This is a genomic window from Chryseobacterium sp. Marseille-Q8038, from assembly GCF_965111995.1.
Window position 1 is genome coordinate 115,344 of sequence record NZ_CBCOPN010000001.1, and the last position, 922,746, is coordinate 1,038,089.

Genomic DNA, 922,746 nt, shown 5'->3' on the forward strand with positions numbered 1-922,746 from the left:
ACAAGAATAACCATCAAAGAGGTTTTTTCTCCGAAATAAATATCTTGATTGTCTTAATCTCATAAATTATATGAAATACTAATCCTTCTAAATATAATATTTAGAAGGATTAAAATACCAGAATATTCTTTATTGCCACCTTTTCCTTGCCATTTTTTTTAAGATTTCTTTTCCGTTTTCATTTAATTCATCTAAGGATTTTTCTTTACCCTCTTGTATCCATTCTAATAATTCTTTCTTTGAAAAATGGAGCCTATTACCTTTTTTATAAAATGGTATCTCACGTAAACAAACCTTAGAATATAGTGTTGGTAATGATAATTTCAAAATCTTACATGCCTCTTTTGCACCGATAAATTCAAGTTCTGGCACTTCATTTTGGAGTCGCTCCAGTAAAAGATCTTCTATACTGTCCAATCTTTCTTCAATTCTTTTCAGAATATTTGGTATTTGATCAAATGTGTATTCCATACTTTTCTTTTCAAGTTAGATAAACAGAGAAAAATTATTTGAAAAGTGACTTTATCTGTCACAATTTGTCCTTTAAAGGAATTGGGGTACATATTCATATTTGATTAGAATCCACAAGTTTTTAGATATTTATGATATCTTTTGGATAATCACAATTATCTGTATTTACTATGTTCTTGCCTATATCAAATAAATTAATCTTAATTTTTTCGGAGGCTTCTTTTTTTAGACTGTCAACTATCTTAGCATATATCTCTGTCGTTTTGATATCTTTATGACCTAATAGTTTTGAAACAGTATATATAGAAGTGCCAGCAGCAATTTGTAAGGTTGCAAAAGTATGTCTGAAGCCGTGAAAGGTGAAATGTTTCTCTATACCTGCATTAACTAACCATTTTTTTAACTCCGCGACCGTATTATGATAATTCAAACCTTCAAATACTCTGGAATCGGACTTCCCTCGTGGCCCTAATAACTTTATGGTTTGATCCGATACTGGATGATATTCTGCGTTTTCAGTTTTTTCTTGATTATAAACTATATAATAATTGCCGTCCGTGCCATGAATCTCGCTCCATAATAACTTTTCCACGTCCGAATATCTAAACCCAGTCATAGCAGAAAATAGTCCGGCCTTTTTTACTATTGGATTGCGACACTCTGCATTTGCCATTCTTTCCAGTTCTTCCATAAATAAAAAAGGACGATGCGTTTGTTGCGGGGCAATACCGTCAATTATTGAACCTAGATCTGTTGTTAGGAAACGTTTTTTAAATGCTTCTTTTAATGTTAGCTTAAATCTGCCAAAATAAGCAACTGCTGTATTCTTTTTTATAGTTTTTCTACGCCCTAAAGCGGGACACGTTAACAAATAATCAGCGTACTCCTCACATAGGGTTTCATTCAACTCATTAAAGGGGATTTTAGGGCCTACAAAAGTCTTAAAATATCTAACAGACATCACCCAGTTATAACAGTTATCCCTCTTTCTCGCTTCCGATTCAAAGAACTCAATAAAATTTGACTTCATCTTTTCCTCGGAAATAAAATCGAACCTCTTGCTTTGTAATTCTATGTGCCGTTGAGCTCTTACATACTCTCCCAGAGCTAAGGTTTCTTTATTGAATTTCCTTTCAATATCGTTTTTGGGGCGATTATATATGTATAATTTTAGATAGTGTTTTCGTTCCATTTTTCCTGTTTCTGGATTATATATTGGAGGCCATATGTCCAGAAATAAAGATTGTCTGCCTTTGGATATTGGTTTTTTCCTTAATGTTACTTTTGACATAATTTTGGATTTTTGAGTAATATTAAAAATTGATGGGGTTGAGCTAGGTTTTCTGGCTCTATTAGGGGATATTTGGCGTCAGAATGCCAAATAAATTGGTATTATCCCGAATAGATACCCAACTCAATTCTTTTTAAAATATGTTCAATTTTAATCCTTGGCACATATACAAATTTGCCTTTTTGAAATTTTGGGATATTATGTCTTGCTATAAGATTTTTTAGGGAAGTCGCCGAAATGTTGTACTCTTTCTGTATTTGACCCATAGTATAGCAATCCTTTAAAGGTGTCCATTCAATCTTTTCCAAATCTTCAGTTGGATTTTGATCTACCTTTGGCATAATTTCAAACAGTGCATCAATATCTTTCTTTAATAGACGTATCTTTCTGATTGATAAATTAGCTGCTGGAATACTGCCACTCTTAACCATTCGATAGACTGTTCTCTTATCACATTTCAACAATGCAGCAGCTTCCTTGACTGTTAAGTAATCAAGGGTTTTAAGTGCAAAATAAGAGTTAGGATCTTCTTTAGATTTTGATTGGGTTTTGGGGACTTCCTGAGTTGCTTCAGTTAATTTTACTCTAAGTTCCCTAACATTAATCTTGTAAGCTCTGGAATTGCAGGTTTTGCTACAGTATTTGGTTACTGTTGTTTGTGCAATAAATTCAAGCCTACAATGCATGCAAATCTTCTTGATTTTCATAATATTTTATTTGTGGGAGGAATAATTTGGCTTAAGGTGCATTACGGTACATTTAGATACAATAAGATGCAATAAGTTACCTTAAGCGACATTACCTCTCCCGAGTTAAAAAAAATAAAATATTATTGATTTGAGGGACAAATAGGGGACAAAACTGAGCAAAACTAACCAAACTTTGAAAAACTCCTACAAAATTAAAATTTTTGTAAATTATTGATAATCAATAGTTTGGTTTGTTTTATTTTGTTTTATTTGTTGTACTTATTTGCCGATACAAAACTTAGAAAAAATATTCCCCAGCACTTCATCATTCGTCACCTCTCCGGAAATTTCTCCAAGATGTTCCAGGGCGTTTCTAAGCTCATAAGCCAGTAATTCTGTAGAGATCTGGAAAGAAATAGCTTCTTTTACCTTATGAACGGCATCCAGAGACTTTCTTAAGGCTTCGAAGTGACGCTGGTTGGTAATAACAACATTATTTTCTTCAGACTTTAACTGCTCAACATACGATGAAAGTTCATTCTTCAGATCCTGAATATTTTGATTTTCAACTGCTGAGATTTTAATGAAATCAAATTCGTGGGAAATGGCATTTCTGAAAATATCTTCTACCGTTTCGTATTTTGTAGGAGTTACTTCATCAATTTTTGTTGCGCAGATAATCAGCTTCAGATCTTCTCTCAATAGGGATTGGATCATTTCAATATCTTCCGAGAAATCTTCAGTAGCAGCATCGGCCAGATACACAAGGATATTGGCGTTTTCTACCTTTTCTTTTGCTTTTTTTACTCCGATAGCTTCAATTTCATCCATCGTTTCACGAAGTCCTGCGGTATCAATCAATCGGAAGGCATGTCCTTTAATATGAAGAATTTCCTCAATGGTATCTCTTGTTGTTCCTGCAATATTACTTACAATTGCTCTTTCTTCCTTCAAAAGAGAGTTCAGCAGCGTAGATTTTCCGGCATTGGGTTTTCCGATGATAGCTACGGCGGTTCCGTTTTTAATGGCATTTCCGTATTGGAAACTTTCAATCAGAGAATTTAATTTTAATTCAATTTTATCCAATAATCCACTCAGTGCACTTCTGTCTGCAAACTCTACATCTTCTTCAGCAAAATCCAGCTCCAGTTCAATTAAGGAAACGAAATTTAAAAGATCAGTTCTTAATACAGATATTTCGTTGGTAATTCCTCCTTTCAGTTGATTGATGGCCACTTTTCTGGAAGCTTCATTTTCAGAGGCAATCACATCAGCAATCGCTTCCGCCTGGGAAAGGTCAATTCTTCCATTGATAAAAGCACGAAGGGTAAATTCTCCCGCCTTGGCCATTCTTGCTCCATTTTTGATCAGCGTTTCAAGAATACGTTTTCCGATATGCGGGGAGCCGTGAAAAGCAATCTCCACAGAATTTTCAGTGGTGAAACTTTTTGGAGCCAGGAAGATTGACAGCATTACCTCATCAATAGCTTCCTCCTCATCCATAAAATAACCGTAATGAATGGTGTGGGATTTCTGTTTTTCCAGTTGTTTTGCCGGAAAACTTTTCTGAACTACAGATAAAGCCTCATTTCCTGAAACTCGGATGATGCCTAAAGCACCAATTCCATTGGCAGTAGCCAGTGCACATATCGTATCGTTATTCATGCTGCAAATTTACGGTTTTTAATGTGAATTTGCATGGAGGTCTGCTATTCAGATTATCTATTGTCTTATTCAGTTTAAAAAAAGGAAGATTTGAAATGTATTGTGTTTTGAATAAAGAATAAAGAATAAAGAATAAAGAATTCCTCTTATTAAACATACAAGGAATACACTATTTTAAATTTAAAATATATAAAATAATTCTGTTGAATGTAAATACTATTTAAAGCGTACAATTTGTTGGAAGTAACATTTATAAGTGTTTTCTGATAGTGCTGGAAATGGAGTGTGCTGGTTAAATATCATATCCATCTGAAAAAATTAAACAGTTGTTTGGTATGTTAATTGTTGTTAGTCGGTCGATGATGTTGAAAATTTAAATTTTTATTATTAAAACAGTAATAATTTGTTAAAGTATTATAAATGTATATGAATAACCTATTTTTTTTAAAGATTAATAAAAAAATGATTTTTTTATTAATGCTTGCTTTTAGCGCTGTGGCTTATGCTCAGTGTATTCCTTATACAGGGCAGGCGATGACCGGTGGAAATACGTATTGTCTTAACGGAAATCTTAATATAAGTACCAATATCAGTATCCCGAACGGAGCGACACTTATTATTCAGTCCGGGCAGCTGCATTCCAATAGTATTCAGGTTGATGGAGTATTGGAAATTGCTGACGGAGCTAGTGTTCAGTCTACAGGAACTGTGAAAGTAGGAACTTTCGGATCTCAGAAAAATTCAAAAATTAAACTGGGAACGAAATCTTTTCTATCGCTTGTAGGATCAGTGATTCAGGAAGATCCTTCTTTTGGAGGCTTTTATCCCGGAACAACTTCTGTTATTGAAATGGGAACAAGCAGTGTGGTGGAAATTTGTGGAACATTTACCCAGCAGTCTACAACCTATCCTTCCGTTGAATATGTAGGTATTCCTGCCGGAAGAGCGTACTGTATTGCAAAAGCAGACGTAAGTGGTGGAGGTGGAGCTTCCATCATCAGCGATGACAGTCAGATCGTAGCTATTGTGATGGGATCTGTAACAGGATTAGGAATGGGAAATTCCAGTTTCTGCGGCCCCAATGCAACAAAAGCCATGTGTCCTTCTCTTTGGCCTGAAGGTTTGTCTGAAGATAAAACAAGTTGTGGAAATGCGCCTGTGATTATTGATGAGATTGACGGATTTTGTACAAAACCCGGAATTTCCGGTACACCAGATGGATTTACTAAATTCGGAATTACCATACAGCAGAAAAATAAAGCATGGCCGGAAAATGTACCGAATGGATTTTTGGCTATGGAATCAAAAAACAAAGGTTTTGTCATTACCAGAGTTCAGCACGTAAGCCAGACACCACAGCCTGGAGATGCCATCGCAGAACCGAAAGAAGGAATGCTCCTGTATGATATTCAGGATAAATGTGTAAAGCTTTATAACGGCACCGAATGGAAATGTGTACAAAGAAGCTGTAATGATTAAACCAATAAATAGATCGTATGAAAAATATAAAAAATATAGGGATTGCAATAGCTTTGGTTATTTTTAACTCGTTTTTTGCTCAGGTAGCTATTGGTAAACAGGTGATAGACGGAAGCAGTACGGTGTTAGACTTTGATAACATATCCGGAAATACAAAAGGCTTAATTCTTCCCGCTACCTCAGGATTTCCCACAGGATCTTTGGTAAACGGAACATTCATCTTCGATGTCACAGACAGCAAAGTAAAAGTCTACGAAAATGATATGTGGAAATCCTTGTCAGATGCCGGAAATTCAAGTGCGGTTATTGTCAACAATTCTGCAGAGTCAGGGAAAGGAGTCATTATGGGAGAGGCAACAAGCTCTGCTGATGGAGTTTTGGTGCTGGAATCTCAAAATAAAGCGATGATTCTTCCTAAAATAACATCACCCCATCTTAATGTGAAAAATCCTTATCCGGGAATGATCTGTTATGATACAGCCAGTAAAACACTGGCCATATTTGATGGGTCGGTCTGGAATTACTGGAAATAAACACAGGCAGAGTAGTCTGTCTTAAAATAATAGAAAGCAGCTGTATTTTTATGCAGTTGCTTTTTTATTTCCCATGTTAAACAATCTGGTTGCTTTCCTTGATGCTGTTCATGACAAAAATACTTTTGGTCTGACCAATTCCTTCGATTTCAGATAATTTATTGACAAAAAACTCATGAAACTCATCCATATTCGGAGCCAGGATTTTCAGCATAAAATCAAAATCTCCGCTGATATTGTAAAACTCTACAACTTCCTTCAGTTTGCCCACTTCCTCAATAAATTTTCCCGCTGTTTTCTTATTGTGAACATTTAAGGCAATCATACAGATCACCATCATTCCTTTATTGACCTTTTTACGGTCTACTACAGCAGTATATTCTTTAATGATTCCTTGTTTTTCCATACGTTTAATACGCTCATGCGTAGGAGTAGGACTCAGGTTGATTCTTGCCGAAATATCTCGGACACTCATCTTTGCATCTTTCTGAAGAAGTCGGAGAATGGATAAGTCTTTTTCATCAGGGATATAATTTTCACTTGCCATTTTGTTCTGTTTTTATAGATTTTACTTGGTGTTTCAGGTGTTTTGTTCTTTTTGGTATTTTTTATATTGATTATTGTTCCAAATTTAAGGTTAAATTTTTAAATACGTTCTGTTAATTTTAATTTTGCAGGAAATTTGAAACATGGATACAAGGAAGAATTTAATATTAATTTTAGCATCGGTAGGAACATTTGTAGAGGCGTTGGATATTGCCATTATTAATTTAACCATTCCTTCTATTCAGCAGCAGTTTCAGATTGGAGCCGAGACTGTTCAATGGTTGCAGACACTTTATGTATTGTTTTTTGGTGGATTTCTGATCATTGGAGGAAAGCTTTCAGACCAGATCGGGAGAAAAAAAATGTTTTTACTGGGAGCTCTGATTTTTATGCTGACTTCATTAGGTGCAGGATTGTCTCAAAACTTTGAGGTACTGGCTATCTTCCGTGCTTTACAGGGACTGGGAGCTGCCTTAGTAATGCCATCAGCGCTGTCTATTGTAACCAATACGTTCAGGGGAGAACAGGAGAGAAACCGGGCCATCGGAATCTTCAGTTCATTTGCTGCCATTGGTTCGGGAAGTGGCCTTTCAGTCGGAGGAATTATCAGTACATACCTGAGCTGGCATTGGGTTTTCCTGATCAATGTTCCCGTTCTTTTAATAACCCTTGTGCTGTCTTATTATTATCTGCCTGCAGATGAGAAAAATGAAACCGCTCAGAAAACAGATTTGGTTTCAGGAATACTAATGGTACTTGGATTGTTAAGCCTTACATACGGAACCCACGAATTGGTTCATATTAAAGAACAGCCTTTTCTGGTAGCAGGATCTTTGGTTCTGGCATTAGTACTGCTGGTGGTGGTCTATTACCGATTAAAGTCCGTGGCAGAGCCGTTGGTGGATTTAAAACTGTTTAAACATCAATCTTTAGTCGTTTCCAATGCTGTGTTTTTCACTTTGGGTGCGTTTTTTATCGGATTTTTATTCCTTATTTCACTGATGCTTCAGAAAGATATGGGATATAGCGCTGCCTCTGCAGGATTAATGCTTGTTCCATTCAGTATCATATCCGCTTTAACAGCTAAATTTATTCTGCCTCATGTATCAAAACGCCTGAATTCTTCTCAAATGGGTGTTTTAGGATGGTTGTTTATGCTGGCAGGAGGATTGTCACTGTTGATCTCTGTGTATGCAGGACACCCGTTAACATTGGTTTTGCTGGGAGCTGCATGTATTTCAGGAGTGGGAATGACGTTTTGTTTTACTGCGCTTTCTGTAATGGGAATTCAGGATGTGGAGCCGGAAAATTATGGATTGGCATCAAGTTTGAGCTCTACAAGTTACTTTCTGGGAGCAGGAATCGGACTGTCATTCATGACTTTAATGAGCCAGATTTTTCCCTCAGAATTTTCAGTAGGAAGCCTGAATCTGATGATATTGATTGGCTACGCTCTGCTGGCGCTCGGAATGTTATTCTATTTTATATTGAAAAGCTTAAAATTGAAACAGGCAGAAGTTGCTGTTTCGTAATAAGCAGTTTAAAAATACACAAACTATATGAGGAAAGAATCGGTGCTTAGGTGTCGGTTCTTTTTTTGTTCTTTTGCCATTCTGTTTCCCTTCACTACCTTTGCGCTTTACTATAACATCATGAAAATACTGGTCATCAGCGATCTTCATCAGGAATTTGGAAGTACGGAATTAGGTTTTGATCATTCGGATATTGTTGTGCTGGCAGGTGATGTCAATTTAGGAACCAAAGGGATTGAATGGATTAAAAAAGCAATCCCCAACAAACCTGTCATCTATGTTTTGGGCAACCATGAATACTATAAAGGTTCCTATCCGAAAACACTCCATAAAATCAGAGAGGCGGCTGTGAATTCCAATGTTCATGTGCTGGAAAATACATTTGTAGACATTGACGGAATTCGTTTTCATGGAGCTACCTTATGGACGGATTTTTCAATCTTCGGAAATCCTGTTCAGTACGGAATGCTTTGTCAGTCTAAAATGAATGACTATAAAATGATCAGGAGAGATCCTTCCTATTCGAAAATGAGAACATTAGATACCTTTAAAATTCATCAGCTTTCACGACAATGGCTGCAGGAAAGTCTTGAAGATTCAAAAGGACTTAAAAATATAGTGGTTACCCATCATGCTCCCAGTCTCCAATCAGTGCCGGAGCATTATAAAGAAGATCCCGTTACCTCTGCTTATGCATCTGATCTGGAAGATGTAATCAAAGAATATCAACCTTTGTACTGGATTCATGGGCATATTCATACGCCATGCAGATATAAAATTGAAAAAACAGAAGTGATCTGTAATCCTCATGGCTATATCGATGAAAAATATAACGGCTATGATAAAGAACTAATTATTATTATTTAGCAAAAAAGTAGTTTTGCCTACTGCCTACTGCCTACTGCCTACTGCCTACTGCCTATTGCTATTTTCCCCTTTCTCTTTAATCACTATCTTCGTATTCTAATACCTTTTCAATGTCTAAAAAATCCCAGCCAAAACCTGATTTTGTTTCGCAGCTCGCTTTTGATGAAGTTCTTCAGCAGGTGGAATTTGATCTTAGAATCAAGGAATTTGTCGTGATGGAAATTGATAAGGTGAACTATATCATACAACCGAATATCCCTTACCGTGCAGATTATTTCTGCATTTTTATGATACAAAAGGGAGACGTTACGTTCAGGTTGGATGATAAGAGTTATGAAGTCTCTAAAGGGGATATTGTTTTTTGCCCCATGCTGGAAACCTTTTGGGTGGATGAAATTTCGGAAGATTATAATGCTAAATATATTTTCTTCTCATTGAATTTTATTTCTGACGCAGGCTTTAATTATAAGTCAAATAATGTCCTGAAAAGTCTTTCATCAGATCCTACCCATATCATCAGAAATGAACCCGATGTGTACAGGAAACTGAATTTTCATCTCGATGAACTTCAGGTTTTAAATGATAAGGAAAAAGACAATTATTATTTCAATGAAATGATCTGGCATCACTTTTCACTGGTGATCTACGAAATTGATAATTATTTCAAAAAAACGGAAAAACTACACGTTGTAACCAATAGAGAAGACGAGTTGACCACCAGCTTCTTTAAGCTTGTTCAGGAGCATTTCAAAGAAGAACATAATGTTCAGTTTTATGCCGATAAGCTTTTTATCAGCCGTAAATACCTTACAAAGGTCATTAATAAAACAGTGTTTAAATCTCCAAGAGATATTATTCATCAGGTGTTAGCGGTAGAAGCCAGGCTCTTATTGAGAAATCCCAACCTGAATGTCAATGAGGTAGCATCACAGCTAAGTTTTTCTGACCAGGCTTCATTTAGTAAGTTTTTCAAAAAACATACAGGAAGATCTCCTTTGGAATACAGGAAGGATGATTTGTATTGATAGTCAGTAGGTTGTGTTTTAAGGTGTCTTTTTGCCAAAATTGAATACTATTTTGATTTAAAATATTAAATATTATCATTTATATTGTCTATAAGTGATATTTCTCATGTTTTTGAAAATAAGGAGTCTTTTTGACAAAACAAGGGGTTTTTCGAATAATCCTATTGAATTTTTTTCGTTCGATTTTTGTGCGGAAAATTTAAAAGGACTATTGTTATGCAAAGATTTTTTATTCAAAAATCGACTCTACTTTTTCTCTCGCTGATTGTGTTGGCGGGTTGTAAGAAGAATAATCAAAACCAGGGCTATCAGCAGCAGGCGCCGGAATTACCCGTGGCAAAAGTAACACAGGGAGACGCTTCTGTTTCCAGAGAATATGCAGCATCTATTGAAGGGGTTTCCAATGTGGAAATAAGACCTCAGGTAACAGGATATTTAAGCAAAATTTTTGTAGATGAAGGTGATTTTGTGAGAGCAGGTCAGCCATTGTTCAAAATTGAAGATCAGGTTTTCCGTGAGCAGCTGAAAAGTGCTCAGGCATCTTTGATTACCGCTCAGGCCAACCTTTCAACCTCTAAAATTGATCTGGACAGAAAAAAAGAACTCTTTAGAAACAAAATGGTTTCAGATATTCAGGTGAAAGAAGCTGAAGCAGCTTATAATGCGGCACGTGGAGCAGTAAGCCAATCCACTTCTACCATTGAATCGGCTAAAATCAATTTAAACTTCTCCACCATTAAAGCTCCGGTAAGCGGATTTATCGGAAGGTTCAACTATCGTTTGGGAAGTTTAATGACGCCAGGTAATCAGGAACCGATTACCTTATTATCAGATATTCATCAGGTATACACTTACTTTAGCCTGAGTGAAAATGATTTTAATAATTTCCAGAAGCAATACACAGGAAGCAGTATTGATGAGGTTATTAAAAATACTCCGGCAGTATCATTATTGCTTTCAGGAGGTGAAAAATATGCGGAGACAGGAAAGATTGATGCTGTAGAAGGACAGTTCAATAAAACAACAGGATCCATTACTTTAAGAGCAAAATTCAACAATCCCAACAACCTTTTGAGAAGTGGGAATACAGGCAAAATTATACTGGATCAGTTCTACGGCAATGTTGTTTTACTTCCTATTGCCTCTACCAGAACCATTCAGGATAAAGTTTTTGTATTTACCATTCAGGGAGGAAAAGCCGCAATGTTTCCTATTGAAGTAAACGGAAAAGCAGGCGATAATTTTATTGTAGCGAAAGGACTTAAGGCAGGCGATGAATATATCACCAGCGGTTTTGACCGATTGCAGCCGGGAACTCCTGTAGTGGCACAAAAGAAAAATGCTCAACAGAAAAAATCCTAAGAAGAAGTCATGTTAAAGAAAATTATAAAAAGACCCGTACTGGCAACGGTTATTTCCGTATTGCTTGTTATTCTGGGGATCGTCGGGATGGTAAGCCTTCCGATTACAAAATTTCCGGACATCGCACCTCCTACCGTTATGGTAACAGCTGCTTATCCGGGAGCTAATGCCGAAACAATTGCCAGGTCAGTAGCGCCGCCATTGGAAAATGCCATCAATGGAGTGGAAAATATGGACTATATTACTTCTACAGCGAGTAATGACGGTACATTGAGTATTACTGTTATCTTTAAATTAGGAACAGATCCGGATCAGGCCGCCATTAACGTTCAGAACAGAGTGGCACAGGTGACCAACCAGCTTCCTGCAGAGGTAATCCAGGCGGGAATTACCACCGTGAAAAGACAGAACAGTATGATTGCGATGGTCTCTCTGACCAGTAAAGATGGTACGATGAGTGACCTTTTCCTTGAAAACTATGCGAAAATCAACATTGTTCCGGAACTGAAAAGAGTAAAAGGAGTAGGAGATGCCATGGTATATGGAAATAAAGATTACTCCATGCGTATCTGGCTGGATCCGAATAAACTGACTTCCTACAATCTTACACCCTCTGATGTTTCCCGTGCTATTCAGACCCAAAACCTTGAAGCGGCACCCGGAAGATTGGGAGAGAGAAGTAAAGAAGTGATGGAATATGTTCTTCGCTACAAAGGAAAATTTACAGAACCTGTGCAGTATGAAAACATTACCATCAAAGCATTGAATGATGGATCTGTCTTAAAGTTAAAAGACATTGCCAAAGTAGAATTTGGAGCCTACAGTTATACGGTATCTTCCAATTATAATAAAAAAGCATCCGTAACGATGGCGATCTTCCAGATGGCAGGATCGAATGCGAATGAAGTACAAATTGCGCTTCAGGAAAGAATGAAAGAACTGGAAAAATCCTTCCCCGCAGGAATGGATTATGAAATTCCCTATGCTACAAAAGATGCGCTGGATCAATCCATAGAGCAGGTTATTCATACATTGATAGAAGCATTTATTCTGGTATTCATAGTGGTATATATCTTCCTTCAGGATTTCCGCTCCACGTTGATTCCGGCTATTGCAGTTCCGGTATCTATTGTAGGAACGTTCTTCTTTATGAAGGTTTTTGGGTTCTCTATTAATATTCTTACGTTGTTTGCTTTGGTGCTCGCCATTGGTATTGTAGTGGATGACGCTATTGTAGTGGTGGAAGCGGTTCATGCTAAAATGGAACATAAAAAGCTCAATCCGAGAGCTGCTACGATGTCAGCAATGAGTGAAATTACAGGAGCCATTGTTTCTATTACATTAATCATGTCTGCCGTATTCGTTCCGGTAGCCTTTATGAGTGGTTCCACGGGATTGTTTTACCAGCAGTTTGCTTTGACATTGGCTATCGCGATTGTGATTTCAGCAATCAACGCCTTGACATTGAGCCCGGCATTATGTGCTTTATTTTTAAAGCAACACCATCCGGGAACGCATGAAAAAATGAATTTCAAAGATCGTTTCTTTGCAGGTTTCAATGCCAGCTTTAATAAACTGACATTCCGCTATGGGAAAGCTGTGCTGTTCCTTTTGAAAAGAAAATGGGTGGCAATTGTTATGATTGTGGCTTTCGGAGGTTTGTTTGCATGGATGTCTATGACAACGCCTAAAGGATTTATTCCGGATGAAGACCAGAGTTTTATCATTGTAACCGCGAACCTTGCACCAGGAGCATCAAAAGACAGAACCTCGAAAGTAGTCTCTGACACAGAAGACCTTCTGATGAAAAATCCTGCTGTAGATAAAGTGATTTCGGTAGACGGATTGAACTTATTCAGTGGTTCCATGTCATCTTCAGCGGCTTCTATTTTCGTTAAATTAAAAAAAGGAGGCGAGAGAGGACCTGTCAATAATATCAATGATATCATAGGACAAACTCAGGGAATGCTTTCTCAGGATAAAAGAGCCAATTTCCTTGTGATCAACACACCTACGGTAGACGGTTTCGGAAATACGAGTGGAATGGAGCTTGTGCTTCAGGACCGTACCAACGGAGAACTTCAGAATTTAGGAAATATTTCTTACGGAATGATGGGAGCTTTGATGCAGAGACCTGAAGTAGCGGTAGCATTTACCACTTTCGATGTGACGTATCCGCAGTTTGAAGTGCTTGTAGATGAAGTGAAATCTGCTCAGCTGGGAGTTAATGTTTCTGACGTGTTAGGAGTAATGCAGGGATATTATGGAAGTATTCAGGCTTCTGATTTCAACAGATTTGGAAAGTATTACAGAGTTCTGGTACAGTCTACACCAGAGACAAGACAAGATAAAGAATCCCTGAACGGAATTTTCGTTAAAAATAATTTAGGTCAGATGGTTCCTATCAATACATTGGTAAGCCTGAAACAGGTAACTGGAGCTGAGGTGGTAGACCGTTTCAACCTGTTTAATTCATCCAATTTAACAGTAATGGCAGCTCCGGGATATAGTACCGGACAGGCTATGGCTGCCATTGAAGAAGTGAGCAAGCAGGTACTTCCTCCGGGATATACTTACGATTATAAAGGAATGAGCCGTGAAGAAGCGGGTTCAAGCTCACAATCTGTTATGATCTTCGGATTATGTATCGTGTTTGTATTCTTCCTTTTATCTGCTCAATATGAAAGTTATATCCTTCCATTAGCTGTATTAATTGCCATTCCGGTAGGACTTTCGGGAGTATTTGTAGGAATTACATTCGCGGAATTGTCTAATAATATTTATGTGCAGATTGCTTTGGTGATGCTGATTGGGTTGTTAGCAAAAAATGGGATTCTGATCGTGGAATTTGCGATTCAGAGACGTAGAGCAGGGAAAAGTCTTATCGCCTCTGCGGTGGAAGGAGCAAAAGCCCGCTTACGTCCTATTTTGATGACCTCTCTGGCATTTATTACCGGATTGATCCCATTGATCTTTGTGGTTGGACCTTCTGCAATGGGTAACCATTCTATTGGATATGCCGCCATTTCAGGGATGCTTTTCGGAACGATCTTAGGAATTTTCGTAGTTCCTGTTCTTTTTGTGGTATTCCAGGCTTTGCATGAAAGAATCAACGGAAAAGTGGTAACCGATGCAGATTGGGAATATTAATTCAAATGATTTTAACAATGAAAATTAAAAATATAGCATATATCGCATTCATTTCGGGAACCGCAATCTCCTGTAAAGTTCAGAAATATGAACAGCCTGAAGTAAAAATGCCTGAAGCTTTCCGAAGTGACAGCATTGCAGCAGATTCTCATGAAAATATTGCGAAGATCAGCTACAAAGACTTTTTTAAAGATCCTGTTCTTGTAGGATTGATAGATAAAGCGATGGTGCAAAATAACGATCTTCAGGTCGCTTTAAAACAGATAGAATTTGCATCATTGGCTTACAATCAGAGCAAATGGGCAAATATTCCAACCGTTAGTGCTTCTGCCAATGCCAATATCAACCGTCCTTCAGACAACAGTATGAACGGAATGATGGCCGGACAGTTTATGGGAAAAAGGTATATGGAAGATTATACAACTTCCTTGAGTTTCTCCTGGGAAGCCGATATCTGGGGAAAGATTAAAGGAAGAAAGGAACAGGCTTTAGCAGAATATCTTAAAACACAGGAAGCGGCAAAAGCAGTGAAAACACAAGTTGTATCTGCTGTAGTACAAGGATATTATAACCTTTTGATGCTGGATACTCAGCTGGAAATTACAAAATCCAATCTTGCTTATGCGGATAATACGCTGAAGTTTCTGACCAAACAGCAGGAGCTTGGGCTTACTACAGCATTGGCTGTACAACAGCAGGAAATTGTGAAAGATCAGATTCTGAAATCAATTCCGGCTATTGAAAGTTCTGTAACAACCCAGGAAAATGCTTTGAGCCTGCTGACGGGTTCTATGCCGGGGAAAATTGAAAGAAGTGCAAGCCTGAATAATGTACAGTCTCCGGACCATATTGCTGCAGGAATTCCTTCAGAATTATTGAGCTACAGACCGGATATCAAAACAGCTGAACTTGAAGTAAGAAAAAGTGCAGCAGCCATTCATGTGGCGAAAATGAGCATGTATCCTTCACTGAATATTACGGCACAGGGAGGCGTGAATGCCTTTCAGATCAGCAAATGGTTCAGTGTTCCGGGATCGCTTTTCGGAATGGTGGCAGGCGCTGTAGCACAGCCTATTTTGAATGGAAAACAGCTGAAAACACAATATGAACAATCTAAAGTAGTTGCTGATCAGGCGGAAATTAACTTTAAACAGTCTGTTTTAAAAGCAGTAGGAGAAGTTTCTGATGCACTGATACAAATCCAAAAACTGGAAGAACAGCAGAAAATTGCAGAAGGACTGGCCGTGAAATCGGGTGAGGCAGTGAAGAAGGCTGATCTGTTATTTAAATACAATTCAGCAACTTATGTGGAAGTAATTATGGCACAAACGAACAAACTTCAGGCAGAACTGGAACTGGCTTCTCTGAAAACCCAGAGGCTGAATGCTATTACAGCGCTTTACCGTTCTGTAGGAGGCGGTTGGCAATAAAGTAAAATTGAATCTGCTTCGTCTGTAAGGATGAAGCAGGTTTTTAATCCATTATCATTATGAAGACAAATATACAAGAGGGGATCATTCTTATTCCGGATTTCAGCGGATTTACCGAATTTGTGTTCAATACAAAATTGTATACAGGCGAGTATATTGTAAGACAGTTATTGTCTACACTGATTGATGTGAACGATCAGTACTTTGAAATTTCCGAGATTGAGGGAGATGCCATTTTATTTTACCGTTATGATGAAAATCCGTCTTATCAGAGTATTTCAAAAATGCTGTGGAAGATGAGAAGTGCCTTCAACAGGAAAATAGAGGAGTTGAGTAAAAGTTTAAGCACCACCATTGATCTGGCTCTCAAGTTTATTGTGCATTATGGATCCTTTTCACAATACAATATTGGAAACTTCAGAAAGCTATATGGAAAAACGATTGTGGAAGCCCATCAGCTCTTGAAAAATGGAATGGCAGAAAAGCCTTCTTATGCACTTTTCAGTAATTCTTTTCTGGAAAGCAGTAAAAACAGAGAGTCTGATTTTAATAAAGAACCCCTTCGTTTGCCTGAAGTGGGGGTTATCCATTATTTTGAAAATGTAAACTAGCCTATATTTTTTAATAGTATTCCTTGTAAATTTGCTATTGCTAGCGGCCCGGGTGAGATCCGGGCTTTTTTTATTGGTCAGCTTTTAGGAAATCTGCGGGTAAAAAATTTGTTTTTGTTATAGGGGTAGTAAAATATTTATGTAATATGCATTGGTTTTGCAATTTTTTTTAAGTGAAATTTAAATTACGTATAAAATATTTTTTTAAGATTATTTATTATGGAAGTGATTTTTATTTCGTTGGTTTATTGAAAAATGTGTATTGATTTTCAATTTATGTTTACATTATATGCTGATATATTGCTGGGAATTAAATCTTTATTTAATTTTTTTTATTTTTTGATGTAACAAACTTGTGAAGATAGTGGTCTTATAGAAAAACTATAATTTCACATGAAGAGAATATTATTTCCCATAGCAATATTAACAGGCTCCTTAGTAATGGCCCAGCAGGCTCCAGCTCCGGCTGCCAACGATACTGTAAAAGGAAATGCAAAAGAAATAGAAGCGGTTACTCTGGTGGCCAGAAAACCAACCGTAGAATCTAAAGTAGACAGAACTGTATTTAATGTAGCAAATAGTGCAATTCTGGCAGGAAATACAACATGGGATGTTCTTAGAATGACTCCTTTGGTAAGTATTGATAACAATGATGAGGTAAAAGCCGAGGGACAAATGGTTACGGTATATATCAATGACAGGAAATCTGTTTTTACAGGGAAAGAATTGAAGGAATATCTTAAAACAATTCCTGCTGATAATCTTATGAAAATTGAAGTGATTACCAGTCCGTCTTCCCGTTATGAAACTTCCGGTTCTGTTATCAATATTGTCCTTAAAAAAAGAGATGATGAAGGACTAAAAGGAAGTATCTCTCTCAACAACAGACAAAGTACCAAAAACTCACAATACACAAATTTCAATCTGAATTACCATAAGAAAAAGTTTACCCAAACCTTTATCGGTGGTTACAATAACGGAAATTATGTACAAAAGACTCAGACTTGGGATAACCGTTATGAGAAGAATAAGTTGACCCAATTCAATCTGGAAAACTTAATGAGAAATGAAAGTCCTTCTCTTTCTTCTACTTCGGAGTTTGAAATTAATGACAAAAATAATTTCGGACTTGTATTGGAGTATTCACAGAACAGGAATTTGCTTTCAGCAGAATCTGACGGGATGACCACAAAAGATGGAGATCCCGGTGAATCTTTTCTTCAAAGCCAAAACAACTGGGGATTCAGCCGTAATCTGGGGTCTAATGCTTTCTATAAATACTACGATAAAGAGAAAAATAGAATTTTAGATATTAATTTGGGAACCAACTATTCCAGTGATAATAATGATAATTTAATTGATAAATTCATTGATAAGCAGGGAGTAAAAACAACTCAACAGCTGGGTGTTATGAGTTCAAATCAGATGCGTAATTATTATCTGAAAGTGGATTATACTCAGCCTTTTGGTAAATCAGGCGGTACTATGGAAGTGGGAGGGAAAACGGAATTGAATAATCATATTATTTCCAACAGCCTTTATGGATTCAGCATGAATAATCCCACCCCGGAATTTGCTAATTTATCCAAAAATGACAGGTTCCATTATGAGGATAATCTGAGCTCTTTATATGCCAATTATAGCAAAACATTTTTCGAAAAACTGGAAACCAGAATCGGAATCCGATACGAATATATTGATTATAAAGTAAGACAGGATGTGGCAGGTACGGAAAGAAGAGATTCTTACGGTACTTTTCTTCCCAATTTATTGCTGAAATACAGCTTTTCAGAGAAGTTTGATCTGAGCCTTACCTATAACAGAAGTATCTGGAGACCATGGTATTCTGAGTTTAATCCTTTCCTGATGCCGGAAATTAACGGAACGTATTCCAGAGGAAATCTTTATCTGAATCCCAATCCTAATGACCGGCTTTATATGAAATTAGGAATTCTGAAAAAGTACTTTATTTCTGCAAGATATATGCATACGAATCAGGATTACTGGACGACTTATGTCACAGAAAACGGAAGAACGGTTTCATTACCAGGAAACTTTGACGGAAAGGTTGAGAAATATTATCTTTTTGCGAATACCAATCAGAACTTCCTGAAAAATAAACTGAATGTAAATGCAGGATTTGGATGGTATTACATTAATAATAAAGATTTCAACCAAAAGAATGATCTGAAAGGGAAAGACTATATCAGTTATTGGGGAGCTTCCGCCAATATATCTTATACTAATTTATTCAATAAAAACATTAACCTGAGTGCATGGATGGAGCTTGCCAATCAGAATAACGGAAATTCATATGCGAATAATACCAATGTCTTCCATAATATTTCAGTAACTAAAATATTCCCGAAAACCCAGATGGAACTAAGCATGCAGCTGATGAATATTTTTAAGAGACCTTATGGTGATAATACCACTTACAGCCCTGACGGAACTTTCAGAGAATATTCAAAATGGGACTGGTACGGTGTTTCTCTTACGTTTGTAAAACGTTTCGGAAACCAGAAGGTAAAAGAAAATACAAAAACCGACGTAGAGAAAAACGGAGGCGGAGGAAAATAATTCAGGATTTGTTAGATACAATAAAAGCAGGTTTCAATTTGGAATCTGCTTTTTATTTTTGGCTAGAAGCTAGAAGCTAGAAGCTAGAAGCTAGAAGCTAGAAGAGGGAAGTAGTGAGAGATGATCTTTATGTTTGTCTTACAAAATCTGTGCAATCACTGTAATCTGTGGGAAAATATCTACACTCAAATTTTAAAACTATTAAGAAAATAGTAAGCTGTTAAGAGGATTAAGGGAATGTCTAAAGACATTTTTATACAGGTTGCTTCATTCAAATTTATTTGAACCTTCATGTTCCTTAAAAACTTAAACCTCCTTAATGGTTCATAAAAAATCTGTGCAATCACTGTAATCTGTGGGAAAATATCTACACTCAAATTTTAAAACTATTAAGAAAATAGTAAGCTGTTAAGAGGATTAAGGGAATGTCTAAAGACATTTTTATACAGGCTGCTTCATTCAAATTTATTTGAACCTTCATGTTCCTTAAAAACTTAAACCTCCTTAATGGTTTATAAAAACTCTGTGCAATCACTGTAATCTGTGGGGAAATATCTACACTCAAATTTTAAAACTATTAAGAAAATAGTAAGCTGTTAAGAGGATTAAGGGAATGTCTAAAGACATTTTTTATGCAGGTTGCTTCATTCAAATTTATTTGAATCTTCATGTTCCTTAAAAACTTAAACCTCCTTAATGGTTTATAAAAACTCTGTGCAATCACTGTAATCTGTGGGAAAATATCTATACTCAAATTTTAAAACTATTAAGAAAATAGTAAGCTGTTAAGAGGATTAAGGGAATGTCTAAAGACATTTTTTATGCAGGCTGCTTCATTCAAATTTATTTGAACCTTCATGTTCCTTAACAACTTAAACCTCCTTAATGGTTTATAAAAACTCTGTGCAATCACTGTAATCTGTGGGAAAATATCTATACTCAAATTTTAAAACCATTAAGAAAATAGTAAGCTGTTAAGAGGATTAAAGGAATGTCTAAAGACATTTTTTATACAGGTTGCTTCATTCAAATTTATTTGAACCTTCATGTTCCTTAACGACTTAAACCTCCTTAATGGTTTATAAAAAATCTGTGCCATCACTGTAATCTGTGGGAGAAAAATAATTAGATTTTAACGCAAAGCTCTTATCTGAATTTCGTATTATTTTAAGACAGCAAAGTTTTGAATCAAGTACATTGATTCTTTCTAAGCGAACGTACAATCATAATCCTTCTTAAGCAACAAAGTAGCTTTCTTAGCTTCCTTAAAAAATGTTACTTTTTTTATTTAAACTTTGCGTTAGAAAAACTCTGATAAGTTTAGCACGCATAAAAAAGGGAGGAATAAAAAAACAGATCCCAATCTGGAATCTGTTTGCATTCTATCAAATAATTATTAAATAGAGTTTAGTACTCTTAACTCTCAGTTTTATTTAAGGGTAAATTTCACTTTCGTCTTAATGGCATCGGAAGAATTTCCAATCAATGCCTCAAAGTCTCCCGGTTCAGCTACCCAGTCATGTTTTTGAGCATCAAAATAACTTAAAGCCGTTTTATCAATGGTGAAAGTGACTTCTTTCTGTTCTCCAGGATTCAAATATACTTTTTCAAAACCTTTCAGTTCTTTTGCAGGACGTGGAACGGATGATTTCAAATCACTGATATAAAGCTGGGCAACTTCAGCACCTGCTTTTTTACCTGTATTTTTAACCGTAACGGTAAAAGTAATGGTACCATCCTGCGATATCGTTGTCTGGTCAGCTTTTGCTTTTCCGAATTCAAACGTGGTATAGCTCAACCCATGCCCGAAACTGAACAGAGGCTTTATATTCTTAGTATCATGCCAGCGGTAACCTACAAAAATACTCTCGTTGTAAGTAATATTGATAGGGTTTTTCTGATCTTTACCTTTTCCTGCTGCAAACTCATCCTTTTGCCCTGGATACTCTCCAAGCTGATGGGCTGAATTGTCATCAAGTTTTATTGGGAATGTAAACGGAAGCTTTCCTGATGGGTTGGCATCTCCTGCTAAAACAGCTGCAATAGAGTTTCCTGCTTCAGAACCCAGATACCAGGACTGTAAAACTGTGGGAACTTCTTTAATCCATGGCATAGCTACGGCATTTCCGGAAACAAGAACCACAGCAAGATTTTTATTTGCTTTTGCAAGTGAAGAGATCACTTGATCCTGATTGTAAGGCAAGCCATAGCTTTTTCTGTCGTTCCCTTCACTATCCTGAAAATCTGCTTTATTCAGTCCGCCAACGAAAATCACATAATCCGATTTTTTTGCCAATTCCACAGCTTCATTCATTAATTCAGCGGCAGAACGGGTATCTTTTAAATCCTGTCCGGATTTTACTCCATTGTATTCTCCTCCGATGTCACCTACATAACCTCTTGCATATTGTACATCTGCCTGTTTTCCAAATCTGGATTTGATTCCGTCTAAAGGAAGGGTTTCATATTTCACTTTTAAAGATGAAGAACCTCCGCCTACGGTCATTATTTTGATGGCATTTTCTCCGATAACGGCAATCTTTTTAGCCTTATTAATATCAATAGGAAGAACATTCCCTTGATTTTTTAATAAAACAATTCCTTCTTCTCCAATTTCTTTGGCAACCGCTTTATGTTCTTCAGAAGCAATATTTCCGAAAGGCTTGTTGCGGTTCATTGTAGTTTTATAGGCAAGACGGAGAAGTCTTGTTACCTTATCATCAAGTTCCTGGGTACCTACTTTTCCTGCTTTAATCAAATCAAGATAAGGCTTTGCCAGATAATAATTATCATAGGCATTTTTCGTTCCTGCGGAAAGTCCGTTGGTCCACGATCCGAATTCAAGATCAAGACCGTTATGAATAGCCTGTTCCGTATTGTTTACAGCACCCCAGTCAGAGACTACAACCCCTTTATAATTCCATTCTTTCTTTAAAATATCATTTAACAGATACTGATTCTGGCTGGCATATTGACCTTTGTACATGTCATAAGCACCCATAATTGTCCAGGAATCACCTTCTGTTACGGCTGCTTTGAAAGGTGGCAGATAAATTTCATACAGAGCTCTGTCGTCTACATTTACATTGCTTGTATGGCGGAACATTTCCTGGTTGTTCAGGGCGAAATGTTTCACAGAAGTTGCCACGCCGTTAGACTGTACCCCTTTAATGTAAGGCACTACCATCTTTGAAGTCAGATAAGGATCTTCACCCATATATTCAAAATTTCTTCCATTCAACGGAGTTCTGTAAATATTAACTCCAGGTCCCAGAAGAATATCTTTTTTTCTGTAGCGGGCTTCTTCACCCAAAGCTTTACCATAATTCCATGACATTTTTTTATTCCATGTGGCGGATAAAGCTGTCAGGGCAGGGTAGGCGATAATAGAATCGTTCGTCCATCCGGCCTGATCCCATTCGTCCCACATTACCTCAGGACGTACTCCGTGAGGGCCATCTGTTGTCCAGAATTCAGGAATTCCCAATCTTGGAACACCTGGTGAACTGAATTTCGACTGTGCATGCAGCATGGCCACTTTTTCTTCCAGTGTCATTCTTGATAATGCATCCTGAATACGCTGTTCTACAGGTTTGGATTCATCTAAATAAACGGGGATGGTAGTATTGGTCTGAGCCATATAAGAAGCAGAAATAAAGGTGAGTAAACTTATAATGACGGTTTTCTTTAACATAATGCCTTTCTATTTGATTAAAAACAAAAATAAAGAAAATTTTTTATTATCTCAAATTGAGAAAATAAAATTTTAGCAAATAAAAAACTGTCTACCAATTTGAAGACAGCTTATGATTAAATATTGTATTTGTAAAGGTGAAAAAACTGAAGAGAAGCATACGAGTAAAAAGCAATACTTTGAATCCCAAAAACTCGTACCCCGAATCCTCTTTCACAACTCTAATACTCTCAAACCCTCAAACTCTCCCACACTCAAATCCTCTCACTCATCAATCCCATCCTTTCACAGCTCCTCCTTTAAAAATTTCTTTGGCTTTCTTTTCTACTTCAGGAGACTGATAAGCTTTTACAAAGTTTTTTACTTTCTGGCTGTTTTTATTATCTGGTCTGGCAACTACCACATTCACATACGGTGAGTCTTTATCTTCCACAAGAATTCCTTCTTTTTCCTGATTCAAACCTGCCTGAGCAGCAAAATTATTATTGATTATTCCAACCACAACATCTCTGTCTTCCAACACTCTTGGAATCTGTGCACCTTCAATCTCCATAATTTTCAGATTTTTAGGATTTTCTGTAATGTCAGTCACTTTAGGTAAAAGTCCGACACCCGCTTTTAATTTCAGCAGACCACTTTTCTGCAGAAGCAGTAAAGAGCGTCCTCCGTTGGTAGGATCGTTGGGAATTACAATGGTATTGCCTTCCTGTAACTGACTGATATTATTAATCTTTTTTGAATACGCTACAATAGGATAAACAAATGTATTGCCTACAGGTACAAGGTTGTAACCTCTCTGTTTTGACTGTTCTGTTAAATAAGGAATATGCTGAAAGGCATTGGCATCAATATCTCCGTTAGTCAATGCTTCATTGGGAACCACATAATCGTTGAAAGGGATAAGCTCCACTTCCAGGTTATACTTATCTTTAGCTACTTTTTTGGCCACTTCGGCAATTTCCTGTTCCGGGCCGTAAGTAATTCCTACGCGGATAAAGTTCGGATCATCTTTTCTTCCCGAACACGCGCTGAACAGTAATATTCCAGCAGCCAATAAGCCAAAAATCTTTATTCTTTTCATTCTAGTTAAATTTTATATATACTGATCACGCATCACGCATCACAAATCTCAAACCCTCCGACACTCTCACCCAATTACCTGTGATCAAATCTTTTTGACAACCTGTCGCCCATAAACTGGATGAAGAAAACCAAAAGTACAAGCAGAATCAATACCGTATTCATAATGACAATATCATATCCGATATATCCATACTGGTAGCCCACCTGTCCAAGTCCACCTGCTCCTACAGCACCACCCATTGCTGAGTAGCCTACAAGGGTAATCAAAGTGATGGTAGCATTATTGATTAATGAAGGAAGTGCTTCAGGAAGCAGTACTTTTCTGATGATCTGTAATGGAGAAGCTCCCAAGGCTCTTGCTGTTTCTATAAGACCATGAGGAACTTCAATAAGGCTGTTTTCTACAAGTCTTGCAATAAAAGGAGCTGCACCCACACTTAATGGAACCAAAGCAGCATTTACTCCAATGGAAGTTCCTGCCAGAATTCTGGTAAAAGGAATCATCCATACAATCAGAATAATGAAAGGAATTGCACGGAAAATATTAACCAAAATAGAAAGCCCTCTATGATAGGCTACATTTTCCAGCAGCTGGCCTTTTCTTGTTAAAAATAACAGAATTCCTACCGGAAGACCCAGTACAAATCCAAAAAATCCGGATAAAAATGTCATATAAACCGTTTCCCAGGTTCCTTTTGCCAAAAGGGCAATTACCGTATCACTAAGCATATCCTTTTACTGTATTTTGAATTTTATTTTGGTTGAAATAATAGATCGCCTGTTGGTTTTCTTCAGTTTCACCCTGAAGCTGCAGCAGAAGTTTCCCAAAATTGGAATCTCCAAAATACTCTACATCTGCTTTTAACAATTTATAAGGGATTTTATATTGGTTGTACAGCGTTGAAAGAATTTGTTCAACACTGATGTTTTCGTTAAGTTCTATTTCGACCAGCGGAAATAAACCTTCTTTAGGTTCTTTCTGCAGTCTGCTAATGAATTCCTGTGGCAGGGTCATGATATCTGAATTTATAAATTGGCGGATTATCGGGTTTTCTTTATCCGAAATAATCTCGCTTAATGTACCTTTTGTTAATAATTTTCCTTTATCGATCACGGCTACGTGGTTGCAGACCGCTTTGATCACTTCCATTTCGTGGGTAATTAAAAGGATGGTAATTCCCAGTCTCTGATTGATATCTCTTAAAAGCTGCAGAATAGACTGCGTGGTAGCAGGATCCAGTGCGCTGGTGGCTTCATCACAAAGCAGAAGGTGAGGATCATTGGCCAAAGCCCTTGCAATGGCAACTCTTTGTTTCTGCCCTCCGGAAAGGCTTTTAGGATAATCGTTGGCTTTATCTTCAAGTCCTACAATCTTCAGTAATTCATTAACTTTTCTGTTGATTTCGTCCTTGCTGGTATGGTCCAGTTCAAGAGGAAGCGCTACATTATCAAAAACAGTTCTCGAAGAAAGAAGATTGAAATGCTGGAAAATCATTCCGATTTTTTTACGCTCCTCAGCCAGTTGTTTAGAACTCAGTTGGGTAAAATCTTTTCCGTTAATGATAATCTGTCCTTCATCCGGTCTTTCCAATAGATTTACCGTACGGATCAGGGTACTTTTTCCTGCACCCGAAAATCCTATAATTCCTACGATATCTCCTTTATCTATGGTAAGACTTACCTTATCCAGTGCTTTAAAAGACTGTTTTTTCTGATGAAATGTTTTTGATATGTTTCTGATTTCTATCATTCTGATTTTATATACTTTTTAAATAGGCTGATACGGTCTGCCTGTTCTGTTAAAAAATCTCCTTACTCTTCTGATTTTGACCTTGGACCGTTTTGAAAGTCTGAAATACTTGGTGACATTCGTTAGAAGTACTCCCAGCAATATAACGAATAAGCCGTACAGCTGACCTCCATTGATGCTTTGGTTGGCAATAATCCAGCCAGCAATCACTGTTACGATAGGATTGATGTAGGTATGGGTGCTTACCAAGGCAGCGGGTTTTACGGACAGAAGCCAAATGTACGACAAATAAGCGACTATGGATCCAAAGAAGATCAAAAATAGAACCCCAAACCATGCCGATAACGGAACAGCAGAAACTGAAAAATCAGTCCATTCTTTTCTGAAAAAAGCAATAAGAAAGGAGGCTAATCCTGCTACGATAAGCTGTTGGGCAATATTCATAAATGTAGATTGAGAAGCCGGATTTTTCTTTGAATATAAAGAACCCAATACCCATGCGATGGAGCTTAATCCCAATACGACAAACGCAGTTATACGGAGATTTTCATTAGCAATAGCATGAGCAGCATTTGAGTTTACACTTCCTTTTAAAAACATAATTAGTCCTGCAAATCCAATGGCCAATCCTATAGGAATGAATTTATCCGAAAAATAATATTTCCAGTTTTTTCTGTCGATAGCAATAAACCAGAATGGCCCGGTGGCAATAGAAATAGCCGCCTCAGAAGCCGTTATATATTGTTCTCCCCAGGCTACAAGCCCGGTTCCTCCGGTAAGAATAAGAATACCGGTAATTGCATTTTTCTTCCAGTTGATCAGAGAATTTGCTTTTTCTCCTTTAGAAAGAAGATATCCTATCATCAGAATTCCGGCAACCAGAAATCTTAATCCTGAAAGAATGAATGGCGGAAAACCTTTTAGGCCAAATGAAATAGCTAAAAACGTAATTCCCCATATCACATAGATGTTTGTAAAAGCCAATGGAATCAACCATTTGTTTTTAGAATTGCTCATTTTTATTTTTTTGATGTTGTTGTGTTCAATAAAAAAGGCTCTACCACGTGGTAAAGCCTTTTTGAAAATATATCTATATAAAAGTAAGGTCAACCACAGTATTCTTGATGTATAGGCATACAGATATCCTTCATCATATTTTTGATGGTATGTTTCTTAATTGTATTATTGTTTGATTTTGTCTTCATTTTGTTTTATTTCCTGAATACGTTTGCAAATATATAATTTAATTTTTATTAGTCTACTAAAAAAGTAGGTATTTTAAATATTAATTTATTGTTAATGATTTAAATTACTGTTTATTAGTATTTTGTAATTTTAAATTCACTCATTTATTTTAATTTGAAAAATGTTTTTAATGCCTTTTATTTCAAAAAATAGAGAAAATATCATTTATTTCTAATTATTAAAAATGTAATATAAATTGAAATTTATAAGAATTAAATAATTTTTATATTGTCATGGGTGAAATAGGTAGAAATTTATTCGGATGCATTTTTATTTTGTAGATTATTTATCAACCTTACTTTATGTATTGCTTGAATTTCCAACAAATCTGTGAATTTTAAATTAAATAAAGAGACAAGATTATTGGACCTTTTTGATTTATTAAACTAGTTAAATGCACAGGATTTCTGTTCACTGTAATTTAGCATCAAAATTAAAGACATGGACAATAGAATATTAGGTCTGCATCATATTACTGCAATTGCAGACAATGCCAAAAGAAATTTAGATTTTTATACAAAGGTTTTAGGAGTAAGACTTGTGAAAAAAACGGTAAATTTTGATGATCCGGGAACGTATCACTTCTATTTCGGAAATGAAGAAGGAACACCGGGAACCATCCTTACTTTCTTTCCGTGGGAAGGAATAGGAAAAGGAAATAATGGAAGCGGAATGGCTACACATATTGGATATTCAGTACCCAAAGGAAGTCTTGAATTCTGGAAAAATCATTTACAAAGCTTACATGTAGCTACAGAAGAGGGCGAAATCTTCGGAGAAAAAATGATTTCTTTTAAAGATCCGGACGGGCTTCAGTTACAGTTGATAGAACCGCTTAGTGAAGACAACAGAAAAGTATGGACAACAGATGATATCAAAGATGAAAACGCTTTGAAAGGTTTCCATAATGTTACTTTAACCTTAAAAAAAGCAGATCCTACCATCAAAGTTCTGACAGATATTTTAGGATACGATTTGCAGAAACAAGAGGGAGAAAGATACAGATTGGCAACGGATGCAATTGATACTGCCAATCTTGTGGATATTATTGAAAATGATAACATTCCTGCCGGAAGAAATGCTGCCGGAACCAATCACCACATTGCATTCAGAGTGAAAGATGATACTGTTCTGATGGAATATCGCGAGAAAGCTTTATCAGGTGGTTTGAGTATTACTCCGAAGATCAACAGGGATTACTTCTATTCATTATATTTCCGTGAGCCTGGTGGTGTATTGTTTGAAATAGCAACTGATAATCCGGGATTCACCGTAGACGAACCTTTGAATGAATTGGGCAAAAATCTGAAACTTCCCGTTCAATACGAAGGAATGCGTGACAAAATAGAAGGCGTACTTCCGAACTTATCATAGATCATCGGTCAGTACTGATAAAGATGCTAATTTTGAATTAAGAATTAAAAACAAATAAAATGGAAAGAACAGAAATAGTTTTAGAAGGAAGAAAAGGAGAAATTCAACTTTTCTCAGACGATCATAAAGCAGGTAAAATGGATATATCAGTCATTGGAAAAAAGCTGGCTGTTTACCATACCGAAGTAAATCAGGAATACGAAGGGAAAGGTTTCGCGAAAATTTTACTGGAAAGATTGGTTTCCTATGCAAGAGAAAATGATTTGAAAATTGTACCGTTGTGTCCGTATGTTCACGCTCAGTTCAAACGCCACCCGGAAGAATATAACGATGTCTGGATGAAGGAAGAACTGTAGTGAGTTTGAGAGTCGGTGGGTAAGAGGGTAAGAGGGTTTGAGCGTCTTGAGCTAAAAAATAGAAGTGAAAGACAAACGATGCATAAAACTACTCTCTAACTTATCAACTCTAATTCCGAATCTCGCCTTCCATCATCATAACCAATTAACAATTTCAACACAATGAAACTTATCACAGGACTGCATCATGTTACGGCAATTACCGGAAATGCACAGGAAAATATAGACTTTTACACGGGAGTTTTAGGACTTCGTTTAATTAAAAAAACGGTTAATTTCGATTACTCAGATGTTTACCATTTTTATTTCGGTGACGAATACGGAACACCGGGAACCATTATGACCACTTTTCCCTATGGCAAAGATTTGATTAATGGAAGACATGGTAAAGGAATGCTCAATACCACTGCTTTTTCAGTTTCTTTAGAAGCCCTGGATTATTGGATGAACCGTCTCGAGCAGTTTAATATTCCTTTCAAACAACCGCAGCAAAGATTTTCTGATGAAGTTTTTATTTATCTTGAAGATTTTGACGGGCTAGGACTGGAGTTGGTGTTTAATGATAAAGACGAAAGAAAAGGATATTACAATGGGTATATTCCTAAAGATTATGCCATCAAAGGAATTCATCACGTAGAAATCTGGCAGGATGCCTATGAAAGAACGGCGGCTCTTCTGACCACTCAGATGGATCATAAAGTGATTAAGGAAACTCCTGACAGACTGAGATTGGGAACAGAAAATATGCCGGGAAAATATGTAGATCTGCTGTCTATACCTAGTGCATTGAAAGGATTGGCAGGAAGAGGTACGGTTCATCATGTGGCTTTCGCTACTTCTGATGCAGCATCTCAGCTGGAAATGGTAAAAAGATTAAATGCATACGGATTGGAACATACAGAAGTGAAGGACAGAAAATATTTTACATCCGTATATTTTAAAGAACCTGGCGGTGTGTTATTTGAAATTGCCACTTCCGGCCCTGGTTTCGATGTAGATGAAGAAGCAGCGTTTTTAGGAGAAGATCTGCAGTTGCCTCAGCAGTTTGAAAAAAGAAGAGAACGTCTGACAGAAGTTCTTCCCGTAATTAATTATCCAATAGAAAAATTCAGATAGAAATAATGAGTCATATTTTAAATATAAAAACAGCAGGAATACCATTGAATCAGGCAGAAAAAGTTTTGATTATGATTCATGGCCGTGGAGGAAGTGCTCAGGATATTCTGAGTTTATCACAGCATTTAAATGTAAAAGATTATGCTCTGCTAGCGCCACAGGCACTGAATCACACCTGGTATCCCTTCTCATTTATAGCACCCGTGGAACAGAACGAACCATGGTTATCATCAGCTCTTGAAATGGTTGATGAAACAGTAAAAGCGGCAGTAAAAGCCGGAATTAAACCTGAAAATATATACTTTTTCGGATTTTCTCAGGGAGCCTGTCTTACTCTTGAATTTTTAGCCCGTAATGCGCAGAAATTCGGTGGAGCAGCAGCTATTATCGGTGGGGTGATAGGAGATAAAATTAATCGTGAAAACTATAAAGGCGACTTTGCCGGAACCCCAGTTTTTCTGGGAACCAGCAATCCGGATTTTCATGTACCTGTAGAAAGAGTATATGCTACAGCCAATATTTTAAGAGAAATGAATGCGGAGGTAACAGAAAAAGTATATGCTAACTTTGGACATTCTATTAATGAGGAAGAAATTGAAATAGCTAATTCCGTGATATTTAAATAATTTAACCACAAAAGTCACAAAAGATTTGATAAGTAAATATCGAGCTCCTGAAAAGAACATTTAAGTTTTATAAAAATCTTTGATTTTTATCTCATGTGATGTTTATATTGTATGCTATTAAACTTTATAAACATTTTAAAATAAAAACTTTGTGACTTTTGTGGTTAATCTTTATAATTGGGATTTTAAAACAATGACAATTCAATAGCGGTGGGCTTTAGCCCGCCTTACAATAAATAATCAATCCACTGGCTTTAGCCAAAACCTAAATAACCAGAATCTAAAAACTAACCTCTAACCCCTAATTTCTAACTTCTAAAAAACATGCACGAACAACTACTCTTAATATTAGGCCTTTTATTACTGGTCATGCTGCTGGTCATGCTGGCGCAGCGGATTAAAATTGCCTATCCCATTTTTCTGGTTCTTGCCGGATTAGGAATCAGTCTTATTCCGGGAGTACCTGTTTTAAAACTGGATCCCGAAATTATATTTTTAATTTTTTTACCTCCTCTTTTATACGAAGCAGCCTGGTATACCTCATGGAATGATTTCTGGAAATGGAAACGTCCCATCAGCCTTTTGGCTTTTGGACTGGTATTTCTGACTTCTCTGGTCGTTGCTTATACTTCACAAATGCTGATCCCGGGTTTTACACTGGCATTAGGTTTTTTATTGGGAGGAATTGTTTCGCCACCAGATGCAGTTGCCGCCACTACAGTTTTAAAGGGGGTAAAAGTTCCAAAACGTACAATCGCCATACTGGAAGGAGAAAGTTTGATTAATGATGCCTCTTCACTTATTGTTTTCAGATTTGCTCTGGCAGCAGTAATGACAGGTGCTTTTTCAATGCATGAAGCAACAGGACAATTTTTTCTGGTAGCAGGAATGGGTGTGGTCATAGGAATTGCAGGAGCTCATATTTTCTATGCCATTCACCGTTTTTTACCTACAACACCAGCCATTGATGCGGCTCTTACCGTAATGACTCCTTATATTTTGTTTCTTTCTGCGGAACATTTTCATTTTTCGGGAGTGATGGCGGTGGTAAGCGGAGGATTGTTTATGTCTTTCCGTGCTCATGAAATTTTTAAAACAGGAACCACAAGAATTAACATGACAGGAGTCTGGAACACCCTTATTTTTGTGATGAATGCTCTGGTTTTTGTATTAATAGGGCTCGAACTTCCGGATATCATCAATGGATTAGGGGAAATTTCTTTGATGGAAGGAATCAAATATGGTTTAATTATCAGTTTGATTGTCATTGTAGTACGTTTGTTGTGGATTTATCCTGTGGCTCATCTCCCAAGATGGTTCAGTGAAAAAGCCCGTCGTGATCCTAGTCCGGGATGGAAAAACCCTCTAATTATAGGCTGGGCAGGAATGAGAGGAGTTGTTTCTCTGGCAACAGCCCTTTCAATTCCGGTTATGATGAATACTCAGGCGGAATTCCCGATGAGAAACCTGATCATTTTTATCACATTCGTAGTCATTTTTGTGACACTGGTATTTCAGGGACTGACATTGCCTTTGGTAATTAAATTAACAAAGATCGGAGAGATTGATCCCATTCTTCCTTCCCACGAACAGCAGGCAGGAATTCAGATGAGGTTGGATAGGCTTGCCGTTCACAAACTTGACCAGGAGTATAATGATGCAGTGAACAGCAATAACCTGCTTGAAAATCTTAAAAAAGCATTGGAAAATGATATTAAACTCCATCAGAATCATTTAAGCTCTATTGAAATGTGTACGAACAGACAAAATGATATGGCAGAATATCACAAAGTAATGCTGGATATATTTGCCCTGCAGAGAAAGGAACTGTTTAAAATGAAGCGAGAAAAACTCTTCAGTGATGATGAAATCAGAAAAGCAGAATCCCAACTGGATCTTAATGAACTGAAAATTACGGGGAATAAGCATTTGTAGAAGGATTCCGGATGGAAGATGTGAGTTTGAGGGTCGGAGGGTTTGAGAGGATTAGAGTAATTTCATCTATCTTTTACCCTTTATTCAAACAATATAAACACTCAACCTTAAACCTTAAACCTTGAACCTTGAACTTTAAACTTTAAACCTTGAACAAGATGAAAACATTACATTTTTTAGTTATTGGAAAGAATCAGGAAATTCTGGATACTTTAAAAAGAATTATAGAAAATAATGAAGGCTGGACGGCTGAAATACAAAGTGATGAAAATTTCTGCTATGAATATATAAGAGAAAATAAACTGGATATTGTCCTTTTAAGCTCAGGTTTGGAGGATGATTTTGAGAAAAATATCAAAGCATTTTGCGCCGGATTAGATAAAGATGTTAAAGTGATCGACCATTATGGAGGAGGAAGTGGGCTTTTAAAGAATGAAGTTTACAGTCTTTTTCCTAATTTGCAGGGGTAAATGCTACATTATGTTCGAAAATATCATCAAAAATATTACAAGATTTATCTCCATTACTCCCGAAGAAGAAAAAATATTTACAGATCTGCTTGCCTGTCAGTCGTTTCCCAAGAAAACGGTTTTACTCAGAGAAGGAGAAATCTGTCAGTTTGAAGGATATATTCACAAAGGATGTGTGAGAATGTACTGTTTGGATGATAACGGCTCCGAAGTTACGCTTCTGTTTGCCATTGAAGACTGGTGGATCAGTGATATTGCTTCATTTCAGGAGCAGAAGCCCTCTAAAGTTTATATTGAGACGCTGGAAGATTCGGAAATCTATATGCTGAATCCTGCAACCAAAGAAAAATTACTTCAGGAGATCCCTAAATTTGAAAGAGTTTTCAGAATGCTGGTTCAAAGGAATCTCGCCACATTACAAAGCAGACTGGTCAATACGATCTCCAAAACAGCTTCAGACAGATACCTTGAATTTATCAAAGTATATCCTTCAATTCCACAAAGAGTAGCACAATATTACATCGCTTCTTATCTCGGCGTTTCAAAAGAATTTGTAAGTACCATCAGAAAACGACTTGCCTCAAAAGAGAAATAATTTTTTTACCAACGGATTACACAGATTTACACAGATTCTATCTTGTGATAAATAATTTTATCGGAGATAAAATCTTTGCGCCTTAATAACCATTATAATATACATATTGCGCCTTTGTGTTTTACCAAAAATAACAATTCAATATAGTAATACTGCCGGATACAAAAGTATCCGGCATTTTTTTTTGCTGCAAAGTCATTTATTAAACTAGTTAAATGTGCAGGGTTTTTCAGCGCTCTACATTTGTCATATCAAAAACGAACAAATAACAACTGAGATATGGACAGAAAAGATTTTTTAAAAAAAGGATTACTGGGAACAGGAATGTTTGTCGCATCAGCTTCTCTGGCAAGCGCTATGAAAAATGATATCGATGAAATTGAACCATTAGAACCGATCGGATATAATCACCTTCCTAATACAGAATCAAAAATAAAGGAAAATTCTGTAATCCACAGAGCAGACTCAAGAGGGAAAGCTGACCACGGATGGCTGCTGAGCCAGCACACTTTCAGTTTTGCCAATTATCACAATCCTGAAAGAATGCATTTCGGAGTATTGAGAGTCCTGAACGATGACAAAGTGGAAGCAGGCAGAGGTTTCGGAACACACCCTCACGACAATATGGAAATCATCAGTATTCCTTTAGAAGGTGATCTTGAACATAAAGACAGCATGGGAAATACGGCAGTGATCAGAAGTGGAGACATCCAGGTGATGAGCGCAGGAACGGGAATCATGCACAGTGAATTCAACAAAAACAGTGATAAGCTGGTAAAATTCCTTCAAATCTGGATTTATCCTAAAAAAAGAAATGTAACTCCAAGATATGATCAGATCACTTTAGATAAAACAAAAGGTCACAATACATTTCAACAGGTTCTTTCTCCCAATGCAGACGATGAAGGAGTATGGATTCATCAGGATGCCTGGTTTCATTTGGGAACTTTTGATCAGAATAAAGAAACGCATTATAAGATCAGAAAAAATGGAAACGGCATTTATGTTTTCATTCTTAAAGGAAGTGCAGAAATCGGCGGAGAAATTTTGGAAGAACGCGATGGATTTGGAGTCTGGGATATTCAGAATATTAATATCAAAGCCATTAAAGAAGGTACCGAAATCCTTGTAATGGAGGTGCCAATGACCATGTAAAAGAAAATTAAACAGAAATAACAACCCTTAAATTTTAAAAATTATGAAAAAATTAATCCTATCATTTGCAGCTGGTTTATTATCATTCACAGCATCAGCTCAAAACCCTGGAAAATCATTATTAAACCCTACCAACCATGCCGTAGTATTGATTGATCATGAAGGCCAAATGGCTTTTGCAACAAAGAGCATCAGCATGGAAGAACTGAGAAATAATGTAGCACTGGTAGCTGGAGGATCAAAAATATTTAATGTTCCTACAGTGGTAACAACGGTGGCTGAAAAATCATTCAGCGGACCTGTTTTCCCTGAAATTTCAGAAGTATATCCTGAAGCAACAAGCGGATATGTAGACAGAACCACAATGAATACCTGGGAAGACACTAATGCTCACAAAGCCATCACAGGAAAAAATAAAAAGAAACTGGTTTTTGCAGGATTATGGACAAGTGTATGTATCGTAGGCCCTGTATTATCAGCTATTGATGAAGGGTATGATGTATATGTGGTAACAGATGCTTCAGGGGATATTTCTAAAGAAGCTCACGATCAGTCAATCACCCGTATGGTTCAGGCAGGAGCACACCCAATTACTTCTGTTCAGTATGTGTTGGAACTTCAGAGAGATTGGGCAAGAAAAGAAACGTACAAACCAGTTAATGATCTGATGAAAAAACACGGAGGAGCTTACGGTATAGGAATTCAGTATGCTCAGGAAATGTTAAAACATTAATGATGTCTGTTTTCGGCAGGCTTTCAGCCTGCCGAAACCTTCAAACTAAAATATTGAAATAATGAAATTACTGAATACACTTATCTTTTCTGCGGTTTTAGGAACAGGAATACTCCATGCTCAGAAAGCAGACATGATCATTACCAATGGGAAGATCACCACCATGGATGATAAAAATCCCGAAGTACAGGCTGTAGCTATAAAAGATCATAAAATCTTGCAGACAGGAACTAATGCCCAGATTTTAAAATTAAAAAGCAGCAATACAAAAGTTATTGATGCCAAAGGAAACAGAGTGATTCCCGGTTTATTTGACAGTCATTTGCATGTGATCCGTGGAGGAAGATTTTATAATACAGAACTTCGGTGGGATGGGGTGAAATCTTTAAAAAGAGCACTGGAAATGTTGAAAGAACAGGCACAGAGAACACCCAAAGGACAATGGGTAAGAGTGATTGGAGGCTGGAATGAATATCAGTTTGAAGAAAAACGACTTCCCACACTGGCTGAAATTAATGAGGCCACAGGGAATGTTCCCACATTCATCATGTATCTTTATGGAAAAGCATGGCTAAACAAAGCAGGATTACAAGAACTGAATATCAACGGAGAAACTCCAAATCCAGCACAAGGACTCATCGAAAAAGACAACAACGGAGATCCCACAGGATTGTTGGTTGCAGAACCTAATGCATTCATCCTTTATTCAACATTAGCCAAATTACCGGAGTTGAAAGAAGAAGAAAAAATAAACTCAACCCTCCAGTATATGACGGAACTGAACAGATTAGGGGTAACGTCTGTAATGGATGCAGGAGGAGGATTCCAAAATTTTCCTGACGATTATGGAACAACAGATAAGCTGAACAAAGAAGGAAAAATTACCGTTCGCTTACCTTACTATTTATTTGCTCAAAAGAAAGGTTCTGAGCTTGCAGATTATACCAAATGGATAGGAATGGTAGAGATTGATGATCATGGCCACAATGATTTCAATGAAATAGATTACCATGTGAACGGAGGTGGTGAAAACCTGGTTTCTGATGGTGCCGATTTTGAAAACTTCCTTTTTCCAAGACCAGAACTTCCCGCTACCATGGAGAAAAATATGAAAGAGGTCGTAAGTCTTCTGGTAAAAAATAAATGGCCTTTCAGAATTCATGCTACCTATAATGAAAGTATCACAAGATTTTTAAATGTCATTGAGGAAGTCAACAAAGAAACTCCTTTGAACGGATTAGTCTGGTTTATTGATCACGCAGAAACCGTTACAGAAGACAATATGAAAAGAATAAAAGCTTTGGGTGGAGGAATTGCAGTACAGCACAGAATGGCTTATCAGGGAGAAAGTTTCATCCACAGATATGGTAAAAAGCCGGCTTTAGCTTCTCCTCCCGTGAAAAAAATGCTTGAAATGGGAATTCCCGTAGGATTGGGAACAGACGGAACAAGAGTCGCAAGCTACAATCCATGGGTTGCTTTATACTGGATCACAACAGGAAAAACCATCGGAGGAACTCAGGTGATGGGCAAAGAAAATACCCTGGACAGAAAAACAGCCTTATCTCTTTCTACTTATGGCGGCTATGAATTAATAAAAGACTATCAGAAAGGAAAAATACAAAAGGGATATTTTGCAGACCTTACCATTTTGGATAAAGACTATTTTGAGGTTAAGGATGAAGAAATTAAAAACATTACTTCAAAACTAACCATAGTAGACGGAAAAGTAGTGTACGGAGATGAAACCTACAAAACAGCCGCACCAGCAACGCTTCCTGTCATTCCGGAATGGTCACCCGTGAAATATTACGGAGGCTATCAAACCCAATAACCAATACCTAATCAAAAGCACAAAAATTCCCCTCCTCCGGAGGGGTGGCAAAAATTCAAAGAATTTTTGACGGGGTGGTCTTACCTATAAAAGTCTTCAATAGTAAAACAGTTATAACAATCATGAAAAAGCTAATCCATATCATCACCAATACCAATCCGTCAGAAAAACTAATCAATATTGCACTTTTAGTTTTCAGAGTCTTACTTTCTGTAGAATTAATCGTAGCCCACGGATTAAAAAAAATAGGAGTAGGTGTTTCAGAAGCAGAGCAGGTTCCGAATCCGTTGCACCTTCCGGAAGCATTCAACAGTCTTTTTGCAGATGCTGCCAATCTCGTATTTCCGGTATTTGTAATCTTTGGATTTTTCACAAGAATTGCCGTATTGCCGATCTTGGCTGTAACCCTTACAGGATATTTTATTCTCCATTGGAATGATGCACTACTGGTAAAAGATACTCCGTTTATGTACAGTTTGTGTTACCTGTTTTTATTATGGATGGGTTCAGGAAAATATTCAGTGGATTATTATTTAACAAAGAAATAATTATGAAAAAACTCATTGCCATTGTACTGTTACTGCAGATTTTTATTCCAATTCAGCTCTCAGCTCAGTTTAAGCTGATGAGGTTTGATGAAGATTATGCGGCATACAAAGACTCCGCAAAAACTTTTTATAACTCCATAAAATACATCCCGATTGCAGAAAACAATAGCAAATATCTGTCATTGGGAGGAGAAGCAAGACTGGAATTTGTAGATTTTAATAATGAAGACTGGGGCAGAATGGGAATTGGAAGCAATCCTTTTCTGATTCAAAGATACACGATACATGGAGATCTGCATCTGGGTTCACGGGTAAGAATTTTCGGGCAGGTGAGAAGTGCATGGGAAAATGGAAGGAAAAATGGACCAAGACCGATTGATGAAGACCATCTGAATATTCAGAACCTCTTCATTGATGTCGATATCCTGAAAAATGATAAAGAAAAACTGACCGTACGTGCAGGAAGGCAGGAATTGGACTATGGAAGCGGAAGACTGATCTCCGTAAGAGAAGGTCCGAATTTAAGACTCTATTTTGATGGATTAAAATTCATGTACAAAAGAGGAAATTTCAGATCTGATGCCTTTATGATGGCTGCCAGTGAAATCAACCCGGGAGCATTTGATAACAAATCTTCGAAATCAGTCAACCTTTGGGGAAGTTACAACACATGGATTATTCCCAGAAGTGGAAACCTGGAGCTGTATTATCTGGGGATTCACAGAAAAGATGTACGCTTTGAAGACGGACTTTCAGACGAAAACAGACATACTTTTGGGGGAAGATTCTGGAAATATGGCGGTGGCTTTATCTACAATTTTGAAGCAGCCTATCAGTTTGGCAACTTTAATAAAGGAAATATCAGCGCATGGACGGCTTCTGCAGACATCGGATATATGTTTGAAAATGTAAAAGGAAAACCAACCATCAATCTTAGAAATGATTATATCTCAGGTGACAGCAATAAAGGAGACGGAACATTAGGGACATTCAATCCTCTGTATCCGAAAGGTGGATATTTTGGATTTAATCCTCAGATCGGACCTGTAAACTTAATTGATATTCATCCCTATGCAACCATTGATTTAGGTAAAAAAATAACCGTTCAGGCAGACGTAGTTTTCAACTGGAGATATTCTACCCAGGACGGAATTTACAGACCCAGCGGAACATTAAACCTACCATCTTCAAACTCAAAAAAGAGATACATCGGAACGGCTTTCTTAGGAAGCTTTAATTATAAAATCAATTCATTTTTAACCTTTAATACAGGAATACAGTATTTTAATACAGGAGCTTTCATCAATGATGTCATCGATAACCCCAAAGACGGACTCTTTATCAACTCCAGAATTGTATTTAAGTTTTAAAAAAATATAGGGAATTTGAAAATGTGAAAATGAGATAATTTGAAAATTAAGTGAACAATTATCCCACATCAATGCACCTTTCCATCACAGAAACTACCTTTGAAAAAACAAAAATAGCCGGAGCGAAGCGACTTGCGCCTTAAAAAATAAAACAACAGCAAAAACTTAGCGCCTTTGCGTTATCCAACAAAACACTAGCAACCCGCAACTAACAACAAAAAAATCTCATGAAAAATACACTAAAAAATACAGTAAAACAATCACTGGTAATTGCAACATTAGCATTCTCAACATTAAATTTTGCACAAACAACCACTGCAAAAACGACAGCCATCGGAACCTCCAAAACCTGGGGGACCGTAGACGGAATCTCCATGGTAGGATTGGTACAGGGACCTTCCTCAGCAGATGCCCAGCTTCAGGTAGCCTGTGTTTTCGAATATACAGAAGGAGACATCTTCAATGCTCAGGCCTTACCTGCTAAATTGAACGGACTAGTTCACCTGGATGAAGCTTTAAAAGGAGAACTAACCAATATCAGAAAGGCTGGACAGTTTCAGGGACATTCTTTGGAAACCCTTTTAATTACACCACCTGCCGGATCGATGTCTGCAAAGAAATTATTACTGATCGGCTTAGGTGACCGCAACAAGTTCACTCCAGATTTAATGACCTCCGTAGGTGAAGTGGCAGCCCGTGAAGCGATGAGATTAGGTGTTACCAACTTTGCCTTTGCCAGCGATCTGAAAGATGCCGGAATAGACTCTCCAACCGCTTTGGTAGCCGGAAACGTAGTAAGAGGAATTGTACACGCCAACCGTTCAGAAAATTACCTGAAAGAACACAAGTTGTCCACCACAAAAAAATTAGAAAAAGTATATCTTCTGGCTGGTCCTGCCTTCTTTGAAACTGCAGGCGGAGGAATTGCTGATGCTATTTCAGAAGCTCAAAAGAAATAATGAACCTAGTTTCATTACATTGTTGATTTAGCCTCCTTTTTTAAGGGGGCTTTTTTATTGTGGGAAACCGTAATTTTTGTGTGTTGAATTTTATTATATTAGGCGATTAAAACTAAAAATAATCAATTGAAAATTTATGAATGAAACTCTTACTCCCTGTGATGATACTTTAACAACTTTGGAAATAAATCTTAATGAAGAGTATAAGATAAAAATTGAAAAAGGAAATGAATTTCAAGGTTCAATATTCAAAGATGTTTACTATGATGCATTAAATAATGTTATAGAAATAGTAAAGAATAAAGATTCCAAATATGATGATTTTAACAATATAATTGCTTTTACAGGAGAAAGAGGAAAAGGAAAGTCCTCTTCGATGATATCATTTAGGGATGCTTTGGTAAATAAAAAGCATAATGATCATCTTAATTATTTTGAAAATCGAAATGCAGAGTTTCTAAAAGATATTTCATTTGCTGAAATAGATATTATCGACCCTTCTCTTTTTAGAGGTGGTGAAAGTCTTCTTGAAATAATTTTGGCTAAAATGTTTAAAAAATTCCAAAAAGGAATTGAAATTGAAAAAAGATTTATCTAATGAAAAAAGAAGAGAATTAATAAATCACTTTCAAGAAGTTTTTAAAGATTTACAGATTATAAATTCTGATCGTAAAGAGTTATATAAGAAAGAATCTATAGAAGCTTTAAGTAAATTGGCCGTTAGTAGCGATTTAAAAGAACATTTTAAACAATTGGTTGAATGTTATTTGGATGATTTTGAGGGTAATAAAGTATTGTTAATTGCAATTGATGATTTTGATATTAATGTAGATGGGGCATATAAAATGCTTGAAGATATCAGACAATTTATTATTCAGCAGAGGGTGATTTTATTGATAGCTTGCAAAATGGAACAATTAACCGAAGCAATAAAAATTCAATACAAAAATTTGAAAATTGAAGATGATATTGAGGATAAATCCAAACGATATATAGATAAATTAATACCATTTAATCGGAGAATTGCATTACCAGACGTCCAAAAATTAGAAAATATTAAATTCAAGGTTCTTTTGGAAAAGAAAATTATATTTGACAGTTCTGATATTAATTTTAATCAAGTGATGATCAAATTAATTTTTGAAAAACTTAACTTACTGCAAGTAAATAATCAATTAGGTGGAAATTTTATTTTACCAGAAACAATTAGAGAAACTCAGAATTTTATAAATATTTTATTGACAACTCATAATATAGAAAAAATAAGAGAATATATAATTAGTGAGATTTATAAAATTAATGAAAAACGAAGTGCGATTATCCGAGAATTGGAAGATGTTTCTGATGAATTATTTTTGATTATTGTATTAAAAAAGTTATATTATCTAAGATATGATTATTATGAAAAAACACGATTTAAGGATGATAAAACATTTGCAAAAGCTAATATAGCAAGTACAGTCTCATTAGGAGATATTTATTTTTTCTTAGAAGATTTTGAAAGTTCTATTTCAATTGATAATTATGCTGATTTTAAGTTTTTAGATCTTTTTAAAATGTATTTTTCTTTGAGGATTATGTGTTTTAAAAATGATTTAACAAAGTTAGAGTTTACAAAATATGGGTTTGTTAATAGATATTTGAATATCCTATCTAAAGAAAAATATATTTTTTCAAGAGATTTTATCGATTTCAATAAATCTTTAAATCCCTACCTGAAAAAGTTTGATTCTGATCAAAAGTTTTTGCTGAGTCTTTTTGTATTATATTTAGGTGAGGGGTATGAAACCTATAGAGAAACATTAGATAAAGATATTTTTGTTGACCGTTATACTAAAGGAACTTTATCACCATTTGCAATTTTACATAATATTTATAATATTGATATTTTATCTTCTATATTTCATTATGATATTGATACGGAGTTTATAAAAAGGAATATAGAATGGTTTAATAATTCTATATTTATCAAACAACTTTATAACCCTTCCTTTACTTTGAAGCTTTTTGAATATATCAATGAGTTTAGATTAAAAGAAGTAAAGGATTCTCTTCCTAATAATTATTTTGACGATATATGTTTACTTTTTATTTATGGAACAATTTATTCATTAGATAAAATTGAAAATATTTATAACATCAATGGATTGGTGACAGACTATATTGATTATCCAGTTATTAAAATATTTTTAAAATACTTTAATAAATTAACTTATTCAAATAAAACAGTAGTAGATTTAAATGAATTATATGATATTAATGGAGGTGAAGAAAACGATGAAAATGAACAAAACGAAAATAAATCAATTGATTCTATAAAACAAACTATAAATAAAATATATGAAGTATCAAAAATAGAGAATGACAATAAGAAAAAGAATGAAGAATTAGATATAAATAAAATAATTACGACTTATTCAAAAAAAGATTTATGGAATAAGAGAACTCTTTCAAATTTTAAGAAGAAAATTGTAGAAATTGATCCAAATTCTCCTATAATTAAATTGATAGAAGATTTCTATAAAAAAGTTGGACTTATTACAGCTTTTGAAGATCAAGTCTTATTACTAATGGATTTTCAATCTGAGTTGGAAAAATTTTATTAATGGATAATCTTCGTAAATCAATCCGTTTATTATTTACAGATTACTGTTCAGATTTTATTTTATCAAAAAAGGATTCAGAGAAATATATTAATGTAAATAATTTTATTGAAAAAGGGTTTAGAACTTTTTCAAGCTATTCTGTAGATGAAATTCAAAATGTTTACTATAAACTTGAGTCAGATTGGTTTCATGATGTTCAACAAGAAAAAAATAAAAACTATTTCCATATTCTCAATCATTTTACTTCTAAAGTTTTAGTGGAGCAAGATTTAGAACCATTTGTAGTATATGAACATTTGTTAAAATGGAGAGACTTATCCTATTATATTGGGGAAGATATTCTTACTACTTCTTTTTATGCTTGCTTGGATAATCGATCTCAACGCAAAAGAGATTTCTTTGCGTGGAGACCTACTGCATTTTCTGATAATAAAAGGCTTCATCAACTTTTAAAAAAAGGACTAGCAGAAAATCATTTTCATCTAAGGCTCAGGACCTGTTTTTGATTTAAGCTGGATCAATATAATGAACCACCCAATCTCTTTTGAAGAAGCATTTGAGGATTTAAAAAAAGAAATAAGTTTATTAACAAAAATTTCTAATGCATCTCAAAGTTCAAGAAAGGAATTAAAAATACTTGTTTACAAAGCAGCTTATATAAGATATGAGTTGTTTAGGTTAGTAAATAAAATAGATGAAAGTAAAGAATTTGTTATTGATATATCTAAAGAAAGTAATTCATCCACATCTTTTGATCTGCTTATGAATATGTATGAGCTTTCAAAAAACATTGAAGTATTGAGATATGATCTTGGACATCAATTTGAATATAGAGGTAATGTGGAAATAATAGACTATACCATTCCTAAAAATATTCATATCCAGAATCTTGAAAAGTCTTATGTATTTTATGGAGAGCGGAAATTATTGTATGACTGTTTTAAACTGATTTATTCGGGTGATATAAAGTTTCAATCATATGTTTATTTATTTCATGCTTACTTGTTGATTAAGGCCCAATTTAGGGCTGAAATTATTCAAGTCAATGACAAAGTAGGTTTCGGTAATTTTTCAATGTATCAGGATAGAAAAGAATTTTTTCTGCCTGATGATTCTATTTATCATACCGCATTTATGAATTTGGCTGTCCATGATACAAAATCACATAGCCAAATTAAGTCTTTTGAATTAAGAGTCGCTCCAAAGGATAGTGTGTTAAAATTAAAATCAAGTTTAGAAGGATATAACAAAGCCTTAGATAAGCAAGCAATATTATCAAAACAATTAAACCGTTCATTATTTGATAATAATAGATTTGATTTAAAAAAGAATAATATATTTTATACAATACATTATATTAAAACAAGAGATAGTAGAAAATATTCCGATTTATCACAAGAAGTATTGTGCAGACATCATGATTTAAGGATAGAAATAAAGAAACAATCTATAGCCATAAGTCAGCTGAGAGAAGGATATTCTGAAATTTCAGATTTGATCAGAGGGATAGATGCTGCATCTAGTGAATTCAATGCAAGTCCGGAAGTTTTTGCACAAGGGTTTCGCTATTTGAAGAATCACAAGATAAAAGGATATTTCAACCATTTAAAAGATAAACTGGAAGAGCCTAAAATATATGCAACTTATCACGCAGGAGAAGATTTTTATGATTTGGTAGATGGTTTGCGTGCCATAGATGAAAGTATCAGATTTTTAAATCTTACACAAGGTGATAGAATTGGGCATGCATTAGCATTAGGAATTGATGTTAAAGAATATTATGATTTCAAGCAGTTTAAGTTGATGTTGCCCAAACAAATGGTTCTGGATAATATTGTTTGGTTATTAGCTAAAATTAGAAAATTTGGAATTGGAATTCATCGAAATGAAGTGAATCGGCTTGAGAAACTGTATGAGAATTTATTTTATGAATTATATACAGCTAATTTTGATAAAGGAAGCTTGCTAGAACAAAAATACATTCATCATACTACTTATTTCGATGCCTGGAAACTTCGAGGCGATGATCCTTATTTATATTTATCAGATTTAAATGAGGATATTTATATAAAACCTAATTTGACTTATTGGGAAAGATGCAGAATCAATGAAGAATATCCCAAGAATAAAAATATTCGAAATAATATAGATATAAAATGTCTTTATCAACAGTATCATTTTAATACAAAAATTAAGAAAGCTGGCGCTCTGATTAAGCAATTTGAAATATCTCATGCTTATATGGAATTGGTGGAAGCTGTTCAGTTTAAAATGATGCATGAATTAAAGAATAAAAATATTGCCATTGAAACTAATCCTACATCAAACTATCTTATTGGAACTTTTAGAAGATACGCAAAACATCCAATTACTAAATTTTTTAATTTAGGACTAGAGCTAGATCACGAAAAAATAAGGAATTGTCCACAACTTTCAGTATCTATAAATACTGATGACCAAGGAATTTTTTCTACCTCTTTAGAAAATGAGTTTGCATTGATGGCAATTGCTCTAGAAAAAGAAAAAGATGAGAATGGAGATTTGAAATATAACTCTTCTATGATTTATGAATGGTTGGAAAGAGTGAGATTAATGGGTATAGGTCAGAGTTTCAATACTTAGAGCTAAATTAGCAAAATCCAAAAAAAATCCCGATTTTTGCACTCCTTCAATAAATCCGAGTTCATGAAATTATGTATTGCCGAGAAACCCAGTGTTGCCAGAGATATCGCCAAAGTATTGGGCGCTACCACGCCTAAACAAGGCTATATGGAAGGAAACGGCTATTGCGTGACATGGACGTTCGGACACCTTTGTACCCTGAAAGAACCTCATGACTACGGCCCACAGTTCAAATCCTGGAACCTATTTTCACTGCCGATTATTCCCAACAGTTTTGGAATCAAGCTGATCCCGAATAAAGGCGTTGAAAATCAGTTTAAAGTCATTGAAAAATTGGTCGAAGAATGTGATGAGGTCATCAACTGCGGGGATGCCGGGCAGGAGGGAGAACTCATCCAGCGTTGGGTATTGCAGAAAGCAAAATGTAACAAACCCATCCAGCGTTTATGGATATCTTCATTGACGGAAGATGCTATTAAAGAAGGTTTTGCAAGCTTAAAACCTGCAGAAGATTATAAAAATCTGTATCTGGCCGGAAATGCCAGAGCTATCGGAGACTGGCTGTTGGGAATTAATGCGACCAGACTTTTTACCAAGAAGTTTGGGGGAAATAAAGCCGTTCTTTCCATTGGAAGGGTACAAACTCCCACATTGGCCATGCTGGTGCAGCGTCAGAAAGAAATTGATGCCTTTACCACAGAAGAGTATTGGGAACTGAAAACCAAATATCGTGACGTTCTTTTCAATGCAGCGATTGACCGTTTAAAAACCTTGGAACGAGCTGAAAAAGGATTGGAATATCTTAAAGTCAACCCATTTGAGATCGTTTCTTTCGAAATTAAAGAGGGAAAAGAAAAAAATCCACGACTTTTCGACCTGACCGGACTTCAGGTAGAAGCCAATAAAAAATACGGTTATTCAGCAGAAAATACGCTGAATTATATCCAAAGTCTTTATGAAAAGAAGCACGTAACCTATCCGCGTGTTGATACCACTTATCTATCCGAGAGCTTATATCCGAAAATAACAGGTATTCTTCAGAAAATGTATCCTTATCAGGAGCTGATTGCTCCGTTACTGGAAGCTCCGATTCCAAAATCAAAGGCTGTTTTCGACGATACAAAAGTAACCGATCACCATGCGATCATTCCTACGGAAATCCCACCTTCTCAAAATCTGAGCAGGGAAGAAAAACTGATTTATGATCTGATTGCCAAACGTTTTATTGCCGTTTTCTATCCGGAATGTAAAATTTCAAATACATTGGTGGAAGGAAAAGTAGGAACGATTCCTTTTAAAACCAGTGGAAGACAGGTACTTGAAGCAGGATGGAGAGCTGTTTATGCCAAAGAACCTAAAGAAGAAACTGCCGATAAAGACAAAGAAAAAGAGGAAGAACAAACTATTCCTGAATTTATCGTAGGAGAAACCGGACCACACGATCCTATGATTCACCAGGGAAAAACAACACCTCCCAAACCTTATACCGAAGCAACACTGCTGAGAGCCATGGAAACTGCCGGAAAACAGGTAGAAGATGAAGAGTTGCGTGAAATGCTGAAGAACAACGGTATCGGAAGACCATCCACCCGTGCCAACATCATTGAAACCCTTTTCAAAAGAAAATACATTGAGAAAAAAAGAAAAAACCTCATCGCTACCCAAACCGGAATTCAGTTGATTGATACCATCGAAGACGAGCTGTTAAAAAGTCCGGAACTGACAGGTGAATGGGAATCCAAACTTCGTAAAATTGAAAAAGGAGAGTATGAAGCCAACCTGTTCAAAGAAGAATTGATTCAGATGGTTACCGAACTTACTGAAAAAGTGGTGTACGGAAAAGGAAAAGTGATTACCCTTCAGGAAGAAGAAAAAGAAGAAGTAAAGGAAAAGAAAAAAAGAGAGCCTGCACAGAAAAAAGAACTTCAGTCCTGGGAAGAAACGAAATGCCCGAAATGCAAAGAACACAACCTGATCAAAGGAAAAACAGCAGTAGGATGTTCCGATTTTAAAAACTGCGGTTTCAAAATTACCTTTGAAATTTTCGGTAAAAAATTGTCTGATAAGCAGCTTTTAGACCTTGTGTTAAAGGGAAAAACCTCAAAATTGAAAGGCTTTACCACACATCCGGAAAATCTTGCAGAAGGTGTTTTGACTTTGAGTGATGATTTTCAGGTGCAACTTGGTTAATGACTTCACACTGATAGATGATACAATTTTAGACACGACCACATTTTATCGGAGATAAAATCTTTGCGCCTTAAAAATATACAATTTGGAAAACAACTTGCGCCTTTGCGTTATCCAACAATCTTCCGGCTTTTCATTTATACAGAGATTCCTACGGAATGACAAACTGTACGGATAAACTAAGCGTTGTATTTGTCATTCCGTAGGAATCCAGCCCTACCTTCTATACTTTTACCATCTTTGTCACAATAGAAATGCCCTACTGAAGACGTGAAATTTCAACATTCTCTTTTTTCTGCTTCATAAACTGAAAGATTGATCCAATCACAAAAAGCAGGAAAACAACAAGAAGTGTCTGGCCAATTACCGGATCTTTGATATCCTTAGCCAAAGGATGCCCAATGGGAACCCTCGTAAAGGTCTCATTAATTGTGGGAACCAATGATAGGAAAAAACTGAATGACAGCAAAAAATTCTCAAAATATCTTGCTTTCCCGACATGCTTTTTATTGGAGAAAAGGAAATACGCAATGCATATCAGAAAAATAATAAATAAGGAAAATACATGCCCTGCATTGAAACCTCCTGCCTTAGAAATTCCCAAAGCTGAAAGTGATGTAATGGCGGTTGCATACAAGTATATTTTTCCGGACCGCTGAGCGAGATTGATTTTACCATATTTAATAAACCCTGTGATGGCCCCTGCAAGGGCAGCTATACCGATAATGGTATGAAAAATTCCTAAACCTGATAGATTCATATTGATTGTATTTTAAATTGATACATTTTCAGTTGTAATGACAGGTATATTTCTGTTCCCTGTAACTGATGGTACAAATTTGCGATAGATAGACAGAAATGATTTTGTGATTTAGTTCAAGAATTTGAGAGTTTGGTCCAGAAAGAAACATTTCTTATTGAAATAAGAAATAGCGGTGGCATTACCTAAAAATGCTCCTCAATTATTTCCCCTTTTGTTCCTGGCGATAATTTGAAGGAGTAACACGATATTTATCACTGAAGTTTTTTGTAAAAGTAGCCAGATCATTGAATCCGCATTCAAATGCGATATCAGTAATCCGTTCATCTGATAGTAAAAGCAGTTCGGCCGCTTTTTCCAGCTTTTTGTTTCTTATATAGTTGGCGGGCGTATCACTATATAACTTGGTGAATTCTCTTTTGAAGGATGATAGGCTCAGATTGCTTTGCTCTGCAAGTTGTTCAATGGTGAGCTGTGAAAATAAATTAGCCTCAATGATCTGCTTGAAAGAATAAGTTGTGGGAGAAAACAGTTGTGACAGGATCAGCTGAATAGCTTTAGCATTCTGGGATTGAGCCAGCAACAACATAATTTCTTTTAATTTAAGAATTAATATATCTTCATTAACGAGGGAAGGATTTTCAAAATAGAAGAGCAGTCCTTCTACATATTTTTGAATCAGAAAATCATTATTTATTTTCTCATTGGATTGGTTCGAGACCATATTTGCTGGTTTTTGCAGCAATACAGGAAGTTCCCTGTCATAGATTTTTTTAAGAATATCCGGATAGAAAGTAACGATGACGATTTCACAATGCTCCTCCGATTCTGAGTTTTGAATATACTTTCCGGAGCTGATACAATTAAGAAACAGTGAATAATTAGTAGAAATAGTAAACTCCTGTTCTGCTGTTTTATATTGAAATTCTCCTTTAATAACATACAGAAAGCAAGCCTGCTCAGAAACCGGGAAATCAGATCTGAATGGCGCTTTAAGATCAATCTTCTGTAATAAAGGTTTTCCAAACAGTTCGTGTTTTTTGTAATCATTTAGCATAATGAAGGAGTTTCGTTTTTGAATTCAATACTATGAAAAGTTAAACAATTTGCTCTGTAAAAAACGAGTCAACAACAAATATACACAGTCATTCTCTGAAAAGCTCAATTTATGCAGTTTAGATCTCTACGGAATGACAAACTATGTGGATAAACTAAGCGGTATACTTGTCATTCCGTAGGAATCCAGCCTTATGTTTTCACAGTTTTTTTATATAAATATTCCAAGAGACGAAGTGAGAATTCATAGGTTACCGGAACAACCTCTCATACCAGCCTCCAACATCACTTTTAATCTCTTCATGATGCTTACATAAAATAACTGCCAGTTCCAGTTCTGATCTATCCGATTTATAAGGATTCAAAGTAAGAAATCCAAAGAAATTTCCGTCCTGATCCAGAATTGCCGGAGGATAAGAAGCATAGGAATTCCATGGAGAATACACGCTGTAGGTACTCCCATAATTTCCATACGGATTCCAGATGGATTTTGAACTGAAGACATTTCCGTAATCGCTGAACTTATTCCAGATCGAATTTTTATCAAAATTATCACAGTTTAGGCATCCCAGATACTGATCCTGATCTGCACCGCCATACAAATGTAATGTTTGTGCCTGAAAACAGAATCCTGCCAATAAACCTAAAAGTTGTAAAAACCTTTTTAAACCCATCATAAAGCTTTCCTGCAAATCTAACCTTTTGAACTGAAAAATTTTGATTATTGCTGAACAAAACGACACAAAAAAAACGTTACAGGTTTTCAATACCTATAAGATTTAAATATTCATATAGAGATCAAAGAGCAGCATAAGTTTATATCAGTTCCCTCAAAGCTTCCTGCCACTGGAAATTTTTAATCTTTAAATTCTTTAATCTTTAAATCAATTTCTACCTTTACATTCAAATTCAAAAGTAATGACACCAGAGAAAAGAAAACTCATCACAGACAGCTTCAACCGTTCGGAAACCTTGAAATTCTACAAAGCAGAACTGCTGGGAGTAGAAACCGATTTTATATCCATGAAGATCCCTAAAATGGAAATGATGACCAGAAAAGCAGGAATGTTTAACGGAGCGATGATCGCTTCTTTGGTTGATGTTTCTTCAGGATATGCCGCTGTAAGCCATTATCCGGAAGATTGTTATGTAGTGACTGTTGAGTTGAAAGTGAATTACCTTCGTCCTGCCATGGGTGATGCTTTGGTTTCAAAATCTTATGTTATCAAAGGTGGAGGTAAAATTGTTGTTGTGAGGACAGAAATTTATGTTCAGAGTGAAGGTTCGGACTCAGAAAGTCATGTAGCGACCTCATTAGTCACCATGATGAAAATAAAATAAGACGTTACGGGAAATAAAAGACAAAATATTCCTTAAATAAAGGGTTTCACGGAATTCTTTTTTTTGAAATGGAATGGCTTTTGCTCCATATCCCCCATAAACATTAAAAAATATCACAATGAACTTAATTATCCGACTATTTATTACGGCAATTGTAGCTTATCTTTTAACAAAAATTTTACCGGGAGTACATTTTGAAGGATTTTCTTCAGCCATTATCTTTGCTATTGTGCTTGGGGTTCTTAACATATTTGTAAAGCCTATTTTAAGTCTGTTCGGCCTTCCGTTGACCATTCTTACCTTAGGGTTCTTTGCTTTGGTAATCAATGCCGCAATTGTCCTGATTGCAGACTATTTTATAGATAGCATGGTTGTAGATGGCTTCTGGTGGGCATTTATCTTCAGTATATTATTGTCAATTGTAACCTCTCTGGCGAACTCAATGTTCTCAGATGGAGATTAAAATATACATCATGATCTTATAAAATAGGCTGTCCATTTGGACAGCCTATTCTTTTTTAACAGTTCTTTTTAATCCATTTTATACAATCTTCATAAGTTCGTACCTGGTTGTCTGTTTTCATGTAAGGGGCATTAATTGGTTCGTTTTCTGCAATTTTTGCCATAATCTGTTCCAGGGTTCTGCCTGCAAAGTTGACTCTTGTTTCCTGTATGGATCCATATTTGAAATGGCCTTCATGAACGTGCCAAAGATTGGGAGCGCCTGCGTCTACACGCGTTGCTTTAAAATCGCCTGTGTCTGGTGTACTCATAATGTAAAATTTTAATTAGGTTGTTATTGATTATATCGGACGTCTGATATTGTAAATTTCAGTATTTGAAATAGGCAGGGTAACAGAGAAAATCCCCATATTTAAAAATTAGGTGTTTTCCCCGAAAAGAACTTACCCATGAAAAAAGAATTTTAATGTTAATTCTTTCGTCCATTTTTATTTTAAATATTAACTTTGGCAATCTTTGAATTTAATAAAAGGATATTATGAAATCACTGCGATTTCATAGATCCGTTAAAAAATGAATATCAACATATGAAACTTAAGTACAGTCTGCTGGCTTTGGCAACTCCGCTTTTAATGAATGCACAACAAGTAATGACGCCTGAAATTCTTTGGACTTTGAAAAAAGTTGGGGTACAGGCAGTTTCACTAGATCAGGGTTCCCTTATCTATAAAGTAGGGCAGGTAGATCTGAAAACAGAGAAAACGAAAAACGAGAACTATTTTCTGAATGTTCTTAATCATCAGTCTTCTAAAATTGATTTCGGTAAAAAAGCCCTTATTCAATGGGATAAAAATGGAATTTATGCGCAGGAAGGTGATAAAATCTATCTTTCTAAAGATGCCGGAAAAACCTGGACAGAATTTTATACGATTGGTGAAGCTGATAACGTTGTAATTTCTCCGGACGGGAAGAAAATAGCTTTCAGCAAGCAGGTATTGGTAGAAAAAGTGATGGGGAAAGATAAATTCAGTGATACTCCTAAAACTACTGCTCAGGTTTACACAGATCTGAACCACAGACACTGGGATTATTTCAATGAAGGAAAATATAACCATGTATTTGTAGTGAATACTGCTGATAAAGTAGAAGGAGCAAAGGATCTTTTGGAAGGAAAAACCTGGGATTCTCCTCAGAGACCTTTTGGAGGTGCTGAAGATTTTATCTGGAGCCCGGATTCTGCACAGCTTTTATATGTTACAAAGCCTAAAAGCGGAAAAGAGTACGCTACAAGTACCAATACAGATATCTTTGCTTACGATTTAGCGTCAGGTACCACCAAAAACCTTACAGAATCAAACAAAGGGTACGATCTTAATCCAAAATTCAGCCCGGATGGAAAATCTTTGATCTGGCAGAGTATGGCCAGAGATGGATATGAAGCAGATAAAAATGATGTGAAAATCCTGGACTGGAAGTCGGGGAAGACCACTAATCTTACTTCTGGCTGGGACGAAAGTGTTTCCGGAGATGTACTTTGGGGAGCAGATTCAAAAACAATCTACTTTACGGCTGCATTCAGAGGAACAAAACAACTTTTCTCACTGGATTCCAAATCAGCAAAAGTACAGCAGATTACCAAAGGAGATTTTGACGTTAATGAAATCTTTACAGATAATAAATCTTCACTTTTAGTAGGAAGAACAGATGTAAACCACGCCACAGAATTGTTCTCTGTAAACATTAAAAATGGAGAAATGAAGCAGGTGACTGAAGCTAATAAAGATACTTATGCTAAGCTGGCTCAAGGGAAATCTGAACTTAAAATGGTGAAAACCTCGGACGGAAAGGAAATGGGAGTTTGGTTCCACTATCCACCGAACTTTGATCCTAATAAAAAATACCCAACATTGGTGTATTGCCAGGGAGGACCACAATCTGCACTGACGCAATATTTCAGCGTAAGATGGAACTTTGCCTTAATGACAGCCAATGATTATATCGTGGTAGCACCAAACAGAAGAGGAATGCCAGGATGGGGAACAAAATGGAATGAAGATATTTCAAAAGATTGGGGTGGACAGCCGATGAGAGACTATCTGGCAGCAACAGATTTTGCGAAAACTTTACCCTATGTAGACGGTGACAGAGTAGCGGCTGTAGGTGCAAGCTATGGAGGATATAGTGTATTTATGCTGGCAGGAATCCATGAAAACAGATTCAAGACCTTCATCGCTCATGACGGATTATTTGATATGAAGTCATGGTATCTGACTACGGAAGAACTTTGGTTTGCAAACTGGGATCTTGGTTCTCCATGGGAGAAACCGCTTCCAAAAGCGTATACGGAATTCAACCCAAGTAATTTTGTAGAAAAATGGAATAAGCCCATCATGATCGTTCAGGGAGGAATTGATTTCCGTGTTCCTTACGAGCAGGGTCAGGAAGCTTTCCAGGCAGCAAAATTAAGAGGATTAAAATCTAAACTGGTTTACTTCCCGAATGAAAACCACTGGGTACTTCATCCACAAAACGGATTGGTATGGCAGAGAGAATTCTTTGATTGGCTGAAGGAAACTTTGTAAGATCAATAATATAAAATATCAATAAATAATAGCGGGCTATTATCCTGAGCGTAGACGAAGGAAGCCCGTTTTTTTTATGATTAAAAATTCCGACGGCTTTAGCCAAAGTCTAAACAACCTGAGTTTAAGATAAGAATTTTCTATTGTAATTAGGTTGGAAGCTGGGAGCTGGGAGCTTGAAGAGGGAAGCTGTTGAGGTTGTAAACAACAATTTTTTCCCTATTTTTAAATAGTAATAATTAATGTATGGCTAATAGTAACTTCCAGCCTCCTTCTTCCAGCTTCCAATAACCTGAATTTATAGATAGGAAATAGTTTAATCAGCATAATCTGGCGAAATAAAATCTCTATATTTGAATATGCAAAACCGTATTTCTTCATTTCCACCCATCATAGATTCTCAGTCTGACATTCTAATTTTAGGATCAATTCCCGGGGTGAAATCATTGGAAAAACAGCAATATTATGCTCATCCTCAAAACAAATTCTGGAAAATCATTTTTGAATTGCTGAACGAAGAATTTACTCATGATTATACTCAAAGAATTGAAACGATAAAGAAACATCATATTGCCCTTTGGGATGTCATTGATTCCTGTGAGAGAAAAGGAAGTCTGGATTCCGAAATCAAAAATGAAGAAGCGAATCAGATTGCTGAGCTGTTGGAAGAACATCCGAATGTTAAAGCTATTTTTTGCAATGGAGGAAAATCCTACAAAAATTTACAGAAAGTGCTTGGGAAAAATTATAAACGACCCATCTTTCTATTGCCCTCTACAAGTCCGCTCCACACTGTTTCCTTTGAAAAGAAACTGGAAGAATGGAAAAGAATTCTGGAGTTTTTGAGATGAGTTTAGTGATTCGGGGTTCGGGATTCGGGTTAGAGGGTTTGAGAGTGGGAGAGTTTGAGTTATAGAGCATAGATTCCTACGGAATGACAAACGGAACGCTTTATCTACGTGTGTACTTTGTCATTCCGTAGGAATCTCAGCATTGTATGTGTTTTTTTCGGTGACAAATCTTGGATTTTTAAGATAAGTTGCGGGATTCGGGATTCGTGGTTCGGGTTAGAGGGTTTGAGAGTGGAGAGTTTGAGTTATAGAGCATAGATTCCTACGGAATGACAAAGAGAACGCTTTATCTATCCATGCACCTTGCCATTCCGTAGGAATCTCAGCATTGTACATATTTTTTCAGTGACGAATCTTGGATTTTAGGGTAAGTTTCGGGATCTGTGGTTCGGGTTTGAGAGTGTGAGAGTTTGAGTTGTAGAGCATAGATTCCTACGGAATGACAAACGGAACGCTTTATCTACGTGCGTACTTTGTCATTCCGCAGGAACCTGTTTTTACTCTATTATTCTCAAACCCTCAAACTCTCAAACCCTCAAACTTTCTGACTCTCCGACTCTCAAACTCCCAAATATTCTCTCAATCCTTTCAACAGCTCCAGTTGGTTTTTAGTCCGGTCTAAATTATGCTCAGGGTATTTCGTAGAATAATAAACACTTCCATTCAGATAATCGGTTAAAAAACGAAGCTCCTGAATATAAATAGCGACTTGTGCAGCATAATCAAGATTGTCAGATTCTTTGGAAGTCAGTTTTTCCTTTAGATAGAATAAAAAGCCTTTTTTTACAGCCTCATACATTTCAGGATTGAAATTGTTTTGGGCACTTCCGTCATCTTCAGGTGTTGTATTGGTGTAGGACTGGATCATCGTTCCAAAATCATACAAAATAGTAGAAATCATCATGGTATCCAGATCAATTACTGCTAATGGGCTGTGATTTTGATCAAAGAGAATATTACTGATTTTTACATCTGCATGAATGATTCTTTTGGGGATCTGATTGTTTTTTTCCATCTCAATCCATTGATCAGGCAAGGGCAGGAGCTGGTTGGTGATTTCTATTTCAGCCTTTGCTTTTTCTCTTAAATGAGGGGCCGCATTTTTTAGTGAGCTTTTATAATCTGCAACTCTCTTCTCAAAATTGAGGAAGTTAGGAAGTGCATCTTCAAGGGCGGGTAATTGTTCAGTATTAACGACGGTAAGGAAATAACTGAAGGTTTTAGCTGCTTCAAAAGCCGTTTGCAAAGACGGAGCGGTAAGAAAAGTAACACTGTTTTCTATGAAGCTTAGCATGCGCCATGGCTGGCCATTTGTATCCTCTACCAGAAGTTTGTGGGTAAGAGAAGGGATAGGCTCAATAATTTGAAACTGATAATTATTTGATCGGAGAACCTCATTAACCATTAAATGATTATTGACGATCACATCAGGCTGTTTGAAGACATGATTGTTAATTTTTTGCAGGATAAACTTCTTCCCCTGATCCTTATCTTCCAGAAGGTAAGTTGTATTGATCAATCCATCAGTGATAGGAGAGAGTTCATAATTATCCGTACCGATAAATTCAATAACAATATCATTTAGCTCCATAAATCTTCCGGGTATCTGTTGTTGTTGATCTCTGAAGTCAGAAAATTTATAATTTCCTTTTTATCATCAGCGTAGGTAACTCCCATCCATTGAGAAGGAGAGGCTTTTACCTTTACTTTTACTCTGTTTTCATCCATCATTCTCTGTACTGCAGAAGGAATATAAAACTCCTGATTCGGTAAAGGATCAGATTCGATGAAATCATAGAAATAAGCTTCCAGATAACAGAAAATGTGAGGATGGAAAATAAAAAAGTTCATGGATACTAAGGTGTCAGGATCCAATTTTATATTTTCTCCGTTTTCAATGTAAACGATGGAGTTGTTTATTCTTTGAATAGATGTTTGTTCCACTACTTTGATCAGATTATTTTCTGAATCCAGCGTACATATTCCTCTGGCTACAGCTCCGTTTCCACTCAATGTAGTACCTACAGGATAAGCAATCATTCCCAACTGTGTATCTGAAATATGATGATGGTTAATTTCATGAGCTGCCAGCTGATAAGCTTCTTTTCCGTAAAAATCATCTGCATTGATCATCACGAAAGGCTCCTGTATCGAATATTTGGCACAAAGAACGGCATGAGCAGTTCCCCATGGTTTTTCTCGATCAGGATAATCAAAACCTTCCAATGAAATGGGAATGCTGTCTATTTCCTGATATACCCAATGCAGTTCAAAATTTTTACTCTTTGAGATGGCATTGAGTCTTTCCATATAATTTTGAGGAATAAGCTTGTTGACGATAATGACTACCTTCTGGAAACCAGCTTCCAATGCGTCAAAGATAGAGTACTCCAAAATCGGCGAACCGTTACCGAGTACCCCATCGATCTGTTTGAGACCTTTATATCTGCTGCCTAATCCGCCTGCTAATATGAGTAATGTTTTCTTAGAACTCATCGGTCATTCCAAATACAGGTTTACGGGTTTTCCATTTTCCATTGGTAAAATCAGGAATATCAACCACCTGACCACCTTTGGCAATAGACTCTTCACTCAATGGGGTAATTGAATACCATAACGCAAGATCATACACATCCATCGGGAATTCTATATTTCGTTTGATACATTCAATAAACGTATTCATGACAAAGAAGTCCATTCCGCCATGTCCTGCTCCGGCAGCAACATTTTCAAACTTCTTCCACATCGGATGATCATATTCTTTCATCCATTTTTCCGTATTGTCCCAACGGTGGGTATGGTTCATTGTTTTTTCAAAATAGATATGTCCCTGGTTGAAATCTCCCCATCCGAAATCCTGCCACAATCCTTCAGTTCCCTGAACTCTGAAACCAAGATCATAAGGTCTCTGTAAACTTGTATCATGCGTAAGAAGGATGGTTTCTCCGTTGGCACAGGCAATCTGTGTGGTTACCACATCTCCCTGATTGAATTTTACTTTCGCGCTAGGATGGTTTTCTCCACCTTTTGGATGTTCAACAACATATTTATGAAGTCCTACCGCTTTTGATGAGAATGATGACAGTCTTGTTAAACGGTTTCCTCTGTTGATATCCATCATCATGGCAACCGGACCTAATCCATGGGTAGGGTAGAGTTCTCCGTTACGTTTCACATAATGTTCTGTTCTCCATTTGGCCTCACTGAATCCTTTTTCTCCAAATTCAGCACCGGAATTGTATGGATTAACTCCATCATTGAAAAGAACACCTCTCAGATCATGCTGATAGCCGCCTCTTCCATGTACCAATTCCCCAAACATTCCTTTACGGACCATATTCAGAATGGCCATAATATCTCTGCGGTAACATACATTCTCCATCATGAAGATAGGAACTTTTGTTTCCTCATATACCTTTACAAACTCCCAGCAGTCCTGAAGTTTTATGGCTCCCGAAACTTCCATGCCCACAATTTTTTTAGCGCGCATAGCTTCCACCCCTTGTGTAAGATGCCATTCCCAAGGGGTCGCAATAACCACAGCGTCTATTGATTTTAATTTTAAAAGATTTCGATAGTCATATTCTCCGTTGGAAAACTCCTGAGCAGCCGGTTTATTATTGTCTTTTAAGATTTTCTGAGAAGCAGCGAGCATCCTTTTTTCAGGATCTGCAAAGGCTACAATCTCTACATCGTTACGTTTTGCCAGTAATTTTACATGTTCCTGGCCACGAAGACCGACACCGATAAACCCGACACGGACTTTTTTATCTGTTTTAAAATCATTTGAATAGGCAAATAAAGAATTGGGTAAAACCAGTGCCCCAAAGCTTGCTAAAGCTGCTGTCTTAAGAAAGTTCCTGCGGGAATTGCTATTGTCCATCTATTTTTTTCTTAAATATATTAAAACTTTTGTAAATCCCGATGGCGTGAGAGATATTAAGTGGGAGGGTTTATGACTTACGGGGTGCGGGGTGCGAGTTAGAAGGTTTTAGAGTAAGAGCGTTGAAATTGTAAGAGTATAGATTCCTACGGAATGGACAACCTAAGCACTTTATGTATCCGCTCACTTTGTCATTCCGTAGGAATCTGGATATTATATATTTATTGTTTGGAAAAGAATTTTATAGTTTTTGGGATGAAAAGGTTTGTGAGCAGGAGAGTATCTTCATTTAACTTTTGCCTCTTTGCCATTTTATCTAAAAATCTATTGATTGATCCAGGCTTTTCTTAGTGCCAGCTGCTTTGAATCCGGATTGGGGAAAGAGGTTACTTTTCCGGTGGCTTCATCATAATTAAAACCTGTTTTTTCCAGATATTCTTTCAACGGAATGGGTTGGGTGCCTTCTACAAAATCTCTGAAGAAAGTGCGTATTTCAGGATAAGTCATTTTGGTAATCTCATCAAAAAGATGGTTATCATCGAAATATTTACCTTCACCATATTTTTTCATAAGCATCTGCATCAGATCCTGAGTTCCCATTTTTCCATGAGAAAGTTCCCTTAGTCTTATATCCAGACACGCTCCGAGCAATGCTCCTTTCTGGTAGAAATTCATATACTGGTCTTGTCTTTCCATAGAGTTTTTACTCATTTCCGTAAAGGACAGTTTATTGTCAAACTCCTTCATGCCCTGTATTTTTTCTTCCAGACTTTTTTCAAAATCTTCCAGGCTGATCATTTTTTGTTTGATAGGCATGTGTATGGTCGCATATTCTGTCATCCCTTCATATAGCCATAAATGTTTAGACATGACAGGGTTCAGAAAGTCATAATGCTGAATTTCTTCTGAATGAATATTGAGAGGAGTAACGATATGAAAAAACTCATGAGAGGCCACTCTGTTTAAAGCATGGGGAAGGAATTTCATACTTCCGGCACGGTACAGGCACAGGGTAGAATGAGAATGCTCCAGTCCGTCTCCCAAATATCCATTTTCATTTGAAGATTCATAATAGATCAGAAAAGCGTATTTATTGACGGGTAATGTTCCACCCAGATAGGCTTGCTGATTTTTCAAAATATTCTCTATTTCACGGGCTATTATTTTTGAATAATGGCGCTCTTTATCGTTATAAAATGATACGAGTACTTCGGTATGGCCTATTTTGATCCATGTAGTATCGGGAACGCAGTATAAAACAGGGGAATCTACCAATTGGCGGTAATCTTTAGCCCAAACTATATCGGTGTTTTTATTTTTCTGTTGATAATTCAAAGCAGAAGAAGCATAGAAACCCTTGTTTTTTGTAACCTTAATCTGGTAGGGATTACCTTTCATTTCTTCAAAATATCCCACCAAAGAATTATAATTGATGACAAAGACACTGTCTTTTTTAAACATCGTTCCCGGAGACTTTGCTTCCTGCTTATTCTTTTCCAAAGAATCCCATCCATCAGCTACCTGATATGATATTTTCTTTACATTCTTAAGATCATGAACCATCCAGCTGTTTTTATCCAAACGCTCGGTTAAGATTTTTTTTCCGTTTTTATCGGTGGCCGTGAAATCAGAAACATACTGTCCGAAATTCATAGCCTGGTAAAATCCGGGAACCAATTTGGGAATAATAAACTTACCTTGTTTAAGATTATTCTTTGGAGGTGAAAATGAAACCCGGACTTCATCATTAGACAGGTGAAGCAGATCTATATGGTATTCGTAATTTTTCTTTGCTTTTTGGGCAATCATTATATTAGGAAATATAATCATCACGAAAAATAGCTTTATAAGAGTATTCATGAGCTGTAATTTTAATGACTACGAAAATTCTAAATCACTTCTAAGGATTGTCTGTTTTATTTTTCCATGTAGTATACCTCTTCATAAGGCTGAATCAGTACCCATCCGTGTCCTGAAAATTTCATCTGGAATTCTTCTCCGCTTCCTCTGCCAATAAGACTTTTGAGAGAAACGTTGGTTTTCAGTTCCGGGCTTAGATTTCCGGACCATGCAACAGTGGCATTAGGATCAGTGAAGACTGGGGTATCGGGAGTTACCAATAAAGTAAGCGGATCTCCATGAGTGGTAATGGCAATATGTCCTGTACCTGAAAGCTTTACCTGGAAAAGACCTCCGGACATCATTCCTGCAATGCTTTTCAGCATGGTGATATCACTTTTTACGCTTTGTTCGTGGGCAAGAACGTCATTTCCGTTTACACAAACTGATTCATTATTCAGATAAAGAATACGGACTTTCTTTCCGGAATCGGCTACATATAATTTTCCGGTTCCTTCTGCTTTCATAAGTTTGCTTCCTTCACCACTGATTGCTTTTTTCAAAAGATTTCCAATTCCTCCAGCCAGCATTCCCTGTCTTTCAAAATTGATATTACCTACATAACTTACCATACTTCCTTTTTTTGTCCATACCGCCTGATTATTAAGGTTGATTTCAAGAAGGTGTTTTGTTTCCAGTTCAAAATAATCTCTTTGCTGCGGATTCTCTTTTGTCTCGTTGATAAATGCTTCTATTGAATATTTACTCATTATAATATTTTTAATGTGTTGTTTTTACTATGTTATTATCTTGGTTTGTCGAGTTTATACTCCCGTTTGTTACTTTTAGGATTCAGATCTACAAATTCATAGTCTTCAAAACGGGCAAGTTTGGCATTAAATATTTCTGCCGCTTTTTCTAATGACCATGTTTTGGGATAATGAAAACCTTCGAACTCAGCATTGAAGATTTGTGCTTTGAAATCATGGGAAAACTCCTCATCACCCGCATAGGTCAATGCTATTTTACCTGTCCATGTGATATCATATTGATGGTCACCTGTTTTTAAGAACCGGATGTGATGACCTGCACAGCTGTCATGTCCCAGCAGATAAATATTGAAGGCAAGATTGTCGTCATCAAAATGTTTTTCAGACGGCAAATCATTGCTGAAAAGATCATTTTTAATGACAGTATCGAAATCCAGTTTTTCACCGGGTTTATCAATTCTGATTCCTTTCTCTTCACCCCAATAATTTGACGATAATATGCAGGCGTGATAATTTCCCCACACTATTTTGGAGTCCCAGTCAGACAAATCTTCATTTTCTTCCTCACTGTTTTCCTCATCATCGGCATAATAATTTTCAGTTTTTAGATGAAAATCAAACCAGATAGATCCATACTCATCAATCCTTCCGCTCCAGCTGAATGTTTCAATTTTATGACCATTAGGATACGGATTATCAATGAAGTATATTTTACTTACAGATTCCATATTGAATTTTAATTTTCTCAAAAATACTATTTTTAAGCCTTTAAAAACCCCGTAAAATCACGGTTTTATATTTGATTGTAAATAATACTTGACAAAGGGGTATTCAATGTCGTATATTTGCACTCCGAAAATTACACCTTGTAATTTCAATAATTTTTAAACCGTAATTTAAAAAATGAAAACATCAGATTTTAATTTTGATCTTCCTGCGGAATTATTAGCAGAACACCCATCAGAGCACAGAGACGAAGCTAGATTAATGGTACTTGATAGAAAAACACAAACTATCGAGCACAAATTATTCAAAGATGTAGTGGATTATTTTGATGAAGAAGATTTGTTCATCTTCAACAATACTAAAGTTTTCCCTGCACGTCTTTACGGAAATAAAGAAAAAACAGGTGCTAAAATTGAAGTTTTCTTATTAAGAGAACTTGATAAAGAAACCAGAGTTTGGGACGTTTTGGTAGATCCTGCAAGAAAAATCAGAATTGGTAACAAATTATTCTTCACAGAAGATGAGTCTTTGGTAGCTGAAGTTATTGATAACACTACTTCGAGAGGAAGAACATTAAGATTCTTATTCGACGGTTCTTACGACGAATTCAGAACGAAACTAAAAGAATTGGGAGAAACTCCGCTTCCAAAATATATCAAAAGAGCAGTAGAGCCGGAAGATGCAGAAAGATATCAGACGATCTATGCTAAAGTAGAAGGAGCGGTGGCTGCACCTACAGCTGGTCTTCACTTCTCTAAACATTTGATGAAGAGATTAGAGATCAAAGGAATCAATTTTGCTGAAGTTACCCTTCACGTAGGATTAGGAACATTCAACCCAATTGAGGTAGAAGATCTTTCTAAGCACAAAATGGAGTCTGAAGAGATCATCATTGATGAGAAAAATGCTGCGATTATCAACAAAGCAGTAGAAACTCACAGAAGAGTTTGTGCAGTAGGTACTACTACTATGAGAGCATTGGAAACTTCTGTTTCTTCAAACAAAAAAATCTCTGCTTTCAACGGATGGACTAATAAATTCATTTATCCACCTCACGATTTCGGAGTTGCGAACTCAATGATCACCAACTTCCACACACCGAAGTCTACTTTGATTATGATGATTGCTGCATTTGCAGGAAGAGATTTCATCATGCATGCTTATGAAGAAGCCGTAAAAGAAAAGTATAAATTCTATTCTTACGGTGATGCAATGTTAATTCTTTAAAAAAAGTAAAAAGAGCCAAGTTAAAGGTAATACAAGTAGAAATGAGACAAAATGATTTACTTATCAGAACTTTTACATTTGGAGTGAAGTGTCTTAAGTTTTTAAGAACGCTCCCCAATGATTCTGAAAGTAAATTAATAAGATTCCAGCTCGGAAAATCAGCTACTTCAATAGGCGCTAATTATGAAGAATCCCAGGCAGGATCTTCTAAAGCAGATTTTAAAAATAAAGTAAAAATTGCTTTAAGAGAAGCTAGAGAAAGTCATTTCTGGCTTCGGGTTTTAGAAGAACTGGATGGTTATGATTCTGAGGAATTTAAAGCTTTATTGAATGAAAGTAACGAATTGAAAAACATTTTGGCTGCAATAGTTAACAATACTAAACTTTAAACCTTTTACTTTTAACTTGGCTCTTTAATATTATGAAAGATATCCGTATATTATCATTAGACCAGCTTAAAGACTATTTCGTATCTTTAGGAGAGAAACCGTTTCGTGCGAAACAGGTCTATGACTGGTTATGGAGTAAAAACCTCCATTCGATTGACGAAATGACGAATCTTTCCAAATCACTGCGTGAGAGAATTTCGGAAGAATATACCATTAATCCTGTTTCCGTAGACCTTCTTCAAAAAAGCTCTGACGGAACCATCAAAAACGGAGTGAAACTTCATGATGGGCTGATGGTGGAATCTGTTCTTATTCCTACAGAAACAAGAACAACGGCCTGTGTATCTTCTCAGGTAGGATGCTCATTAAACTGTGAATTTTGCGCTACAGCAAGACTGAAAAGAATGAGAAACCTTGAAGTAGCTGAGATTGTAGATCAGGTAGCCCTGATTGACAGCCAGAGCAGAATGTATTTCGACAGACCACTTTCCAATATCGTATTTATGGGTATGGGAGAGCCGATGATGAATTACAAAAACGTAGTGGAAGCCATCAAAAAAATTACCCAGCCGGAAGGATTGGGAATGTCTCCAAGAAGAATTACCGTTTCTACATCCGGTATACCTAAAATGATCAAAATGCTTGCAGATGATGAATTGCGTGTGAAGCTTGCTTTATCTCTTCACTCTGCTATTGAATCAAAGCGTAATGAGATCATGCCTTTCTCTGATAAATTCCCGTTAACGGATATTATGGAGGCGCTTCAGTACTGGTATCAAAAGACAGGTTCTGTCATTACTTTTGAATACTGTGTCTGGAAAGGAATCAATGATGGGGATGAAGATATCAAAGCTTTAATCAAATATTGCAAACAGGTTCCTTCAAAAGTAAACCTTATTCAATACAACCCGATTGGGGACGGAAAATATGATCAGTGCAACAAACAGGCAGAAGAAAATTATATCCGACAGCTTGAAAATGCAGGGGTTACTGTGATGGTCAGAAGAAGCCGTGGAGGTGATATTGATGCGGCTTGCGGACAGTTGGCCAACAAAACAACAGATTAAAATTTCCTTAAAAAAAGCCTAAGGTTTTCTTAAAACATGGGCTAAAACCCTACCTTTGCACAAATTATTTTGTGATGATGGATTTTTTAATGAGCGAGGATGGGCTGGAAAATGTGTATGCTTGGTCTATTCCATTGCATGCTACTGTTATTTTAGCTGAAATGATTTACAGTCACGTTTCAGAAGCTAAGCTCTATAGTGGAAAAGATCTGGCTACCAATGTTTATCTGGCATTGATGAATTTTGGTCTTGACCTTATCATGAAGGCATTTGCCATGGGCGTAATGTTTTTCTTTTACAATCACAGACTTCTTTCATGGGATCTTAGTATATGGTATCTGCTGGCATGCTTTATCATCACAGATTTTGCCTATTATGTGCTGCATTATGTGGATCACCGTTCCAGAGCATTCTGGGCAGTTCATATCACGCACCACAGTTCAGAATATTTTAACCTTACCACAGGATTCAGAAGCCCTGTACTACAGCCGCTTTACAGATATTTGTATTTTTCACCGCTCGCATTTTTAGGATTTAATCCATGGCATATTATGGTAGCATACGCTATCGGGCAGGTGTACGGGACGTGGGTGCATACGCAGACCGTGAAGAAAATGGGATTTTTAGAATATATCCTGGTGACTCCTTCTCACCATCGTGTACATCATGCATGCAATGTAAAATACCTGGATAAAAATATGGGGATGTGTCTGATTATTTGGGATAAAATATTCGGAACCTTTCAGAAAGAAGATCCCAATATTCCTGTAAAATACGGAATCTATCCTAAAATGCCCGATAACAGACCGGATACGGTTCTTTTTTATGAATGGAGAAAAATCTGGAAAGATCTGAAGCAGCCGGGATTAAAATTCACGGACAGAATTAATTATATTTTCAATTCACCGGGATGGAGACATGACGGAACCGGAAAAACAGTAAAGCAATACCAGAAAGAGTATTTTGCAAAACAGGCTAAAAAGAAAGAACAACAGCTAAATCAGAAAGAGCAGAAATCTGCTTAACTTTTGATTTAAAATCAATAGAAATCTAAGGGAAAAGCGGGCTATTTTAGTCCGCTTTTCTATTTTAGGAAGATGATGGCAAAAGTTGAAAGTAACAGATAAAAGGTAAAAGAGCCAAGTAATTTGTAAATGAACCATTTCATCCTCAAAATCTCAAAATCACATCCCGAAATCTCTCATACCCATACTCACTCTCAAACCCTCTAGCTCTCCAATTCACTAGCTCACAATAAAACCCTATTTTTGTCCTATGAAAAAATTTCTTCTGATTGTTACTCTTTTTATCTTCCAGTCTGCATTTTCACAGCGGACCGACTTTCTGAAAATAAAAAAATACAGAGTAGGTTATCTTGATGATAAAATTGAGGAAACCTCAGGACTGAATATTTTAAATGGAAAGCTGTACACATTCAATGATAGTGGAAATGCTGCTGAAGTTTTTGAAATTGATAAAAAAAGTGGCGAAATTATCAGAACACTGAAAACCAATGTAATCAATACGGACTGGGAGGCTTTGGCCAATGATGGGAGAAATTTTTATATCGGAGATTTCGGAAATAATGCAGGAACCAGGAAAGATCTGATGATCTATAAAGTTCCTTACGGACGTATTGATACAGCTAATACCATTAAAATTCCCGGTTCAGAAAGAGCTTTGGATGGAACAAGAATTCTTTTTTATTATCCGGAACAGACTGATTTTACCTCTAAAAATACAAGAAATGACTTCGATGCAGAGGCCATGATCTATCTAAATGGAAAGCTGCATGTATTTACCAAAGAATGGGCTTCAAAAGCAACCTCACACTATATCGTAGATCCTGAAATTTCAGAACTGCAAAAGGCAGAAAAAATAGAAGCCTATACTACAGGTTTTGTGGTTACAGATGCCTCTTATTTTGATAAAAAGCTTTATTTAATAGGCTATACCAAGAAAACAGAAGTCTTTTTAGATATCTTTACAGAGACGGAGCCCGGGATATTTTTTAAAGAAAAACCCAAACATTATTACCTTGGAACAGCACTTTCCCTGTCACAGATTGAAGGAATAAGTGTAGATGAAACAGGAATGTATATCTCCGGAGAAAAGTTCAGATCTCCGTTGGGAACTACAAAACCCTCTTTTTATTTTATTCCGAAAGATCAACTCAAAGATTAATTTTATCTTAAAATTGAGCGAAAAAAATTATCTTTGTGAGAATTAATAATTATTCACCCAGCATTCGCAGATTGTGGCAAATACAGTAGAAGAGATTAAACGACCGATCAATGATGAAATGAAACTTTTTGAACAGAAGTTTTATGAATCAATGCAGAGTAAAGTAGCTTTATTAGATAAAGTAACCCGTTTTATTGTTACCACCAAAGGAAAACAGATGCGTCCTATGTTTGTGTTTCTTTGTGCCAAACTGGTGGGTGAAGTGACGGAAAAAACCTATCGTGGTGCTTCTATGATTGAGCTGATCCACACCGCCACTCTGGTACATGATGATGTGGTGGATGAAAGCTTTAAACGTCGTAATTTCTTTTCAATCAATGCACTGTGGAAAAATAAAATTGCGGTTTTGGTAGGGGATTACCTTTTGTCAAAGTCAGTTTTACTTTCTACAGACCATAAAGATTATGATCTGCTTGGAGTAATTTCCAGAACGATCCGTGAAATGTCCGAAGGAGAACTTCTTCAGCTGGAAAAGGCCAGAAAGCTGGATATCACTGAAGATGTGTATTATGAAATTATCCGCCAGAAAACAGCGACTCTGATTGCAGCATGCTGTGAAATAGGTGTTCTTTCCAATAATGCAGACGAAGCCCTTGCCAAAAAGATGATGGATTTCGGAACCTTTACAGGAATGGCATTCCAGATCAAAGATGATCTTTTTGATTATTTAAGTTCAAACGTGATTGGTAAGCCGGTAGGAATTGATATTAAAGAACAGAAAATGACGCTGCCTTTAATTCATACCCTGAAGGCAGCCAGCGAAAAGGATAGAAAGTACTATTTCGATACCATAAAACGTTATAATAACAATCCCAAACGTGTAAAAGAGCTTATAGAATTTGTTAAAAGCTCTGGTGGGTTGGAATATGCCATTACGGTCATGAAAGATTTCCAGCAGAAAGCGAAAAACATTCTGAATGAATTTCCGGATTCTGAAGCAAGAAAGTCGTTACATATTATGCTGGATTATGTAATTGAGCGAAAATTTTAAATTAAATAATTTTTAGGGTTACAATAATAACAGCTAGAACTATACAAAATAAAGCGATTAAAAATAAATAATCCGCAATATTCTCAAACGTGTATTCCCGCTTTGTATTTCTTGTTCTGATCGCCAGAAAAGAAAAGAAGCAGCTGCAGGCAAAAAGAATACAGGCAAATCCTGCAAATTCATCCAAATACGTACTCTGACTGATCTTAGAGATTTTCAATGAGGTAATAATAATCAGCGAAAACCCTAAAAGATTGCTTGAAGCATTCAAAATGTGAGGTGACTTTTTCTCCATCATTTACAATTTTTTTCAAAATAAAGCACAATTTTTTTTATTATCAAATTTTTAAAAAAGATTATTAAAAATTAAAATTAATTTAAAAAGTGTATATTAGCAAAATACTTGAAGATTAAAAAACTTTTTTACTTAGCTATGCAAACAACCTATATTGAAACACAGCAAATATCCTTTCAAGATTTTAAAAATCAAATACTTGAAGACTACAGGTTAGGAAGGATCTCTCGTGAAATGTCTTATCTCGGAAGGAGAGAAGTTCTTACGGGAAAAGCTAAATTTGGAATTTTTGGGGATGGTAAAGAACTTCCTCAGCTTGCAATGGCGAAAGTTTTCAGAAATGGAGACTTCCGTTCAGGATATTACAGGGATCAGACTTTTGCATTGGCAATAGATGCCTTAACAGTAGAAAGTTTCTTTGCACAGATGTATGCAGATACAAGTGTGGAAAGAGAACCTGCTTCAGCTGGAAGACAGATGAACGGGCATTTTGCAACAAGAAGTTTAAATGAAGACGGTAGCTGGAAAGACTTAACAGCTCAGAAAAATATTTCTTCAGATATTTCTCCTACAGCCGGACAAATGCCAAGATTATTGGGATTGGCTCAGGCTTCTACAATTTATAAAAGCGTAAAATTTGAAGGTTCTGAAAAATTCTCAAGAGAAGGTAACGAAATTGCTTTCGGAACTATTGGGGATGCCTCTACAGCAGAAGGACACTTCTGGGAAACGCTGAATGCGGCATGTGCTCTTCAGGTTCCTATGATTGTTTCAATCTGGGATGACGGATACGGAATTTCAGTACCTACAAAAAACCAGAGAGCAAAAGCTGATATCAGTGAAATGCTAAGCGGTTTCCAAAGAAAAGAAGGAGAAAATCAGGGATGTGAGATTATCCAGGTGAAAGCATGGGATTATCCTGCATTATTAGAGGCTTATGCTAAGGCAGAACATTTCGCAAGAACAGAAAGTGTACCGGTAGTAGTGCATGTAATTGATGTTACGCAGCCTCAGGGACACTCTACGTCCGGATCTCACGAAAGATATAAAAACGAAGAGCGTCTGGCTTGGGAAGCTGAATATGACGGTCTGGCAAAATTCAAAGAGTGGATTCTGAACTATTCTATCGATATTGATGGAAAAGAAGAAGTGATTGCTACGGCTGAAGAATTAGACGCTATTGATGAGGAAGCGAAGAAGGCAGCAAAAACAGGGCAGAAGGCAGCTTGGGAAAACTATCAGAAAGCAATTTCTGAACTTATCCAGTCTATCTTACCTTTAGTAGAAAATCTTAAAGGTCAGAATGCTGAAGTGGAAACATATATTGCTAACTTCAATAAGTTGGTTTCAAAAGCGAAGAAAGATATCTTCCATTTGGTAAGAAAAGCATTACTGGCAACAAGAGGGACAGACTCTGCAGAAAGAACTCAACTGATGCAGAAATACAATGAAGTAGCTGCTGTTGAAAAAGACAACTATTCTTCTCACTTATACTCCCAGTCTGAGTGGAAAGCAGAAAATATTCAGGAAATTAAGCCTGTTTATTCTGACAGTTCTGAAGATGTAGACGGAAGAGTCGTAATCAGAAACAACTTTGATAAAATATTTGAAAAATATCCTGAAACTTTAATCTTTGGAGAGGATACCGGAAATATCGGTGACGTAAACCAGGGATTGGAAGGAATGCAGGAGAAATACGGTGCTTTACGTATCGCTGATACAGGAATCCGTGAAGCAACGATCCTTGGACAGGGGATTGGTATGGCAATGAGAGGATTGAGACCTATCGCAGAAATCCAGTACTTAGACTATGTTCTTTACTGTCTGCAGGGAATGAGTGATGATCTTGCAACCGTACATTACAGAACAAAAGGTGGTCAGAAAGCGCCATTGATCATCAGAACAAGAGGTCACAGACTGGAAGGAATCTGGCATTCAGGTTCTCCAATGGCGGGTATTCTTAACCTTTCAAAAGGTATTTTGGTTCTTGTCCCTAGAAACCTTACGAAAGCTGCTGGATTCTACAATACAATGCTTCAGACGGACGAACCTGCGATCATCGTAGAATGTCTGAACGGATACAGATTAAAAGAAAAACAGCCTGATAACTTAGGAGAATTCACTGTGCCTGTAGGGAAGATTGAAGTAACAAAAGAAGGAAAAGACGTTACGTTGGTAACTTACGGTTCTACATGGAGAATTGTAACAGAAGCAGCTAACGAATTGGAAAAACTGGGAATTTCTGCAGAAGTGATTGATATCCAGTCATTGATTCCTTTCGATTTATCTCACGAAATTGCTGAAAGTGTTAAGAAAACCAACAGATTAGTAGTGATTGACGAAGATGTGGAAGGAGGTACTACAGGATTTATCTTACAGCAGATCCTTGAAAAACAAAAAGCATTCAGATACCTGGATTCAGATCCGTTGACGATTTCTGCCAATGATCACAGACCTGCCTATGCAAGTGATGGTGACTACTTCAGCAAGCCGTCTACAGATGATATGGTAGAAAAAATCTACGCAATGTTTAATGAAACAAATCCTCAGAAATATCCTGCGATATTCTAATTGGGATTTTAGATACATTTTAAAACCGCTTCTTTTTGGGAGCGGTTTTATTTTATGATGTAAGCACTAAAATTTGTAGATTTGATAGGAGAATGTCTTTTTAAACTTTTACATGAAAATAACTCAACTCGTTATCCTGTTCAATTATAAGAAAATAGTACTTGGAATTTTAATCTCATTATTTCTTTTTATATTGTCTTTTCAGATTAATTCATCCTTATGGATCATATTATTAAGAAGTTTTGGAATTCTTATTGTTTTAAACATATTAGCTTCAATTGCTGCATCTTATATACTTTATGATAATTCTGATCTATATGAATTGAAGGGATTAAATGAGTTTCTGGATTGGGGGAAAATTGAAAATGCAGTTGTAATTCATGCAAGCTTTGATCCTTTATCAAGAAAACTGGAAGAGAAATATGATCATGTAAAATTCACTGTTTGTGATATTTATGGAAACAGACATGAACATGAAAATGGAATTGAAGTTTCAAAGAAAATGTTTCCTCCTAATCCTAAAGAAATAAGAATTTCCCCTGATACTTTACCTTTTGAAAACGAATCACAAGACATTATTCTGGCAGTCACAGCACTTCACGAGATTCTCGATCATCAGAAAAGAGTTTTGTTTTTTAAAGAAGCTAAAAGAATATTAAAGAAAGGAGGTTTGATCATTATATCAGAGCAGTTTAGGGATGTTACCAATTTTATATTTTTTAATATCGGAGCTTTTCTCACTTTTTAAGTCAGAAACAATGGGAAAAATCAATTTCACCAGCAGAATTGGAAATAATGGAAAATATGAAAATCACTCCTTTTGCCAATATGTTGATTTTGAAGAAAAATTAGAATCATAATTCATAAATTACTTCTGCTGGGTTATACATTTTAATCCTTTTCAGCCAAAGTAATCCTTAGTTTATTCAAAGTATTCATCAGCGTTATACTTGCTGTCAGTTCTACAATTTCCCGCTCTGTAAATTGCTCTATCAGTTTTGCTTTTATTTGTTGCCAATCATCTTTACTGTAAATAATAGCTTCAGCCCATTCTAAAACAAGCTTTTGTTCGTCAGTGAAGGCATTGGTATATTTCCAGCCTGGAAGCCTGTTAATAACGTCCTGTTCAAAGCCGAAACTAGAAAGTTCTTTAGCATGATAGCTGCAGCAATAGGCACAGCCATTGATTTGTGAGACGCGTAACTCTACCAAAGCGATCAGTTTTTCATCAATACCAGATTTTCGGATGCTATTGTGGGCTTTGTATAGGTTTCCAATGGTTTCTTTTGCAATTTCTTTGTAATTCATAGTGAAATATTTTCTGCAAATTTGCATCAGAAATGGCTTTGAACCTATATGCTTACCTTTTCGTTATATATTTACCTTTTTGAAAGTGAGCATAAGGATAAATGCAAAAAAAGCCATCAAACATTGACAGCCTTTTTATTTTTTATATCTTCATTCAAGAAAGCACAATCTTTATCTTCATGCTGTCCTTTCACCTGATATTTAGCTTCCCACTCTTCCAGTAAATATAAAATAGGTAATAAAGCCAATCCTTTTTCTGTGAGAGAATATTCCACTCGTGGAGGCAGTTCTTTAAACTCTTCACGGATAACCAGTCCGTCCGTTTCCATCTCCCTCAATTGATCAGTCAAGACCTTTCTGGAAATGACATTAATGCGTACTGCCAGTTCCCCGAAACGTAACTTCCTGTCTTTAATAACCAGAACAATAATGGGCTTCCATTTGCTTCCCAAAGCGGCCATTGCCTTGCCCAGAGGGCAGCTGTATTGCATCAATTCATTCTTTTTCATAAGGAGATCTTTATTTTAAACAGCATATAAAACCAAAGTTTCATACGTTACTTTGATGTTACTAATGTAAGTTACTGCGAAGTTACCACTATTTTTTTAATAAAAGATACAAAAGTGAACTATTATTAGTTACTTTGTGTAACAATTATAAAATGTAAATTTAAATATGAGCACATCATCATTATTTAAACCGTTTCAATACAAGAATCTACAGCTTAAAAATAGAATAGTAATGGCTCCTATGACCAGAGCACAATCTGACAATGGAGTTCCCACTCAGAATATTGCAGACTATTACGGAAGGAGAGCTGCTTCAGAAGTAGGATTAATTCTTTCTGAAGGAACTGTGATTAACAGACCAGGATCAAAAAACCTGCAGAATATCCCGGATTTCTATGGAACAGAAGCTTTAAACGGCTGGAAAAATGTAATCGATACTGTACATCAGAATGGAGGTAAAATGGGTCCTCAGATCTGGCATGTAGGAGATACAAGAATGTCTGAAGACTATCCGTTAGTTCAAATGGAAAAAGCTTCAACAATGACGATTGAAGATATTCAGGACACCATTGCACAGTTTGCAGCTTCTGCAAAATCAGCAAAAGATCTTGGTTTCGATTGTATTGAAATCCATGGAGCACATGGTTATCTTATCGATCAGTTTTTCTGGGAAGTAAGCAATACAAGAACAGATGAATATGGTGGTAAAACACTAAAAGAGAGAAGCAGATTTGCTGTAGAAGTTGTAAAAGCTATCAGAGCAGCAGTAGGAGAGGATTTCACCATTATTATCCGTCTTTCACAATGGAAACAGCAGGATTATAAAACCAGACTGGCATTTACTCCTAATGAAATGGAAGACTGGTTATTACCCTTAAAAGAAGCAGGTGTAGATATTTTCCACTGTTCACAGCGTCGTTTCTGGGAACCGGAATTTGAAGGTTCTGATTTAAACTTTGCAGGATGGGCTAAAAAAATTACCGGACAGCCAACCATTACAGTAGGTTCTGTAGGCTTGAACGGAGATTTCCTTAATGCATTTGCAGTTGAGGGAACAGAAAAAACAGATCTTACAGAACTGATCAGAAGACTTGATAATGAAGAATTTGATCTTGTTGCAGTAGGAAGAGCCATTTTACAGGATCACCAATGGGTACAGAAGATCAAAGAAGGAAACACTGAAGCTCTTCTGGATTTCTCAGCAGAAAGTATGGGCGTTTTATTTTAATATCAATCAGGAATGGTGAATTCGCTTTCGTGGTCAATTTTTTAACAGCATAATTTATTGACTTGCGAAGCTGAATTGACAATTCTGTCTGGTATTAAATCAGCATAATTCACTTTATTTTATATTTAATTTTCACCTATTTATTAAAGAATCGGCTTTCAGGATTTCCTGAAAGCCGATTTTTATAAGTCTATGGACAGCCTATAGAATCCTGAACACATCTCCAGCGGGGAGGAATTCCGTTGCTGCCTGGAATATAGCAAGCTGTAGTTCCTTCCGGACATTCCGGAGCATTTCCTCCGATGATGCTCTTTAAATCTGACTTTAATAATCTTCTTAGATTTTTCATAGGTAATAATTTGTTGATTTATACAAATATAATATTTTTTGGAAGCCAGACAAGAGTTTATACTCCAATGTGAGTTTTTATAAATACCTCTTCATGGAAAGAAATGCTTCAGAATAAAAACAAACCCGCTCCGGAATTTCCGGAAGCGGGTTTTAACAGATTTAAATATCTAAAACTGCCCTTTAAAAATGGCAGAAATGATTTCTTTTCTTACAAACCAATGTTCTTCGTTGGTTTCAGTTGCTTTAAAATGTTTTTTGGGATTGCATTTTTGTGAACAAGAATTGCCGTTGATTTATATTCAACATAAGGTCTTGTTACATAAAGATATCCGGCAAAATCATTGGTTACACCCCATGAGTTTTTCACCATATAATATTCTTTACCCGTCTGGTCTTTTGCCAAACCTACAATGTGCATACCGTGGTCATCCGTTGTAGAAAGATTGTTAAGGGCTTTCTGACGCATATCTTCAGTAATGGTTTTATCTTTTTTAGGCTCTGTGAACAAAGTCTGTTTGTTTTCTGCTGTAATTTGATCAAGATCCATGTCCGGAACGTAAGCTACCCCGTTTTTGTAAGAGAAATAAGGCTCGGAAACGTCAGTTGCCCAACCTACAGAATATCCTTTAGTTACCGCATTGTCGATGATCGCTGTAAGATCTTTCATCGGAATATTCCAGTCAGAATCGTGGCTCCAGTTATCAGGAATTGGAACTACAAATTTCTCATAATATGCATAATCTTTGTAAGAAGATAATTCTACATAATCTTCAGGGTTGATTCCTACTACTTCTTTAGCAAATGTTTTAGGAGTATAGTTTTTCCCTTCATACGTAAAGTTAGCAGGTATTTTTCCTAAATACTCATCAAGAATTGCATCTACAGAATCCATCCAGTTATCGGTCAGTTTCCCTTTTGAAGAAGCTTGAACAAGGCTGTCAAGAACCGGCTTCAGTTTCCCTTGCATTTCCTTGAAGTTGTTGGTAGTCTGTCCCGATTTTAATCCTGTATACGCATCCTGAGGAACTGCTCCGTACTTCTTGTACATATTAATAACATCGTGAAGCTCTCCTCCGTCACCCCAGCTGATTGCGCCATTATTCAAAACATATAATTTTGCTTTATCATGGTAAGAATTTCTTGCTGTAAAAATTTCGGCAAGATCTACAGGTTTTTTGCCCATTCTCTGCATTTCAGATTCAAGGAAAGAATTTCCGGAGTAGCTCCAGCAAGTTCCTGATGAACCCTGGTTTTTTACAGAAGTTGCGCCAACGTCTTTTAACGTTGTGAACTGAAAATTAGCATTTTGAGATTGGTTGTTTTTTAACTTGTTAATCAAGTCATCTTGGGCAAACATCATACTTCCTGCAGACAAAACAAAAAGTAATGATGCAATTTTGGCATTTTTCATTACTATAAAAAGATTATTTGTATTAATAGTCGTTGATAATAGAGATTTGTTACAGATGGAAAAGTTAAATTTGAAATGAAAAAAATATCAAATGGCTGATCTGAAAATTGGCTTTCTCAATATTTTAACAAAAAAGTTGACCATGTTTCCAACCCCAAGAAAAGTTTATGCATCTATAATAGTATAACTCCTGACTATGGAACAAGAATTATTATTGGAATGCCAGCGTAGCGACCGCAATGCCCAGCGGAAGGTTTACGAGAAAATGGCGGGCAGGCTTTACGCAGTCTGCAGACGCTATTTGAAAAACGATGAAGATATAGAAGAAGTATTGGCTGATACGTTCTATAAAATTTTCACGAAAATTACTCAGCTTCAGAACCCCGAAACCTTTGAAGCATGGGCCAGAAAAATAACAGTAAACGAATGCCTGCAGAAATTAAGAACCAATAAAGGACTCTTTATTTCCCTGGAAGAAAACTTCATTGATCATTCCGAGGGAACTACAGAAAATCTTTCTCTGGAAAAAGATATTCTCAGTTTACTGAATTTTCTCCCGGAAGGCTGCAGAGCCATCTTTAATCTTTTCGCTATTGAAGGATATCCCCATAAGGAAATTGCAACCATGCTTTCCATCAGCGAGGGTACATCAAAATCCCAGCTCAATTTTGCACGAAAAAAGCTGCAGGAACTTTTAGTGAATCAAAACATTTAAACTTTTACAACAATGGAAAATAATCATATAGATCAACAATTCAATGAAGCCTCTAAGCTTTCTGAAGAACCAACCGTTTTTCCTGGTTTTGAAAAAGTATGGGATAAGATTGAAGAAAAATTAGATAAAAAAGAAGAAAAAAAGAGAATGATTCCTCTTTGGCTGCCGTATGGTATTGCTGCAAGCCTGGTGATTGGTTTAGGTGCCCTTTATTTTATGAATAAAAAAGAAACTGCAGAGCCTTTAAAACCTGTCATTGCAGAAAATACAACTTCAAGAGGTCCGATTACCCAAACGGATATTGCAAAAATAGATCGGAAAATAAAAGATAACATCAGAAAAGAAGAGTTGTCTTTACCGAGTCCTATTGTTCACCAGCCTACACCCGTTGAACCCGTAGATCCTTATATATTACGAGCCTCTCATGGTACATCACAAGTAGAAGCTCCCGGTAAAATAGTAACATCCTTACCAAAAATATACAACGACACCTTGAAAACAAAACAGATTGATGAAATTGTGGTAATGGGATATTCAAAAAAAGTTAAAAGAAGTTATGTGACAGCATCCAATACAGTTACAAGCACCTCTGTCAGCAACTTACCACAGGCTACTGTTTATCAATCGTTGCAGGGAAAAGTAGCAGGGATACAAATCAGTACATCCGGAGGAAATCTGGGGAGTAATATCACTCAGGGATATATTGATAACAATCAGCTGCGGATTAGAGGAACATCTTCTGTAACAGCAGGAAATAAAGCACTGGTTGTTGTAAACGGAGTATTGACAAGTGAGGAGATTTTCAGAAAATTAGATCCTAACAAAATTGAAAGTGTCAATCTTTTAAAAGAAAACACAGCTGCAGCACTTTATGGAAGCAGATCAGCAAATGGAGTTATTGTAGTGACTACCAAAGATCTTTCAAGAAGAGAAAGAAAAAAACTGAAAAAGCTGCAGGATGAAATTAATAGTCAACAGCAGATTACACCGGTTGCACAAAATAATGAAAGCTATGATGCTTTTATTGAAAACCCTTTTGAACTAACTCGCAGCCAGCCATTATCTACTTTCTCTATTGATGTTGATAATGCTTCTTATTCCAATGTAAGAAGAATGATTAATAATGGACAGGCAGTTGATAAAAATGCTGTAAGAATCGAAGAAATGGTTAATTACTTTAGATATGATTATCCTCAGCCTAAAAACGGAGAACCTTTCTCGATCAATACAGAATACAGCGATTCCCCATGGAATCCAATGCATAAATTGCTTAAAATAGGACTTCAGGGAAAAAATATCCCGATGGATCATCTGCCTGCATCAAATCTTGTTTTCCTTATCGATGTTTCAGGGTCAATGGATGAAGAAAACAAATTACCATTGTTGAAGTCTTCCTTTAAAGTTTTGCTGAATCAGCTCAGACCTAAAGATAAAGTAGGAATTGTAGTATATGCAGGAAGCGCAGGAATGGTGCTGCCACCTACCTCAGCCGGAGAAAAAGATAAGATTATTGAAGCTTTAGATCACCTTCAGGCGGGAGGAAGTACTGCAGGAGGAGAAGGTATTGAACTGGCCTATAAATTAGCACAGGAAAATTTTGTAAAAGAGGGCAACAACCGTGTTATTATTGCTACAGACGGAGATTTCAATGTAGGAATGTCTTCCACTTCAGATCTTCAAACGCTGATTGAAGCTAAAAGAAAATCAGGAGTCTTTTTAACATGTTTAGGTTTTGGAATGGGAAATTATAAAGATAATACCCTGGAAACGCTTGCAGATAAAGGCAATGGAAATTATGCCTATATTGATAATATGCAGGAAGCCAATAAATTTTTAGGGAAAGAATTTGCAGGAAGTATGTATGCCATAGCCAAAGATGTAAAGATTCAGATTGAATTCAATCCTAAATTGGTAAAATCTTACCGTTTAATAGGATATGAAAACAGAAAACTGAGAAATGAAGACTTTATCAACGATAAAATAGATGCCGGAGAATTGGGAAGCGGGCACACAGTAACTGCTTTGTATGAGGTGATTCCAGCAGATGTAAAATCACACTTTATTCCCATGGACAATGATCTGAAATATACCCAGAATACCTCTTCGAAAGAATTTGGAGATGAACTGGCTACGATAAAATTCAGATATAAAAAGCCAGATGGAGACAAAAGCATTGAGATAACTAACGTGATTAAAAAAGAAAATAAATCTTCGGCAAGCCCTGATTTTAAATTTGCTTCTTCAGTGGCATGGTTCGGACTGGTACTAAGGAATTCTGAACTGATTACGAAAAAAGACCTTTCAGATATTGACAACCTCGCCAAACAAGGCAAAAGTAAAGATGAAGAAGGCTATCGATCAGAATTTATAAGGATGATAGAAAGTTATAAAACAGTTCAAAAATAATTTGTAAAAGAAATTTCCCCGGAAATTTCTTTTATTATACTATTAAACATACTAATTACCGATGAAAAAGAATTATTTGCTGTTATTACCGTTTACCATTAGCTTATTACAGGCACAAAACTCACAATTGTATTATTCCGGAAAATTTTTAACACCTAAAGATAGAGTACAGAACTTTTTAAAGATTCACAATAAAAACAGCGGCATTTATGAACTGACTGATGAGGAAGGATTTGCAATCATTGCTGCTAAACCTTATGATACCTTAGTGTGGAATCAGGGTAAAAACATTCACGTTATTTCTACCTATGAACTCAGAGAATTAAGAGCTATTCTGGAAAGTCAGACAGAAAAGAAAAATGTAGAAAATATTTACAGCAAAGCCTATGATACTTTGGTTTCAAAGGAAATTAAAGATGATTTCAGTATTGAAAAAACAAAGACCCGATTAAGTAAAAAATCACACTCTTATTTTAATCTGATAAGAAAATTAAAGCAAAAGAATGACAGTGTTTATACTGTTAAAAGGCTTGATAATAGAATGTTAATGTTTAACGGGAGCTTTACGACCTCTTTTGATATTAAAAACAGAAATGCGGTTCCGGCAACGCAGAGTAGATATGTTCAGGGAAGATCAGAAAACGGAAACCTTGTCTGGAAGGGACCTGAAACCCATGAGATGTTCAGTTTCGGACCCGATATTTCTACATTGGGATTTAATGGATTGCCTTATGAATATGATCAGAACGGAAAATTAATCCCCTGGGTTGATGGTCTTCAGCATGCACGGAAATATAAAAACGACATTTTTAAAACTACAGTAGGATACAATAATCAGTTGAACGTAAATGCTTTTATACAAGATGGGTACAACGAGAAGATCCGGCTTTCCCTGAATCTGGGGCAGCAGAAAAATCAAATGTATTTTATCGATCAGTTTGATATCGCGAATAGTTTTAAAGCAAAACTGAATACAGAATTAGGAGGATATACTATCAATCTTGCTTTTAATTATGAAGAAGATAAAGCAACCAATACCAATAGGATTGGGCTGTTCAATAAGGCTTATCAGAATTCACTGCTAACACCGGTTTCCTTTTCCAATGAACAGAATACTTTTCTGAACAATGGCTCTCAGAGAAGCTACAGCCAATATGCAGACAATCCTTCATTTCTTTTTGAGCAGGACAGCAAATACCGTTATCAGAACCGTGAAAGATGGTTTAGTCTTAATGTAATAAAAAACTGGGATCATTTTAAAGTGAATATCAGCCAGTCCTACGAAAAAAATACCATCTGGAATCTTGATCAGTACAAACCTTCTTCGTATGGTTTTAGCAATGGAGTATTGAATGAAAGAACTCAAAACAGCAGTGCGTATCATTCCAATATATTAGGTTCCTATACATTGGGAGACTATGATTTTAAAAATATTTTCAGCCTGAATTTTATTTTAAATGATAGAAAATCTGATATTTATAACAGTTTTATCAATCAACGATCTCTCTATCAGAGAACTTCACAGGACCATATTTTTAATTATAATATGGAGATTCGCAATTATGATTTTGAAGCAGGTGTTAATCTGGGGAATGCATTTTATATTTCCAATACCTCTCTTAAAAATAATTATTGGCTGCCAAAAGCGAATTTCTATTTAAAATTTAATGAGATTTTCGATTGGTATAATTATAATTTTAAGTTACTGGGAAGTTATACTCAATTGAGCTCAGAACCGGAAATTACAAGATCCTACGCTTCTTATGCTACAACTTTGCTGAATGCAGAAAACTATAATCAATATTTCCCGGTACAGGAAGTTGAAAGTTTCAAAGGATTATCCAACATCAATTCCAGAGAATGGAAAGTAGGAGCCATGCTGAATATTGGTTATCATATAAATTTGGATGGAGAATATTTCAACAGAAAAAATACAGATGATCTGTTTCCTGTTTTTGAAAATAATCAGTTGAAGCTAAAGAATATTGCAGACCATACGTACAGCGGATATGAATTCAATTTTGCTTACAACCGATTACGTCTTGGCTATCATATTTTTACCAACCATAAAGTTTCATTTTTCAAATATAAGGACATTGTAGACCGCATCGCTCCAGGATATCAGAATCTGGCTGTTTCAGGATTTAAAGACATTTATAAAACATTGTCAGAAGGCCAGGCTTTGGGAGCAGTGATGGGAAGTTATTTTGAGAGAAATGCAGCAGGACAACTAATTATTGATGAGTCTGGGTTCCCTAAAAAAGCCAATGGAATGAAAATTATTGCAGATCCTACACCGGATTTTGTAATGAAATTCAATCATAGTTTTACCTATAAAAATCTATCCTTAGATATCAACTGGGAGTGGAAAAAAGGTGGTCAGCTCTGGAACGGAACCCAGGCTGTTCTTGATTATTATGGACGTTCTTCCGATTCCGGAGACCAGAGAAATAGTAAAAATTATATTTTCCAGGGTGTACATGCCAATGGAAGCATCAACCAGATTCCTGTTGATTTCTATGATCCCAGCCGGAATGTTCAGGAAAACAGATGGTTGAGATATGGCTATCTGGGAGTAGCGGAAAGCTATATTCAAAAGGCAGATTACATAAGAATCAACAATATTTCACTGTCTTCCAATTTTCCGATTAACTATGGAAATCAGAATCTTAAGCTGACTTTTTACGTGAATAATCTAATGCTTTGGCAAGCCAATAAAGGTGCAGATCCCAATCAGAATTTTTATGATATGGATAATGGGAGAGGATTGGATTTTTTCAACCTTCCGTCATTTAAAACATTTGGATGCATTGTTTCACTCAAATTTTAACCCATGAATTTCAAATTTATATCAAACTATATCATCTTGCTGAGCTTATTATTCTCAACTTTTTCTGTGAAAGCCCAGCAGTCATTTCAGGATTTTGAAAAAGAAAAAACTTACATTCAGACCAATCATGTTTTTTATAAACCTGGTGAGGAAATGTATTTTAAAATATATGTGGTAAAAGGAACTCATAATCGTCCGGTAGAAGAAAGCAGAGTTGTTAATTTTGAAATTGTTGATCCGGCAGGAAGCATTTTGAAAAAAATGAAATATGAAATTACCAATGGCTATGCTCAGGGCTATTTCTATTTTGATGAAGATATGAAAGGCGGGATTTATAAAATCAGAGCTTTTACCAATTGGATGCAGAATGAAGTAGGGAAAAATACCTTTGAAAAAGAAATTACCCTCCAGAAAATAGTTTCTCCCAGGATTTTAATGAAACTCGATTTTCCTAAAAAAGGATATGGACCTGGTGATGAGGTGACAGCCGATTTCTCAATGAGAAGTCTGAGTAACCTTCCCATTCCTTTTTATGAAGCAGATTATACCGTAATGCACAATGGGGAAACCGTTTCAGAAGGGAAACTGATTACCGATAAAGAAGGTAAGAAAATAGTAACCTTTACGCTTCCTGAAGTGTTGAAATCCTCTGATGCACTGTTGAATATTAAAGTGAATTTTGATGGATTTACAGAATCTATTTCCAGAAACATTCCGATTGTTCTGAATAATCTTGATGTGAAATTTTTACCTGAAGGAGGAACTTTTATCAATGGAATAGAACAAAATATAGCCTTTAAAATTCTCGATGAATTTGAAAAACCTGTAGATGCTGTCCTGGCTGTTTACAATCAGAATCATGAAAAATTAAAAGAAATTTCAGCCTACAATTTCGGGATGGGAAGTTTCCATTTTACTCCTAAAAAGGGAGAATCCTACTATGCAAAAGTGAGTAAACCGGAAAATATAAACCAGATTTTTAATTTTCCTGAAGCAAAGAATGACGGATTGGTTTTAAATATTCAAAATGAAAATAAAAAACTGAATTTTACCATCACTTCAACTCAGGAAAAAACGATTACTCTTCAGGGAAGTTTCCGCGGAAAAGAAATATATTCTAAAACTCTTACCTTAAAAAATGGAAGCAATTCATTGGAAATTGATGAGAAAAAATTTCCTGTGGGAATCTGCAGGTTTACGGTTCTTGACCATACTCTTCCTATTGCAGAACGTATTGTTTTTACCAATAAAGTGAACCAGCTGAATATAAAGGTTAACCCTGTAAAACAACATTATCTGCCCAGAGAAAAAGTGATCCTGAATATTGAAACAACCGATGAAAACAACAGCCCGATTCCGGCTAACCTTGGATTGAGTGTGGTGGATGATAAGTTATGGACCTATTCCGATGATAAACAGAATCACATTGTTTCCTGGCTTCTGATGGACTCTGAGTTGAGAGGGAAAATTGAAAAACCCCAGTTTTATTTTGATAAAAAAGAAAAAAAAGCCGATAAAAGTTTAGATCTTGTCATGCTCACAAATGGCTATAGATACTTCGAACTCATCCCGGAGGTTTTAAAAACCAATAAATACAAATACCTTCCTGAAAAGAAAAACTCAATCTATGGAATTGTGGAAGATGAGAATAAAAAACCAGTAAAAGCAGAGGTTTTTCTCTTGGATACAAGTGGTAGAAAAATCCTTAAACAGACGGTCTCTGAAAATGGAAAGTTCTATTTTTCGGATCTTAATGCAGGCAATGAACATAAAATTATTGCCAAATCTTTTCAGCCTAAGCATCTGGTGAAAATCAGGATTTTGTCTTATAACCTGGATATTAATCCTTTAACAAAGCAAAATCTTTCCCATATAGATGTAGAAGAAATTGTAAAAGAAGCTGAAAAAAAAGAAAAAGCATTAAAAGAAAACAAGAACAACACCAGCCCGCTGAGTAATTCTGGTCATTCCAGAAAAGATACTGTTACGAATAAAAACATTGAAGAAGTTGTTGTATTAGGGTATAGTTCAATGGCGAAGAAGAGTAATACCATGTCGTCGACTACAATAACATCTACTACAGAGATTCAAAACCCCAATGTAGCTTCTTTGTTGAATGGGAAAGTTGCAGGACTCGTCATCAGTACCGGACAGCCGGGAACGGGAGCACAGATCCATATCAGAGGATCAGTCTCTATGACCAATAAAAGTCCATTATTCATTATTGATGGTGCTCCTGTAGAAAATTTCAATACTACCATCAACCCGAATGATATCAATAGCATCACTGTTCTTAAAGATGCTGCAGCGACTGCTATTTATGGAAGCAGGGCTGCAAATGGAGTGGTGATTGTGAATTCATATAAAAACAGCAGCTCAAAAATCAGATTTGATATTACCCCGAAATCTTATCTTGCCATAGAAGCGCTGCCTTATGAACGACTTGTTTCTTATGCAGGATCAAGAGAATTTGTGTATCCTGAATATAAGACCACCAATACCTCTTACCGTTTTGATTATAGAGAAGCTCTTTACTGGAATCCTGTAGTAGAAACCGATAAAAACGGAAAGGCAAAAGTGGAATTTTATAATTCAGATGCCAATTCTACCTTTAGAATTATAACAGAAGGTATTGCTGCATCAGGACTTGTAGGGAGAGATGAAACAACTTATGCTGCTCAGAGTCTCATTTCAATAGACAGCAAAATCCCACAATACCTGACGAGAACCGATCAGATGACCATTCCTGTTGTTATTAAAAATAATTCCTCTGAAATCAGGAAAATGACCATGGACGTGATTGTTCCCAATCATGTAAGGCTGCTGCAGTCTGACAGTTTGATTACCCTGAAACCACTGGAATCAGGAAGGTTATTTGTTAAAATACAGACCGATGAAATCATAGATTCCTATATTCAGTTTACCATAAGATCCGGAGATTTCAGAGAAACAATGATCCTTCCGTTTAAAGTTGAAGAAAAAGGATTTCCCCATCAGTTTTCCATTATCAATAACAAAACAGAAGAGATAAAAATCAATATTCCGGAATATATCAATGGAAGCTTATTTTCCTCATATTATGTATTTGAAAGCACTGCTTTGCAATTGTTTGATAACCTGGCACAATTGAAGAAAGAACCATACGGATGCTTTGAACAGCTTTCCTCAACGGTGTATCCTAATATTTTTATTCTGGATTATTTGAAATCAAGTAAAAAAATAAATACAGCAACAGAAAATGAAGTCATTAAAAATATGAAAAAAGGCTTCCAGAAAATGTTGAGTTATAAAAATAAAGATGGAGGATTCGGGTATTTCAACAGCGAAGAATCGGATGTATCCCTTTCAGCGTTTGCATTATTAGAATTTACGGATTTAAAAAAGTATGTAAATCCCGACGCTAAGCTTATTCATGGGCTTTCCTCATTTATCTTATCAAAGAAAAACGGAAATGGTCTGTTTGAGGTGAGAAGAGGTTATGAATCCAAAAGAGATTTTTCCGAATATTCCTGGTCGAGAAATATGTACGTGGTCTATGCTTTATCCAAACTGGGCCTCAAAAATGAAATTGAAGATTCCTTTAAAGTGATGATGAAAAGAGCTTTAGCCACAAAAGACTCTTATCAGCTGGCGTTGCTTGCCAATGCAGCGGCTCATTTAGGTAAGCAGGCAGAATATGATGATTTGATGAAGATTCTTGATCAGCAATATGAATCAAAGAAAATTAAATCCCAAATCACTTTTACGGGCTCATGGGGAATGTCAGCCGATGCCGAAACCCTTTCCCTGTATATTATGGCACTTCAGAAAGATGAAAAACTCAACCAGTTGAAAATAGCAGAAGCTGCAGATCTATTAATCAGTTTCAATGGATATTATGGATTCGGATCTACTCAGGCAACAACATTAGCAGTACAGGCGCTGTCCGAATTTTTCTCTAAAAATGAGAAGCTATTTGGGGTTGAAAGACCGGTTATCACTATCAATAAGGCCAATACTTCACCCATAATAAGCCTTTCATCAGCATACAAAGCGGGTGAAAATACAATCAATATTCATTATCCAACTAAAAATGGACTGCCTTATAAACTGGAATATCAATATTATACACTACAGGCACCTGAAAGTAAGGATATCCCTCTTATCATGGACACAAAGCTAAAATCCGGAAGATCCAAAGTAGGAGAAACCAGGAGAATGACTGTTACCATTAAAAATAAAATAAATGGCCAGCTACCCATGACCATAGCAAAAATTGGTATTCCTGCAGGGTTGACTCTTCAAAATGCTTTATTGAAAGATCTGATAGATAAAAAGCAGGTTTCTTACTATGAAATATTTGATAATTATCTGGTGCTGTATTGGGAACATTTCAATGCAGAAGAGACGAAAACTATCAATCTTGATCTTAAAGTAGAGTTTGCAGGAAGCTACACAGGAAAATCAAGCAATGTTTATCTCTATTACATGCCGGAAGCAAAATATTGGAATCAAGGAATCACAACGAGTATTGAACCATAATTTTTCTCCTTGTCAAGGTTTAAAACCTTGACAAGGAGAAAAAACTGGCTATAAGAAAGCAACATTTAAAAAGAGAAGGTAAGTTTAAAATGACTTCTGGAAGCTGGATACAACAGAATTCGATGACCAAAACTGAAAAGAAGCAAACCTTTTAAAATTAATTTTCAAAAATTATTGAAAATTCAAAAAATATAATTACATTTGTTACAGAAATTAAAAGTGAAACACAATGCAACTTTCAGAAGCAAAAGAAAAATACATTCAGACCTGGGGAACCTTTGCTACCAATTGGGGAATCAACCGTACGATGGCGCAGGTACATGCATTGCTTTTGGCTAGTGGCAAACCCCTTTCTACCGATGAAGTAATGGAGCAGCTGGAGATTTCAAGAGGAAATGCCAATATGAATCTTCGTGCCCTGATAGACTGGGGAATTGTGAAAAAGGAATTTGTGAAAGGAGACCGTAAAGAATATTTCGTGGCAGAAAAAGATGTCTGGTATCTTTTCAAACAGATTACCAAAGAACGCAGAAAGAGAGAAATTGAACCTGTAATTTCTTTTTTGGAAGAATTAAAAAATATTGAGGATAAAGACTCGGAAGAAGCTAAAGAGTTTATTAAGCTGATGAATGACTTCAGTTCTGTAACCGGAAAAATCAACAATATTATGGATCTGGCAATTAAAAGTGATGACCACTGGCTGGTAGGGAAGATTACCAATCTGTTGAAATAGAAAACTGAAAGAGGATGAAAATCCTTTTTTATTTCAAACTAACTTTCAAAAATTACTGAAAATATAAAATTAACAATAAGTATGAAAAATTTAATCATCCACCTGTTCCTGATTATTTATTTCAGAAGAAAAGGATCACTTTAAACAGTTATTACCATGAAAACATTTGCAAAATATGATTATTATATTCAGCTGTTTTTTATAATAATAGGACCTCAGGCTTTTTTATTTGGTGGTTTGTCGGGATTTGTTCTGTTTTATTTTATAGTAGGAATTCCGCAAATGATAAGTTTCCTGATCAAACTGTTTTTTAAAACAAAAAAGTCAGCACTGTATATCGCGTATGGAATTGTAATAGCACCGGTCTGGATTATTGTAACCATTTTGTTTACAGAGAAACATATCAATGACTTTTTTGGATATGTTCTAATGGCCGCTCTTTTATACAGCCCTGTGATGGCCGCGGCATATGTTTATGATTGCTACACTACTTATGAACCTTATAAATCACAATTATGAAAACGCTCAAAAATCACACATTAATCTACGACAATGAATGCCCAATGTGTAATCTCTATTCCAAAGGTTTTACAAAATGTGGAATGCTGGATGAAGATGGAAGAGAAGCATTTACAGAACTCTCAGGCAGAAATAAAAGCCTGATCGATTTCAATCGGGCGAAAAATGAAATTGCATTGGTAGACCACACCAAAAATGAAGTTGTGTATGGTTTAGACAGCCTGCTTCTCATCATTGGAAACTCTTTTCCATGGCTGGTAAAAATGGTTCGTATAAAACCTCTGTATTGGTTTTTTCGAAAACTGTACTCCTTTGTTTCTTATAACCGGAAACAGATTATTCCTTCCCCAAAAGATCATACAGAACAATCCTGCATTCCGGATTTTAACCTGAAATACAGAATGGCATACATCAGCTTTGTTGTTATTTTTTCAGCCTATATCTTAAGCCTGTTTTCTGATAAACTAAACTTGAATTTAGAAAGGAATTTCCTGAGAGAATTTGCAGTTTGTCTTGGTCAGATTGTTTGGCAGACTCTCTTTTTAAAAACTTATCTCAAAGGTAAAATCTGGGATTATCTCGGAAATATGATGACTGTTTCCTTCATCGGGACTTTACTTTTAATTCCTGCTCTGATAACCAGTTTTACTCCTGTTTTTTACATGATTTACTTTGGAATTGTAGTATTGATCATGTTTCTGGAACATATAAGAAGATGCAGAATACTTAAACTGAACTTTCTGCCTACGATCTCTTGGATATTGTTTAGAATAACGGCACTGGCCATCATTATTCTGACCACCATTGAATTTAAAATTTAAAAAACTTAACACCTCTGAAAATGTCAACAATCTATTTAAATACAGTAATCAACGCAGATATTCACTATGTTTTTGATCTGGCCAGGAATATTGATCTGCACCAGCAATCCACCTCAAAAACCAATGAAAAAGCAATTGAAGGACGTACTTCAGGGCTGATTGAAGAAAATGAAACTGTAACCTGGCGGGCAAAACATCTGGGAGTGTATCAAAACCTTACCACAAAAATTATCAGCATGGAAAAACCTATTCAGTTCATAGATATCATGCAGAAAGGAGCTTTCAAGTCTATGCGCCATCGGCATATTTTTAAATCCGTAAACGGGAAAACATTGATGACCGATATTTTTGAATTTGAATCTCCGCTCGGCATCATAGGAAAATTATTCAATGCCATTTTTCTCAGAGGATACCTTAAAAATTTCCTGCTCAAAAGAAATGAACTGATCAAAACCATTGCAGAATCTTCTACCTATGACGGAATAGCCATTTTTTAACCCTAAAACACAGAATTATGAACTTTTTAAAAGCAGAATGGCGAAAACTGGCCATCATCAATTACGAAATTGATCCTGATATTTTATTGCCCTACCTTCCAAAAGGAACAGAACTCGATTTTTATAAAGGCAAATGCTACGTAAGTCTGGTCGGATTCATGTTTTTAAATACCAAACTCTTAGGATTTCCCATTCCTTTTCACCGGAATTTTGAAGAAGTGAACCTAAGATTTTATGTCAGAAAAAAAGAAAATAGAATCTGGAAAAGAGGAGTGGTATTTATCAAAGAAATTGTTCCCAAACCTGCATTGAGCCTGGTTGCAAATTCTATTTACAAAGAGAATTATCACACGATGCCCATGAAAAACCAGATCCATGTAAATAAAGATGAACTGCTGATCCGGTATTCATGGAAAGATAAAAACTGGCATTCTATTCAGATAATGGCGGAGAACACGCCAAAACCTATGGAAGAAAACTCTGAATTTGAATTTATCACAGAACATTATTTTGGATTTACCAAAAAAGAAAATACAACCTCCGAATACGAAGTATGCCATCCAAAATGGAAATGCTACACCATAAAAGAATACCAGTTGGAAGTTGATTTTCAAAAGATTTACGGAACTGATTTTGAATGTCTGAACCATCAACAGCCTGTTTCAGTAATGTTGGCCGAAGGCTCAGAAATCCAAGTCAAAACCAAAAAATATATCAGCTGAAAAAGCAAAAAACACAAAACCTTCCTATCCACAAATATCCGTGAGAACATATAATATGGAACCACAAAAGTCACAAAAGATAAGCATTTAAGTGATATTAAGAACATATCTTACGCAGAAGAAGTACACATAAGTTTATAAAAATCTTTGATTTTTTTCTTAAAAGTTTACAGCGTTTAAAATAAGATAGATCTCATCACAAGCATCTGTGAAAATCTGCGAAATCTGTGGGAAAACCTTAAACCTTGAACTTTAAACCTTGAACCTTAAACTTTAAACAATGAAAATAATCATAGCCGGAGGCACCGGATTCCTTGGAGAAAACTTAGAAAAATATTTTACAGAAAAGGGTGATCAGGTATACATTCTGACCCGTAATCCTCAACGTAAAAATGAAATCTATTGGGATGCACAAACAATAGGTGAATGGAAAAATAGCCTGGAAAAAGCAGATATTCTGATCAACCTTACAGGAAAATCTGTAGATTGCCGGTATCATGAGAAAAATAAACAGGAAATCTATTCCTCAAGAATGGACAGTACAAGGATATTACAGAAAGCTGTAGATCAATGTTTTGATCAACCAAAAATTTGGCTGAATGCCAGTTCTGCAACCATTTACGTTCATTCTGAAAAACATCTCAATACAGAAGAAAACGGAATTATTGGGGATGACTTTTCCATGAATATCTGCAAAAGCTGGGAAAAAGAGTTTTTTACAGTCAAAAATGAAGAAATACGAAAAGTAGCCCTTCGAACTTCTATTGTTCTTGGGAATGGCGGTGGTGCTTTTCCAAAACTGAAAATGATTACCAGGATGGGTTTAGGGGGAAAACAGGGAAGAGGGAATCAAATGGTAAGCTGGATTCATATTGAGGATTTTTGCAAAGCTGTGGACTGGATTATTCAGCATGAGAATATTTCAGGAACTGTTAATATAACGGCTCCGGCTCCGGTTTCCAATGAAAATATGATGAGAAAACTGAGGGAAAAAATGAACGTTCCTTTTGGACTTAATGCTCCAGTCTGGCAATTGGAAATCGCATCTGTATTCCTGAATACAGAAACCGAATTACTGTTGAAAAGCCGAAACGTTTACCCGGAGAGACTCCAAAAAAGTGGATTTCAGTTTTTATATCCGGAATTTGATAATGCTCTTCTTAATCTATTGGAATCCTAATGTTTGTAGGTTTCCCAAAGGATAATTAAATTAGCGGAAAACTATTCCATATGTTGGTTATATCCAAAATAAAACCTTTTTTCCTTTCATCCTTTTTTATAAGTTCAATCGTATTTTCGCAGGCCCACAATGTATCCGATGGCTATCAGAAACCTACAGACCCTTTGGTTGTTCAGAATCTGGACCAATGGCAGGATCTGAAATTTGGATTGTTTATGCATTGGGGAACCTACAGCCAGTGGGGAATTGTTGAAAGCTGGAGCTTATGTCCGGAAGACGAATCATGGACGCAGAGAAAATCTGAGCACGGAAAATCTTACTATGAATATGTGAAAAATTATGAAAATCTTCAAACGACTTTCAATCCCGCTCAGTTCAATCCTCAAAAATGGGCTGATGCAGTAAAAAAGGCCGGAATGAAATATGTGGTTTTTACCACCAAACATCACGATGGTTTTGCCATGTTTGATACCCAACAGTCGGAGTATAAGATCACTTCTTCCAAAACACCATTTTCAAAAAATCCAAAATCTGATGTAACGAAAGAGATTTTCAACACTTTCAGAAAAGAAGGATTTAAAATAGGGGCTTACTTTTCAAAACCGGACTGGCATTCCGATGATTACTGGTGGTCTTACTTTCCACCCAAAGACAGGAATGTGAACTATGATCCGAAGAAATATCCGGAAAGATGGGAGAGTTTTAAAAAGTTTACTTTCAATCAGCTCAATGAAATCACGTCCAATTATGGTAAAATTGATATTCTTTGGCTGGATGGCGGCTGGGTACGTCCTTTTCATACTATAGATCCAAAAGTAGAATGGCAGCGCACCATCAAAGTAGAACAGGATATTGATATGGATAAGATCGGAACAATGGCAAGAAAAAATCAACCTGGAATTATCATTGTAGACCGTACCGTTCCCGGAAAATGGGAAAACTATGTTACCCCTGAGCAGGCTGTTCCGGAACACGCTCTTTCCATTCCCTGGGAAAGCTGCATCACAATGGGAGATTCCTTTTCCTATGTTCCCAATGACAACTATAAAACCTCTCAAAAGATTATTGAAACTCTGGTGAAAATCATTTCAAGAGGTGGAAATTACCTCATGAATATTGCTCCGGGACCTAATGGTGATTATGATTCCATCGTTTATGAAAAATTGCAGCAGATTTCCAGCTGGATGGAGAAAAACCAGACTGCTGTTTTTGCCACAAGAACTATTGCTCCTTATCACGAAGGAAATTACTATTACACTCAAAGTAAAGATCATAAGACGGTAAATGTTTTCCATCTGGATGAACAATCAGAATATAAAGCTCCTTCAATACTTACTTTTTCCCTTCCGGAAAATTTTAAACCAAAATCTTTGAAAATATTAGGTATTTCCTCAAAAATTCAATGGAAAAAAACACCTGAAAATACCATTGAAATTACATTACCCGAAGAAAGAAAAAATCTGAAATATGCAACTGTAATTCAAATAATGCAATAGTTGAATTGATGACTCATATTTATATTATAGTTCCAAGTCTTGAACTTTTGGTTCTTTTGCTTCAAGGTAAAAGAACAGATTTTAAACTAAATTATTCTTGAGATGTATTTTAAACTTCGATGTAAAACTATAGGAATTTTCTTGTTGAGCTCAGTATTTATCTCTGCTCAGAAACCGTTATATAAAGATCCCAAACAACCCATTGAAACCAGAGTTCAGGATCTGCTGAAGAGAATGACTCCTGAGGAAAAATTCTGGCAGTGCTTTATGATTCCCGGAGATCTGGATCATGTTCCGAAAGGACAATATTTCCATGGGATTTTCGGATTACAGGTAAGTGCCGGAAATCAGGGCGGTGGTGCAGCGGGACAGCTGTTGAAATATAATGCCAGTGAAGATGCAGAGAGATTGGTTAAAAAAATCAATGCCATTCAGAAATATTTCGTAGAAGAATCAAGATTGGGAATTCCCATTATTCCTTTTGACGAAGCTTTACATGGATTGGTTCGGGAAGGAGCTACAGCGTTTCCGCAGGCTATTGGATTAGCGGCCACTTTCAATCCGGAATTGATGACTCAGGTTTCATCAGCCATTGCAAAAGAATCAAAACTGAGAGGAATTCGTCAAATTCTGACACCAGTAGTCAACCTGGCCAATGATGTAAGATGGGGAAGAACAGAGGAAACCTATGGTGAAGATCCCTTTTTAACTTCTGTAATGGGAGTAAGCTTTGTCAGTTCATTTGAAAATCAGGGAATTATTACCACACCCAAGCACTTTTTAGCCAATGTAGGAGAAGGAGGAAGAGATTCATACCCGATCCATTGGAGCAAAAGATATTTGGAAGAAACCCATTTGATCCCTTTTTACAATGCCTTTACACAAGGAAAAAGCCGTTCGGTGATGACTTCCTATAATCTGCTTGATGGGAGACCTTCAACGGCCAATCACTGGCTGCTAACAGAGAAATTGAAGAAGGACTGGAATTTCAAAGGTTTTGTTATTAGTGATGCCAGTGCAGTAGGAGGAGCGAATGTCTTACATTTTACAGCAAAAGATTATGATGATGCTTCTGCACAGGCAATAAATGCAGGGCTTGACGTGATTTTTCAGACAGAATATAAACATTACGAACTCTTTATACCTCCTTTTCTGGATGGAAGAATCTCAAAAGAAAGAATTGATGATGCTGTTTCAAGAGTATTGAGAGCCAAATTTGAACTTGGATTATTTGAAAATCCCTATGTTTCATCCAGGGATATTGAAGAATTAAAGAAACTTAATCACAAACCTTTGACAGAAAAAACGGCTGCGGAATCCTTTGTTCTGCTTCAGAATAATAACCACACACTTCCAATTCCTGCAAATGTAAAAAAGCTTCTGATTGTGGGTACAGATGCAGTGGATGCAAGGTTAGGCGGTTACTCAGGGCCAGGGAACAAGAAAGTTAATATTCTGGATGGTCTTAAAAATTATACTAAAGCTAAGGATATTGAAATCATGTATTCAAAAGGGATTGACTGGAATGTAAAAGATTTTGCAACGGTTTCCCATGAATATTTATCTTTTGAAAACAAGAAAGGATTAAAAGGAATGTATTTCTCCAATACGGATGTAAAAGGAAATCCGGCATTCGAAAAACAGGATGAACAGGTTAATTTCAAATGGACCTTATACTCACCTGATCCTGAAAAACTCCAGCCTGATGAATATAGTGTTCGCTGGACAGGAAAACTGGAAGCTCCGGATTCAGGGAAATACCAATTGGGATTGCGTGGGAATGATGGTTTCAGGCTATATCTGGATGGGAAATTAGTTATTGATCAATGGGAAAAGTTGAGCTATTCTACAAAAACGGTTGATGTAGATTTTGTGAAAGGAAAAAAATATGACATTAAGATTGAATTCCATGAAAATCGTGGTGAAGCCAATCTGGAACTGATCTGGAATTACGGTCTGCATGATTATCAGAAAGATTGTAAAGAAGCTTTGAGCCTTGCTCAGAATGCAGATTACATTATTGTTACTGCCGGAATTCACGAAGGAGAATTTCAGGATCGTTCATCACTAAGTCTTCCCGGAAATCAGGAAACATTCATTCATGAAGTTTCAAAACTAAATAAACCCACCACAGTTGTTTTGCTAGGTGGATCAGCCATCAAAACAACAGCCTGGAAGGATAAAGTAGGAGCTATCTTAGACATCTGGTATCCGGGGGAAGAAGGTGGAAATGCCGTTGCAAAAACACTTTTCGGAGCAGAGAATCCATCCGGGAAATTACCAATAACATTTCCTACTGAAGAAGGCCAGCTTCCTTTAACTTATAATCACCATCCTACAGGAAGAGGAAATGACTATTATGATCTGAGTGGTGAGCCATTGTATCCGTTTGGCTTTGGTTTAAGTTATACCACCTTTGAAATTTCCGGGTTACAGCTGGATAAAACCAACTATTCAGAAAATGAAACCATTATGGCTAAAGTCAATGTGAAAAATACAGGGTCAAAAGCGGGAAGCGAAGTGGTTCAGCTGTATGTGAAAGACGTATTGGCTTCTGTTTCCAGACCGGTTATTGAGCTCAAAGGATTTCAGAAAGTAGCATTGCAGCCCGGAGAATCCAAATCTATTACCATTGAAGTTCCCATAAAACACTTACAGTTTCTGAACGAAAAAATGGATTGGACTGTAGAAAAAGGAACCTATAGGATCATGGTTGGAAACTCATCCAAAAGCCTTCCTTTAAAGCAGAATATTGAAGTTTTATAAAGTAAAAAAGAGCAGAAATTTCTGCTCTTTTTATATATCTGTTCTAGAATTTGCTTAGTATTTTCTAGCCAATAGAACGTTCAGTAAGAATGTTCCTGTCCAGTTACTGTTATTAGATCCGTTATTTCCGATAAAATCTATACGGGCCACAGATACAGTAAGTCTTGTTCTTCCTGCAGTACCATTATTGGCAAGGCTTACAAAAGACGCTGTAAATACATCCGGGAAACTTGAATTATTTCCTGCAGTAAGGATGGGGTACATATTGTTAACGTTGAACGGAGTGCCCTGATATTCATAAACCAAGGTCATTCTGCTGGCATTGGCATACGTGGCAGTGTGAGCATTATCTACAGATGTTTTACTAATGATCCACCATCTGTCGTTTGCTGCTCCTGTATCATAACCTGCATTACCATGAGCGGTCCAGTCAGCAACAGGTGCGGTTCCTAGTCTATGAGGAGGAATGAGAACTTGTGTACCATAAATTTCCACGTTGCTCGGTTTTGGAAGAACGGTAAAAGATAAATCCCATGTTCCACCAGTTGTATTGCTGTTGTTTACTACCTCAGCATAGGCCCCTGTAGGAATCATAAAAGAAGCAACAGGAGTGTTGTCAATTCTTAAGGTATTTCCACTGGAAGCCTGTAGCGTAATCGCATTTGGCGAAATATTTTTGATCTTATAAATTCTCCCTGTAAAACTTGTTGTTCCGGTTCCGATGACGGGAAGAGTAAATGTAGCATCGGCCGTTCCATTATAAGTAATATAATGATCGGTCGTCAGAATACTATAAGTAGTGGCTGTGACTTCGCTATATCCAGCCCTTAAGGAACCATTTACGGCAAGCGTACTGTTAGGGGTTGTTGTATTAATACCTACTTGTGCAGTTAAGGGAACAGCGGCGAATAAAAGAATCGAGATGTATTTTTTCATATTGTATAAAATTGGGTTTAAACAAAAATATAAAAAAAAATAGCTAAAAATCAACTGAAACTGAATATTTTACATATTTTTATTTTAATTCACTTTTAAGGGATAGGAGTTGTTTTACAAAAAAATCTAAATCAATCTGCAGGGAACGTCCAAATCTTCCGTGAGGTAATAGCTGGAGCAAAGGCGGTGATATCCATCCGCAATGATGAGTTCATTTTCCCCTCTCACCAATAATATCGGTGAAAGTTTTTTATTTTTTTCTACTTTTTTCAGGTTTTCCTTCACATGAATATTCGTTTCAGGAAGCAGAGAAAGTTTACTGGCTCTTAAAATGTCTTTCGATTTTTTGATGAGGGTAGGAGCAGCCTTTAATTTTTCAACCATTTTTTGTGCTTCACCGGGCGGGAAAAGAAGTTCAAGATAGTCCTGTGCTGCAGGAAAATCATGATCTTCCGGTTCCTTCAGCCAGATATTGTCTTTGGTCAGATCATTTTTTTTCATAGTTTTTATAAGTACTTGTTTAAAAGATAAATAAATGTATGAAAAATAGACCATTACCAGAGTCATTTATTTCAAATCAATCCTCAATTGGATATGCATTTTCTTTTCTTTGAAAAAAATATTGGTATGATATATGTAAGATTTATCATGAACCGGAATGAATTTAATTAATTGAAAATCATTCGAAAATAAGAATATTATGAAAAAGTTATTAATTTCAACAGTATTGTTACTAGGCTTATCAATGAATGTTTCAGCTCAAAAACATCCGCCAGTTCCTCCACATCCTTCAAAAAGTGAATTGGTGAATATTAAAATGCAGGACTTACCAAAAAATATAATACAGAGAAAAAACTCATTCTTAATCACCCTCTTGCTACCAAGCAGATGAAGAGAGATCAGATGAAAGCCTTAAACGAAAGATATGCGGCTGAAAAACGATTACTTAGACAGGCAAAATAATACAGAATTTTTGCGGTTATTAAAATAAGAAAATCCGTTTTTTATATTTTAAATTTTGAGAAGTTTTCAATGTAAAAGAAAATTTATTGAAAGAGAATACGTTTTGTGTTCTCTTTCTTTGTGTAAAATTGAATGAAAATAGCTTTATTGATGCATTTTAAGATCAGTTTACAGAAACATGAAACATCCAATATTTTTCCTTAAATTCGCATAAAAATTTTTAAAGTAATGAATTACGATATTATTGTCATTGGAAGTGGTCCTGGTGGATATGTTACTGCGATCAGAGCAGCGCAATTAGGTTTCAAAACCGCAATTATCGAGAAAGAAAATTTAGGAGGAATCTGCCTTAACTGGGGATGTATTCCCACTAAAGCTTTATTGAAATCTGCTCAGGTTTTTCATTATATCAACCATGCTGAAGATTATGGTTTAAATAAAGTGGAGGCAAGCTTTGAATTCCCGAATGTAATTCAGAGAAGCCGTGGTGTTGCCAGCAAAATGAGCAAAGGAATCGAATTCTTGATGAAAAAGAATAAGATTGACGTAATTCTTGGTACTGCAAAAGTACAGAAAGGTAAAAAAGTTTCTGTTACAGATAAAGAAGGAAAAGTAACTGAATATACAGGTACTCACATCATTATCGCTACAGGTGCTCGTTCAAGAGAATTACCAAACTTACCACAGGATGGTAAAAAAGTAATCGGATACAGACAGGCATTATCTCTTCCTGAGCAGCCGAAATCTATGATCGTTGTAGGTTCTGGAGCTATCGGGGTAGAATTTGCTGACTTCTATAACACAATGGGAACTAAAGTTACTGTTGTTGAATTTATGCCAAACATCGTACCTGTAGAAGATGAGGAAATCTCTAAACACTTAGAGAAATCTCTGAAAAAGACAGGAATTGAGATCATGACAAACGCTTCTGTAGAAAGTGTTGATACAACAGGGGAAGGTGTGAAAGCTACTGTGAAAACAGCTAACGGAACCATCACTCTTGAAGCTGATATCTTATTATCTGCTGTAGGTATTGCTGCTAATATCGAAAACATCGGATTAGAAGAAGTAGGAATCCAGACAGATAAAGGAAGAGTATTGGTAAACGAATGGTATGAAACTTCAGTACCTGGTTACTATGCCATCGGAGATATCATCCCAACTCAGGCATTGGCTCACGTTGCTTCTGCAGAAGGAATCACTTGTGTTGAGAAAATTAAAGGAATGCACGTTGAGAAAATTGACTATGGCAATATCCCTGGATGTACATACTGCCACCCTGAAGTAGCTTCTGTAGGTCTTACTGAAAAGCAGGCTAAAGAAAAAGGATATGAAATCAAAGTAGGTAAATTCCCTCTTTCTGCAAGTGGTAAAGCTACTGCAAACGGAAACACAGATGGATTTATCAAAGTGATTTTCGATGCTAAATACGGTGAGTGGTTAGGATGCCACATGATTGGTGAAGGCGTAACTGATATGGTTGCTGAAGCTGTTGTTGCCAGAAAATTAGAAACTACAGGTCACGAGATCATCAAATCTATTCACCCGCACCCAACAGTTTCTGAAGCAATTATGGAAGCTGCTGCTGCTGCGTATGGTGAAGTGATTCACATTTAATTCTGAAATTAACAGAAATCTATAATATAAAAGCCCGGAGAAATCCAGGCTTTTTTTGTTTAAATAAATCTATAAAACCATTGATTTTATTAAAATAATTTTAAAATTAGCATATTTATAAAAATTAACTTATTTATCTCAGGCTGTTTTCATACATTTATTCTATGAATTTTGAGAGAGTAGGACTTGTTTTATCAGGCGGCGGTACCAAAGGAATCGCTCATGCAGGAGTATTAAAATTCTTACAGGAAAAAGAAATTGAGGTTGACATCCTTTCCTGCTGTAGCGCAGGGTCTATTGTAGGCTGCCTTCATGCCATCGGAAAAACTCCGGAAGAAATTCTGGAATTCTTCAATTCCATATATTTTTTCAATTGGAAGCATTTTACATTCAATCAGCCGGGACTGGTTTCTTCGGTGATCTTCAGAAACTATCTGAAACCTATCTTCCACGAAATGAAATTGGGAGATCTTGATATCGAAGTGAAAATTGTAGCAACCGAATTAGTAGCAGGAACCCAGAAAATTTTTGATAAAGATTTTGAAATTGTTGATGCAGTCATTGCTTCATGCTCTATTCCGGGAATTACGACCCCTTACATCATTGGTGAGGAAATGTACTGTGATGGAGGAGTTCTGAATAATTTTCCTGCAGATATCATCAGAGAAGATTGTGATAAACTGATTGGTGTATTCGTTTCTCCACCTAACGAAGCGAAGATCAAAGACCTGAACTCTATTAAAGCAATCGTTTCGCGTTCTTACGACCTTCTTTCCTACAGAATTGAAAAAGTAAAATTCGATTACTGTGACTGGTTCATTTCCTCTCAAAAATTATCTTCTTACGGAACTTTTGAACGCAGAAAAGACAGATTGGAGCAGATCTTCAATATCGGTTACCAGGCAGCAAAAGAAAGCTATGAAGAAAGCACCTTTTTTACAGAATTGAGACAATCCGGAACATAAAAAAATCCTGTATCAATCAATACAGGATTTTTATTTTATAAGAGTGGAAAACGGTTTTGAGTTCTTAAAGAGAAGTTATAGAAGGACGATAACAACTTCCAGCTTCTCACCTCCATCTTCCAGCTTTAATTTTTTACCACGTATCCGTCCTGACGTACAATCTCACGGTCGTTAGCATCATTTACAACCAAAGTATAAGGTGCTTTTTTCGCAGAATCTGTAAGATAATTTCTCCAAACCTGATAGCTGTGTCCCTCATTGTTGAAGTTGATGTAATAATTTCCTCCTGTACCGTCAGGGATCAGTTCGCCATCACTGATGATCATGCTTGGTTTAGCCGTAATCTTTGCATTGGCATTCCATGATTGATAAAGGTACTTGCCATTTGGCTGCTTGTCTATTCTGATTTTGAACTTTTTGGTTTTGATAATAACGGTCTTCGGTACCTGCTGAAGCACGGAAGAAGTTATAAAACGGTCTGTTTTCGGATTCGGAACCTCTTTGGCATACACAAATGAAAACTGAGCCAGGCAGAAAGTCCCTAATAAAATGTGCTTTATCATATTGAGTGGTTATTGGTTAACATTTCAGAGTCTATCAAATATAGCGCCATATTTCAATCAAAAAAAAGAATACAGGATGTCGGAAAGAAATTTTTGAGATGGACAGAGGTCTGTTTATAGAAATAATTGTATTGATTTTCAATAGGTTATTATTTTGAATGTGAAATATTGCCAATTTTTAAAACAACTGAATACTTTTCTTCTGTACATTTGTACCATCAAAGGATCTCGTTCCTTTATTATCAAAATGAAACTAATTAACTTTAAGTTTTTTCTATTAAAAGTATCAGAAATCATCTTCACGATTTTTAATACTTCCCCTCCAGTAATTTCTTAATTTTTTCGAAAGAATTATCATTTAATTCATACTCTGCTCATTCGTATTCTGAAGAGCCAGAGCACAATCCCTGTTTTAAAATTTAATCAAAAAACAAAAACAACAAACTATGGAATTAACTTTTCATGGCTGGATGATTCCGGCTGTAATTGCGCTTTTGTGCGTATTTTTTTACAAATTTATTTTAAGAATTTTCTTTGGATTAATCATTGTTCCTCAGGACAGAATTGGTTTGGTTACCAAAAAATTTGTGTTAATGGGCGAGCAGGAACTTCCTGAAGGAAGGATTATAGCAACCAACGGAGAAGCGGGCTTTCAGGCTCAGACATTGGCTCCCGGGGTGTATTTTAGAAAATGGATATGGCAATATTCTATCGATTTTCAACCCTTTACAGTGATTCCGACGGGTAAAATAGGATTATTACTGGCAAAAGATGGTGTAGAATTGGAAACCGGAAGGATTCTGGCCAGAAAAGTTGACTGTGATTCTTTTCAGGATGCTGAGGCCTTTTTAAAAAACGGTGGAAGAAAAGGCCGTCAGACTGCTATTGTTGCTCCAGGATCTTATAGAATTAATACATTATTATTTGAAATAGAATTAACGGATATGACTCAGATTCCCGACAATGCAGTGGGAATTATCACAACAATGGAAGGAAGTCCTTTAGAAGAAGGGCAGATTGCAGGTAAAATTATCAATGACCATAATAAGTTTCAGGATGTTGACACTTTTTTAAATAGCGGAGGATATAAAGGTCTTCAGGAGCAGGTAATTCTGGCTGGGTCTTACTTTCTGAATCCCTGGTTTACAAAAGTGGAAATGGTGAAAATGACGGAAATTCCGATTGGCCATGTTGGGGTTATTATCAGCTATGTGGGAGAAGAAGGAAAAGATTTAAGCGGTGTTGATTTTAAACATGGAAATATCGTTGAAAAAGGTCATAAAGGAGTTTGGGCAGAGCCTATTGGTCCAGGAAAATATCCAATCAATCCTTATATTATGAAGGTTGAACTTGTTCCTACCACCAATTTGGTATTGAACTGGGCTTATGAAAGAAGCGAATCTCACCAGCTGGATAAAAACCTTTCCACCATTACGGTGCGTAGTAAAGACGGTTTCCCTTTCAATCTGGATGTTTCACAAATTATTCATATTCCGACTTATGAAGCCCCAAAAGTCATTGCCCGTTTTGGAAATATGATCAATCTTGTAAGTCAGGTTTTAGAGCCTACTATTGGAAATTATTTTAGAAATTCAGCGCAAGACAGTGATGTGATCGCATTTCTGGGAACGCGAAAAGAAAGACAGCAATCGGCCAAAGATCATATCAGCAGTGTTTTGGAACAATATAATGTAAATGCTGTTGATACTTTAATTGGCGCCATTGTTCCTCCGGAAAGTTTAATGAAAACATTAACAGACAGAAAACTGGCGGAAGAACAGAAAATTACTTACGAAACCGAAATGTTGGCGCAGGAAACACGTCAGGCTCTGGAAAAAGAAACGGCCGTTGCCGATATGCAGAAGGAAATTGTAAAAGCAGATCAGGGGGTTGTAATTGCGGAAAGAATTGCTGATGCATCGGTGAAAAAGGCTACCGGAGATGCTAATTCTGTAAGACTGCAGGCGAATGCCGAAGGTGATCGATTGAAGCTTCTGGCAACCGGGGAAGCGGAAAAAACAAGACTTCTTGCAAAAGCCGAAGCAGAAAAGATAGAACTGCTGGCCAGAGCAAGTGCTGAGCAGATTTCATTAACTGGTAATGCTGAAGCAGAGAAGATTCTGGCCATTGGTAAATCGAATGCGGAATCCTACAAATTATCTGTAGAAGCAATGGGCGGAAATAATTTTACCCAATTGAAAATCATGGAAAATATTGCCAGTCAGAATGTAAGAATTATGCCTGAAGTATTAATCGGAGGAAACGGAGATTCAGCGAATGGAGGAATCAGCGGACTTTTAGGACTTCAGCTCCTGGAACAGGTGCAAAAGAAAAATGCTGAAACAGTTGCTGTAATGGAAGAAAAAACAGATAACAATTCTTAACAGAAAGGCTTAAATGATTTTAAGGTAAGAGTTGCTTTACATTAAAGACAAAAAGTAAAACAAAAAGCTCCAAAATATTTTGGAGCTTTTTGTTTTAAATAATTACAGTAGTTATTTAAATATTTCTTTGAATTCATCAATATAAGATAACTTCTCATAGCCTAAGTACTTAAAATTTCCTTGAATGTGATTTTTTATCTTAAAATAATTTTTATGATAGAATTGTGATATTTTTACAATTTTATTTCCTGCTTTATATAGATAAAGATACTCGTAAGTTCCTCCTTTACCTGTCAAATGGCTATATTTCCAACCTTCAATTTCAGAAATTGAATAAATTTTAGTTAGAATTCCAAAAAATCTTTTTACAACAATTTCATTTTTGTTGATTGTTACATTGATACATTTTGTTCTTAGTTCTCCAAATACTATTAGAAACGAAAAAATAAGTATGCTTGGGATAAATATTCTTGGAAATAATGGTGTATTATAATTTTCTGTAATAATGATCCCAGGGATAACTAATATAATAAGATATAAAAAAGGAATTAACAATAAAGGTATCAAAAATGCTTTAAAAGTAAATTTTGTCTTCATTATTACAAAATAATACTCTTAATTAATCTTTAAGTTCAGACTGAAAATTCTGTGTATAACTAGCAAAAGCCTCTTCCAGACTTTCAAATTTACCTTTAAATTCATCAATAGGGCAGTCCTGAAGAATATTTCCTTTATGAATCAGAATCACTCTGGAACAAAGCGCTTCCACTTCCTGCATGATGTGCGTAGAAAGTAAAACTGTTTTTTCCTGACCAATTTCTTTTACCACATTACGGATTTCAATAATCTGGTTGGGATCCAGACCATTGGTAGGTTCATCAAGAATCAGTAAATCAGGTTGATGAATAATAGCCTGAGCAAGCCCTACACGTTGTTTGTATCCTTTAGACAGCTGGCCAATCTTTTTAGATTTTTCAGGGGTAATTCCTACCAGTTCAATCACCTCATCTACTCGGGATTCCGGGATTTTGTGGATATTGGCAACAAACTGAAGGTACTCTTTTACATACATCTCCAGATAAAGCGGATTGTTTTCAGGAAGGAAACCTATTTTCTTTTTGCTTTCGATCTCACGTTCAGCAATATTCAAGCCGTTGAAAATGATTTCACCCTGATCAATTTTCAGTGCACCGACAATAGATTTCATCAGGGTAGATTTTCCGGCACCGTTTGGGCCAAGTAGACCGATGATCTCATTTTTATCAATAGAAATGTTGATGTTGTCAAGGGCAGTTTGTTCACCAAATTTTTTGGTTAAATTGATTATCTGAAGCGGCATAAGTTTTACGATCTTTCTGCAAAAATAAAATAAAAAAACTCATCCGATAGAATGAGTTTCGCAATATTTATAAAATATAATTATTTTCTTGATTTTTTCTTAGCACCACCTGAGGCAGGAGTTGCTGTAGAGGCTGTATTGGCAGCTCCTTTAGTTGCAGCAGGATTTATACTGGCAGGTTTGTCATACATGGTATATTTCCCATTGGTTCGTCCAAAGATTTTTTCCACCTGCTTTTGGTTTAAAAACTGAGATTTTCCAATGTATTTTCTGTTTTTGTTGATCACCTGGATAAATTGCATGGTTTGTTGGCCATAGTTTTTTTCATAATGAAGTTCAATAATATCATTAGGAAGTTCCAAAACAACATTCTCATCAGGAGTGGAGATGAAGCCATCCATAATAAGTTTATATAATCCGGCAACATCTCCATTAAGGTTTTGGAATGAAAAAGATCGGATTGTATTCAGGTTAGCAGTGTTCAGATCCTGGTAATTGACTGTAAATTTATCTTCCTTTTTATATAAACCAACGGAATTATCTTTACCAATTTCCACCAAACTTTCATTTTTCAACACTTTGATCTGTGAGAAAACTGAAATACCGAACATACATGTAATAAGTAGAATTATTTTTCTCATGGAATGAATTTTAATGTTTTATAAACTTGGTGCACATAAATTTAATCATAAAAAAGCTAAAAAGCAATTTTATTCGTAAAGCAAAAGTAACATTTTTTTTTAATATTTATAAGGGATTATCTGCTGATGCTATGGATTTCATTGTTTATACAAAGAATTGTTAATCATGGGTTTGATCCTGTTTTCTGAAAATGTGGTGATTTCTATTTGTGATAGATTTGTGCTCCTTGAGGGGATGTAATGCGTTGAAAAACAGATTGAAAATTACCCAAGCATGTTTGGATGAAAAATTAATTTTAAATAATTATTAACAAAGAGGTTTTGTGAATTAAAATTAAAGAAACTACAACAGTTTGTTTTTAGAAACCGCAGCTGTAAAGGCATCGAATTCTTGTTTATAGCTTCTGCCAACAGGGATTTGATATTTATTGACAATCAATTCATTATTATTAAAAGCCGTAACAAAAGCAATATTGACGATAAAGGATCTGTGAATTCTTACAAAACCTCTACCCGATAAAGTTTTTTCCAGATCCGTAATTTTACTTTTTGAAATACAGCTTTCCTGGTTCGTTAGGACAATTTTAATATCGTTTCCCTGGCTTTCAAAATATACGATCTCAGAAAGGAAAAGTTTACGGTGCATTCCCTCTGTTTTAATGAGGATGAAATCTTCTTTATGGTCAACGGTATTTCTCAACAGGCGCTCTACAGCTTTGAAAAAACGTTCGAAGGTAATAGGCTTCAGGAGATAATCTACAGCTTCGAGTTCGAATCCTTCAATAGCAAAATCGCGATAGGCTGTGGTGAAAATGGTTTTAGGCTTTTGAGGCAGTGATTTCAAAAAATCGATACCATTAAGATGAGGCATTTGTATGTCCAGAAACATAAGGTCAACAGATTGGTTTTGCAGTAATTTATAAGCCTGCATAGCATTTTCTGCTTTTCCTGTAAGTTTCAGATCGTCAATCTTGGAGATATGGTTTTCCAGTAATGATGCGGCTAAAGGCTCGTCATCTACAATAATGCAGTTAATCATAATGGGAAGGCGTTGTTATTTCAACTTTAAAAATATTATTTTCCTGTGAGATCTGAAAAGTAAAATGTTCCTGATAATGATAGTGAAGCTGTCTTTTTATATTTTGCAATCCGATCCCTTTCTCATGAGATGTGGATGAATCTGAGAAGGTATTTTCAATTTTAAAAACAGAATGCTGAGGATTCGTTTCTATTTCAATCGTTATTTCCGTTGTATCTGAACTTTTTCCTGCTCCATGTTTAAAAGCATTTTCTACCAGAGTGAGATAAAGCAGTGGCGGAATGGTATTCGCCGATTGTAAGACGGTGTTCAGGTTAATTTTTAATCTTTCATCATGATATCGAAGTTTTTCCAATGCAATATAATGATTAATAATATCCAGTTCATCAGAAACCTGCACCCACTTTTTTTGTCCTTTGTATAAAATATAATCCAGAATATCCGAAAGCTGGCTGATGGATTGGGATGTTTTATCAGAATGGCTGATGGACAGAGAGTAGATATTATTCAAAGTATTAAAGAGAAAATGAGGGTTGAGCTGAGATTTGAGAGATTGCAGTTCCAGCTCTGTTTTTTCCTTTTGAAGTTTGATGGTACGTTCCTTTTCATCTTTATACCGGATGATAAACATGATTGAGATAAAGATAAATGCCCCGCTGATAATGGGAAAAGTGTAGTGAAGTAAAAGATAAGGAATATCTGTGGCAATATTGAAAATACTGTCCTTAACTTCATTGGTGAAAAGAGGTTCTGCGAGATAAACAATAAAAAACCGGTTAATAACAGAAATAACATACAGACTAAGAAGAAGGGACAGTACAAATTCCAGGTACTTTTTCCGGTCAAAGAAATGACGGATCAGGATGAAATAAATAAAATTGGCTCCGGCAATCTGGAAAATCCAATGACAAAAATTGTAGATGATCACTTCTTTAAAAGCTCCTTCGTTATATTCTCCATACATTCTTGCGGTTCCAAACAAAAATAAGGCAGTCCAGAAAAACAGCTGGAAGTATAGGTTTTGTCTGATCAGATTTTCTGATGGGGTTTTCATCATCCTCAAAAATATAAAATCTTAAGTTACCTCAGAGAAATACGATGTTAATGGCTTTAAAATAATGACGGATAACATCATTTACGGTGCAAAAGGAATATTTTACTGTTGATCCTGAATGTTATGCTGTCTGGATTCTATATAACAAAGCAGTTTGAAATTTGTCAACATTTGTACAAAAAAATAATGACGGAACGTTCTGAAAGGCTTTATGGATTGGATCATCTGAGAGCCGCTGCTATTTTACTTGTATTCATGTACCATTACCGGGTATTTAAACATCCGGACTGGATCGACAGTATCGGAAAGTTCGGATGGACAGGAGTGGATCTCTTTTTTGTTTTGAGCGGTTTCCTGATCTCCGGTCAGCTGTTTAAAGAAATAAAAAATACGGGAGAAATCGGTTTGAAAACATTCTATACAAAACGGTTTTTCAGGATTTTTCCAGCCTATTTTTTTACCCTTTTTCTCTACTTTACTTTTCCTTTTTTCAGGGAACGGGAGGCTTTATCGCCTTTGTGGAAGTTTGTAAGTTTTACCCAAAATTACGGACTGGATGTTATCAATCGCGGAACATTTTCCCATGCGTGGTCCTTATGTATTGAAGAGCAGTTTTACCTCATTCTTCCTTTATTACTTTTAATCTTACTTCTAATAAAACGGTTCAAATATCTGCCTTATCTGATGATAGTCGTGATTGGATTATCTTTTATGACAAGATGGATGGTGTGGAATCAATGGATTGCAGCAATGGATCCAAATTCTACAGATTTCTGGAAATTATGGTATATGAAAATATATTATCCTACTCATACAAGGCTGGATGGACTTGGGGTAGGAGTCCTGATCGGGTATCTCATGCAGCATTCATCCCTGTTTAAAAGAATAGTGGAACACAATGGAAATAGACTTTTCTTTTTTGGAATCATACTGTTGGGAATTTCATTCTGGGTGTGTAACGAGCAGGCTTCTCAAACAGCTTCTGTTTTTGGATTTACACTGGTGGCTGTAAGTTATGGATTGATTCTTATGGCAGCGGTTTCCCCATCCTCTTTTCTGTATCGCTCAAAGTCTTATCTTACTGCTCAGCTGGCTGCTTTATCCTATGCTGTTTATCTTTCGCATAAAGGAATTATTCATATGGTACAGGAATGTTTTGATTATTTTAAACTTGAAACTTCAGATAATATAAGTCTTCTTGTATGTCTTTTCGCTTGTCTTCTGGGCAGCTTGGTCTACAGATTTATGATAGAAAAACCTTTCTCTGTTCTTAAAACAAAGGCTTTAAAAAGAATTGTATAATATCTACCATCTTCGGGATAGATGTCAAAAATTGTAAAAAGTATTATCCTTGCTAAAAATCTTTGATTTTTTTTGCGCCTTAAAAAATATAATATTAAAAAAACTTTGCGCCTTTGCGATTTTCCAAAAAAACATAAATAGGAAAGGTTTAGTTGGAAAATCGCAAAGGCGCAAAATGGTATTAATAAAATTGTTATAAGGCGCAAGGATTTTATCTGCGATAAAATTGAATGCTGTGTATTTTGAAATCTTTGACAGATCCTTTATAAAACAATTTTTTGACTTACTTAGAAGTTATTGCTTTCAGCACTGTATTTTTTATCGCAGCTTCTTTAAAACTCCAGTATTGACTGTCTTTAGGCATCTGGTTTTCCAGAATGACCAATGTAGTATCTGTGGAAGGAAAATAGACATTAAGACAGGTAAACCCATCACCAAGCCCTGTTACTGCAAAATAATCCAGACCGCCTTCTTTGATAAACCTCACATTATACCCAAATCCCATGCTTTCTTTTCCAAATACATTATGCTGAGAAGTTGTGGATGAGGTCATCATCTGTTTCTGGAATTCCGGAGAAAGCAGTTTTCCTTTAAATAGTGCCAGATCCCATTTTGCCAGATCCTGTACAGTGGAAATGATCCCTGCTGCAGAAGCATTATCATTGTTCAGAAATGACTGTTGTACTTTTTCAAACTGATTGTTTTCGTTTATATAACCGGGAACATGAGATTGAGTATTCTGGGGATTATACACAAAAGTTTGATCCATTTTAAGCTTTTTAAAGAGAGGATTTGCTAATTCTGCAAAGCTTTTTCCGGTTGTATTTTTAAGAATTTCTCCCAGCATTATATAGGAAAGGTTGCCATATTTGAACTGGGAACCTGCCTTAAAAGCTGTGGGTTTCTCTGTATTTGTAATTCCATGAGTATGATTCAGGAGATGATGTATTGTAACTGTATCTGCCCAGGTTTGGGTAAGAGCAGGAAGATATTTTTTAATAGGAGTATGAAGGTTCAGTTTTCCCTGTTCAGCAGCCTGTAAAATCAACACAGCGGTGATTTGCTTTGAATTGGACATGATTTCAAACTGGTCATCCGTTTTCAACGGAGTTTTTTTCTCAAAATCTTTATAACCATTGGATTTCAGATACTGTATTTTTCCTTTCTGAGCAACTAAGACAACGCCGTTGAATTGTATCGGACTGGATGCTGTGATAATACTGTCGATTTTATGAGTATAGGTGTCTTTTTTCTGAGCTGTTGCGGTAATAGATAACAGGGTGGAAAACAAGCCTGTGAAGAATAGTTTTGTTTGGGTCATTATTGTTTTTTTGTTATTGGAAAAAAGTAAAGGGTAAAAAATAAATAGGATTCCAAATATATGTATTTCCTGTTTTTCTTTTATTCTAAATATTTTAATAATTTAGTTTCCATGAAAATTAAAACTATTAGCCTTTCTATCATTTTTTTGTCTATTATTTCCTGTAAAAAAGACAAAGAATATCCGAAATATGTTGAGCTGCAATCCGGAGGTGGAGTATATTCCTTGTATATAAAAGACGGAACCTTCGAATTTTTAAAAACGGAACATATAAGCTATGATCAGATTTCAACAGCTCCATTTTCAGAAGGAAAATATGAGATATCAGGAGATGAGCTTATTCTAAACAGCAATAAAGGAAAAAAGTATACTTTCAAAATAGGGAATGAAGCAGAACTGATTCCTGAAAAATTGGATTCTTTAAAAGATTTGCAAGGTTTGTTTCCCATCCAGATTCTTCACCATAACAAAATGCCGAAAGAAATGGGACGTCTGGATTCTTTAGGAAGAAAAAATGCTTTATGGCTTTATTTCAACGAAAAAGGAAAGATCATCAACCAGCGGTTGTATAAAAATGGTGAGCTGATAAAAGATAATTATAAGTCTGATATTATTATAAAATAAATAATTTGCAAGAGACTTGGAAATAAACAGTATTCAATTTTATCGAAGATAAAATCCTTGCGTCTTATAGTAACCTTCTTGATAGAATTTTGCGTCTTTGCGTTTTCCAATTATACCTTTCTTATTTGTATTTTTTTGAAAACGCAAAGACGCAAAGCTTTTTTAATTCAATGTAAAATTTTAAGGCGCGAAAAAATCAAAGATTTTTAGCAAGTGACAGTCAAAAAAATATCAGAACCTTACCTTAGTCAATAAAAAAGGCGCCATTTACTTGTTAATGGCGCCTCGTCACTGAATATATTTGAATGTAAAATTGTTTTTTGTTTATCTACTCATTCTGCTTGATTTGTGGGTTATTATTAATCTCTTTATTAGGAATCTGGAATCTGAATTTATCCGGTGTCAGGTTAAATCTTCCAAAAGTGTGATTCGTTCCTGTGTAAACTCTTTCTAAAGGGGTGTTTAATCTTTTCATATCAAACCAGGCATAGCCTTCTCCCCAAAGTTCTATTCTCTTTTGCAGTACAATTTCATTAATCAGCGCACTACCTGATTTTACCGACAGCGTATAGGCTTTATCTCTTTTTGAGGTTATTTCGAATAATACCTGTCTGGCTTCTGACTCTCTTCCCTGTCTGGCAAGGGCTTCGGCTTGTATATAATACAGTGAGGAAGCTCTGATATAAATATAATCTCCTTCAAAAAGTGTAGGATCTTTAAACTTCCAGCTTACATAAGGTGGATAATTTTTCGTTTTTCCATTAAAAGTATACGCTGCACTCTGGCTTCCATTAAACACTTTCTTACGATAATCCGTTGCGGGAATAGCTTCGTAAAGTCTTTTGTCGATCAGCTTACGGATCTGTGCTGCTCCGGCATATCCTTCATTAGTATTATCAAACATGGAGAAGAAAGAGGCATAATAATTTCCGATACTCATCGTGGAAATCGTATTATGGAAACCCCATATTACCTCAGGATTATTGATGTTTGAAAATCCGGTTGTGGTATAATCGTCTTCCGTCATAAGAGCAACGCCCTGTTTACTTTCTTCAGCATATTGAGCGGCTTTTATGTAATCTCCTGTTTGTAAAAATACCTCAGCTGCAATTGCTTTCGCTGCTCTTTGATCTATCTGAGCTCTGGATGGGCGGGCATAGGTATCCAAAAGGCTAACAGATTCTTCTATATCTTTTTTGATCTGTACATACACCTCAGCAACTGTTGACCTCGGAAGTCCCTGGCTTGGATTATTGGCGGTAAGAACCAATGGAAGTCCTGCTTCAGACTGATGACCATTATAATCATTAGCATAAAAACGAACCAGATAAAAGTAAGAATAAGCTCTTAACGCCAGTAACTGCCCTGCAATTGCCCTGTTTTTTGCATTGGCATTTTTATCCAGGCTGTCAAGAAGTTTGTTGATCACAAATATTCTTGCATAAAAAGTGGTCCATACAATTTCTGAAGCAATGTTGCTGGCATTGGTGGCTTCATAATTATAAAACATTCCCAAATGCTGGTTGGTAGACTGGATGACATCATTGGACATCAGATCTGCACCTGCTTTGATCCCCATGATTCCGAAATCTGAGTGAACGGTAGTACCGCCGGCACCGTTGCTGCGAAGATCAAGATATACTCCGCCCAGGATTTTTTCCGGACTGTTAGAGTCATTATTCAGCTGTTCACCGGAAATATCTCCTTCCGGCAACGTATTGAGATCATTGGCACAGCTGGTCGCTATAAAACCTATGGTTACCGCTGATATAAAGTATTTTATTATTTTCATTCTGTTCTTTTAAAAATTAAGTTTAAAGCCTAAAGAAACACTTGACAGCAGAGAATATCTGTAGGAATCTGAAACTCCTGTTAGTGAAGCTCTTGGGTCATATCCTTTTCTCTTTGACCACAGATACAAATTGTTTCCTGTCAGATAGATTTTCAGACCTGATAGCCCTGCCTGCTTTGCAAAATCCTCAGGAAGCTGATAAGAAAGTGTTACATCCTGAAGGCTGATATAATCTGATTTGATCAGATAAAGTGTTGAATTTCCATTCTGGTTGGTAGCCGTAAGATCTACTCTTGGTAATGAAGCCGTAGGATTTTCCGGTGTCCAGGTTTTATCAAGATCCGTTGAATAGTTAGACCCATAGCTGTCAGAATGGAATAAGCTTCTGTAAATATCATCATAGCCATATCCTCCGAACTGATACGCAAAATTCACTGCCAGATTGAATCTCTTAAAAGTAAAATCTGTTCCGAATCCACCATACACCTTTGGAATAGCAGATTTCCCTGTGTTATAATCAGTAGCCTCTTTGTAATTATTGGTAACCGTTCTTTCTTCCTTTTGAGTGGTTGGGTTTATGGCAGTACGATACCATAAAGCGTCTCCATTTTCAGGATTTACTCCGGCAAATTCTTTAAGGAAATACGTATAACGGTCTCCACCTTCTGTAAGAATAAATAAACCGGTTACTAAACCTGTATTTCTCTGTTCGGCAGGCAATCGGGTAATCTTGTTTTTATAGTGAGTGGCATTGGCATAAAAGCTCCATTGGAATTCATCACCGCGAAGAATATCCACACTTAGATTAGCCTGAACCCCTCTGTTGGTCATATCTCCGATATTTCCATACTTCACATAAGAACCTGCATTGGAAGGTGGGAGAGGAAGCGTGTAGATCATATCCGAAACTTTCCTTTCAAAATAATCAGCATTTAAATTTATTCTGTTTTTTAACAGGGAGATTTCAAAACCGGCATTTAGGTTTTTGGAAGTTTCCCATTTCAGATCTTTATTTCCTTGTTTTTTAAGGGAGAGAACAGGCTTGTCATCCCCGAAGTTATTAATTCCATAGATATCCTGGTAGGCATAATAATCTCTGTTGGAACCACTCAATAGAATGTTGTCATTTCCCTGCTGGCCGTAAGAAGCTTTTAATTTCAGGGAATTAATCACCCTGTTATCTTTAAGAAAATCTTCTTTTGCAATATTCCATGCCAGTCCTAATCCATAGAAGTTTCCCCATCTGCTTTCAGGAGAAAAGACTGAAGAACCGTCTCTGCGTATATTGGCATTAAAGAAATATTTGCCGTCATAATTATACAATAACCTTGTAAAATAGCCTTCTACAGCATATTCATAACCGCTTCCTGACAAATCGGTAATTTTTACGGCATTGTCAAATGATTGTGAGTCAGGCAGTAGAAGCTGCTGCTTTGAACCGGAAAAACCATCATCTTTAATCTTGTTCAGCTCATGTCCTACAAGGAGATTGAAGCTGTGATTTCCCAGTTTTTTCTGATAAGTAAGCAATTGCTGATGGTTGAGCGTATATTTAAAATTAGAACCTTGTGAAATCGTTCCTCCTACAGAAGAAGAAGTTCCACCTTCCGTATTTCCAAACTGCAGGTTTCTTGTATTTTCAAGATAGGCCCCAAAGTTATAAGTAAAATCCAGCCCTTTGATGATTTCATAATTTAAACCAAGGTTGAGGTTAGTTATATTGCTGACGATCTGTGATTTATCTTTCTGAAGGTTTCCAACCGGGTTTTCAAAAACAGCATAAGATCTTGTTGCACCGTTGGGGCCCTGGCCGTCACCATAGTCGTATAAAGCATTTCCATAGCTGTCATAAAGTCTCTGGTAGTTGTTATCCCTAAGGAAAACCGGATAGAAAGGGGCAATATTTCTGGCAAACTGGAAAGGGTTGGAGAAACCGCCAGTCTCCCCAAAATCCTGTTTACTGTAAGTGTAAGACAAAGCACTGGTCAATTTTAGTTTTGAGGTGATAGCGTAGTCTACATTAGACCTGATTCCGAATCTTTCAAAACCTGAAGAAATCAAATATCCTTTATCATCCAGATAGTTAAGGGATGTATATGATTTTACCTGGTCACTATTGGCATTGATGCCTACCGTAGCTTCTCTTCTTAACGAAGGTCTGAAGAGCAGTTTCTTCCAGTTATCCTGATACAATAATTTTGCCTCGGTATTGAAAGAACCATCCTTGGAAATCAGCTGACTGAAAGGGACACTGTAAGCATTATATCCCAGTTTGCTCAGTGCAGCAAGTCCCACATCATGAGGAGAAGGGCCTGAAGGAACAGCTCCCGGTTGTTTCAATCTTGCAATTTCACCAATTCTGGCTCTGTTATAATATGCGGTATAATAATCCTGTGGAGACGTATACACGGAATAATCTTCAATAGATCTGAAATTGACCCCTGTTTTTACATCAGCTTCAATACTCAATCCTTTGCTTTTCCCTCTTTTGGTATTCACAATAATCACTCCGTTGGCTCCTCGGGAACCATATAAGGCATTGGATGAAGCATCTTCAAGAAAAGAAATACTTTCAATATCCGATGCTGCAATACTGTTCAGGTTTCCGCTGTAAGGAATACCATCCAGTACAATTAACGGATCACTGGAAGCATTGATAGAGCCTATTCCTCTCATTCTTATGGTAGGCTGGGAACCCGGCTGCCCTGAGGAAATTACCTGTACTCCCGCTACTTTTCCTCCAATTCCCTGAAGAATATTTCCGTTTTGAAGATTAGAGAGATCTTTAGCCTTCAATGACTGTACAGATCCTGTAATTTCTTCTTTTTTCTGCTTTCCAAAAGCTACCACCACCACTTCTTTGATGGAGGTTTCCTTGGAAAGACTGTCTTTACTTTGTGCAAAACCATATTCCGCGAATAGGAGTAAGGCCAATACACCAAGTTTGCATTGTTTCTTTTTCATTATATTAATCTAGGTTTAAAACTGAATTGTGTATTACTGCTGATCTCTCTGTAAGAAATAATAATTCCCTGCCTCCTTTTTCAGGGAGGATATAAGAAGTAAAATGATAAAATTTACAGGAGATGTACCCGGATGAAAGAAGCCTTAAACTCTTAGGCTTTAATTCCTACAGTAATGAATGTATCTCTTAGAAAGTTATGACATCATCATCTTGCACATCATCTCAAAGCACATGTCGTTAGAAATACAGTTGTGCTGTGAATAGGCAGGTTCTGCAGAACACTTTTGTGCAGAATCCGTTACCATAAGGGTGCATACGTAAGAATTAAAGGTATTCTTATTCATGAGAATAAAGTTTATGATTTTTTTAACTGGGTCAAAATTATTTAATAATTCATGAACCATGATAAAAAGGAGGTATGAGATAAATCATATTAGTCTACTAATTTAGTAGGTTAATAAAATGAAATCAGAATTATTTGATTTATTTTATTGGTATTCAATTGTTTGTATTATTATTTAAAATGTTAAAAAATGATAAAAAAGTTAATTTCCAGGGAGTGAATTAAAATTAACATTATAAGTCTATCTATTTTGTAGACTTTTTATTTGTTTTATAGCATTGCTAATCATAAGATCAGGCATCAGGAGCTTGATCCTGCTATCCGCTCATACTCCTCGCTCCTGGCTGAAACCACTTCCTGCTGTGGGGTAACCGCTGCTATCAGGGCTAGAATAGAATTATAAATTATGAATTATGAATGGAAGAAATATACTCAAACATCTGTGTTGATCTGTGTAATCTGTGGGAAAAATGAAAATATTCAATAGGAACGGGCTTTAGCCCGTTTACCGAAGATTAAAAAATTCATCAGGCTTCAGCCAAAACCTAAAAAAAGAAGCCTGCCTCTCGGCAGACTCCTATAAAAACAAGATTGAAAAGAATTTATTGTTTACTAATGTCCGGAACAGTCAGAGAATTCTGATCCCAGCCACCACCGAGTGCTCTGTATACTGCAACACTTGCTTTAAGCTGATTGACTTTCTTCTCTACCAGCTCAAACTTGGATTCCAGCGCATCCCGCTGAGTCAGCAAGACTTCCATATAATCGGCCCGGGCATATTTGAACAGATCGTTAGAAATATCAATAGACTTTGTTAAAGCATTCACTTCCTTTGTTTTGATATTCACACTGCTCTCCAGATTATGAATTTTAGACAACTGATTCGCTACCTCAATATAAGCTCCCAAAACAGTTTGCTCATAATGATATACCGCCTGGATTTGCTTTGCGTTGGCATTATAATAAGCCGCCTTAATTGCTCTTCTGTTGATCAGTGGAGCCGTAAGCTCTCCGGCAAGAGAAAACAGAAACGACTGAGGCTTGATGATATACAGCGGATTAAAAGCCTGTAAACCGACTCCTGCAGAAAGATCAAGAGAAGGGTAGAATCTTGCTTTAGCCACTTTGATATCAAGTTTGGCTGCTGCCAGCTCATACTCAGCCTGTTTAATATCCGGACGGTTTTCCAAAAGCTCAGAAGGTATTCCTCCGTAAACAGCTTGTGGAACAACAGAATCAAAAGAATCCTGACTTCTTTCCACAGATTGCGGAAACCTGCCCACCAGATAATTGATTTTATTTTCAGTTTCAACAATCTTTTGCTGGATGTCATACTGCATTCCCTGGGTTTTCAGAACCTGCGCTTCAAATCTTTGTACAGCCAGTTCATTGGATCTGGCATTCTTTTTTAAATCTTTGATAATCTCCAGTGCATCATTCTGAATTTTGATATTCTGATTCAAAATGACCAGTTCGTTATCCAGTGCCAGCAGCTCATAATAAGAATCTGCAATCTCTGAAATAAGATGAGTGGTCATAAAATTCTTTCCTTCAATGCTGGCAAGATACCGCTGTACCTGTGCTCTTGTAGCATTATGAAGTTTACCCCAGATATCCGTTTCCCACTGTGCCTGGGCACCTATTCCAAAGTCAAACAAAGGCTCAGGCATTTCTCTGCCGGGTTCTATTTCTGTGTTGGCTTCCATCGCTCCGATATTGGTGTAACGGCTTACTTTATCTACTCCTGCACCTGCTTTTAAACCTACAGACGGAAGATATTCACCTTTTCTGGCTTTGATTTCATTTTTAGATATTTCAATTTCCTGAAGGACAATATTCAGTTCCTGATTATTCTGAAGAGCCTGAGTAATCAGTTCCTGAAGATGCGGATCACTGAAATATTCATTCCACTTCATTTTTCCTGTATTGAGGGTATCATTTTCTGCTAAACCGTATTTTTCAGGGACGGTTTTATTTTCAGCACGCTGTTCTATTTCGATAGGTTTACAGGCAGTAAGACTTAATAAGAAGACTGCCAGACCTGCATATTGATATATTTTTCTTTTATTCATAATGGATCATGTCTTCGCTTAATGGAGATTCATCTTCGTCTTTAATCATTTTTTTACCGTCAGACCACTTGGCAAATATGTAGTAGAGCCCCGGAATTACAATTACTCCGAAAAGAGTACCTATCAGCATTCCACCCAATGAGGATGCTCCGATGGTGTGATTTCCGATGGCTCCGGCACCTCTTGCAAAAACAAGCGGAACCAATCCTGCAATAAAGGCGAAAGAAGTCATCAGAATGGGTCTGAAACGCGCTTTAGAACCTTCTACAGCGGCTTCAAGAATAGAATCTCCGGCCTGCCGTCTTTTCACGGCAAATTCTACAATAAGTACCGCATTTTTACCCAGTAGTCCGATAATCATAATCAATCCTACCTGTGCATAAATGTCATTTTCCAGTCCCATCGCTTTTAATAATAAGAAAGACCCGAAAACTCCCACCGGAAGTGAACAAAGTACCGCAAACGGAATCAGGAAACTTTCATACTGAGCCGCCAGAACCAGATACACAAACACAAGAACAACGAGGAAGACATAAATGGCTTCATTACCACGCTGTGCCTCATCATAAGACAATCCTTCCCATGCCACTTTATATCCGTGAGGTAATGTTTTTGCTGCCGTTTCATTGATAGCCTGGATAGCATCTGCTGTTGTATAACCTGCTGCCGGAAGTCCACGGATTGCGGCGGAATTGTACATGTTGTAACGGGTGATTTCATTTGGCCCCTGAGTCTTTTTCATTGTCATAAATGCCGAATAAGGAACCATTTCATCACGGTCGTTTTTCACATACAGATTCATAATATCTGTAGGAAGTCTTCTGAATTCCGGAGATGATTGTACATATACTTTAAAGAATTGTCCGAAACGGATAAAGCCCTGTTCATAGGTACTCCCGATCAGAATGTTGAGGTTGTCCATCGCTTTTCCGATAGAAACACCCTTCTGCATGGCTGCATTATTATCAAACACCAATTCATACTGGGGATAATTGGCTGCAAAGAAGGTGAACACTCCTGAAAGTTCCTTACGTTTTTTAAGCTGGGCTATGAAGTCTTTATTGGCTTTATCAAATTCCTGATAATCTGTAGTTCTGTTCAGGTCAAGAAGTCTCATAGAGAAACCTCCCGAAGATCCGAATCCCGGAACAGCGGGTGGTTCGAAGAATTCAATGGTAGCTCCCAGATCTTTTGATTTTTCTTCCAGTTCTTCCATGATTTCCTTTACAGAATGTTCACGGTCGTTCCAGCTTTTAAGGTTAATCAAACAGGTTCCGGCATTGGAACCACGGCCTTCCGTCATGATTTCATATCCTGCCAGTGAGGATACAGATTCCACTCCGTCTACTCCCATACAGATTTTCTGTAATGTTCTGGAAACCTTATTGGTTTGTTCCAGCGTAGAACCCGGAGGAGTCTGGATAATGGCATAGATGGTTCCCTGGTCTTCATTCGGAATAAATCCACCCGGAAGTACTTTATTAATCATAACAATTCCGGCACAGAAAGCAATCAGGATTCCCCATGTGACTACCTTTCGGCTTACGATTTTTCTAAGGAATGAAGCGTATTTTCCTGTTACTTTATCAAATGCTCCGTTAAAAGAATCTAACGCTTTGGTGAAAATATTTACTTTTTTAGGCTTTCCATGATGGTTTTTCAATAACATTGCTGCCAAAACCGGAGTCAGTGTAAGCGCTACTACCGCTGAAATCACAATAGAACTTGCCATGGTAATAGAAAATTGACGGTAGAAAGTTCCCACAGGACCCGTCATAAAGGAAATAGGAATAAACACAGCCACCATTACGGCTGTAATCGCAATAATAGCACCTGCAATTTCACCCATTACTTCTTTTACGGCTTTATAAGGCGAGATATTACTGTCTTCCATTTTAGCGTGAACGGCTTCTATCACTACAATCGCGTTATCCACCACAATACCGATTGCCAATACCAGTGCGAAAAGGGTAACAAGGTTAATGGTTAATCCGAAGAACTGGATGACAAAGAAAGTTCCAATCAAAGAAACCGGTACCGCAATAATAGGAATCAGCGTAGAACGCCAGTCGCCAAGGAAAATGAAAACCACAATAGCTACAAGGATAAATGCATCTCTCAAGGTATGCATTACCTGTTCTATAGACGCATCCAGGAATTGCGACACGTCATAACTGATTTTATAATCAACACCCGGAGGAAAGTTTCCTTTCATCTCTGCAAGCTTTGCCTTTACATCTCTGATCACGTCATTGGCATTACTTCCGTAGTTTTGTTTTAAAACGATAGACGCAGAAGGATGCCCGTCAAGATTGGAATAAATATCAAAGAATTCACTTCCCAATTCTACTTTGGCAATATCTTTCAGTTTCACATTTTCTCCTTCTGCATTGGAACGTACAATGATATTTTCATACTCTTCCGGTTTGTTGTACTGCCCTTTATAGGTCAATACATATTCCAGAGACTGTGCTGCAATACCGGAACTCTGTCCGATTCTTCCCGGACGGCCAATGATACTTTGCTCACCAATAGCCTTCATCACCTCATCTACAGAAATAGAATACGCACGCATACGGTCAGGATTCAGCCAGATACGCATGGCATATCTTCGGCTACCCAGAATCTGAGACTTTGCAATCCCGTGGATACGGTTGATTTCCGGGATGATATTCACCATAGAGTAGTTGTACAGGAATTTTTCATCCATACTTTTATTCGTACTGTAGAGATTCACGTACATCAGCATACTTGGCTGAATCGGGTTTACAACCACTCCTTCTTTCTGTACAAGCTCCGGTAGTAGAGGCATTACCTGATCTACTCTTGTTTTTACCAGAACTACGGCCTCATTGGGATCGGTTCCCGGATCAAAGACAACATTTACAGTAGCTTCTCCGGCACTGGTAGCGTCGGTAGTGATATAACGCATTCCCTGAACTCCATTGATGGCATTTTCAATTGTAATCAGAGATGATTTTACCAATACATCTGCACTTGCACCCGGATAGGCAATGGAAACGGCTACTGTGGTAGGGGCAATTTTAGGAAACTGCTCTGTAGGAAGCTGTTTCATGGCGATACCTCCCATAAACAGGATAACAACCGATATTACGATAGCGAAAACCGGTCGGTGTATTACTTTTTTAAACATAATGCTGTTTTTGGGTTACTCGGCGTACAGATCCAGATTCGACATTACTTTTTCAGGTTTTTGGTATTTTGAACCAATCTTCTGGTTTTCCTGAACCATTCTAAGCCCTTCCAGCAAGATTCTGTCATCCTTTCCAAGCCCGGAAGAAACTACATAAATGTGTGGCAGCTCAGCAGCAACTTTTATTTCTCTTGCATGCACTTTGTTGTCTCTGCCAATCACATAGACATATTTCTTTTCCAGTTCTTCAAAAGTGGCTTTCTGAGGAATCATCATGGCATTGGCATAAGGTGAAGTAATGACAATATTCCCGGTTTCTCCGTATCTTAACAGCCCTTTAGGGTTGGGAAATGTAGCTCTGTAGGCAATATTCCCTGTTTCATTGTCAAAATCAGACTCTATGGTTTGTACCACACCGTCTTGAGTGAATTCTTTGCCATTGGCCATTCTCAGACGTACATGCATTGGGTTGTTATCCTTTTTAGCATCCATCTGGTTAAGATATTCTGCTTCCGGTACATTGAAATATACCCACATTTTGCTGTTGTCGGAAAGTTCCGTTACAAGTTCACCTTCGTCTACAAGGCTTCCCTTTCTTACATGTAATTTTCCTACAATTCCGGTAAAAGGAGCGCGGATTTCGGTGAATCTCAAATGGGTATTCATTGAAGCAAGTTCAGCCTGGGCTTTTTCATATTTTGCTTTGGCCATTGCCATTTCCTGAGGAGCAACGATGTCTTTGTCAGAAAGGTTTTTGGTATTCTGATATTCAATCTGTGCATATTTAGACTCTGCTTTGGCGCGGTTTACATCCGATTCATATAGGTTAGGCATAATTTTGAACATCAGCTGCCCTTTTTGTACGAATTGCCCTTCATCTACATAAATAGACTGAATATATCCTTTTTCCTGGGCACGAAGCTCAATATGATTAATAGAACGGATTTGTGCAACATAATCTTTGTTAACCAAAGTATCTTTTATAAGCGGGCTTGTAACGTTGAATGACGCTGCTTCTGCTTTTTCCTTTTTTTCAGATTGACAGCCTGCAAACAAGAAAATAAGGCACAAGTTGATATACATGAGACTTTTCTTGACCATGATAAATTTTGTTTTTATAATAATTTATAATTGAAAAAATAGAGTTACCTGCTCTCAAATAGGATTTGAAAGCATATAAGGTTTTCGAAAAAATTACTATAAAATCACAGTCTGATGACCCTGTACTGGATGTACAGATCATCATCTAAAGGCTTTAAGTGTTCGGATTGAGCGAGTGAAACAGCGATTTGTCTGTCGTGAAATGTAGTGACAAAACCTGAGATCAGATGCCAGAAACCATCTTTGAAAAGAGCGAGAAGCTCAGTAGAACCGGATGTTTCTACATTGTCGTCATTTTCGTTGTCGTTTTCAGAAAGATTAGCTCTGATTTTGTTGTAGCGGGGATGGCTGACATTGTAAGCATCATTGGCCTCATGATTTTTAAGAAAGGCAAAAGATGCTTTGAAGCTTTTATTCTGATGAACAAGAAGATCAGTGGTAAAATGAAGTTCGGAAGAAATATCTGTTGAAATATACTGCTGGATTTGTCCATAGTACCAACCTAAAACGGTAAGCAATGCAAATAACAAGCTGTACAAATATTGATGAAATCTTTTCCGCATCCCAGAGGCAAAGGTAGGTAAAGTTCAAAATAGGTGCAACCGTTATAGATTAAAAAAGTGTTAAAAAGTGTTCTGTTTACCGAAAAGATACATCTATTTATCAAGTTTCCTTTTTTGGCTAAGAAGAAGATAGATCCGGTGAAGTCATCTTTACAGGTATTTCAGAATTTTGCTCTAACAAAAAATTATAGAAATGAATATTGTTTTAACAGGTTCCATCGGGAACATCGGAAAACCCCTTACAGAAGAGCTTATACACAAAGGACACTCGGTAACAGTGATAAGCAGTACTGTAGAAAGAATGTCAGCTATAGAAGCATTGGGAGCAAAAGCGGCGATAGGCAGTATGTTTGATCCTGATTTTCTTACTGATGCATTTACAGGGGCAGATATTGTTTATTTAATGGAGACCATGGAAGCAGCAGGAGATTTTTTTGATAAAGATGTTGATTTTATTGGAAAGATCTGCGAAATTGGCCACCATTACAAAACAGCTGTGGAGCGCTCAGGAGTGAAGAAAATTATCCACCTCAGCAGTATTGGAGCTCACACGGATAATGGGACGGGGATTATCGTGTTTCATCATCATGTAGAACAGATTCTGAAGCAGCTTTCGGATGAAATTGCCATCAAATTTATTCGTCCGGTAAGCATTTATTTCAATATGTTTTCATTCATCAGTACGATTAAAAACAAAGGTACTATTATTTCCAATTGGGGAGGAGATCAGAAAGAACCGTGGGTTTCTCCATTAGATATTGCGGCTGTTATTGCAGAAGAAACTGAAAAACCATTTGAAGGAAGAACAGTTCGTTACGTAGCAAGTGATGAAGTTTCTCCTAATGAAATTGCGAAAGCTTTGGGGAACTCAATCGGCAAGCCGGATCTTCAGTGGAAGGTGATCTCAGATCAGGAATTATTGAAAAGCTGGCTTGATATGGGCTTTAATGAGCAGGTGGCTAAAGGTTTTGTAGAAACTCAGGCCGCTCAGGGAAGCGGGATTCTGTATGAAGATTATGATGAGTATCAACCTGTTTTGGGAAAAGTAAAACTGGCCGACTTTGCAAAAGAATTTGCTGAGGTCTATCAAAATGATGAAGTGTAAATAGTGAACCACAAAAGTCACAAAAGAAGTAAATATTTAATTAAAAAAAAAGAGAAAATTTTGACGTAGAGAAGTTCAAATAAGTTTTGAAAATAATAGTATTAACGTAAATATTTGTGAAAACCTGTGTCATCTGTGGGAAAAAACTCTACAACAAAAGTTTACTGCAAAAACAATTTGTAATTTTATAGATATGGAAAGACGGGCTATCAAAAGAATAAAAACCATTACGGAATTTCACCGTTCAAGAGGGCTGAATCCTCCTGAACATCCATTGATCAGTGTCATCGATTATAAGGATGTAAAGCGGCCTGCCGACATTGGTGAAGTCAATTGGATGCTGGGTTTTTACCAGATTTCTTTAAAAATAGGAATGAATGGCAAACTGAAATATGGCCAGCAGGAGTATGATTTTGATGAAGGAACCCTGTTTTTTATTTCTCCCAACCAGGTTTTCAGGATTGAAGCGGATTCCGGTCCGAAAGAAAAACAATCCGGCTGGATGCTGTTAATTCACCCTGATTTTCTGTGGCATACTTCACTTGCCAAAATCATAAAGCAGTATGATTTTTTTGATTATTCAGTGAATGAAGCTTTATTTCTTTCAAAAAAAGAAGAGCTTACCATCAATGGAATTATAGAAAATATTGAGCAGGAGTATCATTCGATGATCGATAAATTCAGTCAGAATATTATTATTTCACACATTGAAACATTGCTCAATTATTCCGAAAGGTTCTACGAACGGCAGTTTATCACCAGAAAAATAACCAACCATACCATTCTGAATCGTTTAGAAGTTATGCTGGATGATTATTTCAATGATAATGATCTGGTGTCAAAAAGATTACCTACCGTGCAGTTTGTTGCAGATCATCTTGGAATTTCTCCCAATTATTTAAGTCGTATGTTAAGAACGCTTACCGGTCAGAGTACCCAGCAGTTTATTCATGATAAACTGATTGAAAAAGCAAAAGAAAAGCTTTCTACCACAGATTTATCGGTAAGTGAGATTGCTTATGAGCTCGGTTTTGAACATCCACAGTCTTTTACCAAATTGTTTAAAAATAAAACCCATCTTTCTCCATTGGAGTTCAGAACTTCTTTTCAGTAAAGAATTCGGAGATGGTTTCTTTGTTTCTCATGATTGAATGTTGTCCTTAAAAATTCCGTCACAATTGGCGCACCTCACACCCTGTAAGTGAGGCCGATCAGAAAACAATTAAAGCATAATAATTACCTGAGGATTTTAATAAAATTAATATTATTTTTGAAATAGCTTTATTTTGCACAATTTTTGCTGTAAAAAGCTACTTTTTAACGGTTAAAAATATAACCGATAGTACAAAAAACTCCTCCAATATTTATTATGATGAAAAAATACCTTATTTATATATCACTTTTAGGCTCACCTCTATTTTGGGGACAAACTAAAGTGACGGAAAAATCTGTCTATCAACAGAAATGGGCATCGTCTGAGAAGGAAAATGAGGCGATGGCCTTTGATGCTGATATAAAATTATCGGATACGGAAATCACTTTGGATAAGAAAATATTCCAGGTCCGCAAACAGTTTCTCAGTGATACGGAAAAGAAAAAAATATCTTTATATAACAGCTCTTTTAATGAAATTAAGCCGTTAATTGAAAGCAGCAAATTGTTTGAACTCCTTCAGACTATGCCGAAAGGAGGTTTGCTGCATACCCACAGTGGAGGAATAACAGATGTGAAATGGATCATTTCGGCCGCCAGAAAATATCAGGAATGTTATGTGTATGATCAGAAAGATAATGATCAGTTCATTTTCGGACAGCTGGCTTTTTTTGAAAAAGGAAAAGTTCCGAACGGATTTGTAAGTCTTGATAAAAAGTTGACCTCAACTCCTGATTTTGAAAAGGAACTCCAGGATCTTCTTACACTGAAACGTGACAATCTTTGCTCTTATACAGATTATTGGATTGAATTTGAAAAACGTTTTAAGAGGATCAGTCTGCTGCTTCCGTACCGTCCTTTCTTTAAAGAATATTATCTGAAAGGATTTAAAGATCTTATAAAAGATAAAGTACAGCACGTAGAAATCAGGTATATCTTTGATGAACTTTATGATTTTCAGCATGGGAAATATACTTTGAAAACTTCCATCACAGATCTGAAGGATATTCTTAAAGAAATACACCAGTCAGATCCGCAGTTCACCCTTAAACTGATCTATTCAAGTTTTAAATTCTTAGATAATGAAAGTATTGGAAAACAGCTGGAAACAGCATTTGAACTGAAGAAAGAATTTCCGGATATGATCTCAGGATTTGATCTTGTGGCAGATGAAGCGGCAGGGCACAACATCAGTTTTTTTGAGAAAAGCTGGACAAAACTGGATGAACTTCATAAAAAGTATGGAGTAGAGCTTCCTCTCTACCTTCATGCCGGAGAAAGCAGCTCTATCCTGAATAAAAATGTTTTGGATGTAGCGCTGTTAAACAATAAAAGAATTGGGCACGGATTGAATCTGATTTATTTTCCCAAAACAATGGAACAAATCAGAAAACAGAATAAACTGGTTGAAGTAAGTCCGATCAGTAATCAGATCTTAGGATATGTAAGTGACCTGAGAAATCATCCTGCAAGGGTTTTACTGAGCAATGGAATACAATGCTCCATCAGCAGTGATGATCCTTCCGTTTATGGATATACAGGGCTCAGCTACGATTTCTGGGTAACGCAGGTATATTGGGATCTGGATTTAAAAGCCTTGAAGAAACTGGTTTTCAATTCCATTAATTATTCTTCTATGAATGACGGTGAGAAAAAGAAAGCACTCACGTACCTGAACCAGCAATGGGATGATTTTGTTCAGAAAACAAATCAGAAATTAAACTAATCGGGATCACCCTGGTAAAAATAAAATCGCATTATTGAGCTCAATAATGCGATTTGTCTTTTAATAGAAACATTCAGATAAGCAGCTATTACTTTTTAAACTTTAATCCGGACAATTCTTTTTTCACGGGAGCATTCAGTTTTGATGGACTTACTTTTGTCAAAGTCAAAGATTCACAGCCATTAAAAACAGCAAAACGTTTTATAGTTTCTGCGAAAGGTTTTAGCCACAATTCAATATCCAAAGTATTGTTTTCAATATGTAAATGAATGAGCTCCAGTTTTTTTTCTTTTCTGTGGGCTTTGCAGTCAACTCTTCCTATGAACTGGTCACCATACAGAATGGGCAGACAGAAATAACCGTATTGTCTTTTTTCTTTTGGCGTATAACATTCCAGCCGGAAATCAAAATCAAAAATCTGCCTGATTCTATCCCGATGGATAATAGAATTGTCAAATGGAGACAGCAGATGTATATTGGAATCTTTCAGATCAAATGTCTTTTCAAAAACATCATTCTGAATAAAAGCAGAAGAGAGTCCTTCTATTTTAACCTGAGATATTTCCCCTTTATCCAGCATAGTTTTTAAAACGGTATTGACATCCTTTTTTAAGTCGTTTCCTTTCCGAAGATGAGTAATCTGTTTTACCGTCGTCAATCCATAGGAACGCAGATTGGTTTTTACCAGATATTCTGCAAACTCAAGTGGAGTAGGTTCCGTGGTATCAATAAAAGAAGGCAGAACCCTTTCAGCGAGATCATATGTTTTCTGCATTCCGGAACGTCCGCTGATCATCAGATCTCCCTGCATGAAAAGTCTTTCCAGCGCTAATTTGGCAGGCTTCCAATTCCACCAGCTTCCGGCTTTATGGCTTTCATTTTCAAAATCTCTTGCTCTTTTAGGTCCTTCATTGCGGATAGTGTCCATGACATATTCCATCACTTTAGGATCTGCATTGTAGTAACGGGATTCTCCTCTTTTGATCGTCAGCATTTGGGGTAAAACATACCGGAAGTCCTGCATGGGAAGATAGGAAGCAGCATGGAACCAATATTCAAATACTTTACGGTCTTCCACCAGTTCTTCCAGATAATCTGTCTGAAAGTCTGGGATTCTTGTCCAAAGCGTATGATGATGGGCTCGTTCCACCATCGATAAAGTATCAATCTGAATATATCCAAGATGTTCCACGGCATTCAAAACTGCAGTTTTTCCAGTTCCGAACGGCGTACTTTGTATTAATCCCTGACAGTCTAAAGTGGCAAGCTTTATATGTTCCGGAGTCAGCTTCTTTTCCATATTGTAATTCCAAGAAAACAGGTTTTATGATGTTTTTTCAAATATAATGATTTAGCAGAAAAGCATTACAGAGTATCTGTCTTAAGTATATTGGGGATGAAGTTCAAAAATCAGTTGTTTTGACGGTTATTTCTTTTCAATTCTCTTTCTACTTCATTTACATAAGGAAGGGGAGTAAGATAGCTGTCTTCAATGTATTTTCTGATACTTTCATCTGTTTTTTTGTTAACCTTTCTGATGAAAAGCTGATTGCCGGATTTTAATGATTGAATATAATTGAATGTATTCTGGGTATTTTGAAAAAAGGAGGTTTCAAGTACCGCTCTTTTATCATCATTGACAATAATATCATTGAATGATGTATTCATAAGAACAGTCTGGAAAAATGAATCTGCAGGTAAAAAAGTATGAAGATAATAGTCTTCAAAATCCATTACAGTTTTGTTGTTTGTTAAAAATAAGCAGGTTTCTCTTGTAAACATAAACCATTTGCCACCTATATAGGGTATTACATTTTTCATAAAAGATCTTTTGTAGATGAAAGATGAAATAACATAAGCCAATTCTGTAAAGTGATTTTGTATTCTTTGCAGCGTGTCTGGTCTGTAAAACTTCTGATCATAATAAAAAAGATAATTCCTGCCTTTATTGGTGGTAAGAAATTTACGGATAATATTTTGTGATTTCAGTGGATAATCTTCACCGCTCAGATTAATAAAATAATCCCATTCTTTGCTTACATTCAGGAGGAATTCCATAGCGTTCAATTCTGCCTGAACGATGTTGAAACCTCCCGAAACTATATTTATACTGTCCAGAATATAAACATTGGGAAAATGAACGATATAAAGCTGTATTTCTTCAATGAACTCTTGTTTTGCTTTTTTATCAATATGGATAAGATAAAACTGATCCCTGGTATAGATCTTCTGAAACATATTTTTAAATATTTCAGGTTTATGATGTATCATAATGAAATAAGCAATTCTTACATGAAGACCTGTATGGGACTCTAATGTTCTGGGGGAAGGGCTGGGTAAGGGAAAAGAAGTTTGCATATTCCGGAGTTTAAAATCATCCGCGTCAGCAAACAATTCGTTTAATTTGCAGAAGGTACGAATAAATTTTTGATAATCAGTTAATTATATAAGGTGGTGTTCATTTTTTTTATTGTAGGTTTGCAGAACATTTATAAAAACAGGTCACTGCCTTTGCTATTCTGTCATAGTTTAAAATCACTTTTTTCTTTCAGTTTTGCTTTTTCAGCTACCAATTTATAGCCTTTGTTTTCATAATGGAAATAAGAGATTATAAAGTTCTATTGTAGATAAGAGCGACACGTTATTGCCGGGCCATCCGTAATATAGATAAAAATATTATTGTAGCTGAGGCAAGAGAAAGATGAACAGAAAAGAATACTCTTTTGTTTGTCATTATAATACACCGATTCAAATTCTGATCAACAGATTTGTTTTAAGATACCGGGAACGCCGGAATTTATAATGAATTTTAAAAATTTAAATCTAATTAATCCTATTATCCGTGCAGTGACAGAAGCCGGATATTCCAGACCTACTGAAATACAGTACTCTGCAATTCCGCATATTTTGACAGGAAGAGATATTGTAGTGTCTGCACAGACAGGTGCTGGAAAAACAGCTGCATTTGCTATGCCTATTTTACAGTTGCTGAAAAGACAAACTCCGGATCATAAAGAAATACGAACTTTAATACTTACACCAACTCAGGAACTGGCCATACAGATAGAAGAGAATTTTAAAATCTACAGTAAATATTTACCATTGTCTCTGCTTTCTGTTTATGAAGGGGTTTCCATTGGTAGCCATCTTGCAGCACTAAGAAAAAGAGTAGATATTCTTGTGGCAACACCCGGAGGATTGCTTGATGTAGAAAATCAGAGACATATTGATCTTTCTAAAATTGAGCTGTTTGTTTTAGATGATACCGATAAAATGCTTGATATGGGACTCACTAATCATATAAAAAAAATATTGAATCTGGTTTCTCATAGAAGACAAAACCTGCTTTTTTCTGCTACAATGCCGGGAAGTTTAAAATATTTCGCCAAAACAATCCTGAACAATCCTGTAGAGATTATTGCAGATCCTGCATCTTCAATACCACAAACGGTGAAACTCCCGGATCTTAAAAATATTCAACCGCTGATAGGAAACACAATGCCTGTCAGTATATCATAAATAAAATCTGTAACGTTTACAGATTATAATACACAATTTTTAATAACAATTACAATGCAAGAAGGCACCGTAAAATTTTTTAATGAAGCAAAAGGCTTCGGTTTTATTACTCCGGCAGACGGAAGTAAAGACATATTTGTACATTCTTCAGGATTAAACACAAGAGTAATCCGCGAGAATGATAAAGTAGCTTTTGATATACAAAAAAGTGATAAAGGTTTAAATGCTGTTAACGTAAAGTTAGCTTAATTTAAAATCTTAATTGCAGGTATATTAGAAAAATATTTTTGCCATATCAGGTCTCATATTTTTATAAGTTCAAAATTTCATGGAACTTAGTATATCTGGATATATTGTTTGAAAGAACATTGATGTAATGTAAATTACTTTTTATTTTCATTATGTTCATTAGCCTCTTACTTTTACGTAAGAGGTTTTTAGAGATTTAAAAAAAATAAGGAAGCAATTGGTCTGAATATTGACAGACTAAGGCCGGATGCCTGGAAAATAAATATGCAGAGTTGATATACACTCGGCTACGGTGATAATCATTGAGCTATACATATTGTAATCCCTCAAAAGGTTCAGAAAAAGATATGATTATTATTAATAATTTTAATGAATATAAGTCTCTTGAAGGGCAGGTATTGGGATATTCTGCCTGGCATTTGATAGATCAGGATCAGATCGATAGATTTGCGAATGCTACATTAGATAACCAGTGGATTCATACTGATCAGGAAAAAGCGGAAAGAGAAGGGCCATTTAAGTCAACAATTGCTCATGGTTATTTAACTTTATCATTGATCCCTTATCTCTGGAAACAGATTGCAGATGTAAGAAATGTAAAAATGGAGATCAACTACGGAATAGAAAATCTTAAATTCGGAGAAGCTGTGCTGGTAAATAGTGCTGTGAAGCTGAAAGCTACGGTAAAATCTGTGATTGACCTTAGGGGAACTGTTAAAGTAATCGTAGAAGCTCAACTGCTAATTAAAGATCGTACAAAGCCCGCTTATATAGGTGATGTCATTTTCCTTTATCATTTTTTATAAAGATGAATCTCCTTTCAGAGAATATAAAAATTTGAAAGCATTATTGAATTCAATGATGCTTTCAAATTTTATGACCTTATTATAAATAATTACACGGTCAATACAATTTTTCCTAATAAAGGTCTGTCTCTTTTCGAATCCTCAATTCTTTGATGAGCTTTTTGGACATCTTCAAGTGAATATATGCTGTCTATAACAGGTTTTACATGTCCGGTTTCAATTAATTCAGTGATATGGTGAAGTTCATCCCTGCTTTGTCGGGTAAAAACAAAATGATACGTCGCATTCTTTTCCCAGGCATTGATGAGGTTTTGAGGCTGTGGAATATCAACGAGTGTTACTACAGAACCGTAATCTGCTAATGCAAGCGGACTGTCTGAAAGGGTAGTTCCTCCCACAGTGTCGATGATTACATTAACACCCTTTCCATTCGTATGTGTTTTGATTTCCTCAATATAATTTTCCTTATGATGATCAATTACAACATCAGCTCCAAGATTTTTTAGTTTTTCATGTAAAATACTTTGCCCGGTGGTATAAACAAAAGCACCCAATGATTTAGCAACCTGTATGGCCAATGTTCCTACACCTCCGGCACCACCAAGGATAAGAATGCGGTCGCCCTTTTTCAATTGAGCCCTTACCACAAGCATTTCCCAAACTGTCCCTCCAATAAGGGGAATAGAAGCAGCTTCCTCATAGCTGATGGTATCCGGCATTCTGGATAATGAAGACTCATCGGTAAGATGATACTCGGCATAGCTCCCCGAACTTCCAAAACGGGGGGAATAATACACCTTATCACCAGGTTTCCATTTTTTAACGGATTCACCTACCGCTATAATATCACCGGCAATATCATGCCCTGTTATCATAGGCAGATCGAAAAGTGATGCATAATCACCTCTTCTGATCTGATAATCCAGCGGGTTAATAGAGGTTGCTCTTACTTTTACCAGTACCTGAGACGGATCTTTTATAACAGGATCGGGCATTTCCGTAAGCTGCAGAACTTCCGGTCCGCCATAGTTTGTAATGAGAATTGTTTTCATAGTGAGATATTTCTCTTATTCTTTTTTTAAGGAAAATAATTTTCTGATTATAGATTTTATCGGGGTAATGTTCCCATAAATTCAAAGATTTCAGCACCTATTTCTGCGGCATTTGTTTCCAGGGCAAAATGTCCCGTATCATAAAACTTTAATTTCGCATCCGGTACATCTTTTTTATAGGCTTCAGCTCCGGCAGGAAGAAAATAAGGATCTTTGTTTCCCCACACCAATAATAATTTTGGATGATATTTTCTGAAATATTCATGAAATTTGGGATATAAAGCCACATTGGTTCTGTAATCTTTTACCAAATCCAGCTGTATCTCTATATTGCCTGGTCTGTCAAGGAATTTCTGATCGAGGGTATACGCTTCCGGGGCAATTAATGAAGGATCAGAAACACCATGCTGATACTGAAACAGGGTAACTTCTTCAGACACAAAGTTTCTTAAGGCAAGACGGTTGGCCTGTGAAGGATCTTTCCAGTATTTCTGGATCGGATTCCATTGATCGCTTAAACCTTCTTCATACGCATTTCCGTTTTGTGAAACGATTCCCGTGATTTTCTCAGGATTATTCATCGCCAGACGTAACCCTACCGGAGCTCCGTAATCAAAGATATAAACAGCAAAACGTTTCATTTCCAGCTTGTCTACAAAGGCCTGTACCGTACCAGCAAGATTGTCGAATGTATAAGAGAACCTGTTATGATCCGGAGCATCAGAATAACCGAATCCCGGAAGATCCGGCGCAATTACATGGTATTTTTTGCTCAAGATCGGGATCAGATTTCTGAACATATGAGATGAGGTAGGATATCCGTGGAGAAGAAGGATCGTGGGAGCATCGGCTGGGCCGGCCTCTCTGTAAAACAGGTTAAGATCATTTACTTTGATGTTGCGATAATGAATAGGATAGTTTTCCATAATGTGATTGTTTGAATGTAATTTTTGATTGGACTGTGCCATGGTCATCGTACCTGTGAATAAGGCAACAGATAAACCTGCAATGAATGGTCTTGAAATTATTTTCATTTATTTTTTTTGATAGTTCAAAATTAATACGGATATTTGATTATTAAAAACGATTAATTGTAATTATTTAAATCACTAATAATGATTAATTGAAATGAATATACACGATTTAAAAATATTTGAAGCCGTAGCAGAAACGGGAAGTTTTACAAAAGCAGCCTCTGTCATGTTTACCGTCCAGTCCAATGTTACAGCAAGAATAAAAAGTCTTGAAGATGAGTTTAATACCAAGCTTTTTTCACGTACCTCAAGAAAAGTAGAGCTTACATCTGAAGGCATGATCCTGATGCAGTATTCTAAACAGATTCAGCATTTGGTGGAAGAAGCAAAAAACAATATTCTGAGCGGTGACAACATCCGGGGTTGTCTGAAAATTGGTTGTATAGAAACAACAATGGCATTAAAAGTTCCGGAAATCCTCAATACTTTTGATGAAAAATACCCTGGTATTGAGCTGGAATTTAAGTCAGATACCAGAGATTCGGTACTGTCTGATGTTTTGGAGTACAGGCTTGATGCAGCCTTTGTTTCTGCCCCTGTGAATGCCAAAGGACTGGAGAAAATCTGTATTAAGGAAGAACAGCTTGTGATTCTGGCTTCCTCAAAAGGCCCGAATCTGCAGACACTCATCGCCAATGAACCCCTGAAAATAGTGGTATTTGATGAAGGCTGTATTTTCAGGGAACGATTAGAATCCTGGCTGAGTCATAAAGGAATTCTTAATTATAAAAGTACGGTTCTGAATTCTATTGAAGGAGTCATTAACTTTGTAGAAGCAGGCCTGGGAGTCAGCATATTGCCTGAGGAAGTGGTTACTCAATACTATGCAGGAAGAGGGATTAAGACGTATGGACTGAACAAGCAGCTGGGAACGATGAATACGATTCTTGTTTTCAGAAAAGACGGACCACAATCCAAAGCTCTGCAGTGTTTTATTGATATGCATTTGGAGGTATAAATTTGAACAGCAAAAAATAAAGGTTATGGCCAAAACTACCGAATCGCTTGATGAGTTTTACAGACATAAATATGGGGCAGTATCCGGAGATTTTCCACAGAATGACGGACAGTTTAATATCTTTAGAATTGAAGATAGAATAAGTACCGGAACTTCCTCACCCACCTTTATCCGAAGAGACTTTTATAAAATCATGCTGTTTCAGGGTGAGAATACCTTTCATTATGGAGACCGGAGCATTACAGTAAGCGGGAATACTTTGCTTTTCTTTACTCCTCATGTACCTTATACATATGAAACTTTAGCACCGGAGACTAAAGGCTGTTTCTGTGTTTTCAAAGAGGAGTTCTTTAAAGGAAACTTTCGTTTAAATTTATTCGAATTGCCTTTATTTATTTCAGGTACACATCCCGTTTTCAGCCTGAAAGATGAGGAAGCATCAGAAATAAAAACACTATTTGAAAAAATAATCAGAGAGATTGATTCAGATTTTGTCTATAAATATGAGCTGATTAAAAATTATGTCAGTGAATTACTCTATTATGGGATGAAATTGCAACCCATTCATCGTATTTCTGAACATGCCAATGCTGCTTCAAGAATTACGGCTGTATTTATGGAATTGCTGGACCGCCAGTTTCCTATTGAATCAGCTGCTCAGCGTTTTGAATTGCGTTCTCCAAAAGCTTTTGCTGACCGGATGAACATTCATGTCAATTCCCTCAACCGGGCTATAAAAAAACAAACGGGGAAAACTACTTCTGAACATATCTTTGAACGGCTTGTTTCTGAAGCCAAAGTTCTTTTAAAATACACAGACTGGAATATTTCGGAAATAAGCTATGTACTTGGTTTCGAAGACCAGGCTCATTTTAATAACTTTTTTAAGAAGCAGACGGACAGCAGCCCAACAAGCATAAGAAGGGTTTGAATTTGACAAATATTGGTTTCTATATGACAAAACGTTCTGTGTCAGATGCAATAATTTTGTATAAAAATCAAATCAAATGAGTCATACAAAAATCTGGTATATCACAGGAGCATCTAAAGGAATGGGGCTTTCCTTAGTAAAAAAGCTATTGGTAGAAGGGCATAAAGTAGCGGCTACTTCAAGAACCGTTGCAGCCTTTGAAAGATTAAATACAGAGTCTGAAAATTTTCTTCCATTGGAAGTGGATTTAAAAGATGAGCAGTCTATAGCACAATCCATGGAGAAAACGGTAAAGCATTTTGGAAGACTGGATGTTGTGGTCAATAATGCTGGTTATGGATTAGGCGGAGCCATAGAAGAACTCAATGCTGATGAAATTGAAGAAAACTTTCAGATTAATTTCTTTGCAGTAGTGAAAGTGATCAGACAAGCATTGCCTTATTTAAGGAATCAGCGTTCCGGACATATTATTAATATCTCATCCATTGCAGGGTTTGCTCCGGGATTGGGATGGAGTATGTATTCTGCTGCAAAATTTGCTGTAACGGGATTATCTGAAGCGCTCACTCACGATCTGAAGCCGCTGGGAATTCATGTGACGGCAGTTCTGCCGGGATGGTTTCGTACCAGTTTTGCTCAACCGGATTCTATCGCTTTTGGCGAAAACCGAATCGATGATTATGACTTCCTGCGAACGGCTCACCAGAAAATGAATGAACTAAACGGAAATCAATTAGGAAACCCGGAAAAAATAGCCGATGTTTTTATGAAGCTTATAGATGATTCTCATCCGCCTGCATTATTATTTTTAGGAACTGATGCAGCCCAGAGGGCAGAAAATAAAATTTCAGAATTATCAGAACAGATAAAACAATGGAAAGAACTTTCCTCATCCACGGATTTTAAAGAATAAGCCGTTCATTGTTTTTTTCATTCCCGTTCAAAAGCAATTTTTACCAAATGGTAAAGCGTTCAAAATAACTATTGCTAACTTTGTCATAATGAAAGAGTTTATAGAATATATCCTGCAGTTTGGTCATTTAAACCAGCAACAAATAGACCTTATCATAAGCAAAGCTCAAGAAATTGAGCTGAGTAAAGATGAGTATTTTGCAGAAGCGGGAAAAGTCCTGAGACAGGTAGGTTTTATTCTCGACGGAATTCTTCGTATCTGTTATTACAACAACAAAGGAGAGGAAATCACCAAGATTTTTCTGGAAGAGAACCATCTGCTTTTTAATCTGAAAAATGTACCTTCCACAGAATATATACAGGCTGCAACCCGTTGCCAGCTGCTTGTGTTTTCTAATCAGGACTGGAAAGATATTTCAGATACGATTATTGACTGGGAAAATATCATTCAGAAAATCACGAATAAAGCACTCGCTCAGAAATTAGAAAGAGTAAGCCCGTTAGTTGCTCAGGATGCTACCACCCGCTATCTGGAATTCATGGAAAAATATCCCACACTGGTTAACCGTATTCCTTTGTCATATATTGCTTCTTATCTTGGAATTACCCAGCAGTCACTCAGCAGAATCAGAAAAAATATCCGGTAAACTGCTTTTTACCAAATGGTAAACAGGTTCTTTTTTTATCGTTGCACATTTGTGATATCAATTTTAAAAAATAAAAAATGAACCCAACCATTTTCATTACAGGTACATCATCAGGATTAGGAAAGGCGGTTGCAAAGCTGTTTGCATCAAAAAACTGGACGGTAATTGCTGCTATGCGGTATCTGGAAAAAGAAACTGAGCTTACAGAGTTTCCCAATATCCATCTCCTGAAATTAGACATCAGCGATCCGAAACAGATTTCCGGAATTGCTTCAGAAGCAGAAAAGATAAGCCCTGTAGATATAGTACTGAATAACGCCGCCTATGGACTTATGGGACCTTTTGAAGGAACTACAGACGAAGAATTGAGCCAACAGATCAATACTAATTTTTTAGGAACGATACTGGTTACAAAATCATTTCTTCCTTATTTAAGAGCCAGAAAAAAGGGAACAATAATTACGGTAACCTCATCCACAGCCAACATTCCATATCCTTTTGTTTCCGTATATGCTGCAACAAAATCAGCGCTTGAAAAATGGTCAGAAGGCATGAGTTATGAATTGAAAGAGTGGGGGATCAGTATCAAAACAGTGGTTCCTGCTTATATGCAAACTCATTTTGGAAGCAATGCCCAAATGGTTTCCCATCCGGATTACCAGAATGTTTTCAATCAATATATTAAATCCATGAGAGCAGATTCCACTGCGAAACGGGATACTCCTGAAACCATTGCCAATATCGTGTATGAAGCAGCAACAGACCACAAGCAGCAGCTTCATTATATCGCTGGTGATCTGGCAACAACAGAATATGAATGGCTTAGAAAAGAGGGAATAGAAACTGTATTGGAAACAATGAGCCAGCGGTTTTTTGGATGATACATTATTTTTCAAAACAATCTGTATTCTTAGCGATCTTCATTTTACAACAGGCCTTTCAAATCTGAAAGGCCTGTTGATTTTAAATATGTTTTTTATTTCAACGCGTGAGTATGCTTAAGAGAAAAAGCGAAGATTTTTAAGAAGGTTATTTTTTATACGTAAAAATGCCTATGCGCTACAGTACAAATACTTGGCTTCAAAATCAGAGATTTATACCCTAAAATCCGGTCTTTTTTCATCGTTACTTTGGTATGTTCAAAAGAAGCTTCCAAACCCTGAACAACGGCAGTATCCGAAAAGCCAACAAAAGAGTAGGAACCATACCAAATATTATTATCATGAAAAATCCAGAAAATGTTGCTCCCTTTGTAGAAGCATCACAAATTATTACAGAACTGAAAGACAGAGCCAATGATATTCTTTCCAGTGTTTTAAGTACAGACCTGTCTGCAATCACTATCAATGGCAAAGGAAATTTCCCTTATTACTGGCAGGATCCGTCTAATCTGAAGTTTAATAAGAAAACTTACGACTGGATCTCTTCCAACCTTAGAGCCAATACGGAGCCGGTGCAGCTGGATCAGGTATTTACCAATTACTTTATTGATGCTTTCTCAAAAGTTAACTATTCTTTATCCGTAGAAGATACCGCTGTACTGAATGATGCCCATACAAGAGCTACAGATCAGCAAATGGCTTTGCTTAATGCGTGGGTAGCTGCTTATAATACGCTTCCTCCTGCTACCGACACCATGCAGCCTATTGATATCATTATGGATAAAATTGCTACAGAATGGGCGAATCCTGCTACTACTTTGTATCAGATTCAGAAAAGTGATAACCTTGATGCTCTGCTGAACAAGACTCCGGCAAGCGGAAAACCGATTATTCCTGTGCTAGCTAATTATCTGGATGCGCTGGGTGCTACGATATCTCTGCAGAACAATGTGACGATGAACAACGGCTACTTATCCAAAGCATTAAAGAATGTACAGAATCCTAAAAAAGAAAATGGCGGACTGCTGCTGAATGACGACAGTATTTTACCAGCTTTTCAGGTGACAACACCGCTTAGCGATATTTTAAATGGTCTTAAAAATACCGCTCAGACCGCTCAGATTGATATGGAAGTCAGCCGTGAATCTGAAAGCAAGTTCCGGGTTTCCGTAGAGGGAAAAACGGGTTTTTCTATTCCTATCTTTGATTTCTTTACGTTGGGAATTGGTGGCAATGCCAATTATTTCAGTGAAGATATTGCGATAAGTAAAAACTCTATCAAAATATCAATGATGTTTACAGGAGTTACTCTTGTTAACTTTGGACCAACAGATTTTAATATAGCCAGTAATATGTACTGGGCATGGTTTGATCCGATCCGTAAAGCGCAGATCAACAGCAGAGACAAAGAGGAAGAAAAACATATCTCAGGATATAAATTTTCTCCGGATCCGGGTATGAAATTCAATGCCGAAGGACCTTTCGGTTTACTGAACGGGGTGGCGATTTCCAATTATCCTACGGTAGAGATCACTGTAACGGGTGAAGATTATAAGAGTATTCAGAAAACTTTTGAACAGTCTACTTCTGCTACGCTTTCTTTCTTAGGAATTCCTTTGGCGAGTGTTAAAGAATCTACCTATTCTTCTTCCTTCTCTGTGGATCAATCAAAATCTACAATTAAGATCACACTCAGTCCTCCGCCAAGTCTGGTTGCGGGTAACAATAGAGATTCCATAGCATGGGTTTTAGGTGCTATTGTGGATTATCCGGCTGAAGTGGGTGATGATGTTGAACTTCTGGATAATGAAGAGTTAGTAGCGAAAGGTGCTTATCCTAACTACCAGCTATATAAAGATAACTTCGGAACTACCTATTGCTCTGTGAAAAAAGTGAAATCTCACGCTGTGGGCGCTACATGGGTAAGTGAATGTCTTGCTGCCCATCCGGGAACAAGCCCGGCAGGAAAACCATGGACAAGCCCTAAGCAATCCGGGGTAATCTGGCCATAAACCAACAAAAAATAACTCATAAAAATAGACTGTCTTTTGAGACAGTCTATTTTGTTAGGTACTATATCAAGATCTTCTTTTATCTGTCTGTGTTCAAACTTTTTCTGGTCTGAAATAGAGAGACTTTGAAGAATAGTGAAGTTTAAAAAACTATTTGACAAGAAGATAGATTCCAACCCCAATGGCAGCATAAGCCGTAACAGTAAGGATATCAGCGATAGGCTGCGAAAAACGTTTTTCTGCAATTCTCTCGCTATTGATCTGGTTCTTATGGAATTTCAGACTTTTTTTAGCATTACGAACGGGATGTGCTACCAGACTGTCGCCTTCCCATCGGTCAACGATAACTTTATAACTCTTGTTATCCACTTCAATTTTAACATTTTTACCCGCAGCTAATTTCTCCTGAATATTAACCGGAGCAGGTGCCTGCTGGATGTTCAGACTTTGAGGTGCAGCGGTAGTGTTCATTTGAGGAGCGGTATTATTGGCAATCGCTGTATTCTTTTTAGAGTCCTGCTTATTGCCGGCAGCCGGATCCACTGGCTTTTTTACCTGATAAGTATAGCAACTGGTAAGCGTACATAATATAATGATGAAATAAAGATTCTTTCGCATAAGCCAAATTTAAGAATTAAACGGAATATTTGAGAGTTTCTTTTAAAAGATGATGTTTTTTTGAAAAATTTCTGCTGTTTACAATACAAAAAGTTTCCTGATATCATTCTTTAAGGTTACTGATATTTCAGTTGAGGTTTTGGAACACTATTTTGGGGTTCTGAAATGCTCCTTTAAGGTCTTTATGTTCTGCCTATAGGTCTGTGATCCCTAATTTCTGGTTGGTGAACCCCCAAGGGAAGGGTTTTATATTGCTCCGGATGGGTCTGGAACCGCAAAAGAATATTCTGGAACCGCTACGTAGGAGTAAAGTAAAAAGGCAGCGTACTGTTTTTGTCTTTAAAGTGTAAGTCTTATACAAAAGAACTTCGTTTGATATCCTTGTCAAGGTTTTAAACCTTGACAAGGATGGGTTTATATTGTAACTACCTTCCAGAAAGGAAAAGATGATTTTTTTATAATGATTAATGTTTGCAGCATAAAATTCGTTCATTTATAAAAACAGACAAATATCTATTCTTTATAACCATCATCACTTCCTTCTTCCAGCTTCCCTCTTCAAAACTAAAAAGCCTTTCAGTTTTCCTGAAAGGCTTTTTATTATTTCAAAATCTGCTGGTCATAAAGAATGTTGTCGTCTTCATCAAAGCTTATGATCAGTACTTTATATTGTTTAGCGCTGTCGTTGTTGAAGAATTTAATTCTTGGAGGGACGTAATCGCTGTCAAATAAATTCGGGTTCCAGTAAAGGGTTTCGCGGGTATCACTTTCAATTTTTTCCGGAGCATTATCATCGATCATTTCAATAGGGAATTCTGAAGGTTTATCATATCCTTTGATGATTGATGCATTGTTCTTCGGGGCTTCTTTTTCATTGCTTTTGGATTTCATATTCCCTTTCATGGTATAGACGGCTATGGCATCACCTACCAGTCCTGATCCTTTAATGATTTTTACCATCGCTATATTGCTGATAGGAAGGTTGGCAATCATGGTGGCATCTGTAGATATTTCATCCAAATACAGTTTAGCCTGCTGGCCGCGGATAGAGGGAACATTGATCCCTGAACTGTTTCTTTGAAAGGTTAATCCGGCTGTAGCTCTTCCTTGCAGCCAGTCTAATACATTCATTGATCCTCCGGTATGCTGGTTTTCGTTCACAAAGTCAAATATGGTGGTATTGACAGAACTGAACATTCCACTGGACAGTTGTTTATCCAGTTCTTCTGTGGGATCTTTCTTTTTTCCTACCAAAGCAACTTCCTGAATCTGTATTTCAGCACTTTCTTTCTTTTTAATATTTTTTTGGGTGTTGATGGCTCTGGAGATTTTTGGAGAAACCGTCTTGTTTTTATCGGTCTTTACCAATGTGTATTTGGTAGCAGGGAAGTTACCTTTAAATGGTGTGGGCGTAACTAACGGCTCTATGGTGACAAACAAATCATCCTTTCCTGATTCTTTGTTTTCTGAATTTACAAAAAATGATACGTCTAAAGGTTCATCATTATTGAGATTATTTAAATAAATATATCCGTTTTGATCTGTTTTAAACTGATTAAAGCTAGGCGTATTTTTACCCAATCTCAATATTAAATTGACAGTGGTGTTCACCAGCATTGTATTGTTTTTAATAGGTTTTACCCTGTAGGAAAGATATTGCTCAGATTTGGTCTTAATAGAGGGTGCTGATCCGCTGAGTGCAGAATTCCAGTCGAATCTTTTCCAGTTTTCAGAAATAAGCAGGGCATCAAGAGCCTCACTGTTAGCATTCCTGGAGAAATATTGTGCAGGGTTGTCTATTCTTGTGGTGAAATCTCCTGTCAACCAAAGTCCGCTCAGAATATTTTCTTCTTCCGGAGTTTGGGTGCCATCATCTTCGCTTACCAGAACCGTATAATTTTTAAAATAAGACTCGGGAGAAAGGTCAATGCTGTTGAAAGCCCTTGGCGTTGTTTTTAAGCTCTGGCCTATTATTTCTGCTTTCTCAATCTTTAAATTGCCGGGCTTGATAAAGCAAAGCCTTTTTGCTACAACGTTATCCTGTTCATCAAAAATAACCAACTGTAAAATACCGTTTGCTCCGTTACTTATTTTTGTAGGAATAAGACTTGATGCTTCACTGGTTAATTGATTGATATTCGCTCTATAGGCAAGGTGGTTATTGATCATTCCGACAATTTTATAACCCTGAAGCTGTTGTTTCAGATTAACACCTTTAAGAGCATATTTTATCCCTTCTTTTGTACTGGAAACTTCAATATTAAGACCGCTGTCTGCAACCTGTGGCAGATCTATGGTTTGACTTTTCCCCGTATTGTCCTGAATAATGGCCTGGTATTTTTTTCCTGAAGCCGGAGTTATTTTAAAAGAGGCTACATTTTTATCAAAAGATTTAAATGTGGTGATTGGAGTATTGGGATTTTGAGAATCTATTATTTTTCCGGACCAGTTTTCCGGCAGTGATGAATTGGATGACAGCCTCACTGCAAATTTTGTAGGCATACCACTAATGAAAGTTCCGCCTTCGGGAAATGCTTTTGCAGACCAATCGGAATTTTTTGCAATAACTAATGATTCTGCAGAGCCTGGATTATAAACCGGAATGGTTTTTACAATTTGGAAATCTTCATTAAAATTAGTCATGTAAGGAGTATAAGCTCTTACAAAATAAACCTGTTCGGGAAGATCCTCTTTCAGCTGAAAATCTCCACTGCCTTCCCCATTAGTCAACAGGATGGTTTTCCAGTCTATTAATTTTTTATCAGCATTGTACAGCTCAACAAATAGGGTAGTAGATAATGGAGAACGGTTATATCCGTCAAATACAAAACTTTTAAACCATATTTTGTCACCGGCAGCATATTGGGATTTGTCGGTAAGTACATATACTTTCTCCTGCTCGTAATTATCCTCAAGATTGGTAATTGCCTTTTCTAATTTGGTTTGTGCCAGTACAGGCTGTACCATTGAAATAAGCAATACACGGAATATATTTTTCATAAGAAATCTCAGCGCATTTTAATTCTTTGCTAATGTAGTCATTTAAAGACTTCGGTAATTGATATTTAATGGGTTATTTCACCAGAAAGAAGTAGGATTGATCCTATTTCAAGAGTGAAAATTTCGAGATACCATGCATGGTGAACCATTTCAAGGATTCAGAATGGAATTGTGAATTAAGTGGCAACCTACTGTAAATTAAAAATTTAGATATGAATAATTAATCAATATTACGTGATAAAATAAGTTTTGAACGGATATTTTTATTATTTTTATGAAATAAACTAAAACATGAAAACAAATGAAATTTATTCACATCCCAGTATGTACTTGAGTATAATATTCTAAAAACAATCCTTGTTTATTTCAATCATATCATAAGCCTCATCCAATGAAGGGCTTATATTTCTATGTACATCACGATAAAGTATAATTAAAAATCGATACAAACAGAATTAAACTTACACACACTTTTAAACCCAATTATTCTTATGGAAAAATCACACTCACACACGCATGGCTGCACGCATTGCTCTTGCCACAATCCTGTTCTAGATGTTCTTAAAGAAGAAATCTTCAGTGCAGAAAATATGACAAAAATAAATCCGGGTTCCGGAAAAGCAACCCACGAAAAACCACAAACTCTGATGATCAGCGGAGGAACCATCCGTCCTATGATTGGAGGATCTACAGACACCGTTCCTTCTGTTGGGATTGCGGATGGAAAAGTTGTGGTAACCGGTACAAAAGATCAGGTAGAAGCATATATGAAAGAGAAGTATCAGGAATTTCAAAGAAGAGAACTGATCGGTACCCAAACTTTACTTCCAGGTCTGATAGAACCCCATGTTCATATGGTTCCTACGGCAATGATGCATGGCTGGCTGGATCTGAGCCCTTTTGAAGGACAGAATTTAAAAGCTGTATACGATTTGGCATCTGTGGGAACAATCATCAACAATCACATTCCTAAAATTCCCGGAGCTGTTATTTTAGGAAGAGGATTAGATCCTTCGTTAATGCCTTTTGAAGATAAAAATGGTAAAAAAGAGCTAATAACGATTGATAATGTAATACTCGATACGATTAATCATGATACCCCAATGATGCTGTTAAGTGCTTCTATGCATACTCTTTATCTGAATACCAAAGCACTGGAGTATGTGTTTAAACATAATTCTGATATCAGTGACGAGTATAAAACTGTTGACAAGTATATCAGTGAAACCAAAGGCCAATTGCAGGAAGGTTTACAGATGACTCCTGCATTGAAAACGGTAAAACTGCAGATCATTGCGATGAGCATAGAGATTAACAGGTATCTTACCAATCTTTTCAATACAGCCAATTCAAGAGGAGTTACTTTTATGTATGATGCGGGTCTGAATAAGGGTTCAGAAGTACTTTTAACCAAATATTTTGAGACTCACCCTGAATGGGTAAGAACAGGTGGGGCATATCTTTGTTCCAATCAGGCAGATGTAGATAATCTTGACCCTTATCAAGAACCGGAACACTATAAACCTGTATACTACGGACATATTAAAGTGGTTTCAGATGGTTCCAACCAAGGACTCACCGGTTATCAGAGCGCTCCGTACCTGTGTGATCCCGCTAATAATACAGGGGTATTTAATTTTCCGCAGACAGGTATTCCTGCCCATACAATTCCGCCAAGCTATAATACATTAATCAATACGGTGGTGGCTGTAAAAGGCTGGCCGCTAATGGTTCACGCCAATGGAGATCAGGCCGTAACATTTGCTATCAATGCTTATCAGCGTAGTCTTGCTCAATATAAAGGCCGTGAGCTTCGTAACCGTATAGAACACTGTTCGCTGCTGACAGCCGATCAAATTACCAATATGCTTCAGATGGGAGTTTCTCCAAGTTTCCTTATCGGGCATGTAGGCTATTGGGGATATGCTTTTAAGGAAGTGATCTTTGGTGAGAAAGCGCAGATGCTTGACCTTTGCGGATCAACGCTTGCCGCTGGTATGAGAATTACCCTTCATAGCGATAATGAGGTAAGCCCGTTAGGTCCTTTAAGAATGATGGAACAGTCGATTACCAGAATCATGGAAAAAAATCCAACGGAGATTGAAGTGTTAAACAGCGCTGAGCGTCTTACCCCAGAGCAGGCTTTGATTGCGGTTACTTATGATGCTGCCTGGCAGTGTTATGCGGATAAATGGGTAGGGTCGTTAGAGGAAGGATACTTTGCAGACTTTGTTATCCTGGATCAGGATCCTCTTTCATTAAATACCCCATCGTTACAATATATGAAAATGAGAGATATTCCGGTATTGGAAACGTGGGTAGGCGGTATCCCTGTATATGTGAATGATAAGGCTGCAAAAACAGTAACTGAAAAAGATATGCTCTTTTCAGATAATTCATAATCTGTTCTGAAAACAATTTAAATAATTGCAATCAATACCCGATCAGAGTAGATTATTTCTGCTCTGATTTTTTTGATAGGTCATAATTTATCATGAAATTTTAGCAAGCACCTGATCTCTCCGTTTCGATAATATGCCACTTACTTTGACTGCTTCTATTCCAAAATCATCAATCCAATCGTGGAGTACATCATTAACCTGATTTCTAAGTTTGGGAAAGTCTATCTCATGCTCATGGATCAGATCCGGTTCTTCAATAGGAACAAATACAAAAAGATCAATTTCGGAAATCATGGCCTGGGCTTTTTCAAAAAGAGGCTTAATATTTCGGTGCGGATCAAGAATATGAAGATAAGCTAAGATATCAATGAAACATCTGTCAAATAGTACATCGTTACCGCTTTGGGAAATAAGTTGTACGGAATAATTAAACTGCTCAACGAAGTCTTCTGCATTAGGTTCTTCTGAAAATTCAAAACCTGAAGATTCCATTTGATAATAAGGTTCTGTTTCCAATGTATATCCGGGAAGGTTTTCCAGAAGTTCTTCTGCTAATGTGGTTTTACCAACTTGGTGAGCACCGAATATTGCAATTCTCATATTTCAGTCTGTGTTCAGGATTTCTGATGAATGATTTCTAGTTTCCATTGGCTGACCTCCTAATTTTCCATTTAAATCCAAATATAGGTAAAAAAGAAGGCTAATCCTTCGATGGGTTTTGAAAATATTCCAATACATCATCTTTACCATAAAAAATCCGTTTCACCACTGAAACGGATTTTTTTAATCAGTAAGATTAAGACTGAGTAGGTTTTTCATTGTTAAAAGAAAACAGTAAAGTCAGATTCCAAATGATCATTATGGAACTGAAAAAATACAGATTTAATATAAATGCTATTCCCACATGCATCAAAATCGTTAAATATATCCAGTATTTTGAAATTTTTGGCTGCCATACAAAAAAAGGATAAGTCAGCTCTAAAATAACGGTTAACAGTCCAAAAACAGTTAATAAGATAGGAAAATGTCCTAGAAATGTAATGTCATATGTATTAGTAGCGAAAGGTAAATTAATGGCCTTCCATATGTTTTCTCCATTCCACCAGTTGGTGCCAATGATCTTATCAAAACCTGCAAAAAAGTATACGATTGATACATGAATTTGAAATAATCGTTTAAAAGGAGATAATGCTATTGATGACAAATCACGAGGAATGATGGCTAGATAAAAAAGAGACATGCTGGTGAAAAAATCCACGCCATAAGCATAATAAGAGTTACTCTTTACGAGAGCAATTTGTAAAAGAAGAACAACAAGTGCTGATAGGTTTTGTTTGTAGCCTAATAACAACGTACCTAAAGCAGCCAGAAAAAGTATTTTAAATGATAGAATTGTCGTATCAGGGGCAATCCCCATTGTATCAAAAAAAATAATGATTTTGGGTAAATTTATTAAGTAATCCGGAACAAAAATATCCGTTACATTATACCCGATTACCCCTTCATTTACTGAATATAGATTTTTGAAATCAGGTAATATGGATACAAAATGAATGATGATGAGTAAAGATACCGCAATTCTGAAAAAGGTAAGCCAGAAATTGTTATTTTGCTGGGTAAAGAAAAAAGTATAAATTCTGTCCATTATTTAGTATAGGTCATTTCATTAGTTAAAAATAATTCTGTCTTATTCTTGCCTTTTACATAGTCCTGTAATGTTGGGTAGTTGTAAAGATATACCTTGAGATGAACCCCATACTTACCATTATATTGATTATAAATATGCTTTGACATTTCTTTCAGTACGATGTCAATATATTTATTAAACATTTCATTTTTGTCTCCCGTCAGTTTATCAAGAAATAACCTGTTTAAAGAAGTAAAACGAACGCTGGCTTCTTTGGTATTCAATTTAAATTTCTTGCTGTCAACCTTGTTTCCCTGTTTATCCAGCAGGTCGTAAATGATCACAAAATCACTGGATACATTCGTCCCAAAAAAACCATAGCCGGTCTCAAAACCCGTGTAAGAATTAAAAACTCTTAAAGGCTTAATATTATAAACAGAGGTTAGAAAATTGTTTAAAGGAGTATTCTTGTCATACTGATAATAATTGCAGACACTGTCTACTGTTGTTTTTACAGACGATAACAGGATGATTGAAATTATGGTAAAGGTAATTGTTAAATAAATCTTTTTTCTAAAAGGAAATTCTTGTTTCTTCATAATTGTATATAGAATATTCCCGAACAACAGTTTATTGGAAATTAATAAACTATTATTCGAGAATAGTAAAAAAAACCTTATTGATAACTGATGAACAGCATAGGGTTCAAAAGCTTCAGGCTAACTACTATTTATAGTTATTAATTAAATTTTCAAGTTTTGTATTTTTTCCAGTCCCTAAACCTGTTCCAGTTCCGGTCCCAGGGCCTGATAGAATAATTCCTGTACTTGAATCTGCTGTAACCTGATTATCTAATGTTCCAGGAAAAGCTGTAGCAGATGAACCAATAACGATATTGTTTTTGTAGCCATTTAAATTCTGTATAGAAATTGAATGGTTCTTGTTTCCTGTTGTATTGTTTAGATCCTCAACTCTGCTGGAGTTTACCTGTGAAAATGAAGAGGCAACGATTACGACTAAAGCTGCTGAAAATAGGAATGTACTTTTTTTCATGTTTATTAAGTTTTAAAAATTATTTGTAATGATTAATTAAGTTTTCAAGTTTCGTGTTTTTTCCAGTTCCTAAACCAGTTCCTGTTCCTGTCCCAGGGCCTGATAGAAAATATCCTGTACTTAAATCTGTCGTAACTAGATTATCTAATGTTCCAGGCATAGCTGTAGCGGATGTACCGGTTATTATATTGTTTTTGTAACCCCTTAGATCTTTTATTGAAATTGAATGGTTCTTGTTTCCTGTTGTATTGTTTAAATCCTCAACTCTGCTGGAGTTTACCTGTGAAAATGAAGAGGCAACGATTACGACTAAAGCTGCTGAAAATAGGAATGTACTTTTTTTCATGTTTATTAAATTTTAAAGGTTATTTATAATCATTGATCAGTTTAGCGAGTTTCGTGTTTTTTCCTGTACCGGTCCCAGTACCTGGTGAAGTGCCTACTACCGCATAATTTTGGGTAACGATAACATCTGTTGTATTAACCTGATTGGTTACAATAGATCCGTCTATGACAACATTTACAATTTGCTTATGGCCTCGTAAATCTTTAACATCAACGATATGTCCTTTTTTGATAGCATTTAAATCTAGATTTTGACCTTTACTAGAGTTAGCATGGGTAAATGAAGATCCCACAATTACTGCTAAAATTGCAGAAAAGAGAATGGTACTTTTTTTCATGGTAAATAGTTATTAGTTTTACTTACTTTCAAATTTTTTGTCGCTGTTTCAGTTTGTCCGACATGCTTGTTATTTTAGAATAAAATTTTTCAAATCCGTTAAAAACACCTCATCCACTTTCCCTTTTACGGTATAGTCTTTTGGAGAAGCGATGCCGGAACCTTTAATGTATAAATGACTTAATCCCGGGTACAACTTAAATTCTGCAGAGGTATTATTTTTTAATGCAGTCTTCCAGAGCATAAAATCTTTTTCAGTTACCTGATAATCTCTGTCGCCCTGAGCAAAAAACATAGGCACTTTAATGTGCTTTACTTCTTCTAAAGGGTGGTAATTCTGCAGGTATTTCCAGTAAGCAGCCGGAATTCCCATTGGTAATTCTTCTTTAGGGGTATTTGCATTAAATGTACTGGAATTCAACACCGAAATCCCTTTCTTCAGATTCTGAATGTTTTCATCTGACACCGCTGAAGCATCAATTTTATGAAGGTATTCGAACTGGTCTAATAATAAATCTTGCAGAGGTCTTGCATTTCCGGATAAGAAAATATATTTGGAAACTTCTGCTTTAGAAGCTATTTTGGGCATCAGATAAGCTCCCAGGCTATGGCCTAAAATAATGATCTGGTATCCTTTAAAATCATTATTCTTCTTAAAATAGGTGGAAATATTGACTGCATCGTTGATTGTTTCCTGTTCAACGGTTGACTGATCATCAAAGCTTGCAGGATAAGAATAGTTTCTTTTATCATATCGGTATGACGAAATTCCATTTTTTAACAGGTATTCCGCAATATCTTTAAAAGGACTGTTTTCCCCTACCGTCTCATTTCGGTCATTCGCTCCGGAACCATGAACAAAAATGACAAGTTTTTTCTTATTGTCTTCAGTCGGCTGCAATAATGTACCCTTTAGTTCTAATCCGTCACTCTTTATTTTTAAAGTTGTTTTATCATCTTCCTTAATAAAATCTTTATGTGGCAATACATAAAAACCTATAATCTTATTATGATCAGTAAAAGTGATTTGAATATCAGGTTTTGATTTTTCAAATTCAGAATAATAGTAATAAGTATCTTGTTCATTATTGACTTCAATAACATTTTTAAATTTGCCAAACTGTCCTTCCAGTTGTCCCGGCAGAGATTTTAAAATGTCAATTGGACTTTGCTGGGCAACAGATTCATCAAAAAAATGATGCGTTTTTTCAGCATTTCCTTCAATAAATAAGGCTTGTATGAAATTACTTCCGATTTCCTTTCTACTTTGTGAATAAGTAAAAATAGAGAAGGTAAGAAGACATAAATTGAGATACTTTTTCATTCCTAAAAAATTAAAATACGGTATCTTTAAATAAGACACAAAATATTACCGTGATAATAACAGCGAGCACAACTAAAGATATCTGTATATTCTGGAAAACAGATTCTCTGTTATCATCATTAATCTCAATGGGCAGATTGAGCTTTTGCGGAATCTTAATCAAAACCCAAATGAGTAATAATAACAGAACATTCAATCCAATCGTTAAAAATAAATAAATTTTATCTCCATATCCGTCCACATGATCACCATATCCATGAATGGGTATTATTTCGGGGATACGATCATACTTATAGAGCACATAGGCTGTATAAAGTAAAACCATAAAGCACGGAATGTAGAATAATAATTTTATTTTTTTTGAAACCATTTTAATCTGAAATTTTCGTTTGTTGGATACAAATACAGAATTAATGCTGCACTAATCGAGAAGAAGAACGAAAATATTCCATGGAAAATAATGATAAAGAAATGGAATACTAAAGCCACTACCAGAATAGATAATCTGTACTTTCTGCTAGCAAATAACGCTAAAAAAAGTAACAATTCTAAAATCAGTACACCATAGGTTAAACATGTAATAAATAAAGAGTTTCCTAAAAATGGATTTAAAAAATTAAAAGTATCAGGCATCCCAAAATTGGAATGATGAAGCCAATAATAAATAGCAGTTCCATTAGCCCATTCGGGATGTGCAAATTTTCCTACAGAGGCATGGAAGTAGATGATGGCCACCTGCAGACGGATCATATACAGAAAGCAAATCGAAATAAGATTTGCTGCACGATGCTCTTCTTTTTTAGCGTCCCAGTGATTTTTCCTATTATCCAATATACAAATAGGAATGAGAAGCAAAGTCAGAATGGTAGCAATCTGATCACCTCCGTCAATTACTGCTGCAGTATGCAAAAAGCTAAAAGAAATCCACCAATGTAATATGCAGGTTATCTTTTGGAAATAACCACTGATAACGAGGGCTAAAATAATAATTGCACCCCATTTCATGAAGACCAGATCCTGATTGCCAAGCAAATAAAAAAAGTTGATTTTACTGGCAAACTCATTTTGCAAGGTGGGTATCATAAAGCTGCCAGAGACTTTACGTACAAAAATGGTATCAACCGGATTAATTAAAAGAGTTAATAGTGTTCCCAGCGCGATCAGGCTTCTTGATAAGCCCACAACATTGGTATAAGGTGCATGGGTGAAAGCAAATGCTCTCAGTTTATTTTCAATAGTGTTTAATTTTGACATGTTATTCTTACTTTAATAACTTTGGCGGGCATTCTTGTTTTATACGCTGAGTTACTCCATGCCCATGGAACGATACTATGGTAAACAATTAAATAATCTCCACACAAAATAGGTGATTTGATGAGATTCTTAATGGTAATAAACTGATCTGGAATTTTACCGTAAAGATTTTCATCATAATTCCAAGTTGTTTTAGGGAATTTCTTTTTGTCCAGCATAGTGGCAATGATTTCCACTTCCATTGTCATTTTTGATACTTTACGGGATAACCCTATAAAGTTGCTTAGGTTCGCATGTTTCTGGCTAATTTTCTCAAGTTTATTATTTTCAATTTTATAAATATAAACCTGATCTTCTTTTGCCTCCCGGGTAAAAAATGCCCAACCTTGAGGAGCATAGGTGTAAACTTGGCTTACATAGTTAAATTTATACTGAATAGGGTTAAAAGGAATACTTGAAATAAGAACAATAATAAATGAAATTATTGCAAATAAACCCAGACACACTGCTAAGGCAGTGTATCTAAGGTTTAAAAACAGGTTTTTAATTTTGTGAAGCATCAGCAATTTCTTGAACAAATAATTCAAATTTTAAATAATCCTCATTCATAACGCTTATTGATTTTCCTTTTCTAGGACTTGTTAGTTTAGGTCCCCACCAAGTAACCCCTAAGTAAATCGCAACAGCTCCCGCAACAGCAAGATTAGCTGTAACTGCAACTGTATTATGAATTGCTAAAGCTGCATAGTAAAAACATGCTACAGCCCACGAGCAAGGAATTGCTTCAACATCATAGTTTTGCGCTAAAAACTTCTGATATTTAACATTTAAATTTTTAAGATCTTCCTGACTGATTTCTCCGCCTTCTGCTACCATATTCTGTAATTCCTCATCTTGCTCAAGCTTATCCATTATAGGCTGAAACTCAGGTAAGATAATAGCTACATTTTCATAAATATGGATAGATCCATTTTTAATCGCATTTTGGATATTTGAGTTATCACCACTCAATATCTCTTTTTTGAAGTTTTCAAAATAATCGGCATCCTTCGTTTTTACACTTTTAACGAAATTGCTGAATCTCTTGTTAAATAAATCTTTTTGATCAGCAGGTGCAGCATTTACTTTTTCAACGATCTCTTTGTGAGATTCAATGTTTTTGGCAAAATCCCCATACGCAAAGAATATTCCTTCAAATAATTCTTCCCCGGAATATTCTTGGGCCATTTTTGAAGAAATACCGTTAAGGTTCTTTTCAGTTTTGGAGTTTTCGGGTGAATTCCCTAAAGCATCATCAATGCTGTTTGAGCATGAAGCTAAAAATACGTTAAGTGTAAGTAACACAGAAACCGTACGCAGATTTGTTCTGAATCTTTTCATGGTTAAATAAATTTATTAGTTTTTTTGACTGGGCAAATATAAATATTTCAGTGAATATGCAAAATGTTTATGGGAAAAATATAAGAATAGAGTATAAATTTATTTTTTGTGAACGAAATAAGTAAATGCTTTCAAGATAATAATTCCTATTTCTTATAGGATTTATTTTTGAAAGCAATGAGAATAATTTATTTTTTTGTGTTTTGATTATCAGTGAGATAAATTGCTTGAATGAACAGTTCTATAATCTACAAATCCCAACTTTCGTCAGGATTTTATGTATTCTTCATTCTTGCAATGTATCCACTGCATACAAAATTTCTGCTATCCTTTTTAAATATATTGGATATTAAAATCGATAGCCAATACTCAATCCAAGTTTTATAACCTGGTCATGGTCTGTTTTATTGGCATTGAACATCAGTTTTCCATAAGCTGCATTGGCTTCAAAAACAAATCCTTTTCTGGTAACCAGCTTCCAGCCAAGACCTGCACCCAGTGCAAGATCATAAACATCTTTATTTTCAGTGAATGTAATATTATCTGCTGCGTATATTTTTTTTCCATCAATGGAGGTGAACATTCCAAATCCTTCGACAAAGAAACCGGAAGCATATTTTTTTCCCAAATAATATCTGTAATAGGGGGAGATGAAGTAATTCATGTCTTTCTCTTTTGTATTGTCATAGACGAAAAATGCAGAGATTCCCAGTGATGATTTTTTGTTGAGGTACCGTTCAAAACCTACTTCCGCAGCACCTGATAGCGGAGAGATAAGATTCAGTTTAATTTCATTTTTTTTCTGATAAGAATTTGGAGTGGTTTCACTTTCACTTTGAGCTTGGACAGTATAAAAAGCAAACAAAATGATGAGTAGTGAAAATTTTTTTTTCATAAAAAAGGTATTTGAATTATTTGAGTGCAAAACTCATATAATCAAAATTAAAGCAGGTTTCAAAAGCTTAAGACTGGATAAAATGGTACTTATTTGATGGTGTTTTTATATTCATTGGGAGTTTGACCGGTTACTTTTTTAAAGGAATTATAGAAAGTTGTTTTTGAAGTAAACCCGGCTTCTAATCCCATTGTCAGCAAAGTATAGTTTTCATATTCCGGGTCTGATATCATTTCCTTCACAGCTTCCACCCGATATTGATTGATATAATGGGCAAAGTTATCTCCTGTTATGGTGTTTACAATTTGTGAAAGATACCCTGCGCTTATCCCTAGTTTTTCGGCAACTTTTTCTCTGTTTAATGTACTGTCGGTATAAATGTGCTCTTCTTTGCAAAGAAGTTCCAGTTTTTGAAAATACAGATTATCTGCTGTAATAGATTCCTTATACTCTTGCGGGGTGCTATTATGTACCACTGGCAGATGGGGATACAAAACAGCGGTATCATTATTGAGTAAATTATAGATGGCATCTTTGTTTTTGGCCAGTTTATATTTGTAAATACCAATATACGCTGTCCAATGAATGATGAATGTAGCAAATAAAGCTATGACACGCATCGTTGAAGAAATATCATAGTCAAAAAATAAGCCGGATAGAGCGGTAATAAGCCAAACAAACAGCACAGAAGAAACAATCGTCAAAAAGGTAAGTATCCATTTTTTTTCCTGTGAATCTTTTAAATGTTTTATCATAAAATAAGAGTAAATGGGAAGGAATGGAATGAATGTAATGGCTAAAAAAAATTGAATCAGACTCAATATTTGGATGATAACCATGCCTGACTCAGACAAGGTATAAACTCCTGCAACATGATCAAGATCGTTGATAATATTAAGGACAGCAGAAAAGGCAAATGGGATAAAACACAAATATTTTTTTTGTTTGTATTTTCTGGTATAATCAATCCGGTTTATGATAAACAGGAATAAGAAAGCAGGCATTAGAAATACCCAATTGATATTGTCTGTAAAATGTAGAAGAGGATAGGAGGCAAATACATGACGAAGCTCAAAAACATAATTCAGTAAAATAATTGAAAGCGTAAATAGTAAATAGGCTAAATATTTATTGGAATTGCTATTGAACAGGGAAGACTTTAAAATAACTAAGCCTAAGATGAATCCCTGGAAAACTGCAATGTTTAAAAGTGTTGTATAAATCAATTTTTTATAAAAGGTGTTTTCAAGATTTGCTTTGGCATATCATGGTAATTATTGTTTAAATATAGCTCTTTCGTATGAATTGTTTGACTTTTTGTGAACTTTCTTGTTGGTGTATCTAACCAATTGTTAATAGATTTTGAATCTATTTTAGTTATATGTGTTTCATAATTAATATTTTATCAATATCTGTTTTGTTTTGAATGCTATTGAGCATTTTAGTATGTAGCTTTCCTTCTATAATCCATGAAAAAAGATAATGGCTAATTGAGCTGGATTCCCATAAATTTAAAAGCCAAAAAGGATGACCATAAAAATCTATAGACCTGAAAACCCTGTACTCAAAAAATATATTGAATGCTTTTATATCCTTGAGCAAACCTCTGAAGAACCCTCAGCTACTTATTTTACCTTTCCGAGCATCTATACCATTGTCACGGCTAGTGAGAACACGGAAACTTTGGTCACTAAAAACAAAATAACAACCAGATACTGCCGGTCCAACCCAATTGAAACCAATCTGGTAAGTGATTTTAATGAACCGGTATTGGTTAGCTATGAAGGCGTAATCAATGAAATCACGACCTATTTCAAGCCATTGGGGATCAATGCTTTTATACCGAATAATTTGAGAGATTATTCCGAGGGAAGTTTTCCGGATTTTAGTCCGTACGAGGATTATAAAGAAACCATGGCAAATATTCTTTCCTTAAAAGATCACACTGAAAAAATCAGGGCGATAGAATTGTACTGGCTTTCAAAATTTCATCCGTTTGAAAATGTTTTGCTGGCTGAGGTACTGACTGAAATGTTCGATGCCAGTAACATCAATCAATCTATGACGAAATTGTCTTATACAACGGGTCGGTCACGAACAACGATCAACAAGCATTTCGATCAGCATATTTGTAAAAGACCTTCGCAGTTCAAAAAAATCATCAGATTCAGGGCAGCTATTCAAAGCCAGCTTGACGACAAAAATAGAGTAGGGCTGTCTTATAGTGTAGATTATTTTGATCAGTCACACATGATCAGGGATTTTAAAAAATTAACAGGTTTTACGCCAAAAGTTTTTTTTTCAAAAATAACAACACTTGAAAAAGATCTCATAAAATGGATGTTTATTTAGCAGGGTTTACAAAAATACAATGATGATGATTGATTATGTAGTAACATTGCAGCTTAATCATGTCATTCAATAGTTTATGAAGCCAATCCTACTATTACTTTTATTCCCAATTCTTATTTTCGGACAGAAAAATGTGTCAGAAAACCTTGCAAAATATATGCAGGCTCAGGTTGAAATAAATAATTTTAGCGGAACTGTTCTTGTGTCGAAAGATGGTCGTATTTTACTAAAAAAAGCCTATGGTTTGGCTGATTACGAATGGAATATCAAAAACACCATAGATACTAAATTTCAATTGGCCTCAGTAACAAAACAATTTACCGCCACCGCTATACTTCTATTGATTGAAAGAGGAAAACTGTCCCTTGATGATAAACTGAGTACATTTTTACCGGATTATCCCAAAGCCGATAGTGTTACGATCCATATGTTGTTATCACATACCTCAGGGCTGGCTATGGGTTTTAAAGAAATAGCCTTAAGCTCGATGGACAAGGATGCTGCCTATGCCGAAATAAAGAAAATCCCTTATGAGTTCTCTCCAGGAACTCAAAGCGGATACAGTAATATAGGCTATTATTTGTTGGCTAAGATCATTGAAAAAGTCTCAGGGGAGAAGTATGCTGTTTTCTTAAGGAAGAATATATTTGAAAAGGCAGGAATGAAGAATACGGGCGTTAGTAATAACGAATCGATCGTTGAAAAAAAAGCAAAGGCTTATTATCGTACAGAAAGCGGGCTTATTCATAATCCTCATATCAACTGGGAGATTAATGTAGGCCATGATGGTGTTTATTCTACTGTTGAAGATCTGGCCTTGTGGGATAAGGCTTTATATGGAACTGAGATTCTTTCTGCTCAGATGAAAAAACTTATGTTTACGCCCTATGGTGATGAAAACTGGGGCTATGGCTTTATCATCAATCCGTTTTACAATCACGGGCATCAATTAATAGCTCATGATGGTGGCTTTTTTGGGACAATGACTTCTTTTAACCGCTTTACAGACGACAAAATTTTTGTGACCGTACTTTCTAATAATGAATCATTTTCCTATATTATAAGTTATGGACTTTCCGCCATTGCATTGGGAAAAAAGGTTGAGCTTCCTTACAAACATCACCGGGTTGAAATAGATCCCAATTTATATGATCAATATACCGGTAAGTATGATAAAATTGACATATTGAAAATTGACGGTAAACTTTATTTTAACAATGCTGATATGGAACTCATCCCGGAATCTAAAACCAAATTTTTCAGAGCAGATAATAATGACAGAACAGTTGAATTTATTCAGGACAACACAGGTCTTTACAATTCTATAATTCTGACAAAAGGTGGAGTGAAAGAAGTGGTAAGAAGGAGTAAATAGTCAAAATGGTCTTGATAAGTAAGGAATATAAGTAATCTGTGTTTTACAATAATCTCTGGTTTATGGGTATAAGAAGTAGAATTAACATTTTTATAAAATAGAATCGGACCCAGCCAGCTGTATGATGTCATATTTTTTCTATATTTAGAGGAAGTATATTAAAGACAATGCCGATAAACCTAATACCTCCGGATGGAGGCATGTTATATAAAGAAACAGACATGACTCAGTTCTTCCCTGAGCCATTAAATGCAATAACTGCCCTATTATTTTTAGCCATAGCCATTTTCTGGACCCTTAAAATAAAGGATCATTTTAAGGAACATCCTTTTTTAACCTACTGTCTGGTTTTATTATATATTGGCGCTATTGGGGGAACTGTTTATCATTCATTCAGACAATGGTCGGTATTTATCATGATGGATTGGCTGCCCATTATGGTATTATGCCTGTCAGCCGGATTTTATTTTGTAGCCCAGAGTACCCGATGGTATTATGCTGTTGTAATGGTTCTGGGATATGTAGCACTTATGTTTACTTTGAGAAACTGGATTTTGGTAGATAACCCTTCTCTCTTTATCAACGTCAATTATGCAATCATGGCCTCATTGGTCGTTTTCTCGGTCATAAGGTATTTGATATATACCCATTGGAAAGCTGGTAAATGGGTAGGTTTTGCTGTCTTGTCGTTTGTTTTTGCATTGACCTTCCGTATCGTTGATAAATGGGAATGGTTGAGTTTTGGAACGCACTTTTTATGGCATACGTTCGGGGCAATAGCAACGTTTTGTATGTTTAATTATATTTATCTTACGCGGAATGTAATTAGGAATGCGTAAGTTTTTTAGATCTTCATCAGATCATCACTGAAATTCTTTTTAACGCAAAGTTTATTGATAATTTCGTGGTATTGTAAGTGATCTAAGGGCTTCGACTTCGTCGCTGATAAGCGATAAGCTTATCCATACGCTTCAGTGAATCAACAAAGTTGATTCTATACTTTGCGCTCTTGAAAATCATCAGTTTCAGAAATAAAAATCTTTGTGTCAAAATATCATCAGTATATTATCTTTTTATTCATTAAACTCCTTAAAATTAGGGATTTCCCATCCTAATTTATATTTGTAAGTTAGTGCCGCAAAAAATAGTACAGGATAAAAATATACAGAACGATTCTGATGAAAAAGGATTCGTATTGTTTTATTCTTCACTGTTTTAAAAAAATTATACACCCAAAAACTAAATTTATTACAATGAAGAAGACACTGATTATTCTATCAATGGGCGCTTTGCTTGCTGCCTGCAACAAAAAGACTGAACAGAAAACAGATGCAGCTAAGGATACTGTCGCCATAGGAAATACTACAGCCGCAGAAAAATCTCCGGGAGAAACTACTCAATTTGACATCAACTCTGTGCCGGTTTCCACCGCTGAAGTGGGGGATTTTCCATTTTTCAGTTTTCCCAAAGGACTGGAATTCCAAAACAAACCAGTACAAAGAAGCTTTGACATGCTGTATTTTCCACTTAACGGCGTAATGACACCCATAGAAGGAAAAGTATGGAAAACATATGTAATCAACGGGAAAAGTAATAAGGAAGAATGGTCATTGCCATACTTTTTGAAAAGCTATGATGATGCTATTACAAAAGCAGGTGGTGTAAAAATATTTGATGGTAAAGTTTCTCAGCCAGAGCTTGACAGGATAAAAGAAGATGCCAAATACTTTGGCGAAGAAGGTTCTATAGATTATTGGAATGAACCCGTAAAAGTATATGTCATCAGAAGAACAAATGGCGATGATATTTATATTCAGCTCTATGGAAATACGGCTACCGGAGCCATACAGATTCTACAGAAAGCCCCGGTTGAGCAAGGCGCAAAATTGTAAAGTCAAGATGGTGAAAAAATAAGGTAGATCCTTTAACAATTGAGACTTTCAGTTTGTTTTGTTTAAAAATCCCAACGAAAAGTTGGGATTTTTTTGTTTTAAATTCTGCAACGGAAAGCCTCCTGATTTTAAGCTGATGAAATAAGGTTTTTTTCTTTGAACTTGCCCCGAAGTCGGGAGACTTCGGAGAGCAGGGTAGATCATTTTCTACTCTGATTTTTTTGTTTTAATTAAGCGGTTTTCTGCCCGTAAAAATATTAATCAGAACGACAATAATGGCAACAACCAAAAGTGTGTGCATTAAACTGCCAGTGTCCATACCGGGAATTATACCAAGCATTCCCAGAAGCCAGACGGCGATGCAGATTACTGCAACAAGCCATAATAAATTTCTCATAATATTATTTTTTGTGGTTAGTGTTGTGGTGTAGTGTATATCCGGAGGCTTCGCTTTATTGATGCCTCAAACCTTTATGATGATATTGCGTGCTTTTATGATCGGTTTTATAGTTTGAATAAGCATTATCAGTGTGAGTACTGTAATTTTTATTGGAATACTGATCATTCTCTAACTGAGGCAGGGAATAATGAAACGCCTTGCCATTCTTATAAAGTTTATTATCGTAAGTACGGTAAATCTGATTCTCTTTATAAGTGTTTCCATCAGGAGCAAGATAAATGTTGTTTTTCTTGCTTTTTTTTCGCAGGCCCAGATAAAGCAAAGAACTTCCTGCTGCAAGAGCCAATGTAATTTTTACTATATTGTTCATACGATGGTGATTTGATGTTAATCATTACAATTTTTTTGCCATAGGACAGAAATGTGGTACTTTTTAAGCAGAGGAGTACCTCTTATTCCTTTGATGAGAAGAAAAAAGTCTGGCAGAACCAGACTTTTTTGTTTTTACAGTGTTTGTTCTGTATGTTTTCCTTCCCTGATCTCTTCTACAAGTTTTGCATTAAAGGCAGGAAGATCTTTTGGAGTTCTGCTCGTAACGAGTCCGGCATCTACTACCACTTCGCTGTCTTCCCAGCGTGCACCAGCATTTTTTAAATCCTGGCTGATGGAGTTCACGGAAGTCAGATTTCTGCCTTCTACAACACCAGCGTTTATCAGTACCTGTGGTCCATGGCAAATAGCACCTACAGGTTTATGCTGAGCAAAGAAATCTTTCACAAAGGTGAGTGCTTTCTCATGGGTTCTCAGCTGATCCGGATTAATAACGCCTCCCGGCAATACCAAAGCATCATAATCTGAAGCAGCTGCATTTTCCAACGTTTGATCTACCGGATATTCCTTACCCCAGTCTTTTTCTGCCCACGCTTTAATACTTCCGGATTCAGGACTTACAATATGTGCGGTCCATCCCTGTTGTTCCAGATATTCTTTAGGCGAGCTTAATTCACTTTCTTCAAAGCCATGTGTGGCCAGTATTGCGATTTTCTTTGACATAGTACTTTTTTTGTATTAAGTATCGGAAGTGATGACCTCCAATGACCCTGTTTGATTACTGTCTGATGATTAAATAAACTCTACCTCAGTAGAGAAAGGATACTTACTTCTTTAAGTCTTCAAGAACTTCAAATTTATCATGAGAAGCTTTGATCTGATGAAGCTGATCCAGTACAACCCTGGAACTTTCCGGGCAGAGATCACCACTGTCTAAAGCATCCTGATAAGCATCAATAGCAGCATTTTCACCATACACTACATTTCCTAATGTAGAGCCGGCAGTATCTGTGGCAAAAGAATTTTTAACATCAATCCATGCTCTGTGAATAGCTCCTGCAGCTGATCCTGACTGATCCGGTGTGCCTCCTCTTTCTGTAATCAGATTGCTCAACTCGTTTTTCATGGTGTGAGATTGGGATACCATGGTATCGTAATCTGTTCTCAGCTGTGGGTACTGATCCCATACTTTGTCTTCAACCTTTGAAAATCCCTGAATTCTGTCGTTGGTAATGTTCAGTAAATCATTCAATACTGAAACTGTTTTCTCGTTGTTCATATTTTTATATTTTTAAAATGGTATTATAAACTTTGCAAGCGGCGTGCCTTAAAGACAATATCTTCAAAGATGTGTATTTAAAAAAAACTTAAAATTTTGAAAACAAATCTTAATTAAAATGCCTGCAGTGCTCCAAAAACATCACAATCAAAAGTAAATGGGTGTCTATGAAAATCTACCGGAAAGAAATATCGTGATGCCATACGTTCATACGGTTAGAATTCTGGATGCCGCACACCTTATTCTTCAGAGAAAAAGAGAAAAGAAGATCACTGAAACCAGTTAAGAATAAGAAGTTGGTTGGTAAATAAAAGGTTGGGAATTTTTGATACAATTGATTAATGTGCTGCTGACCTATTTTCTGACGCAAAGGTTAGGAGACTTCGCAGAGCAATTGATGCAAAGATTCCTTATGATTTTACATCGATGAATGTATTGTAAACTTCGTAGATAAATAAAAAATGCCCCTTTTTTCAGGGGCATTATATTATTGAGCTTTTACCTGCTCTATCTTTATGTAAATTTTGGTAAGGTTGGGTTGGGCACTGCCTGAAGTAGGGGCTCCAGCCATAATGGTTGCGGTATAAGCGGTTTTTGAAGAAGAATTACTGTCTATCCAGGTATATCTTCTATGCTCAGGTCCGCCGCTGGCTCCATCTATAATCCCTACGTTCCCCCAGTAAGCGTTTCCTGTTGCTCCGGTGCCCTGAGGAAACCAGGTCGCTGATGAATCTGCCATACCGCCCCATACTCCTGAAGTAATATTGTTTGTGGTTACCGCTGAACCAATATAGCCGCCATATTCGGTATTATAATTCCAATATAGATTTACGGTAGCGCCTGTATTGTTATATAATTGTACGTTAGGAATTGCGGCGGTTGTACCACTTGTGGTATCAAATATTACCCTTATGGAATACTTACCATCCGGGGTCGTAAGAGGGAAGGTATACGCTTGTTTCCCGTTGGGATCGCTTGTTAGGGTAGGATATCCCATTGCAGCAACAGGTGCAATGTCTGCACGGCTGGTATTTCCCACGGTAGCGGTACAGTTTTGTGCTGCTGTTAAGAAAGGAACTGCAGTACTGTTTAGGGAAAGAGTCATATCATTAGCCGTGGTAGGAGTTCCACTCACTGAGAATACCAATTCGCCATCACCAAACTCCAGAGTGCCGGGTCTTAGCTGGAAGGTTAATCCGTTTACGGTAAAAGGAGATCCTGAATTATACGAACCTCCGTTTCCTTGGCTGTAGGTAACTCTCAGATTCCCGCTGAAAGGAGTACCGGGAGTATAAGTAGAAGGATTTAAATAAGCTGTAGTACATTGTAATGCAGAAATTGCCGGAGCGACAGCATTGGTAGCTTGTGTAAGTCTTTGCCATACAGATCCATCAAAATAATAATAGCCCATCGCAGTAACGTTCACACGTTGTCCTGTAGCATCTCCGCCAGTAACATCTGTAATATAAATTAATGCTCCACTCTGATTGCTGCCATAGGTAGCCGTATTGGCTGTAAGCTCAGCTCTTGTAAGCCTCGGAGCCTGTAATCCGAATGTTTGGGTGTTATCCGTAATCAGTCCTGAAGTATCTCTTTTAGCAGATACATCCATCGTTGTTTTGGGTGAGGTTGTATTAAACCCTACTTGGGCAAATGAGAATCCTGAAATGAGGATAGCACAGCATTGTGTAAATTTTGTTTTCATATTAAGGTGATTTATGTTGTATGTCAAATATAACTTTTTTTATGGATAATAAAAAACATTGGCTTTATAATTAATGAAAATTAACTAATTGGTAATATTTTGTTTGATTTTGGCATTATATGCTGGGTTAAAATTATTAATATCAAATTCTATTTTTATACAAATCATATTATTTAATTGGGGTTTAATCGAAAAAATAATATGTTGATGATGAGTTTCTGGTGCAAAACTTTCATTTTTGAAATTGTTGATTTTAGGAAAGCAAAGGATTGCATCTACTTCGTTGATTTTCTGAAGTGTAGGTATAAGCGTGCTGCTTCATCAGCGACAAAGTTGCATCATTTTGTTCACTTAAAATAAAGCAGAATTATTAATGAACTTTGCGTTTATCTTTTTAATCAAAAAATAATTTTAAACATAATCTATTTTACAAAGCTTAATTTTTATCAGATCATTATCTTGTAGGTCAAGCATATTGCAATTTAATTTTAAGCATTAAAGACAATTAAAGTGATATTGTTGGTTTTTAATTTTTTCAACTTTATGTAAATGTCTTACGAAAAATATAATAGAATGTTTGGAATTTGCATGTGCTTTTTCTTTTAATGTTGAAAGAAAGATGATTTACTTATATTTGCCTCGCAAAGCAAATTCACATGTTCAAAAAAGTAATCACTGTATGTATCCTTGGTTTTTATACGGTTTTTTGTTCGGCTCAACAGGTTCGGCCTTCAAAATCATCTGAAATTTACCGTGAAATCAAAACGCTGAAACATCTTCCTAAAGTTTTATACCTTGCGGCTCATCCCGATGATGAAAATACAGGATTACTCTCCTGGTTAATCAACGACCAGAATGTAGAAACGGGTTATTTGTCTTTAACCAGAGGAGATGGTGGTCAGAATTTATTAGGAACGGAACAAGGTGCTGCATTGGGTTTAATCAGAACGCATGAGCTTTTAGAGGCAAGAAAGTTAGATGGTGCCCAACAGTTTTTTACCCGTGCGATTGATTTCGGGTTCTCTAAAAATACGACCGATACTTTTAAACAATGGGATGCCGACAGTATTACAGCAGATGTAGTCTGGGTAATCCGTAAATTCCGTCCTGATGTTATCATTTGTCGTTTTCCTCCTACTGCTGCGGCAGGACACGGACAACACGCGGCTTCGGCTGTGGTGGCGGAAAAAGCTTTTAAGTTGGCTGGTGATAAAACCGCTTTCCCGGATCAACTGAAATATGTTAATGCATGGCAGCCAAAACGTGTATTATGGAATACTTTCCGCTTTGGCGGGGTGAATACGACCGCTGAAAATCAACTGAAAGTTACCGTTGGGCAATATGATGCACAACTGGGAATGGGCTATGGTGAATTGGCCGGATTAAGCAGAAGTTTACATAAAAGCCAGGGTGCAGGAACACAGTCTGTAGCCGGAATCAGAACAGAATATTTTTCCCATGTTATCGGTGAACCGGCAAAAACAACACTTTTCGATGGAGTAGTGAAAACCTGGACTTCGCAAGGAAATGCTGATATTGACCAATCATTAGATGCAATTATTTCCGCTTTCAATTTCAATAATCCAGACCTCAGCTTACCTGCTTTGCTTGCTTTACGAAAAAAGGTGATGGCATTAAAAGATGGAGACCTGAAAAAGGATAAAATGAAATCTCTCGACAATATTATTTTAAGCTGTTCCGGATTTATGGGTGAGGTGGTTACCAACCAGGCTGAAGCAGTTGCCGGAGATCATTACAACTTCAGGTTAAATTTGATCTCAAGAGCTACAAACCCTGTTGTTTTAGAAAATATTAAATGGTTAAATCAATCAGAAAGCTTCAACAGAAAACTATCAAAAGATTCTTTGATTACCATTCAGCATGACATTCAGATTCCTGCAGATGCAGCGCTTACAGAACCTTACTGGTTGGCAAAACCAGCGGTGAATGCGGCAACGTTCTCTGTTCCCAACGATACTTTAATCGGTTTGCCAGAGGCAGAATCACCACTGAATGTTTTGCTTGATGTAAAAATCGGTTCAGAAAAGTTTCAGGTTAAACTTCCTTTATCGTTCAAGAAATTAGATCCTGTGCGTGGTGATGTGGTAGAAGCCTTGCGCATTGTTCCCGCATTGGAACTGAAATTTACGCAACCCCTTTATTGGGTTAAAGAAAATGAAGATTTACCCTTGAGTTTAAATGTTAAGGTTAATTCCAGCAGACAGTACAGTAACGGTATTCTCAACCTGATGTATAACGGAGAGCGTTTAGGCAGTGTTGAGGTAAGTTCGCTCAATGGAAAAGATACTACCATCGATTATGTTATTCCAAAAACTAAGCTTGCCGCAATACATTCGGCTCGCTTGCCATTGGATGCCAATTTTGTTGCAGATGGAGTAACATATAATAAAAAACAGGTATTAATTCAGTACCCGCATTTACCTTCCTTACAATATTTTGCACCTGCCACTGTAACCGTAATGAAAAGTGATATTCAGGCAAATGTTAAAAAAGTGGGTTACATAGAAGGTGCGGGCGATTTCATTCCGGAGTTCCTACGCATTGCAGGGATTCAGGTAGATGTACTGAAGGATGAAGATTTTTATGGAAACATAGATGAATCCGGCAAAAACGGTAGTCAAAGCAAGCTGTCTCAATATGATGCCATCGTACTGGGTATTCGTGCCAATAACACTGAGAAAAAGCTGGGGCGATGGATGCCTTTTTTATGGTCTTATGTAAAAGCTGGGGGCAATTTGATGATGCAGTATAATACTAACCAGGATACCACGGTTGACAAATTGGGAATGTACAATTTCAGTATTGCCAATAAACGGGTTACTGAAGAAAATGCCAAGGTTACGTTGTTAAATCCCAATCATAAATTACTTAACTTTCCGAACAAAATTACGGTGGATGATTTTAAAGGCTGGGTACAGGAACGTGGTGCTTATTTCCCTGCTCAATGGGATGCCGCGTATGAACCGCTTTTTGAAATGCACGATACAGATGAAGAGCCTCTGCAGGGATCAACTTTATATGCCAAATACGGAAAGGGTAATTTTATTTATACCCCATTGGCATTTTTCAGACAGCTGCCTGCGGGAAATGTTGGAGCGGCACGTTTATTTTTAAACTTTTTATCTGCACAGAAAAACTGATGAACAAACAACTTAAAAACTGGAATATCTGGTACATACTATTAGCCGTTGCATTAGTAGTACAGATCGTATTTTATTATGGGTTTACTAAATTCTGGGCATGAGTAATATAGATTGGACAGTTCTTATTTTTACCCTTGTTGCAGTGGTGGTTTACGGCGTATTTATCGGTCGTGGGCAAAAAAGCAATGCATCCTACCTGAAAGCAGATAATAAAATGCCCTGGTACATTGTCCTTTTAGGGATTATGGCCACGCAGGCAAGTGCCATTACATTTCTTTCAGCACCAGGTCAGGCGTATACAGACGGTATGCGTTTCGTGCAGTATTACTTTGGTTTGCCTTTGGCGATGATTGTGATCTGCATTACTTTCATCCCGATTTTTCAACGCTTAAATGTTTACACTGCCTACGAATATTTAGAAAACCGTTTTGATAAAAAAACAAGGGTACTCACCTCTCTGCTTTTTCTCTTTTCCAGGGGCTTATCCACAGGAATCAGTATTTATGCTCCAAGTATCATCTTATCAAGCGTTTTAGACTGGAATATTTATTTAACCAATGTTCTGACAGGTGGTATTCTGTTGATTTATACCTATGTTGGCGGAGCTAAAGCAATTGCTCACACCCAAAAATTACAGTTTCTTATTATTCTGGGAACAATGGCCTTTGCAGGTTATTTGCTTATTCAAAATATGCCGAATGGAATTGGTTTTAAAGATGCACTTTATCTGGCAGGGAAATCCGGAAAGCTCAATGTCATCACTACAGAATTCGATTGGAAAGATAAATACAATATCTGGAGCGGGCTTATTGGTGGTTTCTTTCTGGCACTTTCTTATTTTGGTACAGATCAGAGTCAGGTTGGAAGGTATATCACTGCGAAAGACAATACCAACGCAAAAATGGGCTTGCTGTTGAACGGATTGGTTAAAATCCCTATGCAATTTGCTATTCTTCTGATTGGTGCTTTGCTTTTCGCGTTCTTTTCTCTAAAACCGGCTCCGATTTATTTTAACGAACGCTCTTACCAATATTTAAAGGAAACAAAACCTGAACAGGCTGCCGTTTTTGAAAAAGAACATCAGGATTTACAAATAAAATTTAATGCAGAATCGAAAGAAATTCTAAAGCTGAAAGAAACTCAATCTCCCCAACTCAAAAAAACGATTCAGGATTTTAAAAATACTCAAACCCAGGTAAAAGAACTTCACGGCAGGGTAGAGGAAGCGATCAATCATTCAAACTATAATGCAGAGAAAACGGATACGAATTACATTTTCCTGTATTTCGTGAAAAACACCTTGCCTGTAGGAATGATCGGTTTATTGTTTGCTGTCATTTTTCTGGCCAGCTGGGGTTCCATTTCAGCTGCACTGAATTCCCTTGCTGCCTGCTCATTAAAAGATGTTCATCTGATATTCAGAAAAGATATTCCTGATGATGCCACCGAATTGAAGTACAGCCGACTGCATACTTTAGCCTGGGGTATTTTTTCTATAGGTGTAGCCATGTTTGCCACGCAAATGGGTTCTCTTATTGAAGCGGTTAATGTATTGGGTTCTCTTTTTTACGGACCTATATTGGGGATTTTTCTGGTCGCATTTTACTATAAAAAAATTGACGGACCGAATGTATTTATTGCTGCCATTTTATCAGAAATTACGGTCATCGCCGTTTATCAGTTTGATATTGTTTCTTTCCTGTGGCTTAATGTAATCGGGGCAGCAGCGGTGATTATATTTTCAGCAATCGGATTGCTGTTTTATAAGCAGAAAACAGTAAATTCGTAAGCAAATAATAATAAAAACAAACAAATAAAATATTATGAAAACAATGATTAAATCTGCTACAGTACTTTTTGCAGCAGTGACGCTTTCAGTAAACGCTTTTGCACAGGAAACTAAAAAACCTGCCAGTCCTCCGGCTACTGCTACGGGAAAAATTAAAGATGCAAACATTACAATTGCCTATAGCAGTCCTTCTGTAAAAGGGCGTACCATCTGGGGTGGATTAGAAGCTTATGATAAAGTTTGGCGTGCGGGTGCCAATGAAGCTACTACTTTCGAAACAGATAAAGACATTACCGTTCAGGGTAAAAAACTGCCTGCAGGTAAATACAGCTTTTTCTTAATCCCTAAACAAAGCGGAACCTGGACTGCAATTTTTAACAAAGAGCCAAAACAATGGGGCGCTTATAAATACGAACAAGCTAAAGATGCTTTACGTGTGGATGTAAAAACAAAAGCTTTACCAGCAACACAGGAAGCTTTAGTGTATAAAGTAAACAATAATGGATTCACAATGGATTGGGATAAAATCTCAGTTCCTGTAGAGATCAAATAAATCATTTTGTCTTGTATAAAAAAAGGGAATCATTTCGATTCCCTTTTTTTTATATTATTCATTTATTAAGCTTCAATAAACTCCAAAAGATCTTTATTAATGGTTTCGTGCTCCGTAGTAGGCATTCCGTGAGGGAAACCTGGGTACGTAATCAGTTTTCCGTTTTTCAATAGTTTTGCAGATTTAATGGCAGAGTTTTCAATGGGAACAATTTGGTCATCTTCTCCGTGAAGAACCAGAACAGGAATATCCACAGCTTTTAAATCTTCAGTAAAGTCAGTCTCGGAAAATGCTTTGATCCCGTCATAATGTGCCACAATTCCACCCATCATTCCTTGTCTCCACCAGTTTCTTTGTACTCCGTCTTTTACATTGGCGCCTTCTCTGTTGTATCCGTAGAAAGGGAAAGTCAAATCAAAATAAAACTGGTTTCTGTTATTCAAAGTCTGTTCTCTGATTCCATCAAAAACCTCCATAGGAACACCGTCAGGGTTGTTTTCACTTTTTACCATTACCGGAGGAACGGCGCTGATTAAAACTGCTTTTTTTGCTCTTCCGTTAGAATATTTGTTAACGTAACGGATCACTTCACCACCACCTGTAGAGTGACCAATGTGAACAACATCTTTCAAGTCAAGGAATTCAACCAATTCTGCAGCGTCAGAAGCATATTGCTCGATGGTGTGATTGTAAATATTCTGGCTGGAACGCCCATGGCCTCTTCTGTCGTGAGAAATCACTCTGTAACCTCTCTGAAGAAAGAAAATTACTTGTGCATCCCAATCGTCCGATGATAATGGCCATCCGTGGTGAAACATTAATACAGGTCCTTCTCCCTGATCTTTATAAAAAATTTCTGTTCCGTCTTTTAATTGTAATGTGCTCATTGTTTTGAATTTTTAATGTTTGGTTAATTTATTTGATAAGTTTTTGTTTTCTTATTTCTTCAGCAAATGTATGGTGGATAAAGCAGGTAGAAATTAATCTAGTTTAATTTCGTACATTTTTGCTGATTTTTTTTATTCTGATAGCTATTTCAATCTTACTCTCTCTTCCAAACTCACCCATGCGCCTAATTTTTTTATGATTTATAAAAAAACATGAAATTATAAAAAAATCATCGAAAATAATAGAGGTTGGAAAGCGGAAATCCAGGATGATGAAAGAGTTTTCCTCGATATGTTAAAGAAAATGAAGCAGATATTATTTTATTGGGTTCAATATGGGATGAGAAATTTGAAAATGAGATTAAAAAAATGGTAAAAATCTAAATCAAAATTTAAAGATAATTGTTCATTACAGCTGTGGAAGCGGGCTTCCGGAGATTGAAGTTTACACACTTTTTTCTAATTTGCAGCGGTAAAATAAATTTATGTTTCAAAATATTATCAAAAACATCTCAAGATTTGTTACTTTAACACAGGAAGAGGAAAAGATTTATGAAGGTTTGTTAACACTTCAGAAGTACCCGAAGAAAACACACCTTCTGCGCGAAGGAGAAATTTGTCAGTTTGAAGGTTTTATAAAGCAGGGTTGTACACGAACTTATTATCTTGATGAAAACGGTTTTGAAGTGACCCTTCTGTTTGCTGTTGAAGATTGGTGGATTACGGATATTGATTCTTTTAATAGTAAAACCCCTTCGAAGATTTTTATAGAAGCCCTGGAAGATACCGAAATTTATATTTTGAATCCGGAAACCAAGGAAGAACTACTGCAAAAGGTTCCCAAGTTTGAAAGAGCATTCCGGCTGATGATGCAGCGGTATGTGGTAACTCTTCAAAACCGCCTTATTAATACAATTTCTCAACCTGCGACAGACCGTTATCTGGAATTTATCAGGGTTTATCCTACCATCCCGCAGCGTGTGGCGCAGTATTATATTGCATCATATCTTGGAGTTTCTATAGAGTTTGTGAGTACAATCAGAAAACGTTTAGCTATTAAAGAAAAACAAAAATAATAAGCAGAAAATTTCCCTTTCTTGAAGTGAAAGCGAAAATTCGAAGAGTTCTTAGGGTGGTTTATACAAAATGTGTAAATCACCTTTTTATTTAGAATGAAAGAAAAAGTCATTTATTAAACTAGCTTAATTTCTAAGGTTTTTATCAGTTCTATATTTGCTTTATTAATTTAAACAATATTCAATGTTACAGGAAAACAAAACAGCAGAAGGCTTTGGAATGCCTTGGGAAGATATCTACGGATACGCACAGGCGGTAAAAAAAGGAAATACGGTTTGGATTTCCGGTCAGTTGGGTCACAACAAGAAAGGCGAATTGGCAAAAGGAATGGAAGCACAAATGAAACAAACGTATGCAAATATCAAAGAACTATTGTCAAGATATGATATGACGATGGAAAATGTGGTGGAAGAAGTTATCTATGCAATGGATATGACGACGGCCTTTGAGGCGAGAAAAAATTTCAAAGCAGAATTTTATGATAACCCTAAAGCTGTTGCCAGCACAATGGTTGGAGTAAGCGGGCTGGCATTACCTGAACAGCTTGTCGAAATTAAAATTGTGGCGACTGTATGAGTTTGTAGTCTTGAAGAGAAAAGGAAGATGAAAACGGGCAGTAAAAATATCTACTCAATATAATCCAGAAAACGCAAAGGCTAGGGCTTAAATGTACCTTCAATTTCAAAAACATAAATTCAATAAAACAAAGGAAAGTGCAAATAGCAAGCTTTGGTGCGGATTGATAAAACTAATTTATTGTAATATTGATGGGGTTTTCAGATAAAAAATCAGAGCAGAAATAATCTGCTCTGATTGTATTTTTTTGTTTAATGATAAATGCCTTCTAAAAATAGCATATACCTTCCGGGCTGAAATTCTCCATAGGAAAACAGATAGATCACATTATTCTTTTTCAGATAATGAACTTCTAATCCCTCTTCAGATACATATTTTTCAATGAAAGTGTTTTTTACATTCAATTCACTTTCTCTGACGATGGTTTCAAAACTTTCATTATCTATTTCTTTTTTTAAGTCTCTTAAGGGACTGTTGTAAAAATCAATCAGTTTGATTTTCTGATTTTCAATTTCAAAAATTTCTTTTAAACATTCCTGTTCATCGCCATCAAATAATTTTTGCCTGGTTATTTCGTTTTTTTTAATCATATCCGATTAGTTATAAGTTTAATACATTCTTAATGATAAACTTTGTTTTAAAAAGCTTATCTAACATGTTTTGAGTTTTTTATATCAATTTTTTACCCTTCAATCATAGTCGGATATAGTGATATTCCCCAGACGATATCTTTCAGCATATTGGCATAATCTGTACTGGCTTCTTCTGCAACAAAATTTCTGGCTATCATTACTGCCATTGGATATTTTTGATAAGCTTCGTCTTTTGTATAAACTTCATTATTGTCAATGACAGTTTTTTTTATATCCAGTAATTGATTATAAAAAGAAACATTCATTGGATTATCAGGAGATCTTTCGTATTCTTCTTTTGCCTGTAATAAGGCTTTTCCAACTATTTCACGATAATAATTTTTCGTTAACTTGTCTTCTAAATCTGTATACATTTATCTATTTTGTTTAATTAAATTGAGTTTTTGGTATATATAGCTGGCTTCCACCACCTTCTGTATGAACTGAGATAGGGTTGCCTTCTGAGTCAATTCTTGACCATGTGTCATCAATTTTAGCTGAAGTACTCCTTAAGCCTTCTGCATCTTTTGGTAATTTAGTTATTTCTTTATTAACATTTCTTAGCTCTTGCGTTTGTTTCCAGCCATTATTAGGATCTCTGACATTATATTTATCTGAAACTCCAAGCTCATTCGGTGTATTGAGCGGATTATCAGTATAATAGTCTCCTCTTAATACCGTTCCTTCCGTATTTACCTTTGTGTATTGTATTAATTCTGTTCCTTTTGACAGTTTAACGATTTCGATTGGGCTGCTAAAGTCAATCCCTGCAATATGAGATTCAATATCTCTCATTTTCATATCAGGATTATGTTTAAGATAAAACTCAATAGCTTGTTTTTTTCTTAATTCAATAATGGCATCTATTTCATCTATTGCAGCTTTGCTTACAATGGTAGTTTTATCGTCTTTTACTAAATTTTCTTCCTCATTTTTATTATTTCTAATTTTTTTCCCTTTAATGGATCTTGCTTTAGCTAAATTAGTATTTTTTGATGTTTTACCGATAGGTTTTATATATCCTTCTTTTATTAAATCATTGATGGATGCCGGCAGTTCATACTGAATACCTCCACCTTTTTCTCCAAACCAAGGGATGATTTCTCCTTCACTGACTTGATTGATATCTTTCAATACTTTATACCTTGTATAAGTTTTACTATCTGTTCCTTTAGGTAAAGCTCTGTCTGTATAAGGAGTACCATCTTTTCCTGCAAAGGTTCCTCTATCCTGGAAAACTCCGTTTTCATCGATCCACCCGCCATATCTGTCAAAAACGCTTCCTTCTTTTAAGGTAACCTCCAGGGTGCTTGTTGCTCCACGGTTTGGAGGCCAGTTTCCATTGAGATTTTTATCCGTAAACAATTGTTCTAATTGTTTCCAGTTTTTATTCTTAAATAAATCATAAGCCTGTTTTGCTATTTCATCAGATGGAAAACCAGTTTCAACGGATTTTAGGAACTTATTAAAATCGGGTTGTTTATAAGTATTCTCCAGAGCGTGTACTGCTGGTTTATTGCTGACTGTGTTTTTAGGTAATTTTCCGCCCATTAAATTTTCTGGCGTATCAATAAATTCGCTATGCTGCTCCGGGTTGTAAGGTTTTTTTGAGGTTTGCTTCGATGTTTGTCTTTTTACCTTTGGCAGTTTCTCTAATTCTGCTCCTTTTAAGTTTTTACTGCTTAGCACCACCAATCCTGCAGTTAATGTCAATTGTCCTAAAATTTTAACGATAGCATCTATTTTTTCTGCTGTTGTTAAGTTTTTATTATCATGGATATCCTGTATACTTTCTAAACCATCAGCTGTAATCATCACAGCAGCAGTACCATTAAGGGCGAAATCAGTTAAAATGATATACTGCATCCCTGTTGATGATATTTTTATAATAGAGGATGCCTTAGCGATGCTGGATAATGAGCCTGCCATCCCTAAAAAGCTGGAAGCTATCATAATGACATCCAAAGTAAGGGTTTCGTTGGTCAATGTTCCTTTTTGTACTTTATCAATAATGCTGGAGGCTCCGGAAGTGACACCTGTGGCTCCTGCAGCTATAAATAAGTAAGGAGCAATAGGTGCTGCCGGTGTAAATGTGGCTACCAGTCCTGCAACTGCTAAACCTAAAGAAGCCCACCCGGCTCCGGTGGAAAGTGATTCCCAAAGCGATGCTCCATTAGTAGTGAAATTACCTTTTAGGGTAGGATAACCGAATGTATTAGACGGAATTTCATAAGCCAGAATACCATCCGGATAGGTGTTTTTGCTGTCAAATTCTTCAAATAAATCTTTTAAATTATTTCCTTCATAAGTACGCTGATGTTGTACGCCTGGAGTAAGATCTGTGAGTACATAATTGGCTGGATTTTTTTTGCTTTTTCCTATAAATACATTGAGTGACAAGGTTTCTGTTGTTTCTTCGTTGATGGCTACGGCATTAATAGCTAATGCTGTTTTGGGAGCAATGGTATTAAAGCTTTTATCAATATTTTTCTTATATTCCTGTACGTTTTTTAGAGCCTGATAATCATCTTTTGGTAAGATAACCTGTCGGTAAGATGCTTCCTGGCCTGTTGGATTATTATTTTTGTCTAATACCAGACAATGGATTATAAAGACTCCTGTAAGTGAGCCCACAAAAGTAGCTGTTGCCTGCGCCGAATTCATATTCCAGCCATCCCGCCCAAAGTATTCTCCTCTTTTATAACCGAAAACATTGGCATTTTTAGCATATTCTACTCCCATTTCTTTTGGAGTATTGATTTCTGCAAACCAGAAATAATGATGATCTTTAGGAATGGGTTGCCCTTTAATTGAATAATACAAATGTGGAATATGGTTAGGATAAACATTTCCAACTTCTTCAGGGTTTTTAGATTCGGATTTAATAAAGAAGTTTGGATTGCTTTTTTGCTCTTCAGCTGCTCCTTTTGAAAGATTGAACTCAATAAAGGCTACCTGCTGTCTGAAATCTGAATAATTTTGGATTTTATTCTTTTTTAAATCACCAGCTGCCGCCTCTTCAAGGGTCTTAACCTGATATTCTTTGGTTAAAGCCCTGAATTCCTTTGTTATAGTATTTTCTATGATGAATACAAATGTATAGTTCCCTGATTTATGGGTGTTAATAGAAAATTGACTGATTGCAGTTCCATCCTGTCCGAATGTTTTAGTATCCTTTCTAAAAGGGTATTCAAACAAGTTGTATACTCTGCCATCATTCTGGATCAATACTTTTCTGACAACTTCCGGCATTTTAGGGTTGCTTCCTTTGGCGCTAATAACAGGGGTTTCATATTGATAGATACAATCAAACTCTATAGGTTGCCCTTCTATGGCATACTTTGTCTTTGGCTTGATCCATGATCCTTTACCTGTGACAACAACTTCCTGCAACAGCTCACCTTCGGGGTGTGGTGGCTCTGGCTCCAGTGCTGGTTGTGGCTCTTCATAGTTTGCATATAATAGCCGTATCGCTTTAAATAAGTCTTTGTTGCCTAATTCTTCATATAAATCCTGTACTAAACCTACTTTTCTTTTAGGTCTGTATGTTGCGTCATAATATTGAATAAGCTCGTATCTTTCTTCATAGGAAAGTTTTTCTAAAGCCCTGAAGACTTTATCTTCATCAGTTCCTCCAAAAATCCCTAGTGTTCTGTGTTCAAAAGCTTCGTACAGCATTTTCGCACGTTCAGAAACAGGAAGCCCAACTTCTTTCCGACTGTTTAAGAAATTCAATGCTTCATTCATTTTCAGCAAGGTTTCCCTATTAAGAGTGCCGGAAGTATTAATATTATTCTTACGTTGAAAATTGATGATCCCGGTCTTTGTTTCATTCCAGAAAAGATTCTTATTTTCAGAGGTTTTATGTCCTAATGTATTAAGGGCGTTATGAAGTGTTGAAACATGCTGCCCTTTGTCAAATAATTGAATAACAGATATGTTTTTTTCTACTTTTCTAAATGCTCTGTTTTTAAAAGGGTCGTGTGTTATTTGGGTAGATTCTGTTTTTGCAAGGGATATTTTGCTGTCCTGATCGGTGATTTGCTCGTGCTTATCTTTATCCTCTTTACTATGGGTATTTTGCTTATCGGACCTGTCAGCCCTGGGGGCAAATGTTTTTTTGTGTCTGCTCATGGTATTGGTTATTAGATGAGTTTATGATGATGTGCTAAGAGTTTATTCTGATTTTTGTACAAACGGGCTGAGGCGGGACTGGTTTTTTCCGAAAGCTTTTTCGTTTTCTATCATTAAATAAGTGCTTATTAATGAATAGGTAATACGGGTTTCATTACGGTCATGTAATGCCATTGCTACATTTTTCATAATGTTTCTGATATTAGCACCGGTATAGGTATACTCTTTGGTTAAATGTTGTAAAAGATCATTACTTTCAAAAGCTATGTTTTTAGGCAAATAATGCTCCCAAAGAGCTTTTCTGGTTGTTTCTGTAGGGCGTATTACATTGACAGATACATCAATACGGCGCTTGAAAGCATCATCCATATTGTTTTCAAAATTGGAAGCCAGAATTGTTAATCCGTCAAATTTTTCTATTCGCTGCAATAAATAGGAGACCTCCTGGTTGGCGTAGCGGTCATGGGCATCTTTTACATCAGAACGTTTCCCAAACAAAGCGTCAGCTTCATCAAAAAACAGCATACAGTTTTTTCCCTGCAGCCTGTTGAATAACACTTCAAGATTTTTCTCAGTTTCACCAATGTATTTGCTCACTACCTGTGAAAGATCTACATGGTACATATCAATACCATACGAATTAGCAAGAATTCCGGCAAGCATCGTTTTCCCTGTTCCCGGTGCACCGTAGAATAAAGCAATGAAGCCTGGTTTAAAGCTATGCTCATCGGTTTTGAAAAAGCCGTTTTCCAATGCTTTTATATAATGTCCAATAGGTTTTATCTGATCTCGCACATTATCTTCCAGAATAATATCTTCCATGGTAAGATCAGATTTGTAAAGCCTGCCGGGAAAGTAAGAACCATGATCCAGCTGTGGTTTCTGCCCTGATAAAAAATAATTGAGATAAGCGGTATCCAGTTCAATTTTTCCATGAATAAATTCTGTTGAAGAACGGTTGTAAATAAGATCATTTTTCAAGAGTACACTTCCATTGATGAGCTGGGCACCATACTGTGACCACAGTGACAAATCCTTACCTGCCAGCAAAAAAAGTGCGGTTTGAAAAGTCGGCTTAAAGCTGCGGCTGATTTTATCATATTCGCCACCTGCTTCAATAGCAAAAGCATTGCTGCTTTCTTCTATCTGTACAAAGGTTTTCAGGATAGACGGATAATGAGCCGATGCAATGCCCAGCGCTAAGATGATTCTGTCCAGAACAGTAAGCTGGTGGGTGTTTATCGTAATGGAATAAGGAGATTGGTCATCCGATTTTGGAGGTTCAGGTATTTCATAATCCCCATTCAATTTTATATCATCTTCCAGAAACAATTCTTTGCATCGCTTTTCAATAAGTGATTGCAGCCATTTCATTTCTTCATTTAAAGAGTTATGATTTACAGTATTGGAATGGAGTAAGGGATTGATTATTTCTGTTTTTTCATTAATAGGTGTTTTTATTAATGATGAGGGTTCATGGTTAATAGGAGATTTCATAATCTTATTTTGAATTAATAGGGTTGCAGTGAGGGTATTGCTGATGTAAAATCAGCAACTTCAGAGATTGGTAAAGCTTCAGAGTATTTAGAAAATGTAACCTGTTATTACCAGTTTACGAATATGAATTTTTTCTGCCAGGGGAGTTTTACGAGACCAATTCCCCACGAAAGTTTTTCAAGGAGAATATCCTGTGTTTTTCGTTCTACGGTAAGGGTGTAATCAGAGTCGGTGATGACTAATTTCCCTGGTCGCTGGAAAAACTCGTTTTGCAATAAGGCAGCAGATGATTTTTTCATGGGAGCCCAGTTGTGCTGTACACTCTCTATTACATTTTTAGCCTGTGTTTTATGCTTACGTGAAAGTTTAATATGCCTGTTAATTGTTTGATGCATTGGGATATTACACAGGAATTTTTCAAAAATCATGTCGTATTCAGGAGCATTTATTTTTCCGGTGGCGATATAATGCAGGAGATGGGCACACAATTCCGGATCAATGAGCTGCTGGGTTTTTGGATCAAGAAGCTCACAATGTTCAAACAGAGTTTTGATGAATGGATGGATCAAAATAAGCCCTGCATTTTGAATGTATTGTCCCTCGTTCTGATTGATATCTTCCTGAATTTCAGTATTTTTTTTCTGAATGGTTTCTTGTGAAGTTATTACATTTTCAGGTTGATCTGCTACATCTGTTTTGAAGCTTTCAGAAATTTCATTTTCTGTAATAAAAGGGAATATCTTAACTACTGTTTTCCTGTTCTGATGATTGCTTTTTGTTTGTGATAAGCCCATCTGTTCTATTGTTGAAATTTCCCGTAAAAGATACTCCCGGAGATGAGGATTGGATGTATTCAAGTACTCCGATATTACATTGAAGATCAAACGCCAGATGGCAATTCTATCCGTAGGATTCAGTTTCGATAGATGATGTATTGTATCCGTTTCCAGATTGACCTTCAACTCCTTATTTTTCAAAATTGCCAGGCATAATTGGGCAATTTGTTCATTGGAAAGCTGATTGATAAGCCGGTTTCGGACATTTTCTTTTGACAAAACAGATACTATGTTCTTTTGAAAATTATCGGCCGAAATTAGAAGGTTAAAAACTTTTGGTTCCAAAATAGCCATAGTATTGCTCTCAGAATTCCACCAGGGCATAGCTCCTTTTTCTAAAAAATAGATCAATGCTTTGAGCATCTTTTCCTGATTGTCTACCAGGTAGGCTTTAGTATTACTTTCTGTTTCCTGATGAGAAGTTTCAGTGGGTTGAGTAATTTCTGACAGTTCATCTTTAAAGAGTTCAGCTATCTGATCTTTTAACTCCGTATTTAATGCGCTGCTTTTTACATCCACATTTAATTCTAAACGGGGAATCTGCAAGGTATGACCAGCTAACTTATATTCTAAAGCCCTGATATGCTTTTCTATTTCCGGAAAAACATCAATAGACAAAAAGCTGTTAATATCATCTTTTATACGCAATGCCTTTTCTTTGTTGTTGACGGTAATTTCAAGAAAAACTTTCTGAATGATATGATTTTGCTTCACATTAAGAGGTTTAAATGATACAATATTGGGAATCGCCAGACCGTTATTTTTTGTCGAACTCTCCACCCCAGAAACTTGCCGGACAAAGGCTGAGTTTAGATCTCTGCTTGGCACTCAATCTGCATCCGCAGCCTCTGACAAATCCGTCTTTTGGACCATCTATCACTTCCAGAGTCTCTGGATTAAGCCATTTCATAGCGTTACAATTGTTGCCGTTTTTTAAAGGACATGCATTGCAAATTTCTTCCCTTAAAGAGAAAATAGCTTCTTCATTTTGGTCTGCCACACCCAATTTTGACCGTAGCTCATTAAAATGGCCGCCAATGATTTCATTGCGCTTACTGAAAAGATTTTTAATGTTCATATGATTAATGTTTTTAAAATTATTGGGTCAAAATTAGAAAGAAGAGGGACTATTTTTCGAATGATAAGCCCGCTCTATTCTGTCTTTGCAGTAAAAGACAAAATCATTTCCTAATGATGCAGATTCATATTTTCTGGAAACTGCCGGATGCAAGAAATCTGATCTTTCTCATCAGGAAATCATATGTTTTTTTGGAGAACTTGTTTGAGACACTCAATCAACCTATTCGATTATTTACCATCCAAAAAATGCCGGAATCATAAAAACAGCTATTTGATTTAGGGATAATCATCTGTTGAAATACAATATTTTTTTTAAGCAGAATAAGACTCAGCTAACAGACTGAAATTTGAGCCTCATGAGAGCAAGAAAATCTTTGGGTTAAAATTTGATTTTTCACTATCGTTTTTAACGTATTTATCTTCAGTATATTAATGGTGCTGTTTTTAGTTTTCTTCTATGAGAATTAAAATCCGATTTACTGCAAAGACTGTATTGAGCGCCCAAAATATTTGTCTTTTGAGGGGGCGTGATTGTATGTTTGCACCATAATAATTAAGAACAGAAATTATGATTAATAAAGTATTAACAGTTTTAAAAAATCAGCTAAATGCTCCGGATGGTTTATGGGATCCTAACGTTCCTAACGAAATTGAAATTGCTGTTGTTGATGACATCGCAAAACATGATGACAACACGGAAGGCCTTAGTAACAAAGTAGTAATTAGCCTGCTCAATATTGAGGAAGAATCAACATTGAAAAACAGATCAAGGTATCAACCGGTTGTGGTAGAAAACAATCCGGTACGATATGATAAAGAAAGTACTCCTGCTTACTTAAATCTATATGTAATGATCGCTGCCAACAGAAGTACATACAGCAAATCTTTACTAAGTATTTCAAAAGTTATCGAAGTATTTCAGGCCAAGAATGTATTGGAGTATGTTGACCTTGAGCCTCAAAACAATTTCAGTTTCAGAATAGAACTGCATTCCATTCCCTTTGAACAGCTAAGTTACGTCTGGGGTTTATTAGGCGGAAAAATAATGCCTTCTGCTTTATATAAAATCAGTGTGATCAAGATTTCAGCGAAGGAGGTAGTTCCTGTTAAATTAATTAATGACATTCATATACAAAGTATTAAAGTTGATTAATCATAAAAACTAAAAACTAAACTAAAAACTAATAACCCTTTAAACTTTTAAACATGTTAAATCCAGCAACACCAGGTGTTTCTGTTGAAGAAATTACAAGACTTCCATACTCGGTTGCCTACATAGAAACAGCTATGCCAGCATTTATTGGGTATACCGAACTACTTCCTGTTGGGTATAATGAGCCCTTCATCATCAGTTCTCTTTTAGAATATGAGCAATATTTTGGAAAAGCAAAAGAAGAAAATATTCAGCTACAGGATGTAGAAGGCAAAGGAGTAACTATTGTAGCCCCTCAGGTACAATTTTTAATGCATTATTCGCTGCAAATGTATTTTGCCAATGGCGGCGGACCTTGTTATATCATTTCTGTAGGGGATTATACATCAGCAGAAGTACAATTATCCTCATTGGAAGCAGGACTGGCTAAAATCGATCATAAAAACATTAAAGAACCGATTCTTATTATTTTCCCTGATGCTATTTCGCTTACCAATGAATCCGAATTTTATAGCATTTATAATCAGGCTATTGATAAAGCTAAAGATGAGAAGAAAAACAGATTTGTTATACTGGATACCTATTACGGAAATTCTGTTATCCAATCAAACAATCTTACCACGATTGAATCTTTTAGAAATAAAGTAAACCCTACTAATCATGCCGCAGCCTACTTTCCTCACTTAAAAACTATTTTGAATTATACTTTTGATGAGACTAAGACCCCTATAGTACATACCGGTTTACAAAAAGCAGGACAAGGAAGTGCTCTTTTTTATGCGGGTGAGATCGCTGCTTTAGATGAATTAAAAAGTTTAGCGAATGCCGAAATCTCAACCGGTTCTGCGGATGCTTATGTGCTTGCCGACTTATTAGATCAGGCTATTGCAATAGCAGAAGAAGTGAATGAAACAGCTGATGCAGGCGATCAAAAAAGTACTTTAACAGAAGTAATTGATGAGGCAAAAGTTGTGTTGGAAGCGATATATGACGGAATAATAGATGATTTTATGATTCCCGATGGTTTAGACGAAAATGCACCGGCTTTCAGTGAAGAGTTTGATGCCTTAAAAATTGCAATTCTTGAAGTAAAAGACGAAAAAGGAGATGCTAACGGGATTACACTTAAAAATCTGGAATCATCCAATTCGGCACTGTACAATCAGGTGAAAAAAGAAATGCAGTCATTAAAAGTTGTTTTACCGCCATCATCAGCAATAGCAGGAGCATATGGCAGAATAGACAGCACAAGAGGAGTATGGAAAGCTCCGGCCAATATCAATATCAGCCATGTCATTACTCCTACAGAAAAAATTTCCGATCATGAACAGGCTGCATTACATATGGATGTTTTAGGGAAATCAATCAATGCGATCAGGACTTTTACAGGAAAAGGTACCTTAATCTGGGGAGCCAGAACCCTTGAAGGGAAAGATAAAAATAATGAGGGGAAAGATAACGAATGGAAGTATGTGCATGTACGCCGCTATTATAATATGATCCGGCAATCGATCAATGATGCGCTCAACAAGTTTATGAATGAGCCTAATATCCCTCACACATGGTTACGGGCAAAAACAATGTTGGAAAATTTTCTTCACCAGCAATGGATGGAGGGTGCATTAGCGGGAAGTACTCCGAAAGAGGCTTATGAAGTAACCGTAAAAGGAGTAGAAGGAACTACTACAATGAATGTAGACCTTAAAATAGCATTAGTGCGCCCGGCAGAGTTTATTGTACTCAATTTTTCGCACAAATTGCAACAGTTCTAAAAAGAGAAAATCAATCACGAATAAATATCCGAAGTTTTACTTCGAAGAATAATTAATATTAACGTAAAATTTTTTAAAATGAATTACAAAACCCCTGGAGTTTACGTGGAGGAGCAAGGAAAATTTCCCCCTTCCGTAGCGCAAGTTGAAACGGCTATCCCTGCTTTTATTGGGTATACAGCGGATGGACCGAAAAATAAACCAACAAGAATTGCTTCGATGTTGGAGTATGAAGAAATTTTTGGAAAAGCAAATCCGGAAATCTTCGCTGTGGCTTTCAAAGATGGTGTTGCAACAGCAATTCCAACCAAGGTAAGCGACTTTAAAATGTATTATGCCATGCAGATGTATTTTGCCAATGGTGGTGGCCCTTGTTATATTGTTTCTGCAGGAGATTATAAAAGCCAGGAGGCTGTAGGTGCTCCTACACCGGCGGAAGCTTTTTTATCCGGTCTTGAATTATTAAAAAAAGAAGACGAACCTACACTGATCGTTTTTCCGGACCTTCAAAGTTTAGCTCCTTCTGCTGCTGATATTGCTGCTGCTTCTGCTGTTGTTACAACTGCAGTATATGCTAAGAATGTTGCTTCTGCCGCTAAAAGTATTGCAGGCGTTGTTGCAGACGCTGTTGCAGGGGCTAATGTAGATGCTGCTGTTGCTGCTGCCGTTGCTAAGGCTGCTGAGTTTAATGTTGCTAATCCAAACGATTTACAGGTTGCTGGTGCTAAGGGTGGTCAGGCTGTTGTAGTTGCGGTTAAGGCTGCTGCTGCGGTTGCTAATGCTACTGTGGCTACTGTTAAGGCTGCTGCTCAGGCTGTTGTTACTGCTCTTGAAACAGATTTTACTACAGCTTCTACGATGGAGACTGATGCTCTTGCTGCCAGCAGTCTTGTTACTTCCAGAGCAGGTGATCCTGTTGCTATTGGGAAAATCTATGCTTTGTACAATAAAGCTTTAGACCAGGCAGAATTATTAAAAGACAGGTTTGTCATTATGGATATTCTTCAAGACGTTGCTGCTTTTAGAGATAAAGTAACTTCTAAAGGTCTGAAATATGGTGCGGCTTATTATCCAAGATTGAAGACTGTTTTAAGCTATGATTTCAAAGATGCCGATGTTTTAGTTACCGGTGCATCTGGGATTACAACTTTAGCCGCATTGAAGATTGCTAATTCTGAAATGTATAATCAGGCGAAACAAGCAATCGGGTCTGCATCAGTAGTGCTGGCACCATCATCTGCAATGGCCGGAGTTTATGCCAAAGTAGACAGTACTTCCGGAGTATGGAAAGCACCTGCTAATGTAGGACTTAGTTTAGTAGATGTTCCTGCCGTAAAAATCTCTACCAAAGAGCAGGATCTGCTTAATGTAGATGCTACATCAGGAAAATCAATCAACGCGATCAGAACTTTTGCTGGAAAAGGAACATTAGTCTGGGGAGCCAGAACATTGGACGGAAACAATAACGAATGGAAATATGTACCTGTACGTAGATTCTTTAACATGGTAGAAGAATCTGTGAAGAAAGCTACAGAACGTTTCGTCTTTGAACCGAATACTGCCAATACATGGACCCGTGTACAGGCTATGATCGAGAATTTCCTTGATCAGCAATGGAGAGATGGTGCATTGGCAGGAAGCAAGCCGGAAGAAGCGTATTACGTAAGCGTTGGTCTGCACAAAACAATGTCGGCTCAGGATATTTTAGAAGGAAGAATGAACATCGAGATCGGTATGGCTGCAGTTCGTCCTGCTGAATTTATCGTACTCAATTTTTCACACAAATTACAGGAAGCATAAAATCAATTAAATAACAATTAAAATTAAAAATAAATTATGAGTACATATCCATTAGTAAAGTTTGCCTTTGAAGTAGATTGGGGAGGAACAAAAGTAGGATTTCAGGAAGTCAGCGGTTTAAATGTTGAAGCAGCTTTAATTGAATACAGACATGGTGCAAGTCCTGATTTCAGTAAGATTAAAATGCCTGGAATGAAAAGTTTCAGTAACATCACCTTAAAAAGAGGAACTTTCAAAACTGATAACGAATATTTCGATTGGTTCCAAAGCATTCAGCTAAGTACAGTAGAACGCAGATCTATCACGATCTCCCTTTTAGATGAAACAGGAGCTCCTGCAGTAACATGGAAAGTGAAAAATGCATTCCCGCTTAAATTACAATCAACAGATTTGAAAGCTGAAGGTAACGAGGTGGCTATTGAAACCCTGGAAATTGCACACGAAGGATTAACTATTGAAAATAACTAATATTAACTTTAAATTTTTAACAAATGAATTACAAAACACCTGGAGTTTACGTAGAAGAAATTGCGAAATTCCCACCATCTGTAGCACAAGTAGAAACGGCGATCCCTGCTTTTATCGGACATACAGATAAAGGACCAAGAAATGAACCGACAAGGATCTCTTCTATGTTGGAATACGAAACAATTTTCGGAGGAGCAAAAGATGAAAAAACAGCGTTCTCCGTTACGATTGAAGATACTGTTGTAACGGCAAAAGTAGACAACGCCAAACTAAGTCCTTATAAAATGCATTATGCTATGCAAATGTATTTTGCTAACGGTGGCGGACCATGCTATATTGTTTCTGTAGCGGATTATGAAAAAACTCCTGCCTTAGGAACAGAAACACTTGCCGGCGGTTTATGGTTCGGATTAAAATCATTAGAAAAAGAAGACGAACCTACACTTATTGTTTTCCCGGATGCTGAAGCTTTAGGAGCAGATGCTTACATGCTATACAATAAAGCTTTAGATCAGGCAGAAGATTTGAAAGACAGGTTCGTTATTATGGATGTTTTTGCAGATGCTGCTGCTTTCAGAGCCGGAGTAGATGCTACAGGTTTAAAATATGGAGCTGCCTATTATCCAAAATTGGAGACTGTTTTAAGCTATAGCTTTGATGACAAAGATGTTAAAATCGAGAGCTACAAAGAAGTAAATGATGCTGGAGTTCTTGTGGATGTTGTAATGCCTCAAAATGGAAATACATTAGCATGGTTGAAATCAAGAAGTTCAGCGCTGTATAACCAGGCTAAAAAAGAAATTGAATCTAAAAGAGTAGTATTGGCTCCATCTTCATCAATTGCCGGAATTTATGCTAAAGTAGACAGTACTTCCGGAGTATGGAAAGCACCAGCAAACTTAGCAATCAGCAATGTACTGGCACCTGTTGTAAAAATTTCTAATGAAACGCAAGACGGTCTTAACGTAGACGCAGTAGCAGGAAAATCAATCAACGCGATCAGAACGTTTACAGGAAAAGGAACGCTGGTTTGGGGAGCAAGAACATTAGACGGAAACAGTAACGAATGGAAATATGTACCTGTACGTAGATTCTTCAACATGGTGGAAGAATCTGTGAAGAAAGCTACAGAGCGTTTCGTATTTGAACCGAATACTGCCAATACATGGGTTCGTGTACAGGCTATGATTGAGAATTTCCTTGATCAGCAGTGGAGAGATGGAGCATTGGCAGGAAGCAAGCCGGAAGAAGCGTATTACGTAAGCGTTGGTCTGCACAAAACAATGTCAGCTCAGGATATTTTAGAAGGAAGAATGAACATTGAGATCGGTATGGCTGCAGTACGTCCGGCTGAATTTATCGTGTTACGTTTTTCACATAAATTACAGGAAGCATAAAATACAATTAAATAACAATTAAATATAAAAACATTATGAGTACATATCCATTAGTAAAGTTTGCCTTTGAAGTAGATTGGGGCGGAACAAAAGTAGGATTTCAGGAAGTCAGCGGTTTAAATGTTGAAGCAGCTTTAATTGAATACAGACATGGCGCAAGTCCTGACTTTAGTAAGATTAAAATGCCTGGAATGAAAAGTTTCAGTAACATCACCTTAAAAAGAGGAACTTTTAAAACTGATAACGAATATTTCGACTGGTTCCAAAGCATTCAGCTAAGTACAGTAGAACGCAGATCTATCACGATCTCCCTTTTAGATGAAACAGGAGCTCCTGCAGTAACATGGAAAGTGAAAAATGCATTTCCTCTTAAATTACAATCCACAGATCTGAAAGCTGAAGGTAACGAGGTGGCTATTGAAACCCTGGAAATTGCACACGAAGGATTAACTATTGAAAATAACTAATCATGGCAGTTTTATATCCTCCAACCAGTTTCTCTTTTATTGTTAATGGGATTTCAACAACAGAGGGTATTGACTCCAGATTTCAATCTATATCTGGTTTATCAACAGAAATTGGAACTGAAGAATATGCCGAAGGAGGCGAAAACAGATTTACACACCAACTTCCTTTGAGACCCAAATATCCTAATTTAGTTCTTAAACGTGGGTTAATCGTAAGTTCCGGATTGATAAGCTGGTGTAGAAATGCGATGGAAAACTTCCAGTTTGAACCCAGAGACCTGATCATTTCTCTTTCAGGCGGGATTCAGTCTACAGCACCCCTAATGGTTTGGAATGTAGTAGGAGCATACCCCGTAAGATGGGAAGTATCCGAATTCAACGCAGAAGAAAGCAAACTTGCTATTGAAACAATAGAACTGAAATATAGATATTTCACAATACCCTCATCGTTAGCAAGCTTAGGCTTGTAATTTCTAAATCAAATCTAAGCACTTGAACGTGTGTTAGTTTAAAGATAAATTTTACCCAAATCTTTTTTCATAAAAACAACAGATTGGTCTATAACAGAGACTGAACACACCCTTCATGTGCTTGGATTTTTTCAAACAAACATGTTAAATCATTGGTTATTAGTGTTTTGAATATTAATGATCATTAAAAAACAAACGAAATGCCAATAGAAATAAAAGAGCTTCACATTAAAATAAATGTGGACGAAAAAGCAGCAGTAGTTACAACTGCCACATCGGTAGATGAAGCACAGCTCATGCGCGCCATCAGCGAAAGTGTAGAACAGGCAGCAAAGATAGAACACCGTAAAAAAGAAAGATAATGAGAGGCGAAATAAAAAAAATAAAGATAGGAACGTACGAAGATTCTACATATGGGAGAATGATTAGTAGTACTGCTTTTGTGGCTCTTATTAATCCGACAGGTTTCTCTTTTACACGTAAAAATGAATATAATACGACACAGGAACCTGGGGCCAGTGCTACAGACCCAAAATACATCAATGCAGCTCCTCAATCCTTACAACTGGAATTTTTATTTGACGGTACAGGCGTAACAGAAGCTAATTCCGGTAATAAGCTTATCAATAAAATAAAGGAAGGCTTAGGAAAAAGAAATCCTTTCAGTAAAAAAGCAGTAGAAGATCAATTAGCTGAATTTTATGTAGCTACCGGAAATTATAATGGCTCGATTCATAAACCGTATAATGTTATAATTATTTGGGGAGAATTTGAATTTAAAGGGGTTTTGACCGAATTTACAATAGATTACAAATTATTTAATAATGATGGAACTCCTCTGAGAGCTGTAGGAAAAGCAACATTTGCAGGAGCAGTGAGTAAGGAACTTGCAGCAAGAACTGTAAAAACTTCTTCTCCGGATCTTACCCACAAAAGGACAGTACAAGCCGGCGATACACTGCCATTAATGACCGAAAGAATTTACGGAGATTCCAAATACTATCTGGAAGTAGCTAAAGTAAATAATCTTGTCAATTTCAGACAGCTAAAACCAGGGCAGGAATTATTCTTTCCGCCGTTAGAAAAAGTTTCATAATATGAATAATAGCGGATACATACAAACAGCAAAAAATCCAGATTTAGTTACCTATAAGGTCATGTCTGGAGGCACAGAACTGCCGGGGAAGTACGGAGTGAAAAACATTATTGTGGAAAAAGAATTCAACAGAATTCCTTATGCCCGCATTGTGATTTTAGACGGAAGTGTACCGGAGCAGGATTTCAAGCTCAGTAATGAAGATCTGTTAATTCCCGGAAAAGAAATTGAAATCACCGCTGGCTACCATTCTGAAGAAGAAACCATTTTTAAAGGAGTTGTCGTAAAGCACAATATCAAAATCAGAAACGGTTCTTCTTATCTCATTGTAGAATGCAGAGATAAGGCTGTAAAAATGACCCTGGGAAGAAAAAGCAAATATTTCTACGAAAGTACAGACAGTGATGTTATTGAAGAACTGGTGGGTAATAACGGACTTACTGCCGATGTTGAGACGACTTCAAATTCACATAAGGAATTGGTTCAATACCAGGCTTCTGATTGGGATTTTATGCTCACCAGAGCACAGGCCAACGGTAAACTTTGCTCCGTTGAAGACGGAACCATCAAAATTGCTAAACCTGATTTTAGTGGTGAAGCCGTAGAAACAGTAGTGTACGGATCATCTGTACATGAATTTGACGGAGAAATTGACGCCAGAGACCAATTCAACAAAATTACAGCCAAAACATGGAGTTATACCGATCAGGAACTCACTGAAGTGGAAGCTCAGGATCCTGCCATTACCCTCAACGGAAATCTTTCATCAGGGGATTTAGCAGATGTTTTCGGAATTGAAGACCTGCAGCTTAAACACGGTGGAAATCTCACTCAGGGAGAACTGCAGGAATGGGGAGATGCCAAAGCCACTTTTCAGCAATTAGCCAAAACAAGAGGAAGAGTAAAATTCCAGGGAATTCCATCGGTAAAACCGGGAGTTTCATTGACGCTTCAAGGCGTTGGAAACCGATTCAACGGGAAAATATACGTAACCGGTGTCCGTCATGAAATTGCTGAAGGAAATTGGCTGGTAGATGCTCAGTTCGGACTTTCTCCAACATGGTTCTCAGAAACCTATGATGTAAGTGAAATGCCAGGTTCAGGAATTATTCCTGCCATAAGCGGATTACATGTAGGAGTCGTATCACAATTGGAATCAGATCCGGACGGAGAAGATAGAATTTTAGTGCAGATCCCTATCATCAACAACGAGGAAGAAGGGATTTGGGCAAGAATAGCCACCCTTGATGCCGGAGAAAACAGAGGATCATTCTTCAGACCGGAAATCGGAGATGAAGTCATTATCGGATTCATTAATGACGATCCCAATGATGCCGTGGTACTTGGAATGCTGAACAGCAGTGCAAAACCAGCTCCTATTGTAGCTTCTGACGATAACCATGAAAAAGGATTTGTGACCCGGAGCGAAATGAAAATGATCTTTAATGATGATAAAATTTCCTATACGCTTGAAACACCAAAAGGCAAAAAAGTGATCGTAGACGAAGATGCAGATGTTATTAAAATCGAAGACGAACACTCTAATATTCTTACCCTTAACAAAGATGGTATTAGTATGGAAAGCGGGAAAGACATCAAGATCAAAGCAAAGGGTGATATCAACATGGAAGGAACGAACATCAATGTAAAAGCGAGCGCTCAGTTCAAAGCAGAAGGAAGTTCAGGTTCTGAGCTTAAATCAGGAGCGGTAACCGTAGTAAAAGGATCTCAAGTTAAAATTAATTAATAATCATGAAACCGGCAGCAAGAATTACAGATATGCATACCTGTCCTATGGTAACGGGAACAGTTCCCCATGTAGGAGGTCCTATCATTCCGGCAGGAGAACCCACGGTACTTATCGGCGGAATGCCTGCAGCAAGACAAGGAGATAAAGCGGTATGTACAGGGCCACCGGACACCATTGCGTCAGGATCCTCAAGTGTTTTGATAGGCGGAAAACCTGCCGCAAGAATGGGAGATTCTACCGCTCATGGAGGGGTAATAACCGCAGGTGATGCTAATGTTTTAATAGGCGGATAATAGGGAAGGCAGCTTTTAAGACCATCATAAGCTACCGTATACATAGAATCTGACTAAACATAAAAATGTAAAACATCAATAATAAAAACGGTTAGAATAACCAAAAACTCTATGCTACAGATGCAGGATGTGAACATTCAATATAACAAATAACGTATGAAAATAAATACAGATTTTTTAGGAACAGGCTGGAGTTTTCCGCCTGAGTTTAACGAGACTGAAGGAAAACTGGTCATGACCACAGATGTAGAAGACATCAATAACAGCCTTAAGATTTTATTGTCAACACGCCCTGGTGAACGTGTCATGTTCCCAAACTATGGGTGTGACTTGCAGGAAATGCTCTTCAAACCTCTGGACTTAACGCTGATTACCCAAATGAAAGGAATCGTTGAGCGTGCTATTTTATATCATGAGCCCAGAATCAATATTCTAAGTATTGAAATTGATACTCAGGAAGAACTTCAGGGTGAAGTTTTAATACAAGTTGACTACGAAGTAAGAAATACTAATACAAGAAGCAATATGGTTTTCCCTTTTTACAAAGGAGAAGCTACCGAAATATAATGAATTACGGGATGTCTGTAGCCATTTTGAATACTACCAAACACTACAATAAGTATTGCATCTGACCATAGAAAGATAAATATAAACAAATGAAAAAAACAGATACATTTTCACATTATCGTGAAGGAAAATCACAAATGCAGCGCTTTTTAGCAGAACTAGATCCTGGAAATCTTGAGTTACACGATTTCGATTTGTTTGACTGGCTATTATTCGCAAACAATTTTGCTCAACATGTAAACTATTTTGACAAAGATGATAATACAAAACCAAAAGGAAAGTGGGGAAACTTCTTCCTGGGTGATGATGCCGACGCTATCCCTCGTAGAGAAAGCGTTGAGTATAAAAGTATGAAAAAACAGGTTACAGATCTTATGTCCCAGTTTGAACAGGATAGCAGCCTGACGCCTCACCTGACATTATTTGTTTGCTTTTTAAAATTATTGGATTTCTCAAAAAAAGCCTTCAATAATCTGACGAAAAGGCACCTGGACTTCTATTATAACGAAATTCTTCAAATTGAGAAAAATGATGCCAAATCAGACAAAGTCTATGTGATTTTTGAACTCGCCAAAAAAGCGATTCAGGAAAGAATTCCAGCCGGTACATTGCTGGATGGGAATAAAGATGCTAATGGCAAAAAACGAATCTACAAAACAGGTGATGAACTTGTTGCCAACCAGGCCAAAGTAGTGGAGATCAAAAGCTTTTTAAACGATGTTGAAAAAAGAGAACTGAAAATGGCTCCGGTAGCCAACTCTGCTGACGGTTTGGGTGATAAATTGCCGGCAGACGGTAACTATTGGTGGCCGTTTGGATATAATTCCGATGAGACCAATTCAAATAAATCTATTTATAAAGAACTTCCAACAGCTAAACTTGGCTTTTCAATTGCCTCCTCATTATTTGATTTAAAAGAAGGAGACCGTACCATCACCCTTAAGATTGATTTTAATAAAAATTCAACCCAAAAATTACAAAATCTTTCAAAAACAGATATTAAAAATAATATCAAAGTGCTTTGCAGCGGAGAAAAAGAATGGTTGTCAGGTGCTGTTTTAACATGTATTACAAACGAAGAAGAAAGATTAGAACTTTCTATTACATTACAAAAAGAGTTCCCGGCCGTTGTAAAATACAATAAAGAAGTGCTGGCAGAAACATTTCAAACCAGTTTCCCTGTGTTAAGATTGATGATTGAAGGAGAAAAATACTATGATCTATATGAAGCTCTTTCAGAAAAATCAATAAAGAACATCGAAATAGCGGTTGATGTAAAAGGAGTAAAATCAATTCAGATAGAAAATGACAATGGGGCCTTAAATTCAGAAAAGCCATATTATCCTTTCACCGCACAACCTGTTAAAGGATCTAATTTCTATATCAAATGTCCTGAAATGTTTTCCAAAAAATGGCAGAATGCAGACATTACGATCAACTGGAAGAATGCTCCGGATTCTATAAAAGATTTATACAGCGGATATGTTATTCAGCCTAATCAAAATATAAGTTTAACCGATTTTGAGGGCTTAAAAAATTCTTCAATCGTAGGTTCTGATGCTTACTTCAAAGCGGATGTTGCCTTGCTGGATAAGGAAATCTGGTATGAAAAGGCCAATGATATTGATGTATTCACGAAAGGAAAAGATGCTTATAACATTCAGTTTTCTGTAAATAATGCAAGCAATAAGGCCGGAACAAGTGAGACCATCAGGGTAACACTGAATCAGTCGTCATTACAGGATGTGTATCCTAAACTGTATACATTGGCATTATCAAGTAATCCGACCTTTAAAAAGCTTATTCCCAACGAGCCGTACATTCCTTTTGCTGAAGATATAGAGCTGAATTACAGTGCGAAAGAAAATGTGTATTCGTACCTGGAAAGAGAATCTGCCGGAGAAATTTCAAAAAATAAAGAAGTACAGCTGTATCATGAAGACGTATTCGGTCAATACGAAAAAGAAGTCGAAACCAACAGTATTGTACCGGTACACCAAAATGGAGGTGAATTGTACATTGGCCTGGAAGCAATGCCTCAGACTACAGTATCACTATTAATTCAAATGCTGGAAGGAAGTGAAAATCCTTTAGCAGATCCTTTCCTGGAAAAAGAATTTATAGAATGGCATATTCTTTCAAACAATTCATGGATGAGTTTGTCGGATTATATGCTGCAGAACGACACCAGAAAGTTCCTGGAATCAGGGATTGTTAAGTTTAAAGTGCCTAAAGATGTCGACAAAAGCCACACAAGATTTACCGATGGATTAGTCTGGATCAGAGCCAAATCACAAAGAAGCTATGATGCCGTATGTAAAATCCAGGGAATCTATACTCAGGCTGTTTTAGCAACATTCCAGAATCAGGATAATGACCTGTCTCATCTCAATAACGGATTGGAAGCAAAAACCATTGCTAAACTGATCTCCAGAGTTCCTCAGGTAAAATCTGTCAGCCAGCCTTATAACTCGTTTGATGGCAAATACAAAGAAACAGATACCGAGTTTTACAGACGTGTAAGTGAACGGTTAAGACATAAGCACAGAGCCATCACACAATGGGATTACGAACATTTGGTATTACAGGAATTCCCGGAAGTTTTTAAAGTAAAATGTTTAAATCATACTTCCGAAAAATCCTATATGGATCCTGGACACGTTACCCTGATGGTAGTTCCGAATATTAAAAATAAAAATGCTTTTGATGTCTATCAGCCGAGAGTAAGCAGAGCCTCTTTGAATAAAATTCAGAATTATGTAAATGAATTAAATACAATGCACGTGAAAGCTCAGGTAATCAATCCTAATTATAAAGAAGCAAAAGTAGAAACAAAAGTAAAGTTCTTTGAACAGTATGATGAAACATTTTATACCAAACAGCTGGACGAAGATATTAAAAAATATATATCGCCATGGGCTTTTACAGACTCTGAAAATATTGATTTTAATGTAGAACTGAATGTGAATCAGTTGGTTAGCTATCTGGAGCAGCTGTATTATGTAGACTACATTGATGATATTAAAATATTGGTGAACAATGTCCCGCAAAGGCAATCTTTAATTGAAGTAGATCCAAAATCAATTCTGGTATCTGCCAAGCAGCACAATGTCACTATTACAGAACAGGTATGTATTTAATAATAAACAAGAAGAAACATAATCATGTCAGAAAATAAACATATTAGTATATCAAAAAATATAGAAACCGGGGATCAGACAGATTTTCATTTTCTACGCAAAACAGGGATTGAATACATAGAAAAGCTAGGAGGAAAACTCTGGACCGATTATAACTCTCATGATCCTGGGATCACCACGCTGGAAGTGTTAAGCTATGCCATCACGGATCTTGGGATGAGGATGAACCTGAATATGGAAGATATCTTAGCATCTGATGAGGTAAATAAAGACATTCATACCCAGTTTTTAAAGGCTGCAGAAATTTTACCTTCAAGACCTTTAAATGAACTGGACTACAGAAAGTTGTTTATAGATATCAACACAACTGGAAGCCTTAAAAGACCGATCCGCAACTGTTGGCTAGTTCCTAAAAATGAAATATTATATGTCGATTGTAAAACCGGAGATATAGACTTTAAACCGATCGGAGAAAAGACAGAACATTTTAACGTAAAAGGATTGTATGACCTTTATGTAGATTATGCCGAAGATATTGATGTGGATGGTATCGGATGTGAAAGATCTAATGTCAATATCAAAATATTAGACAGTTACCATGCCAACAGAGGACTTTGCGAAGATCTGGCAGAAATTAAAGAAGTTGAAATCCAGAAAGTTGCAGTGTGTGCCCGTATCGGACTTGTCAGTAAAGCAGACGAAGAACTGGTGCATGCTAAAGTCATCAGAACAATCAATAATTATCTGTCTCCGGAGGTTCATTTTTATTCACTGAAACAAATGCTGGACAAAGGTCTGACTACAGATCAGATTTTTGAAGGTCCGCTTCTGGATAATGGCTTTATTGATACGGAAGAGCTTAAAAACAGTCAGTTAAGAAGAGAAGTTCGTCTTTCTGATATCATCAGTGAAATCATGAAAGTTGAGGGTGTTAAAGAAATTCATGACGTGTCTATTGCAGGTTGTGATAGCGTGATCAAACAAAATAATGATTGGCTGATCTGCATTGAAAAAGGCAGAAAACCGGAACTGTGTGAACTGAGTTCATTCAGTTACAGTAAAGGATCTCTTCCGTTAAATATCAATAACAAAAAAGTTCAGGATTACCTAGAAACTCTTAAAAGGGAAGAAGAAGTACTTAGAGACGATGCAAGACAGAATAAAGAGTTGGTATTGCCTCAGGGAACTCCATATGATATTGCAGACTATGCTACGATTCTGAATGAATTTCCGGATACCTATGGAGTAGGAGAATCTGGAATTATTGGGAATTCATCCCCTGAAAGAGAAGCACTGGCCAAACAAATGAAAGGGTATTTGTTATTTTTTGATCAGATCCTTGCCGGCTACTTCAAACATCTTGAAAAAGTAAAAGAAGTATTAAGCATTAATGGTAAGTTAAAAAGAACCTTTTTTACACAGGCTCTTAAGAATATTAAAGGCTTTGATGAGTTGGTTTCTGACTATGATACCGAAAGTGATGATCAACTTACAGATTCGTTATATGAAGAGCTGGATAACAGTGTGGAACGCCGAAATGAAGTGTTGGATCACTTGATCTCCCGTTTTGCGGAAACATTCAGTGATTATACCTTCTTAATGAAATCATTGTATGGGAAATCTACCGATGAAATTGTCTTATACAACAAAGAAAATTTCTTAAAAGAATATTCATCACTAAGTAAAGACAGAGGGTTAGGATATAATTATACCTTAATCGGAGATTCAGATCTTTGGAATACCAGCAATATTTCCGGTGTTCAGAAAAGAATTGCCCGCTTGCTGGGGATTAAAGATTATACCCAGAGAAACTTATCTCAGTCGCCGGTATCCATTATTGAAGCAACAGACAATGCCGGTAAAAAAACGTATACCTGGAAAATAAAAGATGCCGGCGGCAATATTATCTTATCCTCTGTGAACAGCTATACAACAGAGCATATTGCTGTAAAAAACCTGAATGAAGCCATTTATCAAACCATTCAGATTGATCAGGAAGATCTTGAAAATGCATTAGCCAGATTAGATGAGAAACACCCTGAAGTTACATTAGAAAAACTGAAAAATTGTGAAAAGGATTACTGTATAATTGGAAATATAAAAATCCGTGTTTCATTAGGAGGTAATTATTATTTTGAAATTCTGGATGACCAGAAAAATGTCATTGCTGTTCACAAAAAAACCAATCCTTATTCAGATTTGATAGAATTGAAAAAAGGAATTGAAGATACGGTGAAGTATTTCAAATATGAATTTACAGAAGAGGGTATTTTCCTTGTTGAGCATTTATTATTAAAGCCAACCACTAAAGATTATAAGCTTATGGGAGGTATTGGCTGTATGTCTATCGGAGGTACTTTCAAAATAATGTATGACCTGCAGGAAGAAAACCCTACAACAGATCCGAAAGAATATTCGGAAGCCTTTATGTCTTCGTGTGAAGAAGGTTGCGAAGCAGATGTTTTTGACCCTTATTCTTATAGGGTGAGTGTTGTTCTTCCCGGCTTTGCTTATCGTTTCCAGGATCCGGATTTCAGACGTTATGCGGAAACCGTGATCAGGCAGGAAATTCCTGCTCATATTTTAGCAAAAATTTGCTGGGTGGGAGATCGTTTGAGTGAAAAACAAACCGCTCAGAATGATTTGGCTGAATTTGAAGTAGCATTTAAAAAATACCTCTCAGATAAATCGAGGAATAATATTATGAATCTTGGAAACAGCATTACGGATTTATTGACTGCTCTCAGCCATTTAAACAATATTTATCGACCAGGAAGGCTTTTAGACTGCGATGCCAATGATAACGACAGTCTGGACGGAAAAATCATATTAGGACAATCGAACTTATCAAAAAAAATGAAAAATAATGAACACTAAATTAGACAATGTAACAACCCAATATAGAAAGTTCAACGACAATCAGGCGTTAACGGAAGGGCAATTAAACGAATTTATAGACTATTTTGAAGATCAGGACAGACTATCAAGAACCCGTCTGAGTGGTGTGGGAGTAGTGTGTGGTTTTCAATCGGAATACATAGAGCTTGAAATCTTACCTACTTTAGCAGAAAAAACAGCCAGACCTGTAGACAGAGATCTTGAGATTCCTTTTGATACCATTGCCATTACACAAGGAGCCGGGGTAACTACGGATGGAGACTTAATAACACTGCGTCAGGGAGAAGACAAAAAATCAGAAGCTGTCATAGACTTTCAGGCTAAAAATTACAGATACTACAGAAATTATGTTGATGTCGCAGGATATGAGCATTTTCGTATCGGAGGACAGCAAATCCCTCTTTTAGAATTGTTTACAACACAAGAGTATAAACAGTTATTGAAAGAAGGGGCTAATGCCGGAGATTTTAAAAAGGTAGTAGATATTCGTAGTTCATTAAGTGATAAAATTGTAATTCTGTATCTGGAAAGTTATTCTAATGACGAAACTCCATGTAAGGATGCGGATTGTGACAATAACGGAGCAGAGCAAGTGTCTGATCTTAAAGTGCTTCTGGCAGATTCAGCATCTGTTTCAGAACTTATTGCCAGGGGAGATGCAAAAGATACCATCTATAAACAGCATGATGTTTATGAAAAGCTTTTTGACAGTTTACCCAATATTGAAGCCAAAAGAGTTATTCTGGATACGCTTGTTAAAACAGCACCGCAGCTAAAAACAAAATTTAAAGGAGCCATCAGTACGGTTGCAGAATTAAGTGAAGGATTTACTTCTATTGCAGGAACTTTTAATATCAATATGAATCTGGGAGGTCAGACATTATTTGACAAACTGAACCCTTTACTGTCAGGCACTTCTCCAGGTTTAGAAGATTATCAATACCGATATGATTTACTAAAGGATCTGATGGATACCTACAATGAAATAAAAGGTTTGATCCTGCATCTGAATGTTGAATGCTGTCCGGATATTGCTTCATTCCCTAAACACCTTTTGTTAGGACATGTGGGAGCAAAGCAGGAATTAGGAGCATATACTCCTTTCCGTCACGGTTTTTATAATTCACCGGTTACTACCCATGATGATGAGAATTATGAAAGAGTCATCATGCTTGCCAATCGTTTTGTGCAGAAAGTTAATGGATTTCAATCCTATATCGGACGTATTAAAATCACACCTTCCAATCTGAATGTAAGATTGGGTCATAAAGCAATCCCGTATTACTATAATGTAGATAAATCTTTATTGGCTCAATGGAACTTTGAAAAAACAAAAACCGATAGGTCAGCTTACAACCTAAGCTATCATACGGCCAATTTAGCAGGAGAAGACTTTATTCAGAATCCGCTGAATTATAATATTGACAATAATGACTTCTACAGAATTGAAGGTCACATCGGAATGCCTTATAAGACAGCATTACAAAACATCAATGACCTTAAAACACAATACGGGTTAGCTTTTGATGTCATTGCATTGGTCTTGGATAAAGGTGAAAAACCTGGCAGCGAGCCGCCAATCAGGGAAAAAACAGTATCTATAGAAGAACTTAGAAAGCAGTTGGTATCCATTTCCACTGATGTCAGCAACAGAGCCGGCAATTCACAGAATACTTTACTGAACATTTCTAAACTTGATGAACAGTTAAGATTACTGAACCAGGCTGAATTCTCAAAAGAAGGATCACCTGAAGGAATTACCGTTGTAAAACAAGATCCTAAAAAAGACGTTGTAAGCGAGCTTTTAAGCGAGTTCGTAGAGCGAAAACCAGGTCTTGAACATATGGCTGGTGTAGAACCGGGTGGAACCTTTGCTTTGATTTATAACTCAGAGTCTGATAACCAGGTTCTTGCGGATTTTTCATTACCTTACTTGTGCTGTTCTAAAAAAGAGCCTGTATTTTTGGTATTGCCAGCGAACAAGCTATGTCAAAGAGATAATCCGGTTGCGCTTACACTCGTTCCGCTAGACGCTCAGGTAAAAGCATTTGTAAATGGTACTCAGATTCCTGCCGTTACACAGTCCGGAGGTCAGAAATTATTTGATCCAGGTTTGGTTAGCTCCACTTATTTTGGGCAGACAATCACGTTTACCGTTAATGATGAACCTGTAGAATCTACGATGGTAGTGTATGCAGAACCTGTTATTAACGTTACTGTAGGAGAAGTTGTCTATGGTGAAGATGTTAATGATCCAAAAGCAACCGTTACATTTAACGTGAGCGGTCATCAGGCAGGATATTCTTATAACTGGAATTTTGGTGATAATTCATCAGGCAGCCAGGTGCCGGATACCAATGGGAATGTTACGCATACCTATTCATTAGGAGTAGCCAATCAGGAAGATATTTTCAGGCCTACTTTAACGGTTAAAAATCCGAATGGATGTAGCACAACATTTACGATTACTCCGGTTACGTTAAAACTGGTGATTAACAAAAATACCAGAATATTTATTTATTTCGATTCTTCAGGTTCTATGAACTCAACTTTAAGACCATTGGAAACGATGAAAGCAACCTTACTTAAAAACAGATTGTTGCCTTTATATGGAAATGATTCTGTAGCATACGATGAGAAAGTACAGGTGGTATCCAGAAGTTCAGAAAGAACATTCGACTTCCTGAATATGGAAGGTGGACAGGCAGCGGTAGGGAATGTAATTGTTATGGTCTTCCAGGATGAAGCAGACTCTATCTATCACAGCTATCAGTCTATTACTCCTAGAACAAATGGTTTCTCAAATGATATTCAGGCTTTAAAAACCAGAATTGCAAACAATTTTGGTACAAATAATCCTAATTATTATCGAGGAATAGTGTTCCAGGTAGATGGAGATGCCAGATTCCAGGAGCTTATGAAAGCAGTAGAAAATGGTTCTAATGCTTCTTATCCTTCACAATTCAACCTTCAATCCGAAGTGGTAGCAGGAAAAGTAAAATTCAAATATAATATTCCTGATGGAGATACTCCTGAAAACTACTTGAGTAAAGTTGTTGGTGCGCTTCAAGAGCTGGGTTATAACATTCCTTAATAATAACAATAACTTCTTAGGCGGGTTTCTGCCTGAGAAGTTATTTACCAGCTTAATACAATCATAAAAAATGAATTACAATGAAGAATCAATTAAGTAATATATCAGTTCAATATCGAAAATTCAGTAAAGGACAGTATATAGAAGATCCGGATCAGTTCAATGAGTTTCTGGATTTTTTCGAAGATCAGGACCGTTTGTCCAGAGTACTGCTGCAGGGAGTAGGTATTGTATGCGGTCTCAAACCAACACTTATTTATAAAAACAGGCTGCTGAACAGCATACAGCTTTCACAGGGAGCGGCAATTACCACCGACGGAGATTTACTCACCCTGAATACTACCAGCAAGACGAGTGAAGATCTGTATATGAGTGATCTGAAAACGGTAGATCTGGAAAATAAAAAATTTACCCACTTTAAAGTATATGATAATTTTAAAGTAAAATATCCGTCCTTTTATGAAGGAAGCGAGCAGATAGAATTATGGGAATTGGCAACAGCTCAGGAAGCAAGAACGGATTTTCAGTCTATTAATAACCTTACAAATTTAGAAGACAAATACCTGCTGCTGTATTTGGAGGATTATGAAAAAGAAGTTAAACCTTGTAGAGGTGTTGACTGTGATAATCATGGAATACAACAAATCAGAAACCTTAAGGTATTAGTTACTACAGCAAGCGGTATTACTCATATTCTTGGAGAAGAAGGTTTTTCTCTGCCTGACCCCATAACAGGTGTCGTTACACCCAAAAGAAAAGATCGTCTTCAGCCTCATCCTTTGTTTATAGAAGATATCATGGAGCCTGTAAAACAAAACCGTATTATTTTAGAACGTTTTGTGTCAAAAAACAAGGTGGAAGTCTCTGATTTAAAAAAGATGTATATCAAAGCCGTAGATAAAGCTGATTATGGGAAGAGTATTTTTGAAAAAATCTCAGCAATTGCTAAAATTTTAAGAATTCCAGGTGCCAGCTATGAATCTTTCAAAATATCACTAGACAGAGTTATTAATCAGGAAACAGGCTTTCAGTATACTTATGATGTGATAAAGGATTTGATGGATACCTATTCTGAAATCATAGAATTACTTCCTAAAGCATTTACCAAATGTCTTCCCGATTTTGCCTCTTTTCCTAAACACATCATGCTTGGGAAACTAATAACAGATGTCCAGCTGGATTCCTCAAGACATCAGTTTTATAATTCGCCTGCTTTAGACGATGAAAAAGCGACCCAAAAAGTTAAAACCTTAATCAATCGTTTTAATCAACAAGCGGGAAATTTTAATCCTGATAATATTATTAAAAATAAAGTGCGGGTTAAAATTACCCCATCGCAAAAATTAAATCCTCTGAGCAATAAGGCGGTTCCTTTCTACTACCAGGCTACAGAAGAATTTTTAAAAACATGGAATTTTGATAAGACCAGCAACCGTTCATCTGGAAATAATTTGACATTTGATACGGAGTGGGTGCCAGTAGGGCTGTTTGAAAAAGAAAACCCTCTAAACCTCAATATAGATAACTATTCGTTTTATAATATAGAAGGCCATCAGGGGATGGATCACCGAATTGCTTTTGAACAGATAAAAGAAATCAGGGATAAGCAGCAGCTGGGATTTGATATTATGCTTTTGTCTTTAGAAGAATTGGTAGGCAATAAAGATCTGTCAAAGGCTTATTTCAATGAATATATAGAAAAGAACTCAGGGTTAGAACACAAACGGGGCGTTGAAAGAAGAGGGACTTTTATAATGGTTTACGATTCCATAAAAAATCCAAAAATTATCGCAGACTTTTCACTTCCATACATCTGTTGTACGCCAAAAGCAATTGTTAAATTAAGTTTGCCTACTGCTGTTATTTGTGCTGAAGCCAGTCCTATACCTTTTACAGTATTCCCTTTGAATGGAGTTGTAAAAGCAAGTGTTGGCGGTGGAGTAAAACAATCCGGCAATGGACAGTATATCTTTGATCCGAAGTCAGTAGGTGAAGAGTTCCATGGTCAGGAAATTACTTTTACAGTGAATGGGAAGCCTACGAACTGCAGTATCAAAGTTATTTCACAGCCGGAAATAAATATAGCGGTTGGCGATGTCTTCTATCCGGAAGGTGAGTCTATCATAACGGAGGTAAACTTTAAAGTTTCAGGACCAGACTTTGCAGACTACACTTATAATTGGGATTTCCTGAATAATGGACATGTCATTAACAAGCAACCGGATGAAAACGGAAATGTAAGCTATGAGTTCTATAATCTGGATCCTAAAAACATTCCATTGATAAAAGTGGAGGTGAGCGGTCACGGATGTACCCAGGTCATTATTATAAGAGGCTGGTACGATGCTCCGGTTCGATTAAGCTTGCCAGCAAGTGTTATTTGTTCTGCAGCCGATCCTTTACCTTTTGACGTATTTCCTGAGAATGGAGTTGTGGCAGCCAGTATTGGTGCTGAAGCTAGTGTTATATCCAGCGGTGGGAGCTATTCCTTTGTTCCGAATTTAGTGAATCCTACGTTGTATGGTCAGGAAATTACCTTTACTGTAAACGGACAATCTACTAACTGTAAGATCAAGGTTATTCCGCCGCCTAAAGTTAATTTTGCTTATACTGTTAATTATCCAAGTGGTGGTTCAACAGAAACAACAATAAACATTGAAGTTTCAGGGCCGTACTTTGCAGAATATAATTACAGCTGGGATTTCCTGGGTCAGGGACAGTTTACCGCACAAAATCCTGTAAATGGTAAGATCAGTTATAAATACACCAATCTGGATTTAAAAAATATTCCTGTGATAGGGGTGAAAGTTACAGGTGGAGGATGTAATCAAAGTACTGCAATAAGAGATTGGTATGATGTTCCGGTTCGGGTAAGTTTAGCAACAGATGTTATTTGTTCTGCAGCCGACGCTATACCTTTTATTGACCTATTTCCTGTGAATGGGGTTGTAAAAGCCAGTCTTGGTGCTGAGTCTAGTGTTGTTGGATCCGGCAATGGGAACTATTCCTTTGCTCCGAATCTGGTAAGCCCTACCTTACATGGCCAATACATTACATTTACTGTAAACGATAAAGCAACTAATTGCCGTATTAAGGTTATTCCACCACCTAAAGTGAACGTTAATTATACTGTTGATTATCCAGCAAATGGTTCAATAGAAACCATAATAAACATTGACGTTTCCGGACCTTACTTTACAGACTATATGTACGAATGGGATTTCCTGGGGAATGGACAGTATACTCAACCACAACCTATAAATGGTAAGATAAGTTATAAATACACCAATCTGAATCCAAATAATATTCCGGTAATAGGGGTGAAAGTGACTGGCGGCGGATGTTTTCAAAGTATATCTGTAAGAGATTGGTATACCTCATTACGTTTGCTGCAAAATGTTATTTGCTCTGAAGCCAAACCTATAGATTTTGTTGATGTAATCCCTCAGAATGGATCTATAAAGGCGTATGTTGGTAGTGTTTCTGTTGGGGGTGTTGTATCTGGTTCCTTCAATCCGCAATTAGTGGATCCTGCATTCCATGGTCAGACCATTACTTTTACGATGAACGGAAAACAAACCAATTGCAGTATCAAGGTTATTAAGCAGCCGAATATTGCAATATCTGTTAAATCTGTTGATTATCCTACGGGTGGTTCAAATGAGACAAAAGTATACCTTGAAGTTACCGGACCAAACTTTGGAGACTATACCTACAGTGCTGATGGTAGCCCGCTTCCTAAACCGGATATCAATGGAATTACAATTCATAGATTGTATAATCTGAATCCGGAAGGAAATCCCACCATAATGGTGACGGTGAGTAACGGAGAATGTACTCAGACCATGAGGTTAACCAATTGGTACAAGCCTGCATCTGTTGTAATAAACAATATCGATTTCTCAAAAGGAGAACATGTACAGTGCTGTGAAAGCATTAAGCCTATTGTTATCGTTGAACCACGCGATACAAAAGCCCTTGTGAAAGATCGATTTTTTATATTGGAAGGAGCCGCAAATGCTGGTGAACTATCAATGCTTCTTTATTCCTGGTTTCAGGTAAGTGGCCCATCTGTAGCTATACTTACCTATGATATTGAAAAACCATTCCTGAAGGTTACTAATTTAGCCGCTGGGAACTATAAATTCCGATTTATGGTTTTTGATGCAAACAGTAATGCATTTGATTTCAAAGACGTGAATGTAAATCTGGCGTAATAATCAGACTTCTGTATCTGATCATAAACGAAGAGTTCAAGATATAGATTTTATGTATTACACTATACTATAAGAGGGTGTTCATGCGGTTCTTTAGACTCAAACCACCCTCTTAAATATAAATGAAAACATAATAATAACAATTAAAACATAAAATAATGGAAGCAGCAGAAGATTGCAAAATTTCATTTAATATCGATTATACATCTTCCTTGTCTGTAGATTATGCATTTGCGTACTATAAAAAGCAGGGACCAGGGCAGCAAGATGTAAAGCAAGAGTTAAATCCAGTGCCTGCGAGTGGTGAATTGGTAAAACTTCCCATCATTCAGGCTCCTGGTACTTACGACTTGAGAATAGAATTATTATCAGGGAATGTGAGTGCCGAAAGTAAAAGTTTTTTTAAAATAGGCATGTGTGCTTCTTGTGAAAAACCGTCTATTAATAAAGTCGCCGCAGAGAATGATGGTCAGTTAGTAATGTCATATATACTGGATAATTATTCAAATTTTGTTGCAGTAGAATATCAAATAGCAACAGATGCTGAATTTACAGATATTATTTATTCACAAAGGGGTGTTAATTACTACTCTCCTGAATATATAGATATGAATAGGGCAAAGATTCTTAAAGGCATTTATTATATGAGAGTAAGAAAATATTGTTCAGCTGGGTCTGAAACAGGAGTTTCAGAGTGGTCGGATGTGTCTGTGTTTGAAGCTGGAGAATGGACTATTCAAAAAATTGTACAAGCCTTTTGTATACCAGATAACTATGGTAGAGATAATGAAATTATTTGTAAAAGAGAGGATGATTGGAAAAGGTATGTGATGTTGAATACCCCTGAACCCAAAATAGGAAGTTTAATTTATTTAAAGGATGGTATAACCTTGGCAGTTCCGGGAAATCTGGAAGAGTTTGATATGGATCCTTTTATTGGATTTAATAAGAATGGGATTAGGTGGATAAGATTTCCGGATTTTGATATGAGTGTGGTGTATGAAGTAAATTCCAACACAGCAAGGATAGAAGGTATTTCAGGCCTTACCTGTTAAAAAAATCACCAAAATACCCCAATAAAATCCTCAAGAAATTGAGGATTTTATTTCCTGGGCAGTTATCTTCTGTTGTTTTTACGTCTTGTACTTATAATATTGAAAAGTTTGGCAACATCCTTAAGATGGATCTCGAAATCCTCATAATATTCATTCAGAGAATGAAGGGTGATAATGCCTTTCTCAACATCATGGTTAACAATTCGCTTTACTAAAATTCCTTTCTCTTTGTGAACGATTACAAAATCCCACTTATCATAATGCAGTTTACTCATCCAGTAATCCTGTCTGATATTTCTGCATAAGATAATATCGCCTTCCAGATAGCTCTCGTATGAGCCGTTATCCATACTGTCTCCTTTCACTTCAAAACACATATATTCACCTCTGTGCTCTATATCGTCCGTAAAAGGAATAGTGGGTAAGCTTTCTATATATTCTTCATCAGCAAAATTACTCAGATATCCCGCTTGTGCATATTGATTCGCTAATGGAACGTGCATGATCTTTAAATCTGAAAAAACCACTGGAGACGCACTGTCATCATTGAGTTCCTGTTGTTTTAAAAGTAAGTTGGTGACAAAGTAAGCTGTTGTTTCCGGTATTTTTCGTTCGCCTTTTTCCCAATATTGCACGGCTCTGGTGCCTACTCCTATAGATTTTGCTATATCAGCCTGCTTCATGTTTAGTTTCTTTCTAATTTCTTTGAATTCTAAATAGTTCATTTTGATATGTTTATAGTTATTTGTAAAAAAAAATGAACAAAATGTTCGTTTTTATTTTGAAAAACGAACAATGTTCGTATATTTGTTTAGTCATTAAGTTGGAACAGTACAAATGTACAAAATTATATTTAAAATTTAATATTTTTTTAATATTTTAAAATGTTACTTTTTGTTTGTAATTAAATGTAAATAAGTGAGTTGAAAGTTTATTTTATAGATAATATATTTAAAATACAGATATTTTCTTTTTTTGTTTTGTCCGGAGCAAGTAGGAATTAGGAAATTTTTAAATCGTCTGTAAAATGTAAAAAGTGCGTTTTTTTATATTGCTTTGTTTGAGTTTTGTTCGTTTTTGTATTGTTTCATTGATGATAAAAATGCGTTTATTTTTGATAAATATCTGAATAAAGCAATCATTTTGCTCTTTGTTTTTCCTGAAAATAAAAAACAAACCCAAAATGTAGAATAACACTACTGTCCAACATATAAAATATCGATTAATTATAGTTGTCAGTAAAGTTGATAATACATCCTGAAAGGGCAAATGAAATGTAAAATAAAGAAGTCAGGGTAAGATTTTTATTGGGAAATACCCGGTACCGGCTTCTAAAAAACAAAATTAATTGAATTAGACATCTTTTAGAAGGCGGAATATTCGTCTTTAGGGATTCTAATGACTTTATCAAACGGTCAACAGGTAAGAAGAGGAAGCCTGTCTGATTCGGAAAAAACTATTTAACCAAAAAAAACTTTTAACCATAGAATATGAAACGTAGTAAAGAATTAGTCGAAAAAAGAAAAGATTTTGTCATTGATTATGTAAAACGTAATCAGGATAAACAGATGAAAGTGATTGTCAACGAGCTGATGGAAATGTTGTTTTTGTCTGAAAGAACAATTTATAACATCATTCTTCAGCCATAGACATGGTCACGGAAGAAAGCTCAATCCTTACCATTTAATATAATGTTGTAATGTGAATATCAGTAAGATAGTGTTTGTAGATAGTGTGTATTCATAATTCATGTCTTGAAATTATTCATTCTAAAAAGATAAAAAAGGATTCAAAGTTATTGCTAAATCCTCAACAGCCCCAAACATGAGATTAAAAGGCGGCTCTGATATCTTTCTCAAATTTAAATTATAGGTAAAATATTAAGGTGAAAAACGGTTTTTGCTTGGTCGTTCTGTTGTTTTAATGAAACAAGAATGGTAAAAAGAAACCGTTTGGCCTTAGTGTATTGGAAGAGAAATCAATTAAAAAAAACTAAAAAGCAATTATTCATTTAATAAAATTCTAGTAGCCATGAAAAAAAAAGAAAAGAAAAAAAAGAAAAAAGATAAGGAAAAACTGAAGAAACCAGGGAGAGATATCAGTGATATTATTGACGAGTTAGCGTATGCGGATGAGAGCGAAAATATCCGGAAAATCAGAAAGTTTTTAGATGATATGTACATCCTGTCTCAGGAATAATTAAACATCTGAAAGTGGTTTGAAAATTAAAATTTTTAATAAATAATAGAGAAGAAAAGAATGAATTTGGATAGTATAAAAGCCCTGTTAATCGGAACTGCAATAGCATTTTCAGGAGGATTACTGAGGGTACTGGTCTCCATACAAAATAAAGAGAAAAAACAGCCATGGGAACATTTTATCACATTGGTAATCGTAGTAATCGTAGGCTTTACGATGAGTTATTTAATGAACAGAGCTGAATTGCATGACAAATGGTATTCAACAGGAGTATTGTTTGTATTGGGATATGGTTATGATAAATTCCTGAAAATGATCACTAATAATCTGCCTAACTGGATTGATAAAGCAGTGAATCTTTTTATTGAAAACAGATGTGGTGTCAATACAAACAGACCATCTGATGAAGAAGAAGAAAAAAAAGATGATATGAAATCATAAAAAGATTCTGAAACAGTCTTTACTGTAATGACAGAATCAATCACTCCAAAAGAGATATTCTCCCGGAAAAGAGTGGATTTAAAACTTAAAAAACCTGAAAATTTAAAAGCAAGAGAACAAACAAGGAAATGGTTCAGTGTTGCCTGTTTCTCAAAGTCAAATACCATTTCTATTTACTTACATTCTTAAAGAATCTACCTCACCCGGTATGATTTTTCCAACCCGGCAGGCACCCTATAAGGCACAATATCTTAGTTGTGCCTATAGGTCTTTTAAAACAATATGAAATTAAAAAACTAAGTCAATGAAAGCAGCAAAACCTGTAGAAAAAGACAATAAGGCCCATAAAAACCAGAGCAAAAAGCAAAAGCCGAAAGATCCGGCAGTTGTACCTTTGGCTGAGGTAGATAGGGCCAGTATACAGACACAAAAATCCGGAAATCGGGGCATTAATGCGGGATCAGGAAGTCCCAATGATAGCCTGCTCAACCTCAATGGTACTATTGCGGGGGTTCATGATTCACAAGACATTTATGGCCAGGGATCAGAAAAAAATTATGGAAAACTCCAGGAGAGTCTGGCGAAAACCGGAGATATCAACCATCCCGACACCAGGAAAATGGAAAAAGGCTATATGTCTACTTTGAATGACAATCAAATACAAGATTATCATACACTCAAATCCGGAACCTATCTTCCCAAAACAGTACAGGAACAAGCTGTAGTGTATCAGGAAAGCAAGAGCATTCAGGAAGTAAAACCGGATACAAAGACGGCAGGAAAAGCAGTTTCCAAGAAACCGGAAATTGCTGCTGTAGAAAAACCACAGTCAGTCACTGCAGATAAAACGGTGGAGGCTGATGCGGAAACTAAAACCTCTGCAAATGCCACAGACAATCCCGGATTTATAGAATTGAGCGGACGGATCAGTACCACAGCTAAGTTACAGAAACAACACGAACCATCAGGCAAAGCGACCAATGATGCACAAGCTGCAGCACCATCACCTGCCAACGAACGTCAGAGTATGGCGCAAGCAAGCCAAGTGAACACCATGGATGAACAAAAACCTGGGCTGTTCAAGAAAGAAGATTTTAAAGCTTTGCTAAGTGAAAAAATACATAATATTAAGCTTCCGAAAAATGAAGAGCAGGCAGATGAGTTTGAGAAACATAATAATATACAGGAAGTAAATCAAAAGGCAGTAGGTGATGTTAAAAAAGAGAAGAATGTAGCCTCTAATGATATTGCTTCTGCAACAGCTGCACAACCTAATACAGCTGCACAACCTGTTCGTGCCGTTGCAAAAATGCCAACACAAAATGTAGGGAATGCTCCGGGTACGCCAAATGCAGCGAAAGCGATGCCGGTGAAAAGAAATGCAGCAAGCGTAGAACAGCCTATTAAGGAGCAAACAGCAAGTATCGACAGTGAAATGAAAGCCAATGGAGTCACCGATACGATGTTGGCAAAATCTAATGAACCTACGTTTACAGATGCTTTGGTCCAAAAGAACAAAGCCAAAACCCAAAGTGTTGCAGTAACTCAACAGTTCAGAACCAACGAAAATAAAGAGCTGTCTAAAACCCGTAACGAAGCCCAAGCCCAGGCGGAGCATCATATTAGTGGCATCCATGGTGCGAGAAAAGGCGGACTAGGCAATGTACATGGTGAACAAAAGCAAACCTCAGGCAAAGACAGCCAGAAACGAAAAGAAATTGCCGATCATATTAATGGTATTTACCTTACTTCTAAAACCGATGTGGATGGTATTTTAAATAACCTGGACAAATCGGTGGCCGAAAAATTTGATAATGGCAGCAAAGAAGCTAAAAAAGCATTTGAAGCCCATGTTGATAAAGAAATGAAGGCTTATAAAAAGAAACGTTATGGGGATGCCTATGCAAAATACGGAGCTTTAGTGGCAGCTGGGAAATGGTTATGGGACAAAGCTACAGGCTTACCTAAAGAAGTCAACAAATTTTTTGACAGTGGTAAGGACTTGTACATTAAAGTCATGGATAAATTTATTGACCAAATCGCAACCCATGTTACCACGCAGCTTAATGCAGCCAAAACCAGAATTGCTAAAGGCAAAAAAGAGGTACAGACTTATGTCAACAGTTTATCGCCAAGTTTAAGAAAAATTGGAAAAGATGCTATTGCAGAGATCCAAAGCAAATTCAATGCATTGGAAGACAGCGTAAACAGTAAAAAGGATGCATTAATTGATGTGTTGGCTAAAAAATACGCAGACAATATAACAAGCATTGATGCCAGAATTGCAGACTTAAAAACACAAAATAGCGGATGGGTGAATCAGGCTCTTGATGCTCTTAGAACCAGTGTGTTTGCCATTATTATTGAAATTAAAAATACGCTTACCAATTTATTGTCCGGTGTTATGAGTGCCATTCAGGCGATTATCATGGATCCGATAGGGTTTTTCAAAAATCTTATTGCCGGAGTTTCGCAAGGGTTTACCAATTTCGGGAATAACATCTGGACTCATCTTAAAACCGGTTTCTTCGGATGGCTGACCGGAGCGATGAAAGGTATTTCTATTACGATGCCGGAAGATGTATTCTCTCTAAAAGGAATTTTCTCCATTACCACACAGGTGCTTGGTTTAACATGGAGTGGTATCAGAGCCATCGGATCCAAAGTAATAGGAGAACCTGTAATGAAAGTTCTTGAAACAAGTTTTGAAATGGTACAAATTGTTCGTAAAGAAGGTGTTGCCGGACTTTGGGAGCATTTGAAAGATCAGTTTGCTGACCTTAAAGCGACGGTAATGGATGCTATTATGGACATTATCCAGACACAGGTCATCCAGGCAGGTATTAAATGGGTGATGGGATTGCTTACTCCGGTAGGAGCATTTATAAAAGCAGCAATGGCCATTATAGATGTGGTGAAATTCTTCATCCAGCGGGCTGCACAAATCATGGAACTGGTAAAAGCCTTTACTGATAGTATAAAAGCAATTGCCAGTGGAAATGTAGGAGCAGTGGCCAAATCGATAGAAAATGCATTAGGCAGAGCTGTTCCTGTATTGATTGGTTTCTTAGCTTCATTACTGGGAATTGGAGGCTTAGCAGATAAAGTTGTTGGGGTAATACGTAAAATACGTGAGCGTATTGTGAAGGCAATTACTAAGTTCTGGACGTTTGTGAAGAGTAAAGCAGGTAAACTGTTAAGTAAATTGGGTGTTGGGAAGAAAGATAAGAAAGGTAAAGACAAAAAAGAGAAAGAAACTCGTACGCAAGAAGAAATGAAACATGACTTGCGTAAGGGGATTGCGAAGGGTACAAAACTCCTGAATGACGAAAGCCTTGACAAAAAGGAAATCCAAAAAAGATTAGATGTATTGGAAGAAACCTATGATTTGAAGGAGCTTAAAATTGTTACAACCAAAGTAGATAAGGAAGGAAAGGAAACTTCTCACATTGAAGGAGAAGTAAATCCGAAAGAAAAAGGAGTTGATGTTACAAGGGATTTAGATGATAAGGAACTGAAATACAGTATTCGGAAAATTGCTTTTGTAAAAAATGAAAAATACGACATAAACAAAGGAGAATATCCTGAGAAATTCAGAGAAGATATGCTTAAATTTATTGCAAGTGTACCAGAATTGAACAAACAAATTGATAATAAGTTGAGAAGAGATATGATTTCACATACAGGAGGTATTCGTAAATGGGAAATCCATCAGGGAGCTATTTATTCTCCGTTTGTGGGAGAATATCAGCAGGCATTACAGGAAATGCGTAAGGAAATTACGGGAGAATATATTATTACTACAGAAACGGGTGGATCCTTTTTGGGAGATGCGGTAACCAAAGGTACTTCTATCAAAAATGAAAAGATACAAAAAATGCCAAGAGATATAGCAACAGGTAAAAATCATAAAAGCCAACAACCCGAAGATATAGTGAAGCATATTCACCAAAGTATGAAAAAAAATAAAAATGCTGATATCTCCTTTACAATTGTAGAACCTATTATTTCTGGTGGTTCAGTTCATGGTATCTTAAATGAAATGATTGAAGAAAAAATACTAAACATATATCTAAATATAAAAATAAAACTTGTCACCATACAGGAGACATTAGGTGTTAACATTGATGGAGTAAAAAAAGGTTTAAATAATAAGGTGTTAAATATGAATAAGATAGCAAATGCTAATAGGGTTCATATTAATTATGCACAAACCAGTTACATTTTAGGTGAAGATATTCCTAACCAAACAAAATATGATGGAAAGGAAAAAATTATAATATTCAATACAATGGATGAAACGATGATAGCATATCAAATTACTCCTATTGAAAACACTACCACTAGGGACATTGTAATTGCATTAGGTAATGGGATACTTAACGGGAAACTGGAGGGCATTTTATAAATAGTATATTTGATATCTTAAAAATAATATTATGGGAAAAATAATCATAGATTTAAACAATCCAAAATCAAAATATTTTATTACTCAGAACGAAGAAATAATAAATAAATATTTGTCGGGTATTCAAGATATTAATATAGTCAATGAATTGATAAATAAAGTCATACATGATGAATTAATATTATATGTGGAAGAAGAGTTTATGTATTTGAGTTTGTGTGAAACAACTTATAATACCATATCTCAAAACACTTTTGTAGAACTACAAAACAATGCACTATTACCACAATTTCTTCAATATTCAGAGAATATGTATGTAAATTTTGATTATGAAAATGATATATTTATTAATTCTGAATTAGGAGAAAATTATCTAAAAAATAATATTCCATGTTTAGTTCATTTAGATAAGAATATTTTAATTTTTTATATTTTGGATGAAGATGAAGTATCTTTCATTATACCTCAATAATCATATTAGGAATATTATTGAACAATAACTAAAAATGAAAGCGAAATTTCTAAACAGAAATTTCGCTTTTTCTTTCAAAAAACTCCTCCCTCCGAAAAGGAAGCTACAGTTTTATTTTAATCATCCAACATAAAAGAATAATCAATACTTTTGAATACATCAAATAACCAAAGTTAACAACTCATTAAAATATTGATTATGAAAAAAATACTATTCTTTTGTTCCCTGCTATTCGGTCTTTCTGTAGGCGCCCAAACTATAGAATCCGGAAGCCACAGTACCACAGGATATATCAAAAGTGACGGAACCATAGAAAACAGCAGTCATTCCACGGTGGGATATATTAAAAACGATGGTACGATTGAAAATAAAAGTCACGGCACAATTGGCTATATTAAAAGTGACGGAACTATTGAAAACAAAAGCCGTTCTACGGTAGGTTATGTAAAAAAAGACGGAACTGTAGAAAACAGCAGTCATTCCACTATGGGGTACATCAAAGATGATGGAACGGTTGAAAACAGCAGCCACAGTACTATCGGGTATGCCAGGGGAATCAAAAAAGAATGGGCAGCGGTAGTATATTTCTTCTTTAAATTGGATTGATAATCTGTTCATAAAAGGAATTACGTCTTTTAAGGATATACATTAAAAAGCAAGGCTTGGATTTTTATAATCCGAGCCTTTTTTATTATAGATACAGAACGGGTTTACTAAACAGAAATGCAGAAACTGTTATTTAATTATTCGGAAAAAAAGGATACTGCAACTACAGAACCGAAAGGGCAAAAAACTTTCACAGGAATAAAAAAAGGATGAATTTTGAGCTTTGAAATTTAAGAAGCAGGCCATTCAGTTTTACAAAAATAACAGGTGCTGCAACTACAGAATCGGAAGGTCCAAAAGCTTTCACGGGAATCAAAAAAAGATGAATTTTGGACTTGAAATCAATGATACTAACTGGTATCTCTAAAAACAATCATACAAATAATATAAATAGTAAAGAATAGTGAAATATTATGAAAAAAGATGAATTAACTCCAAGGCAAGAATTAAAAACCTATTTTGAAACCGGTAAACATCCAACGCAAGGCCAATTTTCGGAACTGATAGATTCTTTAAGACACAGGGAAGATACCCTGACCAATAAAGAAAAGGCGATCCTTGCCAATAGTCTGGCACTTATTGAGAATGCATTTATTTACTATTCTACAAACATTATTGGAGATTTAAAATTCAGGGTTGTTGTTAGCTCACAGGATGAAGAAGATCAGGTGGTAACCGTAAGACAAACTGACAACGCTGTGGAAAAGCAATTCTTATTAGGCAGCGCACCGTATACGTTTAAAGTAAAGGAAATATTAGAAGAAACTTTAAAAGAAACTGAATATTATCTTTTGAGATATGAATTAAGCCCAAGCTATACCATTTTAAAAATGTTTGGAAATGAGCTGAATACTATTCCTGAAGGTTTTGATTTAGGGGTGCTGGAGGGCAAAAGGTTGCCCATACAAATTTATAAACAGGATTATGGAAGAAAGGTAAACGTTATAAATACAAATATTAAGTTTGTTAATAAAACAGAAGTACCTATACAATACAGGGTAATTGGAAGTAACTGGAGTTCGAGATTCACAGCTGAAGACTCTGTTACTGATCATTATGATATAGCTGATAATTTAAGCTTTAATTATAAGGCAGACCTTACGGAAGTGAATCGATCTATACAATGCACCATTTTTGACGAGGATACCAATAGTCTTTTAGCTACAAACTACTTATATGCCGGACTCAACCAGGATATCTGGTATGGTGGTGACATAAGTGAAATCAGAAATGTAAGGATCGAATGTAATTATTCTATTAATGAAAAATAGTCAGATGGGAATCTGAGCAATTCATATTACAGAATATTTATACTCCTGAAATAAGCATATTGGCATAATCAAATTTGCCAGGATGATCTAAGAATAAAGGTGTGAATTTTAAAATGATGTACCTATTATCCGACTCTAAAAACTAAGGTTACTAAAAGCCCCAAAAGTTTTACAAACATGAAAAAGCAAGAGTTCCGAATTTTAAAAACATAACAAAATAATCATTGTACCCAAAGGCAATTAAGCTGTAAAGAATAATAAAAAATCATGGAAGAAAATAAACCGACCACAAGAGCCCAGTTAAAAACCTATTTTGAAACAGGTAAACATCCTACACAAAATCAATTCTCGGATCTGATTGATTCTTTAAGACATAAGGAAGATGTTCTAAACAAAAAAGAAATGCTAATCTTTGCTAATAATCTGGCAACTATTGATAGTGCATTTATTTACTATTTTGCAAATAGTGTTGGAGATTTAGAAATCCAGGTTGCGGTAACCTCACCGGATGAAGAAGATCAGCTGATCACCCTAAGAGATTCTACAAAAGTAGGTGTAGTGAGACAATACTTATTGGGAAGCGCACCTTATACAATTAAAATAAAAAAAATATCAGAAGGTAATTTAGGAGAAACCGAATACTATAGTTTTGGGTATCAGTTAAGTGAAAGCTATTATATCCGTAGATTATTTGGAAACAATCTGAATACTATTCCTGAGGGTTTTGATTTTGGAGAATTGAAGAATGGCAGACTACCCATTGAAATTACTAAAATGGATAATAATGCAAGAATCAATATTGTAAATACAAGTATTAAGTTTATCAACAGAACTGAAGTGCCTATCCAATATAGAGCATACTCACAATACTGGGGTAATGAACATGGAGATAAAGATACCGTTACCGATCATTATGATGCATGGGACTTTTTGTACATTGCTTATAATGCCGATCTTCAAACAAGCAGTCAGAACGTACAGTGCGATTTGTATGATGCGGATACTAACACTCTTGTAGCCTCAGGATATTTGTATGCCGGGCAAAGTCAGGAAAATTGGTGGGGTGGCCAGGTAGATAAAGTCAGAAATATTAGGATCGAGTGTAACTATGCTTCTAAATAACAACTAATGGTTTTAAAACAGAGTTACTGCAGCTACAGACAAACGGGGGCAAAAAACTTTGATAAGAACAATAAAGTGATTAATTTTGAACTGTAAACAAAACATAGCAATTGCTATTATATAAAACAATAAGCCGTATTCTATCAATATAAAAGACCTTGAGATCACAGGACGGCAGAGAAGTAATCCATTATATTCTCATTACTAAAAATACAACCTCAATCGGTAAAATACACTGCAATGGAAGTTTTTTTCCATTGGAACATCCGGAAGGCGGAATGAAGGGTTGTCACATCTATTTTTTTTGAAAGTAAATAATAAATTCTGTGAAAACGGAAGGTGGAAATGCATTGCATAAACTTAAAAAACAAGAGTCATTGATTTTAGGTGTAATAAATTGTTTATGAGTGAGATGTGAGTTACTGCAGCTACAGGATGAAGAGCGCGGAAAACTTTTATAAGAACAAAAAAAGTATCAATTTTGAACTTTACATCACAGCCGGGAATCAGCTCCAGAAAGCGGTTATAGTAAGAACATAAGCCAACAAAGAAAACTAAAATATCATGGAAGAAAACAATATATTAACCCCAAGAGAGGAGCTGAAAACCTACTTTGAAACCGGTAAATATCCTACAGAAAGCCAGTTTGGCCGATTCATAGATAATTACCTCCATTTAAATGAACTTAATTTCGGACTGGATGTAAAGGCATCAGCAGAATGGACCTCAAAATACTATCATTTCTATCAGGCCGGAAACGTTGAAAAATCGGGACGAGGACACATCAATCTGGAAGCAGAATCCGGAAGTGAGCCACAGAAAATAGATCATTATGTACATGCTTTCAGCAGAAGTGTAAGTTATAAATATTTAAAGGTAAAATTATCAAATGAATTAGATATTGATAAGTACAAGCCTAAGATTATTATAAAACGTTACAAACAGAAAAAAAAGGTCAGGAATGGATTCAAAGATGCAGGTTATTACAGGGAACAGCAATTAGATGCAATCTCCCTGGGCAGAATGTCCGAATACCCTGTAACATCTAAAGAAATGATTCTGGATATCAATCCTATTAATTATTTCAGACCTGGATCACAGTTCAATGAGTTTTATCCATCAGGAACACTTACCAGACCTGGTTCATTCAGACATACGGTTCATCATAGAAAACCATTTTCTCTTATTCAGATGCTTTTGGAAATTGAGATCAATGGCAAAAAATATACATCGTATCCCGTTAATATAAAAATTATTTTGGGACGGGACTATAACGATTTGGTTAATTATATTATTGATTAATCACAAACATACCTCAATCGGAGAGATTCTCATTGGCAGGACACCTTTTAGCGCATGAAATCCCGGAATTTTCTGATGTATAAACATGAGAATCTCCTCCTGGAAGCAGAATGGCTGGTCTTAAGATCTGTTGTTCTCTTTCAAACGCAGATTAATTCTTTAAAAAGAAGGACTCCAATGATGGAGCGACTTTCCAGAAGCAGCTGCTGTGCCGGCTGTGGAGAGACACTCAAATGTGAGCAACTTTCCGGTTGAGATTTCTTGAAATCAACTACGAAATACCATGTAATCATCCTTGAGATGCTGCATGATAGTAAAAAAACATACAACATACCTCAATCGGAGAGATTCTCCTTGGCAGGACACCTTTTAGCGCGTGAAATCCCGGAATTTTCTGATGTGTAAACATGAGAATCTCCTCCTGGAAGCAGAATGGCTGGTCTTAAGATCTGTTGTTCTCTTTCAAACGCAGATTGATTCTTTAAAAAGAAGGACTCCAATGAAGGAGCTACTTTCCAAAAACAGCTGCTGTGCCGGCTGTGGAGAGATACTCGAATGTGAGCAACTTTCCGGTTGAGGTTTCTTGAAATCAACGACAAGATAAGGGGAAGCATCTTAAAAGTAAAAATGATGCACTACACCGGATCTTAAAAAAGATAAAAACCCATGGAGTCAGAACAATTACAAAAATTATTTACTCATTTAGAAAAGGTTATTACATGGCGTATCAACAATCCTTCAGAGGATTTTAATGGAGGAGCCCCTGAATTTAATACCAGTAACCATGAAAATTTTCAATTAGGAGGTTATATTTCAGGGAAAGAGCTTGCCCATCAGGAAGTTGTGATTCTTTTAATGGCTTTATTGCCCCGATTGGATCCCGCATTGCTGAAACGCATTTACCTGGAGCTTCCGGGGAGTGCGCTGTTTGACTTCTGTTCAACCAACGATAGCGGCAGGCTCTTTTATCCTACCATTCAGGCAGTCCAATACGTTTTGGGAGGAGACAGTATTTCAGAACGATTGAAAGCTCTGGATTATTTCGGCCCGGATTCAGTTTTGAGTAAAGAAGAACTCATCGTTTTTGCAGGTTCAGCCCATGAAAACAGTCAGATCAATGTTCATGAAGAAGCTTTTAACAAAATCATGTTTGGCTCGGAATTATTACCAAAAATGAGCAATGATTTTCCGGCAGAACAGATACTCACACGCCGATCATGGGAAGATTTAATACTTCCTCAAACTACGCTGCAGGAGCTTAAAAGTATTGAAGCATGGTACAATAGCAGCCGGATTCTTATGGAAGATTGGAACATGCAGACCAAACTTAAACCAGGGTTCAGAGTGTTGTTTCATGGAGAACCGGGAACAGGAAAGACTCTTGCGGCCAGCCTTTTAGGGAAATATACCCAACGTCCTGTTTTCAGAGTGGATGTTTCTATGCTGGTCTCAAAGTATATCGGAGAAACCGAAAAGCAGTTAGCGAAGCTGTTTAACAAAGCAGAAAATAAAAACTGGATTTTATTTTTTGATGAAGCGGATGCTATTTTCGGAAAAAGAACCTCTGTAAAAGATGCCCATGACAAATATGCCAATCAGGAAGTTTCTTATTTGCTGCAACGTATAGAAACATTTTCAGGGCTTATTATTCTGGCTTCCAACTTTAAAAATAATATGGATAAAGCCTTTACACGACGCTTTCACAGCTGTATACAATTCAATAATCCAAAACATGAAGAGCGTCTGCGTATCTGGCAGCAAAATTTACCCGAACCATTACAACTTGAAGATATTGATCTGGAACAAATTGCCCAGCGATATGAATTAACCGGTTCTAATATTATGAATGTCATACAGGATGTAAGTTTAAAAACAATTGCATTAAAAGAACCTGGCTACAAAGTAAGTTTAGATATGTTGCTGGATAGCATCAAGAAAGAATATGTAAAAGAAGATAAAATCTTTATGTAAAACTTGAATGTCAACGAGATTTCCCGGAATTAAAGAATTCAAGATAAGCCTGTTCAATTTTTAAAACTAAAACTCATGAAAACAAAGATTCTTTTATTGCTCATATTGAGCAGTCTCATGCTGGGCTGCAGGAGTAAACACAAAATTACAGCTACTTATAAAGAAAATACAAAAAATACAGAAAAAATAAAAGCTGATTCTTTAACCCTTCAAAGCTCACAATCAACTCAAAGTAGATCAGATGAGGGGTTGCTGAAGGAAGAGAGAAATGAAATATCCGGAGATTTATTGATTAAAGGGAAATCTGATGCGTCTAATCCCTTTGTTTTCCATAACGTGGTAGGGCGTGATACCATTCAACGTATTTCCATTGTGGGAAATGCAGAATATTCCATCAGCAGCTATTATGCAAAAGTCAACCATGAGAAATCAGAGGTTAAAAAAGAAGAAATTACCCATGTTGCTCAGGATGTAACCCAGAAAACAAGTTCAAAAGAAACAGTCAAAGAAGTGGCTTCAAATGTCTCTGAAGAAACAAAGGAAATTCAATCAGATGGATTGGAAATCCTGGCCTGGATTTTCATTACGATTATTGGAATCACTTTAGTACTCATCTTTTTCACCTACAAATATTTTAAGATATGAAAACATCACAAAAGGGAATCAATCTGATTGTGTCATTTGAAGGCTTCAGTTCAAAACCTTATCTGGATTCTGCCGGAATTCCCACAATAGGATATGGCAACACTTACTATCCGGGAGGAAAAAAAGTAACCATGAAAGATCCCGCAATCACTAAAGAAAAAGGAATAGAGCTGTTTTCATCTGTTTTACCAACTTATGAAAAAATTGTCAACAGTAAAATTAAACTGAATCTTACTCAAAATCAATTTGATGCTCTCGTATCGCACACTTACAATACCGGAGGATCAGATGGACTATTTTCTTTGATTAATAAAAAAGCAGAAGAGCAGGCCATCAGAAATTGGTTTACCACGAAATACATTACGGCTGCCGGAAAAACCTTAAACGGGCTCATCCGCAGAAGAAAGGCTGAAGCTGATCTGTTCTTTTCTAAATAAACAATTTCTACCTAATAGTGGGAACTTTAAACCATCTATTATCATTGGTAAATCTCCAAAGTCAGGTGTGGCCTGCTTTGTTCCGGCTTCAAACTGCTCATACAGTTCAAATTTCAAACAAAGATGTTATAGCATCATTGTAATATTTTGAGATCACAAAAGTGGAATCAGCTTCATGGATTCTTTCTAAGTGAATGCATAGGCCTATAGCTTCATCTGCAAGTATATGGACTTCTTCGCTCCTTTAAAATGTAACGGATAGAAATAATCTTAGCCTTTCCCAATTATCAATTTTATCAAAACTAATTATCAATTATCAAATGAGTACACCATTACATACAATTTTCAGTTGGTTTGAAACGGGAGATTTTCCAACAGAAACCCAGTTTAAAGACACGTTTTTATCTTTTTATCACAAAGATGACTTAATCCCTATGAAAGGTATTGAAGGATTTGAAGAGATCTTTCAGTTATTTGCCAGTGCAGAAGCATTTCAGGAACACTTAAAAGACCCAAAGGCTCATTCGGAATATCTGGCTTTATTGAATGCCGGTAACCTGACTGCAGCGCATGTGGACAGCTGGAAAAGCAAACTTGGAATCAACAATGTTGCTACCATTGACGGCTCTGATCAATTGGGGAATGCATACACGAAAATACAGGTAAATAGTTTTGTGGATGCATTGAAAGGTGCTGATAAAGACCTGGCCCTTGAGATAGAAAATATTAGAAACATATTATTATCTAATGATTTGTCTTTAGATGAGCTTCAGGAAATAGTAGACTTCATTAAAAAAAACCGTGAAGATATTGAAGCTTTAAAAGCTCTTCCCATAGGAGAATCAAGTGAAGATAAAGTAAAGCTGTTATTGGACTACGGTTGGCTAGACAGCCCAAAAAATCAACAGGAATTTAATAAGCAGATCTATGATAAGGTTTTGCTGATCTCACAAACAGCTACAAGTACCGTAGTGCAGGTTACCGGAAGTGCAGTATTTCCCAATACCCTTGAAACGGAAAATGTGATCATTCAGGCCCGGGACAGTGTTACCGGAAAAAAAATAAATATTGACGATTATGCAACCAATCAAACCATCGAGATTAAGATGTTGGGCGACCTTGCTAATCCGATTAACATTCTCATTTTAAAAGTTAAACCATAAAAAAATAAAAACTATGAACAATAACGCAGTAATCAGTAATAATGCAAATCAGGATAATTTTTTCGGGGAATTACAACGTACCCGTTTTCAACAATTTACTTCATTTCCCAGTACGGATGGTGTTCCTGCAGGGTGGGTAATTGATTATAATGGACAATTGCATCAATGGAATGGAACCGAATGGATTAATTTGGCTGAAAATTATGTACATCCGGAATATCCGCTGACTAATAATCCATTTCAGACCAATCAGACAAGCGGGCTTCTATTGCTAAGTCAGCTCCTGACCAATAGTTCAGGGCATGTTATTAAAGTAGCAGGCCGAAATCTTACCAATGCAGATATTGTTTCTATTGTTGTGAATGATGCTATTCAGTCAGGTACCTTTACATGGTCATCCTATAAGATTAAAACTTATGTTGAAAATTTCATAGGACAAAGCCTTACAGGAGCATTGATCTATCAGCCGGGAGGTTATACCCCTTCTACTGTTGAAGGTTCAATGACGATGCCATCACCTGCTACAGCAGCAGTAATTAAAACAGGAATGGTATGGGTGATTACAGCAAATGGATGGGTGGGCAATGAACCTGTATCTGTGGGTGACCATCTTATTGCCAATACCGATGATGCTTACAATATCCCTAAAAATTATCAGATTATAGAAAAAGGTATTCCTGATATTGTAGACGCTACAGATACGGTAAAAGGAGTGATCCAGATCGCTACAGATATTGAAGCTATTGAGGGAATCAATATTACTAAAGCAATGACTCCAAAATCTACGAAAGCTGTTTTGGATGCAAAAATTAAATCCCAAACATGGCATATCGGAGATGGAGCGTCCGTTTCTTTCCCCATTACCCATGGCTGGAATACCGTGAATGTTGATTATATCTGTTATCGTAATGCTGATAATAGAAAAATAAATGTAAGCTGTGTGGTTATATCAGAAAATGATGTACAAATAGATGTTTTAGCACCTCTTACCCCGAATGAATATAGAATTACTTTAACTGCAAGACTAGACTAATGATTGCTCCTGAATATTTTAACAATCATATCGCCGTAGAAGGCGAAATAATTGTGAAAAGTGTTCCAAACGATGCAGGTTCTGTAATGGTTTGGAATTCTGTAACGAAAAAAATCAGCACAAGAACCCATGCGGAAATAGTTTCTGATTTAAATTTAGTAACAACTAATACCGAGCAAGAGATATCGGCAAGAAAAACATTCTCAGGAGCTACCGGGAATGCTTATAATGCAGTTGCTTTAGAAGTAAGAGGTAATGGTACATCTGATACAATTTATCCTGCAATTTCTTTCCATCAGCCAGGTCTTTATGCCGGTACATTGCAGTATAGATCAAACGGTTATCATTTTATGAATATCAATGGCAATGCTTTTGATAACGTGAGATCTGCCGGGTATTATAAAGACGGGTCAGATAACGGAAGATTCCTTACGGGAGGTGGTGGAGATTATGATTCCCGGGGAAAAGAAGACTCCTGGTATCATTCCGGAAGAAATTTCCCGCAGGGTACATTCATTGAAACTGATGTAGATTATTCTGTAGACTATGGAGATCAGTTTCTTTTAGAGATTAAAGGGAATATGTACGGCACAGATCAGCCTTTAGATTGTAAGATTCAGGGCTATATCTATAACGGGACTATTATTTCTCATAGCGGTTATTCTACATTACATTACTGGAATTCGATTACTGCCTTAAACTTAAATGGTAAACTTTGTTTTTGGTTTGCGCAGTTATCTTACTGGCAGGGGTTTGATGTAAAAGTAACAGTTGGATATGGAGGTTTAGACCAAGGTAAAAACAGAGTTACTTCAGTGTCGGATCATCCGGATCCGGGAGGTATAAAAAGAGTTCAGATCAATCTTAAACATTTACTCACTAAAGAAGAATTAGTTGCTGGTAATACATTTTGGGAGAAGAAAGACACAGGCGGCTATTGGGCATTAGATTCCGATAGACCTATAGCCGGACTCAATGGAAATGGGGCGCAGACAATTTTATCTGGTGGTTTATTGGCCTCTTCTGCTTATACTGACTCTCAGTTTATTCCTGCATATGGTATCCATTCAAGAGGTTTTGTGCAAACAGATGAAGGTTTTCAAAACAGGTTTTACAAAGTAGATGAAAGAAATAGAATCTGGTCATTTGCAAACGCAGATACTTATGGACTTTCTTATTATCAGGGAAGTGCCAATAGCCTGAATGAGGGGATAGGTTTCCATTTTGGAGATCCGGATCAGCCTACCCATTTTCTGGGAAGATCAGGTCAGATTTATTCTAGCGTAGGTATTTATTCTAATTCATTTACTACAGGTAATAAACAAGTTTTAAATTATAGTGGACCTTCTACATTATATATAGGAAACCCTACCATTAATACTATTGTAGAATCTAATAATAGTGATATAATACATTCTAAAAATGGAGTAAATGGAGTGGTTTGGGATGCCCATAACTTAGATCCGTCAACTTTTGTTAATGCATCAGCTCTAAATAATTATGTTTCTTATAATGGAGCAACACAGGATGTAAATCTTGGGGCAAAGGATTTAGAATTTGATGGCGGAGGATCTATAAGTAAACACCAGAATAATGTAAGGATATTTAATAAAGTTTATCAAGGGAATTATGGTGAGGGAGGACACACAGGTATTTTAGCGATTAAAATGCCACAAGCCTCAACAGAGCATGCTATGTTTAGTGTTGATATTAATATTTATGGATATGAAAATCAATACTTAGGAAAAGTAAATGTAGCTTTCTATAAATATGTATCGGGAACTCTGGTTTCTAATGGTTCAAAAGCCCTATGGGAAGTCACAGATAATTTCCCTACTACGACCGCAAGAATTGGGATTGGAACTGATGGATATGTTAGTATTTTATTAGGAGAATCGAATACATTCTGGAATGGATACTTCTCATTTGAAGTCGCTAAAGTAGAAGTTAAATATGGGAACTATAATCTTGACTGGAATGTAGGATGGTCTCATGCAATAGAACCTAACTTTGATTTATATCCTTCCAATATCATTGTGTTACCTTCTGATGTAGTGGCTACAAGAAGTTGGTTAACAAATTTTGCAGACAGCAGCTATATTCCAAAAGCGGTTCAGCTTAATGATAACTTCAATAGTCTTGGAGGGTATTCCAGTTCCGGAGTTTATAGAGCGAACAGTAATGCAGGAGGCGTTCAGCATTTGTACAGTCCTATGTTGCACATGGGTGCCCAGGATACCACAGCACAGTTGCAGGTAAAATATAATGATACGAATGCAGACGCAGGAGAATTAGTCTATAGAAGTGGGTATAATGGTAATTGGACGCTATGGAGAAGAGCCTGGGATAATGTAAACTTCAAACCAGGTGATTATCAGACAAGAAATACAGATGAAATTATCTCCGCAGCGAAATCCTATTATAACAGAATACCTTTCAAACTAAAAAATAGTTCATATAAATCCTGGTCAATTCAGAAACCTACCAATAACAATTTAATATTGGCACCTTCTGTTACCAATAATGCAGAAGATTGGGATTTGGGCAATAGGGTAGAATTCACTGATGCTGGTCAGGTTTTATCAAAAGGTTTTAATAAAATCGGGTATAATGATAACTATATCTTAACAGCAGGTGGTGGGCAAAGATTAGCCTCAGACTTTGTATCATCTTCAGAATTAGGAAACTATCTCAGAAAAGATGGCGGTACTATGACAGGAGCTTTCAATATAGAGACTCCAGCTATGTTAGGTAGATGGAAAAGTACGGCACAAACAGGGAATTATTTAACCTGGCAAAAGTATGATGGATCTAAAGATATAGCTTATATTGGAGCTGATGGAGATTCGGCCTCAGGAGGTGGAGCAGGAGATAGTTTTGCAATGAGAGCTGTAAATGGGGGTGACCTATTATTAAGTTCAGATAGTGGTGTTGTTAAAATTCAAGGGGGTATTCCTTGGACGACTAACAATTTAAATCCTGCAGAATATTTAGCGAAAAGAGGCTTACATCAAGATGCAACCACAGTAAAAACTGATTATCCTTTAAGTGTTACAGATTGGGCGACAGGTAACGGATTCCCCACTACTTATGGTAACTCTTTACATATTGCAGGAAATAATACATGGTATCATAGAATAGATTTTCCTTTATTCGGCAATCACTTAGAATATTGGCAGGCTGTCAATACAACAACCATGACGAAAAAAGGAAATATTCCTTTATTGTCAGATGGAGAAGCACTTTGGACTAATAATAATTTTAATCCAGATGCTAAAGTTAATTCTGCTGAAAATGCTCAAACTTTAGGATTCTCAAGTGGTTTGTCAGCAGGTGCACCTTACATCTATCATAGAACAGATGGTTATGTATTCCTGGCTACTCAATCCTGGGTATCGTCTAATTTTACGAGTCAGACTCTGTCTATTCAACCTGAAGGAGAAGATGGTCAATGGATAAATCTGACCAATTCAAATGGAGTTTTAGCTTCCAATTATTTTATTACATCCAGAGATGGTTCAAGAGATCCGAATACAGTTGTTGCCCCAAATGGCAATTCCCGTAGAGTTAGATTTGACTTTATTAATGCTGGATCTGTTGGAGGCTCCGGAAATTATGCGGGTGTAATGACTTACGCTCCATGGGATGGCACGTCTGCATCCACTGGGGATTCTTCATACCAATTGGTTTTTGCCAATCAAACCGGTATAAATGGAGAAGGAGTACCAATGCTTAAAATCAGAAAAGGTATTGATGATAAGTGGTCTAAGGCATGGTATAAATTATGGAGTGACGCAGATTTCTCACAAAATAATATTGATAGCTGGAATTATATGTCCAATAATGGTATCATTGTAAACCAACAATTTACCCATCAAACAGGTAATGGATTAATGGTTGTTGATAATTATAATGGTGGAGAATCCGGTATATATAATGAAAAAGATAAATTCTATTTAGCTGTATTAAAAGATGAATATTATAAATATTCAAGCAGTTATAAGGGCTGGGAAGGTATTAATTTCAATAGAGGAAGTAGAAATATTGGTATCGGTGCACCCGCTAATGGTTCACATAAAGTAAATGTTGCAGGATCAGTAAATGTTTCAGATTCCGTAAATGTTGGGAATTCAGTACATGTTTCAAATTCAGTAGACGTTGCTGGTTCAGTATATGTTGGGGATTCTGTAAAGGCTATTCAAAACTTTAAATCCGAAAATGAAGAATCTAATACTTTATTTATTCCGGACGGAAGTTTATCACGCCTTGATGATGAGATTATCAATGAAGACTCAAGAATGAGATTGTCTCATGGCATGATTGAGCAGCAGCCAGGAACTCAATATTATGACTCTGATAATAGAATGCTTGTCATTAAATGTGTTTATGGCGAACACTTCTACTTAGGAAAAGTTTTCCGAGGTCAGAGAATATTGGTGTTGAATGCTAGTGATAATGGGCAAGGATTCGACATAAAAAGCGCAGGGTATTCCTATAAAATACCACCGTATAGCTCTATCCAATTATTTGTCTGGGATGAAAATACAGTTTATAAATATGCAGAAAATAAGATGTATTAAAACTGGAAAGCTCAGAATCAAAAGAATATATAGCATATAAAAAATGGCGTCACTTGCTTTAAAGTGGCGCCATTTGACTTTTTGGTGACCAAGACGAGCGTATCTTCAAACACTTTTGTCACTGATTGGGTTCGTTTAAGTCAAATTAAAAAAGAATTGCAAAGTTCATTTTTTAATATTCGATTAAGAATTAAGAATAAATTTTAGGAGTTAAAAAAATAGTGCCCAGCCATGAGTAATGACATCAGTTACCGGGCGGTCAACAATTTTCTTAAGTATTACGTTGCTGGTAACAGTAAAAGATCGTAATAAGAATTAATGCTATCAGATTGAGTATCTGTGAACTGTATGATGGTAATACTTAATCAATGATGAAAAAGTCTTTGGTAATGTCAGATAATGTTATTAAATTTATAAATAGTTCTGAATTTTGAATTCTGAATGACAATAGTATTACACCTCACTAAATTTATTAATCATGAAAAAGCAAATCTTTATCATTGCGCTGTCTCTGGGAGCAATTGCCTTAGGAACCAACCAGGTTAGGGCACAAAATTCAGAGCAGGTGAGTACATCAGTAAATATTATTTTATCGGACGTTATTGCAATGGACGTTGGCTCTGTTGCTTCAGAAGGTGCTGTAGATTTTAATTATGGGAGCACTAAAGACTATAATTCATCAAAAAATGTAACCGTTCCCAACAGTTTAGTCATTATTTCCTCTAAAAATTTTGATGTAAAAGTAAAATCTGAAGGCGCCCACTTTGTAAGTGGTGCCAACGTAATTCCTGTAAATGTATTACAGGTAAAAGCAATACCGGGCGGAAGTTTGGTGGGAACCCTGAATGAGGTCACTTTATCTACAACTGATCAGGTGCTGGTGAGTAATGCAAGTTTAGGAACCAAACAGTCTTTAAATATTGCATACTCTATTTCGGCAGAAAATGCCTCTAAGGTCCTTCTGGGAAAACCACAGGGAACCTACACACAAAAAATAACTTATACTGCCACTGCATTGTAAGTAAATACAATTCTTCAAATGGAAGAAAACCTCAATGCCAAATTGCACCCAAAGGTTTAGACAAAATTAAATAATCTTTTTGATGACAGAAAAAGTTTCGATATTCTGTCGGACTCTTTCCTTCTAAATTAAGTCTATCCTGTCATTATTAATAGTTAATATATTGATGGATTTCTTCTTTTAATTCATATTGGTTGAATTTTTCAGATAAAACATTTCAGATTTTAATGTTCCAAAATTCTCTATTGCCGCATTATCCAAACAATTCCCTTTTCACTAGTACCACTTTGGATAATTCCTTTTTGTTTCAAAATATTTTTTGATAAGCTTCATTTGATATTGCCAACCTAGTCCCCGGAAAAATTAGGTTCTATATTTCTTTGTTTTCCTACAAAACTCTTTTCGCATATTAATAATTTGTGCAAAAACTATGGCTTTTCTGAAAACAAAAACATAATTTCTCGATAAATAAGTCGATGATAGGAGACCAGATATAGCTTGTTTCCAAAACATTTTTATTAAGAACTCGCAATATCGGTAGCCCATTTTTGAGTTAGGATAATAGATCAGTCTAAAGTTTCTTTTAAGAATATTCAGGGCTATTTTTCCTTCATTCTCCTGGTAAGATCTGTATTTTTCACCCAAAGATTAAGCTTTTCAGCTTAAGTCTTTCAACAATCTTTTGTGTTTATGATTGATAATTTCACACCCTGATTTTTAGTTCAGAGTGATTCTTCTATATCCAAATCTTCTCACTTCTTCTTTTGATAAATTAATTGTTATGTCAGCTTTTAATATGAGTATCTTTATCTCATGCATCCTACGAGCTATAAATGAAATGTGTAAAAATATTCTTGCCAACATGAAACAATTCATGTCTTTGCTAAGTATACTTTGTATGCTCTTCGATGGCTTTTTGCTTTTTTGCTGGCTAGAGCTAGACGTCCTTTTTAGATAATCAATCTCTGCTCTAGCTTTTCATTTTCAAGTAAAGTTCTTCTTTATAAATGTCAAAACTTTAACCTCAGATTTTCCTTTTTTTATCTTTTATTTAACTCATATTATCTGAGTCTTTCCTCTAGTTTATTTTCTAACCCTAAAATGCCACTTTTCTCCCTTAATTCTGCTGCCAATTTAAAATACTAGACTCTTACCTATAATGAAACTTTAAGCATGCCTATTTAATGGAAAGGTGACTTTCTAGTCTTTGGATTGTAAACTTTTCAGCTTTAAAATTGACATCTAAACTCTGTTATGGATGAAGAGACTTATAGAATCCATGTTGATTATAGTATTTAACCCATTGTTTTAATATAGTGCTGATCCCTAATTCTTTGTAACCAAATCAGACAAATGTCTTTGTAAAACCTTAACAACACAATCTGTTTTATTCTATTCTTCACTTTGAATACCATACTAAAAAATGCTAAGAAAATTGTTTGGGGGCAATCCTCTAAAAGTATTGAGACTTTATGATATATATGAATAAACCTACTATGATTTTAAAAAGAAGAAAAGAAAGAAAGAAAGAAAAGAAAAAGAAAAAAAAAAAAAAGAAAGAAAGCACTTTAAAATATAATGACACCTTTTCCTGCAAAGAAACTTTTATCATACTGTAGATTTGCAGTATACAGATAACAATTAAATAAAAAATAACAATAAAATATGCTATGCCAATGACAAAACAAATCGTAATCACATATGCCAACTTTTGGAGCCATTATATTGAAATTTATTGCATGTTCAACTCAAAGCCACAACTGCAACCACAACTATAAACATTACTGAAGACGATGTCATCTCTATTGATGCAGGAAGTACTGCCATTAGTGTCGGTGATTTAATTTTGTTAGCAGCAGACTATAACTCACAGTCAATATTTATAAAGCCAACTCCTTTAAAGTTAGCACAAGAACTTTTCATGCAAACAAAAACAGGAGGTCCTAATTTCATGAATGGAACGAACTTAATCCCTGTAAATATTTTGACAATCCATTGCACTACCTTGGCAGGAACAATGTTGGAACAAGCTCTGTATGTTATCTTAACGGATCATTTTATTGTATTGCTCCTCTTGAAATTATACATAACACTGAATTTGGATTACACCATTCCAGCAGCTTAAAATAATATCTTCTGATATTTTAGGTAAACCAGCCGGAACAATATGCATAAACAATAGCTGCTACAACAGCTTTTATAAATTAATTTTTCATATTAATATTTTGTGATTTGTTTCGAAGGCTTCCTCGGGGGCCTTTGATTTTGTATGTATTATTTATAAATCAAATTCAATCTACTAGATTTATATTGACAACGCTATAATATGCAAAATAACAATTTTAGCACTTCAACATAGAAAATGTGGGGCTTTCTATTAAATTAGCAGATAAACTCTTCTTAGTGATTTTACTACGTGAACTTCCTTTTCCTATTTAAAGAAACTTATCCGCCGCTGTAAGTTGCGGTATACAAAAGATAACAATTAAATAAAGTAACAATAAAATAATGCTGCCGCGGCAAAACAAATCGTAATCACAGCCTTAACTTTTAGAACTGGCATTATATTAGGAACATTTTCGCTCATTCCAGCTCAAAAATACAACTGCAACCACAACTGTAAACATTACTTTGAACGATGTCATCTCTATTGATGCAAGGAAACTGCCATTGAGTAATGGGTAGATTTTAATTGCGTTACAGCAGCAAGACTACACTCTGATCAGACGATTACTAAAGCAACTCTTTAAAAGTTGCTTCAAGAACTTTTAATGCAAAAGTAAACAGGAGGTCTAATTCATGAATGGAACGAACTTAATCCTGTGAAATGTTTGACAATCAAAGCGCTGCTTGGGAACAATGGGCGGAACAAAATACTGTAGTGTTATCTGCAACGGATCAAAACGAGTAACAAATGCTCCTCTTGAAGTGCCTTAACACTGATTTGGATTACACCATTCCGGCAGCAAAATCGTAAATAATACTTCTGATATTTTAGGTAAACCAGCCGGAACGTATACGCAAACCAATGCTACTGCAACAGGTTTTAATAAATTAATTTTTCATATTAATATTTTGTGATTTGGTGTTTCGAAGGCTTCTGCTCAAGAGATACATTTGATTTTGTATGTATTTATTGCCATATAGATAAAATTCAAAATCCTGGAATTTTATATTACAACAAGCATATAATAGAAATAACAATTTATATACGCCCTCGTACTATGAAAATAATAGAAACTCCTATTAAGTTAAATGAATAAACTCTGTAGTGATTTTACTACGTGAACTTCCTTTTCCACTACAAAGAAACTTTTAACACCACTATAAATTTGCAGTATACAAAAGATAATTAGTAAAAAATAACAATGACAAATATTCCTCATGAAAAAACAAAATCGTAATCGCGGCCTTAACTTTTGGAGCAATCATGTTGGAACTAATAATGTTCAAGCTCAAATACAAGCACTTATTCGCTGTAAACGTTACTGAACGATGTCATCTCTATTGTTGCAGAAGTACTGCCATTAGTATGCACAGTGGAACAATTGCGTTACGGCAGCGGACTATAACTCTGATCAGACGATTCCTAAAGTAACTACTGAAAGTTGCTTCTACAAAGAACTTTTAATGTAAAAGTAAAAGCAGGAGGTCCTAATTTCAGATGGAACGGACAATCCCTGTAAATGTTTTGACAATCAAAGCTGCTACAGCAGCAGAACAATGGAGCGGAACAAAAAATGCGTAGTGTTATCTGCAACGGATCAAACTTTAGTAACCAAATGCTCCTCTTGGAAGTACCTTAACACCAATTTGGATTACACCATTCAACGGCAAAATCATCATCTTCTGATATTTTAGGTAAACCAGCCGAACGTATACGCGAAGCAGTAACCTGCTGCAACAGGCTTTTAGCAAATTAATTTTTCATATTAATATTTTGTTGGTGTTTCAAGAGGCTTCCTCAGGAAGCCTTTGATTTTATTGTGTGTACCCATATAGATAAATTCAGAATCTGGAATTTATATTGACAGCTTTATAAATGAAATAACAATTTATATACGCCTCAACACTTAGAAAGTGTTGAGGCTTCTATTAAGTTAAATGAATAAACTCTGTAGTGGTACTACTACGAACTATTTTTCACACAAAGAGGCTTTTAACACTATAAATTTGCAGTATACAAAAGATAACAATTAAGTAAAAAGTAACAATAAAATATTACCATCGCGGAAAAACAAGTCGTAATCGCAGCCTTAACTTTTTTAGACAATCTATTTGGAACTAATAATGTTCAAGCTCAAAATACTACAGCAACGACAACTGTAAACATTACTTTGAACGATGTCATCTCTATCGACGCAGGAAGTACTGCAATTGGTAATACGGTAGATTTTAACTACGTTACTGCAGCAGACTACAACTCTGATCAGACCATTACTAAAGCCAACTCTTTAAAAGTTACTTCCACGAAGAACTTTAATGTTAAAGTAAAAGCAGGAGGTCCTAATTTTATGAATGGAACCAACTTAATCCCTGTAAATGTTTTGACAATTAAAGCAGCTACGGCTGCCGGAACAATGGGCGGAACAAAAAATGCCGTAGTATTATCTGCAACGGATCAGAATTTAGTTACAAATGCCCCATTAGGAAGTGCCTTAACACTGAATTTGGACTACACTATTCCAGCAGCAAAATCATCATCTTCTGATATTTTAGGTAAACCAGCCGGAACTTATACGCAAACAGTAATTTATACAGCAACTGCTTTATAATAAAAAAACACATCAATTTTATAATAAAAAAAACACATCAATATACATGCCCTCAGTACCTGAAAAGTATTGAGGGTTTTTCTATTTATTATGTGAATAAACCCTGTAGTGATTTTACTACATGAACTTCCTTTTTCCACTACAAAGAAACTTTTATCACCGCTGTAGATTTGCAGTATACAAAAGAGAATAATTAAATAAAAAATAACAATAAAATAGTATTATCATGAAAAAACAAATCGTAATCGCAGCCTTAACTTTTGGAGCCATTATATTAGGAACTAGCAATGTTCAAGCTCAAAATACTACAGCAACGACAACTGTAAACATTACTTTGAACGATGTCATCTCTATCGACGCAGGAAGTACTGCCATTGGTAATACGGTAGATTTTAATTACGTTACTGCAGCAGACTATAACTCTGATCAGACGATTACTAAAGCCAACTCTTTGAAAGTTACTTCCACGAAGAGCTTTAATGTTAAAGTAAAAGCAGGAGGTCCTAATTTTATGAATGGAACCAACTTAATCCCTGTAAATGTTTTGACAATTAAAGCAGCTACGGCTGCCGGAACAATGGGCGGAACAAAAAATGCTGTAGTGTTATCTGCAACGGATCAGAATTTAGTTACAAATGCCCCATTAGGAAGTGCATTAACACTGAATCTGGACTACACTATTCCAGCAGCGAAATCATCTTCTTCTGATATTTTAGGGAAGCCAGCCGGAACTTATACACAAACAGTAACTTATACCGCGACTGCTTTATAATAAAATTTTTAGTTTGTAAAGGTTCATTTTGCTACGTTTTCAGTAGTTTTGGGAATCTTTATTATTAAACTATTTATACCATGCACAAGTTTATCCACCTTTTCATTTTCTTAATCGTTACGGGATCTTCTTCACTTCTGGCACAAAGTATCTCTATGTCGCCCACACGCTTGTTTTTTACAGGTAATCCGGGAGAAAAAGTAACAAAGACAGTCACGCTTCAAAACAGCTCGGATAAGGATTATGTTTTTAATCTCAACTATAAAGATTGGGCTAGAGAAGAAGACGGAAATAAGGTTTATCTTGAAGCAGGCAGTTCAAAAACTTCCAATGCTTCCTGGGTGTCCACCTTAGAAAATGCTGTAACAGTTCCAGCGAAAAGTACAAAGGAGATTGTAGTAACCATGCAGATTCCGGCAAACGCATCACAATCTGCCGTTACGAACAGCATGTTATTTTTTACTCAACTTCCTCAGCAGGCAGATAAGGCACGTGTTCAGAATGGTATAGGTATTATCACCTTATTTGAAGTGGGACTTCACATTTTTTATACTCCACCGGGAAATCATGTGAAAAGTTTGGATATTACCAATATTTCAGAAGCGAGTAATGAGAATGCAGGGAATAGAAAAGTTGCAGTAAGCATCCATAATGATGGAAACACCATCAATGATGCCACCGTTGCTTTTGAACTCACCAACACAGATAGTGGTAAGGAAATAAAATTACCTGCAATTTCCATCTCCATGCTTCCGGATACTCATCAGGTTGTTCAGTTTTCTTTACCAGAGAACATTTCAGGGAACTTCCTTGGCGTGGTTATTATCAAAATGGCAGAATCCAATGATTTACGCGTAGGCGAAAAAAACTTTAAATTTTAAAATTAAGCTTTGAAACCACAGAATGGAATATCGTTATCAGTCTTAAGAAGAACAATCTTATTTTTTGTATTTGTTCTTCTGAACTTCTCGTGGGCCTTTGCACAGGAAAAGAAGGATATACAAATCCATTTTGAAAATGACAGTGTCACTGTTGAGAAAGGTTCTACTTTTACTAATTTCCTGGTCATTGAGAATAAAAGTTCTGAAGACATTATCATTCAGAATATCATGCCTCAGGAAAACTATCCAGGATTGCTTTTTTATCCCAAAAATGACTTTACCTTAGGTGCGGGGCAGTCTAAAAATCTTCCTGTGAAACTGATCGCCAACGTGGATTTTATGAAACTGAGATCCAATGAGATTCAATTCAAGGTTTCGTATACCACTCCAACGGTCACCAAAACTGAAAGTGCCTCGTTCTTTGTTGCTAAAGGTGAGAACAAAAACATCGCCATTTATACGGCCACCTACGAAAATTTCATTAACCCTGCTTTGCCGCAATCTTCAATTCTGCTGACTGTAGAAAACCAAGGGTATACTAAACGAACCGTTAAAATTGATCTGCAATCTATTCCTGACGGCTTGGAAATTTTGCCAAAACAACAAACTGTATCTCTGGAAGGTTTGGAAAAACAAACGGTTGAGATCAAAATTGTGGTCAGAAAACAGAATACGCTTTATCCGGAATTTAATATTAATGCAATCGTCACAGACCTGCTTGATAATAAAATTGTGGGAAGCAACACGCTCTACTTAGTTGTTTTATCGCACAACAGACAAATTGCCCGTGGAAACGAAGCGGCGAGCGGAAGTAATTTTGCGGAAATGAGCTATAATGAAAACAGTTCACGTCTTAATTTTCTTCAATTGAGGGGAAACACAGCATTTCGGGTAACTGAGAATTTGAAATCGCGCTTCAATATCGGGGCAGATTACTATCTTGAAGACGGCCGTTATAACCTGTATGATACCTGGTTGGAACTGGAGAGAAAAAATACGGTGTTGCGCCTGGGAAATGTTAATAGCAGCGATTACGATTATCCGGTTTTCGGAAGAGGAGGAAAAGTCTCTACCAAATTTGGTGAAAATAATCAGATTGAAATTCTTGCTCTGGAAAATAATTATAATCTGTACGGTACTTATTTCCAACAAACAGAAGGATCTACCATATTGGGTACAAAATATGCTTTTGGGAATGCTAAATCTTTCAATGGGAAAGTGTCTTATATTTTCGACCATGATCCGCGCCTTAATGTAGATACGCAGGTAGCGAACGCGGTATCAGCATTGTTAATTAACGATAAACACACCATCCGCACGGAGGTGGGCCTGAGTCACGAAAAAGGTCTTTTGAACAAAGATGAAAACGCAGGAGCTTCCATGGGAGCCAATTACGATGGGAAAATAGGGAAATGGGATATACAATCTTTCAATTCCTTTGCGACCAAAAGTTATGCAGGAATCAAACGGGGATCTTTTTTCTCAAATCAGAGGATTGGCCGTCAATTTTCTGCTGCTCAGCGTGCTTTTATACAATATCAGAATTCGCAGGTAGAACCTGAGTTCCTGAGTTTCCAGAGTGAATCAAACCAACCTGGGAATACCTCTAATTTACGTTATTATTTCAACAGTACAGAAGCGTTGGGATTAGGGTATCAGTTTTCTTTAAGAAAGTGGAATTTTTTACTGTCTCCAAAGGTTGAAAAACAAAAAACAGCTAATTTTTACACATCGCAGGAACTTTTTTCATACCGTTTGGAAGCCAACATCAGCACTACATTAGGTGCGCATGGATTGAACCTGACAGCGGAATATTCTTATTCAAAAGAGAATGATAACCCAGAGTGGTTCAACAGTTTGAAGACAACTTTGTCTTACAGATATAAATCATTCTCCCTCAACGGAACAGCTCAATGGAACGCAACCAGTGTTTTTGATTTAAACCCTTATTATGATGTAAACCGTAATTTCGCCAACTACAATGTATACGCATCATATAATTTCCAGATGTTTAATCATAATCTGACCGGATCTTTTTCAGCCGGAGCCTTCTATTCGGAACTTTATAAAAATTTAAACAGCAATATCACCGGTAATCTGGAATATAAGATTTCGCCTTCATGGTCTACCACAGGGTATTTTAATCTTTCCGGTTATAAATCTACGGCTGAATATGCAAGCAGTGGAAGTTATTACCAGTACAGAGTGGGGATTAAAAAATATTTTACCACAGCTACAGCTCTCGGAAATCATAAAGTGGCCTTCCAGTTCTTTGAAGATAAAAATTTCAATGGACTTCTGGAATCCGGCGAATCGGTACTTGCTAATGAAATTGTAAAACTGGACAATTATGTAGCGATGACGGATAAGAATGGAAAAGTAGTTTTTCAGAATGTCCCCGAAGGTACTTACACACTGAAAGTGAACGAAAGTGCGGGTGCCCGATTGATGATGGATCCTGTCATTATGGTGCATACCAATATTAACCGTAAAGTAGGCTTGGTAAAAAATATTAAGGTAAGTGGGAAATTAACAGAGATCAGACAAGCCTACGATGTTTTGGAAACGGATGTAACCGGAATAGTAGTGTATGCAAAAAGTGAAGATGGCATGATCTATACTGCCGTGGTTAACCAAAAAAATGAGTTTGAGTTTTTCCTGAAAGATGGAAAATACAACCTCTATATTGAAAATGACAAATACAGCTATACGCAGCCTACCCAAACTATTCAGGTGACAAAAGAAGGGTACTCAAAAACGGTGGTTTTTGAATATAAGAAGAAAGACACCACCATTAAGGTGAAAAAGTTTTAAATTTAAAAGTATGAAAAAGATGAGGTCTTTTCTAATAGGAATTTTTACCGTGTTCTGTGGGGCTACAGTCATGAAAGCTCAGGATGTGTACCTGTCGGTTCCTGACAATACTATTTTTAACAGGAGCGAATTTACTTCAGTACCTACAAGGGTAATGACGAACGCCAACAGGACCAACTGGGATTATGCCTTTTTGGGATTACTCCCAACAGCTCCTACATTTACCTCTGTTTCCGGGCCAAATTTTACTCATTCTTCTTCCTCACTTACTTTACCCGGTTCCACGCTTCTGTGGCAGTTGGAAAGTATGGGCGGACAGATGCCATATACCGGACTTTCAGGTTATTTACCAGGTTTTCAGTCGTTCAGTACAAGCGCTGTAAAATGGTTTGAACCGCCATCCATTAGTATCGGGGGAGGATTCAACCGGGGAAATATCAATTTTACATTTAAAATTCCGGCCTCTCAATTTTCTGCCAATGCCTTCCGGGCCGGGAATTACTCCATGGATATCACGCAGAATTATAATGATTTCACACCACGTAATTTTAAAACAATTTTAGTTATTCCTTCGTCTATACGATGGATTACAAACTCTTTAACAAAATACATAGAAATATCTTCTTTGAATGACTACCGAAATACTGGTACGCGGGTGTGGGATTTGGGGAATACGGAAATTGCGCATACGGTCGATTTTAATTTTTGGGCGAAAGCTGCTTCCACAAACATTCAGTTCACTTCTTCTAAAGGTGTTCCGGGAACCAGAAATATAGGAAGTATTAAATTGGGTAGTAATGGAGCTGCACTCACGACCAAAGCCTTATCCGCCGATTTTCAGAATTTTTCCGCTGCTAATTTCAGTGTGGTAGCAGGAAACAGAAATAGCTTCATTCCGCAACTTTATGTGTCTGCGGAAGATTTTAAAAACTTCTTTTTTGAAGCCGGAACTTATACGTTTGAACTGAACTTCAATGCAAGCAGTACAGATAACTCAATTAACAGTTTGCAAAATACGGCTGTTCAGCTAAAGGTGCTTCCTCTGTCGGAGATCACCATCCCAAGTTCCGGGCGCAACGTAAACTTCAATTTTAATACCGCTGCCCATTACACTGATGGTCAGTCACAAATGATTCCCAACCAAATTATGTTGTCCAATAATGAAAATTTTGAACTTTATGTAAAATCGGACGAAAATTATTTCAAGAAAGGTGGTTTGCAGACCAACATCAATTCAAATATTTTACAAATTGGAGTGGATGGAAGTTCTGTAAGTGCTCCCTTATCCAAAACGCCTCAAAAAATACTCTTTAACGGAGCACCGGTTTTGGACCGTGGACTAAACGTAAGATACACTATACCACCTGCGGGTGCCCAAAGTTTGGTTGGCAAGGAAAATACCACTTACTCTATCAATGTTTATTATAGCTTTACCGCAATTTAACAGTACTTTCTGAAACAGGTTTTCCTTATGGACCACTTTAATAGCAATAATCAATTTCCGGATCATTAGAATATTGATAAATTAACTGCATGAGAAAAATTCAGAGGCTGTTTGAATTAAATTTTATGAGTTAGTCTCCTGATGTTTGCTATGACAATAACAACATTGGCATTTTCTGCTTTTCTTTCATCATCTTTGGAAATTCTTCTGGTATTAAGAGTCCATAAGATGATTTTCTCAACAATTCAGCGCTTTGCATGAATTTCAACTTTGCCTTTTTGGGCATCTGGATTTTATTAAGATAAAATATGGGGTTTACTATTTCAAGTAAATCCCATTTGATTTTTTACTAATACGATATTTTTTATAACTTGCCAGTTCCTGGAGAAAGGCTTGAATCGGATGTTTTATTCGCATTAAAAAATATAACTCTTTCTACCTTTTTCCAAAAAAATAATTCAAAAAGCTTCTAAAACCTTTGATACTTAATTTATGAATGATTTTATCAACGAACTCCAATTAAAAATCGAAAGACTGGAAAACGAAATCAATTTCAAGAACGGACTGATCTCGATATTGTCTCATGACCCAAAAGAACTGTTTGGAACTTTTTTATGGCTTGTAGAAGAGTTAGAGCAAAAGACTTTAAGTGAGGAAGATTTTTTTAAGTTGTTGCCACAGGTAAAACGAGATGCCCAGAAGAATCTGCAAACGATCCAGGACAGTAATGCCTGGTTAAAAACACAATACGGGGATTTTAAGATTAAACCCGTTAAAATCATGGTGATGGATCTTTTTCACTATTTAGAAGAAAAATATGCTGCTAGATTAAACGAAAAAAATATTAAATTTTATTTTAAAGGAGACCATGATGCATTTCTTACAAGCGATCGCCTGTTGCTCGAATATGTTTTAGACAAGATTTTTAACAATGCAGTAAAGTACTCCTTTGCGGGGCAAGATATTTATTTACAGGCAACTACAGAAGGTGATCAGGTTGTGCTTTCTGTCATTGATTCCGGAACAGGAATAGAGGAGAAGTATTTATCTACGATCTACAATTATGGTAGCCCCATATTCCTGGGAACTGAGGGTGAGAAAGGAGTTGGATTAAGTTTGAAAATTGTAAAAAATTTTATATCCTTGCTGAAGGGAAACATCCAAATTACTTCCGCTGAAAATAAAGGTACTACGGTTTCTCTTTTTTTACATAAAATTATAGAATAATGGGTTTAAAAGCAAACACTCGCATTGTTGTAGCAGATGATCATGGTATCGTTCGGATGGGTTTGATACAAACAATCAAACGATTCATACCCGATGCCATAATTTCAGAAGTAGAAGATTATAAATCGCTGTACAAATTAATTCTGAAAGAAGAATTTGATCTGGCCATTATGGATGTTAATATGCCTAATGGTTCTGTTCAGGAAGCAATAGATTACATAAAAATTAACCAACCTGAATTAAAGGTTCTCATATTTTCTTCACAGGATGAAGAGTTGTATGGGATGCGTTATCTAAAAATGGGTGCTGGTGGCTATCTCAGCAAGCTAAGTTCCACTGAAGTCATTGAGACTGCTTTAACGGCGATGCTCAGTAAGGGCCGATATGTCAGTGACAACATAAAAGAAGCAATTTTTTTAGAATCATTAAATGGTGTGACAAAAAATTCTCCCTTTGAAGCATTATCAGACCGCGAATTGCAAATTGCCAATAAGATTGCAGAAGGTCTTCCCCTCAAAGAAATTTCAAATCAACTGAATCTTCATTCATCAACGATCAGTACTTACAAAAACAGGTTGTTTGAGAAGCTGAAAATACGATCCGTACCCGAATTGGTGGAGATTCTTAGGCTATATAATCAGTAGATATTTTACCATAAAAAATTGGATTGTGATTCAATGGAATTACGCAATATGTTGAATCAAAAATAAAATAAATGGCGCCGACTAAAGTTGGTGCCATTTTGCTTTTTGCAAACAGGGCGAGCGTATCTTCAAACATTTTTATAGATGATTGGTTTCGTTTGAGCTAAATTAAACAAAATGTGTACTATTGATTTTCATTTGGTATCACAAGTCTGATTATCTTAACAGAAAAGTATTGAATTGTTAATGAATCTAAACTTTAGCAAATTAAATTTATAAAATCTAAATAGCTGAATTATTTTAAATTTCTAAATTTGCTTTATAACTATGAATAATGTTCGAAATCTTTCTAAAATACCTTACCGACAAAATAGAACTTTCTAACCAGGAAATACAATTAATAGAATCCGTATGTAAACCCAAAAAACTTCGTAAAAAACAATTCCTTTCTCAGGAAGGAGACATTTGGCATTACAACGCATTTATCTGTCGTGGATTGGTAAAAACCTTTTCTATAGCTGAAAATGGAACCGAACATATCATCAGCTTTGCCCCGGAAAATTATTGGACGGGAGATCGAGAAAGTCTTCACAGTGGAAATCCTTCACGTCTCAACATTGACGCTATCGAACCTACAGAAGTGATTTTAATTGAAAAGTCAGATTTTGAAAAGCTGTGCGCAGAAATTCCTCAGCTCGATCAATTGGTTAATCAGATTATTCAGAAAAGCTTTATTGTTTCGCAGGGAAGAATTTTAGCTAATATTAGTTTTACAGCGGAAGAAAAATATCAGAATTTCCTCGAAAAATATCCTCATATCGTTAACCGTATTCCTCAGCATATGATTGCTTCTTATATTGGTATTACTCCCGAAACCCTTACCAGACTGCGTAGAAATATGGTTAAGAAATAAACCCAATCCATTTCATTGATATTTGTTTGCTTTATTTTCAAGCTTTTGTCAATGGACGAAGGTCCAATGTTCCAGCATCTTTGCCTTATTAAAATAACAATTAAAAATAAGACAAAATGAATAAAACAGTATTTATCACCGGAACAAGCACAGGCTTTGGGAAATTAACAGCAACTACTCTTGCAAAAGCAGGATACACCGTCATTGCAGGAATGCGAGGTATTTCAGTAAAAAATGAAACCGTAGCCAAAGAATTGGGAGCACTCCCGAATATCGAAGTCGTTGAAATTGATGTAACTGATGATTCTTCGGTAACCAATGCTGTCGAAAAAGCACTTCAAAAGTATGGTAAAATCGATGTATTGGTAAACAACGCCGCTGTTTCAGGTTTCGGGTTATTGGAAGCCTATAGCTTAGATAGGATACGACAAATGTTTGAAGTGAATTTTTATGGAGTCATCCGCACTTATCAGGCTGTATTACCTTCTATGAGAGAACATAAAAGTGGTTTGGTTATCAATATAAGTTCCGGAGCAAGCGCTCATACTTCCCCTTTTATGATTCCTTACTTTGCTTCTAAATTTGGAGTGGAAAGTATTACCGAAGGCATGCAGGATGAATTAAAACAATTCAATATTGATAATGTTTCTATCCAGCCGGGTGTTTATCCAACTGAAATGAACACGGGTGAAAAAGCGGGTGTTAATTCAGATAAACCTGAAATTTCTGATGCCTATAATCCGGTTGCCACAGAGCAGTTTAATGCTATCGGTACTGCATTGTTTGGAAAAATGAAGGAATTCAATATGAATCCGCAAACTATTGCAGACGGGATATTGGAATTAATACAAATGAAAGAAGGAGCCCGCCCGTTGCGTTTTCCATTGGATGCTGTGGCTCAGGGAACAGACCTCGAATTTATCAATGCCAGAGCCGAATTGAAAGCTAAATGGCTTGCAAAATATAATGATTAATTAATTTCAAAATAAATAGATAAAGGTTGAAGAATTTATGCTTCAGCCTTTTTTATTTCTAAACATTAAATCCCAATATCACCGTTGAATTTTAAACAGGTTCAATTTTTCATTGACATTTGTTTGCTTTATTTTCAAGCTTTTGTCAATGGAAGAAGACCTCTGAATGTTGGAAATTTGCTCTATAAATAACAACAAAAATTATCATAATGAGCAATTTAAAAAATCAAATCAAAGCCAATGCAACAGCAGTGGCAAGTGCACTTTTATTATCAGCAGCAGTTTCAAACACCTCGGCGCAAGAAAAAACAGGAATTCTTGGAATAGACCATGTGGGAATCAACGTTCCGGATATGAAACAGGCTGTAAATTTTTTCACTGATGTTTTAGGGTTTAGAGCGGTAACAAGTTTAGGCCCGATTCCTTTGGATGATGTGTGGAAAAAGAATAATCATATAAATCTCAAAACCGGTCCGGTATCATTCAAAATGGTAAAAGCAGGAACGGGAGCCAACATAGAAATATTCGAATATCAAGACAATAAAGGAAGTTCACAACAACCTGGAGGAGACGATATCGGAGCAAGTCACATTGCTTTTTATACCAATGATATCAGTAAAAGTGTTGCTTATCTGAAAAGCAAAGGAGTACAATTTTTGGGAGAACCATTTTTGATGCCATCGGGAGATACAGAAGGCGAAACCTGGGTGTATTTTTTAACACCCTGGGGCTCTAAAATGGAATTGGTTTCATATCCAAATGGCAAGGGCTATGAGAAAAAAAATCCGACAACAATTTTATGGTCACCCAAAGATGCTGTGAAAAATCAAACTGAAAAACCAGATTCAAAACCGCTTTCTGAAAATGAGATTGAATCTTTAGTAGAAGGGCATCTGGCTATCTGGAACGAAAGAGACCTTAAAAAACGTGAAGCGTTAATGTTAAAAATTTATGCAGATGAGATTGAAATGGTAGACCGTCACTTTATAGCAGTCGGTCACAAAGAAATCAATGGTTTTGTGGATGGATTGCAACAGAAAAGCCCAAATTCTAAGTTTTCCCATATCAAAGCAATAGACGTTAATCACAACATTGCAAGACTCTACTGGCAGAACGGAACTACCGAAAAACCGGATGCTGTAACAGGAATGGATCTTTTCGTTTTCGAAAACGGAAAAGCAGTCAAATTATATGTTTTTGTAGACGCCAAAAAATAGTTTCTTTCTTAAAATCTCAAACAAAATTTAACAATAAACAAATCGGTGAATGAGAATTCATCAACATGATTCTTGCCTCCATTTTTCAAAAAAATTAATCAAACTCAATCTTTAACATTTAAAATAAAATAGTATGAAATCATCAGTAATCAATCAAAATTCAGCAAATGAAACATTAATCCGTGAATTGTACAGAATCGCAGAAGAACAGGATACACAAGGTTTTGTAGAACTTTTTGCGGAAGACGGCTATTTCTGGGATGTATCTGCAGGAACTAAGTATTACGGCCAAGACATCGGCAAAACAGTAGATATTTATGCAACAGCTTTTCCAGATATGCACAGGGAATTGTATGATCTTTATGTTTTGGAAAATGAGAATACAGTAGTAGTTGAATTATCTTTAAACGGAACTCATAAAGGTCCACTCGAGTTACCTTCGGGAACTATTCCTGCGACAAATAAAACAATGCAGACCCCTTGTTGTGATGTTTTCACAATCGAGAATGGAAAAATAAAATCATTCCATTGTTACACTGCCGCAACGATACTTTTAGGTCAGCTAGGCATTTTCTAAATACTTTAAACTAATCAAGGTAAGTGATGACTCATCATTTGCCTTGATTCAAAACTAACATCAAATGAAAAATATAATAGAATTATTGAACTGGAGATACGCCACAAAAAAAATGACAGGGGAGAGAATTTCTTCTGAAAAAATCAATAATATTTTGGAAGCAGCTCGTCTTGCTCCATCAGGAATTGGATTACAGCCTTACGAAATTATCGTAATCAGCAATCCTGAAATCAAAAAGAAAATATTACCCATTGCAATGAATCAGCCTCAGGTTGTCGAATCTTCACATCTGTTGGTTTTTGCAGTTTGGGATGAATATTCTAAAGAGAGAATAGATAAAGTCTTCGATTATCTGACAGAAAAACGCAATGTTGATTCTATTGCGTATGATAAACAAAGAGAATTTTCGAAACGATTTTTCGGAAATATGAGTATCGAAGAAAACTTCCATCACGCAGCCAAGCAGGCAAATATTGCATTAGGTTTAGCCATTGTTGAAGCCGCTTCTGAAGGAATAGATTCTACACCGATGGAAGGTTTTGACCCGATAGCGCTTGACGAATTTTTGAAACTTCCTTCCAAAGGTTTAAGAAGCTCAATGTTGCTTGCTTTGGGATACAGAGACCAGGAAAATGACTGGAATCTGCAACTGGAAAAAGTTCGCAAACCATTTGAAGAATTTGTAACCTTTCTTTAATAACTAATTTAAAATGTAAATAATATGAATCATTCACAAAAATAAACCACGATAAGACACAAACCAAAGGAATCAGGAGTCATTTATGTGGTACCTGATATATCAACTAAACAAAGAATAGCAAGATTATTTTTTCGTGAGAAAGTAATAACAAATGAAAATGATTATGAATTGTATAAAAATAAATATGCGCAAATTGTTTAAATTTGCGCATATTGTCGTTTGTGAACTTGACAGGATGTTATCCAAACTCTTTTTTTACAGATATAGAAAATATTTTAGTTTTAACTCATTGATAATGATTCATTTAAAGATATTTTGATTTTGTTTGAATTCTGTTAGGTATTCCACTATTACTATATTTAGTGACATATCTAAATTACACATTATATTTACATATATTGTATAAATTTAATTGATAATATTTATAGCTGGCCTGTTATGTCTTAGTATTTCCGCAAATAATATAAAAAACAGTACTTATTGCAAAAGCTTAAAACGTATCTCTAACAGGCTAGGATGGTCTAGCCTTAAGGATAGGAGGAGGAAGATGTTACCGCTAGTTTTTATCAGCAAAAGTTTTTAAAGGTTTATCGTAATCTTATACCCCAGAGATTTAATATCTTTGTTTTTAGCCCTTACCGATAAACTGTTACGCATATTATGGCAATATCTGAAAAATAGCCTCTTTTGCTGCACAATGCTTCAGCTTATCAAATGTAATGTGGAAGTTGCAGTTAATGTTTATGAAACATGTGAATTTTAGTTATAATTGTTTTAGCGAAAAAGGAGAAGTTAGTTTACCCGATAAGGTATTTACGACCTCCTGTTTGGAAGATGGCTTCCAGCCCATTGTTTTTCTTGACAGCTGTGTCTGTTTGCATATCATTAAAGTGGTAGAACATAAGAGAAAAGCACAAGGGGTCAATATCCAGAGAATATTAGCATTGAAAGAGTATATAACCAAATATCCCGAAACCAGGATCGATCCTTTTTTTGCATTTTTAGAGCTCTGCTCACAAAAAGAAAGTTTCGATTTTGAAAAATTCGAGGATTTTAGACACCGGATTGATTTCTTTACTCAAGTCCCCATTAAAATTTTTAAAAGCTTTAATTACGATTTTTACCGTGACTTTTTTGTGTTCCGAAGAATACCTCCCATGAAGGGAGATCCAATGGAGCCTGTGAACCAGATTCTGAAAAATTCTTATTGTACGTTACTTAAAATAAGAAGCCTGGCAACAAAAGGTCTGACAAAAAGTAATGCCGAATATAATATAGATGCACTGGCAGACTGGATGACCAATGAACTTAACATCTTTCGCGGTGCCGAGTATAAGTTGGGAATGAATATTTTTGGCGGAAATACGGAGTTTAGGAAAATGATAGGGTTGGACAATAAGCCTAAGGATGTCAAAAAAAAGCTTAAAGGAACTGCGTGGGATATGTTTCATTCCAAATTTACAGCAAACAGCTTTCGTATATCAGAAATACTCCAGAAAGCTATTTATCCGTTTTTTTTAACCAGTGATGCCAATCTGTTTAAAATATTTCAAAATTTTAGTATAGAGATCGTGAAAGACGGAGGAGAAAATTTCGTCACTTCTTTCGTAATGACTTCTGATTTCTCATATCCCCATCTTGATGATACTTTTATTGAAAAAAATAATAAAAAACTCTTTTACTTATTTGTGAACAGAAGTAATCATCAGCATCTCTTTAATGAAGAAAAGGTCGACAGGATGATTTCAGAGCTTGAGGCCGAAAATAACATTCCGTAATTATCAAGATTAATAGTGAAAATGTAGGAGAATGATTCATTCCATTCTGATGTTTATCCACTAGTTTCGGGAATGCATGGTCTAATTCTTTTCCAAATCACATTTCTTTACTGCGCCAACAGCAGAAAAAAGTGCGGTCTCCATAAAAAAGACAATCCGAAACATGTCGTAGCCTTAATGGCTGGAATAGCAATATTAAAGCCAATGTTTAAATATTGCCCCGTAGAAAAGAATAATTAGACAGTTAATTATGTTCCTATTTTTATGTAAATACGGAAATTCATAAGGGTATATTTATATCTTTGCATAAATTATAGCCTTTTAAAAATTATATGGATAACAAAGAGAAATATGTTAAGTTGATCACCAGGAGACTTACCTATCTAAAAACAGAGGTGATGATTTTAAATGCCCTAAACCTGACCGACATTAACATCTTTGCAGAAAATTTTTATAGGGATCTTTTCAACCTGATTGGCTATAGTTTCACCAATACGAATTTTGAATCCAATAACTACGCTTTTATTGACCTGATAGATCATGTGGATAAGATAGCAATCCAAGTGACCTCCCAAAATGATAACGTCAAGATTAAGGAAGCTATCGATGGATTTTATAGTAAGCCGGAAAATAAAGATTATAAATTAAAGCTGATGCTGATATCCAAAGATGCTAAGGACTATAGAACGAAATTCGGACATGATTTCAAACACAAGGACGATGTTTTGGATATCACAAGACTTCTTGCCTTGATAAATGATATCTCTGATCTGGATCAGGTTAAGAAGATTGCAGAATTCTTAGACAAGCACATTGTCCCGGAAAGAAATAAGACGGAATCCAATGAAGTTGAAACCATAATGGCACTGATAGGGTATTTAAGTAATGAAGATAATTTGGCAGTCTCCGAGAGGCCTGGAAACGTTGATCCGGACTTTAAAATTTTCAACAGATTTGCTGATCATAGCAAATTTTTAATAAGTTTGTATTCGGAATTATGTATGTTGTATCAGCAGCCCTTGGCTGAGGCAAGAAAGGAAGTAGACGCTGTGAAAGCGATTAAAATTTCCACTTATCTTAAATATGAAAGTGATATGGTGCTAACTAGGGAAAATAATGATCCCAGAGCAGCTCTTGATCAACTCGCTGATATCTTTAATAATAAATTGTCAGTAAACGGACTTACATTCGATAAGCAGGCCATCAGGTTTTATTTGCTCGATGAGCTCATTAATTGTAACGTATTTCCAAATTAATAGAACATGTTGGTAAGTAAAGACGAAAATATAAAAACATCATCGGTATATGTCGCCTCGCTGATACTGAAATCCATTCAGCGTCGAAGAGCCGACAAGATATCTATTTTCGATGTTGCGAAAGATCTGAAGAAATACAATATTACCCGTTACAGGCATCTTTTCTTCGGTCTTGCATTTTTGTACTCCTCAGGGATCATCGACTTTAATGCCCCATTTATATATGTTAATAAACAGAAATGATTAAGTTAAGTAGATTATATAGTGAACCTAAAATATTCGAACCCATCTCTTTCGATTATGGGATCAATATTATCATGGGAGAATCTGCCGAAAGCACAGATAAAAAAATTGGTGTCGGAAAATCTATTTGCATCGAATTTATTAATTTTTGTTTATTAAAGCGGTTTTCTGACAGTAGGTTAAGCCTCATACCCAAAAGTTCCATCGATATTATCGAAAGTGATATCAAGTTGGATCTAGACTTTAATGGGAAAAAAATGACCATTGCAAGGTCCATAAGAAATCCGGAAACCATAACGCTATACTTGGATCAAAGGGAGACTATTTTCGACCGTCTTGAAGATGCCTCTGATTATCTGGGTAAACTATATTTTGATTCTTTTCCTGCCAATTTGAAGAGACTAAGTTTCAGAAATCTGCTTCAACCCATCATTAGGGATGAAAGGTCTGAATTTAAAGATCTGATCCAATCCCATGACACGAGCAAGAGGATTCCACCTGACTATAGTCCCCATTTATTTTATCTTAATCTTGGACTTGAGAAGTATTCCGATCTTAAGGTGGTAAATGAAAATCTCAAGAAAAAATCGGCATATTTTTCAGAAATAAAAAAAATTGTAACTCGCAACAACGAGATCAAAATTCCCGATGCTAAAGCGCATCTCAATGAACTTGATAGTGAGGTACATAAAATCAACAAAGCGATCGAAGCGCTCAAAGGTAATGCTTCTTTTGAAGCCCTGCAGGATGACCTTGTTAAACTGGAGGAGAGGATGCATACCCTTAGGGTGAGGCAGCAGGCTGTAAAATATGAAATTAAGCAGATCGATTCTCTGCCGGCACCTGAAAATATCAATGAACAGGAAATGGCCATCATTTTTAACCAGTTCAAACAGGGCCTGGGCGACCTTGTCGAAAAATCACTGGATGAACTTAAGGAATTTAAAAACAAAATTGATGGATTTCGTTCTTCTATTGTCAATGACCGTCTACAGTCACTTAAAGAAGAGCTGAGCTTGTTGAACGAAACCCTACGGAAATTGGATGACGATTATTCCAGGAAAGTAGGTCTAATTGATAACGGCGAAATTCTGAAAGATCTAAAAACTTCAATCAAGGTTTTTAATGAAAAGAACAGTGAACTGAGCAGTCTTAGGTCCTTAATAGAACGACATGACACCGCAGAGAGGGAAACAAAACTTCTAAAAGCTGAAAAGACCGCCTTGTTGGCCAAATTTGATGAAGAGCTCTATCAGAAAACTGAAGTTATCAAAAGTTTTAGGGAGACAATCCTAGAGATCCACGAACAGATCATGGGCAATAGGGAAGCACATTTCGATATCATTACTACAAAGAACAATAGTATTGTGGAATTCATTATGAGAACCGATGATGACGGGAGCCATTCCACAGAACGTATGAAAATCTTCATTTATGACGTTTCTCTTATGTTCAATGAATATACAAAAAAATACCACCCAGGATTTTTGATCCACGACAATATCTTTGAAGATGATGATTCCATCGAAAAGAGTCTTAATTATCTCTATTCTTATAATGAAAAGAGTCCAAACGAGTTTCAGTATATCGTTACTTTGAATAGGGACCTTATAGAACTTGCTGACAAGAAAGGAAAATTGGTATTTGATATCGATTCTGTCAAACGTGCTTCCTTTACAAAAGAAAAGAGGTTTCTGGGACTTAAATACAATGAAACGAAATAATACGGGATTCGAACTTTTCCGCTTCTTCGGTGTATTTATAAGGTTTTTCAGTGGTCGAGGCTATGTTTGCCACGATTTTGCCACACTTTATAAAAACCTTTCGTTTAAACGTCTTCAAAGCGCATTTGCGGAAAGTGAGGGATTCGAACCTAATGATTTAAGTAATTGAAAATCAAATGATTTAAAATTTACTTTTCAAAAGTGCCACGAATTTGCCACAACTCCAATATCTTATGGATTAAGCTACAAAATCTGAACAACTCAACTAAAATACACTTTAGTTTCGATATGCAAATTAGATATTTAGTTATTATGAAATAATAACAGCTTGATCTATTGTTTAAAATATGAGTTATTTTATTTTTTGAAGGGAGAAATACTAATCTGTATTGCAACTGATCTACCAAGATCAGAAGATGCCTTCAAAGAATTCAGGGGCAATGACGGTTTTTTCACAGGTAGAAGAGACGAAGGACAAAATACCAGAGTCAGTGCGGCATTTATTACAAAGATAAACCCAGATAATTGGGAGAATGCAGAATATTGGATTATGGAAAATCAAAAAGCATTGAAACCTCTTGATCTGAGGAAATCACCATTGATAACCCGCTTTATTGAAGAAAACATCATATATAGGACTCAAGGAAAACCATTTGGTGAAATTATAGAATAAGGAAAGTTATTTTCTTAATAGGCGATTAAAGTATTTAAAGCAAAATATAAATTATGAAAAAAGCGCTCGCTCTGGTGATAGGTAATGGAATCTATGAGGATCCAGATGATAACCTTGATAATGCCGTAAACGATGCAATTGCTATTGAGAAAAAACTTCATAACCTTGGTTTTATAGTTATCTTAAAAAAAAATTGTACCAAGGTCGAGTTTGAAAAAGCTATAAAAGAGTTTGAGAAAAAACTGGAAGGGTTTGAAGTTGGTCTTTTTTACTATTCAGGACACGCTTTTCAGATTGAGAGGGAGAACTACCTTTCCGCAACAGATTCGAATTTTGAAGATAGCGATTTTGCAAAAACAAGCTGTATACCACTTCAATTAATCATCAAAAAAATGGATAGAGCTAAGTCTGATGTTAAAATTATAATATTGGATGCTTGCAGAAATAATCCCTTGAAGGAAAGATATAGGGGAGGAAAAGAGGACCTTGCTCCAGTTAAGGCTCCTAAAGGTTCTCTGATCGCCTTTTCAACCTCTCCTGGTGAAAAGGCACAGGATTTTGGGAAGGGTGGCCACAGCATCTATACTGGCTGCCTGCTCAAGCACCTGGAAGATCCGGATATACCGATCGAGGTTCTTTTTAAAAGGGTTAGGGTTTCGGTAAATAGTTTATCGAAAGGTAAGCAAACCCCGTGGGAGCATACTTCCATGATTGAGGACTTTTATTTTCATCGCTCAGAATTGGTCCATGTGACAGATCTGCCATATGACAGCCAAAGCTTGATCAGGGAGCAATTTGTTCCAAAAGGTAGTGTAGCAGATAAATTAATTTTAGATTTATTCTCCACGCAGTTCAGCGAACAAAATTATGCCGCAACGAAAGTACGCAGTTTGGCAAAGGTAACGTTATCACCCAGTGAAAAATTTTTGTTGGGTCGTGGCGTACTGTATGCCGCCAACTACGGCGGTTTTAAGGCCAGAGATCTTATTAATACACTGGGAAATTGGATCATATCGTTTGATGAAAAAGGAGAAAACCACCTTTTAAATGGTATTCTTTTCGAAATATATTTCGATGAAAAAGGTCATTTAAGCAAGGATTATTATAAAGGTGAAATGTTAGATGAGATCTATCAGTATGAAAGTGATAGTAAGTTTGAAAAGTCTTTCAAGTTTTTGCTGGAGCAGCTAAAACCTCACCGGAACTATTTATTTTATCTGCCAGGTGATGGCCGTATAACAATTGATTTGCTCTTAAAAGAATATGAACTTAGCCTTGCTGGGGGGCATAAGAGAAAATATTTTGAGATACAATCGATGAAAATCGGCGGTAGTGAACTTTTTAAGCCCGGGCAGGAGGACGAACTATTTGGTAGTAGTTTAACATCAATGTCCGAATTTAGTAAATCCATTGTTAAATACCTGCTCATTCCAAAATCAAAGCAGAACATTATAACTCCCTTTGAAGATGGAGAGGTTAAAACTTTAGGATTACCACCCGGCTTTGATATTCGTGAGATTATGAAAGCGCGCGGGCAGTAATAAATTTTAAGTGCCGTCGAGGTTTATTTACAAGCACTCGTAAGAATAGTATAAATCGTTTCCGCGACAACAGGGCTACTTAAGTACGGTTTGATATCATGGTGATTATCGCTGTTATTTTCAATTTCGTGATTTATAATTTGTGGTGTAACCCTAAAATTCTTATTGTTCAAAGGATTAAGAGCCACTATATCTTTAGGATCATAGATATTGACCCACTGACCATTTAAGATTTTGGGATAGGAAGGGCAGGGATAAAGTTGCCTTTGAACCGCTTGAACTCCTAATGGTGATCCAAGCGTAACTAACCCTCTTATGTCATATTGGTTTTCAGCCAGGGTATGTAAAATATCGTATGCGATCACAGTCCCTAAAGAATGCGAAATAATTATTGTTGGTTCTTTGGTTATGGCTGAGGTGTGGAAACTATTGATTTCCTGTCTTGCAGCTTCTACCACCAAATACGTGACAACATCGTCGGTTTTCCACTTTACACAAAAATTGCCAAGCGAATCTAACCTCCGATCCACAAGCCTTGCCAACGCAATAACATGTTTGTTGTTGGTCAGCCCTCTATATTGCTCTGTTTCGCCTGATTCTTGAGCTACTTCTTTCTTGCTTATGCCCGAATTTTTACGCAGTTCTTCCAGAAGGTCTTCATATACTTCATCGAATTCACTTACATTATTTGGTGAACGCATTTTAAATTTGCCGTCTTTGATAGCCTGCTTATAAAGATCACGCTGATGGATCAGGTCTTTCCCGTAATATGGCAGGGTCAAATTTAAATTTTCCGGAAAAGGGATGTTTGCATTTTCAAAAGAAGCTCTGAGTGCTTCCGCCCAAATTCTTAGTAAGATCTCTTGCGAGAACTCTTCCTGAGCCCTGCCATGTATAAATAAAATCTGCATTATAATTTTCTATAATTTTGGGTGTCATGTAGATATCCAAGTCCGGTTCGATTGATCGCTGTCCAAAGTCCTGGTTCTAATTGTGTTGAAAGATAACTATATGGATTTTCTGGTAGTAACTTTAAATATGACCAGCCTTCAGTTAGCATAGGAATAGGGATGTCAAAGTGCTCAATATTTTCCAGATTTACACCCGATAATTTTCCCAATATTTTAATATCACCTAATACAGGCTCCGGCTCATCTTGCATTATATGGTAAATGGATCTTACCCCTTCGAAATTACCTTTTTGATAATAAGCATAGGCGGCAAATAGTCCGAGGGTTGGATCAAGATTTTTATACCTACGTAAAAAGCCAGCTATTTCTTCATCCCCGAGGAAGATACCATTTTTTGCAGCTGCAATAATCGTTGCCTTTCTGCGCGCTATTTCTCCAGATCTGCGGTGTGCTTGCTCTCTACGCCATCCTGTTGTAGGAAAATAGTTTACAGTCAAAAGCTTTCCTTTTTCGAAAACTACTTGTGTAAAAAAACCGTCCAAAATAGTTACAGGGTAAAAAATCCTTGTTCTGGGGTTTCCTATTATAAATATATTGTCCTTATCCAAGATGTTATATGCTTCATCATAATCTAATATCTGCGGAATTGCAAAATTTCGGTATCGAAATTTTAAAGGTCTTTTAGAAAAAACGACCGGGTTAAGCAAACCGCTTACCATTAATCCTGTTTGTTCCCTACTGAACGTATTTGGCGAGGTGAAAAAATCATTATCATACTCATCATTGTATGCACGACGGAAATTATTAACGATTTCACGCGTTTTTACATCAATATTAGCACCGCTTATCTGCACAAGTTCTTGTAGTTTGCTTGAAACCGTTTGAATTTCATGATGTTCCCCCGGAGGCGATACGGAAGGTAAATTACCTTCTGGAGCACTTTCTACAGTTGGTGTACCAATATCAAATTTGGACAAATGCAATGGATCACGGGAGGTCACATCGCTCATAGGAAACTGACGCTTGGCACCGGCAGCAGCGGTTTCAGTTGGAACAATTTTTTTTAAGTATCTTCCTAATTCATCAGAAAGCACGGCTGGAAAACCAGGTGCTAAATTCTGGATCTGCTTTATTACCTCAGGAACGTTACCATTGAGGCAACTCAGTAAATGATCGCTATATATGCTTCGGTAGGTACCGTCGTTATTTTTAATGTCAACAGCAGGTTGCCCAGGCCATGTGGAATAAAGTACATCAACTTCTGTATCAGGATTCAATTTATCCAGATTTGGCAGAATTGCTGAACCCGAAGCAGCTTTAAGTGCTTTGTGATCAGAGGGAACACGGCATGAATCCGAGATGAAGATTACGTGAGGAATCCCAGAGGTATAGGCAAGCGCTTTGTTGAGCGAAATACTAATGCAATCATCCGGATCATTTTGGTAGTCAGGTAGGAGCCATACATCGTTAGCTGCTGTATGCTCAACCCCATGTCCTGAAAAATAAACAAGAAGTTGATCTGTCCCATCTTCAATTATTTTACGAATTACCTTTTTTATTTCTGCTATATTACAAATACCTGTTTCCTCGCCTTCAGGTTGATCAACAAATAGGTAGGTATTGTATCCTTGATCCCGTGCCCAGTTCCTCATCTGGATTGCATAGTTTGATGGGGTGTCTAAATATTGGAGATGGGGAACTTCATTAATCCCAATAAGAATTGCATGTTTAATTATTTCTGGCATAGCTATAAATCAAGATCTTTTTTGGTGAAAGATGTTTACCAATATCAGGATTGATTTCTCAGGTTGAATATGGTAACGCAGTTGAAAACTTAGCGTTCTATAGTGTGTGACTATTTCTTCGGTGTTAACGCTCAAATATCTGTACTTTTTGAACAAAAAATCAAATTATGATTCTTCTGCTAAACAATAATAGTAGACACGAGTATCACCATCGAAACAGGCTAAAGTTGTTGGATTCATGAATTCGAGGTTAATTTGTTTTAGTAAATATATAGAATTTTGTAAGAGAAAGTACAGAATAAGTAGAAGATTTATTTAATAATGATTTACAATTTATATTAATATTGATATAATTTTTTGACATTTAATATGTTACATATGATTAATAAGTTGAAATACAAGACTTCCTTAGTAGCATTTTCTCTTTCCAAAATTTTTAATCATTAAATTTGCTGTTTCACTTATCTCATAGGAAGATTTTTTTTGCCTTCCTGTATCCATTCTAATAGTTCTGTCTTAGAAAAATAAAGCCTATTTCCCTTTTTATAATAAGGAAGTTCACGCAAGCAAACTTTTGAGTAAAGTGTTGGTAACGAAAGTTTGAGGATTTTGCATGCTTCTCTTGCACTAATAAATTCTTTTTCAGGCAGTTCTTTTTGAATACGATCTAATAGAATTTCTTCAATTTTATCCAATCGACTTTCTATCCTTTTAAGAATATTTGGAATCTCATCAAACGTATAATTCATAACTTTTTTCGAATTTTATGACTATTATAATTGATATTTTTTTGTATAACCTTTAATAGCTTAGTTTGGCTTTAAATGTCCCCCCCCCTTAATATATATTAAAACCTGCTAATTTAACTCTATAAATGGTTTCTCATGAACATCCATAATGTTTTTACCAATGTTGAACAGATTGATTTTTATTCTTTCAGACGCTTCTTTTTCAAACTGTCAACAATTTTTGCATAGATTTCAGTGGTCTTAATATCTTTATGACCTAGCAATTTTGAAACCATATATATTGATGTTCCTGCTGCTATTTGCAGCGTTGCAAAAGTGTTGCGGAAGCCATGAAAAGTAAAGTGTTTGTTAATTTCTGCATCTATTAACCATTTTTTTAGTTATGTAAATCGGGAAGGTATTTTAACTTTGCTTTAGAAGACCATTAATATTATTATTTAAACTTAATGGTTGTTTGTAACTAAAAACAAACAATATAACATCTACGAATTACAAGGCATGTCAATTGTAGTTTAATTTGGTTGGAATTATTATGCTAGGAGAGAGTAAAAAGTTGATAAGGCTTGTATTTGCTTTGGTGAAAATTTTTGATAGACTTTGATTATGAGTGTGTTAAAATAGGTGTTGTGATTCTGCTAATAATATCTACTTTGGATTAAGTATGAAATATTAAAATAGATTTTATGCTATTAAATCATTATTGCTGTAATATTTCCTTTTTGATGCGGTATCCTTAATGACAGGAAGATATGTATTTATTGTAATGAAAATTTTGCAGTTCCTTAAAAATACTTTTGATATCTAGGTGTCATATTGATGTGAGAATGTCATTAATTACTGCTGTTACTATCAAAGTTTTCTACTGAATTTCCCGTTTTTAATTTGATACAGCATAAACTGCTTTTTGTTTATCATTTCATATGATTAAAAATATTAATTTGTAAATCAAATAAATACATTAATTATATGAAGTCAGCCTATTTATACGTCCGCGTAAGTACAGATGAACAAAAAAGAAAAGGTTACTCCCTACCCGAGCAAGAAGATAGATTATTGAAATATTGTAAGTATAACAATATCGAAGTCAAAGGAATCTATCGTGAAGACTATTCTGCCAAAAATTTCAACCGACCTGAGTGGAAAGAATTGTTTTCAGAAATTAAAAAGAAATCATCAGGAGAAGATAAAAACATACTATTTATAAAATGGGACAGATTCAGTCGTAATGTTGAATATGCTTACGAAATGATTGGAAAGCTGCGAAAATATAAAACGACAGCAATGGCTATTGATCAACCAATTGATTTCTCTGTGCCGGAAAGTACCGTTATGCTGGCTGTATATTTAGCGGTTCCGGAAGCGGAAAATACTCGGAGAGCTCAAAATACAGCAAATGGTATTCGTCGAGCGAAGTTGATGGGTAGATATCCTAATAAAGCACCTATTGGATTTATTAATTTGACATTAATGGATGGTAAAAAAACTATTGCTCCTAAAGAGCCTGAAGCTGATATTATAAAGTGGTCTTTTCATCAAGCTGCCCAGAACGATCATAAGATTTCCGAAATAATGAAAATGGCTAATGAAAAAGGATTGATATGCTCACGGTCACACTTTTTCAGAATTTTACGGAATCCAGTTTATTGTGGGCTTATATCAGTCAAACTTAAATCTAATGAAGAACAAATGATAAAAGGTTTGCATGAACCTTTAATATCTGAATCGTTATTTTATCAAGTTCAGTCTGTTATTAATACAAAAAGAAAAACTACAGCTAAAAGGGATGATTTAAAAGCAATGTTTTTTCTTAGAGGTTTTTTGATTTGTCCTGTTTGCGATCGAAAACTCAGTGGAAGTATTGCGCAAGGAAGCTCAAAAAAATACCCATATTATCATTGTCATGATCGCTGTAGAACAAGGATAAACGCAATTTTACTGAATGATTGCTATCAAAATAAGCTTCAGCAATTAATACTATCAAATAATACAATTGACTTATTTAAATGTATTTTACAAGACCAGAATATAAAGACACTGAAAGCAAGTTATTTGTACAATCAAAATTTAATTGAGAGAAAAATAAAAGAAGAGGGGCAAGTTCTTTCTAGAGGCAGAAAGTTGTTTTTAGCAGGAGTATTAAAAATTGATGACTACAATGAATTAAAAAAAGAGAATCAAGTTAACATTAGGCATCTTAAGAAGGAAGCGCGTGATATTTTTCTTAAATTAAAAGCTATTGATAAAAAGGATCAAATAGAAGATAAAGAAATAGTCGAAGTTTTTCGAAAATTTTCCGAGTTTGACACCTCAGATAAAAAAAGTCTTGTGAGTCTTATTCCACCAGTTGATATTGATTATAAAACAGGAGATCTTTCTTTGGACTTGAATCAAGCATTTTTAAAAATATTATCAAAAAAAAGTAACCGAAAAACTAATAAGAAAAATGAATTTTATTGATAAGAATGTTTCAGTTGAACAAGCGATTATTCTTTTAGCTAAGAAAGGAGTTCAAGTAAATGAGAAAGAAGCTAAAATTATATTAGAATTACTATATTTAGTATCAAAAAGTTACAATAAGCCAAAAGAGGAAAAAATACTAGAACCTTAATGGGATTTCAAACTACGCTTCAATACCGATGAAATCTCTGATAGAGCACTTTTAGACTGTCTGTTTCAGGTGGACTAGGGATTTCACATCAAAAAATTCAAACTATAAAATGTCAGGCTGTAAAAGCTTGATATAGAGATTTTTATGTGTAAAAAAAGAGAGACAACTATCAAATAGTTGTCTCCTTAAGTGACCTCGACAGGATTCAAACCTGTAACCTTCTGAGCCGTAATCAGATGCGCTATTCAGTTGCGCCACGAGGCCTTTTGTTATCTTGTTGTTTAACGGTTGCAAATATACCACTTTTTTCCGTTCTTTGAAAGATGAAACAGAGAATTTTACTTTTATTTACGGTTTTTGCGCTAATTGCTTGTAAGAGAGAATCAAAAATTTCGTCCTCAGACTGGACAAATATCTCCGCCCGTACCCAATTTAAAGAACATGATGGTGTCCTGGAACTAAAATCGGGGAATTTTACTTATAATTTTAAGCAAAATCAAACTCCCTTCAAGAAAATAATCCTGTTGAATGCAAGTATGGCAGGGTATATTTCGGAGCTTGGAGCAGAAAATGTAATTATAGGTGTTTCAAGTCCGGAGTATATTTATTCTGATAAAATCCAGAATCTGATTAAAGAAGGAAAAATCCAGAATGTAGGAAGTGAACAGAAATATGATGTCGAAAAGATTATCTCTATGAAACCGGATGCTATTTTTACCAATCATATTGCCAGTTTCGACAATACCTATGAGCTTTTAAAAAACAATGGAATTCAGGTGATATTTCTGGATGAATATATGGAGCAGAAGCCTTTGGAAAAAACGGCTTATATCAAACTTTTCGGAGAATTTTTAGGAAAAGAAGCAGAAGCAGAAGCTAAATATCAGGAAGTTGAGAGAAACTACAGCGATCTGAAACAGCTTGCGTCAAAAGCAAAAGAAAAACCTGTTGTCCTGGCTAACGAAATGTATGGGGATGTTTGGTATCTTCCGGGAGGAAATACTTCTGTGGCTCACTATATTTCCGATGCCAATGCCAATTATATAATGAAGGATAATAAAGATGAAAAAGCATTAACAATGAGTTTTGAAGAAGTATATGCTAAAGCAGGAGGTGTTCAGTACTGGGTAAATGCAGGAAGCCATACCTCAAAAAAAGAAATGCTGGGCATGAATCCTTTCTATGGAAAGCTGGATGTATTCAATAAAGGAAAGATATATACCATTGCAGGAAAAGAAAAACTGAAAGCCAATGATTTCTTTGAAAGCGGTGTGGTAAGAGCAGATTTGATCCTTAAAGATTATATAAAGATCTTTCATCCTGAACTTTTACCCAATTATCAGCTTACTTATATGAAAGAATTGCAGTAACTCGTACTATTTGCTTATTTTTGCCTTTCCTTTTTATCAAGTTATGTGGAAAAAAATTAAACAGCTTATCTTCATCATTCTTGTTTTGAATGTAGTTTTTATCATCTGGGGCAGATTCTTTAATCCGCCAATCACTCTTACTCAGATAGGAGGGCTTTTTGAATACGGAAAACTGCACAGAGATTATATTTCCTATGATGAGATGGGAAATAATGTGAAGAAGGCAGTAATTGCCTCTGAAGACCAGAAATTCTTTGATCATGACGGTTTCGATTATACTGCTATCGAAAAAGCCATGAAAAATAACGAGAAAGGCAAAAAAATAAGAGGAGGAAGTACTATTTCCCAGCAAACGGCAAAGAATGTGTTTCTTTGGCAAGGCAGAAGCTGGGTGAGAAAAGGCCTGGAAGCCGTTTATACTTTTATTATAGAAAAAGTATGGACTAAAGATATTATCCTTGAAAGATACCTGAATTCCATAGAAATGGGGCAGGGTGTATTTGGTGTGGAAGCTGCTGCTCAATATTATTTTGGGAAATCCTCCAAAGATTTAAGTACCTCAGATGCAGCATGGATTGCCGCTGTATTACCTAATCCAAAGAAGTATGATCCTAAAAATCCATCTCCCTATTTAAGAAAGAAACATAATTGGATTATGAGACAGATGAGGAATGTGAGTTTGAAATAGTATCTTTGTACTAATGAAATTCTTTAATTCCAGCACAAATTTTGAGTCAGTTCTTAAAAAGTATTTTTCTTTTAAGAACGAAACCCTTTCTTTAGAACCCTTTGCAGAGTTTTTAGAGACCATAAAAGAGGCAGACTTCACAGATGTGCTCAATTTTTTCAGAAGCAATCCTCAATTTACTGAGAACTTTAAATATTATATTCACAATATTTTTAAAGGAAGACCTTTTAACCTTTCACTGACAGAAGCTAATATTCTTTCAGAAAATGCCTTTTTCCCGGAGCTGAAAAAAAGAATACTGAACAAAGTTCTGCCACCTGTTGAAAACGAAAAGACAGTATGGTACATGATCGACAATGTCAGTATGAGACCGAAGAAGGATTTGAAATACCTGCATAATCTTCCCGAAAATGAGATCAATGAATTTTTAAACATGTTGGGAGCTTCGGATTTTATTATCCGTCCCAATGTGAAAAAAGAACTCATTTTCTCTATGAATATTCTTTCCTGGAGGGTAACAGGAATGGCAATGGAAGTGGAAGTAGTGAGAATGGCACCTCAATACAGAAATCTAGACAATCCGTTCCTTGCTCTGCAGAATGAGCTGGAGGCATTAGCCGATGATCTGATAAAAGAGCCTGAATTACAGCTGCATTCAAAAGACAGCAGATATAAGCAGATCAAGATCTATGTAGAACAATGCCAGGAATTTGTGAATATTGCCTTTAAAAATTCAGCTAAATATGGTATTTCAGGAAAAATTAATCAATCTCTGATAAAAATCCGCCAGCAGACCAAAAGAATTTATGAGATTGTTCAGCTATTGGTTATTGATACCGATGAAGATATTCAGATAAAATCTAAACAGCTGGTCTTTAATATTCTGAGCTATAAATCCCATAAAAATAATATCTCAGATCTTATTAACGACAGTACAAGGCTGATTTCACACCTTATTACCAATCACACGGCAGAAGCGGGTACCCATTATATTACGTCTACCCGGAAGGAATATATGACTATGTTCTATAAAGCGAGCGGAGGGGGAATTATTGTAGGAGCCCTTTGTGTTCTGAAAATGCTGTATGGATATATTCCCGGGAGTGACTTCTCTCATGCTTTCCTGTACTCGATGAACTATGCAATGGGATTCATCATGATTTATCTGATGGGATTTACTCTGGCAACAAAACAGCCGGCAATGACAGCGGCTACCATGACAAAAGTATTGTCAGAAGAAGGGAATGCTCAAAGAAACAATACGGAGTTTGCCCATCTGGTCTCCAAATTATTCAGAAGCCAGTTTATTGCCTTTGTGGGCAATGTATTGCTGGCCTTTCCGGTGGCTCTTGCCATTATTTACGGTCTGGATGTCTTTTTCTCACAAAACCTTGCTGTAGAGCGTTCCGATAAACTGTTAAAAGATCTTGATCCATTTAAATCAAAAGCAATTCTGCATGCAAGTATTGCCGGATTTTATCTTTTTATTTCAGGAATTATTTCCGGGAATATCGGGAACAATTCTGTGTTTTATCAGATTCCGGAAAGAATTGCTAAAAACCTTTCCATCAGAAGTTTTTTTGGGAAGAAATTTGCCAAAGGACTTTCAAAATATTATGCTAAAAACTGGCCGGGAATTATTTCTAATTTCTGGTTTGGTGTTTTCCTTGGGGCGACAGCTCCGGTGGGGATGTTTTTCGGTCTTGATCTGGATATAAGACACATTACCTTTGCTGCAGGTAACTTTGCGTTGGGATTGTATGGAAAAGATTTTTCCGTAGATTCCTATACATTCTGGATGTCTTTTGTAACCGTATTTTTGATCGGTTTCTTCAATTTTCTGGTAAGCTTCAGTTTGTCGATGTTCCTGGCATTCAGGTCCAGAAAGATGAACTTTGGACAGGTAAGTGAGATCTATAAAGAAATATTCAGATATTTTATCAAGCATCCGTTGAAATTCTTCCTGCCATTACGCTCAGGGCTGGACAAAAAAGCAGATGACTTAATGAGCAGTACGATTTCTAATTCTAATAAATCAGAAGAACATTAACAATAAGATAAAAATGCTGTCCGTGGGCAGCATTTTTTATAGGTTTACGTCTTACAATATTTGAAGGTCACTGAATTTTTCCACCCCGAATTTATCCTGAAACTTTTTGAGGTAAAAGCTTTTTCGCATTTTAAAGTCATGTTTCAGTAAAGGAGAATCAATTTTAATGATGATGCATTCATTTTCAATATTGACACTTCTTATTTCCTTGAAAAGACTTTCATCAAGATACTCTTCAAGGAAATCTTTAATATCAAAAGCGACAAGTTTATGTTCAAAACCGTAGATTCTGGCAAAAGATTTTACCAGTTCGGAGGATTGATATTCACGTTTTTTCTTCTTCATAGTTGAGGTTCGGGGTGCATGATTCGTGTTTTGGAGTTTCGGAATTCGTTTTGGATGATAAGTTAAGATAAAAAATACTACAGTATGGATAAATAAATTTAATATTTTGTTTTTAAATTAAAACCAAGTATTTCTGTATTGTCGGGCACTAAACCTCAAAAATTATACTTTCCTCATTAATTTTCTTGACCACACTTTCAGTTCTTTCCCGATGAGTATCCGTAATGAATATCTGTCCAAAGCTTTCTTTGTTGACCAGTTCAATCAATTGTGAAACTCTCGTATCATCAAGCTTATCAAAAATGTCATCCAGTAAAAGAATAGGTGTCTTTTTGGTAAGTTCTTTCACAAGACTCATCTGAGCCAGCTTTAAAGAAATCAGGAAAGATTTTTGCTGCCCCTGGGAACCTATTTTCTTGATTAAAATATGATCCATTTCAAAAAGAAGGTCATCTTTATGAATTCCTTTTGAAGTATACGTGAGCATACGGTCTCTTTCAAGGCTATCTTTTAAAAGATTTTCAAAAGAATTTTCCAGTAAATGAGATTCATAAATAACAGATACTGTTTCTTTTCCACCTGAAATGATCTGGTAAAAATTCTGAACAATAGGATTAAGCTGCTCTACAAATTCTTTTCTTTTATTAAAAATTTTTGTTCCGAATCGGGTAATGGGATCATCATAGATTTCCAGCGAATCTTTGTCCCACGTTCTGTTTTTGGCAAAATATTTCAGTAAAGCATTTCGTTGCTGAATGGTCTTCTGATATTGAATAAGGTCAAAAAGATACTCTGAATCTGTCTGAGAAATCATTGCATCCAGAAACTTACGCCTGCTTTCCCCGGAATCCGAAATAAGATTGGAGTCATAGGGGGAGATCATCACACTGGGCAGATATCCGATATGATCAGCAAGTCTGTCGTAGCTTTTATCATTTTTTTTGATCACCTTTTTAGCTTCCTTAGGCTGAGTGATTCTGATGATATCTTCACTTTCCTCATTCTGAATTTCAGCATCAATGGTAAAAAAATCTTCCTCTTTTTTTATATTGTTAAAATCCGTATTTCCTAGAAAGCTTTTTCCTACTGATAAATAATGCAGGGCATCCAGAATATTGGTCTTTCCCACACCGTTATTACCCACAAAACAGTTGATCTGCGGGGAAAATTCAAATTTTTTCTCAGCGTGGTTTTTGAAATTGTAAAGGGAAAGCTTCTTGATAATCATTCGTCAAAAATACTCCATTATTAGTAAAAATAAAAAAGGAAGTGCAGAACAAGTTTCCACTCCGAAAGAGTAGTAAGCGTCATCTCTTTTATTATCAGAGAAATAGATGAGGATATAAGTTACAATGCTTGCCATAAAAAAAGCTGTGGCATATGATAAATCAAGATAAAAAATTGAAATCATATTACTGATGAAGACAAGTGCGTAGGCAATGTATTTAGTATTCTGAACACCTATCAGCATCGGAAAGGTTTTTACGGTATCACTATTCATATCCCGGATATCAAAAGGAAGAACAAGTGCCGTGATAAAGAAAAAGCTGATCAGAAAGATCGGTATACTGAATTCCGGAAGTGTAAGCCAGCAGTTGACCAGCGCCCATACCAAACCTACATAGAAAACTTTCAGCAAGGGAATCTTACGGATATAAACATCGAGAAAAAAACTGTTGTAAAGCAGTCCCAGCACCACAATAATAAACCATTTCAAAAGCCTTATTTCATTATGATTGTGGATGATTAAAAAAGCACAGGCAATTCCCGCAAGGGCATTGATAACAACTATTTTGAAAAAATGTCTGGTATATTGGTATTTAGTATAAAGATAACCACTGAAATAAGTGATGAAAATTAATGCAAAGGTAGGGAAACGGAATGTGTTTTGCTCTTTCATGAAAAATACTGCAAAAAGAGTTCCCATAAGAGAGACATAAACCTGGCTGTCTATGACGGTTTTTTTCAGTATTTTTAAGATGTTCATTTATCAAAATTAATATATATGAAAAGATTTTCCAAGATTTTTCTGCTTTTGCTTGTAATGCTAAGCTTTTCAACGGTATCCGCACAGAAATATTACGATACCCAATGGAAAAAAATTGCTGAAAACAGTACGAAAGGAGCTTATAAATCTAATCTTCCCATTATTTTAGACATACAAAAACAAGCCATGAAAGAAAATAATGCCTTTGAGCTGGTCCGTTCCCTGAAAGCGGAATTCAGTATTGTAAACCAAACAGTGGATGATGATCAGAATGATTCTGCTTCTCAGTTTTTCAAAAAACTTAAAGATGCGGAAGGAAAACTGAACGGAGAAGGGAAATTGGTGTACAAAGTCCTGCTGAATGGTTTTTTTATGGATTATTACAACCAAAACTCATGGAAAATAAACGGAAGAACCAATATCAATTCCCAGGATATTTCCCAGATTGAAACCTGGAGTAAGCTTGATTTTAAAAATTACCTGACCAAAAGTTTTCAGGAGCTTGATCAGGAAAAACCTGAAATGAAAAAGGTCTCTCTGGAAAAGTATAAAAAAGTTTTTTCAGGAACTGAAGATATAGCGTATTTTCCGGCATTATCGGATTGGTATGCGGTCAAGAAAATAGAGTTTTTATCCGAAAACAATATTTTTACAAAAAATGAACTGACAGCCAACCGCACAACGATCAGTGCAATCTATGATGAGCTGATTGACCAGAACAGCGGAAATGCCAAACTGTATTTCATGAAAGAGAAGATTACGGAAAACTGTAACTTCACTCATTGTAAGGATAAACTTCAGCAGCTTCAGAATCTTTTAAAATCTAATGTAGAAGGGGATTATAAAGTAGTGATCATGGGAGAGATCATGGATGAATTTGTGGGCAAGAAGAAACCTAAAGAAGCTCTTGCATTAGCTGCACAAGCCAAAAGTGAATATCCGAAATCTCTTTTCCTTGAAAATATCAAAAGTAAAGAGGCACAGATTGTAAATCCATATCTTACAATCAAATATGAATCTCAGACCCAGAATAATCTGCCCATTCATTTAGTAGCACAATATCAGAATGTTTCTGAATTTACCCTGAATATTTATGAAGTAAAAGATGATTTTACCTCATTGTTTCAATACATTGATAATTCTTATTCAAATGTCTTCGGAAAACTAAAAAAGAATCTGGTAAGGAAGGAAACATTCCAGCTTCCGGATCCTAAGGACTATCAGAATCACACAACGTCACTGGAAGTTAAGCCTCTTCCGTCAGGAATATATGTAGCAGAGTTTACAGTTGCAGGAGCTGATATGAAAGACACTGATTCCCGACAAAATTTCTACTTTCTGGTGTCAGGAAACAGAATTATTTATCAATCCAAAACAGACAGGAATCCTCTTACTGACGAGTTGAAACTGGTTAATAGCGAAAATGGCAAACCGGTGATGAATGAAGGACTTCGTTTTTATGAATTTGTTTCTAATAAAACATTAAATAAAATTGATGGAACAACCAATGCAAACGGAGTATTTAAATTCCCTTCCACACAAAGCAAAGAATATTACAGAACTTTTCTGATCCAGCAGCCTAAGACAAATGATTTCCAGATCATGCAGGTATATGGAAACAGAGGATCTGCTGAAGATTATAATCCCAACAAACAAACGCGTTCAACGGCACAGATTTTCATTGACAGAGGCATCTACCGTCCCGGACAGACTGTTTATTTCAAGGTGATCAATACGAGACAGAATAAAGAAGTGGAAGCTGTGCTTTCTGGATTAAAACAAAAAATTACGTTATTAAATACCAATAACGAGGAGGTTTCTTCTCAGGAATTTACCACCAATGAGTTTGGTTCTTATCATGGAAGTTTTATTCTTCCGAAAGGAAAACTGAACGGTAATTTTTATCTGAGAATTGAAGGGGAAAGCCAGGGATATAAAAACTTCAGGGTAGAAGAATACAAAAGACCAAAGTTTGAGGTAACCTTTAATCCGGTAAAAGAAGAGTATAAATATGGGCAAACCATAGAGCTGAAAGGGAAAGCGATAATGTTCTCCGGTGTTCCACTCAGCAATACTGTGGTGAATTATGAAATCAAAAAGCAGAATATCAGATGGAGATATTTCAGCTGGTATCCACAGGACAATGATAATGAAAACTCAATTCTGGGTGAGGCGAAGACCAATGAAAAAGGTGAGTTTACGATTCGTTTGGAACTTAAAAAAGATGAAAAACTGGAAGGGATACAAATTGATAACTATGCCATCAATGCTTCGGTTACAGATATCAATGGGGAAACACAGACTGCTAATACCCAGTTGAAGGTAGCCTCAGTTTCTCACTATATCCAAGCAGAAAATATCAACAATACTTTTGCCGATGAAAATGTAAAAGTAAAGGTAGAAACCAAGAACTATAACGATCAGAATCTTAAGAAGCCTTATCAGGTTAAGCTGTCAAAACTAATGGCTCCGGACAGAATTTTCAGAGATAATTTCAAATCTGATGTTCAGAATCTGCCTAAATATTCGAAAGAAGAATTTATCAGCAAATTCCCACATGATTTTTTTGATAAGAATGATGAGGTAAAAAACTGGAAAACAGAAAAAGTACTGGTAGAAAGACAACAACAGCCATCTGCTGACAATGCTCAGCCTTCAACGAATCTTGATTTAGGAAAACTGGATGCCGGAGATTATCAGCTGGAGCTTTTCAATATCGAAGGAAAAGACACCATAAAATCTTCCCAGTATTTCAGTGTCTGGGATAAAGTTTCTTTAAAGCCGACTCAAAAAACATTCCTTACCGTTATAGCTCCGAAAGAAGAAGTATCAAGAGGAGAAAAAGTGAAAGTATATGTTTTCTCAGCAATTCCTGATGCATTGGTCAATGTTTTTGTTCAGGACGGATCTGGAAAAACGGTTTCAGAAGTTCATCAGCTTAAAAAAGGAATACTGGAATATACCACTGAAATTCCTAAAGATAAGAGAGTCTCAGATCTGAACCTTCAGTTTCAGCTGGTGGCATTCAATGATGTGAATACAGAATCTGTTTCTTTAAAAATAAAAGATACCGAAAAACCTTTAAAAATAGAAACGGTAACTTTCAGAGATAAGCTTGAGCCTAATTCTAAGGAAAAATGGACGGTAAAAGTAACCGGAAATGATAATGAAAAGATCAATGCTGAAGTGTTGGCCAATATGTATGATATGTCTCTGGATCAGTTTGCGGCTAATAGCTATAGCTGGAGAAAATTATATACCCCATTTGTAATTGTTACTTCATATGGAATCAGAAATTACTTGCAGCAGCAAAATTATCAGAAGAGACTGAACTATTTCGAAGACAGATATATAGCGGTTCCTCAGTTTAACTGGTTTGATGGTGATTTTTATTCAATTTCAAGAGAAACCATTGTAGGATTTAGTAATCAGGAAGGAGTTAAAGCTCCGGCTTATGCACCGCCGCCATCACCTATTGCGGGCGCAAAATTTAAAAGTGCCAGAGCATCCGTTGCAGAAGATAAAATTGAGGTTATGCAGAATGTTGTTCCTGAACCTTTAAAAGCTCCGAAGGTAGAAACTTCTCCTCCTGGATCTTCTGAAGAAAATCTGGACAAGGTAGCTGTTCGTAAGAATCTAAATGAAACCGCATTCTTCTATCCGGATCTTAAAACTGATGCTGATGGAAATGTAAACTTCGAATTCACTTCTCCGGAAGCATTGACAAAATGGAAACTGATGTTCCTTGCCCATACAAAAGATGCAAGAGCTGCTACCTTGGAAAAAGAAGTGGTAACGCAGAAAGAATTTTCTGTAACTCCTAACTATCCAAGATTCCTGAGAGAAGGAGATGAACTGAATCTACAGTCGAAGTTATCTAACCTTACCGATAAAAAACTGAACGGTTCTGCCGAATTACAGATTCTGGACGCCTTTACCAATGAAAATATTTCTTCGAAGTTCGGAATGAGCTCAGGAGGACAAAACTTTAGCTTAACTGAAAACGGAAGCAGTGCATTGACATGGAAATTGAAAGTTCCGGACAATGTTTCTTCTGTTATTTTCAAAGTGGTAGCTAAAGCCGGAGCGTATTCGGATGGAGAGCAGCAGGCCATTGCGGTATTGCCAAACAGAATGCTGGTAACGGATGCTGTTCCTGTTTTTGTGAAAGAAGGAGAGACCAAGACATTTGTACTGGATAACCTTAAAAATACTACCTCTATAACAGCTTCTAATGTTTCCAATACGCTGGAACTGACAACCAATCCGATCTGGGAAATTATGTTTGCCCTTCCAAGTCTGAAAAATGACCAGAATAACTCTGCGGATGTGATATTCAACAAGTGGTTTGCAGACGTACTGGCTTCGGAAATATTCAAAGCAAATCCAAAAATGAAAACGGTTTTTGAGGAATATCAGAACAAAGGATTATTAAATTCAAATCTTGAAAAGAATCAGGAATTAAAACAATTGTTGCTGGAAGAAACACCATGGGTATTGGAAAGTAAAAATGAAGGCGAACAGATGCAGAAACTGGCATTATTATTTGATGTCAATACGATGAAAAATTCTATCAATCAGGATTGGGATGAGTTCAAAAAACTACAAAACCCTGACGGTGGATTCTCATGGTATCCTGGTTATCCAAGTTCTTATGGTACCTCATTGTATATCCTTAAAAACTTAGGAAAAATCAATTCCTGGTTAAAAGATAATGTGAAAGATTATCAGAGCTCAGAACAGAAAGCTATTGTCGCTAAACTGGTTCAGTATGTAGACAATGAAGTGAGCAAATATTTTGATGTGAAAAAAGGAAATGTATGGAACAACTGGGCAATGGATTATCTTGATACCAGAAACTACTGGGAGCAGCAATATCCTTTGAAAGGTAAAGGAGCAACCCTGAAAACGCTGGTGAAACAAAAAGCAAAGACTGCTAAGATTACTGATTTTACATTCTTCGGACTTCACCGTGCTGCATTATTGATGAATGATTATGGTCTGAAAGAAGTATCTGCTAAACTGATGAGCTACCTTAAGGAGACTTCCACAGATACAAAAACACAAGGAGTTTACTGGAAACAAAACCTGAACGACTGGGGATGGTTTGGCTCTAAAGTAGTCAGCCATGCCGGAGCACTGGAAGCTTTCAATACGCTGAAATCTAATGATCAGAACTTTATTGAAGATGTGAAAATCTGGCTGGTTACTCAGAAAGAAGTTAACTCATGGGGAAGCTCAAGAGGAACTGCGGAAGTGATCTTCACGATTTTGAATTCAGGGAAATCATGGACGGGAACAGAAAGTGATAAAGCAACCATTGTTTGGGGCGGAAAGGAATTAGTTCCTCAGACTCAGGCAACGGGATATGTGAAATCTACGGTGAAAACAGATGATGTAGATAAAAATTTAGCAACCGTAACGATTACGAAGCCAGGTCCGGGAATTGTTCAGGGAGGATTGTTCTGGCAGTATTATGAAGACCTTGATAAAATCAAATCTTCTGAAAATTATATTTCTGTAACCAAAGAACTTTATAAAAAGGTAAAAACGGTAAATGGGGAAGAACTTCAGAAAATCTCATCCGAAACACCGCTGAAAGTAGGAGATAAAGTGACGGTAAGAATGATTTTGAATACAGACAGAGCCATGGAGTTTATTCATATTAAAGACATGCGTGCTGCAGGATTCGAGCCTGTAGATGTATTATCCGGATATCAGTGGAAGAATAATCTGGGATATTATCAGTCAACCAAAGATGCTTCCACCAATTTTTATATTCAGTATATGCCGAAAGGAAAATATGTTTTTGAATATGATGTGGTAGCCAATGCATCAGGTAAATTCTCCAACGGAATTACCACCATGCAGAATTACTACGCACCGCAGATGAATGCGCATACAAAAGGAACTGGCGTAACAATTTCAGAGTAATATATAAAAAACTGCAGTAATTTTTACTGCAGTTTTTGTTTTAAGGTTTAAAATAATATAGAATTAAATCGAAAAACCAAACAATTGTTTAATTTTGGAATAGTTTTTGGAATTAAGATAATATCAATTAAAAAAATTATTAAAAGATGAAATTTTCTAAAACTTTAATTACAGGATTGGTGTTGATGGCCGGAGTAAATGCTTTTGCACAAAAGAAAGCAGAAAAGTTTGAAAAACTACAGATTGAAATGTTCCCAAAAGCTAAAGAAGGATACAAACAAGTATATATTCAGCTTCCCGTAGCAAAAAATGAAAACGATTTAAAAGTTGAACTTTTTGTCGGAACTGAAAAAATGTTAGACTGCAACAACTACTTCCTGATGGGAGAAATGAAAACTCAGGATCTTCAGGGATGGGGATACAACTATTACGAAGTAGAGTCTAAAGGAGAAACAGCAGGAACTCTTATGGGATGCCCTGGGCAGAAAGAGACTAAAAAGTTTGTGACTTTAAAACCTGAAATCGTAAGATACAACAGTAAACTTCCATTGGTATTCTATGTACCAAAAGACATTGAAGTACGTTACAGAATCTTACGTCCTGATGCTGCCATGAAAAAAGCAGTTCAAAAGTAAATCAGCTTATTATAATTATACAGAAAGCTCCTCACAGTAATGTGGGGAGTTTTCGTTTTTTCAGAATAAGATAATTCGTCATGTTCTTTGCTTAGTGAAACGCCTTTGCGCACGAGTTCAAAGCTATCCATAATGCTTTTGCGGACATTGCGTTGTAATATATTTTGGCTAAAGCCCATTCCTATTGAATCCTCATTCTCAAAAATTTTACTGATTTTTATTTCAGAGCCTAAGCATCCAGTTTGTCATTCCGTAGGAATCCAGCCTCCAAAATTTAAAATATAAAGAGAATAAGTCCAGTTTTATTCAATAGAAATGGGCTTTAGCCCATTTAATAAATAATTTAAATTCCTTTGGCTTTAGCCTAAACTTACACTCAATTTTATAGAAAGCAGATTGTTTATTATCAGAGTTTATCCACTCCATTTCTCGTTCCACAGGAATCCATTTTCCAAAATTCAGAATCAAAATAAAAGAAGAAGATGATAATGTATTCATTTCTCAATGGTTTTAAGTTTTGGCTAAAGCCGTTGGAAATTTTGTTCTTATTAAACGGGCTAAAGCCCGTTCCTATTGAATTGATTAGTTTGGAATCCAAATTTCAAAATTCAGTATAAAAAATTTATAGATATTTTTCAGATATAATACTCTCATATCCCTTTATTTATTGATAAAATAGCTCTCAATTGAGTGCGGAAAAAGTAGAGTTAATTATTTTTTCAAAATTTTTTAAGTTTTAATTAACATTTAAACACTTCGGGCAAAACTTTATTTTGTAGGGCTTTAAACTTAAACATATTTTAAACTTACTTTAAATTCACTGTATTGTAGAATTATCTTTAAGGATTTTATCTTTTTTTGCATTATATTTGTTATAAACATAAACCATGAAAAACAATTTATTGATTTTTACGTTTAGTTTTTTTGCTTTCCCCGCTTTTGGCTGGGCACAGTCTGCGCCGGATTTTAAAGAACTTCTGGATAGTGCTATGGTTCGGGACTCGAACCTTAAAATGCAGATTACCCAAAACAAACTTACCGATCTTGATGAACACAAACTGAAAGATATCTTTCTTCCAACTCTGGAATTGAGCGGTAAAGCAGGTTATCTCAATGGAACAGCAAGACTGACGTCACCGGAATTTAATCTCGCTCCCTTTATCAATATTCCGGAAGGAGCTTTCAACAATAATTTCAATGTGTCCGGATTTTCAGGGATTGCCAAAGCAGATGCTAAAATGCTTTTGTATTCAGGTGGCAAAGTTAAATACATGAAAAAGGCCGTTGAAGAAAAGAAAAAGTCCGAAGATATTCTTTTGGAAAAAACAAAAGATGAAGTTGTTGCCAGTATTTCCAGAGCATACGATCAGTTAGCGCTGATTCATCAGTCTAAAAAGGTACTGGATGAAAGTAAAAAAAGACTGGATATCAATAGGAAAACTGCAGATAAAGCTCTTGGCTATGGCCTGATTACCCCTTATGATCATAAAAAAATTGAACTGGCTCAGGCGACTTTAGATGCTAAAATGGTAGAATATGAAGGGAAAAAAGAACTTCTTCTTACCCAGCTTTATATTTTAACAGGAATCAACAGAGAAAGGCTGAAAATGATTGATCCGGTATTATCTCCGGTAGAATTGTTGGCCGCAGAAAAAGGAATAGAGCAGAGAGCTGAAATCAGAGCGCTGGAACATGGCATCAGCGCTGCAGACTATAAAATAAAGGCTGAAAAAACCTGGATGATTCCTAAAGTACAGCTGATGGCTTCAGCCTATTATATCGGACTGTACGGAAACAGAATTAAATCCTCAGAAAATGTCATTCCGGCAGTTCCAATACTTGGATATGAAGGAAAAAAACTGGACTGGAGACCTAATAACATTAACGTATTTCCATTGATTACAGCTGGAGTAGGATTTAAATGGGAAATTTTTGATGGTAAAGAAGGAAAACATGCGGAAGAAACAGCCAAAGTAGGAAAAGAAGTACTGCAGAACCAGAAAGAAGATGCTCTGAAAAAACTGACCCTGAATCTGGCTAATAATCAAACCAATTATAATATTGCTTCCGCACAGATTACCTTGAAAGCCAAAGAAAAAGAGCTGGCAAAAAATGCGTTGGTACAGGCCGAAAAAGAATTCAGATACGGAATGAGTAAATCTTCACAGCTTATTGATGCAGAAAATGATCTTGAAGCTTCCGAACTGGAATATCAGAATGCCATTTTCAACCAGAGAAGAGCGGGAATAGAACTGATGAGGTCTACCCAGGAACTGGATATCACCAAATTTTATTTAATCCCTTAAAAATTTAAATGATGCATAAAAATATATCTATACTCTTCGCTGCTCTGTTTTTGCTGGGGAGCTGTGACAAAAAAAATGAAAAAAACAAAGATCCTGAAGGAAAAACAAAAAAGGATGTGATCTCTTTTGCTCCTAAAGTTACCGGAAGGATTCTGAAAATATATGTTTCCGAAGGGCAAACCGTGAAAAAGGGAGATACGCTGGCTCAGCTTGATGTTCCTGAAGTTTCCGCAAAAATTGCGCAGGCACAAGGCGCTGTAAATGCTGCTACGGCCCAGGAACAGATGGCGAAAAACGGAGCTACAGCCGATCAGTTGAGACAGCTTCAGGCTAAATATAAAGGACTCAAAGAGCAATATGAATTTGCCCAGAAATCTTACAAAAGAGCAAACAATATGTTCCGCGACAGCTTGATGTCTCCACAGGCTCATGACGAAATCTATGCAAAACTACAGGGAGCAAAAGCACAGTATGATGCGGTAGTGGCCGAATTGGATGATGTAACAAGAGGTACCCGTTTCGAAAAAGTAGAAATGGCAGCAGGGCAGGCTTCACAGGCTAAAGGAGCTTTGCAGGAAGCCAATGTAGCCTATTCCGAAAGATATATCATTGCTACCAACGATATGGAAATTGAAACCATCAGCTTGAATACGGGGGAACTTGCTACAGCTGGTTTTGCTTTATTCAACGGATATATTCCGGAAAGCACTTATTTCAGATTTACAATCCCGGAAAGTACCATTTCAAAATACAAAAAAGGACAGGAAGTGACCATGCAGGTCGTTTACAATAAAGAAACTCTGACAGGGAATATAGTGTACATCAAACAGCTGACAAAATATGCGGATATCACTACAGCTTACCCTGACTATCAACTGCAGGATGCGATCTATGAGATCAAAGTAAAACCCAAAGACATGAATAAAGCTAAAAGTATTTTGGTCAATGCCAATATAATCCTGAAATAAATTGAAAAAGAGCAGATGAAACTCCTATTGGATTTCATTTCGTTCTTCAACATATAAAAATATACAGATGAAAGAATTTTTCCGTCTTTTAAAACGTGAGTTCAAACTTTTTATCGGCAATTCAACCTTAAGGACGGTGTTCTTTTTGGCACCAGTCTTCTATGCAACCTTGCTGGGCTTTGTTTACAAAAGCGGAAAAGTTGAAAATACTCCCGTTTTGGTTGTAGACCGGGATAATACCCCTTTGTCAAACCAACTGACGGAAATGCTGGATGATAATAAAAGCATCAAAATTATCAGATATCTCCAGGAACCTCTGAGTATTAAAGATGAGGTGATCAGACATGAAGCTGCGGCTGTGGTGATTATTCCATCAAGATTTGAAGGAGATATGCTTCAGAAAAAATACCCTGAACTGAATGTCTACATCAATACAGGAAATGTCTTAACAGCAAATTTTGCTTCCAAAGCTCTTCAGCTGACCATAGGAACATTTTCTGCCGGAGCTTCCATCAAAGCTCTTCAGAAAGCAGGAATGCCCGCTGCCAAGGCCGCTACTCAGTATGAGCCTTTCAAAGCTAATTATATCACTCTCTTCAATACTACCGGAAACTACCTGATCTTTATGTGGCCTGCAATGCTGGCGGTAGTATTACAGCAGGTAATTCTGTTGGCGATGGCTGTAAGTTTTGCTGCCGAATTTGAAAGAGGTTCTTTCGTAAAAGAATACCTGAAAATGAAAAAATGGGCTTTCCCAACCATGCTTATTAAGGTGATCCCGATTTGGGTATTTTCTATTCTCATCGTAGGTATTTATTACTTTATGCATATGATTTTCCATGTTCCGATGCCTGAAGGAATATTTAATTTTATTCTTCTGACAGCGGTTTTTGTAGGATCAGTTTCATTTCTGGGAGTATTTATCAGTATTCTGATTCCGGATGCTTTGAAGGCTACGCAGATCCTTATGGTTATTGCTTCACCAGCGTTCATTATCAGTGGGTTTACTTGGCCTTTAAGTGCAATGCCTGCTTTTGTACAGTTTATCGCGAATATTATTCCATTAACTCCCTTTTTACAGGCTTTCAAAATCTTATTGATTCAAAAAGGTTCGGTAGAACTTACTTTCCCTTACCTGAAACATTTAAGTATTCTTTTAGTTGTGTATGCCATCATCGGCTGGATTGCTTTAAAGATTAAGCTTTGGTTTATTTTCAGAAAAGCAGCGCCGCAGGAAATTGCAGTGGAAAACGCTTCTTCGGAGGATGTTGAGTAGTTTTTTGTTGCTGGTTGCTTAGTTGCCAGGTGCTAGTTGTCGTTTATCAGTTGCTGGTGTATTGTACCAATTATTTTGTTGGCGATATTTACTTGCCATAATTCAAAGTACCATGATCAAAAAATAAGTCAGACATGATCAGTTTCCAAACTAAAAATCCTGCACTCCATATTCCTTCAGCCTTAATCCCTACACTTAATCCCAAATTCGCAACCCGAAAACCCGCATCTCGCACCTCGTATTATTCTTACACATAATCGCACACCAGCAACCAGCAACCAACAATTTCTCCTTTTTTCAACCAACTATCAAATCAATCAAAAAAACTGATATATTTGTCCATAGTAAAATAGAAATTATATGGAAAACGTATTTGATGCAAAAGATGCTCAAAACTATATTGATAGGATCAACAGGCTGGTAGAAGATACTCATGGTTTGTGGGGGAAAATGACAGTGGACCAAATGCTGGCACACTGCTGTATTACCTATGAAATGATCTATGAACCGGAAAAACACAAAAAGCCGGGAGCTATTGCCAAATTTATACTGAAAACTTTCGTAAAACCTAAGGTAGTGGGAGAAAAAGCATATCCAAGAGATTCTCCTACCGCTCCACAGTTTTTGATTACTACCAGAAAGAACTTTCATGAAGAAAAAACAAGACTGATCGGTTTTATTCAGAAGACCCAACAGTTAGGTGCAGATGCGTTTGATGGTAAAGAATCTTTTTCTTTTGGAAAACTGAATTCTCAGGAATGGAATAATATGTTTGCCAAACATCTGAACCACCATCTTGCCCAATTTGGCGTTTAAAAAATCACACTATGAAAAAACTTTTATTACTCTTCATTCTGGCAGCCAATTTTGTATGGGCTCAGATGCCCGATATCTCAAATACCTGGCTGAACAATAGTAAACCGTATATAGGAACTATCGGAAATAAAGGTCAGGAGCTGAAAGTAAAGATCAATATTTCTGAACAGAATAAAAAAAATGATCAGGAATATTTCGTTTCAGGGTACTCTCTTGTAGATACCAATTATACAAAATTTGAAGGAAAAATTACCATTTCAAAATATAAAGATTCCAAGAAACAGGGAACGGTATACGGAGAATATGAGCTGGCGGAAGAGAATAAAGGAAAACATTCCGGACTTTTTAAAGGAAGGTTTGTTTATAATTTCAAATGGAACAGAAAAACAGAGAAAATAGAAGGACAGTATATTGAGCTTATTGGAAACTGGAAAAGCTATGACGGAAGCATAGAGCTTAAAACCCAACTCAAAAACCAATAATCATGCTGAGAAGAATATTAGCCGTATTGGTAGGTCTTATTGCAGGATCCATTGGTATTACTGTAGTGGAGAAAATAGGACATGCTTTATATCCTCCTCCTGTGGAAGCGGGAGCCGGAGATATGGAGGCATTGAAAGTTTATGTAGGCCAAGCCCCTTTTATGGCTCTGTTTTTTATCATTCTGGCTTATGCCCTGGCAGCAGTTATTTCCGGATTTACAGCAACAAAAATTTCAAATAATGGGAAATATACAGCGGCACTGATTTGCGGAATTATTTTCCTGCTAATGACTGTATACATGATGGTGTCTTTACCTACTCCAATCTGGTTCTGGATTTTAGGAATCCTTGTTTGGGGATTGGTTTTCGTTGGACATAAACTTGCTTTAAAAACAAAAAAAATATGAAATTAGGAGCTTTTTCAATTAGCTTAAGCGTAAAAGATCTTCAGAAATCCAAAGACTTTTATGAGAAACTTGGGTTTACAACCATGGCAGGAACGGAAAAACAAAACTATCTCATCATGAAAAACGGTTCTACCTTGATAGGCCTTTTTCAAGCGATGTTTGATGGAAATATGCTTACTTTCAATCCGGGATGGGATGAAAATGCACAAAATCTTGAATCTTTTGACGATGTACGTGAAATTCAGAAAAGATTAAAAGAAAGCGGAATAGAAATCGGAAAAGAAGCGGACGAAACCACTTCAGGCCCCGAACATATCTACCTGAAAGATCCCGATGGAAATATGATTCTTATAGACCAACACAGATAATAATTAAAAACACATTTATGATGAGAACATTTAAAAGAATTATTTTATTTTTAACCACAGTACTAATCATTTTATTAGTTTGGGCTGCTTTTATTTCAGGAGACTGTAAATATGAGAAGTCAGTTTCTATCAATGCACCGGTAGAAAAAGTATGGCAAAATACCAATACCCTCAAAGCAATGGATCAATGGAGTCCATGGAATGATCTTGATCCGGGTATGAAAAAAGACTGGACAGGAGCAACAGGACAGCCGGGAGAAAAAGTTTGCTGGGACAGTAAAAATAAAAATGCAGGAAAAGGTTGTCAGGAATTGAAAAAAGTGGATGAAGCAGGTAAAAGAATAGATACGGAAATTAAATTCCTTACTCCTTATGAAAGTGAAGCAAACGCTTATGTAACAGTAGTTCCGGAAGGAAACGGAAGTAAGGCAACATGGGGATTTAGCTCAGAGATTCCTTATCCTTTTACTTTGATGAAGCTGTTTATGAATATGGAGGACGCTATTGGAAAAGATTATCAGAAAGGGCTTTCAAGATTAAAAGCTTTATCTGAAAAACCGTAATAAAAATACAAACTCAACTTAAAAAAACAAAACAATTATGGCAACAGTAAATGTTTACTTGACATTCAATGGAAACTGCAGAGAAGCATTTGATTTTTATAAATCTGTTTTCGGAGGAGAATATCCTTACATCGGAACATTTGGAGAAATGCCTCCAATGGAGGGAAAAGAAACTCCTGAAGAAGACAAAAACAAAATTATGCACGTTTCACTTCCAATCTCTAAAGAAACAATATTGATGGGAAGCGATACAGGAGGAGAGTGGTCTTCCAATTTCAAAACAGGGAATAATTTCTCAATTTCTGTGAACGCTGAATCTAAAGAAGAAGCCGACAAATTATTCGGTGGTCTTTCTGCTGGAGGACAAATAACAATGCCAATGGCAGATACTTTCTGGGGAGCTTATTTCGGAATGTTTAGTGACAAATTCGGAATCAACTGGATGGTAAATTATGACGATCCTGCTAAAATGCAGCAGCATCCATAAGATTTAGATTGGTATTTAAAATAGTAAAAAAGCCGGCAGATTTCTGTCGGCTTTTTCAATGTGATCCTGATAAGTAGCCGATAAAGGAAATAAATTTCCAGTACTGTTTATATTCTCACGAGGTTTTATCATGAAAAGTGAATTATAAAGCGATAACAACGTATTAAATGCCAAATTGAAAAACGGGTAGAAATACGCAATCTTGCTATAGGTTATTATTATAATTTTGAAAAATAAATATTATGTTAATTAATATGAATTTATTTCACAGTATGGTTAGTTTTTTCATAACTTGTAATGTGTAGTTATAACGACTTTATTCTAAACCTATTATATAATTTAAAACAAGAAAACTATGGAACTACCTAAACATGCAGTCTTATTAGAAGATGCTAAAACATGGATCAGCAACTGGCAGAATACAAAAGTAATTGATGGAATGTCTATACGGGCTCACCTTATCCCAGCGAAGGATGTACATGATATTTTCATTAAAGATAAAGGATTTGAGAGATATCGGGGATATAATGCCATTACCGATGAAGGAGAATTTAAGTTTCTGATGGTTGGGGTAGATGCTGATAACAATGATATTGTAGATTATGATAAAGGATACTATGTTTATGACATGACAACACCTTGCCCAAGTGTATGTTCCACTGCGAAATGGTGGAATCTGTAATTTGAAAAACTAGAGATCATTGGATCATTGGATTGAAATATTGTCATTAATTGGAAAAGGCATTCTGCTGATCAATCTGGCAGTATACTGTATGGGCTTTTCAAGAGCAGGAAAAGCCTATACATTCTTCATCAGCTATCTGGCCTGGATATTAATATGTGAAATTGTTTTCTATGTATTGAATTCTCAGAAGATAAACAATCTGTTTTTCTCTCACTATTATCTGATTGGTCAGTTTTTGTTACTGGGGTTGTTCTTTCATGAAATTTTAATAGAAAAATACCAGAAAAAAACAGCACGTACATTTTTAATTATCATTCCTGTAGTTCTCGTTATACAGTATATAATATACCCCGAGAAATATTATGTTTTTAACCTGTTTGAAATTTTTGTCACCTCTTATTCCATTATAATTCTGGCATTATTTCATTTGTATAATATACTGGATACTAAAAAGAAATACAATTATATAAGTCTGGGACTTTTACTTTACCTGATAAGCAGTACTGTGATATTTTTGTCCGGAAATCTGTATACGGTGATGAACAGAAAACTGCATAAAGAGATATGGGTTTTTAATGTCGTCATGTTTATTGTATACCAGATTTTTATTCTGGCAGAATATCTTTCTTCCCGTAGAAAAAATGTGTAATTACTGTTATGATTTTACAAAATGAATGAAAATACAATTATTTCCACTATCGTTTATACCTTTCTGGCATTTACTTTACTGGCCGTTACGCTGATCATATTTTATTATTTTTCTAATGAGAAAATAACCAGAAATCTTATTCAGAAAAAAGAACTGGAAATCAGATATGAGAAAGATCTTACCCACGCCATTATCAGTGCTCAGGAAAAAGAAAAACTGCGGATTGCTCAGGATCTGCATGATGACATCAGCTCAAAACTCAGTGTGGTTTCTTTAAATATCCACCTGTTGGATTTTGATAATTTGGCCAGAGAAGAATACACCGATCTGAAAAATAAAATAATACATCTGGTCAACAAAACTGCCGAAAGCGCCAGGCAAATCTCTCATGATCTGCTTCCTCCTATTTTAGAAAAATTTGGCCTTCATGCTGCAATAGATGCCCTATGCTCAGAAATTAACATGTCCAAAACCCTGCAGATTACTTATTCCAACAGTCTATACTTTGCAAAGACAGAAGAAGAAAAAAATTTGCATATCTTTAGAATACTTCAGGAGCTCATTAACAATTCCATAAAGCATGGTGAAAGTACTCATATTGATATAGAATTTCTAGGAAAAGAAGGAAAAAATACCTGTATCTATAAAGATGATGGTAAAGGATTTAATCTTGATGAAAATACTTTGAAAGGAGGATTAGGCTTGCGAAACATCAGAAGCCGGGTAGAACTGATTAATGGAACACTGAAAATTGAAAGTGAAAACAATAAGGGAATCACCGTAGAATTTACATTTTAAATAGTTATAAGATGGAAAAGGATATAATTCGTGTAATAACCGTAGACGATGAAGCACTCTTTCGTCAGGGAATTTCATTGTTGATACAGAGAGAAAAAGATATTGAACTGGTAAGTGATTTCAGTAACGGGAAAGAGCTGCTTGATGAGCTTATAACCCTGGAAGAGCTGCCTGATATTATCCTGATGGATCTCAATATGCCGGAAATTAACGGAGTAGAAGCTACCAAACAAATCCATATCAAATATCCTCAGATCAGGATTATTGCATTGACCAGCTATAATACAAAAGCGTTTATTGTCAATATGATACAGTCCGGAGCGTGTTCCTTCCTTAAAAAAAACTCAAGCCCAGCTGAATTACTTACTGCAATCCGGGAAGTATATAGCAAAGGTTTCTTTTACAATAACGAAGTAATGGAAGCATTACATCAAAACCTTACAGAGCCTAAAAAGAAAGTTTCAAGTATTTTTGATGCCAACCATATTTCCAAAAGAGAAAAAGAGGTATTGGAATTAATCTGTAAACAATACAACACATCTGAAATCGCAGATCAGCTTTTTATAAGTTCAAGAACCGTTGAAGGCCACCGTAACAGTCTTCTGCTGAAAACCGGAGCCAAAAATACGGCAGGTTTAGTGGTATATGCCATTGAAAGTAAAATTGCAGATATGAACTATTTAAAAGACAGGTTCGAGTAAATATTCATGCCGTTGTTTTCATTAAAAAGTAAATGAAATTTATATTTTCTGATTAAATTAGTTTTTGTTTTATAAGCTGATACACATGATTTGTTTATGAAAAAATAATACTTTTATATTCTTAAATAATAACAGTCAGAAAAATACAAAAGAATGAAATTTACGATCGAAAACATTAAAGAAGAACACCAAAAAGTAAAAACCGGAGCCGATTTTCCTCAATATATTCAGGCGATAAAAAGGCTTGGTGTTTCCCATTATAAGGCATATGTTTCAGACGGAAATACTGAATATTTTAATCATGAAAATCAATCTGTGCAGACCGGAAGTAAGTATGATTCACTTCCTGTTTCCGATACTTTAAACCTTGAAAATTTTAAAATAAGGCTGAAACTTCATCAACAGGGAGGAACGGATTACATGACTTTCTGTAAAGACTGTGCCGAAAACGGAATCAACGGATGGACAATGGATCTTCACGGGATGACCTGTACTTATTTTGACCAGCATGAAACGAATGTTCTGACAGAACAGATTCCAGAATAATCTTTTATATAAAACCGGGTGCAGATAATTGCATCCGGACTTCTTTATACCCGAGTGTAAATATTGTTTGCTATTATTGATTTAAAATATTAATTTTGTTAAAAACGATAGATAATAGTAATTGGTAAACATGAGAAAGGTTTTTACGAAGTTGGCATTCACAGTATTAAGTTTGGGATCCATATTGACATTTGCTCAGAAAAATGATCTGGGAGCATGGTATATGTATTTTGGAAATAACAAAATCAGCAAAAAGCTGAACTGGCATAATGAAATTCAGTACCGTAATTTCGATGCCCTTGGAGATCTGGAACAGTTGCTGATCCGTACCGGGATAGGATATGATCTTACAGAAAATAACAACAATGTTTTATTAGGATATGGGTTTATTCTGAGCCAGCCTTATGTAAACGGGGAGAAAAAAGAGAATATAGAACACCGAATTTTCCAGCAGTATATTACCAAACAGAAATTTGGACGTTTCTATCTTCAGCACCGTTATCGCCTGGAAGAACGTTTTCTTCAGGATGATTTCAGGATGAGGTTCCGTTATATGCTGGGCGTGAATATTCCGATTACGCAAAAAGAAATGCTGCCAAAGACCCTTTACGCATCTGTGTATAATGAAATTTTCCTGCATTTCAACAGTCCGGTTTTCGATAGAAACAGAGTCTACGGAGCTTTAGGATATGTTATCAACAAAAATATGAGGATTGAAGCAGGTTATATGAACCAGATTCAGGAAAATAGAAATCGCGGGCAGATTCAGATTGGTTTTTATAACAATATTCCATTTACTAAAAACTGATGATAAAAACTGTTTCTGAATGCTCTGAGGAACCCCTTTATTTGAAAATAAAAAATAATAAACACAAAAAATAAACACTTATGCATTCAGGAAAAAGATTCGGAGCCAGAGAGTTCATTATCTGGACAAGACGGAGCATTTACGCCTTGGTTGTATTATCAGCCATTCCTACCGTCCTGTATTTTTTAGGCTGGAAGTTTCTTTCCGTTCCATGGCAGCCGATTGCCATTATGGGAACAGCTGTTGCCTTTATTGTCGGATTTAAAAACAATGCCAGCTACAGCAGGCTCTGGGAAGCAAGACAGATCTATGGAGCGATTATTAATGACAGCCGTAGTTTTGGATATATCCTGAGAGATGCGCTGATTTCTAAAGATCCGGGTAAAGTAAAAGAGATGTTTCTTCGTCATTATGCATGGCTTACCGCCTTGAGATTTCAGCTTCGGGAGCCGAGAGCATGGGAAAATATGGGGACAGATCAGTTTGATGAATATGCCAGAAAGTATGACATTCCGGAGAGGTTGTCCAAACTGGATGAAGAATTGAAAAAATACCTTTCCGAACCTGAACTTCAGTATATTTTAAGCAAAAAGAACAGGGCTACCCAACTGATGGCGAAGCAGAGTAAAGCGTTGTCTGAAGCCTATGAAAAAGGAGAACTGAATGATTTTCAATGGACACGGATCAATCAGCAACTGATAAAGTTTACCGATGACCAGGGAAAAGCGGAAAGAATTAAAAATTTTCCATACCCGAGAAATTTCTCTTCCATCACCACATACCTTTTGCTTTTATTCATTGTTTTTGTGCCTTTCGGATTACTGAAAGAACTTGATAAATTAGGAGACGGAACAGTAGTAGAAGGATGGACTTTATGGTTTAATATTCCGTTTTCTTTATTGGTTACATGGTGCTTTCATACATTAGACAGCGTAGGAGAGGCCTCTGTTAATCCATTCGAAGGAAGTCCCAATGATGTGCCGATTACCCAGATCAGCCGTACTATAGAAATTGATATGAGAGATATGCTGGATGAATCTGATCTTCCGCCGGCAATCACACCGAAGAATAATATTGTTCTGTAATTAAATAGAGAATTAAAAGATTTCCGCTGATATCAATCAATCCAACGGAATACATTATTTAATTAAATTAAAAAAATACTTAAAAAACTTACTTAAAATGATTCACAGCTATGTTATAATATCTATTGCAGTACTGCTGTCTGTGATGATATTGGTAATGATCGGCCAGAAATTAAAAGTTGCTTACCCAATTTTCCTCGTTATTGCAGGATTGCTGATCAGCTTTGTGCCGGGAATGCCACGTATTGAAATAGAACCAGATCTTGTTTTCCTTATTTTCCTGCCGCCTATCTTGTTTGAAGCCGCTTGGTTTACTTCATGGCAGGACTTTCATAAATGGAGAAAGCAGATTTTTTCAATGGCTTTCGGATTGGTGTTTTTAACATCCATCGTTGTAGCTTACCTTTCATCTTCTATTATTCCTGGGCTTACTGTGGCAATGGGGTTTTTATTGGGTGGTGTAAACTCCCCGCCAGATGCAGTGGCGGCTACTTCAGTATTAAAGCATATGAAAATTCCCAAAAAGATTACTAATATTCTGGAAGGGGAAAGTCTGATCAATGATGCTTCCAGTTTAATTGTGTTTAAATTTGCTCTGGCTGCCGTTATTTCAGGACAGTTCATTTGGAGAGATGCTGTTCAGGATTTCTTTACCATGGCTATCGGAGGGATTGCAGTAGGAGTGGCAGTAGGTTTTCTGTTTGGAGCTTTACTAAGGATTATTCCAACCAACTCTAATATAGATACCATTATTACCCTTATTGTACCTTACATTATGTATGTGGGGGCAGAGCATTTCCATTTTTCAGGAGTACTGGCAGTGGTTGCGGGAGGACTGTTGATGTCATATAATTCTCATTGTTATTTGAGTCATACCTCAAGGATACAGTCAGGGAATGTATGGAGTGTTCTGATATTCCTGATGAATACCATCATTTTCATTCTGATTGGTTTAGAACTTCCGATTGTAGTGGAAGGGATGAAAGAATACACTATTTCAGAAGGTATTTTCTACAGTGTTGTCATTGGTGGAGCGATTATCGGAACAAGAATTCTGTACAGTTATGCATTGATGTATTTCCCCAGAGTCTGCTCCAAAGAATTGCGGTTAAAAGTTCCAAAACCGGACTGGCGGGAACCATTTATCATCAGTTTTGCAGCCATGAGAGGAGTCGTTTCACTGGCAGCGGCCTTATCGATTCCTGCTTTTTTACCAAACGGAGAGGCATTTCCACACAGAAATATTATTTTATTTGTAACTTTTGTTATCATATTGATTACCCTGGTAGGGCAAGGTTTATTGCTAAGCCCAATTCTGAAATTATTAAATATCCAGGATGCCGGAAGCGAATTACCGGAAGAAAAACAGGAAGTTATTCTTATGCGTAAACTGAAAGAAACAGCATTGCATAAACTGGATAATGACTTCTCTGAGCTGGCAGTCACAAACAGTCTGGTTCGCCATCAAAAACATAAGCTGGAAAATGAAATGATGCTGATGGCAGATAAAGCCCAATGTATGGCCTCTACTGGAGATTATGTAACGGCCATTAATGAAAACAAAGATGTCTTACGACAGATCATTCAGGCACAGAGAAACGAACTGCACAGAATGAAAAGAGAAAAGATATTTGATGATCACGTCATGAGAACCATTGAAATGCAGCTGGATTTTGATGAAGCAAAGATCACTGGTTTTTCACATGGATAATTAAAAAATAAGCCACAAAAGTCACAAAAGAATATTGACTGAAGAAGCCCGAATGGTGAAAAGATCACAAAATGAAAATCGTTAGATTTTAATGACTTAAGTGTGCTCTTCATGAGTATAAACTTAAGCTTTAAACCATTAAGAGATGAAACTTTTGTGACTTTTGTGGTTAAATATTACGGACAAAATGTGTACATTTAAACATAGTAAACCTATAATATGAGTACACCAATCATTGTTCAGTTCACAATAAATGCTCCGATAGAAAAAGTCTGGAAAGCATTAACCGATAAAAATGAAATGAAATCCTGGTATTTTGATATCCAGGATTTTGTATTGGAAACAGGCACGGAATTTAATTTCTATGAACCCGGAGGAGCCAATAAATATCACCATCAGGGGCAAATCTTAGAAGTAATTCCTAATCAGAAATTGAAACATACTTGGTCTTATCCTGATTTTTCAGCATTGAAGACCATTGTAACCTGGGAATTACTGCCTGAAGATGGATCAACTTTAATAAAGCTGACTCATGAAGACATTGAAAACTTCAAAGACTTGGGAGAAGGCTTTTCAAGAGAAAATTTTACAGAAGGCTGGAATACTATTTTAGGACAGAGTTTAAAAGAATATTTAGAAAAATAAATGATGATCACCCTACTTCCATTTACCATTCAGGATGCTCCTCAGTTGATTTCAAAGATAAAAGACGAAAGAATGCTTCTTCAGTTTGCCGGACCTGTATACCGCTTTCCTCTCACAGAAGAACAGCTGGAGGCCGATTTGAATGATGAAAAAAGAACCCTGTTTAAAATTTCAGATGATGACGGAAATACAATCGGGCATGCTCAGATTTTTTTAAAAGAAAAGACATTCCTGCTGGGAAGAATTCTGATCTGGGATGAAAACAACAGAGGAAAAGGATATGGCAAAAAAGTAATGCTGGAACTCCTGAAATATGGTTTCAGTCATTTTGATAAAGAAACCGCAGAACTGAACGTCTACGACTGGAATACCGGAGCTATTGAATGTTACAGGAAAGTAGGCTTTGATTTTGATCCGGAGGTTAAAAGCGAAGCCAGGATTGATAAGGAAACATGGGTTTCTCTAAACATGAAAATCAATAAAAATACTTTTAAACTGCAGGAATCATGATACAGTTTACCACATTTCGTCCCGTTCTATGGACAGAAAATCTTGATGAAACCATAGGATTCTATAGTCATGTTCTGGGGTTTACTTTGATGGGCAGGAATGATGAATGGCAATGGGCTTCACTTCGTAAAGATGAAATATACATTATGCTGTCTCAGCCTAATCAACATGAAGCGAATACATCCATCGGTTTTTCCGGTTCGTTTTATTTCAATGTAAATAAAGTGGACGACCTTTGGGAAGATCTTAAAACAACAGCCAAAATATGCTATGAGATTGAAACTTTTGAGTGGGGAATGAGAGAATTTGCCATCTATGACAACAATGGCTATATATTACAATTTGGTGAACCTGTAGATAATATTGGCACTACGGAATAAAATTTGCTATTTTTGGAGAAATATTTAGAAATTCAATGAAAAAAAATATAATAGCGGGTTTAGCAGCGATTTTATTACTGGCGTCTTGTAATAAGGATAAAGAAATTCTTAATACACTGAACACCTATAATACTTCAATGGAGGCGAAAGGATATCATTTCGGAGATAAGCTTGAGCTTCCGAAAGAGGTAACAGAAAATGCAGAAAGCGTAACCATCAGCTTTGGAGATAAAGAAACAACAGATTTAACAATTGATCCTAAATTTTTTACATTGGGTGATAATGCGGTTACATTCAATGTCAAAACAAAAGGAGGTGAAGTCCTGAATCAGGATGCAACGATCAATGTATTTGCAAAAAATCCGGAAAAAAATATTGCTTATCAGATTGTAGCAGAATATCCGCACGATCCTAAAAACTTTGTACAGGGATTCCAGGTGGAAGGAAATACCATCTATGAAAGTGACGGGCAGAACGGATCTTCACAGATTTTAAAGTACACATTGGGTACAACAACTCCGCTTGCGTCTACCAAACAGGCTCAGGAAGATTTTTCTGAAGGGAGCACTATTGTTGGCGATAAAGTTTATCAGTTGACATGGCAGAGCAAAAAAGGATATATCTATGATAAAAGCTCTTTAAAACTGCTTTCAGAATTTGCTTATCCAAATGTATTAGGCGAAGGCTGGGGATTGACCTATGACGGGAAAAGTCTGATTGCTTCTGATGGAAGTAAGCTTTTGTATTTCCTTGATGTAAATGATCCTTCGAAACTGATTAAATATATTGCTGTTGCCGGAAGTTCTCAGGCGTATGACCAACTGAACGAACTGGAATACCACAACGGATTTATCTATGCCAACGTATGGCAGAAGCCGATCATTTTGAAGATTAATCCTGCCAATGGAGAAGTAGTAGGAACTTTTGACTTCACAGACATTGCCAAACAGAACACTAAAGGAAGTGATGATGTACTCAACGGAATTGCTTTCAAAGGAGATAATATGCTGGTTACAGGAAAGAACTGGCCAAAGATTTACGAAGTTCAGATCAAATAATCTGATGCTATTGATAAAAAGAAGAAGTAGCGCTCCCTTGGGGGCGTTATTTTCGTTTTGAGGATTAAAATTTAGTATTTTTGGCAAATGATTAATACCTTTATGAAGCGAAACATTAACATTGGTTTTGCAGCAGTTCTATTACTCGTCTCTTGCAGTAACAAGGAAAAAATGCTTGATTCTCTTGCGGATTATAACAACTCAAAAGAAGAAAAAGGCTATCATTTCGGAGATAAAATTGAATTGCCGGAAGAAATTACAGCAAATACAGAAAGTATAGCCGTCAGTTTCAGAGGTAAGGAAACGACAGATTTAACGATTGATCCTAAATTTTTCACACTGGGAGATAACAAGGTCATCTTTATCATCAAAACAAAAAAAGGTGAAGTCCTGAACCAGGATGCTACCATTAATGTATTTACCAAAACTCCGGAGCAGAATATTCCCTATAAAATAGTTGCTGATTATCCTCACGATCCTAAAAACTTTATCGAAGGTTTTGTTGTGGAAGGAAATACAGTATATGAAAGTGACGGAATGAAAGGAGCCTCACAGCTTATAAAATATACGTTAGGATCATCTGTGCCCAAAATCATGGCAAAGCAGCCCGCTGAAATTTTCTCTGAAGGATGTGCGATTGTTGGAGATAAAATATATCAGCTGACTTATCAAAATAAAATTGGTTTTATTTACGATAAAAATACCTTGAAAAAAATATCCCAATTTCCACTTCCCAACGTCATTGGAGAAGGCTGGGGACTGACATATGATGGGAAAAACCTGATTGCAACCGATGGTTCAAAAAATTTTTATTTTCTGGATGTAAATGATCCGTAAAAAGTAGTAAAACCCGTTTTGGTTGGGGGAAATACCAAAATTTATGACCATCTAAATGAACTTGAATATCACAACGGTTTTATATATTCCAATGTTTGGCTTAAGCCGGTGTTTCTAAAGATTAATCCCGCCAATGGAGAAGTCGTGGGAACTTTTGATTTCACAGAAATTGCAAAACAGAATACCAAAGGAAGTGATGATGTATTAAACGGAATTGCTTTTAAAGGAGATAATATGCTCGTAACAGGAAAAAACTGGTCCAAAATATACGAAGTGGCTTTTAAATAAAATTTATTGTATTTTTCTTTAAAACACTTCTTTTTATCCAGAAGATGGTCTCGATTTTGATTAAGTTCAAAGAAGATTCTACCAGATTTTATCATCTTTTCGATGAAATTATTTTTCAGTAAATTGTCCCCATTAAAAAAACAGAGTGAAGTTTTTAAACTTAATATTTTTTTTCCTTTTCTGTACAGCTTCAGCGCAGAATATTCTTCCTTTAGATACTTTGAAACTAAAGGAAGCGAAAGATATGCTAGCCGATGACTATGGAAATCTGTATATCTATAAAAACAAAGATTTTAGTTTTACCAAATACGATTCTTTAGGAAAGCAGATTGGAAAAATGATGCTTACCGTTCCATACAAAGTGCAGAACGTACAAAATCCTCTGAATGTACCTTTGTTTTCTGAAAATGCCCAGGAAATGAAATTTGTAGACCAGAATATGAATGAAATTCAAAGGTTGGATTTTAAACAGAAATTTGGTTTTATCAGAATGGCTTATGCCGAAGACCTGCAGCAGCTATGGCTTTTGGATGACAGTACAAAACGTTTGATACAGTACAATTTCAGGAATGATACAACCATTAATTCCTATCCATTTGACATCAGTTTTGAAGATTTAATGGATATGCTGGTTTATGAAAATAAGGTGTATGTCTTAACAAGAAAACATATCAGGATTTACAGCCTGAAATTTGAAAAACTGTTTGAAGCCCCATTGGAAAACGGAAAACGGTTTCGAAGAGAAAATGATGTTATTCTGGTTGTAGCCACTAATTTCATTTCACAATACGTTCCGGAAAAAGGAATGGAGACTGTTTTTGAAGATCAGGAAGCGCAAATTGTGGATAAAAACATCCTCTCTTATTTTGCAATCAAAGGGAACAAACTCTATCTTTACAGCCTTGAAAAAGTAAAGAAAGCCAAACAGCAAAAACAGCTCGAAGCTCAGCCGGAACCTCTGCAGCAGTCTACAGATAAACCAGTAGAAACAACTGAGGAAAAATCGAATGAGAATACGGTAGAGAAACCTTCAGACAATACCTTACAGAAATTGATTGAAGATACTTCTAAAGTTCAGACTGAAGCCATCGAAAAACTTATCAACTAATCAGTAAATACAAGGAAAAAGAATATTATGCATATTGCGGTTACAGGAAACATCGGAGCAGGAAAAACAACTTTGACAACGATGCTTTCCAAGCATTACGGATGGGATGCACAATTTGAAGATGTAGATCATAATCCTTATCTGGAAGATTTTTATTCAGATATGAGCAAATGGAGTTTTGCATTGCAGGTGTATTTCCTGGGAAGCAGATTCCGTCAGGTAAAGGAGATCAGGGAAAGTGGTAAAAACATTATTCAGGATCGAACGATTTATGAAGATGCTCATATTTTTGCAGAGAACCTGAATGATATGAATCTTCTTTCAGACAGGGATTTCAATAACTATTCATCAGTTTTTGATTTGATGAAATCTTTTGTATCTGCTCCTGATTTGCTGATCTATTTAAAATCAGATGTACCCAATCTGGTTAAAAAAATCTATAAGAGAGGTCGTGAATATGAAGCATCTATCAGTATTGAATATCTTTCAAAACTGAATCAGAAATATGAAAAATGGATTTCCAATTACACGGAAGGAAAACTTTTGATTGTTGAAGTGGATGATCTCGATTTTGTAGAAAAACCGGAAGATTTCGGATTTATTCTGGAGAAAATTGAGGCAGAATTGCATGGTTTGTTTTAACATATTTTTATCAGAATATTAAGACATACTCAGGGTAATTCTTTTTAAATTTGTTTAGATCAAGTTTAATTATTGAATAATTATATCATGGTAGTTAAAGTATTACATAACGGAAACTGTTCAAAGTCAAATGCTGTGCTGGAGTATCTTGACGAAAACGGAGTGCCTTTCGAAATCATCAATATTGTTGAAGATCCGTTAAGCCCTCTTGAGATCAGAACGGTGCTTAAGAAGTTGAACCAGAGTGTCTTCCATATTATCCGTAAAGCAGATAAGCTGTATATAGAAAACTATGCAGATAAAAACTATTCAGAAGAAGAATGGATAAAAATTCTTTCTGAAAATCCTTCTTTGATACAAAGACCAATTCTGGTGAAAGGCTCGGTAGCAATGCTGGGAAGGCCTATTGAAAATGTAAAATTCTTTATTGAAAAATAAGTAAAAAATCCGTTCTGTGTAAGAGCGGATTTTTTTATGTTATTGGGTTTCTGTTTTCTTAGGTCCGTTGATCACATTATATAAAGCTTCCAGCTCTTTTGGAGGATTCCCGGAATCAAAATCTGAAGATGTATACTCCTTTCCGCCAGAGATAATGATCATAGAGGCTATCATTGCCCGGTCAGAATGTCTGCCTGTAGTAGGAGCTTTAAGATCTGATATCTTGGATAAATCAATATTTCCTGCCAGTTGGGAAACTGCCTGCCATTCTGCAGGAGATAGCTTGGTATTCGTGATCTCTTCGTTGATATTGGATGCTTTTGAGGAAGGAGTAACAACAATGCTTCTGCTGAATCCTCTTGTTCTTTCTATTAATTGAACCTGTTCAATCTTTTGTTGTTGAACTGCAGTGGTGATATTCGATGAGGTATTTTCGCTGTTGTTTTTATGAATACAGCTTGTGGAAGTGACCGCCAGGGTAGTGCTCAATAAGATCAGTGGGATGTTCATTCTGTTTTTGTTTATTTCATATAATAAAAAACCGCCTCATTACTATGAAACGGTTGGTGTTTTTACAATAGAATAACGCCTTCTATTTTGGCTACTTCTTTATAAATATTCACTACCTGATTGGCATCCAGAACAAATGCATTAATATTGCAGGCTGTGTATTTTCCATTTTTGCTTTCGCGGTTTCCCAGGGTAAATTTAATACCATCAAAAACTTTGTAAATTTCAGTAAGTTTCGCCTTGTCTGTAGGAATAATAAATTTAAATAAATAATCTTCCGGAAAATCGTGATGATCCTCCAGTTTCTCCTTTAAAGACTGATAAAAATCTTCAGGACTTGCGTGTTGATTTCCTTGTAATATATCCATCTGCAATTGTTAATATAATATAAATATAACGAAATTTTTCCTATTTTCCAAATGGTCCCAGCAGAGACTTGGAGTTCTGGTGTTCATAATCTTCGATAATGTTGAATAATCCATTCACCAGCTGTTCAGAAGCAAGTTTACTCAATCCTCCTGAATTGACTGTATTGTTATTGCCTCCTAAAAGACTGCCCAGAAAATTACTTCCTGATAATGCAGTATTAATGGTTTTTACAATTCCATATTCATTCAGTTTTTCATCTACTTTGGGAGCAATAGCAGCAATAAGCTGTTGAGATGTTTTTTCCTTTAGAATCTGTGTAGCGGTGGTTCCCTCCATAATTCTTGTAACATCCTGAGCGTTCAGGCTGTTTACAGCATCCTGTAAAATAGGTTTTGAAGTATTCACAGTGTAAGCTGCTGCCTGTGCTATATAATCTCTTTCTTTGGCTACCAGGGAAGGCGCAATTTTTTCCAATGTAGAATTGATATCTCTCAGCTCTTTAGGAAGCGCTTTGTCTACCATATTATTCTGTAAAAACGCTTCTTTATTTCCGTAAATACCCATTCCTTTATCAATACCATTGAGCAGGATTCTTTTAATAATAGAAAGCCCCATGTCTGATGTAGCCAGTGACGTGCATGATTGTACACTGGTAGTAATAACAGCACCGGTCCCGATGATAAGAGCGGCTGCCATGATATATTTTTTCATTGATCTTTTTATTATGTATTTCTAAGATGCTTTTGTCAAAAACTGCACCAAAGGTAATTACTATTCTCTATTTAACAAAATATTAAAGTGAGTGCGTGATTTGGTGAATTTTTTTGCCTAAAATAGTAATTTAACATTGATGAAATAATGAAAAATTGATAGTTATATTGAGTATAAAATTATAAAACTTGAATATTTATCATTTTTGATTTAATAAAAAAGGATGATTTTTAAATATTTAAGATAATTTAACATTGTTCAATATTTTTTATATTTTTGGCTAATGTCTTTTTTTGAGATTTTAAATAACTCCACTATTTAAAGACAAAATTGAATTTGATTTATTTGAATAAAATTGAAACTATATGAAACAAAGTAATTTAAAGTATCCATGTCTCATTGCCGTTTTGTACTTCGGTATGAATGTGAATGCACAGGTTACACAGGATTCTGCTAAAGTCCAGAAGATCGACGAAGTCGTGATGATTGGATATGGTAGTCGTAAAAAAGTAGATAACACTACTTCTATTAGTTCTATCAGTGCAGACGAAGTAACTAAAACTAAAGTATTGAATGCATCACAGGCCATTCAGGGTAAAGCAGCCGGAGTACAGGTAATTGCTTCTGACGCACCAGGATCTACTCCTACAGTGATGATCAGAGGACTTGGTACTGTACTAGGAGGAAGAACACCTTTGTATGTAGTTGATGGAATGTTTACTGATAACATCAACAATATCAACTCTAATGATATTCTGACATATGACATATTGAAAGATGCTGCAGCATTGGCTATATATGGTAACAGAGCCGCTAACGGGGTAATCATTATTACTACAAAATCTGGTAGAGGAAAGCTAAGCGTTTCTTATGATGGATTGGTTGGATTTAGAACTCCTTTAAAAACCATCAAAATGGCTAACGGATCTGAATTTGCCAATTATAATAATGCGGGTAAAGCCAGTAATTATTTGAATCCTAATCAGCCATACGATACTGATTGGTTTAAAGAAATTACAAGAACAGGGATTTACAACCAACATAACTTATCTATTTCCGGATCTTCAGAAGTTGCAAAATACTTTTTAAGTTTAAGCAATTACGATGAACAATCTATCCTTAAAGGAACAAACTATAACAGGACTACAGTAAGAACAAATAACGAGTTCAGAATTACCAAAGGTATCAGATTAGCTCAGACTTTAAGTGCTACCTTTACCAATGATACTCCTAAATCGTATGGAGCTTTTACTAATGCTTATAAACAATCACCATTAGTTCCTGTATATTACCCTAATGGAAAATATGGTCAGCCTATTTACAATAAGACTACCGGAAATATTGATTATGAAGGAGGAAGATTTAATAACGTAGGTAACCCTGTGATGCAGCTTGCTTACGATAATCAAAGAGGTAGAAATTTCTTATTACAAGGTGGATTAAAACTGGATATAGATATCTATAAAGATTTAAAATTTACTTCTCAGTTTAGTGGAGAGTATGGTAATTATAAATACTATAATTTTGTAAATTCAAAATCTTTCTGGTTAGATAGTGATCCGATGAGAACGGAAAACCAATACTCGGCTACATCACCACTAACAAGGTTAACCAATAAAAGTCAGAACTATTTCAACTGGTTGCTCAATAATTATTTAACATATACAAAGAAAATTGAAAACCATGATATTGAAGTTGTTGTAGGTACAGAAGCTTCGGTAAAGAATGGTCTGGAGACTTTAATTATCAACAGAAAAGATGTTCCTGTTTCAAAAGATTACTGGAACCTTAGCGGAGTTGATTACTATGGTAACCTGTATAGTGATAGTGATACAAAAGCTCTTGAATCAATAAAAGGAAACAGAAATACTACAATTTCTTATTTCGGAAGATTCCAGTATAAATTCATGAACCGTTACTTATTAAGCGGAACGATCAGAAGAGATGGCTCTTCTCAGTTTGCGGCTGGTAATAAGTGGGGTACATTCCCATCATTTGGTGCAGGTTGGGTTATCTCTGAAGAAAGCTTCATGAAAGATGGTTTCTTTGATCTGTTGAAGCTTAGAGGTGGATGGGGTAAAATTGGTAACCAGAATGTTCCTTTGAATTATTTACCACTATCAATGGGAGCAACTTACAATTATGCATTTGGAAGCTCACCAGTAAGTAATGGAGTAACTGTCAATAAAGGTTACGATCCAGGTTTAGGATGGGAAGTTACAGAAGAATCTTCTTTAGGATTGGATTTTGGTATCCTGGATAAAAGATTAACAGGTACTTTCGATATCTATAACAGAAAAACCAAAAATCTTATTTTGGGGGTGGTTCCATATATGGCAACCGGAATTTCTGATTTGAATTATTCACACATGGGAAGTGTTGTCAATAAAGGAGCTGAGGTAAGTCTGAATTGGGCTGATAAAGTAGGTGAAGATTTTACCTATTCAATTGGTGCCAATTATTCTTATAATAAAAACAAACTTGCCAGCATTGATCTTTCTAAGCCTGTTTCTCAAATTGTGGGAGGAAATCTTGGAAACGGACAGGATACAAAACTTTTCAATGCTAATGCAGTGGGATATGCATTAGGAAGTTTCTATTTATGGGAAGCAGATGGTTATGATGCAAACGGTAATCTGAAGTTTAAAGACTTAAATGGTAACGGTGTTACGGGAAGTGCAGATCCGGGAGACAGACGTTTCTTTGATTCTTACATACCAAAGTCAACGTTAGGAGTGAATATCTCAATGTCTTATAAAGACTGGGATTTTGCCCTTAGTGGGTACGGAGCTTTTGGATTTAAAGTATACAATGGTAAAAAAGCCCAAAGAAATGGGGGAGAAAATGTTGAAGCTTCTGTAGCAAATGATTTCTGGACACCTACAAACACTAATGCTGCCAATCCTGTAAATCCTGCAAATATTCCAATTGCATCAACGTTCTATTTAGAAAGCGGAGATTATTTCAGAATCAATAACATTTCGGTAGGTTATACATTTAAGAATTTAACTGATTACGTAAAATCAATTAAGCTTTATGTGAGTGCAATTAATCCTTTTGTGTTCCAGAAATACTCAGGATATTCTTCAGAATTATCCGGATATAATCCTGCGGATCCTACTGCAGAAGGAGATCCATATAAACGTGCAGGGGTAGAATTAGATGCTTACCCTACGTTGAGATCTTTTGTATTTGGTGTTAACCTTAATTTTTAAAAAATGAACAAGAAATATATCATAGCAGCTGCATTTTTAATTTTAGGAGCTGTTAACCAAAGTTGTAGTAATGACTTTATCGATGTGTCACCTACGGAAGCAATTCCTGAGGGTGCATTGGGTGAAATATACAATAATGATGCAGGAGCAAATAGTTTAGTTACGGCTATTTACGCTAAGTTTTTAGACTGGAATATGAGTACATTTGCGTGGATCGGGGTTACATCAATTGTTTCTGATGATGCAGATAAAGGTTCAAGTGCGAGTGATTCAGGTTCAGACAAAGATATTTTAGACGCTTTAACGTTTACACCTTCAACTCCATCATTTAAAGAGTTGTTTGCTTCTAACTATCAGGGTATTAATAGATGTAATCAAGCATTGAAATATCTTCCACAATTAGATAAAGCAGATCCTCAATTACGTGAAAGATTAACGGGGGAAGCTAAATTTCTAAGAGCATTCATGTATTTTACTTTAGTGAGATCTTTTGGAGGAGTTCCATTAGTAGACCATGTTCCTGTAACAGGAGTTGAAGCAGATAAATTAATGACGCTTACAAGAAAAAGTAAAGAAGAAATTTATACATTTATAGAAAAAGACCTTAAAGACGCTGCGGCAGTTTTGCCTTCTGGAACTGGAGGACAAAGAGCTACTAAAGGTGCTGCTCATGCACTTTTAGCTAAGGTGTATTTATATCAAAAAAAATGGCAGTTGGCTGTAGATGAAACCAATCAGGTTACAGGTTACTCATTAACCCCGGTTTTCCAGGATATTTATAAAGTTTCAGGAGAGAATAATGCTGAATCTATCTTTGAAATTAATGGGAGTGGAGGAACAGCAGGAAGAGCAATCCAACAGTATAGCCAGGTTCAGGGAGCCAGAGGTACTACAGGCTGGGGCTGGGGGTTTGCTACACCTACCCAAGGTTTGTATGATGCTTACTCTGCAACAGATTCAAGAAGAGATGTTACTATTATCCACAGAGATATGACATTATATGACGGTTATTATGTAGGTCCAAATACTGAAAATAAATTTTATAATTATAAAGCTTATTCTTCAAATTATAGAGATCAGGCATCAACAGACGTAAACATTCGTTATCTAAGATATGCAGAAGTATTATTAATAAGAGCTGAAGCAATGAACGAATTGGGACAAACATCTGCAGCTATTCCTTTCCTGAATCAGGTAAGAAACAGAGCTAACATTGGTAATACTCCTGCTTCTTCTCAGGCAGATGTAAGATCAGATATCTGGAAGCAAAGAAGGCTGGAATTGGCTTTTGAACATGACCGATGGTTTGACTTAGTAAGAACAGGTCAGGCTCAGGCTGCAATGGCTGCCGACGGAGGAAAAGTTTTCAAGGTTGGAAAGCACGAATTATTCCCACTTCCACAAGATTTTATTATGGAATCAGGTGGATTGTCGGCTCAAAACCCTGGATATTAAAAATAAATCATAAACATTAGAGGAGAATGAAAGTTCTCCTCTTCTTTTAGTTAGAAACCCTATAAAAAGAGATCTCATGAAAAGGAACGTATTATCAATGGCTATTACCTCTTTATTCTTTGTGTATTCCTGTAAAAATGCTCCCGTTGCCAAACAGGAAGCAGGAAAAGTTGAAGCAGTAAAAAGCAATATCACAGATGAACAACTGATGGATAGAGTACAGAAAGATGCTTTGAAGTATTTCTGGGACTATGCAGAGCCCAATTCAATGCTTGGGAGAGAGCGTTATCATGAAGACAATGTCTATCCGGATAATGATAAGCACGTGATTACTACAGGAGGCTCAGGATTTGGACTGGCAACCATTCTGGTAGGGGTAGAAAGAGGATTTGTTCCAAGAAAAGAAGCCGTGAAAAGACTTACCCACATCATGGATTTTCTTGCAAAGGCAGACCGTCATAAAGGAGCATGGTCACATTGGATCAACGGGGAAACTGGAAAGACCGTTCCTTTCGGAAAAAAAGATAATGGTGGTGATTTGGTGGAAACGGCATTCCTTACTTCAGGAATACTGATGGTTCGTGAATATTTTAAAAATGGAAGTGCCGAAGAAAAAGCCCTTGCCGCAAAATGTGATGAGCTATGGAAAGGAATCCAATGGAACTGGTATACAAAAGGAGGTCAGAAAGTTCTTTACTGGCACTGGTCACCGGATTACCAATGGGAAATGAATTTTCCTCTTGAAGGATATAATGAATGTCTGATCACTTATATTTTAGCAGCATCTTCACCTACCTATTCCATTGATGCGGAAACCTATTATAAAGGCTGGACCAGAAATGGAACCTACCTTACAGACAAAACAAAATACGGGTTACCCCTGTATGTAAAACACAATTATGCTGAAGAATATGGCGGACCGCTTTTCTGGGCGCAATATTCGTATATCGGACTTGATCCAACAGGATTATCCGATAAGCTTGTCAAAAACTACTTTGACGTCAATAAAAATCAAACCCTCATCGACTATAAATATTGCGTTGAAAATCCAAAACAATGGAAAGGTTATGGACCTAGCTATTGGGGACTTACAGCCGGTTATACCAGAAATGAGGATGGAAGCACAGGATACACCGCTCATATGCCTGGCAATAATGATAATGGAGTGATCACTCCTACAGCAGCCTTAAGCAGCTTTCCATATACGCCGAAAGAATCAATGGCGTTCCTGAGATTCATGTATACCCAGAAACCCGAATTTATAGGATCTGCAGGACCTTATGATGCCACTTCTGTTAATTATAACAATTGGTTTACCCCAAGATATCTTGCAATAGACCAGGGAACCATTGCTCCAATGGTTGAAAACTACAGATCTGGATTCCTTTGGAAGTTGTTTATGAATGCCCCGGAAATTCAGCAGGGATTAAAAAAACTAAGCTTCCAGTCAACCAAATATGGAATAAAATAATTCAATAGGAACGGGCTTTAGCTCGTTTAAATAAAAAAGGTCAAATCCGCTGGCTTTAGCCAAAACCTAAATAACAATATGAAACTAAAACTGAAATATATTCCTCTTTTACTATTGCCATTCTCATTACAACAAATGAATGCGCAGGAGATAAAAGGGGAACTCAATAAAGAAATTAAAAGACAGGAAAAAATATCTTATATTCTGGATTACCCACAGAATACAAAAGGGAATGTACCTTTGATTGTTTTTCTACACGGTTCAGGAGAACGTGGAACTAATCTGGATTTGGTAAAAGCTCACAGCCCGTTCACCTATAAAAATCTGATCAAAGAACCGGTGGCTGTTCTGGCACCTCAATGTCCGGAAGGAACATGGTGGGATACCGTTACCGTCTACAATCTGATCAAAGAAATTCAGAAGAAGTATAAAATTGATGCATCCCGCATTTACCTTACAGGACTTTCCATGGGAGGATGGGGAACTTTAAAGCTGGCCATGGAGCATCCGGAAATGTTTGCCGCTGTGGCTTCAGTTTGTGCCCCTACAGATCAGGTAATGACTGCTAATATTCATCAATTTAAGGATTTGAATATGAAAATATTTCATGGCGGCATGGATGATATTGTTTTGCCTGCTAATGCTTTTAATTTTTATCAAAAGCTGCATCCTGTAAATCCCACAGCAGAATTGGTTATCTTCCCGAATGACAATCATAATTCATGGGATTCAGCCTATTCAAACCCTGCGCTGTATGAATGGATGCTGTCAAAAAAGAAAGGAAAATAGCCTGACACACAGACAATGATTGAAAGATAAACCCATCGAATTAAAACTAAAAATATAAAAACAATAATTTAAGAAGATAGATTTATGAAAAAGTTAATTGTAATTGCCACTTTAGCATTAGCTCCTGTATTTTCTGCACAGGAAATGGTAACGAAGCCCGTTCAGTCTTATCAGACAGCTCAATATCAGGCTAAAAAGAAAGCTTTTGTAGATAATCTTTTATCTAAAATGACTTTGGATGAAAAGATCGGCCAGCTTAACTTACCAAGTTCAGGTGACTTTACCACAGGTCTGGCTAAAAGTTCAGATATCGGTAAAAAAGTTGAACAGGGTTTAGTAGGAGGATTATTTAATATAAAAGGAGCGGAAAAAATCAGAGCCGTTCAAAAAGTAGCAGTAGAAAACAGCCGTTTGAAAATTCCTTTGATTTTTGGGATGGATGTAATTCACGGTTATGAAACCACATTCCCGATTCCATTAGGTTTAGCCGCTTCATGGGACATGAATCTGATTCAGCAGTCAGCAAGAGTAGCAGCAAAAGAAGCATCTTCTGATGGAATCAACTGGACATTCTCTCCCATGGTAGACATTTCCCGCGAACCAAGATGGGGAAGAGTTTCCGAAGGTTCCGGTGAAGATCCGTATTTAGGAAGTGAAATTGCAAAAAACATGGTGTATGGTTATCAGGGTAAAGATTTATCTGTTGGAAACACCATTCTGGCCTGTGTGAAGCATTTTGCATTATATGGAGCAGGAGAATCGGGGAGAGATTACAATACGGTTGATATGAGCCACGTGAGAATGTTCAATGAATATTTCCCGCCTTATAAAGCCGCTGTTGATGCAGGAGTAGCTTCTGTGATGGCTTCTTTCAATGAAGTAGACGGTGTTCCTGCAACCGGAAGCAGATGGCTTCAAACTGAAGTTTTAAGAAATCAGTGGAAGTTTAAAGGCTTTGTGGTGACGGATTACACAGGGATCAATGAAATGGTTGATCATGGTATGGGAGATCTTCAGCAGGTTTCTGCACTGGCTCTGAAAGCAGGTGTTGATATGGATATGGTAGGAGAAGGTTTTTTAACAACATTAAAAAAATCTTTATCTGAAGGAAAAGTAACACAAGCTGAAATTGATCTGGCAGCCAAAAGAGTTCTTGAAGCAAAATATGACCTGGGATTATTTACAGATCCATACAAATATGGGGATGCAAAACTGGCGGCAAAAGAAGTTTACAACATGGAAAACAGAAATGTTGCAAGAAATGTTGCTGCTCAGTCTATGGTTTTAATGAAAAATGAAAATCAGGTACTTCCTTTGAAAAAATCAGGAACGGTTGCGGTCATTGGACCATTGGTAAACAATTCACTCAATATGGCCGGAACCTGGAGTGTTGCTGCAAAACATGATAAAGCTGTAAACCTGATGCAGGGTCTTCAGGCAAACTATGGTAAAGAGGTGAAATTCCTTTCTGCTAAAGGTGCCAATATTGATTATGATGCTAAATTAGAAGACATCTATGCTGCTCACGGTAAAAAAACAGACAGAGACAACCGTTCGAAAGAAGAATTGTTAAAAGAAGCTGTGGATGTTGCCAACAAAGCAGATGTTATTGTTCTCGCCATAGGAGAATCTGCAGAAATGAGTGGTGAATCATCTTCTAGAACTGAAATTACCATCCCTCAGTCTCAGGTTGACTTATTAAATGAACTAAAGAAAACCGGAAAACCAATTGCCATGGTTCTTTTTACAGGTCGCCCATTGGCTTTAACCAATGTAAAAGATACTCCTGATTCTATTTTGAACGCATGGTTTGCAGGATCTGAAGCAGGAAATGCAATTGCAGACGTTTTATTTGGAAAAGTAAATCCGTCCGGGAAACTTCCAATGACTTTCCCAAGAAGCCTGGGACAAGTGCCAATCTATTATAATGCTAAAAATACAGGTCGCCCATTAAGTCAGGAATTGACGGATAAATGTGAATACCAAAGATTCCGTTCAAACTATATGGACGAATGTAATACTCCATTGTATGCCTTCGGATATGGATTGAGTTATACGAAATTCAATTACTCTGATATGGCAGTTTCCAGTGCGAATCCAAAAGGAAATCAAACCGTTCAGGCATCTGTTACGGTAACCAATACCGGTAACTATGACGGAGCTGAGGTTGTTCAGCTTTATATCAGAGATATGGTGGGAACTATTACAAGACCGGTAAAAGAATTGAAAGGTTTCCAAAAAATATTTTTGAAAAAAGGAGAATCCAAAAAAGTTACTTTCGATATCACTCCTGAAACGCTTAAATTCTATAACGGAGATTTGAAATACGACTGGGAATCAGGTGAATTTGATATCATGATCGGAACCAGCTCTGATCAGGTTCAACATTCAAAAATTAACTGGACCAAGTAATAGAAGAAAAGTTGCTCACAGAATTGTGTATTATGTCTTTTTTGGCATGATTTTTAATAATACCTCGTGTAATTATTATATACAAATTGACATGAAAAAAACAATTTTATTAAGCACAATGTTCCTGGGTTCTTTAGCATTTGCACAGAAAGGAGTAATAAAAGGTGGTGACAAAGATGCGCACGGATGTATTGGTTCTGCAGGGTATACTTACTCTCAAATTAAGAAAGACTGTGTAAGAACTTTTGAACAGAAGATTAAGTTAACAGAAGTAGCTCCGAAAGAAAGCTATACTTCAATAGCTGCAGTTATTTTCAGTAAAGACATGAAAAAAGCTGAGGTTTTTGTAAAAGATGCCGGTGAAAGAAGTATTATCCTTACCAGAGCAGGAGGTAAAGCCAAAGCATGGAAAAAGGATGGTTACGTATTGGTTCCTTACAAAAAGAACGGTTATCAGCTTAAAAAAGATAATATCGTGATCTATCAGTAAGATCAGATTTCAAAAAATAAAAACCACTCGCAAGAGTGGTTTTTTTTGTACCTTAGGGAGAAATTAATTAATATCACATTTTTGGGATATTTTTAATCCATCAGAAAACAAAAATTTTATATATGAAAAAAATAATTTTACTCAGTGCCATGTTCCTTGGTTCATTTGTTTTTGCGCAAAAAAGTACTCCTGTTCTGGGAGGTGACAGAGATGTTCATGGTTGTATTGGTTCCGCGGGATATACCTATTCACAGTTAAAAAATGATTGTATACAAACTTTCAGGCAGAAAATAAAACTCAAAGAAGTAAATTCGGATAAAAGCTATACTTCAATGACAGCAATAATTTTCTCAAAAGACATGAAAAAAGCTGAAGTTTTTATTCCGGATGGAGCTGCAAAAAGCATTATCCTGAATAAAGAGGGAAAAGGAAAGGTCTGGAAAAGCGGTTCTCATATTAAAGACAGCTATGTTTTAACTCCATATAAAAAAAGCTACCAAATCAAGAAGAATGATGAAGTAATTTATCAGTAAGATTAAATTAAAAAATACGAAGCCACTCGGAAGAGTGGTTTTTTTGTGGACATAAATTAACGAAATGTCTATATCAATTCATATAGAAATTTAATACGACAAGTTTTGTCGCTTCAAGGAGATAGTTTTACATCAGAATAAGACTGAATTTACTATAAATAAAGAAAAGTAAATAATAAATAGTATGATTTACTGGATACCACATTAAAGTGATTTTGTGTCTTGAAAAGTATTAAATTCGCGAAGTTTTAAGAAACTAATTACTAACTCAAAAAACGACAACACGGGAATGAGAAAACTTTATCTCGGTGCATTCACTCTATGCACAATCTTGGGCGTATCCGCTCAGGAAGTGGTGTGGCAGAAAGACATCCAATCCTCTACCCAGGATTTCCTAAGCCAGGTCACCACCACTATCGACCAGCAATATCTGATCACCGGAAGTTCTATACAGTCAGGAAGCGGGAAGCTGGAGGCTGGAAGTAAACAGAACAACGGTTACGATTTCCATCTGGTAAAACTCAATCAGCAGGGACAGGAAGTCTGGGAGAAATATTTTTCGGGATCCAACCATGATTATTTATCCGCAACCGTTACCACTCAGGATGGCGGATTTTTACTGGCCGGAACATCTTATTCAGGAAAAGGACTCGATAAAAAAGAAGATTCCAAAGGAGGCTCCGATATCTGGTTAATCAGAATCAATGAATTTGGCGATGAATTATGGCAGAAAACTTTGGGGAGCTCTTCCGATGAAGAAGCCAGAGCAGTCATTCAAACTACAGACCTAGGATTCTTTGTAGCCGGGAATGTACAGAGCTCATCAAAAGGCTACGGCTCCAAAGATGTCTGGATCACAAAATTGGATAAAAACGGAAAAGAACTTTCTCAATTAATCTTAGGCGGAAAAGGTTTAGATGAAGTCGAAAAGATGATTCCCACGAAAGACGGCGGCGCATTGCTTGGAATTTATTCAAGAAGCACATCTGTTAAAACAAATAATCAGCAATCAACGACTAACACTAATATTCCGTCTGACAGAACTGCAACCCATAACCTACTATCTGCAACCTCAAAGCAAAGCGACAACTTCGGTGAAGGCGATTACTGGATTGTTAAGTTAGACAAAAATGGAAAAGTAGAATGGGAAAAGAACTTTGGAGGCAAAGGTGATGACCACATCAGAACCCTGGCGCTGGCTTCAACTGGCTTTATCATTGGTGGAGAATCCAGATCAGAAAGATCAGGCAATAAAACGGTAGGACTGGAAGAAGGAACAGACCTTTGGCTGATTTCCCTAAATGAAAGAGGGGATGAACAGTGGCAGAAATCCTACAATTTCAAGAACCGAGATATTCTGATGGGGATGAGTGTGGTAAGCGGGAAGCACGAAGATGGAAGCGAGAAGTCTAAGGGCATTCTGTTGGGAGGCTATACCCAGGCTGAAGGAAGAATACAGGCTGATGACGAAACCTTCTGGATGCTCTATCTGGATCAGAACGGAAATGAACAGTGGAGAAAACACGTGAAAGGAGAATCCAGACAAAAAGAAGAAAGGCTTTCCGACTTAAAACTGAACCGAGATGGCTCTATTATTTTGGCCGGAACCAGTGCAGAAGAACTGGGGAAAGAAAACTGGAAGATCGTAAAACTGGGCGATAAACAGGTGGATCAGCTCATTGAAAAATACGACATCAAAATCTATCCGAATCCTGTTTCTGATTATGCTTATGTAGAAATTGGTTTTGATTTCAAGGAAGCTGATATTCTTTTATATGACATGAGTGGAAGACAACTTCAGAGTATAAAAACTAAGAACAGAGTAACGAAGATTAATACCCAGGCTTTAATTCAGGGAGCCTATCTGGTGACGATAAAAACGGATACCAACAAAACGGCGAATGCTAAATTGATTAAGAAATAAAACACCATGAGAAAAAATACTTAATACTGCCATTGTTTTTTATGCAGTATTTACAATGACAGATTACAAACCAACAGCCTGCTTCCGCAAGCAGCCCTATGGATAATATAAAACAAATTTATCCGGCTGCTCCCACTGCAAATAATTTAATGAAATTTGAAGAAGTTCCTGTAAGCTACTATACGGGAATTCCGGATATTAAGATTCCACTTGCGGGTATCCCAACAAATGATTCTAAAATTTCTATGAACGTTTCATTAAATTATCATCCACTTAATGCAAAGCCTCTTGATAAATCTGGAGAAGAAGGATTAGGATGGAGCCTTTTTGCAGGAGGAACCATCACCAAAACCATAAGAGGTAGTGCAGATGACCGCAATTATGAGGGTGTAGAACAAAGAGTGGGAATTCTTTATGATGAATATAACTATGCAGGAGCCCATACTAATTATACAAGAAAATATTTAGATGAGTTGGCTGTAGGTGGTGTTCAGCATACCGATCAATATAAAAAACTTTTATTTGAGGGCCCTTTTTTTAACCGATATGATACTGAGTATGACCTTTATCAATATAATTTTATGGGCTATACCGGGCGATTTATCATTAAAAAATCTTCTGACAATAATTTATATGTTGAAAAGTTAGATAAAAATAATTTAAAAATTACAATAGGCTCCAATAACTCTAGTAATGCATTAGAGGTGGCGTCTTTTGTAATTTATGATGAGTATGGGAATCGTTTTACTTTTGATGTATTAGAACGAACCCAAAGATCAAGTATCTCTAATAAAATAGGGTATTATGATTCATTTCAAACCAATTCTAAAGATTCTGGTGAAAGTACTACTGCTTTTCACTTGAGCAAAATTGCAAACACATCTAATACAGAATTGGTAAAGCTGGAGTATTACCCTCCTTCTGAAATTCAATATACAGATAATTCCAATATAACCAGAAATAAGTTTGCAAGTGAAGATGCGAACACTTTACCTGTAGCAACGACTTTCGATAGCCAGATTCCGGCTTCTTACGAAACAAACATGATAACGAATAATACATTTGTTCGAAGTTTAAAAGAGATAGAAATACCGGGAAAAGGGAAAATTAATTTTACCTATCTGCAGGGAAGAGAAGATACCAACTATAGTCTGCCTCAGCAGTTGCAAAGATTAGATAAGGTTAGAGTTTTTGATTCATCTGGAAAATTACTTGAAACACACCAGTTATCTTACAGTTATTTTACGTATAATTTAGCGGGAGGAAATTTACCTAGCAAAACATTATCGCTGTCAAAAATAACAAAGTTTGATTCTTCTTCCAATAAGGAATTTGATTATGTATTTGATTATACATCCAATCCACAGAATCGTACTTTAGGAACAGATTTATGGGGATGGTTTAACTGTCCTCGTCCTAATGCTAATTATCTTTTGGCAAAATACGTTTCACCAGATTGTATCAATATGAATATCCTCAAAAGCATGAAACTTCCTTCGGGAGGAATCAGAACTTTTGATTTTGGGACAAATACTTATTCATCTGATCACCTTGGACTACCTATTACCAATTTTGATGATAATATTGAAAACTGGACTTACAGTGATGTGAAGGATATTACACTGCAAAGTACTTTTTTCAATTCTGCCACTTATAGTTTAGGAAAGGTTCTTCAGAATAAAATATTGGTGCTGGAAAGCGGTCAAATTTTAAACAATGACGATAATATCGGATTTTTATTCTTAGAAAAATTAAACTTGAGTCAAGAGTTGGTACAGTCATATGGTATCAATACTACAGATAAAGAAATCAATTTAGAAGGCGGACATTTTTATAGATTTAAATTTACCTGGACCAATTCAAATGATCAGGGAACTGCTCTCGTTAAATATTCATTTAAGGCAAAAAATCCTACACAAAAGCAGTGTCTTAATGGAGGAGGGATAAGAATTAATAATATCAGTTATTATGACAATCCCAATGATGCTACTCCTCAAAAGAAAGTTACATTTTCTTATAATAAATTTACAGATTCAGGAAAAAGCGGTGGAGCCTTGGTATTTCCCAAACCTTTGCTGACTTATAAGTATGGATATAGTAATAAATTTGTTTCGACTTGTGGAGGGATGTCGGTAGGATACTGTCAATACCCTTATGCCAATGAATTTGCAATTTATTCCTCTCAGAGTTTTCTTCCTGTTCAGAAAACACAGGGCTCTGATGTGGGATATCAGAATATAACGATTTCGGAAACGGATAAAGGTAGAACAGAATATTCTTACACTTCACCTATTGATAAACCTAACCCGAATTCACACTATATCAACTTTGAATTGCCTCCATTTCTTCCTGTAGATAATTATGATTACAAAAGAGGATTGCTGACGAAGGATGAAAAAAAGGATAATATGAATATAAGTCTGTATAAAAAGGATACTGAATATAATATCTATGATTCAAAAATTCTTACAGGGCTCAATATAAGCTATATAAATTCACCTTATTCAGAGTATGTATATGCAGGTCATTTTAACTCTTATGAAAATTATTATGCAGGCTGCATACAAGATCAGGGATTAAATGTATTTTGTGACAACCGCAGCAATGTTAGCAGCATGATGCGGATTCTCCCGGTGCAGGAGATTATTGGAAAAGCAAATCTTATTCATTCTGAGACTATAGAATATTTTAATGGGAAAACATTAAAGACCAATGAAGATATTACATATAATAACAGAGATTATCCGATAAAACAAAAAGCTACTTTTGCCGATAATACAACCTCGGAAACTACTTCCAGCTATGCCCATGAGAAAAATAATCAGAGGCTTATCAGTGCCAATATAATAGGTGTTCCATTACAGTCAATTACAAAAAAAGACAATGTAGTGGTATCAAATACAGAAACCAAATATGAAAATCCATTGAACCTATTTCCAAGCTCAGTAGTATCTACTGATCTAGAGGGTGCTATTTCTACAGAGGTTACTTACGATCAATATGACTTGAAAGGGAATTTACAACAATATACTGCAAAAAATGGGATCTCAACAGTAATTGTCTGGGGTTACAATCAAACTCAGCCTATTGCTAAAATAGACGGCGCGAAATTAACAGATATCCAGCAGTCCTTAATTGATGCTATTGTTGCGGCTTCCAACACAGATGCTGCGGCGGGAGCTAATAATGATGAAACCACATTTTTATCTGCATTGAATACCTTCAGAATGAACGCTTCATTATCTGCTTATCAGGTGACCACCTATACCTACGATCCCTTGATTGGCGTAAGAAGCATTACTCCTTCTTCAGGAATCAGAGAAAACTATATCTATGATTTAGCAGGCCGACTTGAAAAAGTGATGAATGCAGACGGAAAAGTGTTGAAGGAGATGAAATACAACTATAAAAACTAAAACCGATGAAAAAGATATTAATTCCCATAGGAATACTCATTATGGGAACTGTCCATGCGCAGCTTACCAATACAGAAAACTATGTGTACTCAAAGACGTATTTGTCAGATCCTACGCTTGCGAATGTTAAAAGCTCAGAAACCGTTCAGTATTTTGACGGATTGGGAAGACCCAAACAAATTGTCAATGTTAAAGCCTCTCCATTAGGAAAAGATGTTGTAACCCCTATTGTATATGATGGTTTCGGGAGACAGGTTCTTGATTATTTGCCTGTCCTCAGGGAGGAACGCTCAGTGGTGGCATTGTTGCCAATCCCTTAGCCAATGTAAACAGTACACCATATAGTACGGAGAAAATTTATTCAGAGAAAATTCTGGAAAGCTCTCCGTTAAACCGTGTTTTAGGACAAAAACAGGTGGGGAATGCATGGGATAACAAACCTGTACAATTTGGATATCAGACTAATGCCACTGGAGACGTTAAAAAATATACGGCTACTTTTAACTATACCAATTTTGAATCCAAATTACTCGCACCAGGCTCCTATGGAACAGGAGAGTTGTATAAAAATACGGTGACCGATGAAGACGGCAACCTAACTATTGAATTTAAAAATGGACAAGGACAGGTTTTGCTGGTCAGAAAAGTCATCAATGCCACAGAAAATGCCGATACCTATTATGTTTATAATGACTATAACCAGTTGGCTTTTGTCATCCCTCCCAAAGCGGCTTTAGAATCAGATCCCAATACGGTGCTTAACGATTTATGTTACCAGTATAAATATGACGGGAGAAATCGTCTGGTAGAAAAGAAACTACCCGGGAAAGGCTGGGAATATATGATCTACAACAACGCTGATCAATTGGTGATGAACCAGGATACCAATCTTAAGGCTCAGGGTAAATGGCTTGTCACCAAATATGACCAGTTTGGAAGAGTGGTGTTTACGGCTATTACCAACAATGCGGCTACCAGAGAATCTCTGCAGACAACTATTGCAGGAGCTGCCTATACTTTTGAGATCAGAAGTGCCAGCTCCTTTACCGTAAGCGGAATGCCAATTTATTACACGAACAGGGCACTTCCGGGAAGTCTGGCGCAGGTTTTAACAGTTAATTATTATGATACCTATCCACCAGGCTCTTCAGCGGTTACCAATGTATTTTCCCAGCCTCTTCTTACGGATAATCCGGCTCAGGAAAGAACCACCAAGGGATTGCTTACCGCTTCCTATATCAAAAATATAGAAGATGACCAATGGACGCGTAACTTTATCTGGTATGATACCCAAGGAAGAAATATCGGTTCGAGAAGCAATAACCATTTGGGTGGTTATACGGTAGTCAACAATAAACTTGACTTTACAGGAGTTGTCCTTCAGACCAATACCTATCATAAAAGACTTGCTGCAGATCCTGAAAAGGCTATTGTAGAAAAGTTCACTTATGACTCCCAGAACAGGCTTCTTTCCCATACCCATCAGGTGGGCAGCAATCCTGTTGAATATCTGGCTCAGAATAAATACAATGAAATTTCCCAGCTGGAATCCAAGAAAGTAGGAGGAACAGCTGCTGCAACCCCATTACAGACTATAGATTATCAATACAATATCCGGGGGTGGATGACCAGGATCAATAATCCTGCGAATCTTAATGGGAAACTTTTTGGGTATGAGATAAAATACAATAATCCTGTGTATTCTACAGTTTCTACAGGGAAATACAATGGAAATATTGCAGAAATAGATTGGAAAAATTCTTCACAGGATATTCTGAAAAGGTACAATTATACCTACGATAAACTGAATAGATTAACTGATGCCGAATATGCAGAACCGGAGACAACCAATCCCCATAACAAGAATTTTGATGAACGTTTGACCTATGATGTCAACGGAAATATTACATTTTTAAAAAGAAATGCGATTCCTGTTTTTGGGGCCACCTCTACGCTGGTAGATGATCTTGCCTATAAATATACTGGCAACCGCCTGAACCAGATTATTGAAAGCTCATTAAATGATACAGGTTATGAAGGAGGAAATAATACCATTGATTATGACCTGAACGGGAATATGGTTAATATGAAGGATAAAGGAATTCAAAGCATCGTTTACAATTACCTTAATCTACCCAAGAGTTTTTTAATTACTCAACCAGATTTGTTAGGAAATGGACAGACTTCAAATAGTAATCTGGATTATCTGTATCGTGCAGATGGGGTAAAACTTCGCAAAACCTATTCCAGTGCTCCGCCACGTGGGCTGACGAATATTACGATGACCGATTATCTGGATGGCTTCCAGTATACCTATCGTGAAGGTGAGGGAATCTGCCTTACATGCCGAACGGAAACAGCTTTTGAAGAACAGGCCTATAAAAATATCAATACCCTTTCCGGTATTGTTATAACACCGGAATGGAAGCTTGATTTTGTACCCACCGCTGAAGGATTTTACAGTTTCACAGAAAACCGCTATATTTACCAGTACAGAGATCACCTTGGCAATGCCAGAGTAAGCTTTGCAAAAAACAGCGAAGGCGCTCTTGAGATTACAGACACCAACAACTATTATCCATTTGGTTTAAACCATATTGAAGGAATGCTTAGTACTTCTAATTTTGGAGGGTATTATAGTTACAAGTACAATGGGAAGGAGCTTCAGGAAACAGGAATGTATGATTATGGAATATCTTTACAATAAGGATTTAAATCGGGATAATGCCTCTCAATTTTTCAAAGACAATAATATTAAAGGTGCCAAATATGCTTTTGCAAGCAACATGATGGGGAATATGAATTATGCAGCAGATGGGTACATATATGATGACTCTAAAGAAGGAGGAGGAAAAGCTATTGAAAATGGGAGAATGAATGAAATTGAAGAAGTTGTAATCACATATAAGCCATCTACAGCTAGAAAAGGTTGGAATTTTGTTGCGGATAATTTAATTTCCCCACCAATGGAAGGTATTTCAGCTGTCGGACATATTCTTTATGGTAGTTTTGTTGCTTTTCCACAGCAAGCTATTGAAAAGGAAAAGGTTTATGGTCTACATGTAGAAATGGATGTAAATGTTCTTAAATTTAAGAATGGAAATCTTCAGAGAGTGACCTATAAAGATGGTGATCCTATGACTGAAGCTGAGCAATTTGAAGCTTTTGCTAAACCAGGTGTTGAAGCAATGACTGCTGGTGTAGCATTTGGATTTAAACCATTTACAAAATTGGGAGCTATAACAAATGCGTTTGGTAATTGGGGAACAAATACAGCCGCTAAAACTGCTGTAAAAAAAGGAATATATCAGTTAGCACCTAAAAAAGATAAAAAATGATAGATTTATTGTTTGGTTTCTTTGGAGCATTTATTAGATGGATTTTTGTCTATAAATGTAATTCAAAAAAGATGGCGGAGTTTTATAATTCTAATACAACACAAGAAGGAATAAAGAATAATTTAGCAGGACTTCTTTTAATACCTATAGCTATTATAATAGGATTGACAATATATTATTTCGGAAAGAAATAATAATTCTCTCCGCTGTCGCGAGCGTCTCGCTCGTGCCCAAAGTTAAATAAATAACAACCCTTGCACTCTTGCAGGGGTTTGTTTATACTATAAGTTTTACTACTTTTAAACTTTGGATGATAACCAGCTTTGCTTCAATCTGTAGAATCTTAATCTATAATTGAATTTTCAGAATAGCTATATATAAACTTAATGATTTTGTTTATGAATACGACGAGGTAGTAAAAGCCAAACCATATTTGGAATATTTTGGAAAATCAAATAAACCCTAATTATGAAAACAATATTATATGCATTCTTATTTTTTTCGCTTTTACAAATAATTATAAAAGCTAAGAAAGCCCTTTAACTATTGTTATAAAGCTAATTTCAGCAGAAGAACAAGCTGACTTTGATATTGCTCTAAATTATATTGATATAAATAAAGTTTATCAAGATATTCCAAAAAATAAAAGAAAAAATATTTGGGAAGAATTTGTTGCTTTTAATCGTAACTTAGGTAAGGATAAAAAAATTACTAATTCTTTTAAATACTATGATTATGATATTAAGGAAAGTATTAATGTAAATTCGTCTAATGTAGAATTTTTATCTAAAATTCCTTCTTCTAAAATAAAGAGTATTATTTATCATTTAGAGTTTGAGAATAATCGTTGGATCGTTACTAACATAAATTATATAAAAAGATTATAACTCCCCTGCTGCGCAAAGTCTCCCGACTTTGAGCTGGCCAAATAAAAACAAAACCACTGCAATTGCGGTGGTTTTTGTTTTTTATCCTGCAAAACCGCTATATTTACCAGTACAGAGATCACCTTGGCAATGCCAGAGTAAGCTTTGCAAAAAACAGCGAAGGCGCTCTTGAGATTACAGACACCAACAACTATTATCCATTTGGTTTAAACCATATTGAAGGAATGCTTAGTACTTCTAATTTTGGAGGGTATTATAGTTACAAGTACAATGGGAAGGAGCTTCAAGAGACGGGTATGTATGATTATGGAGCAAGATTCTATATGCCGGATATTGGTAGATGGGGAGTTGTGGATCCGCTGGCGGAAACCAGCAGAAGATTTTCTACTTATACCTATGCTTTAAATAATCCGATTATGTTTATCGATCCGGATGGAAGAGAAGCTACGACTTATACAGGGCAAGCTGCGCAGGATAGAGTAAGACAATTACAAAGTCAGAAGCCGCCCGATGATCATTTTAATCAATTTGGGAAATATCTTTACACTGACAATAAGAAAACAAATAATATTGTTATAGATTTTCAAAATCCTATTACAGGTAGTTTGAATACTGCACCATGGTTGTCAACACAACTAAAAGATTATATAGACTGCCCCCAAAAAGTTAGACACTTTTTAGGGGCATTTTTTATGGGAAAATCAAATTATAGTTTAGAATTTAAAACAGATTGTGTTGTTAAGGTTTTACAAAGACATCGTTCGATTTCCGTAGTTGCTAAAGAATTAGGGATCAGTAAATCTTTATTGAAACAATGGGTTAAATACTATAATCAACATGGATCTAGAGGTCTTCTTCGCATCCATAACAGAGTTTATGATGTCAATTTTAAGCTGAAAGTTTTACAATCCATATCAGAAAGTCACCTTTCCATTAAACAGGCATGCTTAAAGTTTAATATAGGTGCGGAGTCCAGTATTTTAAATTGGCAGCATAATTATGAGAAAAGTGGTATTTTAGGGTTAGAAAATAAACCCAGAGGAAGACCTAAGATAATGAGTGATAATAAAGATAAAAAAAGAAAATCTGATAAAGTTTTGACACGAGAAGAAGAACTTTTACTTGAAAATGAAAGGCTTCGAGCAGAGATTGATTATCTAAAAAAGTTAGACGCCTTAGCTCTAGCCAGCAAAAAGCAAAAGCCATCGAAGAGTTAAGGCCAAAGTATAATTTAGCAATATTGCTGAATTGTTCAGGTATGGCAAGAAGCAGTTTTTATTATCATCAGGCTCGGGGTAATGCCGGAGATAAATATGCTCATATTAAAAGTTTAATACAATTAATTTATCAAAAGCATAAAGGAAGATTTGGATATAGAAGAATCACTCTGGAACTAAAAAATCAGGGTGTAATTATCAATCATAAAACAGTTTTACGATTAATGAAAGACTTGTGCTTGAAAAGCTTAATTCGGGTGAAAAAATACAGATCTTACCGTGGAGAACAAGGAAAAATAGCCCCGAATATTCTGAAAAGAAACTTCAAGACTGATCATCCTAACCAAAAATGGGCTACCGATATTACAGAGTTCAATGTTTCTGGAAACAAGCTATATCTGTCTCCTATCATCGACTTATTTAACGGAGAAATTATAAGCTATGAGCTTTCAGAAAAGCCAGTTTTTGCACAAATTATTAATATGTTGAAAAAGAGTTTTAGAAGAACAAAGAATATACAGAACCTAATTCTTCACTCAGACCAGGGTTGGCAATATCAAATGAAGCTGTATCAAAATATTTTGAAACAAAAAGGAATTATCCAAAGTATGTCTAGAAAAGGGAATTGTTTGGATAATGCTATAATAGAGAATTTCTTTGGAACATTAAAATCCGAAATGTTTTATCTGAAAAAGTTTAAATCAATACAGCAATTAAAAGACGAAATTCATCAATATATTGACTATTATAATAATGAGAGAATAAGACTTAATTTAAAAGGAAAGAGCCCGATAGAATATCGAACTCTTTATTATCAAAAGATTATTTAATTTTGTCTAAACTTTTGGGTGCACTCTAACCGGCTTTGCTTCAACCTTTAGAATATGATAAAAATCCCCAGCCGGCGTGAGTATCTTATTTGTGTCCTTGTATACAATAAAAACTACAGTAATTTAAAAGGTCGTAAAGTACCACGAACTACTTTATAAACCGTCTCCAGCCCCTTCGAAACTGCCTGTAGGCACTATGGTAAGTACCTCGAGCCACTTCACCAAGTGCCGGGAACTATTCTATAAACCGTCTCTACCTACTTCAGAAGCCTCTCCAGCCACTTCCTCAACGGTCTCAACCCCTTGGTTAACGGACTCTATCCCTTCTCAAAGAGGCTTTAGCCCCTTAATGAACTCCCTTTACCCACTTGTTTAACAGGGTATACCCCCTTACCTAAGGGGGTAGAGGGGGTTGGTGAAAGGGGTAGAAGGTTATGGGATGATATAAGTAGTATAAAATGAATAGGTTATATTTTTATATCTGAAAAAAATGTATATTGGTGTTACCAAATTAAAGCGTAATCCGAAAAGCATATAGAGTAGGAAAAAAATCAAAAAATTAGTATTATGAAAAACCTAAGAAAACTTTCAAAAAGAGAATTAAAAACAGTTCAGGGAGGAATACCAATGTGTCTGCCAGGATATTTCTGGTGTTCATTTGTGAAAAAATGCATTTCTGTGGGATCACCATGCGGACTTATTGATTAATCTGATTGATGACAATAATGTAAAGAACAGGCTGCTTCAGAAATGAGGCAGCCTATTTTTAGCGGATGATTCCCGTCTTGAACTTTTGTATACTTTTGCTTCAAGGTAAAAGTATAAATGAAAACTCTTTATTTGATTCAGGATATGGTTGAAAAATCATAAAAGCAAGATTTTTATCTCTCACCGAAAAACCGTATTTTTGTACATCTAAAAAGTAAAAGAACGAATGAATTCCTACAAAAATCCATTGGAAGAACGCTACTCCAGTGAAGAAATGTTATTTAACTTCTCGCACAATAACAAATTCCAGAATTGGAGAAAGCTTTGGATAGCTCTTGCTGAGATCGAAAAAGACCTTGGTCTTGATATCACAGATGAGCAGATTGCAGAATTGAAAGCTAATGCTGAAAATATCGATTACGTAAAAGCAGCAGAGTACGAAAAAAAATTCCGTCATGATGTAATGGCTCACGTTCATGCCTATGGTGATGTGGCGCCTTCAGCAAAAGGAATTATCCACCTTGGAGCAACTTCAGCTTTTGTAGGAGACAATACAGATTTAATTCAGATCCGTGACGGACTTTTAATCCTAAAGAAAAAGTTGGTGAACGTGATGAAGAATCTTTCGGATTTTGCAATTCAGTATAAAGATCTTCCTACTTTAGGATTTACTCACTTCCAGCCGGCTCAGTTGACAACAGTTGGGAAAAGAGCTACACTTTGGTTACAGAGTTTGGTTCTTGACATCGAAGAACTGGATTTCTTCCTTGAAACTCTTCGTTTCAGAGGAGTAAAAGGAACTACAGGAACTGCTGCAAGTTTCCTTGAACTTTTCAACGGTGATTATTCTAAAGTAAAACATTTAGATAAAGAACTTTCAAAAAGATTCGGTTTCGAAAAAGTTTTCGGAGTTTCCGGACAGACTTACGATAGAAAAATTGATGCGAAAGTAGTTGCTTTATTAGGGAATATTGCACAATCTGCGCACAAGTTCACAAATGATTTACGTTTACTTCAAAACCTTAAGGAAATTGAAGAACCATTCGAGAAAAACCAGATCGGTTCATCTGCAATGGCATACAAACGTAACCCAATGAGAAGCGAAAGAATCGGGGCGTTGGCAAAATACGTAATGTCTTTGACAACAAGTTCTGCAATGGTAGCTTCCACACAATGGTTTGAAAGAACATTGGATGACTCTGCAAATAAGAGATTAACAATTCCTCAGGCATTTTTAGCGGTGGATGCAATCCTATTAATCTGGAATAACATCATGAACGGAATTGTTGTATATCCAAACAGAATCAACAAACACATTATGGAAGAGCTTCCTTTCATGGCGACTGAATATATCATCATGGAAGAAGTGAAAGCTGGTGGTGACCGCCAGGAGATTCACGAAGTGATCAGAGTTCACTCGATGGAAGCTTCCAAGAAAGTGAAAGAAGAAGGAAAAGAGAATGATCTTATCGAAAGAATCTTAAAAGATGATTCTTTAAAACTAGACAAATCAAAACTGAAAGAAGTTTTAGATCCTAAAAACTTTATTGGTTTCGCGCCAATCCAGACGGAGGAATTCATCAAAAATGAAGTGCAGCCGATTATAGACCAAAACAAAGACTTAATAGGATTGGAAGCTGATCTTAAAGTATAAAACAATATGCAGTCTTTTGGGCTGCATATTTTATTTCCCACTCCAAATAATATGAAAAAACTACTATTAACCATTCTATTAACACCAATCATTTCTTTTTCTCAGACTAAAGGGGATTTACATTATTTTAAATCCAAAGATTCTTTAGTTGGAGTAAAAGATAAGGCCGGAAAAATAATTGTTCCGGCACAGTTCAAAATCTTTTCATTCCTAAAAGATGGAGATCCTGTAGAAGGAGAAACCATTCTTTTTGATGGCAGTAAAGAAGGTGAGAAACCGGAGAAAAATGCATGGGGATATGTGTACGACAGAAAAGGTAAATTTCTGTATCAGCCATTCCTTTATGACAATGGAGCAGATTATTTCTCTGAAGGACTAAGAAGATTGGTTAAAGATGGTAAAGTAGGATTTGCAGACCGAAACGGGAATACTGTTATTGGAGCTGAGCATGACTTTGCATTTCCTTTTAATTACGGATACGCTACCTTTTGTGACGGCTGTGACTGGGAAAAAACAAATGACGAGCACAGATCCATCGTAGGTGGAAAATGGGGTGTGATGAACGTCAAAGGACAAACCATTCAGCCATTGGCGAAACCAACAGAACAGGATGTTGAAATAGACGGGAAATACTACCCGAATCCGTTTCAATACAATGAAAAAGAGAAGAATGTCCTTCAGTTCTTTGAAAAACAGAAGAAAAAGCTTTCAGATCTTTATTATGTAAATTTTTACAATAAACTGTCTGAAAAAGAAAAGAATCTGTTTTTTGAAATTGTAGAAAGGACAAAAGAAAACTTTCCGTATTATCAGGTGAATACTTATAATTGGAGAAAAAAGGATTTGGATATGCTGTACCGTTTCAAATTCCTGGTTTCAGAAGATGGAAAAACATTTTATGCGATTGAGGATTTTAATGAAAAGAAAATTCCTTTTGAAAACTGGTTGAAAGAAGAAATAAAAAATGCAGAGAACTTTCAGAAAGAACATAAGGACAATCCTAATAAGTTTATAAACAAATAAAATAAATTTGGAAATTCCATAGGTCAAATTTGAAGAAAATACGACTTATTCCTTTAAATTTGTACAGAATAATGGTTAGAGGGAAATATTTCTCTCAAAAATTTCCAATATAGATGGGTTTAAAGAAAAAAACTTTAGCTCAGAAAAAGTAAAAAGAAAAATAAATCTAATATTAAAAATCTGACATCTAATTTTTAATAATGTTACAGAATCAAAATCATCAACAATTAATGACCGATCTTAAGGAGCTGGTAGACAAGACAAGAAGTCAGGTTGCAGCTCAGGTAAACTCGGCAATGGTGGTTTTGTACTGGGAAATAGGAAAAAGAATAAATGAAGATGTTTTAGATAATAAGAGAGCAGAGTATGGCAAAGAAGTTATTGTACAAATCTCTCAGCAACTTACGTTAGAATTTGGAAATTCATTTTCTGAAAAAAATATCCGGAAAATGATGCAGTTTGCGTCTGTTTTCAGTGATTTTAATATTGTCGCATCAGCGATGCGACAATTATCATGGACCCATTTTTTACTTCTTATTCCTATTTCTGAAGATACTAAGCGAAACTTTTATCTTGAAGTCTGTAAGATTGAAAACTGGAGCGTGAGGGTTTTAAGAGACAAGATTAATTCTTTGCTTTTTGAGCGAACTGCCATCAGTAAAAAACCTGAAGAGATAATAGATAGAGAACTTAAAAATTGGTCTGAAAATAATATACTTAATCCTGATTTGGTTTTTAAAGACCCCTATTTTCTTGATTTTTTAGAATTGAAAGATACCTTTTCTGAAAAAGATTTGGAAGAAGCCATTATTGTAGAACTGCAAAAATTCATTTCTGAGTTAGGAACTGATTTTGCCTTTCTTTCAAGACAAAAAAGAATCACAATAGATAATAGAGATTACTATCTGGATTTACTTTTCTATCATAGGAAATTAAAATCTTTAGTGGTTATTGAACTCAAATTAGGAGAATTTGAGGCGGCTCATAAAGGGCAAATGGAACTCTATCTTTCATATCTTAATAAATATGAAAAAATAGAAGGGGAGAATCCGCCAATCGGCTTAATTCTTTGTTCAGGAAAAAATTCCGAACATATTGAACTTATGAATCTGGAAGGGGATAATATAAAAGTTGCAGAATATTTACTTATCTTACCTTCTGAAAAAGTTTTGCTTGAAAAATTGCATCGTTCAATAGAGATAGCAAGAAATAAATTTGAAAATAAAAAATAAATCTAATATTAAAAATCTGACATCTAATGTCTAATAACAAAAGAATTTTCGTAGAAAAAAGAGGAATTTTCGATGTTGAAAGTCCAAAAATTTTTGATGAAGTAAAAGCGGTGGTTCCGGCTGTTCAAAGCGTGAAAGTATACAATGTATATGATATTTTCAATTTGAATGACGGAGAATTTGAAAAAGTAGTAAACAACACTTTTGTAGACCCTGTTACTGATATTTTACATACAGAAAACCCTGCAAAAGCTATTCATTTCGGAATGGAGTTTTTGCCAGGACAGTATGATCAGAGAGCAGATTCTGCACAGCAGTGTATCGCTTTGCTGACAGAAAATGAAAAATCAAAAGTAAGAAGTGGAAAATTAATCGAATTTGAAGGAGTTTCTGAAGCTGATTTGGTTAAAATCAAGGATCTTTTGATCAACAAAGTAGAATCTCAGGAAAAAGACTTATCTATTTTGGATATTCCTGCAGATGAAACCCCATCAAAAGTGATCATCCACGAAAATTTCATCAATTTCAATGATGCTGAACTTGAAAGTTTCTATAACAATCATGGTTTTGCATTAGGATTGGATGACCTGAAATTCATTCAGGAATATTTCAAGACCGAAGAGAGAAATCCTACGGAAACAGAACTTAAAGTATTAGACACCTATTGGAGTGACCACTGTCGTCACACAACTTTTGAAACAGAATTGTCAGACATACAGTTTGATGGTCAGTTCAAACACACATTGGAAACGATCTTCAATGACTATATCGAAAAAAGAAAATTCTTAGGCCGTGAGCTGAAGCCAATTTCCCTAATGGATCTGGCAACAGTATGCGGTAAATATTTCCATAAAACAGGGAATCTGGATAACCTTGTCATTTCTGATGAGATCAATGCATGTACCATCCAGATCGAAGCTGAATATGATGGTAAAAAAGAACCTTGGTATTTATTATTCAAAAACGAAACGCACAATCACCCTACAGAAATTGAACCGTTTGGTGGAGCATCAACGTGTTTGGGAGGAGCCATCAGAGATCCATTATCCGGAAGATCTTTCGTTTTCCAGGCGATGAGATTAACAGGGGCTGCAGACGTTTTAGAATCAGTAGACCAAACATTACCAGGGAAATTACCTCAGAAAACGATTACAAAACAGGCAGCCAACGGATATTCATCTTATGGTAACCAGATTGGTCTTGCTACCACAATGGTTTCTGAAATCTATGACGAAGGTTATAAGGCGAAAAGAATGGAAGTAGGTTTCGTTACCGGAGCTGTTCCTGTAGACTGGGTAAGACGTGAGAAGCCTGAAAACGGTGACTCTATCATTATCTTAGGAGGAGCAACAGGTCGTGACGGAGTAGGAGGAGCAAGCGGAAGCTCAAAAGAGCAGGACGAGACTTCAATCCACACAATGAGTTCCGAAGTTCAGAAAGGAAATGCGGTAGAAGAGCGTAAAATTCAGAGACTGTTCAGAAATCCTGAAGTAACGAAGCTGATTAAAAAGTCAAACGACTTCGGAGCTGGAGGTGTTTCTGTAGCGATCGGTGAGATTGCAGACTCTTTAGAAGTGAACCTTGATGTATTACCATTGAAATATGAAGGATTAAACGGTACCGAACTGGCTATTTCTGAATCTCAGGAAAGAATGGCGGTAGTTGTAGATCCTCAGGATAAAGAAAAATTCATCAAATTCTGTGAAGCTGAAAACATTGTTGCAGTAGAAGTGGCAAAAGTGACAGATTCCGGAAGAATGCAGATGTTCTGGAAAGGAGACAAAATTGTAGACCTTTCAAGAGCTTTCTTAGATACCAACGGATGTTCAAAATCTCAGGAAGTGAAAATCACTCACCTTGAAGACGTAAAAGAAGAAACGAAAGCTTTCACCGCAGAAAACTTCCTGAACATCTTAAAAGATAAAAATGTAGCTTCCCAAAAAGGGTTATTGGAAATGTTTGATTCTTCCATTGGAGCGACTACAGTAGCCATGCCTTTAGGTGGAAAATACCAACAAACCCTGATGGAAGGAAGTGTACAGACACTACCGATTTTAGGAGCAAAAGATATTAAAACTGTTTCTTTGGCAAGCTGGGGATTTGATGCAGAAATTTCAAAACAAAACTCACTATTAGGGTCATCATATGCCGTAGTAGAAAGTGTTGCGAAGATTGTTGCCATGGGAGGTGATTACAAAAACATCAGACTAAGCTTCCAGGAATACTTCGAGAAATTAGGACAGAATCCTGAGAAATGGGGGAAACCTTTGGCTTCACTTTTAGGAGCTTATGACGCTCAGATCAATTTAGGACTTGCAGCGATCGGAGGTAAAGATTCCATGAGTGGAACATACCAGGATCTGAATGTACCACCAACCCTGATTTCTTTTGCATGTGCCAACGGAGATAAAGAAAATATCATCTCTCCTGAACTGAAAAACGCAGGAAACAAACTGTATTTCTTCAATCATGTTGCTCAGGAAAGCGGACTTCCAAACTATAATGCTTTAAAAGACGTTTTTGAATTCATTTTCGAAAACATCAAAGCAGGAAAAATCGTTTCTGTAAAAACAGTAAAAGAAGGAGGTCTTGCGGTAGCACTGGCAAAAATGAGCTTCGGAAACAGATTAGGTGCTGAGGTTAATGCTGATGAAAATGTAGTATTAGCTAAAAATATCGGTAGCTTAATCATTGAAGCAAAAGAAGAATTAAGTTTTGCTGCTCTTCAGTTGATTGGAGAAGTAAAAGATTCTGGTATGGTAAAAATCAACGGTCTTGAATCCAATATCGTAGATCTTGTATCTGCTAACAACAATACATTCGAGAACCTTTTCCCGACAGTAGAAAAAGAAAAGATCACGGTTGAAATTGATGAAAAATCAAATTCAATCCACCCAAGAAATATTATCATTAAAAAACACGGAATTGCACAGCCTAAAGTTTTTGCTCCGGTATTCCCGGGAACGAACTGTGAGTATGATACGCTGAATGCATTCCAGAAAGAAGGTGCCGTAGTAAGCAGCCTACCTTTGATCAATATCAACCACCAGTTACTGGACGAAAGCATTGATGCTTGGGTTGAAGAGATCAGAACTTCTCAGATTCTGGCATTCTCAGGAGGTTTCTCTGCAGGTGACGAGCCGGATGGTTCTGCAAAATTCATTGTAAACGTTCTGAAAAACGAGAAAATGAAAAATGCAGTTCATGAATTATTAGACAGAGATGGGATGATCATCGGAATCTGTAACGGATTCCAGGCGCTTGTGAAGTCAGGATTGTTGCCTTACGGAAGAATCAAAGATCTGGATGAAAACTCTCCAACATTAGCTCACAATGCGATCAGAAGACACATCTCTCAGATGGTAACTGTACAGGTAGTGAATGATGAAAGCCCTTGGTTAAAAGGTATGAAAGGTCAAACTTTCACTATTCCGATTTCTCACGGAGAAGGACGTTTCATGGCTTCAGAAGAAGAGATCAAAAAGCTATATGAAAATGGGCAGATTGCAACCCAATATATAGACTTTGATGGAAACATCGCCCACGGGATGCCGTTCAACCCGAATAACTCATTATTCGGAATTGAAGGAGTTACCAGCCCATGTGGAAAAATCTACGGAAGAATGGGTCACCCGGAACGATTTGCAGAAGGCCTTATGAAAAATATACCTACCGCGAATTATCACAACATATTCAAAAATGGAGTTGAATACTTCAAATAATAATACAAGAAAAATGATCGTCATCCATGGCGGTCATTTTTCATCTTTAGGAGGTTTCTATGAAGAAGTTTCCAATGTTCTGATGAAAGATGTGGATTGGAAAGTAGGAACACTGGATGGCTTCGATGATATTCTATACGGTGGTTTCGGAGTATTTGAAAATAAAGAAGAAATTGAAATTATCTGGAAAGAATCACAGAAATCAAAAGAAGATTTAGGTTTTACTGCCACCCGTGAATTCTACGAAAATAAAATCAGACAGGGAAAACCTTTCAACATAGAATTGATTCAGCAGAAATTAGATGATTTGATTGAAGGAAAAGGACAGACTCTTTTTGATATTCTAATTGAGATTATAGAATCACATACCAATATTACGTTGAGGTTGGAATGATGAGTAATGAGAATCTTAAACCATTAAGAACAGTAAAGATTTTAAGACAAGTTAAGATTCATCAACGATGAATAAAGCAGTATGCTTAATAATAGCTTCAGCTGTTCCCTTAACTATTCTTCACTCCTTACAAAATCTTAATGGTTCAAATAAAAATTCAGCATAGATTCCTATAAATTCAACGGTTGATAATCATTAAATAATTTTTTCTTAATACTTTTACTTCAACAAAACAGGAAACAATAAAAGTGGAATGAAGAAAATTATTTACGGGCTGTTCTTCGGTGACAGCATTACCTATGGGGAATATGATGGTGTTTTTGGAGGTTGGGTAGATATTTTGAAAAGATATGCCTTACAGCAATTTCACGAAGGAAATGGAGATGAACTGATCCTGTTCAATCTCGGAATAGGAGGAGAAACTACGGAAGGCTTACTGAAAAGGATTCCTCACGAATTAGACGCAAGAAATTCCCCTGATGGAAATGTTGTTTTTCTAAGCTACGGAGCCAATGATCTGGCTGTGAAGGAGGGAATACAGATGGTAAATCCTGAAAAATTTAGAAGCAATATTAAAAAAGCTGTTGAACATGCCAGACGATTCTCCAATGAGATTTATCTTGTAAGCATTCTTCCTTTCTCTCAAAAGATAGATGGAGTTATGGTGAGTTCTGGTAAAAAAAGAATCAATGAAGATGTCGTTGCTTATAATCAGATTCTGAAAAATATTGCAGCCGAAGACTCTTTGACTTATATTGATTTTTATTCTGCTTTTCTGGATGATAAAGAGATCCTGCTTTCATCAGACGGTGTACATCCTAATGAAAAAGGCTATGGAATGATGGCCGAAATCGCAATCCCAATCATTGAAAAACATTTATAATGCCCCATTTATTTTCTTACGGAACCCTGCAGAAAGAGCAGGTTCAAATGGAAACCTTTGGAAGACTTTTACAAGGTGAAAAAGATATTTTATCCGGCTACAGATTAAATATGCTTGAAATTACAGATCCGGAAGTACTGCGAAAAAGCGGTCAGAAATACCATCCGGTTCTGAAGTTTTCAGGAAATGACAGCGATCAGGTAGAAGGAGTACTTTTTGAAGTAACAGAAGGAGAAATTCTTCAGGCAGATGAATACGAAGTGGATGATTATAAAAGGATAGAAACTGTTTTTAAATCCGGGAAGAGTGGATTTATCTATGTTGGAAAATAATCATCGCGAGCAAGGTGAAACAAACTCAACAAACGTTACTATTCAAATTTACAGGACAAATTGCATTCAATAGGGGTGGGCTTTAGCCCACTCATTCTAAAAAAGCATAAATCCATTGGCTTTAGCCAAAACTTAAAATACACCAATACTCCTGACATACCCTTGTCACAAACTGTTCTTATCTTTGTCTTATAACAAAAAATCAAGAAATGAATAACGTGAAAGTAGAACCTTTTAAGGTAATCGGTATTTCAGTAAGAACCACTAATGAGAATGGACAGGCAGGAAAAGATATTCCGGTATTATGGGAAAAAATGATAAGCGAGGATATTCTCAATGCAATTCCGAATAAAATAGACCATACTATTTACTCTATCTATACGGATTACGAAAAAGACCATACAAGGCCTTATACCACAGTTCTTGGGTGTAAAGTAGAAAATCTTGACACTATTCCGGAAGGAATGGTAGGCTATTCTTTTGATGGTGGAGCATATGTGAAATTTACAGCAAAAGGAGATCTGTCAAAAGATCTTGTTATCAATGAATGGTTGAAAATCTGGCAAATGGATTTAGGAAGAATATTTACAGCCGATTTTGAAATCTATGGAGAAAAAGCACAAAATCCTTCAGATGCAGAAGTTGATATTTTAATTGCTGTGAAATAAAACTTGGAAAAATCTCTTGCCTTTACAATTGCTTGAACTGAAGATCTGACATTCCCATCCCTTGGAGGGGTGGCAAAAATTCAAAGAATTTTTGACGGGGTGGTCAAACACGTAACCTAAGTATTTGCAAGCAATGTTTCAGATTTCTTTATTTAAAAACATATTTCCAGTACACCAAAACTCCGACAATCACGGATGCAATGGCTGTCAGCATTACAGCTCCAGCGGAAATATCTTTAATAAAACCGATTCTTTTGTCGAAATCAGGCTGAATGATATCACAGATCTTTTCAATGGCTGTATTGAAAATTTCGGCACTTAAAACAGCAAATGAAGCGATGAAAACCAATGCAGCATCTGTATTACTCAGTCTGAAATAAAAAATAAAAAAGAGATTCACAAAAAATGCCAAAAGCTCAATCTGGAAATTTCTTTCCGTTTTAATCATCAGAAAAATACCCCTGAAAGCATTGATAAAACTTTTATGGATAGGAGGTTTTTGCATGATTTTGAACTTTTCAGACAAAGATAGTCTTTGTATTTTGATTAAAAAATGAATCTCCCAAGAAATACAAGCATAATGTCAAGGCTCAAAACAAATTAAGGATCTTTGTGAAAAACTCCTCTATATTATTCTTTTCTTTGTTGTATCTATTTATTATATTTGTAGAAACTTATTTTATAAATCTATGAAATTTATTATTTCAAGTGGTGAACTGCAGAAGGCGTTGCAAACTGTAAGTGGCGTAATATCAAGCTCTCAATCGAGACCGATTTTAGAAAACTATCTTTTTGAATTAGACGGAAATAATGTTACCATTACAGCATCTGACGGCGAGACAACTCTTGTTACTTCTCTGGAAGTAAAGTCTGATGATACAGGTAAATTTGCTGTTCCTGCTAAAATTTTTCAGGATTTTATCAAGACATATGGTGAACAGCCTTTGACATTTGTTGTAAAAGACAATGCGGAAGGAACGGGAAGCCAGCTTGAGATTTTAGATGAAAAAGATAATTTCGCAGTAGCATTAGACAATGCTGATGACTATCCTGAATTGCCAGAATTTGACGCTTCACAAAGCGTAACGATGCCGGCAGGAGTGTTGTCTGAAGCTTTGACAAACACACTATTCGCTACAAGTAACGACTCTCTTCGTCCGGTAATGACAGGAGTTCTTTTCCAGTTTGGAGAAAACGAAACCAATTTCGTTTCTACAGACTCCCACAGATTGGTGGTGTACAAAAGAGCAGATCTGATGAATGCCGAACCAATGGAGTTTATCATGCCTAAAAAGCCTCTTAACATTTTCAAAAATATCCTGGCTAGTTCCAATGAAGACGTTACCATCGACTTCAATGAGAATATGGCTAAGTTTACTTTTGGTAAGCATATCTGGATCTGTAGACTGATTGACGGAAAATATCCTAACTATACAGCGGTAATTCCAAAAGAAAATCCAAATGTATTGACAATCAACAGAAACTTATTACTGGGAGCGATCAAAAGAGCATCTATCATGTCTAATAAATCTACCAACCAGGTAAGATTCAAGCTTTCCGGAAATATTCTTCACCTTCATGCAGAAGATACTGAATATGCAAACAAAGCAGACATGCAGATTCCTTGCGACTACAACGGAGAAGATATCAATATCGGGTTCAGCTCTAAATTCTTAACTGAAATGCTGACGATCTTAGGATCTGATGATATTACCATGAAAATGTCTCAACCTAACAGACCTGGGATCATCGAACCTCTTGACGGTCTTGAAGAAAATGAAAATATCTTAATGTTATCAATGCCGGTAATCGGATTGTAATCTTAAGATAACAAATAATAGAAAGCCGGAATTTTCCGGCTTTTTTGTAATCCACCTTTCTGCTCTTAGTTCTTAGTAGTAGTAAGAAAAAGCATTAATAAACATGAAGAAAATAACAACTCTTATTTTACTATTACCATCTATCGCTTTATTTTCACAAAATAATATTAAGGTTTATCATGAAAAAAAAGGAGATACTTTAAGCCTTTATGCAGATAACAAGGGCATTTATCCAATGTCTTTAGTGTTTTCAGGGTCTCCGGAAGTAGAAAACATGAGAATTCCCCAACCTTTTAAAACAACACAGGTAATTCCTGCCAACTCGGTAAGAAATAAAGTTAGTTATTTTGTTGTTGCAGACAAAATGAAAAGCTGGAAGGTAAAGAATATCCCAGGCTACATGATGTACATTGGAGATGTTACTTTAAAGAACTATGACAGAGATTATCATTATGATTTGCCTTTTAAAAAAGGAAAATCGGTTAATATCTATCAGGGATATAACGGAACTTTTTCTCATCAGAATGAAAATTCTTTAGACTTTACAATGCCGGAAGGAAGTGAAGTCATTGCTGCAAGAGAAGGGTTGGTAACAGATTTGATAAGCACCAGTAATATAGGTTGTCCAACAAGAAGTTGTGTAGATAAAGCAAATTACATTACTATTTTACATCCGGATGGAACTTTTGCCCAATATTATCATTTAAAGCAAAACGGAGTCAAGGTGAATATTGGTGATCAGGTGAAAAAAGGAGACGTCATTGGATTAAGTGGAAATACAGGATGGAGTAAAGGTCCACATTTACATTTTGTATGTTACCTTCCCAGAGTAGAGAATGACAAATATAGAGAAACCCTTAAAACCCTTTTCAGAACTGGTGACGGTATCAAAAGTGAATATTTGACAGAGAAAAAAACATATTCCAAAGAGTATTAAATATTAAATAAGAGCATCAGGATAAATAATCTATGTGCTCTTGTTTTTTTATATTGTGGCATAAACTTTTTCATCATGGAAATAAAAATACAGTCTTATCATACCTCAGATTTTCCCTCGGAATTGACTACGGAAAACTACAGTGTCATTCTGTGGAGAGGAGCTGGTGTTTTTTCTGTAGATGATATCAACTATTCTTACAGTGGATATAATATTCTGTTTCTTTCCCCTTACCAGAAGGTTAAACTGGTTTCGGAATCTGATGAGACTGTTCATATGCTTTTCTTTCATGGTGATTATTACTGCATAGAATATCATAAAGAAGAGGTGGCATGCAACGGATTGCTTTTCAATAATATTTATCTGAACCCGGGAATTGAATTGTCAGAGAAAAGCTATCATTATATTCTTGAGCTATTTAATCATATTGAAAAAGAAGAATCTGAAAAACATCCGTTCTCTGAATCCATTATCAAAACCTATATTCAGCTTATTCTTGCGATTGGAAGTAAACAGAAAAGCAGTATGGAAAACACTGCGGTTTCTCATGATAAGCTGCCTAATAAAAATGCTGCAGAATTTCAGAAACTGTTGGAAACCCATTTTAAAAATGAAAAAGAACTTTCCTTTTACAGTGACAAACTGAGCATTACCAATAATACATTAAGTAAAGCGGTAAAGAAGGAGTTTGCCAAAACACCTACTCAGCTTATTAATGAAAGAATTATTCTTGAATCTAAAAAACTGTTGCATTTAACCTACAGGTCTGTCAAAGAAATTGCTTCGGAACTTGGCTTTGCAGATGAGTTTTACTTCAGCAGGTATTTCAAAAAATCGGTAGGATGTTCCCCAAAGAAATACAGAGAAAAAGTGGGAATCTCGGTAGTGGCGAAAATGTCCATGTAATGTCCTCAAATATCTATGTTGGCGCGGTAAGCATGTGAATACCTTTGATAAAAAATAAATCACATGCAGAACAACAGTATTTACCGCCGTTTATTACAATTGGATACTTACTTTTTCAATTTTCTAAGAATTTCAATTTTCATTGTTATGGCCTGGATTGGAGGCTTAAAGGCATTTCATTATGAAGCGGATGGGATTGTCCCTTTCGTTGCCAACAGCCCTTTGATGAGTTTCTTTTACAAAAATGCAGCTCATAAAGTTTTCAATGAAGATAAAAAGCTTGTTGCAGAATATACTCTGTATAAAAATCCTGAAGGGAAAGTAATCCGGAAAAACATCGACTGGCATAAGGAAAACAGAACGTATACTTTCTCCTATGGTTTGGGATCAATGATTGTTATAATCGGATTTTTGGTGCTGTTAGGAATCTGGTTTCCTAAAATAGGAGCCGTTGGAGGTGTTTTAACATTTTTAATGTCATTCGTCACGCTATCATTCCTGATAACAACGCCGGAAGTATATGTACCCAATCTGGGCGGAGATTATACGACTCCTCAGTATGGCTTTCCCTATTTGTCAGGAGCAGGACGTTTGGTTTTGAAAGATATTATCATGATGGCCGGAGGGCTGGTATTATTTTCTGACAGCCTGAAGAAGATCGTAAGACCGTTGGCCCAATAGATTCCCGAATCCGTAACAGAAGGATTAACGAAAATTTATTATCTTAAAATCGCTTCTAAATTTCTCTATTTCTCAAAAAAACACGACATTTGTAGCTCGAAAAATCATACCGGAATAAGGTGTGGAATTTCAAATAAAAGTTTCAAAATAGAGCAGGTGAACTCTTAGAACTCATCTGACGAATTAAATAAGTAGATAGATTAACAAATGAAAATATCAAACAACTGGCTGAAGGACTTTGTAAAAACGGAATCAAAAACTGAAAGAATCGGTGAATTCCTTACAGATATTGGTCTTGAGGTTGAAGGGATAGATAAATTTGAAAGTGTAAGAGGCAGCCTGGAAGGAATCGTTGTAGGTAAAGTACTGACTTGCGAAAAACATCCTAATGCTGACAAACTGAAGAAGACAACAGTAGACGTAGGAAACGGAAAAGTGTTGAACATTGTTTGTGGAGCTCCTAATGTAGATGCAGGACAAACTGTTCCTGTAGCCGTTGTCGGAACTAAAATCTATGACAAAACCGGAAACTTTTTTGAAATTAAAGAAGCAAAAATCAGAGGAGAGGTTTCTCAGGGAATGATCTGTGCAGAAGATGAATTAGGTCTTAGCGAAGATCACGGAGGAATCATGGTGCTGGATGAAACCAAATATGAAGTGGGGAAAAACTTTGCTGACTATTTTGAGCTTACCAATGATGAGGTTTTTGAAATCGGATTAACACCAAACAGAACAGATGCTATGTCTCACTATGGTGTTGCCAGAGATTTACATGCCTATCTTTCTACCAATCAATTGAAATCTCAATTCAATAAAGTAGCTTCTGAAGTTTTGAATAATGAGGGAACTCATAATTTCAAACTGGAAATTGAAGATGCTGAATTGTGCCCAAGATACATCGGAGCTGTTATTGAAAATGTAAAAGTTGCAGAATCTCCATCTTGGTTAAAAGACAGACTGAAAGCCATTGGACTTAGCCCAATCAATAATGTTGTAGATATTACCAACTATATTCTTCACGGGTACGGACAGCCGCTTCACGCATTTGATGCTGATAAAATTGCAGATAAGAAAGTGAAAGTAGGGGTTGTAAAACCGGGAACAAAGTTCACTACTTTAGATGGTGTTGAAAGAACATTGAATGGTTCTGAAATCATGATCAAAGACGGTAAAGATAAGCCAATGTGCATTGCCGGAGTATTTGGTGGTGAGAATTCAGGAGTATCTGAAACAACAAAAACAATATTCCTTGAAAGTGCTTACTTCAATCCGATTGCTGTAAGAAAAGGAGCTAAAGCGCACAGCTTGAATACCGATGCTTCTTTCAGATTTGAAAGAGGAGTAGACCCGAACCTTACAAGAACAGCCATCACTCATGCTATTAAAATGATTCAGGAAATTGCTGAAGGAAAATTAGTAGGAGAGTTACTGGAAGAATATCCTAAAAAAATAGAAGATAACTATGTGATTATCAGATTCTCTAAAATTGAGCAGATTTTAGGAACAAAAATTCACAGAGAAAAAGTAAAGGAAATTTTAAAAGCGTTGGAAATTCAGGTATTAAATGAAATTCCTAATGGTTTTGAAATCTCCGTTCCTGCTTACAGAGCAGATGTGACAAGAGAAATTGATGTGATTGAAGAGATTTTAAGAATCTACGGATACAATAAAATTGATGCTCCACAGAAGTTTTCATTTACGCCGGTTAAGCTGAGTACTAACGATCAGGATGAACTGGAAAATAACTGGGCAAGAACTTTACAAAGCATTGGCTTCAATGAAGTAATGAACAATTCATTGACTTCTGTAAAAGATGAAACAGATGCGGTAAAACTATTGAATCCTTTAAGCGGTGATTTGGCGTTCATGAGAAAGTCTTTATTGGAAGGACTTCTTCAGAATACAGTTTATAACATCAACAGAAAGAATCAGGATATCAAATTCTTCGAATTAGGAAAAATTTATCACAAAAAAGATAAATACGAAGAAAGAAAACAACTGGCATTATTGGTTTCCGGAAGAGATGTTGCCGAAAACTGGCTTCAGCCAAAGTCTGCTGTAAGTTTTTATAACCTTAAAGCGTATGTAAAAGTTTTATTGGAAAGACTTGCGGTAGATTACAAAGAAGTTGCTCTATCTGATGACAGATTCTCTGATGCTTTGGCATATGAGGCAGAAGGTAAAACGTTGGTAAGAATCGGAAAAGTAGCTCCAGCTTTGTTAAAAGACTTTGATATTGACCAGGAGTGTTTCTATGCAGAAATTGAACTGGAATATGCTCAGGAATTACGTTCTAAAAATGAATTGAAATTTAAAGACATTCCGAAATTCAACAAAATCAGAAGAGACCTTGCTTTATTGATTGATAAAAATGTAAACTATCAGGATTTATATCAGACTGCTAAAAAGAATAAATCTTCATTCATTAAGAGCATCAACCTGTTCGACGTGTATGAAGGGAAAAATCTTCCTGAAGGTAAGAAGTCTTATGCTATGAGCTTTGAGCTGTTAAACGAAGAAAAAACACTGGAAGAAAAAGAGATTACCGAAGTAATGGATTCTCTGATTAAAGCTTTCCAGAAGTAATTCAACGCAGAGTTGAGATCTTAATATTTTAAAATATATTTCATTAATAAATAGAAACGGACTTACAAAAGGTCCGTTTTTTTGTTTTTAATCTTTTAAAAAAATATATTCATGTAGTAAGTTTCGGCTAAAGCCAATTGAATATTGGTTGTAAGTAAAAACGGGCTAAAGCCCATTCCTATTGAATCGTATTAGTGATATTAGTGGAAATATTAGTGTTATTCGTGTTTAAAAGAAAATAGCATTTTAAAACAAAAAAAGGCATTTATAACTGAAATTAATCCCGGAAAAATATTCAAAATATCAACTGTTAAAGAATAATAAAATTCATGGCAACCCGTTTAAATAATATAATTTCCGTAAATTTGGGTTAATTCAAAAAGAAAAAAATGAAAAATCTTTTTTTAAGTATATGTACCGCTGCAGTATTGGCTTCTTGTGGATCAATGACAAGTCCGTCTGCGTCTAAAGTAGGGAAAGCTCAGCCTGCTCTTACCAATACCAAATGGACTTTGGCTGAAACGGTAAAAGGTAAAGTTCCAACATTGAACATTGAAGGAGAGAAGATCACAGGAAATGCAGGATGTAATAACTATTTCGGAGCGGCTACAATAGATCCGTCTACTGGAAGTTTTACTGCAGGACAAATGGGATCTACAAAAATGATGTGCAACAACATCGGAGTAGAGCAGAACTTTATGGATATGATGGGAAAAGCAAACAAATATGTGATTTCCGGGAATACTTTAGAATTGTATAAAGACAATCTTTTACTATTGAAATTCACAAAATCAGAATAAAAAAACAAAAGGAACTCAATTGAGTTCCTTTTTTATGTTTAGAGTGTTATTAATCTTCCTCTTCTTCGTCGTACTTAGCCAATTCTTCGTCGCACCATTTGAACGCTGCTTCTACTACTTTAGTAGCCTCGTCTGCCATCGTTTCTTCATCATCACCTTCAAGATCATCTAACCACTCAACTTCTTCTTCCTCAACGTTTAAGATAAATCTTGGATATTCTGTATGAACCACGAATAGATCCTCTGGAAATTCCGAATTATCTGCTAATAAAAACTTTGGTAATTTCATTTTTTTAATGTTTTAACTTTCTCAAAGATAATTAAAATTATTGATTTAAGATTACTTCAAAAACATTTTTGAAACTTTTTCAGCTTTTTTGCTTTCAGAATAATCGTAGAACCCTTCTCCTGATTTTACACCCAATTTTCCGGCTGTCACCATATTTACAAGCAATGGGTTCGGAGCGTATTTAGGATTTTTGAAACCGTCATACATCACATTCAGAATCGCAAGACATACATCAAGACCAATAAAGTCTGCAAGCTGAAGAGGACCCATCGGATGAGCCATTCCCAATTTCATAACCGTATCAATTTCTTCTACACCAGCCACACCGTTATAAAGTGTTTCGATAGACTCATTGATCATAGGCATTAAAATTCTGTTGGCTACAAAACCAGGATAATCATTCACTTCTACAGGAACTTTACCCAATGTTTTGCTCATTTCATAGATAGAATCAAAAGTCTCTTTGGAAGTAGAATACCCTTTGATAATTTCTACCAGTTTCATAATAGGAACCGGGTTCATGAAGTGCATACCAATTACTTTATCAGCTCTTTTGGTAGCTGCAGCAATTTTTGTAATAGATATAGATGAGGTGTTGGTTGCAAGAATACAGTTGGCAGGAGCCAGCTCATCCATCTGACCAAAAATCTTCAGTTTAAGATCAAGATTTTCAGTAGCAGCTTCTACAATAAGATCAGCAGAACCTGCGGCATCATTCAATGCTGTAAAAGTAGTGATGTTACCTAGTGTTTCAGCTTTTTGCTCCTCTGTAAGGTTTCCTTTTGCAATGATTCTGTCAAGATTGGTAGTAATGGTTTTTAAACCTCTGTCCAAAGCGTCCTGGGATACGTCTACAAGATTTACTTTAAAACCGCTTTGTGCGAAAGTATGTGCAATACCATTTCCCATGGTTCCCGCTCCGATAACTACAATGTTTTTGATCATTTTTCCTTTATTTTTTATAGATAGTTAAATTTTTTACGTCTGCAAGTTCAGATTGTGTAACAACAGCTGTGGAATCAAAGAAAACATTTCCCACACTTTGACTTTTCTTATTGTTGTTCTGGTTGGAAACAGCAGCTGTTAATCCCCTTACCAGTCGTTTTTTTTGATTCTTGGTAAGGAAATCAGTGCCTACATATAATGTATATTCGCCCTCTCTGCCTCTTCCTTTTTGGATCAGGATTTCCATGCTTTTTATCTGGCTTTTATTCTTAAATTCTTTCAGAAAGCTCATGACAGGTTTATCAGATGCAGGACCACAGCATACACTTCCGTAGCTGATCTCTAAATAATTCTGATTCTTCTGCGAATAAAAGAATGTGAAAGCAAATAGAGCTGTTGTTATTATTATTTTTTTCATGTTAAATCGCTTTAAAAATAAGCTTAAAATTTTACTTATTAAAATATTCCCAAACCTCCCTGGAAATATCCGAAATCATCCTGCAGTTCACCGCATCGGTTTCCATTGAATTACTGACAAATACAGCTAATGCATAATGTTTGCCATTAGGTAAAGTAACAATTCCTATTTCATTTTCTGCCCCCGTTAAACCTGCTTTATTCTTCCCGGAAGCTCCCGTTTTTCTTGCGACAGGAGTGTTTTTCGGAAGTTGTTCCACCATTTTATTTAATCCCGTTGAAGTAGACCACAGAACTTTCATCAGATAATCCGTAGATTTTTTTGATAATAATTTCCCGTCATACAGTTTTTTCAGGGCATCAACTGCAGATTTTGTAGTGCTGTAATTCTCATACTGAACATTCCAGTCCTTATGCATGGCTTCTTCATTATATTTGATCTGAAATCCTTTTACTCCTTTTGAATCCATAAACTTCTGAACAGTCTGGGTTCCTCCCAATAATTTGAGAAGAATATCACAGCCGTTATTATCACTTCTGGCAACTGTATATTCAATCACTTCACTTAGTGGAATTTCAACATTTCCTCCAGGATATTGATCACGAAGCGGCGACCATGTATTTTCTAATAAATTGGACTTGTCCAGTAGAACTTTCTGATCCAGAGAAAGTTTTCCCTGATCTACAAAATTCAGAACTGCTGCTGCTATGTGAAATTTAAATACACTTTGCATCGGAAGCTTTTTGTCTGCGTTTTTATCATATTTGAAACCGTTTTCAAAACCTAAAACAGAAACTGCTACAGTGGCTTTTTTGTTCTTAAGAATTGAATTTATTTTTTGTTCCAATAATGATGTCTGAGCAAAAGTGAATGCTGAAATCAGAAGGAAAAGAAGGGATGTTTTTTTCATAATAATGTAATTAAAAAAGCTCTCTTCCAAAGACCGGAAGAGAGCTGCAATTTAAGATAATTATTACTATTTTAGTTCAAAATAATTCAGATTGGCGCCATCATTTTCAAAGAAAATTCTGATTTTGTTTTCTCCTTTCTGAAGGCTGATATTTCTTGCAGAAACTGTTTTCCAGTTCTCATTTCCTCCGGTGGATGCCATTGATACTGTAGCTAAGACTTTTCCGGAAGCCGTTTCAATTCTTATTTTAGAGTCATTGGCTGCTGCATATCGGATATCCAATGTATAAGTTCTGTCTCCTTTTGATTGAACAGTATATTGAAGCCATTCTCCGGATTCTGTTTTTCCTACGTAATATTGATTGGTAACCTTGTCGTTACACTGATAAATATCCACCCCATCATTTCTCATCTGTTGTCCGGAATTCCATTCTGATCTTTTAGCCGGATCACTTACCCAAAGATTAATGAAATCCTTATCAAGATAGGCAGCACTCATTCTTCCCAAATCATATTCCGAAGCGAAAATTCTTCCCGGAGCCTGATGATTTCTGAAAGGCTTTGTGGATGCATCCGTGATCTGTCTGAACATCGCATCAATTACATCTCTTTTAATTTCCGTGTTGTTCAGCTTATAATTGTCGGCAATCTGGAGTAAAGCTTTTTTAGCATACTCTTGAGATGGTTTTTCACCACCGTTTTTCCAGTAATCCAATAGCTTTTCATATTCAGGAGTAGTTTTTACATTGGTAATTCCTGCAATATTGTCAATCTTTTTCATAGGCCAGAAAGCATACCCGATGTTGTGTTTACCCAAAAGCTGGATCAGCTCCGTAAACCAGACATTGGAATTCTCACCTGTTTCTCCAAGCCAGATAGGAATATTGTATTTCTCCCTAAGCTCCAGAGCAAATTTCAGCGTCTGATCATCATTATAGTTCCAGTATTTATGGAAACTGAACGCCATATTATCGTCCCATAGAGCTGGCAATCCGTTATAGTTATTTCCCCATCCGTTTCCTTCAATGAAAATAAGATGCTTTTTATCAACCTGTCTGATGGCTGCCGTAATATCCTTCTGAAGTTTCCAGAGCGGAGCATTAGACATTTCATCAGTGCCATTCGGATTTTTCCCTGTGAAATTGATATTAGGTTCATTAATAAGATCATAACCGCCAATCCAGGGACTGTTCTTATATCGTTCAGCCAGCCTTTTCCATAGAGCAACCGTTTTTCTCTGATTCTCCTCATTAGCCCAAAGCGATGGTTTTGACTTATCGTTATCAGAAATATTGGCATCGTTTCCCTGTCCGCCCGGAGCAGCATGAAGATCTAAAATCAGATAAATTTTATTATCAGCACACCATTGAAGCAGGTCATCAGTCATTTTGAAACCTTCCTCCAGCCATGTATCTTTTCCTTTTGCAGGTTCTTTTTCAATAGGCAGCGTATAAAGATTGTAATGCATCGGAAGTCGGATAGAATTGAATCCTGCTTTGGCTAAAAAGTCAATATCCTGCTTGGTGATTCCATTTTTAAGATAAGCTTTGTAGAACTCATTCATTCCATCTTCGCCAATTAATTCAGCAATTTTCTCTTTAATCTTATACTGAGGTCCTGCAAAATCAGCAGTTTTCAGCATATATCCTTCCTGAAGCATCCAACCGCCAAGCCCAAGACCTTTCAATTGAATATTTTCACCTTTATCATTAACGATTTTTTGTCCTGAAGTCTTCAGTAATTGTGATGTCCCAAATTGAGACAATAAAAGTGCGGATAATAGAATGGCTCTTTTCATAGTAGTTTCAATGGTTTAAAATAATAGGGAAATATTAGAAATTATAATGAATGATGGCAGCACAAACTGAACCTGTATTCAGTTCATTGAGGTTGCCCGATATCCATATATGTAAAACAAAATCTTTCAATACTTTATTGAATTATTCCTCAAATATATTGTTTTTTTATTTTGAAAAGGATTTTTTATTAATAAATCAGTAATTATTGATGAAAAGTTTTTATTTCATTACAAGTTTTAAAGAACAAGCAGAAATTAACAGAATGAGTAATACAGTTTCACTAAATCGATTATTAATCGATTCAACCTTCGCTTGCTTAAAATAATACATAGTTAAGATGGAATCTTTGCGTTACAATGATAAGATTAGAAATTAAAAATGCTATCTCATAACCAATTTTTTCTGATTAATAAGATAGCATTATCTCTGCTACTGTTCAAGAAAACAGTATATTTTTAACTGATCAGTTTCATAATTTCTAAAGCCACTTTCAAAGCTTCAGTTCCGTCTTCAAGAGAAACTTCTACATTTTTGTCGCCCGTAATCGCATCAGCGAAAGAATTTAATTCATCCAGAATCGCATTGTTAGGCTGGATGTTCGGGTATTCAAACAGAATCTGGTTCTTTTCTCCCTCTGCATTTTCAATAATCATATCAAATGGAGTAGGGCTTTCAGGAGCATCCTTCATTCTGATTACTTCAGCCTTTTTTTCAAGGAAATCAACAGAAATATAAGCATCCTTCTGGAAGAATCTGCTTTTTCTCATCGCCTTCATAGAAATTCTGGAAGTGGTAAGGTTCGCCACACATCCGTTTTCAAACTCTATTCTTGCATTGGCAATATCCGGAGTTTTACTTACTACACAAACACCGCTAGCATGAATATTTTTCACTTTAGATTTCGCAATACTTAATAAAATATCAAGATCGTGAATCATAAGGTCCAATACTACAGAAACATCCGTCCCACGTGGATTAAACTCTGCCAGCCTGTGGATTTCAATAAACATCGGATTGCTGATATATTCCTTATTGGCAATAAAAGCAGGATTGTATCTTTCAACGTGTCCTACCTGTGCTTTGATTCCTTTTTCCTGGCACAGACGAAGGATTTCTTCCGCCTGCTCAAGAGTCTGGGTTACCGGTTTTTCAATAAAAAAATGCAGCCCTTTTTCGATGGCTTTTAAAGCATAATCATAATGATAAACTGTTGGCGTCACAATGTCAAGCATGTCAATCTGCTCCAACAAATCATCAAAATTTTCAAAATATGTATACCCGAATTCGGCTTCTAATTTCTTTCCGTTTTCAACATCTTTATCATGGAAACCTACAAATTCATATCTATCAGACTGATTAAGAAGTTTTAAATGTATTTTTCCCAAGTGTCCGGCACCTACCAAACCTGCTTTTAACATAGCTGTATTAAATTTTTGTAAAGATAGTGAATGTACATTTATAAAATACATGACTTTTCACTTAGAGATATTCAAGATGGAACACGTTTATTCATTAAGGAAATTACAGTAAATTCACGGTCAGAAAATAACGATGAAAAGAATAATTTCGATTTTACTCTTCTTTGGATTATGTACTGCAGGATGTATAGGAGATAGTCCATATGATCCGCAGGCTAAATGTGGAACTCCAACAAATCTGATATTTGAAAAAGGAAATAACCTGCTTTCCTGGAGCTTTATCAGCCAGGGCGAAGGATATTATGAAATACAGTACGGGGAACATGGTTTTTCTTTAGGAAAGGGAACCACAGTTGTCACCTATAAGAATTCCTATAACCTCCCTCTTTATAAAGATAATAAATATGACCTTTATGTGAGAAAAAATTGTGGGATAGGCAATGGACAAAGCAACTGGGCAGGACCTGTTACCATTTTGGCCAGCAATACCACAACTTGTATAAAACCAGCGTATGCAACGTACTCAAAAACAACCTCTTCTTTGAATTCTTCTATTTTTGAAGCTACAGTATCCTGGGAAAATGATGGGGTTTCTGCCTATGAAACGGTTTTAACGACCAGTTATGTGCCACCGGCAAGTGGAGAATTAGTGATTGCAGGTCAAAAAGCCATTTATGTAGGATTAAGTAAAACAGTGAACTATAACTTTTTTGTGAGAAAAAGATGTGCTGATAATACTTTCAGCGATTTTTACGGACCTTATCCGATAAAGTGGAATTAAGAGATAAAAATAAAGCAGTCATTTTTTGATTGCTTTATTTTTGTGGATAATTCTTTGCTTCAATTTCTGAAATCTAATTTCTAATTTCTTACTTTTGTCAAATGCAGGATTCGTTTGTACATAAAGGAAAAAGAAAGATTTTAGTCGATTATCTTCGAAACAGAATTGGAATTTCGGATGAAAATGTACTTTCGGCAATGAGTGAAGTTCCGAGACACCTTTTTATCGAAAGTATTTTTGAAGATTTTGCCTATGAAGACCGGGCTTTCCCGATTCTGGCGCATCAAACAATTTCCCATCCCTCCACGGTAGCGGAACAGTCTGAACTGCTGAAGGTAAAACCAGGCGAAAAAGTATTGGAAATCGGAACAGGATGCGGATACCAGACTGCCATTCTAATGACGATGAAAGCTCATGTTTACACAGTAGAAAGACAGAAAGACCTTTTTGATTTTTCTAAAAAGAAACTCAGAGAACTTCATCTGTTTCCAAAATTCCAGAGCTTTGGAGATGGCTTTGCCGGACTTCCTACTTTCGCTCCCTTTGATAAAATTATCGTAACCTGTGGTGCTTCCACATTACCTACGGAACTTTTAAAACAACTGAACGTGGGAGGAATCATGGTCATTCCATTAGGCCCGACAAATGAACAGGTTTTATACCGATTTACTAAAGTAGGTCCTACAGAATTTGAAAAAGAAGAATTTGGGGCGTATAAATTTGTTCCGATGCTGGGTAATACCAATCAATAGCAACCTATTTCTAAAGAGTGTGTCATTCTGAATGAAATGCAATGTAATGAAGAATCTCATACAGTTTAGTCAATAAGATTCTTTCTCAGTCAGAGCGGCAAAATCCAGATAGTTTGACTTTTAGAGAACTTCTTTTCAAAAATAAAATTCTTTTGGATTTAATCAAAATTAAAATCTTTTAACTCCAATTCGGAATGAAAATTGATGGAATTAAAATCCTCAGTATAAAATCACCATTACAGAAAATACACTAGATCTTGAATAGAACATTCAGATGAAAAGAAATAATTTTTTTTAATATTAAAGTTCAATAACCTTACTTTTTGCGAGTGAGGTTTTTTTATTTAAAAATCATTAAACAATAGTACAATGAAAGTTTTTATCAATAAAAGAATTCCGGAAACAGGAATTAAAATGCTGGAAGAAGCAGGACTGGAAATACTATTTCCTGAAAAAGAAAATCTTTCTTACGAAGAATGGATGAGCTACTGTAAAAATGCAGATGCCCTCCTAAATGTAGGCGGAGACTTCAGATATGATAAGAATTTTTTTGATGCCTGTCCCAATATCAAAGCCATCGCTCTGTATTCTGTAGGATTTGACCATGTAGACATTAAGGAAGCTACTCAAAGGAATATTCCGATAGGAAATACTCCGGATGTTTTGAGCAGAGCAACTTCAGATGTTGCATTTTTACTGATGCAGGCTGTGGCAAGAAGGGCAAGCTACAATTTCCAGAAAGTGAAAGAGGATAACTGGGGAGCATTTGATCCTTTACATGCTTTAGGACAGGAATTGTACGGAAAAACACTGGGGATTTTTGGTTTGGGGCGTATTGGTTATGAAATGGCCGAAAAGTCAAAAAAAGCTTTTGGAATGAACATTATTTATCACAACCGCCACTCCAATAAAGAAGCAGAAAGGGAATTAGGCGCAACCTATGTCTCTTTTGATGAACTGATTCAGAAATCAGATGTGCTGAGTGTTCATGCCAACTTTACCCCTGAGCATAAAGAGCTATTCAATGAGTCCATATTTGAACAGATGAAACAGAATGCGATCTTTATCAACACAGCCAGAGGAGGGTTTCACAACCAAAAAGATCTGTATCAGGCGCTTGTTGATAAGAAAATCTGGGGAGCAGGCCTGGATGTTACCAATCCGGAACCTATGTCAGCAGATGATCCTATTCTTGGACTTTCCAGTGTGTGTATTCTTCCGCACATCGGATCTGCTACGGTTGAAGCCCGAAATGGGATGGCAAGACTTGCTGCAGGAAATATAATCGCGTTTTCGAAAAATGAAAAAATGCCACATTGTGCAAATCCTGACGTTTATTCTGATCATTTATCATAACTTGGAATTATTTTTGTTCTGAATATATAAACCTAAAATCTTAAATAGTATGGCACCAGAGAAAAATATTAATGAACAGAATAAAAGGTTAGAACACATGGATTATAACCCGAATGAAGATATATTTAAGAGAGAAAAACACATTTCGCTCGATGGAGACGGAAATCCTATTTTGGATGAAGATTTTGACGATGATAAAATTGATAAAGGATTAGATATTCCCGGAGCAGAAGATGATGATAAAATGGAAGAAATAGGAGAGGAAGATGAAGAAAATAATTATTGGAGTCTCAGTGATAATGAAGATGACCATGAAGAAGAAAACGATGATGTTTTAACCTAACATTTGATAATAACAGACTAAGCCTTGCTGAATTTCAGTGAGGTTTTTTGTTAATCGGAAACTTGTCCTTGGGTAAATGTTTGAATTGCTGGGGTGAATCATGTCAATTAATATGAGTATTTTTGCCGAAAACTAATATTAAACTTTATGATGATGAGTTTCTACACCAGAGTACTACTGGTTTCTTTTCTAAGTGTTATTTTTTCTAATCTTTATTCTCAGAATAAGTATATAAAAGACCCTGATTTTAATGCGGCTTTTCAAACCAATAAGTATTTTGTTGATGGCAAAGGGCAAATCGAATTTAGTATTTCCCAGCCAGACGGGAAAATTCTTGTTGTATACAAAACATTCATACCTGTTCCGGGAGGTGATATTTACAATATGGTAAGGATCAATCCTGATAATTCTATAGATCCCACTTTTACCACAGCTGTTTTTAACAGGTTTGTGAAAAGTGTAGCGTTGCAGAGTGACGGTAAAATTCTTGTAGCGGGAGGGTTTACTTTACATAACAATATAGCTTCCAAATTTATTGTAAGGCTTAATGCGAATGGAACTAAAGATTCTGCTTTCAATATTGGAAACTTTTCATTTCCTCAATTTACCGATAATCCTTCTGTAAACAAAGTAGCAGTGCTTGCCGGAGATAAGATTCTGCTTGGTGGGAATTTCATAACTTATAATGGAGCAACCAAGAAATATATTTTAAAATTGAATACAAACGGATCTGTAGATTCATCATTTGATTTTGATTTTACAGGATATGATTCTGATGTCAGTAATTTTGAACTTCAGCCAGATGGTAAAATTATTACAACGTACTATTTCAATCGTATTTTAAGACATAATGTAAACGGATCTGCTGATCCTTCATTTACACAACCTGATTATTCCAATTTTAGTGGAGTGGGAATTAAAACGGTTGCTGTGAGAAATGATGGTAAAATTTATATTGGTGGGAAATTTATTTTTGGCGGAAATAACCAGTTTTTAATGAGGCTGAATGCAGATGGAACAAGAGATCTGGGGTTTGTAGTTAAAAGCTTTTATCAGAATTATCCTTCAGGAACTGGTGCTGACGGGGTTTATTCAATCCTTTTACAGCCCGATGGAAAAGCACTGGTAGGCGGAAGTTTTAAATCGTATGGCGGGCAGTCTGCGCCGGGAATTATGCGTTTAAATGATGATGGCTCACTGGATCCTACTTTTCAGGGAAAAGTAACACGTCTGGTGAATGGATATTCATTTTCAGACTATGTTAATAATCTTAGTTTTCATTCAAGCGGAAATGTTATTGCTACCGGTTCTATGAAATATTATAATGAAGACGTGGCCGGGAATATTGTGATGTTTTCTTCTTTAGGCGGAGATAGAATTTCTACTTTTCAAAATATTTGTAAAGGTTTTGACACTGCTCCCAATAAAATATTTATGCAGCCGGACGGGAAGATTATTGTGACGGGTAATTTTTATGCTTACAACGGAAAGCCAAGTGATAGAATTGTGCGTCTAAATCCTGACGGAAGTGTTGATAACGATTTTAAAGTGCCATCACCCTTATTATTTCATTCGTCTCAAGAACCCGCTGATATTAAATTTTTATCCAATGGTAAAATATTACTGGGAACAGAAGGAACGATAAACGGAGGTGAAAATGGAGGAGGAGTTGTAAGGTTGAATTATGACGGAAGTTTAGATCCTACATTTTTTAGTTTGGTAGGCAATGATCGGGGATTATATGGATCATTAAAATTTAAGAACTTTATTCTGTTTAATGATGGTAAAATACTAGTTCCCGGAATGTTTTATTATGTTAAAAATAATGTATCGGTTCCTATTGATAATAAATTCGTAGTTCTGGATCAGGCCGGAAATATAGATACCACTATAGATTATGCAGAGCCTTACAGTTTGCTTGGCAGACTTAAATTGCTGCCTAATGACAAGATTTTATTAACGGGGTATGACAGTAGTTTGTCTAAAAATGTAATGGCCAGACTATTACCCAATGGACAAATAGACGGAACCTTTACAACAATAACATCTCAGCCAAATATTAATGACATGTATCCTGCACCGGATGGAAAAATCTATGCTATTTCTAATCTGATTTTTGGCCATAAACTGATGCGCTTTAATGAAGATGGAACATTGGATAATTCATTTACTATACAATCTTATGATGATGGAATGACTACCCGTGAACAACCATTTGAATTTGAAAATAATGGGAAATTTTTTACTGCTTTTACTGAGCTTTTCAATTTTAAAGGACTTGTAAGACATAATCCCAATGGAACCATAGATAATACTTTTGATATCGGAACCGGTTTTGTAACGCCATATCCTAATAATTATTCAGATGACGTATCTTCAATTAAGAGACAGGGAAATGGTTTTCTTGTAGGCGGTGAGTTCAGGGAATTTGATGGTCAACCCGTGAGAGGACTTGTCAGACTTATTCCTCAAACAACTTTGAATACCCGAGAAGAGAAAACCGGTAAGAAAAACTCTATCTATCCTAATCCGACAACAGGTATTCTGAATATAAAAACAGAAGGATTGAATCAATATCAAATTATAGATAATTTAGGTAGAGTAATTATCAGTTCAGCCGAATTAAAATCAACAATTGATGTATCTCATCTTCCTGCAGGTGTATATTATATACATTTAAAAGGAAAAAAAGAAAATGTTGTTGAAAAATTTATAAAAAAATAAAATTAAAAGTATTGTTACCCAATACTGTACATACAACCTTACTGAATTTCAGTAAGGTTTTTTTATGTGAAATAACAACTAATATGGGTAAGGGCAATTCCCCTCCCTTGGAGGGGTGGATTCAAAAATTTAAAGAATTTTTGAAGACGGGGTGGTTCCATAGTGCAGAATGATAAATTCTTCCAACTCCTTCATCACCACATCCAAATTATTCCTCACATCAAAATCAGTAATTCTGAAGACCAACAACCCCAAAGATTCGAGATATTCTTCTCTTATCCCGTCATAAACCTGCTTTTCATCATGACTTGAACCATCTATTTCTATAATGAGTCCTAAAGTTTTCACATAAAAATCAACGATATAATTGCCAATAATTCTTTGTCGGTCAAAATCAATGGTATGAAATTTTTTTGCACGGACTTTCTTCCAAAATAGTACTTCACCTAAGATCCGGGCTTTACGTTTTTCTTTTAATAATACTTTTAAATAGCGGTTGTAGGGTAGATTCTCAACAAAATTCCTGCGGATCGGAATTCCGTTGATGATGGTGAGGGTTTCTTTCATTGTTGTGTTATTAACCACCCCGTCTTTCAAAGTTGTTAACTTTGAAATCCACCCCTCCAACGGAGGGGAATTCAGGTGCATTTATTCAAATATAGTATTTAATATCAAATGGAGGCTGGTTTACAGCTTTCATAACTTTCCCTAAACCCTAAACCCTAAACTTTAAACCATTCTTCCCTTCCCCTCTTGCCTATATTTCCTATTTTGAATATCTTTAAAACTTCAAACATTGTTTAAAACATAGATCTTTAAATAGCAATATGACATTCCAAGAACAGATACAGCAGGGGATTCCTAATCAGCTGCCACAACCAAAACCATACGAAACCAATATCAACCATGCTCCGAAGCGTAAAGAAATTTTAGGAGAAGAAGAGAAAAAACTGGCATTGAAGAATGCATTACGTTATTTTGATCCTCAGTTTCATGCAGAACTGATTCCTGAATTTAAGCAGGAACTGGAAGATTACGGAAGGATTTATATGTATCGTTTCCGTCCGGATTATGAAATGAAAGCAAGGCCTATCACAGACTATCCCGGAAAATCTGAGCAGGCAAAGGCAATTATGCTGATGATTCAGAATAACCTGGATTATGCCGTAGCACAACATCCTCATGAATTGATTACCTATGGTGGAAATGGAGCTGTATTCTCAAACTGGGCTCAGTATCTGCTGACCATGAAGTATCTGTCGGAAATGAGTAATGAACAGACGTTGGTGATGTATTCAGGGCATCCGATGGGATTATTCCCGTCTCATAAAGATGCTCCTAGAGTAGTTGTAACCAATGGAATGATGATCCCGAACTATTCAAAGCCGGATGACTGGGAGAAGTTCAACGCGCTGGGCGTTACCCAATACGGGCAGATGACTGCGGGAAGTTATATGTATATTGGTCCGCAGGGAATTGTTCATGGAACAACGATTACGGTGTTAAATGCATTCAGAAAAATTAAAAAAGAGTCGAAAGGAGGTCTTTTTGTAACTTCAGGATTAGGCGGAATGAGTGGAGCTCAGCCAAAAGCAGGTAACATTGCAGGCTGTGTTACCGTATGTGCCGAAGTAAATCCGAAGATTACAAAGATCCGTCATGATCAGAAATGGGTGAATGAAATCCATGAAGACCTTGATGCTTTGGTAAAAAGAGTAAGAGAAGCACAGGCGAATAAAGAAACCGTTTCTTTGGCTTACCTTGGAAACATTGTTGAGGTTTGGGAAAAATTCGATCAGGAAGATTTAAGAATCGACATCGGATCAGATCAGACATCCCTTCACAATCCTTGGGCTGGTGGTTACTATCCTGCAGGACAAAGCTTTGAAGAATCTAATACAATGATGGCAGAAAACCCTGAATTATTTAAAGAAAAAGTTCAGGAAACATTGAGAAGACACGCCGCAGCCATCAATAAACATACAGAAAAAGGAACGTATTTCTTCGACTACGGAAATGCCTTTCTATTAGAAGCTTCCAGAGCCGGAGCCGATGTAATGGCAGAAAATCCGACATTGGGCAGAGAATTTAAATATCCGAGTTATGTTCAGGACATTATGGGACCTATGTGTTTCGATTATGGTTTTGGACCGTTCCGTTGGGTATGTTCCAGCGGAAATCCTGAAGATCTGCAGAAAACAGATGATATTGCATGTGCAGTATTAGAAGAAATGGTTAAAAACTCTCCTGAAGAGATTCAGCAGCAGATGAAAGATAATATCCAGTGGATCAAGGGAGCACAGGAAAATAAACTGGTGGTAGGTTCACAGGCAAGAATTCTTTATGCAGATGCTGAAGGAAGGATGAAAATTGCGGAAGCCTTCAACAAAGCCATTAAAAATGGAGAAATAGGTCCTGTCGTATTAGGAAGAGATCACCATGATGTTTCAGGAACAGATTCTCCTTACAGAGAAACTTCAAATATCTATGACGGATCAAGATTTACTGCGGATATGGCCATTCATAATGTGATTGGTGATAGTTTCCGTGGGGCTACCTGGGTTTCCATACACAATGGTGGAGGAGTAGGTTGGGGTGAAGTGATCAACGGAGGTTTCGGAATGCTGCTTGACGGAAGCGATGATGCCGACAGAAGACTGAAATCTATGCTTTTCTGGGATGTAAACAACGGAATTTCTAGAAGAAGCTGGGCAAGAAATGAAGGCGCTATTTTTGCGATTAAAAGAGCAATGGAAGTAGAACCGAATCTGAAAGTGACCCTTCCGAACCTTGTAGACGAAAACTTATTGTAATACATAAAATTCAACATTGGCAACCATCAACAAACAAATGTTTTCACACCTGAACGTAGAGGATAGTGATCCTGTATGGGAAAAGTTTGCTGAGGTTGAATTTATAAAGAAAACTCAATTTCCGGACAATAGAGCCTATCTTGTAGAAGACGGGCTTGTTCGGAAATATTACATCAACAGTACCTCAGATATTGATACCGAAATCTGTGCAGAATTTTACTTTCCCGGTGATATTTTTACAGTGGAGGAAAAAGCCCCTGATACAGTTTACGAATCTCTCAACAGTGGCCTGGCCTGGGAAATCACTCTGGATGAGGTAAAAGGTCTGTTTGCTATAAACCCACACTGTCGTTTTGTTCAGAACTACTATCTGAGCAGAAAGCTCAATGCTGCTATGAAAAGAGAAATGTTGCTGTTGAAAAATACTCCTCAGGATCTCTATGAATACCTGCTGAAAAACAAACCTCATTACATACAGAATATTCCTTTAAAATATCTCGCCTCTTATATCGGGATTACCCCCATCTCTTTAAGCCGAATCAGAAAAAGAATGATGTAAGCTGGAAATTTGAAGATCATAAAAGAACCTACTAATACTATATTATCTTGCTGAGTTTTTTTAACGCAAAGTTTCAATTTTAAATCCACATTATAAGTGAGCAAAGGATGAATCGATTTTCAATCGATTTGATGAAGCGTGCTCATACCATTAGCTTAGACAACGGCTTTGCCGCCTTCTTTGCCCCCTTAGAATCTGCAGTTAATAAATAAAAACTTTGCGATTATAAAATCCTTATTGTTAATTCAAAGAAAAGACAATAGAAAGTGTAGAGAAATAATCAACTTCCATCCTCCATCTTCAAACTTCTCTCCTCAAAACATCCTCATTAATTATCTTTTGTTTATTGTCTGGCCTTCCGTAAGTCTTTTCCTTTGCTAAAAAAGAATATGGAAATACAAAAACTAAACTGGGCAGGCATCCGCCTCACTTCTCACAACAAAACGATCTTAATAGATGCCGTAGAAGATTTCTCTTACTATAAACCTGTTTTGGGTGATGCTGTAGAAAATCTTTTAGCGTTTTCAGATCATGTACAGGCAGATTATATCCTGTTTACGCATTTGCACCTTGATCATTTTGATAAAGAGATCATCCAAAAATGCCTAAAGAAAGATGGAAAACTGATTGTCTATGCAGGACTGGAAACCATTGTAAAAAAGCTGGTAGAAGATGTTGAAATCATTACTCTGGATCTTGACGAAACCTTTACAGAAAATACTATCACCTTTAAACCTGTATTTGCCATGGATGGAGTAGGAGAAATACAGTCTTCATGGATTATTGATGATGGAACCACAAAGATCTTTCATGGCGGAGATACCATCTGGCACAACCAGTTCTGGAAGCTTGGAAAGGAAAACCCAAACATAGACTATGCTTTTTTACCAGTAAACGGAGTTGTAGTGAACTTTGAAATCATCGGTTTGGAATACAGTCCGGTTCCTGCTTCCCTCAATCTGAAAGAAGCCTTTGCGGCAGCCCATCTTTTACATGCTAAAAAACTGATTCCCATTCATTACGGGTTATTTGCACACGAGAAATGCTATATTCCTCAAGTATTTGATGACAATGATATGAAGTCTATTTCAGAGGAAGTAGGACAGGAGTATATGATTTTGAAAGGCGGAGCAGTGTTATTAAAATCTCAACATCAATAGGAACGGGCTATTATCCTGAGAGTATATGAGGTAAGCTCCGTTTTTATAGATAATATGAAAACCTACCATGAGGTAGGTTTTTTCATATCTCTTTCCATCAAGACTTAATTTAGATATTGTAAATAGAGTGTATAAAGAAGTATGCCTTACGAATTAAAATTTAATTAGAATAAATGCTTTTATAAATTTATCTTTAAAATGCCTATTTATTTAGTTTTCGTTAGCTATTTCTATAGGTTAATAATCTTAGGACTAGCTATTATCTAGTCATTTTCAGTATCACCAAAATCAAGAAATGAAAGGATAATTTCAAGATCCGAATCACTTAAATTATCTTCAATATCGCTAAAGTCTAATCTATTCAAAGCTTTATCTGAACATTTGCAACATCTTGTATTTAAAACGGCAAAATACATTATTGAAAGTACAATTGTTAAATTTTCTAATTTTAAAGAGGGGTATCTTGAAATTAAAGAAAACCTTAGCATTTCAGAATTTTTCTTTTTACCTAAAATTTCGCATTCAGAACTTGATTCTTCAATTTTGTATTCAAACCCTAAACTACTTAAGTCGTCCAATAATTCTATAATTTCTTCTCTTGTGTAATTTGTAGTTCTTTGGATTAATCTTATATCTTCATGTAAATCAGTCTCTATATCGTGTTTACATGAATTAATAACTATAGCTGTAAGAAGTTTTCTTTCTCTTGCATTAGTTTTTTTTAAAGTTTCAAATACACATATAACAGATTCTTCTGCGTCTTCATCAAAAAAATCTTCATATATGGAAGTTAGAGCGGAGATAATATAATTTTTCTTTTGAGGAAGAAACTCTTCAGGTTCAATTTCACCTAATTTTTCAATTATTTTTTGCTAGTTGGGCGGGTCTTAAATCTTTTAATGATAAATAACCAACAGTATTTCTAATTCCTGATATTTCGGTGTCATCAAATCGAACTGGTAGTATATATTCTTCATTTTCAGCAAAAGCTCTAGCTTGCGCACTTTTTAATTCATGATTCGTCCATATTTTCTTTGAATATGCTCTCCAGAAATAAAAATAACAGCATATTTTGCTTTTCTTTGATAGATATTATCAAGATGTTGGTATAAATCTTTACCCCACAAATTAACAGTTTCATAACTATCGTAAAATACCTTTACTCCTTTATTTTTAAGATGTTTAGCGACTTGTTCGACATATTTTCTATCCTCTCCTGCAAAAGATAGCACAACATCATATTCAAGTTCAAAACATTTCATTGTTTGTAAATATATTTTTTAGATGAAAAGACTTACATAGCAAATTATAGATTGCAAAAATACACTAAATGGATTAAACATTCATTTACATTTACTTAGTTCCTATTAATTGTAGTAGTTTTTAAATTTTACAGATTAGTATAATATTCACTAAAAGTAAAATTATATAAAGAGTACCATAAAGACTTAGAAAAACAACATGAAAATATATTAGTTTCTAAATTTTTAAAATCATTTTTTGATATTTCCATTGAAAAATCAATGTGAATTTCATCTAATATGCGAACTTTATTATATAGAATTCTGTATTTTCTTTCTAATTGTAAAAAATAAGCATTTAAATACCAAAATAAAGGTATAATTAAATAGTTTATAATATTATAACTTTTGTCTGATTCTTTATTTGATAAAGTATAAACAGCCGCAAAAATTGTGATGCACCATCCTTTAATAACAAAGGAATTTGTACTCATTCTGTTTATCGTATTTTGAATAAATTCTAAATGTTTTAATTTATTATCATTCATTAAAATAATTTTGTAAATTTTTTATTAATGGGAAGTTTTCTATACAAATCATCGAGAGCCTTCTCTGGATCCATAGAATAATACTGCTTTAACCAATCATTAAAAAAAATCTTCTGATATTGTTTCTAAATGTGATAGTTCTAATTCATAAGATATTTCAAAATTTTTGTAATCTGATTCATTTAAATTTTCAGCTTTAGTTAATGTGTCTGAATATGTTCTCTTAAATCTTAATAACCTTTCAGGTGTAATTTTATTAATTATTTTTGAGGTGTTTAGCTCTGCAAAAATCCATGGAGAATTAGTTGTATTATTTATCTCATTCAAGATTGATGTGGATTTTGGAGTATTAAGAAAGATTAGACACTCACTTTGATTTATCATATTATTTAAAGCAGACATAAGCATTAGATGAACATGGGTTGTACTATAATTTCTTTTTTCATATACATAAGTAGATGAGTTTTCATTGTAGCAATATTTATCATCTATTTTCCTTAGTAATTCATTTGAGTTCCCCCAAATTGTAGAATCTATAAATGTATCAATATTAAATTTATCTTTTAAAGCTCCTGCAATAGTTATAGCTAAATTAAAATCGTTGTGTGAATGGGATAAAAATATATGTGATCTTATCAAAGGAAACCAATCTTCCATAATTAGTTTTGCACTCAAAACATCATTAGTAATAGAATATTTTTCGAAATTTAGTTTGATATCCCTTTTTTGATTTTCAAATATTTTTTTTCCTAGTTCGAAATAATATCCACTGTTCACTTCTCCTTTAATTTCGAGATTAAATCCTCTATACATTTGATTTTAATTTTGTTTAAATTTGTTTGCGAGCCAGATTTTAGTTATAATTTCTGGTAGACTTTATATAATCACTTTATGGATATTTTTATTAATTTAGGCTATTCTTCTATTGATTAATTTTTGTATTAATCTCTTTGAAAATTCAATTTTTTATCTTGAAATCCTTTTGTAGACTTCTTTCATATGAATGTTTAAGGTCTGGCTAATTATTATATTCAATAAACTTAAATTAGATATATTGTTTTAGTCTAATCTCGCAATTTCCAAATATAAAAAAACAAATTTATTCAAACTTACGGAAATCCGTAATCCTAGGTATATTGTTTACAACCTCCCCAATCTCTCCGAAAGTCTAAAACAATACTAAAACACCCCTCCCAAGCCCTCCGCTTATTAAAAACAAGTATGTTTGAAACCTCCCAAGAACTTTAGAAGTCTCCAGCAAGTCGGGGGAAACCTTCTAACGCTTTTGGAGGTTTGTTGCAAGTATATTTGTAACCCAACAACTTTTTTCTATATTTGATTATTAATTTATTAATCCCAAAAAACACAAAAAAATGAAAATTGCCCTCACACAGCTGAGCACTAAAGATCTTGCGACTTTAGCTCAGAGAATTCTTTCTAATGCCCAATCCGGAAAATATCCTGTTATCGACAATCATCCTCTTGTAGGAGCTTTGGTGTCTTCCTATACGGAATACGATAAGGTCTATACAAAGCAGATCTACAGTGGAAAAGGAAAAGATGTGGCTACCGCTGATCACGAAAGAGATATTGCCTATACCAATCTGAAATCTTTCCTGAACGGCTATCGTAAACTACCTTCTGCAGCCAACTATCAGCTGGCAGAGGATCTCTACGGAGTATTCAAAACTTTTGGACTGAACCTGGATAGGCTGAGTTACTCTTCACAAACGGCTCAGATGAAAAAGCTTATAGAAGAACTAGAAACGACAGATAACAAACAGAAGATTACACTTCTTTCTCTGGACGCAGCATTTGCAGAGATAAAAGCTAAGCAGGATGCTTTTGAAATAGTGTTTGCAGAGCAGGCAGGGGCCAATGCAGATCTTCGTCAGATGACGAGTGCGAGTGCCATCCGTAAAGACCTGGAGAAAACATTGAAAACTTATATGAATCTTCTCACAGCAATGAAGTCGGTTCCAGGCTGGGAATTGCTGTACAGTGATACCAATGAGTTGGTGAAGGCTGCCAAAAACTCTTCGTTCGGGAAGAAAGAAGGTGATGATACCACACCACAGAAATAAGTGTTTTGTTGGAAAAACGCGAGGGTGAAAATTTAGTTTAATCTTGGCGTTTTCTAACTGCAACATAAAAAAACTCAGCATACAGCTGAGTTTTATTTTTTTGAACCATTAAGGATTTTTAAGTTTTGAAGTTTAGTTAAGGGGAAACATCAGAGATGTTTTATAAAGCGTGATGCTTAATATTCTTAATACTTTCAATCTTCTTAATGGTTTATTTATTTTTAAGAGCCTTTATTTCTTCCTGCAACCTTTCATTTTCCTTCTTCAGGTGTTCTATATAGTCCCTTTGGTTTTCCAAAAGAAATTCGGGTATGTTACAATAATAATTTCCACTTACCGTCCCAATGTTATTACTATTGGTATTATTTTCAAAATTATTGATCTGTTTTGCTTCCTCTTCTTCATAGATTTCCTCTACAGGAACTTCCAGGTAACGGGCAATTTTTTCCCATTCTTCCTTTCTTATGGCTACATCTCCACTTTCTTTTCTGCTGTAGTTGGATACATCTGTGGCGATGATGTCAGCAACCTGCTGTTGTGTGATGCCTTTTCTCTTTCTTACGTTGCGTAGTTTTTCTTTTTGCATTACCCGTATTTTCTACAAATATGCAAAATTTTACCCGAAAAAAAATATTTCTTTTTATCAGAAATTGTGAGAAAGTACGATTTCTTAGCCATTGGCGAGCTTTTTACGTTTTTATTGTTATTCCATAGAAATCTATGCAGTGAAAGCTTTTAGATTGATGAAAAAAATAAGAATTTAGATTCCTTCGGAATGACAAGGTGAGCGCGTAGGAAGTATATATAGACATTTATTTGCCCAGACTTTAATACAAACTATTCGATTGGATTATCCATGCAGGTTGTCATTCCGTAGGAATCTATGCAGTGAAAGCTTTTGGATTGATGAAAAAAATAAGAGTTTAGATTCCTGCGGAATGACAAGGGGAGCGCGTAGGAAGACTATGTACACAATTTTTCAACAAAATTTAAAATGTTAGAAAATTTCAGAACTCTTTCCAACCTTTTTTACCATCACTGCATCTTTATAAGAAAAGAGCATTATGAAAATTACCATACCCAAGCCCTGTCATGAAAACTGGAATGCAATGACGCCTGAAGAAAAAGGTAAATTTTGTGCGGTCTGTTCAAAGACTGTCCATGATTTTACCGGTTTTTCAGATGAAGAATTAGTAGCCCGTTTCAATTTGGAGGAAAATATATGTGGAAGATTTCGGGAAGATCAGTTGGGAAAAAATCTGAACTTTTCAATAGCCGGAACATTAGCATTGGGACTTTTAATGGCAGGCAGTATCGTGAATACAGTCCATGGACAGGATACAAAATCTCAGACGATAAAGGGCGGAGTAGCTGTGATAGGGAAGTCTGTGGTTTATGAAAAACCTGTCAGAATGGGAGCTCCATTATCACAACCTGCAGCTAAACCTTTGATTGTAATCAATGGTAAAACAAGTTCATTTGAGAAAATGAAAGCATTGAACCCGAAAGATATTAAAAGCTTCAGTACTCTTTCTGGGGAAGCCGCTGTAGATCGGTATGGTAAAAAGGCTAAAGATGGAGTAGTTCTGATTACTACCAAAAATAAGTAGAAGCTTAAAAAGCAGTCATATAAAAACCTGCAATAAGCAGGTTTTGTGGTTATTAATTTTATTTTTAAAACTGAACTCCCTGGGTTTTAAAGGGCTTTTCAAGTTTCCAGTTGTCATCAACAATTAAGTTCTTAAAAGTTTGGGTTCTGTAGGCAGACGCTCTTACTTCTTTGGTTTCATAATTAGAAAGCCAGGCATGTCTTGCAGCAGTGTATTGGGTGATCCATCGTTTTTCATCACCTCCCATATTGGGCGGATATTCCGGAAACTTTTTACGAAGAGATTCTCGGATGCTTCCACTATGGATATAACTGTCAAAGAAGACCAGCAGAGATAAGGGAAGAGTGAAACCATTTGACTTGAACCAGTTTAAGGCTGGCTGGAAATATCTCAAATCAAAAAAAGCTTCCTGTACCGTGTGCATGATCGGGTCGTTTTGACCTGCTTTTTTCAACGTTTCTACAAATTCCTCATTCTGATAAAGGGATACGGGAATACCTCCTTCTATTTTACCTATTTCATTGACATAGCTTTTGAAAAAGTCTGCATAAGTCCCGTTTGCTTCTATATACATTTCGATCAGCTTTTTAAGATTTCCAAACTCCGTGGTCTGAAACCTTCCATAGGTGATCTGTCTGTAGTAATTATCGTTTAATCTTTTATCTCTGTAAGCGACATAGGCATCATAGCCTCCGGAACGTTTTCCGTTTTCAAAAGTACTGATGACTTCTGCAATTTTATTGGCGGCAGGCTGGCTGATCCCTGAAGGTAAATTTTTAAATTCCATGGTTTTTGTTTTTAATGGTCTATTTTAAATTTTCAATGATGGAGATGAAAGGATTGGAAGATCTTTGTATAATAAGACCATTATGGTCAAGTCTTACTTCTTTCTGTCTGATAGAGTCTCCCTCATTTCCGCCAACGGTAATAAGATAATGACCCTCATCATCTTCTCCCGTTTCTATTACAATTGCAGAATGCGATTCATAAGAATTATGAGCTTGGGCATACGCATAATCGAATTTGTTGCCACTTCTGTTATTGTGAACAATATCGCCGATCTTAGGTCGGTATTCTGTAATTTTTCTCGCCCGGAATACTCCTTTGCTACTTATTGTATTCTGAATAGCAAAGTGAACAAATTTTGAGTGGGACACTGCAAACCGGAACTCGGTTTTGGTAGCACCCGCTTTTTTTACACACCAGGAAACAAATACGGCAGACCATGGTACTTCTACGCTTTCAAAAGTCTCACTCAGATCCGTCCAGTATTTTTTGATCTGTACGCTTAATTTTGCATCCCCTTCATCCATATTTCTGTACTCTTTGTATTGCCCTAAGGCAATGTTTGATAACTTTTTTGAAAATTCTGTTGTTGCCATAGTAAGTGTTTTTTAATAGATTAAAAGTACAGTGCATTGGATTAAATTGAAATTACCCGTTTGGGTACTTTTGTGATGCATACAGAAGGTTATTATAAACAGAGGCTCCGGCGATCGAAGATCGCCGGAGCCTATTATTTTAAAGCAAAAGCTTACTATTTTACAGCGGCAATAGCTGCTTCATAATTGGGTTCTTGTGAAATATCAGCCACTTGCTCTTCATAAATGACTTTTCCTGAAGGATCTATTACCACAACAGCTCTGCTTAGAAGTCCTTTCATCGCAGAATCTACCAGTTCCACTCCATAGTTCCATCCAAAATCTGAACGGAAGTCTGAAAGCATGACCACATTTTTAATCCCTTCAGCACCACAAAATCTTTTCTGTGCAAACGGTAAATCTTTAGAAATACAAAGTACTACTGTATTGGGAAGGTTTCCAGCCTCTTCATTGAAATGATGTACAGATGCAGAGCATACTCCGGTATCTACACTTGGGAAGATATTCAGAATAACATACCTTCCTTTGTAGGAATCCAGCGTCTGATCATTCATATTGACATCTGTAAGGGTAAATTTAGGAGCGGGCTTATTCAGAGCCGGCAATTTAGCGTAGGTATGAACTTCCTTTCCTCCCATTAAAACAGTATTGATCGCTTTAGATTTTTGAGCAAAGCCCACTGCAGAAAAGAATAGCAGTGTACCGCAAACTAATTTTGAAAACATGAAATTTTATTTTTAGCTAAATTATTCTTTTTTCAGGAGCTAAGATTAATTTTAATTCAAATAGATCGAATCTATTGTCAGATTATTTTTTACAAAATATTTTACCTCTACCTTTATATTATAAAATGTAGTAGTTTCAAGGTGTCATTCTGAATGAAATAAAATGTAATGAAGAATCTCATATAAAAATCAATAAAGATTCTTCCTTCGTCAGAATGACATGAGTCAAATTATTTAAATTTTGAGACAATTTCAATCTTATCACATAAAAAAAATAGAAAGATTTATGAGTTCAGAAAATACAGCATCATTTCATCACATTTTTAAAGCAGAAAACGAAATTCCGGAAGAATATAAAGTTCCGGTCATTCATCAGAGAACTTATCTTTTGAATGGCGAACTGGTAGAGTGGAACGGCGATGTTACCGAAATCTATTCTCCGGTATGCATCCCCACAGAAAACGGATTGGAAAGAAAGCTTCTTGGAAGTATTCCGAATATTGGTCCAAACGAGGCTATGGAAGTTCTTGAAGCCTGTGTAAAAGCCTATGATAATGGACTTGGCGAATGGCCGACAATGTCTGTGGAAGGACGTATCAAATGCATGCAGAAATTCGTATACCTGATGATTCAGCAGAGAGATTTGATCATTAAGCTGCTGATGTGGGAGATCGGAAAAACGCTGGCAGATTCTACCAAGGAATTTGACCGTACTGTAGATTATATCAATCAGACCATTGATGCACTAAAAGATCTCGACAGGGAATCATCCCGTTTTCAACAGGCTGAAGGGACTATCGCACAGATCAGAAGAGCACCTCTTGGAGTGGTTTTAAGTATGGGACCATTTAATTATCCTCTGAATGAAATTTTTACCACATTGATTCCGGCTCTGATCATGGGAAATACCATTCTTTTTAAACTTCCAAAACATGGAGTATTGGCTCATTATCCTTTATTAAATGCTTTCAAAGAAGCATTCCCGAAAGGAACGGTGAACACCTTATACGGAAAAGGATCAGAAATTATCACACCGATCATGGAAAGCGGAAAAGTGAACGTTTTGGCTTTTATCGGTTCAAGTAAAGTGGCTAACGGACTGAAAAAACTCCATCCGAAAGTGAACCGTTTAAGAGCTATTTTAAGTTTGGATGCGAAAAATGCAGCTATCGTGACCAAAAATGCTAATCTGGATGTAGCGGTGAGCGAGTGCATTTTAGGAGCGCTTTCTTTCAATGGACAGCGTTGTACGGCATTAAAGCTAATATTTGTTCAGAAAGAAGTGGCCTTGGAATTTACTGAGAAATTAACTGCCGCCGTTTCTGCGTTGAAGGCTGGGCTGCCGTGGGAAAAAGACGTCAAAGTAACACCACTTCCGGAAGTGAACAAACCTTCATATTTAAAAGAATGTATTGATGATGCTTTACAAAAAGGAGCTGCAGTTCTGAATAAAGATGGAGGTTATACAGATGAATCTTTTGTTTTTCCGGCAGTAGTATATCCCGTAAACAGTGATATGAAACTGTATCATGAGGAGCAGTTTGGCCCTGTGATTCCTGTTGTTCCCTTTGATGATATAGAAGAACCTATAGACTATCAGGTGAATGCTTCCCATGGGATGCAGGTGAGTATTTTCAGTGAAGATCCCCATGAAGTAGCAAGACTGATTGATCCGTTTGTTAATCTTGTAAGCCGTGTCAACATCAACTGTCAGGCACAGCGAGGTCCGGATGTTTTTCCTTTTACCGGAAGAAAAGACAGTGCGGAAGGAACACTTTCTGTTTTTGATGCACTTCGTTCGTTCTCTATCAGATCTTTGGTAGCGGCAAAACTTACAGATTCTAACAAAGAGTTACTGAATACTATTGTCAGAGAACATGATTCTAACTTTTTAAGTACCGATTATATTTTCTGATTGCAATTGATTTAACATAAAATAAAAATCCTCAATAAATATCTTACTTTATTGGGGATTTTTTTAACTTAATGCCGGAAATTAGAGTTTTGTGTTATAATAAGGTGATGTTTTTAGAAATATCATCTAAGGATCAGTGGGTAAATCATGTCTTCACCGGAAAAAGAATTTTTAGAGAAAATTGAAAAACACAAAGGGGTTGTTTTCAAGATCTCTAAAATGTATATGGATAATAAGGACGATCAGAATGACCTCTATCAGGAGATCATTTACCAGGCCTGGAAATCATACGCTGATTTTCAAAAGAGAAGTGATTTCTCTACATGGCTTTACAGAACTGCGCTTAACACAGCAATTGTTTTCCTGCGAAGTGAAAAAAAACGTAGTTTTATACAGAATCAGAATGTAGATGGGATGAGTGCCCGGCAGGAACCTTATAATGATACGGATGATGTGAATATGAAGCGGATGTATGAAGCCATCCATCAGTTGAGCCCCATAGATAAAGCCCTTATCTTTTTCTTTTTAGAAGGGTTTTCGGGAAAAGAGATTGCTCTTCAGCTGGGAATTACCGAAGTGAATACACGGGTAAAGCTGAAAAGAGCTAAAGAAAAACTGAAAGAGATTATTAGTGGGCAAGATGCCGATTCCCATTAAAAGATAACACAATGGATTTAGAAAACTTTAAAGAACTTTGGGATAAAGATACAGGAAAGGAATCTCCTGAAATTTCTCTGGAAAAACAGAGAGAAATACATTCTCCGTTAGAAATGCTGAAAGTGAATATGCAGACAGAGTTTTGGCTGATGATTGTTACACTGCCTTTACTTCTGACCAATTTTCCGTTTGCATCTGCAGATTCTAATATTAGAACTATATCAGCATTTGTCACTGTTCTGACGGTTGCTATTATCATCTATTTTTATTCCCGCTTTCTGAAATTATACAAGATGCTTCAGAAGAACAGTATCAATACCAATTATGATCTGTTCAGCCTTAAAACCCAGCTTCTTATCTCAAAAGAGATTTATATTTCCTATTATATTTCTTATATCCCTCTTGGATTTCTTTTGTCTCTGATTAAAATTAATTTCCATTTTGATATGGAATATAATCTGGCGATCTTCGGGATCAGCGTTCTGATCACTCTTCTGTTGATTGCTTTTATTATCAGATACTGGATCTACTATATGTATGGAAGATATATTGATGATGTGGTACGGTTGGTAGATGAACTTAATGGAATAGAAGTAACTCCTAAAAAGGAAAGGAGAAAAACATGGTTTGAACGCTCACAGAAATTTTTTATCAATAAGATGGGGATCAAAGGGAACATCCTGAATACGGTCTTATGGTTTGTATCGATGTATATTTTTATCATTTTATTTTTGACAATTGTTCTTTTGATCATCATAATCGTGGGGGCAAAACTTAATTTCCTTGATATCGGATCATTACAGAGAGCTTTAAATAAACTGAATTAGAAATGCTTTATCTTCTATAAATTTTCTATCTTTAAAAAGTTGAGTTGTTAAAAAATATCAGATGGATGAGATTAAAAATCAGATGTATTGTATAGAAGAATTTCTGGAGCTTGTGAAGCGTAAGCAGGACAGGAAGGAGTCTTATGATCCGGAATACAATTATGCGGTCTATTCTTCAAAAGATGAATTTGAACCGGAAATGAAAGTTTTTATCGGAGATCCTTTGGATATAGGAGGAAACGATAACGAAATCTTACCTGATTTTGTATATCATAATAAACTTAAGTATATGTGTTCTGATGAGAATATTCAGGATGTGGTGGATCTTGCCTTCAGGCAGTATGCTGAGGTGTCTTCTTCTCAGCTTATCACTGCGCTGAATTACTATATTGAAAAAGATGATTTCTTAGATTTTAAATAAATCAGAACTGAATATTGATACAAAACCTTGATATTTTTTATATCAGGGTTTTATTATATGTAACATTTTTACCTTTTTTCTACTAACTGTTCAAATCAATAAAATATTGGCCTGGTAGGCTTTTAAAGATAAAATCCAACAAAAATTATTTCGAGTCATGCTATTCAGAGAAAATAGTGAAAAAGTTTAAAAAACACACAAAATGAGACCTGACAGTATTTTTCTGTCAGGTTTTTTTATTTCTTTTGTGAAAATCTGTAACAATTTTTTTAAATGAAAACTAACTCTATAGAGTAACAAGCTATGACCTCATTAGAACAAGAGTTTATACGTAAAATTGAACAGCATAAAGGAATCCTATTTAAGATTTCTAAAATGTACATGACTGAAAAGGATGATCGTGATGATCTTTTTCAGGAGATTACCTATCAGCTCTGGAAAGCATTTCCCGGTTTCAGAGGGGAAAGTGAATTTTCTACATGGCTGTACAGAATCTCTTTGAATACAGCGATTATTTTCCTTAAAACAGAAAAGAGAAGAAGCTTTATTGCCCGTGAAGATTTTTCTAATCAAATCATTGTTCAGGAAGATTATGATTACCATAAAGAAGAAAGACTGACAGAAATGTATAAAGCTATTCATCAGCTCAATCCCATTGATAAAGCCTTTATATTCTATTATCTCGAAGACTTTTCAGGAAAGCAGATTGCAGAGCAGATGGGTATTTCTGAAGGTAATGCAAGAGTGAAAATGAACCGGGCAAAAAATAAACTTAAAGATATCTTAAGCCAAATAAAAACCAACAAACATTAAAATCAGTAATCCTATGAATATAGATGAATTGAAAAATACCTGGAATGAAGATATTGTGGAAGAAACTCCTGAAATCAGTATAGAGCAAAGAAATAAACTGAATCTTCCCCTTGAAAAAATACGTAAGAACATGCGTGTGGAATTCTGGTGGGTAATAGGAATCTTTGTTTTCGCCTTTCTGGTGTGTTCTGTATGCAGACCATTCAAACTTCAATTGTACATAACGGTTTTGATTGCATCCATGCTTATTGTCACCGTTTTCTTTTTCAGTAAGTTCTTTACATTGTATAATGAAATCAGTAATCCTGCACCCAAAACCTATGATTCTCTGAAAGATCTGGTGATGCAGCTGAACCTTAATAAACAGTATTATCTCTCATACTACATCAGTTTTGCCCCATTTCTGGTGTGTGAAATCCTTATTGTCCTGGAATTTATTCCCTGGCCAAAACCATTGAGTGAACTGAAGATTGCAGTCATTTTAATCGGATCGGTGATTGTAGGATTGTTTTTACTGTATCTGGCTGGGAAATTCTGGTTTCACCGCTATTACGGAAGATACATTCAGCATATTGAAAATCTTCTGGAAGAGTTGAAAAGATAAAAAAAATTTCGGCGGGCTGAAAGCCCGCCGAAACTCTATACTTATTGTCCTTTATTTTGCTTTTCTTTTGCTATTTCCTTTTTTATCCAATCCAGCTGAGGATCTTTTTTATCAAGAATATCCTGCATATTTTCAGTAATAGTTACATCAGGGACAACCCCTTTCCGTGAGTCTGAAAAATTAATATTAGGCTGTACTAAAAGTAATCCGATAGGGAATCTTATTTCAGAATTCGGAAGTTTCTGATACGAATAAAAACCTGCAACAGTTCCGTCATTGGCACCTCCGGTTTCTTCTCCTACCAGCGTTGCTCTTTTGTCGTTTTTAAGCTTAGCGGTAATAATAGAAGATGCGGAGAAGCTTCCTCCGTTGATCAATACAAAAACTTTTCCGTGAAAAGATTCCTTTTTGGGTTTTGTAGGTTTGTCAGCCTTCATCTTGTAGAATACTTTTCCATCCTTTTTATACGTACTGAAAGTCTGTGCAAAAAAGTAGCTCGGATAGGCAATGCTTTTAAGAGCATATTCTAAGGGAGTACTTTTTCTGAAATAATTTGTACGCAGAGGAACATTCCTGGAAGTTAGCTGAGACGGTTTGATCAGGGTAAATGGTTCATCGGCCAGATAAGAATACAGATTATTGATTTCATACAATGATCCACCATAGTTATTTCGGACATCTATGATAAGGTAGGAAGACTTTGCATGACTGATCTTGGCAAAAGTTTTTTTATAAAATTCATCCGAATAATCTCTTGAAAAGCTTTTCACCTTGATATAAGCAATGGTACTGTCTTTATCCAGAAATCTGAAACTCCTGTTATATGAATTACTAGAAGCTACATAGTCATTCAGTTTCTTTTCCGGAGTTTTTTTCTGCATTTCCTTATCCTTTTCAAGATCAGAATCGGATTTCGTTTCTCGGGTTAAGGTATATGTTCGCTTTTCTCCCTCGTAAAGGGTTTCAAGAGTAGCTTTAGTCCCAAATCCATTTTCGGCAGTATAGAAATTAAAGAACAGGTCTTTTAAAAAATACGGCTGGAAAGTGGTATTGTCACCATCACTGCTGATCAGGCCTCTGTACTTCTTTATATAATCAGATACAGGAACATTGTTGATAGATAAAATCTCAGTTCCCGGTTGTATATGCTCAATAGAATCTCTGTTTTGAATGATATACATCCTGTCTCCAGAAATGTAATATTCAAAACGGCTGAACATCCCTTTCTGATGTTCCAGTCTTTTGATTTCTGTTTTGGTAAATTTCTTTCTGGGAATTCTTAATGAAAGATGGCCTTCGCGAATTCCAGCAATGACAGGCTGGAGCTTAAAATAAAACTGTAGAGGAGTAAGAGGTTCGGTGATCGTCTGTTTAAGACTGTCAAATTTATATTCCAATTCCTTCTTAGGAATATACCAGTATAGTTGAGGGTGCATTTGCTGTAATTTTGAATAGGCAAAATCTACATCCTCCTTAAGTTGCTCCGGTGGAATACATGAAGCCCGCTGTTCGTTATGTTTTTTTATAGAGGCACATGACGAAAGGATAGCGAGAAGAAATATTACCGAATAATTTTTCAATGTATCTGAGTTTTTTTAAGGTGCTAAAATAGAAAGTTTAAAATTAATGATGACCTAAAAGCATAATAAATTTTTTAAAATACATGATAAATTTAGTTAAAAAATGCAGTAAAATGGAATATGTTTTCATGTAAAAGTAAAAGTCAATACATTTGAAGTTTATTTTATACAGATGATTTATTGGATTATTACGACTGTAGCTGTTTTGACAGTTACCTTTTTTATCGTGATTAATATGAAAGCGTTTGGCGGAGTACCCAAAGGAAACAGGCTGAAACGCATCAGGAATTCGAAACTTTATAAAAAGAGACAGTTTCAGAATATAAACCATACCCCTTCCATTACAGAAGGCTACAAAATGTGGAAAGTGACATATGATTTCTTTTTAGGAAAGAAAGATCCGCTGTTGAAACCTTTGAAAACTATTCCATCGCTTCATACTGATTTAAAAAGTATTGATAAGAATCAAGATGTTTTTGTCTGGCTGGGACATTCCTCCTATTATCTGCAGACCGATGGTGTCTCTTTTTTAATTGATCCCGTCTTGAGTCTGTATGGTTCACCTTTCAAATACTTTAATAAAGCATTTAAAGGCTCAGAGATCTTTCAACCCGAAGACATCCCCAATCTCGACTATCTGGTAATAACCCACGATCATTTTGATCATTTGGATTACCCCACTGTAAAATCTATTGAAGGAAGGACGGAAATGGCCATTATACCTTTGGGAGTAGGTGCACATTTGGAAAGATGGGGCTATGCTGAAAACAAACTTATCGAAGAAGAATGGGGAACAGAAGTTGTTTTGAAAAATGATGTAAAAATTGTTTTTACTCCTGCCAGACACTTTTCCGGTAGAAGGGTAAGGCAGAATGATACACTTTGGAGTTCCTATGTTCTGATAACGCCTACAAAAAGAATTTTCTTAGGAGGAGACAGTGGCTATGATTCTCATTTTAAAACAATTGGTGAGCAATATGGACCTTTTGATTATGCTATTCTTGAGAACGGGCAGTATGGAGAGGCGTGGAGGTATATCCATACATTGCCGGAGGATGTTATTCAGGCTGGAACGGATCTTAAAGCAGAACGTATTATTCCGGTGCATGCGGCAAAATTTGCATTGGCACTTCATCCATGGAATGAACCTTTTCAAAAGATAACGGCTCTTGGAAAAGAAAAAAAACTGAATATCCTCACTCCGATGATCGGCGAGGTAGTAGATCTGAATCAGTCAGAACAACAATTTCCACCATGGTGGGAAAGCTGATCAGGCATGCCAGATTTCTTTATATCTTGCAGGGTGATTTTCAAACTGCTGTCTTACAAAATCACATTCCGGATCTACAAGCAAATCCTTCTCTTCTGCGTAGCGTACCAGCTCATCCAGTAATAATTTGGCATATCCTTTTCCCTCACGCTCTTCTTCAAGTTTCGTGTAATATACGATAAGCAGTCTTCCATCAACCTCTATGGACATATAGCCTGCCTTTTTCCCATCTATAAGTAGCTGCAACTCATCCTGATATTGAGATACCTGAAACTTTATATTTTCCATAATAATGTAAGATTTGGATGATTAAAAATAATTTGAGAAGCTCTTCTTAAAAACATTCTCTTCATTAAAATTACGAAATTAAATCATATGAAATAATAGTTTTCAGGAATCTTAACGAATTTTATAACATAAATGTAAAAAGATAAAAGATAAAAGATAAAAGATAAAAGATAAAAGATAAAAGATAAAAGATAAAAGATAAAAGATAAAAGATGTTGTTGTTAAAATTCAATAGGGGTGGGCTTCAGCCCAGCCAGACATTAAAAAATATCCATTGGCTTTAGCCCAAACTTAGAGTACTTACTCTTTAAAAGACTAAATTTAATCCCAGCTTACTGATTATTATTTGCTTATCAAAAATCTCTGTTTAATAAAATTAAATGTTTTCTGAGTGTAATTTTAATATGACTAATCTGTAATAATTTCCTGAAAAATGTGTAAAATATTTTAAAGATAATCAGTTGTTTGTGGTTTTTCTTAACAAATATTAGCATTTGTAATGAAGGATTGGCACTTTAATTGACTATCTCTTCATGTTTAATTTTAAAGTGGAGTGAAATGAAAAAATTAATATTAACAGCATTATTGGTTGGGTCATTCAGTTTGAGTTATGCCCAGTCAGATTATTATAATGATTACAGAAGGAGTATCTCAGATATCAATTGGCAAAGAGTAATTACGGATCTTGTGCTTTCAACAACGCAGGCCAATCAAATCTATGTGCTGAATGACAGATACCATGATTATGATACATGGAACAGAGTTTATGTGGTGGAGCCGGGAAGATGGAGAAACGACCGTTATTCGGAGCTGGAAAGAATTCTGGGAAGAGAAAAGTATATCATTTTTAAAAAGAAATATTATAGAGGTCAGAATCCTGTAATTGTTTACGGCAGAAGTAAAAACGATTATAAAAAATACCGTAAACAACAGGAAAAGTATTATAAAAATCAGGAGAAATACTACAAAAAACAAAATAAACATCGTGGTCATGGACATGATGACGATTGGGATTAACCCATTATCAACTCTATATCACTTTAAATGGCTGGCATGTTTTTGTCAGCCATTTTATTTTTTCAATCCAAGGATTATTTATTATTGTGATTTAATTTGTTTGATTTTTATAACTTTGATCTATGGAATCACACGAGTCACTCAAAGGTTTTTATGAAAGAAACGCTCCCAATCTTGCATCACAGTGTATTGGGGTGAATAAGATGGGACATTTTAATGTCTTTTCAAGAGAATACTGTTCTCCTCTTACCCCTTACAGCAGAAGAGATTATTATAAAATTTCACTGATCATAGGAAAAGGAAAGCTTCATTATGCCGATAAATGGATTAAAGTAGACCGTCCTGCCTTATTGTTTTCAAACCCTATTATTCCTTATTCCTGGGAAGCTGATGATGAAGATCAGAAAGGCTGGTTTTGCCTGTTTACAGACCAGTTTCTGCATAATGGAAGCCGTATGGGAAATCTTCAGGATTCTCCGCTTTTTAAGATTGGAGGAACTCCGGTTTTCTTTGTCAATGAAGAACAGCAGAAAATACTTTCTGAGATGTATACGAAAATGATGACAGAAATCCAGTCGGATTATATTCATAAATATGATATGCTGAGAGCTTATCTTCACCTGATGATTCATGAAACAATGAGGATGCAGCCGGCAGACAGCTTTGAACCTTATCAGAATGCTTCACAAAGAGTGGCTTCTTTATTCATGGAGCTCCTGGAAAGACAGTTTCCTATCGACAGTCCTGAAGCCTTTTTAAAATTAAAAACGCCTAATGATTATGCTCAGAGTCTTTCCATTCATGTGAATTCTTTAAATCGTTCCGTAAAAGAGATTACAGGGAAAACAACCAGTCAGCAGATTACCGGAAGGATTATTCAGGAAGCCAATGCTTTATTGAAACATACAGACTGGAATATTTCTGAGATCGCGTATGGATTAGGTTTCGAAGAACCCGCCTATTTTACCAATTACTTTAAAAAACAAACCGGAATTACTCCTAATGCCTTAAGAATGGATGTTGTTTGAATTTTATAATTCTTAGTTTGAATTCTATATCGTGGTTGGCCGTTACTTGTTCTAATTTTGTCTTGTAAAATTAAATCATACCTATCATGAAATTTAAAAAATTAGGAAACACAGAAGAACAGTTATCAGCAGTCGGACTAGGATGCATGGGAATGAGTTTTGCTTATGGTCCTACCGATGAGCAGGAAAGTATCAATACCCTGCACAGGGCATTAGATTTAGGCGTTAATTTCTGGGATACAGCAGATATGTATGCCAATGGGGAAAATGAAAAACTGATCTCTAAAGTTTTAGTCCCAAACAGAGATAAGATTTTTATTGCAACCAAATTTGGATTCAGGTTTAAAGATGGAAAAGCCAGCCACAGTGGAGCTCCCGGAACTTATTTTGATGGTTCTCCGGAATGGATCAGACAGGCAGTAGATTTAAGCCTTCAAAGATTAAAGATCGATACTATTGACCTTTACTATGCCCACAGAGTAGACCCGAATATTCCGGTAGAAGAAACCGTAGGAGCAATGGCTGAGCTGGTGAAAGCAGGAAAAGTGAAATATATCGGATTATCTGAAGCTTCGGCAGAGTCTATCAGAAAAGCCAACAAAATTCACCCGATCGCAGCTTTACAATCAGAATATTCTATTTTGACCAAAGATGTTGAAAAAGAGATTTTACCAACCATCAGAGAGCTGGGAATTTCTTTAGTTCCTTACTCACCGTTGGCGAGAGGACTTTTTACCAATATTTACGATGTGCAGAACCTTGGTGATGACGATTTCAGAAAATCATTACCACGTTATCAGCAGGAATATCTTGAAAATAATACCAAACTGGCTAACGAAATTAATGAGCTTGCCGCTTCCAAAGGCGTGAAAGGAACTCAGCTCGCATTAGCTTGGGTATTGAACCAGGGAGACGATATTATCCCAATTCCAGGCACTAAGCGAATTAAATATCTGGAAGAAAATATTGCCGCCGTCAATATAGAGCTTTCCCAATCAGATCTGGATACCATTGATGCTATTCTGAAAAAATACCCGAATGTAGGGGAAAGATATACCGAAGGTTCAATGAAATTGGTCAATAACTAAAAGACTATGACACAAAAACTGAGTTCCCGATCATGAAAGGAGCTCAGTTTTTTGTTTTGATAGTTAAAATGAACAGAGCTAAGCTATGAACAGAAGAGAATTATTAAAGAACGGATTATTAGCGGGAACATTAAGTATGATCCCTTTTTCCGGTTTAATGGCAGAAAACAAATCCGTTACTGAAAAAACTGAAGATGATCTTTCCGGTTTTAAAAAATTAAAGCTTGGAGAACTTGAGTTATTTGTACTTACCGATGGGTATATCCGTGAAGAAAATGTGAACACCTTTGCTCCGAGAGCCAATGTTTCGGAACTGAAATCAATTCTTACAGATCATTTCAGACCGGATCATTATATTGATCTGGCAATGAATATCCTATTGATTAAAACAAAGGATAAGCTTATTATGATGGATGCCGGAATGGGGAATTTTGCTGATGAAAGAACCGGATTTTTACTAAAAAGCCTTCAAAAAGCAGGGTTCTCTCCAAAAGACATCACCGATATTTTTATTTCTCACGCACACCCTGATCATATTGGAGGCGTTATCGATAAAAAACAGAATCTGGTTTTTCCGAATGCCAATATTTTCATTTCAAAAATTGAACATGATTTCTGGATGAAAGCTTCCCTTAAAGATTTTAATAACAGTGCTTTGAAAAATCACCCTGAAGTCCTCAATCAGATTATTCCTGCTCTTCAAAACATATTAAAGACCATTCGGACTAAATTGAAGTTCTATGATTTTGAGAATCCGCTGTATAAGTATTTCAGTTTTCAGCTGGCTCCCGGTCATACCCCAGGTTTAACTATTACCGCAATATCTTCGGGGAATGAAAAGCTATTGTATATTGCTGACCTTATCCATTCTGATATCATTCTTTTTCCACATCCTGATTGGGGATTTTCCGGAGACACTGATCTCGATATTGCAACCACTTCAAGAAGAAAAAATCTTCAGCACTTGGCAGAAACTAAGACCAGAGCATTTGCCAGTCATTTACCTTGGCCTGGACTAGGATTTACAAAAACAAAATCCGGCGCATTTGAATGGTTCCCGGAAAGTTTTATGAATTAGGTAATAGGTAATAGGGATTAGGGATTAGGGATTAGGGAGAAACAGAAATAAGTTATCTTAATTAATAGTAATTAAGTGGTCACATTCCCATCCTCCGGAGGGGTGGCAAAAATTCAAAGAATTTTTGACGGGGTGGTTAACTAAACAGAATAATCAAGCATACCAATAATCCAATCAATAGAAGTGTACTTTAGTCCGCTTTTTTAATAAATATTATTCATTCGGCTTTAGCCAAAACTTATTGATTATTACCTTTACACAACAAATCCTCCCGGGCAACGAGAGGATCTGTTTTAACATAAGAAAAGATTAGAGTTTATTATCATTAAGCCTCTCCGAATATCAATTCAGGAGAATATAGTTTTCTGAACATCAGATAAGTCATTGTGAGGACAGAAAAAGCGACTATAGCATCTATTGTAGACGGAAAACCAAGTACCGCTATTTTTGAAAAGAAAGCAAAGAGAATATCAAAGAACATTCCTGCAAATACCCATTCTTTCAGTCTTAACAATCTATTGGGAAGGAGAAGGACAAGAACGCCTGCAATTTTAAAAACACCCAATATATAAATAAAATGAGGAGGATAGCCAAGCTGTTGGGTAATGTCCCATACAACCGGATTTTTTGTAAGTTCAAAGAAACCACTGGCTCCAAACCAAAGTGACATAAAAATAGCTCCTGCCCAATAGATGATTTTTGTTGTTTTTGTTTTCATTGTTGTAGTAATTTTAATTGTTGATGATGTAAAAAATTATTGAAAAGTTGTTTTTGCTGATCCTGAGATTTTTCCGGTTTTAACATTCTGAATAAAGGCTATAACTTCCCAGTTCTGTGGTGAAAAACCTTCCGGAAGTTTGAATGTTGTTGTTCCTCCCTGTTGCTTATTCAGTGAGATCTGGTTTTGCTGGTGTACGATTTGCCAGTGATGCAGATGACGCCCTTCATTTTCACCTTTTCCTACCTGAGTGGAAGAATGTTTTTCAACCAGATTAACCAGAAGCATACTCTGAGAATCAAGGGAAGAAGTTTTATACTGCACATCAATTTTATTTTGAGAAATATTTGCAGATAATTCTACATTTGTTTTTTTAGCGGCAAATAAAGCTTCCTGAATAGCATTTTTGATATTGCCCTCATCAGAACCTACAAATTCCTTTTGTCCGTTGACTACCATCTGTGGCGTATACACCTGTGAATGTAAGATACGGCTGTATTGCTGCTGTCTCTGGGAGTTTTCGGAGGTACTGAATCTATCCTTCCATCCAAGGCGGTTCCAGTAATCCACATGGTAGGAGAGAAGGTAAACAGGTTCATCCTTATATTCTTTTTGAATTTTTCCCATAAGTTCATCTGCCGGAGGACAGCTTGAACACCCTTCCGAAGTAAAGAGTTCCAAAACAGCGAAACCATTGTTTTCTGAAGCTTGCTGTAATGTTGTCTTTTGATCTTTATTTTGATAAATAAATGCTGACGTAGCAAATAATAATGTGGTGAAAGCACTTACTGTGATTAAGTTTTTTAGTATCATGTCTTTTAATTTGATTCAAAAGTAGATACTCTGGAAAGGCAGAAAAATGGAAAAAAGGGTTAACCGGACAAATCAGAGGGTGAATTCGGAAATTTTGAGGGGAAGGATTTTAAGGCTGGAAGCTGGAAGTGGGAGGTTGGAAGTTTTTGGAGTGCAAAGAGGAATTGATGTTTATATTTTTTGATAGTAAAAATATGAGCAATGAAGCTTAAAAAATTAAAGCAAAAGAAAACCCTGATCATCTCAATCAGGGGTATAATGTATTTAAATAAGACTTTTATAGATCATAGTACTTTCAAGTACTTCCAGCACCCAGCTTCTAGCTTCACCTATCCTCCAGCCAAGTAAAGAAACTGTGGGTCTTTTCTTTATTAATAAGAAGCTTTTCAGGTGTTTCAATGGTGAGTTTTACCAATATTTTGCGCTGAAAATAATGTTCCATCTCCTTAATTGCTTTAAAATTAATAATATACTGCCTGTTGACTCTGAAAAATTGTTTGCCAGAGACCTGTTCCGCCACTTGTCCCAAAGGCTGGGTGAGGGGAAACTGTTCTTTTGCAAATGTAACAAGATGAGTGATCTCATTATGGATATAAAAATACGCAATATCTTCAGTAAGAACTGTAGTGTATTTTTGATTTTTAAAAACCAGAAAACTACTCTTACCGGTAGGAGCAGGCTGGTTGATTTTTTGTATCAGCAATTCCAGATCAGGAAGATCATTCTTCTGGAAGAATTTTTTCAGTTCATCAACTTTTCTCAAAGCTTCAGCAATATCTTCCCTGGAAAATGGTTTTAAAACATAATCCACTCCCTTGCTTTTAAAGGCATCCAGCATGTACTGGTCAAAAGCGGTACAAAAAACTACAGGACAGGTGATGTCCACCGATTTGAAAATTTCAAATGAAAGTCCGTCCGAAAGATGGATATCCATAAAAATAAGATCGGGTTTGATCTCCTTTAAGCCTTCAATACTTGCTTCAATACTGTCGTAAACACCCAGTATCTTTGAGTCCGGTTTTAACTCTGAAATTAAATTCTGAAGGGATTTTGCTGCCCTGAATTCGTCTTCAATAATGATTATATTCATGGATTAATGGTAGTTTTATCTGAAATGTTTTTTCGTCTGAATGAATAGTAATATCCTTTTCCAGCAAGTGTTTGTAACGCATTTTAATATTGTCAAGTCCAACCCCTAAAGAATCTTCTGTATTTACTTTTCGCTGTATCGGATTTTCAATCACAATATTACCGTCAGCAGTATAGATTTTAATATGTAAAGGTTTACTTTGTGAAACAATATTATGCTTGATACAATTTTCCACCAGAAGCTGAAGCGTAAAAGGAGGAATAAGAGTAGAGCCGGTTTCTTTTCCAAGTTCATTGGTAAACATAATGCCGTCACCAAAACGTGCTTTCTGAAGAAAAAGATAAGCATTTACTATTTTCATTTCTTCCTGAACACTGATCAGGTCTAATTTTCGGCTTTCGAGGGTAAATCTGTAAAAATCGGAAAGCTTCACAATAAAGTCCACTGTTTCTTCATCACGGGTTTCTGCCATCAGTTTTAACGTATTCAGGCTGTTGAAGAGAAAATGAGGATTGATTTGCTGTTTTAAAAGTTCATACTGAGCTCCAAGATTGTCACTTTTTACTTTTTCCAGTTCCAGCTGCACCTGTTGTCCTGTATAATTGTTCTGAAGAAGATTCAGGAACATATAGCATACCAGATTGATTAAAATTCCTCTTACTTCAATCATCAGCATCACCGGCCCGAAATTAATGTGGGAAAGAATCAGCTGCTGAATCCAGGCCAGCCCAAACATAATCACCATCCCAAAACCCAGGATCACCATCAATCTTGAATAGGAAATATGCTGTCTTCGTTTTTTTGTGCGGTTCAGCATGTAAATATTGATGTACCACATGATGACAGAAAATGCAGCCGTAATTCCGGAGTTGACAACGGCTTCTTTCCAGTTGAACTGATGGGATGCAAGCTGAGGTACAGAAGATAAAATGCCCAGAAAAATAGAGCTTATCCAGATAATGGCCTGTGAGATTTTTATTTTTTGCTGTTGCATGAAATCTGCTGATTTGAAAGGGTTAAATTAATGCTTTTTCTTGAAAATATTATGATAAATAGTGAAACGTAAACTTTTATCCATTTACAGAGTACAATCATTATTAAAAGGCAAAATTCAGGATTCACAAAAAATTACCCTATGGTTACTTTTATTAAGGTCTGATGACTGGTCGGTAGCTCATAAAATACTGTATTCTTCCTTCTTTATCGGGAGAAGTACTTTTTGCCGGATCGTTTTTAATTTCATAAGAAATATTTCCAAGATGATCAGCCTGAACAGTTTCAATACTTAATAATTCTCCGGTGATTGTTCCGCCAATATATTGAGGATTTTCATGATATTTCCAGGTAACCAGTTTCATAACGGTACCCGCTTCCGGTTTCTGAGTTTCCTTTGATAAAGATTCCAGTGCTTTTTCATTTCCGTATAAAGCAGACATTGTTTCTTTCTTAGGATTTAAAGAATTGGAAATGAATTTTAAATTTCCCGGGTCAAAAACAACCCTTGAAAATCCATTATTTGTATCACTATTTTCTTTGCTGCAGGCGGTAAGTGAAATAAGGCTTACCAGTAAAATAAGGATTGTATTTTTCATTTTTTCTGTAAATTTTGGATTAATCTTTGGGTATTTACTTTCATCGGAACATCAAAAAGATAGCCTGTTTGTTCTGCTAATTGTCTGTGGCAGGCAATACAGGATTCTTTAGCGAAAGAAGCTGTCTTTCCGGTTGGATGGAGATCATTTCCGGAGAATTTTGCAAATCCCCAACCCTCAGTATCTTTATACTGTCTGGAATCTTTTACCATAAACTGTGCATTGACAAATTTTCCGGGTCTGATTTCTCCATCAGACATTTCCTGTTGCATCCATACAGATTTTACGACAATACTTCCGTCAGGCCATGGGTGAAAATTTTCTGTTTCCACAGCTTTTACAGCAATATCATTTCCATAAATGACACGGATAGAATGGTCAAAGAGTGTACTCATACTGATCACTTTCCAGTTTTTAAAATCAGGAGTGTATTGAACTCCATTGGGAGAAACCGGAAATTTTGTTGATGCCGGCATGGGTACAATGGATGAGGTTTGAGGGGTTTCAGTACTTTTTTGAGCCGATGGACTTACTGAGGATAATGAAAGGGTATATTTTTTAATGGTTTCAATATCTTTTTGAGTGATTTTAGCCGAAGGGTGAAGAAGGGTATATTCATGAAGAGGCATTTTCCCGCTCTGCATCATATTGAGAATGGCATACATATTTCCCTTATGCTCAGCAGGAGAGAGTTTTTCCCATTCTGAAAAGTTCAGAACTTCTCTGGCTCTTTTGATGTCTTTATTGACAGCCCAGGAAACGGGAGCAATTTTATCATACCAACTTAAATTTTGCTGATTGGAATGGCAGCTAAAGCATGAGTTTTCAAGAATACTGATCACTTCCCTTGGTGCTTCAATTTTTCCAGTAACCGGTTTCCCCTCCAAAGGTTTGCTGAATAGTTGCAATCCTCCGAAGATTCCTAATATAGCCAGAAATACTATGGCAATGGGATTTCTTTTTTTCTTTACGGTATCCATAATGAGTATTGTTTTTATTTTCTGGTTCAAAAGTAGGTGGACAGCACATCCTGTGAAACGGAAAACAGGCTGATCCGGACAAATCAAAAGGTGAATGAGGAATTTTGGGCTCCGAAAAATACACAAGAAAAATCCCGGTCATTGTGTTACCGGGATTTGATAAATCTAATCTATAGTTTATAAAGTAATACCGCCGTCTATCACAATTTCGGTTCCGGTGACATAACTTGAAATCTGATCATCTGACAAATAGGTAACCAGTTTGGCAACTTCTTCAACTGCTCCCATTTTCTTCAATGGAATCTGATCAACGAGATGATTTTGAATATTTTTTAACGTTTCTTCATCAAGACCGGCTTTGCTCATGATCTCGGTTTTTATAGGCCCGGGGCTTATCATATTCACTCTGATTTTTCTCGGTGCTAATTCTGCTGCTGCCGTTTTTGCAATCGAATTCAATGCGGCTTTGCTTGCCTGATACGCTGAACTGTTCGGTTTATAAGTAGAAGCCACAATAGATGATAAGAATATGACAGAAGCGCCGTTATTCAATAAAGGAATGAATTTGCTTAACGTAAAATAAGCGCCTCTGAAATTAATATTCATTACCTGATCAAAATTTTCGACATCCATGTTTTCAATAGGAGTCAGACTTCCGGTAATGCCTGCGTTGATAAACAGAATGTCTATTTTCCCAAACTGTTTCTCTACTTCTCTTTTCAGCAGATCAATATCATCAAGGTTGGCCTGATCTGCAATGAATGGAATGGCTCCAAGTTCCTGAGCCGCTTTTTCTACAGCTTCTTTCCGTCTTCCGGTGATGAGAACCGTTGCTCCTTCTGAAATAAGTTCTTTTGCTGCAGCAAATCCGATTCCGCTGTTTCCTCCTGTTACAAGAGCTACTTTATTACTGAATTTTTTCATTGTAAAATTTTTGACAAAATTATTTCAAAATGGTATACTTTTGTAATCAGTATCACAGAGTATACCAGTATCATTGGTGATATCACTTAACTTTGCAACTATGGAAAGAGATCAAAACGAAGAACTTAGAGCCTTACAGGATACCCTTTATTTTATCGGAGGGAAATGGCGAATTCCTGTGATCAATTCACTTTGTAACGGAAACAGACGGTTCAGGGAAATTGAACGCAGTATTCCCGGAATTACCACCAGAATGCTTTCAAAAGAACTGAAAGATATGGAACTGAATAAGCTGGTAAAACGCACCGTTTACCCGGAAACGCCTGTTCTGATAGAATATGAGCCCACAGAATATTGCCGCACCTTCGGAAATATCATTCAGGAAATGATCAACTGGGGGAGAGAGCATAGGAGAGTGATTGTGGAGGATAGGTAGTGAGAGGTAGCAGATGTTAGGTAGTAGGTTGTAGGGATTAGGGATTAGGGATTAGGGATTAGGGATTAGGGAGTTGCCGATGTTTACCTTAATTAATAAGTACGTGCTCAATATTCCCCTCCTCCGGAGGGGTGTCAAAAATTCTTTGAATTTTTGACGGGGTGGTCTTATCGGTATATTTTTGACAGAGTAGTTAGGAATAAAAAAAGCCCCTTTAAAAAAGGAGCTTTTAATGGTATATCAGAACGAAAATTAGATTCCGTCAATGATTTCATTTAAAACTGTGCTAGGTCTCATAGCTGCATACGTTTTATACGTATCAGTTTTGTAGTATCCTTCAATATTCTGAGGTTTACCCTGAGCACCAATTAATTCAGCATTGATTACTTCTTCATTTTCCTGCATTGCCTGTGCAACCGGAGCAAACTGAGCCGCTAATTCAGCATCAGCTGTCTGGTTAGCCAGTGCTTCAGCCCAATACATTGCCAAATAGAAGTGAGAACCTCTGTTGTCAATCTGGCCTACTTTTCTTGCAGGAGATTTATCTGTTGCCAAGAACTTAGCATTTGCTTCATCCAATGCATCAGCTAAAACCTGAGATTTTGTATTTCCCTGAGTCTGTGCCAAGTGCTCTAAAGAAGCCTGGAGTGCTAAGAATTCACCTAGAGAATCCCATCTTAGGTATCCTTCTTCCAGGAATTGCTCAACGTGTTTTGGAGCAGAACCTCCGGCACCTGTTTCAAATAAACCACCACCATTCATTAATGGAACGATAGAAAGCATTTTTGCAGAAGTACCAAGCTCAAGAATTGGGAAAAGGTCTGTTAAGTAATCTCTCAATACGTTTCCTGAAACAGAGATGGTGTCTTTACCTTCTCTTGCTCTCTTCAATGTTTCAGTCATAGCATCTTTTACATCAAGGATTCTGATGTCAAGACCTGCTGTATCGTGATCAGCAAGATATTTTTCTACCTTTTTGATGATCTCTCTGTCGTGAGCTCTTCCTTTATCTAACCAGAAGATAGCAGGCGTATCAGATAATCTTGATCTGTTTACCGCTAGTTTTACCCAGTCCTGGATAGGAGCATCTTTAGTCTGACACATTCTGAAGATATCATCTTTTTCTACTTTCTGAGAAAGAAGAACGTTTCCAGCTTCATCCTGAACTTCTACAGTTCCGTCAGCTGCTAACTGGAAAGTTTTGTCGTGAGAACCATATTCTTCGGCTTTCTGAGCCATTAAACCTACGTTTGGAACAGATCCCATTGTTGTAGGGTCTAATTTTCCGTGCGCTTTCATATCATCAATTACAGACTGGTAGAAACCTGCATAAGAACGGTCTGGAATGATACAAACGGTATCTTCCTCATTTCCTTCTTTGTTCCACATTTTACCTCCGCCTCTTACAAGAGCAGCCATAGATGCGTCAACGATAATATCAGAAGGTACGTGGAAGTTAGTAATTCCTTTGTCAGAATTTACCATTGCCACTCTAGGTCCTTCAGCTAAAGCTTTTTCAATATCAGCTTTGATGTCAGCTTCCTGAGCATTTCCTTTGATTTTGTCAAAAAGATCAGCAAGACCGTTGTTTGGATTGATATCTAAAGACTTGAAAGTCTCAGCATATTTAGTAAATACTTCTTTGAAGAAAGTCTCCACGATAGCCCCGAAAATGATTGGGTCAGAGATTTTCATCATTGTCGCTTTAAGGTGAGCAGAAAGAAGTACATTTCTTTTCTTAGCCTCCTCAATTGCCTCCTGAACAAATACTCTTAATGCATTTAAGTTCATTACAGAAGAATCAATTACTTCACCAGCCTGAAGACCTGCGAAATCTTTTAATACAGATTCAGAACCGTCATTTCCTTTGAATACGATTCTGTATTTTGTAGCGTTTTCTAATGTTGTAGAAGTTTCTGTACCGTAGAAATCACCATTGTTCATGTGAGCTACGTCAGTTTTGCTGTCAGATGCCCAGTCGCCCATTCTGTGAGGGTTTGCCTTTGCATAGTTTTTAACAGCTTTTGGAGCACGTCTGTCAGAGTTTCCTTCTCTTAATACAGGGTTTACAGCACTTCCTAATACTTTAGCATATTTAGCTTTGATGGCTTTTTCTTCATCATTTTTAGGCTCTGCAGGATAATTTGGAACGGCAAAACCTTTCCCTTGTAGTTCAGCAATTGCTGCATCCAGTTGAGGTACAGAAGCCGAAATGTTAGGTAACTTAATGATATTAGCATCAGGTTGTGTTGCCAATTCTCCTAGTTCTGCCAACGCATCACCAATTTTCTGTTCGTCTTTTAAAAACTCAGGGAAGTTGGCTAAAATTCTTCCTGCCAAAGAAATATCCGGAACTGCGATTTCGATATCTGCTGATTTTGTGAAAGCTTTTACGATAGGTAAAAACGAGTGAGTAGCCAGCATTGGAGCTTCATCAGTAAGTGTGTAATAGATTTTTGATTTTTCTGACATTATACTGTTATTTTTTATTTGAAATTTTAAGTCCCACAAATTTAGTAAATATCATTGTTTTATTTGGGATATTTCCATAAAAAAAAGAGGCTTTTCTGTCTTTAATTTTATATCTGTCTCATTGTATTGCTTCCGGATGTGCTGTCATTAATTCTAAAAATAATGGTAGACTTTAAACGATTGAACTTTTGCCGTCTCAAGCTTAGTTTTTTTAAGAGCATCGGCATATAAGTAATTCTATGTGAAAACTGAGGATCAGACGAATGAGTTTTATTTTCACTTTAAGATTAATTTAACCATAATAAAACGGAGAAAATTTTCTTTTTTGACTAAATTTGAAAAACTAAAAAAATAAATATTATGTCAACGACAATCACTTTAAAAGGAAACGAAGTACACACAATAGGAACATTACCATCAGTAGGAACCACTGTAAAAGATTTTGCATTGGTAGACTCAGGATTAGCGGTAAAAACGCTTGAAACTTTTGCAGGAAAGAAAAAAGTATTCAATATCTTCCCAAGTATTGATACGCCTACTTGTGCCGCTTCTTCCAGAAAATTCAATGAAGAGGCTTCAAAACTTGACAATACAGTAATCATCAATGTTTCAAAAGACCTTCCGTTCGCTTTAGGAAGATTCTGTGCCGCTGAAGGCTTGAATAATGTGGAAACACTTTCAGATTTCAGAAGCAGCTTTGGAGACGATTACGAAGTGACAATCGCAGATTCTCCTATGAAAGGTCTATTGAGCCGTGCCGTGATCGTTACAGACGAAAACAACAAAGTAATTTATACTGAGCAGGTTCCTGAAATAGCAAACGAGCCTAATTACGATGCCGCTCTTGCAGCATTGAAATAATAAAATAATTTTTGTAGAAAAGCCTTGTGAATAATTTTGCAAGGCTTTTTTTGAATATAAAACTTAAAAAACAACACCAAATGACGTCTAATAATTATAAGAAATATGGAGAACTTTTTAATGTAGATTCAGAGCACTTTGAAGAATTCTACGCTTTACTTCACGATACAAAACTTTTAAAATCTGATTTTTTTCTGAAACAAGGGGAAAAATGCAAGTACCTGGGCTTTATTAAAAAAGGAACCATCAGAAGTTTCTATATCAATGATCAGGGACGCGAAATCAATTTCGGATTCTATTTTGAGAATGAATTTTTTACGGATTATGAAAGTATTCTCTGCGATACTGTATCTAATATGAATATTCAGGCGCTGGAAAACTGTGAAATTTTACTGCTGAGTAAAGATAGTCTGCAGGATTTATATAAAAAAGAAGCGTATTGGCAGCAATTCGGGAGAATGATGAGTGAAAAGATCTATCTGGATGCCAAGAAACGGATTGATGATCTGTTGTGCTTTTCTCCCGAAAACAGATACCTTAATCTGGTCAAAAAACAGCCTGCACTCTTTCAGAAAATAGCCCAGAAACATATTGCCAGTTATCTTGGTGTAACAGAACAGTCACTCAGCCGTATAAGAAGCCGGATTGTTAATTAACTTAAGGTAACGTCCACTCATGTTTTATACCGTAGCTTTATCATCATCAAATTTTAACACAATCATTATGGAACAAAAAGATTTAACCATTATTTTGGTACACGGAGCATGGGGAGACGGTTCACACTGGCAGTACATTATCCCTTCACTGACAAAGGCTGGGTATAAAGTAAGAAGTGTCCAGAACCCATTAACTTCGCTTCAGGAAGATATTAATAAGACCAAAGACCTTATTGATGCCCAGGAAGGGAAAGTGCTTTTAGTAGGACATTCTTATGGAGGTGCTGTTATTTCAGGAGCGGGACATCATGATAAAGTAGCAGGGCTGGTTTATATTGCTGCTTTTGCACCGGATGCGGGAGATAGTCTTGGGTCTCTTTTAGGGAGAAGAGAGTCGCCGGGTGGCGCAAGTATTTATCCTGACAGTAAAGGTTTTTTATGGATTAAATACGACGAATTTAAATCTGCTTTCTGCCAGGATTTAGATGATGAAAAAGCATTGGTTATGTCATTATCACAAAAACCTATTCACGGACAATGTTTCGGTGATGTAGCGGGTGAACCTGCATGGAAGATACGTCCAAGTTGGTATCAAATTTCATTGCAGGACCGTATGATCCCTGCAGAAACAGAAAAAGAAATGGCAGAGCGTCTTGAGCCTAAGAAAATAATCTCTCTGGATGCAGGACATGCTTCATTGGCTTCGCATCCCGAAGAAGTTACTCAGCTGATTTTAGACGCAGCTTCTTCAATTTAACAGAATATATACTACAATAATTTATAAAGCCTTGTGAAATTTTATGTAATTTCACAAGGCTTTTTTTAATGAAAAATAAGTCAGAATGGTAAAAAGAATCGTAGCCAATATCAAAACAAATGATCTTTCCAGAGCCAATCGGTTTTATCAGGATATTCTGGAACTGGATGTTTTGATGGATCATGGATGGATCAAAACATTGGGGAATAACGAAGAGGCAAAAGTTCAGATCAGCTTTGCCGAACAGGGAGGAAACGATACAGAAGTTCCTGATTTCTCCATTGAAGTGGATAACGTAGATGAAATCTATGGTAAAATGAAAGATGCTGGTTTTGAAATCGCTTATGAACTGACCAATGAGGAATGGGGCGTTCGCCGTTTTTTTGTTAAAGATCCATTTGAAAAACTGATTAATATACTGTCTCACCAATAAATATTATTCCCAATGAAAGCAGAAAAGATTATTCCTGTACTAAGAATTTTCGATTATCAGAAAACAAAAGAATTTTATGTAGACTGGCTGGGATTTGAGATTGTATGGGAACATTATTTCGAAGAAAATACACCCGTTTATATGGAAGTGAAAAAAGAGAATATCATTTTCCATTTAAGTGAGCATCATGGTGATGGAACACCTGGAACAAAGGTGTCGATCTGGGGTGAAGGCGTTCCGGAATATCATAAGGAACTGATTGAAAAAAAATATAAATACAACCGCCCAGGACTTGAAAAAACGTTTTATGGAGCTGTCTCCTTTACGGTAATTGATCCTTTTGGGAATACAATCACTTTCGAAGAAGAATATGATGAGGCAAAACACAAACACCTGCAATTGTATTCTCATGATTGATTTCGCTCAAACAACATAACTGATTTTTAGTAAATTATGTTTTCAAATATACATCAGGAATTTGAAGTCCCGGAAGAACTTCGGGATACCATAAAATGCTTTTGGTATAACAGAAGAGATTATGGCGAAGAACTATCGGATTTTACAGTACTACCGGATGGTTATGCCGAAATCATCTTTCACTTTGGCAGCGGATGCAGTATTTCTCATCAGGGAATTTTGCAGGCTTTACCTTCTCCGTTTATCATGGGGTTACTCAACCAGCCAGCTCTTTTTTATGCTCAAAATCAACTGGAAATCATCGGGATCAGGTGTTTTCCATGGGCTGTTTTTGATTTATTGGGACTTTCATCAGAAAAAACAGAAAACGGAGTTCATAGGTTTGAACATCCCGTTGCACAGCTTCAATCTGCCTTGAATGAACTTATTACTCAGGGAAAAATAGAGGATGCTATCTTTCAGGTAGAACAATATTTTCTGAAATTACACTCACAGATTACGATAGACAGTCTGCTTTTCAAAGCCGGTGCGGCTATGAGAAAAAATTACGGAGCTATTCCAGTAAACCAGGTTGCTGATTCTGCCCATACAACAGTTCGGACATTAGAAAGAAAATTCAAGCAGTCTTCGGGACACACCGTAAAAGATGTATCCGGAATTATGCGTTTTGAACAGATAAGAAACCGTTTATGGCATGCTCCTGAGACTTCTATTGCGGCACTCGCACAGGAATTCGGATACACCGATCAATCTCACTTAAGCAGAGAATTTAAACGATACAGCGGTTCTACACCCGCAGCTTTTGCAAGAGAAGCAAGAAAAAGAAAGCAGGCGATAAGCAATGATTTTGTCGCATTTGTACAAGCATGATACAACTGCATTCCTGAATTTTGTGGCATAATAAATACATCACAAAATTATGGTACTGAATCATAAAAAAGTAGCCATCATTGGCGCTGGCCCTGTGGGTTTAACCATGGCCGTCTTATTACAGCAAAAAGGCGTTGAAGTCAATGTTTATGAAAGAGACGTGAATGCACAGACCAGAGTCTGGGGCGGTACATTGGATCTTCATCAGGACTCAGGGCAGAAAGCGATGGAAAAGGCGGGATTGTTGGATAAATATTACGAGATTGCCTTGCCTATGGGAATCAACATTACTGATGAGCAGGGCAACATACTCTTTACAAAAGAAATTACCCCAGAAAATCAATATGACAACCCGGAAATCAACAGAAATCATTTAAGAGAAATGCTATTAAACAGTCTCGTAGATCATACCGTAATCTGGGATATGAACTTTACCGGAATGGAAGAACATGACGGGAAATGGCTGCTTCATTTTAAAGATAAACCTGATGTGGCTGCAGATCTTGTTATTGGTGCTAATGGTGGAATGTCCCGAGTAAGAAAATACGTGACAGATGCTGAAGTGGAAGAAACCGGAACGTTTATTATTCAGGGAGATATTCCTCAGCCTGAGAAGGCATGCCCTGAATTTTTTAAATGGTGTGATAGGAAAAGACCAATGGCTGCGTTTGAAGGGAATTTATTGGTGGCTAATCCATTTAATAACGGAGCTTTGACGTATGGAGTCATATTCAAAAAGCCTGAGGAATGGAAAGATGGCTATAATTTGGACTTTAAAAATACAGAACAGGTCCGTCAGTTTCTTGCCGAAAGGGTTTCTTCATGGAGTGGGCTTTATCAGCAGCTATTTAACTCAACTTCCTTTTTTGTAGGATTGCCGACAAGGAAAATTCCATTAGATAAACCCTGGAAAAATAATCGCCCTTTACCTGTAACATTGATTGGGGATGCCGCTCATCTTATGCCTCCTTTTGCAGGACAGGGAGTGAACAGCGGACTGATGGATGCTTTAATTTTATCAGAAAATTTAACGGAAGGAGCCTATCAAACTATATCCGAAGCCATTGAAGCTTACGAACAAAAAATGTTGATCTATGCCGGAGAAGCACAGCTGGAATCCTCCAAAAATGAGTTGGAGATGCGCGATATCAATTTCTCTTTTACAAGCCTTATCCACTAGTTGCTGATTTAATAGCACAATTAATGATCCGGATCATTAAATAGTAAGATGAATAAAACTTACCTTTACATTTTAATAATAGAATAATAGAATGAAACGTTCAGGAACAGCAGATTTACCTCTTCACTATGGCAAAGTACCGCCATGGCTGTATGAGCGTATGTCTGTTCTGGGGCTTTCTATTATCGAAGTAATTCTCATGGATTACGGTAAAGATGAGGTATTACGCAGATTGGCAGATCCGTTTTGGTTTCAGAGCTTTGGAGCGGTAATGGGAATGGACTGGCATTCTTCAGGAATTACCACTTCCGTTATGGGAGCATTGAAACGTTCCATTAATCCGAATTCACAATCGTTGGGACTTTATATCTGTGGCGGAAAAGGAAAATTTTCCCGTGAAACTCCGTCAGAACTGATCAGAATTGCCGATAAAACAGGACTCAACGGAACAGAGCTGGTAAGAGCCAGCAAGCTTTCCGCAAAAGTGGATAATACGGCTATTCAGGATGGCTATCAGCTATATCTGCATAATTTTATTCTGTCAGATAACGGAAACTGGAGTGTCATTCAGCAGGGAATGCATGAGTCGGACGGAACAGCAAGACGCTATCACTGGCATTCTGAAAATATCACATCATTTGTAGAAGAACCTCACACAGGAATTAATGGAATTTCAAGAGGGAAAATTCTGAATCTTACGGATACCAAAGCTTCAGAAAACAGAAAAGGAATTTTAGATATTTCCCATACCGATTCAGCAGAAGTGATGAAAGATTTTGCCAGACTGATTCTTCCTGCCCACCATGATGTTCAGGCTTCAGATGTAGATTTAAAACGTCTGGGAGCACTTCTGTATGTAACCCGGGAACAGCAGCCTCAGAATTTTGAAGATTTGCTGATGCTGGAAGGAGTAGGCCCCAGAACCATGCAGTCCTTGGCTTTGGTAAGTGAAGTGATTCATGGAGCACCCTCAAGATTTGCAGATCCTGCAAGGTTTTCCTTTGCTCATGGAGGTAAAGACGGACATCCTTTCCCTGTTCCCATCAATACCTACGATGAAAGTATCAGCATTCTCAGAAAAGGAATAGAAAAGTCCAAACTGGGAAATTCTGATAAATTAAGCTCTTTAAATAAACTTCATCAGATCATAACCGAGGCAGAAAAAGATTTCACTCCGGATTTTGATATTCAGCAGGTCATTGAAGAAGAAAGACAAAACTCATGGCGTTTTGGTGGGAAAACTGTATTTGGAGATGCTCAGAAACCCAGTCCTCCAAAACCTATACAGCTTTCTCTGTTTTAACTCTATTTTAAAAATTTCTTTCCCTTTAAAAGTCTAAGATCACAATCATCAACAAATAGTCATTCCCATCCTTTGGAGGGGTGGCGAAAATTCAAAGAATTTTTGACGGGGTGGTTTTAAATAACTGTTTAAAAAATTAATAGTTTTAAAATTTGTTTTATTTCAATAGTATATGTGATTGTCTGTGAAAGTATTCAATTCACTGTTTAATGTTTTTTTTGCTCTTAATTCAATTAAAAATTTTATTTTTAAAGTCTTAAAAAATTGACACCAATGACCAGTAAAGCCTTAGAAATCTGCTATGACTTTCCATTTTTTTTCAAGGAAGAGCTTGAAGAGATATTTCAGGCTCACGAAAAAAGATCCTTCCAAAAAGGTGATTTCATTCTTGAAGAAGGTAAAACAGCCAATGAATACTATATTCTGGAAAGTGGGCTGGCACGTTCGTATGTGAATGATTTTAATGGAAATGAAGTAACCACCCATTTTTTCACGGAGAATGAAGTGATTATTGAGGTTTTATCAATGTTTCAGAGAATACCTTCCCAGGAAAATATCGTTTGTATTACAGATTGCGAATGCTTGAGGCTGGATTATGATACTTTTCAGGAGCTATTCCATAAAATCCCGAATCTCAGAGAATGGGGAAGATCATGGATGTCTCAGGAACTTTTTGCCTATAAACAAAGGTCGGTAGAAATGTTTACCCTTTCAGCCACCAAAAGATATCTTAATCTGCTGGAGCAGAAGCCTAAAGTCATACAATTTGCACCCTTGAAACAGATTGCTTCCTATCTGGGAGTTACGGACACTTCTTTGAGCCGTATCCGTAAAGAAATCGTTTCCCATCCTAAGAAAATTTAAATCTTGCCTTATGACAAGTTGATTTTCATTGCACCTTGGTAATTTTGGATAACAGTTTAACACTAAAATTACAAAAAATGAAAGTCAATCAAATTTATGTAAACCTTCCGGTAAAAGATGTACAGAAAACAAAAGATTTCTGGACCAGGGTAGGTTTCCCGATTAATGAACAGTTTTCTGATGATAAAGCAGTCTGTGTTGTTTTGAATGATACCATCTATGCGATGTTTTTGCAGGAAGATTATTTTATGACCTTCACCAATAAGCCTGTGGCTAAAGAGAATACCAGTCAGGTTCTTGTGGCGGTAGGACTAAACAGCCGTGAAGAAGTAGACAAAATAGTGAACACTGCGGTAGAAAATGGGGCGTGGCAGCATGAAGAACCTCAGGATTACGGATGGATGTATCAGAATTCTTTCTGGGATCTGGACGGACATGGCTGGAATATTACTTTTGCAGATCTATCGCAAATGCCAACAGAATAGTTTTCATTTCAGATAACAAGACTTTTCTGAAGTTTAACAAATAAATCTTGTCTTATGGCAAGCTCATTCTTATCAGACCTTGGTAATTTTGAGTACAATTCACCACTAAAATTTACAAAATGAACATTACCGATATTTACGTCAATTTACCCGTAAAAGACGTTCAAAAAACCAGAGAATTCTGGACAAAGCTTGGCTTTTCTATCAATGAACAGTTTTCAGATGATAAAGCAATATGTGTTGCAATGAAAGAAAATCATATCTATACGATGTTTCTTAAAGAAGAGTTTTTCCAAACCTTTACCAACAGACCTTTTGCGAAAGGAGATACAACACAGGTGCTTTTGGCTATTGGAGTCAGCAGCCGTGATGAGGTAGATGATATGGTAAAAACAGCTATCGAAAACGGAGGTTCAAAATATAGTGAACCAGTGGATTACGGATGGATGTATCAGAGCAGTTTTGCAGATATCAATGGCCATCAGTGGGAAGTGATGCATGGAGATGCCTCTCAAATTCCTACAGAATAATTCTTTATTGTTCTTTAAATACCAATCACATGGAAACACAATCAAACGATATAGAAATCATAAAAAATCAGGTAGTCAGCAACTATTATGTGATTACTATGAATATTGACGGCATCTCCCACGAAGAGTCTATGATTTTTCCGAATGGTGAAGCCAACTGTATGAACTGGGTTCTGGGACATTTAATCTACATCAGAAATCCCTTACTGAATATTTTAGGAGAAGAATCTGTCTGGGACAGCGAAAAATTTTCCTTCTATAACAGAGGTGAAATTGCCTTGAACCGGAAAGATGAACTGGTAAGCTTTGAAGATTTGCAATCCTATTTGAAACAATCTCAGGACAAACTGGAAGCAAAACTCAACACTATTGAAAGTTTTCAGCCCGAAACAGTTAAAGATATATCCACTTTAAGCCTTCATGAAATTTACCACAGCGGGCAGCTGGGCTGTCTCCGCAGAATTTTAGGAAAGCCTGGAGCAATAAAATAGCATGCTATTTTTAGATTCCTTGCTTGGCTCGGAATGACAAGTACATCGCTGACATATTAGTATTACATTTTTAGAACAGTACAATTTTATCGAAGATAAAATCCTCGCGCCTTAAAACATACAGTTGATAAAACACTTTGCGCCTTTGCGTTTCTCCAACCTCCTAACCTCTAATTTCTAATTTCTAACTTCTAATCTCTAATCTCTAATCTCTAATTAAAATGGACACACCAAAATCAAAAAAAATGGAAGTCATTATTCCGGCTTACAGAATGCATTCCCAAAGCTTTATGAATGTTTTGGACGGCATTTCGGAAGAAGATGCATTGAAAAGAATTGAAAATAAAACCAATCACATTGTATGGATGGCAGGAAACTTTGTCAACATGCGCTACGGCTTAGGCTGGGTGCTTGGAATACAGGAAGAAGATCCTTACAGCGACTTGTTTTTTCAGGGAAAAGCTTTGGATGAAAGTTTTAAGTATCCCACTTTAACTGAACTGAAGGAAAACTTTCATAAAATTTCCGCTAAAGTATACCAAAAACTTCATGAAGTAACAGATGAAGAACTGGATGAGATATTTGAAATAGGAATGAATATCCCCTTCATCAAAGAAACAAAACTCAATTTTGCCGGAATGTGTATCGGCCGTGAAGACTATTTATGCGGGCAGATTGGCCTGATGCGTAGAATTTTGAACTACCCGGGAATGAAGTATGATGTAGACGAAAAACTTACCTATTAACAATGAATCCAGTAGAAAAAGGCTATAAAAAAGTCAATGGAATCCAGCTGTATTACGAAATCTACGGATCAGGAAAACCTTTGGTTTTGATTCATGGCGGAGGCTCGTCCATTCTGTACGATTTTAAAGAGGTGATTGTAAGATTGCAAGATAAATTCCAACTCATAGGAATCGATCTGCAAAACCACGGACGTAGCGAACACCGCGATATTCCTGAAACATTTGAACAGGATGCTGACGATGTTGCCGGACTTTTAGCAGAATTAAACATAAGAAAAGCTTCCTTCTGGGGATTCAGCAATGGAGGAAGTACCGTAATGCAAATTGGCCACCGCCATCCCGGAATTGTAGAAAAACTGGTCGTTGCCTCAGCATTTTATAAAAGAAACGGAATGATAGACGGCTTTTTTGAAGGAATGCAGGACGCCACTTTCGAATCAATGCCGGAACCTTTTAAAATCAATTTTTTAAATCTCAATCCGGATTTTTCAAAACTGGAAAACCTTTTTGAGAAAGACTGCAAAAGGATGCAGACTTTTGAAGACTGGGATGATGAAGTACTGACTTCCATACAATCTCCCACATTGTTCATCAGTGGGGACCAGGATGTCATGAAACCGGAACATACCGCAGCAATGTGGCGTCTGGTGAAAGATTCCCGGCTTATAATACTTCCCGCTACTCATGGTATTTATATGATGCCAGACTTTGACGGAAGTATTGATACAAACTTAATAGATTTTACCGTCAACGAAGTAGAAAAATTTTTAAACCATTAAGACTTTAAGAATAGCAAGCTGAATTCCGGGAATGGAAACCGTCTTGACGATTCATATTAACTTAATTAATTCTTAATGAACCAGCAGTAGAACCTATATTTTATAATAATAACTTTAAAATTAAAAATCATGGCTAAATTAAATCCGTATCTAAATTTTGATGGAACAGCTGAAGAAGCGTTCAATTTTTACAAAACTGTTTTCGGTGGTGAATTCGTCGGAGGAATTCATAAAATGGGAAATGCTCCCGGTACTGAAAACCTTTCTGAAGAAGAAAAAAACAGAGTTATGCATATTGCTTTGCCTATCGGAGGTGACCTGTTAATGGCATCGGATATTGTACCCGGATTTGGACAGACTCTTACCGTAGGAAATAATAATTATGTATCTGTTTTCCCAGACTCCAGAAATGAAGCAGACAGAATCTTTAAAGAGCTTTCTGACGGCGGAAATGTAGAAATGCCGATTGAAGACCAATTTTGGGGAGATTATTTCGGTTGCTTTCAGGATAAGTATGGTGTTCATTGGATGGTGAACTATAATGAAGAATATGCAAAATAATCTTATATTTAACTAAAAATAATAAAGAGGTGCTCATTTTTGGGCAGCTCTTTATTCAAACGTAAAAAAAAATAGAACTATGGATCCAATTAAAATAGACATTACAATATTAGCACCGGTGGAAAAGGTTTGGAATTATTTCAATGAACCCAAACACATCACAAAATGGAATTTCGCCCACGAAAGCTGGCAGTGTCCTAGTTCTGAAAACAACCTTACAGTAGGCGGCAAATTCAAAAACAGAATGGAAGCTAAAGACAAAAGTTTCGGATTTGATTTTGAAGGTGTATATGATGAAATTATCCCCCATGAAGTTATCAAATACCACATGGAAGACGGAAGGAAAGTAGAAGTTGTTTTCGATAAAATAGATGAAAATACAACGAAAGTGATTGAAATTTTCGATCCGGAAAAACAAAATTCTGTGGAAATGCAGCGAGATGGCTGGTATGCTATTTTGAACAATTTCCATAAGTATGTTGAGAATCATTAACAATATTTTTTGTAGCCATGATCAATCTAGTTATCATGTCAAAGAGTTTAAATTCCATTTATACTTTTAATTATGACTCTGAAGAAGAATTTCTTCACGGGGTTATTGCAATACCGGCAAGAAGAGCCTTAGAAAAAGAAAAGATAAATTCTTTGGAAAAACTTTCAGATTATTCCGAAAAAGAAATTATGCAGCTTCATGGTTTTGGTAAAAATGCAATGATGAAACTGAAGAATTACATGCAGGAAAATCAGGTCTCTTTTAAAGAAGTATAATAGTAAGTAACTGAAAGCTTGTTGGAATGTCTTGCCATAAAACGGAATCGCTTCGTTCAAATGCAAGGACATAAGATATCTTTTGCGGTTGCTTCATGAGTAAGCTAGAAGTATAAATACACCCCTTATTAAAATGTAAAATTATGAATAAAGATATTTTCCCATGTCTCTGGTATGATGGAGACGCCAAGCAATCTGCCGAATTTTATTGTAAAGTTTTTGGAGGCGAAATTACGGCAGATACTCCTGTGGTAATGAACATTGATGTGTTCGGGCAAAGATTGATGCTTCTGAACGGAGGTCCTCAATTCAAAAAAAATCCTTCCATATCTTTCATGGTGATCTGTGAAACAGAAGAGGAAGTTCAAAAATACTGGGATCAGTTACTGGATGGCGGTATAGCGCTAATGGAACTGGGATCTTACTCATGGAGCCCAAAATACGGATGGGTTCAGGATAAATATGGGGTAACATGGCAGTTGTTTCTGGGTGAAAAAGCAAGTGATCAGAAAATAGTTCCTACGCTGATGTTTATCCATCAGAATAATGGGAAAGCAAAAGAAGCAATGGAGCTTTATACCAGAACTTTTCCAAATTCCAGCATAGGAAACATATTAACCTATGGAGCAGGAAGTGAGGGACATGATATTCCGGAACCGGCAGAAAATGTTCAGCATGCTCATTTTGTGATTGACGGGTACAGCTTATTCTGTATGGATAATTCCTATGATCACCCATTTGATTTTAATGAAGGAATATCATTGGTCGTGATGACCGATGACCAGGAACAAACCGACAGATATTGGAATACCTTTACAGCAGACGGAGGCAGAGAAAGTATGTGTGGCTGGCTGAAAGATAAATATGGATTGAGTTGGCAGATTGTTCCTAAAAGACTCATTCAGTTAATGTACGATTCTAATCAGGAAAAAGCTTATAAAGTAGTTCAGGCAATGATGAAAATGCAGAAAATTATCATCCAGGATCTGGAAGATGCTTATCAGTCATAAATATTTTCGGCGTATTGTTTGATGTTATTTAGAGAAAAGATTTGCTTATGAAAACACAGAACAAATCACAATCTAAGTCAAAAGTCCCTAAAGAAGGGCTGTTTCCGGAAATTATCCGGAACGATTATCGGGGAAGCCGGAAGCTGCTTGGGAAAAAAGCAGTTATTTCCGGGGGAGACAGCGGCATAGGACAGGCTGTAGCTGTTCATTTTGCCAGAGAAGGAGCTGATGTCGCTATTATCTATAAAGAAAGTGATGACGATGCCAAAGAAACAAAAAAACTGGTGGAAAAAGAAGGGCAGAAGTGCCTTTTGATCAAAGGTGACCTTACCCGGAAAGTTTTCAGGGAAAAATGTGCAGACAGGATCAAAACCCAATGGAAAAGTATTGATATTCTTGTGAATAATGCCGGAATTCATACTTCCAAAAGCAGTCTGGAGAAAATCTCTGATGAACAGATTCAGGAAACATTTGATACCAATATCATTTCCATGATTTCATTCACCAGAAATTTTCTTCCGATGATCGGAAAAGGAGGACGGATTATTTGTACAACTTCTGTCACAGCATATCGTGGAAGCGATCACTTGATTGATTATGCAGCTACAAAAGGAGCTGTTCTATCTTTTATCCGTTCATTGGCTGATAACCTTGCAGAAAAGGAAATCCTGGTCAACGGAATTGCACCGGGGCCTATTTGGACTCCTCTTGTAAAAGAAGCTTTTGATGATCTTTCCCAATTTGGAAAAGATACTCCGCTGAAACGAGCGGGGCAGCCATCAGAAGTAGCACCGGCCTATGTTTTTCTTGCTTCCAAAGACGCAAGTTATATTACGGGAGAAATTATTCATATTAATGGAGGTGATTTTGTCGGAGGATGATTAGAAGTTAGAGGCTAGAATTTAGAAGTTAGATCTTAGATGTGTCCATAAAATAACTCTCTTACCCTCCAACTCACCAACCACCTGCAACCTATTATCTACTATCTAAAACTTAAAAATATATGGAACGATTATCATATGAAATAGAAATCAATGCCGAACCTGAAAAAGTGTGGAGTGTCCTTTGGGGAGATATTACCTATAGGCAATGGACAACGGCATTTACAGATGGTTCTTTTTATGAAGGAACTTTAGAAGAAAACAATATCGTTAAATTTCTTGATCCCAAAAATAACGGAATGTACAGCAAAGTACTAAAAGTCATTCCTAATGAAGAGATAAAACTTCTGCATCTGGGAGAAATTTATGAAGGTATTGAAGTTGCGAAAGATTGGGGAGAAGCAACAGAAGCTTATTTTCTTGAGGAAAATGACGAGGGAACGTTACTGAAAACAGAAATTCAGACTCCCGCAGAATTTAAAGATTTTTTTGAAGAAAAATTTCCAAAAGCGATGATGATTGTTAAGCATCTTTCAGAAAATCAGCTGTAAATAATTTCGTTAGATCGAAAGAAAAAATCATTGAGCTTTGAGATTGCTTCGCCTGGCTCGCAATGACCAATCTAAAAAAATGAAACAAATGGAAACCTTATCATACGAAACAGTAATTGATGCTCCTTTACAAAAAGTATGGGACATCCTCTGGAATCCGGAAACCTATAGTGAATGGACAAAATATTTCGGCGCAGGATCTGTCATGAAATCAGACTGGAAGGTAGGAGGGAAAACCTATTTTCTGAATGCTCATGGAGAAGGAATGGTTTCAACCATAGACAGCCTGGATGAACCTAATCAGATTGTTTTTAAACATCTGGGAATGGTAGATAAAGAAGGTAATGAGGATACACAAAGCAAAGAAGTAATGGAATGGAACGGAAGCTTTGAAAAATACTTTCTGATCGACTTTGGCGGAAAAACAAAACTTCATGCCGAAGTTCAGGTAGAAAAACAATGGCAGGACCACATGAATACAGGATTTACAAAAGGATTAATGGTTGTAAAAAGCCTTGCAGAAGGCGTTAGCCTTGGCTCAGTATAATGAAATTCAAAGTTCAAGGTTTAAAGTTTAAAGTTTAAAGTTGAGTTTTGATCCTAAATACTAATCCCTAATCCCCAATCCCTGCTACCTACTACCTATAACCCATCATCTATACCCTAAAGAATGAAACTACTCGTAATACTTTTCATCACATTTATTCTGGCTTTGCTGGGAACTTTTTTGGTTCAGGGAAAGCCAGATTTCATATTTTCAGGCAATCTTGGAATGGCTGTTTTCATCATATTTACAGGTTTTTCCCATTTTAAATTTCAGAAAGGAATGGCGATGATGATTCCGGATGTTATTCCTGCCAGAATGTTTTGGGTATATTTTACAGGAGTACTGGAAATTGCAGCAGGAATTGGATTGATGATTCCGGCTATTCGTGAAATCACTGCTATTTTACTGATCATTTTTTATGTATTGGTTTTTATGGCCAATATCAATTCTTCCAGGAAAAAGATTAATATTTTTAAAGCCGATTACACAGGCCCGGGAATGAAATACCTTTATACTCAAAGAATTCCCATGCAGATTATCTTAATCATCTGGACATGGTATTTCGGGATATACTTACACTAAATAATAAAGACAGTCATTGAGGCTGTCTTTTTCATATAATTGATGTTTTTTTAAAATTAATTGTTAAAATAGTGTAACGTTTTATAGGGATGGCGTGTCTTATTATATAAATGCATTTATTTTTTATTGTTTTGAAAATAAGTGCCTATATAACTTTAACCTTAAAAACAGAAGTTATGAAACTAAATCACAACATTTTCGGTACAGCATTTATTGTACTATCTACCATCATGACCAATGCACAGAGCTCTACTGCCGCACTGCCGGGAGATCCTACTTTACCATCTTCCAAAGCCAATCTTGAGAAACTTATTTCTTATGACAAAGGCAATTTTAAATACAAAGTGGAAGACTACTTTGCGAGACCAAAAGCCTCAGCATTTAAAATCTCTCCTGACGGGAAGTACCTTTCCTATAAAGAAAAAGATCAGGATAAAAAGAATCATGTCTATGTAAAAGACCTGAAAACAGGAAAAATTACCAAAGCTATTGTAGAAAAAGATGACCTGGTAAGAGGATATGGCTGGCTGAACAAGCAACGTCTTTACTACACTCAGGATAGAGGAGGGAATGAAAATATTCATTTGTATGCCACAGATATCGATGGAGGAAATCAGAAGGATTTAACGCCATTTGACGGAGCGAAAGTACAGTCAATTATTCCTATAAAAGATACAGACTTTGTTGTGGTTACCATGAATAAAAACAATAAGCAGATCTTTGAACCTTTTAAAATCAATTTCGTTACCGGAGAAATAACTCAGCTGTATGAAAATAAAGACGTCAACAGTCCTATTGACGGCTATATTTTTGATAAAGACGGAACTTTAAGAGGATACAACATTCTTGAAAACGGACTGACTACAAAGACATATTATAAAGATTTGCAGACAGGAAAATTCAATCTGATTAAATCTGCTGACTGGTCTGATACCTTTGGAATTATTGAGTTTAATGAAAATTCTAAAAATAAAGATGAAGCCTATGTCGTAACGAACCTGGATAGCGATAAAGCCAGAATCGTATTGTATGATCTAAAGAAAAATGCAGTGATTAAAGAAATCTATTCCAATCCTGTATATGATGTAAGCTCAATAAGTACAGCCGGTAAAAACAGAAACTATGAACTGGATTTTATCAGCTATGAAGGAATCAAAGGAGAAACAGTTCCGGTAAGTAAATTTTATAAAGAAATAGACGACAAATTAAAATCTCAATTTGGAGACAAGGAATTTGGAATCGTTTCTTCTGATGATAATAATGATAAACTTTTAGTGGTTGTAGGAAGTGATAAACTGTATGGAACCTATTACGAATATGACACAAAAACCAAACAGACCAAGCTTCTTTACAACCTGATGCCTCAGCTGAAGGAAGAAGATATGGCTGAAATGAGACCTATCGAATTTAAAAGCAGAGACGGATTGACTATCCGAGGATATATTACACTGCCTAAAGCCGTATTGGAAGGGAAAAAAGTTCCTTTAATCGTTAACCCTCACGGTGGCCCTCAGGGAATCAGAGACCGATGGGGATTCAACCCGGAAACACAGTTGTTTGCAAGCAGAGGCTATGCTACACTTCAGGTCAACTTCAGGATTTCCGGAGGCTATGGGAAATCATTCCAGAAAGCTGGTTACAAACAGATTGGAAGAAAAGCAATGGATGATGTGGAAGATGGAGTAAAATATGCCATTGAACAAGGATGGGTAGATAAAGATAAAGTAGCCATTTACGGAGGAAGCCATGGTGGATATGCAACCTTAATGGGATTAATCAAAACTCCGGATCTGTATACCTGTGGAGTAGATTATGTAGGAGTATCCAATATTTTTACCTTCTTTGCTTCTTTCCCGGAATACTGGAAACCATACAAAGAAATGGTAAAACAAATCTGGTATGATCTTGACAACCCTGAAGAGGCTAAAATTGCTAAAGAAGTTTCGCCTGTTTTCCAGATTGATAAGATCAAGAAGCCTTTATTTGTGGTACAGGGAGCTAACGATCCAAGGGTGAATATCAATGAATCTGATCAAATTGTAAAAGCAATGCGTGCCAAAGGTTTTGAAGTTCCTTATCTGGTAAAATATGATGAAGGACACGGATTTGGAAAAGAGCAGAACAGAATTGAGCTTTATAAGTCGATGCTGGGATTCTTTGCAGAGAACTTTAATAAATAAACTATTAATTTTATAATAATGGAAACGGAAGGCAAAAGCCTTCCGTTTTTTTATGACAAAGTCATTGCGAGCAAAGCGAAGCAATCTCAATATAATGTATAAGTCTAATAAATGGAGTTGGAAAAGCGCCAAGGTTTTACAAGTGGTATGCTTTAAGGCGCAAAGATTTTATCTCCGATAAAATTGTACAGTTCTAAAGATTTACGGATATTTTAACGGCGCATTTGTCATTGCGGGCGAAGCGAGGAATCCCGACTCCGTTTGGGCAATAATCCCTCTTAGTAATTATGCAAATACTGATAATAATTATTTAATAGAAAATAAAAAAATCTCACTTGCCGAAAATCTTTGATTTTCTTGCGTCTTACAACTATATAATATAATAATGATAAAAACTTTGCGCCTTTGCGACTCTCCCACAAAAATCATTTTATATATGCTTTATCATTCATCATTTATCAATTACCAATTATCAACTTAGCCCCGATAGCAGCGGTTACCCCGGAACATGAGTAGGAGCGTCGGAGGGTAAGGTTGGTGGGATGGCATGGCGTGAGGAGTATGAGCGGATAGCGGGAAAAAGCTCCCTTAAACATAAGTAATGAGTAATGAGTAATGAGTAATCCGGGAATAATTGAGAAGAGAAAAGGCTGATGAATAAAAGAAAACTTGAATTGTAAGAAAAATATTTTAAATTTATTAAAGTAAAACAAAAAGGATAGCCGTCATATCAGTATGGAGGTTGTCGAAAAAATAACAATGCCACAGAAGGATAAAGAAAGTATCATCTCACAGACCGTTTCGAGCTACGGAGGGAAGCTGATGTCTTATATTCGTCCGAAAGTGAAAAATACGGAGGATGCGGAAGATATCCTGCAGGAAGTGTGGTATCAGTTCAGTAGCCTTACGAATATTTCGGAGATCGTAAATGTTGGTGGGTGGTTGTACAGGGTAACAGCGAATAAAATTACAGACCGTTACCGTAAAAAGAAAACAGAAAATCTTGAAGATTTCGTCTATGAAGATGAAGACGGCAGTTTTTCTATCAAGGATATTCTTTTGATGGATGAAAGCGCAGGCCCTGAAGTGAAGATGTTTCAGGATGAGATCTGGAAGAAACTGTTTGAAGCACTTGACGAACTTCCTGAAAAACAAAGGCTGGTTTACGTAGAAAATGAACTGAACGACAAAACCCTCCAGGAGATTGCCGATGAACAGGGAGAAAATATCAAAACCATCATCAGTAGAAAAAACTATGCTGTGAAGCACTTGAGAAACAGGCTGAGAAAGCTATACGAAGATTTAAAAAGTTAGAAAAAGAAATTATGAATCATAAACACAAAAAGGGCTGGATTTTTTTATTGTTATGTCCACCATTAATTTTAGCCGCGGTTACATGGATTGTAATGCTGCTTTGGAATTGTCTTCTCCCGGAGATTTTAGGAGTGAAAACCATTAATTTCTGGCAGGCAATGGGGATACTGATCCTAAGCAAAATTCTTTTCGGTGGTTTCCATTTCGGTAAAGGAATGAGAGATTTTAAGGAAAGAAAAATGAGAGAAAAAATGGAAAGCTGGTCGCCTGAGGAAAGAGAGAAATTCAAAGAAGTATGGAGAAATAAATGCTCAGGTGGATTCTTCAACAGAAACAACGAATAATTTGAAATTTTTAAAGAAGTAGTAAAGTAAAATTAGAATTCATTCGTCTCTATAAAAAACAAGAAGTAGTAAAATTTAAAATTTTGAAAAAATGAAAAATTCAGCATTAAAAGGAGCTCTTGGAGCATTAGCCGTTGTAGGTGTAGCCTTAATTGCCAAAAAAGCAGCCCAAAGAAAAAGATTCATCAAAGGTATTTTTGATGAGTACGGAATCAAAGAAAAATCACCTTTCGGACTGGCAGATAAGATCAGAGAAATGAATGACGAAGACTATCAGGAACTGAAAGGAAAATTTAAAAAAGAATTCAGTTCAAGATGTTGCAAAAAGGATAATACCTGCGAAGCATAATATCCTAAGAACTAAATTGAAATTGTTTAATTCCGGCGCGGGAAGCTCTGCTTCCCGCGCCGAAATTTTTTATTGAGATGCCTTGCTTCACTCAGAATGATAAGTACACCGTAGAAATAGCCGTGAACTTTTAGAAAAGTACAATTTTATCGGAGATAAAATCTTTGCGTCTTAAAAATATTCAGGTAGCTGAAAAAAAACCTGGCGCCCTTGCGTTTTTCAACCCATAGATTACGAGCTGTATTGAGATTGCTTCACCTTCGGTTCGCAATGACTTTTACATCCGTTTTTCAACTAATTTTTGTAATAAATATCAAACACAAAGAAAAATAAATCCTTATTTTTGTATTTCTCAATGAAAGATTACTACTATTTTCTCGGTATATCACAGGATGCTTCGGAAGAAGACGTCAAAAAAGCGTATCGAAAACTGTCTTTAAAATATCATCCCGATAAAAATGACAATGACGATTTTTTTGCAGACCGGTTCCGCGAAATTCAGGAGGCTTATGAGACATTGAGTGATCCTGTCAGAAGACGTGCTTATGACCAGAATTTAGAAAGTCATCAGCGAAGTTTCAGATATAATATTCCGCCTGCTATCAAAACTTTTACAGCGAATAAAATTCATGCGAAAAAAGGGGAGGAGATTATCATCAACTGGCAGACGAGCAATGCTGATGTGGTAAAGGTATTGCCTTTCGGATTAGAAAAGCCGTATGGAGAGAGGATCTTTAAGATCACAGAATTTAAAGATGGAAAATTCCAGCTTTTGCTTCATGCAACGAATTCTCTTTTGCATAAAACGGTTGTTCAGGGAATTACCATCACGGAAGTTTTTGAAAATGATTCTGAAAAGTTCAAAAACTCGGTGGAAGAAATGTTTAAGCCACAACCCAGAACAAGAATGAACAAATCGGGTCAGCCTAAGATTATGATGCTGATTTGGGGAATTATTATCCTAGCAATTGCTGTTTATATGCTGATCAGAAACTTCAGCTAGTTTATGCCATTTTCTTTCTTCCAGGGCATTTTTTACATCTTTTCCCTTTCTTGAATTTTTTACAACACGATTTCTTTTCACAAAATATCTCTTCGTTATTGAATGAGTAAGGTGCCAAAGGCGAAACTTTAAATGGGACAATCATATTCATGCTGCAAATATATTAATTTAGAATAAATATAATTAATAAATTTTCATAAAATTCTTAAAACCTGATGTATAGCAGAAGGAACCTGCTTTCAAAGGTATTCAGGGTCTCACTTTTTATACCTGATAGCTTCTTTTATTCACATAAATAATGCTCTAATTTATACTTTGAATACAATTAAGCTGTAGGGATTATTTTGAAGGTAGACTTAATCAATAGAAAGAGACTGTTGAAAAATTCACATTGTTTTTAATAAAGTGGAAAGTGTTTAATTGTGTGGAAAATGATGTTATTATTGTGTATTATGCATAGAATAGGGAGTGTGCTTGTTGGGATTTATGTAAACCCTGTTAAAAGTTTATTTAAAATAGAATGTGATAAAAATCACAAATATTTTTGTGAATGAGCACCCTGGAAATGCTCTTGTACAATCGTCCAAAAAATTGTAATTTTACGAATCTTTTTACAAACAAAATCTAATAAATAAAAATGAATACAGAACAGTTTGTGAGCCGTCACATTTCCCTTAATGAAGCCGATAAACAGGCGATGTTGGAAAAACTTGGCGTTTCTAGTATTGAAGAGTTAATTTCTCAAACCATCCCTTCTTCTATCCGTTTAGAGAAAGATCTTGAGATCTCGGAACCACTTTCTGAATACGAAATGTTGAACCACTCAAAAGAATTGGCATCTAAAAATACAGATTATACAAGTTATATCGGATTTGGATACCACAACACCCTTTTACCTTCAGCAATCCAGAGAAATATTTTTGAAAACCCTAGCTGGTATACAGCGTATACTCCATATCAGGCAGAAATTGCACAGGGAAGACTTGAAGCTCTTCTTAATTTCCAGACTGTAGTATGCGATCTTACAGGTTTTGCATTAGCTAATGCATCTTTGTTGGATGAATCTACTGCTGCTGCTGAAGCAATGCATATGTTCTTCAACAACAGATCTAAAGACCAGAAAAAAGCAGGTGCTAATAAATTCTTCATTTCTGATCTTGTTCTTCCTCAAACAGTTTCTGTATTAAAAACAAAAGCTGAAGGATTAGAAATCGAAGTGGTAGTAGGAGATCATAAAACACATCAGTTTGATGGTTCTTATTATGGAGTTTTATTACAATATCCTGGTAAAAACGGAATCGTTTTAGACTATACAGAAGATATCGTAGAATATAAAAAACTTGACCTTCAGGTAGCAGTTGCTTGTGATCCGATGGCTTTGGTAAAACTAAAGTCTCCGGCAGAAATGGGTGCTGACTGTGCAGTAGGAACTACACAGAGATTCGGTATTCCATTAGGATACGGAGGTCCTCACGCCGCTTTCTTTGCTTGTAAAGAAGATTATAAGAGAGACATTCCGGGAAGAATCATTGGGGTTTCCCAGGATATGTACGGAAGACGTGCTTTAAGAATGGCGTTACAGACAAGAGAGCAGCATATCAAAAGAGAAAAAGCGACTTCGAATATCTGTACAGCGCAGGTTCTTTTGGCAGTAATGGCAGGGATGTATGCTGTATATCACGGTCCGAAAGGATTAAACTATATCGCAGATCAGATCCACTTTAAGGCAAACGCTTTGAAAAACGGTCTTAAGGCATTAGGATATCAGGTAGTAGAAGAGCCCATCTTCGATACAGTGAAAATGACAATGGCTGAAGATGAGAAAGCAAGATTAGTAAGACTGATGCTTGATCACAGATTAAACCTTAACTATTTCACAGAAGGAGTAGTAAGTATTGCGATCAACGAAAGTACTACATTAGAGAAATTAAACTATCTGATGGCTTCTTTTGCTCAGTTTAAAGACAAGCAGACTTTCAAATTAGAAATAAAAGAAGGATACAGCATTCCTGAAGAAAACTTAAGAAAAGACGAAATTCTTACGGAATCAGTATTCAACAAATACCATACGGAAACAGAATTGATGCGTTACATCAAGCGTCTTGAGAGAAAAGATTTATCATTGACTCATTCAATGATTTCTTTAGGATCTTGTACCATGAAACTGAATGCAGCGACTCAAATGTTACCGCTTTCATGGGAAAACTGGGGTGCAGTTCACCCATTTGTACCAGTGAACCAAGCTGAAGGATACCAGGAAATGATCCGTGAACTGGAGAAAGACTTAGCAGAAATTACAGGTTTTGCAGGAACTTCTCTTCAGCCAAACTCTGGAGCTCAGGGAGAATATGCAGGATTAATGGTGATCAGAGAATATCACATTTCAAGAGGAGACCACCACAGAAATGTAGTATTAATCCCTCAGTCTGCACACGGAACAAACCCGGCTTCTGCGGCTATGGCAGGAATGAAAATCGTTGTTGTGAAAAACCTTGAAAACGGGGAAATCGACTTCGAAGATCTTAAAGCTAAAACAGAACTTCATTCAGCAAACTTATCTGCTGTAATGATTACTTATCCTTCAACTTATGGATTCTTTGATGCTAACATTAAAGAAATTACCAACCTTATCCATGAGCATGGAGGACAAGTATATATGGATGGTGCCAACATGAACGCTCAGGTAGGATTTACAAGTCCTGGAAACATCGGAGCTGACGTTTGCCACCTTAACCTTCATAAAACTTTTGCCATTCCTCACGGAGGTGGAGGTCCTGGAGTAGGTCCAATCTGTGTTGCTAAACACTTAGTGCCTTTCCTTCCTTCTAACGCAAATATCAGAATTGGTTCTAAAGAAGCTATCGAAGGTATTTCGGCTGCTCCTTACGGTTCAGGATTGATCCTTAACATTTCTTATTCTTATATCAAAATGTTAGGAACTGAAGGTCTTAAAAAGGCTACAGGACATGCAATCATGAATGCTAACTACCTGAAAGAAATTTTAGCAGAGCATTTCCCAATCTTATATTCAAACGAAAACGGAAGAGTAGCTCACGAATGTATCGTAGATTTCCGTCAGTTCAAATCTTTAGGAATTGAAGTAGCGGATGTGGCGAAGAGATTGATGGATTATGGATTCCATGCTCCTACCGTTTCTTTCCCGGTTGCTGGTACCTTGATGATTGAGCCTACAGAATCTGAAAGCAAGTCTGAAATTGACCGTTTTGCAGAAGCATTAATCTCTATCAAAAAAGAAATTGATGAAATCGCCAACGGTGAAGCAGATGCTGCAAACAATGTATTGAAAAATGCTCCTCACACAGAACAATTGGTAATCTCTGATTCTTGGGATAAACCATACAGCAGAGAAAAGGCAGCTTATCCATTAGAGTGGGTAAGAGACCACAAATTCTTCGCTTCTGTATCAAGAGTAGATGAAGCTTACGGAGACAGAAACTTAGTATGTACTTGTGAGCCGATTGAAGCTTATATGTAATCTCAGTTTTTTAACTATAAAAAATCCCTTTCAGTAATGAGAGGGATTTTTGTTTTTATAGTCATTGCGAGCAAAGTGAAGCAATCTCAAAGATGCAATGATTTTTCTATTTCGTTTTGATTAATTCTTCAAGCCTGGTCATCATATCATCCTTTTCTTTCAGCATTCTTTCATAAAGAGCAATTTTTTCTTCGTGAAGCTGGATGATTTTATCAATAGGATTGTAATTATTGACAATTACACCTGTCGCGTTATCATGGAAGTTGCTTGCAATAATATTGATAGCCTGTTCTTCATCAAAATTTTGAAATGCTTCCACAGGAATTTTTAATACCTCGGAGATCTTTTGAAGTAGTGGATTCTCAATGGTTTCTTTTTGTTCTAATAATGAGATTTTCTTCTGATTCCAGTCATCACCTAAATCCAGCGCTAAAGCTTCTTGTTTTATGCCTAGCATTTCTCTGAATCTTTTAACGTTTCTTCCTTGATGTATCTTTTGTTCCATTTGTGGTTTTTAAAACTTTAAATTATATATTAGTAAAGATAAAAAAATATGATGAAAGTAGGGATTTTCTTAGATATTTGATCGCCAGCTACGCAAAGTCTCCTGACTTTGAGTATATTATTCATCATCATAATTGTTATATTTCCAAAATTCAGAATTTCCATTTCCTTTAATCACTGGATTTTCTGCGATTTCAATTGAATTGATTATTCCTGAACCATTAGAATAATTAGTTGCTGAGGAATAAATGTAATGATTTGCTTTTGATACGATTCCGGCACGAACTGGGTTCAGATGTATATAGTTTAATTTATCCCAGAGGAACTTTAAACTGAAAATTTCCTCAGAATGATTTCCATATTGCCAAACCTGAAAATTTTTATTTCTTGAATGAGTTTCAGTAGCTTTAGCCAATCGTTCCAGAATCCAATCTTTTCGGCTTTCCGATTCTGTCTGTATTTTTTCTAATATTTGTTTCGCTGTAAATTTTTTAAAATCTCTGATTAGATCTGAAAGTTTTCCATCTCTTGACTGTACAATAAAATGAATATGGTTGCTCATAATGACATAACCATACAGAATCATTCCTTTGTTTTTGATACAGAATTCAAAGCATTCTATAATGGTATCTCGATATATTTTTCGGGTAAAAATATCTATCCATTCAATAATAGTACAGGTTAAAAAGTGAGGTCTGTCCTGATCTCTGATAACATATCCTTCTTTCATATTTGGTTTTTATCAAATATAATTAATGGAGCTTTAAATTAGATGTTTTTACAGAACTTTTTTTATACCTCAAAGTCAGGAGACTTTGCGGAGCGTATGTCAGTTATTTAATTACTATTTTAAAACAAAAATCACCTCCCAAAAATGAGAGGTGTCTTAGTGTTTAAGTTCCGGTTTTTTTACCTTCTTTTAAAGCTATAAGCAAGCAAAATGGCTACGCCCATAGTAACGCAGGTTATAATTGAAATGGTTTCAATTGAAATTCCACTTTTCATCTGTGTGTTTTCTTTTTCACATGAAAAAAAGAATAATAATGTCATGAACAGACATACCGATAGTAATTTTTTATTCATAAATGCATTTATTTGGTTATGAAAGATTTACAGCAAAAAGTATACCGGATTTGTAGACTAAAAAAGCCTTTGTTTAAAGGGTTTTGAACACATTGATTGGCTGGGAATAAATAATTTAACGTAAAGAATTAGGACAAATAGTTAATCTTATGGACAATTTTTTTTATCAATCCCCGGTTTCCAAAATAGCAAAGTAAATGATTGATCAAAAGTGCTGAAAAAGGAAACGGATTACCGAAGAAATTTTTAAAACTAGCCATGGTAATAATGAAAAAAATAAGCGAAAAGAGGTTTAACTTCCATAGCTTTACTTCGTAAGTAAGCGTTTTGTTGTTTTCATGATAAGTGAATTTCCCATTATCAATTAAAGATAAATAATGCCAGTTGGATCTTTCTGTGAAAAGACCTTCACTGAAAGAAATAGACTCAGGCCCCCAAAGAATATTTTGAATGTTTTTTTCTTTTAATAGATCGTGTACTGCATAAATAACCTGATCAGATGTTTTATCTCCGATGATTTCTCTTTCAAAAGTATAAGTAAATGGAAACATGTGATTTTATGCTTTTTTATTCGCTTTACCCTCATCCCAATAATAGCTGTCCGGATAAATCCTGGCTCCAAAAACAGCGGTTCCCACCCGTACAATGGTGGCTCCTTCTTCAATAGCTGTTTCCAGATCTCCGCTCATTCCCATGGAAAGTTCTTTCATTTCCACACCGGGAATATTTTCAAGGATAATATCCTGTTGGAGTTTTTTGAGGATTTTAAAGCATGATCTTACTTTTTCAGTTTCTGCACTGAACAGACCAATGGTCATTAAGCCTTTTATTTTTAAAGTAGAAAATTCAGAAATCTTTCTGGTGAGCTCAATCGCTTCAGCAGGGTCAACTCCAAATTTGCTTTCTTCATTGGAGGTATTTACCTGAATAAAGACATCCATCGTTTTGTTTTCCACCAGAAGCCTCTGATGTAGCTTTTCGGCCAGTTCAAGACGATCCAGAGACTGAATACAGGTGACATTATATTTTAGAATATCTTTGATTTTATTGGTCTGAAGATGTCCTATAAAGTGATTGTCATGAGGGATATCTTTCAGATTTTCATATTTTTCCTTCAATTCCTGGACTTTGTTTTCTGCAATTAAGGTTTGTCCGTTTTCCAAAGCAATTTTGATACGCTCTGCGGAAACTGTTTTGGTAGCCAGTAATAATTTAACTTCATCAATGTTTCTTCCGGATTGTTTACAGGCGGTTTTTATCCGGTTATTGATGATGGTTAGATTGTGGAGAATGTCTTCTTTCATGATGGATGTTTAAATATTTTCGTCTTCCCAAATAACTGAATTTATTTTCCAGCCTTTTGCAGTCTTAACATACTGAAAAAATTTAGTGCCATTTCCTTCAAAATAATTACCATTAAGGTATCCACGCTTTTGGTATTTAGAAAAACGTTGAGCAATATTGTTAACTATTTTTGTTTCCCCATTGACTTCATATTCCTCAAATTCAGTAAGTGTTCCGTCTGTTAAAATTCTTTTTCTTGGAGTAATAAAGCTGTCAAGGGTATAAATTTCTTCGTTGCCTTTATCCTTTTTGATTATTATTGTTTCATTTAAACAAATATCATCAATACTTTCAAAGTCCGGCTTTTTTCCATTAGTATTAGTAAACAAATTAAAAAATGATGTGGTTAGCTGATTGAGTAAAAAAATATCGTCCATTGGTATTCATTCTAGTGTTTTAAAATTAATCAATTTTCAAATTCAAAATGGGTTTAATTCAGTACTTACTCAATTGACATTTTTCAGCAAAGAAAAAATTCGTTTCCAGGAAAACGGATCCGTATAATTTTGGCAATTAATTTAGTGATCTCAATTCTCAACTATTTTTGCTTCTAGTTTTTTTATTAAAGCTGCTTTAACAGCGGTTAAGGCATAATCTTTCGCTTCAGCAAAAGAAATAGAATACTGTCTTTCAACTTTTCTCATTTCCTCAGGAAACTGTGCCAGCAACTGATCGTAGAACACATCTAAAACTTCGGCAGAAGGCATTTCATAATTAATCTTCAGTTGAAAACGTCTTAACAGTGCTGTATCAATGATCTCAGGGTGGTTGGTAGCACAGATTAAAAGGGCATTCTCAGGATAATAATCAATCAATTGAATCAAGGTATTAACCAGCCTTCTCATTTCGCCTACATCTTTATCATCGCTGCCTCTTGCTTTCCCGATCTGATCCAGTTCATCAAGAAAAAGTACTGATCTTTCCCTTGCTGCTTTATCAAATATCATTTTGATATTCTGAGAAGTTTCTCCGATTCGTGAGGAGACAATATTGCTAAGATTCAGGATGATAATATTTTTCCCTAAGGCATTAGCGATAGCCTTTGCAGTCATTGTTTTCCCGCACCCTGAACTTCCCTGAAGTAAGATTTTATTGTTAACCGGAAGTCCGTATTCCTGTAGTTCTTTAATATAGGTATGTTCCTTGATGAGCTGTACAAGCTCATCTCTGTTGGTTTTTCCTAGAAATACTTCGTTTAGGGTAACTTGTTCTTTATCTTGAATAATGAGGTTGTACAGATTCATAATGACGTTTAAGGATTATTGAATAAGCAAAGATAAAGCTTTATTAAATGTCGGAAGAAATCCTGAATCATAATAAGTATGTGGTCCAGCGTAACATGAATTATAAATTATAAATGATGAATGGATGCTGGTATTAGAAAACAATCTGTGAGATCTGTGGGGAAAAGACTCAATAAAAAAAGAAAAGCCAGACTTGCGACCGGCTTTTCTCATTTGGATATTAAAATTTGTTATGAAACTAAGATCTTTCTGTTTATGTTTTTGGGCCCTTTTACCCGATGGTAAAAGAGCAATCCGATCTCTCAGACTAAAAACATAAAACAATATAATTAGTATAGATTTTCTATAGGCTTATTTTATTTTAAGATTAGTTTCTTTCTCTTCTTACTGTCATGAAATATGAAGTGATTACTACTAAACCTGTTACGATACCGATATAAGTTACCATTTTGTATTATTTTTAATTATTTGACTTTTTTTATCAATCTTTCAATTGCAATATTACTACTTTCAAATCACGTGCCAAAGTAAATAGTTATGATGTATATCAGTGTATTACGGAGTTGTTGGTTCATTTATTAGTGAATTTTTGTTTACATTAAATTAATGTGTTATTGAGAATTTATTAATACTTTTATTATTCTATCTGTAAAATTATGTGAAAATGTTAATCGTTTATCGACTTCTATATTGGAGTTGATAAAACAAATAATAAATAATGCTTAGCATAATATTGTTTTAAACCACTATTTTTGAATGTAAATTTTTCACGCGAAAAGGATTTCCATGTTAAGAAAATTTATTTTTGGTCTCGTTTTTCCTTCGGAATTTTTGTCAGCTGTCACACTTCATGACATAGAGAAATAATTTTTTTATGCCAGATCGGAAAAATAAGTTTGCACAATGGCATACTTTGTCAAAATCTTTAAAATATTGAATGAAGCTAAAAATAAAGCACTTAAGATGAATTAAGTGCTGAAAGAACTATAATTGTAGGATTAGTGGTTAAAAAAACTGAGGGTTTTCAAAGCGTTAAAGAAAGATAAGCATTTGCTGTCTCTTGATCAGCAGAGAATTTTCCCATTATCCCTTTTTGAATTACCGGAGTGCTTTTGTTACTTTTGTACAAAGAATGAATTTATGGGACGCAGTTATATTTTTCTCGCTTTGGCTATTATATTTGAGATCATTGCTACCACTTTTTTGAAAAAATCTGAGGAATTCTCGAAGCTATGGCCATCGGTGGTAACAGTCATAGGATATGCCTGTGCTTTTTACTTTCTGAGTCTTACTCTTCGTCATATACCGGTAGGCATTACCTACGCCATCTGGTCCGGAGTAGGTATTGTCTTTATAACGATGATCGGAATTATAGCATTCAAACAGGTTCCGGATCTGCCTGCCATTATTGGAATTGCTTTGATTGTTATTGGAGTAATTATTATTAATGTATTTTCAAAAATGGGAACTCACTAAAAAATAATTTCCTGACGCTTTTCCATCTGTTTCCAATGTTGGGACCTTGATTTGTATAAAAAGAACTTTCCCAGTTTATATTTAAACCTTAAATATCCACGGAACTCAATGCCGTGAAATAATCTAAAGGGAATTGCCGGATTTTCCTCTAATGATTTCCTGATTCCTTTACTGAATACAGTAGGGCCAGTAGTGGCATGGATATCATGCGGATAGCGGTGATGGTTTATATTATCAATCATCAGTTCTAATGTTTTCTCTAGAAAAGGATGGTTTTTATTGAAAATAAGAGCCCATTGAACATACAGATTTTCGTGTCTTTCTGCACTGATCACAGCTTCATCATCCTCCTGAATAAGTTTTTTAAACGGTTTTATAATACTGCTGTCTATATCCAGGTATATTCCGCCTTTTTTATATAAAACAGCGTATCTGAAGAAATCAGCTTTTGAAGCTCCAATTCTCAGTTTTCGATAGCTTTCAATATATTCAGGAGGAAATTCTTCCGTGAGAAATTGCTCTATATCATGGTCATCATAAAAGAAATAGCTGTATTCCGGATTTTTCCTTTTCATATTCCAGATGTGATACCGTGTAATCAAAGGAAGTTTTTTAGTTTTAAAAGTCTGAAATATTTGTTTGGGTACTGCCATTTTCTATTTTTTAAAGTCTATTCTTATATAAAATCCCGAAATTATTTTCATCAGCAAAGTGTAGCAGTAATAAGATTTTTCAAGAAAGAGAAAGGTTTCTATATTTGAAACAGCTTATGCTTAGCTGAACTTTTGATTCTGTTTTAGGAGAATAGTTAAATCTTGAAGGAGGGAAATTTTAATTTTTTTTTAATATTTTGGCTGAGAAAATTTATAATAAGTTCGGAACTTGTAAAATCCAATTGCAGTTGGATATTATTTTACTTTTCGTCTTTCAAAAGGATTATATGAAATTCCGGCATTGAAATAGAAGGAAGGCTTATAAGTTCCTTTCCATATATAATCATTAAAGGAATCCTGCTTATTAAATGCTCTTGAATTAATATTCGCTCTAAGCCCGGTTTTAAATGTTCCTATAAAATTTCCTCCAAGGTTGTGTTCATAAATAACTCCTGAATTGAGGGCAGCCTGCCGGAATTCATACGTGTTATTATTGCGGTAGGTATAAAAAGAGGTATTATCCATCTCTGTTCCCAGAGAGAGCCTTCCGCTTGAAGAAATGTTTTTTCTTACCAATACTTTTTTTGGGAGCAGGACATCCAGTACCCATCCGTTATTAAATCTGTTTTCTAAAGTGAAAATAGGGAGAACGGGAATTTGAGTGCTGGGATCAATAATACCCGCCAGCCCGAGAGACATTTTTGTTTTAGGAGTGGCTTTTAAAATCAATGAAGCAGTAACCAATCCTCTGATACGTTCAAAATGCTGATCACTTCCATCTGTAGAAATACTGGCGGAATAGATTGCCGTTTTTTTGAACAACCTTGAGAAATAACTAAGATTAACCGCTTCCGAATGATAATGAAAGTTTTCTTCCCCTTCAATTCCGGGGATTACCGGATTTTCATTGCTTATCGAAGTAAAACGGTAACTTAAAGCAGTGCTCAGAAGCCAGCTTCTGTTTTTGATGAAATAAATATTGGCATCCGCTTTTACCTGTTGAAAGCTTTTCACTTTGTTATCCGGCAGATCTTTTCCCTGAAGTTGTGAAGAGAAAGAGGAGGGAGTAACCAAAGTGTATTCAAGGTTGAAATTTCGGGATTGTGGAATTTTATCAGCAAAAAAAGCACGGACTTTCAATGGAATACTATCCTTTTTCTGGGCGTAAATACTGTTTTTTAAAGGAAGTATGGCAAGGGGAACCAGCATTCTTCTCAATGTTTTCATGGTGAGTTTATTTTAAGGGTTGGATTATAGATTGGAAAAAATTGAATGTAAAAATCCTGTCATAGAAAATATCCAGACTGTTTTCAATAATCGCATCAGCATATCCGGAAGTATCCGGAACAAATGTTTCCTCCACAAAAACAAACCAGAGTTCTGAGAGTCCGTATCTTCTTCTAAACTCTTCAGAAGCATTGCTGTCAGGAACGGCAGAATGCTTGAGATCACAGAATAAAATTCCTTTTTTGTTTCCCCCATGTTCCACAATATTAATAGGATGATGGAGGTAGCTTAGAATATTCATTTTTGGGTCAAAACATTCTACAAAATGATGTAAATCAATAAGCTGTATTACTTTTTCTTCCTGTTGAGATTCTGTCATAAAAAAGCATTCTAGTGATATTTCCTGAGTCAGTTCGTGAAAAGCTGTTAATTCCATAAGTGTCATTTTACGGTACAAAGGAATAGAGAAAAGTACATCGTGATTGTGTTTTTATACGAAATGGCAGGTATTTTATACAAAATCCGGGAAAGCAAAAGTTGGTATAATAAAATACAGGTTTTGTATAATAAAGTAGTAATAATTTCCGTTATTGTCTATTTTTGTTACTCATAAAATGAGCCTATCACATGAAATACAGCCCTTGGAAATTTGAAGAAACCTTTGTCATGGATTTTCTGGTGGAAGGGAAGTACCGATTTCGAAGACATCTGCTGTTTCTGATCTTCTTTTTCCTGTTGATCTACAGTGCACGATTTTGGCACTGGTATTCGGGAATCTATCAATATTATGTTTTATTCTTTGTGTATACTGTTCTGATCACTATGGTTTACATAAATATATATGTATTGGTTCCGCGGTTTTTCTTTAAAACAAAATATGTCACTTATCTTGTCCTGCTTGTTTTGATGGGAGTACTGGGACTCAACTTTATCGGATATGGTTTTAAGCTTTTCTTCGAGGAATTCAGAATTAAAAATATTCTTAGGGAAAATGAGAAAGGAGGAATTTATGAAGGCGTTCTGATGTGTATTCCGATTATCATGACCACCACTACAGTAAAACTTTTACAAAAATGGATCAGTGACAACAAAAGGATTAATGAACTGAGCAATCTTACGCTGAATATGGAACTGAATGAACTGAGAAACCAGATCAATCCTCATTTTCTTTTTAATATGCTGAATAATGTAAAAGCACTCATCAGAACAGATCCTGCAAAAGCTTCGGTAGTGATTGTCAAGCTTTCTGAATTTCTACGGTATCAGCTCTATGAAAACAGTGAAGAGAAAACGTTACTGACCTCAGAGATTGATTTTCTGTCTAACTTTTTAAACCTTGAAAAAATCAGGCGTGACAATTTCTTATTTGATATTCATGCAGATGTGGATAAAAGAGTTCTCAACAGTACTTTTATTCCCCCTAATTTATTTACCACATTCGTGGAAAATGCGGTGAAACACAGTGTGGATATCAGTGGGGGAGAATCGTATGTGAAAATAGAAATCAATATCGAGAATAAGCAGCTTTATTTCAGGTGTGTGAATTCAAGAAGTTCGGACTATGCTGTTTCGGATAAGAAAAACAGTGGGCTAGGCCTTGCCAATATTACCAGAAGACTGGAACTTCTCTATAGTGATACTTTTGACCTGCAGATAGAGTCTGGAGACAAAGAATATATTGTAAATTTAAAAATTCCCGTGTGATGAATTGTATTATAGTTGATGATGAACCGCTGGCAAGATCTGAAATGAGATCGCTGATTGCTGAAATCTCCAGTATTGATATCCTTGGTGAATTTCCCAATGCGCCTTCTGCTCTTGAATTTCTTAAAGATAATGATGTAGATCTTATTTTCCTCGATATAGAAATGCCGATGGTGACAGGTCTTGAGTTTGCGGAAATGCTCCCAAAAAAATCCCTGATCATTTTTACTACAGCCTATTCCCAATATGCATTGAAGAGCTATGAACTGGAAGCCGTTGATTATCTTCTGAAGCCCATTGATCCCCAAAGGCTGGAAAAGGCCATTGATAAAGCCATACTGTATACCGAACTTTTGTCTAAAGATACCGTGAAAAATACGGTAGAATCCAATACCGCAGATTTTTTATTCATCAAAGCTGAGCGAAGGTTCTATAAAATCAGTTTTTCAGACATTAAATTTATAGAAGGACTTAAAGATTATGTAGTTATTCATACCCGACAGCAAAAGCTGATCACCGCAATGAATTTAAAAACCATTCATCAGAAAATCTCAGGGGAAACGTTCATCAGAGTCAGCAAATCATACGTTGTGAATATGAATTATATTGATTCATTTGATAATCATAATATATACATCGAAGATTCCGAGATACCTCTCGGAGAAGTCTATCGCGCTGAATTCTTTACAAGATTTGCCGGAGGACTTCTCAACTCAGACTAGCTTTTCATCAGTAATGAATAATAAGCAATGAGTAATAAAATCATTGAGACCTTCTATTACCAATCAAAAATATGCATTATTATCTGTGGAAATCTGCGTAATCTGCGGGAAAAACTATTCAATAGAAAACGGGCTTTAGCCTGTTCAGATAAATAAACCCTTCAACGGCTTACAAAACTTAAGTATTGATCTAATACAGCTTCTGATCCTTTTCACAATAGAAACTCCTTCTTTTTCCTTTACCGGTTTGTTTTTTGATTAATTTCTGTCCACATAGGGGACACACAGATTTAGTATGAGCAAGCCAATGTTTTTTCAACACAAATTCTCTTTTCCATTTCAGAAAATCAAAACTGTAATTCCTGGCTTCCGCTATAAGTTCTTTCCTTTTTTTGGCAGGTAGATTTCCCAACAAACTTTCCGGTTGTACTCCAATTCTGAAAAGTACTTCGTTTTTAATGATGTTGCCGACGCCAGAGAAAATATCCTGATTCATCAGTGCATCACAAACCATCATTTTCGGATTCGATTTTAATTTCTCTTCAGCTTTCTTAGGATTCCACTGATCGCTCATTACATCGGCTTCCCAATCAATTGTTGAGAGAAATTCAAGGTCTACAGACTTTATAGAACAGGTGTGAAAATAGATGCTTCCCGTAGAGAAAAACAATGCTAAACGCAAGCTTTTATCCGGTTTGGTTTGTTCATCAATGCTGTAAGAACCAAACATTAATAAATGAATCCGGATCGCTGCTTTTTCAAAAACGAGATAAGTTTGTTTTCCAAAAGTTCGGATTTCCAGAAGGGATTGGCCAATGAAAATTTCTTTCTCGAATTTGGCATTTCCTGAAACTTCTGTCACTTGCTGACCTGCAAATGGCTGCAGGTTTTCTTTCATTAATATGATGGATGGACCTTCAGGCATACGTTTGTTTTGAGATAAAGATTCAAATAATATTCCATAACCCAATAAAATCTGAGCTTTATCCCAAAACAAGCCTGTTTAAAATATCCTTAGACCAGTTTTTGTCCTACAAAACGAATCACAGAGCCCGTCCCATTATGAAACAATCCCTCGTTGAGCTCAATTTCTGTTTCTTCTAATTCAATAATATCATAATCCGGAAAATCAGCTTTGATCTCTTCAATAGAAAATAAGGATTCAATATCCTTTGGCCCACCTACCTTTTCGTTCTTTGCAATGTATTCAAGATGGCTTTTACTGAAAGCTTCAAAAATAATAAAACCGCCTTTTCGCAGATAATGATTCAGCAATTGATGGATGGAAGATTTTATATTTCCCGGAAAGTGAGCATAGATAAGGGCAATAGCATCAAACTGTTCTTGTTGATAATTCAAAGTGGAAAGCTCTCCCACCTGATAATCAATGCTGGTTTTTTGTTGTTCAGCCAGTTGTAACGCTTTATTCCTGCCATTTGCACTGATATCAAAAGCTGAAACCTGCCATCCCTGCGTTGCTGCAAAAACAGCATTCCTGCCTTCACCTTCTGCAGGGAAGAGTATTTTGCCGGGAGTTAATCTGGTGAGCTGTTCTCTCAGGTAATTATTGGGTTCTGTTCCATACGCAAACTCTTCGCTGCTGTACCTTTCGTCCCATCTGTTGAGCCATGTATTGTCCGTCATTGTAAAAAAGAATTTAAAATTGGATGAAGAAAAATGATATATTCTTCAGTTTTATTAGTTGTATCAAATGTAGAATATTTCTTCAAGCTTTCTGATCCCGAAAAAACGTTTATTATAATAGATTTTTTGAATGACAGATCTCTCTAATAAAAATCTAAATACTATTCCGTACAATTAAAATTTGGAGTAATTTTGAAAAATGATGAATTTAAACCAGATTTTCACCAATCAACGTACAGGAAACAATCCACAGACTAAAGCTTCTCGAACTGATTTTCAAAGGGATTTTGACAGAATTATCTTCTCTTCTGCCTTCAGAAGACTGCAGAATAAAACTCAGGTTTTTCCTCTTCCCGGAAGTGTTTTTGTACACAACAGACTGACGCATTCTTTAGAAGTATCGTCTGTAGGAAGAAGTCTAGGAAGTATTATCGGTGAATTTATTGCGGATGATTTTAAAAATGAACTGACTGAAGATTCAAAGAATTTTTATCTCTATAACTTAGGAAATGTAATTGCAGCCGCATGTTTGTGTCATGACGTAGGAAATCCGGCATTCGGACATTCCGGAGAAGATGCCATTGCAAGCTATTTTGAAAGGAACGAAAAAGACCTGAAATCAAAGTTCAATGAAAAGGAGTGGGCGGATCTGGTTAATTTTGAAGGAAATGCCAATGCAATCAGAGTGTTGGCGCAGCAACAGCAAGGAAAAGATGCCGGAGGTATTCAGCTTACGTTCTCAACACTGGCAAGTATCGTAAAATATCCGTGCGAAGCCGTAGCAAAGAAAAAAGGAATCATTCACAGGAAGAAATTCGGTTTTTTCCAGAATGAAAAAGATATATTCCTGGAAATTGCAAAAGGAACTCAGCTTATTTCTGAAAGCGAAGAACCGCATATTTTCAAGAGACATCCTTTTGTCTGGCTGGTAGAAGCGGCTGATGATATCTGCTACAACATCATCGATATGGAAGATGCTCACAGATTGGGAATTGTTTCCACAGCAGACTGTAAAAACTTATTTTTCGAACTGGTAAAATCTGAAACAGATGATGTTCAGAGAATTGAGACCAAGTTAAGCTCTATCTCCAACGAAAACGAGCAGATTTCCTATTTGAGGGCAAAAGTAATCAATGCTTTGATCAATAAGTCGATTGAGATGTACAAATATAACTTTGAAACGATCCTTGAAGGAAATCTCAGCAATGGTTTACTCGATATCTACAAAAAAGAAAATAAAGCATTACAGGATATTGCCAGTTTCTCCGTAGAAAAAATCTACAATCACAAAGCGGTTGTTGAAATTGAAAATGCCGGTTATAATGTAATGTATGAATTGCTGGATCATTTTATTCCTTCCATTCTGAAACCTGATGACCACAGAAAATCTTATGATGAAAAAGCTTTGAAACTCATTCCAAAGCAATTTATTTACAATGACGGCACCGATTACCAGAAAGTGCTGGGTGTGATTGATTTCGTTTCAGGGATGACGGATAACTATGCGACCGATTTGTATCGAAAAATTAAAGGAATAGACATCGGAATGACGGTGTAAATTCTATTTATTGTAATAATTCAGAAGCCTCTTCAATTAATGACAGCATTAAAGTGGAGGCTTTTTTATGTTTTAAAAGCGGCGCAATCTGACCTGACCAGAAAAATACCAGATCGTTCTTTTGCTGTTCCAAAGCTGCTTTCCTCAAGGCTCCCATGAAAATAGTTTGTAAAGGAAAGGGCAGGGTTTTATCCGTTGCAGTCAATACATCTCTTGTGATTTTTGTAGTAATTCCACGTCCCAATCTTCCGGTATAAGCCCTGGAAAGCGTGGTGGATTTAGCAGCATCAGAAAATATAAATTCTTTATGGATTGGCAGGGCTCCGGATTCTTCAGTTGCCAGAAAAGCGGTTCCAATCTGTACAGCATCAGCTCCCAGCTTAAAAGCTCCCGCAATGCCACGGCCGTTGGCAATTCCTCCGGCAGCCACTACAGGAATTTTTACTTTATCCTTAATTAATTGAATCAAAGCGAAAGTTCCCGTTGTAGAAAGTTCAGCCTGATCCAGAAACGAAGGTCTGTGACCGCCACTCTCGAAACCGGAAGCCACAATAGCATCCACACCCGTTTTTTCCAGGGCAATCGCTTCATCCAGCGTTGTTGCATTTCCCAATACCACTGTTCCCTGACGATGAAGTTCCTCAATGATATTCTCATCCAGTAAACCAAACATAAAGCTGAACACCTTGGGCTTAATATCAAGAACAACCTCCAACTGATTCTGAAACCTTGATTCAAAAGAGGGTGGTGCTTCAGGAATATCTATATTTAAAAGATCAAAATACGGTTTGAAGGTTTCAACGGCCTTTTGATATTGCTCTTTCGTGTGTTCTTCGTCAATAATATCATGATCATTTACCCAGAGATTAAGGTTGTAAGGTTGATCTGTTTTGGATTGTATGGCTTTGTGAATGTCATAGATTTCCTGTGGTGACAATGTGTAAGCTCCAAAACCTCCCAATCCGCCAAGATTACTCACCGTTGTTGTCAGCGCAACGGTAGAAAGACCTCCTCCAAAAGGACCTTGCAGAATAGGGTATTCAATACCCAATAATTCTGTAATTCTATTTTTATTCCACATGACTTTACTCTTTTTATGAAAAAAAGATTAGTAAAAAGCAAAAATAAGCAAAACGATTAAACCCGTTGCTATACAATGCTTTATAAAACAGTAGTCTTAGTTTGGAACTCGGTGTCTGATAGGTTTTGGGCTTGAAAACACAAGGTTAGGTTACTAATTCGTTACCGATTGATAAAGGTAACTACATAGCTTAACTGTTTATATTTCAGTCTTTTGCACCCTTTTTTACATTCCCTTGTAACTCAATGTAATTTAATTTTAAACATTAAACATTTGAGTTATGGAACAGACAAAAAAGTCCACGTTCAAACTGCTTTTCTACCTGAAAAAGAACGAACTGAAAAAGAACGGTAATGCACCGATTATGGCACGTATTACCATTGATGGAACAGCTAAAACTTTGGGAACAAAGTTAGAAATTAACCCGAAAAATTGGGATTTAAAATACGGAAGAGTTGAGGGCAAGAGTGCCACCGCTTTGAACATTAACCAAAAGCTGGATAACGTACGGGGTCGTATCGACAAGATTTACGAAGATATGCTGAAGCACGAGGGTTTTGCGACCGCACAGAAAGTAAAGCTCTCGTTTTTGGGTGTTGGTGTAATGGACGATGCCGTACTAAAAGTCTTTAAAGACCAAAATGAAGACTTTGAAAAAATGGTCGCTAAGGGAAAACGCTCTCAAAGCACGTATAGCAAATACAACACTGTTTACAACCATCTTAGCGAATTTATAAGGGAGCGTTACCATCGGGACGATATGGCTTTCCGGGAACTCACTTCTGATTTTATTCGTGAGTTTGATTTCTTTCTTCGCATTGATAAGGAATGTACCCATAATACGGTTTGGGTTTACACAATGCCAGTTATTGCTTTGGCAGAATTGGCTATTAAAAAAGGCTTGATACGGGATAATCCTTTTGAGGATTATGAAATCAGTATGGAAGAAACCGACCGCAGCTACCTTTTAAAAGAGGATGTAGAAACCTTAATGCTCCTGAAACCATCTAAGCCTCGATATGAACTTGTAAAAGACCTTTTTATTTTCAGTTGCTTCACAGGGCTTTCTTACATAGACATTAAGAAACTGAAATGGAGCAATATCCAGTCTTTCTTTGATGGACACCAATGGATAATCAGCAGGAGAAAGAAATCAGATGTTGCCTCCAACGTCCGTCTTTTGGAAATCCCCAAACGCATCATTGAGAAATATCGTGGAGCTACAAGAAATGATTTTGTATTCCCAATGCCATCCAATGCGACTTGCAACACGCATATAGGTAAACTTATTGAGGAAGCGGGTATTGTTACAGAACAGAAAGTTACATTCCACACCGCCCGTCATACATTCGCCACAATGTTTTTGACCGAGGGTGTTCCGCTTGAAAGCCTTAGCAAAATGATGGGTCATAAGAATATTTCCACTACACAGATTTATGCTAAGATTACCAGCCAAAAAATCAGTAAGGATATGGATTTGGTTTCGCCTAAATTTAAGGCAATGGAAGATGCGTTTATTATTAAAATGGAACGGGAAGAAATAGCATTATTGAATGAACATACAAACGCAGATAAAATTTACAATACCGAAGAAATTATGGTTTAAAAATTAGTGCATTCTTTACTTATCAGATTGAAGCAGGATTTAACTATCCTGCTTTTTTTATGCCCTTACTTTTCGATTATTCCAACCTCTATTTCAGGCTCTCATAGCCTGGTCATTTATTCCATAAAAATTAGAACAGAATATTTCCACAATCAACCGGTAAAAAGGCAGCTAAGTTATAGCGGGCAGCCACCGCACACACCCACCAATAAAAAAAATGAATGAACGGTTTCCCCCTAAAGGAACCCCCATTAAATCATTTTTTTTCTTGGTTTTCGCTATTGCCCGCCTGGATTATCTGCTTTCTTTTTTCCGGTTTTTCTTTTGGAAAAAATTATGCGAAGCGAAGCGGAGCAAACCACAACAGGAAGCAGGAAACGAGAAAAGCGAACGTAACAAAATGTAAAACTTTTAAAACAGGACGATTATGAACATCACAGGAAGACTGACAAGGGATGCGGAAGTACGCACAACGTCAAACGGAAAACAAGTAGTAAACTTTTCAGTAGCGGTAAACGACAGCTACAAAACCAAACAGGGCGAACGAGTGGAGCAAACCGCCTATTTCGACTGCTCATATTGGAGAACCCCGAACGCAGTGAAGATACTCACTAAAGGTCTATTGGTAGAACTGACTGGCAGGGTAAGCACAAGAGCGTGGGTAGGTAAAGACGGAGAAGCAAAGGCAGGTTTGAACTTTCATACCTCTGACTTCAAACCGCTTGCAGGAGGCAGGAGAGCCGAAATCGTACAGGCTACTGCACAATCTGAAAGTAACGGATTTACAACGCAGGGAGTAGATGACGACCTCCCATTTTAACAACGAGTATTCAATCATTTTTTAACATCAAAATTTTAAACATTATGGCACATAATATCAATTTCAACGAGAGAACAGGACGTTATTCATTTTTCAGCGTTCAGCAAAAAGCGTGGCACGGTTTAGGGCAAATCGTGGAGCAATACCCGACAAGCGAGGAAGCTATCAAATACGCAGGGTTAGATTACGAAGTCGTAAAATCCCCACTATTTACAAAAGGTTCGGGCATTATCGAAACTGCCAACGGCATAGAGATAGGCAGTAGCGAATTGGAAGTACCTAACTATTTCGCCAACATACGCACCGATAACAATGCAGTATTGGGCGTAGTTGGTAAGGATTACCACATTGTACAGAACCGTGAAGCCTTTAATTTCTTTGATGCTATTGTAGGCGGTGGCGAGGGCATTCTCTATGAAACCGCAGGAGCGTTAGGCAACGGAGAACGCATTTTTATCACAGCCAAATTGCCCGACTATATCCGAGTAGGTAAAGGGGATGACGTTACGGAAAAGTACATTTTCCTAACCACTTCGCACGATGGTAGCGGAAGTATCACAGCCGCATTTACACCTATCAGAATTGTTTGTCAAAATACCTTAAACGCTTCGTTACGCAGTATGACCAATGTTGTCCGTATCAAGCACACTTCGGGGGCAAAACAACGTATCGAGAACGCTCACAAGATTATGGGACTTGCCAACACATTGAGCAACCAATTAGAGGGCATTTTCAATGAATGGGCAAAAGTAAAGGTATCAGACCGAGAGGTAAGAAAGCTAATACAGTTGGCACTTTGCCCAAACAAGGAAACGCTTGACCTCATCAAAAAAGGTGCGGAAGATGAAATTTCCACCGTGTTCAAAAATGTCGTTGAGGATGCTTTTGCGTATGCAATGATAAGCGATACACAGCAAATGGACACTACCAAAGGCACATTGTTCGGAGCGTACAACGCTGTTACAGGCTACTATCAGAACGTAAGAAATTATAAGAACGATGAAGCCAAGTTGCAAAGTATTGTATTGGGTGGTACTGCCCAACTCAAATCACAAAAAGCATTTGAATTGTGTAGTGATTTTGCCTTAGATGGTGCGGAAATCCTAAACCTTAATTAAATAACAACAGGCTACCGCCTTAATCGGTGGTAGCCTTATAAAACAACGGATATGAAAGCAAAAACAATAGAGGAAGCAAAAAGTATGGCTAAAGACAAGAGCCTTGAAACACAATACAAAGACGAAGCTATTTACATCATCTATTGCAGTAGAACCGAGTATTTCTATGTAGATACCAATAGCCTAATACGACTTTGGGAACAGCTATTTGGCTATTATGAAAATGGAGTTTATACCGCTGAAAAACCACACTCATAAAGCTATGCAAGTAACAGATTTGAACGGTTGCCCCATTGAGATAACGAACCTTAAAGAAGCCATTAAAATGGCAAGGCAATATAAAGAGTACCGACACGAGGACAAAAGTTTTTCAGAGTTCGACAAAAAGCTAAAAGCCTATTGGACGGATATGTTTGAGAAACTGACAACAATCAAAAAACGATTAGACGAAACTTTAAAATTTTAGAACAATGAACACAAATTTTTTCAATCAGATACAGCAGTTGGACTTTACAGGAGTTTTACAACTGAACATTTCAAAAGGAATAGAAAGCAACTTAATCGTAACAGTATTGCTCAACAACGAACAATGCGGAGATAGTGCCAAAAACGGTATTCCCCCATTGACATTTAACGCCACGCCCCAAGAGTTTGACGAGGGATTTTTTGAGCAGATAACCACACCTATACAAAAGGTATCGGGCTTAATGGTGGATATGGAGAAATTCTTAAAGCAATTGGAAGAAGTTAAAAAGCAATCGGCAATCGAGAAAGAAAAAGCCGAAAAGGAGAAAAAGGAAAAAGAAGCCAAAGACAAGAAGTTTAAAGATGCTATGGCAAAGGCTGACGAGTTGGAGAAAGAGGGCAAGTTCCGTGATGCGTGGATGAAAGTACCCGATATAACGGAGTTCTCCGAAAAAGCGGACGAGATACGCAAGCGTAAAACATCATTGTCCGACAAGTTTGCCACACCAAGCCTTTTCGGGGCAATGGAAGAAGCAAAACCCGAACCGCAAAAAGAGGAAGAAGTTACTGCCGATTATCCTATTGATGAAGCGGACGAAGAAGAACAGTATTAACACTTAAAAACGACCATTATGTTATTAGCAACCCAATTAGAGCGAGTATTTATCCTCAATGATAAAGGACAGGACATCAGACTGACCGACCCAGAACCACGTTGGAGCGTGGAAGCCGTAATGAATTTTTACGCCAATATGTACCCGATTTTGACAACAGCAAAAGCATCCGCACCGCAAATCAAAGATGATGCGGTAGAGTACAAATTTGAAAGCGTAATGGGTACGAAAGGTTAAACAAAAATTATAAAACGATGAATTATGCAACGCAATATCATATCGGGAACAATCAGCATACCCGAACAGAAACGACAACAGCAGTTACACCGACAGTTGGGCGAGTTCGCAAATTGGCTACAACGACCAAAGGACGCAAACCAAGTGCAGAAAGACAAACAGAAATCCGTACCAATAGCAATGCTACCAATGGTATTCTAAAGTGTACGTTTTTGCCTAAACTGAAAATAGCACAATCCGTACAGGCTTGTCAGAAAACGGAGAGGGATTTTTACAAGTCCCTTTCCCGACTTGCTGAACATTACAGCATTGAGCCAATGCAGACCAAAGATTTTGATTTTCCATACAATATAACATTGTCTATGTGGGATATGGAAACCAAAGTAAAACGTACCAACATAAATTGGGATAGTTTCAAATTGGTACAGGATAGTAAGAAAACCTTTTTTGTGAGCGAGGAAAGGTATAATGTAGGTACAACCTTGTATTATATTCCTATTGCACCACTCTTTAAAATGCTCAAAGACCCGAAACGTAAAAAGACCGCACAGGTACTTTTATCGGTATGCAGTTATCTGTACCATATTGCCGATGTACCGTATTACAGGCAGGAAGACAGCTATTTGTATTGGTTGTATGAAACGCATAAAGATTGGGTAGAACAGGATGATGAAACAGACGAAACCGAAACGTATAAAAGTGAGTTGAGAAATGCCGAATATATTGGCGACAATATAGAACAAAAGCTATTTAACCGTATCAATCTAAAGGTATTTGAACAGCGTTTGAGCCGATTTAAAAGCCTTGATACATTCGACAGGGAATGTTGGCAGATAGCTTGTAATGCTTTTGTCCTTTATACGGAATATCCGAACGTAACCATTTTCAGAAATGCACCATTGCCCGAAGAAGACCCCTATAATGATGATTACGAAAATGAAGCAATCGGAATGGAAAAGTATATCTCTTTTATTTCCGATACCAAAGGTTGGTTATATGAAAGCCTTAAAGAAAGCATCAACAACGAGTTTAACGAGTGCGGAGTATTGGAAGAACCGACCATTTGCAAAGCCTTTGACGGAAGCAAAATAAAGACAAACAACCTTGATTTTGAAAACCGCCTGTTTACCTTATTGGACGACCTATGCACTCTATTGTATGACTATAAAACAACAGAAAAATGAACACCATAAACAACATAACCAAAGATTTCGGCACATTGTACTATCCAAAATCCGCTTTGGTTTTCTATGAAACCAAAGGAACAGATACAGCAATGTACGTGGAGCATTTCGATATGGATAGCAACGGAACGCCTACCAATGCCCACCCATTGACAGTAAAAGAAGCCAACGTATTATCAATGGCTTTACAGACCGATGAAGAAAAGAATAAAGCCTTTTTAAAGCCAAAGGGAATTTTGCCGACAAACATTTTGCATATCAATCAGAGTGCAGAAAATGGTGCGGTACTTTGGTACACCAAATCAAAGCAAAGGCAACTGTATTTTGTAGATAGTTTGGGCATACCCAACGGAAAGGCACAAGTACCGCCAATGCTTTGGTTAGCGAGCAAAAGCAGTCTTACTGTATTTGCTTTGGCAAACGACAGAAGACCCACCGAGAAAACGCCATTGCATTACGTTCCTTTCTTCAATATCTATGAAAAGGGCAATGTATGTATGGGTACTGTTAGTATTGACATTAAAAATTCGACTTCGGTTGAGGAATTTATACAGGCGTGGGAACATTATTTTTTCAATTCCTATTTCAGCCATTCATTATGCGAGAACCTCACGAAAAAAAACATTGTAAACCTTTGGAAAGACCTTATCAATACTGATAAACCTTTTCCGAAAGAAGTATTAAAAAAGAATAACAAAACCCTTAAAAATCTATTGTGATGAATACAGCAAAAACAGCAATCCATTTTACGGACAATTATCTGCTCAATCCGACAAACCCAATTTCGGTAAACCTTATCGGGGCAGGTGGCACAGGCTCAAAAGTATTGACCGCTTTAATGGAAATAAACGAGAGCTTGATAGCGTTGGGACACGCAGGGTTGCAAGTCCGCCTTTGGGATGATGATGTTATCACGAGTGCCAATTTAGGCAGACAGCGTTTTTTTGAAAGTGAAACAGGATTGTACAAATCGGTTGCATTGATAAACCGTATCAATCGTTGCATCGGTACAAATTGGAAAGCCGAAACGGTAAAATTTGAAAAGGACAAGTTTGGCAGAATACCCGAAAAAGCAAGGGCAATCATTACTATTACTTGTGTGGACAATGTACAGGCGAGGTTTGGCGTTGCTGAAATTCTTAAAGAAATAAGTTACCGCAGACACTACCAAGATGAGCCGAAATATTGGTTGGATTTTGGCAACAGCCAAGATACAGGACAAGTGCTACTATCTACTATCGGAGAGATAAAGCAACCCAATTCAGAGAAATACCAAACGGTGGCAAGCCTGCCATTTGTTACCGATGAATTTGGCGAATTGCTGAAGCAATCCGAACAAGAGGATAACACGCCAAGTTGCTCACTTGCCGAAGCGTTGGAACACCAGGACTTGTTTATCAATTCCTCATTAACCCAAATGGGTTGTTCTTTGCTGTGGAACTTATTTCGCAGGGGAATGACTGAATACAAAGGATTTTTTCACAATCTGAAAGATTTCCGCACCCACCCGATAAAAGTCGCCTGACCCGAAAAGTCGGGCGGCAAAAAGACAGATCCTCCCGATGGTCGGGACAGTCTTTTTGCATCAAATCGGTGCAACCCCTTTGTCAAAATGCACCGCTACACAATTTCCTTTCTCTACCTTTTACCAAACAGGTTGCGACATTATTGTGTGGGATATTCATTATCCCAATGATTAGGTATGCAATGACTTCTTTTCTTTTCACATAAGCGACCAAAGAAAAGAAGCAAAAGAACGCCGCTTGATTAGAACAGATATTTTATACTATTATAATCGGAACGTTACTTATTACTGAAATATTCCTGTGCAATTTCCGCTACTCCCACACTAAAATATCTACCGCCATTGGTAACAACATCAATAGCTTTTTTAAAATCGTCCGTATCGCTACCAATGAGCAAATAACCTGTAAAACCAATTTCCAAAAGAGGTTTTACGGCTTTTTCTGCATCAATATCATTATGTGCAATCAGGTTAATGGTTGGATATTGTGTTCTCAATTCTTGAAGCTGTGCCAGCACATTCTTATTGTAAAAATCAAGGTCAATAATACAAATGTTGGGAAGTGTTTTTAATGCTGGTAATTGAGATAGTCCGTCTTCAATGTTTTCAGAACGGAACAATACTTCAATTCCTGAAGCAACGAGGTCGTTGCAGGTCAAATCCAAAATCGGGCTTTTATCATTGATAAAGGCGAGGGCAATTTTTTGTTGTGCTGTACCAGTTTCCATATCATTACTTTTTTGAGTTGATGTAGCCCTGCACAAAAAAAAGAAGCGCAGGCAACCACACTTACCGATACTGAGGCACTGGTACGCCTTAATCCCCGAATAAGCGAGCGCCCACGCCTATGACGTGAGCGTTCTTACTTATTGTCTTGGGGATACAAAAAATTACCAGTTTTCAGTACCAAGACCTAAAGCAAAAACACTTTAAGTATTGTTATATTTTACATAGCAAATATACTAAAGTCCTTCCGTTGAAACATAGTCAGAACCAAATTAATTAGAAGCAATGTCTGTCATTGGTTATATAGTTCTGTTCTAAGACGGTCAGAATATCCGTTTCCTTATAAATAATCTTACCCCCAATTTGTATATACGGCAGGATATTATCGTCACGGTATTGCTGTAAAGTCCGTTTACTGATATGTAACAGCCTACACACATCTTCGCCCGACAAGTATATTTCTCCGTTCATTACAGGACGGTAATTTTTTAATATTTCTTCAATACGGTTTCTCAACTGCATTATCATTTCCTGATGGGCGATGATTTCTTCCGTTTCATTCGTCAGTAAATCCATTGTCGTTGGTATTGTACGGCTGTCCGGCTTCGAGTAAAGCCTGTACGTCCGAGCGTTTATAATAATTCTTGCGGTTCAGTTTGGAATATGGTAATAAGCCTTTGTCCTTGTAGGTCTGCAAAGTCCGTTTGGTAATGTTCATCATCAAACACACTTCCTGGTTATCGAGCCATTGCTCCTCTTTGAAAATCGGGGTATATTTTCGTGTGGCATTTTCGGTCATTTCCAAAAGTTCCCTTAGGTCATTCTTCATTCCGTCCAATGCGGTTTTTTGTATTGCAATAACTTCCATTGTTTGCTCATTTTTTCTGTGGAAGTCGAATTTATAAAGGCTTATTGCAGGATTGGGAAAGGTTGCATTGATTGGCGTTGAAAGGCAGTGTTTGGCTTTTTACTTTTGCCATAAACGAAAAATCGGATAACCTTTTGAGCTATCCGATTTTTTTTATTTAAGCCCCGTTTTATAAGTGTTATCAAGTTTGTTGTGAATAATTGTTGCTACAACCAAAACTTCTGTCATTTGTGAAAGTTGGGTATCTTCCAATATTTTGGGGTTGTGTGCTTTTGGATTTCTGTACATAGAAAAAAATCCTTTGCAGAAATTTCCAAAACCTTTGTGTTCACTTTCTTCGCTTTGATTTTTCAGAGTATTGAAAGCAAGCATAGGTCTTTTGTCCTTTCCCAACGCAAAACAATCATCAACTAAATCTGCTCCGTCTGAAGTATAGCCACTTTTTTGCCTAAGCCTCTCTGCTACACTTTTCGTAATTTCAAGTATAGCGTGAAAATAATTTTCCTTTAACCATTCAGCTTCACAATAAGGCAAAATTTCTGAATGAACTCCAATTCCGTGTACTTTTTCTTTGATTTTTAGTGACCTGCTTTTTGCTTCCGAAATAGTTTTCGCCTTATCAACTTGTCGGGGCTGTCCACTTTTATCAATTTCTATCCCTTCATAAACAAGTTTCTCATTGATAGTTGTTCTATCTTTTTCAAATTCATCTTCGGAATTATATCTTTTAGGATTTAATAATCTAACAACAAATGCCAATACATTATTTCCACATCTGTCTTGTGCTTGTCTTTCTTTTAAAGCATAAAACAATCTGTCTGTTTTATTTGTGCCATATTGAGATTGAGAAATACCAGCACCTGATAAATGTTCTGTAATTTTCGTATGTGTCAGTATATTTGATATAATATCAGATATATTTCGTAGGGTTATGTCATCAAAGGATTTTGTCATTTTATAATTTTCCTCTTTATTATGAATACTAAATCATATAATCTAAATTTCCATAAAAATACTTATTTCGAGTTAGGTATCTCCACTTGTTGCTTCTCTTTGTCCTTTTTCATTTGGCTATAAGTCCATATACAGACAATACCGAGAATTATCAAAGCGTATGCAATCCATTTGCCGACACGTTCTATAAAACGGGTAAATACAGATGCTTCAAAACTCGAAAATCCCTCTGCACCCATACCATTACGCCTATAAAATTTCCTGCGGTTTATCCAATAAATAAGCACTATCGCAATAACGATAACAATAATACCAAACACCAATTGAGCCGTAACTGTATCCATACCCGTTAAGATTATAATTCAAGTAAATTTAAACAAAAAACAACGTACACCGAAAGCTGAAAAGCAAAAAACCGACCTGTAACAGTCGGTTTTGCTTTTATATAAGTAGTATTAATCACTACTGTTGAACTGAAAGCTCAACTGCTTTTCGTTACCGAAGTTATCGGAAATCCAAACCTCAAAGGATTGTGATACGGTAGATGCCGAAGTGTAATACAACCGGAACTGCTCCGTTGGCAACGAATACAAATCGTTTGGCAAATACGGTGGTTCGTCATAATACCGCAATGTGCCTTGACCGTCAAATTGAAAGTAGCGGAGAAAATATTGCGTGTTGCTGTAATTGCCTGTTCGCTGTATGGTAATCCGTATCTCTACGGTCTGCCCACTGGCAATATCTTTGGGTACAGGCATTACTTTGACCTCAAAAGGGAAATCGTTCTGTATTTCGAGTTCATCGTCTTTGCTACAAGATACCAACGTAACCGAAGCCGTGAGGATTGCCAAGAGTATATATATTGAGCTTAATCCTATCCTGAATTTATTGAATATTGCTATCATCATTTTACATTTTAAAAATTAAACCTTAATCCCACGCCTGCGGACGGTCGGAATTGTTCCAAGTCTGTACCCCACAAAACCTTTGTACGCCCTTGCAGGACTAACACAAAACGGTCGGACAGGTACGTTTCAAATGTGAGCCGTCCGCCTGCTCCGTAAACAAAATTGTCTTCGCTCAGTATCTTCGCTCCGTCATACAACATTGCTTCGCCACGGTTGATGCTTTCGTAACCGACTACGCCTGTTATTCCAAAGTTCAGCGTGATGTTCTTACGAACATCGCCCAACAGGAAGAAACTGTAACCGCCCTCTGCGGTATAAGTTTCCTGCGGTATGCGGAGGTCTTTATAATCGTGGTATTGGTGTGTATATTCCAACGCCCAAAGCTGGTAGTTACCATTTTTGCCGTTTACGGTCATTGCTACATTGATGTAATAATCGTTACCGATTTTATCATCGGACAGCACACCCGTACTCACTTCCAATCCTTTCTGTTTAGGTAACATTCTTTGTGCCTGTGTGACCGTGATGGCCATAAAGATGAGCATCACGGTATAGATATACTTTTTCATATTATTTACTTTAAAAGGTTATTAAAATTTCAGGTGCATATCGTTAATCAAACGAGCTTTGATTAAGTCGGAATTTTCTATCTGGAGTGTCTGATGCCTGCCACCGTTTTTCTCGAAAATCTCAATAAGTAGTACCTTGTCATCGGCAATGGTAAATTGGTCTAACAGGAACACGTTTTGCTCGGTCGTTTTTCCGCCAATCTCATCCAATGGTTTGTAAGTCCTAAGCGGTATCATCGGGCGTTCCTGCACTACGGTACGTTTGGCTACCTTTTTATCCACCACTTTGAAATTCACAAAATCAATCTGAAACGGCACATTGGTACGGTTTCTCAATTCCGTATGGAAATAGTATTTGCCGTTGTGTATGTAGATACCTTTGAGGATAAACTGAATACCGAAACTCTTAGCCCCGATATGCTTTACAATACGTTTGTCCTTTTTGTAAATGGTTTCCAAAAGCAAGCCTGCCAATGATGGCGAATTGTTGCCCAATTCTTCAAAAAGCACATCGTTTCCGTTGGCTTTATCAACCGCCTTTTGCATTGTCAAGAGGTCATAGCTCAACGCTTCGGGATAGGGACTGTAATACACATTGAAACTGTAAAAACGCCCGTCATTTGTGATAACTGAAAAATTGGTTTCCGCTTCAAATTCCCTCACCGATGCTTTTACACGCAATACATTTTCCGCATCTTCCGCTTTTCCAGCAATCAGGTATTCGCTTCCCAAATCCACATAACGGATGGCGGTCGGAAAAATAAGATGTGAAGTTTTATCGTAGGTAACTTCCATTCTATACGGTTCTATCTTGCCTAATGCAAGCGGAGTTTTTGCACTATCCTGTGCGTAAGATTGTACGGCAAAGCCGAGTATCAGGGCAAATGCCCAAAAGGTTTTTAAATGATTTTTCATTGTTTAAATTATTTGAGTTCAACATTATTTTTTAGATACAAGGAAGACCTGATGCCCTGCTTTTAGCGTAACCTTTGGGGTTCTTACCTTTTTGGCGAAATAGCCCGAAACACCCTGTACCACGCCACGGCTTAAATCAGCAGCAACCTGTTGTCCTGCATTCTGCGTGAGCATTATGCTTGTTCCCGAAGTCTGGCTCATATTGCCCGCCATTTCGGTAAGGGCGTTCATTTCGGGCGAATACGGAACGTACAAGCCTTGCTGTCCGTCCAAATCGTAAATAGTAATATCAACCGGAATGATGTTGCCCTCTAATTCTACGGAGGTAATCTTTAGCTGCAATCGACCTCCCTGAAATTTGGCATTAGCTGTTACAATCGTTCCTTTCGGAATGGTACGTTGAGGCGTTTGGGCTGGCTCTAACAATCGCAATCGTACCCCTGTTTCGCCAATAACCGTTTGCGCATCGTGTACACAGGCTTTGATACTGTTTTTCGGTTGTGCCGTTTGCTCAATAGAACCTGCGGTATAAAAGCCCCGGTTTCTTGTTTCGCTCCAATCGGCTAAAAAGGCACTGTCCGTAGGCTCACGATACAAAGCGGAAACGGTGTTCTTTCTTGTAGGTGTGAATGCCACAAAATGCTCCTTTTGAGTTGAACCTGCGGTAGCCGTACCTGCATCCTTAGCAGGTGGGGCTTCTGTCGAATTTGTACCTGTTGGCAGATACTTTGCCGCCATCTGGTAGGATTTCTCCATTATGGCAAGCTGGTCATCAACGGTTACAGATTTAGGTACATCTTTCTCGGCTAATTGTTCTTTTAGTTCGTCCAATTGCCTGCGGAGTTCTGTTGTTTCAGAGTTGTTATCCTGATAAAATGAACCCAATGTGCTTTGTGCATTGCGGTAACTGCTCAATGCAGGATTGCCGTTTCTTCCCGAACCTCTGCCAACGCCATAGCTGCTGTTTTCGTCTTCTTCGGGAAATTCATCATTAGGCTCTTTTTTGTCTTCAGTATTCCAATAGTCAGAAAGCGTGGTAAGTGCATTGCGTTTTTCTTGCTCTTTGCGTTCCAGCATTTCCAACTCGTAAGCCTTGCCTTTGTCGGCAGGCATTCCTGCTCCGGTAGCCTCCGGTACTGCATCGTTCAGCCCGATGTTCTCAATTTCCTTTTTGTCTGCGGATGGTTTAAATATGAGGTACATACAACCTACGAAGACAATTCCCATTAAGCCAAATATGAGTGGCTTTTTGAGCTTTTCGGCTTTGTTCTGTGTACCGTCTTGCAGTACATCAGTGGTTGCTGCCTGGTTCCCTTCCGTTACCCGAACAACCGACTTTTTGTTCTCATTTTCTTTCATAAATCTTGTTTTTTAGAATTGTTGATAATGTGTCCTGCAATCTTGCAGGACTTTCACTTTTTTTGAGGACAGGGTTTTCGATATGCTCAATGACCATATCGTTACCCGACTTTGAGGTATCGTACCATACTTTGCAAATGACACCTGCCGTAAGCAGTAGATACCCCACAAAAAAGTAAAGTGTGTATTGGTGCTGTTTCCGCAAGGGCAATGCCCGCCAGCGTTCGTCCAGCTTGTCAAAGTACCTGTCCATATTTGCTCTTAGTTTTTTCATAACCTTACTATTTCTGTTGTTATAGCTTGAAACGCTTAGGACTTTGACCTGCCTTTTGCTTCGGTTCTTCATTGACCAAAGCGACTGCCTCAACCGCTTTGGGTGCGGATATGACTGACAGGTTTGTCAGTTCCGATTTTTTCAGCAGTTGCCCAAATTGGTCTTTCCTTGCAACCTCCATTCTGTTAAGCGAGAATTTGCCGTTCAGGTATTTTACCCACATACTGCATTCTACACTTGGCTTGTCTTCGCCCGACCATTGCAGGTAGCCCGTCAGCAACAAGTCCTGTTTAGGCAAACTATCTGTACCTTTTTGGCAGTTTTCGAGGTATTCGCCGATACTTTCCTTCAACTTTCCAGCATACGCTCCCTGCGTATGGAAATAGCCGTTATATCCTTTATCGGTAAGGATTTTTGCAAACGTGCTTAAATCTGATAATGCTTCCATAAGATTGTTTTTTTAGCGTTCGATAACTTCTATATCCCTGTTTTCTATCACTGCAAACTTTTCGATGTTGAAGCCTTGCGGGTTGTTGTCCGAACGGACAGAGTTCACGAGATAACAGGAAGTAATCAGGTTACGCCTGGTCACGTTGCTCGAACGGATAATGAATTGTTTGGCGTAGGTACGCACCGCATAAGGATAGGTGTCGAAATTGCACACGACACTATCCACCTCAATGCGTTGCTGTACATTCCCCGAAATAATCCTGCTGTAATAGCCCTTTTCCGACAGGTCTTTGTAATAATCAAAAGCTGATTTATCGGCAAGGTTGAATGCCCTGCTCATATTGCTTTCGATAGCGTTCTTGTCGGGAGCAAGCGTAAAAAAGAGTTCGTGAAAACGCCTGACGTGTTCCCTTGCTTCCACAGGTCGGTTGATACTTGCATCTTGCGATAAGGCAAGCATCAACGATTTTCCATTATCCAGCACATAGATTTTTTGGCGTTGTTCGTCTGCAAAGCTGTAAGATTTCCAAAGTGAAAATCCTACCACGCTTAGGCAGAGAACGGCAAATACAATGGCATACAGCCGTATTTGCCTAAAACTGTTTTCGATATTTCTTAATGTTTTAAATTCCATTTTTAAATGATTTGATTGTTTTTATTTCCCCATTAACTTGCCACCGATATTTCCAACTGCCGAACCTGTTCCTGCTCCGGCGATATTTCCGGTTTTCATTGCGGCTTGGTTTACGTTACGGGTAAAGTTCCCTGCACCGCCTGCCTGAATAATCCAGCCTGTTACCGTTGGGATAGTGAAGTAGCCCACGATACCGATTATCATAAAGATGATGTACACGGTATTTGAGGTATCAGGAATGTAAGTCGGGTCGGCAAGCATTGCTATATCCTTTTCGATAATGAGGGATTGTATTTTGGCAAGCATAGAGCTGAACAGGTCTGCCACAGGCAACCACAGGTAAACGCTGACGTATCGGGTCAGCCATTGCGTGAGCGTGGACTGAAAACCGTCCCACACGCTTATCGCAAAGGCTATCGGCCCGAGTATGGACAGGACAATGAGAAAGAACGTCCTTATGGTATCAATAACCAAAGCTGCCGCCTGAAACAGTACCTCTAACAGATTGCGAAACCAATTCTTAATAGCTTGTTCGGTTTGGTAGGCAAACCTATCCATATACATTCCCGACATCGTAATCAAATCGCCGGGCGACCAGCCCAATTCTTCGAGCTTTTTATCAAATTCCTCATTTGATACGAGATAGGCTGTTTCAGGATTTCGTAGCATAGCTTCCCGTTCGAGCAGGTCTTTTTTCGCCTGCAAATTGTTGAGGTCAAGCACCTGATTTTCGAGGATTGTGTGAGTACCCTGTACCACCGGACTTAACACGGCATTGATTGTTCCCAATACGATAGTTGGGAAAAACATAATGCAAAGCCCCAAAGCGAAAGGACGAAGCAAAGGGTACATATCAATGGGTTCAGCCCTGCTCAAAGCCTGCCATACTTTTATGGCAACATAGAACAAAGCCCCCAATCCGGCTATCCCTTTAGCCACTGCCGCCATATCGGCGGACAGTGGGAGCATCTCATCATATAATGAGCGTAGGACTTCGTGAAGATTTTGAAATTCCATAACTACCAGTATTTTTGGTTAGGAGTTCCATAGAGGTCAAGCACTCTTTTGGTATTGTTCTGCTTTTTTGCTCTTAGAATACTTACAGAGATATTCTTATTGGTATAGTAGCGTACCAAGCTGTGGTATTCCTTTACTTCTTTGTACACTCTATCAATAATATCCATACGCTCTTTGTCGTTCAGCGAAAGGCTTGATGAGGTTACAATCTGTTTGAGTTCTTTCAGCAGTTCGGTACTTTCATTCAGCAATGCCGAATAACCATTGCTGATAGCTGCCAATTCCTGTGCAGAAAAATTCGGGTCGTTCATCATCTTACCGAAGTTGGTAACATACATTTCGGATACGTCACCGACAAGCAATACAGTCTGCTGTACCTTACGTGCATCTTTTACAAGATTATTTACAGCTTGTAGCTTGTCGTAATACTCCTTACCCTGTTTATACACCTTTTCCACTTCCTTGAAATTTTTAATTACATTGGATACCGTGGAAGAAGTCTGTACGATTTCATTCGCACTGTTGAGAATACCCGATGCCAGATTTGTGGGGTCGGTTACTACCCATTGTGCTTTTGCGGACGGTGCTACGGCGAGCATTAGTGCCGTACACACCATAAAAAGGAACTTTTTCATTTTTATGAATTTTAAAATGTTAATGACTATTGATTTGCTTTGTCACGCCTTTGCATTGCGATATGCTTAATGGCGAGTTCTACGTTACCGTCCAATTCGGAAGCTAATTGCATTACCTCCATTTTTTCGGTTTCTTCGGTGGTGTATGCGAGGTATTCCTCCAAACTAACTTCGGTGGCATAGACTGCCGAGTTCGTACCACCTAAGCCAATCCAAACCTCTTTGTACAGTCGGCTTGCATCGTTGTTCATATTGATAGAAAGTACCTGACCTTTTTCCTTATCTGTAAGCCCCAACATTGCCTGTATGTCATCGAATTTATTCATATACTTACGCTGGTCTAAGAGGATTTTACAGTCGGAATTGTTGATGATACTTTCTTTTACAATGGGCGACTGGATAATATCATCTACCTCTTGCGTAACGACAATCGCCTCTCCGAAGAATTTGCGGACGGTTTTAAATAAATATTTTATATATTCCGCCATTCCTTCTTTGGCAATCGCTTTCCACGCTTCTTCAATCAGGATGAGTTTTCGGATACCTTTCAGCCTCCGCATCTTGTTGATAAAAACTTCCATAATGATAATTGTGACTATGGGAAAGAGGATTTTGTGGTCTTTAATCGCATCAATTTCAAACACGATAAAGCGTTTGGAAAGCAGGTCTAACTGCTTGTCGGAGTTCAACAGATAATCGTATTCGCCACCCTTGTAGTAGGGTTCGAGGACGTTCAGGAAATTTGCAATGTCAAAGTCTTTTTCCCTTACCTGTTTTTCTTCGAGTACCTTGCGGTAATCACCTTTGACATACTCGTAGAAACCGTTGAATGATGGGTAAACATCATCTGTTTTGATACGTTCAATATAACCTGATACGGCATTGGATAATGCCACTTCTTCCGAACGGGTTGGCGGTTCATCATCACGTTTCCATAGTGTCAATATTAAGGTCTTAACACTTTCTCTCTTTTCGATGTCGAAAACCCCATCATCCGTGTAAAATGGATTGAATGCAATCGGGTTGTCTTCGGTGTACGTAAAATAAACACCGTCTTCACCTTTGGTCTTTCCTTTGATGAGTTCGCATAAGCCCTGATAAGAATTACCCGTATCTACCAACAATACGTGTGCGCCCTGTTCGTAGTATTGCCTTACCATATGGTTTGTGAAGAACGATTTTCCCGAACCTGACGGACCAAGTATAAACTTGTTCCGGTTCGTGATAATGCCACACTTCATAGGCAGGTCGGAAATATCCAAATGGATAGGTTTTCCTGTAAGCCTGTCAGCCATCTTGATACCGAACGGCGAGGGCGAATTGTGATAGTTGGTTTCTTCTGTGAAGAAGCACAAGGCAGGTTCGATAAAAGTGTAAAAACTTTCCTCACTCGGAAAATCGCCTGCATTGCCGGGCATTCCAGCCCAAAACAAAGTGGCTACGTCCGTAGTGTTGTGGCGAGGCTTACACTCCATCAATGCCAATGCACTACCGCAATCGTTCTTTAACTGTTTCAGCTCCGCAGGGTCTTCCGACCACGCCATAATGTTGAAGTGTGCCCTGATAGACGACAGACCGAAGCTGTGGGCTTCGTTCAGGTATTTTTCTATCCACTCTTTGTTGATTTGGTTTGCCCTGCTATACCTTGCCAAAGAGTGCATATTGCGGGCGGACTTTTCAAACTTTTGCAGGTTGTCTTCGCTGTTATCCAAAAACAAATATTGGTTGTAGATATGGTTACAGCTAAGGAGTAATCCCACGGGAGCAGCGAACGACAAACGGCAGTCGCTCCGGTCGGTGGATAGCTTTTCAAAACGGGTATCAGCCGATACCGTTCCGGGCAAATCGTCTGTATCGGACAAGGTGTGCAGGCTCAACCTTTTGTTTCCGATACGGACTTCTTCCGTTCCGAGTGCGATGTCCTGCATCGGTGTTCCGCTTTCCCTTGACAGGGTTAGGTACTGTTCCAACAATCCCTGCTTTTCGTCCGTTCCGATGATTTCATCTTCGGTAAGGCGTTGCAGGGTTATGAAACCGCTATCGTTCACGATACGCTCAAACTGTGCCACCGCTTCCATAAAGCGGTGTATCGTTTCCTTGTTCCTGATTTCCTTTGGTATGAGCGTACCTTTGCAAAGCGAACTGAAGTTGCTTTGCATACGCATTCTTTCCTTAGTGGTCTTGGTCAGGAACAGGTAACAATAATGGTTCAGAAATGGTCGCTCATTAAAATGGCGTTGGTAGGATTTAGCCAAAAAACTTTGGTCTTCCTTTGCCAAATCGGGAGCATAGCTTTCTTTGATGTACCAATCCTGTTTGTGGATGACCGTAAAATCCGGCAAGGTCTTGATAGCCTTATGCCAGGCGGAGTGAATAGCTTCGTATTCCGCCGATGCTACCGTAAACAGTTCCGGCAAACGAACCTCAAAGCAGGCGGTAATGTCCGCATCTTTGGAAAGGATGCAGTTGTTTTCTACTGCCAACAAAGGAAATTTGTTTTCCAGCGTTGTTGTCTTTGCAACGTTTCTCATAGGGCATTCGATTTAGGAGTGAATTTCAGATAGCGGTGTACAGGCTTGCGACAAATGATGTATCGGGGATGTCTTTTTCCTGCTCCGATTTTCATTAGCCCGTGTTCGCCGTACTTCCTGTTTAGTGAAAAGGTCTGCCACACAATGAGCGAAGCACCGCCTGCTCCGAGGAACAGGCAGATGTAAGAGTTTACGCCTGCCATATACAGTATCATCACGAGGATGAGCGTACCGAGCAGTCCGCCAGCGAAAATGAACAGGTATTGTGCTTTCAGTCCCTTAAATTCCACTGTCCTGCCAATGCCTTTGTTTATGTTGTAATTGTTCATAAAGCAAAGGATTAAAGGAAGAATGAACGCAGGATGGTAGCCGCTACGATTAAGAAGATACACGCACCGAACCAGCTTGCCGCAGTCTTCGATGTGTCGGGGTCGCCCGAACTGAACTTATTGTAAACTTTAACGCCCCCTATCAAGCCCACGACCGCACCGATGGCGTAGATTAATTGGGTTGCGGGGTCGAAATAGGAAGTTACCATTTGGGTAGCCTCGTTGATACCTGCCGAGCCGTTTCCCTGTGCGAACGCACCAATTCCTGACAGCATAGCCACGGCTGCCAGCAAAACTTTTTTTCTCTGTTTTTCCATAATTGAAACACATTAATTTGTTATTGTTATCCCGCACCTTGCGGACTTTCGGAACAAAGGTGTTTCAGAAATCAGGGCGTTATAATAAAGTGGCAGTCAAAGGAATGATTTGGCAGTGAGTGGCTTTATAGAAAGTCTAAATCCGTATTTATTAAACTATTTTGCTTAAATTTGACATATTTAGACAAGTCTTAAAAAAGCAAAATGGCATTTGGAAAACACATAAAAAGACTAAGAGAAAGTAAAGGATTGTTCCTACGGGAAGTTGGGGCTGCATTGGAACTGGATAGTGCTTTTATCAGTAAAGTCGAAAATGAAGAAAGACCATTGCCAAGAAAACACATCGAAAAGCTTGCAGAATTTTTGAATACCCCAATTGATGAGCTATTGGTTTTATGGTTTTCAGATAAAATAAAGGGACTTATTGACGATAAAGAAATAGGAAAGCAGGCTTTAAAAATTGTTTTAAAAGAATTAAATGCAATCAAGAATAATGCAGATTAGGTTTTTAACAACTCTTCTTTGGCAATAAAAAGGTTAACAAATAAAATATGCGAATATGAAATACATTTTACTCAACAATAACAGTTCTGTTGCTTATGATGATAGTGATGCTACTGATATAAAAGTATATATCGACGGCAAACTTCACGATTTCAAAGAAAGTACCGAAAATAGAATTGATTATGCAATTGCAACAAATAGGAATAAATACTCCCAAACTCTAAATAATCAGTTTGAGAATTTATTACTTCTAACTGGTGCAGGGTCATCTATTGGTTGGGGAAAAGATGGGAAGTTGGGTAAGTCGATGGCAAATTTATGGGATGATGCGGAAGCTCTTTTAACAGCCGATGTTTTTGGAAAGTTACTTGAAACTATTGGCTACGATGAAAAATGGGATGATGGCTCTATAGTAAAGAATTTAGAAAAGGTTCTTTCTATGGCAACACCTGCTATACCATATATACCCAAAGAGGATATAGATATTGAGGATTGTGTAAACAAAATTAAAGATTTTATCAAAGAAGCCTGTCAATTGAGTTTGCCAGATAATTCGCCACATACGCTCTTATTAAATAAAATAACGAAACGCAAAGTTACTTTACCAAGATTTAAGCTGTTTACATTGAATTATGACCTAATGTTTGAACAATCAGCTTGTGAAAGCAATTTTGTTGTTATAGACGGGTTTTCATTTTCTCAACCAAGAATATTTAGTGGGCGTAATTATGATTACGATATTGTTTCCCGCAATCAAAGTAGAGTAAAAGAAGAAGACAATTTTATTCAAAAAGTTTTCCATTTGTACAAATTACACGGTTCTGTAAATTGGGAAAAGCAAGACAACAAGATTATACAAAAAGAAGAACCTGACGAACCATTGATGATATATCCACATCAATCAAAATATGAAAGCTCTTATGAACAGCCGTATTTTGAAATGATGTCGAGGTTCCAGTCCAATTTGAGAAAGGAGAATGTTTTCCTTATTACAATAGGCTTTAGTTTCGGGGATAAACATATCGTAACCGCAATCATCGAAGCCTTGGAACAAAATCCAGGCTTTCAATTGATGATTGTAAATAAAGGGATAGATGAAACCAACGAAAATATGAAACCCTTTATTGATGCTGCAAACAAATATTCCAATATATCTATTGTTTCAGAAACCTTTGAGGATTTCGCTAAGAATTATCCTGACTTAAAATCTTACAATCAGGAAGATACACGACAAATAGTAATTAATATCCCTAATAGTTAGATATGAGCAATAGCCCCTTTAATCACAGTCATTTTCTTGGGTATGTAAATTTTGTATCCCCTGCATTTGTGAAAGTGCATTTCCCGTCTTCTGTTTTGATGAAAACATTTGTTCACCACGCAGAAGTGTTGAGAGGTGGACTTGTAGGAAACTATATTGTTGTTGAGGGAGAGGAAAAAGGTTTTCTGGGAAAAATGTTGGAAATATCGTTACCTGAAAAAGAACGGTTGGAATTAAGTGAAAGAACTTTTTCAACTAAAGCATTTCATCCAGTAGGAAGAATAGAAATTCTTTTATCATTTGATTTGTTTGACCCGAGTAGAATAGAAAAAGGGATAAATAGCCTCCCACTCATTGGTTCTAAGGTATTCATTTGTTCGTCGGAATTTCTTTCTACACATTTCAAAACCTTTGGCATAAAACCCGAAAATATCGAACATTCTCCTACTTTTAGAATGGGGAATTTGATATACGATAAAAATGTTCCCGTAGATATTTCTTTGCAAGCGATATTTAGTCGTCATTGTGCGGTTGTTGGTACAACTGGAGGAGGGAAAAGTTATACCATCAGCAAATTTATTGAGGGAGTTATAGAAACCGGAGCAAAAGCTATAATCTTAGACCCAACGGGAGAATACTCTACATTTGATGCTCATCCAAAAGTTGACCATTCAACACTGATTTCAGAAAGCTATTTTCCATATCAGAATTTAACCATTAATGATTTATTCGTTCTGTTCAGACCATCAGGACAAGTACAGCAACCCGTTTTATTGGAAGCTATTAAGTCGTTAAAAGTTGCACATTGCTTATTAGGGAATATTCCTAATAATGGACATAATAATGATGGAACTAACGATACTTTTACATTCAGGGGTCAGCAAGTAGTTATAAATAATGGATTAGTTGTAAAACAAAATAATATTACTGCGGCATATAATAATGCCTACTTTACTTATAAATCTATTATAGAAGATTTCACAATAAATAATTTCAGTATAAATCTACTCCACAGGCAAATAGGGAATGAATGTTTTCAAATATTCAACGACCGTTGGGCAAACAATAGAGATGAAAGAAATTATGGAAATGCAACGAGTTTAATAATGCGTGTTAACAATGTAATATCGGACAATGATTATTCCGGTATGTTTGGATTTAATGCTCCAACCACAAATAACCTAATAACCAAGATAGACGAGTTTTTGAATAATCCAGAATTAAATATTTTAAGAATTGGTTTTGAAAATGTACCTTATAATTTTCAGGCAAGAGAAATCTTGGCAAATTCATTGGGAAGATACTTATTGAATAAAGCTCGAACTAATATTTTCAGAGAAAATCCTCTAATTCTCTTTGTAGATGAAGCCCATCAGTTTTTAAACAAGAAAATTAAGGATGAATATTTTGAAAGCACAGAATTAAATGCTTTTGATAACATTGCTAAAGAAAGTCGTAAATATGGATTATTTCTATGTTTATCAACACAAATGCCAAGAGATATTCCTGTTGGTACGCTAAGTCAAATGGGAACATTCATTACTCATAGGCTGATAAATTATCAAGATAAGGAAGCAATCGCGAGTGCTTGCTCGACTGCCAATAAAGAAACTCTTTCTTTTTTACCATCTTTAGGGTCAGGAGAAGCAATTATTATGGGAGTTGATTTTCCAATGCCAATATCAGTCAAAGTAGATATGCCAACAATTACACCGAAGTTCGATACTCCAAAATTTGTAAAAATAGCGGGCACTTAGTTTTATAGCGTTTGAACAATTTTTAATTTGTGTCTAACATACAAAAGGGAGCTTGCCTAAACAAACTCCCCAATGTCAAAATCACTCAAATCACTTTTCCGCAAAGTGGAAGAACTGTCTTCCGTTTCAGATGAAAGGGTGCTATCCAAAAGCTCGGCTATTCTTCGGGAAGCATCTTCCATAGAATTCTCCAATAGGCTGAATAATTCGGTTCCCTGTATTTTTTGAACTATGGCTATCGCTGTTTCCTTTTGGGCTGGTTCCAATTCTTCTTTTTGGAGCAACACCCCCACGGAGCTTAGTTCTTCAAAGGTAACCCCTTGGGCAAAACCGTCATCGCCACCGGATATTCCGTACCTGTTCCAATCTTCTTCCTCTTCCTCCAAATCAGGTATATTACTGAAAACTTCGTCCAGCTCTTCCTTGCGGATTTGAATGCCGACGTTTTCATTTTCGTCGTATTCAATGTCTAAATTAGCGGGGTTTATCTCCGGTTCCTCAATTTGGCGTTCATTGGCAGCGTTTGGCATTGAAAGGCGTTCTACGGATTTTGGCTGCCCCATAATATCGGGCAGGTTCGGATTGACTTTCTTCTGCGGAGGTTCTTGTTTTGTCCTTTTCTTAATGACAATCTTATCCTGTAAAAGCAGGACAATGACTATCAGCAGGCATATCACAATTACTATTTCCATAACGTAGGTTTTTTAAAACAAGCCTTTGTACTTTTCGTTGAACTCTTTTGTAATCATATCTTCAAATACTTTAAAATGATGTTCAAGAATATTATTGAGATAGGCAAACAAGGGTATTTTATCATCGCCTATAATCTGGACTATGCGGGTTAAACGCTCGTGATGTTCAGGACTTAGGTATATGCTTTTATTGCCTCTTTTCTGCATTTTATTCATTTGCATAAATGCGTTTTCATAGGTTGTTTTAGCTGTATTGCTAACTGTATCGGAGTTGCTGCCGGCTGCAACAGTATTCCTGTTCTTTTTATCTTTCTTCATTATAGAATGGGTTTAAAATGTTCATTGAAATAATCGGTAATATCGTCCCCGTACTCCCTGAAATGATGTTCAAGAATATTGTCAATGTAAGAGTAGAGCGTTGTTCTTTCTTCCCTTGTCAGTTGAACGATGCGGAGCAATCTTTCGTGGTATTCAGGGCGTATGTAAACGACCTTGCCATTACGCCCCGATGGAAAACGATTGACCAAAAACGTTTCCTCGTAGTCCGCTTTCTTTGATGAACTGTTACGGGCTTTTTCCCTGGGCTTGTTTTCCTTTGGTACATCCTGCTTTTTGTTAATGGTCGGTGGAGCAACAGGCTCATCGCCGCTTATGACGTTCATAAGGTATTCCTCATCAACATTGGGCTTTTCAAAATCGTTGTTTTTGTTATCTGAAGCCATACTTTACTATTTTTATAGATGAGTGATTTTTAAAAATTCCTCGACAAACAAATCCATTTTAGTTGCTTTCATTAACTGTGGTTCGGCAGGCAGCAAACTTGACCTGAATACATAACTGCCTGTGTCGTCTGTTTCCTTTCGGAAACGCTTGCTGTCCATTATCCTTGTTTCCATTATGGGCAGGTTGAGTTCTTTGATGACACTTTGATACGCATCATACAAACCTGTTTTTTCCCTGCCATCCACTTGGTTCCAGAACAGCCACATCTCTTGTTCGGGATTGCCCTCGTCCGTTTGGGGAAGTCCGAGAAAGGCTTTGGTAAAGCCCAATGTACTTTCCACTACCAAACGGTCGGCAGTAATGGGCGAAAAGATGAAGTCCATTTTTTTTAAGGTTGTCAGTACACCTTTGGTATTGGCTGTTCCCGGCAGGTCGAAGAAAATAACATCCGGCACAACCGCCGACTGGCTTCTGTATTCCGATGCTTTCTCCAGAGCTGTTTCAGCCTTGCATTTGATAATCGGGTACGCTTTTTTGTTGATGGCTTGAAACTGCTTCATTGCCGCCTTTTTATGGTAGTCGTTCTGCATTATGGTTCTCTTATCCCGTTCACGCATATTGGTCAGGCTGTGTTGCGGAAAGTCGCAGTCCATCACCAGCACATTAAAACCTAAACGGTAGTGAAGCACACTTGCCAGCAAGGTGGTCATTGTAGATTTTCCCACACCGCCTTTTTGGGTGGAGAAGCTGATTTTTAAAGTTTTCTTTGTTGTTTCCATTATTTAAAAATTTATTGTTACACACTTTATTTGTTTTGCAGGATTGAATATTGGTTTATCTGATTATTACCTCATTCCTATATTCCTGCATTCCCTTTTGCGTACTTTCCTGCACAGGTATTTGCTTTCATTTTTGCCTTGTCAGGCACATTCTTTAGCAAGTGGCAAACCTTACAATAGGTAAATTGCTTTACCGCTTTTATGCTTTTACACTTTTATTGTTTTATGCTTTTAAAACCTTATGCTTTTATTCCAAACTGCCTGTTTGCAAACCTGATTTTCTTCTTTGTCGAAATACATTTTTTACTACCTGCACTAAAATTATACGGCAAATAAAGCGATTGATTTATCCGCTGATTGAGGTGTGGCAGTGTTTGGCACTCAAAGGCAGTCTTTGTCCGGGTATCGCATTGCAATACTCTTACAGGTAGGGCTTTACTTTGTACAATGATTATTATTAACGGATTTATGCAAAAGTCTTTTGACAAAATGGAGGGTAACGGGAACGGCATCGAGCCGTTTTCCCTGTTACATTTAATCCGTCCCGAAGGGCGGATTTTTGTGTTCAACGGAACACGGCAAGTTGTGTTTTGAGGCACTCGGAACCTCCTGCGTGCCTCAAAACAACTTGCCCTTGCAGGGAGCCGGAAAACACCCTCCGAAGTCGGGGTTTTGTTGAACTTAAAATGGATGAGTGATGAATGGACAAGAGAAAAAGAAACTGAACAAAGGTGGACGTAGCCCCAAGGTAAACCCAGCCGTCCACCGTTATGTTTTTCGTCTTACAGACGAGGAAAATGCCAAATTCCTTACACTTTATGAAGCATCGGGAGCGGACAACAAAGCACAGTTTGTGACTTCCGTTCTCTTTCAGAAGCCGATTAAAAGTGTAAAAGTGGATATGGCGGCAATGGATTATTACACAAGGCTCACGAGTTTGTTCGCCCAATTTAGAGCGGTCGGGGTCAATTACAATCAGGTCGTGAAGATATTGTACCGCAATTTTTCCGAGAAGAAAGCGGCAGCCTATCTCTTTAAACTGGAAAAACAGACGGCGGAAATGGCAAAACTATGTCGTGAAATTATGGAACTGACAGCGGAGTTTGAAACGAAACACCTTACCAAAAGCGGAGAAAAATGATAGCGAAGATTGGTCACGGAGCCAATATGATTGGCGCACTTTCCTACAACCAGCTTAAAGTGGACAAGGAAAACGGGCAGATATTAGCCACAAACCGGATAATGGAAACACCGGACGGCAACTATACCGTGGCACAGTTGCACCGTTCTTTCGAACCTTATTTCATGGCAAACAAACGGACGGAAAAGCCCGTGCTGCACATTTCGCTGAACCCTGATCCTGCGGATAAGGTCAGCGATTTGCAGTTCATTAAAATGGCGGAAGAATATATGCAGCGCATGGGTTACGGCGAGCAGCCTTATATCGTTTTCAAGCATACCGATATTGAGCGAAGCCATATCCATATCGTATCGACCAACGTTGACCGCCACGGCAAAAAGATACCCGATACCTACGAAAAACTACGGTCGATGGATGCTTGCAGGGCTTTGGAGCAACGGTTCAATCTGATACCAGCCATCGAAAAACAGCACACTGGCAAAGAGCAGGTTTTCCATCCGGTGGATTACCGAGCCGGAGATATTAAGAGCCAAATCGCATCGGTGGTCAGATACCTGCCAAAATATTACAGCTACCAAAGTCTTGGTGCTTACAATGCCTTACTTTCGCTTTTCAACATTACAGTAGAGGAAGTAAAGGGCGAACTGAACGGACAACCTAAAAACGGGCTGGTCTATTTTGCACTGAACGAGCGTGGAGAAAAAGCCAGCAATCCCTTTAAGGCTTCTTTGTTCGGCAAAAAGGCTGGACTTGCCGAATTGCAAAACCATTTTGAAAAGTCCAAAGAACAGATGAAAGCCTCCCCAGCAAGAGCCGTCCTAAAAAATACCATTGAAGCGGCGATGCACACGGCAACCAACGAAACCGATTTTAAAAAGCAGTTGATGGAACAGGGCATCAATACCGTGGTACGCCGTAATGATGAGGGGCGTATTTATGGCATGACCTTTATCGACCACGAGAGCCGCAGTGTTTGGAACGGTTCGGCTTTGGGCAAGAACCTGTCTGCAAATGTGTTTAACGACTGGTGGTCGGCACAGGCGGTTGAGCAACGCCAAACGATGGAACAGAGCAGCACCAAGTATGAGGCAGCAGCATCCAAAAACAGTGCGGATGAAAAGGAAGAAACCCACAGGCTTTTTGATTTCCTTAATCATGCAGTGCAGCCTGCCGATGATTTCGGATGGATTGACGGTTTGGGTGGGTTGCTGCCCGAAGCACAGGGCGAAGATTATGAGGAACAGGCGTTTGCCAACCGCATGAAGAAAAAGAAAAAACGGGGCAGAAAGCAATAATTTTCATTGAAACCACAAAGACCAGGATTAGCATCTTGGTCTTTGCAGTTTTAGACGAATGCTGCCAAACACAGCCTCCACAAGCCATCCGATAACTATCTGAACCAGCCCTTTTAAATAGCCTCTAAATTCCCTGCATCACTAAAAAATTAAATGATATGCAAGGAGAAGACGATTTAAGAGGTTTAGCCAAAATCATGGCTTTTATGCGTGCAGTGAGCATCCTTTTGGTGCTGATGCACTTTTATTGGTTCTGTTACGGGTTCTTTCAGCAACGTGGCTGGACACTGGAAGTTATCGCAAAGATACTGACCAATTTTGACCGGACGGCAGGGCTGTTCGGCAATACACTTTACACCAAAATTTTTGCGCTGGTATTGCTGGCGTTAAGCTGTTTGGGAACCAAAGGTGTGAAGAACGAAAAGATAACATGGACGAAGATCTACATTGCCTTAGCCGTAGGCTTCGTGTTGTTCTTTCTCAACTTTCCGTTGCTGAAATTATCGGCTGGAATTGCTACAACTCTCTATATCCTTACAACAGGTATGGGCTATATCGCCCTGCTCATGGCTGGGGTGTGGATGAGCAGACTGCTCCGTAATAACCTGATGGACGATGTTTTCAATAATGAAAACGAGAGTTTCCAACAGGAAACCAAATTGATGGAGAATGAATATTCGGTAAACCTGCCATCCAAATTTTATTACAAAGGCAAGTGGAACAATGGCTGGATAAACATCGTGAACCCATTTAGGGCAACCATTGTTTTAGGCACGCCCGGCTCCGGTAAATCCTACGCAATCGTAAACAATTATATCAAACAGCAGATTGAGAAAGGTTTCAGTATGTACATCTACGATTTTAAATTTGACGACCTTTCGACCATTGCTTATAACCATCTGCTGAACCATTCCGATAAGTATAAGGTAAAGCCACAATTTTTTATCATCAACTTTGATGACCCGAGACGGAGCCACCGTTGCAACCCACTCAATCCCGATTTTATGACGGACATTTCCGATGCCTACGAAGCTGCCTATACTATTATGCTGAACCTCAACCGTAGCTGGATACAGAAGCAGGGCGACTTCTTTGTGGAAAGCCCGATTATTCTTTTGGCAGCTATCATTTGGTTTTTGAAAATCTACGATAGCGGTAAATATTGCACGTTTCCGCACGCCATAGAATTACTGAATAAACGGTATGCGGATGTGTTTACCATCCTTACTTCATATCCTGAACTTGAAAACTATTTGTCGCCGTTCATGGATGCTTGGCAAGGAGGCGCACAAGACCAGTTACAGGGACAAATCGCATCGGCTAAAATTCCGTTGTCAAGAATGATTTCGCCACAACTGTATTGGGTTATGACAGGCGATGATTTTTCGCTGGACATCAACAATCCGAAAGAGCCAAAGATTTTATGTGTAGGCAATAATCCCGATCGCCAAAATATCTATTCGGCTGCATTGGGTTTGTACAATTCACGCATTGTCAAACTCATCAACAAAAAAGGACAATTAAAGAGTTCGGTTATCATTGACGAGTTGCCCACGATTTATTTTCGGGGACTGGACAATCTCATCGCAACGGCGAGAAGTAATAAGGTGGCAGTGTGCTTGGGCTTTCAGGATTTTAGTCAATTGACCCGTGATTATGGCGACAAGGAAAGTAAGGTTATCCAAAATACCGTGGGTAATATCTTCTCTGGTCAAGTTGTCGGCGAAACGGCAAAAAGTCTAAGTGAACGCTTCGGAAAAGTATTGCAGAAACGTCAAAGCATGACCATCAACCGGAATGATAAATCGACCTCCATTTCCACCCAACTGGATAGTCTGATACCTGCTTCCAAAATCTCAACGCTTACACAAGGTATCTTCGTAGGTTCGGTGTCCGACAACTTTGAGGAGCGTATCGAGCAAAAGATTTTTCACGCTGAAATTGTGGTGGATAATGACAAGGTAGCCGCCGAAACCAAAGCCTACAAAAAGATACCGCAGATATTATCTTTTGTGGATGAAAGCGGAACCGACAATATGAAGCAGGAAATTGAAAATAATTATCGTCAGATAAAAACGGACATTCTGCATATTGTGGAAAGCGAAATGGAGCGGATTAAGAATGACCCTGATTTGCAGCACTTGGTACAGCAAGGGTAACGTAAGATTAAAAAGGAAGACAATTCATAGCGGTCTTCCTTTTCAAAAATATCTAACATCTTCTATATACAGGATTTTAAGATTTCAACAATCTTTTCCTGTTCCTCGAAATTTAAACTGGCAAAGCCCATTCGGGTATTGTTTGGAACAAGCTCTGTTGCACCATAATATTTACCAAAATTAATTTTCAAGTCTTTTTTTATTGTTCTTTCATTCAATTTTTTTAAATCAATATCATGGAATTTCGTCCATACCGACATTCCGCCATCTGGAATGTCAAAACTGATTTTATCCCCGAGTTGGTCTTTCAGCAATTCACAGAAATAATCTCTCCGGCTTCTATAAATTTTCACCGACTTCTTTATATGCTTCTCAATTGTCCTGTCCTGATAAAGAGATGCAATCGCTAATTCCATAAAGGTGTCTCCTTGAAAATCAATGGATTTTCTGTACGAGGTAACCAAATCAACGAACTTTTCCGTAGCGGTCAAAAATCCAATCCGAATGGATGGGGCTAAGGTTTTGGTCAACGTGCCAATATACACCACACTACCGTGCTGGTCAATACTGGCCATCGGCATCATAGGTGTACTGGCATAGTGAAAATCATAATCGTAATCATCTTCGATAATGGCAAAGTTGTAGGTATTTGCCAACTCTAATAGTTGAATGCGGCGTTCGGGCGGTAAGGTAACCGTGGTCGGATAGTGGTGGTGGGGAACGGTATAAATAAACTTAATCTGCTTTGTCTTACAAATGCGCTCAACTGCATCAACATCTAATCCATTTTCATCAACAGGAACGTAATGGATATTGAGCTGTAATTGTTCCATCAATTCACGAACAAATATAAATCCCGGCTCGCTCATAATCACATTATCACCAGCTTGGGTTATCACACGGGCAGTTAAATACAGCCCCATCGTAGCGCCTCGTATTATCAGCAAATTGTTAGTAGTAACGGGCAACCCCCTCGTGTCGTTTAAAAATTCCGCCAATATCTCCCGTAAAGCCAAGTTCCCTTTCGTATCTCCATAAAATAAATGCTTTTTGTAACCGGAAACCTTAGAAAGTCCTCGTAAATTCCTGCTTAGTTCTTCAATCGGTGTTAAACGTAGGTCAGGAAAACCATCGTCTATCGTTAACAGCTTATTTTGGGTAGATGTAAAATAAGGGAATTGGATTAAATTATTGTTGACGGCAAACGGTATTTCATTTGGCAACATTAATAGTTCATCCGTTTCCGTAATCGGCTTTGGCATTAATTCCGGCAATTCGTCACGCACAAAACTTCCTGTTTTGGCCTTTTGGTCAATCCAACCCTGTGCCTGTAATTCATCGTAAGCAGCCACAACCGTCATCCTGTTAATGTTCAGCAGGCTTCCCAATTTTCGGGAACCCGGCAACTTCAATCCTTTACGTAACCGTCCATTGCGTATCTGGTGGATGAATGCATTGGTTATTTGTAAGTAAACCGGAACTTTTGATGATTTGTCTATTGGGATTAAACCCTTAAAATATTCCATCTGGATTATCTATTATATTAAAACTGGATTACTGGGTTCATCCAGTAAAGTTATACATTTATCTCAAAATTTGAATTTTATGGAAGCAAAATTGCCACTGGCATCGCTGTTATTGAGATGTGGACTTGGATTAACATTTTTATCTGCCGTTGCGGGCAGGTTCGGTATGTGGAGTGAAAAGGTAGATACTTGGGGAAACTGGAACTCATTTTTGGAATATACGGCATCGGTCAATTCGTTTGCACCCAAAAGTACTATTCCTTTTTTGGCGGTTGTTGCCACTCTGCTGGAAACGGTTTTTGGAATATTGCTGATTGTCGGTTACAAAACAAGACTGGTCTCTTTGGGAGCAGCCGCACTTACCTTACTGTTCGCGTTATCAATGGCGTATTCGTTCGGCATAAAAAGCCCCTTTGATTATAGCGTGTTTGTGGACTGTACGGCGGCATTTCTATTGGCCTGTATTCCGGCTTATAAATGGAGTTTGGACAGTCTTCTTGAAAAGAGGAAATAAAATAATAAATATTAACAATAAAAATATAAAGAGATGGATGCATTGGAAAAAAAGATGAAAGCGATTGTGGTCACTGACCCCGAAAAGGATACGACCGGAATGGCTTTGACAGAAAGACCTATGGCGGTAGCCGATTTAAACGATGTAATTGTTCAGGTTTATGCCTCGGGCTTTACTTCGGGAGAACTTACGTGGCCGTCAACTTGGGCTGACCGAACCGGAAAAGACCGTACGCCGACCATTCCCGGCCATGAATTGGCAGGTATTGTTGTGGAGTTGGGTTATGGTACAACGGGACTTTCAGTAGGGCAACGGGTATTTGGTCTTACCGACTGGACACGTAACGGTACGTTGGCAGAATATGTTGCTGTTGAAGCGAGAAATTTAGCACCGCTTCCTGCCGATGTAGATTTTGAAGAGGGTGCTGCGCTGGTTATGCCCGGGCTTACCGCTTGGCAGGGGCTTTTTGTACACGGAAACCTTCAGGCAGGTCAGACTGTCCTCATTCACGGTGCAGCAGGTGTGGTCAGTTCAATGGCGGTTCAATTGGCTCGTCATGCCGGAGCTTATGTTATCGGTACGGGACGTGCTGCTGACAGGGACACAGCGTTGGATTTTGGGGTACATCAATTTGTGGACTTAGAAAATGAAAAACTGGAAGACCTCGGCGGAGTGGATTTGGTGTTTGATATTTTCGGTGGAGATATTGTCAGCCAATCCGCAAGTATCATTCGGGATGGTGGAAAATTAGTAACCATTGCGGGGCCAACAGATGCCCGACCTACCAACGGAACGACCATAGATTTTGTGGTAGAAGCCATTCCAGCGCAGCTTAAAGAAGTTGTCCAGCTATTTCGAACAGGTAAACTAAAAAACCATATCGGGCAGGTTGCCAGTCTTGATGAAGCTGTTGCGGCTTTCAATCCAAACAAAAGAATTAAAGGAAAAACAATTATCCAAGTCAAAAAATAACTCCATAACAATTTTAAAATGAACAATGGTAAAATTATGATGAACCCTGTCATTGAAACCATGCTAAGCCGTAGTGCAGCAAAATACTATGACAAAAATGCTAAATTGAGCGACGAGGAAATCAGTGAACTGATAAAGATAGGCACAACAGCTCCGACATCTTTTCACTTACAAAACTGGCGCTTTATCGCCGTACGTACACCGGAAGCTAAAGCGAGGCTCCACCCGATAGCATGGCAGCAGCCTGCAATACTGGATGCTGCCGTAACCTTTATCGTTATTGGCCAATTGGTCGATACCAGCGTGATACCAAGCCGTCTCGAACCTTTGGTAAAGGCTGGCGTTATGCCCGAAAGTATGGTTCCTGAATGGGAAATTCCGGCACGTAATCTATATATGCCTTATCCTGAACGCAGACGTGACGAAGCAATACGCACAGCAACTTTTGGTGCTGCTGCGATTATCTACGCCGCCCGTTCCCTTGGATATGGTGCAACCCCAATGATAGGCTTTGATTTCGATGCCGTTGCAAAGGAATTTGGACTTAAAGAGGATGAGATACCCGCAATGCTTTTGACCGTTGGCCCCGAACGCGAGGGTAACTGGAAACAGAAACCCCGCCGTCCGTTGGAAGAGGTGCTGGATTTTGTATAGAAAACCGTTAGATTATTTGAATAACATAACAAAAAAAGAATAGTATGCCAAGAATTGAAGCACTTAAACCGGAAGAGGTTCCGGCAGGTTCTAAAGATACACTTGATATCTTTACTAAGAATATTGGATTTACACCTAACATGATGGCAACCTTTGCTGCAAGTCCCATTGCATTCAATACATGGGCAGCCTTTTTTGGAGGGATGAGTAAAGCGTTGGACGTTAAAACAAGGGATAGCATAGGGCTTGCCGTTTCAGAAGTCAATGGCTGTAATTATTGCCTCACAGTACATAGTTATACTGCCCAGCACATGGCAAAGCTCTCCCCAGATGATATTATCCTTGCCCGAAAAGGCAATGCAAACGACCCCAAGCGTGATGCGGCAGTACAGTTTGCAAGAAGAGTGACCGAAACCCGAGGTCAAGTGAGTGATAGTGACCTTGCACGTGTACGGGAGGCTGGTTATTCGGATGCAAATATCATCGAAATTGTCAGCTTGGTAGCGATGTATGCGATGACCAACTTTATTAATAATGTGAGTAATCCGGACAGGGACTTCCCTCATGTTGAAGCCGCAGGTACAATTTAAATTCAGGACGGAAACCGAAAAGAAATTTTTTTTCAGCTTATCAAAGCCTTCTTGATTATAAGCCACTAATGGGGAAATAATTAATTCAACAAATTATCATGATACTAAAATGGCTTGATGTAATAAAATTCGTCAACAATGGCAACCCTACTCCCGACAAAAGAGTAGAAAAGACAGAAGAAGAATGGAAGGAAATTCTTACCAAAGAACAATTTAACATTACCCGTCTCAAAGGTACAGAACGCGCATTCAGCTCCGATGTATGCTCCTATTTTGAAGCGGGCAGATATGCCTGCGTTTGTTGTGGAACCGTACTTTTTGATGCCGATACAAAGTTTGAAAGCGGAACCGGCTGGCCTTCTTTTACACAACCGATAAAAGAGAATGCAGTAGCGTACCATAAAGATAAATCTTTCGGTATGATACGTGTTGAAGCCCTTTGCAATACTTGCGATGCGCATCTCGGACACGTATTTCATGACGGTCCAAAGCCAAGCGGATTACGCTATTGCATGAATGCTATTTCGTTGATAAAGGTAGCATCCAATGATAAAAAAGTTGATTTTGGAGGCGGTTGCTTTTGGTGTACCGAAGCAATTTTTCAAAGATTGAAAGGTGTGATAAAAGTTGAAAGCGGTTATAGCGGCGGAACGCTTGTTAATCCAACCTATAGAGAAGTTTGCAGCGGCACTACCGGACACGCAGAAATGATTGAAATTACATACAATCCGAATGAAATTTCCTTTGAAGATTTATTAAAAATTCATCTGACAACGCATAGTCCTACTACGGTAAACAGACAGGGAGCAGACAAAGGTTCACAATACCGCAGTATTGTCTTTTACAGAACCGAAGAAGAAAAACAATCGGCGATGACGGTCATTGACGAAGTACAAAAAGGGTATGACGAAATGATTGTTACGCAATTGGAAAAGTTCGAACAATTTTATAAAGCGGAAGATTATCATCAGAATTATTACAACACCAATCCTGATGGCGGATATTGTCAGGCGGTAATCAATCCAAAATTGAAAAAATTCAAGCATCTGTACCAAGATAAATTGAAAGAAGAATGATTGAATAAGAAATAGTAAGGGAAGTTCAATAATAACTCGAATAACCGAGTAAAAAGATTACAGAGAAAATAATTACACAATTTAAAAATTAAGAAAATGTCAAAAGAATCAAAAGTAGCGCAAGGATTAGGAATGCCTTGGGAAGATTTATACGGGTATGCGCAGGCAGTGAAAAAAGGTAACACTGTTTGGATTTCCGGTCAGCTTGGTCATAATCAGCAGGGGGAGCTTGTTGAGGGTATGGAAGCACAAATGAGACAGACGTATTCCAATATTAAAGAGTTGTTATCCAGATATAACATGAACCTTGATAATGTCGTAGAAGAAGTTATTTATGTAGCGGACTCAGCGGCGGGTTTTGACGCCAGAAAGAACTTAAAAAATGAAGTCTATACTAATCCGAAAACTGTTGCCAGTACAATGGTCGGCGTGAACAGTTTAGCATTAACCGGACAGCTTGTTGAAATTAAAATTACAGCTGTAATTTAAGCGCAAGATTTCAATAGTTGTAAAAGCTTGTTTATGACGAGCTTTTAATATAACTCATATAAAAAGGTTTTATAAAGCACACAAGTTATAGAAATGTGGAGTTCAAGAGTACTTCACATTTCTTGGTGCTATTCAACTTTATAATAGTGTAATTGACAAGACATCACTATTAAACGTTACAGAGTTCTTGATGAATTTTAAGGATAGTTGCGAACAGCAATCGTTGTTCCGAAAGTGCGGCTAAGAAAATTAGACAATGTCTTTACGCCGGATAGAGGAAAGTAAAAATTACAGTTACCTAAAGTCTTAACGCAGAATGGCACGATGGATAAATTTTCACGTTAAAAATAACACACTAAATTAAATGTCAAATAGATTAAATTTTCGGGAAACACTTCCCGATACACATAAGATTTTTATGCAGTTGTCACAGGCTGTTGCCAATTCAGGGGTCGATATACTACATCAGGAACTAATTAAAATCAGGGCTTCTCAAATCAATGGTTGTGCTTATTGCCTGCACAAGCACAGCAAAGATGCCCTCAACCACGGCGAACATCCTGATAGGTTATACGTAATAGCTACGTGGCGTGAAGCAAAGAATTGGTTCAGTGAGAAAGACCAAGTTGTTTTAAAATTGACGGAAGAAATCACGCTCATCTCAAATCATGGTTTAAGTGACCAAACCTACGAAGAGGCTATTGCTCTTTTTGGGGAAGAAATGACCGCTAAATTAATTGCAGCAGCTATTAATATCAATGCCTTGAACCGTATGGCGGTTTCGCTGACCATGCACCCTTAGCCGAAAGAACCGAAACAATTTTAATTTAATACACATAAACAAACACGCGATTTATATAATGACTGATGAAGACGATTTCGACCTTTACGAACCTCAGATGCCTCAGGAGGCATTTCATCTGGAGTTAGACCTCTTTGATACCGGCGACCATTATAACCTGTTACTCATTCCCTGCAATAATGTTTTTTTCGTCGTTTCAAACAATGAACACTTCATTACGATGGTAAAAAACGGGAAAGGAACCGATGCGTGGGAACAGCAAGATGGACAGGTAGACGATGAAGTTTTTGAAAAACTGGCCATCGCATTAGGGGGATACATCGATAACTTATAAGAAGCCCTTTTTCTATCTAAAAAAGTGTGGCCTCGTCAGGTCGGAAAACAAATTGGAACTGAAAACAAGCTATTATGGAACTGAAAGATAAAAAAGTATTAATTACAGGTGGTAGTGCTGGCATAGGCAAGGCAATCATCAAGGAACTTATAAAACACGGTGTAAAGGATATCGCCGTTGTGGCCAGAAAGCAGGAGCCACTAACCCTGCTTAAATCAGAATTGAATGCGGTCAATATCATAGACATACAAGCTGATATTTCCGTTATTGAAGACTTAAATAAAGTGGTATCAGTTATTTCACGGGAGTGGGGAATGGTTGACATATTGATTAATAGTGCGGGTGTTGTGAGTGCCGGCTTGTTAGCCGAGCAAAGCGATGAGGATGTTGTTGGTCAAATAGATATTAATGTCACGGGGCTTATATTATTAACCAAAAAGACCTTGCCTTATCTGCAAAAAAGTAAGGAGGGTGCAATTATAAATGTTTCGTCCGGATACGGCTACATTGCTATGCCATTTTACAGTGTTTATGCTGCGACCAAAGCAGCGGTAGCACAATTCTCTGATGCCATGAGAAGGGAGTTATATCAATATCCCATTCACGTGATGACCGTCTATCCTTCGGCTACCGATACGGGCATGATGAAAACAGCAGTGGTAACGCAAATGGATAACCCTGAAAAGGTAGCGCAGGCAACTGTTTCAGGCATAATTGAGAAACAAATCAATGTAATTTTAGGTGGTAAGGAAATGGAAGAAAAGGTAAAATTGAATTTTTTGGAACCTGAAAAAATCGACCAATTCGCTGCTGATAATTTTGAGAATTTAAGAAAGCGGACTAAAAATCACAGGTCCATGTAGCATCATTCCGAGGTGGGGTTATCGCTGCATCCGTAGCTAATATTTAAACGATTTACTATGACAGAAAGTATTACGTACAAAACAGGTATTGTTCCCGGTATAGCACTTATTATAGATTTATATGTTGATGCTGGTCTAAGCAGACCCGTTGAAGATCTGGACAAAATGGAACAGATGTTTGCGCTCTCCAACCTGATTGTAACAGCTTGGGATAACGATGTCCTTATCGGTATATCAAGAACCATGACCGATGGTTATTGGTGTTATTTAGCCGATTTGGCTGTTCGCTCCGATTATCAGCATAAAGGCATTGGTCGTGCGCTTATCAATGAAACTAAGAAGCAATCAGGCGAAGATTGCATGCTTTTATTACTCGCTGCACCAACAGCTCTATCGTATTACCCGAAAGTTGGGTTAAGAAAATTAGAAAATGCTTTTGCGCTGGATAGAGGAAAGTAAAAATTACAGTTACCAAAAGTCTTAACGCAGAATGACACGATGGATAAATTTTACAAAGAGACACTACAGGACTTGGAAACGGCAATTGGAGACTTGGAAATAGAAGTCGATTGCCCTACAAAACGGGTGGAGACTATTATAACCACTATTATAGAATACTTGTCCAAAGTAAAAGAATTTGTGTTTACAAGAGGTTTCAAAAATATGGAAGAAGAAATCCATTTTTTCAAGCACCTAAAACCTGCCATTGTAGCCAAATTAGTTTATTACAATGCCATCTACAAAATCGAAACCAAGAAACCGACCGAGGCAAAGGCAATAAAGAAATACCTTAAAGTAGAACTTAAAAAACTGAAAAGGTTCTTCAACAATAACCTTGATTTTTATAAATATTACCGAACAGGCAATTCCTCTTTGGACGACAGGTTATTCCTAAGAGCCAACCACGATATCAAGTTGTGCTTGGATACCTACTATTTCCAGTCTGACCATAATTTTTCGACCTCCCACGATTATAAGGTTGCCAAGATAATCGCTAATGATTTAATACAGGTTTATATAGAAGACCAACTTTATAATACCACCAATATAAAATCAATTGACCTGCAAAAGCTACAATGGACAGGCAGCAAAACCGCTCTTACGGAGCTGATTTACGCACTGTACCAACAGGGCGTTTTTGATAACGGCAAACGCGATATTCGGGAAATCGCCAAATATTTTGAAAGCATCTTTAATACCGAATTAGGCAATTTCTATCAAACCTTTTTAGAACTGCGCACCCGTAAAATGAACCGAACCAAATTCCTTGATTCACTTCGGGAGGGACTTATCAAAAAGATGGATGAACAGGACGAAAAGTAACCATCATAAAAATAGAAAAGCACCAACGGACTTGCAGATCCGCTGGTGCTTTTTTTGCGCCTTTTGATTTTACAGTACCCCACGGGGGAAATGAACTCCTTTGATACGGACAATTGCCTCGGAATTATCCTGTACAGGCTTTTGCTCTTTTTCCGGTTGTTGCACTTCGGTATCGCCTTCGGGCTTGATGGACAATTGTATTTTCCTTTCAACGGCAGCGAGTTCGGTTTTAAGGTCGCTCAAAGTCTGCTCTTTTTTCCATGTTCCATTAACCACTTCCTGAAGCACGGGCAAATCTTTCTGCAAATCCGCAATCTTCTTTTGTTCCTGCTCCAAAATAACGGGTATCTTTTGCAGGGCATTCAAAAAATTAAGCGATGCAATTTTGGGGTCGGTTGCCATTTTACCGTTGTTGTGCGTGTACTTGATATTGCCCTCGCCCTGAATAAAGAAACGGTTGTCCCGTTCCATAAGGCTGCTGCTGTCTTTTTGTATCACTTCCGTTTTCACTAACAACGTAAAGCCGTACAGCGTGCCGATTTCTTCGTACTGTCCCTCGGTACGGGCTTTGTCGGCAAGCCGGTTCAGCTTTGCCCCAACCTGTTTTACATCCGCATTGGGCGGCAGCCCAATAAGCTGCACAGGATTGAGTATATCGCCGTCCTTGTTTTTCTGTAGGCGTTTTTGCAGATTCCCGAGGTCGAGGCTCATGCGGTCAAAACGGGACTGCGTGCTTTCTAATGTTGCCAAACTGTCTTCCAGCCTGTATTTAGAAGTGAGTTTAGAACGGTTATGCGCCTGCCGTTCGCTTTCCAGTCCTGCAATCTGTTTTTCCAGTTTCGCCTTTTCCAAAAGGTCGGTATTGCCCGACAATATTGCCACGTATTCCGAAAAGTTCATGCCCGTTTTTTCGTCCATGCCACCCTCGTCAATGGTTCGCTTACCGAGGCTGTTGCTCTTTAACTGTTCGATAAAAACCTGCTTATTGTATAGCGTATTGAACTTGTAGCTGTCCAGCGATTTTTCAACGGCGTAGATGAAAATATCCACTTTGTTGTCGGCAAAGAATTTGGCAATCTCGTTGCCCTTGCGGATAGCCCTGCCATCCCGTTGGGCAAGGTCGCTCGGTCTCCACGGTATATCCAAGTGGTGTACGGCTACCGCACGCTTTTGGGCATTCACACCCGTACCCAGCATTTCAGTAGAACCGAACAGCACCCGTACTTTTCCCTCGTTTACGTCCTTTATCAGTTGCTTGCGCTGGTTTACGTTTTTGGCTTCCTGTATAAAGCGGATTTCATGTGCAGGGATGCCGTAGTCTTCCACCAGCTTGCGTTTGATTTCCGAGTAAATGTTCCATTCGGCAGGCTTGAACGTGCCGAGGTCAGAAAACACGAACTGCGTACCTTTCTGCGCATCGTACCTGTTGTAATATTTGGCAAGGTTGGCGGCAGCGTGCGAGGCTTTGTTGTCGGGATGGTCTTCGTAGGCACGGCTAATCATCCGCATATCCAGCGACATCTTACGGGCATAATCCGTAGCAATCAGCATCTTCGCCTTTTCTTCGCTTTCGCTCAGCGGCGGTCTGCCCAAAAGTTCGGCATTGCCCGTTTTGGCAAACTCCATCAACTTGCCGATAAAGACTTCCTGCTCCGGCGTGGGTGGTATATTGTACAGTATCTCGTTCTTTTCGGGGCGGTCTATACCAATATCCTTTGCCGTGCGGTAGTCTGTAATTTCCGAATAGAACTGCGCCAGTTCCGGTACTTTGATGAAGAAGCGGAAACGCTCTTTTGATACGATATTGTTCGCCACCGAAAATTCGTAATCGGTGGTCTTACGGGCATAAATAGCTGCCCACGCATCAAAACAGTTGATGCCCTGTTTTTCCATAGCCTGTGGGCGCAGGTATTTAAAGAGCAGGTACAGTTCGGTCAGCGAATTGCTGATGGTTGTCCCCGAAAGGAACGTTGCGCCCAGGTCTTTGCCTGTGCGTTCCTGTATGGTGCGAATGGCAAACAGCAGGTTCATCGCCTTTTGGCTCCCTGCCATATTGCCCAATCCGGCAACACGCTCATGCCTTGTGTTGAACATGAGGTTTTTAAAGCGGTGGCTTTCGTCCACGAAAATATGGTCGATACCCATCATCTTGAAGTCCACTACATCGTCCTTACGGGTTTCGATGTCATGCTCCAGTGTTTTTAAACGAACCTCCAAATTCTGCTTACGGACAATGACCCCTTTGAGCATTCCCCTTGAAACTTCCTTGCCCTGCGCCTGTAAAGCGGCAAGGTTGTCTTCCACGCTGTCCAGTTCCGACTGCAAAATCTGTTTCTGCATTTCGGGCGACTGCGGTATCATCCCGAACTGGTCATGGGTCAGAATAATACAGTCCCAATCGTTGTTTTTTATATCCCCGAAGATGCGCAGACGTTTACTTGGGGTAAAGTCTTCCTTGCCCGGATATAAAATCTTGGCATGGGGATAGGCTTTGCGGTAGGTTTCGGCTATCTCATGCACGTTGGCTTTCAGCCCCATGATTATCGGTTTGTGCGCCAGCCCCAAACGTTTCATTTCCTGCGCTGCGGTACACATGATGAGCGTTTTTCCAACCCCCACTTCGTGGTCGCAGATAGCACCGCCGTTCATCTTAATCATCCAAACGGCATCCTTTTGGCTGGCGTAGAGGTCTTCGATGCCTAATGCTTTCCGGTCAAGCCCCGGAAAGTCCTGATGACTGCCGTCATACTGCGGACGGACAAAACAGTTAAAGGTATTGTTGTAGCGGTCGGTCAGCCTTTGTTTGAACTCATCGTTCTGCGCAAAGAGCCAGTCCGAAAATTCCTTGCGTATCTCGTCAATCTTGCTGTTCGCCATCTGAATGGCTTCCATGTCCCGAACCTTGACCTCTTTATCATCAATCACAACCTTTTTGGTAATGTCGGGCGTGGTATTGATAAGGGCGTGTTTCAGCAGGTTGATGCCGTCAAACGTCCGGCTTTCGGACTTAACGGCATATTTTTCCGTGATATGGATATTCTTGCGGTCGCAGTGGATGGAGAAATCATCGGAACTTTCGGCATAGTGGATGCGGACTTCGGCATCGAACAGGTTGGAGGCAAAACGGTTGTAGATACCCGTAGGTATCCAGCGTTCGCCGAGGTTAAAATCCAGTTCGTCAAATTCAATCCTGCGGGGCTTGGCGGCTTCGAGTGCTTTCAGGCTTTCGGCAGTCTCCTTGTCCTCCGCTTGTTCGGCAAGGTAAGCCCGTACTTCCGAAGCCTTTTCCACTACGTTCCCTGAAATCCATCTTTCGGCAATCTCGTATTCCTTTTGTACAGGATTGTAAAAGATACGGCCATGCAGCGCATCTTTTAAATCCTCGCCCGACATTCCGCTGATTTCCGACATATAGCCGAGGTCAACGGTTCCGTACTTGTTGAGCGATGCCGCCAACGCTTCATCGGGATTGTCCGTTGCCAGCGTTGTGGTCGAAAAACTTACGGGCTGGTGGAATATATCCGCCTTATGGACAACACCGCCTACCACACGTTCCAAAAAGGGCATTTCCTTTCCTGCGCTGTCCGTCTTGATGATTTTGATATTGTCGGCACTGTTCAGGTTGCCGTATCTTTTTACGAAGTCGTCATACAGTCGGTTCAGCGTTTCCCGTTCGGGCTTGTGTTCGCTGTGCAGTTCTGCTTCTTTGGTATAAAGAAACTGGTAGGCATCCCTCAACCCGATATAGGCTGCGGTTCTTGCTTTTTGGTTAGGCGGTAATTGTAAGGGATGGAACATTGCCCGTTGTCCTGCTTCGTCCACTTCCCGTAGGTAGCCGACAAAACCGTTGTCCACGGCAAGGCAGTCCTCACGGTGGAACGCCTGTAAAACTTTGCCGTACAAAGCAGGTTCGGGCAGGCTGTTGGACACCGCTGGAGCGGCAGGCTGCGTGTTTTCGTTCAGTCCCGAAAAGAGGTCGCCGATAATTTTCGGTGTTTTGTCTATCCCCGTATTTTCGGTAACGCTTCGGTTGGTAACAGGAGGCGTATAGGGTTGCCGCATCGCCGAGCTGAACAGGTCGGGCTGGCGGCTGACCGTGCCACGTCTCCTTTTAGTGGTCTGCCTTTGGGGACTTACCACTTTCTTTGGTGGGGCAAGCACCGCCACGGGTTCGTCTACACTTTCAAAAAGGTCGAAAATACTTAGCTGCTTTAGTTCCTGTGGAGGTCCCTTTACAATGGTTGCTGCTGCAAAACTTGGACGTTCGGATTGGACAATCACAGGCTCAATGACCGGAGGTGCGGGCGTTGGTACAAACGGAATTTGCACCGTAGGTTCATCGTTCCGTTCGCCTCTGTACAAATCTAAATTCAGGTTTCTGCCAAAATCATCGGAAAGCATCTGTTTTAAATCCTTTGCGATGCCCTCAACACCGTATTTGTGGGTATAAATCAAAGCAGGTTGCCCGTAGGGGTCGGTGTCCAGTTTGCTGTCGGTATGCACAATCCTCTCACTGTCCCGAAAAAGCGCATTGCCCGATGTGTTATACTCGGTCGGACTGCTTTGGCAAAACAGGTCTTCCGCTTCGGTAAAACCTTGTTTTGCCGTGTTCTTTTGTAGGATAATCAGGTCGCTGCCCACTTCCGTACCTGCGTAGTCGGTAAAGAGATTGTTGGGCAAACGGATTGCCGACACCAGACTGTTGTTTTCCATCAAAGCCCTGCGTATCGGTTCGTTCTTCGGGCTGTTGAGGATGCCCTGCGAAGTGATAAAAGCCAATACACCGCCCTCACGGAGCATATCGGTGCCTTTCAGGAAAAAGTAGTTGTGGATGCTTCGGGCAGCCTGTATTTTGGCAGGGTCTTTACCCCGTGAATAGGAAAGGTCAAATACGGACGTATCGCCAAACGGAATGTTGCTGGCTACCACGTCATACGAATTTTGTTCCCTTTCGTGGATTTCCTCAAAACCACCGATACGGATATTGCTGTCGGGATAGAGTTGCTTCAATACCTTTCCGGTCAGCAAATCCTTTTCAAAGGCGGTAACATTTGCCTGTTGGTTCGCCGAAAACGACTGCACGAACGAGCCGATACCTGCCGAGGGTTCCAAAAATTTGCCGATGTTCAGCCCTTTGTCCCGAAGCGTGGAGGAAATAGCATCAATAACCTTTGGCGGTGTATAGAATGCCGTAAGTACCGAACTGCGCATACTGTCCACGTACTGACGGTACTGCCTTTCGTCCGTGGCGTTTTCCCTTAGTAATCGGTGCAGTTCCTGTGTGATAGGAAACAGGTCGTGTTCCGTTTTGCGCCAATTGTTGATGTCGATGGGATTTTCAACGGGGTTCAGTACGAACTTCAGACCGCCAAATCCGCTGTATTGCATCATTAGCAGCCTTTCGCCCACGGTGGCTTGTCGTTTCTCCTTTTCCAGCTTAAAGGCAATCCGCAGGGCATCAATGTTCTGTTGGAGGTGCTGGCGTTTATTGAAGCCCATTTTCCTCTATCCATATGGCAATGGTTCCGGTCAGTTCGGTATAGAGCTGGTCATATTCATACCCGTAGGCGAAATCATCGGTTAGTTCATATTGTGTAAAAACAGGTTCGCACACGGCGAACATTTTAAGGGCGAACGGGCGCAGTTCCTCGTCCGCCATGATGGTGTCGAACTCGTTGCAGACCACTTGGAAAATTGTGTCGAACTTGGAAAAGTACAGGTTCTCAAACAGGATATAATCGGCGTAATGTTCGCATTGCTCGATGGGGTTTCCTGCAAGGAATGCACCCTCATAGGCATTGGCAGCCCACTTGGAACGCTGCTCGACAAATTTGTGGTCGTGTGCCAGTTCGGGAAAGCTGGTGTTCAGCAGTTCCTGTAACCGTAACGAGAAATAAGAGAGCTCTTTTTGCTGTGTACTCATATTGATTTTGTTTAGAAATTTTATGTTGCTGCTAAAATATTACGGTAGCAGAAAGCCATCCCAAAAGCGGTTTGGATTGGCTTTGGGTGGCAGTCTATGACCGAGTAAGGGGTGTTTTCGGTGGGTTAAACGGCGTTCAGAAAACTTAGCATTTTGCCTGTTTCTGCGCTCATTTTTGAAAAAGCAAACCATTTCTTGCCCAAGTCCTTTAAGGATGCGCCGATGTGGTAAAGTTCCGTGCCGTCAATTATCAGGAAACGGTCGTGGGCATGGGCGAATGTGTGGATATGGATAGCCGGATATTGGCTGTTGTAGCGTTGCAAATCCAGTTGTAACTGGTTGCTGATACTTTTGGTGTATATAGTGGCAGATACGGACTGTCCACGCTTGCCGAGCAGCGTAAGCACCGTATCGTCCACATAATTATCGATAAGAATAATTGACCGCTCCGCACTTCGGATAATATCGGCAACAAAGGTGTAGGCATCGAATATCTGCCCGTCATAGAAAATCCCTTTTTCGCTGTGGAGTTTATCGCTTTCCAATGCCTTAAAGATTTCCTCAATCTTTTGGTCGGTTTCCAACTGCTTCACTTCGACTTTATCGAGCCGATGGAACAGCGAAGCGTTACTGATGAGCATTCGGCGCATTTCTACAAAGGCATCCATAATCTCAATACTCACTTTTACGGCGACTTCCGAACGCAGGACAGCGGACAACATGGCAATGCCCTGTTCGCCGAAAGCATAGGGCAGATAACGCCGTCCGCCGTAGTTCAAACTTGAGGTTCCAATTTGGCACCTCAAGTTTTCTGCTTCTTCTTCCGTCAATTGGAAACAGAACGATAGAGGAAAACGCTCAATATTTCTTTTTACCGCTCTGTTGAGGTTTTTGGTTTCCACGCCATACAAAGTGGCAAGGTCGCTGTCCAGCATCACTTGTCTGCCCCGTATCGTGTATATCAGGCTTTGGATTTCCTGCGGTATTATCGTTGACTTATTTTCCATCACTTCTTAAAGTTTTTGCTTTTCTCAAATTCAAAGGCAGTATCGCCGTTGTCTTTCATCATAATGTAGGCATCGAACGTTTTACCAGCCTTGCTTTTCATGCCTTTGATTAGGCTGGTCTTTCCTTTGTTCACAAGGCTTGTGATTTCGGCAACGCTCAACTGTACACCGCAGATATTTCGGAACTGCAACCAGCCACAAACCTCATCGGGGCATTTGGCAACCTTGTCCCGAATGAGCAGCTTTTGGGCTTTGCATTTGGGGCAGGTCAGTTCGGGCTGGCTTTCGTTTGCAATATGGATAGCCAGCAGTTCCTGCGTAACGGACGAAGCGTAGGCTTGCATGGAATGGTGGAAGTCCGAAGCAGATGCTTCGTTGCTCTCAATTTTCTGCAACGCCATTTCCCATTCGGCAGTCATGGCAACATCGGCAATCCGTTTGTCCTTTACCGCTTCATAAACCTGCAATCCCTTATCGGTCGGGATAAGCGACTTCTTTTCCCGTTTGATATAATCCCGTTTAAAAAGGGTTTCGATAATGGCGGCTCTTGTGGCTGGTGTACCGATGCCGATGCCTTGCAGGGCTTTCCGTTCGTCCTCGTTTTCCACTTCTTTTCCGGCATTTTCCATTGCCGACAGCAGACCAGCTTCCGTGTAAAGCACGGGCGGTTTGGTTTTCTTTTCCAATACAGTGGCTTCCTTGATTTTCAGTTCATCGCCGACTTTCAGTTCGGGCAATTCCTGTACAGGTTCGCTATCTTCTTCGGTAAAGTTACCTTTGATATCACGCCAGCCAGCTTCGAGGATTTTGCAGCCTTTCAAAGAAAATTCATAATGTAAAACCTCCAAATTAACATCGGTTATCTCTTTGGAGCAAGCTTGCGAAAGGGCTTCCAGTAAACGCAAAGCAACCATATCGTAAATCGCTTCTTCTTTTGCTGGTAACGCTGACGGGATTTTTTCGGTAATCAGCAGACCGTGGTGGTCGGTTACTTTTACATCGTTCACGATACGCTTGTTAAAACGACCCCATTTCAGTTTGCCGACCGCTTCCTTGCAGGAGGGCTTTGCTTCCAACGACCTTACCAAAGCAGGTATCTCCGCCCAAATATCTTCGGGAATATATTTGCTTCCGGTTCGTGGATAAGTAATGAATTTCTGCTCGTACAGGCTTTGGGCAATGTTCAAGGTTTCTTCTGCGGAAAAACCTAATTTCTTGTTGGCTTCTTTCTGCAATCCCGTTAAATCGAACAGCAACGGTGGTTGTTCCAAAACGTTTTTGGTTTCTACCGCCGTAACGCTGGCGGTTCCGGCACGCTGAACGGATTTAAGGATTTCGTCTGCCCGTTTCTTGTCGTCCCATTTGGTTTTGGAAAGGCTCTTGAAGTCCACAAATTCTTTGCGGTGCTGCAATTGTATCTGCCAATACTTCTGCACGCTAAAGTTTCTGTTTTCCAAATACCGCTTGCAGATAAGGGCGAGCGTTGGCGTTTGCACCCGCCCCAGCGAATACACGCCACGACCTGCAATGCTCAACGCCTGCGAGGCGTTGATGCCCACCAGCCAGTCGGCTTGGCTACGTCCTTGTCCGGCTTGGTACAGACCGTCAAAATAGCTGCCTGCTTTGAGGTTCTCAAAGCCCTGTTTGATGGCTTTCTCCGTCAGTGAACTAATCCACAAACGCTGGAAAGGTTTACTGCATTTCAGATACTCGTAAATGTAGCGAAAGATGAGTTCGCCCTCACGTCCGGCATCGGTGGCCACGATAATGCTATCGCAGCGACCGATGACCTGCTCAATGGTTTTCAACTGTTTGACCGCTCCGCTGTCGGGAACGTAGGATTTTTCCTTTTTTACCTTTCGCACGGTAAGCACAAAAGGATTGGGTAAAATGGGCAGGGCTTCCCGTTGGAAACCGTTAATCCCATAATCTTCGGGCATTGCCAGTCCGACAAGATGCCCGAACGCCCATGTAACCTGATAGCCGTTGCCTGTCAGGTAGCCGTCCTTTTTCTCGGTGGCTCCCAACAGGGCTGCTATCTCACGGGCTACGCTTGGTTTTTCTGCGATAACTGCTTTCATAATAAATTATATTTTTCTGCCTCTTGATTTAGCCGGAGCTTTGGGCGCATCCTCCTGTTGTTGCTGTTTTTTGTTGTCGGGTGCTTGCTGCTTCGGTTTCAAAGGCTCGTTGATATGTTTGGTTGCTTCGTTGGTCTTTCCCTCGGAATTGACGGCGACCTGTGTTTTATTGGCTTCTGCAGGCTGGATTTTGTCTTTCAGCTTGTCGGGATTAGTAAAAGAAAAAGCGGCTTTGCCCGTTTCCTTGTTGAGCGTGATATATCCCTGATATTTTTCGCCTTTCTTGTCAATCAAGCCATCCACGTAAACCGTCTGTCCCTCTTTGAATTTGTTGTATTGCTGGTCGGTTAGTTCTTTGCCCCTGAATGTTCTCGGCACATCCTGCGATTGACCCTGCGCCGTGGTCTGCTGGTTTTGGGACTGTTTGTTGTTATTGCCTCGGTCAAAAAGATACTCGATATAGCGTTTGTCCGCATTATATTGGACATTAGTGGCAAAGGCTTCCCCCTTTTTGGAAATCATATCCTCCAAATAGAGCGGTTTTCCCTCCAACAAAGTTTGCTTTTGTTCTTCGTTCAGTTTTACGCCTTTAATCTCATCGGGTATTTTTATCCAGTCTGTTCGTAGGGCGATAACCTCATTGGTCAGCTTGTCTATACTGATAATGGACGGGATTTTTTCGCCTGTTTTCGGATTGGTCAAATCTACCACACGCCCCATGTTTCCGCTGGCAAGTAGATTTTCCTTGTCCTCTTTACTAAACTCGTGACCGAAAAAAGCGGTGTTGAGGTTCGGTTCCTTGCGTACCCCGTGGATGGCAAGCACGGTATTCCCGTTAGCATCCGATTGCAGTCCAAGCCGTGCTTCCGAACGGATAACGGCTGTACCAAAGTTTACGCTGATGGGCATAAGGATATTGGTTTTGTAGCCTTTCAAAAGCGTATCCATTACGCCAGCTTTTTCGAGCCGCTCCTTGCTCAATCCCAAATCGTTCAACGTTTTCCAGTCGATGTCTTCAGCTTTGAAACGATTATCGTTTGCTGGGGCTGTAGCCTGTGATGTTTCGGGCTTCGCCTGTGTTTCCTGTGAAGTTTCCATATCTTTTTTGTTTTCCTGTTGTTGCTCCTTTGGTTCTTTTACCTCATGTTTTGCCATGACCGCTTCGCCCTCTTTGGTAGGAGCATCCACCTGTTTCTGCATTTCTTTGGCGGTTTCCACCGCATCCGGTGCAGCAACTTTGAAGAAGGAAAAACGGGTCGGGTCTTTTAGCTGCCGCCAAAAGTTGGAGAAGAAGTTGGAGAATAAATCGCCGCTCTTGTCCACTCGCATGAATTGGCTTTGGTTCTTTTTGTTGGCATCAACGGTTTTCAGGTTGCCGTTTTCATCGACACCTGTAACGGCTTGGATTTTCTTTTTCTCCTTGTCCATGACCAGCAGCACATCCGAAAGCTGTTCGGGATAGGTCTGCGGATTTTGTTGCGCTTGTTCTGTTGTCTGTTCGTCCATTGTAATTATATTTTAAATGTTATCGCCCGAATGTAATAGAAGCAGATATGGCAGAACCGTATCTGTCCTTGCGTGGCGTTGTTTGTCACTTGTTGTCCTTGGTACGTTGCAGGGGAACGTTGAAACTCTCCCGAACGAACTGATGTACGTCCGATAATTTGTAGTACAGTTTTCCGCTGATGGTATAATAGGGCAGCTTGCCCGATGAACGGTAGCGTTGCAGCGAACGGTGGCTGATTTTGAGCATCAATAGCAGGTCTTGGTTGTCCAGCAGTTCTTCGCCGTCAATGGTATTGCGCTGTTTCTGTATGTCCCTAAGATGCTCTTTCAGAATGTCGAAACGCTGCATGATACGCTCCATCCATGCGATAAATTCTATTTTGTCGATATTCATAGCAGTACGTTTTATTCGTTTCCTTTATTTAGTTTCCGTGCCTTTTGGATATAGCTTTTGCCTTTCTCCATGAGTTCCTCCACAAAGGCATCGTTGCTCTGAATGGCATTGGCGTTTAGCATATCCTTGATGGCTCCGATGGTGTAGTAGTATTGCCCATAAATTCTGGAATAGGCGATTTCTCCTTTGGTGCGCATACGCCAAAGGGTCTTTTCGCTGATGTGCAGGTACTGGCATACTTCATGGTTGTTGAGCCAAAGGCTGTCGTAGCTGGTATCATCCAGTTTTTGGATGTACTCGTTGATGGATTTGATGCGTTCGTTCAGCAACTTCCAATCTTCTTCAGGTATCGTTATGATTTTCATTGTACAAGATTTTAAATGTTTACGGTACAAAATTGGAGCGTTTGGCGCAGGCTGTCTTCCGATACGTGTCTATCAAAAAGGCACTTTTTTTATATTTTTTGCAATTGGCTAAAAGCCTTGTTTTATAAGGGTTTAAGGATTTTGGGTAGAAAATTAGGCTTCCGATACAGGCGATGTGTCTATATACACATATAGGCAAAGGGGCAAAAAAAGAACAGCACCGATAAAGATGCTGTTCTGCTAAACGAAAAAAGACAACTATTAACCGTTGTCTTCTTTGTCCATATATTCTTCCAAACTGTATTTCAGTTGGTCTAAGAACAATGTCCGTGAACCTGCACGGGTTTTCATCCGATGGAAACTGTTGTGGATGTCCGTGAGCGAAATACGGAAAAGGATTTGGAACACCATACTGATTTTGCGGATACCTAATTTGCCATGTGAAAGGGCATCGGCAGCATGGAGCGCATAAATGAGTTCGATAAGTGCGTTCTTTGTCTGTGTCCAAAAAATATCTTTTGCATCGGCATTCTGCAATAGTACATCGGGTGTTTGTTCAGGGTTCAGTTTCGTCGTGAGGTAATTGTAGATAAGTTCGTTGGCGATAATTTTGGCGACTTTGTAGTCGAAGTAGGTAGAGAATTTGGGGTCAATCTCAAAAACGAAGCTGTTCAGTCCATCGTAATAATTGATATTTCCCAGCGAATAATAATGTTCGTCACGGTCGGTTCTACCGGAGCGGTAGTATCTGTAAAAGTCCGAGTTGCAGATATGTTCCTTGTATTCCTGCTGCAATCCCCGTAATTGCAGGGCAAAGTAATTTTGGTAGAAGTGTCCGTTTTCCGCAGGGCAGGCTGTTTCAATCCGATAGACCTTATTGTAGTAAATGAGTTTACCGAGAATATTTGGCTTAATCTGCTTGAAAAAACGGATTTCTTCTGCTTTATTGGCAAAGCCCTCTTTGATAATGTCCTCTTTGACATTATGCAGAAGCTCTTGGAGATAAACAGTCATTCTGTATGCCTCATCAATAAAATTAGGAGCCTCGGCAGATAGCTTTCTTTCCTGTTTTTGGATTTCTGCTATAATAGTGTGTAATGGTTGTTTCATAGCCGACGATTTTAATTACACCATAACTATTCTCATACAAAGGTTAACCTTAGTAATGAATATTTTCCCTGATATAACCCGAACTTCGGGAAGATTTTTTGCTACACCACACAAAATACAGGTATGAAAAAAGGGCGATAAAATCGCCCAACTGACCTGTATTTTTTTTATATTTGCTACTGATTTACAAGGAAATCAAGTGAAGATGAATGCAGTAAGCACCATTACTAAATCGTTACCTCCAACGATTGCCTTTCTCATAAACCGCTAATTATAAGCGATATTTAGCGTTTCTGTTATTTTTAGTTAAAAATTTGAATTAAAGATGTACGTTGGTTAATGTCTTGTTAATGATGAACCACTTTCCGTCTATGTGATTGAAAGTTATGAAATTATAATAATTAAAATCATACATTCTGACCTGTAATTTTGCAACAGCAATCGAATTAATGACCTCAATAGAAAGAATTATTGCTTTAAAATCTTTTCCGGATTTCTGTGGGCTTACACGGTTTCCGACTCCTTCAATATATTGTTCTGCAGTTTTGAAATACGGAACTCCATCAACATCTCCGAAAAGCAAAGCGCCTTTATAGAATGCTTTTTTAAGAAGTTCAGTATTCCCTTCATAAATTCCTTTGAAATAATAATTCTCTATGACATTTCTTATTTCGGTTTCTGGGGTTGGGTAGGTTTTCATATCCTTTACATTTTGTGCATGGCCGCTCAACGGAAAGCTGAACAGCCATGCTATAATTAATGATAGTTTCATGATAAATGATGTCCGGCACCCATTCCTCCATCAACATTGATGATGGCACCGGAAATTAATTTGTTTTTGGCGATAGCATGAATCATCTGAGCGACTTCTTCAGGCTCACCAATGCGGTTAATCAGGTGTATTCCTGCATTATTGTCAAGATCCGCACCATGCATCGGAGTTCTTATTAATCCCGGAGCAACCGTATTAACTCTGATATTATCTTTTCCAAACTCTGCCGCCAGCTGTAAAGTAAGAGCATGAATCGCTCCTTTGCTTGAAATAGGTGCTGTAGAAGGAGATTCTGCAATCGCATGATATACCAATGGCGTTCCTACATTGATAACCACTCCGTCTTTTTGCCTGATCATCTGAGGAATGACAGCCTGCGTTGTGAAGAACGTTCCCTTTAAATTTGTTGTTAAAAATCGGTCCAGATAATCTTCAGTGACTTCCAGAAAGGGTTTGTTCTCATAAATTCCTGCATTATTGATAAGAACGTCAATGGAACCAAACCTTTCAAGGGCTGTCTGCACCAATACTTCTCCCGTTGACTTTTCTGAAACATTTCCGGCCACCATGGCCAGATGGTCTCCGGCTCCCAGTTCATGATAGACTTCTTCTAATTTGGATGCTGTTTGTGAATTGATGATTAAATTATCACCTCTGTCCAGAAAATAACGTGCTGTTTCTAGCCCTATTCCTGAAGAGGCTCCTGTTATAATTATGGTTTGCTTTTTCATTTTTACGCTTATTTTTTTACTGTTGAAAATCCCTGTTCTTTTAACACTGAAACCTGTTCTCCGGCATATCCCCAGTTATCATCTTCAATTTCGTTAATCACGATATGGGTTAAATGAGGATCCTTATTCAAAACCGAAGTGACTGCTTCACTGATTTTTCTGATTAATTGTTGTTTGGTTTCGCGGGTAAGATCTTCGCGAAGCACCTCTACTTTTATAAATGGCATAATGGTAATTTTTTAAGTTGAATAGAATTAATAAGCTTCTGCAACAAGATGAATGTTTAAATCAAAATTGTTGTAGATCAAAGTGTCTCCAAGATTGGTGAAGAAATTAGAGGATCTGAATTTGATATTGAATTTCGTTCTGTCGACTATGATTTTGGTTTTTAAAACAGTCGTATCGTTTGTTGTTATAATATGCAGGCTGGTCTCGATAGGATGGGTAATCCCTTTTATGGTAAGATCTCCTTTTACATAATAAAGGTTTTCATCACCAGGTTCAGCGTGAGTGATTTCGAAGTAGGCTTCAGGAAACATTTCAGAATTAAAAAAATCATCAGAAGCCAGATGATTGGCAAATTGAGTATTGGTTTCAGCATCCTCGATATCAAGGATTTTGATGCTTCGGGTATCTATTGTGAATTTTCCTGATAAAGATTTTTCCTCTCCTAATGTAAAGTTTCCTTCTTTTACATTGATTGTACCGTTGTGAGCTCCGGTTACTTTTCTTCCGATCCAGTTGATGGTACTGTTTCCGGCATTGACTTTAAAATTTTTTGTGTCCATTTTTATGGGGTTTAAATATTGACACAAAGTTCAGTCGATCGAAAGAAAAAGTTACGTGATGTACCTCACAAAATAGAGGAGGAGATCAATCATTGTAAAGATGTGAATTATTGGTGCAGTCTGCTCAAAGTTTCTCTGGTTACCCCAAGATAAGAAGCAATCAGATGCTTTGGTACCAGATTGTACAATTGAGGATACATGGATAAAAGCTCCTGATACCGGAATTTGGCATCGTTATTCATAAAAGAAAGCAGACGTTTCTGTACAGCAACATATCCTTTGTTGGTTCTCCATCGGAAAAAATGTTCAACCTCGTGAATTTCATTGCAGATTTTTTCTCTGTCTTCATTGGAAATAGAGAGTATTGTTGCGTTGGTGATACAATCTACATTGATAGTAGCCCTTGTTTTGTTATAAAGTGCATCAAAATCGGTAACCCACCAGGTCGGCATAGCAAACTGGAGAATAAACATTTTCATGCTGTCATTAAGATAAAAAGCTTTTAAACAGCCTTCAAGCACAAAATATTCATGGTTTACAAAGTCACCCTCCAGGATCAGGCTTTGTCCTTTCTTTAAAGTAATCAGATTAAAATGGCCAAAAACATAATCCAGCTGCTCGTCTGTGAGCGTCGTAAATTTTGAAATGTGATCTTTTAATATTTCTTTAGAATTAACCATGATGAGGAATGAATATTCAAAAGTAAGTCTTTTTCAGAATAATTTTAATTTAAATAATGCGATACTTCCGATGTTTGATTTCCTGAAGATGATCCCCTAAGTTTTAAATTTATTTTTCATATATTTAAACAAACACCAGTAAAAATGTTTTTAACAAAACAGGATTTATTGCGACACATTAGAAAAACTTAAAACTATGGGTATATATTTAGCGCCCGTTATTTTCTTCGGGCTTATCATTTTATTTGCTTCGTTTTTTGTTGTTAAACAGGAAACTGCAGCTATTATTGAACGTTTCGGAAAATTTCGGGGTGTAAAACATTCAGGGCTTCATCTTAAACTGCCCATCATAGATCAGATTGCGAAAAGACTGAATTTGAGAATTCAGCAGCTGGACGTAATGATTGATACGAAAACACTGGATAACGTTTTCATCAAAATGAAAATTTCTGTTCAGTACCAGGTGATCCGAAGCCAGGTAGGAGATGCTTATTATCGTTTGGAAAATCCGGAAAATCAAATTACTTCATTTGTATTCGATGTAGTGCGTGCTGAGGTTCCGAAACTGAAACTGGACGATGTTTTTGTAAGAAAAGACGATGTAGCAATTGCGGTGAAAAGTGAACTTCAGGAAGCGATGAACAGCTACGGGTATGATATTATCAAAGCGCTGGTAACAGATATTGATCCTGATGAGCAGGTAAAACATGCCATGAACAGAATTAATGCGGCAGAAAGAGAAAAAACAGCTGCAGAATATGAATCAGAAGCACAGAGAATCCGAATTGTAGCCGTTGCAAAAGCAGAAGCAGAATCTAAAAAACTTCAGGGACAAGGGATTGCAGACCAAAGAAGAGAAATTGCAAAAGGACTTGAAGAGTCTGTAAGAATGCTGAATAATGTGGATATCAATTCTCATGAAGCATCAGCGCTTATCGTGGTAACACAGCACTATGATACGTTGCACTCGGTGGGAGCAAGCAACAGAAGTAGTCTTGTACTTCTTCCCAATTCGCCTACTGCAGCCAGCGGAATGCTGAATGATCTGGTTGTAGCCATGACAACCGCCAATACAGTAGGAGAGACTACCAAAGGAAAATATCCTGATCCACCTCAGAAAGAAACCGGATTTTAAGATAGAAAGGAAATATATAATTGTTAACTTTTCCGGATTGACCAAAAGTAACTTCTGACTTCATTCTTCCAGCTTCCAACATAAAAAAAAGTTCCTGAAATTTTCAGGAACTTTTTTTATTAATTATTTCTTCGTTTTAGAAACTTGTTCTACCAATGTATATTTAATTGAAGAGGCGTCTGCCGGAGGGTTTTCGACTTTTTCTGTTTTTACTTTTAAAACATATTCGTAACCCGGTTCATAAGTAAATCCTTCAATACTGCTGTAGAAATTAGTCCAGTTTTCAGAAGCATTTTCTTTTACCTGCATACATTTCATACGGCCTGCTCCTGCAGAACAGTCTACGGTTTGTGGCCCTACGATAATTGTTTTTTCATTAGCTGCCAGTTCTTTCTTTTTTGTTTTAGAAACCTGTTTTACCAATGTGTATTTTATGGAAGATCCATCAGCTGGCGGATTGGCAATTTTTTCTGTTTTTACTTTTAAAACATATTCATATCCCGGTTCATAAGTAAATCCTTCGATATTGCTGTAGAAATTGGTCCAGCTTGAGGAAGCGTTTTCTTTTACCTGCAGACATTTCATAGGAGCTACGCCTGTACAATCTGCCGTCTGTGGTCCTACGATGAATGTTTTTTCATCACCTGCGGATGCATTGGCTGTGGTTGTACATTGCGTCATTGCAAATAATGCTAATGCGGGTACAGTCCCCTTTAGAATTGTTGCTATACTTTTCATAAACTTGATTTTTTCCCCATACCTCGCAATTACTATGCCGAAATTGTAGTACTTCTGCTATTGCTTTTTATTTTTTTAATCGTTTAATTTGAATTTCTTAAACACTAACCACAAAACATAATTCTTATAATAAATATGGAAAATCAAATGCAAGTTGAAAATTACAGGATTCAAAAACCTGAAATGTGGGCAGGAAATATCGGGGATGAGGAAATAAAAAACCGAATCAAAGACTCCGAATTTGCCAAGAGACAAATTGATGAAGGTCGTGATTACTGCTATTTTTTAGACAAAAAATACTATACAAGCAATAAAGAAAACAGTGAATATGTCTGTATGGCATATACCCTGAACGAACCTGGAAACCTTGAAAGAGCCTCGGTTTCTGATGTCATTGTGGAAGAGAATGAAGTGTATCAGATTCACAGAATCAGTGTGTTGAGAGACGGAGTATTGATTGATAAGATTCCGGATACTAAAATTAAAGTTCTTGACAGTGAGAATCAAAGTAGTGGAGGAGTTTTGAGCAGCAATAAAAAGATCAATATTACCATCAAAGATCTCAGACTGTATGATGTACTGATTCTGGAAGATTCAAGAATTAAAGAATTCACAGACCGTGATTTTCTAAGAAAGGAATTCTCAAAATACGTTTGGGTAAGTCCTGATAATTACTGGGCTTATGGCCGCTTTACATTCACTTTTATCAACGAACGTGAACAGACTATTGCCTACAAAAAAACATTTTTCAGAGACGAACAGGGCCATGTTCTTGAGCCGGAAACGAGCTTCCTGAAAAAAGGAGAAAGGTTTGTTATTGAAGAACAGAATTATATCAATCCTGTAGATTCTGGACGTGAAATTTTTCCTTATATAGATTTCGCTACAGACAGTAACTGGAAAGATCTTTCCAACTATATTGTACCCATCTATGAGGAGATTTTCAATGCATCTTCTTTACAGGATTTTGCACCGAATCTGGTTGAAAAACTGGACGCCATAGCTGATCAGGATGAAAAACTGCAGTTTGCGATAGAATATGTGCAGAACCACATCTATTATATTTTCAATGCTGATGAAATGAATGGGCATAAGCCGCAGGAGCCGTCAGTAACCTATGAAAATAAACAGGGTGACTGTAAAGCAAAATCCGTTCTGTTAAAAGTAATCCTTGATTATATAGGAGTAGATGCCTCTGTTGTACTGGTGAATTTTAATACCGATTATTATATTAAATATTATCTGCCATCATTGCTAAACTTTAACCATGTTGTCGTAAAAGTGAACTATAAAGGCGAAGAGTATTTTATTGATGCTACTATCCGTGATGAATTCGGACTGATTGAAAACAGAGGATTTATGTATTTTATGCATTATCTGGAAGTGAAAAAAGATCAGGAACTGCAGGTAAGGAAATCTTATAAATTCCCTTATTTCTGTATTGATGAAAAAGTAGATCTGAATGCACAGGGAAATACCGGAAATCTTACGTTGTCAACTACTTACAAAGGAAGCAGAGCCAATGCGATGAGAAGGTATTTTAAAAGTACCAATAAAAGAGAAATTATAGATACCTGGAACAGTTTCCTTTTCTATGCGCTTAATTATTCAGGAGACAGAAATGGTACTGATGTCAGAAATGTATTCAAAGATGCTGCAATTGATGTGGTAAGTGATGATAAAAGGCTGAATGAAGTTAAGATTCAATATACAGCTGTTGTTGAGAATCCATATTTTGTAGATCCTCAGAAAAACCGTTTTCTGATGTACTTTGATCGAAATGTAGTGAAGGCAGGCGCAAGAGACTTTATGCACAAAGATTTACCATTCTGGCATAATTTCGATAGTGAGAAATATGAAATCAATCTGCATACAGATCAGAAAATTGATACGGAAGAAAAATATACCATTCAGGAAAGTACCATTACAAATCCATATTTTGACTATAAAAGCCGTAAAAAAGTACATAAAAACGGGGCAAGTGTATCTATAGAATACCACCCTCTGGTCAATCTTGAGATTCCGCAAAATGAGTTTGAACAGTTCAGAACTGACCATCATACTGTTGCAGACAGTAATTTCGGACTGGGAATAGACATTATTGAGCCAGGACTGATGAATATGCTTAAATTCAGCTTTAAGAAGAAATTTAAATAAAACTTTAAATTCAAAGTTCAAAATTTAAGGTTCAAAGTTTAAAGTTTCAGCGGGCGGCGAAGCCGCCGCTGAAACTTTTATTCTAAGGATATATTCGTTTAAAATCATACAATTATAAAATTAACCCATGCACAAGATATTTGTTCTTGCGTTTTTTATGGCGGTTTCTCCATTGGTGAAGGCGCAAAAATTAACTAAAGAAAATGTTACAGGATTCTGGAAACTGAAGGAATCCGGATTTTATGAAGATAACAGGAAGGTGATAAAACAATTTGATAACTGCCGTTTGATGAGGAATTATGCGATCCGGGAAGATGGTTTTGCCATTTATAATTATGTGGAAGGAAAAACAGGTGACTGCAGTCCCTCAGAACCCAGACTTTCATTTTGGAGGATTGTAGAAAACAGAATTCAGTTCTATGTAGATGACCAAAATATTCTTGAAGAGGTGGAAGTGACATTGAATAAAGATCATACAATAACTTTTTCAAGTTATATTCCTAAACGTACAAGTGTGAATGGAGATGCTCTTGCTGAAAAAATAGTAAATACAGTTCACTACGACATACTTGAAAAAAAATATTGATGGTAAACCCTAAACTTTTTGACGTATGAATTATGTAACAATAATCTATCTCCTGAATATTCTGCTTTATGCTATATATTTCTTTGGAAGAACCGGAAGTGAGGTGGCAATGTCCGGCCTGGATTATACCGTTTCCGGAATCCTGTCTCTTTTTCTGATCTTTGCAGGATACCTGAATGCAAAGAAGAAGATGATCTACAGGACAGTTCTGTGGGTATTTTTTGTGAATGTATTTTTATTCATCTGTTCTGGTTTATTTGATCAGTTTGGAAGCCATTTTAATATCCTTTCCAATGGTAATAGTGACAGTTTTTTCTTTACACTGGCACTGCTTGTGTATAACGGATATCTTTTCTCTCTAACGGTTATTCTTGAGGGTTCAGGACTGGCATTGATATTCCCGGTAGTATTATCTTTCATTCTGCCTTCATTGGGATATCTGATAGGGAAAAAACTTCATCAGAACAAACAGAATTCTACCGACGCATAGTCATTGCGAACCGAAGGTGAAGCAATCTCAATAGAGAAATAGAATTTGGAATACTAAGTATAAGTTTTTTTGAACACGCAAAGGCGCTAAGATTTTTACAAACCAAGTGTATGTAAGACGCAAGGATTTTATCTTTGATAAAATTGGATACTGCATATTCTTAACCTCTCACTTCTAATGTGATCTTTGGGAAATTGATAATATTACTTGCTGAAAATCTGGGATTTTCTTGCGCCTTAAAATATACGCAAAATATGAATTCTTGCGCCTTTGCGTTTTCCAACACTAAATAATTTTAAGCAAAAAAATAAGAGAAAAGTTTAAGGTTACCCTTAATTCTGAGGCTGATTATTGGATGTAAAGAATTTCTGTTTACCAATAAGCAGTTCAAAAAACAGTCTGAAATCAGAAATTAAAGACCATAAAGGATATTTGAAAGTAGCAGGTTTGTTTCTCTCAATCACAGCATGACTAAACCACGCAAATCCATAGCCTACAATGGGAATATACCATAGAAACCTTTCTTTTCCGGAACTTATAACATACCATATAACGAAAAATACGAGAAATGTTCCGATAAAGTGAAAAATACGGGTTCCTGTTTTACTATGTTCAGTAAGATAAAACTGGTAAAACTCTCTATATGTTTTAATTCTTTCGGTCATGGCAATCTAGTTTATTGATTCTATTGAAGTTAAAGCAATAATTCTGCCGATTTTGAAAGAGGATAAAAAAAGAAAAAGGCAAAATCGCAAATCAGTTTCTCCATCAGGTTTAACCTCTTTGCCATTTTGCCTTTTCGCAATTATGCTTGTTTATTTAGCTATTCTTTAATTCTTTTCCCAGTTTACTGTTTTTGTATCCGTAGCAGAAGTAAATCACCATACCAATCAGGAACCACATCCCGAACCAGAACCAGTTCTCATGGCTCATTCCTGTAAGAAGGTACAGACATGAACTTAATCCAATCAATGGAATTAATGATAAATTCTTTACAAAAGTCACAACACATAAGATCAGGTTGATGATGATAAAGAAGAAAATAGAAGCTCTGAATTCTCCTTCATTAGGATCTGACCAGTTCATCAGGTTGTCAAAAAACTCCGGCTGCCATTTGTAGAAAGCCAGCAAACCACCGATAAAAATAACAGGGAAGATGATTTTACCATTCACATAAGGAAGGTGAAATCTGCCTTTTATTTTTTCTTTAGCAGGAAGAAGAAGTACCCCGGCACACACCAATACAAATGCGAAAATAGTTCCGATACTTGTAAAATCAAGGATGAATGTTTTATCTGTAAACAGAATAGGAATTCCTACTACAACCCCGGTAACGATTGTTGCGTAGGATGGTGTTTTATATTTAGGATGTACTTTTTGAAATCTCTGAGGCATCAATCCGTCACGGCTCATTGCGTACCAGATTCTTGGCTGTCCCATCTGGAATACCAATAATACAGTGGTAATGGCAACAATAGCAACAAAGGAAACAATAAGTTCCATCCAGGCTACATTAGCATTTGTTTTTTCAAATATGAATGAAAGCGGGTCTCCCACACCATCGAATTTCTTGTAATCCACCATTCCTGTTAATACAAGCGTCAATGCAATATAGATCACCGTACACAGTACAAGAGAGATGATCATTCCTTTTGGTAAGGTTTTCTGTGGATCTTTGGTCTCTTCAGAAAGTACACTCAAAGCATCGAATCCGATATAAGCGAAGAATACACCGGATACGGCACTCATTACTCCTGCAAAACCATTAGGCATGAAGGATGGTGTTCCGGTTGTAGGGCTTATTGGAGTCCAGTTTTCAGTGTTGACATAAGCACAGCCCACAAGAATTACCAGTATGATCACTGCCAGTTTTAAGATAACCAGAGAGTTATTGAAGTTTTTACTTTCCTTTACTCCCACATAACAAAGCCATGTAATCAAACCATTGATAACCAATGCCGGAATATCTACAATGAACTTTAAGCTTCCAATCAATGGAGCAGTATTCCATGCACTTAAAAGTTCTTTGTTTTCTGAACCATATTGAACGGCTTTTCTGGCTTCCGTATAACTGCAGGTCAGATAATCAGGGATATGCATTCCGAGACGTCCTAAGAAGCTCGTAAAATAATCTGACCAGGAAAAGGCTACATAAATATTTCCGAAAGAATATTCCATGATCAGGGCCCATCCAATTACCCAGGCAATCAGCTCTCCAAAACTGGCATAGGCATAGGTGTAGGCAGATCCTGCCGTAGGAATTCTGCTGGCAAATTCAGCATAGCATAAAGCCGTAAATCCACAGGCAAAGCCGCAAATCAAATATAGCAGGATTACACCGGGACCACCTCTGAAAACGGCTTCTCCTAAACTACTGAAACTTCCAGCTCCAATAATGGCCGCTATACCAAAAAATACAATGTCCCATACACCTAAGACCCTTAAAAGTCCCGTTGAAGTATCTGTATCTGAATAGATTTTTCTTCTAAAAAGTTGACTCATTCAATAACTATATTTGATTTGAAAAAAAGCAAATGTAATGATTTTTTATTTTGATGTTAACAGTTGTTAAGAACATTTGGGGAAAAATGCTCAAACAAAAGGCTTTAATCTTTACAAACAGGGATTTCCACGTAGCTGTCGTTATACCATTTTATCTCCAGAGGTTCCCCGGAATCCTTGATCGTTTCATCACTTACATCTTTACCAGATCCATAATTGATCTGCCAGTTGGGATTTTTATTAACGCCGACCAACAGTAGAAGTTTGCTTCCCTTTTCTATCTTTTTGCTCATCACATAAGAGTTGTTAATCGGGATCTGTTCCATTTTATTAGGCTCAAGCAGCTGTCGTTTCTCATTATTCTTTGCATAGCTGGCTCTCACGATATGAGTGGACAATAACGAAGACTTTCCATCCGGTTGAATCTGATACAGGTAAGTATCCGTATCAAAATCTTTTTTATTGATGGAAACATTGAAGATCCCTGACAGATTTCCACTGATGATCATATCTTTATCCAATACTTCACTTTCAAAAGTGATAGAATTCGTTACTTTTATGCTGTCTTTTTTGCTGACTTTGTAATAGATCTCTTTCTGATCCCTGTTTTTAAAATCAACCGTTTGTTGAGTGAAATTCTGAGTCTCAGGTTTATTGAATACCGAAGATGTATTTTTCTTGTCCTGAAGATAAAATTTCAAAGAAGAAGTATGCATTTTGTCAAGATCAGCTACATGCTTCCAGGTATTGGTATTCATCACCTGAAAATTGATTCTGTCTTTTAATATTTCCGGCTTTTTTCCGCCTTTTAGAATGTAATCAAACCATGAAAAGGCAAGATCATCAATGCTTATTCTGGCTACCGGATCAATAGGATTGCCATTCACGTAAGTAAATCCGAAACTTTGTGCTCCTCCATGATTGTAAGGACCAATGACAAGATAATGGTTTGCATTTTTATTGTACTGATGATGTTGCTTGAAATAATACAGTGCCCCTATCTGATCATCATCATAATATCCTGTTGTCGTTAGAATAGGAATATTGATTTTAGAGAAATCCTCTTTATAAGGAACCATTTTCTGCCAGTACTGATCATATCCCGGATGATCCAGCCATCGTTGGAATATTTTGCTTGGCTTACCGCTTATTGTATCTAAAGATCTGAATGATTTCCCGCTTTTGTACCATTTTGTATTAATAGAATCCCATTTTACGGCATTGGCAAAATCCTTTTCATCGGTAAATTTGTTATTGGTTACATACTGTATCCATTGCAGCATATAGCTCATGAAGATATTATTCTGAGCCGGATAATCGATCCCGATTCCTACGGCAACCTGAGGCACGATAGTTTTTAATGCAGGGTGCAGTTTTTTTACTGCCGCCCACTGGCTGAATCCCAAATAACTTCCTCCAATCATTCCTACCTTTCCGTTGCTCCACGGTTGTTTGCTTACCCAGTCTATTACTTCATAAATGTCTTCAGATTCATGCTCAAAAGGATTGTTCACATTATTACTGTTTCTCTTACCCCGGGTATTGACAACAGCGCCTACGTAATTATAAGTAGCAGCCCTTTTTCCGAAGAAATCATCAATAGGCCCAGCATAGATATTATTAGTAAGAATAACAGGAAGCGGAGAGGTATTATCTTTTTTTCGAACAATGGTAATCGTTAAGGTATTTCCATTTTTTAATTTTAAATCTCTGATTTCAGTAATAAATCTTTCTTTATTTTTTGAATCCAGCAGCTGCATCACCTGAGGTTTGATGCCAGAATAGGTTTTATAACTCAGGTAGCTTTTGCATAATGCAAGAGCCGTTCTGTAATCAATGCTGTCTTTATCTTTTTGTTTATCCAGTAGTTTGTTCAATTGTTTTCGGGATTCTCTTACATCACCGTCAAGGGCAAGGATAAGTCTGGGAATCAGTTTTTCCGGAAGGCTTTCATATTTTTGATTGAATACTTTCTGGAGTGCACCGGAAAAAGAAGTGTTATTTTCTTTTTGGGCCATCTTAGCCATGCTGTACAGTTCGAATCCTATATATCTATAGCCTCCCATATTATGATCAGCAAAAAGATTACGGTTTTCGGAAAGAGAAACTAACGAATTTTTATAATCCTGTGCCACCATCTGTAAACGGAAAAGATTGTCCATAAGATCCACCGTATTTTCCGGTTTGTATTTGGCGGATTGAAGTTGGGGTATCACTTGCTGAGCAAGTCCCGGCATCTGTTTTTCCAATATAACAGAGTCTGCGACAGCTGCCTTTGGAAAGTGAAATTTTTGCGCCTGCAGGAGGTTTACAAAAATTAATGCTAAAAGTATCTTAAATTTCATATATAGTTTGTTTATGGTATGTTTTTCGCTGCTGTTCAAAAAAGTATCCGGTCGAAATAGGTTTTTGATAACTATTTATTAAAATTGTTTATGTTTTATCAGACGAAAGTAGTAAATTTTATCATTGTGTAGTGAGAAAATTTTCATTGTTATGGAATGAATATTAACAACCATTAACTCTGTTAATACTTGCTTAAACAATAAGTTTTTAATATTTTCGTTAACTTATTTAGACTAATTTTCTTATATCAAGAAGAATGAAATCAAAAAAAATACTCTTAGCGGCTGCTGTAATCTATTTCGGAATCTCCGATGCTCAACAGTCCCAATATTTTACCCAGAAAGAAAATTACAGGTTTAATCTAGCCGAAAATCTTTATCAAACTAAAATATACAACGCTTCTCAATACGAATATGCAAGACAATACTTCTATAATCAGAATTTGTCCCGCTCGAAAAAGGAAGGTGCGCAGTTTTTTGATAATGTAATTGGTGTGATTCTTCAGAAAAATCATGCTGAAGAAGGATTAACCGCTTTCATGAAAGAATATCCGAATTCTGCTTATTTTGCGCAGGCTAATCTTCCTTTGGCGGATTATTACTTGGCAAAAAAAGACTTTGACAAGGCGCTGGAAACTTTAAAAAAAGTGAATCAGTATCAGCTTTCAAAAGAAGAGAATACACAGTATATTCTGAAGCTTGGCTATGCAAAATTCATGACGGGTGATTCTAAAGGCGCCATTGATGCTCTGGAAGAAGCTTATAAAACAGCAGATCATTCTCAAAAAGGAGATATCGCTTACATGCTCGGGCATTTATATTACAGCAACAGACAGAATGATAAAGCTTTCCAATATTTTGACTCTGTAAAAGATCAGGATAAATTCTCTAAGCTGGTACGTCCTTATTATGTACAGATGTATTATAATGACAAGAACTACGATCAGGCGATTACAGAAGGAAATGCTCTGTTAAACGAAAATATTTCAGATTCTTATAAAGCGGAAGTTCACAAGATCATCGGGGAGAGTTACTTCATGAAGAATGATTACACTTCTGCCTATCCGCATTTGAAAGATTATCTCAGCGTACAGCAGAACCCGTCTGAAAACGATTTGTATGAGATGGGATTTGTGGCTGCACAGCTTAAAAAATATGATGAAGCGGTTTCCTATTACAACCAGCTTCTGAACAGTAATTCGGCTTTAGCACAGAATGCTTACTACCAGTTAGGAAATGCTTATCTGGCAGTAGATAAAAAGCAGGAAGCTCTTTCAGCATTCCGTTCTTCTTATCAGATGGATTATGATGCGAAAGTGAAAAAGCTGGCTCATGAGCAGTATGCAAAACTAAGTTATGATATCGGAAACCCGTTTGAAAGTCCTTCTGCGGTAATCCAAAGTTATATCAATGATAATCAGAATGGAGCCAATGCCACAGAAATGAGATCTTTATTGGTGAAATCATATCTGTATTCCGGAAACTATAAAGAAACGCTGAATGCTATTGACAGGTTGCAGAGTTCAACGCCTGAAATCAACAAAGTAGATCAGGAAGTTTCTTATTTATTGGGAACTGAAGAGTTCAACAAAGGAAACTATGATGAAGCTGAGAAATATTTCTTAAGAAGTCTTGGTTTCAATATCAATAAGGAATTCAACAGCCGGGCTTTATACTGGCTGGCACAGGTGTATTACCAGAAAGGGAATTATCCGTCTGCCATTGTTCGTTACGAGAAACTTCTTACCGAAAACTTCCCTGAGAAACAGCAGTTGCCTTATGATTTAGGATATGCTTATTTTAAATCTAAGAAATTTGATCAGGCATCAACGTATTTCAAACAATATCTTACCAATCCGAAGCCGGAATTTAAAAATGATGCAGAACTTCGTCTTGCAGATATTCATTATGCGAATAATGACCTGAATGAAGCAATTGCCATCTATGATAAAAATGAAGATGCTACGGATTATACTTTATACCAAAAAGCCATGGCTTTAGGATTTAAAGGAGATACACAGGCGAAGATTACTAACCTTAAAAACCTTTTATCAAAATATCCGGATTCCGAATATTATGATGATGCTCAATATGAAATAGGAACAGCCTATGCTGCTCAGGATGATTTTGTCAATTCCAATGATTATTTCGGAAAAGTAATTAAAGGATCTTCGGACAAAGATCTGATCGCCAATGCTTCTATTTACAGAGCGCAGAATTATATTGATCAGAATCAAAACGATAAAGCACTTTCTGAGCTTAAATCTTTGGGTGAGCAGTATAAAAATACAGCCTATGCTCAAAAGGTTGTTCAGGCTGCAAAACCTATCTTTACGAAAAACGGAGATGTTTCCGGATATGAAAGTTTTGCAAGAAATATTGGGGTGAATGTAGATGCTGCAGAAATTGATGAAATCAACCTATCTACCGGTAAACAATATTTCGCGAAGAAAGATTATAAAAATGCAATTTCTTACTACGAAAAGTATCTGACACAGAATCCAACAGGTGAGGGATTGTATCAGGCGAAGTATGAATTAGGAGAAAGTTACTACCAAACCAATAATTCAACTAAAGCTTTACTTGTTCTTCAGGAAGTTGCTGGAATTCAGAATGATTACCAGGATGATGCACAAACTCGTTTAGCTCAAATCTTTATCGCACAAGGCAATACTGCGGAAGCGAAAAAGTACCTTGAAGGCATTAAAAACTCTTCCAATATCAGCATTAAAAACTATGCAAATGTAGAGCTGATGAAACTGTATGCTGAAGAAAATAACTTCTCTGAAGCTGAAAAATTAGCTAATGCAGTAATCGCTAATTCTAAAAACTCAGCAGCGGTAATTGAAACGGCAAAAGTGATCAAAGCAAGAAGTCTGATGAACTCAGGAAAAGATAAAGATGCTCAGGCGGCCTATGTTTCTCTTGAGAAATCATCCAACACTTCAGTAGCTGCGGAAGCTTTGTATGCTAAAGCGTATTATCAGAATAAAGGAAAGGCTTTCAAATCTTCTAATGAAACGATCTTTAAGCTTGCCAATAACTATGCATCAGAAGAATTCTGGGGAGCGAAAGCCCTGGTATTGATGGCGAAAAACTATATCGGTCTGAAAGATAACTATCAGGCAAGTTATACATGTGACCAGATCATTACCAATTATAAGGATTTCCCTGAAATTGTTGCTGAAGCTAAAGAAGTTAAAAAACAGATTAAGAAATAGGACATGAAGGTGTTTAAAATTGCCACATATTCTTTTTTAATTTCTGCTTCTCTTTGGAGCTGCATTCCATCGTACAGTGCATATCCTAAAGAGTATAACCACGCAAAAGCTGATTTTCCTAAGCAAAAGGCTTTTGTAGTGAATAAGGATCTTGAGAAAGAGTTTAACATTTTAAAACATTCTGATATTTATGAAATTGTAGATGACAGTACCCATGCAGTTAAAATAACACTGCATCCCATGCTGACCCGTACTCCTCCATGCGGAAATCCTATGATTGGAAGTATGCTTACAGTGGGATTACTGCCTTCAGGATTTCCTTACGATATTTCTTACAGTTATGATGTAGCTGAGAACAGCACAACAAAAAATTATCAATACAAATTACAAGTTTATCAAAGCCTTTGGCTGTTTAATATATTCAGACTAGGGAGAACTTTTTCAAAACAGTCAGGGAAAGCTTTATTAGGCAATTATATTGCTTCCAATAAATAAAACCCGTTATATATTTTTTTCAAATAAAGAAAATATGAACAAGAAGATTCAAATATTATCCATATTATTTTTAGGAATTTCGTCAGTGGCGTTTTCCCAGATCAAGGAGGAAAAACTGGTTCTTAACAAAAAGAGAGAGCCGGAAGTGAAGAAGATCGAGAAGAAGAAAACTTCTGTGGAAACCATAAAAAATTATCCGCCGGAAGAGAAATCGCAAACCCCTGTGAAGTATACCATCACAGATGTTCCTGCTGTTTCAGACTTCAAAACGTCTACCATTCAGGGGGAAGATGTTGCTCCGAAATTTGACGGAACGGCTCAGAATAATTACTTCCAGTTCGGAATGGGTAATTACGGGAAGGTGCTGGTAGACGGAAACGTTTCAAAAACCCTTGAAAATAAGTTTGAAGTAGGAGCAGATGTTCATGTACTTTCCACCAATGGTCTTAAAAAAGATTACGACTGGAAATCCGGGCAGACTTCAGCGAATATCGGAGCTTTCTTAAACTCTTATGGAGAAAAAGGAAAATTCAATATCAATGCGGAATATGGTTTAGACAGCTATAATTACTACGGTATTTATGCCATGCAGCCAACGGGTGAACTGGATCTGAAGCAGAAAGTCAATCAGTTTAAAGTAAACGGTTACTATGATTTTTATTCCAACGAAATTTTAAATGATGTAAGGGTAAAATCTTCTTTCCTTAAAGATCATTTTGATGCTCAGGAAAACCAGGTTTCCATACTTGCCAATTTCTCCAAACATGCGGTAGAATTAGGAAAATCAGGAATCAATCTGAATGCTGATCTTGGAGTAGGATTGGATGCTGTGAAGACCGATTTTGCGATCAGGGATAAAAACTCTTCCAATTTCTTCAATACCAGCCTGACTCCGAAAGTGACGTTCAGAAAAGGGGATTCTTATTTAACCTTAGGTTCTTCATTCTCTTTCCTGAATGCTAAAAACTCTAATGATCAGCTGGAACAGCAGAAAAACAATAAAACGTATTGGTTTCCACAGGCAGAATTTCAGTTTGCGGCTGCCAAAGAATTTAAATTCTACGGAGGGGTAGACGGAGGTTTAAAGCTGAATACTTACGGGGATATGCTGCAGACGAATCCATTCATCCTTTCTGACCAGTTTTTAAAGCCTACAGAGACGAAATATCATTTTTATGTAGGATTGAGAGGTGATATTGACGAAACGCTGAAATACGACTTCTCTGCAGGGTACGGAAAGATGAGAGATATTATGTTCTTTAAAGCCAACGGTCTTTTTGACAATACCTCTGTTAACCGTTCTGCCTACAATTTTGCCAATACATTCTCCGCAGTATATGACGATGGAAATGTAAGTGATATCAAAGGTAGCGTGCAGTATTTCCCATTGGCTAACCTTATTTTAGATGGAGAATTAAGATTTACAAAGTACGATCTTAAGAATTACGACAACATTTATAACGTTCCACTGTTCAATGCGAGCATCGGGGCAAAATATACTATGCTTGACAAAAAGTTATTGTTAGGTTTCAAAGGAATCTTTGCAAGTGACAGAACTACAAATTCTTATGCAATCGAAGGGGTAGGAGCTCCGAATGTAATTTTCCAGTCTACAGAAAATACAAACGATAAAGTTGGTGGTTATGCTGATTTAAATCTTTCTGCAGAGTATAAAATTCACAAAAATTTCAGTATTTTCGCACTCGGAAATAATCTTCTGAGCTCAAAATACCAGACGTACAAAGGCTATAAAGTCCTGGGTGCACAGATTCTGGGAGGTGTGAAAATTACTTTCTAAAGGTAGAAGGATAGATGTAAAAAGGCCCGGCGCCTGTTACCTAAATCCTACAATCTGCTACCTGGAATAGGCTGCATAGTTTAATGGATAGAACTTCGGATTTCGGCTCCGACAGTGAGGGTTCGAATCCTTCTGCGGTCACAAAGCTCCTTTTTAGGAGCTTTTTTTATGCCTTTTCTTTCCAGAAAATTTATTCCTTCCCGCCATTAATATTTACATTGTTATAGTGTAATGTTTACGGGCTGCATTATTTAATCCATCAGTTTATAAATAGTTTTGCAAATAATTATGATCAATTAAAATAAAAATAATGATGTCAATTAAATTAGGTGATACTGCTCCAAATTTTCAGGCTGATTCGTCTGTTGGTACAATAGATTTCTATAATTATCTTGGGAATTCATGGGGGATTTTATTTTCTCATCCTGCAGATTATACCCCTGTATGTACTACGGAGTTGGGAATGACAGCAAAGTTGCAATCGGAATTTGATCGCCGCAATACTAAAGTGATTGCATTAAGTGTTGATAGGGTAGAAGATCATCAGAATTGGATCAAAGACATTAATGAAACACAAATGACTTGTGTTCAGTTTCCAATCATTGCTGATGATGATCTTGCCATTTCAAAGCTTTACGATTTTATTCATCCTAATGCATCTGCAACAGCAACAGTTCGTTCCTTGTTAATTCTTGATCCCAATAAAATTATTCGTTTAATGATTACTTATCCTGCATCTACAGGCCGGAATTTTGATGAAATAATACGGGTTCTAGACTCCTTACAGTTAGTGGATACTTATACGATAGCAACTCCGGTTAATTGGAAAGCTGGTGATGATGTCATTATTCCTCCCGCTATTTCAACAGAGGATGCAAGACAATTATATCCTAAAGGAGTTAGGGAAATTAAATCTTATTTAAGATATACGCCTCATCCTGTTGAGTAAGATACACTTATTAAGGTAACCCGGTTTAAAGATAAATTAACAAGCACAGCTCATGATGAATAAGAAAAAAATTATTTTATTAAGTCTATTACTCTCTGGATTGGCAGTTTCATGTAAAAAAGCAGAAAATAGAAAGACTCAGTCAAAGATTTCTTCTCATGTAGTGACAAAAGAACAACAGGATAAACTGACAGGTGAAGAGGTTCTGAAAGATTTTATGGAAGGAAATAAAAGATTCCAGGATGAAATTGTAACTAAGAGAGTGTATACAAAACATACAGGAAAGCTTATAACGGGTCAGTTTCCTAAAGCTATGGTCGTAAGTTGTTCAGATAATGCTGTTTCTGTGGAGGATATTTTTGATCAGGGTTTGGGAGATATTTTTGAGGGAAGAGTAGCTGGAAATTTTGTAGATGAAGAGGTGTTGGGAAGTATTGAGTTTGCTTGTGTGGTTAAGGGTGCGAGACTTGTCGTGGTAATGGGCCATCAACATTGTGAAGCTGTAAAAGCAGCTATTGACAATGTCAGGTTTGGTAATATTGCAGCGACACTTTACAGGCTAAGACCAGCGGTGAATATAAGTCTAGGTTTTACAGGAATGAAAAACTCAAAAAACAATGAGTTTGTAAAGTTCGTTTCCGAAAATAATATTAAAATAGCACTCAATGATATACGGAAGAAAAGTCCGATCCTTAAGGAAATGGAGGATAATGGAAAGATAAAAATTGTTGGGACATTGTATAATCCTGCAGATGGAACATTACAGTTGGTACAATAATTCAGACTGCTAATTTGTTTCGAATTCATGCTATTCAATATACTGAGTTGTCTGAAATCAGTTGACATAAAATTGAACAATATTAGATCCGGAGAAACTGTTTTCTCCGGATTTTTATTTTTTGAGTTTCATTCTTATGACCGTTTACCATTTACACAATAATCCTTTTTTGACTACAATCAGGTAGTACTATTATGTGGGCTCAACAACTTATATCTACACGATATTTTTTTTGAAAAATGCTGAATGATATACTTTTACAAAATGAAAATTCACCTTTAATTCTTGTGCCAGGATAAAAAATACTGATTACCGGCGGTGAAAAATACGGATGAGTTCCCACTTTTAAAGTAAATCAGGAACATGGATTTGGATATAAATGAGAATTACATTCCGGAATCAAATAATACAACATAATTTTTAAAATTTTAAATAATGAAAAAACCATCAATTTTATTAGGAGTTCTGACTCTGGGAGCGTTTACATTAGGAGCCAACACTGCTTTCGCCAATGTAAAATCAATAGAAACACATTCTACGGAGGCTGCTTGTGGAGGTAAAACAGGAAAAAGTGGTGAAGCTAAGTGCGGAGGGAAAAAAACTTCAGAAGGAAAATGTGGGGAAGGAAAATGTGGAGGGAAAAAAACAGAAACGAAAACTAAAGAAGGGAAATGTGGCGAAGGAAAATGCGGTGAAGGAAAATGTGGAGGGAAAAAAACTAAGAATGAAGCTAAAAAAACTAAAAAGACAAAAACAGCATCAACTAAATAGTTTTTTGGAATCGGCAGACTTGTATAACAGGTCTGTTGATTTTTTAAGTACCATCGGTAAATAGAAGATTATGGTAGGAATTGGTTATCGAAAAGAATTTTCCAAAACATTTTTAAATACGGATGTTTTAGAACCTGATTTTGTGGAAGTAGCGCCCGAAAACTGGCTGGGAGTTGGAGGATACTGGAAGAGGGAATTAAAGAAGGTACTGGAAAAATACCCGCTTTACTGTCATGGATTGTCTCTTTCTGTAGGGAGTCCGGAAGGAATAGATAAGGATTTTGTGAAGCAGGTAAAGCAGTTTTTGGAAGATACTCAGGCTGTATTATATTCCGAACATCTTACTTTCTCTAAAGTAGATAATGCCCATTTATATGATCTGTTGCCTATTCCTTTCACCCAGGACGCAATAGAACGGGTTTCTGAAAATATTCTTCAGGTTCAGGATATTTTGAAAAGGCCGTTAATTTTGGAAAACGGAAGTTATTATACTGTTTTAGAGGCTGAAATGTCAGAAGAAGATTTCATTAACGAAATTGTCAACAGGACGGGCTGCGAATTGCTGCTGGATGTAAACAACGTGTATGTTAATGCTTTTAATTTCAAATATGATGCTGAAAAATTTATCCAAAGCATGCCCCTGGATAAAGTGAAATATATTCATATAGCAGGCCATTACAAGGTCAATGATTATTTAATTATAGATACCCATGGAGAAGATATTATTGATCCCGTATATAAATTACTGGCGTGGGCTATAGAGAAAATAGGCAAAGATATTCCTGTTCTTTTGGAAAGGGACTTTAATATTCCGGAATTGGAAAATCTACAATTTGAAATTGATACTTTGAAATTGTTAAAAAACGAAATCTTAACACTTCAATTGGATACTGAATATGGACAATAAAACATTTTCCCTTCAAACCAATCTTGCTTTGTATTGCAGAACCGGTTTGTATGAACCGCCAACCAGTGTTCAGGAGCATACATTTCATTACAGAAGGCTGGTGTATAATGTGATAAAAGATACCTTGAAAAGAGCATTTCCTATGGCAAAGAAACTGATCGGTAGGAGAAGATGGAAAAGGATGGTAAAGCATTTTTTTGAACACCACCAATGTCAAACTCCTCAGGTATGGAAGCTTCCGCAGGAATTTTCAGACTATTATCAGCAACATGATTTTCCTTTTAAGAAAAACTTCCCTTTTCTTGTTACTCTACTACAGTATGAATGGCTGGAGATTGAAGTTTTTATGATGGAGGATTTGCCCATTGATCAATTCAGTAGAGAAAAAAAATCAGAGGAAGATGGGATTATCCCTAATCCGGAAATTAAGATTTTATCTACAGAATATCCGATTCATCTAAAAAATGTGAAAGAAATTACAGAAGAAGACAAAGGTCAGTATTTTGTTTCTGTACATCGGGACTTCTATACAAAACAAATACAGTTCAACGATCTTTCGTATCCTTTTGTGGAAATCATTTTAAAAGCCAACGAAGGCTGTTTCAGCAGAAAAGATTTCATAGAATTACTTGACGGATATGATAACGACAGGGAAAAAATCATCAAATTATATCAGGATTTTGAACAGTTCGCATTGCAGAATACTATTTTTTTAGGATACCGGATATAAGTAGAATTTACTTTTATAAAAGATCATTGTCCTGGTCTTTTCTTAATATTATTACATTAAAATGAAAAAAATACACGAAATAATGAACAGGTCTTATAGAATAAAAGATTTTGTTTTATTAGGTTTACGTTTGGTGCTGGCATATGGCTTTTTTAACCCGGCAATAATGAAGTTAAAAGATATTGACAGTATTGCGGAATGGTTTGAGATGATAAACATTCCTTTACCTGTATTGAATGCCTATTTAGCAACAGGAACAGAGCTTTTGGGAGCAATTCTGTTAACCTTAGGCCTGCTCAACAGATGGATTTCCATTCCTTTGATCATTACGATGATTGTTGCCATTGTTACTGTACATTGGGGAAATGGTTTTGATGCGGGAGATAATGGTTTTGAAATCCCATTATATTATATTCTGATGCTCCTTACTCTTTTATCTTTTGGTGCCGGAAAATGCAGCCTGGATCAATTTTTAAAACTAAACAGAATTGAAAACTGAATCTATTTTCTTCGGACTTCTTAAAATTTCAAAGAATTTTTTAGAGTTAAAAAATGAAGCTAACCGATTAGTCCCTATTCTCTAAATAATATTTGTTAGAGTATCATAAAATGAAAAAAGCAGGTGTTCTGACACTTGCTTTTTTATGATCGTCTATGGCTGGTTGATTCGTAATTCTCTGAAAAAAGGGTATTTGTAGAAATATAAAATCAGTTTTAATAAGCCCTGGGTTCACTTTCATCTGAAAAATATACCATTTCTGGTAAGGTTAGTTTCATTTACAGATTTTTTTGAAAATTGTTTCAGATTATTTTGAACCCAAAGCACTATTGGTTGAAGAAAAAATATTTATAATAAGTGATTTTTACAATGGTAAATTTAGGAAAATAGTTCCCATTGTAAGTTGAAAATCAGTAGTTATAAAACTACATAGATGACATTATTTATTGTCTTTCCTGTTGTTGCTTACATACTTAAGGATGAATAAGGCTGTGATTATAGGAGAAACAAATCTCTTTATTTATTTTCTGTGATTTTGGTTTTTGAAAGTAATCTTTCCATTCCTGAGATTCCTTTTAAAAAGAATGTGTAATACTTTCGTTTTGCCTGCCGCCGTTTGTATGGGTTGAAGTAATAGCTTTCCAAATGAATGGTTGCTGGTCTTCAAACTCATGATCAAAAAACAGGTAGTAATAACAGATGCAGTAATAATTGCAATAGTAAGTAAATCGTTCATCATATCTTTCTTTTTTTAGCCGGCTTGAATAATTATATTTTCCAGATGACTGGCTTATTATTTTCTGAGCGAAATTATTGATTAAACGCTTGATAAACTGATTGTTAGTTGTAGATATTAAACTGCAGGAGTGAAAATATAAGTTGGGTTTTTATGCATAGATTAAACTATTGGAAGAGTTACTAAGGTCATCCATTTTTTGTGAGGAGTATTTCTCAGCAGTAGCTAAACACCGAAGATCGTGTAATTTTTTCCCAGTTATTAATACGAATAAAAACTATAGACCTGCCTGTTTATTCTTACAGTATTTTTTTTGGATAAAATATTAAATCAGGTAGTTTTGGAATTATTAATAATTAAAAAATAAACACATTTTAATGATAGGTAATACAATGGATGATCTTCTTAAAATACATTGATTGGGGTCTGTTATCAACCATTTTTGTACTGTTCAAAATGGTATGGTGGTATGCGAAAATAGTTGTCACTTAAGCAAATCCATCCAGGTGATGTAATTTTTTTTCAGCTAATGAACACAAATAAAAACTACACGCCCGCCTGTTTATTCTTACAGTATTATTTCTTTGCGAATTATCAAATCAATTAATTTTGCAAATGATTAATAGTTAAACAATAAGCACATTGTAATGACCTATTATGCACAGGATGATTTTCTTAATACGGTTTCTGCTGTTTCTCCAGACTTGTATTGTATAAGTATATTTTCTTTTCTGTTGTAAATAATGTAAAATATTGATTATTAGTATTTAATCGGGTGATGTCTCGCCGGGATTTAAAATCTTATAGATTTTAGTAATGTAAATAATGAGTATTAATAAATAAGTATAAAAATGAAAACAAAAACAAATGTCTTTTTAGACTTCGATAACACACAATTTGACGGCCACCTTCATAATAGTATGAATAGCTTTATCAGTAATTACAGTAATAATGATATTCCTGGATTAACAAAAAAGCAGTTAATGAAGGAGCTTATGGGTACAGGTCCTATTTCAGAGGGATCTAAACAGGCGGTACGGGAGGCTTTAGAGCTTTCTTTAGTGTTGGATAAAGGAAGAGCTAAGGGGAATCCTAAACATAAAGCTCACACCTTTGATTTTTTTGATGGAAAGGGTTTGAATGAATTTGCCGCTAAAAGTAAAGGCCAGGGGGTTGATGTTGTTGTATTAACGGCCTCCATGTATCCGAATGCGATTAAGGCAGTATATGAAATGAATGGCTTAACTCACTTAAATGATATTTCAATAATCTCTGTTCCAATTAATAGTAATCGTACGATAATGGCTCAGGATAAGAATACAGAAATACAAAAATATGAAGAAAATCAAAGATTAAGAAATAAAGAGTTGCATACGGTTCATAATATTTTTGTGGATGACAGTAAGGAAAATATTAAAGTATTTAACGAAAGCAGAAATCCGAATAATACCGGAATTTTAGCACCGGATGGGATTGATTTGAAAAAGCTTACTGCTGCGGTGGAAAAAACGCTTTCCGGTAAGCAGGAGTCTGTTGCTAAAGGGGTTAATTCACATGATCATACAGAAAATCAGGATACAGAAGAGGGATTGTATGCCTATCGTGATGCCGCAGGGGAGCTTCATTCAAGTAAACATAAATACAAAGAAAATGTAGTCTTGAATGATAGAAACGATATGAAAGCAAACCTGTCTAAGTTTACTGAAACTCAGAATAAGCCACAAATGATTAGAGAACAGGGTGGTAGGTCTCATGGGGCGCAGGCGAAAGGAATGGATAAAGAAGTTGCTCCTGCAATTCCTGCCAGAGATTATACTCCTAAAGCTCCTGCGGTTCCTCCTCGATCTCTGAAAGCTGAGGCTAAAGCTCCTGCACTTCCTCCCAGAGCTAAAGTTGAGCAAGCTCCTCCGGTTCCTGCCAGAGCACAAAGAAGGCCTTAGAATTTTAATACATAAAAATATACTATAAGCAGTATAGTTAGGGATTGAAAAACTATTGCAGCTGTTTGTATGATCAATCATTTTGTTATCTACTCAAAGAACTATTAGCAGGACATTAAAAGTTCTGATGATAGAAATATAAAGTAAATCTGCTGGTGTTTAATCTGCAAGTTTTACCATTGTGAAGACATTTAGTATTCATCAATATAGGTTGGGTATGAGCAGGCTGAGAAAATTTTATCCGAGTTATACTCGGCCTGCCATTCCTTATTACCAAAACAGATTTCCCTTAAGCGGACTGTTTGTAATGAGTAAGACTTTTTTCAATTAAAATAAACACAAATTATATGGAATATAAAACCCCAAAAACGTTAGAAAGAACTCCTTTAATCTTCGGTTATCCTGTTATCACCGCTATGATAGTTGTTATATGTCTGATGCTGTTTCTTTTTATTGTATTTAAAAATGTACTGTTATCATTAGTCTTTTTAGTAGTTCCCACCCTGTATTTATACATCATCAAAAAGTACCCTAGAAAAGGGGAATTTAAAGAATATTTTTTTGATTTTAAGATGGGAGTGCAATGCGTCAGATTTGATGAAAAATTAGAAAATCTGATTAGCATCAATTCAAAAGATAGCAAGGGAATTTAAAAAAAAGCAAGTAGGTTATTCTCAGGTTCGTAACTGGCTTGTGTTGAGTTGTTGGGTTTAAATCCGATGGGCCAATTATCAAAAGAGTTTTGGTAGACTTATATAGTTCTGCAGGATGCTGGTGACAAAAAATGAATACTCCATTTTCAGCAGATATTCCGGTTACAGATAAACATAAACAAACAAAAATTAAACTTTAGTTTTAAAATATTAGAAAAAATGAAAAATTTGAAATTTAATAGAAGGAGCTTGATCGCATTATTATTACCCATGAGTAGTTTACTATATTCTCAAGATATTAAGGCAAAAATTGATGGATGGACAACCACCCTTAAAACCTCATTGAATGCAGGAGTAGCTGCTTTTGCAGTGGTGGGCGCTTTCCTGATATTTGTTCAGTATATGCAGGGTAACGAACAGGCTCAAAAGAATTTTGTCCGTTTTGTGATAGGGTTAGCTATTTTTGGCCTGGTTGATGTTATTACCCATGTATTCATTTAGAATAAAGAACTCTTTAACCAGTTTAGATTTAAGCTATACGCAATTTAATATAGCTTAAATCTAAATAACACTACTTACCTCTGCAAGAATCCTGAATACTTTAAAGCATAAATTATTCAATACCACCTTTTTTGCAATTTTTTCCTGAAATTTTTTGGTGGCATGTATCCTAATCGTATGCCCATTAAGAACGTCTTTAATTGAACTATGAAATTTAAATCTTTTGTTGAACCTTCCAATAGGGAAGAAGAAAACGTGAAGTTAGCTTTAGCAGAAGCTGGTAAAAACGCAGTGGTTGCTAAGCTTGATGTTTCGAATAGTAGTGTTGTGACATGTGTGAAGTGTAAAAGCGACCAGAATGTTAAGCTGGCTAATATTGCTCCTCTATCAGAAAACAAAGATGAAAATCAATATCCCTTATGTGAAAATTGCAGAAAAGTTTCTTTTAAAGTTAAAATATTCAGATAGAATGCTTTTCTGTTATCTGTATCATCATTTATCAATATTAAAATACCAATGGATTTAAAAAAATTACGTGAAATTCCTTCTACTTACTCTTTAGTTAAAAAAGCATTATTGCTAAGCTTTTCTATTACAATAATAGCTATTGTTTCCAGTTCAGTCTGGGCTGTCTATGTAAGTAAAGTTTTTACTAAAAAAATATACATTATCACTGAAAAAGGACAGGCTGCCATTGCAAATTCTATGAATAATGATCAGGATTACGAAAATTACAGACTGCCTGAGATCAAGAATCAGATTAAAGTGTTTCACAGATTATTTTTTGGATATGATCAGTTCAGTTATGATAAGAATATCAATGAGGCGCTCTATCTGATTGGAAACTCTGGAAAACAATTGTATTTATCGCTTAAAGCCAACGGGCATTTTGCGAGGATACAATCTCAGAACCTGGTTCAGAAACTGGAGATAGATTCTATAAAAGTTAACGATAAAGAATATCCTTATCACGCATCTGTTTATGGAAAACTCAGCGTCTCCAGAGTCGATCAGAATGTGAGTGCAAAAAATCTGTTTTATTCCTCTTTCGATTTATATAATGTAGCAAGAACTGAAAATAATCCGCATGGTTTACTCATTGAAAATTATTTATTTAAGAGTAAAGGGTTTGAAAATGCTTCAGTTAACGATGGCGGCAATGGAGTAAAGGCAGAGGACACTCCTAATGAAGAAGATTCCCAATAGACCGAGGATAAGGATACACTATTGTATTGTAATATCCTTTGATTGCTAAGTATTGATGATAATCCGGAATTTCAACAACGGAATTCTATTATAATGTATGTGTAATGAAAAATGATAAATATTCTTTAGATATTTTAATTATATTCTCCTTTTTAGTAAGTATACTATTTATTTTAGTAGATATTTATTATTCTAAATATAGTTATGTAGCTGAAAAAGGATTGGGTAACGAATATATCAATATATTCATCATAAAGTTATTTAAAACTTTTCCACTCATTAAGAATCCTTTGCTATTACGAACGATAAGCCTTGCCATTGTTTCCTTTTGCTGCTTTGGGTTTGAAGTTAAGAGAGAAGTAGAAGAAAATTCTTCTTTTATGAGGAATATTATCATAGTAGGATCATCTCTGATCACCTTCTTAATCGTATCGGTTTTGAAGATTGAAATTATCTCTTATACTGTTATCTCTTTTGCTTCTTATATTATTTATATCGTTGGTTTTTTAAAATTTAGAAAATACTTCAATTTTTATGATAAGAAGGATGAATTTAATGATAAAAATCAAATTTTTGAACAGGAAAAAGTAGTGAAGAAAAATCCGTATTCTGTGAATTTCAAAACAGAAAACGGAGTAATTAATGTGGTGAATCCTTTTAGGGCTACGATGGTTTTAGGAACTCCGGGATCAGGAAAGTCTTATTCTGTAGTTGAAGAATATATTCGACAGCATATTCAAAAGCAGTTTTCGATGATGGTGTATGATTTTAAATTTCCTGCACTGGCAAAAGAAACATTTGCTTTCTATGAATATTATAAAGAAAAATACGACATTGAACCTCGTTTCTGTGTGGTTTCTTTAGATGATCTGGAGAAATCTAATTTTGTGAATCCTCTGGATCCTCAATTGATTAGAAAAGCTGCAGATGCCATTGAAGCATCACAAACCATTTTATTTAACTTAAATAAAGAATGGATTACTGAAAAAGACTTTTTTGCTCAGTCAGCGATTTCTTATTTCGCGGCCTGTATTTATTTCTTAAGAATTTATGAAGACGGGAAGTTCTGTACGCTGCCTCATGCCATCTCTCTAGCTTCTTTGCCGGATGAAAAAGTATTTAAAGTTTTTGGTCAATACTCAGAACTAAGGTTTTTTATGACTCCTTTTGCAGATGCTTTAGCAAAACAGGCTTACGAGCAGCTTTCAGGTCAGACAGCCTCTGCGAGAATACCGCTGTCGCAGTTGGCAACCAAAGAATTATTCTGGGTAATGGGTAATAATGTTTTTCCGGAAGAAAATATTTCATTAAGCATCAATAATCCCGAAAGTCCCTGCGTATTAATAATTGCCAACTCACCAAGTACCCAAACAACTAATTCACCAGCTTTAGGGCTTGTAGTTACCCAACTTCTGAAAGAAATAAATCAACAGGGAAGACAGCCTTGCTCTGTCATATTGGATGAGCTGCCAACCATGTATTTTATGGGGTTAGATAACCTGATTGCAACAGCAAGATCCAATAAAGTTTCTACAACCATTGGAATGCAGGATCTTGAACAGCTGAAGAGAGATTATGGCGATAAAGTAGCCGAAACCATATTTAATATCGTAGGTAATATTTTTAGTGGTTCAGTAAGAAGTGAGACGGCCAGTAAACTTCAGGAAATATTTGGAAAGAAAAAGCAAAAATTAAAAAATGTAACCATTGATACGAATAACTCATATTCCATCAATGAGAATTTAGAGTATGCCATTCCGGTATCTGCTATATCTCAGCTTTCCCAGGGAGAATTTGTAGGGGTTATTGCTGATAATTTCGGAGAAGAAATTAACAGAAAAATTTTCAGAGGGAAAATAAAAGTAGAGAAACGTACTGATCAGATTAAGAAGGAGATCCCAACAGTTATAGAAGGAGAAATGATCAGTGAGGTTTTAAATGGAAATTTTGAAAGAATTGTAAAAGAAGTAGATATTCTTATTGAAAACGAATTATATAGAATTTCCCAGGAGGAAGAAGCTGCTATGGGCAGTGAACCATCCGCTCATGAGGAGACTCAACAGAATTGATTTTTGTAATTGAGAAAACATAAAATGATGACCACTTCTTATGTATAGAGTTCTTAGTAAAAGAAGTAGGATCTTTCCTGCGTGTTGTATTCTTTTTATCGTATTTACTTATCAGAGAGTAAAATCACAAAAGATGATACCACCGGTTGAATCCTATAGTAAAATTGTTTCATCCAATTTCGGATATAGAAAACATCCTATTGATGGAGTATTTAAAAAGCATCAGGGTGTTGACTTTTCTGTACCTGCAGGAACGGCTGTATTTTCTACCTATTACGGAATCGTATTAAGTTCAATGTACGAAAGAGGATACGGAAATACCATCTTAATTGATAACGAGGGAGGTTTCAGAACCAGATATGGGCATTTAATGTCTTTATTTGTTGGAAAAGGTGAATTGGTAAAGCCCGGCCAGCTGATTGGGTTAAGTGGAAATACAGGACATTCTACAGGTCCTCATCTCCATTATGAAATAATAGTTGAAGGGAAAAGAATTGACCCCTTATTGTTTCTGAATATTATGTGTAAAAATAGTTTATAAAATATGTTTGCAAATCTGGATAAAAAAAAGAAGATCATTATTGGAGCTGTTTTCGTGGCCGCTCTAGGAATTCTTGCTTTGATTATGAGTATGATATTATTCCCAAAAATAAAGGAATCTGATGATAAGTTGATTTTAACTCCCAATGTAGATGAGAAACAGCTTGAAGAAAAATCAAAATTAGAGATTTATAATCAGGATGAAAGAGATTTAAAGAAATACTTTTCAAAAGATGGAAAGTATGGTATAGATACAGAACTTCCCGAAGATGAAAAATTATTGCAGGGACAGTTTCAGAATTTTGATGGCAAAACTGAAGAAAATGATTATGCCAAAAGGCAGGAGCGCTATATGAAGGCTTTATCCAACATCTCTTCACAGGGAAGAAGTTACCCTTCCGGTTCCGGCTATAGTTCAAATTCAGGTTATAGTTCCGATTATGGGTCAGGCTCTGAAAGTAGTCTGGGCAAAATATTTGCGCTTCAGGATAAGATTCGTGCAGGGTTAACAGAAGGTGCAGCCTCCCGTAATTCACTGGATTCTGCTGATGCATCAAAGACCAGGGAAAGTAAAAAAGATTTGGTTAAAAATGATGTTCGTGACCAAAAGAATTTTTTCCAGGGAACAACAGCCGGAAACAATAAGAAGATTTTACAGCTGATTCCTTCAGAAACCATAGAGCAGAAGAGAATATTAGATAAAAATATTATTCCGATCCGGATAAAAGAAGATATGAGGCTTACAGATGTGCCGGGTGGACTGGTAATTCCTAAGAATTCTATTGTGTATGGAAGAATATCTTTAGGAGAAGACCGGATCAATATTGACATTGAAAGTTATAAAAAAGATAATGTTCTTTACCAGTTAAACTTTAAAGTTTTCGACTATGACGGAAGAGAAGGTATTCAGGTGAATAATCATTCGTGGCTTAAAATCCCTTCAACAGTATCGAAAGATGTTTTCGATTATGCTATTCAAAGAGGAACAAATGCTGGTGGTTCTGTTTTAGGAGGGAGTACCAATACCGGGATAGATTTAAAAGAGGCGAGAAACCTGGCCATTTTATCAGCAGGAAAAGAAATAAGCAGAGAAGTATTTGAAAAAAGGAGAGTGTTCTTACCTAAAAAATACCAGTTATGGATCAATATAAGATCCTCCAATAATGCTTCTGGTTTTAATTAGAACATTCGTGTAGAAGTAAAGTACAATAGTTTAATAGTTATTTCCTAAGATTATGAAAGATATAGATATCAAAAAAGCTTTTAACATATTAGCGGTAGACGATGATTTGTTAATGAGCAAAAAAGGAGATGTTGGCTTGGTGTATAAGGTGATGCTCCCTCAGATATATTCGCTTGATAGCGATCAGATGGAGCAGATCAGTGTTATTTTTGATAAAGTAATCAGATCTTTACCTGCCGGAACAATTTTGCAGAAACAGGATTTCTTTTTTGTAGACTCCATTAAAGAGCAGGTATCGGACAGTCCTAATTTTTTATCAGCAAGTGACAACAGGTTTTTCCATGAAAAGCCGACCATGAGTCATGAGTGTTATCTCACCATAATAAAGGACTCCAAAAGTAAAGTAAGTATCCTTAATAATTCCAGCCAGTATAATAAATATTTAGATGGAATAGATGATTTTATTAAAGCTGTAGAATCCAGTCTTTCATTTTTAACAAAGGAAGGTTTTTTCGCAGTAGAAAGGTTGAATAATAACCAGATTATCGCTCTGTTAGGGAAATATTTATCTCTTTCGAAAGAAGGGGAAACCAATCTGAGGGATATGTTTTTTGATAAAAACTTACAGATAGGAAATAAATTTGCAGAATTGTATACCATCTCTTCTAATAATCAGCTTCCTATTACCATTAATAGCACCATCAAAAGCATTGAATATTCCACCCCAAAAACTGATTTTAGAATTCCTTTTATACAGCCCGTATCTACAGGGCTGGATGTAAACCATATCTACAATCAGGTGATTTTTATTGAGGATTCAGAAAAAGTTTTTTCTTCCCTGAAAACCAAAATGAATCAGTTTAAAAGTATGGCGATACTTTCCAGAGAAAATCAGGTTACGTATTCCCAGGTGGAAGATCTTGTAGAAGATGTGCTGGAAAGGGAGCTGACGTTTGTTTATCAGCATTTCAGTGTGATTGTCTGGAATGTTTCACAAAGGAAGCTGGAACATGATGTCAACTTACTGGAAAATGCTTTCAGAGATCTGGGAATTACGCCTTATCAGGTAAAATATGCACTCAATGAATTATATATGAATAATTGTCCCGGAGCACCAGCCTATATTTCGGAGAATCATAAATTTATCGGAATATCCGAGCAAACCTCTTCATTACTGAATTTTGAGTCCTATTATGAGAGCAATAAAGATGGAATTCTTTTCTGTGACCGTAAAAATGAATCTCCGTTACGTCTTGACTTATGGGATGAGCCTGTGAAAAAGGGAATCATCGTGAACCGAAACAGATTAATTTTCGGGCCTTCAGGAACCGGAAAGTCTTTTTTGATCAATCACATTGCCAGTCAGTATTATGAGCAGGGGCACCATATCGTTATGATTGATATCGGAAACTCTTATAAAAAGTTATGTGAACTGGTGGAAGGTGTTTATTTTACCTATGACTTAAATTCACCTTTACAATTTAATCCTTTTTATTATTATGATGAAGATGAAATCAATATAGATAAGAAAACCTTTCTGCTTTCACTGATCTTTTTCTTATGGAAAGGAGAAGAAGGAGCTTCAAGAGAAGAAAAACAAATATTGTCCACCTACCTGGATCTTTATTACGAGCATGTCGTTAATAATGATGTTTTTCCTTCTATGGCTACTTTCTATGAGTTTATATCAGAAAATACAGCGGTTGAAGAAGAGTCTAGTTATTTTGACAAGGTCAGCTTTAAACTCTCTCTCAGAGATTTTTACGATGGACATTATAAGGATATACTTAATGCAGCAGAACCTGCCAACCTGATTCATGAGCGTTTTATTGTATTCGAAATGGACAACATTAAAGATCACCCGACATTGTTTCCTTTGGTTACCATGTTGTGTATTAATCTGGTGATGACTAAGATTCAAAAGATTCCCGGCGTAAAGAAATCAATATTTATAGACGAGTGCTGGAAGCCTATTTCCAAAGGAGAGATGGCGGAGTTTATCAAGTATTTGTACAAAACCGTTCGTAAGTTTTATGGAGAGGTTGCCATTGCCACCCAGGATCTTGAAGATATCTTAGATACCGCTGCCGGACCTGCCATGGTGAATAATACTGATACGTTGATTATGCTTTCCCATAAAAAGAAAATGGCCTCTAAAGACAAGTTTTCTAAATATTTATCACTCAGTGAATCTGATCTTCAAAAACTTTACTCTACAGACAAAGGAGAGGTATATGTTAAAGTAGGAAGTATGTCTAATGTATATAAAGTGAAAGTATCCCCGGAAAGATATGCCTGTTACTCTTCCAATGCCGATGAAAACAAAGTAATCCGGGGCATATACGAAGCCAAAGGAAATATGTCTGTAGCCATTAATGATTTTATTGATTTAAATTCTCAAAAGAAATGAAAAAACACATTGTATTATTTATTCTATTTTTTCTCTGTTCTCAGGTCTCTTTTGCCCAGGAAATATTGGAACCCTTATCTCAGCGCCAGGCCATTGAAGTTTCAGATGTGAAAACCACACACATTATTTTTGATGAAAAAATAAAATATGTGGATGTGGGATCTACTTATTTCGTTGCCGATACCATTGGGAATATGCTCAAGTTAAAGCATACAGGTGAAGAGTTGGAAGATGTAAAAAGTCAGCAGGCGAATCTTACCGTGATTAATGGTAAGGGAAGTTATTATTCTATTGATATGGAGTATAACAGAAACCCTGATATCACAACGTATAAGGCGGTGGAAACCCTTACTACGATCGATTATTTTGCAAAAGAAAATATTTACAAAATTGAAAAGGAAGAAAGGACGGCACAGGATCTTCAGGAATTGTGTATGTTATCTAAAAGTGCTCCTTCTACCGTAAAAATCAAAGATAATAATGACGGATTGAACCTGACTTTGAACGGAATCTATTACAGGAACTTTCAGAATAAAATGGTCTTACGCGTAGAAATTTATAATACCTCTAAAATCACTTTAGATATAGACCAGATCCTTTTCAGATCAAAGCTTAAGAATCATAATGCTGCCAAAAAAGATTATGTCTATCAGGAGAGAATCCTGACACCGGTAAAATCCTGTGGCGAGCAGCGAAATATTAAACTGGGCGAAACAAGGGTTCTTACCTTCATCTTTGATAAATTCACATTGAATGAAGATGAGATACTGAGCCTGGAAGTAGGAGAGCATGCCGGAGGAAGAAGTGTCAATATCCGCATTCCCAGAAAGAAACTCTTATTTCCGGAATATATATAAACATCATTAACATATGTAGTTATGAAATATCTGATTCTGCTATTGCTGTTTTTTTCACTGCAGTATAAGGGGCAGTTACCATACATTGATCCCATAGGTCTGGCGGAAAGGTACTTTGAGAACAATGTCACTAATGACTATAAAAAAGCGACCAAAAAAAGCCTGGATGAGCTGGGTCAGATTGCGGCTATCAATGAAGTTGAAAATGCAGCCAGAACTACCATTTCTAAAAAAGACCTTATCAACTTTTCCACGTACTCCAAGGTATGCACCCCTTATTTTAATCCTGTTAAAAAAAGGAAGTGCAGAAAGAAACTGGAATATATTAAAGCAGCGAACAGCATATTGGAAGATACGTTTATAGCTGGCGTAGGGATAAAGGTTAACCGCGGAAACAGAGAAAAGCTGGATGCAGGATTTATGAGTACTTTAAATTTTCTGATTCAGGAACTGGATGAAATGAAATATGAGGCGGAACAAAGCAATCTATTCTACAAATTAGGCCTCATACCCAAGTAACATCAATATTGATCAATAAAGTTGTTTACACTTTACAAAACCACAAAAGTCATAAAAGGTTTCATTTTAAAACACTTGAGTTCACTTAAGTAAGTTTAATATGATACCGCAGAAAAGTTTACATAAGAGGAACATTTCGACTTCGCTCAATAGGCAAAGATTTTTATAAGACTTAGGTGTACTTATGACGCATAAGGCTTGGTTCTCAAAAAAACTTAAGTGTTTAAAACTTTTGTGCCTTTTGTGATTAAAATAATGAATATAAAAGTTTAAACAACCTCAATATATAATAAGTTTTAATAATACAGTATTATGAGAGCATTACCATTTTTGTTTTTTTTGACATTTCAGCTGTTTTCAGCTCAGTTTGTACATGTTGCTATCCATTTGAATAATACCGATTCAGATACAAGGAAAAAGCTTGCTGAAATTCTTTTACATACCGGTACAAGAGCTGCACAGCTAAAATTCCAGAATGATTACCTGGAAGAAATGATTAAGAATAATGAAGAATTTTTAGAAAGAAACTATAAAAAGTCAGCTCAATTTGATAAGCAAAATAGTACGATTAAGTCTGTAAAGACCGGGATTTTAGGGATAGGACCTGTACTATTGAATCAGTTTAAAACACTTCCTTATATAACCAACGTTAAGAAGGAGTACTTACAATCGTTAGCGTTAAATAAAGCTGCGCTTCTTTCCATTCAGAATGTGGATGCCTCAAAAATAAAGGCAGCCGAAAGACAGGAAATTTACAGAATCCGCGAACAGCTGGTAAGGGTATATTCTAAAAATGACAAGGAAGTTATTGGGGTGATGACTTTACCTGCTTTAGCACTGCTGGTACAAAGCCATCCGGAACTTATCCAATTGATCAAGAATCTTGAAATTATATTTTAGTTTTTCATTCATCTTTAAATTTTATTCTCATATGTACAGGTTTCTGATAATGTTATTCGTTCTTACTTCATTAAGAGCTTATTCTCAACCGTTTGCCAATAACCCTTTTGGTCCTATTTCAGACGTCCCGTCGAATCTTGGATCAGGTTTGATTATTGGAGAAAAATATGCTTTGAAGAGCAAAGAAGGAACAACAGAGAAAAGGACTAAAGATTTTTTGAAAGAGTATAGAAAAAGACTTCCATACTATACTGGTGCTGCATGGCTATTTACGGTAAATAATATCATCAATAATGTGAAAGACAGATCGCGGAAACTCAGGCAGGATAATGAAAATCTTTCTTTCCTGTATTATTCAAAAAAGAAAGAAAACAGAGTGTATTTGCAGTCAGCAGAGAGCCAGATTGAGAATATGTCTTCCCATTTCTTAAACGGTGAAAAAGTGGTCATTTTGGGAGAAAAATTTAATCTGTATGAAGACCTGAGAACGTCGTTGTCTGCGATTAACCGGCAACTGGATAGGGTAGAAGATAATATCAAAGAAAGTACGCTCAAGAGGAAAATAGTCCGGCAGTTTACTAAATAGTTAATCTAAAATTTTTAAAGTCATGAATAAATTATATCTCAAGTCATTTGGTATTAAGATATTTTTCGTCGGACTGCTATTGTTGTCTGTAATCTTCAAAGCTCAGATTGTAATTAATTGGACATGGAACTGGTCAGCTAATGATCTCCTGTCAAAGTCATATTACAAAGATATGGCCTCAGCCCATAGAAAGCTGAATGGGTACGCTTTAGCAAAAACAGGTATTATGAAAAGAACAAAAGATATTTATATAGAACCTAACCAGGAACTTACCCGGATATCACCTGGTTTAGCTTCAAAAAAAGACGATATACTGAGATTTCTATCCGGAACAAGTTATGATTATGTAAAGGATAAATATCAGATCGTAGCTGTTTCTCCGCTTTCAAGCGGTAAAGTTTCAAATGTTTTGGTAAGAAGAAGATTCAAGAAGAAATTTGATGCTGAGAAAGAAAATATTACCAATTACCTGAATACTGCCAACTATATTCCTGAAGGAGAAAGGCTGCGTTTCATTCAGCAGGCCTTAGATAAAGTAATACGAGTAACACTGGAAGATGAAACATATTAAACCAATATCCGCATTCCTGCTTCTTTTTAGCTTTAGTTTTTTTTATACACAGACCTGGTCTTTTGATATTAATGATTATACTGTTGCTGCAACCAAAACTGGAATTATTGGAGGATTAGCAGCAGAAATTGTTTTAAAAGATAAACAAAATGAGTTGTTTGAAAAGCTGATCAGGCTGGAAAAAGAGATTGATGACAAAAAAAGCATTAAAAGCGTACAAAGCCTTGCACTTGCTGCTGCGGCTATCGCTACGATTGAAACTACTAAAACAGATATAAAAAATCTCAGAAACGTGATCAGTATCATCAGATACAATCCGTTATTTCTTAAACATTCCCTGGGAAAGAAATCCGAGGAACTGGCCGTTGAAAACAGATATTTAGAGGAAGCAGAAAGTGACTATAAAAGATATATAGTAGCGGGAATTTTTTCTGGAGGTTTGGGCCAGTTTTATACTGTTTTTGGAAAGCTTTTAACAAGGATTTTGAAAATCAGAGCCACTGTTTTGTCTATAAAGAAAGACCTCCAATCCCTGTCGGTCATCAATAAAGTCTTAATAAAATAATGTACAGCAAGATGATCGAAATGCAAAAATCAATCACGACTAAAAATATAAAGTAAATGACAGTAAATGAAGTTCTAAATCAATACCGGACAATTCTTAAAACTAACTTTGACCTGTTTATTACTGAGCTGAGACCGTATGTTCTGCTCATAGCCGTTACATTTACCTTTGTTTATGTTGGGTATAAAGTAATGAAAGCCATGTCGGATCCGGATGAAAAGATTGGAAGGGAGACACTTTTAAGGCCTATTCTCACTCTTATGGTGATCACATTATATATTCCTTTGGTCAAATTATTATTATTTGATACCGTAGATATTTTATCAGATATCGTAAAACATGGGGCTTATAAAGTGACCAACAAAAGTCCTGCCGAGTTTGAAAATTTCTTTCAGAAAGGGATATCACATGTGCAGTCAAAAGGGGCAGATGGAAACGGAGTATATGATATACTGCAGGTCAATCCTTTTTTAGAATTTTTCCATATCCTTGTTTATCTTGTTGCATCTTGTGTGGGAGCCTATATATTATTGAGACAATTGCTGATGATATTTGTGTATTATGCTTTGGGAATATTTGTTCTGCCGTTTTCACTTATTGTGTCTAATGAAAGAATACTGAAGACATGGTTCTTTGGTTTCCTGTCTATTCTGCTATGGGAACCTATATTAACGCTTTTAAAAGTGATTATTGTTCTTTTACCTATCGGAACTACAGAATGGACGAATGTTCTCCTTTCTGTTGCGCTTCAGCTTGTCATGATATTTATGATATTAAAAGTTCCGCAATTTGCGAATCTTCTGGTAGATCCTGAATCAGGTAATAAATTTAGTAACAGGGCAGGTTCTGTTCTGAGAGGCTTACCCGGAAAAGCTTTTAATGCTTTAAAATCAAAAAAATAAGCCAGCAAAAGAAGTATTTAGTTTTAATTGAGAGGTCAATGCATCTCCCATTCTATACAATTCAAAAACACCACTGAGATGACAGATCACACTTTTAAAAATAATTCCAGCGAAATAATATACTCACTCATTCAGACCAGGCTTTCAAAAGACCGGATGGATTGGATGAAAACGGTTATGCTGTTTGAAAATGAGACCCTTTTCTTTCAGAACTTCGGAAGTATTTCCGAAATGATTCCATCCGTTTCACCAGACTGGAGTTCATCTGAAAAAATCATCCTTGAACAGCTTTATCCAGGTCTTACCTCCGGTCAATGGAACCTTCAGCAGTTCTGCCGATGTCTGTTGATGATTTATATTCCCGAAGATCAGAATGTAACCGTGGTGAAAAAGCTTGCGCAGTCAGCAGATATCAATGAACTGATCAGTATCTACAAAGGAATTTTCTTTCTTGAAAATGCCTGTGAGTTTGTTCCTGTTGTTGAAGAGGGCATCAAAACGAATATCACTTCTGTTTTTGATTCTATCGCTCTTTTCAATCCTTTTGCCGCCCAATATCTGACTCAGAATTCCTGGAATCAGTTGGTTCTGAAAACATTGTGTATGGGTCGCCCGCTTTATCAGATCATTAATCTTGATCTGCGTAAAAATGAAATGCTGGCTTTCATCGCCACCGATTATATTCACGAAAGATGGTCTTCGGGAAAAACAGTATCTCCGGAGATCTGGCGATTGATGGACGGATTTGTCAATAAAGAGATTACCACAGATCTGTTGAAAGTTATTGAATCTGGTGATCCATTGTCAAGGCACGCAGCCATCATCGTACTCAGAGAAAGTGCTTCCAACACGTGCAACAATATATTAAGACCTATAAATACTACTTTATGGAACTATATCGGAGAACAATATGATATCCGGAATGAAGAAATCATTACAATCTGATAAAAAAGTATAAATACATTGCAAATATCAATATTTACGGCATGAATTAACAGGTCGCTCCTCCGGAGCTTTATTTGTCAGGAGACCTCATTTTTTTCTATTAATAGTAGATCCCGATGGGATCTAATCCGGCTCCAATGGGAGCTCACTGTTAATAGGATGTATTTGTTTTAAAATTATAGCTACGGAGAAGCAATCTGTTAATTATGCTTTAATTTAATCGGCCAATAATGTAAAGAAATATAAACATGCATCCAATAATGATGTAAAAAATAGTAAAAAGTTATTGCGGAAAAATTTGGGGTTTTCAAAACTTAAGATTTTTCCGGAATAACTTTTCAATGTATACAGTTTGTAAAATACTGTCTTTACATTATCATTTTTGCCATTATTTCAGCTACAAGAAGACAATAATAAATGATCACAGACATTATAATGTATTGCGTCTCATTCCCATATTTTTATGGACACTTTGTGTTTCCTGCTGAGCTTTGGATTTTGAAGCGGTATTTCCTCTTTTTATATTAGGATGAGGACTGTTTAATGGTTGGGTAAACATAGCCATTCTGGATTCATTCGTAGGGGTTGCCGGTTTTCTGTTATGATCAGTCCCTGCATTCTTTGTTCTCGAATTAAAAGATAATTTGGGGTCATTATCCACTCCCTTTTTTATCCCGTTTTCAGGAATATGCTCTGCTTTTTTTCTTGTGCTTCCTGCTAATGTTTCCATATTGTGTTGAAAATCCTCTTCAACGCCATTCTTTTTATCCTGTTGCTTACGCTCCTCTTTATCTTGTGATACTTTTTCTTTCATTAATTCCCGGACAATTTCACGAAGGATTGCAGACTTTGCTTCAGTATTTTCTTCATTATAACTGTTTTCCGGTCTTGTTCTATTATACGCTTTTGTTTTATCATAAATCTGCTTTACTTTCGCACCTATAGCGATAGCCCCGGCAATTGCAGAAATGGCCATGACAGCTAGCCCCAATGGAGGGAAAAGCATTCCAAGCGCAAATCCCGCAGCCAGTCCGATCGCAGTAATTTTTAACGTTTTTTTAATGGAAGAACCTTTTGCCATGATAGAATCGGGGGAATCAGTTCTTTCTTTTTTGGGGTTTTCTCCCTGGGAGGTACCGGTTTTTGCGTTATTCTCATGCTCATCTGTCTGTTGGGTGTGAGAATGAGTTTTTTTTGCTTTATCAGGACGTTCGTGTAATTCTTCGGTTTCTGTTTCTGTTTGAGGCATATTATATTTATATTAAAGTTGTAAAGAACAAGTTTTGTTTTAGGTAATAACTGTAAAAGTTTACAACATTATTAATGACCTATAAGACTTAAATGATAAGTATACTTGTAGCATAACAGTGTTGTAAACTTTAACTAAGAGTTAATTAATATCCAGGATCCCTTCGGTTTACTTTTGAAAAGACACCGTTTTAGGCTTGTCTTGTTTTATTTCTTTGGGCTGCTGCTGTTTCAGGGCTTCAGAAGCGAGAACAGCCTTTGGATCTGCCTTTACAGTAGGAGTGGTATACGCTGATATATCTTTTAGCGGAATATTTACCTTTTTTTCAAAAATTTCAGCCTCAACGAGTGCATCCTGTGCATTCTTTATAAAATCAGGACCTGGCAAAACAGAAAAGCCTTGATTAAGATGGGAAGCCATCGTTAAAGCAATCGCTTTGTAAGCTGCCTGAGTAGGGTGTGCTCCATCTGATGTCGCTACAAATCCCAGGTTATTAGCGGTTACATTATCTAATAATTTTCTAAAAGTACTGGTATCCCTATTCTGTCCCCCTTTATTGAGTCCGTCATTTAATATAGAACCAACCGTATCATATAATCCGGTGTTTGAAATGTTTAAATTATCATCCAGCTGTTTTACAAGATTTTGTGAAAATACTTCATTAAGTTCTCCCTGAAGTCTCGCAATATCTGCCTGATGTTTTTCGGGTCTTATCTGTTGATAATACTTTGTTACAAATTCAATCTGACTCGGATATGTTCCGGTAGCCATTAATGCATTTTTAACAGCCTTTATGCTTTCAAGCTTTTCAGCAGATTTGTGACCTTCAGCCATTTTTTTAATGATTAAATCACCAACTTCCCTGTGAAGTGTAATCTCATTATCACTTTTATTTGCTTTATCCAGAAGCGGCTGGATTTCATCAAATATTTCATTACCTCCTTTATCCTTATATATTTCTTTAAATTCTTTCAGGGTATTCGCAAGTGAAGTATCCATATTATCCTCCGGGTTGTTGAATTGTACTTTTCTTCCGCGGTGCTGTGCTGCTTTTATAAGACGTAAATTATACAAGTTGGTTTTAAGTGCTTCATACATATCAACCACCATCGTATCGTCATATTTATTGGGAAATGCTTCTTTGAGATGCCTGTTAAACTCCAAAGTAGCTTCCTGTGCCTTATCTACTGTTGCACGTAATTTCGTGTCTTTATCTGCATGGGTGTAACGTACAGCTTCTTCCGGAGCTGGATTATTGACCACCATAAAATAGGCTTTTCCTCCATCCCTGGCAACACGGGCACGAATCTCATCAGTCATACCTTTAACCTGATCAACGATTGCTTTCATTTTTGAAGCATCTTTACCATCGGTAACAGTATCGTTCAGACCAATCCAGACAATATGCATAGTATTTTTAGCCTTAGACGGATCATTGTCTAATTCCTTGAAATATTTTTCTTTCTGCTCCAGTATAGTGGTCAGGGCTAATTTATGTGCCAGCTTATCCCTTTCATTGACTACTGCACCGCCTACCGCATAGTTTACGAAAGATAATTGGTTATCCGGACTTCCATGAGCTGATTCTTTCAGAGACATATGCTTCGTCGTTAAAGCATCCGTTTGTTTCTTATCCTTACCATCTATTAAACTCTCACCACCAGACCATTCCCACATGTAGTCGGCCCAGTTTTTTGTGTCACTGAAGCGTCCCACAGCATTTACACGCATCGCACCGGCAGCTCTTGCTACCATGCCCATAATTGTATTCTTTTTAATACCAAAGTCAGACATACTGTCTCCTAAAATTACTATTCGATCTATCATAATTAAAAAAATTAAATTATCGGATAAATATTTTATCCTATGTGTTTATTGATACACAAATTTATTTTTTTGAGTGAACAGGTTAATATATTTTCTGTCCATTTAAACCTACATGTCTGTAGATATAAATTATAGAGAATGACGAAGCTAATAGGGTGGTGAGACAACAAAATTGTTTCCTTACTGTGCCAGTTTATGTCCATTCAAAAATTATAATAATACTAAGAATTCGGGTACGGAAAACGGAAAAGTCAGGTCTGAAAAATTAAACTCCTTTGGATAGGGAAAAAAAGAAAGATGGACAAAATGCCCATCTTCCAAAAACACTTAAAAAAACTAGGTTATATCTGGAGCTTATCTTCTAAACTCGGGTATTAAAATTGAACGCAGGTTATTATTCTTAAATGAAAATCCGCAATAAGTCAGGACAAATATTTCTATGACGGTGAATTTGTCAACCATTTTTATTGATTCTTTGTAAATGATTTTCATTGCTGCAAACCTATTGAAATAATCAAAATCACAAGGAATTAACATTGTAAATATAATACTACGAACAGGAAGTTATTTATTGCTTTATGATGAATACATTCTCATTGGTGTTAAATTAAAAGGATGAGCCAATGCTCATCCTTTTTCAATGTACGGAATCTACGATCCGGGCTGTTTTATATATATTAATAGGTTAATGATCTTTTTATTTTAGAAATATTGGTAGCGTCATGGTGATTGTAAGCATTATAACCACCCCAAATACTACCTGCAGATCTATACATAACATCTGAGGTATTGTCGACATGTACTGCTCCTAAGTTATGACCACATTCATGCGCCAAGAGACTATTAAAATCATCACAAGCTATCAATGATGACCATTTTTTATTACCACGGAGATCACTATTTCTGTATATGTCGACATTTGCCAATCCAAGGACATCCGATGACCACTTGTTTTCATATAGAGCCACGCAAACGACTCTTCCAGTACTATAAGAGTTTGAATCTGCAATCCAATTTCGAACTTTATTTAATTGCTCAGATGAATCATCTACCTTAGAAAATGCATTGTTATAGCGCAGTTCATCTTCTACAGATATTGGAAAATCAGGGTTGTTGGGACGGCCCGGATATTGAGTAACATTAGGTGAGATCGCTTGAAATCCCGAATCCACAGAATTAAGGGAGGTTACAAGAGCTGCATATAATGAGGTAAAATCAAAAGTACTGTCGGTATAGACTACCTCAATATTGTATGCACGCAGAGACCCTGAATTTTTGGCATATGATTTTCCGGAATCTGAAAAAGGAAGGGATTCTGTCTTACAGTTTCCTCTGCCCACAGCGGAACCTTTTTTCAGTTGGGTTGCCGTTACATTAATTAAGGAATAGTTGTTTGATTGTTCTACTGCTACCTCAAAGTGTTTATCAGCATCAACAGGTTTTTTATTCGCTTCCTGTAAAAGATGGTTACCATCTAATCCTTTTTTCTTAGCCAGAGCCAGGAACTGAGTTCTGTGATTTGGATTGATCCCCAGATTTCTCTTTTGTAAACCGATATTCAGATCCTGATTCCCTTTCAGTCTGTAATCCTGATTGCGATCTGTGTAAAATAAATCAAAACCGTTTTCACCAACAATCATAACAGCCTTTTCTTTATTTTGGCTATTGGTGTTCATTGTTCCTATGAACGTTCTCATTTTTCCAAAAAGAGTTGCTTTGTTGCTTATAAGTTCAAAATTGAGTTTTGTACCATCATTTTTGATAAGGGTGAACTTTCTTACTTCTCCTTCTTTTTCAATAGGCTTTGCAAACTCTGGAAGTAACGGAAGTTCTGAAATTTTATACATACTGCCTTTATGGGTTACAATACCGGTATTGGCAGAAGAACCGGCTTCAAGGTTTTCATTGCGACATGAAACAAACAAAGTGGCTGCAAGGGCCATTGAAAGAATAATCTTTTTCATAATAGAATTATTTATTAGTGCAAATTTAATCACTTAATTGTGATATTGTAAAAAGGTAAACGTAAAGATTAAACTACATGAATGAAGATATTAAGGGGCAGGTTTTGTCATGTTTTTTAGTGGATGAGTATAGGGGTGGCATATTATAATGAGTAAGAATGCTTATCATTTTCTACGAGGTTTTTCTTACCACAAAAACGATATTTAATTTTTCCTGGACAGTGTCTTTTTTATACAGTAAATAAGCTGGTAATATCCGATGAAGAGAATTATGTATTGCAAATACTAACAGATAATTACTTTCTCATATTCAATTTTGTAGTAATTACATTAAGGATGTAATAGGTATAATAAGAATTTAAAGTGTATTTGTTGGGCTACAATGGTGAAAATAGTATAATTGATCTTAAAAAGGCTATGATAAAGGTATAGGGAAAAAAAAGAAAGATGGGCAAAACGCCCATCTTTCATTGTACACTTAAATACTGATAATTTGCTATATCCTTAAAAAAGTTTTTGGTTCATATCCGACTTATACTATAAGCTTAAAATGATGAAATTTAATATTATGAATAATGTTGTAGTGCTAAAAACCGGAAATTAACCATGTAGATATAGTTTTTGTACTCAAAGAAGCCCTTCTAACTTTTATTGATTTTCAGTATTAATAGTAAAGCATACATAAACAATTTAATGTTTGACAAAACTATTGAATAGCTTAAGTAATAAGAAATATAAGTTGTAGATATTAAACTATATCAGTGAAGTTATAAATTGTCATGAGGTATAGTTTTTAATTGTATGGAAGATCAACAAAAAGATGAGCTCACTGAGCTCACCTTAATCCTGTACCATCGTAAAAATACAGGTAAAATAGAATGAATGTTTAATGAATGCTTATTTAAGGCTTGTCAATAGAAATAGATATAAGCAAATAACTTATAATATTATTTTTATGAAGCAAAACTATACAATTACATAGCTTAAAAGGGTATCGGATCTGTAGTTATTTAATGACAGGTACGACAGTTTTTATCGTGATTATTAGAGATTTGAAGTGGTAAGAAGCCCTGCTTTTAATAGGTCCGGGGATTTTAGCTATTTTTTATAGGCCTGATTGCGGTCTCCCAACCGGACAAGATCAACGGTGTTCTTAATATTGAGTTTTTTATAAATTCTTGCCTTATAAGTACTCACTGTGGAAAGGTGAAGGTTGAGTTCGTTTGATACTTCAATATTCCCATACCCTTTTACCAGCAGGTCAAATATTTCCTTTTCTCTTTCGGATAATGTTTCCAGTGGATTGATAGGAGTGTCTTTTTTAACTGAAGAAACAAGTTTTTTTACAATATCCGGAGAATAATAAGTTCCGGTTTCAAAAATTTGCTGAACGGCTTCCAGGATATTATTTTCATCCGATAATTTATTTATGTATCCATCTGCTCCTTCAATGATATATTGTACGGCAATATCATTGTCATATACCGAAAAAACCAGGATTTTAAGATTGGGCTGTATTGTTTTTATTTCACCGATCATACTTAAATACTTGCTCTCCGGCATATTGATATCCAGAATTAACAGTTCAAATTGTTCAGCGTATAACTTATCCGTAAGTTCCGTATAGGATTCAGCATATGAAATTTTCACCTCTTTGTAGTGTGATTCCAAAATCAGGGTAGTCCCTAATCTTACAACGAAGTGATCATCTGCAATAATAATTTTTTTAGTCATATTTTTTTTTAATTTTAATGGATACAACAGTTCCTTTTGGAGTATTGTTTTTGAACTCAATTTTACCATTGATCATCATGAGCAGCTGAAGAATGAGATGTAATCCCAAACTGTATTTTTGTAAAACCAGCTTTTCATTTTCAATATTATTCTGAAGTTTTTCATAATAGTTCATTTGTTCCCTGCTCATTCCTTTGCCTGTATCTTTTACCTCCAGGAAAAAGGTGCTGCTATTTTCACTGGTAGAAAGTTCGATGACTCCATTGGTAGTATTTTTAATGGCATTGTCTATGAGATTATGAATGATAACAGCGATCACATTCTGATTGCTTTTTGAATAAGTGGGATCTTTAATATTATTGATAATTAGCGTGTTTTGTTCTTTGGCAGCACCTTCGAAAAGAGCTTTTTTAGCTTCCACAACTTCGTAGACATTATACTGCTCATTTTTTTCAGAAACGTTATAGATCTCCGCATATTCCTTTAAGGTTTTTACGAAATTGTAAAACTCCACAGAAGATTTATAGAAACTTTCAAAATGTTTCTTTTGTATGTAACGGTCGTGTTCGTCTGTTTCATAGAGTTTTTGGGCGGTAATGGATAAAAACTTTATGGGAGTAATAATATCATGGCTTATCGTTTCCAAAAGTTTTTTCTGCTGTACACTCTCTTTTCGGAGCTGTTCCTTGGTATCCTCCAGTTTGGAGACTGCTTTTGAGAGTTTCCGGGTTCTGATGTCAATAATTTCTTCAAGTTCTCTTTTGTTCTGTTCCTGCCTTTTTATTCTTATTTTAATGATGGTAAACACAATAAGTGCTAAAACCAGGACAATAAGCATTTTAAAAATAAATGTCTGATAAAACAAATGTTTTACATTAATATTAATTGTTTTATAGATGTATTTTCCTTTCGGAGAGGTCAATACCCTTACCATAAGCTGATATTGGCCTGGCTCCAGGTTGGCGACATAATATTTGCCATCACTGCTTACTCTTTCCCATTTTTCATTCTTACAGCCTTTCAGTTTTCCTTCAACAACCAGATTAGCTCTGTTGGCATAATAAGGAACATCTATTAAAATGACCGCTTTATAAAAATTGTTTTCCAGATGAATATGCTGTCCTTTTATGCTGCTTTTGGAATCATAAAATACAACCCTTTCCAGAAAGAAGTTGTTAGGATAATAGCTTCTTATTTTTTCAGGATCAAAAAATACCAGTCCTTTGATAGAAGGAAATACGAAGTTTCCATTGGGGAGAGCCGCGGCACCCGGAGAACACCCTCCATTGAACTCATTGGTATTAAAGCCATCCTCTTTGCTGTACCGGTAGTAGCTGGGTAAAGTTTTTTTGTCTTTAGAATATCGCAGCAGGTTGTTTTTCAAAACCTTAAACAAGCCATTGTTGGTGCTGATCCAGAGAAAACCGTTTTTATCTTCCAGAATAGCATGTGAAAATAAAAGATATCCGTTTTTATCTTCGGGCATTTTAATGAGTTCCCCTTTTTTATACAGAAAAAAACCATTTCCCTGAGTCATGATCCAAACATTTCCATCCTTTGTTTTTGTCATTTCCCTTATATGTAATGGCTTGGCAGAGATTTTTTTAGGAGAAAAAGAGGGGCCTTCTATTGAATACAAAGCATCTCTGGTACCTACAAGCCATTTATCATGGTCATATTCATGAACAGTAGTTACAATATTAGGGATGGAAAACTGTAAAAAAGGATTTGTAAAACCGGAATCTCTATAAAACGTAAGAGTAGATTTTAAAATAGGTTTATGAAAGGTTACAATAAAATAATTTTTCAGTTTCCATGCACGGGAGGGCTCATTTTTAAAAACAAGATTTTCTTTTTTAGAATAATCAGACTGTTTAAAAAAACGTCGTAAACCTGATCTCTGCTGAACAAGAATATTCTGTTGATTATCATACAGTAAAAAAAAATGATTGGTTGTGTTAAAATGATATTGTTTTACCAGTCCGGTTTCGTTGTATACATCGCCTAAGGAATTAATCACCTTATCATTTCCAAAAGGAAGTATGGAATAAAAAATATTTTCATATGATTTATCCGATTTGTTGGAAACATGGAAATTGTTGAATTTTATGACATTCAATCCGTCAGATAATGTACCCAGGTAGAGCTTATTGTTCGCTTCATCATGATAGATGGAAGATAAGGAATTTTTATTAAGGTCATAATCAGCTAATTTTTTTATAGTAAAGCTATTGCACTCGTACTGTATTCTATACAATATATGATTCTGGATAATAAAAGATTGATTGTTTATCTGGCTCCAGTATATTTTTGCATCATTCCTAAAAAATACTTCAGGTGCATCCAGGTAAGTAATCCGGGTTGGAGAAATTTTAATTATTTTTTTTGATGCTCTGCAAATAATAAAAATAGTCTTGTCAAAACAAAATGTATCAGAAATATAACTTTTACGCAGATTTTTCAGCGTTGTGATTTTCTTATTCCTGTATTGGATTGTTCCGTCATGCAGCAAATGATAATAGTTATTCTTACCCAAGTAAATAAAGAAATCTGTATCTTCAAACTTATCTTCTATTGTATTCTTAGTAAAAATAAGGTTCGATCTGCTTTCACGTAATACTCTTTGCAGGCAGCCCAGTCGATGACTCAGAATACTTACATTTCTTTTGGATATTAATGCAATATTTTCTTCAAAAGCTGTTGTAATAAAAATAGTATCTTTCTTTGCATTTCCAAAAAAAGAGGTGAATCTGTTATTTTTAAAGTTAAGGTGATTATAGGTGACAAAATTATTTCCGTCATAACGTACCAATCCATTTTCTGTGCTGATCCAGATAAATCCGTACTTGTCTTTGGTAATGTCCTTTACGCTGTTCTGAGGAAGTCCTTTATCTGTATCATACCATACCGAAGCTGCCTGCTGGCTGTAATACAGTTGTATATTGATGAAAAATAAAACTATAAGTTGTTTATAACGCATTTTTAATACTTGTAATGATAAAGTATTCATGGTATAGAATTATAAAAAACACCAAATTTTAAAAGCTGGATGAAGTATCGAATGTCATTTTAAAATGATAGCTGTATCAATTTCTAAGGCTTTTAGAGTAAGCTGGGAGTATTGCATTCAGTGATGATCTGCAGCTTATTTTTATGGTATTCTGCTAAATAGTTTTTGATATTTATATGGTTATGTAAAGCTGTTAACTATAATCGTTAACTGAGCATCCTTGTAAAGAATGATCCTGAAAATTGCTACGAGGTCAATGATACTTGAATCCTGTTAAAAATTCATAGTGACGCTCTACCATTTTCATCAATATAACATCAATACATATTAGCCGCAAAAGTACATAAATGCTTTTATATACGCTTTTATAACCTGTAGTTATAAAACTACATAAGCAGGATATATCACTATAAGCATGGCAATTTGTTTTTACAAAATAAATTTGCATTTTTCACATTCCAGATTTTAAATTGATACTATCAAAATGCATCAGTTTCATTCCTGAAAAATAAAAGGAGTATTAAGATCACACGATATAATATTAACTGTCTTCTTATTTATATTTTCATGATCTACAGAGTTGCGTAGTTTTAAAACTACTTAAGTGGGATGTAATACTACATTCGTAGTGATGTATTTTTACACAGTATGCTTAAGTTTTTTGTATTCTGAGGTTTAAATTTGTACTATTAAAATGAATGAGTTCCATTTCTGAAATTAATAGAACTATTAATTCAGTAATGATAAAAATGCAAATGAAAGAATAATACAAGATATTTAAACTTCAAAAAGTAGAAAAAAACATCTGTAGAACAGTACATTTATCTTAGCTTATAAAGCCTCTGTAAAAAAAATATTCTTTGTTTATCCTTAAACAAAAGGTCTTTTTTCTACTCATAATGCACAAGTTGATATAAGAATTATATGTACCGACTTATCTCGTATTCTCCACTTCAGAAAAAGTGTAAACACAAATATAAAAACAATGAAAAAAAATGTAACAACTTTATTAACAGTAGTCCTGTTGGCAGCTTCTGCCGGAGTTTTTGCGCAGAGGGCAGGTGTAGGTATTAATACCGCAACTCCCAATTCCACATTGGATGTCAATGGAAAACTGGGAACCGCTGATCCGGACGGATTTCAGGCACCACGGCTTACCCGGACACAGCTTTCTGCTAAAGGAGATACCCTTTATGGAGCTGATCAAAAAGGAGCATTGATCTATATTACAGATATCTCGTCGGGTGATAATACCGGACCAAGAGTGAATATTGATGCGATTGGATATTATTATTTTGATGGTGCACTATGGCAGAAAGTAATTAGTAATAATATTTATAACGCCGATGGTACCCTTACCAATACCAGAACGGTTACCCAAAATGGAAAGGATCTGAAATTCGTGAACCAGCAAACCACAACTATTAATAATAGTGTAGGTCTTGGTATTGTACAGGATTCAGGGACAGGAACAAGATCAACAATATCCTTAACAAATGGAGGCGATCCCAGTTTGCATATTTTTACAGATACCAACGCCGCAGCACAAATCAAGGCTGCAGGAAACAGTACAAGTTTATCAATAGGGACAGGTAATACTTCAGCGCCCAGTGGTATTTTATTTACTACAACACCTACCAGTGGATCTCTTGGTGCTGAACAACTCCGTATTGCACCGGATGGAAATTCATTTTTTGCAGCAAATGTTGGTATTGGATATGCCAGCACAACGTTTGCCCCAGGTGAGAAATTAAAAATAAGCGGGAGCATTACTACAGCAACCGCCACCTATCCTGATTATGTATTTGAAGAATATTACACCGGCAAATCTTTACTGAATTCTCAATATAAATTTTTGAATCTTTATGATACAGAAAAATTTATTAAGAATAACAATCATTTACCTGGCGTAACTTCTGTTAATGATTTGGTAAAAACGGAAAATGGACTCTATTCGTTTAATTTATCTGAACTTTCAACCCAGACATTAGAAAAGGTAGAAGAGCTGTACCTGCATGTTATAAAGCAGCAAACGCAGATTGACGCTCAAAAAGAACAAATTAATGAACTCCTTCATTTAACCCAAAAATTACAAAAGAAAAGTAAATCAAAAAAACATTAATACAATCATCATAATAATTTACTATTATGATAAAATACGATTAAAAAAACGGAATATTTATTCCGTTTTTTTCTTTTACATACATTCTGTGAGCTTTAACTATTTTTCATAATACTAGGTTTTTTGTGCATTTATTTATGTTTGTGTGTTTGGTTTCTATCGCCCAGCCTCACAAGATCCACAGTATTCTTAATATTGAGTTTTTTATAAATTCTTGCTTTATAAGTACTCACCGTGGAAAGGTGAAGGTTGAGTTCATTCGATACTTCAATATTCCCATACCCTTTTACTAAAAGATCAAATATCTCTTTTTCTCTCTCGGATAATGTTTCAAGTGGATTGATGGGAGTGTCTTTTTTAGCAGAAGAAACAAGTTTTTTTACAATTTCGGGGGAGTAGTAGTTTCCGGTTTCCAATATTTGCTGGACTGCTTCCAGGATATTATTTTCATCCGATAATTTATTTATGTAACCATCCGCTCCTTCAATGATATATTGTATGGCAATATCATTGTCGTATACCGAAAAAACAAGGATTTTAAGATCGGGCTGTATTGTTTTTATTTCACCCATCATACTTAAATATTTGCTTTCCGGCATATTAATATCTAAAATTAGCAGGTCAAACGACTCTGCATATAATTTTTCTGTGAGCTCCATGTAAGATTCTGCACAGGAAATTTTTACATCTTTGTAGTGAGATTCCAGAATCAGGGTAGTGCCTAATCTTACTACGAAGTGATCATCTGCAATAATAATTTTTCTAGTCATCTTTTTGTTTTTTTATTTTAATGGATATTATCGTTCCGTTAGGAGTATTATTTTTAAATTCAATTTTACCATTGATCATCATGAGCAGCTGAAGAATAAGATGTAATCCTAAACTGTATTTTTGTAAAACCAGCTTTTCATTTTCAATATTATCCTGAAGTTTTTCATAATACATCATTTGTTCCTCGCTCATTCCTTTACCTGTATCTTTTACCTCCAGGAAAAAAGTCCTGCTGTCTTCAGTGGTAGAAAGCTCTATAACTCCATTGGTGGTATTTTTAACGGCATTGTCTATGAGATTATGAATGATAACAGCAATCACATTCTGATTGTTTTTTGAGTAAGTGGGATCTTTAATATTATTGATGATAAGCGTGTTTTGCTCTTTAGCTGCACCTTCAAAAAGAGCTTTTTTGGCTTCTACTACCTCATAAATATTATAAATTTCATTTTTTTCAGAAATGTTATAAATCTCTGCATACTCCTTTAAGGTTTTCACGAAATTGTAAAACTCTACAGAAGATGTGTAGAAACTTTCGAAATATTTCTTTTGTATGTAACGGTCATGTTCGTCTGTCTCATACAACTTTTGGGCGGTAATGGATAAATATTTTACGGGCGTAATAATGTCATGACTTATCGTTTCCAAAAGTTTTTTCTGCTGTACACTCTCTTTTCGGAGCTGTTCCTTGGTATCTTCCAGTTTTGAAACTGCTTTTGATAGTTTACGGGTTCTTATGGCAATAATTTTTTCAAGTTCTCGTTTTTTCTGTTCCTGTCTTTTTATTCTTATTTTAAAGAATGTAAATACAATAAAGACCAATAGTAAAATGATAAAGAATTTAAAAATAAGTGTTTGGTGAAATAAGTATTTTACACTGATATTAATTGTTTTATAGATGTATTTTCCTTTCGGAGAAGTCAATACCCTCACTATTAGCTGATATTGGCCTGGCTCCAGGTTTGAGATATAATATTTACCATCACTGCTTACTCTTTCCCATTTTTCATTCTTGGAACCTTTCAGCTTTCCTTCGATAACCAGATTAGCTCTGTTAGCATAATAAGGGACATCTATTAAAATGACTGCTTTATAAAAATTGTTTTCCAGATGAATTTTCTGTTCTTTGATACTGCTTTTGGAATCATAAAATATAACCCTTTCCAGAAAGACGTTTTTAGGATAATAACTTCTTATTTTTTCAGGATCAAAAAATACCAGTCCTTTGATAGAAGGAAATACAAAATTTCCATTCTGGAGAACTGCCGAGCTTGGAGAAGATCCTCCATTGAACTCATTGGTATTAAAACCGTCTTCCTTACTGTACCGGTAGTAGCTTGGTAAAGTTTTTTTGTCTTTAGAATATTGCAGCAGATTGTTTTTCAAAACCTTAAACAAGCCATTATTGGTGCTGATCCAGAGAAAACCGTTTTTATCTTCCAGAATCGTATGTGAAAATAAAAGATATCCGTTTTTGTCTTCGGGCATTTTAATGAGTTCTCCTTCTTTATATAGAAAGAAACCATTTCCCTGAGTCATGATCCAAACATTTCCATCCTTTGTTTTTGTAATTTCTCTTACATGTAATGAAGCACCAGATATTTTTTTAGGGCGGAAAGAAGGTGCTTCTATTGAATATAAAGCGTCTCTGGTAGCTATCAGCCATTTATTTTTGCTCACCTCCTGAACTGATGTAGCGATATTGGGAATGGAAAACTGTAAAAAAGGATTTTTAAAGGTAGAATCCTCATAGAAGATGAGTTTAGACTGTAACGAGGGCAGATGAAACACGATAACATAGTTGTGGTTGATATTTAAAACATAAGGTGTTGTTTTTGTGAAATACAGAGATTCATTTGTTGAGTAATTGGAATCTCTGAAAAAACGGAGTAATGAAGTACCATTTTGAACAAGAATATTTTTTTTGCTGTCATAAAATAAAAAATATTTGCTTGTGGTAGTAAAATGATATTGTTTTACCAGTCCGTTTTCATTGTAAACATCTCCTGAAGAAGTAATTACTTTATCATTGTCAAAAGGGAGTATGGAATAAAAAATATTTTCATAAGATTTATTGGATCGGTTGGCCACATGAAAATTATTAAACTTCACTACATTCAATCCGTCTGATAATGTTCCCAGATACAATTTATTATTAATCTCATCATGATAAACAGAGGCTAAAGAGTTTTCATTAAGATTATAATCTATCATTTTTTTTAATCCAATGATATTGTTGTGATAGGACACCTTATACAATGACTTATGATGGAAGATAAAACATTGATTGTTTATCTGGTTCCAGTATACTTTGACATTATTCTGGAAGAAAATCCCGGAGGCATTTAAATAACTAATTTGCCCTGAAGATATTCTGATGATTTTTTTTGACTTCCTGGAAATGATAAAAATATTTTGTCCCAAACAAAAAGTTTGGGTTATATAGTTCTCATGAAGCCCTTTTACAGGTGCTATTTTTTTATCATTATAGTGTATAGTTCCATTATTAAACAGGTGATAGGAATTCTTTTGATCAAAATAAACGAAGAAATCTTTATGATCTGCTTTTTCCGGAGTTTCATTTTTTACAAATAATCCATAGTGCTTGTTTTCATGCAATGCTTTTCTTATACAATTGTTCTGGTGATCTAAAACACTTACGTTTCTTTTGGATACCAAAACAACATTTTCAGTATACGCTGTAAAATTATAAATAGAGTCTTTTTCAACACTTCCAAAAAAAGAAGTAAATCTGTTGTTTTTAAGATGAAGATGATTATACGTTACAAAATTAAACCCGTCATAACGCACTAGTCCGTTTTCTGTGCTGAGCCATATAAATCCATATTTATCTTTAAAGATATCTTTTACACTATTCTGTGGAACGCCATTATCTGTGTCATACCATACAGAAGCTTCTTGCTGGCTATAACAAAGTTGTACCCAGAATAGTAATAGCAATATGAATGCTTTATGATACATTAGGAGTGGTGATACATTTGTGTTTTAATCAATTGAATGAACATAAATGTAGTAAAAATAAATCATTGTTCAAAGAATTAAATGTCATTTATAAACTACATAATTCACAATTAAAAACTACAATATTACTAATCTATTTTTACAGTAATTATTTTACCTTTTGTCTGTATTAGTAGACATTTGTGCCAGTAATTTTAATGCTTTATTTAATCCTTAAAAGTTAAATAAATTCTCAAATTTTTTAAATGAAATCTTGTATTTATTTCACTTTATTGGGATTATTTGTATTTGTTTTTTTAAGTAATAATTGTTTTGCTTGATTAAATTATGAATGAAGTTTATTGGTCTTAAAAAACAAAAGATAGGCAATAAGTGAATAAATGCAAATAGAAAAACTGAGTATGATTAAAATTATAAAAATTACATTTTTGACATCATTGCTTTTTAGGGAGTTCAACCGGTGTTTTTTACAAACTTGCAGGATGAATAGGATAACAATATTCCGTCTGAAATCAAAATAAATACAAAGAAAATAAATAAGAATAGGCAATTTTAATAATTGAAGGGTAATGAAAATAAATAATAAGAAGAGAGTAGGTTATTTTATGACTTTTCAGCTGGTAGTTTTAGCGCTGCTTTTTTAGCGATTAGTATTCTCATGTATTTGGGGTATATTTTTGTTTTAGGGATTTTTTCCTTAATCACTTTATTGATACTTGTATATAAACTGTTAAAAATACAGTTTGTATTTGAATATGAAAATTCCGGACAGGTGATTTCCATTAAAAATTATCATTGGCTTTCAGTGGGGAGAAAAAATCCGGTCTTTGAAATGCCGCAAAAAAAAATTATAAGGATAGAAGTAAAAGAACAGACCTTTAGAAAATACTTAATCCTTCTTTTTTTAAATTTCTTCAAGGGAGGGTGTTAAGAAAAATATTGATATCACATTTTGTAGTGAGAATGAAACCCATAAGCTTTTAGGAGATATATCCAATAATTTACTAAAGGATGGATCAGGAACTTACTTCTTGTAAAAATATTACTTTTTGAATACAGATATAAATTAATTTAAGATGGAAAATTTGAAAGACATTCATATTGGTGCTTTGGTATATGAATGTGTTAATGAACAGGATATTGGTATGGGCAGAATCTGCAGATTCCTGCATTCAACAGAAAATGAGATTCTGGAAATGTATTCTAAGAAATCATTAGACGTGGATATACTTCTAAAATGGTCAAAATTATTGAGATATGACTTTTTTCGCCTCTATTCCAATCATTTAATATTATACGCTCCCATTGCCAACCAAAATAAAAATGGAGTGAAATCAAAACTGCCTTCAATTCCGGAAAAGTTTATATACAAAGGAAATTATAGACTATATATTGGAGCTCTTGAAAAATAAAAAGAAGACTCCGATAGAAATCATTAATCAATACAGAATCCCAAAATCAACATTGAATAGATGGATAAGCAAGTACAGACAATAAATACTGGTCCTAATTACAAACGGATTTATCATGATTTCATAGAGTCTAAATGCCCGGATAAACGGGAATATGTAAAAAAATATCTGTCAAAAGATACAATGTCTTTGTCCGATGTTTTAAAGATTAATAATATTATATTTTTTGATGAATTATCTAAAAGTCAAAAATTCAAATCCTATGATAAACAGGCTATTTTCGAAATGCTTGATTACCAGAAAAAGCATAAATTAAATAATAGTCAGCTAGCTAAGCATTTTAAATTAAGTAGAAATACCGTTACAAAATGGAAACGTATGTTTTTGGTATAATCTTCTACTTTTCATCTTTAAAGTAAAAAGTGTATATTATACTTCTTTTTTTTTTTCTAAGTTATTAAAGAGTATATCTGTTGGATATACTCTTTTTTATAATTAATTATCACAGTATGTCATATTTTATCTACAAGCAGTAGTTTTTATTGTACATCTCAGACCCTTTATCTCTACATGCTATTTTTGCTTCCGGAGAATAATTATGAGAAATTCGAATATGATTAATGATTAGATATTATATAGTAATTAATGAAGTTTTAAAAACTAAAAATGAAATATTCAGAGAGGGATTTTCTCTCTGAGTTTTACCAGAGGATATACCTTTAAAGCAGGGTTAATCAAACTTTTAGTTTTAAAGAACATGGCGTATGAACTAGTTTTTTGAACAATTGTTGTAGGTAATCTATATAAAAAGCATCTGTAAAAACAGATGCTTTTTATTGGTAACCACTATAACTATTTGTCTGACTTTATGATCAAATATAGTTCTTAGGCCTCTTTATCCTAAGGATTTATTTCTTCGCCTGCAGAGACAGGTTATCCATATAAACAGCCTGATGTACTCCATTCAGTAAGACTTTCAACCCTAAATGTGAATCTTTTTTCAAAGAAACAGTAAATATTTTTTTCTCTCCTGTTATCTTGGAAGGTTTAGTAATTGAAACATACGTTTTTACTTCGGAAGGATTGTCTACTGAGAACAGTTCTAATGTTGTTTCTCCTCCATTATCCGAAAGATCAAGAGAAAGCGTATAGGTTCCGGCTTTGATTTCCGGTGTTACCAGATACATATTTTCTCCAGGATTAGTCATTGAATAAAATACAATTCTTTTGTCACTGGCATACAGCATGGCTTTCCCGGCTTGAGCAGTCCAGCATTTATTGATATCTTTCCAGGTATCAAAGTTTTCCGAAAGAGTGGATACAGGTTTACACTGTGCATTGGCTGTCAGAAATCCTCCTATAACTGCTATTCCCGTAAGTACGAATTTTTTCATGTATTATTTTTATTTATAATGAGTAAAAATAATCAAAAAAAGATTGCCCCGATGGTATTACTTTATGATTTAAGTTAGCTTTTAATGGCATGAATGTTATCCGGAAAATTAATTTCCTGTTCAAATGTCTCAAATAAATTAAACAAGCCTACAAATTGAGCTGATTTATCAACATAAATGAGCCGATTGAGAAAACTGAAAATAAGGGCTTGCTCTAAATTTGTACTGCTAAAAAAGACAAATAAAAATGAGCAAAACAATATTTATAACAGGAATTTCCAAAGGTTTTGGAAGACTATGGACTGAAGCTTTTCTTAAAAGAGGAGATCGTGTAGTGGCAACTTCAAGAGATGCAGAAAGCTTGAATGATCTTGCACAGCAATACAAAGAACAGTTATTGGTTATTACACTGGATATAACAAACAGAAATTCTGTTTTTCAGGCCGTTCAGCAGGCAAAACAACACTTTGGAAGTATCGATGTCGTTATCAACAATGCAGGTTATGGTGTTTTTGGAGCCGTTGAAGAGTTAGATGAACACACCATTAAAGATGTATTTGATGTCAACGTTTTTGGAACACTGTGGGTAACGCAGGCTGTACTTCCAATATTAAGAGAACAGGGTCACGGGCATATTATCCAATTATCAAGTGTCCTCGGGATTTATAGCATACCTACGTTAGGAATTTATAACGCTACAAAATTTGCCGTTGAAGGTTTCAGTGAAGCGCTGGCTGGTGAAGTGAAAGAATTAGGAGTTCATGTCACGATGATAGAGCCTAATGGGTATACTACTGAGTTTGGTGGATCATCTGCCGTTATTGGAAATGAAATCTCAGCGTACAATGATGTTAAATCGAGACTGCATGAGATTGAAGGCGTTCCTCCGCAGGATTATGGAAATCCGGAAGCCACCGTTCCTGCCATTTTACAGCTTATCGATTCAGAAAATCCACCATTGCGTCTTTTTTTAGGAAAAATAGGTCTTCAAAAAACAAAGAAAGAATATGCTTCGAAACTTCAGGTCTGGGAAGACTGGAATGATATCGCGGTAGCGGCACAAGGTTAAACTTTTTCCCGTAAACAACCCCAAAATTCCAACGATTCATAAAATTATAAAAATGAAATATCATACGATTAATCCCGCTACAGGCGAATTCATAAAAGAATTTCCTTATCATACAGATGCGGAAGTAAATGAACTGCTTAGTACTGCACAACTAAGGTTTCAGGAAGACTGGAAATGGCGTCCGGTTTCTGAGCGAATTTCACTGGTGAAAAAAGCCGGAGAGATTTTGAAGCAAAAAAGAGAATATTTTGCAAAACTTGCGACTCTGGAAATGGGCAAGATCTCCAGATTCAGTGATCTCGAGGTGGATCTGGTCATAGGTATCTTTGATTATTATGCCGCGAATGCTGAAAAAATGCTGGCTCCCAGAGTTATTGAAGAAGAAAAAGATGCAGTGATCTTTTCTGAGCCATTGGGTGTCATACTGGCCATTGAACCCTGGAATTTTCCTTACTATCAGCTGGTCAGGGTAGCTGTTCCTCAGTTAATAGCAGGAAATGTTGTCTTAATGAAGCATGCTGAAAATGTTCCTCAATGTGCTCTTGCTTTCGCAGAATTGTTCAGAGAAGCAGGAATTCCTGATGGTGTTTATACCAATTTATTTTGCAGTATCGAACAGACAGGCCATCTCATTGATGATTTCAGAGTGAGAGGAGTAGCTCTTACAGGCAGCGAACGTGCCGGAGCATCCGTAGGTGAACGTGCAGGCAGAAATCTTAAAAAAGTAATTCTGGAACTGGGAGGAAGTGATCCGGCGCTGGTTTTAAAAGGAGCATCTCTGGATTATGCTGCAGAACAAATTGTTATGGGCAGAACCTATAATTCCGGACAAGGTTGTGTAAATATAAAACGGGTGATTGTAGTAGGACAGGAACGGGGGCAAAAAATGCTGGAACTTTTGAAAGAACGCTTTGCTGCCATTAAAATTGGTGATCCAAATGATGAATCAACAAGTCTTGGTCCGTTAGCGAGTAAAAGAGCACTCGATGGATTATTAAAACAAATAGAAGACGCTCAGTCTGCCGGCGCGGATATAATGGTTGGCGGTAAGCAGGTAGATCGTCCCGGGTTTTATCTTGAGCCTACAATTTTAACCAATATATCCAAAGACAATCCCCTTTATAAACAGGAAGCATTTGGCCCTGTATTATCCTTTTATATTGTAGATACGGAAGAACAGGCCATCCATCTTGCGAATGATATCGATTACGGATTGGGCGGATATATATTTGATGAAGATGTTGAGCATGCTAAGCAAGTGGCATCAAAAATCGAATCCGGTATGGTCTATATCAATTCCTGTTTCTCCGATGCCCCGCATTTACCTTTTGGTGGTGTTAAAAATTCCGGTTTTGGCAGAGAACTTTCAGAACTGGGAATCGGTGAATTTATCAATCGTAAAATGGTTCGGGTAGCTGGCTAGATCTTCCTATGTAAAATTATTTCAGCATAGTAAAAAATGCTCAAGACAAATACTCAATTAAACTTAAAAACATGTCACAACAACCTCATTCATATTTTGTGTTGCCGGAAGCAACCGAAGAGATCGAATCCTTTACTGTAAATATATCCGAAGAAGCTATTATGGATCTGAAACAGCGCTTACACCAGATTCGCTGGCCTGATGAAGAAATCGTAGACGACTGGTCACAGGGCGTTCCTCTCCATGCTGCAAAGAAACTCATAGAGTACTGGAAAAATGATTACGACTGGAAAAAATTTGAAAACCGAATCAATCAATATCCTCAATACCGTACATTGATTGATGGAGTAGGAATTTATTTTATTCATGCAAAATCTCCTCATCCCAATGCTATACCTTTATTGTTAACTCATGGCTGGCCGGGTTCAATTATTGAATTTATCGATGTCATCGACCGTCTGACTGATCCCACGAAGTTTGGAGGAAATGCTGAAGACTCTTTTCATGTAATTATTCCTGCAATGCCAGGTTTTGGCTTTTCAGATAAACCTAAAGAACAGGGATGGAATCCCGGCCGAATTGCAAAAGCCTATGCTTACCTGATGAATACAAAATTAGGGTATAAAAAATGGGTAGTACAGGGTGGTGACTTCGGTTCTGCCGTTACCCATGCTCTGGCAGACATGAAGCCTGACGGATTGGCTGCAGCACACGTCAACTTACTTTTTGTAGTGCCGGACGAATATCCGGCGAATCCCACAGAGGAGGAAAAGCGAGCTATTGACGGTATTGAAACCTATATCAATAAAAAATCAGGATATGCAGATATCATGAATACAAGGCCTCAGACGATAGGCTACGCTCTAAACGATTCACCGTTAGCACTGGCTGTCTTTATATATGAAAAGTTCTGGGAATGGACCGATAACAATGGCAAACCTGAAGATGCTTTAAGCATGGAGCAAATGCTCAATGATATTTCCCTGTACTGGTTTACAGAAACAGGCACATCCGCCTCACGTCTGTACTGGGAAGGGGTAGGCAGTACCATCAGAACTCATGCTTTTTTCTCCGCAAGCAGAGCTGCATCAGGGGTTATTACAACACCAATGGCAGCAACATTATTTCCCGCAGAAACTTTTACTCCACCCAAAAAATGGGCAGAAGCAGCGTGGTCAGATATCTTTTACTGGAATGAGGTAGAAAAAGGAGGTCATTTTGCGGCGTTTGAGGAACCGGAAATCTTTGCTGCTGAAATGTGGAAGGTATTCAAAAAATTCAGATAAAATTACAGCAGAAAATCTATTGCTGTTTACTACCATTCAAAATAGTAAATTGTGCCCCCGGAAGTATTAATCTGCCGGGGATAGATTTTTTTAGCAGGGAAGGTTTAAAAGAACAGGTTGTTTTACAAATTTTCATTCCTGAAAACAGTAGGAGATATTCCATACAATGTTTTAAATGCCCGGGAAAAATGAGAAATACTTTCAAAACCTACGGCATATCCTATTTCATTGACAGGCCAATCCGTGGCCGTTAGTAAATCTTTTGCTTTAGTAAGCCGTTTTTCCTTTATAAACTGACCAGGCGGAACTTTATAAATGGTATTAAAATCCCTTTTGAAACTCGCCAGGCTTCTTCCAGACAGATAGGCCAGATCTTCAAGTTTTAGGGGATTCATGAAATTTTCGTCTACGACTGTTGATATATCCGTCACAAACTGTTTTTTCAGTTGGAGCAGCTGTAAAAGTAAGTTATGATCAACCTGAGTTAAATCAAATAAAAGTTCCATGATTTTCATTCTGAGAAGCCGTTTATCAATTTTATCAGGAGCATTAAAGTGTCCCTTAATAGAAGTGATAAAGGACAATAGTGGCTCTTCTACAGGTTTTACATTAACATCTGCCAGTTTCTCTGTTTTGCTGTTGGTAATACCAGCCATCTTAATGAAGTCGGAAATAAATTCATCTTTCAGAAAAAACATGATACTATCGTACATTTCACCGGTTTCTGCAGACCCTGTTTTGTCGTAAGTAATACTGATGTTTTTCTTCAAAATCACCATTTCATTCTTTTTTACCAGATAGGTTTTTCTGCCGTGGGTGATAAGATTTTTTCCCTGCAGTACAAACAGCAGCATATGATCTTTGAGAAACATGCCTCCTTTCTGATCATCAATACTGTGAGAGCAGGATTCTACCAGATTAACGGAATCTATCGATAAAAAATTTCGGTAATAGGGTGCTCCAATGAGCTCTTCAGGCACGATGGTGGCTTTCATGGCAACATAAAATTATAAATCAAATATAAAGAAAGACACTCATATTTACAATGAGAATACATCTATCAGCACGATTGACATCTTCCTTTGATATGAATAAGCGCTGAAACAATTAATGTAAAAAATAAATTGTATTCATTTTATTTTAATTGAGAAAATTAAAAAGAGCGTCTTAAATTGTAAGAAGTAACTTGTATAGAAAGCAACTTTAATCATTATTTCCCATAAAGTTGCTTCTTTTATATATTTTAAGCCTTATTGGCTTGCAAATTGATACTACAAATTGAATTGAATTTTGATGACTAATGACTAGAACGACTGTAACTCTGATTTTCTTTTTAAGTGGTTTTTTCTTTTTAAATGCACAAGAGAAGAAAGATTCGCTTTATTACAAAATAGAAGAATTTTCGGATCAAAGAAAAGTTACCAAATTCATTCACCGTTTTATATTTCGTAGAGAACCGGATTCTACTTCCGTGAAGTCCAATACTGAAAAGCTTTCCCAGGAGACGTATAATAAAAAAATTATCAGAAAGGTCAGGATTGAAACCATTGACCCTTTCGGATACGGCTCGCAGGACAGTAAAGAAAGAACGAAATGGTATGACTGGGTGGCAGATCATCTTCATGCCAGTACTAAAAAATCAACCGTCAATAATTTTTTGCTTTTTAAAGAAGGAGAAGAATACAATGCCCAGAAACTCTACGAATCTGAACGTTTGCTGAGAACAATGCCTTTTATAAACAGGGTGAATATCAGTGTTTCTGACAGTATTTCCAGTAAAGATTCCATAGATGTTGTTGTAAGGGTTCTTGATTCCTGGAGTCTGAAACCGAGAATTAGTTATTCCGGAAGCAAGATTGGTCTGGGAGTTATGGAAGAAAATGTACTGGGACTGGGACACACATTGGATTTCCTTTACAGAAATGATTCCAAAGAGAAGCAGGATTATCTTTTAGGAAGCTACACAACCTATAATCTTTTTGGTACTTATATTAACGCCCAGCTTCTTGGGGAAAGGGATTTTTCGAGAAATGAAAGAATCAATTTCAGCCTTAGAAGGGACTTTTTCTCTCCTTTAACGAAATGGGCAGGAGGTTTTACCTTTGAATATTTTATGCGGAAAGTGTTACTTCCGATACAAACAGATACCACTTTTCCCGAAGTTCAGATCAAAGTATACAGTCAGGATTTATGGGGAGGTTATCAGATTCCGGTTTCAGCGGATCCCAATGAAAAAATATCCAGTAATATTGCCATTATAGGAAGATTTCAGAATTACAGGTACAAAGACAGCCCCGGAATTGACCAGTACCAGTATTTCAGCTCTTACAACAGCTTCCTGATGTCTGTAGGGTTTATCCACAGAAACTTTTCGGTCCAGAAGAATATATTTCAATATGATTTGCCTGAGGATGTTGCCTATGGTAATTCTGTGAACATTATTGCAGGAGGCTTATCCAGAAATAAAGAAGTGAATCCGTATGTAGGAATTTCTGCATCTTACGGCCGTTTTACAAAGTTGGGATACTTTACAGTGAAAGGCCAGTTTGGAAGGTTTTTTAATGAAGACAGCCAGAACAGGGAATCTTTCCGTTTTGATGCAACCTATTTTACCCATCTTATGGACTGGAAATTTGCCAAAGCAAGACATTTCTTTTCTCCCACGTTAGCCTTGGGAAATCCACAGCATAACTACTCTTATAAAGATAGAATAAATCTTTCTTCCGCAGATGAATTTCCTGTTTACAATACGGATTATATCGGAACTAAAAAACTGGTTCTACGATACCAGCTTCAACTATTTATTAATAAAACCTGGAAGAATTTCCACTTCAGCCCTTATTTGACAACAGCAGTCGGCTGGCTGGGAATGCCTGATGATAAACTGTTTAAAACAAAAGTAAATACAAAAATCGGAATAGGTGTTTTAATTAATAATCCCTATCTGGTTTTCAACAGGATTCAGATTTCTTTCATGTATTATCCCCGTGTTCCTTTTGATAATAATTCTGTTTTTGATTTTAACAGCAACAGGAATAATCTTTTACCGATGAACAGTTTTGCTACGGATATTCCTCATTTTGTCAATTTTGGGAACTGATAGTGGAAAGTCAATTCGGTATTTTAAAAACTGAAAAAAGATCGATTTTCAGTTTATATATTTTCTCATTTTAGGAAATGATATTACCCAAATGGGTAATTGACAGGTTATTATATAATGACAAAATTTGTGATGAAATAAGTGGTGTGCTGTAAAATGCATTCCATGCCATTCAAAGTAAATAATAATAACCTGAAAACTAATACCTATGAAACCATTGACTCTTTTCCTATCGTTGACCGCATTTTTTACATCTGCCGGTCTTTTGGCACAAACATCTGCTCCGAAACCACCTGTACCACAGGTAATTCCTATAACTGATGCTGAAAAGTGGATCGCATTTTCTCCTATTTTACTCTTTATTTTAATTACATGCCTGGTATTTTTTAAGCTGAAAAAAGATAAGGTATCTTTAAAAGACCTGCTTTTAGATAAAGATGCGAATGTTCAGATGGAGGAGGAAAAAACAAAACAGATGGAGGCTTTTTTAGCTGCTCCTCTGGCCAGCCAGCAGGCAATGAATGAAGCAGCAACAACATTGAATACCACTACAGAATCCAATGCTCAGAAACCTAATACAAGTGTTAGCCGTTTTCTTGCCTTTATAAGTGGGCTGGTATCTGTAGGTCTGGCATGTGTTCTGACCACTTTTGCCATCTGGAATTATTTTGATGTTAATGTCTTTCCCAATCTTAATGACCTTGTTGGCGTTTTACTTACATTGGGAATTGGAGTAGTGCCTTATGCATTTAATAAAGTTACTACTGCCGCTAAATAGTTATATCTTAAATCAAAATTACTTATTTCAATCATAATTAAACAAAAACCTTCCTTGTTTGTGGCAAGGAAGGCTTTAATCAGAATGGTAAAAACATTCTCAAATTAGACTACTACATCTATCTTTACATTAATATTCCCACGGGTAGCTTTGGAATAAGGGCAGGTTGCATGGGCTGTTTCCACAACTTTTTTTGCTTCATCTACCGGCATTCCCGGTAAAATGACCTGTAAATGGACCTGCAGAAAAAATCCGTCATCATGGGTTGCCAGATCTACTGAGGTATTGACAGACAGGTCTGAAGGAAGAGTAATTCTCATTGTAGCAGCACCCAAATGCATGGCTCCGATAAAACAGGCCGACCATCCTGCTGCTAATAGCTGTTCCGGATTTGTTCCGTTTCCTTTTGTGCCGGGTGATGTCAGTTCAATATCCAGTTTTCCATCACTGCTTTTTGCTGCTCCGTTACGACCTCCGGTTACGATGACATTACCGGAATACAACACTTTACTGATATTGACTACGGTTGTATTTTCTACTTCCTGAATGGTATTTAATTCCATATTTTTATTATTTAGATTAAACAATATTGTTTTAAAGTTTTTTTCTTAGATCTTTGAAAGCTGACCGAAGCTCTTCTGTAAAGACTTGTGGCTGTTCCCAGGCTGCAAAATGTCCACCTTTTGAAGCTTTATGATAGTAATACAAAGTATGGTAGGCACGTTTTGACCAGCTTTCCGGAGCCTGATAAATCTCGTGAGGGAATACCGAAATCGCTACAGGAACTTTTATGTCTTTTGTCTTCTGTGCTTCTGCACTGAAATTATTTTTATTGTTTTCCCAGTAGAAACGAGAAGAAGATGCTCCTGTATTGGTCAACCAGTACAATGTAATATCGTCGAGGATAGCATCACGGCCAATTACATTTTCAGGATGAAGATCACTTTCACTCCATTCTGCAATTTTTTCATAGAGAAAAGCGGCTAAAGCACTTGGAGAATCGGAAAGTAAATAGCCCGTAGTTTGTGGTCGCGTAACCATCATTCCTCCATACGCTGCATTTCTTCCAAAGAAAGTACTCATAGCATTATAAGCCTGTGCTTCTGAAGCAGAAAGTCCGGCAGGAGCAGGATCACCTGCATTGATCGGTTTTACAAATTCAGCAGGAATAGTTGCGGGCATTGTAAGATGAATTCCTAAAAGACCTGAAGGAGCCTGTTTTGCCAGCGCATCAGAGATTACAGAGCCGTGGTCACCACCTTCAGAAACATACTTTTTATAGCCGAGTCTTTTCATCAGTACATCCCAGGCAAGGGCAACACGGTCAGGATTCCATCCCAGTTCGGTAGGAATTTCTGAGAAACCATAACCCGGAATTGCTGGTATAATCACATCAAATGCATCACTCGCTTTTCCTCCATACTTTACAGGATCAGTCAAAGGACCTATTGTATTGATAAATTCCAGCGGAGAGCCCGGCCAGCCATGAGTGAGTATCAGAGGCATTGCATTAGCTTCCTTTGAACGTACATGGATAAACTGAATATCAAGTCCGTCAATATTGGTTACAAACTGCGGAAGAGCGTTTAGTTTGTTTTCCACCTTTCTCCAGTCGTATCCATTGCCCCAATAGGTAATCAGTTCTTTTAACTGCTCGAGCTGAATTCCCTGAGATGCATCTTTCACAGTCTCTTTATCCGGAAAACGGGTTTCGGAGATTCTTTTTTTAAGATCATCCAATTGGGATTGCGGGATACTGATGTGAAAAGGACGTATACTGGTATCCGGTTTTGATGAAGATGTAGTAGCCTTGTTAATCTGTGCTTTTGAAATAGCAGGTGTACTTAGGATAAAAGTTGCTGCTAACATAATGGTTGAAATTGTTGTTTTCATTGCTTTGTTGTATTAGATTTTAGATCTGTTTTTCTTTTTGATGGGACAAAATTATGCGCTGAAAAACAGCTGATAAACGGGTAATTTGTTCAAGTAGTCATATTCATTAGTGAAATAGACATTACCAGAGGTGAACAGGAAAACGATATAAGCATGAAACAGATGAAAAGAAAGGCTGGAAAAGTGTGCAGTTGCTGATCTCGAAAAAGAATAAAAATAAGCTCCGTTTTTGATAAACGGAGCTTATTTTGTGAGTACATTTTGGGGAAATTACCCGTGGGCCTCTACAGATAAATCATTCCATTCTTCCCATACTTTTAATCTTTGCTCATAATTGTGTTTTACAAATGGCAGCGCTACTTTCCCAAGCAATAAACGCAATGGCGGATTTTCAGTTTCTGCTAACTTTATCAGGGCAGGAGCTGTTGCTTCTACATTTCCAAATGAGGTTTCAGATTCAGAGAAAGCCTTTTTCACATCATCGTAAGCCGGATTACTTTGGGTATTGATTCCTGTATGCCAGATATTGGAGGCATAGCCGTTAGGTTCTACCAAAGTTACATGAATACCGAAGCTTTTCACTTCTGTAGCTAAGGTTTCGCTTAATCCTTCCAATGCAAACTTAGAAGCATTATAAAGTCCCATAGTAGGTAAAGTTGCCAATCCTAAAATTGAAGAAACCTGAATGATATGACCGCTCTTCTGCTCTCTCATAATAGGAAGTACGGCCTGTGTAAGCCATAATGTTCCAAAGAAATTCGTTTCGAACTGTGATCTGGCTTCCTGTTCGTTTGTTTCTTCAACTGCTCCCGTTAAGGCATATCCTGCATTATTAATCAGAATATCGATGCTGCCAAAATGCTGATGAACTTTCTGAACCACTGCTAAAGATTCTTCCCTTTTATCTACATCTAACGTTAAAGGCAATACAGAATCTCCATATTTTTCTTTTAAATCATGAAGGGTTTCTACATTTCTGGCTGTTGCCGCTACTTTGTATCCTTTTGCTAAAAAAGCTTCTGCCCATGCTTTTCCGAAACCTTTTGATGCACCTGTAATTAAAACTGTTTTTGACATTGTTCTGTTTTTTAATTGATTGTTATGATTATACTTTTTCTAAAAGTTGTTTTTATATTAAATGACCGATCGGTCATATTTGTGACAAAAAAAATTATAGTCCATTTTCCTCTATCATTTTTTTAAGACTGTTGCCAATAACTTCCATTCTATCATTAGTACCGGACATTCGTGACATCAGGTGCCCACCTTCCAGCATGGCAAATAAAACCGTTGCAAATTCTGCCGGATTCCAGTCTGCTCTGAATTCTTTATTGGCAATTCCTCTCTCAATGATGCCGGAAAGTAAATCCTGACCCTGCTTAATAGAACGGTTTACCTTTTCTTTTACAATGGGATTGGTATCATCAGCTTCCGTCCCGAAATTTAATAAAGGACAGCCTCCCACCACCGGAGGATGATTAGGATCACTAAAAAAATCAATGTAAGCAAATAACTGCTCTTTAGAAGTTTTATGCTGTGTTAAAGCTCTTTGAAGTCTGTCGCTTAGCATTTTCATATTATGTTCCACAGCGGCACAGGCCAGTACCTCTTTATTCTCGAAATGGACGTACATACTGCCTTTAGACAATTTGGTTGCCTCCATAATATCACTCATAGAAGTAGCTGCAATCCCTTTTGTATTAAAAATAGGTGCTGCTTTTTCTATAATGAACTGTCTGGTTTCTTCCCCTTTTGCCATGATAAGACTCAATAATGATGCAAATATATGACCGATTGGTCATAAAAACAAACTTTATTTGATGTTTTTTATGAAAAATGATGGAATATCCGCTTCAATCCCCTGATAGAAGGAAAATGTTGGAAAATAATTTTTAGGGTTTACAATGGCTATACTTTAATTAAATTTCTAAATTTACCCGAAAATTAATGCAATGGCAAACGGTAATCTGAATGTACGCACTTTGCGCGAGCTTTATCAGCAACTGGGACTTCCTGTAGATGATCTGGAAGAAGAATCCGGCTTTACCATTCATTACCTGGAAGAAACTTTCCATGATTTGCCTTTTCGTTCAGAACCTTTTCGTCCTAATTATTTCAGCTTCTTATTTATTAAAAGTGCATTCGGATATTATACCATTGATGATCAGAGATTTGAAGTGACTTCAGACACCGTTTATTTCACCAATCCCGGCAATTACCGGATTTTCGAATGGGAAAAACTGGAGCATACCTGCCTGATAACCTTTGGAGAAGGATTTTTGAAAGAATATGTACATGATGATGTCTATAATGACTTCTCGTTTCTTTTGTCCGAAGTGGTTTCACCGCGTGTTTTAACTTCCGATCAGTTTAGTCAGATAGAAGAACTATACACGTTGATTCATAAGGAATATAGAGGAAGTTCACTCTATAAAAATAAAATTATCGGAGCTCTTGTGATTGCGTTACTGTTGAAAATTAAAGAATATTTCTTCCAGGAATATAATCCTATTTATGAAGGAAACCGCAGTTCTCAGATTGTAAAAAACTTTAAACAGAATATTGAACGGCATTTCAGGGATCTGATTAACGGAAAAACCAATACCCAGTTCAGAGTTCAGGATTATGCAGATCTGCAGTCACTCCATGTTAACTATCTGTCAAGTGTGATCAGCAGTAAAACCGGAAAAACAATCAGCTCATGGATTGCAGATAAAGCGACTACCGAAGCAAAAGTAATGCTGCAGGATGAAGGACTCAGCATCAAAGAAATCGCTGCCCGCCTGGGCTTTCTGGAAACCTCTCATTTCAGTAATTATTTCAAAAAACATACTTCCATCAGCCCTGTTGAGTACAGAAAACAATACTTCAGAAAGGAATCTTAGAAATTTGCAACATCTGCTATAATTCTTGTACGTTCTCCGGAGGTGTAAAGTGCCAACTTTGTCCTATCAAATTAACATTGATAAAAACAAAGTAATATGAGTACATTAAACAACAAAGTAATCCTTGTGACCGGAGCGTCAAGAGGTATCGGTGCTGAAATAGCACAACAATTGGCTTCAGCCGGAGCAAAAATTATTGTTAACTACGCTGGCGGAAAAGAGGCTGCAGAAAAAGTAGTTGCATCAATACAGGATAATGGAGGGAATGCAATTGCCATACAGGCAGATGTGAGCAATGCTGAGGCTGTAAAACAGTTATTCGATCAGGCAATCAGTCATTATGGTAAGATTGATGTATTGGTAAATAATGCCGGAATTATGATTACAAAACTGATCAAAGACACTACTGATGAAGACTTTTCCCGTCAGTTTGACATCAATGTAAGAGGAACGTTCAATACCCTGAGAGAAGCTGCCACTAAGCTTGCTGATAACGGAAGTATTATCAATTTCTCTTCAACAACTACCAGAGTGATGATGCCAGCGTATGGAACCTATGTAGCGACTAAAGGAGCTGTGGAACAATTAACCCGTGTTTTCGCTAAAGAAGTGGGAAGCAGAGGCATCAATGTGAATGCAATCCTTCCGGGACCTACTAACACTGCATTATTTACAGAAGGAAAACCTCAGGAAGTAATAGACAGACTGGCTTCTTTAAATGCCTTTAACCGTTTGGGAGAACCTGCTGATATCGCCAAAATTGTGGTCTTTCTGGCTGGTGATGATGCCAAATGGATCAGCGGACAAACGATTGGAGCCAATGGGGCTATGGCTTAATATCATACACCAATACTATTACATTATGAAGACTTTACCAATTGCTATTGCTTTCGGATTTTTCGGAGCGGTTGCTGTCACTGTTTCTTTTTCTTTGCAGTGGCCAACATGGGTGATGTTTGTAGCCTGGGTCAGTTTCTATATTTTCGGTAAAAAGATAGAAACCTCACTTTGGGCACTTTTACAGATTGTACTGGGAATGATGATGGCGATTCTGATACAGGTTACTGCAGGCGGATTGCAGCAGCTGATCGGAGGGTTAGGTTTTCCCGTGGCAGTTTTCCTGTACATAGGATCATTAGCCTACTTTGCAGGAACAAAAAAGCTGAATAATATTCCTGCCTGGTTTCTTGGTTTAATCATCCTGTTTGGAGCTCACCCTCCACTGGAACCATTGCCTGTATTCAACTTATTAATACCCATTTTAGCAGGATTTCTATTTGCCTGGCTGAACAATAAGGTAGTTGATATGATTCATGAAAGACAGACATCAAAATCAACTGTTCAATAACAATTATTACACAAAATCATTATTAAAATTTAAAAAAATGAATTCATTACAAAATAAAGTAGCCGTTATTACCGGCTCAGGAAGAGGTTTGGGAAAAGCTATTGCAGAACGTTATGCTGCGCTGGGGGCAGATATCATATTAAATTATTCCCGTGATAAAGCTTCCACAGATGAGGTAGAAAGCAATATCAAGGCTATGGGAAGAAAGGTTATTTCCGTTCAGGCAGATGTGAGCAAAGTGTCTGAGATAAAATATCTTTTTGATGAAGCTAAAAAAGCATTCGGGAAAATAGATATTGTTGTTGCCAATGCCGGAATTGAAATGGTGGAAACTCCTGTAACGCAGTTCACGGAAGAGCAGTTTGACAGACTTTTTTCCATCAATACCAAGGGGGCTTATTTTACGATGCAGCAGGCAGCTCTGAATGTGGAAGACCATGGACGTATCATTTATGTTGCGTCAAGTACTACAGCTTTTCCTGTTCCCGGGATGGCAGTGTATGGCGGAAGTAAAACAACACCAAGATATTTGGTAGATGTATTGTCCAAAGAAATTGGCCATCGTGGGGTAACGGTGAATACAATTATTCCTTTTGCGGTAGATCATTCGGGAATTTTTGCGGAAGAAGGAAGCTATCCTGAATTGAGAAAATCCCTGATTGACAGCTGTCCGATGGGAAGACTGGCGGAAGTAGAAGATGTAGCCAATATTGCAGAATTCTTTGCCAGTGATCTTTCTTCATTTGTGAACGGGCAGCATTTATTAGTCAATGGCGGAGCTAATCAGTAAAATACTACTATGAATATTTTTAAATTATTAAGTATGGTATTAATGATGGCTTGCAGTCTGAATGCTTGTGGACAGCGGTATCAAAACCATCAACACAAAAAAATAAAGAGTATGGATACTTCGAAAATTAAAAATATAAAAGTAAAACAGGCTATTGAAGCTTTCCAGGAAAGTGATATAGAAAAATGGATATCTCTTTTTGCTAAAGATGCAGTGTTGCTTGATGACGGTAGCCCAAGAGATCTGAAAGAATTTTCAACCCATGCCATTCTTATTGAAAATTTCGTAAGCATTGATAAAGTGGAGGATAATGGGAATTCAGTGTATGGAGCATTCCACAGTGATAAATACGGAGATTTTAAAGCCTATTTTAAATTCCATTTTAATAAAGAAGGGAAAATAAACAAGCTTGAAATAGGGCAGGCAGATAATTAAAAACTCATGAGAAACTCTCTCTCAATACATTGTTTGGGAGTTTCTGTTTGTATGGAATGAACTATGAAAAAAATCACGATTTTTTTTAACAGAGACAAGGGCTTATTCTTCTTCAGGATGATGATCAGTATGATTCTTTATATAAATCACGGGCATGAAAAACTGTTTCACTTCTCTGAAATGCTCTCGAGAATTGCTGACCCTTTGCATATAGGAAAATTACCGGGGCTTTTGTTTGCTGCTTTTTCCGATGTTTTTTGTGCGTTACTTTTATTATTAGGTTTCAAAACGAAAATAGCTTCTTTTGTCATTGCGTTCAATACTTTGGCTGCTTTTATTTTGGTTCAGCATGCAGATGTAACCACCTTCAGAGGAAAAATTGCCCTCTTATTTTTTAGCAGCTCTTTACTCCTGTTTTTTACCGGTCCTGGGATATACAGCCTGGATGAATTCATGAAGAAAACAGAATGATTAATTTGTCCATGCAAATCATTAGCTGATAAGCTGGATTAATATAAGAGAACGTTTTAACTCTAAATTTACAAAAAGTTCCTATTTAAAGTGCCCCAAAAAGTTAGACACTTTTTAGGGGCTTTTTATTTAGGGCAGATAGACGTATAACTTTTTTAATCCTAACTTTGCTGTGGTAAAAGGAACTATGAAGAAACTGGAGATTAAAAAAAACATTCAGAAGCAGGAAGATAAAAACTTGTCTTTCAGGGTTTTTGATTTGACTAAAGATCACATGGATCAATATGCAAAGCCTCACAAAAAAGATCATTTCTGTATTTTTATTGTAGAACAGGGAAAACTTCAGGTGTATATTGAAGATAAAATTCATTGGATAAAAGCGGGAAAAATCTCTGTGATATTTCCGGAACAGGTGCATTTTGTAGGGGATTCAAGTGAAGATCTGATGGGGAAGATTATCCTGTTTGAGGAAATACTCTTTTGTTCTGACATTTTGAAAAATGAATTGAGTACTTATAATGTTAATCTTTCTACACAGCTCAACTGTACGATACTTTCACGGGAAGACTTTGAACAAACCTTACGCAACACTTCAATCATCAAAGAAATTTACGAACAGCCAACTCTTATAAAAAAAGAACAGGCCAGATTTTACATTAAAATTGTCCTTCTTGGACTTATTGAATCGATTCACGGACTGCATCCGGTTCTGCATGAAAAAACAGCAGACCAGCCTATGTACGTAAGGTTTAAAAAACTGTTGAATGAACATTATAAACTACACAGAACGGTTCAGTATTATGCAGAAGAACTGGCCATTACTTCCAAAAAATTAAACTCTATTACCAAAAAACATTGTGGAGAGACTGCTATTCAGGCTATACATAACCGTATTTTAACGGAAATTAAACGGCAGCTGATGTTTTCAGACCTTTCCCATAAAGAAATTGCTTTTGATCTGGGTTTTAATTCCCCTTCTGCTCTCAATAAATTTGTAAAAGCAAAACTCAAAGAAACTCCCACCGAACTTCAGCAGGAACTGGCGCAAATGTATAACGCGTAGTCCTGTTTGTATAACAGGGCTTATGAAGGCTTGTCTAATTTTGTATCATTAAAATCAGATAAGAAAATGAGCAAACTATTTATTGCAGGTGAAGTCTTCCATGGTGCGGGAAGTCTTGATGAATTAAAAAATATCAAAGGAAAAAAAGCAGTTATTGTAACAGGAGGAAGTTCCATGAGAAAAAGCGGAACCCTTGATAAAGCAGTGGCTTACCTTCATGAGGCAGGCATCGAAACACAGATTTTTGAAGGAGTAGAAGAGGATCCTTCTTCAGCAACATGTCTGAAAGGTGCAGAGGTGATGAATACTTTCCAACCCGACTGGATTATCGGTTTAGGAGGATGCTCCGCCATTGATGCTGCAAAAATTATGTGGGTATTTTACGAATATCCTGAGGTAGAATTTGATGCTTTAATCAAACCTTTTACAGTTCCTGTTTTGAGAAATAAAGCTAAGTTTATTGCCATTCCTTCTACCAGTGGTACAGGAACGGAAACTACGGGGCTTGCGGTGATTACAGATAGAGAAAAAGGCGTAAAATATCCTGTTGTTTCTTACGAATTGACTCCGGATATTGCTATAATTGATGGGGAAATCTGCGCTTCAATGCCGGCACATGTGACATCCAATACAGGTCTTGATGCATTGACGCATTGCGTGGAGGCTTATGTTTCAAATATTGATAATAATATTGCAGATGCTTTGTCTAAAGGCGGGTTAGAAATTGTTTTTGACAATCTAAAAGAAGCAGTGGAAAATCCTAATAATATCCAGGCTCGTCAGAATATGCATGATGCATCATTTATGGCTGGTTTAGCCTTCAACAATGCATGGCTGGGTATTGTTCACTCTCTTTCTCATCAGGTAGGAGCGTTGTACGGAATTCCTCACGGAGCTTCCAATGCTATTTTCCTTCCGAATGTGATCCGTTATAATGCGCTGGCTACAGAACGTTATCCTGAACTTGCAAAGGTTATCGGGAAAGAAACGACGGAAGAACTGGCTCAGGCTATTGAGACGTTGCGTTCTGAAGTTAACAATCCTTCGGCGATCAAAGATTTCGGAATTTCAAAAGAAGATTGGGAGAAAAACCTTGACTATATTTCAGCCAACGCTTTAGCAGATCCTTGTACAGGTTTCAACCCGAGAGTGCCTGTTTTAGAGGAACTGAAAGCAATTTACAATGCCTGTTATGAAGGTGCTGTATATGCAGAGGAAGTTGTTGCAGGATAAGATTTGAAAACACTTCAATGTGTTGATATCTATAAACATACTATTTGTATGGTAAAAAGAAAGAGAACTCAGATTGGGTTCTCTTTCTTCAGTTATTTAATTATTTGACCATGATTTTAATGTTTTCCCTACGATCATTTTCATATAGAATACTCATCATATAAGCACCTTTTTCATACGTTGAAAAATCTATTTTCAGATCATAAACATAGAGGTTTTTCCAGTCGGCAAGCTTCCTTTGAGCCCTATCATAAATGATGATGTTTTTTATTTTTCCTTTACTTTTAAGATAACAAAAATCGGTGACCGGATTAGGGTAAAAGGTAAGCCCGGACTCAATGGCAGGATCTGCAGTTCCCAGAGAACCGATAGTAATAACCTTACTCAATGTTTCTGAACAGGTGTTTTTATTAACTGTCAGGGTGACGGTATAACTTCCGGGAGAAGCATACTGATGAGCCGGATCTGATGAGGAATTTGTAGTACCATCACCAAAGTTCCATAACAGTGAAGTGTAATTGGTGGAGTGATTGGTGAAATTCACATTCGTTCCATTGATTGCAGCAGTAAAATCCGAATGAAGATGAAACGCATTGCTGTTCCATTGTGCAGGATTATTAAAAAAGACCTGATCAGCAATCTCCTGAAAATTTTCAGCCGTGTTTTGAGGCAGTCCGTTATAAAATGCAGAAGGGAAAACATGATCCTGGAAAACCGCAGAATACATAGAAGCTGCTACGAGGTAACTTCCTTTCGGCCCCGGATGAATATCATTATACGATCCATGAAGAGCCAGATCCTGCGATGAAGTGTAATACTGCCTTGCTGATTCTCCGGCAGGAACCATTTCCACCTGCATCAGGTTAGACATCTTAGTAATGGAATCCTTTATTTTCTGCTGAAAAGTAAAATAGACATTATATTCATTAGCGGATGGTACTCCATAGGGAATTTCATATAAGAATATTTTGGAACATGGGCTGTATTTTCGGATGGAATCCCTGATTTTGCGGCCACGTTCTGCGGTCACGGAAACAGGATAAGAATGACCTGCAGATTCACCAGTACCGGGCTGCATGATAACATACTTGTAGTTTTTTGATTTTATTTTTTGGTACAGTGCAGGATCGTCTACATGATTAACAAATCCGGTTCCTCCCGGAGTATGGGTTGTTATGGAAACATTCTTTCCTTTAGAAGCAGCTATATTTTTGAAAATTTCAGGCATGTCATTAAAATACGTAACACTGTTTCCTATGAACAGAACGTCATCGGTCTGACAGAAAGATAAGACTGAAAAACCAGTACATATCAGAAAGAGTAGTTTTTTTATCATATCATATGTTTTTTAGATTCTTATTTAAAAAAGGTACCTGCGAAAAACCACTTCTAGCGCAGGTACACAATACAAACGATGATTAAAAATGTTTTTTTATTATAAATCTTTTAAAAGCACCTGCAGGAAACCCAATCTATACTGCAGGTACAACATTAAAAGGTGTTTTAAAAATGTCAATTTACTTTGTTAGAGATTTTTTTGATTTATTATGAGGTATTGATTGGGCTGTATTATTTTAAAAGTGGCTTATAAAAGTACCTGCAGGTATTGCAAATGACCAGCAGGTACACGGTACACTAATTATTACAACTATTTCTTGATTAATTTTGTATTATAAGTCGTCTTATCATCCTTTATGGTGATTACATACATTCCTTTGATCAGTGAAGCAACATTGATTCTTTGTCCATCCAATTTCCCTTCCTGAACAAGTCTTCCGTCTGCACTGTAGATTTTGTAATCAGCTTTGCCTTTTATATTTTTTACCTCTACAAAGGTATCTGCAGGGTTAGGATAGAGCCCAATATCAGATGTTGGCTGTACAGATTCCTTCGTTCCAAGGGCAGCACTGATCTTTACAGAGAAATCCCACACCGAACCCCTTGAGAAAAGATCACCATTATCATCTAAAGAAGGGCTTGTGCATGCATCAACTGATGCATTGAAAAACCCACTTGCTACTCTCATTCTTAACGTCTTATCTCCGTTGTAGGCATTGGCCGGAACTGCAAACGCAAAACTTCCCTGGTGTCTTTTATTGGCATCCGGAGCTGCTCCGTTAATACCAATTCTTTCTGAAGCCTCAAATACTCCGTTTCTGTTGTAATCAATCCATACCTGTATCCAATCCTGATAATTTCCTCCCGCACGGTTGGCATAAACAATGTAGTTCAGATTATACTGAGCGCCCTGAGTAAGCTGAATCAATTTTGAAGGATCTTCCGAATAGTCTTTATAGGCATGCTGAACGGTAATTCCGTTTCCTGCTAAATCCACATTGGCTAAAGTTACCCTTAATATCCCGCTGAAATAGGGACTGTTTGTAGTGTTTCCTCCTGTAGTCATCAGACAGTAATCATATCCTGTGCGTAAACCTTTGGTTTTAAACTTATACGTAGGAGAGAATGCTCCGGCAACATTATTAATAACGGATGCAATGCTGACTTCATAAGACGTTTCATCCTCAAGGTTATTCAATAATACTGAATTAACCGGGCTGACAGCATTAGACCAGTTGGCTGCTCCCACTTTTCTATAATTGACAGAATAGGTGGCTCCCGGGACATGATTCCAGGAAACGGTTGCAGATGTTTTTAATAGGTCATTATCAAATGCTGCGATTCCTGTTGGAGCATTATTTACAGAAGCGGGTGCACTTCCTACAGTTATTGTAGGAGAAACAGCATAGAATATATTTCCAACGGCTGAAATTCTCAGTTTGATATTCCCTTGTAAGGAAGCAGGCATTTGTATTTCAAAACTTCCGTCATTAGGCGTTGATGCCGTAAGTTCTGTCCAGGCTGCTCCATTATTGACATCAGTAGTATATTCTATTTTTACGTTGGCAGCGTTGTAAGGAGCAAGGTTTGTATTGGCAACATCCCATGAAATAGTATTGGATGCGTTATTATACAGAACAGAGGAAGTACTCAGACCTTTGAATTTGAATGGGCCATCGTTTCCTACTGTCACGGTATTTTCTGCTGAAATAGTCAATGGTCTGTTCGGGTTATTGTCCCTTACAGATACAGCATAATGCAAAACTCTTGGAATATAGGATACAGATTCCCATCGATCTTTGTCGGTTAATTTACCACTCATTACGACAGGAAGACTTGGGAAATATCTTCTCCCTGATGCCACTGCTGGATAAGAACGTGTAAGTGATCCTTCAGGATTAAAACCCCAACCGCTGTCTCCTGAGATGGAACTGGTATTGCCCACGCTGTCATATTGCTCCCAGTTGTAGGTAAACTGATTACCATCTGCGTCTACAGCATTAGCATCCAGGTAGTATGCTGTCCCTTTAGGAATATTATAGGAAATAAGTGGAGTAATAGCGGGTGCATTATTGTTTACAATATTTTCGGCAACTCCACAATCTGGTTTACCTTCAAGGTTGGTTAAAATCTGGTTTATTGATGAATAATGGAAATAGGCATCACTATTCATCTGGACATTATTAGCTGTGATTCCTGCATAGGCCATAATCGTTGTACCTCCTCCAGGTTCTATATTGACTCCTGAACCTTCAGTAACAGTAGAAAATGTATGGTTTCCTCCAAGCTGATGCCCCATCTCATGGGCTACATAATCAATATCAAAGGTATCTCCCACAGGGTTGCCATTTTGTGTAAATGCAGAACCTTTTCCTAGCGGCTCTGCTGCTGTTGGATCAGTACATATGCAGCCTATACACCCTGCATTTCCATTTCCTCCTGCGGCATTAAAAACATGCCCGATATCATAATTGGCATTTCCGACTCCAGCGGTTAAGACCTGCTGTAACTGACCATTCAAATCATTTGTATATGGATCATTAGCGGCGTTAGCAAAAATGATATTAGGAAAGTTTTGTATCGTTAAATGAATAGCAAATTCTTTTTCAAAAACACCATTCACACGGGTCATGGTATTATTCATCTGTGCAAGAGCGCCTGCAACCCCTCCAAAAAGCTGTGTGTATTCACCTGTTGCAGACAGAGCCAGTCTATAGGTTCTATATCTTGATGCGGCAGGTCTTCCTGTAATATCAATACCGGGAAGTTTATTTCTTCCGGTGTGTTTTAAAGATTTAATATCCAGCCCTTTGCTTCCTTCCATATTACAGGTAAAGCCATGTTCGGAGTCTGTTCTTTGCGTCTTATAAAACACTCCATAAGTCTTTTTATCTGCTGTAATAGGTTCAATGAACTGAAATACACCATCTTTGATAATCATGGACTGTATTTCGTTAGGGGATGTACTGAATCTTATATACTTGGAAGGATCATCAATTCCTATCCCTACGTAAGATCCCAATCCATATTTTTCAGCCAGTGACTTTTCCATTACAGGATTGCTGTATACGGCAAACTTTTCTATAGTTCCTTCTGCGGTGGGCAGCTGGATTGTGACTGCTTTTGCATTTACACCCGTTTCCTCTGCGTTCTTCAATAACTGAATTAAAATATTAATATCAGTTTTGTAAGCATGCTGGATTTTAACCTCCCTTCTGATTTCAGATACTTTCTGTGAAGAGGATTCCCATCTTTGTGCATTGGAAAGACAGAAGCCTGAAATCAAAAATAATGATAATAGAGTTTTTCTCATTTTAAAAATTAGGTATTTAAATAGTGATATTGCGAAGAATGAATATAATATTCGGGTATTCAAAAGTAATTGCTAATTTTGTAATGCAAATAATGTTTTGTTGTTGTTTTGTTATATAGAGTATGTAATACGTATGTATTGTATGTAAATTAGTAGTAGTGTAGTATTAATATTACATTTATATTTTGTCGGAATTATGGTAAAAAAGCTAACTGTTTTCTTCTTATTGATTTCTTCCTTTTTCTATTCACAGCATACAGAAAAGGAGCTAAAGAATGTGCTGTTTGACATAGATTTTTCTGCTGCCGGACCTAGAGAAATAGAAAAGATTGACAGCCTTATTAAGGTTTGTAAAAAAGATTCCTATAATGATTGTGCCGCATTAGGATACCTCAAAATTGCCAATATCTACGATAAAATGAATGATACAAAGAAATCCTTTTATTATATCAATAAAGTAGAAAAAGAAAACCTCATCAATTCAGATACTGACTTTGAAGTCATTTTTTACCTCCATATGCAAAAGTCTTTTTTATATCAGAAGCTGGGGGAAAGGGTTGCATCCTTTAAACAATTGGAGGAAATCTATGATAAGGCAATGAAAACAGACAATGCATATTTTATTTATCTGATTAACCGGCAATATGCCAGTAAATATGATGAAATCAATAAAAAGGAATTGTCACTGAAGTATAATAAAACAGCATACAAATATTCAAAGATTTACAGAGAAAATAAAGGCAACCGCTACAGGATAGATAAAAACAGATTGAGTAACAGCTATAAAACTTCAGCTTATCTTGGAGGAATTTATACTGACCTCAATCAATTAGATTCTGCAAAAATATATATTGAAGAAGCCATTCACAATGAAAAAAGGTCAATGATATTGGGATAAAATATATTACTGCTTTCTATGCTGGAAGATATTTTAGGGCTGTTAAAAATGTTGAACAGGCTCAGTATTATTTATGGATATGTAAAAATATTGCTAAAAATTATTATAAAAGTGAAAATTATCAGATTGCTGTAGCAGGAGAACTTAAAGCTTTATACGAAAGCCTTGGGCAAAAAGACAGTATCGGTTATTATTCTAACTGGTTGTTGGATATAGAGTCTTTAAGCAGCGAGCAATACCAAACCCTGAATGATACTGTAGATCAACAGAATGAATTAGAAAATGCCGAGAGAAAGAAGGAAACAAAAAACCTTTTCTTCATCCTTTCATTGAGCATTGCCGCATGTCTTCTCTTTATATTTCTTTTTCTGTATTACTATAGAAAACACAAGAGTAAAAATCTGGATAAGATTGATATCCCTCATCAGATGCCGGTACAGGAGAGTATTTTTAAGGAAGTTATACAGCTCGCCAAAGAAAATAATCCTGAGTTTTTAACCCGTTTCAATGAGTATTGCCCACATTTTTCAGAGGAGCTGCTGAAAGTTTCTCCTTTAAAAATTTCGGAAATAAGATTCTGTGCCTATATCTACCTTAATTTTTCTACAAAAGAAATCGCCGAATATACATTTACTTCAGTACGAACGGTGCAGACCAAAAAGTATAATCTAAGGAAAAAGCTGAATATTCCCGGTGATATGGATATTTATGTATGGTTTTCTAAATTATTGAAATAAAGTCTGGAATCATTCCTCAAAATAAGAGAGGCTATTTCAAAGTGAAATAGCCTCTGCTTTTAAATTAATATCCGATGCGGTCATTAATTTCTTATGGTGGAAATATGAATGTATTGTTGCCCGTTGGTATCTTTAAGCTCAATGTTACCAATCATATCATTATAGACCAGACATGTGGTGTCATTCAACAGATACCCTTCAATAAACACAGGTCTGTCTTTAGGAAGATTATTCTGTTCATTCAGCATTTCCAGTGATAAGCTGTCAGGAAATCCTGCATTTTTTTTAAACCTGATTTCTATTAAACCATGGTCTGCCAGATAATCAAATTTCTTTAAATGGGAAGGCAGGCTGGCTTTGGTTTTAAAAACGGTTACCTTTTCAATACTGCTTTTGTAAAGATCAAACATAGTGTCCGTTCCAATGGCATTATTATAAACCGCAAATTTTACATTGGTATTTTTTTGCGCCAGAAGTACTCCTGAAAAGAATACAAGCAATAGATATAATAGCTTTTTCATAATTAAAATAAATTTTTTGAGGGTTTGATTAATTTCTGTTTTTTACCATAATCCATCCCGTATATTTTATCGGGGTCTGTTTTTTGTTATTTTCATTCCATCCCATATCAAACCAATAGTTTCCGGTAGATACTTTCTTACCGCCAATGCCGCCGTCCCATTGATATCCGTTTAATTTACTTCCTTCATGAATCTTGCTTCCATAACGGTCGTAAATACTGAATTTGAAATTAGGTTTTCCAGCGAGAGCAGAATAATCAAGCACATCATTTATTCCGTCGCCATTAGGAGTGATGATATTAATAAGGTTAGGTACTGTAATTTCTACCTCTACAGGAGTACAGTTATAAGAGTCTTTTACATAAAACGTGTGGGTTCCGCGCGGAACATTGGTAAACACATTTTCATTCTGCCAGTTGATATTATCCATGGAATACTGATACGGCGCTGTTCCTCCGATTACAGTGAGTGTAACCGAATTATTGCTGATGTTAACATCCGAAATAACAGGATGCTCAGAAGGATAAACCTTTACAGTCTGTCTGGTGGTACATTCTCTGTTTTTAAGATCTACCCAATACGTTCCCACTCCGACATTGTTGATGGATGGTGTTGTTGCTCCAGTACTCCATAGGTAAGAGGTAAATCCGGGGCCGGCATCCAGAGTGGTGGTATTTTCCATACAGATAATTTTATCTTTTAATACATCCGAGTAAGAAGGAGGAATAACCGTAAGGGTAACCTCTGCAATTCTGTAACATCCGTTGGCATTGCTTACTTTAATATAAACTACTCCGTCAGGAGCAATATAACTGGCTGGGGTCAGGATTTCATTGGTTCCGCTGTGCGCATCGGCGGGAGAAGGATAATATTGTTTGATTGTTCCCGGCTGTACATTCACTCCTGCTGAGGTTAAATTAAACAGGCCCAATACCGGATTGGAAGGCTCAAAACATGATCTTAAGGCAGCATCTTTAACAATTGGGCTTTCGGAAACCGTTAGCGTTAAAGTTATCTGTTCACAATCTGTAAAGTCAGGATTGTTTCCACAAAACTTATAAACAATAGTGTCTGTACCCATATACCCGAAATTCGGGACATAGGTAATCACTCCTGCCGGATCAATAGTAGCGGTACCGTTTGCCGGAGGTGTTAAAATAGTTACTGTACTCGGAACATAGCTTTGAGTAGAATTGGTAAACTGAGGGACGATAGCCTGATAGCCTTCGCAGACAGTCATTGCTTTGGTAGACTCTTCAAGACAGGTATACACCTTATAAACCGGAGTGATTGCCGGAGTACATGAACCTACAGCGATTCTTACCGTATAATTTCCGGAAACCAATGGAGTATAAGAGTTGCTATTGGCTCCTGTGATAGGGTTTCCATTCAAGAACCATTGGTAAGTATCATAGCTGTCATCCACTTCAAGTACAATACCAGGAATACATTCTCCTGTCTGTTTAGCGATCAGCGGGATGGATGAGAAACCTGCAAAATAACCTCCATATCCGGATGTGCTGTAGCCTCCATTAATCCCTGCGGTTACAGCTTTGTTAGAAATAACAGTTACATTTCCGGTAATTGATGGGATGGCATAAGTTACCCAGCTGTTATTTCCCGTTAAAGGAAAAGGACCTTCTGTTGCCAATGGAGGATTTCCATTGACGGTGACTGTAGCTCCTGCTTCTGTTAAGATATTCAGTTTTACAATAGTTCCGTTAGGAACAGTACTTGTTGTTCCTGTTCCGGTGGGCATTTCATTGATCTTCCCGATTTCATCAATTTTTCTGGGTAAAAAGCAGTTTAACGGCGGAATATAGTTGAATCCACATGTTGCACTGCTGTTATTCACAGAAACCAATTGGTATAAATAGACATTTTTTGAAGTGGTAATAAACATATTAAAATGCCCGGAAGTTCCCTGCTGAACATAATTGTTTCCTGAAATTCTGTAAAAATCACCACTGTTGATGGTGGCAATAGGAGTGTTGGAACCATTAATAAATATTTGGGTATGATCTTCCGTTCCAACGATGATACCTCCTTCCAGATCATCATTGGTAGATCTTGTTCTTACCATGGCAAAAGTACTTCCAAGTCTTTCTGTAGGAACAGACTGATCGAGAATGGCATCGGATCCTGATCCGGTATTATTTCCAAAATTTCCGTTGACATTTCCGTTGGTAAGGGTAATGGGTTTATCAGAAACAATTTTAGCTCCGATAAAAGCAGACTGGTTTTGGCCACCTGTTCCGGGACCCCCTGCAAAAATAAAAGACTGTCCTTTATTAAGGGTAATAGTCTGCGTGTTGGTTACAGGTGCAGCTCCAAAGAATGTTACAGTTCCGCTCCATGTGGCAGTTACTACCGTATTGTTTTCAGTGGCCAGTATCCCTGCTGTAAAATTATATCCGCTAAGTGATGAGGTAGTAGGAGTTCCTGCGACATAGAATTCCTTACCAATCCCTGCTTTTCCTTTACTTGTTATAATTTCAGCGTGTGTAGTATTGCTTACCATTCTTAATGAACAATAAAATGGTTTTGTTCCCTGCACATGCAGTCCTTTGTTGATAACACTATAAGCGTCTGACGTTACATTTGCAGCGATAACAGCAATGGGTACAACAAATATCTGAGAAGCCCCTTTACTGATGGTAACATTTCCGATCGGAGTATTGTTGTTGTTTATCGTCACAACAAAAGGAGTTGCAGAATCAGTAGAAAGATATAGTGCCTGTGTATAACTTGTGGAGGCATAATAAGGAGCAAACCAGTGATCGGTGTCTCTTTGAGCCGAAATATGAATGCCCAAAAGAATGAATAATAAACTGAATATAATATTTTTCATGAATTACAGAATTTTGATTCTAAAAAATTGAATTTTCATCTACAAAAGAGATTATGATTCCTTTATAAATTTCTTCTGAACGATAATGCCTCCATCCTCAATCTCTATCATATACATTCCGTGGATGAGATTGCTGACATCAATAGCATTGTTAAGAATAATTCCGGTTGATAGGAGTCTTCCAACAGCACTGTAAATTTTATACTGAGCCTTTGCACTTATATTTTTTACATACAATACAGAACTTACCGGATTGGGATAAATGTGGATCTCCGATTGGTTAAGCGAATTTGGTACTGGCTGCTTCGAAATTCTGACGGTATAATCTTCCACTTCACCATCTTTGAATTTGGTACAGTTCACAGGAATACCTTTTTTTTGTAAAGCGACTCTCATCACTACATATTTATGATCGGTCATACTGATGAAAGCTTCTGTCGGAACTGAGAAAACAGTACTGGCCGTTGGATTTCCGTTAGGGCCGTCCGCCAGAATTCTTTCGTTGATATCAAATTCTCCGTTTCTGTTGAAGTCGATCCAGACAGCAATACCTGCGTTAGTTCCTGAACTTAAAGTCTTATCAATCGTAATCTGGTTTCCTTTTGATCCTTGAATCAAATCAATAAATTGTAAAGGATTTCCTGTATAATCCGAATAGGGTGATGCGGGCGACTCATTGATCATTTCTTTATTACCATTAGGTTTTACAGTAACCTTTGAAATAAATTCTGTTGTGGAATTGACGGCTGACATCTGGCAATAGATTACGGTAGGAGTAGTGAAATAGTATAGTTTGGTAAAATTTCCCGGTACTCCGTTACAGATATTGGCCACCTGCATTTCGTATTTGGTAAGTTCCAGCAAACCTGTAATGGTGTAAGTATTGGTAATCACAGGAACATCAGTCCAGCTTGGAATCCCTACCTTTCTGTATTTCAGCAGGTAAGTGGCTCCCGGGAATGAATCCCATACCACTTCTGCCGTTGTTGGAGTAATCTGAGTGATCATAAGTCCCGGAGGAGGAATTTCACAAGTTCTTTCTGTAGTAAATACCTTCGGGTTAGACCACGGATTGGCCGTTGGTTCTCCATTACAGATATTGGCTACCTGCACTTCATACGTTTTGAATGAATCAAGGTTTGGAATCGTGTATGAATTTGCCGGTGGCTGAGGGATTGCTGGCATATTCCATGGAGTAGTGCCCACTTCTCTCCATCTTAAAATATAGGATGCACTCGGAACAATAGGATTCCAGGTAATCATTGCTGAGTTGGAGGTTACATTGCTTATGGTTACAAATGGTGGAGTAGGATCACATCTTGTTGTAAATGTTTTTATAGGAGTGTAAACTCCGATTCCGCCACTACCACAAACTGCTGCAATTCTTACCTCATAAGCCGTAGCCGGAGTTAAAGTATTGATTGTTATGGGCGGATTTCCTCCTAAAACAGAAAGGTTCAAAGTTGTCCAAGCAGAAGCAGGTGTTGTAACATGTCTGTATTCCAGGACAAAAGCATTATTGTTAGTGGCTGCAGTCCAGTTTATATTCACTGAATTATGGGTAATATTGGTAAATACAGGATTTCCAGGGGTTGCATTACTGCATGGTCTTAATCTTACACTATAATCTTCTACTTCACCATTGGCTGGATCTGTACACATTACCGGAGCGCTGGTTCGTTTCATTACCACTCTCATGGTAGTTGTTAAAGGTCCTGTATAAACTCCTGTTGCGGGAACATCAAAAGTGGCTGTTACTGGAGTTGTTGTGCTGGCTGCAGAAGTCAATATCTTTTCACTATCGGTGAAAATTCCATCTCTGTCCCAATCGATCCATGCATTTACAGCATCAGCATATTGAGTTCCTACCCAGCCTTTAGAAACCGACAGTTGATTTCCCTGAGAACCGATTTCAAGATTAATAAGTGTGGCTGCCGATGTATAACTGATATAATTCGTCTGAACAGAAGTATTATCCATTAGCGGGAAGTTGACAGGGGTCACTTTTACATTTGAAATATAATCGTTAGTTCCTGTTCCGGTCATGCTGCAATAGGTCAGTGGCGGAGTCGTAAAACTTATGCTGGGAGAGAATGCTCCCTGGTTTCCGTTGCATATCGTTGCAATTTGTACCTGATATCCGGTCTGCTCGGCAAGTCCTGTTATGGTATAAAAGCTTTGTCCTGCAGGAAGAGTCTGCCCTGTAGGACTCGGAAGCCATGTTCCTATACTTCCTTGTCTCCATCTGATAACATAAGTAGCATTAGCAGCAGGCATCCATGATACATAAGCGGTATTATGAGTAAGGTTGTTCACTGCAATATTAGCAGGAGCAGCAGTAGTACAAGGCTGAAGATCAATAAATTTCACATAATAATCTTCAACTTCTCCATTGCTGGTTAAAGGTCCGCAGGCGTTGGCTGGAGTAAGAGAATATACGATGACACGCATTTTTACCTTACTCGTTCCTAAATACGCATTTGCGGGAACATCAAAAGTAGCCGTAACAGGAGTCGTGTTTGAATAGCCCAGATTCATAATTCTTTCCCCACCAGGACTTGTTACCGGATTATTATCAAAAATACCGTCACCGTTAAAATCGATCCATGCATTGGTAGAATAAGTTCCTAATATAATTGATCTTCCTACAGACAACGTATTATTCACTGAATTTCTAAGCAGCGTAACTGTCTTTGCAGGATCTGTAGAGTAATCTGTATACGTTGTTGGCCCGGAATTATTACTGGTTAAAGGGACATTAGTACCGATCATAGTTACATTATTGATATAACCGTTTGTAACGGTTGCCGTGGCTGCATTACAATAAGTCAGAGCCGGAGTTGTAAAACTGGCAGGCGCAGAAAATACGCCCTGAGTTCCACAGATTGTTGCGATCTCTACCTCATATTGTGTTTGTTCAGTTAAGGAAGTAAGCGTTACACTATTGGTAAAAGGAGTTGTTATAGTAATGGTTTGCCATGTAAGGGAAGGAGGGATTCTGTATCTTACCACATACGTTGCATTGGCTGTTGCATTCCAGGTAACATTGGCTGAGGTAGCGGTAATATTACTCACAGCAATATTGGCCGGAGGCGTATTGGTGCAGCTTGGTAACGTTGTACCTGTTAATTGTACTCTTGGAAGTACAGCATACCGGCTTGTTGCCGTAGGAAGGTTCGCCGGATCCGGATTGGTTGTTGAATTATAATAAATCATTCCACGGTTATTTCCCGCAGAATAACTTCCCCAGTTTGCGGTACATGAGGTCCCTGTTGAATTTTCATCAACACCTATCACCACATTGCTGACACCATCCCATAAGAATGGAGTACTTAATGGAATTTCAACCCATGTACCGGCTGCCATTGTCGGTAAAGTACCGGAATACACCTGTGTTAAAGAAGTTGAAGGCACCCAGCTTGAAGTGGTTGCAAAATCTATTTGCGTGGTGTTTCCCATATAGACCACCCACTGATTATAATTAGCCTGGGCAGCAGCAGTAGTGGAAACAAAAAATCTGATGGCTGTTATATAATTATTCGTTCCTACAGCTGCTCCAATCTCTGAAGCCATATAAATCTGCTGGGAATAATTAAATCCGGAACAAGAATATACAGGTAGAAAAGCATGGGTAGCCGAACCTCCGCCAATCTGCCCTGGAGTAAAAGGAATACCTGCAATCCATGGTGATTTGTCAGTGGCGGAACAAACGGATCTTACCCACCAGTAGTAGGCAGCTCCGGAAGTAAGTGAACTGATATTAGCACTTGTTCCCGGATTGGGTGTACCCGCTGTTGCAGCTGCAGGAGGAGTATTATTTGTACTATAATAATATTCATAACCATTGGCTGGCGCCGGAGCTGGGGCAAGTGGAGCAGTCCAGTTCAGCGTTGCAGAAGCAGGTGCAATATTGGAGGCCGGTAAAGTCACGGGCTCAAAACAGGTGGGAGCCTGAATTACCTGAACCTCATCCAGTAATACATCATCATAAAAATTTCCATTTCCTGCAGCATCTTTATCTACGGTAAACTTTAGCTGTATGGTATTCCCGACATAATTTGCTGCCAAAGGAACACCAACTGTTCTCCATTCTGGGGAATTGGTGTCACCCGACCATACCTGCACCCATCCTGAACCGTTATTTACGGCAAGTTTTAACTGATTGTTGTCGGCAGCAGGTACGGTACCGTTAAGTCCGGTCAAATGATCTTTAAACCATTCAAATTTGATATAAGGATTCGTTAATCCCGCTAAGTTGATCTGTGGGCTCACCAGTTCTACAGTGTGTTCATCTGCATAAGGTGAAGAGGCATCAACCCATGCAAAAGTTCCGGCAGGTTTTCCTCCGTTTCCGGTAGCTCCGTAGCCTGCTGATCCGGAAAACTTCCATTTGACGTTAGCATTTGTGGATGCTGAAGAAGGGTTCTGGCTGATCCAGCATGCAGGAAGTGCACCGGTACTGAATGACTGTAAAAAAGGCACTGGAACCGGAGCGCAGGTTTGTCCCCGGGCATGGCCAAAAATCAATAAAAATAGGATAATCGGTAGAATTTTTCTCATATAGTTTCATTTTTAGTTAGAGTCTGTTATTCAATTTGCTTGCTTACTCCTGTGAAAGATATGCGGAGTTCTTCCATAGAATTTGTTTGATAAATTCATGGAAAAACTCTGTTTTCAATCACAGATAGAGTAAGCTGTTAAAATATATCACTGCGTTTCCTTATCACCTCTTTTAAAAAAAGTGATTAATGGATAAACAGAAAAAATAGTAGGTACTAAGTAAGTGGGAATGGGGGAAGTTGCAGATCAGTTACAATTTGATATTTGTTCACTGTACTGCGTATAACTTGTTGCAGTTTTTAACGTGTTGGGTTTCCTTTCATTTTTATATAGTTTTCTTAGATTAGTTTTTATAATGATGACCTGGGTAAAAATAATTTAATAAAACCTTAATATGACTATACTTTCGTATAGTTTTAAATCAAATACTGATGAATTAAGTTGAGGTGATTCCTCACAGAATGCTTTTGGAGAAGACAATGGGTAAGTTTTACTTTTATAATGGAATGATTTTTTTGACATAGAGTTTTCGCTTTTCGTCTTTTAATGTCGTTTCTACAGCCCTACAAGACAGAAAATATTCATTACAAATATTAAAAGTTTAATAAAAATAACAAAGTGTAGATTTTTTTGATATTAAAATAAATATTTGTAGTTTTAAATTTAATTATAATTAAGTTTTAATAGATTTTTTTATTTTAATTAATTATAAATATGTTTATAAAAAGTAGTCTAATAAAATAGTTTTGTATCTCTTGTTATCATGTCAAAAATATGAGTGATAAAATAAATTCAATGTATGCCAGGAATGCGTCGGGCATATCCATTTCTGAAAAAAGAACGCATCAGACAAATATTTTAATGTGCTTAAAGCAGTGTCGGAAACCAGCTTGGGTAGTGTTTATATTGCAGATCTTAAAACAAAGAAATTAGAATTTATTTCGGAAAACCCTCTTCTTTTTTCCGGTTTTGGGTCTGCTGAAGTTGAAAAAATGGGCTATAGCTTTTTTCGTAAATACACTAAGAAGGAAGATCTTGAAATATTAAAGAAAGTAAGTACGTATGGACTTAAGTTTTTTGAGTGTCTTTCACCCGAAGAGAAAAAAATACACACCATCACCTATGATTTTCATCTTAAATATACCAATAGTGTAGATGTGCTGGTGAATCACAGGATTACACCCATAGAGCTCTGTGATGACGGAGAAATCTCTAAAATAGTCTGTATAGTGTCCTATTCCCTGAACCGGACTGCCGGAAATATCAGGATCATATCCAATACTTCAGAAAGCTTTTGGAAGTATAATCTCTTTACAGGAAAATGGACGGAGGAATCTAAAGTAGCCTTAAAATTAAGGGAAATCGAAATCATACGATTGTACCTTCAGGGCTTGAAAATAGAAGAAATTGCAGAACAGCTGTTTGTGTCACCCAGTACAATAAAGTTTCACAGGAGCAAATTGTTTGAAAGAATTGGAGTGAAAAATATAATTGAAGCCATATCCTACGTAATAACGAATAATTTGATTTAAACTATACTTTTTACATGTTTCCAGATCGAAAAGCACTGAGAAACACCTTGCTTTTCTCCGTATACCTTAACTGTTTTTAATTTAAAACGGGTTGCTTCCTATACCTTGTTCTCCTGAAAATTCTCCCTCTACAAATACTATATAGAAGGAGAATGTCCGGAACAGCTTAGTTAAGCTGATAATTCGTAATTACTAAACTCAGGATGAAATGAACGTAGTTCTCTTCTACCTCTTTTCTGTTAATCAGTTTGTTTTTGTATTCATAAGAATTCAGGTCTCTGGATAATTTCTGATACGTTTCAAAATCGTCACCTTTCACCTTTACTCTTATATTACCATCTTTTCTGTTAATAAGTACATTATCCAAAGTCCTTACTTTAAATAAAACTTCGCATAATGTAGGACGAGCCTTCATAGAACCGATATATCTTTCAACTATATTAATCTTGAACGAATCAAATATGATGTTATTAAAAACGATTTTAGAATTAGGCTCCTGAGTGTTGAGTTCAAGTTTATAGTTCATTACTTTATAAATTTTGGCAAATATAAGTTTAATTATGCCAAAAAACAGACTGTTTTAATAGATCATTCCCATATTAATGATTGAATTTTATTCTGTAAACACAAAATCATATGAAAATGTGAATATTAGGGGCTTATAAATCAGTGCAAAACAAAGGAGGTGTAAACTTTTTCTTTCCTTTTATTTTTTTCATTATAGGCATTTACGTAATTTTATTCTCTGTATAACAAAAATTCATATTAATACCAATATAATGGAAAGATATAGTTATGGAATGGTTGGCCTTGGAGTAATGGGGCGGAATCTGCTTTATAATATCGCTGACAATGGTTTTTCAATCGCAGGATTCGACCTTGATCAGGAGAAAGTTAAAGAATTAGAAGGCGGAGCTGCTTCCGAAATGAAAGTAAAAGGTACAGGCTCTCTGGAAGATTTTGTATCTGCACTGGAAGTCCCAAGAAAAATTATTCTTATGGTGCCTGCAGGAAAACCTGTAGATGCTGTGCTGGAAAACATTACCCCGCTTTTAAACGAAGGTGATATCGTAATTGATGCAGGAAATTCTTATTTTGAAGACACCAACAGGCGCGTTGCTGACCTGGCATCCAAAAAACTGCATTTTATGGGAATGGGTGTGTCAGGTGGTGAAAAAGGAGCCAGAACAGGCCCAAGTATAATGCCTGGAGGAGATCTGGAAGCATTCAAACTTCTGAAACCAATGCTTGAAGCCATTGCTGCAAAAGTAGACAATGAAGCATGTACAGCTTATATGGGGAAAGGATCTGCCGGAAACTATGTGAAAATGGTACACAACGGTATTGAATATGCTATCATGCAGCTTATCAGTGAAGCTTATGACCTTCTGAAAAGAGGAGCAGGCTTAAATAATGACCAGCTATACCAAGTATTCAGAGAATGGAATAATGGTGAAATGAACTCATTCCTTATTGAAATTACCAGAGATATTTTTACCCAGAAAGATGATTTGACAGACAGCTACCTTGTTGATGTGATTTTAGATAAGGCCGGAGCGAAAGGAACCGGAAAGTGGACCTCTGAGCAAGCTATGGAAATCGGGGTTTCTATTCCTACAATTGATATTGCGGTAACGTCAAGAATTCTGTCTGCTTATAAAAACGAGAGAATTCAGGCTTCAAAAATATATACTGAAAAGGAAATCACAACACCGGAAAACACAGAATTGTTTATTCAGGAAGTAGGCGATGCTCTTTTTCTTTCCACATTAATCAGTTATGCCCAGGGATTATCATTACTGGTAAAAGCTTCTGAAGAATATGGTTTTGAAATCCCATTGAAAGATGTTGTGAAAATCTGGCGAGGAGGATGTATCATCCGTTCCGTTCTGCTGGAAAAATTCTATTCAGCATATACCCAAAATCCTAATCTTTCCAATATCCTGCTTGATCATGATATTTCTGAACTGGTAAAATCAAAAATCAAAGCGTTAAGAAAAACTGCCGGATATGCTGTTACAAACGGAATCTCAAGCTTAGGAATTCAGACGGCGTTGGGATATTTTGATGCTTATACTACAGAATCTCTTCCTGTGAATCTGATCCAGGCTCAGCGTGATTATTTCGGGGCTCATACGTATCAGCGTATCGACAGGGAAGGAGTTTTCCATACCTCTTGGCAAAGTGCAAACAATTAAAATTCGGAAAAATGAATCAAAATAGAATCTTGCAGCCAACAACTATCGTTATTTTTGGTGCTACAGGAGATCTGGCAAAAAGAAAACTTTTTCCGGCATTTTACAACTTATATATCGATGGCAGAATGCCCAAAGGCTTCAATATTGTAGCGCTGGGAAGGGCAGAAAATACCGATGAAAATTTCAGAAATTACATCAAAGAAAATCTCGAAAGTTTCTCCAGAAAAAAAGTAACATCTGAAGACTGGGCAGGTTTTCAGGCTCATATAACTTATTTTCAGCATCAGCTGGATGAAGAAAGTTCTTATGAAAATCTACAACAGAAGTTACAGAATTTTGATACCGTTTACGGAATGAGAGGCAACAGGTTGTTTTACCTGTCAATTGGCCCTAATTTCATTTCTACGATATCCAATCATATCAAAACTACGTCATTAGCTTCCGATCCGAAAAAAGACCGTATTATTATTGAAAAACCTTTTGGCCACAATAAACAGTCTGCAATCGAACTTAATAGCCTTCTGGCAAAAACCTTTGAGGAAGAACAGATCTACCGTATTGATCACTATCTGGGAAAAGAAACAGTACAAAATATATTGGCATTCCGGTTTGGGAACTCTATTTTTGAACCTTTATGGGATCATAAATATATAGAGTCCGTACAGATTACGGTGGCAGAAGAAGTAGGAGTTGAGACCAGAGGAGCCTTTTATGAACAGACCGGAGCTTTGAGAGATATGATTCAGAATCACCTGTTGCAAATCCTGTGCATGGTAGCTATGGAACCGCCTGCTTCATTGCAGTCAGGGGAAATCAGAGATCGTAAAGTAGATGTTCTGAAATCTATCCGCAGAATTTCTTCAGATCAGGTAGATCATTATGCCGTAAGGGGACAATATGGAAAAGGTATTGTGAATGGAATGGAAGTGAAAGGATATCGTCAGGAAGATGGAATTGCTTCAGATTCCAATACTGAAACTTTTGCTGCGATCAAATTCTACCTGGATAACGAAAGATGGCAGGATGTTCCTTTCTATGTTCGTACCGGAAAGAAAATGAAAGAAAAGCACTCTTATATTACCATTCAGTTTAAACCGCTTCCTCATTCCACATTCTCAGACAGTCCTCATCATTTATCAGCCAACAGACTGATTATTAATATTCAGCCGATGATGGATATCAGACTGCAGTTTATGACGAAGAAACCAGGACTTACCCTGGATTTGAAACCTGCCGAAATGATCTTTGATAATTTTGCCTGTCAGGATGATACTCCGGAAGCTTATGAAACTCTTTTACAGGATGCTCTTTTAGGAGATCTTACCTTATTTATGCGTTCTGATCAGGTGGAAGAAGCGTGGGATGTTGTCACCACAATACAGGAAGCATGGGAAAATAACAAAGACCTGTCTTTCCCGAATTATAAAGCGGGAAGCTGGGGGCCGGAAGATGTTAATGCTTTGGTTGAAAGACAAGGACACAGCTGGGTATAAAACAATATAAAATTTAAACAAAGAAAAATGAATATTACAGTATTTGACGATCTGGAAAAACTGTACGTAAAGGCAGCGGATGCATTTGTTGACCTTTCAAAAAAATCTATTCAGAAAAATGGCCGTTTTGTAGTGGCTTTGAGTGGAGGTTCTTCACCGAAAGCTATTTTTAAGTTATTGGCAGCACCGGAATATAAAGAACAGATAGAGTGGAATAAAGTCTACTTTTTTTGGGTGGATGAAAGATGGGTTCCTTTAAACGATGATAAAAGTAACTTCCGGATGACGGATGAAGCCCTTTTAAGCCAGGTTCCTGTTGATAAAAGCCATGTTTTCCCTATGTATAGTGACGGAAAACTTCCTGAAGAATATGCAAAAACCTATGAACAAGAGATCAGAAATGTTCTTGGTGATGAAGGTATTTTTGATTTTATTCTTTTAGGAATGGGAGATGATGGTCATACAGCCTCATTATTTCCAGGTGAAGAGGTGTTGCATGAAAAAGAAAAATGGGTATCTGCCTATTATCTGAAGCCTCAGGAAATGTTCCGGATCACACTGACCGCACCATTGATTAACAAAGCTGAAAATATTCTTGTAGTAGCCTTTGGAGAATCTAAAAAACATGCTTTGAATGAAGTACTGAATGGTGAATATAATCCTGAATTATATCCAATGCAGCTTATTGAAAGAAAAGAAGGGTTTCAATTTTTCACAGATGAAAAAGCGAAAAGCTGATTTTTTTAACCGTAATAAAATACAAGAGACTGTCCTGAGACAGTCTCTTTTCATATCAACTATTATAATACCGATATCGGCATATACAATCTTCTTTATAAATTCAAAGTTCATTACTTCAAATTTAAAAACAGTATCACTAGAGAAGTAATGATACTGTTGCATTTAGTGTTTTTACCTTAGTTGCTTGTTTTCGAAACCTGTCATTTCCTTCAACTCACATAGTGTTTCTATATAAAATGGTTATTAGTTTGGAGCAAATATACAAAATAAGACACTTCGTAGTGTCTAATAATGAAAAAAATATGTTAATTTTTAATTAATAAATATAAGACATTGTAAAATAGTGTGTTATTGTGAATAATGCCATCCTGAAAATTGGATTAATTGAAAAAAACTGAAATATGATCTATTGGGTAATGATGAATACGGAATGTTCATAAATAAAAACAGCAACACTAGAATGTAGTGATGCCGTATGAGTTATATTTCTCTCAGTGATTGAATAGTAAAATATTTAAACTGAGTGAACTAACGATACAATCTGATCTCTCTTAATCTCATAATTTAGATCATTTGCTTAAAAAAGTGGTTATTAGTTTTTGCAAATATATACATTTAGACACTAAAAAGTGTCTAAAATGAAAAAAATTTCTTAAACTTGCACGATTGAAAGTTTACCATGGAAAGAAAGTCTGCAGCAGGAAGTATCCGGAACAAGGAACGCAGTAAAAAAAAGTTTTTGGACGCGGTTGGAAAAATACTGAGAACCAAAGGATATACTGCCTTGAAAGTGAATAGTATTGCTGCTACAGCCGGGGTAGATAAGAAAATGATCTATTCTTATTTTGGAGGTATAGACGGACTGATCGATGAGTACATCCAGTCACAGGATTACTGGAGCAGGGTAACCACTGAAGAAATTGTGAAAATAAAGCCCAAATTAGATGACGGAGGGAAATCCTTTATGGAAGAAATGCTTTTGTCTCAATTTGATTATGTATACACCAACAAAGAAGCACAAAAACTACTCCTATGGCGTCTGTCTGAACCCCGTAAAGCCTTAAAAAAACTTACCGATACCCAGGAAGAAAACGGAGAATACATCTTTAAGCTGCTGATGGATCCTTATTTTAAAGATAATACTGAAGGTGTACGCTCCATCATGGCGATTATGGTTTCCGGACTTTATTATCTGAATATGTATGCGGCAATAAATGGGAGTATTTTCTGTGGCATCGATGTTAATACTCCTGAGGGAAGGGATAAGATCAAGAAAGCCGTTTCTTTCATGTTACATCATACTTATGAAAATCTGTAAGTGTGTAATTTTTTAAGAATAAAAAACCTTATAAAAAAACAAAACCATTAGAAATCTAATGGTCTGTCTATAAGTTGTGTTTCTACCTTAGTTGTTTCGGGTTCGAAATTGTCTTAAAGTAAGGGAACTCAATAATACAATTTGGATTGTTTTATTTTTCAACCTAATAGTGTTTTAAAATATATAGTTGGTTTTAGTTTGTACAAATATATAAAATAAGACACTGTGAAGTGTGTAAAATGTTGAAATTTTTCTTAATTTTATTTAATTAGCTGAATTTCAATATATTATTTTTTGTAATAGATGTAAATGCTTCTCTGAATAGATACTGAAAGTTCAGTTTAATCTATAAAATATAGAGGAAGATATTTCTATAAAGCAACAAAATGTTTACTAGAAAGAATGGGTCATAAAAAATATCTATAGAAAAGTATTTTATTTAATATGAAACCATTTTTTAAGAAATAAAAACAGCACCACTATGGAAAAAATGATGCTGTTGGTTGTGTTTTTACCTCAGTCGTGAATGTTCGAAATATTTTAAACTGAGGGAACTAACGATACAATCTGAATAGTTTTTAATTTTTTGATCTCGATCGTGTTTTTATATAGAGAATGGTATTAGTTTGTGCAAATATATACAAATAGTTGATATTAGACACTGGTTGGTGTCTAAAATGATAAAAAAATTTCTTAAACTTGTATATTGAATGTTTAGTCATGGAAAGAAAGTCAGCATCAGGGAGTATTAGAAACAAGGAGCGCAGCAAAAAAAAGTTTTTGGATGCAGTGGGGAAAATTCTCAAAACGAAGGGACATGCAGGGTTGAAGATTAATGATATCGCTGCTACTGCCGGGGTAGATAAAAAAATGATCTACACGTATTTTGGCGGAATGGATGGCCTGATGGACGAATATGTCCGTACACAAGACTTCTGGGTGAAAGCAACCAGCGAAGAAGTTGAAAAAATGAAACCCAACCTTGAAGACGGAGGAAAAGAATTTATTCAGCATATGCTTCAGTCACAGTTCGATTATGTATACACCAATAAAGAAGCTCAAAAATTACTGTTGTGGACGATTTCCGAACCTAGAAAATCATTGAAAAAACTGATTGATACTCAGGAAGAAAACGGAGAGTATATCTTCAAATTATTAATGGAATCCCGTTTCAAAGATAAAATGGATACCTATCGTTCCATTATGGCGATCATGGTTTCCGGACTTTATTATCTTAATATGTTTGCCTCCCTAAATGGCAGCCTTTTCTGCGGAATAGATACGAACACTCCAGAAGGACGCGAGAAAATCAAAAAAGCAATATCCTTTATGGTTGATCAGACCTATGAAAACCTTTAATCTATTGTAAAGAACATAATAAAAAGAGGCAGTAGTCTGCCCCTTAAATGGTGGAATTGACGAATAATGGAATTGGCCGGCAATTGCTTATTGAACCAATTCGCAGCTTTGCTTAGTCCTGTGCTATTTTTTCTTTATCAAGTGCTACTTTAGTATTCAGATTACCTCTTATTAAAGTGACTGAACTTGGTTTCCCGTTGGTAAAATCAAACTTCAGCAAATTAGGATAATCAACAATTTTAAACAGCCCATTTTTCAAATACACCAGTTCATTATCATTTTTGCCTTTAAACATTTCTAAAATTGGAGATTCAACATACAGGCGGTTATTTTTTTCTACTATTTTAGTTACCATTTTTTGTGAATAGAGAAAATCATCATAAGTCCCTACCAGTTTCTCTTTTAGCTCTAAAGGTATTTCCTGAATGTTTTCATGATCTGATTCTCCGTTCCAGTTCATCAGGCTCAGAATTTTTCTTTGCGTTTGAATCATCACAGGAATACGATTAGGTTTTTCCCCATTGGCTAGGAATGCAAAACCATTTCCGTCTTTCATTGTCGCAAAAGTATTGCCGCCCACTCCTGTATTGGATCCATTACAAGAAAACCATTCATAATTATTGTATCCAAAAGATTTCTGCCATCCATATCCCCAACCGCCTACTGCATTTTTTAAAGCAGAGACTTCCGTTATTTTTTTTGCTACCTGATGAGAGATCACTTTGTTGTTTTTATTGCGCAATGCATTCTGAATCTCAATCGAAAGTTTAGCAAGATCTGAAGGGGTAGACCAAAGTCCTGATGCTGCCACTTGTGGAGTGATAGGCAAACCGGTTTTAATCACATTACCATCTTTATCATGAACAAGAGCCACATTGGTGGGAAATCCATTTTCGTTGGGCTGAATCATCGTTGTATTTTTCAGACCAAGAGGCGAGAAAATATAGGTATGGGCAAGTTCTGCAATAGATTGATGTAGAGTGTCTTCCAGTGCCATCTGAACAATTACATAACCACCTCCGCTGTACTGCCAGTCAGTTCCCGGAGTAAACAGAAATTCAATTTCTTTATCATATCTGGGTATTTGCCCTAAAAGACTTTGCTGTAGAGTAGGGATCTTTTCACCTTCATAATGATCCTCAAATCCACTCTGGCTTGTACCTGCGGTATGGTTCAGAAATTGTCTCCAGGTTGGACTGTTATTTTCAGTCAGCTTACTTTTTGGCAAGTGCCATCGTTTCAGGTATTTGTCTATAGGTTCATCTAAATTGATTAACCCTTTTTCTTCAAGAATATGGCAAAGAAGCGAGGTAATTGGTTTGGCAATAGATGCCGTGGAAAAAGCGGTATTTTCATCTATCTTTTCTTTAGAATTTATAGATTTTAATCCAAACTGTTTTGAATATACAATCTTATAATTTTCAAAGACAACAAGGCTAAATCCGGAGAGCTTATATTTTCCCAGTTGTGACTCAATATTTAAACTATCTGTAAGAAAGTTATAGTCTTTCTTTCTGGAAATATTCTGCCCAAAAGTAAAAGTGCTTATTAGTAATAGTACTGCTAAAAGATTGAATGAGGTTTTCATTGTATCGTTATTTATGGTTAAACATTATTATGATACAAATGTGAGAAAGCAGCTGATCCTATGCGACCGAGTACATGTAATTGGACGGATTTGATTAAAAAAATACGTACGAATACTTTAGATTCGAAGTACGGGTAATTACAATGTATTGTTTTGTATTGACTTACGGTATTCTGTTGGTGTATTTCCTGTATGTTTTTTAAAAGCAGTATTAAACGAAGATTTTGAATTAAAACCTACTTCATACAAGATTTCAAGAATCGTTACCTTCGTTTTTGTAGCATCTTTTAAAATATCCATAGCATATTCTATCCGATAGGTATTTACGAAATCATAAAAATGCTGCCCTAGCTGATGATTGATTAACACAGATAATTCACGGGTAGGAATTCCAATATGATCAGAAATATTCTGAATGGTTATCGAAGGATTCAGGAATGGTTTTTCTGCGGTCATAAAATGCTTTAATTTCAGAAGCTCCTCATTGTACTCTTTTTCAGGCACAGCTTCAGGCTCATTCTTTTTTTCTTCTGAAACAATATCAGAAACAAGCTTTAATTTTGAATCGATGTTTCTGAATAGACCGGGATTGTTGAGTGCTTTAAACAAATACCAGCACACAATAAACAATTGAGAAACCAGGATTCCGATTTTTATCCACTCCGAGATGTAGGGATAATCTGAGAATTTAAAAATATTTTTTAAAAGTGCGGTTAAATACACAACAGCAAGCACACTGGTGAATTGGAACAGCCAGTGGTAAGAATTGATGTTGGTACCGGAATAGTTCTCGAGATATAATTTTTTTGCTTTTCTCAATAGGATAAAAACAGCCGTAAAATAGATAAATGTCTGAATATGAAAAAGAATATGATTGAACTGGATCTCTATCATATTTTGACGATCCATAATGAAATCAATTTTAGAAGCAGTATCCACTGAATAAAAACGGGGGATCAAAGCGATATTGGCTGCTAAGAAAGGAAGCAGGTGTATGAGATATTTAGGTTTAAATTTAAAATCAGAATAACAAACCGATAGTACATACAGGTAAAAGGTTGGAATCTGCAGAAAGGCAAGAGTGTTTCTGAGCATTCCAAAATTTGAAGGACCATTAGTGATCAGACTCAATAAGGGTTCGCTAATGTCTACTGCAGTGATGATGAGGAACAAAGCAAAAAGAGAATTACTTGTTTTATGCTTTGTTTTAACGGTAATGAGAAAAAATGCAAGAAAAAATGAAACGAACAAAGAGATTATTGTTACAATAATTAATAAATTACTCTTATCCATTTTTTATTTTTTTGTTCATAGTTCAATAGTCTTTCTGGTTTGCAATTGAATTTCGTGAAGCTAAAGTGAGGCTTGAAATTCAAAATGAAACTGTGCAAATATAGACATTAGATTGAAATAATATATTTTTTTAAAAAGATGTTCTGGCTCCCATACTGATGCTCTAAATCATTTGAAGTAACAGTCATGTAAATAAGTGTTTAAAACTTTTTTTGTTCTGGAAAACAGACTGTGAGTGAAGATAAATAATAGGCGAGTACCTGACATTTTACATCAATAGGAGACCTCATAAAGGCCTCCTACTTGATTGGGGGTAGTCATGAAATTAAATACCACCTATTTTTAACAATATTATCCTTTATGATAAGGACACCCTGATGCTGCATCAGAATTCCCGGAAATATTGAAGAACTGCTCTTCAATCACTTTTCTCTGATCCTCAGGAATATCCTGTATTTTACGAAGGGTATTGACCTGGATATGAGGCCAGCTGGTAGTACCGCCGTCATTCCCGAAATCAAATTCAAAGAATACGATTTGCTCATATTGCAGCTGAAGAATCTCTTTTCCATCTTCAATCACTGTTTCAATCCACATGTCCATATCCACCTCAACAGTCGGAACAAAACGATTGACAAAAGGAACATTCAAAACGCCTCCCTGTGCTCCGGTTTTCATCTTGGAAGACATTCTTACATGAACATAATTGCTGACCTTCTGACCTCTTAATGTATCCCTAAGCCTAAGATCAGGACGTACAGAATAAGGATATAAATCGTCTGCCAGTATTCGCTGGGTATAAATCTTGTTTGAACCCTGATCATTAACGTCATTAAGTGTTTCATGAACCCAGGCAGGTGCAGGTTTGTCCAGATCAATGATATTATCCGGTGTTACTCCTGCATTTCCCATTGTACGTGAAATGGAAAGATGATTCGTATCCCATGCCTCTTTACCATAAGGGAATTGAGGTGAGCCTTCGATTAAATAGAACGTTTGGTTGTCCTTATTTTGAGGAATGATATCTCCAAGTAAAGTAATGGTGCTTCCATGAGGAATAACGCCGCTTCTCGAGATAGAGTAGTCCGGAATAAAATAAGGCCCGTCAATTCCTGCTCCCGGTTTTATTTCCTGAGCCGGAATGATTTCATAATAAGGCTGCCCTGGTTGTAGCTGACTTAAAAGAATATATTTAGGGTTGGCCTCTCCGTCTGGAGTAATCCTTACCAAAGGTTCATCTCTGTATTCCCCTGTATAGCCATACTTTGCATCTTCTGTTGAAATAGCATGAATACCGCGGTCTCTTTCAATAGATTCTTTGGTTGCTGCATGATTGTAAACGTCACTCAGCCAAAGATACATTCCGTTTTCTTCATGGATGGGAGTGTATTTTAAAGCGTCCTGTCCCTGTACGGTATTAACACTTTTAATGCTCTGTTCATATTTAACAGCCCCACAGAAAAGTTCACTGGCTCCACCACGGTTACGAACTCCACCCGGAACAATGGAAAAGGTTAACTTTTCAATATATTCTTCACTGTCAAAAGCGAATTTTCCGGGAATTGTTCCTGAATTAGTTCCCGGAGAAGGCATAATCGTAGTATGTACTCCGCTTGCTAATGAAGGCTTGGTAATGTCTTTATTGTAATTAACATTGTAGCTTACCCAGGTTCCATCCAATGCTGCCAGAACTCCATAATCTACACTATTTTCTATGGACTGCAGGTTGTCTTCTCTAAAAGGTCTTACCGGATCATCAATAAGAAGTTTTGAATATCCATCCATTACCTCAGCCAGATTAACCTCATTTTGGCCAGGCATTTTACGGAATAACTGTTCGCCTCCCGCTTCGGGACTCTCTTTTTTTCTTTTAAGCATGATATATCGTTTTTATGGTTATAGATTGATGTATTCGAAAGTTGGGCCTGCATTATTCTGAGCGTCCAATGGTTGTTTCATCAGATTAACGGCCTGTTCTTTCAAGGCATACATATACATAATGGACTTTTCAAGCTCTCTCTGATTTCCTTCTACAGCACTTTGTATAGCATCCAATAAACGCTTGTAGGTTTTATTAAACTCAGCACCTTGAGCATATAATTCTTTATTTTTGATATAATCTTCCAGTTTAGGATTAGGTTTCATCGGATATGCCTCATTCCAGTCTACCGGAAGATCTTTTCCAGTAGGTGGCGTTGTTACAGGCATCATTCCGTTTTCATCCATAAAAGGTTCATAATTTCCTCCCAGATAGAAATGCTCATGGAAAACTTCTTTAAATCTGAAATAATGCGCCAGTTCCGCCCCTTCTTCAAACTGAGAAGGATCAACATCAAAAATAGAATCATCAGCACCTTCTCCCTGTCCTTTAATTTCCTCAAAAACAGCAATTACTCCGGCTAAAGCCTCTACAGAATGTAATTTCCCACCACTTCCGTAATATTGTTCAGGACGGATTTGTTTGGCAGGATTTCCTGTGAAAATTCCTCCGGTATTTAATTCTTCAAAATTCGCAGGAAGTTGTCCGTGTTCTTTGTAGTATGCAATGATTTGGAAAATAACGATATAGAAGAATAAAACATCATAATACTCCCCAATGGTGTGTACATTTTCCATAATGAAGCCCTTCATGTTTTCAAGAGTCCAGAAGTTGTTTTCCTGTACTGAGGCTCTTTGAGTATATAATGCTGAAGTGTCAGTGTCGTGATCATATTTGGGGGCTTTTACCAAAGGCTTGCCTGGACTTTCAATTGCAATAAATGTTGCAATACTGTTGCTTGAGAATGTTTCAAGGCCAACATAGAAATCAACATTCATTGGTAGTTTCATCGGGTAAGTAGGATAGTTTTCCTGTTTGTTGACAGAAGGCTGTATGTCAATAGCATTCAGAACATTACAAACCATAATCAGGTGAAGCATTTCTTCCACAGCAACACTTCTGATAATTTGTGAAGCCAGGGCGTTAGTACCATCCTTGATTGAATACAAAGCAGTAAGGTAAGGTGGAATGGTGGAATGTTCGATAAGAATTGCCGTCTGTAAAAGATCCTGTAAAATCGGTTTATAATCAATTTCGATTAATCCCTTTTTTAATTCTGAAACTCCGGATCCGAACTGTGATTGAAGGTAAGCATTAAATTCTTTGATCTGATTGGTTAGCAGAAGATTAGTTAATGTTTTACTGTGATGCTTTAATCCTTCCATCCAGTCTTCCTTGCTAAGCGTTGAATCAAACAGCAAAGAAGGCAATGAAACGGCCTCAGTAACAACAGCACTTCTGGCTGCCATTCTTCCTGCTGTTAATAACGTTTCCTGTGGTTGAGCGGTTTTATTGATAAGTTTTTGTCTCATGTTGTTATTTTTTAAGTTGAATTTCAAGATCAGCAAGAATAGACTCTACTGAACGGATCGTAAATGCTGATAATGTTAAAGTAGGGTTTGAAGTTCCCAGAGTGGTCATATTTCCAGCTCCTACAATGTATAAGTTAGGGTGATCCCAGGCTTTACAATAGCTGTTGGTAACAGAATCTTCTGCTGTAGAACCCATTCTGTGAGTACCCACGATGTGACCTGCTCCATTGTAAGAATACCTTACCCCATTGTACATCACGGAGTTCATATCTGCTGCAGTATATTTGGTGAAATCTTTAATGCCTAATCTTTTAAACATCTGATCCGAAGCATGTTTTGCCTGTTCCATGGCTTTCATTTCATATTCTGTCAGCTCATAATGAATGACAGGCCGAGGAATTCCCAGAACATCCATGTATTGATCATTAATCGTAACCCTGTTATTGGGATTCGGCAATTGTTCGATTTCAAAATGGAATAATACCTGTTTTGAAAGTCTGTTGGTAAGAGCCTCTCTCAATTCAGCTCCGAAAAGATTCTCCTCGCTGATAAAATAGGCAACATCAGATCCCGGAGAAAATGCCGGCCATCCCCATCCCCAGTTGTCAAGAGGAGAGATCCACGCTGAAAATTCACCTCTGAAGTTCCCGTCACGGAAAGACGAAATGTTTGTTGTAGAACCAGGCCCTCTGTATGGATAAACCGGTTCAGGGAAAAGCCCCCAGGTCAGCATTACCATATGATCCATCAGGTTTCTTCCCACCTGATCACTGCTGTTGGCCGCGGTTTTTACACCGTTTTGAGTAGTATATGGGGAATTCAGCAAAATCTTTGGGTTTTCAAAAGCATTAGCAGCAAGAATTACGATAGCATCTGAAGTGTCTATAGATTCTTCAATGAAATCTGTTTTCTCTTTTGAGGTATATCTTCTCAGATGAACTTTGGAAATTTTATCCTTATCATTCTGGTCAACGCTCAATCTGTAAACCACACTCTGAGCCTGAATCTGCATGTATGGATTACGCTTAAGGTTTTCGTGATCATTAAGTTTATATAAAGCTTTTTTCAAAGTCTTTAGCGCATTGTATTTAGCCTGAACAGGACAGATGGGAACACAGGAAGCATTCCCTTCACAACGTTCTCCCATATAAGGATTCCATACGGAACCTAATGCTTTATATTCTTCTTTTTCAGAACTGTCTAAAACCAGTTTATATCCTGATTCTTTTGGTTCGGCTTTGATGATCTTTGTTTTTCCGTATTTTGGATTGGGGATAGAGTTTCTTCCCTGTGGAGAAGGTACCATCATTAAAGGAATCTCTCCAGAACTTAGTTTCACACTTGTCCCTTTAAGTCCTTCAATAATCTTATGATCCATATAACTCTGAGGAATTTCCTCCATCGGGAATACATAATTTCCATAATATTTTTCCATATTCTCATCAATAGGATATTCCTGTCTTGAAACATCTCCGGAAACTCCGATTTCAAATTCCGCCATTTCATAATAAGGCCTTAATTCCTCATAGTCAATAGGCCAGTTGATAGGCGTTTTTTCTTGAGAATCCGGCTTGTGTATTGTAATTCCATATTTCTCGGTGAGTTTGAAATCGTTTGGAAGCATTCTTGGTGTAGTTCCCAGCCAGTGAAGGGTAGTTCCGCCTCCCACTCTTATGGCATCACTTGCAAAAGGCATGGGCCCAAACTGAACCAGATATCCTTTTTTATCAGGAAACGGCTGAACAATATGTTCCATATCCAGAACATTGGGAGAAGGAGCTTGTTTTAAATTTGGATAAGGTGAATTGGGAACCTTGGCTTCCTCCCGATAAAAAGTACGTATATATTCATTGTAAGTGGTCATTGAGGATACGGAATCCAGTTCCAGCCCAGCTTCCAGTCCTGCCTCATACATGAGTATTGATATTTCCTTGATGGTATCCGATTTTCCGGCATCTGCACGGTGAATCATTTTTCCTTTTGCTGCATCAAATACATGATCAGACAGTAGTTTTGCGATCAATGATCCTGCGATCCCCGTTCCTACGATGATCACATCTTTTTTGTTATGGGTCTGGTTCATGAGTTGCTGTTTACAGGTTTAATATTCCATGATTTGTAGCCAGGTTGTTTTGCTCCTGGCGGATGAGAGTGCATCAGATTCCAGACAAGACCTTCTTGGTAAGAAAGATCATTGATGTAACTGCCTTCCCAGGTTCCCAAATACCACATGGTGATTACTTTTCCGGCGATCTCATTCATTCCTGCATTACCAATAATTTCGGATTGAATGGCCTTTTTTAATTCCTCTTCACCGGAAGAATTTTCAAGAATATTTTTAGATACGGTAAGGAATTCTACAAAAGTGGCGGCTTCTAAACTTTTTAAAACATAAGTGTAATAGGTTTCCGCAAGACCTGTGGATTGTAGTTCGTTTACCGTAAATCCCGCGAGCGCTTCCGAGATAGACATAAACACGTCGAAATAATAATCGTCGACGTTGAGAATTTTGTTAATAATATTCATTTCGTTAAAAATTTGGGTTAGATATCTTCAATTCCCTTCAACAGGAGGGCATCAAGCCGATTGATCTACAGCTGCAAGATTTTTCAGATACCATCCCTTTTTCCGAAATGATTGAATGTATTTCAAGCGATCCATAGTAACCAGTTTTTGTTTATCCGAAATTAATCAGATCCCGGCAGATAAGATTCAGTATTTCTACGTAATTTATGTTAACGGTAATTTGAAAAATTATAAAATAACCCTTTGTAGCAAAGGGTTTCAAGGGGTTTTGTTTTCACCTAGTTTAGAATTAATTTAAATAATGTGGTATTGAAACAGAGTACGATATTAAAGGGAATCGATTCAATTGAATTTAAAAAATAATAATAAATTGACGATCAGGATGTAACGAAAGTGAAGCTATGGTAGTCTAATCAATATGAGTTAACTTTTTGCTAAACAGTTATCCCAGATAAAACCAATTACTATTGACCATGAAAAGATTTTCACTTACTTTATTGTGCTTTGCTTCCTCTCTTTTTTCTGCACAGGGATTGAACAGCCAGAAAGAAACAGGTACGAATTTGTCCAAAAATATAAATGAGCAGCCGGTACATCAATCTGTTCAGCTGGAGACAGATAAAGTATTCAATAAATTAGTGAACCTAAGAAGAACATTCCATGAAAATCCTGAATTGGCCGGTAAGGAAAAGCAAACTCAGGAAAAAATTAAACAGTATCTGCTGGATCTGGGACTGGAAGTTCAAACAGACCATTACGGGTATAGCGTTGTAGGGATTTTGAAAGGAGATAAAAAAGGCAAAAAAATAGCCTGGAGATCAGACATGGATGCACTACCGAATGATTATCCGGATCCGGAGGTTTTCAAATCAAAAGTAAAGGGAGTTCAGCATGGGTGTGGTCATGATATTCACATGGCAATCGGGTTAGGAATTGCTGAGGTTCTTTCCAAAAATAGAAAATCTTTAAAGGGAACAGTATATTTTATATTTCAACCTGAAGAGGAAAGCTTTAAAGGCGCGAAGGAACTGCTTAATAATGGATTGCTTTCTAAAATAAACCCTGATGAAATCTATGGGCTTCATGTGACGGCTACTCCTGTTGGCCAGATCATGGTGAAACCCAGTGAAATGTTTGCCTATCAGAAGAAAATAAGGATTCAGTTAAAAAAAGGACTATCTGAAGAGGAACTCAATGGTTTAACAAAAAAGATCAGTAATTCTTTATTTCGGGCTTCTTCCGGAAGCAAACCCTGGGAAATACAGTCTATTGTTGATCCTAAAATAGGGTTGACCAATCCTGATACTATTTTCAAAGATTATCTTTTCACAGATGGAAAATTCAATACTTATTCTAAGAATAATGAATCTTTTCTTGAAGCCTACCTGTATGAGACGAATGCTTCCAATGTAGATAAAATAATTCCTGAAGTTCAGAAGATTGTTGAAGATAGTGGATATAAAAATCAGCTGCTTTCCGTTTCATTTGTTCAGGAAAACCCAACGGTTATCAATAATGAAAAACTGACAAAATCGGCAATAGAAACTCTTCAGAATCTTTATGGAAAAAATGCTGTTGCATCAGATTATGGTCAAGTTCCGTTTTTTAATGATGATTTTGCTTATTTTCAACAAAAAATACCTGGAGTTTACTTTTTCCTTGGAGGATCCAATTTTGAAAAAGGAGTAATAGCGATGAATCATTCTCCTAATTTCCAAGTGGATGAGGAGAGCATCAGAACCGGAGTGAAAAGTTTTTCATCATTATTGATAGAACGCCTTAACAGAAACTAATTCTTGACAGCAATCGCATCTATCTCAAACAACATTCCGGGTAAAGCGAGCTGACTTACCGGAATAAGTGTACTGGTAGGCAAGAATGAATGATTCCATACTTTCTTCGCTTCATCCGCCCATATTTCAAGTTTTTCCTGATTGTGATCCACAATGAGTAAGGTAATTTTGACAATATTCTCGAATGTCATGTCATGGCTTTTTAGCACAATTTTCAGGTTTTTCAAAGCATCCTGAACCTGGGTTTTAAAGTCATCCGCCAATTCATGATTTTCCCCGACACCTCCGCTCTGCCCGGAAATAAAGCACATCTGAGAAGGAGATTCTATAGAAATGCTGTGTGAGAAACCATAAGGGCCAGGATTAAATAATTCAGCAGGATTAATCAATACAGCTTGTTTATTGCTTTCCATAATCTTTCATTTAATGAGGTAAAGATGAGAGATAAAAATTGAAAAACTCTTTACATATGTTGAGAAAAATATTCTTTTATTTGGGTAAAGTTCCCTTTCAATTAAAATGGAATTCAAATAAAAAATGCTGTCTCAAAAGTTTCATTCTGAATAGGCCGGAAGTCTGTGAACACAACCCGGAAATGTAATGAAGAATTTCATTTTTGAGACAGCCTTATTAAATTTTTTACTCTACAACAATACTTTCAATCCCTTTTTGCAAAGCCGTTTCCTGAATGACAGGAACAGAAAGACCTTCTGCGCGTACTACAGAAATATCCGTCATTCCCATAAATCCAAGAGTTTGTTTTAAGTAAGGAACAACAAAATCATAAGCCTGTCTTTCCCCTTCCGAATATACTCCGCCACTGGAAAAAGCCAGATATACTTTTTTGTTTTTTACCAAACCTTCAGGACCGTTTTCACTGTAGCTGAAAGTTTTTCCTGCTCTGGCAATATGATCTAACCATGATTTCAGGGTAGAAGTGATGCTGAAATTGTACAATGGAGCTTCGATAATAATAATATCGGCTTCATGCAGTTCGTCAATGACTGTATCTGAAAGTTTTACCGTTTCCCATTGTTCAGAAGTACGGTTTTCAGCAGGAGTGAAAAATGCATTGATATGTGCTTCTTCTAAATGAGGAAAAAGAGGATTCGCCAAATCACGTTTTTTAAAAACACTGTCAGGATATTTTGTTGTAATTTTTTCCACAACGGCATTTCCCAGTTTTTTACTGATTGATGATTCGCTTCTTGGGCTTGAGACAATATGAAGTACTCGTTTCATTTTTTATTTTTTTTAAAATTGATGTTTCAAAATTATTTATATTTACTAATAAAAAGATAGTAGTTACCAAAAGGTTAGTAATAACATTTAGGTTAGTAATAAGCTAAAACAGAAACAATGGAAGAAGAAAAAATAGTGTATTCAAGGCCGCAATGCAGTACTCATCTGTCTGCTACAGAGGATGCTTTGTATGTTTTAGGAGGCAGATGGACCATCCGCGTAATGATTGCTATTTTAGGTGGACATACGCGTTTCAATGAGCTGCAGAGAACCATCAAAGGAATTTCAGCAAGGGTATTATCCAGCGAATTAAAAAAACTGGAGGTAAATCATCTGGTTGAAAGAACGGTTATTACAGATCAGAAACCGGTATTGGTAGAATATGTTCCCACAGAATATAGCGAATCACTGAAAGATGTTATTGCTGCTCTGGCAGATTGGGGAGCAAAACATAAAAAGAAAATTACTGCCTGATAATAAAATAGAAGAGTAGTGTTGAGGTTAGAGAATACTGTATTTTGTGGTATTTGTTAAGTTGCAGCATTGCTTATACTTTAAGTATTTTTACTCAAATTAATAATAACAAGATGGTCATAGGTGAAGACTTATTATTTTCCTACGGAGCCACTCTGGAAAATTATGAAGCCGGAGATGCTGTTTTTCAGGAAGGTACCGTAGCAAAATATTATTTTCAGATCAGATACGGCACTGTGAAGCTGAATACGTTTTTAGAAGACGGAAAAGAATTTGTTCACGGGCTGCCTTTTGATGGGCATTGCATTGGTGAAAGCTATTTATTTACTGATCATCACTATGCTATTAATGCCATTGCCGTTACCCAATGTGAAATCATTAAAATTTCCAAAACAAAAATTCTTGAAATCCTGCTGGAAAATCCAGAATTGCTACTTGAAATTAATAAATACATGGCAGACAGAATGCATTTCAGATTTATGATTTCCAGTTTTCTGGCCATTTCGGATCCCATTGTAAAGCTCACAAAGCTTTTTGATCATATTAAAAAGTATTTCGGATTCGTAGAAGCGTATTCATTTCTGATTCCCTATACGAGACAGCAAATAGCAACCTTAACCGGTCTTCGGGTGGAAACGGTGATCAGATATGTCAAAAAAATGGAGGAACAGAAAATGGTTAAAATTGAAAGTACTAAAATTTATTATTAGCTTTCAGTAATTCAAACGAAGTTCTTTATTATTTTAAAATTAAAACAGGCTGATGCGTATTTTGGTAAATTCCTTCAGAAATACTTCTGCTTGCCAGATAATACAGGAAGCTGTGCTTACCAGGTAACGCAATGATGAGATCTGCCTCATTTGATGCGGCAAAAGACAGGATTCCATTAATGACGTTTTCATCATGAGAATAATGAATGCTGCTTGGGATTTCTGTTAAATGTTCACGGATATAGTCTTCCAGTTCTTTTTTATAGTCTTCATTCTCTTTTTCATTGTTGTTGATATTTAAAAATGACAATCGTACATCCTGCTTATGAATAACAGATTTGTGATGAAATAATCTTTCTAATCTTTTAATTCCTTTAATATCACAAGGAATAAAGATATTCTTAATAGGAGTGTAATGATAGCTGTTAGGAACAATTAAGGTCTTCACAGGGCTTGTTCTTGCAATACTTATAATATTATCAGAAACAAAACTCTCAGTACTGGAAGTCTGATCATCACTTCCCAAAATAATCAATTCCACAGACGGCTGATTTTTTAAAAGCTCATTAATACTTCTGGTAATGACCCAGTCACTTAAAATCCTGGAAACTTTTATATCAGGGGACTTTTCGGTAATAATATTGCTTAAGTGGTCAAATAATGATTCCGTTCTCTGCAGTAAATTATTTACACTTTCTTCATTCACAAAGGAATGCCCTTCTGCAATATGCAGGTAGTCAAACTCAGATTCACCTGCTGTTTTTAGTAGGATAATGTTTTGATATTCGTAGGTTTTTGCCCAATCTGCGGCAATTCTTACTGCATTTTCCGTAGTTGATGTAAAATCAATGGGTACAAGGATTGTTCTCATATGCTATCATGTTTTGATCCCGGTTCTTCCAGGTTTGCGGTCATTTTTTTTACTAAAAGCAGTGCTTTGTTAATCTCTTCTTCGTCTATAGTACCTGCTGCCTTTTTATAAAGATCCAATGCCCAGGGATAAACGGTTTCTACAATCTGTTTCCCTTTCTGAGTCAAAAAGATCTGTTTATTTCTCCTGTCGTTTTTATCAGCTATCCTTTCCACTAAATCCCTTTTTACAAGGCTATTGATGAGGTAGGTAATGCTTGATTTGTCTTTACTTACTTTATTCCCGATTTCCTGCTGATTGATGCCATTGTTGCGTGAAAGAAGTCCCAGAATTTCAATCAGTTCAAAAGACAGATCCGGATCATATTCATTAATACTGTTCTGGATTTTCTGCCGGAGACGGCTTTTCATTTCACTCATCGCCAGACCAAGTTCCAGAGCCAGTTCTGATCTATTATTTTGTTTTGCAAGCATACTTTATAATTAATAATGATACAGCAGTATAAAATCGATATCCAAAAGGATTTTAGCATGACTTATCCTAACAAATATACGAAAAATTAGTTTTAATTAAAACTAATTGAAGGTAAAGTATTCTATAACAAGAGATAAAAAATGAAAAAATAAATCTTCAGGAACAAATTTTGTAGTCAGATAACTATTAATTAAAAAAGGATATGTCTGTAATTGTGTTAAAAAGGATTTACGAAACGCCGTCCTCAGACGATGGCTGCCGTATTCTGATAGATCGTCTCTGGCCAAGAGGGCTTTCAAAAGAAAATGCTGATCTTGATGAATGGGATAAAGACATTGCGCCATCAACAGAATTAAGACTGTGGTTTCATCACGATCCTGCGTTATGGCAAGAATTTTCAGAAAAATATATGAAAGAACTTCATGAAAGTAATCTCGGGAAAGACTTTCTGAAACGTCATGAGAATCAGGAAAAAATTACATTGTTATATGCTGCTAAAGATGAAGCCCACTGTCATGCCATCATTGTAAAAAAGTATCTTGAAAGTATAAAATAAAAGAAAAAGCAGAGATTAGTTCTCTGCTTTTTCTTTTTTAACGGCCTGATGCATAATAAGGATAATTCCCAAAAGGAAAAATGCGATGATCAGATAACGCCACGAAAGATCTTTTTGATCCGTTACCGTTCCGCTTACAGAAATGATAAAGCTCGTTACAGAAGTGATTACATATACCAATCCACCCATAAGCCCTCCGGCAGTACCTGCATTTTTAGGAAAGTAAAGCATACTTGTTGTAAAAAAGGAGGTAAATAAAATTCCGGAACAGATGTGAATAAAAAAGGCAAAAGGAATCATAATGAAAAGACTTTCTGCAAAATAACTGGTGATGATCAGCCCGGCAATCAGGATCAGCTGAAGCAAAATAGGTTGTAGAATTCTTGGTTTAAAATCAAGAGTCAGTCTTCGTTTTCCGATAAAACCTCCTATCATCCAGGAGAAGCCCAGGATCAATGTACAGTATCCAATAACTACCGGCGTAAAATGAAAAGTATTTTCAATAATAAAAGGTCCGGTAATATTAAAGAGCATAACAATAGAGTAGCTCAATCCTAAAATAAAAATCCCTAACATGAAAATCCTGTTTTTAAGCATCATTTTGTAAAGACTGATATTCTCTGACAGATCCAGTTTCTTTTTCTGGGGAAGACTTTCGCCGCTAAAAAACCACTCAAAAAGGAATAGAAATCCGGCATATCCGGCTAGAAAATAAAAATTAGCATGCCAGTTAAAGATTTTCTCAAGATATCCTCCCAGGAAAGGAGCCAGAATAGGGCCGCACGACCATACAATGGTAAAATAGCTCAAATAATGCTTTACTCTTTCCGAATCATAAATATCTACGAAAATAGCACGCGTAGCCACTACAAGAACCGAAACAGCTGCTCCCTGAAGGATACGAAGCAGACAGATCAGTAAAATGCTGTTGGTCATCGTAATCAGGATACTGGTCAGGATCAGGAGGAACAAGGCGATCAATTTAGGACGGTAACGTCCGATACTATCCAGAATTCCTCCTACAAACAACTGGGAAACTCCGTAGCTCAATAGATATGAGGTCAGCGTGATCTGAATATCTTTTTCCGAAACCATCATTTCTTTGGCCATAGAAGGAAACGATGGTAAATAAATATCCGTGACAAACCCGGAAAGCGGGATAGACACGAAGGCCATAATGGTAATTAATCTGATTCGTTGCTCAGATGCTTCTCTCAACATATTCATTCGTTTTTACCATGCAAAAATAAGTCAAGAAATGGGAAACTGGATTTTAAAAGACAAAGCAAAAATTACGAAAATCAAATATTAAGATAAATTCTTAAATTTTAATGGTGAAGTCTGGGCATGCTTTTTAAAAAAGTTATTAAAATGAGCAGGCTGATCAAACCCTAAAGTATAGCCTATCTGGGCAATATCCCAATTCGTATACTTCAGCAGGTTTTTAGACTCTTCAAACATTTTTTCTTTGATAATCTGAGTAGTAGTAAGGTTGGTTACAGATTTTACAGAAGAATTCAAATGATTGACATGTACATTGAGATGCTCCGCAAAGTCGGAAGGTGTTTTTAATGCCAATGGATAAGCAGGAGAGTCCAGAGGAAACTGTTTGGTGAGCAATTCATCGAATAGCTTGTACAGACGTACATTCGCAGGGAGCTCATTAGGATTGATATCTTCCACACGGTTTTCCAGTGCCAGATGCATTACAGAGGCAAGATTGCTTTTGATACTGCTGCAACGGAAAGGATATGCAGAATTATTCATCCTGTAAATCTGATCAAAATAAAGAGTTGCCAGCTGAGCCTGTTCTTCCGTCAGAAATACCACTGGTTTACTCCATTCTTTGAACATTGATGTTTTTTTAAACAGATTAAATTCTGAATTTCCATTAAAAAATTCCTGATTGAACAAGCAGAAATATCCCTCCTGTACATCACTTTCACACTCCCATGAATACGGAATGCTTGGAGAAGGGAAAAATAATGCAGGCCCATCAATAAACAGCTGATGGGTACCATAATGAATGGTACCTTTTCCTATGATAAAGCTTATTTTATAATAATCACGGCGGTTGTAGGGACTCTTAAAGCTGCAATATCTCCGCATAGAAATATTGAAATGAGATTTTCCTGTCTCAAAATCTTCAGAATCAAATATTTTGATCTGGTCTTTACGAATGCGTCTGTAATAATCTTCTATGGTTTCCAGCTGATCGCTCATAAGTAAAAATTATAAAAATCAAAGATAAGTAAATGGTTGTTCACTCAGCATGATTTTAAGTGAGATAATAAAAATAAGAATGATAGTCTCTCTCGATATTTGTCTTAAAAAAGACCTGCAGTGATAAAATATAGAAAAGCATCTATACAATCTGAGAAATCTGTGGTTAAAAAATGAATTTAAACTAACTTTTATTAACCTCCAATTCTAAAATATGCGATGGGAACTGAAAAGGACCCGTCTTTGAACTATCCGCCACTACAAAACCATATTCTTTTAAAAAGTCTGCAAGCGGATCGTGATCCAGGATATTGATCCATATAACATCTGTAAAACTCACTGCGGATCTGCATTTTTTCCAAAGGGATTGTCTTGTTTCCGGAGTGTCAAACTCTGAAAGAATTACAAAACTGATTTCTGTAGCCCTTTTTCCCTCAGGAATTCCGGGATGGAGAGTGCCGCTTTTGATAATACTGTATCCAATGGGCTTCTGATCTGCATACATAATGATTAGTTGATTGGAAAGATCATTCAGATCATTGATCATCTTTCTCGGATCTATTTCGTGGTGAATATATTTTTTTATGTCTTCCTCACTGACAAGCTCTCTGTGTAATGAATAAATGGAAGAATCAATAATGGTTATAAGATCAGAAATTCCCTCTTCAGAACCTACTGTAAATTTTGAAATGATATCCATGGGATTTTTTTATTCAAAATTATAAGATTAATCTATTCAAAAAGGATACAGTTCGCTAAAATATCATCGGTACAGAAGGTATTTTTGTAAATTTGTTCAGTACAGTTGATGTATTATGATGAAACCTTATAAGTACGAAATTTTTACGGCCGAAATAGAGAGGCAGATCTACAATGGAATTTTACAGGAAAATGACAAGCTTCCTTCCGTTCGTTACATTAAGGAAAAATACAAACTGAGCACAAGCTCTGTGCAAAGTGGATTTGAATATCTTATGATTAAAGGGCTGATCAGGAGTAATCCACGGTCTGGCTATTTCGTTACAGGAATTCAGGAGGAAAATATTCCGGAAGTAAAAACAAAGCTTCCGGCCGTAGTGAGGGATGAAGTATTTATGAAAAATATGATGCTTACTTCCAAAAGAACTTCAGAATTCAGTTCTTTCAATACGGCTGTACCCGGAGATCTTCTGATTCCCCAAAAACTTATCCTCAGAACAATGCAGGAAGTTATTCGTGAGAAAGGGGCATCACTGCTCAGGTATTATCCCCCAAACGGATTGGAGCTATTAAGGAAACAGATTGCAAAACAAATGGGAGCTTATTGCTGTATATTAAATCCAGACGAAATAATTATCACGGATGGTGCGTTGCAGGCCCTTACAATTGCTTTAAAATCGGTTACAAAAGCAGGAGATGTAGTGGCTGTTGAGAGTCCATGTGTGTTTTCTGTACTGGAAGTACTTGCTCACCTTGAGTTAAAAGTCATTGAGATTCCTGTACATTATAAAACAGGTTTTGATACTGAATATTTCAAAACGATCTGTGAGGAAAATAAGATCTGTGCTCTTGTCACGACTCCCAATTTTCACAATCCCACAGGTGTTGTAATGAAAGATGAAACAAAAAAAGAAATTCTGAGCATGGCAGAAACGCATCAGTTCTGTATTATTGAGAATGATATGTACTCCGATCTTTATTTTGAAGAACAAAGGCCGCAAAGTATAAAAAGCTTTGATAAAAAAGGGATAGTCATGATGTATTCATCGTTTTCAAAGACGTTAGCTCCGGGAATTCGTTTAGGCTGGTTATATGCCGGAAGTTTTTATGCAAAATCCGAAAGAGTAAGGTTTGCTTTAGGGCGCACCGTTTCGCCTATTTACCAGGAATTGGTTCTGAAACTGCTACAGGGAAGCGGTTATGAAAGGCATCTCCGGTTATTCCGGAAAAAACTCAGTCAGCAGGCTGTTCAGGTATTGGAGGTGTTAAGAAATTCCTTTCCTGAAGGCTCTTATTTCCACAGGCCGAGAGGAGGTTACAGTATTTGGGGGCAACTTCCTCAGAATACTGATATGGAAAGGTTTTACCAGTATTGTGAGGAACATCAGATTTTGTTTACTCCCGGAAATACCTTTTCTTTCACGGATAAATATCATTTTCATTTCAGGATTATTTTTAGTGAAAGAATTACCTCTGAAAGCATTGTTTTACTGAAAGATGCAGGCAAGAAAGCAAAAGAGCTGCAGTTTTAAAACTTTAAGAGCAATTAAGTAAAATAGAGAAAGTAAAATGTCTTTCTAAATGAAATTTTTTAAGAGAATCTTCGTTTACTTTTTTTGATTCTTATTGATTTTGAATAGTTTATTTAAAAATTTACTTCGACTCTAGATAATATCCGGATATAAGGCTGATTTTCTACAATAAATTGATTTTATTTTAAAAATTAAATTGAATTTAAGGAAGACTTAGGAAAAATGATTAAATCCACTATTTTTTTCAACACAATTAGGCTGGAATCACCATAAAACCTATATTTGCAGCCTAAATTTTTAAATAAATGAAAGAACTAATTGAAAAAATCAACGCAGAATTTGAAGCGTTCACAACTGAGGCAAACCAACAAGCGGAAAAAGGAAACAAAGCAGCTGGTACAAGAGCTCGTAAAGCAGCTTTAGAACTAAGCAAATTGTTCAAAGACTTCAGAAAAGTTTCTGTAGAAGAAGCTAAGAAATAATTTACCTTCAGCCGGCTTTTGAAGCCGGCTTTTTTATTTCTAATATATCTGCTTATCAGGTATTTCTCAATAGAAAATAAAATGTCATTTTATAAATACCAAAGGCTGTCATGTTGATAGTCTTTTTTTGTGAATTATTCCCATAGTAGATTTTTGTTATTATTTTTAGATTAAAAAATGGATATTATCATGGGAATGCCTCTTTTTTAGGGTTAATCTTTCATCATCTCCCTAATTTCTTTTATCTTTAAAGCAATCAATAAATATTATGAGGATAAATAGATTTTTTGCAGTGCCTGCAGTAGTGCTGGCTGCTCAGTTTTCCTGGGCTCAGGTAAAGGTTGACCCAAAAGAAAGGTTAAACCCTATCGTAAAAAGTTTTGTAGATGAAGTAAATAATAATTCCCAGCTGGAAAATCTGGCCTCTGAGCTGTTGGATGGAATCGGACCTCGTCTTGTAGGAACTCCGGAAATGCTTGCTGCCAATGAATGGAGTGCCAATAAACTCCGTTCCTGGGGAGTAGATGCCAATCTTCAGCAATTCGGAACCTGGAAAGGCTGGCAGCGAGGTGTTACTCATGTTGATATGACGTATCCGCGTGTAAAATCTCTTTCTGCAACACAGCTTGCATGGAGCCCGGCTACTAAAAAGGCTGTAGAGGCAGAAGTAATTATTCTTCCGAAAGTATCTTCTAAAGCTGAATTTGATCAATGGCTTCCTTCCGTGAAAGGAAAAATTGTGCTGATGGCACAGTACCAGAAAATCGGTCGTTCTGATGAACAAATCAAAGAATTTGCAACACCTGAATTGTATGAAAAGCTTAAAGCAGAAAAAGAACAGGCTGCCAAAGATTTTGCTGCTTATATAAAGAATGTCGGTTATGATAACAATAGTCTTCCTGAAGCTTTAGAGAAGGCCGGAGCGGCAGGTATTGCCATTTCAAACTGGACTGGTATCATGGGAGCCAACAGAATATTCGGAGCGAAAACATCCAAAATTCCAATGATTGATATCGATGTGGAAGACTATGGAATGCTGTACAGAATGGCAGAAAAAGGAACGCAGCCTAAAATCAAAATTGATGCTCAATCCAAAATACTTCCTGAAGCAAAAAGCTTTAATACAATCGGTATGATCAAAGGTAAAGAAAAACCTGATGAGTACGTGATCCTTTCTGCCCACCTTGATTCATGGGACGGAGCTCAGGGAGCTACAGATAATGGAACAGGAACGATCACCATGCTGGAAACAATGAGAATTCTGAAAAAATATTATCCTAATAACAAGAGAACTATTGTAATCGGACTTTGGGGAAGTGAAGAGCAGGGATTAAATGGGTCTAGAGGTTTTGTAGCAGATAATCCACAGATTATTAAAGGAGTACAGGCTGCTTTTAATCAGGATAACGGAACCGGACGTGTTGTGAATATCAGCGGTCAGGGATTTGTAAAAGCTTATGATTATGTTGGAAGATGGCTTGATGGCGTTCCCAAAGCAGTAAGAAGCCATATTAAGACTGATTTCCCAGGGATGCCTGGAGGTGGAGGTTCTGACCATGCTTCGTTCGTGGCAGCAGGAGTACCCGGAATTTCTTTAGGTTCTCTGAACTGGGGGTATTTCGGATATACGTGGCATACTACGAAAGATACTTACGATAAGATCGTTTTTGATGAAGTTAAAAATAATGTGATTTTAACGGCAGCCTTAGCTTATATGGCTTCCGAAGATCCTGAATTCAGCAACAGAGAAAAAAGAGTAATGCCTCAGGATGAAAAAGGAGAGGTCGTAAAATGGCCGGAAGTAAAAGAACCTAGAAGAAGTTCTAAAGATTACAAATAGGTATTCTTTATTTGAAACAGATAAAAGATTAGATATATGGGTGGAGCAGATATATTAATTCAGTATAATTTAAAATTTCTCTGAATATAACAGTAAAGCCTTTTAATTTATCCTATTCTTTTTTGCCGTTATTGGCTAATGCATTTATTTATCTAGTTGAATAATATATGTTTTAGCCAATGATGGCATTTTTTATTATGAATTTCCTAAGAAATAGAATATTCCTTACTATCTAAATAAGAAAGAGATAATATTCTTTTACCCTCTGTATAAAATATATTCTAAATAAAAAGTAAAATATTTTAACTACAGATGAATTTTATAATAAATGTATAGGAGTGTGAATTGATTAAATACTGAATAAAGTCTTCCATTTTGCAACGGTGTTACGACTTAGTTTAAAATGTAAAGCAAGCTGAGTGTTATTAAGATAATTCTTTTTTTGATATTCAAGAATTTTGTATATCGTTTCCTTGTTATAAGAACGGTGAGACTGGTTTTCCTTAATGTTCTGATTATAACTAAATATGATCCTGTTAATTTCTATTACATCAAACGCAGAAAGATTTTTCTTCGATAAAATTTTTTCACATTCATGCTTTTTCTCCGGATATTTCAGGTCAACAAGATCGCTGTAAATTTTTTTGTAATCAGGAGTCGTTGAGTGAGATTGTTTATGATGATCCATATATAATGATGTGGTTTAATTATTTTATAAACTTTTTTGAATGAGCCATATTGATAAAAATAGATACTAGAGTTCATAAATTAATTAAAGAAAGATCCCCAACCAATTATAAGAATGATTTCAATATTTAAAAAATAATAATGCGGAAACTGCTTTTAAACTTTAAATAGTGTTTTTACTTCTTTAATTTCATTTACGGCCCTAGTACCTAGTCTTTATATCAACTAAACAATTTGAAAGCTGATAAAAAGTATATAGTTTGTGTTTTCATGTAAAATTAGCTTTCCATTCTATATGTTGCAATATTTCATATACATCATGTATACAGCTTTTGTTTAATGCTAAAAAATGCAAAAATTTGCTACAACAAAAAGCAACTTGCCTTCCTCAATAAAATAGGGTTATTTGTTTGAAATTACGCACATTTCGCCATGCTGTATCTATGATGTACGTGTTATTTAATACATCATAATGCTTATTTTATACTTTTACGGCGAAACAAAAAAATAGCGTGGAGATAAAAATTGTATTAACCTTATTAATATTATACTTATTGCATGTGTATTCCCAAGTCGGAATTGATTCTTCTGTTCCTGAAATTACTTTAGGCGGAGGTGTAAAGCCAACACAGTTGATTGTTCTAAGTAGAATCATTGTCCCGAAAATTAAATCAGAATTTGTTATCAGGGATAGTAGTGGCTATTCTGAAAAAAGACAAAGAAGGTCTATAGTTTTCCTCAATTGACAAAGTAATGCCAATACTTAAAGGGTGTTAAATGATGAGGAGAAAGAAAAAGAATCTGAAAATATTTCAAAGAAAAATATGTTTTTTATTTACAATATCTTGGTTTTGTGCCTTATTGTTGTTTTACTTTTTGCCTATATCCGTTGTCGTAAGAACAAAGGTATACTAAGGCAAAAAGAATCTGAAACGAATATCTTAAAGGAAAAACTCAATAATTCTTACGATTGTATGATTGAATTGGCGAGGAAAAATGATCCTGATTTACTTAATAAATTTCAGGAAGCGTATCCTAATTTTATTAAAAAGTTACTTGCGATAAATTCTAATCTGTCAAAATCTGATTTGATTTTTTGTGCAATGATATGGCTGGGATTATCATCAAAAGAAATTGCACAATATACTTTTGTGGAGCACCGATCTGTACAGAATAAAAAGCACAGGCTTAGAAAAAAACTGAATATTTCTTCTGATGTTGACCTGTATTTGTTCTTTAAAAATCTTTCTGAACATTAGGTTTCAGAAGAATAAGCTAAGATTGTATCAATTCTTACTTTGAAAACGGTTAGGTCTATATAGCTCATATTCAAAAGGATTAGGAACTCAAATAACAAAAAAACAGGCTTATTCTTAAGTCTATTTTTTGTTAAGGGCCTTTCCGCTTTCGGTATTCTGCTTTGAAAGGTTATTTAATTTTGTAGCTTCAACAGTGGTTGATGCTTTTTCTGTTCTCTTATTTTCTGATGAATTCCTGTAATCAAGTTATTTTTTTTCTGAATACTTGGCAATCCACTTATACAGTGTAGTTTTTGGGATTTTGTAGTCATTTATAATTTCTAATTTTGTCTTTTTTCCTGTTTCAATTTGTTCCAGGATGAACTCTATGATTTCTTTAGTGTATATGTTCTTCCTGAATTCAGGTAAAGAAGATGGTTTTTTATGGGGAGTTTTGTTTGAAATTTCTTTTTTAGGAGGAGAGAAGAGTATCAGGTGTTGTGAGTAGGTCCGGAAAAAATCATATTCTAACAGTTTGCTCCATCTCAATAATTTATCTGTTGTCAGATCTTTTTCAAGGAACATTTGTTCAATTTCGGATTCGGTACATTTCATAAAACTGCAAGCTCTCTGCATATCGAGTGCTTCTTCCATAAATTTAGCTTTGATTGTGCTGCCAATATGTATTTTTTTAAAGTTCAAAATAAACGGGATTATATAATTAAAATTTATTTTTCAAACTATAGTAAAGGTCTAAGGTTTTTTTACCAAGCTGGAGTGAGGATTTATAATGTATAGTGTATATTTTCACCATACTAATAGATCTTCAATATTAATTTCTACTTGAAAAGAAGTGAAAATAATTAAGTAAAAGCTTGGTTATAATTTTTGTTCAAATTTAGTACTGATTATTTTGTTCTAACTAAATAGATATACATCATAAGTACACCATTTTGAAACTCCCTGATTTAGAATGGATAGTTTTGTAATGAACTTTATGTATGAAATTAAAAAAACTCCCGTAAAAAACGGGAGTAGCAACTTTGATCAGTATAAAGACTTATAAAAGTCAAAATGAAAACTGTTTGTGTTATTAAAGTTTAAATACAATAGATTTTTTATTGGTAGGGTATGGACTGGAAACTTTAAAACAAATCTTTCCTACTTTTAACGAAGTTCTTAAATCAGTAATATAGATTTACCAAAAGAATTATCTCTTGCAAATTTAGATTTGATCATTAAACCAAGCAAAATTTTAGATACATCAAAAGTACATCATTTGTTTTTTTAGGTATGTCAGCAGGATTTAGGGGCAGATTAATTGTTTTTTTTTGATGAAATTTTAAAATAGAATGTGTAAATGAATTTAAAATTCATAAAATGATGATAATTGCTTAAAAAAAATAAATTTTCTATCCATCAATTTATGATGCTTTTTTTGATTTTATTTTTCTCAGTATCAATGTTTTTTGAACTGTTATAATTAATCAATGCATAGTGATAATAATGTTTATATTTTTACCAATTTTAACTAAAATTAGTAAAAATATTGTAAATATTTTTATTTTTTTTAATTTTATGGCAAACAAATTGCAGTGTGTGATGGGTTTGTGAAAAAGTGTTATAAAGATCCTGTTAAGTAATATTTTATACATGAGGGATTAACATCTTTTTTATCTTTTTGAAATTAATTATTATTGAATTTACTATGCGAATGCCTAAGCTTAATCAATTTTCGAAAATATTGATTAGCACCCTAATCTGTCTGTTATTTTCTGATTTACTATATTCTCAGACGTATACTCCTCAATATATTGATAGTATGCTGTTAAAGGTTAATGAGGATTTGAGGATAAGCGGCAGAAGGAAAGAACTGATTGATCTTAATAAGAAATTTTGTGATATTAGTAAAAAGCAGGATTATAAGAGAGGTGAAGTTCTTTCTTATATTAATTTAGGTAATATTTATGCAACAGTTGGAATGTATGATAATGCATTCCAGTATCTTCAGATTGCTGAAGATAATCTTGAAGGGGGAGAAGATTACTATCTGTATACTAAATTATATCAGGAATATGGTCAGGCTAATTATGTAATAGGTCTTTATAAAAAAGCGCTTAAGTATAATTCAAACTCAATTTACTACGGAAAACTCATAGAAGATAAACGCAATCAGGAAATTTTATCTTTGGTGTATGCCAACAGAGCTGATTTTTTAAGGGAAACCGGCTCAATTGATTCTTCACTAATTTATTTACATAAGGCCTTAGATGTAAAACCTACGCCGGTTATTACTTCCACAATAGCTAATCACTATTTGCTTTATGGTAAAAATGAAGATTCATCAAAGGTGTATTTTAATAGAGCTTTTGCTCTTTTAGGAAAAAGAGATTACTGGGATTCTCAAAGGGCAATCACTTATCTTTATTATGGGGATTTTTTATTTGCAAAGAAGAATTATACTTCAGCATTGGATTACTATATGAAGTCAGTAGAAATTCTTAAAAAGACTCGAAGAATTTATCAAATCCCGAGGGTATACCAAGTTATTGTCGATACTTATAAAAAATTAAATGATGGCTCAAAAGAGAGAGAGTATCTGGAGAAATATAGTAAATTAAATGATAGCCTGGGGCGTGCATGGGATAAGTCAATCAATACTTCTATTGATAAAATGACTCAGGAAAAAGAGAAAGTAGATAGCGAGCGACGAAGTTCCGCTATTATTTATAATGGACTTGTTTTTTTATTAATTGCCATTATTATATTCGTGTATTATAGTTATAATAAAAGAATTATCCGAAAACGTAAAATTATAAAGGCTAGAGAATTAGAGACCGAATTTTTAATAAAAAAAATGTCGATTAATGATGAAAGACTGATCTTTTTAGCCAAGAAAAATGATCCTTTATTTTTTAATGAATATCAAAGCGCTTATCCGGAGTTAGTGGAAAAGCTTCTTGATATTAATCCAAAGCTCTCCACTAATGAACTTTCCTTCTGTGCAATGATACAATTAGGTTTTTCTTCTAAAGAAATTGCGCAGTATGGTTTTATGCAGCACAGGTCAGTACAAACAAAGAAAAATAGATTACGGAAAAAATTGGATATTCCCTCTGATGTGGATATTTACTTTTTTTTACAAAGCTTAAATTCAGTAAAACCGCCTGAGGATGCTTATTGAGTTGGTAAATATTGTGCGAAAATAAAAGGTTTCCTCACCAGAGGAAGCCTTTTATTTTGAAGTACCGGAAATGTGATCTCTCAGATGTGAAAAGGTCAGAATTGTCGGTTCATAAAAGGGATCAATTAACTTTCCAAATCCGTATTGACAGAAAATGAACGGTAATCCATTGGAATTGGCTGATTCATAGTCGGTTTGGGTGTCGCCGATGTATACGGAATCTTCAACGGACAGTTGGTTTCTTTCCATCAGAAGCTGTATGTTTTCAGATTTTGGTTTTTGGGTTCGTCCGTGAGACTCAAAATCAACGAACAGACCATTGAATTGATAGTAGTCTAAGAATGATTCGATATAACCCTCCTGGCAGTTGCTTACAATGAAAAGAGAATGGGTGTTGGCTAAACTCTTTAAAGTTTCTTCAACACCATCATATAAAATTCCGCCCTGTAGGTGTAGTATTTTATTTTCTTCGGCTACAATTTCAGAAAGAAGTTCCTGGGCTTGTACATCTGAAATACCGGGAAGGATGTCTTTTACAATATCATGAGCTAATAATCCCATATACTGATCCATATCTTCGGGTTTCAGCTCCTGCTTGAGCCACTGACTTCTACCCAATACCTCATTCCATATTTTGATGATGGTGGCTCTGGAATCCCATAATGTGCCGTCGAGGTCGAAAATTAAATTTTTTGTGTTCAAAATGACTGTTTTGTGGTTTCTGCTTTAATTTAAATAAGTAAACAGTTGAAAATTATAAAATCATACTCAGCTGCACCCTTTTTCTTGCTTCATCTACTTCTGTTACCTTTACACGAACATGCTGATGAAGTTTTACGACTTCATTGACATCGGATACAAATCCGTCTTTCAGCTGGGAAATATGAACAAGTCCACTTTCTTTGATGCCAAGGTCTACGAAACATCCAAAAGCTGTAATATTATTGACAATTCCCGGAAGGATCATGCCTGCTTTTAAATCTTTAATGCTTTTAACATTGGGATCGAATTCAAACACTTTTGCGGCTTTTCTTGGATCCAGTCCTGGTTTTTCAAGTTCTTTTAAAATATCTTTTATTCCTAAGATTCCGATTTCACCTGTGAGGTAGTTTTCAGGTTTTATCAGCGCTATTTTTTCTTTATTAGCAATCAGTTCATTGGTTTTAATTCCTAAATCTTTTGACATTTTCTCTACAATTCCATACGCTTCAGGATGTACAGCAGAATTGTCTAACGGATTTTTAGCATTCGCAATTCTTACAAAAGCGGCAGCCTGCTGAAAAGCTTTTTCTCCCAGTCTTGGTACTTTTTTAAGCTGTTTTCTGTCTTCAAATGCACCGTTTTCAGTGCGGTAATTAACAATGTTTTCCGCCATTTTATCCCCGATTCCCGAAACATAACTTAAAAGGGACTTACTCGCCGTATTTAAATTAATTCCTACAGAATTTACACATTTCATCACTGTGGAATCCAGTTCATTTTTCAGCTGAGTCTGATCTACGTCATGTTGATATTGCCCAACACCAATTGATTTGGCGTCAATCTTTACCAATTCTGCCAGTGGGTCAGAAAGTCTTCTTCCGATAGAAACCGCTCCACGCACCGTTACATCATATGAAGGGAACTCATCTCTTGCAATTTTACTTGCAGAATAGACTGATGCTCCGGCTTCTGAAACTACAAAAACTTGTAGGGGTTTATCAAAGGCAATTTTTTTAATGAAGAACTCTGTTTCACGGCTTGCTGTTCCGTTACCTATAGAAATGGCTTCAATATTATAAGCATTGACCATAGAGCGGATCTTTTTCATAGCCATACCGCTTTCATTCTGCGGGGCGTGAGGGTAAAGGGTTTCGTTGTGTAATAAATCTCCCTTTTCATCCAGGCATACAACTTTACATCCGCTTCGGTATCCGGGGTCTATTGCCAGAATTCTTTTCTCTCCCAAAGGTGGAGCCAGAAGGAGTTGGCTTAAGTTTTCAGAAAAAATTTCAATGGCTTTTTTGTCTGCTTTTTCTTTGGCCTCCTGTAGGGTTTCATTTGAAATTGCTGGTTCCAAAAGTCTTTTATAACTATCTTTTATAGCCAGTGAAATTTGTTCCGAACTTTCATTATTAGATTTGATAATGGCTTTTTCAATGAAATCAATGGCTTCTTCTTTGTCTATTCCTACATTTGTTTTTACAAAGCCTTCGGTTTCTGCTCTTAACATGGCGAGAAGTCTGTGAGACGGTGTTCTGTTAAGGCTTTCTTCCCATTCAAAATATTGGGAGAATTTCTGTGCTTCTTCCTCATCTTTTTTAGCTTTTACAACCTTAGAGGTAACCACTGCCTTGCGCTGAAATAGTCTGCGGAGATTCTTACGGACATACATGTTTTCATTGATCCACTCTGCCATGATGTCTCTTGCGCCTTGTAACGCTTCTTCTTCGGAAGCTACTTCATTGTTAAGATATTTTGAAGCCAGAAAAGAGATATCATTGTTTTTCTGGCTCATTATGATTTTGGCGAGAGGTTCCAGTCCTTTTTCCTTCGCTGTATCCGCTTTGGTTTTCTTGCGTTTTTTGAAAGGCAGATAAAGGTCTTCGAGTTCCTGGATATCAAAACTTTCCTCTATTCTCTGTCGAAGCTCAGGAGTCAAAGCATTCTGCTCTTCTATAGATTTTACAATAGATTCTTTTCTCTTGACGATTTCTTCAAATTGCTTGCTGATTTTTGAAATCTGTTCGATTTGTATTTCATCAAGGTTTCCGGTTTTATCTTTTCGATAACGGGAAATAAAAGGAATAGTGCAGTCTTCTGCTAATAATTGTAAAGTATTGTTGATGCTCTTTTCAGAAATATTGAGCTGCTTCTGTATAAATTCTACGGTCGTCATTGTTCTGTTTTCGGAAAGCTAAAATAGGGTTTTGGAATGAGAAATAGCAATACGGAATGTATTAATCTCTTTATTTTTTTAATCTTAAATTATTCTTCTCCTCTCATTTTTTTGTGTCTGATTTTAACGATGTTTTAATTGATTGATAATTAATTTTTAAATCTGTGTTTGTTATGATTTTGTATTTAAATATTTACTTATTTATATGAATTCAAAAACTAGTAGCTCGCTATGATAAACATGAGGAAAATATTGATCCTATTCATCTGTTGTTCTTTTATGAAATCCTGTATATATGCTGATTCTGAAGAACCTAAAAAATGTAACTGTATGGTACAGGAGTATGAACGGACTGTGACCTTAAAAAATGATCACGATGGTACCTATACCGATTATTCAGATACGGGATGGGTGGCTAAAGGAGATCCACAGAAAGATAATACCGTTGAATGCTCTAGAAATGGGACTCAGAAGAGTAAGGAATTCTTCAGCAGTTATGATTCTCAATATAGATGGGATGTCTATCACCAGTGGATGTATGATTGTAAATAATTATACGAATTTGTATTTCTTGATATATGTTAAGATGAAGGTAAGCTGGTTTTTCTATTTTTGTATCCGAAAACAACAAAATTTCAATAAACTTTTTTAAAACAGTTCAATATGAAAAAAATTAGCGTAATTGCGTTAGTAGGAGTAGGATTGCTTTTAGCATCATGTGATAAAGGAAAAACAGCAGAAACTGCAGCTACGGCTCAGGAACAAACTGTAGCAGAGAGCAAAGGAGAAACATTGGCAGTAGATACTGTAACTTCTATCGTAAACTGGAAAGCTTTCCACAAAGGAGGAATGGCACCTCGCTGGGGAACACTTACTGTAAAATCAGGAGATATCAGTGTTGATGGAGGTCAGGTTTCTGCAGGAAACTTTGTGATTGATATGAACTCAATCAAAGTAGATCCGGCTTCAGTAACAGAAAAAGATAAAAAGCCGGCAGATCTTGAAGCTCACCTGAAAAACCCTGATTTCTTTGATGTAGCGAAAAACCCTACTTCTGATTTCAAAATTACAAGTGTTACAGATTTGAAAGAAGCACCAAAAGATGCTGTAGCAGGAGCTAATAAAACAGTAAGCGGAAACCTTACGTTATCAGGAAAAACAATGAATGTTACTTTCCCTGCTAAAGTAGATGTAGCAGAAAATACAGCAGCTATTCAGGCTAAATTTACGGTAAACAGAGCAGATTGGGGAATCAAATTCGGTACTTCTGAAGCAGATCCTGCAGAATGGATGATCAGCAAAGATATCGAGATTGCGATCGACGTAAAAGCTAAAAAATAAGTTATTTAAATTTCAATAACTACGAGAGCTGTCTTCATGGAAGGCAGCTCTTTTTAATATTACAAATGGAATCAGTTTAAAATCATGGAGTTCTGAATTCTTACACAAAATTCACTTCCAAGATATAAAGGATTACCATGCTTCTCAGACCAAAAGCCATCCAGTACATCTTTGCTTAAACAGCGGTATACGGCAACTCCTTTATAGATTTTATGATCATCTCCTTCATAATGAAAGTTGATGACTAAAATATGATCTTTATAAAATCCGGTGCCATTCTGTTGGTGATCACCAATGATCCATTGAGCAATAATACGGTTGTTCTCATCAATGGATAAGGTTAATATGCCATGATAAGTAGGGTTGGAAGATTCTTCCTGATTACTTCCTTCAATTGAATAGCTTCCTGCAAGATCCTGTACCGTCATTGATTTGTTTTTAAGAAGAGCAAATGTAAAAAATCTTGTTCTCATAGCATCAAAAATATTTTTCTGAACCTGGATTTAAATTCCCGCAGCTTTTCTATCTGTAAATTAAATTTTATTTTTGCGGTAAATTAATTGAAAATGATCCCTTTTCTGCTGATCGCAAACCTGATTACATTTGGTGTCTTCGGTTTTGACAAATGGCAAGCCAAAAAAAATCAATGGAGGATTTCCGAAAATACTCTGCTAGGACTTTCTCTGATTGGCATCCTGGGAGCCGCATCAGGAATGATTATTTTCCATCATAAAGTTTCCAAAAAATCTTTTCTTGTAAAGTTTTTCATTGTGGTTTTAATTGATCTGGTTCTTTTTTACCGATTGATAAGACATTGATACAATAAATGTTACAGTATTTCCTTAAATGTTAAATATTGTGAAAAATATTTGCCGCTATGTATTTTATTTATAATTTTATCATGCTGATAATGAGTAGGCAAACTCCAAGAGGAATCTTAGATGGATTTCCGGAAATGAACCCTGGTTTCCCTTTAATTGCAGGTTATCTGAGCTGATATGTGGAGAACCGGCAGTGAGAAATCAGGGAAGTACAAACTGGCGTATAAATGACTTAAAGAGTGTTTTTTGGACACACTTTTTCATTGTCTTATAAATAAGTATTTTAAACAAAATATTAAATATTTATATAACTAAATATTTTTTCATTAAAAATCACTACTTTTGCACCCGTAAAAATCTTTTATGCAAAACATTAGAAATATTGCGATTATCGCACACGTTGACCACGGAAAGACGACTTTGGTTGACAAGATCATTCACGCTACCAACATTTTCAGAGAAAATCAGGAGAGTGGGGAGTTAATTATGGATAACAACGATCTTGAAAGAGAAAGAGGGATCACTATCTTATCCAAGAATATTTCTGTTACTTATAAAGACACAAAAATTAACGTAATTGATACTCCTGGTCACGCCGATTTTGGTGGAGAAGTAGAAAGAGTATTGAAAATGGCTGATGGAGTTATTTTGTTGGTGGATGCGTTCGAAGGACCAATGCCACAAACAAGATTCGTACTTCAGAAAGCATTGGAGTTAGGATTGAGACCATTAGTGGTAATCAATAAAGTAGATAAACCAAACTGCCGTCCTGACGAAGTTCACGATAAAGTATTTGACTTATTCTTCAACCTTGAAGCTACAGAAGAGCAATTGGATTTTCCTACGTTCTATGGATCTTCAAAACAAGGATGGTTCAACACTTCATTAGAGCCAACTGAGGATATCTTACCACTATTAGATGGTATTTTACAATATGTTCCAGAACCGAAAATAACAGAAGGAAATCTTCAGATGCAGATTACTTCTCTTGACTTCTCTTCTTTCTTAGGAAGAATTGCAATCGGGAAAGTGACAAGAGGTGAGATCAAAGAATCCCAATGGATCGGTCTTGCTCAGGCAGAAGGTAAAATTGTAAAAGGAAAAGTAAAAGAACTTTACGTTTTCGAAGGATTAGGAAAGAAAAAAGTAACTGAAGTAAAAGCAGGAGATATCTGTGCTGTAGTAGGTTTTGATGCTTTCCAGATTGGTGATTCTTTTGTAGATCTTGAAAATCCAGAGCCATTGGAAAGAACTGCAATTGACGAGCCTACTTTGAACATGACGTTCTCTATCAACAATTCACCTTTCTTCGGTAAAGATGGTAAATATGTTACTTCTAACCACCTGAAAGAAAGATTAACAAAAGAATTAGAGAAAAACTTAGCATTAAGAGTTCAGCAGACTGATGATGCAAACACTTTCTTGGTATTCGGTAGAGGTATTCTTCACTTATCTGTTTTGATCGAAACAATGAGAAGAGAAGGATATGAAATGACAATTGGTCAGCCACAGGTTATCTTCAAAGAAATTGACGGTGAGAAATGTGAGCCTTATGAATCTTTGGTTGTAGATGTTCCTGAAGAATTTGCTTCAAGAGTTATCGACTTGGCAACGCAAAGAAAAGGTGACCTTCATATTATGGAAACTAAAGGTGAAATGCAGCACATGGAGTTCGAAATTCCTTCAAGAGGTTTGATCGGACTACGTTCTCAGATGTTGACAGCTACTGCTGGTGAAGCTATCATGGCACACCGTTTCACAGAATACAAGCCTTTCAAAGGTACTATCCCAGGAAGAAACAATGGTGTTTTGATCAGCAAAACTACAGGTCCTGCTACAGAATATTCTATTGCAAAACTACAGGATAGAGGTAAGTTCTTCGTTGATCCGGGTGAGGAAATCTACACAGGAATGATCATTGGTGAACAAAACAAACCTGGAGATTTGGTAGTAAACATCGTAGAAGCAAAACAGTTGAACAACATGAGAGCTTCAGGAAAAGATAAAGATACTGGTGTTGCTCCGAAAATCTTATTCTCTCTGGAAGAATGTATGGAATACATCCAGGGTGATGAAGCGATTGAGGTAACTCCAAACTTCATCAGAATGAGAAAGAAAATCCTTTCTGAAGAAGAAAGAAAAAGATTAGAAAGATCTGCAAAAGCATAATAAAAATCTTATACATAAAATCAAAGCCTCGATTTTCGAGGCTTTTTTTCTATGCCAACCCATTAAAATGCTTATTTTGGCATAATAATCTCTGAGAAATAAAAAATAAATTTTAAAGTAGTTTTGTGACTATGAGAATGAATAAATTAAAACTTATCGTTTTATTGGGCGTTTTTGCATCTTACACTACCTCATGTTCTGTTCAGAACAATGTTGTAAAAACACCTTCCACAAAGAATCCGACAAAACCAACCAACAATACAAACCCGCCAAAAGTAAATCCGGTAGCTACAAAACCTACAACAGGAACAGCAGCTTCAACGGAAGAAAATTTCAGAACCAACCTTCCGGAAATCAAAAGAGAATTCCGCGGAGCATGGATTGCCAGTGTAGCGAATATCAACTGGCCTTCAAGAAATGATCTTACGGTGGACAAACAGAAAGCGGAAGCGATCAGTATGCTTGATATGCTGAAAGATAATAATTTTAACGCTGCTATTTTCCAGATCAGACCTTCTGCAGACGCACTTTATACGAGTAATATCGAGCCATGGTCTTACTTTCTTACCGGAGAAACTGGAACGGCTCCATCACCCAATTATGATCCGCTTCAGTTCTGGATTGAAGAAGCTCATAAAAGAGGATTGGAGTTGCATGTCTGGCTGAATCCTTATCGTGCCCATCATACTAATGGTGGCGCTGTGAATAAGCTGTCAATGGCCAATAAATTGTCTGATATTGTTGTAAGACTAAAGAATGGAATGTACTGGTTTGATCCCGCCAATCCCAAAACACAGGGGCACGTATCAAATGTGGTGAAAGATATTGTAAAAAGATATGATATTGATGCTGTTCATTTTGACGATTATTTCTATCCTTATGCAACTTATAACAAAGGGGCGGATTTCCCCGATAATGCAACCTGGAATATCTATGTAAGCAATGGCGGTACATTATCCCGAGCAGATTGGAGAAGAGATAACGTTAATAAATTTGTAGAACGTATCTATAAAGAAATTCACGCAGAAAAAAATAATGTAAGATTCGGGATCAGCCCGTTCGGAATATGGAAACCTGGATATCCTGCAGGAATTGTAGGGTCTTCACAGTATGACGAGCTGTATGCAGATGCTAAATTATGGCTCAATAAAGGTTGGGTAGATTACTTTTCACCACAGCTTTACTGGCCTATTGATTCCAAAGGACAGAGCTTTGAAGCCCTGTTGAGCTGGTGGCAGTCTGAAAATACGATGAACCGTCACTTATGGCCGGGATTGAATACTGTTGAGATTAAAGTGTCTGACCGCCCTACGGAAATCAAAAATCAAATTGTAATTTCGAGAAATATTTTGAAAAATGATGCCGGAGAAATTCACTGGAGTATTGCCGGACTGACCAAAAATCCAAATATGCTTCCAACGCTGAAAAACGGACCATACAATGAAAAAGCATTAGTACCAAAATCTCCATGGATAAAAGCTGTTCCGCTTCAGACGCCTACATTGTTTATTGCTGATAACGGAAGCTTTGCACAGACAAGCTGGAGTACAAAAAATGTAGCAGACGTTTTTCTATGGGTACTTTTTACGCAATATAACGGGGTCTGGCAGACAGAAATTTTGACATTGGATACCCTTTCAAAAGACATTCCTAAATCTAAAGACGGTAAAAAACTGAATGCCGTTGCTATTAAAGCGATTGACAGATTAGGAAATGAAAGTGATTATACTGCCAGAAAAATTAAATAATACTGATCCATTATGAGTCATTGCGAACCATAAGTTGAAGCAATCTCAATGATAACTTTTAAAACCAGTTCTTGAAAAAGAGCTGGTTTTGTATTTTAGAATAGCTATAAATTAATAATTTAAAATATTGAAAATCAGATATCTATTTTCGTTTGTTGTCATGTTGTATATAATGTAATCACCTTATCGGAACTGTTTTTGCATTATTTATTCCATAATCACCAAAATATAACATTATGAATACTAAAAGACTTTCCACCAACATGGAAAAAGCACTTAGTGACCAGATGAACAAGGAAATTCATGCATCACACGTTTTTTTATCGTATGGAATCTGGGCTGATGACAAGGGTTATCAGGGAATTGCCAATTTTCTTTACCGCCATGCTCAGGAAGAGCGAAATCACTCAATCAAATTCATGGAATACATTTTAAACAGAGGCGGAAAACCACAGGTAACAGCAATTCCAGCTCCTCCGGCAGATCCGGACAGTCTCACCGCTTGTTTTGATGGCGTTTTTAAACATGAAGTTGATAATACAACCGCTATTTACAAAATTGTAGATCTTTCCATGGAAGAAAAAGACTGGGCAACCTGGAATTTTATGCAATGGTTTGTACAGGAGCAGATTGAAGAGGAAACATTAGCTCAGAATTTAATTGACAAATTGAAAATTGCAGGCGGAGACAGAGCTACGGATGAATCTTTATTTACTTTAGATAAAACTTTACAGGAAGCACCGAATGATGTTCCTCTGGCTCAAAATGCCACAGGAAACAATCCATAAATTATCAGGTGAATCCTGAACCTTTTAAAAATCTGTCAGAACACTGGCAGATTTTTTTATTATGAAACTCCCTCAAAAATCACTATCTTTGCACACTCGTAATTCAAGGTTCTGAGTTCAATGTTTAAAGTTGAAGCGTCTTTGAATTACCCCTAAACCTTAAACTTTGAATTTTACAATATGAAATGTGGAATCGTAGGCCTGCCGAATGTAGGTAAATCAACTCTTTTTAACTGTTTGAGTAATGCAAAAGCTCAATCAGCAAACTATCCTTTCTGTACTATTGAACCTAACTTAGGAACGGTTTCTGTACCGGATCAAAGATTGTTTGAACTAGAGAAAATCGTAAAACCTGAGAGAGTTTTACCTGCTGTAGTTGAGATTGTTGATATTGCAGGTCTTGTAAAAGGAGCCAGCAAAGGAGAAGGATTGGGGAACCAGTTCTTAGCAAATATCCGTGAGTGTGAGGCAATCATTCACGTTTTAAGATGTTTTGATAACGGAAATATTGTTCACGTAGAAGGTTCAGTAGATCCATTAAGAGATAAAGAAATTATTGATATCGAGCTTCAGTTGAAAGACCTTGAAACAGTAGGGAAAGCAGTGGAGAAAGCTAAGAAATTCATCAAGTCAGGGAAGAAAGAAGATATTCTTACCTACGAAACCCTTCAGAATTTACAAAAATTCCTTGAAGATGGTAAAAATGCAAGAGAATTTGCGACTGATGATTTCACAAAATCAGTTATTGCAGAGGTTCAGCTACTAACCAACAAACCGGTACTTTACGTTTGTAATGTAGATGAAAATTCTATTAAAAACGGAAATGACTGGATTGGTAAGATTGAAGAAATGGCTAAGAATGAAGGGGCTGAAGTAGTAGTATTAGCTGCACAGATCGAAGCTGACATCAATGAGCTTGAAACTTTTGAAGAAAGAGAAATATTCCTTGATGAACTAGGTCTTACAGAGCCAGGTGTGAATCGTCTGATCAGAAAGGCGTATGACCTTCTAAAACTTCAAACCTATTTTACTGCGGGTGTGAAAGAAGTAAGAGCCTGGACTATCGGACAGGGATGGACAGCTCCACAGGCTGCAGGTGTTATCCACACAGACTTCGAGAAAGGATTTATCCGTGCAGAAGTAATCAAGTATAACGATTACATCACTTACGGTTCTGAAGTAAAGATAAAAGAAGCAGGAAAGCTTTCTGTAGAAGGTAAAGAATATATTGTACAGGATGGTGACATCATGCACTTTAGATTCAACGTATAAAGAAAAGTATTAAAGTTAGTTATAATAAAAAGCGCTTCCATGTATTTGGGAGCGCTTTTTGCTGCAAGTTGGATTTATATTTCTTAGCTGAAGTTCAAAACGAAGGCTTCTGTTAAAAAAAACGGCTCCCTGAAATCAGAGAGCAGTTCTATTATTTTATCCTTAAAGTGGAATACCTGTTTCGAATCGGCATTTTGCTTCCATACAACTTAGGGAGATCATAACGCAGTTGCCAACTATATCTGTACATCTTAATTCTGCCTCACCTGTTCGGCACTTGGGCTCATAACATGATGGATGAATTTGTGCACAAATGCCCTGATGGCTACATATCATTACACCTCCTTGAATAGTTTTCAACTCTTTTTTATTGAGTTTTTTACCATTCTCTAACATTTGTTTTTTCATGGTTATTGTTTTTAAATGAATTTGTTATTAGTTAGTTTAATTTGTTGAAGTTTTTTAAAAGTCCTTCCTCATATAGATAGAAGAAGGACTTTTTAATGATATTATTCAATCTCGATGATTGGCTGGCACTGTAATTCTGCACAGGCAAGTGAATATTTCTTACAAGTAAGATCTGGTAGCAGACACATTTCTTTTCCGCCGGTAATGACTCTTAATTGTTTTTTGTTCAGTTTTTTTCCGTGATTTAAATCTTGATTTTTCATAATGTTTGGTTTTCGTGATGGTTGATATAATTATAATTCAATAGATAGGAGATTTTTAAGGTCTGCAAATTTTCTGAGCGCAGCCTGGAGATATTGTAGTACAATTTCTAATATCCCCTGGAGGATAGGCTTCGCAAGGAAATTCTGTACATAGAATGGCTTCCATACAGTTAAGCATTCCTCCTTGAATACTCTTTAATTCTTTTTTGTTGAGTTTTTTACCTTTATTAAGTTCCATTTTTTTCATAGTCTTTTTCGTTGATGAAATTATTGGGTCTTATAATTGAGGTCTGCACTCTTTTTGTGCACACTTTGGAGAAATGATCGTACATCCATTCGGATCAGAAGAAGGCTCACAAGGAAGGCTAGGGCATAGAACTGGTTCCATACAGTTGATAAGGCCTCCCTTAATTGTTCTTAATTGTTTTTTGTTTAATTTTTTTCCAATTTGATTGATTTGATTTTTCATTGGTTTGATTTTTAAAGGGTTAGTTTTGACGAAAGTAAGTAAAATAAATGAGTTATATCACTGTGTTTAGAAAAAAAATAAGAATTTTTTAAATGATATATCTTGATGTTAGTTATTGATTTTAGGTTAAATCAATAAATATGCGTAGTTTTTTAATGTGCCGGTAAGGTGTTTTATACTGGAAATACCTATAGGAATTTGAAGTTCAGAGGATAATTTGTTATCCATTTGAAATAGACTGTTTTATAAGTTCGTATATTTGAATTTTACAAATCATCTGCGATGGAAAAAGTAGCACATACTTCACTGGAAGATTTTTATAAAGAGATGGCTGCCAAACTGGGGAAAGATCTTGAAAGTATTTTTCCAAAGGGTCTTCATAAAGACATTGGTCATTTTAATGTTTTTGATATCGCCCAGACTATAGAAAGGGCAAAAACTACTTCTGAAATGCCTTATAACAGAAGGAAGTACTATAAAATAAGCTTCATTAAGGGACGGAACAGAGCAGAATATGCAGATAAAGTAATTTCAATACAACAGAATGCCCTGCTATTTGCAACGCCTAAGGTTCCATATCATTGGGTACCCGAAGATCCTGATCAGTCAGGAAGTTTCTGTGTTTTTACTGAAGACTTTTTCATTAAAGATAAATCTTACTACAATCTCGAAGATCTCCCTATTTTTCAGCCGGGAGGAGTTCCTGTCTTTGAAATTGATAATCAACTTGCAGAAGAGATTGAAAGTCTTTTTAAAAAGATAAAAAAAGAAATCGACTCAGATTATGTATTTAAATATGATCTGATCAGAAACTATGTTCTGGAGCTGATCCATTACGGGCAGAAATTACAGCCGGCGTCCAAAATATCGGCTTCAAACGATGCTTCCATGAGAGTGGTTTCTTTGTTTATAGAGTTGTTGGAAAGACAGTTTCCTATTGAATCCTGGGAACAGAGACTGCAATTGAAGACCGCGAAAGATTATGCAGACAGGCTGGCAGTTCATGTTAACTATTTAAATAAAAGATTAAAAGAAAGTACCGGAAAGACCACTACAGAATTTATTTCTGACCGTATTACTCAGGAAGCCAAAATACTCTTAAAACAAACGAAATGGAATGTTTCAGAAATATCTTACGCGCTGGGATTTGAGGAGATTGCCCATTTTTCTAATTTCTTTAAAAGGAAAACAACCTTTACTCCATTAGAATTTCGTTCCTGATTTGAATTTTGCAAATTTCAGATTGATTCAAGCAACTCCTTCAGTCTGAAAATATCCCAACTTTGTACCATCATAATAATCAAAATACAATGAACACAAAAACAAATATCGCACTGGTAACCGGAGGAAGCCGTGGATTGGGGAAAAACTCAGCACTTAAAATTGCTCAAAAAGGATTAGACGTTATTATTACTTACAGAAGCAACAAAGAAGAAGCAGAAGCTGTTGTGAATGAGATAAAATCAATGGGAAGGAATGCTGTGGCATTTCAACTGGATACAAAAGACCTGAAAAGTTTCGATGCCTTTGTAAAAAATGTAACAGATCATTTGCAGGAAAACACAGGAAGTACTCATATTGATTTTCTTATCAATAATGCAGGAACGGCCCTGTATTCACCAATTACGGAAGTAACGGAAGAACAGCTGGACGATGTAGTGGATATTCACTTTAAAGGGGTGTTTTTTCTGACTCAAAAATTATTACCATTTATGAATGATGGAGGAGGGATTATCAATGTCTCTTCAGGACTGGCCAGATTTGCAACACCAGGTTCTTCCGTTTATGGGTCAATTAAAGCAGGAGTAGAAATGCTGACAAAATACATGGCTAAAGAATTAGGTTCAAGGAAAATCAAAGCCAATGTGGTGGCTCCGGGAGCTATTGAAACGGATTTCGGTGGAGGAAGAGTCAGAGACAATGAAGAGATCAACGCTATGGTAGCTGGAGCAACAGCGCTTGGAAGAGTAGGCCTTCCCGATGATATTGGCGGAGTAGTAGCCTTCCTGTGTACAGAAGATGCAAGATGGATCAATGGACAAAGAATTGAAGTTTCAGGAGGAATGTTTTTATAACGTTTTATCACCCAAACGAAACAATATTATTAAAAATCGGCCGGCTCAAAATGAGCCGGCCGATTTTTAATATGGAATAATGTATTTTATTCTACAGCTTCAAGAGGTTCCGGAAGCTGGCATTTCTGCTCCATACATCCAGGTCCGATGTATACACAATACCCTGAAGAATTGGTACATCTTACGTTGCCCAGACCTCCATTGACTGCATGCAGTTCTTTTCGGGTTAATTTTTTTCCTTTGTTTACATTCTTGATTTTCATGGGATCGTTTTAATGGTTATTGATTTTAGTTGATAGGCACCTGGCATTGAGGTTCTCCGCAATATCTTGCATATTCAGAACATTCTGTAGTTCCGGGAAGAATACAAATCTTCAGACCTCCTTTGATCATATTTAATTCTTTTTTGTTTAATTTTTGTCCTTGCAGCAAAACTACTTTTTTCATGATTTTTATATTTAAATGATTGATTATTATAAAAATAGGAAAACAAATTGAATAAATCACTCATTAATGACAAAAATAAATAATCGTACCAGAAAATAATCAAATCATAATAAAAATTCTCACTGATTAAAAGGTAGGGCAGATACTTTTGGTCTTCGAAAATTGCAGCGATATAGGTTTCTTGAAAGTACAGATTCCTATTATAACTTTGATAAATTCTCAAGTGCTTTTTCCAGGGTTTCCTGTTTCTTGGCAAAGCATAACCTGATCACATTCTCATTCAGTTTGTTTTTATAAAATGAGGAGAAAGGAACGCTGGCTACCTTATGACGGATGGTAAGCTCGGAAGCGAAATCAAAGTCATTTTTATCAGAAATTTTATCATACTTTACCGCCTGGAAATAAGTTCCTTCACAATCCAATAGTTCAAATGAAGTGCCTGCAAGACCTTTTCTCAGAAATTCCCGTTTTTCCTGGAAAAATTGATTCAGATAAGTGTAATGTTCATCGTTTTTCATGTATTCTGCCAGTGCAAGCTGAATAGGTGTGTTTACACAAAATACATTGAACTGATGAACCTTTCTGAATTCGTCTGTCAAACTTTTAGGTGCAGCACAATAACCCACTTTCCAGCCTGTAACATGGAAAAGCTTTCCAAAAGAGGCAACAAGAAGGCTTCTTTCTTTCAACTCAGGATATTTACAAATGCTTAAATGTTCTTTTCCGTCAAAAATAATATTCTCGTACACTTCATCGCTCAGAATCAGAATGGAAGTTCCTTTTACGAGTTCAATAAGTTCTTGTATATCATTTTCTTTCAGTATTTTTCCTGAAGGATTGTTGGGATTATTAAGAATAATCATTCTGGTTTTTTCGCTGACAAGATTTTTTACTGCAGCCCAGTCGATTTCATAATCCGGAGCTTTCATTTCAAAACGTTTTACAATCCCTCCGAAAAGCTCTACAGTAGGTTCATAACAATCATAAGCAGGTTCAAAAATAATCACTTCATCATCTTTTTTAATAAAAGAAGCTATCGCGGTGAAAATAGCCTGAGTTCCACCTGCTGTAACTGTTATTTCAGAATCCGGATGATAAATGGCCTGATGGCTGTTTTCTATTTTTCGTGCAATTTCTTCCTTTAGGCCAATCATTCCGCCAAGAGGAGCATATTGGTTGAAGCCTTTTTTAATAAAGTGGTCCACATGATCTAACAATTCTGAATCGGGCATAAAATCCGGGAATCCCTGAGACAGATTGATGGCTTCATTTTCATTGGCAAGTTGAGTCATTTGACTGAAAATAGTAGTTCCTACATTGGAAAGTTTTGACAAAGGAAGTTGTATCATAAAAACAGTTTTGTTGACCGAAATTACTGAAATATTTACAACGGTTTGAAATTGACAGGATAAAAAATTATATAAAGTACAAGTTTACCTCTTATGCTGAGTATTTTTAAGAATAAACAGTTGGTTTTTCAGACAGAATATGATTTTAAACATGTGTTTGATTTTTTCTTTTGAATTTATAGGAAGATAGCTACATTTGCTAGACAAACAACCATTAAAAACAATGACAATGAAGATTAATAAGACTGAGTTTCCTGAAAAATCCATTCTATCTCCGGGAAAAAAAGATTTTGATTATATGGATAGCTTTGAAGGAGAACTGATAAATAAAGAACTTGATATCACGACAGTTGGAAAAGCTTTCTTTACGAGCAGTCCGAAATGGGGAAAGAAAATGTTTACCTTCAGAAATAAGTTAGTGGGACTGTTCGGGTTGAAAACCGGAGCGGAAACAGAAAATAATCAGGCGGAAAAAGATTTTACATGTGAAGTGGGAGAGCGCCTTGGACTTTTTCAGGTGCTGGATAAAACCCATAATGAAATTGTCCTGGGTGAAGATGACAGGCATCTGGATTTCAGAATTTCTCTTTTATTTGATACATGTAAAGATTTTCAGACCCAAAATTCCCTTACGATATCCACTACTGTAAAATTTCATAACTGGCTGGGAGTTCTCTATTTTTTACCCGTTCGGCCTTTCCATAGACTGATTGTACCAGCGATACTGAAAAATATGATTGGGCAGCTGGAAAAGAAGAAACTGTATACAATGTAAAATTGATATAAAATGACCATCCTCATAAAAGGATGGTCATTATTTTAAAAGGAATAAATTTAATAGGAACTTAATAGTAAATCAATCTGTGTATTGCTTACTCCAGCGGGTCTGTTCGCCTTAAGCTGAACACTTAAACTGCTTAATCCATAACAATATTTTAGGAAATTATTTTCAATATTTGCTAAGGTATAGCCGGTAACCTGATCATTTACCGTTCCCATAGGTTGAGGGCTGAATGACTGTCCCAATTCGTTAAAGTTATCAACTAAATTAATAAATAAGCTTGTATAGTCAGAACTTGTATTCAAACTCCAGAACTGATACCCGAAACGGTTAGGAAATACAGGAGGATTGGATGGATTATAATTAGGAGTTCCATAATTAGGAATTCCTCTTTCTCTGTATTCTATTCCTGTTACAAACCATTCTACAGCACATGGCCAGCTTTCCTGCAGCATAGAATTAACCTGTGAATACTGAACTAAACCGGTGTTCATTTTGATAACATGAGATGTATGGGCGAGTTCATGTACAGTGGTTGAGAAATAGTCATCAGAGTTATATTCTGTAGTTGAACCAGGTCGGAATCTTGCTATTTTCAGGTATGGAAAAGCAACATAATTGATTCCCTGCCAATCTTTAGCTGTATTCTTAGCTATAATGTGTGAACGGTTTCCACTTGGTCTGACGGGTCTTTGTAAACCTCCAATGTCTTTATAAAAATAGCGGTAGGCTGCTCTGAACATATGACCCTGCATATTTTCATATCCAGGCATGATGTCATGACTCCAATGGTTGCTTTTAATATTATTTCGTACAACATTGGAAGGACTCACCATATTATCCTTTATGACAAAATGCTTTCTATCCATATGCAGCTTGAAATCTACTTTTTTGTTGTTTGGAAAAGGGGTGCCGCTCAATCCGTACTGGCCGTTTGCATTGGTGATGCCTTCTCTTGTTCTCAAGCTCCTTTTGGCAGTAACTTTGGCGCCTTCAAAAGGGATGAGTGTGTTTAATCTTGTATCGAAGATTCGGATAGTACCATATATTGGGGCACCACCTCCGCCTCCTCCGGGATTCGGGTTTGGATTGGGATACCATTGCCCTGGTTCTCCTATGTTATCCCAGGGCTTATAGTCGCTTGGTTCCCAAGGTGTGAACCCGGATAGATTTTCTGCTCTGTGGACCAGGCTATAGACGAATTTATAATTCATATTACCTGTGCCTAAAAGTTCGATATCCTCCTCGGGAAGATACACTTCCTGAAGAACTTCATAGCTAACTCCTGCAGGTAAGGGGGTTTCGTTTCTTACAGTTGCATATTGAGGTGTAGGCTGATCAGCGGGAACATCGGGATCATGATAGAATTTACCGACTACCAATACTTCTCTGTCAAGCGGATAATCATAAAGAATAAGATCGGATTGCTGAAGTGCTTCCAGTTCATCTTCTGTTATGGGATTAAATTTAATGTACTTGTGTGTAGGACGAATGTTCACAGCAGTCAGTGATCTGTTGCCTTCTGCTTTTTGTTCAGCCAGTAATGATTTGTAAGCAGCCATCATGCTTTCAATCGTGTAAGGAACAGGAAGTTGTTCTCCTAATACTGTAGGTTCTCCTTCTTCAGCATATTTTGTTTCATCTTCTGAAGTGAGATTCCTGTTCATGAGTTCAGAATTGGAAGCTTCAGTGTTGTATTGTTCCATCGTATCGGAGCAGGATGCCGTTAAAAGGCAAGCCATGGCAATATAGAGGGTTATTTTTCTCATGTTTTTGATTTTTCAGTTTTTTGTATTGTTTTCTGATCCGGTAATTGAACTACCGGATGTTTTTGTTTAAAAAATAACATTCCAATCTGCAGACTGGAATGTATCTTTAACCTATTATTTAGGTTCAATCCATGGCAATCCATTCCATGGCATTGTGTAGATAAAAGGAATTCCTCCAATGGGTTGTGGATTCGGAGCAACGGGAGGCTGGGGCTGAGGAATCGCTCCGGGACCGCTTGGTGTAATAAACGCTGTTCCTCCAATAATGGAGTTCATTTGATTTCTCTTGAGTACTTTTCTAGTGATTTTCATGATGATTTTTTTTTGTTTAACATGACGAAAATAGAAAAGAGGCTTAATACACAACAGGAACAATTAATAAGTGTGGAGGATGAGCAAGCAAGTGCGCAGGAAAATGCTTTTATTCCGTTTTTCCTATTGTAGAGAGAAAATCATTTTTTTTCCGGTAAGATACATCCAGAACAGATTCATCACTCATTACTACCTGTCCGCCTCTCCCTTTAATGTATTCCTGCAGATGATCAATATTAATAAGATGCTTATGATGTATCCTGAAAAAGTTCTGTTCAAGAAGTATAGGTTCAAATTCATGAAGGGTTTTGGATACCATGATTTTAGTTTTATTGGTAAGATAAAAAGTGGTGTAGCTCGAATCTGCTTCGCATCGGATAATAGAGGCTATATCTACGATTTTGAATCCCTGAAGAGTAGAAAGAATGATTCTGTTATCTTTTAAAAGAGTAGTTTGTGAAGGCTGCATTTTTTTGATATGATCCAACGCTTTATTGACGGCAATAATGAAATCCATTTTTTTTATAGGCTTTAAAAGATAATCTGTAGCCCCATTTTTAATCGCCTGAATAGCAAAATTTTCGTACGCAGTAATGAAAATAATCTGAGAATGAACTTCATTCAACTTTGATAGTAAATCGAAAGTGGTCCCATCACCTAACTGAACATCCAGAAACAGAATGTCAGGAGAACTTTTGATAAGGTAAATATACGCTTCTTCAACGGAGGAAGCCTGGAATTCTATGTTGATCTCAGGAAATTCATTTTCCATAAGTAATGCAATATAATCTCTTCCATCTTTTTCATCATCAACAATGCATGCCTGTATTTTATTTCTCATAAGGTTGTATATAAAGTTTGATTTGTGTTCCCTGCCCACTATTTTCAGTAAGTGTATTGATTTCTAAAAATATATTGGTATCAAAAAGCTGTTTAAAAGTCTCAATCCTCTTATGTGAAAGTTTTACCCCAAAAGAGTTGTCTTTTTTCAAAGATTCCTTATTGGAGATTCCTACACCATTATCTTCAATGATAATACATAAAGAGACATTCGTATAATCAAAGCTGATGATAATTTGTCCTTTTCTGTCTTTTAATCCTGAAATACCATGCTTTATCGCATTTTCTACAAAAGGCTGTATCAGTAAAGAAGGAATCGTCCAGTTTTGATCTACCTGTTCAGAAATGATGATTTTGTAATCAAAAAGATCTTTTACACGAAGTTTTTCCATATCAAGATACAATGTGAGATATTCCACTTCATCTTTAATAGACATAAAGGTCTTTTCTGAATAATAAAGTGTTTTTCGGATCATTTTGGCGAAAATATCGAGGTAGTTTTCTGTTTCGCGGTAATCTTTTTTATACAATAAAAATTGAATGGAATTCAGGCAGTTGTAAATAAAATGAGGGTTGATCTGAGCTTTAATAGCCTGAAGTTCAAGTTCAGCAATTTTCTTTTCATACTCCATTTTTTCTAGCTTCTTATTCCGTTTTTTATGAAGATAAGAAAAGGTAATCATCAACAGCGCTCCGATGATGACGATAGCTAATATCAGCCTGAACCACCAGGCCTGCCAGAACAGAGGTTTTATATCAAAGGTGATGTCGGAAGAGGTGTAGGATTGTTTTCCGTTATATCCTAAACCGTAAACCCGGAAAGTATATTTACCTGGGGGAATAGAGCTGAAGATGATTTTAGAAGAATTATTGATCTGCCAAGAATTATTAAGACCTTCCAGCTTATATTTATAGCTTATTTTTCCCAATGAGGGATAATCAAGAAAGCTCAGATTGAAAATAACCGTATTATGGGTGTAGGCAGCCAGGCTTTTCTGTAGGTCATAATGTTCATTATTTTCAATGGATACTGAGTTAATGACTACCTTTTTATGAATGAATTTTTCCTGAGTCAGTAGTTTTTTGATGGAAAATATTCCAAGTCCTTTAGAGGTTCCAATGAAGATGGTGTCATTTTTTATCACACAACCGGCTACTGCATCAGAGGGAAGTCCGTCTGTCTGGGTGAAGTTATTGATGTGTTGATCTTCTGCTGCCAGTTCGATTCTGGATATCCCTGAATTGGTGCTTGCCCAGAACGTATTTTTATTTTCTACCTCTATTTTTTTTACCTGATCATTGATTAATCCATCATTCTTTCCGATCTTCCTGATAATTCCTTTAGTATTAAAAATAATGATCCCATAGAGGTTAGTAGATCCCAAATAGGTATGATCGTCTAATTTTTTAATATCCGTAAAATAGTATCCCTTTAAAAATAAAGTCTTCTGCCGGGTTCTGATATTATATTTGTAAAGATCACTGAAGCTGCCAATAAAGAGATTCTCCCTGTCATAAGGGAAAACCGTGTATACGCGTTCCTGAAAAAGAGTGTTTATTTTTTTACTTTTTAAACTGTAGGTCAATAAACCGCCTGAAGTACAGAAAAACAGGGAATCCGGTGTGTAAGAGACAATATTTTTGAGAGAACAGTATATTTTTTCAGAAGTGTTATTAGCCATATCATGAACAATAACCTTACCTGATAAACCGAAAATACTAATAGTACCTTTTAAATAAACAGCAATATTTTCATCTTTATCTCCTTTATCAAGAATTATATTTTGTATTTTATTGTATTTGCTGATAAGTGCGCCGGCAGAATGATTATAGCCGACAAGAATATTTCCGTTATCTTTTGCAATGGCTTTTATATATTCAGAATTACTTTTTAAAGGCAAATTGATATGATTGGCGAAAAGAGACTTTGAAATGAAAAATACACCATTGTTCCGCGAATTGAACCATACATTTTCATCCTTGTCTACCAGAACATTATTGATCACATACCGATCCAGTATTTTGATAGGAGCAGCAAGGGTTTTCTTCTTTTCAGTCAGGGATTGATTGAAATATAAAACTCCTCCATTGCTTAAATTCAGCCACAGTTTGTTGTTTCTATCAATAAGTCCGTAGAAAACATTTTCTTGTGTACCACATTTATAACACAGTATCTTTTTTATGCCTGAGAAAGCAGAGAGTTGATAAATTTCAATCGTATTTTTATGTAAGAACACAAATAGATCATCCTTTTCACAGATCATATTTCCAATACTCCCTCTCAAATATTGTTTTTTTCCGGTAATGATATTGTAGACAAGTATTTCTCCCTGATGGGGATCATGTAAGTAGAGATTGGAAGTGTGGGGTTCAAACCTGAGTGTTTCAAAAGATTTTTTCTCATAATCTAACGGGACGGGGATCTTTTTAACTTTTCCATTTTCATAGATGAAAATATTCTGAGGATTGAAATTTCCATAAAAATAAAGTCGGTTTCCGTTACGGGTAACTTTCGGAATTGAGCTTGAAAACTGATTTTTTACATAGTCATTAATGTTCAGATTGATAACGCGGCCGTTTTTTAAGTAAGCAAAATCATTCAGAAAGGGAAGAATGAATACTTCACCGTTGGGCAAAGGTTCACAGGATATAATATCAATATTCTTTAAACCTTCTTGCTTACCATATTGTTTAAACTCTTTTCCATCAAATCTGAATAAGCCATTATCACTGCCTATCCAGATAAAGCCATTTTTATCTTGTCTCAGGTGATACGTATAGGAGCAGTTTAATCCTTCCTCATCACTATAGTTCACCATCCCGGGGATCTGTGAAGAAAATAATGTGGAAAAGAATAAAACTACAGATAATGTGAGGAAAGTAAATATATTTTTCACATGATATTGATAATTTCGTAAATATATAATTTGATTAATAATAATACAATGATTACAGCGGAATATTGAAAAAAACAAGTTGAAAAAATTCGGATAATTTTAGACAATTTTGTACTTTTGTATGTTTGCTGAAATCATATATGTCACAAGAAATAAATCCAACCTACTCCGAAGATAATATCAGAACCCTTGATTGGCAGGAACACATCCGTCTGCGCCCCGGTATGTACATCGGGAAGCTCGGTGATGGTTCTTCTGCTGATGATGGTATTTATATCCTGTTAAAAGAAATCCTGGACAACTCTATTGATGAGTTCAGAATGCGTTCAGGGAAAAGAATTGAAATAAAGCTGGATGACGGCAAAGTTACTATTCGTGACTTTGGCCGTGGAATTCCGCTTGGGAAAGTGGTAGACGCTGTTTCAAAAATGAATACCGGTGGTAAATACGACAGTAAAGCGTTCAAAAAATCTGTAGGATTGAACGGGGTCGGTACCAAAGCGGTAAATGCCCTTTCCGATTACTTCAGAGTTCGCTCTTTCCGAGACGGAAAAATGAAAGTAGCCGAATTCTCCCGCGGTATGATCCAGGAAAACTTTGATGAAAAGGAAACTTCGGATAGAAACGGTACTGAAATTTCTTTTATTCCTGATGGAGAAATCTTCCTGCATTTCAAATACAGAAAAGAGTATATCGAAAGAATGCTCCGCAATTATGCCTATCTGAATCCGGGACTTAAAATACTTTTCAACGGAGAAACTTTTTATTCTGAAAATGGTCTTAAAGATTTATTGGAAGAAGAATTGGAAAGCGATATCCTTTACCCGATTGTTCATTTGAAGGATAATGATATTGAGTTAGCCATTACCCATTCTGACAAATCACAGACAGAAACCTATTTCTCATTTGTTAACGGACAGAACACAACGCAGGGGGGAACTCACCTTAATGCATTCCGTGAAGCGTATGTAAAAACGATTCGTGAGTTTTTCAATAAAAGTTTTGATGCTTCTGATATCAGAAAGTCTATCATTGCGGCAATCTCAATCAATGTAGAAGAACCGGTTTTTGAATCCCAGACCAAAACAAAATTAGGGTCTAATGATATGGGACCGAACGGACCTACTGTAAGAACATTCATCATTGATTTCCTTAAGAGTAAACTGGACAATTTCCTACACAAAAATCCGGAAATAGCAGAAGCAATCCAGAGAAAAATACTCATTTCCGAAAGAGAAAGAAAAGAACTTTCCGGAATCCAGAAACTGGCCAGAGAAAGAGCAAAAAAAGTATCTCTTCATAATAAAAAACTTCGTGACTGCAGGCAGCACTATAACGATCAGAAAGCTGAGAGAAAAGGTGATACTCAGATCTTCATTACCGAAGGAGATTCTGCATCAGGATCAATCACAAAATCCAGAGATGTAGAAACGCAGGCTGTATTTTCACTGAAGGGTAAACCCCTGAATTGCTACGGCCTTACGAAGAAAGTTGTATATGAAAATGAAGAGTTTAACCTTCTTCAGGCAGCTTTAAATATTGAGGAAAGTCTGGAAGACCTGAGATACAATCAGGTGATCATTGCTACCGATGCCGATGTGGATGGAATGCACATCCGTCTGCTGATGATTACTTTCTTCCTGCAGTTCTTTCCGGATCTGATTAAAAACGGACACCTTTATATCCTTCAGACTCCTTTATTCAGAGTGAGAAATAAAAAGGAAACAAGATACTGCTATTCAGAAGCCGAAAGAGTGAAGGCATTAAATGAACTGGGAAAAAATCCGGAAATCACCCGATTTAAAGGATTGGGAGAAATTTCTCCAGATGAATTTAAGCATTTCATTGGCAAAGATATCCGCTTAGAACCTGTAGTAGTGGGAAAAGACCAGACGATTGATCAGCTTCTGGAATTTTACATGGGGAAAAATACTCCGGACAGACAGACCTTCATTCTTGAAAACCTTGTGGTGGAAGATGATACGGATATTGATAAAAAACAAATTCTGGATGAAGTAGAAAATTAATAGGACTTAAAAAAACTGGTTGCAAAACCATTGCAAATACTGAAAAAAACACAATTTTGGATGAAGTAAGAATTATAATACTTACCCAGCCAAAAAATTAAAATGAGACTAAGTAACCGTAATAAAGCATCAATTTATAACTCTTTGAGTACATTGCTTTTGATGACAACTGTGTTTTGTATAATCGCATTTGTCGCTAATGAATACAGGTTTAATGCAATGGGCAAAGAAAGTTATTTATTGATTATTGTTCCCCTTCTACTGCTGATTATCTTTTACATCAGCGGCAGACAGATTTTTGAATATGACAGCGATGGAGAAGCTTTGAATTTTAAAAACAGGAATATTATCCCCTTTTTAAACAAACCTCTTCACGATGAATTTCCAAAATATAAACTGATAAAATATGATGTAGTCAGTATTCTCTTTTTCAAAAGATTATACATTACGGTTTCCAGTAAGAATAATGGTTCTACAATACTTAAGTACCAGATTTCTTATTTGAACAGAAAACAAGTAAACGATTTAAAACTCTCTCTAAACAAAGTAGTGAAAGCTAATAAAGAGAAAAAAGATAAAACAGATGACGACAGAAGAATATTCGCATGAGGGTGAAAGCTTGAAAAAAGTTTCCGGGCTGTACAAAGACTGGTTTCTTGATTATGCTTCCTATGTAATTCTGGATAGAGCTATCCCTTCAATATATGACGGTTTAAAACCCGTTCAACGAAGAATTATGCACTCCATGCGTGAACTGGAAGATGGCCGTTACAATAAAGTGGCCAATATCGTGGGAAATACCATGAAATATCACCCACACGGTGATGCTTCCATTACAGATGCCATGGTGCAGATTGGGCAGAAAGAGCTATTAATTGATACTCAGGGAAACTGGGGGAATATTTATACAGGAGACTCTGCAGCGGCAGCAAGATATATTGAAGCAAGACTGACTCCTTTTGCCCTGGAAGTAGTATTTAATCCTAAAACTACAGACTGGACAAAGTCTTACGACGGAAGAAACAATGAACCCATTGATTTACCGGTGAAATTCCCTCTGCTTCTTGCACAGGGAGTAGAAGGTATTGGGGTAGGGCTTTCCACAAAAATACTTCCTCATAACTTTAATGAGCTTATCAATGCCTCAGTAGCCTATTTAAAAGGTAAGAAATTTGAACTGTATCCGGACTTTTTAACCGCCGGTTATCTTGATGTCTCCGAATATAATGACGGTCACAGAGGAGGAAAGGTAAGAGCAAGAGCCAAAATTACCCAGACGGATAAGCATACATTGGTAATTTCGGAACTTCCTTATTCTAAAACAACAACTGATCTTATTGACTCTATTTTAAAAGCCAATGAGAAAGGAAAGATCAAAATCAAAAAGATTGAAGACAATACTTCAGATAAGGTAGAAATTCTGATTCATATTCATAATGATGTGTCGCCGGACAAAACTATTGATGCCTTGTATGCATTTACAGACTGTCAGGTAACCATTTCTCCAAATGCCTGTGTGATTGTAGGAGATAAACCTATGTTTTTGACGGTATCTGATATTCTGAAAACGAATACAGATCATACCGTATCCTTACTGAAGAAAGAACTTGAAATTGAGCTTCATGAACTTCAGGAAAGCTGGCATTTCTCTTCATTGGAAAGAATTTTCATCGAGAACAGGATTTACCACGATATTGAAGAGGTGAAAACCTGGGAAGAGGTAATAAAAACCATTGATGCAGGATTAAAACCTCATACCAAACATCTTTTAAGAGCGGTTACAGAAGAGGATATTTTAAAACTGACAGAAATCAGAATCAAGAGAATTTCAAGATTCGATTTAGATAAATTTAAAGAAAATATAGCCTCACTTGAAGGTAAAATTGAACAGGTAAAATACCATCTAGCCAACCTGATTGCTTATGCTATTGATTATTATTTAAACATTCAGAAAAAATACGGTAAAGACAAGCAGAGAAAAACAGAACTTAGAATCTTTGATACCATTGATGCTACAAAAGTAGCTGTTGCCAATGAAAAGTTCTATGCCAATTTCGAAGAAGGTTTTATAGGAACATCTCTGAAAAAAGACCAGTATCTTTTCGATTGTTCAGACATTGATGATATCATCATTTTCAGAAAAGACGGAAGTATGAAAGTGGTAAAAGTAGAGGCCAAAACATTCGTTGGTAAAGATATTCTGCATGTCGCTATTTGGAAGAAAAATGATAAGAGAACGGTATATAATATGATCTATCGCGAAGGAAGAGAAGGCCCATATTATATGAAACGATTCTCTGTAACCGGAGTTACCCGAAATACAGATTATCCGCTAGCTTCTGATAAAAAAGGATCGGAAACCTTATATTTCTCAGCAAATCCTAATGGGGAAGCAGAAACGGTAACCGTGCTTTTAAAACCTAATCCCAGAATCAGAAAGAATAAAATGGAGATCAACTTCTCCGATCTTGCGATTAAAGGACGTGATTCCAAAGGAAATCTTGTGACTAAATATGCCGTGAAGAAAGTAGATATGAAGGAAGAAGGAGTTTCTACTCTGGCACCGAGAAAGATCTGGTTTGATGATACGGTAAGAAGACTGAATGCTGATGTAAGAGGAACATTACTGGGAAGCTTTAAAGGAGATGACAAAATCCTGACGATCAATACAAACGGCGAGGTGAAACTGGTGTCTTTTGATCTGGGTAATCGTTTTGATGATGAATATCTGGTGTTGGAAAAATGGAGACCTGCACAACCGATTACCTGTATCTATTACGATGGAGAAAAAGATATTTATTTCATTAAAAGATTCTTACTGGAAAACACGGTGAATGTACAGACTTTTATGCCTTCTGAACATCCGAAATCATTCATTGAAAATGTAATTGTTGCCAACGATGTTACTGCAGAAATTACTTTTGCAAAAGATAAAGGAAAAGAACGTGATCCGGAAACAATTAATATCGATGAATTCATCGCGGTAAAAGGAATAAAAGCCATTGGTAACCAGTTTACAAAGTTCAAAGTAAAAGCCATCAATATCACTATTCCTGAACCTATAGAAGAAGAGCCTGAAGTATATGAAGATCCGGAACCTACAGGAGATGGGGATGAAGACGGAGGAGTTATTGGTGATTTGTTCCAGGGGGATGGAAATAATGAAAATGAATAGACTGAACACATCTGTTCAGGTATAACATAAAAAGAATACAATGGATATAGTTGTTATCATTATCATTGCAGCCACATGTATTTTTAGCTACATGGGGTTCAATAATACAGCATTATTTGAAAAATATAAATTCAATGTTGGAGCTATTGCAAACCGTAAAGAATATGTAAGGCTTATCAGTTCTGCGTTTTTACATGCAGACTTTATGCACTTATTTTTTAATATGCTTTCCCTGTATTTTTTCCAGGGAGTAGTCATTAGCTTCTTTGGGGAAATAGGATTTTTGATTCTTTATTTCGGATCAATGATTCTTGGGAATTTATTCAGTTTACAGATTTATAAAAATCAGCCTTGGTATTCTGCGATAGGAGCATCAGGTGCGGTTTCGGGAATCATTTTTGCTTCCATTGCCATGGCACCCAATGAGATCAGCGTTAATTTCCTGCCTGGATGGTTATTTGGAACATTATATTTCGGATATTCAGTGTATATGATGCTGAACCCGAAGCAGTGGGATAACCTGGGCCATGCTGCTCACCTGGGAGGTGCTTTTTTTGGATTGGTTTACTCTATTGTAATGCATCCACAGCTGGCCATGAGCAATATCCTTTTCTTAGGAATCATGTCACTTCCGTTAATTTATTTAGGATATGAAATTTTTGTAAGGAAACGAATAGGATAAAAGACTATTTTTAATTAAAATATCAAAACCAATGAACACATCAGAGTTAAACAGTTTCATCGTGATACTTATCTATGGTTCATTGGTTTTGCTTTCTCTGCTGAAGCTTGCCAATCCTTTGAAAGTAAACCGTAAAGCCAATTTCTGGTTTGGGATATTTCTGTTTCTGTGGTCTACCTTTTGGCTGGATGAAGTTCTGTTCCTTATTACGGGCGTAACAATAGAGTTTCATTCTCTGTTTTTCGTGAGATGTATTCAGTTTTTCACACCCATTGTTTTTTACTTTAGTGTGCTGTTCTTTACCAATCCCTCTTTTACCTTCAAAATCAGGGATGTTAGATTCCTGTTACTTCCTGCAGCTTTTGTGCTATGTCTTATCTTAGTAAACCTCGGTTATGAAGCACCATTTGAATATCTGAGTGTTATTTTGATCCTGATTCAGGCTTTGTTTTATACGGCACTTTCTTATATTACCATCCGAAAACATCAAAAGAAGATCCAGCAGTTTTCTTCCAACACAGAAGGAATCAACCTGAACTGGCTGGAATATATTATTCTGGTGCTTCTCATTGTGAATATTATCTATGTAATTTACAATCTTTTCTACGATCCAAAATCATTGAATTTCTTTATCAATGCAGTCTTTTTATCTGTTATTTACTGTGTGGGTTACTACTCTCTGAAGCAGAAGGAAATTTATCCTTTGGAAGAAAAACAGAGACAGGAGCTGATCTCTATTGATGAAGATTCTGATCCGGAAGAAACCAGAAGAAAACTTATTTCTGATGAAGAATTAATAAAGATTAAAACCTCATTGGAAGGTATTATGGAAACACAAAAACCTTACCTTGACAGCGAACTTAATCTGATCAGACTGGCTGAAATGCTATCTGTTTCTACCCATCATCTGTCGTATGTGATCAATACAGGTTTTGGAAAAAATTTCTTCCAATATGTAAATGAGTATAGAGTAGACTATGCTAAAAAGCTTCTGAAAGAACCGAACGGTAAATTATCCATTTTAGGAATTGCTTACGAATCCGGATTCAATTCCAAAACCTCTTTCAATACAACTTTTAAAAAAGTAACCGGACAAACCCCTTCTGAATTCAAAAAATAAGTTCCGGTTTATAAAGTTTTACTTTGTTTTGTGTTTAATTTTCTGACTTTCAATTAATTAGTTATTTGTTTTGAAAATTTTAAAATGAGTTCGCTCAGATAATTCTGAACATTAAAGCCTGCCTTTCATGATAGCTTTGTACCATAAATTTAAAACGTATGGATACCAAAGAATCATATGCTGTAGTCACAGGAGCAAGCCAGGGATTAGGCAAATCATTCGCAGAACAGTTGGCCAAAAAAAAGATCAATGTTATTCTTATAAGCCTTCCGGATCAGAACCTCAAAGAATTTTCAAGAGAGCTGGAAGAACACTATGAAATAAAAGTCCATTATTATGAAACGGATCTTTCTGTCCATGAAAATGTGATGAAACTTACGGAATGGCTTAACCGCTCTTTTGATATTCATATCCTGATTAATAATGCAGGGCTGGGCGGAACTAAAAAGTTTACAGAAGCTTCCTCGAATTATATCAACACTATATTGCAGGTGAATGTAGCAGCAACATCATTAATTACCCATCAACTGCTTCCAAATCTTTTAAAGCAACCCAAAGCCTATATTCTGAATGTTTCAAGCATGGCTGCATTTTCACCCATAGGTTTTAAGACTGTATATCCCGCATCCAAAAGCTTTATCCATTCATTTTCAAGAGGACTTCATGAAGAACTGAAAGATACCAACGTTTTTGTAAGTGTTGTAAATCCGGGCGCGATGAAAACGAATCAGGATGTATGTGAAAGAATAGAAAAGCAAGGTTTTATGGGGAGATTAACGCTTTTAAATCCTGATAAAGTAGCCTCATACTGTATTCGTCAACTGTTTAAAAAAGATTCCGTAATTATGGTGAATCCAATCAGCTGGCTGGTAATGAAAATATTACCTATATGGATTAAACTTCCCTTGATGACCCAGGCTATAAAAAGAGAGATTGAAGCATGAAAAAAATTTGTGTAACCGGAGCAACAGGTCTTCTGGGAACTAATGTTATCTTAAAATTATTACAAAATGGTTATTCTGTTATTGCTCTGGTGCGCAAGAAAAGCAACTGGCTGGGCGAAGAAAATGAAAATATGAAACTGGTGGAAGCTGACCTTTCGTCTGATATATCAGCACTTTTCACTGATGTCGACTGTATCATTCATATAGCGGCAGAAACACGCCAAAATCTCTTCAATTATGATGAATACAGGAAAGTGAACTATGAAACCGTTGTGAATCTCTTTACATATGCAGAACTGATGAGAGTAAAAACGTTTTTGTTTGTAAGTACAGCAAATACTATAGGATTTGGAAATACTGCTTTCCCGGGAAATGAAAATGCACCGCAGCTATATCCTTTTACCCATTCATTCTATGCTCAGAGTAAGCGGGAAGCAGAAGATTATCTTTTAAACAACCGCAAAAATACAGAGGTTGTCATTGTTAACCCAACCTTTATGATGGGAGCTTATGACAGCAAACCCAGTTCCGGAAAAATTATTTTCTGGGCATGGAAAAAGAAAGTAATATTGTATCCGAAAGGAGGCAAAAACTTTGTACACGCGGAAGATGCCGCCAACGGAATAGTAACTGCCATTGAAAAAGGAAGGAATGGTGAAAAATACCTTTTAGCCAATGAAAATTTAAGCTACCAAGAATTTTTTAAGAAAATAAACCGGATTACAAATCAAAATCCGGTTATGATAGCCATTCCCAACAGAATTTTGAGTTTCCTTGGATTGATAGGTGACGGCTTGAGAAAATTAAGCATAAAAACAAATCTCAGTACCTCCAATATGAAAGCCCTGCAGATCAGTAATTATTATTCTAATCGGAAATCAGTACAAGATCTGAATCTTCAATACCAGTCTACTGATAAAGCAATAGAAGATGCTGTTCAGTATTTTATTGAAAATAAAAAAACCAGCTCTTAAAAGCTGGTTTTATCAAAATTATCTTGTTATTTTCTGAGTTACATTTTTGTTGGAAATAACACAGGCTTTACTGCAGTTATTGGTACTAGAAATATTCACCTGTACCAATGCTGGCAATGATCTGTATTCTTCCTTATTGTAAGGAGCTTCAGTACCGTTGCTTCCACCTCCTTTAATGTCATATTGTACCTGGGCAACTCCGGTGAATCCAGCCGCTGGCTTGAAAGAAAGCGCTCCGGTAGTTGGGAAATAGGTCCATGTTCCCTGGCTGCTGGTATAGACACCTCCTGTTATATTCGGAATTACGGCTCCGTTGTTATCCAAAAAGCGGAATGAATTAAAATCAAGGTTGTTATAGGAAAGTGTTGGCGGATTTTGTCCGGCTGCTGAAGAATAAGCTGCATCATTAAGCAAAGGATAATAGATTGATTTTATCCCCGGGCAGCCAGCAAACAGATCATCTGTTACTTCGGCAGCATAAGGTCTTGTAACCCCTAAGTTTTTCAGTAAATGTATATTTTTTGCGGCTCCTGTAGAAGCTGCAAACCCAATTCTGAAAGTAGAGGGCGCTGAAGTATCCAGCGTTCTCACTGTACTGTTGGATATCGTCGTCTCGGTATATTTCAGAGAAGTAGGGTAATAATAATTATCAATCACTTTTTCTTTCACTGTTCCGTGCTGTATTTCCAGGGATATATTGTAACCTCCGGCAGGATTGGGAACCAGAGTGATATATGCCTTACGGAATCTTACATCATTTTCATTTAGAGGAATTGTAGTTCCTCCGCTTTCTATACTGAATTGTTGAAGAGCTGTATTTTTAACACCAATATATTTCCCAGTTGTGGTATCCAGATAAGCTGATCTGTTAGTGCTGGAAGGTGATGCATTGGTTGCTATGCTGTAAAGCAGTGGATAACCATTGTATCCCGCAGGCTCAGCTGAAGACAGATATTGATTTCCACGCTTACCTCTTAAAGAAACATTACTGCGTCCATCAGCTAATCCCACTCCAAATATTCCATTTCTAACTCTTTCCCCTTGGTTAAAGCTTGTTTTGAAATTTCCGAATTCATCCAGACCAATTCCCAGATATGCTCCTCTCAGTCCTTCCGTAGACTCGCCTCCACGTACAAAACTATATCCTAATCCTCCTCCAAAATATCCCAGATTAAGCTGGCTCTTAGGAATAGATCCATCCACTAAGAATATGGAAATACCGTCTCCTCCGTTGGTATTTCCTCCATAAATAGCAAATTCAAATTCGAATTTAATTCCCTGGTCACTTTTGAATATTTTATCGGCAAGTATAACACCTCCTGAAATATTATTCACACTTCGGGTAAGCCTTAGCCCGTCCGTAGTAAAGGTTGCATCATTCTGAACACCGCTTGTTGCCACTTTATAAGCTTCTTGAGGTTGTAATCCCTGGGTAAAATTGACAAAATACGGATAGCCTGTCCCTTGCTCATTCTGTGCCTGAATATTTTGAGAGAAAATAAATAAGGAAAGAATAAACAAAAACTTTTTGTGCTGTACAATTGAAGTACTTTTTATCATAGCTCAATTATTTAACAACAAAAACAATATTGATAAATGAACAGTCTGTGGCTGCAGCTTTTACATCATAAGTCATCACACCGTCATCAGAAATTGAGATATTACTGAACACATTAGGATCAGCATCAGTTACATAATAGTAAAGATCTTTACTAGATGGGAAAAACGGGATTGAAGCTGGAGCACTGGTGCTTTTTGCTTTTGGAGATCCGAACTGGGTTTTATAAAGGGTATATAAATCTTTCGTTCGGCCAGTGGCATTACTTGATGTATCAAAAGAAACACTAGGCATGTAAAACATTTTTACAGCATTATTACTAATGCAAAGCCAATCAGGTTTTGTAGGAGTACCAATATTCTGGCTTAAGCATTTTCTATCCGTATCATAGATAAGAAGTGAGTTGGCTGGATTGGTAATGGCGTCTCTTTTTGCTGTAGTAAGTCTTGGGATCAGCATTCCTTTATTTTGACTGTAAACATCCAGGATTGCACTTTCGTCAGGCATGGCTGTGTTAATCCCTACTTGGGCGAATGATAACGAACTTACTAAAACGAATGGTAGAAATAATTTTTTAATCATGATGTTCTTAATAATTTTTATCTGTGTATTTTATGTTTTTTTTTGATGGTTATGTTTTTAGAAAAGTCCTTTCTGATGGCTTAATTCCGTAAGGAAAATAAGTGTCTCTAACAATTCATTTGGCTCATGAAATGTAGAATGTCGTAGCATGGCATGAGGAGACTTTTGCTCCAAAAGCCAATAGCAGATGTTACAAGTATGCCCATCCATGAGCATTCTATGTCTAATCTGAAATAGTCGGAAAAATAAATTGAATTATGTAGCTGTAATAGCCATTAAATAAGTAAGATTCATATTCCCTCGTGTTTTATGCAAATGTACAAAGAAATATTGATAAGATTATGTTTATAGAATTAATTCTAGTTTTCTATTAATAATTAATAAGTTTTAATTTAAATTTTTACACAATTGATAAACTAACAATATTGTTTTTATTGTGTAAATTTTTATGTTTTATTAAGGAATTCTAAAAATTAAATTTATAAAAGTATTATTATTTTTGAAAACATTACAAACATCAAATTTCTTAGATAAAGAATTGAAAAAGAGCTTATTTTGAAAAATTTTCCAGTGCGTTTTCTAATTGATCAACGAAATTGATGTGTTTGGTCTTATTGCTTTCAAAAATGAAATCTCTCATGCTTTTACTTTCATATTTGCTAAAGTCACCTACTATAGCCAAACCTATACGATAGTTTGAGAATTTTTGGAGAATTTCTCCCGCTATTCTGGTCTTTAAATCGAAGAATTCAGGGGTAATGTTTTTTTCATAAAGAATAACTTTATCAAAACCCTGGTAATAGATATTTCCCATAAGATCCAGCCCATCCTGTGCGGATTGGATAATCATATCATCAGAAATTATTTCTGCGATTTTTATATTGTTGATTTCGTGTGATTGAATAGTCATGTTTACCGTATTGCTTTTTTTATATCATGTAAAAAATTACCTAGTGGAAATGCTTCTCCCTGATTGGTAAGAGCAATAATACAGGTGTTATGCTGTAAATCTCTCCATAATAAAGCTTTAAAACCATTTAAACCACCGGTATGCATCGCTGAAATTTTCCCATTGTTATTCTCTATGAACCATGCGAATCCATAATCAGATATTTTGCCGTCAGATAATGGAAAAGTAGAATACATCGCCTGGGTATTTTCTTTATTAATCAAAGTATAATTTCGTAAAGCCTGATCAAATTGATAAAGATCTTCAGGAGTAGAGTAGATCCCGCCGTCACCCGTTGTTAAAATCGAATAGTCATCAGGTTTCTTCTCTTTATTATATCCTGAGGCTCTATTCTGAATAACCGTACCAGCTTCATATACATAGGTATGATGCATTTTTAAAGGAGTAATAATATGCTCATTGATAAAAGTACTGTAAGACTTTCCGGAAGCCTTTTCAATAATACAGGAGAGGATTATATACCCAGTATTGCTGTACTTAAACTTGCTGTTGGGAACAAAATCAAGATTTTTACCACTGAACAGCCAGTTAATCACCTCCTGATTGGTTAATTCCTTTTTAGAAAACAGATTTTCATAATCCCTAATTCCTGAAGTATGATGCAAAAGCTGTCTGATAGTAATGTTTTTAGCATATTCAGGAAGTGTAATGAACCGGGAAGCTTTGTCATCCAGTTTCAATGCCCCTTTTTGCTCTAGCATGAGAATAGCAGCAGCCGTAAAAGGTTTACTGAGAGATGCAATATAGAACGAAGTATTTTTATCTGCTTTCAGTCCTTTTTCAATATTGCGGAATCCCAGAGCCGTATCACAAACAATCTGGCCGTTTTTTATAATCAGAACAGAACCGTTGAATTCTCCTTTGCGGTAATATTCACTCACAATATCCTGAGGATGCTGTTTGCAGGATATCAACTGTATAATCAGTGAAATAGCGATGAAGAAGTTCCATATCAAAGTTTTCATAGGTTAGGTGTATGGCAGCAAAATTACTTATTTCCTTCCATAAATAAACCTGTCATTTTCGGATAAATCCTTCAATAATTGAGCGTTAGAGAAATATTGATACAGTTCCAGGGTTTCAGGCCCCAGTTTCTGATTGATTTCTAAAAACAGCAGTCCTTCGTCTTTCAGATATTTTTTAGCATCTTCCGCAATCTTCCTGTAAAAGATCAAAGCATCTGCAGTAGGGGAGAAAAGGGCCATTTTAGGTTCAAATTCTTTCACGGAATCGGCAATTTCAATCTCCTCTTCAATCCCGATATAGGGAGGATTCGAAATAATAATATCATAACTTTCAGCCAGCTCAAAATTGAGATAATCGGCGTGAATGAAATTGATATCTAATTGGTGATATTCGGCATTCCTTTGAGCTGTTTCCAGTGCTTTTTCAGAAAAATCAATGGATGAAACATGAGCCTCAGGAAAATACTTCTTTAACACCAACGGAATGATTCCACTTCCGGTTCCTATGTCTAAAATCTTTAAACTTTGAACGTCAAACTTTAAACCTTGAATTTCTCTGATCGCGATCTCCAGCAATTCTTCTGTTTCAGGACGGGGAATCAGTACATTTTCATCCACAAGGATTTTCATCCCATAGAATTCTGTTTCACCCAATATCTGCTGATAAGGTCTTCCTGTTTTAAGTTCTGCAACGAGATCACAAAGCTTTTTTTCATCATCCATCAAAAGTTCCTGTTCGGAAGATCTTCTTTGCTGGAAATTATCAAAACCTACAATCTGATGAATGAACAAAGACGATAAAAACACACTTTCCGACTCAGTATAAAGGCCGGAAAGTTCTGTTTTGAAATATTTTTTAAATGCTGAAATTGTCATTTATCTTGTAAAAACCAGTTTTGTATCCGTTGACTTCTCTTCATCAATTCTGTATCCTTCATAATTAAAGGCTTTTACATCCTCCAGTGTCTTTGCATTGGTTTCAGCACAGAACCTCACCAAAAGACCTCTTGCATGCTTGGTATACACCACAATGGTTTTCAGTTTTCCTTCTTTTAATTCGTAAAAATCAAAATCTATTACAGTATGGTTCAGCTTCTTTCTGTCGATTACTTTTCCATACTCATTGCTGGCAAGGTGAAGGAGTATTTCTCCTTTTTTCATCTCAGAATTTAATTGTTCTGTAATTTTTTCTCTCCAGAATTCATACAGATTATTGTATTGCTCAAATTTAAATGGGCGTCCCATTTCCAGTCTGTAAAGCATTACTTTATCAGATGGTTTCAGCAAACCGTAAAGTCCGGAAAGCATTCTGTAGTTTTTCTGCAGGTAATCTACAGCATTTTTATCCAGCGTTTTGGCATCCAGCCCTCTATAAACCTCTCCTGTAAAAGCAAACATGGCAGGAGCAGATTCTTTTGCAGTAGGTTTAGATTTCCATTTTTGGTTTCTTTCCCAGTTTTCATCAGCCAGCTTGGATGATATTTCCATCAGTTCGGAAAGATATTTTGGTGATTTTTCTTTTAAATAAGATTGAATGAATGCTGCATCTTCAATGAATTTCGGAGTAGTGGTTCTCAACAGGTCTGTTGAATTTTCTACATTCATGAGTTTTGCAGGGGATGTTATAATTTTCATAATGTTAAAATACAGATAAGTGTTTAATATCCATAAAATTCATGATCATCATTGCTATAAAGTCAATCATAAAATGACAGATCATCAGAATTTTAATATTTGAATAGCGTTTATAAAATATAGCAAACACAATTCCAATAAAGAAAGGCCCGAGAACCTGGCTTATGGTACCGTAAGTGCTGTGCAATATTCCAAATAAAACAGCTGAAATAATAATTCCTATTGCCGGATTGTTATACATTTTTTCAATCCTGGGCTGTAGGTAACCCCGCATCAGGAATTCTTCTACAATAGCAGCTGTAAGACAGGTAAAAATAATTAAAAAATAATTGTTTCTAAAAATGGGTATGAGATTAAGAAGCTTGGTACTTACTTTTTCTTCTATAACGAACATCATGAAGGTATTCAGAATGGCTCCCCCAAGAATGCAGATAAAATATAAGATCAGCGCTGCTTTACAATAAAATGCTGCCGAATATTTTTTTTCTTCTTTAAGTAAAAAAGGACCTTTCTCTACAAAAATGCTGTACAGAAACACTATAATGAGAATGACCCATAACAGAATTCTGCTGAGAAAAAAATGATCTGCAGTAATTTTACCCATTCCTGTTATCAAAGTGATCAGCGGATTGGAATAAAGCATTGCTGCAGCTAAAAGAATAAAAGTGAGTAAAATTCCTATAGAATATTTCCCATTAAAACGCATAATCTAACCTGTCAACTGTCAACTTTGAAACTGAAATTCTATAAAATAATCCCTTTTCCCTGACGGATAATCTCCGGCTCTCCCGAAGTAAGGTCTACAATAGTGGAAGCCACATTATCCCCATACCCTGAATCAATGACAATGTCTACCAAATGATCATATTTTTCTGCAATGAGTTCAGGATCGGTAGAATATTCAAGGATTTCATCATCATCTTTAATGGAAGTAGAAGCAATAGGGTGTCCCAGTTTTTCAACAATAAGCTGTGGAATGGGATGGTCAGGAACACGAATACCGATGGTCTTATGACCTTTATAGGCTAAAGGTAAACTTTTATTCGCTTCAAGAATGAAAGTGAACGGTCCCGGAAGGTGACTTTTCAGAAATCTGAAAACCGAAGTATCAATAGGTCTTGTAAAGTCGGAAAGATGGCTTAGATCATTACAGATAATTGAGAATTTTGACTTCTCAAGCTTCATTTTTTTGAGCTGAGCCAGTTTTTCCATGGCTTTTATATCAAAAATATTACAGCCTAAAGCATAAATCGTATCAGAAGGATAGATAATCAGCCCGCCATTTTTTAAAGTTTTAATAACCTCATTCACAAGATTTTCCTGTGGGTTGTCCGGATAAATTTTTAATATTTTTGCCATAAAACAAAGATACAAATAATAAAATAGTTTTCATAAAAGTCCTTTATTTAAAAGAAAAATTAGGATTTGTGAAAAATATTCGTACCTTTGCAATCCAATATCGCGGGATGGAGCAGTAGGTAGCTCGTCGGGCTCATAACCCGAAGGTCATCGGTTCGAGTCCGGTTCCCGCTACTAAGTAAGTGTTTTCGGTAAACACTCTAAAAATACACCGCGGGATGGAGCAGTAGGTAGCTCGTCGGGCTCATAACCCGAAGGTCATCGGTTCGAGTCCGGTTCCCGCTACTAAGCAAGTGCTTTCGGTAAGCACTCTAAAAATACACCGCGGGATGGAGCAGTAGGTAGCTCGTCGGGCTCATAACCCGAAGGTCATCGGTTCGAGTCCGGTTCCCGCTACTAAACTAAAATCGGTATAACGGCAGTTATACCGATTTTTTTATATCAGCAATTAATAATCTGCAAGATTGCATTATATTTTTGAAAAAAACCACCTTTAATAAGGTGCTTCTTACGTTGATATGGTATTAATTAACAAATATCATAAGTTGAATTTACAGCATATGCCAATTCTCTGATAAAGGCAGGGCTTCCATCTGCGTTATCTGATTGGAAAAAAACGGTATTAGTTGTTCCACAAGAATTAGTGTAAGCAACAGACCATGTTTGAAACATTAAAGCTAGTGCTTGTTTTTGTTCAATAGTTAATTCCTTAACTTCAATTGTTTTTTCATGTTTAATTTCTTGCTTTACTTCTTCTTTTTTAGTATTCGCAAATGTAAATGTTGATAGAGCTAATAAGCCCACGAAAATTAATTTTTTCATAGTAGAAATTTTTAAATTTAATGTTTTTTATTGTCGAAAAATTGTTAATCAAGAAAAGTATTCATCTTTTTAAGACGATCAGACATTGTTTTAGTTTTATCATTACCATTGGCATCCATAACCCTTAAGTTTCCATTGTACATAGACGGATTTTCTGTATAATTCTTTCTTGCTTCTAAAAACTGATCCTTAGATTTTGTTTTTACATCATTTCCATAATTCAAAGGTTCAATTATTTCATCAGATTTTTTTATATCTGTTGCGTAGATTTCAATAGTTTTATTTTTGTTATAAACTTCCAAAATCAAACCAGATAATCCTTTAAACCTGAATGGTCCGTCTTGAATTGTCACGTCATTAGTAAACCAAGCAAAGAATGTATTTCCCGTATCTGTTGTGGTCTTAGCAAGTCTTGATTTAAAGCCTTTAATGTCCTTAGTATCGTTTAAGATTTCCCATTTTAACTTTGGTTCTTCATAGGTGAAAATATATTTCCCAACAGGAAGCGATACAAGAAGATTTTCTTTAGATTTATATACACTTCCAACAGATTTGGGATATTTTGGAATGGCACCTGCAGTTGTACTGATTGTTTCTTTAGAAGTACCATTATAAAATGCCTTTGCTTCTCTACTAAAGTAAATTGATTCTACATTATTACATAGTAGTGTTGATGCGAAAATTGTCATTTTATCTTTATTTAAACTATCCGAAACTAATTTAGTTTCATAGTTTATTTCCATTATTGCTTTATTATTTTGAGCAGATAAAAAAGAAAGATTAACAATAAATAATGATGCTAATAATTTATTTTTCATAGATTTCATTTGTATTGTAATGATACTAAATTATATTGATCAATTAGTATGGGAATCCGTAATTTTGAAATGTTTTTTATTATGTTAAAAATATTGTCATATAAAATATGTAGCTGAGTACGATTTTACATTTGTTCACTCTTAGCAAACATTAATATTCAAACAAAGAGAAATTTTTCTTACTGATTGTCTGAACACTATGTTTTATGCAGGATGAATATGGAACAAATGTTTTTAATTTATGGAAAAAGCCCTATCTTTGTACTACAATATCGCGGGATGGAGCAGTAGGTAGCTCGTCGGGCTCATAACCCGAAGGTCATCGGTTCGAGTCCGGTTCCCGCTACTAAACGAGAGAAGCAATATAATATTGCTTCTCTTTTTATTTATTATCCAGTCATTGCGAACAAAGTGAAGCAATCTCAGGTCGGAATAATGTGAAGAGACAAACTTTTATAACTGAATTTACATTTTGGGTAAGACTCAAAGATTTTATTTTTGTAAAAATAAATAGGAAGAAAGATTATATGGTCAGTACTACTGATTTTTCCACAGCTTATATGCTTCTCTCATACAATGTCCGCAGGGACGATAGTTATTTTGTAAAGCTTCTTTTTCCTCTGTGAAGAAAACCCTGTTTTCTTTCTTCATTCTTTTTCCTGACCGGCAACTGAGTAATCCGTAGATTTTCAGTTTCATATTTCCCCCAAAACAAATTTCTCTGCAGTGTATTTTGCTTCTCAGGCTTTCAGGAGATATTTGAGAATGTTGAATCATAGCTCATGTATTGACTATTTAATAATTAACTGATTGCATCATGGAAGATAATTCCCAAAGCATAGCGGCTTCCTTCTCTGATTTCACTTACTCCATGTTTCATATTAACCCTGTAATATCCTTTGGCTCCTTTTTCTGGTTTAAATTGCGTTGTGAACATAAGGACATCTCCTTTTTTAGGCTTTAAAACAATAGCTTTTGACTGTGCTCTCGGAATCTGTTGGGTAAGCACAAACTCACCTCCTGTAAAATCTTTATCCGGTTCACTGAGCATTAACACGATTTGAATAGGAAAATACAGGTCTCCATATAAATCCTGATGCAGCGTATTAAATCCACCATTTCCATATTTTAAAATTAAGACGGTAGCTTTCTGTTGGCCATTGATATGACATTGATGTAAAAATTCCTGATGATTTAAGGGAAACTGAGTATCGATATGCAACGCTTTAAACCATGAATTGGCAATAGATGCCAGATGGGGATAGATCGTTGAACGTATGGTTTGAATAACTTCAGGTAATGGATAGTTAAAATATTTATATTCTCCCAAGCCGAAACGATGTCTGGCCATAATAACTGTTTTACGATAAAAAGGAGAGTGATCGTAGTTGGACTTTAATATTTCGCATTCATCTTCAGACAGTAGATGAGGAATAATGGCATACCCGTTTTGATGCATTGTTTCTGTAAGGTGCTGCCAGTCTGTGTTTTCGATTTTATGAATGATCTCTTTCATTGGTTTGATTTTATTCTGTAAAAATCTGGACTTGTTCAGCGTGATACAATCCGAAACGTGCGGTATTTATGGAATATGAATGTGGGAAACCCATATTAAATTTATCTGGACTATACTTTTAATAATATTCTGGATGATATCACTGGTCCTGTTTAAGGCTACTTTTGCCGTGTTAATAAAAATATATATAACGATGAATTACATTATTAAAAAGGCAAGTCTTGAGGATCTTGATGAAACGGCTGAATTGTTCAATCTCTATCGTGTTTTTTACAGACAGGAATCAGATGTGGAAAAAGGAAAGGCTTTTCTCAAAGAACGGTTTTTAAACAGTGAGTCTGATATTTTTCTTGCAGTAGCCGATGGAAAAGCAGTAGGTTTTGTACAGCTTTACAAATTATTCCATTATACTCAATTACAGAAGCAATGGCTTTTAAGTGATCTGTTTGTTCATCCTGATTACAGAGGGAAAGGACTTTCTGTAGCATTAGTTGATCGTAGTAAGCAGTGGTGCGAGGAAACAGGTGCATGCGGGCTGATGCTTGAAACAGAAAAAACGAATGATATCGGAAACACTTTGTACCCGCGTTGTGGATTTGAGTATGACGGACTGCATAACTACTACCACTGGTGGAAGCAAAGATAAAAGTAGTATTAGTTCTACAATTCTGAATATTTAATTCTACAGGTATTTTCAGCCAGCAGATGGCTATAATCCTATTTTTGTAAAGCTCTTACAGATCATGGGTAGGACAGTTGATCTGTAGAGTGCATGCAAAAAAATCTCTGCCAAATTTTCTACTTTTTCCCCAAGGGTTTTATGATTAGTACCACAAAACTGCTTTTTCCGGCGGAGATTTTTTGCTTTTGAATAAAAAAGAGAACTGCAAACTGCAGTTCTCTTTTTTATTTTTAAGTATGATTTAGATATTATTGAGCCAGTTGAGCGTAAGGAGTAAGCTTGTTGTCATCAGACATTGTCTGGCCTAAAAAGTCTCTTTTCTGATCAGCTTTCATTCTTCCTGCTGCATCATTTGCATTGAAATAAGCTTCATTTAATTTTGTAGCAATATCGGCAGGCTTAAATTCAAACTTTGTATCACCTTCAACTCCCAGATATCCGTTCTTTCTTGTAAGGTTGGTGATATAATTGTTGTAATTGATCATGGTACCTCTCATCATATTGTTATGATATTCCATACATTTTTTAGCTTTCTTGGAAGAATTGTTCAGGATACAGTTTTTCATATTGTTTCTGTATAAAAACCATTCAGATTCTAAAATACCATATTCTTTACCTAAAGCTATTTTTCCGTTGTTGACAATATTATTATCTCCTTCTTTAGTCGCAATAGTTTGAAGATGTTGAATTACCAATGGAACAGTAGCTTCGATTTTTGATTTCGTATCTTTTAGAATGCTGAGATCAGCAGCCGGAGAACCCTTCTTTTGTGCTGTAGTAACATTGAAAATAAGCAGTAATAGTACAATCAATAAATTATATCTTTTCATGAGAAATTTTTAAAGCACTAAAATAAATATAATTTCCCGGTTAAAACAAATACATTTTAATATTTATTTAATAAAATTTAACAAATCTATAATGTATAGTATCCATTGTTGTAAAAATGATGTGCTCAGGGTCTTTATCGAAGTGATTTTTGTAATTTAAATTGTTAATGTATAGTATTTCAGTTGCTTTTCGTTTAGAAATTTATTGAGGAGTTATATGATGATGATCTAAGTATAATAAGAAAAGCAATGAAGCAAAAGAATGAAAAAACACTACTATAGTGGTAGTAGTGTTTTTTTTTTAGTTATTTACTTGAAATAATGGGTGATTTTATCACTTTCAGGAACTACTTTAGAATCAAAGTACTCCAATAATTTTCCTTCAGGGCTGATCAGAAACTTATTGAAATTCCAGCTTATTTTCGCATCCATTACTCCGTTTTGAGATTTGTGGGTAAGATAATCAAATACAGGAGTGATTTTAGCACCTTTTACATCCACAGAAGTGGTAAGCGGAAAAGTTACTCCATAGTTCTTTTCACAGAAAGATTTGATTTCAACATTGTCGTGGAATTCCTGATCTGCAAAATTATCAGAAGGAAAGCCTACCACAACCAGTTTGTCACCATAATCTTTATACAGCTGTTCCAATCCTTTGTATTGAGGAGTGTAGCCACATTTGGATGCTGTATTTACAATAAGAATGTATTTCCCCTTGTACTCGGAAAAATCAATTTTTCCGCCATCTATGGACTCAATTTTAAAATCATAAATGGACTTTGCAGGTTTTGGACCTGTAGTGTCATCTGATGTAATAAATGATGAAAGGCTTATGATTCCTATAAGCACCATTCCGATAAAAAGTATTTTTTTCATTTAAAAAGATTTTAATATTAATTTATTAAACTTAGATTATTTATTGAATGTCATATTTCCTGTTTTTTACTTGATCATTTTACCGTTCTTCAAGCCATTGAAGAAAACGGGAAGCTTTGTCTTTGGTGACAAGAGGTTTTTCGGGAGTGGTAATTTTTAAACTAACCAGAAGTTTTCGCGAGAAATAATGTTCCACTTCAACAATGGCTGCAAAGTTAATCAGATATTGCCTGTTAATCCTAAAGAACTGAGTTCCTGAAACCAGTTGTCCTATCTCATCCAACGACTGAGAAATAGAATATTCTTTCTGATCAAGGGTCACCAGTACTGTATTTCCAAATTGGCTGTAAAAGCAGGCAATTCTGTCAACATGGATATTACTGTATTTATTGTTGGAGAAGACCAGGAAATTGGTTTTTCCTCTTCCCGTTGTCAGGTTATTCAGAATATCTTCCAGTTTCCGGTCGGGAGAAGGAGAATGCTGAAAGAAATTTTTAAGATTGTTGATCTTTTCAAAAGCTGACTGGATATCTTTTTTCTCAAAGGGTTTTAAAATATAATCGACTCCGTTACTTTTGAAGGCCTCTATAGCATATTCATCAAAAGCGGTACAGAAAATGACAGGAACTTTTATCCTGATCTGACTGAATATTTCAAAACAATTACCGTCTGCCAGCTGAATATCCATAAATATAACATCCGGAAGTTCAGAGCCAGAAAGATATTCAACGGCCATAGCAACGCTTTCAATATACTGTACTATGGTAGCCTCCGGCTGTACAGCGACGATCATTCGCCCCAGTGCCTTTGCGGTTTTTATCTCATCTTCTATTACTAAAACTTTCATGTACTATGGGTAATTTGACGGTGAAATTAGAATCATTCTGAAGTATAGTCAGCTCCTTTTCTGCAAAGTGCTTATAACGTTCTCTGATATTTTCAATTCCTATTCCTGCAGATTCCTGTGGAATATTCTTAGGCTGAAAATTGTTTTCAATGACAATATATTCAGGATCGCTGTATAATTTTATGATTAACGGATTAGCCAGTGATACAATATTATGCTTGATACAGTTTTCACACAGCAGCTGCAGCGTAAAAGGAGGAATATAGGAGTTTAATATCTCTTCCTGAATATCTATTTTAAATTCTATACCATCTTCAAATCTTGAGGTCAGAAGAAAAACATAGGCATCCAATATGGAGAGTTCCTTTTTTAAGGGAATGAGATCCATTTTTCTGTTATCTAAAGTAAAACGGTAGAAATCCGCCAGTCTGACCACAAAATCACCGGAACTTTCATCTTTTATATCAATCATAGATTTCAAGGTATTGAGACTGTTGAATAAAAAATGAGGATTAATCTGCTGTTTCAGCAGTTCGTATTGAGCATTCAGATTATCTGTCCGTATCTGTTCAAGCTCAAATTTAATCTGCTGAGAATTATAAGTCTGATACAAGAGATACAGAAACATATAAATGGTCAGATTGATCAGTACTCCCCGGAATTCATACATCAATACCATGGTGTTAAATCCATATTTCGGAAATATGATATGATGAATGAGTACTATTGCTGCCATCACCAGCACTCCGATGGATAAGCTGATCACCAGTTTTTTATTGAAAAATCGTGTTGATATATTCTGAATAGAAAACTTAGGCAGGCTATAGATATTAAAATACCATACAAACAGCGAGAATAAAAAGGATATGGAGAAATCTATCGTCAGCTCTCCCAATGTAATATGCATACGGAGTATTTTGGGTACCGAAGCCAGAATCCCCATAAAAAGAGCACTAAAGAGAATGATTCTCGGATCAATCCTGAATACCTTTCTTCCGTTTGTGTTTATATATTTTGCATAGATCATAAATAAAAATCAGGCAGTTAAGCTGTCACAAAGATACAAAAGCTAAATAACGGCACGGCAGCACATCCGTTATTTAGCATAGAGATTTTTATAAAAACACAAGATTAAGGCATAGCTGCTGCCATATTCTTTACAGGCACTGGCCATACACCGCCGGGAACAGGAAATGAAACCCCTTTATTAGATCCCATAATCATATTATCCTGACCAAAACGGTAAAGAGGCCATCCTTTATACGTAAGCTGTTTTCTTCCGAATACGGTAATAGATCCGAAAAGTGTTTTATCAAGTCCGGAAGGAACAACAATTTTATCTGTTTCATAAATTGGCCATACTCCGTTATTTGAGAAATCAGAAGCTGTAAAATTGTTCTTATTTTGTTTGTCATTTTTAAAGGTGTACAATGTTACTCCTTTAGCATCTGTAAAATATAATGTTTTTCCTGTACCTTCCGTATAAGTGGAAGTGTAGTTTTTCCCGTCATGTCCTACAAGTTGAGCATTGGTAAGCATAATGGTATAATCAGGTTTGGCAACGAACCAAACGCCTCCTATATTTTCGCCTCCGGTTTTCCCTGCATCTTCTTTTACATTGGTTCCGTTCACTAAAGGTGCATAATAGTAAAGAGGTCTTCCTTTGTAGGTTACCTGTTTTTTCCCTGAACCTGTTGTTATTGTAGTAAAATCAGAAAGCTCTAATCCGGCTCCCAGTTTTTCGGAAGAAAGGTTATCTATATTGAAGATGGGCCATACCGGTTCACATCCTCCGGTGCAATTGTTGGTGGCAGTAGCATCATTGGCAAAATAATAAAGGGTATGTCCTTCTTTATCGGTAAGAACACTGCCAAGACTTGCATCATTCCTCAATTGAACTTCTTTAACGGCCGGATCGGACGACTCATCCTGATTATCCTTCGAACAGGCAACAGAGGTGAAGAGCAGTAATGCTGTTGAAATACATCCTGTTATCAGGCTTGAACTGAATGTGAATTTTTCCATTTTTAATAGTTTTAATGAATATTATTTTTTTATATGTGATTTTAAAAATCCTGTGTTAAGGCATTATGGAAGGTTTCATACTCAGTATTGTACGGATTCTGTCTCTTCCGTCTGTGTTGACTTTCCTAAGTTCTTTCCCTTCGTATTTTTGATACAAAATCTCTGAGTTTTCTGAAAAAGGCTCCTTACTTTTAACAATTTCTACAGACAGCAAATGATTGGGGATTTTTGCTCCGTACCAATAGGGATCTTCTTTCTGCGACCAGGTAATAAGAGCCAATATCCTTTCTTTATGGTTATCATTTTCCGGATGGTCTTTCAATTCATCAATAGCGGAATCATTACCGTAAAGAGTCATCATGGTCTGTTTTTTATGATTGATTGAAGAGGTTACCACCTTTAAGTTCATCGCATTAAAATCAAAACTTGCAGGAAGGGACGCATTTTCATTCACGGGTTCGTATTCTTTTTTGGAACCACAGCTCACAATAAATAGGCATAGTAGTAAATAAACGATCAGATTTTTCATAGCTTAATGGTTAATAGGAGAGGTGAATACAAAATCATTGTCTTTCATGGGACGGTGGCAGCTGATACACTCGTTGGCAAAATCGGCTGTTTTTCCATAAGGTTCAAGTTTGGGAGATAAAAATCTTGCCCATCCCCATCCTTTTGTTGATGCGAATTTTTTAGAATCCTTAATCATATATTCCACCTGTTTAAAAGCTCCGGTAGTGACATTGCCGTCACTGTCTATGATCTGTTCCCATGCTACTTTCGCGAATATGGTTCCGTCAGGCCATGGATTGGTCTTATGTTCTTTGGTTGCCTTTACAGCGATATCATTTCCGAATATGATACGCATTGTCCCGTTATCCAGCCTTTCTGTAGAACTTATGGGTTTCCAGTTTTTATAATCAGGAATATAGCTGATCCCGTTCAATGCAATGGGTAATGATGGTTTGGGTGCGGCAGTATGGATTGTATTAATTTGCTGCAGCTGTTTGTTGTAAGCGGAAACTTTTGCGGGATCAGGTTTTTGCTTTGGAGCAAGAGAAGTCACATAGTTTTTCAGGATACGGATATCATTTTCAGAAAGCCTGGCTTCCGGATGAAGCAATTCGTAGCTTTTAAGAGGCATGGCTTTCAGGTTAATCTGATTAAAAGCTTCCCAAAGTTTTGCATTTTGTGCCGGAGGTGCCAGTTGATCCCATTCAGAAAAGTTCAGACCTTCTTTTCCTTTTTTGATATGATCTGCTACGAGCCAGTATGCCGGAGCAACCTGGTCAAACCATTTCAACTCTGTCTGATTGGAATGGCAGTCGAAACATGAACGCTGCAGTATCGCTCTTACATCACTGGGAACATGAATCTCACCTGTTATTGGCTTTTGCTTAATTTCAGGTCTGTAAAACTGAATTCCAATAAAAATAACCAGCACAATAACCAGAATATTTTTTGTTTTTACTTTTTCCCAAAAACGGTTCATATCTCTTTGTTTTTTGTTCAAATTTCAGGACTTTTTGGGACATGTTTTCTGAAAATTTGATCAATCGGACAAATTTTACTTTGAATCTGACAATTGTGAGTATGAATTTTTTTAAGACTTTGTAATTTTATTTTAGATCATAAAGTCATTTAGGTTTACTAGGCTTTTCATCCTTGTTAAGGTTCTAAACCTTGACAAGGATGACTGCTCTAAAATCGGATAGCTTCACTTACGCATTCTTTAAGTCAATTAACCTTTCGATATTAATTGAGTTTTTTCAATGTAAAATTGCAATTGTATTAAATGATTTTCTGCAGAGTAGACAGTGGATAGTCCTATTCATTTAAAATTTAATAAATTTTAACTATTTTTATTTATTTGATTTTCAACGTGTTATGTTTTTGATGAGTTTATCACTAAAAAAATAGTTGTTTGAGTCAATTTTATTTCTACATTTGTATAACTAATTTATTAGTGATATGGAATTGACAGGTTTTATATCATTATAATTGATAAATGAACAGGATATGAAAATTCAGACTCTAACAAAAGCAGAAGAACAGGTAATGCAGTATTTATGGAAAATAGAAAAAGGCTTCCTAAAGGATGTTCTTGATCTTTTTCCGGAACCGAAACCGCATACCAATACTGTTTCTACCATTTTAAAAGTATTGAAGGATAAAGAATTTGTAGATTATCGTGTACATGGAAGACAACATGAGTATTTTCCGCTTGTTTCAAAAGAACAGTATTCCGGGAAAACGATGAAGAGTCTTGTAAAGAATTATTTTAAAGGTTCTTACAAAAGTGCCGTTTCGTTTCTGGTAGAAAAAAATGAAATGACAGTAGAAGATTTGGAAATGTTATTAGATGAACTGAAAAAGAAAGATTAATACCTATGGAAGCAATGCTTTTATACTTTGGGAAAATTATTTTATGTTCAGGTGTAACGTTTTTATACTATCAGTTGTCTTTAAAGGACAAGACATTCCATCATTATAACAGGTTTTATCTGTTGGCAGCCATTGTGATGTCACTCTTATTGCCACTTATCAGAGTAGACGATTTTACGATAGAGGTTAATAATGATGTTTACATGCTTCTTAATAAGATTCAGAATTTTAACACAGAAAAAAACATAGACAATGGTAACCTTTATTTTAACATTATTTTTTCAACTCTGGGACTGGTTTCTCTCTATTTTTTAGGAAAGCTGTTGTATGGGATTTTCAAAATCCAGCAGTTTAAAAACCAATTTCAGAAAGAAAGTTTTGACGGGATCAACTTTTACCGTACAGACCTTACCGAAGCTCCATTTTCCTACTTTAAAAACCTGTTCTGGAAGAATACAATCACCTTGAATTCTGATATCGGAAAGCAGATTTTAAAGCACGAGATGGTACATATTGAACAGAAGCATTCCTTTGATAAGATCTTTATCGAGATTATTACCTCTGTTTTCTGGTTCAATCCGTTTTTTCATATCATCAAAAAAGAAATTAATCTAATCCACGAATACCTGGCTGATAAAAAAGCCGTAAAACAATCGGACACCAAAGCATTTGCGCAGATGCTTTTAACAAGCCACTTTTCCGGAACACAGTTGCCTGTTGCCAGTCCGTTTCTAAGTTCAAACCTTAAAAAAAGACTTAAGATGTTACAAAAACCTAAAACCAAGTTCGGATATGCGCGAAGAATTCTTGCATTGCCAGTTGTATTTACAATAGCTTTTGCTTATCTGGTAAATGCAAAGAACAGAGAAATTGAGGAAACCAATCTTTCTATGAAAAAAGTAGTTTCAGAAATCAAGAAAGATACTCTAAGACCTGAAAAATCTGGTCAGGGAAAAATTGCAGAATTGAAACCTATATCACCGGAAGATCATACAAAATTATCCGGACTGGAGAAAAAGCTTAAAGAAAAAGAGAAAGAGCTGGAAGGTCTGGAACCTGAAAGTGATGCTTTCAGTGATAAAATTGAAGAAATAAGTACTCTGGCATCAGAGATAGGAGAGATTACAGCCAATGTTGAAGTTGATAAATATTTCAACTCTGTTGAGTGGAAGAATCAAATGAAGGCGCTTGAAAATATGGATCCTCTTGATAAAAAAGAGCTTCGAAAAATAAAAAGAGCGGCAAAAAAAGCGGGAAGAGCGGCTGCAAAAATAGGAAAAATAGTAGTTCCTCCTACGCCGCCTACAGAGCCCAAAGAACCCAAAGTAGTTTATTTTAAAAATAACAATACCGTTTACTATAAGGATCTGAGCGCTAAAGAAAAAGAAGAAGTACGCAAAGCAATGGCAGAAGCCAGAAATGCAATGAAAGAAGCAACTAAGGCCAGAGTAGAAGGAGAAAAAGCACGTGTAGAAAGTGACAGAGCAAGAGCTGAAGGAGATAGAATAAGAGTACAGACTGAAAGAATCAGGATTGATGCAGACCGAATCAGAAAAGATGTTGAAAAAGCCCGCGCAGAAGCCGAGAAAAGATCATTCAGTTTCAGAGATGGTGCTTTTATCAAAGTCACGAATGGTTCACCGGATGTTCTTGTAATGAATGCAGACTTCATTAAAAAAGATGGCAATGGAAATATTGCGATGAACGGAGTCAAAAAGTTTAAAATAAACAGCAATGACGACGTAAAATACAAATATTATATTGACGGGAGAGAAGTCTCCAAGGATGATGTAAATTCATTAGATACAAGTAATATATCGAGAGTGAATGTCAACACCCAGAAAAAAGGAGACTTTAAGGGGGGAGAAGTTAGAATCGAAACAAAGAAATAAAAGTTTCATCAGGCTTTGTCAATTTCAGGATAGGCAAAGCCTTTTTAATCATACACTATGAAAAGTAAAATCCTATTTTTTATGCTTTTGGGAGTACTTGCCAGTGCTCAGGCCAACAGGTTCTTCTATGAATACAAGTTTATTCCGGATTCCAATAACAAGCAGGAAGTAAAGACGGAAATGATGCTTCTGGATATCGATAAAAATGGATCAAGCTATTACAGCCGAGATAAATTTGTTGCAGATTCTATCGGAAAAGCAGAGCTTGAAAAACAATTAAAAGCCGGAGGCGGAAATATCAGTGTGAACAGAAGAGAAAGACCCGGTCTGGTTTCTTATAAGGTAACCAAACAATACCCGGATTTTAAAACCTATCTTTTCAAAAACGTTTCCACCGATAAGTATAAAATAAAAGAAGATCAAAAACCGGAATGGAAAATATTACCTGAAAAACAAAAAATCGGAACTTACCAGACTCAAAAAGCTGTTGCCAGTTTTGGAGGTAGAGAATGGACTGCATGGTTTACAACAGATCTTCCTTTCCAGGATGGCCCTTACGTATTCTACGGACTTCCGGGATTAATCGTAAAGCTTGAAGACGCTACAGGTTCTCATATCATGACGATGATAGGGAATAAAACAATTGGTGCTTCGGCTGATGAAACCGAAATGCAGCTTCCGGATAATGTAAGAGTTTTGGGAATAGGCGGAAAAGAACTTGAAGTAACAAAAGATCAGTTCAGAAAAGTATGGAAAGCTTATGTAAATGATCCTGCCAAGAATATGAGAGAAATGATGATGAAAAGCGGAGATGGTACGAAGGTAAGCTTTAAGGTCAGAACAGGAGATGGAAAAGAAATTTCAGACCCTAATCAGGTATTCAGAGAGATAGAGAAAAATACCAAAGAGGCTCTTAAAAAAGATAACAATCCGATAGAACCGGATCTGGTAAATTAAAAATTATATATTTTCTAATATCTGCAGGATGGCATTTTTTGTCATCCTGTTTTTTATTTTGGGAAAAGAAATCAAGGGAAAAGTGACAAATATCAATTCATTATGTTATGATATATTTATTATCTTCAAGGAACAATAAGTAATAACAATCAACATTATATCTCATGACAGAAAAGGAAAAATGTGCAGCCGGGCTTTTATACAATGCCAACTATGACCAGGAATTAATTCAGGAGCGGATAAGATGTAAAGATTTGTGTCAGGAATATAACGGATTGAAAAATTCTGATTCAGAAAACAGATACCAACTCCTCAAAAGAATAATCGGCAGTATCAAAGAAAATATCTGCATAGAACCCAACTTCTGGTGTGATTACGGATACAATATAACCGTTGGAGAGAATTTCTATGCCAATCATAATCTTGTTATTTTAGATTGCGCCAAAGTAGAGCTTGGTGATAACGTATTCATCGGTCCCAACTGCAGTTTTTATACAGCAGGTCATCCACTTGATGCAAAACAAAAGAATGAAGGCCTGGAGTATGCTCATCCCATCAAAGTGGGGGATAACGTATGGCTGGGAGGTAATGTTGTTGTTCTCCCGGGAGTTTCTATTGGAAGTAACTCGGTGATTGGAGCAGGAAGTGTTGTCACAAAAGATATTCCGGATCATGTAGTAGCAGCAGGAAATCCTTGTAGGATTGTAAAAAATATTTCTGCAGAAAATTAAAAACGATACTAAACTAACCATGAAAAAAATGTTCATTCTATTCAGCCTTATATTGGCTGCATTAACCAGTGCCCGGAATCAAAGATCATTGAAATAAGTTTATACATTAAAAAATAAAAACCCGGAACAATATTTCCGGGTTTTATTATATCTGAATAAGGATCAGTGATTATGCTAATTTCTGAGAATCTGCAATAAACTGAGCCAATCCGCTGTCTGTTAATGGGTGCTTCAATAAGCTCAAGATCGGAGGAAGTGGTGATGTAATAACATCAGCTCCGATTTTAGCACAGTCAATAATGTGCATTGAGTGACGGATAGAAGCCGCTAAAATTTCAGTTTCGAACATGTAGTTATCAAAAATTAATCTGATTTCCTGAATAAGGTTCAGTCCGTCTGTAGAAATATCATCTAATCTTCCCAGGAATGGAGATACATAAGTTGCTCCTGCTTTTGCTGCCAAAAGAGCCTGCCCCGGAGAGAAGATCAAAGTACAGTTTGTTCTGATTCCTTTGTCAGAAAAATATTTTAAAGCTTTGATTCCGTCTTTGATCATCGGAATTTTTACAACGATATTAGGGTGAATAGCAGCCAATTCGTCTCCTTCCTTAATCATTTCTTCATACGTTGTAGAAAGAACTTCTGCAGAAATATCTCCGTCTACAAGCTCGCAGATCGTTTTATAGTGGTTTCTGATCGCTTCAGCTCCCTGAATACCTTCCTTAGCCATTAATGATGGGTTAGTGGTTACCCCATCTAAAATTCCAAGATCTCTGGCTTCTTTGATTTGCTCTAAATTAGCTGTGTCAATAAAAAATTTCATTTTGATAAATAGATTTATTGATACAAAGATAGGGAATTAATTGGGTTCTGAGATATGAATTTTGAGTTACGAGATTCGGGTTTGCGGGTGGGAGAGTGAGAGGGTTTGAGGGTTTGCATGCGGGAGTGTATGAAAGTAATTGTTTTTGAAATAATAAAAAAGAAACTCCATACCTATTCATCAAACTGTTATTTTTGTTTCTAGTTTCTAGTTTCTAGTTTCTAGTTTCTAGTTTCTAGTTTCTAGTTTCTAGTTTCTAGTTTCTAGTTTCTAGCCTAATTTAAATTTGTATCCATGAAAAACAACAGTTTCACAGCTCCATTAGAAATCATAGGTATTAATCCTTTTGTTTTTATTCCGGAAGAGATTTTGGAAGAAATTTTTACTGCGTCGAAAAGAAATAAAAGTCCTATTGCTGTAAAAGGAACGGTAAATGGGAAGGAATTTAAGCAAAACCTGATGAAATATCTGGGTGAGTGGAGGCTGTATATCAATCTGACGATGCTGAAAAATTCCCCGAAAAGAATTGGCGAAGTTATTGAAGTTGCTCTGGAATATGATGATTCAGACAGAAGTATTTCCATTCATCCGCAATTAGAAAAAGCAATCAAAGAAAGTGCTCTGGCCACAGAAAATTTTGATAATCTGATTCCTTCAAGAAGAAATGAGCTGATCCGTTATATCAACAATTTAAAAACGGAAGCCAGCATCCAGCGGAATATTGAGAAGATCATCCGGCACTTGCACGGTGAAACAGATTTTTATGGAAAGATGATTGAGTAGATGTAAGAGAATCAAGAATCAAGAATCAAGAGTCAGGAACCAAGATGTGGAATGATGAACTTTTACTTTTAAGAATGAATAAAGAAATTTTGAAGAGAAAAGAATTTATCATTTAAAGAATAAATAATAAAAATGCCGGAAAAACTTTCCGGCATTTTCTTTACTAAGAATTTAATGTTTTACTAAGCTTTACAGCATCCTCATTGGTTGGGTCATACTGTATAGACTTTGCGATGTGTTCCTTTGCTTTATTAGGATCAGTTTGCTGTTCTGTAAAGGCAAGATAGAAATAGGCGTATGCCAGATTCTTCTTATTTTGCTCTACTTCTTCAGGTTTTACTGTTGCAATATACTTTTCATAAGCAATTTTTGCATTGGCATCATCTTTTGCAGACTGATAGGCATAAGCCTGGCTGTAATAAGACGGAGCCCAGTCCGGTAATAAAACAGATATTTTTTTCCAGGTATCAATGGCGTTTGGCCAGTCTGAAGCTTCCTGATAAGCACCAGCCAGTTTCGCTAATGATTCTGTATCCTTGGGATTGGCTGCGATCTGTTTTTTAAGACCTTCAATTGTTGGATTCGTAGTTTGACTCGTTGCTGCTGAAGTTTCAGGCTGAGTCGTTTGTGCGTTTACAAGACTTACACTTCCTGCCAGTATTAACCCTAAAAAAAGGTTTCTACTATTAATTTTACTCATTTTCATAATCTTATATTTTAAATTCGAAATCTAAAATTCAATAATAATTCCACAAAATCTAAAATTTTAGAGGATTTAAGTTTTTTTAGAAAATATTAACGGGATTGAGGTTTTTTTTAATTTAATTTTTGATTCGTTCATGTTTGAAGGCTATCTTTGTCATTCATTTTTTTATTAATATCTATAATTTACATCAGATGAACATTATATTAGCTTCTACATCCACCCTTTTTGGGGCAGACTATCTGGAATATTTAAGAGAAGAATTAATCCAATTATATAAAGGAATTGACGAAATTGTGTTTATTCCTTTCGCAAGACCAGGCGGAATTTCTCATGACGACTATACCGCAAAAGCACGTTCTTTCTTTGAAACAATCAATGTAAAAGTGAAAGGACTTCATGAGTTTGAAAATAAAACAGAAGCCCTGAACCAGGCAAAAGGATATTTTACCGGAGGAGGAAATACTTTCTTATTGGTGAAAACATTACACGAGGAAGGTTTGATGTCTGTCCTGAAAGAAAATGTATCAGGTGGAAAAGCTTACCTTGGATGTAGTGCAGGAAGTAATATTGGGGGACAGAACATGAAAACTACCAATGATATGCCGATTGTGTATCCGCCAAGTTTTGACTGTATGGGATTGGTTCCCTTCAATCTCAATCCACATTATCTGGATCCTAACCCGGATTTAAAACATAACGGAGAAACCAGAGAAACCCGTATCAAAGAGTTTCTTACCCAAAACGATATCAAAGTGGTGGGCCTTAGAGAAGGAAACTGGATCAGAAGAAAGGGTGACCTAATAACCGTAGAAGGAAGTGAACTGACAAGGATTTTTGAAAAAGATAAAGAACCTTACGAAATTGAGGCTGGCAGTAAACTTTAATGAATACAGAAGAAATTACTCTTTTCATAGAACGTAACCTCACTAATTTTTCAGTGAACAGTACCGGATGGAATGATCTGATCCGGGGCTTGCTGTATGAATTTGCCATGGCAGGCTGGAATAGGGAACACCGTGTCTTTGGTAAGGAAAAGTTTGGCGAATTGAGATGTTATACGTATTCTGAAGACGAAACACTCAATAATAAACTTAAAAAAATCAAAGATAAATATTCAGAATTATCTGTTAAAACCTGTGAGATCTGTGGCGGGGAAGGAAAAATCAGAACAATCGATTCATGGCAGACCACCTTATGTCTGAATCATTTTCTGGAGCAGCAGCCGGTTATTGAAATTGACGACAAACAGAATGTCAGAAGAAATAATAAGACTGTTCTGAATATTAAAAATATTGTGAAAGCCGAAGTAGAATATGATCTTCAGAAATTATGGCTTTACACAAAAGAATATGATGATTTTGAAGAGAGAAAATATTTCTCATGGCAGGAACCCAATTATTATCTGCTTTTAAAAATGATTCCACGTTCACTTTTTCCGAAAGACAGACAAAATGAAATTTCCTTGCTGTTCCAAAGCTTAAATGATTGTGAAATATGTGGATATAAAGCTGTACACCAAAGAAATTGCCTGCGCTGTCATCATGAATCCTGGAATCCTTCCGGATATTTTATTCAGGATTATGGCGAAAAATCAAACTATATAAAAGAATGTCAGATGGATATTTTCATAGATGAAGATGATTATGAGAAATATTTTAAATATGACCAGTCGTTTGAAAAATCTCCTGATCATCAGATTCTTTTCACCTCCGATGATCTCAGGGAGTATGAAAAGTTTTTATTTTAACTATATTTGATTAGAATTTAGAGATACGAAAAAGGTTCAGTACATCAAACATCATTACTGTGAGTGAGCTGTTTTGAGCCCTATTTGTTTAGACCCCAAACAACAATGCAATGAAAAAAACACTTGCTGTTCTCACACTTTCCGTACAGGTAGTGACCGCACAGAATATTGCCCAGAAATTAGATAAAGTAACGAAGGATTTGATGGATTCTTCGGGAACCGTTTCTTCCAGTTTATCATTTTATGTTTCAGATGAAAACGGTAATTTTATCTACGAATACCAGGGCAGCAAGGGACTTTCTACTGCTTCTACACAAAAGATTTTTACTGCAGCTGCAGCATTGGAAACTTTAGGGAAAAATTATACTTTTACAACGACTTCTAGCTATTCCGGAAACATATCCGGAGGAACATTGAACGGAAATCTTTTCATCAGTTCCAACGGTGATCCTACATTAGGAAGCTGGAGATACGATGCCTATAAACCTGAAAATTTTAAAAAGAAACTGATAGATGCCATTAAAACTTCAGGAATAACGAAAATATCAGGTGATCTTGTCATTGATGATTCTTATTTTGATCATCAGACGATTCCGGGCGGATGGCCGTGGGATGATCTTGGCAATTACTATGGAGCAGGAGTGTGGGGGATAAACTGGAAAGAAAACCAGTTTGATATCAATATTAACGGAACTGATTTTAAAAGCTTTTCTTATCCGCTGGAAGGTGTAAAATGGCTGAATGATTTGAAAACAGGAGGAAGTTCAGATCAAAGTCTGATCTTTACAGCTCCTCATTCTGATGTAGCTCTGATTAATGGAATGCTTCCGTCAGGAAAGACAGTAACCGTTTCCGGTTCTACACCTAATCCACCTTTACAGCTGGCAGTAGAAGTACAACAGTGGCTGAAAGAATCAGGAATTGAACTTTCAGGAAAAGCAGTAACGAATTCACAGCTTGAAATAGAGGGAAAAAAAGTTTTGACAGCTCCGAAAAATAATATTCTTCTGACTTATCAATCGCCGACTCTTGATAAAATCGTTTACTGGTTTCTAAGAAAAAGCATCAATCTGTATGGAGAAACATTGATTAAAACTTTAGGAAAAGAGAAAAAAGGAAATCCAAGTTTCAAAAGCGGAATTTCTTATCTGAAAGAATTCTGGAAATCAAAAGGAATCAATCCTAATATGATCAATTTTGCTGACGGAAGCGGGCTTTCACCACAGAATTATGTGGCTGCCAAAGCAGAAGTACAGGCTCTTTTATATGCGAAAAAACAAAATTGGTTTGAAGCCTATTACGATGGATTTCCGGTTCAGGATAATGGAATGAAGATGAAGAGCGGAACCATGAGAGATACCAAATCTTTTGCTGGATATCACACGGCAAAAGATGGGAAAAAATATGTATTTTCGATTATTATCAACAACTATCAGGGAAGTGGGAATGCAGAGCTGCAGAAAATTCTGAATGTTTTAAAATAAAATACCTTTGAGAAAATCCATACTTACAAGGCTGAATAACTGGATCATTTTTGTGGTGATGACTACTTTGGTGATTGCCATTGTAGTGGCTTCCACATCGCTTATTAATTTTCTCAGAAAAGAGGAGATTAAAAGGATCAGCCTTCTTTCCAAAGCGATAAGAATACAACAGGAAGTAAAAACGCCTGATACGGATGTTCTGGATCTGCTACCGGATATCCTTAATATCAACAATACCATTCCGTTTATTGTAACAGATAAATACAAAAACCCTATTCTTGATCTTGGATATTACAGGAATATCCCTGAAACTACCATAAAGAATCCTGAAGAACTTCAGGATCTGATCCGGAATATGGAGAAAAATTATGCTCCTATTGAGATCAAAGTACCGGATGGAAACAATCAGTTTGTATACTACGACAACTCGCGTCTGCTTAATAATCTCCGGTATTCCCCTTATATTTTAGGATTGTTTATTCTGTTGTATTTCGGTTTTTCTTTCTGGTTTTTCAGGACCATTAAAAAGACAGATGAAGGTTACCTTTGGGCAGGTCTGGCTAAAGAAACGGCTCATCAGATCGGAACACCTTTATCTTCCATGATTGGGTGGATAGAAATTATGAAGCTGGATAATCCTGAATCAGAAGGCGTACATGAGATAGAAAGAGATATTGAAAGACTCAGAACAATTTCAGAACGATTCTCAAAAATAGGTTCTATTCCCGAACTGAACGACAGAAATTTCAATGAAACCATTCAGGAGAATTATGATTATTTAAAGACCAGGATTTCCAGAAAAATTAATTTTACGTTGAATCTTCCTACTTACACGGTTTTGGTACCTCATAATAAAATTCTGATGAGCTGGGTGATTGAGAATCTGGTGAAGAATGCTGTGGATGCCATGAAAGGCGAGGGTGCTATTACCATGTCAGTTTTTGAAAGAAACAAAAATATTCTGGTTGAGGTAAAAGACAATGGAAGCGGCATGACAAAACAACAGGCAAGAAATGCCTTTAATCCCGGTTATTCTACCAAAAAAAGGGGTTGGGGACTAGGGTTGTCACTAGCAAGAAGAGTCATTCATGAATACCACAACGGAGATATTAAAATTTCCCAGACTGAGGTAGGAAAAGGGAGTACCTTTAGAATAACGATTAAAAAAGAATGACAAGTTTAAACTTATCAACTATGAAAATAAAAAGCGGGGAAATTTCCCCGCTTTTCTCTTTATTTTTTACCAGTGAGCCACTGTGTTTGTAATTTTAGTTCTTCCGGAGTTGGATTAGCCTTGAATGTAAGCGTTTCCATAGTCATTTTATCCAGAATAGCTTTTCCTTTCAATGTCATTTTCTCTTTCTTACCGGCATTATCTCTTAGAATAGTTACCGTAACTTCCTGTCCGTCTTTGATGGTTCTTGTATAGCCGATAAAATCCTGTACTTTTTTGATATCTACCGTTCTTCCATCCAGAGCAAGTACCTGATCGGTGATTTTAAATCCGATACTTTTTGCAAATGGAGACAATGCAGAATGATCATCAAAAGCAAAAGCATTGGTCTTTTCATCAAAACCTGTCTGATTCGGATCTTTGATAAACCAGAACAGAGGCTGGCTTTCCTGTTTTTTAATATCTACGCCTACCATGCTCAGGTATTGTGCATAAGGGGTCGGCTGGTTTCCTGCAATATATTTGTTGTAGAATTCTTTTACCTGTGGATATCCGGTTACCGTTACCAGTTCATCAATCAGTTTATCATCTTTGAACGGTTTGTTTTCACCAAATCTCTGAGACAGTTTTCTGATCATATCACGATATCCCATTTCTCCGTTGGAAAGTTTTCTAAGCTCAATATCCAGACACATTGCCAGAAGAGCTCCTTTTTCGTAAACATTTCGGTATTGATCTTTGTAAGGCTCTACCAATACATTTTTACTCATTACCGTAAATGGCATGGTATCATCATAGCTCTTGGAGTTGGCAATTTTCTCTCCCATTCTTTCAATGAACTGATCTTTATTGATCAGACCTTCCTGAATCTGGAAAAGATTGGCAAAATATTCCGTTCCGCCTTCGTACATCCATAAGTGCTGAGACATTTTCGGATCTGCATAATCGAAATAGTGAATTTCTTCAGAATGCGTCTTCAGAGGATTTACGGTATGGAAAAATTCGTGGGAAACCACATCTGTAATGGTGTTGTCAATAGCATCTTTCGGCATTGCCTCCGGAAGCACTACACTTGTAGATTCGTGGTGTTCCAATGCTCCGAATCCCTTCACTTTAGGTCCGTCACCACCGGAAAGATAAAGCATGATGGCATATTTCTTATTGGTATTCATATCCCCAAGGAATTTCTTCTGGGCAACAACCATCTTTTCGAGATTATCTTTAAAATCTGCTGCTTTATATTTTCCTGTTGGAGAATATACGCCTAATACAAGGTCCATTCCTCCGGCATTGAAGGTAATATAATCAGGCTTTGTGTACATCAGCGGAGAATCTGTCACCTTAGCATAATTGGCAAGAGTATAAGTATCTGTAGATTCAGATTTGTCCTGATCTACCAACGCTGTTGTTCCGTAGAAATCAGTAGGTTTCTGAACGACAAGCTGATAAGGAACATCCTGCATATTCTCAATATATCCGATAAACCCGTGGGTATTGATCATATATACTTTTCCTGCTTCAATATCTGTTCCTGAAGGTGAAAATACGGCTTTATGCTTTGAAGTATCCAATTCATCATCAAAACTGTCATTCACAAGATAAGAGATTTTGGAAAGTGCCTGAGCATTTTTCAGTGAATACGTATTGTCATTTACTTTGGTATAAGTAAGCTCTTTTCCTTTATTATCGTAAAATTTGATTCCTTCGATGAATCTTCCATAGTCGTCTACAGAATAAGTACCCGGAACTGTTTTTGGGAAGTGAAATTTAATATCCCCGGATTTCATTTTCGGGAATTCCATGGTAACGGCTACTTTATCATCTTTTACATTGACAAGGTCAATAGTTGTTTTTATAGACTGAGCATTTGCTAAAAAAGCAGCAAAAATACCAAGGCTAAGTACTGTTTTTCTCATTAGGTTTACATTAATAGTTAAATAGTTGCTTTTTTTGTCGTTTTGTTACGGAGAAAGTATTAAACTTTTCTTAAATTTTTACTGTGCAAAAGCGAAAAGGCAAATTTGCGGGTGCAAATTTGCCTTTTTTATTTATTTAGTATTAGAATAATTAATATAATAGTTAGGGTTTAGCTCCACCGGAGTACTTTTCTTAAGCTTTACGGTCTGCCATTCTTCTGTTGGATTTATGGTCTGATCACCATTGATGATGATAGGTAATTTCAGATTTTTTACCACATCAGTATAACGGAACTTTAAAGTATCCCCATTTTGAGCATACTCAAGAGTTGGGATTTTTATCGTTCTCAGATACTGATCAAAAACAGTTGAGAAATCAATTCCCGATTTTGAGGAGATATAATTTTCAATCTGCTGGGTAGTAACGGTCTGATGATAAAAATCTTTATTCAAACCTCTTAAAATCTGTCTGAATTTGTCATCATTATTGATTACCTGTCTTATCGTATGAATCATGTTGGCTCCTTTCGGATACATATCTCCGCTGCCTTCATTTCTTACGCCATACTGGCCAATAATAGGAACGTCGTTGTCTATCCCTTTCCTGATACCCTGAACATAGATTTCAGCAGATTTTTTGTCCATATATTTTTCCGTGAAAAGAGTCTCAGAATAGTTGGTGAAACTTTCATGGATCCACATATCCGCCTGATCTTTTGCGGTAATATTATTGGCGAACCATTCGTGACCGCTTTCATGAATAATAATGAAATCCCAGTTTAATCCAACTCCTGTCCCTGAAAGATCTCTTCCAAGATAGCCGTTCTGATATTTGTTTCCATAGGCTACATTACTCTGATGTTCCATCCCAAGATGAGGAGACTCTACAAGTTTGTATGAATCTTCATAAAACGGATACGGACCAAACCAGTATTCAAATGCTGAGAGCATAGGTTTTACCTGTTGAAATTGTTTTTTTGCCTTGTCCAGATTATAGTCAATTACCCAATAATCCAGGTCCAGTTTTCCTTTTTCACCCTCAAATACATCTTTAAAATTCACATATTTTCCTATACTCGGAATAATGGAGTAGGCATTGATGGGATTCTTAACCTCCCAGGTATAAGTAGTTTTACTGCCCGTTGTTTTTTTATCAGTTAGCCTGCCGTTACCCACACCTACCAGATCATTAGGCGTTACAATTTTCATAATGATTCCGTTATCAGGTTCATCGCTCCAGATATCTTTGGTAGGAAGCCATATAGAAGCTCCTATTCCCTCGTCAGCAGCAGTCATCCATGGATTTCCTTTTTCATCTTTAGTGAAAACCCATCCGCCATCCCAGGGTGCTTTTTTAGCGATGGTAGGATTCCCTGAATAGGTGACATTAATGGTGTATTTTTCGCCTTTTTTGAATTTTTTATTGGTGGTAATGAAAATAAAGTCTCCATCCTGCTTATAATTGGCAATAGGAAAGTTTCCTTCAACTTTATCAGCTTTCATCGGTTGCTGAAGGTCAATCTGGAAAACAGGATTAGTAACATCTTTGATGATCTCAAAGCTGATTTTATTATTTCCTTTAATGCTTTTCTGTTCAAAATCAGGCTCTACGGAAAGATCATATTTTTTGACATCCCAAAAATTTCTGAATTCGGTATTGGAACCCTTTAATGTATCCTGTTTGGTGAAAACCTTACCCTTCTCAAAGAACTGTCCGAAAACCAGCCCTGATGCAAATAAGAGTGTATATGACAATTTTTTCATTTAAACTTTTATTATTAAATCTTTTCAAAAGTATAAAATTAAATTAATAGCCCGATGCCGGAAATCAAATTAAATTCAAGATTTAAAAAAAGTATAAAAAAAGCCCGGTCATTGCCGTGCTGTAAAAAAATGTGTGTGGTTTTATTTTTTGATAAATTTCAGATTTGTAGTCGTTCCTTTATCTTCAATTGAAATAATATAAGCTCCTGTATTTAATTTTGAAACAGAGATTTTATTATCATTAATCTGGCCATTCATTACTTTCTGACCTGCCATATTGGTAATGATAAACTGAGCTTTTGATGAAATCTGAGTTACATTCAATACATCACTTGCCGGGTTAGGGTAGATCTGGATTGAACTCTTATCTTTCACAGTCTCACTGGTAGAAAGCTGTTGCTGAATCAATACCGGATAATCCTCAACTTCGCCATACTGCTGGTTGCTGCATCCACTGTTTGGCTGGCTTTCATATCCTAATACAACTCTCATAATTACGTTTCCTCCGGTATAAGCATCTGCCGGTACGGAGAATGTTCCGGAAACAGGTGATATGGTACTAGCTGCGCTGGTGTAAATTACTTCAGAAGAGGAGAATACTCCGTCTCTGTTGAAGTCTATCCAGGCTGTTACTCCGTCATTATACTGAGCACCTGTCCATCCTTTGGTTATACTTACATTATTTCCTGTAGATCCGGACATAAGCGTAATTAGTTTCGAAGGATCTGTAGTATAGTCTGTGTAAGGAGTATTACTACTACTGTTTGAAACAGGGCCCATTCCTGCACCGGTTACTGTAACATTGGAAATATATTCGTCAGCTGCATTTGTTCCGGTTATTGAACATTTAGCAAATGAAGATGTCGTAAAGTTTGTAGATGCTGAATATGTTCCAACGGATGCACCGCAAACATTCGCTATCTGTACTTCATATTGAGTAGCTTCAGTAAGTCCTGAAATATTATAAGAATTTGTTGAAACAGGAACAGTAGTCCATGTAGCTGTTCCTACTTTTCTATACATCACAGAATACGTTGCTCCTACTAACGCTGTCCAGTTTACAGATGCTGAAGTTCTTGTAATACCGGTTACCGTAATACCTGCCGGAGCAGATGTTGTACAGGCACTTGCAGATGCGGAAACAGTAGCATTTCCAACGGCATAGAATACATTATCAATGGCACTTACTCTTATTTTTACGCTGGCACCTGTTGCCAGAGAAGAGAATGAAAATGGTTCAGATCCGTCATTGGCGGTAGATGGAGTAATAACCGTCCATGTGCTTCCATTGTCTGTAGTATAATCTATTTTAACGTTTTGTACATTATATGGAGCATTATTCGTGTTTACCACATCCCAGGTAACAGCTCCTGGTGTATTATTGTAAACTGTAGTTGAAGTTACTTTGAAAGGGCCTTCATTTCCTATATCTACTTTCATCAGACCGCTCTGTGTCTGCTGTTGTGCAGCATCCGGATTATTGTCTCTTACCGTTACCTTGAAATTCATTGTTCTTGGAATATTGGATACCGTTTCCCAGTCTACAGCACTGGTAAGGGTTCCATTAAGAACATTTGACAATTTAGGGAAATAACGTGTAGGAGAATTTGTAGGCATTATAGATCTGAAATTTGCCCCATTATTTCTGGTTGCACTTACCGGGCCAAAAGCAGAAGTAGTCAGGTCATATTGCTCCCAGGTATAAGTCATCGGGTCATTTTGTGTATCTGCTGCTGAAGCTGTTAACACAAAAGCTGTTCCTTTAGGGATTATTTTATTAGCCATTGGCTGTATTGAAGGAGGGGTATTGGCTACCGCTGTAATCGTTCCACAGTCTTGAGAATTGACATAAGCTCCTACTTCTTCAATATTTTTGGTATGAAAATAGGCATCAGAGTGCATCTGAACATTATAGCTGGTAATTCCGGCATATCCCATAATCGTAGATCCGGATCCCGGCTCCATATGAGCGCCATGCAAAGCAATAGACATGGTATGTGCTGCACCGAACTGGTGGCCAATTTCATGAGCTACGAAATCGATGTCATAATTATCTCCGAACGGCTGATCCGGAGTAGAAGGTGAAGTAATTCCTGCCCCTTTAGAAGTAGCATCATTGTTACTTGCAGGATTTCTGCAGACATTTCCTACATCTCCTGCACTTCCGCCGCCGCCTCTGTGACCAAAGAAATGTCCAATATCATAGGCAGCGTTACCTACACCGGCAGTGTTGGTAAGGGTTTGCTGAAGCTGGAGGTTCCATGCACCGGGAGCGCTATATGTACCGTTTGGATTTACTACTACATTCGAATAAGGATCCGTCGTGGGATCTGCAAATATAAGCTGTGGAAGATCCTGTACAATCATATGGATTCCAAAATCCTTTTCAAAAACACCATTTACACGGTTCATTGTGGCATTAATACGGGCTGCAGCCTGAGGAACGCCTCCGGCAAGTTGGGTATATTCACCGTTTACGGAGATGGCAATTCTATAGGTTCTGTATTTTTGCTCATTACTTTTATTAGAGTTGCCTAGCCCTTTCAAAACATTTTTTGTTTTAAGCAGCTTATTCATCTCCTTTTTTACCTTCTCAGGTTCAGAAGTTCGGCATTCGAAAGGATCTTCGTGAGATTTGTTAGATTTGAAAAAGACTCCATATACATCCTTTTCTTTGTTGATGGGTTCTATAAATTCGTATTTTCCGGTATCGGCATTGAATACCATAGATTGGAAGTCGTTCGGAGCAGTACTGAATCTGATTTGTTTATGAGGATTATCCAGTCCTACACCTGAATAGGCACCTAATTCATACCTTTCCGCCATCGCTTTTTCTACTACCGGAGAGCTGTACACGGAGAATCTTTCAACTCTTCCGTCTGCTGTAGGGAGAGAAACAATTACCGGGTTTCCTCCTTTTCCTGCTTCAGGAGCATTCTTGAGTTGATTTCTCAATGCAGAAAGATCAAATTTGTAGGCGTATTCTACTTTTACTTCTTTTCTTACTGGCGTGATCTTCTCCGAGACCGGTTCCCAGCGTTGTGCCTGTAAACCGCTCAGACTTAATGCCAATGCACAGACGAAAATAATTTTCTTTTTCATATTTTTTTATTGATTGTTATTAAAGTTTTAAAGATAGTTTATTTTTTTAAATCTTTTGTTAGTGATACATTGTTAATTGCTCATAACTTTATAATTTTAGTTGAATTTCATTGTTGTTTTTAATTATATTAAGAATAAATATAATTAATGTTAATTTTTTCAAATAAAATAAGCGATACGATTCAATTGAATCGTAGCGCTTAAGCTTTTATTAGTAAAAAATACTGTTTATTTCTGTACTGCCGGAAGATTTCCGTTACTCTTCTGTACTTTTTTATAAGTGAATGTACACATCATAATACTGAATTCATATAAGATAAGCAGCGGGAATGCAGCCATCAGCATACTTAAAACGTCTGCAGGAGTAATAATTGCAGCGACTACCATAATCAAAACAATAGCGTGACGACGGTACGTTTTCATAAACATAGGCGTAAGAATTCCGATGCTCGTAAGGAAATAGATAAGAATAGGGAATAAGAAAATAACACCCATACCCAAAACTACCTGTAAAAATAAAGTGGTATAATCACTTAAGTCATAAAGCGGAACAATAATGTCTGAAATCTTAAAGATAACCCCAAAATTAACCGCAAACGGAAGGATTAAGAAGTACCCGCATAATACTCCGGTCATGAAAAGTATCCATACCGCATTAATAATATAGATAGAATTCTTTCTCTCTCTTGGATGCAAAGCAGGACCGATAAAACGCCATAATTCCCATACAATATAAGGAAATGCAGCTACCATTCCTCCAAAAACAGAAACAGCCATCATCACATTGAACTGCTGATACAATCTCTGTACACGAACAGGGAAGTCTTTTGGAAGATGAATACTGTCTTCTCCCAAAATCATTCTGGAAAAATGATTAACAACTCTGAAGGTTGGGAAATCATTCCTGGTGGGCCCAAAAAAGATATGGTCCATAATCCAGTTGATATTAAAACCAACCACAAAAGCCGCAATTATGATAGCAATAATCGAACGGATCAGATGCCCTCTTAACTCTCCTATATGTCCAAGGAAGGACATGTCTTTACCATCACTCACAGAATACAATTTTTAAAGCGCAAATTTATGAAAAAAATGATAGAAGTAAGAGTCTGCAGGTTATTAGTTAAATTTTACTTTTAATCTGCCAATTATCTTTTATTTATTAACCTCCAACTTCTGAATTTTTACCTTCTAATTAATTCCCTCGTCCAGCAGTTTATGCAGGTCTATAATCCCGAAATATTTTCCGTTTTCCGTTACAACAAGCTGGCCGATATTATTTCCTTTCAGAATTTTCATAGCTTCTTTGGCCAAAGCATCTTTTTCAATGGTTCTCGGATGGGCAGACATAATATCTTTAGCTGATACTTTACTGATATCTTCTCCTTTCATCAGCATTCTTCTCAGATCTCCATCTGTGATAACACCAATAATCTGGTCTTCATTCGTTACCACTGTAATTCCGTGGCTTGAACCACTGATTGAGATAATTACATCTCTTATGGATGCTTCTTCAGAGACCTGAGGCTTTTGTGAAGAAAGGAACTGCTCTACTTTAGAAGTCAGGTTTTTCCCTAAGCTTCCTCCCGGATGGAATTTTGCAAAATCATTAGCCTTGAAATCATTCAATTCCATTAATGCCACAGCCAAAGCATCTCCCAATGCCATCTGAATGGTGGTAGAACTGGTAGGAGCCAATTTATTAGGGCAGGCTTCAACGTCCACATGAGTATCTAAAATAACCTCAGAAAACTCAGCAAGTTTACTCGTCTTATTTCCCGTCATTCCGATAAGAGCAGAAGAATAATCCTTTAAATAAGGAACCAGATTGGCTATTTCTGGAGAATTTCCGGAATTCGAGATGCATAAAACAACATCCTGCTTCTGAATAACTCCAAGGTCACCGTGAATAGCTTCCGAAGCATGTAAAAACTGAGAAGGAGTACCAGTAGAATTTAATGTAGCCACAATTTTATTACCAACATGGGCAGATTTCCCTATTCCTACCACAATGAGCTTCCCTTTTGCTGAGTGAATGATCTCTACGGCATGGGCAAATTGGTCATCAATTCTGTTTTTTAATTTTTCGAGTTCAGAAATTTCTATTTCTAAAGTGCTTTTTGCAATTGATATAATGTTGGTTCTATCCATTTTATGATGATAAGGTATACAAAAAAGTTCCTAAAAAACGTTATATTTTAAAAAGAATATTTAATATAAATTTTATTTTTTATAAATTCGTTCGCTTTTATTTTAAGCAGAATTTTTATAACTTTGGGTGAGATGCAAATTTAGCAATAGAAAATTAGATGAGCGCAAAAAAAGCCAATTTATCAGGCGAATTGAAAAAGTATTTTGGGTTTTCTACATTTAAGGGCCAGCAGGAACAAATTATAGATAACCTATTGAATGGGAAGGATATATTTGTTTTAATGCCTACAGGTGGCGGAAAATCATTATGTTATCAGCTTCCGGCTCTTATTTCGGAAGGAACAGCAATAGTAGTTTCGCCCTTAATAGCGTTGATGAAAAATCAGGTAGATGCCGTGAACGGTCTTTCTTCTGAAGATGGGGTAGCCCACGTACTGAATTCATCATTAAACAAAACGCAGACCAAGCAGGTTTTTGACGATATCAAAAGCGGCAAAACCAAACTTCTGTATGTAGCTCCTGAATCATTAATTAAAGATGATTACCTGGATTTTTTGAAAGAAGTGAAAATTTCTTTCTTTGCTATCGACGAGGCTCACTGTATTTCAGAGTGGGGACATGATTTCAGACCGGAATACAGGAATCTGAAACAGATTATAGACAAAATCGCCAATGTACCGGTGATTGCTTTGACGGCTACTGCTACTCCTAAGGTTCAGGATGATATCCAGAAAACTTTAGGAATGACGAATGCATTGGTGTTCAAAGAAAGTTTCAACCGTCCTAATCTATACTATGAAGTATGTCCTAAAATTAATGTAGATAAGGAAATCGTTAAATTTATCAATCAGCGAAAAGGGAAATCAGGAATTGTATATTGCCTGAGCCGAAGAAAAGTTGAAGAATTTGCCCAGCTTCTGCAGGTCAACGGAATCAATGCACTTCCTTACCACGCAGGTCTTGATCAGAAGGTGAGAGTAGCGAATCAGGATAAATTCCTGATGGAAGAAGTGGATGTGATCGTAGCCACGATCGCCTTCGGGATGGGAATTGATAAACCGGATGTCCGCTTTGTCATCCATTACGACTTTCCGAAATCACTGGAAAGCTATTATCAGGAAACCGGCAGAGCAGGAAGAGACGGAGGTGAAGGTCACTGTCTGGCATTCTATGATCCAAAAGATATTGAAAAACTGGAGAAATTCCTGGCACAGAAACCTGTCTCTGAAAGAGAAATCGGGCTGCAGCTCTTAAATGAAGTGGTAGGCTATGCTGAAACTTCAATGAGCAGAAGACAGTACATACTCTATTATTTTGGAGAAAGTTTCGATCCGGTAAACGGAGACGGAGCAATGATGTGTGATAATTCATCCGATCCGCCAAAATTAAAGGATGCCACTGCAGACTTGGAAAAATCGCTTGAACTGATCAGTAACACTGGAGAAAAATTCAAGTCTAAAGATTTGATTTCTGTCATCGTAGGAAAAGAAAATGCCGTGACGAAATCTTATAAACTTGAACAAAATTCTCATTTTGGTTTTGGAAAAGAAGAAAAAGATAACTACTGGAAAACGATTCTAAGACAGGCTACTGTTCAGAATTTTTTACAGAAGGATATTGAAACCTATGGGGTTTTAAAAATTACAGAAAAAGGGAAAAATGTCCTGAATGGTAAATCTAAAAACATCTTTTTGATTGCTGAAGACAGGGAATTTGATCTTAATCAGGCAAAAGCAGAAAGCGACCAGGTACAGCAGCAGGCGGGTGGAGGCCTGGATCAGAACCTTTTCAACCTGTTGAAAGAACTGAGAAAGAAAGTGGCCAAAAAACACGGAATTCCACCTTATACCGTATTTATGGATCCGAGTTTGGAGGATATGACGGTTCAGTATCCCATCACAGTTGATGAAATTACCAAAATCTATGGAGTAGGTGAAGGAAAAGCCAAAAAGTATGGTAAAGAATTCGCAGACTATATTAAAACGTACGTTGAAGAGAATAATATAGAACGTACCCAGGATATGGTATTGAAACAGGTAGCCAATAAATCCAGCCACAAAGTTTTCATTATCCAGAGTACGGATAAAAAGATTGATCTTGAAGATATAGCAAGAGCCAAGAACCTTTCTATGGATGAACTCCTGAAAGAAATGGAAAGGATTGTATATCAGGGAACAAAGCTGAATATCGACTATTATATTGAAGATAATTTTGATGAAGATATTGTAGACGGTTTCATGGAATTTATGAACGAATCTGAAAGTGACAGTATGAAGGTACTATTGGATGAATTCGGGGATGAATTGTCTGATGAAGAAGTGAGAATGCTGAGGATTAAATTTATCAGTGACGTAGCGAATTAAAAAAAAATCAATATTTTTTAGAATATTAATTAAATAAAGTAAGCTTTTCCTCGGAAAGGCTTACTTTATTTTTATAGCGTGTTACGTCTACAGTAAATAGTAAAATCAAATCAGATTTTAAAGCTTAGTTAATTTCTGTTAATTACCATCAAAACAACAATCTTCACCCTTCCTATATTTGACTTTTAATCAAACTTTTTAGTAACTTTACACTGATGAAAAAGATATCTGTCATATTTATTCTGCCGGACTTAGAAACCGGGGGAGCAGAAAGGATTGTTACTACTATAGCGAATCATCTTTCCAGGGATCGGTTTGAACCCAAGATTTTGCTGTTACGTAAACAAGGCGGATATTTGAATTTTCTGAAAAAAGATGTCGAAATTATCGATATCAATACCGAAAGAATAAGACACTCATTAAGACCTATTTTAGGGGAAATCTACAGAAGAAAACCGGATATTGTTTTCTCAGGTTTTGGTGAGGTAAATGCCTATTTATCTCTATTTATAAAACTCTTTCCAAGAACGAAGTTCATTGCCAGGGAAACCAATGTGGTTACCCAACATGTAACCCGTAAGGAGATTAAGTTTTTCTATAATTTCTACAATAACTATCAGAGAATCATTGCGCAGAGTGATGATATGATGAAAGATCTGGTGGATAATTTTAATATTAAAAAGAAGAAAATTATCAAGATCAATAATCCTGTAGACTTTGATTTCATTGAAGATAAAATGGCAATATCTTTAAAACCAGAATGCTTCAAATACAATTATAAAAATGTGGTTGCCATTGGCAACTTATCATCCAGAAAAGGATTTGACAACTTACTGAAGGTTTTTTCAAGACTGAAAAATCAGAATATTATGCTTCATATTTTGGGAGATGGAAAAGATAAAGACATTCTGCTTCAGACAAAAGAACTTTTAGGACTGAAAAAAGTGATCTTCCATGGCAGACAGGAGAATCCCTATCAGTACTTGAAATATGCTGACCTATTCGTTCTTTCTTCAAGATATGAAGGTTTTCCGAATGTTCTTCTGGAAGCAGGAGCCTGCGGAACCTATTCTTTAGCCAACAACTGCCCCGGGGGAATCAATGAAATTATCCAGCACAATATAAATGGTGAAATTGCCAACATTGAAAATTATGATGGTTTTGCCCAGCAGATTGTAACCGTATTGCAGAACAATTACAACAGAGATGCTATAAAAAACTCGATTAAATCACGTTTTTCTAAGAATATTATTTTGGATAAATATGAGAAAGTTTTGCTGGATTTAATGAAGTAGTATCATCATATTATTTGCCTTATGGAGTTTTATTTTCTTAGATTTGGGGCTTTATTAAATCAATATCAATGAATAAAATCCAAAAATTAGGATGTGCCTGTGAAAAACCTGACTTCAATTATACTGAATTCAGAAGTTCGGAATTAGGTATAGATCATACAGACGGAAGATATGGAGAAGTAACGATTCAACAGTGCAAACTGTGCCAAAGAATATGGATTCATTATTTTGTTGAATATGAAAGTTTTTCCAAATCAGGAAGATGGTACAAAGGAATTGTTTCGAAAAAAGAGCGTTCCCAGATTACTCCGGAAAATGCAGTGGAATATCTGGAAAGCCTTGACTGGTATGTATATGGTGGTTCTTTTTTTGAGAGCACAGGTACATTTGGACAAGGAAAGCTGAATATCTAATATTATATACTGATTCAATACATTAAATATTTAATCAATGAAGCCATTTATAATTGTTATTTTGATGCTGAACTCCGTTGTTTTAGCAGCTCAGCAGAAGGCCATTTCCAGAAAAGAATTATTAAAAACTGCTCTTGATCAGAATGTTAAATCTACAGAAATTCAGGAAATAACAATGGCTGCAGGACAAGGAGCTCCCGAACATTTGCATCCCTGTCCCGTTTTAGGAATTATAAATTCTGGCGAAGCTGTTTTTCAGATTGAAGGACAACAAAAAGTGGTGCTTCATGCAGGAGATGCTTTTTACGAACCTAAAAACGTGAAAATTTTTCATTTTGATAATGCATCAGCTGAAAAACCCCTGGTCTTCACCGCAATTTACCTGAAGGAAGGGAATGAAGAAAATATAAAGTTCATAAAATAACACTTTTCATAAAACTAAAGCATATAATTATCATTTTTAAAATTGATAAAACTCACTTTGGTGCTTGGTAATTTATATGTAAATTTGTGAGAATTAAGATAGATAATAATAAACAAATTCATACAATAACATGAGTCAATTCGATGTTACCGTAATAGGTTCTGGTCCCGGTGGTTATGTGGCTGCTATTCGTGCAGCACAATTAGGTTTCAAAACAGCAATTATTGAAAAATATTCAACTTTAGGCGGAACTTGTCTTAACGTTGGATGTATTCCGTCAAAAGCGCTTCTTGACAGCTCTGAACATTTCGAAAATGCAAAACACAATTTTGCAGGTCACGGAATTATCATTAACGAGCCTCAGGCAGATATCGCAAGAATGATCGAGCGTAAGAACGAAGTGATCAAACAAAACACTGACGGAATCAGCTACCTGATGAACAAAAACCAGATTACTGTTTTTGAAGGAGTAGGAAGCTTCGAATCTGCTACTCAGATTAAAGTGACGAAAAACGACGGTTCTTCTGAAACCATCGAATCTAAATATACAATCATTGCAACGGGTTCTAAGCCATCTGCACTGCCTTTCATCTCTTTAGACAAAGAAAGAGTGATTACTTCTACGGAAGCTTTAAACCTTAAAGAAATTCCTAAGCATCTGGTAGTAATCGGAGGTGGAGTTATCGGTCTTGAACTAGGTTCTGTATACCTAAGATTGGGAGCTCAGGTAACGGTTGTTGAATTTATGGATAAAATCATCCCTGGAATGGATGGTGCTTTAAGCAAAGAATTGACTAAAGTTCTTAAAAAACAAGGAATGAAGTTTATGCTTTCTACTGCGGTTTCAGCGGTTGAAAGAAACGGAGATACAGTAAAGATCACGGCTAAAGATAAAAAAGGAGAAGAAGTAGTAGTAGAAGGAGATTACTGTTTAGTTTCTGTGGGAAGAAAACCTTACACAGATGGTCTTGGCCTTGAGAAAGCAGGAGTAGAACTTGACGAAAGAGGAAGAGTAAAAGTAAACGATCACCTACAAACGAATGTTGCGAATATCTATGCTATTGGTGACGTTATCAAAGGGGCAATGCTGGCTCACAAAGCTGAAGAAGAAGGTGTTTTTGTAGCTGAAACATTAGCTGGGCAAAAACCTCACATCAACTATAACCTTATTCCTGGTGTTGTTTATACATGGCCGGAAGTTGCAGGAGTTGGTAAAACTGAAGAGCAGCTGAAAGAGGAAGGAGTAGCTTACAAAGTTGGATCTTTCCCAATGAGAGCATTAGGTAGAAGCCGTGCAAGTGGTGATATCGATGGTCTTGTTAAGATTATTGCAGACGAAAAAACAGATGAGGTTTTAGGAATGCACATCATAGGAGCAAGAGCTGCTGACCTTATTGCAGAAGGAGTAATTGCTATGGAATTCCGTGCAAGCGCTGAAGATATCGCAAGAAGTTCTCACGCTCACCCAACTTATGCAGAAGCGATTAAAGAAGCTGCGTTGGATGCTACGGCAAAAAGACCAATTCATATGTAATATTTGATTAAAAGATTTAATCATTTAAATATTTAAAAATTAAAGGCTGTTTCTTTTTGAGACAGCCTTTTTTATATGGGTTTGGCATAAAAATGGAGATGGTTTTTGAAAATTTCATGTATGAAAAAAATTTTTATCAGTGGGATGCTTTTGGCAGGAATGAGTTCATTTGCTCAGGAAGCAGGGAAGGCAGGAGAATTATTAAAAAATGAAGCTTCAGCTACAGAAATGAGATCTCCCAAAATCTTAAATGAAAGAAACAAAACCCCTGATGGGATGAGACCTGGAAATAATACGATTCCTCAGAGAAACAGAAATAACAATCCAAATTATCAGTGGAACAGAAACTACGGATATGCAGAAGTTTTTCTCAGAATTCCTGAGCAGGGCTTTTTTACCGTTGAGGTAGGAGATCAGATGATGGCCAACGGTTCCGGAAAATACAGATTCTTTGATTTGTCATCAGGGAGAATGCCCATTTCAATTTATGAAAATGGTTTCCTGGTGTACAGAACAACGTTGATGCTTCGTAATAACAATAGAGTGGTACTTGATTTTTTTACCAATGAAGGTCTCTATTTATTGGATTCTTACCCTGTTCAGAATCAATATGGATTTAATGATTGGAATGACATCTGGAATAATCCTTACGGAAATCAATCAGATGACTGGTATAACCAAGGAAGTGTGATGGATAACAATTCTTTCCGCCAGTTTTTTGATATGATGATGAGAAATGAAAAGTTTGATGACGGGAAAGTAGCCATGATCAATCAGCAGATGCGTACCTCTATGTTTACTTCTGCACAAATAAGAGATCTGGTAAAAGCCCTTAGTTTTGATAATAAAAAATTGGCATTGGCGAAGTCTATGTACCGAAATTGTGCCGATAAAGACAGATATTTCATGGTATATAATGCCTTTGATTTTGAAAGCAGCAAACGGGAACTGATGGATTATATTTCAAATTTATAATATTCAATAGGAACGGGCTTTAGCTCGTTTTTATTTTTTATAGGATTTCCATTGGCTTCAGCCAAAACCTATGTTTTTGATTACATTATTTTCAGGTTATCATAAAACTTAGAATGTTTCGGAGCGATATTAAGCTGTATTCCAAAGGTTATTCCTTTAAAATATTTATCTCTGTAAATAGGAAAAGCATATCCGGTATTGAGAAATACAGCATTAAATAATGAAATCCCTATTCTTGGTTCTACTGAATAGGGGTTGGCGGAAACTCCAATCAACAATCCGGCACGGAGAAAATTTATATTCATCTCAGGAATCAATTTATCTGTTTCATTAACACGGGTATAAAACAAAGAGAGCCCCGCAATAATAGAACCTTCGTAGCTTTCTCCAAATCTGTATTCTAATCCGGCCTGCAGAACATTTCTTCCGGTATATCGATATGAAATATTCACCGCTGTTTTCTCCAGCAGTTGAGCATTTGAAAAGATAACCGAAAGGAAAAAAGGTAGGATAAAATACTTTTTCATAATTGTTTTTTTATTCAAATGTAAGCGTTTTAAAGTCTTTATGAAAGGCTAAAATAAGTCTTCAAAAGAATTATAACAGTATTGACTAGGATGGCATCTTCAAATTTCCGTACCTTTGTCAGCTAATTTTATCATCAATGCAACTCGGAAAAACTCAAACTTTAACAATTTCAGAAAAAATTAATTCAGGATGGATCCTCGTAGATGAATCCGGTGAAAAGGCTTTTCTGCCTAAAATCTTTATTCAGGATGAAAAAGAAATAGGTGAGGAGGTTGAAGTTTTTGTCTATCAGGATGATGATAAATTGAAAGCTACTACTGAAATTCCATTGGCTGAAGTAGGTGAATTTGCGGTGATGAGCTGTGTACAAAGTCTTCCAAGTGGAGCTTTTATGGATTGGGGAATTATTAAAGATTTATTTATCCCTTACAAGCAGCAGAAAACCAAAATCATCGAAGGAAAAAGATATCTGGTTTATTTGTATGTAGATGAAGATATGGAACTGATTACAGGGACTACAAAGTTTAAGAGAAATCCGCAGTATGATGAGCTTCCGTTCAAAAAAGGAGATAAAGTAGATCTGATCATGATGAATGAAAGTGAGCTGGGTTGGAACGTGATTATCAACAAACAATATATTGGACTGATCTATGTTTCCGATGTTTTCAAAAAGCTATATCCGCTGTCAGAAGAAAGTGGATACATCAAAACAATACGTGAAGATGGGAAGATAGATATTTCTTTACAACCGGAAGGTTTTGAAAATATTGATGAGTTCAAGCAGAAGATTCTGGACAAGCTGGAGGAAAATTACGGACTTCTGTATGTATCAGATAAGTCTTCTCCTGAAGAGATCAAGAATGAGCTTCAGATGAGTAAGAAGAACTTTAAAAAGGCAATCGGAGGACTTTATAAAGATAAAATCATCGATATCACAGAGGATAAAATCAAATTATTATAACATAAAAAACGAGCAGAAATTTCTGCTCGTTTTTTGTTACTCTCTGTTCTTGATCAGAAGCCATCCGTTATAGATTCTTCCGTCAGAAACTTTTATGGTATACCAGTAATTTCCTGTAGAGACAGCATGTGATTCATATCTTCCATCCCATTGGAAAGGTCGGTTTTTAATAATTTCTTTATACACCATAGCACCTCTTCTGTCATATAAGCTGACTTCAGTACCCGGATAGTTTTCCAAGCCTGCAATTCTCCAGGTATCATTGATTCCATCACCGTTAGGACTAATGGCATTAGGAATATTGAATATAGAGAAGTTTTTCTTTCCGATCGTACATCCGGATTTTGTTCTCACATATACGGTATATTCTCCCATTTGTAAGTGGGTGAATATATTGGAATCCTGCCATGTGAAATTGTCTAAAGAAAACTCATAATTCCCGCTCTGAGAAAGAATAACTGTAGCTGTATTGTTGGTAATATTCACAGAAACAATATGAGCTAAAACAGAATAACTCACCTGAGTAGAACTTGTACTTTCGCATCCGAAAATGTTGGTTACTTTCACTGTATAAGTTCCCGGAGTGGCTACTGTAATGGTTTGCGTGGTTGCTCCGGTATTCCATTCGTAAGATTTAAATCCAGATCCTGCATCCAGTATAACGGATTTTCCTTCACAGAAATCAAGTGTATCAGGAAGCTGAACAATAGGTTTAGGATTCAGTGTAAGGTTTAATCTTACCACTTTAAAACACCCATCCGGAGTTGAAACTCTTACATGGATAAGTGTTGTTCCCACATTTAAAACATAACCCGAGGGATTGGAAATAGGATTTCCTGCAGTATCAGTATATGTGAAGATATAATTTCCTGGATTATTAATAATGCTGGCTTCATAAGAGTGAAGATTCACAACCATTGAGTTTGCCGTAGTTGTATTACATTGTACCTGTGTAATATCCTTTGCAGGCACGTTATCTGTAGACAGCGTTACAGTAATTGCCAGTTTTTCAGATTCACAATTGTTTAATGTCTGGGTTACAAAATATGTTTGTCCGTTTACAAGCGGAGTTGTCATTGGGATAACATTTCCTGCAGCATTATAAAACGTAAGCGATGTACCTGTTACAACAATTTTTTCTAACGTAGGATTGGCAGACGCACAGAAATCCTGATTAGCATTGGCTGTGGGTTTAGGTGTCGTATTTACGGTCACCTGAATCGCTATTTTATTACTCTCACATCCATTAATGGTTTGAGTAGCATAATAGGTTTGCCCATTGGCAAGAGCTGTTGTTGCAGGTAAAATATTTCCTGCAGCATCATACCATTTTATATTCTGTCCTGTAACCTGAATATCAGAAATTTTTGGGTTGCTGGTGGCACAGAAGGTTTGTTGGGAATTTGTAGTTGTTGGAAGAGCAGGAGATGATATTATTACATTTTGATTTTGAGTAACTGTATTTCCATTTCCATCATTATAATTCCAATGAATAACGTAAGTTCCAGGGATCGAATAAGATAAAGGGTCTGTAGTGGTTGCAGTAATGGTACCCGCACAGTTATCTGTAGCGGTAGGCATGTTTGTTACTGTTGTATGACAGTCTCCTGTAATATCTGCAAGAGAGGTAGTGTTCGGAACCGGAGCCATATTGTCACCTACAACAACGTTTACGGTAAAAGTTCCATCACAGCCCCCCGACCCTGAAACGAGGCAGGTATATGTACCGGAATGGGCTGTTGTTGCATTAGGTATTGTTGGATTCTGCTGGTTTGATGTAAAGCCATTAGGCCCAGTCCAGTGATAGGTTGTTCCTCCTGTAGCGTTAAGCTGAACAGTTGAATTGATACAAACCGGAGAGTTTGATGTGACAGATATTCCTGCAGCACAATCATAAAATTTAGCGAAATTATTATTAACCTGGGCTCCTCCTAAGGTATATATATTATTACTTTTTGCATAGATGGAATGAACGGATGAATAAAAATAAGTTCCCCAAACCTGACTACCTGTCGGATTAAATTTAGTAAAAAAACCTGAACGATAACCATTGTTATTATCTGGCATATAACCATTTGGAGTTGCTATCTGAACTGCATTTGATGTCTGCCCTGAAAATATAAGATTATTATTATCATCTACGGAAAGTCCGAAGGCCTGATCATCATTTACAGCATTGCTTGTTGTTGCTCCGAAATAAGTTCCCCAAATTTGATTTCCTGCAGGATTGAATTTTGTTAAAAAGATATCATCACCAAGATTAGATGTGCGTATTGGCTGATGTGTTCCTGAAGTTGATATTCTTTCATTAGCATCCGTATTTCCTAATAAAACTACATTGTTATCTTTATCAACTTTTAAATCTCTAACTATTGTTCTCCCTTCATTATAATTGTGCTGAATACCATACGCGTTTCTACCCCCATAATAAGTTCCCCACAAAAATTGAAAATTACTATCTAGCTTGGCTAGAAATGCGTTGCCTTCTCCTATCAAAGTTTGCTGATGAGTACCTGCTGTTCCATTCCCGGTAATATTATACCCTTGATAAACATCACCGGCTAAATAGATATTATTATTACTATCTCTGTCAATTTTTTTAATTCCCGATTCTTTTAAAAAAAAATAGGAGCCATACATTTGTTGTCCATTCGGAGAAAACTTTGCAATGAAAGAAACTCCATTGTAAATATTAGGATTATTTTGGATATTTCCATTAGGTGTTACAATTCCGTTGTTTCCGGTGGAGAGTCCTCCAATAATTAAGTTCTGGTTTGTATCTAATACAATAGAATTGGCTGTGTCAAATTGATCTCCTCCAAAATACGTTCCCCATATTCTTACACCATTATCATTAAATTTCATGATGAAAGAATCAATGTCATATCCCATCCATTGTCCCTGGTAATTCGTATGTTCTTTATGAGCACCGGGAGTTGTTATATTATTTGTACCTCCCTGGGAATCTCTTGCCTGGCCAATAGCATATATTTCATTGTTATTATTAATGGTAATATCCTTCAGTAAATTGGTTTCATCCCCTCCATAATTGAATTGATGATTTCCTAAAAATACACCCCATATTTTATTTCCAGCAGGATCAAATTTACAGATATAACCATAATTCTGAGAGTTGGAGTCCATTATTGTATAGGTGCTGGTAGCAATATTATATCTCGCAATAGTAGTAAATCCAGTATAAACCTCCTGATTGGAATTGGCTAATACTCTATAATATGTATTGGATTGCCATACCCAGTTTGGATGATTTTTAATCCATATGGGAGTAGGTACAGGATCAATAACTAAAGTTTTGGTGAATGAATCCTGTGTTCCGGCAAAACCATAAGTATTTTCATCAATATATTTATAATTGACAGTGGTTTCATTCTTAGATTTTCCATCTGTAATCCAGGAAAGAGGAATGTTTTCATACATATCTCCAAAACGAAGTTTCATCACAATTTTTTTATTTTTTAATGATGTCTCTGCTCCGTTGAATTTCATTTTGATATCTGATATTTTTCCACCGGGTCTTACAATAAAGTTGTATTCAACAGGCTTCAGAGTATCTTTTGGTTTAAAGAAAACAAGATCAATATTATTGTAGATATTCTTATAGGTAATCTTTTTAAAGCGATAAACATTTAAGATCCCAGCTGGGTTTCCGGGAACATTATAAAAGTTATCATAATCAGGAGATTTTTCTTCGGGAATTATTACAGAATTGATATTAGAGTTAACCAAATCTATATCTATTCTATGATATTTGTATTTAACCTTTTCCTGTTTTTGATCATAAGATTTTGGGTTTTTATGATTAACAGGTTCACTTATTTTTTCTACCTGATATACATCATAAGAGAATCCATTAGAACGCAGCTGTACATTAAGACCATTAGAGAGAAAAAGATATTTTACATCATTATTTTCTTTTCCGTCTTGATCAATAATTTGACCTTTATTTTCATAAAAATGATAAGAGTTTTCCTCAGAAATCTTTTTCTGTGAAAATAGAAGTACCGCGTTCAAAACCATGAACAGCGAAAGAATTTTCTTCATCGGTTATTAATTTTTGCGGCAAAGATATAAAAATAGGCCTCTTGTTAAATGGTAAATAATTGCAAACTTCAATCAACAAACATGATGGATGTCATGACATTTTTGTTTAATTTTTTTGTTTAACAATTTTGTCAAAAATAAATTTTGCTATAAATTTGCACAAATTTGTTTAACAAAAATGTCAAATCAAGCAAAAAAAGACCAAACACAGGAATTGATCAAGGAGACAGCGAAGAATTTGTTCTTTGTGAAAGGAAAATTTGATGCTACTACGCAGGAGATTGCAGATGAAGCTGGAGTGAACAGAACCCTTATTAATTACTATTTCCGTTCAAGGGATAAGCTGATCCAGATCATCTTTGATGAAGCGCAAAGAGTAGAACAGGAAAAATCGAAGATCATTCAGAATTCTGATCTGCCTTTTAAAGAAAAGATCAGCCAATTCATAGAAAGCAGCCTTTCTACCAGTCTTCAGTATCCGTATCTGGAAACGTATATCGTATCACAGATTAATAAAGGAACCTGCCATCAAAGAGAAATTGAAGAAGATATCCTGAATGATATGTACAAGGATATTGAAAAAGAAATGGAATTGGGAAATATTGAGAAAATGGCACCTGTTCAGTTTATTCTTAATATGGTTGCTCTATTAGTATTTCCAAGCGCCATAAGGCCATTGTTTATGGAGAATTTATTAATTAATGATGAAGAATATGATAAGATTATTTCTGAACGAAAAGAGATTATTATCAATATGTTGTTCAAAAACTAAAAAAAACTAAAGTATTTCTGAAAATGATTCGTCAATTAGAAGTAAATAATGACTGAAAATTAAATAAAAAATAAACGAAGTATAAAATTATGAATAGAAAACGTATAACTGCTACAAAGCTAAAAATTGGGATAGCTTCAGCATTTATGATTTTCGGCTCAACATTGATGTCTGCCCAGCAGCAGGTTTCCCTGCAGGAAGCTATAAAACAGGCACTTCAAAATAAGGCAGAAGCTAAAAAAGCTGCTTTACAGGTCAAAAAAGCCGAATATAAGATTGATGAAGCCAGAGCCGGTGCTTTGCCACAGGTCACTGCTACGGCAGGTTTAACCTATAACCCGATTATTCAGGAATCTTTGCTGGAATTTGGAGGAGAAAAAATTAGGGCTCAGTTTGGCCAGCCTTGGGGTTCAACAGCTTCTGTACAACTTCAGCAGGCGATTTTTGACCAAAGAGTATTTACAGGACTTAAAGCGGCAAAATCTACAAGAGAGTTTTATGTACTGAATGCTCAGTTAACCAATGAACAGATTATTGAAAATGTAGCAACCGCTTATTATCAGGTGTTTGTACAGGAGGAAAATCTTAAAACGGTAACAGCCAGCTATGCCAATACTGAAAAAGTAAGAAATGTTATTAAAAGCCTTGTTGATAATGGTTTGGCAAAGTCCATCGATTTAGACAGGACAAATGTTCAGCTTACGAATATTGGTTCCAATAAGCAGACTTTAATCAACTCTGTTGAACTTTCAAAAAATGCTCTGAAGTTTTATATGGGAATCCCGATTTCTACAGACATTGAGCTTGAAGAAAAAGAGATTCAACCAAAACCTGAGCTGATTGCAAGCAATGTCAATCTTAATGACCGTACAGAGATCAAAGTTTTGAATAAAAACAGGGAACTTTTGGTTTTCAATAAAAAAGCAACCGAAGCTTATCTTTATCCATCAGTAAATCTTACTGCGAACTACGGATGGGGAGCAAACGGAGCAAAATTCCCGTTGACAAACGGTCTTAGTAAAGGGGTTCTTTGGAGTGATTATTCAGCAATTGGTTTGAATGTAAATATTCCTATTTTCACAGGAGGAGCTACAAAAGCAAAGATCAATCAGGCAGAAATTGATATTCAGGATCTTGATGTTGACATTGAAAATACTCAGTTGAGCTTAAGTTTAGATTATAAAAATGCAGTCACCAACATGGAAAATGCATTGATTAATATCGAAAGCATGAAAGATAATGTAGGATTGGCAGAAAGAGTTCAGAAAAATACCCAGTCAAATTATCAATACGGGTTAGCAACCCTTACTGAGGTGCTGGATTCTGAAAATGCATTGACACAGGCGAAACAGAACTATTCTAATGCATTGCTGGACTACAAACAGGCCGAGATCAAGCTGATAAAAGCTAAGGGTGAACTAAACACACTACAAAACTTATAATAAACTAAAATGAAAAAAACTTTAATATATATCATCGTAGCAGCAGTACTGATAGGTTTAGCCGCTTACAAGATTGCCGGGAACAAAGAAAAGCAGACGCAGGAAGTAAAAGAAGTTGCCAAGCAGGTAGATAAAATCAACGTTAATATTGTAACCGTTACAAGAGAAAATATTGATACAGATTACTCTGCCAACGGGACTTTCATTCCTAAGCAGGAAATGAACCAGTCTTCTGAGATCTCAGGACGTATTGTAAGCGTTTTGGTAAAAGAAGGTTCAAGAGTGAGTGCAGGACAGGTGCTGGCAACGATCAAGAGAGATGCCATCGAAGTGGATGTTACACAGGCTCAGAATAATTTGCAAAATGCGATTATCGATAATCAGCGTTACGAAAATGCTTTTAAAACAGGAGGTGTTACAAAACAGCAGGTTGATAACTCAAGACTTCAGCTGAAAAATGCACAGGCCGCTGTAAAAGCTCAGGGAGTAAGAGTGAATGACACCAGCATTCGTGCAGGTATCAGTGGTACCATCAATAAGAAAATGGTTGAGCCGGGAACGGTGGTTTCTGTAGGGACTTCCATGTTTGAAATTGTTAATATCAACAGTCTTAAACTTTCTGTATTGGTAGACGAAAGCCAGGTTGGCAGAATCGCGCTCGGTCAGGAAGTTTCAATTAATGTTAATGTTTTACCTGAAGACTCTTTCAGCGGTAGAATTACATTCATTGCTCCTAAAAGTGATGCTACTTTAAATTTCCCGGTTGAAATTGAAGTTCAGAATAAAGGAAACTTAAAAGCAGGGATGTATGCCACTGCTACATTTAAAACAAATCACGGTGCTGAAACCCAAAATATGCTGACTGTTCCTGCAGAAGCTTTTGTAAACGGAGTAAGTTCAGGACAGTTATTTATTGTAAATAATGGTACTGCTAAATTAATTAAAGTTCAGACTGGTAAAGTATACGGCGACAAAGTTCAGATCTTAAGCGGACTGAATGGAGGCGAACAGGTAATTACCAGCGGACAGATTAATCTTGATAACGGTTCGAAAATCAATATCGTAAAGTAAGCAGAAGATGAAGTTAGCAGAAATATCCATTAAAAGGCCATCGCTGGTTATCGTATTATTTACGATACTTACGCTGGGTGGCTTATTAAGTTACTCCATGATGGGGTATGAGTTGATTCCAAAGTTTGAAACCAATATGGTAACCATTTCTACGGTATATCCGGGAGCTTCGCCTGCTGAGGTGGAAACTTCGGTAACCCGAAAAATTGAAGATGCTGTTGGTTCTTTGGAAAACGTGAAAAAAGTAGAATCTTCATCTTACGAAAGTTTATCGGTTATTATGGTGCAGCTGAATACCGGTGCCGATGTAAACTATGCTTTGAATGATGCACAGAGAAAAGTAAATGCTATTTTGGCAGATCTTCCCGACGATGCAGATCCTCCTTCTTTGCAAAAGTTCTCATTGGATGATCTTCCGATCATGACTTTGAGTATTGCCAGTGATAAACTGAATAATAAAGATCTTTATGATCTTTTAGATAAAAAAATCGAGCCTATTTTTTCCCGTGTAAACGGTGTTGCCCAGGTAGACCTTGTAGGTGGACAGGAAAGAGAAATTCAGGTAAGTTTAGATGAAAAGAAGATGCAGGGATACGGTCTTGCCATTGCAGACGTACAACAGGCAATTCTTTCTTCAAACTTGGATTTCCCAACGGGAGCTTTGAAAACGAGAACTTCCAGATCTACGATCAGACTTTCTGGAAAGTATAAAAATGTTGCTGAAATGAATAATCTTGTAGTTTCCAATAAAGATGGAGCTCAGGTGCGTTTATCTGATATTGCAACCGTTTTTGATACACAGAAAGATGTGGAGAAAGTGGCAAGATATAACCAGAATTCAACGATTTTACTTCAGGTTAAAAAGCAATCTGATGCCAATGCGGTTTCCGTTTCAGACTTAGTTAAGAAAACAATCGCTGATGTTCAGAATAATTACAAAACTCAGGGGATTAAAATAAATATTGTAGATGATACAACAGACTTTACGCTTGAAGCTGCAGACCATGTAATTTTCGATTTATTCTTAGCGATTATCCTGGTAGCAGTAGTAATGTTACTGTTCCTTCATAACATCAGAAACGCGTTTATCGTTATGGTTTCTATTCCGATGTCATTGATTGCAACGGTGATTGGAATGTATCTTATGGGATATACCTTAAACCTGATGAGTTTACTTGGACTTTCATTAGTTGTTGGTATTCTTGTGGATGATGCAATTGTAGTTTTGGAGAACGTTTATCGTCACATGGAGATGGGGAAAAGCAGAATTCGTGCGGCATACGATGGTGCATCGGAAATTGGATTTACCGTAACGGCGATTACATTGGTAATTGTGGTGGTATTCTTACCGATTGCAATGAGCTCAGGATTGGTTGCTGATATCCTGGCACAGTTCTGCGTTACCGTAGTTATTGCGACAATGCTTTCATTATTGGCCTCATTTACTATTATTCCTTGGCTATCTTCAAGATATGGTAAATTGGTACACCTTTCCGGTAAAAATCCTTTTGAGAAATTTATTCTTTGGTTCGAAAAGCAATTGGAAAAATTCACACACTGGATCACAGGAATTTTAGAATGGTGTTTGAAAACGACATTAAGAAGAGTAATGACGGTTATTGTAACATTTATCATTTTGATCTCTTCATTTATGTTGGTTGCATTTGGATTTATTGGAGGTGAATTCTTCCCTAAAATGGATAGAGGACAATTCCTTGTTCAGATGGAGTTACCAAAAGATGCATCTGTAGAAAAAACCAACCAGATTACTCTTGCTGTTGAAAAATATCTGAGAGAAGACAAAGATGTTGTAGATATGATCACAACAGTTGGTCAGCAGTCATCAGGTTTTGGTGGAGCGCAGGCTACATTGTATCAGTCAGAGATTCAGGTGATTTTGGTAGATAAATCTGAACGTAATGAGAGCACAGATATCAAGTCCGCAAGAATCAAGAGGGCTTTAGAAGAAAAATTCACTGGAGTTGAATTTAAAACAGCACCAATTGGATTAATGGGAGCAGACAATGCACCAATTGAAATGGTAGTGACAGCTCAGGATAACGAAACAGCCAATAAAGAAGCAAACAGAATTCTTGAGTTGCTTAAAAAAGTTCCTGGTGCTGTAGATGCAGAATTATCAACTGACTCTGGAAGTCCTGAAGTACAGGTGAATATTGACAGAGATAAAATGGCTTCTTTAGGCTTAAATCTTTCTAGTGTAGGACAAACAATGCAAACTGCATTTAACGGAAATACAGATGGGAAATTCAGAGCCGGAGAATATGAATATGATATTAATATCCGTTTTGGTGATGCAAACAGAAAGTCTATTGAAGATGTAAGAAATCTTATGTTTACCAATCCTAAAGGAGAACAGGTAAGACTGAGCCAGTTTGCAGAAGTAAAAATGGGTTCAGGACCAAGTTTGTTGGAGCGTAGAGATAAAGCGCCTTCTGTAAAGGTAAAATCTAAAGTAGTAGGCCGTCCTGTAGGGGATGTAGCCAATGAATGGGCTGCTAAATTTATGGATAACGAAAAGACCAAACCGGCCGGAGTAAGCTACATCTGGAGTGGTGATATGGAAAACCAGACTGAAGGTTTCGGTACTTTAGGAATTGCATTAATGGCTGCTATTGTATTGGTTTATCTGGTAATGGTTTCATTATATGACTCATTTGTATATCCTTTCGTGGTATTATTTTCTATTCCTCTGGCATTGATCGGGGTAATGGTTATTCTTGCCATCACAAGAAATTCATTGAACATATTTACGATGCTGGGGATGATCATGTTGATTGGTTTGGTAGCGAAGAACGCAATTATGATTGTCGACTTTGCGAATATGAGGAAAGCGGCTGGTGCAAGTACGCATGATGCTTTAATTCAGGCAAACCACGCACGTCTTCGTCCGATCTTGATGACTACTATCGCGATGATCTTCGGTATGATCCCGATTGCAATTGCAAAAGGTGCCGGAGCAGAAATGAACAATGGATTAGCTTGGGTAATTATCGGTGGTTTGACATCGTCATTATTCCTGACCCTAATTATTGTACCGGTAGTTTATTCAATATTTGACTCTATCTTAAGAAGAATGGGTAAACATGAAAAAGTGGATTATGAAGCTGAAATGAAAGCTGAATATGTACATAGAGAGCTAAGTGAAGATGGATTTACTTCGAAACATGTAGATAAATAAAATTAAACCTTTAATTAACCGAAAGCGCCTCAGATTTTCTGAGGCGCTTTTTTGTTGATATTTGATGATTTAAAATTGGGTTATACGGGTTTTGGTTAAAGCCGTTGGATACTATTTGTTATTGTAAATGGACTAAAGCCCATTTCTATTGATGATGATTATTGCGCATTAAGAAAATATTCAATAGGAGCGGGCTTTAGCCCGCTTAAATTTATAACAGCCAATATTGGCTTTAGCCAAAACATAACATCCATTTTTTGGCAATAAAAAAGCTTCCAGCAAAAACTGAAAGCTCTTATATATTGTAATGTAAAAAATTAATCTGCCATCGCTTCTCCGGACTTTCTGTACACGAAGTTTCCGTAGATGTGTCTTCTTGCAAAACGGCTTGGTGAATCAGCGTTGATCATTTTAATGTAAGTGTTTTTTGGAACTCCCATATACTCATACATATTTCCGTTCAGGTGCTGAACCGTTAAAATTGATTTTTCAAGATAAAAATCCTGAATATTAGATTTTGTAATGGTTTCAGTATATTCTTCTTTGTACTTTTCCTGTGTTTCAGAATTAATACTTACCAAAAAGTGATAGGCTTCAATCACAGATTTACTTTTTTCTTCAGCTTCCAGTTTTCCGGCTTCATCATTAATAAATTTATCAGGATGCGTATCTTTCATCACATTTCTGTAAATCGTCTTTAATTCTTTTAAAGTAACATTTTTATCTACTCCAAGAAGTGTTCTGTGCTCACCAATTTTTTTCATATCTCTAATCCTTATTTTCGGGGTGCAAAATTAAGAAATTAAATCCATAAAATCATAACTTATTCATTTTTAATTTATTTGGGTTTAAGAAGTAGAGAAATTAGTAAAGATGAAAATCATTGAATATGTAAAATTCACTTTTACAGCTCATTAAGCCCTCTGTGCAATTTTTTATTCAATCTAAAATAAAAAAAAACAGCACCCAATCCGAGTGCTGCTATTGTATTTTTCAATAATTAAATCTTTCAATTTTTTAATCACCCTAGGGTTCATCACAAGTTCTCTTCAGTTTTGTAAAGATCTTATCAAAATCTTTGTAAGAGGTACCTTCATCATTACGTTTCTGTCTGAAACTGCTGTTGGCACAGTTGTGAAAACCAAGACCAATCATATCAATTAATGCATAATCTTCTTTTTGGGGATCATTCATTTTGGCATCAAATCTTGCCATTACTCCTTTTGGATCTGCATTATTTCTGCTTTTAAGCTCCGTATAATTTCTCCATGCAGCAAACATTTTTTCTCTGTCGGGAGAGGATATTGCATCAATCTGTTCTCTGCAGGTAGTATAATATTTACTGTTTCTTAGCGTAGAAGGATCAGAATAAGCAAGGATTTCTTCTTTATTAAGCTGGTATTCATTCTCAAAAGAATCAATGGTTTCTTCCATTAATTTTTTCCATTTGGGAAGATCAATTACTTTAAGGCTGTATAATTCCTTTTTCTTTTCTTCATACTGCTTTTCAAGCTCCTGTAGATAAGTTTCTCTGTTTTTACGGATTTCTTCAAGCTGGGCAATTTTAAAAACAGGCTGGGTGTCAAATACAACGCCATTGAACTGATACAAAAGTTTATTAATTCCGTCTATTTCTTCTTTTTTATATTTAGCCGAATCAAAATACCCCTTATTGTCACAATTAAAAGTCTGATAGCTGTAAGGAGTCAGGTTATTTGCTTTTGCAGGAGTTTTTTGCCCCCAGATGGTAATGGATAAGGCCAAAGCAAGCCCAATCATCATTTTTTTCATGCACATAAATTATTGAAAGAATCCGAATTTTCTGAATTTCTATGCAAAATTAAGGCTTTAAATTCAAAATATAAAGGATTAAATAGATTTTCTCAATGGTTTTTGCAAATTTTATATGGATTTTATACTGCTGTCTTTGTATTTTAAAAATCCCAGTCCGTTAAATCCTGAAAATTGAATAGTAAAAAGCTGATATAGAGGTGTTTTTCCTAATAATAATTGCTTACTTCAATAAGATTCTGATCCGGATCACGGAAATAAACCGATTTGATTTTGCCTGCAGCTCCGGTTCTGTATACAATCCCTTCAATGATGTTTGCATTTTTCTGCTTTAGCTCTTCCATCACCTCATGAATATCGGTCTCTGCAATAAAGCAAAGATCAGCAGAACCACAGGTTGGCAGCTCTGCTTTAGGCTCAAATTCATGACCTTTCTGATGCAGATTAATTTTTTGATTTCCAAAGAGGAGTGCTTTTCTGTCTTTCCCAAAAACAACCACTTCAAATCCCATAACATGCGTATAAAATTCTATAGTTTTATCAATATCTGCCACTGTTAAGACAAGGTGGTCAAGGTTCTTTATTTTCATAAATTAATGATTAACAATAATTTTCATCAGAATTAAGGCTGTTTATAAAGCTGTGATCCTGTTATGGATTGTTTTTTTAGATTTAAAATGATAGATTTACATGAATTAACACGAAACCATGATATATTATTTTTTCCTTCTTTTTATTATCGCTCTTTTTGGAGGGATTTCTTATCTGATTATGCGCTTTTTTGGTAAATGGACCAGGAATAATAAATATGCAGTACTTTTTAATACCTTAATATTTATCGCCTCATTTTTTCTGATTTCTTTTCTTAGCCTGTATATTTTCTTTTCCACTGTTGATTTTTCCAGGTAGCAGTAAATCTTTTCTGAGAATTAAGTAAGCCATCAAAAGATTGATAAAAAGGGCTGCCCAGACATTTAATCCATAAAAAAGCTCGTAATCATGGCGGGTTTCATTATAAAACAGATTCTTAACGATTCTGAAAGTAATAGCTGTGGTGGTTACGGCATAGCTTAAAACCATATACGTTCTATGCTTACTGATATTCCCATTTTTGATAAAAAGTACGGCAGCAATGGTGAAATATGCCCAGAGCACATCCTGTATCAGAAATCCTGTAATTCCGATTATTCCTCCATTGGAAAAAAGTCCAAGTACAAAACATGCCGGAACATTAATGATCAGAATATTGTAAACATATATTTTCCCAATAATCTTATGAAGATCTCTGTTTTCATCCAAAAACCGACTTGAAAACTGCGTAAGACCGGCCAGAAGACAAAGCGTTATGGAAAAGATATGAATATAGAAAAAAGCCATCCAGTACGGATTATTTACAACCTGTTGCTTAAAGGCAAGAAACCCGATATTTTTTTCAAGAGAAGTGTACTGGGAAATAGTTTTCAGCATTAAAATACTGAAAAGAAGAACTAAAAATAAAGCGGTTATTTTAATGATCTTTTTTCCCAAAACCTTCCTTTTATATCAACGATTACTCTTCCCATACTTCTCTGATCTGTTTTTCCAGATCTTCCATGTTTTTAAATTTTCTCAGTTCCAATGATTTTTCTGAAGCTTTAAGTTCTTCAATAATGTCAAGGATAAGTTCCAAAGGTTCAGCTTCATAACCCAACAGATTGCTGTCAAAATTAGTTCCCACTAATAATCCGTCACTATTCATACCCAGGCACCAGTTTTCTACAAATTCATTAAGAGGAACAGGAGAAGGTTCGTACTGATTCCATTCGTTTTCTATGCATGATTTTGCTCTTGCAGCATCAGACCAGAAACAGATAATCTGTACTTCTTCACCATCTTCGTATTCTGCTTCGTTGGAGTAGGAGGTTGCATATCCTTTATCATCTTTTAATGCAAACACTACTTCCGTTTCGCTGATTTTCCTGATAAAGTCTTTATAACGGTTCTGAACTGTAATATGATCTTGAAGCATCTTTATTTAATTATAAATTATAAATTAGAAGTTATGAATGATATTTTACTCATCATTTATCAATCATCATTGATGTCTACATGATCCCTTTGATTCGTAAGTGCTGTAAAAGCATGATTGTTTTTGCATCTTTGATTTCTCCTGTATCAATCATTTTCAGACTTTCTTCAAAAGATAACTCAAGGACTTCAATATTTTCACCTTCTTCTTCCAATCCGCCTCCGTCATTGATCTTCATTTCATTGGAATATTCTGCAATGAAGAAATAAAGAATTTCCGTTACAGATCCGGGTGACATATAGGCCTCAAATATTTTTTCAACTTTGGAGATTTTATATCCGGTTTCTTCTTCAGTTTCCCGTTTTATACAATCTTCCGGGTTATCATTATCCAGCAGTCCGGCGCAGGCTTCAATAAGCATGCCTGTAGAATTTCCATTGATGTATGTGGGTAATCTGAATTGTCTGGTGAGAATAACCGTGTTTAAGGCTGTATTATAAAGAAGGATAACGGCTCCGTTTCCTCGGTCGTAGGCTTCTCTGCTTTGAGTTTCTGTGGTTCCGTCTTTTTTCGATACTGAATAAGTGACTTTGTTTAAAATATACCAGTTATCTGAAAGAATTTCTGTGTTTAATAGGGTAATATTGGGGTTTTTCATTAGAATATTTTCTGTGTTATAATCAATGGGTATTATAAATATTTTTTAATTAAAAGATTCTATCTTTTCTACGGCTGCTTCTTTAATAAATCCTTTAAAGCGTTCTCCAGATCCGGAAATTTGAAGTGGAAACCTGCATCCTGAAGTTTCTTCGAAGAAGCTCTGGAACCTTCCAGAATAGCAGTAGCAAGCTCTCCGAATAACAATTTCAGGACAAATCCCGGAACATTAGGCATGAACAAAGGTTTTTCAAGTACCTGGGCAATTTTTTTTGTCAGTTCTTTATTGGTGGCATGTTGTGGAGATACAGCATTATACGCTCCGTTCATTTCAGGATTTTTTAAAGCAAATTCATAAATAGAACAAATGTCTTCAATATGAACCCATGGCATATATTGGTGGCCACTTCCCAGCGGAGATCCGATACCGTATTGAATAGGAGGAACCATTTTTTTTAAAGCACCGTCTTTTTCAGAAAGAACGACTGCAGTTCGTATTTTGACCACCCTTGCTGCCAGATCCTGTTCTTTAAAGTCATTAGCTGCTCTTTCCCATAAAACGACTACTTCACTGAGAAAGTCATTACCTGGAGGATCATTTTCTGAATAAATCTTTTCTGAAGTTTCTGTACCATAAAAATTGATTCCTGAAGCTGAAATAAAAGACTTAAGCTTTATCTTATTCTTTCTTAAAGCCGTTCGGAGTAATTCTGCGGAATCAATTCGGCTGGAGATCAATTCTTTTTTTCTTTCGGGAGTCCAGCGTTTTTCTGAAATATTGGCACCTGCAAGATGAATGATGTGAGAAACATTTTCCAGTGCGGTTTCATCCATTATTCCTTTTGTGAGGTCCCATTCATACTCATAGTCATGCACTTTTTTTCGGGTCAGAAACCTAATCTCATATTCCTTACCTATTTTTTTTGCCAGCTCTTTAGCGATCATGCCACTGGCTCCGGTGATGAGAACAACTTCTTTCATAATATTATACTTGTGGGGTGTGGGTTATGCCTGATTTTTTACGATCAGTATAAAGTCATCTTCCAGAAGTTTATATCCGTAATCATAAATAAACTTGTATTCAGAGCCGTTTTTATAAACTTTCAGATTGGTAAAATAATCGAAATCAAAACCTAAGCCATCCAGTTTGGATTTTAAGACTTTTGTTTTACCATCGGTATTGATTTCCATCAGGATGCGGTAATTCTTACGGAGTTTGTTATTAACATTCCGCATTAAATTGTTAGAATCCTTATTCTGCTTATTATTGTAGGCGTTCCGGCAGGCATCGTTGCAGAATTTTTTATCTGATCTTCCGATGATTTTCTCGCCACATTCCAGGCAATTCATGATTTTTATTTTAAATGATGGGTGTGTCTTTTTTTCAACAGTTTTTTGAACATGCTGTGGTTAGGATAGCTTCTGTTTGGGGTAATGTTATTAAAGAACAGGGCTACAAGAAGCAGGATGATGCATCCTGAAAGAACAGGGGAGAGAACGTACCAATATCCCAATTCCGGAATTTTTCCTGTAGAACTTACCGCAATCAGGGCTGTAGCTCCGCCCGGTGGATGCAAAGTTTTTGTATACTGCATCAATACTATGGAAAATGCTACTGCCAAAGGTGCCGAAAGCCAGATGATATCCGGAACAAACTGATATACAGTAACTCCTACCAAAGCCGACAGAACATGTCCACCGATAAGATTTCTGGGTTGGGCCAGAGGACTTTGTATTGCTCCATAAATAAGAACGCTTGATGCTCCAAAAGAGCCAATCAGGAATATATTCTCCGTTTCTGTAAGTGAGTGAGACTGGATAAATGCAATGATCCCGATCCCAAAAAATGCGCCTAAAAATGACCAGAAATGTTCCTTGTAATCAACAAGAGTCTCTTTATAGATCACATATTTTGAAACTCTGAATGTTCTTTTGATAGTCTTCTTCATTTACTCTTCTTTATTTTTTATAATTTGAATTAAATTGTCTACAAATGGGCGGGTGTATATTTCGTTTTCATCGTAATCGGGATCTAAGATGGTAATCTCTATTCCAAAGCATAATGGATCTTCCAATAAAGGATTCAACATTTCCCTGAGATCATCATAACTGATTCCGTCCTCCATTCTGCTGTCTACGGCAGGCATAATCTCGTCTTTCAGGATATCAACATCAAAATGAATGAAAAATCCATCCAACCCTTTATCATTCACCATTTTCAGAAAATCTTCAGCGGTTTTCCTGAAACCATTTTCTCTGAGCTGATAAAGATCAAAATAATGAATACCTGAATTTATAATTTGGGCAACATATTCTTCATCATCTGTTTCCGCATTGCCACAACAGAAAATATTTTCTTCAGATAGATAGGGTTTTAAACCATTAATATGGGTTAGCTTTTCGTGTCCGGTGCCGGTAATGATTGCGAGATCCATTCCTGCTGCGCCTCCGGTTTCAGACAGTTCGGGCGGGATAAAATCGGTGTGTCCGTCAAGATAAAATAGTCCGAAGTTTCCCAGCTTTTTCAGAGCTACAGCATTTCCTATGAGAATACTGCAGTCACCTCCAAGAATAATATTAAATGTATTCTTTTCATAATTTCGGAGAATACAGTCGGCCTGTTGTTTAGCATACTCAATAATCTGGTCTGCATTTCTGACTTTTGATTCTTGATCAAAGTCCATAGAATACGCCGGAGCTTCCAGTCTAAAAATGGCACTAGGATTAATTCTACTATGAAAATCAAATTTTCTGAGCCAATCCGGAAGTTTTCGAACTCCGGGTTCTGTCTCATGTTCTTTCTTTGTAAGTCCCAAATTGAGAGGAAACTCAAAAATATTGATGTTCCTTTTCATAGATGAATTTTCACAAAGATACGGAATTATCCGTTTGTAAATGGATAGCTGCGAGAGAGGAAGTTTATTTTATTGGAATAAATCTATTCTTAGAATGAAATAATTATTTAGCCCTGAAACATAATAAATTATTCATGTATTATCTGGAAATAAACTCATTCTGGAAAGTTTTGTTTAAATATTGTGTTTTTTTCAATAGAAGAAGATTCATTGATTAAAAAATTAATATTATAAAAGAAATTCTGTTTAATTCTCTTTGTTTTGAAAAATTTAATATTTGTCGGTATTTTGCATTGTTTTTTTATTCATAAAATTTTATTGTTTATATAACTGTCTTATTTTCAGTAAATAAATACGAATTTTATTTCACTATGTTGTGTTTTTTTGTAATTTTGAAATGAAACATTCAAAAAAACAAACCATGAAAAAATCCAATTTATTAATCAGTATTCTGTGTTCCTCATTTGCATTTGGACAGGTTGGGATTAACACGACTTCTCCACAAGGAGTTCTAGATGTTACCTCAGCTAATTCAGCCGTTGTACTCTCCAGAAATGCCAACCCGCCAGCCAATGTACCAGCACCCACGGCAGGAATGATTATCTATGATTCCACCAATAAGACCCTAAGGTATTATAACGGAACCTTTTGGAGTACCGTCATTTCTTCGCAGACATTAACAACAGCTAATGAAGGAGTTGTTAAGCTGAATAGCGGAGCAGGAGTGAAACCCTCATTTGCATTCAAATCTTCAGGAGGTGTCCCGTTAATGACTTATCAAAATATTGTTTACCAAACACCGATTAATATTGTCACAGACTTTGCTGCGCCTCCTACAACCACATGGCCGGAAAATATTATCAGTCCTGTGCCCGGAGACATATTTGACCCCGTAACAAGCCGGTTTTTGGAAAACCCTATTGCCGGGCAGGTTCATATGTGGAGAGTTATTGTCAGTTATTCCAATAAGAATAATGGTTCTGTGGCCTTTGTGACGGTAAACCTTTCCAATCCTGTTCCGCCTTCAACATTTTCCATTGATCAGACTGCAGTTGCTCCCAATGGGGTAACATCCGGAAATCTGGTCTTTTACCTGGTAAGTGTTGCCGATCCTTTATCTATAGGTAGCGGGTATCTTATTAAAATAAAGTCTGATACCACATTGGATGCTACTATTGATAGTGTAACAAGGATTTCCCAAGCCAAAGATTAATCTCATTACTAAAGCTTATTTTCAACTTGACACATGTCACACAAGAACAAACTTATCGGGTTTGTTCTTGTTTTCATGATGTGTATATAATGTACATGCCTACTAAAGTTTATCAAATACTATTCTATTAAAATGCTTACTATGGAAAAACAACCCGTTAAACCAGAATTTACATTTAAAATGTTTGAAATATTAGGTGGTTTATGGCTAACCGGATGCGTAAAAACAGCAGCTGAACTCAATATTGCAGACTTGCTGGCTTCTGGTCCAAAGACAATATCCAAACTTGCTGAAGAAACAGAATCCCATGAAACAAACTTATACCGGGTTATGAGAGCATTAAGCGGTGCCGGAATTTTTGAAGAATCTGAAAATAAAACTTTTGCTTTGAATGATTTTGGAGCAGCCTTACAAACCGATGTTCCCGGAACAGCAAAAAATTTTGTGCTTACAATTATGAACGAACACTTTCCAGGCTATGGAGACCTTACCTATGCAGTTCAAACAGGGAAAATTCCTTTTGAGCACATCCATGGTAAAGACCTTTGGGGATTTTATAAAGAATTTCCTGAAATAGGAGAAAACTTTGGAAAAGGTATGACGGGAATGTCCGGAATGGAGCTGACAGGAATTATAGACAACTATGATTTTACACCTTATAAAAAAATTGTTGATATAGGCGGTGGCAATGGGGTCATGATACACACCATTTTGAATCATGCTCCGGAAAGCTCCGGGATTATTTTTGATGAAGCCAATGTGATTGAAAAAACGATCAAAATGATTCCTGAAAACCTGAAAGAAAGATGTTCCGTGGCTATTGGTAGTTTTTTTGAAAGAGTTCCGGAAGGAGCAGATTTATATACGATGAAATGGATTATTCATGATTGGAGTGATGATGAATGTGTGCAAATTCTGAAAAACTGTTATAATGCCATGTCTAAAGGAGCAAAACTGTTAATCATAGATGCAGTTATTCCTGACGATTCTTTAAATAAACCCCATATGGGCAAACTTCTGGATATTGTTATGCTGGCCTGTCTTACGGGAAAAGAAAGAACTTTAAGCGAGTTTAAAATGATCATCGAAAAAGCAGGCCTTCAGTTTAACCGGCTTATTCATATCGGAACAGAGGCAAAAAGCATTGTTGAATGTGAAAAAATATAAGTTTCAATTTTTATTTTTAGTTGCATGATTAAGTAGGAAGCGCTCAGCAATTTTGCTGAGCGCTTTTTTATCTTGTTTACTGTAAAAAGAGAGATTAAAAAAACTCTGTTGATAATTTTTAGTAATTAACTTTTATACTGTTATTTTTTAAGTCTTTCGATTTCTTCTTTTAGCAGACCTATATATTCCTGCATCGTTTTTATGATTTCTATGCTTAATTCATGACCAATATTTGTAACATTGCTATTATCACCCCCATTATTAGCATTTACAGAAGATCCTGGACTATCAGTAAAAACAGGATTTTCAATAACAATTTTAGCTTCCTCTTCTTCGTAGATTTCTTCCACAGGAACCTCTAAATACTGGGCAAGTTTGTCCCATTCTGTCTGTGTTATAGATACAGCACCGCTTTCTTTTCTGCTATAGTTGGAGACATCGGTAGGGATCACTTCAGCCATTTGCTGCTGAGTGAAACCTTTCATCTTTCTTACTGTACGAAGTTTTTCTTTTTGCATATCAGACATTTTTACAAATTTGCAAAAAAAAATTAAATTAAAGACAAAAAAAATCCTTGTAATACACCTATTTTTCAATGTTTTTTAAAAGAAGAATTTTATTTTATGATAGGGCTTTTCATTATTTAATTTTTACTTTAAAAGTGATAATTAATGCTTTTAAATCTTTATAAATATTGTTTTACACAGAATTCTATTTATTTCTTTATCCGTTTACAAACGACTACAAACGGATTTAAATAGTTTATAACCGACTGTGATTGGGTAACATCACAATCTTTGCAATAGAGATTTGAGAAAACAGTGAACGTCTCTTATCTGAATTATTAATCTTTAAAATCTAAAAATTATGTCACTAAGAAACAAAGTAACCTTAATTGGTTACACAGGAAAAGAAGTTGAAATGGTAAACTTCGATAACGGAAATGTAAAAGCCAGTGTATCCTTAGCTACCAGTGATCATTACACGAATGCCAAAGGAGAAAAGGTAGAGGAAACCCAATGGCACAATCTTATTGCATTTGGGAAAACAGCAGAGATTTTTGAAAAATATGTTCCCAAAGGAAAAGAAATTGCCATCGAAGGAAAGCTTACCTACAGATCATATGATGATAAAGACGGAGTGAAGCGGTATGTCACAGAAATTCGTGTAGACGAGATCCTGTTATTAGGCGGTAAATAATTCTAAAAACACAAATGATGAAAGTAAAAGTTTTTAAAATCAGGCTTCCTGAAGAGTTTCTCTACAAAGACCAGAAAATGCTGGATGATTTTCTGGAAGTTAACGAGATTATGAAAGTGGAAACAGCTTTTGTAAGTGAAGAACGGTATTGGTCTGTAATATTGTATTTTGAAGATGCAAAACCTGCAAAAAATACGGTAAAAGAACCAAAGACAGTCAAATATTCTGCAGAGAATGATTTCCTGAATACAGATGAAGAAAAGATACTGGATGCTTTGAAACTCTGGCGATCAGAAAAAGCCCGGGAGCAGAATCTTCCCACTTATTTCATCGCCAGCAATAAAGAGCTGCTATCTGTAGCCAAGTATAAGCCTGCCAGAAAAGAAGAATTGCTGGAGATCAAAGGGTTTGGAAAGCATAAGATTGAAAATTATGGTGAAGAAATTCTTGAAATCCTTGAAAGTGTATGATTTTTTTAATAATTGATAACACAACCAGAAAAGCTGAGGGAAGATTTTCTTCAGCTTTTTATACTGTGTAAAGTCCTTGTAATTCCGTACTTTTGCATTTATCAAAATGACATATAAGAAATGAAGCCAAGTTTAGCAAAAGGGACGAGAGATTTTACGGCACAGGAAGTTTCCAGAAGAAAATATATCATCAATATTTTACAGAATAATTTCGAATTATTCGGGTTTCAGCCACTGGAAACTCCAAGTTTTGAAAATCTGTCTACACTGACAGGAAAATACGGAGAAGAGGGTGACCGCTTGATTTTTAAAATTTTAAATTCAAGTATCAACGAAGCAAAAGAAGAGAAAAAGAACCAGATGCTTCATGATTTTCAAAGAGCATTAGAAAAACCTTTCAGTGCGGAAAGTCTTACAGATAAAGCTCTTCGTTATGATCTTACTGTACCTTTTGCAAGATTCGTGGCAATGAATCATGGGAAACTGACATTTCCATTCAAACGTTCTCAAATTCAGCCGGTTTGGAGGGCAGACAGACCTCAGAAAGGAAGATTCAGAGAATTTTATCAGTGCGATGCCGATGTTGTAGGAAGTGAAAGTTTACTACAGGAGGTAGAATTGGTTCAGTTGTATTTAAAATCATTTGCAGATCTGAAAGTTCCTGTAACAATTCATATGAACAACAGAAAGATTCTTTCCGGATTGGCAGAATATGCAGGAATAACAGATAAACTGATTGACTTTACTGTAGCATTGGATAAACTGGATAAAATTGGTAAAGACGGAGTTGTTAAAGAACTACTGGAAAGAGAAATCTCTCCGGAATCTATTGAAAAATTAGACTTCTTGTTCAGCCAGTCTGACGATGCACTGGAAAACCTTCTTCAACTGAAAGAGAAATTTGCAGGAAACGAAATCGGACTGAAAGGAGTAGAAGAACTTGAATATGTTCTTACCCAATCTCTGAATCTTGGTGTTGATATTCAAAACCTGGTATTCAATATTACTCTGGCGAGAGGATTAGATTATTATACCGGAGCTATCTTCGAAGTGAAGGCAGATGAAGTGGCCATGGGTTCCATTGGAGGAGGTGGCAGATATGATAATCTGACTGAAGTTTTTGGCGTGAAAAACATTCCGGGAATAGGAATTTCATTCGGATTAGACAGAATTTATCTGGTGATGGAAGAATTGAACCTGTTTCCTGAAGAGGCTTCTGCTAAAATAGAATATCTTTTTGCAAACTTCGGTGGAGAAGGAGTAACAGAAGCTTTAAAGCTGATCATACTACTAAGAGCAAAAGGTATTTCTGCAGAACTGTATCCTGAAAATTCAAAGATTAATAAGCAGTTTACCTATGCAGAAAAGAAAGGCATAAAGAATCTTGTCTTCTTGGGTGAAGAAGAAATTAAAAATAATACGGTTACCTATAAAGACCTTGAGGCAGGAGAACAGAAAACTGTTTCTTTAGAGGAATTCTTAGGAGAATAATACAGCAGATTTATTCTAAAGTATATCAATCAAAAAAACAACCACTGGAAATATTTTCAGTGGTTGTTTTTTTGATTGATGAGAAGATTTAAATACTTTTGAATAAAAAGAAATGAACAATAATTGTGCATTGTGTAACGCAGAACTGACATCTATGGATACACTTTTGGGAGCTAATACACTTTCAGACGGCAATGTTTTATGCAATAAATGTTTAAATAAAGTAAGTGATATCAATGATGAATTGCTGTACAATCTTAATAAATTCAGCATTGATGATATTAATAAAATGCTGAGTACAGACAAAACTGAAACAGTTCCGGCGGTGGCAATTGCAGAACAGAATCTTCCTGCAGCTATGGATTTTGGCTCCCATCAAATCTCAAAAGAGGTTTATAAAAGAAGACATCAGAAAATAAAGAGTGAACTGGAAATGTTGAATGCTAACCTTTCCATCTTCACCAAAGGAGAAATAAAAGAACTTCCTTATCTGATCTCCGAAGAAGAACAGATCATTGCGATCACGGATGCTCAGTTCGTTAATACATTGGCCGCAGGAGTATTGGTAGCAACACCCAAAAGAATGATATCTGTTTCAAAAGGAATGTTTGGTGCTGCAAAAATCAATGATTATCCAAACGAAAGTATTAAGGCTGTAAGTTTTGTAACAGATTCCAGATCGCCTATTATCAAGTTACATCTTGATGAAAGAATGGTAGAGTTTGAATGTTTCATGGATAAAGAGGATGCTGAGAAATTCTACGACAGGATAAAAGATATTTATAATAGTCCTCGGGAACAGTCTTCAAAACAGATTGGTTCTGTAAACAAAAATATTCCGGTTTCATCAGAAGACATTTTTAATCAACTTGAGAAATTAGGAAAACTGAGAGAAAACGGAATTTTGACTGATGCAGAATTTGCAGAGCAAAAAAAGAAATTGCTGAAACAATTACAATAAAACTTTTAACACCCAATCATGAAAGATAAAGTATTGTCAAAAATAGTAGAAAAATGGCTTAAAGGATGGTGTCTTTCAAGAGAAGTATCTTTTCCTGTTCCCTATAAATCCGGATTTAGAGTGTTCGTAGGAGATGAAAAACAAAAAGAACGTTTTGTATTTCCTGAACTTAATGATGATTTTTTCGAACTTGCAAACTCTATTGATGAGCCGTGGGTTTATCTGAAAATATCAACGTCTCCCGATGAATTTACAGGAAAAATACCTGCAAGATGGAAATTACAGCCACAAGGATATCTGATGACCTGTTTTCAGCCAATGAATTTCCCGGAAATTAGTCTTGCAGAAGGCTATCATTTAGAATTTTCTGAATACAATACTACTTTTGTTGTAAGAGTTGTAGCCGGAAATGGTGAGCAGGCTTCTATAGGCCGTGTTTCTCTTATAGATGATGTTGCTGTTTATGACAGGATTATCACTGAAAAAAATCATCAAAGGAAAGGACTCGCTAGTTTCTTATTGAAAGAACTGGAGAAGATCGCTTTGTCAAAGGGCTTTTCAAATAACCTTTTAGTGGCTACAGAAGAAGGAAAACTATTGTATGAAACTTTAGGCTGGAAGATGTATTGCCTCCATACTTCAGTTGTGATTCCTTCAGAGGAATAATTTTTTATTGAATCAAATTAATAAATAGTAATTTAGATCCATAAACTAAAGCTATGAGCGAAAAATCAAGACTTGACGAAATAAGAGATGAACTTAAAAGCCTGGATATCAGTCCTACTATATTTGCCCGAAAAGAAATTCATGAATTGCCGGATATCCTTTCATCAGACGAAAGAATTGTATACCTCGTAGAAGGCAGAAATAAACTGAACAATCATCATATCATTTTAGTTGCTACAGACAGAAGGCTGATTTTTGTAGATAAAGAATTCATGTATGGATTGAAAGTTGAGGATTTTTCTTACAGCAAGATAAGCTCTATACAATATGAAACTGCATTTTTACTGGCTTCCATAGATATTCAGGTTACCGATGATATTGTAGAGATTGATGGAGTAGGAAAGTACCATGCTGAGCTGTTTTGTGAAAAAGTAAGGGATTTCATGTCTCAACCTGAAAAATCCTTTCAAAGCAAGTCGGAGCCCAGTGTTTTAGACCAACTCGAACAGCTTGGAAGATTAAAAGAAACAGGAGTTTTAAGTGAAGAAGAATTTCTGGAGCAAAAGAAAAAATTGATGGAGAAGCTATAATAACGATATGCTGGATAATGAAAATTTGCCGGCTGAACTTATATTATTTTAAACTAAAATCATGGAAAATTACTTAGAAATTAATAAAAAATCTTGGAATGCAAAAGTAGAACCACATCTGAAATCGGATTTCTACTTTGTAGAAGAGTTTTTAAAAGGAAGAACTTCTCTGAACTCAATAGAACTGGATCTTCTTGGAGACATAAAAGGGAAAAGTATTCTACACCTTCAATGTCATTTCGGTCAGGACTCTATTTCTCTTTCAAGAATGGGAGCTAAGGTTACGGGAATAGACCTTTCTGACAAAGCAATTGATACAGCCAGAGATCTGGCACAGCAATGTGAAACAGACACAGAATTTATCTGTTCGGATGTGTATAATCTGCCTGATATTCTGGATCAGAAATTTGATATCGTTTACACAAGTTATGGTACGATAGGATGGCTTCCTGACTTAGAAAAGTGGGCCGGTATTATCGATCATTTTCTAAAGCCGGGAGGAAAGTTCATTATGGCAGAGTTTCACCCTGTGGTCTGGATGTTTGACGATGACTTTACAAAAGTTGCCTACAACTATTTTAATGAAAAACCTATAGTAGAAACATATGAAGGAACGTATGCGGATCAGTCTGCACCTATTGTTCAGGAATATGTCATGTGGAACCATTCTTTATCTGAAGTTCTCAATAATTTGATTGAAAAAGATCTACAATTAAATACTTTCAGAGAATTTGACTGGTCTCCATATGCTTGTTTCAGACATGTAGAAGAATTTGAGAAGGGGAAATGGAGAATTCCACAGTTTGGAAATAAAATTCCGTTGGTATTTGCGCTGGCAGCAGAGAAAAAATAAAATCTTGATCGTTACTTAAAATAAAAAGTCATCGTAATTAAAACTACGATGACTTTTTCCTATATATGAATGTTAAAAAAAACTGCTCTATGTTGGTTAGCTAAGAGAATCTTCAGCCTTTGTTTTCGCTTCGTCCACTTTATTCTGAACTTGGGAAGCAACATCATTGGCTTTGCTTTTAAGGTCATTTCCCCATTTATTAAGATTGTCTTTTGCAGTATTGATTTTATCTTTTACAGCTTGTTGATCTTCAGGGCTTGAATTCTTATATTTCCAATAAGCTAATGCACCTAAACCTAATAAAGCTAATAATCCTTTTGCTTTGTTTCCCATGATTTCTATTTTTTTATGTATTAATATTAAAATTTGTTGTTATGAATAATGTAAAATACGTGCCAAAAAAATAAATTGACCTATAAAAAAATGTTAAATTTAAGAGAAGACTTCGAAATTTTCACCGTCAAAACTGGCGAAAACCATAGTAGGATAGGAGTCCTGATGATAAACATTTCCCTCTTTATCAATAGCAATGGCACCTGCGAATCCATCAATAGTTTTAAGTTCATCAAATGTCTTGCTGAAGGCCTGTTGAAGATTCATCCCATCTGTAACTCTTGTTACAATTTTTGCTGCAGTAGCATTGCTGACAATATCTTCACCAACGCCTGTACAGCTCACGGCACATACAGCATTGGCATAATTCCCGGCCACAGTGGCAGAGTCTGAAATCCTTCCGGAAATTTCAAAACCTTTTCCTCCCGTAGAGGTGGCCACAGCAAGTTTTCCTTCCTGATCAATTGCTACACAACCTACAGTTCCTTTGCCACCATTGGCAAGTTTAGCTTCGTATTCTTTTCTTCTTTGAGGAATTTCTGTAGAAAAATTTTCAAAACCATTTTCAGTAGCATAAATTTTAGCACCATTTCCTCCTAAAACCCTGTCGTCTTCATTGATAAGATCTTTAGCTACAAAAATAGGGTTCTGTACATTTTGAATATTAATCACACCACTTAGTCTCTGAGTATTTCCGTTCATAATGGCAGCACTCATACGAATAACGCCATCACTCTGGATCTGAGAACCGATGCCTGCATTGTATAACGGATCATCTTCCAGTAATGAAACGGCATAGGCAACGGTATCAAAAGCCGAATGTGTTTTAAGGTAGCCAAATGCTTTTTTTGCAATTTCTTTTAAAGAATTCTGTTTTGCTGTTTTTATTTCGTGGCTTTGATCGCTTTCAGAGAAAAATCCTCCGTGGATAATTACTTTCATAAATTATAGATGATGATTGATAAATGATATTCTTTTACGAAGTTAATTTATAAATTCTAATTAAACATTGAACCTTAAACTTTAAACAAAAAAAATGAAACCGAAGTTCCATTTTTATGATGATTAATACTATGTTTTTTGACTACATCAATTTATTTATCCTGCGGTATTGGATTAAATTGAGAATTTTCAATGGTCAGTTTCTTTGTTGTAAGATCATAATGGTCATTCATAGACATCACATGTACCGTTAAGTTATCAATAGAAATAGGTTCTCCAAGGTTGATATTCGTAAGGTTGGTATCTTTGATAAACCTTCCGTCAACTAAGATAACAAGGCCGGAACCTACAGCTGTCATGACATCATTATGAATGAAAAGTCCGGTGTCTTCCCCCAGTCCGATTCCTAATGTTCTCGGATTGTTCACTACAGCCTGGAAAAGACGTCCGATTCTGCCTCGCTGTACAAAGTGAGTATCAATAATAACGTTATCTATTAACCCTAATCCCTGAGTAGTTTTGATTTCTCCTTTTAGAAGGGCTTCAGAACTGCTTCCCTGGTAGATCATGTTTTCAGAAGCTGCTGCAGCACCTGCAGAAGTTCCGGAATAAATAAAATCCTGTTCCTGGTATTTTAATAAAATGGTATCGTGAAATCTTGTTCCTCCAAGAATAGAAGTCAATCTCAGCTGGTCTCCACCGGTAAACATCATAACATCAGCAGCGTTGGCTCTTGCTACCATTGCATCAGAATTAGCTTCCTCACGGTTGTGAATGTCAAGAACATTTACATTTTTTGCCCCCAGAAACTCAAATGCTTTTTTGTATTCAGAGCCTACGATCTGAGGAATTTGAGAAGCGGTGGTGACGATTTCAATCACAGAGTTCTCTTTAAGTTTTGATTCGTTGATGATCTTTCTTAAGATCCCACGTTCAAAAAAATTAAGGTTTTTTTCAATATTCTGATCATAGTCGGTTTCAGCAAAACTTCCTTTGTTTACAGCTCCTCCGATAACGATTAATTTTCCAACAGGTTTCATCATAGTGCAAAATTAAAAAATAATTAACATTCTTTGACGAAATTCGTGCCATCTTTAGTTGATTTTTAATGTTTTAGAAATGTTAATTAAAATTAATTTTTTTTTAACGAATCTTTAAATGTGGTATAGTTTCGTTTAGGGTTTTACATTATCTTTGGTTTTGAAAGGAGTTATTGTTAACTGTTAAAATGCCAATAGACTATGAAAATCGAAAAGATTCAGGCACTAAGAGGTCCTAACATCTGGAGCATCAGAAGAAAGAAGCTGATACAGATGAGGTTGGACTTAGAAGAAATGGAGAGTTATCCTACCAATAAAATTGAGGGATTCCGGGAAAGAATAGAAAAATTACTACCCTCATTAATCACACACCGCTGCTCGGAAGGAGTGGAAGGAGGTTTTTTCCATAGAGTGGAAACGGGAACCTGGATGGGACACGTCATTGAGCATATTGCTTTGGAAATACAGACTCTGGCAGGAATGGATGTAGGGTTTGGAAGAACCCGTGAAACAAAAACTCCGGGAGTATATAATGTAGTATTTAATTATATTGAAGAAAATGCCGGAATTTTTGCTGCAGAAGAAGCCGTAAAGATTGCAGAAGCACTGATTGAAAGCAAAGATTATGATTTGAATGCATGTATCCATAAATTAAAAGAAATCAGGGAGCGCGTCCGTCTTGGTCCTTCTACCGGAAGTATTGTGGAGGAAGCAGCTTCCAGAAGAATTCCATGGATAAGATTGGGAACCAATTCATTGGTGCAGTTGGGGTATGGAGTGAATCAGCAAAGATTTCAGGCTACCATTACGGGGAATACAAGTTCTATCGCTGTAGATATTGCCTGTAATAAAGAATTAACCAAGAGAATGCTTCACGATGCTGCCATTCCGGTTCCAATAGGTGATCTGGTAGTTGATGAAGAAGGGTTGAACGCTGTGATCAAAAAAATTGGGTATCCCATTGTTTTAAAACCTTTGGATGGAAACCATGGAAAAGGTTCTTCCATTAATGTCAACGACTGGGATGTGGCTAAAATAGGCCTGGAACATGCTCAGAAATACTCAAGAAAAGTCATTGTTGAGAAATATATCACGGGCTACGATTTTCGTATACTGGTGATCAATAATAAAATGGTGGCCGCTGCAAGAAGAGTTCCTGCTCATGTTGTAGGGGATGGAGAACTCAATCTTCAGCAACTGATTGAGAAAGAAAACAAAGATCCAAGAAGAGGCTATGGTCATGAAAATGTCCTTACTGAGATTGAGGTGGATAAAGATACTTTAGAACTTCTTGAAAAGCTTCAGTATACGCTGGAAACAATTCCTCAGAGAGGAGAAGTGGTTTATTTAAAATCCACAGCCAATCTTTCAACCGGAGGAACTTCCATTGATGTTACGGATATGATACATCCGGAAAATATCACCATGGCGGAAAGAGTTTCCAGAATTATCGGACTGGATGTCTGTGGTATTGATGTGATGGCGGAGAACCTTACACAGCCTTTAAAGGAAAGTGGTGGAGCCATTATTGAAGTAAATGCAGCACCTGGATTCAGAATGCACCTTGCTCCAAGTGAAGGGTTGCCAAGAAACGTTGCTGCACCGGTGGTGGATATGCTGTATCCTCAGGGAAAACCTTTTACCATTCCGATTATTGCCGTAACGGGGACCAATGGAAAAACAACAACAACGAGACTTATTTCCCATATCGTAAAAAGTAATGGCTACAGGGTAGGATTTACCACTTCGGATGGAATTTATATTCAGAATACCATGTTGTCAAAAGGAGATACAACAGGGCCGCTTTCTGCAGAATTTATTCTAAAAGATCCTACAGTAGAATTTGCGGTTCTGGAGACTGCCAGAGGAGGAATCTTACGTTCCGGACTTGGGTTTTCGCAATGTGATATTGGAGTTCTTACCAATATTGAGGAAGATCATCTGGGGATGAATGATATTCACAGCTTAAAAGATCTTACCAAAGTAAAACGGGTCGTACTGGATAGCGTTAAAAAGAGCGGATGGAGTGTGTTGAATGCAGATAATGAATATTCGATGAAGATTGTGAATGACCTTGATTCCAGTGTAGCTATTTTCAGTATGGATGAAAACAATCCTCATATCGTAAAATTTGCAAAAGAAGGAAGAATTACCTGCGTGTATGAAGAAGGTTTTGTCACCATCAAAAAAGGAGACTGGAAAATCAGAATAGGAAAAGCCAAAGATTTCCCGATTACGATGGAAGGAAAAGCCCGGTTTATGATTGAAAACGTATTGGCCGCTAGTTTGGCAAGTTATCTTTACGGATTCGGAATTGAGGATATTTCTAATTCTTTAAGAACCTTTATTCCAAGTGCACAGCTTACTCCGGGAAGACTGAATGTTTTTAAATTTAAAAATTTTAAAGTACTGATTGACTTTGCCCACAATCCTTCAGGATATGAAGCCATTGAAGATTATCTGAAAAATGTGGAATCTACAAAGAAGATTGGTATTATATCCGGTGTTGGAGACCGAAGAGATAATGATATCAGAGAGTGTGGGAAGATTGCCGGAAGAATGTTCGATTATATTATCATCCGAAATGAGAAACATCTTCGCGGAAGAACCGAAGAGGAAATCAACGGGTTGATTATTGATGGAATTAATGCTGCGGGCAGAGATGTCAGCTACGAAATCATTCCTAAAGAAATTGAAGCCTTGAAACATGCTATTGGAATGGCAGAAGAAGGAACATTTATCACAGCTTTAAGTGATGTTATTTCCAATGCTATTGATCTGGTTCAGGAATACCAGACCAAGGAATTACTGGAAGATGATAAAAATATATAATTTAAGAATCGGGCTGAACCAAAGGTTCAGCCCGATTCTTTTATCTACAGATATTGAAAAGTCCGACTTAGTTTTTATCGGAATTAGCGTAAATTTCTACTATAGTAAGATTTTCATATCCTTTTAACATATCTTCATTGGTCTTATATCTTACAGAGTCTCTCTTAATTCTTTTTTTAAGACCTGACGTGCTTTGGAATAGCTTGTTGGTAGCACTGTCATGTTCCTTAATGAAAAGTGTTATTTTGGCTGATTTCGCATTTTTATCAGAATTTCTGATATCATCAATAAACCTTATTGTGATAAAGTTATTGGCTTCAGGTGCACCTCCTCCAAAACTAACCAGTTGAATATCCAATTTTAAATCTTTTAATAGATCCTTAACTTTTTTTCCAATATAATTATTTTTTTTAGCCTCAAATCTTCCGATAGTCTGCTTTGAGGATACTTTTTCTTGTGCATTCATTTTATAAAAGAAACTTAGAGTTATCAGTAAAATGAAAGTAAATGTATTTTTCATGATCTAAGGACAGTTGGTTTGAGTGTTTGTACTAGTTCCGTCAGGATTTTTTTTGGTATCAATTTTTATTTTTCTAAAATTCCCCTGATTATCTCTTTTTAATAAAGCCATTCCGGCATCATATTTATCCAGAATATGAGATAATGACATTTCCCAGTTTCCATCAAAATCATTCCATTCGTCAAATAAAGGAGGTGGAAAATTAGGTGCAAATCCCGGAATTTGTGTAGAAGGATGGTTCTGTAGGAATTGGTTCATAGCAGCAGGGTCGGTTACTACCAGAGCATAAACTGTACCATCGGGATTCATTACATAATAGGTGCTGTAAGTATTATGCCCATTGTAAGCATTGATAAGTGAATATACGTCTCCAACTGATGGTGGAGAATCGTTGGCCGGATGTATGTGTATGCTCCCCACCGGATTTTCAAAATTGTGATTCAAAGTCATGTTGTTTGGACCTCCATGTTGTATATCGGTAGAAATAATAGCTCCATTTTGGCTTCCGAGTACATAGCCGTGCTCTTTTCCATCATTAATTCCTCCAATTGTGCTGAATGCATTATTAAATGCATCCGTTTGAGACAGCTGTGTTGCATGGGCAGAAGGCTGGGCAGCTTGTAAACAAGGATCTTTATCCTGACCATCCTGTCCGGGTTGATTGCCACCACCACCAATGGTACCGCCACCATTATTACCTCCGGGATTAGGCTCATTTAAGTAAGAAAATACCGAAGTAGGGCATACTGGAATACAGTCACCACAACCAATACATTTTTCTACATTTATAGATATCGTTACCCCTTTAAGAGAAACATATCCGCCTACATCCAAATACATTTCAGTATCATCAATAGCCTGTTCCGGACACTCCGGAACGCACATCGTACATTCTATACAATGTTCACCCTGTACCAGGATTTTTTCACCAATAATAAAAGACATCTTAAAATATTATTTCTTTTTTTGTAAAGTTTTCACTAAGCTCACTGTAATGGATATATTGAAACTTAAGTTTTGTAAAGGTATTCGGTAAGCTTATTTGGATGGGTTCCCTGAAAAGAACACATGAAAACTCATCATTCAACTTCATTATTTTTAAATTCTTATTGGTTTTATTAGTTTCGCTGATAGACTCGTTTAAAGTAATATATCCCAGGCTTACAAATTCCATAAGGATGGATTTTCTTCTGTCAAATTTTACTGATTTTGACTTTCTTCCTTTGATATCAGAGCCCTCATTAATAATGTAGATAGGCTTAAATCTTTTTTTTAATTGATCATCATTGTTGAATCTACTGATCTCATCATTAAAATTATCTTGTATGCAGGAGAGTAAAGAGGTGCCTAAGGCGGCATATAAGACTCCATGAAAAGATTTTTGAATAAATGTTTTTCTGTTCATTCTAATAGTTAAATTTTAGCTTTTGTAAAAAAAACTTTAGAACTTCCCATTCTATTGAATCATCTTGTTAAAATCCACATTAACCCATCACAATTTTGGTATTTCTCTAAGAATTTCCCAACAGGACAGGACGCTCACCTCATTTTTTTTCGCAGCAAAGATACAATAAACATAAAATAAATCACAGCTTATAGATCTTAAAAGCCTTTATTGGACGGTGTTTTGTGTTGGATCCTGATTTGTATGATGACTGTGTATGTAACCCATTGTAAAGAAAGTGAACTGATAAATAGATAATTGTATTAAACCGATGAATTCGTGAAAGAGGATAAGAAAATATAAAAAATAAACCTCCGAAACTTTGGAGGTTTGTTTCTATAAGCTTCCCCAGGTTTTCTTTATATGCTGCATTTTTTTAAGGTAAAATACAAGGGAATGAGTCATCTGCTTGTAAAGCTGATTATTTGAGTAACAAACAAGATGATGACCATCATCATAAGACCAGAAGCAATTCCTATGATGGCATCAGCTATTCAGGCATCCTGCCTGTTAATTTAAAATAGGGTGTTTTTCCTTCACTATTTTGGGAGTTACAGGTTTAATTTTGCTCAAAATAAATAAAATGAAATACATGAGAACAATCAATTACATCGTTATACATTGTACGGCAACACAACCAGATGTTAAAATAGAGAGCATTCAAAGGTATTGGAAGGAAAACCTGAAATGGAAAAACCCAGGGTATCACTATATGATAAAAGCTGATGGCGAAATAGTAAACACTTTGCCCATCGATCAAATATCAAACGGAGTTGCAGGATGGAACTCTCAAATTATCAATATATCATACATCGGAGGCATTGATAAAAGCGGTAATCCAAAAGATACAAGAACGGAAGAGCAAAAAAGATCTATGGTAAAACTGTTAAGAGAATTAAAATCAAAATTTCCTAAAGCTAAAATTCAAGGACATAGAGATTTTCCCAATGTCTATAAAGCTTGTCCCAGCTTTGATGCAAAGAAAGAGTATGCAAGTTCACAATAAGCTGTGGTACTACAAGACCATTTTTAAATAACATTATCGAAAGCATAATATACAAACAAAAAGTCAGGTCTTACGGTTTCCCGTAGAGTATGCTTACGGTCTCTCCGTATATTTACACCGTTTGTATGAACTAAAAGTACAAGTCAAGTTTTTTTAATGTCCTCCTTTGTTGGGGGATTTTTTATGATTTGCGAAGACTTCATGAATAAAAAATAAAACCTCCGAAATTTCGGAGGTTTGTTTCTATAAGTTTTCCCAGGTTTTCTTTATTTTTTGCATTTTCACAAGATAGAAATACAAAGGAATGAGTTCTAATCTGAGGGTAAAGCTGATTGCTGGATTAACAAACGGAATAATGGCCATCATAATGAGACAGATAGCAATTCCTATAATGGCATCAATGATTGCTGCCTGCGCTGCCCAGTCTTGTTCAAACCAAAGTCCATAGGCAACAATACCTTTGAAAATGAATAGGGCGCAGATCAAAAACCCTGTCATGGAATAGGGATGATTAGCATCCATCCCATATAACGATAAAGAGATATGAGTCATCAGAGAGCCTGCCATCATAAAAAAGGCAGCTAGTGCGCCTCCGATTAAAAAGATCCATAAGAAAATTTTAATCCAGGTGGGTAATAGGTTTCTTCTTCGTGTTAAACTGTGGTTTTCAAATTCTGCAAAAGCGGTTGGCTTTTCTTCCATGTAGTATTAGTTTTATAAGTTTTTATCCAAAAAAAGCATTTGAACTTCCGATCCAGATGGCATCTTTTTTATTGAAATCTACATTTACCATGGCGGCCTTAGTCATTCTTCCAAGATTTTCCAATAGGATAGGGCGTTCATCATTTTCCCGCCAAATATACAACAAACGGATCTCTGCTTTTGAAAAATCTCCGTTGATATCTTCAAAAATAGGCTCATAGTACACTTTTCTCTGCAAAATATAGTTTTCTTTATCCTGAATGGAGTCTGTAATTTCTTTTGTGGGATTTAAATTAACACCACTTCCAGCGAACGAAAATAAAGGCTTTAATACAAAATCTTCAAGGTTTTCATTTTCCGGGAATTCATGCAGGAAATAACTCTTTGGAACAAACTGATGCTGAAGTAAAGGTAAAAGGAACTTTGATATTTTAAAGAACCAATTCGGGTGAGTGATCCATTTGACATCCACGTCCTCACGGAAATTAAATTCAAGGGTAAGATCAGGAATATTGTCCAGTTCGTCAAATATAACACGGTTATAGATTCTTTTGATTTCAGTAAGCTTACCATTATTTTCGTAGTACAGCTTTCGCCCTTCTTTCTTCACTTTCGTCAGACATACTGTTTTAATTCCTAATAACTTTTCTGTCAGAGCAAAATCAATCGCAGTTTTTTGTTTTTCCGGAAAGATTTCAAGGAGAATTACATTTTCAGGATCTTCATCTCCTACAATCAGTTCTTTCAAATAGTTCTTAAATGTCTCATGAGCCATCGGATTTTTGATTTCTGAAAGGAAAGGATAGACCTCGCAGTACGTCTCTTCATATACTTTTTGAAAAGCATACAAAGAGGGAAATGCCTGAAGCTCTATCAGCTGAGGTTCTATTGCTCCGTTTTCGCTTTTGCAGACTCCAAAATCTATTGTGAAAAAATGAGGCTGATCCGTATCATTGGGAACCCGGCAGTTATCAGGAATGGCTTTTTGAAGTAATTCTGCGGGCATTGCTTTAATCTGGCTGATGATACTTTCGCTGGCATCAATAAGTTTTGCTTCAAACTCTTTAGTAAGGAAAATAGGACTTTCTGAAACTCTGAACGTTGGTTCTATTCCGCCTTTTTCAGCCAATATACCTTTTAGTTGATTGTATTTTTCATCCGAAAACGCCTGATTGTACTGTTTTCTGTATTTTGGAATCATATTTTTTTTCTTTGTGATGTTAAAAAATCGAACATTTCTGCCCGATTGTTATAGGTAGCTGGGAGCTGGGAGAGGGAAGTTTACAAGGCCGATAATCTATAGTAGGTGTTCTAAAATATGTAGCCTTAACTGATAATAACTTCCGGCATTCTTCTCCCAGCTTCCAGCTTTTAAACCAAAGTCTTAGCTTCTTTCAAAATGTTTTTTTTTGCAAACTGAAGAAATCTCGGAAGAATTTGATGTCTGGTCAGAATGATTTTGTCTTCATCATCTATTCTGTCCATGGTTTCAAGATATTTTTCCATTCCGAAGTTTTCAATCATGGCTTCTCTGTTTTTTTCATCCTTCAGGTTTTCAATCAAAGATTCAGGATTGGCTTCGGGGTGAAACTGTGTTCCGAATATCTCCTCCGAAAAACGAACGGCCATTACGGCTCTTTCAAGATTGATATGAGGTCTGAATTTTTCAATCGCCATGATGGTCATTCCAAGCTCTTCGAAACGCTGATGATCCGGTTCGATAAACTGATACGCTCTGGAATCTACGGCATAAAAAGGATCCTTAAGATTTTTGAATAAAAACTCTTCTCTGCCTTCCTCGGTTTTGTGAACAGGCATTACACCGAAAGAATAAGACTTTCTTTTGCAGATATTGCCCAGCTTCCAGTGAATACTTGCCAGCTGGAATGAATGGCAGATCAGGAAAAGATATTTTTTATCTTCATTGTATTTGTTATGCTCAAGAACAGCATCTAAAAAAGAAGCAAATCTGTCTTCCCAGGCAAGACCTTCCCGATGTGGATTTCCAGGTCCGCCCGAAGAAATGAAAATGTCAAAATCTCCGATCTCCGGCATTTCATCTTTAAATCTTACATCAAATGTTTTGATCACAACATTTTCTTCAGAGTTCTGCTGAAAAGATTCAGAAATTTCTTTAATGTTTCTAAAACCTTGGTTCACATGATTATTGTTCATGTCCAGCAGAGCAATTCGAATATCTTTCATTACATCATATTTTTTGTAAAGTTACCAAAAAATTATGAAGCGGGTTCACCATGGGTAATGCCGTACTCCGTTTCAGAGATCATATAATCAACCACTTTTGTCAGGTCGCCTGTTTCTTTAAAGATCTGAAGCTGCCTGTCTGCACCGGTTCCGTTTTCAAGAATTTTCCATGCGTATTCCACTTCATGACGACATCCCAAATCGTCTACCACATCATCAATAAACTCTAAAAGTTCTTTCAATAAATGAGGATAAGGAACGGATTCTTCTTTTCCGAAATCGATCAGATGAGCTTCGATACCACTTTTGGAGGCCCGCCATTTATTTTCGTTCAGCAGCAATCTTCTATAGCTTCTGAAACTTAGGTTTTGCTGATGAAGTTTATAAATTTTAGCAACGAGACTCTGCATGATGGCAGCAAGACATACGGTTTCATCAATTCTTAAAGGCATATCGCAGATTCTGAATTCGATTGTTGGATAGAATGGATGTACACGCAAATCCCACCAGATTTTCTTGGCATTGTCGATGGTTCCTGTTTTTACCAGAAGATCTACATAACTGTCGAATTCTGCCAGAGAGTTAAAATAACTCGGGATACCGGTTCTCGGGAATTTTACAAAAATTTCCTGTCTGTAAGATTTAAAACCTGTATATCTTCCAATCCAGAAGGGTGAATTGGTGGAAAGTGCATATACGTGAGGAAGAAAATAACGCATGACATTCTGAATTCTTACCCCTTCTTCGCGGTTGGGAATTCCAATATGGACATGCAGTCCGAAAATAAGATTTTCACGGGCTACATCTCCCATATCATCCACGATTTTTATATATCTTTCTCCCTGAGTGATATTGTTATCAGACCAGTGTGAAAAAGGGTGTGTGCCTCCTCCGGAAACACGGAGTCCCTGCTCATGGGCGATATTGATGAGATGACGCCTTAAATTTGTTAATTCTGCTCTGGCTTCCTGAATATTCTGACAGATTCCTGTTTCCATTTCAATCATGGATTCATGCATTTCATGTTTTAAATTTTCACTTAAAACCGCCTTGCCGCCCTCAATGATTTTTGAAACGTGAGAAACCAGATCTCTGCTTTCCACATCGATAATCTGATATTCTTCTTCAATTCCAATAGTAAACTGATGCATTTTTTTGTGTTTTTTAATTCTTTTTCAATGTTATTTTATGGAATTTTTCACAAAGGTTCCCCAAGTAATATTAGGTTTCCCCGGAACATATTCTTTAGCTTTTTCAATAGCCAGTTTTGCGGCGTGCTCTATGATCCAGGCAAAATTTTCTTCTCCTACAGAATTTCGGTCTGCATCCGGAGCAGGGTTGCAGAAGTCAATGGCATAAGGAATACCGTCTCTTACAGCAAATTCTACCGTATTAAAATCATATCCAAGGGCCTCATTCATAGTAATGGTGTAATCATGAATGGTTTTCAATAGCTTTTCAAGTTCTTCACCTTGAGTCTGATGCGTAGTGGCATATCTCAGATGAGGGGCATTTCTGGGTTCATAAGGCATGATGTGAACATATTTTCTGCCCAGGCAATACACTCTGTAATAATCATCAAAGATGATTTCTTCCTGTACCATCATCACCAGCTGTTCTGTTTCTCCTAGTTTGTTCCAAAGATCATCCGGATTTTCTACTCTGTAAACGTTTTTCCAGCCACCTCCGTCATGAGGTTTCATATACGCAGGAAATCCTACATAATTGAAGATATATTCCCAGTCATGAGGAAATTTCAGATTTCTGAATGAAGTTTCAGATGTATTATCCGGTCTTTCATGAGACGGAAGCAGCACCGTTTTAGGAAGCGGAATGCCAAGTTTGGACATCAGGGCATTGTTGAAGAATTTCTCGTCAGCACTCCACCAAAAAGGATTGTTAATTACATAAGTGCCATTAAGAGCTGCATTTTTCAGGTAAGCTCTGTAAAAGGGAACGTCCTGCGAAATTCTGTCGATGATCACTGCATAGCCATAATCTGCTCCCTGCTCCAGTTTATCAATGTTAACGGGCTCAGCTATGATGTCTCCACCTCCCAGTTCATTCACTTTGTCTATCAATGCCCAGGGAAAAGTGTCTTCCATACCGAAAAGAATTCCTACTTTTTTTGTCATAATTTTTGTTTTTAAGGTGGGTGTTATTTTTTCTATTTGTTTTTTTATTGTTTTTAAGAGAAAAATGCTCCTATAAATGTAGGGAAGACCATTCTCCACAGCGGCCAGTCGTGACCGATCCATTTTCTTTCATCATACCAGAATTCTATGCCTTTTACTCTCAGGATTTCAGCCATTTCAATATTTTTATCTTTGCATATATCCTGATCAGAAGTGCTGAGTACTATATGCATATGTTTGTATTTCCAGGCTTCATCATTTCTTATAAACTCTCTTGGACAGTTGAAGTAGACCAGATCATCAGAATAACCCTCCATAAAATTTCTTATAGAGAACGCTCCTGAAAGGCAAAACAGATGGGAAACCACATCAGGAAACCTGAAAGCAAAATTGGCGGCATGATACCCTCCAAAACTAGCTCCTGCAACAGCTACGCGATGGGTCTTGTGAAGCTTCTGTATGTAAGGAACGAATTCCTTGATCAGAAACTGTACATATCGTTCATAGTTTCTTATCCTTTGCTGAGGAGATATATTATCATCATAAAAGCTCCAGCTGTCGATGGTCTGTACATTGTAAAGTTTTACTTTTCCCTGTTCTATAAACCAGTTGATACTTCCGTTAAGATTAAAATCATGATTCTGGGTGTATTGTCCCTGGGAAGTTGGAAACATAATGATAGGATGGCCGTAATGCCCGGTCACTTCTACCTTGAGACTTGTTCCCAATATATTTGAATAATACTCTGTATGTTCTATGTGAGGCATTTTTCCTTGTTTGGTTTTAATATTGTGCTTTATCTACGAACCGATAATATGTTTTGCCATTTTCCAGAACTTATGCTCTCTAAATTACATTTTAGCATGGAATCTTCAGGCAGATTGTATATTATGAATTCAATAACATTTTGAATATCAATGTCACGCTTTATTTTTTAGGAACTCAATTTGTTGCTTTTGGGGGGAAGAATGTTCAGCATATCTGCATGAATTATTTCGGCGGCTGAATCTAATCTGTCCTGTACAACGGAAGCATCTCCGGATTTATAAACAATTCCTACATGATAGTCTATCGGAAGGAATTTTACCACCTCTTCACACTCAAAACTGCTGTAGTTGGGTTCTTTATCTTTGATCAGGGCGACAATCAGTCCGGAGTAGTATCCTGTAGGCGGAGAAACACTGTAATCATTTCCTCTCAGAAGGGCATCTTCAATTTTGGCCCATTCTCTCCAGATATTAATGCTGCTTGAAGCTTCTACCAAATCTGGAATATGAGCACCGCCAACTCGTGATGAGGTTTCAAGGAAATACCATTTTCCATCTTCTTTCCCACGGATAAATTCTGTATGGGTGGCCCCGTTAATCAGTCCGAAATTGGAAAGAACTCTGGCATTTATTTCTTCCAGTGCTTTAAAATCTTCTGAGTATCTTCCTAAAGTTTTGGACCGGAATACTCCGCCTTCATGGGAAACCTGCATAGGAGGAGCCAGATATTTTGAAGCTGAAGTAAAGACAATTTTTTTATTAAAAGTAAGACTGTCTACATGATAAACGTCTCCGGGTTTAAAACTTTCCAGTAAGAAAAGATGACGTTCTTCTCCTAATGTTTCCAATGCCTCATACAGCTGCTCTTTGGAAGTTATTTTCTTGATTCCGGATGCAGAGGCTTCTGAACGGGGTTTCAGAACCCATGGTGCCGAAATACGGTCTGTAAATTCATGAACTTCGTTATCATTGAATACGGCTGTAAATTCAGGAACATTGATTCCGGAATCCTTCGCTTTTTGTCTCATGGCAAGCTTATCTCTGAAATAACGGTGTGTCGTTTGTCCCATTCCGGGAATACGGAAGGTTTCTCTGATCAATGCAGCTTTTTCTACATCATAATCATCTAAGGCTACCACAGCATCTACTTTTCTGGTTTTCATCAGGTGGGAAAATCCCTGGATCAGATGGTCCAGATTCCATACGGAAGGTTTCAGCTCAGGCATATAGAATACCTCATCAATAGCATGCCACGGCCAGTTTTTTTCTTTGAGGTTTTCGGAGGTTACAAGGATGATTTTATTACCGAGCTTCTTCATTTCGTCCATAAAATCGTAGCCTTTGTAATAGCACGAAATACACACAATGGTTTTCTTCTCCATATAATGTTTTTTAAGATTTAGTGAATTTTCAAAAATAAAAGCATTTATTTATTATTTTATTAATAGAAAAAAATGAAATATTGTATGGTTTTGAAAATCCACTAATCAATTATACAGAGTTTTTTTGTAAAAAACTAATTTTTAGTGATAATTTTCAATGAAATTCACAAGGAGTGGAACTCCAAAGCCTGTTGCTGCTTTTGCGTTAGCATATCCTACACATCCAAAGGCTACTCCGGCAATATCCAGATGCGCCCATTTAGGGTGATCTTCAATGAATTGCTCTAAGAATTTCGCGGCGATAATACAATCTCCTACAGGTTTTAGGGAGATGTTTTTCATGTCAGCTACATCAGACTGAATATCGTCTTTCCAAACATCCCATAAAGGAAGATTCCATACTCTCTGATGGGTTTGATCTCCGGTTTTGATCAGGGTATTTTTTAACTCTTCATTATTGGAGAACATTGCGGCACAGGTATCTCCAAACATTCTTACAGAGCTTCCCGTTAAAGTAGCCAGGTCAATCAGGAAATCTGTTTTGTAGTTTTTGGAAAGGTAAGACAATCCGTCTGCAAGAATCAGTCTGCCTTCCGCATCGGTATCAAGCACTTCAATGGTTTTTCCGTTGTAGGCTGTGATGACATCACTTGGAAGCAGGGCTTTTTCAGAAATAGCATTATCGGTAATAGGAAGAACAGCGATGATGTTTACCGGAAGCTTCATTTCAGCAGCATAAATTAATGTTCCCAAAACGGCTGTAGCACCTCCCATATCGGATTTCATATAATGCAGGTTGGCAGAGCTTTTTATTGATATTCCTCCCGTATCAAACAGAATGCATTTTCCTACCAGACCGAAAGTTTTGGCATTTTTAACTGTAGTTTTATATTCCAGAATAGTGAAAGCTGCATCATAGGCACTTCCTTGATTAACGGAAAGATAAGCACCTAATCCAAGTTCTTCACATTTTTTTCTGTTGAATGCAGTGTATTTTAATTCATATTTTTTGGCCAGATTTTTAAGGTACGCACTTAAGATATCCGGTTTTTTAAGATTGGCTGGTTTGTTGAGCCAGTCCTGGCAGGCAGTCTGTCCGTTAACCAATGCTTCTGCTTTATGGCTGATATGATCTAATTTTTTCTGACTTAAATTTTCAAAGTGTAATTCAAATTTGGCATTCCAGAAAGCATGTTTTTTATCAAAAGGGTAGTTGTAAGTTCCTATTAACAGCCCTTTTACAAATTCCTCAAACTGCTTTTCATTCAAGAAATCAGCGAGTGTTAACGTAGGAACGGTCTGAAGTTTTTCTTTCTGAGTCTGTGAGAACCTGGCCGCTACCTGCTGAATTTCGAAATTTTGTAAGGTAGATTTTCCTAATCCGATGAAATACGTAATTCCTTCTTCATGAGCATTCACAAAGACTTCATACTTCTTTCCTGTGAAAAAGGTGGAAATATTTTTATTGAAATTTTTACTCGTTTTCGTCCACTCTTCTTCTGTAAATAAGTGAAAAATCTGAGTGTAATTTTTGTTTTTTTTATTGATTAGTTTCATAAATAGATGGTATTTTTTCTAAATTCATATAGGCTGCTGTCTTCATTGTGTTCCTGTTCGGCAGAAAGTTTTCTACAGCGGTTTTAATATGTTTAGTTTTTAATGCTTTGCTGTTGTGGTTTTACTTCCACAGGATTTTCTGTATTGTCATAGAATAGCCATTCGATAGCCCTTGGAAACTCCTGCGACCAGTAAAACTCATTATGGGTACCTTCAGGATTGATATTGGTTTTAAATTCAAAATCAAACAACTTTTTCTCTTCCCATTTTTTCAGGTACTCTTCAAAAATATGAATCCTTTTGACCATTTTGGATCCTTCCTGACCTCCTCCATAAAGATAAATTTTTGTCTTAAAAGGAACCCGGAAATTCATCATAGGGAAGTTGTTATTCGGTTCTACCCAAAGAGAAGGAGAGAAGATTAATAGCTTAGAATAGACCTCAGGGTATAGAAAACCACTATAGATGCTGATCAGTGCGCCTAATGAACTGCCTCCGATTCCCGTATTGTCACGGTCTTTTTTAGTCCTGTAATTTTCATCCACGAATGGTTTTAAAGTATCTGCAATAAAGCGGATGTATTTTTTCCCTTCAGAACCGTTAGCTACATGGTCATTATCAAAAATATATTCTTTAATTCTTTCCTCGCTGCCATGCTCTATGGCGATGATAATAAGGTCACCACGCCCATATTCTGCAAGGATAGATAGTTTTTTGTCAATTTCCCAATTTCCGAAACCACTTCCTTCATTGAATAAATTTTGTGCATCCTGAAGGTATAAAACGGGATATCGTTTATCAGTTGTATGATAATCGTAAGGAAGGAGAGCCCAGACTTTGCGGTAACGGTCAAGCTGTGGAATATAAAAGTTTTCGGAAATTACTTCTGCAGTGGGGTAATATTCTTCTTTGAAGGGTCCCCAGTTTAATCTCCATTTTTCTACGGAATCAGAAGTTTTACCCTCTGATTTTTTTGTTTTCCGGTTGGGAGTGATATTTCCATATTGATCCAGTTCTACATTCTCCCATCCACCCTTTGTGAATTTGTACTCAATATCATCAGGAAGAGCCTGGTCATCAATTTCTATAAAATAATTGGCCTGATCAATTTTTTTAAGCTGAAAACCGTAATCTTTGGGATTCCAGCTGTTGAAATTTCCGGTGATAAATACCGGTCTGTCGTCTTTTTCTTCTGTATGAATTTCAAACCTCATCGTGTGTGTTTAATAAAATATTGAGGTTAAATTTATAAAAAAGATTGTTTTGAAATCATAAAAATATGAGGTAAAAAATGATATATTTGATAGATAGACAAAACACGAAATGAAATTGACAATTATTTGATGAATAATTCATCGCTGTTGTCAGTATTTTTCGTAGTTTCAAGAAAAATATAAATACCAACCAATCTTGATGAATTCTGTTAAGACCTACACGCTTTTTACCGATCATGATGTATATCTTTTCAAAGAAGGTAGGCATTATAAGCTGTATGGTAAATTTGGAGCACATTCTGCAGAAAAAGATGGCGTAAAGGGAGTGTATTTTTCAGTTTGGGCACCCAATGCAAAAAAAGTTTCCGTGATCGGAAATTTTAATAACTGGAATCATAAAGATCATATTCTGTTTCCCCGATGGGATGAATCAGGGATTTGGGAAGGGTTTATTGAAGGATTAACCTGGGGAACATTATACAAATATGCTATTGAAACAGAAGGAGGCGAAATTCTGGAAAAAAGTGATCCCTATGCATTGAGCTGGGAACAAAATATTCAGGCAGCTTCTCTGGTTTCCACCACTTGGTATGAATGGAAGGATCAGGAATGGATGAACTCCCGTTGGGAAAGAAACAGGCTGGATGCTCCTATATCCGTATATGAACTGCACCTTGGTTCATGGGTCAGAGACGGTGATTATCCTGACCGTTTTCTGAACTACCGGGACATTGCTAAAAAGCTGGTGCCTTATATAAAAGAAATGGGATTTACCCATGTAGAATTTATGCCCGTAATGGAGTATCCTTACGAGCCAAGCTGGGGATATCAGATTACAGGATTTTATGCAGCAACTTCGCGCTTTGGTTCTCCACAGTATCTCATGTTTCTCATTGATGAGCTTCATAACAATGAAATAGGCGTTATTCTGGATTGGGTTCCGTCCCATTTTCCGGGAGATGCTAACGGGCTTCACCGCTTTGACGGCTCATACCTCTATGAACATGAAGATCCGAGAAAAGGATTTCATCCCGATTGGAAGTCACATATTTTCAATTACGGAAGAAACGAAGTCAAGTCTTTTCTGATTTCAAATGCCATGTTCTGGCTGGATCGTTATCATGCAGATGGATTACGCGTGGATGCGGTAACCTCAATGCTTCATTTAGATTATTCAAGAAATGAAGGCGAATGGGAGCCTAATATATATGGAACGAATGTAAATCTGGAAGCAAAAGCTTTTCTGCAGGAGTTCAATACAGCAGTTTACAAAGAATTTGGAAATAATATCATGACAATCGCAGAAGAAAGTTCAGATTTTCCTATGCTTACAAAACCTGTTCATGATGGCGGTGTAGGATTTGGAATGAAATGGATGATGGGCTGGATGCATGATACCCTGGATTATTTCAAAGAAGACTTTCCAAACCGTAAATTCCATCACCATAAACTGACATTTGCTTCTATGTATATGTATAATGAAAATTATATGATGCCTTTGTCACACGATGAAGTCGTACACGGAAAAGCAAGTCTGATCTATAAAATGAAAGGCGATGAATGGCAGAAATTTGCCAATCTGCGGACCTTGTATGTATATATGTATACCCATCCCGGAGCCAAGCTGCTTTTTATGGGGGATGAATTCGGGCAGACCAGTGAGTGGAATTTTACCAGAAGCCTCGACTGGCATTTATTGAAATATCCTGTTCATAAAGGAATGCAGGAGATTGTTAAAGAACTTAATCACCTGTACAGGTCAGAAACTGCCTTTTATGAGAATCAGTTTGATAAGCATGGTTTTGAATGGGTAGAAGCAGACGATCTCGAAAACTCAGTATATGTATACTTAAGGAAAGGTAAAAAGAGAGATGATGTGATGATGGTTGCCTTAAACCTTGCCCCAAAAGTATTGGATTATAAAATCGGGATTCCTGCAGGCACACACTGGGAAGTTGTTTTAAGTTCCGACGATGAAATATTTAGCGGAAGCGGAGTAAAACCTGAAATATTGGAAGAAAAATATGAAGAATGGAGAGGGCATCCGAAGACAATGACGGTGAAGTTACCTCCATTGGCAGGAATTATTTTACGGCAGAAGAAAGATAAAAAGTATAAATTACATAGAATTAAACACAAGAGATAAAGAATGGTTGTTTATCATTTAAGTACAGAATGTTATCCTGTAGCAAAAGTAGGTGGCCTGGCAGATGTAGTCGGAGCGTTACCAAAGTATCAGAATAAAATAAAAGGAATAGAGGCAAAAGTAGTGATGCCTTATTACAATAAACCTTTTGTTCATGATCACGAATTCGATGTGGTTTTTGATGGATTTATCCATCAGGGTACGAATATGCTGCAGGTTCAGGTGTTGAAAGAAAAGAGCAATGTTTTGGGATTTGAACTGTATATGGTAAGAGTTCCCGGATTATTAGACCGGGATAATCCTTACGGCTATCAGGATGAGAGCTTCCAGTTTATAGCTTTTCAGCATGGAGTGCTCCATTGGTTGTGTGCGATGGAGATTCGTCCGGATGTACTGCACTGTCATGATTATCATACAGGATTAGTGCCTTTTATGGTAGAAAACTGTTCAGAATTCAGATTCTTAAAAGGCGTAAAAACAATAGGAACCATTCATAACGGAGAATATCAGGGAATGATGAGCTGGGGAATGGCCAATTATATGCCTTCTTTTGATCATTACAAATGGGGACTGATGGATTGGAACGGATTCATGAATCCTCTGGCAAGTATGATTAAATGTGCCGATGCTTTTACCACCGTTTCCGAAGGCTATCTTGAAGAACTTTTCATCAGCTTCCGCGGACTGGAAAGTCTGGTTCGTCAGGAATTCGGAAAAGCATATGGAATCATCAACGGTATTGATACTGAAGTCTGGAATCCGGAAACCGATCCGATGCTGGATTTTAATTTTAACAGTAAAAATGCTGTTGCTCAGAAGAAAAAAAATAAAGAAAAACTCTGTAAGGAATATGGATTGAAACCCGAACTTCCTTTATTTGCTTTTATCGGAAGATTTGCCACAGAAAAAGGAGCAGACCTGCTGCCTGATGTAGTATGGCGAAGTATAAAACAAAGCTATGGAGCTTTAAATATAATGATCCTCGGCTCAGGAAATACATATATTGAAAATAAACTGAAGGAATACGACTATACGTATACCAATTTTGCCCTGGATCTGGGATATAAAGAACATCTTTCCCATAAGATATATGCCTCGGCAGACTTTCTTCTGATGCCTTCCAGAGTAGAGCCTTGTGGGCTGAATCAAATGTATTCCATGAGATATGGAACTGTGCCGGTGGTAAGATATACAGGAGGACTCAGAGATACTGTGGAAGATATTTCAACAGGTGGAGCGGGGCTTAATTTTACATATCCGGGTGTAGATGATGTTGTACATGCGATGAACAGGGCAATGGCGATTTATAATCAAAAAGGAGTCATGGAAGATCTTATCCATGCCAACATGAATTTTGACTTTGCATGGGAGAAATCTGCAGAAAAATACATAGCTTTATATAATAGCTAAATATGAGAAAGTTTTTTTTCTTTCTATTCATCATAATTCTAATTTCTTCCTGTAAAAAAGAAGATGACGGACTTCGTAATGGCTATTTCTGGCTGTACGGATCCGGTCTTAAAGATAGGTCCGGCGAAGAAGCAGCCTATGGTATTTCTGAGAAATGGAAAATAAAAACAGTGCATGCCGGAGGATGTATTATTAATGATGAATTGGAAAAAAAGATAAACAGAGCCAATAAAAAAACACTGGCTGCTATCACAAAGAAATATGGTAAAGGCTGGGAAGCAAAATATCATCAGGATTTAGAAAATTTTGTCATGAAAAGTGCAGATTTAATGGATGTTCTGATTGTAAACAAATTATTCAGGAGCAAGTTGAGAGACTATAACATTCCGATTGATGATGTGGATAAACAGGTTAAAGAACTGAATGATCAGGGAGAGTATGAAGTGGTAGTGATCAATTCAAATCTGAAATATGAAAATAAAGAATGCTTTAAATTAGCAGTAAACACTAAAAACAGAACCGTAAACTTAATAAAATAAAAAACGCAAGATATTTATGAATCGAAATGTAATCTCCATTGTTTTAGGAGGAGGCAGAGGGACAAGACTATTCCCGTTAACGTATACCAGATCAAAACCGGCTGTTCCTATTGCAGGAAAATACAGACTGGTTGATATTCCTATTTCAAACTGCCTGAATTCAGGACTAAATAAAATTCTGGTTTTAACGCAGTTTAATTCTGCTTCTCTCAATTCACATATTAAGAACTCTTATCATTTTGATATCTTCAGCAAAGGTTTCGTGGATATTCTCGCAGCCGAACAGAACGTGGAAAATGAAAGCTGGTACCAGGGAACTGCAGATGCGGTACGCCAGTCGATGAAACATCTTGAAAAATATGATTATGACTATATTCTTATTCTTTCAGGAGATCAGCTGTATCAAATGGATTTCAGGGAAATGCTCGACTTTCACATTGAAAACGGAGGCGATCTTACCATTGCTACCATTCCGGTCAATGCAAAAGATGCCACAGGTTTTGGGATCTTAAAATCCGACGACGAAGGAAATATTACCTCTTTCTATGAAAAGCCGGGTTATGATATGCTGGAAGGTATGAAATCTGAAGTTTCAGATGAAAATAAACACACCGGAAAAGAGTTTCTGGCTTCCATGGGAATCTATATTTTCACCAAAAATATCCTTAAAAAAATGTTTGATGAGGGAGCTGGCGATGATTTTGGAAAAGATATCATCCCAAGTTCTATTGGAAAATATAAGACATTAAGCTATCAGTATGAAGGTTACTGGACGGATATCGGAACCATAGAGTCATTCTACGAAGCGAATCTTGATCTTTGTCTGGATCTGCCACAGTTTAACCTTTTTTCTTCTTCTCCTATTTATACCAGAGCAAGGATGCTTCCGCCATCAAAAATCAACGGTTCCTATGTAAGTAAGGCTGTTTTTGGAGATGGATGTATTATCATGGCAGATAAAATTGAAAATTCCGTGATCGGAAACAGAACAAGAATTGATAAAGGAAGTACCATCGTAAACTCTTACGTCATGGGAGCTGATTTCTACCAAAACACAACGGAAATAGTGCTGAATGACAGAGGTGGTCGGCCTAATATGGGAATCGGGAAATACTGTTATATAGAAAAAGCAATCCTTGATAAAAACTGTTACATTGGCGATAATGTCAAAATCATAGGCGGAAAACATATTCCGGATGGAGATTATGGTACTTATTCCGTACAGGATGGGATTGTTGTTGTAAAGAAAGGAGCTGTGATTGCTCCGGGAACACATATTGGATAAGAAAAGCAAAGAATCAGAGAAAGATTTTCTGATTAAGTGGTGAATTTTTAACCAAAAAGCAAAAAAAAGAAACCTATTTAGGTTTCTTTTTTTTGCTAAGTATTTCTATTTGGAAAACAAAGTCAATGAGTATTCTAATTCAGGATCTTTTTGCTCTTTTAACGATTCTAAGAAAAAGCTGGTACTAACGGCATGATCAGGAATTACACCTGTACATTTGGCAACATTCTCTTTATCATTACTGTTAAAGAAGATTTCCGTTCTTGGAATAGAAATAACAGACTTGGTATTGGGTAGTCTGTAGGTAAGAAACCATGCGGCTGTAGTGAAATTACTGCAAGAGCCGGTTTCCTTTCCTATAATTTCCCCTCTTTTTTCACTTTTAAATAACGATGCAAAATAGGTGGCTGCAGAGAAAGTACGGTTATTGATCAGTAAAATAATTTTCCCGTCAAAAAATATTCCGTCTCTCGGGTAACTTTTTACATACGTATTATCAAGCCTTGAGTTTCCAAAATAATAATCTCCTTTTTCTGCTTTGTCAAATCGCTGTCTCATGAAATTATTCTGATCCGCAATATCTTTATCAGAATAATAACGGCTGGTTTGAGGATCTACCAGATAATCTTTATAATTGATGTCAACAACCTTAGTTCCGTACTGATATTCATTATTGAATGTTTTATCTTTAGCAATGAACGAATACAGCAAAGGGACATTGCTGATAGCTCCACCCGAATTATTACGGATGTCTATAATCAGTTTTTTAGCTTTCAGATCCTTCATTTCCTGGAAAAATTTCTTTAGCCTTTCATATAAAAAGCTTTCATCATAAGAAAAAGATTTTACAGACAAATAGTATGTTTCAGAATCAATGGAATAACCATAAATTCCATAGCTTTCTGAAATCAGATCAACAGGCAATACAGAATGCCTGCTTTCATAATAGTATCTCGGATACTTAATACCTTTCACTTTTGCAGTTTTCTGTTCTCCTTTAAGTGTTTCGTATTTCAAGGTGAAATCATTGGTCTGGTTTTTTAAGACAAAAGGAATGTAAAAAGACATATCTACATCTTCCACTTTAATATTTCCATCCGCAGCTTTAGGAACAGCCTTTAAAAGCTCTGAAGAACTTGTATTATTAATCTCAATAATCTTGCTTCCCACTTCAATAGAATAAGGATTGGATCCATTCACAAATAGTTGGCCATTCTGTACATAAGTCTGCAGAGGAAAAAAATAAAGAGAACTTAGAATGTTTTCAAAATAATTGGAATCTGCACTGAAGGAACTGTGTCCGTCCCCAATGATTCTCGCAGGATTGTTCATAAGCAGGCTGATATAGCCTGGATCTTTTTTAACAATATTACGGAGAGAATCTATTTTTTTGTCAATAATTTCCTTGCTGTGGAATCTGTAAGGATTTGGATGCTGTTTCTGAATGATGTCAACTGCGATATCAAAGTCTTTCAGGTATCCATCCTGTGGGATTTCAGAAATTGAGTATTGAGAAAATACAACTGATGATAACAAAACCAATGGAAATGTACATAACTTCTTCATAAAAATAAAATTAAGGCGTTCCAAAAAACAATATGCATACCATACATACCACAGATTATTTGATATTAATCATTAAATCAATATTTTTTTAATGCATTATTTTTTTTCAAAACAATCTGTATATTGTTCACTCTTTTTATTTGTATTATTTTTGTGCGATGCGTATTTTTAAAATTTTAGCGGTAATTATTATTCTTTTGGGAGGAGCTTATGCTGCTTCCATGTATTATTTTGTGGATGAAAGTAAAAACTTTACCATTGAAAAAGAGATCGATTATCCGGTGGAGAAGGTTTTTGTTCAGTTTAATAACCTTCAGAATTTTACGAGATGGAATAACTTTTTTACCAGCTCATCTTCTATAGATATTGATTATTATACGCCTTATGAAGGGCAGGGAAGCGCCATCAGTTATGTAGATCCTAAAAATAATACCGATGGAGAAATGTTCATCAGGTATGAGAACCTCAATAAAACATTGAAATACCAGCTGTTTGAGGATGAAAATGAAAATCCAACATTAGTTGATGTTAAATTTAAGCCGGTTTCTGCAGAAAAAACAAAGATCATCTGGTACGTACACACCCCGAAACTTTCTGTCTGGAAAAGAGTGGAGAACTTCTGGACTGAGGATCGTTTTGCTGAGAATATCAACAAAAGTATGGCGAATCTTAAAAATTCTTTAGGAAATAAAGTAGAAAAAGATAACCAGATGGCGGCTATTAAGTACGACAGTCTCATGGTAGAAAATGAAGAAGACAAACTGCTGCTGGGAATCAATGTAAGTACTTCGAATAAAAAAGATGCGCTCTACAAAAATATCGTGATGAATTATAACAAAGTATATAATTTCGTAACGATGGACCTTGGAAAAAGAGATGATGAATTCGGATATCCTATTCTGATTACAGACGCAGATAATTACAAAGACAAAGAGGTTTCTTATTTCCTCGGAATTCCACTTTCTAAGAAAATTGGAGTGTCTGACAATAATTTCAATTTTAGGTCCGTAAATCCGTCTCAAAATTACGTAATGTACTACAAAGGGAACTATGAGGGACGAATTCGGGCAATCCAGCAACTGATTCAGAAAGCCAAAAAAGATGAGATGCGCTTCGGAGATATCCGTCAGACCTTTATTGAACGTCCGATGGAAGGACAGGAGGTGAATGTTAAACTCTCATTATCAGTGTATAAGTAATTTTTTCTTAATTTATTTTTTCTTAAGTTTTTTTAACGGTTTCAGACTGTTCTAACTCGGTTTTTTTTATTAAATTTGAAGATTAATTCTACAAATAAATTTTAATAAATAGATAAACTGTAATAATGGACAGATTTTCATTCCTAAACGCAGCTCATTCTCAGTTAATTGAGGATTTATACCAACAGTACTTAAAATTCCCGGACTCTCTAGAACCATCATGGAAAGCTTTCTTTCAAGGCTTCGATTTTGCTTTGGAGAACTACGGAGATGACGATAACATTCAGTTTATTCAGGCTCCGGCCAATGCTGCTCCGGCAGTACAACAACAGATTTCTCAGGCAGTATCAAACGGAGAAGTTCCTGAACATATCAAGAAAGAATTTAAAGTAGTCAACCTTATTGAGGCTTACAGAACAAGAGGGCACCTTTTTACAAAGACTAACCCAGTTAGAGAAAGAAGACACTATACACCTACTTTAGACATCGAAAACTTCGGTCTTTCTAAAGAAGATTTAAATACAAAATTCAACTGTGCTGTAGAAACAGGAATGAAAGAACCTGCTACTTTAGCAGATTTGATCAAACACCTTGAAAGCATCTACTGTGATTCTATCGGAGTAGAATATACGTACATCAACAATGTTGAAGAAAAAGATTTCATTAAAAGATGGCTTCAGGTAAATGAAAACCATCCAAGCCTTTCTGCAAACGAAAAAACAGAAATCTTATTAAAATTAAACCAGGCGGTTGCTTTTGAAAACTATCTTCACACAAAATTTGTAGGACAAAAAAGATTCTCATTAGAAGGTGGTGAAACATTAATCCCTGCTTTAGATCAGCTGATCTCAAGATCTTCTCAGTTAGGAGTAGATGAAGTGGTATTAGGAATGGCTCACAGAGGTAGACTAAACGTACTGACGAATATCTTCGGAAAATCTTACAAGCAGATCTTCTCAGAATTTGAAGGAAAAGAATTCGAAGAAGATGTATTCTCAGGAGATGTTAAATATCACTTAGGATCATCTAAAAAGATCAAAACGGCTTCAGGAGAAGAAGTTTGCATCAACCTTACGCCAAACCCATCTCACCTTGAAACAGTAGCTGCCCTTGTAGAAGGTATCTGCCGTGCAAAAGTAGATGACAAATACAAAGATTACTCTAAAGTATTGCCAATCATCATCCACGGTGATGGTGCTATTGCTGGACAAGGTATTGCTTATGAAGTGGCTCAGATGATGACATTGGAAGGATACAGAACAGGAGGTACCGTTCATATCGTTGTAAACAACCAGGTTTCATTTACTACGAACTACATGGATGCAAGATCTTCAACGTACTGTACAGACATTGCAAAAGTTACAGAATCTCCTGTAATGCACGTAAATGCTGACGATGCTGAAGCGGTTGTTCACGCCATCCACTTTGCTGCTGATTTCAGAGCAAAATTCGGAAAAGATGTGTATATCGATCTTTTAGGATATAGAAAATATGGTCACAACGAAGGTGATGAACCAAGATTCACTCAGCCTAACCTTTATAAAACCATTTCAAAACACCCGAACCCAAGAGAAATTTATAAAGATAAATTGCTTAAAGACAGCATTACTTCCAACGATGTAATTGCTAAAATGGAAACGGAATTCAAAGCGCTCTTAGATAAAGATTTTGATGCTTCTAAAGAGATTGAGAAAAACGTAATGGATGTGTTCATGGCTGAAGATTGGGTAAATTATCCAATTGGTAAGAGAGGAGCAGTTCAGTTACCGGTAGATACAAAATATGACTTAGCGAAGCTGAAAGAATTGGCGCTTAAAATGTCAACACTTCCAGCTGATAAAAAGTTCATCAATAAAATTACAAGACTTTTCGATAACCGTATCAAAGCTATTGATGGTAACTCATTAGACTGGGCGCTAGGAGAGTGGTTAGCTTATGCAACACTTCTTGTAGAAGGTCACAATGTAAGAATCTCAGGGGAAGATGTAGAAAGAGGAACATTCTCTCACAGACATGCTGTGGTAAAAACTGAAGATACAGAAGAAGAATATATCCCATTAAGACACGTTTCTGAAAGCAGATTTGATGTATTCAACTCCCACCTTTCAGAATATGGTGTTCTAGGTTTCGATTACGGATATGCAATGGCTTCTCCAAATACATTGACAATCTGGGAAGCTCAGTTCGGAGATTTCGTGAACGGTGCTCAGATTATCGTTGACCAGTATTTAGCTGCGGCAGAAGAAAAATGGAAAATCCAGGACGGATTGGTAATGTTATTGCCTCACGGTTCAGAAGGACAGGGTGCAGAGCACTCTTCAGCAAGATTGGAGAGATTCCTTACCCTTTGTGCTAACGAAAACATGGTGGTAGCAAATATTACTTCACCTGCCAACTACTTCCATTTATTAAGAAGACAGTTGAAATGGGCATTTAGAAAACCATTGATTGTAATGAGTCCTAAATCTCTATTGAGACATCCTAAAGTGGTTTCTCCGCTTGAAGATTTTGCAAACGGTGCATTCCAGCCAGTATTGGACGATCCAACAGCAGATCCTAAAAAAGTTGAAAAAGTAGTTCTTTGTTCAGGTAAACTGTATTTCGAATTACTAGCGAAGAAAGAAGAATTGAACTGTGAAAATATCGCATTAGTAAGATTTGAGCAGTTATATCCGCTACAGGCAGATGTTATTGAAGCCATCTTCAACAAATACGAAAATAGAAAACAATTAGTATGGGCTCAGGAAGAACCTGAAAACATGGGGGCTTGGTCTTATATCCTGAGAAATTTCAGAGATACAGGAATCCAGGTAGTAGCTCCGGTACCAAGTGGTGCTCCGGCTCCAGGTAGCCACAAAATGTTTGAGAAAAACCAAAATGCAGTGATCAACAGAGTTTTCGACAGAGATGATGCTCCTGCAAAAAGACCAGTTACAGCTTAATTTAAATAATATCCAATTAAAAAATAAAAAATACTCGATATGTCAGTTTTAGAAATGAAAGTTCCTTCACCGGGCGAATCAATTACAGAAGTTGAAATTGCAACTTGGCTTGTAAAAGATGGTGATTATGTAGAAAAAGATCAACCTATCGCCGAAGTGGATTCAGATAAAGCAACTCTTGAATTGCCTGCAGAACAAAGTGGTATTATCACTTTAAAAGCAGAAGAAGGTGATGTAGTACAAGTAGGTCAGGTAGTTTGTTTAATTGATATGGATGCTGCAAGACCAGAAGGTGCTGCACCTGCTGCTGAAGCTCCAAAACAGGAAGAAGCTCCAAAAGCTGCTGAACCTGCTAAACAAGAAGCTCCGAAAGCTGCTGCTCCGGTAGCGGCACCACAAACTTATGCAACAGGAGCTCCATCTCCGGCTGCTAAGAAAATCCTTGACGAAAAAGGAATGGATGCTGCTCAGGTTTCAGGAACAGGAAGAGATGGAAGAATCACTAAAACTGATGCTGAATTAGCAGCGGTTCCTGCATTAGGAGGAAGCCCTATGACAGCTACAGGTGCAAGAACTACCACTACTACTAAACTTTCAGTTTTAAGAAGAAAAATCGCTCAAAGACTGGTTTCTGTAAAAAATGAAACGGCAATGTTGACGACTTTCAACGAAGTGGATATGTCTGAAATCTTCAGATTAAGAAAACAATATAAAGAAGAATTTGCTCAAAAACACGGAGTAGGACTTGGTTTCATGTCTTTCTTTACAAAAGCAGTGACAAGAGCATTACAAATGTATCCGGATGTAAACGCATCTATTGACGGAGACTTCAAAGTAAACTACGACTTCTGCGATATCTCAATTGCGGTTTCAGGTCCTAAAGGATTAATGGTTCCGGTATTGAGAAACGCTGAAAATATGTCTTTTGCAGGAGTTGAAGCCAACATCAAAGATCTTGCTGTAAAAGTAAGAGACGGTAAAATTACTGTTGATGAAATGACTGGTGGTACTTTCACAATTACCAATGGTGGTACTTTCGGATCTATGATGTCTACTCCAATCATCAACCCTCCACAATCTGCAATCTTAGGAATGCACAACATCATCCAGAGACCAGTAGCTGTTGATGGACAGGTAGTAATCAGACCAATGATGTACGTAGCAATGTCTTATGACCACAGAATTATCGACGGTAAAGAATCTGTAGGATTCCTTGTAGCGGTAAAAGAAGGTATCGACAATCCTGTTGAAATATTAATGGGAGGTGACGAAAGAAAAGGCCTTGGATTATAGTTTTTAATGAAATTATAACATAATATATAATCTCGCCTCAAAAAAGGCGAGATTTTTGTATTTATTAAGAAAATGCTACAATGATGTTTTCAAAAATGACTTCCAATATCAAAGTTTCAGTTATACCTGAATATGATAGTAAAAACAGTTATCCATCCGAAAACCGTTACGTTTTTAAATACAATATTACGATAGAAAATGACGGAAGCTTTCCTATCAAAGTATTAAAAAGAAAATGGCTGATCTTCGATGTCGGATTCGGATACACAGAAATTATAGGCGATGGGGTAATCGGATTGACCCCTGAGATAGGAACAGGCGAAAATTTCGCTTACTTCTCTAATGTAATGCTTCGTTCCGGAGTAGGAAATATGAGCGGAAAATACCTGGTTAAAAACATGGAAACACAAGAGACTTTTGAGATTGATATTCCAAAATTCAATCTACTGTCTGAAGTGTTGAGTAATTAATGATTGATATAGATTGCAGACCAAGAACCCGGGTTCAATAGTCTGCTATTAAAGCTTTTTGATTTTTGCTTTCATATAATCGTTAACTTCATCATTACTGGTGAGGAAGAGTTTCTCAAATGCCAGTAAAGAAATCTTGGCACATACTTCAGCATCAGCCCCTGCTCTGTGGTGGGTAAAATCAATCTTATGATATTCAGCTAATGGTTTCAGTCCATATTTCGGAAGATAATTCCATGATTTCTTAGCAAGCTGAATACTGCACAAATAATTTAATTTTGGGGTGAACATCCCGTAATGCTCCAGACATCCTCTTAAAACAGAAGCATCGAAGCCCGCATTATGAGCAATCATAAGGCTACCGTACATCATTTCCTGAGCTTCATGCCATATTTCATCAAAAGTAGGAGCATCTTTCACGTCCTCAGGATGAATCCCATGCACTGCAATATTGAATTTACTGAAATAAGGAAAACTCGGAGGTTTTATCAGCCAGGTTTTTGTTTCAACAATTTTTGAATCCTGTACCACACAAATTCCCATCTCACAAGCTGAACTTTTCTCGTGAGTGGCCGTTTCAAAATCTATTGCACAGAAATCCATTGTTTTTAATTATAAGTTGTTGGTTGCTTGGTTGTTATTGTTGCTGGTTAGTGGTTCTATTGTTTAGAATTTGATGCTAAAGGTTTTGGGTTTAAAAGTTTAAGGTTAATTGAAGTGATAAAATTTTACTCTAATGAGTCTTAGTGCAAAATAAGTATAGAAAGTGGTAATTTTCCCTAATCCCTAATCCCTAATCCCTAATCCCTAATCCCTAATCCCTACAACCTATTACCCATCATCTGCCACCTATCACCTTCCACCCAAAAAGTGTTTAAAAATCAACCATTTTGATTGGTAGAAGTCATTCTTCTGGTGTTTCTGACGAAGTTTCCATGTTCCCGGAAGCTGAGCATAAAATCCAAAATGAGCTCTTACAACAGCCCAAAGATGTGGGAAACCATGCTTTAATCCAAAATAAATTCCCGCAACCCCATCCAGGCATAACCTGAAAAAAATGAGCCAGATCAATTGAGGAAAAGGAAGGTTTTTAAGCATCATAGAAAGATTATTTCTGATGTTTAGATAAGTCTTCTGGGCACTCTGTTTGTTGAGTGTTCCACCCCCTACATGATAAACACTTGATTTTCCGGTATAATAAATCTTCTTGCCAGCGTTGATAAGCCTCCAGCACAGATCAATTTCTTCCTGATGGGCAAAAAATCTTGCATCAAAGCCATTCTGATCCCAAAAATCTTTTGAACGGATAAAAAAACAGCAGCCTGAAGCCCAGAAAATCTCTGTTTCATCATTATACTGACCTTTATCTTCTTCCAGATCATCAAAAACTCTTCCTCTGCAATATGGATATCCAAGGTTGTCTATCAATCCGCCGGCAGCGCCCGCAAATTCGAAATAGTTTCTGTTATGATAAGATAGAACTTTAGGCTGTACGGCTGAAATGGAAGAGTTGTTTTCCAATAATTCCAATACAGGCGCCGTCCAGTTCTCTGTAACTTCTACATCAGAGTTGAGAAGACAGTAATATTCATTCTTGACAGATTTTAATCCTTCATTATAACCCCCTGCAAACCCATAGTTTTCATCATTTTTAATAATGTTTACCGTTGGGAAATTCTTTTCTAGAAACTCAATGGAATCATCTGTAGAAAGATTGTCTATCACATAGATATCGGCATTCTGAGAAAATTGAACCACACCCGGAAGAAATTTCTCAAGCCAGTTTCTGCCGTTCCAGTTTAAGATGGCAACTGCCAGTTTTTTCTGCATGTCAATCTATTTTTTTTCAGAATCAAAATTTTTGATAGAGTTCTGATATTTCCATTTTCTGTGTGACCAAAGGTAGTTGTCAGGATTTTTGTGTAGCGTATTTTCCAATAATTTATGAAATTTTCTCACGACCTCATTTTCTGTGAATTTTTCATTATCCGGATATATTCTATGATAATTAACCTGATAATAACCGCGTTTCACCTTTTTCATCTCACAATAGATAAAGACAAGATCCATTCTTGTTGCCAGTTTATCATATCCTATAAAAGCAGGAGTGCGCTGATTCAAAAATTCTAATCCGTAAGTAACATGGGCGTGATGAGGAGTTTGGTCTGCTACAAACATATAAGCAGAATCTCCGTTATTTTTAGATCTGAAAATATTCAGAATAACTTCATTGGCTTCCAATGCTTCATTTCCGAATTTGTTTCGGACCTGCTTCATCTGATTTTCCCAAAAATCGTTATTTACCTTTCTGTATACGGGATGGCAGTGAGCCTGGGGAACAATCTTTGCCAATGCATTGATCCATTCCCAATTAAACACATGCCCTGCCAGCAAGATAATATTTTTACCTTCCTTTTTGGCGTCATGAAAAAGATCCTGGTTGATATGCTGCATTCTCACCCGGGCCTCTGTCTCCGAAATACTGAAAGATTTTATAGTCTCTACCAGATAATCTGAAAAATTAAGGTAGAACTTTTTTCTTATCTCTTTAATCTCATCTTCAGATTTCTCGGGAAATGAGTTTCTCAGGTTCTGAGTAATGACCTCTTTTCTATATCCTACGAGATAATAGTTTAGGAAAAAGATGACGTCCGAAAAAATATACAATATTTTCAGCGGAAGCTTGGAGATCAGATATAATATTTTGATTAGAAAATTCATAAAACACGCAAATTTAGTGATAATAAAATTATGGTTCTATTTTTGCAGGGGATATATATTATTTTTTTATTTTTATGTTATGAAAAAAATGACATTGTTAGCTTTCTTAGGGCTAAGTGCAATTGCTTTTGCCCAGGATGTAAAGAATTCACCCGATAAAGGAAAGCAAAAAACAGCTCTTATCGTGCCTACTGAGCAGAAAGAGTTAGAAGCAAAGAAAAAAGCTGCTGAAGAAAAAGCGAAGCTTCCAAAGCCATATGATCCAAAAGCGGATGCTCAGGCTGATATTAATAAACTAGTCGCTCAGGCTAAGAAAGAAGGTAAAAATATTATGATCCAGGCTGGTGGTAACTGGTGTATCTGGTGTCTTCGTTTCAATAATTTTGTACAGACGACCCCTGAACTGAAGGAAATTGTTGACAAAAATTATTTGTATTATCACCTGAACTATTCTCCGGACAATAAGAATGAGAAAGTTTTTGCTCAATATATTAATATTAAGGAACAGCAATTTTATCCTTTCTTCATCATTTTAGATAAAGATGGTAAAAAGATCCATGTTCAGCAGAGTGAAGTCTTAGAATCAGGAAAAGGCTACAGCAAAGAAAAAGTAAAAGAATTTTTGGAAAAAGGAAAGGTTCTTTAAAAATAAAACCCGTTCATTAAGAACGGGTTTTTTGTTTTTTAATATTTTAAGAACCAGCACAGAACTCCATACGTATTGCGCCTTTTCCATTAGCGTCGTAGCAAGCTGCGGCACCTGAATACTCAATACACGAAGTGCAAGAACTGATATATACCATACTTCCATCCGAGCAAGATGTAGCGCATGATACTCCTCCTTTTAACTTACTTAATTTTTCTCTTGATAATTTTTTCAAATTTTTCATGGGTATTGATTTTAGTTTTAGGGCATAAATATATTGTTTTTTTCAATTAAAATCCCTTATCAGGGAGAAATTATAATAATTTTTTTATCCAGCTTAATTTTTTTTCCGAATAAGGCGGATATTTGATGTCAGGTTCACCCCATGTTGCTTTTTCAAGAACTGCTTTCTGGTGTGAAAAAGCTTCGAAACCATATTTTCCGTGATAATTTCCTATTCCTGAGTTGCCAACACCTCCAAACGGAAGATGATCATTGCTTAAATGCATTACCGTATCATTGATACAACCTCCTCCAAAAGATAGTTTACGCGTAAAGTTTTCTTTCTCTTCGGAGTCATTGGTGAAAAGATAAGCTGCTAAAGGTTTTTCAAGTTCTATAATGGCGTTTAGAGCTGCATTATAATTTTGAAAGCTAATAACCGGCAGAAGAGGACCGAAAATTTCTTCCTGCATAATTTCATCATTCCAGTCGATAGAGTTGAGAATAGTAGGCTCAATGTATAGCTTTTCTTCATCAAAATGTCCACCGGAATAAATTTTTTCTTGATTTATAAGACGTATAAGGCGCTGGAAATTTCTTTGATTAATAATTCTTGTATACTGCTCAGAATCCAGCTCATATTTGAATTGTTTGATGTATTTCCTAAGCATTTCCAGGAATTGTTCCTGAATGGTTTCTTCTACCAACAGATAGTCGGGAGCTACACAGGTTTGTCCGGCATTGAGGAATTTCCCCCAGACAATTCTTTTGGCTGCCATTTCAAGATTGGCATGTTGGGTGACGATTGCCGGAGATTTTCCTCCCAGCTCAAGGGTTACAGGGGTAAGATGTTCTGCTGCTGCTTTGTAAACAATCTTTCCCACTTTTGTGCTTCCTGTAAAAAATATTTTGTCAAATTTTAATCTTAAAAGAGCGGTTGTTTCATCAATATCGCCTTCATACCCATAAAGATATTCAGGGGGAAAATTTTCATTGATGATAGAAACCATAGCTTTCATGGTATTTGAAGCTATTTCGCTAGGCTTTAGAATACAGCAGTTTCCGGCTGCCATTGCAGCAATAATAGGGGAAAGGGATAACTGATAGGGATAATTCCAGGCTCCGATTACCAGTATACATCCCAGTGGATCAGCATAAATTTTACTGTTTCCCAGCTGATTAACAAGATTAGTACTTACTTTTTTAGGTTTTGAAAGCGTTTTTAAATTCTTGATATAATAATTAATATCATTCAGAATAAAGGATAATTCTGTGGTGAAAGTATCAAATTTTGATTTCCCGAAATCTTTGTTAATTGCTTCATAGAGCATATCCTCATTAGAAATAATGAGACTTTTAAGCTTTTCGAGATACATTTTCCGGAAAGCAAGACTTTTGGTTTGCTGTGTTTTAAAAAAATCTCTTTGGCTCTGTAAAATTCTTTCAATTTCCATGGGTAAGCTTTTGTATTAAACGTAATGCCCTGTGCAATATTGCGAGCAAAAATACGAACAATAAACCGGCCAAAGTGGATGGAGCCGGAAGATGGGAAGGAGAAGTTAATCTTAGCCTTTTGGATACAAAGAGCCATTATGAGAAAAGTTATTAATTGTTTTAGGAACGATCAAAGTGAGCTTTAATTGGTATTAGTGTCTTCAAGCGCTTCGATCTTCCAGCCTCCAGCTTCCTTCCTTTTACATGATATTCCTTACCGCTATTTTTACAGGGTGATAAAGTAATAAACAGATGGCAGTAATTAACGCCAACCAGAAAAGACCCGTGAAAATTTCCATATTGGAAAGAAGGATGGATTGTGCCATAATTTTAGCCTTAAAAGCTCCTGCTGTAACAGAGAGAGAATCATTGACAGAAAGTCTGGACATCGTACTGCCGAAAAGCTGGTTCCACTGACTGTAAAAAACAGGATTGGTGTCTGTAAGATTCGCACTGAGTGTGTCAGAATGTTTTAGGGTTAAAAAAAGCATCAGGTTCTGCATCAAAGCATATCCGATAGCGGTTGTCCAGAAACGGGTTGTCGTTCCTAAAGCTGTTGCATTGGAAACATATTCTTCCGGAGTTCCTGAAATTAAAAAGAATACAAGGGGAGTAAATAATAATCCCTGAGCAACGCCCTGCAGGAATAAAGGCGGACAGATTGTGGAAAGGGTAGTGTCTGGATAAAAAGTATAGGTAAACCACGCACAATCAATAGCAAGCAGCAGAAATCCTGTAAAGAAAACAATCCTTGAAGAGACTCCGCGAACAAGGCAGATCCCTGATAATAATATTCCCAAAAGAGTTCCTGCCACATTCCAGTACTGGATGTTCACAATATAGTCCCATGGCCATTTCCATACTGTAGCCATGATGCTGTATACATTATTCAATCCCGAACGGATCAGATAAAAAATGAAAAACAGAATCATTCCTGCAATCACATTTCTGGAACTGAAAACTTCAAAATGAAATAATGGTCTTTTTGAATTTCTTTGCTTAAGCATAAATAAACCTCCTGAAAGAAGGAATATAAACAGACACATGATAATGGTATCAGATTCAAACCACATCAGTCTTTTACCATAGATGATGGCATAGCCGCCGGCCTGCAGACATACCCAGAGTAAAAACCAGCTGGTGATATCTAATTGATACAAAGGTTTTTTAGGAAAGAATCTGTTTTTGTTGAATAACGCAATACCAATGATCAGTACAAATACATGAAAATACACCATCATCAGGATCATATGCTGGAAATTGTAATCTTCAATACTGGATTTTAAAAGGGATGTGGTTATTGTTCCTCCGGTCAGCATGATGGTATACATAAAGAGATAAGCCAAAACCTTGGCGTGTCTTGTTTTTAATTCCGCAATAATCAGAGGAAGAAAAATAGCACCTTCCAGTAATCCGAAAATCCCTTCCAAAAAACGGATGACCAATATCACATGATAATCATGGGTGACGGATAAAACATAAAGAATAATTACAGAAATAGAGGCCATCAGCAATACATAATATTTCACACTGAAGTAAGCCATAAACCGCTGTAAAACTAAAAGGGTAACCACAAATGTCCCATACATCAAAATCATTAAATACTGGATGTCGTCTGAATCAACATCCATAAAAGAAGAGGTGAAGGCGCTGTTCGAATGTAAAAGCGACAACAACATCAGGTGGGGAAACAATGCCAATATCAGAAGAGGCAGCTTCAGCCATTGTGGTACCCATTTATGATAAACTGTATTGTGCTGCATAATTTTTTGAAAATGAAAAAGCGAAAAGACAAAAGGCAAAGGTGTTAAACAAGTAAAAGGTAAAATGGCAAATATGCGTAAGAAAAAATTTGCAGATTCGCTATTTCGCAGTTTGTCTTTTCGCTAAAAAAATAATTTAATGGTAAAGTCTGAAAGGTGTTGACTGGAAGGTAATTTTTAATTGAATAATCTTGTACTCTAATACTCTAATACTCTAATACTCTAATACCCTCCCACACTCAAACTCATATCTTCTTCGCACTTACCAGAACATTCATTCCGGAAAGTAGTTTTTCGTTATCCTTATTTTGATCAAGAATAATTTTTACTGGGAATCTCTGTTCAATTTTTACAAAGTTTCCGGTTGCATTATCTGGCTTTACTAATGAAAACTGTGATCCTGATGCAGGAGAAACGGAAAGTATTTTTCCTTTAAACTCAACATTGGGATAGGCATCTGCAGTAATAATTACTTCCTGGCTCTGATCTATCTGCCCAAGTTGCGTTTCTTTGTAATTGGCAATAATCCATTTTTCTTTGCTGACCATCTGTACCAGAGCCTGGCCTTCTTTGATCAGTTGTCCTTCCTGAATGGTTTTTTTTCCTACCCATCCATCATAAGGAGCGGTGATTACCGTATAAGAAAGATAAAGTTGAGCATTATTAAGACTTGCAGAGCTCTGCTGGATTTGGCTCTTCACAGGGGCAACTTTCGTCTGTTGTTCATTGGCTCCGGCTCTTACTGCAATTTTTTGCTGCTCCAATGCCAAAAGATTAGCCTTTGATTGTTCATAAGAAGCTTTCACATTCTCAAACTCCTGTTCTGTTGCTGCATCTTCTGTTAAAAGGTTTTTGTATCTTTTATAATCCTGTTCCGTTTTCCAGATGTCAATTTTTGCGGAGGCAATTTTAGCATCAATGATCTTGGTATCACTTTCTTTGGTACTGACTCCACTTTCGATAGTGCTGATTGTTGCCGTATTGGCATGAAGGTTGGCTTCTGCCATGTGTACCTGATTTACAAACTCCCTGTTGTCTATGACAATTAATGTATCTCCTTTATGTACAAACTGATTTTCATTGAATCGTATTGTTTTGATAAATCCTGAAACCTTGCTGGATACAGGCGTGATATATTGTTCAATCTGTGCATCATTCGTAGTCACATTTTTTCTCGAAAAAAGATAGAAGCTTACCATTCCTGTGATTCCGTTTATAATAAGGATCCAGGCCAGTAAAGTAATAGATTTGTTGATTCTTTTTTCCTTTTGTGTCAATTGTTTCTGTGCCATAGTTTTTATAAGTTTCCAATCGTATATTGGAGTTGATAATATTTAAGTTGTCTGTTAATTTTTACGGAAATAAGATTAGATTCAGCTTCCAGATAAGTATTGTCTGCATCAATTAATTCGGTGATAAGACTTAGCTTATTAGCGTATTTTGTTCTTACAATACGATAGTTTTCTTTAGCCTGGTTAATGGCCTCTTCAGCAATTTTTACCTTCTGGTCTGTTTCCTCAAACTTTTTGTAAGCTTCATATACATTGTGTCTGATCTTTTCTTCATTTTCCTCTATCTGAAGCTTTGCCAGATCAATATTTTCCTTTCCTTCCTGCATTTTGTATTTGTTTTTATACAGATTTTCAATAGGATAGGTAAGGTTTACTCCAACCATTCCCAATCGGTAGGCATAGGGCTCAGGTGGAAAAAACATCATATTCGGATACTTTAAAAAATATTCTCCACCCGCTGTAATTTTGGGTAAATAATTGGCTTTAATAATTTTTTGATCCAGTTCCTTCAATGAGAGGTTTTTATGGGTGATTTCGACAGATTCATTCTTATTTAAAGCTGTTTCCGTAAGTTCATCTACATAAGGGATTGCTGCATTATCCGAGATAAGATCCTCCGTATTCACACGCATTTCCTGATTTTCCGGCAGTGAAAGAATTGTTTTCAGTTTGTGTTCTGCAATCTGAATATCATTATCCAGTTCCGTCCAGCTCATTTTGTGATTAGAAAGCTGCAGTGAAGTTCTTAACACTTCATTTACCGTTACAACACCATTCGCTTTCAGAGCTTTTACCTGTTTGATATTAACAGAATCTTCCTTCATCTTATCATTGATAAGACTTTGCTGCTCTTTTAAATGATGGATCTGCAGAAAAGCGGTAATGATTTCCATTTTAAGTTGTCTCTCATCCAGATGAGTCTTTAAAGCTGAAATTTCAGTATCAATAGCTGCTTTTTTCTCTGTATTTTTTATTTTGCCACCCATGTATACCGGAATGGAAGCGGATAATGTAAAATCATACATCCCATTGATGGCATCATACTTTGTAGCTTTATTAAATACCCCGTTCTGATGTTGAAACAGGTTGGTTACCTGGGTGTAGCTTGTATGAAACTCAATGTCCGGAAGTTTTTCCATTTTGAGATCTTTCTCTTTGGTAACGGACATTTCCTGTTTTAGATGACTTATCTGTATGCTTTTGTTGTTTTTCAGACCAATCTCTACAGCCTGCTGTAAGCCGAGATGTTGGTAGTCTATCATCTGTGAATGTGAAAAGTTGCTCAATAATAAGCACAACGCAATGCACAGATATCGGCATGCGTTAAATATGATATTCATAAATTAATTAAAGGATTTTTGCTAAAATGATTTTGATGCAGCAAAGTTACGATGAGTAGGAACAGACTCTATTTGTGAAAACAGAAAAAGATTTGCTCATTTACGCCATTTTGAAAATTCTTCTTACCTTTATGGGATGAACAACAGCCATTTTAAAGAAGTAGAAGAAGATGATACTGAATTTTACGTTTATCATGTCCTTACCGGAAATGTAACTACGGAGATTCATTATCACAGTTCTGCACAATTAGTATATGCAGAAGGTGGTATTGTACATGTTTTTACAGATCAGAAGCACTGGTATCTGCCTGCAAGATGCTTTATGTGGATTCCCGCAGGAACACCTCATTATATTTTTTCTACCAGTCCAAAGGTGGATCTGTATAATTTTTATTTCAAGAAAGAAGAAAATGAAAGTGTCTTTTTTGATGAAATCAACATTTATTCTGTGAATAATTTGCTTCGGGAGATGATTTTGTATACTAAAGAATGGGATGGAAAAATCACAAAAAATGATACGTCTAAATATTTTTTCCTCAAAGCACTTAAAGGCGTTTTACAAGAAAAAAAACATAAGCATCTGGCATTTCCCATACAGCATCCTTTTCCTAAGGATGAAACATTATTAAAGATTGCACGATACATCCATGCTAACCTAGAAAAGCCTCTTACCATCGAATCTACGGCCAAAGAATTCGGAATGAGTACAAGAACTCTTTCAAGGAAATTTAAAGAAATTCTGGGCATGAATTACATTCGGTTCCTGAGAGCTTTGAGAATTACCCGTTCTCTTGAACTGATGCTGGAAGGAAAATATAATATGTATGAAATTGCCATGATGGTAGGCTACAACAGCCTGTCTTCTTTCAGCAATATTTTCAAAAAAGTAATCGGTATTGCCCCTACGGAATATCAGCATAAACTGAGAGGGGATAAGTAGTGAGTAGGAGCGTTTGAGGGTTTGAGATTCGGGGTGCGTGTTACGAGGTAACGGGTTTTATAATGCGGGATAAAGATTCTTGCCTGTTCTTACGTATAAGGTTGTTAAAAAGCTAATTTAACGAGTAATATCAGTTAAGATTTCCTACATTCCCCTTCTATGAAGGGGTGGATTTTTGCATAGCAAAAAGACGGGGTAGTTCAATAAAAAAACCACCTCAAATAAATGAAGTGGTTTTGTATTGTGAGAAAATCTCAGTTGCTTAAAATTAAGCTTCTTCAGATTTTACTTCTTCTTTTTTAGCAGCTGGTGCAGCTACAACTGGAGCGTCAGATACGATATCGAATTCGAAATTGTACTCAACGTTTCTGTGTAGTCTGATGTTTGCAGTTACTTTACCAGTTCTCTTAATAGTGTTCCCTGGGATTTTGATATATTTCTTCTCTACAGAAACTCCAGCTTTAGCAAGAGCAGCAGAAAGATCTGCATTGTTGATAGATCCGAATAATTTGTCACCAGAACCTACTTTTGCAGGAATAGTGATAGAAGTTTTCTTCAATTGCTCAACTACAGCGTTAGCAGCAGCGATTAATTTAGCTTCTTCTTCTTTTCTAGCTTCTAAAGTAGCCTCTAGAGCAGCTTTGTTTTTAGGGGTAGCTAAAAGAGCAATTCCTTGAGGAATTAAGAAGTTTCTAGCATAACCTGGCTTTACGCTTACTGTATCAAACTCAAGTCCTAAGTTTTCTACGTCTTGTTTTAGGATGATATCCATTGTTGTTGTCCTTTTTTAAGATTTTAGAATGTTCTAAAATCAAGTTAGAATTAATTATTTATTCAGCAACAAAAGAAGAGATTGCTCTCTTCTTTTATTTATTTTTTTGTCTTATTTCAATAAGTCAGCTACGTAAGGTAGTAAAGAAAGGTGTCTTGCTCTTTTGATAGCAGCAGAAACTTTTCTTTGGTATTTTAAAGAAGTTCCAGTGTATCTTCTTGGTAAGATTTTACCTTGCTCGTTTACAAATTGTAATAAGAAATCAGCATCTTTGTAGTCAACGTGCTTAATTCCGTATTTTTTGAATCTACAATATTTCTTTTCAGATTTTGTATTGATATCAAGTGGAGTAAGGAATTTTACTTCTGATTCTCCTCCTGCAGAGGCTTGTTTAGCCATTTCATCTATTGCCATGTCTTGTCTTTTTTAAAAAATAGGGTTAATAATTAAGCTTTAGCTGCTTTTACTTTAGCTCTTCTTGTTACAGCGTACTCAATAGCATGCTTGTCAAGTTTTGTAGTAAGGTAACGGATTACTCTCTCGTCACGTTTGAATGCTAATTCTAAGTCAGCTACTACAGTACCTTCTCCTTTAAATTCGATTAAAGTATAGAACCCATTCTTTTTTAATTGGATTGGGTAAGCTAATTTTTTCAATCCCCAGTTTTCTTTAGCAACGATTTCGCAGTTCTTTTCTTTGATAAGATCTACATACTTGTTCACTGCTTCCTCTACCTGCGACTCAGATAGAACGGGAGTTAAAATGAAAACAGTTTCGTAATTGTTCATAATGTTAAATGAATTTGTTAATTATTTCGAGGTGCAAAAGTAGAAAATATATTTCTTATATGCAAGAGTACTGGCGAAAATTGAGCGAAAATATATTCTTATTCCACAATTGATACGGATGCTTTTTAAGACTGACGATCTTATTATGAATCTTTTCCCCTTAATTCTGTTAAAAAATTCACCTTCAATACATCATACAGAGAATGTCTGCTCACCAGAATGGAAGCAATAGAAGAGACCATTCCTGCAAGCATCAGATGGAAAATTAATGAATGCCTGTCCGTCATTTCCAGAACAATAATTGCTGAAGTAAATGGGGCTCTGGTAATTCCGGTAAGAAAGGCCACCATTCCGGCGAGAACGACAACATTCGTTTCGTTAGGGGTTAAATGAATTGCTCCCGAAATAACAGAACCTATACTGGCACCCGCAGAAAGAGCCGGAGCGAAAATTCCGCCAGCACCTCCCGAAGTGAATGAAAGGGCAGGGCCAAGCATTCTTAAGATAGGCACGTACCAGTCTTCATGCTTGTCTTTGGTAAAAAGAACCCGTTCCATGATTTCTTTTCCCGAACCCAAAATTTCCCTGTTGATGAAATAAGCGATTGAAGCAATAATCAATGCGCAAATAATCAGAAATATCACATTCGATTTATCTGTTTTCAGTTTTTTCTTTTTCCAGCTATTGAGTTTAAGCATAACCACGGAGAGCTGACTGGCAAGGATACCGGCAGTGGCTGCAACAAGTATAATGGGAAGCATAACCATTAAGGAAACATCATTGGTTTTAGGATATCCCAGATATAAATAAGATCCCGCCAAGGTTTGTGCGGTAAGGCCGGCAATAATTACAGCAGTAAATAAAGCTGTTTTAAAATAATTGATATGGGTTTTTGACAGTTCTTCCACAGCGAAAACAATTCCACCAAGCGGAGTGTTGAACGCAGCTGCAAGCCCGGCTGCTGCTCCTGTCATAATCATATTTTTTTTGGAAATTTTCGGCCACCATTCCGGAAGATATTCATTAACTTTTCTGAAAACAGAGCCTGCAATCTGAATGGTAGGTCCTTCACGTCCCACAGCGCCTCCACCAATGACCAGAATGACAGAGGAAAGGATTTTGAAAAAAATGATTTTGATGCTTAAAAGATTTCTGATTTTACGGTGTTCTTTCGGATTAGCAAGTTCTACAGCTGCCATCACCTGTGGAATACCACTTCCTTTAGCATTGGGTGCAAATTCTTTCACCAGCCACCAGGATAGTACAAATCCGACAGGAGCAATAATGAAAATCATCCATGCATGCCAGTCAAAAATAAAATTCATCAAATGTTCACCCCAGGCAAATACCTGCGCATACATAACGGCAAAGAAACCTGTAATCACAGATCCTATCCAAAAAGGAATGGCCTGAAGGAGATTGTGCTTCAGCTGCTCATTCCTGATATTGTCGAAGGAATTTTTAATGGATTTTTTAATAAGGATGAAAATTTTCAGCATTTGTTAATTTAGAGAGGTAAAAATACGGGTTTTTTGTAGATTTTATATTTCTTCTAAAAACTTTGAGATCATTTCCGCGTTTTCAACGGTAAGGGATTCCGGGATTCCGAAACTCAAAATAGAATTTCTGACTTCAAGTTTAAAATCTTCATTCGGAAAGTTTTTTACTGTTTCTTTTCTCTTTGGAGTTAAAAAATTCATGATTTTAAATTTATCATTTCCCACTACATAAAAATCATTAAACTCACGATCTGTAAAATTGATAGTAAAACTACTGAAGATTCCCGCAACTTTATCCATCAGTTTCTTTTTATTGATAGAGATATATCCAAAATCATCCTCCAGATTTTTGAGTCCCCAAAGTTGTAGGGTGTCATATTTACGTTCTAAACGTCCGCCTTTGGAATTTATTCCGACCTTACTGACAATAAAAAGATAGAAAGAACTGCTTTGATCCTGTCCTTGTACTAAATAACAAATTTGTGGGATAAATAACGGATACATATCATGAGAACTGAATGTTTCATAGGGAGAATCTTTAATGTCCACCACTGAAACAGAATATGACTCAGAAAGCCGATCATATACGCTGGTAATTAATTTTTCATCTTCCTCTGTGAAATCAAAGAATCTGGTGATATCATATTTTCTGTAGTCAGGATCCATTATTGAGTATTATTTGTTTAAAAATAATGCTAATAAACAGAACTTCCAAAAAAGTTTTGATAATAAAGTATTGGGTTTGTTTAATTAAGGATTTGATAATTAATTTGTGTTTTTATTGATTAATTTAAATTTATTTCATATGATGTTTGTGCTTTTGAAACTTTGTGAAATTTAAAGAATATAAAAAGAAAAACCTCCGAAAATCGGAGGTTTAGTATGTAAAATCGGCAAAATTACTTATTGCTGATTGCTCATTACTTATATTTCTGTGTTCAGATCCCAGTTTTCAAGGTAGTCGTGAACATGTTTCAGCATCATTCCACCTAGGGAACCATCTACCACTCTGTGGTCATAAGAGTGAGACATGAACATTAGGTTTCTGATAGCGATTACATCACCGTCCGCTGTTTCAAGAACTGCAGGCTTCTTAACGATAGCTCCGATCGCTAAAATAGCTACCTGAGGCTGAGGAATGATTGGGGTACCCATAAGGTTTCCGAAACTTCCAACGTTAGAAATTGTATAAGTTGCTCCCTGAGTGTCTTCAGGTCTTAATTTTTTGTTTCTTGCTCTGTAAGCTAAATCGTTGATGGCTTTTGCAAGACCAGAAAGTGATAACTGATCAGCATTTTTAATTACAGGAACAATAAGGTTTCCGTCCGGAAGGGCAGTAGCCATACCGATGTTGATGTTTTTCTTTTTGATGATGTTTTCACCATTTACAGAAACATTGATCATTGGGAAATCCTGGATTGCTTTCACTACAGCTTTTACGAAAATCGGCATGAAAGTCAGTTTTTCACCCTCACGTTTTTCGAATACCGCTTTGTTTTTATTTCTCCATTTTACAACGTTGGTAACGTCTGTTTCAATGAAAGATGTTACGTGTGGAGCAATTTGTTTTGCTTTTACCATGTTTTCAGCGATGATCTTTCTCATTCTGTCCATTGGAATGATCTCATCACCTGCACTTACCGGAATCGTAGCTGCTGGTGCAGATACTGCTGGTTTTGGTGCAGAAGCTGCTTGTACAGGAGCTGCCTGCTGAGCTGGCTGACTTCCTCTGTTAGCAACATAAGCTAGTATATCTTCTTTGGTAATTCTTCCTTCTAAACCGCTTCCTTTGATAGTTTTCAGCTCAGTTTCAGAAATTTTTTCCTGTTGTGCGATAGATTTTACAAGTGGAGATAAATAAAGATCTCCTGAGAATTCTACGTTTGAAGCAGCCACTGTTTGTAAAGGCTCTTCAATCGCTTTTAAAGTGTCAGCATCCGGAGTAGCCGCCGGAGTTTCAGTTTTTACTTCTTCTGAAGCTGTGCCTTCTCCTTCAATTTCTAAAATAGCAATGGCTTCACCTACTTTTGCAACTTCATCTTTTTGCTTTAAAATTTTTACAATTTTCCCCGAAACTGGTGTCGGTACGTCTGAATCTACTTTATCTGTTGCAATTTCTACTACGGAGTCATCCTCCTTTACGTTATCACCTTCATTGAATAACCAAGTGATAATTGTCGCTTCCATAACACCTTCTCCCATGGAAGGAAGCAATAATTTGTATTCTGCCATTTTTGATTTTTAGATTTTGACAAATATATAAAAAAAATCGGTTTTTTTAAGAAATATATAATCTTAGCTAAATTCGATATAAATATTTTCACCTACATTCAATCCAAACAGGCTTTTAGCACCGTTTTTCTTGCTTCCTTTATAGATGGTAAGCTCCAATAACTGACTATCATTGAAGATTGCAGCAGACTGTCCATGGAATTCTGTCTCCCTTTCCCAGTCTGAAACCACTTCCGTATGGCTGGAAAATACTCGTGAAAGGCTTAGATTTCTGAATTTTATGGTAAAACCGGTATAGCCTTTACTGATATTTTCAAAAAAATCTTTGTTGATATTTGATATTATATTTCCGAAATTATCAATATACGTGACTTCTCCAATGATCATTCCTTCCGATTCGTTATAAACCGCTCTTGGGAACATCAATTGTTTTGCTGATTGTATTTTTCGTCCTATCACCTCCGGAAGTCCGCCGTTGGCAAGATGCACTGCAGCAGGAACAAAAATGTCTGTAGAAGTAAAGTCGATGATATCATCAAAACGGTTGTTCAATGTAAGCTCATAGATTGCCTCAGGCTTAATATCAAAAAATATAAGGCTTAAAAGGCCGTTGTCTGCAGCTAGGAAGTAGGATCCGTCAGCTTTATAAATGATATTCTTTCTGGATTTGTTATAAAAACTGTCTACGGAAAGAATATGAATGCTTCCTTTAGGAAAATATTTATATGCATTTCTTACAATATACGAAGTTTGTATAAGGTTGAATGCCTGGATGTCGTGGGTTATATCAATAATATTAACCTCAGGGTTTAGAGACAGAATTTTGCCTTTCACAGCGGCAACTCTGTAATCTAAATTTCCGAAATCCGAAGTAAGGGTAATAATTGACATGAGCAATTTATAGAATAGTGTAGTATTGCAAAGTTATTTAAAATAAAAAGAAAGCCCGAAAGATTGTTGAAAAGAATTTGATATAAATTTGAAAAAAAGCTTTAATTTTAAAATCTAAAAATAAAAATACTGCATGTTTGAATTAACATATGATTTGGAAGATATCGATGCGAAAATCTTCTATGGAGTTAATAACCAATATTTCAACTTAATAAAATCAAGCTTTCCCACCATTAAAATTACAGGAAGAGACCATTTCGTCTTTGCCATGGGAAATCAGGAAGCTTTAGACATACTGAAACAAAAACTGGATGATATTGTCAGTTTTATCTCTAAAAACAATTCAATAGGACTAAAAGACGTTGAAAATATATTGAATATTAAAGACGAAAATGAGAAACAACTGGTATTTGACCAGGATATTATTGTAAAAGGTGTCAATGGAAAAGTGATTAAGGCCAAGACGACCAATCTTAAAAAGCTGGTAAAGGAAACGGAGAAAAAGGACATGGTTTTTGCTATTGGTCCTGCCGGAACCGGAAAAACATATACCAGTGTGGCATTGGCAGCAAGAGCTTTGAGGGATAAGGAAGTAAAAAGAATTATCTTGACAAGACCAGCTGTGGAAGCAGGGGAGAGTTTAGGATTTCTGCCGGGTGACCTTAAAGAAAAGCTGGATCCTTATTTACAGCCATTATACGATGCACTTCGTGATATGATTCCGCATGAAAAACTGGAAGGTTTCATGGAGAAAAAAGTAATTGAGGTAGCGCCATTGGCTTTCATGAGAGGACGTACGCTTGATGATGCTTTTGTGATTCTTGATGAAGCGCAGAATACTACCCATGCACAGATGAAAATGTTCCTTACCAGAATGGGTATGAATGCTAAATTTATTATCACAGGAGATCCTACCCAGGTCGATTTACCACCAAAACAGCAATCCGGGTTGAAAGAAGCAATGAGGATTTTACATGGAGTGAAGGAGATCGGGTTTGTGCATCTTACAGAAGAGGATGTAGTAAGACACCCTGTAGTAAGAAAAATTATTCTTGCTTATAATGATGAAGAGAAAAGACTAAGAAACGACTAGTTGAAAATAAGTAAAAGTTTCCGTTAACCTTTTATTAACCTTAAAATGGTTAGTTAAAATTTGTTAATTTGAAAAAAATAATTAGTTTTGCAGACCTTAAATGTAAAAACTAACTAAACATGAAAAAACTTTTACTTATGGCAGCAGTCGCTGTTATGGGAATTTCCGCAAATGCACAGGAATTCCGATTTGGTCCAAAAGCTGGTTTCGCAATGTCAACCATTAAACTGGATGATAAGCAAGACGATCTTGACGGAAGAAAAATGTCTGCTAAATATACCTTCTATATCGGTGGAATGGCTGAGTACAAATTCAATGATAACTTTGCTGTTCAGGGAGAGGTTTTATACTCACCACTTGGAGCTAAAGAAAAAATTGATGGAGTAAATGCCGGAGGAATGTATTTTGGTGAGTCGACTAAGATTACTTTTGGAACGCTTTTAATTCCTGTTTCTGCAAAATATTTCATTACAGAAGGCTTCTCATTAGCGGCAGGTGTTAACGTAGGGCTTATCCTTACTGCGAAGCAAAAGACGGTAATCGGATCAGACTTCCTTGATGTAGAAATGGAAGGCGAAGGTGGTGATGTAGATATTAAAAAAGATATCAAATCCCTTAACCTTGCTCCTTTCTTAGGAGTGGAATATATGTTGGAAAACGGACTTTTCTTTGATGCAAGATACAGTTTAGGAGTATCCAACCTATCTAACGACAATAGCGGAGGTTCTGTGAAAAACAGTTTTGCTCAGGTGGGAGTAGGTTTCAAATTCGGAGGAAACTAATTCTGAAAATTTTATAAAGAAATAATAAAAAAATCAGGGCAATTTTTGTCCTGATTTTTGTTGTACCATAGCTCATTCATTTAAACTCTCTTTATGATGAAAAATAATTAGTATTTTTGCAGGGTAATTCAAAGCTACTAAAAAAATGAAAAAACTATTATTACTAGGTGCTTTTGCACTTTTAGGAGGTGCTGCTCAAGCGCAGGAAGGTTTTAAAATTGGTGGACACATTGGTGTTCCTGTATCTGATGCAAGTGATGTATCTTCGTTTACATTAGGAGTGGATGCAGCTTATATGTGGAATATTGCTAAAGGTCTTGATCTTGGGGTAACCACAGGATATTCTCATTTCTTCGGAAAAGATCACTTTGATGATTTTGGATTTGTTCCTGTAGCTGTTTCAGGGAAATATAGATTTAAAGGAGCTCCTATCTTTGTAGGATTAGACCTTGGATACGGTATTTCTACAAAAGATGGTGTAGATGGTGGTTTCTATGCACAGCCTAAATTTGGATATCAAATGTCTAAAGGAGAGTTGTACATCGGATATCAATCTATCAGCAACAAGCGTGACCTTCCAGGATGGGGAAGCTATAGCTGGAATGTAGGAGCGGTTAACATTGGTTATAATTTCTTTTTGAAATAAGAAAAGCAATTGCATATGAAAACTCCGGCCGAAGGCCGGAGTTTTTTTTGATAGCTTATATATAGACTGTATGGATTCCTGATCAGGAATTTTTAATAGAGTAGATCTATAACGATTAGAAATAAGGAAAAATAGCCTTAAATAATAAACATTTGTTTAAATTTTAAGAGTTAATAACTTTAAAATTAATGGTTTAGGTTAATTTATTTTAGCATTCTTCCAGAATTCATGGGCTTTTGCAAAAAAACACAAAATTTAAAAAGTCAAATATATTTGTCTCCTGTTGAAAAAAAGTGATTTTTTTATTCATAATCTTGTGAAAAACTTAACAACCTCTCTGAACTAGGATTTATTTTTACAAAACTCTAAATTTTAACAATGATATTAATCACATTAACAAATTTTAATATTAGTGGGGACCACTGTAAATTTGCCCTCAGAAAGTATTAAAATTTTTTAAAATGAAAAAAATATTATTAGCGGGTGCTGTTGCACTTTTCGGTTTATCAAATGCTCAGATTGCTAAAGGAACTACATATTTATCAGGATCTGTTGGTTATTCTCAAGAAGAATCTAACAACGGTAATCTTAAAAAAGAAAACTTCAACGTATTACCTACAGTTGGATATTTCGTAAACACTAACTTAGCAGTTGGATTAGGAATTGGTTACCAAACTGAAAAAAATACAGCAACTACTACTGCAACTTTAGGAAACACTACAGTTGTAAACGAAAGCATCGTTAAAACTCCAGCTTTTGTTGTTGCTCCATTCGTAAGAAAATACTGGACTTTATCTGACAAGTTATATTTCTTCGGACAATTAGCAGTGCCAATGCAGTTTGGAAAAACTGAAACTGAAACTAACTCTGTAGCTACTTCTGGAAATACAGTTGTTACAAACTCTACTTCTACTGAAGCTAAATACACTAAAATCGGTGTTACTGTGAAGCCAGGTTTAGATTATTTCTTAAACAAAAACTGGTCTATCGAGGCTACTATCGGTGAGTTCGGTTATAGCAACTACAAGCCAAAAGATGGTGATGCTACAAACAACTATAACTTCGGATTGAATTTATCTTCTGTAACTTTCGGAGTTAAATATGTATTTGCAAAATAATAAACAAAGCATATAGCAAGAAAGCCCTGAGAAACTCTTAGGGCTTTTTTTTATAGAAAACTAATATAATCATGAAAAGAATCGTATTGATGGGCGCTGTTGCGCTTTTCGGTTTATCAAATGCACAGATTGCAAAAGGAACTTCTTATCTTTCAGGACAGGTAGGATATTATCACAGTGAGAAAAATGAATTCGCAACCAAAAGAAAGGATGATGTGATCAGAATTCTTCCTACGGTGGGTTATTTCGTTAATAACAACTTAGCATTAGGGCTTGGTATAGGCTATAAAAATGCCGTTACAAAATATGAAGTAAGTAGTCCTGGATTCTTTAATACCGTTGAGATTAAAGATACGGATAATGCATTTGTTGTTGCTCCATTCGTGAGAAAATATTGGACTTTATCCGATAAATTATACATCTTTGGACAATTACAGGTTCCGTTGGAGTTTGGAAAGGAAAAAGTGGATTTTAACAGTGAAGGTGATGGTGGAGATCCTATACTTTCCGCTCCATTTGCACAAAAAAATAACTATACGAACATTGGAGTGAATATCAAACCGGGACTGGATTATTTCCTGACGAAAAACTGGTCAATTGAAGCAACAATAGGAGAGTTTGGATACAATACTTACAAAAGAGATATTGACGGAGCAAGAAGAGCTGATGATTACAAATTTGGCATCAGTTTAACTTCCGTGACTTTTGGAGTTAAATATGTATTTGCAAAATAATAGATAAAATATATACATTAGTCCTGAGATAATTGTCTTAGGACTTCTTTATTATAAAACTATTTAATAATCATGAAAAAAATCTTATTAGCGTCTGCAATCGCTTTATTTGCAGGTTTAAACGCGCAAACTACATTCGGGTTAAAAGCAGGCTATGCTTTATCAAAACTGAATACCAGTGAAGGAGACTTTGAGTTTGGCGGAATTGAAGGCGGTATGAAATCTAAATCCGGGTTTTATGTTGGGGGCTTGGTTGAGCATAAATTCAATAACAAGTTTGCTATTCAGGGAGAGCTTGAATATGCCAATCTTGGAGGAAAAGCAGAGGTTTCAATGCCTGGTATTACGGTAACTGAAAAGATGAATCTTAACAGAATTGTAATCCCTGTTTCTGCAAGATATTATGTAACTCCGGAACTCGGTATTTACGCAGGTCCCTATGTAAGTTTTAAGACGAATAATAAAGTGAAGTTTGAAATGAGCGGCCCGAATGCAGGAATGGCGGATCCTTCAGGAATCAGAGAGGGAGAACGTTATGTAGAAAGATATTTGAATGATACTTTAAAATCCACTGATTTCGGTTTATTCTTAGGTGCTGATTACACTATTCATAAAGGATTATTTGTAGATGCACGCTATAGTTTTGGTCTTACCAATATGATCAAAAATCCTGTAGATGGAGAGACTTTAAAAATGAATTTCTTCCAGCTTGGATTAGGATATAAGTTTAAATAAACAGATCATCATAAAAACAAAAAACTCTCAAAATTCCTGAGAGTTTTTTTATGAATGATTTTTTCTTTCTTATTTTCCAAACATTCCACCCATGCCAGGCATATTTGGCATTTTGCTCATCATCTGCATCATTTGCTTTCCTTGTGGTCCCTGCATCATCTTCATCATTTTACCCATCTGCTCGAATTGTTTCATCAGTTGATTCACATCTTCCACTTTTCTTCCGGCACCTTTAGCAATTCTGCCTTTTCTCTGTGTATTGATGATAGAAGGCCTTCTTCTTTCTTCAGGAGTCATAGAATAAATGATGGCTTCAATGTGTTTGAATGCATCATCACTGATTTCTACATCTTTGATGGCTTTTCCTACTCCCGGAATCATTCCCATCAAATCCTTCATATTACCCATCTTCTTGATCTGGTTGATCTGCTTAAGGAAATCATCAAAACCGAATTCGTTTTTAGCGATTTTTTTGTGAAGTTTTTTAGCTTCCTCTTCGTCAAACTGCTCCTGAGCTCTTTCTACCAGGGAAACAACGTCTCCCATTCCCAGGATTCTGTCTGCCATCCTTTCCGGGTAGAAAAGATCTAAAGCTTCCATTTTTTCTCCTGTAGAGATAAATTTGATTGGCTTTTCAACAACAGAACGGATTGTCAATGCAGCTCCTCCTCTTGTATCACCATCTAATTTCGTTAAAACAACTCCGTCAAAGTTCAAAGCATCGTTGAATGCTTTTGCAGTATTCACCGCATCCTGACCAGTCATAGAGTCTACCACGAAAAGAGTTTCCTCCGGCTTAATGAAGTAATGAACAGATTTAATCTCGTTCATCATCTGCTCATCAATTGCTAAACGACCTGCTGTATCCACGATGACAACATCATGGTTATTGGCTTTTGCAAAATTGATTGCATTTTCAGCAATGGTAGACGGATTGTTAGATCCTTCCTCAGTGTAAACAGGAACTTTGATCTGCCCTCCCAACACTTTCAGCTGGTCAATTGCTGCAGGACGGTAAACGTCACATGCTACCAATAAAGGTTTTTTATTTCTTTTTGTCTGTAAATAATTAGCAAGCTTTCCTGAGAAAGTAGTCTTACCAGAACCCTGAAGACCCGCAATAAGGATTACAGTAGGTTTTCCTGAAAGATTAATTCCTTCCTGAGAACCTCCCATCAGGTCTACCAATTCATCATGAACAATTTTTGTCATCAATTGTCCCGGAGTAAGGGAAGTAAGAACGTTTTCTCCTAATGCTTTATCCTGAACTCTTTTTGTAAGATCTTTTGCAACTTTATAGTTAACGTCGGCATCCACCAATGCTCTACGGATCTCCTTAACGGTTTCCGCTACATTGATTTCAGTAATTTTTCCTCTACCGGAAATATTATGTAATGCCTTGTCTAATTTATCCTGTAAACTATTAAACATATTTATTGTAAATTATAGGTTTGCAAAAATAAGGAATTTTTAGCATATCCAAAGTGTTTGAACACGTAATATTATATATATACGTAATATTATTATAGACAAGAAAAATGATAAATATCAAATCATAGTATAATCCGATAGAAAAAGTCTATTTTTGCGATCAATTAAAATATAGAATGAAAATCAATCCCAATATTCTTGTTGTCATTTTATTCTTTCTGACATTCCTGGTACATTTTTCTCTTTGGAAATTTGTTTTTCACCTGGATGAAATTGTGATCATAAAATTTTACCTTTTTCTGAGTGTCATGTTTATGATGATGATTACGCTGATCATCTTAATCAATAGAGTAGCACCGGAATTTTTAGGATTGTCTGTTATTGGTTTGATTCTTTTAAAATTCGGTTTAATGTACTTAATCAGAAAAAAACTGAACTTTGAAGTGATTCCTGGCTATAAATTTCATTTTATTATTCCCTATTTTGTCCTGACAGCACTGCTTACATACTATGCGATCAAGCTGATTAATCATGATAAAAAACAGTAAAATAATTTATTGAAACTAGAAAAAATATCATATTTTTGCACAACGAAAAAAACCTATCAATGTTTAAGAAATTCGCAGTTTTATTCTACAGTATTTTTGTATTAAACTTAGTGTCTGCACAGCACGGTGAGGCTCCTGCTGGGGCAGCTCCTGCTCAAGAGCTTTCAGAGAAAGACAAAGTAAGCAAAGAAAACAAAGAGTTCATCGATCATCACTTGTTGGATGCACATGATTTCACATTGATGGTTGATAAAGAAGGTCATCACATTGGTTTCCCTCTTCCTGTTATTATCTATGATAACGGTTTTCACTCTTTCATGAGTAACAAAGAAGGGTTCATGCACGGAGAGCCTACTGAAGTAGATGGTTCTTTTTATGTATTGCACCATGAGAAAATCTATAAGACTGATGCTGCCGGAACTTTAACACTTGGTGAAGATGGTCATCCTACAAATGTAAAGCCTTTAGATCTTTCTATTACAAAAAGTGTATTGATCATTTTATTAGTGTCAATCTTTATGTTTGTATTATTTGTTGGAATGGCTAAATCTTATAAGAAATCAGCAGTTCCTACAGGTGTTGCAAGATTCTTAGAGCCCCTAATCATCTTTGTAAGAGACGAGGTTGCTATTCCGAACATCGGACATAAATATAAGAGATTTATGGGTTATTTATTAACTGTATTCTTCTTTATTCTTTTCCTTAACGTTCTTGGATTAATGCCTTTCGGAATCAATGTTACAGGTAATATTACCATGACATTCTTCCTTGCTATCCTTACTTATTTGATTACAACGTTCTCAGCAAATAAAGATTACTGGAAACATATCTTCTGGATGCCGGGAGTACCAGTTCCAATGAAGCTGATTATGCTTCCTATTGAATTGTTAGGAACAATCACTAAACCATTCGCTTTGATGATCCGACTTTTTGCCAACATGACGGCAGGTCACATCGTAGTAATGAGTTTGATCGGATTGATCTATGTATTTAAGAATTTTATTGCAGGGGTTGCATTCCCGTTCCTTACATTGGTAATTTATTTACTGGAAGTATTGGTAGCGTTCCTACAGGCTTATATCTTTACGATGTTATCAGCTCTGTTTATCGGAATGGCAGTAGAAGAGCACGAGCACGAACACCATGCTGCTCACTAATTGAAATTATAAATTAAAGTAAAACAAATTTTTTAAAATTATATATTATGGAAATCCCTAAAATTGTAGGTGCTGGTATCGTAGTACTAGGTGTAGGTATCGGTCTTGGTAAAATCGGAGCTGCTGCTCTTGAAGCTATCGCTAGACAACCTGAGCAATCTGGAAAAATCCAAACAGCTATGCTTATCGCAGCTGCACTTGTAGAAGGTGTTGCGTTTGCTGCTCTATTCGCAGTAAACTAATTAAAATCAGACCATTATCTGTGACGGTTGGTTACAGATAATGGTTCTTTAAAAAAGTAATAATTATTTATACATTTATATAATGGAATTAATTCATCAGTTTTCATCAGGATTATTTATTATCCAGTCTGTTATTTTTCTAGCATTATTATTTTTGTTAGGTAAATTCGCTTGGAAACCTATTTTAAAGTCTATCAATGACAGAGAAACATCTATTGTTGACGCTCTTAATCAAGCTAAATTAGCAAGAAAAGAAATGGAAACTTTAAAAGAGGATAACGAAAGAATCATTCGTGAAGCTAAAATCGAAAGAGATGCTATCCTTAAAGAAGCTAGAGAAATTAAAGACAGAATCGTAGGAGAAGCTAAAGATGTTGCTAAAGCTGAAGGAGACAAAATGATCGAAGCTGCTAAACAGACTATCAATGCTGAGAAGAATGCTGCTATGGCAGACATCAAAACTCAAATCGGTACTTTATCTGTAAACATTGCTGAGTCTATTTTGAAACAAAAATTAGACAACAGCGAAGCTCAAAACGAATTAGTTCAAAATTATTTAAACAAATCAAACCTTAACTAAGAATGCTTACATCTAAAGTAGCTAAAAGATACGCACAAGGTTTACTTGATTTTACCAATGAATCAGGTCAAACGGCTACTGTATTTTCTGAAATGAAAGATGTAGTGAAGATCATGAAAGAGTCTGCGGACTTAAATAAATTTTTCATGACTCCTTACATTGATTCAAAAAAGAAAATAGAAGTAGCAAACGAAATTTTCAAAGGTTTATCTGTTTCTTCTCAAAATCTGATCAGATTGGTGATTAAACACGGACGTGAAACCCAATTGAAAAATATCGCTCAGGAATTCATCAACAAAGTTGAAGACCTTAGTGGTGTACAGAGAGTAACACTTACTACAGCAACTCCGCTTTCAAAAGAGAACCTTGACCAGATTTTAAGATCTACAAATCTTGTAAATGCTGATTCAAACTTTGATCTGAAAGTAAATGTGAAGCCTGAAATTCTTGGAGGATATGTTCTAAGAGTAGGTGACCAGCAGGTAGACGCGTCTGTGAAGACAAAATTGAACCAAGTTAAAAAAGATTTCCAATTAAATTAAGAAAAACAACCATACAATGGCAGAAATAAATCCGGCAGAAGTATCTGCGATCTTAAAACAGCAATTGGCCAACTTCGATACTCAATCAAACGTTGAGGAAGTAGGTACAGTTTTAACCATCGGTGATGGTATTGCTCGTGTATACGGGTTAGAAAACGTACAATACGGAGAGTTGGTGAAATTTTCTAGTGATGTAGAAGGTATTGTACTTAACCTTGAAGAAGACAACGTGGGTGTTGCTCTACTTGGTGAAAGTAAATTAGTAAAAGAAGGTGATACAGTAAGAAGAACAAACAGAATCTCTTCTATCAAAGTAGGAGAAGGAATGTTAGGAAGAGTAGTTGATACTCTTGGTAACCCTATCGATGGTAAAGGTCCTATTACTGGGGATTTATACGAAATGCCATTGGAAAGAAAAGCTCCTGGAGTTATCTTCAGACAGCCTGTAACTGAGCCTTTACAATCTGGTATCGTTGCAATTGATGCGATGATTCCTGTAGGAAGAGGTCAGAGAGAGCTTATCATTGGTGACAGACAAACAGGTAAAACTACTGTTGCGATTGATACGATCATCAACCAAAGAGAATTTTTTGATGCAGGTAACCCTGTATATTGTATATATGTTGCAATCGGTCAGAAAGCATCTACCGTTGCACAAATCGTTAAAACACTTTCTGATAAAGGAGCTTTAGCTTATACGGTAATCGTTGCAGCTAACGCATCAGATCCAGTTCCAATGCAGGTATATTCTGCAATGGCAGGAGCTTCTATCGGTGAGTTCTTCAGAGACACTGGTAGACCAGCGCTTATCGTTTATGATGATTTATCTAAACAAGCTGTTGCTTACCGTGAGCTTTCTCTATTATTGAGAAGACCACCGGGCCGTGAAGCTTACCCTGGAGACGTTTTCTATCTTCACTCAAGACTATTGGAAAGAGCAGCAAAAGTAATCGCTGATGATAACATTGCTAAGCAAATGAACGATTTGCCAGAGTCTCTTAGACCAATCGTGAAAGGAGGTGGTTCATTAACTGCCCTTCCAATCATTGAAACTCAGGCGGGTGACGTTTCTGCATATATCCCTACAAACGTAATCTCTATTACAGACGGACAGATCTTCTTGGAGTCTGATCTATTCAACTCAGGGGTTCGTCCTGCAATCAACGTAGGTATCTCTGTATCGAGAGTAGGAGGTAATGCTCAGATCAAATCAATGAAAAAAGTTTCTGGTACTCTTAAATTAGACCAGGCTCAATATAAAGAACTAGAAGCGTTTGCTAAATTCGGTTCTGACCTTGATGCTTCTACTTTAGCAGTGATCTCTAAAGGAGAAAGAAACGTAGAAATCCTTAAGCAGCCGGTAAATGCACCACTTCCTGTAGACAGTCAGGTAGCAATCGTATATGCTGGAACAGAAAACTTAATGAGAAACGTTCCTATCAGAAAAATCAAAGAATTCCAAAACGAATATATCGAGTTCCTAAGATCTAAGCACCCTGATACAATGGCTGCTATTAAGGCTGGAAAAATCGATAACGATATTACAAGTGTTCTTAAGCAGGCTGCTAATGATTTAGCTTCTAAATACAACTAAAAAATTCAATGTTTAAGGTTTAAAATATAATGTTTTAAGCCTTAAACTTTAGACCTTAAACTTTGAACCCAAATTAATGGCAAACTTAAAAGAAATACGAGGCAGAATTACGTCAATTTCATCTACGATGCAGATTACCCGTGCTATGAAAATGGTTTCCGCTGCGAAACTTAAAAAAGCACAGGATGCAATTGTAATGCTAAGACCATATTCTGAAAAATTACAGGAACTTATCCAGAATGTAAATTCTAGTTCAGATCCTGATCAGATTTCTGTATATGCTCAGAAAAGAGAGGTTAAAAGAATACTTTTCATCGCTGTTACTTCAAACAGAGGTCTTGCGGGAGCTTTTAACTCTTCAATTGTAAAAGAGCTTAATCTTCAGTTCCAGAACAAGTCTCAATATGAGATCGAAGTTCTTCCTGTAGGTAAAAAAGCATTTGATGCTGTAAGAAGAAACCGTTCAGTATATGCTAATGGAAGCTCTGTTTATGATAACCTGAACTTTGATGCTGTTGCTCATATCACTGAAGGTGTAATGACAAGTTTCAGAGAAGGTAAATTTGACGAAGTATATGTTATTTATAATAAATTCGTTAATGCAGCGACTCAGGAAGTAACAACAGAACAACTTCTTCCCATCTCAATGCCTGAGAATACAGAGCCACAGGTAGAAACAGATTATATCTTTGAACCGAACAGAGCTGAGATTTTGGATAACTTGATTCCAAAGTCTATCAAAACGCAGGTTTTCAAATCAATCCTTGATTCAGTAGCATCTGAGCACGGAGCGAGAATGACAGCAATGCACAAAGCAACAGATAATGCAGAAGCTTTGAGAAATGATCTTAAGATTTTCTATAACAAAGCAAGACAGGCAGCAATTACCAACGAAATCCTGGAAATTGTTTCTGGAGCAGAAGCTTTGAAAAATTCATAAAGAATTATTTTAACATACCATTAAAGCACCGAATTTATCGGTGCTTTTTATTTATACAAGGGTAAAACCGCTGTTCGTTGCCCAAAATTCTCTTTTGTATAGAAATTTGAGAATACCCTTCGGTTATTTTTTTTATTCAAAAATAGCCATGTCTTATCCCTTCATTTTTTTCTTTGAAAAAATCCTCCATTGAAATAATCTATCCCGATTCAGGTTATTTTTATTTTGCATATCTTTGTAGCTAATAAAATTTACAACTTCTAAATGGACTCGGACATAGTCAGGCTTTTGCTGGCCTTATTTCTTGTTTTACTAAATGGCTTTTTCGTAGCCGCAGAATTTTCAATTGTTAAAGTTCGTTACTCACAAATTCAGTTAAAAGCCGCAGAAGGGAACTCTATGGCTAAACAGGCAGAACATATCATCAAACATCTTGATGAATATCTTTCCGCTACACAGTTAGGTATTACATTGGCATCCCTTGCCCTTGGTTGGGTAGGAGAAAGTGCCCTGCATCATATTGTTGAAAATATTTTCACCTCTTTGAGCATTGATTTGACTCAGACCACAATTACCACAATTTCTGTGGTTACAAGCTTTGTGCTGATTACCATTATGCATATTGTATTTGGTGAGCTTATTCCAAAATCAATCGCAATCAGAAAATCTGAAGCAACTACAATGGCAACAGCAGTTCCGTTGAGAGTTTTTTACACGGTTTTCAAACCGTTTATCTGGTTGATGAACTCAATGTCAAACGGATTCCTTAGATTGGTTAAAATTCACCCGGCTTCCGAGCAGGAAATTCACTCTACGGAAGAACTTCAGCTTTTGGTAAAACAAAGTGCTGATAGTGGAGAAATTGAGGAGGAAAACTATGAGATCATCAAAAATGCATTTGATTTTACCGATCACTCTGCCAAGCAGATCATGGTTCCAAGACAAAATATTACTTCCATAGACTTTGAAGAAGATGTTAACGATATCATCAATAAAATTATGGACAGCGGTTATTCCCGTATTCCTGTTTATATTGATTCTATTGACAACATAATCGGAATTTTCTACACAAAGGAAATTATAAGAGAATTTGTGAAGAGAAAAGGAGATCTGGATCATGAAGACCTTAAAGATCTAATGCGTGATGCCTTTTTCGTAGTAGAAAGTAAAAAAGTTTCAGACTTACTGAAAACGTTCCAGTTGAAAAAACAACATATCGCCATCGTTATTGACGAATTTGGAGGGACAGAAGGAATTATTACCCTGGAAGATATTCTGGAAGAACTGGTAGGAGAAATTCAGGATGAAGAAGATGATGAAGAGAAAATCGTTGATAAAATAGCAGATAATACCTATTGGGTACAGGCTACACAGCCACTGGACGAAATCAATGAGTTCTTACCTAAAAAACTTCCTCTTTCCGAAGAAAGTGAGTACAACTCATTAGCCGGATTTATCCTTTATGAACTGGAAGAAATTCCTGAAGAAAACCAGGAGTTTGTTCTTGAGGACTATCACTTTAAAATTCTGAAAATGAATAATAAAAGTGTAGAATTGGTAGAACTGGTTTATCAGGAACCTAATGCAATTGATCATTTAGCAGATAAAATCGGAGAAGTTTAAAAGAGTTAGAATGAATTTTTACAACAGCATAAAAGACTATGAAAATCCAAAACGTCAGTATGAGGAAGAAGTCCTCGTTCTGGATGATACGGATGATGTATATAAACTGGTACTGCATAATGATGATATTCATACATTTGATTATGTAATAGACTGCCTGATCGAAATCTGTAAACATAGCCTTGAACAGGCAGAGCAATGTACAATACTTGTTCACTACAAAGGCAAATGTACCGTAAAAACAGGCTCAATGGATGTGTTGAAGCCTATGCATGAAAAATTAATTTCGCGCGAATTAACAAGCGAAATCTTATAAAATAAAATCCGACAAATTATTGTCGGATTTTTTTATTAAATCCGGAGGCGAAAATCGAGGAATAACAATAGATCACAAAGAACCGTCGCATTCCGGGAAATCTTTTAATCTTTAAATGCTTTAATCTTTTAATTTCTCAATATTCTTACATTGTCATATTTTATCTAAAATAGTATATTTGTACCAACTATAAAGAAACAAAAAAACAATGCTTGTAATAGGAATTGCCGGTGGTACAGGATCCGGCAAAACTACAGTTGTTGATAAGATACTTCAGCAGCTTGATATTGAGGGAATGAATATCCTCTCTCAGGATAATTATTATCACGACAACCAGGGTCTTACATTGACGGAAAGAGAAGCTCTAAACTATGACCATCCGAAATCTATAGACTTTGACTTACTGATAAAACATGTAAAAGCTTTAAAAAACAATGAGTCTATTGAACAGCCGATTTATAGCTTTGTTACACATTCCAGAACAGGAGATCATGTCACTGTAGAACCTAAAAATGTATTGGTAGTAGAAGGAATTCTTGTTCTTACCAACAAAGAATTACTGAAAGAATTTGATCTGAAAGTATTTGTTCATGCAGATTCTGACGAAAGACTGATCAGGAGGATCAGAAGAGATACTCAGGAAAGAGGAAGAGATCTGAGCGAAGTATTACACCGTTACCAGACCACATTGAAACCAATGCACCAGGAATTCATTGAACCTTCTAAAAATGATGCGGATCTTATTATTCCCAACATGAAGCAGAATTCCGTAGCGATTGATTTTTTAACTACTGTTATTAAAAATTCGTTGAAAAAACATTAAAAAAATGGAAGAAAACAACCTTATCAAAGACATTCAGCCGAAATCTGAAACATTCAAACTTATCCAGAAATATGTTTTGAATAAGTATACCATTACGATCTGTCTGTTTTTGGTATGGATGATTTTTTTCGATAAAACCTCATTTCTTGTAATTAATGAACTGAATGGTGAGATTCATAAATATGAAGACCAGCTGGACTATTATAAAAAAGAATATGAGAAAAATGATGCTTTTTATAAAAAACTGATGAACAACAAATCAGAAAAAGAAAAGTACGCAAGAGAAAATTATTTTATGAAAAAACCAAATGAAGAGATCTTTATTCTGGTAGTAGACAGCACAAAAGTTGCTAAGAAATAAGAGCATGCTAAGCGTCAATAATGAATAGGTAATTCAGCTTGTTTTGATAGTACTATTCACTTGTGAAACAAAATTCACCATTGACAATTCACAATTTAAACTAAAACTAATGTCAAATACAGATATACTTTCAAACTGGGAAAATCTAGTGAAAAAACAGCTTAAAACAGAGGATATTTACCTTGTTTTAGAAAAACAGAATCTGGAAGGAGTAGAGGTAAAGCCTTTTTATACGGAGGTTCAGAAGCCTTTGGTAAACCTGCCCAGAGTGGAAGAAAGTACCCATTTGGTAGCAAAATACCATGAAAGTTTAGAAGATGAAGTATTTGCATTTATTCTCGATCAGAATGTAGAAAACCTTGATCAGAAGACTCTTTTTGTTAATAATAAAGATCTTGCAGGACACATCAGTCCTAAAGAAGAAGATCAGTATTTTTCATTGATTGATGTTTTTAATGAAAAAGAAGGAAGTATTGATGATCAGCTGGTTAAAGAATTACTGTCAAAAGACTTTAAAAGAAACATCTGTGTTGATATTTCCCTGCATCAGAATGCCGGAGCTGCTATCTATCAGCAGCTTGGTATTGCCCTGGCAAAAGCTAAGGAATTAGTGGAAGCTTACGGAGCTGAAATTTTAAATAAACTGATCTTCAGAATAGCAGTAGGAGGAAGCTATTTCTTTGAAATGGCCAAACTGAGAGCTTTTAAAATCATTTTTAATCAGTTTTCAAAAGAGTACGGACTGGATGAAGTTCCTTACATCTTCGCGGAGACTTCGCTGAGAAATAAAGCCGTTTCTGATAATGAAAATAACCTGATCCGCTCTACACTGGAGCTTGCTTCTGCAATGATCGGTGGGGCAGATGCTGTTTTCTCCAATAATTATCTTGTAGCCAGAAGTACGGATAACTCGGAGGAAATCTCTTTCAAGCAACAGATTGTTTTAGCTTATGAAAGTATTATCAATGTATTTGAAGACGCTTCTAATGGAAGTTATTATGTTGAAGATATTACCCGGCAGTTTGCTGAAAAAGCATGGGCTTTATTTGTTGAAATAGAAGAAGCAGGAGGCTATCTTGAGCTGTTGAAACAGGGAGTTGTTCAGAAAAAGATTTATGATCACGCCATTGAAGAGCAGCAATGGATTGAAGAAGGAAAAATAAAGCTGATTGGAGTCAATTTATACCCTAAATTAGACGTTAAAAAGTCTATTGCAGATCTGTACAACGAAAAAGAGATAAAAGCGGTTCGTTGGGCTGAAATGTTTGAATAAACTGTATTGTTCCCTCAGATTTCTCAGATGACACAGATTTTTACAGGTGAACTGTAGAAACTAAATTATACACAAATGAATGAAAATGAGATAAGTTTTTATATCAGAAAATCTATTTTTTCTGTATATAATGAGTTGGGACCAGGTTTATTGGAAAAAGTTTATGAGAAAGTCTTGGCACTAGAATTAAAAAATAACGGTTTATGCGTTAAAACCCAAGTTCCAATTCCCATAACATTTAAAGGAATTTGTATTGACTCAAGCTTTATTGCGGATATCATTGTTGAAGACAAAGTGATCATCGAAATAAAATCAATTCCTGAAATAATTAATGTTCATCACAAGCAACTGTTAACTTATTTAAAATTAACCAAACTGAAATTAGGAATACTAGTTAATTTCAATACTGATTATATTGATAAAAGTATTATTCGAAAAATAAACGGAAACATTTAATAAGCATTATAATCCGTGCAATTTGTGAAATCTGTGGGAAATAAACTATCAAATAAAGAAATCCAAAACTACATCAATGCAAATCTGAATACAGATTTACATACATTACTGTTGAAAAAATCTCCATTTCCGGAGGTTTCCATGCATGAAATTGTACAGCAGATCAAAGGAAAACAGGTTGCAGAAAGAAAATTTCCATTTCTCTTAAAAGAAGGTATTCTTTTTCCGCCACAGCTTAATCTGGAGCAGTCGTCATCTGAAAAAACAGCCCTTTATAAATCCGGAATTTTAAAAGGTAATACATTCATTGACCTGACGAGCGGTTTTGGTATTGATGCCTATTATCTATCTCAAAACTTTAACGATGTTACATTAATAGAGCAAAATACAGAGCTCCTGGAGATTGTCACCCATAATTGGAATACTTTGGGTCGCCAGGCAAGATTCGTTAATAAAAAACTCGAAGATTTTCTGGAGGAAAATAAGGAACATTTTGATGTTATCTATCTGGATCCGGCAAGAAGAGACCAGCAAAAAAATAAAGTATTTCTGTTAGAAGATTTGTCTCCGGACATTCTTGAGATTCAGACGAAATTAAGGTCTATTTCCGATCAGGTAGTGATTAAGCTATCTCCGCTTATTGATCTTAAATATCTGGTTTCAGTATTAGATGGGATTTCAAGGATTGATATTATTGCCCTGAAAAATGATGTTAAAGAAGTTGTTATTTTTTTATCCAACGAAAATACGGATGAGATTATCTGCAGCTGTGTGAACCTTGAGAGTGGCGAATCTGCCTTTGCTTTCAGATTTGGGGAAGAAGAAAATGCCGAGTCTGAATATTCTGAGCCTGAAAAATACATTTACATTCCCAATAACTCTATTTTGAAAGCAGGAGTTTTTAATTTGATTTCACAGAAATTCGGTTTAAAAAAGCTTCATCCTAACAGTCATTTTTATACCTCCAATGAAAATAAAGGAGACTTTCCCGGGAGAATTCTGGAAGTGGAACTCGTTGACTCTAAAAATATTAAGAAAAAAGAACAGTATAATATCATTTCAAAAAATTACCCTCTAAAACCTGAAGAAATCAAAAAGAAATATGGTTTAAAAGACGGAGGCGACCAGTATCTTATTTTTACCCAATCCAAAAAAGGGAAAATAATATTAAAATCAGTATAAAAATGTTGCCGAAAAAAGCAGGATTTCTTACTTTTGGGCAATCAAAAATTTAAGCATGAAATCGCTTACTGTTTGGATGATCGGAATAGACTAAAAATAGGGCGGCTTCATATTACCTTTTAAAAAAAATAATTTTACATATGAAAAAATTAGTTATATGTTTAGCGATTGCAACGGTTGCGGTAAGCTGTAAGAAAGTTCCGCAAGGAGGAAACAAAGGTACTTTGAAACTTGAAGAAGGAGTAGAAAGATATTCTGATGATTCTCAGGGAGAAGCTCACGGACATGAAGCTGCTGCTACAGAGCACAAGGAAGAAGCTCACGCAAAACCAGAAGCTGCTGCTCCAAAAACAGACAGTACTGCGGCGGCAAAACCTGCTGAAGCTGAAAAGGCTCCAAAAGCTGAACACTAATTAGAAGTACAAAATATATAAGTGCCCTGTTTCTGCAGGGCATTTTTTATTAAAAAAGATCGCTATAGAGCTCATTAGCATAACATTGGGAAAATCCTTTCTTTTTGTTTGCCCCTGCCAGGCATTTTTTTTAATTTTAACAAAATAAATTTTTACAATGCAAGAGACATTAAATTACATTAACGAAAACAAACAGCGTTTCGTGGATGAATTATTTGAGTTATTGAGAATTCCTTCTATTTCTGCAGATCCCGCGTATAAAGAAGACGTTTTGAAATGTGCAGATGTAGTGGCAGCACACCTTAAAAATGCAGGCGCTGATAATGTTGAAGTTTGCCAGACCAAAGGATATCCAATTGTTTTCGGGGAGAAAATTTTAGATAAAAACTTACCTACAGTATTGGTATATGGACACTATGATGTTCAGCCGGCAGATCCGTTGGAATTATGGACAAAGCCGCCTTTTGAGCCTTATATTGAGAAAACGGAACTTCATCCTGAAGGAGCAATCTTCGCAAGAGGGTCTGCTGATGATAAAGGACAGTTTTTCATGCACCTGAAGGCTTTTGAGGCTATGATGAAAACCAATGCTCTTCCTTGCAATGTTAAATTTATCTTAGAAGGAGAAGAAGAAGTAGGATCTGTAAGCTTAGGAGACTGGGTAAATGAAAATAAAGAGAAATTAGCTTGTGATTGTATCTTAATTTCCGATACTCATATCTACAGTAACGAACAACCTACTGTTACAACAGGATTAAGAGGTTTAAGCTATGTGGAAGTAGAGGTGGAAGGTCCAAACAGAGACCTACACTCAGGACTTTATGGTGGAGCTGTGCCGAACCCTATTCACGTTCTTTCAAGAATGATCGCAAATCTGATTGACGAAAACGGTCATATTACCATTGACGGATTCTATGATAATGTAGAAACCGTTTCTGATGCAGAAAGAGCAGACATGAACAAATTGAAAGACAATCCTGAAGAATTCAAAAAATCAATCGGATTAAGCAATATCGAAGGTGAAAAAGGATATACAACTTTAGAAAGAACCTCTATTCGTCCTACATTAGACTGCAACGGAATCTGGGGTGGTTATACAGGAGAAGGGGCTAAAACGGTAATTCCTTCAAAAGCTTTTGCTAAAATTTCAATGCGTCTGGTTCCTTACCAGACTCCTCAGGAGATCACAGAAAAATTCACGAAATATTTCGAAAAGATTGCTCCGGATACAGTAAAAATTAAAGTTACCCCTCACCACGGAGGTATGCCTTATGTTTTACCAACAGATACAAAAGAATTTGCTGCAGCAAAACAGGCAATGGAATCAGCATTCGGAAAAGAAGTTCTTCCATACAGAGGAGGAGGAAGTATTCCTATTACAGCTATGTTTGAGCAGGTTTTAGGAGCTAAGTCCGTATTAATGGGCTTCGGGTTGGATTCTGATGCAATCCACTCTCCAAACGAGCATTACGGATTATTCAATTTCTATAAAGGAATTGAGAGTATCCCGATGTTCTTTGAAAATTATTCAAAATAATTCAACGAAAATAATAGACGATAAGGTATTTCTGCAAAAGAGATACCTTATTTTTTTGTTTTATATCGTACCATTGTCATTTTTCAGAAGGCTTTTTAAACAATTTTAAAATTAAATTCACTGAAAATAAAAGTGTTATTTTTTATTTGCAATAAATTATTTCACCATTCATGGAAAGTTTATATTTTTAATACAAAACTTGATTTACCATGAAAAAATACTACTCAATTGCATTTTTACTATTATCAATGTGTGTTTTTGCCCAGCAAGCCATCTCCTTTGAATCCACCGAAGGATTCAGTGTTGGAGATATCAATGGACAAGCGGGGTGGATCAGTACGCCTACAGGTGGATTTCCTGAAAATGTAACCCATCAGATGATCAGTACAGATAAAGCCAGTGATGGAAGCAGTGCCCTGAAAATTGTAAAAGAAAATACTTACGGAACCCAGACTGACCCTGTTATCGGAGGATTTTATAACCTGTCAGCACCGCTGGCCAACACTAATTTCTCTGTATCATTCGACATCAATATATCACAGCTCAACGGCTCTGATTTTGGTTTTCAGGCAATAAACAGTATTGATGATCAGTTTGTTGTGAGACTGGATTTTGAAAAAACCGGATTAGTGAAGATTCTTAATTTAGCCTCTGGTATACAGGAACTTATTTCTACACCTTCCACCTGGCTGCCCAATACCTGGTATCGGTTAAAAGTAGTAGGAAGCGCCACAGAGATCAGATATTACCTCAATAATGTGCTGATCTATACAGGAACAGCTGCAAGCTCTCTGAATATAAATCAGCTTCGTTTCGTACATAATAATTCATTGGGATCAGCTTACATCGATAATATTAAAATTAATAGCGAGCTATGGGTAATGAGTGTTAAAGACTCCAAAGCAACTTCTAAAGAAATATCGCTTTATCCTAATCCTGCTACTGATTTTATTACTGTTAATTCTGCTGCCAAAGTGAAAAATATACAGCTCTATGACGAGACAGGAAAGCTCATAAAGACAGAAGTAAACAATAATAAAATAGAGGTAAAAGGGTTACCTGCAGGAGTATATATGGTCAATATAAAAACGGAAGCTAGAAATTTTACTGAAAAAGTGATCATCAGATAAATTATTTTATTCATTGTAAAACTTGTGTTTTTTTTAGTCTGCTGCTGTAGGTAAGGATGAATTTTTGGGAATACTGCTTTTCTTTAGATTTAATATCTTTATTTAATTTGGTTAAAATATATTATGTTAATTAGTTAATATGTGTAAAATATTAACTCATTTTGCTTTTTAGGTTTAAAACGTATATATTTGCTCAAACTAAAAAAATATCATGAAGAAACTTTACATTTTCGCAATTTCGTTGATTTCCTTATCATCTTTCGCTCAGCAGACCATCTCTTTTGAAGCCAGTGAAGGATTTACAACAGGAAATATTAATGGCCAGCAGGGTTGGATTTCTACAAGTAATGGGGCTACGCCGCCAGTATATTTGACCACTCAATTGGTTTCAGCTGAAATGGCAACTCAAGGTTCAAACAGTCTTAAAATAACACCAGATGTGCCTTATGGGCCGCAGCAAAGCCCTGTTATGGGTGGGTTTTATACTTTTGCAACACCGCTAACATATAATAGCTTCACACAGTCATTCGATGTAAGACTTACGCAAAAAAGTACATCAAGCTCAGATTTCGTTTTTAGAACAGTGAGTACAACAGGAGCGGGAGGAATCGTTACTTATATTGATTTTTCTTACGATGGTACAATTTTACTTGCAACAGCCGGTTCAAATAATTTAGTAAATACCAATCAAACCTGGAATGCCAATACGTGGTACAGAGTAAAAATAGTTTCTACGGCTACAGGAATTCAGTATTTCCTAAATGATGCTCTGATCTACACCGGACAGCCGTTCAGTAACAATAATATCAACAGGATGGATTTTGTGCATGATAATTATGGAGGCTCTGCCTATATCGATAATATCAAAATCAATAATGAAGCGGCATTGTCTACAAAAGATGCGGTAAAGAATGATGTGAAACTATCTATTTATCCAAACCCGGCTACCGAAGTGATAAAAATCACAACGCCTAACAAAATCAAGCACGTCGAAGTATATGATATGTCAGGAAAAAGAGTAGATGTAACCCTGAACGGAGATCAGGTAAATGTAAGAAACCTATCTTCCGGAGCTTATTTACTGAATGTGGAAACGGAAGGAAGAAACTTTACAGAGAAATTTATAAAAAAATAAATCCTGATAAATCTTAGGATCAGCAAAACGCTCCAATTGGAGCGTTTTTGTTATTTTAGAGCATTAAAATTTCAATCATATGTCAGATCATAAAACCGCTTATATCACAGGAGGAACCAAAGGGATAGGTTTCGGAATTGCGAAAATTTTACTAGAGAATGGGATTTCTGTAGCATTTTCTGGAAGAAAAAGAGAAGATGTCATGAAGGCAGAAGCAGAGCTTAAACAATATTCAGAAAACGTATTGGGAATTGTTTCCGATGTAAGAAACCTTGAAAGCGAGCAGGAAGCGATAAAATGTACCGTTGAAAAATTCGGAAGATTAGATTATATCATTGCGAATGCAGGATTAGGGATTTTTAAGCCTGTAGATGAACTTACTGCTGAAGAATGGAATGATATGATAGAAACAAATCTGACAGGTGTTTTTTATACGTTAAAAGCCTCCGTAGAAGAACTGAAAAAGACGGAAGGTTACTATATTACAATTTCCAGCCTGGCAGGAGCTAATTTCTTTGAAAACGGAACAGGTTACAACGCTTCCAAATTTGGAGTGGTAGGTTTCACACAGGCTGCCATGATTGATTTAAGAAAATACAATATTAAATCTACGGTGATTATGCCTGGATCGGTGGCCACTCATTTTAATGGAAATATTCCATCCGAAAAAGACAGCTGGAAGATTCAGCCGGAAGATATGGGGAATCTTATATTGGATATTTTAAAGATGAATCGAAGAGTTTTACCAAGTAAAATAGAGTTTAGGGCAACCAAACCAGCTAAGTAACTACATCTAATGTATTGAATAATAATTTAATAAGTATTATGCATGCATAATATATTTTTTATTTATATTAGCAAAAATTAATTCAAACAAAATCTCTGCATAAACCGTCATGATTTTATGCATTAAAAGGGAAAAAATAAAATAGTACACATGAAAATATTAGTTTGTATTAGTAGTGTTCCGGATACTACTTCCAAAATTAACTTTACAGCAGATAAATCTGCTTTCGACAAGAACGGAATTCAGTGGGTAATCAACCCTCTAGATGAATTTGCGTTGACAAAAGCGGTTAAACTTCAGGAATCTCAGGGAGCAACAGTTACAGTAATCAACGTAGGTGATGCTGCTACAGAACCTGTAATCAGAAAAGCTTTAGCTATTGGTGCTAACGATGCAGTAAGAGTAAATCTTGATCCGAAAGATAGCTATGCTACAGCAAAAGAAATTGCAGCAGTAGCGCAAAACGGAGGATATGATCTTATCCTTTGTGGAAAAGAATCTATTGATTATAACGGAGGTTCAGTTCCGGGAATGGTGGCTCAGTTATTGAACCAGCCTTTCGTAAATGCTTCAGTAGGATTAGACGTAAGCGGAAGCGAAGCTACTGCAGTAAGAGAAATTGAAGGAGGTAAAGAAACTATTTCTGTAAAATTACCGGCAGTTATTGCAGGTCAGAAAGGATTAGTAGATGAAAAAGACCTTATCATCCCGAATATGAGAGGAATTATGTCTGCAAGAACAAAACCTCTGCAGGTAGTAGAGCCTTCTTCTTCAGAAGTAAAAGTTCAGGGAGTATCTTATGACAGCGTTCCTCCAAGAGCTGCTGTGAAAATGGTTTCTCCTGACAACCTGGATGAATTGGTAAGATTACTTCATGAAGAAGCTAAAGTAATCTAATCTTTAAATTTTTCAATCTTTTAATTTTTAAATTTAAAACAATGGCAGTATTCGTATACGCAGAAAATATAAACGGAGTTTACAAAAAAGCAGCTTTTGAAGCAGTTTCTTACGCTAAAGCTATCGCTGATAAAGCGGGAGATACCGTTACGGCAATCTCTGTAAACCCAACAGATTCTTCAGATTTATTATACAAATATGGAGCATCAAACGTTATCAATATCAAAGACGAAGGTCTTAAAAACTTCTCTGCAAAAGCATTTGCTCAGGCTGTAAATGAAGTAGCAGACGGAAATACTATTGTTTTCCCTCACACTACTGATGCTTCTTCAATTGCTCCTATGCTTGCTGTAATGAAGAATTACTCTTTAATTACAAACGCATTGGAGGCGCCTGAAAGCCTTTCTCCTTTCCAGGTAAAGAGAAGAGCATTCTCAGGAAAAGGTTTCATGCATGCAAAAGCTGAAGGAAACGGAGTAATTGTTACGGTTTCTCAAAACGCTTTTGGTGTTAAAGAAAATGCAGTATCAGGTTCAGAAGAAGTGAAAAATTTATCGGTTGCGAATGAAGATACTAAAGTGATTTCTCACGAGCAAAGTTCAGGTAAACTAGACCTTAAAGAAGCTGAAGTTGTTGTTTCTGCTGGTAGAGGGATGAAAGGTCCTGAAAACTGGGGAATGATCGAAGATTTAGCAAACGTTTTAGGAGCTGCTACAGCATGTTCTAAGCCGGTTTCTGATATCGGATGGAGACCTCACACAGAGCACGTAGGACAAACTGGTAAAGCAATTGCACCCAACCTTTACATAGCTGTAGGAATTTCAGGAGCAATTCAGCACCTTGCTGGAGTAAACTCTTCAAAAACGATTGTTGTTATCAACAGTGATCCTGAAGCACCATTCTTCAAGTCTGCTGATTACGGAGTAGTAGGAGATGCTTTCCAGATTATTCCTGCATTAACAGAGAAAATTAAAGCAATAAAAGGATAAGAAAGTGAATTGTGAATAGTCAATTCGCTTTGCTCGTCAATTTTTAAGTAAATAATTCACTTGCGAAGCAAAATTCACTATTGACGTTTGACAATCATCAACAATACAGATAAAAGCTCGGCTTTCCGGGCTTTTATTTTTGCGTAAAAAAGTGAAAACACAATAAAAAATTAATCTATATTTGTAGCTATGGATTATAAACAGCTAATTATTCGCGGAATATCGTACAGCCAGACTCAATCAGGGGCGTACGCATTGTTACTGGAGCATGAAGAAACACACATAAAATTACCTGTTGTTATAGGAAATTTCGAAGCCCAGTCTATCTCTCTTGGGCTTGAAAAAGATATTCATCCACCGCGTCCTCTTACTCATGATTTATTTACTAAGTTTATAGTTTCTGCCAATTATGAGCTAATTTCTGTCATTATCTATCAGATTGTAGACGGAGTTTTCTTTTCAAATATCAACTTTAAAAATAAAGTAACGGAAGAAGAACTGATCCTTGATGCCAGAACTTCCGATGCTGTTGCAATGGCCGTAAGATTTGACGCGCCTATATTTACAACCCAACAGGTTTTGAATGAAGCCGGGATTTTATTGGAACTGGAAGATGTTGCCAAAGAAGATCAATCTTTCTCAGAAACTGTACAGACAGAAGATAACTTGAAATCTCTTTCTATGGAAGAGCTTCAGAAATTATTAGATGAAGCTGTTAAAGAAGAAGACTATGATACCGCCCTTGAAATCCAGGAAGAAATCAAGAGGAGGAAAAAGAAAATTGATTAAAGAGATACTTTTTATATAAACTATGAATTTAAAATTACGACTGACCATCCTCAGTTTTCTCCAGTTTTTTGTTTGGGGTGCATGGCTGATTACGATGGCAAACTTCTGGTTTGGCACAAAACATTGGGAAGGAACTCAGTTTGGAGCTGTGTTCGGAACAATGGGAATTGCTTCTATCTTTATGCCAACCATTACTGGAATTATTGCTGACCGCTGGGTAAATGCGGAACGTATATTTTCAGTATTACACATTCTTTATGGGGTTATTCTTTTCATATTGCCTCATTCTGCAGATCCAAATTCCTTCTTTTCGGTAATGCTTGTGGCCATGTGTTTCTACATGCCTACTATTGCACTTGCTAATTCAATTTCTTATACAATCCTGAAAAATAATAATCTGGATGTGGTGAAAGACTTTCCACCGATTCGTGTATGGGGAACTATTGGTTTTATTGTTGCCATGTGGATCACAAATCTTAGTGGAAACAAAGCAACAGAAGGACAGTTTTATATTGGAGGTGCTGTAGCGATTTTCTTAGGAATTTATGCGCTTACATTACCTAAATGTCCGCCTCAAAAATTAATTGATAAAGACTCACCATTATCCGAGCAATTAGGTTTGAATGCATTCAAACTGTTTGGAAACTATAAAATGGCATTGTTCTTTCTATTCTCAATGCTTTTGGGAGCTGCACTTCAGCTTACCAATGCATACGGAGATGTTTTCTTAAGTGAATTTGCGCATTTTCCTAAATATGCAGACTCGTTTGTAGTACAGAGATCTACCATTATTATGTCAATTTCTCAGGTTTCAGAAACCCTTTTTATTTTGGCAATTCCTTTTTTCCTTAAGAAATTTGGAATTAAAAAAGTAATGCTGATGTCTATGTTAGCATGGGTTTTAAGATTCGGATTCTTTGCGTATGGTGTTCCGGACGGATTCGGACTTTCATTAATCATTCTTTCATGTATCGTATACGGAATGGCTTTCGATTTCTTTAATATATCAGGATCACTTTTCGTAGAAACGACTACCGATAAAAAGATACGTTCTTCGGCTCAGGGATTATTCATGATGATGACTAACGGGTTTGGGGCAGTTTTCGGAAGTTATGCCGCAGGATGGGCTATTGATAAATTCTTTACCCATAAGTTTTCAACGGTTTCAGATCTGTCTGCTTATCTGCAAACAACACCTGATAATCCTACTTTCCTGGGCATTTTAAAGAATAGTTTCAATGCAGCGGTGAACTCAGACGGAACCCTTTCCTCTATAGTGATGGTGAAAGACTGGCAGCAGATATGGCTTTCTTTTGCAATCTATTCATTAATACTGGCGATTTTCTTTGCTGTTTTGTTTAAACATAAACACAACCCGGAAGATGTTTCATCAGTTAAACATTAATTAAAACTAACATTCTTAAGATATTAAATTGCATTTTTGAAAAAAGATGCAATTTTTTATTTTTCAGATATCGTTTTATAAAATAAAGGTTGACTGAAGAAAAATTTGGACTTCAGATCGATATAGAAATAGCAAATACCCATTTTTAATTTGATAATAAATTCCTTTTTCTCTTTGTGTAATAATTAAAAATATCGAATCTTTTTTATAGCTAACAAGTGTTCGGGTGCGGAATTCCTATTTTTAAAACACACTATTTAAAAGTGTGTTTTTTTTTGTATTTTGGCACTTTAGTAAATATGAAAAATATTCAGTTATTAGGTTTGCTGTTAGTCATTGTAGGCAGCTTTTTACCCTTGGTACATGTGCCTGTCATCGGGAACTGGAACTATTGGAAGCTTGATCATTATCTGGCTATTGCCTGCTGGATTTTTTCAGCATGTGCCGTTTTTGGAATTGTAAATAACAGTGTCAGAATCGTTAGATTTTTTGGTATTCTGCTTATTCTTTTATTCGGATTTACCTTAGTTGCTGTGAAAATGCAGTCGCTGCAATATTTTAGCTTTTTACCATTCAAATCATGGCAGGAAACTTTTGCAGGAATCGTCAAATTGAAATGGGGCTGGGCTGTAGAGTTTTTAGGCGCTTTTCTAATGGTAATTGCAGGAGGAAACAAAAAAATAAACAATAGAACACAAATATAAAAATGAACTCCTTAAAAATATTTTCAATAGGAATTTTGTTGATGGCAGCCACGCAGGTTCATGCTCAGGCAACAGAACAGAAAAAACCGGATAATCCGCCGAAATGTGCTAATATAAAAGAAGGGAAGTTCGTAAGACCCAATTACCCGGAAGCAATATGGCATATGACCATTAAAGATAATGTTCAGACTGAATATTTTAATAATGGAAAAGATTATATCAAATCTACATTGGTTTTTATAGATGATTGTAATTATAAAGCAATCGTCATGGAGAAATCCGATAAAAATGATCCCGCACAAATAGGGGATGTCTTCAACAATAAAATAGTAGCTACCCAGGATAATCTTCTGAAGGTAAATACTAAAATTGAAGGAACCCAATTTGATATAGTATACGTAAAAGTGAAATAAATTCTAATTATAAAAAGGGAACATCTGTTCCGTTTTAGCTTAAAATAAAAATTATATACATGAAAGAAGTATTCATTGTTTCCGCAGTAAGAACACCAATGGGAAGTTTTATGGGAAGCTTATCAACAGTTCCGGCTACAAAATTGGGAGCAACTGCTGTAAAAGGTGCATTAGATAAAATCGGTATGGATCCTAATAATGTTCAGGAAATCTATATGGGAAATGTTCTTCAGGCAGGAGAAGGCCAGGCGCCGGCTCGTCAGGTTGCTTTAGGAGCAGGTCTTTCAATCAATACACCATCTACTACCGTAAATAAAGTTTGTGCTTCAGGAATGAAGGCTGTAACAATGGCGGCTCAGGCAATCAAAGCTGGTGATGCAGAAGTAATTGTAGCAGGAGGTATGGAGAATATGTCTTTAGTTCCTCATTATTACAATGCAAGAGTAGCTACAAAATTAGGTGACATCAAAATGCTTGACGGTATGGTGCTTGACGGTCTTACAGACGTATACAACAAAGTACATATGGGAGTATGCGCAGAAAAATGTGCCGTAGATTATAACATTACAAGAGAAGATCAGGATAACTTCGCTGTAGAATCTTACAAAAGATCAGCAAAAGCTTGGAGCGAAGGTAAATTCAGTGAAGAGATTGTACCGGTTTCTATTCCTCAGAGAAAAGGAGAGCCTGTAATCTTTGCTGAAGATGAAGAATACAAAGCAGTAAACTTTGACAGAATTTCAACACTTCCTACCGTTTTCAAAAAAGAAGAAGGTACAGTAACAGCAGCAAACGCTTCTACATTGAACGATGGTGCTTCTGCATTGATCCTTGTTTCTAAAGAAAAAATGGAAGAATTGGGATTAAAACCTCTTGCTAAAATCGTTTCTTATGCTGATGCAGCTCATGAGCCTGAAAACTTTACAACGGCTCCGGCAAAAGCTTTACCTATCGCTCTTAAAAAAGCAGGATTAGAGATTTCTGATATCGATTTCTTCGAATTCAACGAAGCTTTCTCAGTAGTAGGATTGGCAAACAACAAAATCTTAGGATTAGATGCTGCTAAGGTAAACGTAAACGGAGGTGCTGTAGCATTAGGACACCCACTGGGAAGTTCGGGTTCAAGAATCATCGTTACATTAATCAACGTATTGAAGCAAAATAATGCAAAATATGGGGCTGCTGCTATCTGTAACGGTGGTGGTGGAGCTTCTGCAATTGTAATTGAAAACTTATAATTGACATATACAGCCATATTTTGTGGTTTCAGATATAAAAATCGGGGTTCTTGGACCCCGATTTTTTGGTTATAAAATAGTACGTTGCTGTCTTCCAACGAGGTCTTCAGGTTGATGATATAAAATTTCCGGTCAGAGATATCTCTTAATAGCAGAAAAGCTTTTCCTGATTATGAATGTTACCCAAAAGGAGAGTCTATTGAAAAAAAATAATACAGAATCTTATTATTGGAGGTTTTTGTTCAGTATAATTAAACGGAATAAGAGGAAATCTTTGCTGAATTATTTCAATGGCTTACAATTATTATTTTCAAAATAAAATTAAAAACCGTCGAATATTCCGTAGTTTTTCTATTTTTGTGCTACTAATATTTATTTGAAATGTCTGAAACTGAGAATCGACAGCCTAAAAACATAAAGAATAATCCTAAGATTATGAAAGCCTGGGCTGTATATGACTGGGCAAACTCCGTTTATTCCCTGGTTATTACCTCTACCATTTTTCCCATTTATTACTCCATCCTAACCACAGCTTACGAGAAAAAAGAATATGTGGCGGAAACAAAAACATGGATAGATGTTCCGGTAAGACATATGATCAAAATTTTCGGGGAAGAATATCAGCCGGATGCTGTATATGGATATTCACTTACCATATCATTCTTTATTGTAGTGTTACTGTCACCGTTTTTATCTTCTTTGGCTGATACCATCGGAAACAAAAAATCTTTCCTTCAGTTCTTCTGCTATCTTGGTGCAACATCATGTATGGGATTAGCTATGTTTACAGGGATGCATAACGTATTTCTGGGGCTTTTATTCAGTATCACGGCCAGTGTAGGTTTTTGGGGAAGTTTGGTGTTTTATAATTCTTTCCTTCCTGATATTGCCACACCGGACAGGCAGGATGCGCTCTCTGCAAGAGGATATGTGTACGGATATATAGGTTCCGTAGTTTTAGTGGTAATCTGTTTGGTTTTAATTCAGGTTTTTGCCAAAGGAGCAGCCCAGCAGCTATTGTTTACAAGAATCAGTTTCCTGTTAACGGGAGCATGGTGGTTTGGGTTCTCTCAATACACATTCAAACACCTTCCTCAATTTGGGGATGTGAAAGATAAACTTCCTAAAGACTTAGTATTACTTAATTATAAGAATATCTTCAAAAAACATGAAGAGCAGGGAGGTTTCTTTGAGGTGTTTAAAGATAATCTGAGCTTCTATAAAGATATTGCAAAAGAAAGTTTTCATGAACTGTTTAAAGTAGGAGGAGAGCTTTTCAAAGATAAAAATCTAAAATTCTTCCTGTCAAGTTTCTTCTTTTACAGTGTAGGAATGCAGACAATTTTCCTTATGGCAACTTTATTCGGAAAGAGTGAGATCAATCTTGCTCAGGATAAACTGATAGGAACCCTTTTGGTGATTCAGATCGAAGCGATCATCGGAGCAGTTATTTTCTCGAGACTATCCAAGAGAATTGGTAACAAAAATGTGATTTCAATTGCCATCATCCTTTGGATTGTAGCTTGTCTTTGGGCTTATTTCCTGAACAAAGAAAATCCTACAGTAGAATACCAGTTTTATGGAGTAGCTGCCGTAGTTGGTTTGGTAATGGGAGGTCTTCAGGCAATGTCAAGATCTACCTACTCAAAACTTCTTCCGGAAAATTCCATGGAAAATACAACGTACTTCAGTTTCTATGACGTATTGGAGAAAATTGCCATTATCATCGGAACGTTCATCTTTGCAACATTAATTGAACATTTCAATAATATGCGTATCGCGGCCTTATCAATGACCATATTTTTTGCTGCAGGATTAGTTTTAATACGATTCCTGAAGGTCAAAATGAGAACCGATAGAGAAACTTTATAAAAATTAAAAGACGTTATTTTTAACGTCTTTTTTTTATTTTAATGAATTAAAAACATTCATTTAGTGATTAATGCAGGTAAATTAGCTGAATATAAAAGGGCTGTAACAGATATCACGGTGAAGTCTCTGAAGTCTGCAGAACTGAAAAGATCCGTCTGTTAACTTTACCAACCTTCATCCAGCTGCTACAGGGAATGGATGGAATGTGAATTTCTCTTGCAATGTTTTAGCAGCAGAAGACATCAACATAAAAAATAACTCAATAGATATATATCCGAATCCTGCCAAAAATATGATAATGCTCTCTTCAAAAGAAAGACTAAAAGGAAATAAACAGGAAATAAATCTTTCCTCAATTCAGACAGGAAACTACGTAATTACCATAGAAACAGAAAAGCAGACCATCAGCAAGAAGCTGATCAAACAGTAATTAATAATAAAAAAATAATATTTATTTATTTAAACCATAGCAGACTGTTATGGTTTTTTTTATATTTTATGATTGTTTTGTAAAAACTTAAAGTATTTGTGTTACTTTTATTAAAAATTAATAATGCGAAAACTCTTACTATTTGGCTCATTGATATGGGGCATCTTTTGTTTTGGACAAAATCTAAAACCTGTAGCCCAAAAAATCCATGAATATAAAAAGCTAAACTACCGTGCTCCTAAGTATGATTTATTTGATGTGAAAAGCACGGATAATATCTCTGATTTAAGAAAAACGGCAACTGATGCAACTGCTTTAAATCTGGATATCCCCAAACTCATGAGATTACTTGCTGAAAGCCCTGAATTTCTTGAAGTATCCTTTCCTTTTGATGGCAATAAAGAAATCACTGTTCAGCTTTTTAAAAAGCAAATTTTCACTGATGATTTCAAAGTAAAAACGAAAAAAGATGAAGTTGTATCCTATAATCCCGGGATTTACTATCGCGGAATTGTTAAAGGAGATGATCAGTCTATAGTAGCATTTAGTTTTTTTGATAATGATGTGGTAGGAATTATTTCAACACCAGCTTTGGGAAATATTATACTTGGAAAAATAAAGAATTCGAGTGATTTTATAAGTTATTCAGAGTCTAAACTGACGGTAAAAAATAGTTTCATTTGTAGTGTAGATGAATTGAAAGAAAACAAAACTCAATTACCACCACCTGATCCGGGACAGCTTACCAATAAAACCATGACTGAAAATTGTGTAAGGGTATTTTATGAAGTAGGTTATAAACCCTATCAGGGGAATGGTTATAATGTGGCTGCTACTGTTAACTGGATGACCGCTATCCATAACAGTGTTGAAACAATATATTTTAATGATGATATTAAGATAGCTTTAAGTGAAATGTATGTATGGACTACACCAGATCCTTATACAGGTAACTATAATCCGGACTTAGGGGTTTTTAGTAGTAACAGACCTATATTTAATGGCGATATTGCCCACTTAGTGATCTCGCCTACTGCTACCGGTTATTCCAATATTAACTCACTGTGTACAGATCTGAGATACTGTTACTCACCCGTTACGGTAACCTACCAGCAATTTCCGATGTATTCCTGGACAGTCAATGTTACAGCCCATGAATTGGGACATAATCTAGGCTCTCAGCATACCCATGCCTGTGCGTGGAATGGTAATAATACTGCTATTGATGGATGCGGTGCCCAAAGTGGAAATCAGGGAAATGCATGTAGCGGGCCAATTCCTGGTAATGGCGGAGGTACTATAATGAGTTATTGTCACTTAATTTCCGGAGTTGGAATTAATTTCAGTAATGGATTTGGTCCACAACCTGCTGAATTCATTAGAAAAACCATTAATTCAAAAGCTTGTCTGGGTACTAATTGTATTTCCTCCTGTGAAGTAACGGTAATGGATCTCAGTATTGATAATATTACACAAAACTCAGCCAGTGTCTTTATTATAGATGGAGCTTCACAAGCATGGAAGTATACACTCTCCAAAATAAATGGAACAATTGTACAGTCAGGAACAACGAATACCAACAGTTTTAGTTTAAATAATCTGGATCCAAACACTTATTATAACTTATTTATTGGAAGTGAATGTTCAGGTTCTTTAGCTTATCAAAAATACCGAACATTTTTAACAGATGGAGATTGGTGTTCAGGAGTACGGTTTACAGATTCCGGAGGTCTCTCCGGAGGATATAGTAACAATGAAAAGTTAACCAAAACTTTTTATCCACTTTCCAATTCTAAACTGACATTATATTTCAGTGAATTTAATTTAGAGAATTTTAAAGACTATATGTATGTATATAACGGACCTTCAGCCGGATCTCCTTTATTTCCAAATGGAAATAACCTTACTGGAACTTTACTTCCCGGGCCATTTGTTTCTACAGATCCTACCGGAGCTATTACTGTTGAGTTTTTCTCCAATGAATATGGCACAGGGAATGGATGGAATGCCGGATTTTTATGCAAGTTTTTAGGAGTTGAAGATATTGAAACAAATAACAATACCGTTTCAATTTACCCGAATCCGGCAAAAACAATGATCATCATTTCATCAAAAGAAAATTTAAAATCCTATAAAATATTTGATGAAGCAGGGAGATTGGTGACATCAGCTTCTTCTTTGAAAGGAAGTAAAACAGAGATCAATCTATCTTCCATACAAACAGGAAATTATGTCATTAGCATTGAAACAGAGAAGCAGACGATCAACAAAAAGCTGATCAAACAGTAATTAATAATAAAAAAATAATACATATTTAAGCCATAGCAGATATTCTGTTGTGGTTTTTTTTATGTTTCATGGTTGTTTTGGTGGAAATTAAAGTATTTGTAGTATTTTTAATGAAAAATTAATAATGCGAAAACTCCTTTTATTCAGCTCCTTTTTATGGGGCATCTTTTGTATTGCCCAAAATGTAAAACCCTTAGCCCGGAAAATCCATGAGTATGAAAAATTAAAGGTTCGTAACCATACCTATGACTTATTTAATCTGAAAAATACGGGTGATTTGTCTGATCTTAGGAGGATAGCAACCGATGCAGCTGTTTTTAAACTTGACCAGACTCAGCTTAAAAAACTAATTGTTGAGAGCCCCGAGTTTCTTGAAGTATCTTTTCCCTTTGATGAAAATAAAGAAATAACAGTTCAGTTATATAAAAAATCAATCTTTGCCGAAGGCTTTAATGTAAAAACTAAAAAAGATGAACGGGTTCCTTACAAGCCGGGAATCTATTATCGGGGTATTGTGAAAGGGAATGATGAATCTCTTGCAGCTTTTAGTTTTTTTGACAATGATGTTGTCGGAGTTATTTCAACTCCTGCTCTGGGGAATATTGTTGTAGGAAAGCTTAAAAACTCCGAAGATTTTGTAAGTTATTCAGAGAATAAATTAACAGTACAAAACAGTTTTGTTTGCGAGGCAGATGAAATGATGGGAAACAAAGGGCAAAAAAACTCTCTTCAGGCTGATCAGCTTACCCAAAAGACAATAACTGATAATTGCGTAAGGACTTATTATGAAGTAGGATATAAACCTTACGAAAATAATGGTTTTAACATCACATCCACTGTTAATTGGATGACTGCTATGCATAATAATGTCGAAACATTATATTTTAATGATGATATCCGGATATCTTTAAGTGAAATTTATGTCTGGACAACCCCTGATCCATATACAGGAGGAGCTGACGCGAATTTAGCAATGTTTAGCAATAACAGGCCTCTGTTTAACGGAGATATTGCCAGTTTAATAATTTCACCTTCAAGTGGAGGAGTAGCCTATCTTAATTCTCTTTGCTCAGATTTGAAATATTGTTTTTCTCCCGTTCGTTCCTATTATGAACAGTTTCCATTGTTTTCGTGGAATATTTTTATAATTGCCCATGAAATGGGACATGGCTTAGGATCTCCCCATACTCACGCCTGTGCGTGGAATGGTAATAATACTACTATTGATGGATGTGGAACTCAGGCCGGATCTCAAGGAAGTACATGCCCCGGACCAATTCCGGGAAGCTCAGGAGGAACCATAATGAGCTATTGTCATTTGGTTTCCGGAACTGGAGTCAATTTTAGTAATGGCTTTGGTCCACAACCTGCAGAACTTATAAGAAGTACCATTAATTCTAAATCCTGTCTTGGAACAAACTGTACTTCTTCATGTGAGATCACCGTCCTGGATGTCAGTGTTTCTGACGTAACTCAAAGCTCAGCAGATATTTTTATTATGGATGGAAGTCTGTCATCCTGGAGATACAGACTTTGTAAAATTGACGGCACAGTTGTACAATCAGGAACTACTAATTCTAATAGCTTTATAATAAACAACCTTGAAGCGAACACCTATTACAATTTATTTGTAGGAAGCGAATGCTCAGGTCCATTGGCATTTCAGAAACACAGAACATTTTTAACAGATGGAAACTGGTGTTCCGGGGTACGGTTTACAGATTCCGGAGGTCTTTCCGGAGGATATAGTAATAATGAAAAGTTAACCAAAACTTTTTATCCACTTTCCAATTCCAAACTGACATTGTATTTCAGTGAATTTAATTTAGAAAGTTTTAAAGACTATATGTATGTATATAATGGACCTACAGCCGGATCTCCATTGTTTCCGAATGGAAATAACCTTACGGGTTCTTTGGTTCCCGGCCCATTTGTATCTACAGATCCTACCGGAGCTATTACCGTTGAGTTTTTCTCCAATGAATCAGGTACAGCAAATGGATGGAATGCAGGATTTTTATGCAAATTTTTAGGAGTTGAAGATATTGAAACAAATAACAATACCGTTTCAATTTACCCGAATCCCGCAAAAACAATGATCATCATTTCATCCAAAGAAAATTTAAAATCCTATAAAATATTTGATGAAGCGGGAAGATTGGTAACATCAGCTTCTTCTCTGAAAGGAAGTAAAACAGAGATCAATCTATCTTCCATACAAACAGGAAATTATGTCATTAGCATTGAAACAGAGAAGCAGACGGTCAACAAAAAATTGATCAAACAGTAATTTCTCAATAAATTTATTATAAAAGCCTGATATTCTCAGGCTTTTTTCTTATTTTTAATCGGTAAAAGAATGCTGTAAACCTAAATAACTCATATTTCGGTCTGAGTTTTGCTTATATTCAGCGGAATAATTTTTAACTTTGCAAAAAGATTTATTGTCAATATGACCAACCCTTTATTTTATGCAAAAATAATTCTGTTTGGAGAATATGGAATGATTGAAGATTCCCAGGGACTTGTAGTACCTTACAGTTTCTATAAGGGAACTTTAAAATTTTCAGATTTAAGTTCTGATTTTGAACGTAATTCCAACAGACATCTGCAGAAATATTCAGACTTTCTTACAGCCCTTGATCTTTCCGATGATTTTAAGTTGGATATTGAGAGCTTCAAAAATGATATTTCAAACGGACTTTTCTTTGATTCCAATATTCCTCAAGGATATGGAGTAGGAAGTTCCGGTGCTTTGGTAGCTGCTATTTTCGAAAAATATTCAGTCAGTAAACTTAATCCTGAGAATATCTCAAAAGATAATCTTAAGAAATTAAAAGCTGTTTTTGGAGAAATGGAAAGCTATTTCCATGGGAAAAGTTCAGGAATGGATCCATTGATCTGTTACATGAATCTGCCAATTTTAATTGAAAATAAAGAAAATCTAGACAGGGTAAATATTCCCGAAGGAGAAGAAGGAAAAGGGGCAATTTTTCTGATTGATTCAGGAATGACGGGTGAAACCGGGCCCATGATTCAGATTTTCTTTGAGAAAATGAAAACAGAAGGTTTCCGTAAAACCCTGAAGGAAGAATTCATCCGCTACAATAATGCGTGTATTGAATCTTTCCTTAAAAAGGACATGAATCCATTCTTCAGAAATCTTAAAAAGCTTTCTCACTGGGCTTATGAACATTTCCGCCCTATGATTCCTGAAAGTATTTTTAATATCTGGAAAAAAGGACTGGATTCTAATGCCTATTATCTGAAACTGTGTGGAAGCGGTGGAGGTGGTTACATCTTAGGATTTACCAAAGACTACGCAAAAGCAGAAAAAATGCTTGAAGGCTTCCAAAAAGAAGTGATTTACAGATTTTAAATAGATTGGAATGAATTCTGAAAAAGAAACTTTCCAATCTAAAAACTATATCTCAAAATCTCTATTTTACAGATTTTCGCAATTCGTGGGGTTTTTACTCGGAGCACGCTTTTTTGTAGCTGCTTTGTTGACATTTGCGCTCTATGTTTCTACTTTTTTCCTGTTCAATCAGGATGAATCTTTCAGAAAATTCGTATTCGATTTCAAAGTACACGGTATTATTTTTTGCACCGTCCTTACCATTCTGGCAGGTGGTATTATCAACCAATTTTATGATCTGGAGAAAGATCATGTAGTAAAACCTTTCAGAACCAGAGTTCAGAGCTTCATCAAACAGAAATATTTTCTATATGCCTATCTGGCACTCAGTGTTATTTCTTTAGGAGTAGCCTGGATGATTTCTCATAATGTATTTGTTTTTTTTGTTGTATATCAGTTCTTTATGTGGTTTTACAGTCATAAACTGAGCAGAATACTGATCTTAAATAACCTTACTTTTGTCAGCCTCACCCTGTATCCGTTCTTTGGAATGATGGTGTACTATGAAACCTTTTCAAAAAAGGTTTTCCTGATGGCTGTTTTTCTATTTCTTATCCTTTTGTGTATTGATATTGTTAAAGATACCCTTACCAGAAGTGTAGACAAAGCATTTGGATATACTACAATTCCCAATTATTTTAAAAGCCGGAATACGAAAATTATCCTGACTTCTTTATTAGCTGTTACCATGGCAGTTTCTATGAATATCATTACAAAAACTGGTATTACTGGGTTCATGGCTTATTATTTTGCAGGAGGACTTTTTGTAATGATAGTTTGTATTTACCTTCTTTTAAACGCATCAAGAAGAACTAACTTCTTCACATTGAATATATTACGGTTTTGGGTTTTCGTTGGAATCATAGCAATGCTTTTAAACGGGATAGAACATAAATTGTAAAAAAAATTCTTTAAATAAACTGTGGTTATTATTACCTTTGCATAACTAAATTTAATAAATAGGAATGCCCATTTTTAATGATACTAAAATTGCATTTGCAGACAAGTCTGATGCACAATTGAGAAAGGCTTACTGGATGTTTAAAATGATTGAACATCCCGCTCTTACAAGCCTTGGAACATCTGTTCTGAATTTCACAGTACACAACAATTTTCCTTTCGTTACCGGAATTGTAAAAAATACCTTATTTGCACAGTTCTGTGGTGGAGAAACCCGTGAAGAAAGTATGAAAGTTGTGAAGCAGCTGTTTAAAAGAGGAGTTGGAAGTATTTTCGATTATTCTATTGAAGGGAAAGAAGATGAGGAAACTTTTGATGCTGTTTGCAAAGAAATTAAGGATATTGTAAGATTCTCAGTAGGAAATCCGGCAATCCCTTTTATTGTATTTAAACCTACTGCCTTCGGAAGAATTGATTTGTATGAAGCTGTTGGAAAAGGTGCAGAGCTTACTACAAGCCAGAAAGAAGAATGGGAAAGAGTAGTGAAAAGATTTGATGAAGTTTGCAGTCTTTGCCACGAGCATGATAAAAAAGTAATGGTAGATGCTGAAGAAACCTGGATGCAGGATGCAGCAGACCACCTTTGCGAAGAGATGATGGAGAAATATAACCAGCAAAAGCCTATCGTTTGGAATACCATCCAGATGTACAGAACCGGAAGGCTGGAATATATGGAGGCTAATCTTCAGAGAGCAAGAGAGAAGAACTACTTCATCGGTTACAAAATCGTGCGTGGTGCTTACATGGAGAAAGAAAGAGCCAGAGCTGCGGAAAAAGGATATGCAGATCCTATCCAACCCACTAAAGAGGCTTCAGATAAAAACTACAATGCAGGAATTGACTTTGTAATGGATCATTTGGATAAGGTTTCAGCGTTTTTCGGAACCCATAATGAAATCTCTTCTGAATTAATTATGGATAAAATGAAAGCAAAATCTCTTGAAAACGGGAATCCGCATGTTTATTTCGGACAGCTTTACGGAATGAGTGATAATATCACCTTCTATTTGTCAGATAAAGGCTATAACGTAGCTAAATATCTTCCATACGGACCTGTAAAGGATGTTGTTCCTTATTTGACAAGAAGAGCTCAGGAAAATACCTCTGTGGCCGGACAAACCGGGAGAGAGCTTGGACTGATTAAAAAAGAACTTGAAAGAAGAAAGAAATAATAATATTGTTTTCAATAAATATATCAGGCCTGCAATTTTGCAGGTCTTTTTGTTGGAATTAATAGGGGGGAATTTTATGGGAAATTAACAATAATCAACACAATTATATTATGGGTTAATCATATGTCAAAATAATCTGATTTTTATTGCTGATTTGATTTTAAATAATTATATTTGATAGAGCCATAAAAACTAACGTATAATAATATTTTCATTTACTGTTACAACTCCGCTATAAGAGAGAACTTCATCAATACGATAATCAATAATATCACCCTTATAAATAACCGAAATTATAAAAATATAGCATGGGAGCAGATGATTATAATAAGATAAAATTGCATCAGCTTATACCCGTCAAAATTTTTAAAAATAAAATAAAGCAATAGCTTTAGTTTTCTTCTTCAAATATTTTTTTAACCTGATCATTTTCTTTGATCAGGTTTTTTTAAGGCTCAAAACTTTCGAATTTTCCGTTTTCGTAGAACAAGACAATACGCTTTATTTTACTTTGTTGATTACCAAATAGTTGTCCTAATAATTGATCGCTGGTGTTTTCTAATCGCTGAGAATCTGATATTTTTTCAGGCGCTTTATCTTGGGTCGGTATAAACGATTCTCCAGGACTTGGTTTTGGAGTTTCCATTTCCGTTTCATCGCTTCCAAATTCATCATCATCATTCATCATGGTGAAAAGGTCGGGGAGTGGAGTTGTTTTTATTTTCTCTTCCTCTATATGATCTTCGCTAATTTCGGTTTCTGGCAGTTGGGATTTCAGCATCTCACCTTCTCCAGTAACCAGCCAGTCCCAAAGAAGTTCCGGGAAACGGGATTTTATTTTTATGATAAACTCAAGAGACGGCTTGTTTCTTCCTGAAGTAATATGCGAAATAGATGAACGCTGTACATCAATTTCATCAGCAAACTCAGAAGGGGTCAGATTGGAATACTCAATAATTTTGGAAATTCTTTCATTTAAACTCATAAAATAAGCCTTTAATTATTTTACAAATGTAACATATATAATTTACAAATGCAAAATACAAATGTAAATAAATGCAAATGTTTTCAATATACATTTGTAACACAGTATTAAAATATTATCAATCAGTTTATTATAGTTAAATTACAATTGTATTTAATAATTATCTGAGGCTGTTATAAGATTTAGGAATAGGCATCCAGACCTTATTATTTGACCTTCTGTTTTCCAGAATATTAGTTTAATAATGTAAATTTCGGCTTTTTCATAGCTTATTTTGTCCCTTAACCCACTTCCTTTTCCCTATTTACATTATTAACCTCTATCAATCTATTTCCTGAGCAATCTATTTCAATACATATCAAATTAAAGCCATATAAAGGCTATTTTAAAGATGTTACATAGGTAAATTACTGATGTAAATATACTTTTTTAAGCCAATATAATGGGGTAATAGTACAGAATTAGTATTTCTGTTAAGCAACTATTTTTATGGTGAACTAAAATGGTTCAAAAATAAGCAAATGGATTAAAAATTAGGGATTCAATCTGATTCATTATACACTTTACAAATGTATACAACGTTAAATAGCTAAGTTTTCCACAATTTTTATGTTTAATAAAATACCCCTCAAAGAGTAAAAAACAGCAATTTTAAGCCTTAAAGTACCATTGCAAATAGTATTTAGATAAGTTTCATAACTTACTGACTTTTAATTATTTAAATATATTATATTAAATTATTCGCAATCCACAATTTTATCCACAGACAATTTGTCTTTTGAAGTTGTTTAACAATGTTACAGGTGTTAATTAATCTCTAAACCTCAAAAAGGGTAGTATTTAAATCTTGTAAACAAATTTCAAAGCTGGTGTCAAATGTAAATTCTTGTATTTTTGTAATATTTACAAATGTTAATTTAAGTTTTTGCCTAAAAATGGCTAAATTTGAATCTTGTAAACAATTCCCAAAATGAATTTTGAACAGATCTATTCTCAAAACCCCGATTTCTCAAATCGCTATATTTCCCCTGAAAAATTATTTTCTTACCTACAGAACAATCTCAGCGATTATATTCAGGAGATCGGAAGATCCTATTTAGATAAGCCTATTTATCAGTTAAGCATCGGAACCGGAAACATTAATGTATTGGCCTGGTCACAAATGCACGGCAATGAATCCAATGCTACGCATGCCATGCTTGATCTTTTGGTGAGTCTTGATAAAGCTCCTGAAATGAAAGAGGATTTATTCGGTAAAATAAAACTGGATTTTATATTCATGCTGAATCCGGACGGATCAGAGAGATGGACCAGACTGAATGCAGCCGATATTGATCTTAACAGAGATTTTCATAATGAGGCTAGTAAGGAGATTAAATTTCTGAAAAAAGCTGCTGCTTCTAAAAAGTATGATTATGCATTAAATCTTCATGAGCAGAGAACCATTTTTACAACCGATGGTATTCATCCTGCCACTCTTTCCTTTTTGGCACCTTCCGAAAATGTAGAACGTACCGTTACAGAAAATAGAAAGAAATGTATGGCTGTAATAGGAAGTGTATACAACCATTTAAAGGAAATGATCCCTAATCAGATTGGAAGATATTCTGATGAATTCTATCCGACTTCTACAGGCGATAACTTTATAAAAGCCGGAATGCCGACAATTCTATTTGAAGGCGGACATTTTGTGGATGATTATACCAGAACAGGTACAAGAAAGTATTATACAATTGCTCTTTATTATGCTTTGAAAGCAATCAGTGAACTGAATTCTGATGTTACTGGATGGGAAAATTATCTTGAAATTCCTGAGAATAAAGAAACGCATTATGATATTATTTACAGAAATGTAAAACTGAACACAGAACATGAATGTATTTTGGATATAGCGGTTCAGTTTAGAGAAATAAAAGAAGAAGGAAAAGGTGAAATCTCATTTATTCCTTTCGTAATGGAAGCAGGGGATGTAAAGCAGAGAAAAGGCTGGCTGGAAATAGACTGCACCGGAAAGAAATTTATTTCTGCAACTAAATATCCGAAACTGGATGCTGTTGTGGATTTTAAAATAGAAGACTAATAAAATCGGCTGTCCAAAGGACAGCCGATTTTATTTTTTTATCTAATTTCTAAAAGTTTATATTCAATAGGAATGGGCTTTAGCCCATTTAATTTAAATAAAAATTCATATGGCTTTAGCCAAAACCTAACTTTGGAAATATAAAATTTAGATTTTATTCAATGATTCAAGCTTAGTTCACAACTTTAATTCCATTAGCAACAAACCTGATCTCTTCCTTAGGCTGTGTAATCGCATCAATTTCAGCTTGTGGCTTCTTAGCATCTTCTGCATAATGTTTCTGCTCATTCACAGAAGTTACTTTTCTTTCTGCATTTCCTTCTAACACAACGTTTTTCCCTTTTAAGGCTGTAGGTACAAAGAAAGCATAGTCTTTCATTTTTACAAAAAACTTAGAATTGTCTTCTGTCTGGATGGTAAGCCAGCATCCTTTTTTATCACAAACATCGGTTACTTTTCCTTTAACAGATACATTTTCAACTTTTTTATTATCTTTTTTAAGCTGCTTATTCAGTTTTTCTACTGTGATTGCTTTGGATTCAGCAGAAGAATTTACCTGATCTCCGTATGTATCACCTACCAGGGCTTTCCTTCCGGTGGACCAGATTGGGCAAATGCTAATGAAGAAGCTGTTAAAGCTGCTGCAAATAATATCGCTTTAAATTTCATGTTTAATATTTTTTCCAAAAATACTAATTAAAATTGAATCATAACGGAATAAAAAATGACAAAAAACAGCTGTTTTAAGGAATTTTCAATAAAATTCAAAATCAAAGACAGATTTGATTATATTTGACTCCTATACTTGACTATGCAAAAAAAACTGAAACTATGGGATGCCATTATGCTTGTGATGGGATCCATGATCGGAAGCGGGATCTTTATTGTAAGTGCTGACATGATGAGGAATCTGGGATCCGGATACTGGCTGATTGTGGTGTGGATCATTACAGGAATAATGACGGTAGCCGCAGCCATAAGCTATGGTGAACTGTCCGCATTATTTCCGAAAGCCGGAGGGCAATATACCTATCTCAAGGAAATTTTTGGTAAAAGAATGGGATTCCTTTACGGATGGGGATTGTTTACGGTAATACAAACCGGAACAATTGCTGCAGTGGCAATGGCTTTTGGAAAATTTACAGCGTATCTGATTCCTTCACTTAACGATGCTGCACCTATTTTTCAAAGCGGTGAATTTAAAATTACATGGATACAGATTCTGGCCATTGGTGTAATTCTTCTGCTTACCTATATTAATACCAGAGGAGTAGAGAGTGGTAAAATCCTTCAGAATATTTTTACAGGTTCCAAAATTATTGCATTGATAGGTTTGATTGCTGCCGGTTTTATATTGGTAGATATCTCTCATTTAGCAGAAAACTTTAGCTGGGGTACAGATTCTTTTAATAACTTTAAAAAAGATATAAGTGGTAATTTTCTTAAAGAAGGCTGGGAACCCATTGGTGGAATGACTCTTCTGGGTGGAATTGCAGCCGCAATGGTAGGTTCTGTTTTCAGTTCTGTTGCCTGGGAAAGTGTAACATTTGTTTCCGGGGAAATTGAAAACCCTAAAAAGAATGTAGTGAAGTCAATGATTTATGGTACTTCTGCTGTTATGATCCTTTATATAGCGGTAAACTATGTATACTTAAATGCACTGGACAGAGACGGAATTGCTTTTGCAGCGAATGACAGGGTAGCAGTAGCGGCCTCACAGAATATTTTTGGAAGTGCTGGTACTATTATCATTGCTCTATTGGTAATGATTTCCACATTTGGATGTAATAACGGATTGATTTTGGCAGGTGCAAGAGTTTTTCAGACTATGGCAAAAGACGGAATGTTCTTTAAATCGGCCGAAAAAAATAATAAAAATGAAGTTCCGGAAAATGCACTTTGGATGCAGGGTGTGTGGGCTTCAATTCTTTGTCTGAGCGGGCAGTACGGGAATTTATTGGATATGATTTCTTTCGTAATTGTTCTGTTCTACATGATTACCGTATTTGGAGTTATTTATTTAAGAATGAAACAGCCAGAACTGGAAAGACCTTATAAGACATGGCTTTATCCGGTAACACCTGTTATCTACCTTTTAATAGGAACCTGTTTCTGTATTTTACTGTTAATCTATAAACAACAATATACATGGCCTGGTTTTATTTTGGTACTGCTGGGACTTCCGGTATACTATTTTATCAACCGGAAAAAAGCGGATGCTTAAAGTAAAATAAAAATATAAAAGATTACAGGGCTTTCAATTCAGTTTGAAGGCTCTTTTTTTGAATAATATTTTAAAGTATTGTCATCATTATTTGTCGAAAATGTGTATTTTGGTATTTCGTTTTTAAAACAGGACCATGAAGTAAAAACAATAAGTTATGGATACACCAAATTACAGAATGCCTTTCGTACCGTCTACTTTAATGACCGAAGGCGGAAGTATCGATACCTGCGATATGGGGGAAAGTATTGCCCACAATATTATGCTGCTGATCACCACCAAAAAAGGGGAGAACAGATATGATGAAAACTACGGAAACGATGTTTGGAACCTTGAATTCGATAATGGAGTCACAAGTGCCATCTGGGAAAGCGTTTTTATCAAAAGCTTAAGGAGACAGATTCAGGAATATGAACCCAGAATCGTCAACCCGCAGATTGATGCTCATATACAATTTGTAGAGCACAGCTACGATACTAAAGAACACACCGAAATTAAAAAGAAAGTAAGAATTGCCATCAATGCAAAAATGGAAGAATCAGGGGAACGTTTCAGTTTTTCAACAGAGTTGTTTCTAAGTCCAATGTCTATTGATTAATATTTTTAACAGCGAAAGAAAATTATGAATTTAGATCAGAATATTTATTCCAAAGAATCTGTAAAAGCAAGAATGCTGCAGAATGCAACTAAAGTATGGGGATTGAGAAGTCCGCAGTCTTTAGATCCTTTTGTAAAACTGTTGATAGATGCATTCAGTACAGAAGTTTTCAAAGCGAATAATGAAATACAGACAGTAAATGCCCGTATATTGGAAAAACTGGCAAAACTTCTTACCCCGTCTATTTATACCCATCCTATTCCGGCTCATTCCGTGGCTTTTACACAGCCTTATGAGTCTTCCGAAGTTTTATTGGAACACACGGAGTTTTTCTTCCGTAAGCAGATGACTTCTACGATAAAATCAGAATCAGATAAACAGCTGAATATTCCTTTTACTCCGGTAGGAAATGTAAGAATTAATAAAGTTCACACGTCCATCATGTTTGTAGGAAATACCTGCTACAGTATTGATGACAGATTCAATAAAATTCCTATTGCAAGATTTCAGGGAAGGCCTGAAGATTACAGAAAAATCACAATAGGAGTGGATGTAAGCAAATACGTAAGCGAAAACTTTCCAAAATATCTGAGCATTTTCTGCTCTAATCCTGCTTTTGAACACCTTGATTTTGTTTATAAATTATTGCCGTATATCACGGTGTCAAGCAATGGTAATCCTTTATTTGTGAGAGAAGGGCTGAGTTATCTTACAGAAAGTCAGAATGATGGCTACGAACAGATGTTCAAAGAGCAATCCATCCGAAATAAAGTGATTGAAGATATTAAAAGTATCTATCGTCATAAGTTTATTGAGGTAACAGGAATTTCTCAAAGTCTTTTTTCAGAACCGGGACAGCTTCCTCAGAATCTTGATTTTCTTGCAGGAAAAGAAGAAATTACCAAATTCCTGGATAATAAAAGCTATCTGTGGCTTACCTTTGAGTTTCCACCACAATTTTCGGCAGAAATACTTGACAATTTTTCCTTCGTTCTGAATGCTTTTCCGGTATACAACAGAGGTTGGAAAAAAACAGAATACAGCCTTGATATCATGGGAAATAATATTCCTTTGGTAACCGATGAAGGTGAACATTTTCTTTATGTAGATGAGGTACAGGATGGTGACGGAAGAAAGTATACCGAAATTCCTTTTACTCCGGCTGATGATCTTAAAAAAGGTTTGTATACCGTAAGAAAAGGAGGCATGGAACGTTTCACAAGCAGAAATGCAGTGGATATGATTGCCAATGTTCTGGAATTGACAAGAGATGAAATTGCTGCATTTTCCCTTTTGAACAGAGACAATGTAAAAGGAGTTCTCAGCGAAATGTCTGACAAAATGAAAACCATGGTTCAGAAAGTGAACAATGCCAAAAGGAATATCAGGCAGGAACTGAATTATGTGATCATGGAGCCTGTAGAAAAAACAGACCATACCTATGCTGCTTTTTGGATAACGCACTGTACGCTTGCCAATCATATGCGTCCGGGAACTGAACTTTCCAACCAATTAAAGTCACAAACTGTTGTACTGCTTACCGAGACATTGGGAGGAGCTGAAGAACAGAAGGGAACAGACAGTATTCAGGCTTACAAATACGCACTGACAACCAGAGATAAAATCATTTCTTTGGAAGACGTTAAAAACTATTGCCGCATGATTCTGAAAGATGAGGTAAGAGAAGTAAGAGTAAGAAGAGGAACAATGATCAGCAACAAGCCTAAAGAAGGTTTTGTAAGAACAGTAGAGGTAGAGATTATTCCGCAGAACTATTCTTTCTATGGAAGAGCCTATTGGGAAAATATGGCCAACATTATCAGAAACCAGATCATTGCCAAAGCCATTGACGGAATTGAATATATTGTAAGAATAAATAATGAAGATGTTGATTTCCAGGATATGTAAATCTTTTGGGAAGACACCATTCATTTAAAATATAAATGCCGTATATGCTACGGCATTTTTAATGTAATATTGAATAATATCAATAGGAACGGGCTTTAGCCCGTTTTTTTATTATATAAGATTTCCCATAGGTTGTAACCAAAACATAATTACCTGGAAATATCAAATCATTTTCGGAAAAAATTCAATCCTTTTAATTTCAATATGGAATAAAAAAATATTCATTCCCAAGATACATTAGGTTTTTTTTATAAAACTTTTATGCTTTTTAAATTCAAAAAAATTGCATAAAATTCCGTATTTTTGCACGTTGTGATTTTCAGGCAAAATCATTCCGGATTATGAGCAAATCAACAGAATATATAGAAGTTTACGGAGCACGTGAACACAACCTTAAAAATATTAATGTTAAAATTCCACGCAACGAATTGGTCGTTATTACAGGCCTTTCCGGAAGTGGAAAATCGTCATTGGCTTTTGATACTATTTTTGCAGAAGGCCAGCGCCGTTATATTGAAACATTCTCTGCCTATGCACGTCAGTTTTTAGGCGGACTGGAGCGTCCCGATGTAGATAAAATTGAAGGACTTTCTCCGGTGATTGCCATTGAGCAGAAAACGACCAATAAAAATCCACGTTCTACTGTGGGTACAGTTACCGAGCTGTATGACTTTCTGCGTCTTTTGTATGCAAGAGTTTCAGATGCGTACTCTTTGTCTACCGGACAAAAATTGGTAAGCTATACCGAAGATCAGATTCTTGAAACCATCAAAGAAAACTATAAAAAAGAAAAGATCATGCTTTTGGCGCCAGTGGTGCGTTCCAGAAAAGGACATTATCATGAACTTTTTGTACAGATGGCTAAAAAGGGCTACGGACAGGCAAGAATTGATGGTGAATTACAGGATATTGAATATGATTTAAAACTTGACCGTTATAAAACCCACGATATTGACATCGTTATCGACCGTTGGATCATTGGGGAAAATGCTTCGGAAAGCAGAATGGAAAAATCATTGCGTACTGCAATGGAAATGGGAGAAGGTATTATTGGAATTCAGAAACTGGGAAGTACAGACATCGAATACTTTTCCAAAAACCTGATGGATGCAGAAACAGGACATTCCCTGGCTTTGCCTGAACCCAATACATTCTCGTTCAATTCACCCAAAGGAAGCTGCCCGAACTGTAAAGGATTGGGAACCATCAAAAAGATCAATACGGATTATTTCATAGACAATCCAAAATTATCCATCAATCAGGGAGGATTATTACCGCTGGAAGATATCAAGTCCAACAAATGGATTCTATCGCAGATCAAAAATATTCTTGAAATCTTCGGATTGGGATTAACAACTCCGCTTCAGGATATTCCGGAAGAAGCATTGGATTATATCTACAACGGTTGTCACAAAGAATTTAATAAAGATCTGAAATATGCAGGAATTACCAAGAAAATAAAAATTGGTTTTGACGGGCTTATTGCTTTCATGGAAGAAATTATCGATGAGAGAGAATCTTATGAAGCCATTTTGCTGGAAAGACATTTCACCACAGAAGAAACCTGCCCGGAGTGTCATGGTACGCGTCTTCAGCCTTCAAGTTTAAGTTTTAAAATTGATGGGAAAAATATTGCTGAGGTCAATGGATTAAGCTTAGCTGATTTAAAAGACTGGTTAGCTGATGTTAAAGATAAATTTTCAGAAAAAAATAAAATCATTGCTCATGAAATCTTAAAAGAGATTGAAACCAGGCTTCAGTTTTTACTGGATGTTGGGTTGGATTACTTAAGCTTGAGCAGAAGTTCAAAAACCCTTTCGGGAGGAGAATCACAGAGAATTCGTCTGGCAACGCAGATCGGGTCTCAATTGGTGAATGTGTTGTATATCCTTGATGAACCAAGTATTGGACTTCACCAGAGAGATAATGAAAGGCTGATTCATTCTCTGAAAAACCTTAGAGATATCGGAAACTCTGTATTGGTGGTAGAGCATGATAAAGACATGATTCTGGAAGCTGATGAGGTATTGGATATTGGTCCAAGAGCCGGAAAATTTGGTGGAGAGATCCTTTGGCAGGGAAAACCGAAAGATCTGTTGAAAGCAGATACCATCACTGCTCAATATATCAATGGAAAACGAAAGATTGCAATTCCTGAAGAAAGAAGAGCAGGAAGCGGTAAAAATATTGTATTAAAAGGCGCTACAGGAAATAACCTTAAAAATGTAACCCTGGATGTTCCTCTTGGGAAGTTAGTAGTAGTAACCGGAATTTCAGGAAGTGGAAAATCTTCTTTGATTAACGGAACACTATATCCTATCCTTAACAAACATTTCTACAGAGCGGTTCAGGAACCTTTACCTTACAAAAAGATCGAAGGGCTGGATAATATTGATAAAATTGTAGATGTAGATCAAACACCAATTGGAAGGACACCACGTTCGAATCCTGCTACCTATACCGGAATGTTTACAGATATCAGAAACCTTTTTGCAGAACTGCCGGAAAGTAAAATTCGTGGTTATAAACCAGGCCGATTCTCTTTCAACGTAAAAGGCGGAAGATGCGAAACCTGTCAGGGTGGAGGATTGAAAGTGATTGAAATGAATTTCCTTCCGGATGTATATGTTCATTGTGAAACCTGCAACGGAAAACGTTTCAACAGAGAAACGCTGGAAGTGCGTTACAAAGGAAAGTCAATCTCTGATGTTCTGGATATGACGATTGATGAAGCGGTAGATTTCTTCCAGCCGATTCCTAAGATTTTTGCAAAAGTGAAAACACTACAAGATGTTGGGTTAGGATATATTACCCTGGGACAGCAATCAACGACGCTTTCCGGAGGTGAAGCACAGCGTATCAAGTTAGCAACCGAACTGTCAAAAAGACAAACCGGAAATACCCTTTATATCCTTGATGAACCCACTACAGGACTTCATTTTGAAGATGTGAAAATCCTGATGGATGCCATTAACCAATTGGTAGAACTTGGAAACTCGTTCATCATCATCGAACATAATATGGACGTCATCAAATTAGCTGACCATATTATTGATGTTGGACCGGAAGGAGGAAAATATGGTGGACAAATTGTAGCACAAGGAACTCCTGAGGAAATTGTGAAGTCTAAGAAGAGCTTGACAGGGAAGTTTTTGAAGAGGGAATTGGAGTAATAACATATCAATTTAATTATAGAAAAGAATTTGCGAAAGCAGATTCTTTTTTTTGTTTCTCATGAGTTTATCACGCTTAAAATGTATAAAACGAGAAGATTTGTCTTTGAAAATAGCCTTCCAATATTAAATTTTCAATTATTTTTAAAATTTATTACACTGATAATCAATTAATTAAATCCTAATGTTAACTCAATGTTAACTAAATGTAAAATTAATATGAATTATTTTTAATAACTTTGGGTAAGAGATACAAAAATAGGTTAGTATAACATTTAAAACCAGTTAGTTATGAAAAATAGAATTCAAATATTGATGGCTTCACTTTTCGTTTGTGGATTTGCTGCTGTTTTGAACACTGCCAAAGCCCAGACAACAGATCATAATACCATTCAGGAAATTCAGTTGAATAGAAGTGAAACATTTAATGATATCAGAAATAAATTAGAAGCCAACTTTGATCTTACCAACCCTGATTACAAGCAGGGAACCGTAAACTCAGTGGTGAAGTTTGATATTGCAAAAAATGGTAAAATCGTAAATGTTCACTCCACAGGAGACTGCAAAACTGTAAGCAAAGAAATTGAAATGGTATTAAGCGATCTTGATTATAAAGTAGACCGTAAAAAACTGACTGAAAATATGGTTGCTTATACTTACGTAATGCCTGTGACTGTAGAGATTCACAACAGATAGTATTGATTGTATATTATTCATGAAAGTGTGAATAATGAAAACTTATCAGATTAAGTTGTAATAAAAAATAAAGGACAAGGTTTTAATTTTGGGCTACCATAAAATTAGAACTATATGAAAAATTTAAAGAAACTGACAAAGTCAGATTTGAAGTCAGTGTACGGAGGAGAGCCAAAAAAATACTGTACATTTTGCGAATGGGCAAATAAAGTAATTTGCAGTGATATTCCAATCGTTCAATGTCCGTAAAAAAAATAAAGCCGCTTTTATAAGCGGCTTTTCTATTGCTGTGCACTTTGCACAAATTCGGTTAATCTTGTTTTAAGATTTTTAGAATTTCCTATCTTATCAAAAGTAATATTATCTATTTTCCAACCTTTCTCCGTATTGATCAGATGTACGGTATCCATCCAGGTTTCTTTAGGAGTAGCGGAATTATATTCAAATGCTACCAGTGCTTCAGCAGTTTTATCCTGTATCTTGACAGATTTAATTTTATAACCGGTAAATCCTTCATACAAACTGGAGAAAATAGCGCCTTCAAAAATTAAAGGTTTTTCATCAGGATGATCACTTTTTTTAACTTTTTCGATATCCGCTTTTGAAGCATTGATAGCCTCTTCCAATACTTTTTTTAAATCCTTGGAAAACAAATCCTCCGAAATCGGCTGGTTGTAAATGGCCTCATTGGACTTACCATACTGCGTATAAAGTTCGTTTACTTTTTCATGGATGACAGCATCAGGAGATAAAGTGGGTTGAGTTTCTTGTTTTTTGCAGGATACGAAGAACAGAAAGATTCCTAAATAGAGAAATAGTTTTTTCATGTAAGTTTATTTTTTGTGGTGTAATGAGAATCCCAAGGTCAAAATTTATACCAAAATCTGTTAATAAAATATTTTTTACGAATCACAAAAATCAATACATTTGAGTAGATAAAAAATTGTGGATCCTATACTTAACGTCGCTGTTCGTTCCCTTTGCGTTTACCTTTTTATGGTGATCGCTATCCGTTTGTTTGGTAAAAATCAGCTTTCCCAGCTCAATGCGGGAGATGTTGTATTGCTGCTATTGATTTCAAATGCCGTTCAGAATGCAATGGTAGGCCCGGATACTTCTCTTCAGGGAGGAATTATTGCGGCATTGGTTTTGTTTGTTGCTAATTTTATCTTGAAAAGGATCATGTTTTCCAGTCGCTCCTTTCAGACTTTTATGGAAGATGAACCGGTAATTCTTATCAGAGACGGAGTAGCAGATCAGGCCGCTCTGAATCGTGTTAAGATTACAGAAAGCGAATTGGAAGAAGCCATAAGAGAACATGGAATTGAAAACATACACAATGTAAAGCTTTCCGTTCTGGAAGTGGATGGAAACATCAGTGTTGTTTCTCAGGACGAAAAAAGCAAACAAACCCACTATTCAAGAATTAAAAGAAAACTCAAAAGAAAATACCATTAAATACAATGAATTACGAATTAAGAGAAATGCTTCCCAGTGACGAAAACCGTGTGCTGGAGATCTTCCGGCAGGGAGTAGAGGGTGGAATTGCCACTTTGGAAACAGAAGTTCCTACCGCTGAAGCCTGGAGCATGGAATATTTCAATGACTGCCGCTGGGTGCTGGAAAATGAAAACAATGAAGTCGTAGGATGGTGTGCTTTAAAACCTGTCAGCAAAAGGGAAAGCTTTAAAGGAGTCGCAGAAGTGGGCATTTATTTTGATAAAGAATACCAGGGGAAAGGTTTGGGTTCTATATTGCTTAAAAAGATAATTTTGGATAGCGAAGACCACGGATTCTGGACATTACAGACCAATCTCTTCTCCGAAAATGAAATGGCCATCAAGTCTCATCAGAAAAACGGGTTCAGAATGGTTGGAGTCCGTAAAAAAATTGGAAAGCTCAATGGGGAGTGGAAAGATCTTGTATTGATGGAAAAAAGAAGCGAAATCATTTAGAGAATTATAAGTTATGAATGATGAATGATGAATGATGAATGATGAATGATGAATGATGAATGATGAATGATGAATTTGTTCAGTAAGCACATAACCTCCCAAACCAAATTGACCATTGACTTGCGAAGCAAAATTGCCCATTCACAATAAAAGGCTTTATATTCCAACCTTAAACCTTAAACCTTAAACCTTGAACCTTGAACTTTTGGCATTACCATTGTTATATTAAATCAAGTTGAAAAAATAGAAATAATGAAAAATTTGATTAAAATTACAGGTGTGCTTATCGTGATGCTGATGTTGTCATCATGTGTAGTGCATGATAATGGAGCCAGAGGAAATACAATCCCTCCGGGACAGGCTAAAAAAGTGTTTGGAGGAAGTGCAAAAGACTATGCTCCGGGACAGGTGAAAAAGAGAAGTGGCTATTAATAGCAACGTAAAATAAAAATATTAGCAGTCGGTTTTAACATACATCAGCTTAATTTCAATTTCTTTTGGCATTAACATTGATATATTTCGCTATCGAAATTGAAAAAGTGAAAATAATGAAAAGTATGTTTAAAATTGTTGGGGCAGGCGCTGTACTGTTACTATTGTCCTCTTGCATAGTACACGAGCCACATGGAAGAAGAATGCCACCGGGGCATGCAAAAAGGTATTATGGCGGAAGCGCAAGATACTATGCACCGGGTCAGGTTAAGAAAGTGTATATTTATGACGATCGCGGCCATCATCACAAAGGCCGTGGTCATGGACATCACAGATAAAAAAGAAAAGCACTGAAGAAATTCAGTGCTTTTTTATGATCAGTTATAATCTCGATTTTTTCGGATTTAGGAAAGTATTAAAAATCATAACTTCCTGTCCAAACTTTTTCTCAATTCTTTCAGAAATATTCAAAAGTTCGCTTTTTATAAAATCTTCACGTAATCCATCATTATCGAAGATTAACAGCAGGTTATAATTTTTACCTTCCTCAATAAAATCACTGTGTACCTCAGAAAGAATATACTTTTCTACATCCATCAGGTTTTCAGTCATTAAAACCAGGGTTTCATCAATATAATTTTCCCATTCTTCTAGGTTATCTTTCGTACAGTGGAAAGTTATACTTAATACGCTCATTTTTTATGAATTTTTAAGATTTTTTGGATAAATTCTACAGCAAAAATCGGCATTTTTTTCGTAAATTAGCCCGTTAATAAAAATTGGAAATAAATAATTTTCAGACTTATAGCTAAAGGTCTGACTATCATTATAATAAAATTTGTTTATGCAAAAAGAAGGAGAAAGACTGATTCCTATCAACATTGTTGATGAAATGAAGTCGTCTTATATCGATTATTCGATGTCCGTTATCGTTTCAAGAGCGTTACCGGATGTAAGAGACGGCTTGAAACCCGTTCATAGAAGAGTACTGTATGGTATGTATGGACTAGGGGTGTTTTCTAATAGAAAATATTTAAAATCTGCGAGAATTGTTGGGGATGTTTTGGGTAAATATCACCCGCACGGAGATTCCTCTGTATATGATGCTATGGTAAGAATGGCCCAGGACTGGAGCTTGCGTTATCCGCAGGTAGACGGGCAGGGTAACTTTGGTTCTATGGATGGTGACCCGCCTGCAGCAATGCGTTATACTGAGGCAAGATTGAAAAAAATCTCTGATGAGGTTCTTTCAGACTTAGACAAAGAAACAGTTGATTTCCAGAATAACTTCGATGATAGTTTGCAGGAACCAACAGTAATGCCAACGAAAGTTCCTAACCTTTTGGTAAACGGTACTTCTGGTATTGCAGTAGGGATGGCTACCAATATGGCGCCCCACAACTTATCTGAGTCTGTAGATGCCATCTGTGCTTATATCGATAACAAAGAAATTACCATCGATGAATTAATGCAGCACATCATTGCTCCGGATTTCCCTACAGGAGGGATCATCTACGGCTATGACGGTGTAAGAGATGCTTTCCATACAGGAAGAGGAAGAGTGGTTTTAAGAGCTAAAGTTAACTTTGACGAAATCGGAAACAGAAACGCTATTATCGTTACTGAAATCCCTTATCAGGTGAACAAAGCTGAAATGATCGCCAGAACAGCAGAGCTTGTAAAAGACGAAAAAATTCCTGGTATCCACGAGATCAGAGATGAATCGGATAGAAAAGGACTTCGTGTGGTGTACGAACTTAAAAACGATGCCATTCCGAATGTTGTTCTTAACCTATTATATAAATATACAGCACTTCAGACTTCTTTCAGTGTAAACAATATCGCATTGGTACACGGAAGACCAGAGCAATTGAATCTTAAAGATATCATTCATCACTTTGTAGAGCACAGACATGAAGTAATCATAAGAAGAACTCAGTTTGAGCTTAAGAAAGCAAAAGAAAGAGCGCATATCCTTGAAGGGTTCATGAAAGTAATCGGAACTCAGGATTCTCTAGACAGAGCAATTTCTATTATCCGTCACAGTGCCAACCCTCAGGCTGCAAAAGAAGGCTTAATCGAGGCGTTTGAACTTTCAGACATCCAGGCTCAGGCAATTCTTGATCTTAGATTAGCTCGTCTTACAGGAATGGAGCTTGATAAGATCCGTGATGAATATGATGCCATCATGAAAGAAATTGAAAATTTGGAAGATATCTTAGCCAACGAGCCAAGAAGATTCCAGATCATCAAAGACGAATTGATCGAAATCAAAGAAAAATACGGAGACGAAAGAAGAACTGAAATTGATTATTCTGGAGGAGAAATGTCTATCGAAGATATTATCCCGAACGAATCTGTAGTTCTTACCATCTCTCACGCAGGATATATCAAGAGAACTTCACTTTCAGAATATAAAATTCAAAGCAGAGGAGGTGTAGGAAATAAAGCAGCAACAACAAGGGATTCCGATTTCCTTGAGTATATTGTTTCTGCAACCAACCACCAGTATATGCTGTTCTTTACAGAAAAAGGAAGATGTTACTGGTTAAGAGTATTTGAAATTCCTGAAGGCTCCAAAACAGCAAAAGGAAGAGCGGTACAAAACCTTATCAATATCGAACCGGATGATAAGATCAAAGCTTATATCAGAACCAATAACCTTAAAGATTCCGAATATGTAAATCAAATGAGCGTTGTGATGGTAACTAAAAACGGTACCATCAAGAAAACATCATTAGAAGCATATTCAAGACCAAGAGTAAATGGGGTGAATGCCATTGAGATCAGAGATAATGACCAGTTATTAGGAGCTTATCTGACGAACGGAACTTCTCAGATCATGATTGCTACTAAAAATGGTAAATGTATCCGTTTCCCTGAAGAAAAAGTAAGAGAAGTAGGTAGAGGATCTATCGGGGTAAGAGGTATCTTGCTTGAAGATGGTGATGAAGCTATTGGTATGATTGTTGTGAACGATGTAGAGAACGAAACAGTACTTGTAGTATCTGAAAAAGGATATGGAAAAAGAACTGCAGTAGAAGACTACAGAATTACCAACAGAGGAGGAAAAGGAGTAATCACGCTGAACATTACTGAAAAAACAGGAAATCTGATTGCTATTCAAAACGTAACAGACGAAGACGGATTGATGATTATCAACAAATCCGGTGTTGCGATCAGAATGGGAATGGATGAAATGAGAGTAATGGGTAGAAATACTCAGGGGGTAAAACTGATCAACCTTAAGAAAAATGACGAAATTGCAGCCATTGCAAAAGTAGCAATGGATAAAGATGTAGAAGAAGATTCTGAAGAAACTGAAGAGATTGGAGAAGTAGAAGAAGGAGTAGGATCACTATTTGATAACCAGGAAGACAATGCAGAACCTCAGGCAGAAAATGAGAATTCTGATTCAGAAGAATAAATTGTACAATTAAATATAAAATAGTTATTATGAAGAAACTAATTTTAGGAATGGCTATCGTAGCGTCTGCTTTTGTTTTCGGACAAAAAGATGCGAATGCCCTGAATGCAAAGCTTCAGGAAGCCAACAAAGCAGCTATGGATGCATATAATGCAAAAAATTATGCAGCGGCAGCCCCTAAGTTTATTGAAGTTTATGACTTGTTAAAATCTAGTGGTCAGGACAATAAAATATATATGTATTATGCCGGACTTAGCCACGCGTTAGCGAATAACAGTGACCAGTCTATCAAAATATATACAGACCTTGTAAATTCAGGATTTACAGGTGTGGAAACTACTTATACTGCAAAAGAAAAGAAAACAGGTCAGGTGGTAAATCTTGATAAAGCAACTTGGGAGCTTATGAAGAAGAACGCAGACTATACTGATTTCAAAACAGAACAGTCAAAAAGTATAGAATCTGATTTATATGAAACTTTAACTTCATTACTTCTTAATGCTAAAAAAGCACCTGAAGCTCTTGCGGTTATTGAAAAAGGATTAGCTAAATTCCCAAACAGTGCAAAACTTAAAGAAGCTCAGACTACAGCATATCTTCAGTCAGGAAACACGGATAAATTTGTTGCCGGATTGAAAGAGCAGTTAGCAAAAAATCCTAACGATGCAACAAACTGGTATAATCTTGGAGTAATGCAGGCTAAAAACCCTGCTACTGCTAATGATGCTATAGATGCATTCAAAAAAGCAATTGAACTTAAGCCAGACTTCTCTGATGCATACCAAAACCTGGTTTATACTACTATCGGAGATGATGCTAAAGTTGTAGGAGAGATTAATGCACTGAGAAAAGACAAGCCGGACGAAGCTTCTAAGCTGATTGATGCAAGAAGAGAGAGATTCGGAAAAGCATTGCCATATGCTGAAGGATGGTATAAAGCAAATCCAAAGAGTCTTGACGCTGTTACTGCATTAAAAGAAATTTATGTCGTAACTAAAAACATTGAAAAAGTTAAAGAAATGAAAGCTAAAGAAGTTGAACTAAGTGCAGCTGCAAAGTAATCATTAAATAACACAATCATAAAAAGCCGGAACAGAAATGCTCCGGCTTTTGTTTTTAAATCAATAATTCTCTATTGCTTATTCTAAAAGCAGTTCCTGCTGAATATGTATAGCCGGAAATTCATCATTCAAAATTTCTCTTCTCAATAGTAATGATCAGTAAATTTCACCCTCATAAATTCTCTGTAATTCCGTATCTTTGAGAAAAATTTTTATAAGATGATCGAGTGGAAAACCGCCAAGGAATACGAAGATATTACCTATAAAAAATCTAACGGAGTAGCAAGAATTGCTTTCAACAGACCGGAAGTACGTAATGCGTTCAGACCAAAGACAACTTCAGAATTATATGATGCTTTTTATGACGCTTCTGAAGACCCCTCAATAGGTGTTGTTTTACTTTCAGGAGAAGGACCAAGTTCTAAAGACGGAGGTTGGGCTTTCTGTAGTGGAGGAGATCAAAAAGCAAGAGGAGATCAGGGGTATGTAGGAGAAGACGGAAGACACCGTTTAAATATTCTTGAAGTTCAGCGTTTGATCCGTTTCATGCCGAAAGTGGTGATCGCAGTGGTTCCGGGATGGGCAGTTGGTGGAGGACACTCACTTCATGTAGTATGTGATTTGACTTTAGCAAGTGAAGAACATGCTATTTTCAAACAGACTGATGCTGATGTTACAAGTTTCGATGGGGGGTATGGCTCTGCTTACCTTGCTAAAATGGTAGGACAGAAAAAAGCCCGTGAAATCTTCTTTTTAGGAAGAAATTATTCCGCTCAGGAAGCTTTTGAAATGGGAATGGTAAACAAAGTTGTTCCTCATGCTGAATTAGAAGATACAGCTTATGAGTGGGCTCAGGAAATATTAGCTAAATCTCCAATGTCTATCAGAATGCTGAAATTCGCCATGAATCTTACAGATGATGGCATGGTAGGGCAGCAGGTATTTGCAGGAGAAGCAACTCGTTTAGCCTACATGACTGAAGAAGCTAAAGAAGGAAGAAATGCTTTCCTTGAAAAAAGAAAACCCAACTTCGGAGAAGATCAATGGATATCTTAAAATTGTAAAAAGTACAATGTAAAATGTATTAATGATATCCATTAATCAGTTTACATTGTACATGATACACTGTACATTATACAAATTATGACTGATTGGATAAAAGCCGCAAGGCTAAGAACTTTACCGCTTTCCTTAAGCGGAATTATTATGGGGGCTTTCATTGCAAAATGGAGACTTTACGGAGAAGGCGGAACCTGGGATTGGAAGATCCTTGCCCTTGCTCTTTTGGTGACGCTTTTATACCAGATTTTATCAAATTATGCCAATGATTATGGAGATGGGGTAAAAGGAACCGATGCCAAAAGAATGAATGAGGCAGAAGCAAGAGCAGTGGCATCAGGAAAAATTACCGCAAAACAGATGAAAAATGCAGTAATACTTTTCGCTGCATTGTCTTTTATTGCTACCATTGCTTTGTTGTACGTGGCTTTCATTCCAAACTATATGAATGAATTTTATATCTTCATAGGATTGGGAGTGGCATGTATTCTTGCAGCAATTGGATATACAGTAGGTAAAAAACCTTACGGATATATGGGACTGGGAGATATTTTTGTTTTTATCTTCTTTGGGCTTGTTTCCGTATGTGGAAGTTATTTTCTGTTTACAAAAACTTTCAGCTGGGATATGTTATTACCAGGAACAGCTGTTGGAATGATGAGTATGGCAGTTCTTAACCTAAACAACATGAGAGATATTGAAAGCGATAGACTATCAGGGAAAAACAGCTTTGCATTGAGAATCGGATTCAGAAATGCAATGATCTATGAAATGGTGCTGTTACAGCTTCCATTATTGCTTATTCTTGCATTTTTGGGAATAAACGGATTTATGCAGCAGCAAAACTATTACGTTTTCATCGTAATGATCCTGTTGATTCCACTATCAAAACTAAGAAGAAAGATTTTATCCGTAAAAGAACCGAAAGAATTAGATCAATATTTAAAGCAGGTTGGAATCATGACGTTTGTAATGGCAATTCTTACGGCAGCCGGACTTAATTTATTTAACTAAATCCAAAATATTATATCATGAGTTCTACGATCTATGTTGAAGCTCAAATGCTCATCAGAAAGCCGGTTGAAGATGTTTTCGAAGCATTCATCAATCCGGAAGTGACTACCAATTTCTGGTTTACAAAATCTACCGGAAAGCTGGAAGAAGGTAAGGCTGTTACCTGGGAATGGGAAATGTATGGCGTGAAAAACGTAGTCAATGTACATCAGATCATCCCCAATCAGCTGATCAGAACAGAGTGGGGAGTTCCTTCAACAAATGTAGACTATGAATTCAAGACCATGGAAAAAGGAACTCTTGTTGTGATTAAAAGCTACGGATTCAGCCAGAGAGGCGAAGATCTGTTAAAAGTAATTAATGACAATACAGGAGGTTTTACAACAGTTTTAGACGGTTGTAAAGCGTATCTGGAACATGGGATTAATCTTAGGCTTATCGAAGATAAATTCCCATCGAAATAATAGATTAAAAAAACACGGATGACACGGATACTTTCACGAATGTCACTAATCTCATTTTGATGTCTGTGAAAGTATTTGAGTCATTTGTGTTTAATAATAATTGAAACTAAATTTAAAATGAAAATACAATTCTTAGGGCAAAATTGTTTCCTGTTTACCTACAAGGACATAACAATTTTGAGTGACCCTTTTTACAACTACAAAAAAGCAGAATCAGGTTTTGAGATTGCTGCTCAAAAAATCGATTATATCCTGTTGACCCATGCACATGGTGATCACATTGCGGATGTAGCAGAAGTATTACAGCATTACCCTGAAGCTACCATCATTGGAGTTCCTGAAGTATGCGGTTACTTCCAGCAGGCAAAAAATAAAGACGATGTGAACTTAGGAGGGTCGGCAAAAATCGACGATCTTAAAATTTCCATGGTTCCGGCTCACCATACAAGTTCTTTCCCGGATGGAAGCTATGGAGGCGTTCCGGTAGGGTATATCTTCAGACTTCCTGAAGGTAAGAACATCTATTTGGCAGGTGATACAGGAGTAATGGCAGATATGGAGCTGTTTCCAAGATTATACGGAAACATCGATCTATCTATTCTTCCCATCGGAAGCCATTATACAATGTGCCCTAGAAAAGCTTCTTTTGCAGCAGCAGAGCTATTAAAAACACCGAAAGTAATCGGATGTCACTTTGATACTTTCCCTGCCATTGAAATCAATCATGAAAGTGCATTGCAACATTTTGCAGATAAAAATGTAGAACTTGTTTTACCGAAACTAGGTGAGACATTCGAATTTTAATCAATAACGAACCCGGAGGTAATCTGAAAATTAGAAAAATGAAAATGATGCGTAAGGTATTAAAAACAAAAAAAGATAATTATCAAATTACCTCTCTTCTTACTTTAAACCAAAAAAAAATGGCAAGCTACCTAAATCACACCGCTACGACCGATTACCTTTGCTGCGTTCCCACCCTGGAGGATTCTCAGGAGCTGGTTGTTTAGGACTTGCCGTTGCAAAGGTAGGAATATTTTATAAACTTCAAAACTTTATCAAAGAAAATTAGTTGAAAAAATGCAGTGGTAAAGCTAAACGCCTGACATTTAGAGGGAAAAATTTTCAACTTTTTTTTAAAAATTTAAATATGACGAAAAGTCCATCAACACTAGGAATTATACTTTTTATCACTACAATGATCGTTTTCTTTGTAGTATATACTTTTTTCTCAGGAATCAATTATTTTGATATCTCTTTGAAAGCCAATGCTTTTGTTTTGCCTATTTTGTATGCCGGAGCTGCTTTCTGGTCTGTGAAATCGTTTTGGAACAACCATAGAGTCGTAAAATTCAAAGACGCTTTCAAAAGAGCATTCGTTCCGATGTTTATCGGAGGAATTCTTTCCATCTTCAGTATTTATGCTTTTTTAACCTTTGTAGATCCGGCTGCTAAAAGCCTGTTGAACTACCAATATGTTCAGAGACAAAAATCAGAACTGGATACAGAATATACTTCTGCAAGAAAAATCATGAAGCATCAGAAAGATATTGACGAGCTGGATCAGAAGTACAAAGAAAGATTGCAAAGCTTCACTCCTGAAGCGGTTAAAGGAAAAGATATGCTTACCGCAAGCCATTTTTCAGGATATTTTGCAGCAATTCTTATATTTTACGTAGTTTTGTCGGTGTTTTTCGGAGCGTTTTTCAGAACAAGAACAATACATCAGCCCGAAGAAACAAACCAAGCCTAATTTTTATTAAAATTAAATGAATTTATCTATAGTTATTCCGTTACTGAACGAAGAAGACTCTCTGGAAGAGCTTTTTTCAAGAATTGATAAAGTATGCACAACCAGCAGTTTATCTTATGAAATCTGGTTTGTAGACGATGGAAGTACGGATTTGTCGTGGAGCATTATTGAGAATATGAAAGTACAGCATCCTCAGATCCACGCTATTAAATTTTCCAGAAATTATGGAAAATCACAGGCGCTTCATGCTGCTTTTGAAAGAACAAACGGAGAGGTAGTGATTACCATGGATGCCGATTTGCAGGATTTCCCTGAAGAAATTCCGGAACTCTATAATATGGTGATTCATGATAATTATGATATCGTTTCCGGTTGGAAAAAGAAGCGTTTTGATAATGTAATGACGAAAAATATTCCGTCAAAACTATTCAATGCAGCAGCGAGAAAAGTTTCAGGAGTTTATCTTCACGATTTCAACTGTGGTTTGAAAGCGTATAAAAAACAGGTGGTAAAATCGGTTGATGTGTATGGAGATATGCACCGTTATATTCCGGTACTGGCTGCCAATGCCGGTTTCAGAAGAATCACGGAAAAAGAAGTGCAGCACCAGGCTAGACCTTACGGAACTTCAAAATTCGGAACCGAAAGATTTGTCAGAGGATTTCTGGATTTGATTACCCTTTGGTTTGTAAGCCGTTTTGGAGGAAGACCAATGCATTTCTTCGGAGCTGTGGGTACTTTAATGTTTATTGTGGGTTTTCTTTCTGCACTTTGGTTAGGAATTTCTAAACTTATTGATGTTGCAAGAGGAATTTACGGACATTTAATTACCAATAATCCTTGGTTCTTTATTGCTTTGACCATGATGATTTTAGGAAGTCTTCTGTTTGTAGCAGGATTCTTGGGAGAAATGATTATCAGAACAAACCGCGAACACAAGAATTATAATATTGACGAAGTGATATAATTTTTAAACACTAATGGCATGAATGTTTCACAAATAGCACTATGTATGCTTGTGATATTGGTGGATAAAATTAGTGTACTTAGTGGTTTTAGTTTAAGCACTAATGGCACGAATGTTTCACAAATGACACTATGGGTATTTGTGATATTAGTGTATAAAATTTGTGTAATTAGTGGTTCGTAAGCTCAATGATAATAGGCCACAATTAATAATAACTTCATCTTAATAAATAAAAGCACTCTGTCAGCAGGGTGCTTTTTGTAATTTTATAAAAACTTTTAACCTATATGCTTAAACTCAAACCTATTCTTTTTTATTTTCTTTTACTTTTTACAGCCTCCTGCTCATCCAATAAACTTTCAGGTTCCTGGGAATTTATAGATATCTATGAGGGAGAAATCCGTAATACAGATACATTGAAAACCAAGACCAACAATTCCAGATATGGAACAGGAATTCTCACATTTAATCAGAATAAAACTTTCAGTTCCATGGGAAATAGCGGGACTTATCAGCTCGAAAAAAATCTGTTGAAAATGAAGTACAATGGTGATGAAAAAGTAACCCTAATGAAAATTTCCAAAGTCAGTAAAGATAATCTGCTTCTATTTTCAATGGCCGGTAGTCCTAAAACATGGTTTTACAAGAAAGTAAAAGAAAGAGAGAATAAGAAATAGTCTTTTCCTGAAAAGCAAAAAATTGAAAATTATCAGGTATTTTATTGTCAAAAGACAAAGTTTTTTAGAAATTTTAATCCTATTTTTGTTCAAAATAATATTGAAAGTCCTGTGAGAGACATGAAAAAAGCTTTTAGAGATTTTCAGTAAAGATCGTTGCGATTGTAATATAGAATATTTAAAATTAAATATGAAAAAAGTTGTATACACATTGATGCTGATGGCAGTAGTTTCCTGTGGAAAAGTTTCCCCAAAAGGAAATATTGAAAAGAAAGATGTGGATGTATCGGAATTCGTGAACCTTGATCTGGAAGGGAAATTCCGTGTATTTTATGCCAAAGGCCCGAAAAATTTTGTAGAAATTGAAACCTATCCAAATGTAGCCAGTAACCTGGATGTGGATGTAAAAGATAAAACACTTTTCATCAAAGAAAAAAGAGGAACAAAGGGAGTTGATTTCTATAATGTGACAATTTATTCAAAATATAATCTGGAAAAAGTGGCTATCTCCGATTCTGTTGAAGTTAATATTTCAAGTGAAATCAAAACTGACAATTTCAGACTTAATATGAAAAATAGCGCAAGCTTCATGGGATCTGTAAACACCAGAAGAGCAGAGGTGGAAATGCATAACAGAAGCCGTGCTAATTTCCTAGGGTTGTCTAAAGAAGCTGTTGTGAAAATATCAGATACAGCAAGTTTAATTGCTCCTTACTGGAAAATTACGAACCTGAACATTGATTCTAAAAACGGAAATTATGCAGAAGTAAATGTAAAAGATTCGTTGAAAGGACATATTCAGAATACAGCAAAATTTATCTATTATAATGACCCAATCAGAGCATTCAAAATTGATAAAACGACTAAGGTTGAGAATAAGAAATTAGAGTAATTTTAGCTGGAAGTGGGAGGTTGGAAGCTGGAAGTAATGTTAGTTTTTCATACTTCTTGTTTTCCAGATTAGAAATTGCTTCCCATCTTTAAAACATAAAAAATAAAAACATAGCAGGAATTTTGAAGCCAGGCAGGATATAACTTCCAGCCTCCAGCTTCCTTCTTCCAGCCTAAAAAGAAATATGAGCTTTAAATTTGAAAAGTTAATAATTTGGCAAAAATCTATGGATTTCGGAGAGCTTATTTTTAAATTATCTCAAAAATTTCCAAAGGATGAAATGTTTAATTTAACTTCACAAATAAGAAGAGCTTCCGATTCGATTGCATTAAATATTTCTGAGGGAAGTATTTTGCAGTCAAAATTAGAGTTTAAAAAATTTTTAGGATATTCAATTCGGTCTTTGGCAGAAACAGTCACCTGTTTATATAAAGCAAAAAATAGAGAATATATTACAGAAGAAGAATTTAGTAAACTATATAATGAAAGCTATAATTTGATGAACCAGATTGTTGCTTTTAGAAATCAGATAAAAGAATAGATTGGGTTGGGAGAGAGAAGCTGGAAGTAATGTTAGTTTTTCATACTTCTTGTTTTCCAGATTGAACATTTTCTTCCCAGTTTTAAACATAAAAAATAAAATAAATAAAACAAAGCAGGAATTTTGAAACTAGGCAGGATATAACTTCCAGCCTCCAGCTTCCTTCTTCCAGCTTAAAAAACTTACACATAAATTATGAATACACTAGAAAAAGCGAAACTTTGGTTAAGTGATACCTTCGATAAAGAAACGAGAGATGCTGTACAGGCATTAATCGACAGCAATTCCCCTGATCTGGAAGATTCTTTCTACAGAGAACTGGAATTCGGAACCGGAGGAATGCGTGGGATAATGGGAGTAGGAACCAACCGCTTGAATAAATATACATTAGGACAGGCTACTCAGGGATTGGCAAATTATATGTTGCAGCAGTTCAAAGGAGAAGAAATTAAAGTGGCCATTGCTTATGATGTTCGTAATAACTCAAAAGAATTCGGAAAACTGGTAGCAGATGTTCTGACAGCCAACGGAATTAAAGTATTGCTTTTCAAAGATCACAGACCTACTCCGGAATTGTCTTTCACCGTTCGTGATAAAAAATGTAACGGAGGAATAGTACTGACAGCTTCTCACAACCCGCCGGAATATAACGGTTACAAGGTATACTGGAATGACGGAGCACAGATTGTTCCACCGAATGATGAAGCAATTATCAACGAAGTTTATTCAGTAAAATTCGAAGAAATTAAATTCAACGGAAATGATGATCTGATCGAATGGATCGGAGAGGAGCAGGATGATGTGTATATCGATGCATGTATTGAAAACTCTACGTATCAGAATGTTGGAAAAGAAAACTTAAATATTGTTTTCACCTCTATCCACGGAACTACCTATACTACGATTCCTAAAGCGTTAGAAAAAGCAGGATTCAAAAAAATAGATCTTGTAAGAGAACAGATGATCCCAAGCGGAAATTTCCCTACCGTAGATTCTCCAAACCCGGAAGAGCCTGCTGCACTGGAAATGGCAATGGATCTGGCAAGAATTACCAATGCTGATATTGTTATCGGAACAGATCCGGATGGGGATAGATTAGGTATTGCAGTAAGAAACCTTGAGGGTGAAATGCAATTACTGAACGGTAACCAAACCAATACCATCCTTACTTACTACATCCTGAATGAATGGAGAAAGCAGGGAAGAATTACCGGAAAAGAATTTATTGGTTCTACGATTGTAACTTCAGATATCTTCTTTGATATTGCACAGAAGTTTGGAGTAGAATGTAAAGTAGGTCTTACCGGATTCAAATGGATCGGAAAAATGATCCGTGAAGCAGAAGGAACACAGAAATTTGTATGCGGTGGTGAAGAAAGTTTCGGATTTATGACCGGAGACTTCGTTCGTGACAAAGACTCTTGTGGAAGTATTCTTGTAGCCTGCGAAATTGCTGCGTGGTGTAAAGCGAACGGAAAAACAATGTATCAGTACATGATCGAGATTTATGAAGATCTTGGAATGTATTATGAAGGATTGATCAACATTGTAAGAAAAGGGAAAGAAGGCGCTGAAGAGATTCAGGATATGATGAAAAACTTCCGTGAAAACCCTCCAAAAGAACTGGCAGGTTCACTGGTGGAAGAAGTTAAGGACTTTAAAGAGCAGACAAGCCTTACCATTTCTACCAATGAGAAAAAAGTAATGAATGATATTCCAAAGTCTAACGTATTAATCTATTACACACAGGATGGAACAAAAGTATGCGTAAGACCTTCAGGAACAGAACCAAAAATCAAGTTCTATGTTTCAGTGAAAGATTCCATTACTTCAGAAGCAGATTTCAGAGACAAATTACAATCATTGGAAGCTAAAATTGGAGCCGTTAAAACAGATTTGAAACTGGATTAATTCTCTGAAACAGCTGATGATCAAAAAAATAATAGCAGTTTGCTTACTGTCTGCAGCCGTAGTTTCCTGTAAAAAGGAAACTGCAGTTTCGGATACAAAGCCGGAAAATGACTCGATTGCGGTAACAGGAACCAAAGAAGATCAGTACAAACCGATAGATACAGCATGTTCTCCCTCTTATAAAACTGAGGATTACATCACATCCCTTCAATGGTACCGGACAAAAATCGAAAAAGAAATGGCTGGCAACAGTCCGGAACAGAACGATAAAGTATATGAAGATTATTTAAAAATAAGAGGAAAGTATACAGAATGTCTGATGAGCCTGCATACTGATGTTTTAGATAAATACGTGAATTATTATAACTACGATAAGGATCAGTATAATCTTCCGGATAACGTTAAAAAAATAGCCTCAGAACTCAAGAAAGCAAATCTTGAATTCAGGGAAGTAGGAGAAGGGATGACCGAAATATGGACGGTTCCCGGATACTATTCCTCTCTTTTTAAGAATAAAGTGACTCCGGATTACGAGGCCTATATTTTACAAACTGACAAAGAAAGTGAAACCAATTATGCCGCAGATGCAGGGTTGATAATTACCTGGGAACAATTGGGCGACAGACTGATGTTCTGGGAAAATTTTATGAACAAATATCCTGATAGCAAGCTTATAAAGACGGTAAAACAGGATTATCAATACTATCTGTCTGATTACCTTTTAGGAATGGATAATACTCCTACTTATGAAAGAGATCACGACAAAGGAACAGGAAAACTAAACGATGAAAACAGAGCGGAATTCAACAGGATTATCAAAAAATATCCAAATTCCGGTACGGCAAAAAAAGCAAAAGAAATAATCCTTCTTTTTGATGCGCAAACGCCCGTAGATCAGATAGATGAGAAGATCAATGGAGAACGATAATATAAATTTAAAATAAGAAAAAGTGAAAGTTTCAAAATTAGCAGCGAACCTGATCGGTTCTGAAATTGTAAAAATTGGTAACGAAGTAAATGATCTAAAAGCAAAAGGAGCGGAAATTGCCAATCTTACTATTGGTGATCTGAATTCTAATATCTATCCTATTCCGGCATTGCTGAAGGAAGAGATTCAGAAAGCATATCAGAATAATCTGACGAACTATCCGCCTGCAAACGGACTTTTATCTTTAAGAAAAGAAGTTTCCAAAGACCTTAAAAAAAGATGGAATCTTGATTATTCTCCAGAGGATATTTTGATCACAGCAGGATCAAGACCTTTGATCTATGCCGTATACAAAACCATCGTAGACGAAGGAGATAAAGTAGTTTACCCTACACCATCATGGAATAATAACCATTATGCTTACCTTACTTCAGCCAACGCTGTAGAAGTAAAAACAAAACCAGAAACCAATTTCCTTCCCACTGCAGATGATTTAAGACCTCATTTGGATGGAGCAGTATTATTGGCACTTTGTTCACCATTGAATCCTACAGGAACAATGTTTACAAAAGAGCAGCTTTCAGAAATCTGTGAATTGGTAATCGCTGAAAATAAAAAAAGAGGAGCAGACGAAAAACCGTTGTACCTGATGTATGATCAGATCTATTCTAACCTTACTTTCGGTGCTGAGCACGTAGATCCGGTTTCTCTTTTCCCTGAATTGAAAGACTATACCATTTATATCGATGGTATTTCAAAATGCCTTGCTGCAACAGGAGTACGTGTTGGATGGGGATTTGGTCCGGCTCATATCCTTGATAAAATGAAGGCGCTTCTTACCCACGTTGGAGCATGGGCACCAAAACCGGAGCAGGAAGCAACCGCTAAATTCTATGAAAACCCAGAGAATGTAGATGTTTTCGTTGATGATTTTAAAGCTAAACTTGAAGAGAGCTTAAAAGTTCTTCACAACGGAGTTCAGGATTTAAAAGCAAAAGGGCTTGCTGTTGACAGCATTGAACCAATGGGAGCACTTTATCTTACTATTAAATTAGACTATATCGGAAAAACAAAACCAGACGGATCTGTTATTGAAAACTCTTCAGACCTTGTATTCTACCTAATCAATGATGCAGGAGTGGCTTTAGTACCATTCTCAGCCTTCGGAGAAGAGAAATCAGAACCTTGGTTCCGTGCTTCTGTAGGAGGATTAGCAGTAGATGAAATCAAAGTAATGCTTCCAAAACTGGAAAGTGCTTTGAATAATTTAAAGTAATCTTTAAATAAAAATATAGGCTTCGACTCTGCTCAGCATGGCATCGTTAAAATAAACAATAGTATTAACGGTGTCACGCTGAGCGGAGTCGAAGCGTTTTTTATTAAATGATGATCAGGAAAATCGAAAGTCGTAAAAATGAGTTTTAAAGCAATCATATAATGGCATCCACTTAGGCTGTTTCTTTAAGTGTAATGACGTTTTAATCCCAGATGAAAACACTTTAAAAAAATCTTTTATTATAACCTTAGGGTTAACGTAAACGAAAATAAATCACTATTTATAATTGTTGAAAGTGATTGATGTTTAGCGATTTAACATAAAAAATAAATCCTTTGTCGTTTGATTTATTTTTTTACTTTTAAGTCGATTTTTTAATTATTTTTCAATTACTCTTACATCATCTTGTGGATATACACAAACTATTGAAGTCGGTGCAAACGACGCACCTGATTGTTACTTGACCGATTTGCAACAAATGGAAGATGAATGTTCTGCTCCTTTTACTAACCCTATTATGGCAGGAATGTGGTAATAGAATAATTTAAACTTTAGGATGCGTAAATACTTTTTAATAATAGTACTACTTTCTTTTACTTGTTTGTTTTCCCAGGAAAAAAGTAATAAGTCTGTTTCAGAACTCGAAGTTCAGTATGAATATTCTTTTGTAAGGGACACAACAGACACGGACCCAAATCATCGGTTTAAAGAGCTTATGCTTTTAGATTTTAATTCCAAGTCTTCTATTTTTTATAGCCAACAATATGCAGCTGCGAGAGAGGCGGTAAAAAAAGCAACTGCTGCTGCCCAAACATCAAGTAACGTTGAAATTAAAGCTGCTGAATTACCAAAATATAAAGTTGGATATTCTATATATAGGGAAGATTCTAAAATTTATTTTACTTCTAATATAAATCGCGATTTCTTTACATTTGAAAATACTTATTTGAATTGGAACACTAACTATAAAGACGTAAAAACCATTCTTGGATATAAGTGTAATAAAGCTACCACAAAATTCGGTAATAGAGTTTTCACAGCTTGGTACACAGAAGATATTCCAATTTCTGAGAGGCCCTATAGATTTAAAGGTTTGACAGGCTTGGTTTTAGAAGTTAGTGATAAAAATAAATTTCATTCGTTTACAGCAGTTGGAATTGTAAAAAAAGCGGTTGAAGTTGAACCTTTACAGAAAGGAATTCCGGTAACAAAGGAACAGTATATTAAAAAAAGAGAAGAATTTAAAAATAATCCGTATCCACAAAGTAAAACTCTTACAAAGGAAAGAAGAGATCAAATGATTGAAGCTTTTAAAAAAGATAATAATTCAATCGAAAATTAAAAGTTAAGCTGTCCCCCAAAAGACAGCTTTATTTTTTATCAGTTATATTTCACCAATCAAACAAGATTTTACCTAATATTTAAAAATTCCGGAAAGTGTAAAGAGACTTTATTAAAAAGTTTTGGATTCGGACTTTTTTATTCTTTTCTGTATATTTCCTGGATGTACGGAATTATTTTTTTGATCAAATATTTAAACTGATAACAGATTCTTGCTTTATAAAAAATTAAATAAATATTAAAAGTTAAATAATAACTTTGTCTACACTCAACTAGGAATTACCTTTGGGGCTTTTACACACCTAAATATAATAAAGTCGAAAATTACACGATGAAAAAACTGAGATTTCTACTCTTACCAGTTTCAATATTGGTATGCTCACAAGAAGTTGATACATTGAAGGTAAAAGGACTCCCAGAGGAACTCGGATTGCCAAAAGTACAAACTTACACCCTAAAAGACGGATCTGTCAGAACCTATCCCAAACCCAAATTATTAGATTTTGTAACCAAATTACCCAGAAACTTTATCGATACCAATAAAGATTTTGTTGCCAAAGATCATGCTTATTATCTGGGAGGAGCAGTAGCAGCTACCGTTATTCTCCTGCCGTTTGACCAGAAACTGATTGATAATTCAAGAGAGCTGGCAGAAAAATGGGGAATGGATAAAGATAATAACTACAACAAAGTGGGTGGAGTATTTAAAATTCCAAAAGATGTAGGATCTGCCCTCTACCTTATAGGAAACGGTTCTACATTAGTATTGTTGGGCATTGGTTTCGGAACCTATGGATTGATTAAAAATGATTACAGAGCACAGGCTACCGCCAGCGGTTTGATGGAAAGTTTAATTCTTTCCGGAGTGTTCACCCAGACTCTTAAAAGAATCACCGGAAGAGAAAGCCCATTTATTGCCGAAGAATACGGACATAAAGGAGGAGCATGGAATCCGTTTCCCAGCTTTTCAGCGTTCAGCAAAAATACCTCGAATTATGATGCAATGCCATCTGGTCACCTGACAACCTTTATGGCTGGTATCACCGTGATAGCAGATAATTATCCGGATGCCAAATGGATCAAACCGGTAGGATATACATTAGCCGGAGCATTATGCTTTCAAATGATGCAAAGTAAGGTTCACTGGGCATCAGACTATCCGTTAGCCTTATTAATGGGATATTTTATTGGAAAAACAATCTCAAAAAGCAGATATACATCTTCAGAAGGAACTATAGGTAAGACCAAATATAATCTCAATTTTATCGCATCCCGACAATGGGAATACAATATGGTAGGGGTAAAACTCTCTTTTTAAACTGCTGAACTCTCTGTTTTGTATCCTAAATAAGATACTTTTCACTACATTTGATCTCAAGATAAAAGGAGTATTCAGGCTTTTTGTACATGCCGGAATGAAACCTGCTGATTTAAAAAGAATTACTTAATATTGTATTGAATGAAAATAATCGCTGTTATCCCTGCCCGTTACGAAGCAAGCCGTTTTCCGGGTAAATTAATGCAGATTTTAGGAGAAAAAACCGTTATCACCACAACTTATCAGAATGTAGTGGAAACCGGGCTGTTTGATGAGGTATTTGTGGCAACAGACTCCGAAATTATTTTTGATGAAATTGTAAAAAACGGAGGAAAAGCCGTAATGACAGGGCAGCACGAAACAGGAAGTGATCGTATTGCTGAAGCAGTACAGCATATTGACTGTGATATCGTGATCAATGTTCAGGGAGATGAACCTTTCCTTAAACTGGAACCTTTACATCAGCTGATTGAAGTTTTTAAACATGATGTTCAGCAGGAAATATCCTTAGCTTCTTTAAAAATACAACTGCATGAAAAAGTAGAAATTGAAAACCCTAATAATGTAAAAGTTATTACAGATAATAATGGTTTCGCTTTGTATTTCAGCCGCTCCGTAATTCCTTTTCACAGAGAGGTTTCTTATGATGTAAGTTATTTTAAACATATTGGAGTATATGCTTTCAGAAAAGAAGCATTGCTGCAGTTTTCAAAACTGGCTATGAAACCCTTGGAAATATCCGAAAAGATTGAATGTATCCGCTATCTTGAATATGGAATGAAAATCAAAATGATAGAAACCAATTTCGTAGGAGTAGGGATTGATACCCCTGAAGATCTGGAAAAAGCCCGAAAGCTAATCTAAAACCATCAGAGGCAGCAGAGCAAATTTGCCCATCAGCCTTTTTTGCAATTTTACATAAATCCCCCTATATTTGAATTTATAAATAAAATTAATGAAGAAGTTACTATTAGTATTTGGACTGATATTTTCACATGTGATATTCGGACAGACCGCAAAGGAAATTATAGATAAAAACATTGAATTATCCGGAGGGTTAACCAATTGGAAACTATTGAATTCAGTATTGCTTCAGGGAAAAGTAGTATTGGGAATCAAAGATGAATATCCGATAAGAATTTTTCAACAGCGTCCAAATCTTACTAAAACATTGATTACTACCGGAGGAAAAGAAACTGCTATTGAAGGTTTTGACGGTTCCAAAGGATATGCCATGAACTATGCCGCCAACAAACTTCAGGAATATCCTGAATATGTGCCGGAAAGTTTTGATAATGACTTCATAGACTGGGAAAATAAAGGATTTGATGCCAAATACCTTGGAAAAGAAAAAGTAGGAGAGATCTACTGCCATAAAGTGGAACTTACCAAGAATGTTAATAAGAATATGTATTACTTTGATACAAAGACTTATATGCTGATAAAAGAAGTGAAAAAAGATGAAACGCTTGTCTATTCTGATTTTAAAAAAGTAGGAAGCCTTACAATGCCTTTCAGAATAGAATCTTCCAGTACTAAAAAAGACGGAGATTATGTGATGTTATTAAACAGAATAGACATCAACAAAGTATTTCCGGCTAATATTTTCAAGTTTTAATACAACTGCAGTTCGCGGTACAAAATAATAAAAAATGAAAAATATTTTTTTAATGCTGCTTTCTTTCATGGCTTGCCTGCAAAGCTGCACCAATCAAAAAAGTGAAATTTCAAAAGCCAAAACCAACGAACTTATGGGAAAAACAATTTACGACTTCAAAGTAGAAAGTCTTGATGGTAAAGAGATCAATTTTGCAGATTTTAAAGGAAAGAAAATCCTGATCGTCAATACCGCTTCAGAATGTGGATTTACACCACAGTATGCAGATCTTGAAAAGGTGTATGAAGAATATAAAGATAAACTGGTAGTGGTAGGTTTCCCTGCTAATAACTTCGGAGGACAGGAGCCTGGAACCAACACCGAAATCGGAACTTTCTGCCAGAAAAACTATGGAGTAACATTCCCAATGGCTGCTAAAGTTTCTGTAAAAGGGGATGATACTGCACCTATCTTTAAATATTTAACAGAACAGGAATTAAACGGTGTAAAGAATACAAGTATCCTTTGGAACTTCACTAAATTTCTGGTGGACGAAAACGGAAAACTGATTGATTCTTTTGTAAGTACTACAAAGCCTACTGATGTGGCGATTACAAAGTATCTGAAATAATAGATTATTACAATGGATTCTTTGGATCAGTTTGAAGCTTGCATCATTAGTGGAGCAATTGGAGATGCATGGGGAAGCAGCTATGAAAATGAAGTAGAAACTGATGATTCACATGTTTATTATTTAGGAAAAAGGAGCATAAAGCAAAGAGTCTGGAGTATTACGGATGATACACAAATGACTTTGGCAACTTGTGAAGTTTTGTCTGAGAATAGCTTTACCCCTGAAAATCTTATCAATAAATTTATAAAATATTATAGAAGCCGTAAATTAACAGGAATTGGCGCTTCTACACTTAAGGCAATTTTAGATACTGAAGCTGGTATTCATTGGAGTCAGGCTGGACGAATTGGAGAATTTGCCGCAGGAAACGGAGGAGCGATGAGAATTGCTCCTTTTGCTTTTTTCTCAGATATTACAAGACAAAATATTTACGAAGCATGTAAGGTTACACATAGAAATGATGAAGCCTTTTCTGGAGCTTTAGCTGTTTTTCTTTCTATAAAAGCGATCCTAAATTCTGATTGGAATGGAAACAATAATCTTTTTGATATTATTATTCCGGAAATTCCTGATACAAATATAAAAGACAGATTAATCGAAATTAATTCAGCAGGAAATAATTCTTCAATTTCAGAAATATCAAAATTGGGCAATAATGGTTATGTTGTTAATTCAGTTCCTTTCGCAATTTACTGTTCAACCAAAATTATTGATTTAGGTATGGAAGAAATGTTTAAACAAATTATCAGTTCTGGAGGAGATACAGATACCAATGCTTCAATTGCCGGACAAATTGCGGGAACATTGATTGGAACTAAAAATATTCCTCATGAATTAATTTCTAAACTAAAAAAATTACCGGATTACCAATGGATTAAGCAGGTTATTGATACAACAAAACAGAAAATCAGTTAAAATATTATTCATTGCTTTTCTCAGCAAAACAGAAAATATTTCCCAGTTTGATGCTGGAATAACCATTGCTTTTTATTTTCGAAGAATTAATCATGGCCTTTGCCAGAATATCAGTCGGCAGAGGCTGCTGACTTTCCAACAATCCCAGTTTATTGGCAAACTTTATAATCCGGCTGCCTAAAACTTCTCCCGTCCTTTCAGAATTTTTTCGTTCAAGCATTCCCGGTTTAAAAATAGTAATCTTATTGAAATGCAGTTGTTTTACAGCTTCTTCCAGCTCACCTTTCATCCTGGAATAGAAAATTTTGGATTGTGGATTGGCTCCATAAGCGGATACCAGAATATAATCTTCTACTTCATTCTCTTTCGCTGCTTTCGCAAATTCATACTGGTAATCAAAGTCTACTTTCTTCTGAGCTTCCTTACTTCCGGCATCCTTTAAAGTAGTTCCCAGACACGAAAACGCCACATCTCCCTTCACCATATCTTTCCATTCTTCGGGCTTTTCAAAATTCACAACATGAACTTTAAGCTTATCATTCTGAATATCGATAGGTTTTCTGACAAAAATATCCACTTCATCAAACTCTTTGTCATTCAATAGTTGATTCACCAGATCTTTTCCTGTAGCGCCTGTAGCACCTATTACCAGAGCTTTCATAATAATTGTGATTTTGTGAGATTATTTCTTTCTTAAATTTACTAAATTTGAATTAAAGATTAAAGAATTATATCATTTAATCATTACTAATTATTTACCACTCATTACTCATATTGAATATGGATGCCAACGAAATTTTAGATTACTGTCTTGCCAAAAAAGGAGTTACGGAAAGTTTTCCGTTTGATAATGAAACTCTTGTGATGAAAGTAGACACCAAAATGTTTTTACTGATGGGGCTTGAAAGACAGCCGTTAGGTGTTAATGTAAAAACAGATCCGGAGTGGAGCGCAGAGCTTCGTGAGCAATATCCTCAGATTACAGGTGCTTATCACATGAATAAGACCCACTGGAATTCTGTAACTGTTGATGGATTAAAAAGAGATTTGATCTTTAAACTGATTGACCACTCGTATGATCTGGTTTTTAAATCCCTGACCAAGAAAGCTCAGAATGAAGTGAATTCTTTATAAAAAATAAAAAAGATTGAGGTACGAAATTTGTTATCTGTTATCAGTGAAATATACATTTAATAGTAATAAAATAAAGAACAAATGAGAAACTACCTTTTATTATTCGCCGCAGCAGGGACATTAATGTTGTCAAGCTGCACCAAGCCACAAAGTAAAAGCACTACTGAGAACCCAACTTCGGCTGTCTCAGCTTCTGAAACTTCTTCCGAAAATATTAAACTGGAATTTTCCGGTACAGAGAATTTTACCATTAAAAATCCAAAGCTTAAAGTAAGTTTATACGGAATGGATGAAAAACTGGCTGACGCACCTGCCAGCTTAATTACGGAAAAAGAATTTGAGCAGAAATCAGTGCCATTTACCATTGATCTTCCGGTACCAAAAGATGCTGAAAGCAAGATTAATCCAAAACCTGCCGGTCCTGCAAAATATTATGTAACCATAAGCTGGGACTCTGACGGAAACGGAAAAGCAGATGAAAAAGGAGATATCTTTATTGATTACGACAAACAGTTCCCGAATGTGAAACTGAATAATGAGACCCAGAAAATCTACTTAAAAGTATTAAAATAAGCAAAAAGGCTATTCATCACTGAATAGCCTTTTTTATATCTTAAAAATTAAATTTCTCTGTTATTATTTTATCCTCATCCAGCCTTTCAATCAACTTTTCAAGACCTTCGAATTTGATTTCATCATGAAGAAAATCCCTGAAACTTACTGTAATCTTTTCATCATAGATATCATCATCAAAATCAAGGATATAAACTTCCACAGTGAGTTTTTCTCCGTTTACGGTTGGATTGGTTCCTACACTCAGCATTCCTTTATATTGGTTGCCTTTTACGAATACTTCTACAATATAAGCTCCTTTCTTAGGTAAAAGCTTGATGGATTCTGTTTCAATATTAGCGGTTGGATATCCGATGGTTCTTCCGATTTTCTTCCCGTGAACCACAGTTCCGGAAACAGAGTAGGTGTACCCCAGCATTTCGTTGGCCTCTTTAATATTTCCTGTTAAAAGCGCATTACGCACTTTCGTAGAACTGATATTATTTTCATGAATATTGATTGCCTCCATTTGTTCTACCTCAAAACCAAGTTCTTTCGACAGTTTTTGAAGAAGCTCAAAATTTCCACTTTTGTTTTTTCCAAAAGAATGGTCATATCCTATAATAAGGTATTTTACATTGAGTTTATCAATTAAAATCTGACGTACAAATTCTTCTCCGGTAAGATTTCTGAATTCTTCATCAAATTCTTTCAGGAACAAATTATCAATGCCATATTTCTCAACCAGCTGTTTTTTTTCTTCCAGCGTATTCAGAAGCTTTAAATCTTCATTTGGATTAAAAACAAATCTTGGATGCGGCCAAAAAGTAAGGATAGCAGTTTCCAGATTGTTTTCTGTACCTATTTTAGTCAGTTCATCGATAATACTCTTGTGCCCTAGATGCACCCCGTCAAACATACCTAAAGACAATGCTAGAGGCTTCTGTGAGGAGTAATCTGTAAAATTCTTGAAAACTTTCAAAACGGAAAAATTTTGATTGCAAATATAAAACCTTTATTTTTAATGTAACCGAGGGAATCTGAAAATTTGAAAATGAAAAATTTTGAAAAATATCCTACATTATATTATACTATAATAATGACAAACGGCTGAATTACAAATTTGCTGTTAAATATAATGATAAATATTGAATTTTACATCGTATAGCGTAAACTCATTCATCTCTTAAAAAGCATGATAAAAATCTTTTTTTTACCAATTGCGGGTTTATGAAGAATCACTATATTTGCACCAAGAAAAAATTTAGCAATGGCAAACCAAATTAAAGGTAAAATTTCTCAAATTATTGGTCCGGTAATCGACGTTGTCTTCACAGATGTGGAAGCTGTTCCAGCAATCTATGACGCGTTAGAAATTACAAAAGAAAACGGTGAAAAAGTAGTTTTAGAGGTAGAACAACATATTGGCGAAGATACAGTAAGATGTATTGCAATGGACGCTACTGATGGTCTTAAGAGAGGTCAAGATGTAATTGGATATGGAAATCCTATTATGATGCCAATCGGAGAGGCTGTAAACGGAAGACTATTCAACGTTGTTGGTGATGCTATCGACGGACTTCAAAATATTTCTAAGGATGGTGGTCTTCCAATTCACAGACCAGCTCCAAAATTTGATCAACTTTCAACTTCTGCAGAAGTTTTATTTACAGGTATTAAAGTAATCGATCTAGTTGAGCCTTACGCAAAAGGAGGTAAAATTGGATTGTTCGGTGGTGCTGGAGTAGGTAAAACAGTATTGATCCAGGAGTTGATTAACAATATTGCAAAAGGACACGGAGGTCTTTCTGTATTCGCCGGAGTAGGTGAAAGAACGAGAGAAGGAAATGACCTTTTGAGAGAGATGTTGGAATCAGGTATTATCAAGTATGGTGATGATTTCATGCACTCTATGGAAAACGGAGGTTGGGATCTTTCTAAAGTAGACTTAGAAGCTATGAAAGATTCAAAAGCTGCATTCGTTTTCGGACAGATGAACGAGCCGCCAGGTGCAAGAGCTAGAGTAGCACTTTCTGGTCTTACATTAGCTGAGTACTACAGAGATGGTGGAGAAAGCGGACAAGGTAGAGATGTACTTTTCTTCGTAGACAACATCTTCCGTTTTACACAGGCTGGTTCTGAGGTATCTGCACTTCTTGGTCGTATGCCATCAGCGGTAGGTTACCAACCAACTCTTGCTTCTGAAATGGGTGCGATGCAGGAAAGAATTACTTCAACTAAAAATGGTTCAATTACTTCAGTACAAGCGGTATACGTACCTGCGGATGACTTAACTGACCCGGCTCCTGCAACTACGTTTGCTCACTTGGATGCAACTACGGTACTTGACAGAAAGATTGCTTCATTAGGTATCTATCCAGCGGTAGATCCATTAGCTTCTACTTCAAGAATCCTTGCTCCGGAAGTTATCGGTCACGATCACTACAACTGTGCTCAAAGAGTAAAAGAAATCCTTCAAAGATATAAAGCACTTCAGGATATCATCGCAATCCTTGGTATGGAAGAACTTTCTGAGGAAGATAAATCAGTGGTTTACCGTGCAAGAAAAGTTCAGAGATTCTTATCTCAGCCTTTCCACGTAGCAGAACAGTTTACAGGTATCCCAGGATCATTGGTAGACATCAAAGATACTATCAAAGGATTCAACATGATTATGGATGGTGAATTAGATCACTTACCAGAAGCAGCTTTCAACTTGAAAGGAACCATCGAAGAAGCTATCGAAGCAGGACAAAAAATGTTAGCTGAAAACGCTTAATAATTAGACATAAGATTTTTAGACATGAGATGAGAGACATATAATGTTTGTCAAAAATCTTTTAATCTTCAATCTTTTAATCTTTTAATCTAAATTAAATGAATATAAAAATTTTAACACCAGAATACGTAGTTTTTGAAGGAGAAGTAGACTCAGTATTATTGCCTGGAAAAAATGGTGAATTTCACATCATGAAAAACCACGCGGGAATTGTTTCTTCTTTAATCGGAGGTGATGTAAAGCTTTTTGCTAATTCTATTGATGAGGCTTTTGCTAAAAATTTCACTAAAGAAGCTGGAAAAGACTCTGTTTTTGCTTATGCTATCAAAAGCGGTGTTGTAGAATTTAATCATAATAAAGGCATTATCCTTTGTGAATAATTAAATGAAAAGCTAAATATATTTTCAAGAAAGTGTAACTTTGTGTTACACTTTTTTTATTTGTAAAAGTCTGATTGTATGAAGAAAGGCATAATCATATTATTTACAGTTCTGGGTGTTTTCCTCCATGCCCAGAATATCAAAACCAAGAGAGGAATTATTAATCTTGACGGTATTCCGGTAGCTAAGCTTTCCAACAAATCCAGTGAATATACTTTTATGGATCTGAAGGAAACTCCGATGTATACTATAAAATTCATTGATAAAAGTATCGTTGATTCTGTTCGCGACAGCTATATCAGTGTCAACAGGGTATATAACAGGGACAAAACCATCGAAATTGATTATTCATCACCTTCTGCATTTTCCGGGGAAGAGAGATCTGCGGTATTTACGTCAGTGAAGGATCTTAAGATCATTGATAATAAAGGAATCAATGTCAAAAACCTTGATGAGCTTTTTTCCAATGTACCCAAGAGAAAACTGGATTCTAAAACGAAAGATGCTTATACTATCCGAAAGAAGATCGATAAGATGAATATTGAGGTTAATAAAGTGGGAGAGATCCTTAGTAATGGTGTTCCGGTAGGATATTTTACCAATTTACCTGTAAGTTTCGGCTCAGAAGAAACGATCATGGATAAAACTCCAATAGATATTGAGATCTATGATGCCAAAAGCAAGCTTATCGGAAGATATATCACGACTACAAAACAGCTGAAAACAGCTGGAGGAAAATCTTTTACCCTCTACAAGGAAATGTCAGGAAGAGCTTCTATTCTAAAATTCCCTACCTACAAAGCATTGGCGGAACGTATGGCTATTATGGATCCAAACTTTATTAAAATACAGGAAAAAGTATCTGTAGGGACTGTAACAAAAGAAACGCCTAATTAATTTATCAAAGAATTTTCTATCAATAGGAACGGGCTTTAGCCAAAACTTATAGATATGTCGTTCGTCTTTACAAACCACCCCGTCAAAAATTCTTTGAATTTTTGCCACCCCTCCGGAGGAGGGGAATATTTTGCCATTTCATTATATGGTAGTTAGAAATATGGATTTGATTCTTTCAGTATGAAAAATAGAAGATTTTATTCTCTTAAATCAAAACTAAGATCTGTGTAATCTGTGAAATCTGTGAGAGATTATAGGGTAATCAAAACACATCTTATTTATTCCGAAAAATAAGAATTCATGGAAAATTCACCAATTTTAAAAATCCCTGAGAAAAAAATGAAAATTTTTATAAACTTAAAATGACTCCATTTTCCTTCAATTGCTGCATCGGTTTTGAAAACCAGAATAACTCAAAATCTTCAAAACTTTCCTCAAATTGATTCTTAAGTTGTTGAATAGTAGGTTTTTTAGAATTTTCAATAGCATTTTCTTCCAGCACATTCATAAGCCATTCTGCCTTTTCCTGTTCCAGCTCAACCTTGACAATATTGGTTTTTAAGTGGAATGTAAGTAACGTATATGTACCAGAGTATTTCTTTTTATTTTTTACGCGATTCTCAGCGATTACATTTTTGGTTAAAAAGACCACTTTTGAATTTCCTTTCAGACTAAACTGCCCATCTTCCAAAAGACAGTCGTGAATGTAATCCGGATGGATGGATGTTCTTGGAATTTTAAAATCAAACCATTCCTGAAGAGGGAGCTCAAAATTTACTCCATGCATATAATTGAACAGAGATTTTTTTAATCCGAAACTAAATTTGTTATGATCAATTCCGGTTTTATCTTTAAAGTCGATGTCGTTATTGGCAAACAAAATTTCCTGCTTTACCGGAATCACTCCAAAATCTTCCGGGTTTATTCCAACAGGTGAGTGGGCTGTCATAGCAAACTGATGCCAGAAACCACTTTGAAGAATTCCCATCTCAAACATCTGCCGAACCATTTCCAGAGAATCAATAGTTTCCTGAACCGTTTGGGTAGGGTAGCCATACATCAGATAAGCGTGAACCATAACACCGGCTTCTGTAAAATTTCTTGTTACGTTGGCAACCTGTTCCACAGAAACACCTTTGTCAATTAATTTCAGCAATCGGTCACTGGCCACTTCAAGTCCTCCGGAAACAGCAACGCATCCCGAAAGCTTCAGAAGATAACATAAATCACGGGTGAAACTTTTTTCAAAACGAATATTAGTCCACCAGGTAACAACAAGATTTCTTCTGAGAATTTCCAGAGCTACTTCTCTCATTAAAGCTGGTGGTGCCGCTTCATCCACAAAATGGAATCCGGTTTCCCCTGTGGTACGGATCAATTCTTCAATTCTGTCTACCAGAATTTTAGCAGAAATAGGTTCGTAGATCTTGATATAGTCTAAAGAAATATCACAGAATGTACATTTTCCCCAATAGCATCCATGCGCCATTGTCAGTTTATTCCATCTGCCGTCACTCCATAAACTATGCATGGGATTGGCGATTTCGATAACGGAAATATATTGATCCAGTTTTAAATTTGTATAATCAGGCGTTCCTATTTCAGATTGTTTAAAATCGTGCCTTTTAGAATTATTCTTATAAACAACTTCATTATTTTCGATAAGAAAAGTTCTTTTAAATTCTCCTTTCTCAGCGGAAATTTCTAAATTTTGATAAAGAAGTTCCAATGGAAGTTCACCATCGTCTAAGGTAATAAAGTCAAAAAACTCAAATACTCTCTGATCTTTAACTTCTCTTAATTCCGTATTGGGAAATCCGCCTCCCATAGCCGTTTTAATATGAGGATAATGTTTTTTAATCCATTGGGCGCATTTGAAACCGGAATACAGATTACCAGGAAATGGTATTGAAAAACAAACCAGCTTTGGCTGAACCGTTTCTATTTTTTCTTGAAGAATTTTTAAGGTAAACGCATCAATAAATGTAGGTTCACCAGATAATTTTGAATATAATTCATCAAAAGAATTGGCACTCTTTCCAAGACGTTCTGCATATCTGCTGAAACCAAAATCAGCATCAATGTTTTCTACAATATAATCGGAAATATCTTCTAAATACAAAGTCGCCAAATGTTTGGCTTTATCCTGAAGACCCATATTTCCAAAAGCAAACTCCATATCATCCAGTTGGTTGAAGCGGGAAGCTTCGGGAAGGAAGTTCATACTGCAGATCTGCCTTGCCAGTGTAGGTGTTTTTCCTTGTAAAAAAGGGATAACCTGATCAATAGTCTTTAAATATTCTTCTCTTAGGGCATAGATTCTCTGAGAATTTTCAGAGGTGTTCTGAAGATCAATTTCTTTATTAAAAACCTTCTGAATTCCTTCTTTTGAAAATAAATCCAAAATAACATCAATCCCCAAATCTGCCTGATAGCTGGAAATATTTTTGGTATTTAAAAATCCTTTAATATAAGCCGTTGCAGGATAAGGAGTATTAAGTTGGGTAAAAGGCGGAGTAATAAGAAGCAGGTCTTTCAACAGAAATTTTTTGCAAAGTTATTCTAAAGTTTTTTTAGAAAAAAATTTTTTCTCCTGATTATAAACAGTGAAGAAAAAGTCTTTAGGATTCTGCTTTATGACCCTCTCAATGACAAAGAGTTTCTGCTAAAACAAATAAGTCGGTTTATTAAACAAAGCATCCGGAGAATTTCTGTCAATAAAATTTAAAAAAGAATCTTCATCAAAATATCCGTCTTCATCAAGGATTTCGTCTTTTAATAATCCAATTTCACTGGGTTTCTCAAGACTTATATTTTCGATAAATTTTCCGGTCTTTCCGATTATCTCATTATGAAAACTGATTAAGTATCTGGAATATATATTTCCTTCAGCCACTGTATAATGCCCGTTTTCTGCAATGAGTGAGGTCATAATACTTCCTCCAATATAGGTTTCATTATCATTGCCCGATGCTCCGAATACTACTTTGGAGGTAACATTTCCGGAACAGTACAATGAACCGTTCACAATAATATTTTCTGCCTGTATGTTCCCTGTAACAATAAGGACAATGTAATCTTCAACAAATAATTTTTTGGATAAGTGAAGGTTATCTTCTATAAGAATGATTTTATATCCTTCGCCTTCACCGGTAATCAGTTCAAGAGAAGTATTGATATCATTTTCTATAAGAATAATTTCAGGAGCGTCATCTTCATTATTGATGTGGAGAGAAGCTTCTTTTATTTTTTCTGCGGTTTCATCATCCAGCATTTCGAGAAATTCGGCAAGACTTTCTTCATCTAAAGCACTTTCATTGAAAAAATTGTTTTCCAGAGCTTCATGGGTGATGTGGTATAAGGTTTCTGATTTCTCTTTAATTCTATTATATAATTGATCTTTAGTAAGTTTCTGTAATTCTTTCATAGGCTTTTATAATAAATGAATATATCTGTTATAGAAGGGGAACACCTATCAATAGACAGCTGCAATATAGTCAGATAAATTTTGTTATACCAGAGGCCGGAAGGGATTATTGAATATTTTTTTTCAATCACACCAATAGATATGAATGGTTACTTTTTAATCAGATTTCATGATCTTATTTATATCATTTTTGAAATTACCTGCGAGTAAAAAATTGCTAGTACTAAAGAATTCCAAAGTTTAATTTATGCGTGGTTCAGGTTTTTACGATCCGTAATTACATTTAAAGTCACTCCCAACAGGATTAGTGTTATCCCGATCAATAAGTTATTGGTGAATTTTTCATGAAACATCAAGACACTGATCAATACCGCTACTACCGGTTCCAAAGCACCCAGAATTGCAACAGGTGTAGAACCTATATATTTAATGGCATACACCAGACAAAGACTGGAGATAACCGTAGTGAGAAATGCAAAAATGAGGAAACTCAGAAAGACAGACATTGAAGGAATAGCAAATGATTCATGCCCGATCATTGCTTTTGTCATGAAAAACATGGAAGTGAAAAACATGGAAAAAAAAGTAAGCTTAAATCCTGATACTTTCAGATTTGACTTGTTCACAATAACCATATAAAGTGCATAAAAAAGAGAACTTAGCATTACAATTCCTAAACCTGCAAAATTAATTTCTAATCCGTTTCCTTTTAAGCATAAAACAATAACTCCTGCAAAGGCAAGAAGTAATGAAAATACAGAGAGCCGTGTAAGTCTTTCCTTATAAAAGAAAAACATAATCAGGGCTACAATGACTGGATATATAAACAGTACGGTAGATGCTATCCCTGGAGTCAGAAAATCATAACCCAGAAACAGAAACTCTGAAGAAAGCGCATAGCATATTCCCAGAATAGCCAATATAAGGGCTTCCTTTTTATTGAGCCTGAAGTTTTGTCGGGAATAAATCAGATAACCACCCACCATTAAAGCTGAAAAGAAAAACCTGTAAAACAAGGTTATATCCATAGAAAAGTGCGCCTGTTTGACAGGCAGAATAAAAATCGGAATCAGACCATAAGAAACAGCCGACAGAATTCCCAACGTGTAACCTCTAAGTTTCATTTGCTTTATAGTTATTAAACAAAAAAGCCACTGAATCAATCAGTGGCTTTTTTTTATTTTTAAGATTAAATTGGTTTAAAACTTAATCCTTGTTCCTGCAGTAATTTTTGTTCCTGCTCTTTGTAGTAGCCACCTACTAATTTATCATGAATTGCTTCAAACGCTGCCAGAGTTTCGTTGATCTCTGCATCCGTATGGGAAGCGGTAGGAATCAGTCTTAAAAGAATCATCCCCTTCGGAATGACCGGATATACCACTACAGAAGTGAATATCCCGTAATTCTCTCTTAAATCTTTTACCAATAGAGTAGCCTCTACCGGAGTTCCCTGCATCATTACCGGAGTTACACAAGTATTTGTATCTCCAATGTTGAATCCTCTTTCTTTAAGTCCGTTTTGAAGTTTGTAAACATTCTCCCAAAGTTTAGCTTTGATCTCAGGTCTTGTTCTCAATAGCTCCAGTCTTTTCAATCCTCCGATTACCATTGGCATTGTAAGAGATTTTGCGAAGATTTGTGATCTCAGGTTGAATTTCAGATATCTGATGATTTCTTTGTCACCCGCAAGGAATGCTCCGAAACCTGCCATTGATTTAGCAAAAGTAGAGAAATATACATCAATCTGATCGTTACAATCCTGCTCTTCACCTACACCGGCACCTGTTTTACCAAGTGTCCCGAAACCATGAGCATCATCTACCAATAATCTGAACTGGTATTTTGATTTAAGATCACAAATTTCTTTGATTTTCCCCTGCTGACCTCTCATTCCGAAAACTCCTTCCGTAATCACAAGAATACCTCCTCCAGTTTCTTCAGCTACCTTAGTTGCTCTCTGAAGATTTTTCTCAAGACTTTCCATATCGTTATGCTTGTAGGTAAATCTTTTACCGGCATGAAGTCTTACCCCATCTACGATGCAGGCATGAGAATCCATATCATAAACAATAACATCATTTCTGCTTACCAACGCATCAATGGTAGAAACCATTCCCTGGTAACCGAAATTCAATAAGTATGCTGATTCTTTTTGTACAAAGTCTGCCAATTCTCTTTCCAGCTGAAGGTGCTGATCTGTTTCTCCAGACATTGCTCTTGCTCCCATTGGATAGAACATTCCGTATTCTGCAGCCGCTTTTGCATCTGCTTCAATAACTTCAGGATGATTACACAGCCCTAAATAGTCATTAGCACTCCAGAAAATTACTTCTCTACCCTGAAACTGCATTCTAGGGCCGATGGGTCCCTCTAATCTTGGGAAAATAAAATAGCCTTCACCATAATCTGCAAATTGTCCAAGTGGTCCTGGATTTTCTTTTATTCTTTCAAAAATATCCAACATTGTATCGTAATTTTTAAGTAAAAAAGCCTTTTTTGTCAGAATACGCAAAAGGCTTTATTTGTATCGTGATTTTATTCGTTCTTATTTGATAAACTCAGTTTTGAAAACTTCGTCATAGTTGTGAACACAGTTGTTGACAAATCCCTGTTCGGCCATCCATTTATCACTGTATACTTTAGTGATGTATCGGGAACCATGGTCAGGATATATTAAAACAACCACGTCATTTTCTGTAAGCTCATGAGACTGGGCATACTGCATTAATCCCTGTGTTACAGCTCCGGTAGTATAGCCGCCCATAATAGCTTCTTTCAAAGCAATTTCGCGGGTTCTGTACGCGGACATTTCATCATTTACCCTTACAAACTCATCCACCTTGTCAAAAAGCAGGGCAGAAGGGATCAGGTTTTTACCCATTCCTTCAATCTGATAAGGATGTACATCTTCTTTGTGGATTTCTCCTGTTTCGTGATAGCTTTTAAGGATAGAACCATCTGCATCTACACCGATGATTTTGATATCGGGGTTCTTTTCTTTTAAAAACTTGGCAGAACCAGACAGCGTACCCCCTGTTCCGGTGCAGGCAAAAAGGTGAGTGATCTTACCTTCCGTCTGTTCCCAGATCTCAGGACCTGTTGTCTGATAGTGTGCATCAATATTAAGCTCGTTAAAATATTGATTGATGTAAATAGAATTAGGAGTTTCCTGAGCGATTCTTTTAGCTACTTCATAGTATGATCTCGGATCATCTGCCGGTACATTGGCCGGGCATATATACACCACAGCACCCAACGCTTTCAGATAAGCAATTTTTTCCGGTTTTGTTTTATCACTTACTGCAAGAATACATTTATATCCCTTAATGATACATACCATCGCAATAGAAAACCCCGTATTACCGGAAGTAGTTTCTACAACTACAGAATCTTCTTTTAAAAGGCCTTTCTTTTCTGCGTTCTCTATAATATGAAGTGCAATTCGGTCTTTAGTGGAATGTCCAGGATTATATGATTCTAACTTGGCGTAAACGGTTGCTGGAATATCTTTTGTAACAGTATTTAGCTTCACCATCGGAGTGTGTCCTATCAGGCCAAGAATATTATCGTAAACATTACTCATTATTTGTTATTTTCAATAAAAATCTGACTGCAAAAATACAAAAAAATAAATAATTACTAAACTTTTGTTTGATTTCTAGGGCATAGTTTGTAAAAAAAATTTTTAGTATTTTCAGTTTTGACAGCAGTATAATCGCAAATACTACGCCAAATTTTTTAAATTTTGTTAAAACCCGCATAAAATAAGATAAAAGCCTTATTTTCGCATAATTGATTTAATACTATGAAAAATTGGACTTTTAGGCAATGGAACACCGTTTCAGGATGGGTGGTTTTCGTTATTGCTTTTTTCACGTACTTGTCCACCATAGAACCCAATTTCAGTTTTTGGGATTGTGGCGAGTACATTTCTTCTGCAGTAAAACTTGAAGTAACGCACGCTCCCGGAGCTGCTTTATTCCAGATAGTGGGTGCCGTGGCAGCCATTTTTGCATTAGGGAAAGGCGAAAACTATTCTATCGTGATCAACGCGATGTCTGCATTGTTCAGTGCGCTGACTATTTTATTTTTGTTCTGGACGATCACACACTTTGTGAGAAGACTTCTAAACAAAGATTTTGAAGAAATTACAAAACATCAGGAAATCTCTATTTTATTTGCCGGAGCTATAGGAGCACTTTGCTTTACGTTCTCAGATACATTCTGGTTTTCGGCAGTAGAAGGAGAGGTTTACTCTATGGCTTCAATGTTTATCGCGCTTTTGGTCTGGTTGATTACCAAATGGGAGAATGAGTATAAAGCGGGAGACAGTGAAAGATGGATTATTCTTATTTTCTTTGTTTTAGGACTTTCTGTGGGAGTGCATATGATGTGTATGCTGGCAATTCCTGCAGTGTGTTTAGTTTACTATGCAAGAAATTACAAGTTTACCTGGAAAAACTTTATCTGGGCAAACCTTATTACACTGGGGATTTTGATTATTGTTTTCAAAATTATCTTCCCTTTAATTATGACCATGTTCGGAAGACTTGAAATTTTCTTCGTGAATGGTCTTGGACTTCCTTTCCACTCCGGAACGATTGTAGCTTTTGTGCTGATGGTAGCCATCTGCTATTTCTTAATTAAGTATGCAAGAAAAGCCAAAAGAAACATTTATCAGACCGCTGCATTATCTGTAGTTTTCATGATGATCGGATTCTCTTGCTGGATGGTTATTCCTATCAGAGCCAATGCAAATCCACCAATGAATCTTAATGATCCGGATACGGCAATTGGTATGCTGGATTATTATAACAGAGAGCAGTATGGTGACTGGCCTACAATCTACGGGCAAAACTATACGGCATTCCTTGATGCTAACGGAATTGAAAAGAATGAAGACGGAAGTTTTAAAACACAAAAAACCGGAGAGATCTACGAAAAAGATGAAAAAACCGGAACGTACAGAAAAACCGGAGACCGCTTCAATTATGTATTCAATAAGTCTCAGGTAAGCTTAATGCCAAGAATGTTTAATGAGGATAAGGATGTAATGGCGAACTATATTTCTATGTATGGGGCTCCTGATTTTACCTTCAATTATGCTAACGAAGATGTGGCAGACAATCCACAGGCTAAGCAGATCTTTGATGAGCTGAGAGCAAAATATGAAGACAAATCCATTACAGCTTCAGATTATCTGAAAGTAAAACCTTATAACTTAATCAATGTTCAGAAGCCTTCATTACTTCAGAATATGGATTACTTTATTACTTTCCAGAACGGATACTACTTTGTAAGATATCTGATGTGGAACTTCGTAGGAAGACAGAATGATCTTGAAGGAAATATGGAGAGCACAAAAGGAAACTGGATTTCCGGAATTCCTTTCATTGATAATGCTGTAGTTGGAAATCAGGATAAAATGCCTGCTAAATTCAAGAATGAAAGTACAGTGAAATTCTTCTTCCTTCCGTTAATCCTAGGTTTGATTGGATTCTTTTTCCAGTTAAACAGAGACTTCGGAAGATTCTATGCACTATTATCTTTATTTATTTTAACAAGTGTAGGAATTGTTTTCTATACAGGGGTAAAACCTTTTGAACCGAGAGAAAGAGATTATGCAATGGTAGGTTCATTCTATGCATTTGCCATCTGGATTGGTTTGGGAGCCGGAGCAATCTTATGGTTCTTACAGTCTAAAATAAAATCAAACGGAGCGAACATCGCTTTAGGAGTGGTTTTATTAGGTGTTCCTTTCATGATGGGCTTCCAGAACTACAATGTTCATGACAGAAGCAATAGATATACAGCTTATGATTATGCATATTCCGTTTTAAAATCATTACCGAAAAACGATATCCTTTTCGTGTACGGCGATAATGATACTTATCCGGTTTGGGCTATTCAGGAAACAGAGCAGTTCAGGGATGATGTGAAGGTGGTAAACTTTACCCTTGCTTCAACACCATGGAATCTGGATCAGGTAAAAAGAAGAACTTACAACGCTATGGGTATTCCTAGCGAGTTGACACACGATGATTACAGAGATGGAGTAAATGACCAGATCTATATGATGAAGAAGGAAGATTGGGAAGGTGTTTTCTCTATGTTGAAAGAACAGGGAGCTCCGGAAACAGAATTCCAGTCTTTCAGAAAATATCTTACTCAGGATTCTTTAACATTGAAACAAGCGATCGAATTCATTAAATTCAAATCTCCTGAAAAAGACGAATTATTAAAAATGTACTTCGGGGAAGAGAAATTTGAAAAATATAATATCCTTCCGGTAAACAAATTTATTCTTCCTGTTAATAAAGAAAATGCTCTAAAAGCAGGAATCATCAATAAAGAAGATCTTCCAAAAGTAGCCAATCAGATCATGATTACTTACAAAGGAAACACGCTTTATAAGAACAACCTTATCCTGATGGATCTTTTGGCGAATTTCGACTGGAAGCGTCCAATCAACTTCTCATCAGGAGGTATTTATGACAGCGAAAATATTTTCTATCTGAACGATTACCTTCAGTTTGACGGATTCAGTTACAGATTAATCCCTATCCAAACGCCTCCAACGGCAGATGGTGATATGGGAAGAGTAGATGCTAATTCTCTTTATAATGTAGTGAAAAGCTTCAGATGGGGGAACTTCAAAAACTTAAATGCCCATTTTGATGAAACGGCTACTTCCAATATCATCAGCTACAGAATGTCAGCAAGCAGAGCGGCGTCCGCACTTGCATTAAGCGGACAGAAAGCTAAAGCAATAGAAATTCTGGATCTTGCAGCAAAAGAAATTCCTGCAGAGAAATATAATGATCCTCGTTCGTTAAGTTCAATTGTATCAGGATACATTATTGCAGGCCAGGAGCAGAAAGGTCTTCAGATTGCTGAAGTACTTAAAAAAGGAATCTTTGAAGAGTATGATTATTATTTAAGCCTTTCCAAAGCAGACCAAAGCTACCTGAGAAGACAAATGAGAACAAAACCTATGGAATATTCTCTTGTTGTTTCAGCAGTAACAGATGCTTATACTAAGATCGGACAGAAAGAAAAAGCGTATGCTTATCTGGTAAAATCCATAGAGCCGATTGATAAGAAGTTCAATGTATTTATCAAAGATCTTCAGGAAATGGGCAGAGATAAGGCGATGAAAGAGTCTGAAAATGTTCAGCAGATCACGCCATTCTACCAGTACTTATTTGATGTCATGGAGCCTTATGATTCCACTTATTCAAAAGAAAAGGAAAATCAAATTACTACTGCGATTATCAAAGCAACAAAATAAAATACTTTAAAACGGAACTTCGGTTCCGTTTTTTTATTATTGGGAATCCTGAATTTTAAGGTTATATTTGTGAAAGTAAAAATACATAATGTCCGAAACACAAAATAGTAAATTCCCAATCTATGCCGTTATTGCTACGGTTCTTTTTAAACTTCTTTTTTTATTAACGCACTACATTCAGGAAGATGCATTTATTACCTGGAGGGTTGCCCAGAACCTGTTGGACTATGGAGTAATCGGCTTCAACGGAGACACCAAGATTTCTGCTTCTACAACCCATCTGTATGTCTTTGTATCTTATATTTTCAACCTTGTTTTTGGAAAAGAAAACTTTATTGAACCTCTTTTGATTTTTAATTCCATCCTGTTTACGATAGGAACTTTATTGCTTTCTCATCTGGTTCTTAAAAATCCATGGCATAAAGCCATCTTTATATTTCTGATCGGTATTTTGCCTCCAGCTATTAAAATTTCAATTCTCGGAATGGAGTACGGAATTCTGTTTTTCCTCGAGATGGCATTGTTGTATTATGGTTTCCATAAAGGAAAAAAATGGGTATTGACACTTCTTCCCGTTTTAATCATGTTTACAAGAATTGATACGGTAATATTCCTGGGAATTGTCTTTCTTGTAGATCTGTTCTGGAATAAAAAGATCAGGTGGAATTATATTTTTGGGGGAGCTCTTGGAGTCTTAGCTACGGTTGCTTTCAACTGGTTTTACTTTGGCGAACTGGTTAATAATACCATTACAGCCAAAAAACTTCTTTATAGCGAGAACTTTACGATCCAGCAGCATATTGGTTACTTTTTTAAGAGCTTCGGAAACTTCTGGGGAATGCTAAAAGTGCCTGGAGATTTCAATCCTCTGACGGTAGTGATTTTGATTTTTGAATTACTTTGTTTTATTTACCTGATCAGACAAAGAGAAAAAAGAAACTACTTTTTATGGATGATCTTTATTTTTGGATGGACAAAACAGTTGATTTTTATTTCTCAAAAAAGTTTGTTTGACTGGTACTACTGGGTTCCGCAACTTTTACTTTTTGTTCCCATTCTTATTTTTGTGTTGGAACAGAAAGAGAAGAGAAATCTATGGCTTTCGTTACTTATTATTTTTTATATTCTTCCGATGCTGGCTTTTCAGACTGTACATTCTATTGCAACAGGAAACGGAGAGTGGAACTACCGCAGAACTATTGGAACCTATTTAAATCAATATGAAAAAGACAAAAATCAATGGATCTTACTGGAGCCGGCTGGTTATGTACCGTATTTTTCAGGATTAAAAACAATTGATGAGGTTGGATTGGTAGATAAACAGATTCAGGAAGAGATTAAGAAAGATAAAGTGAATTACTGGATCAATACCGTAAAGACAAGAAAACCGAAATATCTTCTTTCTTACCAGAATCTGTACGAAGGGAACAGTGCGAATTCATTGTATTATCAAACTCATTATAGGCTTTTGAAAGAATTCAGAGTGAAAGATCATCTGAAAAGTGACAATAAGATTTTAGAAAAAATTTACCACCTGAAACCTTCAGGAACAGACTATAATTTGTACATTAGAGTTGATTAAAAGATTGAAAAATTTAAGCATTTAAAAATTAAAAAAATAAGGAGTTCTTATAACTTTTTCACTCTCAAACCCTCAAACTTACAACCTGCAACCTATCATCTAATCCCTAATCCCTGAAAAAAATGAAATACTGTGCTTTTCTCCGCGGCGTCAACGTAAAAGGAACCAATATGAAAATGGCTGATGTGTGCCAGGTTTTTAAAGATGCCGGAATGAAAGATGTGAGTTCAATACTGGCTTCCGGAAATATTGTATTTTCTTCAGATAAAAATACTCAGGATTTAAAGGTGATTCTGGAAAAGGCAATGTCAGAACATTTTTCTTATGAAGCCTTTTTGTTTGTAAAATCTCAGGAAGAAACTGAGGTGTTCTGGAACAGTATTCCTTTTGAAAAGAATGATGAACTTCATATTTATGGTTTTGTAGGAATTCCAGGGGTGGAAAAAGTTCTGATGGAGGAGTTTCAGAAAGCTGCACAGGCAGAAAATGAAAAGGCAGAGATTATCAATGATATATTTTACTGGCAGGTGCCGAAGGGCAATACTTTAGATTCTACCTTTGGAAAAGTACTGGGTAAAAAAAGCCTTAAAGATCAGTTTACCAGCAGGAATGTGAATACGTTTGAGAAGGTTTTGAAAAAGATGAATTAAAATATTTTCTGCTTATTTCAGGTTTTGGCTAAAGCCAATTGAGTATTTTATCTTTATTAAACGGGCTAAAGCCTGTTCTCATTGAATTCTTATGGATTAAATGTAATAGGTTAGCCCACAGATTGCACAGATTTGCACAGACTTTTTTATAAGGAATGAATAAAATGCTTGGTTGTGATTCCGTAGGAATCTATTCTATAGTAAAAATTTAATGAACAATTCATTAAAGAAAACATTGTATTCAAGTTTTCCATCTTAACTTTCCCTAAACCCTAAACCCTAAACCCTAAACCCTAAACCCTAAACCCTAAACCCTAAACCCTAAACCCTAAACCCTAAACCCTAAACCCTAAACCCTAAACCCTAAACCCTAAACCCTAAACCCTACAAATAATTTCCATTTGTGAAACTTTCTCAGTATTTTTACTGAACTTTTTAATTACAACAAAATGATTCAGTATTTAGATAATATTTCGCACAAAGATTCAAAGAACTTTTTCCTTATTGCCGGACCTTGTATTATTGAAGGGGAAGATATGGCATTAAGAATTGCTGAAAAAGTAATCAATATCACAGATAAATATAATATTCCTTATATTTTCAAAGGAAGTTTCAAAAAGGCTAACAGAAGCCGTGTAGACTCTTTCACAACTATTGGTGAAGAGAAATCTCTTGAAATCCTTAAAAAAGTAGGAGAGACGTTTAATATTCCTACAACAACAGACATTCATGAAAATGAACATGCAGCGCTGGCAGCACAATATGTAGATGTTCTGCAGATTCCTGCATTCCTTGTACGTCAAACTGATTTATTAATCGCGGCAGCGAAAACGGGAAAATGTGTTACCCTGAAAAAAGGACAGTTCCTTTCACCGGAAGCCATGAAGTTTGCTGTTCAGAAAGTGACCGATTCTGATAACCAGAAAGTAGCCATTATTGAAAGAGGTAATTCTTTCGGATATACAGACCTTATCGTGGATTACAGAGGAATTCCTACGATGAGAGAATATGCTCCTGTAATTTTAGATGTTACCCACTCTCTGCAGCAGCCTAATCAGAACTCAGGAGTTACAGGTGGAAGACCGGATCTTATTGAAACCGTTGCCAAAGCAGGAATTGCAGTAGGTGCAGACGGAATTTTCATTGAAACACATCCTACACCGGAAACGGCTTTATCTGATGGTGCCAACATGTTAAGATTAGATTTATTAGAAGATTTGTTACAAAAATTGACAAGAATTAGAGAATCGATTTTGTAATTGTTAAAAAAACATTAATTTTAGAAATTCTAAAACATTTCTTTTGAAAAAACTAGTTTTACCGCTAAGCCTTATGGTCCCGTTTCTGATTTTCTCCCAACAAAGAAAAAAGGATACAGTGACCACTAAAGTAACCGATATAGAGGAAGTTGTCTTCCAGAAAAAAGCAACAGGAAGAACCAATGACCTTACCAACGTAAGAATTTCAGCGAAAGAAGCGAAATCAGTAGCTTCTATTAATGGAGGAATTGAAGGATTGCTTAAAACACTACCTTCCGTAAACTCCAATACCGAGCTGTCTTCACAATATATGGTTCGTGGTGGAAACTATGACGAAAACCTTATCTACATTAATGATATTGAGATCTACAGACCTTTCCTGATCAGAAATTCTCAACAGGAGGGAATGAGTATTATCAATCCGGATATGGTTTCTGCAGTGAATTTTTCTGCAGGTGGATTTGAAGCCAAGTATGGTGATAAAATGTCTTCTGCTTTAAATATTTATTACCGTGAACCTGAAAAATTTGAACTTTCGGGAGAGGCCAGTTTAATTGGAGGTAGATTAACAACAGGTCTGGCTTCCAAAAATAAAAAATTTACAGCCCTATTTTCCGGTAGATACAGAAATACCAATCTTGTTCTTAACACCTTAAAAGAAGATACGGATTTTAATCCAACGTATTGGGATTTCCAGTCTTATCTGAATTATCATGTGAGTGATAAATTCACGATGTCATTCATCGGATATTATTCCAAGAATGATTATGAGATGATTCCAAGAGCAAAAAGTGTTACGTTCGGAAGTCTTCAGCAGCCTATTACGGTGAATATAGGCTATGGAGGTAAAGAAAATGACCAGTATAAAAATATGATGGGTACATTTTCCATGAACTATAAGCCAACAGATAAATGGAAGCTTACATTGGATGCCTTTGCCTATCAGAACAGAGAAAGAGAATATTATACAATACAGTCTGCATATGAGCTTCAGACCTTTGATCCTGTGACACAGCAGCCTGTGACATCTTTTGATGTTGGAGGTCAGATTGAGCATGCAAGAAACGATTTATTTGTAAGAACATACGGAACACAGTTCAGAGCTAAATTTTCTCCTAATGTAAATACTGATTTTGAGTTTGGATTTAAATATGAAAAAGAAAATCTGAAAGATCTTACCAATGAATGGAAATTGGTAGATTCTGCAGGATACAGCATCCCGAGGCCGGAAGTGATTGATCCGAGAACCGGAACTACGGGAGATCTTAAACTTGCTTACTATATTGCCGGACAAAATAATATTGAACCTACAAGGCTTTCTGCCTATGCACAGTATTCACAAAAGTTCTACTGGGGAGCCAGTAAAGTATTCGTGAATGCGGGAGTGCGTGTAGCCAACTGGAGTTTTAATAAAGAAACAATATTCTCTCCAAGAGCTCAGTTCGCCATTAAACCGGATTGGGACAGCGATATGTTATTCAAAATTTCAGGAGGAATCTATTATCAGTCTCCTTTCTATAAAGAGATTAAAGATTTAGACGGTAATTTTAACTCTAATATAAAATCGCAGCGTTCTATTCAGGTAATTCTTGCCAACGATTATGAGTTCCAGATGTATGACAGACCCTTTAAGCTGACTACAGAACTTTATTATAAGAAAATGGATAACCTGATTCCATATTATATGGATAATGTAAGGATTCGTTATTCAGGGCAGAATAATTCCAAAGGATATGCTTACGGTATTGATACAAGATTATTCGGAGAATTTGTACCAGGTGTAGATTCTTGGTTATCTGCGAGTTATGCTAGAGTATATGAAAATATTGATGGACGAGGAGATATTCCGAGACCTACGGATCAGAGATTGAGATTTGCTATGTTCTATCAGGATTATATGCCAAGTTTTCCGTCTATGCGTGTGAATCTTACTTTAGTCTATGCTATGGGACTGCCTACAGGGGCACCTGTAATGTTTAATAGCAACGGACAGCCGGATTTTGGTTCTGCTTATAATTACCAGCAGACTCTTCCTGCCTATAAAAGAGTAGATTTAGGATTGACTAAAGTATTCATTGATCCGAAAGAAAAAAATAAAAGATCAGGCTTCTGGGGTAACTTTGAGGAGCTGACATTAGGTGTTCAGGTTTTCAACGCCTTTAACATCAATAATACGGTGGCCAATCAATGGATTACAGATTATAATACCAATTATATGTATCCTGTTCCGGTACGTCTTACAGGACGTTTCTTTAATGTGAAACTGGAATTCAAGCTATAAAAATTAAAAGATGAGGTTGATTTTAATCTCTCAAAGAATAAATAAAAGCTTTCGGAAATTTTCGGAAGCTTTTTTTATTTACCCGAATTTTATAACAACATTACCAAATTTTATAACAACGGTCTCAGAGATATTTTTACCTTTGTCTTACCAATGAAAAAGATTCTTGCCATATTGTTTTCTATTTTCTATTTCGGATTTTCTTCCGGAGCAGCTTTTAGCATTCATTATTGCATGAAGGAATTTGTTTCTGTAAGCCAGAAAACAGATGGTATCTGTGCTAAATGCGGCGTTAAAGACAAAAAAGGATGCTGCAAAACAGAAATTAAAATAGTAAAAGTAGATGATTCCCAGAAATCAGACTTGCTTAAAATTGATTTTTTAGGCCAGATTTCAGAAATTCCTGTGGAACATCAGCTTGCTGTTATTGATAAGTCTTTTTCAGCAACCAAATTCACTCAAATCCAGATCAATGCACCGCCTGAATATCGGCCGGTTCCCATCTACATCAATCATTGTAATTTTAGAATTTAGAATCCGTTTGTCATTTTCTGTATCATTACCATGTACAGTTACAGGCGACATGTCCTGACGCATATTCCTGATGCGTTACCATTATTCTTTATTAAAAATTAATTCTAAAATTTAAAACAATGAAAAAATATATCATCACAGCAGCCTTATCTATATTCTCAGTTATCTCACTATCAGCACAATCTAAAAAGGATGCTCAGGTTTCTAAGCTGTATCAGAACTATATCGCAATCAAATCAGCACTAGCTTCAGATGATGCTAATAAAACTTCAAAAGCTGCAACAGAATTTATTAAAACAGCTTCTGCTATTGACTATAAAGTAGTTTCTGAAGGAAATCTTAATGTTCTTAGAAAAGATGCTTCCGCTATTTCTGATGCAAGAAATGTTGCTGCACAAAGAGAAACTTTTTTAAATCTTTCTGACAATATGATTGCTTTAACCAAGCAGTTTAAACTTTCTGATAAACCAGTGTACGTTCAATATTGCCCAATGGCGGACGGAAGCTGGCTAAGCGATGAAAAACAGATCGTTAATCCATATTACGGAAAGTCTATGCTTTCATGCGGAAGTGTAAAGTCGGAAATCAAATAATTACCGTACTGTTCTTTAAAATAACAAGTTGCATAGCTTAAGTTATAATTAACTTTAAGTTTTGCAGCTTCTAAAAAAGTTCGAAATATTATGAAAAAGCTGATAATGTTTCTGGTACTTTTGTTCTCTGTTTTTACTTTCGCACAAACTACAAAAACGTATTATACCTGTCCGATGCACATTGAAGTAGTATCCTCAAAACCTGGAGACTGCCCGAAATGTGGAATGACTCTGGTTAAGAAGACAGTCCTTGTAAAGCCTGAAGCGAAACCTGTATCTAAAACAGAAACAAAGGCAAAATCTGCAGAAACGAAAATAAATAAGGCAAATAAAGCAAAGGAAACCAATAAGGTTGAGAAAGCAAAAGTAATAAAGCCTTCTGTTCAACCAGAGAAAGTAGCTGTATCACCAGTTAAAACTCAAGCTCAAACTACTTATACCTGTCTGATGCATCCAGAAGTAGTTTCAGATAAGCCGGGAAAATGTCCTAAATGCGGGATGGATCTGGTTGAAAAAGAAGATCATTCTCATGTACAGGCTGAAAATCCCAAAGAAGAAAAATCTGTTTTAAAACGTAACTCCGAAAACGGAAGAATTACTTTTGGTGGGAAAACAGTTCGTTATGATCTGTATGTAAAAGATACCATTGTCAATTTCACCGGAAAAAACAGGAGAGCGATTGCGATCAACGGGAAACTTCAGGCTCCTACTTTATATTTCACTGAAGGGGATACTGCCGAGATTTACCTGCACAATATGCTTAAGGAAAATACCGGATTGCACTGGCATGGAGTAATTCTTCCCAATGAGCATGACGGAGTTCCCTATCTTACTACAAAACCTGTGACACCGGGAGAAACTCACTTATACAAATTCAGAGTTTCCCAAAACGGAACCTATTGGTACCATTCTCATGAAGCCCTTCAGGAGCAGATAGGAATGAATGGTATTCTGGTTTTCAAAAAAAGAGAAGGGGAACCCAAAACAGAATACAACGCTGAAATTCCTGTATTGCTGGGCGATTGGAGCGATGATGACCCGATGCAGATTGCAAGAAGACTTCATATGGCCAACACAGACTGGTATGCGGTAAAGAAAAATGCTGTACAGAGTTATTGGGAAGCCATCAAGTCCGGAAACTTCGGGACAAAAGCTTTGAATGAATGGAAAAGGATGGAAGCCATGGATGTAAGTGATGTCTATTATGATAAATTTCTGATTAATGGTACTCCCAGTTCGGATTATTCCAATCTAAAGCCTGGAGACAAAGTAAGATTAAGAGTGGCCAATGGAGGTTCATCTACCTATTTCTGGCTGAATTACGGAGGCGGAAAGATAAAAGTAGTAGGAAATGACGGTAATGATGTGGTACCCGTAGAGGTTGACCGTCTGATTGTAGGAGTTTCTGAAACGTATGATATAGAAGTCACCATCCCTGAGAATAAAAGCTTTGAATTCAGAGCGACTTCGGAAGACAGGATAGGACATGCTTCCCTTTGGCTGGGTTCAGGTGAGAAGGTAGAAGCTCCCAATCTTCCAAGGCTGATGCTTTTTGAAGGAATGAAAATGATGAACGGCATGATGGAGATGAGCGGAAATATGAAACCGATGAATATGACGATGGGAAATCAGATGATGGATATGAATGAAGTGATGTACCCGGAATTATCTGAAAGTCAAAGAAAAACTACAGCGAAACATATCAATGAGATGATGGGAGTAAAGACAAAGGAAGATAAAAAAGAGGATCACTCTCAACACTCAGGAATGGATATGGGAGAAGAGAAAACTATTAAAAGATTGTCTTACAATATTTTAAAATCTCCTGAAAAAACCATTCTTCCTATAGACACCATTCGTGAAATGAAATTTACGCTGGAAGGAAATATGAGCCATTATTTGTGGACGCTGGACAACAAAACTGTTACAGAGACAGATAAAATCCTGATAAAAAAGGGAGAAATTCTTAGAATTAAAATGTATAATAATTCTATGATGCGCCACCCGATGCACCTTCATGGTCATGATTTCAGATTAATCAATTCAAAAGGAGAGTATTCTCCACTGAAAAATGTTGTGGATATTATGCCGATGGAAACGGTAACCATTGAGTTTGCAGCCAATCAGGATGGTGACTGGTTCTTCCACTGTCATATTTTATATCATATGATGGCAGGAATGGGAAGAATCTTCAGTTATGAAAATTCAAAACCGAATCCTCAGCTTCCGAACAGAAAACTGGCCTGGAAAAACTTTATACAGGATAATACAATGACCAGTTCTATGGCAATGCTGGATATAGCAAGCAATAAGATCCACGCAGAAACCATGACGATGTTCGGACCAAGATGGGCAAACCTTAACGAGTTTCACTCCAACTGGAATTTTGATCATTTTGAAGGAAGTGCAAAAGTAGGACGATTCTTAGGAAAATTCCAATGGGCGCTTCCTTACGCGGGAGTCAGAGTTCAAAAAAATCATGAGATCATGGAAAGGCAGATGGCAGAAGATATGGGTATGGATTTTCATGGTAAAAAAACCTGGTTCGGGCAGCAGAAAGCTTCCAAAAACAGATTTGCTTTCATGGTGGGTATGCAGTACGTATTGCCAATGTTGATTACCGCTGATGCAAGTGTAGACCAGAACGGAAAAGTACTGTTAGAACTGAGCCGTGAGGATATTCCACTTTCCAGAAGACTGAGAGGAAATTTCAGTGTCAATTCTGATGGTGAATTCTCAACAGGAATGAGGTATATTCTTCAAAAATGGTTATCCGTTTCCGGAAATTATGATAATGAAATGGGCTGGGGTGCAGGTGTTACCTTAACTTATTAAATAGAACTAAATTATATTAAAAAACGTCTCATTTACGAGGGCGTTTTTTTGTTTAATAAAAGTATATTTTTAGCTTTACTTAAAAAATAGTACTACGTATAATGAAAGAAAAAGTGTATAGTGTAGATAATTATTGGGATATGACTGTTATTGAGGGAATAGCAGATTTTAAAGGAAAGCCTTATTATTACTCAAATATCTTTTCTGATTCAGAAGATGACTGGACTAATGAATATCTTTTAACAACACTTCCTGAGAATATTTTTAGACTTGGTCTTGAGCTCAGGAATTATTGGTTGTACTGGCTGGAAACCTCTTCTCAGACAAAAATTCCTCATCCTGTAGAATATGCTAAGCACAGAGAAAATCAATCTTTTGAGTTTTTGACGAAATCAGATATCAATACTGAAGAATGGTTAAAAACAGAACAGAATTATCAAAATCAACTAACCTTTACCCATTATTTAAAAACTAATTCACCTGTTGTAAAAGCAAAGGGAGCGTTTGGTGGCAAAATAGATGGAACAGATACATTTGTAGAATGGGCAGAAAATGAAAATCTTTAAGTTTTAATTTATGATCAATTTATTTAAAAACAAAAGCCACCTCATTTTCACGAGATGGCTTTATATAATTGATACAAATGCTTTTATTTAGAAGCTCCTGCAGCTTTTTCAGCTTTTGCCGGAGTATACGTTACTTTTGAAATATCAACCGTCATTTCTTTCAGACGTTTTGCCACATTTTCAGGCATCTCTTTCTGATATCTTCCACCGATTACTTCGGCAAGGAATTTCTCTGTTTCAGCATACATCGCCATGCTGTTTACAGGTTTACGGAATCCGTGACCTTCATCATCTGCCAAAATATAATTCACCTTTTTACCTTTATCGCGAAGCGCAATGACAATCTGATCGGCTTCTGCCTGCTTTACTCTAGGATCATTGGCTCCCTGAACAATCAGTAATGGTTTATTGATTTTATCTACACTGAACAATGGGCTGGCGTCAGGCATACGTTTTTTACCATCCTCTGTTTTAGGATCACCTACCATACCATACAGGAAAGCACGTGCGGCCTCCCAATAAGCAGGAACAGAATTCAGTAACGTAAATAGGTTACTAGGCCCTACAATATCTACTCCTGCAGCATATACATCCGGAGTGAATGCTAAACCGGCCAGTGTTGCATATCCACCGTAGCTTCCTCCCATGATCACCACTTTGCTTTTGTCTGCAATTCCCTGATCAATAAGGTATTTAACGCCCCACGTGATATCATCCTGCATCAGTTTTCCCCACTGAAGATCTCCGCCATTCTGGAACTTTTTACCATATCCGCCGCTTGCTCTGAAGTTGGGTTGCAGTACAGCATATCCTCTGTTGGCTAGAAACTGTACTGTTGAGTTATATCCCCAGTAATCCCTTGGACCTTTCGGGCCTCCATGAACCAATACCACTACAGGAACATTTTTGCCGGATGAACCTACAGGTAAAGTCAGATAAGCCGGAATTTCAAGACCATCACTGCTTTTATAGCTGATAGGAGTCATTGCAGCCAGATACTTCTCAACTTTTTTCAATTCTGTTCTTGGGGTATACTGGAAAATCAGCTGTTTTGTCTTTGCATCAAAGAAATAGGCTTCAGAAGCATATTGAGCTCCTCCAACGGCAACTAAGGATTTAGAATAATCATTGGTAGAGCTTGAAAAATTAACTTCTCTTCCAGGAAACTTACTTTGCAGAAATTTATAATTTTCCTCCCATGTTTTGTCTTTCCAGTAATATTCTGTTTTGTCTCCGGTGTAAGAGGTGTAGATCATTTTCCTGGTATTTCTGTCCAGAAACAGCCCTCCAAAATCTACTTTATCTTTAGGGTCGCTTTCTACTTTGGTGATTTGCTTGGTTTTGGGATCCATCAGGAATAATGCAGACTTGTCAAGATCTCCTTTATTGGTCACCAGATAAAACTTAGAATTATCTTCATTCCAGTTAGAGATATAAGCATTTTCCGTTACCAGTGTTTCGTAAATAGGAGTCAGTTTATCTCCTTCTTTGTAAAAGAACTGTGTGGTTCCTTTATCATCAGTTTTCGACAGTACTCTCAGTTTTTCATCCCAGTCAAAATTATAGCTTATGATACGGTCTGTATTCTCGTAGATCTTTTTCAGTTCTCCTGTAGAAATTTTCAATGAATATAAATCATGCCATGCTTTATCACGATTATTCAGTCCAATCATCAGCAAGTCAGGATCTTTTCTGCTTGCCAGATAAATATTTGCAGTTACTTCCTTAAGTGGAGTTAAATTCCTTGATTCCGGAACTCCATTCTTTGCTTTAGCCATAGGATCTACTGCAAAAATATTCATGTTTTCATCACCATTACTATCTTTTACGTACAGAATATATTTTCCGTCTTCTGTCCAGAAGTAGCCACTCATTGGGCGTTTGCTGTCTGTTAATGGGCGGGCTTTTTCAAAGGGCTCATCAATTTTTTTTACCCATATATTCATGATACCGCCATATTCTTTCATAAATGAAATCCATTTTCCATCCGGGCTCAACTGTCCTCCGGCAATTTCAGGGTTACCAAAAAATAAACCCCTGTCCAGTAACGGAACTTCCTGTGCTTGTGCAGCATGAACTCCTATCAGTAAGAGCAATACATAAAAGATTTTTTTCATGTTTTTAATTTTTAGTTGTTATTAATACATCGAATATAATTTTTACAATTTTATCTTTTCTTATGATTATAAACTCTACATTTCCAGTTCTATAATTTTTTTTGCCATTTTTTGATTCATGCTTTCAGGAATCAGTCCTATCAGAAAATTTCGTATGGAATTTCCTCTTTCCCATTGAGAAACCTTTCCGATAGTGCGGCTTGTATTGACAATATAATCTACTTTCTTTCGTCTGATATTTTGAAATTTTCCGAAAATTGTATTGAAGTCGGTATTTTTTTCCAGCAGCTTTCCAATGATATAAGCATCTTCAATCGCCTGACAGGCACCCTGTCCCATATTAGGTGTCGTTGCGTGGGCTGCATCTCCAATCAGGCAGAGGTTTTCAGCATGCCATTGTGGAATAGGAGCGAGGTCTGATATGGTATTACAAATAATATTTTCATTGGCCGTAGCCTCAATAAGTTGTAAAACCAAAGGATCAAAATCATGAAAAATCTCCGCAATTCCCCGGTATCTGCCAAAACTTTTCTCGTTGATGCAGGCGTACCAGTAGACTTTTTTATCAGAAATTTTCACGAAACCGAACCGTTTTCCTTTTCCCCACATCTCAAAAGCTTCCTGATGGTGTTTCTCAGGTAAGTGGAAATCCACCAGACCACGCCAGCATTTTTGCCCTGAGTTTCGGATTGTTCCGGTTTTTAAGATCATGTTTCGGATAGGAGATTTTATGCCGTCCGCCCCAAAAACAATTTTACTTTCAATCTGGTTTCCATTTTCAAAATCTAAAATATAGTTTTCCTCTTTTCTTATTTTTTGTAATGAATGGTTCAGTTTTATCGAATTGGGACTTAAATTTTCCGCCAGAATTTTCTGAAGTTCAGCCCGGTGAATAGCAACATTGCAAGAGTTGTACTGAGTTTCCAGGTCTAAAATTTCTGTTTTTGAAATCGTTCTCAGAGATTCATCAGCGATAACAATTCTGTGAATTTTATTACCCGCATTTTCAATTTTTTCTTTTAAACCCAAACGGTCAAAAACCTGCATTGCATTGACAGCCATCATAATTCCTGCGCCTACAGGTTTTATTTCCGGGGCAGATTCGTAGATGGTAAAATCATACTGATGCTGTTTCAGTACATTTCCGAGGGTAAGTCCGCCGATTCCTGCTCCGATGATTGAAATGGTGTTCATAAGGTTTATTTTTGAAAACATAAATTGTGAAAGAAGCCTGTTGTTTGAGACATTTGCCTTAGATATGTCATTCTGAAAGAAATGGAATGTAGTGAAGAATCTCAGTTAATTGTCTATTGAAACAGATATCTCTTTACATCATCTGATTTAAATTGTTAAAATATAACTCTCTGATACTTTTTTGAAACCATATCTGCTGAAAAAATTGTGAGCACCGTGATTGTTGACTCCGCTTTCCAGTAAAATAAAACTGATGTTCCAGTTTTTAGATTCATGGATGGCTTTCTCCAAAAGTTTACTTCCAAGAGACTGGCCTCTTACAGACTGATCCAGAAGCATATCCTCCAGAATCGCATACTTTTTAAACGGACTGTTGATTACATTGAAAACCATCATTCCCACAATTTCTCCATTCTCATTTTCAGCAATCAGAATATTCAGTTTGGAGCTGCCATCGGAATTAAAATCAGTGATCAGCTGTTCCGTCAGAATCAGTTCAAGATCTGGATTCCAGTGGTGAGAGTCTATCGCTCTGCCGGACATCATTTCGCCATGAGAAATATAAGCATCTGTTTTATGGGTAATAAAAAAGTCTACGAGTTCTTTGATACGGGCTTTATCAGTAAGCCATTGGGTGGTATATTTCATGAGGAATAATGGTGTTTATTTTAATTTTTTCAATTCTTCCAGCAAGGCATTCTGCTTATTGATGAATTGATTGAGACTATCTGTTTTCAGAGGATGAGCGTTTTGATACTCTTCAATTTCAGGAAGTGTTTTTCTGATTTTGAATACAATGTATTGATCATGAAGTGTTGTCCTGTTTGCTTTTATTTTGGTGATGAGGTCTCTGATAGTTTGTGTTTTTATATTATATTTTTCAGAGCTTGCTTTTATCTCTTTTTCAATTTGTTTCTTGGTAACAGAATCGCTTACCGAATTTGATAGCGTCGTTGCATCATTATAATAGGTTTCAGATTTTTGAATTACGTCATCATATTCAGTCATTGCATCCTCTGTTTCCTGATTAATAACCGCTATTCTTTTATTAAGATCCTGTAAAGCTTTATCATTTTTTATCAACTCCTGATAGATTTCATGAACAAGGTTTCCTTCACGTGAAGAGTATCTTGTATTTTTTTTAATAGCTCCTGAAACTGAAGATTCTGCATTATCAACTGCATTTTCTACGGTAGGAGCTTGCTGTGGTTTGTTTTCACTGCAGGAAAGTAGTGATAAAGTCAGAATAGAGGCGAACAGTATTTTTTTCATAGTATGTTTTGTTTGATTTGATAATCAGCATTATATCCCAACAACTAAAATTACTCATTTAGATTTTAATGCAAATGAGGAAAGGTTATGATTTTAATTAGTTGAACAAACTTTGAAAAATGTTACATCCATAATACTATAGCGTACAAATAATTTGTTTACTGATGAATGACAATAAAAAAAACGGAGCCTGAAACCAGACTCCGCCTATAAAATTTTTAACGCTAAAATTATTTACCCAGATAAGATTTAAGAATCTTGCTTCTGGTATTGTGTTTTAGTCTCTTAATTGCTTTTTCTTTGATCTGACGAACTCTCTCTCTTGTAAGATCGAAAGTTTCACCAATTTCCTCTAAAGTCATTGGGTGTTTTCCGTTCAGTCCGAAGTATAATCTTACCAGATCAGCCTCTCTCGGAGTTAAAGTATTCAATGCTCTTTCAATCTCAATTTGTAGAGATTCCAGCATTAGATCTTTATCAGGACTTGGTGATTCTCCTGAACGTAATACATCATAAAGATTAGAATCTTCACCTTCTACTAAAGGCGCATCCATAGACAGGTGTCTTCCGGAGTTTTTCATAGATTCTTTGATATCTTCCTCGCTCATGTCAAGAACTTCAGCCAATTCTTCCGGAGAAGGTGGTCTTTCATTTTCCTGCTCAAGGTGAGCGTATGCTTTATTGATTTTGTTGATAGAACCAATTTTGTTCAACGGTAATCTTACAATTCTTGACTGCTCAGCCAATGCCTGTAAAATTGATTGACGGATCCACCATACTGCATAAGAGATAAATTTGAAACCTCTAGTTTCATCGTACCTTTTTGCTGCTTTCATTAATCCTAAGTTACCTTCATTGATCAAATCGGGTAAAGAAAGACCTTGATTTTGGTATTGTTTAGATACAGAAACTACGAAACGAAGGTTGGCTTTGATTAATTTCTCAAGTGCGGCTCTGTCGCCTGCACGTATTCTTTGTGCCAATTCTACTTCCTCGTCCGCAGTAATCAGTTCCACTTTACCAATTTCCTGCAAATACTTGTCTAATGAAGCAGTTTCCCTGTTGGTAACCTGCTTAGTGATTTTTAATTGTCTCATTTATTTTTTCCTCAAAAAAGAGTTACTATAATATATACGTATGAAAAGGTAAAAAGGTTACACAACTTTTATTTTTTTGTGAAAAGAAACCTGTTAAAATAATGATAATTTTCTTTAAAACAATATATATTACTGGTATTCAGCTGATTGTGATTTGCTCCGGACTGAAAATAAAATATATAGTAATAACAAAAAGACCACACCTTATTTGAGAATTCTGTAATTTCCCTAAACCCTAAACCCTAAACCCTAAACCCTAAACCCTAAACCCTAAACCCTAAACCCTAAACAAAAAAAAACGAAACCGAAGTTCCGTTTTTATATCTAAGAGTACTATTTTAAGCTATTTTGGGTTTATCAACCCCATAAACTCGCAATTCGTAACTAAAAAAGCTCATTTAATACTTTCGCCAGTCTTAATCCTCCATATAGAAGCTGTCTTTCCATTGTTTCATTGAACTTATACTGATAGTCATAAGATAACTTGGAATCGTTAGGAGTCTGTGCGTAAATTTTGTTGGCAATTTTATGAGAATCATACAGCCAGTCTTCCAGTGTTCCGGATTGAATCTGTGCTACTTCGTCTTTAGATTTGATATCTAAAAGCTTAGAATATTCGGTGTAGCTGTATTTTTGAGAATCTACTAGTTTCCCATCCCAAACAGAGTGTAAATTGGTTTTTTCTCCGAAATAAGTAACATTGATTTTGTTTCCGCCTAAATCTTCTGCTCTTCCTACGTGTAGGGGCTGAGCAAGATCTCCCATAATGTGGATAAGGAAGATTAAAGCAATTTTTCTGTCTTTTTCAGAGGTGTTTTTGTCTTTGATCTGGCTGGACAATGTGTTTACCTGAGTATAAAGACTTGGGCCTGCCTGTGCTTTCAGGTTTTGTTCGAAAGCTTTAAAGTCAGTCATCGGATCAATGTTTACATAGTGCCATGATGAAGCCTGCTTCCACGCCCCTGTGGTATCAGATTTGATAAAATCCGGCCAGTTAGCCCAATACGCCAGACGCTCTTTTCCCATGATCTTTTTAATCTCTCTTCTTGCTTTGCGGGAAAGGTGGTTTTGTGCAATGTCTGCAATCACTCGGTGTCCCGTTAATCCCCACGCATAAGAATAAAGTGAAGAGGCCATGAATGCTAAAATCAGAATTTTAGAATAAATACTTTTCATTTTAAATAACAATTTTCAGTCTGCAAAGATACGGCCCGCTTTCGGAATGAGCATACATTATCCTGAATTTATTCTATAAGATGATGTTAATAAAATTTAATTTAAATAAATAGATAATAATGTTAGGTTTGGAAAAAATAGAAGCAGGGAGCGTAAAGACATAAAACTCTTCATATAATACATAAAAGCAAAAGTAAAACCTTATCACAACCTTAAACTTTAAACCTTGAACCTTGAACATTGAATCTCAAATTCTAAACACTTGATTCTGAATAGTTAATTTTAAATTCAAAAAAGCAAATAAACTTTCTATTTACCGTATTTTCACGGAATTTGTAGAAAATTATTCCCATTAGTGTCAATAAATTATTATTTTTAGGATAAAATTGTTGTTAAAATACTTTTTCAAACTTATGAGATATATTATCTTTACAAGTCATAATCAGAGGAAACACTATGTATGAGAGTAATATTGTAGATATGCATTACAATAAGCTGCAGACAGACTTTAAGGCTGAAGCTGTAGCTGTTAACCTTTTGAAATACCACCGTGCGGTAAGCAATATATTCATAGAGAGGGTGGGTGTAAACGACCGTGCTTACCTGAAAGACATTAAAAGTATTTCAAGCAGTTATTTAGGATTCGACGAAGAAGTCTTTACCATAGAGAGTTACAGAGAGGGTATTTACGATTACCTTCCGGAAGGATTGTTCCATCCACCTTCTCTTGGGGCTTCAAGAAAGAATGTAGATACTGTGGTAAGGGAAATCCGAAAGCAGAAAAGGGTAGAAGATGATGCCCGTAAATTTTTCCGTCCTTTTGAACTGGAAGTATTTTTTACGGAAATCAGTGCTTTGCTTAAAGAATCAGAATTTGACATTACAAGCAGTACAGATGCTTTACTGGACACAGTAAGTGAGCTGTGGCCTATGATAAAAATGCTGGACAAACAGAGTGCTTATATCTTTATGCATATTTTACCGTTTTTTCATCAGATCAGAGGGGACAAGAGATGGTTTGAAAGATGTATGACTGCTTTTCTACAGGTACCGGTACAAGTCACTTTTTCACCTAATATTATTGACGGGATTGAGAAAAACGATGATTCCATGTTATTAGGAAATTCACGATTGGGGGTAACCTATATTCCAAGTGGACCTCATATGGACGGGCAACGAAACTGGGTGGTCAACATTGGCCCAATTCCTTACGGAGATATGAAGAAGTATATCCCGGGAAGTCCTTTCAGAAATGTACTCCAGGCATTGTATGACTATTTTCTTCCCGTAACAGTGGATGTGGAGGAAAATTTTGTCACAGAAAAGGAGGATTATTCTTTCAGCCTTGAGGATGAGGAAAGAAATGCCAGCCGCCTTGGATACTCTACCTTCCTCTAAATTATTTTATTATATTTACAACTACCAACAAAGTATAAATTCGAAAAGAAACAAATGGAAATTTCTTCAGTAAAAGGTATTTTTTTAAGGTATATCTTAATGCCTTTAATCGCAATTATTATGATGGTTATACTCGGTGTAATCAGGAGAAATAAACCTGCGATAAAAATTAAAGTCATTATTATATACGTATTGCTGTGCAGTTTATGCCTGGCTATCCCGGGCGTTTTTGGATTCGCCGGAAATCTTTTTAACCCATACTGGTATCTCATTGCACAGATCATCTACCTTATTTTTGGGATTATTCATGTGAATCTGCTGCATAAATATTTCAAAAAGCATATCGATTCTCTGGCTATGAGTATTCTGTTTGAATCTATACTTTCATTAACGTGCATAGCTTTGGGAGGATATCTTTTTACCCTGATTTTTAACTGGATGAGCAAAGGAACAGGATATGCGGTAATGGCAGCAACAAGTATGGTGATCTTTGTGGTTCCCATGGTGTTTTACTACTGCTATATCCAGTTTATCAGCATTCCTTTTGATATTTATAAAACTTGGAGATATTCACCGGAACAGAAACTGCCTGATTTTGAAGGAGCAGATTTTGACAGATTAATGGTACTGAATGTTGAACTGAGCAAAAAATTAGAAGATACCAACCGTTTCAGAATTAAAGCGAAGACACTTCCGACAGGAGTTACTTTCGGAGATTGGTTCTACAGAGTAGTGGATGATTACAACCACAAAAATCCAGGTTCAATTATTCATCTTTCAGACGAAGGAAACGAGCCTTATTACTGGATCTTTTATACTAAAAAATCGTTTTTCAGCTTTAGAAAATATATAGATTTCGACCACGACATTACGACAAACAGCATTTCTGAAAATGAAGTGGTGATTTGTAAGAGAGTTATTCAGCATGAAGAGGAGGGAGTCACAAGAAAATCATAAACACAAAAATTAAAAAGTATTAAACATGATACAGCCTATTAAACATTTTGCAATCAATTGGGTGGATGGGATGAAGGTTTCCCAGAGGCACCTTAATGATCAGGATAATTTCTTAATTGATACCATCAGAGATTCCAATTCCCTTGGAATTACTACATATAACTACGGACTTTTGCCCATTTCCAATGAATTTACAGACCGTACCATTTTTGATGTTCATAACACGGCAACCAACGATGTACAGCTTGTCATTAAGCGTTGCAGCGCTGTTACGATGGCAGGATACCGTATTGAGCTGACAGACAGGAGAATCAGCGTAAAATCATTGGCGAAATCAATGAATGAAGAGCAGGCAGATGGAGATTATTATATCTTAATCTCTGTAAATCCTTTTGATAAAGTTCCTTTTGGGGATATTGATCCTGAGGAAATTCCGCCGCGCCACCCAAGTGCACAGCCTAATCACCATATTGAACTGCTTCCTGTAACGTCTTTGAACAGCAGCTATTCAGGAGGAAATTATCTTATTATTGGTAAGGTAGATTTAAAAGGAAATATTGCTCAGGTTGATTCGAATTTTATTCCGCCTTGTACTTCTGTACAGAGTCATCCGGCTTTGGTAGATTACTACAGCAGCTATGCGAAGTCTATCGGAAACCTTCAGCAGTATGCTTTTAAAATTATTCAGAAAGCATCCCATAAAAACCAAAATACAGCTTTAGCCCAAAACGTTAAGTTTTTGTGTACTACAATGGTGAATACTTTTGGAGATATGTATTTCCAGTTTAGAAATATTACCCCTTGGCAACCGCCTGTATTTTTGATCGAATCTTTTGCAAGACTGGCACTTCATTTATACAATTCAACACAGCTTCTTGTTCCTGCTGAGCTGGAAGAAATGCTGAACTACAGCCTTGAGTGGAGCGAAATTGCCCCTCATACCTTATTAAACCAGCTTTCTATTGTTGCAGAAACCAATTACGATCACCATAACTGTGGTGAGCCATTGCTTTACATTCAACAGATGTTGAGAAGCCTTGAAATCATTTTCTCTAAACTGAGTGAGCTTGATTACATCGGTCAGAGAAAAGAAAATATCATCGTTAATGAGCAGGAAGTTTCTACCAACACGAATCCTAAAAGAGGTTGGAGTGTTTTAGATTAAAATCATTGAGTAAAAATAGAGTCCCGGATGAAAATTCGGGATTTTTTATAGGCGTATATAGAAAAAAATAAAAGTAAATTTGTTGTAAGGATTGATAAAATGAATTTAGAGGTTATAAGACAGGATACTCCGGGATGTTCGGATAAGATATTTTTAAACAGTGCAGGGTCATCATTAATGCCGAAGCCTGTTGTAGAGGCCACTATTAAGTTTTTATATGAAGAACAGGAGCTTGGAGGTTATGCTGCTGCGGTACAAAATTCTGGTCTTATCAGCCAGTTTTATGAAGAGGCTGCCAAACTTATTAATACCAAACCTTCCAATATCGCATTTGCAGGCAGCTCTACAGATGGGTACGCAAAAGCTTTATCCAGTATTTCTTTTAAAGAAGGAGATTGTATTATTACCACCAATGATGATTATATCTCCAATCAGATTGCTTTTATTTCTTTGCAGAAAAGATATCATGTTGAAATCATCAGGGTTGCCAATCTGCCTGATCATGAGCTAGATCTTGAGGATTTTGAAAATTTAATCAAAAAGCATCATCCCAAATTAATAGCGGTCACTCATATTCCTACCAATTCCGGTTTGATTCAGAATATAGAAGGAGTAGGAAGGTTGTGTAAACAATATGATGTCCTTTATCTTGTGGATGCCTGCCAGTCTGTGGGACAGATTGTGGTGGATGTTGAAAAAATCCATTGTGATTTTCTGACGGCAACCGGAAGGAAATTTATGCGGGGACCGAGAGGAACAGGATTTTTGTATGTTTCTGATAAAGCCTTAGACCAGAAAATGTATCCTCTGTTTTTAGATAGTATTGGAGCCAAGTGGACAACGTTTGATGATTATCAGCTCAATGATACAGCCAAAAGATTTGAACTTTTTGAAAGACCTTATGCTGCTTTACTGGGATTTGCAGAGGCTTTACGCTATGCCAATACGATTGGAATGGATCAAATTGAGCATTACAACCGTACGTTGGCAGATACTTTAAGAATCAACCTGCAGAATAATGGTTTCAGAATTTTGGATAAAGGAAATAGATTAAGCAGTATTGTTACTTTTTGTCAGGCCGATGGAAAGGTTGAAAAGATCCATAAGATTCTGAGTGATCATAAGGTATTTTTTAAGGAAAACCGCAGAGAGGACGCCTTAATTGATTTTACCTTTAAAAATGTAGACCATGCGATCCGTTTGTCCCCTCATTACTTCAATACGATCGAAGAAATTGAAAAAGTGTCACAGCTTTTAGAAAATATAACCCTTTAAAATGTAGTTTAAAATAGTAGAGCCCTGGCATTCGCCAGGGCTCTACTATTTTATTTTTTATTCAGAAGATCAAGAGTGTGCTCTACATGTCCGCCACCTTTCCATTCATCATGTCCCGGAATAATCAGAGTGGCCTGAGCGTATTTGGATTTCAGTTTTTCCATGGTTTTTGGCCATTGGGCAACATTGGCTTCTCCGGTGTAGCCAAGATCAACAGCTGCTTTACTTTTTACCAGACACCCTCCGTCCAGTATTTTGTATTGGGGAAACCATACCACTACATTGTCAACAGTGTGTCCTTCACCAAGAAAATCCACTACAAATTTCTCTCCGCCAAAACGGTACGTTTTTCCTGTTTCTATAAGTTCAGTAGAAGTAGCTTTTCCTTCTTTCTTCAATAATTCGTTGGTTTTGGCAGTTGCGTATGTTTTGATTCCTTTGTTATTATAAAAGCTCAAATCTCCGGCTCTGTCTTCATGTGAATGAGTAGCAAACACCGCAATAACAGGCAGATTATGACGTTTCTGGATGGTATCCAGCAGGCTTTGATATTGTGTTTTCTGCCATGGGACATCGAACAAAACAACTCCTTTTTTGGTCACCAGATAAACGGCATTCGTAGAATATTCTTTTCCTCCGAATACTCCGAAAGTTTTGTAAATATAAAAATTAGGTTGAATCTGTGGCTCAATCACAAAATCTCTTACCTGAGTGGTTTGAGCATTGGCCAATGGACTTAATAGCATCGAAATAATAAAAAAAGAAAGGCTTTTTTTCATAATTTTTTGAGTAATAATTAATGTTTGTATTTGTCAGAAAAGACAAAGTCTGTAGATTGTTTTGCAAACCTAACTAAAAATTAATTTTTGGGTATTCAGAGAAGGGGAGTTTAACCGTTTTTTAACAGTTTGAGGAATAGACTAAATGCAGATCTGTATCAATATCATACCTTACAGGCTTTTAAAGTCTGTAAGGTTTATTTTTTCAGTGGTAAGGATTTATTTCTTAACCAATATTTTTTCAGTCGCTTTTTTGCTTAAAATTTCTGTTTTACCCTCAATTTCTATGGTCATTGATTTATCAAAACTTTCAATTTTAATGATTTTTACTTTGGTATTAAGCAGCAGTTTCCTGTCATTCAGGTAAGTAAGGAAGGCGTCATCAGAAAGCGTCACCGAAGCGAAAGTAACATCTTCACCAGGTTCGCAATGGCTCAGCTTTTGCAGATCCTGAGCGATAATATTACCGTCTTTATCAGGAATAGGTTCCCCGTGGGGATCGAATTTAGGATGATCCAGAATTTCATCCATTTTATCAAAAAAGATTTGAGAATGTACATGCTCAAGCTGTTCTGCAATCTCATGAACGTTTTCCCAGCCGAAATTCATTTTTTTAACCAGGAACATTTCGGTAAGTCTGTGTTTACGAACCACCAAAGCAGCTTCACGTCTTCCGTTTTCTGTAACGATTAGTGGTTTGTAAGTCTCATAAATGACCCATTTTTTCTCGGCAAATTTCTTCATCATGTTATTAACACTCGGCATTTTTACATTTAAAAATTTACTGAGCTCATTAATCGTAACCTTTCCTTCATTGTCAACTAAATGAAACAAAGCTTTCAGGTAATTCTCTTCTGTTAGGGTTGTTTTCAAAATGTTAGATGATTTTCAATACAAATCTAACAAAATAAAATGAAAAGTTAGCTCTTGTTATTTTAACTTTTTTTACGTTTACTCTATGAAATTTTCATTCAAAAACGATTATTCTGAAGGATGCCATCCTAATATTTTACAGGCTCTTTTACAGTATAATCTTGATCAGCAGGCCGGATATGGAGAAGATGAGTATTCATTAAAAGCGAAGACATTAATCAAAGAAAAAATCAACAACCCACATTCGGAAGTCTTTTTAGTTTCAGGAGGAACGCAGGCTAACTTAATTGTTATTTCTGCCATCTTGAAACCTTATCAATGTGTAATTTCTGCCGCTCCCGGACATATCCTGAATAATGAAACCGGTGCCATCGAAGCTACAGGTCATAAAATATTGAGCATTGAAACCGAAGACGGTAAAATAAAACCATCAGATATTATCCCGATTTTAGAAGGACATCGTAATGTTCCCCATCAGGTAATGCCCAAGTTGGTTTATATTTCCAATTCTACAGAGCTGGGAACCATCTATCAGGCAAAAGAACTGGAAGAGCTTTCTGCATTTTGTAAGGAGAATAAATTATATCTGTTTATGGATGGAGCCAGGCTGGGACATGGTCTCACAGCGGAAATCAGTGATCTTACCCTGGAGAAAGTGGCTGCTCTTACCGATGTTTTCTATCTTGGAGGAACTAAAAACGGTGCATTGATTGGTGAAGCGATTGTGATTAATAATCCTGTGCTGCAGGAAGATTTCGCTTTTAGTATCAAACAAAAAGGAGCATTATTAGCAAAAGGAAGACTGCTGGGAATTCAATTTATGGAACTGATGAAAGACAACCTGTATTTTGATCTGGCCCGACACGCCAATCAGCAGGCCATGAAAATTAAGAATGCGTTGCAGAATAAAGGAATTACTTTTCTTTCCGATACCTATACCAATCAGATTTTTCCTATTCTGAATAATCATCTTATTGAAGTGTTATCCGAGAATTTTGAGTTCTATGTCTGGAAAAAAGTAGATGAGAATCTTTCTGCCATTCGTCTTATTACTTCATGGAGTACAGGAGATGAAGCGGTAAACCAATTTATTGAAATTATAGAAAGAGAATTATAGTAACAAAAAAATTGTCTCAAAAGTCAAATAGTTTGATTTTTGAGACAAATTTTTGTTTATAACGGAGTATTATTTTACAGCTTTGTTCACTACTTTACAATCTGCAGTATTCAACTTCTGTCCGTCTTTATAGCTTATTTTATTCTCGTTAGCATATTTAGACTGTCCGTCTTCTTCTTTATGATCACCAATTCCTTCTGTTAAAGCATTATCTTTTTGAAGGAAATAGATATCTCTTTTGCTTTTTTTGCCTTCAGCAGTAAATTCGTAAGTCAGTTTCAAAGTATCTCCTGATTTGAAACCAGTTACATCACCTTTTGAGCTGTCTTTTTCACTGTTTTTATAAGATAATTTTCCGGTGATGGTTCCCAGATTATCATCAATAGAAGCAAAAACACTGTCTTTTCCTGTTACCCCGATATAACAGAACGATTTTGGTCCAAGGGTATCTATTACGGGTTCTTCTACAGCAATGGTATCTGCTTCCACTTTGGGAGCCGGTGCTTCAGTTTTTTTATTGCAATTGATTAAAAAAGCTGATACAGCGCCCAATAAGATTAATTTTTTCATATCCTTAATTGTTAAATCAAATTTTTGAAGCTCAAAAATAATAAACTATTTATATAATAAAGAATATTGTTCATAAATAAGAATAATTTTCTAAAATGCATTAGTCGGAATATTTTAGGCACGGAAAATGATCTACCTTGCAAAATTGATTGTAATGAAAAAGATGACCAAAGCGCTGGGATTGGGATTATTTATGCTTGGCTTACATTGGATGTCAGGGCAAGCTCCTCAGAATTATATTTATACATCTTCGGGAGACCTTAAGAACATAGAAAAAATGATTACTCGCCAGGATATTGGAGGAGTACAGATTGTTTATAACTGGAAAGCTTTGGAAACTTCAAAAGATGTGTATGATTTTTCTGTTATTGAAAAAGATCTGGAATATTTAACTTCCCTCAACAGAAAATTATTTATTCAGCTTCAGGACAGATTTTTTGAGCCACAGGCAAGATATATTCCTGATTATCTTTTGAATGATAAAGAGTATACGGGAGGACTGGTTCCTCAATATGATAACCCTGGTGAGAATAAACCTGTGGGAAGCGGATGGGTTACCCAACAATGGAATCCTGCTGTCCGAATGAGATTCCAGAAGCTTATAGGAGCGCTGGCAGAGAAGTTTGACGGCAAGATTCAAGGGATTAATCTTCCGGAAACATCCATAGATATAGAAATGAAAGCAGATAAAACAGACTTTAGCTGTGATCGCTATTTTCAGGCTGAATTAGAAAATCTGAAGTTCGCAAAAAATGCTTTCCGCCAATCCAATGTATTGCAATATGTCAATTTCTTTCCCTGTGAGTGGGATAATGATCATCAATATATGTCCAGATTGTTTGATTTTGCTTATAAAAATAATATAGGGTTGGGAGGACCTGATATTGTTCCCAATAAAAAAGGCCAGATGAAAAACTCTTATCCCTTTTTTAATCAATACAAAGGAAAGCTTTCTCTTGTTGCCATGGCCGTTCAGGAACCGACTCTTACTTATAAAAATCCGAAAACCAAAAAACCTTTTACCAAAGAAGAATTTACAGAATATGCTGAAAACTATCTTGGTGTTAACATTATCTTCTGGAGTGTGGAATCTCCCTGGTTGAGAGATCCCAGTTAATAATTCTCCCTTATATTTTTAATAATCCCCTAAATCCTCTTGCTGCATAATAAGAATCTGCACCATTGTGATAGGTGAATACAGTGTTGTATCGTCTGTCACAGAAAAGGGCGCCTCCAAGCTCTCGTATTTGGGGTGGCGTCTTGATCCAGCTTGAAGTCTTTTGATCAAACTTTCCTAATTCCTGAAGATGGCGGTATTGTTCTTCTGTCAAAAGTTCAATACCCATTTCGGAAGCGGTATCAATGACATTACTTTCAGGTTTATTGGCTTTTCTGGCATCCCAGGCCTGATAATCATAGCATAAACTTCTGCGTTTTGGGCTTTCCGGAGAGCAGTCTACAAAGGAATATTCATCCGTTTTTTTATTATGATCCACTACATCTGGTTCTCCTTCTGTAGTTTCCATTTCGTATAAAGACCATAACTTTTCAGGGCTGGCTTCCAGTTTTTGCTGGATTTTTTCCCATTTCAGTTCCTTATGACGGTTCATATTTTTTTCAAAACGGGCTTTTAGTGTTTTTAAAAGTTCGTTGATTTGTTCCTGGGTGAGTTTCTTTTTCATGTCAAATTTTTTTTGTTGTGTTGATTGGTGTTGTTGGAAATCGCAAAGGCGCAAATTTTATTAATAATGGCTTGTTTAAAGGCGCAAAGATTTTATCTTCGATAAAATTTCTGACTTTTCATTTTTAAAAATGATTTATAAAAATTGTTTAAACTTATCAAAAAATACATAATACCTATTGAACCATTAAGAAGGATTTAAGAAATAAAGTATAGTTAAGATAAATCATTCTGATTTTTAAGCTTAAAGCATAGCTTATCTTAATAATCTTAACAACTTAATACAATCTTACTGTTTCAAAAATAAAGTTTAAACAACTTTTAATATTAAAATGATTAATCAGTAATGGTGATTTTTCTGTCTGCAGGTCTGAAATACCATGAAATAAGAACCAATACCAGTAATAATACGGCCGGAAATGTTCTGCCAACTGTATCACCCACGATAAGATGAGAGATTACAGCTCCCGACATGACAAAGAAAAATCCTGCATAGGCCCATTCTTTCAGGATCAGACGCTTAGGAATCAGTAGGGCAATAACGCCCAGAATTTTCCATACTCCAATGATGGTCATTAAATAAGAAGGGTAGCCGAGGTTGGTAAAATTGGCCAGTTCATCTTTGTTTTTCATAAGTTGGACAATGGCTGTGGAAACCATTCCCAGTGCCATCCAGAGGGTGAATATCCAATAGATGATTTTTGTTCTTTTTTGTGAGGGTTGTGGTGTGTTCATGATCTGTTTTTTTATAGTTAATCGTTTAATCCTATTCCGTCCATGATTTGTGGAATACTTTTTTCAATGCGGGCTTCACGGGTTTTGGACTGTTTGGCAGAAGAAAAGTGGAGTAGGTAAGCTCTTTGTCTTCCCGGAGTTAATGCTTTGAAAGCTTCCTGTAATGCTGGGTTTTGATCCAGTTTCTCTTGAAATTCTTCAGCCATTTCGAACTCTTTTGTTTTCTTCATTTCCACTTTAGCACCTGATTCTTCAATTTCAACGGCTTCAAACATATAAGAACGAAGAACTTCCTCCAAATCATTGATTTGTACCGTATCCGTAAAACGGATCTGTCTTGCAGCCTGTACGTTTTTGGACTGCTGAATCAAAATGTTGTCCGGATCTTTCATCAGCGCCCCTTTAAAGAAAAGAAGAGCACAATATTCTTTAAAACCGTGGATCAGGAAAATATTTTTCCCTTCATACGTATAACATGGACATCCCCATTTTACATCTTCTGCAAGTTCGGTGCTTAGAGCAATGGCTCTTAATTTTTCAAATTCTTCCTGCCATTGTCCGGCATTTTCGAAGAAAAAATTAACTTTTGGATTCATATGTTTTGGGTTTGAGGGTTTCTTGTGTAAGAGGGTTGGAGAGTATAAGGGTTCAAGGTTTAACGTTTAAAGTTGTTATTCTTTCCCTGATCATTGACGATTCACTTGCAAAGCAAAATTCACTATTGACATTGATTTTCACAATTTAAACTATGGTATCCATGTCCCTCATCTTTTCCTCTATTATCTTTTATCTGCTACCTGCCACCTAACATCTCCTGTAAACGGTTATGCGCCATATTGATGCCCTGGGCGAATGGCATTTTCAGATGCTGATCTCTGAAGTCTACAGATTTATAAATGGTTTGGATGATAATCTTGCTGGTGGTATCCGTTAACTTTTCAAATGCTAAAAACTCAATCTGAACCGGAAAAGGCGTATTTTCCATCTGGAAAGTTCTTATAATTTTCTCATTCTGAACAATGTCATGAATGGTTCCATTAGCACTGAAAACCACATCGCCCTGAGGATTTAACGTTTCGAAACGGTAACTGCCGTGTTGTTTATTTTCGAATTTGGTCACCTTAGTTCCCATCCATTGCTCGAAAAGTTCTGCTTCTGTATACGCTTTGAAAAGCAATTCTACAGGAAGGTCAAATTCTCTGATAATGAAAATTTCCTGTTTGCCGTCTTCAGCGTGGATTTTTGTTTTAAGTTCCATGATGTTGGTGTTTGAGGGTTTCTTGGGTTTGAGAGTATTAGAGTGGGAGAGTACAAGCGTTCAAGGTTTAAAGTTTTTAGTTAAGTTACTGGTTGCTGGTTGCTTTTGTTGCAAGTTTATTTCGTTGATGCTTAAAATTAAAGATAGACGTTCTAACTCTATTAAAAAATTCACCATTCACTTGCAAAGCAAAATTCACTATTGACAATGATGTTCCCAATTTAAACTTAGACGTCTACTGTCTCTCATCTCTTCATCTTTTTATCATTACTGTTCTGATACGCTTTCATCATACTTTCCAGCTTGTTGAATTTCTCATCCCACATTTTACGGAAAGGTTCTATAAAATCGGCTATTTCTTTCATTTTATTGGGATTTAGGTGATAGATTATTTCTCGGCCGTTTTGTTCAGATCTCAGCAGTTCACATTCTGTAAGGATCTGGAGATGCTTTGAAACGGTAGGTCTCGCCGTATCAAAATTAGAAGCAATGGCTCCCGCTGTCATCGATTGTGCCGCCACCAACATCAATATAGATCGTCTTGTAGGATCTGCTATCGCCTGAAATACATCTCTTCTTAAATTCATCGTGTAGTTATTTGACTACAAATATATGTGTAGTTATTTAGCTACGCAAGTTTTTTTTGAAGGAAATTGTTAATTTATACGGAAATGCTAATAAGTCCCACTTCAGCACCTATTAGATTAAAGTTATCTTGTATAGAAGAACTTTTTATTAAACATGTTTAAATAATTCTCCTTTTGTCAACATTTTTGTGATGTCTACTGGGGAGATGTTTGTCAAATCTGATTTGAATTTCACTTCTGAAACCCTATCAGGAATATTAATTCTTTCAACTCTCGATATGTCTTGATAGTTGTAAAATCGCAGTGAATTTTTAGCCAACTCATAATCATATTTTATTTTTGTTGATTGTTCGAATGTACAGCCAAGTGTTTTTGAGACTATTTTATAAACCTTGTCTTTTAGCTCATTTTGAGTAATACGATTATCTATCTTTTCTAACAAATCTAATATGTCTAATCCGTTTGAAATTTGTTTAGTGAATATTGAAGCAATTACTAATTCACTTCCATTTATTGGATTTAATTGTTCAGCTGTAAAAATGTGAACCCGCTCCATATTACTACTACTTTTTACCTCTATTTTTTGAATATCAGCATTAAAGTCGAATTTTTCTTCAGGTATATTGTGCCAATAATCTATTAATGTTTCTGGATTTTTACTTTGTTCAATTAAAAAAAGTTCAGCCCAAAGTCCTTGTTCTGTTTTGGTTGGCGTTTCGGTTAGAGATCTAAATATTTCAACAAAATTTTTAAACGTATCAAGAACTTCTTTTTGAGTAGGATTTTGAGAAAGTGTACATAATAGGGAACATACAATTCCAAAGAAATAGTTTTGTAAATGTTCATGATTGCTTTTAAAAATGATTACCGAATAGTTGTCATATTTAGATTTGTCATTTTCAGATACCTTACATTCAAGGTTGTGCGTAAGTTCTATATACTTTAGCTTAATGTTTTTTTGAGTTAAATGTGTTCGGTCAAATTTTGAGGAAATTAAAATGACAGGAAGCCCTAGATAATTTACCCCAATTTTTGCAAAAGGAAAATCTTTCAATGTTACGGCATTGAATAGTTTTGAATTTTCTATTTGTGGGATTTCCAATCCTAAAAAAACATCTAATAAGCTACTCATATATTATCAGGTTGTCTAATAATATCTTTTCCAACTGTTTCGGGTAACCATACTGCAATACTGATTAGATTATTATAAACAATATTTCCGTTTTCATTTATAATTTCATTACCTTTTACGTCTGTTAGTTTAAGTCTATGGATTTGAATCGTTACTTTATCTTGGTCTTTAATATTTCTGTCTCCAATATAAACTTCACCTATTTTGAATTTCCCATTTTTAGTTGGCTGTTCTCCTTGAAAAAGTTGCTGGATATTATCATTTCGATTTAATCTACGTTGTCTTATATTTTGATCAACAGAATTATTTACTTTTTTAGCACTCATTAGATAAACTAAACAAGTTTCATTTAGGTTGTCTTGTAAATAAGAACTTAATAATCCCCTTAAACTTGAATAGGTTTGACTATCTGTTTCTCTTGTAAATTTTAATCTATTTAGAAGATGCTTTAAGGTTTCTTCAAGTGGCAATTCAGCTTCTAAATGTTTTTGTAAATCAGTTCTTTCAGAATGACCTTGATTTGTTGTAAAACTGTCACTATGATTTTCGGAAAAATCTGCAACAACTGATTTATTGTATTCTATTAGACTTTCTGTGTCATGTGGAGCTCTAACGGTAAACCATTCTTGACCAAAATAATCTCTATCAATATCATTATACAAAATATTTGGTCTTGTAAGTCTTAACATTTGGTCTAAAACAGCTTCTCTATCCCATTCATTCAAATGTTTGTTATTTACATCAAAATTTTCCAAGCGTTTTCTTACATCTTCTTCGTGTTCAATAATTGCCCTAAAAGCTTCAATATTAGCATTATCTAACCAAACTCTGCAAAATCCTAAATAAGAACCTTTATAACCAAAAAAACGTGCTCTTTGTAATGTAGTATCTACTTGCCCTGTTGCTAGTGGTCTAGGCATATAAGATACTGTCAACCCTTCAACAGTAAATCCTCTATCCATTGCTTGACCTCCAACTAAAATATGAGAATAGAAATCGCTCCAACGAACCTCTGGAGTTTTTCCTTTGCTAGCGTTTACTTCCATAATTCGTGTATTCTTTATGGAATGTAGAAGTCTTGTATTTGTAAGTTCTTCAAAAGAGGGTAAATCACTTACGGTTAAACGTAGGTCTTTATAAGCATCTCTAAACTCTTTCAATAGTTCGTTTTTTTCATCCTCGTCAGAAGGAGAATTGCTTTGTAAGAGTGTTTTCCAACTTTCACATGCATTTCTAATCCAGTTAAAGAAAGTATTTTGAGAATCAGTAAGTCTTGACGGATGAACCATCATTGAACGATTGCGTTGGTCTTTTTTTATTTCGCCAACCACAACGCCCAAGAAAAATATTTTTAATGCAAAAAGTAAACTTTCAGGTGGTTCGTGAACAGGATTATTATTTGAAGGTATTTCATTGGTTGGTATTCTTTTAACAAGGCGTGGATTTTGTACAAAAAAAGCATCTCCACCAGTATAACCACTGCCAGGAGTTAAAAGTTTAATGAAATTAGGTGAAAGCCTATCCATAATATTGATAAATAGATTGGCTTGTGGGGTAGCGGTATATTGCAGAAAAGTGTGATGAGGAAATACTGCCCTCAATTCAGTTATTCTTCTGTAAATAGTTGATGCATCTCCTTCATTTACATCTTCTCCTGCTTTTGCATTAGCCCTTGCTCTTGTATTTAAACTTGCTTGGTCGCTTTCATCATCTATAATTAGAGTAGGGACACCATTAAGATTTAGACCCGTTAAAAGGCTGGTCAGATTTCTTAATCTGTTACCGTTCTTCATCACAGTAATTAATAGAGTAGAGCAATTTTCTTTAGGAAGCGTTGGGTCTGCCCATTGCTCTAATTTTATTTCTATTGTGTCTCTATCTACTAATGTACCTGCGTTTTTAATTATAGTCCATCTACGGTCAAATCTTGTTTCAATTTGCAGATCTTTTTTCATTCTTTCAAATGACTGCTCTGAAAGGGGAACTGAAGTTCCGGCAATTATGATTACAATTTGATATTGATTATCGTTGGCTAAAGCTGCAACGGATGTAAATGAAAGCGTTTTACCACTTTGAACATAACCAATAACCAAACCTGTTTCAACATTTTCTTGTTCATTAGGGTTGCCACACATTTCAAGAATCTTGAAAGTTTCATCTATAACACGTTCACCTGTGGTATTAATGTTACCAACATTATCTGTAAATCCTTTATACTTTAATAAAGCTTCAATTTCTTCGCCTTGATAGGGCTGCCATTTTGAATTATTAGGATTTGTACTTCCTGTTATTTCGATTATTTCCGCCATAATTAACTTTGTGAAATTTTGGTAATTAGTTGATTAAAATTCCTTCGTACTTCTCCTTGTCCTTTTGCTCCACTTTCTTTTGCAATAATTTCTGCCAGTCCCATTGCAGCTGCCATTTTTAAAATGGGTTCAATTTTGCTGTTTTCAGTTCCTGCATATTGCACCATAAATGGGTGTATAAGTGAAAGACGAATTCCTACTTGCTTTACGTTTGGTTCTGTAGATGCCTCTTTAATTAAATGGTTTCCAACTTCAATTAATTCATTTAGCGATGTATCGAATGACAATTCAATAGATATGAGCCAATCAATTTTGTTGAAATTTACTTTGAAAGATTTATAAATTCGTTTGTCTGTTTTAGGTAATTCTGTTTCGTCTTCATTTTCCTCTTTTGGACTTTCAAATGTATCTTTTATTGCAGTTGGTGCTTTTTGTTCAAAATCTGAAACTGTTTGGCTTAATGCTTTTACTCCTGAAGTTCTGTACTCGCTATCATTTGCTCTTGCTCTATATTTCTCTGCTTGTGTAAGTAAAGGAAAACTTTCGTGAGATAATTCATCTTTCAAGCACTGTAAAAACACATCTAGATTTTCATCCCATTGAATTCCTTTTTTAGTAAACGAAACATCAAACCCCTCTAAGTGCAACTCTCCAAAAACTCTTTGATATTTGAAACTATTTGGTGCACCAAAAATAAATTCGGGTCTAAAACCAGAATCAAAACTTCCTTCAATTACTCTTCCTCTTCTAAATAGAGCAAAACCTGCTTCAGCGGTTGAACCTGTTTCTCTTATTCCAACAAATCCTTTAACAAATAATCCATCCTCTAAGCCAAAATCTATTTCCTTTCTCCACTTAATTTTTTCTCCATTTGGATCATCATATTTCGGTGCGATGAGAATTTTTGGTTCTGCAAACTGCAATTCTGTGTTATCAACAATTAATTTCAGAATTCCTTTGCGAATAAATTCTCTATAAATACTTGTTAAGTGTGACTTTACTTTAGATAGCCCTTTTTTTCTAGGCATTTTGTTCACGTTTAACAACTCAATTATAGTATAATGATGGGTTTTATCTGATGGTATTGATGTAAATTCTAATTCTTCAAGTTTGTCCTCAACTATTTCATTCATATCAAATTTGATAGTCTTTTCCTCGGATTCATATAAAGCCTTAGTGCGGACTGTCCAATAATCAGAAAACCAACATGAAGCAGATTTCATTCCCATTCCAAATTCCGAAAGCCCTGTTGTATCAGCTGGAATTTCAGCTGCTCTAAATGCTCTGCTATAATTTGCTTGTTCAATGCCTGCTGCATTATCACGAATTATAATTTTATTTTCAGGGTCGTTAATTTCTATTGCAACCTCTAATTGAAAATCATCTCCGTGGAGTTCTTTCAATGCTTTTTCATTATTCAAATAACTAGCAATAGAATTATCAACAAATTCGGCTAAGGCAAACCAAGTTTCATATTCTAAAAACTTTAGAACTGAAAGCATTGATACGTGGGGTCTGATATTTACTTTGTTTTCACTCATACCGACATAGTTTGGGTTACTTTATTTACATTTTTAAGTGGAGTATAAGTTTTGGGGTCTATTATTAATTGTTGTGCAATTAATTCAACTATATGTGAATTTACTGCATTGCCTAAAGCTTTAAAAGCCGCATTGTCATTTTCAGGCAAGTTAATCCCTGTTAAAGATTGAAGTTTTAATCCTTCATTTTTTGTAATATATCTTTTTTGCCACCCAATTATAGGAATTTGGGTATTAGTACAAACCAGTGATGGGAAAAAATCTACTTTTTTTACACGTATTCCGGATGCTCTAAATTGTAAAATATAATCGGTTATTTTTCTGTTACCATCACCAACATTCCACTCAAGTTTTTGCCAACTTTGCGATGGCAGTTGAGATATTCGCTTTACTATTTCTTCAATAAAAATTTTGTTATCTATATAAAATTGTCTGTTCTTCTTTATATATTGTTGCTTCCAGTCAGGAAATTTTTCTTTAACCCTTGCATAGCTCGGTAGGTTTGCTAGTTGTTCATCTTTGGTCTTTCCTTTAAGACTTATACCAAAGTTTCCTTTATATTTTGCAAGTTCTTCTCGAGTTAACATGTCAGGAAATTCTTCTTCAAAAGGGTAGGTTGCTCCAAATTCCATTCCCCAAATTGGGTAGCCCGGAAGTTTAACATGCTTTGGAATACTAGAAATGAATTCTTGCCAAAGTTCAATACAATCCTGATTTGCTTTGGCTAGTTTTTTTGCATTTACAGGTTCTGTTTCTATATAATTATGAATATTAATTTCGCTAGCTTTATTTTTATCGATTTCATCAAAACTGAAATGGTCTAAGCCAATTCTTGAGCCTACAATAAAAATCCGTTTGCGATGTTGAGGAATCCCAAAATCTTGTGGCGAATAGATATTATGATCAACTTTATAGCCAATTCTATCTAATTCATTTTTCATATATTCCCAAGTAGCTTCGTTGTCGTGTTTGGCAATAAAAGGAACATTTTCAAGGATAAAAAATGTAGGCTTTCTATAGTCAAGGATTTTCACAATTTCATCAAACAAAGTTCCTCTGTCATCATCTCTACCTAGTTGCTTTCCTGCTTTTGAAAATGGTTGACAGGGAAATCCTCCGCACAAAATATCGTGTTCTGGTATTGTTTCAATTTCTTTTTCAACAATTCTTTTTATATCACCATGTACTTCTATTCCCCAATTTTCAGTGTATACCTGTCGAAGAGTAAGATTGAGTTCACTAACAAAAACACATTCGTGTCCAAGTTTATGTAGGGCTTTATGAAAGCCCCCAAGTCCCGCAAATAAATCTATAAATTTCATTTAATATTTTCGGAGTAACATTTAAAGTTTAAATTATAAATACGTAAAAAAATCTTACGTTGTTGATATTCCCCAAGCAACTTCACAAGCGAAATATTCTGCAATAACAATTCTGATAATATATGCTCCCATATCATCTATGGCTATGTATCTATATTGATTGTTCTGAACATCGACCCAATCATTTATAATCATATCGACATTTTGTGGTTCGCCATTTTCGGAAGTTGTAGTCATTTGTGTGACAAAAAGTCGTTGCATATTACGTGATCCTACTTCACCAAAATTCTGTTGAAAATGAACGGAATTAAATGTTTCCTGATCTTCTTTAGAAAGCGATAAAAGAGGACCAAACCAGATATGATCTGGTTTCTCACGACATGTCTGGCTTAGTTCAAACGCTGCATGACCTCGAGCAAGTTTAAGCATTACATTTTGAATGCGATGAAGCTCTGGAGCAAAAACTATTTGCCCATCTATCTCAGTTTTGGCAGCTTCAATACGTTTTCGAAGTGCAGGTAGATTTCGCATAGTCTTAGCAATGGATGCCCGTTGAATTTTTTCAGGGTCCGTTGAGCCACAAAGAACACTTTCTATTAAACAAACAAAATATTGTTCGTCCTTTGAAAAGTTTTGATTACAAGAATAACAACACCCAACTATAGGCAAATCTTTAGGATAAGGACTTTCAAGAAGACATTTAGATGGGACATGATCTTTTGTATCAGCCAATCCAGCACAATAAATACATCCTTGAAGCAGTCTGCTATCTGCATGATTTTTTAGCTTATCCATAGATATTGTAGATACTATTTATTTAATAATTTCTCCAACCTCTCAATCATCTCCCTCTGCTGCTCAAGCATACGCTCATAAAGCTCCACCATTTTATCAAGAGGATTGAAATTAAATGTTGGCTGAACATTCACACCATTTGATTGGTCGTGTGTATTAAAAGTATTAGAAATAATATTCACTGCCTGTTCCTCATCAAAATTCTCAATCGCTTCCGCAGGAACTTTCAAGATTTGCGCTACCTGCGCCAGAATATCAGATTCCACGGTTTCTTTTTGCTCTAAAAGAGAAACTTTTTTCTGGTTCCAGTCATCGCCCAGTTCAAAAGCCAATGCTTCCTGTTTGATGCCCAGCATTTCGCGGAAACGCTTTATATTTCTCCCTTGGTGTATTTTTTTATTTTGCATATCTGTGTAACTCATAATAACAAATATAAAGCTTTAGAACAAAAAAATGAAGCTCTGTTTTAAAATAAATACTATTCTAAAATATCCCTCTTTCTGAATAAAATATTCTATCCTCAACTGGTTTATCCTTCTGATTATGCCTTGATTTGTAAAAAAAAACAAAGATGAAAAGAAAAAGAAGAATGAACAGCAGCAAATATAATGAACTGCATAATCGTAACCTTACGGTTTTCCTCAAATCGTTTTCAAGAGCGTATGGCAAAATAGTGTACTTCCCCGAAATAAGAATTGCAGGGAAGTGGGTACAGCAATGTGGTTTTCAGGCAGGAGATAAGATATTGGTTTCGGTAAGCAGAAACCAGATTATTTTGGAAAGGGAAGTGGATTATGAAGGATCAGTATAATTTTTTGATAGCCTCTCACAGATTTAGGAGATTGAGCAGATCTTTTTAGCATTATAATTTGCGATATCTGTTTGATCTGTGGGAGATTATTTTTTTGAACCATTAAGTAGATTTAAGGCTTTAAGTAAAGTTAAGATTCAAATAAATTTGAATGAAGCGTTGTGCTTTAGAATGTCTTTAGATATTCTCTTAATATTCTTAATTACTTATCCATTCTTAATGGTTCAAATTCTTTATTTTAATTTATGTGCTTTTAACGCAAAGTTTTCAAATGAAAGATTTATATTTTAAGGAAGCTAAGGATGGGCAAGTGGACTTGCGTGATGAAGCGGATGATAGTTTCTCGCAGTTTTTTTAGAGTTATACTTTACGAAATCTGTTTGATCTACGGGAGATTATTTTTTTGAACCATTAAGTAGGATTTAAGGCTTTAAGTAAAGTTAAGATTCAAATAAATCTGAATGAAGCGTTGTGCTTTAGAATGTCTTTAGATATTCTCTTAATATTCTTAATTACTTATCTATTCCTAATGGTTCAAATTCTTTATTTTAATTTTTGTGCTTTAACGCAAAGTTTTCAAATGAAGGATTTATATTTTAAGGAAGCTAAAGATGGGCAAGTGGACTTGCGTGATGAAGCGGATGATAGTTTCTCGCAGCTTTTCTTAGAATGATAATTTGCGATATCTGTTTGATCTGCGGGAGATTATTTTTTTGAACTATTAAGTAGGATTTAAGGCTTTAAGTAAAGTTAAGATTCAAATAAATTTGATGAAGCGTTGTGCTTTAGAATGTCTTTAGATATTCTCTTAATATTCTTAATTACTTATCTATTCTTAATGGTTTTTAAAATTAAGTATAGTTTTAGCTCATCAATTGCGTTATTTAGCTCTGATGAGCGGAACATATTCTTTTACAAAAATACCGATGTATTTCCCATGGTATTCTACAACACAAGTGCTGATATTCATTCTGTTGCAAAAATCCTGATACGCGGAATTGTCGCCAATATCATCACTGATAAACACGGCACCAGGTCTCAGCCTTTTATAGATCTGATGATAAGCCCACATTCTTCCGTGGTAACTCTTGTCAGAATCATAGTGGAAAACATCAAAAGAGGAAACTTTTTTTAAAATTTTAGGTAAAGATTCTCTGTCTGCAAAACGGAATAGCTGCCAGTACTTTTTAAGGTTTTCAGGAACAACACAGCCTACATACTGATCACCATCCTGAGCAAGATAAGGCATATCTGAGCTATAGAGTGTACCATTTCTTTTTTGAAGCGAAAGCAATATCGCTAAAGAAGACCATCCATAAGCCACACCTGTTTCAAGAACGTTTTGTGCTTTGGTGAATTCGCAGGCGTAATAAATAAGCTCCATTGCACCAGCACCACCCATTTTAACAGGGCATTCTTTTTCTTTGGCATTGGCTTTTTCCAGGATGTCAGCATAAGCAGATTTGAAATTGTCAGTATCCATTGAGAAAAGCCTGGAGATCACTTCTTTTTGTGAAACGGCTATGGATGCAGCCCAGTGATTTGTTTTTGCTTTTCCCTTGAAAGGGCTTCTTCTGCTTACCGTATTTTTAATGATTTTTCTGCCCAGTTCAGGATAAAGAGCAGGTCTTTTAAGATACGCTACAAATGTTTTGAGAACTGCTGACATTTCATTGATGGTATTAAAATTACAAGACAAATGTATTTTTTTTAAAACCATATTGCATTGAAATAATATTAACTTTAAGAGTAAATCTGTTTAAGATTTTTTAATGTAAATAAAGCAATTAAATGATAAAATTAATTATTTCAATAAGTTAGACATAGATAAATGAGTGGCTGTGAAGAGTTTTTCACAGATTTTTATAGGATAATCTGCAGCATAGATCCGCATCACAAAAGATTGTATTCCTTGATTTTCACAGCAATGATATCAAATTGTTTTTCAATGACTTAAGGTAGAAATCATTTCTTTGTATTTGAGGAAATACTTTTATTTCTTCCTTTACAAAAATGCCTTTCCAAAAATATATGGAGTACGGTCATAAAAACGGCTATACTGTTCTGCTTTTTCACTGGGGTAGGTATTTTTTTTAACACACTTTTTAGTGTGTTGTTTGCAAATGTATAAAATAATTGGATAAACCAAAAGAAAAATAAGGCGAAATTGTTCTAATGACTTAATAATTTATTACAGTAAATACATTTTAGAGAAATATAAAAACCAATTATGATAATCAGAAAAGTATATAATCTATTGTATCTTCTTCATAGGAAATGGTTGTCTGGCCATTTTTCTGTTCATGATACCTGAAATTTCTGCCCATAAAAAATGAAATGGCCTTAAGCCGTTGAAATGTAGTCTGTAAAGCAATATTCAGGAAATGTCTACCTTTGCAAATCCAATGTTTTCTATACATTAATCAATATTATTTGAAGATGAAATTTTTACTAGACTTTTTATTTCGTGTTATTCAGCTTTTTACAGAACCTTATTTCTTAGTATTTCTTGCAATAGTAATCATCGCATTACTAAAAAGAAAAAATAAGCGTAAAAATCTAAGGATAGGAGTTGGCCTTTTTGCCGTTATAATGATCATTTTTATAGGAAATGGTTTTCTGGGGAAACTCACCTCGGGATATCTGCAGAAAAGTTATGTTAATACGATTGTGAATAAAAATAAGACTTCTCAGAATCCTGTTATCGTTGTATTGGGCGGTGGGGTTGTAGACTTTGACAATACGGAGAAGCTGCATACAATGTCTTATTCCAGACTCGTAACCGCTTATCAGCTGTATCATGAATACAAGAAGAATAATCTGCCTTGTAAAATAGTCATTTCCGGAAGGGGAAGGGGACAAAAAAGTGAAGCAGAATTATTCAGCGAAAATTTTAAAAAAATGGGGGTTTCAGAGACAGATCTCATTAAAGAAGATAAAAGTATGAACACCTATGAAAATGCAAAATATTCCAGCAAGATATTAAAACAGATGGCTCCTTCGGATGTATATCTGGTTACTTCCGGGTTTCATATGAAAAGGTCTGTTGCTTTGTTTCATACCTTTGGATTAGATCCTGTTCCGCAGGCATCAGACTTTATAGATACAGAAATCACTTTGTTTCCTAACAGCTATAATGCTGCCTTTACCTTTGTCATGCTTAAAGAGGTGCTGGGAATATGGCAGGTGCAGCTGTATAATAGTTTGGGATTGAATGGGTAATATGTAAAACTTATTACAGAAAAACCGGACACTTAAATTAGTTTAAGTGTCCGGTTTTGTTTTAAACAGCTTTAGCTGCTATTTTGCTTTCTTCAGTGAAATTAATGTCTGTAAAACCACGGAAGCAATAATAAAAACCAATCCTATATAAAAAGACAGATTGACTTCCTTGCTTTCTCCAAAAAATAAAAATGCCATAATAATAGCGTACACAGGTTCCAAATTATAGGTTAGATTAACGGTAAAGGCAGGAATTTTCTTTAAAACCTCTGCAAACATCACATATAAGCCAACGGTACAAAAAAGAGATAAAACGCCCAAGTAAGCCGTGTTTTTCAAGTCAGGAACTATGCTATCTGACGGGAAATAGAGGAGATATACGGGCAAAAACGCTCCCCAGCATAAAGTACCGGCAATCATCTGATAATAGTTAATGACTTTAGTATCAAAATGGTGTACCAGACGTTTATTGTAAATGGTATAAAGGGCTCCAAATGCAGATGAAAAAACACCTAAAATAATTCCAAGCTGATAGGAGGTATCAAAATGAAAAATTAAGCTTATTCCAAGAATCGTCAGTGTGCTGAGAAGTAATTCTGAAAGTTTGAATTTCTCTTTATCAATAACGGGTTTAAATACCGCTGTAAAAAAACTGGTCAGGCAGTAGCATACAACACCAATAGATATATTCGCGTATTTTATACTCGCATAAAACAGAAGCCAGTGTAGCGTAATGAGCAATCCGGCTTTTGAAATTTGAATTTTTCCCCGGAGAGGAATATCTGCTGGAATTCTAAAAAGTTTTAAAATAAAGAATAAAATAATAGAGGAGAAGAGGAGTCTGTACCATACCAGCAACCCTTCATTAAGTGTGATTAATTTTCCGAATACACCTGTAAATCCGGCCAGAATTACGGCCAGATGCAATAATAAATATGATTTTTTCATTGAGAATGAACTGTATAAAAGATTTTAAATTATTTTGCTGAAATGGAAGCATAGCCAAAAAGACTGATAAAAATTTATCAGCAGCAATACTTCAGATTACAATTTGAAAATATTAAAATCTTGGTGGGGAGATACAGCTCGTGATGTTCATATTTATTCGTTGAAACTCAAATATAGGGAAAAATATTGTATAATTTTACATAAAAAATACATTAAACTTGTGTCCGTCCGGATCTGCAAATACAAAACCATAGTAGTTTTCACCAAAACTTTCAGGTTCTGAAACAACGATTCCACCAGCGTTTCTTACTTCTTCAGCCCATTCATCCACCTGGTTTTTACTGTCTGCAGAAAGGGTGAATATAATTTCATTGGAGCTTTGAGGGTCTCCGAATTTCATACTTTTCAGGTTGTTTTCTATAACATTTTTTAAGAAAAAGTGAATAATGAATTCATTTCCAGCCATAAAAAAGCTTACCAGTTCATTGGAACTGTGTGGATTATTGGGTTTGAATCCCAGCTCAGTATAGAATTTTTGGGTGCGTTCAAGGTTGGCTACTGCCAGATTGGCCCAGATCATTTTAGGTTTCATATGCGTGATATTTTGGTTAGGATAAAGGTATTTTGTTTTTATGGAATAAAAACTGTCATGTGGCAAGATTTTGTATTTTTAAGAACTATAGAGACTTTGGAATCGTTTCAATTTAACATAATATATTAGTGGATTATAACACATGAATAAAAATATTGCAAATAAACTTAAGCAGTTAGGAGGAAATACAGAGGGCTTACATGCAGATAAAAGTTTTGTTGAAAACTGGCAGAGTCTCAGCTTCAGCCATTATCTTTATGACAAAGATTGGGATGTTTATGGGATAGATCAGTATTATGAACAGTATAAAGGTTTGTATATAGAAGATCAGAAAAGTTTTTATAAGAACTTGCTGGAACATTATTTTTCTGATCATGAATTGCCGTACGGTCAATATTTTTTCAAAGATTGGATTTTCACGCCATTCAAAGAAAGCTCCGAGGATTATGAAGAGCTGGATGGACTTGTAGAGGAATATGAAGTAAAAAAAATCGTACAAGGCAAAGAGATGGATTTTATCTGTATATTTTATTCTTACGGATATCCTGATCATTTTTTTGTCTGCACAACAGATCCTGACCAAAATAATCCAACGGTCTACAGTACAGACCATGAAATGTATTTTCAGGAAATTGAGAATGAAGGAAACCTGGAAGAGTTTCTGGATCGTTTTATAACCCAGGAAGAGTTCTTAGAAATCGTTACAGAATATTTGGATGGGAAATATTCAAAATAACGGATTCTGAGGGGGTTAATATTCTATTTCAGTTGGATAATAAAAATCCTATAATTTATATTATGTTAAATTGTATATTATTTGAGTTTCTCAAAATTCACAGAATATGTCAGATTTCATTATTTATCCCATGTTGTTCTCAACAGCTTTCAGATTATCTATGACTATCATTATTGCTCAAAATCATTTCTTAGATCCGGAAAAGCTGTTAGTGTCTCAATTAATCTCTTACGCTTTACAGCCTACAAAATAAATAACGGATTAAGGAGTCTTCAATTAAGCCTTAATCCGTTATTTTTGCAAACTGCTGTGAGCAGATGTTTTTTCTATTTATTTAATTTTTCTAATTCGGGTAATTCTCTTTTATACTTTTCAACGTCCCAAACCAAATTCCAATTTTTAAGATAGTCAGAGATTGGACCTAAGCCAACTTCTGTTCTTCTTTTATCTACATTGTCAGGATCAATTAAAGGCGAAACATAGAAAGTATTATTACTCTGAATGATTCCTATCTGGCTTCCATATATTTGTTTTCTACCTTCCCGAATTTCTATTCTGTCAATTAACAATGCTAAAGAACCTGGACTTGCATTTCCTTTTGTTACCGCTTCTTTCATCATGGGTAAATATTTTTTTTGCGTTTCCAAATCTGAATGCTGAATAACCAGGAATAATGCACTATTAGCTTGCGCGCCTACTTTGTCTTTGCCAACCCAACCTTTTTCATCCAGTATTTTTTTTACTTTTAATAGGTTAATTGAGTCTTTCTGATTGGTTATTCTCCAAAGATCATTCATTTCTTTAGAATTGGGACCGAATTTTTTCTGAGTTTCATTCATTTGCACCCTATATTTTTGGTCTTCTTCATGAATTGCCAATAATTCAGCTTGCAATGGTTTGTCATAATTTGCTTCTATTAAAGCTAATTTTTTTCTAACTTTTCAATTGTTTTCCCCCACTCTTTTTTTGAATGTAAATTTTCTAAATCAGTATCAGAGTTTAAGTGCTTTAGATTGGTCCAACCTTTTTCTATGGATAAGTTCAACCATTTAAATGCTTTTTTTGTATCTCCTGCTAAAGAAGATGAACATGCGCCATTATATAAGTGACTTGGATTTTCGCTTTCAATTTTAAACGCTTTATCATATAAATCAGCAGACATTTTATAATCTTTTGCTTCATATAATTTATTAGCTTCACTTATTAATTTTGAATATTCCTGAGCATTAATGCTTGTGAATATAAATAATAGTAAGAAAGTATAAATAGTGTTCCTCATTTTTTTCTGTATTTAACTGTTGAATTTTTGATGGTTATTATGCTGCTAAGATAAAATTTATTTTGATGATGGGTTTGTTAAGAAATCACAAATAATTTTTCATGCTAAGCATTTTTTATTCTCTCAGATATTATATCGAATTTTTTAGCCAATAATAGCTTAAAAAGTTCTATTACTTCATACCAATCTTTAGCTTGGTATTTCATTTCTTGTTCTTCAAGAATTACAGAAAGCGACAGGTCTTTATTTACTTCAATCACGTTTTCATCATCGGTTATAACCGAAACCCAAAATGCTCCATGCTCTTCATCCATTAATTGAATGTCTGATATAGCTTTTATGATAGCTGATTCGTCAATATTGTCTTTCTGATAGCCATCTGCATATTGAATATAATTTTCTGTCATATTTTGTTTACTGAATTTTTTAAAACAGCCTGATGAAATTTAAATGAATTATTTTAGCTTACTTCTCTCCTCTTCCCAAAACCTATCCATAATTGCCTTAGATTCTCCCGGGCTTTTCTGCATTTTGATGTCTCCATTTTCATCAATTCTATAATGACCTTTAAATGCATCAGGCATTGCATCGTATTGTCTGTTTACTTGTTCAAGTGTTTCGCTAAAACAGGGATACCCAAATTTTTCAACTAAATACGGCAAAGCGTTTCCTCCTTTTAAAAGTTCATACTCCTGAAAGTTATAGGGTGTCGTTTGCTGTCTTTTAGCCAATGATTGGTTAAATTTTTTTAGCAGCTGAGCGATTTCCTTCTCCTCAATAAAATTTGAAAGTCCGCGTAAAGCATATATTTTCATATCCAGATAGCGTTCTTTCTTATAAGCATTCATGAAAAAATCCTTCAGTAATGGATAATTAAAATCATAGAGCAATTTCAATATTTTATTTCTAATATCTAATTGTTTTGCTGAGCTATAAATAGTAATCAGATATTCTACATTGTCATTGCTGATAATATTTTTGTCTATATTAAACAGTGCATTACGAAATTCAGGCTTTTTTTCATTACCTTTTTCGTTTGTTAAAATAATCGGAAAGCTGTTCATCGTGATATAACTTAATTACAATTGTTTTATGATATATTTGTATCAAGGTCTGAATTCATTAATGATTTACAACTGATTTCTATCATTTATTTCTCTGTATCAAATCCAAGCTGATTTCTAAATTCAAGAATTAACTTGTAATTTTCTTCAATTGGAATTTCCTTTTTTGATACTTTATTGATATCCTTACCTTGTTCCATCCATAGGTAAGGAAAAAAACTAAATACCTGATCTCCTTTAAGTTTCGCTACATCTTTTTTCCAATTGGACCATCTGTATTCTTTGTAAAATTCATCAAGATTTTTATTAAAGCAAAAATTCAAAAATTCAGTGTAGGTAATATCAAGAGGTTCATATTCCAGATTATCGGGTGCCAAATAATAAACTTTTCCTAAATCGCTGCCCAGTCCGCCACCATTAAGAACAAAAATGCCGCCTATTGCATCATCAGCAATTAAAAGATATTGTATTGGCTGCCCATAATCCTGAAATGTTTTTCCTTTATTCCATTCTGGCAAAGACCTGTTTAATTTATCACTGCCTGAGCCAAGAATTCTTATCCATCCATTATCAACCAGAAGTCCTCCTGTCATATATACAATGGAACCCATTGGAGATCTGGTTGTAACTTGACTTTTATATAAGGCATCCTTTGCTCTGTTTGTATCCACGGGCAATATTTCTACTTTATTTTTTGCGGAGTCTATCCATTCTTTTACAAGAGTCCAACCCGGATCTTTATCGTTTATTAATTCCTCAATAGAGTGCATTTTTGTTTGTCCATAAGTTGTTAATGAAAAAAAGGATAATATAATAATTGTCAAACATCTTATCATGTTGTATGATTTTATAAAATTATAATAAAATAGATACCGCTTCCTGTGATTATTTAATCTCAATTTTATGATAAGCAATCCATCGTTTTAAATTGCCCACCATTCTTTTTAAATGATCTTCATTGAGGAAAATATTGGTCCAATATTCAAATCTGTCACACTGAACACTTATATAATAGTTCATAATGGCCAGGCATGCGAAAGGTAAAAGCTTTTTTTCTTCAGGAGTAATTTTAGTTACAGTCTCATAACCTCGTATGAAACTGTCTGATTTTGTATGATACTCCTCTTCGTTCAGATGGGTTGTAAATAACTGAAATAAAAAATAAGAAATATCAAAGCATAAATAACCGTTGCCACAAAAATCAAAGTCAAAAAAGGTTACTTCTTTTTCATCATCAATGTGCAAATTGTCAAACCAAACGTCAAGATGAACTGCTCCATATCTCATGTGCTGTTTGTCTGCATTTTCCATTTTCAGCGTTAAAAAATCAGAGAGATTTTCCAAAAATTCAATTTCGCTGGTATTTTTACTATAGAATTCTTTTGTTCTTAGAACAGGATTTTTGAGTAGGTTTTGAGTATTGTAAGACATTCTCATCAGTTCGACATTTTCTGTTGATTGATGAATTTTAGCTAATGCTTGTCCAATCAGAAAACTTGTTTCGGAGGAAAATTTTGCTGTCTTTATACCTTTAGCATATGAAAATAAAACACCAAATCTTGTCCCTTCCGGAGCTTCAATTTCCTGGATAAATTGGTTTGATTGATCAGCTATAGGAAAAGCAATTTGTCGGTTTGCTTCTTTCAGATGATTGAGAAGCCTTAATTCTTCTTCAATTTCTAATGGAGTTCGCCAATGATGAGTGTACACTCTAAAAACGTATTTGTTTTCACCAGCATGAACGATGTATAAATGGTTCATAGCAAGCCGAAATATATTGCATTTTGTTTTGTCGGTTAGTCCATATTTTTCTTGAATAAGTTGACCAAGTCTATGAGGTGAAAGTGTGCTGTTTATTGTCGGAAATTTCTCTGGCATTTAATTCTTGTTCGTAGCGGTTTATTCTTAGTTTACACAAATATAACACAGTTATTTATATATAAAAATGAGGAAAACCATAAAGTTCTAAAGTACAATGGCTTTAGAACTGATTTTGAATAGATAAGTTTAAAAAAATCTGCAGTTATCAATAAATAATAACTGCAGAAATAAGATTGATTTATATGGTGATCTTCACACCGGCTGAAATATTAATTCCGGTTAGCGGACTTAGAAATTTTAACTGAGAATTCTGAAGTCGAGCCTCAGTGTTCAGAAGATTATTTCCAATAAGATAATATTCCAGTTCCCCAAAGCCTAAACTGTTGTCTTTATAGGCTAAACGGGCATTCAATAATGAAAATGCAGGCATAGGAAGCTCCGGATTAATATTCTTTCCTAAATATTTTTGTTGTAAATAATGATCTAAGCTTAGATTCAGGCTGAAGTTCTTCAGAGTTCCTTCCAGATTGAATCCAAAACGGCTGGTAGGCATATTGGGCATATAATCGCCATCACTCCATTTTCTTATGGAACTGTCGGCAACGCTTATATTCCTTACCAAGTCATAATATCCACCTATCTCCCACTTTCCTAATTTTCCGAGATCTGCTTTATAAGCGGCTTCAGCTTCAATTCCGTTGATTTCTGTATCATCGGAGCGCCATTCTTTTACCAGAAAAACTTCTCTCGAAATTCCGGTGTGGGCAAGGTAAATATAATTCTTATAAGAAGTATTGTACCAACTGGCAGATATTCGAAGGTTCTTCAGGTTAACTCCAGTCCCGATTTCAATGGTGTTTGCCGTTTCCTTATCCAGCCTGTCATCACCATTTTCCTCTGTCAGAATAGCAAAATGATTATTTCCTGAATAAAGCTCATTCACTTCCGGTGCTCTTTCCGAATGATTGTATTGTACTTTCAGATATCCTTTTTTAAAGATATTCCATTGAGCGGAACTGTGGAATTGATGAAGGGTAAAGTCTCTGTCGCTGAGTTTTCCACCGGAAAGTCCGCGGCTTCTGACATATTTTTGATCTGCTTCCGCCCTGCGTTGTACATGATCATTTCTGTATCCAAGATCTATCTGAATACTATTAAAATCAAGATGCTGCATGGTAAAGAGTCCAATTTCACGGCTTATATTATTAGGTAAATATCTCTGACCACCATTTCCTTCCATTTCTCTGTATTGAATGTCAAGGCCAGTAGTTCCCGTAAGAAATTTTAATTTCTGCTGTGCAATTTCCATGCGTCCATTGTGTTGATTTACAGCAAACTGATTGGCTCGGTAACGATCAAGAAGTTCTGCATTTTTTGAGAATACTCCCATATAATTCAGTTTTATGCTTGAAATCGGAGAATTTGTAAATCGGTAACCAGATTCAAACATGGCTTTATGGGATAAACTTCTGATGTTGATCGGAAGATATTCTATTTTTTGCGATGGTTTTCCATGAGTATGTTTGGGAATTTTAGGGATTGCATATCCCGGAACTCCAAAATAAGAGTAAGAATTCTGATAGGCTCCTCCTGCATAAAACGATTTTCCTATATAACTGGTTCCTACATAGAATGAATTGCTTTCTGAATGGCTGTTGGGAATGACTCCGTCTTTTGTTTCCACATAATCCCTGATTCCGTTTACTTCACTTTTGTAACGGTCTTTCACAGCATCCTGGCCAGGAACATAAAGATCATTCTTTGGGTTGGGATAATGTTTGCCGTCAGCAGGATTATAATACGTGGAACTGAAGGTGTAAAGATCATCTTCCGACAGTTCATATTCTATCATATGATCTTTGGCAAACTGGCTGATGTAAGGGAAAAGACTTTTGTTGAGTACGCGTCTTGAATTCACATCTATCTGGCAAAGTGACTGTAAAATACTGTTGAAACCTACCAGATTTGGGTCATAACATCTGCTGTCTTTTGATTTTCCCGGAATTCTGACCATTTCCTGCTTCTGATTGGATGCTCCTACCGTCCAAACCCAGTTTTTGGCAATAGTACCTTTAGCTGAAAAGGCCTGTTTCTGCCCACTATTGCTTCCTCCTTCCAAAAGCCCGCGAAAGTTTATCTTTTTATCCGGCAGCTGTCTGGCAATATAATCTGTTTCAATATCTATGGCGCCTCCAATAGCTTTTCCTCCATATAAAACCGATGCAGAGTTTTTATAAATCGTGATATTCTGAACATTGTTCATCTCTATATCCGTATTAAAATCAGGACTTATTCCGGAGAGATCATTAACTGCAGTTCCGTTTTCCAATATTTTTACACGGTTTCCGCTAAGGCTTCTGATAACGGGAGCTCCGGAGTTGGGCCCATATCCCGAATTTTGAATTCCGGGAATTTTACTCAATGTTTCACCCAGTGTATTAGACTGAATAAAATCCAGTTTTTTTCTTGAAATATTTACAGAGTTATAATTTGTTTTTCCCTGTACCCTGACAGATTCTATATCCTTTACCATTTTTTTATCAGGAGTAATTTTCTGAGATTTCAGAATAGATGGTGAATACATAAGTGAGCTTCCCACCAAAAAATAGACGGTCCTTTTCATGTGCATATACTTTAATGATCCGGCAAAGCTAGAAAATTAAATTATTTAATGCAACATTGTTGCTTTATTGAAATTGTTAAATTTTTCCTTATAAAGCTAAAGGGTTAAATCCCTGAATTATTTTTCAGAGACCTAAAAAAACCGCTCTTTTCAGAGCGGTATAATCTTTTTAATTCAATGCTTTTTGACTAGCAAGTTGAACCACACTCAAGTAATTTGATGTGGATAACACCGTTTACTACACATTGTGTTTGGCATAGCGCGTTAGTTACAACAGTGCTTACACCGCCAACTACTCCACCTACTGTAGATCCTACGCCAGTAACTACGCCACCAACGATAGTACCTACACCGCCTACTACTCCACCAACTACACCTCCTAGTCCACCTAGAAGTCCGCCGATTGGATCTAGTAATCCGTTACCTGAAATAGCTTTTAATTCGTTTCTGTCCAATTTTTTTAAGTTTTTCATAACTATAATTTTATATGATTATTACATCACGAATATATGAATAATAATAACACTATTGCAAATTATTTTCAATAAATTAATTATATGTTTTTATTATTTAATATTTCATTAATATAAGTGTGTTTTAATGAAAATAATATTTCACTTATATGTGATTGATTTACTAAATGTTAAAACTAATAACTCAATTTATGAAATGTAGAGTTATTGTTTTTGTATTAAATACTGATTATTTGTGGTTATTATTCAATGCTTATAAGGGTTTTTACATTGACTTAAAAACGGCTTACTGCAGCGGTGAATATTGAGTGTTTTACGGTTCAGGCTACCCTATTTCAGGAAAAATGGATATAAGTTGAATAAAATTCTGTAGAATGTAGGGGAAAACCTGTTTCATTCGTTGATAAAAGAGGTCAAATTTTGTATTTTTGCTGACATACTTTTATCAATGTCAGTTTTTTCAAATAATATACGCTTTTTAAGAGCCAGAAGAAAGCTCTCTCAACAAAATGTAGCCGACGAATTGTTGATTTCAAGAGTTCGGTATTCAAAATATGAAAACGGAATATCCGAACCTCCTATCGAGCTGCTGGTAAAAATTTCCAAATATTTTCATGTAAGTATTGACCTTATGCTTTCTGTAGATATTGAGAAGCATCCTATGGATGAGATGCTGAAACTTCCTGATAACAGAATTGTTCTTCCGGTTGCAGTAGATACGCATGGAAATGATACGATAGAAATTATCCCGCAGAAAGCCTCAATGGGATATCTGGAAGGCTATAGTGATATAGAATACATTGAAAGTCTTCAGCGTATTGCTCTTCCTTTTCTTACCAATGGAAAATACAGAGCTTTTCCTGCGGATGGTGATTCTATGCCTCCGTTCAGAAACGGATCTTATATTGTAGGAAAATATGTAGAAGGAATTAATGAGCTTAAGGAAGGTAAAACCTATGTTTTTGTTACCTTAAATGACGGAATTACCTACAAAAGGTTTAAAGAAAGAAAAGAAACGGCAATCAGTGTAAGTGCTGATAATTCATTTTATGAACCTTACGATATTCCTTTTGAAGAAGTAGTGGAAATCTGGCAGTACGCTTCGGGGATTTTCCCGGAAGATTTTGAGCCGGGTGATTATGAAAGCTATAATTTTAAAGAGATGTTCCGTGAGTTGAGGCAGGATATCAGGGATCTTGATAAAAAGGTTTCTGGCCGTCGCCGTAAGCAATCTTAATCTATAAAATACTTATTATATAATATACTCCTGATTTTTTGCGGGAGTATATTTTATATGAACTTCTGTCATTACAGATGATCCGACAGTTCAATCCAAACAGGAGCATGATCACTGCTTTTTTCCCAACCCCTTACATGGCTGTCTACTCCACCGGATGCCAGTCTGGGTTGTAGATAAGGACTTAATAAAATATGATCAAGCCTCATTCCTGCATTACGGTCGTAAGCTTTATACAAATAATCCCAAAAGGTATAAATTTTCTCATCAGGATAAAGACTTCGTATAGAATCAAGCCAGCCTTTTTTCTGAAGGTCCTTAAATGCTTTTCTTACTTCTGTTCTATATAGCGCATCATTTTCCCAACGTTCAGGTTTATAAACATCCATAGGTTCGGGTATAATATTAAAATCACCGATCAGTATGGCGGGAAGTTCCATTTTGATGAGCTGGTTGGTTCGTCTTTTAAAACGCTTAATCCAGGATAATTTATAATCAAATTTGGGCCCGGGATAAGGATTTCCATTGGGAAGATACAGGCAGCAGATTACCATTTGATCAATAATAGCTTCTATATAACGGCTCTGAACATCATCTGGATCACCGGGTAAAGATCTTTGTACTTCAGTTATTTCTCTGTTTTTGGCCAGTATGGCTACTCCGTTCCAGCTTTTTTGTCCGTTCCATATGGCCTGATATCCTGCGTTATTGATATCCTGTAATGGAAAGCGTTCCTGTGGGGCTTTTAATTCCTGAAGGCAGACAATATCCGGTGACGTTTCTTTCAGCCATTTCAGTAAAATAGGAAGACGGCCATTGATTCCGTTCACATTATAGGTGGCTATTTTCATGATGAAGGTTTTTTAGAAAATCAATTCTTTTTAATTACGACAATAATTATTCCATCATAAATATCTATTATTTGATATTTTATGGAATAATAATCTCAAAAAAATAAGTTTTAATGAATAATCTCTGCTTTGAGAAATAAAAGGTCAATATATTTGTGATACCAGATGTAGCTCATTAATAATAATCTTCGATGAAAAGATATCCGACCTTTTTATTAGCAATTCTTTTTCCTGCAAGGCGTATTTAATGATTTAATAATTTATGTTCAATCGTTTTTAGAATCAGTTCGTCGTCTTCGGCGATTAGAATCAGCATAATTTTAGTTTTTTATTGTATTAGGTTTTTTATTAATTGTAATCCTGTTGTTATTTCCCGGATCATTTCTTTTTCCATGGAAGCAAAATCCATGTTGGGTTCTGTTTGGCTTTCCCAGTGGGCGGTACGTTCTGTAAGTCTTACCAATCCTGCTGTTCCTGCTGTTCCTTTCAGCTTGTGAAGAATCAATTTCATATTGGCACTGTCTTTTTCTGCTGTGCTTTTTTTGATATTTTCTTCAGCCTGGGTAAGTTGATCTACTACAAGGTTCAGGAATATTTTTCTGAAATCCTCGTCGTCATCACCTATTTGTTCGTTCAGGACATTGACATCAAGATAATTTGGTTTATCGGCCGAATCTTCAGATGGTATATTGATAGGGTTTTCATTAAGGATGTACTTCTTTAACATTTCCAGCAAATCTGCCTGTCTTAAAGGTTTAGGAAGAAAGTCATTCATTCCGGAATCCAGACATTTTTCTTTTTCGCCCAATACATTTCCTGCGGTTACTCCAATAATCGGAATGTTGTGATACTCCGGCAATAATCGGATTTGTTTTGTCGCTTCAATCCCATCCATTACCGGCATCTGAACATCCATTAAAATAATATTGAATGTTTTTTCTTTACAAAGCTGAAATGCCTGAAGGCCGTCTGTAGCTTCTGTAAGCTGTGCATCAGGGATTAATGAACGCATCATTTTATTATTCAGCACCATATTGACAGGGTTATCATCCACCAATAAAACCTCTGGCGAATGCATCAATATTGACGTTTCTGTTTCCGGCTGTGAACTGCTGGTGATCTCTTTTTCAGTATTTTTTACCGCCCTTCTCAAGGTTTTGTAAAGTTCTTCGGATTTGATAGGTTTCAGCAGGAAGTATGAATTGCTTTCCTGACGGAAAGAATTAATGACATCATGTTCTTCAGAAGACGTGTGAAGGATAATCAGAGGAGAAGATTCATTTTGTGTATTAAACAGTTCCTTGATTTTTTCTATGGTTTCCAACCCGGAAATAATCGGCATATGATAATCCATCAGAATGACATCAAAACGTTCTCCGGCAAGCAGTATCTGAAGCGCTTCCATTCCATTGGCCGCAAGTTTTGAATCCACATTTTTATAGGCAAGCATATGCTGGATAATAATCCTGTTGGCTTCATTATCATCTACAATAAGTACCTTGCTTATTTTCAGGTCATCATCCTCACGGTGATCAGACATTTCATAAGGAACTTCGATGTCAAAATAGAAAACGGAACCTTTCTGAAGTTCGCTTACCAATGACAGCTTACTTCCCATGTAATTCAGGATATTATTGGAAATGGTCAATCCAAGACCTGTTCCTCCATACTGTTTGCTGATAGAGCTGTTTTCCTGGGTAAAGGCATTGAAAATATGCTGTTGTTTTTCCTTAGGAATCCCAATTCCGGTATCTCTTACAGAAAATCTGAGTTTGATATTTTGGCTGTCCAGATTTAGTTTTTCTACTTTAAGTTCTATTTCTCCCTGTGTTGTAAATTTTACTGCATTTCCAAGGAGGTTGATCAAAATTTGTTTCAGTCTTGATTCATCAAGCCAAATTGTTTCAGGAAGTCCCTGTTCTATATTTAACAGTAATTCTATATTCTTTTTCTGCGACTGGTAAAGGATAACATTGATTACCTGGCTTACCATGTCATAAATATTAGACTTATCAATAATAAGATCCATTTTTCCGGATTCTACCTTGGAAAAATCAAGTATATCGTTGATGATATTCAATAAATTCTCTCCTGATTCATTGATATAATTGAGATATTGGGTCTGTATATCATTCAAAGGCGTTTTTAAAAGAAGGTCGGAAAAACCAATAACCCCATTCAGTGGAGTTCGGATTTCATGGCTCATGTTAGCTAAGAATTCAGATTTTGCTTTGCTGGCAATATCTGCCATTTTCTTAGCATTTTTCAGTTCTCTGTTGATTTTTACAGATGCTGTAATATTTTGGGCAGAAACAATAATTCCTCCGATAACATTATTGGAAAGATACCACGGCGTAACCTCTACGCTGTAATGCTGAATAATTCCTTTACCCGGAACTTCTATTGCCATGTCTTCATTCTTGTAGGCCTTTCCTGCCAGTGCTTCCTGATATATTTTTAGTCTTTCATCAGGTACATTGGGAGAAATTTTAAACATGTTTTCACCAATAAGCCTGATGTCGTTCATCTGAAATTCATCTTTCCAGCTTCTGCTTACAGAAACATAATTAAGATCTTTGTCGAACATGGCTACTGTAGAAGGTACATATTTTACGAAAGACTGTAGCATAGCCTCTTTCTTGGCCAGTTCAAGATAAACTTTTTTGAAGGTATCAATATTCTGAATGATTCCGTAGACTCTGGTGCATACTCCATCTTCAATTTCAGGTATACCTTTTACCCTTACCCAGATCATTACCCCGTCATTTTGTACAAGCTGTAATTCTTCATCGTAGGGAATGCCTTCTTTTACAGTCTTTTCGAATAAGAATTGCAGTCTTTCTCTGCTTTTTTCAGTATAGAAACCCAGAGCATTGTCAAAATTAGGCTGAAAATCCTTATCTATTTTATGTATTTCTCTGGTAGATTGTGACCAAATGACGGTATTGTTTTTCAGATTCACTTCCCATCCTCCCACCTGGGCAACAGCACTGGTCTGTTCCAGCATCTTTTTGGTATGCACCAGATCTTTTTCCAAAGTCACTCTTTCGGTAACATTCAGTGCGGTGCTGACTACGTAAGGATTTCCTTCTTTATTGATCTCCACAAGATTGTGATACATCCAGATCATTTCTTCACCTACTTTTGCTTTCAGAATCATGGTTCCGAAATCTTCCTGGTTTTTGTTAATCCGCTCGAGATATTGCTCAAGAAGAGGCCAGTTTTTTTTAGGAACAAGGTCTTTTAAATTCAAGCCTTCTACTTCTTCTGTTGAATATTGCAGGATTTCTCTCCCTTTTTCGTTAACAGCAATGATATTTCCATCCATATCATGCATACTCATCAATCCAATAGCGTTTTCGAAGAAGCTTCTGAAACGGCGTTCGGAGCTTTCCAGTTTGAGTTTTTCTTCGATACGTTGGGTAATATTGATTCCAAAACAAAAAATCTCTGAATGATTGTGATTGAGTTTTAAAGACCATTCAATAATAATGGTTTGAGTATCATCTATTTTTGTTGAAGTAGTAAATGTTACTTCTTCATCCGTATTGGGAAGGTTTTTGGAAAGTAATTGGAGTTGAGAATTATGATTCCCTATCAGGTCCAGGAAATTCTGATCGAGAATCTGACCTTTATCTATTTGAAAGGTTTTTTCAAAGGCCGGATTGCTCTCTTTCAGGAGAAAGTTTTTATCCAGAACACAGATCAGGTTATTCGAAATGGTAAAAGTTTGTTGAAAATATTCAGCCTGGATGTTTTTCCTTTTTCCCATCAGGACTTTTGTAATGGCCTCTCCTATTTTTTTCAGGGTCGAAATCTGATCGTCTGTGATTGTTTTAGGTTTATAATCAATAACACATAATGTTCCTAATACAAATCCTTCATCATCAATCAAAGGAACTCCTGCATAAAACCGGATTCCCCCTGCCAGAATAAGAGGATTATCGGAAGATCTTTCATCCAATAATGTATCATTAATAATTACAACGTCACCACTAGCGATAGAATATTGACATACAGTATTTTTCCTGTCTACAAAATCCAGGGCAAGCCCCACACAGCTCTGGATGGTTTGGGTTTCGCTTTCCATCATAGCAATAAGGGCTGCAGGGCAGTCTGTCACAAGGCATGCTGTTTCTGCAAAAATGTCTAACTGGGGATCTTTTTCAAGGTTTAAAAGATTAAAATACTCCAGTTTTTTCATTCGACCTTCTTCATTCGCAGGAATTGGATACTTCTTCATATATTATATCAACAATTAGAGACTATTCTTTTTTGATTATTAAAAAATGATAATCAAGGCCTTAAAGTTTATATTTTAAATATTTTTAGGCACTTTAAATTATTATTTTAATAAGTAAACCAAAGTACGAAATAATTTTGTATTCTATTGTGGTAAATTTGTTAATAAAGCTATATGTATATTTATTTTAAACTGGTTTATAAGAATCCTGTACTTATATGGAATTAATGAGCATTATGAAAATAAAAAGTACCCTCTGTAAAATAGGGTACTTAATGGATGAACCGGGATGATATAAGTAGTTCATAATGTGTTTTCTCAAGGCCTGACGATTGATTGTTTATAAAAGTCCATTTCCGTATTTTCAGGAAATGGACTCACCACTTATCATCATCCAAATCACAACTAAACTATAAAGAGTGAAGCAATAGCCTGTGCATCGCTGCCACTTAAAATTTCATCATAAGCTGCAGAACCTGCTGCAGCGCCAAACAGAGTTGCTGTGTTGTAGCCTGCCTGATTGGTATTGTCTTCGCCGGCATAAACAGGATTGGTAGCTGAAGGCATACTTCCTCCATCAGCAAGCTCAATCCATCCTTTATTGGCTCTCATTCTTCTTACCTGTGAAGCATGTCTGGCTTCCACGGAATGAATCTGTAAGGCTGCCTGAAGCACTACTTTATTGGACATTACGTTTCCGGCCTGCCCTTTATACGCTCTTACTCCGGTATCTTCAAAGGCTTGAGCAAGGATAAGAAATTGGTTATAATCTGTAAAAGGCATAAAGTTTCCGCCTGCCGTAAAATCAAAAGTAGGTTTATTTCCAGGAGTTGTCCCTAAAGAAGTCAGCGTACTTTTCAGAAAGCTTACATGGGCAGATTCATGTTTTGAAATCTGCATGAAAACAGTTCTGTCTGCATTGGGGATCAGTCCTGGTGTTGACAGTCCTATGCTGTAATACTCATTTTCCAGGTATTCCAGTACCAATGCCAGCTGTAAAGCATCTGTCAATGTGCTTTTTAAAGCAGTACCTGTTAAAACGGGTTTTGTAGTTTCTGCTTTGGCAGGAGTAGCCATCAAGGCACCGAGTCCAAGAGGAACGGCTGCTGTAGCGGCTTTTTTTCCGAATAAGGATATATTCGTAAGGGTTTCTAATCTTGAAGCTTCTGTGGTAAAAAATTTATCATGTGAAAGCTTATCCAGTAATCTAAGAATATTCATAATGTAAGTTTTTTAAGATGAATGATTAGTTGATACCTCTTTCTTTCCAGGTAAAAGGTGTTTTGATAAATGCTCCTGCGGCCATTACTATGTCTTTGGGTTCTTTGGCAAGGTCAAGACCGTTGGCATCTATCACATCATCTCCTGAAAAATCTGCAGATCCCGGATTGATTAAATTTCTGATGGCAGAAGCATGTCTGGCTTCCACCGAAACTATTTTTCCGGCAATGACAAGATAAGCAGGATTGGAAATATATTTTCCGGCACCATTATACGCTGCCACACCGGTATCTTCTAATGCTTTTGCAGTAGCCAGTACCGAATTTCTGTCATTAAAATTCACATTCGGATACTGGAATTCAAGTTTTGGAAGCACATGATCTGTAGCTCCGCTAATGGCTGCTTTGAAAAAATCCCGATGGATGACCTCATGATGGTAGAGATCAGTAAAGACCTGTTTTTCAATACTGGAAATTCCCGTATAAAAATTGTTGACCACTTTTGTATAAAAATCTGCTTCAAGCTGTTCCAGTGCATAGGCATAATTCAATATGCCTACATCTCCTGTCCCAAGATCATACTTGGATTCTTCTATAATCATAAAGTCATCATTGTCATCACAACCTATTAAGGTGAGGCCTGCAACAGCCAATCCCACTCCACTTAATTTTAAAAAGTTTCTTCTGCTGGTATCAAGGGTAGCACCCTGATTAGAAACCTGAATTGTCTTTTTCATACTATTAATTTTTTAGTGTTAGATATAAAAGAAATAAAAACAGCATATTGGAATATGCTGTTTGAAATCTTAGAAATTGTTATGGCATTAAAACCGTATCTATTACATGAATTACTCCGTTAGATTGGTTCACATCAGCAATAGTCACTTTGGCACTGTTTCCTTTTGCATCTTTAATGTAAAGGTCTTTTCCTTTGGTCCAGAATGTAAGATCCTCTCCCTGTACAGTTTTCATCATGCTTTTTCCGTTTCCTGCTTTTACAGCAGCCCAGATTTCTTTTGCACTGTATCTTCCTGGTAGAACGTGATAAGTAAGGATGCTCGTAAGTGTTGCTTTGTTTTCAGGTTTTACAAGATTTTCTACTGTTCCTTTCGGAAGTTTTGCAAAGGCGGCATCTGTAGGTGCCAATACAGTAAAAGGACCTGCTCCCTGTAATGTTTCTACCAAGCCTGCAGCTTTTACTGCTGCAACAAGGGTTTTGTGATCTTTAGAGTTAACAGCATTTTCAATAATATTTTTGGATGGATACATTGGAGCTCCTCCCACCATTACTGTTTTTTCTTTCATCGTTTGTGCAGTTACCTTTCCGCTGAAAGCAAATGATAAAGCTACCATTGCTAAAACTGTGATTTTTGACTGTGTGTTCATTGTGTTGATTTTTTTATTAATTATATTTAATATGTGTCTTTAATGTCATTTACGAGGTTGGTTTTATTTTAGATTGAAAAAAAATAAAATAAATTGCAATTAATTGATTTTCAGTTAATTATTTTTTATCTGGGACAAATTCAAGACAGATAGAATTCATACAAAATCGTTTTCCTGTAGGTTTTGGACCATCATCGAAGACATGTCCAAGATGAGAATCACATCTTCCACATAATACTTCTGTACGTTCCATATGATAAGAAGTATCTTTTCTGTATTTAACACTGTTTTTACGGATAGGTTGATAAAAGGAAGGCCAGCCGCATGTAGTGGCAAATTTGGAAGTTGAAATGAAAAGAGGGTTTCCACAGACAGCACAATAATAGGTTCCCTTTTCATCAAATTCATAATATTTACCGGTAAAAGCCGTTTCTGTATCTCCTTCCCTTGCAACCTGATAGAGTTCAGGTTTTAAGATCTTTTTCCATTCAATATTGCTTACTTTCAGTACATTTTCTGCAGTGTGGGAGTAATAAGGATTTTTATTTTTAAAAGTGTACTTTGTGCATTACAGGTTCCGAAAAATAGCGCCATGCAAAAAGTGAATATTGTTTTTGAAGCTAACGTTTTCATATTTACTATTTTTTAATTATTTTCTTAAAATCATGTACGATATAAAAGTTGAGATAGATTTTTTTGGGAATATGTTTTATTTTATTACATTTGGATAGAAAAATAAATACTATTAAAACAACCTATTCTGAAGAGGAACTTATCGTTTTACTAAAAGAAAAAAACGAAAATGGTTTTCATTATCTGTATGACCACTATTCTGGTGCGCTGTACGGAATTATTCTTCGAATTGTTCAGTCTAAAGAATATACTGAAGAAATTATACAGGATGTTTTTGTTAAAATTTGGAACTCTATTCATCAATATGATGCTTCAAAAGGAAGGTTTTATACCTGGATGATCAATATTGCCAGGAATACTGCTATCGATTATTTAAAATCAAAGGCATTCCAGAACGAACTTAAAAACCAATCACTTCCGGATTTCGTATATAATACTGCAGAGCTTTCAACAACGAATAATTCTTCCGATTATATTGGATTTAATAACGTACTTGAAGGTTTGGAAACAGACAAGCAGGAGCTTATTGATCTTGCGTATTATCAGGGATATACCCAACATGAAATATCCGAAAAACTGAAGATACCGCTGGGAACGGTAAAAACGAAAATGCGGAATGCATTGATGAAATTAAAAGATTTGCTAAAAGATTATCAATAAATTGAACACTAAAGAATACATATCATCCGGAATTATAGAATCTTATATTCTTGGCCATGCTTCTCCTGAGGAAGCAGGGATTTTGGAGTGTGTGATGAAGAATAATGCTGAAGTAAAGGAGGCTTTTGAAGAAGCACAAAAGACTTTGGAACATCTTGCTACAGCACAAGCTGTAACACCTCCAAGCGAGTTGAGATCTAAGATCTGGAATAAGATTCAACAGGAACAGAATGTTGAAGAAGTAAGTCCTACTCTTTCAACAAATATTCCTGAAATTAAAGATCATAGAGAAACCACTGAAAGAGTGAATATTCAAAAGAATACCAATTGGAAACCCTATGCAATAGCGGCTTCTTTATTGTTTCTGATCAGTGTTGGCGGAAATGTGTTCATGATGAATACGCAATCTTCTGATAAAAAGGAAATGGCTTTGCTGGCTGCTGATAAAAAGGCTCAGGCTCAGGCCATGGAAAAAATGAATCTGAAGATTGATATGTTCTCTAATCCTGATATGCAGATGGTGATGCTGAAAGGAGTTGAAAAGCATACAGAAGCCAAAGCAATGGTTTTCTGGGATAAAAAAACAAAAGAAGTTTATCTGAATGCCGAAAAACTTCCTAAAGCTCCTGAAGGAATGCAGTATCAGCTTTGGGCAATAGAAGACGGAAAACCGGTAAATGCAGGAATGTACACGGAAGATAAAGACAGCAGAATTGCTTTGGCCAGTATTCCTCAAGCGCAAGCTTTTGCCATTACTCTTGAAAAAGAAGGTGGAAGTGCGATTCCTACCATGGAAAATATGTTTGTAATGGGAGAAATCTAAAATCTCTTACGCACAAAAAAACAAGGCGGACACAATCAATCCGCCTCGTATCTCCCAAATAATTGAATATGAAAAAAAATATGAATGTCTATATTAAACAGGCTTTCAGCATCAGATCATGCAGGTCTGTATTTTTAATGAAAGGCTGTAAAAGTTCGTTTCCAGGGCCATAGGCTGCCACTTCCACATAATCTCCGGAATGGTCCATACTGATCCATCCTACAGAATTTCTGCTTTTCTGAATTTCTGAATACAGTTTAAAGGGCAGTTTTTTATAATTATAAAGTCCTTCTTCCTCTTTCTCAAGCCTGTTGTAAAAACTCAGCATATGCTTGGCCTCCTCATCATTCAGAACAATTTTGTTGCCCTCATAAATCCAGTCTTTAATATCTTTTACCGAATGCTCTTTCTGAATCTTGTTCAGAATATATTCATTGGTATATTGATAGTCTGAAATACTGTTAAAATTCTTGGTGGCATCTGTTCCATAAATCGTTCCGGGGTTGGCATTTCCATGGTCTGTGGTAATAATCACGAGGGTATTTCCATCTTTTTCAGCAAAATCTATGACTGTTTTTACAGCTTCATCAAACGCCAGCTGATCGTGTATCAACGCTGCTACATCATTGGCATGGGCTGCCCAGTCTACTTTTCCTGCTTCTATCTGAAGGACAAAACCTTCGGGATGATCTTTCATCTGATGGATGGCTGCATGAGCCATTTCAGCCAGCGTTGGTGTATTTTTGTATTCCTGGAGATGAGCTCTGTCAATACTATAAGGTAATGCACCTGTATTGAAAATACCTAGCAGTTTCTCCCCTTTTCTGATTTCTTTCAGATCATTTTGCGTTTTTAGGATCCGGTATCCTTTTTGGCGATAAACAGAATAGAGATCTTTTTTGTCTTCTCTTTTGGCAGGGTTGAAAAACTCATCTCCTCCTCCCAACAGTACATCAAGTTCCAGATCAGCATACATTTCAGCAATTTGAGGTTCAGCATTTCTTCTGGAAGAATTCACACAGAATCCGGCAGGAGTAGCATGAGTAATGGTTACAGAGGTTACACAACCTGCTTTCTTTCCTGCTTTTTTATATTGCTGCCATATGGGAAGATGTTTCTCTCCGTTAGCTCCCATATTCAGTGTTCCGTTTTTTACTCTGATTCCTCCACCGAATGCTGAGCTTGCGGCCGCAGAATCTGTAACAATAGAGCTTGCTGAAGCGGTATCCATCAAAGCGCGTGTCACTTTCTTCTCATGATACAAATTGAACCAGTTACTTCCCTTTCCTAAAATATTCCGTGAATAAAGGTCTGCCATTGAAAGCGTTCCAAGGCTCATTCCGTCACTAATCATAAAAATGATATTCTTTGCTTTACCTGCCCCGGATTTTTCGTTATTTTTCCCGAAGCTCCAGAGATCAGATGGTGATAAGGTCAATAATCCTGAAAGTATTGCAGATCCTTTTAGAAATTTTCTTCTGTCCATATTGTTTTGAAATAATGCTGTAAGTTATTGTATTTAGTGTTTTACTGAAACTTTGTTGCATTAAATAAAGGTTAATTTTAAATATTCTTGGGAAACGGATCTTCAAACATCATATCCTGATCAAACATTTCTTTTTCCTTATCATTAATGAGGCAGTGTTGCAGATGTAATAACATTTGATCTTTATCCAGATTCTGCCCGATAAACACCAGTTCATTGATTCGGTCTCCCCAGTTTTTATCCCATCTGCTTTCTATAAACTTTTGATTTTCTGCAAATGAAGAATATTGTACCCTGTGACTCAAAGGCATGCTGCACCACCATACACCCGCCTTTTCAAGACGAAAAGATCCTCCTGCCTGGGAAAAATTCAAAGCATCATTGGGTCTTGAAGCCAGCCAGAACAATCCTTTAGCTCTGATTGCTCCTTGCGGATATTGCTGGTTCAGGTATTCCCATAATCTTACAGGGTGAAAAGGTCTCTTATCCCTGAAAACCATTGAACTTATTCCGTATTCTTCAGTTTCAGGAGTATGATGTTCAGACTGTAATTCTTTTTGCCAGCCAGCTGAAGACTGTGCTTTATCAAAATCAAAAAGCTGTGTATTCAAAATCTTTTGAGGGTCAATTTTCCCGAATTCAGAATGGAGAATAACTGCATCCGGATTCAATTTCTTTATGGCAGCTTTTAAAAAGCCAAGGGTTTCAGCATTGATAAGATCTGTTTTGTTTAAAATAATCACATTGGCAAATTCAATCTGGTCGGTAAGAAGATTAACAATGGTTCTGTAATCCCCTTCCATATCTGTAAGGTCACGATCAGTCAGCATTTCATTAGAACCGAAATCATGCATAAAGTTGAAACAATCTACCACCGTTACCATTGTATCTACATAACTGAACTTGGACAGATCAATTCCGCTCTCTTCATCCACATACGTAAAGGTCTGGGCAACCGGAATAGGCTCACTGATTCCTGTACTTTCAATAAGGAGATAGTCGAAACGGTTTTCATGAGCAAGGCGTTCTACTTCTACCATAAGATCTTCCCGGAGTGTGCAGCAAATGCATCCATTACTCATTTCCACCAGTTTTTCTTCTGTTCTTGAAAGGGTATTTTGATTTTCAACAAGGCGGGCATCAATATTAACTTCACTCATATCATTCACAATAACCGCTACTTTTAAGCCCTGTTTGTTGTGCAGAATATGGTTTAATAATGTCGTTTTTCCCGCTCCCAGGAAGCCACTGAGTACAGTTACAGGAAGTTTTTTAGTCATGTTTTTAATGTTTATGATTTTTAAAATTGATGATATGACCTGTAATCAAACCTGCTGCTCCTAAGTAGATCAGAGGAATATGTACTTCAAACAAGAAATCAATGAGTACAGAAATGAAGATAAGAGCAATAGATATCCAGAATAAAAATTTCAGCCAGCGCTTCTCCATTTTTTGGGTTACCCTGAAGACGACAACTGCACCAATAGAAATGAAAGCCAGATCAATATAGGGATTGTGTGATATTCCCAATGGAACAATCAGTAATAATGGAAAGACAATACAATGAATCAGGCATAAAACAGCAGCGGAGATTCCTACAGCATCAAGAATTTTTGATTTCATAATAGTATGGATTAATTTTCTTATCGTAACTTTGTTGCAAAAGTAGAAATAAAAAATTAAATAACGCAACTTTGTTGCATTAAAATATGAAACAGGTCAGAAATACTCATGCCAAAACTGAAATTTTAAACCTTATTAATGGTTCAGATGTAGCCCTTACCCACTCTGATATTCAGAAAAAACTGGGTGATTTGTGCAATAGAGTAACCATTTACAGGGTGCTGGAAAGGCTTGAAAACGAAGGTGCTATCCACAAGATTGTCAATATTGACGGAGTGGTAAATTTTGCAAAGTGCAGTGGCAAATGCAGTCATGAGCAGCATTTTCACAATCATGTTCATTTTAACTGTAAAGAATGTCATTCTGTAACATGCATTGAAAATGCTATTCCGGAAATCAGTTTACCGGAGCATTTTATTGCACAGGAATATAATTTTATTATCAGCGGGATTTGTCCGAAATGTGCTGACGCTTAAAAAAGCAAAAAGGCAGAAAAACGAATTCGCTCATCTGCCTTTTTACCTTTGTTTGCTGTTATTGTTATAAGGAAGAGATATAGACTTCTATTTTGGTCCCGTCATAATTGAAGGTTCCATCAGAATTCTTTTTACCTAATACCCATTTCATATCTACAGGCACAGTCCATGCAGATCCTAACGAAAAACCGTTTACAGATCTTATTTCATTTCCGTTTCCTGTAGTAATTGCTGAATGAAAGAAGGTTTTATCAATAAGTCTGTAAAAACCAATGGCTTTTCCTCCGGGAATGGGTGAATATCCATCCCATTTTTCTCCTGCAGGATAATTAAACAAAGTTAACCATTTTTGTCCTGCTGATTCTGCCAGCTGAGTAGGGCTTATTCTGGCACCACGCATATATAATGCATAGGCTACCACATCATGACATACTCCACTGTTGTATTTCGAAATATTCTCTTCCCCAGAGAGAATAGCGTGGGCAACGGGTGCCCTTTCGGTTAGGGATAGCTGAGCCTTCCTGGCTCCTTCCGGTGTGATAAATGACATATTATACTATTTTGTTTTGGTAGGGTAAAGATACAGCTTTAAATTTAATCACCCTTGTAGGAAAATATAGATAGAGTTTTAGAAAATACGAATAGATAATATTTTAGGTTTGGGCTAAAGCCATTGGACTTTATATTTTTTTATTAAAACGGGCTAAAGCCCGTTCCTATTGAATATTTGTAATTTGTACATCAATGGAAGTGGGCTTTAGCCCGCTTATTTTATGGTTTGCGATGATCCAAAGTTTAATGTAAATATCGTTTTGAGAAAACCTCCTAATTTTAGATTTAAAAATAATTTAGCAATAGAACATGCATTCATAGCTGAAAAGTTTGCCATCTTTAAAGGTGAAAATGAAAAGGCCTGCATCACTATTCTGAATGTGATATTCATGGGGTGAAGAGATCCAGCGGGTAGACAGCATATCACCAAAACGGTTAACAAAATCCTTTTCATTATAATTGGAATCAATACGTTCATTTCCGAGAATTACAGCTTCACCATTGCTAAAAGACATTTTATAGATACTCCCGGAAACTTTTCCTTTATATTCTTCAAAGGCAACAATGGTGTTTGGGGTTCTGTAAAAATATTGAGGTTCCCAGCCACATTCAGGGGTATTGGGAATATCTTTCACTTTCTGCATGTCCAGCTGTTTTACCTGAGCCTCTGTAATTTTTCCGTCAAAAAGTTGAGTGCCTTTCCATGTAAAATGCAGGTTCAGTGCTTTAAGTTTTTTTTCATAAGCTTCCGTTCCCGGTTTTTTTGCCAATTGATCAGCCAGAAGGCGTTCAAAGTCGATATCTATTTTAGGATTTTCTACGCCGGCATTGGTATAAGATTCTTTCCAGTAATTCAAGGCCTGCTTCAGATTTTTGTCCTCCAGCCATGCCATTTCACGCAATCTTCCCACCTGTGTAAGTTCCTTTTCCTTATTTTTTCCTTTCACTGCAAGATATTCTTTCAGAACTTTCTCATAAGTAAGCTCAGTGCCGAGATATTTCATTTGAATATATTCAGGATTCTCATGGAAATGATCTCCAATATATACCCAGCCATCCTGATATAAAGGGACATAATCAATACACACCAGCTCATTTAAAGCAGCTCTTCGGATGGCGGCACTTTCTGTGGCTGGAGCTTTTCTTACCCGTAATTCAGACACCTGTACATAATAGTGTGGACATTGATATCCCTGTGTTCCTCTATAAAAATACTGAACAGGTTCACCCGCAGATTTCTTGCCACGCATGGATTTTATTAAAGGCTGACGATCTATAAACCCAATATCACCATTACTTACCTGTACTTTATATTGGGTTTGGGTAGAATCCAGAAGGTAAACAGGAGCTTCGGTAGAAAATATTCCCAGAAGATCTTTATTATTCCCATTTTCACGATAGAGATGTCCCCATTCGGATGTATAAACAGGATGCTCACCAGGTTTTTGAGCCATGATAGAATAAAAACAGCAATGAATAATGCCGGCTCCTAAGAGTATCTTTTTCAACATATTGTAATTTGGACAAACCTGATATTTCCCTTTTTTGGAAAAGAGTTTGCTATTGTTAAAAGGTTATTTCCTTCAAAAATACTGAATAATGAAGGACATTCCTACTCTTATTGTTATTCAGAATGGGTATAAATTCCATGCTATTCACCTGTTTCCATTGGGTAGCGCCAATAAAAATACTATTTTTATCGGCCAAAAAAAGTAAAGACTCATTATGCCGACTGATGCTTCTCATAAGCTGATTCCGATGACCACTTTCGTGCTTGAATATTATTCTCACGAAGGATATGCCGATCTTCAGATTTTGAATCTGATGAATAATTATGCCAATTTCTTAAAGAAGCGTTTGACTCTTGGAATGTTTGTTCCCGTAGACCGTAAAGGAGATATTCTGAAAGAGCCTAAAAACTATTCTGAATGGAAATCTCTGGATCATAATGACGGGAAAAGAACAGATGTTGCCGGATTTGAAGAATACGCGGAATATCAGAAGGCTGAGCAGAACTGCATGTTTGAAGGTTTTAAAGTAGATTATAACGGCTATTCAAAAGTGCGGATTATAGCTTCATATGATCCTTCCATTGAATTATCTTTTAATAAAAATGATCTGATTCCTTCAGGATTTAACGATGTAGAATCCCTTACTGTTTTTGATGACATCTTTTTAACATCCAGTGCATTAAAAGCAATCGGAATAAAAAGATAAAACTGTATCTGTTTGATAATCAATCACTTTTATATTGATCTTTTTTTGAACTCAGAAGGAGACATTTCTTTATATGCTTTGAATATTTTATTGAAATGACTGGCATCATTAAAACTTAGCTTATCTGCTATCTCACTGATGTTGTAGTGGCTTTGGAGTAAAAGTTTTTCCGCTGTTTTTATTTTATGCTGCATAATATGCTGTTGTATGGAGAAACCAGTCTGTTTTTTAATATAGATGCTGATATAATTGGGGGAAAGCATAAACTCTTTGGCAAGATTCTCAATTTTCATTTTATTGGCATCCAGGGCATTGACATTGATATAATACAATATCCTTTCAATTCTGCTTAGATTTTGGGTAATCCAGTTTTTGGTGGAGGCAGTATTCATCGTATTTCGGATGAGAATGGTAATGATCCCTGAAAAAAGATCGCTGGTAATCTCTTTATTATAGGTGTTTTTATGGCTGAACTCGTACAGGAGAATTCCGGCAAGCTGTAACAGGTGTACTCTATCTGTTTTGCTTTTAATCACTGATTCGTAAACGAAAGAATGATCTTCCATCAGAAGCTGAACAACCTTTTTAAGCTCATTTTTTTTATTAGACAAAAGGTTTTCCCAGATATACTGTTCCGTAAATTTTATATAAATAAACTTTGTTTTACTTTTAATAGAAAACTCATGGCCATCACTGGGTCTGAGAAGAAAAACATCTCCTTTTTTGTAGGGAAAAGTAATATTGTTGAGATGATGAAACCCTTTCCCGTTTTCTATAATAATCAGTTCATAGAAATTATGATTGTGATATTCAACATCCCAAATTTCTTTTTCAATACTGAAAACATTAAAAGAATTGAAATTAACGATTCGTTTCATCTAAGAATGGATTTTTACAAATTTACCATTAATTTTTACAATACAAACTGATGGGCTATTCCTCAATTTTGTCCTATCAATACATTCAATATGAAATACATAAAACAATCAGTATTGTTGCTTGCCTCAACAATCGTTTTGATGTCTTTTTCTGATCGTCAGGACAAAGATAAAAGAGAGAAAAAGGAACCGCGTGAAACAAAGGTTTCCACCAAAAAACACTGGCCTAATGGGGCTCAGCTGGTCATTTCTGTTTCTATGCAGTTTGAAACGGGCGGACAACCGGAAGGAGCAGAAAGTCCGTTCAGTGGAACTCCTCTTCCTAAGGGACAACCGGATCTTCCGGCGGAAAGCTGGTACCGTTATGGTGGGAATGAAGGCATTTACCGGATGCTGGATTTATGGAAAAAATACAATATTAAAGTAACGTCTCATGTAGTGGGAACGGCAGCGGAAAAATATCCCGAAGTCGCTAAAGCCATTGCAAACGGAGGGCATGAAATTGCCGCTCACGGTATTTCCTGGGACAATCAATGGAATAAGAATTATTCTGATGAATTGAATTTTATCAAAGAAGGTGTCAATGTGGTTGAAAAGATCACAGGGAAGAAAGCTGTTGGTTATAACGCTAATTGGCTCAGAAGAAGCCCGAATACCCTTAAAGTATTACAGGAGCTCGGCTTTTTGTATCACATAGATGATGTAAGCCATGATGAGCCCTTCATTACCAAAGTAAAAGGTGAAAATTTTGTAGTGATTCCTTATACATTGCGTAACAATGATATTGTCAATATCGAAGGAAAACACTGGAGTCCGGATCAGTTTCTGGCTCAATTGAAGTTTGAGTTTGATCGTCTCTATGAAGAAGGTGCTTCTAAAAGAAGAATGATGAGCATCAGTTTTCATGACAGAATTGGTGGAACTCCAGCAATGGTGCACGCCATGGAAGAATTCATTAAATACACCAAAGAAAAACAAGGCGTAATCTTTATGAGAAAAGATGATATCGCCAAAATGGTAATGAATGATCCCGATACTCCGGTTGATAATAGTGAAGAAAAGTTTAATAAGTAAGGAAGCGGGAAGCTGGAAGAATGATGTTGTTGATGTCTGTAAAGTAGTTTTATGACTTGTATAACTTCCATCTTCCATCTTCGCTCTTCCATCCTAAAAATTCGTTTATGAACAATACAAAAACAGCCTATTTTTTCCTTCGTGTTTCGATGGGAATAAACCTTTTAGGACACGGATTGGTCCGATTGGTAAAATTACAGGACTTTGCCTCAGGAATGATGAAAGGTTTTGAAACAAGCTGGCTTCCACAGCCATTGGTACAGCTCTTTGGGATAACACTCCCCTTTTTGGAATTTCTCATCGGATTATTGCTGATGATTGGTTTTAAAACCCGCATTGCCACCATAGCTGGAGCTTCCCTCATCATCCTGCTGCTTTTTGGAAGCAGTACCGTTGAAAATTGGGAAGCCATGGGAATTCAGATGATTTATGCAGGTTTATTTTACATTCTTATCAGCAGAATTGAAGATAATTATCTGGCACTGGATAGAAAATATTAAACCAAGCTAATGAAGCAGTGAAGGCCGGAAAAGAAAAGGAAACAAAGAGAAATAAAGAATAAATTATTCATCGTTGCGATCTTTACTTTTCCGGTTTTTTTTGTGACTTCAGAGATTATGTTACAACTTTCATGAATTCAGCTACTCTATTTTTATCATTATGCCCAAATTTTGTATCAGAAATAAAAGCAGCTGAAAATATTCTGTTTATTTTCAATGCAATATCTAACCCTCAAAATAAAAAATGATGCAAACGATATTAGGTGCCAATGGACAGATTGGCGAAGAACTGGCAAGAGAACTGGCAAGAAATTATACTTCAGATATCCGTATTGTCAGCAGAAATGCTAAAAAAGTAAATGCTACAGATCGTGTTTTCTCAGCAGACTTATCAGACAGAGAAAAAGCAATAGAAGCCGTGAAAGGAAGTGAAATTGCTTATTTTACCCTTGGACTTCCCATGGATACCGTTCTTTGGGAAAAACAATTCTCAGTAATATTAAAAAATGTTATTGAAGCCTGTAAAATCAATGGAACGAAGCTGGTATTTTTTGATAATACCTATATGTACCCTCAAAATAATGAGGTTTTAACGGAACAGACTCAATTTGCTCCTGTAGGCAGGAAAGGAAATGTAAGAAGAGAAATGGCGGAAATGCTTTTGAAAGAGATGAAAGCCGGAACCATAGAAGCCGTCATCTGCAGAGCTCCTGAATTTTATGGTCCCGGAAAAACTCAAAGTATTACCAATAGTCTTATTTTCAATGTCATCAAAGAAGATAAAAAGCTGAAAGTTCCTTTAAGAGATGATAAATTACGAAGTCTGATCTGGACACCTGATGCAAGCCGTGCTACCGCTTTAATCGGAAATACTCCCGATGCTTATGGACAAACCTGGCATTTGCCGGTAGACGATAATAAGTTAACCTACGAAGAATTCATTGCATTGACTTCTCAGATCTATGGGAAAGAATTCAGGTATGCCGTAATCCCCAATCTGGCTTTTACCATAGGATCTTTCTTCAATAAAAATGCAAAAGAATTGAAGGAACTGCTTCCAAGATATCAATATGATAATCTCTTTGACGATTCAAAATTCAGAAAAAGGTTCCCGGAATTTAAGGTAACTCCCTACAGACAGGGAATTGAACAGATCAAAAAAGAACAGCTATCAGCAAAATAATACGGTTAAAATAAGTAACTTAGAAACACCAATACCACAACCGAAGGGGAAAATATTCCCCTCTTTTGGAGGGGTGGCGAAAATTCAAAGAATTTTTGACGGGGTGGTAAAAAATAAACGAAAAAATGAAAGCTCCTGAAAAAGTAACTTCTATCACTGCATTACACAACTATCTGAAACTGAAAAGGCCTTCCAACCCTCTGATCAGTGTATTTGATTTTAATGAAGTGAATATAGATCCGGAAACTATTCTGAGTGCCGTGACTACAGATTTTTATGTGGTTTCCATTAAAAAGGATTGTGCAGGAAGATGTAAATATGGACAGCATTATTATGATTTTGAGGATGGAATCATGTATTTTATTGCTCCCCATCAGGTATTGCAGTTTGAAGATATTCTGCTTTCTGAAGTTCGAGGAAATGTACTGGTTATACATCCTGATTTTCTGCAGGGATATCCGTTAGCCTCTGTCATAAAAGATTATGGCTATTTCTCTTACACGGCCAATGAAGCGCTGTACCTTTCCGAAAAAGAAGAAAAATCTGTAACGGACATTATGGATAATATCAGCAGAGAGATAGAAGCGAATATGGATGGTTTTACCCAGGATTTATTGGTTTCCAATATTGATTTGCTGTTGAAATACTGTGACAGATTCTACAACCGTCAGTTTTTAACCCGAAAAAAAGTAAATCATGATCTTTTGACTCAGCTTGAAAATTTACTGGATGATTATTTCAAAAATGAAAAACTGCTGATCAATGGGATTCCCACCGTACAGTTTGTGGCAGGACAGATGAATATAAGTCCCAATTATCTAAGTGATATGCTGAGGGTGCATACAGGACAGACCACACAGCAGCATATTCAGAACAGAGTGATTGAAAAGGCAAAAGAGCTATTGTCTACCACTACAATGTCTGTTTCTGAGATTGCTTACAATCTGGGATTTGAGCACCTACAGTCTTTTCATCGTTTGTTTAAAAATCAAACTGCTGTTTCTCCTTTAGAATTCAGAAAATCTTTTAATTAATACTACTATGATGAAAAATATTTTATTAATCGTAACCAATGTAGACCAATACGCGAACAGTCCGCTTAAAACAGGCTTGTGGCTGAGTGAACTGACCCATATTTATCATGCTGCAAAAGAAAAAGGATGGCAGATTACCATTGCTTCTCCAAAAGGCGGACACACTCCTATTGATCCGGAAAGTCTGAAGCCGCTTGTGCTTGATGGTATTTCAAAAAGTTATTATGAAAACCCCGCATTTATGGATATACTGGCTCATACAAAAAGTCTGAGTGAAATTGAAAACAACGCTTTCGATTGTGTTTATCTGACAGGCGGACATGCTACGATGTATGATTTTCCGGATAATTCCACATTACAGGCTATTCTTAGGAAACAGTATGAAAGCCATAAAATGGTTGCCGCGATTTGTCATGGAGTCGGAGGATTGCTGAACGTAAGATTATCGGATGGAGAATATATGATCAAAGGAAAATCTGTAACCGGATTCGACTGGTTTGAAGAAACATTGGCCAGAAGAAAAAATGAAGTTCCTTTTAATCTTGAAGCAGCGCTTAAAGAACGGGGTGTACATTACAGAAAAGCCTTTATCCCTATGACTTCCAACGTGGTTGTTGATGATAATCTGATCACAGGACAAAATCCCTTCAGCTCCAAAGAAATGGCTGGAACAGTTATTCGGGAACTTGAAAAATAAACAGTCTTTTGAAAGGTAGCTATGAATATTTTATTATATTTGTCTGAATTGCATGGGATTTATGACAGGAAAAAATGGAATATTACATGGTATACAGATCGTTAGTATATTTTTAATACTAGTCCATTTCCTGATCCCAAAAACAGAAAACACAACTTTTTCTGCCATAGAAATCACAAGTAATTCCAATTCCGAAGAAAGCCCTCAGAAAAAATGTAATAAGACTTTTCTTGAAGAAAATAACAAGACTCCTATACAATGCAATAATAACTATTGCTCTAATTCTTCTCTCTTTTTTACCACCTCTTTTCCTTCCTTTGGATTTGAAAAATTTATGGATCCGGAAGTAAACAAAGGCTTCTTTTTATACGATGATCCGCCCTATTCTTCCTTTTTTAATTCTATTTGGATTCCGCCCAAAATAAAAATGTAATTTTCAGTTATTGGTAAAATAACATTTTTCAGCTATGGAATATTTTTTTCCATACCCTATCCTATTATCTTAACCAGAATTACATGACCAGCTGCTGTTCATGGCTTTGTCACGGTGATGTAATCAAACAATGAATTAAAAAAATAATGAAAACAATAGTATCAAACCTTGAAAAAAATACGAATACCATTTATATAATATGCAGAATATTAATTGGATTATTCTTTTTTGTAGCAGGCTTTAACAAACTTTTCCATCCTGTTTTCCAGGGATATATGTTCAATACCATCAGTACCATAGGATTTCCTTTCCCTCAGTTTACGGCCAATTTCACCGCCTTTTGTGAATGTATCTTTGGTTTATTTTTAATGCTGGGTTTTTGGACGAGAATAAGCTCCGTATTTTTAATCGTTATTATACTTGTTGCTTTATTTACCCATGATCTGGGCTCAATTCCTAAGGAACTTATTCCTATCAAACCCGAAACCGGAGTTTATAAAATGGATCCTTTTACATGGTTGGGCTATTTTCTATATCTGCCTCAAATGTTATATCTCCTGTTTTTGCTTCTGTTTTTGTTTCAGGGGTGCACAGGATTTGGAATTGATCGTTTCCGAAAAACAAAATCTGGAAACAGCTAATAATTATAAACAGCTCTCTTTGGAGCTGTTTTTTGTTGGAAATCGCAAAATCGCAAGGTTTTTCTAAATTTTATGTATGATTTTAAGACGCAAGAAAATCGAAGATTTTCAGCAAGTGATGATTGTGTTTTTATAATAGAGTAAAGTGATTAGCATATTTTTGCATCAACATCTGTTGACTTAAATCATCTGTGAAAGTTTTAAAATATACAGTGTTTCAATTTTATTGAAGATAAAATCCTTGCGCCTTACAGAAGCTTTTTTAATATCATTTTGCGCCTTTGCGTTTCCCAAATAAAAGCATTCAAAAAAATAAAAAAACGCAAAGATTTAATGGTTTCAGATTTTTACTAAAAATGAGTAATGATATCATGTCAACAGATTGTATCATTGATTTTTCCCCTTTGATTCCTCAAGATAAAGTAAAACATTAAAATCTTTGCGTTAAAAAATATTTATAACAAGTCCTGATAAAAAACACAAAGTTTAAAGACCCAGACCTTTTTATTAGAGCGAACAAAGGTTCGGCAAAGTCGCTGATGAAGCTACGAGACTACGCGTTCGCTTAGAAAGAATTAAAGCATTGATTTCTTTCTTTGCCTTCTTAAATTTGTAATGAATAATTTAAATCCTTTGCGTTAAATAGATTATTTCCCTTTCAATTTTATACCTTTTTTTATGATAAAACTGATTTGGTTATCGTAATAAGGCTCATAACAATAACTACCATTCCTACCACGACAAACATTTTCTTTGTTGGCAGTTTTGAGGTAAGCATGGCAGAAAAAGGAGCGGTAAAAACACCACCCAGCAAAAGTCCCAAAACAATATTCCAGTGATGAATACCAATGGTAAAGATGAAGGTAACTGCACTGGTTATGGTAAGTAAAAACTTGGCAACAGTGGAGCTTCCCACTACATATCGTGGAATTCTTCCTTCTTTTATAAGGGTTCCGGTTACCAATGGTCCCCATCCGCCTCCTGCAAAAGAATCAATAAAACCACCTATCAGTCCTAATACTCTGAGATTGGTTCTGCGTTTAGGCTTAGCTTGTCCTGATTTTTTATCTTTGAATGCATTTCTTAAGATGTTTACTCCAAGATACAAGGTATAGCAGGCGATAATAGGTTTTACAATATGAGCATAATGTTCCCCGTAATGAGAAAGCGTCAATGCTCCGATAACAGAACCTACAATAGCCAGCGGGAATAATACCCACACCATTTTCTTATTGACATTTCCCAGTTTATAATGACTGAAACTTCCTGCTGCTGTCGTAAAAGATTCTGCAGAATGAATACTTGCACTTACAACGGGTGGCGGGACATTCAACAGCAGAAGTATGGTGGTACATATTACTCCATATCCCATTCCCATAGATCCGGCTACAATTTCTGCCATAAAACCAGCAAACAGCATCCAGTAAAAAATATGACCGTCTTTATTCAGAAAGTACTGAATATCACCGGAAAGATTGAACTGATACACCACGAGCCCAAATAATCCAAAAAGCAATAAAACACCTATGATGGCAAGATAAATATTGGCTTTTCTCTGGGCTGTTTTGGTAATATTGATCAGTTTCTCAATTTCCATATCCGATTTTGCAGCAACTTTTCCGTCAGATAGATATTCTGTAGTGATCTTATTGAGTTCTTTCACTTTGTAATTGAAATCTCCCGTCAGTTGATTTCGGATATTCTGCATATTATCCAGAACATGATCCATTTCATCAGGGATGATTTCAGAAAAAGTTTCTCTTAATCTTTTAGCGATGGTCGGAGATTTTCCATTGGTGGAAATGGCAATTTTAAGGCTTCCTTTTTTGACAATAGAACCTAAATAAAAATCACACAAATCCGGTTTGTCCGCAATATTGACCAGTACATTTTTTTTCTGGGCTTTTTCTCTGATTTCCCCTGCCAGTACAATATTATTCACTGCAATGATGGCAAGATCCATATCATTAAAATCATGATCATGGTATGACCTTTCGTGAAGAGTAATATTGGAGAACTGATTTTGTAAGGTTCTGACTTCAGGGATAATTTCTTTTGCTACCAGTTTGATGGATGTTTCAGGTGAATTCCCCAGTACGGATTCCAGTTTTTCAAGAGCAACCTTCCCGCCACCGATGATCAGCAGTGAAAGGTTTTCAAGTTTTAAAAATATGGGATATAAAGAATTGCTCATGCTGATTACAGTTTTAAGTCATAAGTAAAAGCGAGATAATACAGTCCCCCGATTTCAGGACCAGCAGCATACTGAAAATAACGTCTGTTCAGTAAATTGGTTGCCCCAATTTTTACATTCGCACGGATTTCAGGAATCTTCCATGTAGCCTGAGCATCAATGGTATAATAAGCCGGAATTGCTCCAGATGCTAAAGGACTTTCCCACATAAAGCCACTCTGCCATCTTGCGACAAGGGTAAATCCTATGTTTTTGACAATTTCTCTGTTTCCTACACTTACATTCACCATCCATTTCGGGGTGTTGAAAGCCGTAATAAAAAGATCTGAGGTATTGTTGGACGCAAGATCATTATAAGAAACATTGGTGTTGACATTATAATTTCCTGTGATATTATAACGGATGCCTAAAGAAGTTCCATAGCTTTTGTAGGTATTGTTGCTGTTGGTATAAACTCTGTATCTGTCCTGTTTGCTTCGGTCCAGCATAGCGAGTACAGCGGTATTGCTTCCTACCTGACTATTTTTAGGAACAGCGACTTCTACCTGACCAAGAAATCCTTCGTAAATGTTGTAATAGAAATCCCAATCCAGCACCAGCTTGTTATTGAAGAAAGTAGACTTGTACCCTACTTCAAACGAATTGATCTTTTCTGGTTGTAATTTTTGCAGATTGGCTACCGTTAAAAGCTGTTTGTTATCCTGAGCGGCCTGAGCCTGAGTTTTTCCTGCATCTATAGCTGCATTGACCGCTGAGGTAAATTTGTCAATGGAAGCCAGGGTATAGGAATTTTCCAGATATCCCAGTCCGTCATTTACTTTTGAAAGACCTCCCACTCTTCTTACATTTCCGTTATTCACGAATGAAAGTGCTTCAAATAAGGATGGAAAACGATATCCATTTTGAAAAGAGGCTCTGAAATTATGCTCTTTAACCGGAGAATAAACCACACTAATTCTCGGATTTAATTTGGATTCAAACTCAGGATTTCTGTCAATACGTAAAGCAGCGTTGATTTTTAATTTATCATTAAAGAAAAGCTTGGTCATCTGAGCAAAAGCCCCATATTTCTGATAAATAACATCTTTCCCGAACGTACCATTAGCCAAAGGAATATTTCTTTCGCTTACTGGACGGTCAAAATCCACGAAATTGTTTCCATCCGGAGTAATGCTGTACAAACGGTAATCTATACCGGCAAGAAGGTTGAATATCTTCACAAACTTGCTGAAGTCGTAGGTAAGTTCACCTTGATAGAAACGGGATTTCTGTTCCAGTTTGGCACCACCGGTTGCCGGAGCGCCAGCTATTCCTGCATTGGCTGAATCCCAGTTATTGATTCCGATAATGGTATTTTTTAACTGTTCAAAAGCAGCAGTTCCGGGGACAGCTCTGTTTTTATCTGCTTCCTGACGGGCTAAAATGAATGCATCATTAAGATTGGCTCCCGCATTCAGGTTATTCTGAAGAGCCGTTTGAAATATATTTTTCCAGTTGTTGTTGGAGAGATTGGTTAAATCCAGATTGTCTGCCAAAGGTTTCAGATTATAAGAATCTCCCGTATTTTCTATCGATACATAAGCTCTGAAAGTCAGTTCTTTTCCTGTCAGTTCTACTTTATGGTTTTGAACCGTGGCATTTTGTAACCGGATTTTATTTCCTCTTTGGAAAGTTCCATCCAGCAAGCCATAACGGTATACATAAGATGTTCTCCACTGATCCCCGAAACGGTAATATAGTCCTGCATCGAATTTAATATTTTTTACATCCGGGCTTACAAGATCTTTTTCAAGATATCCTGTCCTCGAAACATTAAATGTGGTGGGCTTTCCGTTATAATCTACTTTTACAGCAACACGGTTGTTTCTTTCATCACCGTATTTATTCCAAAGATCTTCAGCCGGATTATTGGCCAAAACAAAATTAGGATTGGCTGTGACCATAGATCCGGGATTCTGATCTGTCAGATTATTTGAAATCCAGTCGGTTCCACTGAAATAAGAGGCATTGACTTTAACGGCAAAATTTTTATTGATCACCTTTGCAAAGCGAATGGCGCTTTCGCCCAGGGAACTTATTTTATGATTAACATGGTCTACATGATTGACTCCGCCACGGAAATAAAGGCTTATTCCTTCAGAAGTAAACGGATCTTTGGTCTGTAAACTGGCCAGCCCGTTGATGGCATTCATTCCGTACAAAGCCGAAGCTGCTCCCGGAGTTACTTCCATAGACTGAATATCCAGCTCTGTAGGCCCTATTGCATTTCCCAATGGAACTCCCAACGTTGCCGACTGTACATCTACTCCGTCTACCAACTGCATAAAACGGAAATTATTAGGAGAATTGAACCCTCTTGAATTAGGGATTTTTAAAGTAAGACTTGAGGTTAAAAGCTGCAGCCCTTTTACATTTTCCAATGTTTCATAGAACGAAGCTGCCGGACTTTCCCTGATGGTTTTAATATCAATTTTTTCTATAGCAATCGGTGATCTTAATATTTTTTCGGGAACTCTGGAGGCTGAAATTACGACATCATCAATAATCGTATTCTGAGGGTTAAGACCTATCGTTATTTTGTTGGAAGGAGAAAGAATTTCAACAGTCTGGCTGGTGAAGCCGTCTTTCTGAATAACCACCCGAAATGGAATGGTAACTCTTGTTCTGATCTTAAAATTTCCCAGTTGGTCTGTGATAGCATTATCCTGTGTATTTTCGATGTGCACTTTTACCGAATCGAGGCCTTTGCTTGTCCCTGTATTTTTGATGCTTCCGCTAAGTTCTATGAGCTGCTGCTGGGCTTCTGCCAGGTTAAAAAATAGAAATGTAAATGCGATAATACCTGCTTTAGGCAGAAAATTTCCCTGTTTTTTGTTTTTCATTTTTGCTTCATTTTTTAGGTTTGAGAATGAAGCTGTCTGAACTTTTTCATTGATTATTTTTAACCGCAAAAGACACAAAAGTTCTCATTTTAAAACACTTTAGTTCACCTAAGTAAGTTTAAAATGATGCCGTAGAAAGCTCACATTAGATGAAAGATGAAAATCAAAGATTTTCACAAAACTTAGGTGTTCTTATTATGCACAAAGTTGGGCTCTTAAAAAGCTTAAGTGTTTAAAAACTTTTGTGACTTTTGTGGTTGGATTGAAAACTTCAAACAGCTTTGATTGTATTGTTATTGAAGAATCAACAACACATACACATTCGTCCGCTTAAATGAAGAGGTTTAGTTTTTATATTTTTTTTCAGATCATAATGAAAATCAGCCATATAATTAATTTAAGGTATGTAAGTAACGGTATGAAAAATCACCAAATGTTTCTTCTGCAAGTCTTTTCTGTACATAAATTCCGAAAAGCTCATCAAGGGTTGTAAGAATTTCTTCTTCGCCAATATTTTCTTTAAATTTTGTATTCAATCGCATGCCCAGACGGTCTCCTCCAATGTGAAGGTTATATTTTCCATAAGCTGTACCCACAAATCCGATTTCAGCATTAGGAGATCTCCCACATCCATTAGGACATCCGGTCATACGAATGGTAATATCTTCGTCCCGCAGACCATATTTTTCAAGGATAGGTTCTATTTTTGTGACCAAAGAAGGAAGATAACGCTGAGCTTCAGCCAATGCCAATGAACAGGTATTCAAAGCTACACAGGCAACAGAGTTTTTACGCAGAGCACTGGCTCCGTTTGTATATTCTGAAATTCCGTGTTCTTTTAAAATATGTTCAATTTCTGGTTTATCTTTATCAGCAATATCAGCAAGAATAAGGTTCTGGTTACAGGTAAAACGGAAATTGGCATTGCCAGTCTGCGCTACTTTTAATAATCCTGATTTTAAAGGATATTCTGCCGTATTAAGGATTCTTCCATGCTCTACAAATACAGTATAAAACCATTTTCCTTCATGATTTTGAATCCATCCATAGCGGTCTTTTCTCTGTTCAAATTTAAATTCTCTGGCAGTTTCAAAGCTGAATCCTGTTCTTTTTTCTACTTCGGCTCTGTACTGGTCGATACCCAATTTATCAATTGTATATTTTAATCTTGATAATTTCCGGTCGCTTCTGTTCCCGAAGTCTCTTTGAACCGTGATGATTTCGTAGACAGCCTTCAATACTTTTTCTTCGGTATCTACAAATCCAAGAATGGAGGCAAGACGTGCATAGGTTGCTTCGTTTCCATGAGTGGCACCAAGTCCTCCTCCGGCAGCAATGTTGTAACCAACGATTTTATCATTTTCGATAATAGCAATTAAGGCAATATCATTGATGAATACATCCACATCGTTATTAGGAGGAACAGCTATTCCTATTTTCAGCTTTCTCGGAAGATACCTGTCCTGATACAGAGGATCTTCTTCTGCTTTACGATCAACCAGAAGTTCATCATCAATCCAGATATCATAATAAGATTTGGTTTTTGGAAGACACATCTCACTGATTTTTCCAGCGAGTTCATAAGCTTCCTTGTGCAAAGGTGATTCTGAGGGATTGGCTGTACAGGTTACATTTCTGTTGACATCCCCACAAGCGGCAATAGAATCCAGATGCTGAAGATTGAAGCTTTGGATGGTAGGTCTTAAATGAGATTTTAAAATGCCATGCAGCTGAATCGTTTGTCTTGTGGTTACTTTAATGGTTCCGGTGGAATGATCTTCTGCTGTTTCATTCAATCCTATCCATTGTTCCGGAGTTAAAAAGCCGCCGGGAAGTCTTAATCTGATCATGTAGGAATATAGCCATTCCAGTTTTTTAGAAACACGCTCTTCCCTTCGGTCTCTGTCGTCCTGTTGGTACATTCCATGAAATTTGATCAGCGTCTGATCATCTTCCCTTATGGCTCCGGTAATAGAATCAGCAAGGCTTTCTTTTAAAGATCCCCTAAGCCCGTTACTGCTGGTTTTAATCCTTTCTACCGGTGAAAGGTTTTCTTTATCATTGTTCATAATTGTTTCCTTTAATTTTTTACGAGTACTTCTTTTTTATCTCATTTAATAAACATCTTTGGCATATCTGCCACTAAGCTCCATTTCTTCCAGATAAAGGGCTGCATCTTCTTTGCTTCTTTTTCCTTCATTCTGAATGATGGTGAGAAGTGTCTGTTCTACGTCCCGAGCCATTGGTTCTTTGGCTCCGCATACGTATACAGATGCTCCGCCTTCCAGCCAGTAAAAAACTTCCTGTGCTTTTTGTTCCAGTCTGTGCTGAACATATATTTTTTCAGCGGTATCTCTTGAAAAAGCAAGGTCTAAATGAGTGAGACTGCCTGTTTTAATAAAATCCTGAAGTTCTGCCTGATAAAGGAAGTCTGATACGAAGCTTCTATCCCCGAAAAACAGCCAGTTTCTTCCTTCCGCACCTGTTGCATCACGCTCCCAGAGGAATGATCTGAAAGGGGCTATTCCTGTACCGGGACCAATCATAATGATATCTTTATCAGCTTGAGGCAATTTGAAGTGTCCTGCATCCTGAATATAAAACTCAATATCTTCTCCTTCTTTGAATTCACTCAGAAAACCACTGCATAATCCATTATGTCTCTGATGGTCTATAAAGAATTCTGATTTGGCGACCGTAATATGAATTTCCGTGTCCCCATGCGCTTCTACAGAGGAAGAAATTGAATACAGACGAGGTGCCTGAGCGGTTAATACCTGAATAATTTCTTCAAATTCATCTGCATTTTTTACCGGATAAATCCTAAGCAGATCAAGAAGGCTTAATCTGACTTCCGGAATGGAATGTCCCGTTATTTTCGCATATTGAGCAACAACAGATTTAAGCAGATAGCTGATGTTAAGATGTTTGTGTAAAAGTTCTTCAGCGGTATCTGTAACTTTTGTTGTTTCTACCTTTTTTTGAGGATCAATTCCTGTAAGGGTAATAATTTCATCTACTATAGATTTTGAATTGAAAGGAATTAACCCTAACGCTGCACCCGGCTGATAGGCCAGTTCTTCTGTTTCAATCTCAATGTGATATGTTTCTTTTTCAGAAGTAATATCGTTCAGATTAATAATTGCTGAAACTTTTCCCTGGTATTTCTTTCTTCCGGCAGAAACCTTTGGAGCTGAAATACTTTTTGTACTCTGACCAGCATTTTTATTAACTGTCTCGAATACATGTTCTATCCAATGTGAAGCTTCCTGTTCATAATCAATATCACATTTCTTTAGTGGGATAACACGCTGAGCTCCCAATATTTCAAAGCGTGAATCTACATCTTCTCCTGTTTTGCAGAACAGAGGGTAACTGCTGTCTCCCAACGCCAGTACTCCGAATTTAAGTCCGCTAAGATTAATTTCATTTTCATAAATATAATCATAGAACTTTTTGGCCAGTGCTGGTGGTTCGCCTTCTCCCTGAGTGCTGATCACTACGAAGAAAAACTCTTCTTTTGCAAGATCTTTGGGTTTGTACTGAGAAAGGTCGGCCAGTTTTACCTGAAGTCCTTTTTTCTTCACAATACCTGCCAAAGCTGTCGCTAATTTTTTACTGTTTCCGGTTTCTGTTCCGTAAGCCAGGGTTATTTTCTTTACAACATTCTGTGTAATACTATTCGTTTCCTGAGGCGGCAGTACGGCGGTCAGTGACGATCCTCCGGCAATACCGGCAAGATATCCGCTTGCCCAAATGGCTTCATCTCTGGAAAGATCTCCGGATATTTGTTTTAATACGTTTAATTTAGTTTCAGACAGCATATTCAAAGAAATTATGAGTTGTAGGGATTAGACTTCCGTTTTCCACTGATTTAAAGTAAAGACCTTCCTGTTCGGCATTTTCCAGCCATGAAAATTCTTCGTGAAGGTTGACAATTTTGCCAACAACAACCAATGAAGGTGAAGCAAAGTTTTTGTCTCCGAATTTTTCATTAAAATCATCAAATGATGAGGTGTACACCTTTTGGAAAGGCGTTGTCGCCTGTTCAATGACTGCAATTTTTTTATCACCTGAAATCTCAAGCTGTTTCAGTTTTTCCACAAGAGGAGTAAGATTTCCTTTAGACATATAGAAAACAAGGGTATCATTGGTTAAAGCAAGCTCTTTCCAGTATTCTTCACTCACAATTTCTGATTTATAATATGTCAGAAAACGCACTGATGTAGAATATCCTCTTGCTGTTAAAGGCATCCCGGCAAATGCGGCTGCTCCTAATGCGGCTGTAATTCCCGGAATAATTTCGTAAGGGATATGATTGTGTTTTAAAGCCTGCAATTCATCCAGAATATTGGAGAATATGGAAACATCTCCTCCTTTAAGCCTGACAATAGTTTTGTTCTGAAGGGCATATTCCACCATCAAAGTATTGATATGAGACTGCGGTGTGGAAGCATTTTTACTGCATTCTTTCCCTACATAGATGATTTCAGTGTTTTCATTGACGTAGGTTTCCAGAATCTCCGGACTTACAAGGCGGTCACATAAGATGACATCTGCTTCTGCGATTGCTTTTACTGCTTTTACAGTGATCAGTTCAGGGTTGCCGGGCCCTGCACCGATAAGGAAGACCTTTGGTGATTTTATATTTGTTTTCATTGAAGTAGGTGTTAATTAAGGATTTAGAAGAGTCCTTCTACGGACAGATACCTTTCTCCAGTATCGTAATTGATGGTGAGAATTTTAGCGTTAGGTTGTATTTCCGGTAAATGTTTCGCAATGGCTGCTAAAGCGGCTCCTGTGGAAACTCCCACAAAAAGACCTTCTTTTTTAGCGGCATTGAGTGCGTATTCATAAGCTTCTTCCTTTCCTACTGTGATTACTCCGTCTAAAAGGGTAACATCCAGAATGGAAGGAACAAATCCAGCTCCCAGTCCCTGTAATGGGTGCGGTGCGGGGCTTCCTCCACTGAGTACGGGAGATAATTCCGGCTCTACAGCAATAACTTTTACGTTAGGATACTTTTCCTTTACTGCTTTTGCAATTCCGGTGATGTGTCCTCCGGTTCCTACTCCTGTAATGATATAATCCAGGCCATCCGGGAAATCTTTTAAAATTTCCTGTGCGGTGGTTTCTACGTGTACTTTTACATTGGCAGGGTTATCAAACTGTCTTGGAATCCATGAATTTGGGGTTTCTTCAGCAAGCTCGTTGGCTTTTTCAATAGCCCCTTTCATCCCTTTTTCTCTTGGGGTAAGTACGAATTCTGCTCCATACGCTTCCATAATTTTACGGCGTTCTATACTCATGCTTTCAGGCATGACAAGGATCAGTTTGTATCCTTTTACAGCAGCTACCAAAGCGAGGCCTATCCCTGTATTTCCACTCGTGGGTTCTATAATGACACTGTCTTTATTTAATAATCCTTTCGCTTCTGCATCTTCTATCATGGCCAGACCAATTCTGTCTTTAATGCTTCCGCCAGGGTTGCTTTTTTCAAGTTTGATCCAGATGTCATGATCTGAATTGAAGAGTTTATTAATTTTTACGACGGGTGTGTTTCCAATCGTTTCTAATGCGTTCTGAAATTTCATATCAATGTACTTTTTTGTTTTTTTTAAATCACAAAGGTTAATGATTCCGGTAATGAAGTATTATCCTTTATTTTTATTTCACTTTTGTGGTAGACCAGAGAGTTGGCAGGAACATCTTGGGTTACCCAGACATTTCCTCCTATGATACTTTCTCTGCCTATGGTTGTTTCACCTCCCAGAATGGTAGCCCCCGAATAGATAATCACATCATCTTCAATATTGGGATGTCTTTTCTGATGGGCTTTTTCTTTGGAAACATTCAAGGCTCCGAGGGTTACTCCCTGATAGATTTTGACATTGTTTCCAATAATGGTTGTTTCTCCAATCACTATTCCTGTTCCGTGATCAATAAAAAAAGATTTGCCGATGGTAGCTCCGGGATGAATATCAATTCCGGTTTTACTGTGGGCATATTCTGAAATGACCCGCGGTAGAATCTTCACTTCCTGACTCCAAAGCTGGTGCGAAATACGGTAGACATAGGTAGCAAAAAAGCCCGGATATGCCAGATATACCTCTTCCAGAGAATCTGCTGCCGGATCAAATTCCAGAATAGATTTTGCATCCAGAACCAACTGATCATATAACTCCGGCAAGGCTTCAAAAAATTGATTGACTTGTTTTTCCGTAATATATTTATCTGCTGCAACGGTATTAATTAAGTCAGAAAGTGTTTCCTGCAGAGCATCAAAATTTCTTTTCAGCTGCTCTTCAGTATTGTTAGTCTGAGGCAGGAAAAGTGTTTCATACAAATCCTTAACCCATTTTTTGGTCTTTATTTTATCAAAGAATCCATGAATGCTGTTTTGCTTTGTCTGATGAATTCTTTCAATTAATTGATCGGAAATTGCCATTTTTTCTATTGAATTATACAGGCTGCTACCGTTGAATTGGACGTTTCATCTACCAAAATGGCAGAGCCCGTTGTTTTATTATTGGTAAAGCTGTCATAGACCAAAGGCTGTGCCGTTCGAAGGGTAACTTTTACAATTTCGTTCAGTTTAATTTCGCCATCTGCCTGTTCCCGGATAAGGGTATTGACATTGATCTTGTAATCTACTTCTTTCACAACGGCTTTGACAAGTCTGCTATTCTGTTGCAACAGATATTTATTCCCTGGCTGCAAAGGCTTCTGATCAAGCCAGCATAACAGAATTTCAAGGTCTTTTTCAACGACAGGAACATGTTCTTCCGTTGCAAAAATATCTCCTCTGCTGACATCTACA

843 protein-coding genes, 6 tRNA genes, 1 other RNA gene and 2 pseudogenes (2 of these 852 running past the window's edge) are annotated in these 922,746 nt (G+C 36.3%); 509 read left to right on the top strand and 343 right to left on the bottom strand.

The features are described 5' to 3' along the window. Positions 1-39: the end of a hypothetical protein gene (locus ACWPWS_RS00565; protein ID WP_454045116.1), read on the top strand. Its footprint begins 168 nt before the window's first position; the window shows 39 of its 207 coding nt (coding positions 169-207); the start codon falls outside the window, past its left edge; its stop codon occupies positions 37-39. A 90-nt stretch (positions 40-129) separates the two neighbouring features. Here the strand turns inward: ACWPWS_RS00565 and ACWPWS_RS00570 are convergent, their stop codons facing one another. The 4 genes from ACWPWS_RS00570 to mnmE form a co-directional block, all read right to left on the bottom strand. Next, a complete protein-coding gene (locus tag ACWPWS_RS00570) occupies positions 130-471 on the bottom strand; it encodes a helix-turn-helix domain-containing protein (protein WP_454045117.1) in 342 nt (113 codons plus the stop codon). Between the two features lie 121 nt (positions 472-592). Continuing rightward, complete coding sequence (locus ACWPWS_RS00575; protein ID WP_454045118.1) at positions 593-1,762, bottom strand: site-specific integrase; 1,170 nt, start codon at positions 1,760-1,762, stop codon at positions 593-595. A 101-nt stretch (positions 1,763-1,863) separates the two neighbouring features. Further along, entirely contained in the window at positions 1,864-2,469 is a 606-nt protein-coding gene (locus tag ACWPWS_RS00580; RefSeq protein WP_454045119.1) for a helix-turn-helix domain-containing protein, read from the bottom strand. Positions 2,470-2,730: 261 nt separating this feature from the next. Beyond that, positions 2,731-4,116: a tRNA uridine-5-carboxymethylaminomethyl(34) synthesis GTPase MnmE gene (gene mnmE / locus ACWPWS_RS00585; RefSeq protein WP_454045120.1), complete on the bottom strand. Its 1,386-nt coding sequence runs from the start codon at positions 4,114-4,116 to the stop codon at positions 2,731-2,733. A gap of 462 nt (positions 4,117-4,578) precedes the next feature. On the opposite strand from mnmE, the gene ACWPWS_RS00590 reads away from it, so the two are divergent. Together ACWPWS_RS00590 and ACWPWS_RS00595 are read left to right on the top strand one after the other, a co-directional pair. Then, complete coding sequence (locus tag ACWPWS_RS00590; RefSeq protein WP_454045121.1) at positions 4,579-5,595, top strand: hypothetical protein; 1,017 nt, start codon at positions 4,579-4,581, stop codon at positions 5,593-5,595. A 17-nt stretch (positions 5,596-5,612) separates the two neighbouring features. Next, a complete protein-coding gene (locus ACWPWS_RS00595; RefSeq protein ID WP_454045122.1) occupies positions 5,613-6,128 on the top strand; it encodes a hypothetical protein in 516 nt (171 codons plus the stop codon). A gap of 76 nt (positions 6,129-6,204) precedes the next feature. Here the strand turns inward: ACWPWS_RS00595 and ACWPWS_RS00600 are convergent, their stop codons facing one another. Continuing rightward, positions 6,205-6,675 (bottom strand): Lrp/AsnC family transcriptional regulator, encoded by a 471-nt coding sequence (locus ACWPWS_RS00600; RefSeq protein ID WP_454045123.1) that lies wholly within the window; start codon positions 6,673-6,675, stop codon positions 6,205-6,207. 142 nt (positions 6,676-6,817) lie between these two features. Between ACWPWS_RS00600 and ACWPWS_RS00605 the strand changes: the two genes are divergently transcribed. The 8 genes from ACWPWS_RS00605 to ACWPWS_RS00640 all read left to right on the top strand — a co-directional run bounded on the left by ACWPWS_RS00605 (position 6,818) and on the right by ACWPWS_RS00640 (position 19,231). Next, entirely contained in the window at positions 6,818-8,206 is a 1,389-nt protein-coding gene (locus tag ACWPWS_RS00605) for an MFS transporter (RefSeq protein WP_454045124.1), read from the top strand. A gap of 120 nt (positions 8,207-8,326) precedes the next feature. Further along, positions 8,327-9,073 carry a metallophosphoesterase gene (locus ACWPWS_RS00610; RefSeq protein ID WP_454045125.1) on the top strand — a complete coding sequence of 249 codons (747 nt, stop codon included), beginning with the start codon at positions 8,327-8,329 and terminating at the stop codon, positions 9,071-9,073. Positions 9,074-9,183: 110 nt separating this feature from the next. Beyond that, positions 9,184-10,098, top strand: a complete 915-nt coding sequence (locus tag ACWPWS_RS00615) for a helix-turn-helix domain-containing protein (protein WP_454045126.1) — start codon at positions 9,184-9,186, stop codon at positions 10,096-10,098. Positions 10,099-10,314: 216 nt separating this feature from the next. Then, a complete protein-coding gene (locus ACWPWS_RS00620) occupies positions 10,315-11,460 on the top strand; it encodes an efflux RND transporter periplasmic adaptor subunit (protein ID WP_454045127.1) in 1,146 nt (381 codons plus the stop codon). Between the two features lie 9 nt (positions 11,461-11,469). Further along, complete coding sequence (locus tag ACWPWS_RS00625; protein ID WP_454045128.1) at positions 11,470-14,610, top strand: efflux RND transporter permease subunit; 3,141 nt, start codon at positions 11,470-11,472, stop codon at positions 14,608-14,610. Positions 14,611-14,627: 17 nt separating this feature from the next. Continuing rightward, the gene (locus ACWPWS_RS00630) at positions 14,628-16,040 is read left to right on the top strand and encodes an efflux transporter outer membrane subunit (protein ID WP_454045129.1); all 1,413 of its coding nucleotides are present in this window, start codon (positions 14,628-14,630) and stop codon (positions 16,038-16,040) included. A gap of 59 nt (positions 16,041-16,099) precedes the next feature. Then, complete coding sequence (locus ACWPWS_RS00635) at positions 16,100-16,651, top strand: DUF2652 domain-containing protein (protein WP_105680862.1); 552 nt, start codon at positions 16,100-16,102, stop codon at positions 16,649-16,651. A gap of 393 nt (positions 16,652-17,044) precedes the next feature. After that, positions 17,045-19,231 carry an outer membrane beta-barrel protein gene (locus ACWPWS_RS00640; protein ID WP_454045130.1) on the top strand — a complete coding sequence of 729 codons (2,187 nt, stop codon included), beginning with the start codon at positions 17,045-17,047 and terminating at the stop codon, positions 19,229-19,231. Between the two features lie 1,429 nt (positions 19,232-20,660). Here ACWPWS_RS00640 and ACWPWS_RS00645 read toward each other — a convergent pair. From ACWPWS_RS00645 to ACWPWS_RS00665, 5 genes are all read right to left on the bottom strand, one after another. Continuing rightward, on the bottom strand, positions 20,661-22,871 hold the full coding sequence (locus ACWPWS_RS00645; RefSeq protein WP_454046878.1) for a glycoside hydrolase family 3 C-terminal domain-containing protein: 2,211 nt from the start codon (positions 22,869-22,871) through the stop codon (positions 20,661-20,663). Between the two features lie 325 nt (positions 22,872-23,196). After that, complete coding sequence (gene metQ / locus ACWPWS_RS00650; protein ID WP_454045131.1) at positions 23,197-24,006, bottom strand: methionine ABC transporter substrate-binding lipoprotein MetQ; 810 nt, start codon at positions 24,004-24,006, stop codon at positions 23,197-23,199. A gap of 74 nt (positions 24,007-24,080) precedes the next feature. Further along, positions 24,081-24,737 carry a methionine ABC transporter permease MetI gene (gene metI, locus ACWPWS_RS00655; protein ID WP_209788909.1) on the bottom strand — a complete coding sequence of 219 codons (657 nt, stop codon included), beginning with the start codon at positions 24,735-24,737 and terminating at the stop codon, positions 24,081-24,083. Continuing rightward, on the bottom strand, positions 24,730-25,758 hold the full coding sequence (locus ACWPWS_RS00660; protein ID WP_209788912.1) for a methionine ABC transporter ATP-binding protein: 1,029 nt from the start codon (positions 25,756-25,758) through the stop codon (positions 24,730-24,732). The genes metI and ACWPWS_RS00660 overlap by 8 nt, the downstream gene beginning before the upstream one ends. Positions 25,759-25,776: 18 nt before the next feature. Beyond that, positions 25,777-26,775 (bottom strand): EamA family transporter, encoded by a 999-nt coding sequence (locus ACWPWS_RS00665; RefSeq protein WP_454045132.1) that lies wholly within the window; start codon positions 26,773-26,775, stop codon positions 25,777-25,779. 669 nt (positions 26,776-27,444) lie between these two features. On the opposite strand from ACWPWS_RS00665, the gene ACWPWS_RS00670 reads away from it, so the two are divergent. The 18 genes from ACWPWS_RS00670 (at position 27,445) to ACWPWS_RS00755 (ending at position 47,492) form a co-directional block, all read left to right on the top strand. Continuing rightward, positions 27,445-28,377, top strand: coding sequence for a ring-cleaving dioxygenase (locus tag ACWPWS_RS00670; protein WP_454045133.1), 933 nt, complete (start codon positions 27,445-27,447; stop codon positions 28,375-28,377). A gap of 59 nt (positions 28,378-28,436) precedes the next feature. Next, a complete protein-coding gene (locus ACWPWS_RS00675; RefSeq protein WP_454045134.1) occupies positions 28,437-28,733 on the top strand; it encodes a GNAT family N-acetyltransferase in 297 nt (98 codons plus the stop codon). A gap of 162 nt (positions 28,734-28,895) precedes the next feature. Next, positions 28,896-29,849 carry a VOC family protein gene (locus ACWPWS_RS00680; protein ID WP_454045135.1) on the top strand — a complete coding sequence of 318 codons (954 nt, stop codon included), beginning with the start codon at positions 28,896-28,898 and terminating at the stop codon, positions 29,847-29,849. A gap of 5 nt (positions 29,850-29,854) precedes the next feature. After that, complete coding sequence (locus ACWPWS_RS00685) at positions 29,855-30,475, top strand: alpha/beta hydrolase (RefSeq protein ID WP_454045136.1); 621 nt, start codon at positions 29,855-29,857, stop codon at positions 30,473-30,475. A gap of 324 nt (positions 30,476-30,799) precedes the next feature. Continuing rightward, complete coding sequence (locus ACWPWS_RS00690; RefSeq protein WP_454045137.1) at positions 30,800-32,410, top strand: Na+/H+ antiporter; 1,611 nt, start codon at positions 30,800-30,802, stop codon at positions 32,408-32,410. Positions 32,411-32,568: 158 nt separating this feature from the next. Further along, on the top strand, positions 32,569-32,880 hold the full coding sequence (locus ACWPWS_RS00695) for a hypothetical protein (protein WP_454045138.1): 312 nt from the start codon (positions 32,569-32,571) through the stop codon (positions 32,878-32,880). 10 nt (positions 32,881-32,890) lie between these two features. Next, a complete protein-coding gene (locus tag ACWPWS_RS00700) occupies positions 32,891-33,475 on the top strand; it encodes a Crp/Fnr family transcriptional regulator (RefSeq protein ID WP_105680850.1) in 585 nt (194 codons plus the stop codon). Positions 33,476-33,754: 279 nt separating this feature from the next. Next, the gene (locus ACWPWS_RS00705) at positions 33,755-34,630 is read left to right on the top strand and encodes a pirin family protein (protein WP_454045139.1); all 876 of its coding nucleotides are present in this window, start codon (positions 33,755-33,757) and stop codon (positions 34,628-34,630) included. A 43-nt stretch (positions 34,631-34,673) separates the two neighbouring features. Further along, positions 34,674-35,363: a hydrolase gene (locus ACWPWS_RS00710; protein ID WP_309512450.1), complete on the top strand. Its 690-nt coding sequence runs from the start codon at positions 34,674-34,676 to the stop codon at positions 35,361-35,363. Positions 35,364-35,424: 61 nt separating this feature from the next. Continuing rightward, the gene (locus ACWPWS_RS00715) at positions 35,425-37,197 is read left to right on the top strand and encodes an amidohydrolase (protein ID WP_454045140.1); all 1,773 of its coding nucleotides are present in this window, start codon (positions 35,425-35,427) and stop codon (positions 37,195-37,197) included. A 122-nt stretch (positions 37,198-37,319) separates the two neighbouring features. Continuing rightward, the gene (locus ACWPWS_RS00720; RefSeq protein ID WP_454045141.1) at positions 37,320-37,745 is read left to right on the top strand and encodes a DoxX family protein; all 426 of its coding nucleotides are present in this window, start codon (positions 37,320-37,322) and stop codon (positions 37,743-37,745) included. A gap of 2 nt (positions 37,746-37,747) precedes the next feature. Next, positions 37,748-39,115 carry an alginate export family protein gene (locus tag ACWPWS_RS00725; protein ID WP_454045142.1) on the top strand — a complete coding sequence of 456 codons (1,368 nt, stop codon included), beginning with the start codon at positions 37,748-37,750 and terminating at the stop codon, positions 39,113-39,115. Between the two features lie 227 nt (positions 39,116-39,342). Next, positions 39,343-40,074: a M17 family peptidase N-terminal domain-containing protein gene (locus ACWPWS_RS00730; protein WP_454045143.1), complete on the top strand. Its 732-nt coding sequence runs from the start codon at positions 39,343-39,345 to the stop codon at positions 40,072-40,074. Between the two features lie 136 nt (positions 40,075-40,210). Then, positions 40,211-40,672: a hypothetical protein gene (locus ACWPWS_RS00735; RefSeq protein ID WP_454045144.1), complete on the top strand. Its 462-nt coding sequence runs from the start codon at positions 40,211-40,213 to the stop codon at positions 40,670-40,672. Continuing rightward, positions 40,653-42,680 (top strand): hypothetical protein, encoded by a 2,028-nt coding sequence (locus tag ACWPWS_RS00740; RefSeq protein WP_454045145.1) that lies wholly within the window; start codon positions 40,653-40,655, stop codon positions 42,678-42,680. The genes ACWPWS_RS00735 and ACWPWS_RS00740 overlap by 20 nt, the downstream gene beginning before the upstream one ends. Beyond that, a complete protein-coding gene (locus tag ACWPWS_RS00745) occupies positions 42,680-43,186 on the top strand; it encodes a hypothetical protein (protein ID WP_454045146.1) in 507 nt (168 codons plus the stop codon). The genes ACWPWS_RS00740 and ACWPWS_RS00745 overlap by 1 nt, the downstream gene beginning before the upstream one ends. A 19-nt stretch (positions 43,187-43,205) precedes the next feature. Continuing rightward, positions 43,206-45,302: a hypothetical protein gene (locus ACWPWS_RS00750; RefSeq protein ID WP_454045147.1), complete on the top strand. Its 2,097-nt coding sequence runs from the start codon at positions 43,206-43,208 to the stop codon at positions 45,300-45,302. 63 nt (positions 45,303-45,365) lie between these two features. Then, positions 45,366-47,492: a DNA topoisomerase 3 gene (locus tag ACWPWS_RS00755; RefSeq protein WP_454045148.1), complete on the top strand. Its 2,127-nt coding sequence runs from the start codon at positions 45,366-45,368 to the stop codon at positions 47,490-47,492. A gap of 259 nt (positions 47,493-47,751) precedes the next feature. Here ACWPWS_RS00755 and ACWPWS_RS00760 read toward each other — a convergent pair whose 3' ends face one another. The 3 genes from ACWPWS_RS00760 to ACWPWS_RS00770 all read right to left on the bottom strand — a co-directional run bounded on the left by ACWPWS_RS00760 (position 47,752) and on the right by ACWPWS_RS00770 (position 49,985). Continuing rightward, the gene (locus tag ACWPWS_RS00760; RefSeq protein WP_454045149.1) at positions 47,752-48,252 is read right to left on the bottom strand and encodes a hypothetical protein; all 501 of its coding nucleotides are present in this window, start codon (positions 48,250-48,252) and stop codon (positions 47,752-47,754) included. A gap of 202 nt (positions 48,253-48,454) precedes the next feature. Continuing rightward, positions 48,455-49,309 (bottom strand): helix-turn-helix domain-containing protein, encoded by an 855-nt coding sequence (locus ACWPWS_RS00765; protein WP_454045150.1) that lies wholly within the window; start codon positions 49,307-49,309, stop codon positions 48,455-48,457. A 250-nt stretch (positions 49,310-49,559) separates the two neighbouring features. Next, positions 49,560-49,985: a hypothetical protein gene (locus ACWPWS_RS00770; protein WP_454045151.1), complete on the bottom strand. Its 426-nt coding sequence runs from the start codon at positions 49,983-49,985 to the stop codon at positions 49,560-49,562. Positions 49,986-50,226: 241 nt separating this feature from the next. Between ACWPWS_RS00770 and ACWPWS_RS00775 the strand changes: the two genes are divergently transcribed. Together ACWPWS_RS00775 and ACWPWS_RS00780 are read left to right on the top strand one after the other, a co-directional pair. After that, complete coding sequence (locus ACWPWS_RS00775; protein WP_454045152.1) at positions 50,227-50,649, top strand: PaaI family thioesterase; 423 nt, start codon at positions 50,227-50,229, stop codon at positions 50,647-50,649. Positions 50,650-50,767: 118 nt separating this feature from the next. Further along, positions 50,768-51,112 (top strand): phage holin family protein, encoded by a 345-nt coding sequence (locus ACWPWS_RS00780; protein ID WP_002977776.1) that lies wholly within the window; start codon positions 50,768-50,770, stop codon positions 51,110-51,112. 55 nt (positions 51,113-51,167) lie between these two features. Here ACWPWS_RS00780 and ACWPWS_RS00785 read toward each other — a convergent pair whose 3' ends face one another. Beyond that, complete coding sequence (locus tag ACWPWS_RS00785; protein ID WP_454045153.1) at positions 51,168-51,422, bottom strand: hypothetical protein; 255 nt, start codon at positions 51,420-51,422, stop codon at positions 51,168-51,170. A 276-nt stretch (positions 51,423-51,698) separates the two neighbouring features. On the opposite strand from ACWPWS_RS00785, the gene ACWPWS_RS00790 reads away from it, so the two are divergent. Together ACWPWS_RS00790 and ACWPWS_RS00795 are read left to right on the top strand one after the other, a co-directional pair. Beyond that, a complete protein-coding gene (locus ACWPWS_RS00790; protein WP_454045154.1) occupies positions 51,699-53,693 on the top strand; it encodes a prolyl oligopeptidase family serine peptidase in 1,995 nt (664 codons plus the stop codon). A gap of 359 nt (positions 53,694-54,052) precedes the next feature. Then, complete coding sequence (locus tag ACWPWS_RS00795; RefSeq protein ID WP_454045155.1) at positions 54,053-54,544, top strand: DNA-deoxyinosine glycosylase; 492 nt, start codon at positions 54,053-54,055, stop codon at positions 54,542-54,544. A gap of 559 nt (positions 54,545-55,103) precedes the next feature. On the opposite strand, the gene ACWPWS_RS00800 is transcribed toward ACWPWS_RS00795, so the two are convergent. The 6 genes from ACWPWS_RS00800 to ACWPWS_RS00825 form a co-directional block, all read right to left on the bottom strand. Beyond that, on the bottom strand, positions 55,104-56,135 hold the full coding sequence (locus ACWPWS_RS00800; protein ID WP_454045156.1) for a phosphotransferase enzyme family protein: 1,032 nt from the start codon (positions 56,133-56,135) through the stop codon (positions 55,104-55,106). After that, the gene (locus ACWPWS_RS00805; protein ID WP_454045157.1) at positions 56,126-57,040 is read right to left on the bottom strand and encodes a sugar phosphate nucleotidyltransferase; all 915 of its coding nucleotides are present in this window, start codon (positions 57,038-57,040) and stop codon (positions 56,126-56,128) included. Before ACWPWS_RS00805 ends, ACWPWS_RS00800 begins: the two co-directional genes overlap by 10 nt. Continuing rightward, a complete protein-coding gene (locus ACWPWS_RS00810; RefSeq protein ID WP_309512437.1) occupies positions 57,030-58,427 on the bottom strand; it encodes a Gfo/Idh/MocA family protein in 1,398 nt (465 codons plus the stop codon). Before ACWPWS_RS00810 ends, ACWPWS_RS00805 begins: the two co-directional genes overlap by 11 nt. 324 nt (positions 58,428-58,751) lie before the next feature. Beyond that, positions 58,752-60,287, bottom strand: a complete 1,536-nt coding sequence (locus ACWPWS_RS00815; protein ID WP_454045158.1) for a M61 family metallopeptidase — start codon at positions 60,285-60,287, stop codon at positions 58,752-58,754. Positions 60,288-60,343: 56 nt separating this feature from the next. Further along, positions 60,344-61,036: an AIM24 family protein gene (locus tag ACWPWS_RS00820; RefSeq protein WP_105680833.1), complete on the bottom strand. Its 693-nt coding sequence runs from the start codon at positions 61,034-61,036 to the stop codon at positions 60,344-60,346. Between the two features lie 35 nt (positions 61,037-61,071). Then, complete coding sequence (locus tag ACWPWS_RS00825; protein WP_454045159.1) at positions 61,072-61,785, bottom strand: hypothetical protein; 714 nt, start codon at positions 61,783-61,785, stop codon at positions 61,072-61,074. 154 nt (positions 61,786-61,939) lie between these two features. On the opposite strand from ACWPWS_RS00825, the gene queA reads away from it, so the two are divergent. The 6 genes from queA to ACWPWS_RS00855 all read left to right on the top strand — a co-directional run bounded on the left by queA (position 61,940) and on the right by ACWPWS_RS00855 (position 67,680). Further along, the gene (gene queA, locus ACWPWS_RS00830; protein WP_079242405.1) at positions 61,940-62,989 is read left to right on the top strand and encodes a tRNA preQ1(34) S-adenosylmethionine ribosyltransferase-isomerase QueA; all 1,050 of its coding nucleotides are present in this window, start codon (positions 61,940-61,942) and stop codon (positions 62,987-62,989) included. A 41-nt stretch (positions 62,990-63,030) separates the two neighbouring features. Further along, positions 63,031-63,378: a four helix bundle protein gene (locus ACWPWS_RS00835; protein ID WP_454045160.1), complete on the top strand. Its 348-nt coding sequence runs from the start codon at positions 63,031-63,033 to the stop codon at positions 63,376-63,378. Between the two features lie 32 nt (positions 63,379-63,410). Continuing rightward, positions 63,411-64,445 (top strand): 23S rRNA (adenine(2503)-C(2))-methyltransferase RlmN, encoded by a 1,035-nt coding sequence (gene rlmN, locus ACWPWS_RS00840; RefSeq protein ID WP_454045161.1) that lies wholly within the window; start codon positions 63,411-63,413, stop codon positions 64,443-64,445. Positions 64,446-64,519: 74 nt separating this feature from the next. After that, positions 64,520-65,470 carry a sterol desaturase family protein gene (locus ACWPWS_RS00845; protein ID WP_454045162.1) on the top strand — a complete coding sequence of 317 codons (951 nt, stop codon included), beginning with the start codon at positions 64,520-64,522 and terminating at the stop codon, positions 65,468-65,470. Between the two features lie 250 nt (positions 65,471-65,720). After that, complete coding sequence (locus ACWPWS_RS00850) at positions 65,721-66,629, top strand: hypothetical protein (protein ID WP_454045163.1); 909 nt, start codon at positions 65,721-65,723, stop codon at positions 66,627-66,629. Between the two features lie 73 nt (positions 66,630-66,702). Next, positions 66,703-67,680: a polyprenyl synthetase family protein gene (locus ACWPWS_RS00855; protein WP_309512431.1), complete on the top strand. Its 978-nt coding sequence runs from the start codon at positions 66,703-66,705 to the stop codon at positions 67,678-67,680. A gap of 1 nt (position 67,681) precedes the next feature. Here ACWPWS_RS00855 and ACWPWS_RS00860 read toward each other — a convergent pair whose 3' ends face one another. Next, the gene (locus tag ACWPWS_RS00860) at positions 67,682-67,978 is read right to left on the bottom strand and encodes a hypothetical protein (RefSeq protein WP_245169862.1); all 297 of its coding nucleotides are present in this window, start codon (positions 67,976-67,978) and stop codon (positions 67,682-67,684) included. A gap of 135 nt (positions 67,979-68,113) precedes the next feature. On the opposite strand from ACWPWS_RS00860, the gene ACWPWS_RS00865 reads away from it, so the two are divergent. Next, positions 68,114-70,546 carry an alpha-ketoacid dehydrogenase subunit alpha/beta gene (locus ACWPWS_RS00865; RefSeq protein ID WP_454045164.1) on the top strand — a complete coding sequence of 811 codons (2,433 nt, stop codon included), beginning with the start codon at positions 68,114-68,116 and terminating at the stop codon, positions 70,544-70,546. 112 nt (positions 70,547-70,658) lie between these two features. After that, positions 70,659-71,294, top strand: coding sequence for a methyltransferase domain-containing protein (locus tag ACWPWS_RS00870; protein WP_454045165.1), 636 nt, complete (start codon positions 70,659-70,661; stop codon positions 71,292-71,294). A gap of 143 nt (positions 71,295-71,437) precedes the next feature. On the opposite strand, the gene ACWPWS_RS00875 is transcribed toward ACWPWS_RS00870, so the two are convergent. Then, positions 71,438-71,854, bottom strand: a complete 417-nt coding sequence (locus tag ACWPWS_RS00875; protein WP_454045166.1) for a carboxymuconolactone decarboxylase family protein — start codon at positions 71,852-71,854, stop codon at positions 71,438-71,440. Positions 71,855-71,970: 116 nt separating this feature from the next. Further along, a complete protein-coding gene (locus tag ACWPWS_RS00880; RefSeq protein WP_115970618.1) occupies positions 71,971-72,363 on the bottom strand; it encodes a winged helix-turn-helix transcriptional regulator in 393 nt (130 codons plus the stop codon). Between the two features lie 166 nt (positions 72,364-72,529). Here ACWPWS_RS00880 and ACWPWS_RS00885 point away from each other — a divergent pair, with 166 nt between their 5' ends. After that, positions 72,530-73,591, top strand: coding sequence for an NADH:flavin oxidoreductase (locus tag ACWPWS_RS00885; RefSeq protein WP_454045167.1), 1,062 nt, complete (start codon positions 72,530-72,532; stop codon positions 73,589-73,591). Between the two features lie 190 nt (positions 73,592-73,781). Here ACWPWS_RS00885 and ACWPWS_RS00890 read toward each other — a convergent pair whose 3' ends face one another. After that, the gene (locus ACWPWS_RS00890) at positions 73,782-73,940 is read right to left on the bottom strand and encodes a hypothetical protein (RefSeq protein ID WP_454045168.1); all 159 of its coding nucleotides are present in this window, start codon (positions 73,938-73,940) and stop codon (positions 73,782-73,784) included. A gap of 210 nt (positions 73,941-74,150) precedes the next feature. Beyond that, positions 74,151-75,353: a C1 family peptidase gene (locus ACWPWS_RS00895; protein WP_309512427.1), complete on the bottom strand. Its 1,203-nt coding sequence runs from the start codon at positions 75,351-75,353 to the stop codon at positions 74,151-74,153. A gap of 196 nt (positions 75,354-75,549) precedes the next feature. Here ACWPWS_RS00895 and ACWPWS_RS00900 point away from each other — a divergent pair, with 196 nt between their 5' ends. The 12 genes from ACWPWS_RS00900 to ACWPWS_RS00955 all read left to right on the top strand — a co-directional run bounded on the left by ACWPWS_RS00900 (position 75,550) and on the right by ACWPWS_RS00955 (position 94,559). Further along, the gene (locus ACWPWS_RS00900) at positions 75,550-76,068 is read left to right on the top strand and encodes an RNA polymerase sigma factor (RefSeq protein ID WP_105680822.1); all 519 of its coding nucleotides are present in this window, start codon (positions 75,550-75,552) and stop codon (positions 76,066-76,068) included. A gap of 12 nt (positions 76,069-76,080) precedes the next feature. Further along, on the top strand, positions 76,081-78,474 hold the full coding sequence (locus ACWPWS_RS00905) for a YfbK domain-containing protein (RefSeq protein ID WP_454045169.1): 2,394 nt from the start codon (positions 76,081-76,083) through the stop codon (positions 78,472-78,474). A gap of 61 nt (positions 78,475-78,535) precedes the next feature. Further along, positions 78,536-81,304 (top strand): hypothetical protein, encoded by a 2,769-nt coding sequence (locus tag ACWPWS_RS00910; protein ID WP_454045170.1) that lies wholly within the window; start codon positions 78,536-78,538, stop codon positions 81,302-81,304. Positions 81,305-81,307: 3 nt separating this feature from the next. Beyond that, positions 81,308-85,825: a TonB-dependent receptor plug domain-containing protein gene (locus ACWPWS_RS00915; RefSeq protein WP_454045171.1), complete on the top strand. Its 4,518-nt coding sequence runs from the start codon at positions 81,308-81,310 to the stop codon at positions 85,823-85,825. 229 nt (positions 85,826-86,054) lie between these two features. Beyond that, positions 86,055-86,558, top strand: coding sequence for a GbsR/MarR family transcriptional regulator (locus ACWPWS_RS00920; protein WP_454045172.1), 504 nt, complete (start codon positions 86,055-86,057; stop codon positions 86,556-86,558). A 156-nt stretch (positions 86,559-86,714) separates the two neighbouring features. Then, a complete protein-coding gene (locus ACWPWS_RS00925) occupies positions 86,715-87,077 on the top strand; it encodes a hypothetical protein (protein ID WP_454045173.1) in 363 nt (120 codons plus the stop codon). Continuing rightward, positions 87,074-87,898 (top strand): DCC1-like thiol-disulfide oxidoreductase family protein, encoded by an 825-nt coding sequence (locus ACWPWS_RS00930; protein ID WP_454045174.1) that lies wholly within the window; start codon positions 87,074-87,076, stop codon positions 87,896-87,898. The genes ACWPWS_RS00925 and ACWPWS_RS00930 overlap by 4 nt, the downstream gene beginning before the upstream one ends. A gap of 20 nt (positions 87,899-87,918) precedes the next feature. Next, positions 87,919-88,395 carry an SRPBCC family protein gene (locus tag ACWPWS_RS00935; protein WP_454045175.1) on the top strand — a complete coding sequence of 159 codons (477 nt, stop codon included), beginning with the start codon at positions 87,919-87,921 and terminating at the stop codon, positions 88,393-88,395. A gap of 17 nt (positions 88,396-88,412) precedes the next feature. Beyond that, complete coding sequence (locus ACWPWS_RS00940; protein ID WP_454045176.1) at positions 88,413-89,117, top strand: YqjF family protein; 705 nt, start codon at positions 88,413-88,415, stop codon at positions 89,115-89,117. 280 nt (positions 89,118-89,397) lie between these two features. Continuing rightward, positions 89,398-90,297, top strand: coding sequence for a TIGR01777 family oxidoreductase (locus ACWPWS_RS00945; protein WP_454045177.1), 900 nt, complete (start codon positions 89,398-89,400; stop codon positions 90,295-90,297). Positions 90,298-90,347: 50 nt separating this feature from the next. Then, the gene (locus tag ACWPWS_RS00950) at positions 90,348-91,793 is read left to right on the top strand and encodes an alpha-L-fucosidase (RefSeq protein ID WP_454045178.1); all 1,446 of its coding nucleotides are present in this window, start codon (positions 90,348-90,350) and stop codon (positions 91,791-91,793) included. A gap of 102 nt (positions 91,794-91,895) precedes the next feature. Next, positions 91,896-94,559, top strand: a complete 2,664-nt coding sequence (locus ACWPWS_RS00955) for a glycoside hydrolase family 3 N-terminal domain-containing protein (protein ID WP_454045179.1) — start codon at positions 91,896-91,898, stop codon at positions 94,557-94,559. A 54-nt stretch (positions 94,560-94,613) separates the two neighbouring features. Here ACWPWS_RS00955 and ACWPWS_RS00960 read toward each other — a convergent pair whose 3' ends face one another. Then, positions 94,614-95,495 carry a hypothetical protein gene (locus tag ACWPWS_RS00960; RefSeq protein WP_454045180.1) on the bottom strand — a complete coding sequence of 294 codons (882 nt, stop codon included), beginning with the start codon at positions 95,493-95,495 and terminating at the stop codon, positions 94,614-94,616. 126 nt (positions 95,496-95,621) lie between these two features. Beyond that, a complete protein-coding gene (locus tag ACWPWS_RS00965; protein ID WP_454045181.1) occupies positions 95,622-95,996 on the bottom strand; it encodes a hypothetical protein in 375 nt (124 codons plus the stop codon). A gap of 199 nt (positions 95,997-96,195) precedes the next feature. Here ACWPWS_RS00965 and ACWPWS_RS00970 point away from each other — a divergent pair, with 199 nt between their 5' ends. The 3 genes from ACWPWS_RS00970 to ACWPWS_RS00980 all read left to right on the top strand — a co-directional run bounded on the left by ACWPWS_RS00970 (position 96,196) and on the right by ACWPWS_RS00980 (position 99,040). Beyond that, positions 96,196-96,387, top strand: coding sequence for a hypothetical protein (locus ACWPWS_RS00970; protein ID WP_454045182.1), 192 nt, complete (start codon positions 96,196-96,198; stop codon positions 96,385-96,387). Between the two features lie 299 nt (positions 96,388-96,686). Further along, positions 96,687-98,075 carry a dihydrolipoyl dehydrogenase gene (gene lpdA, locus ACWPWS_RS00975; protein ID WP_105680808.1) on the top strand — a complete coding sequence of 463 codons (1,389 nt, stop codon included), beginning with the start codon at positions 96,687-96,689 and terminating at the stop codon, positions 98,073-98,075. Between the two features lie 164 nt (positions 98,076-98,239). Further along, on the top strand, positions 98,240-99,040 hold the full coding sequence (locus ACWPWS_RS00980; protein WP_454045183.1) for a patatin-like phospholipase family protein: 801 nt from the start codon (positions 98,240-98,242) through the stop codon (positions 99,038-99,040). A gap of 125 nt (positions 99,041-99,165) precedes the next feature. Here the strand turns inward: ACWPWS_RS00980 and ACWPWS_RS00985 are convergent, their stop codons facing one another. Then, the gene (locus tag ACWPWS_RS00985; RefSeq protein WP_209783782.1) at positions 99,166-99,603 is read right to left on the bottom strand and encodes a hypothetical protein; all 438 of its coding nucleotides are present in this window, start codon (positions 99,601-99,603) and stop codon (positions 99,166-99,168) included. 446 nt (positions 99,604-100,049) lie between these two features. Between ACWPWS_RS00985 and ACWPWS_RS00990 the strand changes: the two genes are divergently transcribed. Beyond that, entirely contained in the window at positions 100,050-101,987 is a 1,938-nt protein-coding gene (locus ACWPWS_RS00990; RefSeq protein ID WP_454045184.1) for an SPFH domain-containing protein, read from the top strand. A gap of 111 nt (positions 101,988-102,098) precedes the next feature. On the opposite strand, the gene ACWPWS_RS00995 is transcribed toward ACWPWS_RS00990, so the two are convergent. The 5 genes from ACWPWS_RS00995 to ACWPWS_RS01015 form a co-directional block, all read right to left on the bottom strand. Next, a complete protein-coding gene (locus ACWPWS_RS00995) occupies positions 102,099-102,584 on the bottom strand; it encodes a hypothetical protein (protein ID WP_454045185.1) in 486 nt (161 codons plus the stop codon). Between the two features lie 22 nt (positions 102,585-102,606). After that, entirely contained in the window at positions 102,607-103,326 is a 720-nt protein-coding gene (locus ACWPWS_RS01000; RefSeq protein ID WP_454045186.1) for an ABC transporter ATP-binding protein, read from the bottom strand. Positions 103,327-103,406: 80 nt separating this feature from the next. Further along, complete coding sequence (locus ACWPWS_RS01005; protein WP_105680800.1) at positions 103,407-103,967, bottom strand: hypothetical protein; 561 nt, start codon at positions 103,965-103,967, stop codon at positions 103,407-103,409. A 343-nt stretch (positions 103,968-104,310) separates the two neighbouring features. Next, positions 104,311-105,006 (bottom strand): LytR/AlgR family response regulator transcription factor, encoded by a 696-nt coding sequence (locus tag ACWPWS_RS01010; RefSeq protein ID WP_454045187.1) that lies wholly within the window; start codon positions 105,004-105,006, stop codon positions 104,311-104,313. Further along, positions 104,999-106,063: a sensor histidine kinase gene (locus tag ACWPWS_RS01015; protein ID WP_454045188.1), complete on the bottom strand. Its 1,065-nt coding sequence runs from the start codon at positions 106,061-106,063 to the stop codon at positions 104,999-105,001. Before ACWPWS_RS01015 ends, ACWPWS_RS01010 begins: the two co-directional genes overlap by 8 nt. Before the next feature lie 183 nt (positions 106,064-106,246). Between ACWPWS_RS01015 and ACWPWS_RS01020 the strand changes: the two genes are divergently transcribed. Beyond that, on the top strand, positions 106,247-107,362 hold the full coding sequence (locus ACWPWS_RS01020; protein ID WP_454045189.1) for an acyltransferase family protein: 1,116 nt from the start codon (positions 106,247-106,249) through the stop codon (positions 107,360-107,362). Between the two features lie 283 nt (positions 107,363-107,645). Here ACWPWS_RS01020 and ACWPWS_RS01025 read toward each other — a convergent pair whose 3' ends face one another. Further along, entirely contained in the window at positions 107,646-108,683 is a 1,038-nt protein-coding gene (locus tag ACWPWS_RS01025) for a serine hydrolase domain-containing protein (protein WP_454045190.1), read from the bottom strand. A 111-nt stretch (positions 108,684-108,794) separates the two neighbouring features. Here ACWPWS_RS01025 and ACWPWS_RS01030 point away from each other — a divergent pair, with 111 nt between their 5' ends. Continuing rightward, positions 108,795-109,307: a hypothetical protein gene (locus tag ACWPWS_RS01030; RefSeq protein WP_454045191.1), complete on the top strand. Its 513-nt coding sequence runs from the start codon at positions 108,795-108,797 to the stop codon at positions 109,305-109,307. 328 nt (positions 109,308-109,635) lie between these two features. On the opposite strand, the gene ACWPWS_RS01035 is transcribed toward ACWPWS_RS01030, so the two are convergent. The 7 genes from ACWPWS_RS01035 to ACWPWS_RS01065 all read right to left on the bottom strand — a co-directional run bounded on the left by ACWPWS_RS01035 (position 109,636) and on the right by ACWPWS_RS01065 (position 121,297). Then, complete coding sequence (locus tag ACWPWS_RS01035) at positions 109,636-111,099, bottom strand: RagB/SusD family nutrient uptake outer membrane protein (protein ID WP_454045192.1); 1,464 nt, start codon at positions 111,097-111,099, stop codon at positions 109,636-109,638. Between the two features lie 9 nt (positions 111,100-111,108). Continuing rightward, complete coding sequence (locus tag ACWPWS_RS01040) at positions 111,109-114,063, bottom strand: SusC/RagA family TonB-linked outer membrane protein (RefSeq protein WP_454045193.1); 2,955 nt, start codon at positions 114,061-114,063, stop codon at positions 111,109-111,111. Between the two features lie 195 nt (positions 114,064-114,258). Beyond that, entirely contained in the window at positions 114,259-114,408 is a 150-nt protein-coding gene (locus ACWPWS_RS01045; protein ID WP_454045194.1) for a hypothetical protein, read from the bottom strand. Between the two features lie 601 nt (positions 114,409-115,009). After that, the gene (locus ACWPWS_RS01050) at positions 115,010-116,479 is read right to left on the bottom strand and encodes a TolC family protein (RefSeq protein ID WP_454045195.1); all 1,470 of its coding nucleotides are present in this window, start codon (positions 116,477-116,479) and stop codon (positions 115,010-115,012) included. Next, on the bottom strand, positions 116,472-119,633 hold the full coding sequence (locus ACWPWS_RS01055) for an efflux RND transporter permease subunit (protein WP_454045196.1): 3,162 nt from the start codon (positions 119,631-119,633) through the stop codon (positions 116,472-116,474). Before ACWPWS_RS01055 ends, ACWPWS_RS01050 begins: the two co-directional genes overlap by 8 nt. 15 nt (positions 119,634-119,648) lie before the next feature. Further along, the gene (locus tag ACWPWS_RS01060; protein ID WP_454045197.1) at positions 119,649-120,734 is read right to left on the bottom strand and encodes an efflux RND transporter periplasmic adaptor subunit; all 1,086 of its coding nucleotides are present in this window, start codon (positions 120,732-120,734) and stop codon (positions 119,649-119,651) included. Between the two features lie 104 nt (positions 120,735-120,838). Then, on the bottom strand, positions 120,839-121,297 hold the full coding sequence (locus ACWPWS_RS01065) for a hypothetical protein (protein WP_309512409.1): 459 nt from the start codon (positions 121,295-121,297) through the stop codon (positions 120,839-120,841). 193 nt (positions 121,298-121,490) lie between these two features. Between ACWPWS_RS01065 and ACWPWS_RS01070 the strand changes: the two genes are divergently transcribed. The 3 genes from ACWPWS_RS01070 (at position 121,491) to ACWPWS_RS01080 (ending at position 125,280) form a co-directional block, all read left to right on the top strand. After that, entirely contained in the window at positions 121,491-122,402 is a 912-nt protein-coding gene (locus ACWPWS_RS01070) for an SDR family oxidoreductase (protein ID WP_454045198.1), read from the top strand. A gap of 193 nt (positions 122,403-122,595) precedes the next feature. Beyond that, entirely contained in the window at positions 122,596-123,516 is a 921-nt protein-coding gene (locus ACWPWS_RS01075; protein ID WP_454045199.1) for an AraC family transcriptional regulator, read from the top strand. Between the two features lie 255 nt (positions 123,517-123,771). After that, positions 123,772-125,280 carry an adenosine kinase gene (locus ACWPWS_RS01080; RefSeq protein ID WP_454045200.1) on the top strand — a complete coding sequence of 503 codons (1,509 nt, stop codon included), beginning with the start codon at positions 123,772-123,774 and terminating at the stop codon, positions 125,278-125,280. An 88-nt stretch (positions 125,281-125,368) separates the two neighbouring features. On the opposite strand, the gene ACWPWS_RS01085 is transcribed toward ACWPWS_RS01080, so the two are convergent. Continuing rightward, entirely contained in the window at positions 125,369-126,580 is a 1,212-nt protein-coding gene (locus ACWPWS_RS01085) for a winged helix-turn-helix domain-containing protein (protein WP_454045201.1), read from the bottom strand. Positions 126,581-126,690: 110 nt separating this feature from the next. Then, positions 126,691-127,638: a beta-1,6-N-acetylglucosaminyltransferase gene (locus tag ACWPWS_RS01090; protein WP_209783801.1), complete on the bottom strand. Its 948-nt coding sequence runs from the start codon at positions 127,636-127,638 to the stop codon at positions 126,691-126,693. A 444-nt stretch (positions 127,639-128,082) separates the two neighbouring features. On the opposite strand from ACWPWS_RS01090, the gene ACWPWS_RS01095 reads away from it, so the two are divergent. The 3 genes from ACWPWS_RS01095 to ACWPWS_RS01105 all read left to right on the top strand — a co-directional run bounded on the left by ACWPWS_RS01095 (position 128,083) and on the right by ACWPWS_RS01105 (position 129,854). After that, on the top strand, positions 128,083-128,799 hold the full coding sequence (locus tag ACWPWS_RS01095) for a DEAD/DEAH box helicase (RefSeq protein WP_454045202.1): 717 nt from the start codon (positions 128,083-128,085) through the stop codon (positions 128,797-128,799). 54 nt (positions 128,800-128,853) lie between these two features. Next, entirely contained in the window at positions 128,854-129,048 is a 195-nt protein-coding gene (locus ACWPWS_RS01100) for a cold-shock protein (protein WP_454045203.1), read from the top strand. Between the two features lie 347 nt (positions 129,049-129,395). Then, positions 129,396-129,854 carry a MaoC family dehydratase gene (locus ACWPWS_RS01105; protein WP_209783803.1) on the top strand — a complete coding sequence of 153 codons (459 nt, stop codon included), beginning with the start codon at positions 129,396-129,398 and terminating at the stop codon, positions 129,852-129,854. Between the two features lie 89 nt (positions 129,855-129,943). Here ACWPWS_RS01105 and ACWPWS_RS01110 read toward each other — a convergent pair whose 3' ends face one another. Together ACWPWS_RS01110 and ACWPWS_RS01115 are read right to left on the bottom strand one after the other, a co-directional pair. Continuing rightward, on the bottom strand, positions 129,944-130,906 hold the full coding sequence (locus ACWPWS_RS01110) for a zinc-binding dehydrogenase (RefSeq protein WP_454045204.1): 963 nt from the start codon (positions 130,904-130,906) through the stop codon (positions 129,944-129,946). Between the two features lie 56 nt (positions 130,907-130,962). Then, a complete protein-coding gene (locus ACWPWS_RS01115; protein WP_454045205.1) occupies positions 130,963-131,940 on the bottom strand; it encodes an alpha/beta fold hydrolase in 978 nt (325 codons plus the stop codon). 94 nt (positions 131,941-132,034) lie between these two features. Between ACWPWS_RS01115 and ACWPWS_RS01120 the strand changes: the two genes are divergently transcribed. From ACWPWS_RS01120 to ACWPWS_RS01145, 6 genes are all read left to right on the top strand, one after another. After that, the gene (locus tag ACWPWS_RS01120; RefSeq protein WP_454045206.1) at positions 132,035-132,898 is read left to right on the top strand and encodes a LysR family transcriptional regulator; all 864 of its coding nucleotides are present in this window, start codon (positions 132,035-132,037) and stop codon (positions 132,896-132,898) included. 25 nt (positions 132,899-132,923) lie between these two features. Continuing rightward, positions 132,924-133,829: a helix-turn-helix domain-containing protein gene (locus ACWPWS_RS01125; RefSeq protein ID WP_454045207.1), complete on the top strand. Its 906-nt coding sequence runs from the start codon at positions 132,924-132,926 to the stop codon at positions 133,827-133,829. Positions 133,830-133,905: 76 nt separating this feature from the next. Then, on the top strand, positions 133,906-134,742 hold the full coding sequence (locus ACWPWS_RS01130; RefSeq protein ID WP_454045208.1) for an SDR family NAD(P)-dependent oxidoreductase: 837 nt from the start codon (positions 133,906-133,908) through the stop codon (positions 134,740-134,742). An 88-nt stretch (positions 134,743-134,830) separates the two neighbouring features. Next, positions 134,831-135,388, top strand: coding sequence for a Crp/Fnr family transcriptional regulator (locus ACWPWS_RS01135; RefSeq protein WP_454045209.1), 558 nt, complete (start codon positions 134,831-134,833; stop codon positions 135,386-135,388). Positions 135,389-135,465: 77 nt separating this feature from the next. Then, the gene (locus ACWPWS_RS01140) at positions 135,466-136,269 is read left to right on the top strand and encodes an SDR family oxidoreductase (protein ID WP_454045210.1); all 804 of its coding nucleotides are present in this window, start codon (positions 135,466-135,468) and stop codon (positions 136,267-136,269) included. A gap of 341 nt (positions 136,270-136,610) precedes the next feature. Further along, positions 136,611-138,281 (top strand): lamin tail domain-containing protein, encoded by a 1,671-nt coding sequence (locus ACWPWS_RS01145; RefSeq protein WP_454045211.1) that lies wholly within the window; start codon positions 136,611-136,613, stop codon positions 138,279-138,281. Positions 138,282-138,431: 150 nt separating this feature from the next. Here ACWPWS_RS01145 and ACWPWS_RS01150 read toward each other — a convergent pair whose 3' ends face one another. After that, complete coding sequence (locus ACWPWS_RS01150; protein WP_209783810.1) at positions 138,432-138,899, bottom strand: hypothetical protein; 468 nt, start codon at positions 138,897-138,899, stop codon at positions 138,432-138,434. A gap of 600 nt (positions 138,900-139,499) precedes the next feature. Beyond that, positions 139,500-141,899, bottom strand: a complete 2,400-nt coding sequence (locus ACWPWS_RS01155; protein WP_454045212.1) for a hypothetical protein — start codon at positions 141,897-141,899, stop codon at positions 139,500-139,502. 491 nt (positions 141,900-142,390) lie between these two features. Here ACWPWS_RS01155 and ACWPWS_RS01160 point away from each other — a divergent pair, with 491 nt between their 5' ends. After that, positions 142,391-144,301 carry an amidohydrolase gene (locus tag ACWPWS_RS01160; RefSeq protein WP_454045213.1) on the top strand — a complete coding sequence of 637 codons (1,911 nt, stop codon included), beginning with the start codon at positions 142,391-142,393 and terminating at the stop codon, positions 144,299-144,301. Positions 144,302-144,391: 90 nt separating this feature from the next. On the opposite strand, the gene ACWPWS_RS01165 is transcribed toward ACWPWS_RS01160, so the two are convergent. The 13 genes from ACWPWS_RS01165 to ACWPWS_RS01225 form a co-directional block, all read right to left on the bottom strand. Then, positions 144,392-144,901 (bottom strand): AAA family ATPase, encoded by a 510-nt coding sequence (locus ACWPWS_RS01165; protein WP_454045214.1) that lies wholly within the window; start codon positions 144,899-144,901, stop codon positions 144,392-144,394. Between the two features lie 196 nt (positions 144,902-145,097). After that, complete coding sequence (locus tag ACWPWS_RS01170) at positions 145,098-145,946, bottom strand: hypothetical protein (protein WP_209783817.1); 849 nt, start codon at positions 145,944-145,946, stop codon at positions 145,098-145,100. Next, on the bottom strand, positions 145,946-146,527 hold the full coding sequence (locus tag ACWPWS_RS01175) for a hypothetical protein (protein ID WP_209783818.1): 582 nt from the start codon (positions 146,525-146,527) through the stop codon (positions 145,946-145,948). The genes ACWPWS_RS01170 and ACWPWS_RS01175 overlap by 1 nt, the downstream gene beginning before the upstream one ends. Positions 146,528-146,654: 127 nt before the next feature. Beyond that, positions 146,655-146,981: a hypothetical protein gene (locus ACWPWS_RS01180; protein ID WP_309512393.1), complete on the bottom strand. Its 327-nt coding sequence runs from the start codon at positions 146,979-146,981 to the stop codon at positions 146,655-146,657. A 19-nt stretch (positions 146,982-147,000) separates the two neighbouring features. Continuing rightward, entirely contained in the window at positions 147,001-147,327 is a 327-nt protein-coding gene (locus tag ACWPWS_RS01185; protein WP_454045215.1) for a hypothetical protein, read from the bottom strand. Between the two features lie 19 nt (positions 147,328-147,346). Next, positions 147,347-147,664: a hypothetical protein gene (locus ACWPWS_RS01190; protein ID WP_309512391.1), complete on the bottom strand. Its 318-nt coding sequence runs from the start codon at positions 147,662-147,664 to the stop codon at positions 147,347-147,349. 69 nt (positions 147,665-147,733) lie between these two features. Then, positions 147,734-148,987 (bottom strand): alpha/beta fold hydrolase, encoded by a 1,254-nt coding sequence (locus ACWPWS_RS01195; protein ID WP_454045216.1) that lies wholly within the window; start codon positions 148,985-148,987, stop codon positions 147,734-147,736. Positions 148,988-148,997: 10 nt separating this feature from the next. Next, a complete protein-coding gene (locus tag ACWPWS_RS01200) occupies positions 148,998-149,312 on the bottom strand; it encodes a DUF1648 domain-containing protein (protein ID WP_454045217.1) in 315 nt (104 codons plus the stop codon). A 26-nt stretch (positions 149,313-149,338) separates the two neighbouring features. Then, entirely contained in the window at positions 149,339-150,241 is a 903-nt protein-coding gene (locus ACWPWS_RS01205) for a sporulation-delaying protein SdpB family protein (protein WP_454045218.1), read from the bottom strand. Then, the gene (locus ACWPWS_RS01210; RefSeq protein ID WP_209783825.1) at positions 150,229-150,801 is read right to left on the bottom strand and encodes an SdpA family antimicrobial peptide system protein; all 573 of its coding nucleotides are present in this window, start codon (positions 150,799-150,801) and stop codon (positions 150,229-150,231) included. Before ACWPWS_RS01210 ends, ACWPWS_RS01205 begins: the two co-directional genes overlap by 13 nt. Then, positions 150,785-151,621, bottom strand: a complete 837-nt coding sequence (locus tag ACWPWS_RS01215; protein WP_454045219.1) for a hypothetical protein — start codon at positions 151,619-151,621, stop codon at positions 150,785-150,787. Before ACWPWS_RS01215 ends, ACWPWS_RS01210 begins: the two co-directional genes overlap by 17 nt. Positions 151,622-151,970: 349 nt before the next feature. Beyond that, positions 151,971-152,516 (bottom strand): DUF3575 domain-containing protein, encoded by a 546-nt coding sequence (locus tag ACWPWS_RS01220; RefSeq protein ID WP_454045220.1) that lies wholly within the window; start codon positions 152,514-152,516, stop codon positions 151,971-151,973. Positions 152,517-152,605: 89 nt separating this feature from the next. Continuing rightward, positions 152,606-153,742, bottom strand: coding sequence for a helix-turn-helix domain-containing protein (locus tag ACWPWS_RS01225; protein ID WP_454045221.1), 1,137 nt, complete (start codon positions 153,740-153,742; stop codon positions 152,606-152,608). 301 nt (positions 153,743-154,043) lie between these two features. Here ACWPWS_RS01225 and ACWPWS_RS01230 point away from each other — a divergent pair, with 301 nt between their 5' ends. From ACWPWS_RS01230 to ACWPWS_RS01245, 4 genes are all read left to right on the top strand, one after another. Then, on the top strand, positions 154,044-154,868 hold the full coding sequence (locus ACWPWS_RS01230) for a helix-turn-helix domain-containing protein (protein WP_454045222.1): 825 nt from the start codon (positions 154,044-154,046) through the stop codon (positions 154,866-154,868). 76 nt (positions 154,869-154,944) lie between these two features. Then, the gene (locus ACWPWS_RS01235) at positions 154,945-156,243 is read left to right on the top strand and encodes a serine hydrolase domain-containing protein (protein WP_454045223.1); all 1,299 of its coding nucleotides are present in this window, start codon (positions 154,945-154,947) and stop codon (positions 156,241-156,243) included. 167 nt (positions 156,244-156,410) lie between these two features. Next, positions 156,411-157,082: a hypothetical protein gene (locus ACWPWS_RS01240; protein WP_454045224.1), complete on the top strand. Its 672-nt coding sequence runs from the start codon at positions 156,411-156,413 to the stop codon at positions 157,080-157,082. A 414-nt stretch (positions 157,083-157,496) separates the two neighbouring features. After that, positions 157,497-158,135, top strand: coding sequence for a hypothetical protein (locus tag ACWPWS_RS01245; RefSeq protein ID WP_454045225.1), 639 nt, complete (start codon positions 157,497-157,499; stop codon positions 158,133-158,135). 226 nt (positions 158,136-158,361) lie between these two features. On the opposite strand, the gene ACWPWS_RS01250 is transcribed toward ACWPWS_RS01245, so the two are convergent. The 4 genes from ACWPWS_RS01250 to ACWPWS_RS01265 all read right to left on the bottom strand — a co-directional run bounded on the left by ACWPWS_RS01250 (position 158,362) and on the right by ACWPWS_RS01265 (position 160,144). Further along, positions 158,362-158,532 (bottom strand): lmo0937 family membrane protein, encoded by a 171-nt coding sequence (locus ACWPWS_RS01250; RefSeq protein WP_454045226.1) that lies wholly within the window; start codon positions 158,530-158,532, stop codon positions 158,362-158,364. A gap of 55 nt (positions 158,533-158,587) precedes the next feature. Further along, positions 158,588-158,905 (bottom strand): hypothetical protein, encoded by a 318-nt coding sequence (locus ACWPWS_RS01255; protein WP_209783834.1) that lies wholly within the window; start codon positions 158,903-158,905, stop codon positions 158,588-158,590. A gap of 134 nt (positions 158,906-159,039) precedes the next feature. Further along, a complete protein-coding gene (locus ACWPWS_RS01260) occupies positions 159,040-159,588 on the bottom strand; it encodes a type 1 glutamine amidotransferase domain-containing protein (protein ID WP_309512381.1) in 549 nt (182 codons plus the stop codon). Between the two features lie 103 nt (positions 159,589-159,691). After that, the gene (locus tag ACWPWS_RS01265) at positions 159,692-160,144 is read right to left on the bottom strand and encodes a PA2169 family four-helix-bundle protein (protein ID WP_454045227.1); all 453 of its coding nucleotides are present in this window, start codon (positions 160,142-160,144) and stop codon (positions 159,692-159,694) included. A 157-nt stretch (positions 160,145-160,301) separates the two neighbouring features. Between ACWPWS_RS01265 and ACWPWS_RS01270 the strand changes: the two genes are divergently transcribed. Continuing rightward, positions 160,302-160,430: a hypothetical protein gene (locus tag ACWPWS_RS01270; RefSeq protein ID WP_454045228.1), complete on the top strand. Its 129-nt coding sequence runs from the start codon at positions 160,302-160,304 to the stop codon at positions 160,428-160,430. 201 nt (positions 160,431-160,631) lie between these two features. Here ACWPWS_RS01270 and ACWPWS_RS01275 read toward each other — a convergent pair whose 3' ends face one another. Further along, a complete protein-coding gene (locus ACWPWS_RS01275; protein WP_454045229.1) occupies positions 160,632-161,849 on the bottom strand; it encodes a hypothetical protein in 1,218 nt (405 codons plus the stop codon). Between the two features lie 656 nt (positions 161,850-162,505). Between ACWPWS_RS01275 and ACWPWS_RS01280 the strand changes: the two genes are divergently transcribed. The 3 genes from ACWPWS_RS01280 (at position 162,506) to ACWPWS_RS01290 (ending at position 167,355) form a co-directional block, all read left to right on the top strand. Next, a complete protein-coding gene (locus ACWPWS_RS01280) occupies positions 162,506-165,010 on the top strand; it encodes a PIG-L family deacetylase (protein WP_454045230.1) in 2,505 nt (834 codons plus the stop codon). A 100-nt stretch (positions 165,011-165,110) separates the two neighbouring features. Beyond that, positions 165,111-166,802, top strand: a complete 1,692-nt coding sequence (locus ACWPWS_RS01285; RefSeq protein ID WP_454045231.1) for a sodium:solute symporter — start codon at positions 165,111-165,113, stop codon at positions 166,800-166,802. A gap of 34 nt (positions 166,803-166,836) precedes the next feature. Next, positions 166,837-167,355 (top strand): DUF2911 domain-containing protein, encoded by a 519-nt coding sequence (locus tag ACWPWS_RS01290; RefSeq protein WP_034697549.1) that lies wholly within the window; start codon positions 166,837-166,839, stop codon positions 167,353-167,355. A gap of 65 nt (positions 167,356-167,420) precedes the next feature. Here ACWPWS_RS01290 and ACWPWS_RS01295 read toward each other — a convergent pair whose 3' ends face one another. Continuing rightward, positions 167,421-168,242 carry an alpha/beta fold hydrolase gene (locus ACWPWS_RS01295; protein WP_454045232.1) on the bottom strand — a complete coding sequence of 274 codons (822 nt, stop codon included), beginning with the start codon at positions 168,240-168,242 and terminating at the stop codon, positions 167,421-167,423. 485 nt (positions 168,243-168,727) lie between these two features. Here ACWPWS_RS01295 and ACWPWS_RS01300 point away from each other — a divergent pair, with 485 nt between their 5' ends. Continuing rightward, positions 168,728-169,318, top strand: a complete 591-nt coding sequence (locus tag ACWPWS_RS01300) for a Crp/Fnr family transcriptional regulator (protein ID WP_454045233.1) — start codon at positions 168,728-168,730, stop codon at positions 169,316-169,318. A 184-nt stretch (positions 169,319-169,502) separates the two neighbouring features. Continuing rightward, positions 169,503-169,895 carry a Rid family hydrolase gene (locus ACWPWS_RS01305; RefSeq protein ID WP_309512377.1) on the top strand — a complete coding sequence of 131 codons (393 nt, stop codon included), beginning with the start codon at positions 169,503-169,505 and terminating at the stop codon, positions 169,893-169,895. A gap of 251 nt (positions 169,896-170,146) precedes the next feature. On the opposite strand, the gene ACWPWS_RS01310 is transcribed toward ACWPWS_RS01305, so the two are convergent. The 6 genes from ACWPWS_RS01310 to ACWPWS_RS01335 all read right to left on the bottom strand — a co-directional run bounded on the left by ACWPWS_RS01310 (position 170,147) and on the right by ACWPWS_RS01335 (position 178,072). Further along, entirely contained in the window at positions 170,147-170,485 is a 339-nt protein-coding gene (locus ACWPWS_RS01310) for a hypothetical protein (RefSeq protein WP_454045234.1), read from the bottom strand. Positions 170,486-170,577: 92 nt separating this feature from the next. Beyond that, positions 170,578-170,901, bottom strand: coding sequence for a hypothetical protein (locus tag ACWPWS_RS01315; RefSeq protein WP_209783844.1), 324 nt, complete (start codon positions 170,899-170,901; stop codon positions 170,578-170,580). A 13-nt stretch (positions 170,902-170,914) separates the two neighbouring features. Next, positions 170,915-174,661 (bottom strand): glycohydrolase toxin TNT-related protein, encoded by a 3,747-nt coding sequence (locus tag ACWPWS_RS01320; protein ID WP_454045235.1) that lies wholly within the window; start codon positions 174,659-174,661, stop codon positions 170,915-170,917. A 42-nt stretch (positions 174,662-174,703) separates the two neighbouring features. Continuing rightward, complete coding sequence (locus tag ACWPWS_RS01325; protein WP_454045236.1) at positions 174,704-176,158, bottom strand: ATP-binding protein; 1,455 nt, start codon at positions 176,156-176,158, stop codon at positions 174,704-174,706. Positions 176,159-176,265: 107 nt separating this feature from the next. Then, entirely contained in the window at positions 176,266-177,774 is a 1,509-nt protein-coding gene (locus ACWPWS_RS01330; protein WP_454045237.1) for a contractile injection system tape measure protein, read from the bottom strand. Further along, positions 177,752-178,072 carry a hypothetical protein gene (locus tag ACWPWS_RS01335; RefSeq protein ID WP_209783848.1) on the bottom strand — a complete coding sequence of 107 codons (321 nt, stop codon included), beginning with the start codon at positions 178,070-178,072 and terminating at the stop codon, positions 177,752-177,754. Before ACWPWS_RS01335 ends, ACWPWS_RS01330 begins: the two co-directional genes overlap by 23 nt. Positions 178,073-178,642: 570 nt before the next feature. On the opposite strand from ACWPWS_RS01335, the gene ACWPWS_RS01340 reads away from it, so the two are divergent. The 17 genes from ACWPWS_RS01340 (at position 178,643) to ACWPWS_RS01420 (ending at position 203,711) form a co-directional block, all read left to right on the top strand. Next, a complete protein-coding gene (locus tag ACWPWS_RS01340; protein WP_209783849.1) occupies positions 178,643-179,227 on the top strand; it encodes a DUF4255 domain-containing protein in 585 nt (194 codons plus the stop codon). A gap of 53 nt (positions 179,228-179,280) precedes the next feature. Further along, a complete protein-coding gene (locus ACWPWS_RS01345) occupies positions 179,281-180,999 on the top strand; it encodes a phage tail sheath family protein (RefSeq protein ID WP_454045238.1) in 1,719 nt (572 codons plus the stop codon). 78 nt (positions 181,000-181,077) lie between these two features. Continuing rightward, a complete protein-coding gene (locus ACWPWS_RS01350; RefSeq protein WP_454045239.1) occupies positions 181,078-182,799 on the top strand; it encodes a phage tail sheath family protein in 1,722 nt (573 codons plus the stop codon). A gap of 36 nt (positions 182,800-182,835) precedes the next feature. After that, positions 182,836-183,267: a phage tail protein gene (locus ACWPWS_RS01355; RefSeq protein WP_047378138.1), complete on the top strand. Its 432-nt coding sequence runs from the start codon at positions 182,836-182,838 to the stop codon at positions 183,265-183,267. 23 nt (positions 183,268-183,290) lie between these two features. Further along, positions 183,291-184,664: a phage tail sheath family protein gene (locus ACWPWS_RS01360; RefSeq protein ID WP_454045240.1), complete on the top strand. Its 1,374-nt coding sequence runs from the start codon at positions 183,291-183,293 to the stop codon at positions 184,662-184,664. 35 nt (positions 184,665-184,699) lie between these two features. Further along, the gene (locus tag ACWPWS_RS01365) at positions 184,700-185,131 is read left to right on the top strand and encodes a phage tail protein (protein ID WP_047378138.1); all 432 of its coding nucleotides are present in this window, start codon (positions 184,700-184,702) and stop codon (positions 185,129-185,131) included. A gap of 2 nt (positions 185,132-185,133) precedes the next feature. Beyond that, positions 185,134-185,601, top strand: a complete 468-nt coding sequence (locus tag ACWPWS_RS01370; protein WP_047378137.1) for a phage tail protein — start codon at positions 185,134-185,136, stop codon at positions 185,599-185,601. 200 nt (positions 185,602-185,801) lie between these two features. Then, entirely contained in the window at positions 185,802-185,963 is a 162-nt protein-coding gene (locus ACWPWS_RS01375; protein WP_209783852.1) for a DUF5908 family protein, read from the top strand. Then, positions 185,963-186,697, top strand: coding sequence for a CIS tube protein (locus ACWPWS_RS01380; protein WP_309512366.1), 735 nt, complete (start codon positions 185,963-185,965; stop codon positions 186,695-186,697). The genes ACWPWS_RS01375 and ACWPWS_RS01380 overlap by 1 nt, the downstream gene beginning before the upstream one ends. A 1-nt stretch (position 186,698) precedes the next feature. Continuing rightward, complete coding sequence (vgrG, locus tag ACWPWS_RS01385) at positions 186,699-188,444, top strand: type VI secretion system tip protein VgrG (protein WP_454045241.1); 1,746 nt, start codon at positions 186,699-186,701, stop codon at positions 188,442-188,444. 5 nt (positions 188,445-188,449) lie between these two features. After that, positions 188,450-188,740, top strand: coding sequence for a PAAR domain-containing protein (locus tag ACWPWS_RS01390; protein ID WP_454045242.1), 291 nt, complete (start codon positions 188,450-188,452; stop codon positions 188,738-188,740). Positions 188,741-188,896: 156 nt separating this feature from the next. Then, positions 188,897-189,307 (top strand): GPW/gp25 family protein, encoded by a 411-nt coding sequence (locus ACWPWS_RS01395; protein WP_034699502.1) that lies wholly within the window; start codon positions 188,897-188,899, stop codon positions 189,305-189,307. Positions 189,308-189,396: 89 nt separating this feature from the next. Beyond that, positions 189,397-192,447 carry a baseplate J/gp47 family protein gene (locus tag ACWPWS_RS01400; protein ID WP_454045243.1) on the top strand — a complete coding sequence of 1,017 codons (3,051 nt, stop codon included), beginning with the start codon at positions 189,397-189,399 and terminating at the stop codon, positions 192,445-192,447. 24 nt (positions 192,448-192,471) lie between these two features. After that, a complete protein-coding gene (locus ACWPWS_RS01405) occupies positions 192,472-195,324 on the top strand; it encodes a hypothetical protein (RefSeq protein WP_454045244.1) in 2,853 nt (950 codons plus the stop codon). Further along, on the top strand, positions 195,314-198,439 hold the full coding sequence (locus tag ACWPWS_RS01410) for a hypothetical protein (protein WP_454045245.1): 3,126 nt from the start codon (positions 195,314-195,316) through the stop codon (positions 198,437-198,439). Before ACWPWS_RS01405 ends, ACWPWS_RS01410 begins: the two co-directional genes overlap by 11 nt. A gap of 80 nt (positions 198,440-198,519) precedes the next feature. Further along, positions 198,520-202,656, top strand: a complete 4,137-nt coding sequence (locus ACWPWS_RS01415) for a hypothetical protein (protein WP_454045246.1) — start codon at positions 198,520-198,522, stop codon at positions 202,654-202,656. Between the two features lie 158 nt (positions 202,657-202,814). After that, on the top strand, positions 202,815-203,711 hold the full coding sequence (locus ACWPWS_RS01420) for a hypothetical protein (protein WP_454045247.1): 897 nt from the start codon (positions 202,815-202,817) through the stop codon (positions 203,709-203,711). 62 nt (positions 203,712-203,773) lie between these two features. On the opposite strand, the gene ACWPWS_RS01425 is transcribed toward ACWPWS_RS01420, so the two are convergent. Further along, positions 203,774-204,436 (bottom strand): S24 family peptidase, encoded by a 663-nt coding sequence (locus ACWPWS_RS01425; protein ID WP_105680736.1) that lies wholly within the window; start codon positions 204,434-204,436, stop codon positions 203,774-203,776. A 765-nt stretch (positions 204,437-205,201) separates the two neighbouring features. On the opposite strand from ACWPWS_RS01425, the gene ACWPWS_RS01430 reads away from it, so the two are divergent. From ACWPWS_RS01430 to ACWPWS_RS01600, 35 genes are all read left to right on the top strand, one after another. Continuing rightward, positions 205,202-205,360: a hypothetical protein gene (locus ACWPWS_RS01430; protein ID WP_156106583.1), complete on the top strand. Its 159-nt coding sequence runs from the start codon at positions 205,202-205,204 to the stop codon at positions 205,358-205,360. Positions 205,361-205,742: 382 nt separating this feature from the next. Continuing rightward, positions 205,743-205,910 (top strand): hypothetical protein, encoded by a 168-nt coding sequence (locus ACWPWS_RS01435; RefSeq protein ID WP_156118455.1) that lies wholly within the window; start codon positions 205,743-205,745, stop codon positions 205,908-205,910. Positions 205,911-205,970: 60 nt separating this feature from the next. Continuing rightward, positions 205,971-206,351 carry a hypothetical protein gene (locus ACWPWS_RS01440; protein ID WP_209783859.1) on the top strand — a complete coding sequence of 127 codons (381 nt, stop codon included), beginning with the start codon at positions 205,971-205,973 and terminating at the stop codon, positions 206,349-206,351. A 304-nt stretch (positions 206,352-206,655) separates the two neighbouring features. Further along, positions 206,656-210,759: a phage tail protein gene (locus ACWPWS_RS01445; RefSeq protein WP_454045248.1), complete on the top strand. Its 4,104-nt coding sequence runs from the start codon at positions 206,656-206,658 to the stop codon at positions 210,757-210,759. 31 nt (positions 210,760-210,790) lie between these two features. Beyond that, positions 210,791-211,231, top strand: coding sequence for a hypothetical protein (locus tag ACWPWS_RS01450; protein WP_454045249.1), 441 nt, complete (start codon positions 210,791-210,793; stop codon positions 211,229-211,231). Between the two features lie 198 nt (positions 211,232-211,429). Continuing rightward, entirely contained in the window at positions 211,430-211,837 is a 408-nt protein-coding gene (locus ACWPWS_RS01455) for a 5-fold beta-flower protein (protein WP_454045250.1), read from the top strand. A gap of 413 nt (positions 211,838-212,250) precedes the next feature. Then, complete coding sequence (locus tag ACWPWS_RS01460; RefSeq protein ID WP_454045251.1) at positions 212,251-213,108, top strand: hypothetical protein; 858 nt, start codon at positions 212,251-212,253, stop codon at positions 213,106-213,108. 267 nt (positions 213,109-213,375) lie between these two features. Beyond that, positions 213,376-214,230 (top strand): hypothetical protein, encoded by an 855-nt coding sequence (locus tag ACWPWS_RS01465; protein WP_454045252.1) that lies wholly within the window; start codon positions 213,376-213,378, stop codon positions 214,228-214,230. Positions 214,231-214,794: 564 nt separating this feature from the next. Beyond that, positions 214,795-215,532 carry a hypothetical protein gene (locus ACWPWS_RS01470; RefSeq protein ID WP_454045253.1) on the top strand — a complete coding sequence of 246 codons (738 nt, stop codon included), beginning with the start codon at positions 214,795-214,797 and terminating at the stop codon, positions 215,530-215,532. 666 nt (positions 215,533-216,198) lie between these two features. Next, positions 216,199-217,503 carry an ATP-binding protein gene (locus ACWPWS_RS01475; RefSeq protein ID WP_454045254.1) on the top strand — a complete coding sequence of 435 codons (1,305 nt, stop codon included), beginning with the start codon at positions 216,199-216,201 and terminating at the stop codon, positions 217,501-217,503. A gap of 75 nt (positions 217,504-217,578) precedes the next feature. Further along, positions 217,579-218,148, top strand: coding sequence for a hypothetical protein (locus tag ACWPWS_RS01480; protein WP_454045255.1), 570 nt, complete (start codon positions 217,579-217,581; stop codon positions 218,146-218,148). Further along, positions 218,145-218,585, top strand: a complete 441-nt coding sequence (locus ACWPWS_RS01485; protein WP_034699532.1) for a lysozyme — start codon at positions 218,145-218,147, stop codon at positions 218,583-218,585. The genes ACWPWS_RS01480 and ACWPWS_RS01485 overlap by 4 nt, the downstream gene beginning before the upstream one ends. 320 nt (positions 218,586-218,905) lie before the next feature. Then, positions 218,906-219,748 carry a hypothetical protein gene (locus ACWPWS_RS01490; RefSeq protein ID WP_454045256.1) on the top strand — a complete coding sequence of 281 codons (843 nt, stop codon included), beginning with the start codon at positions 218,906-218,908 and terminating at the stop codon, positions 219,746-219,748. Between the two features lie 13 nt (positions 219,749-219,761). After that, a complete protein-coding gene (locus ACWPWS_RS01495) occupies positions 219,762-220,781 on the top strand; it encodes a hypothetical protein (RefSeq protein WP_209783871.1) in 1,020 nt (339 codons plus the stop codon). Beyond that, positions 220,781-225,361 carry a hypothetical protein gene (locus tag ACWPWS_RS01500; protein WP_454045257.1) on the top strand — a complete coding sequence of 1,527 codons (4,581 nt, stop codon included), beginning with the start codon at positions 220,781-220,783 and terminating at the stop codon, positions 225,359-225,361. The genes ACWPWS_RS01495 and ACWPWS_RS01500 overlap by 1 nt, the downstream gene beginning before the upstream one ends. 478 nt (positions 225,362-225,839) lie before the next feature. Then, positions 225,840-226,382, top strand: coding sequence for a peptidoglycan-binding protein LysM (locus ACWPWS_RS01505; RefSeq protein ID WP_309512346.1), 543 nt, complete (start codon positions 225,840-225,842; stop codon positions 226,380-226,382). A gap of 1,735 nt (positions 226,383-228,117) precedes the next feature. Beyond that, a complete protein-coding gene (locus ACWPWS_RS01510) occupies positions 228,118-228,507 on the top strand; it encodes a peptidoglycan-binding protein LysM (RefSeq protein WP_454045258.1) in 390 nt (129 codons plus the stop codon). A gap of 2,101 nt (positions 228,508-230,608) precedes the next feature. Then, a complete protein-coding gene (locus ACWPWS_RS01515) occupies positions 230,609-231,157 on the top strand; it encodes a peptidoglycan-binding protein LysM (protein ID WP_454046879.1) in 549 nt (182 codons plus the stop codon). Positions 231,158-231,383: 226 nt separating this feature from the next. Beyond that, positions 231,384-231,929: a peptidoglycan-binding protein LysM gene (locus ACWPWS_RS01520; protein ID WP_454045259.1), complete on the top strand. Its 546-nt coding sequence runs from the start codon at positions 231,384-231,386 to the stop codon at positions 231,927-231,929. A gap of 80 nt (positions 231,930-232,009) precedes the next feature. Next, positions 232,010-232,810, top strand: coding sequence for a fimbrial biogenesis chaperone (locus ACWPWS_RS01525; RefSeq protein WP_245169666.1), 801 nt, complete (start codon positions 232,010-232,012; stop codon positions 232,808-232,810). A gap of 9 nt (positions 232,811-232,819) precedes the next feature. Continuing rightward, positions 232,820-235,624, top strand: coding sequence for a COG1470 family protein (locus ACWPWS_RS01530; protein WP_454045260.1), 2,805 nt, complete (start codon positions 232,820-232,822; stop codon positions 235,622-235,624). 10 nt (positions 235,625-235,634) lie between these two features. Then, positions 235,635-237,068: a hypothetical protein gene (locus ACWPWS_RS01535; protein ID WP_454045261.1), complete on the top strand. Its 1,434-nt coding sequence runs from the start codon at positions 235,635-235,637 to the stop codon at positions 237,066-237,068. Positions 237,069-237,560: 492 nt separating this feature from the next. Then, the gene (locus tag ACWPWS_RS01540; protein ID WP_454045262.1) at positions 237,561-238,295 is read left to right on the top strand and encodes a sensor histidine kinase; all 735 of its coding nucleotides are present in this window, start codon (positions 237,561-237,563) and stop codon (positions 238,293-238,295) included. After that, a complete protein-coding gene (locus ACWPWS_RS01545) occupies positions 238,295-238,939 on the top strand; it encodes a response regulator (protein ID WP_454045263.1) in 645 nt (214 codons plus the stop codon). Before ACWPWS_RS01540 ends, ACWPWS_RS01545 begins: the two co-directional genes overlap by 1 nt. Positions 238,940-239,273: 334 nt before the next feature. Then, positions 239,274-239,852 (top strand): Crp/Fnr family transcriptional regulator, encoded by a 579-nt coding sequence (locus ACWPWS_RS01550; RefSeq protein ID WP_309513428.1) that lies wholly within the window; start codon positions 239,274-239,276, stop codon positions 239,850-239,852. Between the two features lie 116 nt (positions 239,853-239,968). Next, entirely contained in the window at positions 239,969-240,826 is an 858-nt protein-coding gene (locus ACWPWS_RS01555; protein ID WP_454045264.1) for an SDR family oxidoreductase, read from the top strand. Positions 240,827-241,035: 209 nt separating this feature from the next. Continuing rightward, on the top strand, positions 241,036-242,043 hold the full coding sequence (locus ACWPWS_RS01560) for a VOC family protein (protein ID WP_454045265.1): 1,008 nt from the start codon (positions 241,036-241,038) through the stop codon (positions 242,041-242,043). A gap of 133 nt (positions 242,044-242,176) precedes the next feature. Further along, positions 242,177-242,620 carry a nuclear transport factor 2 family protein gene (locus ACWPWS_RS01565; RefSeq protein WP_309513429.1) on the top strand — a complete coding sequence of 148 codons (444 nt, stop codon included), beginning with the start codon at positions 242,177-242,179 and terminating at the stop codon, positions 242,618-242,620. 64 nt (positions 242,621-242,684) lie between these two features. Beyond that, the gene (locus tag ACWPWS_RS01570) at positions 242,685-243,317 is read left to right on the top strand and encodes an NAD(P)H-dependent oxidoreductase (RefSeq protein WP_454045266.1); all 633 of its coding nucleotides are present in this window, start codon (positions 242,685-242,687) and stop codon (positions 243,315-243,317) included. A gap of 722 nt (positions 243,318-244,039) precedes the next feature. Further along, the gene (locus ACWPWS_RS01575; RefSeq protein ID WP_454045267.1) at positions 244,040-245,098 is read left to right on the top strand and encodes a hypothetical protein; all 1,059 of its coding nucleotides are present in this window, start codon (positions 244,040-244,042) and stop codon (positions 245,096-245,098) included. A gap of 332 nt (positions 245,099-245,430) precedes the next feature. Next, a complete protein-coding gene (locus ACWPWS_RS01580; protein WP_105680710.1) occupies positions 245,431-246,354 on the top strand; it encodes an SMEK domain-containing protein in 924 nt (307 codons plus the stop codon). A gap of 6 nt (positions 246,355-246,360) precedes the next feature. Continuing rightward, a complete protein-coding gene (locus ACWPWS_RS01585; protein ID WP_105680709.1) occupies positions 246,361-246,597 on the top strand; it encodes a hypothetical protein in 237 nt (78 codons plus the stop codon). Next, entirely contained in the window at positions 246,594-248,321 is a 1,728-nt protein-coding gene (locus ACWPWS_RS01590; RefSeq protein ID WP_105680708.1) for a DUF2326 domain-containing protein, read from the top strand. The genes ACWPWS_RS01585 and ACWPWS_RS01590 overlap by 4 nt, the downstream gene beginning before the upstream one ends. 364 nt (positions 248,322-248,685) lie before the next feature. Next, positions 248,686-248,994: a hypothetical protein gene (locus ACWPWS_RS01595; protein WP_105680706.1), complete on the top strand. Its 309-nt coding sequence runs from the start codon at positions 248,686-248,688 to the stop codon at positions 248,992-248,994. A 53-nt stretch (positions 248,995-249,047) separates the two neighbouring features. Beyond that, positions 249,048-250,535 (top strand): caspase family protein, encoded by a 1,488-nt coding sequence (locus tag ACWPWS_RS01600; protein WP_454045268.1) that lies wholly within the window; start codon positions 249,048-249,050, stop codon positions 250,533-250,535. Positions 250,536-250,558: 23 nt separating this feature from the next. On the opposite strand, the gene ACWPWS_RS01605 is transcribed toward ACWPWS_RS01600, so the two are convergent. From ACWPWS_RS01605 to ACWPWS_RS01620, 4 genes are all read right to left on the bottom strand, one after another. Next, positions 250,559-251,446 (bottom strand): DDHD family phospholipase, encoded by an 888-nt coding sequence (locus ACWPWS_RS01605; protein WP_105680704.1) that lies wholly within the window; start codon positions 251,444-251,446, stop codon positions 250,559-250,561. Beyond that, a complete protein-coding gene (locus ACWPWS_RS01610) occupies positions 251,446-253,191 on the bottom strand; it encodes a caspase family protein (RefSeq protein WP_105680703.1) in 1,746 nt (581 codons plus the stop codon). The genes ACWPWS_RS01605 and ACWPWS_RS01610 overlap by 1 nt, the downstream gene beginning before the upstream one ends. Before the next feature lie 461 nt (positions 253,192-253,652). Next, a complete protein-coding gene (locus ACWPWS_RS01615) occupies positions 253,653-253,940 on the bottom strand; it encodes a helix-turn-helix domain-containing protein (RefSeq protein ID WP_105680702.1) in 288 nt (95 codons plus the stop codon). A gap of 179 nt (positions 253,941-254,119) precedes the next feature. Further along, the gene (locus ACWPWS_RS01620) at positions 254,120-254,305 is read right to left on the bottom strand and encodes a tyrosine-type recombinase/integrase (RefSeq protein ID WP_105680701.1); all 186 of its coding nucleotides are present in this window, start codon (positions 254,303-254,305) and stop codon (positions 254,120-254,122) included. Between the two features lie 601 nt (positions 254,306-254,906). Between ACWPWS_RS01620 and ACWPWS_RS01625 the strand changes: the two genes are divergently transcribed. Continuing rightward, entirely contained in the window at positions 254,907-256,397 is a 1,491-nt protein-coding gene (locus ACWPWS_RS01625; protein ID WP_454045269.1) for a recombinase family protein, read from the top strand. Then, complete coding sequence (locus ACWPWS_RS01630; RefSeq protein ID WP_076549604.1) at positions 256,384-256,548, top strand: PTS sugar transporter subunit IIBC; 165 nt, start codon at positions 256,384-256,386, stop codon at positions 256,546-256,548. The genes ACWPWS_RS01625 and ACWPWS_RS01630 overlap by 14 nt, the downstream gene beginning before the upstream one ends. Positions 256,549-256,738: 190 nt before the next feature. On the opposite strand, the gene ACWPWS_RS01635 is transcribed toward ACWPWS_RS01630, so the two are convergent. Beyond that, positions 256,739-256,812 (bottom strand) — tRNA-Arg (locus tag ACWPWS_RS01635). A gap of 59 nt (positions 256,813-256,871) precedes the next feature. On the opposite strand from ACWPWS_RS01635, the gene ACWPWS_RS01640 reads away from it, so the two are divergent. From ACWPWS_RS01640 to ACWPWS_RS01650, 3 genes are read left to right on the top strand one after another with little or no spacing between them, the layout of a single operon-like run. Next, complete coding sequence (locus ACWPWS_RS01640; protein WP_454045270.1) at positions 256,872-257,918, top strand: ABC transporter substrate-binding protein; 1,047 nt, start codon at positions 256,872-256,874, stop codon at positions 257,916-257,918. A 43-nt stretch (positions 257,919-257,961) separates the two neighbouring features. Beyond that, positions 257,962-258,606, top strand: a complete 645-nt coding sequence (gene mtgA / locus ACWPWS_RS01645; RefSeq protein WP_105680699.1) for a monofunctional biosynthetic peptidoglycan transglycosylase — start codon at positions 257,962-257,964, stop codon at positions 258,604-258,606. 13 nt (positions 258,607-258,619) lie between these two features. Then, the gene (locus tag ACWPWS_RS01650; protein ID WP_454045271.1) at positions 258,620-260,656 is read left to right on the top strand and encodes a recombinase; all 2,037 of its coding nucleotides are present in this window, start codon (positions 258,620-258,622) and stop codon (positions 260,654-260,656) included. Between the two features lie 51 nt (positions 260,657-260,707). Here the strand turns inward: ACWPWS_RS01650 and ACWPWS_RS01655 are convergent, their stop codons facing one another. From ACWPWS_RS01655 to ACWPWS_RS01665, 3 genes are all read right to left on the bottom strand, one after another. After that, entirely contained in the window at positions 260,708-261,001 is a 294-nt protein-coding gene (locus tag ACWPWS_RS01655) for a hypothetical protein (RefSeq protein ID WP_105680697.1), read from the bottom strand. Between the two features lie 148 nt (positions 261,002-261,149). Continuing rightward, a complete protein-coding gene (gene recF, locus ACWPWS_RS01660; RefSeq protein ID WP_454045272.1) occupies positions 261,150-262,229 on the bottom strand; it encodes a DNA replication/repair protein RecF in 1,080 nt (359 codons plus the stop codon). Between the two features lie 3 nt (positions 262,230-262,232). Continuing rightward, positions 262,233-262,988, bottom strand: a complete 756-nt coding sequence (locus ACWPWS_RS01665; protein ID WP_454045273.1) for a hypothetical protein — start codon at positions 262,986-262,988, stop codon at positions 262,233-262,235. A gap of 18 nt (positions 262,989-263,006) precedes the next feature. Here ACWPWS_RS01665 and ACWPWS_RS01670 point away from each other — a divergent pair, with 18 nt between their 5' ends. The 27 genes and pseudogenes from ACWPWS_RS01670 to ACWPWS_RS01800 all read left to right on the top strand — a co-directional run bounded on the left by ACWPWS_RS01670 (position 263,007) and on the right by ACWPWS_RS01800 (position 290,119). After that, positions 263,007-268,922 carry an alpha-2-macroglobulin family protein gene (locus ACWPWS_RS01670; RefSeq protein WP_454045274.1) on the top strand — a complete coding sequence of 1,972 codons (5,916 nt, stop codon included), beginning with the start codon at positions 263,007-263,009 and terminating at the stop codon, positions 268,920-268,922. A 146-nt stretch (positions 268,923-269,068) separates the two neighbouring features. Then, positions 269,069-269,557, top strand: coding sequence for a serine protease inhibitor ecotin (gene eco / locus ACWPWS_RS01675; RefSeq protein ID WP_454045275.1), 489 nt, complete (start codon positions 269,069-269,071; stop codon positions 269,555-269,557). Between the two features lie 887 nt (positions 269,558-270,444). Continuing rightward, the gene (locus ACWPWS_RS01680) at positions 270,445-271,863 is read left to right on the top strand and encodes a TolC family protein (protein ID WP_454045276.1); all 1,419 of its coding nucleotides are present in this window, start codon (positions 270,445-270,447) and stop codon (positions 271,861-271,863) included. Positions 271,864-271,874: 11 nt separating this feature from the next. Beyond that, complete coding sequence (locus tag ACWPWS_RS01685; RefSeq protein ID WP_454045277.1) at positions 271,875-272,831, top strand: HlyD family secretion protein; 957 nt, start codon at positions 271,875-271,877, stop codon at positions 272,829-272,831. A gap of 67 nt (positions 272,832-272,898) precedes the next feature. Further along, entirely contained in the window at positions 272,899-274,107 is a 1,209-nt protein-coding gene (locus ACWPWS_RS01690) for an ABC transporter permease (protein WP_454045278.1), read from the top strand. A gap of 360 nt (positions 274,108-274,467) precedes the next feature. Beyond that, positions 274,468-274,923, top strand: a complete 456-nt coding sequence (locus ACWPWS_RS01695) for a DUF1569 domain-containing protein (RefSeq protein WP_034699611.1) — start codon at positions 274,468-274,470, stop codon at positions 274,921-274,923. An 11-nt stretch (positions 274,924-274,934) separates the two neighbouring features. Further along, on the top strand, positions 274,935-275,405 hold the full coding sequence (locus tag ACWPWS_RS01700) for a hypothetical protein (protein ID WP_454045279.1): 471 nt from the start codon (positions 274,935-274,937) through the stop codon (positions 275,403-275,405). Positions 275,406-275,407: 2 nt separating this feature from the next. Next, positions 275,408-275,812, top strand: a complete 405-nt coding sequence (locus tag ACWPWS_RS01705; protein ID WP_454045280.1) for a hypothetical protein — start codon at positions 275,408-275,410, stop codon at positions 275,810-275,812. Further along, positions 275,809-276,180, top strand: coding sequence for a VOC family protein (locus tag ACWPWS_RS01710; RefSeq protein ID WP_454045281.1), 372 nt, complete (start codon positions 275,809-275,811; stop codon positions 276,178-276,180). Before ACWPWS_RS01705 ends, ACWPWS_RS01710 begins: the two co-directional genes overlap by 4 nt. 17 nt (positions 276,181-276,197) lie before the next feature. Then, positions 276,198-276,743, top strand: a complete 546-nt coding sequence (locus tag ACWPWS_RS01715; RefSeq protein ID WP_454045282.1) for an SRPBCC family protein — start codon at positions 276,198-276,200, stop codon at positions 276,741-276,743. A 37-nt stretch (positions 276,744-276,780) separates the two neighbouring features. After that, on the top strand, positions 276,781-277,230 hold the full coding sequence (locus ACWPWS_RS01720; protein ID WP_105680685.1) for a VOC family protein: 450 nt from the start codon (positions 276,781-276,783) through the stop codon (positions 277,228-277,230). Positions 277,231-277,585: 355 nt separating this feature from the next. After that, entirely contained in the window at positions 277,586-277,912 is a 327-nt protein-coding gene (locus ACWPWS_RS01725; RefSeq protein WP_105680684.1) for a hypothetical protein, read from the top strand. Between the two features lie 19 nt (positions 277,913-277,931). Beyond that, complete coding sequence (locus tag ACWPWS_RS01730; RefSeq protein ID WP_454045283.1) at positions 277,932-278,564, top strand: hypothetical protein; 633 nt, start codon at positions 277,932-277,934, stop codon at positions 278,562-278,564. A gap of 21 nt (positions 278,565-278,585) precedes the next feature. Beyond that, a complete protein-coding gene (locus ACWPWS_RS01735) occupies positions 278,586-279,362 on the top strand; it encodes a sensor histidine kinase (protein ID WP_454045284.1) in 777 nt (258 codons plus the stop codon). A gap of 11 nt (positions 279,363-279,373) precedes the next feature. Continuing rightward, positions 279,374-280,063 (top strand): response regulator transcription factor, encoded by a 690-nt coding sequence (locus tag ACWPWS_RS01740; RefSeq protein ID WP_209783933.1) that lies wholly within the window; start codon positions 279,374-279,376, stop codon positions 280,061-280,063. 153 nt (positions 280,064-280,216) lie between these two features. Next, entirely contained in the window at positions 280,217-280,609 is a 393-nt protein-coding gene (locus tag ACWPWS_RS01745) for a DUF1398 domain-containing protein (protein ID WP_454045285.1), read from the top strand. A 130-nt stretch (positions 280,610-280,739) separates the two neighbouring features. Beyond that, a complete protein-coding gene (locus ACWPWS_RS01750) occupies positions 280,740-281,417 on the top strand; it encodes a DUF2490 domain-containing protein (RefSeq protein ID WP_454045286.1) in 678 nt (225 codons plus the stop codon). Between the two features lie 80 nt (positions 281,418-281,497). Next, entirely contained in the window at positions 281,498-282,502 is a 1,005-nt protein-coding gene (locus tag ACWPWS_RS01755; RefSeq protein WP_454045287.1) for a bestrophin family protein, read from the top strand. 97 nt (positions 282,503-282,599) lie between these two features. Next, the gene (locus ACWPWS_RS01760; RefSeq protein WP_105680677.1) at positions 282,600-284,213 is read left to right on the top strand and encodes a Na+/H+ antiporter; all 1,614 of its coding nucleotides are present in this window, start codon (positions 282,600-282,602) and stop codon (positions 284,211-284,213) included. A 219-nt stretch (positions 284,214-284,432) separates the two neighbouring features. Then, positions 284,433-284,858: an SRPBCC family protein gene (locus ACWPWS_RS01765; RefSeq protein ID WP_454045288.1), complete on the top strand. Its 426-nt coding sequence runs from the start codon at positions 284,433-284,435 to the stop codon at positions 284,856-284,858. After that, positions 284,859-285,368: a GNAT family N-acetyltransferase gene (locus ACWPWS_RS01770; protein WP_454045289.1), complete on the top strand. Its 510-nt coding sequence runs from the start codon at positions 284,859-284,861 to the stop codon at positions 285,366-285,368. Continuing rightward, on the top strand, positions 285,365-285,748 hold the full coding sequence (locus tag ACWPWS_RS01775; RefSeq protein ID WP_454045290.1) for a VOC family protein: 384 nt from the start codon (positions 285,365-285,367) through the stop codon (positions 285,746-285,748). Before ACWPWS_RS01770 ends, ACWPWS_RS01775 begins: the two co-directional genes overlap by 4 nt. 35 nt (positions 285,749-285,783) lie before the next feature. Next, positions 285,784-286,806 (top strand): glutaminyl-peptide cyclotransferase, encoded by a 1,023-nt coding sequence (locus tag ACWPWS_RS01780; protein ID WP_209783939.1) that lies wholly within the window; start codon positions 285,784-285,786, stop codon positions 286,804-286,806. Positions 286,807-286,908: 102 nt separating this feature from the next. Continuing rightward, positions 286,909-287,931, top strand: a pseudogene (locus ACWPWS_RS01785) (glutaminyl-peptide cyclotransferase). A gap of 145 nt (positions 287,932-288,076) precedes the next feature. Continuing rightward, complete coding sequence (locus tag ACWPWS_RS01790) at positions 288,077-289,039, top strand: hypothetical protein (protein WP_454045291.1); 963 nt, start codon at positions 288,077-288,079, stop codon at positions 289,037-289,039. A gap of 27 nt (positions 289,040-289,066) precedes the next feature. Then, complete coding sequence (locus ACWPWS_RS01795) at positions 289,067-289,681, top strand: deoxynucleoside kinase (protein WP_002977952.1); 615 nt, start codon at positions 289,067-289,069, stop codon at positions 289,679-289,681. Between the two features lie 87 nt (positions 289,682-289,768). Then, complete coding sequence (locus ACWPWS_RS01800; protein ID WP_105680672.1) at positions 289,769-290,119, top strand: arsenate reductase family protein; 351 nt, start codon at positions 289,769-289,771, stop codon at positions 290,117-290,119. A 39-nt stretch (positions 290,120-290,158) separates the two neighbouring features. Here the strand turns inward: ACWPWS_RS01800 and ACWPWS_RS01805 are convergent, their stop codons facing one another. From ACWPWS_RS01805 to ACWPWS_RS01815, 3 genes are all read right to left on the bottom strand, one after another. After that, positions 290,159-290,629 carry a hypothetical protein gene (locus tag ACWPWS_RS01805; RefSeq protein WP_454045292.1) on the bottom strand — a complete coding sequence of 157 codons (471 nt, stop codon included), beginning with the start codon at positions 290,627-290,629 and terminating at the stop codon, positions 290,159-290,161. Between the two features lie 62 nt (positions 290,630-290,691). Further along, positions 290,692-290,997 (bottom strand): DUF493 family protein, encoded by a 306-nt coding sequence (locus ACWPWS_RS01810; RefSeq protein ID WP_209783942.1) that lies wholly within the window; start codon positions 290,995-290,997, stop codon positions 290,692-290,694. Between the two features lie 40 nt (positions 290,998-291,037). Next, a complete protein-coding gene (locus ACWPWS_RS01815; protein WP_454045293.1) occupies positions 291,038-291,709 on the bottom strand; it encodes a DUF4197 family protein in 672 nt (223 codons plus the stop codon). A 365-nt stretch (positions 291,710-292,074) separates the two neighbouring features. Between ACWPWS_RS01815 and ACWPWS_RS01820 the strand changes: the two genes are divergently transcribed. The 24 genes from ACWPWS_RS01820 to ACWPWS_RS01935 all read left to right on the top strand — a co-directional run bounded on the left by ACWPWS_RS01820 (position 292,075) and on the right by ACWPWS_RS01935 (position 324,302). Next, positions 292,075-294,924 (top strand): SusC/RagA family TonB-linked outer membrane protein, encoded by a 2,850-nt coding sequence (locus ACWPWS_RS01820; protein WP_454045294.1) that lies wholly within the window; start codon positions 292,075-292,077, stop codon positions 294,922-294,924. 3 nt (positions 294,925-294,927) lie between these two features. Further along, on the top strand, positions 294,928-296,379 hold the full coding sequence (locus ACWPWS_RS01825; protein ID WP_454045295.1) for a RagB/SusD family nutrient uptake outer membrane protein: 1,452 nt from the start codon (positions 294,928-294,930) through the stop codon (positions 296,377-296,379). A gap of 76 nt (positions 296,380-296,455) precedes the next feature. Next, positions 296,456-297,850 (top strand): glucoamylase family protein, encoded by a 1,395-nt coding sequence (locus ACWPWS_RS01830; protein WP_209783946.1) that lies wholly within the window; start codon positions 296,456-296,458, stop codon positions 297,848-297,850. Positions 297,851-297,928: 78 nt separating this feature from the next. Then, on the top strand, positions 297,929-298,639 hold the full coding sequence (locus ACWPWS_RS01835) for a carboxylesterase family protein (RefSeq protein ID WP_454045296.1): 711 nt from the start codon (positions 297,929-297,931) through the stop codon (positions 298,637-298,639). An 84-nt stretch (positions 298,640-298,723) separates the two neighbouring features. Then, positions 298,724-301,051: a beta-glucosidase BglX gene (gene bglX / locus ACWPWS_RS01840; RefSeq protein ID WP_209783948.1), complete on the top strand. Its 2,328-nt coding sequence runs from the start codon at positions 298,724-298,726 to the stop codon at positions 301,049-301,051. Positions 301,052-301,142: 91 nt separating this feature from the next. Continuing rightward, positions 301,143-301,541, top strand: coding sequence for a hypothetical protein (locus ACWPWS_RS01845; protein ID WP_209783949.1), 399 nt, complete (start codon positions 301,143-301,145; stop codon positions 301,539-301,541). A gap of 122 nt (positions 301,542-301,663) precedes the next feature. Then, positions 301,664-302,074, top strand: a complete 411-nt coding sequence (locus ACWPWS_RS01850) for a hypothetical protein (protein WP_209783950.1) — start codon at positions 301,664-301,666, stop codon at positions 302,072-302,074. 289 nt (positions 302,075-302,363) lie between these two features. Further along, entirely contained in the window at positions 302,364-303,998 is a 1,635-nt protein-coding gene (locus tag ACWPWS_RS01855; protein ID WP_454045297.1) for a T9SS type A sorting domain-containing protein, read from the top strand. A gap of 149 nt (positions 303,999-304,147) precedes the next feature. After that, positions 304,148-307,414 (top strand): hypothetical protein, encoded by a 3,267-nt coding sequence (locus ACWPWS_RS01860; RefSeq protein ID WP_454045298.1) that lies wholly within the window; start codon positions 304,148-304,150, stop codon positions 307,412-307,414. Between the two features lie 5 nt (positions 307,415-307,419). Next, on the top strand, positions 307,420-307,734 hold the full coding sequence (locus ACWPWS_RS01865) for a DUF6443 domain-containing protein (RefSeq protein WP_454045299.1): 315 nt from the start codon (positions 307,420-307,422) through the stop codon (positions 307,732-307,734). Then, on the top strand, positions 307,716-310,121 hold the full coding sequence (locus ACWPWS_RS01870) for a DUF6443 domain-containing protein (protein WP_454046880.1): 2,406 nt from the start codon (positions 307,716-307,718) through the stop codon (positions 310,119-310,121). The genes ACWPWS_RS01865 and ACWPWS_RS01870 overlap by 19 nt, the downstream gene beginning before the upstream one ends. Further along, positions 310,102-310,752: a hypothetical protein gene (locus tag ACWPWS_RS01875; protein ID WP_454045300.1), complete on the top strand. Its 651-nt coding sequence runs from the start codon at positions 310,102-310,104 to the stop codon at positions 310,750-310,752. Before ACWPWS_RS01870 ends, ACWPWS_RS01875 begins: the two co-directional genes overlap by 20 nt. Continuing rightward, entirely contained in the window at positions 310,749-310,946 is a 198-nt protein-coding gene (locus ACWPWS_RS01880; RefSeq protein ID WP_454045301.1) for a hypothetical protein, read from the top strand. Before ACWPWS_RS01875 ends, ACWPWS_RS01880 begins: the two co-directional genes overlap by 4 nt. Positions 310,947-311,713: 767 nt before the next feature. Further along, a complete protein-coding gene (locus ACWPWS_RS01885) occupies positions 311,714-312,856 on the top strand; it encodes a helix-turn-helix domain-containing protein (RefSeq protein ID WP_454045302.1) in 1,143 nt (380 codons plus the stop codon). Further along, positions 312,844-313,686 carry an IS3 family transposase gene (locus ACWPWS_RS01890; RefSeq protein ID WP_454046881.1) on the top strand — a complete coding sequence of 281 codons (843 nt, stop codon included), beginning with the start codon at positions 312,844-312,846 and terminating at the stop codon, positions 313,684-313,686. The genes ACWPWS_RS01885 and ACWPWS_RS01890 overlap by 13 nt, the downstream gene beginning before the upstream one ends. Before the next feature lie 567 nt (positions 313,687-314,253). Beyond that, positions 314,254-314,394 carry a bacteriocin-like protein gene (locus ACWPWS_RS01895; protein WP_153816321.1) on the top strand — a complete coding sequence of 47 codons (141 nt, stop codon included), beginning with the start codon at positions 314,254-314,256 and terminating at the stop codon, positions 314,392-314,394. A gap of 226 nt (positions 314,395-314,620) precedes the next feature. Continuing rightward, a complete protein-coding gene (purB, locus tag ACWPWS_RS01900; RefSeq protein WP_454045303.1) occupies positions 314,621-316,048 on the top strand; it encodes an adenylosuccinate lyase in 1,428 nt (475 codons plus the stop codon). 51 nt (positions 316,049-316,099) lie between these two features. Continuing rightward, entirely contained in the window at positions 316,100-317,071 is a 972-nt protein-coding gene (locus ACWPWS_RS01905) for a WG repeat-containing protein (RefSeq protein ID WP_454045304.1), read from the top strand. A 230-nt stretch (positions 317,072-317,301) separates the two neighbouring features. Beyond that, positions 317,302-318,303 (top strand): PDDEXK nuclease domain-containing protein, encoded by a 1,002-nt coding sequence (locus ACWPWS_RS01910; protein ID WP_454046882.1) that lies wholly within the window; start codon positions 317,302-317,304, stop codon positions 318,301-318,303. A gap of 26 nt (positions 318,304-318,329) precedes the next feature. Further along, positions 318,330-322,025 (top strand): phosphoribosylformylglycinamidine synthase, encoded by a 3,696-nt coding sequence (locus ACWPWS_RS01915; RefSeq protein WP_454045305.1) that lies wholly within the window; start codon positions 318,330-318,332, stop codon positions 322,023-322,025. Then, entirely contained in the window at positions 322,003-322,419 is a 417-nt protein-coding gene (locus tag ACWPWS_RS01920) for a ribonuclease inhibitor (protein ID WP_454045306.1), read from the top strand. Before ACWPWS_RS01915 ends, ACWPWS_RS01920 begins: the two co-directional genes overlap by 23 nt. Before the next feature lie 253 nt (positions 322,420-322,672). Further along, positions 322,673-323,302, top strand: coding sequence for an SGNH/GDSL hydrolase family protein (locus tag ACWPWS_RS01925; RefSeq protein ID WP_454045307.1), 630 nt, complete (start codon positions 322,673-322,675; stop codon positions 323,300-323,302). Next, on the top strand, positions 323,302-323,634 hold the full coding sequence (locus ACWPWS_RS01930; protein ID WP_454045308.1) for a gamma-glutamylcyclotransferase family protein: 333 nt from the start codon (positions 323,302-323,304) through the stop codon (positions 323,632-323,634). Before ACWPWS_RS01925 ends, ACWPWS_RS01930 begins: the two co-directional genes overlap by 1 nt. Before the next feature lie 209 nt (positions 323,635-323,843). Beyond that, positions 323,844-324,302 carry a GyrI-like domain-containing protein gene (locus tag ACWPWS_RS01935; RefSeq protein WP_454045309.1) on the top strand — a complete coding sequence of 153 codons (459 nt, stop codon included), beginning with the start codon at positions 323,844-323,846 and terminating at the stop codon, positions 324,300-324,302. 148 nt (positions 324,303-324,450) lie between these two features. On the opposite strand, the gene ACWPWS_RS01940 is transcribed toward ACWPWS_RS01935, so the two are convergent. Beyond that, on the bottom strand, positions 324,451-324,807 hold the full coding sequence (locus ACWPWS_RS01940; RefSeq protein ID WP_454045310.1) for a diacylglycerol kinase family protein: 357 nt from the start codon (positions 324,805-324,807) through the stop codon (positions 324,451-324,453). A 184-nt stretch (positions 324,808-324,991) separates the two neighbouring features. Here ACWPWS_RS01940 and dnaN point away from each other — a divergent pair, with 184 nt between their 5' ends. From dnaN to ACWPWS_RS01970, 6 genes are all read left to right on the top strand, one after another. Next, the gene (gene dnaN / locus ACWPWS_RS01945; protein WP_034699704.1) at positions 324,992-326,122 is read left to right on the top strand and encodes a DNA polymerase III subunit beta; all 1,131 of its coding nucleotides are present in this window, start codon (positions 324,992-324,994) and stop codon (positions 326,120-326,122) included. Positions 326,123-326,225: 103 nt separating this feature from the next. Next, positions 326,226-327,059: a M23 family metallopeptidase gene (locus ACWPWS_RS01950; protein WP_454045311.1), complete on the top strand. Its 834-nt coding sequence runs from the start codon at positions 326,226-326,228 to the stop codon at positions 327,057-327,059. Between the two features lie 75 nt (positions 327,060-327,134). Continuing rightward, complete coding sequence (locus tag ACWPWS_RS01955; protein ID WP_454045312.1) at positions 327,135-327,965, top strand: helix-turn-helix domain-containing protein; 831 nt, start codon at positions 327,135-327,137, stop codon at positions 327,963-327,965. A 63-nt stretch (positions 327,966-328,028) separates the two neighbouring features. Next, complete coding sequence (locus ACWPWS_RS01960) at positions 328,029-328,646, top strand: DUF417 family protein (protein WP_454045313.1); 618 nt, start codon at positions 328,029-328,031, stop codon at positions 328,644-328,646. A 207-nt stretch (positions 328,647-328,853) separates the two neighbouring features. Continuing rightward, positions 328,854-331,232 (top strand): phenylalanine--tRNA ligase subunit beta, encoded by a 2,379-nt coding sequence (pheT, locus tag ACWPWS_RS01965; RefSeq protein ID WP_454045314.1) that lies wholly within the window; start codon positions 328,854-328,856, stop codon positions 331,230-331,232. A 389-nt stretch (positions 331,233-331,621) separates the two neighbouring features. Further along, positions 331,622-332,032 (top strand): META domain-containing protein, encoded by a 411-nt coding sequence (locus ACWPWS_RS01970; RefSeq protein WP_209783969.1) that lies wholly within the window; start codon positions 331,622-331,624, stop codon positions 332,030-332,032. 49 nt (positions 332,033-332,081) lie between these two features. Here the strand turns inward: ACWPWS_RS01970 and ACWPWS_RS01975 are convergent, their stop codons facing one another. The 6 genes from ACWPWS_RS01975 to ACWPWS_RS02000 form a co-directional block, all read right to left on the bottom strand. After that, complete coding sequence (locus ACWPWS_RS01975) at positions 332,082-332,321, bottom strand: hypothetical protein (RefSeq protein ID WP_002977986.1); 240 nt, start codon at positions 332,319-332,321, stop codon at positions 332,082-332,084. Positions 332,322-332,372: 51 nt separating this feature from the next. Continuing rightward, positions 332,373-333,263, bottom strand: coding sequence for a 3-hydroxybutyryl-CoA dehydrogenase (locus tag ACWPWS_RS01980; protein WP_185126801.1), 891 nt, complete (start codon positions 333,261-333,263; stop codon positions 332,373-332,375). A gap of 10 nt (positions 333,264-333,273) precedes the next feature. Next, a complete protein-coding gene (locus ACWPWS_RS01985) occupies positions 333,274-333,684 on the bottom strand; it encodes a hypothetical protein (RefSeq protein ID WP_454045315.1) in 411 nt (136 codons plus the stop codon). Positions 333,685-333,715: 31 nt separating this feature from the next. Next, positions 333,716-334,594 carry a CGA/CIA family class A beta-lactamase gene (gene bla-A / locus ACWPWS_RS01990; RefSeq protein WP_454045316.1) on the bottom strand — a complete coding sequence of 293 codons (879 nt, stop codon included), beginning with the start codon at positions 334,592-334,594 and terminating at the stop codon, positions 333,716-333,718. 66 nt (positions 334,595-334,660) lie between these two features. Next, positions 334,661-336,391: a cellulase family glycosylhydrolase gene (locus ACWPWS_RS01995; protein WP_454045317.1), complete on the bottom strand. Its 1,731-nt coding sequence runs from the start codon at positions 336,389-336,391 to the stop codon at positions 334,661-334,663. Positions 336,392-336,847: 456 nt separating this feature from the next. Then, entirely contained in the window at positions 336,848-337,810 is a 963-nt protein-coding gene (locus tag ACWPWS_RS02000; protein WP_454045318.1) for a Gfo/Idh/MocA family protein, read from the bottom strand. Between the two features lie 133 nt (positions 337,811-337,943). Between ACWPWS_RS02000 and ACWPWS_RS02005 the strand changes: the two genes are divergently transcribed. The 5 genes from ACWPWS_RS02005 to ACWPWS_RS02025 all read left to right on the top strand — a co-directional run bounded on the left by ACWPWS_RS02005 (position 337,944) and on the right by ACWPWS_RS02025 (position 343,766). Continuing rightward, positions 337,944-338,591 (top strand): hypothetical protein, encoded by a 648-nt coding sequence (locus ACWPWS_RS02005; RefSeq protein WP_454045319.1) that lies wholly within the window; start codon positions 337,944-337,946, stop codon positions 338,589-338,591. A 101-nt stretch (positions 338,592-338,692) separates the two neighbouring features. Further along, positions 338,693-339,343, top strand: coding sequence for a protein-L-isoaspartate(D-aspartate) O-methyltransferase (locus ACWPWS_RS02010; protein WP_105680636.1), 651 nt, complete (start codon positions 338,693-338,695; stop codon positions 339,341-339,343). Between the two features lie 369 nt (positions 339,344-339,712). Then, the gene (locus ACWPWS_RS02015) at positions 339,713-340,699 is read left to right on the top strand and encodes a 2-hydroxyacid dehydrogenase (RefSeq protein ID WP_454045320.1); all 987 of its coding nucleotides are present in this window, start codon (positions 339,713-339,715) and stop codon (positions 340,697-340,699) included. Between the two features lie 49 nt (positions 340,700-340,748). Beyond that, complete coding sequence (locus ACWPWS_RS02020) at positions 340,749-341,042, top strand: hypothetical protein (RefSeq protein WP_454045321.1); 294 nt, start codon at positions 340,749-340,751, stop codon at positions 341,040-341,042. A 147-nt stretch (positions 341,043-341,189) separates the two neighbouring features. Then, positions 341,190-343,766: a T9SS type A sorting domain-containing protein gene (locus ACWPWS_RS02025; RefSeq protein WP_454045322.1), complete on the top strand. Its 2,577-nt coding sequence runs from the start codon at positions 341,190-341,192 to the stop codon at positions 343,764-343,766. Positions 343,767-343,895: 129 nt separating this feature from the next. Here the strand turns inward: ACWPWS_RS02025 and ACWPWS_RS02030 are convergent, their stop codons facing one another. After that, on the bottom strand, positions 343,896-344,333 hold the full coding sequence (locus tag ACWPWS_RS02030; protein WP_454045323.1) for an endonuclease domain-containing protein: 438 nt from the start codon (positions 344,331-344,333) through the stop codon (positions 343,896-343,898). Positions 344,334-344,593: 260 nt separating this feature from the next. Here ACWPWS_RS02030 and ACWPWS_RS02035 point away from each other — a divergent pair, with 260 nt between their 5' ends. From ACWPWS_RS02035 to ACWPWS_RS02045, 3 genes are all read left to right on the top strand, one after another. After that, a complete protein-coding gene (locus ACWPWS_RS02035) occupies positions 344,594-346,579 on the top strand; it encodes a urocanate hydratase (RefSeq protein WP_454045324.1) in 1,986 nt (661 codons plus the stop codon). 16 nt (positions 346,580-346,595) lie between these two features. Further along, on the top strand, positions 346,596-347,138 hold the full coding sequence (locus ACWPWS_RS02040; RefSeq protein ID WP_454045325.1) for a Crp/Fnr family transcriptional regulator: 543 nt from the start codon (positions 346,596-346,598) through the stop codon (positions 347,136-347,138). Positions 347,139-347,527: 389 nt separating this feature from the next. Next, the gene (locus ACWPWS_RS02045) at positions 347,528-348,298 is read left to right on the top strand and encodes an MBL fold metallo-hydrolase (RefSeq protein ID WP_454045326.1); all 771 of its coding nucleotides are present in this window, start codon (positions 347,528-347,530) and stop codon (positions 348,296-348,298) included. A gap of 263 nt (positions 348,299-348,561) precedes the next feature. Here ACWPWS_RS02045 and ACWPWS_RS02050 read toward each other — a convergent pair whose 3' ends face one another. From ACWPWS_RS02050 to ACWPWS_RS02065, 4 genes are all read right to left on the bottom strand, one after another. Further along, complete coding sequence (locus ACWPWS_RS02050) at positions 348,562-348,876, bottom strand: hypothetical protein (protein ID WP_454045327.1); 315 nt, start codon at positions 348,874-348,876, stop codon at positions 348,562-348,564. Positions 348,877-349,305: 429 nt separating this feature from the next. After that, positions 349,306-349,560, bottom strand: coding sequence for a TIR domain-containing protein (locus ACWPWS_RS02055; RefSeq protein WP_454045328.1), 255 nt, complete (start codon positions 349,558-349,560; stop codon positions 349,306-349,308). Positions 349,561-349,688: 128 nt separating this feature from the next. Beyond that, positions 349,689-350,087 carry a hypothetical protein gene (locus ACWPWS_RS02060; RefSeq protein ID WP_454045329.1) on the bottom strand — a complete coding sequence of 133 codons (399 nt, stop codon included), beginning with the start codon at positions 350,085-350,087 and terminating at the stop codon, positions 349,689-349,691. Positions 350,088-350,186: 99 nt separating this feature from the next. Then, entirely contained in the window at positions 350,187-350,900 is a 714-nt protein-coding gene (locus ACWPWS_RS02065) for a hypothetical protein (protein ID WP_454045330.1), read from the bottom strand. A gap of 560 nt (positions 350,901-351,460) precedes the next feature. On the opposite strand from ACWPWS_RS02065, the gene ACWPWS_RS02070 reads away from it, so the two are divergent. Then, positions 351,461-352,171 (top strand): DUF6261 family protein, encoded by a 711-nt coding sequence (locus ACWPWS_RS02070; RefSeq protein ID WP_309513505.1) that lies wholly within the window; start codon positions 351,461-351,463, stop codon positions 352,169-352,171. A 211-nt stretch (positions 352,172-352,382) separates the two neighbouring features. On the opposite strand, the gene ACWPWS_RS02075 is transcribed toward ACWPWS_RS02070, so the two are convergent. Further along, a complete protein-coding gene (locus ACWPWS_RS02075) occupies positions 352,383-352,757 on the bottom strand; it encodes a helix-turn-helix domain-containing protein (protein WP_454045331.1) in 375 nt (124 codons plus the stop codon). Between the two features lie 478 nt (positions 352,758-353,235). Between ACWPWS_RS02075 and ACWPWS_RS02080 the strand changes: the two genes are divergently transcribed. Beyond that, positions 353,236-353,781: a hypothetical protein gene (locus ACWPWS_RS02080; RefSeq protein ID WP_454045332.1), complete on the top strand. Its 546-nt coding sequence runs from the start codon at positions 353,236-353,238 to the stop codon at positions 353,779-353,781. A gap of 64 nt (positions 353,782-353,845) precedes the next feature. On the opposite strand, the gene ACWPWS_RS02085 is transcribed toward ACWPWS_RS02080, so the two are convergent. From ACWPWS_RS02085 to tpx (ACWPWS_RS02095), 3 genes are all read right to left on the bottom strand, one after another. Then, complete coding sequence (locus ACWPWS_RS02085; protein WP_454045333.1) at positions 353,846-354,568, bottom strand: chitosanase; 723 nt, start codon at positions 354,566-354,568, stop codon at positions 353,846-353,848. Between the two features lie 19 nt (positions 354,569-354,587). After that, on the bottom strand, positions 354,588-355,163 hold the full coding sequence (locus tag ACWPWS_RS02090) for a DUF2272 domain-containing protein (protein ID WP_454045334.1): 576 nt from the start codon (positions 355,161-355,163) through the stop codon (positions 354,588-354,590). A 155-nt stretch (positions 355,164-355,318) separates the two neighbouring features. Next, the gene (tpx, locus tag ACWPWS_RS02095; protein ID WP_185126794.1) at positions 355,319-355,888 is read right to left on the bottom strand and encodes a thiol peroxidase; all 570 of its coding nucleotides are present in this window, start codon (positions 355,886-355,888) and stop codon (positions 355,319-355,321) included. A 286-nt stretch (positions 355,889-356,174) separates the two neighbouring features. Here tpx (ACWPWS_RS02095) and ACWPWS_RS02100 point away from each other — a divergent pair, with 286 nt between their 5' ends. The 6 genes from ACWPWS_RS02100 to ACWPWS_RS02125 all read left to right on the top strand — a co-directional run bounded on the left by ACWPWS_RS02100 (position 356,175) and on the right by ACWPWS_RS02125 (position 361,125). Beyond that, the gene (locus ACWPWS_RS02100; protein WP_454045335.1) at positions 356,175-357,803 is read left to right on the top strand and encodes an NADP-dependent glyceraldehyde-3-phosphate dehydrogenase; all 1,629 of its coding nucleotides are present in this window, start codon (positions 356,175-356,177) and stop codon (positions 357,801-357,803) included. Between the two features lie 147 nt (positions 357,804-357,950). Continuing rightward, positions 357,951-358,460 carry an RNA polymerase sigma factor gene (locus ACWPWS_RS02105; protein ID WP_309513511.1) on the top strand — a complete coding sequence of 170 codons (510 nt, stop codon included), beginning with the start codon at positions 357,951-357,953 and terminating at the stop codon, positions 358,458-358,460. 11 nt (positions 358,461-358,471) lie between these two features. Beyond that, positions 358,472-359,287: a hypothetical protein gene (locus ACWPWS_RS02110; protein WP_454045336.1), complete on the top strand. Its 816-nt coding sequence runs from the start codon at positions 358,472-358,474 to the stop codon at positions 359,285-359,287. A 61-nt stretch (positions 359,288-359,348) separates the two neighbouring features. Next, a complete protein-coding gene (locus tag ACWPWS_RS02115; RefSeq protein ID WP_105680620.1) occupies positions 359,349-359,708 on the top strand; it encodes a DUF7716 domain-containing protein in 360 nt (119 codons plus the stop codon). 303 nt (positions 359,709-360,011) lie between these two features. Continuing rightward, positions 360,012-360,521 carry an RNA polymerase sigma factor gene (locus ACWPWS_RS02120; protein ID WP_454045337.1) on the top strand — a complete coding sequence of 170 codons (510 nt, stop codon included), beginning with the start codon at positions 360,012-360,014 and terminating at the stop codon, positions 360,519-360,521. A gap of 13 nt (positions 360,522-360,534) precedes the next feature. Then, positions 360,535-361,125: a hypothetical protein gene (locus ACWPWS_RS02125; RefSeq protein ID WP_209783987.1), complete on the top strand. Its 591-nt coding sequence runs from the start codon at positions 360,535-360,537 to the stop codon at positions 361,123-361,125. A gap of 41 nt (positions 361,126-361,166) precedes the next feature. On the opposite strand, the gene ACWPWS_RS02130 is transcribed toward ACWPWS_RS02125, so the two are convergent. After that, positions 361,167-362,561 carry a S41 family peptidase gene (locus ACWPWS_RS02130; protein ID WP_454045338.1) on the bottom strand — a complete coding sequence of 465 codons (1,395 nt, stop codon included), beginning with the start codon at positions 362,559-362,561 and terminating at the stop codon, positions 361,167-361,169. Positions 362,562-362,877: 316 nt separating this feature from the next. Here ACWPWS_RS02130 and ACWPWS_RS02135 point away from each other — a divergent pair, with 316 nt between their 5' ends. After that, the gene (locus ACWPWS_RS02135) at positions 362,878-363,975 is read left to right on the top strand and encodes an MBL fold metallo-hydrolase (RefSeq protein ID WP_454045339.1); all 1,098 of its coding nucleotides are present in this window, start codon (positions 362,878-362,880) and stop codon (positions 363,973-363,975) included. Here ACWPWS_RS02135 and ACWPWS_RS02140 read toward each other — a convergent pair whose 3' ends face one another. After that, the gene (locus tag ACWPWS_RS02140) at positions 363,976-364,263 is read right to left on the bottom strand and encodes a GNAT family N-acetyltransferase (RefSeq protein WP_105680615.1); all 288 of its coding nucleotides are present in this window, start codon (positions 364,261-364,263) and stop codon (positions 363,976-363,978) included. A gap of 558 nt (positions 364,264-364,821) precedes the next feature. Here ACWPWS_RS02140 and ACWPWS_RS02145 point away from each other — a divergent pair. The 4 genes from ACWPWS_RS02145 to ACWPWS_RS02160 all read left to right on the top strand — a co-directional run bounded on the left by ACWPWS_RS02145 (position 364,822) and on the right by ACWPWS_RS02160 (position 368,474). Beyond that, positions 364,822-365,280, top strand: coding sequence for a hypothetical protein (locus ACWPWS_RS02145; RefSeq protein WP_454045340.1), 459 nt, complete (start codon positions 364,822-364,824; stop codon positions 365,278-365,280). 122 nt (positions 365,281-365,402) lie between these two features. Next, the gene (locus ACWPWS_RS02150) at positions 365,403-366,308 is read left to right on the top strand and encodes a helix-turn-helix domain-containing protein (protein ID WP_209783990.1); all 906 of its coding nucleotides are present in this window, start codon (positions 365,403-365,405) and stop codon (positions 366,306-366,308) included. 86 nt (positions 366,309-366,394) lie between these two features. Continuing rightward, a complete protein-coding gene (locus tag ACWPWS_RS02155) occupies positions 366,395-367,396 on the top strand; it encodes an aldo/keto reductase (protein ID WP_454045341.1) in 1,002 nt (333 codons plus the stop codon). A gap of 85 nt (positions 367,397-367,481) precedes the next feature. Continuing rightward, positions 367,482-368,474, top strand: coding sequence for an MBL fold metallo-hydrolase (locus tag ACWPWS_RS02160; RefSeq protein WP_454045342.1), 993 nt, complete (start codon positions 367,482-367,484; stop codon positions 368,472-368,474). Between the two features lie 325 nt (positions 368,475-368,799). On the opposite strand, the gene ACWPWS_RS02165 is transcribed toward ACWPWS_RS02160, so the two are convergent. The 7 genes from ACWPWS_RS02165 to ACWPWS_RS02195 form a co-directional block, all read right to left on the bottom strand. Continuing rightward, positions 368,800-369,192, bottom strand: a complete 393-nt coding sequence (locus tag ACWPWS_RS02165; protein ID WP_079242171.1) for a DoxX family protein — start codon at positions 369,190-369,192, stop codon at positions 368,800-368,802. A gap of 36 nt (positions 369,193-369,228) precedes the next feature. Next, entirely contained in the window at positions 369,229-370,005 is a 777-nt protein-coding gene (locus ACWPWS_RS02170; RefSeq protein WP_454045343.1) for a DUF1223 domain-containing protein, read from the bottom strand. Positions 370,006-370,330: 325 nt separating this feature from the next. Then, the gene (locus ACWPWS_RS02175) at positions 370,331-371,095 is read right to left on the bottom strand and encodes a LytR/AlgR family response regulator transcription factor (RefSeq protein ID WP_454045344.1); all 765 of its coding nucleotides are present in this window, start codon (positions 371,093-371,095) and stop codon (positions 370,331-370,333) included. After that, entirely contained in the window at positions 371,076-372,089 is a 1,014-nt protein-coding gene (locus ACWPWS_RS02180) for a sensor histidine kinase (protein WP_209783995.1), read from the bottom strand. Before ACWPWS_RS02180 ends, ACWPWS_RS02175 begins: the two co-directional genes overlap by 20 nt. 154 nt (positions 372,090-372,243) lie before the next feature. Continuing rightward, positions 372,244-372,687 (bottom strand): hypothetical protein, encoded by a 444-nt coding sequence (locus ACWPWS_RS02185; protein ID WP_454045345.1) that lies wholly within the window; start codon positions 372,685-372,687, stop codon positions 372,244-372,246. Then, positions 372,684-373,667 (bottom strand): heme-binding domain-containing protein, encoded by a 984-nt coding sequence (locus tag ACWPWS_RS02190; RefSeq protein WP_454045346.1) that lies wholly within the window; start codon positions 373,665-373,667, stop codon positions 372,684-372,686. Before ACWPWS_RS02190 ends, ACWPWS_RS02185 begins: the two co-directional genes overlap by 4 nt. Positions 373,668-373,844: 177 nt before the next feature. After that, positions 373,845-374,591 (bottom strand): SDR family oxidoreductase, encoded by a 747-nt coding sequence (locus ACWPWS_RS02195; protein WP_454045347.1) that lies wholly within the window; start codon positions 374,589-374,591, stop codon positions 373,845-373,847. Between the two features lie 100 nt (positions 374,592-374,691). Here ACWPWS_RS02195 and ACWPWS_RS02200 point away from each other — a divergent pair, with 100 nt between their 5' ends. Then, positions 374,692-375,027 carry a winged helix-turn-helix transcriptional regulator gene (locus tag ACWPWS_RS02200; protein ID WP_209783998.1) on the top strand — a complete coding sequence of 112 codons (336 nt, stop codon included), beginning with the start codon at positions 374,692-374,694 and terminating at the stop codon, positions 375,025-375,027. A 252-nt stretch (positions 375,028-375,279) separates the two neighbouring features. Here ACWPWS_RS02200 and ACWPWS_RS02205 read toward each other — a convergent pair whose 3' ends face one another. Next, a complete protein-coding gene (locus ACWPWS_RS02205; protein WP_454045348.1) occupies positions 375,280-377,499 on the bottom strand; it encodes an NADP-dependent isocitrate dehydrogenase in 2,220 nt (739 codons plus the stop codon). Positions 377,500-377,859: 360 nt separating this feature from the next. On the opposite strand from ACWPWS_RS02205, the gene tpx (ACWPWS_RS02210) reads away from it, so the two are divergent. The 28 genes from tpx (ACWPWS_RS02210) to gcvP all read left to right on the top strand — a co-directional run bounded on the left by tpx (ACWPWS_RS02210) (position 377,860) and on the right by gcvP (position 401,457). Further along, positions 377,860-378,360: a thiol peroxidase gene (gene tpx / locus ACWPWS_RS02210; RefSeq protein WP_209784000.1), complete on the top strand. Its 501-nt coding sequence runs from the start codon at positions 377,860-377,862 to the stop codon at positions 378,358-378,360. An 80-nt stretch (positions 378,361-378,440) separates the two neighbouring features. Beyond that, positions 378,441-379,016 (top strand): Crp/Fnr family transcriptional regulator, encoded by a 576-nt coding sequence (locus ACWPWS_RS02215; protein ID WP_454045349.1) that lies wholly within the window; start codon positions 378,441-378,443, stop codon positions 379,014-379,016. A 67-nt stretch (positions 379,017-379,083) separates the two neighbouring features. Further along, entirely contained in the window at positions 379,084-379,773 is a 690-nt protein-coding gene (locus ACWPWS_RS02220; protein ID WP_454045350.1) for an alpha/beta hydrolase, read from the top strand. An 85-nt stretch (positions 379,774-379,858) separates the two neighbouring features. Next, positions 379,859-380,206 carry a VOC family protein gene (locus tag ACWPWS_RS02225; protein WP_454045351.1) on the top strand — a complete coding sequence of 116 codons (348 nt, stop codon included), beginning with the start codon at positions 379,859-379,861 and terminating at the stop codon, positions 380,204-380,206. A gap of 12 nt (positions 380,207-380,218) precedes the next feature. After that, positions 380,219-380,623, top strand: a complete 405-nt coding sequence (locus ACWPWS_RS02230; protein WP_454045352.1) for a glyoxalase superfamily protein — start codon at positions 380,219-380,221, stop codon at positions 380,621-380,623. A gap of 36 nt (positions 380,624-380,659) precedes the next feature. Beyond that, positions 380,660-381,493, top strand: a complete 834-nt coding sequence (locus ACWPWS_RS02235; protein ID WP_454045353.1) for a helix-turn-helix domain-containing protein — start codon at positions 380,660-380,662, stop codon at positions 381,491-381,493. 49 nt (positions 381,494-381,542) lie between these two features. Further along, positions 381,543-382,673: an FAD-dependent oxidoreductase gene (locus tag ACWPWS_RS02240; protein ID WP_454045354.1), complete on the top strand. Its 1,131-nt coding sequence runs from the start codon at positions 381,543-381,545 to the stop codon at positions 382,671-382,673. A 91-nt stretch (positions 382,674-382,764) separates the two neighbouring features. After that, entirely contained in the window at positions 382,765-383,976 is a 1,212-nt protein-coding gene (locus tag ACWPWS_RS02245) for a DUF763 domain-containing protein (protein WP_454045355.1), read from the top strand. Positions 383,977-384,249: 273 nt separating this feature from the next. After that, the gene (locus tag ACWPWS_RS02250) at positions 384,250-384,840 is read left to right on the top strand and encodes a Crp/Fnr family transcriptional regulator (protein ID WP_105681847.1); all 591 of its coding nucleotides are present in this window, start codon (positions 384,250-384,252) and stop codon (positions 384,838-384,840) included. A gap of 77 nt (positions 384,841-384,917) precedes the next feature. Continuing rightward, complete coding sequence (locus ACWPWS_RS02255; protein ID WP_454045356.1) at positions 384,918-385,325, top strand: VOC family protein; 408 nt, start codon at positions 384,918-384,920, stop codon at positions 385,323-385,325. A 119-nt stretch (positions 385,326-385,444) separates the two neighbouring features. Continuing rightward, positions 385,445-385,855: a VOC family protein gene (locus ACWPWS_RS02260; protein WP_105681849.1), complete on the top strand. Its 411-nt coding sequence runs from the start codon at positions 385,445-385,447 to the stop codon at positions 385,853-385,855. Between the two features lie 29 nt (positions 385,856-385,884). Then, entirely contained in the window at positions 385,885-386,346 is a 462-nt protein-coding gene (locus ACWPWS_RS02265; RefSeq protein ID WP_454045357.1) for a hypothetical protein, read from the top strand. Positions 386,347-386,591: 245 nt separating this feature from the next. Then, on the top strand, positions 386,592-387,092 hold the full coding sequence (locus ACWPWS_RS02270) for a DinB family protein (RefSeq protein ID WP_245169676.1): 501 nt from the start codon (positions 386,592-386,594) through the stop codon (positions 387,090-387,092). Between the two features lie 2 nt (positions 387,093-387,094). Further along, positions 387,095-387,871, top strand: coding sequence for an alpha/beta fold hydrolase (locus ACWPWS_RS02275; RefSeq protein WP_454045358.1), 777 nt, complete (start codon positions 387,095-387,097; stop codon positions 387,869-387,871). A gap of 129 nt (positions 387,872-388,000) precedes the next feature. Beyond that, positions 388,001-388,432, top strand: a complete 432-nt coding sequence (locus tag ACWPWS_RS02280) for a VOC family protein (protein WP_105681853.1) — start codon at positions 388,001-388,003, stop codon at positions 388,430-388,432. Between the two features lie 79 nt (positions 388,433-388,511). After that, the gene (locus ACWPWS_RS02285) at positions 388,512-388,925 is read left to right on the top strand and encodes an SRPBCC family protein (RefSeq protein ID WP_209784013.1); all 414 of its coding nucleotides are present in this window, start codon (positions 388,512-388,514) and stop codon (positions 388,923-388,925) included. A gap of 35 nt (positions 388,926-388,960) precedes the next feature. Then, positions 388,961-389,200, top strand: a complete 240-nt coding sequence (locus ACWPWS_RS02290; protein ID WP_245169677.1) for a helix-hairpin-helix domain-containing protein — start codon at positions 388,961-388,963, stop codon at positions 389,198-389,200. Positions 389,201-389,343: 143 nt separating this feature from the next. Beyond that, entirely contained in the window at positions 389,344-390,210 is an 867-nt protein-coding gene (locus ACWPWS_RS02295; protein ID WP_454045359.1) for a VOC family protein, read from the top strand. A 47-nt stretch (positions 390,211-390,257) separates the two neighbouring features. After that, positions 390,258-391,091 (top strand): SDR family oxidoreductase, encoded by an 834-nt coding sequence (locus tag ACWPWS_RS02300; protein ID WP_454045360.1) that lies wholly within the window; start codon positions 390,258-390,260, stop codon positions 391,089-391,091. A 122-nt stretch (positions 391,092-391,213) separates the two neighbouring features. Continuing rightward, positions 391,214-391,642, top strand: coding sequence for an SRPBCC domain-containing protein (locus ACWPWS_RS02305; protein ID WP_454045361.1), 429 nt, complete (start codon positions 391,214-391,216; stop codon positions 391,640-391,642). 88 nt (positions 391,643-391,730) lie between these two features. Continuing rightward, a complete protein-coding gene (locus ACWPWS_RS02310; protein WP_454045362.1) occupies positions 391,731-392,189 on the top strand; it encodes an SRPBCC family protein in 459 nt (152 codons plus the stop codon). A gap of 123 nt (positions 392,190-392,312) precedes the next feature. Then, complete coding sequence (locus tag ACWPWS_RS02315) at positions 392,313-392,771, top strand: DoxX family protein (RefSeq protein WP_309513330.1); 459 nt, start codon at positions 392,313-392,315, stop codon at positions 392,769-392,771. 176 nt (positions 392,772-392,947) lie between these two features. Then, positions 392,948-394,951: a S9 family peptidase gene (locus tag ACWPWS_RS02320; RefSeq protein ID WP_454045363.1), complete on the top strand. Its 2,004-nt coding sequence runs from the start codon at positions 392,948-392,950 to the stop codon at positions 394,949-394,951. A 759-nt stretch (positions 394,952-395,710) separates the two neighbouring features. After that, positions 395,711-396,265: an RNA polymerase sigma factor gene (locus tag ACWPWS_RS02325; RefSeq protein ID WP_228421575.1), complete on the top strand. Its 555-nt coding sequence runs from the start codon at positions 395,711-395,713 to the stop codon at positions 396,263-396,265. Positions 396,266-396,276: 11 nt separating this feature from the next. Then, positions 396,277-396,609 carry a hypothetical protein gene (locus tag ACWPWS_RS02330; RefSeq protein WP_105681861.1) on the top strand — a complete coding sequence of 111 codons (333 nt, stop codon included), beginning with the start codon at positions 396,277-396,279 and terminating at the stop codon, positions 396,607-396,609. Positions 396,610-396,700: 91 nt separating this feature from the next. After that, on the top strand, positions 396,701-396,958 hold the full coding sequence (locus ACWPWS_RS02335) for a hypothetical protein (RefSeq protein WP_105681862.1): 258 nt from the start codon (positions 396,701-396,703) through the stop codon (positions 396,956-396,958). A 355-nt stretch (positions 396,959-397,313) separates the two neighbouring features. Beyond that, positions 397,314-397,961 carry a J domain-containing protein gene (locus tag ACWPWS_RS02340; RefSeq protein WP_454045364.1) on the top strand — a complete coding sequence of 216 codons (648 nt, stop codon included), beginning with the start codon at positions 397,314-397,316 and terminating at the stop codon, positions 397,959-397,961. A 637-nt stretch (positions 397,962-398,598) separates the two neighbouring features. Next, positions 398,599-401,457 carry an aminomethyl-transferring glycine dehydrogenase gene (gene gcvP, locus ACWPWS_RS02345; RefSeq protein ID WP_454045365.1) on the top strand — a complete coding sequence of 953 codons (2,859 nt, stop codon included), beginning with the start codon at positions 398,599-398,601 and terminating at the stop codon, positions 401,455-401,457. A gap of 106 nt (positions 401,458-401,563) precedes the next feature. Here gcvP and ACWPWS_RS02350 read toward each other — a convergent pair whose 3' ends face one another. The 6 genes from ACWPWS_RS02350 to ACWPWS_RS02375 form a co-directional block, all read right to left on the bottom strand. Further along, positions 401,564-401,962 (bottom strand): helix-turn-helix domain-containing protein, encoded by a 399-nt coding sequence (locus ACWPWS_RS02350; protein WP_454045366.1) that lies wholly within the window; start codon positions 401,960-401,962, stop codon positions 401,564-401,566. A gap of 117 nt (positions 401,963-402,079) precedes the next feature. Then, positions 402,080-402,691 carry an REP-associated tyrosine transposase gene (locus ACWPWS_RS02355; RefSeq protein ID WP_454045367.1) on the bottom strand — a complete coding sequence of 204 codons (612 nt, stop codon included), beginning with the start codon at positions 402,689-402,691 and terminating at the stop codon, positions 402,080-402,082. 481 nt (positions 402,692-403,172) lie between these two features. Next, positions 403,173-403,595: a hypothetical protein gene (locus ACWPWS_RS02360; RefSeq protein ID WP_454045368.1), complete on the bottom strand. Its 423-nt coding sequence runs from the start codon at positions 403,593-403,595 to the stop codon at positions 403,173-403,175. A gap of 6 nt (positions 403,596-403,601) precedes the next feature. After that, the gene (locus ACWPWS_RS02365; RefSeq protein ID WP_454045369.1) at positions 403,602-404,348 is read right to left on the bottom strand and encodes a YggS family pyridoxal phosphate-dependent enzyme; all 747 of its coding nucleotides are present in this window, start codon (positions 404,346-404,348) and stop codon (positions 403,602-403,604) included. A gap of 9 nt (positions 404,349-404,357) precedes the next feature. Further along, positions 404,358-404,765: a hypothetical protein gene (locus tag ACWPWS_RS02370; RefSeq protein WP_454045370.1), complete on the bottom strand. Its 408-nt coding sequence runs from the start codon at positions 404,763-404,765 to the stop codon at positions 404,358-404,360. Between the two features lie 150 nt (positions 404,766-404,915). Further along, a complete protein-coding gene (locus tag ACWPWS_RS02375) occupies positions 404,916-405,632 on the bottom strand; it encodes an AAA family ATPase (RefSeq protein WP_454045371.1) in 717 nt (238 codons plus the stop codon). A gap of 1,140 nt (positions 405,633-406,772) precedes the next feature. Between ACWPWS_RS02375 and ACWPWS_RS02380 the strand changes: the two genes are divergently transcribed. Next, the gene (locus tag ACWPWS_RS02380) at positions 406,773-407,108 is read left to right on the top strand and encodes a DMT family transporter (RefSeq protein ID WP_454045372.1); all 336 of its coding nucleotides are present in this window, start codon (positions 406,773-406,775) and stop codon (positions 407,106-407,108) included. On the opposite strand, the gene ACWPWS_RS02385 is transcribed toward ACWPWS_RS02380, so the two are convergent. The 3 genes from ACWPWS_RS02385 to ACWPWS_RS02395 all read right to left on the bottom strand — a co-directional run bounded on the left by ACWPWS_RS02385 (position 407,105) and on the right by ACWPWS_RS02395 (position 409,424). Further along, positions 407,105-407,761 carry a glycosyltransferase family 32 protein gene (locus ACWPWS_RS02385; RefSeq protein WP_209784030.1) on the bottom strand — a complete coding sequence of 219 codons (657 nt, stop codon included), beginning with the start codon at positions 407,759-407,761 and terminating at the stop codon, positions 407,105-407,107. The two genes, ACWPWS_RS02380 and ACWPWS_RS02385, sit on opposite strands and share 4 nt — an antisense overlap. A gap of 255 nt (positions 407,762-408,016) precedes the next feature. Next, a complete protein-coding gene (locus ACWPWS_RS02390) occupies positions 408,017-408,988 on the bottom strand; it encodes a DUF6268 family outer membrane beta-barrel protein (protein ID WP_454045373.1) in 972 nt (323 codons plus the stop codon). Between the two features lie 7 nt (positions 408,989-408,995). Next, positions 408,996-409,424: a hypothetical protein gene (locus ACWPWS_RS02395; RefSeq protein ID WP_454045374.1), complete on the bottom strand. Its 429-nt coding sequence runs from the start codon at positions 409,422-409,424 to the stop codon at positions 408,996-408,998. Positions 409,425-409,615: 191 nt separating this feature from the next. Here ACWPWS_RS02395 and ACWPWS_RS02400 point away from each other — a divergent pair, with 191 nt between their 5' ends. Together ACWPWS_RS02400 and ACWPWS_RS02405 are read left to right on the top strand one after the other, a co-directional pair. Next, positions 409,616-410,692: a sensor histidine kinase gene (locus tag ACWPWS_RS02400; protein WP_454045375.1), complete on the top strand. Its 1,077-nt coding sequence runs from the start codon at positions 409,616-409,618 to the stop codon at positions 410,690-410,692. After that, the gene (locus ACWPWS_RS02405) at positions 410,692-411,414 is read left to right on the top strand and encodes a LytR/AlgR family response regulator transcription factor (RefSeq protein ID WP_454045376.1); all 723 of its coding nucleotides are present in this window, start codon (positions 410,692-410,694) and stop codon (positions 411,412-411,414) included. The genes ACWPWS_RS02400 and ACWPWS_RS02405 overlap by 1 nt, the downstream gene beginning before the upstream one ends. A 190-nt stretch (positions 411,415-411,604) precedes the next feature. On the opposite strand, the gene ACWPWS_RS02410 is transcribed toward ACWPWS_RS02405, so the two are convergent. Together ACWPWS_RS02410 and ACWPWS_RS02415 are read right to left on the bottom strand one after the other, a co-directional pair. Beyond that, the gene (locus ACWPWS_RS02410) at positions 411,605-412,339 is read right to left on the bottom strand and encodes a DNA-formamidopyrimidine glycosylase family protein (protein ID WP_454045377.1); all 735 of its coding nucleotides are present in this window, start codon (positions 412,337-412,339) and stop codon (positions 411,605-411,607) included. A gap of 89 nt (positions 412,340-412,428) precedes the next feature. Further along, positions 412,429-413,058 carry a class I SAM-dependent methyltransferase gene (locus ACWPWS_RS02415; RefSeq protein ID WP_454045378.1) on the bottom strand — a complete coding sequence of 210 codons (630 nt, stop codon included), beginning with the start codon at positions 413,056-413,058 and terminating at the stop codon, positions 412,429-412,431. A 202-nt stretch (positions 413,059-413,260) separates the two neighbouring features. On the opposite strand from ACWPWS_RS02415, the gene ACWPWS_RS02420 reads away from it, so the two are divergent. Then, entirely contained in the window at positions 413,261-414,616 is a 1,356-nt protein-coding gene (locus ACWPWS_RS02420; RefSeq protein ID WP_454046883.1) for a deoxyguanosinetriphosphate triphosphohydrolase, read from the top strand. A 7-nt stretch (positions 414,617-414,623) separates the two neighbouring features. Here the strand turns inward: ACWPWS_RS02420 and ACWPWS_RS02425 are convergent, their stop codons facing one another. Beyond that, a complete protein-coding gene (locus ACWPWS_RS02425) occupies positions 414,624-415,697 on the bottom strand; it encodes an NAD(P)H-dependent flavin oxidoreductase (RefSeq protein ID WP_454045379.1) in 1,074 nt (357 codons plus the stop codon). A gap of 280 nt (positions 415,698-415,977) precedes the next feature. Between ACWPWS_RS02425 and ACWPWS_RS02430 the strand changes: the two genes are divergently transcribed. The 10 genes from ACWPWS_RS02430 to ACWPWS_RS02475 all read left to right on the top strand — a co-directional run bounded on the left by ACWPWS_RS02430 (position 415,978) and on the right by ACWPWS_RS02475 (position 423,266). Continuing rightward, a complete protein-coding gene (locus tag ACWPWS_RS02430) occupies positions 415,978-417,303 on the top strand; it encodes a site-specific integrase (protein ID WP_228378468.1) in 1,326 nt (441 codons plus the stop codon). A gap of 427 nt (positions 417,304-417,730) precedes the next feature. Continuing rightward, the gene (locus tag ACWPWS_RS02435) at positions 417,731-418,123 is read left to right on the top strand and encodes a single-stranded DNA-binding protein (protein WP_066439715.1); all 393 of its coding nucleotides are present in this window, start codon (positions 417,731-417,733) and stop codon (positions 418,121-418,123) included. Positions 418,124-418,167: 44 nt separating this feature from the next. Continuing rightward, complete coding sequence (locus ACWPWS_RS02440; RefSeq protein WP_066439713.1) at positions 418,168-419,241, top strand: DUF932 domain-containing protein; 1,074 nt, start codon at positions 418,168-418,170, stop codon at positions 419,239-419,241. A gap of 51 nt (positions 419,242-419,292) precedes the next feature. Further along, a complete protein-coding gene (locus tag ACWPWS_RS02445) occupies positions 419,293-419,499 on the top strand; it encodes a hypothetical protein (RefSeq protein WP_055133024.1) in 207 nt (68 codons plus the stop codon). Between the two features lie 4 nt (positions 419,500-419,503). Beyond that, complete coding sequence (locus ACWPWS_RS02450) at positions 419,504-419,707, top strand: hypothetical protein (RefSeq protein WP_026357465.1); 204 nt, start codon at positions 419,504-419,506, stop codon at positions 419,705-419,707. 4 nt (positions 419,708-419,711) lie between these two features. Continuing rightward, on the top strand, positions 419,712-420,320 hold the full coding sequence (locus tag ACWPWS_RS02455; RefSeq protein WP_066439711.1) for a PRTRC system protein E: 609 nt from the start codon (positions 419,712-419,714) through the stop codon (positions 420,318-420,320). An 18-nt stretch (positions 420,321-420,338) separates the two neighbouring features. Further along, positions 420,339-420,557, top strand: coding sequence for a PRTRC system protein C (locus ACWPWS_RS02460; RefSeq protein WP_055133022.1), 219 nt, complete (start codon positions 420,339-420,341; stop codon positions 420,555-420,557). Positions 420,558-420,574: 17 nt separating this feature from the next. Beyond that, positions 420,575-421,741, top strand: a complete 1,167-nt coding sequence (locus tag ACWPWS_RS02465) for a hypothetical protein (protein WP_066439710.1) — start codon at positions 420,575-420,577, stop codon at positions 421,739-421,741. Further along, a complete protein-coding gene (locus ACWPWS_RS02470) occupies positions 421,738-422,460 on the top strand; it encodes a PRTRC system protein B (protein ID WP_055133020.1) in 723 nt (240 codons plus the stop codon). The genes ACWPWS_RS02465 and ACWPWS_RS02470 overlap by 4 nt, the downstream gene beginning before the upstream one ends. Continuing rightward, on the top strand, positions 422,460-423,266 hold the full coding sequence (locus tag ACWPWS_RS02475) for a PRTRC system ThiF family protein (protein WP_055133019.1): 807 nt from the start codon (positions 422,460-422,462) through the stop codon (positions 423,264-423,266). Before ACWPWS_RS02470 ends, ACWPWS_RS02475 begins: the two co-directional genes overlap by 1 nt. A 278-nt stretch (positions 423,267-423,544) precedes the next feature. Here the strand turns inward: ACWPWS_RS02475 and ACWPWS_RS02480 are convergent, their stop codons facing one another. The 17 genes from ACWPWS_RS02480 to ACWPWS_RS02560 all read right to left on the bottom strand — a co-directional run bounded on the left by ACWPWS_RS02480 (position 423,545) and on the right by ACWPWS_RS02560 (position 435,752). After that, on the bottom strand, positions 423,545-423,994 hold the full coding sequence (locus tag ACWPWS_RS02480; RefSeq protein ID WP_066439708.1) for a response regulator: 450 nt from the start codon (positions 423,992-423,994) through the stop codon (positions 423,545-423,547). Positions 423,995-424,268: 274 nt separating this feature from the next. Further along, on the bottom strand, positions 424,269-424,568 hold the full coding sequence (locus ACWPWS_RS02485) for a helix-turn-helix domain-containing protein (protein WP_066439707.1): 300 nt from the start codon (positions 424,566-424,568) through the stop codon (positions 424,269-424,271). Further along, positions 424,549-424,860 (bottom strand): helix-turn-helix domain-containing protein, encoded by a 312-nt coding sequence (locus tag ACWPWS_RS02490; RefSeq protein ID WP_066439706.1) that lies wholly within the window; start codon positions 424,858-424,860, stop codon positions 424,549-424,551. The genes ACWPWS_RS02485 and ACWPWS_RS02490 overlap by 20 nt, the downstream gene beginning before the upstream one ends. 153 nt (positions 424,861-425,013) lie before the next feature. Beyond that, on the bottom strand, positions 425,014-425,814 hold the full coding sequence (locus ACWPWS_RS02495) for a TIGR02391 family protein (protein ID WP_066439705.1): 801 nt from the start codon (positions 425,812-425,814) through the stop codon (positions 425,014-425,016). A 62-nt stretch (positions 425,815-425,876) separates the two neighbouring features. Next, positions 425,877-426,158 carry a molybdenum ABC transporter permease gene (locus tag ACWPWS_RS02500; RefSeq protein WP_066439704.1) on the bottom strand — a complete coding sequence of 94 codons (282 nt, stop codon included), beginning with the start codon at positions 426,156-426,158 and terminating at the stop codon, positions 425,877-425,879. Between the two features lie 111 nt (positions 426,159-426,269). Next, entirely contained in the window at positions 426,270-426,719 is a 450-nt protein-coding gene (locus tag ACWPWS_RS02505; protein WP_066439702.1) for a DUF3872 domain-containing protein, read from the bottom strand. A gap of 11 nt (positions 426,720-426,730) precedes the next feature. Then, the gene (locus ACWPWS_RS02510) at positions 426,731-427,291 is read right to left on the bottom strand and encodes a conjugal transfer protein TraO (protein ID WP_066439701.1); all 561 of its coding nucleotides are present in this window, start codon (positions 427,289-427,291) and stop codon (positions 426,731-426,733) included. A 21-nt stretch (positions 427,292-427,312) separates the two neighbouring features. Then, positions 427,313-428,206 carry a conjugative transposon protein TraN gene (gene traN / locus ACWPWS_RS02515; protein WP_066439697.1) on the bottom strand — a complete coding sequence of 298 codons (894 nt, stop codon included), beginning with the start codon at positions 428,204-428,206 and terminating at the stop codon, positions 427,313-427,315. Between the two features lie 24 nt (positions 428,207-428,230). Beyond that, positions 428,231-429,565: a conjugative transposon protein TraM gene (traM, locus tag ACWPWS_RS02520; protein WP_066439696.1), complete on the bottom strand. Its 1,335-nt coding sequence runs from the start codon at positions 429,563-429,565 to the stop codon at positions 428,231-428,233. After that, positions 429,552-429,839 (bottom strand): hypothetical protein, encoded by a 288-nt coding sequence (locus ACWPWS_RS02525; protein ID WP_019974903.1) that lies wholly within the window; start codon positions 429,837-429,839, stop codon positions 429,552-429,554. Before ACWPWS_RS02525 ends, traM (ACWPWS_RS02520) begins: the two co-directional genes overlap by 14 nt. A gap of 19 nt (positions 429,840-429,858) precedes the next feature. Next, entirely contained in the window at positions 429,859-430,287 is a 429-nt protein-coding gene (locus ACWPWS_RS02530; protein WP_066439692.1) for a hypothetical protein, read from the bottom strand. A 12-nt stretch (positions 430,288-430,299) separates the two neighbouring features. Beyond that, positions 430,300-430,923, bottom strand: a complete 624-nt coding sequence (traK, locus tag ACWPWS_RS02535) for a conjugative transposon protein TraK (RefSeq protein WP_026357463.1) — start codon at positions 430,921-430,923, stop codon at positions 430,300-430,302. A gap of 21 nt (positions 430,924-430,944) precedes the next feature. Then, on the bottom strand, positions 430,945-431,940 hold the full coding sequence (traJ, locus tag ACWPWS_RS02540; protein ID WP_059333820.1) for a conjugative transposon protein TraJ: 996 nt from the start codon (positions 431,938-431,940) through the stop codon (positions 430,945-430,947). Positions 431,941-431,942: 2 nt separating this feature from the next. Further along, positions 431,943-432,575: a DUF4141 domain-containing protein gene (locus ACWPWS_RS02545; RefSeq protein WP_019974899.1), complete on the bottom strand. Its 633-nt coding sequence runs from the start codon at positions 432,573-432,575 to the stop codon at positions 431,943-431,945. Between the two features lie 26 nt (positions 432,576-432,601). Then, positions 432,602-435,106 (bottom strand): TraG family conjugative transposon ATPase, encoded by a 2,505-nt coding sequence (locus ACWPWS_RS02550; RefSeq protein WP_313091824.1) that lies wholly within the window; start codon positions 435,104-435,106, stop codon positions 432,602-432,604. Then, entirely contained in the window at positions 435,103-435,435 is a 333-nt protein-coding gene (locus ACWPWS_RS02555) for a DUF4133 domain-containing protein (protein WP_019974897.1), read from the bottom strand. The genes ACWPWS_RS02550 and ACWPWS_RS02555 overlap by 4 nt, the downstream gene beginning before the upstream one ends. Before the next feature lie 11 nt (positions 435,436-435,446). Continuing rightward, complete coding sequence (locus ACWPWS_RS02560; RefSeq protein ID WP_002979435.1) at positions 435,447-435,752, bottom strand: DUF4134 domain-containing protein; 306 nt, start codon at positions 435,750-435,752, stop codon at positions 435,447-435,449. 204 nt (positions 435,753-435,956) lie between these two features. Here ACWPWS_RS02560 and ACWPWS_RS02565 point away from each other — a divergent pair, with 204 nt between their 5' ends. Genes ACWPWS_RS02565 through ACWPWS_RS02575 form a run of 3 tightly spaced genes read left to right on the top strand, consistent with a single transcriptional unit; the run spans position 435,957 to position 439,274 of the window. Next, on the top strand, positions 435,957-436,256 hold the full coding sequence (locus ACWPWS_RS02565; protein ID WP_019974895.1) for a helix-turn-helix domain-containing protein: 300 nt from the start codon (positions 435,957-435,959) through the stop codon (positions 436,254-436,256). Between the two features lie 55 nt (positions 436,257-436,311). After that, the gene (locus ACWPWS_RS02570) at positions 436,312-437,517 is read left to right on the top strand and encodes an SIR2 family protein (protein ID WP_019974894.1); all 1,206 of its coding nucleotides are present in this window, start codon (positions 436,312-436,314) and stop codon (positions 437,515-437,517) included. 2 nt (positions 437,518-437,519) lie between these two features. Beyond that, complete coding sequence (locus ACWPWS_RS02575; protein ID WP_026357461.1) at positions 437,520-439,274, top strand: ATP-binding protein; 1,755 nt, start codon at positions 437,520-437,522, stop codon at positions 439,272-439,274. A 56-nt stretch (positions 439,275-439,330) separates the two neighbouring features. Here the strand turns inward: ACWPWS_RS02575 and ACWPWS_RS02580 are convergent, their stop codons facing one another. From ACWPWS_RS02580 to ACWPWS_RS02595, 4 genes are read right to left on the bottom strand one after another with little or no spacing between them, the layout of a single operon-like run. Beyond that, positions 439,331-439,966 carry a hypothetical protein gene (locus ACWPWS_RS02580; RefSeq protein ID WP_019974892.1) on the bottom strand — a complete coding sequence of 212 codons (636 nt, stop codon included), beginning with the start codon at positions 439,964-439,966 and terminating at the stop codon, positions 439,331-439,333. A gap of 12 nt (positions 439,967-439,978) precedes the next feature. Then, the gene (locus ACWPWS_RS02585; RefSeq protein ID WP_066434593.1) at positions 439,979-440,284 is read right to left on the bottom strand and encodes a DUF3408 domain-containing protein; all 306 of its coding nucleotides are present in this window, start codon (positions 440,282-440,284) and stop codon (positions 439,979-439,981) included. Continuing rightward, positions 440,284-440,688, bottom strand: a complete 405-nt coding sequence (locus tag ACWPWS_RS02590) for a DUF3408 domain-containing protein (RefSeq protein ID WP_066434606.1) — start codon at positions 440,686-440,688, stop codon at positions 440,284-440,286. Before ACWPWS_RS02590 ends, ACWPWS_RS02585 begins: the two co-directional genes overlap by 1 nt. 12 nt (positions 440,689-440,700) lie before the next feature. Then, positions 440,701-441,468: a ParA family protein gene (locus ACWPWS_RS02595; RefSeq protein WP_019974889.1), complete on the bottom strand. Its 768-nt coding sequence runs from the start codon at positions 441,466-441,468 to the stop codon at positions 440,701-440,703. Between the two features lie 697 nt (positions 441,469-442,165). Between ACWPWS_RS02595 and mobA the strand changes: the two genes are divergently transcribed. The 3 genes from mobA (at position 442,166) to mobC (ending at position 446,063) form a co-directional block, all read left to right on the top strand. Beyond that, entirely contained in the window at positions 442,166-442,609 is a 444-nt protein-coding gene (gene mobA, locus ACWPWS_RS02600) for a conjugal transfer protein MobA (RefSeq protein ID WP_454045380.1), read from the top strand. Beyond that, entirely contained in the window at positions 442,606-443,904 is a 1,299-nt protein-coding gene (gene mobB / locus ACWPWS_RS02605; RefSeq protein ID WP_454045381.1) for a conjugal transfer protein MobB, read from the top strand. Before mobA ends, mobB begins: the two co-directional genes overlap by 4 nt. Before the next feature lie 158 nt (positions 443,905-444,062). Continuing rightward, positions 444,063-446,063: a conjugal transfer protein MobC gene (mobC, locus tag ACWPWS_RS02610; protein WP_219242965.1), complete on the top strand. Its 2,001-nt coding sequence runs from the start codon at positions 444,063-444,065 to the stop codon at positions 446,061-446,063. Between the two features lie 62 nt (positions 446,064-446,125). Here mobC and ACWPWS_RS02615 read toward each other — a convergent pair whose 3' ends face one another. After that, positions 446,126-447,589 carry an aminotransferase-like domain-containing protein gene (locus ACWPWS_RS02615; protein WP_219242966.1) on the bottom strand — a complete coding sequence of 488 codons (1,464 nt, stop codon included), beginning with the start codon at positions 447,587-447,589 and terminating at the stop codon, positions 446,126-446,128. A 79-nt stretch (positions 447,590-447,668) separates the two neighbouring features. Here ACWPWS_RS02615 and ACWPWS_RS02620 point away from each other — a divergent pair, with 79 nt between their 5' ends. The 11 genes from ACWPWS_RS02620 (at position 447,669) to ACWPWS_RS02670 (ending at position 455,206) form a co-directional block, all read left to right on the top strand. Continuing rightward, on the top strand, positions 447,669-448,103 hold the full coding sequence (locus ACWPWS_RS02620) for a DoxX family protein (protein WP_219242967.1): 435 nt from the start codon (positions 447,669-447,671) through the stop codon (positions 448,101-448,103). 120 nt (positions 448,104-448,223) lie between these two features. After that, the gene (locus ACWPWS_RS02625; RefSeq protein ID WP_257621582.1) at positions 448,224-449,075 is read left to right on the top strand and encodes an NADP-dependent oxidoreductase; all 852 of its coding nucleotides are present in this window, start codon (positions 448,224-448,226) and stop codon (positions 449,073-449,075) included. Between the two features lie 18 nt (positions 449,076-449,093). Continuing rightward, a complete protein-coding gene (locus ACWPWS_RS02630) occupies positions 449,094-449,729 on the top strand; it encodes a nitroreductase family protein (protein ID WP_219242969.1) in 636 nt (211 codons plus the stop codon). Between the two features lie 44 nt (positions 449,730-449,773). Further along, on the top strand, positions 449,774-450,319 hold the full coding sequence (locus ACWPWS_RS02635; RefSeq protein WP_219242970.1) for a carboxymuconolactone decarboxylase family protein: 546 nt from the start codon (positions 449,774-449,776) through the stop codon (positions 450,317-450,319). A 101-nt stretch (positions 450,320-450,420) separates the two neighbouring features. Next, positions 450,421-451,395: a bifunctional methionine sulfoxide reductase B/A protein gene (locus tag ACWPWS_RS02640; protein ID WP_454046884.1), complete on the top strand. Its 975-nt coding sequence runs from the start codon at positions 450,421-450,423 to the stop codon at positions 451,393-451,395. 96 nt (positions 451,396-451,491) lie between these two features. After that, positions 451,492-451,884, top strand: coding sequence for a Rid family hydrolase (locus tag ACWPWS_RS02645; RefSeq protein WP_219242971.1), 393 nt, complete (start codon positions 451,492-451,494; stop codon positions 451,882-451,884). 364 nt (positions 451,885-452,248) lie between these two features. Further along, entirely contained in the window at positions 452,249-452,686 is a 438-nt protein-coding gene (locus tag ACWPWS_RS02650) for a carboxymuconolactone decarboxylase family protein (RefSeq protein ID WP_219242972.1), read from the top strand. Positions 452,687-452,744: 58 nt separating this feature from the next. Then, the gene (locus tag ACWPWS_RS02655) at positions 452,745-453,020 is read left to right on the top strand and encodes a hypothetical protein (protein ID WP_454045382.1); all 276 of its coding nucleotides are present in this window, start codon (positions 452,745-452,747) and stop codon (positions 453,018-453,020) included. Between the two features lie 74 nt (positions 453,021-453,094). Continuing rightward, a complete protein-coding gene (locus tag ACWPWS_RS02660; RefSeq protein WP_454045383.1) occupies positions 453,095-453,883 on the top strand; it encodes an SDR family NAD(P)-dependent oxidoreductase in 789 nt (262 codons plus the stop codon). A gap of 57 nt (positions 453,884-453,940) precedes the next feature. Further along, positions 453,941-454,342, top strand: coding sequence for a GNAT family N-acetyltransferase (locus ACWPWS_RS02665; protein ID WP_219242975.1), 402 nt, complete (start codon positions 453,941-453,943; stop codon positions 454,340-454,342). Positions 454,343-454,381: 39 nt separating this feature from the next. Beyond that, a complete protein-coding gene (locus tag ACWPWS_RS02670) occupies positions 454,382-455,206 on the top strand; it encodes an RteC domain-containing protein (protein WP_454045384.1) in 825 nt (274 codons plus the stop codon). A 69-nt stretch (positions 455,207-455,275) separates the two neighbouring features. On the opposite strand, the gene ACWPWS_RS02675 is transcribed toward ACWPWS_RS02670, so the two are convergent. The 13 genes from ACWPWS_RS02675 to ACWPWS_RS02735 all read right to left on the bottom strand — a co-directional run bounded on the left by ACWPWS_RS02675 (position 455,276) and on the right by ACWPWS_RS02735 (position 470,563). Continuing rightward, a complete protein-coding gene (locus ACWPWS_RS02675) occupies positions 455,276-460,705 on the bottom strand; it encodes an N-6 DNA methylase (protein ID WP_454045385.1) in 5,430 nt (1,809 codons plus the stop codon). After that, positions 460,692-461,129, bottom strand: a complete 438-nt coding sequence (locus ACWPWS_RS02680; RefSeq protein ID WP_219242978.1) for a DUF1896 domain-containing protein — start codon at positions 461,127-461,129, stop codon at positions 460,692-460,694. The genes ACWPWS_RS02675 and ACWPWS_RS02680 overlap by 14 nt, the downstream gene beginning before the upstream one ends. Positions 461,130-461,254: 125 nt before the next feature. Continuing rightward, positions 461,255-462,136, bottom strand: a complete 882-nt coding sequence (locus tag ACWPWS_RS02685) for an ORF6N domain-containing protein (RefSeq protein WP_454045386.1) — start codon at positions 462,134-462,136, stop codon at positions 461,255-461,257. Next, entirely contained in the window at positions 462,136-464,217 is a 2,082-nt protein-coding gene (locus tag ACWPWS_RS02690; protein WP_454045387.1) for a DNA topoisomerase 3, read from the bottom strand. Before ACWPWS_RS02690 ends, ACWPWS_RS02685 begins: the two co-directional genes overlap by 1 nt. A gap of 6 nt (positions 464,218-464,223) precedes the next feature. After that, positions 464,224-465,723: a DUF3945 domain-containing protein gene (locus ACWPWS_RS02695; protein WP_454045388.1), complete on the bottom strand. Its 1,500-nt coding sequence runs from the start codon at positions 465,721-465,723 to the stop codon at positions 464,224-464,226. An 85-nt stretch (positions 465,724-465,808) separates the two neighbouring features. After that, complete coding sequence (locus ACWPWS_RS02700) at positions 465,809-466,117, bottom strand: helix-turn-helix domain-containing protein (RefSeq protein WP_219242982.1); 309 nt, start codon at positions 466,115-466,117, stop codon at positions 465,809-465,811. A gap of 11 nt (positions 466,118-466,128) precedes the next feature. Then, complete coding sequence (locus ACWPWS_RS02705) at positions 466,129-466,512, bottom strand: helix-turn-helix domain-containing protein (RefSeq protein ID WP_454045389.1); 384 nt, start codon at positions 466,510-466,512, stop codon at positions 466,129-466,131. A gap of 231 nt (positions 466,513-466,743) precedes the next feature. After that, positions 466,744-467,592, bottom strand: coding sequence for an RteC domain-containing protein (locus ACWPWS_RS02710; protein ID WP_454045390.1), 849 nt, complete (start codon positions 467,590-467,592; stop codon positions 466,744-466,746). A gap of 319 nt (positions 467,593-467,911) precedes the next feature. After that, positions 467,912-468,364, bottom strand: coding sequence for a nuclear transport factor 2 family protein (locus tag ACWPWS_RS02715; RefSeq protein ID WP_454045391.1), 453 nt, complete (start codon positions 468,362-468,364; stop codon positions 467,912-467,914). Next, complete coding sequence (locus tag ACWPWS_RS02720; RefSeq protein ID WP_454045392.1) at positions 468,361-469,095, bottom strand: SDR family NAD(P)-dependent oxidoreductase; 735 nt, start codon at positions 469,093-469,095, stop codon at positions 468,361-468,363. The genes ACWPWS_RS02715 and ACWPWS_RS02720 overlap by 4 nt, the downstream gene beginning before the upstream one ends. Before the next feature lie 8 nt (positions 469,096-469,103). Beyond that, complete coding sequence (locus ACWPWS_RS02725; RefSeq protein ID WP_105681882.1) at positions 469,104-469,322, bottom strand: tautomerase family protein; 219 nt, start codon at positions 469,320-469,322, stop codon at positions 469,104-469,106. Between the two features lie 27 nt (positions 469,323-469,349). Next, positions 469,350-469,883 (bottom strand): YceI family protein, encoded by a 534-nt coding sequence (locus tag ACWPWS_RS02730; protein WP_454045393.1) that lies wholly within the window; start codon positions 469,881-469,883, stop codon positions 469,350-469,352. 107 nt (positions 469,884-469,990) lie between these two features. Continuing rightward, positions 469,991-470,563 carry a Crp/Fnr family transcriptional regulator gene (locus ACWPWS_RS02735; RefSeq protein ID WP_454045394.1) on the bottom strand — a complete coding sequence of 191 codons (573 nt, stop codon included), beginning with the start codon at positions 470,561-470,563 and terminating at the stop codon, positions 469,991-469,993. A gap of 196 nt (positions 470,564-470,759) precedes the next feature. Between ACWPWS_RS02735 and ACWPWS_RS02740 the strand changes: the two genes are divergently transcribed. Beyond that, on the top strand, positions 470,760-471,698 hold the full coding sequence (locus tag ACWPWS_RS02740) for an SPFH domain-containing protein (RefSeq protein WP_105681885.1): 939 nt from the start codon (positions 470,760-470,762) through the stop codon (positions 471,696-471,698). A gap of 123 nt (positions 471,699-471,821) precedes the next feature. On the opposite strand, the gene ACWPWS_RS02745 is transcribed toward ACWPWS_RS02740, so the two are convergent. Then, positions 471,822-472,436, bottom strand: coding sequence for a DUF4377 domain-containing protein (locus tag ACWPWS_RS02745; RefSeq protein WP_454045395.1), 615 nt, complete (start codon positions 472,434-472,436; stop codon positions 471,822-471,824). 135 nt (positions 472,437-472,571) lie between these two features. Here ACWPWS_RS02745 and ACWPWS_RS02750 point away from each other — a divergent pair, with 135 nt between their 5' ends. The 3 genes from ACWPWS_RS02750 (at position 472,572) to ACWPWS_RS02760 (ending at position 475,669) form a co-directional block, all read left to right on the top strand. Continuing rightward, complete coding sequence (locus ACWPWS_RS02750; RefSeq protein WP_454045396.1) at positions 472,572-474,593, top strand: hypothetical protein; 2,022 nt, start codon at positions 472,572-472,574, stop codon at positions 474,591-474,593. Positions 474,594-474,720: 127 nt separating this feature from the next. Next, positions 474,721-475,179: a lipocalin family protein gene (locus ACWPWS_RS02755; RefSeq protein ID WP_454045397.1), complete on the top strand. Its 459-nt coding sequence runs from the start codon at positions 474,721-474,723 to the stop codon at positions 475,177-475,179. 25 nt (positions 475,180-475,204) lie between these two features. Then, positions 475,205-475,669: a hypothetical protein gene (locus ACWPWS_RS02760; protein ID WP_454045398.1), complete on the top strand. Its 465-nt coding sequence runs from the start codon at positions 475,205-475,207 to the stop codon at positions 475,667-475,669. A 332-nt stretch (positions 475,670-476,001) separates the two neighbouring features. Here ACWPWS_RS02760 and ACWPWS_RS02765 read toward each other — a convergent pair whose 3' ends face one another. From ACWPWS_RS02765 to ACWPWS_RS02775, 3 genes are all read right to left on the bottom strand, one after another. Next, on the bottom strand, positions 476,002-476,334 hold the full coding sequence (locus ACWPWS_RS02765; protein WP_209784045.1) for a DUF962 domain-containing protein: 333 nt from the start codon (positions 476,332-476,334) through the stop codon (positions 476,002-476,004). Positions 476,335-476,488: 154 nt separating this feature from the next. Further along, a complete protein-coding gene (locus tag ACWPWS_RS02770) occupies positions 476,489-478,171 on the bottom strand; it encodes an APC family permease (protein ID WP_454045399.1) in 1,683 nt (560 codons plus the stop codon). Positions 478,172-478,275: 104 nt separating this feature from the next. Continuing rightward, on the bottom strand, positions 478,276-480,516 hold the full coding sequence (locus ACWPWS_RS02775; protein ID WP_454045400.1) for a CocE/NonD family hydrolase: 2,241 nt from the start codon (positions 480,514-480,516) through the stop codon (positions 478,276-478,278). Positions 480,517-480,773: 257 nt separating this feature from the next. Between ACWPWS_RS02775 and ACWPWS_RS02780 the strand changes: the two genes are divergently transcribed. The 10 genes from ACWPWS_RS02780 (at position 480,774) to ACWPWS_RS02825 (ending at position 490,664) form a co-directional block, all read left to right on the top strand. Then, entirely contained in the window at positions 480,774-483,737 is a 2,964-nt protein-coding gene (locus tag ACWPWS_RS02780; RefSeq protein WP_454045401.1) for a tetratricopeptide repeat protein, read from the top strand. A gap of 3 nt (positions 483,738-483,740) precedes the next feature. Further along, a complete protein-coding gene (locus ACWPWS_RS02785) occupies positions 483,741-484,232 on the top strand; it encodes a hypothetical protein (protein WP_454045402.1) in 492 nt (163 codons plus the stop codon). Between the two features lie 34 nt (positions 484,233-484,266). Then, complete coding sequence (locus ACWPWS_RS02790; RefSeq protein WP_454045403.1) at positions 484,267-486,030, top strand: TonB-dependent receptor; 1,764 nt, start codon at positions 484,267-484,269, stop codon at positions 486,028-486,030. A 69-nt stretch (positions 486,031-486,099) separates the two neighbouring features. After that, positions 486,100-486,171, top strand: a tRNA-Arg gene (locus ACWPWS_RS02795). 169 nt (positions 486,172-486,340) lie between these two features. Then, positions 486,341-486,979 carry a peroxiredoxin gene (locus tag ACWPWS_RS02800; RefSeq protein WP_454045404.1) on the top strand — a complete coding sequence of 213 codons (639 nt, stop codon included), beginning with the start codon at positions 486,341-486,343 and terminating at the stop codon, positions 486,977-486,979. Positions 486,980-487,031: 52 nt separating this feature from the next. Further along, on the top strand, positions 487,032-487,757 hold the full coding sequence (locus tag ACWPWS_RS02805; RefSeq protein WP_454045405.1) for a carbonic anhydrase family protein: 726 nt from the start codon (positions 487,032-487,034) through the stop codon (positions 487,755-487,757). A gap of 435 nt (positions 487,758-488,192) precedes the next feature. After that, positions 488,193-488,528: an HvfA family oxazolone/thioamide-modified RiPP metallophore gene (locus tag ACWPWS_RS02810; RefSeq protein WP_454045406.1), complete on the top strand. Its 336-nt coding sequence runs from the start codon at positions 488,193-488,195 to the stop codon at positions 488,526-488,528. A 70-nt stretch (positions 488,529-488,598) separates the two neighbouring features. Then, positions 488,599-489,435 (top strand): HvfB family MNIO-type RiPP peptide maturase, encoded by an 837-nt coding sequence (locus ACWPWS_RS02815; RefSeq protein ID WP_454045407.1) that lies wholly within the window; start codon positions 488,599-488,601, stop codon positions 489,433-489,435. Continuing rightward, positions 489,425-490,165, top strand: a complete 741-nt coding sequence (locus tag ACWPWS_RS02820) for an HvfC/BufC N-terminal domain-containing protein (RefSeq protein ID WP_454045408.1) — start codon at positions 489,425-489,427, stop codon at positions 490,163-490,165. The genes ACWPWS_RS02815 and ACWPWS_RS02820 overlap by 11 nt, the downstream gene beginning before the upstream one ends. A gap of 61 nt (positions 490,166-490,226) precedes the next feature. Beyond that, positions 490,227-490,664 (top strand): HvfX family Cu-binding RiPP maturation protein, encoded by a 438-nt coding sequence (locus tag ACWPWS_RS02825; protein WP_309513303.1) that lies wholly within the window; start codon positions 490,227-490,229, stop codon positions 490,662-490,664. Between the two features lie 520 nt (positions 490,665-491,184). On the opposite strand, the gene ACWPWS_RS02830 is transcribed toward ACWPWS_RS02825, so the two are convergent. After that, a complete protein-coding gene (locus ACWPWS_RS02830; protein WP_454045409.1) occupies positions 491,185-491,403 on the bottom strand; it encodes a hypothetical protein in 219 nt (72 codons plus the stop codon). Between the two features lie 848 nt (positions 491,404-492,251). Between ACWPWS_RS02830 and ACWPWS_RS02835 the strand changes: the two genes are divergently transcribed. The 17 genes from ACWPWS_RS02835 to ACWPWS_RS02915 all read left to right on the top strand — a co-directional run bounded on the left by ACWPWS_RS02835 (position 492,252) and on the right by ACWPWS_RS02915 (position 507,747). After that, a complete protein-coding gene (locus tag ACWPWS_RS02835; RefSeq protein ID WP_454045410.1) occupies positions 492,252-493,340 on the top strand; it encodes a hypothetical protein in 1,089 nt (362 codons plus the stop codon). A gap of 347 nt (positions 493,341-493,687) precedes the next feature. After that, positions 493,688-493,993: a hypothetical protein gene (locus ACWPWS_RS02840; protein WP_454045411.1), complete on the top strand. Its 306-nt coding sequence runs from the start codon at positions 493,688-493,690 to the stop codon at positions 493,991-493,993. Between the two features lie 270 nt (positions 493,994-494,263). Next, positions 494,264-494,494, top strand: coding sequence for a hypothetical protein (locus ACWPWS_RS02845; protein WP_309513299.1), 231 nt, complete (start codon positions 494,264-494,266; stop codon positions 494,492-494,494). A 207-nt stretch (positions 494,495-494,701) separates the two neighbouring features. Continuing rightward, the gene (locus ACWPWS_RS02850) at positions 494,702-494,962 is read left to right on the top strand and encodes a hypothetical protein (RefSeq protein WP_309513298.1); all 261 of its coding nucleotides are present in this window, start codon (positions 494,702-494,704) and stop codon (positions 494,960-494,962) included. A gap of 48 nt (positions 494,963-495,010) precedes the next feature. Further along, positions 495,011-495,700 carry a hypothetical protein gene (locus tag ACWPWS_RS02855; protein WP_454045412.1) on the top strand — a complete coding sequence of 230 codons (690 nt, stop codon included), beginning with the start codon at positions 495,011-495,013 and terminating at the stop codon, positions 495,698-495,700. A gap of 104 nt (positions 495,701-495,804) precedes the next feature. After that, positions 495,805-497,769: a type IV secretory system conjugative DNA transfer family protein gene (locus tag ACWPWS_RS02860; RefSeq protein WP_454045413.1), complete on the top strand. Its 1,965-nt coding sequence runs from the start codon at positions 495,805-495,807 to the stop codon at positions 497,767-497,769. A 133-nt stretch (positions 497,770-497,902) separates the two neighbouring features. Beyond that, entirely contained in the window at positions 497,903-498,310 is a 408-nt protein-coding gene (locus tag ACWPWS_RS02865; protein ID WP_454045414.1) for a M23 family metallopeptidase, read from the top strand. A 3-nt stretch (positions 498,311-498,313) separates the two neighbouring features. Next, positions 498,314-499,492: a conjugative transposon protein TraM gene (traM, locus tag ACWPWS_RS02870; RefSeq protein WP_454045415.1), complete on the top strand. Its 1,179-nt coding sequence runs from the start codon at positions 498,314-498,316 to the stop codon at positions 499,490-499,492. Positions 499,493-499,544: 52 nt separating this feature from the next. Next, complete coding sequence (locus ACWPWS_RS02875) at positions 499,545-501,902, top strand: TraG family conjugative transposon ATPase (protein WP_309513293.1); 2,358 nt, start codon at positions 499,545-499,547, stop codon at positions 501,900-501,902. Continuing rightward, the gene (locus tag ACWPWS_RS02880; RefSeq protein WP_454045416.1) at positions 501,899-502,759 is read left to right on the top strand and encodes a DUF4138 domain-containing protein; all 861 of its coding nucleotides are present in this window, start codon (positions 501,899-501,901) and stop codon (positions 502,757-502,759) included. The genes ACWPWS_RS02875 and ACWPWS_RS02880 overlap by 4 nt, the downstream gene beginning before the upstream one ends. Before the next feature lie 21 nt (positions 502,760-502,780). Further along, positions 502,781-503,278, top strand: coding sequence for a hypothetical protein (locus ACWPWS_RS02885; RefSeq protein WP_454045417.1), 498 nt, complete (start codon positions 502,781-502,783; stop codon positions 503,276-503,278). Between the two features lie 312 nt (positions 503,279-503,590). After that, positions 503,591-504,178: a hypothetical protein gene (locus ACWPWS_RS02890; protein WP_454045418.1), complete on the top strand. Its 588-nt coding sequence runs from the start codon at positions 503,591-503,593 to the stop codon at positions 504,176-504,178. Positions 504,179-504,209: 31 nt separating this feature from the next. After that, positions 504,210-504,764 carry a hypothetical protein gene (locus ACWPWS_RS02895; protein WP_454045419.1) on the top strand — a complete coding sequence of 185 codons (555 nt, stop codon included), beginning with the start codon at positions 504,210-504,212 and terminating at the stop codon, positions 504,762-504,764. Between the two features lie 22 nt (positions 504,765-504,786). Next, entirely contained in the window at positions 504,787-505,335 is a 549-nt protein-coding gene (locus ACWPWS_RS02900) for a hypothetical protein (protein ID WP_454045420.1), read from the top strand. Further along, positions 505,322-505,900: a hypothetical protein gene (locus tag ACWPWS_RS02905; protein ID WP_454045421.1), complete on the top strand. Its 579-nt coding sequence runs from the start codon at positions 505,322-505,324 to the stop codon at positions 505,898-505,900. The genes ACWPWS_RS02900 and ACWPWS_RS02905 overlap by 14 nt, the downstream gene beginning before the upstream one ends. Positions 505,901-505,956: 56 nt before the next feature. Further along, positions 505,957-506,802, top strand: a complete 846-nt coding sequence (locus ACWPWS_RS02910) for a hypothetical protein (protein ID WP_454045422.1) — start codon at positions 505,957-505,959, stop codon at positions 506,800-506,802. Positions 506,803-506,880: 78 nt separating this feature from the next. Then, positions 506,881-507,747 (top strand): EboA domain-containing protein, encoded by an 867-nt coding sequence (locus ACWPWS_RS02915; RefSeq protein WP_454045423.1) that lies wholly within the window; start codon positions 506,881-506,883, stop codon positions 507,745-507,747. 430 nt (positions 507,748-508,177) lie between these two features. Here ACWPWS_RS02915 and ACWPWS_RS02920 read toward each other — a convergent pair whose 3' ends face one another. The 5 genes from ACWPWS_RS02920 to ACWPWS_RS02940 form a co-directional block, all read right to left on the bottom strand. Beyond that, positions 508,178-508,996, bottom strand: a complete 819-nt coding sequence (locus tag ACWPWS_RS02920; protein WP_454045424.1) for a hypothetical protein — start codon at positions 508,994-508,996, stop codon at positions 508,178-508,180. A gap of 168 nt (positions 508,997-509,164) precedes the next feature. Then, on the bottom strand, positions 509,165-510,823 hold the full coding sequence (locus ACWPWS_RS02925; protein WP_454045425.1) for an SGNH/GDSL hydrolase family protein: 1,659 nt from the start codon (positions 510,821-510,823) through the stop codon (positions 509,165-509,167). 677 nt (positions 510,824-511,500) lie between these two features. Continuing rightward, the gene (locus ACWPWS_RS02930; protein ID WP_454045426.1) at positions 511,501-512,787 is read right to left on the bottom strand and encodes a zinc-dependent metalloprotease family protein; all 1,287 of its coding nucleotides are present in this window, start codon (positions 512,785-512,787) and stop codon (positions 511,501-511,503) included. 1,098 nt (positions 512,788-513,885) lie between these two features. Beyond that, on the bottom strand, positions 513,886-514,521 hold the full coding sequence (locus tag ACWPWS_RS02935; protein WP_454045427.1) for a response regulator transcription factor: 636 nt from the start codon (positions 514,519-514,521) through the stop codon (positions 513,886-513,888). Next, positions 514,514-517,501 (bottom strand): ligand-binding sensor domain-containing protein, encoded by a 2,988-nt coding sequence (locus tag ACWPWS_RS02940; protein WP_454045428.1) that lies wholly within the window; start codon positions 517,499-517,501, stop codon positions 514,514-514,516. The genes ACWPWS_RS02935 and ACWPWS_RS02940 overlap by 8 nt, the downstream gene beginning before the upstream one ends. A gap of 1,015 nt (positions 517,502-518,516) precedes the next feature. Between ACWPWS_RS02940 and ACWPWS_RS02945 the strand changes: the two genes are divergently transcribed. Then, on the top strand, positions 518,517-519,653 hold the full coding sequence (locus ACWPWS_RS02945) for a hypothetical protein (RefSeq protein ID WP_454045429.1): 1,137 nt from the start codon (positions 518,517-518,519) through the stop codon (positions 519,651-519,653). Positions 519,654-519,784: 131 nt separating this feature from the next. Here ACWPWS_RS02945 and ACWPWS_RS02950 read toward each other — a convergent pair whose 3' ends face one another. Together ACWPWS_RS02950 and ACWPWS_RS02955 are read right to left on the bottom strand one after the other, a co-directional pair. Further along, a complete protein-coding gene (locus tag ACWPWS_RS02950; RefSeq protein ID WP_454045430.1) occupies positions 519,785-520,423 on the bottom strand; it encodes a response regulator in 639 nt (212 codons plus the stop codon). Further along, complete coding sequence (locus ACWPWS_RS02955; RefSeq protein WP_454045431.1) at positions 520,416-523,385, bottom strand: ligand-binding sensor domain-containing protein; 2,970 nt, start codon at positions 523,383-523,385, stop codon at positions 520,416-520,418. Before ACWPWS_RS02955 ends, ACWPWS_RS02950 begins: the two co-directional genes overlap by 8 nt. A 1,097-nt stretch (positions 523,386-524,482) precedes the next feature. Between ACWPWS_RS02955 and ACWPWS_RS02960 the strand changes: the two genes are divergently transcribed. Beyond that, positions 524,483-524,818, top strand: a complete 336-nt coding sequence (locus ACWPWS_RS02960; protein WP_454045432.1) for a transposase — start codon at positions 524,483-524,485, stop codon at positions 524,816-524,818. Positions 524,819-524,878: 60 nt separating this feature from the next. Then, positions 524,879-525,211: a helix-turn-helix domain-containing protein gene (locus tag ACWPWS_RS02965; RefSeq protein WP_454045433.1), complete on the top strand. Its 333-nt coding sequence runs from the start codon at positions 524,879-524,881 to the stop codon at positions 525,209-525,211. A 515-nt stretch (positions 525,212-525,726) separates the two neighbouring features. Here the strand turns inward: ACWPWS_RS02965 and ACWPWS_RS02970 are convergent. Continuing rightward, the gene (locus ACWPWS_RS02970) at positions 525,727-526,212 is read right to left on the bottom strand and encodes a hypothetical protein (RefSeq protein WP_454045434.1); all 486 of its coding nucleotides are present in this window, start codon (positions 526,210-526,212) and stop codon (positions 525,727-525,729) included. Positions 526,213-526,459: 247 nt separating this feature from the next. Here ACWPWS_RS02970 and ACWPWS_RS02975 point away from each other — a divergent pair, with 247 nt between their 5' ends. The 3 genes from ACWPWS_RS02975 to ACWPWS_RS02985 all read left to right on the top strand — a co-directional run bounded on the left by ACWPWS_RS02975 (position 526,460) and on the right by ACWPWS_RS02985 (position 529,990). After that, positions 526,460-527,281, top strand: coding sequence for an SDR family NAD(P)-dependent oxidoreductase (locus ACWPWS_RS02975; RefSeq protein WP_454045435.1), 822 nt, complete (start codon positions 526,460-526,462; stop codon positions 527,279-527,281). A 52-nt stretch (positions 527,282-527,333) separates the two neighbouring features. Then, entirely contained in the window at positions 527,334-528,704 is a 1,371-nt protein-coding gene (locus tag ACWPWS_RS02980; RefSeq protein WP_454045436.1) for an NAD-dependent succinate-semialdehyde dehydrogenase, read from the top strand. A gap of 71 nt (positions 528,705-528,775) precedes the next feature. Beyond that, positions 528,776-529,990, top strand: a complete 1,215-nt coding sequence (locus tag ACWPWS_RS02985) for an epoxide hydrolase family protein (protein ID WP_454045437.1) — start codon at positions 528,776-528,778, stop codon at positions 529,988-529,990. A 122-nt stretch (positions 529,991-530,112) separates the two neighbouring features. Here the strand turns inward: ACWPWS_RS02985 and ACWPWS_RS02990 are convergent, their stop codons facing one another. Then, positions 530,113-530,985 carry a helix-turn-helix domain-containing protein gene (locus tag ACWPWS_RS02990; protein WP_454045438.1) on the bottom strand — a complete coding sequence of 291 codons (873 nt, stop codon included), beginning with the start codon at positions 530,983-530,985 and terminating at the stop codon, positions 530,113-530,115. 305 nt (positions 530,986-531,290) lie between these two features. Between ACWPWS_RS02990 and ACWPWS_RS02995 the strand changes: the two genes are divergently transcribed. Both ACWPWS_RS02995 and ACWPWS_RS03000 read left to right on the top strand, forming a co-directional pair. Beyond that, positions 531,291-533,090 carry a hypothetical protein gene (locus ACWPWS_RS02995; RefSeq protein ID WP_454045439.1) on the top strand — a complete coding sequence of 600 codons (1,800 nt, stop codon included), beginning with the start codon at positions 531,291-531,293 and terminating at the stop codon, positions 533,088-533,090. A 208-nt stretch (positions 533,091-533,298) separates the two neighbouring features. Continuing rightward, a complete protein-coding gene (locus ACWPWS_RS03000) occupies positions 533,299-533,868 on the top strand; it encodes a hypothetical protein (protein WP_454045440.1) in 570 nt (189 codons plus the stop codon). A gap of 104 nt (positions 533,869-533,972) precedes the next feature. Here ACWPWS_RS03000 and ACWPWS_RS03005 read toward each other — a convergent pair whose 3' ends face one another. The 4 genes from ACWPWS_RS03005 to ACWPWS_RS03020 all read right to left on the bottom strand — a co-directional run bounded on the left by ACWPWS_RS03005 (position 533,973) and on the right by ACWPWS_RS03020 (position 537,520). Then, positions 533,973-534,431 (bottom strand): organic hydroperoxide resistance protein, encoded by a 459-nt coding sequence (locus ACWPWS_RS03005; protein WP_454045441.1) that lies wholly within the window; start codon positions 534,429-534,431, stop codon positions 533,973-533,975. A gap of 31 nt (positions 534,432-534,462) precedes the next feature. After that, on the bottom strand, positions 534,463-535,761 hold the full coding sequence (locus ACWPWS_RS03010; protein WP_454045442.1) for an epoxide hydrolase family protein: 1,299 nt from the start codon (positions 535,759-535,761) through the stop codon (positions 534,463-534,465). 270 nt (positions 535,762-536,031) lie between these two features. Then, the gene (locus ACWPWS_RS03015) at positions 536,032-536,838 is read right to left on the bottom strand and encodes an SDR family NAD(P)-dependent oxidoreductase (RefSeq protein WP_454045443.1); all 807 of its coding nucleotides are present in this window, start codon (positions 536,836-536,838) and stop codon (positions 536,032-536,034) included. Positions 536,839-536,932: 94 nt separating this feature from the next. After that, positions 536,933-537,520 carry a TetR/AcrR family transcriptional regulator gene (locus tag ACWPWS_RS03020; RefSeq protein ID WP_454045444.1) on the bottom strand — a complete coding sequence of 196 codons (588 nt, stop codon included), beginning with the start codon at positions 537,518-537,520 and terminating at the stop codon, positions 536,933-536,935. A 193-nt stretch (positions 537,521-537,713) separates the two neighbouring features. On the opposite strand from ACWPWS_RS03020, the gene ACWPWS_RS03025 reads away from it, so the two are divergent. The 8 genes from ACWPWS_RS03025 to ACWPWS_RS03060 all read left to right on the top strand — a co-directional run bounded on the left by ACWPWS_RS03025 (position 537,714) and on the right by ACWPWS_RS03060 (position 543,986). Then, the gene (locus ACWPWS_RS03025) at positions 537,714-538,646 is read left to right on the top strand and encodes a helix-turn-helix domain-containing protein (protein WP_209784107.1); all 933 of its coding nucleotides are present in this window, start codon (positions 537,714-537,716) and stop codon (positions 538,644-538,646) included. Between the two features lie 96 nt (positions 538,647-538,742). Continuing rightward, positions 538,743-539,483 (top strand): SDR family oxidoreductase, encoded by a 741-nt coding sequence (locus ACWPWS_RS03030; protein ID WP_454045445.1) that lies wholly within the window; start codon positions 538,743-538,745, stop codon positions 539,481-539,483. 25 nt (positions 539,484-539,508) lie between these two features. Next, a complete protein-coding gene (locus ACWPWS_RS03035) occupies positions 539,509-539,994 on the top strand; it encodes a DUF1097 domain-containing protein (RefSeq protein WP_454045446.1) in 486 nt (161 codons plus the stop codon). A 37-nt stretch (positions 539,995-540,031) separates the two neighbouring features. Next, on the top strand, positions 540,032-540,784 hold the full coding sequence (locus ACWPWS_RS03040) for an SDR family oxidoreductase (protein WP_209784111.1): 753 nt from the start codon (positions 540,032-540,034) through the stop codon (positions 540,782-540,784). A gap of 9 nt (positions 540,785-540,793) precedes the next feature. Continuing rightward, the gene (locus ACWPWS_RS03045; protein WP_454045447.1) at positions 540,794-541,219 is read left to right on the top strand and encodes a hypothetical protein; all 426 of its coding nucleotides are present in this window, start codon (positions 540,794-540,796) and stop codon (positions 541,217-541,219) included. A 63-nt stretch (positions 541,220-541,282) separates the two neighbouring features. Next, positions 541,283-541,690 carry a DoxX family protein gene (locus ACWPWS_RS03050; protein ID WP_454045448.1) on the top strand — a complete coding sequence of 136 codons (408 nt, stop codon included), beginning with the start codon at positions 541,283-541,285 and terminating at the stop codon, positions 541,688-541,690. A gap of 187 nt (positions 541,691-541,877) precedes the next feature. Then, on the top strand, positions 541,878-542,753 hold the full coding sequence (locus tag ACWPWS_RS03055; protein WP_454045449.1) for an AraC family transcriptional regulator: 876 nt from the start codon (positions 541,878-541,880) through the stop codon (positions 542,751-542,753). 66 nt (positions 542,754-542,819) lie between these two features. Then, positions 542,820-543,986 (top strand): iron-containing alcohol dehydrogenase, encoded by a 1,167-nt coding sequence (locus ACWPWS_RS03060; RefSeq protein WP_454045450.1) that lies wholly within the window; start codon positions 542,820-542,822, stop codon positions 543,984-543,986. A gap of 100 nt (positions 543,987-544,086) precedes the next feature. Here ACWPWS_RS03060 and ACWPWS_RS03065 read toward each other — a convergent pair whose 3' ends face one another. Beyond that, positions 544,087-545,322, bottom strand: a complete 1,236-nt coding sequence (locus ACWPWS_RS03065; protein WP_454045451.1) for a PKD domain-containing protein — start codon at positions 545,320-545,322, stop codon at positions 544,087-544,089. Positions 545,323-545,634: 312 nt separating this feature from the next. Beyond that, complete coding sequence (locus ACWPWS_RS03070) at positions 545,635-548,637, bottom strand: reprolysin-like metallopeptidase (protein WP_454045452.1); 3,003 nt, start codon at positions 548,635-548,637, stop codon at positions 545,635-545,637. Between the two features lie 196 nt (positions 548,638-548,833). Between ACWPWS_RS03070 and ACWPWS_RS03075 the strand changes: the two genes are divergently transcribed. Both ACWPWS_RS03075 and ACWPWS_RS03080 read left to right on the top strand, forming a co-directional pair. Further along, entirely contained in the window at positions 548,834-549,535 is a 702-nt protein-coding gene (locus tag ACWPWS_RS03075) for a hypothetical protein (protein ID WP_454045453.1), read from the top strand. A gap of 206 nt (positions 549,536-549,741) precedes the next feature. Continuing rightward, entirely contained in the window at positions 549,742-550,272 is a 531-nt protein-coding gene (locus tag ACWPWS_RS03080; protein WP_454045454.1) for a helix-turn-helix transcriptional regulator, read from the top strand. 83 nt (positions 550,273-550,355) lie between these two features. Here the strand turns inward: ACWPWS_RS03080 and ACWPWS_RS03085 are convergent, their stop codons facing one another. Genes ACWPWS_RS03085 through ACWPWS_RS03095 form a run of 3 tightly spaced genes read right to left on the bottom strand, consistent with a single transcriptional unit; the run spans position 550,356 to position 558,204 of the window. Beyond that, positions 550,356-550,793 carry a hypothetical protein gene (locus ACWPWS_RS03085; RefSeq protein WP_454045455.1) on the bottom strand — a complete coding sequence of 146 codons (438 nt, stop codon included), beginning with the start codon at positions 550,791-550,793 and terminating at the stop codon, positions 550,356-550,358. A 28-nt stretch (positions 550,794-550,821) separates the two neighbouring features. Next, on the bottom strand, positions 550,822-553,644 hold the full coding sequence (locus ACWPWS_RS03090; RefSeq protein ID WP_454045456.1) for a T9SS type B sorting domain-containing protein: 2,823 nt from the start codon (positions 553,642-553,644) through the stop codon (positions 550,822-550,824). A gap of 51 nt (positions 553,645-553,695) precedes the next feature. Continuing rightward, positions 553,696-558,204, bottom strand: coding sequence for a GEVED domain-containing protein (locus ACWPWS_RS03095; RefSeq protein ID WP_454045457.1), 4,509 nt, complete (start codon positions 558,202-558,204; stop codon positions 553,696-553,698). A gap of 863 nt (positions 558,205-559,067) precedes the next feature. Between ACWPWS_RS03095 and ACWPWS_RS03100 the strand changes: the two genes are divergently transcribed. Then, entirely contained in the window at positions 559,068-559,736 is a 669-nt protein-coding gene (locus ACWPWS_RS03100; protein ID WP_454045458.1) for a response regulator transcription factor, read from the top strand. A gap of 166 nt (positions 559,737-559,902) precedes the next feature. Here ACWPWS_RS03100 and ACWPWS_RS03105 read toward each other — a convergent pair whose 3' ends face one another. Further along, positions 559,903-560,262, bottom strand: a complete 360-nt coding sequence (locus ACWPWS_RS03105) for a prevent-host-death protein (protein ID WP_105681978.1) — start codon at positions 560,260-560,262, stop codon at positions 559,903-559,905. 253 nt (positions 560,263-560,515) lie between these two features. Between ACWPWS_RS03105 and gndA the strand changes: the two genes are divergently transcribed. The 5 genes from gndA (at position 560,516) to ACWPWS_RS03130 (ending at position 566,845) form a co-directional block, all read left to right on the top strand. Continuing rightward, positions 560,516-561,934, top strand: coding sequence for an NADP-dependent phosphogluconate dehydrogenase (gene gndA, locus ACWPWS_RS03110; RefSeq protein WP_454045459.1), 1,419 nt, complete (start codon positions 560,516-560,518; stop codon positions 561,932-561,934). A gap of 11 nt (positions 561,935-561,945) precedes the next feature. After that, positions 561,946-563,427: a glucose-6-phosphate dehydrogenase gene (gene zwf, locus ACWPWS_RS03115; RefSeq protein WP_454045460.1), complete on the top strand. Its 1,482-nt coding sequence runs from the start codon at positions 561,946-561,948 to the stop codon at positions 563,425-563,427. 27 nt (positions 563,428-563,454) lie between these two features. Further along, on the top strand, positions 563,455-564,165 hold the full coding sequence (gene pgl, locus ACWPWS_RS03120; protein ID WP_454045461.1) for a 6-phosphogluconolactonase: 711 nt from the start codon (positions 563,455-563,457) through the stop codon (positions 564,163-564,165). Positions 564,166-564,847: 682 nt separating this feature from the next. Further along, positions 564,848-565,486, top strand: coding sequence for a TetR/AcrR family transcriptional regulator (locus ACWPWS_RS03125; protein ID WP_454045462.1), 639 nt, complete (start codon positions 564,848-564,850; stop codon positions 565,484-565,486). A gap of 720 nt (positions 565,487-566,206) precedes the next feature. Beyond that, positions 566,207-566,845 (top strand): TetR/AcrR family transcriptional regulator, encoded by a 639-nt coding sequence (locus ACWPWS_RS03130; RefSeq protein WP_209784126.1) that lies wholly within the window; start codon positions 566,207-566,209, stop codon positions 566,843-566,845. Positions 566,846-566,957: 112 nt separating this feature from the next. Here ACWPWS_RS03130 and ACWPWS_RS03135 read toward each other — a convergent pair whose 3' ends face one another. From ACWPWS_RS03135 to ACWPWS_RS03160, 6 genes are all read right to left on the bottom strand, one after another. Further along, complete coding sequence (locus ACWPWS_RS03135) at positions 566,958-568,433, bottom strand: serine hydrolase domain-containing protein (RefSeq protein WP_454045463.1); 1,476 nt, start codon at positions 568,431-568,433, stop codon at positions 566,958-566,960. A 138-nt stretch (positions 568,434-568,571) separates the two neighbouring features. Next, positions 568,572-569,726 carry a helix-turn-helix domain-containing protein gene (locus ACWPWS_RS03140; RefSeq protein WP_454045464.1) on the bottom strand — a complete coding sequence of 385 codons (1,155 nt, stop codon included), beginning with the start codon at positions 569,724-569,726 and terminating at the stop codon, positions 568,572-568,574. 351 nt (positions 569,727-570,077) lie between these two features. Then, positions 570,078-571,604: a peroxidase, FMP-type gene (locus ACWPWS_RS03145; protein WP_209784129.1), complete on the bottom strand. Its 1,527-nt coding sequence runs from the start codon at positions 571,602-571,604 to the stop codon at positions 570,078-570,080. Between the two features lie 18 nt (positions 571,605-571,622). Further along, positions 571,623-573,077: a ferritin-like domain-containing protein gene (locus ACWPWS_RS03150; protein ID WP_454045465.1), complete on the bottom strand. Its 1,455-nt coding sequence runs from the start codon at positions 573,075-573,077 to the stop codon at positions 571,623-571,625. A gap of 4 nt (positions 573,078-573,081) precedes the next feature. Further along, positions 573,082-575,160, bottom strand: coding sequence for a GMC oxidoreductase (locus tag ACWPWS_RS03155; protein ID WP_454045466.1), 2,079 nt, complete (start codon positions 575,158-575,160; stop codon positions 573,082-573,084). Next, positions 575,157-575,603, bottom strand: a complete 447-nt coding sequence (locus ACWPWS_RS03160) for a hypothetical protein (RefSeq protein ID WP_454045467.1) — start codon at positions 575,601-575,603, stop codon at positions 575,157-575,159. The genes ACWPWS_RS03155 and ACWPWS_RS03160 overlap by 4 nt, the downstream gene beginning before the upstream one ends. 473 nt (positions 575,604-576,076) lie before the next feature. Between ACWPWS_RS03160 and ACWPWS_RS03165 the strand changes: the two genes are divergently transcribed. Next, on the top strand, positions 576,077-577,396 hold the full coding sequence (locus ACWPWS_RS03165; protein ID WP_454045468.1) for a M20 metallopeptidase family protein: 1,320 nt from the start codon (positions 576,077-576,079) through the stop codon (positions 577,394-577,396). Here the strand turns inward: ACWPWS_RS03165 and ACWPWS_RS03170 are convergent. Together ACWPWS_RS03170 and ACWPWS_RS03175 are read right to left on the bottom strand one after the other, a co-directional pair. Beyond that, a complete protein-coding gene (locus tag ACWPWS_RS03170; RefSeq protein ID WP_454045469.1) occupies positions 577,393-577,809 on the bottom strand; it encodes a RidA family protein in 417 nt (138 codons plus the stop codon). The genes ACWPWS_RS03165 and ACWPWS_RS03170 overlap by 4 nt on opposite strands. Positions 577,810-578,035: 226 nt before the next feature. Continuing rightward, positions 578,036-578,638 carry an FMN-dependent NADH-azoreductase gene (locus ACWPWS_RS03175; RefSeq protein WP_454045470.1) on the bottom strand — a complete coding sequence of 201 codons (603 nt, stop codon included), beginning with the start codon at positions 578,636-578,638 and terminating at the stop codon, positions 578,036-578,038. A 117-nt stretch (positions 578,639-578,755) separates the two neighbouring features. On the opposite strand from ACWPWS_RS03175, the gene ACWPWS_RS03180 reads away from it, so the two are divergent. Together ACWPWS_RS03180 and ACWPWS_RS03185 are read left to right on the top strand one after the other, a co-directional pair. After that, complete coding sequence (locus ACWPWS_RS03180) at positions 578,756-579,112, top strand: winged helix-turn-helix transcriptional regulator (protein WP_105681991.1); 357 nt, start codon at positions 578,756-578,758, stop codon at positions 579,110-579,112. Between the two features lie 113 nt (positions 579,113-579,225). After that, positions 579,226-579,822, top strand: coding sequence for a Crp/Fnr family transcriptional regulator (locus ACWPWS_RS03185; RefSeq protein WP_454045471.1), 597 nt, complete (start codon positions 579,226-579,228; stop codon positions 579,820-579,822). A gap of 28 nt (positions 579,823-579,850) precedes the next feature. Here the strand turns inward: ACWPWS_RS03185 and ACWPWS_RS03190 are convergent, their stop codons facing one another. After that, positions 579,851-580,693, bottom strand: a complete 843-nt coding sequence (locus tag ACWPWS_RS03190; protein ID WP_454045472.1) for a universal stress protein — start codon at positions 580,691-580,693, stop codon at positions 579,851-579,853. Continuing rightward, entirely contained in the window at positions 580,690-581,166 is a 477-nt protein-coding gene (locus tag ACWPWS_RS03195; RefSeq protein WP_454045473.1) for a MarR family winged helix-turn-helix transcriptional regulator, read from the bottom strand. The genes ACWPWS_RS03190 and ACWPWS_RS03195 overlap by 4 nt, the downstream gene beginning before the upstream one ends. 203 nt (positions 581,167-581,369) lie before the next feature. Here ACWPWS_RS03195 and ACWPWS_RS03200 point away from each other — a divergent pair, with 203 nt between their 5' ends. Then, complete coding sequence (locus ACWPWS_RS03200) at positions 581,370-581,723, top strand: DUF488 domain-containing protein (protein WP_454045474.1); 354 nt, start codon at positions 581,370-581,372, stop codon at positions 581,721-581,723. 15 nt (positions 581,724-581,738) lie between these two features. On the opposite strand, the gene ACWPWS_RS03205 is transcribed toward ACWPWS_RS03200, so the two are convergent. From ACWPWS_RS03205 to ACWPWS_RS03215, 3 genes are all read right to left on the bottom strand, one after another. After that, positions 581,739-582,944, bottom strand: a complete 1,206-nt coding sequence (locus ACWPWS_RS03205; RefSeq protein ID WP_454045475.1) for an MFS transporter — start codon at positions 582,942-582,944, stop codon at positions 581,739-581,741. 87 nt (positions 582,945-583,031) lie between these two features. Continuing rightward, positions 583,032-583,946, bottom strand: a complete 915-nt coding sequence (locus tag ACWPWS_RS03210) for a helix-turn-helix domain-containing protein (RefSeq protein ID WP_309513253.1) — start codon at positions 583,944-583,946, stop codon at positions 583,032-583,034. 184 nt (positions 583,947-584,130) lie between these two features. Further along, on the bottom strand, positions 584,131-584,646 hold the full coding sequence (locus ACWPWS_RS03215) for a hypothetical protein (protein WP_454045476.1): 516 nt from the start codon (positions 584,644-584,646) through the stop codon (positions 584,131-584,133). Positions 584,647-584,761: 115 nt separating this feature from the next. Here ACWPWS_RS03215 and ACWPWS_RS03220 point away from each other — a divergent pair, with 115 nt between their 5' ends. From ACWPWS_RS03220 to ACWPWS_RS03230, 3 genes are all read left to right on the top strand, one after another. After that, a complete protein-coding gene (locus ACWPWS_RS03220) occupies positions 584,762-586,177 on the top strand; it encodes an aminotransferase-like domain-containing protein (RefSeq protein WP_454045477.1) in 1,416 nt (471 codons plus the stop codon). A gap of 305 nt (positions 586,178-586,482) precedes the next feature. Continuing rightward, positions 586,483-586,659 carry a histone H1 gene (locus ACWPWS_RS03225; protein ID WP_047377485.1) on the top strand — a complete coding sequence of 59 codons (177 nt, stop codon included), beginning with the start codon at positions 586,483-586,485 and terminating at the stop codon, positions 586,657-586,659. Positions 586,660-586,927: 268 nt separating this feature from the next. After that, positions 586,928-588,499 (top strand): M28 family peptidase, encoded by a 1,572-nt coding sequence (locus ACWPWS_RS03230; RefSeq protein WP_454045478.1) that lies wholly within the window; start codon positions 586,928-586,930, stop codon positions 588,497-588,499. 349 nt (positions 588,500-588,848) lie between these two features. On the opposite strand, the gene ACWPWS_RS03235 is transcribed toward ACWPWS_RS03230, so the two are convergent. After that, entirely contained in the window at positions 588,849-589,187 is a 339-nt protein-coding gene (locus ACWPWS_RS03235) for a helix-turn-helix domain-containing protein (RefSeq protein WP_209784146.1), read from the bottom strand. 823 nt (positions 589,188-590,010) lie between these two features. Between ACWPWS_RS03235 and ACWPWS_RS03240 the strand changes: the two genes are divergently transcribed. Further along, positions 590,011-590,445, top strand: a complete 435-nt coding sequence (locus ACWPWS_RS03240) for a helix-turn-helix transcriptional regulator (RefSeq protein ID WP_209784147.1) — start codon at positions 590,011-590,013, stop codon at positions 590,443-590,445. 246 nt (positions 590,446-590,691) lie between these two features. Here ACWPWS_RS03240 and ACWPWS_RS03245 read toward each other — a convergent pair whose 3' ends face one another. Then, on the bottom strand, positions 590,692-591,078 hold the full coding sequence (locus ACWPWS_RS03245; protein WP_245169681.1) for a transposase: 387 nt from the start codon (positions 591,076-591,078) through the stop codon (positions 590,692-590,694). Between the two features lie 1,168 nt (positions 591,079-592,246). Between ACWPWS_RS03245 and ACWPWS_RS03250 the strand changes: the two genes are divergently transcribed. After that, the gene (locus ACWPWS_RS03250) at positions 592,247-593,608 is read left to right on the top strand and encodes a hypothetical protein (protein ID WP_454045479.1); all 1,362 of its coding nucleotides are present in this window, start codon (positions 592,247-592,249) and stop codon (positions 593,606-593,608) included. 51 nt (positions 593,609-593,659) lie between these two features. On the opposite strand, the gene ACWPWS_RS03255 is transcribed toward ACWPWS_RS03250, so the two are convergent. Both ACWPWS_RS03255 and ACWPWS_RS03260 read right to left on the bottom strand, forming a co-directional pair. Beyond that, positions 593,660-594,310, bottom strand: a complete 651-nt coding sequence (locus tag ACWPWS_RS03255; RefSeq protein WP_454045480.1) for an HAD family hydrolase — start codon at positions 594,308-594,310, stop codon at positions 593,660-593,662. A gap of 52 nt (positions 594,311-594,362) precedes the next feature. Then, positions 594,363-596,486: a Tex family protein gene (locus ACWPWS_RS03260; protein ID WP_454045481.1), complete on the bottom strand. Its 2,124-nt coding sequence runs from the start codon at positions 596,484-596,486 to the stop codon at positions 594,363-594,365. A gap of 330 nt (positions 596,487-596,816) precedes the next feature. Here ACWPWS_RS03260 and ACWPWS_RS03265 point away from each other — a divergent pair, with 330 nt between their 5' ends. Together ACWPWS_RS03265 and ACWPWS_RS03270 are read left to right on the top strand one after the other, a co-directional pair. Next, positions 596,817-597,038, top strand: coding sequence for a hypothetical protein (locus ACWPWS_RS03265; protein WP_454045482.1), 222 nt, complete (start codon positions 596,817-596,819; stop codon positions 597,036-597,038). Between the two features lie 111 nt (positions 597,039-597,149). Further along, positions 597,150-597,827 carry a YceI family protein gene (locus tag ACWPWS_RS03270; protein WP_454045483.1) on the top strand — a complete coding sequence of 226 codons (678 nt, stop codon included), beginning with the start codon at positions 597,150-597,152 and terminating at the stop codon, positions 597,825-597,827. A 71-nt stretch (positions 597,828-597,898) separates the two neighbouring features. On the opposite strand, the gene ACWPWS_RS03275 is transcribed toward ACWPWS_RS03270, so the two are convergent. After that, the gene (locus ACWPWS_RS03275) at positions 597,899-598,255 is read right to left on the bottom strand and encodes a hypothetical protein (RefSeq protein WP_209789045.1); all 357 of its coding nucleotides are present in this window, start codon (positions 598,253-598,255) and stop codon (positions 597,899-597,901) included. 138 nt (positions 598,256-598,393) lie between these two features. Here ACWPWS_RS03275 and ACWPWS_RS03280 point away from each other — a divergent pair, with 138 nt between their 5' ends. From ACWPWS_RS03280 to ychF, 5 genes are all read left to right on the top strand, one after another. Continuing rightward, the gene (locus tag ACWPWS_RS03280) at positions 598,394-598,645 is read left to right on the top strand and encodes a DUF1294 domain-containing protein (protein ID WP_454045484.1); all 252 of its coding nucleotides are present in this window, start codon (positions 598,394-598,396) and stop codon (positions 598,643-598,645) included. Between the two features lie 366 nt (positions 598,646-599,011). Next, positions 599,012-600,817, top strand: coding sequence for a translational GTPase TypA (gene typA / locus ACWPWS_RS03285; RefSeq protein WP_209784155.1), 1,806 nt, complete (start codon positions 599,012-599,014; stop codon positions 600,815-600,817). A 131-nt stretch (positions 600,818-600,948) separates the two neighbouring features. Continuing rightward, a complete protein-coding gene (locus ACWPWS_RS03290; protein ID WP_454045485.1) occupies positions 600,949-602,565 on the top strand; it encodes a glycoside hydrolase family 10 protein in 1,617 nt (538 codons plus the stop codon). Between the two features lie 236 nt (positions 602,566-602,801). Next, positions 602,802-603,353 (top strand): ferritin, encoded by a 552-nt coding sequence (locus tag ACWPWS_RS03295; RefSeq protein WP_209784157.1) that lies wholly within the window; start codon positions 602,802-602,804, stop codon positions 603,351-603,353. A 180-nt stretch (positions 603,354-603,533) separates the two neighbouring features. Further along, the gene (gene ychF, locus ACWPWS_RS03300; protein WP_105682013.1) at positions 603,534-604,625 is read left to right on the top strand and encodes a redox-regulated ATPase YchF; all 1,092 of its coding nucleotides are present in this window, start codon (positions 603,534-603,536) and stop codon (positions 604,623-604,625) included. Between the two features lie 162 nt (positions 604,626-604,787). On the opposite strand, the gene ACWPWS_RS03305 is transcribed toward ychF, so the two are convergent. From ACWPWS_RS03305 to ACWPWS_RS03320, 4 genes are all read right to left on the bottom strand, one after another. After that, positions 604,788-605,033, bottom strand: a complete 246-nt coding sequence (locus ACWPWS_RS03305) for a bacteriocin (RefSeq protein WP_454045486.1) — start codon at positions 605,031-605,033, stop codon at positions 604,788-604,790. Positions 605,034-605,134: 101 nt separating this feature from the next. Next, the gene (locus ACWPWS_RS03310) at positions 605,135-605,296 is read right to left on the bottom strand and encodes a hypothetical protein (protein ID WP_454045487.1); all 162 of its coding nucleotides are present in this window, start codon (positions 605,294-605,296) and stop codon (positions 605,135-605,137) included. Positions 605,297-605,351: 55 nt separating this feature from the next. Continuing rightward, a complete protein-coding gene (locus ACWPWS_RS03315) occupies positions 605,352-605,543 on the bottom strand; it encodes a bacteriocin (RefSeq protein WP_454045488.1) in 192 nt (63 codons plus the stop codon). A gap of 30 nt (positions 605,544-605,573) precedes the next feature. Then, positions 605,574-605,765: a hypothetical protein gene (locus ACWPWS_RS03320; RefSeq protein ID WP_209784159.1), complete on the bottom strand. Its 192-nt coding sequence runs from the start codon at positions 605,763-605,765 to the stop codon at positions 605,574-605,576. Positions 605,766-606,047: 282 nt separating this feature from the next. On the opposite strand from ACWPWS_RS03320, the gene ACWPWS_RS03325 reads away from it, so the two are divergent. Then, on the top strand, positions 606,048-606,986 hold the full coding sequence (locus tag ACWPWS_RS03325; protein WP_454045489.1) for a helix-turn-helix domain-containing protein: 939 nt from the start codon (positions 606,048-606,050) through the stop codon (positions 606,984-606,986). A gap of 89 nt (positions 606,987-607,075) precedes the next feature. Beyond that, positions 607,076-607,840: an SDR family NAD(P)-dependent oxidoreductase gene (locus ACWPWS_RS03330; RefSeq protein WP_454045490.1), complete on the top strand. Its 765-nt coding sequence runs from the start codon at positions 607,076-607,078 to the stop codon at positions 607,838-607,840. Between the two features lie 86 nt (positions 607,841-607,926). Here ACWPWS_RS03330 and ACWPWS_RS03335 read toward each other — a convergent pair whose 3' ends face one another. The 3 genes from ACWPWS_RS03335 to ACWPWS_RS03345 form a co-directional block, all read right to left on the bottom strand. Next, entirely contained in the window at positions 607,927-608,103 is a 177-nt protein-coding gene (locus ACWPWS_RS03335; RefSeq protein WP_209784161.1) for a hypothetical protein, read from the bottom strand. Between the two features lie 25 nt (positions 608,104-608,128). Beyond that, positions 608,129-608,287 carry a hypothetical protein gene (locus ACWPWS_RS03340; RefSeq protein ID WP_209784162.1) on the bottom strand — a complete coding sequence of 53 codons (159 nt, stop codon included), beginning with the start codon at positions 608,285-608,287 and terminating at the stop codon, positions 608,129-608,131. A gap of 200 nt (positions 608,288-608,487) precedes the next feature. After that, positions 608,488-609,636 carry a methionine aminotransferase gene (locus ACWPWS_RS03345; RefSeq protein ID WP_454045491.1) on the bottom strand — a complete coding sequence of 383 codons (1,149 nt, stop codon included), beginning with the start codon at positions 609,634-609,636 and terminating at the stop codon, positions 608,488-608,490. Positions 609,637-609,865: 229 nt separating this feature from the next. On the opposite strand from ACWPWS_RS03345, the gene ACWPWS_RS03350 reads away from it, so the two are divergent. After that, positions 609,866-610,411, top strand: coding sequence for a DUF2867 domain-containing protein (locus ACWPWS_RS03350; protein WP_454045492.1), 546 nt, complete (start codon positions 609,866-609,868; stop codon positions 610,409-610,411). 59 nt (positions 610,412-610,470) lie between these two features. On the opposite strand, the gene ACWPWS_RS03355 is transcribed toward ACWPWS_RS03350, so the two are convergent. The 4 genes from ACWPWS_RS03355 to ACWPWS_RS03370 all read right to left on the bottom strand — a co-directional run bounded on the left by ACWPWS_RS03355 (position 610,471) and on the right by ACWPWS_RS03370 (position 616,235). Beyond that, positions 610,471-612,186, bottom strand: coding sequence for a hypothetical protein (locus ACWPWS_RS03355; RefSeq protein ID WP_454045493.1), 1,716 nt, complete (start codon positions 612,184-612,186; stop codon positions 610,471-610,473). Between the two features lie 114 nt (positions 612,187-612,300). Then, positions 612,301-612,498, bottom strand: coding sequence for a hypothetical protein (locus ACWPWS_RS03360; RefSeq protein WP_105682021.1), 198 nt, complete (start codon positions 612,496-612,498; stop codon positions 612,301-612,303). Positions 612,499-612,607: 109 nt separating this feature from the next. Further along, positions 612,608-613,339 carry a LytR/AlgR family response regulator transcription factor gene (locus ACWPWS_RS03365; protein ID WP_454045494.1) on the bottom strand — a complete coding sequence of 244 codons (732 nt, stop codon included), beginning with the start codon at positions 613,337-613,339 and terminating at the stop codon, positions 612,608-612,610. Continuing rightward, positions 613,329-616,235, bottom strand: coding sequence for a sensor histidine kinase (locus tag ACWPWS_RS03370; RefSeq protein ID WP_454045495.1), 2,907 nt, complete (start codon positions 616,233-616,235; stop codon positions 613,329-613,331). Before ACWPWS_RS03370 ends, ACWPWS_RS03365 begins: the two co-directional genes overlap by 11 nt. A 140-nt stretch (positions 616,236-616,375) precedes the next feature. Here ACWPWS_RS03370 and ACWPWS_RS03375 point away from each other — a divergent pair, with 140 nt between their 5' ends. From ACWPWS_RS03375 to ACWPWS_RS03405, 7 genes are all read left to right on the top strand, one after another. After that, positions 616,376-618,262, top strand: a complete 1,887-nt coding sequence (locus ACWPWS_RS03375) for a DNA topoisomerase IV subunit B (protein WP_105682024.1) — start codon at positions 616,376-616,378, stop codon at positions 618,260-618,262. 102 nt (positions 618,263-618,364) lie between these two features. After that, positions 618,365-618,871: a hypothetical protein gene (locus ACWPWS_RS03380; RefSeq protein WP_245169682.1), complete on the top strand. Its 507-nt coding sequence runs from the start codon at positions 618,365-618,367 to the stop codon at positions 618,869-618,871. Continuing rightward, positions 618,846-621,437: a DNA gyrase/topoisomerase IV subunit A gene (locus ACWPWS_RS03385; protein ID WP_454045496.1), complete on the top strand. Its 2,592-nt coding sequence runs from the start codon at positions 618,846-618,848 to the stop codon at positions 621,435-621,437. The genes ACWPWS_RS03380 and ACWPWS_RS03385 overlap by 26 nt, the downstream gene beginning before the upstream one ends. A 40-nt stretch (positions 621,438-621,477) precedes the next feature. Continuing rightward, positions 621,478-622,119, top strand: a complete 642-nt coding sequence (locus ACWPWS_RS03390; protein ID WP_034696498.1) for a rhomboid family intramembrane serine protease — start codon at positions 621,478-621,480, stop codon at positions 622,117-622,119. A 31-nt stretch (positions 622,120-622,150) separates the two neighbouring features. Next, positions 622,151-623,239, top strand: a complete 1,089-nt coding sequence (locus ACWPWS_RS03395; RefSeq protein WP_454045497.1) for a helix-turn-helix domain-containing protein — start codon at positions 622,151-622,153, stop codon at positions 623,237-623,239. Positions 623,240-623,397: 158 nt separating this feature from the next. Beyond that, positions 623,398-624,183, top strand: coding sequence for an SDR family NAD(P)-dependent oxidoreductase (locus tag ACWPWS_RS03400; protein WP_454045498.1), 786 nt, complete (start codon positions 623,398-623,400; stop codon positions 624,181-624,183). After that, entirely contained in the window at positions 624,180-625,157 is a 978-nt protein-coding gene (locus ACWPWS_RS03405) for an NAD-dependent epimerase/dehydratase family protein (RefSeq protein ID WP_454045499.1), read from the top strand. The genes ACWPWS_RS03400 and ACWPWS_RS03405 overlap by 4 nt, the downstream gene beginning before the upstream one ends. 18 nt (positions 625,158-625,175) lie before the next feature. Here ACWPWS_RS03405 and ACWPWS_RS03410 read toward each other — a convergent pair whose 3' ends face one another. The 8 genes from ACWPWS_RS03410 to ACWPWS_RS03445 all read right to left on the bottom strand — a co-directional run bounded on the left by ACWPWS_RS03410 (position 625,176) and on the right by ACWPWS_RS03445 (position 632,226). Continuing rightward, entirely contained in the window at positions 625,176-626,717 is a 1,542-nt protein-coding gene (locus tag ACWPWS_RS03410; RefSeq protein ID WP_454045500.1) for a hypothetical protein, read from the bottom strand. Between the two features lie 7 nt (positions 626,718-626,724). Next, on the bottom strand, positions 626,725-627,297 hold the full coding sequence (locus tag ACWPWS_RS03415) for a hypothetical protein (protein ID WP_454045501.1): 573 nt from the start codon (positions 627,295-627,297) through the stop codon (positions 626,725-626,727). A gap of 550 nt (positions 627,298-627,847) precedes the next feature. Further along, positions 627,848-628,207 (bottom strand): DUF4180 domain-containing protein, encoded by a 360-nt coding sequence (locus tag ACWPWS_RS03420; RefSeq protein ID WP_209784173.1) that lies wholly within the window; start codon positions 628,205-628,207, stop codon positions 627,848-627,850. A 2-nt stretch (positions 628,208-628,209) separates the two neighbouring features. Further along, positions 628,210-629,232: a serine hydrolase domain-containing protein gene (locus tag ACWPWS_RS03425; RefSeq protein ID WP_454045502.1), complete on the bottom strand. Its 1,023-nt coding sequence runs from the start codon at positions 629,230-629,232 to the stop codon at positions 628,210-628,212. A gap of 27 nt (positions 629,233-629,259) precedes the next feature. After that, positions 629,260-630,108, bottom strand: a complete 849-nt coding sequence (gene prmC / locus ACWPWS_RS03430; protein WP_454045503.1) for a peptide chain release factor N(5)-glutamine methyltransferase — start codon at positions 630,106-630,108, stop codon at positions 629,260-629,262. Next, complete coding sequence (gene yaaA / locus ACWPWS_RS03435; protein WP_454045504.1) at positions 630,109-630,867, bottom strand: peroxide stress protein YaaA; 759 nt, start codon at positions 630,865-630,867, stop codon at positions 630,109-630,111. Positions 630,868-630,871: 4 nt separating this feature from the next. Further along, entirely contained in the window at positions 630,872-631,573 is a 702-nt protein-coding gene (locus ACWPWS_RS03440) for a CPBP family intramembrane glutamic endopeptidase (RefSeq protein ID WP_454045505.1), read from the bottom strand. 38 nt (positions 631,574-631,611) lie between these two features. Continuing rightward, the gene (locus ACWPWS_RS03445) at positions 631,612-632,226 is read right to left on the bottom strand and encodes an L-threonylcarbamoyladenylate synthase (RefSeq protein WP_309513706.1); all 615 of its coding nucleotides are present in this window, start codon (positions 632,224-632,226) and stop codon (positions 631,612-631,614) included. A gap of 101 nt (positions 632,227-632,327) precedes the next feature. Between ACWPWS_RS03445 and ACWPWS_RS03450 the strand changes: the two genes are divergently transcribed. From ACWPWS_RS03450 to ACWPWS_RS03460, 3 genes are all read left to right on the top strand, one after another. Beyond that, positions 632,328-632,400: transfer RNA gene (locus ACWPWS_RS03450), tRNA-Met, on the top strand. A gap of 38 nt (positions 632,401-632,438) precedes the next feature. Then, positions 632,439-632,511, top strand: a tRNA-Met gene (locus ACWPWS_RS03455). Between the two features lie 38 nt (positions 632,512-632,549). Next, positions 632,550-632,622, top strand: a tRNA-Met gene (locus ACWPWS_RS03460). Positions 632,623-632,754: 132 nt separating this feature from the next. Here the strand turns inward: ACWPWS_RS03460 and ACWPWS_RS03465 are convergent. Both ACWPWS_RS03465 and ACWPWS_RS03470 read right to left on the bottom strand, forming a co-directional pair. Then, positions 632,755-633,048: a hypothetical protein gene (locus tag ACWPWS_RS03465; protein WP_454045506.1), complete on the bottom strand. Its 294-nt coding sequence runs from the start codon at positions 633,046-633,048 to the stop codon at positions 632,755-632,757. A gap of 44 nt (positions 633,049-633,092) precedes the next feature. Further along, the gene (locus tag ACWPWS_RS03470; protein WP_454045507.1) at positions 633,093-633,866 is read right to left on the bottom strand and encodes a GLPGLI family protein; all 774 of its coding nucleotides are present in this window, start codon (positions 633,864-633,866) and stop codon (positions 633,093-633,095) included. A gap of 273 nt (positions 633,867-634,139) precedes the next feature. On the opposite strand from ACWPWS_RS03470, the gene ACWPWS_RS03475 reads away from it, so the two are divergent. After that, positions 634,140-634,212 (top strand) — tRNA-Met (locus tag ACWPWS_RS03475). Between the two features lie 191 nt (positions 634,213-634,403). On the opposite strand, the gene ACWPWS_RS03480 is transcribed toward ACWPWS_RS03475, so the two are convergent. Both ACWPWS_RS03480 and ACWPWS_RS03485 read right to left on the bottom strand, forming a co-directional pair. Next, positions 634,404-634,643, bottom strand: a complete 240-nt coding sequence (locus ACWPWS_RS03480; protein ID WP_454045508.1) for an Ada metal-binding domain-containing protein — start codon at positions 634,641-634,643, stop codon at positions 634,404-634,406. Between the two features lie 25 nt (positions 634,644-634,668). Then, on the bottom strand, positions 634,669-635,382 hold the full coding sequence (locus ACWPWS_RS03485; protein WP_454045509.1) for a 2OG-Fe(II) oxygenase: 714 nt from the start codon (positions 635,380-635,382) through the stop codon (positions 634,669-634,671). Positions 635,383-635,575: 193 nt separating this feature from the next. Between ACWPWS_RS03485 and ACWPWS_RS03490 the strand changes: the two genes are divergently transcribed. Then, positions 635,576-636,028, top strand: coding sequence for a GNAT family N-acetyltransferase (locus ACWPWS_RS03490; protein WP_454045510.1), 453 nt, complete (start codon positions 635,576-635,578; stop codon positions 636,026-636,028). A gap of 284 nt (positions 636,029-636,312) precedes the next feature. Here the strand turns inward: ACWPWS_RS03490 and ACWPWS_RS03495 are convergent, their stop codons facing one another. From ACWPWS_RS03495 to ACWPWS_RS03525, 7 genes are all read right to left on the bottom strand, one after another. Beyond that, complete coding sequence (locus ACWPWS_RS03495) at positions 636,313-636,894, bottom strand: hypothetical protein (RefSeq protein WP_105682040.1); 582 nt, start codon at positions 636,892-636,894, stop codon at positions 636,313-636,315. A gap of 309 nt (positions 636,895-637,203) precedes the next feature. Next, positions 637,204-637,770 (bottom strand): glutathione peroxidase, encoded by a 567-nt coding sequence (locus ACWPWS_RS03500; protein WP_105682041.1) that lies wholly within the window; start codon positions 637,768-637,770, stop codon positions 637,204-637,206. A 79-nt stretch (positions 637,771-637,849) separates the two neighbouring features. Further along, entirely contained in the window at positions 637,850-638,617 is a 768-nt protein-coding gene (locus tag ACWPWS_RS03505) for a LytR/AlgR family response regulator transcription factor (RefSeq protein WP_047383899.1), read from the bottom strand. Then, positions 638,592-639,644 (bottom strand): sensor histidine kinase, encoded by a 1,053-nt coding sequence (locus ACWPWS_RS03510; protein WP_454045511.1) that lies wholly within the window; start codon positions 639,642-639,644, stop codon positions 638,592-638,594. Before ACWPWS_RS03510 ends, ACWPWS_RS03505 begins: the two co-directional genes overlap by 26 nt. A 104-nt stretch (positions 639,645-639,748) precedes the next feature. Next, entirely contained in the window at positions 639,749-640,642 is an 894-nt protein-coding gene (locus ACWPWS_RS03515; protein ID WP_454045512.1) for a COG4315 family predicted lipoprotein, read from the bottom strand. Between the two features lie 55 nt (positions 640,643-640,697). Further along, positions 640,698-641,171, bottom strand: coding sequence for a hypothetical protein (locus tag ACWPWS_RS03520; protein ID WP_454045513.1), 474 nt, complete (start codon positions 641,169-641,171; stop codon positions 640,698-640,700). Between the two features lie 3 nt (positions 641,172-641,174). After that, positions 641,175-642,131 (bottom strand): heme-binding domain-containing protein, encoded by a 957-nt coding sequence (locus ACWPWS_RS03525; RefSeq protein ID WP_454045514.1) that lies wholly within the window; start codon positions 642,129-642,131, stop codon positions 641,175-641,177. Between the two features lie 527 nt (positions 642,132-642,658). On the opposite strand from ACWPWS_RS03525, the gene ACWPWS_RS03530 reads away from it, so the two are divergent. The 4 genes from ACWPWS_RS03530 (at position 642,659) to ACWPWS_RS03545 (ending at position 646,604) form a co-directional block, all read left to right on the top strand. Beyond that, positions 642,659-643,024, top strand: a complete 366-nt coding sequence (locus ACWPWS_RS03530) for a BlaI/MecI/CopY family transcriptional regulator (RefSeq protein ID WP_041461463.1) — start codon at positions 642,659-642,661, stop codon at positions 643,022-643,024. A gap of 5 nt (positions 643,025-643,029) precedes the next feature. Further along, positions 643,030-644,916, top strand: coding sequence for a M56 family metallopeptidase (locus tag ACWPWS_RS03535; RefSeq protein ID WP_454045515.1), 1,887 nt, complete (start codon positions 643,030-643,032; stop codon positions 644,914-644,916). A 57-nt stretch (positions 644,917-644,973) separates the two neighbouring features. Continuing rightward, complete coding sequence (locus ACWPWS_RS03540; protein WP_454045516.1) at positions 644,974-645,873, top strand: GLPGLI family protein; 900 nt, start codon at positions 644,974-644,976, stop codon at positions 645,871-645,873. Positions 645,874-646,037: 164 nt separating this feature from the next. Then, positions 646,038-646,604, top strand: coding sequence for a sugar O-acetyltransferase (locus tag ACWPWS_RS03545; protein WP_454045517.1), 567 nt, complete (start codon positions 646,038-646,040; stop codon positions 646,602-646,604). Positions 646,605-646,773: 169 nt separating this feature from the next. Here ACWPWS_RS03545 and fsa read toward each other — a convergent pair whose 3' ends face one another. After that, entirely contained in the window at positions 646,774-647,427 is a 654-nt protein-coding gene (fsa, locus tag ACWPWS_RS03550; protein WP_076597548.1) for a fructose-6-phosphate aldolase, read from the bottom strand. Positions 647,428-647,721: 294 nt separating this feature from the next. On the opposite strand from fsa, the gene ACWPWS_RS03555 reads away from it, so the two are divergent. Continuing rightward, positions 647,722-648,210, top strand: a complete 489-nt coding sequence (locus tag ACWPWS_RS03555) for a YdeI/OmpD-associated family protein (protein ID WP_309513235.1) — start codon at positions 647,722-647,724, stop codon at positions 648,208-648,210. Positions 648,211-648,373: 163 nt separating this feature from the next. Here ACWPWS_RS03555 and ACWPWS_RS03560 read toward each other — a convergent pair whose 3' ends face one another. Further along, positions 648,374-648,910: a tetratricopeptide repeat protein gene (locus ACWPWS_RS03560; RefSeq protein ID WP_309513234.1), complete on the bottom strand. Its 537-nt coding sequence runs from the start codon at positions 648,908-648,910 to the stop codon at positions 648,374-648,376. Between the two features lie 197 nt (positions 648,911-649,107). Between ACWPWS_RS03560 and pepE the strand changes: the two genes are divergently transcribed. The 4 genes from pepE to ACWPWS_RS03580 all read left to right on the top strand — a co-directional run bounded on the left by pepE (position 649,108) and on the right by ACWPWS_RS03580 (position 653,321). Then, on the top strand, positions 649,108-649,800 hold the full coding sequence (pepE, locus tag ACWPWS_RS03565; RefSeq protein ID WP_454045518.1) for a dipeptidase PepE: 693 nt from the start codon (positions 649,108-649,110) through the stop codon (positions 649,798-649,800). After that, positions 649,800-650,663, top strand: coding sequence for a hypothetical protein (locus ACWPWS_RS03570; protein ID WP_454045519.1), 864 nt, complete (start codon positions 649,800-649,802; stop codon positions 650,661-650,663). Before pepE ends, ACWPWS_RS03570 begins: the two co-directional genes overlap by 1 nt. A 110-nt stretch (positions 650,664-650,773) precedes the next feature. Next, a complete protein-coding gene (gene dacB / locus ACWPWS_RS03575; protein ID WP_454045520.1) occupies positions 650,774-652,147 on the top strand; it encodes a D-alanyl-D-alanine carboxypeptidase/D-alanyl-D-alanine endopeptidase in 1,374 nt (457 codons plus the stop codon). 7 nt (positions 652,148-652,154) lie between these two features. After that, positions 652,155-653,321: a sensor histidine kinase gene (locus tag ACWPWS_RS03580; protein ID WP_245169685.1), complete on the top strand. Its 1,167-nt coding sequence runs from the start codon at positions 652,155-652,157 to the stop codon at positions 653,319-653,321. A 59-nt stretch (positions 653,322-653,380) separates the two neighbouring features. On the opposite strand, the gene ACWPWS_RS03585 is transcribed toward ACWPWS_RS03580, so the two are convergent. The 5 genes from ACWPWS_RS03585 to ACWPWS_RS03605 form a co-directional block, all read right to left on the bottom strand. Beyond that, complete coding sequence (locus tag ACWPWS_RS03585; RefSeq protein ID WP_454045521.1) at positions 653,381-655,237, bottom strand: M61 family metallopeptidase; 1,857 nt, start codon at positions 655,235-655,237, stop codon at positions 653,381-653,383. A 132-nt stretch (positions 655,238-655,369) separates the two neighbouring features. Further along, positions 655,370-657,001 carry a M1 family metallopeptidase gene (locus ACWPWS_RS03590; protein ID WP_454045522.1) on the bottom strand — a complete coding sequence of 544 codons (1,632 nt, stop codon included), beginning with the start codon at positions 656,999-657,001 and terminating at the stop codon, positions 655,370-655,372. Positions 657,002-657,142: 141 nt separating this feature from the next. Beyond that, the gene (locus tag ACWPWS_RS03595; protein WP_454045523.1) at positions 657,143-660,103 is read right to left on the bottom strand and encodes a reprolysin-like metallopeptidase; all 2,961 of its coding nucleotides are present in this window, start codon (positions 660,101-660,103) and stop codon (positions 657,143-657,145) included. A 228-nt stretch (positions 660,104-660,331) separates the two neighbouring features. Continuing rightward, positions 660,332-661,159, bottom strand: a complete 828-nt coding sequence (tatC, locus tag ACWPWS_RS03600; RefSeq protein ID WP_185126812.1) for a twin-arginine translocase subunit TatC — start codon at positions 661,157-661,159, stop codon at positions 660,332-660,334. A gap of 135 nt (positions 661,160-661,294) precedes the next feature. Continuing rightward, on the bottom strand, positions 661,295-662,254 hold the full coding sequence (locus ACWPWS_RS03605; RefSeq protein ID WP_454045524.1) for a KpsF/GutQ family sugar-phosphate isomerase: 960 nt from the start codon (positions 662,252-662,254) through the stop codon (positions 661,295-661,297). A gap of 158 nt (positions 662,255-662,412) precedes the next feature. Between ACWPWS_RS03605 and recQ the strand changes: the two genes are divergently transcribed. From recQ to ACWPWS_RS03635, 6 genes are all read left to right on the top strand, one after another. Continuing rightward, a complete protein-coding gene (gene recQ, locus ACWPWS_RS03610) occupies positions 662,413-664,617 on the top strand; it encodes a DNA helicase RecQ (protein WP_454045525.1) in 2,205 nt (734 codons plus the stop codon). A 215-nt stretch (positions 664,618-664,832) separates the two neighbouring features. After that, positions 664,833-665,912: a glycosyltransferase gene (locus ACWPWS_RS03615; protein WP_454045526.1), complete on the top strand. Its 1,080-nt coding sequence runs from the start codon at positions 664,833-664,835 to the stop codon at positions 665,910-665,912. 68 nt (positions 665,913-665,980) lie between these two features. Next, the gene (locus ACWPWS_RS03620) at positions 665,981-666,325 is read left to right on the top strand and encodes a hypothetical protein (RefSeq protein WP_454045527.1); all 345 of its coding nucleotides are present in this window, start codon (positions 665,981-665,983) and stop codon (positions 666,323-666,325) included. Between the two features lie 37 nt (positions 666,326-666,362). Further along, complete coding sequence (locus tag ACWPWS_RS03625) at positions 666,363-666,749, top strand: cupin domain-containing protein (protein ID WP_454045528.1); 387 nt, start codon at positions 666,363-666,365, stop codon at positions 666,747-666,749. Between the two features lie 130 nt (positions 666,750-666,879). Further along, on the top strand, positions 666,880-668,283 hold the full coding sequence (gene lpdA, locus ACWPWS_RS03630; protein ID WP_105701327.1) for a dihydrolipoyl dehydrogenase: 1,404 nt from the start codon (positions 666,880-666,882) through the stop codon (positions 668,281-668,283). A gap of 120 nt (positions 668,284-668,403) precedes the next feature. Continuing rightward, complete coding sequence (locus tag ACWPWS_RS03635) at positions 668,404-669,258, top strand: DUF4476 domain-containing protein (RefSeq protein ID WP_454045529.1); 855 nt, start codon at positions 668,404-668,406, stop codon at positions 669,256-669,258. Between the two features lie 80 nt (positions 669,259-669,338). On the opposite strand, the gene ACWPWS_RS03640 is transcribed toward ACWPWS_RS03635, so the two are convergent. After that, entirely contained in the window at positions 669,339-669,785 is a 447-nt protein-coding gene (locus ACWPWS_RS03640; protein WP_454045530.1) for a hypothetical protein, read from the bottom strand. Between the two features lie 137 nt (positions 669,786-669,922). Here ACWPWS_RS03640 and ACWPWS_RS03645 point away from each other — a divergent pair, with 137 nt between their 5' ends. Next, a complete protein-coding gene (locus tag ACWPWS_RS03645) occupies positions 669,923-670,747 on the top strand; it encodes a CvfB family protein (RefSeq protein ID WP_454045531.1) in 825 nt (274 codons plus the stop codon). A 36-nt stretch (positions 670,748-670,783) separates the two neighbouring features. Here ACWPWS_RS03645 and ACWPWS_RS03650 read toward each other — a convergent pair whose 3' ends face one another. Then, positions 670,784-674,809 (bottom strand): DUF7948 domain-containing protein, encoded by a 4,026-nt coding sequence (locus ACWPWS_RS03650; protein ID WP_454045532.1) that lies wholly within the window; start codon positions 674,807-674,809, stop codon positions 670,784-670,786. 178 nt (positions 674,810-674,987) lie between these two features. On the opposite strand from ACWPWS_RS03650, the gene ACWPWS_RS03655 reads away from it, so the two are divergent. The 4 genes from ACWPWS_RS03655 (at position 674,988) to ACWPWS_RS03670 (ending at position 681,293) form a co-directional block, all read left to right on the top strand. After that, positions 674,988-675,581 carry a TetR/AcrR family transcriptional regulator gene (locus ACWPWS_RS03655; protein ID WP_034695556.1) on the top strand — a complete coding sequence of 198 codons (594 nt, stop codon included), beginning with the start codon at positions 674,988-674,990 and terminating at the stop codon, positions 675,579-675,581. A gap of 89 nt (positions 675,582-675,670) precedes the next feature. After that, positions 675,671-677,023 carry a TolC family protein gene (locus ACWPWS_RS03660; protein ID WP_105682070.1) on the top strand — a complete coding sequence of 451 codons (1,353 nt, stop codon included), beginning with the start codon at positions 675,671-675,673 and terminating at the stop codon, positions 677,021-677,023. A gap of 9 nt (positions 677,024-677,032) precedes the next feature. Continuing rightward, positions 677,033-678,094 (top strand): efflux RND transporter periplasmic adaptor subunit, encoded by a 1,062-nt coding sequence (locus ACWPWS_RS03665; protein WP_209784208.1) that lies wholly within the window; start codon positions 677,033-677,035, stop codon positions 678,092-678,094. A 7-nt stretch (positions 678,095-678,101) separates the two neighbouring features. Next, on the top strand, positions 678,102-681,293 hold the full coding sequence (locus ACWPWS_RS03670) for an efflux RND transporter permease subunit (protein ID WP_454045533.1): 3,192 nt from the start codon (positions 678,102-678,104) through the stop codon (positions 681,291-681,293). Positions 681,294-681,610: 317 nt separating this feature from the next. On the opposite strand, the gene ACWPWS_RS03675 is transcribed toward ACWPWS_RS03670, so the two are convergent. The 10 genes from ACWPWS_RS03675 to ACWPWS_RS03720 form a co-directional block, all read right to left on the bottom strand. Next, on the bottom strand, positions 681,611-682,057 hold the full coding sequence (locus ACWPWS_RS03675; RefSeq protein ID WP_076597776.1) for a KTSC domain-containing protein: 447 nt from the start codon (positions 682,055-682,057) through the stop codon (positions 681,611-681,613). A 262-nt stretch (positions 682,058-682,319) separates the two neighbouring features. Continuing rightward, positions 682,320-683,084 carry a hypothetical protein gene (locus tag ACWPWS_RS03680; protein WP_454045534.1) on the bottom strand — a complete coding sequence of 255 codons (765 nt, stop codon included), beginning with the start codon at positions 683,082-683,084 and terminating at the stop codon, positions 682,320-682,322. A 209-nt stretch (positions 683,085-683,293) separates the two neighbouring features. Further along, positions 683,294-683,674, bottom strand: a complete 381-nt coding sequence (locus tag ACWPWS_RS03685) for a VOC family protein (protein WP_454045535.1) — start codon at positions 683,672-683,674, stop codon at positions 683,294-683,296. A 253-nt stretch (positions 683,675-683,927) separates the two neighbouring features. Further along, complete coding sequence (locus ACWPWS_RS03690) at positions 683,928-684,611, bottom strand: DUF2306 domain-containing protein (protein WP_454045536.1); 684 nt, start codon at positions 684,609-684,611, stop codon at positions 683,928-683,930. 22 nt (positions 684,612-684,633) lie between these two features. Beyond that, positions 684,634-685,092: a DUF2750 domain-containing protein gene (locus ACWPWS_RS03695; RefSeq protein WP_454045537.1), complete on the bottom strand. Its 459-nt coding sequence runs from the start codon at positions 685,090-685,092 to the stop codon at positions 684,634-684,636. Positions 685,093-685,168: 76 nt separating this feature from the next. Further along, positions 685,169-685,750: a GDP-mannose pyrophosphatase NudK gene (gene nudK, locus ACWPWS_RS03700; protein ID WP_454045538.1), complete on the bottom strand. Its 582-nt coding sequence runs from the start codon at positions 685,748-685,750 to the stop codon at positions 685,169-685,171. Between the two features lie 68 nt (positions 685,751-685,818). Then, a complete protein-coding gene (locus ACWPWS_RS03705; RefSeq protein ID WP_454045539.1) occupies positions 685,819-686,730 on the bottom strand; it encodes a TIGR01777 family oxidoreductase in 912 nt (303 codons plus the stop codon). Between the two features lie 24 nt (positions 686,731-686,754). After that, entirely contained in the window at positions 686,755-687,099 is a 345-nt protein-coding gene (locus tag ACWPWS_RS03710) for a DUF2116 family Zn-ribbon domain-containing protein (RefSeq protein ID WP_209784217.1), read from the bottom strand. Between the two features lie 5 nt (positions 687,100-687,104). After that, positions 687,105-687,698, bottom strand: a complete 594-nt coding sequence (locus ACWPWS_RS03715) for an HPP family protein (RefSeq protein ID WP_454045540.1) — start codon at positions 687,696-687,698, stop codon at positions 687,105-687,107. Continuing rightward, complete coding sequence (locus tag ACWPWS_RS03720) at positions 687,699-688,604, bottom strand: arginase family protein (RefSeq protein ID WP_454045541.1); 906 nt, start codon at positions 688,602-688,604, stop codon at positions 687,699-687,701. Between the two features lie 421 nt (positions 688,605-689,025). On the opposite strand from ACWPWS_RS03720, the gene ACWPWS_RS03725 reads away from it, so the two are divergent. Further along, on the top strand, positions 689,026-689,817 hold the full coding sequence (locus tag ACWPWS_RS03725; RefSeq protein ID WP_454045542.1) for a hypothetical protein: 792 nt from the start codon (positions 689,026-689,028) through the stop codon (positions 689,815-689,817). 141 nt (positions 689,818-689,958) lie between these two features. After that, on the top strand, positions 689,959-690,984 hold the full coding sequence (locus tag ACWPWS_RS03730; protein ID WP_454045543.1) for a methyltransferase: 1,026 nt from the start codon (positions 689,959-689,961) through the stop codon (positions 690,982-690,984). A 140-nt stretch (positions 690,985-691,124) separates the two neighbouring features. Here the strand turns inward: ACWPWS_RS03730 and ACWPWS_RS03735 are convergent, their stop codons facing one another. After that, complete coding sequence (locus ACWPWS_RS03735) at positions 691,125-691,502, bottom strand: helix-turn-helix domain-containing protein (RefSeq protein WP_454045544.1); 378 nt, start codon at positions 691,500-691,502, stop codon at positions 691,125-691,127. Between the two features lie 349 nt (positions 691,503-691,851). On the opposite strand from ACWPWS_RS03735, the gene ACWPWS_RS03740 reads away from it, so the two are divergent. From ACWPWS_RS03740 to ACWPWS_RS03770, 7 genes are all read left to right on the top strand, one after another. Continuing rightward, entirely contained in the window at positions 691,852-692,184 is a 333-nt protein-coding gene (locus tag ACWPWS_RS03740) for a single-stranded DNA-binding protein (protein WP_105682085.1), read from the top strand. A gap of 14 nt (positions 692,185-692,198) precedes the next feature. Continuing rightward, positions 692,199-692,654, top strand: a complete 456-nt coding sequence (locus ACWPWS_RS03745; RefSeq protein WP_245169686.1) for an HRDC domain-containing protein — start codon at positions 692,199-692,201, stop codon at positions 692,652-692,654. 120 nt (positions 692,655-692,774) lie between these two features. After that, positions 692,775-694,145: a histidine--tRNA ligase gene (gene hisS / locus ACWPWS_RS03750; protein ID WP_454045545.1), complete on the top strand. Its 1,371-nt coding sequence runs from the start codon at positions 692,775-692,777 to the stop codon at positions 694,143-694,145. A gap of 112 nt (positions 694,146-694,257) precedes the next feature. Further along, positions 694,258-695,106, top strand: coding sequence for a PH domain-containing protein (locus tag ACWPWS_RS03755; RefSeq protein WP_454045546.1), 849 nt, complete (start codon positions 694,258-694,260; stop codon positions 695,104-695,106). Positions 695,107-695,124: 18 nt separating this feature from the next. Further along, positions 695,125-695,772 carry a GNAT family N-acetyltransferase gene (locus ACWPWS_RS03760; protein WP_454045547.1) on the top strand — a complete coding sequence of 216 codons (648 nt, stop codon included), beginning with the start codon at positions 695,125-695,127 and terminating at the stop codon, positions 695,770-695,772. 53 nt (positions 695,773-695,825) lie between these two features. Then, on the top strand, positions 695,826-696,362 hold the full coding sequence (locus ACWPWS_RS03765) for a PH domain-containing protein (RefSeq protein ID WP_454045548.1): 537 nt from the start codon (positions 695,826-695,828) through the stop codon (positions 696,360-696,362). A gap of 61 nt (positions 696,363-696,423) precedes the next feature. Then, entirely contained in the window at positions 696,424-697,215 is a 792-nt protein-coding gene (locus ACWPWS_RS03770; RefSeq protein ID WP_454045549.1) for a class I SAM-dependent methyltransferase, read from the top strand. A gap of 96 nt (positions 697,216-697,311) precedes the next feature. On the opposite strand, the gene ACWPWS_RS03775 is transcribed toward ACWPWS_RS03770, so the two are convergent. From ACWPWS_RS03775 to ACWPWS_RS03785, 3 genes are all read right to left on the bottom strand, one after another. Beyond that, positions 697,312-697,548, bottom strand: coding sequence for a YtxH domain-containing protein (locus tag ACWPWS_RS03775; RefSeq protein ID WP_105682092.1), 237 nt, complete (start codon positions 697,546-697,548; stop codon positions 697,312-697,314). Positions 697,549-697,647: 99 nt separating this feature from the next. Continuing rightward, positions 697,648-698,490 carry an isoaspartyl peptidase/L-asparaginase gene (locus tag ACWPWS_RS03780; RefSeq protein WP_454045550.1) on the bottom strand — a complete coding sequence of 281 codons (843 nt, stop codon included), beginning with the start codon at positions 698,488-698,490 and terminating at the stop codon, positions 697,648-697,650. Positions 698,491-698,642: 152 nt separating this feature from the next. Beyond that, the gene (locus tag ACWPWS_RS03785; RefSeq protein WP_209789057.1) at positions 698,643-699,530 is read right to left on the bottom strand and encodes a cyanophycinase; all 888 of its coding nucleotides are present in this window, start codon (positions 699,528-699,530) and stop codon (positions 698,643-698,645) included. 201 nt (positions 699,531-699,731) lie between these two features. Here ACWPWS_RS03785 and cphA point away from each other — a divergent pair, with 201 nt between their 5' ends. Beyond that, on the top strand, positions 699,732-702,362 hold the full coding sequence (gene cphA / locus ACWPWS_RS03790; RefSeq protein ID WP_454045551.1) for a cyanophycin synthetase: 2,631 nt from the start codon (positions 699,732-699,734) through the stop codon (positions 702,360-702,362). A 67-nt stretch (positions 702,363-702,429) separates the two neighbouring features. On the opposite strand, the gene ACWPWS_RS03795 is transcribed toward cphA, so the two are convergent. The 3 genes from ACWPWS_RS03795 to ACWPWS_RS03805 are packed head-to-tail and all read right to left on the bottom strand — an operon-like array spanning position 702,430 to position 704,287. Then, complete coding sequence (locus tag ACWPWS_RS03795) at positions 702,430-702,828, bottom strand: hypothetical protein (RefSeq protein WP_454045552.1); 399 nt, start codon at positions 702,826-702,828, stop codon at positions 702,430-702,432. A gap of 57 nt (positions 702,829-702,885) precedes the next feature. Next, entirely contained in the window at positions 702,886-703,827 is a 942-nt protein-coding gene (locus ACWPWS_RS03800) for a 4Fe-4S dicluster domain-containing protein (RefSeq protein ID WP_454045553.1), read from the bottom strand. Position 703,828: 1 nt separating this feature from the next. After that, complete coding sequence (locus ACWPWS_RS03805; RefSeq protein WP_454045554.1) at positions 703,829-704,287, bottom strand: hypothetical protein; 459 nt, start codon at positions 704,285-704,287, stop codon at positions 703,829-703,831. 622 nt (positions 704,288-704,909) lie between these two features. Here ACWPWS_RS03805 and ACWPWS_RS03810 point away from each other — a divergent pair. Further along, the gene (locus tag ACWPWS_RS03810; RefSeq protein WP_454045555.1) at positions 704,910-705,332 is read left to right on the top strand and encodes an N-acetylmuramoyl-L-alanine amidase; all 423 of its coding nucleotides are present in this window, start codon (positions 704,910-704,912) and stop codon (positions 705,330-705,332) included. A 243-nt stretch (positions 705,333-705,575) separates the two neighbouring features. Here ACWPWS_RS03810 and ACWPWS_RS03815 read toward each other — a convergent pair whose 3' ends face one another. The 9 genes from ACWPWS_RS03815 to ACWPWS_RS03855 form a co-directional block, all read right to left on the bottom strand. Further along, a complete protein-coding gene (locus tag ACWPWS_RS03815) occupies positions 705,576-706,034 on the bottom strand; it encodes a hypothetical protein (RefSeq protein ID WP_454045556.1) in 459 nt (152 codons plus the stop codon). A gap of 22 nt (positions 706,035-706,056) precedes the next feature. Continuing rightward, positions 706,057-707,235, bottom strand: a complete 1,179-nt coding sequence (locus ACWPWS_RS03820) for a hypothetical protein (RefSeq protein WP_454045557.1) — start codon at positions 707,233-707,235, stop codon at positions 706,057-706,059. A 170-nt stretch (positions 707,236-707,405) separates the two neighbouring features. Next, positions 707,406-708,239, bottom strand: coding sequence for a type 1 glutamine amidotransferase (locus ACWPWS_RS03825; protein WP_454045558.1), 834 nt, complete (start codon positions 708,237-708,239; stop codon positions 707,406-707,408). 32 nt (positions 708,240-708,271) lie between these two features. After that, positions 708,272-709,390 carry a carboxylate-amine ligase gene (locus ACWPWS_RS03830; protein WP_047374342.1) on the bottom strand — a complete coding sequence of 373 codons (1,119 nt, stop codon included), beginning with the start codon at positions 709,388-709,390 and terminating at the stop codon, positions 708,272-708,274. A gap of 30 nt (positions 709,391-709,420) precedes the next feature. Next, on the bottom strand, positions 709,421-710,374 hold the full coding sequence (locus ACWPWS_RS03835) for an ATP-grasp domain-containing protein (RefSeq protein WP_209784231.1): 954 nt from the start codon (positions 710,372-710,374) through the stop codon (positions 709,421-709,423). 53 nt (positions 710,375-710,427) lie between these two features. Then, positions 710,428-711,141: an alpha/beta hydrolase-fold protein gene (locus tag ACWPWS_RS03840; RefSeq protein WP_454045559.1), complete on the bottom strand. Its 714-nt coding sequence runs from the start codon at positions 711,139-711,141 to the stop codon at positions 710,428-710,430. A 167-nt stretch (positions 711,142-711,308) separates the two neighbouring features. Continuing rightward, positions 711,309-712,523, bottom strand: coding sequence for an ATP-grasp domain-containing protein (locus tag ACWPWS_RS03845; RefSeq protein ID WP_454045560.1), 1,215 nt, complete (start codon positions 712,521-712,523; stop codon positions 711,309-711,311). A gap of 141 nt (positions 712,524-712,664) precedes the next feature. Then, positions 712,665-714,080, bottom strand: coding sequence for a leucyl aminopeptidase family protein (locus ACWPWS_RS03850; RefSeq protein ID WP_454045561.1), 1,416 nt, complete (start codon positions 714,078-714,080; stop codon positions 712,665-712,667). A gap of 92 nt (positions 714,081-714,172) precedes the next feature. Further along, on the bottom strand, positions 714,173-715,294 hold the full coding sequence (locus ACWPWS_RS03855) for an alpha/beta hydrolase (protein ID WP_454045562.1): 1,122 nt from the start codon (positions 715,292-715,294) through the stop codon (positions 714,173-714,175). Positions 715,295-715,493: 199 nt separating this feature from the next. Between ACWPWS_RS03855 and glgB the strand changes: the two genes are divergently transcribed. From glgB to ACWPWS_RS03875, 4 genes are read left to right on the top strand one after another with little or no spacing between them, the layout of a single operon-like run. Further along, a complete protein-coding gene (gene glgB / locus ACWPWS_RS03860; RefSeq protein ID WP_454045563.1) occupies positions 715,494-717,440 on the top strand; it encodes a 1,4-alpha-glucan branching protein GlgB in 1,947 nt (648 codons plus the stop codon). 3 nt (positions 717,441-717,443) lie between these two features. After that, positions 717,444-718,850, top strand: a complete 1,407-nt coding sequence (locus ACWPWS_RS03865) for a glycogen synthase (RefSeq protein ID WP_454045564.1) — start codon at positions 717,444-717,446, stop codon at positions 718,848-718,850. A 2-nt stretch (positions 718,851-718,852) separates the two neighbouring features. Beyond that, a complete protein-coding gene (locus tag ACWPWS_RS03870) occupies positions 718,853-719,389 on the top strand; it encodes an FEKKY domain-containing protein (RefSeq protein WP_454045565.1) in 537 nt (178 codons plus the stop codon). Between the two features lie 16 nt (positions 719,390-719,405). Beyond that, a complete protein-coding gene (locus tag ACWPWS_RS03875; RefSeq protein ID WP_454045566.1) occupies positions 719,406-720,674 on the top strand; it encodes a glucose-1-phosphate adenylyltransferase in 1,269 nt (422 codons plus the stop codon). A gap of 105 nt (positions 720,675-720,779) precedes the next feature. On the opposite strand, the gene ACWPWS_RS03880 is transcribed toward ACWPWS_RS03875, so the two are convergent. Continuing rightward, entirely contained in the window at positions 720,780-722,240 is a 1,461-nt protein-coding gene (locus tag ACWPWS_RS03880) for a S41 family peptidase (protein WP_454045567.1), read from the bottom strand. A 158-nt stretch (positions 722,241-722,398) separates the two neighbouring features. On the opposite strand from ACWPWS_RS03880, the gene ACWPWS_RS03885 reads away from it, so the two are divergent. From ACWPWS_RS03885 to apaG, 4 genes are all read left to right on the top strand, one after another. Next, positions 722,399-723,439, top strand: coding sequence for an SRPBCC domain-containing protein (locus ACWPWS_RS03885; RefSeq protein ID WP_454045568.1), 1,041 nt, complete (start codon positions 722,399-722,401; stop codon positions 723,437-723,439). Between the two features lie 125 nt (positions 723,440-723,564). Then, positions 723,565-726,381: a 2-oxoglutarate dehydrogenase E1 component gene (locus ACWPWS_RS03890; protein ID WP_454045569.1), complete on the top strand. Its 2,817-nt coding sequence runs from the start codon at positions 723,565-723,567 to the stop codon at positions 726,379-726,381. Positions 726,382-726,420: 39 nt separating this feature from the next. Then, positions 726,421-727,674 carry a 2-oxoglutarate dehydrogenase complex dihydrolipoyllysine-residue succinyltransferase gene (gene odhB / locus ACWPWS_RS03895; RefSeq protein WP_105682114.1) on the top strand — a complete coding sequence of 418 codons (1,254 nt, stop codon included), beginning with the start codon at positions 726,421-726,423 and terminating at the stop codon, positions 727,672-727,674. Between the two features lie 80 nt (positions 727,675-727,754). Then, complete coding sequence (gene apaG / locus ACWPWS_RS03900; protein WP_034695467.1) at positions 727,755-728,144, top strand: Co2+/Mg2+ efflux protein ApaG; 390 nt, start codon at positions 727,755-727,757, stop codon at positions 728,142-728,144. A gap of 48 nt (positions 728,145-728,192) precedes the next feature. Here apaG and ACWPWS_RS03905 read toward each other — a convergent pair whose 3' ends face one another. The 3 genes from ACWPWS_RS03905 to ACWPWS_RS03915 all read right to left on the bottom strand — a co-directional run bounded on the left by ACWPWS_RS03905 (position 728,193) and on the right by ACWPWS_RS03915 (position 730,865). Continuing rightward, on the bottom strand, positions 728,193-728,747 hold the full coding sequence (locus tag ACWPWS_RS03905) for a 3'-5' exonuclease (RefSeq protein ID WP_454045570.1): 555 nt from the start codon (positions 728,745-728,747) through the stop codon (positions 728,193-728,195). A gap of 249 nt (positions 728,748-728,996) precedes the next feature. Next, positions 728,997-729,974, bottom strand: coding sequence for a glycosyltransferase family 2 protein (locus ACWPWS_RS03910; protein WP_454045571.1), 978 nt, complete (start codon positions 729,972-729,974; stop codon positions 728,997-728,999). 6 nt (positions 729,975-729,980) lie between these two features. Further along, positions 729,981-730,865 carry a lysophospholipid acyltransferase family protein gene (locus ACWPWS_RS03915; RefSeq protein WP_454045572.1) on the bottom strand — a complete coding sequence of 295 codons (885 nt, stop codon included), beginning with the start codon at positions 730,863-730,865 and terminating at the stop codon, positions 729,981-729,983. A gap of 79 nt (positions 730,866-730,944) precedes the next feature. Between ACWPWS_RS03915 and ACWPWS_RS03920 the strand changes: the two genes are divergently transcribed. Next, complete coding sequence (locus ACWPWS_RS03920) at positions 730,945-731,511, top strand: thioredoxin family protein (protein ID WP_454045573.1); 567 nt, start codon at positions 730,945-730,947, stop codon at positions 731,509-731,511. 314 nt (positions 731,512-731,825) lie between these two features. On the opposite strand, the gene ACWPWS_RS03925 is transcribed toward ACWPWS_RS03920, so the two are convergent. The 4 genes from ACWPWS_RS03925 to ACWPWS_RS03940 form a co-directional block, all read right to left on the bottom strand. Further along, positions 731,826-733,187, bottom strand: a complete 1,362-nt coding sequence (locus ACWPWS_RS03925; RefSeq protein WP_454045574.1) for an aldehyde dehydrogenase — start codon at positions 733,185-733,187, stop codon at positions 731,826-731,828. 240 nt (positions 733,188-733,427) lie between these two features. Next, the gene (locus tag ACWPWS_RS03930) at positions 733,428-734,990 is read right to left on the bottom strand and encodes an MFS transporter (RefSeq protein WP_209784250.1); all 1,563 of its coding nucleotides are present in this window, start codon (positions 734,988-734,990) and stop codon (positions 733,428-733,430) included. 245 nt (positions 734,991-735,235) lie between these two features. Further along, on the bottom strand, positions 735,236-736,282 hold the full coding sequence (locus ACWPWS_RS03935; RefSeq protein ID WP_454045575.1) for an HlyD family secretion protein: 1,047 nt from the start codon (positions 736,280-736,282) through the stop codon (positions 735,236-735,238). 5 nt (positions 736,283-736,287) lie between these two features. Then, entirely contained in the window at positions 736,288-737,544 is a 1,257-nt protein-coding gene (locus ACWPWS_RS03940) for a TolC family protein (RefSeq protein WP_454045576.1), read from the bottom strand. Positions 737,545-737,758: 214 nt separating this feature from the next. Here ACWPWS_RS03940 and ACWPWS_RS03945 point away from each other — a divergent pair, with 214 nt between their 5' ends. Then, on the top strand, positions 737,759-738,562 hold the full coding sequence (locus ACWPWS_RS03945; protein ID WP_454045577.1) for a helix-turn-helix domain-containing protein: 804 nt from the start codon (positions 737,759-737,761) through the stop codon (positions 738,560-738,562). 268 nt (positions 738,563-738,830) lie between these two features. On the opposite strand, the gene rplI is transcribed toward ACWPWS_RS03945, so the two are convergent. From rplI to ACWPWS_RS03980, 7 genes are all read right to left on the bottom strand, one after another. Beyond that, positions 738,831-739,334 carry a 50S ribosomal protein L9 gene (gene rplI, locus ACWPWS_RS03950; protein ID WP_209784254.1) on the bottom strand — a complete coding sequence of 168 codons (504 nt, stop codon included), beginning with the start codon at positions 739,332-739,334 and terminating at the stop codon, positions 738,831-738,833. A gap of 111 nt (positions 739,335-739,445) precedes the next feature. Further along, positions 739,446-739,748 (bottom strand): 30S ribosomal protein S18, encoded by a 303-nt coding sequence (rpsR, locus tag ACWPWS_RS03955; RefSeq protein WP_034706728.1) that lies wholly within the window; start codon positions 739,746-739,748, stop codon positions 739,446-739,448. 32 nt (positions 739,749-739,780) lie between these two features. After that, the gene (gene rpsF, locus ACWPWS_RS03960) at positions 739,781-740,122 is read right to left on the bottom strand and encodes a 30S ribosomal protein S6 (RefSeq protein ID WP_105682125.1); all 342 of its coding nucleotides are present in this window, start codon (positions 740,120-740,122) and stop codon (positions 739,781-739,783) included. 143 nt (positions 740,123-740,265) lie between these two features. Then, entirely contained in the window at positions 740,266-741,621 is a 1,356-nt protein-coding gene (locus tag ACWPWS_RS03965) for a chloride channel protein (protein ID WP_454045578.1), read from the bottom strand. Positions 741,622-741,663: 42 nt separating this feature from the next. After that, entirely contained in the window at positions 741,664-742,287 is a 624-nt protein-coding gene (locus ACWPWS_RS03970; protein WP_454045579.1) for a hypothetical protein, read from the bottom strand. Between the two features lie 258 nt (positions 742,288-742,545). Continuing rightward, the gene (locus tag ACWPWS_RS03975) at positions 742,546-743,853 is read right to left on the bottom strand and encodes a dihydrolipoamide acetyltransferase family protein (protein ID WP_454045580.1); all 1,308 of its coding nucleotides are present in this window, start codon (positions 743,851-743,853) and stop codon (positions 742,546-742,548) included. A 63-nt stretch (positions 743,854-743,916) separates the two neighbouring features. Continuing rightward, a complete protein-coding gene (locus ACWPWS_RS03980; RefSeq protein WP_105682129.1) occupies positions 743,917-744,744 on the bottom strand; it encodes an SAM hydrolase/SAM-dependent halogenase family protein in 828 nt (275 codons plus the stop codon). A gap of 133 nt (positions 744,745-744,877) precedes the next feature. Between ACWPWS_RS03980 and ACWPWS_RS03985 the strand changes: the two genes are divergently transcribed. From ACWPWS_RS03985 to ACWPWS_RS04010, 6 genes are all read left to right on the top strand, one after another. Continuing rightward, positions 744,878-745,837 (top strand): PhoH family protein, encoded by a 960-nt coding sequence (locus tag ACWPWS_RS03985; RefSeq protein ID WP_309513198.1) that lies wholly within the window; start codon positions 744,878-744,880, stop codon positions 745,835-745,837. A 119-nt stretch (positions 745,838-745,956) separates the two neighbouring features. Then, on the top strand, positions 745,957-746,619 hold the full coding sequence (locus ACWPWS_RS03990) for a porin family protein (protein WP_454045581.1): 663 nt from the start codon (positions 745,957-745,959) through the stop codon (positions 746,617-746,619). 145 nt (positions 746,620-746,764) lie between these two features. Beyond that, entirely contained in the window at positions 746,765-747,265 is a 501-nt protein-coding gene (locus tag ACWPWS_RS03995) for a hypothetical protein (protein WP_079241869.1), read from the top strand. Between the two features lie 461 nt (positions 747,266-747,726). Next, positions 747,727-748,383 carry an outer membrane beta-barrel protein gene (locus ACWPWS_RS04000; RefSeq protein ID WP_105682132.1) on the top strand — a complete coding sequence of 219 codons (657 nt, stop codon included), beginning with the start codon at positions 747,727-747,729 and terminating at the stop codon, positions 748,381-748,383. 71 nt (positions 748,384-748,454) lie between these two features. Next, positions 748,455-749,117: an outer membrane beta-barrel protein gene (locus ACWPWS_RS04005; protein WP_454045582.1), complete on the top strand. Its 663-nt coding sequence runs from the start codon at positions 748,455-748,457 to the stop codon at positions 749,115-749,117. A 72-nt stretch (positions 749,118-749,189) separates the two neighbouring features. Next, the gene (locus tag ACWPWS_RS04010) at positions 749,190-749,852 is read left to right on the top strand and encodes a porin family protein (RefSeq protein ID WP_209784261.1); all 663 of its coding nucleotides are present in this window, start codon (positions 749,190-749,192) and stop codon (positions 749,850-749,852) included. A gap of 69 nt (positions 749,853-749,921) precedes the next feature. Here the strand turns inward: ACWPWS_RS04010 and ffh are convergent, their stop codons facing one another. Continuing rightward, the gene (gene ffh, locus ACWPWS_RS04015; RefSeq protein WP_309513195.1) at positions 749,922-751,283 is read right to left on the bottom strand and encodes a signal recognition particle protein; all 1,362 of its coding nucleotides are present in this window, start codon (positions 751,281-751,283) and stop codon (positions 749,922-749,924) included. Between the two features lie 176 nt (positions 751,284-751,459). Between ffh and ACWPWS_RS04020 the strand changes: the two genes are divergently transcribed. The 33 genes from ACWPWS_RS04020 (at position 751,460) to ACWPWS_RS04180 (ending at position 784,498) form a co-directional block, all read left to right on the top strand. Beyond that, entirely contained in the window at positions 751,460-751,831 is a 372-nt protein-coding gene (locus tag ACWPWS_RS04020) for a hypothetical protein (protein WP_047374405.1), read from the top strand. A 59-nt stretch (positions 751,832-751,890) separates the two neighbouring features. Next, a complete protein-coding gene (atpB, locus tag ACWPWS_RS04025) occupies positions 751,891-752,988 on the top strand; it encodes a F0F1 ATP synthase subunit A (RefSeq protein ID WP_309513194.1) in 1,098 nt (365 codons plus the stop codon). 47 nt (positions 752,989-753,035) lie between these two features. Further along, on the top strand, positions 753,036-753,230 hold the full coding sequence (gene atpE, locus ACWPWS_RS04030; protein ID WP_002979108.1) for an ATP synthase F0 subunit C: 195 nt from the start codon (positions 753,036-753,038) through the stop codon (positions 753,228-753,230). An 82-nt stretch (positions 753,231-753,312) separates the two neighbouring features. Beyond that, the gene (locus ACWPWS_RS04035) at positions 753,313-753,810 is read left to right on the top strand and encodes a F0F1 ATP synthase subunit B (protein WP_002979110.1); all 498 of its coding nucleotides are present in this window, start codon (positions 753,313-753,315) and stop codon (positions 753,808-753,810) included. 2 nt (positions 753,811-753,812) lie between these two features. After that, the gene (gene atpH / locus ACWPWS_RS04040; RefSeq protein WP_105682137.1) at positions 753,813-754,352 is read left to right on the top strand and encodes an ATP synthase F1 subunit delta; all 540 of its coding nucleotides are present in this window, start codon (positions 753,813-753,815) and stop codon (positions 754,350-754,352) included. 16 nt (positions 754,353-754,368) lie between these two features. After that, positions 754,369-755,946 (top strand): F0F1 ATP synthase subunit alpha, encoded by a 1,578-nt coding sequence (gene atpA / locus ACWPWS_RS04045; protein ID WP_209784263.1) that lies wholly within the window; start codon positions 754,369-754,371, stop codon positions 755,944-755,946. A 76-nt stretch (positions 755,947-756,022) separates the two neighbouring features. Continuing rightward, positions 756,023-756,886: an ATP synthase F1 subunit gamma gene (gene atpG, locus ACWPWS_RS04050; RefSeq protein ID WP_105682139.1), complete on the top strand. Its 864-nt coding sequence runs from the start codon at positions 756,023-756,025 to the stop codon at positions 756,884-756,886. Between the two features lie 264 nt (positions 756,887-757,150). Further along, positions 757,151-758,509: a hemolysin family protein gene (locus ACWPWS_RS04055; RefSeq protein WP_209784264.1), complete on the top strand. Its 1,359-nt coding sequence runs from the start codon at positions 757,151-757,153 to the stop codon at positions 758,507-758,509. A gap of 10 nt (positions 758,510-758,519) precedes the next feature. After that, positions 758,520-758,825 (top strand): ATP-dependent Clp protease adaptor ClpS, encoded by a 306-nt coding sequence (locus tag ACWPWS_RS04060; RefSeq protein ID WP_454045583.1) that lies wholly within the window; start codon positions 758,520-758,522, stop codon positions 758,823-758,825. A gap of 208 nt (positions 758,826-759,033) precedes the next feature. Next, complete coding sequence (gene udk, locus ACWPWS_RS04065; RefSeq protein WP_034697618.1) at positions 759,034-759,648, top strand: uridine kinase; 615 nt, start codon at positions 759,034-759,036, stop codon at positions 759,646-759,648. A gap of 4 nt (positions 759,649-759,652) precedes the next feature. Next, positions 759,653-760,009, top strand: a complete 357-nt coding sequence (locus ACWPWS_RS04070) for an FtsB family cell division protein (protein WP_034697620.1) — start codon at positions 759,653-759,655, stop codon at positions 760,007-760,009. A 109-nt stretch (positions 760,010-760,118) separates the two neighbouring features. Further along, positions 760,119-761,282, top strand: a complete 1,164-nt coding sequence (locus ACWPWS_RS04075) for a methylmalonyl-CoA mutase family protein (protein WP_454045584.1) — start codon at positions 760,119-760,121, stop codon at positions 761,280-761,282. A 75-nt stretch (positions 761,283-761,357) separates the two neighbouring features. Then, positions 761,358-761,738: a GxxExxY protein gene (locus tag ACWPWS_RS04080; RefSeq protein WP_454045585.1), complete on the top strand. Its 381-nt coding sequence runs from the start codon at positions 761,358-761,360 to the stop codon at positions 761,736-761,738. A 33-nt stretch (positions 761,739-761,771) separates the two neighbouring features. After that, positions 761,772-762,920 carry a class I SAM-dependent methyltransferase gene (locus ACWPWS_RS04085; protein ID WP_454045586.1) on the top strand — a complete coding sequence of 383 codons (1,149 nt, stop codon included), beginning with the start codon at positions 761,772-761,774 and terminating at the stop codon, positions 762,918-762,920. A 140-nt stretch (positions 762,921-763,060) separates the two neighbouring features. Continuing rightward, positions 763,061-763,333: a hypothetical protein gene (locus ACWPWS_RS04090; protein ID WP_105682145.1), complete on the top strand. Its 273-nt coding sequence runs from the start codon at positions 763,061-763,063 to the stop codon at positions 763,331-763,333. Positions 763,334-763,490: 157 nt separating this feature from the next. Further along, a complete protein-coding gene (locus tag ACWPWS_RS04095) occupies positions 763,491-764,870 on the top strand; it encodes a dipeptidase (protein WP_454045587.1) in 1,380 nt (459 codons plus the stop codon). A 209-nt stretch (positions 764,871-765,079) separates the two neighbouring features. After that, positions 765,080-766,000 (top strand): T9SS type A sorting domain-containing protein, encoded by a 921-nt coding sequence (locus ACWPWS_RS04100; protein ID WP_454045588.1) that lies wholly within the window; start codon positions 765,080-765,082, stop codon positions 765,998-766,000. Between the two features lie 211 nt (positions 766,001-766,211). Next, entirely contained in the window at positions 766,212-767,135 is a 924-nt protein-coding gene (locus ACWPWS_RS04105) for a T9SS type A sorting domain-containing protein (protein WP_454045589.1), read from the top strand. 79 nt (positions 767,136-767,214) lie between these two features. Next, positions 767,215-767,922, top strand: a complete 708-nt coding sequence (locus tag ACWPWS_RS04110; RefSeq protein WP_454045590.1) for an SDR family oxidoreductase — start codon at positions 767,215-767,217, stop codon at positions 767,920-767,922. Between the two features lie 150 nt (positions 767,923-768,072). Then, positions 768,073-768,819, top strand: a complete 747-nt coding sequence (locus tag ACWPWS_RS04115) for an electron transfer flavoprotein subunit beta/FixA family protein (protein WP_105682150.1) — start codon at positions 768,073-768,075, stop codon at positions 768,817-768,819. Between the two features lie 41 nt (positions 768,820-768,860). After that, positions 768,861-769,808, top strand: a complete 948-nt coding sequence (locus ACWPWS_RS04120; RefSeq protein ID WP_105682151.1) for an electron transfer flavoprotein subunit alpha/FixB family protein — start codon at positions 768,861-768,863, stop codon at positions 769,806-769,808. Between the two features lie 189 nt (positions 769,809-769,997). Further along, the gene (locus ACWPWS_RS04125) at positions 769,998-770,597 is read left to right on the top strand and encodes a bifunctional nuclease family protein (protein WP_105682152.1); all 600 of its coding nucleotides are present in this window, start codon (positions 769,998-770,000) and stop codon (positions 770,595-770,597) included. A gap of 22 nt (positions 770,598-770,619) precedes the next feature. Further along, complete coding sequence (locus ACWPWS_RS04130; RefSeq protein ID WP_454045591.1) at positions 770,620-772,002, top strand: nucleoside permease; 1,383 nt, start codon at positions 770,620-770,622, stop codon at positions 772,000-772,002. Positions 772,003-772,301: 299 nt separating this feature from the next. Next, complete coding sequence (locus ACWPWS_RS04135; protein WP_309513185.1) at positions 772,302-772,706, top strand: hypothetical protein; 405 nt, start codon at positions 772,302-772,304, stop codon at positions 772,704-772,706. A gap of 2 nt (positions 772,707-772,708) precedes the next feature. Next, the gene (locus ACWPWS_RS04140) at positions 772,709-773,119 is read left to right on the top strand and encodes a hypothetical protein (protein ID WP_454045592.1); all 411 of its coding nucleotides are present in this window, start codon (positions 772,709-772,711) and stop codon (positions 773,117-773,119) included. A gap of 59 nt (positions 773,120-773,178) precedes the next feature. Further along, positions 773,179-774,357, top strand: a complete 1,179-nt coding sequence (locus tag ACWPWS_RS04145) for an acetyl-CoA C-acyltransferase (RefSeq protein WP_105682156.1) — start codon at positions 773,179-773,181, stop codon at positions 774,355-774,357. A 381-nt stretch (positions 774,358-774,738) separates the two neighbouring features. After that, entirely contained in the window at positions 774,739-776,229 is a 1,491-nt protein-coding gene (locus tag ACWPWS_RS04150; RefSeq protein WP_105682157.1) for an MFS transporter, read from the top strand. 298 nt (positions 776,230-776,527) lie between these two features. Next, the gene (locus ACWPWS_RS04155; RefSeq protein ID WP_454045593.1) at positions 776,528-776,659 is read left to right on the top strand and encodes a T9SS type A sorting domain-containing protein; all 132 of its coding nucleotides are present in this window, start codon (positions 776,528-776,530) and stop codon (positions 776,657-776,659) included. Between the two features lie 123 nt (positions 776,660-776,782). Further along, positions 776,783-778,948: a M12 family metallo-peptidase gene (locus ACWPWS_RS04160; protein ID WP_454045594.1), complete on the top strand. Its 2,166-nt coding sequence runs from the start codon at positions 776,783-776,785 to the stop codon at positions 778,946-778,948. A 124-nt stretch (positions 778,949-779,072) separates the two neighbouring features. After that, positions 779,073-781,238: a M12 family metallo-peptidase gene (locus tag ACWPWS_RS04165; RefSeq protein ID WP_454045595.1), complete on the top strand. Its 2,166-nt coding sequence runs from the start codon at positions 779,073-779,075 to the stop codon at positions 781,236-781,238. A 162-nt stretch (positions 781,239-781,400) separates the two neighbouring features. Then, positions 781,401-782,327 (top strand): mevalonate kinase family protein, encoded by a 927-nt coding sequence (locus tag ACWPWS_RS04170; RefSeq protein WP_209784281.1) that lies wholly within the window; start codon positions 781,401-781,403, stop codon positions 782,325-782,327. 10 nt (positions 782,328-782,337) lie between these two features. Further along, positions 782,338-783,267: a UbiA family prenyltransferase gene (locus tag ACWPWS_RS04175; protein WP_209784282.1), complete on the top strand. Its 930-nt coding sequence runs from the start codon at positions 782,338-782,340 to the stop codon at positions 783,265-783,267. Between the two features lie 64 nt (positions 783,268-783,331). Next, the gene (locus ACWPWS_RS04180; protein ID WP_454045596.1) at positions 783,332-784,498 is read left to right on the top strand and encodes a proline dehydrogenase family protein; all 1,167 of its coding nucleotides are present in this window, start codon (positions 783,332-783,334) and stop codon (positions 784,496-784,498) included. Between the two features lie 448 nt (positions 784,499-784,946). Here the strand turns inward: ACWPWS_RS04180 and ACWPWS_RS04185 are convergent, their stop codons facing one another. Then, a complete protein-coding gene (locus ACWPWS_RS04185) occupies positions 784,947-785,483 on the bottom strand; it encodes a helix-turn-helix domain-containing protein (protein ID WP_454045597.1) in 537 nt (178 codons plus the stop codon). A 970-nt stretch (positions 785,484-786,453) separates the two neighbouring features. Between ACWPWS_RS04185 and ACWPWS_RS04190 the strand changes: the two genes are divergently transcribed. Then, on the top strand, positions 786,454-787,563 hold the full coding sequence (locus tag ACWPWS_RS04190; RefSeq protein WP_454045598.1) for a M14 family zinc carboxypeptidase: 1,110 nt from the start codon (positions 786,454-786,456) through the stop codon (positions 787,561-787,563). Between the two features lie 172 nt (positions 787,564-787,735). Here ACWPWS_RS04190 and ACWPWS_RS04195 read toward each other — a convergent pair. Further along, positions 787,736-788,232 (bottom strand): annotated as a pseudogene (locus ACWPWS_RS04195) (DUF4920 domain-containing protein). A gap of 142 nt (positions 788,233-788,374) precedes the next feature. Here ACWPWS_RS04195 and ACWPWS_RS04200 point away from each other — a divergent pair. From ACWPWS_RS04200 to ACWPWS_RS04225, 6 genes are all read left to right on the top strand, one after another. Continuing rightward, the gene (locus ACWPWS_RS04200) at positions 788,375-789,787 is read left to right on the top strand and encodes an APC family permease (RefSeq protein WP_454045599.1); all 1,413 of its coding nucleotides are present in this window, start codon (positions 788,375-788,377) and stop codon (positions 789,785-789,787) included. Positions 789,788-789,944: 157 nt separating this feature from the next. Continuing rightward, complete coding sequence (locus tag ACWPWS_RS04205; RefSeq protein ID WP_105682166.1) at positions 789,945-790,385, top strand: GPW/gp25 family protein; 441 nt, start codon at positions 789,945-789,947, stop codon at positions 790,383-790,385. Between the two features lie 24 nt (positions 790,386-790,409). Beyond that, positions 790,410-792,293, top strand: a complete 1,884-nt coding sequence (locus tag ACWPWS_RS04210; protein ID WP_454045600.1) for a type VI secretion system baseplate subunit TssF — start codon at positions 790,410-790,412, stop codon at positions 792,291-792,293. A 341-nt stretch (positions 792,294-792,634) separates the two neighbouring features. Continuing rightward, positions 792,635-795,466 carry an excinuclease ABC subunit UvrA gene (uvrA, locus tag ACWPWS_RS04215; RefSeq protein WP_454045601.1) on the top strand — a complete coding sequence of 944 codons (2,832 nt, stop codon included), beginning with the start codon at positions 792,635-792,637 and terminating at the stop codon, positions 795,464-795,466. Between the two features lie 291 nt (positions 795,467-795,757). Next, positions 795,758-796,162 carry a hypothetical protein gene (locus ACWPWS_RS04220; RefSeq protein ID WP_105682169.1) on the top strand — a complete coding sequence of 135 codons (405 nt, stop codon included), beginning with the start codon at positions 795,758-795,760 and terminating at the stop codon, positions 796,160-796,162. Positions 796,163-796,276: 114 nt separating this feature from the next. Continuing rightward, entirely contained in the window at positions 796,277-796,411 is a 135-nt protein-coding gene (locus ACWPWS_RS04225) for a bacteriocin-like protein (RefSeq protein WP_089692266.1), read from the top strand. Positions 796,412-796,443: 32 nt separating this feature from the next. Here the strand turns inward: ACWPWS_RS04225 and ACWPWS_RS04230 are convergent, their stop codons facing one another. After that, on the bottom strand, positions 796,444-796,989 hold the full coding sequence (locus ACWPWS_RS04230) for a hypothetical protein (RefSeq protein WP_454045602.1): 546 nt from the start codon (positions 796,987-796,989) through the stop codon (positions 796,444-796,446). 118 nt (positions 796,990-797,107) lie between these two features. Between ACWPWS_RS04230 and ACWPWS_RS04235 the strand changes: the two genes are divergently transcribed. The 3 genes from ACWPWS_RS04235 to ACWPWS_RS04245 all read left to right on the top strand — a co-directional run bounded on the left by ACWPWS_RS04235 (position 797,108) and on the right by ACWPWS_RS04245 (position 798,549). Continuing rightward, positions 797,108-797,620, top strand: coding sequence for a DUF421 domain-containing protein (locus tag ACWPWS_RS04235; RefSeq protein WP_034697682.1), 513 nt, complete (start codon positions 797,108-797,110; stop codon positions 797,618-797,620). 5 nt (positions 797,621-797,625) lie between these two features. Then, a complete protein-coding gene (locus tag ACWPWS_RS04240; protein ID WP_209784293.1) occupies positions 797,626-798,117 on the top strand; it encodes a GNAT family N-acetyltransferase in 492 nt (163 codons plus the stop codon). 252 nt (positions 798,118-798,369) lie between these two features. Beyond that, positions 798,370-798,549 carry a quinol oxidase subunit 4 gene (locus ACWPWS_RS04245; protein WP_209784294.1) on the top strand — a complete coding sequence of 60 codons (180 nt, stop codon included), beginning with the start codon at positions 798,370-798,372 and terminating at the stop codon, positions 798,547-798,549. 381 nt (positions 798,550-798,930) lie between these two features. Here ACWPWS_RS04245 and ACWPWS_RS04250 read toward each other — a convergent pair whose 3' ends face one another. Continuing rightward, entirely contained in the window at positions 798,931-799,245 is a 315-nt protein-coding gene (locus ACWPWS_RS04250; RefSeq protein WP_209784295.1) for a DUF4286 family protein, read from the bottom strand. A gap of 148 nt (positions 799,246-799,393) precedes the next feature. Here ACWPWS_RS04250 and gyrA point away from each other — a divergent pair, with 148 nt between their 5' ends. The 6 genes from gyrA to ACWPWS_RS04280 all read left to right on the top strand — a co-directional run bounded on the left by gyrA (position 799,394) and on the right by ACWPWS_RS04280 (position 806,378). Beyond that, the gene (gene gyrA, locus ACWPWS_RS04255) at positions 799,394-801,976 is read left to right on the top strand and encodes a DNA gyrase subunit A (protein ID WP_209784296.1); all 2,583 of its coding nucleotides are present in this window, start codon (positions 799,394-799,396) and stop codon (positions 801,974-801,976) included. A gap of 29 nt (positions 801,977-802,005) precedes the next feature. After that, positions 802,006-803,037 (top strand): tetratricopeptide repeat protein, encoded by a 1,032-nt coding sequence (locus ACWPWS_RS04260; protein ID WP_454045603.1) that lies wholly within the window; start codon positions 802,006-802,008, stop codon positions 803,035-803,037. 219 nt (positions 803,038-803,256) lie between these two features. Then, complete coding sequence (locus ACWPWS_RS04265) at positions 803,257-804,093, top strand: 1,4-dihydroxy-2-naphthoyl-CoA synthase (protein ID WP_047385243.1); 837 nt, start codon at positions 803,257-803,259, stop codon at positions 804,091-804,093. Between the two features lie 87 nt (positions 804,094-804,180). Further along, positions 804,181-805,110 (top strand): 1,4-dihydroxy-2-naphthoate octaprenyltransferase, encoded by a 930-nt coding sequence (gene menA / locus ACWPWS_RS04270; protein ID WP_454045604.1) that lies wholly within the window; start codon positions 804,181-804,183, stop codon positions 805,108-805,110. 17 nt (positions 805,111-805,127) lie between these two features. Then, positions 805,128-805,574 (top strand): SRPBCC family protein, encoded by a 447-nt coding sequence (locus ACWPWS_RS04275; protein ID WP_454045605.1) that lies wholly within the window; start codon positions 805,128-805,130, stop codon positions 805,572-805,574. 117 nt (positions 805,575-805,691) lie between these two features. Further along, positions 805,692-806,378, top strand: a complete 687-nt coding sequence (locus ACWPWS_RS04280; protein WP_209784300.1) for a metal-dependent hydrolase — start codon at positions 805,692-805,694, stop codon at positions 806,376-806,378. Between the two features lie 117 nt (positions 806,379-806,495). Here ACWPWS_RS04280 and ffs read toward each other — a convergent pair. Beyond that, positions 806,496-806,593: signal recognition particle sRNA small type (gene ffs / locus ACWPWS_RS04285), an RNA gene on the bottom strand. 131 nt (positions 806,594-806,724) lie between these two features. Between ffs and ACWPWS_RS04290 the strand changes: the two genes are divergently transcribed. The 14 genes from ACWPWS_RS04290 to ACWPWS_RS04355 all read left to right on the top strand — a co-directional run bounded on the left by ACWPWS_RS04290 (position 806,725) and on the right by ACWPWS_RS04355 (position 820,324). After that, positions 806,725-807,327, top strand: a complete 603-nt coding sequence (locus tag ACWPWS_RS04290) for a DUF4199 domain-containing protein (protein WP_454045606.1) — start codon at positions 806,725-806,727, stop codon at positions 807,325-807,327. A 16-nt stretch (positions 807,328-807,343) separates the two neighbouring features. Beyond that, on the top strand, positions 807,344-808,294 hold the full coding sequence (locus ACWPWS_RS04295; protein WP_209784302.1) for a glycosyltransferase family 2 protein: 951 nt from the start codon (positions 807,344-807,346) through the stop codon (positions 808,292-808,294). Positions 808,295-808,581: 287 nt separating this feature from the next. Next, on the top strand, positions 808,582-808,971 hold the full coding sequence (locus tag ACWPWS_RS04300) for a hypothetical protein (protein WP_454045607.1): 390 nt from the start codon (positions 808,582-808,584) through the stop codon (positions 808,969-808,971). A gap of 190 nt (positions 808,972-809,161) precedes the next feature. Continuing rightward, entirely contained in the window at positions 809,162-809,863 is a 702-nt protein-coding gene (locus tag ACWPWS_RS04305) for a GIN domain-containing protein (RefSeq protein WP_454045608.1), read from the top strand. Between the two features lie 184 nt (positions 809,864-810,047). After that, positions 810,048-810,404, top strand: a complete 357-nt coding sequence (locus ACWPWS_RS04310) for a four helix bundle protein (RefSeq protein WP_105682185.1) — start codon at positions 810,048-810,050, stop codon at positions 810,402-810,404. 195 nt (positions 810,405-810,599) lie between these two features. Then, positions 810,600-812,315, top strand: coding sequence for a phospho-sugar mutase (locus tag ACWPWS_RS04315; RefSeq protein ID WP_454045609.1), 1,716 nt, complete (start codon positions 810,600-810,602; stop codon positions 812,313-812,315). A 16-nt stretch (positions 812,316-812,331) separates the two neighbouring features. After that, on the top strand, positions 812,332-813,243 hold the full coding sequence (locus tag ACWPWS_RS04320) for a hypothetical protein (protein WP_454045610.1): 912 nt from the start codon (positions 812,332-812,334) through the stop codon (positions 813,241-813,243). A 22-nt stretch (positions 813,244-813,265) separates the two neighbouring features. Next, entirely contained in the window at positions 813,266-814,519 is a 1,254-nt protein-coding gene (locus ACWPWS_RS04325) for a pyridoxal phosphate-dependent aminotransferase (RefSeq protein WP_209784307.1), read from the top strand. Between the two features lie 556 nt (positions 814,520-815,075). After that, positions 815,076-815,861 carry a GLPGLI family protein gene (locus ACWPWS_RS04330; protein ID WP_454045611.1) on the top strand — a complete coding sequence of 262 codons (786 nt, stop codon included), beginning with the start codon at positions 815,076-815,078 and terminating at the stop codon, positions 815,859-815,861. Between the two features lie 330 nt (positions 815,862-816,191). Next, positions 816,192-817,178, top strand: a complete 987-nt coding sequence (locus ACWPWS_RS04335) for a phosphatase PAP2 family protein (RefSeq protein WP_454045612.1) — start codon at positions 816,192-816,194, stop codon at positions 817,176-817,178. A gap of 141 nt (positions 817,179-817,319) precedes the next feature. After that, positions 817,320-818,042, top strand: a complete 723-nt coding sequence (kdsB, locus tag ACWPWS_RS04340) for a 3-deoxy-manno-octulosonate cytidylyltransferase (RefSeq protein ID WP_454045613.1) — start codon at positions 817,320-817,322, stop codon at positions 818,040-818,042. A 91-nt stretch (positions 818,043-818,133) separates the two neighbouring features. Beyond that, the gene (locus ACWPWS_RS04345; RefSeq protein ID WP_209784312.1) at positions 818,134-818,796 is read left to right on the top strand and encodes a histidine kinase; all 663 of its coding nucleotides are present in this window, start codon (positions 818,134-818,136) and stop codon (positions 818,794-818,796) included. Positions 818,797-818,830: 34 nt separating this feature from the next. Next, positions 818,831-819,406: a glutathione peroxidase gene (locus ACWPWS_RS04350; protein ID WP_309513171.1), complete on the top strand. Its 576-nt coding sequence runs from the start codon at positions 818,831-818,833 to the stop codon at positions 819,404-819,406. Between the two features lie 12 nt (positions 819,407-819,418). Next, positions 819,419-820,324 (top strand): ADP-ribosylglycohydrolase family protein, encoded by a 906-nt coding sequence (locus ACWPWS_RS04355; protein ID WP_454045614.1) that lies wholly within the window; start codon positions 819,419-819,421, stop codon positions 820,322-820,324. 4 nt (positions 820,325-820,328) lie between these two features. Here the strand turns inward: ACWPWS_RS04355 and ACWPWS_RS04360 are convergent, their stop codons facing one another. Further along, positions 820,329-820,985: an NAD(P)H-binding protein gene (locus tag ACWPWS_RS04360; RefSeq protein WP_454045615.1), complete on the bottom strand. Its 657-nt coding sequence runs from the start codon at positions 820,983-820,985 to the stop codon at positions 820,329-820,331. 119 nt (positions 820,986-821,104) lie between these two features. On the opposite strand from ACWPWS_RS04360, the gene ACWPWS_RS04365 reads away from it, so the two are divergent. Together ACWPWS_RS04365 and ACWPWS_RS04370 are read left to right on the top strand one after the other, a co-directional pair. Continuing rightward, positions 821,105-821,458, top strand: coding sequence for an MmcQ/YjbR family DNA-binding protein (locus ACWPWS_RS04365; RefSeq protein WP_209784315.1), 354 nt, complete (start codon positions 821,105-821,107; stop codon positions 821,456-821,458). Between the two features lie 81 nt (positions 821,459-821,539). Further along, positions 821,540-822,031 carry a hypothetical protein gene (locus ACWPWS_RS04370; RefSeq protein WP_454045616.1) on the top strand — a complete coding sequence of 164 codons (492 nt, stop codon included), beginning with the start codon at positions 821,540-821,542 and terminating at the stop codon, positions 822,029-822,031. A 40-nt stretch (positions 822,032-822,071) separates the two neighbouring features. On the opposite strand, the gene ACWPWS_RS04375 is transcribed toward ACWPWS_RS04370, so the two are convergent. Continuing rightward, complete coding sequence (locus ACWPWS_RS04375) at positions 822,072-822,992, bottom strand: bifunctional riboflavin kinase/FAD synthetase (RefSeq protein ID WP_454045617.1); 921 nt, start codon at positions 822,990-822,992, stop codon at positions 822,072-822,074. 288 nt (positions 822,993-823,280) lie between these two features. Here ACWPWS_RS04375 and atpD point away from each other — a divergent pair, with 288 nt between their 5' ends. The 3 genes from atpD (at position 823,281) to ACWPWS_RS04390 (ending at position 826,066) form a co-directional block, all read left to right on the top strand. After that, complete coding sequence (gene atpD, locus ACWPWS_RS04380) at positions 823,281-824,789, top strand: F0F1 ATP synthase subunit beta (RefSeq protein ID WP_105682200.1); 1,509 nt, start codon at positions 823,281-823,283, stop codon at positions 824,787-824,789. Between the two features lie 98 nt (positions 824,790-824,887). Further along, complete coding sequence (locus ACWPWS_RS04385; RefSeq protein WP_103292663.1) at positions 824,888-825,169, top strand: FoF1 ATP synthase subunit delta/epsilon; 282 nt, start codon at positions 824,888-824,890, stop codon at positions 825,167-825,169. Between the two features lie 78 nt (positions 825,170-825,247). After that, positions 825,248-826,066: a hypothetical protein gene (locus tag ACWPWS_RS04390; protein WP_454045618.1), complete on the top strand. Its 819-nt coding sequence runs from the start codon at positions 825,248-825,250 to the stop codon at positions 826,064-826,066. Between the two features lie 349 nt (positions 826,067-826,415). Here ACWPWS_RS04390 and ACWPWS_RS04395 read toward each other — a convergent pair whose 3' ends face one another. The 5 genes from ACWPWS_RS04395 to ACWPWS_RS04415 form a co-directional block, all read right to left on the bottom strand. Further along, the gene (locus ACWPWS_RS04395; RefSeq protein ID WP_454045619.1) at positions 826,416-828,605 is read right to left on the bottom strand and encodes a B12-binding domain-containing radical SAM protein; all 2,190 of its coding nucleotides are present in this window, start codon (positions 828,603-828,605) and stop codon (positions 826,416-826,418) included. Positions 828,606-828,731: 126 nt separating this feature from the next. Then, a complete protein-coding gene (locus ACWPWS_RS04400) occupies positions 828,732-829,493 on the bottom strand; it encodes a hypothetical protein (protein ID WP_454045620.1) in 762 nt (253 codons plus the stop codon). A gap of 245 nt (positions 829,494-829,738) precedes the next feature. Continuing rightward, the gene (locus ACWPWS_RS04405; RefSeq protein ID WP_454045621.1) at positions 829,739-830,617 is read right to left on the bottom strand and encodes a DMT family transporter; all 879 of its coding nucleotides are present in this window, start codon (positions 830,615-830,617) and stop codon (positions 829,739-829,741) included. 65 nt (positions 830,618-830,682) lie between these two features. Beyond that, positions 830,683-831,954 carry an aminotransferase class I/II-fold pyridoxal phosphate-dependent enzyme gene (locus ACWPWS_RS04410; protein WP_185126813.1) on the bottom strand — a complete coding sequence of 424 codons (1,272 nt, stop codon included), beginning with the start codon at positions 831,952-831,954 and terminating at the stop codon, positions 830,683-830,685. Positions 831,955-832,038: 84 nt separating this feature from the next. Beyond that, positions 832,039-833,076 (bottom strand): PLP-dependent cysteine synthase family protein, encoded by a 1,038-nt coding sequence (locus ACWPWS_RS04415; protein WP_105682206.1) that lies wholly within the window; start codon positions 833,074-833,076, stop codon positions 832,039-832,041. Positions 833,077-833,298: 222 nt separating this feature from the next. On the opposite strand from ACWPWS_RS04415, the gene ACWPWS_RS04420 reads away from it, so the two are divergent. From ACWPWS_RS04420 to ACWPWS_RS04460, 9 genes are all read left to right on the top strand, one after another. Continuing rightward, a complete protein-coding gene (locus ACWPWS_RS04420) occupies positions 833,299-836,784 on the top strand; it encodes a glycosyltransferase family 117 protein (RefSeq protein ID WP_454045622.1) in 3,486 nt (1,161 codons plus the stop codon). An 88-nt stretch (positions 836,785-836,872) separates the two neighbouring features. Next, positions 836,873-838,366, top strand: a complete 1,494-nt coding sequence (locus ACWPWS_RS04425; protein WP_454045623.1) for a hypothetical protein — start codon at positions 836,873-836,875, stop codon at positions 838,364-838,366. A gap of 122 nt (positions 838,367-838,488) precedes the next feature. After that, a complete protein-coding gene (locus ACWPWS_RS04430) occupies positions 838,489-839,016 on the top strand; it encodes a DUF1697 domain-containing protein (protein ID WP_454045624.1) in 528 nt (175 codons plus the stop codon). Between the two features lie 449 nt (positions 839,017-839,465). Then, positions 839,466-840,275: a 3-deoxy-8-phosphooctulonate synthase gene (gene kdsA / locus ACWPWS_RS04435; protein WP_047385197.1), complete on the top strand. Its 810-nt coding sequence runs from the start codon at positions 839,466-839,468 to the stop codon at positions 840,273-840,275. A gap of 43 nt (positions 840,276-840,318) precedes the next feature. Beyond that, complete coding sequence (locus tag ACWPWS_RS04440; protein ID WP_454045625.1) at positions 840,319-842,556, top strand: TonB-dependent receptor plug domain-containing protein; 2,238 nt, start codon at positions 840,319-840,321, stop codon at positions 842,554-842,556. Between the two features lie 153 nt (positions 842,557-842,709). Next, positions 842,710-843,090, top strand: a complete 381-nt coding sequence (locus ACWPWS_RS04445; protein WP_454045626.1) for an HYC_CC_PP family protein — start codon at positions 842,710-842,712, stop codon at positions 843,088-843,090. Positions 843,091-843,209: 119 nt separating this feature from the next. After that, the gene (locus tag ACWPWS_RS04450; protein WP_454045627.1) at positions 843,210-843,683 is read left to right on the top strand and encodes a DUF3347 domain-containing protein; all 474 of its coding nucleotides are present in this window, start codon (positions 843,210-843,212) and stop codon (positions 843,681-843,683) included. Positions 843,684-843,773: 90 nt separating this feature from the next. Next, positions 843,774-846,518, top strand: a complete 2,745-nt coding sequence (locus ACWPWS_RS04455) for a multicopper oxidase domain-containing protein (RefSeq protein WP_454045628.1) — start codon at positions 843,774-843,776, stop codon at positions 846,516-846,518. Between the two features lie 101 nt (positions 846,519-846,619). Further along, complete coding sequence (locus tag ACWPWS_RS04460) at positions 846,620-847,084, top strand: hypothetical protein (protein WP_454045629.1); 465 nt, start codon at positions 846,620-846,622, stop codon at positions 847,082-847,084. A gap of 83 nt (positions 847,085-847,167) precedes the next feature. Here the strand turns inward: ACWPWS_RS04460 and ACWPWS_RS04465 are convergent, their stop codons facing one another. From ACWPWS_RS04465 to ACWPWS_RS04490, 6 genes are all read right to left on the bottom strand, one after another. Then, the gene (locus ACWPWS_RS04465; protein ID WP_454045630.1) at positions 847,168-849,201 is read right to left on the bottom strand and encodes a S9 family peptidase; all 2,034 of its coding nucleotides are present in this window, start codon (positions 849,199-849,201) and stop codon (positions 847,168-847,170) included. A gap of 75 nt (positions 849,202-849,276) precedes the next feature. Then, on the bottom strand, positions 849,277-850,395 hold the full coding sequence (locus tag ACWPWS_RS04470; protein ID WP_454045631.1) for an FAD-dependent monooxygenase: 1,119 nt from the start codon (positions 850,393-850,395) through the stop codon (positions 849,277-849,279). A gap of 147 nt (positions 850,396-850,542) precedes the next feature. Further along, positions 850,543-851,043 (bottom strand): GNAT family N-acetyltransferase, encoded by a 501-nt coding sequence (locus tag ACWPWS_RS04475; RefSeq protein ID WP_454045632.1) that lies wholly within the window; start codon positions 851,041-851,043, stop codon positions 850,543-850,545. Positions 851,044-851,058: 15 nt separating this feature from the next. After that, positions 851,059-851,667 carry a hypothetical protein gene (locus tag ACWPWS_RS04480; protein ID WP_454045633.1) on the bottom strand — a complete coding sequence of 203 codons (609 nt, stop codon included), beginning with the start codon at positions 851,665-851,667 and terminating at the stop codon, positions 851,059-851,061. Positions 851,668-851,897: 230 nt separating this feature from the next. Next, positions 851,898-852,764 carry a sigma-70 family RNA polymerase sigma factor gene (locus ACWPWS_RS04485; protein ID WP_002979276.1) on the bottom strand — a complete coding sequence of 289 codons (867 nt, stop codon included), beginning with the start codon at positions 852,762-852,764 and terminating at the stop codon, positions 851,898-851,900. A gap of 384 nt (positions 852,765-853,148) precedes the next feature. Beyond that, positions 853,149-853,940: a S1/P1 nuclease gene (locus ACWPWS_RS04490; RefSeq protein ID WP_105682219.1), complete on the bottom strand. Its 792-nt coding sequence runs from the start codon at positions 853,938-853,940 to the stop codon at positions 853,149-853,151. Positions 853,941-854,420: 480 nt separating this feature from the next. Here ACWPWS_RS04490 and ACWPWS_RS04495 point away from each other — a divergent pair, with 480 nt between their 5' ends. The 4 genes from ACWPWS_RS04495 to ACWPWS_RS04510 all read left to right on the top strand — a co-directional run bounded on the left by ACWPWS_RS04495 (position 854,421) and on the right by ACWPWS_RS04510 (position 858,735). Then, complete coding sequence (locus ACWPWS_RS04495) at positions 854,421-855,338, top strand: type VI secretion system baseplate subunit TssG (protein ID WP_454045634.1); 918 nt, start codon at positions 854,421-854,423, stop codon at positions 855,336-855,338. Positions 855,339-855,392: 54 nt separating this feature from the next. Continuing rightward, positions 855,393-856,295, top strand: coding sequence for a TssN family type VI secretion system protein (locus ACWPWS_RS04500; RefSeq protein ID WP_105682221.1), 903 nt, complete (start codon positions 855,393-855,395; stop codon positions 856,293-856,295). Positions 856,296-856,320: 25 nt separating this feature from the next. After that, entirely contained in the window at positions 856,321-857,460 is a 1,140-nt protein-coding gene (locus ACWPWS_RS04505; protein WP_105682222.1) for a hypothetical protein, read from the top strand. A gap of 99 nt (positions 857,461-857,559) precedes the next feature. Continuing rightward, positions 857,560-858,735 (top strand): aminotransferase class V-fold PLP-dependent enzyme, encoded by a 1,176-nt coding sequence (locus ACWPWS_RS04510; RefSeq protein ID WP_454045635.1) that lies wholly within the window; start codon positions 857,560-857,562, stop codon positions 858,733-858,735. Positions 858,736-858,785: 50 nt separating this feature from the next. On the opposite strand, the gene blaIND is transcribed toward ACWPWS_RS04510, so the two are convergent. Both blaIND and ACWPWS_RS04520 read right to left on the bottom strand, forming a co-directional pair. Beyond that, the gene (gene blaIND, locus ACWPWS_RS04515) at positions 858,786-859,514 is read right to left on the bottom strand and encodes an IND family subclass B1 metallo-beta-lactamase (RefSeq protein WP_454045636.1); all 729 of its coding nucleotides are present in this window, start codon (positions 859,512-859,514) and stop codon (positions 858,786-858,788) included. Between the two features lie 219 nt (positions 859,515-859,733). Beyond that, positions 859,734-860,387 carry a metal-dependent transcriptional regulator gene (locus ACWPWS_RS04520; RefSeq protein WP_209784335.1) on the bottom strand — a complete coding sequence of 218 codons (654 nt, stop codon included), beginning with the start codon at positions 860,385-860,387 and terminating at the stop codon, positions 859,734-859,736. Positions 860,388-860,472: 85 nt separating this feature from the next. Here ACWPWS_RS04520 and ACWPWS_RS04525 point away from each other — a divergent pair, with 85 nt between their 5' ends. Next, positions 860,473-861,504, top strand: a complete 1,032-nt coding sequence (locus tag ACWPWS_RS04525) for a threonine aldolase family protein (RefSeq protein ID WP_454045637.1) — start codon at positions 860,473-860,475, stop codon at positions 861,502-861,504. Positions 861,505-861,573: 69 nt separating this feature from the next. Here ACWPWS_RS04525 and ACWPWS_RS04530 read toward each other — a convergent pair whose 3' ends face one another. Then, entirely contained in the window at positions 861,574-862,074 is a 501-nt protein-coding gene (locus ACWPWS_RS04530; RefSeq protein ID WP_105682227.1) for a hypothetical protein, read from the bottom strand. Between the two features lie 154 nt (positions 862,075-862,228). On the opposite strand from ACWPWS_RS04530, the gene ACWPWS_RS04535 reads away from it, so the two are divergent. Continuing rightward, the gene (locus ACWPWS_RS04535) at positions 862,229-863,191 is read left to right on the top strand and encodes a hypothetical protein (RefSeq protein WP_454045638.1); all 963 of its coding nucleotides are present in this window, start codon (positions 862,229-862,231) and stop codon (positions 863,189-863,191) included. A 10-nt stretch (positions 863,192-863,201) separates the two neighbouring features. On the opposite strand, the gene ACWPWS_RS04540 is transcribed toward ACWPWS_RS04535, so the two are convergent. The 11 genes from ACWPWS_RS04540 to ACWPWS_RS04590 all read right to left on the bottom strand — a co-directional run bounded on the left by ACWPWS_RS04540 (position 863,202) and on the right by ACWPWS_RS04590 (position 873,856). Beyond that, complete coding sequence (locus ACWPWS_RS04540; protein WP_454045639.1) at positions 863,202-863,756, bottom strand: DUF4256 domain-containing protein; 555 nt, start codon at positions 863,754-863,756, stop codon at positions 863,202-863,204. 335 nt (positions 863,757-864,091) lie between these two features. After that, a complete protein-coding gene (locus ACWPWS_RS04545) occupies positions 864,092-864,490 on the bottom strand; it encodes a DoxX family protein (protein ID WP_105682229.1) in 399 nt (132 codons plus the stop codon). A gap of 17 nt (positions 864,491-864,507) precedes the next feature. Then, positions 864,508-865,086, bottom strand: a complete 579-nt coding sequence (locus tag ACWPWS_RS04550; RefSeq protein ID WP_454045640.1) for a YdeI/OmpD-associated family protein — start codon at positions 865,084-865,086, stop codon at positions 864,508-864,510. 197 nt (positions 865,087-865,283) lie between these two features. Then, complete coding sequence (locus ACWPWS_RS04555) at positions 865,284-865,748, bottom strand: SRPBCC family protein (RefSeq protein WP_454045641.1); 465 nt, start codon at positions 865,746-865,748, stop codon at positions 865,284-865,286. Positions 865,749-865,993: 245 nt separating this feature from the next. Further along, positions 865,994-866,335: an ArsR/SmtB family transcription factor gene (locus ACWPWS_RS04560; protein ID WP_454045642.1), complete on the bottom strand. Its 342-nt coding sequence runs from the start codon at positions 866,333-866,335 to the stop codon at positions 865,994-865,996. Positions 866,336-866,483: 148 nt separating this feature from the next. Beyond that, on the bottom strand, positions 866,484-867,467 hold the full coding sequence (locus ACWPWS_RS04565; RefSeq protein ID WP_454045643.1) for a PD-(D/E)XK motif protein: 984 nt from the start codon (positions 867,465-867,467) through the stop codon (positions 866,484-866,486). Next, positions 867,464-869,776, bottom strand: coding sequence for a Z1 domain-containing protein (locus tag ACWPWS_RS04570; protein ID WP_454045644.1), 2,313 nt, complete (start codon positions 869,774-869,776; stop codon positions 867,464-867,466). Before ACWPWS_RS04570 ends, ACWPWS_RS04565 begins: the two co-directional genes overlap by 4 nt. A 2-nt stretch (positions 869,777-869,778) precedes the next feature. Further along, positions 869,779-871,317, bottom strand: coding sequence for an ATP-binding protein (locus tag ACWPWS_RS04575; RefSeq protein ID WP_454045645.1), 1,539 nt, complete (start codon positions 871,315-871,317; stop codon positions 869,779-869,781). Continuing rightward, positions 871,314-872,639, bottom strand: coding sequence for a DNA cytosine methyltransferase (locus ACWPWS_RS04580; RefSeq protein ID WP_454045646.1), 1,326 nt, complete (start codon positions 872,637-872,639; stop codon positions 871,314-871,316). Before ACWPWS_RS04580 ends, ACWPWS_RS04575 begins: the two co-directional genes overlap by 4 nt. Positions 872,640-872,693: 54 nt before the next feature. After that, positions 872,694-873,434 carry a hypothetical protein gene (locus ACWPWS_RS04585; protein WP_454045647.1) on the bottom strand — a complete coding sequence of 247 codons (741 nt, stop codon included), beginning with the start codon at positions 873,432-873,434 and terminating at the stop codon, positions 872,694-872,696. 14 nt (positions 873,435-873,448) lie between these two features. Then, positions 873,449-873,856, bottom strand: coding sequence for a helix-turn-helix transcriptional regulator (locus ACWPWS_RS04590; protein WP_454045648.1), 408 nt, complete (start codon positions 873,854-873,856; stop codon positions 873,449-873,451). 149 nt (positions 873,857-874,005) lie between these two features. Here ACWPWS_RS04590 and ACWPWS_RS04595 point away from each other — a divergent pair, with 149 nt between their 5' ends. Beyond that, a complete protein-coding gene (locus ACWPWS_RS04595; protein ID WP_454045649.1) occupies positions 874,006-874,245 on the top strand; it encodes a SymE family type I addiction module toxin in 240 nt (79 codons plus the stop codon). An 880-nt stretch (positions 874,246-875,125) separates the two neighbouring features. On the opposite strand, the gene ACWPWS_RS04600 is transcribed toward ACWPWS_RS04595, so the two are convergent. Continuing rightward, positions 875,126-875,944, bottom strand: a complete 819-nt coding sequence (locus tag ACWPWS_RS04600; protein ID WP_454045650.1) for an O-methyltransferase — start codon at positions 875,942-875,944, stop codon at positions 875,126-875,128. 740 nt (positions 875,945-876,684) lie between these two features. On the opposite strand from ACWPWS_RS04600, the gene ACWPWS_RS04605 reads away from it, so the two are divergent. Further along, a complete protein-coding gene (locus ACWPWS_RS04605) occupies positions 876,685-877,467 on the top strand; it encodes a YdcF family protein (RefSeq protein WP_454045651.1) in 783 nt (260 codons plus the stop codon). A 78-nt stretch (positions 877,468-877,545) separates the two neighbouring features. On the opposite strand, the gene ACWPWS_RS04610 is transcribed toward ACWPWS_RS04605, so the two are convergent. After that, positions 877,546-878,415, bottom strand: a complete 870-nt coding sequence (locus ACWPWS_RS04610; protein WP_454045652.1) for a DMT family transporter — start codon at positions 878,413-878,415, stop codon at positions 877,546-877,548. A gap of 196 nt (positions 878,416-878,611) precedes the next feature. After that, the gene (locus tag ACWPWS_RS04615) at positions 878,612-879,007 is read right to left on the bottom strand and encodes a VOC family protein (RefSeq protein WP_454045653.1); all 396 of its coding nucleotides are present in this window, start codon (positions 879,005-879,007) and stop codon (positions 878,612-878,614) included. Between the two features lie 142 nt (positions 879,008-879,149). Here ACWPWS_RS04615 and ACWPWS_RS04620 point away from each other — a divergent pair, with 142 nt between their 5' ends. Together ACWPWS_RS04620 and ACWPWS_RS04625 are read left to right on the top strand one after the other, a co-directional pair. After that, positions 879,150-879,743, top strand: a complete 594-nt coding sequence (locus tag ACWPWS_RS04620; RefSeq protein WP_454045654.1) for a hypothetical protein — start codon at positions 879,150-879,152, stop codon at positions 879,741-879,743. Positions 879,744-879,849: 106 nt separating this feature from the next. Next, the gene (locus tag ACWPWS_RS04625; RefSeq protein WP_454045655.1) at positions 879,850-879,996 is read left to right on the top strand and encodes a hypothetical protein; all 147 of its coding nucleotides are present in this window, start codon (positions 879,850-879,852) and stop codon (positions 879,994-879,996) included. 73 nt (positions 879,997-880,069) lie between these two features. Here ACWPWS_RS04625 and ACWPWS_RS04630 read toward each other — a convergent pair whose 3' ends face one another. The 8 genes from ACWPWS_RS04630 to ACWPWS_RS04665 all read right to left on the bottom strand — a co-directional run bounded on the left by ACWPWS_RS04630 (position 880,070) and on the right by ACWPWS_RS04665 (position 887,003). Further along, the gene (locus tag ACWPWS_RS04630) at positions 880,070-880,636 is read right to left on the bottom strand and encodes a DUF6624 domain-containing protein (RefSeq protein ID WP_454045656.1); all 567 of its coding nucleotides are present in this window, start codon (positions 880,634-880,636) and stop codon (positions 880,070-880,072) included. Between the two features lie 29 nt (positions 880,637-880,665). After that, the gene (locus ACWPWS_RS04635) at positions 880,666-881,022 is read right to left on the bottom strand and encodes a TPR end-of-group domain-containing protein (RefSeq protein WP_454045657.1); all 357 of its coding nucleotides are present in this window, start codon (positions 881,020-881,022) and stop codon (positions 880,666-880,668) included. 104 nt (positions 881,023-881,126) lie between these two features. Then, on the bottom strand, positions 881,127-881,429 hold the full coding sequence (locus ACWPWS_RS04640; protein WP_454045658.1) for a hypothetical protein: 303 nt from the start codon (positions 881,427-881,429) through the stop codon (positions 881,127-881,129). 48 nt (positions 881,430-881,477) lie between these two features. Further along, positions 881,478-882,086 (bottom strand): hypothetical protein, encoded by a 609-nt coding sequence (locus ACWPWS_RS04645; RefSeq protein WP_454045659.1) that lies wholly within the window; start codon positions 882,084-882,086, stop codon positions 881,478-881,480. An 86-nt stretch (positions 882,087-882,172) separates the two neighbouring features. Further along, on the bottom strand, positions 882,173-882,910 hold the full coding sequence (locus ACWPWS_RS04650) for a DUF2625 domain-containing protein (protein WP_454045660.1): 738 nt from the start codon (positions 882,908-882,910) through the stop codon (positions 882,173-882,175). 61 nt (positions 882,911-882,971) lie between these two features. Beyond that, positions 882,972-883,964 (bottom strand): phosphotransferase, encoded by a 993-nt coding sequence (locus ACWPWS_RS04655; protein WP_454045661.1) that lies wholly within the window; start codon positions 883,962-883,964, stop codon positions 882,972-882,974. Between the two features lie 181 nt (positions 883,965-884,145). Next, entirely contained in the window at positions 884,146-886,530 is a 2,385-nt protein-coding gene (locus ACWPWS_RS04660; protein WP_454045662.1) for a TonB-dependent receptor, read from the bottom strand. A gap of 188 nt (positions 886,531-886,718) precedes the next feature. After that, positions 886,719-887,003 (bottom strand): bacteriocin-like protein, encoded by a 285-nt coding sequence (locus ACWPWS_RS04665; RefSeq protein WP_002979306.1) that lies wholly within the window; start codon positions 887,001-887,003, stop codon positions 886,719-886,721. A 448-nt stretch (positions 887,004-887,451) separates the two neighbouring features. Between ACWPWS_RS04665 and ACWPWS_RS04670 the strand changes: the two genes are divergently transcribed. Next, positions 887,452-888,240 (top strand): XRE family transcriptional regulator, encoded by a 789-nt coding sequence (locus ACWPWS_RS04670; RefSeq protein ID WP_105682249.1) that lies wholly within the window; start codon positions 887,452-887,454, stop codon positions 888,238-888,240. Positions 888,241-888,311: 71 nt separating this feature from the next. Here the strand turns inward: ACWPWS_RS04670 and xth are convergent, their stop codons facing one another. From xth to msrB, 6 genes are all read right to left on the bottom strand, one after another. Beyond that, entirely contained in the window at positions 888,312-889,091 is a 780-nt protein-coding gene (gene xth, locus ACWPWS_RS04675) for an exodeoxyribonuclease III (protein WP_454045663.1), read from the bottom strand. A gap of 328 nt (positions 889,092-889,419) precedes the next feature. Then, positions 889,420-893,334 carry a response regulator gene (locus ACWPWS_RS04680; protein ID WP_454045664.1) on the bottom strand — a complete coding sequence of 1,305 codons (3,915 nt, stop codon included), beginning with the start codon at positions 893,332-893,334 and terminating at the stop codon, positions 889,420-889,422. A gap of 405 nt (positions 893,335-893,739) precedes the next feature. Continuing rightward, entirely contained in the window at positions 893,740-894,555 is an 816-nt protein-coding gene (locus ACWPWS_RS04685) for a ferritin-like domain-containing protein (protein WP_454045665.1), read from the bottom strand. Between the two features lie 25 nt (positions 894,556-894,580). Then, entirely contained in the window at positions 894,581-895,291 is a 711-nt protein-coding gene (locus tag ACWPWS_RS04690; protein ID WP_454045666.1) for a ferritin-like domain-containing protein, read from the bottom strand. 79 nt (positions 895,292-895,370) lie between these two features. Then, positions 895,371-895,940 (bottom strand): fasciclin domain-containing protein, encoded by a 570-nt coding sequence (locus tag ACWPWS_RS04695; protein ID WP_454045667.1) that lies wholly within the window; start codon positions 895,938-895,940, stop codon positions 895,371-895,373. Between the two features lie 118 nt (positions 895,941-896,058). Further along, complete coding sequence (gene msrB / locus ACWPWS_RS04700) at positions 896,059-896,448, bottom strand: peptide-methionine (R)-S-oxide reductase MsrB (RefSeq protein ID WP_454046885.1); 390 nt, start codon at positions 896,446-896,448, stop codon at positions 896,059-896,061. A gap of 215 nt (positions 896,449-896,663) precedes the next feature. Here msrB and ACWPWS_RS04705 point away from each other — a divergent pair, with 215 nt between their 5' ends. Both ACWPWS_RS04705 and ACWPWS_RS04710 read left to right on the top strand, forming a co-directional pair. Further along, positions 896,664-897,233 (top strand): RNA polymerase sigma factor, encoded by a 570-nt coding sequence (locus ACWPWS_RS04705; RefSeq protein ID WP_228421627.1) that lies wholly within the window; start codon positions 896,664-896,666, stop codon positions 897,231-897,233. Position 897,234: 1 nt separating this feature from the next. Next, on the top strand, positions 897,235-898,056 hold the full coding sequence (locus ACWPWS_RS04710; protein WP_454045668.1) for an anti-sigma factor: 822 nt from the start codon (positions 897,235-897,237) through the stop codon (positions 898,054-898,056). Positions 898,057-898,144: 88 nt separating this feature from the next. On the opposite strand, the gene ACWPWS_RS04715 is transcribed toward ACWPWS_RS04710, so the two are convergent. The 3 genes from ACWPWS_RS04715 to ACWPWS_RS04725 all read right to left on the bottom strand — a co-directional run bounded on the left by ACWPWS_RS04715 (position 898,145) and on the right by ACWPWS_RS04725 (position 901,165). After that, positions 898,145-899,542 carry an alkaline phosphatase gene (locus ACWPWS_RS04715; RefSeq protein WP_454045669.1) on the bottom strand — a complete coding sequence of 466 codons (1,398 nt, stop codon included), beginning with the start codon at positions 899,540-899,542 and terminating at the stop codon, positions 898,145-898,147. Between the two features lie 77 nt (positions 899,543-899,619). Further along, positions 899,620-900,822 carry a GTP-binding protein gene (locus tag ACWPWS_RS04720; RefSeq protein WP_454045670.1) on the bottom strand — a complete coding sequence of 401 codons (1,203 nt, stop codon included), beginning with the start codon at positions 900,820-900,822 and terminating at the stop codon, positions 899,620-899,622. A 4-nt stretch (positions 900,823-900,826) separates the two neighbouring features. Then, complete coding sequence (locus tag ACWPWS_RS04725; protein ID WP_454045671.1) at positions 900,827-901,165, bottom strand: MerC domain-containing protein; 339 nt, start codon at positions 901,163-901,165, stop codon at positions 900,827-900,829. Positions 901,166-901,251: 86 nt separating this feature from the next. On the opposite strand from ACWPWS_RS04725, the gene ACWPWS_RS04730 reads away from it, so the two are divergent. Then, positions 901,252-901,641, top strand: coding sequence for a Fur family transcriptional regulator (locus ACWPWS_RS04730; protein WP_114820230.1), 390 nt, complete (start codon positions 901,252-901,254; stop codon positions 901,639-901,641). A 64-nt stretch (positions 901,642-901,705) separates the two neighbouring features. Here ACWPWS_RS04730 and ACWPWS_RS04735 read toward each other — a convergent pair whose 3' ends face one another. After that, positions 901,706-902,191 (bottom strand): hypothetical protein, encoded by a 486-nt coding sequence (locus ACWPWS_RS04735; RefSeq protein WP_209784370.1) that lies wholly within the window; start codon positions 902,189-902,191, stop codon positions 901,706-901,708. 298 nt (positions 902,192-902,489) lie between these two features. Then, on the bottom strand, positions 902,490-903,704 hold the full coding sequence (locus ACWPWS_RS04740) for a hypothetical protein (RefSeq protein WP_454045672.1): 1,215 nt from the start codon (positions 903,702-903,704) through the stop codon (positions 902,490-902,492). Between the two features lie 214 nt (positions 903,705-903,918). Between ACWPWS_RS04740 and ACWPWS_RS04745 the strand changes: the two genes are divergently transcribed. Next, positions 903,919-904,410: a hypothetical protein gene (locus ACWPWS_RS04745; protein WP_105682267.1), complete on the top strand. Its 492-nt coding sequence runs from the start codon at positions 903,919-903,921 to the stop codon at positions 904,408-904,410. A 29-nt stretch (positions 904,411-904,439) separates the two neighbouring features. Here the strand turns inward: ACWPWS_RS04745 and ACWPWS_RS04750 are convergent, their stop codons facing one another. Beyond that, entirely contained in the window at positions 904,440-905,288 is an 849-nt protein-coding gene (locus tag ACWPWS_RS04750; protein WP_454045673.1) for an AraC family transcriptional regulator, read from the bottom strand. Positions 905,289-905,378: 90 nt separating this feature from the next. Here ACWPWS_RS04750 and ACWPWS_RS04755 point away from each other — a divergent pair, with 90 nt between their 5' ends. The 6 genes from ACWPWS_RS04755 (at position 905,379) to ACWPWS_RS04780 (ending at position 910,850) form a co-directional block, all read left to right on the top strand. Further along, a complete protein-coding gene (locus ACWPWS_RS04755) occupies positions 905,379-906,362 on the top strand; it encodes a polysaccharide deacetylase family protein (protein ID WP_454045674.1) in 984 nt (327 codons plus the stop codon). A 107-nt stretch (positions 906,363-906,469) separates the two neighbouring features. Next, positions 906,470-906,862 carry a DoxX family membrane protein gene (locus tag ACWPWS_RS04760; protein ID WP_454045675.1) on the top strand — a complete coding sequence of 131 codons (393 nt, stop codon included), beginning with the start codon at positions 906,470-906,472 and terminating at the stop codon, positions 906,860-906,862. A gap of 247 nt (positions 906,863-907,109) precedes the next feature. Next, the gene (locus ACWPWS_RS04765) at positions 907,110-908,045 is read left to right on the top strand and encodes an NAD-dependent epimerase/dehydratase family protein (RefSeq protein WP_454046886.1); all 936 of its coding nucleotides are present in this window, start codon (positions 907,110-907,112) and stop codon (positions 908,043-908,045) included. A gap of 125 nt (positions 908,046-908,170) precedes the next feature. Then, on the top strand, positions 908,171-909,079 hold the full coding sequence (locus ACWPWS_RS04770) for a helix-turn-helix domain-containing protein (protein ID WP_454045676.1): 909 nt from the start codon (positions 908,171-908,173) through the stop codon (positions 909,077-909,079). 7 nt (positions 909,080-909,086) lie between these two features. Continuing rightward, positions 909,087-909,776 (top strand): type 1 glutamine amidotransferase domain-containing protein, encoded by a 690-nt coding sequence (locus ACWPWS_RS04775; protein ID WP_454045677.1) that lies wholly within the window; start codon positions 909,087-909,089, stop codon positions 909,774-909,776. Positions 909,777-910,355: 579 nt separating this feature from the next. Continuing rightward, a complete protein-coding gene (locus ACWPWS_RS04780; RefSeq protein WP_209784377.1) occupies positions 910,356-910,850 on the top strand; it encodes a DoxX family protein in 495 nt (164 codons plus the stop codon). Between the two features lie 676 nt (positions 910,851-911,526). Here ACWPWS_RS04780 and ACWPWS_RS04785 read toward each other — a convergent pair. The 8 genes from ACWPWS_RS04785 to ACWPWS_RS04820 form a co-directional block, all read right to left on the bottom strand. Beyond that, positions 911,527-913,044, bottom strand: a complete 1,518-nt coding sequence (locus ACWPWS_RS04785) for a TSUP family transporter (RefSeq protein ID WP_454045678.1) — start codon at positions 913,042-913,044, stop codon at positions 911,527-911,529. A gap of 5 nt (positions 913,045-913,049) precedes the next feature. After that, positions 913,050-915,926, bottom strand: coding sequence for a TonB-dependent receptor (locus ACWPWS_RS04790; protein ID WP_454045679.1), 2,877 nt, complete (start codon positions 915,924-915,926; stop codon positions 913,050-913,052). 392 nt (positions 915,927-916,318) lie between these two features. Next, positions 916,319-917,995: an NADPH-dependent assimilatory sulfite reductase hemoprotein subunit gene (locus ACWPWS_RS04795; RefSeq protein WP_454045680.1), complete on the bottom strand. Its 1,677-nt coding sequence runs from the start codon at positions 917,993-917,995 to the stop codon at positions 916,319-916,321. 45 nt (positions 917,996-918,040) lie between these two features. Next, a complete protein-coding gene (locus ACWPWS_RS04800; RefSeq protein WP_454045681.1) occupies positions 918,041-919,750 on the bottom strand; it encodes a diflavin oxidoreductase in 1,710 nt (569 codons plus the stop codon). Continuing rightward, on the bottom strand, positions 919,740-920,585 hold the full coding sequence (gene cobA / locus ACWPWS_RS04805; protein ID WP_454045682.1) for a uroporphyrinogen-III C-methyltransferase: 846 nt from the start codon (positions 920,583-920,585) through the stop codon (positions 919,740-919,742). The genes ACWPWS_RS04800 and cobA overlap by 11 nt, the downstream gene beginning before the upstream one ends. A gap of 23 nt (positions 920,586-920,608) precedes the next feature. Next, positions 920,609-921,520, bottom strand: a complete 912-nt coding sequence (cysK, locus tag ACWPWS_RS04810; RefSeq protein WP_454045683.1) for a cysteine synthase A — start codon at positions 921,518-921,520, stop codon at positions 920,609-920,611. A 23-nt stretch (positions 921,521-921,543) separates the two neighbouring features. Next, positions 921,544-922,374 (bottom strand): serine O-acetyltransferase EpsC, encoded by an 831-nt coding sequence (epsC, locus tag ACWPWS_RS04815; RefSeq protein ID WP_454045684.1) that lies wholly within the window; start codon positions 922,372-922,374, stop codon positions 921,544-921,546. Between the two features lie 5 nt (positions 922,375-922,379). Beyond that, positions 922,380-922,746 carry the final stretch of a sulfate adenylyltransferase subunit 1 gene (locus ACWPWS_RS04820; protein WP_454045685.1) on the bottom strand. Its footprint extends 872 nt past the window's final position, so 367 of the gene's 1,239 nt are visible here — the last part of the coding sequence; the start codon falls outside the window, past its right edge; it ends in the stop codon at positions 922,380-922,382.

Bases quoted from the DNA above. Each gene is read 5' to 3' on its own strand.
- ACWPWS_RS00570 (WP_454045117.1), bottom strand. From the start codon at position 471: ATGGAATACACATTTGATCAAATACCAAATATTCTGAAAAGAATTGAA.
- ACWPWS_RS00575 (WP_454045118.1), bottom strand. From the start codon at position 1,762: ATGTCAAAAGTAACATTAAGGAAAAAACCAATATCCAAAGGCAGACAA.
- ACWPWS_RS00580 (WP_454045119.1), bottom strand. From the start codon at position 2,469: ATGAAAATCAAGAAGATTTGCATGCATTGTAGGCTTGAATTTATTGCA.
- mnmE (WP_454045120.1), bottom strand. From the start codon at position 4,116: ATGAATAACGATACGATATGTGCACTGGCTACTGCCAATGGAATTGGT.
- ACWPWS_RS00590 (WP_454045121.1), top strand. From the start codon at position 4,579: ATGATTTTTTTATTAATGCTTGCTTTTAGCGCTGTGGCTTATGCTCAG.
- ACWPWS_RS00595 (WP_454045122.1), top strand. From the start codon at position 5,613: ATGAAAAATATAAAAAATATAGGGATTGCAATAGCTTTGGTTATTTTT.
- ACWPWS_RS00600 (WP_454045123.1), bottom strand. From the start codon at position 6,675: ATGGCAAGTGAAAATTATATCCCTGATGAAAAAGACTTATCCATTCTC.
- ACWPWS_RS00605 (WP_454045124.1), top strand. From the start codon at position 6,818: ATGGATACAAGGAAGAATTTAATATTAATTTTAGCATCGGTAGGAACA.
- ACWPWS_RS00610 (WP_454045125.1), top strand. From the start codon at position 8,327: ATGAAAATACTGGTCATCAGCGATCTTCATCAGGAATTTGGAAGTACG.
- ACWPWS_RS00615 (WP_454045126.1), top strand. From the start codon at position 9,184: ATGTCTAAAAAATCCCAGCCAAAACCTGATTTTGTTTCGCAGCTCGCT.
- ACWPWS_RS00620 (WP_454045127.1), top strand. From the start codon at position 10,315: ATGCAAAGATTTTTTATTCAAAAATCGACTCTACTTTTTCTCTCGCTG.
- ACWPWS_RS00625 (WP_454045128.1), top strand. From the start codon at position 11,470: ATGTTAAAGAAAATTATAAAAAGACCCGTACTGGCAACGGTTATTTCC.
- ACWPWS_RS00630 (WP_454045129.1), top strand. From the start codon at position 14,628: ATGAAAATTAAAAATATAGCATATATCGCATTCATTTCGGGAACCGCA.
- ACWPWS_RS00635 (WP_105680862.1), top strand. From the start codon at position 16,100: ATGAAGACAAATATACAAGAGGGGATCATTCTTATTCCGGATTTCAGC.
- ACWPWS_RS00640 (WP_454045130.1), top strand. From the start codon at position 17,045: ATGAAGAGAATATTATTTCCCATAGCAATATTAACAGGCTCCTTAGTA.
- ACWPWS_RS00645 (WP_454046878.1), bottom strand. From the start codon at position 22,871: ATGGCTCAGACCAATACTACCATCCCCGTTTATTTAGATGAATCCAAA.
- metQ (WP_454045131.1), bottom strand. From the start codon at position 24,006: ATGAAAAGAATAAAGATTTTTGGCTTATTGGCTGCTGGAATATTACTG.
- metI (WP_209788909.1), bottom strand. From the start codon at position 24,737: ATGCTTAGTGATACGGTAATTGCCCTTTTGGCAAAAGGAACCTGGGAA.
- ACWPWS_RS00660 (WP_209788912.1), bottom strand. From the start codon at position 25,758: ATGATAGAAATCAGAAACATATCAAAAACATTTCATCAGAAAAAACAG.
- ACWPWS_RS00665 (WP_454045132.1), bottom strand. From the start codon at position 26,775: ATGAGCAATTCTAAAAACAAATGGTTGATTCCATTGGCTTTTACAAAC.
- ACWPWS_RS00670 (WP_454045133.1), top strand. From the start codon at position 27,445: ATGGACAATAGAATATTAGGTCTGCATCATATTACTGCAATTGCAGAC.
- ACWPWS_RS00675 (WP_454045134.1), top strand. From the start codon at position 28,437: ATGGAAAGAACAGAAATAGTTTTAGAAGGAAGAAAAGGAGAAATTCAA.
- ACWPWS_RS00680 (WP_454045135.1), top strand. From the start codon at position 28,896: ATGAAACTTATCACAGGACTGCATCATGTTACGGCAATTACCGGAAAT.
- ACWPWS_RS00685 (WP_454045136.1), top strand. From the start codon at position 29,855: ATGAGTCATATTTTAAATATAAAAACAGCAGGAATACCATTGAATCAG.
- ACWPWS_RS00690 (WP_454045137.1), top strand. From the start codon at position 30,800: ATGCACGAACAACTACTCTTAATATTAGGCCTTTTATTACTGGTCATG.
- ACWPWS_RS00695 (WP_454045138.1), top strand. From the start codon at position 32,569: ATGAAAACATTACATTTTTTAGTTATTGGAAAGAATCAGGAAATTCTG.
- ACWPWS_RS00700 (WP_105680850.1), top strand. From the start codon at position 32,891: ATGTTCGAAAATATCATCAAAAATATTACAAGATTTATCTCCATTACT.
- ACWPWS_RS00705 (WP_454045139.1), top strand. From the start codon at position 33,755: ATGGACAGAAAAGATTTTTTAAAAAAAGGATTACTGGGAACAGGAATG.
- ACWPWS_RS00710 (WP_309512450.1), top strand. From the start codon at position 34,674: ATGAAAAAATTAATCCTATCATTTGCAGCTGGTTTATTATCATTCACA.
- ACWPWS_RS00715 (WP_454045140.1), top strand. From the start codon at position 35,425: ATGAAATTACTGAATACACTTATCTTTTCTGCGGTTTTAGGAACAGGA.
- ACWPWS_RS00720 (WP_454045141.1), top strand. From the start codon at position 37,320: ATGAAAAAGCTAATCCATATCATCACCAATACCAATCCGTCAGAAAAA.
- ACWPWS_RS00725 (WP_454045142.1), top strand. From the start codon at position 37,748: ATGAAAAAACTCATTGCCATTGTACTGTTACTGCAGATTTTTATTCCA.
- ACWPWS_RS00730 (WP_454045143.1), top strand. From the start codon at position 39,343: ATGAAAAATACACTAAAAAATACAGTAAAACAATCACTGGTAATTGCA.
- ACWPWS_RS00735 (WP_454045144.1), top strand. From the start codon at position 40,211: ATGAATGAAACTCTTACTCCCTGTGATGATACTTTAACAACTTTGGAA.
- ACWPWS_RS00745 (WP_454045146.1), top strand. From the start codon at position 42,680: ATGGATAATCTTCGTAAATCAATCCGTTTATTATTTACAGATTACTGT.
- ACWPWS_RS00750 (WP_454045147.1), top strand. From the start codon at position 43,206: ATGAACCACCCAATCTCTTTTGAAGAAGCATTTGAGGATTTAAAAAAA.
- ACWPWS_RS00755 (WP_454045148.1), top strand. From the start codon at position 45,366: ATGAAATTATGTATTGCCGAGAAACCCAGTGTTGCCAGAGATATCGCC.
- ACWPWS_RS00760 (WP_454045149.1), bottom strand. From the start codon at position 48,252: ATGAATCTATCAGGTTTAGGAATTTTTCATACCATTATCGGTATAGCT.
- ACWPWS_RS00765 (WP_454045150.1), bottom strand. From the start codon at position 49,309: ATGCTAAATGATTACAAAAAACACGAACTGTTTGGAAAACCTTTATTA.
- ACWPWS_RS00770 (WP_454045151.1), bottom strand. From the start codon at position 49,985: ATGATGGGTTTAAAAAGGTTTTTACAACTTTTAGGTTTATTGGCAGGA.
- ACWPWS_RS00775 (WP_454045152.1), top strand. From the start codon at position 50,227: ATGACACCAGAGAAAAGAAAACTCATCACAGACAGCTTCAACCGTTCG.
- ACWPWS_RS00780 (WP_002977776.1), top strand. From the start codon at position 50,768: ATGAACTTAATTATCCGACTATTTATTACGGCAATTGTAGCTTATCTT.
- ACWPWS_RS00785 (WP_454045153.1), bottom strand. From the start codon at position 51,422: ATGAGTACACCAGACACAGGCGATTTTAAAGCAACGCGTGTAGACGCA.
- ACWPWS_RS00790 (WP_454045154.1), top strand. From the start codon at position 51,699: ATGAAACTTAAGTACAGTCTGCTGGCTTTGGCAACTCCGCTTTTAATG.
- ACWPWS_RS00795 (WP_454045155.1), top strand. From the start codon at position 54,053: ATGCAAAACCGTATTTCTTCATTTCCACCCATCATAGATTCTCAGTCT.
- ACWPWS_RS00800 (WP_454045156.1), bottom strand. From the start codon at position 56,135: ATGGAGCTAAATGATATTGTTATTGAATTTATCGGTACGGATAATTAT.
- ACWPWS_RS00805 (WP_454045157.1), bottom strand. From the start codon at position 57,040: ATGAGTTCTAAGAAAACATTACTCATATTAGCAGGCGGATTAGGCAGC.
- ACWPWS_RS00810 (WP_309512437.1), bottom strand. From the start codon at position 58,427: ATGGACAATAGCAATTCCCGCAGGAACTTTCTTAAGACAGCAGCTTTA.
- ACWPWS_RS00815 (WP_454045158.1), bottom strand. From the start codon at position 60,287: ATGAATACTCTTATAAAGCTATTTTTCGTGATGATTATATTTCCTAAT.
- ACWPWS_RS00820 (WP_105680833.1), bottom strand. From the start codon at position 61,036: ATGAGTAAATATTCAATAGAAGCATTTATCAACGAGACAAAAGAGAAT.
- queA (WP_079242405.1), top strand. From the start codon at position 61,940: ATGAAAACATCAGATTTTAATTTTGATCTTCCTGCGGAATTATTAGCA.
- ACWPWS_RS00835 (WP_454045160.1), top strand. From the start codon at position 63,031: ATGAGACAAAATGATTTACTTATCAGAACTTTTACATTTGGAGTGAAG.
- rlmN (WP_454045161.1), top strand. From the start codon at position 63,411: ATGAAAGATATCCGTATATTATCATTAGACCAGCTTAAAGACTATTTC.
- ACWPWS_RS00845 (WP_454045162.1), top strand. From the start codon at position 64,520: ATGATGGATTTTTTAATGAGCGAGGATGGGCTGGAAAATGTGTATGCT.
- ACWPWS_RS00850 (WP_454045163.1), top strand. From the start codon at position 65,721: ATGAAAAAATTTCTTCTGATTGTTACTCTTTTTATCTTCCAGTCTGCA.
- ACWPWS_RS00860 (WP_245169862.1), bottom strand. From the start codon at position 67,978: ATGATGGAGAAAAAGTCACCTCACATTTTGAATGCTTCAAGCAATCTT.
- ACWPWS_RS00865 (WP_454045164.1), top strand. From the start codon at position 68,114: ATGCAAACAACCTATATTGAAACACAGCAAATATCCTTTCAAGATTTT.
- ACWPWS_RS00870 (WP_454045165.1), top strand. From the start codon at position 70,659: ATGAAAATAACTCAACTCGTTATCCTGTTCAATTATAAGAAAATAGTA.
- ACWPWS_RS00875 (WP_454045166.1), bottom strand. From the start codon at position 71,854: ATGAATTACAAAGAAATTGCAAAAGAAACCATTGGAAACCTATACAAA.
- ACWPWS_RS00880 (WP_115970618.1), bottom strand. From the start codon at position 72,363: ATGAAAAAGAATGAATTGATGCAATACAGCTGCCCTCTGGGCAAGGCA.
- ACWPWS_RS00885 (WP_454045167.1), top strand. From the start codon at position 72,530: ATGAGCACATCATCATTATTTAAACCGTTTCAATACAAGAATCTACAG.
- ACWPWS_RS00890 (WP_454045168.1), bottom strand. From the start codon at position 73,940: ATGAAAAATCTAAGAAGATTATTAAAGTCAGATTTAAAGAGCATCATC.
- ACWPWS_RS00895 (WP_309512427.1), bottom strand. From the start codon at position 75,353: ATGAAAAATGCCAAAATTGCATCATTACTTTTTGTTTTGTCTGCAGGA.
- ACWPWS_RS00900 (WP_105680822.1), top strand. From the start codon at position 75,550: ATGGAACAAGAATTATTATTGGAATGCCAGCGTAGCGACCGCAATGCC.
- ACWPWS_RS00905 (WP_454045169.1), top strand. From the start codon at position 76,081: ATGGAAAATAATCATATAGATCAACAATTCAATGAAGCCTCTAAGCTT.
- ACWPWS_RS00910 (WP_454045170.1), top strand. From the start codon at position 78,536: ATGAAAAAGAATTATTTGCTGTTATTACCGTTTACCATTAGCTTATTA.
- ACWPWS_RS00915 (WP_454045171.1), top strand. From the start codon at position 81,308: ATGAATTTCAAATTTATATCAAACTATATCATCTTGCTGAGCTTATTA.
- ACWPWS_RS00920 (WP_454045172.1), top strand. From the start codon at position 86,055: ATGCAACTTTCAGAAGCAAAAGAAAAATACATTCAGACCTGGGGAACC.
- ACWPWS_RS00925 (WP_454045173.1), top strand. From the start codon at position 86,715: ATGAAAACATTTGCAAAATATGATTATTATATTCAGCTGTTTTTTATA.
- ACWPWS_RS00930 (WP_454045174.1), top strand. From the start codon at position 87,074: ATGAAAACGCTCAAAAATCACACATTAATCTACGACAATGAATGCCCA.
- ACWPWS_RS00935 (WP_454045175.1), top strand. From the start codon at position 87,919: ATGTCAACAATCTATTTAAATACAGTAATCAACGCAGATATTCACTAT.
- ACWPWS_RS00940 (WP_454045176.1), top strand. From the start codon at position 88,413: ATGAACTTTTTAAAAGCAGAATGGCGAAAACTGGCCATCATCAATTAC.
- ACWPWS_RS00945 (WP_454045177.1), top strand. From the start codon at position 89,398: ATGAAAATAATCATAGCCGGAGGCACCGGATTCCTTGGAGAAAACTTA.
- ACWPWS_RS00950 (WP_454045178.1), top strand. From the start codon at position 90,348: ATGTTGGTTATATCCAAAATAAAACCTTTTTTCCTTTCATCCTTTTTT.
- ACWPWS_RS00955 (WP_454045179.1), top strand. From the start codon at position 91,896: ATGTATTTTAAACTTCGATGTAAAACTATAGGAATTTTCTTGTTGAGC.
- ACWPWS_RS00960 (WP_454045180.1), bottom strand. From the start codon at position 95,495: ATGAAAAAATACATCTCGATTCTTTTATTCGCCGCTGTTCCCTTAACT.
- ACWPWS_RS00965 (WP_454045181.1), bottom strand. From the start codon at position 95,996: ATGAAAAAAAATGATCTGACCAAAGACAATATCTGGCTGAAGGAACCG.
- ACWPWS_RS00970 (WP_454045182.1), top strand. From the start codon at position 96,196: ATGAAAAAGTTATTAATTTCAACAGTATTGTTACTAGGCTTATCAATG.
- lpdA (WP_105680808.1), top strand. From the start codon at position 96,687: ATGAATTACGATATTATTGTCATTGGAAGTGGTCCTGGTGGATATGTT.
- ACWPWS_RS00980 (WP_454045183.1), top strand. From the start codon at position 98,240: ATGAATTTTGAGAGAGTAGGACTTGTTTTATCAGGCGGCGGTACCAAA.
- ACWPWS_RS00985 (WP_209783782.1), bottom strand. From the start codon at position 99,603: ATGATAAAGCACATTTTATTAGGGACTTTCTGCCTGGCTCAGTTTTCA.
- ACWPWS_RS00990 (WP_454045184.1), top strand. From the start codon at position 100,050: ATGGAATTAACTTTTCATGGCTGGATGATTCCGGCTGTAATTGCGCTT.
- ACWPWS_RS00995 (WP_454045185.1), bottom strand. From the start codon at position 102,584: ATGAAGACAAAATTTACTTTTAAAGCATTTTTGATACCTTTATTGTTA.
- ACWPWS_RS01000 (WP_454045186.1), bottom strand. From the start codon at position 103,326: ATGCCGCTTCAGATAATCAATTTAACCAAAAAATTTGGTGAACAAACT.
- ACWPWS_RS01005 (WP_105680800.1), bottom strand. From the start codon at position 103,967: ATGAGAAAAATAATTCTACTTATTACATGTATGTTCGGTATTTCAGTT.
- ACWPWS_RS01010 (WP_454045187.1), bottom strand. From the start codon at position 105,006: ATGATTAACTGCATTATTGTAGATGACGAGCCTTTAGCCGCATCATTA.
- ACWPWS_RS01015 (WP_454045188.1), bottom strand. From the start codon at position 106,063: ATGATGAAAACCCCATCAGAAAATCTGATCAGACAAAACCTATACTTC.
- ACWPWS_RS01020 (WP_454045189.1), top strand. From the start codon at position 106,247: ATGACGGAACGTTCTGAAAGGCTTTATGGATTGGATCATCTGAGAGCC.
- ACWPWS_RS01025 (WP_454045190.1), bottom strand. From the start codon at position 108,683: ATGACCCAAACAAAACTATTCTTCACAGGCTTGTTTTCCACCCTGTTA.
- ACWPWS_RS01030 (WP_454045191.1), top strand. From the start codon at position 108,795: ATGAAAATTAAAACTATTAGCCTTTCTATCATTTTTTTGTCTATTATT.
- ACWPWS_RS01035 (WP_454045192.1), bottom strand. From the start codon at position 111,099: ATGAAAATAATAAAATACTTTATATCAGCGGTAACCATAGGTTTTATA.
- ACWPWS_RS01040 (WP_454045193.1), bottom strand. From the start codon at position 114,063: ATGAAAAAGAAACAATGCAAACTTGGTGTATTGGCCTTACTCCTATTC.
- ACWPWS_RS01045 (WP_454045194.1), bottom strand. From the start codon at position 114,408: ATGAATAAGAATACCTTTAATTCTTACGTATGCACCCTTATGGTAACG.
- ACWPWS_RS01050 (WP_454045195.1), bottom strand. From the start codon at position 116,479: ATGAATAAAAGAAAAATATATCAATATGCAGGTCTGGCAGTCTTCTTA.
- ACWPWS_RS01055 (WP_454045196.1), bottom strand. From the start codon at position 119,633: ATGTTTAAAAAAGTAATACACCGACCGGTTTTCGCTATCGTAATATCG.
- ACWPWS_RS01060 (WP_454045197.1), bottom strand. From the start codon at position 120,734: ATGGTCAAGAAAAGTCTCATGTATATCAACTTGTGCCTTATTTTCTTG.
- ACWPWS_RS01065 (WP_309512409.1), bottom strand. From the start codon at position 121,297: ATGCGGAAAAGATTTCATCAATATTTGTACAGCTTGTTATTTGCATTG.
- ACWPWS_RS01070 (WP_454045198.1), top strand. From the start codon at position 121,491: ATGAATATTGTTTTAACAGGTTCCATCGGGAACATCGGAAAACCCCTT.
- ACWPWS_RS01075 (WP_454045199.1), top strand. From the start codon at position 122,596: ATGGAAAGACGGGCTATCAAAAGAATAAAAACCATTACGGAATTTCAC.
- ACWPWS_RS01080 (WP_454045200.1), top strand. From the start codon at position 123,772: ATGATGAAAAAATACCTTATTTATATATCACTTTTAGGCTCACCTCTA.
- ACWPWS_RS01085 (WP_454045201.1), bottom strand. From the start codon at position 126,580: ATGGAAAAGAAGCTGACTCCGGAACATATAAAGCTTGCCACTTTAGAC.
- ACWPWS_RS01090 (WP_209783801.1), bottom strand. From the start codon at position 127,638: ATGCAAACTTCTTTTCCCTTACCCAGCCCTTCCCCCAGAACATTAGAG.
- ACWPWS_RS01095 (WP_454045202.1), top strand. From the start codon at position 128,083: ATGAATTTTAAAAATTTAAATCTAATTAATCCTATTATCCGTGCAGTG.
- ACWPWS_RS01100 (WP_454045203.1), top strand. From the start codon at position 128,854: ATGCAAGAAGGCACCGTAAAATTTTTTAATGAAGCAAAAGGCTTCGGT.
- ACWPWS_RS01105 (WP_209783803.1), top strand. From the start codon at position 129,396: ATGATTATTATTAATAATTTTAATGAATATAAGTCTCTTGAAGGGCAG.
- ACWPWS_RS01110 (WP_454045204.1), bottom strand. From the start codon at position 130,906: ATGAAAACAATTCTCATTACAAACTATGGCGGACCGGAAGTTCTGCAG.
- ACWPWS_RS01115 (WP_454045205.1), bottom strand. From the start codon at position 131,940: ATGAAAATAATTTCAAGACCATTCATTGCAGGTTTATCTGTTGCCTTA.
- ACWPWS_RS01120 (WP_454045206.1), top strand. From the start codon at position 132,035: ATGAATATACACGATTTAAAAATATTTGAAGCCGTAGCAGAAACGGGA.
- ACWPWS_RS01125 (WP_454045207.1), top strand. From the start codon at position 132,924: ATGGCCAAAACTACCGAATCGCTTGATGAGTTTTACAGACATAAATAT.
- ACWPWS_RS01130 (WP_454045208.1), top strand. From the start codon at position 133,906: ATGAGTCATACAAAAATCTGGTATATCACAGGAGCATCTAAAGGAATG.
- ACWPWS_RS01135 (WP_454045209.1), top strand. From the start codon at position 134,831: ATGAAAGAGTTTATAGAATATATCCTGCAGTTTGGTCATTTAAACCAG.
- ACWPWS_RS01140 (WP_454045210.1), top strand. From the start codon at position 135,466: ATGAACCCAACCATTTTCATTACAGGTACATCATCAGGATTAGGAAAG.
- ACWPWS_RS01145 (WP_454045211.1), top strand. From the start codon at position 136,611: ATGAAAAATCCAGAAAATGTTGCTCCCTTTGTAGAAGCATCACAAATT.
- ACWPWS_RS01150 (WP_209783810.1), bottom strand. From the start codon at position 138,899: ATGCGAAAGAATCTTTATTTCATCATTATATTATGTACGCTTACCAGT.
- ACWPWS_RS01155 (WP_454045212.1), bottom strand. From the start codon at position 141,899: ATGAAAAATATATTCCGTGTATTGCTTATTTCAATGGTACAGCCTGTA.
- ACWPWS_RS01160 (WP_454045213.1), top strand. From the start codon at position 142,391: ATGGAAAAATCACACTCACACACGCATGGCTGCACGCATTGCTCTTGC.
- ACWPWS_RS01165 (WP_454045214.1), bottom strand. From the start codon at position 144,901: ATGAGAATTGCAATATTCGGTGCTCACCAAGTTGGTAAAACCACATTA.
- ACWPWS_RS01170 (WP_209783817.1), bottom strand. From the start codon at position 145,946: ATGGACAGAATTTATACTTTTTTCTTTACCCAGCAAAATAACAATTTC.
- ACWPWS_RS01175 (WP_209783818.1), bottom strand. From the start codon at position 146,527: ATGAAGAAACAAGAATTTCCTTTTAGAAAAAAGATTTATTTAACAATT.
- ACWPWS_RS01180 (WP_309512393.1), bottom strand. From the start codon at position 146,981: ATGAAAAAAAGTACATTCCTATTTTCAGCAGCTTTAGTCGTAATCGTT.
- ACWPWS_RS01185 (WP_454045215.1), bottom strand. From the start codon at position 147,327: ATGAAAAAAAGTACATTCCTATTTTCAGCAGCTTTAGTCGTAATCGTT.
- ACWPWS_RS01190 (WP_309512391.1), bottom strand. From the start codon at position 147,664: ATGAAAAAAAGTACCATTCTCTTTTCTGCAATTTTAGCAGTAATTGTG.
- ACWPWS_RS01195 (WP_454045216.1), bottom strand. From the start codon at position 148,987: ATGAAAAAGTATCTCAATTTATGTCTTCTTACCTTCTCTATTTTTACT.
- ACWPWS_RS01200 (WP_454045217.1), bottom strand. From the start codon at position 149,312: ATGGTTTTACTTTATACAGCCTATGTGCTCTATAAGTATGATCGTATC.
- ACWPWS_RS01205 (WP_454045218.1), bottom strand. From the start codon at position 150,241: ATGTCAAAATTAAACACTATTGAAAATAAACTGAGAGCATTTGCTTTC.
- ACWPWS_RS01210 (WP_209783825.1), bottom strand. From the start codon at position 150,801: ATGCTTCACAAAATTAAAAACCTGTTTTTAAACCTTAGATACACTGCC.
- ACWPWS_RS01215 (WP_454045219.1), bottom strand. From the start codon at position 151,621: ATGAAAAGATTCAGAACAAATCTGCGTACGGTTTCTGTGTTACTTACA.
- ACWPWS_RS01220 (WP_454045220.1), bottom strand. From the start codon at position 152,516: ATGAAAAAAAAATTTTCACTACTCATCATTTTGTTTGCTTTTTATACT.
- ACWPWS_RS01230 (WP_454045222.1), top strand. From the start codon at position 154,044: ATGACCATAAAAATCTATAGACCTGAAAACCCTGTACTCAAAAAATAT.
- ACWPWS_RS01235 (WP_454045223.1), top strand. From the start codon at position 154,945: ATGAAGCCAATCCTACTATTACTTTTATTCCCAATTCTTATTTTCGGA.
- ACWPWS_RS01240 (WP_454045224.1), top strand. From the start codon at position 156,411: ATGCCGATAAACCTAATACCTCCGGATGGAGGCATGTTATATAAAGAA.
- ACWPWS_RS01245 (WP_454045225.1), top strand. From the start codon at position 157,497: ATGAAGAAGACACTGATTATTCTATCAATGGGCGCTTTGCTTGCTGCC.
- ACWPWS_RS01250 (WP_454045226.1), bottom strand. From the start codon at position 158,532: ATGAGAAATTTATTATGGCTTGTTGCAGTAATCTGCATCGCCGTCTGG.
- ACWPWS_RS01255 (WP_209783834.1), bottom strand. From the start codon at position 158,905: ATGAACAATATAGTAAAAATTACATTGGCTCTTGCAGCAGGAAGTTCT.
- ACWPWS_RS01260 (WP_309512381.1), bottom strand. From the start codon at position 159,588: ATGTCAAAGAAAATCGCAATACTGGCCACACATGGCTTTGAAGAAAGT.
- ACWPWS_RS01265 (WP_454045227.1), bottom strand. From the start codon at position 160,144: ATGAACAACGAGAAAACAGTTTCAGTATTGAATGATTTACTGAACATT.
- ACWPWS_RS01270 (WP_454045228.1), top strand. From the start codon at position 160,302: ATGGGTGTCTATGAAAATCTACCGGAAAGAAATATCGTGATGCCATAC.
- ACWPWS_RS01275 (WP_454045229.1), bottom strand. From the start codon at position 161,849: ATGAAAACAAAATTTACACAATGCTGTGCTATCCTCATTTCAGGATTC.
- ACWPWS_RS01280 (WP_454045230.1), top strand. From the start codon at position 162,506: ATGTTCAAAAAAGTAATCACTGTATGTATCCTTGGTTTTTATACGGTT.
- ACWPWS_RS01285 (WP_454045231.1), top strand. From the start codon at position 165,111: ATGAGTAATATAGATTGGACAGTTCTTATTTTTACCCTTGTTGCAGTG.
- ACWPWS_RS01290 (WP_034697549.1), top strand. From the start codon at position 166,837: ATGAAAACAATGATTAAATCTGCTACAGTACTTTTTGCAGCAGTGACG.
- ACWPWS_RS01295 (WP_454045232.1), bottom strand. From the start codon at position 168,242: ATGAGCACATTACAATTAAAAGACGGAACAGAAATTTTTTATAAAGAT.
- ACWPWS_RS01300 (WP_454045233.1), top strand. From the start codon at position 168,728: ATGTTTCAAAATATTATCAAAAACATCTCAAGATTTGTTACTTTAACA.
- ACWPWS_RS01305 (WP_309512377.1), top strand. From the start codon at position 169,503: ATGTTACAGGAAAACAAAACAGCAGAAGGCTTTGGAATGCCTTGGGAA.
- ACWPWS_RS01310 (WP_454045234.1), bottom strand. From the start codon at position 170,485: ATGATTAAAAAAAACGAAATAACCAGGCAAAAATTATTTGATGGCGAT.
- ACWPWS_RS01315 (WP_209783844.1), bottom strand. From the start codon at position 170,901: ATGTATACAGATTTAGAAGACAAGTTAACGAAAAATTATTATCGTGAA.
- ACWPWS_RS01320 (WP_454045235.1), bottom strand. From the start codon at position 174,661: ATGAGCAGACACAAAAAAACATTTGCCCCCAGGGCTGACAGGTCCGAT.
- ACWPWS_RS01325 (WP_454045236.1), bottom strand. From the start codon at position 176,158: ATGAAATCTCCTATTAACCATGAACCCTCATCATTAATAAAAACACCT.
- ACWPWS_RS01335 (WP_209783848.1), bottom strand. From the start codon at position 178,072: ATGAACATTAAAAATCTTTTCAGTAAGCGCAATGAAATCATTGGCGGC.
- ACWPWS_RS01340 (WP_209783849.1), top strand. From the start codon at position 178,643: ATGATTAATAAAGTATTAACAGTTTTAAAAAATCAGCTAAATGCTCCG.
- ACWPWS_RS01345 (WP_454045238.1), top strand. From the start codon at position 179,281: ATGTTAAATCCAGCAACACCAGGTGTTTCTGTTGAAGAAATTACAAGA.
- ACWPWS_RS01350 (WP_454045239.1), top strand. From the start codon at position 181,078: ATGAATTACAAAACCCCTGGAGTTTACGTGGAGGAGCAAGGAAAATTT.
- ACWPWS_RS01355 (WP_047378138.1), top strand. From the start codon at position 182,836: ATGAGTACATATCCATTAGTAAAGTTTGCCTTTGAAGTAGATTGGGGA.
- ACWPWS_RS01360 (WP_454045240.1), top strand. From the start codon at position 183,291: ATGAATTACAAAACACCTGGAGTTTACGTAGAAGAAATTGCGAAATTC.
- ACWPWS_RS01365 (WP_047378138.1), top strand. From the start codon at position 184,700: ATGAGTACATATCCATTAGTAAAGTTTGCCTTTGAAGTAGATTGGGGC.
- ACWPWS_RS01370 (WP_047378137.1), top strand. From the start codon at position 185,134: ATGGCAGTTTTATATCCTCCAACCAGTTTCTCTTTTATTGTTAATGGG.
- ACWPWS_RS01375 (WP_209783852.1), top strand. From the start codon at position 185,802: ATGCCAATAGAAATAAAAGAGCTTCACATTAAAATAAATGTGGACGAA.
- ACWPWS_RS01380 (WP_309512366.1), top strand. From the start codon at position 185,963: ATGAGAGGCGAAATAAAAAAAATAAAGATAGGAACGTACGAAGATTCT.
- vgrG (WP_454045241.1), top strand. From the start codon at position 186,699: ATGAATAATAGCGGATACATACAAACAGCAAAAAATCCAGATTTAGTT.
- ACWPWS_RS01390 (WP_454045242.1), top strand. From the start codon at position 188,450: ATGAAACCGGCAGCAAGAATTACAGATATGCATACCTGTCCTATGGTA.
- ACWPWS_RS01395 (WP_034699502.1), top strand. From the start codon at position 188,897: ATGAAAATAAATACAGATTTTTTAGGAACAGGCTGGAGTTTTCCGCCT.
- ACWPWS_RS01400 (WP_454045243.1), top strand. From the start codon at position 189,397: ATGAAAAAAACAGATACATTTTCACATTATCGTGAAGGAAAATCACAA.
- ACWPWS_RS01405 (WP_454045244.1), top strand. From the start codon at position 192,472: ATGTCAGAAAATAAACATATTAGTATATCAAAAAATATAGAAACCGGG.
- ACWPWS_RS01410 (WP_454045245.1), top strand. From the start codon at position 195,314: ATGAACACTAAATTAGACAATGTAACAACCCAATATAGAAAGTTCAAC.
- ACWPWS_RS01415 (WP_454045246.1), top strand. From the start codon at position 198,520: ATGAAGAATCAATTAAGTAATATATCAGTTCAATATCGAAAATTCAGT.
- ACWPWS_RS01420 (WP_454045247.1), top strand. From the start codon at position 202,815: ATGGAAGCAGCAGAAGATTGCAAAATTTCATTTAATATCGATTATACA.
- ACWPWS_RS01425 (WP_105680736.1), bottom strand. From the start codon at position 204,436: ATGAACTATTTAGAATTCAAAGAAATTAGAAAGAAACTAAACATGAAG.
- ACWPWS_RS01430 (WP_156106583.1), top strand. From the start codon at position 205,202: ATGAAACGTAGTAAAGAATTAGTCGAAAAAAGAAAAGATTTTGTCATT.
- ACWPWS_RS01435 (WP_156118455.1), top strand. From the start codon at position 205,743: ATGAAAAAAAAAGAAAAGAAAAAAAAGAAAAAAGATAAGGAAAAACTG.
- ACWPWS_RS01440 (WP_209783859.1), top strand. From the start codon at position 205,971: ATGAATTTGGATAGTATAAAAGCCCTGTTAATCGGAACTGCAATAGCA.
- ACWPWS_RS01445 (WP_454045248.1), top strand. From the start codon at position 206,656: ATGAAAGCAGCAAAACCTGTAGAAAAAGACAATAAGGCCCATAAAAAC.
- ACWPWS_RS01450 (WP_454045249.1), top strand. From the start codon at position 210,791: ATGGGAAAAATAATCATAGATTTAAACAATCCAAAATCAAAATATTTT.
- ACWPWS_RS01455 (WP_454045250.1), top strand. From the start codon at position 211,430: ATGAAAAAAATACTATTCTTTTGTTCCCTGCTATTCGGTCTTTCTGTA.
- ACWPWS_RS01460 (WP_454045251.1), top strand. From the start codon at position 212,251: ATGAAAAAAGATGAATTAACTCCAAGGCAAGAATTAAAAACCTATTTT.
- ACWPWS_RS01465 (WP_454045252.1), top strand. From the start codon at position 213,376: ATGGAAGAAAATAAACCGACCACAAGAGCCCAGTTAAAAACCTATTTT.
- ACWPWS_RS01470 (WP_454045253.1), top strand. From the start codon at position 214,795: ATGGAAGAAAACAATATATTAACCCCAAGAGAGGAGCTGAAAACCTAC.
- ACWPWS_RS01475 (WP_454045254.1), top strand. From the start codon at position 216,199: ATGGAGTCAGAACAATTACAAAAATTATTTACTCATTTAGAAAAGGTT.
- ACWPWS_RS01480 (WP_454045255.1), top strand. From the start codon at position 217,579: ATGAAAACAAAGATTCTTTTATTGCTCATATTGAGCAGTCTCATGCTG.
- ACWPWS_RS01485 (WP_034699532.1), top strand. From the start codon at position 218,145: ATGAAAACATCACAAAAGGGAATCAATCTGATTGTGTCATTTGAAGGC.
- ACWPWS_RS01490 (WP_454045256.1), top strand. From the start codon at position 218,906: ATGAGTACACCATTACATACAATTTTCAGTTGGTTTGAAACGGGAGAT.
- ACWPWS_RS01495 (WP_209783871.1), top strand. From the start codon at position 219,762: ATGAACAATAACGCAGTAATCAGTAATAATGCAAATCAGGATAATTTT.
- ACWPWS_RS01500 (WP_454045257.1), top strand. From the start codon at position 220,781: ATGATTGCTCCTGAATATTTTAACAATCATATCGCCGTAGAAGGCGAA.
- ACWPWS_RS01505 (WP_309512346.1), top strand. From the start codon at position 225,840: ATGAAAAAGCAAATCTTTATCATTGCGCTGTCTCTGGGAGCAATTGCC.
- ACWPWS_RS01520 (WP_454045259.1), top strand. From the start codon at position 231,384: ATGAAAAAACAAATCGTAATCGCAGCCTTAACTTTTGGAGCCATTATA.
- ACWPWS_RS01525 (WP_245169666.1), top strand. From the start codon at position 232,010: ATGCACAAGTTTATCCACCTTTTCATTTTCTTAATCGTTACGGGATCT.
- ACWPWS_RS01535 (WP_454045261.1), top strand. From the start codon at position 235,635: ATGAAAAAGATGAGGTCTTTTCTAATAGGAATTTTTACCGTGTTCTGT.
- ACWPWS_RS01540 (WP_454045262.1), top strand. From the start codon at position 237,561: ATGAATGATTTTATCAACGAACTCCAATTAAAAATCGAAAGACTGGAA.
- ACWPWS_RS01545 (WP_454045263.1), top strand. From the start codon at position 238,295: ATGGGTTTAAAAGCAAACACTCGCATTGTTGTAGCAGATGATCATGGT.
- ACWPWS_RS01550 (WP_309513428.1), top strand. From the start codon at position 239,274: ATGTTCGAAATCTTTCTAAAATACCTTACCGACAAAATAGAACTTTCT.
- ACWPWS_RS01555 (WP_454045264.1), top strand. From the start codon at position 239,969: ATGAATAAAACAGTATTTATCACCGGAACAAGCACAGGCTTTGGGAAA.
- ACWPWS_RS01560 (WP_454045265.1), top strand. From the start codon at position 241,036: ATGAGCAATTTAAAAAATCAAATCAAAGCCAATGCAACAGCAGTGGCA.
- ACWPWS_RS01565 (WP_309513429.1), top strand. From the start codon at position 242,177: ATGAAATCATCAGTAATCAATCAAAATTCAGCAAATGAAACATTAATC.
- ACWPWS_RS01570 (WP_454045266.1), top strand. From the start codon at position 242,685: ATGAAAAATATAATAGAATTATTGAACTGGAGATACGCCACAAAAAAA.
- ACWPWS_RS01575 (WP_454045267.1), top strand. From the start codon at position 244,040: ATGTGGAAGTTGCAGTTAATGTTTATGAAACATGTGAATTTTAGTTAT.
- ACWPWS_RS01580 (WP_105680710.1), top strand. From the start codon at position 245,431: ATGGATAACAAAGAGAAATATGTTAAGTTGATCACCAGGAGACTTACC.
- ACWPWS_RS01585 (WP_105680709.1), top strand. From the start codon at position 246,361: ATGTTGGTAAGTAAAGACGAAAATATAAAAACATCATCGGTATATGTC.
- ACWPWS_RS01590 (WP_105680708.1), top strand. From the start codon at position 246,594: ATGATTAAGTTAAGTAGATTATATAGTGAACCTAAAATATTCGAACCC.
- ACWPWS_RS01600 (WP_454045268.1), top strand. From the start codon at position 249,048: ATGAAAAAAGCGCTCGCTCTGGTGATAGGTAATGGAATCTATGAGGAT.
- ACWPWS_RS01605 (WP_105680704.1), bottom strand. From the start codon at position 251,446: ATGCAGATTTTATTTATACATGGCAGGGCTCAGGAAGAGTTCTCGCAA.
- ACWPWS_RS01610 (WP_105680703.1), bottom strand. From the start codon at position 253,191: ATGCCAGAAATAATTAAACATGCAATTCTTATTGGGATTAATGAAGTT.
- ACWPWS_RS01615 (WP_105680702.1), bottom strand. From the start codon at position 253,940: ATGAATTATACGTTTGATGAGATTCCAAATATTCTTAAAAGGATAGAA.
- ACWPWS_RS01625 (WP_454045269.1), top strand. From the start codon at position 254,907: ATGAAGTCAGCCTATTTATACGTCCGCGTAAGTACAGATGAACAAAAA.
- ACWPWS_RS01630 (WP_076549604.1), top strand. From the start codon at position 256,384: ATGAATTTTATTGATAAGAATGTTTCAGTTGAACAAGCGATTATTCTT.
- ACWPWS_RS01640 (WP_454045270.1), top strand. From the start codon at position 256,872: ATGAAACAGAGAATTTTACTTTTATTTACGGTTTTTGCGCTAATTGCT.
- mtgA (WP_105680699.1), top strand. From the start codon at position 257,962: ATGTGGAAAAAAATTAAACAGCTTATCTTCATCATTCTTGTTTTGAAT.
- ACWPWS_RS01650 (WP_454045271.1), top strand. From the start codon at position 258,620: ATGAAATTCTTTAATTCCAGCACAAATTTTGAGTCAGTTCTTAAAAAG.
- ACWPWS_RS01655 (WP_105680697.1), bottom strand. From the start codon at position 261,001: ATGAAGAAGAAAAAACGTGAATATCAATCCTCCGAACTGGTAAAATCT.
- recF (WP_454045272.1), bottom strand. From the start codon at position 262,229: ATGATTATCAAGAAGCTTTCCCTTTACAATTTCAAAAACCACGCTGAG.
- ACWPWS_RS01665 (WP_454045273.1), bottom strand. From the start codon at position 262,988: ATGAACATCTTAAAAATACTGAAAAAAACCGTCATAGACAGCCAGGTT.
- ACWPWS_RS01670 (WP_454045274.1), top strand. From the start codon at position 263,007: ATGAAAAGATTTTCCAAGATTTTTCTGCTTTTGCTTGTAATGCTAAGC.
- eco (WP_454045275.1), top strand. From the start codon at position 269,069: ATGAAATTTTCTAAAACTTTAATTACAGGATTGGTGTTGATGGCCGGA.
- ACWPWS_RS01680 (WP_454045276.1), top strand. From the start codon at position 270,445: ATGAAAAACAATTTATTGATTTTTACGTTTAGTTTTTTTGCTTTCCCC.
- ACWPWS_RS01685 (WP_454045277.1), top strand. From the start codon at position 271,875: ATGCATAAAAATATATCTATACTCTTCGCTGCTCTGTTTTTGCTGGGG.
- ACWPWS_RS01690 (WP_454045278.1), top strand. From the start codon at position 272,899: ATGAAAGAATTTTTCCGTCTTTTAAAACGTGAGTTCAAACTTTTTATC.
- ACWPWS_RS01695 (WP_034699611.1), top strand. From the start codon at position 274,468: ATGGAAAACGTATTTGATGCAAAAGATGCTCAAAACTATATTGATAGG.
- ACWPWS_RS01700 (WP_454045279.1), top strand. From the start codon at position 274,935: ATGAAAAAACTTTTATTACTCTTCATTCTGGCAGCCAATTTTGTATGG.
- ACWPWS_RS01705 (WP_454045280.1), top strand. From the start codon at position 275,408: ATGCTGAGAAGAATATTAGCCGTATTGGTAGGTCTTATTGCAGGATCC.
- ACWPWS_RS01710 (WP_454045281.1), top strand. From the start codon at position 275,809: ATGAAATTAGGAGCTTTTTCAATTAGCTTAAGCGTAAAAGATCTTCAG.
- ACWPWS_RS01715 (WP_454045282.1), top strand. From the start codon at position 276,198: ATGATGAGAACATTTAAAAGAATTATTTTATTTTTAACCACAGTACTA.
- ACWPWS_RS01720 (WP_105680685.1), top strand. From the start codon at position 276,781: ATGGCAACAGTAAATGTTTACTTGACATTCAATGGAAACTGCAGAGAA.
- ACWPWS_RS01725 (WP_105680684.1), top strand. From the start codon at position 277,586: ATGGAACTACCTAAACATGCAGTCTTATTAGAAGATGCTAAAACATGG.
- ACWPWS_RS01735 (WP_454045284.1), top strand. From the start codon at position 278,586: ATGAATGAAAATACAATTATTTCCACTATCGTTTATACCTTTCTGGCA.
- ACWPWS_RS01740 (WP_209783933.1), top strand. From the start codon at position 279,374: ATGGAAAAGGATATAATTCGTGTAATAACCGTAGACGATGAAGCACTC.
- ACWPWS_RS01745 (WP_454045285.1), top strand. From the start codon at position 280,217: ATGAAATTTACGATCGAAAACATTAAAGAAGAACACCAAAAAGTAAAA.
- ACWPWS_RS01750 (WP_454045286.1), top strand. From the start codon at position 280,740: ATGAGAAAGGTTTTTACGAAGTTGGCATTCACAGTATTAAGTTTGGGA.
- ACWPWS_RS01755 (WP_454045287.1), top strand. From the start codon at position 281,498: ATGCATTCAGGAAAAAGATTCGGAGCCAGAGAGTTCATTATCTGGACA.
- ACWPWS_RS01760 (WP_105680677.1), top strand. From the start codon at position 282,600: ATGATTCACAGCTATGTTATAATATCTATTGCAGTACTGCTGTCTGTG.
- ACWPWS_RS01765 (WP_454045288.1), top strand. From the start codon at position 284,433: ATGAGTACACCAATCATTGTTCAGTTCACAATAAATGCTCCGATAGAA.
- ACWPWS_RS01770 (WP_454045289.1), top strand. From the start codon at position 284,859: ATGATGATCACCCTACTTCCATTTACCATTCAGGATGCTCCTCAGTTG.
- ACWPWS_RS01775 (WP_454045290.1), top strand. From the start codon at position 285,365: ATGATACAGTTTACCACATTTCGTCCCGTTCTATGGACAGAAAATCTT.
- ACWPWS_RS01780 (WP_209783939.1), top strand. From the start codon at position 285,784: ATGAAAAAAAATATAATAGCGGGTTTAGCAGCGATTTTATTACTGGCG.
- ACWPWS_RS01795 (WP_002977952.1), top strand. From the start codon at position 289,067: ATGCATATTGCGGTTACAGGAAACATCGGAGCAGGAAAAACAACTTTG.
- ACWPWS_RS01800 (WP_105680672.1), top strand. From the start codon at position 289,769: ATGGTAGTTAAAGTATTACATAACGGAAACTGTTCAAAGTCAAATGCT.
- ACWPWS_RS01805 (WP_454045292.1), bottom strand. From the start codon at position 290,629: ATGAACATCCCACTGATCTTATTGAGCACTACCCTGGCGGTCACTTCC.
- ACWPWS_RS01810 (WP_209783942.1), bottom strand. From the start codon at position 290,997: ATGGATATATTACAAGGAAATCAACACGCAAGTCCTGAAGATTTTTAT.
- ACWPWS_RS01815 (WP_454045293.1), bottom strand. From the start codon at position 291,709: ATGAAAAAATATATCATGGCAGCCGCTCTTATCATCGGGACCGGTGCT.
- ACWPWS_RS01820 (WP_454045294.1), top strand. From the start codon at position 292,075: ATGAAACAAAGTAATTTAAAGTATCCATGTCTCATTGCCGTTTTGTAC.
- ACWPWS_RS01825 (WP_454045295.1), top strand. From the start codon at position 294,928: ATGAACAAGAAATATATCATAGCAGCTGCATTTTTAATTTTAGGAGCT.
- ACWPWS_RS01830 (WP_209783946.1), top strand. From the start codon at position 296,456: ATGAAAAGGAACGTATTATCAATGGCTATTACCTCTTTATTCTTTGTG.
- ACWPWS_RS01835 (WP_454045296.1), top strand. From the start codon at position 297,929: ATGAAACTAAAACTGAAATATATTCCTCTTTTACTATTGCCATTCTCA.
- bglX (WP_209783948.1), top strand. From the start codon at position 298,724: ATGAAAAAGTTAATTGTAATTGCCACTTTAGCATTAGCTCCTGTATTT.
- ACWPWS_RS01845 (WP_209783949.1), top strand. From the start codon at position 301,143: ATGAAAAAAACAATTTTATTAAGCACAATGTTCCTGGGTTCTTTAGCA.
- ACWPWS_RS01850 (WP_209783950.1), top strand. From the start codon at position 301,664: ATGAAAAAAATAATTTTACTCAGTGCCATGTTCCTTGGTTCATTTGTT.
- ACWPWS_RS01855 (WP_454045297.1), top strand. From the start codon at position 302,364: ATGAGAAAACTTTATCTCGGTGCATTCACTCTATGCACAATCTTGGGC.
- ACWPWS_RS01860 (WP_454045298.1), top strand. From the start codon at position 304,148: ATGAAATTTGAAGAAGTTCCTGTAAGCTACTATACGGGAATTCCGGAT.
- ACWPWS_RS01865 (WP_454045299.1), top strand. From the start codon at position 307,420: ATGAAAAAGATATTAATTCCCATAGGAATACTCATTATGGGAACTGTC.
- ACWPWS_RS01875 (WP_454045300.1), top strand. From the start codon at position 310,102: ATGGAATATCTTTACAATAAGGATTTAAATCGGGATAATGCCTCTCAA.
- ACWPWS_RS01880 (WP_454045301.1), top strand. From the start codon at position 310,749: ATGATAGATTTATTGTTTGGTTTCTTTGGAGCATTTATTAGATGGATT.
- ACWPWS_RS01895 (WP_153816321.1), top strand. From the start codon at position 314,254: ATGAAAAACCTAAGAAAACTTTCAAAAAGAGAATTAAAAACAGTTCAG.
- purB (WP_454045303.1), top strand. From the start codon at position 314,621: ATGAATTCCTACAAAAATCCATTGGAAGAACGCTACTCCAGTGAAGAA.
- ACWPWS_RS01905 (WP_454045304.1), top strand. From the start codon at position 316,100: ATGAAAAAACTACTATTAACCATTCTATTAACACCAATCATTTCTTTT.
- ACWPWS_RS01910 (WP_454046882.1), top strand. From the start codon at position 317,302: ATGACCGATCTTAAGGAGCTGGTAGACAAGACAAGAAGTCAGGTTGCA.
- ACWPWS_RS01915 (WP_454045305.1), top strand. From the start codon at position 318,330: ATGTCTAATAACAAAAGAATTTTCGTAGAAAAAAGAGGAATTTTCGAT.
- ACWPWS_RS01920 (WP_454045306.1), top strand. From the start codon at position 322,003: ATGGAGTTGAATACTTCAAATAATAATACAAGAAAAATGATCGTCATC.
- ACWPWS_RS01925 (WP_454045307.1), top strand. From the start codon at position 322,673: ATGAAGAAAATTATTTACGGGCTGTTCTTCGGTGACAGCATTACCTAT.
- ACWPWS_RS01930 (WP_454045308.1), top strand. From the start codon at position 323,302: ATGCCCCATTTATTTTCTTACGGAACCCTGCAGAAAGAGCAGGTTCAA.
- ACWPWS_RS01935 (WP_454045309.1), top strand. From the start codon at position 323,844: ATGAATAACGTGAAAGTAGAACCTTTTAAGGTAATCGGTATTTCAGTA.
- ACWPWS_RS01940 (WP_454045310.1), bottom strand. From the start codon at position 324,807: ATGCAAAAACCTCCTATCCATAAAAGTTTTATCAATGCTTTCAGGGGT.
- dnaN (WP_034699704.1), top strand. From the start codon at position 324,992: ATGAAATTTATTATTTCAAGTGGTGAACTGCAGAAGGCGTTGCAAACT.
- ACWPWS_RS01950 (WP_454045311.1), top strand. From the start codon at position 326,226: ATGAAGAAAATAACAACTCTTATTTTACTATTACCATCTATCGCTTTA.
- ACWPWS_RS01955 (WP_454045312.1), top strand. From the start codon at position 327,135: ATGGAAATAAAAATACAGTCTTATCATACCTCAGATTTTCCCTCGGAA.
- ACWPWS_RS01960 (WP_454045313.1), top strand. From the start codon at position 328,029: ATGCAGAACAACAGTATTTACCGCCGTTTATTACAATTGGATACTTAC.
- pheT (WP_454045314.1), top strand. From the start codon at position 328,854: ATGAAAATATCAAACAACTGGCTGAAGGACTTTGTAAAAACGGAATCA.
- ACWPWS_RS01970 (WP_209783969.1), top strand. From the start codon at position 331,622: ATGAAAAATCTTTTTTTAAGTATATGTACCGCTGCAGTATTGGCTTCT.
- ACWPWS_RS01975 (WP_002977986.1), bottom strand. From the start codon at position 332,321: ATGAAATTACCAAAGTTTTTATTAGCAGATAATTCGGAATTTCCAGAG.
- ACWPWS_RS01985 (WP_454045315.1), bottom strand. From the start codon at position 333,684: ATGAAAAAAATAATAATAACAACAGCTCTATTTGCTTTCACATTCTTT.
- bla-A (WP_454045316.1), bottom strand. From the start codon at position 334,594: ATGAAAAAAACATCCCTTCTTTTCCTTCTGATTTCAGCATTCACTTTT.
- ACWPWS_RS01995 (WP_454045317.1), bottom strand. From the start codon at position 336,391: ATGAAAAGAGCCATTCTATTATCCGCACTTTTATTGTCTCAATTTGGG.
- ACWPWS_RS02000 (WP_454045318.1), bottom strand. From the start codon at position 337,810: ATGTTAAAAGCAGGTTTGGTAGGTGCCGGACACTTGGGAAAAATACAT.
- ACWPWS_RS02005 (WP_454045319.1), top strand. From the start codon at position 337,944: ATGAAAAGAATAATTTCGATTTTACTCTTCTTTGGATTATGTACTGCA.
- ACWPWS_RS02010 (WP_105680636.1), top strand. From the start codon at position 338,693: ATGCAGGATTCGTTTGTACATAAAGGAAAAAGAAAGATTTTAGTCGAT.
- ACWPWS_RS02015 (WP_454045320.1), top strand. From the start codon at position 339,713: ATGAAAGTTTTTATCAATAAAAGAATTCCGGAAACAGGAATTAAAATG.
- ACWPWS_RS02020 (WP_454045321.1), top strand. From the start codon at position 340,749: ATGGCACCAGAGAAAAATATTAATGAACAGAATAAAAGGTTAGAACAC.
- ACWPWS_RS02025 (WP_454045322.1), top strand. From the start codon at position 341,190: ATGATGATGAGTTTCTACACCAGAGTACTACTGGTTTCTTTTCTAAGT.
- ACWPWS_RS02030 (WP_454045323.1), bottom strand. From the start codon at position 344,333: ATGAAAGAAACCCTCACCATCATCAACGGAATTCCGATCCGCAGGAAT.
- ACWPWS_RS02035 (WP_454045324.1), top strand. From the start codon at position 344,594: ATGACATTCCAAGAACAGATACAGCAGGGGATTCCTAATCAGCTGCCA.
- ACWPWS_RS02045 (WP_454045326.1), top strand. From the start codon at position 347,528: ATGGAAATACAAAAACTAAACTGGGCAGGCATCCGCCTCACTTCTCAC.
- ACWPWS_RS02055 (WP_454045328.1), bottom strand. From the start codon at position 349,560: ATGAAATGTTTTGAACTTGAATATGATGTTGTGCTATCTTTTGCAGGA.
- ACWPWS_RS02060 (WP_454045329.1), bottom strand. From the start codon at position 350,087: ATGAATGATAATAAATTAAAACATTTAGAATTTATTCAAAATACGATA.
- ACWPWS_RS02065 (WP_454045330.1), bottom strand. From the start codon at position 350,900: ATGTATAGAGGATTTAATCTCGAAATTAAAGGAGAAGTGAACAGTGGA.
- ACWPWS_RS02070 (WP_309513505.1), top strand. From the start codon at position 351,461: ATGAAAATTGCCCTCACACAGCTGAGCACTAAAGATCTTGCGACTTTA.
- ACWPWS_RS02075 (WP_454045331.1), bottom strand. From the start codon at position 352,757: ATGCAAAAAGAAAAACTACGCAACGTAAGAAAGAGAAAAGGCATCACA.
- ACWPWS_RS02080 (WP_454045332.1), top strand. From the start codon at position 353,236: ATGAAAATTACCATACCCAAGCCCTGTCATGAAAACTGGAATGCAATG.
- ACWPWS_RS02085 (WP_454045333.1), bottom strand. From the start codon at position 354,568: ATGGAATTTAAAAATTTACCTTCAGGGATCAGCCAGCCTGCCGCCAAT.
- ACWPWS_RS02090 (WP_454045334.1), bottom strand. From the start codon at position 355,163: ATGGCAACAACAGAATTTTCAAAAAAGTTATCAAACATTGCCTTAGGG.
- tpx (WP_185126794.1), bottom strand. From the start codon at position 355,888: ATGTTTTCAAAATTAGTTTGCGGTACACTGCTATTCTTTTCTGCAGTG.
- ACWPWS_RS02100 (WP_454045335.1), top strand. From the start codon at position 356,175: ATGAGTTCAGAAAATACAGCATCATTTCATCACATTTTTAAAGCAGAA.
- ACWPWS_RS02105 (WP_309513511.1), top strand. From the start codon at position 357,951: ATGTCTTCACCGGAAAAAGAATTTTTAGAGAAAATTGAAAAACACAAA.
- ACWPWS_RS02110 (WP_454045336.1), top strand. From the start codon at position 358,472: ATGGATTTAGAAAACTTTAAAGAACTTTGGGATAAAGATACAGGAAAG.
- ACWPWS_RS02115 (WP_105680620.1), top strand. From the start codon at position 359,349: ATGGATGAGATTAAAAATCAGATGTATTGTATAGAAGAATTTCTGGAG.
- ACWPWS_RS02120 (WP_454045337.1), top strand. From the start codon at position 360,012: ATGACCTCATTAGAACAAGAGTTTATACGTAAAATTGAACAGCATAAA.
- ACWPWS_RS02125 (WP_209783987.1), top strand. From the start codon at position 360,535: ATGAATATAGATGAATTGAAAAATACCTGGAATGAAGATATTGTGGAA.
- ACWPWS_RS02130 (WP_454045338.1), bottom strand. From the start codon at position 362,561: ATGCACCCTCAACTATACTGGTATATTCCTAAGAAGGAATTGGAATAT.
- ACWPWS_RS02135 (WP_454045339.1), top strand. From the start codon at position 362,878: ATGATTTATTGGATTATTACGACTGTAGCTGTTTTGACAGTTACCTTT.
- ACWPWS_RS02140 (WP_105680615.1), bottom strand. From the start codon at position 364,263: ATGGAAAATATAAAGTTTCAGGTATCTCAATATCAGGATGAGTTGCAG.
- ACWPWS_RS02145 (WP_454045340.1), top strand. From the start codon at position 364,822: ATGAAAAAATTAATATTAACAGCATTATTGGTTGGGTCATTCAGTTTG.
- ACWPWS_RS02150 (WP_209783990.1), top strand. From the start codon at position 365,403: ATGGAATCACACGAGTCACTCAAAGGTTTTTATGAAAGAAACGCTCCC.
- ACWPWS_RS02155 (WP_454045341.1), top strand. From the start codon at position 366,395: ATGAAATTTAAAAAATTAGGAAACACAGAAGAACAGTTATCAGCAGTC.
- ACWPWS_RS02160 (WP_454045342.1), top strand. From the start codon at position 367,482: ATGAACAGAAGAGAATTATTAAAGAACGGATTATTAGCGGGAACATTA.
- ACWPWS_RS02165 (WP_079242171.1), bottom strand. From the start codon at position 369,192: ATGAAAACAAAAACAACAAAAATCATCTATTGGGCAGGAGCTATTTTT.
- ACWPWS_RS02170 (WP_454045343.1), bottom strand. From the start codon at position 370,005: ATGATACTAAAAAACTTAATCACAGTAAGTGCTTTCACCACATTATTA.
- ACWPWS_RS02175 (WP_454045344.1), bottom strand. From the start codon at position 371,095: ATGAATATAATCATTATTGAAGACGAATTCAGGGCAGCAAAATCCCTT.
- ACWPWS_RS02180 (WP_209783995.1), bottom strand. From the start codon at position 372,089: ATGCAACAGCAAAAAATAAAAATCTCACAGGCCATTATCTGGATAAGC.
- ACWPWS_RS02185 (WP_454045345.1), bottom strand. From the start codon at position 372,687: ATGAAAAATACAATCCTTATTTTACTGGTAAGCCTTATTTCACTTACC.
- ACWPWS_RS02190 (WP_454045346.1), bottom strand. From the start codon at position 373,667: ATGGATACCGTAAAGAAAAAAAGAAATCCCATTGCCATAGTATTTCTG.
- ACWPWS_RS02195 (WP_454045347.1), bottom strand. From the start codon at position 374,591: ATGAAAAAATTCAGTAATAAAGTAGCTCTTGTAACAGGAGGAAACAGC.
- ACWPWS_RS02200 (WP_209783998.1), top strand. From the start codon at position 374,692: ATGGAAAGAGATCAAAACGAAGAACTTAGAGCCTTACAGGATACCCTT.
- ACWPWS_RS02205 (WP_454045348.1), bottom strand. From the start codon at position 377,499: ATGTCAGAAAAATCAAAAATCTATTACACACTTACTGATGAAGCTCCA.
- tpx (WP_209784000.1), top strand. From the start codon at position 377,860: ATGTCAACGACAATCACTTTAAAAGGAAACGAAGTACACACAATAGGA.
- ACWPWS_RS02215 (WP_454045349.1), top strand. From the start codon at position 378,441: ATGACGTCTAATAATTATAAGAAATATGGAGAACTTTTTAATGTAGAT.
- ACWPWS_RS02220 (WP_454045350.1), top strand. From the start codon at position 379,084: ATGGAACAAAAAGATTTAACCATTATTTTGGTACACGGAGCATGGGGA.
- ACWPWS_RS02225 (WP_454045351.1), top strand. From the start codon at position 379,859: ATGGTAAAAAGAATCGTAGCCAATATCAAAACAAATGATCTTTCCAGA.
- ACWPWS_RS02230 (WP_454045352.1), top strand. From the start codon at position 380,219: ATGAAAGCAGAAAAGATTATTCCTGTACTAAGAATTTTCGATTATCAG.
- ACWPWS_RS02235 (WP_454045353.1), top strand. From the start codon at position 380,660: ATGTTTTCAAATATACATCAGGAATTTGAAGTCCCGGAAGAACTTCGG.
- ACWPWS_RS02240 (WP_454045354.1), top strand. From the start codon at position 381,543: ATGGTACTGAATCATAAAAAAGTAGCCATCATTGGCGCTGGCCCTGTG.
- ACWPWS_RS02245 (WP_454045355.1), top strand. From the start codon at position 382,765: ATGAAACGTTCAGGAACAGCAGATTTACCTCTTCACTATGGCAAAGTA.
- ACWPWS_RS02250 (WP_105681847.1), top strand. From the start codon at position 384,250: ATGACCAGTAAAGCCTTAGAAATCTGCTATGACTTTCCATTTTTTTTC.
- ACWPWS_RS02255 (WP_454045356.1), top strand. From the start codon at position 384,918: ATGAAAGTCAATCAAATTTATGTAAACCTTCCGGTAAAAGATGTACAG.
- ACWPWS_RS02260 (WP_105681849.1), top strand. From the start codon at position 385,445: ATGAACATTACCGATATTTACGTCAATTTACCCGTAAAAGACGTTCAA.
- ACWPWS_RS02265 (WP_454045357.1), top strand. From the start codon at position 385,885: ATGGAAACACAATCAAACGATATAGAAATCATAAAAAATCAGGTAGTC.
- ACWPWS_RS02270 (WP_245169676.1), top strand. From the start codon at position 386,592: ATGGAAGTCATTATTCCGGCTTACAGAATGCATTCCCAAAGCTTTATG.
- ACWPWS_RS02275 (WP_454045358.1), top strand. From the start codon at position 387,095: ATGAATCCAGTAGAAAAAGGCTATAAAAAAGTCAATGGAATCCAGCTG.
- ACWPWS_RS02280 (WP_105681853.1), top strand. From the start codon at position 388,001: ATGGCTAAATTAAATCCGTATCTAAATTTTGATGGAACAGCTGAAGAA.
- ACWPWS_RS02285 (WP_209784013.1), top strand. From the start codon at position 388,512: ATGGATCCAATTAAAATAGACATTACAATATTAGCACCGGTGGAAAAG.
- ACWPWS_RS02290 (WP_245169677.1), top strand. From the start codon at position 388,961: ATGTCAAAGAGTTTAAATTCCATTTATACTTTTAATTATGACTCTGAA.
- ACWPWS_RS02295 (WP_454045359.1), top strand. From the start codon at position 389,344: ATGAATAAAGATATTTTCCCATGTCTCTGGTATGATGGAGACGCCAAG.
- ACWPWS_RS02300 (WP_454045360.1), top strand. From the start codon at position 390,258: ATGAAAACACAGAACAAATCACAATCTAAGTCAAAAGTCCCTAAAGAA.
- ACWPWS_RS02305 (WP_454045361.1), top strand. From the start codon at position 391,214: ATGGAACGATTATCATATGAAATAGAAATCAATGCCGAACCTGAAAAA.
- ACWPWS_RS02310 (WP_454045362.1), top strand. From the start codon at position 391,731: ATGGAAACCTTATCATACGAAACAGTAATTGATGCTCCTTTACAAAAA.
- ACWPWS_RS02315 (WP_309513330.1), top strand. From the start codon at position 392,313: ATGAAACTACTCGTAATACTTTTCATCACATTTATTCTGGCTTTGCTG.
- ACWPWS_RS02320 (WP_454045363.1), top strand. From the start codon at position 392,948: ATGAAACTAAATCACAACATTTTCGGTACAGCATTTATTGTACTATCT.
- ACWPWS_RS02325 (WP_228421575.1), top strand. From the start codon at position 395,711: ATGCCACAGAAGGATAAAGAAAGTATCATCTCACAGACCGTTTCGAGC.
- ACWPWS_RS02330 (WP_105681861.1), top strand. From the start codon at position 396,277: ATGAATCATAAACACAAAAAGGGCTGGATTTTTTTATTGTTATGTCCA.
- ACWPWS_RS02335 (WP_105681862.1), top strand. From the start codon at position 396,701: ATGAAAAATTCAGCATTAAAAGGAGCTCTTGGAGCATTAGCCGTTGTA.
- ACWPWS_RS02340 (WP_454045364.1), top strand. From the start codon at position 397,314: ATGAAAGATTACTACTATTTTCTCGGTATATCACAGGATGCTTCGGAA.
- gcvP (WP_454045365.1), top strand. From the start codon at position 398,599: ATGAATACAGAACAGTTTGTGAGCCGTCACATTTCCCTTAATGAAGCC.
- ACWPWS_RS02350 (WP_454045366.1), bottom strand. From the start codon at position 401,962: ATGGAACAAAAGATACATCAAGGAAGAAACGTTAAAAGATTCAGAGAA.
- ACWPWS_RS02355 (WP_454045367.1), bottom strand. From the start codon at position 402,691: ATGAAAGAAGGATATGTTATCAGAGATCAGGACAGACCTCACTTTTTA.
- ACWPWS_RS02360 (WP_454045368.1), bottom strand. From the start codon at position 403,595: ATGTTTCCATTTACTTATACTTTTGAAAGAGAAATCATCGGAGATAAA.
- ACWPWS_RS02365 (WP_454045369.1), bottom strand. From the start codon at position 404,348: ATGAAAGAAGACATTCTCCACAATCTAACCATCATCAATAACCGGATA.
- ACWPWS_RS02370 (WP_454045370.1), bottom strand. From the start codon at position 404,765: ATGGACGATATTTTTTTACTCAATCAGCTAACCACATCATTTTTTAAT.
- ACWPWS_RS02375 (WP_454045371.1), bottom strand. From the start codon at position 405,632: ATGAATCTGTACAACCTCATTATTCAAGATAAAGAACAAGTTACCCTA.
- ACWPWS_RS02380 (WP_454045372.1), top strand. From the start codon at position 406,773: ATGGGACGCAGTTATATTTTTCTCGCTTTGGCTATTATATTTGAGATC.
- ACWPWS_RS02385 (WP_209784030.1), bottom strand. From the start codon at position 407,761: ATGGCAGTACCCAAACAAATATTTCAGACTTTTAAAACTAAAAAACTT.
- ACWPWS_RS02390 (WP_454045373.1), bottom strand. From the start codon at position 408,988: ATGAAAACATTGAGAAGAATGCTGGTTCCCCTTGCCATACTTCCTTTA.
- ACWPWS_RS02395 (WP_454045374.1), bottom strand. From the start codon at position 409,424: ATGGAATTAACAGCTTTTCACGAACTGACTCAGGAAATATCACTAGAA.
- ACWPWS_RS02400 (WP_454045375.1), top strand. From the start codon at position 409,616: ATGAAATACAGCCCTTGGAAATTTGAAGAAACCTTTGTCATGGATTTT.
- ACWPWS_RS02405 (WP_454045376.1), top strand. From the start codon at position 410,692: ATGAATTGTATTATAGTTGATGATGAACCGCTGGCAAGATCTGAAATG.
- ACWPWS_RS02410 (WP_454045377.1), bottom strand. From the start codon at position 412,339: ATGCCTGAAGGTCCATCCATCATATTAATGAAAGAAAACCTGCAGCCA.
- ACWPWS_RS02415 (WP_454045378.1), bottom strand. From the start codon at position 413,058: ATGACGGACAATACATGGCTCAACAGATGGGACGAAAGGTACAGCAGC.
- ACWPWS_RS02420 (WP_454046883.1), top strand. From the start codon at position 413,261: ATGAATTTAAACCAGATTTTCACCAATCAACGTACAGGAAACAATCCA.
- ACWPWS_RS02425 (WP_454045379.1), bottom strand. From the start codon at position 415,697: ATGTGGAATAAAAATAGAATTACAGAATTATTGGGTATTGAATACCCT.
- ACWPWS_RS02430 (WP_228378468.1), top strand. From the start codon at position 415,978: ATGGAACAGACAAAAAAGTCCACGTTCAAACTGCTTTTCTACCTGAAA.
- ACWPWS_RS02435 (WP_066439715.1), top strand. From the start codon at position 417,731: ATGAACATCACAGGAAGACTGACAAGGGATGCGGAAGTACGCACAACG.
- ACWPWS_RS02440 (WP_066439713.1), top strand. From the start codon at position 418,168: ATGGCACATAATATCAATTTCAACGAGAGAACAGGACGTTATTCATTT.
- ACWPWS_RS02445 (WP_055133024.1), top strand. From the start codon at position 419,293: ATGAAAGCAAAAACAATAGAGGAAGCAAAAAGTATGGCTAAAGACAAG.
- ACWPWS_RS02450 (WP_026357465.1), top strand. From the start codon at position 419,504: ATGCAAGTAACAGATTTGAACGGTTGCCCCATTGAGATAACGAACCTT.
- ACWPWS_RS02455 (WP_066439711.1), top strand. From the start codon at position 419,712: ATGAACACAAATTTTTTCAATCAGATACAGCAGTTGGACTTTACAGGA.
- ACWPWS_RS02460 (WP_055133022.1), top strand. From the start codon at position 420,339: ATGTTATTAGCAACCCAATTAGAGCGAGTATTTATCCTCAATGATAAA.
- ACWPWS_RS02465 (WP_066439710.1), top strand. From the start codon at position 420,575: ATGAATTATGCAACGCAATATCATATCGGGAACAATCAGCATACCCGA.
- ACWPWS_RS02470 (WP_055133020.1), top strand. From the start codon at position 421,738: ATGAACACCATAAACAACATAACCAAAGATTTCGGCACATTGTACTAT.
- ACWPWS_RS02475 (WP_055133019.1), top strand. From the start codon at position 422,460: ATGAATACAGCAAAAACAGCAATCCATTTTACGGACAATTATCTGCTC.
- ACWPWS_RS02480 (WP_066439708.1), bottom strand. From the start codon at position 423,994: ATGGAAACTGGTACAGCACAACAAAAAATTGCCCTCGCCTTTATCAAT.
- ACWPWS_RS02485 (WP_066439707.1), bottom strand. From the start codon at position 424,568: ATGGATTTACTGACGAATGAAACGGAAGAAATCATCGCCCATCAGGAA.
- ACWPWS_RS02490 (WP_066439706.1), bottom strand. From the start codon at position 424,860: ATGGAAGTTATTGCAATACAAAAAACCGCATTGGACGGAATGAAGAAT.
- ACWPWS_RS02495 (WP_066439705.1), bottom strand. From the start codon at position 425,814: ATGACAAAATCCTTTGATGACATAACCCTACGAAATATATCTGATATT.
- ACWPWS_RS02500 (WP_066439704.1), bottom strand. From the start codon at position 426,158: ATGGATACAGTTACGGCTCAATTGGTGTTTGGTATTATTGTTATCGTT.
- ACWPWS_RS02505 (WP_066439702.1), bottom strand. From the start codon at position 426,719: ATGATAGCAATATTCAATAAATTCAGGATAGGATTAAGCTCAATATAT.
- ACWPWS_RS02510 (WP_066439701.1), bottom strand. From the start codon at position 427,291: ATGAAAAAGTATATCTATACCGTGATGCTCATCTTTATGGCCATCACG.
- traN (WP_066439697.1), bottom strand. From the start codon at position 428,206: ATGAAAAATCATTTAAAAACCTTTTGGGCATTTGCCCTGATACTCGGC.
- traM (WP_066439696.1), bottom strand. From the start codon at position 429,565: ATGAAAGAAAATGAGAACAAAAAGTCGGTTGTTCGGGTAACGGAAGGG.
- ACWPWS_RS02525 (WP_019974903.1), bottom strand. From the start codon at position 429,839: ATGAAAAAACTAAGAGCAAATATGGACAGGTACTTTGACAAGCTGGAC.
- ACWPWS_RS02530 (WP_066439692.1), bottom strand. From the start codon at position 430,287: ATGGAAGCATTATCAGATTTAAGCACGTTTGCAAAAATCCTTACCGAT.
- traK (WP_026357463.1), bottom strand. From the start codon at position 430,923: ATGGAATTTAAAACATTAAGAAATATCGAAAACAGTTTTAGGCAAATA.
- traJ (WP_059333820.1), bottom strand. From the start codon at position 431,940: ATGGAATTTCAAAATCTTCACGAAGTCCTACGCTCATTATATGATGAG.
- ACWPWS_RS02545 (WP_019974899.1), bottom strand. From the start codon at position 432,575: ATGAAAAAGTTCCTTTTTATGGTGTGTACGGCACTAATGCTCGCCGTA.
- ACWPWS_RS02550 (WP_313091824.1), bottom strand. From the start codon at position 435,106: ATGAGAAACGTTGCAAAGACAACAACGCTGGAAAACAAATTTCCTTTG.
- ACWPWS_RS02555 (WP_019974897.1), bottom strand. From the start codon at position 435,435: ATGAACAATTACAACATAAACAAAGGCATTGGCAGGACAGTGGAATTT.
- ACWPWS_RS02560 (WP_002979435.1), bottom strand. From the start codon at position 435,752: ATGGAAAAACAGAGAAAAAAAGTTTTGCTGGCAGCCGTGGCTATGCTG.
- ACWPWS_RS02565 (WP_019974895.1), top strand. From the start codon at position 435,957: ATGGCATTTGGAAAACACATAAAAAGACTAAGAGAAAGTAAAGGATTG.
- ACWPWS_RS02570 (WP_019974894.1), top strand. From the start codon at position 436,312: ATGAAATACATTTTACTCAACAATAACAGTTCTGTTGCTTATGATGAT.
- ACWPWS_RS02575 (WP_026357461.1), top strand. From the start codon at position 437,520: ATGAGCAATAGCCCCTTTAATCACAGTCATTTTCTTGGGTATGTAAAT.
- ACWPWS_RS02580 (WP_019974892.1), bottom strand. From the start codon at position 439,966: ATGGAAATAGTAATTGTGATATGCCTGCTGATAGTCATTGTCCTGCTT.
- ACWPWS_RS02585 (WP_066434593.1), bottom strand. From the start codon at position 440,284: ATGAAGAAAGATAAAAAGAACAGGAATACTGTTGCAGCCGGCAGCAAC.
- ACWPWS_RS02590 (WP_066434606.1), bottom strand. From the start codon at position 440,688: ATGGCTTCAGATAACAAAAACAACGATTTTGAAAAGCCCAATGTTGAT.
- ACWPWS_RS02595 (WP_019974889.1), bottom strand. From the start codon at position 441,468: ATGGAAACAACAAAGAAAACTTTAAAAATCAGCTTCTCCACCCAAAAA.
- mobA (WP_454045380.1), top strand. From the start codon at position 442,166: ATGAATGGACAAGAGAAAAAGAAACTGAACAAAGGTGGACGTAGCCCC.
- mobB (WP_454045381.1), top strand. From the start codon at position 442,606: ATGATAGCGAAGATTGGTCACGGAGCCAATATGATTGGCGCACTTTCC.
- mobC (WP_219242965.1), top strand. From the start codon at position 444,063: ATGCAAGGAGAAGACGATTTAAGAGGTTTAGCCAAAATCATGGCTTTT.
- ACWPWS_RS02615 (WP_219242966.1), bottom strand. From the start codon at position 447,589: ATGGAATATTTTAAGGGTTTAATCCCAATAGACAAATCATCAAAAGTT.
- ACWPWS_RS02620 (WP_219242967.1), top strand. From the start codon at position 447,669: ATGGAAGCAAAATTGCCACTGGCATCGCTGTTATTGAGATGTGGACTT.
- ACWPWS_RS02625 (WP_257621582.1), top strand. From the start codon at position 448,224: ATGGCGGTAGCCGATTTAAACGATGTAATTGTTCAGGTTTATGCCTCG.
- ACWPWS_RS02630 (WP_219242969.1), top strand. From the start codon at position 449,094: ATGAACAATGGTAAAATTATGATGAACCCTGTCATTGAAACCATGCTA.
- ACWPWS_RS02635 (WP_219242970.1), top strand. From the start codon at position 449,774: ATGCCAAGAATTGAAGCACTTAAACCGGAAGAGGTTCCGGCAGGTTCT.
- ACWPWS_RS02645 (WP_219242971.1), top strand. From the start codon at position 451,492: ATGTCAAAAGAATCAAAAGTAGCGCAAGGATTAGGAATGCCTTGGGAA.
- ACWPWS_RS02650 (WP_219242972.1), top strand. From the start codon at position 452,249: ATGTCAAATAGATTAAATTTTCGGGAAACACTTCCCGATACACATAAG.
- ACWPWS_RS02655 (WP_454045382.1), top strand. From the start codon at position 452,745: ATGACTGATGAAGACGATTTCGACCTTTACGAACCTCAGATGCCTCAG.
- ACWPWS_RS02660 (WP_454045383.1), top strand. From the start codon at position 453,095: ATGGAACTGAAAGATAAAAAAGTATTAATTACAGGTGGTAGTGCTGGC.
- ACWPWS_RS02665 (WP_219242975.1), top strand. From the start codon at position 453,941: ATGACAGAAAGTATTACGTACAAAACAGGTATTGTTCCCGGTATAGCA.
- ACWPWS_RS02670 (WP_454045384.1), top strand. From the start codon at position 454,382: ATGGATAAATTTTACAAAGAGACACTACAGGACTTGGAAACGGCAATT.
- ACWPWS_RS02675 (WP_454045385.1), bottom strand. From the start codon at position 460,705: ATGGGCTTCAATAAACGCCAGCACCTCCAACAGAACATTGATGCCCTG.
- ACWPWS_RS02680 (WP_219242978.1), bottom strand. From the start codon at position 461,129: ATGAGTACACAGCAAAAAGAGCTCTCTTATTTCTCGTTACGGTTACAG.
- ACWPWS_RS02685 (WP_454045386.1), bottom strand. From the start codon at position 462,136: ATGGAAAATAAGTCAACGATAATACCGCAGGAAATCCAAAGCCTGATA.
- ACWPWS_RS02690 (WP_454045387.1), bottom strand. From the start codon at position 464,217: ATGAAAGCAGTTATCGCAGAAAAACCAAGCGTAGCCCGTGAGATAGCA.
- ACWPWS_RS02695 (WP_454045388.1), bottom strand. From the start codon at position 465,723: ATGGACGAACAGACAACAGAACAAGCGCAACAAAATCCGCAGACCTAT.
- ACWPWS_RS02700 (WP_219242982.1), bottom strand. From the start codon at position 466,117: ATGAATATCGACAAAATAGAATTTATCGCATGGATGGAGCGTATCATG.
- ACWPWS_RS02710 (WP_454045390.1), bottom strand. From the start codon at position 467,592: ATGAAACAACCATTACACACTATTATAGCAGAAATCCAAAAACAGGAA.
- ACWPWS_RS02715 (WP_454045391.1), bottom strand. From the start codon at position 468,364: ATGAAACTATCATTAATTATAGCATGGCTGTTCAGCTTTCCGTTGAGC.
- ACWPWS_RS02720 (WP_454045392.1), bottom strand. From the start codon at position 469,095: ATGAAAAAGCAAACCATAATTATAACAGGAGCCTCTTCAGGAATAGGG.
- ACWPWS_RS02725 (WP_105681882.1), bottom strand. From the start codon at position 469,322: ATGCCATTTATAAAAGTAGAGGTGCTTCGCGAAGATCTTACCCGCGAA.
- ACWPWS_RS02730 (WP_454045393.1), bottom strand. From the start codon at position 469,883: ATGGACACAAAAAATTTTAAAGTCAATGCCGGAAACAGTACCATCAAC.
- ACWPWS_RS02735 (WP_454045394.1), bottom strand. From the start codon at position 470,563: ATGGTTAATTCTAAAGAAATATTAAAAGATCACATTTCAAAATTTACG.
- ACWPWS_RS02740 (WP_105681885.1), top strand. From the start codon at position 470,760: ATGGGTATATATTTAGCGCCCGTTATTTTCTTCGGGCTTATCATTTTA.
- ACWPWS_RS02745 (WP_454045395.1), bottom strand. From the start codon at position 472,436: ATGAAAAGTATAGCAACAATTCTAAAGGGGACTGTACCCGCATTAGCA.
- ACWPWS_RS02750 (WP_454045396.1), top strand. From the start codon at position 472,572: ATGGAAAATCAAATGCAAGTTGAAAATTACAGGATTCAAAAACCTGAA.
- ACWPWS_RS02755 (WP_454045397.1), top strand. From the start codon at position 474,721: ATGCACAAGATATTTGTTCTTGCGTTTTTTATGGCGGTTTCTCCATTG.
- ACWPWS_RS02760 (WP_454045398.1), top strand. From the start codon at position 475,205: ATGAATTATGTAACAATAATCTATCTCCTGAATATTCTGCTTTATGCT.
- ACWPWS_RS02765 (WP_209784045.1), bottom strand. From the start codon at position 476,334: ATGACCGAAAGAATTAAAACATATAGAGAGTTTTACCAGTTTTATCTT.
- ACWPWS_RS02770 (WP_454045399.1), bottom strand. From the start codon at position 478,171: ATGAGTCAACTTTTTAGAAGAAAAATCTATTCAGATACAGATACTTCA.
- ACWPWS_RS02775 (WP_454045400.1), bottom strand. From the start codon at position 480,516: ATGAAATTTAAGATACTTTTAGCATTAATTTTTGTAAACCTCCTGCAG.
- ACWPWS_RS02780 (WP_454045401.1), top strand. From the start codon at position 480,774: ATGAAATCAAAAAAAATACTCTTAGCGGCTGCTGTAATCTATTTCGGA.
- ACWPWS_RS02785 (WP_454045402.1), top strand. From the start codon at position 483,741: ATGAAGGTGTTTAAAATTGCCACATATTCTTTTTTAATTTCTGCTTCT.
- ACWPWS_RS02790 (WP_454045403.1), top strand. From the start codon at position 484,267: ATGAACAAGAAGATTCAAATATTATCCATATTATTTTTAGGAATTTCG.
- ACWPWS_RS02800 (WP_454045404.1), top strand. From the start codon at position 486,341: ATGATGTCAATTAAATTAGGTGATACTGCTCCAAATTTTCAGGCTGAT.
- ACWPWS_RS02805 (WP_454045405.1), top strand. From the start codon at position 487,032: ATGATGAATAAGAAAAAAATTATTTTATTAAGTCTATTACTCTCTGGA.
- ACWPWS_RS02810 (WP_454045406.1), top strand. From the start codon at position 488,193: ATGAAAAAACCATCAATTTTATTAGGAGTTCTGACTCTGGGAGCGTTT.
- ACWPWS_RS02815 (WP_454045407.1), top strand. From the start codon at position 488,599: ATGGTAGGAATTGGTTATCGAAAAGAATTTTCCAAAACATTTTTAAAT.
- ACWPWS_RS02820 (WP_454045408.1), top strand. From the start codon at position 489,425: ATGGACAATAAAACATTTTCCCTTCAAACCAATCTTGCTTTGTATTGC.
- ACWPWS_RS02825 (WP_309513303.1), top strand. From the start codon at position 490,227: ATGAAAAAAATACACGAAATAATGAACAGGTCTTATAGAATAAAAGAT.
- ACWPWS_RS02830 (WP_454045409.1), bottom strand. From the start codon at position 491,403: ATGATGAACGATTTACTTACTATTGCAATTATTACTGCATCTGTTATT.
- ACWPWS_RS02835 (WP_454045410.1), top strand. From the start codon at position 492,252: ATGAAAACAAAAACAAATGTCTTTTTAGACTTCGATAACACACAATTT.
- ACWPWS_RS02840 (WP_454045411.1), top strand. From the start codon at position 493,688: ATGGAATATAAAACCCCAAAAACGTTAGAAAGAACTCCTTTAATCTTC.
- ACWPWS_RS02845 (WP_309513299.1), top strand. From the start codon at position 494,264: ATGAGTAGTTTACTATATTCTCAAGATATTAAGGCAAAAATTGATGGA.
- ACWPWS_RS02850 (WP_309513298.1), top strand. From the start codon at position 494,702: ATGAAATTTAAATCTTTTGTTGAACCTTCCAATAGGGAAGAAGAAAAC.
- ACWPWS_RS02855 (WP_454045412.1), top strand. From the start codon at position 495,011: ATGGATTTAAAAAAATTACGTGAAATTCCTTCTACTTACTCTTTAGTT.
- ACWPWS_RS02860 (WP_454045413.1), top strand. From the start codon at position 495,805: ATGAAAAATGATAAATATTCTTTAGATATTTTAATTATATTCTCCTTT.
- ACWPWS_RS02865 (WP_454045414.1), top strand. From the start codon at position 497,903: ATGATACCACCGGTTGAATCCTATAGTAAAATTGTTTCATCCAATTTC.
- traM (WP_454045415.1), top strand. From the start codon at position 498,314: ATGTTTGCAAATCTGGATAAAAAAAAGAAGATCATTATTGGAGCTGTT.
- ACWPWS_RS02875 (WP_309513293.1), top strand. From the start codon at position 499,545: ATGAAAGATATAGATATCAAAAAAGCTTTTAACATATTAGCGGTAGAC.
- ACWPWS_RS02880 (WP_454045416.1), top strand. From the start codon at position 501,899: ATGAAAAAACACATTGTATTATTTATTCTATTTTTTCTCTGTTCTCAG.
- ACWPWS_RS02885 (WP_454045417.1), top strand. From the start codon at position 502,781: ATGAAATATCTGATTCTGCTATTGCTGTTTTTTTCACTGCAGTATAAG.
- ACWPWS_RS02890 (WP_454045418.1), top strand. From the start codon at position 503,591: ATGAGAGCATTACCATTTTTGTTTTTTTTGACATTTCAGCTGTTTTCA.
- ACWPWS_RS02895 (WP_454045419.1), top strand. From the start codon at position 504,210: ATGTACAGGTTTCTGATAATGTTATTCGTTCTTACTTCATTAAGAGCT.
- ACWPWS_RS02900 (WP_454045420.1), top strand. From the start codon at position 504,787: ATGAATAAATTATATCTCAAGTCATTTGGTATTAAGATATTTTTCGTC.
- ACWPWS_RS02905 (WP_454045421.1), top strand. From the start codon at position 505,322: ATGAAACATATTAAACCAATATCCGCATTCCTGCTTCTTTTTAGCTTT.
- ACWPWS_RS02910 (WP_454045422.1), top strand. From the start codon at position 505,957: ATGACAGTAAATGAAGTTCTAAATCAATACCGGACAATTCTTAAAACT.
- ACWPWS_RS02915 (WP_454045423.1), top strand. From the start codon at position 506,881: ATGACAGATCACACTTTTAAAAATAATTCCAGCGAAATAATATACTCA.
- ACWPWS_RS02920 (WP_454045424.1), bottom strand. From the start codon at position 508,996: ATGCCTCAAACAGAAACAGAAACCGAAGAATTACACGAACGTCCTGAT.
- ACWPWS_RS02925 (WP_454045425.1), bottom strand. From the start codon at position 510,823: ATGATAGATCGAATAGTAATTTTAGGAGACAGTATGTCTGACTTTGGT.
- ACWPWS_RS02930 (WP_454045426.1), bottom strand. From the start codon at position 512,787: ATGAAAAAGATTATTCTTTCAATGGCCCTTGCAGCCACTTTGTTTGTT.
- ACWPWS_RS02935 (WP_454045427.1), bottom strand. From the start codon at position 514,521: ATGACTAAAAAAATTATTATTGCAGATGATCACTTCGTTGTAAGATTA.
- ACWPWS_RS02940 (WP_454045428.1), bottom strand. From the start codon at position 517,501: ATGCGTTATAAACAACTTATAGTTTTATTTTTCATCAATATACAACTG.
- ACWPWS_RS02945 (WP_454045429.1), top strand. From the start codon at position 518,517: ATGAAAAAAAATGTAACAACTTTATTAACAGTAGTCCTGTTGGCAGCT.
- ACWPWS_RS02950 (WP_454045430.1), bottom strand. From the start codon at position 520,423: ATGACTAGAAAAATTATTATTGCAGATGATCACTTCGTAGTAAGATTA.
- ACWPWS_RS02960 (WP_454045432.1), top strand. From the start codon at position 524,483: ATGGAAAATTTGAAAGACATTCATATTGGTGCTTTGGTATATGAATGT.
- ACWPWS_RS02965 (WP_454045433.1), top strand. From the start codon at position 524,879: ATGGATAAGCAAGTACAGACAATAAATACTGGTCCTAATTACAAACGG.
- ACWPWS_RS02970 (WP_454045434.1), bottom strand. From the start codon at position 526,212: ATGAAAAAATTCGTACTTACGGGAATAGCAGTTATAGGAGGATTTCTG.
- ACWPWS_RS02975 (WP_454045435.1), top strand. From the start codon at position 526,460: ATGAGCAAAACAATATTTATAACAGGAATTTCCAAAGGTTTTGGAAGA.
- ACWPWS_RS02980 (WP_454045436.1), top strand. From the start codon at position 527,334: ATGAAATATCATACGATTAATCCCGCTACAGGCGAATTCATAAAAGAA.
- ACWPWS_RS02985 (WP_454045437.1), top strand. From the start codon at position 528,776: ATGTCACAACAACCTCATTCATATTTTGTGTTGCCGGAAGCAACCGAA.
- ACWPWS_RS02990 (WP_454045438.1), bottom strand. From the start codon at position 530,985: ATGAAAGCCACCATCGTGCCTGAAGAGCTCATTGGAGCACCCTATTAC.
- ACWPWS_RS02995 (WP_454045439.1), top strand. From the start codon at position 531,291: ATGACTAGAACGACTGTAACTCTGATTTTCTTTTTAAGTGGTTTTTTC.
- ACWPWS_RS03000 (WP_454045440.1), top strand. From the start codon at position 533,299: ATGAAACCATTGACTCTTTTCCTATCGTTGACCGCATTTTTTACATCT.
- ACWPWS_RS03005 (WP_454045441.1), bottom strand. From the start codon at position 534,431: ATGGAATTAAATACCATTCAGGAAGTAGAAAATACAACCGTAGTCAAT.
- ACWPWS_RS03010 (WP_454045442.1), bottom strand. From the start codon at position 535,761: ATGAAAACAACAATTTCAACCATTATGTTAGCAGCAACTTTTATCCTA.
- ACWPWS_RS03015 (WP_454045443.1), bottom strand. From the start codon at position 536,838: ATGTCAAAAACAGTTTTAATTACAGGTGCATCAAAAGGTTTCGGAAAA.
- ACWPWS_RS03020 (WP_454045444.1), bottom strand. From the start codon at position 537,520: ATGGCAAAAGGGGAAGAAACCAGACAGTTCATTATAGAAAAAGCAGCA.
- ACWPWS_RS03025 (WP_209784107.1), top strand. From the start codon at position 537,714: ATGGCAAACGGTAATCTGAATGTACGCACTTTGCGCGAGCTTTATCAG.
- ACWPWS_RS03030 (WP_454045445.1), top strand. From the start codon at position 538,743: ATGAGTACATTAAACAACAAAGTAATCCTTGTGACCGGAGCGTCAAGA.
- ACWPWS_RS03035 (WP_454045446.1), top strand. From the start codon at position 539,509: ATGAAGACTTTACCAATTGCTATTGCTTTCGGATTTTTCGGAGCGGTT.
- ACWPWS_RS03040 (WP_209784111.1), top strand. From the start codon at position 540,032: ATGAATTCATTACAAAATAAAGTAGCCGTTATTACCGGCTCAGGAAGA.
- ACWPWS_RS03045 (WP_454045447.1), top strand. From the start codon at position 540,794: ATGAATATTTTTAAATTATTAAGTATGGTATTAATGATGGCTTGCAGT.
- ACWPWS_RS03050 (WP_454045448.1), top strand. From the start codon at position 541,283: ATGAAAAAAATCACGATTTTTTTTAACAGAGACAAGGGCTTATTCTTC.
- ACWPWS_RS03055 (WP_454045449.1), top strand. From the start codon at position 541,878: ATGAAGAAACTGGAGATTAAAAAAAACATTCAGAAGCAGGAAGATAAA.
- ACWPWS_RS03060 (WP_454045450.1), top strand. From the start codon at position 542,820: ATGAGCAAACTATTTATTGCAGGTGAAGTCTTCCATGGTGCGGGAAGT.
- ACWPWS_RS03065 (WP_454045451.1), bottom strand. From the start codon at position 545,322: ATGATAAAAAAACTACTCTTTCTGATATGTACTGGTTTTTCAGTCTTA.
- ACWPWS_RS03070 (WP_454045452.1), bottom strand. From the start codon at position 548,637: ATGAGAAAAACTCTATTATCATTATTTTTGATTTCAGGCTTCTGTCTT.
- ACWPWS_RS03075 (WP_454045453.1), top strand. From the start codon at position 548,834: ATGGTAAAAAAGCTAACTGTTTTCTTCTTATTGATTTCTTCCTTTTTC.
- ACWPWS_RS03085 (WP_454045455.1), bottom strand. From the start codon at position 550,793: ATGAAAAAGCTATTATATCTATTGCTTGTATTCTTTTCAGGAGTACTT.
- ACWPWS_RS03090 (WP_454045456.1), bottom strand. From the start codon at position 553,644: ATGAAAAATATTATATTCAGTTTATTATTCATTCTTTTGGGCATTCAT.
- ACWPWS_RS03095 (WP_454045457.1), bottom strand. From the start codon at position 558,204: ATGAGAAAAATTCTACCGATTATCCTATTTTTATTGATTTTTGGCCAT.
- ACWPWS_RS03105 (WP_105681978.1), bottom strand. From the start codon at position 560,262: ATGAACTATAAACTTGAACTCAACACTCAGGAGCCTAATTCTAAAATC.
- gndA (WP_454045459.1), top strand. From the start codon at position 560,516: ATGGAAAGATATAGTTATGGAATGGTTGGCCTTGGAGTAATGGGGCGG.
- zwf (WP_454045460.1), top strand. From the start codon at position 561,946: ATGAATCAAAATAGAATCTTGCAGCCAACAACTATCGTTATTTTTGGT.
- pgl (WP_454045461.1), top strand. From the start codon at position 563,455: ATGAATATTACAGTATTTGACGATCTGGAAAAACTGTACGTAAAGGCA.
- ACWPWS_RS03125 (WP_454045462.1), top strand. From the start codon at position 564,848: ATGGAAAGAAAGTCTGCAGCAGGAAGTATCCGGAACAAGGAACGCAGT.
- ACWPWS_RS03130 (WP_209784126.1), top strand. From the start codon at position 566,207: ATGGAAAGAAAGTCAGCATCAGGGAGTATTAGAAACAAGGAGCGCAGC.
- ACWPWS_RS03135 (WP_454045463.1), bottom strand. From the start codon at position 568,433: ATGAAAACCTCATTCAATCTTTTAGCAGTACTATTACTAATAAGCACT.
- ACWPWS_RS03140 (WP_454045464.1), bottom strand. From the start codon at position 569,726: ATGGATAAGAGTAATTTATTAATTATTGTAACAATAATCTCTTTGTTC.
- ACWPWS_RS03145 (WP_209784129.1), bottom strand. From the start codon at position 571,604: ATGCTTAAAAGAAAAAAAGAGAGTCCCGAAGCGGGAGGCGAACAGTTA.
- ACWPWS_RS03150 (WP_454045465.1), bottom strand. From the start codon at position 573,077: ATGAGACAAAAACTTATCAATAAAACCGCTCAACCACAGGAAACGTTA.
- ACWPWS_RS03155 (WP_454045466.1), bottom strand. From the start codon at position 575,160: ATGAACCAGACCCATAACAAAAAAGATGTGATCATCGTAGGAACGGGG.
- ACWPWS_RS03160 (WP_454045467.1), bottom strand. From the start codon at position 575,603: ATGAATATTATTAACAAAATTCTCAACGTCGACGATTATTATTTCGAC.
- ACWPWS_RS03165 (WP_454045468.1), top strand. From the start codon at position 576,077: ATGAAAAGATTTTCACTTACTTTATTGTGCTTTGCTTCCTCTCTTTTT.
- ACWPWS_RS03170 (WP_454045469.1), bottom strand. From the start codon at position 577,809: ATGGAAAGCAATAAACAAGCTGTATTGATTAATCCTGCTGAATTATTT.
- ACWPWS_RS03175 (WP_454045470.1), bottom strand. From the start codon at position 578,638: ATGAAACGAGTACTTCATATTGTCTCAAGCCCAAGAAGCGAATCATCA.
- ACWPWS_RS03180 (WP_105681991.1), top strand. From the start codon at position 578,756: ATGGAAGAAGAAAAAATAGTGTATTCAAGGCCGCAATGCAGTACTCAT.
- ACWPWS_RS03185 (WP_454045471.1), top strand. From the start codon at position 579,226: ATGGTCATAGGTGAAGACTTATTATTTTCCTACGGAGCCACTCTGGAA.
- ACWPWS_RS03190 (WP_454045472.1), bottom strand. From the start codon at position 580,693: ATGAGAACAATCCTTGTACCCATTGATTTTACATCAACTACGGAAAAT.
- ACWPWS_RS03195 (WP_454045473.1), bottom strand. From the start codon at position 581,166: ATGCTTGCAAAACAAAATAATAGATCAGAACTGGCTCTGGAACTTGGT.
- ACWPWS_RS03200 (WP_454045474.1), top strand. From the start codon at position 581,370: ATGTCTGTAATTGTGTTAAAAAGGATTTACGAAACGCCGTCCTCAGAC.
- ACWPWS_RS03205 (WP_454045475.1), bottom strand. From the start codon at position 582,944: ATGTTGAGAGAAGCATCTGAGCAACGAATCAGATTAATTACCATTATG.
- ACWPWS_RS03210 (WP_309513253.1), bottom strand. From the start codon at position 583,946: ATGAGCGATCAGCTGGAAACCATAGAAGATTATTACAGACGCATTCGT.
- ACWPWS_RS03215 (WP_454045476.1), bottom strand. From the start codon at position 584,646: ATGGATATCATTTCAAAATTTACAGTAGGTTCTGAAGAGGGAATTTCT.
- ACWPWS_RS03220 (WP_454045477.1), top strand. From the start codon at position 584,762: ATGATGAAACCTTATAAGTACGAAATTTTTACGGCCGAAATAGAGAGG.
- ACWPWS_RS03225 (WP_047377485.1), top strand. From the start codon at position 586,483: ATGAAAGAACTAATTGAAAAAATCAACGCAGAATTTGAAGCGTTCACA.
- ACWPWS_RS03230 (WP_454045478.1), top strand. From the start codon at position 586,928: ATGAGGATAAATAGATTTTTTGCAGTGCCTGCAGTAGTGCTGGCTGCT.
- ACWPWS_RS03235 (WP_209784146.1), bottom strand. From the start codon at position 589,187: ATGGATCATCATAAACAATCTCACTCAACGACTCCTGATTACAAAAAA.
- ACWPWS_RS03240 (WP_209784147.1), top strand. From the start codon at position 590,011: ATGTTTTTTATTTACAATATCTTGGTTTTGTGCCTTATTGTTGTTTTA.
- ACWPWS_RS03245 (WP_245169681.1), bottom strand. From the start codon at position 591,078: ATGGAAGAAGCACTCGATATGCAGAGAGCTTGCAGTTTTATGAAATGT.
- ACWPWS_RS03250 (WP_454045479.1), top strand. From the start codon at position 592,247: ATGCTGTTAAAGGTTAATGAGGATTTGAGGATAAGCGGCAGAAGGAAA.
- ACWPWS_RS03260 (WP_454045481.1), bottom strand. From the start codon at position 596,486: ATGACGACCGTAGAATTTATACAGAAGCAGCTCAATATTTCTGAAAAG.
- ACWPWS_RS03265 (WP_454045482.1), top strand. From the start codon at position 596,817: ATGGTACAGGAGTATGAACGGACTGTGACCTTAAAAAATGATCACGAT.
- ACWPWS_RS03270 (WP_454045483.1), top strand. From the start codon at position 597,150: ATGAAAAAAATTAGCGTAATTGCGTTAGTAGGAGTAGGATTGCTTTTA.
- ACWPWS_RS03275 (WP_209789045.1), bottom strand. From the start codon at position 598,255: ATGACGGTACAGGATCTTGCAGGAAGCTATTCAATTGAAGGAAGTAAT.
- ACWPWS_RS03280 (WP_454045484.1), top strand. From the start codon at position 598,394: ATGATCCCTTTTCTGCTGATCGCAAACCTGATTACATTTGGTGTCTTC.
- typA (WP_209784155.1), top strand. From the start codon at position 599,012: ATGCAAAACATTAGAAATATTGCGATTATCGCACACGTTGACCACGGA.
- ACWPWS_RS03290 (WP_454045485.1), top strand. From the start codon at position 600,949: ATGAGAATGAATAAATTAAAACTTATCGTTTTATTGGGCGTTTTTGCA.
- ACWPWS_RS03295 (WP_209784157.1), top strand. From the start codon at position 602,802: ATGAATACTAAAAGACTTTCCACCAACATGGAAAAAGCACTTAGTGAC.
- ychF (WP_105682013.1), top strand. From the start codon at position 603,534: ATGAAATGTGGAATCGTAGGCCTGCCGAATGTAGGTAAATCAACTCTT.
- ACWPWS_RS03305 (WP_454045486.1), bottom strand. From the start codon at position 605,033: ATGAAAAAACAAATGTTAGAGAATGGTAAAAAACTCAATAAAAAAGAG.
- ACWPWS_RS03310 (WP_454045487.1), bottom strand. From the start codon at position 605,296: ATGAAAAATCAAGATTTAAATCACGGAAAAAAACTGAACAAAAAACAA.
- ACWPWS_RS03315 (WP_454045488.1), bottom strand. From the start codon at position 605,543: ATGAAAAAAATGGAACTTAATAAAGGTAAAAAACTCAACAAAAAAGAA.
- ACWPWS_RS03320 (WP_209784159.1), bottom strand. From the start codon at position 605,765: ATGAAAAATCAAATCAATCAAATTGGAAAAAAATTAAACAAAAAACAA.
- ACWPWS_RS03325 (WP_454045489.1), top strand. From the start codon at position 606,048: ATGGAAAAAGTAGCACATACTTCACTGGAAGATTTTTATAAAGAGATG.
- ACWPWS_RS03330 (WP_454045490.1), top strand. From the start codon at position 607,076: ATGAACACAAAAACAAATATCGCACTGGTAACCGGAGGAAGCCGTGGA.
- ACWPWS_RS03335 (WP_209784161.1), bottom strand. From the start codon at position 608,103: ATGAAAATCAAGAATGTAAACAAAGGAAAAAAATTAACCCGAAAAGAA.
- ACWPWS_RS03340 (WP_209784162.1), bottom strand. From the start codon at position 608,287: ATGAAAAAAGTAGTTTTGCTGCAAGGACAAAAATTAAACAAAAAAGAA.
- ACWPWS_RS03345 (WP_454045491.1), bottom strand. From the start codon at position 609,636: ATGATACAACTTCCTTTGTCAAAACTTTCCAATGTAGGAACTACTATT.
- ACWPWS_RS03350 (WP_454045492.1), top strand. From the start codon at position 609,866: ATGAAGATTAATAAGACTGAGTTTCCTGAAAAATCCATTCTATCTCCG.
- ACWPWS_RS03355 (WP_454045493.1), bottom strand. From the start codon at position 612,186: ATGAGAAAAATAACCCTCTATATTGCCATGGCTTGCCTTTTAACGGCA.
- ACWPWS_RS03360 (WP_105682021.1), bottom strand. From the start codon at position 612,498: ATGAAAATCACTAGAAAAGTACTCAAGAGAAATCAAATGAACTCCATT.
- ACWPWS_RS03365 (WP_454045494.1), bottom strand. From the start codon at position 613,339: ATGAGAAATAAAATACAGGCATGCATTGTTGATGATGAAAAAGATGGA.
- ACWPWS_RS03375 (WP_105682024.1), top strand. From the start codon at position 616,376: ATGTCACAAGAAATAAATCCAACCTACTCCGAAGATAATATCAGAACC.
- ACWPWS_RS03380 (WP_245169682.1), top strand. From the start codon at position 618,365: ATGAGACTAAGTAACCGTAATAAAGCATCAATTTATAACTCTTTGAGT.
- ACWPWS_RS03385 (WP_454045496.1), top strand. From the start codon at position 618,846: ATGACGACAGAAGAATATTCGCATGAGGGTGAAAGCTTGAAAAAAGTT.
- ACWPWS_RS03390 (WP_034696498.1), top strand. From the start codon at position 621,478: ATGGATATAGTTGTTATCATTATCATTGCAGCCACATGTATTTTTAGC.
- ACWPWS_RS03395 (WP_454045497.1), top strand. From the start codon at position 622,151: ATGAACACATCAGAGTTAAACAGTTTCATCGTGATACTTATCTATGGT.
- ACWPWS_RS03400 (WP_454045498.1), top strand. From the start codon at position 623,398: ATGGATACCAAAGAATCATATGCTGTAGTCACAGGAGCAAGCCAGGGA.
- ACWPWS_RS03405 (WP_454045499.1), top strand. From the start codon at position 624,180: ATGAAAAAAATTTGTGTAACCGGAGCAACAGGTCTTCTGGGAACTAAT.
- ACWPWS_RS03410 (WP_454045500.1), bottom strand. From the start codon at position 626,717: ATGATAAAAAGTACTTCAATTGTACAGCACAAAAAGTTTTTGTTTATT.
- ACWPWS_RS03415 (WP_454045501.1), bottom strand. From the start codon at position 627,297: ATGATTAAAAAATTATTTCTACCATTCGTTTTAGTAAGTTCGTTATCA.
- ACWPWS_RS03420 (WP_209784173.1), bottom strand. From the start codon at position 628,207: ATGACTATTCAATCACACGAAATCAACAATATAAAAATCGCAGAAATA.
- ACWPWS_RS03425 (WP_454045502.1), bottom strand. From the start codon at position 629,232: ATGAAAACTTTGATATGGAACTTCTTCATCGCTATTTCACTGATTATA.
- prmC (WP_454045503.1), bottom strand. From the start codon at position 630,108: ATGACAATTTCAGCATTTAAAAAATATTTCAAAACAGAACTTTCCGGC.
- yaaA (WP_454045504.1), bottom strand. From the start codon at position 630,867: ATGAAAATTATAACATCCCCTGCAAAACTCATGAATGTAGAAAATTCA.
- ACWPWS_RS03440 (WP_454045505.1), bottom strand. From the start codon at position 631,573: ATGCGTTTTAATGGGAAATATTCTATAGGAATTTTACTCACTTTTATT.
- ACWPWS_RS03445 (WP_309513706.1), bottom strand. From the start codon at position 632,226: ATGGCAAAAATATTAAAAATTTATCCGGACAACCCACAGGAAAATCTT.
- ACWPWS_RS03465 (WP_454045506.1), bottom strand. From the start codon at position 633,048: ATGAAAAAATTAATTTTCGTGGGCTTATTAGCTCTATCAACATTTACA.
- ACWPWS_RS03470 (WP_454045507.1), bottom strand. From the start codon at position 633,866: ATGAAAAATAAATTATTAGCATCATTATTTATTGTTAATCTTTCTTTT.
- ACWPWS_RS03480 (WP_454045508.1), bottom strand. From the start codon at position 634,643: ATGATTCAACATTCTCAAATATCTCCTGAAAGCCTGAGAAGCAAAATA.
- ACWPWS_RS03485 (WP_454045509.1), bottom strand. From the start codon at position 635,382: ATGAAAGAGATCATTCATAAAATCGAAAACACAGACTGGCAGCACCTT.
- ACWPWS_RS03490 (WP_454045510.1), top strand. From the start codon at position 635,576: ATGAATTACATTATTAAAAAGGCAAGTCTTGAGGATCTTGATGAAACG.
- ACWPWS_RS03495 (WP_105682040.1), bottom strand. From the start codon at position 636,894: ATGAAAAGATATAATTTATTGATTGTACTATTACTGCTTATTTTCAAT.
- ACWPWS_RS03500 (WP_105682041.1), bottom strand. From the start codon at position 637,770: ATGAAAAAAATACTTTTTATCGGAATGGTGCTTATAGGAATCATAAGC.
- ACWPWS_RS03505 (WP_047383899.1), bottom strand. From the start codon at position 638,617: ATGAAAGTTTTAGTAATAGAAGATGAGATAAAAACCGCAAAGGCACTG.
- ACWPWS_RS03510 (WP_454045511.1), bottom strand. From the start codon at position 639,644: ATGATCTATGCAAAATATATAAACACAAACGGAAGAAAGGTATTCAGG.
- ACWPWS_RS03515 (WP_454045512.1), bottom strand. From the start codon at position 640,642: ATGGAAAAATTCACATTCAGTTCAAGCCTGATAACAGGATGTATTTCA.
- ACWPWS_RS03520 (WP_454045513.1), bottom strand. From the start codon at position 641,171: ATGAAAAATCTGATCGTTTATTTACTACTATGCCTATTTATTGTGAGC.
- ACWPWS_RS03525 (WP_454045514.1), bottom strand. From the start codon at position 642,131: ATGAACCGTTTTTGGGAAAAAGTAAAAACAAAAAATATTCTGGTTATT.
- ACWPWS_RS03530 (WP_041461463.1), top strand. From the start codon at position 642,659: ATGAAAATTCAGACTCTAACAAAAGCAGAAGAACAGGTAATGCAGTAT.
- ACWPWS_RS03535 (WP_454045515.1), top strand. From the start codon at position 643,030: ATGGAAGCAATGCTTTTATACTTTGGGAAAATTATTTTATGTTCAGGT.
- ACWPWS_RS03540 (WP_454045516.1), top strand. From the start codon at position 644,974: ATGAAAAGTAAAATCCTATTTTTTATGCTTTTGGGAGTACTTGCCAGT.
- ACWPWS_RS03545 (WP_454045517.1), top strand. From the start codon at position 646,038: ATGACAGAAAAGGAAAAATGTGCAGCCGGGCTTTTATACAATGCCAAC.
- fsa (WP_076597548.1), bottom strand. From the start codon at position 647,427: ATGAAATTTTTTATTGACACAGCTAATTTAGAGCAAATCAAAGAAGCC.
- ACWPWS_RS03555 (WP_309513235.1), top strand. From the start codon at position 647,722: ATGAAAAACAACAGTTTCACAGCTCCATTAGAAATCATAGGTATTAAT.
- ACWPWS_RS03560 (WP_309513234.1), bottom strand. From the start codon at position 648,910: ATGAGTAAAATTAATAGTAGAAACCTTTTTTTAGGGTTAATACTGGCA.
- pepE (WP_454045518.1), top strand. From the start codon at position 649,108: ATGAACATTATATTAGCTTCTACATCCACCCTTTTTGGGGCAGACTAT.
- ACWPWS_RS03570 (WP_454045519.1), top strand. From the start codon at position 649,800: ATGAATACAGAAGAAATTACTCTTTTCATAGAACGTAACCTCACTAAT.
- dacB (WP_454045520.1), top strand. From the start codon at position 650,774: ATGAAAAAAACACTTGCTGTTCTCACACTTTCCGTACAGGTAGTGACC.
- ACWPWS_RS03585 (WP_454045521.1), bottom strand. From the start codon at position 655,237: ATGAGAAAAACAGTACTTAGCCTTGGTATTTTTGCTGCTTTTTTAGCA.
- ACWPWS_RS03590 (WP_454045522.1), bottom strand. From the start codon at position 657,001: ATGAAAAAATTGTCATATACACTCTTATTTGCATCAGGGCTGGTTTTC.
- ACWPWS_RS03595 (WP_454045523.1), bottom strand. From the start codon at position 660,103: ATGAAAAAGAAAATTATTTTCGTCTGTGCATTGGCATTAAGTCTGAGC.
- ACWPWS_RS03605 (WP_454045524.1), bottom strand. From the start codon at position 662,254: ATGGATAGAACCAACATTATATCAATTGCAAAAAGCACTTTAGAAATA.
- recQ (WP_454045525.1), top strand. From the start codon at position 662,413: ATGAGCGCAAAAAAAGCCAATTTATCAGGCGAATTGAAAAAGTATTTT.
- ACWPWS_RS03615 (WP_454045526.1), top strand. From the start codon at position 664,833: ATGAAAAAGATATCTGTCATATTTATTCTGCCGGACTTAGAAACCGGG.
- ACWPWS_RS03620 (WP_454045527.1), top strand. From the start codon at position 665,981: ATGAATAAAATCCAAAAATTAGGATGTGCCTGTGAAAAACCTGACTTC.
- ACWPWS_RS03625 (WP_454045528.1), top strand. From the start codon at position 666,363: ATGAAGCCATTTATAATTGTTATTTTGATGCTGAACTCCGTTGTTTTA.
- lpdA (WP_105701327.1), top strand. From the start codon at position 666,880: ATGAGTCAATTCGATGTTACCGTAATAGGTTCTGGTCCCGGTGGTTAT.
- ACWPWS_RS03635 (WP_454045529.1), top strand. From the start codon at position 668,404: ATGAAAAAAATTTTTATCAGTGGGATGCTTTTGGCAGGAATGAGTTCA.
- ACWPWS_RS03640 (WP_454045530.1), bottom strand. From the start codon at position 669,785: ATGAAAAAGTATTTTATCCTACCTTTTTTCCTTTCGGTTATCTTTTCA.
- ACWPWS_RS03645 (WP_454045531.1), top strand. From the start codon at position 669,923: ATGCAACTCGGAAAAACTCAAACTTTAACAATTTCAGAAAAAATTAAT.
- ACWPWS_RS03650 (WP_454045532.1), bottom strand. From the start codon at position 674,809: ATGAAGAAAATTCTTTCGCTGTTCATGGTTTTGAACGCGGTACTTCTA.
- ACWPWS_RS03655 (WP_034695556.1), top strand. From the start codon at position 674,988: ATGTCAAATCAAGCAAAAAAAGACCAAACACAGGAATTGATCAAGGAG.
- ACWPWS_RS03660 (WP_105682070.1), top strand. From the start codon at position 675,671: ATGAATAGAAAACGTATAACTGCTACAAAGCTAAAAATTGGGATAGCT.
- ACWPWS_RS03665 (WP_209784208.1), top strand. From the start codon at position 677,033: ATGAAAAAAACTTTAATATATATCATCGTAGCAGCAGTACTGATAGGT.
- ACWPWS_RS03670 (WP_454045533.1), top strand. From the start codon at position 678,102: ATGAAGTTAGCAGAAATATCCATTAAAAGGCCATCGCTGGTTATCGTA.
- ACWPWS_RS03675 (WP_076597776.1), bottom strand. From the start codon at position 682,057: ATGAAAAAAATTGGTGAGCACAGAACACTTCTTGGAGTAGATAAAAAT.
- ACWPWS_RS03680 (WP_454045534.1), bottom strand. From the start codon at position 683,084: ATGAAAAAAATGATGATTGGGCTTGCTTTGGCCTTATCCATTACCATC.
- ACWPWS_RS03685 (WP_454045535.1), bottom strand. From the start codon at position 683,674: ATGAAAATAAAGAACCTTGACCACCTTGTCTTAACAGTGGCAGATATT.
- ACWPWS_RS03695 (WP_454045537.1), bottom strand. From the start codon at position 685,092: ATGCTTCAAGATCATATTACAGTTCAGAACCGTTATAAAGACTTTATC.
- nudK (WP_454045538.1), bottom strand. From the start codon at position 685,750: ATGAAAAACCCCAATATTACCCTATTAAACACAGAAATTCTTTCAGAT.
- ACWPWS_RS03705 (WP_454045539.1), bottom strand. From the start codon at position 686,730: ATGAAAGAAGTTGTTCTCATCACCGGAGCCAGTGGCATGATCGCTAAA.
- ACWPWS_RS03710 (WP_209784217.1), bottom strand. From the start codon at position 687,099: ATGAATTGCCTGGAATGTGGCGAGAAAATCATCGGAAGATCAGATAAA.
- ACWPWS_RS03715 (WP_454045540.1), bottom strand. From the start codon at position 687,698: ATGAAGAAGACTATCAAAAGAACATTCAGAGTTTCAAAATATGTGATC.
- ACWPWS_RS03720 (WP_454045541.1), bottom strand. From the start codon at position 688,604: ATGAAAAGGAACATCAATATTTTTGAGTTTCCTCTCAATTTGGGACTT.
- ACWPWS_RS03725 (WP_454045542.1), top strand. From the start codon at position 689,026: ATGAAAAAATCCAATTTATTAATCAGTATTCTGTGTTCCTCATTTGCA.
- ACWPWS_RS03730 (WP_454045543.1), top strand. From the start codon at position 689,959: ATGGAAAAACAACCCGTTAAACCAGAATTTACATTTAAAATGTTTGAA.
- ACWPWS_RS03735 (WP_454045544.1), bottom strand. From the start codon at position 691,502: ATGCAAAAAGAAAAACTTCGTACAGTAAGAAAGATGAAAGGTTTCACT.
- ACWPWS_RS03740 (WP_105682085.1), top strand. From the start codon at position 691,852: ATGTCACTAAGAAACAAAGTAACCTTAATTGGTTACACAGGAAAAGAA.
- ACWPWS_RS03745 (WP_245169686.1), top strand. From the start codon at position 692,199: ATGATGAAAGTAAAAGTTTTTAAAATCAGGCTTCCTGAAGAGTTTCTC.
- hisS (WP_454045545.1), top strand. From the start codon at position 692,775: ATGAAGCCAAGTTTAGCAAAAGGGACGAGAGATTTTACGGCACAGGAA.
- ACWPWS_RS03755 (WP_454045546.1), top strand. From the start codon at position 694,258: ATGAACAATAATTGTGCATTGTGTAACGCAGAACTGACATCTATGGAT.
- ACWPWS_RS03760 (WP_454045547.1), top strand. From the start codon at position 695,125: ATGAAAGATAAAGTATTGTCAAAAATAGTAGAAAAATGGCTTAAAGGA.
- ACWPWS_RS03765 (WP_454045548.1), top strand. From the start codon at position 695,826: ATGAGCGAAAAATCAAGACTTGACGAAATAAGAGATGAACTTAAAAGC.
- ACWPWS_RS03770 (WP_454045549.1), top strand. From the start codon at position 696,424: ATGGAAAATTACTTAGAAATTAATAAAAAATCTTGGAATGCAAAAGTA.
- ACWPWS_RS03775 (WP_105682092.1), bottom strand. From the start codon at position 697,548: ATGGGAAACAAAGCAAAAGGATTATTAGCTTTATTAGGTTTAGGTGCA.
- ACWPWS_RS03780 (WP_454045550.1), bottom strand. From the start codon at position 698,490: ATGAAAGTAATTATCCACGGAGGATTTTTCTCTGAAAGCGATCAAAGC.
- ACWPWS_RS03785 (WP_209789057.1), bottom strand. From the start codon at position 699,530: ATGAAACCTGTTGGAAAATTAATCGTTATCGGAGGAGCTGTAAACAAA.
- cphA (WP_454045551.1), top strand. From the start codon at position 699,732: ATGAAAATCGAAAAGATTCAGGCACTAAGAGGTCCTAACATCTGGAGC.
- ACWPWS_RS03795 (WP_454045552.1), bottom strand. From the start codon at position 702,828: ATGAATGCACAAGAAAAAGTATCCTCAAAGCAGACTATCGGAAGATTT.
- ACWPWS_RS03800 (WP_454045553.1), bottom strand. From the start codon at position 703,827: ATGTCTTTTATTATTGGTGAAAAAATCCTGGTACAGGGTGAACATTGT.
- ACWPWS_RS03805 (WP_454045554.1), bottom strand. From the start codon at position 704,287: ATGAACAGAAAAACATTTATTCAAAAATCTTTTCATGGAGTCTTATAT.
- ACWPWS_RS03810 (WP_454045555.1), top strand. From the start codon at position 704,910: ATGAAATACATGAGAACAATCAATTACATCGTTATACATTGTACGGCA.
- ACWPWS_RS03815 (WP_454045556.1), bottom strand. From the start codon at position 706,034: ATGGAAGAAAAGCCAACCGCTTTTGCAGAATTTGAAAACCACAGTTTA.
- ACWPWS_RS03820 (WP_454045557.1), bottom strand. From the start codon at position 707,235: ATGATTCCAAAATACAGAAAACAGTACAATCAGGCGTTTTCGGATGAA.
- ACWPWS_RS03825 (WP_454045558.1), bottom strand. From the start codon at position 708,239: ATGAAAGATATTCGAATTGCTCTGCTGGACATGAACAATAATCATGTG.
- ACWPWS_RS03830 (WP_047374342.1), bottom strand. From the start codon at position 709,390: ATGCATCAGTTTACTATTGGAATTGAAGAAGAATATCAGATTATCGAT.
- ACWPWS_RS03835 (WP_209784231.1), bottom strand. From the start codon at position 710,374: ATGACAAAAAAAGTAGGAATTCTTTTCGGTATGGAAGACACTTTTCCC.
- ACWPWS_RS03840 (WP_454045559.1), bottom strand. From the start codon at position 711,141: ATGCCTCACATAGAACATACAGAGTATTATTCAAATATATTGGGAACA.
- ACWPWS_RS03845 (WP_454045560.1), bottom strand. From the start codon at position 712,523: ATGGAGAAGAAAACCATTGTGTGTATTTCGTGCTATTACAAAGGCTAC.
- ACWPWS_RS03850 (WP_454045561.1), bottom strand. From the start codon at position 714,080: ATGAAACTAATCAATAAAAAAAACAAAAATTACACTCAGATTTTTCAC.
- ACWPWS_RS03855 (WP_454045562.1), bottom strand. From the start codon at position 715,294: ATGAGGTTTGAAATTCATACAGAAGAAAAAGACGACAGACCGGTATTT.
- glgB (WP_454045563.1), top strand. From the start codon at position 715,494: ATGAATTCTGTTAAGACCTACACGCTTTTTACCGATCATGATGTATAT.
- ACWPWS_RS03865 (WP_454045564.1), top strand. From the start codon at position 717,444: ATGGTTGTTTATCATTTAAGTACAGAATGTTATCCTGTAGCAAAAGTA.
- ACWPWS_RS03870 (WP_454045565.1), top strand. From the start codon at position 718,853: ATGAGAAAGTTTTTTTTCTTTCTATTCATCATAATTCTAATTTCTTCC.
- ACWPWS_RS03875 (WP_454045566.1), top strand. From the start codon at position 719,406: ATGAATCGAAATGTAATCTCCATTGTTTTAGGAGGAGGCAGAGGGACA.
- ACWPWS_RS03880 (WP_454045567.1), bottom strand. From the start codon at position 722,240: ATGAAGAAGTTATGTACATTTCCATTGGTTTTGTTATCATCAGTTGTA.
- ACWPWS_RS03885 (WP_454045568.1), top strand. From the start codon at position 722,399: ATGCGTATTTTTAAAATTTTAGCGGTAATTATTATTCTTTTGGGAGGA.
- ACWPWS_RS03890 (WP_454045569.1), top strand. From the start codon at position 723,565: ATGGACAGATTTTCATTCCTAAACGCAGCTCATTCTCAGTTAATTGAG.
- odhB (WP_105682114.1), top strand. From the start codon at position 726,421: ATGTCAGTTTTAGAAATGAAAGTTCCTTCACCGGGCGAATCAATTACA.
- apaG (WP_034695467.1), top strand. From the start codon at position 727,755: ATGATGTTTTCAAAAATGACTTCCAATATCAAAGTTTCAGTTATACCT.
- ACWPWS_RS03905 (WP_454045570.1), bottom strand. From the start codon at position 728,747: ATGGATTTCTGTGCAATAGATTTTGAAACGGCCACTCACGAGAAAAGT.
- ACWPWS_RS03910 (WP_454045571.1), bottom strand. From the start codon at position 729,974: ATGCAGAAAAAACTGGCAGTTGCCATCTTAAACTGGAACGGCAGAAAC.
- ACWPWS_RS03915 (WP_454045572.1), bottom strand. From the start codon at position 730,865: ATGAATTTTCTAATCAAAATATTATATCTGATCTCCAAGCTTCCGCTG.
- ACWPWS_RS03920 (WP_454045573.1), top strand. From the start codon at position 730,945: ATGAAAAAAATGACATTGTTAGCTTTCTTAGGGCTAAGTGCAATTGCT.
- ACWPWS_RS03925 (WP_454045574.1), bottom strand. From the start codon at position 733,187: ATGGAAATTGAAAGAATTTTACAGAGCCAAAGAGATTTTTTTAAAACA.
- ACWPWS_RS03930 (WP_209784250.1), bottom strand. From the start codon at position 734,990: ATGCAGCACAATACAGTTTATCATAAATGGGTACCACAATGGCTGAAG.
- ACWPWS_RS03935 (WP_454045575.1), bottom strand. From the start codon at position 736,282: ATGGCACAGAAACAATTGACACAAAAGGAAAAAAGAATCAACAAATCT.
- ACWPWS_RS03940 (WP_454045576.1), bottom strand. From the start codon at position 737,544: ATGATAGACTACCAACATCTCGGCTTACAGCAGGCTGTAGAGATTGGT.
- ACWPWS_RS03945 (WP_454045577.1), top strand. From the start codon at position 737,759: ATGAACAACAGCCATTTTAAAGAAGTAGAAGAAGATGATACTGAATTT.
- rplI (WP_209784254.1), bottom strand. From the start codon at position 739,334: ATGGATATCATCCTAAAACAAGACGTAGAAAACTTAGGACTTGAGTTT.
- rpsR (WP_034706728.1), bottom strand. From the start codon at position 739,748: ATGGCAATAGATGAAATGGCTAAACAAGCCTCTGCAGGAGGAGAATCA.
- rpsF (WP_105682125.1), bottom strand. From the start codon at position 740,122: ATGAACAATTACGAAACTGTTTTCATTTTAACTCCCGTTCTATCTGAG.
- ACWPWS_RS03965 (WP_454045578.1), bottom strand. From the start codon at position 741,621: ATGCTGAAAATTTTCATCCTTATTAAAAAATCCATTAAAAATTCCTTC.
- ACWPWS_RS03970 (WP_454045579.1), bottom strand. From the start codon at position 742,287: ATGGATCCTGACTACAGAAAATATGATATCACCAGATTCTTTGATTTC.
- ACWPWS_RS03975 (WP_454045580.1), bottom strand. From the start codon at position 743,853: ATGGCAGAATACAAATTATTGCTTCCTTCCATGGGAGAAGGTGTTATG.
- ACWPWS_RS03980 (WP_105682129.1), bottom strand. From the start codon at position 744,744: ATGTCAATTATTACCCTTACTTCGGATTTCGGAAATTTAGATTACAGA.
- ACWPWS_RS03985 (WP_309513198.1), top strand. From the start codon at position 744,878: ATGTTTGAATTAACATATGATTTGGAAGATATCGATGCGAAAATCTTC.
- ACWPWS_RS03990 (WP_454045581.1), top strand. From the start codon at position 745,957: ATGAAAAAACTTTTACTTATGGCAGCAGTCGCTGTTATGGGAATTTCC.
- ACWPWS_RS03995 (WP_079241869.1), top strand. From the start codon at position 746,765: ATGAAAAAACTATTATTACTAGGTGCTTTTGCACTTTTAGGAGGTGCT.
- ACWPWS_RS04000 (WP_105682132.1), top strand. From the start codon at position 747,727: ATGAAAAAAATATTATTAGCGGGTGCTGTTGCACTTTTCGGTTTATCA.
- ACWPWS_RS04005 (WP_454045582.1), top strand. From the start codon at position 748,455: ATGAAAAGAATCGTATTGATGGGCGCTGTTGCGCTTTTCGGTTTATCA.
- ACWPWS_RS04010 (WP_209784261.1), top strand. From the start codon at position 749,190: ATGAAAAAAATCTTATTAGCGTCTGCAATCGCTTTATTTGCAGGTTTA.
- ffh (WP_309513195.1), bottom strand. From the start codon at position 751,283: ATGTTTAATAGTTTACAGGATAAATTAGACAAGGCATTACATAATATT.
- ACWPWS_RS04020 (WP_047374405.1), top strand. From the start codon at position 751,460: ATGAAAATCAATCCCAATATTCTTGTTGTCATTTTATTCTTTCTGACA.
- atpB (WP_309513194.1), top strand. From the start codon at position 751,891: ATGTTTAAGAAATTCGCAGTTTTATTCTACAGTATTTTTGTATTAAAC.
- atpE (WP_002979108.1), top strand. From the start codon at position 753,036: ATGGAAATCCCTAAAATTGTAGGTGCTGGTATCGTAGTACTAGGTGTA.
- ACWPWS_RS04035 (WP_002979110.1), top strand. From the start codon at position 753,313: ATGGAATTAATTCATCAGTTTTCATCAGGATTATTTATTATCCAGTCT.
- atpH (WP_105682137.1), top strand. From the start codon at position 753,813: ATGCTTACATCTAAAGTAGCTAAAAGATACGCACAAGGTTTACTTGAT.
- atpA (WP_209784263.1), top strand. From the start codon at position 754,369: ATGGCAGAAATAAATCCGGCAGAAGTATCTGCGATCTTAAAACAGCAA.
- atpG (WP_105682139.1), top strand. From the start codon at position 756,023: ATGGCAAACTTAAAAGAAATACGAGGCAGAATTACGTCAATTTCATCT.
- ACWPWS_RS04055 (WP_209784264.1), top strand. From the start codon at position 757,151: ATGGACTCGGACATAGTCAGGCTTTTGCTGGCCTTATTTCTTGTTTTA.
- ACWPWS_RS04060 (WP_454045583.1), top strand. From the start codon at position 758,520: ATGAATTTTTACAACAGCATAAAAGACTATGAAAATCCAAAACGTCAG.
- udk (WP_034697618.1), top strand. From the start codon at position 759,034: ATGCTTGTAATAGGAATTGCCGGTGGTACAGGATCCGGCAAAACTACA.
- ACWPWS_RS04070 (WP_034697620.1), top strand. From the start codon at position 759,653: ATGGAAGAAAACAACCTTATCAAAGACATTCAGCCGAAATCTGAAACA.
- ACWPWS_RS04075 (WP_454045584.1), top strand. From the start codon at position 760,119: ATGTCAAATACAGATATACTTTCAAACTGGGAAAATCTAGTGAAAAAA.
- ACWPWS_RS04080 (WP_454045585.1), top strand. From the start codon at position 761,358: ATGAATGAAAATGAGATAAGTTTTTATATCAGAAAATCTATTTTTTCT.
- ACWPWS_RS04090 (WP_105682145.1), top strand. From the start codon at position 763,061: ATGAAAAAATTAGTTATATGTTTAGCGATTGCAACGGTTGCGGTAAGC.
- ACWPWS_RS04095 (WP_454045587.1), top strand. From the start codon at position 763,491: ATGCAAGAGACATTAAATTACATTAACGAAAACAAACAGCGTTTCGTG.
- ACWPWS_RS04100 (WP_454045588.1), top strand. From the start codon at position 765,080: ATGAAAAAATACTACTCAATTGCATTTTTACTATTATCAATGTGTGTT.
- ACWPWS_RS04105 (WP_454045589.1), top strand. From the start codon at position 766,212: ATGAAGAAACTTTACATTTTCGCAATTTCGTTGATTTCCTTATCATCT.
- ACWPWS_RS04110 (WP_454045590.1), top strand. From the start codon at position 767,215: ATGTCAGATCATAAAACCGCTTATATCACAGGAGGAACCAAAGGGATA.
- ACWPWS_RS04115 (WP_105682150.1), top strand. From the start codon at position 768,073: ATGAAAATATTAGTTTGTATTAGTAGTGTTCCGGATACTACTTCCAAA.
- ACWPWS_RS04120 (WP_105682151.1), top strand. From the start codon at position 768,861: ATGGCAGTATTCGTATACGCAGAAAATATAAACGGAGTTTACAAAAAA.
- ACWPWS_RS04125 (WP_105682152.1), top strand. From the start codon at position 769,998: ATGGATTATAAACAGCTAATTATTCGCGGAATATCGTACAGCCAGACT.
- ACWPWS_RS04130 (WP_454045591.1), top strand. From the start codon at position 770,620: ATGAATTTAAAATTACGACTGACCATCCTCAGTTTTCTCCAGTTTTTT.
- ACWPWS_RS04135 (WP_309513185.1), top strand. From the start codon at position 772,302: ATGAAAAATATTCAGTTATTAGGTTTGCTGTTAGTCATTGTAGGCAGC.
- ACWPWS_RS04140 (WP_454045592.1), top strand. From the start codon at position 772,709: ATGAACTCCTTAAAAATATTTTCAATAGGAATTTTGTTGATGGCAGCC.
- ACWPWS_RS04145 (WP_105682156.1), top strand. From the start codon at position 773,179: ATGAAAGAAGTATTCATTGTTTCCGCAGTAAGAACACCAATGGGAAGT.
- ACWPWS_RS04150 (WP_105682157.1), top strand. From the start codon at position 774,739: ATGTCTGAAACTGAGAATCGACAGCCTAAAAACATAAAGAATAATCCT.
- ACWPWS_RS04155 (WP_454045593.1), top strand. From the start codon at position 776,528: ATGCTCTCTTCAAAAGAAAGACTAAAAGGAAATAAACAGGAAATAAAT.
- ACWPWS_RS04160 (WP_454045594.1), top strand. From the start codon at position 776,783: ATGCGAAAACTCTTACTATTTGGCTCATTGATATGGGGCATCTTTTGT.
- ACWPWS_RS04165 (WP_454045595.1), top strand. From the start codon at position 779,073: ATGCGAAAACTCCTTTTATTCAGCTCCTTTTTATGGGGCATCTTTTGT.
- ACWPWS_RS04170 (WP_209784281.1), top strand. From the start codon at position 781,401: ATGACCAACCCTTTATTTTATGCAAAAATAATTCTGTTTGGAGAATAT.
- ACWPWS_RS04175 (WP_209784282.1), top strand. From the start codon at position 782,338: ATGAATTCTGAAAAAGAAACTTTCCAATCTAAAAACTATATCTCAAAA.
- ACWPWS_RS04180 (WP_454045596.1), top strand. From the start codon at position 783,332: ATGCCCATTTTTAATGATACTAAAATTGCATTTGCAGACAAGTCTGAT.
- ACWPWS_RS04185 (WP_454045597.1), bottom strand. From the start codon at position 785,483: ATGAGTTTAAATGAAAGAATTTCCAAAATTATTGAGTATTCCAATCTG.
- ACWPWS_RS04190 (WP_454045598.1), top strand. From the start codon at position 786,454: ATGAATTTTGAACAGATCTATTCTCAAAACCCCGATTTCTCAAATCGC.
- ACWPWS_RS04200 (WP_454045599.1), top strand. From the start codon at position 788,375: ATGCAAAAAAAACTGAAACTATGGGATGCCATTATGCTTGTGATGGGA.
- ACWPWS_RS04205 (WP_105682166.1), top strand. From the start codon at position 789,945: ATGGATACACCAAATTACAGAATGCCTTTCGTACCGTCTACTTTAATG.
- ACWPWS_RS04210 (WP_454045600.1), top strand. From the start codon at position 790,410: ATGAATTTAGATCAGAATATTTATTCCAAAGAATCTGTAAAAGCAAGA.
- uvrA (WP_454045601.1), top strand. From the start codon at position 792,635: ATGAGCAAATCAACAGAATATATAGAAGTTTACGGAGCACGTGAACAC.
- ACWPWS_RS04220 (WP_105682169.1), top strand. From the start codon at position 795,758: ATGAAAAATAGAATTCAAATATTGATGGCTTCACTTTTCGTTTGTGGA.
- ACWPWS_RS04225 (WP_089692266.1), top strand. From the start codon at position 796,277: ATGAAAAATTTAAAGAAACTGACAAAGTCAGATTTGAAGTCAGTGTAC.
- ACWPWS_RS04230 (WP_454045602.1), bottom strand. From the start codon at position 796,989: ATGAAAAAACTATTTCTCTATTTAGGAATCTTTCTGTTCTTCGTATCC.
- ACWPWS_RS04240 (WP_209784293.1), top strand. From the start codon at position 797,626: ATGAATTACGAATTAAGAGAAATGCTTCCCAGTGACGAAAACCGTGTG.
- ACWPWS_RS04245 (WP_209784294.1), top strand. From the start codon at position 798,370: ATGAAAAATTTGATTAAAATTACAGGTGTGCTTATCGTGATGCTGATG.
- ACWPWS_RS04250 (WP_209784295.1), bottom strand. From the start codon at position 799,245: ATGAGCGTATTAAGTATAACTTTCCACTGTACGAAAGATAACCTAGAA.
- gyrA (WP_209784296.1), top strand. From the start codon at position 799,394: ATGCAAAAAGAAGGAGAAAGACTGATTCCTATCAACATTGTTGATGAA.
- ACWPWS_RS04260 (WP_454045603.1), top strand. From the start codon at position 802,006: ATGAAGAAACTAATTTTAGGAATGGCTATCGTAGCGTCTGCTTTTGTT.
- ACWPWS_RS04265 (WP_047385243.1), top strand. From the start codon at position 803,257: ATGATCGAGTGGAAAACCGCCAAGGAATACGAAGATATTACCTATAAA.
- menA (WP_454045604.1), top strand. From the start codon at position 804,181: ATGACTGATTGGATAAAAGCCGCAAGGCTAAGAACTTTACCGCTTTCC.
- ACWPWS_RS04275 (WP_454045605.1), top strand. From the start codon at position 805,128: ATGAGTTCTACGATCTATGTTGAAGCTCAAATGCTCATCAGAAAGCCG.
- ACWPWS_RS04280 (WP_209784300.1), top strand. From the start codon at position 805,692: ATGAAAATACAATTCTTAGGGCAAAATTGTTTCCTGTTTACCTACAAG.
- ACWPWS_RS04290 (WP_454045606.1), top strand. From the start codon at position 806,725: ATGACGAAAAGTCCATCAACACTAGGAATTATACTTTTTATCACTACA.
- ACWPWS_RS04295 (WP_209784302.1), top strand. From the start codon at position 807,344: ATGAATTTATCTATAGTTATTCCGTTACTGAACGAAGAAGACTCTCTG.
- ACWPWS_RS04300 (WP_454045607.1), top strand. From the start codon at position 808,582: ATGCTTAAACTCAAACCTATTCTTTTTTATTTTCTTTTACTTTTTACA.
- ACWPWS_RS04305 (WP_454045608.1), top strand. From the start codon at position 809,162: ATGAAAAAAGTTGTATACACATTGATGCTGATGGCAGTAGTTTCCTGT.
- ACWPWS_RS04310 (WP_105682185.1), top strand. From the start codon at position 810,048: ATGAGCTTTAAATTTGAAAAGTTAATAATTTGGCAAAAATCTATGGAT.
- ACWPWS_RS04315 (WP_454045609.1), top strand. From the start codon at position 810,600: ATGAATACACTAGAAAAAGCGAAACTTTGGTTAAGTGATACCTTCGAT.
- ACWPWS_RS04320 (WP_454045610.1), top strand. From the start codon at position 812,332: ATGATCAAAAAAATAATAGCAGTTTGCTTACTGTCTGCAGCCGTAGTT.
- ACWPWS_RS04330 (WP_454045611.1), top strand. From the start codon at position 815,076: ATGCGTAAATACTTTTTAATAATAGTACTACTTTCTTTTACTTGTTTG.
- ACWPWS_RS04335 (WP_454045612.1), top strand. From the start codon at position 816,192: ATGAAAAAACTGAGATTTCTACTCTTACCAGTTTCAATATTGGTATGC.
- kdsB (WP_454045613.1), top strand. From the start codon at position 817,320: ATGAAAATAATCGCTGTTATCCCTGCCCGTTACGAAGCAAGCCGTTTT.
- ACWPWS_RS04345 (WP_209784312.1), top strand. From the start codon at position 818,134: ATGAAGAAGTTACTATTAGTATTTGGACTGATATTTTCACATGTGATA.
- ACWPWS_RS04350 (WP_309513171.1), top strand. From the start codon at position 818,831: ATGAAAAATATTTTTTTAATGCTGCTTTCTTTCATGGCTTGCCTGCAA.
- ACWPWS_RS04355 (WP_454045614.1), top strand. From the start codon at position 819,419: ATGGATTCTTTGGATCAGTTTGAAGCTTGCATCATTAGTGGAGCAATT.
- ACWPWS_RS04360 (WP_454045615.1), bottom strand. From the start codon at position 820,985: ATGAAAGCTCTGGTAATAGGTGCTACAGGCGCTACAGGAAAAGATCTG.
- ACWPWS_RS04365 (WP_209784315.1), top strand. From the start codon at position 821,105: ATGGATGCCAACGAAATTTTAGATTACTGTCTTGCCAAAAAAGGAGTT.
- ACWPWS_RS04370 (WP_454045616.1), top strand. From the start codon at position 821,540: ATGAGAAACTACCTTTTATTATTCGCCGCAGCAGGGACATTAATGTTG.
- atpD (WP_105682200.1), top strand. From the start codon at position 823,281: ATGGCAAACCAAATTAAAGGTAAAATTTCTCAAATTATTGGTCCGGTA.
- ACWPWS_RS04385 (WP_103292663.1), top strand. From the start codon at position 824,888: ATGAATATAAAAATTTTAACACCAGAATACGTAGTTTTTGAAGGAGAA.
- ACWPWS_RS04390 (WP_454045618.1), top strand. From the start codon at position 825,248: ATGAAGAAAGGCATAATCATATTATTTACAGTTCTGGGTGTTTTCCTC.
- ACWPWS_RS04400 (WP_454045620.1), bottom strand. From the start codon at position 829,493: ATGAAAGAATTACAGAAACTTACTAAAGATCAATTATATAATAGAATT.
- ACWPWS_RS04405 (WP_454045621.1), bottom strand. From the start codon at position 830,617: ATGAAACTTAGAGGTTACACGTTGGGAATTCTGTCGGCTGTTTCTTAT.
- ACWPWS_RS04415 (WP_105682206.1), bottom strand. From the start codon at position 833,076: ATGAGTAATGTTTACGATAATATTCTTGGCCTGATAGGACACACTCCG.
- ACWPWS_RS04420 (WP_454045622.1), top strand. From the start codon at position 833,299: ATGAAAAATTGGACTTTTAGGCAATGGAACACCGTTTCAGGATGGGTG.
- ACWPWS_RS04425 (WP_454045623.1), top strand. From the start codon at position 836,873: ATGTCCGAAACACAAAATAGTAAATTCCCAATCTATGCCGTTATTGCT.
- ACWPWS_RS04430 (WP_454045624.1), top strand. From the start codon at position 838,489: ATGAAATACTGTGCTTTTCTCCGCGGCGTCAACGTAAAAGGAACCAAT.
- kdsA (WP_047385197.1), top strand. From the start codon at position 839,466: ATGATTCAGTATTTAGATAATATTTCGCACAAAGATTCAAAGAACTTT.
- ACWPWS_RS04445 (WP_454045626.1), top strand. From the start codon at position 842,710: ATGAAAAAGATTCTTGCCATATTGTTTTCTATTTTCTATTTCGGATTT.
- ACWPWS_RS04450 (WP_454045627.1), top strand. From the start codon at position 843,210: ATGAAAAAATATATCATCACAGCAGCCTTATCTATATTCTCAGTTATC.
- ACWPWS_RS04455 (WP_454045628.1), top strand. From the start codon at position 843,774: ATGAAAAAGCTGATAATGTTTCTGGTACTTTTGTTCTCTGTTTTTACT.
- ACWPWS_RS04460 (WP_454045629.1), top strand. From the start codon at position 846,620: ATGAAAGAAAAAGTGTATAGTGTAGATAATTATTGGGATATGACTGTT.
- ACWPWS_RS04465 (WP_454045630.1), bottom strand. From the start codon at position 849,201: ATGAAAAAAATCTTTTATGTATTGCTCTTACTGATAGGAGTTCATGCT.
- ACWPWS_RS04470 (WP_454045631.1), bottom strand. From the start codon at position 850,395: ATGAACACCATTTCAATCATCGGAGCAGGAATCGGCGGACTTACCCTC.
- ACWPWS_RS04475 (WP_454045632.1), bottom strand. From the start codon at position 851,043: ATGAAATATACCACCCAATGGCTTACTGATAAAGCCCGTATCAAAGAA.
- ACWPWS_RS04480 (WP_454045633.1), bottom strand. From the start codon at position 851,667: ATGAAAAAAATACTGTTCGCCTCTATTCTGACTTTATCACTACTTTCC.
- ACWPWS_RS04485 (WP_002979276.1), bottom strand. From the start codon at position 852,764: ATGAGACAATTAAAAATCACTAAGCAGGTTACCAACAGGGAAACTGCT.
- ACWPWS_RS04490 (WP_105682219.1), bottom strand. From the start codon at position 853,940: ATGAAAAGTATTTATTCTAAAATTCTGATTTTAGCATTCATGGCCTCT.
- ACWPWS_RS04495 (WP_454045634.1), top strand. From the start codon at position 854,421: ATGCATTACAATAAGCTGCAGACAGACTTTAAGGCTGAAGCTGTAGCT.
- ACWPWS_RS04500 (WP_105682221.1), top strand. From the start codon at position 855,393: ATGGAAATTTCTTCAGTAAAAGGTATTTTTTTAAGGTATATCTTAATG.
- ACWPWS_RS04505 (WP_105682222.1), top strand. From the start codon at position 856,321: ATGATACAGCCTATTAAACATTTTGCAATCAATTGGGTGGATGGGATG.
- ACWPWS_RS04510 (WP_454045635.1), top strand. From the start codon at position 857,560: ATGAATTTAGAGGTTATAAGACAGGATACTCCGGGATGTTCGGATAAG.
- blaIND (WP_454045636.1), bottom strand. From the start codon at position 859,514: ATGAAAAAAAGCCTTTCTTTTTTTATTATTTCGATGCTATTAAGTCCA.
- ACWPWS_RS04525 (WP_454045637.1), top strand. From the start codon at position 860,473: ATGAAATTTTCATTCAAAAACGATTATTCTGAAGGATGCCATCCTAAT.
- ACWPWS_RS04530 (WP_105682227.1), bottom strand. From the start codon at position 862,074: ATGAAAAAATTAATCTTATTGGGCGCTGTATCAGCTTTTTTAATCAAT.
- ACWPWS_RS04535 (WP_454045638.1), top strand. From the start codon at position 862,229: ATGAAAAAGATGACCAAAGCGCTGGGATTGGGATTATTTATGCTTGGC.
- ACWPWS_RS04540 (WP_454045639.1), bottom strand. From the start codon at position 863,756: ATGAAAAAGAAACTCACCCAGGAACAAATCAACGAACTTTTAAAAACA.
- ACWPWS_RS04545 (WP_105682229.1), bottom strand. From the start codon at position 864,490: ATGAACACACCACAACCCTCACAAAAAAGAACAAAAATCATCTATTGG.
- ACWPWS_RS04550 (WP_454045640.1), bottom strand. From the start codon at position 865,086: ATGAATCCAAAAGTTAATTTTTTCTTCGAAAATGCCGGACAATGGCAG.
- ACWPWS_RS04555 (WP_454045641.1), bottom strand. From the start codon at position 865,748: ATGGAACTTAAAACAAAAATCCACGCTGAAGACGGCAAACAGGAAATT.
- ACWPWS_RS04560 (WP_454045642.1), bottom strand. From the start codon at position 866,335: ATGAATTTAAGAAGAGATGTATTTCAGGCGATAGCAGATCCTACAAGA.
- ACWPWS_RS04565 (WP_454045643.1), bottom strand. From the start codon at position 867,467: ATGAGTAGCTTATTAGATGTTTTTTTAGGATTGGAAATCCCACAAATA.
- ACWPWS_RS04570 (WP_454045644.1), bottom strand. From the start codon at position 869,776: ATGGCGGAAATAATCGAAATAACAGGAAGTACAAATCCTAATAATTCA.
- ACWPWS_RS04575 (WP_454045645.1), bottom strand. From the start codon at position 871,317: ATGAGTGAAAACAAAGTAAATATCAGACCCCACGTATCAATGCTTTCA.
- ACWPWS_RS04580 (WP_454045646.1), bottom strand. From the start codon at position 872,639: ATGAAATTTATAGATTTATTTGCGGGACTTGGGGGCTTTCATAAAGCC.
- ACWPWS_RS04585 (WP_454045647.1), bottom strand. From the start codon at position 873,434: ATGGATAAGCTAAAAAATCATGCAGATAGCAGACTGCTTCAAGGATGT.
- ACWPWS_RS04590 (WP_454045648.1), bottom strand. From the start codon at position 873,856: ATGAGTTACACAGATATGCAAAATAAAAAAATACACCAAGGGAGAAAT.
- ACWPWS_RS04595 (WP_454045649.1), top strand. From the start codon at position 874,006: ATGAAAAGAAAAAGAAGAATGAACAGCAGCAAATATAATGAACTGCAT.
- ACWPWS_RS04605 (WP_454045651.1), top strand. From the start codon at position 876,685: ATGAAATTTTTACTAGACTTTTTATTTCGTGTTATTCAGCTTTTTACA.
- ACWPWS_RS04610 (WP_454045652.1), bottom strand. From the start codon at position 878,415: ATGAAAAAATCATATTTATTATTGCATCTGGCCGTAATTCTGGCCGGA.
- ACWPWS_RS04615 (WP_454045653.1), bottom strand. From the start codon at position 879,007: ATGAAACCTAAAATGATCTGGGCCAATCTGGCAGTAGCCAACCTTGAA.
- ACWPWS_RS04620 (WP_454045654.1), top strand. From the start codon at position 879,150: ATGAATAAAAATATTGCAAATAAACTTAAGCAGTTAGGAGGAAATACA.
- ACWPWS_RS04625 (WP_454045655.1), top strand. From the start codon at position 879,850: ATGTCAGATTTCATTATTTATCCCATGTTGTTCTCAACAGCTTTCAGA.
- ACWPWS_RS04635 (WP_454045657.1), bottom strand. From the start codon at position 881,022: ATGAGGAACACTATTTATACTTTCTTACTATTATTTATATTCACAAGC.
- ACWPWS_RS04640 (WP_454045658.1), bottom strand. From the start codon at position 881,429: ATGACAGAAAATTATATTCAATATGCAGATGGCTATCAGAAAGACAAT.
- ACWPWS_RS04645 (WP_454045659.1), bottom strand. From the start codon at position 882,086: ATGAACAGCTTTCCGATTATTTTAACAAACGAAAAAGGTAATGAAAAA.
- ACWPWS_RS04655 (WP_454045661.1), bottom strand. From the start codon at position 883,964: ATGCCAGAGAAATTTCCGACAATAAACAGCACACTTTCACCTCATAGA.
- ACWPWS_RS04660 (WP_454045662.1), bottom strand. From the start codon at position 886,530: ATGAAAAGGACCGTCTATTTTTTGGTGGGAAGCTCACTTATGTATTCA.
- ACWPWS_RS04665 (WP_002979306.1), bottom strand. From the start codon at position 887,003: ATGAAAAACTTAAAAAAATTGGACAGAAACGAATTAAAAGCTATTTCA.
- ACWPWS_RS04670 (WP_105682249.1), top strand. From the start codon at position 887,452: ATGTCAGTTTTTTCAAATAATATACGCTTTTTAAGAGCCAGAAGAAAG.
- xth (WP_454045663.1), bottom strand. From the start codon at position 889,091: ATGAAAATAGCCACCTATAATGTGAACGGAATCAATGGCCGTCTTCCT.
- ACWPWS_RS04680 (WP_454045664.1), bottom strand. From the start codon at position 893,334: ATGAAGAAGTATCCAATTCCTGCGAATGAAGAAGGTCGAATGAAAAAA.
- ACWPWS_RS04685 (WP_454045665.1), bottom strand. From the start codon at position 894,555: ATGAATATTCTTAGATTACTGGATAAGCTTTCACATGATAAATTTTTT.
- ACWPWS_RS04690 (WP_454045666.1), bottom strand. From the start codon at position 895,291: ATGAAAAAGACAATTCAGGTTTCTAATCAGGGTGCTACCCTTGATACC.
- ACWPWS_RS04695 (WP_454045667.1), bottom strand. From the start codon at position 895,940: ATGAACACACAGTCAAAAATCACAGTTTTAGCAATGGTAGCTTTATCA.
- ACWPWS_RS04715 (WP_454045669.1), bottom strand. From the start codon at position 899,542: ATGGACAGAAGAAAATTTCTAAAAGGATCTGCAATACTTTCAGGATTA.
- ACWPWS_RS04720 (WP_454045670.1), bottom strand. From the start codon at position 900,822: ATGACTAAAAAACTTCCTGTAACTGTACTCAGTGGCTTCCTGGGAGCG.
- ACWPWS_RS04725 (WP_454045671.1), bottom strand. From the start codon at position 901,165: ATGAAATCAAAAATTCTTGATGCTGTAGGAATCTCCGCTGCTGTTTTA.
- ACWPWS_RS04730 (WP_114820230.1), top strand. From the start codon at position 901,252: ATGAAACAGGTCAGAAATACTCATGCCAAAACTGAAATTTTAAACCTT.
- ACWPWS_RS04735 (WP_209784370.1), bottom strand. From the start codon at position 902,191: ATGTCATTTATCACACCGGAAGGAGCCAGGAAGGCTCAGCTATCCCTA.
- ACWPWS_RS04740 (WP_454045672.1), bottom strand. From the start codon at position 903,704: ATGTTGAAAAAGATACTCTTAGGAGCCGGCATTATTCATTGCTGTTTT.
- ACWPWS_RS04745 (WP_105682267.1), top strand. From the start codon at position 903,919: ATGCCGACTGATGCTTCTCATAAGCTGATTCCGATGACCACTTTCGTG.
- ACWPWS_RS04750 (WP_454045673.1), bottom strand. From the start codon at position 905,288: ATGAAACGAATCGTTAATTTCAATTCTTTTAATGTTTTCAGTATTGAA.
- ACWPWS_RS04755 (WP_454045674.1), top strand. From the start codon at position 905,379: ATGAAATACATAAAACAATCAGTATTGTTGCTTGCCTCAACAATCGTT.
- ACWPWS_RS04760 (WP_454045675.1), top strand. From the start codon at position 906,470: ATGAACAATACAAAAACAGCCTATTTTTTCCTTCGTGTTTCGATGGGA.
- ACWPWS_RS04765 (WP_454046886.1), top strand. From the start codon at position 907,110: ATGCAAACGATATTAGGTGCCAATGGACAGATTGGCGAAGAACTGGCA.
- ACWPWS_RS04770 (WP_454045676.1), top strand. From the start codon at position 908,171: ATGAAAGCTCCTGAAAAAGTAACTTCTATCACTGCATTACACAACTAT.
- ACWPWS_RS04775 (WP_454045677.1), top strand. From the start codon at position 909,087: ATGATGAAAAATATTTTATTAATCGTAACCAATGTAGACCAATACGCG.
- ACWPWS_RS04780 (WP_209784377.1), top strand. From the start codon at position 910,356: ATGAAAACAATAGTATCAAACCTTGAAAAAAATACGAATACCATTTAT.
- ACWPWS_RS04785 (WP_454045678.1), bottom strand. From the start codon at position 913,044: ATGAGCAATTCTTTATATCCCATATTTTTAAAACTTGAAAACCTTTCA.
- ACWPWS_RS04790 (WP_454045679.1), bottom strand. From the start codon at position 915,926: ATGAAAAACAAAAAACAGGGAAATTTTCTGCCTAAAGCAGGTATTATC.
- ACWPWS_RS04795 (WP_454045680.1), bottom strand. From the start codon at position 917,995: ATGAACAATGATAAAGAAAACCTTTCACCGGTAGAAAGGATTAAAACC.
- ACWPWS_RS04800 (WP_454045681.1), bottom strand. From the start codon at position 919,750: ATGCTGTCTGAAACTAAATTAAACGTATTAAAACAAATATCCGGAGAT.
- cobA (WP_454045682.1), bottom strand. From the start codon at position 920,585: ATGAAAACAAATATAAAATCACCAAAGGTCTTCCTTATCGGTGCAGGG.
- cysK (WP_454045683.1), bottom strand. From the start codon at position 921,520: ATGAAATTTCAGAACGCATTAGAAACGATTGGAAACACACCCGTCGTA.
- epsC (WP_454045684.1), bottom strand. From the start codon at position 922,374: ATGGCAATTTCCGATCAATTAATTGAAAGAATTCATCAGACAAAGCAA.